Below are 922,746 nucleotides of genomic sequence, written 5' to 3'. Positions count from 1 at the left end.
AGCCGTTCGATGTTACGAATCGGCGGCTCGCCATAGTTCCGCTTATAATCACGGCTGAAGTGTGACGCATCGTCGTACCCGACGCGATAGCCGGCTTGGGCGGCGTCGAGATTTTCGTTGAGCATCAGTCGCCGCGCTTCTTGAAGCCGCAGTTGTTTCTGGTACTGCAGCGGGCTCATCGCCGTCACCGCTTTGAAGTGGGCGTGGAATCCCGACACGCTCATGTAGAGTTCCTTTGCGACGGCTTCGATTTTCAGCGGCTTGTCGAAGTTGTCGCGAATGATTTCGACCGCGCGAACCATGCGATGCGATTGGCCGCCAAGCGTCGCCAGATGCCGCAGGCGGTTGCCCTGCGCTCCCGTCAGCAGCCGATAGACGATCTCGCGGATCACCAGCGGGCCTAGCACGCGGTACTCGCTTGGCTTGTCGACGAGTCGCACCAGCCGCAGCGTGGCGTTGAGCAAGTCGGGATCGAGCGGGCCGACGTCAACTGCCTTTGCGCTGCCGTCGCTGCGAGCGTCGACGAGTCCCGACTCCACCATCACCGAGGTGACAATTGCGGGATCGAGCGTCAGACGAAAGCCGAGGTAGGGACGCTCCGGCGACGCTTCCACCACTTCGCCCGTGACGGGCAGTTGCATCGTGGTGATCAGGTAGCGAGCGGGGTCGTAGCGGAACGTTTCGTCGCCGAGCAGGACGACCTTGCTCCCCTGGGCCATCAAACAGAACGCCGGCTCGCACACGCTATGGACTCGCTCACCGGGGTGCGACTTCCGGTAGAAGAACACGCCGGGCTGCGGCTCGATCGCGCCGTCTTCGTGCGAGGCGGCGGAGATCCGCTCGGCGAGTTCCGCGAGATCGGCCGCGACGCGGCTGGCAAGCTGGGGACTAAGGTCGTGATTCATGAGGGCATCTTACTAAGCAAGCATCGGCAATTGGCTGGCTCCGCGGGCTGTTTAGAGAATTGTACAAGCATCTGCGAGAATCGTCCGATCGCCTCCCCCAATGTTCGCCATAGAATTGGCCCAGTGCCGAGGAAATGGCCGGTTCCGCTGCGAGCCCGCTGGACGGGACATCAATCAACGGCGCCTCGCTCGACTGCCCCCGACGAACCCCGCTCAGGAAGCTGAAGATGTTCCAAGTTAAAGCCTATTCCGCGACCAGCAAAACCTCGCCCCTCGCCGCGGCCAGCATCCCGCGTCGCACGCCGAACGACCACGACGTGCAGATCGAGATCCTGTTCTGCGGCATCTGCCATTCCGATTTGCATTACGCCCGCGACGAGTGGAACGCCGACATGCCGGCGATTTACCCCTGCGTGCCGGGGCACGAAATTGTCGGGCGCGTCGCAAAGGTCGGCTCGGCGGTCACGAAGCACAAGCCGGGGGACCTCGTGGGCGTCGGCTGCATGGTCGATTCCGACCGCACCTGCCCGAACTGCAAGGAAGGCCTAGAGCAATTCTGCCCAAGCCAAGTCCTCACCTACGGCGGCCCCGACAAGCATGGCACGGCTCCGGTCACGTACGGCGGTTACTCCGACACGATCGTCGTCGACGAGCACTTCGTTCTCAGCATTCCCGCGAGCCTCGATCTCGCCGGAGCGGCCCCGCTACTGTGCGCCGGCATCACCACTTACTCGCCGCTGCGTCACTGGGGCGTCGGCAAGGGGAAGAAGGTCGGCATCGTCGGCCTGGGCGGCTTGGGGCACATGGGGGTGAAGTTCGCCCACGCCTTCGGCGCCCACACCGTCGTGTTCACGACCTCGCCGAGCAAGAAAGAGGATGCGCTTCGACTCGGCGCCGACGAAGTCGTCATCTCGAAGAATGCGAATGAAATGCAAAAGCATGCCGGCAGCTTCGACTTCATCCTCGACGCGGTGGCGGCTCAGCACGACATCAACGCTTACATCCAACTGCTCGCTCGCGACGGCAACATCACGATGGTCGGCGCCCCGGAGAAGCCGCTCTCCGTCGGGGTGTTCGGGCTGATCATGGGGCGACGCAGTTTCTCCGGCTCGCCGATCGGCGGCATCGACGAGACGCAAGAGATGCTCAACTTCTGCGGCGAGCACAACATTACGTCGGACGTGGAAGTGATTCCGATTCAGAAGGTAAACGAAGCCTACGAACGGATTCTCAACTCCGACGTGAAGTACCGCTTCTCGATCGATATGGCGTCGCTCAAGGCGGAGTAAGCTGGGGATTTCCGCCAGCCCAACTCAGAAGGATTGTCCCATGAACATCACTCGGGTAGGCACGCAGCCTTCCGCGAAGGCGCCGGCCGAATACTTCACAGGCGCCGTTCGCCTTGACCGGCTCGTCGGCGCTCCGGAACCGGCGCGGATCTTCGCATCTAACGTCACCTTTGAGCCGGGCGCTCGCACGGCTTGGCACACGCACCCGCTCGGCCAGACGCTGATCGTCACGGCCGGTTGCGGTTGGGCGCAGCGTGAAGGGGGCCCGGTGGAAGAGATTCGACCGGGCGACGTCGTCTGGTTTCCGCCCGGCGAGAAACACTGGCATGGCGCCACGGCGGCTACAGGGATGACTCACATCGCCATCGTTGAGATGCTTGACGGCAAATCGGCGGATTGGTTGGAACAGGTCTCAGACGAGCAGTACCGCGCTGGATGAACCCCAAGCAGGTCGCTCGTTCGCGCTCACGATCACAGGGAGAAGGCAATGCAAACTCGCCAGCTTGGCAACAGCGGTCTCGAAGTTTCAGCCATTGGTCTCGGCTGTATGGGAATGAGCTTTTCCTACGGCCCGCCGAAGGATCAGCGGGAGATGACGTCGCTACTGCACGCTGCGGTGGAACGCGGCGTCACCTTCTTCGATACGGCTGAAGTTTACGGCCCCTACCTCAACGAAGAACTTGTCGGGCCAGCGCTCGCGCCCTATCGCGAGCAGGTGGTGATCGCCACGAAGTTTGGATTCGATCTCCGCGAGGGGATCAACTTCCGCAGTCCTGGCGGGGCGCCGGCGCTCAACAGCCGACCAGAGCATATCAAGCAGGTCGCCGAGGAATCACTCAAGCGGCTACAGATCGAGACGATCGACCTGTTCTATCAGCATCGCGTCGATCCCGCGGTGCCGATTGAAGACGTCGCCGGCGCGGTGAAGGAACTGATCGCAGCGGGCAAGGTCAAACACTTTGGCATGTCGGAAGCAGGCGTGCAGACGATCCGGCGGGCTCACGCGGTGCAGCCGCTCGCCGCGCTGCAGAGCGAATACTCGCTCTGGACGCGCACGCCGGAGCGAGAGGTCATTCCCACGCTGGAAGAACTTGGCATCGGCTTTGTGCCATACAGCCCGCTCGGGAAGGGATTTCTCACCGGCGCCATGAACGCAGAGACGAAGCTCGACTGCGCCGACTTCCGCAACATGCTGCCGAGGTTCACGCCCGAGGCCATGAAGGCGAATCAGGCGTTGGTTGATTTGCTCAGCGCTATCGGCGAGCGAAAGGGGGCGACGCCCGCACAGATTGCGCTCGCCTGGTTGCTCGCTCAGAAACCGTGGATTGTGCCGATTCCAGGTACAACCAAGTTGAATCGGTTGGAAGAAAATCTCGGAGCCGCAGCCGTCGAACTTTCACAGAGCGACCTGGATGAAATCGACGCCGCGGCAGCTAAGATCACGGTGCAGGGCACGCGCTATCCGGAAAAGCTTGAGAAGATGACGGGGCTTTAGACCGCGGGCGTGCGACTTGAAATGAACTGCTTCGTTGTGAGGATTGGGTGCAACATGAGGCATATCGCCTTCAACAAATCTCGCAGTCCGCGCGATCGTTCGATCGGATTCTTGTGCGTGGTGGCAAGCATTGCCGCCGCGTGCATGTGCACCGCTACTGCAACGGCCGCTGATTGGCCGCAGTGGCAGGGCGCCGATCGGAACGCCATGTCGACCGAGCAAGGCTTGCTGCAAGAATGGCCCGCGGGCGGCCCGCCCCTCGCGTGGCGCGTCGACAATCTAGGCGGCGGCGATAGCGCCCCCGCCATCGCCGCGGGACGGCTCTACGGCATGAGCGCCCGCGATGGCGAGGAAATTGCCTGGGCGCTCAACGAGGCCGACGGCAAAGTCGCATGGGAGCAAGCGATTGGCCCAGCCGTCGAGCAACGCATGCCGCAGTCGAAGGAAGGGCCAGGCGGCACCCCCACCGTCGACGGCGAATTACTCTACGTCATCGGGATGGGCGGCGAGTTGGCCTGCCTCCGCGCGGCGGACGGCACGATCGTCTGGAATCGCAACTTGGTGGACGACTTCGGCGGGACGACGCCAATGTGGAGTTTCCGCGAGTCGCCGCTCATCGATGGCGACCGGCTGATCTGCACGCCTGGCGGCGAGGATGCCACGCTCGTCGCGCTCAACAAATTGACTGGCGAAACAATTTGGAAAAGCCAGGCGCCAGGCAGCCCCAAGGCGGCTTACTCCTCGCCAATCGCGATCGACTTCGAGGGGCAGCGGCAATACGTGCAGCTGACGGCGCAGGCGCTCATCGGCGTCGCCGCCTCTGATGGCACATTCCTGTGGGAGTATGCGAAACCGGCCAACCGCAATGGCATCAACTGCACGACGCCGCTCTATCACGACGGCACGGTCTTCGCCGCCTCGGCCTACGGCGCTGGCGGCGGATTGGCGAAGCTTAGCAAGGGATCCAACGGCGAAATCGAGGCCGAGGAGGTCTACTTCACCAACCGGATGCAAAACCATCACGGCGGCATCATTTTATTCGAGGGTTGCCTCTACGGCGCCAACGGCGGCAACGGCGGCGGCAATCTCATCTGCCTCGACGTCGAGAATGGCGACGTGCTGTGGGACGAGCGCCGCGGCGAAACCCGCGTCGGCAAGGGCTCGATCGCATTCGCCGATGGACGGCTCTACTACCGCACGGAAGATGGCACGATGCTCCTCATCCAGCCGAGCGCGGAAAAGTATGTTGAGGTCGGGCGCTTCGACCCGCCAGATCGCACCGACGTCCCGGCGTGGGCTCATCCGGTGATTGCCAACGGCAAGCTTTACGTTCGCGACCAAGATGTGTTGCTCTGCTACGACATCGCAAAGAAATAGGCGCCAAGCGGCTGATGTCACGAAACGCGGCGTGCTTTGTTCAGCCAAGCAAATGTGACGGCCTCGACGCCCCGGATCGGAAGCTTGAGTCGTCTGCGTGGCGGCGCTACACGGCAAGCGGCGATGCGTGCGGGAAGCGTGGTCGATGGCGTGAATTGGGTTGACATTGCGCCGCCGCGATCGCTAAGTTGATCGCTTCAGACATAGAAGAGCTTGCTTGCGCTGACTGGAAAAACCGGAAGCCGGCGATCGCCCTGAGGGTGGTCGCCGGCTTTTTTCGTTTCACGCACGCGAATGGATGCAGTGCCGCCGCCCACCGGCGTCGGCTTGCCAACTATGAACAGTTTTCCGGACAAGGCGGTCGAACACGAGTCCCATGCGCTGCATTGGGATATCGATTCGATTGTTGCGCAATTACGGTCGCTGCGAATGGCGGCCCCAGGCCGGCGGTTCGGCGATCGACCCGCGAAGCTCCCCTCGCAGAAAGCGCTCGCTGGCATTCTGGAAGGCCTCTCGGCGGCTCTTTTCCCAAACCGGCTGGGGCTCCCCGACCTGACGAACGAAGGGGTCGACTACTTCGTCGGCAACACGCTCGATCTAACCCTGCGTGAGTTGCTGGAGCAGGTGCGGCGGGAACTGCAATTCTCCGCCGCCTTGGAATCGAACCCGACCGAGATCCGCGAAACGGCGATCGCGATCACGCGCGAGTTCGCGTCTCAGTTGCCCTCGGTCCGGAAACTGCTCGAAAGTGACATTCGCGCCGCCTACCAAGGCGACCCCGCGGCCCGTAGCGTCGACGAAGTGCTCGTCTGCTACCCCGGCGTCACGGCGATCACCCACCACCGCCTCGCTCATGTGCTGCATGGTCTGGGCGCGCCGCTGCTGGCGCGGATGATCGCTGAAGTCGCCCACTCGACGACCGGCATCGACATTCACCCAGGCGCCCAAATCGCCGGGAGCTTTTTCATCGACCACGGGACCGGGGTAGTGATCGGCGAATCGGCAATCATCGGCGAGCGGGTGCGGCTCTACCAAGCCGTGACGCTCGGCGCCAAACGGTTCCCGACCGACGAAAACGGGGCCATGCTCAAAGGCAACGCCCGCCATCCGATCGTCGAAGACGAAGTCGTGATCTACGCCGGCGCCACGATCCTGGGCCGCATCACGATCGGTAAAGGTTCGGTCATCGGCGGCAACGTCTGGCTGACGCGCAGCGTCCCGCCGGGCAGCAACATTACCCAGGCTAAAAACCGCAGCGAAGCGTTCGACGACGGCGGCGGAATCTAGAAAAAATCGGTGCCGACCGTTAGCTAGCGGCCGGCAACCACTGTTATTTTCTGAAGCGCGAAACTAAAACACTGACGCAGGCTGACTGCTAACGCCGTTCAGCCGACCGCCTCCACCGCTTCAGACGACTGAAGCCCCCATACGAGAAGGAAGGAATCTATGGCCGACGCCCCTCCCCAACTTGCGCTTGGCGACGTCGCCGCACGGCAACTTGCGAACGCGACGAAGACCCCGCCGCAGATGTCGACGATCACCCCCCGGTGGTTGACGCATCTCCTGCCGTGGGTTCCGGTGGAAGCCGGCATTTACCGCCTGAACAAGGTGAAGGACGCCTCCCGCGTCACCGTCGCCTGCTCTCGCCGCGACGAACGCGATCTGCCCGAAACGTTCGTCGATTACGATGAAAATCCCCGCGAGTACATGCTCAGCGCGGTGACGACGATCGTCGACATTCACACCCGCGTCTCCGACCTCTACAGCGTGCCGCACGACCAGATCGGCGAGCAACTGCGGTTGGCGATCGAAACGGTCAAAGAACGCCAAGAGAGCGAACTCCTCAACAACAAGGAGTACGGCCTGCTCACCAACACGGCGCCCGGCATGCGGATCAAGACCCGCAGCGGCCCGCCGACCCCGGACGACATGGACGAGCTGATCGCCCGCGTCTGGAAGGAACCTGGCTTCTTCCTCGCCCATCCGCTCGCGATCGCCGCGTTCGGCCGCGAGTGCACCCGCCGCGGCGTGCCGCCGGCCACGGTGACGATGTTCGGCTCGCAGTTCATCACTTGGCGCGGGATTCCGATCTTCCCCTGCGACAAGCTGGGCACCGAAGGGGGCAAGACGAGCATCGTGCTGATGCGCACCGGCGAATCGCGCCAAGGCGTCATCGGCCTCTACCAACCTGGCCTGCCAGGTCAGCAAGGGATGGGACTTTCCGTCCGGTTCATGGGCATCAGCCGCAAGGCGATCGCATCTTACCTCGTGTCGCTTTATTGCTCCGCCGTCGTCATGACGGAAGATGCGCTCGGCGTGCTCGATAACGTGGAAATCGGAAAGTACCATGACTATCAACATCTCTACAGCAAGTAGTCGCGATCTCCCCGCCGGCTTGCCGCAGAGCACGGGCTCGCTGCCTCAACCGCAGTTGGGCCGCAGTCTGCCTTGCGATGGCACGCTGCTGGAGGGTGCGCTCACCCGTTTGGCAAACGAACTGTACGCCGCCCCTCCCGGGGGCGCGGCGTACGGCATGCAGCCGTTGTCGATCGGAGCCGTGCCAGGCGGAGTGCCTGGCTCGGTCCCCGGAATGCCGGCGGGTCCGAACAGCTTCACGCCCGGCGGTTCAGCTGGCGGGTTTGGTGCGCCGCTGCCATCCTCTCCGCAGGGGTTCATGGGGGGCAGCGGTGGAGCGCCTGCGCAATTCCCTGGCTCGGCGCAAGGCCTCGGTTCGCCGTCGGTCACGCAGCCGCACGTGCCGGCGTCTGGATTCGGTTCGACGTCGCAGTTGCCGGGAACGCCGGCAGTGAGTGGATTAGACTTAACGCCAGAGAGTTCTCTGAACGCTGGCGGCGGCACCGCGTCGCCCACGCCGCCGTTTCCGACGACCGCCGGCCAACAACAAAGCGGCGTTTCGCTGCCAGGCGGCCATCCGCCGCAGACGTTGCAATCGGTCGACGACGATCGCCTGCAATCGGCGCTGGAGCACAGCAACATCTCAGGCGTGCCGAGCAATCGCAGCGGCGCCCCGGCCAGTGGCGTCAACAGCGGACCGTCGGTGGTTCCCGCGTCGTCGCACGCCGTGAATCGCGTCGAAGATGGCTCAACGTTCTATTTTCTGAACGAAGCTCACCAGTTCGCGCGGTTCTCCGCGCCGCCGAGCGATTTGCTGCCGGTACCGGGAGTCTCGCTGCCATCGTCGGCGCCCCGCGTGAGCCAGCCGATCCCAACGGGCGGCCTGGCGCTGCATCAGCCTTTTAGCGTCGAAGCGATCCGCCGCGACTTCCCCATTCTGCAGGAACGCGTCAACGGCCATCCGTTGGTGTGGCTCGACAACGCCGCCACGACGCAGAAGCCGCAGTCGGTCATCGACCGCATCGCGTATTTCTACCAACACGAGAATTCAAACATCCACCGCGCGGCCCACGAACTGGCCGCCCGCGCGACCGATGCCTACGAAGACGCCCGCAACAAGGTGGCGAAGTTTCTCAACGCCTCCTCCAGCAGCGAGATCGTCTTCGTCCGCGGCGCGACCGAGGCGATCAACCTCGTCGCCAAGAGTTGGGGCCGGCAGCATGTCGGCAAGGACGACGAGATCGTTCTGACGAACCTGGAGCATCACGCCAACATCGTGCCGTGGCAGATGCTCGCCCAGGAGACTGGCGCTCGCATTCGCGTCGCCCCGGTCGACGACGACGGGCAGATTCTGCTCGACGAGTACCAAAAGCTGATCACCTCGCGGACGCGGCTTGTGGCGTTCCCGCAGGTGTCGAACGCCCTCGGCACGATCACGCCCGCGAAGGAGATGGTCGCGATCGCCCAGCGGTACGGCGCCCGCGTCCTCGTCGATGGCGCCCAAGCCGTGTCGCACATGCGGGCCGACGTGCAGTCGCTGAACGCCGACTGGTACGTTTTCTCCGGACATAAAGTCTTCGCCCCCACCGGCATCGGCGTCCTCTACGGCAAGCGCGACTTGCTGGAGTCGACGCAACCGTGGCAGGGCGGCGGCAACATGATTCAGGACGTCACCTTCGAGAAGACGATCTACCAAGGGGCGCCGAATCGTTTCGAAGCGGGCACCGGCAACATCGCCGATGCGGTTGGCCTGGGGGCTGCGATCGACTATGTCGAGCGGCTCGGCATCGAGAACATCGCCCGCTACGAGCACGACCTGCTCGTCTACGCGACGCGGGCGCTGCAATCGATCGACGGGCTGCGGCTCATCGGCACCGCTCCCGAAAAGGCGAGCGTGCTCTCGTTCACGCTTGCTGGGCACGAGAACGAGTCGATCGGTAAAGCGCTCAACGCCGAAGGGATCGCCGTTCGCTCGGGCCATCACTGTGCTCAGCCGATTCTCCGCCGCATGGGCGTCGAATCGACCGTGCGGCCCTCGCTGGCGATGTACAACAACGTCGACGATGTGAACCGCTTGGTCGAGGCGATTCACCACGTGAAGTCGGGCAGCATTGGGTATCGCTCGTAGGGGGCGTGCCGCAATTAGTTGCGACTACTGCCCAGAGCGCGATTAGATAATGCGAGTGTTCTGGCTCCCTCCCCTTGAGGGGAGGGCTGGGGAAGGGGTGATGAACCCTGGTACCCGCTGCCGTCACCCCTCCCTAACCCTCCCCCTCAAGGAGAGGGGACCTCAGGGTTCATTTTCTATCGGCCTTTGACTGAGAGTCGACCGCGATGCACGTTTCCGTCTACAGCACGAAGCCGTACGACCGGCAGTTCCTCGATTCAGCCAATCTTGATGCTCACCATCAGTTCCGCTATCTAGACGAGCGGCTGAGCGAGCACACCGCGGTTCTGCAAACCGGTTCCGACGCGGTCTGCATTTTCGTGAACGACGGATGCGATGCCGTGGCGATGGAGCGGCTCGCCGGGCAAGGTTGTCGGCTGATCGCATTGCGGTGCGCGGGATTCAATAACGTCGATCTCAAAGCGGCCGAGCTCTTTGGGATCAAAGTCGTTCGCGTGCCCGCCTACTCACCCTACGCCGTTGCGGAACATACGCTTGCGCTCATCCTCTGCCTCAATCGCAAGATTCACCGCGCGTACAACCGCGTCCGCGAAGGGAACTTCGCGCTCCACGGGCTGCTCGGTTTCGATCTGCATGGCAAGACGGTCGGCATTGTCGGCACCGGCAAGATCGGCGTCATTCTGGCCAAGTCGCTGCTTGGTCTTGGCTGCCGCGTGATCGCTCACGATCCGTTTCAATCGCGCGAGCTCATCGAGCATGGCGGATCGTATGTTGGGATCGAGGAGATTTGGGAGCACTCCGACGTCATCAGTTTCCACTGCCCGCTGACGCCCGAGTCGTACCATCTGGTCAACGACGAGTCGATCGGCCAGATGAAGCGGGGCGTCATGTTGGTGAACACGAGCCGCGGCGGACTCGTCGACGCCGAGGCGGTGATCCGCGGCTTGAAGAATCGCCACATCGGTTCGCTGGCGCTCGACGTTTACGAACAGGAGGCGCCCCTCTTTTTCGAGAACCTGTCCGAGACGATTATCCAAGACGACATCTTCCAGCGATTGCTCACGTTCCCCAACGTGCTGATCACCGGGCATCAGGCCTACTTCACCGATGAGGCATTGCGAAATATCGCCGAGACGACGGTGCACAATCTCACCGCGTTCGAGCGCGGCGAGACGCTGGCGAATGAAGTGACAGCCGCTCACGCGGCTAAATAGCTCCCCCTCCCTCGTAGGGAGGGGCAGGGGAGGGATTGATTTCCTCGCCATTCGATGGCACTGGAGGCCGAATGACAGCGCCGCTGTCACGCTGCGATTTCGCCCTCTTTTCCCGGGCAAGCTTGCCGCTCCCCCAACGAACTCCTTGGGCTATGATGACAGATTGCCTGTACATCGTTACCCTATGGGTTTCCCGCAGTCCCTCCTCCCGCTCCGCCCGCCGCCATGTCTTCGACATCGCCCTCCCCTACCCTACCCAACGTCAAAACGGGTTCGCTGCGCGATGAGCTTTCGTCGCTGCGAATCGACCGCAGCCAAGCTCGCCGCAGTTCGCCGCTCGCGCTACTGGCTTGGGGGCTGCTGCTGTTGGCGATTCTCGGCGCGATCGGCGCTGCGGGCTACGTGGCATTGAAGGATCAACTGTTCCCGCTGCCGGAAGTCGCAGTCGATTCAGTCCGCGTGATGACGCTGGGCCAGTTAAAGACGGAGCTGACCGCGACGGGGTATCTCGAATCTCGTTGGCAGGCCGCGGTCGGCGCGAAGGTGCCTGGCCGCATCGCTGAGATTCCGGTGGAAGAAGGAAGCGAAGTGAAGGCGGGCGACGTGCTCGCGGAGCTTGAGCACGCCGATCTCGACGCGATGCTCGAATCGCGGAAGGTGGCGGTCGCTTTGGCGGAAGCCCAAGTCGCCGAAGCCAAGTTCAACGCCGAGCAATCGCAACGCGACTTCAAGCGCGAGCAAGACGTCTTCAAGCGAAACGCCGGCACGCAGGCGGCACTCGAGAAGGCCCAAACCACCCGCGATGCGAACAAGACGATCCTACAAGCTCGCGAAGCCTCGGTAGCTGCGGCGAAGAATGCGGTTAAGGAAGCGGAAGAGGCGATTCGCAACATGTTCATCTACGCCCCGTTCGACGGCACCGTGGTGACGAAGGACGCGGAAAAAGGCGAGTCGATCATGCCTGGCGGCATGGGCGCCAGTTCGGGCCGTGGCTCGGTGATCACGCTCGCCAAGCTCGATGAACTCGAAGTCGACACCGACGTCAAAGAAGACTATCTGGGGCAGATCCGCAAGGGCCAGCCGACCGAGGTCGTCATCGACGCCGTTCCCGATCATCGCTACCGCGGCAAGCTCCGCGAAATCATCCCGATGGGCGACCGCACCCGCGGCATCGTCAAAGTGAAGGTGGCGATCCTCAACCCCGACGAACGGCTGTTCCCTGAGCTGAGCGCAACAGTCTTCTTTTTGCCCGACCAAAAGGAAGGCGACGCGAACCAATCGGAACGCAAAGGGATCTTTGCTCCAGTGGCCGCCATCCAGGGCGAGGGCGATGAAAAATTCGCCTGGGTCCTCGAAGGCGACCGCGTGCGTAAGGTCTCCGTGACCACCAAGGGCGACGCCGACGGCGGGCTGATCGAAATGGCCTCGCCGTTCAAAGGGGGCGAAATGCTCGTCACCTCGCCGCCGCCGGGCCTGAAGGAAGGGGCCCAGGTGAAGATGGCGGAATAAAGACTTAAACCGCCAAGGACGCCAAGGGAGAATACAACTCTGCGTTCTTCGTCCTGCCGGGTTGTCGACCATGTTCGTTCTCTGATTCGCAATTCATTTCATACAGCTAACAGATCATTCGCATTCGCCATGGCTCGCACGTTCGCCAAGATCCTCTTGGCGTCCTTGGCGTCCTTGGCGGTTAAATCCCCCAAACGCCAGGGATCACCAAGCAGTCATGTCCGATCAACTAGACAGCGTCGTTCAACTCGTCGACGTCACTAAAGGCTTTCGTCGCGACAAGATCGAGATTCCGGTCCTCACCAACACGACGCTCCACATCCCCCGCGGCGATTTCGTCGCGGTGATGGGCCCCTCTGGTTCGGGCAAGTCGACGCTTCTCAATCTGTGCGCTGGCCTCGACCGGCCCACGACTGGCCAGGTGATCGTCAACAATCAAAACCTCGGCCTTCTTTCAGAAGCCAAGCTTTCGAAGTGGCGGAGCGAGAACCTGGGCTTCGTGTTCCAAAACTACAATCTCATGCCGGTGCTCACAGCGCTCGAGAACGTTGAACTGCCGCTGCTGCTGACGCCGCTTTCGCGCGGCGAACGCCGCAAGCACGCCGCGGCGGCGTTGCGGATCGTCGGGCTCGAAGATCGTGCCGACCACTACCCGCGGCAGCTTTCCGGCGGTCAGGAACAACGCGTGTCGATCGCCCGCGCACTCGCGAACGACCCGGTATTGCTGCTCGCCGATGAACCGACTGGTAATCTCGACGCTAACAGCGCTGAAGAGGTGCTGGATTTAATGCAATCGCTCAATCAGCAGTTCGGCACGACGATCATCATGGTGACGCACGATCCGAAGGCGGCCCGCAGTGCGAAACGCCTGCTCCATCTTGAGAAGGGAACGTTCGTACAAGCCGACATCGATGCGCTGGAGGCGACGCGATGAAGTATTTGCCGCTAGTTTTGCGAAATGTGTTTCGCAACAAGATCCGCTCGTTGTTCACAGGGATGTCAATCGCGATCAGCCTGTTTCTGGTGGTGACGCTCTATTCGTTTCTTACATCCCAAGAAGCCGTCATTGAGAAAAACCAGTCGGCAAACCGAGTGGCAATCCTTCACGAAGCGGGACTCGCCGGCCGCTTGCCGATTGCTTACGTCGACCGCGTCCGTCGCGTTGACGGAGTGAAGGTTGCCGCGCCAATGTCTTGGTTCGGGGGCAAGTACCGCAATGAAAAAACTCAGTTCCCGCAATTTGCGACCGATCCGCAAACGCTGTTCGAAGTTTACCCCGAGCTGACCATACCGGCTGAGCAACTCGCCGCGTGGCAGAAAGATAAGACGGGTTGCGTCGTCGGCACGCTCCTCGCCCGCAACATGAAATGGAAAATCGGCGATAAAGTCGTACTGCAAGGAGACATCTACCCCGTCGATCTCGAACTGACGGTCAGCGGCATCTACGACGGCCCGGAGTCGATGGACCGCGGCTGGGTCGTTTTTCACTTCGACTACTTCGACGAAGCGTTGAAGAAAGCCCGCGCCCCCAATTCGGGCAATGCTGGCATCGTGATGCTCCGCGCGAATTCCGCGCAGAAGATGCCGCTCGTGATGAAAGCGATTGAAGACTCCTTCGCTAGCTCCGACGCCCCGGTCCAAGCGATGACCGAGAAGCAATTCGCCCAGTCATTCCTCGAAATGATGGGAAACATCCAAGGCTTCATTCGCTTGACTTCGTTTGCCGTCGTTCTCGCCTTGCTGTGCGTCGCCGGCAATACGATGGCGATGGCGCTGCGCGAGCGCACGCGTGAAATCGCAACCCTTAAGGCGATTGGCTTCAATCAGACGATCGTGATGGGCATGTACTTGGCCGAAGCCCTCGCTATCGGCCTCCTCGGAGGCATCGCTGGAGCATTCGGCGCGAAATTGCTGTTTGCCACGGTCGACCTCAGCTACCTCGATCCGAATCTTGCAATGTTTTTCATTCCGTGGGGAACGGCGCTATGGGGACTCGTGTTGGGCGGGTTCATTGGCCTGCTCAGCGGTCTAATCCCCGCCTGGAACGCCGCCCATCTCAGCGTCGTCGATGGCCTGCGAAGAGTCGTATGAACGAGGCTGTTCCAGACTTAGTCAGCGTTTACATTTCCCCTGCTCCGCCTTCCCGCTCGCCACAATTATGGTCCCGCTCAAATACAACATTCGCAGTATTCGCGCCCGCAAGGTGGGATCATTGATGACCATCCTCGGCGTCGGGGCCGTCGTGTGGGCAAGCATCTTCGCATTTGGCCTATCCTCTGGCCTGGACAAAACATTGAGGATTGCCGCTGATCCGCTCGACATCCTTGTTCTCCGTAAGGGTTCGACGTCGGAAACAGTGAGCGCCGTGACCGAGAGTGGTGCGCGAAACGTCAGAGCACTGGATGGCATTGCGACCAATGCGAAAGGCGAGCCTCTCGCCGCATCTGAATTGGTCGTCTTCGGTTATTTGCCTCGCCGCGGCTCGACGCAACCGGTCAACATTTCCGTCCGTGGAGTGGATCCCGTCTCGTTCAACTTGCGAGAAGGACTCACGGTGGTCGAAGGTCGCAGCTTCACTCCCGGCCTCCGCGAGGCGATCGTGAGTCGCGCGATGTCTCAACGCTTCCAAAATCTTGGCTTGAATAGCGACTTCAAGGTTCAAGGAGGAGAGTTCAAAGTCGTCGGCATTTTCGAAGCCAACGGCGGCGCCGTCGAATCTGAAGTTTGGACCGACCAGAAGGTTCTTGCTCAACTCGCCAAACGTACCGGGGCCATGTCGAGTCTGCAACTTCGCGCGGTCAGCCCAGCCGCTCGCGACGCACTGATTAGCCGTATTGAAAATGACGAACAGATCGACCTCGGCGCCATGACCGAAGAGAAGTATTACGCGGAGCAGGCCGATCAAAGCAAATTCCTCAAGATCGTCGGAGGCATGATCGCGTTCTTTCTAACAATCGGCGCCATGTTCGCGGTGTCAAACACTATGTACGGCGCCATTGCTTCTCGTGCTCGCGAGATTGGGACGCTCCGCGCCCTCGGGTTCGGGCGGTTCAGCATCCTGGTCGCATTCCTGTTGGAATCGCTGTTCCTTTGTCTCGCCGGCGCCCTGTTGGGCATCTTCGGCATTCTGGCCGTCAACTTCCTCATGGGAGGAATTCAGACCGGCACGATGAACGCCAGCACTTTTACCGAGGTTGCGTTCACGTTCGACTTCGGCCCTCAGATCTTACTGCAGGGCGCAATTCTGGCCGTCGTGATGGGCCTTATCGGCGGGTTCCTGCCCGCCTTCCGCGCCGTCCGCATGAAAGTCGTCGACGCCCTCCGCGAAGTGTAACCGCGGCTCAACGAGCCGCCGGAGCGAACCGTCAAAGACTTACCACGAAGACACGATCACCGCGAAGATGCGCAAAGGACGCAAGAATCTAAAGAAGTAGCGAGCTCGCGGAGCGTTCCTGACAAACAATCCACCCGATTCAAAACTTTTTAGCGTCTCCTGCGCCTTTTTAGCAGCTCAGTCCCGAAATTACCTTCGCGCGTCTTTCTATCTTTGCGTCTTCGTGGTTAAGATTCTCGCACAATGACAGCTCGATTGATTGCCGCTCCGGCGGGTCGTTGACCCGCGGCTACTTGACCACGCACGACGCGAGTCCTCATGACGCTCACTCCGTTCGACTGGACCGTCATCGCCCTCTACTTCGCCGCGAATTTGGCCATTGGCCTCTATTACGCTCGCCGCGCTGGCGGCGACGTTGGCGAGTTTTTCCTCTCGGGCCGCAACGCCCCCTGGTGGCTCGCCGGCACCTCAATGGTCGCCACGACCTTCGCCGCCGACACGCCTCTCGCGGTGACCGGCATGGTCATCGAGAACGGCATCGCGGGGAACTGGCTGTGGTGGAACCTGGTGATGAGCGGCATGATGACCGTCTTCTTCTTCGCCCGACTCTGGCGTCGCAGCGGGGTGATGACCGACGTCGAGTTCGCCCAACTCCGTTACTCAGGGAAGCCGGCCGCGTTCCTGCGCGGTTTTCGCGCCCTTTATCTCGGCATCCCGATCAACTGCATCATCCTCGGCTGGGTGAACTTGGCGATGCTTACCATCCTGCGAACCAGCCTCGGCGTCGACGACCGCGTGGCACTCTACATCCTGGTGGGCATTCTCATTTTTACCGCGTTCTACACGACGCTTGCGGGGCTATGGGGCGTGTTAGTGACCGACATGCTACAGTTCGCGCTGAAGATGACGATGGTCATCCTACTGGCGTACTATGCGGTGCAGGCCGCGGGTGGCGTTGATGCGCTGCAAGAGAAGATTATCGCCCTCGATAGCGCCAGCGGGCGGAGCGGATCTCGGCTCGATTTTCTACCGCCGCTCAATTCCGCTTGGCTACCGGCAGTCGCACTCGGCACCTATCTCGCGGTGAGTTGGTGGGCAAGTTGGTACCCCGGTTCTGAACCGGGCGGCGGCGGCTATGTCGCCCAGCGGATCTTTTCCGCGAAGGACGAACGCCACGGCGTCTTGGCGACGCTGTGGTTCAACGTCGCCCACTACGCGCTACGGCCGTGGCCGTGGATTCTGACGGCCCTCGCTGCCCTCATCCTCTCGCCCGAACTCGCCGCCAGCAAAGATCGCGAGGCGAGCTACATCGCCATGTTCATGAACCCCGATATTTTCCCGCCGCGGCTTCGCGGTTTTATGATCGCAGGTTTCGCCGCCGCTTACATGTCGACGATCGCCACGCATCTCAACTGGGGCGCCTCGTATGTCATCAACGATTTTTACCGGGCCTTCGTCAAACGAACCGCAAGCGAACGGCACTACGTCTACGCCTCGCAATTGGCGACGGTGCTGATCATGATCGTCTCGCTGTTCGTCACCTATTACCTGCGGCTGCATGAGAAAGGGATCAAGGACGCCTGGAAGCTGCTGCTCGTCACAGGCGCCGGCACCGGGACGGTGTATCTCTTGCGATGGTATTGGTGGCGGATCAACGCCTGGTCGGAAGTCACGGCGATGGTCGTCGCCGCCGGCGTCTCGCTCTTCCTGCAACTCGGACCGCTGCAGTGGCGTTCTAACGACGAGCAAGAGTTCGCTTACATTCTGCTGACGACGGTAGTGGTAACGACGATCGCTTGGGTCGCGGTCACCTACCTCACCGGCCCCGAGCCGCAGGCGAAGCTGATTGCCTTCTACGAGCAAGTCCGCCCCGCCGGCCCAGGCTGGGCGACTGTTCGCCCCTTAGTGAAACCCGCGCATGCGAAGCCCAGCGAAAGCCTCGGCCTGCAGTTCGCCAATTGGATCGTCGGCTGCACGCTGATCTACTCGTCGCTCTTCGGCATCGGGCACTTGGTATTCAAAAACTGGCTCCCCGGAGCGGGCTTGCTCGCCCTCGCCTGCGTCTGCGCCGCGATCATCTCCCGTAACCTAAACTTGCAACAAGAGTAGCCGCGGCTCAACGAGCCGCCGGAGCGAACCGACAAGAACTTACCACGAAGACACGACGGCCGCGAAGAAGCGCAAAGAACACAAGAAGTTTTATAAGTAAGTTTCGGAACGTTTCTCACGAGCCCCCGCCAACTCATACCTTTCTGCGTCGTTTGCGATTCTTTGCGTCTCCGTCCGTATCTCCTTAGTGCGTCTTCCCAGCTTAGTGCCTTCGTGGTTAACATTCCCGCACAACGGTAGCTCGATTGATCGCCGCTCCGGCGGGTCGTTGACCCGCGGCTACCAAATTCAGCCCAAGCACGCAGCATGCAACTTCAGCTTCTCTTTTCTAACACGCCGCGGACGCTGCCGGCGCTCAACGCCTTCGTCCGCGAGACGCTCCGTCAGTACCCGTTCGACGGCGCGACGGCCGATAAGCTGGCGCAGTGCATTTTCGCGGCGGCCGAGAATGCAATTGCGCACGCGTACCCTGACGGCGAGGCGGGCGAAGTAAAACTCCGCGTCACCGAGGAAAACGGGAAGCTAGAATTCCGCATTCGCGACTACGGCCTGCCCCAAGACGTCGCCGCCCTCGAGCGGCGCCTGCACGATCCAGCGCAACCGGCGGGTGTCCATTCGTTGGCGTGGCCCGGCTTGGAGGCGGTCGACGAGATCCACTGGATCGGTTTCGGCCGCGAAGGCAAAGCGATCCAGATCATCAAGTGGCTGCACGACAATCACATCGCCGACGGCGACGGTGCGGCGACGTTGACGCCCTTCAACGCCGAAGCGCCGCTCGCTCCGCCGCAAGAGTACGAGATCCGCCGCATGCGTCCCGAGGAGGCGGTACAGGTCTCGCAGCTGATGTACCGCGCCTACGGCAACACCTATCTCAACGAAGACGTCTACTATCCCGATCGCGTCGCCGCGCAAGATGCGGCGGGCACGGTAATTTCGTTCGTCGCCGTGGGTGCAGGCGGAGTCGTCGTAGGTCATTACGCCCTGGAACGCGGCGTTGACGGGCCGGTGGTTGAAGGGGGGCAGGCGGTCGTCGATCCCTCGCATCGCAGCCGCGGCTTGCTCGACCGCATGAAGGAAGCGGCGCTCGCCGAAGCCGCACGCTTGGAACTGCTCGGCTGGTTCGCCGACGCCGTTGCCGTGCACACGCGCACCCAGCAGTCGAACATCAGCCATGGCGGGCATCTCTGCTGCGCCGATCTGGCGATCGCTCCCCGCACGCAGCAGTTCCGCAACATTTCGACGGACCTGCCGCAGCGTATCACTTGCTTGATGTTCTTCCACTGGCTTACTGAGCCGCTGCCGCGAACGATCTTCGTTCCCCAGCGTCACCAATCGGTGGTGGCGGAAATCTATGCAAAACTCGGCGCCCCAGCGACATTCGGGCCGGCGTCTGAGGCGGCGGGCCATGGCGCCATTCGCATCTCGATCGCGGCGACGCACGCGACAATTCGCGCGGAACTGCTCGGCGGCGATACGGCTCACCAAATTCGCCACGCGAAGCGCGAGATCGTCGAACGCTCGCATGCCGAGGTTGTTTACGCGGAGCTGCCGCTGAGCGATCCCGCGACGCCATCGGTGGCGGAGGCGTTGGAAGAAGAAGGCTTCGGATTCCTCGGCGTCGCCCCCTGCCACGCCCTGGCCGGCGACGACCTGCTGCGGCTTGCCTATCTCGTGGAACCGCTACAACGCGAGCCGATTAAGACAGCTGACGAATTCTGCGGCCGCCTCGTCGACTACGCACTCGCCGAACAACAACGCGTGCAAGCAAGCCTGTAGCCGCGGGTCAACGACCCGCCGGAGCGGTGATGAATCAAGCTGCCATAGTGCGGGAATGCTAACCACGAAGGCACAAAGTTAGAAAACCACACAAAGGTAATTTCGGGACAGAGCTGCCAAAAAAGCAGAAGGTGCAGAAGACGCTAAAAAGTTTCCAGTAGTCGTGGATTGCTTGTGAGGAACGCTCCGAGCGCACACTACTTCTTTAAATGCTTACGTCCTTTGTGCTCCTTCGTGGCCTTGGCGTCTTCGTGGTGAATCTTCAGCGGTTCGCTCCGGCGGCTCGTTGAGCCGCGGCTACCGGTAAATGCTGGATGCGAGCGACGCTGATTCCGCCCCAGAGACCTCCTCGAAAATTCGCTCTCCGCATGCGACAATCACGGGTCGCCTTTTCGAATTCTCGACGCCATCGCTTCTCGCCACATGAAACCAATCCGCAGACTCCTCGCCGCCAACCGCAGCGAAATCGCTATCCGCGTCTTCCGCAGCGCCCACGAACTCGGCATCCGCACCGTCGCGATGTATTCGCACGAGGATCGCTACGCCCTCCACCGCTTCAAGGCGGACGAGGCCTACCCGGTCGGCAAGGAAGGGCAGCCGCTGCAGTCATACCTCAACATCGACGGCGTCATCGCTCTCGCTAAGCAGCACGAGATCGACGCGATTCATCCCGGCTACGGCTTTCTGTCGGAGAACCCAAAGTTCGCCCAGGCCTGCGCCGACGCCGGCATCATCTTCGTCGGCCCTCGGGTCGAACTACTTGAGACGCTAGGCGATAAGATCAAGGCCCGCGAAGTGGCGGTACGGATCGGCGTGCCGGTTCTCGGCGGCAGCGACAAGCCGATCGTCGACGCTGCCGACGGCCTGAAGACGGCTGAAAAGCTCGGCTTCCCGATCATCTTGAAGGCGGCCCACGGCGGCGGCGGACGCGGCATGCGCGTCGTCAACGACGCGAAGGACTTCGCCGATTCGTTCGAGTCAGCCCGCCGCGAGTCGCTCACCGCGTTCGGCAGCCCCGACATTTTCGTCGAGAAGTTCATCAAGCGGGCCCGCCACATCGAAGTGCAGCTCCTTGGCGACAAGCATGGCAACCTCGTTCACTTGTTCGAACGCGATTGCTCCGTGCAGCGACGACATCAGAAGGTCGTCGAAATCGCCCCCGCGCCGAATCTGCCGCAGGGGGTGCGCGAGCGTCTCTGCGAAGCCGCCGTGCAAATCGGCGCCGCGGTGAAGTACGACAACGCCGGCACGGTCGAGTTCCTCGTCGACGCCGACACGAATGAGCTTTACTTCATCGAGGTGAATCCGCGGATCCAGGTCGAGCACACGGTCACCGAAGAAGTGACCGGCATCGATATCGTTCGCTCGCAGATTCTTATCGCGCAGGGCGAACCGCTCGGTAACGCGGCGATCGGCATTCCATCGCAATCGGCCGTGGAGACGACCGGCTTTGCGATTCAGTGCCGCGTGACCACCGAGGATCCGTCGAACCGCTTCATGCCCGACTACGGCCGCGTCACTCACTACCGCTCGGCCGGCGGCATGGGGGTGCGGCTCGATGCGGGGACGGCGTTCTCCGGGGCGGTTGTGTTCCCGTATTACGACTCGCTGCTGGTGAAGGTGAGCGCGTGGGGGCGCACGTTCGTCGATGCAACGCACCGGATGGAGCGCTGCTTGCAAGAGTTCCGCATCCGCGGCGTGAAGACGAACATCCCGTTTCTCACCCGCCTGATCACCGATCAGACGTTCGTCGCGGGCGACTGCACGACGCGGTTCATCGACGAGACGCCGTCGCTGTTTGATTTCGTCCCAAGGCGCGATCGAGCGACGCGGCTGCTCACCTACATCGGCGACGTGATCGTCAACGGCAACGCGATTGTGAAGGGACAGCCTCGTGCTCGCCGCCGCGAACCGGCCGTGCTGCCGGAGGTCGATACGCACGCGCCGCTGCCGAAGGGAACGCGCGACCGCTTTAAGGAACTTGGCGTGGCCGGGTTCACGAAGTGGGTCAAAGAGCAGAAGCCGCTGCTGTGGACCGACACGACGATGCGAGACGCCCATCAGTCGCTGCTGGCGACGCGGTTCCGCACGTACGACCTGGCGGTGATCGCCGACGCCTACGCCCGCAACTGCGCTGATCTATTCTCGCTCGAAATGTGGGGCGGGGCGACGTTTGACACCTCGATGCGGTTCCTCAAGGAATCGCCCTGGCAACGGCTCGAACTGCTGCGCGAGAAGATTCCGAACATCTTGTTCCAGATGCTGCTCCGCGCCTCAAGCGCCATGGGCTACGCGAATTACCCCGACAACGTCGTTGCCGAGTGCGTCCGCGAGTCGGCGGCGGCGGGGATCGACGTCTTCCGCATCTTCGACGCCCTCAACTGGACGCCCAACATGCGGGTCGCGATGGAAGCGGTGCAGAAGACCGACGCCATCTGCGAAGCGGCGATCTGCTACACCGGCGACATCCTCAACCCGAAGCGATCGAAGTACAGCCTCAAGTACTACGTCGAGTTGGCGAAAGAGCTCGAACAGATGGGCGCCCATATCCTGGCGATCAAGGATATGGCGGGACTTTGCAAGCCGCATGCGGCATCGGTGCTCGTGAAGGCCCTCAAGGAAGAGATCGGCATTCCGATTCACTTCCACACGCACGATACGGGCGGCGTCCAAGCGGCCTCGATCCTCAACGCGGCAGAGGCCGGCCTCGACATTGCCGACGGCGCCCTTGCCTCGATGTCGGGCGGCACGTCGCAGCCGAACCTGAACACGATGGTCGAGGGGCTGCGGTTCACGCCGCGGGCGTCGAATCTCAATGCTGAGGCGCTCGACGCGATCTCGGAATATTGGCGTGAGGCCCGCGAGTTCTACGCTCCGTTCGAGAGTCCGATCCTCGCCGCCGGCGCCGACCTCTACCAGCATGAAATGCCGGGCGGGCAGTACACGAATCTGTTCCAGCAAGCCCAGGCGCTCGGCCTGGCGTCGCGCTGGCTTGAGGTCTGCCGCGTCTATGCCGACGTGAATCAACTCTTCGGCGACATCGTCAAAGTGACGCCGACGTCGAAAGCCGTCGGCGATATGGCCCTGTTCCTCGTGGCGAACGACCTCAGCTGCACTGACTTGATGGCGAGTGAGCGAGAACTCGCCTTCCCGCGGTCGGTGCTCGATTTGCTCGGCGGCAAGATGGGGCAAACGGTCTTCGGCTTCCCGCCGGAGGTGCAGGCCCGCATCCTGCGCAGCGAGAAGCCGGTCGAAGGTCGGCCCGGCGACACGCTGCCGCCAGGCGACTTCGCCGCGGCCAAGGAGAGCATCGCGAAGCTGACCGAGGGCGAACCGACGCCGCAAGACGTGGTGTCGCACTTTATGTACCCGCAGGTGTTCGAGCAGTTCGCTCAGCACCAACAACACTACGGCGACACGGGCGTACTACCGACGCCGGTGTTCCTCTACGGCATGGAGTCGCAGGAAGAGATCGCCGTCGACATCGAGCCAGGCAAGACGCTGATCATTAAGTTCCTCACCGTGGGCGAACCGCACGCCGACGGCACCCGCGGCGTCTTCTTCGAACTCAACGGCCAGCCGCGCGAAGTGACGGTCACCGACAAATCGCTGGTGAACGAAGCGACCGTGTCGGCCAAAGCCGATCCAAACAACGCCAAGCAGATTGGCGCCAGCATGCCAGGCATGGTAGTGCTGGTGGCTGTGCAGGCGGGCGAGAAGGTCGCTAAGGGGCAGAAGCTGATGACGCTCGAAGCGATGAAGATGGAGACGACCATCGCTGCCGACGCCGACGGCGAAGTGGCGACGGTGCACGTTGGCACGGGCAGCCAAGTTCAAGCGGGCGATTTGTTGATCACGCTTGCTTAGCGCATTTTTGTGAAACCGCAGATGGACGCCGAGGAACGCGGATCATGAAAGTAGGTGAATCAATTCACTTCAACGCATCTGCGCTCATCGGCGGTTCCTCTTCCCTTCCGCTTCTTCATCCTCCTCGGTGTCGAGGTGGAAGGTGTGCATCAATCGATGCAGGATCGGCGCCAAGATAAGTCCGCTGATGAGAATCAGCGCCAGGCCGCTGTAGAGGGCGTACCAGCCGGCAAAGCACTTGCCGCCCCACGTTTCCATCGGCTGCAGCGGACCCATGCCGGAGAGGATCATCGAGGCGTTCGCGAAGGCGTCGATCCACGCCATCGACTCGAAGTGGTGATAGCCCGCCATGCCCGCCAGCAGCGAGATCGCGATCAGCAAGAACGCCGCCAGCAGATTGATGCCAAGTCGCCGCGCGAACCCTGTGCGCGACAACAACGGCTCGTTGCGTGATTCGTAGTTGAAGACATGACGAATCACGGGTAGCTTCCTTCATCCGGGCCGCGACAGCCGTCGGGGCGTCGCCGTCAGCAAGTATACCGCGCGGCCGCGTCGTCGACGGCTCGGCGATTTCTCCGGCGTTCCAAGGCTAAGCTGTCGGCGCTGCGCGAAGCGGGGGTTAGAATTGCCGCTTCTCAACTGTTCTACCTAATTGCCTGAATTCGCCGCTATGAACATCGCCATCGGCTCCGACCACGCCGGGTACCGCTACAAAGAACTAATCAAGTCGCACCTGCAGACGGCTGGCCACGTCGTGAAGGATTTCGGCACAAATTCGCCCGAGGCTGTCGACTACCCGCTCTACATCCGCCCCGCGGCCGAGGCAGTGGCGAGCGGCGAGTGCGAGCGCGGCATCGTCCTCGGCGGTTCGGGCAATGGCGAAGCGATCGTCGCCAATCGCGTCAAAGGCGTCCGGTGCGCCCTCTGCTGGAACCTGGAGTCCGCCAAGCTCGGCCGACAGCACAACAACGCCAATGTGATTTCCATCGGCGAGCGCATGGTGACCGAGCAAATGGCCCTCGATATCGTCGACACGTGGCTGGCGACGCCGTTCGAGGGGGGCCGCCACCAGCGGCGAATTGACCTGATCGACGCCGTCTGATCGGTTAAAATGCGGCGGCAACGCCTAACGATAAACTCGCGCTCCTGGGTCGCTTCCCCTACTGCATTGCTGGAGGATAGCCGTGGCCGCTACGGATCGACGTCGGTTTCTCTCATCTTCGACGGCCGCGCTCGGCGCGACGGCCTTCGCGTCCTTCGCTCAGGGAGCGACTGAAGCTTCGTCAGCCGTTGGCGGTTCTGCTTCGCGGCGCGGCAACCCGATCGCGGTGTCAACCTACTCGTTTTGGCGATTCAAGGAAGATTCGAAGCTCTCGATCGAAACCTGTATCGATGAAGCGGCACGGATGGGTTTCGACGCCGTTGAAATCTTACAGATGCAGATGGAGAGCGAGGATCCCGCCTATCTCCAGCGGCTGAAGCAACGTGCCTTCATCAACGGTCTAAGCCTCTGCGGACTCAGCACCCACCAGGGATTTCTTTCCCCGGACGCAACGGTTCGCCAGAAGAATATCGACCACACGAACAACGCCATCGAAATCGCTTACGCTCTCGGCATTCCGACGATGCGCGTCAACACGGGCCGCTGGGGAACGAGCAAAGACTTCGACGAACTCATGGCGAATCGGGGCATCGAGCCGCGCCTCGAAGGCTACACAGACGACGATGGCTTCAAGTGGGTGATCGACTCGCTCGAAAAATGCCTGCCGACAGCCGAAAAATGCGGCGTGACTCTTGGCCTGGAGAATCACTGGGGACTCGGCCTGACGCCGGAGGGCGTGCTGCGTATCATCCAAGCCATCGACTCGCCCTGGCTGCGTTGCACGCTCGATACCGGCAACTTCCTCGAAGACCCGTACGATCGGCTTGAGGTGCTCGCACCCGAAGCCGTCTTCGTCCAAGCGAAGACGTACTACGGCGGCGGCGTTTGGTATTCGCTCGATCTCGATTACAAACGCATCGCGGAGATATTGCGCCGCCACAAGTTCCACGGGTATATCTCCTTGGAGTTCGAAGGAAACGAAGCGTGGCAATCGGCAATCCCCCAAAGCCTGGCCGTGCTACGGAGCGCGTTCGGCGGGGCGTAGCTTGCCGGCTGCTTGAGGTTGAATTCATCAGGAGGATGGCCGACGAGCCGTCCAACGACTCAATGAGCAATCAAGTTCAGCAGGTAGCCGTTCCCGGCAATCAGTTCGCCAGCGACAACACGGCGGGCGCGTGTCCGGAAGCATTGGCGGCATTCCTCAACGCGAACGACGGCTACCAACTTTCCTATGGCAACGATAGCTACACGCCCGCCGTCGCCGATCGTTTGCGCGAGATCTTTGACGCCGACTGCGACGTCTACTTCGTGTTCAACGGCACCGCGGCGAATTCGCTCGCCGTGTCGACCTGCTGCCAGCCATACCATAGCGTGATCTGCGCAGACGTCGCGCATCTGGAAACCGACGAGTGCGGCGGACCGGAGTTTTTTTCCGGCGGCGCCAAGCTGCTGCTAGCGACCTCCGTGCACGGTAAGCTTGAGGTCCCGTCCGTCGAAGAACTCGTCACGCGGCGAACCGATATTCACTATCCGAAGCCACACGTTCTCAGCATTACTCAGTCCACTGAGCTCGGCACCGTCTACTCGCTCGACGAATTGGCGGAACTAGGAACGGCCGCGAAACGTCTGGGATTGAAGGTCCACATGGACGGCGCTCGCTTCGCCAACGCTGTCGCCGCGCTCAACGTCCCCCCAGGCGATATCGTGCGAGCGGCGCAAGTCGACGTTCTCTGCCTGGGCGGCGCGAAGATCGGCCTCCCCATCGGCGAGGCGGTCATCTTCTTCAATCGCCGGCTAGCGGCCGACTTCGCTTACCGCTGCAAACAGGCGGGGCAACTCGCCTCAAAGATGAGATTTCTCACCGCGCCGTGGTTGGGCATTCTGGCGGACGACGTCTGGCTGAAACATGGCCGCCACGGCAACGCGATGGCCGCGCGACTCTCCGCAGGACTGGAGCGACTGCCGGGAGTGGAGGTCCTCCACCCGATCGACGCCAATGCGGTCTTTGTCGCGCTTCCGGAAAGCGCCCATCGCCATCTCGCCGAGCGCGGCTGGCGTTACTACACCTTCATCGGCCGCGGTTCGGCGCGATTTATGTGCTCTTGGGCGACGGCGCCGGGGGAAGTTGACGCGTTGCTTCACGACATCGCCGCCGCCTTACAGACGGCTTAGACGACTGACATACGCGACCGGCGACGCGAATGAGCGCCGATCGCGACCGCCCCCGCGACAATCAGAGACAGGCTCGCCGGCTCTGGAACCGCAGAAATGACGTCGACGCCGCCCCCGCCTCCGTTACTCCCGCCAGCGGCAACCGTCGTCCAGCGTTCAATCGTGAAGTTGAAATTGCTAAATGCATCGTAGTTTTGGTTCTTGGCCGAGCCGATCATCACGTAGATCGTATCGCCAACGACCAGCTGGCCGAGGTCTCGCACGAACGCCTTGATCGAACCGTCGGTCAGGATTGATTCGATCGATCCGATCAGCGTGTTGTTGACGAACACTACCAGTTCCAAGCCATCTTCATCGCCAATCTTAGAGGCGTCGCCCTTTGAGAGCGTGCCGCCGGTCAAACGATAGGCGCCGCCTCCGTCGTCTGCTTGGAGCGTGTAGCCGGCGATCGTGTAGAAGCCGGCTCGCCCGGGGTGTCCGGCGTCAAGACCGAGCGTCAGGTAGTCGTCGCCGCGAGCTTTGCCGCTAAACGAAGCCGTCGCGGCGCCGGTGGTGTTGTAGGCGCCGGCGACCGAGCTCCACTTGAGATCGGTAAACTTACTCGCATCGCCGAGCTTGCCGGCTGAACTCCATTGATACTTCCATCCGGCGGCCGGCCCCCCGGCTTTGAAGTCTTGCCGAAAACCCGCGACCGATTGCCACTGCTGCACCGGCTGCGGAATCGGATTCGGATTCGGGTCGGTTGCCGGCAGTGAATCATATCTCTGCAGCGTGAAGTTGAAGTCGCGGAACAGATCGTAATTGTTGTTCTTGCCCGCGCCGACCATCACGTAAATCGTATCGCCCACCTTGAGCGAGCCAAGATCGCGATCAAAGTTCGTTCCCAACGAGAATTCTGAAACGTCCACCGACCCTAGTCGCGTGTTGTTGAGATAGAACAGCATCGTCAGGCCGTCTTCACCCGGAAAGGCGAGGGTGTCGTTCTTCATAATCGAGCTGCCAGTAAGCCGATACTTGCCGGCGCCGTCGTCGGCCTGCAGCGTGTAGCCCGCAATCGTGTAGCTTCCCGGCCGACCGGGATGTCCGCCTTCAGAGTTGAGCATCAGGTAATCGTCGTTGTGGAGAGTGCCGTTCCACTGTCGCGTCGCTCCGCCGGTCGTATTGTAAGCGTTGGCCGAGGAACTCCACTGCAGTGGCACGTACTTGCTCGAGTCGCCGACGGCGCCGGCGTTCCACATATACTTCCAACCGGTCGCCGGGCCGCCCGTCTTGAAGTCGTCTTGATAGTCGGCGACGGTGGTCCAAGTCGGCGTCGTGGGATTTGGATTTGGATTCGGGTTCGGATTGTTCGTTGCGGGATCGAGCGTGATCAACCTCCGGACGAGCTTGGCGTCGCTCCAGCGATTCCACGCCCCTGCCTGGCTGTCAGTGTAGTAAGCGTAAAAGCTCTGCCCCGTGTGCGTCGGATCGGCGCCAGTTCCGATCAAGGTGGGATACATCTGTTCGCCGGGGCTGGAAACCACGACTTGCCGCGGCGACCACGTGACGCCGTCGGTCGACGACGACATATAGAGGTCGTTGTTCCCGTTCGTGCCGGGCCACGCAGAACTCATCATCACCAGACCGCCGAGGTAGTCGTTGTATGAAACGCTCGACCAGGCATTGCCGGGGTTACCGATTTCCAGCGGGGACGACTTTCCGCCGAGTCCGGGCTGCGTCCAGCCGCCGTCGTAATACTTCGAGAAGCTCGTCCCCTGGTACGTCGCAGCATTGTTGAAGATGTCGGCAAGCGGCGCCCGCGCGACGGCCAACTCGCTGCTGCCGCCCCCTTCGAGATAGTCGCGGTAGTAAACGTAGAGTTGATTGTTCACCACTGCGAACGAGCCGCCGCCGACGTCAATCGATTGAGTGCGCTGCGACATTGGCACATCTGGTTCAACAACTAGCCCCAAATCGCGAAAATTGAGCCCCTGCGAATCAGTAGAAACGGCCATGCCGAGCACGCTGTAGAAATCTTGTCCGCTGCTCGCATGCTTCTCCGCGTGGTAGATCATCAACCGCTTGCCGGACCCGGGATCCGTGTACACTGGTCCGCCTGCCACATAGTTGAAGACGCCGCTCGGCAAGCCGGCGATGTTGACGGTACTCTTCGACATCACCGGATTCGCGAGCGTGCCGGTAGTGCGAATGGGGGCGCTGCCATTGGCGCCGTAGAAGTCATACTGCCCGTTGCCGAGCGGAACGACGCCAAGATTGCCGTCGGCCCAATAGTTCAAGCCCAGACTGTTACGCTGATTGGCCGTGTAGAGGACTTCCGCATCGCCTACTGAATAAACGAGCGCCGCATCCGCTAAGCTAGCCGTGAATACGCCGACGGCCAGCGTCGCGCAGGCGGCGATTTGGCGAATCTGACGAAGTTGAAGCGAGGAAAGTGCGCAGCGTCGCGCAGGTGCGTTCGCAATCATGGCGGCCAATCAAAGTCGTGAGCGGGAGGTGTCCGAAGATCGACGCCGTTCGAGTGCGGCATCCTTCGCCCCGACTGAAGAGGGGAACGTAGTTCCCGTCGGGGGGCCGACCTTTCCCAGTCTGATTGGTCGGAGCGCCGTGTCCAGAAATTGCCGATCGGCGCTAACGAAAACAGCCAGCCGATGCCCGCAGAATCGGCCGCGACGGCGGCCTTTAGCGACGGATCACGCCGATTATGCGGATCCGCTGGATTTGCTCACATGCAGGCCGGCGTTTTCCGCTCGCCGCCGCCCCGCTGAGTCCCGCGCCACCCCTTACGGGACGAACTTCACCGCTGCTTCCCACAGTTGCTGCGGGGCGATGAACAGCAGCACGCTGACCAGAGCACAGCATGAGCCGGCAATCGCCGGAGCCAGCGACACCTTCGAGGTTTCGCCCGCGTTGGCCGGCTCCAGGAACATCACGGCAATCAACCGCAGATAGTACCAAGCCGAGATCGCTGCGTTGGCCGCGAGGACAATCGCCAGCCAACGACCGAGCGCCGTACCGTCGCCCCAACTCGCCAGGAACAAGTTGAGCTTGCCGAGCATGCCCACGGTCGGCGGCAACCCCGTGAGGCTGAACAAGCAGACGGCGAGGGCCAACGCCACCGCCGGGTGGACGCGGCTCAGGCCATTCAAATCGCTGACACTGCGCAACGGCGTCTTCTCGCTGCTGACGCCGGCAATCAGCGCGAAGATGCCGATCGTGATCAAGCCGTAGGTCGCAAGGTAGAACAGCAAGGCGCCAACGCCGTCGACGTCGTTGTTGCCGCCGTCGACCACCAGACCAATCAGCATGTAACCAGCATGGGCGACGCTGGAATAAGCCATCAGGCGGTACAGATTGTTCTGCCGCAGGGCGAGCAGGTTGCCGAACGTCATCGTCACGAACGCCAGCGCCGCGAGCAGCACGCGGACCGATGGTCCGTCAACAGCTTCCGCGACGCCCAAGCCCCCCACGAGCGGCAATAACCGCAGCAAGGCGACGAAGCCGACGACCTTCGGCACGAATGACAGCAAAGCCGCAGCCGAGGAGGGAATCCCTTGGAAGACATCGGGAGCGTAAAAATGAAACGGCACGGCGCCGATGCGAAACGATAACCCGGCGATCAGCATCGCGATGGCGATCTTTAGGAGCGTCGCAGTTTTTTCTTGGTCTTCAACGCCGAACGACTGAGCAATTCCCGCCAAGTTTGTCGTTCCCGTGGCGCCATAGAGCATGCTCATGCCGTACAGCACAATCGCCGACGAGAAGACGCTGAGCAGCATGTACTTGATCGCAGCTTCCTGATTCGCCTCGCCGCGGCGCGGCAAGTAAAGCAGAACGTACGTCGGAATGCTGACCAACTCGAGCGCCAGGAACAGGACGATGAGATCGTTGGCTAGCGCCGTGAGATTCACGCCCGCCAGGATGGCGAGCAGGCACGCTTGTGATTCGGCGGAATGCCCCTCGTCAACCTGATCGATCAAGACGATCGAGATGATCGCTCCCAGGGCGAGCGTCAGACCACGGACGTACCAAGTGAGCGCGTCCGCGCGGAACGGTCCCGTGTCGAGCGGCCGCACGGCGTCGGAAGTCCACCACATGAATCCCGCGCAACCGATGGCTACCAGTGCCAAGGCGCCCCAACGGCGACGCAGGCCCGGCGCGGCGACGCCAGCTTCGCTGACAAAGAACGGCCCCGTAAGGAACATTACGCAGACCGTCACGACCAGGATTAGCTCTGGTACGAGAAAGTTAACGCCGTTGTTGATTTGGTCGATGGCGGTCGCCATGGTCTTACTGCTCCTGCCGCTCGGGGCTTTGTGCTACGGCGACAGCCTTTGCTTTGTAATCGATCGGCGCCCGTCCCTCGTACAGCTTGGCGACAGCCTCGACGTCGGGGCGAATGACGTCCACGAGCGGCTGCGGCTTCAAACCGATCCACAAGCACGCGGCGGCCAGCGGAATCACCGCCGCCAACTCACGCAGCGAGATGTCGCGAATCGGAGCATGGTGGCCGTGGTCGTGATCGTGAACAGCCGGTTCCTTGAGCTGGCCGAAGAAGACCCACTGCAGCATCGACAGCAGATACCAGGCGCCGAGCACGAGACCGGTCGCGGCCGCGGCGGCGTAGTAGGGATTCCGCTTGAACATGCCAGCCAGCGACAACATTTCGCCGGGGAAGCCGTTGAGGCCCGGCAAGCCGACGCTCGCCATGGAAACGAACACCATGATCGCGGCCATCAACGGCAACCGGCTCGCCAGCCCGCCGAGGTCGTCCATCATGCGGGTGTGGTACCGCTCGTAGAACATGCCGACGATGAGGAACAACGCTCCGGTCGACAGACCGTGGTTGATCATCTGCAGCACGCCGCCGGTGATCCCTTCCACATTCAAGGCGAACAGCCCCAAGATGCAGAAGCCTAAGTGAGCCACGCTGGAGTAGGCGACGAGCTTCTTCACGTCGCGCTGAATCAAGGCACAAAGCGAACCGTAGACGATGCCGACGATCGAAAGAATCGCCGCCGCCGGCATACCGATGGTAAGGCATGCATCGGGCAGCATCGGCAGACAGAACCGCAAGAAGCCATAGGTGCCGAGCTTCAGCAGTACGCCGGCCAGCAGCACGCTGCCCGCGGTAGGCGCCTCGACGTGGGCCAGCGGTAACCACGTATGGAACGGAAAGACCGGCACCTTGATCAGGAAGCCGACAGATAGCGCCAAGAACGTCGCCACCTGCAGTTCGAACGGCATCGGATTGGCTTTGTACCAAGCCGCGAGTTCCGGCAACGAGCAAGGCGAAGTCAAACCTCCCTTGGCGGCGTAGGTGATCAGCGTGATCAACCCCAGCAACGTCACGAGGCTGCCGGCCAGCGTGTACAGGAAGAACTTCACCGCCGCGTAGCGACGTTGCGGTCCGCCCCAGATCGCAATCATGAAGAAGAGCGGAATGAGCGTGAACTCGAAGAAGACGTAGAACAGCACGGCATCGAACGCGCAGAACACGCCGATGACGCCACTCTGCAAAATGAGCAGCGCGGCGTAGAACTCAGATTCCCGCTCGCTAATCGCTTCCCAAGAGCACAGGACGCACGCCACGGTGAGCAGCGTCGTCAGCACGATCATCACGACGCTGACGCCGTCGAGGCCGAAGTGAAACTCAAGCTTGATCGCGTCGGCGGCAGCTTCGGGGGTCGACGTGTCGCCGATGATTTCCCACACGCGGCGGTACTCGACCCGCGGATTGATCGGCGAATCGCTCGCCGAGGCGCCCTGCTTTGCTTGCAGCGCGCGGTAGTCGGCGGCCATCTGCAACGACAACGCGAGGGCGACCAACGATCCCCCGAGGGCGATCCAGCGCGCGGAGCGTTGCTGAGAAACACCCGAGAACAGGAGCAGCAGCCCCCCCGCTCCCAACGGCACCAGCAGCAAGATGAACAGAAGTTGGATCATTTAGCCGTCGCTAATCGAAATGAAATCGTGAATGTCGTGAACTCGCACTGCAATCGCGGTTAGCGATCGAACAGCCCGAGCATGTATCCCATGCAAGCCAAGGCGCCGACCCACATCATCAACGCGTAGCTCGAAATGTAGCCAGTCTGCAGCAACCGCGGGGCGGCGCTGAGGATTCGCGGCAACGCCCCGACGCCGTCGACGATCCGGTCGATCACGTGGACGTCGAACAGGAAGCAAAGCTTGGCGAGTCCCCGCAGCGGCATCACCAAGATCGCCGTGAAGATCTCGTCGAGGAAGAACTTGCGCGACGAGATGTCGTAGGCAAAGTTCAGCCCCTGGGCGAGCTTCGCCGGGAGCATCGGGTTCTTCACGTACATGAACCACGCGGCTCCGATGCCGACGAGCGCGATAATGCCGCTCTGCACCATCAGGTTGATGTGGAAGACATGCTCTTCGATGGGCGTGAAGCCAGGCGTGTGTTCGAAGTAATGGGCGAACAAGTGCGTGATCGCTACCGCGCCGCCCGCGGTCAGCGCGCCAACAGCTAAAATGCGGAGCGGCCAAGCCATGGCCGGCGGTGCATCGTGCGGGTGGTGCCCAGCTTCCGGCGGCGTGCGTTCGGGGCCCCAGAAGGTCATGAAGTACGCGCGGAACGTGTAGAACGCCGTGAGCAACGCCGTGATCGTCGCCACCCAGTAAACGGCGGTGAAGGCTGTACCGTACTTCTCGCTGTGATGCCCTGCCTCGTGGAGCACCGCGAGGATTTCATCCTTACTCCAGAAACCAGCCAGCAGTGGCACGCCCGCGAGCGCTGCGGCGCCACACAGGAACGTCCAGTGAGTGACCGGAATCACCTTGCGAAGCCCGCTGAAGCGACGCATGTCGATGACGTCGCCCATCGAGTGCATCACGCTGCCGGCCGCGAGGAACAACAGCGCCTTGAACACGCCGTGCGTCACCAAGTGAAACATGCCGGCCGTCGCGCCGGCGGTGGCAAGTTCCGCTCCCGCGGCGCCAACGCCAAGGGCCATGAACATGTAGCCAAGCTGACTCACCGTCGAGTAGGCGAGCACCCGCTTGAGATCGGTTTGCGTCAGGGCGATCAACGCGGCAATCAACGCCGTCGTGGCGCCGATGCAGGAAATGAAGACCTGAGCGCTCGGAGCGTACATGAATAGCGGCGTGCTGCGGGCAACCAAGTAGACGCCGGCCGTGACCATCGTCGCGGCGTGAATGAGCGCGCTGACCGGGGTCGGGCCTTCCATCGCGTCCGGTAGCCAGACATGCAGCGGAAACTGAGCACTCTTGCCCATGGCACCCACCAGCAGCAGGAAGCAAATCGCCACCATGCGGGTCGGATGGTCGCCGGCAATGAGCGACAGCTCGTCGGCGTCGAACAATACCTTCGAGAAGTCCATCGTCCCGAACGTATCCCAGATCAGGAAGATGCCGAGGATCAGTCCCATGTCGCCGATGCGATTGACGACGAACGCCTTCTTCGCGGCAGCGGCGGCGCTCGGCTTCTGGAACCAAAAGCCGATCAGCAGGTAACTGCACAGACCGACGAGTTCCCAAAAGATGAACAGTTGCAGGTAGTTCGCCGACAGGACGAGCATCACCATCGAAAACACGAACAGCGACACGGCCCCGAAAAACCGCGGGTACCCCTTATCGCCGTGCATGTAGCCCGAGGCGAACACCGACACCAAAAAACTGACGCTGGTGACCATCGTGAGCATCAGCGCGCTCATCGCATCGGCCCGTAGGTCGATGCGAACGTCAATCGAACCGACCTTCAGCCACGAGTATCCGGTGGCGATGGCGCCGACGACGCTTTCGTCGTGATCAGCAAACGTGCCGGGGACGACCTTCGTTACGAGCAAGATCGCGCAGACCATCGACGTAGCCAGCGCCAGCCAGCAGGGCCAGTGGCTCCGTTCGTGGAGCAGCGACTTGCCTAGCAGGGCGATCACCAACGCGGCCACGAGCGGGGCGCCCGGGATCAGCCACAGCACAAGTTGTTCGGTCGCGGGAGACATGGGGAATTTGGTGATCGGGGAGCGGTGACTGGTGATCGGTGAGGACAGGCGAGTGACCGGCGGCTCTCGCAATCAGCAATCTTCCGACTGCCGATCACGAATCACCGATCACTCTTCTCAATACTCATCATCCGGCGGCGAAGGAGTGAGCACCTTGCGCGGATCGGTCGTCGTCGCGAGCGACACGGGGAAGTCATCGTCAATGTCGGGGACTTCGCCCGCGACGGTTAAGCGAGGATGCACTTGCTCCGGCTGTTCAATAAGCGCCGGCGGCAGCACGCGTTTGTCCCACTTCGGGAGGTCGGGTTCGCTGAGTTTGCTCCAAATGTCGACGTCGAGCGACTTGGTGCGTTGGTAGAGCGACAACACGAGCGCGAGCCCGAGAGCCGCCTCGCACGCCGCGACGGTCAGCATGAAAATCGTGAACGACTGACCTTCGAGATTGTCGTGCATCCGGCCGAACGTGAGCAGCGTCAGCGAGACGCCGTGCAGCATCAGCTCCACCGACAGGAAAATCAGAATGAGGTTCCGGCGCGTCACGAAGCCGATGCCGCCCAAGACGAACAGCGCGGCCCCAACCGCTAAATAACAACCCGAGTCAGCGGTCATAGCGTTCCTTCAGCCCTCCGCGGCGCGATCGCGATAGCGCCAATGCCAGCCACGAGGAGCAACGTGCCGGAAATTTCGACGGCGTACAGATAGTCGCCGAACAGCGACAGCCCCAACGATCGCAGCGAACCGTACGGCGAGTTTTCCTTCGGTTCGCTGAAGGGGTTCGAAGCCGCCGCGGCCGTTAGCGCCGGACCGCCGTCCGCAGCCGGCGCGTCTTTCTGCCACATCTGGAAGTTCCAGAGCAGCGCGGCGAGCATCAGCCAGCTCGCGACGATCGACATGATCGGCGTCCGCGAGCGGTAGTCGTAAAAGACGCGTCCCTGCTGCTGGGCGAGCATGATGACGAACAAAAACGTCACGATGATGGCGCCGGCGTACACGATGATCGTCGCCGCCGCCAGAAACGGCGCCGACTGCATCATGAACAACCCGCACGCGCCAAGCGTCGCCAACGCAAACCACAGCGCCGCATACACGGGCGAGCGGCTCGTCACCATCATCACGGCGCTCAGCAGCGCCGAGCTGGTGAACATCCAGAACAAAATCTTGTCGGTCAGATCGCCGGCAGGATTGCCGAACGTCGTCACCGCGGCGATCAGGCCGGCCGAGGCCAGGATCGAGCCGAGCAGCCGTAGCCCCGCCGCGCGCTGAGACGCGGCTAGCCACGTGCCGATCGCGCCCGCGATCAACGAACCAAATAGTACGCTTTGAGCAGCCGATTCACTCATCGTGATTACGTCGCCCCCCCGGGATCGTCGAAGGGACGCGGATTGTTATAGGTGTGGATCGTGCCAGGCGCCGTCGATTGAGCCGAGCGGTCGCCAGCGGTGACTTGAGTCGCCGGCGCCACGGTCGGCAACGTGCCGAAGTCAGCGGCCGGACCAAGCTTGCCGCGCCGCGTACGGAGCGGATCGCGGGGATCGTCTTTCGTCTTGTCGTACACGTCGAGCAGTTTCTCGCGGTCGAACCGCATCGACTCGCGCGTCTCGCCGGTCAGGTCGTAGATGTGCGTTAGTTCGATCGCGTCGACCGGGCAAGCTTCCTCGCACATGCCGCAGTAGATGCAGCGAAGTTCGTCGAGAACGAACGTCGCGGGGAACTTGTCGCGATCAGGCCAGTCGGGCGGCGCCGCGGAAGCTTCGATCGAGATGCAGTCGGCCGGGCAAGCCGTTGCGCACAACATGCAGGCGACGCACTTCACGCGGCCCTTCTCATCGCGATTTAGCCGGTGGACGCCGCGGTAGTGCAGCGGCAGCGACGGCTTTTCTTCCGGGTATTGCTGCGTGACCGGATCGTAATGGGTGACGTGGCGGATCGTGGTCTTGAGGCCGTCGAGAATGGCCGGGAGAAATGTCATCTCCCAGAACCCCATCTCGGGCTCCTCGATCCACATTACGTCGTCTTTTGCAACAGCCATAGCGTCAGCAGTCTATGCGTTAAGTCGATTGAGTGATAGCGGCTCGCGAACTACGTCGCGAACCGGTGCGCCAACTCCGCCGCGCTTGGGCGATGCCGAATTTCTGCTCGCTTCATCGCGACGCTGATCAAACCGGCGACGGCGAACAAACCGAGCGAGATCGGCGTCAACCACCAACGGTCCCAGCCAAATTGCAGCACCGTCATCACCGCCACCATATTGGCGAGCGAAAGCGGAATCAGCGCCTTCCACGACAGGTTCATCAGCTGGTCGAAGCGGAAACGCGGAATCGTCCAGCGAAGCAACATGATGAACACGATCACCATACCGACCTTGAACAACAGCACGCCAATCTTCACGACCCAGGCGCCGGTGTAAGCCGACTCAGGGGTGGCGATCCACGGGAAGTGCCAGCCGCCGAAGAACAAAATGCTCGTCAGGAAGCTGGTGAGAATCACGTGAGCGTATTCGCCGAGGAAGAACAGGGCGAACTTCATCGAGCTGTATTCCGTGTGGAAACCGCCGACGAGTTCCTGTTCGCATTCCGACAAGTCGAACGGCAGGCGATTCGCTTCAGCCAGAGCGCTGGTGAAGAAGATCAGGCAAGCCAACGGCTGAGTCCAGAAGTACCAGTCCCAGAAGCTGCCCGTTTGCTGCATGAGCAGCGTGTTGATGTCGAGCGTGCTGCCGAGCAGGGCGATGCCGAGAATCGACATGCCGAGCGGAATTTCGTAGCTAATGACCTGAGCACTCGCCCGCAGCGATCCGAGGGCGCTGTACTTATTGTTCGAAGCCCAGCCGCCGAGGATCACGCCGTACACGGACAGACTCGTGATCGCGAAGATGAACACGATGCCGATGTTGACGTTCGGAGCGATCAGGAACCGCACGAACCACGGAATGCCCTCGGCGCCGTAGGGCCCGAACGGCACGACCGAGAAGGCAAGCATCGTCGTCATGAAGCCGATGCCCGGCGCCGCGTAGAACAGCACCTTGTCGGCGCCCGCCGGCGTCACTTCTTCCTTGAGCAAGAATTTGGCGCCGTCGGCCAGCGGCTGAAAGATCCCCATCGGGCCGACGCGATTCGGACCGCGGCGATCTTGCATCCACGCTGAAAGCTTGCGCTCCAGCAGAATGAGGTACGAGATGACGCCGAGCGTCACGCCGACCACGACCGCGATCGTCACCAGCGTAGTGATCAGCTCTTTCGGGATGTATTCGAAGATGGAGTCCATTTGTCGGTCAGGCTTTTAGCCCGACTTGCACCCAATTTTGATTCTCAATCAATCGCAATCACTTCAATCTCAAACGCTACGCACGTCAGGCCGAAGCCCAACCTACGCCTTCGCCACCACGTGAGCTTCCGGGGCGCCATGCTCGTTGAGCAGCACGCCGCAGTCGCCGAGCGTGCCTTGCGCGAACGCGGCAAACGCTGGAATCTTCTCGGCCATTTCTTTCCGCACCGCAGCGGCGTTGAACAGGCCCTTGCGACCGGTGAGATCCCACAGGATTCGACCATCAGGCCGCGTCCCATCGGGGCCGCGAACCGAGCGTCCAATGTGCTGGGCCAGGCCCTTGTAGTTCACAAAGCTGCCATCGCGTTCGGCGAATGAACCGCCGGTGAGCAAGAAGTCGGCCCGCTCGCTGATCGGCGAGGGCAAAATGTCTTGCACGATCACCAGCGCCGCCTTGCCAAGGCCAGTCGCTTGCTTCGACTCCAACCAGCCGGTTGGATCGCCGCCCACAAGGTAAATCGCTTCGAGCTTGCCCGCGGCGCCGTCGGCGGCGAGATCGCTCAGCGTCGTCGCGGCGCCGGCAAAGTGGTTCAGCACCATCTGCACGCCGCGACGATTCGGGGCCTTCTCGGCTCGGATCGTGAACTTCACCGGTTCCTTCGGCTTGCCAAAGAAATCCTTCGGATAGGTATCGTCCTCGCCGACGGTCTTCACCGGGCCAAGAGCCAACTTTACCTTCGGCGACAACCCGCGGAGGTAGCTCGCCAGCATGTAAGCTTCTTCAACCGTCATCCACGGCGAGAAGACGGCGGCGCACTTTTCGGGGGCGCGACCAACGGCCTTCGCCAGCGCCTTCTGCAATGACGGAATAACGTCGTCCCAATCGCGGGTGCGAATTTCGCCGTTCTTGCGACGAGCCGGGAATGTGAGGCGTTCGTCGCTGTGAATGTACTTCCAGCCGAACCGACCTTCGTCGCACATGAAGTCGCCTTGTGCCAGCGGGTTCGACCGCGGCGTCAGGCGATAGACTTGGTCTTCGTTTTGGTCGACGTCGACGCTGCAACCAGTGCTGCAGCCAGCGCAGACGCTCTTGGTCGTCTTCAGCCACCAAACGCGTTGCTGGTAGAGGAAATCCTTGCTGCAGAGGGCGCCGACCGGGCAGAGGTCGACCACGTTGCCGGCCAGCTTGTTGTCGCACGGAATGCCGGGGAACGTATCGATCGTTTCGGTCGAACCGCGGGCAACCACCTGCAGTTCCGATGTGCCGCTCACCTCGCGCGTGAACCGCACGCAGCGGGTGCACATGATGCAGCGATCGGTGAACAGCGTGATGTTCTCGCCGATGTGGTCCTTATCCGGCTTGATGTTCTTCGGCTCTTGGAGCCGGCTGTAGCCGCGACCGTACTTGTAGCTGTAGTCCTGCAGGAAGCATTCGCCCGCTTGATCGCACGTGGGGCAATCGAGTGGATGGTTGAGCAGGAGATATTCGAGCGTCGCCTTCTGGGCCGCCTTTACCTTTTCGCTGTCGGCGATGACGACCGTGCCTTCTTTCACCGGCGTCTGGCAGCCGGGAACAAGCTTCGGCTGCATCACCACGGTGCCGTCCGGCTTCGTGTCGCCCACTTCGACGAGGCACATGCGGCAGCTGGCGACGACCGACAACGCGGGGTGCCAGCAGTATGAGGGAATCTCGTAGCCGATCCGCTGGGCCGCCTGGATGCAGTTCAGCTGCTCTCCATCCTTGAGCTCGAGCGTCTGGTTATTGATGATCGCCGTGGCCATTACAAACTCCTCGCCCGTCGCGGGGGAGGCTTCGTGGGTGGTGTCTCGTTCGTATCGTTCGCTGCGGAAGGTTGTCGCAACAAAACCGAAATTAGTGGGCTCCTGCCATCAACTCTTGAGCACTCGTCACTGATCGCCGGCCGCTGCTGATGTACTCTTCAAAATCGGCGCGGAACTTTCTGATCGCGTTCTTCACCGGCCAAGCGGCGCCGTCCGACAGGCCGCAAATCGTCGTGCCCGGGATGATGCCCATCGAGCCGGCGACTTCCGTCAGCGTGTCGAGGTCTTCCATCTTGCCGTGACCGGCGCGAATCCGCTCGAGGATCTTCGTCATCCACGCGGTCCCTTCGCGGCACGGCGTGCACTGGCCGCACGACTCATGCGACATGAACCGGCAGCAGTTGTATAACACGTCGACCATGCTTGTCTGATCGTCGACGACGACGACGGCCGCGGTGCCGAGACCAAGGCAACCCGCCTTGCCCGGACCGTTAAAGTCGAGCGGCGTGTCAAGTTCATCGGCCGAGAGGAACCCCATGCTGATGCCGCCTGGCACAACCGCCTTCGCTTTGCGGCCTTTCCAAACGCCGCCGGCATGTTCGTCGATCAGTTCGCGAGCGGTAACGCCCAGCGGCAACTCGACGCAGCCCGGCTTGTTCACATGGCCGCTGATGCAGTAGAGCTTCGGGCCGTAGCTGCCCATATCGCGGGGGTTGTTCGGATCAGGCGGCACGCCGATCGACTTGAACCACTCCGAACCGCGATTGAGGATGTGCGTGACGCAGCAGAGCGTTTCGACGTTGTTGACGATCGTCGGCTTGCGGAACAACCCTTCGATGGCGGGGAACGGCGGCTTGATCCGCGGCCAAGCCCGCTTGCCTTCGAGGCTTTCAATCAACCCCGTCTCTTCGCCGCAAATGTAGGCGGCCGCCCCGCGATGCAGGACGACATCGAGGTTGAACCCCGAGCCCATGATGTTCTTGCCGAGCAGGCCGGCGGCGTAGCACTCTTTGATCGCCGCATCGAGCACGCGGTAGCTGCGGCCGTACTCGTAACGCAGATAGAGGTAGGCCTTTTCCGACTTGATCGCGTAGCAGGCGATCGCGATCCCTTCGATCAACTGATGGGGATCGAGTTCCATCAGGATGCGGTTGTTGAACGTGCCTGGCTCGCTCTCGTCGGCGTTGACGCAGAGATAGATCGGGCCCGGATGATCCTTCGGCAAGAAGGTCCACTTCAACCCCGCGGGGAAACCCGCGCCGCCGCGACCGCGAAGGACCGAGTCCTTCACGAGCGTCGTCACGTCGACCGGCGTCATCGACAGCGCCTTCTTCAGCGCTCCGTAGCCGCCGTCGGCGCGATACGTTTCCAGCTTCGCGCTGTTCGGCTTGGCAATGCGGGCCAACAGGACTGGTTCGAAAGCAGGCATTGGGGAGGGTTCAGGGTTCGGGGTTCAGGAAGGAACAGGAATCACGGGAGACAGCATTTACTGAACCCTGAACCCTGAACCCTCGGCTAACTAATTCGTTTGAGGCTGCGTCACGCATGGGTAAGCCGTACGGCTACTGCTTGCCCACAATCCTCTCCACGTCTTCTTGCGAGACGTTCATGTGGCACTCGTCGTCAACGAGAATGCAAGGCGCTCCTTCGCACGCTCCAAGACACTCGGCATATTCGAGCGACACCGATCCATCGGCCGACGTTTGGCCAGGACCGACATGCCACTTATGGGACAGACCCTCGAGCAGTTCCTCGCCGCCTCGGAGCATACAAGAAATGCTACGGCAGACCCAGACCCGACGCTTCCCCAGCGGCCGGTCGGGCTCGCGGAAGAACTGGTAGAACGACATCGTGTCGTGGATTTCGGCCGGATGAATCTCCAGCAGTTCGCTGATCTCGCGAATCGCTTCCGGCGAAACCTGACGCAGTTCATCGTGAACGATGTGCAGCGCCGGCAACGTCACCGCGCGTCGATCGGGGTACTTCGGGAACTCGGCCCGAATCCGCTCGCGAATTTGTTCTGATAGTACTGGCATCGTTTCAGTGCTTAACCGCTGGTTAGCGATCCAACTCGGCCGCGATGATGTTGAGGCTGCCCAGCACGGCGACGACGTCGCTCAACTGGTGCCCCTTAATCAGGTGGGGGAAAATCGAAAAATGAATGTACGACGGCGGACGGGTCCGAGCGCGATACGCGCGGTTCGTGCCGTCGCCGACGATGTAGAACCCAAGCTCGCCGTTGGGGGCTTCCGTGGCGCCGTAGACTTCGTCCACCGGCACGGGGAAGCCGCGGTTCGGCATCAGGACCTCGAAGTGCTGAATCAGCCCTTCGATGCTCCGGTACACGGCCGGCTTCGTCGGCAGCACCATGTCGGTCACCGCGTCGACGTTCACCGGACCGGCAGGGATGTTCTCAATCGCCTGCTCGATGATCTTGATGCTCTCCATCATCTCGGCCATGCGGACGAGATAACGGGAGTAGACGTCGCCGCCGTTAGCGCAGACGACCTTGAAATCGAGGTCGGCGTAAGCGAGGTACGGTTCGTCCTTGCGCAGATCCCGCACGACGCCGCTCGCGCGGGCCAGCGGACCGGTGACGCTCAGGTTGATCGCGTCTTCCTTCGACAGGACGCCGATCCCCTTGCAGCGATCGACGAAAATCCGATTGCGGGTCAACAGGCGGTGCAATTCCGCGTGGACCGGCTTGAAGCCTTCGGTAAACCGACGGACCTTCGCGACCCAGTCGTTGTTCACGTCGAACATCACGCCGCCGACGCGGGTGAAGCTCGCATGAAACCGCTGGCCCGAGGCGTATTCGGCGATGTCGTAGATCTTCTCGCGTTGCGTAAAGGCGTAGAGGAACGCCGTGAACGCCCCGAGGTCGAGGGCCTGGGCGCCGCACGAGAGCAAATGATCGTGCAGCCGCATCAACTCGGCCAAGATCGTGCGGAGGTATTTGCAACGCGGGGTTAGCTCGATTCCCAGCAGCTTCTCAACCGTATGATGCCACGAGATCTCGTTGGCCATCGGCGACAGATAGTTCATCCGGTCGACGATCGTGACGTACTGGTTAAAGTCGAGATCCTCGCCCAGCTTCTCGAACCCGCTATGGAGATAGCCGATGTGCGGGACCGCCTTGACGACCTTCTCGCCGTCGAGCGTCAGCACCAGGCGCAGCGTCGTGTGCGTCGCGGGGTGCTGAGGGCCGAAGTTCAGCGTCCACAGGTATTCCTGGTCGACGGAATCGATTTCAGCGGCGTCTGATACAGCGAGGGGCATGTTTTGTAGGTCAGGCCTTCAGCCTGACGGCGTCACGTTTAGGTCGGGTCTGGCGACCGGACTTGATTTCAAACCAACTCGGCGCGTCTGTCGGGCTGAACGCCCAACCGACGGCTAGCTCTCTGCTCGCGTGATCACCGGGAAATTATGCCGCTCTCCAAACCCCTTCCGCGGATAGTCTTTCCGCAGCGGGTACGCGGTAAATTCATCCGGCATCAAAATGCGACGCAAGTCGGGATGTCCCGCGAAGACAATCCCGTACATGTCGTACACTTCTCGTTCCATCCAGTCGGCGCCCATCCACAGGGTGGTCACCGTCGGCAATTCCAATTCCGGCAGGTTCAGCGGCGTCTTCACGATCAGCCGTTCGCCGCTGTCCATGTTCAGCAGCGAATAAATGACGTGAAACCGATCGGTCGCTTCCGGGTACTCCAAGTAGTCGACGGCGGTGACGTCGACCAGCATGTTGAACCCGCCATCCTTCAGCCACGACAGAATCTCGTAGATCTTCGCCGACGGCACGACAATCCGACGATTGTCGCGAAACGACGACTCATCGATCTCGGCGCCGAACTTAGCTTGAATTTCTGCGAGGCTGGGCATTGGGCTGCTTCTGATTTAGTACTCGCCGCGACGGCACAACAAGCGTGCCTCGCGTGGTTCAACAACTAGCGGGGCGTCAGCGGGTGCTGACCATAAATCTCGAGGCCCGGCACCGGCGTCATTTCGCGGCGGCGACGGAGTTCGTCGACTTCGAACGGCAGCGGGCCAGTCGGCGTCGTCCGGTGAGCGAACTCGCGACCGTTGAACGTGCCGGTTTCCTTGATTTTGGTTTGCATCTCCATGATCGCGGCGATCAATTGCTCAGGCCGCGGCGGGCAGCCGGGGACGTACATATCGACCGGGATGAAGCGATCGACCCCCTGTACCACGGCGTAGGTGTCGAACACCCCGCCCGTGCACGCACAGGCGCCCATCGAGATGCACCACTTCGGCTCCGGCATCTGCATCCAGATCCGCTGGAGCACGGGCAGCATCTTCATCACCACGCGACCAGCGACGATCAACAGATCGCACTGCCGCGGGGTGAACCGCATCACTTCGGCGCCGAAGCGAGCCAAGTCATGCCGCGACGAAGCGGTCGCCATCAGCTCGATGCCGCAGCAGGCCGTGGCGAACGGCATCGGCCACAGGCTATTGGTGCGGGCCCAGTTAGCGGCCGCGTCGAGCTTCGTCACGAAGACGTTATCGGGAATTCCTACCGCCATTTGAACACTCCCTTCCGCCACGCATAGATGTAGGCGATCACTAGCGTGGAGATGAAGAACAGCATGATGGCGAATACTGTTCCGCGAAGTTCCACCGGAATCCCGCCATCGTCGCTGAACGCGCTGACGGCCCACGGGTAGAGGAACAGCAATTCGATATCGAACACGAGGTAGAGGATCGCTACCAAGCAGAACCGCACGTTGAACGGTTGCCGCGCATCCCCGATCGGATCCATGCCCGACTCATAGGGCATGTCCTTCACAGCGGTCTTCTTGCGGGGACCGATCAGATGCGTCAGCGCCAGATTCGTCGCCACAAAGCCGACTAGAATCACAGCGAAGACAAACAGCGGGGGAAATTCGGGCATGATCTTGGGTGGGATGTCGTGCACTGGCCGTTCGGCGCATCCAATTCGCCGAGCGTTCCGTAAGCGGAAGGGCGTATTCTAGACGGAACTCCCAAACTGCCACAAGCCGCGTCCCGAGTATCGGCTTCGCGCAATCTGCGGAAGTAGCCGCGGGTCAACGACCCGCCGGAGCGACGGTAAAAGACGGCCTGAGCCCTTCAAGTTACCGCTCGGCGGGCCGTTGCCCCGCGGCTAGTGGACTATTTCAATTCCTTAATCCGTACCTTCCGAAAGGCTACCGGATCGCTGTGCCCCGCAAACCCGAAGTGCCCCTTCGCGCGAGTGGCCCCAGGATGCTCCAGCCCATCGGCCGGCTTCTTAAGGGCCTCGGTCAGATTGGCGTCGAGAATCTTGTGGCCATTGAGGGTAGTCACAATCTTGTCGCCGTCGACGACCGTCTCCTGGTAATTCCACTCGCCCACCGGCTTGAGATACCCCCTCACAGCGGGGACTAGGCCGTAGGCGCTCCCGTGGGCTTGGTAGTCGTGCAGATCGGGATAGTGCTCGGGCGAATCGTCGAGCACCTGCAGTTCGATCGCATCATACGCCGGGTTCTTCTCAGGGCCGGGCGAGCGAATCGCCAAGCCGTTGTTCCCGCCAGGCGGCAGCTTGAACTCTAGCCGCACCACGAAGTTATCGTATTCCTTCTCCGTCAGCAGGTTGCCGCCAGTCCCTTTCTTCGCCTGAATGGCGCCGTCGACGACCTCGTAATCCTTCGTCGCGCCGATCCAGCCGGTGAGATCCTTCCCATTGAACAACTCGACGAATCCTTCTTCGCCGCCGCCGATGTCCGACAGTAGCTTCGCCGCTTCCTCCGCGGGAATCTCACGCACGAAGACGTTCTTGAACCGCGTTTCGCTCCCATGCGTCTGCAGTTGGATCGTCCCCTCCGGGATCATTGGCAGCGCGCGGTCGAAGTAGTTCTCCAGCACAACGTTGTCGACCACCTTCTTGTCGTTCAGCACGACGGTGACCTTGTCGCCGACCATGCGGACGTACATGCGGTTCCATTCGCCGATCGGCTTGTCGGCGACTTCGCTCGGCCAGCGCTCGGCTTTTTGGTTGTTCCACAAGCCGCCCGAACCTTTGTCCGAACCATGCTGGTGGGCATCATTGTTGGTCGGATCCCACAATTGCACCTGCGGCGTATCGCGCAGGTAGATGCCGCTGTCGCCCTTCGGCGAGAGCTTCCAGTCAACCCACAACTCAAAGTTGCCGTAGTTCTTATCGGTCACCAAATGCGGACCGTGGCCGTCGCTCACTAACTCGCCATCATCGACGCTCCAATGCTTCGGCACGTCGGCATCCCAAGCGGCTTGCTGCTCGGGCGTGATCTTCTTCGGGTCAGCCGTCGAGCCGCCCTTCCAACCTTTGAGATCCTTGCCGTCGAACAGCGCCACGAATCCCTTGGGCGGCACGTTCTCAGCCGCGCGGACCACAGTGGCGAACATCAACAGAACCGCCAGGCAGGCGGAAAGGCGGGCAACCATCGCGGGAGTCTCTCCGGGGAGTCGTCGAGTGGCGCTGGCTGAGGCCGCCAGCTGGGTCGCCTCAATATACCCAACTCGCAACTCCCCTGGCGACCCGCTCCCCGCGCTGGATTAGGTCACGAGCTCCCGCTCGATGATCTGCTGCGGCGTCATCAGCGTCGCATAGACCCGCTCGCGCAATTGCATCATCTGTGAGCGCAACGAGCCGCGCGAATAATGGCGAAAAGTGTAGGCATGCCGCATCTCGGTGGCGAACCGATCTTTGTAATGCTGCCGCCCCGGACCGAAACAATATTCCTGATCACCCCGCCGGAACGAGTCTTCAATCATCTTGTGGAGCAGGATTTTGCCCGCTCCGGCCAGTTCTTCCGCCGGGTCGTAGCCCATCCGCAGGCCGTAAATATTGCCGCCGGCGACATAGTTATAGAAGAAGGCCGCCGGCCGGCCGCCGACCATCAGCACCGCCACGTCGAGCATCCCCAGCGCCGCCGCATGACGATGCAACGGCAACAGCACCTTCCGCACCAACGGCGAACAGAGCGTGCTTTGCGACTCAGCGTCGGCCTGCCAACTCTTGCGGGCGACCTGCTCGCACAGGTCGTAAAGCTCGAAGTGCTCAGCCTCCGTCCCCTGCCCGCCCGGCTCCGGTCGTCCGCGCAGCAGCCGCACATCGCCTAGCTGCTCGAGTTGCTGCAAGTCGCGACGCATCTGCCGGCGCCAGTTGTGCGATTTGTTCGCGACGAACTCTTCCCAGGTTCCCTCCATGCGACAGATCCGAACCTCCATCCGCGGCCGGCTGAAGAACGGCAACCGCACGTCGCGCATCGCTTGGCCGACAGCGAGAAACTCCGGCGCCGCTTCATCGACCCAGCAGAGATCAATCAGATCCCAATCGCGTCGCGTCGATTGCACGTGACGAATCGCCGCGCGAAACGCCGCCGCCGGATCGGGACCAATCGGTCCGTAAAACGTTCCCCAATCGTTGAGGGGGTAGGTCAGCATCCGCAACATGCCGACCTTGCGACGCTCGGCCCGCACGCAAAACGGCACGATGCCTACCGGGACGCCGTCGCGTTCGACGACAATCACCCGCAGCTTCTGCAAGTCGGGGTAGTGCTTCCAAGTCGTTTCGAGCCACTCGAGCGTCTGAAAGAAGCTGGCTCGATGCGTTTGCGACCAAAGGCGACGCCACGTGGGACGGATAGCGTCGAGTTCATCGATGTCGTTCAGCTCGGTGGTGGTCAGCATGGCGGCGCGGAGCAGAGAAGGACTGGGTGTTCATGCCACGAAATCGGCACAAAAACCTAGCCCGACGCGCTGCGCGACCATGGGGGCGAATCCCCCACGCCTATCCGTAGCCCGACGCTCGTCTCTCAGCGGCGACCACCCTCGCTCAGTCCACGAGTCCCGCCTCGTTCAACTCTTGCTCCGAGTAGAGGCTATCCGCAATCTGCTCTCGCCACTTCATCAGCCGCGACTTGAGCGTCGCCGCCGAGTAAGCGCGGAACGTGTACGCATGGCGCATCTCAGTCGCGAACCGATCCTTGTACGCCTGTCGGCCGGGGCCAAAGCTGTACTCCTCGTCGCCGCGGGCGAACGAGTCTTCCAGCATCTTGAAGAGCAGAATCCGGCCGCAGTGTTCCATCTCCGCCGTCGGATCGAACCCAGCCCGGAGGCCATAGGTCCGCCCCGCCGCAACGTAGTTGTAGTTGAACGCCACCGGCCGGCCGCCGACGGTGAGGATGTTGGTGTCGAGCATCCCCAGCGACGCCGCTCGGCAGTGGATGTCAAACAATAGGTCCCGCACCCGCGGAGACGACAGCGTGCTTTGCGACGCCGCATCAGCCTGCCAGCTGTGCGCGGCGATCTGTTCGCAAATCTGGTAGATCTCCGCCGTCCGCGCATCGCGTCCCGTCCCGCCCGCCGCGGGGCGATACCGCACGAGTTCGACGGCGCCCTGCTTTTCAAGCATCTCGACGTCGCGACGCATCTGCCGCCGCCAGTTGCGCGACCGCGATTCGACGTACGCCTCCCAACCGCCCGCCATACTGCAAAAGCGGACTTCCATCCGCGGGCGGATGAACAGCCGCGCCCCGGCGCCGCGCAGCGTCTCGCCAATCGTCATGTACTCGGGAGACGCCTGATCGATGTAGCGAAGGTCGATGAGATCCCAATCGCGCGGCGTCTCCATCACGTGTCGCAAGGCCGCACGAATCGCCACCTGCGGTTCGGCGCTGATCGGGCCGTAAAACGTCGACCAATCATCGAGCGGGTAGGTCAGCACCTCGACCGTGCCAACGCGGCGCCGTTCGGTCCGCACACAAAACGGCACGATGCCGATTGTCTCGCCGTCGCGTTCAACAACAACGGCGCGCAGCCGTTGCTGCGGATAGTGGCCCCACGCCGCTTCGAGCCACTCGAGCGTCTGAAAAAACGAATACCGCGGCGTCGCCTGCAGTAAACGATTCCAGGTCTCTCGCAGCGTCGTTAACTCGGCAAGTTGGTTGATTTCGCGAACGTGAAGCATGTCAGCGGAGCGGCTCGGCGTGGTGCGAATCCTTTATCAGCTGAAAAGATAGCTCGCCGCTCGGATTACATTCCCGTAACCGACCCATTGCTACATCCGTCACAACAGCACCAAGCACATTCAAGCGAGCCGCGGGGTTCATCCCCGCGGTCTTCATTCCCCCCGCGGTCTTCAAACGAAAACGAAAAGAGGCCCGCCGAAGCGAGCCTCTTCCCAAATCGAACTGATCGACCAATCGGTCGTTTACTCTTCCGAGATCACCAACGTCTCAATCTTGTCGCCCTGCTTGATCTTGTTGACGACGTCCTGCCCCTTGTCGAGCACCTTGCCGAACACGGTGTGCTTGCCATCGAGCCACGGGGTCGCAACATGCGTGATGAAGAACTGCGAGCCGTTCGTGTTCGGGCCGGCATTGGCCATCGACAGAATGCCAGGGCCTGAGTGCTTCAAGTCCGCAACGAATTCGTCGCCGAACTTGTAGCCAGGACCGCCGGTGCCGGTCCCTTCGGGGCAACCGCCTTGAATCATGAAGTCTTCAATGACGCGATGAAACTTCAGGCCGTCGTAAAAGCCCTTCTTCGCGAGCTTCTCGAAGTTCTCAACGGTCTTCGGGGTCTTGTCAGCGAACAATTCGAGGCGAATGACGCCCTTGTTCGTGGTCATCGTGGCGACTTTCATGGCAGCTCCAGAGTCGATTGTCCGAGGGTTATCGTTGCTGCCGGGATTATCTCGTGCAGCATGCTTGGAAAACGAGACGCTCCAGCCTATCGGCCGCGGGAGCAATCCTCAACCCTCGCGCGACTAGCCCCGGGCTCCGCCCGGGGGTCGGCCACTATTCCGTAACGCATTGCCCGCCGCGACGTTGCCCCCGAGCGGAGCCCGGGGCTAGAGTCTGGAAATGCCAGTCTGGCTGCGCACTACGTCCGCAGCGTCTGGCTCATCGCCGCCGCGATCGGCACGAAGATCAGCAGCGGCAGCCACGCCGCCAGCGACGGCCGCAGCATGTTCACCGAGCCTAGCGATTGGCAAGTCAGCGCCACCAAGGTGAACGCCGTCGCCACGCCGATGCAGATGCCAATCGACAGAAAGATATTCCGGTTGCTCCGCGATAACATCAATGGCAGCCCGAGCATCAGCAGCGTGCCGTCCATCAGCGGCTGCACGAACCGCGTGTGGACCGTCACGCGTACATCGGCGCCCAGGTCGGCGCCCGGATCATTCAACTCGTGGATCAACTCGCCGATCGACGCATACTTCCGCCAGTTCGAACCGCTCGCGAGCAACGGGAAAGGCAAGTCGCTCACGACGAACAACTGGTTGGCGCCAAGCCACGACGCATCTTGCGGCGTAACGATCACCGGCTGATCGTCGGCCATCACCGACGCCATACGGTCGACACGCGACGGCGACGTCACGCCGGTCAGCACGAATCCAGCTGGTCGATTGTCGACTGGGTCGGTGTAAAACGCTTCGGCCGCCACGAGCTGCTGGCCATTCTTCGCCAATTCCGCCGGCAGCACGAACGCTGGCTTCACGATCTTCCGCTCGGCCATCACGATCTTCTCGCCGCCGATGAGGATTCCGTTGCGATCGAACCGAGGTTCCAAATCGCGCGCCGCATCGCCGCCGAGATCTTTCGTATCGCGCGTCAGCTCGTCGCGGACTCGCGGAATCACCAGTTCGCGATTCGCCACGCCGAGCAAGCTCACGCTTACCGCGGCCAGCAGAATTGGCTTCATGATCCGCATCTTCGAGATGCCGGCCGCCATGATCGCGGTCAGCTCTTGGTGCCGCTGCAACCAGGTGACGGTGAACATCGCCGAGATCATCGCGAGGATGCCGCTCGTACCGTCGAAGAACGAGAGCGTGCGGTAGGCATAGTACTTCGTCATGATGCCGAACAGGCTCCCCCCCTTCTCGGCGTACGACGAGAAGTGCTCAAGATGGCCGAACGCATCGATGACGATGTAGAGCCCGGTAAGGCTCAAGAAGCAGATGGCGAAGACCTGCACGAATTGCCGGAGCAGGTATCGGTTGAGGATGAACATCGCCAGCACGCCGGAAACTGCGGGGATAGAAGCCGCGGAGAGTAGTTTAATGGGGCTGCTAGCGTCAAGCTCGGCCGATTCACTCGCATCTGCTTGGCGGCTTCACGGCTTTGCGTAAGGCATTCTCCTGCCGACAGATCTCTCGCAAAGGCGCAGAGGAATGCGGAGAAATGCTTGCATCGACTACAGTGCCAGCGACAATAGCCACCAGAAAACTAATCAATTGCACCACGGATAGTTTGCATGCCCCCTCCCCTGGCAACGAGCCGCCGCTGGTGGAGCGAAGCCTGCCGTGCGGGGCTCGATCTACTCTTCCCGCGGCGGTGCGTGGCCTGCAACGACGATCTGCTCAGTGACGATTCTGAGGCGCCGTCGATCTCCATCTGCTCGCCCTGCCAGGGGAAGTTAGAGCTGATCGATTGGCCCGTCTGCCCGCGCTGCGCCGCCCCCGTGCCCGCAACGGGCGGCGTGACGCTCGATTGCAATCACTGCCGCGGCGATAAGCTGCGATTCCAACGGTCGCTCGCCCTCGGCAGCTACGAGGGCCTGCTCCGCCAGCTCGTCATGCGCACAAAAATCGATCGCAACGGCGTGGCGGCCAACTCGCTGATGGAATTGGCGTGGCGGCGGTTCGAATCGCAGCTCGCCGAATTGGATATCGATATCGTCACAGCCGTTCCAATGCATCGTTGGAAGCGTTGGCAGCGCGGCGTCAACGGCCCGCTCATTATGGCCCGACGGATCGCCGAACGGCTTCATGCACCCTGTTGGGGTGAGATGGTGCGGCTTGTGCGGAATGTGCCGCCGCAAGTCGGGTTATCACGCCCCGCGCGATTTCGCAATCTGGCGGGAGAAATGGTCGTAGGCCCGTCCTATCATTTACGGGCCGCCCGCGTTTTAATCGTCGATGATATTCTGACGACCGGCGCCACGTGCAGCGAAGCCGCGCGTGTGCTGCTCCGCGCAGGCGCCGCCGAAGTCACCGTGCTGGTCCCTGCCCGCACTCCCGCCTAGAACCTTCCTACCTTCGTTTTAGTTCCCACCGATGTCCTCGCCGCAGCCCACCGCGAAGCCCGAAAGCGCGCTCGACCCGTTCCGCCGGGCAATCGTGCGCGGCCTCGGCGTGTTGCTTCCGCCGCTGCTGACGATCGTCATCATCCTGTGGGTTTGGAACACGGTCGCCGACTATTTGCTGGTGCCGCTCGAGAACACGGCCCGCACGCTGCTCGTCGACTACCACGAAAAGGACATCATCCCCGCCGATTTGGTTCCGACGAACCAACCGGTGAAGGGTCGCGCGCTGATCAACGGCGCTGCTTACCGTCAAACCGCCGACGGCCAGTACATCCCCGCCGCCGACTACGACGAAGTCGCCGCGATCGTCGGCCATGGCCCGATGCCGGCCTCCGCCGACGCCGTCTATCAGCTCTACGTCGAAAACAAATACCTGCAGCGGCGGATCGTCGTGCCGATCTTCCTCTGCGTCTTTGTGCTGACGCTGTATCTGCTCGGCAAGTTTCTCGCCGCCGGCATTGGGCGATTCTTCTGGACGCAGTTCGAACGGGGCGTCACGCGGCTGCCGCTGATTCGCAACGTCTACTCGTCGGTCAAACAAGTGACCGACTTCATGTTCAACGAAACCGAGATCGCCTACACGCGGATCGTGGCGATCGAGTACCCCCGCAAGGGGATCTACCAACTCGCGTTCGTCACCGGCGAAAGCCTGCTCGACATCGCCTGCGCCGCGAACGAGCCGGTGCTGGCCGTGCTGGTGCCGACGTCGCCGATGCCGTTCACTGGGTTCACCGCGACGGTCAAGCGGAGCGAAACCATCGATCTCAACATCACGATGGAACAGGCGTTACAATACATCATGAGCTGCGGCGTCGTGACCCCGCCGCAACAAGGTTACAAAGCGACCTCGTTCCGCCAGCTTCCCGCTTCGCCTCCGCTGCCGGGCCTCAGTCCGGAAAATTGATGCCCGCCGCTCGTCCGCTCCGCATTGGTACCCGCGCTAGTAAGTTGGCCCGTTGGCAAAGCGACTGGGTAGCGGCCGAGCTGACGCGGCTTGGCGCCACGGTCGAGATCGTCGAGATCACCACTCGCGGCGACGTCGAGCAACTCGGCCCCGTCGCCGGCATCGGCGTTCAAGGCGTCTTCACCAAAGAGATCCAAGCGGCAGTCCTCGCCGGTGAAGTCGACCTCGCGGTCCACAGTCTCAAAGACCTGCCGACGGAGCAGGTCGCCGGGCTCGTACTCGCCGCAACGCCGCCGCGCGAAACCGTCGCCGACGCCCTGGTGGCGCGCACCGGCCCGGCGCTTGCAGAACTCCCCGCTGGCGCCCACGTCGGCACCGGTAGCTTGCGCCGCCGCGCGCAGCTGCTTCACTTACGGCCCGACCTGCACATCGCCGGCATTCGCGGCAATGTCGACACGCGACTCCGCAAACTCGACGAGGGCGAATTCGACGCCATCGTGCTGGCAGCCGCCGGCCTCATCCGGCTCGGCCTCGCCGGCCGGATTAGCGAACTCCTCGAACCGCCGCACATGCTGCCGGCGCCGGGGCAAGGTTCGCTCGCCCTCGAATGCCGGGACGACGACCGCGAGACGCACGCCATCGTGGCCCAGCTAAACGACGCGGCGACGCGGCTCGGCATCGTCGCCGAGCGGGCCGTGCTTGCCGCCCTCCACGGCGGCTGCTCCGCCCCAATCGCCGCCTGGGGCCGAGTTGACGGCGAACTGCTCCGCGTCGATGGCCTCGTCGCCAGCCTCGACGGCCGCGAGATCCTCCGCAGCTCGCTCATCGCCGACTTGCCTGCGGCAGACGCCCCCGCGGCCCTCCGCTCCGCCGCACAAACCGGCCAAGCCGTCGCCGACGAATTGCGAACCCTCGGCGCCGAGGCGATCATACTCGCCGCCCGTCAGGGCTAGCAGCCCTCTTCTAGCCCCGGGCTCCGCCCGGGGGTCGGCCACCACTCCCCGCAACGCGTTCCCCCTACGCAACGTCACCCCCGGGCAGAGCCCGGGGCTAGGGAACTCCCACTTCGCCCAACCGGCAAACTCTGCCGATTGCCGATCGGCAACGATCGGCGCCTTCTGCCGCTGGCGCCGCTAGCCTGCTAGCAACCGCGGTGCGCATTGCACTGCGAAAAACTCCAATCAATCTCTCCAGATCTTTCTCGGCACGCCGCGTGCACTGAGCCTGCCTCACCAACATGCAGGGGGGCAACGCCTGCACGACGGTTTCACAATGCCTTACGGCATGTACATCTCTGCGGAAGGGGCGCAAGCCCAGCAGCAGCGGCTCGAAGTGATCGCCAATAACATGGCGAATATGGAGACGGTCGGCTTCAAGCGCGACATCCCCATCTTCCAAGCCCGCTTCGCTCAGGCGATTCAGCAGCAGAGCGACTACCCGCATAGCGGCACGCAAAACGACGTGGGCGGCGGCGTCAAAATCATCGACGTCGAGACCGACTGGGACTCGAAAAGCGTTCGCCAAACCGACATTCCGACCGATTTCACGGTCAACGGCGAAGGCTATTTCCAGGTGCAGCACCCCGACGGCAACGTCTACCTCTCGCGGGCCGGCAACTTCCTGATCGATGCGAACGGCCGGCTGAACACGCAAGACGGCATGGCCGTTCTTGACGCCGACGGCAACGAAATCCTCATCGACAACACCCGCCGCTGGGAGGTTTACCCCGGCGGCAACATCGTGCAAGACGGCGAGTGGACCGCCATCGGCCTCGCCAAACCGCAATCGAACGGCGATCTCGTGAAGATGGGCAACAACCTCTTCCGCCCGCTCGCCCCCACAACGCCTGTCGCCGACGAGCAACGCGACGTTCGCCAAGGATATCTCGAAGAATCAGGCGTCAATCCGACGCGCGAAATGATGTCGATGATCGAAACCTCGCGGGCCTACGAAGCGAACACGCGCATGATTCAGCACCAAGACAACATGATCAGCGGCCTCGTGAACCGTCTTCTCTCGACGCGCAGCTAAGCAATCAATCCACCCCTCGGGCATCGTCCGAGGCCGGCCTCAACTCTCACTCATCAAAACGGCCATGAGCGTACAAACCCTCTACACCGCCGCCACCGGCATGGACGCCCTCGAGACCAAGCTCGACGTCATTGCCAATAATCTGGCGAACGTTAACACGACGGCGTTCAAGCAGGACCGGGCCAACTTCCAGGACCTGTTCTACCGCCAGATGCGCTACCCGGGCGCCCTCGACGCCGACGGCAACATCACCTCGACCGGCGTTGAAGTCGGTCTCGGCGCCCGCGTCTCCAGCACGCAAACCAACTACGAGCAGGGGGCGTTCGAAACGACAAACCGCCCCCTCGACCTCGCCATCGAAGGCGACGGCTTTTTCCGCGTCATCGACGCCACCAACGGCGGCAACCTCTACACGCGGGCCGGCAACTTCGGCATCAACGCCAACAATCAGATGGTGCTCGGCTCGGCCCAAAACGGCTTGGTGATCGACCCGCCGATCTCGATCCCGATCGAAGCGACCAACATCGTCGTCACCACCGACGGCCAGGTGCAGTACAGCACCGCCACCAGTCCGGCGCTGCAGAACGCCGGGCAAATCATGCTGTCACAGTTCTTGAACCCCGACGGCCTGATCAAGCTCGGCGACAACTTATACCGCCAAACCGACGCGTCGAGCTTCCCGGTCGACGGCCTCCCCGGAGCCAACGGCATGGGCACCGTCCGCCAAGGCGTGCTCGAAGCCTCCAACGTCCAGCCAGTGCAGGAACTCATCAGCCTGATCACGACGCAGCGGGCCTTCGAGCTCAACTCGCAGGTCGTCCAAACCGGCGACCAGATCATGCAGGTCGCTTCGAACCTCCGCCGCTACTAACGTCGCCTCGCACCGCTAGCACGCTCGGGTAGGCCAAACCATGTCACGCCAGTTCATCACGCTCGCCCTATTCTCGCTCACGCTCTGCGGGGCAGCCGCCTCCCACGCGACCGAGGTCATCCTCCGCAACCGCGTCGAAGCCAAGGGGAGCGTCGTCCTGCTGGGCGATATCGCCGAGATCAAATCAGCCGACGCCGCCCTGCGCGACCAACTGGCCGCGACGCCGCTCATCCCCTCCCCTGTCGCCGGCACGCCGCAGTATCTCCGCCTCGCCGAGATTCGCGATCTGGTCGCCTCGCGCGGCATCGAGGTCCGCGGCATTCGCTTCGGCGGTACCGCAGTCGTTTCCGTGAGCCCCGAACCCGTCGCTAGCGTCGCGCCGGCCGCCGGCGCCGGTCCAGGCGCCGCTGCCAAGCCCGCCGCGCCGCAACAGCCCGCCCTCCGCACCGAGGCCGAAGTTCAGCTCACGGCCGAGCAACTCTCCACTGCCGTGCGACGCCACCTCTACCAGCAAACGGGTCACGACCTCTGGAACGTCCGCGTTGAAGCCGATTCGAAGCTCGTTGGCATCGTCGAACAGGCGGGCGATAGCATCCGCTTCACCGGCGGCGAACCGCCGTGGGTTGGCCGCCAGAAGCTGACGCTGCACGCCAACGACAAGCCTGTGGCGATGGTCTTCGTCAAAGTCGATCGCCTGGAGATGACAGTCTTCGCCCTGCAGCCGATCAACCGTGGCGACCTCGTCCGCCGCACCGACGTCGAGCTCCGCCCTTACCTCGGGGCCCTCCCCGCTCAAGCGGCCACCACGCTCGAAGCGGTCATCGGCCACGAGGCCGTCCAAGGGATTCGCCCTGACTCGATGATCCAAACCAACCAGCTTCGCTCGCCAGTCGTCGTTCGCCGCAACGAACGCGTCAGCGTTCGCGCCCGGGCCGCCGGCGTCTCGGTTCGCACGTATGCCATCGCTCAACAAGACGGCGGGATAGGCGATCTGGTGATGGTGCAATCGGTCGCTAGCAAAGAACGTTACGCCGCTCGCGTGGTCGGCGCCCGCGAACTTGAGATCTTCACCGCCGGAACCTCGGCAACTGAAATCGCCTCCAATCCAGCTTCGGCGCGGTAATTGCAATTCACCCCCGGCATCCTCACCGGAACATTCTATGTCGCTCTTCTCACACAACCTTCGCCGCTCCTCGCTCGCCGCCTCGGTCACGGCCGGCGCTCTCCTCACGGGCTCGGCCCAAGCGCAGGACAGCAGCCTGTTCCTGTCGCCCATCGCCTCCCAGCCGCAACAGGGGACGTCGATGCAAACGGGCAATTTCATGTTCCGAGAATTGCCGGAAGACCATCGCCCCCGCGAGGTGCAGCTCCACGACACGCTCACCGTGATCGTCGATTACCGCACCCGCATGATCAGCGAAGGCGACGCCGAACAACGGAAGAATTCGTTCCTCAACCAAGCCCTCACCAGCTGGCTCGCCTTTGACGGCAAATCGATCCGCCTCGCCGAGCAAGCGGCGGGCGACCCCCGCATCGCCGGCATCAATAACAGCCAGTACCGGGCGGAGTCCGACCTCGAACTTCGCGACGCGATGTCGTTCAAAATCGGCGCCGAGGTGATCGACATCCGCCCCAACGGCAACCTCTACATCGAAGCCAACTGGAACGTCGAGAACAACGAAGAAAACTGGAAAATCTTCCTCAGCGGCGAGGTCAGCCGCGAATCGATCCAGCCCGACCGCACCGTTACCACCGACTCGATGGTCAACCTCAACATCAAGAAGAAAGAGGTCGGCATGGTTCGCGAAGGGTACGAACGGGGTTGGTTCTCCAAGTTCTACGATCGCTATAAGGCTTTCTAGGACCGCCTGGATTGCTCTCCTCTCGCCGCCTGCTTTTCGACTGACGATTATGAAACTCTTCCGCTCCGCCATCCTGACGCTGCTCGCCGTTGCTTCGCTCTGCGTCGGTGCCGCCGACCTCCACGCCCGCACGGTGCTGCGGAACATCGTCCGCGTGAAGGGCCAGGAAACGAACGTCCTCCGCGGGTTTGGCCTCGTCGTCGGTCTGCCTGGCACGGGCGAAGCGAAAGATCCGGCAACCATGCGAGCGCTCGCCCGCTCGATGGAAATCATGGGCGTGCCGGTCCCGGAAGTCCCCCTCGGCGGCCGCAGCGGACTGCAAGATTTGGAGAAAGTAAAGAACGTCGCTCTCGTGATGGTCACCGCTCGCGTGCCGGCCACCGGCGCTCGCCGTGGCGACCAGATCGACTGCTACGTCAGCGGCATCAACGGCAAGAGCCTCGCCGGCGGCCGCCTCGCGTTCGCCGCGCTGCAAGGCCCTCACACGCAAGACCGCCGCGTCTACGGCCTGTGCGAAGGCGCCCTCCACCTGCAAGATCCCGAATCGCCGATGGTCGCGATCATCAAGGGAGGCTGCCAGATGGAGGAAGACGTCTTTACGCCGTTCGTTCACAACGGCTGCATCACGCTGATCCTCGAAGAACATCACGCCAACTTCCAGACGGCCACCGAAGTTGTCGACTCGATTCACAAGCTCTACTCCCGCGAAGGCGACGGCTTCGTGCAGGCGGTCAACGCTTCGAACATCGTCGTCCGCATCCCGCAGGAATACCAAGACAACCCCGTCGCGTTCGTCGCCGACATCCTCGACGTCGACATTTACTCGGCCGAGCCCGAAGCCCGCGTCATCATCAACAATCGCACAGGGACGATCGTCATCAGCGGCGACGTTACCATCGGCGACGTCGTCATCTCGCACAACAACGTGGTGATCGAAGCCGGCGACCCGCCCGGGTTCACGCCGATCGGCACCGAGCAAGTCAATTCAACGAAGCTTGACGCCCTGGTCGACGCCCTCAACTCGATCAAAGTGCCGAACGAAGATCGCATCGAAATCATCAAAGAGATTGCTCGCAGCGGAAAACTGCACGGGCGATTGATTGTGGAATAAGAAGTGCGAGTGGTCCCCCCAGCCAACTCTTCGTCGCCAAGCATCGCCCCCAATTCGCCATCATGAACATCAACCTCAACAGCACCGCGAACATCGAGCCGCTGCGGGCGACGTACACGTCTGAAGAGCAGCGTCTCAAGGGCGCTCGCCAACTGCAGACCGCCTTCCAAGACTTCGTCGGCAAGAGCTTCTACGGCGAAATGATGAAGTCGATGCGGAGCACCGTCGGTGAACCCGCTTACTTCCACGGCGGCAACGCCGAGAAGATTTTCCAACAACAACTTGATCATCAACTGGCCGATGAAATGACGAAGTCAAACGCGGGCGATCTGGCCGGCACGATGTTCAAGCGTCAGTTCCCCAAGGAAGCGGCTCTGCTCGAGAAGGTCGACAAGCCTTCCGCCGCATCGCTCAGCGATCTCTCTTCGCTCCGTCGTCGCTAAGTCTCGTTCAACGCACCGCCGGCACGCACGCCGGACCATAAAAGCCGCTGGCTCCGCCGGCGGATGAATCACGAGGCGGCCCATCGCTTGCCTCGTCCACCCGCTGCGGCGGGTGGCTTTCACGAGGATGTCAACCTTGATCGCCGCCACGTCGCTCAACTGGGAATCGGAACTCGCCGAGTTGCTCCACCGCCTCTCGACGGCGCAACACGAGCTCCTTGCGCTCCTGTCGATGAAGCGTAATTTGATTATCCAGCGCGACCATCAGGGCCTCGCCGACCTCACCGTGCGAGAAAGCGAACTCGCCGCGGAACTGCAAGCATGCCAGCAACGCCGGCAAGAACTGCTGTCGCAAGCCGACGCCGAAGGACTTCCCTCGCGCTCCATTGAAGAACTCTCGGCCGCATTGCCCCGTGCGGCCGCGAATGCCCTGAAAAACCCGGTCGCCGAGGCCCGTCAGCGGGCGGAACTGATCCGCCACGAGTGCCTCGCGCAGTGGGTCGCCGTACAGCGCACCGTCCTGCATCTTTCACAAATGCTGGAGATCATTGCTACCGGAGGTCGTTCGCAGCCGACATATGGAAAAGGTCGCCTCGTGGAACGAGGAGGCTCGCTCATCGACCAGGCAGTTTAGGAAACGCCGCGAGTTTAGCGCGCAACGACGACGGTCGGCAGCAACGGGCTGTCGGTCGGGCGTCACGTCGCGCTTCCCACGCACGGCGCTCGTCCATTAGCTCATCGGCCTTGTTATGTCGCTCTTCGGCTCCATTCAGATGGCCGGCAACACGCTGCAAGCGATGGAAATCGGCTTGCATGTCGTGGGAAATAATATTTCCAACGCCAACACGCCGGGCTACGTCCGCGAGCGAGTTCTCTACACGCCCGCCCCAGTGCAAAAACTGGGGAATCTCACGCTCGGTCTCGGCGTCCAAATCGCCGGCATCGTGCAGAACATCGACTCCTTCGTCGAAGACCGCCTCCGCGGCGTCGCCAGCGATCGCGCCAGCGCCGACATCCAGCAGAAAGTCTACAAGGACCTCGAATCGATCGTCGGCGAGCTGTCGGACACCGACGTCAGCACGCAGATGTCTAACTTCTTCAATAGCATTGATGAAGTGATCAACCAGCCGGACGAAATGGCCGTCCGCAATCTGGCGGTGCAAGCCGGCAAGTCGCTGGCCACCACGATTAATACGCTTAGCCGTCGCGTCAACACGTCGTACGAAGAGTTCGGCATCGAGGTGAATAACCTCACCGACGAAATCAACGCGCTGACGGACAACATCCGCAAGCTCAACGTTCAAATCGTCTCGCTGGAAGGCGGCAATCCCACGGCGAGCCAGGCCGGCGCCCTCCGCAGCCAGCGCAGCGTCGCCCTCAAACGCCTCTCCGAAATCGCCGACATCAACGTCACGGAAAACCCCGTCGGCGCCGTCAACGTAACCGTCGGCGGCGAGTTGCTCGTTTTCGAGGGGACCAGCCGGCAAGTCAAAACCGACTACGCCACCACTAACGGCCGGCCGACCGCGACGATCCAGTTCGCCGAAAACAACAGCCCGCTGCACGTATCGGGCGGCGAACTTCACGGCATTTACGAAGCTCGCGACAAGATCGTCGGCGGCTTTCTCGATCGGCTCGACAACTTCGCTGCATCGCTCGCCAACGAATTCAACAAGATCTATTCGCAAGGCCAAGGCGCCACCGGTTTCCAGAGCGTCACGAGTACCGAGTCCGTGAACAACTCCGGCGTCCCGCTCGACGCGGCCGGCCTGCACTTCACGCCGACCAATGGCCAGTTCAAGCTGCTGGTCTACAACACGACTACCAAACTTACCGAGACGCACGTTATCAACGTCGATCTCGACGGCCTCCAAGACGACTCGTCGCTGGGGTCGATCGTCAACCAGATCAACGCCATCGCCGGCGTGACTGCGCAAGTCACCACCGACAACAAGCTGAAGCTCACGGCCGGCAGCGCCGAAACGCGACTCTCGTTCGCCGACGATAATAGCGGCTTCCTAGCCGCCATTGGCATCAATACGTTCTTCACCGGTTCGAGCGCCTCGACGCTGGCGATCAACGACGTCGTCGCGGCAGATGGTTCCAAATTCGCCGCCTCGTCCGCCGGCATTGGCGTCAACGTCCAAAACGGACAGCGTCTGGTCGCCCTCCATGACTCCGGGCTGTCGAGCCTCAACGGCAACTCGCTCACCGGGCTCTACGACCAGCTGATCAACGAGACGGCTCAAGGCGCCACCGTCGCCGGGTCGCTGGCCGACGGCTTCAAAGTCTTTGAGCAAACGCTCGAAGCGAAAGCGCAAGCCGTCAGCGGCGTGAATCTCGACGAAGAAGCGATCGACATGATCATGCTCCAGCGCACCTACCAAGCGTCGGCAAGATTCATTTCCACGCTCTCAGAACTCATGGACGTCTTGGTCAACCTCTAACCTAGCGAGCCGGGGCGTCCCGCCCCCGGCGCGGCAACATAAAACACGCACGCCCGGCCCCCAGAGCCGCGCTCAGCCATGGCCAGCATCATCCCGCTCCCGAGCACCCGCGTCAGCAGCATGCTGGTCCGCCAGCGCCTGCTCGCGCAAATGCAGGGCGACCAGCTCGACCTGTTCCGACTGCAAAACCAGGTCAGCACGGGCCAGCGGTTCACGCTGCCGAGCGAAGACGCTCCGGCCGCTCGCCGGGCGATGACGTTGCAGCGGCTGCTCGAACGTAAATCGCAAATCGGCTCAAACATCGAAACCGGCCAGTCGTTCCTCAAAAGCACCGACGTCGCGCTGAACAACGTCGCCGGCCTGCTGGGCGACATCCGGGGTCTGGCCCTCGGCGTCTCCGGCACGACCTCGACCGACACGGAACGACAGGCCGCCATCACCGAAATCAACCGCGCCATCGAACAACTGGTTTCCGTCGGCAACACCCAGTTCCGCGGCCGCTATCTGTTCGCCGGTTCGCAAACGAACGTCGAGCCCTACTCGTACGACGGCGCGAACGTCACCTACAAGGGCGACAACAAGTCGATCCAAGCCTACTCCGATCTGGGCGTGCTCTTCTCCACGAACGCCAGCGGTCAATCGGTCTTCGGCGGCATCTCGAACGAAGTCCTGGGCGGCATCGACCTTAATCCCGAGATCACCTCCGACACGCCGCTTAGCTCTCTCCGCGGCGGTAAAGGGATCAGCGCCAACGGCGCCATCCAGGTCTCGGACGGTACGAATTCCAGCATCGTCGACATCAGCCACGCCGCCACCGTCGGCGACGTCGTCCGGCTGATCGAAGCGAATCCCCCCGCAGGACGCCGCGTTTCGGCCACCATCACGGGGCAGGGGCTCACGCTGCAGCTCGACCCTGCAGGCGGCGGCAATCTCTCCGTCAAGGAAGTGAACAGCGGCAAAGCGGCCAGCGAGCTCGGCATCCTCAACACGGTCGGCACGCTCACCAATCCGCTCGTCGGCACGGATCTCAACCCGCTGGTAACCAAAACCACCTCGCTGAGCAGCCTCCTCGGCGCCAAAGCGCAAACCCGGCTCGAATCCGCCGGCAGTAACAACGACCTGCTGATTCGCGCCTCCGTCAACGGCCCTCAGTACAACGGCGCCACCGTTCAGTTCGTTGACGACGAACTATTGCGCGCCACGCCCGGTGTTCCCAAAGGATCGGAGTACGCCCAGTATTCCACCACGGCCCGCGCGGCCTCCGCCTCGCTGCAGTTCAGCGGCACAGGAAACGACCTCACGCTCACCGCTAACGCCGCCGGCACGGCGTTCAACAACGTCAACATCGTAGTGAATAGCCAGGCGGGGCTCGGCTCCACGCCCAGCGTCAACTACAACGCCTCGTCGAAGCAGTTGACGGTCACGATCGACTCGGCAGCCGGTACGACGACCGTCGGCGACGTGATGAACGCCATCAACGCCGAAGGAACCTTCACCGCCACGCCTGATCTCAGCGCCGAAGGCGTCGGCTCGCACGATCCGCTCTCGTTCATCCAGCCGAGCGACGCCCTCAACGTTCAAGGCAACACCGGCAACAGCGGCGGCGCCGCGAACACCCTCTACGTGTTCATCCGGAACAACGCCTCCAGCGCCAACAACGTCGCGGCCGCGATCAACGCCCAAGGAACCTTCAACGCGACGATCGACGCGAGCGATACGGCCTTCGCCGCGCAAGCCGGCACCCAGCCCGTCAGCGTCAACGCCACGGCCACGCTCTCCGGCGGCAGCGGCGAACCGCTCGATCTGGCGAGCGGCATCCGCGTCGTCAGCGGCGAAGCCACTTACACGCTCTCGTTCAACGAAGCCAAAACCGTCGAAGACATGTTGAACATCATCAACGGGTCGGACGCCGGCTTGCAGGCCGAAATCAACGCCGACGGCAGCGGCATCAACCTCCGCTCGCGCCTCAGCGGCGCTAACCTGCAGATCGGCGAGAATGGCGGCCGCACCGCTTCGCAGCTCGGCATTCGTTCTTTCAACGGCGACACGCGGCTCGCCGACCTCAATCGCGGCGCCGGCGTTCCGACGCGCCGCGACGCCTATCAGCAAAATATTCCCGACATCGTCAACGACTTCACCATCGCAGCCAGCGACGGCGTTGGCGGCACGGTGAACCTCGATATCGACACCGCCGGCGCGAAGACCGTTCAAGACGTCATCGCGCTGATCAACGGCCACGCATCGAACAATACGGGCGGCGTCCAAATCACCGCGACGCTCAGCGCGGACGGCAACGGCATCGACCTCACCGACGGCGGCGGCCAGCCTTACACGATCACCACCGGCGGCCAAACGGCCCCAGCCGGGTTCCTCAGCAACCTGCCGAACGTCGTCAACGACTTCCGCCTCACGCTCGGCTCGGGCCCCGGCGCGACGCACCTCGATTTCGACGTTTCCGCTGCGAAGACGGTGCAAGACGTCATCGACCAGATCAACAACCGCCCCGAAAACTCCCCCACTCCCGTCGTCGCGGCTCGATTGAACGCCACCGGCAACGGCATCGAAATCATCAACCTGTCGGGCAACCCGATTACGGTCACCGCTTCCGAGGGAAGCCAGGCCGCGGAATACCTGGGCCTCGTCGCCCCCGACGCCACAAGCGCGACCAGCGCCTCCGGCACGCTCTCGGGCACAGACAAGAACTATCTCGACACGCCCAGCGTGTTCACGACGCTCATCCGCCTGAAGGACGCCCTCGGCGCAAACGACATCAAAGCGATCGAAGACGCCATCTCCGGCATCGACGCCGATTTGGAGCGCGTCACCTTCTCGCGTTCCGAAGTCGGCGCCCGCCAACAAGCGCTCGACGTCACGCAAAAGAATCTCGAAGACGAAGACGTCCAACTCCGCACCGCGCTCTCCGACGAAATGGAAGTCGATCTCGTCGAAGCAATCTCGAACCTCACCGCGCGGCAAGTTTCGCTCGAAGCCTCGCTCCGCGTCACCGGCAGCATCTTGCAGATGTCGCTGCTGAATTACCTCTAGCCCCGGGCTCCGCCCGGGGGTCGGCAACCACTCCGCGAACAGCCAGTCCCTCGTCGCGCAACCCCCGGGCAGAGCCCGGGGCTAGAAGCAAGGGCGCCGACAATCACTGCCAACGTCGCGCACCGCCCATCCTCCCGCGATCGCTGCAAACTACCCGATCGCCCCGCCCCCAAGAAGCCGCGCATTTTTACTGGCCTCTCCCGCCTCGCGACGCCGATGCTATGGGTGCCGTGGGATAGCACAGGCGCGCTCGACATGGCGTCGAGCAAAGGAACCGCCTCAAGGAAGGTGCGGGTAGCGATATGGATATTACAACATCTCGATTTGGCGCCCTCTCGATCGGACCGTCGGACATTCTGACGTTCGAACAAGGTTTGATCGGACTTCGCTCCTGCCGCCGTTGGGTCGTGCTGGCCGATGCGCATAATGCCGCGCTCGGTTGGCTGCAATCGATTGACGAGCCCGAGTTCGCCCTCGGCGTCGTCAGTCCGCGACGTTTTGTGCCCGACTTTCAGTTGCGGATCGCCCGCCAGGATCTCGCCCCCCTTCAGTTGGTCGAGCCGACCGACGCGCAAGTCGTCGTCGTCGTCAGCCGCCACGCCGAAGGTCTGGCCCTGAACCTGCGTGCTCCGCTGGTGATCAACGTCGACGCCCGCAAGGGTCGCCAAGTGATCGCCAAAGATCCCCTCCCCGTCCGCCTGATCCTGCCGACCGACGGCGAGATGCGACTGACGGCCTAGTGCTTTGTCAACATTCACTTGAGGAATGTCAAAGCACTCAGAAGTTGCGAGCGACGAGTCGCGAGTTCTGAGACGGATACGGAAGGTATTCTCTCGCAACTCGAAACTTGAAACTCGCTACTCCCACCTACCGATAACCACCACGCGCGGCGTCGCTAGCGACAGCGCGCCTGCCAGATACACCATCAATCCGCGGTTCGCGCCGCGATTCGGGAGACGCCGCCATGCTTGTTCTATCCAGAACTCGCGACGAGAGCATCATCATCGGCGACAACGTCGTGGTCACCGTCGTCGACGTCCGCGGCGACAAAGTGAAGCTCGGCATCGAAGCTCCCCAAGACGTCTCGGTCCACCGCCGCGAAGTCTACGAGGCGATCCGCCGCGAGAATCAGCAGGCCGCCAAACTCCGTCCAGAAGACGCCCGCGGCCTGGGGCGCAATTCGTAGAGCGACGAGAGTCTGCGTCACCTAATAAATTCCTTCTGGTCCCCTCCCCTTGAGGGGGATGGGAGCAAGCGAGCACGGGCAACCCTAAGTTGCCCGAGCGCAGTGCGGTAGTCGGTGTGTAACACAAGGGAGGGGTGACTGCAGCTGGTACCCGGGTTCCTCCCCCCTCCCCAGCCCTCCCCTCCAGGGGGAGGGAGCCTCAAGTACAAGCTGCTCGTCTCGTTGCCTCGCCTCGCCGTCGCGACGCCTCATCGCATCGACTCTAACGATTCTGACAATCCTTCCGCCTACGGCATCCTGGCGCCCGGCGCCTGATCTTGCCGGCTATGCCGACCGCGTCTAGCAAACGCCATTCGGCAACCTGCATTCCCGCCGAAAGGTGCTGTCACTCCCTCAAGCACCCATTTTCTCGCCGTCGATATTTCGCACAGACGGTTTAGCTAGAGCTTGCCGCCAGCGCCCTCACAAGACGCTCGCGACGGTTCTAGCTGCCACGGACTGTGGATTCGCCAAAATTATTCAGCGCGCCGCCAAACTGCAACCTACGCTTGGCGCGATGGACTCTGGCGAGTGCTTGCATACAGGCGAGGATTCGCCGGAGCCGTCGACAACCGAACAACGGTGGACAACGCGAGGCGGGTGACCTCGGCGCCGTGCGATCGACCAAATGCCTGGCCAGAACTGAGCAGCTTCCAAGCGCTCTGGCCCGCGTCGGAAAGTAGCTCTTACCTGACAGGGGTTTGAAGAATGACTCGTATCAACACAAACGTTCAATCGCTGGTCGCTCGCAATACACTGCGCCAGTCGAACGCCTCGCTCGAGCAATCGCTCACGCGGCTCAGCACCGGTCTCCGCATCAACACCGGCAAGGACGACCCGGCCGGTTTGATCGCCAGCGAAAACCTTCGCTCGGACATCACCAGCATTCAGCGCGCCATCACGAACACCGACCGCGCTAACCAAGTCATCGCCACCGCCGACTCCGCCCTCGGCCGGGTGAGCTCGCTGCTCAACGACATCCGCGGCCTCGTCACGGAAAGTGCGAACGCCGGCGCCCTCAGCGACGAGCAACTCGCTGCTAACCAGCTGCAGGTCGACAGCTCGCTCGAAGCACTGAACCGCATTGCCCAAACCACGACCTTCCAAGGTCGCCGTCTGCTCGACGGCAGCCTCGACTTCCTCACGACTGCCGGCAGCAACTTCGGCAACATCTCCGACCTGAAGATCGACCAAGCCAACCTCGGCGCCACCGGCAGCGTGTCGGTCTCGGTGAACGTCACCGCCGCCGCCACCCAAGGCCAAGTCAACGTCGCCAACATCCCGGCGTCGGTCGCTGGCGCCACCGCGACCACGACCGCCACGTTCGCCAACACGGCGACGCAGGCTGCTGGCGCCGTCGCCCTCACGACCGCCGGTCCGTCAGGCTTCACCCTGACTGCCGCCGCAGCTGGTCCTGCCGCCGGCGCGGAAGGCAATGGCGCGGTGAACCTCGTCATCGCTGATGGTACGACTGAAGGCACTGTCTACGACGCCAGCACGAACACGTTGACCGCCACCGTCGATATCTCCGTTGCTGGTAACGATACCACCGCCGATTTGTATGCGGTGATCAACGCCGGCACCGATTTCGTGGCCTCGGCAATCACCGGCGGTACCGAAACGATTTCCGCCTCGACCACCGGTTCGGGTACGCTCACCGGCGGCCGCGACGCCGGCAGCCGTGCCATCACCATCACCGCAGCGACCGCCGGCGCCTCGGCGAACGGCAAGACGGTCACCATTGCCGAATCGGCCTCGGTCACCGCTGGCGCCCCCACCGCCGCGGTCGACGGCTCGGGCAACATCACCGTGACGGTCAACGACACGGCGGCGACCGACCTCGATGATATCTCGACCGCTATCAACGCCCTCGCCGACTACAACGCCTCGATCAACGTCGGCACCGGCGACGGTCTGTACAACCCGACCTCGCAGACCCCGCCAGTCGTCGCCAACACCGCCGGCGGCGTCACCGCCTCGGGCGGCATCAGCGGCGACGTGGTGCTCGAACTGGCCGGCTCGAACGGCGCCGAAGTCCTTTCCTTCGGTGCTGGCACCAGCGCCCAAGGCTTGGCCGACGGCATCAACCTGGTGAAAGACGCCACCGGCGTCGAAGCGGTCGTCAACGGCACCACGCTCCAACTGGTCTCGACCAGCTACGGCAGCAAGTCGGTCGTCGACCTCCGCGTCATCAGCGAAGGCGCCACGTCGACCCCGACCGGCACCTTCACGACCGCCATCAACGACCGTGCTCGTAACACCGGCACCGACGTCCAAGCCTCGATCAACGGCGTGGTCGTCACCGGCGACGGCAACAAGTTCTCGATCAACACGGCCAGCCTCGACATCAGCGGTTCGCTCACCGCTGGCTTCACCGGCACGGCCGCGTTCACGATCGACGGCGGCGGCGCCCTGTTCCAACTCGGTCAGGACGTCGTCTCCAACCAGCAAGCTCGCCTCGGCATCGCCAGCGTCAACACCGCGAAGCTCGGCGGCGTCAGCGGCAAGCTGTTCCAGCTCGGCACCGGTAACAACGCCTCGCTGGCGAATGACTCGACGACCGCTGCCGCCATCGTCGGCGAAGCGATCGACCAGGTCACCTCGCTCCGCGGTCGTCTCGGCGCCTTCCAACGGACGACGCTCGAAACCAACAAGAACGCCCTCAACGACGTGCTTGTGAACCTGAGCGACGCCGAAAGCTCGATCCGCGACGCCGACTTCGCCGCGGAATCGGCCAACCTGACCCGTTCGCAGATTCTCGTTCAGTCGGGCACCACGGTGCTGCAGATCTCGAACCAGAACCCGCAGAACGTCCTGTCGCTGCTCCGTGGCTAATCCTAACCGCGGTTGATTGAAACCTAACGAAGCCGGTTCGGTCCTCAAAAGACCGAACCGGCTTTTTTCGTTGGCGGCTCAACGGGGTCGGGGGCCGCCTCCCCTAGCCCCGGGCTCCGCCCGGGGGTCGCCCGCCATGCCGGTAGACGTCACCCCGCAAAAGATCAACCGCAGCGCCGCGGGCGCCACGCACTCAGTCCTGAAAGGACGCGCTGTGAAAGCCCAGGGCGGAACCCTGGGGTCGCGATTCATCACATGACCGATAGCCCTGTAAGGGCGCGCTCGGGTGAACGAACAATGACGCGCGCCCTTTCAGGGCTATTGATGCTAATTCGCTTGCCTTCCCAGGGCTTCGCCCTGGGCTTTCATAGCGCGGCCTTGCAGGCCTTTGAGCACGAAGAGGAGACGCTTACCGCTAAAACCGGACGAACTCGCATGCTAGCACCGCGGTTAACAGCATGGAGTATCTGGCGGAACTCTGCCGATAACTCCTGATACGCCGTCGCCCGACGACCGGCTTCGGCGAATGCTCCTCCGCGACGTAGGCTTGCGTGTGGCGAAAACTCCACGCGGCCGACTCGACGCCTTGATGTTGCGATCGAAAGTCTGAACGTATGGCAAGAATTTCCTCCAACGTCGGTTTGGTCACCGGACTAAACATCCAGGACACCGTCAAGCAATTGATGGCAGTCGCTGCGCGTCCCAAAGACATTCTCAAGACGCGCAACGACAGTCTCAAGCAAGAACAGCTCGCCTACGATACGCTCGGCTCGAAGCTCCTCAGCTTTCAGTTCTCCGCGAACAAGCTCAAGGCGAGCACCGTCTACTCGACCCGCACCGCGAAGTCGAGCAACGAATCGCTGCTCCAAGTCTCCATCGCCACCGGCGCGACGCCTTCGATCGGCTCGTTCCAAATCCGTCCGGTGCAAGCCGCTTCGGCCCAGCAAGTCGTGAGCCAAGTCTTCGAAGGCGCTGCGGCCAACCTCGGCAGCGGCACGTTTTCGTTTGGCTTCGGCGGCTTCCTCGATCAGGGCATCACGCTCGACCAAATCAACGAAGGCGCCGGCCTGCAGCGCGGCAAGATCCGCATCACCGACCGCAGCGGCAGCGCTGCGGTGATCGACCTCAGCTTCGCCCGCACCGTCGACGACGTTGTCGCGGCGATCAACAACAACACCGACGTCGGCGTCAACGCCTCGGTGAGCGGCGACTCGTTCGTCCTCACCGATAGCTCCGGCGGCAGCGGCTCGATGACCGTCGCCGAAGTCGCCGGCGGCACGACGGCCGCAAGCCTGGGCCTCGGCGGCGTCAACGTCGCCGCCAACACCGCCACCGGCGCCGACATCCTCCGCCTCCACGCGGAGACGAAGCTCTCGACGCTCAACGACGGCAACGGCGTCACCGTTTCCAAGCAGGGCATCGTCGACATCGACGTCACCCTCTCCGACGGGTCGTCGCTCGGAATCGACCTGCACGACGCCGACACCCTCGGCAAAGTCCTCGAACAAATCAACACGGCCGGCGCCGGCAAACTAACCGCCGCCATATCCAGCGACGGCAACCGACTGGAACTCACCGACCTCACCTCGGGATCGAGCGACTTCAAGGTCGAAAACGGCGTCGTCGGCGCCGCCGCCGATGATCTTGGCATCGCCACGACCACCAGCGGCTCGTCGATCACCGGCAAGCGAGTGCTCAGCGGCCTCCGCGATTCGCTCCTTAGCAGCCTGAACGGCGGCGCAGGCGTCGGTACGCTCGGCTCGCTGCAGATCACCGATCGCGCGGGCGTGAACGGCTCCGTCAATCTCGCCGGCGCCGAAACGCTGAGCGACGTCATTTCGCGCGTCAACGCCGCGGCGCCCAATGTGACGGCGTCGATCAACTCCGCTCGCAACGGGCTGATCATCACCGACAACTCCAACGGCGGCGGCAATCTGCTCATCGCCAATGGCGACGCCACGAACACCGCCGACAAGCTCGGCCTCGCCGCCAATCAGGCTGCTGGCACGAAGAACTCCGGCGCCCTCAAACGCCAAACGCTGAGCGAAGCGACGCTCCTCTCGTCGCTCAACGGCGGCAAGGGCGTCGTCTTCGGCGACGTCCGCGTCACCGACTCCAACGGCGCCGCCCGCACGGCGAACATGAAGTCGTCGGGCCTCGAACCGAAGACCGTCGGCGACGTCATCAACTCGATCAACCAACTCACCAACGGCGTCGAAGCCCGCATCAACGACGCCGGCGACGGCATCGTCCTCGTCGACGTCGTCGGCGGGTCGGGCACGCTCGGCGTCGCCGACCTCAGCGGCGACATCGCCAAATCGCTCAATCTTACCCGCGCCAGCACGAAAAAAGACGTCAACGGCACGGAACGGCAGGTCATCGACGGCACGAACTCGTACACGATCGATCTGTCGAATCTGCAGAGTTCCAGCGCCGCCGTCCCGCTGTCGTCGCTCAACGGCGGCAAAGGCATCGGCGCCGGCGACATCCGCATTACCGACTCCACAGGCAAGCCGCTGGTCCTCGACCTCAACGGCGCCGACTCCGGCATCACCACTGTCGGTCAGGTGATCGATGCGATCAACGCGAAGGCCGAGGCCACGGGCGTGAAGGTCGTCGCCCGACTCAACTCGGCGAAGACCGGCATCGAACTCGAAGACGCCGCCGGCGGCGCCGGAAAGCTGAAGGTTGAAGAAGTCGGCAACGGCACCGCCGCGAAAGATCTCAATATCCTTGGCGAGTCGACGGTCATCGGCGGCAAGAAAATCATCAACGGCGCCGGCGCCTTCACCGCCTCCACCGGCACCCAAACCGGCCTGTCGGCCCTCGCCGCGAAGATCAACGATCTCAAAGCCGGCGTCACTGCCTCGACGGTCTACGATGGCACGGGCTATCGCCTCAGCCTCTCGGTGAACGCCACCGGCTCGGCCAATCAATTGCTCATCGACTCCGGCACCTCGGCGATGAACTTCACCGAAACCGCCAAGGCCCAAGACGCGGTCATCCTCTACGGCAACAGCAGCACGCCCGGCGGCGGCGTGCTCGTCAGTTCGCAGACGAACACGTTCAACGGCGCCATTCCGGGCCTGAATCTCACCGTCTCCGGCGCGAGCGATACGGCGATTACCGTCGGCGTATCACAGACGGATGAAACGCTGCTCACGTCTGTCGACGATTTCGTCAAATCCTACAACTCGCTTCGCGACGACCTCGACAAGCTCACTTCGTTCGACGCGGACGCCCTCACCACTGGCCTCCTGTTCGGCACGAACGAAGCGCTCCAAATCGATACGCGGCTATCGCGAGCGCTGACCGATCGCTATTCAGGCCTGGGCAACTTCCAGTCGCTTGAGCAAATCGGCCTCAGCGTCGACGCGGATGGCAAGCTTGCCGTCAATAAAACGAAGCTGAAGGCGGCGTTCGCCAACGATCCTGGCGGCGTCGAGCAGTTCCTTTCGAACGCCCAGACCGGCGTCGCGGTGAAGATCTCGAAAGTCGTCGACGGTTTGGCCGGCGGCGAGAATTCCCTCATCGCTTCCAGCAGCGAGGCGCTGCAAGCGACGATCGCGTCGAACGAGTTGCGGCTCGATCAGTGGACAACCCAGCTCTCGTCGCAGGAAGAACGTCTAACGAACCAGTTTTACCAACTTGAGCTCGTGATCTCGAAACTGCAGCAAAGCCAATCCGCGCTCGCCGACCTGAAGCCGCTGGCGCCCTATACCGGCGCGTAACGCACTCCCTCTAGCCCCGGGCTCCGCCCGGGGGTTGCGCACCACACCGCCACGGCCGGCAGCGTCATCACCGCTACAACTCCCGGCCACAGCTCGAGGCTAGCACGCAACGCCGACGATCAAACTACCGCCAACCCGCCCCGCATGCCGATAACGTAACTCGCCAGACAAACCATCCGAGTGGGGACGGAATTTTGACGTACGCCAGCGCCAACGCCCGCTATCTCGACGGTCGCGTCCTCACCGCCTCGCAGCCTGAGCTCCAGCTCATGCTGCTCGACGGCGCCATCCGCTTCGGCCGCCAAGCGGAACTGCTCTGGAACGCCGCGGAGCAACGCCTGGAGTGCGATAACTTCCTCACCCGCACCAACGACATCGTCGAAGCGCTCGTGCAGGGCCTCGATATGTCTTCGGAGCTCTCACGCCGCCTAGCCGACGAGTACGCCTTCGCGTTCCGGCAGCTCGCGCTGGCCCAGCTGAATCACGACGCCGCCCCGCTGGCTGCGGCTCTCCAGCTGCTCGAATTCGAGCGTGAAACGTGGAAGCAAGCCTGCGAACGGCTGAAGGCGGAAGCCCCGTCGACGCCGATCGCCCCCCTCGCCGGCCTCCACTACGAATCCGCCGGCCTCTCGCTGCAGGGCTAACCCGCTCGCAGTAGCCGCCGGTCAACGACCGGCCGGAGCGGCACAAAATAGACGCCGCCCCGCCCTCCCCTGCCGTGGTCGCTTTCGCCGCAGGAAGCCCAACGCGCCTCGCTCCGGCGGCTCGTTGAGCCGCGGCTACTCGCCCCCTTCGCCGCCCCGGCCGAAATCGGTAGGATGGGTTGCTTACCCAACCCGCCAAACAGCCCGCCACTGCCGAGGTCCGTCGTGTCCGCTACCCAAGCCAAGCAGCTCATCCGCGTCGGTCATAGCCCCGATCCCGATGACGCCTTCATGTTCCACGCCTTGGCGAACGACTGCATCGACACCGGCAAGTATCAATTCACGCACGAGCTGGTCGACATCGAGACCCTCAACCGCCGCGCGTTCCAGGGCGAGCTCGAGCTGACCGCCGTCAGCATCCACGCCTACGCCTTTCTGCACGACAAGTACGACCTCTGCTCGTGCGGCGCGAGCATGGGCGATGGCTACGGCCCGATGGTCATCGCCAAAGAATTGTGCACCATCGACGACCTCCGCACGCAAACGATCGCCGTCCCCGGCACGCTCACCAGCGCGTTCCTCGCCCTGCGGCTCTGTCTCGATCGGGACTTCGACCATGTGGTCGTCCCCTTCGATGAAATCATCGAGGTCGTCAACCGCGGCGAATACAACGGCAAGAAAATCGACGCGGGTCTGATCATCCACGAAGGCCAGCTCACCTACGGCCAGAGCAACCTGAAGCTGATCGTCGACCTCGGCGTCTGGTGGATGGAACTCACCGGCCTGCCGCTCCCGCTCGGCGCCAACGCGATCCGTAAGGACCTCGGCCCCGAAGCGACGCAAGAAGTTCAGCGGCTACTATACGAGAGCATCAAGTACGGCCTCGACCACCGCGAAGCCGCCCTCGAGCACGCCCTGCAATACGGCCGCGACCTCGACCGCAGCCAGGCCGACAAGTTCGTCGGCATGTACGTGAACGACTGGACGCTCGACTTCGGCGCCCGCGGCCGCGACGCCGTGACGCAGTTCCTCGCCATGGGCTACGAACGCGGCGTCCTGCCGAAGCTGGTCACGCCCGTCTTCGTCTAGCCCCGGGCTCCGCCCGGGGGTCGCGCACCACGCCACAACGGCCAGCAGCGCCATCACCGCGCATCAAATGGGGTATACTTGCGGCAACAACGCCGCAAACATCCACCAGCGAGCCCCTCCCTTCATGGGAGGGGTCTTCCGCCCCAATGCCCGCTTGGCAACAAACCCTCGACAAGATCGTCGCCGAAGCGACGCCCGACCTCGTCGCCCTGCGCCGCCGCCTCCACGCGAACCCCGAACCGAGCGGCGCCGAGCTCCAAACCAGCCTCGCCCTCTACCAAGCGCTCGATCAACCCGGACTCGCCCTCCGCATGGGCCCCGACGGCTGCGGCGTCCTCGCCGATAACCGCTCCGCCGCGCCCGGCCTGCCGCGCATCGCCTTCCGCGGCGACATCGACGCCCTCCTCATCCACGAAGCGAACGACGTCCCCTATCGCAGCACCCGCGCCGGCGTGATGCACGCTTGCGGCCACGACGCCCACGCCGCCATCGCCACGCACGTCGCCCTCGCGCTCCACAAGCTCGAAGCTAGCGGCGCAGCCCCCTGGCCTCTCCGCTGGCGGGCGATCCTACAACCCGCCGAAGAAACCGCCGCCGGCGCCCGCAGCCTGATCGCCGCCGGCGCCCTCGACGGCGTCAGCTCGATCTTCGCCCTCCACGTCGACCCGCCCCGCCCCACCGGCGAGATCGGCCTCTGCGTCGGCCCCTTCACCGCCAACTGCAACGACGTGACGATCATCGTCCGCGGCCGCGGCGGCCATGGCGCCCGCCCGCACGAGTCGCGCGACCCGATCGCCGCCGCCGCGCAACTCGTCAGCAGCCTCTACCAGTTCATCCCTCGTACGACCGATAGCTTCGACTCGGTCGTCCTCAGCTTCGGCCGCATCGCCGGCGGGCAGAACGCCAACGTCATTCCGGAAGAGGTCGAACTCGACGGCACGCTCCGCACGCTCGACGACGCCGTCCTCACGCGGACGATCGAGCAGATCCATCAAATCGCCCGCGGCGTTGCGGAGATCACCGCCACGCAAATCGAAGTCCGCGTCGACGGCGGCATCCCGTCGGTTCGCAACGACGCAGCCGCCAACCGCATCCTCGAAGAAGCCGCCGAAACCACCCCCGGCGTCATCGCCCGCGTCATCCCCCGCCCGAGCATGGGGGGCGAAGACTTCGCTTGCTACCTCGACCACGTCCCCGGCGCCATGTTCCGCCTCGGCATCGCCGCCGGCGACGGCGTCATCCGCCCGCTCCACACCCCCACGTTCAACGTCAACGAAACCGCACTGCCACTTGGAGTGAAGATTCTAGCCAGAGCCGTGATCCTCGCCTGCGAACCTGCAGCCGGCGCATAAGTTGCATCAGTAGCCATTAGGGTTAAGGGTTCAGGGTTCAGCAAAAACCCTTCTCCCTCCTGAACCCTGAACCCCAACACCTGAACCCTCAGCGCAGCGCATGCCCCCCATCGAGTTCACCCCCAACCGCCACCCTTCCCTCGGCATCGAGCTCGAACTCGGCCTCGTCGATCTCCAAACATCCAACCTCAGCAACGCCTTCAACCGACTCGTTGAGCGGCTTCCCGATCGCGGCGGCAATCGCTTCAAGCCTGAGATCATCCAGTCGGTCGTCGAGATCAATACCGACGTCTGCCAATCGATCGGCGAAGCTGAACGCGATCTCCGCGGCCGGCTCGGCGTCGTCGAAGCGGCCGCCGACGCGCTCGGCCTCGGCCTCTGGTGGGGCGGCGTTCACCCCTTCGCCCGTTGCGACGAACAACAAGTCACGCCCGACGAGCGCTACCTGAAACTCGTCGACCTGCTGCAAGTCCTTGCCCGCCGGATGATGACCTTCGGCCTGCATGTCCACGTCGGCGTCGACAGCGGCGACAAAGCGGTAATGATCTGCGACCGCATCATGCGGCATCTGCCAACTTTGCTCGCCCTCTCCAGCAGCAGCCCGTTCTGGGAAGGCGAAGCGACCGGCCTTCACTCCTACCGCTCGAAGGTGATGGAAGGCCTCCCCACCGCCGGCCTCCCGCCGCTCATGCGCAACTGGAGCGAATACGTGTGGCTAGTGAACCACATGGTCGGCACCGGCTTCATCAACACGATCCGCGAACTCTGGTGGGACGTCCGCCCCCACCACAACTTCGGCACCGTCGAAATCCGCATGTGCGACATGCCGGGCAACCTCAGCGACGTGCTCTCGTTAGCCGCGCTGATGCAGTGCCTCGTCAAAGCGCTTTCCGATGAGATCGACCACGGCGCCTATCAGCACGACTGCCACCCCATGCTCGTCGCGCAGAACAAGTGGCGGGCCGCCCGTTACGGCAACAAAGCGCAACTCGTCGACTCGCATAGCTACGAAGCGCACACGCTGCCGCAGATTGTCGACAACCTCGTCGAGCGACTATCGCCCACCGCCGAAGACCTCGGCTGCCGCGAGCAACTAGAACGCTGCCGCCAACTCGCCGCCGGCCCCAGTTGGGCCGAACGGCAACTCGCGCTCGCCGAGCAAACCGGCGGTCTCCCCGCAATGGTGCGAGAACTCATCGCCCAATCGCGAGTCACCAGCGCCTAAACGGCAACTCCGCGGCTTGCTGCTCACTTGAACCGGCGTGCGGCGATCCCGCACGCGATTGCCATCGCTACGAGCGCCATACTACTCGGCTCCGGAACGACAGTAATCGACATCGGCAACGTCGTGCTTGCATCCACGCTGTAAAACGCGCTCAACGTAGTGACCGGCGTCACCGGTGGGACAAGTGATTTCAGCCGAAGCGAGTCGAACGCGAACGGCTTTCGCGGCGAGGGCGGATTCCACGGCATCTGCACATTCAAGTGTGTAAACAAGGCAGTTAGATTACCGCTTAGCAGAGGTGGCGTTGCATCGCTGGGTAGTATGTCCACCGGCTCCCGAAGAATGCCCGACCGTAGCCGTCCATTCGAAGAAACAACAGTCGCCGTAATCGCTCCACTGAGTTCACGAATGACGACATCCCCCGTCCGCGGATCGTACTCGGCATGAGGCGCTGCGTTCGCGACGGTTGACGAAATTGCCGCCAAAGACAGAACGAAAACGAAAAGTCTCATCATCTCAGCTCCCGTGTTGTTCCCCCCACGGTCAGCAGAATTGCATCACAAACTTTCTTCTCTTTGCTAGTCCAGTGCACGAACGCCCCTTCTTGCGGACATTCAGATTCACCGCCTAAGACCGGACTCTTCGGCGCATGAACGCGGCAGCGCCTATGGCTGCAAGTGCCAAGCCGCTCGGCTCCGGCACAACAACAATCGACATGCGTAACGCTGCGGTCGGATCACCACCGTAACCCGCGCTCAATGTGGCGACCGACGTCCCTGGCGGGACGAGCGAGTGCAGTCGAATCGAATCAAACGCGAATGGCGCCGAAGACGAACCGGGACTACGCGGCATCTTCACATTCAGGTGAGTGAACATAGCAGTGACATTTCCGCTCACCAACTGAGGCGCCGCGGCAGCGGTCGGTAGGATATCAGCCGGTTCGCTTAGAATGCCGGATCGAAGCTGAACCGTCGAGGATCTCACGAACGCTCCGAAAGCTCCACGGAGTTCGTGAATGACAAGATCCCCTGTCGCAGGATCATACTCGGCGTAAGGCACAGCCTTCGCCGCCGCCGGCAGAAACGCCAGCAAGAAGAGAACCAACAGAAATTGTCGCATTGCCTCAGCTCCCGTGTTGTTCCCCCCACGGACAGCTGAATGCGACTATACGATCTCCAATCCTGCCGCGTCAACGCGATTTTTCAAATTCAACGGGGTCGGGGACCTTTTGCCACTGGAAGCTTTTCCACAACGGCAACATCACCAGTGGCAAAAAGTCCCCGACCCCTTCTTGCGTACCACGCCGAGAACGCGCGGCCAACGGCCGCGGCTTTATGGCCCGACGGTATGGATGATTATTCCGCGCTACCTGCTCGCCGCCCTACCCGAAGTACTCCGGCTCGTTGCCCGCCTTCCACTTAATATTGCATCCCAAGCTCGCCCGTTGCTCGCTCGCCGGCGCCGCTCTCGCGATCACCGCATCCAGCGCCGCCCGCAAATCCTTCCCGGTCACCGGCACGCCGTTCCCCGGCCGGCTGTCATCCAGCTGCCCCCGGTAAACCAGCTTCCGATCTTGATCGAAAAGAAAAAAGTCAGGCGTGCACGCCGCGCGGTAGGCCTTCGCCACCGCTTGCGTCTCATCGAATAGATACGGGAACGCGTAGCCCCGCTCTTCCGCTTCGGCGACCATCCGCTCGGGCGAGTCGGCCGGGTGGGTCGCGGTATCGTTCGAGTTGATCCCCACCACCGCCACGCCGCGGCCGATGTACTCGCTGCCGAGCCGCGCCAGCTCGTCGGCCACGTGGACCACGAACGGGCAGTGATTGCACATGAACATCACCAGCAGCGCTGGCTTGCCCGCAAAGTCTGCCAATGCCACCTCGCGGCCATCCACATTCATCAACTTGAAATCGGGCGCCGCCGTGCCGAGCGGCAACATCGTGCTGGGAGTCCGAGCCATCGCAATTCTCCAATCTCTTTTGATAAATCGAGCGGCCCCGCAGCGAGCGCCGAACAATGAGTATCGAACAACCCGGCGCCAACCACAACCGCCGACGTTGCCGTCGGTCGGCAACTAGAGGAAACGCCTATCGCACCGATCGCCCGATTGTCTGAACCACTCGCGGCAGCCAAGCGTCTGAATGGGAAGAATGCCGAACCGCGAATCACGCCAATCATGCGGGAGTAACTTTCCTTCATTCGCGCCAATTGGCGAGATTCGCGGTTTACCCACCCCTGAAAGCCGTTCGTTGACATCGCCAGCCATCGCCAAGATAATCGCGGATCGGCGAAAATCGCCTGAATTGAACCACTCCCCTGGCTGATCCGTACCATCTGCCGGGGAAAACAAGAGAGATCATCACACCGAGCCGTCGCCCATCGACGGCCCACGAGGAACCGGAGGAATACCATGGGCGCTATCCAAGAAATCACCGACACCAACTTCGACAGCGAAGTGCTCAAATCGGCGCAGCCGGTGCTAGTCGACTTCTGGGCGCCCTGGTGCGGTCCATGCCGCCAGATCGCTCCGCTGATCGAGCAGCTCGCCGGCGAGAACTCCGGTTCGGCTAAGGTCGTGAAGCTCAACGTCGACGACGCGCCCCACAGCGCGCAAAGCTACGGCGTCAGCAGCATCCCGACGCTGATGGTCTTCAAGGACGGCGAAGTGGTCGACCGCTTCGTCGGCGTCCAACCGAAGACCCGCCTGCAACAAGCGATCGACTCGGCCAAAGGCTGATCGCACATTATCGCAAACGCCAACCTTAGCCCCCGGTTCTTCAAACCGGGGGCTAACGGCGTTGCCCACTAGCAACCCTGGCTTCCCGCATCGGCTTCCTGTTTGGCCGACAGCTGACAGCCGACAGCCCACGGCTCCCCATGATCCACGTCCTAGCCACCATCGAACTCGCCGAAGGCGTCCGCGAAAAATTTCTCGGCGAATTCCACCGCATCATCAGCATCGTCCGCGATGAAGACGGCTGCATCGAATACGGCCCTGCGATCGACTTGAAGACCAGCGTTTCCACCGGCGAAGCCCGCGACAACGTCGTCACCGTCATCGAAAAGTGGTCGAGCGTCCCCGCGCTCGAAGCCCACCTCAAAGCGCCGCACATGGCGAGCTACCGCGACCGCGTTAAGGACATGATCCGCGACGTGAAGATCCAGGTCTTAGCCCAGGCCTAACTCGAAAGGGGTCAGGGGCTTTTTGCCACTAGAGGCGTTCCACTCAACGCAATCTACCCAGTGGCAAAAGGCCCCCGACCCCATCCGCGCCGCAACGCCCAATCGCAAAACCAACCTTAGCCCCCGGTTCTTCAAACCGGGGGCTTTTCGTTGCGCTGCAAATCCCGCTACGAAGCCTCCGCTCGCATTCGCGATCACTCTTCGCGTATTCCTCTGCGCCTCTGCGAGAGACATCTCCCGTCAGCCACCCGCCACAGCCACTACGCAGTCTTCCGCCCGCAAACAGCTTGCGCGACCATTCCGCCAATCGTAATTCCGGCGAACCAGAAAGACACCGTCACGAGCACGTCGGCGTCTGGCATCAAGAAGATCGGCGGGAGCCCAATTCCCATCGCGATGCCAAAGTCAAGCAACGAGTAAAGCTGATCAGACCAGCCAATCCCCGGCTCAGGGCGCACCTCTCGCCCCGTCCAGCGCTCAACCAAAGCGGCCCCCATCATCTGAGCCCGCGCAGAGCCAATGACGAGGGCGATCGCCGCCAGCCACCAGTAGACGCTCATGAAATCCAATGCTCGCACCCGAGATATCCAAAAATCGCCGATGCCAAGTATATCGCCCCGCCGACCCGCTCGCTCTGTTCTCTTGCGTCTTCCTTTGCGCCTCTGCGCCTTTGCGAGAGTCATCCCCCCGCCCCCACGCCAGAGGGGTGGCCGAAACTAGCACCCCACCGCCCTCTCGCAATCGGCTAAGGTGAAATCTATCGCACCGCAGCGCTCCGGAAATGCTGCGCGCTCAGTCCGAACTCGACCAACAAATCTCAGCGTGAACCAAGCCACTTAAATCAAAACCAAAAAGCCCCCAGATTGCCATCAACTGTCGCCTGTCGCTCGTGATTTCGCATGCAAAACAGTATCTAACTAATTCAAACCAAACGACTTAACATCATGTCGCCAAAAATCGCATCTCGACCCGCAAGCGACGCGACACGCGACATCAAACGCGACACGACAAGCCCGCGCATACCCTCCGCCGCCAGCACTGCCAGCTCCCGCCGCTCCAAAAACTTCATTTCAGGCAATTCGGCAAAACTTTGCCGGCCAGACGTGCCGATCGTTCCAGTTAGGCAATCTTTGCGGATTGTGAGGGCTATGCGCTCCCACGCCGCGCGGACACCGACGCCCCTCGCGGGGCGACCAACTTCGATCACGGCATGGCGAGCGAACGACCACACCCCAGCGACGACGAGAACCGCGAGCAGCCGCACCGCGAGATGCGGCTCGACGCTGCGCACCCGGTCCGCCGCGCGGGGGGCGAAGCTCGCCCGCGTTCCGGCGTCATGGCGATGGCCGGCGCTTCGGACGAACTCGTCATTGCCGGGCAAGCCGCCGAACAAGCATTCGACGACGCCGATCCGCAGCTTGAAGTCGTTGCGGAAGTCGACGCCGACGCCCTGCCCGCTTGGCTGGGACTCGACGACGCATCGGCCATGGACGGCGATGGGCCGCTGCTCGGTTCGGCGAACATGATCGCCCAACACGCCGCGAACCTCGCCGAACGGCTGCAAGGCCGGCTCACGGAAGTCGATCGCCGCGAAGCTCGGCTCAACTCGCAAGAAGCCGAATTCGACTCCCGCATTCGCAACGCCCGCCTCTGGATCGACCAGCGCGAAGGCGAACTGACCGAACTGCAAGAACGGCTCGAAACTTGGGAAGCCGAACTCACCGATCGCCAAACGCTCGCCGCGGCCCAGCTTGAAGAGGCCGACGAGCTGATGCAACGGCTCAAGGAGCTCAGCGAGCGCGAGAAGAAGCTCGCCGCTCAAGAGCTGGAGTTGGAACTCGGCGTCACCGAACAGCAAACCAAGCTCGACGCGCTCGACTTCGAAACCGCCGGCTGCCGCACGCGGCAGCTCGAACTCGACGACGCGCGGCAAAAGTTCGAAAAGCGCCAACGCGAGCTCGACTCGCGCGAGGCGAAGCTGTACGTCGAACACGAACGGGCCTCGCACGAGCGGCTCGCTCTCGACGCCAGGCAAAAGGAACTCGACGCCCGCGAGACGCGCGTCATCACGCAAGAAGCGAGCCTCGCCGATTGCGAACGCCGCCTCGCCGAAACGGCCGGCGAACTCGAATTCAAGCGGGCCGAACTCCACCAATTGCGGACTTCTGCCGAGGAGCGCACCGCCGCGCTCGAAGCCGACGAACGCCGCATGGAGTTCCGCCAACGCGAGATCGAAACGGCGCTGAAGCGGTTCGAACGGCTCGGCATCGTCGAAGGCCGCATCGCCGAGGTGCAGCAGCAAGCCGACCAAATCGCGATGCGCAGCGGCTATCTCGACAACGCCGAAGCGATGCTCGCCGAACGGCAGCTGCAGATCAGCGAGAAGGAACGCGAGCTCGAGCACGATCGCCTCGCGTTCGAGAATCAGGTTGTTCGTGAACGCCGCGCTTTGGCGTCAGCCGAGGAAGCTTCGCGACTAACTGCCAACGAGCAATCGCGCTCGCTCGCGCACCAGCACGCCGAACTCGACAAGCGGGAACAAGCGCTCGAACAAGTCGCCGAGCAACTCCGCGCGACGCAGCGCGAAGCGCTGGAGATTCGTCTCGCCACAGAGGAAACTTGGCTGCAACTGCAAGGCGTCCTGGCGCCGGCGACGCTCGCCCGCTCGGTTGCCCATGTGCGGGCACGCTTGACGGAACAGTTCCAGCTCACCAGCGACGAACTCAAGCGCCGCCGCAGCGACCTCGAAACAGCGCGGCTCGAAATCACCGATCAGTTCAACGCCCTGCAACAGCAGCGGCAAGAACTCGATCGTTGGGCTCACAATCGTGATCGCGACATCGAGAACCGGGCGTCGCTGCTCGTGGCTCGCGAGCAAGAAATCGACGCCCAACAGCGGCACTACCAACAAGACGCCCGCCGCTGGGAGCAGGAGCGGAGCGAGTACCAGCAAGAGATTCAGCGGCTGCTTGCCGAAATCCGCAACGACTTCCGCGCGGCGGCGTAGCTCGCGCTGCGGCCGCCGTCCTAGCCCCGGGCTCCGCCCGGGGGTCGGCAACCATTCCGGTAGGCGTCGTCGCGCGTGGCGTTAGCCTACCCCCGGGCAGAGCCCGGGGCTAAACAAGCGCATAAAAAAAGGGCGAGCCTCCCGCAATCGGAAGACTCGCCCTTCGATAGCTATTAGGTAGCCTCGACTTCAGCAGCCGGTTCGGCCGCTTCCTTCGACGGCTTCGCATCCTTCTCCGCAGCTTCCGACTTTTCGTCGGCCGGCTCTTCCGTCGCAGCGTCTGCGGCTTCATCGGCCGGCTTGGCAGCTTCGGTCACTTCCTTCGCCGTCTCTTCGCCCGGCATCGGGAAGTCGCGCGCCTCGACCTCTTGGCCAGCCGTCAGTTCGCGGGCCTCGGAGACGATTGCCATCGCGCCCTGGATCTCTTCACGGCTGAAGTACGGTTCGCGGACGTGGCTACGTTGCGTGCCGGTCAGCTTCTGGCTCAACTCGTCGAAGCCGACGTTGCTGTTCATGTTCCAAATGGCCGCTTGAGCAGCGCCAGTCGGCAGGTCGCCGTTCGCGTAGGCCGCGATGACTTCGATGACCGCCGGGTCTTTGATCACGTTCTCGATCGGGAGAATCGCGTATGGCTTGCTCGACGAAGGCTCGCGCTTGCCGTGGTCCATGCACAGGAGCGGCACATCGACGCGGACAGTCTTTTCGGGCGGGATGCTGAAGCCGCCACGGCCCCCGCCGCGTCCGCCGCCACCCCCGCCTCGGCCACCGCCACCCCCGCCTCGTCCGCCGGCGCCGCCGCCAACGCTCTGCATACCGCCGCCCATACCACCGCCCATGCCGCCGCCCATACCACCACCCATGCCGCCGCCCATACCGCCCATCTGAGCGAGGGGGACGCCGATGAAGGCTTCGGGAATCTCAACCGTCAGCGGTTGGTTCGTCTTGTTCTCCATGATGATCCGGCCGCGCTTCGAGCTCTTCGCGACGAAGCTCGCATCGACCGAACCACTCTTCATCGCATCGAACAGGTCGACCGACTCGGCGGCCGCAGGGCTCGGGGCCCCTTCGCCGCGGGCAACGCTCAGCGGGGCCGCTACTTCAGCGGCCAGAAACAGCAAGGCAAACATCGACGCTACGGAGCGTTTCATGGCGGTCTTCACAGCTTGAAGGGTAGACAACGCCGCCGGACCGATTCGGGACCCTCCCGCGGCCTTGGGACGACCTCTCCAGCATAAACCACCGTCCCGCGGATTTCCAAGGAAAACCCCCGCCTGCGGCCAGTCGGCGGCTCGAAAATGCGGGCTGTAACCTGCCCACGGTCGCCGATCTGGCCGAAATAGGCCCGATTGCGGGGCGCCCTCGCCGCCCCCTGGCGCCATACTTAAGGAAGCGATTCTTCGCCCCTACCCGACCACTGCTGGTTTCCGCCAGCCTCGCCGCGTGTCGACTCCCGCAGCCACCGCCGCCCCACGCCGCCCGTGGATCGTCTCCCCCTCGTGGGACCTGTTCTATCTGGTCCTCACGCCGCTGCTAATCGTCCCCGCCGTACTGGTCGTCGCCCGCCAGTGGCTGCGGCCCGAGGAGATCTACCTCGCCGTCATTTCGTTCGCTTCGCTCGGGCACCACCTGCCCGGGTTCATGCGAGCCTACGGCGATCGCGAGTTGTTCCAGCGGTTCCGCTGGCGGTTCCTGCTCGCCCCGCCGTTGATCCTCGCGTTGGCGCTGCTATTCAGCCCGCCCGCCTCGATGGCTCGGGCGTTGCACCTGCCGTGGGTTCACCTGCATGGCCTCGAGTTGATCCTCCTCGTTTGGGGGACTTGGCATGGGTTGATGCAAACGTACGGCTTCATGCGGATCTACGACATCCGTCGCGGCGAGAACGACCGCACCGACGCGCGGCTCGATCACGCTCTCTGCCTAGTGATCTTCGCCGCCGGCGTGCTGTTCAGCGATACCCGCATGTTCGGCGTCGCGAGCGCCATGTGGCAATGCGGCCTACCGATCTTCGGCCCCGAAGCGCTCGCCACAGTCCGCTGGATCGTCGGCGCGATCTCTGCGATCGTTCTCTCTCTCTACACCGCGAACTTGATCGCCCGCAGCCGCCGCGGCCTGCCGATCAATTGGATCAAGCTGCTGCTCGCCGCATCGACCGGCTGGTTCTACTGGTACTGCGGCCGGCTCTCGACGAACCTGCTCATCGGCATCGCGATGTTCGAGATCTACCACGCCGTGCAGTACAGCGCGATCGTCTGGATCTACAACCGCCGGCTGTTTGAAAAGGCGGGCGAGCGCTTCGGCCCGCTCGGATTCATGTTCCGCGATCGGGCGACGATGCTCGGCATCTACCTCGCCGCGATCGCGGCCTACAGCTCGATCCGCTTCGTCACCGCCCACGCCGGCGACCGGATGTTCAGCGGCGACCTTGAAGACGCCCGCCAGTGGCTAATCGCCGCGTTCGTCACCTCGTCGTTCCTCCACTTTTACTATGACGGGTTCATCTGGAAGGTCAGCGAGCGGAAGACGCAGGACGCCCTAGTCGATGCCCCTGCCCCGGCGTTCGAGCAGTTCGTGCCGGCGTTCCTGCATGCCGGCAAATGGGCCGTGTTGGTTGCCATCGCCGCGACGCTCATTGGCGCCGAGCGGATGTACGCCCGCGGCGAAGCCCGGCAATTGGCGATGCTGACGGCACTCGCCCGGCTGACGCCGAACGTTCCCGAAGCCCGCGAAATTGCGCAGCAACTCGATCGCGCCAATGCCGACGAGCAGTATCAACAAGGACTCGCTGCTCTCAAGCAGGGTAACGCGGCCGCGTCCCTGTCGCCGCTGCGTGAAGCGATCGAGCTCGACTCGCAGCATTTCTTGGCGCACGTTCAGCTTGGCGATGCATTGCTCGCCCTCAATCAGCCAGCCGCCGCGGCCGACGCCTATCGCAGCGCCGTTGAGTTGCAACCGCAAGTCGCCGAAGCCCGCGTCGGCCTTGCGGAGGCACTGCTTAAGTCGGGCGAGCGCAACGCGGCGGAGCAGTGCCTGCGGGACGGGCTGCAGGAGACGCCCGACTCGCCGGAATTGAACCTCACGCTGGGGATATTGCTGAGCCGGACCGGAAAAGCGGCTGCGGCCAAGCCGTTTCTCGAACGCGCCGCGCAGCTCGGGTTGAGCCCTTAGCCAACTTCTCGCAGGGCATTTCTGCGAATGCTGCGGCGATAACGGAAATTCCCGTTTTCTGCGGAACGCGCACCAATAGACTACTAATACGGTGGTCACATCCATTATTTCGCAGTACACTGGCGATCTCACTCCGATTCGGGCCCGCCGCGCGGCTCGCGTACCTGTGGTCTCTGCAGCCATGAGTCTCCTCAATGAATTTCCGCGTTGTTCTCGCTCTTCTGGTCCCCGTTCTGTTTAACTTGCCAGCCGCGGCGGCGGATCGCATTGTTGCTCAAACGGGCGCTTCGGCTCCCGGCACCACTGGCCAGTTTTCTACCTTCTACATTACCGTCGACGGGCCAGCGGCCCCGGTGCTAAACAATGCTGGTCGGGTCGCGTTCGCCGCCACATTGACGAACAACGTCGGCGGCGTGACCGCACCGAACGACACCGGCGTCTGGTCGGACGGCGGCGGAGCACTCACGCTCATCGCGCGCGAGGGGTCGGCAGCGCCCGGCGGCCCCGCCGGCGCGCTCTTCCGCCGCGCCGCCAACCCGGTGATTAACTCCTCCGGAGCCGTCGCCTTCGCCGGGCTCCTCCGCGAGAACGTGGCAGGCGTCACCCTCGAAAGCAACAGCGCCATTTGGTCGAACGCCGGCGGGCCGCTCCAGATGATTGCTCGCGAGGGAACGCAAGCCGTCGACACGCCGGCAGGCGTCGATTTCGCGACGCTCGTCGACCTCACCTTGAACAACGCCGGTCAAACCACGTTTCGCGGCACGGTTCGCGGCGCCGGCGTTGACGCGACCAACGAACCTGGAATCTGGGCGCAAAACGAGGGCCTGCTGCACCTCATCGCGCGGGGCGGCCAGCAAGCCGTAGGAGCACCAGCGGGGACGAGCTTTAAGTCGTTCTTCAATAGCCACCCATCGATGAATCAGAACGGAGCGATCGCGTTTCGCGCATCGCTGCAAGGGACAGGGGTCAACACTGGCAATGACGTTGGCATTTGGGCGCGGCGGAACAACGCCCTTTCACTAGTGGTGCGAGAAGACAGTCAGGCCGCGGGCCTGGAGGCGGGGAGACTGTACAGACTCTTAAATACAGAGCCGGTCTTGAACTCATCTGGCGCCCTGGCGTTTGTCGCACAAACTTGGAAGGGACACACGAGCGAATACCCTGTCATTTACGTCGAAAATGGCGGGGTCGCCACGCCAGTAGTTCGAGGCGGCGATCCTGCGCCGGGTCCACCGTGGAGTACCAGCTTCAGCGACTTTTCGTCACTGCTGCTCAATAACCGGGGCGATATTGCTTTCCAAAGCAGGCTCAGCAGCGGCATGGAAAGCATTTGGGTACGCAAGCAGGGAAGCTTGCAGAGCTTGGCTCTCCAAGGAACGCCGGCTCCCGGCGTAGACGGTGCGTCGTTCCTCAGTTTCAGCGAGTTGGCCTTCAACAACGCCGGCCAGGTCGCATTTATGGCCACGCTGAGTGGATCAAGCATTTTCGAATGGAATAATGCTGGGATCTGGGCTTCAACTCCAAGCGGTGAACTCCGCTTGATCGCGCAGAAGAACTTCTATGTGGGCGACCCAATTTTTGGCTCGATCGACGGTCTCTTCTTCGAGGGCGGATCGGGCAATGGCGATGGCCAGCGCAGCGGATTCAATGATCGCGGCGAGCTCGCGTATCTCGCCACTTATTCTGGCGGCGGTAACCGGCTCATCGTCTCCGACAAGGTCGCTCTCTCGCCCATCGATTTCGACGGCAACGGCGCAATCGACGGCGGCGACTTCCTTGCATGGCAGCGTGGCTACGGCAAAGCCACCGGCGCCTTGCCGGCGGATGGCGACGCCAATGGCGACGGCGACGTCGACGCCGCTGATCTCGCGGCGTGGCGAAATGCGTTCGGCAGTGCAAACGCTGCGAACGCAATGAACGCCGTGCCGGAGCCTGCCACCGGCGTGCTCGTTGCCATCGGAGCAGTAAGCCTATTAGTCAGCGCACCACAGCGTAGGAACGGGGTTCTCCCGAACTGATAAAAGCCACCGGCTCCGCCGGTGGACGAAGTGTTCACTCGCCGTGATTTCGCTGCGTCCACCGGCAAAGCCGGTGGCTCTCATGCACGCTCAGTCCTGAACCGGACTAGCTGCGACGCTTCGCCGTCTCGCTCTTCATGAACGCCAGCGCATCGCTCGCGAGTTGGTCTTCGCTCTCGTACATCCGCCGCCAAATCTTCGTGGCGGCAGCGACTTCCGGCATGGCCAAGCCAAACGCTTCGACGACCATCCAGCCGTCATAGCCGGTCTTCGCCAGTGCGTCAAAGTTTTCCGCCCAGCGGACGTTCCCTTTGCCGGGCGTGCTGCGGTCGTTTTCCGAGATGTGCACATGGCCAAGGTGTGGCGCCGCCGTGGCGATCGCGGCGGGGATGTTCTTCTCTTCGATGTTCGAGTGGAACGTGTCGTACATCAGCTTGCAGCGCGGGTGGGCCACGTCTTGCACGAAGCGGGCGGCGTCCTGCATGCAGTTCATCATGTAGCATTCGAAGCGATTGACCGCCTCGACCGTGAGCGTGACGCCCGTCTTGGCGGCGTGCTCGGCGACCTCGCGCATCGTCTCGACGCCCCACTTCCACTCGTCCTTCGTCGGGCCGGCGCCGCTGAAGCTGCCGAGCGCCGAGTGGAACGGGCCGCACATCGTGACGGCGCCGAGCGCCTCGCAGCAATCAACCGCGAGCTTGTTGCCAGCCACGCCCTTCGCGCGAATCGCTGCGTCGGGGCTTACCGGGTTGTCGGCGTCGGTCCGCACGGTGACCGCGGTGCGCTCGAGGCCGGCATCGTCGAGCCGCTTGCCCCACTTGCCGTAAAACTCCTCGTTGAGTTCGAACATAGGGACTTCGACGCCGTCGTAGCCCATCTTCTTCAGCCGATCGAGCACCGGCAGGATCGAATCGTCGAGGTGGGCGGTCCACAGCAGCAGGTTCATGCCGAACTTCATCGGGCGTCTCCACGCGGCAAAAGAGAGGAAGAGTCAGACCAAGCGAACGTGGCCGAAGCCGCCTGCTCGCGACACTTAACTTAGACGCGCGAGCGCAGAATTTCCACCGGCAGAACCGGCGGGCGAACCCTTGGAATCGGCCACGCGAGTGCGAGAATGCCCTAGCGAAAGCAGCGGTCGCTAAAGATTCCTGACGCGAGCGGCTTGACTAGCGCCGCACTCCGTCGACGTCGAACAGCAGCGAGTTCGACATCGCGTTGCCAAACTGCTCGAAGCCATCGAACTGCCAGACGACTTTTTTCGTCTTGGGATCGATCTCGACGAGCGTCGGCTGTCCCGGGCCGGCGTGGCAGTTGCCGATGACGTAGTGCCCGTTCGGCAGCACCTCGAGCGTCGTCACCCAGGCGAGCGTGATGCCGGGCAGTTCGTTCTGTTCCAGCTTCCAGACGACTTCTTTCGCGGGCGTCACTTCGATGACGCTGTGACCGTTGCCGGTCGAGATGAGCGTGTTGCCGTTGGCCAACCGCACGGCGGCGAAGCACTTGTTGCCGAACGCCTCCGGGCCGTGACCGTCCGCCGCCGGCTTGTCGAACATAGGGACTTCGTATTCCCAAACGATCTTGCCGTCGCCGTCGTACTCGCGCACCGTGCCGTCGCCTTCATGGCAAACGAGGTAGTGGCCGTCGTCAAGTTTCCGCACCAACCGCGTGTCGGTGTGGGGGTGAGGATGCTCGACCTTCAGCGGAATGGTCTTCTCGATCTTGCCCTCGCGATCAATCTCGATGATTCGCGCGGGGCCCGATTCGGCGATCATCAGCTTGCCATCGGGCAGCGGCTGAAACGAGTGGACCTCGACCGGCTTGCCGTCGTTGCCACCTTGCTTGGCTGAATCGTACGACCAGACGACATGGCCGTTCGCGGGATCAATCTCGACGACCTCCGCCCCGCCCCGCTGCACCATGAAGTGGCCGTTCGGCAGTCGGTGGATGTCGTGAATGCCGCCCCACGGCTTCTCGCGTTCGATCGAGCCGTCGGCGGCAACGATGGCGAGGCGGTCGTTGCCCTGCGTGGCGAGGCGATGCTTGGCATAGGCTACGTTTACGCAACCAGCGAGTGCCGTCAGTACGAGGAACGCTGCCTTTGCTGATGTCACGCTACTTGTCTCCCGGTGATTTGAAGACCGATCGTTGCCGCCGAGCGCCATGCACGAGCCTAATTAACTGAATGCGATCGGGAAGCGGTCGAAAGTAGATGAGATAATTGCGATATCGCTGAACGCCAATCACTCGCAATCCCTGCGCGCCAGGGTCATTGAATTTAACTAGTGATCCTGAAACTGGATGAGCGGCTAAATGGCGAACAGTCTCTTCAATGGATTCCAGAAACCGCAGCGATGCCTTGAAATGATGGCCAGCAATGTAATCGACTGCGCCGTTGACGTCGTCATCGAACTCGGGGAATGGCTCGACAATTAGCATGGCCGAACGCCGTTCTCAAGCGAGGTCGCGATGTTATGGCTTGGCGCGGCGCTCTTCGATAAGCCTCTGTCGAATCTTGTCGAAGTAGTCGGCCTCCATGGGCGTCGGCGTGCCGCTATTTAGGCCCGCAATCACCAACTCTTCGTAGTACGGATCGCTAAGCGTCTCCGCAGGAACGCCGTCGGGCAGTTCAAAACTATCAGTCACAATGAGACTGACGACGTACTGTCCCACGTCGGCAAAGCCAGCCGCGGCAGCGTTCGTGATCGCTTGCTGTTCAACTGACGCTGGAATCTCAATCTTCATTGCGGGAAACCTCCAGCTTCAGCCTAACGCATATTGCCGGGGCGTCAAATCGGCGGCCCACGGCCTATTCTTCGTCCTCAGCCCCGCCAATGCGATCCTTCCCGACCCACTTCCGCAGCACTTCGGGAATCAGAATGGAGCCATCCGCCTGCTGGCAGTTCTCCATGATCGCAATCAGCGCTCGGCTGATCGCCACCGCGGTGCCGTTGAGCGTGTGGACGAAGTTCGTCCCCTTTTCGCCCTTGGTCTTGTAGCGGATGTTGAGCCGCCGCGATTGGTAGTCGGTGCAGTTCGACGTGCTGGTCACTTCGCCATACTCGCCGCCGTCGCCGCGGCCGGGCATCCAGGCTTCGAGGTCGAACTTGCGATAGGCGGGGCCGCCGAGGTCGCCCGAGGCGATGTCGAGGACGCGGTAGGGAATGCCGAGGCCGTCGAAGATCTCGCACTCCAATTCGCAGAAGTAATTGTGCATGTCCTCGCTCTGCTCGGGGAGCGTGAACGCGAACATCTCGACCTTCGTGAACTGGTGGACGCGGTAGAGCCCACGCGACGCGCGACCGGCGGCGCCCGCTTCGGTGCGAAAGCAGTGGCTGATGCCGCAGAGCTTGATCGGCAGATCGTCGGCGTCGATCGTGATACCGGCGTACAACCCGCCGAGCGTGATCTCCGACGTGGCGACCAGGTTCAGGTCGAAGTTCTCGACCGTGTAGATCTGCGTCTCTGGCCCGCGCGGTATGTAACCGACGCCAGCCAAAATCTCGCCGCGAGCGAGGTCGGGGGTGATCGTCGGCGTGAAGCCTTCTTTCACCAACAGTTCGACCACATATTGCTGCAGCGCCATTTCGAGCAGCGCCGCTTCGTTCCGCAAGAAGTAAAAGCCGTGGCCGGCGATGCGGGCGGCGCCTTCGAAGTCGATCAGGTCGTGCTGCTCGGCGAGTTGGACGTGGTCCTGCACCGGGAACCGCATCGGCGTCACTTGCGTGGCGCCCTTGCGCAGTTCGCGGCTCGCATCCTCGCCGCCACGGGGCGACTCAGCGTGGGTCATGTTCGGCAAGCTGCGATAAATCGCCCCCGCTTCGGCGTCGATCCGGTCGAAGTCGGCTTGCTTCGCTTCCTTCGATTCCCGCAGTTGGCGGCCCTCTTCTTTACGGGCTTCGCGCTCCGCGTCGTCCTTGGCCTGGCCAATCGACTTGCTGACGACGTTGGCCTGCCGCGACAGCTCTTCGATTTCCTGCTGCAGCGTGCGGCATTCGGTTTCGAGCTTTACGAACCGCGCCACGTCGGCCTTCATGCCGCGGGCGTCGCAGTTCTGCTGAACAGATTCGGCATTCTCGAGAATAAAGCGCTTATCAAGCATGGGGGGCGATGCTTTCTGTGCGTGTCGATTTGCGAGGAAACGGAAAACCGCAGCTTATTTCTTAATCGCCGCCAACTCCCGCCACAACGCCGCGCTTGCTCGCGTGCCGCGGTGGAAGTCGTCGAGCGAGAATTTTTCGTTTGGGCTATGGGGATTGTCGTCGTTCTGTCCCCAGCCCAGCAGCAGCACTTCGGCGTTGAGCAGCGACGCGAATGTATTGACGATGGGGATGGAACCACCTTCGCGGATGAAGACGGGCCGGCGACCGAAGCCCTTCTCCACGGCGACGGCCGCCGCCTGCAAGTAGGGGCTATCGAGCGGGAACACCACGCCGGGGGCGCCATGGTGCTCGACCAGCTTCATCTTGATGCCCGGCGGCAGCAATTCTTCGAGGCGCTTCTTCAAGCCCGCGGCTACCTTGTGGGGATCTTGGTTCGGCACGAGCCGGCAGCTCAGCTTGGCGGTCGCCTTGGCCGGCAGCACCGTCTTGGCGCCGGCGCCTTGGTAGCCGCTGGTGAGGCCATTGATGTCGAGCGTCGGGCGGGCCCAACGGCGTTCGATCGTGCTGAAACCCTTCTCGCCGGCGAGGTGCTCGACGCCGAGCTGCGACTTGAACGCCGCTTCGTCGAACGGCAGCGCGGCGAACTCCTGGCGTTCCCGTTCGGTAAGATCGGCCACGTCGTCGTAGAATCCGGGGATCGTCACCCGCCCGTCGGCGTCGACCAGGGCGCCCAGCATCTTCGCAAGCGCGTTGGCCGGGTTGGCGACGCCGCCGCCGAAGACGCCCGAGTGGAGGTCTTGCTTCGGGCCAATCAGCTTCAACTCGAAGTAGGCAATGCCGCGCAGGCCGTAGGTGATCGCCGGGACGCCAGGGGCGAACTGGCTCGTATCGCTAACGACGACGCAATCGCAAGCGAGCCGTTCGACGTTCTCTTTAAGGAACTCCCCCAGATGCTCGCTGCCGACTTCCTCTTCGCCTTCGATGAGCAGCTTCACCTGCAGCGGCAGTTTGCCGGCAGTGGCAAGCCACGCCTCGATGCTCTTTACGTGGGTGAGCATTTGCCCCTTGTCGTCGGTCGCCCCGCGGGCGAAGACCTTGCCATCGCGGACGTCGGGCTCGAACGGCGGCGTCTGCCATTCGTCGAGCGGATCGGGCGGCTGGACGTCGTAGTGGCCGTAAACCAGGGCGACCGGGGCCCCGGGCACGGGGGGCGATTCGGCGTAAACGATCGGGTGGCCGTTCGTTTCGATGAGGTGGACCGTGAGCCCCAGCTTCACCAAGTGGTCGCGTAGCCAATCGGCCGCCCGGCGGACGTCCCCCTTGAAGGCCGGATCGGCGCTAACGCTCGGAATCCGCAGCAGGGCCATCAGGTCGCCCTCGAACTTCGGGCGGTGGGCGTCAATATGCTCAAGCGTCTGGTCTAGCACGGCAATTCAGGCGAGGGGTGGCAGCGATTGTCCGGGCCGTTTGGCCGCCGGGAACGCAACCAATATAATGGCCCCACTCCCCCGGCACTACGCCCATCCGCGGCCCGGCGACGCCTATCAGCGGCGGCGCCGAGCCCGAATCGCTCCAACGAAACGACGCGACCATGTCGATGTTCTCCGATCCTGACGACGAAACCGTCGTGGTCGTGGCGCCCAAGAAGCAAACCACCCCCGACCGCGAACACCGCCGCCAGCCCCGCTACAACGTCCTCCTCTGGGACAGCGACGGCCACACGTTCGACTACGTCGAGAAGATGCTCCGCGAGCTGTTCGGCCACGAGAAACAGCAGTGCGAGGAGATCGCCAAGTCGGTCGACGCCGACGGCAAGGCGGTGGTGCTAACCACCACGATGGAACATGCCGAACTGAAGCGGGATCAGATTCACGCCTACGGCAAAGACAATATGGAAGGCAGCAAGGGTTCGATGTGGAGCACCATCGAGCCAGTGGAATAACGATGAAGCTGAAGACCGTCACCCTAGGCTGCAAAGTCAACCAATACGAAACCGAGTTCGTCCGCGAGGGGCTGCTCGGCATCGGCTACGAAGATGCGCTCGACGAGCAGTCGGCCGACCTGTGTATCGTCAATACGTGCACGGTCACCAACGAAGGCGATTCGAAGAGCCGCCAGGTGATCCGTCGGCTGGCGCGCGACAATCCAGACTCGAAGATTGTCGTCATGGGGTGCTATGCGACCCGCGCTCCCGAAGAGGTCGCGTCGCTTCCCAACGTGTCGGAGGTCGTCACCGACAAGCGCGAGTTGCCCGATCTGCTCGGCCGCTTCGGCGTGATCGACGTTCCCACCGGCATCAGCGGGTTCGCTCGCCGACATCGCGCCTATGTGAAGGTGCAAGATGGCTGCATGCTTCGCTGCAGCTTTTGCATCATTCCCTATGTGCGGCCGAACCTTGCCAGCCGCCCCGCCGCACACATCGCCGACGAAGTCCGCCGGCTCGTCGATGCCGGCCATCGCGAGGTGGTGCTCACCGGCATCCACCTCGGCCACTATGGCGTCGACTGGAATCGCACGCTGCCGAAGGAAGAGTGGACGCGACTCTCGCACTTGGTGCGCTCGCTGGCAGAAGTCCCCGGCGACTTCCGCGTTCGCATGTCGAGCATCGAAGCGACTGAAGTCACGCGCGAGCTGATCGACGTGATGGCCGAGTATCCCGACAAGGTCACGCCCCACCTGCACATCTCGATGCAATCGGGCAGCGACGGCGTCCTCCGCCGCATGCGCCGCCGCTGGGGCGCCAAGCGGTTCGTCGACCGCTGCGGCCTGCTCAAGGAACGGCTCGATCGTCCAGCGATCACCACCGACATCATCGTCGGCTTCCCCGGCGAAACCGACGCCGAGTTCGCCGAAACAGTCGACGTCTGCCACCAGGTCGGCTTCTCGAAGATCCACATGTTCCCGTTCAGCCCCCGCCGCGGCACGCCAGCGGCCGAGATGGGCGAGCAGATCTCCAAGCAAACCAAACACGACCGCGGCGTCGAACTCGCCCGCGTCGAGGCCGAACTCCGCGACAAGTATTTCGCATCGCTGGAGGGTATGCCCCTCCGAGTTTTAGTGGAATCCCCGCTCACTGAAGAGAATCACCATCAGCAGCGAGCCGAGGGGTTCATCCCCTCGGTCTTACAGCACATCGGCACTTCCTGTCGCTACGCTCCCGTCGCCATCCCCGCCGACCGCGCCCCCATCGGCGAGTTCGTCGACGTCCTCGCCGGCCCAATCAACGGCACGCACATCACCGCCGAACTCCGCACAGCAATTACGGCGTAATCGCTCGCGCCGCGCGCTCACACAGCTCGCGTGCTTCCTCAATCGTCGGCGCCTCGGCAATCGCGCGGACGATCGGCTCGGTATTGCTCGGCCGCACGAGCAGCCAGGCCCCGTTCGGCCAATCAAGTCGCAATCCATCGAGGCGGTCGGCCGTCGCGTTGGGGAAAACCGTCGCCAGTTTTTCGAGGGCAGCCGGAATCGCAGCGTTCGGCACGGCGATCGTCGACTTGTGAATCGCGTAGGCCGGCAGTTCATCAGCGAGCGTACTCACCGGCAGATCGCGGGCCGCCATCGCGTCGAGCACGAGCGCCATGCCGACGAAGCTGTCGCGGACCAGCCCGACGCGGGGATCGATGATGCCGCCGTTCCCCTCGGCGCCGAGCAGGGCGCCGACTTCCAGCATCTTGTCGACGACGTTCGCTTCGCCCACTTTGGAGCGGAAAAACGGCACGCCATACTTTGCCGCCAGGTCTTCGCTCATGCGGCTCGTCGAGCAGTTCGTCACGATCGGCCCACGCAAGCCGCTCCGCAGCACATGGTCGACGCAGAGTGCCGGCGTTTTTTCTTCGCCGATGTAGCGGCCACGTTCGTCGATAATCGCCAGTCGGTCGGCGTCGGGGTCTTGGCAGAAGCCGATTGCTGCTCGCCGTTCGACGACGTCTTTCAGCACGCCGGCGAGGTTCGCCTCGGTCGGTTCCGGCGTGTGAGCGAAGGCCCCGTCGGGCGTCGGGCCGAGGATGATCGTTTCGCAGCCGAGATGTTCGAGCAGCACCTTGCCGAGGACGCTTCCCGAGCCGTGGTTGGCGTCGAGCAGCACGCGGAAGCGTTTGCTGCGAATGCGTGCGACGTCGCAGATTTGTTCGATGAGTTGGAGGTGGGCGGAAGTGGTGTTGGGGAGGGGGGAGACGGTGGCGGTAGTCGCTCCGGCTGGTCGTTGACCAGCGGCTACTGCGCGATAGCGGTCTAGGACGCGCTGGCCGGCGGCGGCGGGGATGACGCGGCCGGCGCTGCTGAAGAGTTTGATGCCGTTGTACTCGGGCGGGTTGTGGCTCGCGGAGATCTGCACGCCGCCGGCCGCACGCAGGTCGCGCACGAGCACGCCAACCGTTGGCGTCGCGGCCGCGCCGGCGTCGATCACTTCGCGGCCATCACCGAGCGAGGCGAGCGTTTCGCCAATCACCCGCGCGAACCGCGCCCCCGACGCCCGCCCGTCGCGGCCGATCACCACCGCCCCAGCCGGCAACTCCGCAGCGAACGCAGCCGCATAGCGCCGAGCCACGTCATCGGTCAGAGTCTCGTCGACAATCCCCCGCAGCCCTGAAACGCTAATAATCAACTCAGCCGACATACACGCTCCCGTAGTTCAGGCTTTCAGCCTGATGTTTTCCTAGCCCCGGGCTCCGCCCGGGGGTCGCGCACCACGTCGTGGAACGTTACCCTTGCTTCACACCGACCCCCTGGCGGAGCCAGGGGCTAAAAGTACGCGGCCCACGTTATAATAGATCGATGCCCAACGAGAAACCGACCTCCCGACGCGACTTCCTCCGCGGCAACAGCCTCGGCCGCTCGCTCCTCAACGCCGCGCGCGGCTTGGCCGACAAAACCCTCGACTCGCTCGATCAGAAGCAACTGTCGCAAGCAAGCGGCGCCGCGGCGCCCGGCAATCCGACGCAGGTCCGCCACCGTTCGTCCACCGACAACGCTCGCATCCAAACCAGCCGCCAAGCGATGGCGTGCGAGTTCGCGATCGAATACCACGCCGCCGATGGCGCCGACGCCGCAGCCGCGGCTCTCGAAGGGCTCGACCTCGTCGAGCGGCTCGAAGACCAACTTTCGATCTACCGCAACCATACGGAAGTCGCCGAGATCAATCGCATGGCCGCCGATCGCGCGGTCGAGGTCGAACCGCGGCTCTTCGCGCTGCTGGAATTGTGTGAATGGATCCACGCCAGCACGCACGGAGCGTTCGACATCACCACCGGGCCGTTGTCGAAGATCTGGGGGTTCCACAAACGCGAAGGCCGCCTGCCGGAGCAAAATGAAATCGACGCCGCGATGCTCGCTGTCGGCTTCGCCAACTTGCAGTTCGACAATATCAACCGCTCGATTCTGTTCCGTCGGCCGGGCGTCGAGATCAACTTCAACTCGATCGGCAAAGGGTACGCGCTCGATCGCATCGCCGAGCTGATGTCGGAGCGGGGCCTCGACGACTACCTCACTCATGGCGGCCGGAGCAGCGTCCTCGCCCGCGGCCGCGACCGCAGCGGCGATACGGCGGGGTGGACCGTCGCCGTTCCCCATCCGCACGAGCGGGAACAGTCGCTCGGCGAGATCGTGCTGCGGAACGAAGCACTCGGCACCTCAGGCGCCGGCACGCAGTTTTTTGAACTTGAGGGCCGCCGCTTCGGTCACCTCATCGACCCGCGCACCGGCTGGCCGGCGAGCGGCGTCTACACGGCCACCGCGGTCGCCGCTACTGCCGCCGAGGCCGACGCCCTGGCGACCGCGTTCTACATCCTTGGCCCTGCCGGCGCCTCGGAGTATTGCGCCTCGCACCCCGAGGTTGGCGCCGTGCTCGTTTGCCCGCGCGACGACAATCCCGCGAGCTTGGAGTTCGACGTGCACAAGTTCAACCTCCACCACGGCCGCTGGCTCCCGGCCGGGACGGCGTAGCTGCGCCGTACAAGGACATAGACAGGATGACAGGATTTCGCGGATCTACAGGATTAAAGACCGGCGATAGCTATCAGCCACATAGCTATCTCTTGTCTTTCGCAACTGATAACGGACCACTGACGACTGACAGCGAACCACTGACAATCCTGTCGATCCGCGAAATCCTGTAATCCTGTCAAATTCCCAATCGGCATCGCCGCAAGCAAACTCCGCTTCAGAATCGCCCCCACAGCGACCGACGAGAGTATTACCCCGCGCCGTCGCTGCGCCGTGCGGGTATACTACCTCACCGTCTTCAGCCGCCATGCCGTCGAAACTCCGCGAGGCACTGTGCTTGCGACGCTCCTCCATCCCGGCAGTTACCTGGGCATCTTCCTATTGATGGTGCTCACCGGAGCCGGGATGCCTGTTCCGGAAGAAGTCTTCATCGTCGGCGCCGGCGTCTTGAGCGCTCAAGGCGAGTTGCGGCCTGAGTTTGCGTTTGCCGCCACCCTGCTCGGCGCCCTGGTTGGCGACGCCGTGATGTACGGCATCGGTTACCGCTTCGGCAGCTTGCTGCACCGCTATCCGAAGCTGTCGAAACTCGTCGGCGCCGATCGTGAAGCCACCTTCGAACGCGCCGTCGAACGACATGGCTTCAAGGTGCTGCTGATGGCTCGCTTCATGGTCGGCGTTCGCGGACCGGTGTATCTCGCCGCCGGCGCCGTCCGGATGCCGTTTTTTAAATTCTTGCTGTGGGACCTCGTTTGCGCGACGCTGGTCGTCGGACTGTTCTTCGGGCTCGCGTTTTTCTTCGGCGAAGAGATCGTCGACTTCATCACCGACGCCGAGCTAGCGTTCACCGTGATCGCGATTGCCGCGGTGATTGCCTTCTTCGCGTTGCGGCGCTATCGCCGGCGGTTGTTGGAGAAGGTGATTGTCTCCGCCGGCGAGAAGCCGACCGCGGAGGAAGTGGCTAGCGAGTCTGACGAAGCGGCCGAAGCGCCAAAACGCGAAGCGTCCTAGCCCCGGGCTCCGCCCGGGGCTAGAGCGTGCGTCTGCTCAATCCCACCACCATGCGATCTGCTCGGGCTGATCGCCGCCACCGGCGGCGGCTTTTTGGATCGGCTTTTTTACTGTTGCCAGCGCGGCGGCTCGGTCGGCTGTCGCTGCGGACACCTGCAACGTCTTGCCGCCGTCGACCCATACGCCGCCGCTCACCCCGGCGATGATTTGCCGGCCGCCAATGACGCGGTGATTGATCACCGTCTCGACCGCCGTCGGCGCGGGCGAACTCGGCAACCGCAGCCGTTGCTCATCGAGCAATAGCGTCGGCGTCCAGCCAACTTTCTCCGTCAGCCCCTCGCGCTGAATCACTGCTAGCGCGAGTGCTAGCTCAAACACCCGCTCCAGTTCGCCGTACACGGGGTACTTCGTCGACAACGCCGCAAATTCCTGCGTGAACGATTCAGCAAACTTGCGGTTGAGATCGTCCGACTGCCCCGTGTGCACCCGCTGGCCACGGGCGGCGAGCATCTCATTTTCGCTCAGCACGCAAATGGAGCGCTCCGGTAGAGCAAATGCATCATGCGCGTCGCTCGCCTCGACGGTCGACGCCGGCATCGAAAACCACCACCGCAACACGGCCATCGGCGGCGGCGAACCATCGGCGCCGTTCCGCACTGTGGCGAGATAGCTCTTCACGCCTGGCACGCCGTCGGCGAGGCCCATGCCGATGAGCTTCATGTGGTAGTCGGACGCCAGCAGCAGCGTCGCGATCCGCGAACCTTCGTCGATGTTGTAGTACTCAACGTCTTGAATGCCGAGCGTGCTCCGCAGCTCTTCGAGCCACTTCCGCCGCCCGCTTGGTTCCAGCGGCTTCGCGGCCGAAGCATCGAGGAACGCTTGCGTATTAGCCAGCGCCTCCTGCCGCGGCACGATGGAACAACCAAACGCCGCCGACTTCTCCGTCCGCTGCCGCCGCCAGAGGGTGAGCAAATCGTCAAGCCGCACAATCGGCCGCCCCGTCTCGACCGAGACGAGCCCTCCCGTTGGAGCGCCAGCCCAATCGCCCGCAGGCCCCGCGAGGACCAAGTCGCCGGTCTCCGGGTACGCGAGTACAAAACTCACGCGCTGCAGGCCGGCCAGCGAGAGCATCGCGGGTTCGAGCGGTTCGTGCCGCTCCTGCCGTTGGGCGATCGCTGCCTCAAGTTTCGAAAGCGAAACATATCGGAGCGGGCTCGATTGCCGCGCAGCATCAGTCGTCTCCGTGAAGTGACGCTCTGCGACCGCTTTCGCCTCGACGACCGCCTCAATTCCGAGCGTCTTCACTGCGGGCTGGGAGCGCGGAGTTCCATGCGCTCGAACCGCAGCGAGTGCCGCGCGCTCGCCTCCGGCACGGACTAGCAAAGCGCCGTCAGCGTCGGCGTACACGCCATTCGGAAACGGCTGAACCTCGCCCTGCCCCGTTCCATTTTCCTGCCAACTCTCAACGTCGACGGTCGAGGTAATGAGATCGATCAACGAATCGAAGTCGGCCGAGGCGGCTCCGCCATTGGCGCCGTTACCAGAACCAAAGATGTTGCCCCCGCCAACGAAGCCGTTGACGGCCTGCCCCTGATTGCCGCCTTGGTTCGCCCCGGGAAAATTCCCCCCCGGCAGCGGCGCTGCCTGCTGAGCCCAAGCGCCGCGTTCGCTGCAAGTCGCGAGCCACCAGGCCGCCAGCAGCGCACAGATTCCTGCCGATCGCCAGATCGTTCGCATGATATGCCTCGCTCGTGACAAGTTCTTCGGAGTGAAGTATCGAGCCCGTTCCGCAGTCGATTCTCCCCGACGCCGCCCCCCGCGTCCAGCAATCGCGGCATTCGCCGCCCAATTGGCCCCGCCAAGGCGCCGGTTAGAATAAGCTGCCGCCAACCTGTGCCAGCATATCCACCGGAACAACCGACATGCTCCCCCGCCTGACGCTCACTGCTCTGCTACTCGCGCTCGTCGTGCCCGCGGCCCGCGCCATCGAGTTCACCGAAGACTCCCTCAAAGAAGTCAAACAGGCGATCGACGAGAAGAAAGCGAAGCTGGTCGACGTCCGCACGAAGAAGGAGTGGGACAAGGGCCACGTCGCCGGCGCGATTTTTCTACCGGTGACGTCGCTCACCGACGAGCTCGAAGAAAAGGAGCTCGCCAAGGCGCTCCCCAAGAAGGGGAACTACTACATCCACTGCGCCGTCGGCATCCGCGCCACCCGTGCCGCCGAATACCTTGAAGAGCGAGGCTACGAAGTAAAGGTTCTTAAACTAGGCTACCAACAACTCATCGAAGCCGGCTTCAGGAAGGCCGAAGAGAAGAAACCAACCCAACCGCCGAAGCCCGCCCCGAGCAACTGATCACTGACCACGGACAACTGACGCCCCCCAACAAAAAAACGGCCCCCTGCCTACATCGCAGGGGGCCGTTTTCGATTTTCACCTTGTCACAGCACTAAGCTCGAACGCCCAATGATGGCGTTAGTTAGCTCAGTTGCAGCCGCAGCTGGGGGCAGCTTCGCAACCGCACGAGGCTTCGCAGCCGCAGCTGGCTTCGCAACCGCAGACCGGGGCGCAGCAAGCGTGCTTGGCGGCCCAACGAGCCTTAATGCGAGCGAAGATGCAGTGCTTCTTGCAGGGCGAGCAGCAGTCGTCGGCACAGCCGCACGAGGCTTCGCAACCGCAGCTGGCTTCGCAGCCGCACGAGGGAGCAGCGCAACCGCACGACGGTTCGGCGGCGCAACCGCAGCTCGGCTCAGCAGCACAGCCGCAGCTGGCTTCGCAACCGCAGACCGGAGCACAGCAGTGCTTGGCGGCCAGTTTGGCCTTCAGGCGGGAGAAGATGCAGCACTTCTTCGGCGCACAACATGGGTCGCAACACGACGGCTCGCAGCCGCAGGTCGGCTCGGCGTAGCAGCAGCTTGGCTCGGCAGCGCAACCGCAGCCGCCCATGCCCCAGGCATGAGCGTTGGAAGCGAAAGCCAACGCCATAGCGACGCCCAGCGTCGACAACAGGTAACGTTTCATCGGGAGGCTCCTGAATACTGGTGGGGGAGATACAGTCGCGCGTCGGCTCTGTCAGTTGCGTCTCGCTCGCGCCCCGTCTCGGAGGAATGGCGCCGAATGCGATTCAAACGCGTTGCAGGCCGTGTCACGCGACAAAGACTCACGTGAGTTACCAGTGATATCGTCGGTGCTAGCGACAACCCTTCACCTGTTTCGCCAAACTGCTTGAGCGAAAAACCCAACCTAGTCCGGATTTTCTACCCACAACGAACGCGCGCGTCCTGACGCTGCCGCGGATAGAAACGATTGCACAGCCGACTTGGCTCTGCAGGGGTAGAAGAAGGGGAACCACGAAAAGGACGAAAGGAACGAAAAGAAGCGATGGGGACTGCGGTGTAGTAACCGACTTCTGCCTTCTTAGCTGTTAGCTAATTAAGAGAAGTCCTCGCCCCCCAAATCTCCCTCCCCTTTCGTGCACTTTCGTGTGTTTCGTGGTTAAAAATCCCCGCATTCAGAAGTTCACAACGCTCCCCGCGCCATCGCTCCAACGAAGTTCCGTCCGCGCAGCAGCCGCAGCACGTTTGACCATGCAAATCGCTTGCGGCTTTGCGACCCGGGGCAACCAACAGCTGCTCGTCACGCGCCCCGCCGCTTGGTCATTGTGCAACAACTCCGTCCCCACCGGCGGCACGTCGCCTTCCGCAAAGGCAACCGTGACGAGTTGCTTGTTCACATGCCCGAACGCATCGAGCCGCGCGACCGTCTCCTGCCCCAGGTAGCACCCTTTGCGGAAGCTGATCGCCTGAGCGTTGCGGGAAACTTCCTGCGGCAAATTAGTCGCATCGAAATCGACGCCCCACAACGGCCAGGCCGATTCGATGCGTACGGCTTGCCACAGTTCTTCGCCGCCAAGCGTCCCGTCTGCCTTGCTCCACCGCCCTTCCACCGCGTCGATCGCTGCGGGTGAACACCCCAGCAAGAATCCGCCAGTCCACGGCATGTCGCAACGCACGACGGTCACAGCAACGCCCGCCAAGTCGACCGTTCGGTGCGACCACTCCGCGTCGAACCCCGCGACGACGCCCTCGCCAAAAGTGGCGGCAACAATCTCCCCTGCCCGTTCGCCGAACGCCAACAGCCACGAGAGCTCCGGCGACTCGTCGGCGAGCTTCACGTCTTCGCGAATGATGTACCGATCAAGCTGCGGCATGAGCCGCTCCGCCGTCCCCGACACGCCGATGATCTGAATCGCATCGTCGCCCGCCAACAGAAATCCGTGGGAGTGGATCTTCCCCTTCACATCGGTGAAGAACGCCTCGCACCCTTCACCGGGCGTCAGCCGCTTCACGTCGTTCGTGCACATGTTGTGGAGAAACGACGCCCGATCGCCGCCGCTCGCCCGCACGGTCGACCAATCGCGCAGCCGAACCAACCCCGCGCCAGCCGTCGCGGCTGCGTATTCATGCTGTAGCGTTTCGTTCATTCTCGATTCCGCTTTCTAGCCCCGGGCTCCGGCCGGGGGTCGCCCACCATTCCGGTAGGCATCGTCGCGCGTGATGGTACGCCACCCCCGGGCGGAGCCCGGGGCTAGAGCCTCACCACTCGTCCCGCACGATCGGCAGCGGCACCAGCCGCTGCGCCTCTTCAATCAAAATGCAATGATTCCGCCCCGCAGCCAGCCGCGCCAGTTCGCCGTCGCTCTCGATCGGCGTCATCCCCAGCGACTCGACCACCTCGCTCGGCAAGTTGCTCCGCAGATACACCGGCCCCTCTTCGAGCGCCTTCGCGAGCACCATCGCCGGATGAGCCTCGGTCGATTCGTCCCGCGCGAGCTCGCGCTGCACCTCGCCGAAGTCGAACGCATCCTTGAGTCGATTGAGCGGTCCCCGCGGCCGCTCGTTCAACTCGCAGCAAACGGCAATCGCTCCGCCGGGCGTCACCACGGCGCTCGCGGCGCTCACGGCTCGAGCCAGGTTGTCCCACGTTTGCTCGCGTTCGTCGCCGGTGATCGCGGCGATGACGAGGTCGCCAGGTTCGCCGGCGGTCTTTTCCCAAATCTCGTGCGTCAATTCACTTCCCGTCCGCACAACTTCATCGGGATCGCCGGCAATCACCGCGGCAACTCCGCCGTTGGCGCCGGGCACGACGCTCACCGTCATCTGCACGCCGAGCAGCCAGCCCGCTTCGTCGACTTCAGTGCGGTTGCGTTTCTGCACTTTAGGCGATTCGCTCCCCGCTTCAGTCCGCACGCGGGCCGCCGTCTCACGATTGGAGAACTGCGGAAACAGCCCAGCGAACTTGCTCTCATCGCGATGGGTTCCCCCAGGCAACCGCTGCGCCGACACCGGCAACACGAAATCGGCCTCCGCGAGTGTCCGGTTCAGCCGCAGCGGCTCCTTCGCTGAGTTCACGCCGACCATCGCGATCCCCTGCTCGTCGTCGGGATCGTGGAGTTGGATCGTTACCGCCTCGGCCTTCATCGCGGCCAGCTCTTGTTCGAACGCCGCTTGATCCTCCAGCCGTTCCGCGAGCACGATCGTAATCATCTCCGGCGAGACCCCCGCTTCGAGCATCGCTTCGACAACGCCGCGGAGGATCGTGGTCGCTCGCGGAATGCCCGCGGCAAAGGCGATCGCCGTCACATCGCCCGGCGCCGTGGCGGCGGCCAGCGGCGGAAAACCGCGCGGCGCCGCCAGCGCGTTGCAGACCGCCGCCGCCGGATCGGCGACCAGCGGATGCTCGTCGCTCGTCGCCGACAACAGCGTGTAATCTTCCAGCGGCAACTCACATTGCGCCGCCAGCCCAAACCGAAAGGTCACCATCAATTGCCCGGATTGAAATGCGTGCCGACTGCGGTTCCCCCCGCGGGGTTTCTGCCGAATCAGCGTTTTGGTAGGTTGCGAGTGATCGTCCCCCTCCCTCGAAGGGAGGGACCAACTGAGCACGATCGCCAGTGGCGATCGAGCGCAAGGCGGTAGGCGCGTCAGTGCTGGTAAAAACCCTGGCTGGCTTAAACCACGTCACCGCTGCGATTTCCTCACCGGCCCCCCAGGGGAGCAGGGTAACTCCTAAGTATCTGCCAATCTCCCCCGTCGCCCAAGGGCCTCGGGTCCAAATCATCGAGACCGAGTCATGGATGCTCCCGGCTTCTCCTCCCTGCCCCTTCGCGGGTTCCTGCTGTTATTGGCTCTTGCCGCCACGGCAACCACTGGCTGCAACAACTCCTCGGACCCCGCCGTGAGCGAGGAATCGGCCGCCGCCGAGGCCCGGGGCGTCGAGATCGCCGAAAAGATGCTCGCCGCCTACCGGAAGGCGAGCAGCTACACCGACCACGCAACTTACGTGCAGTCGTACGCCTATCGGGGCGAGGGGGTCGAGCGGGAACTGCCGTTCTTCGAAATGTCGCTCGCCTTCCGCCGGCCGAACTTTATGCGGCTGCGATTCGACGAGGCGATTCCCGGCGAAGGCCCTGCCCGCGGTTTCGATATCGCCTCCAGCCGCAGCGTGACCCGCGCCTCGGCCGCCGAGCTCCCCCGGCAGATTCTCGAAACCAAGACTCCCTCCAAACTGAACACTGAAAACTTCCTCCCCGATCCGATGATCCGCGAGGTCTTCAACAATCGCTCGATCAGCGACGTCTTCCCGCAGCTGGCGATGCTGCTCAACGTCGACGACGAAACGCTCGTCTTCCCGAACGACGAAGCCCCGCGCTACCTCGACGACAAACCGCTCGATGGTAATCTGTGCCATCGCATCGTCAGCACGAGCGCGAACGGCAAGCGGACGTTCTGGATCGACGCGAAGACCTACGCCCTCCGCCGCATGGAGTTGCCGCTCGGCGACGCTCGTCGCGACTTCGATCCGGACAATCAGTATTCGAATCTTTCGGTCTGGATTGATTTCAAAGATCCGACCTTCGATCCGGATATCGAACGCAGCACGTTTTTGAAAGAGCCAGCTGAAACCGACTTCCTAGTGAAGCGGCTGATTCCCTCCCCGCCGCAAGCGCCGCCCGAACGCCTCGGCGAAGACCTAGCCGACTTCAGCTTCGAAACGCTCGACGGCGAGAAGGTCTCACGCGACTCCCTCAAAGGCAAGACGGTGCTGCTCGACTTCTGGCAAGCCGATTGCGCCCCCTGCAAGGCGCATACGCCGGAACTGGAAAAGGTTTACCAACAGCTGAAAGACAACGACAAGTTCGCCTTCTACGCCGTGAGCATCGACGCCCCCGAGCGCGTCACCAACGACACAGCCGCGCGGACGCTCAAGAATTGGGGGGGCTCGATGCCGATCCTCCGCGACCCGGAAGTCACCGCCGAAGCTCTGAAGGTTGCCGGAACTCCGACGCTCATGCTCCTCGATGGCGCCGGCAAGCTGCAATACTTTCACATCGGGCAGCATCGCGATCCGCAGCAACTCGCCAACGTGATCTCGAAGGTTGTCGCCGGCGCCGACCTCGCCGCGGAAGCGCATGCCGAGCACCAGCAGCTCACCGACAAATACGAAGCCGACATCAAAGCCGCGGCCAACGCCGGCGACGTCGTGAGCGTCGAAATCGCCCAGCCCGAGTTCGGCACGCAGCAGCTTCCCGCGAAGTTTGCGGCCAGCGAACTGTGGCAAGCCGGCGAGGCCGACGTCGCCAAGCCAGGCAACTTCCTCATCCTTCAAGAGAACGATTCCGCCGAGCCGCGCATTCTGACCGTCGACGGCGGCCAAGCGATCATCGAATTCGACGCCGCGGGCAAGCTCGTCGCTCGGCACGACATCGCCGGCAACGAGGCCACGGGCAACGGTTTCCTCCGCACGACCGTCGACAAAGCCGGCAAGCGCCTGATCGCCGCCAGCGGCGTTGGCTGGCAGAAGCTGTACCTCTTCGATCACGAGTGGAAGCAGACGCTCGCCTTCCCCAACGATAAGAATCCGGGCATCGCCGACGTCCAGCTCGCCGCGCTCACTCCCGACGCCGAGCCCATGCTGTACGTCGGCTACTGGGGCGGCGTCGGCGTGCAAGGCGTCGATCTCACGGGCAAACGGAACTGGGCGATTCGCTCGTTCAACCAAGTGGTGCAGCTCGCCGTTGCTCCCGTTGATCTCAGCAACCCGCCTGTCATCGAAGAGGAAGATCAGGACGCCGCCCCCCAGGGTCGCAACCTCTGGGGCACGAGCGACCGCGGATTGGTGTTCGTCCTCGGCCCCGACGGCAAACCGCTGCCGGAAATCGTCGTCGGCCTTCGCGAGATCATGCATCTCGCCATCAGCCCGCAAGCCGAGGGCGACGACGCCCGTTGCTGCGCCCTTAGCGTCGAGGCGCCCGGCGTTTACAACGTCGTTGGCTTCGACGCGGACGGCGAAGTTCGCTGGCAGTACAAGCTGCCGACCGGCGAATATACCCACCAAGTCGAGCGAATCCAGAGCGTCACCCTCCCCGGCAACCGCCCCGCCTGGATGGTCGCCGCCCCCGACGGCACGATCATCTGGCTCGACCCCGCGGGCCAATTAATCGACCAGTTCCGCTACGCCGAGCCCCTCACCGGCCTCTCCCTGACAAACACGCCCGAGGCTGCAATACTGTTGGTCTCCACGCCGGAATCCCTGAAGGCCTGGAAGCTCGCTTCCAAGCCCCAACAATAACCCGCGGCGGTTGAATTGAACCACGAAGACGCAAAGGCACGGAGGATTTCCTTCGTGTCTTTTCTTGGTGTCTTCATGCCTTAATGGTTCAATTCCCTTCGCACAGTCAACAAGCTGAACATGCCCACCACTACCGAAAAGACTCAACAGCTCATCACCACCCTGCTCGCAGGCCGCGAAGCGAATCCCTCGCTTGAGCTGGTCGACTACCTCAACGCGATCCCGCGGTTGGATTCGCTCGCCAGCATCCCCAGCGGCACGCCGGTCCTCATCCGCGGCGACGTCGACGCGAAACCCGGCGCTACGATCGGCGAGGGCGACATCCGCCTCCGTTCGATGGTCGACACGCTAAAGTACGGCATCGAGCGCGGCTGGAAGCAAATCATCTTCGGCCACATCGGCCGCGAGCCCGAGAAATCGCTCAACAAGGTCGCCGCCCGCCTGAGCGAAATCCTCGGCCAACCCGTCGAACTCATCACCGATTGGTTCGACGCCACGACGAACAGCATCCCCGACGCCGTGAAGGCGAAGATCGACGCCGCCAAGCCGGGCAGCGTGCTGATGCTCGAAAACACCCGCCGCTACGACATCGAGCGCGTCCTCTGGAAGGCAAAGCCCGCCGACGCCGCGAAGCTGGCTGAGCCGCTCGCCAAGTTCTCCAACGAACTCGCCGCGAAGGTCGCCAAGGTTTACATCAACGAAGCTCTCTCGGCCGGCAGCCTCGACGCCAGCTCGACGATCGTCCCCGCCGCGATGGATCAGGTCGCCCTCGGCAAGTACGTCGCCGGCGAGTTCGACGGCCCGATGCGCAAGTGCCTCAAGACCCAACTGGTCGTCTTCAGCGGTTTGAAGATCGACAAGCTCGACGACCTTGAAGCGATGATCGGCCGCGGCACCATCCGCAAGGTCTTCGCCGCAGGCTCGCTGGCGATGGCCCTGCGGAAGGCGATCGGCGAGATCGATGGCAAGGAAGTCTGCATCGGCGCCGCCGAAGAAGCCTCGCACTCCGACAAGCCGTACTACATCCCCCGCGATCGCGTCGAGCAGGCCAAGAAGATGGTCACCGACGGCCGTGCGAAGGGCATCGAGTTCATCGTCCCGTGCGATTCGGTGATCGAAGACGGCTCGACCGTCGACGCCCTCAAGCCAGGCATGCAGCAGTTCGACATCGGCCCCAAGAGCAGCAAGCTGTTCGAAGAAAAGATCGGCGAGTTCGTCGCCTCGGCCCCGAAGGGCGCCGTCGCCTTCCACAACGGCGTCTTCGGCATGTTCGAAGACGCCCGGTTCGAAGCCGGCACGAAGAATTTCATCCCGCAGCTGAAGCGGATGAAGGACGCCGGCGTCGAGGTCTACATCGGCGGCGGCGAAGGCGGCACCTCGCTCGAACGCTACGGCAAGCCCGACTGGGTGACCCACACCTTCACCGCCGGCGGCACGGTGCTGAACGCCCTCGGCCGCGAACCGGTGCCGTACCTGGTCACCCTCCGCGAAGCCGCGAAGAAATAGCGGTTTCTTTTTGGGTAACCGCTCCGCAGCAGCCGCGGGTCAACGACCCGCCGGAGCGAACCAGCAACAACCGCTCCATCACCAGGGCTCCGACGCACGCCGTCGGAGCCCTGTTTTTGTCGTTTTCCTCTGCTAACTAGCGTTTTTTGCACCATTCGTTCGCAACTTGTACAATTTCAGCTGAGTCGCCTGCCAACCACCATTCATCTAACCACGATGTCCACGCTCCAAGACATCCTCGCCGCCGCCCAACTCCTCCCGTCAACGGAGCGCCTACAACTTATCCACGCCCTCTGGGACGCTACCCCTCCTGAGGCTTGGCCGTTGCCGTCGGAAGCCTGGATGGTCGAAGCCAATCGACGCAGCGACGCCGGCGAGATCGCAGTCGCTCCTTGGGACGAAGTCCGCGCTCGAGTTCGCCGCCAGGCGGGACTCGATGGTTGAGATCGTCGTCTCCTCGCCGGCTGAGCAGGAATACGCCGAGGCGCTCACATGGTACGCCCAGCGCAGCCTGCGAGTTGCTCAACGGTTTGATGACGACTTCGATCAATCGCGGCGACTCCCGAGCGATTCGCCAAGTGCGACGCCCGCCATCGCTTCTTTCTGATGCGCCATTTCCCGTATCAGATCATCTATCGCAACGACGCGACCTATCTCACCGTTGTCGCCGTTGCTCATACGAGCCGCGAACCCAACTATTGGCAGGGACGGTAGCCGACAATCGACGCGCTCGATTGCGTCCCCTCACCCTCCAGAAACGCACTTATCGCCATTTGCGCACCGCCCCCTCTCCCCCGCGCACCGAATTCACGCCCCCTTTACTCGCTCTTCACGCAGGCGCCCCAAAATCTGCCAGCACTTCGATCGCGGTTCTCTCGTGGCCAGCCATTTCACCGCAGCCACGCCTCGATCGGCCCTCCCAAAAGGCAGTTGATCTATGTCGTCGAGCCCCTCGACCGCCTCGCTCCGCCGCTGCGTCTCCACCACTCCTCGCCGCGCCTTCACTCTCGTCGAATTGCTGGTCGTCATCGCCATCATCGGCGTGCTCGTCGCCCTGCTGCTACCGGCGGTGCAAGCCGCCCGCGAGGCCGCCCGCCGGTCGCAGTGCCTCAACAATTCTCGTCAAATCGGCCTCGGAATTCTCAACTTCGAATCGGCCAAGAAACTGCTCCCCTCCGGCGGTGAAGGGACCGACTGGACCGACCCGGCAGCCCCCAAGACAGGCTTCGATCGCCATTCCACCTTCACGCAAATCTTGCCCTATCTCGAACAAACCACCGTCGCCGCTCAGTTCAACCTGAAGTACGGCTACAACGACCTCGCCGCCCCGCAGAATCAGGTCGCCGCCAAATCGCACATCGAAGCATTTCTCTGCCCCTCGAACGCCATCCGCCAGCCCGACCCGGCCGGCTACGGCGGCACCGACTTCATGCCGACGGTTTACACCGACATCCACCCGACTACCGGCATCCGCGACAACATCGCCTCGCGTGCTGACGGAGCCCTCGCGCTCGTCCCCGCGAAGATGGCTCTCATCAGCGACGGCACGAGCAACACCATCGCCCTCGCCGAAGATGCCGGCCGTAATTGGGAAGAGATGGAGCCCTTTACCAAGTCGAAGTACCCCGAAATCGCGAACGCCGCCGACAAAACTCCCAGCGGCAACCGCGCCATCAACCGCTGGGCCGAACCCGACACCGGCAATGGCGTCTCCGGCCCGCCGACCTCGACGGCCGCGAACTTGAAGCCGGTGATCAACAACTATGCCACGCCGGTCAACGGCCCGGAAGAATGCCCGTGGTCGACAAATAACTGCGGGCCGAACGATGAAATCTTCTCGTTCCACCCCGGCGGCGCCGACGCAGTGTACGCCGACGGCAGCGCCCACTACCTTAACGAGTCGATCGCCCCGCAAGTGATGCGCACCCTCATCACGCGCGGCGAAGGCGATATCACCGACTCGAGCTCGCTCTAAGCACTCGCGGCGTGCAGCAAACGATCGTCAGCAGGCTCGGCGGTTCAACCCGCCGAGCCTTTTTCGTAGCCAAGGCTCAACGAGGTGGCGACCGCTGCCTCGCCAATCGCCGTTATCGCCGTTGAAGTCCCCTCGATTCAAGATAAACTGGCGGCCTTTGAACCGCTTCACTTGAAGCAGGCGACTGATCAGAGCGAGAGGAGCAATGTCTCAGCAAGCATACGTTACTTGGTACACAGACAACCCTCGACTCGATCCAGTTCAAGTCTGCCAGGCGTTTATTTCTCTCCTGGGCGTGACGACAGCAGACTACGTCTATCGCAGCAATTGTATTGCCAGGAGTCTCGACGATCCAAACTGGGAGCTAAGCTGCGTGGGCGAAAAGGTCGCTGCCGACCAACTTCCTGCCTTACTGCAACCCAACACCCACTTGAGCGTTGATGCAGATTTAGCTCCCTTCGGGACTGCTCTAGAAGAAGCCATTCGCCGTGGCATACCGGCGGAGATCCTCGGAGACTTCATCCCCGATCGGCCATTCTTCAACATCGGCGAACACTATTTTGCCGATGCAGCGGACGAGTTGGATCGCGAGATTCGCTACCGCGCGATGGTTGGCTGCTGGGGATACTCGACTCCCGCAGACTGGGAAGACTTCCGCCGCGAGTTTCAGGCGTTACCTTTCGTACGAGAGATTTCAGAGAAGCTGAAATCATTGCTAGGCGAAATGAAAGTCGGCATCTACTTCTACTTCTGACCGCCGATCATCATTCGCACTCAGCACGCCGTATCTCACGGCCCCAATCGGTGAAACTCCACCACCAATCGCCAAGCCTCTTCCGGCGAGTCGACGAAGTGAATCAGCTTCAAATGGTCGTCTGCGACGACGCCCTCGTCCGCCAAGGCCTGGAAATTAATCACGCGGTTCCAATAATCGGACCCGTACATAATGATCGGGATTTCTTGCATCCGGCCCGTCTGCCGCAGCGTGAGGACTTCGAACAGCTCGTCGAGCGTGCCGAAGCCGCCGGGGAAGATCACCAGCGCCGCCGCCCGTAGGATGAAGTGGAACTTCCGCATCGCGAAGTAGTGGAACTGGAGGCAGAGTTCCGGCGTGATGTACGAGTTTGGCTCTTGCTCGTGCGGCAGGACGATGTTGAGGCCAATCGACTTGGCGCCGATGTCGAAGGCGCCGCGGTTGGCCGCCTCCATGATGCCAGGGCCGCCGCCGGTCATCACGACGAGATCGCACTTAACCCCCTGCTGGCAAAACTCCGACACAAGCCGCGAAAATTGCCGGGCCTCATCGTAGTAGTGGCTCTTCGCCAACCGGCTCTTCGCTCGCGCCACATCTCGCTTCGCCTGCGGCAGATCGGGATTCTCCAGCGAGTAGGCCTCCGCCGCGGCGAGCCGTGCTTCAGCTTCCTCAAGCGGCACAATTTGCGTCCCGCCGAACACCACCACGGTCGAACGAATGCCATTCTCCCGCAGCACCGTCTCGGCCTTGTCGAGTTCCAACTGCATCCGCACCGGCCGCTGCTCGGGCCGGCCGATGAAATCGAGGTCCAACTCGGCGAGCCGATAGCTGGGCGACGCGAGAATCGCTTGGCGATTCTGCTCGACGGGGTCGGAGTTGGGTTCGTGATTGCTCGTCATGATTATTCGAATTTAAGAAGTTCTCGCAGAGGCGCGGAGACGCAGAGGAACGATTGCCCTCCTCTCTGCGCCTCCGCGCCTCTGCGAGAGATTTCTTCGCTTGAGTTTCTTAATCCAGCTGAACCCGCTCACCCAGCCCCGGCGTCGCTACGTTCCATCCGCGGGTGGTCCGCAGTTCTTCCGCCAGCGCATCGGCCGCGTGCGGTTCGCCATGGGTGAGGAACGTCTGCTTCGGCGCGTGCGGCAATTGGTCTAGCCACCGCAGCAAGTCGCTCCGGTCGGCATGCCCGCTCAGGCCTGGAATTTTCTCCACCGCCGCCCGCAGGGGAATATCTTGGCCGAACATCCGCACGAACGGGGCGTGATCTTCGATCAGCCGCCCGCGCGTGCCGACCGCCTGGTAGCCGCCGATGATGATCGTGTTCCGCGGGTCGGGCATTCGCTGCTTGAGGTGATGCACAATCCGTCCGCCGGTCATCATCCCGCTTGAGGCGATGATCACCGCCGGCCCGGCCGTTTGGTTGATCTTTTTCGACTCCGCCGCCGTCCGCGCGAGGATCACTTTGCGGCCGGCAAGGGCCGGGTGCTCGGGATCGAGGACGCCGTCGCTCAGGTCGTGGTCTTCGCTATGCTCGCGATAGACGGCCGTCGCATCGCACGCCATCGGGCTGTCGATGAAAATCGGAATGTCGGGCATGCGATCGGCCGACTTCAATAACTGGAACAAGTAAAGCAGCTGCTGAGCCCGCCCGACGGCGAACGCCGCGATCAACATGACGCCGCCCCGTTTGACGCTCCGCCGCACGACCTCTTCGAGCGCGTCGAGAATCGACGTCTCGGGATGCTCGCGATCGCCGTAGGTGCTTTCGCAAACGAGGTAGTCGCATTCCGGCGGCGGGGCCGGATCGTGATAGAGCGGCCCGTCGTAGCGCCCCACGTCGCCAGAAAATAGAATCCGCAGCGGATCGGGCCGGTTCCGAATCTCCACCTCGATCATGTTCGAACCGAGCAAATGCCCCGCATCGTGAAACCGCATCGCGATCGGCCCCGTCGGCGTAAACCATTCCCCGCGCGGCACCGGCTGAAACAGTTTGAGCGTCCGCTCGACATCGCGATCGTCGTACAACGGCAGCGCCGGCTGATGCTTCGAAAAGCCCTTCCGGTTCGCGTACGCCGCGTCTTGCTCCTGGCACTTCGCCGAATCGAGCAGAATGATCTCCGCCAGATCGCGCGTGGCATCGGTCGCGTAAATGCGGCGATTGAAACCTTGCTTGACGATCCGCGGCAGATAGCCGACGTGATCGAGATGGGCATGCGTCAGCACGACCGCATCAACCGCCCGCACATCAAACGGCGTCGGCTTCCAATTGAGCTCTCGCAGTTCCTTGAGCCCCTGAAACAACCCACAGTCGACAAGCACCTGGGCCCCATCGGCCTCGAGCAGATACTTCGACCCGGTAACAGTGCGCGCGGCGCCGTGAAAAGTCAGTGTTGCCATGGGCTCAAGATAGCCGGTCCAAAGGGGAAAAGTAACTCAGGAGAGGTAGCCGCGAAAAGTCGCAAGAGACGCGAAAAGCTCTCCCTTCACGACATCTTGCGAATCTTGTGCCTCTTCGCGACTGTCCCACATTACTCTGCGTCTCCGCGCCTCTGCGAGAGATTTCTTAAGAAGGCCTCTCGCAGAGGCGCGGAGACGCAGAGAGGGAAAATGAAAAATTGATGGGCGATTAAATAATCCCGTGTAGCGGCCCGCCGGGTGCGCCGAGGGCGTCGACTCTTCGGGCGATCTCCGGATCTTCCTCCAGCACCGGCGCATGGTGCGCCTTGACCCGCGCGTCGATGATCAGCGCCCCGCGGCAGCTCCAGTGCTTTTCGCTCGTGAACTCGTCGATGCCATACACGTCATCCGCTGGATTCGAGCGCGTGAACACGGCCCACAAGAAGTTGTTCAGCGACTCGCTCACAAACTGCGTGTCGTCGACGACGACGATCAACCGGAACTGGTTCATCGGGTGGGCGACGTCGAGGTCTCGCACGAACTGCCGCATCGCGCCGGCCGTGGCGTCGCGGGCCTCGGTCCGCGCGCGAACCGATTCGTCGTAGTCGAACGACGGCGCCGGGCAGCGTGGCCCCTCAACCGCCAGCACGCCCGGCATCACCAGCCGCGGATGGCGGAACCCGTTCGGTACGGCCATCATCGGCGGTAGCTCGGTCGCCAGTTCAAATCGCTTCGGCCCCGCCGCGGCGATCACCAGCTTCGAGCCGGCGTTGAATCCGGCGCCTGAGTAGTCGAGCGTGTCGATCGTCGTCTGCGTGTGGAAATGCAAATCGCGGCGCCAATCGGCCCGCTGCAGCACGTGCGCCAGGAACGCCGGGATGTTATCGACTTGCAGATTCGGATCGTCTTGCTGCGCGACAATCATGAGATACTTCGCCAGCGAGAGTTGCCCCTGCCCAAGAATCGCGCACGCCTGCGTGAGCAATTCCTGCGGCTGCGTTGTTCCCAGGAACGGCATGTACCGCTCGCTGCCGATCGCGAGCAGCAGCGGGTGAACCCCCGCCGCGTCGACCGCATGCACGCCCTTCACGCCGGGGAGCACGACGGGAATCATCGGCCCCGTGAGTTCGTGAATCAACTCCCCGAACATCGTGTCTTCCTGCGGCGGCCGGCCGACGACGGTGAACGGCCAAATCGCATCGCGGCGATGGTACACCGCCTCGACCTTCAGCACGGGGAAGTCGTGCGTGAGGCTGTAGTAACCGAGGTGATCGCCGAACGGCCCCTCCGGCAGCAGGCGATCAGGGTCGATCGTCCCCACGATGCAAAAGTCGGCGTCGGCCAAAATCGGCAGCGTCCCAGGCCGGCGAATCATCCGCACCCGCCGTCGCCCGAGCGCCCCCGCGAAGCCAAGCTCGCTCATCCCTTCCGGCAGCGGCATCACCGCCGCGACGGCTAGCGACGGCGGCCCGCCGACGAACACGTTCACACGAAACGGCTCGCCCGCCCGCCGTGCTGCTTCGTGGTGCACGCCAATGCTGCGGTGAATCTGATAATGGAGACCTATTTCCGCGTCGCGTTGATATCGGTTCCCCGCCAATTGCACGCGGTACATGCCGACGTTCGACCGTCGCAGCCCCGGCTCGCGAACGTCTTCGCTGTACACAATCGGCAGGGTCACGAACGGCCCGCCGTCGCGTGGCCAGCTTTGCATTTGCGGCAATTGGCTGAGTGTCGTTTGCCCCGCGAGAATCGGCCCGCTGGTCACCGACTTCGGCAGCATAAACCGCACATCGAGCGGCACCTGCCAATACTTCCAAAACTCTTTCGCCGCCGCCTGCGGATTCGCCCGCAGCTGCACAAGCCGCTCCACCCCATGCAGCGCGTCGCGGAACATCAGTCGAGTCCGCTCCATCGTCCCGTACAGGTTGCTCACCATCGGGAACCGGCAACCGGTCACGTTGGCGAAGTAGATCGCCGGCCCGCCTGCCGCATGCACGCGACGATGAATCGCCGCCGCCTCCAAGTGGGCGTCGACCGGCGACTCGATCCGCACCAACTGCCGGCGCCGCTCAAGATCATCGACGCATTCACGAAGACTGGCGTAAGACATGCCGTATCAATCTCAAACAGTGAAACAACGCCAGTAGCCGCGGCTCAACGAGCCGCCGGAGCGAACCAAAACCAAGTACGCCCCTCAACCACGCCAATCAAACGGTTGCACGCCCCGCCCCCGCCGCAACCGCACCAACCCGCGTCCCATTTCTTCGACTATCTACCAACTCGCCGCGCACAACCGCCTACACCCCGCTCTCACCCCCAAAACCGCTACCACCGGAAGCCGCCGCCACTTTTTCGCAACTCCGCAGAGGGGGTCGCGACGCCGACCGCCGCCACGACTGTTTATGCTAAGACGCAAGGCCCGCAACGGATAGCGGCAACAACCGTTCCGCTAGCGACGCCCCGCCCGAGCGTACGGAACCGCCCAAATCGTGGCGGTTTTCGCGCAATAGACCTACAATTTTCTAGTGCCGGAGCCTCCCCCTGGGGAATTCGCAGCTCCGACATTAAGATGCCGATCTAGCCCCACACGACATCGACGAGGCAAGCGAAACACTGATGAGCCAGGAAGAACAAGACGATCGCATTCCGGAAATTGCCCTCGTTGGCGACCTCACTGAACATGAGTCGGAGCTGACTGATCGCTTGCTCGACATCGAACCGGGCGGCGAGTGCCTCATCTATTTCGACTCGCCCGGCGGCAGCCCCTACTGTGCGATGTCGTTGATGACGCTCATCAAGCTCCGCGGCCTGCGGGCCACCGGCATCGTCACCGGCGAATGCTCGTCGGCCGCGCTGTGGCCGTTCGCGGCTTGCCAGAAGCGGCTCGTCACCCCCTGCAGCGTCTTGCTGTTCCACCCCATGCGGTGGCAGAGCGAAGAAAACGTCGGCCTCGCAGAAGCCGCCGAGTGGGCCCGCCACTTCGGTCAGCTCGAAAAAGACATGGACGTCCTGCTTGCCGGCTTGTTTGGTTCGACCGTCGAACTGATGGACAAGTGGATCAATCCCGGTCGCTACGTCGGCGGCCCCGAACTCGCCGCGGCCGGCCTCGCGGAGCTGATCACCTTCGACCGCCTCGGCGACATGAGCTACCTGCTCGCCCCGTCGAGCAACGGCAAAGCCCACGGCGGCTCGAAAGCGAAAGCCCGCGTCTAGCCCCGGGCTCCGCCCGGGGGTGGGTTTCCATTCCGTTTGGCAACGTCCCGCGATGTGGTAGCCGACCCCCCGGGCAGAGCCCGGGGCTAGGAGCACCACGCAATCGCACTGCTAGCACGCGCGCCCACAAACTCTTCACTCCCCCGCTCCGGATTCCTCTCCCCAGCCCCCCCAGTTTTGCGTTATGATCGGCCCCGGCGAGCCATCCGTGCTCGTCAGACGGAGCTAGCCGATTCATCTGGGAGGAAGCGAAATGGGAGTTCGCACGCGCGTATCGCGTCGTCTCGCGACATTCTTGGCCATCACGGCGCTGCTGGCGTTCACCGCCGCAACGCTGCACGCGGTCGAACCACACCTCGCCAACGCCGTCGCCGCGGTTCCGGCCCAAGAGGCCGATCTGCTGGGCGGCCTGCCGCCGTATCTGCCGAAGGCGCCCATCAGCGGCAAACTCTCGGTCGCCGGCTCATCGGCAATGAACCAGCTCGCCCTCCTCTGGGCCGACGGCCTGAAGCACATCCACCCCGACGCCAAACTCGACGTGTCGATGTTCGAGTCAGGCCAGGTGCTGCCGAAGCTCGGCGCCGGCGAGATGGAAATCGGCCTCATCAGCCGCCCTCTCACCGAAACTGAACTGAAGCAAGGCGGCATCGTCGCCATCGCCACGGCGAAAGACGTCCTCGGCGTCGTCGTCCATCCCGACAACCCGCTCGAGCAACTCACGATGGAGCAGGGCGTCAAAATCCTGCAAGATCCGAAGGCCGCCGAGAACCCCGGCGCCGCCACCTGGGGCGACGTCGGCGTCACCGGCCCGCTCGCCAAGACGCCGATCAACCTCTACGGCCGCAGCACCGGCACCGGCGCCTGGGGCTACCTGGTGAATCGCTTCCTCGGCGAAGGCGCCAAGAGCCGCGAAGGCAAAGATTGCAACGGCTACGCCCAAATTTGCGAAGCCGTCACCAAAGACCCCGGCGGCGTCGGCTACCTCAGCCTCTCGCTCGCCCCGGCCACGAAAGGCAAGGTCCTGCCGCTCGTGCTGAACACCGGCGAAGTCGTTCCCGCCCCGAAGATGGGCGAAGCAGTCGATCCCCGTTACCCGCTCGTCCGCCAATTGTACGTCGTCGTGAAATGGGAAGCCGGCAAGCCGATGCCGCCGATGACCGAAGAACTGCTCCGCTACGTGCTGAGCCGCTCGGGCCAAGAAGACGCGGTGAAGGCGGGCCTGCTGCCGCTCCGCCGCGATGAAGTCCTCGCCTCGCGCGACGCCTTAGGCTGGACCCGGGCTCACTAAGCTCCCCAACAAAGAAATTCTCTAGCTCCCTCCCCTTGAGGTGAGGGGGTAACGAACCCTGGTACCAGCTTCAATCACCCCTCCCTAACCCTCCCCCTCAAGGGGAGGGGACCAGACAGTCAATTCTCGAACATTCAAGATGTCCGCCTCTTCAGGAGCCACATCCATGACGCCGACTCTGCGTCTCAACGTACTCACGCTCGCCGCCGCGCTTCTCGTGAGTTCCTCCGCCCAACACGCCGCCGCTCAAACAACGGCCGCCCGCAGCCGCGACCTCAGCGAGGCCTGGAGCGCCGCCCCCAGCCTCCTGCCGTCGACGGCCGCCATCCCCTCGTGGAACGCCCAGCCCAACTCCTGGCGGCTCGGCGTCGCCATCCAGAACGTCGACACCGGCGTCGTCCTCACCGACGTCGAAGCCGGCATGCCCGCCCAGCAGGCAGGGCTGGAGAACGGCGACATCATCGTCAACGTCGACGGCTTCCAAGTCGGCTACGTCGAAGGCGCCCTGTTCGACCTCGGCGATGAAATTCGCCGCCGTGTCGACCAAAACGGTAAAGTTGACTTCCTCGTCTTCGACAACCGCAACCGCCGTTTGCAGAACTTGCCCGTCACGCTCGCGCAGCAAAACGCCGCCAGCGTCCGCGGCGAAATCACCTGCAAGGAACGCGTCATGCTCACCCAGCAAGCCGTGCTCACCGTCCGCCTTCGTGACGTCACCTACCCCAACTGGCAAAACGTCGAAGTCGGCAAGCAAGTGATCACGAACCCGAAGCACCCGCCGATTCCGTTCTCGATCGCCGTCGACCGCACGCAGATCTACCCGGATCACAAGTACGCCGTCGACGCCTATCTCGTCGACAACGGCAAGATCTTGCTGCAAAGCTCGGCCGCCATTCCGGTGAACCTGCTAAGCAACACCGCCCCCATTCAAATCAACCTCGTGAAGGTCGGCGCCAACGTCCCGCCGAGCAACACCTACGCGGTTGGGCAACTCGATCAGATCAACCAGTGGTACAAGCAGTACCTCCGCCGCGACGCGTTGCCGACGGAACTCAACGCCTGGCAGAACTACCTGCAAGCCGGCAAGTCGCCGCAAGACATCCAGGCCTACATCCTCGGCAGCCCTGAATACTTCGACCGCATGGGCAACCAGCGCGATCCATACCTCGCCGCCCTCTACCAAACGCTGCTCGGCCGCCAACCAACCGCCGCTGAGATGCAGCAGTTCGTCGCCCAGTACCAACAATACGGCGGCGCCAGAACCGACTTCGTCCGCGACGTGATGCGTTTGCAGCCGTAGAGACGCAGCCGCGAATCACGCGAAGCAACGCGAACAGGCGATAGAAGCGCCATTCTGAGCGCAGCGAAGAATCTTGCATTCAGGCCTGTAAGGCCTCGCTATGATAGCCCAGGGCGCAGCCCTGGGAATGTCGACGATTAACGTCAGAAGCCCTGTAAGGGCGCGCTAAGGTTGGCGCGCCCTTACAGGGCTTCGTTGTTCATGCCGGGCCCAACCCAGGGCTTCGCCCTGGCCTATCACAGCGCGGCCCGTTGGGCCTGAAAACGAAATGCCGAAACTGGAACGAGCGATATTGCGGATTCGCGACTATTCGCGTGATTCGCGCGCCAGCCTTCCTTATCACGCTACCGCATCCGCCCCACGTAGATCTCCGTGTCATACTCAATCACCACCACGCCTCCCTGCTGGTGCTGATTGAAAAGCGTCTCGAGCTCCGCCAGCATCGCCGGCTGCGCCGGATCGCCGTCGGCCGGCAGATACGACGAAGACTTCGCCCTCCCCTGCAGCCCGGCGAGCGTCAGTCGCTGCTCGTTGTCGACGGCTCGCTTCCGCCACTTCCCGGCGCCGAAGAACTGATCGAGGCGAACCGGGTCGACGCGCTCGTGCCGTGCTCGCTGCGGATCCATGTCGAACCTGTTCTGCAGCGACTCGTATTCGCGTGCGAACGGCGTCGCATCAACCCGCCGCGTGTTCCACAACAACACGCCCCACCCGCCCGGCCGAAGAATCCGCCGACATTCCGCGCCAGCGTTCAGCGGATCGAACCAATGAAACGCCTGCGCCGCCGTCACCGCATCGACTGAACCGTCGGCTAGCGTCGTCGCCTCCGCCGTCCCCGCCACGCTGCGGAATTTGGGGTACCCCGCGAGTAGCCGATCCGCCGCCTCGCGCATCGGCTCGTTTGGCTCGACCGCGATCACCTCGTTCCCATGCTTGAGGAACATCTCCGCCGAGATCCCCGTCCCGGCGCCAATGTCGGCGATCGTCCAGCTCGGCTGCCAACCAGCCTCATCACGCAGCACATCCAGCACCGCCACCGGGTACTGCGGCCGGTAGCGAACATAGTCCTCCACCCGATTCGAAAACCGCTCGGTCGACAACTGCCCTGCCATCGCTCCCCCTTCCAATTCTCGCCGTTTTTATGATGAAAACGGCCACTAAGATCGCTAAGCTCGAAGATGTCCCAGGCGGTGCTCCGCGCGGCCTGTGCGAGTCTCCATGGAGCGCGTCGTCATCATGAACGCAGTGAAGAATCTAGCGGTTCGAGCGGTTCGAATCGTCCGCTGATCACTTCACTCCCCTCAAGATGACGCGCCTGCGAGATCCACACCAGCCGCAGCGAGAGGCGCACGTTGGCAAACGGTTTCATGTCGCGTGAGGTCGCATTGGGAAAGGCGACACGACACATGCGACATCAAGCCATCATTGCAAACCGATTCACACCAACAGGTTACAGCCCAAGACAACCCAACTTAACAGCTAGTGCCGCCTAAAATGCAACTCGCGACATGGGGGCGACGTCAGACGCGACACGACATCAACACGCCCCTGTAAACCGGGCCGCTTCGCCGAATCCACCGTCCGCTCTATCATTCCAACATGTTTCAGCACTCGATCGTTTTCGACCGCCCTGGCTACCTCGCCTTGCTGGCGTTGATCCCGGTGCTGTTCTGGCTTGGCCACCGCAGCCTCTCCAGCCTCGGCTCCTGGCGGCGTTGGATCGCGCTGACGCTTCGCTCGCTCGTCGCCCTGGCGATCATCCTCGCCCTCGCCGACGCCCAGTACCGCCGCGAGAGCGACGAACTCACGGTCGTCTATCTCCTCGACCAATCGCTCAGCATTCCCGCGAACGATCGGCAAGCGATGCTCAAGTACGTCGACGCCTCGCTCGAAGGCGAACGGAGCACGCTCCGCGACGATCGTTTCGCCGTGATCGCCTTCGGCCGCGACGCGGCGGTCGAAGTCCCCATCATCTCCGCCGACCGCGGCGTCCCCGGCCGGCTCGAGTCGCTCCCCAATCCCGAGTACACCGACCTCGCCTCCGCCATCCAACGGGCCAAGGCCCTCTTCCCGCCCAACGCCGCCAAGCGGATCGTCCTCCTCTCCGACGGCAACGAGAACCTCGGCAACGCCCACCGCGAAGCCCGCGCCGCCGCCGAGGGGGGAGTCAGCATCGACGTCGTTCCCGTCTACCTCGAACCTCGCAACGAAATCTCGATCGAGAAGGTCGACCTCCCGGCGAACATCCGCCGCAGCCAACCGTTCGACATGCGGGTCGTCCTCCGCAACGACGCCCCGGAAGGTTCCGACGAAGCGATCGCCGGTCGCCTGGTCGTCATCCGCAAGGCGGGCCAGCGCGAAGAGGTCGTCGCCGAGGAAGAGGTGACGATTCCGCCCGGCAAGCAAGTCTTCACGATCCAGCAAGAAATTGACCAGTCCGATTTCTACACGTACGAAGCCCGCTTTGTCCCCGCCGACCCCGCCGCCGACGGCATGGCTCAGAACAATGTCGCCTCGGCCTTCACCCACATCCGCGGCAAGGGGAATGTCCTGCTCATCGAGAACGCCGACGCGAAGGGGCAATTCGACTTCCTCGTCGACCGCCTAAGGACGCAAGACCTAGAAGTCGAAGTTACCGCGACCGACAACCTCTTCAACTCGCTGGCCGAGTTGCAGCGGTACGACGCGGTAATCCTCGCCAACGTCTCCCGCAGCTCGATCGAAGACGCCGACAGCGGCGCCAGCTTCAGCGACGAGCAAATCAAGATGCTCGTCCGCAACACCCGCGAACTTGGCTGCGGGCTGATCATGATCGGCGGCCCCGACAGTTACGGCGCCGGCGGCTGGGCCAACACTGAGTTGGAAGAGGCGATGCCGGTCGACTTCCAAATCAAGAACGCCGAGGTCGTGCCGGTCGGGGCGCTGGCGATCGTGATCGATCGCTCCGGCTCGATGGATGGCGAGAAGCTCGCGATGAGCAAGGCCGCTGCGATCGCCGCCGTGAAGACGATGGGGCGTCGAGACTACATTTCCGTTACCGCGTTTGACGACACGCCGTACAAGTCGGTCCCGCTCCGCGTCGTCGGCGACTATCGCACCGTCGCCAAGCGCATTGACGCGATCGCCTCCGCCGGCGGCACCGACATGTATCCCGGCATGGTGCAGGGCTTCAACGATCTGCAAAAAGCCAACGCCGCCGTGAAGCACATGATCGTGCTCACCGACGGCCAAACGCCCGACGCCAAGTTCGACGAACTCGTCCGCCGCATGCGCCAGGCGAAGATTTCAGTCACCGCGGTCGCCGTCGGCGCCGACGCCAACGTGCCGCTCCTCACGAACATTGCCAACCGCGGCGGCGGCAAGTTTTACTTTGTGCAGAACCCGCGGGCGTTGCCGCGGATCTTCCTCCGCGAAGTTCGCCGCGTCGCCCGGCCGCTCGTCTACGAGCCGCCGCAACCGGTGACGCCGCAAATTCTCACCCCCGACAGCGAACTCCTGCGAGGCCTCGACGGCGGCGTCCCGCCGATCAAAGGCTTCGTCCTCACCAGCGTGAAGCAAAACCCGCTCGTCGAAGTGCAGCTGCGGAGCCCGCTTCCCGCGACGCCCGACAATGCCACGGTCCTCGCCACCTGGACCTACGGCTCCGGCAAAGCGGTCGCCCTCACCACCGACGCCGGCGCCCGTTGGGCCACCGCGTGGACCACGTGGGAAGGCTACGACAAGTTCTTCGCCCAGATCGTCCGCTGGGCGATGCGTCCCACCGGAGACACGGGCAATTACACCGTGGCTGCGAACCTGCGCGACGGCAAGACCGAGCTCGTCGTCACCGCGCTCGACGCCGAAGACAACTTCGCCAATCAGCAGTCGATCACCGCCGCCGCGATCGCCCCCGACATGTCGACAATCCCCTTGCAAGTCGAGCAAGTGGCGCCCGGCCGCTACGTCGGCGAGTTCGACTCAGCCCAAGCCGGCAGCTACCTGGTCGTCGTGAACCCTGGCGGCGGCGTGGCCCCAATTCGCACCGGCGTGAACGTCGGCTACTCGTCCGAGTATCGCGATCAGGAAACCAACCTCTCGCTGCTCCGCTCGCTCGCCGTCCTCGCGCCGAAGAACGGCAAGAGCGGCGTGCTGATCGAAGACGGCCTCGCCGCAGCGAGCTCGCCGTTCACGCCGGAACAGAATCCTTTCCGTCGCGATCAGGAGCGGGCTTCGTCGAACCAGCCGATCTGGCCGTGGCTCGTCGTGACCGGCGCCTGCCTCTTCTGGGGCGACGTTTTTATCCGCCGCGTGCAGTTTGATCCGACCTGGATTCTCGTCCCGCTCGCCGCCGTGCGCGACAAGGTGCTCCGGAGGAGCAAGGCGCCCGAAGCCCCCGAGACGATGTCTCGCCTGCAGACGCGTAAAGCGCAAATCAGCGGCCAGCTCGACGAACGCCGCGCTGCAACGCGATTCGAGTGGGACGAATCGGCCCCAGCCGCCGCAACACTGCCAACAAACGAGCCGCTTGCCGGCTTAGCGCCGACTGCCAAGCAATCGCCCAAGCCCTCGCTCAAACCAGAAAACGACGCCCAACCAGAGTCGTACACCGAGCGGCTGCTCAAAGCGAAGAAGCGGGTGTGGAACGACCCCCAAAACGGCAAGTAGCGATTCTAGCCCCGGGCTCCGCCCGGGGGTCGGCGTCTATTCCGCTAGGCGCCGTCGCGCGTTGTGCCACCCCCGGGCAAAGCCCGGGGCTAGTGTTGCGTCATCAACCAACACGAGGAGACACCGCAGTCCGAATAGCATCCTCATTCGCACGTAACCATCCAACCAACCGCTCAATTACCCCACTACCCAGCGGCTCCTCGCCGACCAGTTCATACGCCCCCGCCGCGAGCGCTTCGCTAAACGCACGCAACCGATCCTTCAACTCATCTAGCAACCTGCGAACTTCCTCCGCCGGCAGCTCCCGACTGACAAACGCCACCGCGCTCGCCGACCGCTCCCGACTCATCGCCACGAGCTTGCCCTGCTCCGCCTTGAGCAGCACGCCATCCAGATACGCCCGCCGCAACTCGCCGCGATCGTTGAAGTGATAGACGCGGTCCTGCCCGAAGTAGAGACTCAACGACTCGCCGCGAAAGCCAGCAAAGAGCGTGAAGGCCTCGCTCGCACCGCCGACCACCAGCTCAACGCGCGGCGACAGCCCCCGCGCATCGCGCAGCAAATCCTCTCGATCATGGGCATCGCGTGCCACGGAAGTTCCCTCAAACCAGCAAGAGCATCCCTAGCCCCGGGCTCCGCCCGGGGGTGACTCTCCATTCCGTTGGACTACGTCGCGCGTAGTGCTTACCGACCCCCGGGCGGAGCCCGGGGCTAGAAGCGGCGTAGGTGCCCGAACGCCTAGTCTATCCACCGCAACGGGTCGAGCGGAACCGCCCCGATCAACTGATCGTGCGCCGCCCGCCGAATCTGATCGCGGCAGGCAAAGAACGCGTCGACGACGTTCGGATCCCACTGCCGCCCAGCGCCGCCGCGAATCACTTCATCGAGTTGCTCGTCGGCCATGCCGCGGCGGTACGGACGATCGCTCGACATCGCGTCGAACGCATCGGCCACCGCGGCAATGCGGGCAATCAACGGCGTCGCTTCGCCCGTCAAGCCGTGAGGATAGCCGCTGCCATCCCACGACTCATGGTGATGCAGCACGATCGGCAGGATCTTCTGCAGCTGCGTCACCCCGCTGAGAATGTCGTACCCCAGCTGCGGATGCCGCTTGATGTGGTCGTGCTCGTCGGGCGTCAGCGGGCCCGCCTTCTTCAAGATGTTGTCATCGATGCCGATCTTGCCGATGTCGTGGAGCAACCCGCCGAGGTAGATCGTATCGAGCAGTTCTTTGTCGAGCCCCAGCTCCTGAGCGATGCAGACCGCCACGCGGGCGACGCGTTCGCTGTGGCCGTGCGTGTACGGATCCTTCGCATCGATCGCCGAGGTAAGCGCCCGCACCGACGCCGCGAACAGGTCGCCCTGCCGCGCGAACAGGTGGGTGTTGTGGCGGTGAACGCCGAGAATTGTGCTGACGCTTTCGAGCAGCCGAATCTCGGCCGTGCCGAACTCGCAGAACTCGTCGCCGTCGACGCCCGCGTGATTGATCGCTAGCAGCCAACCAGCCAGCCGCGTCCCTTGTAGGATCGGCACGCTCGCCAGTTCGCGGATCGTGGCGTATTCCCACGTCGGCGCTGAGGTGTGAGCGCGGTTCAGCACCAGCGAGCGTCGCGCGACGCCGCCGAGCCGTTCCATCATATCGCTCAGCGCCCGCGGTTCGACCGGGTATTCGCCGAAGTAACGCTCGGCCGGCCCATTCTCGCCGAAGAGCGGAGTCTGCACCGCTTCGCCATTACAACGGGCGACCGCAACGATGCACTGAGCCGGCACCGCCTCCGCGAGCCAGGCAACGGCGCTCCGCCACAGGTCGTCGGGGCCTTGCGAAACATCGAGCCCGCGCGCGAGTCGGTGAAGCAGGCCGAGTTCAACGCAGGAATCGCGGGCGTGACCGACGGCCTCGCTGATCTCGCGTTCCAGGTGCGCGAGCTTGGTGCGCTGATGAATGTTGTCGATCGTCGATTCGGCCAGTTGCAGTGCAACGCGTGGATTCCACGGTTCGTTTCGCTGCGCCCAGGCGAACGTGCGGCGCGAATCAATCCCGAAGACGCGAGCCGCAGACAGAATCTCCGCTTCGTCGGCGACGGCCGAGGTCAGAATCAAGCCAATCGCGGCGAGCTGCGGCCCTTGATCCATCTGCCGCAGCGGCACGGCGATCATGGTCAGCGGCGACTCTTCGTCGATAATCTCCGCCGAGCCGCGGTTGACCACTTCCTGAATGAGCGGCAATCGCTGGTAGAAATCGCAGATCAGCCCATGCGGGGCCGCGTAGTTCAACTCGCCGCTCTCGACGTCGATCAGCAGGAACGGCTGATTGAACGCCGCCTCGAGCGCCCGCAACGCGGCGCGTGGCAGCGCCGGCTCCGTACGACCGCGCAACGCCGCGGCGGCCGGTGAATCGGCGCCGTCGGGGCGTGCTTCGAGTTCTGGCAGCGTGAGGTTCAACGGAGGTGGCAGGTAGTGTGGTGGTTGTAAGCAGCCGGCGCCGACCTGGAAACTCCAGCGCGCACCGAGATCGCTGCACTGCAAACATAGGACAGGCTGTTGCTAGCAGCGGTGTGGGTCGCCGCTGAACCTGAGGTGCATAGCCGCGTTTGGTGCAACTGTGCCGGTTGTGAGGCCGCCGTCATGATTGGCGGAACCACTGTCTGCCGCGCAATCCCCCAGATTGGGGAGGTAGACGCGGACTAGATCGCGCCGGGACGTCCGGGAACGTCTTCCACGCGTTGCTGCCGTTGCCGATAGCGACGGCTCGCCCGCTTGAGCACTGCCTGCTCTTCTTCGCTCAGTTGGTCGAACCCGACCTCGTGCATGCGGGCGAGAATATCATCGACCCGCGCGTCCTCGCGATCTTCGCGTTCGCGCCGCTTGCGATCGAGAACTTCCTGCTGCTTCTGCTGCAGATGCTCGACCAAGACGGCGGTGCGATCGTCGTCGATCCACTCAGCGTTCAGCCACTGCTCGTCGTCCGACTCCCACTGGTCGATGTCGAGCCCAACGTCGTACTGCCGTTGGCGTGCGGCGCGGTTTCCGCCGTAGAGGAGCAGCACGGAGAGGAGCGCCAGCGGCAACCACTGCGGGATGAAGTTGTTCAGTTGTTGATGCTGGAACGTGATCGCGAGCACCGCCGAGACGAGAGCGGCGCCATACGCGATATGAGCCGACGAAGCGGACGCAGACGCACGTCCGACGAGGGGCCATAAGATGCTTCGCAGCACCTCGGCGCCATCGAACGGCTGCACCGGCAGCAAATTCACCAGCAGCAGCCAGGTGTTCACCCAGACCGTAATCTGCATCGCCATGAGGCCCAGCGAGTCACGATTCGTGAACACCGGTGCGAACGGCGAGAAGATATGGAGGAGATTGTCTTCACCGGCAATCGCCAAGCCGCACGCTGCGGAGATGATGATCACCAAGTAGGTGAGCGGCCCCGCCATTGCGGTCACTAAGTGAGCCGGCGGATCAGGCGGCAAATGAGGCTGCGACCAGCCCCCCGTCGGGCCGATCACGATGAGGTTTGTTCGCCCGCCGACGCGCTTCGCGGCCAGCGCCCGCATTCCTTCGTGGAGCAGGACGCTCGCCAGCAAAATCACGAGCCCTAGGCTGGCGTTCTGAATGGTGAAGACCTCGCCCTTGAGCGACTGCTCCAGCGGCGGCAGACTCGCGAGCCAGAGCGTCAGGAGGACGAGGATCGGGAAGTGGACGTGCAAACGAACTTCGACGCCGCGCCAACGGCCTAAGCTGAAGCTCCAACTACCTACGGCGCTGCGATTCATCTTGCCTCTCGCCTCCTCCGGCGCGTCGAAATCCGAGCGGTTCGACAGCGGCGGCCCGATCTCGCTATCCTATCAGTCGCCCCACAGAGTGGCAAACAATGTTCGGGTTTTGCCGAGGGAAAGGGCCCTGCGGGAGCCCGTGAGAACGAGCCGGCAGGGCGGCGGCGTCATTACCCAAATTGCCTGGTCTTGTGAGTCAGCCAAATGGATTCGTCCACCGCAGATGGTCGCCTCTTGCTATCAACCTCTCGCTTCGACGTGGTTGAAGTGATGCAGGCGACGCGGCAGGGAGGAAACCGCCCCCGGCAGGTGATTCTCCACCCCGGCGCCGTCGTCATTCTGCCGATGGTCGACGACGACCATGTCTGTCTCATTCGTAATGAACGGGTGGCCGTCGGCAAGACGCTCATCGAACTCCCCGCCGGCACGATGGAGCCCCCCGCGACGCCGCTGCAGATGGCCGTCCGCGAATTGAAGGAAGAGACCGGCTACACGGCCGAGCGGTGGCGCGAGATGCCGCCGTTCTACATGTCGCCCGGCATCCTGCGGGAGCAGATGCACTCGTTTGTCGCCGAAGGCCTCACGGCCGGCGAGCATGCCCGCGAGGCGGGGGAGAACATCGACAACCTTGTCGTCTCCTGGCGCGAGGCGATCGCGATGGTCGAGAGCGGCGAGATTGAAGATGCGAAGACGATTTGCGCGCTCCTTATGTGGGACCGACTGCGGTCACGCTGAGCTTTGGCTATTCCCTCTGCGCCTTTGCGCCTCTGCGAGAGATCTGAACGAAGATAGTCTCTCGCAGAGGCGCGAAGGCGCAGAGAATCGCAAAGAAATGCATCGATCAGAAGGTACGAGAATGCCGCGGTCAGCTCTAGGCGAATCGCTGGTTCGCTGTGGCGTAGGACGGGTTCCGGTAGAGCACTTCCGCAATCAGTTCTGGCGAGCCACGCTCCGGACCGCGTTCGTAATGCCACTCCGGTCCGGTCGGCACGAGTGATTCGTCGTATGGCCACGGCGTGAACGGCTCGATGCCGAGCGCTGCCGCCAGTTTCGTCGAGTCCATCGCCACATTGCCGGCTCGCGGCGGGATCGGCCCCGCGGCGTGACGCAAGCAGCCCATCAGCGTCTTCGGGTCATAGCCGCCGACGCGATTGACGACCTGCGCGATCTCGTACAGCGAGAGCCGCGTCGGCCCGCCGGCGTGATAGAGGCCCGTGAGGTCGCTTGCCAGCAGCCGCTCGAACAATCGATTGAGGCAGTCGGTGTACGTCGGCGTGCGGACTTCATCGAAATAGAGCGTTGCGGGCCGCCCCTTCTTGAACCGCGACTGGATCCAGTCGATCGCCCCCGCGTGGCCATTGAAGCTCACCCCCATCGGCAGCGAGATCCGCACCGTGCACGCCTGCGGCAACCAATCGAACAGCACCTGCTCGGCCGCCACCATCGTCTTGCCGTAGACCGTGACGGGATCGGTCGGATCGCCCTCCACGTAACTGCCGCCGTCGCGGCCAGCGAAGACGAGGTCGATCGAGGCGTGCACGAGCCGGACGTCTCGCTCGACGATGATCGACGCGAGATTGACGAGCCCTTCGACGTTCGTCCGCCACGCAAGCCGCGTATCAAGCTCGCATGCCCGCAGGGCGCAGTTGCCGGCACAATCGAGCACCGAACCGAACTGCCACCGATCGAACAGCCGGTTCAGTTCGTCGCGATCCTCCGCGTCGCACGCGACGATGCCGGGTGCCGAGAGCTTCCAATTGTCGGCCTGCCGAATCCCAATCACCCGGCCAGGATACCGCTGCGAGAAGTAGTCGAACGCGTTATAGCCCGCGACGCCGGCGACGCCGGTGATGAGCAGCGGGAGGCGAACTTCGGGGACTGGATCGCGGGCGGAGAACATCAACCTACTGTACCGCACGCGAGACCGCCCTGTCACTGCACGGCCGGAGGGAACTTACTCCCCTGTAGCGACTTAGCGTCTGCGAACGCGAACCTCAACACACTGTGGCCGCTATTGGACGCGTCGCTGTTTGACACCCCCAATCATCACGACTACTCTGATGAACAGAGGAATTGTAATACAATTACTCACGCGGCCACTCTTATCACGGCCTACGCCGAATCTCCTTTCCTAGCAACGTGAACGAAAACTCCAGGTCGAACGCTTCTCGCGTTCGCCGCTGTTTCGCTCGGACTCTTTCTCCTCAGATCCGCCCAGGTACATCACATGGCATTGATGAGATTTCTCCTTGGACTAAGCCTCGCGTTGGGGTTGTTCGCAGACGCCGCGCGGGTTGAGGCAGGTTACGAAAACGAATTAAACGTCGCTCAGCAATGGTTCGACGCGAGCTTTGGCGAGGACGTCTCGAAGCTCCCGTTCAGCTTCAAGCTGGGCGAAGAATCGTCCGCCACGGTGCTGGGCCGCGCGAAGCGTTCGAGCGAAGACAAACAGCTCGACGGCAATCGCACGGAGCGCACGATCGTATGGGCTGACGAGACGACCGGGCTCGAGACGAAGGTCGTCGTCGTGAAGTACTCCGACTACCCCAACATCGAGTGGACCGTGCGGTTCACCAACAAGGGCGACAAAGACACGCCGGTGCTGTCGGCGATCGAGGGCCTCGACATCCATCAAACGGTGCCGACCAACGCGCAGACGATTCTGCACCACATGAAGGGTTCCTACGTCGCGCAGAACGACTTCGAACCTTACGAAATGGGGCTGACGCAACGAACGTCGGCGACCTTCCGTTCGTTCGGCGGTCGCGGCACGAATGGCTGCTGGCCATACTTCAACGTGAACTGGGGAAACACGGGACTCATCGTGGCGATTGGCTGGCCGGGGCAGTGGAATGCGTCGTTCGACCGCGACGGCACGACTGGACTCGCGATTCGCGCTGGCCAGGAAAACGCCAACTTCAAGCTGACGCCGGGCGAGACGGCACGCACTCCGCTGATGGTCCTCCAGTGGTACGCGGGCGATTGGGTCGACGGGCAGAACGCATGGCGCCGCTGGATGGTGGCCCACAACGTGCCGCGCGTCGATGGCAAACTGCCCGGGCAGCAATTGCTGGCCAACAGCTCTCATCAGTTTGCCGAGATGATCAACGCGAATGAAGAAAACCAAAAGCAGATGATCGATCGCTATCTCGAAGAGAAGCTGCCGCTGGCCTACTGGTGGATGGACGCCGGCTGGTACGTCAACGACGGCAATTGGGTGACCACCGGCACGTGGGAGGTCGATAAGAAGCGGTTCCCCAACGGCCTCCGCGCGATCACCGACCACGCCCACTCGAAGGGAGTCAAAGCGATCGTCTGGTTCGAGCCGGAACGAGTCGCCGCAGGGACCTGGCTCGACAAGGAACGGCCGCAGTGGCTGCTCAGTCCGCTGCCGAACCCCGGCGATCAAAGCTACCTCGACGGTTGGAAGCTTCTTAATCTCGGCAACCCCGAGGCGCTCGACTGGGCGATCAAACACATCAGCGGGCTAATCGAAAGCGAAGGGATCGATCTCTATCGCCAAGACTTCAACATGGATCCGCTCATGTACTGGCGGAACGGCGAGCCAGCAGATCGGCAAGGCATTACCGAAAATCATTACGTCGAGGGCTACCTCGCCTACTGGGACGGCTTGCTGGCCAACCATCCGCACTTGCGAATCGACACCTGCTCCAGCGGCGGGCGGCGGCTCGACTTGGAAACCCTGCGCCGCAGCGTGCCGCTGATTCGCAGCGACTACCTGTTCGAGCCAATCGGCCAGCAGGGACACACGCACGGGATTTCCTCTTGGTTGCCCTACTACGGCAATGGCACGCTCGTCGGCAAGAGCGCCATCGGCCAGAACACGACCGAGGGGATCAACGAGTACGACTTCCGCAGCCACGTGGCGAACTCGCTCACGGCTGCGTGGGACATGCGGGACAAAACGCTCGATTACGACAAGCTGCGGGAACTTTCCGCCGAGCACGCCCGCATCGGCGAGCTCTACATCGGCGACTACTACCCACTGACGCGGCACTCGATCTCGCCGAAGGATTGGATCGCGTGGGAGTTCAACGATCCCGAAACGGGCAAGGGCGTCGTGCAGGCGTTCCGCCGCGAGGAAAACACGCAGCCGACGCAAACATTCCGCTTGCGCGGGCTCGATCCTGCAGCGCAGTATGAGATTGAATCGGAAGGCTCCGACAAGAGTTGGACCGAGTCAGGCGCCGTGCTGATGGACCAAGGGCTTGAAGTGAAGCTTGAGCCGCGCACCGCCGACGTGCTGTTCCTGACGAAGCAGGCCGCCAAGTAGGTTGGGGGACCTGGCCCAACTTACGCAGCACGCCGCGCGACGAAGTCCGCAAAGTCTTCCGGAGTGTCGATCCCCCTGGTCGCCCGTTGCGTGACGGCGACCAGGATCGACTCGCCGTTTTCGAGCACGCGGAGCTGTTCGAGCTTTTCGATTTGCTCGAGTGGGCTGACCGGCCACTTGGGCATCTGCATGAGCAGCGAGCGGCGGTAGCCGTAGATGCCGATGTGCTGGTGGAAAGTGGCCGGCTCGGCGGCGAGCAGGCGATCGTCCCATTCTCGCGCGTGGGGGACGGGGCTGCGCGAGAAGTAGAGGGCGCGGCCATCGGCGGCGAACACCACCTTCACGCACGACGGGTCGTCGAGCTTGTGGCGGTCGCGGATCGGCGTCGCCAGGGTCGCCATCGCGGCGGAGGGAGTCGATTCGAGGAGTTCGAACAGGCGGTCGATCGCCCGCGCGTCGGCGTCGGGTTCGTCTCCTTGCAGATTGACGATGATCTCGGCGGCGGGGTACCCGGCGACCGCCTCGGCGACGCGGTCGGTGCCGCTCGGGCAGTCGGGGCTCGTCATCACCACCGGGGCGCCGAAGCGGCGGCACTCGGCGGCGATCTCCTCGTCATCGGTCGCGATCAGCACCAACTGGGCATTGCGAACCGACTGGGCCGCTTCGTACGTATGTTGAATGACCGACTTGCCAGCAGCTCGCAGTAGCATCTTGTCAGGCAGCCGCGTCGACCGGCGGCGGGCGGGAATGACGAGAATCCGGCGAAGCGGGGTAATTGGCGTCGGCATAGCGGTATCAAACTCGCGTTGAGGTGACTTAGCGGCCGAAAAAGTAACCGGTTTGTCGCTGCATCCCAAGAGCGAATCGCGGGAGGCGGCGCATTCGCATACCGTGTGGCTGCAAGCCGTGCTAATCTGCTGGCATCGGACCCGCACGCTGGCAATTGCGAGCGTCGCGGCATGCTAGCGTCCCTCTGTTCGCAACGACGCAATTCGAAGGGATCGTATGTGCGGCATTGTTGGCTACATCGGCCCGGAACAAGCGGCTGACTTCCTGGTCGCCGGTTTGCGGCGGCTGGAATATCGCGGCTACGACAGCGCCGGCATTGTCTGCGCCGAGCGCGGCACACTGTCGATCGTCAAAAGCGCCGGCCGCGTCGACGAGCTCGCGGCGTTGCTGAAACGCATCCCTGCTCGCGGATCGCTCGGCGTCGGGCACACCCGCTGGGCGACGCACGGCCCGGCGACCGACGAAAACGCCCACCCGCACGTCGGCGGCAACGGCGCGCTGGCGCTCGTCCACAACGGCGTCATCGAAAACTTCCGCCCGATCAAAGAGCGGCTGCAGCAGAAGGGCTACGTCTTTCACAGCCAGACAGATAGCGAAGCGGTCGCCCATCTCATCGCCGACGAGCTGGCGATGCTGCCGACATCACTCGACGATGCGCTCGATCCGTACGCGCCGCTCATCGCCGCCGTGCAAGCGGCGCTCGCGCAGCTCCGAGGCACCTACGGGCTGGCAATCGTCTTCCGCGATTGGCCCGACGTGATCGTGGCCGCGCGGCTCGGCAGCCCCCTGGTGATCGGCGTCGGCGACCATGAAAAATACATCGCCAGCGATGGCTCGCCGCTCGCGGGGCACACCGATCAGATCGTCTACCTCGCCGACCACGAGATGGCCGTCATCTCGGCCGATGCGATCCGCGTGATCCATCGGGACCAGGGGGACGTCGAGCACGACGTCAAGCTGCTGACGATCGACGCCAGCGACGTCGAACTGGGCGGCTTTCCCCACTTCATGCTCAAAGAGATTTTCGAGCAGCCAGAAACCGTGCGCAACGCGATGCGCGGCCGGCTCGATCGCGATGCGGCGACGGCGAAGTTCGGCGGCCTCAACCTCACGCCGCAGCAGTTGCGGTCAATCGACCGGTTCGTGCTCACCGCGTGCGGCACGAGTTGGCACTCGGCGCTCGTCGGCGAGTACATGATCGAGACGCTCGCCCGCGTGCCGGTGGAAGTCGAATACGCCAGCGAGCTGCGCTACCGCAATCCGCCGCTGACGCCGACGACGCTGCTGTTCGCGCTCACCCAAAGCGGCGAGACGATCGACACGCTCGCCGCCCTCCGCGAGATGAAGCGGAAGGGTCATCCGACGATGGCGATTTGCAACGTCGTCGGCAGTACGATCGCCCGCGAAGCCGACGGCGGCATTTATTTGCACGCTGGGCCCGAGATTGGCGTCGCGTCGACGAAGGCCTACACCTCGCAGTGCGTCGTCATGGCGCTGCTCGCGCTACACTTCGGGCGGTTACATCACCTCAGCTATGAAGCGGGGCTGCGGATCATCGACGACCTTGAGCGGCTGCCGGAGCAAGTAGAAAAGGCGCTTGAGACAAACGCCGAGTGCCGCCGCATCGCTGCGAAGTACGCCGGGTGCGAGAACTTTCTCTACCTCGGCCGGCTCTACAACTTCCCCACAGCGCTTGAAGGAGCGCTGAAGCTGAAAGAAATCAGCTACATCCATGCCGAGGGCTATCCCGCGGCGGAGATGAAGCACGGCCCGATCGCGCTCGTCGACGAACACACGCCGAGCGTCTTCATCGTTCCGCGCTGTGGCGTTTACGACAAAGTGGTGGCCAACGTCGAGGAGATCAAAGCTCGCGGCGGGCCGGTGATTGCGATCGTTGAAGAGGGCGATCACGAAGTCGCTCAGATTGCCGACGACGTGCTGGAAATCCCCGCGACGGCCGACTTCCTGCAGCCGATTGTCGCTGCGATTCCGCTACAGTTGCTGGCGTATCACATCGCCGTGCTCCGCGGCTGTGACGTCGACAAGCCTCGCAACCTGGCGAAGAGCGTGACCGTCGAATGAAGCTGCTCGTTGCCATCGCCACCTACAACGAGATCGAGAATCTGCCGACTCTCGTGCCAGCGATCCGTGCGCAGCTACCCGATGCTGACGTGCTGGTGGTCGACGACAACTCGCCAGATGGCACGGGCCGGTGGTGCGATGAAGAAGCAGCCCGCTCGCCGTGGTTCTCGGTGATTCACCGCGCGGGCAAGCTCGGCCTTGGTTCGGCGTCGTGGACCGCGATGCAGACCGCAATCGAGCGAGGCTACGATTGGCTCGCAACGCTCGACGCCGATTGGAGCCACCCGCCCGAGGCGTTTCCGCGAATGGTTGCCGCGTCGACCAACGCCGACGTGGTGATAGGCTCACGTTATTGCCAAGGCGGCGAGATCCACGGTTGGCCACTGAGTCGCCGCATCGTCAGTCGAGTGATGAACGTCGCCACGCGCGCCGCTCTCGGCACGCCGGTGCGCGACGCCAGCGGCGCGTGTCGACTCTATCGCGTCGAGAAGCTTGCGGAGCTCGACTTCAGCGATCTCAAGGCGACCGGCTACGCCTACCTCGAAGAGATCCTCTGGCAGCTGCACCGCCGCGGCGCACGGTTTGCTGAAGTACCGATCGCCTTCACTGATCGCCGCGCGGGCGCCTCGAAAGTCGGCGTCAACGAAGCGGTCGGCAAGGTGAAAGTACTCGCACGCCTCGCGGGTCGACGCCTGCGGGGCGGTTGAGTTCGACGCAGTTCCCGCCGTGCGGCCAATTGGCCGCGAGACTTGAATGATTCCCACCAGAATCTCGCGCTCGCCTTTGCTGCGGAACCGGGCAGTTCCGCTCAAACAATTCGCAGTTGAACGCTAACGATTGCCGCGACCGTGAGGGCTGAAACGGTTTCTCTCAAGTTTTCCGCGCAGGCTGCGTCGCGACCTATCCTTTCCTGTTCGTTCGACTTTCGCACAGGATTTACGCCATGAGCAAACGGATCGGTATTCTCACCAGCGGCGGCGACTGCCCGGGCCTCAACGCGGTCATTCGCGGCGTCGTCAAAGCCTCTTGGCAGCTCGGTTACGAGTGCCTCGGCTTCCTCAAGGGATATGAGGGGCTCTACGATCCCGTTCGCTATATCACGCTCACGCCGAAGAACACCGCCGGCATCCTCACGCAGGGCGGCACGATTCTCGGTTCGACGAACAAAGGCCGCTTTGCCGCGACGGTCGGCGTGCAAGATCGCGTCGACCTTGATCCCGAACTGCTCGAGGGCGTCGCGGGCACGGTGAAGCAACTCGGCATCGAAGGCCTCGTTTGCATCGGCGGCGATGGTTCGCTGGCGGTTGCTCAGCAATTCCACGAATATGGCATCCCGGTCGTCGGCGTCCCGAAGACGATCGACAACGATCTTTCCGCCACCGCGTATACGTTCGGCTTCTCAAGCGCCGTCGCCTGTGCAACCGACGCGCTCGATCGGCTCCACACAACGGCCGCCGCGCACGAGCGGATCATGGTCCTCGAAGTGATGGGCCGTCACGCCGGGTGGATCGCATTGCATGCCGGCATCGCCGGCGGCGGCGACGTGATCCTCATTCCCGAAATTCCGTGGACGTTTGAAAACGTCTGCCACAAAATTCTCGACCGCGAAGTCAACGGCAAGCATTTTACGCTGGTCGTCGTCGCCGAAGGGGCTCACCTCCCGACGGGCGAAATGGTTGGCGAAGAACGCCGCGGCGCTCAGAAGAAACTCGGCGGCATCGGCCCGCTGATTGCCCGCGAACTTGAAGAACGGCTTCATCGCGAAGCCCGCACGGTGGTGCTTGGCCACTTGCAACGCGGCGGCGCGCCGACGACCTTCGACCGCGTGCTAGCCACCCAGTATGGCGCCCACGCCGTGCGGTTGATCGTCGAGAAGAAGTTCGGCCAAATGATTTGCTATAACCCGCCCGACATGGGCAGCGTGCCGATCATCGAGGCGGTCCACCAGATTCGCCTCGTCGACAGCGAAGGCGCCGCCGTCCAGGCAGCCCGGGCGCTCGGCATCAGCTTCGGAGATTGCGAGGCGGGGACGAGCCCTTTCGTCTGTAGCGTGGACTCCGACGACGTTCAGACCGCCGAGGACGTCGAGATGGACGCCGAGTTCACGCTTGATTTGGCGGACGCCGCAACGGAAGAAGCGCTGCTGCCGTAGCTGCATTCTCTAGCCCCGGGCTCCGCCCGGGGGTCGGCGTCCATCCCGCGCGACGTAGTCCAACGAAATGGAGAGTCACCCCCGGGCGGAGCCCGGGGCTAGTGACGACGCAACTATGTTGCGTGCAGCGCTGCATTGTTCCGTCTCAATCCAAGGCCTACGATCGCAGCATAAGCCCCTGCAGACATTTGCTCCCGGCTCCCCCAGTCGGTTACGATAGACCCCCGTGCCGCTCCGGCGGCGGGGCGGCGTTTAGCGATCGATTTGGGGAGACTGGTTCATGGGCCTTCGAGCAGCGGGCGTTTGGTTCTTCTTGCTGACGGCGACCGTCGCCGCGCCGTGCCTTGGGGCCGAGGGCTTCGAATGGCAGACGCCCGAAGGCGATCACGTCGACCTGCTATTCAACGGCGAGCCGGCGTTTCGCTACATGATGCCGACGCTCGACGAATCGAGCGAAGAGAAGCGGAGCGAAACGTTCAAACCGTATCACCACGTCTTTAGCCCCGACGGCAAGACGCTGCTGACCAAAGGCCCGGGCGGGCTCTTCCCGCATCATCGCGGTCTCTTCTACGGTTTTAATAAGATTACCTACGGCGACGGCAAGAAGTGCGATACGTGGCATTGCACCGGGAAGACTTTTCAGTCGCACGAGGAGATCGTCGAGGAGAAGGCTGACGCGAATGGCGCTGAGCAGATCGTAAAAATCGACTGGCATGGCGAAGATGGCGAGGTCTTCGCCAACGAAACCCGCGAGATGGACATCGAACGCCAGAAGCACAACGGCGTCGAGGGTTGGCAAATCGACTTCTCGTCGCACCTAGAATCCTCCGACGGCCAGACGGTCCACCTCGACGGCGATCCGCAACATGCGGGCTTTCAGTTTCGCGCCACGCAGAAAGTGCCGGACGAAACTGCCAAGGAAACCTACTACGTGCGGACGGACGGCGTCGGCAAGGCGGGCGACTATCGCAACTGGGACCACAACAAGCCGAACGCCCCCGGCAACAGCGAGAACGAGAACCGCCCCTGGAACGCCCTAAGTTTCGTCGTCGACGGCCAGCGTTACACGGTCGTTTATCTCGATCACCCGTCGAATCCCAAGCCTTCGCGATACAGCGAGCGCGACTACGGTCGCTTCGGTTCGTACTTCGTCGCGGACGTGACGAAAGAGAAGCCGCTCGACGTGAAGTATCGCGCCTGGATTCAACCGGGCGAGATGACTGTCCAGCAATGCTCGGCACTTGCCCAAGAGTTTACTGCAGCCAAGTAACCCCATCGCAGCACAGGACGCACGATGCCCGCCCTCCCGCCGCTCAATCCGCCGATCCGCACGCTCCTCGGCCCCGGCCCCAGCGACATTCACCCGCGCGTCCTCGCCGCGATGACGCGGCCGACGGTGGGGCATCTCGATCCCTACTACCTGCAAGTGATGGATAAGGTGCAGGGAGGATTGCGCGAGCTCTTCCGCACCACGAACCGCATGACGTTCGCCGTCAGCGGCACTGGCTCGGCCGGCATGGAAGCGACGGTCGTCAATCTTATTGAGCCCGGCGACGCGATGATCGTCGGCGTCAACGGCGTCTTCGGCGGCCGTATGACCGATGTCGCCGAGCGGGCCGGCGCCAAGGTGACCAAGATTGAGCGCCCCTGGGGCGAGGTGTTCACGCCGGAGGAAGTGAAGAAGGCGGTCGACGCCGTGAAGCCGAAGGTCGTCGGCATCGTGATGGCCGAGACGTCGACCGGCGCGTACCAGCCGATTGAGGAGATCGCCAAGATCGTTCACGACGCTGGCGCGTTGCTGCTGGTCGACGCGGTGACGTCGCTCGGCGGCGTGCCCGTCGAGGTCGATAAGTGGGGCATCGACGCGATCTACTCTGGCACGCAGAAGTGTCTCAGCTGCCCGCCGGGCCTTGCGCCGGTTTCGTTCAACCAGCGAGCCATGGACGCCATCCTCGGCCGCAAGACGAAGGTGCAGAGCTGGTACCTGGACGTGACGATGCTCGCCAACTACTGGGGATCGGACCGCGTCTATCATCACACGGCGCCGATCAACATGAGCTACGGCCTGTACGAAGCCGTGTCGATCATCCTCGAAGAAGGCCTCGACGCTTGCTTCGCGCGGCACGCCCTCAACCATCGCGCGCTCAAGGCGGGCCTCGCGGCGATCGACATCAAGTACGCCGCGCAGGAAGGGCATCAGTTGCCGATGCTCAACGCCGTCCACGTACCGGCGGGCGTCGACGAAGCGAAGGTTCGGAGCGATTTGCTCAACCGCTTCGGTATCGAAATCGGCGCCGGGCTCGGAGCGTTCAAAGGCAAGGTCTGGCGGATCGGCCTGATGGGCTACGGCGCACGGCCAGCGAACGTCTACCTTGTCCTCTCCGCACTCGAGCAATTGCTGGCTGAGCAGGGCTGCAAGTTCGAGCCTGGGGCGAGCGTCGCCGCGGCGTCTGAAATCTACCGCCAATAGAACGCAACGCCGAACGTGAAACACGAAACTTGAGCGGCTTCCTCATACTCAGAAGAGCCGCCGCCAATCCCGTGCGCCGTGAACGACGCGCACAATCTTCGTGCCGTCATTGTCTGGTCTATGGAAGATGATGTAATTGCCGACGGCAGTCATTCGAAGCCGGTCGGCAAGAAACTCGTAGGCCTCGCCCAGCAGCGGATGCTCCGCGAGAAGCTCGCATGATTGCTCGATTTTTTCGATCAGTCGGAGCGCGGCCGTGAGATCATCAGCAGCGATGTAGTCGTGAATCCCTTGCAAGTCCCTGCGCGCCTCCAAACTGAAGCGGCAATTTTTCATCGGGACTGCGCCTGATGTTGCGCGTTGCGACGACGCAATTCCTCGAAGACATCGTGTGCTGCGACTGTTTCGCCGCGGTCAATCTGCTCAAGCCCTACAGCAACCTTCTGCCGCAGGTCGCTGACAAGCATCTCTCGCTCGCGATCGTGGAGTTGCAAGAGTCGCAGCGCATCGCCCACAACTTCGCTCGGCGTCGCGTAAGCGCCAAGCGCCAACTGGCCTTCGATGAACTGCTGAAACTCAGGCGAGATGGAGATCTCCACTGAAATCCTCGCTTTGCGGCTACAGGCAACGAACGGCGTGCAACGCGCCGGATAGTGCATATTCTACCCTCTGGGTTCCGCATAAAATATCCCTGCCGGTCGCCCCTCCCTCGCCGCACCGGGCCACTTTAAGGCCTCCCGCCGGTCGATTACAATCGCCAGACGGTCGCTATTCTTGTCGCGGCCGTCTCGTCGGCTCTCATCAGCGCCGTCTTATTGTTCACGCTCGCGGAGATTCTCATGGGGCAGCAGTCCACCGGCCAACTCGACACCGTGATGCAGGAATCCCGCGTGTTTCCGCCTACTGCGGAAGCCTCGGCTCGTGCACGGATCAAGTCGATGGCCGAGTACCAGAAGCTATGGGACGAGGCTGCCGCCGATCCGGCCGGTTTCTGGGCGAAGCTCGCCAAGGAGGAACTGCACTGGTTTGAGCCGTTCACCCAGGCGCTGAAGTGGAACGAGCCGCACGCCGAATGGTTCGTCGACGGCAAGACGAACGCCTCCTACAACTGCCTCGACAAGCACGTCGCTGAGGGCCGCGGCGACAAGGTCGCGCTTATTTGGGAAGGCGAACCGGGCGAGAAGCGGCAGTACACGTACGCCGAACTGCTGCGTGAAGTTAGCAAGTTCGCGAACGTGCTCAAGTCGCTCGGCGCCAAGCAGGGAGACGTCGTTTCGATCTACATGCCGCTGACGCCGGAGCTCGTCATTGCGATGCTTGCGTGTGCGCGGATTGGGGCGATTCACTCGGTGATTTTCGCCGGCTTCTCGTCCGAGGCGGTCGCCGATCGCAATAACGACGCGAAGGCGAAAATTCAAATCACTGCCGACGCCGGCTATCGCCGCGGCACTGTCCTCGCACTCAAGCAGACGGTCGATGCGGCGCTCGCTAAATCGCCGACGGTCGAGAAGTGCGTCGTGCTGTCGCGTGTGAACGAAGCGGTCAACATGCAGGAAGGCCGCGATTTCTGGTGGCACAAGCTGATGGCCGAGGCCTCGGACGATTGCCCCGCCACGCCGCTCGACAGCGAAGCGACGCTGTTCATCCTCTACACCAGCGGCTCGACGGGCAAGCCGAAGGGCATCCGCCACACGACGGCGGGCTACAACCTGTTCGCGAAGAAGACGTTCGAATGGGTTTTTGATTGGCAAGAGAACGACGTCTATTGGTGCACGGCTGACTGCGGCTGGGTCACGGGGCATACATACGTCACCTACGGCCCGCTCTCCGCAGGGGCGACGGTGCTGCTGTACGAAGGGGCGCCGAACTTCCCGCACGAAGGCCGCTTCTGGGAACTGATTGAACGGTACCACGTGACCCTCTTCTACACGGCGCCGACGGCGATCCGGGCGTTCATGAAGTGGGGCGATCATCACGTCGAGAAGTACGACCTCTCCAGCCTGCGCGTGCTCGGCACGGTGGGCGAAGGGATCAATCCCGAAGCGTGGATGTGGTACCACCGCAAGATCGGCGGCGAGCGCTGCCCAATCGTCGACACGTGGTGGCAGACCGAAACGGGCGGCATCATGATGAGCCCGCTCCCCGGCGCCACGCCGACGAAGCCGGGCAGTTGCACGATGCCTCTCCCCGGCGTTATTCCGCAAATCGTCGATTCCACCGGCGCCGAGGTCGACGCGACGCACGGCGGCTGGCTGACGATCGCTCACCCCTGGCCCGGCATGCTCCGCGGCATTTGGGGCGATGAAGAACGCTACAAGGAAGTCTACTGGGAAAAAGTCCCAGGCAAGTATCTCGCCGGCGACAATGCTCGTCGCGACGCCGACGGCTACTACTGGATCATGGGCCGCATCGACGACGTGCTGAACGTCTCGGGCCATCGCCTCAGCACGATCGAAATCGAAAGTGCGCTCGTCAGCCATCCGAGCGTCGCCGAAGCCGCGGCGGTCGGCCGGCCCGATCCGCTTAAGGGCGAAGCGGTCGCCGTGTTCGTGACCCTCCGCGGCGCCGAGCCGAGCGAAGAGCTGCGCAAGGAACTCATTAAGCACGTTCGTAATCAGATTGGCGCCCTCGCGCAACCTGACGACGTGCGATTCACCGGCACGCTGCCGAAGACCCGCAGCGGCAAGATCATGCGGCGATTGCTTCGCGACATTGCCGCCGGCAAGGAAACGGTCGGCGATACGACGACGCTGGAAGATTACAGCGTGCTCGCGCAGTTGCGGACCGAAGACGAGTAAACGGCGTGTGATGTCGCGTTCGGGATTAATGTCGCTTTTCGCGTTTTTGGCGACATTAATCTAAGCCTTTGCGGCGGCTGTGTTTAGGATGCGACATTCGCCGGTTTGCGTCGCGACACGGACCTCGCTTGGGGGGCGTGGTACGTTCGTTGGTATAGTGCTGGTTTTCAAAGATCGGCGCGCAGCGAGGGCGCTGGATACGGCGCACCTTAGCACGAAAGTCGACTCAGCGGGTGAGGGATTTTCGGCCACTCGCCAGCGCGCTCGCCGAGCGTTTTAGGTTCTGGTTATCCATGACTCACTGTCGCCCCTCTGGGGCTTGCGCGATCGCCGGACGAGGCACAGGGGGCTTACGCCCCCGGCTATTGAATTTCGCCCCGTTGGGGCTGAAAACGGCGAAGCAACGCGTCGAGCGTGCGCGCTTTAGCGGCTCTTGAATTTCTTCACCGCGTCGACGGTGACGTCGGGGTAGTCGGTAGCGAACGACTCGGCGCCGAGCTCAAGGAGGCGGGTGTAGACGGCGGGGTCGGCGTTTTCCCAGGGGAGAACCTGGAAGACAATGCCGCGTGCTTTGAGTTCGTCGCGGACGGATTCGAGGAACGCGATCGACGGGACGAACGGCTCGGCGTCCGCGGGATCGCCGATCACCTTCACGTGGATTTGCAGGTGTGTGAGGCCTTCGAAGTCTTTGGCGCGAATGTCGTCGAGCCGTTGCTTAAGTTCGGCCTCGGTGCCGCCGTTCCAGATGAGGGTGAGCGACTCGGGGACGCGCTGCTTCCACTTACGGATGAGGTCGTGGTGCTTCGTCGTGAAGATGATTTGCTTTTGTAGGCTGGCGTCGACGACTTGCTTCTGCAGTTGGTCGAGATCGACGTTTTCCGTTTTGATGTCGAGGTAGACGAGCCAATCGGGGTGTCCCTGCATCGCGGCGAAGAGGTCGGCGAGCGTCGGGATGCGCTGGCCAGCGTACTGTTTGCCGCGGAAGGAGCCGACTTCTAGCTGCTTCACTTCGGCAGCGGTGAGATCCTCGACCCCCTGCCCTGCCCTAGCTTTGTCGACGTTGCCGACGACGCGGCTGAAGTCGGCGTCGTGAAAGCAGACGATGACACCATCTTTGGTGGTGCGGAGATCAGCCTCGGGCGTGACGCCGACGTCCCACATCGACTCGAATGCTTCGAGCGTATTTTCCGGGGCCTTGATACCGGCGCCGCGATGGGCCTGGATGTGGAAGCCGAGTTTTCCCTCCTGGTCCGCCGCGCTGCCGGTCGTTGTCGCGAGGAAGGCGAGCGTCAGGGTGAAGATGAATCGCCGCAGTTGCATGAGGTTCCGCCTTGTTGAATTGAGATCGATTCAGCGCGGGCAAGTTGCTTCTAGCCTCGGGCTCCGCCCTGGGGTTGCCCTACGCGGGACGACGTCGACCAGCATGGAAACCCACCCCCGGGCGGAGCCCGGGGGTGGGTTGGGCGACGCGCTAACGAGCAATATATTCGCGGCGAATGTGAAGAGGCATGCGCGAGCGGTGCAAACGCATAGGGAATTCTTATTCGCGAATAGGAATTCGAACGGCGACTAGCTGGCGAAGCGGCCGAATTCGGTCTCAGTGGCTGGAGGCCAGCTGACGCCGCTGCTGCGTGACTCCTAGCTGCTTTACCCCCATCGCTAGCTGCGAAATATTCCCACTGCCGGTGACTGTCCCGTCGGCTGGGCAGCGCTAGGCAGACTCGCGGGCTGCCGCAACTCGTTGCCAATTGGCCACTTACGTCACGTCGATTTGCTCGTACAGATTTTTCTGAGAAATTTGATTCCCTTGGCGAACCTGCTCGCCGAAACTAGAGTCATAGGAGCGTCTGGTGGGCCGGCGGCGCCGGTCTAGCAGTTTGATGACTGCCCCTGCCAGATAGCTTCCTGTTTTTTCTCTCTCGAGCCGCGCACCAAGCGCAGCGAGGGCATCATGCGTTCCATCCAAAGCCGCAATTGCAATTCTGGCATCCAAAGCGCTCCGTCGAGCGTCATGGCCACGATTCGCCGCGACTCGGACCGCCGCCCCGCAGCAGCAGCTAAATGGTGCGCATTTACGGGCTACGCGTCGCGCTTCTGGCTATCAATGCGCGAACAGCTACAGCATCTCACGACGGTAACAGGCGTACCAACGCACGTTACCGGCGGGGCGCTGTGTGCCGTAGCACTGCAGCGCTCCGGGCAGCACGCCACGTGTTGCCTCGCCGCCAGATAACTGGGCTGCGATTCTTAACTAGAGAATCTCTCCCTATCTGGCGCCGGCCGTCGGCGAGCCCAGCGCGTATGTTCGCGTTTTGGCCGCCGGTTTCCGACCTTGCTGCCACTGGCCTCGCGCTTGGACCCAACCCAACTGGTCCGGCGCTCGAGGCCCCAAGCTCGAGAGAACCATGGAACTTGAAACTCCAATCTTTGATTTGACTGAGGCGACCACCGCTGAGCTCGTGACTGCGGCTCAACACGGCGACAATGAAGCGTTCGGAACGCTCGTGAACCGTTTCGAGCGGATGGTGCTCGCCGTCTGCTGGCAGCGGTTGCGGAACCACGCCGAGGCGCAAGAAGCTTCGCAAGAGGTCTTCATCAAGGCCTTCGAGAAGCTTGAACAGCTCCAAGAAGCCGCGGCGTTCCCAGGCTGGTTGCGGTCGATTGCCGTGCGGCAATCGATTAACCGGGCTGCTCGTCGGCCGCCGGCGACTGCGGTCGAACCGCACTCGCTCGAAGGGTTCGACGGCGAGGTCGAAGCGCCAATCACTTCGCTCCTCAATCGGGAGCGGATCGATCAGCTCAACGAAGGGCTCGATCGGTTGGCGACGCTCGACCGCAGCACGCTCGTGGCGTTCTACATCCAAGGACAGTCGCTCGTGGAAATGAGCGACGAGTTCTCGGCGCCGGTGGGCACGATCAAGCGGCGGTTGCACGTCGCTCGGAAGCGGCTCGCGAAGGAGCTCGAGTGCTTGCAGGCGGTGTAGTCCGTCGTTGTTGTAACTCCTAACTGCGGTTGCGTGACCGCTTCACTTGAAAAGCCGGGACGGCGCCAGCGATGGCGGCGTCCCGGCTTTGCTTTTAGCCCCGGGCTTCGCCCAGGGGTCGTTGTCCATTGCGCGCGGGGCAGTCTAGTAGAACGGTTAGCCACCCCCGGGTGGAGCCCGGGGCTAGATGCGTTGGCACTACAGCGGGCAGCGTTCTACTGCCGCCAAGCGGCGATCGCGACGGCGATCCAGCCGATGATGAAGGCGAGCCCGCCGAGCGGCGTGACCATGCCGAGCTTCCGCCATTCCTCGCCGAGGAAGGTCATGCCGTAGAGCGAACCGCTGAAGAGCACGATGCCGATGACGAACGCGATCGCCGCGACGCGTAGGCCTCCGCTCGGAAAACTCGTCGCCAAGGCCGCGAGCGTCACTAAAGCGAGGGCGTGGTAGAGCTGATACTTCACTCCCGTTTCGAACCAGGCGAGGCGTTTGGCGAGATCCGCTTCGTAACCCGCGCTCCGCAGGGCGGCTTCAAGTCCGTGGGCGCCGTAGGCTCCGAGGCCGACGCCGGCGGCGGCAAGAAGGGCTCCGAGGACGGCCATCGTTTTGGGTGACATGCTGATTCGGTCCGCTGGTTTCGAGATAACGCCGCGTTGCAACGTTCAGCATAACTTTTGAGTGCGACCGCGATCAGGGGTCGCCACGCGCAAAAAAGAACCGCCTCGCCGAACCATGGCATTTTGCATCCATGGCCCGGCAAGGCGGCGAATTTTCGATCAAGTAGTTTCTAGCAGCGGCCGGCGATTATTGTTCGCTGGCGATGCCGAGGCGATCTTCCTCTTCTTCCTGGATGATGATGTGAGGCGTCACCATCATCATCAGGCTGTCCGTTTCGCGGCCGATACCGACGTTGCGGAAGAGGCGGTCGATGTACGGCACCTTGCTCAGGAGCGGGACGCCGAACTCGTTGCGGCCTTCGACCAACCGCTTGATGCCGCCGAGGAGCACCGTACCGCCGTCGGGAACGCTCACCGTCGTACTGACGGTAATGACCTGGAACGTCGGCAACTGCACCGTAGTGCCGCTGCGGCTCGTCGTTTCGGTTTCATCTTCCGACGTGCTTTCGCCGTCGTTGTCATCCGTGTTCGAGTTCGAGGTCGAAATCGATTCCGAACCTTCGAAGGTGAACGTCTGGACGTCGCCGATCTGGCTGAAGAACGGCACCAGCGTCAAGCGGACGTAGCGTCGATCGTCGGAAACCACGGCTTGCACCGTCATCATCGTGCCTTCAGAGAGGACGACGATGACCGGCTGTTGAGCGGCGGCGAATTCGCCGACGACCGGGATCACGCTGATGACGAACGGCCGGAACGACGAGTCGATGACGTTCGCTTGCTGACCGTTGAACAAGGTGACTTTCGGAGCTTGCAACACGTTCGCCCGTTGATCGCCTTGGGAGGCATTGATCACGAAGAACGCTTCGATGTCGCTGAGGATCGCGAAACCAAACGTGCCGACGTCCTGCGGACCGCCGAACTGCGGCGTCGCGAGGGAGAAACTACCCTGCCGGAACGGAAGGTCGAGATCCACCGAGTAGTTAGGCTCGGAATCGGTGGCAGCGACGCCGCTCAAACCGACCGTGGCACTCGGACCAATCGTCGGCGGAATTTGCCCTGGAGCAAAATCCGCAGGGTTCAAACCGGTACGGTCGGTGATGTTAAAGTCGAAGTCGACGCCGATCCGTTCGAAGAACCGATCGGTGAGCCGAATGAAGCGAACTTCAATCGTCACCTGCAGATCTTGCAGACGACGCAGCTGTTCGAGCAGGTCGGCGATCTGTTCGTGGACGCGTTGCGTCTGGCTGATGACGAGGCTGAGATTCGTGGGGAAGGGTTGGATTTCGCCTTCGCCCGTGCCGTTTTCCATCCAGCTTTCGTGCTCGACAGTGGAGACGATCAGATCAATGAGCGAATCGAAGTCGGCACTGGCGGCGCCGCCCAGTCCGCCGGGTCCGCCGGCGGGAGTCGACACCGGACCATTCGCCGGAGCAGCGAAGTTCGCTTGGACCGGACCTTCGGCCCCGGCGACGCGCGGCTGGCCGGGACGATTGTTCGCCACCATCGAGACTGGGCCGCCGACGCCGCCTGGGCCGTAGGCGCCCATTGCAGCGTAAGCGTCGTTGATCAGCCCTTGCAGGCCGATGTTGTTGGTCGGCACGAAGTTCGGAATCGGGATCACGAGGTCGCCGACCGGATAGGTGACGATCTTCAGGTCGCCGTCGCGAATCTGTTCGCTGGTGATCTTCAGAACTTCGTCTTGAATCGTGTAGGTGAGGTGGAGCGGCTCAAGGATGAGCGTCAACGCACTCTTGAGCGAGATTTCTTGCGGCAGGTTCAGCGTGATCGGCGTGTCGCTGCGAACGCCCTCCTGGCTCAGGCCGCGAGGATCAAGATGGATATTGACGCCTGCCAGTTGCGACAGACCTTCCACCACTTTCGTGAGGGGCGTTTCGTTGTACTTCGGCAGGACTGGAGTCTTCAGCTTCTGCTCGATTTCGAGTTCCTTCGCATTACGACCGCTGCCGAGATCGATGGACTTGCGATTCTTGATCGCATCCCAGTCGGTCGGGAACGCGAACGGTGCATCGCCATGGGCCAAGGCTTTGGCTGACGTATCGCGAACGTCGAGGAACATGTTCGCGGCGCCATTTTCGGCTTTCGCGATGATTTCCTGGTTCCAACGTTCGCGACGGATGAGCTTCGCTTGCTTGTTGACTTGCTGAGCCACGAGTTCGTCAGGCGCCATCTCGTAGAGACGGTTCGCAACGACTTCCGCTTCGGCGTAGCGATGCTCGTCGACGAGCTTGTTGAACTCGTCGACCATCTGAGCCATCTTCTGCTGGACCTCGAGCTTGACGGCCTGCGAACGATGAACCTCGGACAGGATCTCGTCGTTGGTCGCCTTCAGATCGAGTTCCGCCTTGTGGTCTTCGATGTACTTGTTGGTCGACGAAGTCGTGAGTTCGATGCGACGCAGGAGTTGCGACTTCAGTTCTTGCGAAAGCTGCGATTCCTCGATTTGAGCCCGCGATTGCTCCAGTAGCTTGAGGGCTTGCTTCGGATCGGTCGAGCGAAGCTTTTCGGCCTCGGACTGACGCTTCAGGACGTCGGCCGAGATCTGGCGGACGAGCACGGCTTGGCCTTCTGCGGCAGAGTCGAGCAAGTTGCCGGGGTTGGGCAGCGATTCTTTCGGGCTGTTGCCCTGCAGCATTTGCATATGGCCTTGGAGCCGCTGCTGGCTAAGGACGTCGAGTTGGGCGCGATTCTGGTACGCCGCCTTGAACGATTGCAAAGCGCCTTCCCGATCGCCGGCGCGAAGAGCCTGTTCGCCGGCTTCGAGCATTTGCGCCGGGTCGCCCGGAAGCGGAGTCGCTTCAGCGGCATTGGGGAGCGGAGTCGGCGTAAATTCCGGAACTTGGGCGAGCTTCATCGCAGCGCCCGTTTCTGACGAGGCGGCAGCTTGTACGAGATCGCCGGCGCCAGGCGTCGCCGTCGTCGGCAATTGGGCTCCAGCCGGCACGGCACCAGCCGAAGCAGCTTTCTGAATGTCGAGCGCCAAGCGGGACGGGCGGTCTTCGTCGGCGCCAAACTGCGAGTCTGGCACGTTGAGCGAACTCGCCTTGCCCGCCAGGAGTTGGGCCTCAGGCAAGTTGCCGGCAGCGAGCGCGGTCCGAGCTTGGCCGAGCAGGATGAGCGTCTGCAGCTTGGCGTCGGCGGCCGGAGCAGGAGTTTCCGTGACGGCAAGGCTCGTCGGCGACTTGCGGCGTTGCTCCACGCGACGCAGCACGTCTTGGGGGGTGATTCCGTTGCCGCTGAACTGGGGATTCAGCTGAGCGGCTTCGTTCGCGGCGCGAGCGGCCGTGTCGAGATCGTTCCACGACAGCAAGGCGTCGGCCTGCTTCACGAGGAACTTGGAGTAGGCAATTCGCCAGTTGGCTCCGCCATTGAGATTCCGCATGGCGGCGGCTTCTTGGTACTCGCCGATTGATTCGAATACTGCCTGCGGCGAATCGCTTTGCCCGTCGTAGGCGACCTTCAGCTCTTGAGCCTTTGCCAAGAACTGTTGAGCCCGCGGCAGATCGCCGACGCTCAGCGCCCGGCGGGCGTCGAGCAAGAGTTGATCCGACTGCCCCTTGGCTGCCGCATTCGACGGAGCCGCGGTCGGCGCTTTCGTCGACGGGACGGCGAGCGTGCCGTCGGGCAGAGCCGGCGATTCAACCGCGGCGCGGAACGGATTGCCCGCCGCGGCGGTCTCAGCGCCCGAAGCGTAGGGGTTGGCGTTCGGCTGGCCTTCGACGCCATGGGCGGCGGTTTGCCAGACAAACGTGGCGAGTGCAATGGCTGCAACTCGGACAGTAGTGGTCCGTCTCAACTCAGTTCTCCTTACGAGAGACGACGCGAGAGCGCCGTCGGCTCCCCCGGATGCGACGCCAAATGGTTTGCTCAGGCGACTGGGCATGATTCGTGTGTTGGGTGCGGTATCGCGCCGCGCATACTCGACAAACGTCGAGCCCGCGCGAAGCGGATTCCTAGCGAGGCGTCGGGTTGTGATGAAAAGCGGCGGGTTAAATACCGGCCAGAGAGAAGCCGGTCAAGAGCACTCGCGAGACAGATGCAAAAAAAGACGCCGCGGGAAATCCCGCGGCGTCTTTATTGCTAGCATCGATTGTCGGCGAAAGCCGTTCGACTCGGCTTCACCGTGATTAGAACCCGCCTCGCCTACCGCCGCCGCCGCGACCGCCCTGGCCGCGTTCTTCGGCGCCTTCGCGAGCGCGGCGATCGGCGTCCGCGCTCTGCTGCATGATGTAGTCGAACGAACGAACCGTCTTCGATTCATCGAGTTCATTCTGCATCCGCAACCGGCCCGCCGAGTCCATCATAAGCATTCGGGCAGGGGCCAGCAGTTTGCGATTCTTCGTCATTTGTTCGCCGCCGTCGACGTCGACGAGCGTCAAACCGGTGAGGAAGCGGAACAGCGGCGATTCGGTCGGCTCCTCAGCGCTCACCTTGTAAAGCGAAGACCAGATGACCTGGGCTTGTTTCGCAAAATTGAGCACGCTGCCGCGGGCATACCAGTTGTTGTGCGCGATCTCGGCGGCATTGACGCTGTCGACCGACTTGACGATCAGGCGGGCTTCCGGCTCGGCGCTCGCCACGTCCTTCGTTTGCGCGATGAAAATCAAACCCGGCTCGGGCACCACGGCGACGGGACTTGGTTCACTCCATTCGCTCATGCGGAAACGGCGCGTATCCTTCGTCTGACGAGTGGTGACCGTGGGATCAAGAAACATCGGGGGCTGATCGGCGTTAACGTCTTTCAGCACGAGTTGAACGCGGTAGCGGTAACGGCGGCCCGGTTTGACGGTATCGTCAAAGAAGCGGAAGAGGACCGTTTTGGTGACGCCGTCCCAGACATATTCGGGAAGTTCGACGACGCCGTCGGCGCCGCGACCGCCCATCCCCATGGCGCCCATGCCTCCCATACCCATGCCGCCTTCGCGCCCCATACCGCCCATCGGACGGCCCATGCCCATACCGCCTTCCGCGCCGCGGCCCATCGGCATTCCCATGGGTCGCCCGCCCATGCCGCCTTCCATGCCACGACCGTACGCCGCACCACCTTGTTGGTTGGTACGCCGTTTGGCGGCGCTGCCGAAGGGATCGTCGGCGGAACCCGCTTCTTCCTCGACAACCGGCTGCTGAGCAGCCTCTTCGGCCTCGCGCATGAGATCTTCGGGCGTGGGGATCGGCAAATCTGAGTGAGTAATCTCGTTACCCCACTCGCGCATTACCATCGGCGGCAATGGATAAGTGAGCAACGGATGGTTGTACTTGGGATTCCCCGGATCGACCGACTGCGTCGGCGGCCAAGTCGCCATTTTGTCAGTGAGCTTTTTGGCCGTCATCGTTTGGAGCGGCATGAACTTGCCAGTTCCCTCTTCGGTGACTTCCGCCCGCTCGATCACGTAGCCGAGGTACTGCGGCTGATCGGTGGTGACGTTGAAGCCGCGCGACGAGGCGAGCGCGTCTTCGTACATCTGGAACTGCTGCTTGATGGGGATCTTGGCGAGGACCGTAACCCAGGACATTTCGCGAATGTCTTCGAATCCTTGCATCTGGGCGCCGCCGGCCGGCGGGACGACGAGAGCGCCGTCCTTCGTCTTCATGCCGCTCATGTCGCCCATCCCCATGCCGCCGCGCCCCTCGGCCATGCCGCCGCGGCCTTCTCGCCCGCGACCTCGGCCACGGCCCCCTTCGCCTCCCTCGGCGTCACGCTCCGCTTCCTCCGCGGCCTCGCGTTCCAAGTCTGCCGCTTCCTTCGCGGCGGCGCGCATCTTCTCAAGAATCACCTCGGGATCGGCAGCCATCCACAGACCGGAGCCGGGGTGGACTTCAAGATCAGTCACGGCGACCAGCACCGGGTCCTGACGGAGCTTCACGGGCGGAATGAGGGGGGGATTCCAAGGCGGCTTCGCTGGATATTCCTTGGGATCAACGGGCGTTAAGTATTTTTCCCCGGGCTGAGACTCAAAACTCGCGAAGTCAGTCCGCTCTTCTTTCGGAAAGGCGTCCCAACTCATGGTTCGTACGTGTTCGGTGGCGCCCGACGCTGCCTGGAGCAACCGATCAGGCTGCTTCGTCGCATCGACGACGGGACGTCCGAAGGAACTGTAGATGAGCATTCCCGCGACGCCGAGGATGGCGGCAATGCCGATCTTCTCGCCGTGGTTGAGCAAGAATCGCACAAATCCGTTGGCGCCTTTGAGTTTTGCTTTCATCGCTCAGGTCCTGCTCGGTAGCCGATAAAGTTGCGAGTTACGAGATTCGAGTTGCGAGTAAAATGCGGCGATCTTGCGAATTGCGCGCTTCCAAGTTGCCTGGCTCTCGCAACTCGAAACTCGCGACTCGCTACTTTGTTAACGCACTACTCCGGCGTCGCCGGCGGCGAGAGTTTCGCTGCCAGTCGCGGCCGCGTCGTCGCCGGGAACGGTGAGGATCGTCGGGTCAGGCGGGTTGTAAATGTACACGACGCCCTGAACGTCGACGGTCACCATGTTGGGGATTTCAACCGGCGTGAGGGCCATGCCGCCCGCTTCCATACCACGTCCCATCGGCATTCCCATCGAACGCCCCATGCCCCCTTCCATGCCGCGTCCCATTGGCGCTCCGCCGCCCATGCCGCCGGCGCTCGCCGCCGCGCCAACGGTGAATCCTTGGTTGTCTTTGTCGGAGCCAGATTTTTCCGCATTGATGCGGAGGCGTTGGACTTCGACCGGAAGAGGAGCGTTGGCGCACTCGACGAGAATCTTGGGAAGATAGCGTTCGTCCATCGAAAGAATCATGCGAATCGGCAGGCGGCGAAACTCGACGCCGGCGCCGCTCGAAGCGTCGGGGATTGGCTTGCCTTCGGCATCGATGTAACGGTTCATCAGGAGCGAGGCGTCGATGTTTGCGGCGCCCATTTCGCCTTCGCGGCCTACCGCCCCCCCTCCCTCGGGCGTCACCCCCACTTCGCCGCCTGTGACCATCGCTTCCGCGGGCAGCAGAATCGTCGACTCCTGAGCAATCGCTAGGGCGGCGGGAGCGCCAACTTGCAGGGATTGAATCACGCTGATCGCCGTATTATCGGGACGCGTTGCGCCGCGTTCCTTATTCGTATTGGCGATGGCCCGCAGCAGCGTTTCGTAGACCCAAAGATCTTCTTGAGTCACCCAGATCTGCCGCGCGGTGGGGACGTCGCTGAATTCGAGTTGCTGACGCAGGACGGCTTGATCGCCCCACTGGACGAGGTAATTTTCCTCGATCGGCATGCCCTGCGCATCGAGCAGCGGCTCGGCGCCGCCCGTTTCGTTGCGGAACGCCCCTTCGCGCCCGGGTTGCGTGCCGAAGGCGCCCGCGGCCCCGTCGACCGGCATCTTCTTCGCATCGACGATCTTCACCAAGCCTTCGAAGCGGTTCTTGATGTAGTTCTGATAGCGATCGCGGAAGTCAGGCTTGATCTGGGAATCGAATCTGGCGTTTTTGACGTAGTCGACGAAATCGTCGCCCAGAACGTCAGGCCACTTGAGAACTTCTTCACGCTGAGCGTCGAAGAGGCTCTGCCAGAGCTCCTTGACGCTATTGGCAATCTTCTTAGCTTCTTCGCGATCTTTGGCATTCACGCCTTCGTTGCCATGGAATTGCTTGCCGGTAATGGCGGTCATCTCGCCGAACTTGCCGTCGATCTGCTTTTTGTTCGCTTCGAACTGGGTCTGCAGGTTGCCCGAGGCCATGCTCCAGCAGATGACGGCGGCAAGCACGCCGACGACGCTGAGGATCCAGAATCGCTGGGTCCACGCGACTTTCATGAAGACACGAACTTTATCCATGAATCGATCTCGTTATCGCTGACCGGTTGCTCGAACGTGAGGAGAAACTGGTGAAATGTCGTTGGGATTCGGTAGGGTCGTTAAATCGAATACGATGCGTTACTGAACGGGGGCTTCCTCGACGGGAGTTCCCTCGGCGCCAGCCTCGCTCGCAGCGGCGGCCTTCGCGGCGGCCGCTTCGGCTTCGGCGGCAACGCGCGCGGCCGTCGCCTCGCGTCGTTCCGCTCGCGTGCGAGGCTGCCAACAAAACTGGACGACGAAGTCGTAGCGGTCGACTTCAAACCCCTTGGAAACAGGCACGGCCGGATCGGCACCTGGCTCAGCGGCTGCGCCCGGCGCGTTGCCGGCCAAACCACTAAAACCAACCTGCCCCGTAGGCGTCTGGCCGTCGCCGTACAAGGCGGCGTCTGGATCGACGTATTCCTTCTTGAGCGGCTTGCCGGCGACGAGCCAAGCCCGGCTGATGCCCATGTCCTTCAACGGGACGTCGATCAGCTTGCCGGTGAACTGCTTCGTCGCTTCATCGTAGCCGTCTGGGAGCTGTACCGTTCCCTCTTCGAGGGCCTTGACGAGCGAATCGATGACGAACTTGCGGGTCTGGTTTGTTTTGTCGGCATTGTGGTAGTGGTAGCCGGTGATCTGCACCACGAAGCCTGGTCCAGTGAGACCAGCGCCCCCCGCAGCGGCAGCGTCGCCGCCCGCCGTGGGATCGACAGGCGTCGCCGTCGGGTCGGCCGCAGCGCTGGCGTCAGTCGCGGCGGCGTCGCCGGCGCCAACGGCGGCGTCTTGACTCTTGGAGCCTTGGTAGAGCACGTCCGTCGGGGTCACATACTCGGCAGCGAGATCCGTGAAATGTCGTTCGTCGACCGAGGTGATATGGAGTTCCTTCCGGCTCATCACATGATCGGCCTTCTCTTCGCGCGGCCGCTCGTCGCGCGGCATCACCGCGTCGAGCGCCTTCACCAGATCAAGCCACTCCAGCCGACCTTCGACGTTGCTGATGAGCTGGTTCTGCGTCTCTGTGAGCTTCGTCACCACCTCGCGGATACCAGTCCGCTCGGTTTCAAAGCTGGAAGCCGTCGACGCCGCCGAGCCCGCCGTGCCGAACGCCGACTTAAAATCAGCGCGGTTTATGTCTGAGGTTTGCCATGAGCTGACGTGCGTGAAGTAATTGAACGTCAGTCCCGCGAGCACTGCCGCGACGCCGGCAACGGCCCACGGTTTCTTCGCGCGAATCATCCGCGTGCGGACGATTTCTTCCGGTAGCAGGTTGGTCTTCAGTTCCGACTTGCCGAGCGCCTGCACGCACAGCCCGTACGCCGGGCCGAAGCTGAGGATGTTTTCCTTGAACTGCGCGTTCCCCCCTGCACTGCCGGCGGAGAGACGATTGAAGTCTTCGATCGGACGGACTTCCTGCTCCAAGTTCTGCGCGAGGTACCGCTGCAGACCGGGGAGTTTCATCGCGTTGCCCAGGGCGATCACTTCGCCAATTTGGGCCGCTTTGTCGAGGCTCTGGAAGTAGCCAAGCGAGCGTTGGATTTCCGCCAGCAAGTCGCTGAAGACGGGCCGCATCGCTTGGAAGACCGCCTTCGGGTCGTCGGCCTGCGTCGCGTTGCGCTTCAGGTGCTCAGCCTTCACGAAGGTGAGCTTCAGTTCCTTGCTCAGCGCGCGGGTGAAGTGGTTGCCGCCGATCGGGATGTTGCGTTGCCAGACGCGGAAACCGTTGGTCACGACGAGGTCGGTCGTGTCGGTGCCAAGCGAGATCACCACCGTCGACGACGGCGGCTTCGCGGGGTCGTACGGCTGCGACTTTAGTTCTTCGAGGCGGTCGAAACAGACGTAGTTGTAAACAGCTAGCGGCGCCAGCTGGATGAGGTCGACTTCGATGCCGGCCTTCTCGAGCGGGGTGAGGGCGCGAGCGACTTGGTCGCGCTTCATCGCGAACAAGCCGACTTCCGGCTCGAGCGCAAAGCCATCTTCCTCGCTACCGCCGGTGAGTTGTTGGTAATCCCAAACGACGTCGTCGAGCGAGAACGGGATCTGCTGCCGGGCTTCGTACTTGACGATGTCGGGGATTTTCTTCGCTTCGACCGGCGGAAGCTTGATGAACCGCATCAGGCCGTTTTGACCGCCGACCGACATCGCGACGGTGTCGCCGACCAACTCGTTGCGCGAGAGGAACGTTTCGAGGGCCTCGCGGACAAGTTCCGCCGGCTCCGCCTCGGGCTGAGTCAGAATTTTGGGGTATTCGATGTAATCGAACGACTCGACGACAAGTCGCCGGGGTTCCTTCTCATGTGGACGACATCGCAGCGCTTTGAGAGCGCATTGACCGATATCGATACCCCATACGGCGCCACCCTTGGCCATATTCGTGACCTCTGTTCCGTTCGAATATTGTCCGCGACGGAGTGTTCAGATCCGTCGCAATTGCTCCCAACGATCAATCAGCTATGTGAAATAGCAGCTTCAGCAAGCCGAAGAGTCTCGTTACGCCCGACACCAGTGCTAGTTTGGGGGCGTGGATTGATCGCGCGAGAGCAGTGCCTCTACTTCTCTATATGCAAATCTATCGAGGCGCACCGCGCAGTCAAATTTTCCGCTGAAATCCACGGCGTTTCCGCGTGACGAAGCGCTCCGTGAGCGCCTCGCCGGCGTGTTTTTCGCCGCGCACCTCAGCCGCCGGACTGTCGGTACACCTTCCCCCCAGTTTGACATTCTAGTCGGGCTGGGTGGAATGTATACCCAGCGGCTACGACCGTTCGCCCGCTGAAACGCGGCAAAAACAGGGCTCTGGCCAGCGAGCAGCCGATTCATTCGGCGCAACGGTTGCACCCGGCCCCTTTGCCCCCGATAACAGGAGGTTGACGCTCGAATTGCAGCGATTTTTCAGCCCCGCTCCGCTCAGAACCCCCATGATTGTCACCATCGACGGCCCCGCCGGCGCCGGAAAAAGCAGCGCTGCACGCCGTTTGGCCCGGAGGCTCGGCTTCCGCTTCCTCGACACCGGGGCGATGTACCGGGCGGTCACCCTGGCCGGCCATCGAGCGGGAGTCGATTGGGACCAGCCAGAGCAACTGGCGGCCGTCGCTGCCAGTTTGGTACTGGACCTTTCTGACAGTCACATTTCGATGAATGGCGAGGATGTAACCGCGGCGATCCGGACGCTGGAGATTACCACCCTCACCCAGCATGCTGCCGACAACCAGGCGGTCCGTCGCCTGCTGACCGACCAACAGCGAGCCTTCGCATCCGGACAGGATGTGGTGACTGAGGGCCGCGACCAGGCGACGGTCGTCTTCCCCCAGGCTGAATGCAAGATTTTTCTCACCGCGGGCGAGGAAGAGCGGGCGAAACGACGGTTTCTTGACCTGCAGGCCCGCGGCGAAGAGGTCGATTTGGCCGAAGTGCTGCGGAAGCAGCGGCTGCGGGACAAAGGCGATACCGAGCGGGCCTACGGCGGACTGGCGAAGGCCAGCGATTCCATCGAATTCCTCACCGACGGCCTCTCGCCGGAAGAAGTGGTCGACCGGCTGGCGGAAATCGTCCAGGGCGTCCGGGCCCACAGCGGGATGACAGCGAAGTAGCTGCGCGAGCGGGAATCCCTGCCGCTGCAAGCACTTACCCCGATTGCCCGTTTCACGGCGATTTGCTAGGATGGCGGGCTTGTCCCTGCGCCTTTATTCCGCGGTAAGCCGACGTACGGCTGCCAGACGCTGGGGATGGCTCCCTCTTTTTGGTAGAGGCGATCGAGCTCGATCGGTCGCAAGTCTCTGCTCCGCCCACTTTTTCTATGGTTAACCGCAATCTTATTCGTGAGTTCGACGTTTCTGAGGAAGACTGGACCGAAGCCCTAGGCGAGCTGGCTCCAGATGACGCGAGTTGGCTTGGCGGCCAAGACGTCGACGTCAATCAGATCGTTGAAGGCAAAATCATCCGCATCGACGACGAGTTCGTGCTCGTCGACGTCGGTTACAAGAGCGAGGGCATGATCCCCCGCAACGAGTGGGAACCGGAAGATCCCGATCAACCCGAAGTCGGCCAAGTGATCCGCGTCCTCGTCGAGGACGTCGAAGATTCAACCGGCTGGCTCGATGATCGCGGCATGATCGTCCTCAGCAAGCGGAAGGCTGAGAAGATCGAAAAGTGGATGAAGGTCATGGAGACCGTCCACGAAGGCGACGTCGTCTCCGGCCTCGTCACCCGCAAAATCAAGGGCGGCTTGCTGGTCGACATCGGCGTCAACGTCTTCTTGCCGGCGAGCCAGGTCGACATCCGTCGTCCGCACGACATCGGCGAATACATTGGCAAGACGATCGAGTGCATGGTCCTCAAGATCGACGAGGCCCGCCGCAACATCGTCGTCAGCCGCCGCAGCCTGATCGAATCGCAACGGGCCGAAAAGAAGGCCGAGTTGCTCAAGAAGCTGGAAGTCGGCCAAAGCCGCAAGGGTATCGTCAAGAACATCGCCGACTTCGGCGCGTTCGTCGACCTGGGCGGCATCGACGGCTTGCTGCACATCACCGACATGAGCTGGGGTCGCATCAATCACCCGAGCGAAATGGTGAAGATCGACGACGAGCTCGAGGTGATGGTTCTCCACATCGACTACGAGAAGGAAAAGATCGCCCTCGGTCTGAAGCAACGTCAGGCCAGCCCGTGGGAGAACGTGGCGGCGAAGTACCCGGTCGGTTCGGCCATCAAGGGTACGGTCGTCAACGTGATGAGCTACGGCGCCTTCGTGAAGCTGGAAGACGGCATCGAAGGCCTCGTCCACATCAGCGAAATGTCGTGGACCAAGCGCATCAGCCACCCGAGCGAACTGGTCAACATCGACGACGTCATCGACGTGGTCGTCCTGCGGATCGACGAGCAGAAGCAAGAGATCTCGCTCGGCATGAAGCAGACCCAGTCGAACCCGTGGGAAAAGGTTTCGGACAAGTACCCGACCGGCAGCATGGTCAAGGGCAAGGTTCGCAACCTCACCAACTACGGCGCTTTCATCGAGATCGAAGAAGGCATCGACGGTTTGCTCCACGTGAGCGACATGTCGTGGACCCGCAAGATCAGCCACCCGAGCGAATTGGTCGAGAAGGGCCAAGAGCTGGAATGCAAGGTGCTGTCGGTCGACCAAGAACGTCGCCGCATCGCCCTGGGCCTCAAGCAGCTCGACGAAGATCCGTGGTCGACCGACATCCCGAACCGCTACCAACAAGGTCAGCTGGTGAAGGGCAAAGTCACGAAGATCACGAACTTCGGCGTCTTCGTCGGCCTGGAAGATGGCCTCGAAGGGTTGCTCCACATCTCTGAACTCTCCGACCAAAAGGTCGAGAACCCGCAGGACGTGGTCAACGTTGGCGACGACATCGAAGTGAAGGTGCTTCGCGTCGATACCGAAGAACGCAAGATCGGCCTGTCGCGGAAGCGCGTTGAATGGGCCGAGGAAGACGAAGCGGCTGCCGAAGCCAATGGCAACGGCATGTCGACGGCTGGCGCGACGCGCGAACCGGCGATGGAACTCAAGGGCGGCGTCGGCTCGGCCGATTCCGGTCCGCTGTTCAAGTCGGCTTCGTCGTCGGAATCGGACGAATCGTAATCGTCCTCGCAACCGGCGCCGCACGCGACGCCGGCCTAGTTTGCAGCAAATCGAAGGGCCTCGCGGGTTACGACCCGCGGGGCCCTTTTTCTTGGCACTACCGGAACGTTGGGCGTATTCGCCCCACTCGTGCACATGGCTCCGCTTGTGGAGGCGCCGCGATTCAACCGTCGATAGAGCTAGCACAGCACCATACGAAGAGAATGTGAACGTCGTCGCCGTCGATGGGCAGGGATTGTTCGCGAGGCCTGCGTAAGACGTTCCCGTAGTCGGTTCCCTGTCCACACTCCATGCGACGGTAAGCGCCATGCCAGCCACCACCCGCAAGCGTAAAGTTTCCTCAGCCGTTCAAACGCCGCTGGAAACCTACCTGCGTGAAATCAACGAGACGGCACTCCTCAACGCTCGCGAGGAGAAAGAACTCGCCACGAGCATTGGCGAGGGAGATCTCGCGGCCCGCGACCGCATGGTCCGCGCCAATCTGCGGCTCGTGGTGAATATCGCCCGCGGCTACTCCGGCAAAGGCCTCGCCCTGCAGGACCTCATTGAAGAGGGCAACCTGGGACTGCTACGCGCCGTCGAGGGCTTCGATCCGGCGATGGGCACGCGGTTCAGCACCTACGCCAGCTACTGGATCAAGCAGTCGATTAAGCGGGCGTTGATCAACACCGGCAAGACGATCCGTATCCCGGCGTACATGGTCGAACTCCTGTCGAAGTGGCGGCGAGCCACCGCGCGGCTGACGGAAGAGCTCGATCGCACCCCGACGCCGGAAGAAATCGCCCGCGTCCTCGGCCTGCCGAAGAAGAAGCTGCCGATCATTAAGAAGGCGATCAAGATCTACAACGCCACGCCGCAGACCGACCAGACCGAAGCGGGCTGGACGCTGGGCGACATGGTGATGGACGAACGGCAACAGGCCCCCGACGACGCGCTCGTCGAAAGCGACAGCCTGCGGCATGTGCTAGCGATGCTCCAAACGATGGACCAACGCGAAGCGACCGTCCTGCGGATGCGGTTCGGCCTCGACGGTTACGAACCCCGCACGCTGAAAGAAATCGGCGAAGAGCTCGGCCTGACCCGCGAACGCGTGCGGCAGATCGAGACTGAAGCCCTCAACAAGATGGCCGACAGCATCGAACACCCGCCGGCGGGCATGTTCTCGGACAGCGACGATTGATTGCCCGCACAACCGCGCTATCCCACACCACCCCCAATAAAGCCGCGACCGGCGGTCGCGCACCACACACGGCGCCGCAATCTGGTTGAGCCCCGCCACCGCACCTGCCTAGCATAGAACTAGCGAACGCCCGCCCCGCGTTCCGCCCCTTCTATGCTTCCGGAGAGTTTGCGATGGCGTCGATCCTCAACCGCTCCACAATTGCCGCGCTACTCTTGGTCGGCGCGGTCGCGCCGACGGGGTTCGCGCAACAAGCGCCGCCGACCTACTCGCGCATGCGGCAAGGCGCCGACGATTGGTCCGCCCGCGGCGGCGGGTTCGGCTACTCGTTTCCGTCATACATGTACGGCGGCTTCTTCCCAACATTCTCGCCGCCGGTGCTCGCGACGCAAAGCTGGTACCAGCGCCCCTACCCTGGCCACTTCGACGTGGCCCGCCAACGCTGGGGCGGCCCGCCGCCGCAACAGATGCAGCAGCCGATGGATGGGCAAGGCTATCCGGCGATGATGCCGCGGAGCGATTGCCCGTGTGCGGATCAGCCGACGCCTGCGCAATAGCCCCGGGCTCTGCCCGGGGGTAGGTTACCATTCCGATGAGCGTTGTCGCGCGTCGTGCAACCCCCGGGCGAAGCCCGGGGCTAATGTGCGGCAGCAAAGCAGGAGCACTCTACCGGCTGAAGCCCATGCTGAAGCTGAAGACTTCGCGATCGTCGAAGCTCGCGTAACTCACCGGGAAGGCGAAGTCGAGCGCGATTGGCGCCGGGCCCATTGCCGGGACCGTGATGCGGGCGCCGATACCGGGGGCCACGCGGAAGTTCTGGATCTTTGTGTCGGGCTCGACCGTACCAAAGTCGCAGAACGCGACGCCGTGCAACATGTCGTCCGCCGAGACGGGGAACAAGTACTGCACGCTGTTGAGCCATTGGAAGCGACCACCGACCTCGACGTTGTTCTCAACCGGCGACGCACCGCGGAAATCGAACCCGCGCATCGTCGCGAAACCACCGGCAAAGAAGTTTTCGTAGATCGGCGTTTGCGTACCGGTGTAGCCGACGGTGGTGCTGAAGCTCAACACATGCCGGCCGGAGTGATCGGGCCGTTCGTGCAGCATCCAGTACTGGCGGAAGTCGAGATCGACGCGCGGGTAATCGAACGTTCCGATCACTTGCTCGCCGCCAACTTCGAAGTAGTGGCCCTTCGTCGCCAAGAACGAGCTATCGCGCGTGTCGTTGATAAGCGAGACGCGGAAACCATGCAAAACGTTGTCGCCCAATGCTTCATCAAGCAGCGGGACGGTGCCTAGCGGAACGGATGGGTTGTAGATTTCGACGTTTTCGCCGCGGTAGGCAATCGTCGCCGTCAGGTCGCGTTCGACCCATTGATGGCCCAGCGAAATGCGGCCGCCGATGCGTTGTTCGTCCCAGTCGCGGTAGTTGCGATCGAAGTACGATCCGCTCAAGCCGAGGCTGATCGGGCGATCCATCAAATACGGTTCTTGGAAGCTCACCAAGTAGCGGTTCACCGACGAACCGGGCGAGGCGTCGATGCGGAAGCGTTGACCGGCGCCGCGGAAGGCCGAGCCGTTGCGGACGTCTTCCCAACTCGTGGGGAGTCGCGTCCAGTCGAAGTTCCGTTCGTCGACGACGACGTTGCCGACCACGCCGGCGTCGGAGTTGACGCCGAAGCCGATCATCAACCGGCCGGTCTGCGTTTCAGTGCCGTCGACCATAATGTCGACGGTTCCCTCAGGATAGTTCGGCAGTCCTTGCGGGCCGGCGTACAGTGGGCTCGTCGGATCAACCGAGTATCCCGGCAACGGGCCGAGCGGGCTCAGCGGTTGCGGCGCCACCGATCCGGCGGGAGGCTGCAAGTTGCCCGAGTATTGAGCCGGCATGACGCCGCCGTTCACGCTCGCATCCGCGCCGCCTGCTCTCACCACTTGTCCGCCATAGTTGACGGCAGGCGCGCCGCCAGCGGGAAGAGTCGAATAGGCTTGGTTGACGGCGTCGGGGCTCTGGCCACGGACGTTCTGAACCGCGGCGTAGGGATCATTAGGATTCGGCGCAGGGGCCGCAGCATAGGCGTTATAGCCGTTAGCGGCGTTCTCGGCCGGCGAATGCTGAACGACGCGAGGCGCCGCCGAACGCTGCGGCGACCAGTAGGGCAGCGCTTCGGGAGCGGCCGGGCTTTGGCCGCGGAAAATCGGTTGCTCGAGATAGCTAGGCCGCGGGAGCGGTTGAGCGGGCGCAGCCCCCGAAGTTGCAGGGGTCGGAGTTGCTTCAACGGCAGCGGGAGCGACCGGCACGTCTGGCTGCATTTCCGCTTCTTGCCAACGCCGGAAGTGGGCTTCGTCGTCAAACTCGAAATGGACCTCCATCTCGTCCCGTTGCATTGGCAGCAACGGCGCGTCAACGATCACAGGAGGTTGGGCGACCTCGGCCGATCCCAACGGCGGCAACACCGGCGGGCCCAGGTTGTCGGGGCTTTGTCCGCGGACATTGCCAGTCGGCCGACTAGCCACAGCGACGTCGGCGTCGTCCGGAATGCGGTAGGTGATTTTCGGGCGCTGCCCTGATTGAGCGTCCATGTGGAACAGGCTGCTCGCGAGCAGACGGCGTTCGCTGGCTTTCAATTCGCGGATGTCCATGATCTGCCCCGGTCGGAGCGTCACGCGGTTGAGCGCGGTCTGAATGCGGGTGTGCGGATTGTCGCCGTTAATGTGGACGAAAATTCGTCCCACGCGAAAGCGATCGCCTTCCTTGATGTCGTAGCGGAGATCGACTTCGCCTGGCTCTTCCAGAAAGATGACCTCGGGCTGCACGTCGGCGAAGACGTAGCCTTGGCTGCCGTATAGCTCTTGCATCCACTGCGAGTCTTTTTGCATCTTCGCTTGTTCGAACGGCAAGCCATTGTTGAGCGTCAACTTTTCTTCGAGCGGCTTTTGCTCGAACTTCGTGTTGCCCATCACCGAGACGTTGCGAACCTTCGATTGAATTCCTTCGTGAATCACGAAGGTGAGCGTCGCCCAATCGCCGTCTTCGTCGTCTTCCAGCTTGCGACTGACGCGGGCTTGAAAGTAACCGTGCGCCCGGTAGTAATCCGTGATTGCCGCCGAGTCGGCTTCGATCTTGTCGCGATCGACGTGCCCCTTGAACAGATAGAGAATCGGCGGCTTCGATTTGATAAGCGTCTTCAACCGGCCGTCGGAAACGAAGCCGCTATCGTTGCCGACGAACGTCGTGCGCCAGATTTTCTGCGAAACGCCTTCATGGATGAGGTAGACGACGCCCTGATCCGTTGGTTTGTCGCCTTCGAGGATCGACACTTGGATGTTGTTGAAGCCCTTGCCGACGTAATAGTCGCGGAGCTTGCGTTTGCCTTCTTGAACGGCATAGGGATCGACCGATCCGCCAACCTTGAGCAGCGTCTGCTTGGCAAGCGTTTTGTCTTTGGCCTTCTTGTTGCCGACGTACTGCACATAGCGAATCGTGGGGCGTTCGACGACCTGGAAGATCACGATCCGCCCTTGCGGCGTGCGTTCGTAAAGCGACTTCACGTCGACGAACCAACCGAGGTTTGCCAGGTTGCGAACGTCGCGTTGTACGACGGTTTCGTCGAACGGACGGCCGGCGCGGGTGGTGATGTTCGTGAGGACTTGCGTGTTGCTGGTCGTTTCGTTGCCGATGATGCGGACTTCAGCGACAAGCTCTTCAGCGGGAGTGGTCGTCGCGGCGGCCGTTGAGGGAGGCGGGGTGGGGCGAACGCTGGGGAGTTGATCCGCCACGCTGCTGAACGACGCGGGCGTTTCTTGAGCTACGCACGGCGTCGCCAGACAAGCCATCGCCGCCAACGCGCCGGCGAGGGCGAGCAGTCGGAGAGGCGATCGAGTTGTGGAAACTAGCTGCATAGCGGCCCCGGAGCCGTGCGGATTGCGGGAAAAGCGGGTCGGCAAGCATCAACGCAACGCAAGCGCAGCGAGACGCCGCCCAACAGGCCGCGGAGAAATACCGGATTCGCGGCTCAGCGACAAGGGAACTTGAGCAAACGCCCGAGAATCACGCTAAAAACGCGACAACGATGACAGATTTCACTGCCAGCGAGCCCTTACAAGACCGTAATTTTCATCGGATAGTGCCAAGCGAGCGCGTGATAGCACGCTAGTTCTCACGCGTGGAAGCACCGACGAGAAGCAACGCAAGCTAGCGATGCTGGCGTTAGAAATCGGTTGGCGGCGGGCCGTAGGATTCAAATTCGGCGTATGCCGCGGCCGCGAAGTTCTCGAACCGCGTGAACTCGTGGTTCCAAGTGAGCTTCACTTCGCCCACCGGGCCGCTGCGGTTCTTGCGAATCAGCAGATCGGCCTGCCCGCGGACTTGCTCGCGGTCCTCTTCGCTCGACATGTAGTATTCTTCGCGATGAACGAACATCACGATGTCGGCGTCCTGCTCGATGGCGCCTGATTCCCGCAGATGGCTAAGCTGCGGCTTGTTGCTGCTCGATGATTCAACCTGCCGGTTGAGCTGGCCGAGACAGAGGACGGGCACCTGCATCTCACGGGCGAGGCCTTTAAGACGCCGCGAGATCTTCGAAACCTGTTCCTGCCGCGGGTCGCGGGAGTTGTCGGGGTCGATTAGCTGGAGGTAGTCGATGACGATCAACCCGAGGTCGTGGCTCCGCTTGAGCCGGCGGGCGTTCGCCGCGATTTCCGTCATCGTCCGGCTGGGAGAATCGTCGATGAACAGCGGCGACTGGCTAATCTGGGCGGCCGCATTGATCAGCTTCCGACGTTCCTCATGCGAAACGGTGCCGTTGCGAAGGCGATTGCCGTTCACCCGGGCAAGGGAGCAAAGCAAGCGGTCGCCCAACTCGATGGCGGCCATTTCGAGGCTCACGAACAGGGTTGCCACCCCGGTGAGGGCGGCATGCTCGGCCATGTTCATCGCCAGCGCGGTTTTGCCCATGGAAGGCCGAGCAGCGAGGATAATCAGTTCCGACTTCTGCAGGCCGCCGGTCATCTGATCGAAGTCAATGAACCCCGTTTCGACCCCGCTGGAGGTGCTTTGGTGCTCCATGCGGGCGTCGATGCGGTCGAGCGAGTGCTGTAGGACCTCGGAGATTTGCGTGACGTGACCGGTGCCGCGATTCTCAAGAATCGAGAAGACCTTCTCTTCCGCCTTTCCGAGCATTTCGCGGGTGTCGGATGTTGGATCGTAGGCGGACGTCTGAATTTCCATGCCGACGTTGATCAACGTCCGCAGCAGCGCCTTATCAGCGACGATCTTCGCGTAATATTCCGCGTGGGCCGCGGTGGGAACTTGGCGGCCGATCTCGGCGAGGTAGGCAGCGCCGCCGATCGCCTCGTAAATATCGGCCTTCTTGAAGCGTTCGACGAGCAGCATCAAGTCGATGCGCTGGCCGCCGTCGTGCATGGCCAGTAGTTGCTCGAAGATTTGGCGATTGGCGTTGTCGTAGAAATCGTCGGCGCGAACGATGAGCGCCACTTCGTCGAAGACTTCCGGCAGCAGCAAGATACTGCCAAGCACGGCCCGTTCGGCCTCGACGCTTTGCGGCAGCTTGCGGTCGAACGGATCCGCTTCCTGAGCGGGGGTGAACGAAGCTCCGCGGTCCGAACCTTTGCGATCCTGCCAAGTGCGTTCGGCCATGCTGCGCTCCTTCGTCGACTCAAGTCATTCCGCTCGCGCCAGTATAGCCATTCTGAGCGGCTCGAAGAATCTGGCGGCTTCGTTTGGCGCGAGATCCCTCGCTCCGCTCGGGATGACCGTGTACCCCTAAACGCCAAACCGCCGGCTCGCGCCGGCGGCTGGTTGCGTTCGATTGTCGTTGCGACGACTTAGGCGTCGGCGCCGACTTGCGGCACGACCCACACCTTGAGTTCGCCGTCGACTTCGCTCGAGAGGCGGAACTTGACGGTGTAGAGACCGAGTTCCTTGAGCACGCCTTCCAGACGGATCTGGTCGGTGTGGAGGTTGATGTCGTTCTTCTTGAGCGCGGCGACGATTTCCGGAGCACCGACGCTGCCGTAGAGGTGACCGTCCTCCGTGGCGTTGGCTTCGATCGTGATGCTTTGCTTCGCGATCTCCAAGGCCTTCTTCCGCAGATCGGACTGATGCGCCTTCTCGATAGCTTGCAGCTTCGCGCGGTGCTTCTCGACCATCCGCTTGTGGTGGTCGGTGGCGACGGTGGCCAAGCCTTGCGGAATGAGGTAGTTCAGCGCGTAGCCGGGACGAACCTCGACGACATCGCCTTGGTGGCCGAGATCCTCGACATTGTGGATCAGCAGCAACTGCACGCCGCCGTTGGGGCCCGTCGGTAGACGGTTGGCGGTGGCGGGGTTCTTGGCCTTTTTGGTCTTCGTAGTCATCGTCAATCCACTTGCTTGATACTCGCCGCGGGATAAGCCGGCGAACGCGTTAATTGGTTTGTCTCGTATTGTTTAGAACGGGATCTCGTCATCCGGGAAGCCGCCCGAAGGGCCGCCGTCGTCGTACGAGCCGCCAAAATCGTCTGAAGATGATTGCTGCGAGGCACGGGCGCCGCTGCTGACGCGATTGCCGCCGCGAGCTGCACCACCGCCTGCTCCTCCTCCGCCGCCACCCTCGCGACCGCCGAGCATTTGCATCTTCTCAGCGATCACGCGAAGCTTGCTGCGCTTCTGGCCATCCTTTTCCCAGCTGTCGAGCTTCAGCCGGCCTTCGATGAGGACCGACGAACCCTTGCTGAGATACTCGTTGGCGACTTCCGCCGTGCGACCCCACAGGGTGACGTCGACGAAGGTCGTCTCGTCGACCCACTGGTCGCCCTTCTTCACCCGGTCGTTCACTGCCAAGCCAATCTCCGACACCGCCGAGCCGCTAGGAATGTAGCGAAGTTCAGGGTCTCGCGTGAGGTTGCCGACGAGGACGACGCGGTTGAAGCTGGCCATGGTAAAGGTTCCTTGTGAGGCGGACATTCCGCCGACTTGGGTCTACTAACGCTTACAGGCTCAAGACCCAAGTAGTGTACTAACGTTCCGTCTACCGTGCCAGATTCTGCGACGCGAAATCTTGTTTAGCCTTCCGCACCGGCGCCAACCGGTTCGCCGGCGGGCTCTTCGGCCACCGTCTCGCCCTTGGCGTGGGCCACGATCGCGTCGACCAGGCTCGGCGGCAACTTCACGAACATCTGACGCAAGATCGAGTCGTTGATCTCGCACGAACGGGTCAGTTCGGTGAGCCGGAGGGTCGGGAGGCGCAGGTACATGAGCCAGTAGGCGCCCTTGCGTTGTCCCTTGATGGGGAACGCCAAGCGACGCTCTTCCCACAGACGGCTGACCAGGACTTCGCCGTCGACCGCCTCGACCAGCGATTCAACTTCGCGAGCCAATCCATCGCGTTCCCGAGCGAACTTGTTCGAGTCGAGAATGAAAAGGGCTTCATATACTGCTGTGTTGTCTGCCAAGACTAGAACTCCTGAGTTGAGCTGTAAGCTGTTAGCCATGAGCTACCGACCACTAACGGCCTACAGCCCACGGCTAATAGCTAACAGCTAGTTAACTTTGCCGTTGAATTTGTTCATTGCGGGCAGCATGCCTTGCTTCGCCCACATTCGCACCGCATCGGCGGATCGAGCCACCTGGAGGGCGACTTCGACGCGCTCGTCGGGGCTAAATTTTCCGAGGACAAAATCGGCCGGATTCCATCGTTCCGGCACCGGGCCGATGCCAATCCGCAGGCGGGGAACTTCTTGAGTTCCCAGCGACCTGATGATGTCGGCCAGTCCGTTTTGTCCACCGTCGGAACCGCCTGTTCGTAACCTCAACTGCCCGAGCGGGATGTTGAAGTCATCGCAGACGATTACCACGTCATTTGCCGGAATTTGGTAGAAATCAGCCGCTTTCCGCACGCTGCCGCCGCTCTTGTTCATGAACGTCAGCGGCTTCAGCAGGAGCGACCTCTCTCCCTCCAGCAAACACTCCCAAACTTCTCCGTCGAACTTCGAACGAGGGGCCAAAGCCCCCGTTTCCTGCACGAGCCTGTCGATCAGGTCGAAGCCGACGTTGTGTCTCGTTCCCTCGTACTTTTGTCCCGGGTTGCCGAGGCCTACAACCAACTTCATCGTTTACTGCCTGCCTAACTCGCCGCTTATCGGGACCGAGAAGCGGCCAAGGCCAACTACTTCTTGTCTTTCGCTTCCTCGTCGTCGGCAGCCTTGCGGCCAATGACTTCGGGTTCGACGGCGCCGGCGCCAGCTTCTTCTTCGACTTCCGCGGTCGGCTCGTGACAAGTCACGGCGACGGTCTTCGGGTCGCCAATCACTTTGGCGCCTTCCGGCATGTCGATGATATCGGCCAGCGTCAGCGTTTGATTCAGGTGGAGATTCTTGAGGCTCAGGTGGAGCGACTCTGGAATCGCCAGCGGCGAGGTTTCGATCTCGACGTGGTGGATCAGGTGTTCCACGACGCCGCCTTCGTGCTCGCCCGGGGCTTCGCCGCGGATCAGCAGCGGCACTTCCACTTCAACACGCTCGCTAGCATCGACCCGCAGCAGGTCGACGTGGATCAAGTGTTGTTGGAAGGTATCCCAAGTGACGTTTTGCAGTAGGGCCTGACCGGTGGCGGCGCCTTGCAGCTCGACGACCTTGTGGCCGTGACGAATCGTGGCCCGCAATTGGTCGGCCGGAACGATAACGCTGACCGGCTCTTCGCCGTGGCCGTAAACGATCCCGGGGAGCTTCCCTTCGAGGCGCAACCGGTGGTTACGCCGCTTTCCCGTGAAATCCCGCTTTTCAACCTGCAACGTATCGGACATGTGAACTGCTTTCCGCGCGTATACTGTCGACCGCCAAACAAGTGGCAAACTCCCAATTGTGCCCGATTCCCTGTGGAGTTCAAGCCCAGAAACTGGGGAGTTTTCGAGTCCGTCGGGCCGGGTGCGGTGGGTTTGCGGCTCGGGCAATTGGTAGGTTGGGCAAGAATGCGAATTGGGGTTTCTAGCCCAGTGACGGTGACTCAACCGGTTAGCGGCCATCGCTGGCGCCAGCTTGGACCGGAGCGCTCACTCGCTGACGTGTGAATTTTGTCGCGTCATGCGTTTTTGGCGACACAATTCACAACCCGTTGCTAAACCAAGAGTTGCGGCGCCGCCACTGGTGAGAAACTGGGTAGCCCCGGTTGGCGTACTCGCCTACCAGGGCTGTGCATCCACAAGATGTCCACTCAAGAGAGCCCACGCCAACAACTGCATCTCGCGGCTCCTCAGCCCCGATAGCGACCAAGTATGGTGACCGAATCTACCCCACGCGACCATTGTGGCAGCTCAAACGGCTATTGAAAAGATGCCATTTCCGGCCACCCGAGAGATGACGCTGAATCGCGACCGTTCCGGAGGAGCGGCATGTTGTAGCCAGGGGCGTGAACCCTGGTGGAGGGTTCGCGAGAGGTGGAGAGCCCCGGCGGGGCGGCAGTAGTTCCTGCAGCAAGAACTGCGTCGCCCCGCCGGGGCTTTTGCGTTCGGGGCGGCGATTATCCAGGGGCTTACGCCCCTCGCTATTAACCAAGGCTCCTTTGGGCTGAAATTCAGCGGGCGACCTGTCGGCGTACTCAACCGGAGCCGCCAGTTCACCAGCCAGTCAGACTTGCCACCTATGAGATGGCTAAGTAGTCTCGCGGCCCATCCCTCTTCACCGCCGGAACAGTGGTGCGATGCTCCGCATTTTTGCCCTAATAGCGGCCTTTGCCTGGGCGAGCCAATTGAACGCCGCCCAGAGCGTTGTGCGCCAAGTTTCGAACGTTGCCTTCGAGGCAGACAATCCGTGGGACTTGCCATACTTCCAGGCCCCGGCGATCTACGACAACGAGCTCTATTTCTCCGCATCAACCGACGACAAAGAAACTCGACTCTTCGCCACTGATGGCCGGCGGGTCCGTTCGTTCAACGTCTCGCCTGGGCACAGCGTCGGCTCTCAATCGATTGAATTTCAAGGCCAGCTTTATTTTCGGGGCGACGACGGCCATGGGATTGAGCCGTTTACAACAGATGGCCATACGCTCACCAACCTCGACCTCTCCCAAACGCCTGAGGGATCATGGCCCTATAACTTCAACGTCGTGGGAGACAGCCTGTATTTCCAGGGCGGGCTGTTCGATGCTGCCGGCAACGTGCAAGCGTACATGTTTCACACTGATGGCAATGAGGTAACGACCTTAGCCAACACCAGCACTTCCGATAGCTACCCCTGGGGTTCCGCTGCTGGGGGGAAGTTTTACTTCCCCGCAAATGGCCCCGACGGATTTGAACTCTATCGCGCCGAAGGTCGCGCCATTCAGCAGGTCATTGACGTTAACCCCGGCCTTAACGGTTCCAGCCCATGGCCTGCGGGGGAACTCAACGGCGAGTTCTATTTCACCGCAGTCGGTCCTGAGGGCCGAGGGTTGTACAGGACTGAGGGCGAGGGGGCCATCCAACTGCCGTTCCCCCCAGACCCGTCGCAGTCCGGCGGCCCTGTAAACTTCGTTCGCTTTGGAGAGGCTCTCTACTTTCAAGGAAAAGGCGAGGACGGCTACGAGTTGTACCGCACCGACGGCGATTCGGTGACTCATCTCGACCTGCTGCCAGGCCCTGAAAGCTCCGGAGCAGCGACCTACGCTGGCGCGGAAAGCGGAGGCAAGCTGATGGTGCCTGGACGCGGCCCCAACGGATGGGCGATTTTCATCGTCAATAGCGATGGAGAATTGGCGAATCGAATCGACCTGGGACAAATCCCATATCCAGTGACGCCAGGCATGCCCCACCTGGAAGCACTTGTTCAGGACCAGAAGAGGGGATTTTACGACTCGTGGCCGCGCGAGCTTCGGGAGTTTCAAGGCGAAGTCTATTTCGAGGGCACCGGCCCCACCGGCCCCGATCTCTATAAAACAGATGGGCAGACGCTCACTAAGTTCAATCTGGTACCCGAATCAGGATCACTCAATCGCGGCGTAGGTTTATATGGCGCCCAATCGCTCGCCGGTAGCCTCTATTTTATCGCTACGACGGAGATGGGAGTTGAGCTGGTCAGAACGGATGGCTCGACAACGTCGATTATCGACTTGGCATCCGGCGGCGAGAGTTCGTATCCACGTCAACTGGAGTTGATCGGCGAAGAACTTGTTTTTCAAACGCACTTTGCTGAAAGCACTGTCATTTACGCGACCGACGGCACGAGTATGCGGCGCCTTGCGGAGTTTCCGGACATGGCCATCGACACTGGTTACGGCTATGTTGAAAATGTGAATTCAACGACCGACTTCTTACGGCTTGGGGATGCGTTGTTCTTCCTCGGACGTACTGAGCAGGGATGGCGCCTCCATCGCATCGGCGCGATTCCTGAGCCTTCGGGGCTGATGTTAGTCATCGTGCCTACTCTGTTAGCGAGCGTGCTGAGGAGGCCCTTTCGAGCACGTCGGCATGAACGAATGCCTCCTGCGGCTGCGCCGCCTCGGTAGCCGCTGGAGGCGGCAACCGGGGCTACCCACTCGCCACCGCTTACAGGGCGAGGAACTGCTCCAGTCGCTCTCGCTCTTCTTGCAATGAGGACTTAAACGCAGCGTCGCGCGGGGCTCGGCCCGCGACGTAGCCGGCTTGCAGTTGCAAGCGGCCGTTGCGGACGGCGGCGTTGGCCCAGCCGATGACTTGGCCGCGCCACAGCATCGGGAGGGCGTAGTAGCCGCGGACGCGCTTGGGCGCCGGGGTGTAGGCTTCGAAGCGGTAGGCCCAGTCCCAGAACTGCTCGAAGCGCTGGCGGTCCCAGACGACGGGATCGAAGGGAGCCAGCAAGCGTAGCTGGTCGTCGAGCACGGCGTCGCTGGCGAAGCGGCGGCTGGCGGGGTTTTCGTCGGCAGGCCAGAACCAGCGGCAGCCGTCGACGGTTGCTTGCGGCAAGCGTGCTTTGGTGCGCGCGAGGGCTGCACGACGTTGCTCGCGCCACTGCGGGGCGGCGGAACCAAGCGCCATCACCAAGCGGCCGAGCGTCGCGGCAGGCAGCGGGGCGTACTTGGCCACGGCGACGTCGACGAGCGCGTCGAGGGCTGCGTCGGGGTCGTCCGGTTCGTCTTGCTCATGGGCGAGTTGCGGGGCGTAGACGCGAATGCCGCTGTCTCGCCGGGCGACGCGAAGCAGGCCGCGGTAGTGCATGCCGTCGAGGAGCTGCGTGCTCGCCTTCGTGTTGCCGCCGAACCAATTTTTCGTCGTGCCATGCTGAAAGGCGGCGTCGACCTCGCGGGGGTGTGCGGCGCCGCGGCTTTGGACGAATTCGAGCACGGCCTGCGCTTGCGTCCAGCGAGCTCGCGACCACTCGACGCGGGCCGTGCGCGGATGCATCAGCCGCTGCGTGGCTCGCGGCAGGATGCCGTAGTTGATGAAGAAGTCTTCTTCGATGGCAAGTCGCGCGTAGCGTGCTTCGAGATCGCCGGCGCGGTAATCGTTGACGCGGTGGCGGAGCGTGAGGTCTTGTGCTCGGGCCGGCGCGCGGATCGGGTCGACCTGGACGAAGCCGAGCTTGGCGATGGCGCGCGGCAAGGTGGTGGGTTTGAACAGGCTACGCGCGATGGCGTAGCGGCGGAGATGGTCGATGGTGAGCGGGGCGGGCATGTGGCGATTACGCAAAGGTGATGAGTCGCCTGATTATATGCCTGCGTTTTGGGAATGCGCGTTGCGGATAGCGCGAAACGCCCGCCGCGAGCGGGCGGGGCTAAATGGGCATTGCGCTGGTGCGGAGTGGGCCGGCGGTGTGAAATCGCGCTTGGTTACTTGAACAGCCCGCTCACCGATTCGTTGCGGTGGATGCGTTTGATCGCTTCGCCGAGAAGGGGTGCGACGCTTAGCACGCGCGTGTTCGGCGGCATTTGGTCGGCCCGTTGCGGAATCGAGTTCGTGCAGATGAGGCTCGCGAGGTTGGCTTCGCGGAGGTTGTTCATCGCGTTGCCGCAGAGTACGGCGTGCGAGACGCCGACGTGGATTTCCTTCACGCCGTTTTCGTGGAGGACGTTCGCGGCGCCTTTGATCGAGCCCGCCGTGCTGATCATGTCGTCGAACATCAGGGCGACTTTGCCGGCGACGGGGCCGCCGAGGATGTTGGCCTGCACGGTCTTCTCGGCGCTCATACGGCGTTTGTCGATGATCGCCACCGAGCCGCCGATGCGCTTCGCGTGGCCGAGGGCTCGCTTGATGCTCCCTTCGTCGGGGCTGACAATCACGATCTCTTCAGGCGGAACGCCGAGGCTGAGGAAGTATTCGTTCAGCACCGGGGCGGCGTAGAGGTGATCGACGGGAACGTCGAAGAAGCCTTGGATCTGGGCGGCATGGAGATCCATCGTCAGCACGCGGTCGGCGCCGGCGCGGGTGATGAGGTTCGCCACGAGCTTCGCGGTGATCGGGACTCGGCCCTCGTCTTTACGATCTTGGCGGGCGTAGCCGAAGTAGGGCATCACCGCGGTGATGCGCTCGGCGCTGGCCCGTTTGCAGCTGTCGATCATCACGAGCAGCTGGAAGAGGTTGTCATTGACCGGCGGGCAGGTCGGCTGGAGCAGGTAGACGTCGCGGCCGCGGATGTCCTCGTTGATTTTGCACGAGGTTTCGCCGTCGGGGAAATTGCCGAGCGAAATGTCGCCGAGCGGCACGCCCAGATACTCGCAAATCTGTTGGCTGAGGGGCCGGTTTGCTTTGCCGCTGAAGATCTTGAGGTCGGTCATGGAGAGATTTGAGTTGCGAGCTATTGGTTGCAATCTATAAAAGAGGAATCAGCGAGCTTCGAACTCGCTAACCGTAACTCGTTACCCGCCACTCATCACTTTTTCGACTTGAGCGAGTTCTTCAGGGCTGTTGATGCTGAGTGCTTCGCAAGGCTTCAGCACAGTGAGCGCGGCAACCTGTTTACCCGCGGCGAGGAGAATCGCCGGGCAATCAGTGATGTAGTATTCTCGCTGGGAATTGTCGGCCCGCAACTGGTCGAGGGCGGTGAGCAATTCTTTCGCGTCGAAAACGTAGGTGCTGACGTTGATTTCGGTGATCGCCCGCTGCTCGGACGTGGCGTCCTTTTCTTCGACGATGCCGGTGAAATCGCCGGCGGCGCTGCGGACGATGCGACCGTAACCGGCAGGATCATCGCGGCGAACCGTACCGAGGAGGCAAGCAGAACGGCGAGAGCGGGCTTCCGCCAGAAGCGTGGCCACCGAGTCGGCCTGGAGCATCGGCGAATCGCCGGCGACGATGACGACCGGACCATCGTGCGAAGCGAGCTGCTCGCGGCACATCATGACGGCGTGGCCGGTCCCGAGCTGTTCGGTTTGGTCTGCGAACTCGATGCCGGGGAGGCCGGCGAGTTCGGCCCGGACGAGGTCGGCCCGGTAGCCGACGACGACGACGACCCGCTCAACCCCGGCGGCCCGCAGGGCATCGATCACGTAGCGGACCATCGGACGGCCGGCGACGGGGACGAGTACCTTGGGAAGCTCCGACTTCATGCGCGTCCCCTTACCAGCGGCAAGGACGATCGCCATGGCGGGGGCGGGGGGCATTTTCGCAGGTTCCGAGGCAAAACTGACGGGTTTCTGAGCGAGACGCCTATCTTGGCAGACGCTGGGCCCGCGGGCCAGTGCCCTTGGCGCATCGGAATCTCGCTCTCCAGCCGCGGGCCAAATTCTCTTTCGCCGGGGTGATTTTGCCCTTAGAATACGCGATTCCCTACCTATTTTCCGCCCGCACTGGGAATGAGCGAGAAGTGCAAGAAGCGATTGAGAAAGCCGACGTTCTGATCGAAGCGATGGCCTGGATCCGTCAGTTCCGCGACAAGATCACTGTGATCAAGCTCGGCGGCAGCGTGATGGAAGATCCCGATGCGCTTGGGCATCTGCTGGTCGACATCGTCTTCATGGAAACCGTCGGCATGCGGCCGATCGTCGTCCACGGCGGCGGGGCCGCGATTACGCGGGCGATGGCCGAGGCGAATCTCGAGTCGCGGTTCATTCAAGGGCGACGGTACACGGACAAGGCGACGCTCGGCATCGTTGAGCGAGTCCTGGCCGGGGAGATCAACGAATCGATCGCCGAGCGGATTGAGACATTCGGCGGCCGGGCGATGCCGCTCAACTTCGTCGGCGAGACGAACAATAACGTCCTGTTCGGCGAACGGCTGACGCTGCCGAACAAGGATGGCGGCGAGCCGATCGACCTGGGGTACGTCGGGCACGTGACGCGGGTGGACCGCGAGATTCTCGACAATCTTTGCTACGCCGGGCAGGTGCCGGTGATTCCGTCGATGTGCGAAACCGAGACGGGCGAGCGGCTGAACGTGAACGCCGACACCGCGGCAACCGCGGTTGCCCAAGCGGTTGGGGCCGAGAAGCTGATATTCCTCAGCGACGTCAACGGCGTGCGCCGGGATAAGAACGACCCCGATTCGCTGATCCACTCGCTGACCGCCGAGGAGGCCCGCCGCCTGATGGCGGACGGCAGCATCGAAGCGGGAATGATTCCGAAGGTCGAGGGCTGCCTCGATACCCTCAGCAAGGGGGTGCGGAAGATCCACATCATCGACGGGCGGCTGCGGCACTCGCTGCTGCTGGAAATCTACACCAATCAGGGCGTGGGAACGGAATTGGTCGCCGAACCTGCGTAGGGGGCGGGGCGTCTGACTAGCGCTAGCCGTTCCTAGGAATTCAATATTTAGGAGGTCTCTCGCAGAGGCGCGGAGACGCAGAGAAATACGCAAAGAAGAACAGGGGAGGAATTCACTCTCCTCCGACTTTTTCTCTGTCTTTGCATTTCCTCTGCGCCTTTGCGCCTCTGCGAGAGAATTAGAAAAAACAATGAACACCGCCACCGCCGCTACGAAGATGTCGCCCGAGACGGCGTCGCTGTTTGATCAGTATGTCATCCCGAACTACCGGCGGTTTCCGCTGTCGCTCGTCCGCGGCGAGGGGTCGTGGGTGTGGGACGATCAGGGGCGGAAGTATCTCGATTTCTTCCCCGGGTGGGGCTGCAATCTCATTGGCCACTGTCCGCCCTTGGTAGTGAAAGCGGTGCAGGAGCAGGTCGCGGAACTGATTCACGTGCCGAACACCTGGCACATGGAAGCCCAGGGGCAGTGGGCGAAGCTGCTCAGCGAACGGAGTTTCGGCGGGCAGGCGTTTTTCTGCAACTCTGGCACCGAAGCGAATGAGGCGGCGATCAAGCTCGCTCGGCTCCACACGCCGAAGGAACGGTACAAGATCATCACTTTCGAGGGGGGCTTCCACGGCCGGACCTATGCGGCGGTGAGCGCGACCGCTCAGCCTAAGTACCACGAAGGGATCGAGCCGCTGGTGCCGGGCTTTGTGTATGCAACGTTCGGTGATCTCGAAGCGGTACGGGCGAAGGTCGATGGCGAGACGGCGGCGATTATGGTCGAGCCGATTCAGGGCGAAGGGGGCATTCGCATCCCGCCGGCCGGGTTCCTCGAAGGGCTCCGCGAGATCGCCGACGAGAACGGCCTGCTGCTGATTTTCGACGAAGTGCAGGCCGGGTGCGGGCGAACGGGGAAGTGGTTCGCCTACCAGAATTTCGGCGTGACGCCCGACATCATGACGCTGGCGAAGAGCCTGTGCGGCGGCGTCGCCGGCGGGGCGATGCTGGCCAAGAAGGAAGTCGCCGCAAGCCTGCGGCCGGGAATGCATGCGGCGACGTTCGGCGGGAATCCGCTCGCCGCGCGGGCGGGGATTGCGACGATCGAGACGATCGACCAAGAGAATCTGCTCGCCGCCGCGGGGAAGCTGGGCGGCGTGTTCTGCGAGTTGCTCGAACCGCTCGTCGCCGAGTTGCCCTACGTCCGCGAGTTCCGGCAACTGGGGCTGATGATCGGCGTCGAGTTGACGGTCGACGCGACGCCGCTGGTGCAGGCGTGCATGGACCGCGGACTGCTGATCAACGTCACCCAGGGGAACGTCATTCGGCTGCTGCCCGCGCTCACCTCGAGCGAGGCGGAAGTTCGCGAAGGGTGTGCGATCCTCATCGAGGCGATTCGGAATTTTAAGCCGTAGTTCAATCCAATCGCGCCGCGCCGAAGAGGCGCGGCGATTTCGTTTTTACGTGAAAAGAGCGTGCCATGAGACATCTGCTAAACGTCTCCGACCTGACGACTGACGAGATCCTGCGGATCTTCGCGCTGAGCGCCGACCTCAAGGCGAAGTTTCGCGCCGGCGTGCGGGAACCGCTGCTGCCGGGCCGTATGATGGCGCTGGTATTTGAGAAGCAGTCGCTGCGGACGCGGGTGAGCTTTCAGTCTGCGATGACGCATCTGGGCGGCGGCAGCATGCTGTTGGGCGACGATGCGGGCTTCGGCAAGCGCGAAAGCATCGCCGATTTCACGCGGGTGCTGAGCGAAATGGTCGACGTCATCGTGCTGCGGACGAAGGCGCACCAGACGGTCGTGGAGGCGGCGAAGTACTCGAGCTGTTCGGTCATTAACGGACTCACCGACCAATCTCATCCGTGCCAGGCGCTGGCCGATTTGTTCACGATCCGCGAATCGGCGGGGACGCTGGAAGGGCAGAAGCTGGCGTGGGTCGGCGATGCGAACAACGTCGCCCGCAGCCTTGCGATGGCTTGCGGCTTGCTCGGCGTGGAGTTCGCCGTGGCATCCCCCAAGGGATATGACTTCGACGAAGCGTTCGTCGCGAAGCTGCATGCAAAGGCGCCGGGGGTAAAGTTCCTGGTGACCCGCGACCCCGTCGAAGCGGTCCGCGGCGCCGCTGCCGTTTACACGGACGTCTGGGCGAGCATGGGGCAAGAGGCCGAAGAGGCGCAACGCCGTCGCGACTTCGCCGACTACCAAGTGAACGGCAAGCTGATGTCCGCCGCCGGTCCGACCGCTCGGTTCATGCACTGCCTTCCCGCGAAACGCGGCGAAGAGGTGACCGACGAGGTGATGGATAGCCCCTACAGCATCATCGTGGAGCAAGCGGCGAACCGCATGCATGTGCAGAAGGGCGTGCTGGCGTGGCTGTTGGGAGCTCAGAGCTGAGGCTCGGCCTTTGCTAGAGTCGTTAAGATTGCAAACCTAAACGCACTTCGGACTGGTCGCTTAAGCGACCAGTCCAGCGCTTCGCGTGAGCTTCATCGCTCTTGCGTTCTTCTTTGAATTATCAACTACTCCGCACACTCACACCGAATCGGATTGCCCCCATGACCGCTCCCGCCCGCCCCGCCGATTCGCTCCGCACCTGGTCGATCGAGCCCGCCCCCTTCGGCGCCGCCCCGGGCCGCGTCCTCGTGAAGGCGGGCCGCACGATCGTTCTCTGCACGGCCAGCATCGAAGAGAGCGTCCCGCCGTGGATGAAGGGGCAGGGGAAGGGGTGGGTCACCGCCGAGTACAACATGCTGCCGGGCAGCACCTCGCCGCGGAAGGGCCGCGATCGCGGGCCGAAGATCGACGGTCGCACGACGGAGATCCAACGCCTAATCGGCCGCAGCTTGCGGGCCATTGTGAACCTTGAGGCGCTCGGCGAGCGGAGCGTTACGATCGACTGCGACGTGCTCGAAGCCGACGGCGGCACGCGCACCGCATCGATCACCGGCGCGTACGTCGCGCTGGTACAAGCGCTCCGTTCATCACCAGGCTTTGCCAACGGCGAGCCGTTGCCGCTGAGCGATAGCGTTGCCGCGGTCAGCGTTGGCATCGTGGGCGGCGCGCCGACGCTCGACCTCGACTACTCGCAAGACTTCGCGGCCGAGGTCGACATGAACGTCGTCATGACCGGCGCCGGACGGTACGTCGAGGTGCAGGGGACCGGCGAAGAAGCAACGTTCGACGCCGAGCAACTCGCCGCGATGCTTAGTCTTGCATCGCGGGGAATTGCTCAGCTGTCGATGTTGCAAAAATCGCTGCTGTAGTCGGCGTTCTCGGACTAAAAGTCGAAGAAGTCGAGTTGACCGCCGTCGGCATTGTCGGCGGGAGCATCGGTATTGTCCGTGGGCGTGTCAGTGCCAGTGTCAGTCCCATTGTCTGTGTCGTTGTTAGCGGCCGAACCGGCGAACGTGAAGGTCTGCACATTTCCGATGCCGGTGAACGACGGCGCTGACGTGATCCGCACATAGCGACGGTCGGCCGAGACGACGGCCGACGCGACCATTTGCGAACCTTCCGGCAGCGTGACGATGACCGGCTGATACCCGACGGCGCCGCCGCGGGCGAAAGCCAACTGGCGACGAAGATCGAAGTAATCTTCGACGCTGCCGCCCCGGCCCGGCAGGATCGACGGATTGGAAATCGAGCCGAGCTGCTGGGCCATCACCGCTTGAGAGATCGCTTCCTGGCGGTCGACGGTCGCGATTAGTTGCTGATTGGCAATCGGGTCGTTACGGCGACCTTGTTCCAGCTCGAAGACCACCAAGGCGTCGTCGTCATTGTTGACGGCGATATGCTGACGTTCGTGCTGCTCGTCCTTCGTGCGGTAGTTCTTATAGACGTCGACGGTGACGCGGTCGGCGACGACGTCGCCCCAGACCTTGCGGACGCGCACCTTGTACTCGCCGGCGAAGCCTTGCGGGCAGACGTAGGTTTCGCTGAACGACCCCGACTTGTCTTGCTTTTCAAAGTTGGCATAGTCGTCGCCAAGGATGACGCCGCCGCCGGCGCTGCGCGGCGCACGAAGCGAGCAGGTGGCGCCGCCCGGTTCCTCGACGATCAGGTCGACGTCGGCGTCGCCGGACCACGAAACCTTGACGACGCAATCGCGGACCAACGCTTCGTCCAGTTCGCGGCGGAAGCGATCGGCTTCGGTCTGATTGCCGGCCGTCTGCAGTTCTTCGAGGGTCGCCTGTGCGATACGCATCGCTTGGTTGCGAATCTCTTGCTGCTCGGCAGGCCAAGCTTGCTTGAGAATGCCGACCGATGCCCAGCGGATGCCGTCGACGTCGTTCGCACGCTGAGCCGCACGAAGGCCGAGCGCGTAGGCGTCGGACTTCAACGGATCGAGCTTGGCAACCTGCCGGTAGATGTCGACCGCGCGGTTGTTCAACCCGATGTGCGACAGGTAGCGAGCGATAAGCATCAGCTCTTCAGGGCTCGTGCTGAAATCGCAAGCCGACATCACGGCCCGTTCGATTTCGCTCTTGGGGGCGCCGTTCAATTCCAAAGCAATGCCGAGCGATTCGTACATCCAGGCCTGCGGCTGGCCGTTGGCCAAGGCCGACTGAATGAGGGCGATCGCGTGGTTATAGTGGCCCTGCTTGATGAGTTGCTTGGCAGCGTGCCGAACGACGTTCTGATCTTGCTGCTTCTCGGCGAAGTATTGAGTCCAGAACGCTTCTGGAGTCATCGAGAGGTCGATTTCGATGCCGCCGACTTTCGGCTCGGCAGTTGGTTGTTGCGGCGCGGGTTGTTGCACTGCAGCGGGCTGGGAGACAGCCGGCGCCGCAGCCTTCGGGGACGCTGGCTTGGCGTTGACTTCGTCGGGAACGGCAAACATGCCGCCGCCGCCGCCCATGCCGCCGCCACCCATGCCGCCGCCGCCCATACCGCCGCCGCCCATGCCACCCATGCCGCCGCCGCCCATACCACCGCCGCCCATACCGCCGCCGCCCATGCCGCCGCCGCCCATCATGCCGCCCATACCGCCCATGCCGCCGAGGGGTTGGATCGGCATGACGAGGTCAGCAACCGGGTAGACGCGGACTTGAAGACGCTTTTCGGCTTCTTCCTGAGTGGTGATCAACAGGACTTCTTTGTCGACGATGTAGGTCAGGTCTTCGCCGGCGTTCTTCAGAATCAGCTCAAGCGCCGACTTCAGCGTCACGTTCGCGATTTCGATTGAAACTTCCGTTTCCGGGCTTGCCGCCACGGCGTCGAGCGCGGCCGTGTCGAAGATAATCGGAATGTCGTAATCTTCGCCCAACACCTGAAGAATTTGGTTGAGCGGCGCCTCGACTTCCGAAATCGGAGCCCGCAGCGGCTGCCGCAGGGCGCTGTAAATCCGGCGTTCCGCTTCGCCTTCGCTCTTCAAGTCGACCGAATAGCGGTCCTTGCGGCGCTTGCTCAGTTCTTCCCAGACAGGTGCGTCGGGGTAGACGATGGGAGGATTGTCGGGGAACGGAATGTGCGACAGCTCTGTCTGGAACATCGTATCCCATGCCGCCGCGTGCCGCGCGGCGCGGGTCACTTGCTGCAGGTAGAGATGACGTTGCTGACGGGCCCACAGGGTCGCGACGCGGGGCGTCACGCCGTTGGGATCGACTTCCGCGACGATCGCCGCCACTTCTTCTGCTTCGACGTAACGGCGTTCGTCCATGAGCGCGTTGAACCGATCCATCAACTGCTTCTCGCGTTCGATGTTGCGAGTGAGTTGGGCATCAAGGTACTTCTGCTCGCGAACCGCGGCGAGTTCCGCGTCGCGGAGGCGATCGAGTTCGTCCTTCAACGACGCCTTGCGGGTCGCTTCCTTGAGAGCGATTGAAAGCTTGTCCTCGAGCGACGCACGGGTGGGGGCGTCGAGTTCCGCAGCGCGGCGGACGTTCTCGAGTGCGAGCTTCAGTTCCTGAATCGCGCTTTGCGGTTCAGCCGACATCCGCTCGCGGGCTTCGATCACGGTGTTCGAAACTTCCGTTTGCAGCATCTGAGAGTAGGCGCGGCGTTCTTGCTCGACTTCGTCGAGGAACGTGCCGTCCGGACCGCGGCGTTCGAGCAGGCCCGGTTCGGCCGGCGGAATCGGTTCCGCGGCGACGGCCTTGTTGAGGATGATGTCGCCGCCAACGGCCGGGGCGGAAGTCGCAGGGGCCGAAGCTGCGGGAACAGCGGCAGCCGGAGTGGCCGCTGCCGGAGCCGCCTGCACCGGGGCGCCCGACTCAATCGCGGTTTGCACCGTGCGGGCTTGGACGTTGCCTGGATCTTGGCGCAGAACTGCTTCAACAATCTGCAGGGCGCCGTCGCGATCGCCGGTGGCGACCGCTTTCTGGGCGAGCATCGTCAGTTGATCAGACTGGGCGCCCATCAAGCGGGCGACTTCCGTAAGGCCGGCGGTGCCAAGCGTCGGCAGCGTCAGGCCGCCGTCTTGCTTGGCTGCGTCGACCAGGGCCGAAAGGAATGCGTTGTCGTTGCTCGGTTGGCTCGGAGCGACCGACCAGGTGTAGTCGACGGCCTTGCCATCGCCGTCGACAGCCGCAATGGCGACTGCAACTGGCTTGCTGATTTCGGCCGGCGTTTGGCCGACGATCACCGTGTCGCGGTCAGCGCGAAGCGGCGGGAATGCCGTTGGGTACGATTGGCCGAGTTCGCTCGGAATCTGGGCCTTCGTCGGCCAGGCGACTGCAGCGCGCGACCATGAAGCGAGGTGCTTCGCGGCGGCTTGAGCGTTGCGGGTGTTTTCGTCGCGGGCGCGGGCATCGCTGACGCCGGCCTTCTCGTCTTGCCAGACAATCGGTTCAGCGACGTACAGATTGCCGCCCGACTGATTGGCCAGAACGGCCAGCAATTGGGCGTCGATCTGAGGACCGACGGCGTAGCTAGAAACCGGCACGCGAGCCGCACGGAGCTTGTCGACCAGCGGGCCCATCGTCGGAGCGTCGAGCAGGTTGGCCATGCTCACGCCGTCTCCAATGTAAACGACGGCGCGATGTGCCGACTTGGCCGCTTCGAGCTTTTCGAGAGCGGTGTCCAGGCCGGCTTCAATGTCCGAGGAACCGAGGGGGGCTTGTTCGCTGAGCGTTGCGATTGCCTGCGCCACGGCGGCATTGTCGCCGGCAACGAAATCGCTCGTCACGTCGCGGGCGCTGAGGTCGATGGCGACGATCTGCAGGCGATCGGTGGGACGCAAGCCGGCGGCGAAGGTCTTCAGCGCTTCGAGAGCCGTCTCGCGGTAGGCGCCTTGTTGGCTAGCGGAGGTGTCAAACAGGACGACGACGTCAACGCCGTCAACTTCCTTGCTGGCCATCTCAGGAGCGAGACTCACGGCGTAGGAGGTTTTGTCTCCTTGCCGAAACGCCGTCAGGCGTCCCGAGTCTTCAGCGTGGGCGAACGCGGTCGACGTCATCGCGACGGCGAGGCCCAACTTGGCGGTCCAGTTCGATCGACGAGTACGCATGGGAAACGCTCCCTCAAAAAAATACTTCTGCCCAAGGGCCCGCCGTGTTCCGATGCGGCGACCGCTCTGGAGCAGCTTCTGCTGATTTTTACCGTCTCGCTGGCTGGCTTCAACAAAGTTGGAGAAGTCGCCGCGAGACGGACGGCGAACCCAACAAGGCGCGCACAAGGGCGCTCCCCCCGAGGAACTCTAAACTCCCCGGCACTATCAGTTTAAGCTGGTCGGACTGGGGTCGCCACAAGAAATTAGGCAGAATAGGTCGTGTTGGCAGCCACGCCGACCGGTTGCGGGCTGTTTGCACCGATCTACCCCGCCTACAACCGGCAAAATCCGCGAATCCAGTTCTTGCGGCCTCTCGCGACACGCCGCGGCGAGGTATGGACTTCCCCTCCCCTGCCCTGCCTGGATAATGCTCGATTCCCTGCCTCCCACCAATTAGCTTCCCCACCGATATGTTGATGGCCCCCACTCTCGCCGATGTCAATTTCTTAGGCCAAACCCTGGGCTGGGGCGATCTGGGGATCATCGCGCTGCTCGTTCTGCTCGAAGGGGCGTTGTCGATCGACAATGCCCTCGTGCTGGGCCTACTCGCCAAACGGTTACCGAAGGACCAGCAGAAAAAGGCCCTCACCTACGGGCTCATCGGGGCCTTTGTGTTCCGCTTCATCGCGGTTTTCATGGCCAGTCTGCTGCTCAAATGGACAGTCGTGAAGTTGCTCGGCGGCGGTTACCTCGTCTACATCGCCGTGAAGCACCTGTTCTTTGAATCGGGCGAAGACGACGGTGAGTTGACGGTCTCCGCGGAAGGCGAGCCGACGCTCGTGCACGAAGTCACCGGCCTACCACTGACCGAGGCGCAAGAGGTCGAGGAAATCGAGCAACGGGCGCCGCTGCCGGTCCCGGAAATGGCCAAATCGCCGAAATTGGCGAAGTTCTGGCCGACGGTTTTCGTGATCGAATTGACTGACATCGCCTTCGCGGTCGATTCGATTCTTGCGGCCATCGGCGTTGTCGGCCCCGCGCCGAAGGGTCATCCCGCCGACCAGTTGCACCCCAAGCTGTGGGTCGTCATCGCCGGCGGCCTGCTCGGCGTGATCCTGATGCGGTTCGCGGCCGTCGTATTCATCCGGTTACTCGAACGCTTTCCGCGATTCTCGACCGCGGCATATCTGCTGGTGCTGGTGATCGGCGGTAAGCTGCTGATCGACTGGTGGTTCAATACCGCGGAGCATCCGCACGCGGTGAACTTCCACTCGGCCACCGCCCCCGAAACTTGGATTTTCTGGGGGACGATGCTCGCCTGCTTTGCGACGGGTTTTCTACCGAAAAAGGGCGGTGCGAAGCACTAAGCCGACGAAACGGTAGACCGAACGGGCGCCACTGCTGGCTCGTCCAACAGTGGGCGCCGAGTACCCGCTTCGCACTGCTGGGCGAGCCAGCAGTGGCACATGAGCGGGGGCTGAGTTCGCCGCGATTCTGCGGGAATAACCGCTGCAATTGAACACCTGCGTATTCCCCGGCGTATGGGAGAGGTGTTGTAGGGCCCGTTCTGTCGGGCCATTCTCAAGGAGCTACGCGCCCCAGGAGCGGGGGCAGAGGGATACTCGTCATGAATCGCACCGGGTGGACGACGTTGGGGGCGCTGCTGGTCGGCTTGGCCGCGGGCGCCTGGATGGCTGATGGAAACTCTGGATGGAACGCGATCTCGCATTCCTCGGCGACGGCCGCGGCCGTATCGACCGAGACGCCGGTGAGCATCTCCGCCGATGAGCAGCGCAATATTAGCGTCTACGAGACGGCGAATCGGAGCGTCGTGAACATTGATACGAAAACCGTGTCGGTCGATCCGATGTTCATGACGCAGCGCGAAGCCGAAGGCGCCGGATCGGGCGCCGTGCTCGACCGCGAAGGGCACATCATCACCAACTACCACGTCATCGACGGGGCCCAGCGGATTAGCGTCACGCTCGCTTCGAACGACGTTTATCCCGCGGAACTCGTCGGCGGCGACAAAGAACACGACATCGCTGTCCTGAAAATCAGCGCCCCGGCGGAGGTCCTGTATCCGATCAATCTTGGCGGGTCCGACCAACTGCGCGTCGGCCAGCGCGTTTACGCGGTGGGCAATCCGTTTGGCTGGGACGGCACGATGACGACCGGCATCATTTCGAGCCTGAATCGCAACCTGCCGAGCCGCGTCGATGGCCGGCAGATGAAGTCGCTCATTCAAACTGACGCGGCGATGAACCCCGGAAACTCCGGCGGTCCGCTGCTCGACGGCAACGCTCGCATGATTGGCATGTGCGTCGCTATTGCCAGCCGCACGGGGCAAAACACGGGAATTGGCTTTGCGATCCCGATCGACCGCATCAAGGCGATCGTGCCGGAGTTGATTTCTAACGGCCGGATCGTGCGGGCCGACATCGGCATTATCGACGTCATGGAAACGAAAGATGGCCTCGTAGTTCGCCAAGTGGCGAAGGGAGGCCCCGCGGAAGAAGCGGGGCTCCAAGGCGGCAAAGTCGTCGTTCAGCAGTTCAAGCGGGGAAATCTCGTGGTCGCTCAGCGGCCCATGCTCGACCATTCTCAGGCCGATCGCATCGTCGCGTTCGACGGCGAGGAACTTCGCACGGGCGTGCAGTTCCAAGATAAGCTTTGGTCGCATCGCCCCGGCGATATCGTGAAGCTAACGGTCGTTCGCGGCGGAAATCGTGTCGAAATTCCCATCACCTTGCGAGCTGACTGAGCGATTTCCGAAAAAAATCGAGTCGAGAATTCGGAGAGATGGAGAATTTGGGGAAACCGCAGATCACGAAATACTGATCTTGACGCAGCGGCCCAATCTCTCGCCATCAAAGGACTTCTGGCCGCTCGCTGCGGTTCACCGCGTGCCCAAAGCAAATCGCAGGCCGATTATTCTCGTAGTTCCCGCGAGTCGTGCGAGTACTTGCCACGAGGGTCGAGCCGGTTAAAGTCGGGTGATCAACTTTGACGTTTGAGTCGCTTCGAGTGACTTGATCAGCCGCCTTTGACCTCCCCTATCAGGAACTAGACCCACCACAGACAGACGCCCTCGCTGCGACGCCCATGGCGTTGCGACATATCGCGAGTTTTCCCGGCGTCTTGTCGCACTGATGCGAATCTCCCACGGCCACGGCCCGCGCATTGAAAGCGTTGCAGGCGGCCTTAGTTGACTCGGAAACGAGCCGTCGGTTCGTCGCGAGATCGCAGCACCACAAGGAGTGTTTGAATGGTTCATTACCTCGCTGTCGCCATGCTGGCCGCTTCGTCTGCCGTCACCCCCGCTACGACGGAATGGCAGTCGGATTACGGCAAGGCCCTGGCGACGACGCGGAGTGAAAACCGCCCGCTGCTGATCGTTCTGGACGCCCCGGAAACGGCCGTTGCGGCGGACCTACTCGCAACGGAAGGCCCGAATGCTGAATTGCTGAAGTCGTACGAGTTGTGCCACGTCGACGTCACGACCGAATACGGCAAGAAAGTGGCCGCCGCCTTCGGCGCGACCCAATTCCCTCACACCTCGATCATCGACAAGAACGGCGCCACGGTGCTGTTCAAGCAGCCGGGCGCGATCTCGGCCGATGAGATGAAGACTGCCCTGACGAAGTTCGAAAAGGGCGAGCAACCAGTCGCTCACACCGTCGGCTATCGTGGCAACACGATCCTCGACTCGCAAACCGGCGCCTCGTACCCGGCCGGCTGCACCGCCTGCCAACGCAAGGCGATGGGCCTGTAAGCTTGGCTAAATTCGATTCGCGGTTCATGCGATTGGCGTGAACGCGACCAGAATCAGCTAGATCGACAACATTGAGAAAAGCGGCTCAAGCTTCGGCTTGGGCCGCTTTTTCGTGCGCGGGCGGCAATTTAGCCCCGGGCTCTGCCCGGGGGTGGCGTTGCGCGGGGCGACATCCACCGGCATGGAAATTCACCCCCGGGCGGAGCCCGGGGCTAGGTGGGGGCGCTCCAAGCCAGCGGAGATTTCCAACTCCAACGTCTCAAATTTGCCGGCGTTGAACTTCTCGAGCGCGATCGCGCCCATCACCGCGTTGTCGGTGCAGAGCGACAGCGGCGGGATGTGGAGTTCGATCTTCCGCTCGGCCGCCAGTTGTTCCATCCGCTCGCGAAAGGGACGATTGGCCGCGACGCCGCCGCCGATGCAGAGCCGCTTAAAACCGGTCTTGTCGAGGGCCAGCATCGCCTTGCCCGCGAGGCAATCGATGACTGCCGCCTGGAAACTCGCCGCCATATCGGCGACCAGTTGCGGGTCGAGCGTTTCCGCGTCCATCGTCGGTCGGCCGGCGCCGAAAAGGTGATACCTCACGGCCGTCTTCAGGCCGCTGAAGCTGAACTCCAATCGTGAGTCATCATCGAGCAACGGCCGCGGTAAACGGAACTTGCGCGGGTCGCCCTTCTCGGCGGCACGCTGGAGCGCCGGGCCGCCGGGAAAGCCGAGGCCGAGCATGCTCGCCACTTTGTCGAACGCCTCGCCTGCCGCATCGTCGATCGTCCCGCCGAGCGGCGTGAAGTCGAGCGGCGTTTCGCAGCGGTAGATGTTCGAATGGCCGCCGCTGACGATTAGCCCGATGCAGGGGAACACGTCGTGCCCGGCCGCGAGGCGGCAGGCGTAGATGTGGGCCTGCAGGTGATCGATCGCGATCAGCGGCAGGTCGAGCGCCAGGGCCAGCGTCTTGGCCGCCATCAGGCCGACGAGCAGCGAGCCCGCCAGACCGGGGCGATTCGCGACGGCGATCGCGTCGAGGTCGGCCAGCGTGACGCCCGCTTTCGCGAGGGTCGAGTCGATCACTGGCAAAATGCGTTCGACGTGGGCCCGCGAGGCGATTTCAGGCACCACGCCGCCGAACCGCTCGTGAAACTTCTCCTGCGACGCGACGACGGCGCCGAGGACTTCCAAGCGATCGTTGATCACCGCGGCCGCGGTTTCATCGCACGTCGATTCAATCGTCAGAACAAGAGTCATAGCTGCCAACAACGGAAAAACTAACCGTCGTATCTCAAATGATGAACCCACGCCGGGGGGACGTTGGCGAGAACGCATTCCTGGCGAAATTGCCGTTTGTTGAACAGGTCGCTGAGGGTGCGGGTGATACCGGTAAGCCGCTCGCGGTCGGGGCGTTTGCAAACGACCGATTTCACTCGCCGGATCGCCACATACTCAAAGAAACTGAGCGTCGCTCCAGGCGCCGCTAAGCGTTCCAAATGGGCCAGGATCGACTGAACCAGCTCAACCGGAAAATTATTGAACGGCAGCCCCGAGACGATCACCTCGAACTTCTCGTCCGCCGGCAGCTGCTCAATCGGCAGGTGGTGGATGCGAATCCGATCAGCGACGCGATTCCATGTGGCCTGCGTCTGCAAACGTTCTCGTAACGCATCGACGAAGCGTTCATTCAGCTCAACGATGTCGAGCGTGTCGGCCGGGCCCATTTGGTTGATGATCGCGTCGGTGACGACGCCAGTGCCGGGGCCAACTTCCAGAATGCGGCGGCCTTTGCCGTCGCCGGCGACGTAGCGGGCCAGTTCGCGGCAAAGCTTGGGGCCGCTCGGCGCGATGGCGCCAGTGCTCTCAAACGTGCGGCGGAACTCTTGCCAGAACAGTCGATAATTTGCCCCGCCGGTTGCCATCGAACCAGTCTAGCGGGAACTCGGCTCGCAACGAAGCCCCGAGAAACGGGCGATAACTGCCCAAAAGGCGCCGAGGAACTAGAACTCGTACCAGAGCCCGATGCCGAGTTGCTCCTCGAAATTACGGAAGAACTCGAACTGGTTCGACTTGCCGTTGAAGTAGTGGAAGCCGGTCCGCAGCACCTTCGTGCTGTTTCCGCGCCAGAGCCAGCCGAGTTGGGCGACCACGTTGCCGCCAAAATCGACCTCTTCGCGGATGTGCCCGTTGATGGCGAAGAACGGCACGCCCCACGGCCCTGTCGGTCCCGGTTCCGCGACGTCGACGCCAAACTGGAACTCCCACGGTTCAGATTCGTCGTAGTGGAACGCCCAGCCCATTTCGGCATACCACCGCCAGGCCGGCAGCGGGAAGTACGAAAAGGCGAGCGTCAGCACATCTCGACTAAAATTGATCCGGTCGACGAGGGCATGTTCGCGAATCGCATACTCGTCGCCCATGTGCGAGCTGAGATGGTAGTACGAGAATTTCGTTTGCCACTTTTCGCGGCCGTAAATAAGCGGCATGCCGAAGCGGAAGTCGACCGCTTCGACGTCCCAGTTCGCATCGAGGTTGAGCCGTGGGAACGCGGCGCCTTCGATTTGGAATTCGGCGCCTTCGTTTCGGCCGGGACCGTCACTCCCGTAACGAAGGAGCGACGCACGACCGCCAAGCGACACGTCGAGGTAGTCGGTATTGTTCGGGGCGTTGTGGAACGCGACGCCTGAGATCCGCGGCTCGTGGACGCCGGCCCAGTACGATTGCCAGATGACGTTTTCGGGGAGGAGCCGCCATTGCCACAAGGCGGGGTCTTTCGGCGAGATGTCGCCGTGATCGATGAACAGCGGCATCGCGACCGGCGGCGCGACGAAGACCGGCGGCGGGCAGGCCATCATCTGATCCATGGGCATGTCGGTCGCCATGGGCATGGCCAACGGCGTTGGCGCCTGAGCCACTTGGACCGGCAGGCCGGCTGGCGTCGCGGCTGCTTGAGCGAGGTCGCCGGCGCCGGGCGTCGGCAAGATGCTGGCATCGGCACGATAAGGTTGCCAGCTGCCCAAGTTGGAAGTGGGCGCTTGCGCCCACCCGCTACAGGTCCCCGCCAGGGTTCCTGTTGCGGTGGCAAGAACCCACAGCACTCGTAGCGACCTGATGTCCATCGAGGGGAAGGGTATTGAACTCCCGCAATTTCGCGAAGAGCGATTTTTGCGGGAATTCGGCTACCTCGACACCCCAGTCGCCCCACTTACAATGGGCTACTTGCCCCGATCTTCCCGCCTTGCCGAGGCGAGCCGGGCGCCAGCAACCGCACGAGCGTTCGCCCTACCATGGTTCTCCTGGAAATGAGCATCGTGCCGCTCGGGCAGGGCGAAAGCGTCAGCCGCTACGTCGCCCAATGCGTCGAAATCGTCGAGCGGTCGGGCCTGCCATACGAGCTGCACGCGATGGGGACGATCGTCGAAGGCGAGTTAGCGCAAGTGCTCGACCTGATGCGCGAGTGCATTGAGACGGTTGCCAAGTCATCGAACCGCGTCAGCTGCACGGCGAAGATCGACTACCGTCAGGGAGTGTCGGGCGGCATCCAAGCGAAGGTGGCAAGCGTGCGCGCCAAGCTGGGACAAACGCCTCCCGCGAACTAGCGAGCCCACGGACTCCCCTGCCCTATGAGCGATCACCTCCCCATCCTTGGCCGTGTCCCGAGCGGCATCTTTATCCTCACCATCGGCCGCGACGAGCGTGCCACGGGGATGCTTGCCAGTTGGGTGATGCAGGCGGGGTTCGAACCGCCATGCGTGACTGTCGCGGTGAAGCGCGGCCGTTACGTTGCCGATTGGCTGGCCGCGGGCGAGCCGTTCGTGCTGAACGTCGTCGGCGAGAAGCAGCACCAGTTTTTGAAGCACTTCGGCAAAGGGTTTGAACCGGAACAGCCTGCGTTTGAAGGCGTCGAAACCTTCACTGCGGCGAACGGCGTTCCCGCACTGGGCGGCGTCGTGGGGCATTTGGAATGCCTGCCGCAATCGCACGTCGAGTCGGGCGATCACGTCATTTTTCTAGCCCGCGTCACCGGCGGCGCCCTGACCACCTCCGACTTGCCGCCGATGGTTCACATTCGCAAGAGCGGAGCCAACTACTAGCCGCCCGGCGAGTTAAACTTCCAATTTCACTGCAACGCCCCTCCCGCCTCGATTCATGCCCACCTCAGATCTCATTGTCATTGGCGGAGGCATCGTCGGCCTCGCCACCGCGTACAAGTACCAGCAGCAATTCCCCGGCCGCAGCGTGCTGCTGCTCGAAAAGGAAAGCGAGCTCGCCGCCCATCAAACGGGCCGCAACTCGGGCGTGCTCCACTCGGGAATTTACTACAAACCAGGTTCGCTGAAGGCGAAGAACTGCCGCGAGGGGAAGCTCGCGATGGAAGCGTTCTGCCAGGCAGAAGGCGTTCCCTACGACATCTGCGGAAAGGTGATCGTCGCCCTCTCGGACGAGGAGTTGCCCCGCCTCGACAGCATCTACGAACGCGGCCTGGCCAACGGCGTGAAGTGCGAGATCATCAGTCGTGAACGGCTGCTTGAACTCGAACCGCACGTCGCCGGTATCCGCGCGATCCATGTTCCGGAAACGGGCATCGTCGACTACCCGATGGTCTGCAAAAAGCTGGCGGAGCGAATCGTCGCCGCGGGCGGCGAGATCAAGCTCGGCACGGCTGCTCTTGGGTTTAAGAGCGACGGAGCGACCACCATTGTCGAGACGATTGCCGGCGGGTTCGCCGCACGGCAGGTCGTCAATTGCGCAGGGCTCTACAGCGATCGCGTCGCCGCGCTCACCGGCGAGGAACCGCCGGCAAAGATCATCCCCTTCCGCGGCGAGTATTTCGAGCTCAAGCCAGAAGCCGAACACTTGGTGAAAAACCTCATCTACCCGGTGCCCGATCCGGCGTTCCCGTTCTTGGGCGTCCACTTCACGCGGATGATCAACGGCGGCATTGAGTGCGGTCCGAACGCCGTGCTGGCGTTCGCGAGAGAAGGGTATTTCAAGTCGACAATCAACATTCCCGAGCTTGCCGAATCGCTGACTTATCCAGGGTTCCTTCGGTTGGCGGCCAAATATTGGAAAATGGGCGCCGGCGAGATGTGGCGGAGCGTCAGCAAGCGGGCGTTCGTCCGGGCCCTCGCCCGGCTCGTACCTGAGATCAAAGCTGAGCATCTCGTCGCTGCCCCGGCCGGCGTGCGGGCCCAGGCCTTGATGCGCGACGGTTCGTTGGTCGACGACTTCCTGATTGAATCGCACGGCAACGTGGTGAACGTCCTCAACGCCCCGTCGCCCGCGGCGACTTCGGCGCTGACGATTGGCGACTCGATTGTCGAGCGACTGGCAGCAGCCCGCAGCTAGCCGAGAACGCAAAAATCCCCCCCAGACGGCGGGGAAGTTTTGAGAGCCCACTTCGGCAAACCGTCAGAGGCGCGTTTTCAGCCGCCAAACGGCCAGATTTCGCTTGTCCCGGGCAGCGCCGCTCCCTACTCTTACACCGTCTTGCGGAGCCTCTCCTCTGCGCCTCGACGGCCCGGCAACGCGCGGCCGCGCGTCGAAGTTTGTTGCGAATGTGCACCTGGGTGACATGGTACGAGTCGTTTCTCTTCTGCTTGTCGCGTTAGCAGTGTCGTTCGGCGGCCCATCGCTGCGCGCGGCCGACTACAGTGAATTCGTCACTGGCGACTTGTCGGGAAACCCCGCCCTCCCCACGCTCTGGTCGCTTACGCCTGGCGGTAACACGCTGGTCGCTTCGAGTTCTGCAGTTGATCAGGACTTACTGCGATTCGACGTGCCGACCGGGTATGTGCTTAGTTCGATCGTCGTGCAGTTTCATGAAAGCCCGAGTCGCGTCTTCACGGGAATTCAAACCGGGACGACGTGGACGGCGGGCGTCGGCTTCGAAATTGACCCGACGAACATGCTGGGGTGGGTTGATTTTCCTTTCAATCCGGAACACTCACACCAAGAGACCGATATCCTAGCGGCCATCGGCGAGGCGCCCGGTTCGATTGGCTTTGCCCCCCCGCTGGCAAGCGGCTCGTACACGATGCTATTCCAAGCGCCGAGCTCCATCGTGCCATTTGCCCTGCAGTTCAACGTAACGCAGGTCGGCGGCGGATTGTCGGCCGACTTCAATCGCGACGGCTTCGTGAATGGAGCCGATTTGGCGATGTGGCGGCAAGCGTTTGGGGCCGGTGCAGGAGCAGACGCCAATCAGGACGGCCGCACCGATGGCTCCGACTTCGTTATCTGGCAGCGCCAAAACGGTCAATCAGGGTCGATTTCTGCGATTCCTGAACCTGCCTCGATCATGTTGGCGATGCTGGGAATCGGCGCAGCGGCGTGCCGCCGCGAGCGACTGGCTCGACGGCGATCGGGTATCGCTGGAACTCATCAAGGACTTGCCCAACGCGTGCCTGTCACGGAGCAACACGGATGATTGATCTGCGCAACCACGTCCGACAACGGGGCATGACGCTCGTTGAGCTGCTGGTCGTCATCGCGATCATTGGCCTATTGGTCGCATTGCTGCTGCCTGCGGTGCAGATGGCCCGCGAGTCGGCGCGCAAGCAGGCCTGCGGCAACAACCTGAAGCAAATTGGCCTGTCGCTACAGAACTACGTCGCCGCCAAGAAAGCCTACCCGGCTGGGTACGTCTCGAAGCTCCGCCCGAATGGCGACGACGCCGGCCCTGGCTGGGCGTGGGGCGTGGAACTGCTTCCCTATTTGGAGCAACAAGCGCTTTACGAGTTGGTTGACTTCAAGGCGCCGGTGGAATCGCTCGCTGCGGAGCGGGTGCGGTTGCGTTCGCTACCGGTGTTTATCTGCCCTTCCGATCATCAATTTCAGGCCGTGGTCGACGTGAAGATGAATGCCTTCTTCAAAGCAGTCTGCCAAATGGCCGCGGCGAACTACGTCGCCAGCGCCGGGGCCGTGCGGCCGACTTGCATCGTGTGTCGCGACCACTTCGACGGCGTCTTCGGCCGCAATCGCCAAACGAAGCCCGAAGAGTTGCTCGACGGCTCCTCCAACACGCTCGCGATTGGCGAACGATCGGCGCAATGGTCTAGCGCCGTGATGTGGGGCGTCGTCGCTGGCTCGCGCTTGTTCGACAATCAACATCCCGGTGAGTTCGCCGGGGGCCCTGGCTTCGTGTTGGGCACGACGTTCAAAGACGGCTTCAACATCTGCGACACCGAAGAGGAAGATCGGAACGCTTCGACCAGCTACGCCGAAGGTTTCGGCAGCCAACATCCGGGCGGCGCCTATTTCGCTTTCTGTGACGGCGGGACGCGATTCGTATTCGACACGGTCGACCCGGCGGTGATGAACGCCCTGGCGACGCGAGACACGATGTCGAAAGAGGGCAAGGAAGACCCGATCATTCACGAGAGCCCGTTCTGAGGCTGTGGCGAAAGGACCCCGACCCCGTCTTGCACAGCCGCATGAGCAGTAGCGCCCATGCGAGTAGGCTCAAGCCAGTTGGTTCCGGAATTGCCGCGAGACTCGGCGTCGCCGGCCACGAGCGGCCGAAGCCTTCTTTCCAAACGGACAAGTCGTCGACGTCGACAACCTTGTTGAGCGAGCCGTCAGCCGCGAGCTCCGTCGTCGAACCGAACGTACGCTGCCAAGCGAGGAAGTCGCCGCCGTTGACGAGGTCATTCTTGTCGTAGTCGCCGGGCAATCGAGCGTCGCTGTTGATCGTCCGTGAAGCGAGATCGTATTCCTCCGGGGACAGGCTGTAGTTGAGCGCAATCAGAAACGGCTCGGAAGCGGCGTAGTTCGGCGAAGTCAGTCGCGCGAAAAAACCGTAGGCGCCAAACTTCGCTGCCGGCGAATCGTCGAGGAAGTACAGCAGCGGATGTTGATGGGAGCCGATCTCTCCCGGGTTCGGTTCGAGGATTTTCACGCTCGAAGCCGTCGTCGGGGCTGTGAACTGCGTGATTCGAACGTCGCCGAACCCCTTCTGCGACGCGATACGGACGAGCGGATCGTCGGGCGCGACAGCGAGCGTTGCCGTTTCCTTATCCCAAAACCAGAGCCAGCGATTTGGTGTCGCGACATCGGTGAAGTCGGGTCGCGCGAGAACCTCCAGCGAAAGCTGGCTCCCCGCCGCGACGCCGGTCACCTGAAAACCGGGGAGCGACGTGAACTGCGTGTTGTTAGGCCCGAGGTCGAGGAAGGCGTCCTCGTGGTAGTCGAAGCCTTGCCTCGCGTAACCAGCCGACAGCGGCAGCCCGCCGGAAATCGTCAGCACGCCGCTACTGCCGTCGACGTGGATCGGCAAGCCGTGGCCGCGCGCAACGGCCGGCGCCAGTGCAGCCAGAGCGGTTAGCATGAGGGCAGCGTATGTTTTATTCATGAGAAACTCTCGATGTCGTTCAATGGGCGCCGCGCCGCATCACTGCGGCTTGGCGAAGTTGAAACCTTCGTCGGTCCATTGGCGAATGACGTCGCCGCTGATCGTTTCCACGTGAGCGTCAAGGTAGAGGTAGTTCGACGACTCCGCGTGCCGGTCGAGCTTCACGTCGCGGACAATCATGTCGTCCACGAAATCTTCGCTGACCGTCAGTTCGGTAAACCACTCCGAAGCGTGGGCGTGTTCGACGCCTGACTTGGCGGACCATTTGTCGGCGATCTCGAAGACGGTCATCGTCTTCGAGGTACTCGGGACCTGCCGTAGGTAGCGAACGAAGCCCGCGTCTTCGTCGAGCGTCGCCGGATCCTTGTCGTTGATCAAGAAATCGTTGGCGACGTAACTCGATCCCTTGGCCGCAAGCCGTTCGTCAGCAATCGGATCCTCGGGGCAAACACGAATCGCGTCGACGCTTTCCATGTAGGGCGCGAGCGTGTAGACCCAACTCAGGTTTTCGCCCTGGTGGTAGTTGTGCGGCAGTTCGCCGTCGTGGTCGTCGCAGAAGCGAAGCACGCCGAGGCCAATCTGCCGCAGCTGATTCTTGCAGGCGGCAGAGCGCGCGGCAGCCCGCGCGCTCTGTACCGCCGGCAAGAGCAATCCCACCAACACGCCGATAATCGCAATGACGACCAGCAGTTCCACCAGCGTCATTGCTTTACGGGCTTGGTGCATGGTTACGCCTCACTACTGCCGCGGCGGCGACTCGCGACGCCCAGGCAGATGAGCGCGAGCCCGGCGAGCGCGAGGCTGGCTGGTTCGGGAATCGCCGTCATCGCCTGAATGGCGCCGGCTGCAATTCCTTGTTGTTGAGCGAAGGCGAGCGTCGCCGCTCCCGCTTCGCTCGGCGTGACGCCCTTCGGCAACACGAAATAAAACGGGGCCGAGTCCGTCAGCCCGGCGGCCGAGACCTTCAGGCTGAGCAGGTAAACGCCGTCGGCCAGCGTGCTCGTGTTCGACGAGCCGTCGCCGAGGAAACGATACCCCATCCCTGTGTGAGCCTCTTCATCGGTCACGCTCAAGCTGTATGCCAGCGACGCGAAGGGCCCGACGTCGGCCGTCGTCGCCGTCAGCGGGTTGCCGCTCACGGTTTTGTACAGCTGCAGTTGCGTGACGCCGGCGTCAACGAAACTCGCGCCGTTCCACTTTTTCAGTCCATCAACGATGCTTGTCGTGTAGTTTCCCGTTTTGAACGGATGGGAAGCGGCGTCCACGAAACCGACGCCCACCGCGATGCCGGGGCCCGAGCCGGCGGTACCAGGGGGCTGCACCAGCCACTGGCTGGAAACATTTACGACGGGCAGCACATACAGCGACGTTGCCGGCGAAACGGGGACGTAGTCGTCGATCAGCACCTGCCGAGTAACGATCTTTCCCGCTTCGGCAGTCAGCTGAATCTGCGGGCCGTGGGCGTGCAGAGGCGAGGCCGCCGCCGCGATGAGCGCAGCGGCGAGCGCAAACATATTCCAACGCATGAGTACAAATTCCTCCAAAATGCGTGCCAGCGCGGCGCTTCGACCATCGTGGTGCGAGTTGCTCGCGACAATCGATGCGAGGTCAATGCGCAATAGCGAATCACGATCGGAGGTCCGCGTGCTAAATTGCGCGCAAACCTCTAGCGCAACCGCTGGCGTCAAGAAACATTGATGCCTTAAGACGCGAGTAACTCGCGGGCATCCGGCGGAGGAGTCGCCACATCGCGGCTAGGAGAAAAGTACCGCGGCGGAGCTTCGATCGCGAGCGGGCCGAGATCTACAAATGCATCCGCGAGCATCGGCAGCGCCGGCGGAACCGACGGCGGCAGCAGGCCGACCGAAACGCTGATTCCACGACATTTCAGGGCACAAATTAGTAGCACAGTCTTGCCGCCCGACGACGCTGAGCGGGTCGATTCGCCGTCATGACTGCAGGCGTCATCCGCGCAGCCGCCGCTCTGCTGTTCACAGCAAGCTGAGCGCTGCGCACAGCACGAGGAACCGGCGGCGCTACAAGCCGTTTGCTTCGCTAGTTCCCGACGGGCGGCGGCGATGACATAGACGGGGACATCCACGTTATTACGCTCGGCCCACGCCACCTTCTGAGCGTTCGTGAAGCAGCAGCAACCCCGCCAGCAAGTCTCGGCGTCGGTGCAGCCGCAGGGGCAGTTTTGGCAGGGAAACGGCGCCCCAGAGTTGGCGGCGCGCTGAGCGGAGATCGGCACGCCAAGCGAACCGATGGTGACCGTCACGACGGCCAGCCAGATCGATAGTCGATGAAACCGACTCAAGAAACCATCTCCTGCGTGGCCGGCGATTGGTCGCTCAGCCAAGCCAAGAGTATAGACCAGCGGCAGACCGCTGCGAAGCGGGCGGATGCGTCTACACGGGGAATTCACATCCTAGCGAGACGATTCGCGAGATTGCCACCGCCTACGCCGGCGAGTAAAATCATAGCCAATCGCTATAACTAAACAGAAATCGATAGCTCAACGACATGGAACTCCACCAACTCCGTTACTTCGTCGCCGTCGCCGATCAGGGGAGTTTCACGAAGGCCGCCGCCAAGTGCGACGTCGCCCAACCGTCGCTCAGCCAGCAGGTGATCAAGCTTGAAAAAGAGCTGCGGCATCCACTATTCGAACGGCTCGGCCGCACGATTCGTCTCACCGATGCGGGACGCGCCCTCTACGATCACGCCGTCGCCGTGCTCGCGCGCGTCGACGAGATTCGCGATCGCGTCACGGCCGCCACCGACCCGAAACGAGGCACGGTGACCATCGGCGCGATCCCGACGATCGCGCCCTACCTGATGCCGTCGCTGCTCAAATCGTTCGGCAAGAAGTTTCCGCAGGCGACGCTCGCGCTGCACGAGAACCTGACCGACCCAACGACCCGCGCGTGCCTGGCGGGCGAGATCGACGTCGGCATCATCGCGTCGCCGTCGGCGAGCGATCTGCTCCACAGCGAGCCGCTGTTCACCGAGAGCTTGCTGCTCGCCCTGCCGCCGAGCCATCCGCTCGTTAAAAAACGAAAAGTGTCTCTCGACGAATTGGAGCGCGAGCCATTCGTGCTGATGAGCGAACTCCACTGCTTAGGGGATCAAATTGTGGGCTTTTGCCGCCAGCGGGGGTACTCGCCGGTGGTCCGCTGCCAAGGGGTGCAGTTGCTGACAATCCAGGAACTCGTCGCGCAAGGGCACGGCGTGTCGCTGATCCCCGCGATGGCGCACGAAATGGACCGCGGTCGCCGCTGCGAGTATCGAGAACTCGCCGATCCGACGCCAACGCGGACGATCCACGCCATTTGGCACAAAGATCGGTACCAATCGCCGCTGGTGAAAGAGTTTATTCGAGCGCTCCGCGACCACGCCGCCCGACAAGGCAACTAACGCAGCATTTCTAGCCCCAGGCTCCGCCTGGGGGTCGCGCGGCGTTACGCACGGCGACGCCGACCGGAATGGAAACCCACCCCCGGCCAGAGGCCGGGGCTAGGACACTAGCAACTCCGTCGACACTTTCCCGTGCTTCAAAAACACCGCCAGCGGATACAGCAACCCCAGCGCCGGCAGCGGATCGTTCCACGCCCAAATGTCGGACACCGTGTGGCCATGGTCGCGGAATAGCTTGCGGGCCAGTTCAACGCGTCCGCGGACGTCGGCGCCTTCCTCTAGTCGACCAATAAAATCCTTGATCGCCTTCATGCGTTGACCAGAGCCAAACTCACCCCGCGCCTGCTCGAACGACGCCCGCAGCGTCCCCATCTGCCGGTCGTCCTGAATGATCTCGGTCAACGTCGAGAGCATCGAAACGACCGGCGTCTCGGTCTTGATCGTCGGATCGCCCGGCACAATCGGCGGCACCTTGCCGTCAAGTGCGAGCCGATAGAGCAGCCACGGATAATCCCAACCCGACGCGACCGATTGCGTTAGCCCGCCCCAGAAGCGGGGATTCACCTCGATGAGTTGCGGCGTCGTCGCTTGCCCGTCCCAACGGAAGTCGATCTCGGCGACGCCATGCCACTTCAAGCTGGCGAGCAGCGCGGCGCCCGTCTGCTCCATCGCCGGCTCGCTCACCGTCTCTCGCAGCACGCCGGTGCCGCTCCGCACGGGGTAAGTGCGAATGTTGTGGTACGTCATCGTCGTCGCGAGTTCGCCGTGATTGAATAGGAACGTCGCGCAATAATCTTCGCCGGGAACCGAGGCCTGCAGTAACGGCACGGCGTCATTGCCGAGCGTGTAGCGATGGATAAATTCCTCGCACGCATGAATGGCTTCGGCCGAGTTCGTCGCCCGTTTCACCCCCACGGCCGCGGCGGAACGCCGCACTTTGACGAACGCCGGATAGTTGAACCCGACGGCCCGCTCGCGGAACTCGTCGAGCGAATCGGCGACAATTGTTTCCGGAATAGGAAGCTCTCGCTGTTGGCAGAGCCGCGCGAGCGTCCCCTTGTCGTCGACTTGCATGATCTGCTCGATCGTCGGAATCGCGAATTTGATCAGCGGTTCGAAGCGATCGCGATTCGCCGAGATAAGATACGTTTCCTTGTGAAACGGCATCAGCACATATTCTTCGCCCGCGACGTAGTGCCGGCGAATCACCTCTTCGAGCTTCGCGAGAAAACCCTCCGGATCGTTGTCGGGATTCGGGTAAAGAAAGCTCTCGACCGTGTACCGCGAAAAACTGGCCGGGGCGAAGCGATACTCATCGCCGGCGATGATCTGAACGCCGCGGCGACCGAGGCTGCGGGCAGCGGCGAGGGCATTCCAACCGCGGGCGAACGTGAGAATGGCTTTCATGGCGATCCGGAGGAAAACGAAGCGACGATCTCTATGGTGGCAAATCGACTCGCGCGGCGACGGGGCATCGGTTTCATTCGGCAGGATTGCGGGCTTCTTGTCGCCTCGGCCCGCGCGCTTCCGCGGCGATCGACACGGCCGGCGCGATCGGAAGCGCAGCGGCGCAGTTCGCTCGCATCTCCCCTAGCCCCGGGCTCCGCCCGGGGGTCGCGTTGCGTCACGCACGACGATGTCTACCGGAATGGAGACCTACCCCCGGGCGGAGCCCGGGGCTAGGGAAGACGTGGCTTGTTAACGATTAGTGAGCAATGCGGTTCATCAAGCTGGGACAACCTGTTGCCACGCCACCGAGCCGCATCATGCCGCACATCGACGCCAGCAAAAAGATCTTCATCGCCGGCGGCAGCGGGTTCTTGGGAATCTCGCTCGCCACCCATCTCGCGGCACTTGGTTGCGACGTCGTGATCGCCTCGCGAAAACCGCCCAAGCCGCGCGGGCCGTGGCGGCATGTACCGTGGGACGCCCGCACGGTCGGCGAATGGCAACGCGAACTCGACGGCGCCGCCGGCTTGGTGAATCTCGCCGGCCGCAGCGTCGACTGCATCAAAACGCCCGACCATTGCGACGAAATTCTCCGCTCGCGGGTCGAGGCGACGCTGGTGCTCGGCCGCGCCCTCCGCAACGTCGATCGCCCGCCGCCTGTGTGGGTGCAGATGAGCACCACCCACATCTATGGCGATCCGCCCACCGCAACCTGTGACGAAGACTCGCCCACCGGCTTCGGCCTAGCGCCGACTGTCGGCCGCGCGTGGGAAGCGGCCTTTCGCGAAAGCCTCCTGGCGGAACAGCGCGGCGTGGTCTTGCGCACGAGTTTCGTGCTCGGCCGCGATCGAGGCGCCGGCGGCGGCGCGCTCACGACGCTCGCGCGACTAGCCCGCTGCGGACTCGGCGGCCGCGTCGGTTTGGGAACGCAGGGGATGAGTTGGATCCACGAGACCGATCTCAATCGTCTCGTCGAGCGCGGGTTGTTCGACGAGACGATGCGAAGCTCGTACATTTCGTCATCGCCGCAACCTGTCGCGCAGCACGAGTTCGCCCGCGAGTTGCGCCGCGCCGTCGGCATGCCGATTGGGTTGCCCGCACCCGAATGGTTGGTGCGGCTTGGCGCCCACTACATACTGCGCCGCGATCCTGAATTAGCCCTCTACGGCCGCTACGTTGCATCATCGCGTCTGGCCAAGGAAGGGTTTCAATTCGAATTCCCACAACTGAGGTCCGCGCTCGCCGACCTGCTTACGTAGGCTCTGTGAGCTAAAAGCGGACAAACTGTTTCAGTCATTGCCTCGAAGCGCAATCAACCAATCGGCAGTCGGATCGCAACATCCCCTGCCCCGGGATCGATCACCACGGCGACCTGAATGTTGGACCCATATCTCATCTTGTAGCTGTTATCGACTAGAGTCATAATACTCATATCGCCCGTTTTTTGGTTCAATCGTCTAAGCGACTGCCTTTTGTGGATGTTCTGACTGACCTTCTGTCTGCCGCCGGCGCCTCAGTAGAAGTCGACCGCAGCACCGCATGCGACGCTAATTGGCGGATGGAATTAGCCGGCGGCAAGGCGATAGAATTTTTCGCCGTCGGTGCAGGAACGTTTGAACTCTGTTCCGACGCCGCGTCGCTGGAACTCGCCGCGGGACAGCTGGCGTTCGCCGCCGCAACGCCAGGTCGAACGACGATCGCCAACCTGAGCGGCGACGGCGCCGCGCTGGTCGTGGGGCGAATTCACCTGCAGCCAAGCATGGCCAACTTCGCCGGCAACGACCTGCCTTGGCTCACCGTCGAACTCGATCCCACCAACACCGCGCTCGTCGCCCGCTTGATTGCCGAGGCGACCGAGGCCTCCCCTGGCTGGCGTTCCACCGCGAGGGCGATCGCGCATGGGCTGTTTGTCTCGGCGCTCCGTTCTCGCGGCACAGCGCCTAACGAAGATCCCGGCTTGATGCGCGGGCTCGCCGATCCTGAAATCGGTGAAGCACTCCGGCTGATGCATCTTCACCCGAATCATCCGTGGACTGTTGCGGAATTGGCGGAACGGCTCGCTGTGTCACGTTCGGGCTTTGCCGCGAGGTTCAAGAAGATCGCCGGCCGGCCACCGCTCGCCTACCTCACTTGGTGGCGACTGCACCGCGCCGCCGCGCAGTTGCGTGGCAACGACGGCGCCACGCTGGCTCAAGTCGCGCGAGCTGCAGGGTACGATTCCGACGCGTCGTTCGGCAAAGCGTTCCGCCGCGAGTTCAGCATGACGCCCGGCCAGATGCGTCGCGACGGCGGACGGCTGAAATCCTCGCCGCTGCAGCTCGAACTGAAGAAGCGGACGCCGTTCGAAGTCCCTGAGCAAGAGGCGGTGCTGAACCTCATGAAGAGCAGCGAGAAAATCCGCTGCGAGGTCGAACCGCTATTCGCTGCATATGGGCTGACGATTCCGGCGTACAACTTATTGCGAATCTTGCGCGGGGCGGGCGAAGCGCTCCCGCTGGCGGAGATCGAAGCTCGGATGGTGATCGCCCATCCGTCGCCGCCGGATCTCGTCGCCGAACTTTGCACAGCGGGATTCGTGGAGCAGGAAGTAGACGCCGCCCTCGCAGTCACGATGGCCGGCAAGGAAGTGCTCGCCAATCTTGACGACGCGGTTCTTGATCTCCACCGCCGGCAGCTAGCGCATTTCTCTGCGATGGAAATCGCCGACCTCAATCGGCTGCTTGCAAAGCTGCGGCGGACTGACCTCTAAGCCGCCGCTGGTTGCGGCCAGCCGACGAGTCTTCAGCCACTGCAGAAATCTCGCCAGAAAAAAGTTGCTTGCATCGCGCCCGCGCCGACGATACCGCAGTGGACATGCGACCACCACCTTGAGGCGCGGCTGCGATGATGAATTGGCTGTTCACCGATATGGACGCGTACTTTGCCTCAGTGGAGCAGCACCTGCGGCCGGAACTGCGCGGCCGGCCCGTAGGGATCATCCCGGTCGAGACCGACTTCACCTGCATCATCGCCGCCAGCTACGACGCCAAACGGCATGGGGTGAAAACAGGAACCGGCGTCCGCGACGCGAGGCGGATGTGCCCCGGCATCAAGCTGGTGAAAGCTCGGCCGAGCATCTACGTCGAAAAGCATCACGAGCTGCTGCGCAGCGTCGATGAGGTCGCGCAGGTCGAAAAGGTCTACTCGATTGACGAGTGGTCAGTCCAATTACGCGGTCCGCAGCGGGACTCGACGGCGGCGCGGCAGTTGGCCGAACAGGTGAATCGCAAGATACTAAATGACTTCGGCCCCTGGCTGAGTTGCTCGATCGGCGTGGCGCCGACGCGGCTCCTCGCCAAGATTGCCAGCGGACTCGGCAAGCCCAACGGGCTGACGGTCCTCTCGACCGACGACCTGCCGGGGCGCTTGGAACATCTCAAACTGACCGACCTCTGCGGCATCAGCGACGGGATGCTGGCCCGCTTGCAATCGCATGGCGTCCACACGGTTCGCCAACTTTGGGAGACCGACCAGCGCGAAGCGACGCGAATTTGGGGGTCGGTCGCCGGCGGCCAGTGGTGGGCCGGCTTCCATGGAATCGACCTCCCGGAGGTCGCGACGCGGCGAAGTTCGATGAGCCACGGCAGCGTCCTGGCGCCCGAGTTCCGCACCGAAGAGGGAGCGAGGCTCATTCTCTCGCGGCTGATTTGCAAACTCGGCCAACGACTTCGCCGGCATGGCTACGTCGCCCAAACGCTGCGGGTCTCCCTCCGCGACGAACGGGGCGGTCGGTACGGCGACGAGATCGGCGTCCCGCTAGTGAACGACACGGCAACGCTGCTCCACCAATTTTTTAAACTCTGGGACCGCCGCCGACCGAACGGCCAAGCGATCAAAAAAGTCGACCTCGTCGTCGGCGGACTGAAGCTGGCGACCGAGGTGTCGCGGCCGCTGATCGAGGAGTTCGACAAACTCGCGCGGGCGTCGAAGGCAGTCGACGCGATCAACCTGCGCTGGGGGGCGTCGAAGGTGTACTTCGCCCCGATGCACAACTGCCGCCAGGCGATGGAGAACAAGATTGCGTTTGGGCGGATACCGGATGCGAGTGATTGAGTTAAGATGCCTCCAGCGATGGCGCGGACCTCGCGCCTTTGCGGATCATCTCAGAGGACTAAAATGCGTCGATCTAGCAACGAAGTTGCCATCCAGACAATCATATTCGGAACGCTAGGCTTTCGCGCCTCTCTCGAAGTGACCGAGCATCCACGATGCAGCGAGGTCTGCTCTCGACCTACTACCTTGGCTCGAACAATTGAACTTCGGCGACCGTGTTAAGGAAGTTCATCGCGAGATTCTGAGCACGCCACACGGCGACTTGCCGCAAGAATTTGTGACGGAAGCCGTTTGGCGAGGAGAGGCTGCTTATTTCTTGGGATGGGCAATACAGCTATTCGACAAACCACACCCCTCGACGTTCACCGATCCAGGAGCGCTAACGGGCGTCCTCCAATTGCTTCAGCCGGACGCCAACGAATTGGTTCCGAGTGCACGTCTACGCGCGCATCCCGAAATCGACGATTACAGCGCACTCTGTCTCTTGATAAGGCATCTGCTTCAGCTTCAGGAGATGCAGGCAGGCGGGAGAGACTCGCTTGAGCGCGCATACCAGTCGAGATTAGCCAAACTCGGACTGAGCCCAGCTTCCAATCGGCTTGAGCCAGGTGCGGCAGACGCAGTGATATCTTCCACTGCGAAAGACTCTAGGGGGCTGTACGTCGTGCGAAGCTTGGCAGCCGAATGGCTGCTCGGCGAAGAGGAGTGACAAGCATCTCCTCGGTTGCCCCGCCTTCCAAAAGTGCTCGTCCAAATGGCCAATCTGGCGGTGATGCAAGTCGGGGCGACAGGATTCGAACCTGCGACCTCCTGGTCCCAAACCAGGCGCTCTAGCCAAGCTGAGCTACGCCCCGCGGCGTTGGACGCGGCCCAGCTGAACCGGGCCCGCGAATGGCAATCCCGTATGGTAGCGGGCCGGGCGGCAGAGGGCAACGCGAGAAGGGGTCGGGGGCCTTTTGCCACTGGCGGCGCACCACTCAAAGCATTCCGCCCAGTGGCAAAAGGCCCCCGACCCCGTTTAGCATCCACGCCCAAGCGGTAGGCGGGGCGGACCCCTCGGAGTACCTCGGGGTGACGGGCTCTGGCCCGGCGGCAACAAAAAAAGCGGGGGCGAATCGCTTCGCCCCCGCTTCTGATTTTGGGGAAATCGTCGAACTCCAGCCGGCGTCTAGAACGTGCCGGTCTGCTGCGGCGCCGACTGCTGGCTCAGGCCTGCCCGCAAGCGGTCGAACTCTTCGTGGCTGGCGAAGTGAATCGTGAACTTGCCGCGGCCCTTGGCCGACTGCTTGATCTCGACCTTCGTTCCCAGCGACAGCGACAGTTGCTCTTCCATCTCGCGGATGTGCTGCCCCGGTTGCAGCGGCGAGGGGCGGCTGTTGCCTTCGGCGTCGACAATCGACAGCGGCTCGCCGTCGGTGCGACGGATGTGCTCTGAGACCGCTTGCTCGACGGCGCGAACCGACAGCGATTCCTTCTGGATGCGGCGAGCAAATTCCATCTGCTCGTGCTCATCGCCCAGCGGCAACAAGGCGCGGGCATGGCCGGCGGTCAGGTCGCCGCGGGTGATCATCCCCTTCAGCTCTTCCGGCAGTTCCAGCAAGCGAAGCAAGTTGGCGACGGTTGAGCGATCGATGCTCACGCGAGTGGCGACTTCTTCCTGCGTGCAGCCGTACTGATCCATGTACCGCTTGAACGACGCGGCCTTTTCGATCGGGTTCAGGTCTTTGCGCTGAACGTTCTCAACCAGGGCCAGCTCGGCCATCTGCTGATCGGTGACGTCGCGGATCTGCACCGGCACCCGTTCCCAGCCAGCCATCTGCGCGGCCCGCAAACGTCGCTCGCCAGCGATCAGTTGAAAGCGTCCCTCGAACGGACGGACGACGATCGGCTGCAGAAAGCCGTGGGTGCGGATGCTATCACACAGGTCCGCGATCTCGGCTTCATCGAAGCTCGTCCGCGGCTGATAAGGATTGCGATCGATCGTAACGAGCCCGAGCCACTGCTGGCCGTCGGCCGAGCGGGTGACGTTCTCGTCGGTGCTAGCACTCGACTGATAGCTGTTTTGGTTGAACGATTGTTGACCATCTTCTGATTCGTAGAGCTGGACTTCCGACTGGTCGTCCTGCGATTGAGCTTCGAAGCTGCGGCCTAGCAGCGCTTCCAACCCCCGGCCCAAACGACGTTCCTTAGACACGCTCCAATACCTCCTGGCAGAGTTCCACGTAGGCGCGAGCCCCCCGCGAACGCGGGGCGTAGTCGATGACCGACCGTCCGTGGCTCGGGGCCTCGGACACCGCAGCATCTCGTGGAATCACGGTTGAAAAGACGATTCCCCCGAAGAAATCCCGCACCTCGCGATCGACCTCGGCAGTAAGCTCCAAAGTCGCGTCGTACATGGTGAGGAGAATTCCCCCGAATTCTAATCGGCTGTTCGACCGCCCCATCACTTGTTTGATTACCTCAATCATTTGCGTGAGCCCCTCCATCGCGAAATACTCGCACTGAATGGGCATGAGCACTTCGCTAGCACTGGCGAGCGCGGTGCGAGTAAGGGCGCCGACCGAGGGGGGGCAATCGATCAGCACCGAATCGAATGAGCCGAGGCTGCCCGACAAGTGGGTTGCTAGCATCAGCGAGCGGGAGTCGGACGAGTTCGCCAAGGCGTCGACGTCTTCAAAGCTGCGGGCGCCTGGCAGCAGCGAGAGGTTCGGCAGGTAGGTCTCGCGGAACGATTCGCGGAGCGGGCGGGAGTCGACCAGGGCGTGGCGAGCGTCCGGAATCAGCCCCAGGCCGGTGGTGGCGTTGCACTGCGGGTCGAGGTCGACGAGCAGCGTGCGGTCGCCCGACATCGCGATCGCGCACGCTAGGTTGAGGGCGGTCGTCGTTTTGCCGACGCCCCCCTTCTGGTTCGCGATGCAGATAACGCGGGGCATGGGGGAGGGTTCAGGCGTCGGGGTTCAGGGTTCAGGACGAGGGAGGCGCGCCGCGAGCTAGGCGCAGCGCCATCCCCAGCGGGAGGAGCCAGGGCGTAGCATCCCCAGCGAGCCGCGGGGTTCATCCCCTCGGTCCGCAGCGCAATCCCGCACAATTCCACGATTTTGCCGGCAGGATTGTAGGAGCGACAACGGTCGCCGCAACGGCAGTTAATCGTCGCCGGGAATTGCGGTATAGGGTGATAGCAGAGGGCACAAGCGACCCTGCCGTGCAGTCCGCATGTAGCAGCCGTTCAATTAGGAACCGCTCGAATGAGTAAGTTCGACTCCCCAACCGCTGCCGAGATTGTGCCCCCGACTGCTTGCGAACAGAGCGGCGACTGTCGCTCAGAGCAACCTAATCCGATCGATGCCGCCTTCGGCGTCGGCAACTATTGGGTCAATACGATACTCGGTGTGTCGGCGGCCGGCGCGGTTTATGGACTGCCCTTCTTCTTGGTAGGCGCCATTTTCGGGTTTGTTATTGCGGGGCTCTATTCGGTGGCACTCGTCATTCCCTTTGCACTGGCCGTCCGCGCGGTCTGCGGAACTTGGCGGCATCCCCTGGCGGCGCCCTGCTTCGGCGGGCTGGTGGGCTTCGTCTCGTTCGCTGCGGGGGAGCGTATCACCATCGATCATCCCGCCGATTGGCTCGGCTTCATCCTGGGGCCGCTATTCACCTCCTTCGTGGGGCAGGCGGGTGCGTATATCGCCACCCGTGGCGAGCTGATCGAAATGATCTTGGACCGGCGGCGCCGTCCCGCGGCCTCTTGGCGATTCTCGATCAGGTCGTTGCTCATCGGCACGGCGAGCTTGGCGATCACGCTCACGCTGCTGCAGTGGCGACGACCACTAGATCTTAGCGACCTAACCTTCGTCGCGATTTGGCTCCCCTACCAGGCGGGGACGCTCTGCCTGTTCGCGAGGTGGGGAGAACGAGCGGCGGAGGGGATAGCACAGACCCGAGCCGTTTCACGTGAAACGGGCGGCTACGCGATTTTGGCTGGCGAAGCTCGGAGGTAAGCGGCGGCGCGTTTCACGTGAAACATTGGCGATGCAGCGGGTTCTCCGCATCGGGGGATGTTTCACGTGAAACGTGACAGTGACGCCTCGCGCATCGTCAGTCGTTAGCGAGCCGGGGCGTCTCGCCCCCCCGGCGTCCGGTCAAGAGACTACCTACCTGACAGCGTCGCACGAATGCGCCGGGGGCGAGGACGCCCCGGCTCGCTTGGAGATTACTCGAGCGGGTTGATCACCAGCCCGCTCAGCAGCTTCGGGAAGAAAAACGTGCTCTTCGCCGGCATCCGCTCGCCGGCGTTCGAGATCGCCTGGATGTCCTCGACCGTCGCCGGCATCACCAGGGCGGCCAGTTCAAACCGCCCGCCGCTTCCCTCCTGGCCGGTCAGATCGCGCCCCGCGGCGTCCCCCTCGCGGAGCCCCACCGGGACTTCATCCAGCGTCCGCACATACTTCGGCGCCGGCAGCGCGGTCGCCTGCAGCAGGTCGTCGACCAGCAGCCGGTGCAAAATACTCACGCCCAGCCCCTGCCATTCCTCGCAGTGGTCGGCGGCAATCTCCGCCATTCGCGCCCGCCCCGCGTCGGTAATCCGGGCCAAAGTCCACTGATCGTCCTCGGCCGTGTAGAGCCCGAGCGTCCCCTGGTCCCCCTCGAGTTCGATCTCCTCCCACAGGCCGATCGCCCGATCGGGACCGTCGCCGGCCGGTTCCGTCTCGAACGCCTCGCCCAGCTTTGCCTTGAGCTGCTCGGCCGTCATCGCCGGCAGGCCGCGGAACAGGCGGTGCGTCGGCAGGACGAGCATCCCCTCGTCGCTCATCGAGACGCACATCATCAGCACGAAATTGGCGGGGTGCTCGGAGGGCAACTCTTCGCCGCGGGCTTGGAACTCCGCCGCCAGGTCGTCGCGCAGATTGAGGGCCGTTTCATAACGGTGATGCCCGTCGGCAATGTACGCCGGCTTGCCTGCTAGCACCGCGGAGACTTGGTTGATTACCGAGATGTCGGTCACCGGCCAAACGCGGTGGATCGTGCCGAGGTGGTCAGTCGCGACGAGCGGCGTCTGCCCGATGATCGCGACCTCGAGGATGTTCTGAGCTTCGTTGTCGGCGTCGGGATAGAGGCCGAAGATCTGGCTGAGGTTAGCGCGGCACATTTTCCAAAGCTTAAAACGATCGGCCTTGGCGCCGCCGTGCGTCTCTTCGTGGGGGTGGATGTTCCCCTCGCCGAACCGCTCCAGCCGCGTGCGGCACATGAAGCCGCGGCGGATGAAAGTTTGGCCGCGCTCGACAAACTCCTGATGGTAGACGTAGATCGCCGGGTCGCCCTCGGTGAAGAGCACCCCCTCGCGGAGCCAGTTGCGGAGAAACCGCGCCGCACGGGTGTAGCGGTTGCCAAGATCGTCGTCGCCTGGCTCGTCGCGGTTGAGGATCAGCCGCACGACGTTGGCGGGGTGCTTCTTGTAGAGCTCGTCCTGCAGCGCGGGATCGATGACGTCGTACGGCGGGGCGATCACATCCGAAAGCGAACCGACGTGGCCGAGGTCGTAGCGGATGCCGCGGAAGGCGGAGATGGCGGGCATGGGGTCTTCTGCAGGGGGCGAACGGACGGAGGGGAATCCGTCCAGTTTACGCCGCCGGGGAGCGATGCGGAACCAGCGTGCTATTTGCCCTGGAGCCAAATCACGCCGCTGACGAGCGTCCCGGCGATCAGCCCCAGGGTCAGCATCGGGAGGAACACCTCCCGCGCGTCGGCCCAGATGAGGTAGTCGCCGAACTGGATGTAGATCGCAAGGTAAACCATCGCGATGGCAGGGCCGGTGAGGAACGCGATCAGCGGCATGCCCACAAAAGGGCGTGATTGCCCAGCGTGCCGCAACGCCATCAACCGCCAGACGATCGCCGCACCGACCAGCAAGAGTACGACAAGAGCGACCGGCAGCAGACTCCCCGGTGCGTTGGCCAGCATGAGGAACGTCATCCGATTCGAAACCTCCGCCAACCTGCACCATGCCGACAACCGAACAGCTTACTCGCTCTCGCCCGTCAGCCCAGCCCAGGTAATGCCCACGCCAATCGCCACCAGGAAAAACCCGCCCCGAGGAATGCGCTCGCCGGAGTTGAACTTCGAGACCAGCACGATGACTCCCAAGACGGCGATCGGCGGCCCCATGAGCAGCTTGCGAGCACGGGAGTGCCATATCCGCATCACAATGTTTTGCTGCGGAGCCTGAACGGGGGCAGGCGTCTTTGGGCGGAACGCACTCGCCGGCCGCGGCGCCACCTCGACCGGTTCCAGCTCTAGATCAGCGAGCGGCTTGTCGACGTCGTCCCAAAAACTGTCGTCCTGCTTCGGCTTGGGCTTCGGCGCTTCCACGCGAGTCGGCGTTGCGACGGCGGTAACCGGTTTGGGGGCGGCGGGTTTAGCGGGGGTGGCGACGCGCGCAACAGGGGCCACAGCTCGAGCGGCAGGTTGCGGCGCCGCTGGCCTGGCGGCCGACGCAGTCGCCACGGCAGGCTTCGGCTTTACCTCGGCAGGTGCGCCGCCGACGCGGAACTTCTTCCCGCATTTGCAATTCGCCACCTGCCCCGCGGCAGTCGCGGGGAGGTTGTATTTCTTCTCACAGCCAGGGCAAGTCACCGACGGCATGGCGGGCACTCCAGAAACAGGAAGCCATCCTCCGTGAACGAAACTCCAGGGCCTCGGTTCTCTGTTCACGGCGCCGACAACGGTTCGCTTCACCGACAAAGCGGATCGTGAGAGCGAGCTTCGATCCTACGCTGGGGATCTGGCGGTCTCAATAGAAGTTAGCCGGATTTCCTAGCTGGGTCGGAAGGGGCTCCAGTAGGACGAGTTGGGGCGTTCCCACCAATCCAATAATCGCCACCGGCAATCAAGATGAGCAAGCGACAGGCCCTTGAAGCTCAACCTGCCGAGCGGCAGGTTGAGCGTGGCCGCATGGCACTGCGATTCCGAAGAAGCATTGCGGCGCAAGAACTCGTTGCGATCAGGCACATTGAGTTGGGTTCAGGAATGGCGCCGGCATTTGAGACGAATACCCCGCGAGAGCCGTCTACAAACTCGGCAATGAACACCACTTGTCCCTGATCGTTAAAGCTATTTTGAAATTGCGAATTCGTGAAAAAGCTCGCAATCTCGCGATGATCGATGCCTGGCCCGTCGTCAACGTCGATGGACATTCCGGGCATCGCTACCAGTTGCAGACCCCCGTTTCGGTCTTCAACCCATAGACTCAGCCCATTCTGGAGCGTGAGGCCGGGGCCTTGCAATTGAGCCAAGAATGCCACCTGCCCCACGTCGTTAATCGCATACTCAGTCAGATCCGTCCACGAAGTGATGAAACTTGAGAACGTGATTTCGTCAGACAGTCCTGGAGCCTGCTGTCCAACTTCTGCAACTGTCACTAGTTCGCCCGACGAGTCCTGTTTCCAAAGCGATTCGGAACGGGCGCCCAACGCACGACCAGTCGTCGGATCAAGTTCACCTTCGGTAGTCCAAGCGATGAATGCCGCCAGTCCACGGCTATTCACTTTAGGATCCAAGAAGGTTTCAAATCGTTTCGAATGGGAACCCGGGACGAACTGATTTTGGCGGGTCGCGCATGCAACTGATTCCATACTTGTCCCGCTCCAGATCCCCCATCGATTCGCTTCGTTGATCCCGTCGCCAGTCACTTGAGCGAGATATCCGAGTCCCCCCCTCGAGCCGATTTCGAACTTCTGGTAGTGCGGAATTTCAAAGACAACCCCATCGCCAGCGCCCGGAGCAGGGTCGCCGTCGCGAGTCGCTGTAAATCCAGTGGCAGGCTGATGCCGCAAAATCCCGTATCGGCCCCCTGCTAGCTGCGCGACAAAGTAAGTTTCGTCGACGTCGTTTAGCATGGGATAGCGAATTGTGTAACCGAAATGTTCACCCGGCCCCAACCCATCGGCCAGCTGTCCAGTTTGTGCAAGTAAATCAAGCGACTGGTTCTCAGTTGTGCTCCAAATCCCGTTGCGACTTGCGCCTCCGCGGACGCTTGCGTAAAACGCAAAATTGCCGGCGTCGTTAAGTGCGATGGCGCTAAAATCGTCGAATTGCCCCCCTCCGGGCGCAGGCGCAAACGATCTCGTAATCTCCTTCAAGCCATCTTGTGGCGAGGCAATCCAAAGCGCACTGATGGCGTTTGAAGGCACCGGCGGGTCGCGATAGCCCATTTCTGCGGTGAAAATGATCTGGCCGACGCCGTTTCCAATCAAATTAGCAGGCCGCTCGAGAAATGAGTTCGGATTGGGCGCGAGCTCAGAATCCTGAACCGCAACCAACGCCAAAGCGTCTACATTTGTCTCTTGGTGAATAGCGAACGCAGCAAGTCGTCCGTTCTGGACGACGCTCATGAAATACGCTCTGCCAACGCTATCGATGCCTGGCCAATCGAAATTGTCTACAACTGTCCCGGCAGGCAAACCTGGCGAGGCCTGCCCTGTCACGGCGACCGTGCGAATTAAATCATTGGAGGAAGCCGCGGAAGCGCAATTCCCCCACTGAGAAGCGACGAGACACGCCGCCAAGAGGTTGATGCTCAATCTCCATGAGATCATTAGCAAGTAATCCATTCCTTGCGCATCGTGCAGTGCTCCCGGCTGGAATTGAACCAGCGACGCACGGCTTATAAGGCCGTCGCTCTCACCACTGAGCTACGGGAGCAGGGGTAAACCTGCTCCCGCATATGCTCAGGAATTGGCGATAGCTCTTCGGCATGTCGGCTTAGTACCGGTAGTACTCAGGCTTGTACGGGCCTTCAACCGGAATGCCGAGGTACTCGGCTTGCTTCGCGGTCAGCTTCGTCAGCTGTACGCCGAGCTTGCCGAGGTGGAGGCGAGCGACTTCCTCGTCGAGCTTCTTCGGCAGCACGTGGACGCCCAGCGGGTAGTCCTTCGTGTGTTGCCACAAAGCGAGCTGGGCCAGCACCTGGTTGGTGAAGCTCGCACTCATCACGAACGACGGGTGGCCGGTGGCGCAACCGAGGTTCACGAGGCGGCCTTCGGCCAGGATGATGATCGAGCGACCGGTGTTCTTCAGCGTGTACTTATCGACGGCGCCGACGTCGGCCGGCTTGATCCGTTCCTTCGTACCGCGGCCAGCCTTCACTTCGCCGTTGAGCCAGGCCATGTCGATCTCGAGATCGAAGTGGCCAATGTTGCACACGATGGCGTCGTTCTTCATCTTCGCCATGTGCTCGCCGGTGATGATGTCACGGCAGCCGGTGGTCGTCACGAAGATGTCGCCTTGCGGGGCGGCCTCTTCCATGGTGACGACTTGGTACCCTTCCATCGCCGCCTGGAGCGCGATGATCGGATCGATTTCAGTGATCAGCACGCGGGCGCCGAGGCCGCGGAGCGATTGAGCCGAGCCCTTGCCGACGTCGCCATAGCCGGCGACGACGCAGATCTTGCCGGCGACCATCACGTCGGTCGCCCGCTTGATACCGTCGGCCAGCGACTCGCGGCAACCGTACAAGTTGTCGAACTTGCTCTTCGTGCACGAATCGTTGACGTTGATCGCGGGAACCTTCAGCTCGCCGCGCTCATGCATCTGGTAGAGGCGATGGACGCCCGTGGTCGTCTCTTCGCTCAGGCCGCGGATCTCGCCGAGCATCTCGGGGAAGCGGTTGTGAACCATGGCGGTGAGGTCGCCGCCGTCGTCGAGGATCAGGTTCATCGGCTTGCCGCTGGGGAAGAACAGCGTCTGCTCGATGCACCAATCGAACTCTTCTTCGGTCATCCCCTTCCAGGCGTAGACGGCGAAGCCAGCCTTCGCGATCGCACAGGCGGCGTGGTCCTGGGTGCTGAAAATATTGCAGCTCGACCAGGTGACCTCGGCGCCCAGCTCGGCCAGCGTCTCGATGAGGACGGCCGTCTGGATCGTCATGTGGAGGCAACCGGCAATGCGGGCGCCGGCAAGCGGCTTCGACTTGCCGTACTTTTCGCGCAGAGCCATCAGGCCCGGCATTTCGTTCTGAGCGAGTTCGATCTCTTGGCGGCCCCACTTGGCAAGCTTTTCAAACTGCTCAGGGGAACAATCCAGCACCTTGTACGACAGACGTTCGGCGGCAACCTGGGACACGATGAACTCACTCCTGTGAAAGTCTCTAGTGGCCGTCGGCAACGGGCGGACGGCTCAGCATGGCGGGCGTGAACATTAGTTCACTGTCGCCGCCATTCCAGGGCGGCGAGGCGTGACGACATATAGGTATAGAGTCTACCGGCGAGATCGGCCGGCGACTAGCGTCTGGCAGAGGGGCGCGAGAAGGGGGCGGCAACGATTTGTCACTCGCGGCTATCCGTAGCAGCCAAGCGCCCAGTAGTGGGGACGCCCTTCGTTGAAAGCATTCCCCAAAACGCGCAGATTGAGATCTTAGAAAGCGGCCCGAGCGGCAGCGACAAAATCGCGAACCTTCGCGTGGTCCTTCTTCCCTGGAGCCGACTCGACTCCACTAGCAACGTCGACCCCGAAGGGCCGCACGGTGCGGATCGCCTCGGCGACATTGTCAGGGCGTAATCCGCCAGCAAGAATCAGCGGCGTCAAACCGAGCCAACGCGTGTAGTCGATCAATCCAACCCAAGAAACCGTTTCGCCAGTGCCGCCGTAACGACCGGGCGTCGCCGCATCGACTAAAACCGCGCCAGGTAAGCCGCCAGCGCGAACGCAGTCGTCGAGGTCGGCCCGAATGGCGCCGACGCCGCGTTCATCCATGCGTCGAGCACGAATCACCGAGGAAGGGAGGGAGAACAACTCGGTCGGAATTTTACCCTCCAAACGACTCTGCTCTTCAGCACTGAACTTGCTAATGACCTTCTGCCTGCCTGGGAACGCCGGCGCCCGCATCCGTTTCGCCATGTCTGCGACTTGCCGGGGCGTTTCGTCGCCGTGCAACTGCACGCCGTCGAGTCCAACGTCAGCCGTTAGCTGTTCAATCTCGGAATTCTGCAGGTTGACGAAGACCCCCCAAGCCTTGGCCCGTCCCAAAACGGCTTCCACGATGCGCTTCGCCGTAACGGGCGAAACGCACCGCGAGCTCTTCTCGTAAAAATTCAGCCCGAGCGCATCGGCGCCAGCATCGACCGCGGCGATGGCGTCTTCCACGTTCGTGATGCCGCAGACCTTGATGCGAAACATTGGGCTCGTCAGTTGTCAGTAGTCCGTCGTCAGTTGAGCGCGAGCGCTACTCTGTTATTGAATTGTTCAATGAGCAACACGACGCTGCTATCACTCGCCCCCGCGGACTCCACCTTGTTTCAGCAGCCGCTACGATCCGCCGAATCTTCCTAGCAGGCAAACTTCCGCTATCACTTGAAGCCAGCTTACTCCGGGCGCCGATCCAATGCCACGGAAGGTTAACTTCACAGGATGGACCGTCGCCGACGCCGGCCGGTTCGAGATCGCTCGCCCCGATCTCGCCCGCCGCGAAGCGACGTAGCGATAGGATGCACGGATGACTCAGCAATCGACCAACGGTGAGCGGCGCCCTTTTCTCTCGGCGCCCAACCCCAAACGTTACTTCGCCGCCGCCGCCATCGAGGAGGCCCGGCAGCGAATTGTACGCGCCATCGCGCGGAACGAGGGGCCTGCCATTTTGGTCGGCGGCGCGGGAACCGGCAAATCGCTCCTGTTGGCGGTGCTCGCCGAGCAGTTCGCGCCTCGCGTGGCGGTCGTCACGCTCGCAGGCGCCCAGCTCTGTACCCGGCGCGCCCTGCTGCAGCTCATCCTCTGTGAACTCGGCCTCCCCTATCGCGGCATGGACGAGGGCGAGCTCCGGCTATCGATTCAACAGCACCTCCGCGGGAAAGAGGGCCCGCGACGTTTGGTCCTGCTGGTCGACGAAGCCGACTCCCTGCCCGTCCGCCTGCTGGAAGAGCTGCGCGTGCTGACCAACCTGGCGGCCGAGGGCCTGCCGCTCGTCAGCCTGGTGCTCGCCGGCGGCTCGATGCTGGAAGAGCGGTTCGCAGAACCGGCGCTCGAGAAGTTCAGCCAGCGGATTGCCGCTCGCTGCTACCTCGCGCCGCTCGGCCGCGAAGAAACGCTGCAGTATGTTCGCGCTCAAGTGGCCGCCGTGGGATTGAAGCCGGAACGGCTCTTCTCGGCCGATGCCCTCGAAGCGATCTACGCAGCGACCGACGGCGTGCCGCGGATCATCAACCAGCTCGGCGATCAGTTGGTATGGATGGCGGAAGAGTCGGGCTGTACGCCGCTCGACGGAGCGATCGTCCAGCAAGCCTGGTCGGACCTGCAGCAGTTGCCCGCCCCGTGGAACAGCCACGGCGCTGCGACGGCAGCTTCGCCGCTGGAGAGTTCCGTCATCGAGTTCGGCGAACTCGATGCGATGGGCGATTCGTTCGGCGGCTACGACGACGGCTCCGAGCTAGCAGAGGAAGAGGAACTGGACGACGACATGCCGGCGTCGATTCCGATGGCCTCGGTACGGCAAGCCCGCCAAATCCTGGAAGTCGACCCGCTCGACGTGACGCTCGACGCCGCCGAGATGCTGATCGACAGCTACGACCACTTCCAGGAATTCGGCCGCCTCGAACTCCGCGCCGCCGATCCGCCGCTGTTCCCGGCCGAGGAACCGGAAAAGCCCGCCGCGACGAATCCGTTCGACGAGCCGTTTGAAGAAGAAGAGATCGTCCTCGATCCTTACTCGGCGTTCGAATCGGAACTATTGCGGTCGGCGCCTCACGTGATCAACCGACTCGACCGCGCGTTCGCCAGCGAACTCCACCGCTGCGTCCAAGCCGCGACGAGCAAACCTGCGGCGCCTGCCAAACCGGCCGCAGCCGCTGCTCCGGCCCCGGCGCCGGCTGCCAGCGCGACCGCGGTGCTCGAACGCCTCGAACAGCCCGTGCGGATCCACGAAGCCCGCCCCGCGGCGCCCTCCCCCGCCGCCAAGCCGAAGGCGAGCGAGAGCGACCTGCTGATCGTCGAAGACGACGACGCTTCGACCGCGGCCGTTGTGCAAGGCCGGCAGTTTCGCCGGTTGTTCAGCAACCTCGAATCGGCTTCGAAGTCGCACTTGGCCTAAGTTTGCTCACCGCTCGTACTCAACGAACTCCGCCAGCGGCACTTCGTAAATCCGCCCCGCCGCCTCGGCGCCGATGAGCAGCGTCTCGTCGTCCGCGAAGCAAACCGCTTCGACGTCGTCGTCATTCTCAAACGATAGCCGCTTCACCGGCCCGCTCAGCGGCTTCGCCGGATCGGTCACGTCGAAGAGCCACAGGTCTTCGTACGTGTTGATCACGATCTGCTTGCCCTCCGGCGTCGCATCAGCGCCGGTCGCTTGGCCAAGCACGTCGAAGCTGTCGATCAGCTGCGCCGTTTGCACCTCTTCGTTTGAATCAGGATCGAGCCGATAGAGGTTCGTCCGCGTATCGCTGCGATGCTTTGAGCAGAGGAAGATCTGCCCGCCAATCGTGAAGATCGCCTCGCAGTCGTAGTTAAAGTCATCCTTCGGCGCCGGAAATTCCTTCTGCCCCGGATAGCGGAAGAACAGCTTCTTCACAAACGTGGTCCGCTCCGCCAGCGGCGCTGGTTCGGGAATAACGTACAGCACCAGGTCGCGGCGATCGTTCCGATTGTTTCCCGTATCGGCGACGATCACCCGTCCGCGATCGTCAACGGCGATATCCTCCCAGTCGACATTGATGGCTCCGGCGATCGCGACGCCTGGCGTCTCCGGCTCGCGTTCGCTCTTCGCGACCTTGCCGTTTCGCTGCACGGGGTAAACCCGCGGCTCGTCGCCCGAGTCGTTATGCATCCAATATGTGTCGGGCCAGTTCCGGCTTTTAACGATCCCCGAATGCTCCTTCGCAGGCCCGTCGCCAAGCCGTTTTCCTTTGCCGAGGTCGAACGACTTCGTCGTGGAAGCGTCGTCGGCGCCGTAGCAGATCGAGTCGACGCTGCGAGTCGTGACGCTTACGACAGCGCACGTCAGTCCGAGTACAGCGGGAAAGAGAGTCGACCGAACCATGCATCGTCTCCAGTTGAGAGTCGTCGGGCGGCAAGTTTTCCGCAAGCGTAAACCCATCGCAGTACGCTGCGAGCGATACAGCATGACGCCCCGCCGACCGGCAAACCAGCACCATTTGCGGAACAGCAAGCGGACAAAGGCGTCGCCGGCCTTCACCAGACCTTCACGCCGCCGGGCTGCCGGCGCCATGTTGCCGGCGCCGGCGCAACCGAATAGGCTAAAGGACTTCGGTCCGGTAGCTCAGCGGTTAGAGCAGGGGACTCATAATCCCTTGGTCCTAGGTTCGAATCCTAGCCGGACTATTTTTTCTTTCGCTCCGCCCAACGCTCACTCGGCAAGCGGAGCCGGTTGAGAGCCTCAACGCACGCGCACGCTACACGCCCTCTTCACACGATGCTCACCGAGCTCCCGTAACATCGGGAGCATGCTGAAGCTCAAAGACTCCCCCGCCCCGCGGTACTGGTCCCCTCCCCCGGAGTTCGCCTACCTGGGCGAGATGTCGGACGAAGACTTTACGCTTGGATTCCGCTACCGCGAGATTGCGAGCGGAACGCCCGTCGAGCCAACCCGCCGCGTCGTCGCCGCCGTCTACTACATCGATGTAAGCAATCGCATCGTTCGCGTGCACGATCCGATCTTTAATCGCCCCGGTTACGTCCACCAGTGCTTCGGCGTCGGCCGGCGCTCGAAAACACCGGCTTGGTATGCGGTGCAACTGACGTTCCCTGACGCCAAGATGGCCCTGCGGTCGTGGGTGCAGGGCAAAGACAACCGGCCGGATGGAGATCCGCTGTTTCCCCATGTAGAGGGGCTGCTGCCGACTTCCGCCGAGTACTAGCGAGCTCTTAGCCCAGGCTTCGACGGCGGCGTCCGCTCGGAAATCGGCCGCCGCATCAAACTTTTCCCCTGCTGTGGTAACCTGTGGGCTGCCGACGACTTAGTCTTCCAGTCGACTCCGGTTTATCAGCGTCATGCTTCGCAGCCACACTCTTCGCGCTGTCGCGATCGCCGTGATAGCGTTCGCCGCGCCCGGCGCCTTCGCCTACACGCTTCCCGGCCCCTATCCCTGGGGCAACGAGGGAACCGTCTACTACGAAAAGTGGGGCGACATCTTCACCCCCGGTTCGACCGCCGGCACGCTCACGTGGAGCATCATGCCCGACGGCACGACGATCCACCCGGCGTTCAACGATCCAACGTTCAGCGGCACGAGCAGCCTGAACGCGATCATGACCAACCTTGGCTACAACCAGGCATTGGCGGCGATCGAACGCTGCTTCGGTCGTTGGTCGGCAGCCGCCAATGTCACCTTCGTCCACGTCACCGATTCCGGGGCGCCCTTCTGCGATCCGTCGGCGATGCCCCCCAACACGGGCAACATCCGCCTCGGCACCTTTTGGAATAGCAATCCATACCTCGGCGGCGTCGGCTACGGCGTCTCGCCGTTCGGCAATCCACTCGACGGCGACGTGCTGCTCAACGCGAACAATACCTTCTTCTTCGATAATGGCGCCGAAGGAGAGCTGATCGACGTCTACAACGACTTCGAAAGCTTGCTGATGCACGAAATCGGCCACGCGCTCGGACTCGGCCATTCGGACCAGAGCGCCGTGATGTCGGCCGATCCGCAGTATTTCCAATACGTGAATCGCGAGCTCGATCCCGACGACGTCGCCGGCATCCGGTTTCTCTACGGACCGGCGCTGCAGGCCGATTTTGACCAGAACCACGCCGTCAACGCCGCCGATCTCGCTGTTTGGAAGAACGGCTTCGGCGCCACGAGCGGCGCCACCTCAGCAACGGGCGACGCCAATCGCGATGGTCGCGTCGACGGAGCCGACTTTCTCATTTGGCAAAGAGAAGTTGGCAACTCCGCAGTCGCTCCGGCGACGAGCGTTCCTGAACCATCGGCGTTCATGCTACTTTCAGCCAGCGCCCTGGGCCTGCTGAGAGCGAGCCGCCGAACTCGGCGTTCGTGTCAGGCCGACTGAAAAATGGACAGGATTACAGGATTTCACGGATCTACAGGATAAAATCCGGGGGAATGGACTCGCAGCCCGCGGCTTCAAGCCGAATGAAATTGATCCTGTCGATCCGTTAAATCCTGTAATCCTGTCAATTGACCGTTTGACAGCAGCTTCGCGTCGCCCCAAGACCTGTCAAACGTGCTCAATAAACGTCCCGCATTTCGGGCACTTCGCGAACCACATCGGCACCGACTGGCCGCACTTGCAGCGGATGTGGTGGCGGACGACCGACGAGCCGAGATGACTGCCGCTCGCGCTCGGGTTGTGATCGTCGGAAACCGCATCAAACACCGACGAGTCGGTATTCAGCGGCACGCGTCCCTTTTCTTCACGGCACGCCTGCGTGAACGCCTTCTGCACTTCCGATGTGTTGAGCGCCTCGGGAACTCGGACGACGACTTGACCTTCGCAATAGGGGCAAATCCCCTTCTTGCCAGCGTACTTATCCTTGACGCTGAAATGATGCCCATTGGGGCAGTTGACGGGGATACCCATCGAAGCGTCTCCTCATCAGACAAGTGGAGCTTCGCCATGCCGCAATCTTGCGGGTGACGCCAGTTCGACGCCGACGGCCCACGCCGGCGTCGTGCACTCCTCTTCCGCGTTCCGAGCGAGCGTACTTGCAGCGCCGTTTCCCGTGGGCAAACGGCGTTCATCGATGAGATGTTCTTAAAAGTTGGATCGCTGAGACGCTGCGCAACCTGGAACTAGCATCTCTCGCATCCTCTATTGCTGATTCTTAATCCTGCGCGACGCGCTGTCAAACATTCCCCCCGAAAGGGGCATCTCGCGGCATTCGAGATCGAACTAGGCCGGTTTGGCCGGCGGCGCATTCGTGGGGAGATTCACCCTAATGTCGTGCGCCTGAAACGCTCCCTTCACTTGAATCGCCTTGCGCCCCTTCAGCTGCCCGGGAGACGCCAGGAATTTCGGCTTCCCTTCGATGTATACCAGCAGCGGCTCGTTGACGTCTTTCTCGCTCGCAATGATGTCTCCCACGCGCAGGTCGAGCATGTCGGCCGTGGTGATCCGCGTCGAAGCGAGTTCGACGACCACCTCCACCGGCGCCTCCGCAATGCGGGTGCCGATCCGCTGCATCGACTCCGCCGTTGCCGGCTTCTTGGCGTAGCTGACCCAGTTATTCGAGCTAAGCTTCCCGCTCACTCGTTCGATTGAATTGAACGGAATGCAGAGGTTCATCATCCCCCGCATTTCGCCAACCGTCAGTTCGAAGCTCACCAGCACGATGACTTCGTTCGCTGGAATGATCTGCACGAGTTGCGGATTGCTTTCGACGCGATCGACCGAAAGCTGCAACGGCAGCACGTTCTCCCACGCGTTCTGCATCTCATTGAGAAACAGACTCGTGATCCGCGAGACGAGCCGCAGTTCGATCTCAGTGAGCGGCCGCCGCGCGGGCGGGTTCGACGAAATGCTGCCGCCCAGCAACCGGTCGATCATCGGAAACAAAATCGACGGGTTGATGTCGAGAATCAGCTGCCCTTCAAGCGGCGTCGCGGTGATCAGATTGAAGCAGGTCGGGTTCTCAAGGCTGAAGACGAATTCGCTGAACGTCAGCTGATCGACGCTCGTGAGCTTCACTTCGACCATCGTCCGCAGCAGGGCAGAGAGCGCGGCGCCGAAGTTCCGGCCGAACCCTTCGTGCATCGTCTGCAGGGAGCGCATTTGCTCCTTGCCGACGCGTTCGGGACGCTTGAAGTCGTAGACGCTCACCTTCTCGCGAGGCCGCTGCACGGCAGGCGCCGCGACGGGCATGGGGCGCACTTCCTCGCCGCCGTCGATGGCGTTGAGCAGGTTTTCGACTTCGGCTTGGCTAAGAACGTCGCTCATCACGCACTCCGTTGCGTTCTCGATCGCGAAACTCGTTGCGAATTGTCATTCTGAGCGAAGCGAAGAATCTAGAGGCTCGCTCAAGCTACCAGATCCTTCGCTTCGCTCAGGATGACACACCCATCCGCGTTACCCTCTTACTTGGCCCGTTCCGTGGACCACATACTTGTAGCTCGTCAGCTCATCAACGCCGCACGGCCCGCGGGCGTGGAACTTATCGGTGCTAATGCCGATCTCCGCCCCCAGCCCGAACTCGCCGCCGTCGTTGAACCGCGTGCTCGCGTTGATCATCACCGCCGCGCTGTCGACCGCCGCCGCAAACCGCTCCGAAGCGGCGAGATCGTTCGTCACGATCGCATCCGTGTGGTGCGAACCGTAGCGATTGATGTGCGTGATCGCCTCGTCGAGCGAACCGACGACGCAGGCTGAAATGATCGGCCCCAAAAACTCGGCCTTGTAGTCCGCATCGCTGGCCGGCTTCGCGGCATCGACCAGTTCGCACACCCGCTGATCGCCGCGAATCTCAATCCCGTTCTTCGCCAGATCCGCTGCGATCGTCGGCAAGTACTCCGCCGCGACGTCGCTATGAATCAACAGCGACTCGGCCGTGTTGCAGACGCCCATCCGTTGGCACTTCGAATTGACGACAATGTCGCGGGCCATCGCGAGGTCCGCGGCCGCGTCGACGTAAACGTGGCAGTTGCCGTCGAAGTGCTTGATGACCGGCATCTTCGCTTCGGCGGCGACGCGACGAATCAATCCTTCGCCGCCGCGCGGAATCGCTACGTCGATGTAATCGGCCATGCCGAGGAACTCGCCAACGGCGGCGCGATCGGTCGTGCTCACCAGTTGCACGGCGTCGGCCGGAACGCCGCACTCCTTCGCCGCCTGCTGCAGCAGTTCGACGATGGCGCGGCTCGAGTGAATCGCTTCTTTGCCGCCGCGAAGGATGACGGCGTTGCCAGCCTTCGCGCAAATCGCCGCGGCGTCGGCCGTCACATTCGGGCGTGATTCGTAAATGAAAAACACGACGCCGAGCGGCACGCGAATCTTGTCGATCCGCAGCCCGTTCGGACGCACCGTCGAATCGATGACGCGACCAATCGGATCGCGGATGTTGCTCACCTCGATCAGCGCGTCGGCGATCGCTTCGATCCGCGGGGGAGTCAGCTTCAGGCGGTCAATCTCTGCCGGCGTCAATCCGTAGCCCGGCGCGGCAGCGAGGTCGTCGGCGTTCGCGAGTTCAATCGCCGCGATGTTCTTGCGCAGCAGCTCCGCCGAGCGATGGAGCCACTTGATCTTCACCCCTGAGTTGAGCGTCGCCATCTCGGCGCTCGCCGCTTTCGCGCGGCGGGCCACGTCACGGCAGTAGCCGGCAAGATCGGTCTGTTCAGCGGGACGGGCGGCAACGGTCGACATGGCGATGCGGAGGTTCGGTGGAGGCGGTAATGTTCCTCCGTAAGTATCGTTGGATAGGGAAGTTGGGTCAACGCGGATAATGGCCTGCCAGGCCCTATCTCAAGGCGCCAGCACGAGTTCCTGCCCGTCAACTCCGCCGCACGCCTCGAACGCCGCCAGGGCCTCGCGAACCATCCGCACGTTGTGAACGCGGACAATCTGCACCCCCTGCCCCGCCAACGCGAGGGCCGAACCGGCCGTCGCCGCATCGCGGTCGGCCTCCTTGTCCCCCAGCACCTTCGCCAAGAATCCTTTCCGCGAGTGGCCGACCAAGATCGGGGCGCCCAACTGGTGGAACCGATAGCAGTGGGCCATCAGCGTGAGATTGTGCTGATGCGTCTTCCCGAAACCGACGCCCGGATCGAGACAGATCCGCTCGCGTTCGATCCCCGCCGCAAGCAACGCATCACGCCGCTGCCGCAGGTAATCGAGAATCTCCTCGACGACGTCCCCGTAGCGAGGATCGTCCTGCATCGTCTGCGGCGTCCCCTGCATGTGCATCGCACAAACGCCGGCTCGCGTTTCGAGCGCAACGCCAATCATCTCGGGATCGCCTTCCAGCCCCGTGATGTCGTTGATCACCTCGGCCCCGGCGGCGAGTGCCGCACGGGCCACCGCCGCCTTGCTCGTATCGATCGAGATCGGCACGCCAAGCTCGCGCGCCAATCGCTCAATCACCGGCACGACGCGCAACAGTTCTTCGTCAGCCGGCACCACGTCGGCATAGGGCCGCGTGCTCTCGCCGCCGATATCGAGCAGGTCGGCCCCCTCGGCGGCCAACCGCCGCCCTTGCTCCACCGCCGCGTCCAGGCCCACGAACCGTCCGCCGTCCGAAAAACTATCGGGAGTGACGTTGATTACTCCCATCAACAACGGCCGGCGACCAAAATGCAACGTGCGCGTGCGCAACCGCCAAGTCGCGGCGCGTTGCGGATAGCGGACATTCAGCGAGCGGTCGTGTGCGGCGGGTGCGTCCATCCATCGAGCCTAACAAAGGCCCGCATTTCATTCCACCGACGCACCCCTAGCCCCGGGCTCCGCCCGGGGGTCGCTATCCATTTCGCAAGGCGTCGTCCTGCGTGGGGCACATCATCCCCGGGCGGCGCCCGGGGCTAGAACTGGGTGGCCGAAAATAGTTGCGGAATGGCCGCCGCAAACGTGCTAGGTTGAGTTCGCAGCGGCGCCATCGGTGTGCCGTCGCCGCTCTTTGAAAACTCAAGCACTCAAGACACAAATTGGCGATCGCGATTTCTGTCGAGACATTCTGTCACGCCGAGCGCGTCGACAACTTCAAGCCATACAGCAACTTAGAATTCTGTCGCCAAAAACGCGTTGGGCGACAAAATGGCCCGCGAGTGACAGAATTCGCCAGTCGCCCGCTACCACGGCTCTTCCATCGTCGCCACGATCTGCTCCGCCAGCCGCTGAATGGCCTGCTGCTGTGCGCTGGCGTCCGATTGCCCTGGTTCCGGCAACATCGTCGCGGTCTGCGTGATCGAGACCAAATCGGCCGGCAATGGGATCGCGTTCATTGGCGCGAGCGGCTGCCGGCGACGGTTCAGCCAAGTGACGTTCGCGGTAAGGGCGTATTCCAACGCCCGCGGATCATCGTTCTGGTTCTCGAACTCCAGCATCTTTCGCTCGCCCTGCAGCTTCGCGACGAGAACGCTGTCGGCGTCGGGCGTGCCGACGACTTTGTACGGCGTTTTCAGCTCGATTTCTTTGATCACCGCTTCGGTCAGCCGTTCGCCCAGATCGCGACGGAAGCTATCCGACTCGATCATCGGAACGTAGACCGTCGTCACGTCGGGGGCGTAGAGCGTCTCGTTGCCGATGCGATACGCGGCGCATCCTGGCGCGGCGAGGCCCAGCAACGCGAGCGCGAACAGCAGCTTAGCGGCGGATGGCCGGAGCATTCGAACCATCCCCCTGCGCTCCTTGCGGTTGGGTCGCCATCATCGGCGTCGGCGTCCCGTCGTACGACGCCGGCTTCACTTGCTCGATCATCGGCACCTGCGCGATCGCCGCCCGCTCCGCATTCTCCGGCAGCATTTCTAGGACGGGTTCGAACATCGAGGTCGGTCGTTCCGGCTCGCCGCCGATGGCGGCCAGTCGCACCTTCGACTCCTCGGCAAGCGGCGTGTTTGGATACGTTTGCATCACCTGGGCGTAGTAAATTCGCGCGGCTCCATACTCCTCGATGTCGTCGAAGTGCTGAGCCATCTTGTAGTCGCGCGTCGCCAGTTCCTTCTTGAGCATGCCGTCGACTTCTGCCAGTCGCTCGCGCTGATCGGCGTCGAGTTGGCCGGAGAACTGCACCTTCAGTTGCTTCACCAGCACCTGCGCCTCTTCGAGCGGCGTGCCGTCGTAACTCGGGCCCTGGTACTTCCGCAGCTTGCATTGCAGGCCGAGGATATGCGAGTCGTATTGGTGATCGCTGCGCGGGTACTCTTTGCGCAGGAGTTCGTACTGCATGTCGGCGTCGCCGAAGCGGCCGCGGAGAAAGTACGAGTTTGCCATCGCCATAATTGCATCGTCGGCCAGCGGGCCGGTCGGATCGTTTAGGCGAATGTTCTCGTAGTTCTTCATCGACCGACCGATCGTGTCGAACAGCGGTCGCGTACGATCGGTGAAGTTCGGCGTCGTTAGCCAGTTTGGATTGTAGTTGTTGTACTGCTCCCAGTAGCGCGCGATGGCGAACTGACGCGTGATCGTGTTGTCGAGGTATGGCGAATTCGGATACTTACGGATGAGCGCTTCGTAAGCGTTCGTCGCCTTCGGATATTGCGTTGCGAAGAAGTGCGCCTCGGCCTGCTTAAACATCGCATCTTGTTCGAGTTGCGAATCAGGCCAGCCCTTCCAGGCCTTTTTGTAAAGCTTGGCAGCGTCGGCGTATTCTTCGCTGCGGAAAAGCTCTTCCGCTTCGTTGAAGTTCTTTTGCGCTTCCGTTTGGTCAGGACCGAGGCCCACGTGCTCCTTCAGACCCGCCACGCGTTCCTTGAAGCCGGCGTCGCCGAGGAGACCGGCGCCATCGTCTTTCTTCGTGACGACCTTCTGCACGCGTGAATTGATCGGCCGACCCTGGTCGTCGAAGTAGCCGTCGACGTTGGCGACGCGATGCCCCTTACCAGGCTCGAACACTGCCTTCTTCTTGTTGGCTTTCCACCAATCGGCGGTGCCAACCGGCGCCTTGGGATCGCCAGTGCCAGGGAATCGCGGTGCGGGCATGTTGAGCGCTGCGCAGCCGCTCGCCAGGAGCAGCGCGGCGGTCAGGTACGCCGAAAGCAACGTTCGAATGCAAGGCATGGGCTAGTTCAGTGCAGACAAGGTTGGACCCGCTCGATCACTGCGCATGATCAGCCGGGAAAAACGCCGGCGAACAGTAGTACGCCGCGGCGATGGGGGTCAAGGTCAGAAAGACCGGGTAAACGACTGCCGCGAGAAGAACTTGCCGCTGCTAGCGACCAAGCGATGCGGTGCTTGCTTACGCACTTTCGCGCTGGCCGGTCGCTAGCTTCTCGATCCGCACGCGATCGATCCGACGCCGCGTCGCTTCGAGAACGACGATTCGCACCTTATCTTGCCAGATGAGCTCTTCCCCAGTCTGTGGAATTCGCCCCATCTCCGAGAAGACCAGCCCGCCGATCGTGTCGAAGTCGCCATCCTCGGGCAACTCGAGCCCCATCTCTTCGTTGATCTCGTCGATATGAGTCCGCCCGAGCGCTTCGACGGTGTCTTGGTCAATGCGCCGGATGTCGGCCACCGACTCGGGATCGTACTCGTCATCAATCTCGCCGACGATCTCTTCCAGCACGTCCTCGATCGTCACGAGCCCGGAAACGCCGCCATACTCGTCGAGCACGATCGCAATGTGCGTCCGCAGTTGTTGGAACATCTGCAGCAGATCGTTCACCGCCTTCGTTTCGGGCACGAACAGGGGCTTGCGCACGAGATCGCGGAGGGATGTCCGCGACTCCGCGTTGCCAGTGGCGAGTTCCGGCAGCAGGTCCTTGCTGTACAGCAGGCCGACGATGTCGTCCCGCGTTTTGTCGTAGACGGGAATCCGCGTGTGGCCCGACTCGATCACCTCGGCCATCAACTCGTCCCACGGCAAATCGACTTGCAACATGTGCATGTCGGTCCGCGGCGTCATGATCTGCGAGACGTAGGCGTCGCCGAGGTCGATTACCCCTTCGATCATTTCACGGGCTTCGTCTTCGAGTAGCCCGCCGCGGTGCCCCTCGCTGACGATCGTGCGGATTTCTTCCTCAATTGCCTGCTCGTCGACTTCCTGCGGCTCGCGCCCGACGGCACGGTGCAGAATCGCGTCGAACAACTGGGCGCCCCACACCAGCGGCAGCGTCACGGCCGACAAGGCGCGCCACAGCGGCCAGGTGCGATACAAGAACCCCTCAGCAAACAACCGTGCGCCGACCCACGGCGCCCACGTCCGCACGGCGACGAACAGCAAACCAAGCAATAGCGCCGTTAGCAGCAGGCTACTTAGCGAGCTAGTCCACGAGTACTCCCAGTAGTCGGCAGCCCACGCAGCGGCGGCGATGATTCCGAGCACGCCCGTGAACGCCGAGATCATCTCGACGCCGAGCGCCACTTCTTCGTGGGTGCGTAAGATCTGGCCGAACAGATCGGGCTTGCCGCGGCGCGAGCACAGCTCTGCGAGATCATGCCTTGAGAACTCCCTTAAGGCCCGTACGCCCATGTTGACCACAGCCGTCGCCGCCAGGGCGCCCGCGCTAATCCAAAAGAGCGCGTCGGCGGTCACTGCAGTTCCTCCGCGATGTCTTCCGCTTCAAACTCACCGTTCCAGCGGGCGTCCGTCGGCGAGCGCTGCACGCCAAGCCGATCGAGCACCTCGGCCTCGGCGGCACGCATTTCGGCGTAATCGTCCGGGCTCTTGTCGAGATACCCCGCCAAGTGCAGCGTGCCGTGAATGACGTACAGCAGCAGTTCGTCGTCCGCCGACCACCCCGCCTCGGCGGCGTTCTGTCGGGCCGTGTCGACGCTGACGATGATCTCCCCTTCTAGCTGCGGCGGGTCGTCTTCGAGCGTGAAGCTCAGCACGTCGGTCGGGTAGTCGTGGGCCAGGAACTGGCGATTGAGCTGGTGGATCGTCTCGTCATCGACGACGGCGATGCTCACGCACGCCTCATCGTAGGGCGTATCGTCGAGGGCCCAACAGACGGCCCGTTTGATTCGCTCAACGTCGGCGGCAACGTCGGTTTCGTTCGCGATTGAAATGCGATGCCGACGTTCAGGAGGCTCCTGGTCGTCGTCGGTCTGCTCGGAAGGGCGGGAAGAATTCATGCGGGGGGACGCGGCTGCGGCTTACGCCGTTTCTTGGTCGGGGTACTTCACCCGCCCGTGATACACGGCGGTGAGCGATTTTACCAAACTCTCGCCGATTTTGCGGATATCTTCGAGCGTCAATCCGCTTTCGTCGAACTGCCCGTCGAGCAGCCGCTTCATCGAAATCTCGTGGACAAGGTTCTCGATCCGCGACGCCGTCGGCTCTTTGAGCACGCGGCTGGCGCTTTCGACGGCGTCGGCGAGCATCAGCACGCCCGCCTCGCGGGTCTGCGGCTTTGGGCCGGGATAGCGGAAGGCACTCTCATCGAGCACGCCGCCGTCCGGGTCTTCCTGCACCTTCTTCTGGTTCGCCTGACGGTAGAAGTATTCGACCAGCGTCGTGCCGTGGTGCTGTTGGATGAAGTCGATGATCGACTCGGGGAGCCGATTCTGGCGGGCCAAGTCGGCTCCGTCCTTCACGTGGGCGATGATCACGAGCGTGCTCATCGCGGGGACGAGCGAATCGTGGCGATTATCGCCCTTCGTCTGGTTCTCGATGAAATACTGCGGCTTGAGCATCTTGCCGATGTCGTGGAAGTACGCCCCCACGCGCACCAGCAAGCCGCGGGCGCCGATTGACTCGGCCGCCGCTTCGGCGAGCGATGCCACGGTGATCGAATGGTTGTAAGTACCCGGCGCGCGGCGGATCAATTCTTGCAGCAGCGGATGAGCCGGATCGCCCAGCTCAATGAGGCTGAGGTCGGTCTCGACGCCGAACATCTTCTCGACCGTCGGCAGCATCACCGTCATCAGCGAGCCGGCAATCACCGACCAGAGGGCGACCTTGAAACCGTCGGTCAGCAGTGTCGTCCACGATCGTTCGTCGAGGATGCCGACGCCCACGGTGGTGAAAAACCCGACCGCCGCCGCGGCAAAGCCGACCATTAGCAGCCGGCTGCGCGTCCGCACTTGTCGCAGCACCAGCACGGCGCCGGCGACCGTCGCCGCCAGTGAGAGGGCTTCGGTAAATCCATGCCCAATCGAGACGACCACCACCAGCGTCGCACAAATCGAAAGCAGCAGCGCCATTTCCTGCTGATAGGCGATCGCGATGATCATCGCGAACAACAGCAGCGGAATGACGTCGGCGCCCCAGGCATATTGGCTCACTACCTTCGCGAGCGCCACGCAGGCGACGAACAGCCCCAGCAGGGCGACCAATCGCAACAGTTCGTCGACGACGCGGCGATCACGGCGGTACAGGTAAAAGCCCGCCAGCGTGTACAAACCGACGAACATTCCGAGCGCTGCCACCGATCGATGGAGACGCTCGCTTGCTGTCCGCTGCTCGAGCGCCGCCTCATGCTCTAGCCGCAGCAGCTTCAGCGAATCTTCGTTGAGCGGCTTGTTCGCCTCGGCAAGCAGGTCCTTCCCCTTGGCGAACGGCTTGGTAATCTCCGGCTGATCGGCCGCTGCCTTATCTTGATTTAGGACTGTCGCCGCTTTGTTTAGCGTCAGCGTCTCGGGCAACTTCGGTTCAAGCCAGGCGAAGGCGCGTTCCGCAACCTCCACCGACGGCAACTCTTCCTTCAGCGATTGCTGCAGTTTGGCCGCCGCCTGCTTGATGCGAACTTCCGAAACGCTTACCTCGGCGCCGAACGCGCTTGTTCCCTTCGTGCGAACGAGAATCCGCTCCGTATTGGCCTGCGCGTCCTCGGGCAGCTCTTTGAGCAAGCCACGCTGCTCGTAGGGCGCCATGACGTCGGCCAACTTGTCGGAGAAGGCGTCCATCGCCCCTTCCGCTGAAAACGCTTCGCGGAATCGCTCAAACTGGGCCGCCTGTTCTTCCGGCGTCGGATCGGGCGTCCCGGCGGCGAGCGGCGGCTGGAACTGCTTCCACTGCGCGGGATCGACCTCAGTGAGCGTCTTCGCCTGCAGCACTTTGCCGATGTCGCTGACCAGTTGGCCGCGCAGCTGCACGAGCGGCTCGGGATTCTGGTCGTACTCGCCGATCGCGAAGCGGCGGGCTTCGTCGCGGGCTTTGTTCGTCGCGGCGGGATCGGGTTGGTCGAAATCGACGCGGGCAATCACGTTGCGGTGGGGAACTTCGCCCAACCGATGATTGAACGGCGGATCCCACGCCCTCGTGAAGGCCCACAGGAAAATCGCCGCAGCCGCACACATCGCCAAGCGCAACAAGACGGCGCCGCGCTGGAGGTTCGTCCAGAGCGTCTTCCACATGCCGGGCGGCAACTCGACGGCTGCCACACGCTGTTGGCGCGTTCGTCTTGGAGGGACGATGGACATGGCGGCGCGATTAGCCCTCAACTCAAAGGGAGTCGGACGCTAACCGTTCGGGCCCTCCTCGTAGGCGCGCACGATCTCTTGCACCAACCGGTGCCGGACGATGTCGGAACCGGTCAGCCGCACCGAAGCGACTCCCTCGACTCCTTGCAACCGATGGAGCGCGTCGACCAGCCCGCTGCGGGCATGGTGCGGCAAGTCGACCTGCGATGTATCGCCCGAGACGACCATCTTCGACCCCTCTCCCAAGCGGGTGAGGAACATCTTCATCTGGCCGACCGTAGTGTTCTGCGCTTCATCCATGATGATGAACGCATTGTTCAGCGTCCGGCCGCGCATGTAGGCGAGCGGCGCCACCTCGATGACGTCGTCCTCCATGTAGCGGCGAACTTGCTCGTGATCGATCATCTCCCGCAGCGCGTCTTGCAGCGGGCGGAGATACGGATTGATCTTCGCCTGCATGTCGCCCGGCAAGAAGCCAAGGCTTTCGCCAGCTTCGACCGCGGGGCGCACGAGGACGATCTTGCGAATCGATTGGTCGCGGAGCGCCTCGACCGCCGTTGCGACGGCGAGATACGTTTTGCCCGTACCGGCGGGGCCGACGCAGATCACCAGATCGTGCGTGCGGATCGCCTTCACATAGTCGCCCTGCCCTTGCGTGCGGGGGCGAATCTTCCGGCCAGCGCGGATATCGATGGGGGGCGCACCGGGCGTCGCGGTCCCGCCGTTGCCGGTAATGCGATGGACGATCTGGGCGACCTGCTCGGAATCGAGCGGACCTTGCTTGGCGATTGTCGCGCGAAGTTCCTCTAGCACGGCCTTCGCTTGAATGACCGCCCCCTCATCTCCTTGCAGGACGACCTTGCCGTCGCGTGTGGAGATCTTCGCGGGAATCATCCCGCGGATTTGCCGGAGGTGCTGGTCCTTGGTGCCAAGAAGCAGGACAAGTTCTTCGGCGCTTCCTACCGAAATCGATGCTTCAATCATGCAAGGTCGCGCTCGCACGCTGGCGATCGCAAAATACCCCTTGGTGTCCGTGGCCCGCAGGACGGAATCCGTCCCCGAGAGGCCCTGATGGAAACAAGTATCCTATCGCTCCGGACGCTGGTGGCCAGAGTCGCTCCATCCAAGCCTGCTACCGTAAGTATACCCGGCTCCCAGACGCCGACTGGCATGAATCCCGCGTGGATCCGTTAAACAATTACTGAGAAACGGTTTATAGGGATCGAACTGCCCAAGCTGGGCGGAAATGCGGCTGCGGGAGCGACTTCCCACGGCCTGGAAAATCCATCGGACTGGTCGCTTAAGCGACCAGTCCAGCGCGACGCAGGACTTCAGATCTCGTCCGTCAGCACCAAGCCAGGGGAGCAGGGCAAGCCTAGAGCACCACCGCCCAGAACAGATACGCCACCGGCGCCGCGAGTAGCAGCGAATCGAGAATATCGAGCACGCCGCCAAACCCTGGCAGCCAGTCGCTTGAGTCCTTCACGCCGGCGTCGCGTTTGAGCATCGATTCCGCGAGGTCGCCAATGATGCCAGTCACGGTCACGGCGATGGCGAAGGCGCCGGTCTTCAACAGCATCGTTGGCGTGAAGCCCGCGGAGCCTTTGAGGATGTAGGCAATGCCGAATGCCGCGGCGAGCGACGCCGAACCGATTCCGCCGATCGTCCCTTCCCAGGTCTTCCCCGGGCTGAGCGTCGGCGCCACTTTGTGCCGACCGAACAACCGGCCGAACGTGTACTGCATCGTGTCGCTCAGCTTCACGGTCGCGATCAGCGAGAGCAGGGGTAGCAACCGCCCCCAGGCGCCAAGGCCGTAGCCGTACGGCTCCACCAGCCGCAGCTGAACGAGCATCCCCATCAGCCCGCCGACGTAGAGCACCGACAGCGACGCGAGCGCGAGCCGCATGATCGACTTGCCGGGCGACTCGTAGCGGCGCATCTCGCCGACGATCGCCACGCCCAACCCGCCCGCGAGGCCAATGGCAAGCCAGCTCAGTCGCCCAAGCACGAACGACGGCGGCTTGGCGTACGCCACCACGGCGAGGCAGCTCAGCACGACAGGAAGCAACGTGCCGAGATACACCGTCCATGGCGTCGCATCATGCCCCTGCGTGCGAAACATCCGCAGCATCTCGCCCGCAGCGAGTGCCGCCGCAACTAAGGCCAGCGGCCCGAGATACGAACCAGGCAGCGCCGCATGGGCGTCGAGCCAACAAAGTCCAGCCAGCCCGGCAACCAAGAGCACGCCGAGAATGAGTCGCCACCGCAGCACGTCCGCTCCTTCAGCCGTTCAGTCCGCCAAACTTGCGGTTCCGCCGCGCGTAGTCGGCAATCGACGCATGGAGCGTCGCTTCGTCAAACTCGGGCCAGCAGCGCTCGGTCACCCAAATCTCGGCGTAGCTAATCTGCCACAGCAAAAAGTTGCTGATCCGCAACTCGCCCGCCGTCCGCACGAGCAGATCGGGGTCGTCGAGGCCCGCCGTATAGAGATGATCGGCGATCGTCGCCTCGGTCACGTCAGCCGGTTGCAGTTCGCCCGCAGCGATTTCCTGCCCGATCGCCCGCACCGCGTCGACGATCTCCGAACGACCGCCGTAGTTCACCGCGAGATTCAGCCGCGTGCCGGTGTTGGTCGAGCTCATCTCGACCGTCTTATCGAGTTCCCTCAGCACCTGATCCGGAATGCCATGCCGGCGACCGATCATCCGCACGCGGAGATTGTTCTCCATGATCGTCGTTCGTTCTTCGATCATGTACTGCTCGAGCAGATGCATCAGGAAGTCGATCTCAGGCTGAGGCCGCTTCCAGTTCTCGCTCGACAGACAGTAGAGCGTCAGCTGCTCGATGCCGAGCCGCGCACACTCTTCTGTCGTCCGACGCACGCTCGCGACGCCGCGGCGATGCCCCTCGATCCGCGGCAAATCTTGCCGCTGCGCCCACCGCCCGTTGCCGTCCATAATGACGGCAATATGCCGCGGCCAACGCTCGCGCGGGATCGCTGCCAAGGCTTCAGGAATCGACTCGGTGAGCGGCATGTCGATGAAACGACGGAGGATTTCTGACGGATCTGTTGATTACTTGGTTGATTGCAAACGCGGCCGCCAGACTACGTTTGCCAACCCTGCAAATCCCGCCTTCAATGTTAGCTCAGAAATCCTAAATCAGAAATCTCCGACAATTACCGAGCGCCAGCCAGCGCCCCATCCGCCACCGGAATCGTTTGGTCGCGCGCCGGCCCCACGGACACCATCTCCACAGGAACGCCGACGATCTCGCCCACCCGCTCGATGTAGGCCCGGGCGTTCGCCGGCAAATCCTCGAGGTCGCGCACGCCCGTGATGTCTTCCGACCAACCTGGCAGCGTCTCGTAGATCGGCTTCACCTTCCGCAGGTCGTCGACATGGCTGGGGAACTTGTTCGTCCGCACGCCATCGATTTCGTAGGCAGTGCAGATATTCAACTCGCCGAGGCCGCTGAGCACGTCGAGCAGCATCACGCAGATCGAGTCGACGCCGCTCAGCCGCGACGTGTAGCGAATCGCCACCGCATCGAGCCAACCGCAACGGCGGGGACGCTTGGTCACCGTACCGTACTCGTTCCCTTGATCGCGAATCTGCTGCCCAATGGCGTTGTCCTGCTCCGTCGGGAACGGACCGCCGCCCACGCGGGTGCTGTAGGCTTTGACGATGCCGATCACATGATCGATGTGCTTGCCCGGCACGCCCGAACCGTTCGACACGCCGACGCCCGAGCTGTTGCTGCTCGTCACGTAGGGATAGGTGCCGTGGTCGACGTCGAGCAGCGCCCCTTGGGCGCCTTCAAACAAAATCCGCTTGCCCGACTCGGCGGCGCTCAGCAGATATTCGTTCGTATCGTCGACGTACGGCTTCAGGCGCTCGGCGTACGCCTTGTATTCTTCGTAGATGTCGGCCGCGTTGAGCGGCACGAACTGGTCGCGCGGCATCATCGCCGCCAGCGACACGTTCTTCGCGCGGGTGACATGCTCGACCCGTTCACGGAAGTTGGGCCGATAGAGATCGCCCAGCCGAATCGCAAACGCGCGGCCGACTTTGTCGCGGTAGCAGGGACCAATGCCGCGCTGCGTCGTGCCGATGTTCTCGCCGTCGGAAGTGCTCGAATCCATCGCCCGATCTTCGGCGAAGTGCCACGGGAAGATGACGTGCACGCGGTCGCTTAGCTTCAGGTTGTCGTAGTCGGCGAGGTTACGGGTCGAGAGCTCGTCGAGCTCCTCGATCGCCTTCGCCGGGTTGAAGACGACGCCGCCGGCGATGACGCAGGTGACGCCCGGAGTAAGCACGCCGCTCGGCAGCAGCGACAGCTTGTAGACCTCGTTGCCTACCTTCACCGTATGGCCGGCGTTGGCGCCCCCCTGATAGCGGACCACGATGTCATGCCGCAGGGTCAGCAGATCGACGATTTTCCCTTTGGCTTCGTCGCCCCACTGAAGTCCAATGACGCAGGTGCCGGACACTCGGTTTGCTCCTTGAAAGTGTGCGAAAGCTTCTAGCAGTGAAGGAGTTGCGACAGCGCAACCGCTCGATTGTACCGTAAGCGATGGGGCTCCAACACCACTGAAAACGGGGCGAACTTGCAGGCGACCGCCGGCTGGCAGCGGCGTTTTCACCGAAATCGCGAACCGTCCGGGGAACTCCCCGCCGCCTGCGGGCGTCGAACTCATCGCCGCTCCATCGCCCGCAGCCCTCTCGGGAGAGTGCCATGACTCGTCAATCGCTTTGCCGCACGCTCGTCGCCCTCGCCGCTAGCCTCTTTGTTATCGTGGTTGGCAGCAACTTAGCCCATCTGCAGGCCCAAGGGCTGCTGGTCGACGCCCGACCCGAGCACCAGTTCCGCCTGCCGCGGCCAATCATCCCGCCGCAGCCCGCCCCCGCGGCGAGCAGCTACCAAATCGAGGCGCTCGAAGTCGACGCGAAGCTCAGCGGCTCGACCGCTCGCGTCCAGGTATCGCAAACGTTCAAGAACACCGGCAGCGGCCAGATCGAAGCGCAGTTTCTCTTCCCCCTTCCCTACGACGGCGCCATCGATCAACTGACGCTGCTCGTCGATGGCAAAGAGTACCCCGCGAAACTCCTCCCCAAGGAGGACGCCCGCCGGCGTTACGAAGAGATCGTCCGGTCGAACCGCGATCCCGCGCTGCTCGAATGGGTCGGCACAGGCATGTTCCAAACAAGCGTCTTCCCGATTCCCGCCGGCCAGTCGCGCACCGTGACGCTCCGCTATTCGCAGCTCTGTCGCCAATCGTCAGGCTTGGTCGACTTCCTCTTCCCGCTCAGCACCGCGAAGTACACCGACGGGCTGCTCAAGCGGCTCGCCATCTCCGTCGCCGTCGATAGCCCCGCCGACATCAAGAACGTTTACTCGCCGTCGCACGAGGTGAAGATCGAACGCCCCGACGATCGGCACGCCGTCGTGAAGTTCACCGCGACCGACACGGCGGCGACCGACGACTTCCGCCTATTCTACGACACGGGCGACGAAGCCGTGGCGGCCAGCATCGTGAGCTATCGCCCCGACAAGGACGACGACGGTTACTTCCTAATGCTCGCCACGCCTAAGATCAGCCGCGAGGCTGCCGAAGCAAGCGACAAATCGAGCAATGAAAAACCAGCGAAATCCACCGGCAAGACGGTCGTCTTCGTCGTCGACCGTTCCGGCAGCATGAGCGGCGAGAAGATGGACCAGGCGAAGGAGGCCCTCAAGTTCGTCCTCAACAATCTCAAGCATGGCGACACGTTCAACATCGTCGCCTACGACAGCGAGGTCGAAGCCTTCCGCCCCGAGTTGCAGAAGTTCGACGATGAATCGCGGGCCGCAGCCACCGGGTTCGTCAACGGCCTGTTCGCCGGCGGCAGCACGAACATCGACGGCGCCCTCGCTCGCGGCCTCGGCATGCTCGGAGACGCCGAGCGTCCCAGTTACATCATCTTCCTCACCGACGGTCTCCCCACCGTCGGCGAAATGAACGAACCGGCCATCGCCAAACACGCCGCGGAAGCGAACAAGATCCGCGCCCGCCTCTTCGCCTTCGGCGTCGGGTTCGACGTCAACAGCCGGCTGATCGATCGGCTCGCCCGCGACAACCATGGCCGCAGCGAGTATGTGCGGCCCAACGAAAACATCGAAACCGCAGTGAGCAACCTCTACCGTCGCATCGGGGCGCCAGTGATGACAGACGTACAACTCACGATCGACGTCGAGAACGCCAAGGAAGCCGACGGCGCCGTGGCGAGCCGGCTTTACCCCAAAGGCAAGTTCGACCTCTTCGCCGGCGACCAGGCTGTGATCGTCGGCCGCTACAAGTCGGCCGGCGACGCGAAGGCAACGCTGGCCGGCAAAATTGCCGGCGAAACGAAAAAGTTCTACTTCCCGGCAGAACTCGTCGCCGCGAGCGACGACGACGCCAACGCCTTCGTCGCCAAGCTGTGGGCCACCCGCCGCGTCGGGGAAATCATCGATGAGATCGACCTCAAAGGCCGCAACGAAGAACTTGTGAAAGAGCTGGTCGACCTTGCGGTGAAGCACGGCATTCTCACGCCCTACACCTCGTTCATGGCCGACGAAAACAGCCCACAACGCGAGCTCGGCCTGCGGGCCCAAGCCGCCGCGATCAACGTCGATCAACTTCACGAGTCGTCCGGCGAGTTTGGCTTCAGGATGCGATCTAACAAGGGCGATCTGCAATACGCCGAAAGAATGGCAATGGCGCCCGCGGCCACGCCCGCGTTGGCTGACGCGGGGACATCCCTCGCAACGGCGTCGAGCGGCGGTGCGAGCGGCGGCCGTTACGCGGCCGATGCCTTCCAAAACACGCTGCAAACCAGCGGCCGCGGCGCCCGCTTCTACGACGCCGAGCATGACCAACAGGTCGTGTCGAACAGCGTCATCAGCGTCGGCCGCAAAACGTTCCTCCGGCACGGCGACCGCTGGGTCGACTCGACACTCGACGAGAAGGCCCAGAAGTCCGCCAAGAGACTCGAACGCTTCAGCGACGAGTATTTTGAACTCGTCGCCAAGCACGGCAAACACGTCGCCGCGTACCTAGCGATCGAAGAGCCGGTGATGATCGAACTCGACGGCCAAGTCTACGAGTGGTAATCCCCTAGCCCCTGGCTCCGCCAGGGGGTCGGCCGCCACACCGCGAAACTCCGCCGCGTCAGTGAGGTATAACTGAGCAGGGGCGTCAAACGCCCCCGCTCACCACCTCGCCGAGGCCTGCCGTGGCTCGCTTCAACGTCGCGTCGCTAACGCCGCTTGCAATGCTCAGCATCGTCCCGCTCCTATTCGCTCCAGCGAATGCGAGCGCAGCCGAGCCGACGGTTCACCGCGACTTACCCTACGCCGAGCATGCGGACGCGCCGAAGAACTCGACGTCGCTCGACCTCTACGTCCCCCCCGACGCCAAATCGGCTCCCATCGTCGTCTGGATCCACGGCGGCGGCTGGCGTCACGGCGACAAGCGGATGGTCGCCCTCAAACCGGCCTACTTCTGCGATCAGGGAATGATCTTGGCGAGCATCAACTACCGCCTGCAGCCTGCGACCGACTACCGCGGCCAAGCCGCCGACGTCGCCGCCGCCATTCGCTGGCTCGTCGACCATGCCACTGAATACGGAGGCGATCCGCGGCGAATCATCTTGCTCGGCCACAGCGCCGGCGCTCACTTGGCCGCCCTTGTCGCTACCGACCACAGCTACCTCAAAGCCGCCAAGGTCGACCCCGCAGCTATCCGCGGCGTGATCCTGCTCGACGGCGCCGGCTACAACGTGTCGCGGCAGATCAAAGAAGCGATGCTCCCAGCGCTAAAGAAGCTTTACCGCGACGCCTTCGGCGACGATCCCGAAGTTTGGCAAGCAGCCTCGCCGCTCCATCACGTCGAAGAAGGCGGCAAGTACCCGCCGGTGCTCATCTTGTACGTCGCCAGCCGCCGCGACTCGAGCAGCCAGTCGGTCGCGCTAAGCGAACGGCTCCGCGCCGTCGGCGGCGAGTCTGAGGCTATCGGCTATGCGGACAAGACGCACGCCACAATTAACCGCGAGTTAGGCGCGGCGGATGACAAACCGACGGCTGCGGCGCAGAAGTTCTTGGACCGCATACTGACGCCCGCTGCTAGTCCCTAGGAGAGGCGGCAGCAAAGCGCGCCTACTTCGCCATCGCCTTCAGAAAATCCTGAAACAGATAGTGGCTATCGTGCGGCCCGGCCGAGGCTTCGGGATGATACTGCACGCTAAACAGCGGCAGTTCCCGATGGCGAACCCCCTCAATCGTATTGTCGTTAAGGCTGCGGTGGGTCACTTCCAGCGCCGCCGGCAGCGACGCTTCCTCAACGGCGAACCCGTGGTTCTGGCTGGTGATTTCCACCAACCCGTCGCTCAGTCGCTGCACCGGGTGATTCGCCCCGCGGTGGCCGAACTTCAGCTTAAACGTCTTCGCCCCGCAGGCGAGCGACAGCAGCTGATGGCCGAGACAGATGCCGAAGACCGGCTTCTCCTTCATCACGCCCTGGATCGTTTTGATCGCGTATTCGAGCGGCTCGGGATCGCCGGGGCCGTTTGAAAGAAACACGCCGTCCGGATTCTGGGCAAGCACGTCTTCCGCGGTCGCTGTTCCCGGCAGCACGGTCACTTGGCAGCCTTGATCGTACAGATGCCGCGGAATGTTCCACTTCATCCCGTAGTCTAGTGCCACCACATGCGGGCCGCTCGTCCCGGTCGACTTGCGAATTCCCTCAGTGTTGAGGTGCGTCCAATCGCTGCACGATTCCTGCCACTCGCACGCCATCTCAGGCATCACTTCGCGAACCAAATCGCGGCCGACAAGCCCGGGGCTCGCCTTCGCCTTCGCGACGAGGCTCGCATCGTCGAGGTCGACCGTCGACAGCACGCCGCGGAGCGCTCCCTGCGAACGGATCCGCCGCACGAGCGCCCGCGTATCAATCGACTCGATCGCCACGACGCCCCATTCCTTGAGGTAGTCGCTCAGCGAACCTTCCGAACGGAAATTGCTGTCGGCCCGCGAATGCTCCCGCACGATAAACCCGGCAAGGTGCGGCCGCTCGCTTTCGAGATCGCCGTCGTTGACGCCGTAGTTGCCGATTTGCGGATAGGTCATCGTCACGATCTGGCCGCGATAGCTCGGATCGGTGAGGATTTCCTGATAGCCGGTCATCGCCGTGTTGAAGCAGACTTCGCCGTCGACCTCGCCATCGGCGCCAATCGAGACGCCGGTAAAGACGGCGCCATCTTCGAGAGCAAGCTTTGCAGGTTTTGACATCGATTCAGAGGTGACTGGTGATCGGTTAGTAGCCGCGGGTCAACGACCCGCCGGAGCGTCGCGCGGAATGCTAACCACGAAGTCACAAAGATCATTAAGACGCACAAAGCAATGCAAGAACGAGAAGAGGCCAATCAAACAAAGCAGCCACCGCTGCTTGCTACTGCCTTGCCCCTTCTCTCCGTTCTTCCTTCGTGCGTCGTCGTGCCCGTCGTGTCTTCGTGGTCAATCTTCCCAACGGCTGCAACGCCAGCGCCAGCATGCGGGCGCCAGTCGTACCGGTTATGCGGACCGCGCCCGCCAGCAGAAAGTTCGCTCGGGGCCGATCGACGCACGACGCGGGGAACGTCATGAACAACCGCCGCCAGCCGCGTCGATAGTCTCGCGTAGGCTGTGGGTCTCCGGGCTTTCGAACGACAACGTACAAGAAATCCCGGTCAGCCTAATATAGAGGGTCCCTGCTTCGGCGAGCAGGGGCCCTCATTTTTTTGGGCTTTTCCTGGGGAAAACTGAGGGTGCGTGGTGCGAGCGAGCGGGCGGCCTTCTGGTACAATGCCCCCAGGAGGCTCTCGCCGATGTCTGATTACACCTCGCTACTCTCCGCCGCGTCTCAATTACCCGTCGCCGAGCGGATGCGGCTCATCGACGAGCTGACGGAGACAATCCCGGGACTTCCCGCGGAGGGCTTGTCCGCAGAGTGGCTCGAGGAGATCGATCGCCGCTCCCGTGAGATCGATGCCGGCACGGCCAAGCTCGAGGATTGGGAAAGCGTCCGCGCCCGGCTATTCCAACGCGTGAATAGCAGCCGTGAGAATTAGATTCCACAGCGAAGCGACGGCCGAACTTGAAGAGGCGCTCGCTTGGTACGCCGTGCGGAGCCCAGACGCGGAGCGCAAGTTTGCTTTTGCGATCGACGCGACTCTAACGCAACTAGCCGCCGCGCCGGAGCGGTTCGCTGAAGTCCTTCCCGAAGTTCGTGGCATCACCGTCGAGAAGTTCCCATACCAGATCGTTTACCGCCTCGTCGGCGAAACTGCCGTGGTTCTCGCAGTCTCCCATGCGAAGCGGCGGCCCGGATACTGGAAACGCCGCGAACCGTAGAACTCTTCCGAGCACCTTTCCCCTCACCGGCCGATCGCCCAGTCGTGGCGGATGCAAAGCCAGCCTGCCGCGGTTGCGAGGGCAGAGACTGCCGCAATCGCCACCGCACTCCCGGTCGCTTCCAGCGAGAACGGCCCAACCACGCAGAAGGCGACTCCTGCCGCAGTGAAGATCGTCAGCAGCGCCGATACCATCGGCCGCCGCGTCGCCGCCATGAACGCTGCCGCAACGCAGAAGAAACCTAGCTGGGACAACAGCCCCAGCGAGACGAGCGTTTTCCAGGGAGTCGATGCGTCTTGCAGATACGGAGACCGATTTCCGAACCAAGCAAGGGCAACGCCAATCAGCAGGCACGGCAGGAACAGCGTGGCAAGCGTCATCAGCGCGCTCAAGGCAAATTTCACAACGAACCACTGGCCCGTCGCAATCGGCCGCGAACGCCAAAACGTATTGAGTTCCGGCCGCAGGTCATCGAGCCATAGTCCGATGCCGCTGACCATGGAAACTAAGCCGCCCACCAACAGCCAGACGGGTACGGACATGGCGAGGAGATCGTCGTTAAGGAAGCGTTCCTGATACCGCCGGCTGGCGATATCGATGATCAATGAAACGCAGAATATTGATCCTGCCCCCAACAGCGCGAGCGGCAGCGACTCGCAGCACTGCTTCCAGACGATCGCGACCCACGGCTTTCGCATCGGCGGCGCCAGCCAAGCGGGAACGATGCTCTTCGCTACCGATTCAACCTGCTGCCGACGCGCCGCAGCGACTCGGCCAAAGCGGCGAACGTAGATGGCCGCCGCTGCCAACGTGGAGACGCCGGCCAGTAGAACGAGATACCCAAGAGGCCTCGCTGGAAGGCGGGCCAACTCTCGCCCCGGCGCTTCCGCCAGCTCGACGAAGACAATGAAAGGCCCTCCCGGAGCAGCAGCCGCCGCTCCCTCCAAAGCCTTCTCGCCGAGACCTTGCCACCGGTCGACGGCAATCGCAAGGGCGCCCCAGGCAAGAGCGATGAAGAGAAACCCGATCGCCCCTGCACGCACTTCATCACTTAGGTTCGTCGCGATGGCCGCTACCCATACCGATAAGCTAAATGCAGCCCAGGCAAGAGTAAGAAAAGCCGCTATGGACACCGTCGCATCCTCCGGAATTCGTCCAAGCGACTTCCATAGTTCCAGCACTCCGGCTGCGATGATGCACGGCGATGCGACAATCGCCGCCGCGACGATCAACTTGGCGATCGCCGTCGATTTCGTCGTGCACGGGAGAGACTGCAAAAAACCAACTGTTCGCTGGGCTTGCTCGCTCGCCGCCATCGAAGCGCCAACGAACAATCCGAGCGACACTAAGCTGAAAAACCCAATCGGCACGATCGCGCCGAGCAAGAAGTCGCTCTTGAACGGTAACGGCAGGACGCCCGCTGCTGCCACGAAGACCACGACCGCCATCAGCTTGAACCGCTGCTCGCGCCACTCTTTCCACAACAAGCTTCGCCATACGCCGTTCATGCGTCAGCCCTCCCATTAGCTTCCCAACATCTTGCCGCTTAGCGGTGCGTCGCCACCTCATCGAGCGACAACGACGCCCGCGCATCGTCCTCCACCTTCCCCGCCACGTACGCCGCGAAGATCTCATCCAAATTGAGATCATTCACGCGATACCCAATCCCTTCGCGATCGAGCAGCGCCCGCACCGCCGAGGCGTTCTGCACCGTCACGGCCACATCCTCGCCTGCACGCCGCAATTCCAGCACCGACATGTCGTCGCGAATGCGGCCGTACGCCGCGCGATCGACGACGAACTGCTTCACGTCCCGCCGCAGCGTCTCGGTGTCGGCCTGCCGCACAAGCCGACCGCCATCGAGAATTGCCACCTCGTCCGCCACCGGCTCGACTTCATACAGCAGGTGCGAACTGTAAAACACGGTCCGCCCTTCGCCTTGCAGATGGCTGATGAGGTCTTGATTGAACTGCCGCCGCATCACCGGATCGAGGCCGAGCGCCGGATCGTCGAGAATCACCAGCTCCGGCCGATGCGCCAGTGCGAGCAACAGGCCCAGCCGCACGTTCTGCCCCTTGGACAAATGTTTGATTTTGGTTCGCAGCGGCAGTTCGAACTCGCGGACGTACTTGAGCGCGAGATCATGGTCCCACGTCGCGTAGAAGGGCGCCACGAAGCGGATGATTTCCTCGACGCGCATCCAGCCGTACATCTGCTGGTCTTCGGCAAGGTAACCGACGCGGGCTCGCACCTGCAGCGGCTCGGTCGCGAGGTCGAGCCCCAACACGCGAACCTCGCCCTGGTCGCATTTCAGCAGGCCCAACAACATGCGAATGGAAGTCGTCTTCCCCGCGCCGTTGCGGCCGAGAAACGCAAACGTCTTGCCCCGCTCGACGCGCAGCGACAGGTTGCTCAGCACCTGCGTGCGGCGGAACGATTTGCAGACGCCCTGCAATTCAATCGCATACTTCGCGTTCACTGCCTCGCTCATGACAAGTTCCCCGCCAAATCGTTGGCCGCTTGTTCGTCGAGTTCGCCCAGCGCGACCGACAAGAGTTCGTGAATCTGCTCGCTGCTCAGGCCCAGCGACTGCGCCTGCCGCGCGATCTGACGCAGTTCGTCGAGCAGCCGCGTCCGCTGCCCGGGCGAGGCCTGCGCCCGCGCCCCGTCGGCGACGAACGTCCCCTGCCCTTGCCGCATCTCTAGCAGCCCGTCGCCGCTAAGCCGCTCGTAGACGCGGAGGATCGTGTTTTGATTGACGCCCAAATCGCGGGCGAGCTCGCGCACCGACGGCAACCGCTCGCCAGGCTTTAACTTGCCGGCCGCGCAGAGCGACGCGATCTGATGGGCAATTTGCCGCGAGATCGGGGCTGCGGAGCCTTTTTCGATGCGGAGGAACATCGGGAGACGCTCGCCAAGAATGGCCCGTTAAACTGGAAAAGCCGAGGTGACTACAGTTGCATAACACCATTCTTTTGGGGAGTCAAGCTTTTTCTGAGAGGCGACGAATGGGGCGCGGATTTTTGCCCGCCGCAGCGTCATTCCGAGCGGAGCGAGGGATCTGGAAGCCCATTGCAGCTACGAGATCCCTCGCTCCGCTCGGGATGACAGACGCCACGCTTAACTGAAGCCTGCTCTAACCGCTAAGCCGGTCGCTCGTTGCCCGATGCGACGACGACATAAACGCCGCCTCGCTGCCGAACCGCTTCAGGCCCACGCGCTTGATCGCGCCATCTTCGACGACGTCGATGGGCGTGTAGCTCGGATGCCGGCCTTCCTTGTACGGCGAGTTACTCCGCGCGTTGTAGCAGCAGATGAGCGCCCACCGATCGTTGGGCGAACGATTCTGATCGCTCCGATGGAGCGTGTTCGGATGAAAAAACAGCGCGTCGCCCGGCGACATCTCGACGTACACGAGTTCCATCCGCTCGCAAGCCGCGGCGACTCGTTCCAGATCGGCGCCCGTTTGATCGCCGACCTTCACGTGCGTCAGCCGCCCCATCTGGTGCGAGCCTTTCAGCACCTGCATGCAGCCGTTCGCCCGCGTCGCCGAATCGACCGCGATGAAGACGCTGCACAAGTTCGGCGTCAGCACGCCGTTCTCGTACCAGTAGCCGTAGTCCTGATGCCACTCCCAGGCCCCGCCGGTGACGGCCTGCTTCATGATCATCTTCGAGTGGTAGTGATACGGCTCGTCGTCGAGTAACTGCCCAACCGAATCGACTACGCGGCGGCTACGGGCGAACATCCCGTAAATATCATCGCCCGGATGATTCCACAGTGACAACCGCACGCTGCCGCCGGCTCCGTCGGCGCGGCCAAAGGCGTTGTCGTCGAGGGCCTTGTCTTCCTTCGCCGCCCGCTGCAACAGGCCCGTCTCTTCGGCGTCAAAGAGCGCCGGCGCGACGACATAGCCATCGTGCAAATAAGCGTCGAGCTGCGCAGCGGTGAAGATGCCCGACATCAATCACTCCGCAAAAAGTGCCGCCGCGAGCTACGTCGCCGCAGGCTGAGCCGCCGGCGGCTTTGTCGAGAAGTTTGCTTCAGCATCACGCAGGCACTGCTTGATCTGCCGCACCGCCTGCTTCAGCCGCTCTTCGTTCTCGACGAGCGACATCCGCAAATAGCCTTCTCCCGCCGGGCCGAAGCCGCTGCCGGGGCTGACGGCGACGTTCCCCTTTTCGAGCAGCATCATGCCAAAATCCATCGTACTCATCCGCTGCCGCCAGAGGTCGGGAATCGGAGCCCAGACGAACATTCCCGCCTTCGGCGGCGTGATGTTCCAGCCCAGTCGCGACAGCCCTTCGCACAACGCATTACGACGGCCTTGGTAGATTTTCGACTGCTCTTCAACGGCCGTGTCGGTGTTCCGCAGCGCGACGATCGCAGCAATCTGAATCGCCTGGAACATGCCGTAGTCATAATACCCTTTGATCGTTCCCAGTGCGCGAATCATCTCGGCGTTGCCGCAGCAGTAGCCGACGCGCCAGCCGGCCATGTTGTAGCCCTTGCTCATCGTCGTGAACTCGACGCCGACGTCGATGGCGCCCTTCGACGCGAGGAAGCTCGGCGGCTGGTATCCGTCGTACGCCACGTCGGCGTACGCGAAGTCGCTCAGCACCATGAACCCGTACTTGCGGGCGAGCTTCACCACCTCGTCGAAGAACCACTGCTCCACCACCACGCTCGACGGGTTGTGGGGGTAGTTCAGCACGAGCAGCTTCGGCTTCGGATAGAGATGCTCGCAGGTGTACGCAATGTTGGCGAGGAACTTCTCGCTGTTAGCGACTTCCAGCGAAATGACGTTCGCCGACGCGAGCGCCACCGAGTATACGTGAATCGGGAAGTACGGCGCCGGCACGATCGCCGTGTCGCCCGGCCCCATGAGGGCCAAGCACATATGGCTGAACCCCTCCTTCGAGCCAAGGCACACGATCACCTCGCTCTCGGGATCGAGCCGCGCGCCATACTTGCGGTGATACTTGCTCGCCACCTCGCGACGAAGGTTCACGATCCCGATGTTTTTCGAGTAGCCGTGGTTCCCCTCGTCCTGCGCCGCCTCGGAGAGCTTGTCGATCACCGACTGATGCGGCGGATCGCTCGGGTTGCCCATCCCCAGGTCGATGACGTCGTCGCCTGCCCGCCGCTTGTTGTGGAGCATCCCGTTGATGCGGCCGAACAGATACGGCGGCAGCCGCGTCACGCGCTCGGCAATCTGAACCTTGAACGGAGGGTAAGTTTCGTCAGCGGAGTTCGACATGGACGGCAGTTAGAAGTGACACAAGGAATAGGTAGCCGCGGGTCAACGACCCGCCGGAGCGGCCGGCAAAAACGCGACAAACGCCGCACGGCCGGTCTCAACAGACACAAGTATACCGGCTTCAGGTTCGCGAGCCTACGCGAAGCGCCTAGTCGGCGGGACTGCTTAGCAAGGATTCCCAACCAATTGCGTGAGCCATCGACGACCGCGATGATTTCCACGCCAGCTCTTCGCTCAAGCTCCGGAAAATGATGACGTAACGCCGCGCCGGGCCATTTGGAGTGAAGTGCCGCATCCCCTGGCCGACGTGTGAGCAAGCAGTACCGAAATGGGGATTGGCCGCGAGTTCTTGAAAAGTTTCGCGAAGCTTCGAGATCACACGTTTCGCAGCAGCAGGACGGTTGGTCCCGATATAGGCGGCAATGCTGCGCATATCAGCGGCCGCATCTTCAGAAATGCGTAGCCGATGGCGCCGTCGGCTCATTCCGCCCGCTCCTTCGCGCCGGCAATATCGAAAAGCTCATTGAAGAACTTTTCTAGCCCGTCCTCATCCAGTTCGATGTACTGCCCGTTATCGAGTTGGTCGACACTGCGATCGATCTTGGCCAACAGATCCGATCGCTTTTTGAGCAAACCGATCGCCGCATTGATCGCCGACTCCCCTGAGTCGAATCGTCCAGCGGCAACTTGCGATTGCAAGAATGCCGCGTTCTCGGGCGAGATTTCCAACTGCATCGCACCCACTCCTTAAACAAGAAAAACGAGCGGCGCCAGCGAAGGCGCCGCTCGTTTCAGCATATCTAGCTCGATTCGACTCGGCAAATCGCCTAGCGGGTCGCCGTCGGCCGCACGGCCGTATCCTCGCGAACCGCCCCCGGCTTCGGCGCCGGATCTTGCGTCGTTCCCGCCAGGTAGTTGTCGACGCGAGCTCGCGAGTTGATTTCCTCGAACTTCTGGCCCATCGTCATCCGCAACTTCTTCTCGAAGATGTCGCGGTGCAGAATGTCGCGCACGTCCTTCAACTCGATGTCCATCCGCTCGGTGCGGCCTTCGCAGCGGAGGATGATGAACTTATCGCCCATCTGCACGATTTTCGAAAGTTCGCCGTTCTGCAATTCGAACGCCACTCCCTCCAGCGTGTCTTGGCCGCCGTAACGTCCCAGCGGCGGCACTTCGCCCCGCAACGCCTTGCTCGTCGGCTCGACCGAGTACTCGGCAGCCAAGTCGCCGAAGTATTCCATCGACGGATTCTGGCGAGCCTTGTTCCACACGTCTTGCGCCTGGCGTTGGTTGCTCAGCACAATCGCCCGGCAACGGACCCGTTCGCCGTAGTTCGCGTCGAAGCCTTTCGCGATGTCTTCTTCAGTGACCTGCACGTCCTTCGCCGACAGCTTCTTGAGCGCCGCCGACGGCCACACCGAATCACGCATGTAGCGCTCCTTCGTCACGCCTTGCTCGGCAACGACAGTCTCAATCCACTTCGGTAGGTCAGCGTCCCCCTTCGCGTCGACGACGCCTGCCAATTCAGCGGCGTGCACCATTTCGGCGTTGATGTCTTCTTGAGTCATCTGGACGCCGGTCGCCTGCAACTCCTGCTCCAGCAGCGTTCGCGAGATTTCGCCCTCAAGCACTTCCTCGCCGTGGCGCAGCAGGCACTCGGCGCCCAACTCTTGCATCGTGATGCGGTCGCCGTTGACTGTGGCGACGACGCCCGGCATCGTCTTGCTCAGTTCGGGATCGTTGTAAACGTTCTTCACGACGGCCGTTTGTTGCACCTTCTCGAAGATGCCAGTCGCGGCGTCGCGTAACTTTTCTTCCTTGATGCGCTCGACCAAGCGGTCCTGGACCTGAGCCATTGGCATCGCCTGGGCTGCAATGTGCTCGTCGCACTTCAGGATGATGAACTGCTGAGCGGCCGGAATGATCGCCGAGACTTGGCCCGGCTGCAGGCGAAACGCCTCGGCCTCGATCTTAGGATCGCCCACATGGCGGCGGATCGGCTGAATCATGCCGCCGATGCTCGCGCTGTTGACGTCTTCCGATTGCTCGATCGCCAATTTGGCGAAACTGTCAGGATGGGCGCTCACTTGAGCGTGGATCTGCTTCGCCTTCTCGGCGTTGCTCACGGCGATCAGCCGTGCGCGGACCATGGGGCCGAACTCTTGCTCATACGCCTTTTGCAGTTCTTCCTGCGAAACTTGCAGTTGCTTTTCAGCCAGCTTCCGCAACGCGAGCGTTGGCCACAAGATATCGCGGGAATACTCCGCGGCGGTGACGCCCCGTTCCTTCTCCAACATTTCCAGCCACTGTTCGCGGCCGAGTTGGAACCGTTTCGCCATCCGATCGATCTCGGCGTCGATGTCAGCCTGCGTGATCGTGATGTTGTGATTCGTGCAGTGGTTGGTGATCAGACGCTTGTTGACGATGCTTTCCAGCACGTCTTCGCCGTAGCGTTGGACGCAGGCGTCGGTCAAATCCTTACGGCTGATGTCCTTGCCGTTGATCAGCGCCATAACGTCGTGCGTCGGGCGACCGGGGCGAGGCAGCGGCTGCGTTTCCGCCGAGCGAGAGGCCGGAGCGGCCGCGGCTTGCGGCGGGGCCGCTTGAGCAGCGGCGTCGCCCTGCGACCAGCGAATTAGAACGGCGATCGCCAGCACCATGGCGGCAATGCCAAACCAGACAAGGCGATGTTTCCACTCAGCCGCGCGCATGGCAGCTTCAGCATCCGTGCTAGACATGACGGTTTCTCCATAAACCGGCGCGATGCACCTGCAGCGAATCGAAAGCGACGAAGCTTCGCACTTTCCCGCCCAATAGCCGGACCGCCACGCGGGCCGGAAACCCGGAGAACGTAGTCCTCCGGCTAGGGGGCAAATGCTCGTCGTCGCTCGATTCGCGCGGGGAGTGCGAATCACGCGCTAAAAACTGGGTCGCCGCACAGTCAATCGTTGACCAGCGCAGCCAGAACGTCGGGTGGTTCCGGCGGGAGTATAAACCGCAGCGGCGAGAACCTCCAATAGAAGTTCACGCGGTTGCTAGCAGCCGCTCGTCCAACGGCTCCGCGTCGCGACGCACTCTCCCACGCGCAGTCGGCCTGAGTCGCTTCAGCGACCAGGCAGCCCCAACGCAACGCATCGCCAACCGACGCGCTGCTCGAACCAAATGAACAACAGAATGACGCAGAGCGTCGAAGCAGAAGGTCCCGCGCGGAGCGTGGAAACGAGGGCGTGGTTCACCGCGCCTTCACGGCCGGCTGCGGCGGTTCGGCGAGCTTCGCTTCGTACTTCTTCACGAGCGCCGCCGTCGCCCGCATCCAGCGCGTGCCTGCGGTCCGCCACAGATAGACGACTGCCAAATACGCTAACGCGATATACAGACTCACGTCGCCCTCTGCGCGCTTGGGCATCAGCGTGAGGATCACCACAGGCGCCAAGTACGGCAGTTCATTGAAGAGATTTCTACCGCTGCTGAAATCTTCCGTGAGGTAATAAGTCCTGATCACCTGCTCATCGGGAGTAAGGTTTTCAAGCATGACGTTCACTCTACCTCGAGGGAATTACTTGCTTAGCCGGCGCTCACTTCCGTCTCTTTCGCCTTCGCCAAATCGTTGGCGGCGTTCTCGTACTTCTTCGTCAGCTCTTGGATCTCGTCCTTGAGCCCCTTGCAATCGTCTTCCGAAAGCTCGCCGTCGCTCTCGGCGGTATCGGCGTGCTTGTTGCCGTCGCGGCGGACGTTGCGGATGGCGATCTTCGCCTCTTCGGAAAGTTCCTTGGTGCGGGCGACCATTTTCTTGCGGACGTCGCCCGAGAGCGGCGGAATGTTCAGGCGAATCACCTTGCCGTCGCTGTTCGGCGCGAGGCCCAGGTCGCTGTTGATGATCCCGCGTTCGATGTCCTTGATGATCGACGGATCGAACGGCCTGATGACAAGCTGCTGCGGCTCGGGAGCACTCACCGAAGCGATCTGCTTGATCGGCGTCTGCGAACCGTACGCTTCGACGCGCAGCGAATCGACGAGGCCCGGATTGGCCCGCCCGGTGCGAATGCCGGTCAAGTCGCTCTTCAACTTGTTGATCGCCTTCTCCATCCGCTCTTCGGCGTCCATCAAGATCTCATCCGAACCCATCGCTATCTCTCCCTAAAATTCATCTCTTGCGAATTTCTCTGCGCCTTTGCGCCTCTGCGAGAGATCAGTGTTTAAGACTCTCGCAGAGGCGCAAAGGCGCAGAGAACACGCGAAGAGTTTTAGAGTTATCTTTACTCAGTTTGTTAAATCAGTTCTTTCCGCTCGTAACGCGGGTGCCGATTTGTTCGCCGCGGACAGCCTTTTCGATGTTGCCATCGGTGCGGTAGTTGAACACCAAAATCGGCAGGTTGTGTTCCATGCAGTGGGCGATCGCCGTTGGGTCCATCACCCGCAGGTTCTGATTGCGGACTTGCTCGAACGTCAGATCGCGATAGAACACCGCGTGCGGGTTCTTCTCCGGATCGTCGCTGTAGACGCCGTCGACGCGGGTCGCCTTCATCAAAATGTCGGCTTCGAGTTCGAGCGCCTTCTGAGCGGCGGCCGTGTCGGTGGTAACGAACGGCGCGCCCGTCCCGCCGGCGAGAATGATCACGCGGCCCTTTTCCAAATGGCGACGAGCACGGCGGCGAATGAACGGCTCGGCGACGCCGTCGCACTTCAACGTACTCAAGAGTCGCGTTTCGCAGCCGAGCGACTCAAGCGCGTCCTGCAACGCGAGGCCATTGATCACCGTCGCCAGCATCCCCATGTAGTGGGCGGTCGCTTCGTGAACGCTCGAGTTGCCCGCGATGAACTGGGCGCCTCGCAAAATGTTGCCGCCGCCGATAACGATGGCGATCTCCACCCCTTGCTGCTTCGCGCGGTACGTTTGCGCGGAGATGTGCACCACCTCCTGCATGCTAATCCCTCGCTCACCCGTCGCGGCGAAGCTCTCGCCCGAGAGCTTCAGAATGATCCGCTTGTAGGGGCCAGAGGTGATCTTGGGCGCAGGTTGAGACATAACGGCGGTTTTCATACGACTTGCCAAGAGGCGGAAGGGGATCTCTCGCAGAGACGCGGAGGCACAGAGAACAAGAACGAACTCAATCCATGAATGCTCGCCCTGCACTTGCCGCAACCGCAGATAATCTAGCAAGAAGGGAGCCGAGAATCATCCCACCGGCGACAAGATCGCGACTTCCTCTGCGTCTCTGCGCCTCTGCGAGAGCTTTTGCAGTTAGGTTTGCGCATAAAAATAGCCCCGACCTAGCTAGGTCGGGGCTATCGCTATTTTCAACCGCAGAGGCTAACGCTTAGCTCGCCGTACCGGCGCTTTCGCCCAGCGTCCAGCGGTGGAACTTCTTCAGCTTCATGCCGCCAGCCTTCGCCAGGGCGCCGACCGTCTGCGATTCGTCGCGAACGAACGGCTGCTCTTCCAGGACGTTTTCGGCGTAGAAGTTCCGCATCCGGCCTTCGATCATCTTTTCGATGATCGCTTCCGGCTTGCCTTCTTGGCGAGCCCGTTCCTTCTGAATTTCCTGCTCTTGGGCGACCAGCTTCGGGTCGAGCGAGTCCTTCGTCGCGGCCTTCGGGTTCATCGCGGCGACATGCAGCGCGACGTCCTTCGCCAGTTCGTCGCTGCCCCCCTCGACCTCGACCAGCACGCCGATCTTCGCCATGTGGACGAAGGCGCCGGCCGAGTTGTCGACGCGGTGGAGACGCGCGAGGCGGAAGACTTCGCGGATCTTGTTTTCCAGTTCGTCCTTCTGATCCTTCAGGGTCAGCCCCTTCCGGCTCGGCGAAGGTTGGGCCCACAGTTCGTCGGCCGTCTTCGCGCCCGGACCGGTCGCCAATTGCAGGGCGAGGTCGTTGGCCAGCTTGACGAAATCTTCGTTCGTCGAGACCGGAGCCGACTCGCATTGCAGTTCGACCATGGCGCCGACCTTCTTGTCGACGCTGGCATAGACGCCGATGCGACCTTCTTCGGTAGCGCGATCAGCCCGCGCAGCCATCGTCTTGACGCCGTCTTCGCGCAGCTTGCGCTTCGCGGCTTCAATGTCGCCGCCAGCTTCGGCCAGCGCCTTCTTGCAATCCATCATGGGAAGCGACGTTTCGTCACGCAGTTGCTTCACCAATGCCGCAGTAATCTCGGCCATAGCACACTTGCTCCTATGTATTCGAAATATGTCTCTCGCAGAGACGCAGAGACGCGGAGTAACGGTCGCAGAGAAAGCTCTCGCAATTAAGCGATTCTTCCTCTGCGACTCCGCGCCTCTGCGAGAGATCTTCTTGAATTGGATCTCGACGAAGGACTAGTCCTTCGCCGGTTCGACCATCGCCGCACGTTGGGCGTGGGCTTGCTGAACCGATTGCTGAATCTTCCCCTGGGCGATCGCGTCGGCCAGGATCTTCACGATCAGCTCGATCGACCGCATGCTATCGTCGTTGCCCGGGATCGGCAGGTCGACCAGGTCGGGATCGCAGTCGGTGTCGATCAAGGCCACGGTGGCAATGCCCAGCTTGCGGGCTTCCTTGATCGCGTTCTTCTCTTTGCGCGGGTCGACCACGACCATGCACTCCGGCAGACGGGTCATCGTCCGCATGCCGTGCAAGTTGTGGTGAATCTTGCGGTACTCGCGGGTGAGGGTCGACTGCATCTTCTTCGAGTACGAGTTGATCTCTTCGCTGTTGAGGATCTTCTCGAGTTGCTCGAGGCGGCCAAGGCGGTCGCGAATCGTGCGGAAGTTCGTCAGCGTGCCGCCCAACCAGCGGTCAGCGACGTAAGGCATGCCGCAACGTTCGGCTTCGCGTTGGATCGTTTCACGAGCCTGACGCTTGGTGCCCACGAAGAGAATGAGGCTGCCGTGCGAGGCCACGTCGGCCAGGTACTTCTTGGCCCGCAGCAGACCGCGGATCGTTTCGCGGACGTCGATGATGTGGATCAGATTGCGGCGAGCGTAAATGTACGGCCGCATCTTCGGGTTCCAACGGCTCGAACGGTGGCCGAAGTGAACGCCAGACTCTACCAACTCTTTGACGAGGGTCGTCGACACAGTGCAAACTCCTGACAGTGGCACGCCGGCTAAGTCCCATGAATGCGACCGACAGGGCGATCGCGGGCGTCCGGCGTTAGCAAAGGAACATTCTCGGCCTTCGATAGTCCACTTACCCGAGGCCGCGCGAGCCAAGTGGAGCCCTGCAATTTAACGGTTCCCCCAGGAATCGTCCAGATAGGCTACCCACGGTAGCCGCGGGTCAACGACCCGCCGGAGCGGCACAATCGCACGCCTCCCCCTAGGCCCCAATCTCTTTCAAACCGGCCAAAAACGCCTCGTGCAGCGGCCCATTGGTCACCAATACCCCGCGATTCGTCGCTAGAGTCCGCCCATGCGAGAAATCGAGCGGCTTCCCGTCGAGATCGCTCACCCGACCGCCAGCCTCTTCAACGACGATCGAACCGGCCGCCTGATCCCAAATCATTTCGCGGTAATCGGGCCGACTCGGCGAAAGGAGCCGCAAGATGACGTCGCCGCCGCCTGCTGCCAGAACAGCGTATTTTGCTTGGCTATCCATCGGCACCGGATCGGCCGTGACGCCGAGCTTCGTCGCCAGGTCGCCAATGCTGTCGGCGTCGGTGTGCGACTTTTCGACCGACCGCAGTAACCGGGCCCCGGCCGGATCGGCGATCTTCGACGCCGTCAGCCGAGTCCACTTGCCGTTCGGCTCGGCCAGCGATTGCACCCACGTCCCCTGGCCGCGTCCGGCGAGCAGCACCGCGCCCGCTCCACCCTTGGCGGCGCGAACGCCATCCTCAAGTTCTGGGCACCCCAGCACGCCAAGCACGACCTTGCCATTCTCCACGAGCGCCAACGCGACCGCGTACTGATCCTTCCGCAAGAACCCCTTCGTCCCGTCGACCGGGTCGAGCGTCCAGAAGGTCGCCGGCGCGTCGTTCGAGCCGTGGTCGATCCACTCGCACACCGATTCGGCCGTGGCGGCCGGTTCGACCGACTGGACGAACCGCGTGATCTGATCCAGCGTCGCCCGAGATTCTTCGCCCTGCAGGGCGCCGGAGCTCTCTTCACCTACCAGCACGGCATCGGGAAAGCGCTCGGCCAACCGCCGCGCGACGATCGCCTGGGCCGCAAAGTCGGCGACCGTCACCGGCGATTTGTCGCCCTTGGTGATCGCCTCGCCCACCATCTCCGCTTGCACGCGCCGCACGAGAATCGACGCCTCGCGAACGGCGGCGACGGCGAACTTGGCAATGTCGGAATCAAGAAAGTCGGCCACGCTTCACCCCACGGCTGGAAACAAAAAAAGGGAGCCAGGAGCCAGGGCACACGAGTCGGAAACTACCGACTCACGCATCCTGGCGCCTGACTCCCGTCGCAAACTACCCCGCAAGGATTCGAACCTTGAATGAGGGAATCAAAATCCCTAGTGTTACCATTACACTACGGGGTAACGCCTAAGCCGCTAATCTACAGATTGAGGCCGCGCTCCGCTACCGCGTTCGAGCAAAAGCCACCGGCTCCGCCGGTGGACGAACTTTGAAGGACGCGGCACCCGCCGCGACGCGTCCACCGGCAGAGCCGGTGGCTTCTATTCGAGCCCTTCCGCCCGCAGCCGGCTCGCCACGGCAAACGACACCTGTTCCAGTTCGCGAGCCAGGTCGACGCTCACCTGGCTGACCCCTTCAGGTAGAGCCAGCGAGACCGGCGCGAAGTTCACAATCCCGCGCACCCCCGCCGCTACGAGCACGTCGGCCGCCGCCTGGGCAAACGGCGCCGGCACGGCGACCATGCCGAGGTCGATCGCCCGCTCCATCACCACCTGGCTGATCTCCTCGATCGCCAGGATCTTAATCCCCTCGACCTCCCAGCCGACTTTGGCGGGGTCGGAGTCAAACGCCGCCGCCACGCGGAACCCCTGCGACTCGAACCCCTTGTACCCGAGCAGGGCTCGACCAAGGTTACCGACGCCCACCAGGGCCACGGTCCAAATCCGGTCCGTGCCGAGGATCCGCCGGATCTCGCCAATCAACTCGTCGCAGCGATACCCGACGCCCGGATGCCCGAACGCCCCAAAGTGGGCCAGATCCTTCCGCACCTGGGCGTCGCTGAATCCCAGCCGCTCGCCAAGTTGGCTGCTGCTGGTCGTTTGAATTCCTTCCGCCACCAGATGCTGCAGCTCTCGCAAGTAGAGGCTGAGCCGGTTGACGACCGCGGCGGGGACGGAGCCCGATTCCGAGCGGGAATTCGGCGGCTTCGACGAGCTCATGCCAGACGGCTCACGGCGGGAAGGTGGGAGCAGGGGAGGGGGAACCGGGTGCCACGCTGGCGGCCAGCCCCTTCGCCACTCACTCTAGACCAACTTCAGGATGCCAGCAAGCGAACCGTAAACCGACCGCGATGGCCCATCGTCAACCCTGGGAACGACTTGCGACATTCGCCTTAGTGCGAAAGCCGTGCGCAAACGGATTCGTGGGAGGCGTCTCCGACGCCAATGGGGCGCTCCATTTCGCGGATCTTTGCCCCCGCGGTAGATGCGTCGTTTCGCGCGATGCAGCGCCCCCCTCACAACACTCACCGGCAGAGCGATCGAGCAACTTCAATCGATCGCTAGAGTTCGCCGTAACCCGTCCTTTTCGCGCATCTGCACGTTCGGAAGTCGACTTTTCTGACAGCGCAAACCCGACAAGGCAGGTGGTATCGATTGGAAGGGCTGCGTGACCTGCGTGTCGTGCGAAATTGACGCGATCTGGCTAAGGGGCGAAGGCTGTAACTTCCGAATCTATTGGGGACGGGAAAACGTTCCGTCTTGACCAAACCGTCTAGTTTTACACACGAGTCTCTGTCGACTCACAGGTAAGGGAGGCAAAGGAATGAGAGCGCAATTGCGTAAAGCGACGCTCGCAGTCTTCGCCATGGCTATGCTGGCGTCGCCGGCTTGGGCTGGGTACTGCGGTGTTGCTCGTTACAGCGGGGTCGTCCCCTGTAGCCACCAACAAGACTGCCACACTGTTTACAAAACAGTGCGTTGCAAGGTCTACGAACAAAAAGAGATCACCTGCACGCGGACGGTCTATGACCGCGTCTGCGAAGACAAAGTGATCAACGTCACTCGGATGGTACCCGAGACGTGCCAAAAGGAAGTCTGCTACACGGTCTGCAAGCCGGTGTACGAGACCCGCGAACGCTCCTACACGGTCTGCAAGCCGGTGTGGGAAACCAAGACCCGCACCTACACGGTCTGCAAGCCAGTGTGGGAAACGCGGTCGAAGGAAGTTTGCTACACGGTCTGCAAGCCGGTTTGGGAAACCAAGACCCGCTGCTACACCGTCTGCAAGCCGGTGTACGAGACGCACCAACGCACCTACACGGTCTGCAAGCCAGTGTGGGAAACCAAGACCCGTTGCTACACCGTCTGCAAGCCGGTTTGGGAAACCAAGACCCGCGCTTACACCGTGTGCAAGCCGGTCTGGGAAACGCACCAGAAGGAAGTTTGCTACACGGTCTGCAAGCCAGTGTGGGAAACCAAGACCCGCTGCTACACCGTCTGCAAGCCGGTTTGGGAAACCAAGACCCGCTGCTACACGGTTTGCAAGCCGGTTTGGGAAACCCGTCAGCGTGAAGTTCAATACCAGGTCGCGGTGCAGGTTCCCTACACCAAGACGATCCAGGTGAAGAGCGGCAACTGGACGACGCAAACCTACGAAGTCCAACGCCCTGTCTGCAAGAAGACGGTCGCCAGCGTCGGTACCTTCGAGTGGGACGCTTGCCTGTGCAAGTGCGTCTACAAGCCAGGCCCGTGCGTGACGCTGACCTGCCAAGGCCCGCCGATCAAGTGCTGCAAGCGTGTTTGGGTTCCTTGCTGCATCGAGAAGACCATCAACTGCTGCAAGACCGTCTGCGAAACCCGCAGCCGCACCGAGTGCTACAAGGTCTGCACGATGGTTCCTGAGACGAAGACCTGCACCTACAAGGTCTGCCACATGGTTCCGGAAACCAAGACTTGCAACTACCAAGTTTGCAAGATGGTCCCCGAGCAACGCTCGAAGACCGTCTGCTACAAGGTCTGCAAGATGGTAGCCGAGACCAAGACCTGCAACTACCAGGTCTGCAAGATGGTTCCGGAACAACGGACCTGCGAGTACAAGGTCTGCCACATGGTTCCTGAACAACGCGTCTGCAACTACCAAGTCTGCAAGATGGTTCCTGAAACCAAGACCTGCAACTACCAAGTCTGCAAGATGGTCCCCGAGCAACGCTCGAAGACCGTCTGCTACAAGGTCTGCACGATGGTTCCGGAACAGAAGACCTGCTGCTACAAGGTCTGCCACATGGTTCCTGAGCAGAAGACCTGCACCTACCAAGTTTGCAAGATGGTCCCTGAGCAACGCTCGAAGACCGTCTGCTACACGGTGTGCAAGCCGGTCTGCGAGCAGAAGACGATCAAGGTCATGAAGTGCGTCCCCCGCACCGAGTGCTACACCAAGACGATCTGCTGCCCGAAGATCATCTGCAAGCAAGTTCCGGTCTGCGTGGCTTGCGAGCCGAGCTGCGGTTGTGCTGAAGAGCCCAGCTGCGGTGCTGCCGATAGCTGCTGCAACTGAGCTGAGTAAAGGAAGACTCAGAGGGGAAACCCTGAGTCGATAGTGAGGCTTGGTCAATGACGGTTCGGGGCGGCCCGATTCGCAACTGCGAGTCGGGCCGCCTTTTTTGTTGCGCCAAGCGTAAAATCAGCGAGCCGGGGCGTCCCGCCCCCGCCGTGCCCCCTCTTCTCAAACTCCTCCACAACGCCAACGCATTCAGCCTTCAAATGAGCACTCACGCTCCCTACTCCGATCTCGCCGTCGTCGCCCGCTACGCCGCAGGCCCGCCCCGCTTGGTCCCCGGCTTCGCCGACCTCCACCGCATGACCGCCATCCTGTTGGCGGAGCGCGCCCCAGAGCAGGCCCGTGTTCTCGTCGTCGGAGCCGGCGGCGGACTCGAACTCAAAGCCCTCGCCGAACTCCATCCCGGCTGGACCTTCGAGGGCGTCGACCCCGCCGCCGAGATGCTGGAGTTGGCGAAGCAAACCCTCGGCCCGCTCGCGTCACGTGTGAAGCTGCATACAGGCGTCGTCGACGTCGCCCCGTCCGGCCCCTTCGATGCGGCAACCTGCCTGCTGACGATGCATTTTCTGTCGCCCGCAGAACGACAACGCACGCTGAGCGAAATCCGCCGACGCCTCGCCCCCGGCGCCCCGTACGTGTCGGCCCATTTCAGCTTTCCCCAGGGCGAAGGGGAGCGAGCCCTCTGGCTATCACGCTACGCAGCGTTCGCCGTCGCCTCGGGCGTGGAACCTGACCAAGCAAGATCCGCCGCTGCCGCGATCGACGCGCGACTGCACATCCTCACGCCCGAACAAGACGAAGCGCTCCTCCACGAAGCAGGTTTCGCAAACGTCAGCCAGTTCTACGCTGGCTTCGCCTTCTGCGGTTGGGTGGCTTACGCCTAGCACTACCCCAGCGGCGGAAAGAAATCCGCGACCACAAACTTTTCGCCCGGCAATCGCACGATGTCCGTCGTCTCGGTAGCGGACAAAACTCGCACGTCGTCGTAACGCCCATCTGCCTGCGGCTGGCGATAGACTTCCAGCGCCCGGTCGAGCAGGTTCAAAATCCAAAACTCGACGACGCCGTTCTCAGCGTAGATCCCGCGTTTCACGACGCGATCGAACTCAAGCGACGAATCCGCCACTTCCACGACAAGTAAGACATCCTCAGCTTCCGGATGCCCATCGGCATAATCGTCTTCGCGAGGCGTTAGTAGCGCGACGTCGGGCTCCGGCTCACTGTTCCCCAACCGCACGGGATCCTGCACGCCGACGCAGGCCTTGCCGACCAACCGCACGTTGAAGATGCGGTTCAATCTCTTGACGCACGCCGCATGTAGCTCGCCGATCGACATCTTCTCGATGATCTCCCCGCGAATCAGCTCCACTCGGTCATTCTCGGTGAGAATGCCCTGGTCGATCATCTGCTCGTAATCCGCGAGCGAAAATCGATGGTGGGTGCGGGCGATCGACATCTCTCGGCATCCGGAGGCGGGTGAGAACTTTACCGACTCAATTCTACCACGTCGCCCAACAGGTCGAAGCCGAACCCCCGCCAAGAAGCGAGCTGTTTTGCACGACACTCAAAAATGAACATTAGTCCACCATAGCGACAGAGCGCCAAAAAGCAACCAAAACACAAGACATTCCCCCAAAAAACTCTGCGGAGTGGCCGAAAATCGCCCGTGGAGCAGAGCCATGGGATGCGGTAGGTTCGATGTTGCTCCAGAAGGAGAATCACAGAGTTCCGCAAGAACGAGGAGCCCTTCGCTTATAGCTAGAGCGCTGGACCGACGACGCGAAACCCGCCAGCCCCGATGGGGCGGCATGATGTAGCCAGGGGCGTAAGCCCCTGGTCCGAGGCCAACTAATACTTCAGAGCCCGGAGGGGCGACACTGTTCCCGCCCATGGTCACAAACGAATGTCGCCTCAAACACGACATTAAAATGCGACATCAACTCGCTAACCTCAACGTACCAAACAACTTGAACGCAGTTACTTAATGTCGCCTAAAATCCCATTCACGATACGACGCCATGCGACACGACGTCAACCGCGATCAACCCACGGCCTCATCCCGGCCTGCATCATCGCGAACCACCCGCAGCAACCACACGAGCGCCGCGAAATCATAAACCGCGTGCACCACGATCGGCGTCACGAGTTCCCCCGACGCCTGCGCGAGCCAGCCGAGGTACGCCCCCACGCCCGTCGCCAGGACGAAGTAAGTCACCGACGCCGCATGGACGGCGCCAAACAGAAGACTCGCCACAGCCAGCCCGATCACCGGCCCCCACCACCGCTCGGCCAATGGCTGAAGCACCCCGCGGAACAATAACTCCTCCCCCAACCCCGCGGCCAACGACAACAGCGCGAGCTCCCACACCGCGGCGCCTCGGAAGCATGCTCCCACCATTGCGGCCACGTGCCGCCGCAACTCGGCCAGCGGCCGCCACGACGAACGCATCGCCACCACCAGCAACACGGCCATTGGAATCATCGCGACGACGCTGCGGCCAGCCGCGTCCCACGAAACGGCAAGCCGCTCCCGCAACGGAATCTCGAACCACCAACAAAGCAGAATGCCGAGCACGCCCAGCCCTGCCTCAAAGGCCGTCGCCATCCCCGCCACGTTTTGCTGAATCTTCATCAACCGCCTCGCCCCGCAGCCAACCCTCGCCTCCCGCCGCTCCACTCGAATCGAACACCCTGCTCTGCCGCCACCTCCCTGGCTACACAGCCGCCGACCGCCCCCTCGCCGCCTTGACGCTCTTCCGGCCCCTGGCTAGCCTGTAGGGCTTGTTTTCAGCCGGCGAGAATCCCTGGAAAACCAGCCTCTCGCCCCCATGCCGCGTCGCCGTCACGGCCGACGCCACCGAACATCAGCAGTGCCGAACCTTGGCGACGTTTAACCTAAGCTCTTGCAGCAGGTCCGTCGCCGGCGCCCGTCGCGCCTCGGCCCACGATTCAACGTTTTCATCGATCCCACAAGGTAACTAACAACGATGGCAAAGACCGCTGGCGCCACCAAGATGGCCTACTACTTCGGCAAGACCAAGACCGAAGGGAAGAGCACCCAGAAGCAACTCCTCGGCGGCAAGGGCGCCAACCTCGCCGACATGACCAGCATCGGTCTGCCGGTGCCCCCCGGCTTTACCATCACCACCGAGGTCTGCGGCCTCTACTACCAGCACAAGCAAAAGCTTCCGCCGGGTCTGATGGACGAAGTTCGTAAGAACGTCGGCATCCTTGAGAAGGAAACGGGCAAGAAGTTCGGCGATTCCAAGTCGCCGCTGCTCGTCTCGGTCCGCTCGGGCGCCGCGGCCTCGATGCCCGGCATGATGAACACGATTCTCAACCTCGGCCTCAATGACGAAGCCGTCGTCGGCCTGGCCAACGCCACGCAAAACGAGCGGTTTGCCTACGACTCCTACCGCCGCCTGATCAACATGTTCGGCGACGTCGTCTCGGGCGTCGATCACGAGCACTTCGAAGTCGCCTTCGACAAGATCAAGTCGAAGTACAAGGCCAAGCTCGACAACGAAGTGCCGCTCGAAGGCATGATCGAGCTCTGCGAAGCCTACAAGGACGTCTACAAGAAGCACTTCGGCAAGCCCTTCCCGCAAGACCCGCTCGAGCAACTCGAAGCTTCGATCGAAGCCGTGTTCAAGAGTTGGATGCAGCCGCGGGCCGTGAAGTACCGTCAGGTCGAGAACATCACCGGCCTGATGGGCACCGCCGTCAACGTGCAGTCGATGGTCTTCGGCAACATGGGCGATGACTGCGGCACGGGCGTCGCCTTCACCCGCAACCCGTCGACCGGCGAGAACAAGTTCTACGGCGAATTCCTCGTGAACGCCCAGGGCGAAGACGTCGTCGCCGGCATCCGCACCCCGCTGCCGGTCGCCGAAATGCCCAAATGGAACAAGGCGATCCACAAGGCCCTGCTCGAAATCAAGGACCTTCTTGAGAAGCACTACAAGGACGTGCAGGACATCGAGTTCACGATCGAGCGCGGCGTCCTGTTCATGCTGCAGACTCGCAACGGCAAGCGCACCGGCGCCGCCGCCGTGAAGATCGCCTGCGACATGGTCAAGGAAAAGCTGATCGACGAGAAGACCGCCGTTCAGCGCATCCCGGCTGGCGACCTCACCCAGTTGCTCCTGCCGAGCTTCACCCCGGCTGCCAAGGCTGCCGCGAAGAAGGATGGCAAGCTCCTGACCGTTGGCCTCCCCGCCTCGCCAGGCGCCGCCGTCGGCAAGCTCGCCTTCACCGCCGCCGAGGCCGTTGAGCGGACTCACGCTGGGGAAAAGGTGTTGCTCGTCCGTAAGGAAACGAACCCTGAAGACATCGACGGCATGCATCTCGCGGCCGGCATCCTCACCAGTACCGGCGGTATGACCAGCCACGCGGCGGTCGTTGCCCGCGGTTGGGGTCGTTGCTGCGTTGCCGGCGCCGGCGAAGTCCAGATCGACGAGAAGGGTCGCAAGATCAAGGTCGGCGGCAAGACCTTCACCCACAACGATGTGCTGTCGATCGACGGTTCGACCGGTGAAGTGATGGTCGGCGAAATCGCCACCCAAGAGCCTAAGCTCTCGGGCGACTTCGGTACCGTGATGGGTTGGGCCGACAAGTACCGCACCCTCAAGGTCCGCACGAACGCCGACACCCCGGCCGACGCGAAGCGGGCTCGTGAGTTCGGCGCCGAAGGCATCGGCCTCTGCCGCACCGAGCACATGTTCTTCGAAGGCGATCGCATCGTCGCCATGCGGGCGATGATCCTCGCCGACAACCTCGAAGATCGCAAGAAGGCCCTGAAGAATCTGCTGCCGCTGCAGCGTAAGGACTTCGTCGGCCTGTTCACCGCGATGAAGGGTCTACCGGTCACGATCCGCTTGCTGGATCCGCCGCTGCACGAATTCCTGCCGCACGACGCCAAGGCCCAAGGCGAACTCGCCAAGGAACTGAACGTCTCGCCAGCCTTCGTGAAGAACCGCGTCGCCCAGCTGCACGAGCAGAACCCGATGCTCGGCCACCGCGGTTGCCGCCTCGCGGTCACCTACCCGGAGATTCTGGAAACCCAGGTCACCGCGATCGTCGAAGCCGCCATCGCCTGCGTTGAGAAAAAGATCGACGCGCAGGTCGAGATCATGATTCCGCTCGTCGGCACCGCCGCTGAGTTGAAGATGCTCCGCGATCAGACCCAAGCCGTGATCGACGCGGTGAAGGAAGCCAAGAAGTTCACCGGCAAGCTGAATATCCTCATCGGCACGATGATCGAGATTCCGCGGGCCGCGCTCACCGCCGACCAAATCGGCGAGCAAGCCGACTTCTTCAGCTTCGGCACGAACGACCTGACGCAGATGACGTTCGGCTTCAGCCGCGACGACATCAACACCTTCCTGCCCGACTACATCAACAACGAGTTGTTGGCGCAGGATCCGTTCCAATCGCTCGACGTCACCGGCGTCGGTCAGTTGGTCGAGATGGGCGTCACGAAGGGCCGTTCGGTGAAGAAGGGCCTGAAGTGCGGCATCTGCGGCGAGCACGGCGGCGACCCGGCGTCGATCAAGTTCTGCCACACGGTAGGACTCGACTACGTCTCGTGCAGCCCGTTCCGCGTACCGATCGCCCGCCTCGCGGCTGCTCAAGCAGCCCTGGCGGCTGCCAAGTAAGCGTCGACGGCTCACGTCGAAGGACAACAACAGCGTCGTGCGAAGCCCTTGCTTCGCACGACGCTTTTTTGTTGGATTGAGCGGATGGCGTTCGCCGCGCTCTAGCCCCGGGCTCCGCCCGGGGATCGGCATCTATACCGGTACGCATCGTCGCGCGAAGTGCTACCCCCGGGCGGAGCCCGGGGCTAAAATGCGACAATGAATTCCGCTTTGATTTAGCCAGCCTTACGCTTCAGCTCGCCGGCCGAATCCTCGTCTTCGAGATCGTCCGTTGCGGCATGAATCCGAATCGTCGCCTTCGGCGGGCTGCGGCGTTCTTGAGCAAAGCCGCGCTTGCCGCCGGTGAAGAACTCGCTGAGTTCCGTGGCCGGCCCCGTCGGATGCTCTTTGGCCAGCGTCGCGACCATTTCATCAAAGAGATAACCGCGACGATAGATCAAGCGGTAAGCTTCTTTGAGCGAATCGACCTCTTCGCGGGTCATGCCCGAGCGTCGCAGCCCAACGCGGTTGAGCCCGACGATCATGCCCATCTCGCCGTCCGTCAACACGAACGGCGGCACGTCTTGCACGATCTTCGCACAGGCGCCGACCATCGCCAGCCGACCGACCCGGCAGTGTTGATGAACCGCCGCGGCGCCGCCGAGCACCGCCCGGTCGCCGATCTGCACGTGCCCTCCGAGGAGGACGTTGTTCGTAATAATCACGCGATTGCCGACGCGAACATCATGCGCCGCGTGGCTGCCGACCATCATCAGGCAGTCGCTGCCGATGCGGGTCTCGCCGTCGGTGATCATCGCCCGGTGAATGGTCACATTCTCGCGGATGACGGTCCGCTCGCCAACGATCACGCGGCCAGGGTTCTCCGGCGGGCTAATGTGCTGCGGCAGGCCGCCGAGCACGGCGCCTTCGCCGACGACCACGTCGCGACCGAGGATGGTGTGCGACTTGATTGTCGTCCGGCCCGCAAGCTTGCACCCTTGCCCGATTACCGCGTCCGCTTCGACGATCGAGAACGGACCAATTTCCACGCTGGAGTGGACGACAGCCCGCGGGCTGACGACGGCGGTTGGGTGAATCATCACGGGTCGGGTCCTCGATTTGTGCCGATTTTTTGTCGTTTAGCGCGGCGCCCAACGAGCTAGTGCAGGGTTTAACTAGCTCGGCGTCGGTACGGCGGAATCCATCGTCTCCACGCCGGTATCGCTTGTATCGGTCTTTCCGTTTGTGCGGGCTTAGCGATTGAAGCAGGATTCGTCGCTGTCGAATAATTCGACCACCCGTCCGAAGGAAATCTGCGGTTTACCCCGTCCACCTGGCCAATGGGGCGTGGAATTGCACGTAAGTTCTTAGCTGAAAACAACTAAGAACAAATCACCCCGTGCTATTTCGTCTGCCGCGCGGTAAACTTTCTGTTGAATACGGTAGCTGCTTATTACGGCTTCTCCGTATATCATTGCGGTCGCCCGCAACCGTCCGCTCCCCCCAGTCCCCCGATAGAAGTAAGCGGCCATGTCTGACGTAGTAAAACTCTATGACGAAGCTGACAAGCTGAAGTCCGCCGGCAATCTTGACGAAGCCGTCGCCAAGCTCGAGCAAGCGACCGCCCTCGACGACAACTACGCTCTCGCCCACTCAGCCCTGGCGGTCGTCCTCCAACGACTTGGTCGCCATGAGGAGGCGATCAAGCACGCGGTCCGCGTCACGGAGATCGAACCGACTGATCCGTTTAGCTACACGGCGCTCAGCGTCACCTATCAGCGGGCTTACGCAGGCACGAACGAAATGGGCTACATCCGCCTCGCTGAAGAAGCGATGGAACGCAGCCGCATGATGAGCCAGCACCGGCATTAAGCCGTAAGCGCAGCCACTGATAGCCGCCGGTCAACGACCGGCCGGAGCGATTCCCACTCAACGCAGCCCCTCCCCTGCGCCGCGCCTGCCCACCCCGTCACGCCATCCGATGACGGAGTCTCTCTGCCGGTGCGCTCCGGCGGCTCGTTGAGCCGCGGCTGCAGGATACATGCACGACAAGCTCGCGTTGACTTTGTTTACAAATGTAGTTATTTACATTCGTAAACAAACCGCGGAGCCGCTCGATGCCTGAAGTCTCTATCTCCGACGCCGAATGGCAAGTGATGAACGTCGTCTGGGACGACGAGCCGATTACCTCGCAAGAGATTATCGGCCAACTTGAAGATCGTTGCGCCTGGGCGCCCGCCACCGTGCGGACAATGCTCCATCGCCTCGTCAAAAAGCAGGTGCTGGCCTACGAGTCCGAGGGGAACCGGTACGTCTACCGGGCGCAGGCCAAGCGCAAAGATTGTATCAAGCAGGCCAGCAGTTCATTTCTGGAACGAGTTTTCTCAGGCGCCCGCGGCCAACTATTGGCCCATTTCATCAGCGGTTCAAAACTAACGCCTGCTGAAATCACACAGCTTCGCCAATTGCTCGATCAGCAGGAGAAGAAGCGATGAACAGTCCGGTGTCGTGGATCGAAACCGTAGTTTCTGTCGCCGAAGTGGGAATGCGACTCGCTGCCCGAGCGACGCTGCCGGCAGCGCTACTTGCGGCGGTGGTGCTAACGATCAACCTCGCTTGCCGACGCTGGCTAACGGCCGGCCAACTCGGACTCCTGTGGGCTCTCGTGCTGATGCGGCTGGTTATTCCTACCGCTCCTCATAGTTCTTGGTGCCTGCAACGCTTCGCCTCATTCGCTGAACAACCAATCGTCGCTCAAGACCTTGAAGGCGCTGCAAACGACGCCGGGTTGCTGGTTTCATCAGACCGGCCTCCGACCAACGGGATTGCACCGCCGGCGGAGTACTATCCCGCCGCGATCTCGACTCCCTCAGCGAGACTTTTCAGCGAGGATGACGTCCTACGAATGCTGTGGCTCAGCGGAGCGATGGCAGTACTCACGGCGACGGCTGTCGGACATTGGCAGGTGCGGCGCGTGCTCAGACTCGCCATGCGTTGCGACGATCGACGCCTGCTGCGACTTTGGATCGATGCCAGCGGAACTGCCGGCCTGCAACGGATTCCGGAAATTATCGTCTTCGCCAGCATCCAGCAACCGGCCGTGATTGGCGTGCTTCGTCCACGACTGCTGCTTCCAGAAGACGCAGCCGCATGGAGCGACGAGCACCTGCGGATGGTCATGCTTCACGAACTGGCCCACCTCCGCCGCTTCGACCTTGCAGCGAACTGGCTGCTCGCGTTCGTCCGCGCGATGCAGTGGTGGAACCCTGTTTATTGGGTCGCCGCCCGCCGCTTCGCGTCGCTCCGCGAACAAGCTTGCGATGCTTTTGTCGCATCGCGAATGAGCGAGACGCAACGTCGCGCCTACGGCGAGTTGCTCGTCTCCATGGCTGCGCGACAACCGGCGGGCCGCCGCTGGCGCGTCGCACTGCAAGCCTCGATGTTGGGATTTCTGTCGTCACCATTTCATCGGGCCATCCGCCGTCGCCTGATTGCGCTGCACGCTTGGCAGGAACGGCGCTCGCGTTGGCAAGCGATCGGCGCAGCCGCTCTGATTGGGTTGACGGCCTGGAGCGGCCTCACCGACGCTAACCTTCCAAAAGCGGCTGCTGCGCAGCAGCCGCTCACGATCGCCGAATGGATGGCCCAAACGCGTGCACGCGGCGCGATCGTGATGACGCATGCCGTCGATATCGAGCGAAAGGCTCCTTTCGCCAGGTTTCGCGGTCCGCTCGTTGCAAAATCTTACGATCTCACGCGCGTCTTCCGACAGCTTGCAATCGACGAACCAGAGATTGCCCCAACCGTCAATCTCAAGTCGTTGCTTACAGTCATGTTCAATCCGCCGCAGCCGCCTTACCTAACTCCGGCTCGCTCCTTCGATCCGCTGCAAGAACCAAAGCATCATTTTCGTATTGAGGGGGCCACGCTTCACGCATATGCGCCAGAGTCACTGCACGAAGAACTAGCCGCCAGCCTCGCGGCGTGGGGCGACGCCGGACTAACTCAAATCTGCGTCGAGACGCGCCTCATCAGTTCAAATCACGACCTCGCCGCCGAGATGGAGTTGTCATGGGAGCGTTTCGAAGCCTTCCCCGACGACCGCGGTGCGGATTTGCCGCTGACAAACGTCTCGAATGGGACGCTCTCGCATGTTGCCACGGCGACTGACGAACATCTGCCGATCGTCGTCTCGAAGCTCGATCAAGCGCAAGCCGCAGCGTTCATCAAGGCTTCTCAAAACGGTCCGCCGAGAAATCTCCCGCAGCCGCCCAAGGTAACAGTGTTCAACGGCCAAACGGCAACTCTAGCCGATTGCGCGCAACGCCCCTTCGTCATCGGCGTCGACTACATCGAAGGCGAAGACGGACATTCGGGCGGTTACCAACCAAAGATCGAATTCGTGGAAGTCGGTTCGCGAGTGCGCTTCCGCGCAACCCATAGCACGGATCGAAAGCGAGTGGAACTCAAAGCTCACATTCGCACATCCGACGTTGAATCCGTCTCAGAAACGTCTGCGACGCATCGCGGCAAAACAATCACGATCCAGAACCCACGCGTCAAACGTCGCGACGTCACCGTGGCCGAGGAACTGGCCGACGGCGAGTCGCTGCTGGTCGGCTGCTTGTCGGCAGCCGACCAGGACGAGTTCTTTTACGTGTTGCTGACGCCGCAGTCGTTGACGGAGGAAACGTCTACGACGCACGACGAGGCAGCAAGCGTAGTGAACATCGCTCCGGCGGGTCGTTGACCCGCGGCTGCTGTGGTGCGATTACACTTTGCGCGCCGGCTCGCCGTTTTCTTCGACTTTGAAGCGGTCGCTAGTCGCGGGCTTCTCCGGTTCTTCGCCCGCGAGGCGGGCTAGGCTCTCGGGGATATCGACGCCGCCGATGTCGCGCATCACCTGCATCATCGGCGGAAGCGTGCCGGCCATCTTGTGGAGGAAATCAGCGGTGTTGGAGCGGCCATTGGCGCCGCCGTTTTCCCACACGACGATCTTGTCGAACTTGATGTTGCTGATCGCTTTGGCGCTCGACTCGGCGAGCTTGTCTAGATGTTCGAGCATCATCAGCTGGAACGCCTCTTTGGCGCCGCCGCACGCTTCGACGATTTGCTTGAGACCTTCGCCCTTCTTGGCGAGGATTTCATATTGACCGCGAGCTTCTGCTTCGAGCTTGGCATAAATCGCCGCCGCCTCGCCCTCAGCTTCCAAGCGGCGACGTTCGGCTTCGCCCGCGGCGTCGACGAGGATGCGGGCCTTCTGGGCCTTGGCCGGGGCTTCAAACTTCGCCCGCTCTTCCGCTTCGACGCGCTCGGCGTTGGCGATGGCCGCCTTCGCCATGGCGCGGTGCTGTGCTTCTGCTACCGCCGCCTCGGCCTCGCGCTTGCGGACTTCGCCCTTCTGGTAGGCCTCGGCCTTTTGCACGAGGAGCGTCGCCTGCGAAGCGGCGATTTTAGCTTCCGATTGATTTTCGCCGTCGACCGCCTTCGCATTCGCGTCGGCCACCGAAATACGCATCAACTGCTCAGCTTCTTTCACCTGCATGTCGCGTTGATAGGCGGCAGTTTGCTCGCCAATCGTCTGCTCTTTAACGAGTTCAGCCAAGCGAACGGCTTGCTCGCGTTGTGCTTCGCGGGTGCCGATTTCCTTGAGTTTCGTAGCACTAGCGACCTGGATCGCCTTCTCGCGATCGGCGTCGGCCACACGGACTTCGCCGAGCTTTTCCTGATCGGCCACGTCGCCGCGGGCTTGTTGAATCGCTTGCGAAGCCGCCTTCTTGCCGATGGCGTCGATGTAGCCGCTCTCGTCGGTGATGTCGGTGATGTTGACGTTGATCAGCACCAGGCCGATTTTCTTCAACTCCGGCTCGACCGAGTTCTGAATGTGCTCGAGGAACGTATCGCGATTGCGGTTGATGTCTTCGATTCCCATCGAGGCGATCACCTGGCGCAACTGACCGAAGATGATTTCTTCGGCTTGCTTGCGAATATCCTGCACCGACAAGTCAAGCAAGCGAATCGCCGCGTTGGTCATCACGTCGGGCTGCGTGCCGATGGCGACGGTGAAAACGCTCGGCACGTTGACGCGGATGTTCTCGATCGATAACGCGCCACGGAGCGGGATCTCGATCTGGATCGGTTCGAGGCTGAGGTAGCGGTAGTCCTGGATGAGCGGCACAACGAACGCGGCGCCGCCGTGAACGGTCTTCGCGGCCTGACCTTGCGCGGTCTTGCCGAAGATCACCAAGACCTGGTTGCTGGAGCAGCGTTTGTAATTGGTCTTCAGCAGGATCACTGAAGAGAAGAACATGATCCCGACAAACGCAATCAATACGGCTAGCCAGAACATGGCTTCGCCGCTGAGTTCAAAAAAGGCCAGCATCGTGAACGCTTCCATCATTGCAGCACTCCCCTCGTGATTCCCGCCGCCGGCGACCGGCGACGAGTGTGAAGCCAGCTTTTAGCCCTGGCGCTTATGATTCGGATACAACTCGCTGCGAGTAAAATGCTGTCCGCAGCGTCGTTTCAACATGACAATTTCGAGACGCGCTTCGCGATCACGCATTCACAGGTTCCACGGCGCGACGGACGCGAACCAAATCGCTTCCGTCGACGGCAATCACTTCCACCGATTCGCCGGTGCGCAGCCGTTCGCCTTCATCAGTAACCGCTTGAAATTCTACAATGCGGTTCTGAATTGAAACCTGAACTTTCCCCTTTCCCTGTCCATTGGCTGGGATTGGGATGTAAACGGTGGCTCGCCGGCCAACCGCATTGCCGATGCGTTCATTGCCGCTAGACGCGAACCGGCCGACCGACCGCATTAACCAGTACATTCCATACATTGCTCCCCAACCGGCGGCCAGCGCCAGCAGCAGGGCCGTCAGGTCGCTCGTGCCCATCGCAAGCGCCGCCCGGCCTGCCACACCGAAAAACGCCGCCGCGGCGATCAAGGTGCGGAATGAAATGACGCTAAACAACCAACTACTGTCGTGATGGTGAACGCCGTCCGCCGCGGTCGACCAGCTATTGTGGTGCTCGCTGGCGGCATCGCCGCTGAGGTCGCCAATATCGCCCAAGCCTCCGTCAGCGCCGAGATCCGCTCCGTCATGGCTGAAGTGCCCGTCGGCGCCATCGCCGCTCATTCCCATGAGCGTGAGAGCGAACTGGCAGACCATCACCGTTCCACCGACGGCAGCCGCAAACAGGAAAATAGTTCCTAGCATCTTCTTCTACCCTCCCCGCAAAGCGGCGCGACTGACGGCAAGCCAGCCGCGGAGTTTTCCGCTAGCAATTCTGCTTGTTAATTGACAGCCTATTCGCCGGCCCCTGGTAAGTCTTGGGGAAATTCCCGCTCTTCAAAGTCTACTCCGACGCCATCTGCTTCGGGATCGAAGCCGGTCATTTGGCCGCCAATCTGAGGAATCGAAATAGCTGCAGCAATGTTTGGGGCGCCGACTCGACAGGAAGTAAGACTACCGGCCGAAATCGTCGAAACGGCCGTCGGGCAAGCGAAGGCTGGAGCGCTGAACTTACGCCGCCGGCTTCGCCTCCCCCTTCCCTTCCTTCTCGCGCAATCGCACCTCGCGAATCGCGTCCATGGCCGCCTGCTTGATCTGCGGGTTGGGGCTCTTCCGCGCCCGTTGTAAGAGGGCGTAGCACTTCTCCGTTCCGTGATCTTTCAGGAAGTCGAGTGCAAACAGATTCACATCGATATCGTCGATCGGGGCGACTTCGATGACCGCCTCCTCGGCGTCGGGTCCCATCTTCTTTAAGCACGAAGCCGCTTTGTCTCGATCAAAAAAGTTCGTCAGTCGCGACGCCACCGCTTCGGCGCCTTCAGGCGTCGGGTGCTTCGCCAAGCCGTCGTAGATCGAGTCGTCGACGCTCGTCCGACTGTTCTTTTCCATCAACTCGATCAGCAGCGGCACGCTATGCTTGCCGCCCCAAAGGACGAGGCCTTCGACCGCATCCTTTTGATGGAAGGGCGAATCGAACGCAACTTCGCGAAACCCGCGGGCGATCTTCGCGCGGACTTCCTTATCCGTGACGTTCGACGGCTCGACGTCGAGCAACTTCTCCATGGCCCGCCGCTTCTGAAACTCGTCGCCGCCGTTGAGGGCTTCGGCCAACTTCTTGTGGTAGTCGGGATCCGATTCGTCCGGTTCGTCGAGCCGACCGCCGCTTCCACCGCCGCGGATGCTCGGCATGCTGTCAAAGTGGCTGGTATCGCCTCCCATCCGCGCAACTTCGCCTCGCATCCGCGCGACCGCTTCCTCATGATGCTTCATCGCCTCGGCTTGAGCCGCTTCGGCTCGCGATTGTGCTTCAGCGGCATGCGGCGACATGCCCGCTTGCTGCGTCGCGTCTCCAGGAAAACCCGCTTGCAGCGTCTCCTGATGAGGCGAGGGCGTCAGCGCAACTTCGAACTGGCCGCGGTTTTTCTCCTGCTCGGTCACTTGGCCGAAGTCGATCTTTTTGATCATGCCGTCGAAGTCGTTCACCGGCCCCATGACGACCAAGATCGTGTTAGAGTTATCAGGGTCGTCGAATTCAATCAGTTGCGCTCCGTCTCCGCAGAGGTTACGCAGTTTCTCAATCGTCTCCGCTCTGTTCGACGGAAAAACATTGGCGACGCCGCACTCAACGACGTTTTTCGCTCCAATCGATTCGTAGATCGCCAGAATCTGGTTGAACAATTCCATCGCCGCCGGCTCTGCCTGCCCAGTGGCCCGCAGGCCGGCCAGCAGCACCTTCGCATTGTAAAGCCGCATCGGTTCCCAAAACTCGGCCGGCAGTCCCTTCATCTCATTAACGCGTTCGCCCTCGGCGGCGAACTCAGCTCGGCACGTCGCCACCTTTTGCTCCAAATCTCTGATCGTTCCCTTGAGAGCGCGAACCTGCCCGTTCTTCTGCTCGTAAGCGACCATTTTGTCGAGTGCGTCGATCATCTGCTGATAGGCAGGCCCCAACTTCGGCGCCGCCGCCTGCGCACTGGCTGGATCTTGCACCGACTTCAAAATCGCAGTGACCGCCTGCATTGAGCTGAGGAGCTCATTGGCCGTTTTTACCCCCTCGTTCTGAGCGCATCCTGTGAGGAACGCTAACAAGAGGATAAGTTGCCGCAAAGTCTTGCGCGTCGTCATGTGCCGCATCGCGTTAGTCGACTAGAGTCGTGTGGAATATCGCCTGGGCCGAATGGCCAGCCGGTAGCACCGCAATAATAACTTCCCGCATCGCGCGACACAAATTTATCGCGGCGCAGCACGAAACAGGGCGGGAGAAATCGATCCAATCGCGATTTATCGAGAAACTATCGTGAGCGGCCGAAATCAGACTTAGCCGAGTTTCTTCAGCGCTGCCTGAGCCGATTCGATGAGGCCCTGCGTTTCGGCTAGTTTCTCACGTTGTTGCTGGACGACCTCGGCCGGGGCGCGGCTCACGAAGCTTTCGTTGTTGAGCTTCGCTGCCATCGACTTCACAAAACCTTCCCACTGCTCGATCTGTTTGGCGAGCCGTTTCTTCTCGGCGTCGACGTCGATGAAGCGGCTAACGTCGAGATGGACGTCGATCGGGCCGCGGGCGCCGGTGACTTGGCTCGATGCGGCCGTCTCCGGCGCGGTGGCCTGCGGGCCCCACGCGAGCGCTGTCGCCTTCGCCATTTGCAGGAAATAGGGCGCCATTGGTTCGAGGAGCTTGGCGGTCGCCTCGTCGCAGCGAACGCTGAACTCGACCGCTTCGCGCGGAGCGATGTTTTGCCCCATCCGCAACTCGCGTACGGCGCCGAGCACCGCCTGGAAGTCGGCGAACTGCGTTTCAATCTCCGCATCGATCCGCGCAGTATCCGCTACCGGCCAATCCGCAATGCAAACCGACTCCGATGCCTTGCGCCCCTGCGAGCCGGGGGCTTCAAGCCCCCGGTCTTCCACAACCTGCCCAAAAAGTTGCCAAACCTCTTCCGTCAGAAACGGAATCATCGGATGCAACAACCGCAACAACGCATCAAGCACATGCGCGAGCACCCGCTGCGCGGTCTCCTGCTGCTCCGGCACGCCGAACCGGGCCTTCGCCATCTCAACGTAGTAGTCGCAGAAGTCGTTCCACGCAAAGGCGTATAGTAGACGCGCGGCGTCGGCGAATTGGTAGGCCTCGATCGCTTGCGTGACTTCGTTGGTCACCGTCGCCAACCGCGATAACAACCAGCGGTCTTCCAGCGTAAAGCCGCGACCGGTGGTCGCGGTCCCCGCATTCGCATTTGTATTTTTTTCCGTATTCGCACTCGCATTCGAACCGTTGCCGATCGCCGTATCCTCGGACACCGCACCGCGACCACCGGTCGCGGCTTTTTGCAGATTCATCAGCGAGAACCGGCTGGCATTCCACAATTTGTTGCAGAAGCGGCGACCGAGTTCAAAACGGTCGCTTACCACGGCGCCGCGGGGGAGGGCTTTGTCCTCGTCCTTGCCGTGCGATTCGGCCCACTGCGTGCGGAACGGCTTGCCGCACTTGTCGCACTCGATTCGCACGAGGGTGCGATTCTTTTTCGTCTGCGCGATGAGCGTTTGGCAATGGGGGCATTCGAACTCCACCGGCATCCGCACGTCTTGCGTTTCGGTGGCGAGATACGCCAGCCCGAACCGCAGGGCGTCGGCGCCGAACTTCTCCACTACGTCGAGCGGGTCGACGCCGTTCCCCTTCGACTTCGACATCGTCTCGCCGTAGCCGTCGAGAATTTTGGGGTGAATGTAAACGCTGGAGAACGGCACCTCGCCCATGTTGTAGAGGCCGGTGAGCACCATCCGCGCGACCCAGAGCGTGATGATGTCGCGACTGGTAACCAGAGCGGTCGTCGGATAGAAGGCTTTGAGTTCGGGCGTTTCGTCGGGCCAGCCGAGCGTGGAGTGGGGCCAGAGGGCGCTGGAGAACCAAGTGTCGAGGACGTCGTCCTCTTGCTTGAAACCGACTGACTCAAGCAGCGAAATCGCCTCCTGGTCTTCGTCGCCACGCACACACACGGTGATATCGTTCGACGCAGCCTCTTCAACGACGTCATCCGGCTGCACTAACTGCGCAGTGACCGGAAGTCCGAACACACGAATTGCAACACGGCCCTGCTCTTCCAACGCTTGCAGCTTAAACATTCGCGTGTCGCTGTCGGGTAGCGACGGCGAGCTCCCATCTTCGTGGAGCCGCCACACCGGAATCCGGTGCCCCCACCACAGCTGCCGTCCCACCGGCCAGTCGCGTTTCTCGCCGAGCCAATCAAGATAGGTCTTCCCATACCGCTCCGGCGTAATCTTCACCCGCCCGTCAGTGACGGCGTCCATCGCCGACTGGGCAAGCTCGTCCATCTTCACGAACCATTGGTCCGCCAGGTACGGCTCGATCGGCGTCTTCGAACGATCGCTATGCGGCAGTTCGATCTCGCGGTCTTCGCGATCCTTCTCGGGATCGAAGAGGCCGAGCGACTCCAAATCGGCAATCACCGCCGCCCGCGCGGTGGTGTGCATTTTGAGGCCGCGGTACTTCTCCGGCACGCCATCGTTGAGCGTGCCGTCGGGGTTCATGATGTTGATCGCCCCCAGTTCCGGGTGGCGCTGGCCGACGGCGTAGTCGTTCTCGTCGTGGGCCGGCGTAATTTTCACGCAGCCTGAGCCAAGCTCCGGCTTCGCCCATTCGTCGGCAATGAGCGGAATCTGTCGGCCGGTAAGCGGCAGTTCGAGCATGACGCCGCGCTGCGCCATATCGCGGAGGGTTTCGAGATGCGGCAACATCCGCGCGCGGCGTTCGAGCAGCAGCGTCGCCTCCTCTTCGAGGGCGCCCTTTTCTTTGGCCGGCGCGGCGAGCAGCCGTTCGCGAAGTTCAGCGCCAACCTTGTCAAATGCCGCCGCCGGGTCGGGGTGAACCGCGACCGCCGTGTCGCCGAGCATCGTCTCGGGCCGCGTCGTGGCGATGGTGACGAACTCCGGCTCGCCCTGCTTCCACTTCGCGTCCTTCACCACCGGATACTTGAAGTGCCAGAAGTGCCCCTTCACCGGTTCCTTAAAAACTTCGTCGTCGCTGACGGCCGTTTGAAGATAGGTATCCCAATTGACGAGCCGCTTGCCGCGGTAGATTTTTCCATCTTGGAACAGGCGGAAGAACGTCTCGCGGACGGCCCGCGCGCAGGTTTCGTCGAGCGTGAACCGCAGCCGCTCCCAGTCGCAGCTGCAGCCGATTTGCTTCAGCTGGCCGATGATTCGCTTTTCGTACTGGGCTTTCCACTCCCAGATTTTTTCGATGAGCCCCTCACGGCCCAGATCGTGCCGCGAGAGCTTTTGCTCTTCGAGCAGCCGCCGCTCGACGACCGCCTGCGTGGCGATCCCCGCATGGTCGGTCCCCGGCATCCAGAGGGCGTTGAATCCCTGCATCCGCTTCATGCGAATGAGGATGTCTTGCAGCGTGTTGTTGAGCGCGTGGCCGAGGTGGAGGGCGCCGGTGACGTTCGGCGGGGGGATGACGATCGTGTAGGGCGGTTTGACTTTTCCGGCCGCATCCTTGGCGCCTGGCTCGGCGTGGAAGTAACCTCGCTGTTCCCAGACCTTGTACCAACGCCGCTGGGCGCCTTCGTGGTCGTACTGCGAGGGGAGTTCGCCGGCGGCGGAGAGGGAATCGTCGCTCATATCGTCGTATCTACTTGTGGATGTATTCTTTGCGCCTTCGCGCCTTTGCGTGAGAGTTGGTTTAAGAAGATTCTCACGCAAAGGCGCAAAGGCGCAAAGGGGGCCCAAATTGGCCCAGAATTTAGCAAAAGCTGGTCGCCTGCCGAGTCGCTTCAGCGTTTACAGACGACTATTTACCGCCGTCGTCCTTGCACAGCTTGTACTCGATGCTGTCGACGAGGGCGCCCCAGCTGGCTTCGATGACGTTTTCGTGGACACCGACGGTGGTCCAGCTGTCTTCGTCGTCCTGGCTTTCGATGATCACGCGGACGCGGGCGGCGGTGCCGGCTTCGCCGTTGATGACGCGGACCTTGTAATCGCTGAGGTGCATCGTCGCCACTGACGGGAACCGCTTCACCAGCGCCCCGCGCAGCGCCGCATCGAGAGCGTTCACCGGGCCGTCGCCCTCGGCGACTTCCAGGAACAGGTCGTCGCCGATCGCGAGCTTCACCGTCGCTTCCGTGACGGTCTCGTTCGACTGGCTGCCAACCGAGACGCGGTAGCGGTCGAGCTTGAAGTGCGGATGGAAGTCGCCTGCCAGTTGCCGCACCAAGAGTTCGAACGACGCCTCAGCCGCCTCGTACTGGTAGCCGCGGTTCTCGCGGTCGACAATCTCGTCGAGGACGCGGGTCATCAGCTCTTTGTCTTGCGCGAGGTTATGCTTCGTCGCCAGGGCGATGATGTTCGACCGGCCCGACAGTTCGCTCACCAAGATGCGGCGTTCGTTGCCAACGGCGGCCGGGTCGATGTGCTCGTAGCTGTGGGCCGCCTTCGCCACGGCGTGGACGTGCATACCACCCTTGTGGGCGAACGCGCTGGCGCCGACGAACGGCTGGCCGTTGCGGAAGTTCATGTTCGCCACTTCGTAGACGTAACGCGACAGCTCGGCGAGGTGCTGGACGTCGTCGCCGGCGAGGACTTCGTAGCCCTTCTTTTTGAGCGCGAGGTTGCCCATCACGGAGACGAGGTCGACGTTGCCGCAGCGTTCACCGAGGCCGTTGACGGTGCCCTGTACTTGCACGGCGCCGGCGTCGACGGCTGCCAATGAATTGGCAACCGCCAGTTCGCAGTCGTTGTGGCAGTGAATTCCCAGCGGAACGTTCACCGTGACCGACGCTTCTTTGGTGATCCGCTCGATCTCCTCCGGCAGCGTGCCGCCGTTGGTGTCGCACATCACGATGAGCGAGGCGCCGGCCTTCGCCGCGGCGCGGATCGTCTCGGCGGCGTATTTTGGATTCGACTTCCAAGTATCGAAGAAGTGCTCGGCGTCGTAGATCACCTCGCGGCCTTCGCTCACCAAGTAGGCGACCGTCTCGCTGATCATCGCCAAGTTTTCTTCCAGCGAGACGCCGAGAATCTCCGTCGCGTGGAAATCGCTCGTCTTGCCAACGATCGTCACGACGGGCGTCTTGGCATCGAGCAAGCACTTCATCCCCGGATCGTCGGCCGGCTTCATCCCGCGGCGCCGCGTCATGCCGAACGCGCAGAGCTTCGACCGCTTGAGCGGTTCCGCCGCGAGGCGTTGGAAGAACTCGGCGTCCTTCGGGTTCGACAGAGGATAGCCCCCTTCGATGTAGTCGAACCCCAATTCATCGAGCCGCCGCGCGATGAGGATTTTGTCTTCCAACGAGAAGCTCACGCCCTCGCCCTGGGCCCCGTCGCGTAGCGTCGTGTCGTAGATCTGGATGTGCATAGGAAAGCTTTCAGCGTTCAGCTGTCAGCGTTCAGCCAATGCAGTCTTGCTGACTGCTGATCGCTGACCGCTACAAACAAAAAAACCCTGGGGCCTTTTGGCCTCAGGGTTCTGGTAAATCGAAGGTTTCGATCATCAACCCTTAAGGCCGGACCTCCCGAATAATAATGCTAATCGCGACGATGCCATGCGGCGTCGTGAGGCGAGTCTTCGAAAGCGGCTGCTTTACGGGCATTAAAACGAGGTCCAAACGTCACGGGTCGAGTCACCTAAGGATAAGGGCGCGACTGGGGCCTGTCAAATTGGGGGCATTTGCGGGGTTGGGAGCGCCTCCCCCCGCGAGTGCTTAAGCACTCGCCGCCCGCTTTCCGTGGTCCTCTAGATCATCGTCGTCCTCTTCCGCTTCCTCCTCGTCGTCCCACTCCGACTCTTCCTCTTCATCCTCTTCCCACAGTTCGTCCTCGCCCTCTTCGGCTTCTTCGCCTTCCTCTTCTTCATCCCACTCTTCGTCGTCAGCAGCCTCTTCCGACTCTTCTTCGTCGTATTCCTCGTCCTCTTCGGACTCAGATTCCTCTTGCCATTCGGAATCGTCTTCAGCCTCGTCGACTTCTTCCTCTTCTTCATCCGCGTCGCGACCGAGGCGCAGCGCACGGCTCTTCGGCGGCGGCGTTTCATCTTCCAAATCGCTTGGCTCGTCGGAGCCGGGCAGGATCTTGTTGGTCTTGCGGCGTTCCTTTGGCGGAGCACTCGCCGCGATCGGCGGTGCAGCGGGAGCCGCCGGCGCCGCGGCCGCTGGCTCCTCGCCATTGGCCTCGGCCTTGTTGGCGCTCGACATCGCTTCCCAGTCTTCGACTGAGATCGCCACTTCACGCGCCTGCGAACCGTTGTACTCGCCGACGATGCCATCCTCGGCCATGTAGTCGATGAGGCGTGCCGCGCGACCGTACCCGATGCCGAGGCATCGCTGCAGCAACGACACGCTGCCGCGGCGTTCGCGCACCACAATGTCGACGGCCGCTTCGTAAAGGTCGTCGCGGCTCTTCATCTCGGCGCCAGGCAGCGGCATTTCCGCCGCTGCTTCTTCCTTCGACTTCAAATCAATCAGTTCGCGAGCGAACTGCGGCGCGTCGGTCGCCACATACTCGGTGACCTTCGTAATTTCGTCGTCGGAGAGGTAAGTTCCCTGACCGCGGAGCAGCTGGCTCGTCCCTGGAGAGAGGAACAACATATCGCCGTTGCCGAGCAGCTTGTCGGCGCCATTCTCGTCGAGCACGACGCGGCTATCGGTGCGGCTCGCCACCTGGAATGCGATACGGGCTGGCAAGTTTGATTTGATCAAACCGGTGATGACGTCGACCGTCGGCTTCTGCGTGGCGAGGATCAAGTGGATGCCGACCGCCCGGCTCTTTTGGGCGAGGCGGATAATGTGCTGCTCCACCTCTTTGCCGGCGGTCATCATGAGGTCCGCCATTTCGTCGGCGATGATCACAATGAACGGCAGGTTGCGCGGGATGTTTTCCCACTCGAGTTCGCTGGTCGGCTTCACGCGCTCGCGCAGCTCTTCTTCGCCAAGTTGGTTGTAGACCGTCACATGCCGCACACCGGCGCGGGCCAGCATCGCGTAACGCTCTTCCATCTTCTCGACGGCCCAGCCGAGGATCGCCTCGGCCTTTTTCATGTCGGTCACCACCGGATGCATCAAGTGCGGCAGCTGGCGGTAACCGCTGAGCTCGACCATCTTCGGGTCGATCATCAGCATGCGAACTTCGTCCGGCCCGCGGCTCATGATCATCGAGACGATGATCGAGTTGAGGCAGACCGACTTACCCGTACCAGTACGACCGGCGATCAACAGATGCGGCAGCGACGCCAGGTCGACCGCCATCGAGTTGCCGGCGACGTCTTTGCCTAGGTAGATCGGAATCTTCATCCGCTTGGCGCGGCTGTCCGTCTCTTCGATCACCTCGCGAATGCGCACGAGCTGGCGATGCTCGTTCGGCACTTCGATGCCGACGGTATTCTTGCCGGGGATCGGCGCGACGATGCGGACGCTCGGCACGCGGAGCGCGATGGCGAGGTCGTCGGCCAAGCCGGTGATCTTCGAGAGCCGCAGGCCCGCTTCGAGTTCGACTTCGAACTGGGCGATGACCGGACCGGTTTCGATTTCGACGACCTTCACGTTGAAGCCGAAGTTCTGGAACGTCTTTTCCAGGATCTTCGCCTTCCGGCGGACTTCCTTTTCGTGCTCTTCGTAGCTCACCTCGTCGGAGGGGAGGAGCAAATCGAGCGGCGGGAGTTGATAGTCGAACTGGCCGGCGCCTTGGTTCTCGGCGGCGTCGAGCTGTTCCATCACCTCTTCGCGTTCCGACTTTGGCTTTGGTTTGGCGATGCGGTTGTTCGTGATCTTCAGCGCGGAGGCGACCTTGGCGCGCATTCCCTGCGGCTTTTCGCCAGCGGCGGCAGACTCGTCTGCGTCTTCTTCCGCGTCCTCCCCGCCGTCGGCGAGCGCCATCACATCGGCGCCAATCTCTTCCTCGGCAGCCGCTTGCTTGCTGCTGGGGGTCTTCACCCGCAGTGAATGGAGTTCTTCCTCGGCTTCATCGTCGCCTTCGGCCGCTTCTTCCTCTTCCCATTCTTCCTCGGCGGATTCCTCAGCGTCGGCTTCGTCGGATTCCTCTTCCTCGTCGATCCCGTCTTCGAGATCGCTCAAGCGACGCGACGCGGTTCCCATCGTTGCGACGCGTTGCCCAACGCGGCCGAGCTGCATCAGCCCGGCGCCCGAAACGACGGTTGTCTTCGCCGCAAACCGCAGCAGCAGGTAGTCGGTACACAGCAGCAAGCCGGCGAGCAGGACGCTGAGGGCCAGGATGAACGCTCCCACGAGCGCGAACTTAGATTCGAGCAGGGCGAAGCCCATCGCGCCGAGGTAGCCGCCGGCACCGACTTCCGGGCCCGGTGAGCTTTGCTGGAAGAGCATCGAGAACAGCGTCGCGAACGCGGCCAACGAAATCGCCCAACCGACGCCGCGCAGCACGGGTTGATCGATCTCACGCCGCTTGAGCAGCAGCACGCCAAGCGTCACCAGCGAACCGAGCAAGTAATAGGCGCCGTAGCCAACGCCGGCATAGAGCGCATGCGCCACGTAGGCGCCAATCGGGCCGCAGGCGTTCGAGTACTCCGGCCGCGGCGGGTAGACGAGCGTCCCCGGCTGGTCGGCTGGGTCATACGTCGCCAGCGCGGTCACCAAGAAGGCGCAACACGCCAAGAGCGCGAGCGCAACGAGATCGAGCTTGAGGCTACGGTTCTCAAACATAGGCAACTGATGCGTAGGCGATCCGAAACGATTGGTCGGCCGCCGCGCAGTCGTCATGACCGCGAGGCGCGTTCGCTGGGCGCATCCGTGCCCAAAAAGTCTTCCGTAGGTTTTTCGATCATGGGGAAGCGCACCGTCATCCGCGACGGCGAACCGCTCCTCTACTCAGTTCTTCGACTCCCGCGGCTCACTGCATTCAACCTCTCGGCTGACAGTGCTAGCCCTTACCCGCGGCAAACAACGCGAGCGACCAGCGCCGCCAGTACAACCGTGCTAACTAGCCCCGGGCTCAGCCCGGGGGTCGCGTGCCACGCCGATTGAGCTCGCAAAGCGTTCACAGCTTCTACCCCGGGGCTGAGCCCGGGGCTAGAACGCGCGTGCGCCACTGTTAATTGTTCCCGGGTGCACAGTGAAAGCGCGCACTGCCACGCAAGAATCCCCCCGCAAACTCCGCCAACGGCGAGAAGACTTGCCGCCTATGCCGGCTGCAGAAAGTTGGGGGAGGGCCGCAACAGTCCTGGGCGAACCTCTTTTAGAAGCGTGATCAATTCGCCCCCCTCGTCGACGCCGGCAATTAGCCCCTCATCGGAGGCGACGTGCTCCTGCAATTCCGGCGGCAGCAAATCGACCTTGATCAACCCGCCATGCTGCACCTCGTACACTTGCACAGCTGTGAGCGTTAGCAGCGGCAGGTCGGGCACGGCCGCCAGCGGCGACTGCAAGTGTTGCTGCAAACGTTCGAGATCGGGCGCCCGCGGATTCATCGCGTCGGCGACGCGAAACGGTCCGATCGCCGTCCGCACGAGCGCCGACATTACCGCCGCCGTTCCGAGCATCACTCCCAAATCGCGACCGATGCTCCGCACGTAAGTGCCGCTGCTGCAGCGGATCGATAACTCCATCTCAGGATACTCGTAGCGGCCCAGTGAGATCTCGTAGACTTCGACCTTGCGAAGCGAGGTCTCGACTTCTCTCCCTTTCCGAGCCAACTTGTACGCGCGCTGACCCTCAATCTTTACCGCCGAGAACGCCGGCGGCCGTTGCTCGATGACGCCGGTGAACTGCGGGAGCAGCGTCTCGATCTCCGCCCGCGTCGGCTGCGGCGGATCGGCGAGCAACTCCACATCGCTGTCGACATCGTCACTGGGGCTGCGGCGCCCCAACAAAAAGGTGACGTCGTATTCCTTCGGCATCCGCTGCACACGGTCGATTAGTCGCGTCGCTGGCCCCAGGCAGGCCACGAGCACCCCTTCGGCCAGCGGATCGAGCGTTCCCGCATGCCCCACCTTCACTGGCCGCAGCAGCCGTTCGACTCGCGACAGCGTCGCCCGCGAACTCCAGCCCTGCGGTTTGTTGATGTTGATCAGGCCGAACATGCGGAACTGGTGATTTTAAAAGTGGCGAATTGGCAACCGGAACAAAAAACGGGGCCACTGCTGGCTCGTCCAACAGTGTGGGCCGGGTACACACTTCGCACTGCTGGACGAGCCTGCAGTGGCACATCGGTTGGCCCATTCCCCCCGCCCCCATTTTCCACGATAATGCCGAATTCCCAACCCCTTGCCCACGATTAGCAGAGCACCCCCAACTTCGTGTCTGACGCCGACCTGCCCATCGCCGATCATCCCCACCTCGCCGCCGCGCTCGCTGCCCACCATATCGAGCTCGAACCCGCGCAGATCGAACTCCTCGATCGCTACCGCGTGGCGCTCTGGCGTTGGAACGAGCAGATCAACCTCACGCGCCACACGACCTTTGAGAAGTTCGTCGCCCGCGATGTGCTCGATAGCCTTGAGTTGGCGAAGCAATTGCCACAAGGGCGGCGCGTGCTCGATCTCGGTTCCGGCGGCGGCGTTCCAGGGATCATCATTGCCATCTGCCGGCCCGACCTCCGCGTCACACTGTGTGATTCAGTCGGCAAGAAGGCGAAGGTTCTGCAATCGCTGGTTGACGAACTCGGCCTCAGCACCGAGGTCTTCGGCGTACGCGTCGAAGAACTCCTCGATCTGCGAACGTTCGACGTCATCGTCGCGCGAGCCGTGGCGCCAATGTGGAAGATCCTCTTCTGGCTCGACGCGCACTGGCAAGCCTTCGACGAGTTGCTCCTCATCAAGGGCCAGAGCTGGGTCGACGAACGGGGCGAAGCCCGCCATCGCGGCCTGTTGAAAAAAATCGACCTTCGCAAAATCGTCGACTACGTGATGCCGGGCGATCCTCCAGGGCAGAGCGTCATTCTCCGCCTCACCCCCAAAGGGTCGGGCGACCAGGGCGACTGACCCCGCAAAAGACGCCGTCTCTGACGGCGGACGAACGAAAACAACGGTCGGCTCGTCGCGACGGGCGCCTAGCGCCCCACTTCCCGCACATTTACTACGTCCCTGCCGAAAATCCTGGCAGTCGGTCGGGTTTACGCAACCGGCCTATGGCCCCGCAGTGGGCGATCCCTTAAAATCCACGGTTCAACCCGATATCCACGGAGGTGCACCGGCGCACGACGATTCCTTATCCAAACATCTCGTTCGCGATTCGCCCCTTCTTGGCCGTCCGCCTGAGCGCTCTGAGCGTCTTTGGCTGTCCAACAAAATTCAGTCCCTATCGGAACCCAGGATTACACCATGTCCGAAGAAAAGAAGCCCGAAGCCGTGCAAGAAGGCCAACGCGTGCAAGTTGAAGACAAGCACGCCGTCACCTCCTACGCCAACTTCTGCCGCGTCACCGGCACGCCGGAAGAACTGATCATCGACTTCGGCCTGAACGCCCAGCCGTTCGGCGTCCCGCAAGAAGCGGTCGTCATCACCCAGCGGTTGGTGACGAACTACTTCACCGCCAAGCGTCTGCTCCACGCGTTGCACCTGTCGGTCCAACGTCACGAACAAGCCTTCGGCGTGCTTGAAACCGACGTCAACAAGCGCGTCGTGAACCGCCCCGCCCAGGGCTAGTTCTGCGCTTGGATGAAGAACGAAGAAAGCCGCGGCAAGTCACTCTCGACTAGCCGCGGCTTTTATTTTGGCATTAGAACAGAGCAAGCGGAGCTCACCAACAGCTCACGCCAATCGCGCTCCCCGTCGCGGCGCCCGACGCTCCGTCGCTTCGCTCTCGCAGCGCCCCAGCGCCCATCGCGTCATCCGCAGCGACATGACGCGCCCCGCAGCGGCCCCTTCCGCAAGTTCGGCCAATTGCTCGGCGTCCCACTCTTCGCTCCGAATGGCCGTCAACAACTCGGCGCCGCGCGCATCTTCCGCGCGCCGCGGACTCGTGGAAAAACGCGACGCCGCCAGTTGCTGCCGCCCTAGCGCAACGGCGGCGCCGCTTAGTGATTCCCAGGCCGTCGCGGCGCCAAGCGCCTCGCACGGCCGCGCGACCGAAATCTCGTCGAAATACGCATCCCATAACCGAGCATCGAGCGGCGCCGGCAACGGCTCCGCGTCGGAGGCCCACAATTCGCACTCCGCTTCGCGCTCATGCAGTTCCGCACTGTCGCCCCACTGCTCCAGTAAACGGCAGACGCCCCCCTGCCCCGCCAGATCGAACTGCGTCGCCAACGCCCGATATCGCCGCCGCATGGCTCGCGACATTGCAACGCGAAGCGACAACATCCTCGCCAGAAAGTCCCCTCCAGTATGCCGGGACGCCGCGTCCCCAAGTTCGGTGCGCAGCGTCTCTAGGGCGAATTCAATTTCCACGTCGATGCGATCCATCTTGTTGCCTCGTACATTCTTCTCTGTTGCCAAGCCAAGGACGCCGACACGTTCCAGATGCCGCCGCCTCCGAAACTCCTCCTCCCTTAAAGGGAGGAACCAACCGAGCACGGTCGCCTGCGACGACCGTGCGCAGGGCTGCAGTCTGCACGCGCTTTTCGAAGCAGCAACGCGCGCCACAAGCAGTCCGTTATCAGCACGAGAACTCGCACTGACACTCACAAGCGAAATCTCTCCATGATCTGCACGCCGACGTGCGGACACCCGCACTCAAACCGGCCATCCTATTTGCCGCTGCCTGCAAAGTCATGAATAAGGGCCGGCAAGATTCCGGCAGCTTTGCAGCCATAAGGGGGCATTCGCCCCACGCGTAAGGTCGGCTAAGTGATGCAAACAGCGCGCCAGCTAGCGTCCGGTGAGGGGACTTACCTCCTTTCCAACATCGCACACCAAGTGGTGACGACGCTTGCGACAATTCTTTCAGGCAGGATCGTGCGCAACTCCGTCTCGCACCAATTTATCACCAAGCAATTCCACGCCGCGGTGAAAAACGAATGCTACTCGCCATGGACCTCGCGGCAATCAGACTGACCAAGAACCGACCACGCTGAGAAGTAGTCACCATCTTAAGCGCTGATCGTTAGCTTGCTCAACTCACACCACGGGCTCCTGCGAAGAAGAGTTCATGAAATGAAGAACGCGAGCGGCCACGGCGCCATCCGCGTTCGCAGCGGCAGAGGACATCGGCGCATCGCGATGACGCGAAGGCGGCGCAACCGCTTGCTTTCCAGGCTGAAACGGGCCGCTGCCGAAATGCTTCACACCGCCGCCCTAAACTTCCTATAATGCCCACATCGAGCGGCCAGATGCCTCGGCCGCGTTCGACGACCTCCGCACATTAGGACGTTCTTCCCATGCCCGTCGCGATGGAGCTCTCTCGCATCATCATTAGCGAGATCAACAACGAGCAGGTCATCTACCTTAAGGAAATCGACGGCGCGCGAACCTTCCCGATCCTCATCGGGCTGTACGAGGCGAGCAGCATCGACCGCCACGTCAAACGGCAAGAAACGCCGCGACCGCTGACGCACGACTTGTTGGTGAGCGCCGTTGAACAGCTCGGCGGCCAGTTCCAGGACGTGATCATCAGCGAGTTGAAGGACCACATCTACTACGCAGTCCTGCGCGTCCGCCACGAGGGGGAGCTGATCGAAATCGATGCCCGCCCCAGCGACGCCATTGCCGTGGCCGTCACCTGCGACCCGCAGCTGCCAATCTTCGTGAACGAAGACGTCCTGCACGACGTGAACGGCGGCTAACGCGCATCACGCGTTCCTAGCCCCGGGCTCCGCCCGGGGGTCGGCATCCACTCCGCTAGGTAGCGCCGTTCGTTACGCTACCCCCGGGCGAAGCCCGGGGCTAAGTGAAACGTCGCGAACATTCGCGAGCACAGTTATTACCCCATCACGTCCGCAAACGCCGTCCGCAGGGCCTTCAACCCCGCTTCGCCTTTGTCGGCGCCGACGACGACGTTTACGCGCACTTCGCTAGTGTTGATCATCTCGACGTTGATCCCCGCCTCGCTCAGCGCCTTGAACATCCGCGCTCCGACGCCAACGTGTGTGCGAATGCCGACGCCGAAGACGCTCAAGATGGCGATCGTCGCGTCACTGCTCACGGGGCCGCAGCCGAGGCGGTCGGCCGCTTCCATCGCGATGCCAACGGCTTGCAGCACCGCGTCGCGTGGCACGGTGAAGCTAAGATTCGCCTGCCCGTCGCGGCCGGCGCCTTGGACAATCATGTCGACCAGCAGGCTCTCGGCGGCGACCGCTTCAAAAATCTCGGCCGCGATGCCGGGCGAGTCAGGCAGCTGCGAAATCGTGATGCGACCTTGCGTCTGATCGAGCCGAATGTCGTCGATGGTGAGATCTTCCATCCGCTGCAACCGCGAGACGACGTCGACGGGGCTGGGGCGCTCGACCTTCGTGGCGCCTTCGCCGAAGCTGGCCCGCGACTGCGGCGGCTTCTCGAGTTCGAACTCGTCGTGCACCGCACGGAGCGCTTCCATTCCCTGCGAGCGCTCGACAAGCGCCGAGATCTTAATCTGGCTGGTGCTGATCGCCTGAATGTTCACGCGAGCGTCGGCCAGGGCGCGGAACATCCGGTCGGCCACGCCCGTTTGCGTCGCCATGCCGAGGCCGACGACCGACACCTTCGACAGATTGGCGTCGTGCGACACCTCGCCGCCGAGTTCGCGAGCCGCTTCGCCGACCGTCTTGAGCGCCACCGGCAGATCGCTTTCCAGCACCGTGAACGCGATATCGGCAACGCCGCCAGCGCCGATGTTTTGAACGATCATGTCGACGGCGATGTTGACCGTCGCCAGCCGCGAGAAAATGCGGTGCATCGTGCCTGGCTTATCGGGCACGCCAGTGAGCGAAATGCGGGCTTCGTTCTTCGTGAGCGCACAGCCGCTTACCGCGCGGTCGTTGCTCTCCGGCAAACTGCCGATGATCGACCCCGGCTCATCGCTGAAGCTCGCGCTGTTGCGAACATGGATCGGCACGTCGAACTTCTTGCCGAACTCGATCGAGCGGCTATGCATCACTCCGGCGCCGAGGCTGGCGAGTTCCAGCATCTCGTCGTGACTCACCCGCTCCATCTTGCGAGCCGAGGGAACGACGCGCGGGTCGGTGGTAAACACGCCGTCGACGTCGGTGTAGATTTCGCACGAATCGGCACGCAGCACGGCGGCCAGGGCGACGGCGGTCGTATCGCTGCCGCCGCGGCCGAGCGTGGTAATGTTGAGATCTTCGTCGACCCCCTGGAAGCCGGCCGCGATCACGATGTGGCCGTCATCGAGGTGCTTCTTCATCCGCTCGGCGGAGATCGACTGAATGCGGGCCTTCGTGTGCGAGCTGTCGGTCTTGATGCCGATCTGGCCGCCGGTAAGGCTGACCGCTTGTCCGCCGAGGGCGTGGATCGCCATCGCCATCAGCGCGACGCTCACTTGCTCGCCGGTAGAGAGCAGCATATCCATCTCGCGGGCCGGGGGCTGCTCGGTGATCTGCCGCGCGAGGTCGACGAGCACGTCGGTCTGCTTCCCCATGGCGCTCACCACCATGACGACCTGATGCCCCTGCTGCTGAGCACGAATCGCCTTGCGGGCGGCAGCCATGATCTTTTCGCTATTGGCGACCGAGGTGCCGCCGAACTTCTGCACGATGAGCGACATGTATTTTTTAACCTTGGCGGTTCAACTTCGTTACTTCTTGATAAACCATTCCATCGTCCGCCAGCCTTCGTCGAAGGCGAGCGATGACTTCGCGGCGTTCATATCGCCGTAGCTGGTGAACTCATCCGGCTTGATGCCGGTGCCCGCCATCGCGACGGGGACGTTGCCGTGCGTGTGGGTCTTCGTCCGCACGAAGGTCGGGTGATCGGGCGAGATCATCATCCGCCAATCGCCGCGAGCCTTCAGGGCCTCGACCAGCGGAGCGACCACATGGCGGTCGATCTCTTCGATCGCCTTGATCTTTCCTTGCACGTCGCCTTCGTGGGAAGCCTCGTCAGGGGCTTCGATATGCACGCAAATGAGGTCGACGTCATTGAGCGCCTCGATCGCCGCCCTGCCCTTCGCAGCGTAGTCGGTATCCGTGTAGCCGGTGGCGCCTTCGACCTCGATCCGCTTCCAACCGACGAGCGTCGCCAAGCCACGGAGCAAATCGACGGCGGTGATCATCGCCCCGTGGACGCCGTGAGCGAGGTCGAACCGCTGCAGCGACGGCGCCCGACCGAGGCCCCACAGCCAAACGTTCGTCGCCGGCAGCTTGCCGTAGCCTTGCCGGACGACGTTTACCGGGTGATCCTTAAATAGCTCGACCGACTTCTCCATCAGCGAGACAAGCACGTCGCTGCCAGGGCCGCGGGGAAAGTCCTCGGTGATCGACTTGTCGGTGAGATCGTGCGGCGGCGTGGCCCGTGTTTCCATGCTGAATGGCGCCGCCTTGCTCACGCCGCGCCAGATCATCAAGTTGCGATAGCTGACGCCGGGGACGAAGTGCAGCACCTGGCTCAACTCTGTGTCGGCAGTGACGTATTCCTGCATCGTCGCGAGCAGCTTCGTCGCCTCGTCGGTGCCGATATGGTCGGCGGTGAAGTCGCGCATCGTCTGGTCTTCCACGGTGACCAGATTGCAGCGGACCGCCCAATCTTCGGCGCCGAGTTCGATTCCCTGCGCAGCCGCTTCGATCGGCGCCCGGCCCGTGAAGTTTTTCAGCGGGTCGTATCCGAGCAAGCTCATGTTGCCGACTTCCGACCCAGCCGGCAGCACCTTTGGCGTGTGGCACGCGCGGGCAATGACGCCGGCGGCAACGAGCGCATCCATCGCCGGAGTGTGCGCCGCTTCCAGCGGAGTCTTCCCGCCAAGCGATTCCTGCGGTTCATCGGCGGCGCCGTCGGGGATAATGATCGCGTATTTCATGGCTTCACTTGTTTTGCTAAGTCCATTGCGGACTAGACAGGATTACAGGATTTCGCGGATGAACGGGATAAAATTCGATCGACTCTTCATCCTGTCGATCCGCGAAATCCTGTAATCCTGTCAAAAACCCGATCAGGCTCTTCGTCAATAAATCTACCCACGCACCCACATGCGAACCGTCTCGCCGCGGACGCTCGCCAGCTTGTCGATCTCTTCGCACGCGCGGGCAGCGTCGCCTTCGCTCGCTTCGTGCGTCATGATGATTAGCGGCACGATTCCTTCTTGCAGCGAGGGTTCGTGCTGCAGCACCGAGGCGATCGAAATATCGTGCTTACCGAGCACCGTCGCCACCTGAGCAAGGACGCCCGGCGTGTCCTTCACCATCACCCGCAGGTAGAACTTCGCCTTCGCGGCGTCATTTGGCGCGGTGGTGACGCGTGCCTGTCGGTTCGACCAGAGTTCCAGCGTGTTGAACGTGATCGCCGTCCGGCCAACGGCCGTGTCGATCATGTCGGCCACCACCGCCGAGGCGGTCGGCATCTGCCCGGCGCCTTGGCCGAAGTAGAACAGCGGGCCAACCGCGTCGCCCTTCAAGCGAATCGCATTGAAGGGGCCGCTCACCTCCGCCAGCGGGCTACCTGAACGCACGAGCGCCGGCGACACGTCGAGTTCTAACGTGTCGTCCACCAAGTCGGCCGTGGCAAGCAGCTTGATCTGGTAACCGAGCTGCTTCGCATAGCGCACGTCGGCCACATCGAGCTTATCGATGCCGACTCGCGGGATATCCTTCCAATCGACGCGGGCGCCGAAGGCAAGTTGCGCGAGGATCGCCAACTTCTGGGCCGCGTCGCTGCCGTCGACGTCCATCGTCGGATCGGCCTCGGCGTACCCGAGCCGCTGGGCCTCCGCGAGCACCGTGGCGTAGGGGGCGCCTTCATCGCTCATCTTCGAGAGGATGAAGTTGCTCGTCCCATTGAGAATGCCATGCAGCGAAACGATTTGATTCGCCGACAGGCAGGTGCTGATGTTGGCGATAATCGGGATACCGCCGGCCACCGACGCCTCGAAGGCGATGGAGCGGCCCAGTTCCCGGGCCCGGTCGAACAGCTCAGCGCCATGCTCGGCGAGCAGCGCCTTATTGGCGGTGACGACGTCTTTGCCGCTCTCCAGCAGCTTCAGCATGATTGTCCGAGCCGGCTCTAAACCGCCGACCAAGTGAGCGACAACCTTGATACTGGGATCGTTGATGACGTCGTCGACGTTGTCAGTCAGCACGCCCGCCGGTAGATCGCAGTCGCGGGCTTTCTTGAGATCGCGGACCACCCCCTTTTCCAGCCACAACACGCGTCCCGCATGCCGGGCCGTACGGTCGCCATGGTCGAGCAGCAAACGGGCGACGCCGCTGCCGACGGTGCCGAGACCAATAATGGCGACTTTGGTTTTTTCCATGGGGCGTGGCGTCATCTCGATGAAAGGGCAGGCCTACCGTGGAGGAGAGGCCTCCCGAGGCGGGAAGTTCGGGCCGAAACAAGCACGCCATGGTAAATCGCGAGGTGCGCAAACGTCAACGGGCGACAGGTTTGCGCCGCTTGGCAGGGAGAATGGGAGGACGCCCATTCGCTAGATTACTGCGATCGCAGTTTGCCGGCTGGGAAAGCTGAAATGCTGCCTACCGCAGCCGCTTGCGGAGCAAGCCAACTCCGCCCAGAGAAACAGCCGCCAAGAGCGTCAGCGAGCCGGGCTCGGGAACAGCCACGGAGACGAAGCTGTCGTAGTAGTATTGCCCCTCGAACGACATCACGAGCCCCTTAAACGCCCCAGTCTGAGCGTCATAGCGTTGGATCTCGCTCCGGTACCGAGGGGGAGACGTGGGATTCATATCGTCGGGAAAGCCAAGCCCCAAGAGCAGCAGGTCGCCGTTGCCGGCGAATTGAATCGATCGGAACCAAGTCCGATGCCAGGAGCCAGAAACCGGCGTCGCCGCTGGAACGAACGTGTCAACGACTGACTCTGTGGTCAAACTGTACCGCGCAATCGACCAGTCCGGCTGAAGAAGATAGAGGAGACCATCCGGCCCCAAGTTCAGCGAGTAGGAACTGGCGAGCCCCGTGTTCAGAGTCTCGTCATACTCGATCACCGCCGGCCCGGCAGGCGGCCGATTCGAAAAGTACCGCTCGATCTTGCCGCCTGGCCTAGCAACGAGCAATTCGGTGTCGAACGCCGCATTGGGAACATGCAGTTCCTTCGCCAAGATGCCAACCGGTTCATCGCTCGGGTTCGCAATGTCGAGCGATCCGGCCAGCAGGCCATCCGTTCCATTGATGCGGAGTAGCCGCGGAGTCGAACCGAAGTAGCCCCTGTCGAAAGCAAATAAGTCGCCCGAAGGACCGTATGAAACGCCGACGCTGGCCGCGTAGTTAGGGATTTTCGCGATGCCGGAAAAAGGGCCGCCGTCGGGATTCACTCCGGTGTAAGGATCGAACCGCGAAATTACCGCGGCGCCCAAATTGTTCACTTCGCTGTAGACCAACCCGTCGCCGCCTAGAACGAGTTGCCCGACGGACTCAGTCGCCCACGGATCAAATGCGCCTAGGTGGAACTGAATAAACTGCCCGGAATCACTGAAACGCGCGACAAGCGAACCGCCGTCACTGGCGATGATATCTGCCGAAACCGACCGAATGCCCGCGGTCAAAGCCAGGAGCAGGGTAGCGATCGCCACGCGATTTTGAGTCATGAGCACACTCCCTCGCCAGCAAGCCTGGCGTTCCAATTGATGCCTCTTCGAAAGTCACGTCCAAGAGGACGATTGTAGCAGATTCATGCGCTAAAAGATGTCTTAATTAATCGCAAATTGCGCAGATCCCGACCTTGAGTTTGAAACGATCGAGGGACGGTTCTCGGACCGTCGAATCAAGGGTAGAATCGCGGTTCTGTATCGGAGCGGAGCCTAAACCGCAGGCGCCAGCCCGGCCAGTCGCGAAGCGTCAAAGACAAACGTTGACGACGTCCATCCACTCGCTCTAAGCCCTCGATAACACTCCCGATATGCCACGCTACAACCCCGCTGCAATCGAACCAAAGTGGCAAGCCTACTGGGAGCAGCACGCGACGTTCGCCGCCCCGAAGATGCCGACGGGCGAGAAGCTGTACGCCCTCGACATGTTCCCCTACCCCAGCGGCGACGGCCTCCACGTTGGCCACCCGGAGGGGTACACGGCGACCGACATCGTTTGCCGGGCCGCCCGCATGCAGGGCAAGAGCGTCGTCCACCCCATGGGGTTCGATAGCTTCGGTTTGCCGGCGGAAGAGCACGCCATCAAAACGGGCGTCCACCCGCGGATCCAAACCGAGAAGAACATCTCGACCTTCCGGCGGCAGCTGAAGAGCCTCGGCTTCAGCTACGACTGGGGCCGTGAGATTGCCACGACCGACGTCGAGTATTTCAAATGGACGCAGTGGATCTTCCTGCAGATCTACGACACTTGGTTCGATGCGGACTTGCAAAAGGGCCGGCCGATCGCCGAGCTGCCGATCCCGCCCGAAGTCGCCGCCCTCGGCGCCGAGGCGGTGCGCGACTACCAAGATGAACGGCGGCTCGCGTTCCAGAGCGAAGCCCCGGTGAACTGGTGCCCTGCCCTAGGCACGGTCCTCGCCAACGAAGAAGTGATCGACGGTAAGAGCGAGCGCGGCGGGCATCCCGTTGTCCGCATGCCGCTGCGGCAATGGATGCTCCGCATCACCGCGTACGCCGATCGCTTGGAAAAAGACCTCGACGGCCTCGATTGGCACGACGGTATCAAGGCGCTCCAGCGGAACTGGATCGGCAAAAGCACCGGGGCCGAGGTTTACTTCCCTCTGCCCGGCGTGCAGGACGTGCTCATTCCCGATGAGGAAGGGACGACCGAATCGCTCTTCGTTACGACGGAGATCCGCGTCGAGGAAAGCCTCGACGTCTACACAACTCGGCCCGACACGCTCTTCGGCGCCACCTACATGGTGATCGCGCCGGAACATCCGCTGATCGACCGCCTCACCAAGAAGGAAGAAGCCGCCAAGGTGCTCGCCTACCGTGAGCAAGCCGCCCGCAAGAGCGACCTCGAGCGGACTGAACTCTCGAAAGAAAAGACGGGCGTCTTCACCGGCAGCTACGCCGTGAACCCGGTGAACGAGGAGCATATACCCATCTGGGTCGCGGACTATGTACTCGCCTCCTATGGAACTGGCGCCATCATGGCCGTCGCCGCCCACGACGAGCGCGACTTCGAATTCGCTCAGCAGTTCAACCTGAAGATCATCCCGGTGGTCGACCCGGGCGACGCCGTCACGCCGGAAGAGCGCGAGGAAGTCCTCGCCGGCAAACGCTGCTTCAGCGGCGCGGGTGTCGCGATCAACTCCGGCAAGTACGACGGCCTCCCCACCGCCGAGTTCAAACGCCAGATCATCGCCGATCTTACCGAGCGTGAAGTCGGCCGCGAGGCGGTCAACTACAAGCTTCGCGACTGGCTGTTCAGCCGGCAGCGGTTCTGGGGCGAGCCGTTCCCAATCTTGCACGAGCTAGACGCCGCCGGGAACAAGACAGGCCGCGTTCGTGCCGTGCCGGAAGACCAACTACCGGTCGACCTCCCCCACCTCGACGACTTCAAGCCGCACGGCCGCCCCGAGCCGCCGCTCGACAAGGCGCCTGCCGAATGGCTCTACCCCGTCATCGACGGCGTGAAGTATAAGCGCGAAACGAACACGATGCCGCAATGGGCCGGCAGCTGCTGGTACTACCTGCGGTTCCTCGACCCGAAGAACACCGCAGCGCCGATCGATCCCGCGATCGAAAAGGCTTGGATGCCGATCGACCTCTACATCGGCGGCGCCGAGCACGCGGTCCTTCATCTTCTCTACGCACGCTTCTGGCATAAAGTCCTCTACGACCGCGGCGTCGTCAGCACCGTCGAGCCGTTCCAGAAGCTCGTCAACCAGGGCATGATTCTCGGCGAAAACAACGAGAAGATGTCGAAGAGCCGCGGCAACGTCATCAACCCTGACGAAGTCGTGAAGGAATATGGCGCCGACGCGCTGCGGCTCTACGAAATGTTCATGGGCCCGCTCGAAGCGACGAAGCCTTGGAGCATGGAAGGGGTCAACGGCGTCTACAACTTTCTCGGCCGTGCGTGGCGGATGGTCATCGACGATCGTGCGGAAGAAATGGCGCTCAGCCCTGCCCTCACCGACGACGCGCCGAACGCCAACGAGTTGCGCATCCTCCACAAAACGATCAAAGCCGTCACAGAAGACGTTGCCAAACTCTCGTTCAACACGGCAATCGCCCGGATGATGGAGTTCACCAACTTCTTCACTAAGCAAGAACGCCGCCCGCGAGCCTGCATGGAACCCTTCATCCTGCTGTTGGCGCCGTTTGCGCCGCACATGGCCGAGGAACTGTGGCACGCGCTCGGCCACGCCAAGACGCTCGCCTACGAACCATGGACGAAGTTCGATGAGTCGCTGATCGCCGAATCGACTGTCGAGCTCGCCGTACAAGTAAACGGCAAAGTCCGCGGCAAAATCACCGTAGCGGCCGACGCCGACAACGGAACGATTCTTGCGGCCGCCAAGGCGGAGCCGAAAGTCGCCGAACAACTCGCCGGGAAGACAATCGCCCAGGAAAAAGTCGTTCCCGGGCGGTTGGTGATTCTCGCCGTGAAGTAGTCTTCCAACTCTTTTCATATCAAGCAAATTAGTGGACCGCGAAGGAAATCTCCCATGAAGAATGCGGTAGCAGTCGTACTAGGCGGCGGACAGGGAACGCGGTTGCAACCGCTGACGAACTACCGGTCGAAGCCGGCCGTGCCGCTCGCCGGCAAGTACCGTCTCATCGACATCCCGATTTCCAACTGCCTCAACAGCGGCATCAACCGCATCTACGTTCTCACCCAGTTCCTCTCGGTGAGTCTCCATCGTCATATCCGCGGCACCTACCGCTTCGATAACTTCAGCGGCGGCTTTGTTGAGATCCTCGCCGCCCAACAGACGATGTCCGAGGGGACCGGCTGGTACCAAGGAACGGCCGACGCGGTGCGCAAGCATCTCCGCTACTTCACGCAACTCGGCGTCGATTATGTCGTGATCCTGTCGGGCGACCAGCTTTACCGGATGGATCTCGCCGCGATGATCCAGACGCACATCGACTCGAAGGCCGACATCACCATCGCCGCGAAGCCTGTTCACGCCAGCGAAGCGGCGGCGATGGGCATCATGCGCGTCGACGGTTCAGGACAAGTCGAAGGCTTCGTCGAGAAGCCGAAGACCGAAGAGCAAATCGCCCCCGTCCGCATGGACCCGGGTTGGATCGATAGCCGCGGAGTGGCCAGCGGCGGCCGCGACTGCCTCGCCAGCATGGGCATTTACGTTTTCAGCGCGAAGGTGCTGGCCGAGATGCTCGCTCAAGACAATCACCAAGACTTCGGCCGCGAAGTCTTCCCGCACGCGATCGGCACCCGCCGCGTGCAGGTCCACCTATTCGACGGTTACTGGGAAGACATCGGCACGATCGGTTCGTTCTACGAGGCGAACCTGCAACTCGCCCAGCCGAACCCACCGTTCGACATGAACGACGCGAGCGCTCCGATTTACACCCGCCCCCGCTTCCTGCCGCCGTCGCGGATCGACGGAGCGATGGTCACCGGCAGCCTGATTTCCGACGGCTGCATCATCGAGCCGGGCGCCCGCATCGAGAACAGCGTCATCGGCCTCCGCTGCCGCATCGGCCGCGACGTCACCATTCGCAATTCGATTTTGATGGGCGCCGACTTCTACGAATCGCCCGAGGCGGTCGCGGCGAGTGATTTTGCCGAAGAACCGCCGATGGGCATCGGCGCCGGCGCCGTGATCGAAGGCGCCATCGTCGACAAGAATTGCCGCATCGGCCAGCGGGTCCGCATCATTAACGACGCCCAGCTAGACGACGTGTCGGGCGACTGCGTCGCCATTCGCGACGGGATCATCGTCGTCGGCAAGGACACGATTTTGCCCCCCGACTGGTACTTCGAAAGCGGCAAAAAGGCCCCCGAATCGGCCTAAACGGCAAAGCCGCACCCGCCCCCTGCAGAAAGCGACTTGCCCCAGGCCGCAAGTCGGCGACGATTGCTAGGCTGGGCCGCAGTTGGCCGGCATACTGAAGGTTAGCATCACAAGCCAAACCTGCCCCGTCGGGCAGTCTCCGGAGAGTAGTTTCGATGACTTTTCTGCGTTCGCTCCACTACTTCGCCTTAGCCGCCATTGTCGGCGGGCGCCTCCTTGCCTTCGACGTCGCCATCGCCCAAGACGCCGCGGCTCCGAAGGCCGCGCCAATCTACCTCGACGAACCGACCCCCGTGCCAGAGCCGACGGTCGCCCAAGAAGGACCAGTCAACGAGAAATACGACGATGGCAAGCCCCGCGTCGATCGGCAGGTGCGGATCCTTTCCGATAACCAAGTCGTCAACCACGGCAAGTACACCGAGTATTACCGCAACGGCCAGAAGTTCGCCGAGGGGAATTTCGACAACGGCGTTCACGAAGGCCCCTGGAGCTACTGGCACGACAACGGCCAACTCGCGAAGACGGTTACCTTCAAGAAGGGATCTCCCGACGGCCAATGGGAAGTCTTCCGCGCTGACGGCACGCTGCAATCGAAGAAAGGCTACAAAGCCGGCAAACGCGACGGCGCTTGGACGACCTACTTCGACGACGGCAAGACGCCGAAAATCGAACAGAACTTTGCCGAGAATCAGCTGACCGGCGCTCGCAAGACCTTCTACGAGAGCGGCAAGCCTCGACAAGAATCGATCTTCGTTGACGGCGCTCTCGACGGCCTGATGACCGAATACGACCAATCGGGACGAAAGGTCGGCGAAGCGACGTTCTCAAAAGGCAAACTCAACGGCAAACTCAGCCGCTGGGCCGCCGACGGGACTGTCAGCGAGCAGTTCTTCAAAGACAATCAACGCATCGCCCCAGGCGAAGCTCCCAAGTAGTCGCCGCGCGCCCTCTCGGGTTGCGCTACTCCAATTCAATCGAACCAGGATCGAAATATGTCCGCCCCCGGCCTCGCCCACGTCGTCTTCTTCACGCTCAAGGACCAGTCGCCGGCATCGGTTGAGTCGTTCATCGCCGCCTGCAACAAGTACCTGACCGACCACCCTGGTACGGTCCACTACAGCGCCGGCGCCCGCGAGCCTTCCTACCAACGCCCGGTGAACGACCAAGAGTTCGACGTCGCTCTGGTCGCCGTATTCGATAGCAAAGCAGCCCACGACCAGTACCAGGTCGCTCCGCGGCACAAAGAATTCATCGCCGAGCAATCTCCAAACTGGTCGAAAGTCCGCGTCTTCGACGCCCTCGCCTAAAACGGCACACCGCTCAATCCGCAGCGAGCCCCCGGCTTCAAGCCGGGGGCTTGAACGCGCCGCCGGCGAAAACTTGAGTCTTTTTCCCCGCCCCGGCAGCGGGGCCTCGGTACGCTATAATTGCGCTGGCGTTCTCCCCGCGCATCCCCAGCCGTACCGTCGCATTCCATGTCCGAGCCCGTCGTCTACCAGCCCGAGCACTTCATCAACCGCGAGTTGAGTTGGCTGGAATTCAACGCCCGCGTGCTTGAAGAGGCTCAGGATCCGTCGAACCCGCTCCTCGAGCGCGTAAAGTTCCTCTCGATCTTCAGTTCGAATCTCGACGAATTCTTCATGGTTCGCGTCGCCGGACTGCGCGAACAGGCGTTCGGCGGCGTCGCCCCGCAAGACGTCGCGGCCGACGGCTTCGACGCGCTGCTACAATTGCAACGCATTTGGCAGCGGACCCGCGAGCTCGTCGAGCAGCAATACCGCTGCTGGAACAAGGCGATCCTCCCGGCCCTCGCCGAGCAGCAAATCCTGCTGCTCAAAGAGTGCGACTTCGACAAATCACAGCGCAAGATCGTCGACGAGTTTTTCCGCCAGCGGGCGTTCCCGATCCTCACGCCGATGGCGATCGATCCCAGCCATCCGAGCCCGCGGTTCCACAACCGCGGCCTCTACCTCGCTGCGCTCTTGCAGCGAACGAGCGGCCTGGGGCCCGCGGAACTCTTCGCCGTGGTCCAACTGCCGCAGGTGCTGCCGCGCTTCATCGACGTCGGCGGCCCGCACGAAAGCAAACTGGTCCTGCTCGAAGACATCATCGCCTGCAAATTGTCGGAACTCTTCGGCGGCTACGAAAGCGCCCACCACGCAACGTTCCGGCTCACGCGCGACATGGACGTCGACATGCTCGAGCAAGAGTCCGACGACATGTTGCGGACGATCGAATCACGGCTTCGCGCTCGTCAACACTCCGAAGCCGTTCGCCTCGAAGTCCATAAGGAAATGAGTCGCGACCTGCTCGAAACGCTCATCGGCGAAGAACAACTTCAGGAGAACTACTTCGTCGAAGGCGAAAAGTACTCCGAGGTTTATCGCGTTGACGGCATGCTCGACATGACGGCGCTCAACGAACTGGCCCGGTTGCCTGGCAAAGATGCCCTGCGCGACGCACCGTTCACGCCACGGCAACCGCTCGGGATGCGCCGCGGCGACAACATCTTCGCCGAAATCGCCGACCGCGACGTACTGCTCCACCATCCCTTCGACTCGTTCGATCCGGTGGTCGATTTCATCCAGAGCGCCGCGGAAGATCCCCACGTTCTGGCCATCAAGCAGACGCTCTACCGCACCAGCGGCGACAGCCCGATCGTCAAATCGCTCATCCAAGCGGCTGAAAACGGCAAGCACGTCACCGCGCTCGTCGAGCTTAAGGCCCGCTTCGACGAGGCGAACAACATCAGCTGGTCGCGGCAGATGGAGCGTGCCGGCGTCCACGTCGTGTACGGCTTCATGGACCTGAAGACCCACTGCAAGCTCGCGATGGTCGTGCGGCAAGAAGGGACGAAGGTCCGCCGCTACTGCCACCTGGGCACCGGCAACTACAATCCGTCGACCGCTCGCCTGTACACCGACACGGCGTTGTTCACGTCGAACAAGCTCGTCGCCGACGATTGCACCGCGCTCTTCAATTTCCTGACCGGCTACTCGCAAGGTCACGAGTGGAAAAAGCTGGTGATCGCGCCCACCGATCTGCACCGCCGCACGATTGAGTTGATCGACGAGCAAGCCGCCCGCGCTCGCGAAGGTAAGAACGCACGCATCTTTGCGAAGCTCAATTCGCTCGTCGACGGCGAAACCATCGAAGCGTTGTATCAGGCGAGCCAAGCCGGCGTGCCGATCGACCTAGTCATCCGCGGCATCTGCTGCTTGCGACCGGGGCTGCCCGGCATCTCCGACAACATCCGCGTCCGCAGCATCGTCGACCGCTTCCTCGAGCATAGCCGAATCATGGTTTTCGGCGATGCCGGTAAGGAACACATTTACTTCAGCAGCGCCGACTGGATGCCGCGCAACTTCGAGCGTCGCGTCGAAGTGATGTTCCCGATCGAAGCGCCCGAGCTCAAACGCCGCGTCTGCGAAGAGATCATTCCCGCGTATCTTCGCGACAACACGCGCGCTCGCGTCCTGATGCCTGACGGCACGTACGTTCGCGCCGCCGCCTGGCACGACGAACCAGAACACCGCGCGCAGCGAGAATTACTCGCAGCCAGCAGCGGCGTCCAACTTCCGAAGCTGGCAACGCCGCCTGCCGCCACGGAGACCGACGCCTCCGGCAAGTCGAAGAACGCCAGCCAGAAGTCGAAACAAGGGGCGTAGCACTAAGCAGGCAGTACTGGGCAGCGGCTACCCAGCACTGCCCGCACGGCTAGAATGAGCATTCCCGTTACCGCACTCTCGCCCGTCGCCACGCGCACCCGCTCCGTCGAAACACATGGCTGAAGATTACTACGCAACGCTTGGAGTCGCTCGCGCCGCCTCGGCCGAGGAGATCAAGAAGGCGTACCGCAAGCTCGCGCGCGAGAATCATCCCGATCTCCATCCCGATGATCCGAAGGCGAAGGAAAAGTTCCAACAGGTTCAGAACGCCTTTGACGTGCTGAACGACCCTAAGAAGCGCGAGATGTACGACCGCTACGGGAGCGCCTACGAGTCGATGGGCGCCGGCGGTCCGAATCCTCGCTCCTGGCCGGGCGGCGGCGGAGGAGGCGGTCGCGGCGGACAAGATTCGTACGAAGTCAACTTCGAAGATCTGTTCGGCGGCGGCGGGGCAGGGGGAGGGGGCGGCGGTGGCTTTGCAGACCTCTTCAAGCAGTTCGGTAATCGCGGCGGCGGAGGCGGTCGACGACGCCCCGTCCCCGAATCAGGCGCCGACCTCGAACATGAACTCGCGATTCCTTTCGCCAGCGCCGTCCTCGGCGGCGAAGCGCAAATCGCCGTCCAACGCGGCGACGGCCGCCAGGAAACCATCCACGTCAAGATTCCCGCCGGCATCGAGGACGGCAAAAAGATCCGTCTTCGCGGCCAAGGCGAACCAGGCGCCAATGGCGGCCAGCCGGGCGACATCCTCATTCGCGTCGTCAGCGCGCCGCACCCGCAGTTTCGCCGCAACGGTAAGCGGCTCGAAATCACCGTGCCGATCACGTTGGCCGAAGCGATCGGCGGCGGCAAGATCGACGTCCCCACGCCCCACGGTACGATTACGCTCACCGTGCCTCCCGGCACATCCAGCGGCAAGCGTCTGCGGGTGAAAGGGCAGGGGGTCAAAGCAGGATCGGGCGAGCCTGGCGACCTCTTCGCTGAATTACAGATCGTGATGCCGAAAGATCTCACCGACGAAGAGCGGCAACAGTTGGTGGAGATCGCCGAACGGCACAACGAGAATCCGCGCACGGAGCTCCGTTGGTGATCGGCGCGGCAACCAACGTGACGGCGTGCTATTGTCTGGCGCTGGCCGAGGCCGCGGCCCCGCCGCAAAAGCTCTCGCCCCCCGCCAGCGCTGCCGTGCTGATGGCCCTCTTGGGAATCGCGCTCCTCGGCATGCTACTGGTGGTAATCATCCTGCTCGGCGGCAACTGGGTCCGCAAACAGGGCAAGTACCGCCGCGGGCCGTCTGTTCCTCCCGATCGATTGCCGCTCCGCCGCGGCGGCGACGCCGAGCCAATCGTCCCCGACTCGACGATCACCGGCTCGCAAGCATCCGTCGACACAGTGAAGGCGCCGCCGATCAATCGCGACGAAACGATCAGCTAAGTGAGCGACTTTTCCTTCCACCGTTCGCGACGACTGCTGAAAAAGGCGGAGTTCGACCGCGTCTTTGCGCGACGCCGCTCGCAAGGCGACGGGATGCTAATTCTCTACGCCTGCGAGAATGAACTCGATTATCCTCGCATCGGACTGGTCGTCTCGCGAAAGGCCGGTAACGCCGTCGTTCGCAATCGTTGGAAACGTTGCCTCCGTGAGGCGTTTCGCCTGTCGCAGCACGAACTCCCCGCCGGAATCGACTTGGTGGCCCTGCCGCGCGCGGGAGCCGAGCCGACGATGCCCCGCGTCCAGCAATCGCTCCGTACGCTCGCCCAGCGCCTCGCCCGCCAGCTTCGCTAGCACTGTCGCATGCGCCGCTTTTGGAAACATCTCGTCGCGACGCCCAGCTATCTGATGATCGCTGCCGTCCGCGGCTACCAATGGGGCATCAGTCCGTTCCTCGGCCCCCTCTGCCGGTTTGAACCGACCTGCAGTCAGTACTTCATCGAATCCGTGCGGAAGTATGGCGCAATCCGCGGCAGTTGGCGGGGATTGCGGCGAATAGGTCGCTGCCACCCCTGGGGAGGAAGCGGCTACGACCCGCCGTAAACGCTAGGCGACATTCGCCCTAGCCCCGGGCTCCACCCGGAGGTTGGCGTGAAGCAGGGGCGACGCACCACCACATGGTGCGCGACCCCCGGGCGGAGCCCGTGGCTAGATGCTAGCTCGCTCTCTGTCGGTCAGCGCCCCTCTAGCTCTTGACCCTTTTCGCCAGCGTTCGTACCCTCCGCGGCCTCTCGGTGTCGCAACCGGGCTGCGCGCAAGGATGTGCGCAGCAAGCTAGTCGGAGCTCTGTTCATGTCGAATCACAATCGCCGCGGCCAATCTATCTCCCGACGAGCGGTGCTGCGGGCAGCAGCCCTCTGCGTCGTTTCGCCGCTGGCAACCGGCTGCATGGGTCCGATTTTTCGCCCGCAGAGCCCCGACGCCGCCCTCTCGACGATTGAAGACGGCGCCCTCGACGGCACGCAACTCGTTAGCGCCGTGGCCCACCCGTACGGCATGACTTTCGTCAAAGTTGAGAACGTCGCCCTCGTCACCGGCCTGGCGGGGACCGGCGAAGACCCCGCTCCGTCGCCGCAGCGGGCCGCGCTGCTAGCCGAACTGAATCGCCGGGAAATTGCTAGTCCCAACGAAGTGATCAGCTCCCCGAACACCGCGCTCGTTCTCGTCCGCGGCTACCTGCGTCCAGGCATTCAAGCCGGCGATCACTTCGACATCGAGGTCCGTACGCCATCGCGAAGCGACACCACCAGCCTGCGGGGCGGGTGGTTGATGGAGACGCAACTCAGCGAAGTCGCCGTTCTCGGCGGTGCGCTCCGCAACGGCCACGACATCGCCGTTTGCCAGGGAGCCATCTTGGTCGACCCGTCGGCCGACATCCAAAACAACCCCGCTCTGATGATCCAAGGGCGCGTGTTGAACGGCGGCGTCGCGACGAAGTCACGTCAGCTCGGTCTGATCCTCGACCACTCGCACCAGTCGATCCGACTCAGCCAAATGACGGCCAAAGCCGTCAGCGAGCGTTTCCACACGTACGTCGACGGCCGGCGTCAGGGCGTCGCGACGCCCCAGACCGACGAGTACATCGAACTGCTCATTCACCCCCGCTATAAGAATAATATCGGCCGTTACATGCGCGTGGTGCGTAGCATTGCCATCCGCGAATCGGCCAAGCAACGGCTCGATCGCCTCAAGCTGCTCGACGGTCAATTGCTCGATCCCGTCACCTCGGAAACAGCCGCTCTGCGTTTGGAAGCAATTGGCGGCCCCGATGCAATTGAGATTCTCAAGAAGGGCGCTCTCGCCAGCGACTCTGAAGTTCGCTTCTACGCCGCCGAAGCACTGGCGTATCTCGACGTCACCGAAGCGGTCGAGCCGCTTGCCAGGGCGGCGACCGATGAGCCCGCGTACCGCGTTGCCGCTTTCTCGGCCCTTGGCACCATGGAAGATGGAGCTTCGTCGGAGGCGTTGGCTAAGCTCCTCGGAGTGAAGAGCGCTGAAACCCGGTACGGCGCCTTCCGTGCGCTGTCGACAATGGCAGTGGTCGATCCTCGCGTGCGAGGAGAAAGCTTGAACGGAAAATTCAGATACCATCGACTCGACGTCGGCGGACCGCCCATGGTTCACGCCACCAACAGCCATCGCCCCGAGGTTGTTTTGTTCGGGCTCGAGCACCAATTCAAGTTGCCGCTCGTGCTCGACGCCGGCCCGCGAATCCTCGTTAACGGCCTCAAGGGCGACAAGATCACCGTGAGCCGCTTCGGGCCGAACAACCCGACCGAGCAGCGCATCGTCTCGACGAACGTGGACGAAGTGATTCGTGCCGTCATCGACCTTGGCGGCGATTACCCCGACATCGTCCAGATGCTGCGCAAGGCCAAAGAAACCGGCGCTCTGCCCAGCCGCTACTGCGAGAATGCTCTGCCGGAGCTGGGACGCACGCCCGATCGCACCGATTCGAAGTCGGATTCGAAGTCCGATTCGAAAGAGGGAGCCAATCTGGTCGCCAGCGGCGGCTAACGAGCAATCCGCTTCAACGACGGCCATACGCACATCCGCTTCCTCCGGCCACGATGCCCCCAGGGTCGCACGACGACAAGCCCTTGGAATTGACGCCTCGCCCCCCGATTCTCGCCCAACGCGACTAGTCGATTCCAAGCCATGCTTTCCGCCCTCGAACTCAACGGTTTTAAGAGCTTCGCGGAGCGAACCAGGTTCGAATTCCCGGCCGGCATTACCGTCGTCGTCGGGCCAAACGGCTCGGGCAAGTCGAACGTCGTCGACTCGATCAAGTGGGTCCTCGGCGCCCAAAGCGTGAAAGCCCTTCGCGGCAAAGAGATGACCGACGTCATCTTCAGCGGCTCGCGCTCCCGTCGCGCGGCCAACGCTGCCGAAGCCTCGCTCATCTTCGACAATCGCGCCGGCATCTTCGATCACGACGCCGCCGAAATCCAAATCACCCGCCGCGTCTACCGCAGCGGCGAAGGCGAATACCTCATCAACCGACAGCCTTGCCGGCTGCGCGACATCCGCGACCTGCTGGCCGACGTCGGCATGTCGAACGGCGCCTACAGCATCATCGAGCAGGGCAAGGTCGACGCGGTTCTGCAATCGTCGCCGAAAGAACGCCGCCTGATCTTCGAAGAAGCCGCTGGCGTCAGCCGCTTCCGCATCAAACGCGAAGAAGCCGCCCGTCGCCTCGAAAAGGTCCAGCAAAACCTCCTCCGCCTCGCCGACATCGTCGAAGAGCTCGAATCGCGGCTCAAAACCGTCCGCTCGCAAGCCGGCCGCGCGCAGAAGTACTCCGAAGTCTCCAAGCGGCTGCAGCTGCTCCGCACGCACGTCGGCCTCGAGGATTGGCGCAAGCTCACGACGCGCATCGACGCGTTACGCTCGGCGGCCGGCGCCGAGGAAACCGACGTCAGCGGCATGGAGCGCGAACTCGCTGAATGCGACGCTCGCGTCGCCGAGGTTGACCGCCAGAACGACGAGTTGCAGCAAGGTTACCGTGAGACGGCGGTCGCGGAATCGGCCGTTCGCGAGCGTCTCGCTCAGTGCGAATCGACACGCAGCAGCCATCTCGCCCGCGTCGACGAGTTGGAACTCGAAACGCAACGCCTCGGCCAACAGCTCCTCGTCCTGACCACCCGCGCCGGCGACGCCCAACAACTCGTCGCCGAAACGGCCGCCGAGCTCGCAGCCTCGCAAACGCAGTTCGACGCCGGCGCCAGCGTTATCGCCGGCCGACAGCAAGAACTCGCCATCGCGGAAACCGAGCTTGCTAGCATCGCCGCGCAAGCCACTCAGACGCAGTCGCAACTGCAACAGGCCGAGCGCGAACTCGCTCAGGTGCAGAACGACGAGCAACTCCTCGAAGCGAAGCTCCAGACGGCCGAGGGTTCGCTCGGACGCTTCGACGACGAGCTGGCGCCGCTGGCCGCGTCGCGCGAGCGCTTGCTCGGCGAACAGAAACGCGCGGCCGCCGGGCTCGCGACGCTCGCGGCCGAACTCGAACAGGCGACGCAGCTTTACCAACGCGCTCAGTCGGAACTTGCCGCCGATCGCACGAAAATCGCCGCGCTCCACAAGCTGGTGGCCGATCTCGAAGGCCGCCTCACGGGCGCCCGCGAGCGGACGGTCGTCCTCGAAGAGCTCGAACGCCGTCTCGAAGGGCTTACCTCCGGCGCCAAAGAAGTCCTCCGCCAAGCTCAAGCCGACCCCGATGGGCCGTTCCGCAGCGTCCGGGGCGTCGTCGCCGACTTGCTTCACGTCGACGCCGACTCGGCGCCACTCATCGAAATCGCCCTCGGCGAACGGGCCAACTACCTCGTCGTTACCGAAACCAAGTCGCTCGCCTCGGCCCTTGCTGGCGAACCCGGCAGCTGGCCCGGCCGCACGAGCTTTTTGCGACTCGATGTTCCCTCGCCTGCGAGCGCGGTCGATCGCATCGACCTCGCCGACGAGCCTGGCGTCATGGGCCGCGCCGACATGTTCGTCGACGCCGACGAAGAGTTACAGCCGATGGTCCGCCGCCTGCTCGGCCGCCACTGGCTCGTCGACACGCTCGCCACAGCGATTCGTCTGGCGAACGGGCAGGGCAGGGGACTCAACTTTATCACCGCCTCGGGCGAAGCCGTGCTAGCCGACGGCACGCTCACCGTCGGCCCGCGCCAGAACATCGCCGGCCTCCTTTCCCGTCGCAGCGAGTTGCGGGCCCTTCGCGAGCAGATCGAGGAAATGGAGCGGGCCGCCGCCGATGCTCAGCGCGATCGCGAAGAGCTCGAACGCCGCATCTCAACCACCGAAGCCGGCCTGCAACGGCTCGCCTCGCGCCAGACCGCTGCTAGCGACGCCCACAATGAGGCGAGACTGCAAGCAGCCTCGGTGACCGACAAGCTCGACCAGCTGGACGGCCGCATGGCCGCGATCGCCGCCGCCCGTGAAGCCGCCGCCGCTCAGTTGCAAGAACTCGCGCAACATCGCAACGGCTCGCTCGACCGCGCGGAAGAACTACGGCAGCGCATCGCAGCGGCCCACGCTGCCAGCACCGGTGCAGTCGAACGTCAGGCCGAACTCGAAACCGCCGTTGAACAACTCCGCCACGCGGTCACCGAGCAACGCGTTCAGCTAGCCCGCAGTGAGCAACGCCTGGAAGGCCTGCAGCGGCAGATGGAGCAACTTCGGCGCGATCACGCCGAACGAGACACGCTGCTCGAGGAAACGCGTACGCGAGCCGCTGAGTGCCAATCGCAGCGTGCCCGCTTGCAGCAACTCGTGCTCGACCTAGCCGCTGAAAGCACCGAGCTTGTCACTCGCAAGGACGAGTTCAGCGCCAAACTCGCCGAACTCGACGCCGCTCGCCAAGGCCGCCAAGGCATCCGCACCGCCGCCGTCGCCGCCGCCGACACCATCCGCGAGCAGCTCCTCTCACGGCAGCGTCGCCTGCAAACCGCCCAGCTTGAACTCCAACAACTCGTACAGCAACGCTCGGCCACTTCTGAACGCCTGCGTGAGGATTACCAACTCGACCTGGCGACGCTCGCTGCCGAGCAACGGACGAGCGACCAACCGCTGGAAGGCATCCCGACCGATCGCGCCGCGATTGAAGTCGAGATCCGCGACTTGAAGAACCGCCTGCAAGCCGTCGGCCCCGTGAACGTCGAAGCCCTCGCCGAGCTCGAAGGCCTCGAAAGTCGCTACGGCACGCTTGCCGCCCAATACGAAGACTTGCAGTCGGCCAAGGCACGGCTCGAACAGATTGTCCAGCAAATCAACGGCGAGAGCCGGCAGCTCTTCACCGAGTCGGTCGACAACATCCGCCGCCACTTCCAAGAGATCTTCCGCGGCCTATTCGCCGGCGGCGAGGCAGACATCATTTTGGAAGACGACGCCAGCGGCGACGTGCTCGAAGCGGGTATCTCGATCATCGCCCGTCCGCCGGGCAAGCAACCGCGCAACATCTCGCTGCTATCAGGCGGCGAGCGGACGCTCACCTGCGTCGCCCTACTGCTAGCGATCTTCCGCAGCCGCCCCAGCCCGTTCTGCGTCCTCGACGAAGTCGACGCCGCGCTCGACGAAGCAAACATCGATCGCTTTGTCGAAGTCCTCAAGCAGTTCATGCAAACGACGCAGTTCATCGTCATCACGCATTCCAAGCGGACGATGACCTGTTCCGACACCCTGTACGGGGTAACAATGCAAGAGTCGGGCGTGTCGAAGCGGGTGTCAGTGCGATTCGAAGACGTCAGCGAAGATGGCCACATCGCCCCGTCCGCACTGAAAGCCGCGTAGTTGCGCACGCGCGGCAAGAACTTCTCGCAATCGCCCCGCATGGCGACAGGATCGTTCTAACCGTCGCAATCCGCTCGCACGGACCACTTTCCGCCTCCGGATTGGGCGGATCAACCGTCGAGAACGTTGCAACGGTTGAAAGTTTCTAAAGTCGACCCCCCTCTCGACTCGAAATAAGTAGCGGATGGAGTTCCCTCCACCAGCGCTTCCCCTTCATCGAGGGGGCGGCAACGCTGGCCCAGGGATTCCATTGAAGGGGGGAGCCTGCCTGACACTGCACGCCGCTTTGGTGCCGCGTTGCGCCCTTGATTGGAAGGGCCGCTGCGCGCCGTCTGGAGCTTCCCCTGCGCAACGACCCCGTTGCAAACTGCGAGCCTACCGGCCGCGCATTTGCTCGTGGGAAAAAGCGATTGTAAGGGTTGGATGGACTGACTGCGAAGTTCTCCAATTTAACGACTTTCGCCAATCTCCGAGTGCTTGCACTGCCGAATAGCGTACATGACAGCAGAGGATCAGAAGGACCTGAACCGAAGCCGCATGCAATTTTTTGATTCCGTGCCCCGACCCAGGCGAAAAGCAACGCGCCGCTCGACCCAGAAGAGCAGCGTTTAGGGAGAGTTAACGCTGTAACGCGTTGCCATTGCCAGGGGCCGACCAGGTCGCACGCTCGTTGGGAGCGTGGGCCCAGAGTGAGCGTTCACGCAAGTCAATTTTGGAGTACCCGTGATGAAGGTCTTTACTACTGGTCAGGTCGCTAAGATCTGTAAGGTGGCCCCGCGCACGGTCAGCAAGTGGTTTGATTCGGGTCGACTCAAGGGCTACCGCATCCCCGGTTCGCAAGACCGTCGGATCCCCCGCGAGTACCTGATCCGGTTCCTCAAGGAGCACGGCATGCCGCTGGGCGACCTAGAGGACGAGGCGATGGCCAAAGTGCTCATCGTCGCGCAGGACCAAGTGCTGATCGAGAACCTCAAGCGCGAGCTACCTCTCGAACGTTCCTTCCGCACCAGCACCGCCGCCAGCGGATTCGAAGCCGGCATCCAAGCCGAAAGCTTCCACCCCGACTGCATCGTGGTCGATTTCTCGATCGGCCAAGTTGAAGCCCTGCAGATTTGTCAAAATCTGCGTCGCTCCAGCGACTTCGCTGAGACGATCCTGATCGCCCTGCTGCCAGACGATGGCGCGACGGCGAGCTTCGATCGCTCGAGCATCAACGAAACGTTCAAGAAGCCGTTCGACGCCGCCCTGCTGGCCGAACGTCTCCGGACGCTGGTTGGCGCCAAGAAAGAGTTGGTCTAAGCCTGAACTCCGCTAGACTTGCGTTCGAACGATGGAGGCGCCGTGACGCCCCAAACGTCCGGCCCGAGCGAATAACCCGTGGCGCTCGTGAATGCTCGCGGATTCAGATAACTAAAGGGGCTTGTTGAAAGATTCAACGAGCTGCTGCGGCGCGGATCTCCCGTCTTCGCCGTAGCGTCCCCGCTCAAAAGGTCCCGTCGACTTCGGTCGGCGGGGCCTTTTTTTTGTTGCGCTGCGCAACTGGTGCAGGAGCCTTCTGGCGCTGACGGCTTTCTGCTGGATAGACGACTCCCGGGTGGCAAAAGGCTCCTGCCCCCCTTCACCGTCTCCCCTTTCAAAAGAAGCCACGCCCCACGAGAAGCGATAATTATTTATTGACAAACGATAAATCTACCGATAGGATTGATGACGTGAAGGCCGCGCGGCAACGCCTCGCCGCGGCTTCTTCTTACCCCGGGCGCACGGTTTCCCTCTCTTCGAACGTCCCTGAAGGTGCACCGTCATGAAACGCAGCTCCATCTTCATTCTGCAAGCTGCCGTCGTCGTCCTCGGCCTCGCCGTCCTCGCCTTCTTGCTCGGCGAGCCCCACCTCGAAGGTCGCAACGCCCACGCCACGCCCTTTGAGGTCTACTTCAAAGACCCGCTGTTGGCGTACGTCTACCTCGCGTCGGTTCCGTTCTTTGTCGCGCTCTACCAGGCCTTCAAGGTGCTGGGGTACGCCGGCCAGAACCAAGCCTTCTCGCCCGCAGCCGTTCACGCCTTACGCACGATTAAGTACTGCGCGATCGCCATGATCGGGTTCACCCTGTTCAGCTTCGTGTTCGTAGCCTTTGCAGAGGGCGACGACGGCCCGCCGGGCGTCATGATGCGGCTGCTGGTAATCTTCCCCACAATCGTCGTCGCCGCCGCGGCCGCGATGTTCGAACGGGTTCTGCAAAACGCCGTCGATATCAAATCAGAAAACGACTTCACGGTGTAATGAAAGCGGTCATGGCCATCATCATCAACATCGACGTCATGCTGGCGCGGCGGAAAATGAGCGTCACCGAGCTTGCCGAACGGGTCGGCATCACGATGGCCAACATTTCGGTCCTGAAAAACGGCAAGGCGAAAGCGATCCGCTTCTCCACGCTCGAAGCCATCTGCAAAGCGCTCGAGTGCCAGCCCGGCGATATTCTGGAATACGAAGACGACTCGGCGCCGCTGTTAGCCCCGGGCTCCGCCCGGGGGTAGGTCGCCATTTCAGTAGGCGTCGCCGTACTTGGTGCTACCCCCGGGCGGAGCCCGGGGCTAAAACGCCAGCGCATCAAAAAAGCGAGGGCCAAGCAATGCTCAGCCCTCGCTTCTGTATTTAGTAATGTTAACGGCAATCGCCGAAGTTACTTCTTCAGCGAACGACGAACCATCAGCCCCAGCGGAGCGGCGACGGCCAGCAGGCCGAACGTGGCCGGTTCCGGCACGGGCACATTCGCCGTGGCGACGATCGTCCCGTAGAACGTCGTCATGCCGAAGAAGTGCGACTCACTGAACTGGACAGGAACGGTCAACGTCAGCAAGTTGCCAGTCCGCACGAGCGAGCCAGTGCCGGCGTAATCGGTCGTCGGATTGATCACGATCCCGGCGCCCGCCAGATTCGTGAGCGGCCCGTTCGGCGACGTCGATCCGTAGCTGAGGTAAATAATCCCCGATTTGAACGCCGGCGTGCTGCCCGCCTCATCGAAGAGACCCGCAGTCAGCGGCTTCGGAGCGCTGTCAGCGAGCGAAATTTGCAAATTGCGAATCGCCGAATTCGAAGCGGCGGGACCGCCGATCGAACTGAGGTTCGTCGTGGTGCCGTAGTTCGCGAAGACGCTCGAGTTGACATACGCCGGCACCGTTTCCGCACGGCTCGAATCGGCCGGCAACGGGAAGTTAAGTCCCGGGCTCCAGTTGCCGCTGATACCAGCGACGAGCTGCGTCGTCGGCAGCAACTGAATGGTCGAGGTCGTGACGTCGGCGACGACAATGCCCGAGTACTTGGTCGACCAAGCGCCCGCCCCTTGGGGCTGCGTCGGAGCCGATCCGGGAGAGAAGCCGGCGGCGGGAGTGATGCTGAGCGAGCTCAGGCTATCGACGACGTTGAACGTAATGGGCGCTGCAGAGGCAGCGTTGCCCAGAAGGCATACGGCGGCGAGAAGCGCCGTACAGCGAGTTGTGATTTTCACGAGACTGACCTGGGTGGGGGTGAAACTTCGAAGACGATAACTCTAGCGGCGTGAGCCGCACCGCGATATGGACAGATTACTCGGCTGCGAAAAGCGTCGCCAGCTGATTTGCCGGTAAAAGCAGGCTATTTCGTCGCTTACACGATCTCATCACGCCGCACGAATACGATGCGCTTACTTACTGACGGCGCGGTGTCGAAAACCACGACAAGACATGTCGCACGCTGCGACACGCACTTTGTACCTAGCTGATCCCCAACTAAGCGATGGCATGTTCGACGAGTCGGCGCGATTCGCTCTCGCGACAAACCGCGTATCGATTCGAGCGCGTTCCGCAGCATGTTTAGGTAGACTCAAATTCGTTCGCAGGCACTCAACGGAGCGGCTGCGAACGTTCCCAAGCACGACGAGTCACGAACACTGCTGATCCTCATGCCACGCTGCGCCGCATTCATCCACTGCTTTCGAATCGCCTTCGCGAGCGCTGCAATGTTCGCTGCAGCAAGTCGCGTTGATATTCACGCAGCTACCGTCGCCGTGTCGCTCGACGCCATCGCCGATCCCACGTCCAACTTCATCGCGTATTGGTCGGAAGGCATCTGCCAACTCAACATGACCTACCCCGGGACGACGCGGCAGCCGTTCTGGAATACCCAAAACCTCTCGCAAACCTACAACAACAATTTTGATTTCTTCCCGAACGACAGCGCCATGAAGTTCGGCAATTTCACTTACGACGACGCGAGCCTCGTCGGCGGCAGCGGCTCCGCGACGATCACTGGCCTCACTCTCGGCATCGAACGTGATCCGCTCAACGCCAACTACGTCAACGGCAGCTGGCTCAGCTTCACCACCGACGTACAAAGTTACTCAGGCTCCGTGACCGTTGCGAACGGCGCGGTGACCGGAATCAACCTCACGGCCAACTACAACTCCGTCGGCTACTTCGGTTCCGTCCCCGCAAATGGGAGTGGCGTGTTTTCAATTGCGGGAAACGAGTTTCAAGTGACCGCCACCGCCTACAACGCCTTCTTCGGGCCCTACGACCCGCAGATGGCTTGGGATTGGAGCGGCGTGATCTCTAGCGTTACGACGACTCCGCCTCCCGTCTACGCCGCCGACTTCGACGGCAATGGCTACGTCGACGGCGTCGACCTGTCCCAGTGGAAACTCGGTATGGGCATCGCCTCCGGAGCGACCAAGAACCAAGGCGACGCCAACGGCGACGGCGTCGTCGATGGCGCCGACTTTCTCGCCTGGCAACGCGAGTTCGGCCTCGGAACGCCGCCAACGCTTGCCGCCTTAAGCAGCGTCCCCGAACCCGCCGCCGCGACGCTCCTAACGCTTGCACTCGCCAGCCTCGCGCTCCGCCGCCAGCGCTGACGCCGTACGCAGTTGCCCGCGAGAAGTCCCCGTTCCTCTGGCTCCCTCCCCCTGGAGGGGAGGGTTGGGGAGGGGGTGAAGTTGGTACAAGCTCACTTTACGTGAACCAATCGCGGGTAGGCCCAGGTCTATTTGGGCGGCGCAACCGCAAGAGGCAGCTCTGTAGGCCGCAAGCCTCTCCCCGCAGAGAATTGCTTACACGCCCGTCATCTCCTGGCGACTTTTCCCGATTCTCGTTGACTTCGCTCCCCGCAAGAACCCAGAATGTCCCGGCCGAACCGCTGACGCATCGCTGAAAACCAGCGTCATCCCCTCTTCAAACGCAACGCGCCGAGCCCCTTCGATGAACTTCAAAAAGTGGCTGCATGATTCCATCCTCCCCCGCATGCAGTCGTCTCGCGCTCGCCGCCGCCAGCCGCGGCGTTCTTCACATCGCGGCTACGTGCCGCAGGTGTTCTTACTCGAAGACCGCCGCCTGCTCGCCGTGCTGACGGTCACCAACGCTGACGAAATTGGCGTCGGTTCCTTGGCCTACGTCATCAACTCCAGCGTCAACCGCATCAACGGCGGCACGGGCGACGACGTCATTCAGTTCGCTCCGGCACTCGACGGCGGCACAATCTCGCTCGCCGGCGACTTCGTCAATCCGTTTGCGTCGAACGTCGGCGCCACCGCGTTTCAAGTTCGCAACAACACGACGCTCACCATCGATGGCGTGACCGGCATGTCGCAGGGCGTCAACATCGCCCGCAGCGGCGCGGCCTTTCGGCTCTTCTACGTCGACGTCGGCAGCAACCTCACATTGAAGGGGCTCACGCTCACCAATGGTCTCGCGCAGGGCCTGCCCGGCGGCAACGCGGCGCTCAGCGGCGCCGGGGGCGGCAGCGCCGGCATGGGGGGCGCCATCTTCAATCGCGGCAACCTCACCATTGAGGGCTGCACGCTCGACGACAACGATGCTGTCGGGGGCGCCGGCGGTTCGTACCTCGCGAGTCTCACCGGCCGCGGCGGCGGGGGCGGCGGCGGGATGACCAACGTCGGACAATCGGCGAACTCGAACACAGGCGGCTTCGGCGGCGGCAATGGCGGCGGCAACGGCGGCGCCTCGGGCGGGAACAATGGCATGAACGCGGGCCTGATCGGCAGCGGCGGAGGGGGCGGCGGCGCGGGGCTCGATCCTTCCATCATCGGCGGAACGGGCGGCAAAGGAACCCTTGGCGGCGGTGGCGGCGGCGGCGGATCGTACAAGGGCGCCGGCGGCGCGGGCGGCTTTGGCGGCGGCGGCGGCGGCGGCGGCGATCACGCGGGCGTCGGAGGCGCGGCCGGGTATGGCGGCGGCGCGGGGCATGCTGGGGGCGGCGCGACCTTCGAATCGCAAAGCGGCGCTGGCGGCGGCGGGGCCGGCATGGGAGGCGCGATCTTCAACGAGGCGGGCGCCGTCACGATCACCAACTCGACCTTCACCGCCAACGCAGCCGTCGGCGGGGCTGGCGGTACGGCGATTGATCCCGCCCGCAACGGCGGCGCGGGCCAAGGCCTCGGCGGCGCGATCTTCAATCGCAGCGGCACGATCACGATCACCAACAGCACCATCGCCTCGAACACCGTCACCCAGGGCGACGGCTCGACGCTGGCGCGGGCCGGCAGCGGCGTCTTCAGTATTTCCGACACGACCTTGGCCGCCACGCACATCAACAACACCATCATCAGTCATGTTGGCGCGCCGACGGTAGACGACTACACCTCCTTCGCCGTCGGCGCCGGTCATACCAGCACTGGCAACGGCAACTTGATGGGCGTGCAGTTCGGGTTTCTGGGCGGAGTCGTCAGCAATGCCAATCCGCAACTCGGTCCGCTCCAAGAAAACGGCGGCCTCACCCGCACGATGGCGCTCCTCGCCGGAAGTCCGGCCATTAATCAAGGCATCGACCTGCTCCCCGGCAACGGCGTCCCCGCGACCGATCAGCGCGGCCTGCCGCGCGATCCGACGAACATCGACGTCGGCGCCTTCGAGTACCGCCTCATCGCCAGCATGATCGTCAACGCTGAGATCGACGAAACCAACGTCGCCGCCACGCTCTCACTCCGCGAAGCCGTCGAACTTGCCAACGGCACGCGCTCGTACGACAGCCTCTCCGCCAGCGAAAAGGCCCAGGTCACGCTCGTCGGCGGCATCTCGAACACGATTACCTTCGCCAGCAATCTGAACGGCAAGACGATCACGCTGACGACAGTCGGCTCCGGCCGCGTCGGCCCCACAGCACTGCCGATCACGAGTAACATCGTCGTCACGGGCCCCGCCGGCAACAGCGGCGTCACGCTCTCAGCAGCCGGAACCACGATGCGGCTCTTCGACGTCACGAGCGGCAGCGATCTCGCGCTACAAAACCTGACGCTCACGGGCGGAACGGCTCGCGGCTTCGCCGGCGGCGATTTCTTCCTCGGCGGCGGTGGCGGCGGCAGCGCCGGCCTGGGCGGCGCGGTCTTCAACCAAGGCACGCTACAAATCCTCAATAGCACGCTCACCGCCAACATCGCCCAAGGGGGCGCCGGCGGCATGCTCAACGAAACGATCGAAGGTAACGGCGGCTCGGGCGGCGGCGGCCTGAACGTCAAAGGCGCCAACGTCGCCAACAACAACGGCAGCTCGGGCGGAGGCCCCAACGGCGGCGCGGGCAGTAGCGGCTACGGCGAAGATGGCGGCTTCGGCGGCGGCGGAGCGGGCGGAGCCAGCGACGGCAGCAGTTCCGGCGGTCAGCCCGGCGGCATCGGCGGCTACGGTGGCGGTGGCGGCGGCGGCGGGTACGCCTCGTCATTCCCCGGCATCGGCGGAACCGGCGGCTTCGGCGGCGGCAACGGCGGCAATAGCGGCATCGGCGGCAACGGCGGCTCGGGCATGGGAGGCGCCATCTTCAACGAAGCCGGCATCGTCATCATCAGCAATAGCACGCTCGCCGCCAACACGGCTGTTGGCGGGGTAGGGGACGTCGGCGGCTCCGGCATCGGCGGCGCAGTCTTCAATCACAACGGCACGATTACCATCTCCAGCAGCACGATCTTTGCCAACATCGCCGCCCAAGCGGGCCGCGGCGTCTACAATCTCGGCGACGACCAATACGCCACCACAGATTCAATCACCGCCGCCGCCGTCATCAACAACACGATCATCGGCCAAGCCGGCGCCGCCGCCGGCGAAGACTTCACCGGCGCCACCATTGGCAACGGCGTCAACGCCACCTCCGGCAGCTACAACCTCATCCGCACCTCCAGCGGCTTCGCCGGCGGTGTTGTCAGTACCGCCGATCCCAAGCTCGGCCCGCTGCAAAGCAACGGCGGCCCCACGCCGACAATGGGCCTCCTCGCCGGCAGCCCCGCCATCGACGCCGGCAATCCAGGCTACACCGCTCCCCCCAGCGTCGATCAACGCGGCGGCGCATTCGCGCGAGTGCTCAACGGCCGCATCGACGTCGGCGCCTATGAAGGCGTCGCCAGCGTCGCAGCCTCCGCCGACTTCAACGCCGATAGCAAAGTCGACGGCCGCGACTTCCTTGCCTGGCAGCGTGGTTTCGGCATCGCATCGGGCGCGACGAAAGCCAACGGCGACGCCGACAATAACGGCGCCGTCAACGCCGCCGACTTGGCCGTCTGGAAAACGCAGTTCGGCACAAGCGGAGCCGTCACCGCCGCGGCCCCTACCGTCGCTCCCGCGATGGCCCCAGCCAGCGTCGCATTCGCCATGCTAGCGATAACGCCGACAACGCTCACAATCACGAACAGCGAAGATCAACCGTCGCCGCCCGCCAGCGTAAACTCAGCGGCAACTCCGGTCACGCAGCACTGGTTCTGGCTAGCCGGCGAAGGCCTCGAGACGCGAGCCACTTCGCAACGCGTCGCCCCGACGCGTCCAGACGCTGACAACCACCCCACGCCTTCGCGGCACGCCTTCTGGACGAACCTGCCGCCAACAGGGCTCAAGCGCTCAGCACACAGCGAAGCCAACGACTTCGCTCTCAGCTGCAGCGACGAAGATGAAACGAATCCCGACGCGCTGAACTCCCTCGACCACGCCTTCGCCAACCTCGCCGCAACCTCTCATGTCGGCTTCTGACAAGCCGACCCAAAGCGTGGTCGAGGCGAGACAGCTTCAAAACCCCGGCAGCGCGTCCCCATCGTCATAACAATAGAGCTCAAGTAAAATCACCGGCTCAATCTCTTCGGAAAGAAAGCGAACGCTCCCATCCGCCATCACGGCGTAGGCGCCCCCCTCGTGAAATGAATAGGACCCGTAGTCGTACGAGTTCGAACAGTTCACCGTGCAGCGACTCACGCGTTTGATGGCTGCGTAAGCGGTTGGCGAAACGCTGCTCAGTGCGCGGCCCACCCACGATCCATCTTCGGGATACCAAATGCGCGCCGGCGTCCAGGGTGTGCGATCAGGACCGTAGAGGTCCGAGCCCCCCACCGATTCCACCAGCAGAATTGTTTGAGATAGCCCGTCGGTAATTTTGCCTGGGCTCGTATACTCGCGGCTGATGATTCCGGCGGCCCAGCCAGTTCTCCCCCAATGCTTCACGAGGGGGTCGGCGGAGTTCGCCCCCTGGCAGCCCTTGTAGTCGAGGGTGGCCATCCTCGTCGGTTGAGGACCGACCTTCTCGTACTCGTACACATCGTCGCTCGGCGCCGTGGGGCACTTGTACGCCGGCACGATCGTCGCCGCCAAGTTGCCGTTCGCGCCCTCAAAGAATCCGAGGTCGCCATCCCAAGCATCGTAGAGCGCGCGGTGCTCAAGGTACGGCAACAACTCCCGCGCCCAAGTGATCGACCCATCCCCTTTGGGCCAGCTGCACGGATACGTCCCGCGAGCCCCGACGAAATTCGCGGCAGCAAGTCCCATCTGCCGCATGTTATTCGCGCAGGTCGCCTTGCGCGACGACTCGCGGGCGGCTTGCACGGCGGGCAGCAATAACGCCGTGAGTAGACCGATCACCGCGATCACGACAAGCAACTCGATCAGCGTGAAGCCGCGCTGGTCGTCCGCTGCCAACGGCATGCGATCTCCGTAAGTTTTAGATTGAAGCTCGAACATGCTCGGGATTGGGCGCAGCGTTGGGCCACCATCGAAGCCGCCGCGTCACGACGGCTCGCCCATTGTATGCGAAGACTTCTTCTACTGCCCCACCGCCGCCGACTGCCTAGCGTCGCTCCTACCGACACGTCCGTCGATGAATCCGACACGCACTTACGCGATAGAGATTGCGAGACCGACGCCGCTGCCATTACGCGCCGACAAAACTCGCGCAGATGCCGTCCACTGCAAGGTTGACCCTTTTTCTGGCGCCAAGCGTCGCCTAGGCTTAAACCTTCATCAATGAAGGGGAAACGCATGCAACTTCGAGCCTTCGCCGGCGCCACGCTCGCCATCGTAGTCGCGAGCTCCGCCATCGGCGCCACGCTGGAAATCAACGCCACCGCGAACAACGGCAGCCGCTTCATCGAGCACGTCCAAGACGCCTTCTGGGAACTTGGCCAGACGCGCGCGAGCTCGCGCGTCCCGTTCCCTGACGGCGCGTTCAACTACGCCTCCCTGCCAAACTACGTGCCGCAAGGCGGCGGCGGAACCGCGTTCCCCAACAAGCAGAACTTCCAAGACCTCGGCGCCATCGAGTACGACTCCAGCACCGGCGCCGTCACGGGGCTCACGTTCAACTTCTCCCCCCACGTCGCGCCCGGCCGCTTCACCTTTTACCAGGCGATCGCGTCGGCCTCCCCATACGCCACGTCGTTCGGCGCCTTTTCCGGGAGCGTCACGCTCAACGGCGCCGCCGCGCCCACGATCAATCTCACGAGCGAGATCAAGTTCACCATCGAGTCCGCCGTCGACGACGCACTCGTCTACACGGGCGTCTTCAACGTCGTGAACAACGTCTTCACGTTAGCCGTCGACGATACCGCCTTCAGTCCGCTGTATCAGCTCTACGCCGGCAACGGCAACATCCGCTACGAATGGGCCGTCACCGGCACGCTCGCTGCCGCTGCTCCGGCGCCGCCTGCCGGTGATTTCAACCTCGACGGCCTCGTCGATGGCGCCGACTTCCTCGCGTGGCAACGCAATCCCAGCGTCGGCAGCCTCGACGATTGGAAGGCCAACTACGGCGCCGGAGCATCGAGTGCATCCGCAGCGACGCCCGTCCCCGAGCCTGCCGCCATGCTCTTAATCGCGACTGCGTTGATCTCGATCAGGCCGTTGCGAATTTCTCGCGACACGCAGCCGCGTTCGAGATCCTAATGCCGCCAGGCCGCACTCGGCCCGCAACACTTTCTAGTCCCCTCAGCTCGCAGGCATGCTCTGCGAACACGCCCTACCGGCGACGTCCGAGCGTCGCTAAGAGGCCGCCTGCCGACAACGCGCCTAGCAGCAACGAATTAGGCTCGGGAACGGCGCTAAATAGATAGGCGGTGCCGGAAAGTCCGTCACCGTCGCTGTTAGAATACGCGCCGACGATGGCCTTCCCGCCGCCGATACCGACAGCGTTGCCGAATCTGTCATTGGCCGCCCCGTCGCTCGCCGTGAGCTTAGCGAGCTGCACGCCAGACGTAATATCGAACAGATACGCGCTTCCAGACAACGCGCCGAGATCGCCATCCCCGGTCGCTCCGACGACGGCAATGTTTCCGCTGATGCCAACGGAGATGCCGAAGCTGTCGTTGAAGGCGCCGTCGTTGGCCGTCAGTTTGGCAAGTTGCGTCCCAGAAGCAACGTCGAACAAGTACGCGCTTCCAGTCCTGGAGCCGTTGATCTCGTCGTAGTACGCCCCCACGATCGCCGTGTTGCCGCTAATCGCCACGGACCACCCGAAACTATCGCTCGCGGCGGCGTCGTTCGCGGTGAGTTTGAAAAGCTGCGTACCAGTGGTAACGTCAAACAGATACGCACTCCCCGAGCTGCTCCCGTTGTCGTCGTTGCCATACGCCCCCACGATCGCAACGTTGCCGCTAATCGCCACGGAAGCGCCAAAAAAGTCGCTTGCAGCCCCGTCGTTGGCAGTCAGCTTGGCCAGCTGGGCGCCAGACGTGACGTTGAACAGGTACGCGCTCCCAGAACTTGCCCCCTTGTCGTCATCCAGGGCCGCTCCGACGATCGCGACATTGCCGCTAATTGCCGCGGAAGAGCCGAAATGGTCGCCCGCCGCGCCGTCGCTCGCCACTAGTTTATTAAGTTGGGAACCAGACGTGGCGTTGAATAGATAGGCGCTCCCGGAATCGGCGCCCTTGTCGTCATCTTGGTAGGCCCCCACGATGGCCCGATTGCCGCTGATCCCAACGGACGAGCCGAACAAGTCGCCCGCCGCAGCGTCGTTGGCCGTGAGTTTGAAAAGCTGCGAACCCGAAGAGGCGTCGAATAGATACGCGCTCCCGGCGCCATACGCCCCGACGATTCCCGTGTTCCCGCTGATATCGACGGACGATCCAAAATAGCCCGACCCCTTCGGGTCGCTAGGCGTGAGCTTGGCGAGTTGGCTCCCCACAGCAGCTTGAGCAGCCGCCGGCAAGAGCAATACAAGGGTCAGGATCCGGAAAGCCGCATCTACCTTCATGAGTCGGTCCTTTCAATCACGGAGAAGATCATAGCAGAGTCTTGAATAGCCAGACTCAAACTACCATAGCATCCTTTTCGTGTCCAATGCCGTGTCGTCGAGGCCGGGAACTCGCCGCCCGGAACGCGGCGGGTACACGCTTTCAAATCAGTTTCCTCTCGCCCGCATGGCAAGCGAGAAAGCCACAATGGAGGCGCATGCCGTACTCGATTGGCGATACAATACTCTCCATGTACCGCGACGAAGACCAGCGAGATTTCGCCCGCCGGCTCCGCAATGAGCCAATCGGCGCTGAAAAACGTCTGTGGTTCCTGTTACGCGCTGGCCAACTCAACGGCCACAAATTCCGCCGCCAAGCCGCGCTCGGCCCCTACATCGTCGACTTCATCTGCCTTGCACAACGGCTCATCGTCGAACTCGACGGCCCGCAACATCTCGAACCGGCAGCCGCGGAGCATGATGCGAGGCGCACCGCCTAGCTCGCCGAACGCGGCTACCGCGTGATTCGCTTCCGCAATCACGAGATCGATGAGGACGTGCACCGCGTGGTCGATGCGATTCGGCAGGCGATTGAAGTGGCCACGCCAACGCCGCTGCCGCCCCCCTCCCCAACCTAGTGCTACGCACGGACTACCGCCTGCGCTCGATCGCCGCTGGCGACCGTGCTCGTTACTCCCTCCAGGGGGAGGGAGCCGGATGGGACTGAGTAGAGTTGGAGTGCGAGCAACAGAGACAACGAGGATCAGCCCGCAGAGCGCCGCCCGACCCTTAATCATCTGGTCCCCTCTCTCGACGGAATCAACACCACACAACAACATTCCCCACTAACCTACCAACCTTCTCTGGTCCCCTCCCCCTGGAGGGGAGGGCTAGGGAGGGGGGAAGAAGCGGGTACACCGCATGAACCTGCCGCACAGTCAGCAAGCCCCCCCAAACGGCTTGTAGCTCCAACGACGCTCATATTCCACCAACGCTTCTTATTGGCGGCACGCCAGTGGCGCCCGGCAATCTCCTTCCCTGTGAGGGAGCAATCGACACGTGCGCCAAGTGTTTGATGGCCACCTACGACAACATTAGAATCCCGGGCATGGCGATATTTGAATTTGAGCTTAAAAGCGTGGAAGACATATTGCCTTGGGGAGAGCCAGGGGCTCACAGTCTAAGTTGGTTTGCCTTAACCGACGGCCAGTTCCGGATGATTGTTGGCGATCAAGTCCTATTTCGCTACAGCGACGAGATACTGTCCCAATGGGGAAGCTCGGAGCGAGAAGCCGAATATCAGGTTGCTGCCTTCCTACGATCAATACTGAGCTGCGTCGCGGCTGCCGTTGCTCCCCTTCCCCCAAGAATTGAGCGGCTTGCCTCTAATTGGCAACTCTTGATGGAGCTTGAGAAGCCACTTGACGACGTGCAAGCAGTGGACGATCTCTGGTTGGACGCGTGGCAATGGCTTGGCGAGCGCTCCCCCTCGACCTCATACCTAGTGGAGTGCCCAAAAGTTCAATTCGTGCGAATTGGTCCTGAGTTGCGAATTCACTGGGACAACCGCGAACGAAGCATCGACGGCCTCCCGGTTTGGACGGCTCAACAAGGTGTCTGTGTCATGTCGGTCGAAGCCTTTCTAGAAGAATGTCGAGACTTGATGCGACGTTTGCTTTCCGCCATGCACGAGCGTATTGCAGGAATTGAGGTCGGAGCAATGAAGCCGCAAGTCGAGGTGAGCACTAGTTCCCTGCATGAGCAGCACGAGACGTGGCGCGCCGAATTCGCGTCCTACTTCGGCGAGTATCAACCTGAAGTCCCCTGGCATGAAACTGAAAATGCTCTACTGGCAATCGCCCAGAAGAAGGGATTGCGAGTCTAAATATGCCTACCCGCCTCCTACTCTCCGCCCTCTGGTTCTTCCTCGTCCTCTTCTCCTACTACGTGTTGAAACCAGTCCGCGACGCCCTCGCCACCGAAACCCGCCTCTTCGGCCCCCTCTACCTCGCCACGTTCCTCGCCGCCTCCGCTGCCCTCCCCCTCTACTGGCGGATCGTCGCCCGCACGACGCGGCGACAACTCGTCTTCGGCGTCTACCAATTCTTCGTCGCTTGCCTCGTCGTGTTCGCCCTGCTGCTCGCCCGCGGCGACGGCGAAACCGAGTGGCTTCGCAACGCCTTTTTCGTGTGGGTGAGCGTCTTCAACCTCTACGTCGTCGCCGTCTTCTGGAGCGTGATGGCCGACCTCTTTTCCGCCGAGGAGGGAAAGAGCTGGTTCGGCGCCATGGCCGCGGCCGGCACCGTCGGCTCGATCGTCGCCTCGCTCGTCGGCCACGTCGCCGCGCAGCGACTGGGGCTCGAATGGCTAATGGTCGTCGCGATCGGCGCGCTTGAACTCGCGATCGCTACGGCCTGGCTCCTACTGCGATTCGCCTCGCGCGAAGAGTTTGCAAGAGGCTCTTTGTGGGAGGGGTCTCCGACCCCGAAGCCGGTTAGCGGGCCGCAGAGAACTGAAGTGGAGCGCGAAATCGGCGTCGGAGACGCCTCCCACAAGTCACCACAATCTCACAGTTCAAACAGCGCCAACAGCAAGCCCCCCTCCAGCGGCTCGCTCCTCGCCGGCCTCCGCACCGTGCTCTCGTCCCGCTACCTGCTGATGATCTGGGCGTTCACCGCCATCGGCAAATTCGCCGCGACGTTCGTCTACAACAATTTTCAACATACGCTCCGCGAGGAAGGACTCGCGGTCGCCGAGCGCACCGAGCTCTTCTCGGCAATGAACTTCTACTCGCAAAGCGGTACGCTCGCGTTCCAAGCCCTTCTCGCCGCCGCGCTGATGCGACTCGTCGGCGTCGGCGCCACGCTCGCCGCGGCCTGCGGCGTCATCGTCGGCCTGTTCGTCTGGCTGTCGCTCGACGCCACGCTCTGGCCGCTGATGGTCGCCAAGGTGGTCCAAGAAATCGTCGGCTACGGCCTGCTCGTCCCCGCGCAACAAGTGCTGTTCACCGTGGTGAGCCGTACGGAAAAGTACGAATCGAAAGCGTTCATCGACACCGCCGTCTTCCGCGGCAGCGACGTCGCCGCCGCGAATGTGGTCGACGCCCTGGGCCGCTTCAGTGCGAGCGCCGCCGCGATGGCGATCCTCCCGCTCGTCGGCGTATGGATGGCCCTCGGCGCCTGGCTAGGCCGAGAGCAAACGGCACGAGCCAAAGCTAAAGACGACCTCCCCAACTGAGTACAAGCGGGGTGCCACTGGCGTGTCGCCAGTGAGAAGCGGTGACACGACCTCCGCAAACCATCAACAACAAACAGCCCGACCTTCAATCCTATGTCGCATCAGTACAAACGTCGTACGCTCAATGATGCTAAGACTGTAGCTCTACAAGCATTTCACGCATCGGCCAAGGAGTACTTGTCTGAGGATGAGTTGCGAGAAATGATCGAGCACGGAGCCACGGCAGGCGGATCGTTTGGAGACGACTGGGAAGCAGATACTGGGTTTGTACCCGATCCACGCTTGTTCTATGAGATCAAGCTATACCATCCTTCGAAGGAATTCCCCTACATCGAGAAATATTTTGCGCGTCTTCTAGTGAGTCGAGATCGAGCGACTGAAACAGTTTGGATCAAATGGAAACCGCCAACGCCGCCATACAGCGGCGAGCAGCTCTTTCCAAAAGACATTACTATCACGTAATGAGCGGTCATCGCGTGCCAAGGACACATTCATGACAGTCAAACGTATGGACAACGTCGGCATCGTCGTCGCCGACCTCGACGCCGCCATCGAGTTCTTCGTCGAGTTGGGCCTCGAACTCGAAGGCCGCGCTCCCATCGCCGGCGATTGGGCCGACCGCATCACCGGCCTACCCGACATGCGCGTCGAGATCGCCATGCTGCGAACGCCCGATGGCCACAGTCGGCTCGAACTCTCCCGCTTCGACGCCCCGCCGGTCGTCGCCGATCACCGCACCGCCCCGGTGAACTCGCTCGGCTACCTGCGCGTGATGTTCGCCGTGGAGGATCTCAACGACACGCTCGCCCGCCTCGCCAAGCGTAGCGCAACAGTCGTCGGCGAAGTCGTTCAGTACGCGAACGCCTACCGCCTCTGCTACATCCGCGGCCCCGAGGGCATCCTCATCGGTCTTGCGGAGCAATTAGGGCAGCAAGCCTCCCGCGAGAATCCGCTCGATTAGGCGCCAATCCGATTGCAATTGGCCACCCAGCTCGCTACACTGAACGTCCGTATACAAACCAGCGAGTTTGAACGGATCGGTGAACGGCTCAGCCTGCGGAGCACCTCCTTGTGGGAGGCGTCTCCGACGCCGATTCCGCTCACCGCGCCGAATGTCAGTAGCCCTTCCTAAAAGGCCGCACAGCAAACTGGGGTGAACCCACCATTTTGTCACCACAGAAACGACAAAACCCGCGACAACAAAACTCGCAACTAATTACACACAAAGGACTTAACAGCGATTGAATTCTGTCGCCAAAAATCGCACTCTCCCTATGAAGTGACAGATACAACGACGAAACAAACCGCCGCATGATGGCCCACGCAACGCGAGCCGCTCGCTGGCAGTTCAACGATTTCATCGATTTCGATGCAATCCCTACAACCTGCTCAGCCGATACTCATTCCGACGGCCCACTTTTGGAGGCGCGTCGGGATCGGCCATAGGCCGCTCGCCTGCTCCATACATCTCATTGCGTGCGGACCGTTCAGCTAGGGCCGCCTCGATTTCGTGAGGGAACGATGCAACTGAAAATCTACGTCCCCCGGACGATTGAAATTCCGACCGAGTATCTTCCCGCACTCGCCAAGCGCGCCCTAGATTCCCTCGGCGACGGCGGCGCCGACGCCCAAGCCACGCGCGGCCACCTGGTCCGCCAGGCCGTGATGGACGGGCTGCTCCGCGAACTCGACGTGCTGCGACTCGACGAAACGACGGTCGACCTCTTCTGCGATCCGCAGGGCGAGGCCCCGCTCGAAATCGACAACCGTTCGCTCTCGATGAACGAACTGATCGACTCGCTCAGCGCCCCGAAGGCGCCGACCGCCACGAAGCGGCCGGAAGCGGTCGATCGCCTCCGCGGCAAAGAAGAGCGGATCATTCCGATTCGCCGCGCTGCTTGAGCGATTCGACGGTCGATCGGCGCGTCCGCGCCAGTGGGTAACCGCACACGCGTCGCGTCGCGCTGCGCGACGTCCAAGATGCGACAATCCCTCTAAACGTGGTCCGGTTTTAGCGAATCTACCGGCCTCATGCATTTTTCGGCGGGCGCCGGCGCCATGCAGCCGATGATCGTTGAGACGAACACTCCGTATTTGACGGAGGCTCGGTTCTTGCGGGATCGCGCGACAGCATGGGTAGTAGCCGAGATATGGCAGGCCGCTCGAACACTGGTTCTTCCGACAGCACGCGCCGCCCAGACGCGCCGGAGCTGCACATCGTGCGCTGCTGCCCGCTTTGCAATGAGCTGATGGAGTTCGACCCGCAGTCGAGCCCGCAGGTCGTCGTCTGCGACTCCTGCGGCTTGGCTTGCACCGTCGACGTGGCGCCGCAGCGTCCCACGCTCGACATCGAAGACTTCGCGATCGCCCCGCCCGCCGCGAGCGATCACGACGACGCCGTTCACTGGCTGCAGAAGTCGCCCGGCCCCATCCTGCCGGCGCCCGACTTTGCTGCCAAGCAAGCCTCGGCCCGCCGTCGTCAGTTAGCCCTCGCGGGCGGCGTAGCCAGCACCGCGGCCCTCGCCATCGCGATGCTTTCGGGCTACTTCGGCTATCACACCGCCAGCGACAAGCTCGCCCTTCAGCAGCAAACCGTCGAGTCCCGCCAACAAGCGGAAACGCAACGACTGCTCGAACAACAGCAGCGGCTGGAACTGCAGCGAACCGACGCCGAAGCCAAGCGACTCGCCGCCCAGCGCGACGTTCGCGCCGTGACGGCCAAGTACCTCGCGGCCCAATCGCAAGAGTTGGCCGCCGTCGAGCCTTGGCGTAGTGTGTCGGTTTCGACCAACGCGATTCGCTCAACGCTCGATGTGGACGGCATCGTGCTTCCCGAGGCCCACCAAAGCCTTCGCGATTCCTTGCTGCGTTGCTCGGGGAGCCACGATATCGACGCGATCGAACTCCGCGGCCACGCGGGCCCGATCACCACGCTCGCCGTGAGCCCCGATGGCCGTTGGCTCGCCACCGGCAGCGTCGATCGCACGGCTCGCATTTGGGATCTGCAAGCCGATCATCCCCAGCGCACGGCGAACACGCTGAACATCCATCAGAAGCCGGTCACGAGCATTCTGTTCAGCAACGATGGCAAGTCGCTGATCACCGGCAGCCGCGATGCGACAGCCTGCGTCTGGTCGCTCGGCATCGACGCCCCCGCGGCCATTCCCGTCATTCTTCCGGGACGGAGCCAACCGATCTCGCAGTTGGCCCTCAGCCCCAACGGCGACTGGCTCGCCGCGGTCTCGACCGAGGCGGGCGCCGACATCGGGTTGGGCCAGCTATGGAACCTTGCCGGCAGCGCCGGCAAAGCCACGTCGATGGCCCTCACCGGCCACGCTGGGCAGATCCAAGCGATGGCGATCAGCCCCGATAACCATTGGCTCGCCCTCGGCGTCGACGACGCCGTGAAGCTGTGGGATCTCACCGCTCGCGATCCAGCGGCTGCTTCGATCGAGCGGCAATGCCGGCACGGCAACGTCACGGCGATCTTATTCTCGAATGACGGCAGGTGGCTCGTCACTTGCGGGGCGGGCCGCGAGCCGGCCGTGCGGTTGTGGAACCTCACCAGCCGCGATGCTAGCGAGTCGCTGCTGTTGAAGGGCCTCGACGGCCCCGTTCGCGCCGCCGCGGTCAGCGCCGACAGCCGCTACTTGGTGGCCGCCGGCGACGACCAACGGCTTCGCGTTTGGAACCTACAAGGCGTCAACGCCGAGACCGAGCCGACGCTGCTTCCGCTTGGCGCCGCGAAGATCACGGCCGTCGCCGTCAGCAAGGCGGGCGATTGGCTCGCTGCAAGCGATGCATCCGGCAAGGTTTTCCTGTGGCGAGTTAACTTCGCCGGCGTCGAACCGCAGCCGGTCGTCCTCACCGCCAGCGATAAGGCGCTCAACGCGCTCGCCTTCACCGCCGACGGCCGCTGGCTCGCCGCCGCCGGCGACGACTGGACCGCTCGCCTCTGGAACCTCGACATCGCCCAACTCGCCGGCCAAGCCGAAGTGCTGGCGAAGGTGCAACTCGAAACGGCTCAGCAAGTTTCCAGCCAATCGCTCCTCGAGAGCACGCTCGCGGTGCTCGACCCGCGTGAGCTGACCGAGGCGACCACTACTGGCCTCATTTGGTCGGCCGTCGAGTGGCACGCCCCGCGGGTGCAGGCGAACTGGAAGGTCTGGATGCAGGATCGCCTCGCAGTGCCCGAAGTCGCGCCCGCCCCCGAACCACAGATGGCTCGCGGCCCGCGGCTTAACGAACTGGGCGAATTCGGCGACGTTGACATGCCGTCGATCGATCCGGCGCCGCAGGCAGCCCCCATCGCTGAGCCCTCAATCCTGCCGACGCCCGATGAAAAGCCGTCGCTGGTGGTCGCCCCGCCGGAGTCCGAGGATGCGAAGCCCCGCCCCGCACTCAACCACGAATGGCCGGTGCGGTCGATCGTCAAACGCCACGACGTCGACGCGGAACCCCGCACGGCGGCCCGCCCCGCGTCGACGCTGGAAATCCGGTAGCATCCCGACTGGGAATGGCGTCACTGGTGGCTTTTTCTGCCGTCTCGACGATCGCGGCCCATTCCTTAGAATGGTGAGGGTTACGCCCCCGCCCTCTGGATCGAGCGTCCTCGACCCGCCAGGACGCCCCCGCATTGAGCCAGTTCACCCATTTCGACGACGCAGGCGCCAGTCGCATGGTGGACGTCGGCGCCAAGCCGGTCACCCGCCGCCAAGCGCGAGCCAGCGGCCTCGTGCGGATGGCCCCGGCGACGCTGCGGGCGATCTGCGACCGCGAAACCGCCAAGGGGGACGTCCGCGAAGTCGCCCGGCTGGCAGGAATCATGGCGGCCAAGCGTACCGGCGACCTGATTCCGCTGTGCCATCCGCTGGCGCTCGATTCTGTGCGGCTTGAGTTAACTCCCCAAGGAAACGACGGTTTACTCATCGAGGCGACGGCCGAAATCACCGCCAAAACGGGCGTTGAGATGGAAGCCCTCACCGCGGTGAGCGTCGCGGCGCTCACCGTGTACGATATGTGCAAATCGATGGACCGCGGCATGACGATTGAGCGAATTCAGCTGGAGAGCAAGTCGGGAGGCGCCAGCGGCGATTTCGCCCGCTCCGGCGAACCCTCGCAGAAGTCTGAGTAACTCCCCCCTCGTGCCCGCAGACGTGTTTGGCGTAGGATACAGCAACAGGAATAGGGATCGATGAGCCAGGTTCGCCATACCGACGCCGATGCACGACAGGCACTCAGCCGGCTGTTTGCGCCGATTGCGGCCGACCTTGCGCTGGTAGATCGCCGCCTGCAGCAGGAGCTGCGGCACTCTGACCCGTTCATCGACGAGTTGGCACAGCACTCGTTCCGCATCGGCGGCAAGCGGCTCCGCCCTGCCCTGTTGCTGCTCACGGCCCAAGCCGTTCGCGAAGTGACGCCCGAGCACCACACGCTCGCCGCGGTCGTCGAGATGGTCCACACGGCGACCCTCGTCCACGACGACGTCCTCGACGAGGCCGACGTCCGCCGCCACCTCGATACGGTCAACGCCCGCTGGGACAATAACACGAGCGTCTTGCTGGGCGACTACTTGTTCTCGCACGCCTTCTACATGGCGAGCACGCTGGAGACGACCTTCGGCTGCCGGGCCATTGGCGAGTCGACGAACACCGTTTGCGAAGGCGAACTCCGCCAAACGAACAGCAGCGGCAACTTCTGGCTCAGCCGCGACGAGTATCTTGGCATCATCGACGCGAAGACCGCCGAACTGACCGCCTGCTGCTGCCGCCTCGGCGCTCACTACGCTGGCGCCGACGAAGCGACCGTCGATCGCCTCACGAGCTACGGCCGCAAGCTGGGGATGGCCTTCCAAATCGTCGACGATTTGCTCGACCTCGAAGGCGAAGAGCAGTCAACTGGCAAATCGCTCGGCACCGACCTGGCCCATCGCAAGATGACTCTGCCGCTGATCATTCTCCGCGATCAAGCGGCCGCCGCCGACGCAGAACGGCTGCAGTCGCTGTACGAGGAATCGGACGCGACGCACAACAGCATGCTAGTCGATTGGCTGGAATCGTCGGGCGCGCTTGAGCAAGCCCGCCGCACGGCGGTCGAGTATGCTCAGGAAGCTGCGGGCGAACTTGCAACGCTGCGAGATTCGGAAGCGAAGCGGATGCTGGCGGAGATCGCCCGCTTTGTGATCGCTCGGAATGCTTAGTCGATTCCCCCGGTCACTGACCGGGGGCTAAGCTGGCGATCTGGTCGGCCACCACTTCCGCGTCGACGTCGCCCTCGATATCGACGAACCGACACTCCGAAAGGCTACGGAACCAGACACCCTGCCGCTTGGCAAACTGCCGTGTCCGCGTTTTGATCCGCTCGAGCATCGACGCCCGATCGCGTTCGCCGGCGAGGAACTCGATCACTTCGCGGTAGCCGACCGCCTGGCTCGCCGTGCGGCCAAGCTGCAGACCGCCGGCGGTGAGCCGCTCGACTTCCTCGATCAGCCCCCGCTCGACCATCTCTTCCACGCGTTCGTTAATCCGCGCATTCTGCTCTTCCTTCGGCCGACGGAGGACGAAGACCCGGCAATCCTCGGCCTTACGGCTATCGTCGAACTCCATCTGCTGATGGCTGATCGGCTGGCCGGTGGCGCGAAAGACTTCGAGCGCCCGAATCAGCCGGCGAGTATCCCGCGGATGGATCGCCGACGCCGCGATGGGGTCGATCTGCTCCAAGCGGGCATGGAGCGCTTCGTTGCCGACTTCGGCCACTTCGCGCTCGATCTCTTGCCGCAACTCCCAGTTAGCTGGCGGCCCTTCGAACAACCCTCGCAGCAGCGCCTTGAGGTAGAGAGGCGTCCCGCCGACGAACAGCACCTCGCGTCCGCGACCGCGGATCTCCGCAATCTTCGCATGAGCGGCGTCGACATACTGGGCGACGCTGTAGTCCTCGTCGGCGTCAACCACGTCGATGAGATGGTGCGGCACGGCCGCCTGTTGTTCGGGGGTCGGCTTCGCCGTGCCGACGTCCATTCCCCTATAAATCGCCATCGAATCGAGCGAGATGATCTCGGCGTTCAGCCGTTCGGCGAGTGCCAGCGCGATGCGGGTTTTGCCCGTCGCAGTGACACCGGTGAGAAACCAACAATCGAGGGCGGGGAGCTCGCTAGGCACGGCGGTTGCTTCGCCCTGGGAGGCGGCTTAAACTACGGGATTACTGAACATTCGTGGCCCTCCATTGTGGGGTCTGCGGGCCTCACTGGGAAGACGCCGCCCCGCACGCGTCTCCGCCATGCGACCCCTCGATCAACTCGAAGCGACGATCCGCCAGCGGCAACAAGCCGGCGAGGCCGACAAGTCGTACACCGCTAAGCTGCTGGCCGGCGGCGTGGCCAAGATTGGCCCTAAGGTGACGGAAGAGGCGGCCGAGGTCGTTGAGGCCGCTGCCGAGCCCGATGAAGCAGGCCGCCAGCACACGATTCGCGAAGCGGCCGATGTGGTGTACCACCTGATGGTCCTGATGGCGGCCCGCGGCGTGGAACTTGCCGAAGTCGAGCGCGAACTTGCCCGCCGGTTCGGCATGTCCGGCTTGGATGAGAAAGCCTCCCGCGGGCCCAACTGAGTCAACACAAACCACTAAGTCACGAAGACGCCAAGAACGCACGAAGCTACTCGCTTCATAATTCCTGAGTATTTTGGTGACGCCCCTCGTGTCTTAGAGCCTTCGTGGTTCCTCCGCTAAAAAGCAACTATGGCTGAAAACCTTCGCATCGGCATTCCCAGCAAGGGCCGCCTCTCTGAGATCTCGACGGAACTGCTCGCCGACGCCGGCCTCAGCTTTCGCCGACAAGAGCGAAGCCTGTTCGCTCGCGTGCGCGACATGCCGATCGACGTCACCTTCCTGCGAACCGACGACATCCCGGTGCTGTGCGCCGAAGGCGCCATCGATCTCGGCATCACCGGCAGCGACTTGGTGAACGAGAGCGGCGCCGTCGTGACAACGCGTCTCAAGCTCGGCGTCGGCAAGTGTCGGCTCGCCCTCTGCGTTCCCGACGACAGCGGCGTCAAACGCCCCGCCGATCTCGACGGCAAGCGCGTCGCCACCAGCTTCCCGCACATCACCACCGGCTTTCTCGCCAGCCACAAAGCGACGCCGCACATCGTCAACCTCTCCGGCTCGGTGGAAGTAATGATCGCGCTCGGCGTCGCTGATGCGATCGTCGACCTCGTCGAGACGGGCAGCACGCTCGCAGCGAATCGCCTGCACGTGCTTGCCGAACTCGGCAGCTACGAGACGGTGCTCGTGCAAAATCCCGCCACGCCGCACGGCCACATCGCCGATCGCGTCGCCCGCCGCCTGGAAGGCGTGGTGATCGCCCGCGCTTGGTCGCTGTTGGAGTACAACATTCCGGAAGCGAAGCTCGCCGAAGCGGAGCAGATCACCCCAGGGTTCAGCTCCCCGACAATCAACCGCCTGGAGCAAGCGGGCTGGTTCGCCGTCCGGGCGATGGTGAAGCGGGGCGAGGTGATCGACATCATGGAGCGGCTGGAGCAGCTCGGCGCGGCGGCGATTCTCGAAACCGCGATCAGCAACTGCCGGCTGTAGTCGGTTGGATCGCTTCGAGAAACACTGGACAGGATAACAGGATTTCGCAGATCGACAGGATTGATAGCTGAGGAAAGCGAGCGTTTATCGCTGCCTTTGCGGTTGCAACTACATCCAGTCAATCCGCGCAATCCTGTGATCCTGTGATCCTGTGATCCTGTCAATAATTAGCTCGGCATTGCCTACTTGGCGATGCTAGCACGCCCCGCGCGTCTCTTGCCGCCAGCTGCCGGCGCTCGCTAGACTCCGCTGCTTCTCTCGTCCCCGATTGCGGCCCTCACTCGTCCCTGCACGCGCATGCTACACGCTCGACTACTGCTGGCTTGCGCGCTGCTCGCTTCGCTGGGCTGTTCGACCGCGTCGAAAATGCTCGCGCCGTCGAACTACCGCAACTGGGAACCTGATCAAGCGACTTTGCCGTACGTCGAGTTCCGCGGCAATCAGTTCGTCGCCCGCAATGTTCGCTACTGCCGCTACCTCGACGACGACTCTTACGTCGTCGAGCACGAAGACCGCACGTACGACTTGAATCAGCTGCGGAGCGTCGACTTCTTCATGGTGCCGTTCGACAACATGCCGCGGCTGGCGCATACGATGCTGAGCTTCGAGTTCGCGCCGCCCGACGGGCCGCCGCAATACTTGGCCGTCAGCATTGAGATTCGCAAAGAGCAGGGCGAAACGTACGCCGCCTGGAAGGGTAGCGCCCGGCAATACGAGCTGATGTACGTGCTGGCCGACGAACGCGACGTCGTGCAGGTTCGCACGAACATCCGCAAAGAGAACGTCTACCGCTACCGCACCATGGCGACGCCGGAACAGACGCGGATGCTGCTCGTCGACGTCCTCGCCCGCACCAACCAGCTCGCCAGCCGTCCTGAGTTCTACGACACGCTCACGAACAATTGCACGACAAACCTCGTCGATCACATCAACCGCATTCAGCCGCAACGGGTGAAGTACGACTACCGCGTGCTGCTGCCGGGCTACTCGGATCAGCTTGCGTTCGACGAAGGGCTCATTGCCCGTGCGGGGACGTTCGAGCAGACGAAACAGCAGGCGTACGTTAATGCGAAGGCCCTCGTCGCGGCGAACCAGGCCGACTTTTCGCAAGCGATTCGGCGATAGCGGACAGAGCAGGGCAGGGGAGCGAGACTTACTCGCCGAGGATCTTTACCAAGATGCGTTTCTTGCGCCGGCCGTCGAACTCGTAGTAGAAGAGATGCTCCCACGGCCCGAGGTGCAGCTTTCCCTCAGTGATCGCCACGACCACCTCGCGGCCCATCACTTGCCGCTTGAGGTGCGCATCGGCATTGTCCTCGCCGGTGCGATTGTGGCGATAGCGTTCCGGCGAGGGGTCGAACGGGGCAAGGCCCTCAAGCCACTTGTCGTAATCACTGTGCAGCCCCGACTCGTTGTCGTTGATGAACACCGACGCGGTAATGTGCATCGCGTTGACGAGCACGAACCCTTCCTGCACGCCGCTCTCGCGGACGAGGCGTTCGACGTCGTCGTGGATCGACACGATCGCCCGCCGTTGAGGGACGTTCATCCAAAGTTCGCGGGTCAAGGACTTCAAACGGCGGCTCCCTCAATCGGGCTTAGCATTCGTCATTTAGCGAGGCCTCAACGGGCGGGTGCAGCACTCGCCCTGCTCGTTAAACTCGACTAGCGACTTCGTGCCGTCGGGCTCGTCGACGACCACCAATTCGCTGCACTTCACCGCTCGCTTGTAATCGTTGAGCAGCGTCGCGGCCTCGTTGCTATGGTCGGCTTTCAAACGCTCTAGCGTCTCGCGTGAGATCTCGTGTGCCATGAGTTTGCCTCCTACTTGGCTAGCGTTCTCTCTCTATTTCATTTTACGTTTCGAGAGAGGTGCCAGTTAAGCACTCTGCACCTTTCGGCACGAACTAATTCGTTAAAAAGTCGCAAGCTTACTGCCGCTTGCTCGACTTCTCTGCCGTCGGGAAGTCGTCGGGAACGCCGATCGTCACTTCGCCCGTTGCGGCCCACTCGGTTCCGCGGAGGAGCGTCGTGATGAAGCCGACGCAATCCATCGAGTAGTCGGCGTGGCCCATCGTCGTGTGGAAGACGCGGCCTTTGCCGAAATCTAGAACCATCAGGCTCGGCTCGTCACGGCCGGTGCCGCCGGTTTCGGGATCGGAGTAGGCGGTGGCGAGAACGGTCATGTTCTTGGCCGGGCCGCGGAGGGTGTCGTAGAGTTCGTCCTGAGCATGCAGCCAACGCTCGGGGATCCCCTTCATGATGGGGTGCTCCGCCTCGCGGGTGCGGACGATGAACTCGTGCTGCTTGCCGTGCCCGCCGCAGCGGCCGGGGCCGTCGTCGCGGACGAGCTTGTCGTCCTTGTAGTAGACGTACGGTCCCGACTTTTCATCGCGACCAAACCAACCGCCAAGGCCGATCGCTTCGTTGTACTCGGGCCACGTGGCGAACGCGTTGTCGGCCGCGTGGACGCTCACGAAGCCGCCGCCGTTCTTCAGGTACTCGACGAAATCTTCTTCCGTCTCCTTCGGCCAGCGGTCGCCGTTGTAGTTGCTCACCACAACATCGTAGTCGGCGAACTTCGGGCGGAACGATTTCATGTCTTCGCCCGACTTGGGCGCCGTCGTCACATCGGCGACGAAGCGGCCCGACTTCTGCAGCATCTGATCGAGCAGCGGCGTGGTCTTCTGCCACTCGTGGTTGTTTTGGCCATCGATGATCAGCACTTTCAGTTTCTCGGCGTCGGCGGCGAGTGCGTGGTTTGCGACGCCGACCACGACGCACGACAGGGCAAGAATTGCCGAAGAGAGAAATCGACGTTGCAACATCAGATGCTCCGCATACCTGCTGGATCTTGGAGAAAAGGCTACCCGCGAAGGCTGATTCTAACGAACCCGTACCCCGGCGAGTAGCATCTCACGGCGGTATTGGCCCCAGAGCCGATGGCTGCCTACAATAGCGACGTCAGGCGGACATTTCTCCGTCCGTCTCCACCCCCTCGTTCCCGCCCGCCGCGCCAATCCATCGGGCTATTCGGCGCACCTCGCATGCCAAACTCCAAGCTGCGACAGCAGATCGCTTGGGAAGCCGCGCGCCTCATGTACGAGCGGCAAGAATCTGAGTACTACCGTGCTAAGCGGAAGGCCGCGGAGCGACTCGGCCACGGCTGGACGAAGCCGGCCGACTTACCGTCGAACGCCGAAATCCGTGACCAGGTGCAGATGCTCGCTCGTGTGCACGAAGGGGCCTCGCGCACCGACCGGCTGCGTGAAATGCGGCTGGCCGCGCTCGCGATGATGGAGCGACTCGAACGCTTCCGCCCGCGGCTGATAGGCAGCGTGCTTACCGGGCACGTGCGGCAGGGGTCGGACGTTGATATTCATGTGTTCGCCGACTCCGTGGAAGGCGTGGGCCACATTTTAGAGCAGCATGGCTTGCCCTATACGGTCGAGCGGAAGCTGGTTCGCAAACATGACGAATCGCGAACGTACACACACATTCACGTCGAGTCGGAGTTCACCTTCGAGTTGACGATTTACTCGACGAAGGAAGCCTACTTCGTGTTCAAGAGTTCGATCACCGGCAAGCCGATCGAGAAGGCGAGCATCGCAGAGCTGCGAGAATTTCTTTCGACGGAGTATCCCGACGTCGATCTCGATGAAGCGCTCGACGCAGCTCGAGAGCAAGTCGATCGCTTCCAGGTCTACCAGGCGTTGCTGCTGCCTCTGGAGAATGTCAAGCAGAATCTTACCTACCACCCTGAGGGAGATGCGCTCTACCATAGCCTCCAAGTCTTCGACCGCGCTCGCGACGAGATGCCCTACGACGAAGAGTTCCTACTCGCGGCGCTACTGCACGATATCGGTAAGGCGATCGACCCGCACGATCACGTCGCGGCAGGCCTAGAAGCGTTGGAAGACCTCATCCCCGAGCGAACCCAATGGCTGATCGAGCACCACATGCTCGCGCACGGCATCGCCGATCAGACGATTGGCCATCGTGCTCACAAGCGTCTGCGAGAGAGCGAGTACTACGAAGACCTGATTTTGCTGGGGAAGTGCGATCGCGGCGGCAGGAAACCGGGCGTCGTTGCTTCGGAGTTGGAAGAGGCGATTGAGTACCTGAGGGAACTCGACCGCATGTGCAACTAAGGATCCGTTGGCTTGGCGGTAATCTCACGGTAGATCGCGCCGATCTGCTCGGCAGTTCGCTCGCCGCTGTAGAACAGCACGCGGTAGTGAAGCTTCAATTCTTCCCCCTTAGCGAGGCGCACCTCCCCTTGCGGCGGGTCGCCCGCAGGAAAGTCTGAGTTGCCAAAGGGATTCGCCGCGAACAGGCCGTAGGTTCGCACGTGCCAGCGAGTCGGATGGCGGAAGCTATCGGGCATGTCGAACACGACGATGCCAGCGGGCTTGCCGTTGATCGTCCCGTGGTAGTCGACCCAATCGGCTGCACGCCCCCAGGCGTCACCGTCGAGTTGCCCGCGGGAGTTGCGAATCTGGCCGCCCCGCTTGGCGTCGACGTCGAACTCGCCGGGGACGCGAATGCCGAACGAGCCTTCTTTCGTGTCGCCGAACAGCAGTTCGCCGTCGCTCGCCTTCACTGTGACGGCGAAGTCAATCCACCGTCCCTCCGCATTAGCGCTGAAGCAGACCTTGCGTTCGTCCTCGCATACTTTCTTGCCAGCGTTAGTCCAGTCGTTCGTCGTGACTAGGCAGATACTTGCATCGTCGGCAACATCATCCTTAACCACAATCGTGCGCTGAACGATTTGCGGTCCCTCGGCACCTGCTTTGGGCTCCATCCAGAAGTCGAGGCCGTTGACAGATCCGTGGTTGAACCAGAGCGAACGGTGATGCGGGTGGTCGTCCTTCTCGGAGGCCAGCTTTTCACCGAACGGATATTGGCGCGTCATCGCCTTTCCGTCGGGGCCGTGGATCGGCCAGATCACGGGTTGATGCCCGCTGTGGAAGAGGTAGGTGGCAAACGGAGCTCCGCCTGCCGTGACGATGACGCTATCGTCAGTGCGATTCGCTTCAAGAGGCAGCGACGTCTTCGGTTCTTCCGCTGAATGCTCAGCCCGAACAGACGCAACGGCGAGGGATGCAAAGAATAAGGTCCCTAACGTGAGCGCTCGCCACGAATGGGCGGCAATCGTGCAGATGCGACGCATAGCAGGCAACTCCGGACGAGAACGAAAAAGCAAGCAGGTAGATTGCCCCTAGCTTAACCGCTCGTCAGAGAGCATGCAGCCCTATCGAATCGCCTCAACGGTGCAACATGGGCCCGTGGTTAAGCCATCGCTGCCGCGGCGAGTTCCGCGGGAGCGACTTCTGCTTCTTCCACCAGCCCAACTTCCAAGACCAGCCCGCCCCACTCGCATGTGAAGGGGATCGCCAGCGTTTGTGTCGCCGAACCGAAGCTGATGACGTGGTTCTTGCCAGTGATCACCGTCGGCAAGGCAAGCGACATGGCCAGGTGTTCCAGCCCGGCTTTCGCGCGGCCAGCCACCATGTTGGTCAACTCGCCAACGGCGTCAATGACGTCGCCGTCGATCGTCGTGCACTTCTGGCTGAGCAAGATCTCCGTCGCCGACAACGCGACGGCGCGGTCGAGGCTCAATACCACGGTGCCCGTGGCGCGCCCCGACAAACCGATGATGCCGCTAATATCCATCGTCGGCTGAGCGCCGTTGCCGATGGTCAGCTTCCCGCGCGTCAGTTCGCATTGAAGCATCGTGCTAAAGACTTCTGCCGCCGCGGAGACGAACGGATTGATGTACTCGGCTTTCAACGGTCTATCCTCTTAAGCAGCCGCAGACGACGAACAGTCGGCAGTGGGAAATAAATTTCTCGAGGTTGAACAATGCTGGCGACGCATCGGCAATCGATGCGATGCAGGCCTTAGACGCAAACGAACTTGTCGATCTTCTGACGGAGCAAGTCGTTTTCGAACGGCTTGGCCAAGTAGTCGTTGACGCCGGCGGCGATCGCTTCCTTGACGCGGCTCATTTCGGCTTCGGTCGTGATCATGAAGATCGGCACCGTCGAACCGGTGGCGCGAATTTCCTTCACGACGTCGAGGCCGGTCTTGTTCGGCATGTTCCAGTCGGTCATGACCAGATCAACGCTCGTTTCAGCGAACTTGGCGATCGCCTCGGCGCCGTCGCCGGCTTCGACGATTTCCGTCACGCCGCAAGCGTTGAGAGCGCGGATGATGATCTTACGCATGACGCCCGAGTCGTCGGCAACAAGCACTTTCATGGCACGAATCTCGCAATCCAGAAGGAGACAAAACAGTAGTCAAACGTAGGTCGTAGTTTTTCACCGGCGCGACGAACTTGCGGATTCTCGCACGTCGCCGCTACGCATTCCCGAAACTCCAGCTATCAATTCACCGGCAATCCGCTCAAGCGATACAACCCGCACCGCACCGCCGCAGGCAATCGCTTCCTTCGGCATGCCGAAGACGACGCACGATTCTTCATCCTGGGCGACCGTGTAGGAGCCGACGGCTCGCATGGCAAGCATCCCGGCGGCGCCGTCGCGGCCCATCCCGGTGAGGATCGCTGCCGTCGCGTGCGGGCCAAGTTGGTTCGCACACGAGTTGAACAGCACGTCGACGGAGGGCCGGAAGCCGTTCACTTGCGGCTGCTGATTGAGTTTGACGTAGTACGCGGCGCCTTGGCGGACGACTTCCATGTGGTAGTCGCCGGGCGCCACGAGCACCGTGCCGCGAATGATGCGGTCGCCGTTCTCGGCCTCTTTCACCCGCATGCGGCAGAGTCCGTTCAAACGCTGCGCGAACGCGCTAGTGAACGCCTTCGGCATGTGCTGAACGACGACCGTCCCCGGCGTATCGCCCGGCAGCGCCGGCAGCACGCGAGCGAGTGCTTCAGTGCCGCCCGTCGACGCGCCGATCGCGATCACCTTATCGGTCGCTTCGGCGAGCCCCTTCGGCGCCCTAATCGTCAGCGGCGGGCCGGCAAGGGCAGGTCCCGTCGCACGACGGCGGATGCGCGACGTCGCGGCTGCGCGAACTTTCGTGATGATGTCTTCGCTGATCTGAGCGGTGCCGTTCGTCACGTCGATCGATGGCTTCGTCACGAAGTCGAACGCGCCAAGCTCAAGCGCCTTGAGCGTCGTCTCCGCCCCGCGGGCCGTCAGCGACGAGACCATCACCACCGGCATCGGCCGCACGGCCATCAGCTTCGAAAGGAAGGTGAGTCCGTCCATCTTCGGCATTTCGACGTCGAGCGTCAGCACGTCGGGCGACAGCTCTTGAATTTTGCGGTACGCAATCAGCGGATCGGCCGCAGAGCCGACGACTTCGATTTCGGGATCGTGCGTCAGAATCTTCGTCAACAACTGGCGCATCAGCGCCGAGTCGTCGACGACCAGGACCTTGATCTTCGCCATGGGAGTGGTGCTTTCGTACTAGAACAAGGTGACGGCGTCGGGTGCGGGCGCGGCGGCGGTTTTTGTCTTGGTCTGCCGCAGGTACTGCACTTCTTGTTGCAGCGTTTCGTCGAGCAAGCGATTGGGGAGCGGCTTCACGAGCGCGCGGCCGGTCGCCGTGTAGAAGCAAACCTTCACCCCTTGGTTGCCGCCGACGCGCTGCGCGGCGAGCGTGATCCCTTCGTCGGCGAGGAATTGCCGCACGAACGCCACGTTCCGCTGCCCGATCTGAAGTTCGGCGCCCTGCAGAGCCAGCACATTAGCTCCGCCGAAGACCTTCGCTTGCAGACGGCGACGATCGCCTCCCAAACGCATGATCTTGTTGATCAGCAGTTCCATCGCGTGGATGCCGAACGCCGCGCTGGTCGTCTCGCGGTTCGCCTCCGGGAGCATGAAGTGGTTCATGCCGCCGACCTGGCTCACCGGATCGTACATGCAGGCCGCGATGCACGACCCCAATACCGTGGCGACAAGCGCGGGCTCGTCGCTAGCGAACACGTCGCCAACGATGATCGAACGCTGCGGGAGCGAAGCGGAAGGCGATGTATTCACGGAGCCGAGCCCTTCGCTAGCTACTCAGGAAGTTGAAACATGGTGTGTCCCAGCGAGCGCAGGGGGTTCGGCGTCCACTGAATGCTTTCGGAGTGGCCTAACATCAGATGCCCGCCGGGCTTCAGGTAGCGCGTAAGGTGCTCGACGACTTTGCGCTGGGTCGGCAAGTCGAAGTAGATCATCACGTTCCGACAGAAAATCACGTCGAACTTGGCGTTGATTTGCCAGGTATCCTCGATCAGATTGATCTGTCGGAATGTCAGCAGATCGCGCAAGGTTCGCTTCGCACGCACCTTGCCGGCGAACGAACCAGTACCGCGATCGAAATAACGCCGCGTGCGCAGATCGCCGACAGGCGCCAAATCCTCGACGTCGAACACGCCTTCCGAGGCGTGAGCCAGGACTTTGGTGTCGATGTCGGAAGCAAGCAACTTCACGTCCCAAGACGCATCGAACGCGGAGAACTCGCGCACCGTCATCGCCAGCGAGTACGGCTCGTGCCCATTCGAAGACGCCGCGCACCAAATCCTCAGTTTGCGAGGCCCGCCGGTAACGGCCTTCCGCGCAATGCCGGGAAAAATGTTCGACGTTAGATAATCGAAATGGTGCGGTTCGCGCAAGAAGTCGGTCTTGTTCGTCGTGATGCAGTTAATCATCTCCTGCATCTCGGTCCCGCTCGGGTCGCGCTGCAGGATGTAGTCGTAGTACTCGATGTAGTCGTTCAGCCGAAGCGCTCGCAACCGCTTGGCGAGTCGCGACGAGAGCAAGCAACGCTTCGAATCGTTGAGCGCAATCCCGGTCTCGGTGTAGATCAGGTGCTGGAACGCCTGAAAGTCGTCTTCCGAGATTGTTTGAATTCCGACCGACATACAATGCTCAGTTCAAGTATTGAAGCATTCACTCAAAAATTCTTGCGGCAACCGAGCGACTACAGGGCCAAACGAATCAGGCCGGCGATGTCGACGATCATCGCGATGCGACCGTCGCCGAGAATCGTCGCCCCGGAGACGCCTTCGACGCGCTCATAATTTGCTTCGAGGCTCTTCATTACGACTTGCAATTGGCCAATCAACTCGTCGACGACGATGCCGTACTTGCGGCCCTGATGCTCGACGATGACGACCAGTCCATCGCATGGATCGGTGACGTGGCCGTTCACGTTGAAGAGGCGATGCGTGTAGATCAGCGGCAATGCCTCGCCGCGAACCATCAGCAGTTCGCCGCGCTCCGCGACGCTCACGATATGCTTCGGTTCGGGACGGAGCGATTCGACGACGCTGAGCAACGGCAGCACGTAAACGTCAGTGCCAAGCCGCATCGCCAAACCATCGAGAATCGCCATCGTCAGCGGCAGGCGAATGCGGAAGCACGAACCTTTGCCAGCCGTGCTGCTAATGCTGATCGAGCCGTTGAGGGCTTCGACGTTTCGCTTGACGACGTCCATACCGACGCCGCGGCCCGAAACGTCCGTGATCTTCTCCGCGGTGGAGAAGCCTGGCAGCATGATCAATTTGTACGATTCTTCGTCAGTCAGCACTGCATCGGCGGGTATCAAACCGCGCTCGATCGCCTTCTGCCGCACGCGCTGGGCATTGATGCCGGCGCCGTCGTCGGCAATCTCGATGACGACGTTCCCGCCTTCATGGAACGCCCGCAAATCGATGCGTCCTTCGGCAGGCTTGCCGACTGCGATGCGTTGGGCAGACGACTCCAAGCCATGGTCGACGGCGTTGCGAATGAGGTGAGTGAGCGGATCGCTGACTTCCTCGATCACTTGCTTGTCGAGTTCCGTCTCCTCGCCCGACATTTCAAGGGCGACGCTCTTGCCGAGAGTGCCGGCGAGATCGCGGACAATCCGCGGGAAGCGGCGAAACACGTTGGCGATCGGCATTAGCCGCACCGCCATCACCTGCTCCTGCAATTGCTGCGTGGTGAGGTCCATCGCGGCGATCGCTTCTTGCAAGCTCTGGGCATCGGCCTCTTCGCTAGCGTAGGCCTGCTGGACCATCGAGTTGGCAATTACCAACTCGCCGACCAGGTTGATCAGTTCCTCGACCTTGGCGACCGAGACGCGAATCGATTCGGCGTTGTTGCCGCCTTTACTGCGTTGGGGTTCGCCGCCGCTAGCAGTCGCGCGAACCGTCTGCGGTGAGGCAACCGGCTCGTCGTCAAACAAGATCAGGCCGTCGATCGCCTCCTCTGGCTGACAACTGGACGCTGCCCCTGGTTGCGCATCAGGGTCAATCTGGCGACGAAGCGAGTCAATCAACTCGTCCAAGTTATCCGGCGCAGAGGAGCCGTCTTTCGCGGAGTCAATCAGGCACGACAAAGCGTCCGTCGCCTTGAGCAGCAACTCAATCCGCTCGCTCGTCGTCGACAGCTGGCGCTGACGCATGTGGTCGAGGACGGTTTCGACATGATGCGTAAACCCGGCAACTTCGGTAAACCCGAGTGCGCCGCCCGTCCCTTTGATCGAATGGGCGGCTCGGAAGATGCCGTGGATCAGCTCTTCGTCCTCAGGCCGCGATTCCAGCTGTAGCAGCCCGTCTTCCAAGCCGGTCAAGTGCTCGGAGACTTCTTCGAAAAACGCTGCGTGGAACTCTTCTAGGTCGATGTTCATGCGGTTGCTCCCGAGCGTTGGCAAACGCTGCGAATGGCGCGGACAAGCGTCTCTTCTTGAAACGGCTTCAGGATCCAACCATTCGCCCCGGCTTGTTTGGCGTCTTCCTTACGAGAAGGAGACGTTTCGGTCGTGAGAATCAGAATCGGGCAGGATGCGGTGTGGGGGAGCTTTCGCAATTGGCGGGTCAGCTCCAGCCCGTCGACTTCCGGCATGTTGAGGTCCGTGACGACGACGTCGACGCGTTCCCGGTTCGCTTCACCGATCGCCTCGGCGCCGGAGCTGCACGCCGCGACGTCATACCCCTCTGCAGAGAGGGATTGCGCGATCATGCGACGGATCGACGGCGAGTCGTCGACGATCAGAATTCGATGGGCCATACGAGAACTCAAATTAGGGGCGTTGCGCTCAGAAATGGCCGAATATCCAGCCATATCCATCCCCATTTCACTTCTCGGAATGGGCGTCTGATCGCATCAAACTGAACTTGCTAGCTCCGCCGAACGCAGGGGCGCGGTCGGTGTAGAACGGTTGCCGAAGCTTTCCGGACTTGGAGGCAACGAACGATACATTCGCCAAGCGGGTAGTCAATCAATTCGGGGCGTGCCTTTTTGCGCATATCCACGTTGCCGCATGAAGTTGGTGGACGGCCCCGTGTTGGTACCTCGCGGAGAGTCAAAATTGACAATCCATTGGTCCGGATAAGGCTCCGTCAGCCTGGATGACGTTTGCATTCTCGATCTTTCTCACGCTGCTGAGCGGAGGCGGATGGCGAAATTTCCATCGCCCGCGTCCGAATTTCGAGCGTTTGCGGAGTCAAATGAGCGTTCGGACAACCGAACGCGCCTGCGCGTTGCCGCATTCTCCTGGCTTGAATTCGAGACAGCTGGAGCCCGGCAAGTCCCATTTCCGATCTCTGGGTTAGCATGGGATAAACACCCCACAGCCATGGCAATTTAGGTTATTAAAAATGCAGCTGCCTCCGACGATGGACGTATGGGTCGTTGACGACGATGCGTCAATTCTCGAGTCCCTGGATGCGGCTTTCATCCGAGCCGGCTGGGCGACGCTGGCGTTCGGAAGCGTCAGCGCGTTCAAGGAACAGCTCGAAACCTCTTCGCCTGGCTGCATCGTCGCCGACCTGCACATCGGCGAAGCTAGCGGGATGGACCTGATCCGCCATGTGCACGAAGTCGCTTGGCCGGCGCCAGCAGTCCTGATCTCCGGCCACCTCACGCCGACGCTGGCGGTCAAGGCGATGCGGCAAGGTGCAATCACCGTCGTCGAGAAGCCGTTCGGCATCGAAGAGCTCTGCAGCGAAGTAGAGCTCGCCCGCATTCGCGGCTTGGAGATGCTCAAAGCGTTCTACCACCGCGATGCGGCTCGCGAGGCCATCGGCGCCCTCCCCGACGGCCACCGCGCTGTGCTGCGGGAACTCGTAGACTGCCGCCCGCACAAGCAAATCGCCACCCGCGTCGATATCTCCCTGCGGACAGTCGAAAAGCGGAAGAAGGAAATCTTCGAACGCTTGAACGTCGGGACGTTCACCGAGCTGTTGAATTTACTCCAGCTGGCAGACGTTTCGTTCCTGTCCACAGAAATGCAACTGCAGAAGGGCGCGTAGCGTCTTCCTTAATTACCCCGCCCAACGGCGGCGTCTCGACGAATGGAGATTGCTCCCCTGCGCGCACGCGGCATCTTGCTAGCAGCTTGCGCGGCGTCGATTGTATGCCTGGGGAGCTTCGCATCGACCGCCTGCGCTCAATCGCGCCACGTGCGGGTCGCTGGCCGTTTGGTTCCTGAGAACGCCAGCGTGGCGCCGCGCGAGACTACCGGCCACTCTACCCAGCCCGCGCGGCGTACCGCCGACGTGGTCCACCGCGACCCGCCCGCTCAATCGCCGGCCGACGCCATCACGCATCCCGAGTCGCGCGATCTCTCGGCCCCCAGCGAGCCGCCGGCAACCGAGCGAGAGGAAGAGAAGGAAGAAGAGGCCGTTGCCAACGACGAGCCGGCGGACGAGACCCTCGACGGCCTCCTCGGCCCATTCCTCGTGCGTGAACATGGCGGCGTCACCGGAGAGTACATCTACACCGGCGAAGTCTTCATGAACGCCCGTGGCGGCATCGCGACGGCGCACTCGCCCCATTACCGAGGCAACCTCGACCTCGTTGTGCAGATTGACACGGCGAAGCAGCAGTTCTGGGACGGCGGCCGCTTCTTCATCTACGGGCAATCGACGCACGGTAAGTCGATCTCGGAAGATTACGTGGGCGACTACCAGCTGTTGAGTAATTTAGATCCCTGGCCAAAGACGGAAATCGCCCAGGTTTCGGAGTACTGGTACCGCCAAGATTTTGGCGACGGCAACCTCGGCTTCAAAGCCGGCAAGCAAGACGCGAACGCCGACTTTGCCTTCGCAGATCTCGGCGGCGACTTCATTAATTCGTCATTCGGGCAAATTCCGACGGTCCCGTTGCCGACCTTCCCCAATCCTGGCCTCGGGCTAGCTTGCTTCTGCCACCTGCACGAGCACGCCCTCATCAGCGGAGGCATCTACGACGGCTTGCCCGACGGCGGACAATGGGGATTCAGCGGACTCGGTGACAATGGCTGTATCTCGCTAACCCAACTCGAGCTCCGCCAACCCGAAGAGTTTGGCAACGGCCTACCAGGAACCGTTCGCCTCGGTTTCTGGTATCACTCGGGCAACCCCGAAGAAATCGTCGCCGATCCGCATCCGCGCCTGCTAGGCGATAACTACGGCGCCTGGGCGACCTTCGACAAAATGCTGATCAACGAAACGGGGGAAGACGGCGACGAACAAGGCCTCGGCGCCTTCGCCCAATTCGGGTGGGCGCCTCAGGACCGCAACCAGGTTGACCAGCACTACGCCGGGGGCATCCTCTACCGCGGCCCGATCGATGGCCGAGACCTCGACGTGGTGGGCCTCGGCGTCACCAATGTTCTCTACGGCACGCCGAGCCGTCGAATCTTCGGTACAACGTACGAAACTGCAACGGAAGTCTTCTATAAGGCGTTTCTAACCGACTTCATCGCTCTGCAATTCGACCTGCAGTACATCACGAACCCAGAGGGCGTGTACCCCGACTCAATTGCACCGGGCGTGCGGTTCGAAGTGGTGTTGTAGCGGCCCGCCCGGACGCTCGGCCATAGAATCGTGCGACGCGACCACGCTGCGGGTAGCGGGCGGCGAGTTCCGAACTGCTCGTTTGCAACGCTGTAGGGGCGAGCATCGCGCCGAGCGTCAACATGCAGCCAACGCCTGCAATTGCGGTCAGCCACTTGCGGGAACTACTTTTTTGCACGGCGAAACTCCGCAACGAAGAGAAGAAGGAACGACCATCGCCCTAACTGCAGGCTAATTAGAGCCAGCGAGCGATTCAACGCGGCGGGAACCCGCATCCTGTGCGAACTCTCGGGCAAGCGGCGACTCTGTGGCACAAGCCGCACAATCCCTCCGTACACCGCAGAACGCTCGCAATTGCGCACGTCTTCCAGCGCACAACGCAACAACGGACCTTTCCAGTTGCCAAGGCCCATTGCAGCTGGTTAAGGTCTTGCTGGCGGCGCCTCTATTCTCTGGAGCACAACTCAATGCGTCGGGATCGCCTTCAGCGGCCGTTTTTGCTGGCCACGTTCCTCTCCGCAACGCTCGCAGCGAGCGCTTCGGCGGAGACTCACTTCACTGACGCCAGCAGCACTCTCTTCAACGGCCTCTCACTGACTGCCCGCAGCGCCTCGCTTGCGGACATCGACAACGACGGCGATCTAGACGTTTTCTTCCAAGGTTCCGGAACCGCAGATCGTCGGTTGATGCGGAACAACTTCGTTGGGTCAGGCACGCTCTCGTTCACCAACATTTCCAACACGCTTCCGAGCGGCGTCTCCAATTCCTGGAGCGCGGCATGGGCCGACTACGATGGCGACGGCTTCGTCGACGTGTTCGTCGGACAAACGAACGCCGGCGTCACCGGCACCGCCTTGAAAAACAACGGCGGCACGAGCTTTACCAATGTCAGTTCGACCGTGGGATTGGCTGACCCCGGCTTTCATCAGAACGTTGGCTGGATCGACATCAACAACGACAACCGCCTTGACCTCGTGATTGGCATGGAAGGCCCGGAGAAGCACGAAATCTACCTGCAGAATAGTGCCGGCCACTTCACGCCCGTGGGGGCTGCGGCGGGCATCCAAGCAAACTGGGGCACCAAAGCCTACGGCACCGCCATCGGCGACACCGACAATGACGGCGATCTCGATATCTATATTTCCACCTGCAATAGCTCCTTCGACATCCGCAATAACTTCTACGAGAACCAGCTATCGCAGACCGGCGTGCTGAGCTTCGTCGACATCGCCGATACGAACGGCACGCAAAACATGCCGAACAGCTACCACGCGGAATTCACTGATTTCGACGACGACGGCATGCTCGACCTATTCATGGTGGGCGCCGATCAGGAACCGACTCGCATCTTCCGCAACCTCGGCGGGAATAAATTCCAAGACGTCGCGGAACTCTTGGGCCACCCTCTCCTGAGCGATACCGGCGGCGATCTCAACGGCGGACGGGCCATCGACTACGACAACGACGGCGACCTCGACCTGTTCATGCACGACGATTTGCAAGTAAATGGCTCGGATCAGGCCCGCAAGCTCTACCGCAACGACGGCAATTGGAACTTTATCGACGTCACTCAATCGGTCGGCATCGCCTACCAAAACTCAGGCGCGTACGACAGCGTCTGGGGCGATCTCGATCGCGACGGCGACCTCGACCTGATTGCACCAACGGGAAGTGGCTTCCTGGAACGCATCTTCCTCAGCGACGCCGCGACGAACGGCAACAATTGGCTCTATTTGCGTCTCGACGGCACGGCCGACAACACCACTGCCATTGGCGCGTCCGTCTTCGCGACGATCAACGAAGGAACTCCCGAAGAGCGTACGCTCCGTCGCGAAGCGAACACGAATCCGGGGACCTTCAACCAGAGCGATTTGCCGGTTCACTTTGGTCTTGGCGACGCGTCGATCATCGACACGCTTCGTATCCTTTGGCCTGACGGAACCAGTCAGACGCTCCACGATGTTGCCGTTAATCAATACCTGAACGTAGGCTTTCCGGGCGACTTCGACCACAACGGCATGGTCGACGCCGCGGATCTCGTGAAGTGGCGCAGCGATTTCGGCGTCAACGCCGGCAGCGACGCGAACGGCGACGGCGTTACCGACGGCCAGGACTTTCTCGCCTGGCAACGTTCGTTCCGAGCGGGAACGACGTTCCACACGCCGGCAGCGAACGCGGTTCCCGAACCCCAATCGCTTGGCTTGGCGCTACTCGGCGTCGCGGCGATGTTCACCCGCATTCGGACGCGATCACAGCGTTAGCGGACGACGGATGCAGTCGGTTGCTACAGCTGCGCACGTCAATCGCGTTTTTGCGAAAACATCGACGGCATAGGGACTTACGGCGACAGATTCGTTGTTGCTTAACGTCTAGCTGCTTATACTTCAATACGCGCTCGCAGCGACGAACGCCTTCTCGGGGCAGGTCTGGTAGTGAGAGGCAAGGGACATTGGTACGCGCATTCTCCGTTAAAAACGGCTCGTTGACTCTTCGCTTCGCGACCTTTGCGGTTGTCCTACTGCTGAGCCGCGCCTCGGCTCTCGCACAGACCCGCGCGCTAGGACTCGACATCTCTGCCTGGCAAGAAGACATTTCCCAGAATACGTGGAACACGTTCTACTCCACGGCCAATCGAAAGTTCGCCTTTATAAGATCAAGCCGCGGCGGGACTACCGGATACTACAACCAAAACGACAAAGACAACCTGAATGGCCTCAACACGCTCTCGCAGCGTTACGACGACCCCTATTTCATCCAAAATATCACCCGGGCAACGAAGGCGGGAATCCTCACGGGCTCTTACCACTTCAACCGGGCAGACATCACGACCCAGACCTTGAATGCGAACGGTATCGCCAACACCGGCGCCGACGAAGCCGATCACTTTCTCCAGATGGGCGGAGCATGGATGCGTCCCGGCTACCTGTTGCCGGTCTTGGATCTCGAAGCGGGCGCCTCGCAGCACAGCACGGCCTCGTTGTCGAGTTGGTCGGTCGCGTTCTCCGATCGAATTTTCCAGGCTATGGGTATTCGCCCGATCGTCTACGTGAACAGCAGCTACGCGAACAGCGAAGTTAACTCATCGGTCGCGGCGTCGATGCCAAATCTTTGGATCGCCCGTCCGACTACTGGCGATCCTCTTACTACCGAACCTCCAGCCGCTTCTGGATTGCCGAATGTTTACGGCGTTTGGAACCCGAGCTACCCCAACACTCCGACGCCTGCCCCCTGGAAGTTCTGGCAGTACAGCACAACCGGCGGCGTCGCTGGGTTCAGCGGCAACCTTGACAAGAACGCCGCGAACGGCGGCATGGAATTCGTCAAAGACTACCTCGTCCCCGCGCTGTGGATGAATGATTCCAGCGGCGAATGGACGACGCTGTCGAATTGGAACAGCGGCATGGCGCCCGTCGAGCCGACACAAGGCCCTGGGCAAGTCGCCCGCTTCGGCGGCACATGGACCACGGGAACCGTCCCTGCCCGTCCCGCCCAGCGACTTCCAGGCGTCGACGATACAGTTCGCGGCGTCGACGGCCAGAACGACACCGTCGTTCTCAATCGGCCGAACGCGAACATCACAGTCACCTTGTCCAGCGGCTCGCACAACATTCGCAAGCTCTACGTCAACGAGACGCTCAACATCACCGGCGGTTCGTTGACCGTAAACTACGTCCCGTCGCCCGATTCCACGCCGTTTGGCGCTCAGTTTTCCGGCGCCGTCTCGCTTTCCAACGGCGCCGATTTCAGCGTTCACACGCTGCAGGTCGACGCGACGCGCACCTTCACGATCGACGGCGGGGACCTCACTGCAAACAAGATCAACTTGATGCCGCACGCATCAACGCCGGGCAAGATTCTGCTCGCGGGGGACGTGAATTTCACCCCGCTCGGCGGCGCCGCCGCGTTAATCGCGAACGGCAGCGGCAGCGGCCTGGCCGGGCGGATTGATTTGGGTGGAGCCAATCGTGCGATCAACGTCGCCGACGGAGCCGCCCCAACTGACCTGACCATTTCGACGCCGATCGTGAACGGCGGCCTGACGAAGACTGGCGCCGGCGTCCTCTCGCTTACAGGCGTCAATACGTACGCAGGCGATACGTCTGTTGAAGCGGGCTCGCTCAGGATCGGCAGCGCCTTCCTGGCCAACGGAGCCGATGTCCGCCTCGCGACCGGCGCCATCCTCGACCTAAACTTTGCAGGAACTGACGTCATCGATTCGCTCTTCATCGATGGCATCTCGCAATCCGTTGGCACGTGGGGAGCGATCGGCTCAGCCGCCGACTTCACGTCGTCGCTCATTACAGGCGCGGGCCTCCTGCAAATCAGCACGTTCGTGCCGCCCCCCTCCCCTGCGGACTTTAACTTGGACGGCTTCGTCGACAGCGCCGATTTGGCGATTTGGAGCATCAACATGGGGCTCGTCGGCAACGCAACCACCGCTCTAGGCGATGCCAACGGCGATCTGAACGTCGATGGCACCGACCTGCTCGTCTGGCAGCGCGAGTTCACCGGCCCTCCGCCAGTTACAGCCGCAGTGCCAGAACCGGCAACGGCCACGTTGCTCTTCTGCTCGTGCGCAGCATTTGGTCGCCTCGCGCGGCTACGCCGCTGCATCGCCTAGACCGCGACGACAACGCTAGAGCGTTCGCTCACGCTCGGAGCAACATCATTAGCCCCGGGCTCCGCCCGGGGGTTAGTCACCAATCCGGTACGCGTTGTCGCGTGATGCGCTACCCCTGGGCGGAGCCCGGGGCTAACGCCGCTTACGGGCCGCAGCCACGCCGACGAACGCGCTAGCCAACAGCAGCGAGCTCGGTTCAGGCACGCCCGAGAGACTCTCGAACGCCCCGGCGCCGTTCACGCTGTTATACAGCGACTTAAACAGCCGAAAGTCAGCGATATCGTTGTCGCCGTCGAGGTCAAGATCGCCGCGACCGAACGCATCGCGTTGCCCGAGGCCGGCGAAGCTCGTGTACGAGTACGTCAAAAACAGCTCCCAATCTGCTCGCGACGTGAGTCCATCAAGATTAATGTCGGCAGACGTGCCGACCGCGGGAACTTCGGTGAAGGAGAAATCAAGCTGGTAGAACTGATTGGCGTCCTGGTTGCCGCGAATGCGAATCAAGTAGTCGCCGGGGGCAGACAGAAACAGTCCGCCGATGGATTCCACGCCGCCAATTCCGGTGTTGTTCGCCCGTTTGATCTCGCTCACCGTGGGGCTGGCTGTCAACAACTGCATCGTCAAATCGCTCTGCGCGGCCGCGTTGAAATTGCCCTGCTGCACCGAGACATAGCTCGGCCCGATCGGCGTGAGCTTGATGTTCGCGAACCCGGTTCCCACGGTCGTGAAACGAAACCAATCGGCGTCGCTCGTCCCGTCGATTCCCAGCCAATCGCTGTCGAACTGGTTAACAGTCGAGTCGACGGCGTCACGCCCCCGCGAAATCGATTGTCCTGTCGTGAAGCTGCCCAGCGGCGATGCCTTGGAAGCGATGTCGTTCCCGCCGTTGCGTTCCAGCGGATCGCCGTATTGACGATTTAGAGCGTACACGTCGTCGAACTGCAGGCCCCAAATGTCGGTTCGCAGCCCCCCCTCCATCACCGCCGTGACGCCGGTGTTCTGGGCGTGGCCCAACCCCACGCCGTGGCCCGTTTCGTGAATCATCAGGTTCCGCAGAGCGGCCTCGGTCGAATGCCAGAACGTTGGCTGGCCGTTCGACTCGCGCGTCGTATCGATCCGCATGTCGCCGCTGTCAGGGAAGGTGTTGTCGGCGAGTGCGCCGCCCGGCGTGCTATCAATATTCTCGCCGCCAATCTGAATGTCCCCCGCCAGTCCTGTATCGACGCCGTTAGCGAACTTCTCGGCCACGTACTCCATCCGAATGCCCGACACGCGTGCGAACTGCGCGTAGGCAGTATTCATCACTGTCCACCAGGAGCGATTGGTGTAGTCGGGCGTCCGCTGAGCGGCGGGGATATTCCAGCCGTCGTCGAGGTACTGCACCAAGTTGCTATTATTGGAGCGAGAGTACGACTCGCCGTCGGGAACGACGCTCCACCGCAGCGTCACCGGATCGCCGCGCTGCAATCCTCCCCCATCGACCTGAGTCGCCGACCAGCGGTTGACGATTTCGTAGGCGGCCGCGCGCTCGGCTGCAATGGGCAGGGCCGTCGCCCCGAGCGTGGCGCAGAGAGACGCCAAAGTGAAGTATCGTCGTAGGTGCATCGTGGCGCCGATTCTGTTCCCGAGAGAAGTCTCGCCGCACGTCTGGCGGCTTCTATCAATTGACGCAGATTAGTCCCCAGGGTGCAATGAGTTTCTTTGGCGACTTCCCTTCGGTCGCTACGAGTTGGCGGTGAGGGCGGCGCCCCCTCGCGGTCTCCCGCAGTCGCTCACGGCGAGCCAGATTGTTGGACGCCAGCGGCCGCTGGAGCCGCCGTTTCCTCGCAGATCGCCCGCACGACTTTTGGCAATTGAATAAAGCCTGAATAGTGGTCGGCGTCCATCTCTATGTGGTGCCCCAGGGGCAACTTGGCCGCCTTGGCAAGCGCCGCGGAACATTGCGGCGGTACGACGTCGTCGTATTTACCGCTGTAAAGCCACGTCGCGGCGGGGTCGATCCGATGGGCCAGTCGCAATGGTTCGACTTGGCGTGCTAGCTCCCGGATTTGCTCGTCCGTGACGCCCGCTTCCGCGAGCTTTCGCCGCGTCTTGGCAGCGTCCTTTGCCCCGTTGAAAATCACTTCCTGCAAATCGCCGCCGGCGAGCAGGATGAACACCCGTTCGTAGCCATGGTCGAGCCCCGCCACGGTCGACACCACGAACCCTCCCAAACTGGTTCCCTGCACGGCAACGGTCGAATCATCGACGACCGGCAGCGCGGCGACGGCGTCGCGGGCTCGCCGTACGTCGGAGATTGCTTGCTGCATCGAGTTGAGACCGCGTTCGATATCGGTAAGCTTCTCATCGCGCCGCGCGCCATATCCAGGTAACTGCAACAGAAATGCGTGCAAGCCATGGCCGCTGATGCCGCGAGCGATCAGGCGGCCGACCGTCATTCGCTTGCCTGATTCATGCACGACAACCACCGCGCGAGCCTTGCGAACGGCCCCCTGCTCGTCCCGCGCGGCGAACCACTCCATCGCCACGCGGTCGTTGATGGCGTTGCCAATCGGCCGCGCGGAGGGAAAGCGGACGAGCCAATCGCCGCAGCCAGGCTCGGCCGTTTGCAGTTCTACGGAGAATTCGCCCGGCGCCCAGCGGAGCGCTTCGAGGCATTCGCGGGCGTCGGCATTTGCTTCCTCGCCGCAGTCGAGCGTGTCGTGCGTGGTGAACTTCGCTCCCTTGGCGAGCGGCACTTGCTCCTTCGCCTCGACGTGGCAACTAGCGGTTGCACCGAGCAAGCAACAGGCGACGAGGCAGCGTAACGCGACCATGCAGGCTCCGCGAATTCATGGCAGGAGAGTGGTTCGAACGGCAACCGACAGTATAGCTACTCCAGCATCCCGCGGGATGGCGACTAGCGACGCAGTTGCATCGGTCTAGCGGCGAGGAGACAATCTTCACAAATCGCTGCTGCTTGCTAGAACTTTCGCGACCTCCCATTCGCCGCCATGTCCGAACTCACCGCCTACCACGAAGCCGGCCATGCTCTGATGGCTCACCTGCTGGGCGGCCAAGTGCAACTCGTGACGATCGAACCCGACGACGACGATGGGCCCCGACGGTCGGGCGATGCACAGATCTTGTGGCGACGTTCGCGAATGAGCGACCGCGAGTTCGCCGCCAAAAGCGTGCAAGTTCACTTAGCCGGTCCCGTCGCCGAGATGATTTACTCCGGCGAACCTTATCACCCCGCGTTTATTGCCGAGTGGTCGGCAGATTGGGAAGGCGCCCTCGCCGCCGCAGAACTACTCGTCCCCGACAAGCGCAAGCGAGTCGCCCATATCGAGCAAATTTCAATCGCGTTGCACCGCCAACTTCAAGGCGATGATTTGTGGCCTGCGCTCGCTGCGATCGCGGACCATTTGCTGGCTCATGAAACGCTGGACGCCGAGCAGGTCGAAGAGATCCTTGAACAGTATTCTTAAGCTGCGACCTTAGGGCTCGTGAGGCTAGATCGCCCGGCAGAAATCCCGGCACGGCGTTAGCGAAGTTATTACGTTGCCCGCCGCAGGTACGGCGATGGTGGTCTGGCAGTGCGCAATATGGCTTCTCAACGACCAACCGCTGGTTTCCACCCGACCACATCAAACTTCCATCCTCCGCGGCTAGGTCCAGAGCTAACGCATGTCGACAATCTCTGGCCCCGTCCGCTCTTCACGGCTTGGCCCAAACTCTAAGTTTCGCTTGCGGCGGAACCGAGATCCGGCCGTTCGAAGCAGCTCTCCGCAACGCACGCTCGCGTTTGCGGGTTGCGTTCAAGCTCAGCGTCTAGCCGCGGCCGGGTTGTGGCGTCGGTTTGCGCCGTATAATTAGAGATTTTCAACCTCGCACGACTCCATCCGCCATCGCGATCGCACCTTCGAATCCCTCCATCGTTTGCATCGATTAATGAAGAAACCCTCGAACCCTCTCGATCTTAAGCGCGAAACTCGCCTCAACATAGCCGTAGGACTCGCCGGCGCGATTCTGTTGTTTTTCGTGATCGGGCTCATCTCGTACATCAACACGCGCACGCTCGATAAGGACGCGGAGCTTGTGCGGCACACGCATGAGGTGCTCACGGCGCTCGACGACGTCCTCTCGTTACTCCGAGACGCTGAGACTGGTCAGCGCGGCTACGTTATCACTGGCGACGAGGCTTACCTAGCGCCCTACACAAACGCGACCGACCGCGTCGATCTGCGGTTGGCCGACGTGGCGCGACTCACCGCCGACAACCCGAACCAACAAGCACGCCTGCCCCGCCTGAAGGGGCATATCTCCACCAAGCTCGAGGAGTTGGCGGCGACGATCAAGTTGAGGCGCGACGAAGGATTCGAAGCGGCTCAAGAACGGGTCCGCTCCGATGTTGGCAAGATCTCAATGGATTCGATTCGCGATCAGATTGACGGCATGCAAGAGGCGGAACGAGCGCTGCGACAAGAACGCCTCGCCGAGATGGAGCGTGCCTACAGCGTCGCCGTCACTAGCGGGCTCGCTATGACGGTCTGCGGGATTCTGATTTCGATTCTCGTCGCCAGTTTGCTCCGCCGCGCGGCGCTCATTCGTCGTCGCCAGGAGTGGCTGCAGAATGCTCAGGTTCAGTTAGGCCAGCTCATGACGGGCGACCAGCGGATGCAGGAGCTCGGCAATCACGTTCTCGGTTTCCTCGCTGATTATTTGAACGCGACGGCCGGCGCACTGTTCACGCAAGAAGGGGCTCTAGCCCTCGCGGCCACGTACGGCGTCCCCGCTGAGGGGGGCGTACCAAAACGCATCGAGCCGGGCGATGGTCTCCTTAGTCAAGCGATTCGGGATCGCCGCTCTTTCATCGTCCGCGACGTTCCTGACGGGTACCTCGCGTTCGGCTCGGCGATGGGAAAAAGCTCGCCCAAAGCGCTGGCGATCTTCCCGGTTCACGATGAGGAGGGCGTCACAGGAGTTATTGAACTTGGGTTTCTCGAAGCGATCGACGATTCGTACGCTGAGTTGTTCGCGGTGCTCTCGGAGCCAATCGCGGTCGCGATTCGCTCGGTCAATTACCGCACGCACTTGCAGAACCTGCTCGAGGAAACGCAGCGTCAGTCGGAGGAGTTGCAAGCGCAGGGCGAAGAGCTGCGAGTTTCAAACGAAGAGTTGGAAGAGCAAAGCCGCACGCTCCGCGAATCGCAGACACGGCTCGAGCATCAGCAGACGGAACTGGAACAAACCAACGCCCAGCTTGAGGAGCAATCGCAGCAGCTTGAATCGCAACGCGACGAGGTCAGCCGTGCCAAGGACGAGGTCGAGCGGCAAGCCCGCGATCTGGAACTGGCTAGCCAATACAAGTCTGACTTCCTCGCCAACATGTCGCACGAGTTGCGGACGCCGCTCAATTCGTCGCTGATTCTGGCCAAGCTCCTGGCCGACAATCCGAAAGGCAATCTCAGCGACGAGCAGGTCGAGTATGCCCGCACGATTCAAGGCGCGGGCAACGACTTGCTGACGCTCATCAACGACATCCTCGACCTCTCGAAGATCGAGTCGGGCCACATGGAAATGCAGCCCGAGGAACTGCGGCTTTCGCAGTTGGCCGAAGGGATGCAGCGAATGTTTAAGCCGATCGCCAATCAACGGCAGCTAGAATTCAAGATCGCTGTGAATCCAGGCGCCCCGGAGACAATTCAAACCGATCCGCTGCGATTGGAGCAGATTCTCAAGAATCTGCTATCGAACGCGCTGAAGTTTACGGAGAAGGGACAGGTAACGCTCACGATCAGTTCGCAAGGGCAGGGCGAAGTGGCATTCGCCGTCAGCGATACCGGCATCGGCATTGCCCCGCATCAGCAGGCGATGATCTTCGAAGCGTTCCGTCAGGCCGACGGAACAACGAACCGCAAGTACGGCGGCACGGGGCTGGGGCTATCGATTTCGCGCCAGCTCACGCGGCTGCTCGGCGGTCGCATTGAACTCGCCAGCGAGCCGGGCAAGGGGAGCACGTTTACCGTCACGCTACCGCAGGTCTACCGCCCTGTGCCAATGCACGAACGGCGTGTCGACGCGATCGGCAATGGCCGGCATGTTCCTCCCGCGATGCCATCCCACGCGTCAACCTTCGCCGCACCGCGAGGCGACGCCGCGGCAACGTCCGATGCGTTCTTTGTACCGAAGCGCATCGAAGACGATCGTGAATCGCTCACTGGCAACCAGCGGGTGATTCTAGTAGTCGAAGACGATGAGCCGTTTGCCAAGATCCTCCGCGATATGGCGCACGAGCTCAACTTCCAGTGCGTCGTAGCCACGCATGCCGAGCAGGCAATCGCCCTCGCGGCACAGTACCTGCCGAGCGCCGTGGTGCTCGACGTCGGCCTGCCCGACCACTCAGGCCTCTCCGTTCTCGATCGTCTGAAGCAAGATCGCCGCACGCGTCATATCCCCGTGCACGTCGTCTCCGCCGGCGACCATGCCCAAACGGCTCTCTCGCTCGGCGCCGTCGGCTACATGCTGAAGCCGGTCAACCGCGAGCAGCTTGTCGAAGCGCTGCGCCAGCTCGAATCGCGGCTCACTCAGCGGATGCGCCGCGTCCTCGTCGTGGAAGACGACGCCGTGCAGCTCGACAGCATGCAGAAGCTGCTTGGCTCACACGATGTGGAAACGGTCGGCGTTGCCAGTGCCTCCGAATGTCTCGCGCTGCTGAGCGAATCGACCTTCGATTGCATGGTGCTCGACCTTTCGCTGCCCGACTCGAGCGGTTTCGCCCTACTCGAAAAACTAAGCCGCGAAGACATCTACGCGTTTCCGCCCGTCATTATTTACACCGGCCGCGATCTCTCTGCCGACGAAGAACAGCGTCTCCGCCGCTTCTCCAAGTCGATCATCATCAAGGGGGCGAAGTCGCCCGAGCGTCTGCTCGACGAGGTAACGCTCTTCCTCCATCAAGTTGTCTCGGACCTACCGCCGGAACAGCAGCGGATGCTGGAGAAATCTCGAAGCCGCGACGCCGCCCTCGAAGGACGCCGCATCCTGGTCGTTGAAGACGACGTGCGGAACGTCTTCGCGCTCTCCAGTATTCTCGAGCCGCGCGGGGCGATCGTGCAAATCGCCCGCAACGGCCTGGAGGCGATTCGGGCACTTGAAGCGAGTCGAGCCGATGCCGCCGCGACGATCGACCTTGTGCTGATGGACGTCATGATGCCGGAAATGGATGGCATCACGGCCGTGATGGAGCTTCGCAAAACGCCCGACTGGAAGAAGCTGCCGATCATTATGCTTACCGCCAAAGCGATGAAGGATGACCAAGAACGGTGCCTCGCCGCCGGCGCCAACGATTATATGGCCAAACCAATTGACGTGGAACGTTTGCTCTCGTTGGTTCGCGTGTGGATGCCTCGCTGAAAGATCTCATCGTGTCAGACAACACCGACGACATCGAACTCCGCCTGCTGCTAGACGCGATCTTTCGTAAGTACCATTACGATTTTCGCGGCTACTCGATGGCGTCGGTTAAGCGCCGGCTGCTGCACGCGCGCGAAAAGTTTGACTGCCGCACCTTCTCGCAACTACAAGACCGCGTGCTGCATGAACCGACCGTGATGACGGAACTTCTTTCGTTTCTCACGGTGCAGGTCAGCGAGTTGTTTCGCGATCCGGCCTACTTCCGCGGCATTCGCCAGCATGTGGTGCCGTTTCTCAAGACATACCCCTCGATCAAAGTCTGGGTCGCCGGCTGCAGCGGCGGCGAAGAACTCTACTCGCTCGCCATCCTCTTTCGCGAAGAGGGGTTGGAGAGCCGCACGATGTTCTACGCCACAGACATCAATCCCAAGGCGCTACGGCGCGCCGAAGCGGGCGTTTACGAGCTTGATCGGCTCGCCACGTTCACCGAGAACCACCAGCTTTCCGGAGGCAAGTCGTCGCTCTCCGACTACTACACCGCCGCATACGGCGGCGCCGTGTTCGATAAGACGCTCCGCAAACGCGTCGTTTTCTCCGATCACAGTCTCGTTTCCGACTCCGTGTTCGCCGAAGTCCAGCTAATTTCTTGCCGCAATGTGCTGATCTACTTCGACCGCGATCTGCAGGACCGGGCCATCGGCTTGTTCGACGAATCGCTCAGCCGGCAAGGCTTCCTGGGGCTCGGCGCCAAAGAGAACCTCCGCTTCTCGCGTTACGCGCATCGCTTCGTCGAGTTCTCGAAAGAAAACCGCATCTACCAGAAGCGAGGCGCATCGTGAGCACTCGCAAAACGCAGGCGATCGTCATTGGCGCCTCGGCGGGCGCGCTCGACGCGTTGTCGCAGATCCTGCCGACGCTGCCGCAAAACTATCCGCTGCCCGTGCTCGCCGTCGTTCATCTGCCGGCCGACAAGAAGAGCATTCTTGCCGAACTGCTCGACATGAAGTGCCGCGTCTCGGTGAAAGAGGCCGAAGACAAGGAACCGATCGCCGCCGGCGTGGTCTACTTCGCGCCTCCCGACTACCACCTGATGGTTGAGAAGGAAGGGACGCTCTCGCTCTCCAGCGAAGAGCCGGTCCTGTACTCGCGGCCGTCGATCGACGTGCTGTTCGAGTCGGCGGCAGACGCCTACGGCGATGGGCTGGCGGGAGTGATTCTCACTGGCGCCAACGAGGATGGCGCCAACGGCCTCGCCGCCGTCCAAGCGGGTGGCGGCAATTGCATCGTTCAACATCCCCACGAAGCTTACGCTCCCATCATGCCGCTCGCGGCGCTCAAAGCGTGCAGCGACGCACGCTCGATGAGTCTTGCGGAGATTGCCGAGTTCCTGAAAGAGGCGGGAGGGCTCCCATGAGTGCGAAACTACCAGCCCCAGTCAACGTGCTGCTCGTCGACGACTTGCATGAGAATCTGCTGGCTCTTGAAGCGCTGCTCCGCTGCGACGGCGTGAAGATCCTCAAAGCCCAGAGCGGTTCCGATGCGTTGGAATTGCTGCTGCAGTTCGACGTTGCGCTCGCGATCCTCGACGTGCAGATGCCCGGGATGGACGGCTTCGAACTCGCAGAACTGATGCGCGGTACCGAGCGGACACGCCGCGTGCCGATCATTTTCTTGACAGCCGGCAACGCCGATTTGCGGCGGAAGTTCCGCGGCTACGAAGCGGGCGCCGTCGACTTCCTACAGAAGCCGATCGAGTCGGACATCATTCGCAGCAAGGTCGACGTGTTCGTCGAGCTCTTCCGACAGCGGCAGGAAGTCGCCCAACAGCGCGACGACCTGCAAGCTGCAACGGCGGAGAACGCCCGACTGCTCGCCGAGAGCCAACGTCACGCTGCGGCGTTGGAGGAAGCCGACCGCCGCAAGGACGACTTTCTCGCAGTCCTGGCCCACGAGCTCCGCAACCCGTTGGCGCCGGTTCGCAATGCGATCGAGATTCTGCGGCACTCCGACGAAGCGAATCAAGTGATGCGCGAGGCGCGCGAGATCATCTCCCGGCAGGTCAGCCACATGTCTCGCCTGATCGACGATCTGCTCGACGTCGCGCGGATTGCGCGGGGAAAGATCCAGCTCCGCAACGAGCATTGCGACGCCGCGGAAATTGTGCGGCAAACGGCGGAAGATTATCGCGCGACGATCGACGCCGCCAAGGCGACGCTGGAGGTCGACGTGGCGGCTTCGCTGCCGATCCATGCTGATCGGACCCGTGTCGCGCAGGTGATCGGCAACTTGCTCCACAATGCGGCGAAGTTCACGCCTCCTGGCGGCCGCGTGCGCGTGAGCGCGAGCAGCGACGAAGCAGGCGACTTCGCTTCGATCGTCGTCAGCGATACCGGCATCGGCTTGTCGCCCGAGGTGAAAGCGCGGCTCTTCGAGCCGTTTAGCCAAGCAGAGCAGGGGGCTGATCGCGCCAGCGGCGGGCTGGGGCTCGGTCTCTCGCTCGCGCGGAATATCGCCGAACTCCACGGCGGGACGCTCGACGCTGAAAGCGAAGGCCCCGGCCGCGGCGCCACCTTCACGCTCAAACTTCCGCTGCTGGCCGGCGAATACGTGCCCGAAGTGGAGCAGAAGCCCGCCGCCCCTGCAGCGGCGACGGGCAAGCTGCGGATTCTCATCGTTGAAGATAATAGCGACGCGGCGCGCAGCCTGCAGGTTCTGTTGGGCCTGATGGGCTATGAAGTGAGCGTCGTCGCCGATGGTAAGGCTGGCATCGAAGCGGCCAAGTCGCACAAGCCTGACGTCATCATGTCGGACATTGGCTTGCCGGGCGAGTACGACGGCTACCAGCTTGCTCGCCGCCTTCGCTCCGAATCCGACTTGGCAAATATTCACCTCATCGCGATCAGCGGCTACGGCCAGCCGGAAGATCGCAAGCGTTCGCACGACGCGGGGTTCGATCAGCACTTGGTGAAGCCAGTCGACATTCAGCGTCTGAAGAAGGCGCTCGATCCGCTGCGAGCGTAGTGGCGGCAAGTCGACAATCGCCCGGTTTTCGCCGCATGAATTGCCCGCATGCAGCGAGCCGCAGAACGACATATACTTGCACTGCCCGTTCGCCGGCTGCACTTCGGCAACCTCCATCAGATCAAGTCGATGTCGACGCCCCTCCCAACCGATGCCGAGTCTCGCCGCTTGCACGAGTCGGGTAGCCGCACGCAGAACTGGCAGCGATGGGGGCCGTACCTCGCCGAGCGGCAGTGGGGCACCGTTCGCGAAGACTACTCCGCCGACGGCGAAGCGTGGGGCTACTTCACGCACGAGCAATCCCGCAGCCGCGCGTACCGCTGGGGCGAGGACGGCCTGCTCGGCGTCACCGACCGCGAGTGCCGGCTTTGCTTCGCTCTCGCGATGTGGAATGGTCGCGATCCGATTCTCAAGGAGCGGCTATTCGGCCTCGCTGGCCCCGAGGGAAATCACGGCGAAGACGTGAAGGAGTGCTACTACTATCTCGATTCGACGCCGACGCACTCGTACATGAAGGCGCTCTACAAATATCCGCAGGGCGCGTTTCCCTACGCTCAACTGATCGAAGAGAACCGCCGCCGCACGAAGGCGGAGCCGGAGTTTGAACTCGCCGATACGGGTATCTTCGACGAGAGCCGTTACTTCGACGTGGTCACCGAGTATGCAAAGGCCGGTCCCGACGACCTGCTGATTCGACTGACGATCGCCAATCGCGGTCCCGAGGCGGCGGCGATCCACCTGCTGCCGACGCTTTGGTTCCGCAACAGCTGGAGTTGGGGCTGCACGCACGAAGGGTGCGAAGTGAAGCCGCGGCTCGAAGCGGCCGGGCCAGCGGCAGTCGTTGCGCGGCATGTCTCGCTGGGCGAATTCCGCCTCGACGTCGAGCAACCCACAGGCGCTGAGCCGGTAGAGCTCGTGTTCACCGAGAACGAAACCGACGCTCAGCAGGCGTTCGCCGTCGACGACGGCAAGCGGTATGTAAAAGACGCCTTCCACCGCTATCTCATTGAAGGCGAGACCGCGGCGATCAATCCGCAGCGGCACGGCACGAAGACGGCGGCGATCTACCGCTTCAACATCCCCGCCGGCGAGCAAGTCGTCGTCCGACTCCGCCTCGCTGCAGCAAGCGAAGTGACAGAGCAGCCGTTCGCTGGCTTCGACGAACTCTTCGCACTCCGCATCCGCGAGGCCGACGAGTTCTACGCCTCGAAAATCCCCGACTCTAGCAACGCGGAAGAAGCCAACGTCGCTCGACAAGCCTACGCTGGGCTGCTGTGGAGCAAGCAGTTCTACCACTACGTCGTGAAGGACTGGCTTGCCGGCGATCCCGATCAGCCCGCGCCGCCCACCGTACGCCAGTTTGGGCGCAATCACGATTGGCCTCATCTGTTCAACCGCGACGTCATTTCGATGCCCGACGCCTGGGAGTACCCATGGTACGCGGCGTGGGACTTGGCGTTTCACATGATTCCGATGGCCACGGTCGACCCCGAGTTCGCGAAGGGCCAGCTGGAACTCTTCCTCCGCGAGTGGTACCTCCACCCAAACGGCCAAATGCCGGCGTACGAGTGGGCCCTCTCCGACGTCAATCCGCCGGTTCATGCCTGGGCCTGCTGGCGCGTCTACAAGATGACCGCCCCGCGCGGCGAACGCGACGTGGCGTTTCTCAAGCGAGTGTTCACCAAGCTGCTGCTCAACTTCACCTGGTGGGTCAATCGCAAGGACGTTGCCGGCAATCACCTGTTTGCGGGGGGCTTCCTCGGGCTCGATAACATCGGCGTGTTCGATCGCTCGAAGCCGCTCCCCGGCGGCGGACGTTTGGAACAAGCCGACGGCACTGCGTGGATGGCGTTCTACGCCTCGACGATGCTGGCGATGGCCCTCGAACTCGCCCAGTTCGACAACACGTACGAAGACATCGCTTCGAAGTTCTTCGAGCACTTCATTCACATTGCCGACGCGATGAACACGCTGGGAGGCATGGGACTGTGGCATGAAGACGACGGCTTCTACTACGACCAATTGAAGGTTGAAGACTCCGTCACGTCGCTCGGCATTCGGTCGATCGTCGGCATCATTCCGCTCTTCGCGGTTGAGGTGTTGGAGCAAGTAGACATCGATCGCTTGCCCGGCTTCCGCAAGCGGATGGAATGGTTCATCAAACATCGACCTGACCTCGGAAGGCATATTGCCTACTGCGAAAAATCGCACGCCGGCGTTGAGGATGACGAAGAACATCAACACAACTTCACCGGCCATCGCCTCCTCGCGATCCCCTCGTGCGAGCGGCTCAAGCGGGTGCTGGCGTATCTTCTCGACGAGACGGAGTTCCTGGCTCCCCACGGCATTCGCGCCCTCTCGCAATTCCATCGCGAGCATCCCTTCATCCTATGGGCCGAGGGGCAAGAGCATCGCGTCGACTACACGCCCGGCGAGTCGATCACCGGCATCTTCGGCGGCAACTCGAACTGGCGCGGACCGATTTGGTTCCCGATTAACTTTCTCATCATCGAAGCCCTCGAACGTTACTACCACTTCTACGGCGATTCGGTGAGCATTCCGTGCCCGACCGGTTCGGGCCGGATGTTGAACCTGTTCGAAGCGTCGCAAGAACTGCGACGGCGACTCAGTTCGCTCTTTCTGCCAGACGCCGCCGGCCGCCGGCCGTGCCACGGCGTTGAGGAGCGTTACGCCAACGATCCGCATTGGCGCGACTTGCCGCTGTTCTATGAATATTTCCACGGCGACGATGGCCGCGGTCTCGGCGCCAGCCATCAAACTGGTTGGACGGCGCTGGTGGCGACGATCTTGAGCGATCTCCACACGCCACGCACTGCGGGGCATGCTCAGCGAAATCGTCCGGCGCAAACTTCCGCGCATGAACAAAACGGCCGCCTCGCCCAACCGCAGCACGGCTACAAACAGACGCAGCCGCGATGAGGCGGGTTCGCCTCCGCTGATTGACATCCCGCGCCCTAACTGCGATAGAATCAGTTCACGTTTCCGTGCAGATTCAATCGCGAGGACGCTGGCATGCCGCACATCGAAAAAGTTCTCTACACAGCCAAGGCTCATACCACCGGCGGGCGCGACGGCGCCTCGCGCACTGCCGACGGGCGGCTCGACATCAAATTATCGTCGCCCGGCGGGCCCGGCACGGGGACCAACCCCGAGCAACTCTTCGCCTGCGGCTGGTCGGCTTGCTTCATCGGCGCCATGGCTGTCGCGGCTCAGCTGCGCAAGCTGCGCCTGCCGCCAGAAACGGCCATCGACGCTGAAGTCGATCTCGGCATGACCGACGGCGGCTACCTCCTCCGCGCTCGGTTGAATGTTAGCCTCCCCGGCATTGACCGCGAAATCGCTGAAGCGATCATCGCAGACGCTCACCAGATTTGCCCCTACTCGAAAGCGACCCGCGGCAACATCGACGTCGAAATCAATCTGGCGTGAGCGCCGGCTCACTGATCGCTTCATCCCTTCGGCAAGCCTGCCGCAGCTCAACGTCCACGCATCGCGGAGATGAATGTGTCTAGCGAACGCAAAGTCGCCGTCATCACTGGCGCGTCGCAAGGAATCGGCGCGGGACTTGTCCGCGGGTTCCTTGAACGCGGCTATCAGGTTCTCGCCAATTCGCGCTCGATTGCGCCCGAGACCTTCGCGGAGGTCGCCGCCGTCGCGGGCGATATCGCCGATCCGGCCGTTGCGGAGCGAGTCATTAGCACGGCAGTCGAGAAATTCGGCCGCGTCGACGTGCTGGTGAACAACGCCGGGATGTTCATTTCGAAGCCGTTCGTCGACTACACGCCCGCCGACTTCGCCGCGAAAATCTCGCTGAACCTCGCCGGCTTCTTTTACGTTTCGCAGTGTGCGATTCGCCAGATGCTGCCGCAGGGGGGCGGGCACATCGTCAACATGACGACGACGCTCGTCAATCAGCCAGTGAAAGGCGTTCCCTCGGCCTTAGCCTCGCTCACCAAGGGGGGCCTCGACGCCGTCACGCGGTCGCTGGCGATCGAGTACGCCGATCGCGGCATCCGCGTGAACGCCGTGGCGCCGGGCGTGATCCGCACGCCGATGCACGCCCCTGAAACGCACGCCTTTCTCGCCGGCCTACATCCCGTGGGACGGATGGGGGAAGTCGACGAGATTGTCGAAGCGGTTCTTTATTTGGAAGGGGCCAAGTTCGTAACGGGCGAAACGCTCCACGTCGACGGCGGCGCCCATGCCGGCCACTGGTAACGCTGCAAGGAACTGAACTGTGCCGATCGTCACGATCCAAATCACCCGCGAAGGAACGACGCCGGAGCAAAAGGCCGCGCTCATCAAGGGAGCGACCGACCTCATGAGCGAGGTGCTCGACAAACCGCCCGCGTTGACGTTCGTCGTTATTCAGGAAGTGGAGTTGGCAGATTGGGGCGTCGCCGGGCTGCCGGTTGAAGAGTTTCGCCGGCTGACGGGCGGCGAGCCGAAGAGCTAAGCGCGCTGGGCTGCAGCGAGTTCCTTCGCCAATTGAGAGACCAATTCCGCGGCCGGCAGCGCTCGCGCCAACGGCGCCCCCTGCCCTGCCCACTGGGCGCCGTAACCAAATTCGCCCTTCGCCTTCGCTGCGGCATGCAACGCTTTGCCGGCGTCGTACGCGATCGGGTAATCGGGAATCTCTTCGACTGGAATCTGCGATCCGAATGCGGTGAACCGATTGCTCAGGCAACGTGCAGGTCGGCCTGAAATCGCCGAGGTCATCACGGTGTGCGCGGCCTGCGGGCCGAAGAGCGCCGCGCGGTAGGCGGCGTCGGCCAACGATTCCGGGCAAGCGATGAAGGCCGTTCCCAGTTGAGCGGCCGCCGCTCCCAGTGCGAGCGCCGTCGCAATGCCCGCCCCGTCCATGACGCCGCCCGCGGCGATCGCCGGCACTGCGAGTTTCTCCACGAGCAACCGCGTCAGCGCAAACGTGCCGAGGCGATCGTCGACGCCGCGCGGATCGAACGCGCCGCGATGGCCGCCAGCCTCGTAACCTTGCGCAACGATCGCATCGATTCCCGCGGCGGCCGCCTGCTGCGCTTCGTGCAAGCTTGTCGCTGTGGCGATCAGCACGATGCCGGCGGTTCGCAATGCCTCGATTTGCTCGCGACGCGGCAAGCCAAAATGAAAACTAACCACCTCCGGCTTTTCTGAGAGGAGCACGTCGAGCTTCGCCTCGTCGGTGAGAAAGCTCGCATAGATCTCCGTGAGTCGGCTCGGCGGCTTTGCACCGTAGCGGGCGAATTCAGGCGCCAGCCTAGCGAGCCATGCCGCCTCCTTCGCCGCGTTCGGCGTCGCGGGCTGGTGGCAGAAGACGTTGACGTTGAATGCGCGATCGGTCCGCTCGCGCACCGCGCGGATCATCGTGCGGGTCGCTTCCGCATCGGCGGCGCCGACGCCGATAGAACCGAGCGCCCCCGCCGCCGACACGGCGGCCGCCATCGCGGGAGTCGACACGCCGGCCATCGGCCCTTGGATGATCGGCAGTTCGAGACGGAGTCTTTTCAGCAGCGGATGCATGGAGCTTTTTCGCCGAACTGTATGTTGAAGCTAGGCGGCGTTTCGTCGTCGACTGGCGGCGGAACGTTTTTTGGCGGCCTTTTGCCGTTTCGCGGCATGGCGTTCTCGCTGCCGCTCGTTGGCGTTTGCTGGTCGGAGACTTTTATCTCGCGACGGACTCTGCACAGGCTCTGAGAACGCGGTCGTCGCGAACGGGACGGCAATGAGCGGTGCGTTTGCTACCGTCTCGTCGACTGGCGTCGCGTCGCTTGCTGTCGTCTGCTGTATTTTAGGCGACAGTTGTGTGGCGGGTGAACGGGAGTTTGCGGCGGAGATTGCTGATCGTTTGTGGAGCGTGGCATGGGACGGCGATGGCGCGGTGATTGCCGTCACGCTAATTGGCTTCGTCGTGTTTGGCGTTGCGAAACTCGGCTCTTCGTCGCCAAGTGTCGCCTCAGCGATTTTTGGCGACAGATGAGCGGCTGCTCCCGCCACTGCGGGCGGACCGGCGGCTGCGGCCTGCTGCGAACGTTGGCGAGCCGCTTCGTCCGCGAGCGGCGTTGCGGGGAACTTGCACTTCTTGCTGTCGCCGCAGTTGCCGCGATCGACTTGCGGAAAGCATTGCTGGAATGCTTGCTCAACCGCGGCCAGCACCGGCTGGTAAAACGCGGCCCGCTGCTCCGGCGGCGTCGCGGCGAGCGCCGCTTCGAGCACGAAGTCGAGCGCGGCCTCGACCTCATGCTTGCGGGCCGTGTTGGCGGGCCGGCGGCCGAAGCGCTCGGGCCGCTCCCGCTCCAGCATCCACGCGGCCGCCCGCCAGTGGGTGCGGGCGGCGCTTTCCATCAGCTTTAAGGGGTTGGGGTGCGATTCTTGGGCGGAGCGGATCTCGCGATCAAACGCTTCGTCTCGCTGCCGCTCCCGCTGTACCGTGCGAAGCGAAACGTCGAGCTTTTCCGCGGCTTCTTCGAGCGAGTAGCTCTCGCGGATGAGCTCGCAAAATTGCTCTTTTTTGGCCGCGTTGATGATGCGGCGACGTTCGTAACTGGTTGCCGTTTGCATGGATTGGTCCCTCCGCTGTGGGCGCATAGGTGCGCCTCGGAATCGTGACGTGCGCGGAGCCCTCGGTTTGAAGAACCGGGGGCTAAACAGGCGTCGGGCGCGATTGAGTTCGCGCGCCAGTTCACGTTAGAGGAACGGGTGGCCCAGTTTCAACAGAAAAGTTGGTGAGAATTATTTTGGGCCCTCTGAGCGGGCATTCTCGAAAGGGCGGCAGATGCTGCGTTGGTTACAGGAGGCACCTCAGAGTTCGAATGCGAAAACACAAACTAGGGAGAGCGACAAAGACAATCCTACTCACTATAGAGGCAACCCCTTGATACTGACGTAATTTCGCTTAGTGCAGGTAGGGTCACCAAGGAACGGCGTTTGACAGTCCTCGCGATACGCTTCAAAGGCTCATTCTGCGTTTGCTTACTGCGAGTCTCACAGTTCTGGCCGACTTTTAATCTACGTAGATATCGGAACAGTGACACAAGTTACACTACGACCTCGGCGTGCTTGCTAACACTTTCGTTGTGGTAATCGCTCAACGTCAAACCCGAGGAGGCGACGTATTCACTGAAATGTTATCCTCGGATATGCCAACGAATGGCACCGTCTTGGATCTAACCTTATTAGCGACGACTGATGGCAGAAAGCACCAACGCCGACCCTTGTATCGCAGGCCAAACAAGCCACCAGGGAGAGCGCAGGTCGAGGCAGAAGCGTATAGTTTAGATGGCTCCGAGGCCCGCTCTTAAGAATCTGCAAACCTGGAGCCGCGACAGGGGGGGCCAATAACTGGTCAGCGAAATAATTCGTTCTCGCCCGTTGCACCGACAACTTACTTGCCAGCCGACATTCGCTGACTATGCAGCCAAGCTAACTGCGTTTCAACTGTTCAAGCGCCTTTTCAAGCAAAGACGTATCGCTGATTGCCCTACCTTTATCAATCCCACGCAGCCATTTGTCGTAGGATTTCAGTACAACCTGAAACCCCGCCTCACTAAGATCAGACCTCCTTATTTTCAACGTCTCTGATGGTGTTTCGCCCGGCTCAAGAATCACTCTCGTTGCCAAACCATTCGACTGCAAAAAATCGACGAACACACGGAGGCGCTCCACGACTCGAGCGCGATATTCGAGGTTCTTCGAAGCGGAAAAATGAACACCAGCATCATCAATTACAAAATCATCCACTCTACTTAACCCTAATAACTCTTGTCGGAACATTTTGAAGGTCGATCAGCGCTCCGGTCGATCTATCACGCACAAATGCACCACCATTGGAACGGATTCTTGATTCTTTTGCCAATTGCGCTGACTTATCCGCTGTTTTACTAGTAGTTTCGACCGCGAATCGCCCTTGCCCATCTTGGATCACCACATGATCAACTCGCCTACCCTCTCCCGTCAACGGATCCTTGGCAAGCGTGCCGTCGGCGTTTCGGAGAGACAGCTCATTCTGAACGGCATCGCGACCGAATCGACTTTCGAGCTTACCTTGAACCTTCGCTTCCCGCGCGTCCCCTGCAGCTTTATTAGCTTTGACATCTCTTTTGGGAGCTACATGATAACCGACCGATGACGACGACTCTCCGAACTCCGAAGCACGTGCAGCGTCTTTGGCTACTTCCCCAACGTTCAGAAGTCGCCTTAAAACGACTCCGCCAACTAGAGGAACGAGCATACTAACGCCTGTGACCACTCGCTGGCTGGTGGAGAGCGGTTTCAGCTCGATCACATTGTAACCCGTTATCGTCTCTACGGCATCACGGACATCGCTCTGAGGACCTACCGAAGTTGCAATGTTGGCGGTGTCTCGCAGATCATCTGCAAATGTTGCAGCATAGATGGCGTTGCGATTCGCAACATAATTCAACTCTTCGGCGTGCGCTCGTCCCATCGCTTGCCGCATTTGCTCCAGTTGATAATCCCTGATCGAGGTATTAGGGGAGGAGGCTTTCAGCGAGTGCTCGAGCCCAGTCGCTCTCGTCATCGACGAGAGGTCATTTAGCGTGGTGAAGTTATTAAGTATCTGACTTGAAGTCAAACGCGTACTTACACCATGGCTAGTAGCGTGGCCAGAAGGGGTGCCAACAGTAGAAAGAGTATTCGCTGGGATGTAACCTTGGCCAATCGTCGGCTTGCGCGTCACATTCCCGCTGTAGCCGCCAGCCAGGGGATAGCCTTGCAACGAGAGGCCCGAAGGGTCGGCATAGTTGACGGGGTCGTTGCCGGCGAACATGTACCAGTTAGAGCCCTCTTGGATCGGGTCTTCGCTGATGAAGCGGCCGACTTCGGGCGTGTACCACCGTTCCCCCTTGAGTTGCAGTTCAGTCGTCGGATCGAGCACGCTGCCGTGATGGCTGAAGACGGTGTCGAGAGCGTTCAGGTCGGGGACGCCCGGAGCCGTTTCTTCCAACATGCCTGCCGCATCGTAGATCGCGGTCGCCATGCCAAACGGCGCGTAGGTCACTGACTGACGGACGGCGAGGTTGCTGCCGGCGATGACTGCGCGAGTCGATTGTTGATGGTCGCCAAGGACTTCGAGCACCTCTTGCTCGGGCTGCAGCGTCGGCGCGCCAGCGGCGTTGAAAACCTGATCGAACAGCACCTCTCCGGTCGAGCCGTACAGGTAGCGATGCTTCACGTCGCCATCGGCCTCGATCGTCATCGTCCGCTGGCCCGACTCGTTTACATAGAACTCCGCCTGAGCAGTTTCGCCGGCCGGAGTGACAGCGCGGTAAATCAAATCGTTGGCGTTGTTGTAGCGGTACTTAACAGTCTCCTTGAGAGCTGCGTTTGCATCGAAGAGTTCGGCTTTGATTAGCCGGTTGCGATCGTCCCAGTAGTATTTCGCGTAGGAGTCGTCCGTTAGCGAGTCGACGCGCTCGAGATTTCCTTCGGCGTCGTATGCGTAGTGATGCCTCCCGTCTTGCGAGAGCCGGTTGCCAGGGTCGTATGAGTTCTGCAAGAGCCCGCTAGCATCGCTCGAAACCGAGCGACGACCGTTCGTCGTCATCCAGTAGTCGCCTTGTTCTTCATCGCCGTACGGCACATAGACGCCGTTGAGTTGGCCTGCCGCATCGAACGTGAACTCCTGGCGCGAGACGACTCGCGTTGAGAACCCTGCAACAGCGGTGTTCCAATCCGTTTCGATGGAGCTAATCCGGCTGACGCTGTCGTGGTCGTAGGTGAATCGCAGTAGCTCCGCTGTGTTGACCAGCGTTGGCGAACCGTTGTACTGAGCACGACGGTGGATTAACGAATCCAAACGGCCGGCGCCATCGTAGCCGTATATCGTCTTGATGTGATTGTTGAACTGGTAATGGCTTAGAACGCTGAAGTTCGTCAGGCGTAGCGTCGACGTCAAGGCTCCCGCCGCATCGTAGGTAAACGGTGCTGAACGCGAGCCGAATTCGAGGCCTGTGCCGCTGACGGGATCGCCATCCGTTACTTTCCAAAGCTCGCCGAACGGATTGAATGACTCGTAGGTGACTGTTTCAAGCTGATTGGCAATAAACTGCTGCCGAGTGACGATGAGGCCGACGGAGTCGTAGGCGTAGGCGTACGTTTGCTTGGTGGCGGGCCCCGACGAGTGGAGCGGGTTGACTAGTTGGACGCTTTGATTGGAGCGTTCGACGAGTCGGTCGAGGCCGTCGTAGCGGTAACTGTCAGTCGCGCGGTAGTCTAGCGTGAAGGTATTGCCGAAGCCGTTGCGACGCGCGTACCGCTCTTCCTCAAGGCGCCCAAGGGCGTCGTAGTACTTACTAGTGAACGCAATGAACGCTTGGCTGCCTACGATTTGCGCCGCCGTGAGATTTTCATATTCCCACGTTGCATAGACTTGGTCGTCGCGGCCGTAGGCGTATTTCGTCGCCCAACCGCTGGTCATATTTCCGTTACCGTCGGGAATATCGCGGTCGACAGTGATCGCTAAGTTCCCGTTGATGTCATAAATGAATCGATGCGTGCCGGCAGCGGTCGTCTCGGTCAACATGCGATCGAGATTGTCGTAGGAGTAGTCTGTTGCGTTGCCCGCAGGGTCGACCAATTTGATCAAGTTGCCGGCGTCGTCGTAGCGGCGAGTCGTCACGTCGCCGCGGCCATCTTCGGAGCGGACCAGTCGCCCCTGCGGATGGTAGGCGTAGCGATCGATCTCGTGGGAGCCCGCGACCAGATTGGCGCCGTTGTTTTTGAGAATGAGCTGACCAGCGGCGTCGTAAACGTAAACCGTTGCGTGAGATTGAAGGGAACCAGCGCCGTCGGGATCTGGATCGGTGGTTCGCACGAGACGGTCGAGGCGATCAAACTCGCTGCGGCTACGCCGCGCCATTGGGTCGATCGCGGCGACTTGATTGCCGACGGCGTCGTATTGGAAGCGCGTCGTCCGCTGCGACAACGAGGAGTCGAACAGGCCTTGTTCGGTTTGCTCGACGAGTTGGCCGACGGCGTCGTAGCGGTTGATGGTCTTGATCGCACGCGGGTCGACGCCCGGGTTCCGCTGAACCTCCTTCACATTGCCGGTTTGATCATAAACGGTCTTGGTGACATCGCGGTCGCTGGCCAGCGCGGCGTCGGCATTGTGAGTCTCTTCGATGAGTCGGTCGAGCTTGTCGTAGCCGTAGGTGGTACGCCGCTGCAGCGCGTGGCCGGGAAGCTCGATTTTTTCGGTAAGGTTCCCAACATCGTCGTAGTCGAAGGTCGTCGTACGATTTAGGTAGGTGACGCCGGCGCTGCCGTTGTCAGCGTCGAAGACTTCTGTTGTGCGGCGATTGCGCGCGTCGTATGCGTACGTCGTCTTCCGCTGATTGACGCCGTTGAGGCCATTTCCACGGCGTTCCAAGACGCTTTTCACGTTGCCGTAGCCGTCGTAGGCCGTGGTTGTTTGCGGGCTGATGAGCGTTGTGGTACTGCCATCCGGATCGGGGAGCGTCTTGACCACGAGGCGATTGAATTCGTCGTAGGCGTACGTCGTTGCATCGCTGAGTGGGTTCGTCTCTTTCTGTAGATTGCCGTTGGCGTCGTACTCGAAGGAGCGACTCGCAATCCGCTCAATGCGGATTGCGTCGGCGTGGATGGCGCCGCTAGCCGCCGCAAAGTGGACGCCGAGCCATCCCGGGCCCTTCCCGGCGTCGATCTTAAATCCGGCGTGCAGCACATTCCAACCGTACGCCACATCGCCGTCTGAGCGTACGACGTCGAACGTGGCGGCGCGTTGATTGACATTGCCGAAGATCTCATCGTGCGGCCAATAGCTGTTCGTTTGCTGACTGTCTGAGAGCGTCTCGTCGTAATAATCGGATAGACGGTACACCAATCCGGTGGTTGCGGTTGGTTGGCCGCTCCAGTGGGCGAGGACTCGATACGTGCCCGGCTCGAGTCCCTCGAATTTCCAGAGCATTTCGTGGGCCGCCGGCGTCGTGGTCGGCGAAATCAGCAATGAGTCATTGCCGTAGTCTGAGGACTGACTGGCGGGAGTCGCCGTTGCCGCGTAGTACGTGAATCCTGGATCGCCCGCGTCGATGGTTTGCTGCGCTGTTGTGAACGTCTCTTTCACGACGCGGCCGAGCCGATCGTGTTCGTAGTAAGTCGAGTTGCCGAGCGCATCGATCTCCTCCACGACGCGCCCCGCGGCGTCGTAGCGGAACTGCGTGACGGGCGCCGCGTTAAGGCCGGAACCGTCGGGATCGGCCAAGCGATGCTGCAGAACTCGACCGCGGGCATCGTACAGCGTGTAGTCGGCGCGGCCGAGAGCGTCGGCGTTCGCCACCACTTGCCCTGCGGCGTCGTAAACGACGCGCGAGCGGTTGCCGTTGGCGTCGACCGTGGCGAGCGGGCGATTGAAAACGTCGTATTTGAACTGCGTCGTGAAGCCGCGCGGATCGGTCGTGGCAATTCGATTGCCGGCAGCGTCGTAACGGTATGAGGTCGTGGGGCTAGCGCCAGTAATGGCGCCGGTGACAGGATCGGGCAGAAGCGTCTTGTCCAAGCGACCGAAGACGTCGTACCTAAACTCGGTCACGCGGTTGAGTTCATCGTGTTGATAACGCACCCGGCCGGCGGCGTCGTAATCGGTGCTCGTCGTCGTGCCGTCGGCGTTGATCGTTTTCACGAGCCGGCCGAGGGCGTCGTAGCGCATCGCGACGACCTGCACTTTGTTGGCGGCGATGTTGGCGGGCGTCTGCTGAGCGCGCGGATCGGCTAGCAACGTCGAAGTGGCGGCAGCATCGTACAGCGAGACGTCGTAGACGGCCGTTTTCACGACGTTGCCTGCGGCATCGTAGTCGGTCGTCGTTAGCGACTGGAGCGTGCCGGTGACGACCCAAGGGGTCGAGATGGCCCGATTGCCGTTGACGCCTTTGAGCGTTTGAGTCTGGACGACGCGGCCGAGCTTGTCGTACTTGAACTGGGTAACGTTACCCTTGGGATCGATCGTTTCGACGAGGTTGCCGAGTTTGTCGTACTTGTTCGTCGTGGTCGGCTCGGTGAGAGTCCCTGCTCCGGCGTTTGCGGGTCCGTCGGGATCAGGAAGCTTTGTTTCGATAAGCCGGCCGGCGCCGTCGTACTTGAAGGTCGTCGCATTTCCGAGAGCGTCGATCTTCCCGACGACGTTGCCGGCGCCATCGTAGCGGAGGCGTTCGACGGCGCCGTCGGGATGGAGCGTTTGGACGAGGCGGTTGCGATTGTCGTAGACGAAACGAGTCGTGCGGTCGAGCGCGTCGGTGACGGCGACGCAGTTACCGAAGGCGTCGTACTCGCGGAGCAGTATCGTGCCGTCGGGATTGATTTGCCGGGCGATGTTTCCTTGGCGGTCATACTCGAATTTTGTCGAACGCCCGAGAGGATCGATCGATTCTCGAACGCGGCCGACAGCATCGTACTTAAATCGGCTGGTGAAAGCGTCTATCGGGTCAATCGCAGGATTGGCGTCGCCGTAACCCGTTTCGCGTAGCCGCCCGAGAGCGTCAAACACGCTTTCGGTGACGACGTTTGTCGGATCGACGGCGCGAATGACGTTGCCGAGCGAATCGTACGAAGTGGCGGACGTGGCGATGATCGCTAGCGTCGCCAAATTGCGCGTCGTTGTCTTCGTCGGGTTGCCAGTGGCGTCATATTCTTCGAAGAGCGTCTCGTAGAAGACCGTGGCTTCTTGATCGTTGAGAACACCTGAATACTTGACCGATTTTAGTAGCCGGCGTGCGTTGAGGTTGGAATCCGTACTAGCGTAATAGTCATACTCTATGGCGTTACCTTGAGCATCGGTTACCCTCCACAGATGACCTGCCGCTTCACCCGACGTGTAGTATTGGCGAGTGGTTGTTAGCTTCTGACCAACATAGAAGCCACTGCCAGGGTCAGCAATGGAGCTAGCCTTATCAACGATCGTTGTGGTGGGAACGACAACATGGAACTTTAGGCCTGCGGGCCGAGAATAGTCATACGTCGTTCGAAAGTCTGGCTCTCCGTTCGACTTCTTCGCAAGGGACTCCTTGAGCAACCCCTTCTTGTAGCCATCAGTTGGTTCGCTGTAGTAAACGAATGCCTCAGAAGCCCCCCGCTCATCACGAGTGCCAAGCATCTGGAACTCAGCAGTCGTATCAGGTGCCCCCCAAGAAGTAACGATCTGTGAACGATCGGCGTGGATTTGCTTTGCAAGCAAACCGTTTCGCCGATGGAAATAAGCCTCGACGTGGCCTAACTCGTCGGTAAATTCAGTCGCGTCGCGGTAGAGGTTATAGCTAAACGTCTGTACGTCGATGTTAGAGTCAGAGGGTAGTTGGTTGGCATCCCCTTGTTTGATGCGAAAGGCCCGGCCATTCGCAAAGTACTCGTATTCTTGCCAAGCCCCATCCGGCTCGGCAATTCTCTGCAGCAATCCCTTCGAATAATGACCCGCAGCAGTGTAGTACGCGTACTGCACCGTCGGATTCGAGTAGTTCTCGACGAGCGCTGCGCTCGCTACTAGGACGGACGGCGATTGCACGGAGGTTAAATAGCGATTGGCATCGATTGCTTGGTGAGCGTAGAACCAAGCAACGGTCGTGCTGCCGGGATTTACTTTAGAGATGCTCTGAATGTGGTTCGTACCAGCAGCATACGACTGGTAAGTAAATGCGAGGTTTCTTGCTGCGGAGCGGACGTCTTCCACGCGTAGAATCTTGCGTGATACCACTTCCGCCAGTACTTGATCGCGGTAGACGACTCTAACGCCGTAGCCATTGAGGTCGACGATCTGAGAGAGGCGGCCTCTAATTGCCTTGCTAGACTCTGTCAGCGCGACTTTTTCAAAGTGATATTCGATTCCGTCGATCGACTTGAAGACGATGGCAACAGCGCTGGCTGTTGCAGAGGTGATCTTTCCTGCGAGACTAGCGGGGATAGCATATGCGACTGTGCTCGTAGGTTCGAAAACCGACCGCTTCCCCAACGCATCAAGCCAAACAATCTTGCCTTCCTGTTCGTAGACAACGTCGCCGAAAGCGTACATCCAACCGACGCCCATGCCGAAATCATCCTTCGACTGCGCATCGTAGTGGCGCGTAAAGGTGAGCGGCAAGCCTGCGTTCGCGAATGCGATATCAGTTTCATCGCGGAACATGTTGCCGTTGGCAACATTGACCGGGTCTCCCATGTAGGTGGCGTAGGTATAGCTGCCGTCTGGGAGGAATGTGTTCTTAGGCGTAACCGAATTGCTTCCGTATCCCCCGCTAGACGATGGTCCCTCATCGGGCACGATCGTGTAAGCGCCACGGCGGCCACTCGCAGTCTCATACTCTGCTACGTATACGGTGCCCTTCCACCCTTCCAGGCGTGACTGCAAACGGGGCACCAACACTCTAATCGTGCCGATCGCCTCACCGGGAATCGGCGCCCCTGACTCGTCGCGGGCAATCTGACCATCTACACCCCGAGTCACGTTCTCAAGGACGTCGATCAATTTCTGCGCTGCTTCGACGTCGTGGTGCTTCAGCCCACCGTTCTCGCTGTACATGAGTGAATCACGGTTGCGCACGCTGGCATTACTTTGATCGAACGGAGTTCGTCGCCACGCAATCAGCCCAAGTTCTCCACGAAAGTAAATTACACGTCCGTTGGGCGTTTGCACGCTCTCGAACACCTGAACCGTATTCTCTGAGGAAATCTCACCGCTGAAAGTGAAGCCCGGGCGGACTTGAAAGGCATCGTCTATCCCTCTTACCGTTGAGATGCTCTCCGTATTGAGCACCTCTTCGATCACTGCGTTCTCAAGCGCCGAGCTATTGAATCCAACCAACTGAAACGCCTCTGAGTTTGGGTTTCCGTTGGAGACATCAAAGCTAACGTGGTTCACATTTGGGAGATCGACGCCCAAGTCATGCGGCACGATAGGAAATTGCAGGTGAGCGATGGCCTCCTGCGAGATCGTCAGCAAGTACGGGTCGGCCGTGACGACGCCTGATCCGACCCACTGCTGAGCGCTGATCGTGCGCATCAAGGCATCAATCGATCTATTGCTACGATTGAACTCGTACCAATACTTTGCTGCCGTATAGTTAAGAAGTTCGTCAATGTCCGACACGTCGTCGCCATTGAGCAGCAGCGAGTTTAGGTTCGATTGCAGGTTGACGAGATGCTGATGCGAGTACTGATTTGCATCGAAGCTAACCGCCAGAATCTGCCCTGGATCCCGAGAGTACGTGTAAGCTTGCCCGGTTGTACTAGTGAAGTCCGAGGGGCCGGCATGCGTGATTTTAAGCTTCGCCTTATCTCCGACCTGAAAGAACTCGCCAGCCCCACCTTCGTCGACGATCACACCGTCGATGGAAAGGCGAGCTCGATATGTGTCATCGAGTTGAGATGCTGAAATGTTCTCCGTCTTAACGTAATCGATGGCTATGGAACTCAAGCTTTGCTTGGGCACGACAACAGTGGTTGAAACATGCGTGCTGTCCGCGCCGACGCTGCGTTCTTTTAACGCAATATTCCGAAAATACCCCTCGGAAGCCGGTCCATTACCATCGCGGTCTGAATGTAGGACGATTCGTCGTAGCGTCGCAGTTTGGCCAGCCGACAACGAACTGCCGATGGGCAAAGTGAACTTGGTGTAGCCATCGGTACTCGGAGTACTAGTAAAGTTCGTAGAGTAGGCCGGAAAAACTCCCGTTCCGCCTATCTTGAACAGGCGACTAGGCTGACCTGCGTTGTTTCCCGAGAAGAGATCAACGTCCCAACCAACTCCAACCAAGCCCCCCGCGGCTGTTGATTTGTATTCAATCTCCAGCGCAGTCCCGGGAGTAATCAGCTGACCATCGCCTGAAAAAGCGATGCTGCGGTAATCTCCTCCCTTCTGCTGGACAATTATCTTCCCACCGTCTGTTGTCGTGAAGGTGAAGCCTGGAGTACCTCCCCCCGATCTATTTAGAGTAGGTTCTTCGTACAGAATAATACTTCCGAACTGAGCTTCGCTGGCTCCATGATGGCCAAAAACAACGTACTGCATGATCGTGCCGACGTTGCTATCGAGATTCGAGAAGTACGATACTTTGTCGGTCACCTCACTACTTGTGTATACAGGCCCGTACTCGATGTACTGTTGCGTCGGCACTCCCGTTAGAGACGACAGATCAGTGTCGACGCCCCACACGATGTAACCGTTAGCGGGAGATGTCCGCATGCGGAAAACCATCCGCGTTTCGTCAGTGATCTTGTATCCGCCAGGAATTTGAACTGCGAAGTACTGAGTTACTCCGTTATCAAGGTCCAGGTAATCGCCTTCAGGGTTAAACGCCGTTTCAAACTCCGACGCACTCCTGCTAACTGGAACTGCTCCCCCGTTGGGTTGGTTTTGGTAGTTGTAACGAAAGATTGTTGACGATGTGATGTCGACATACTTTGCTCCAGGAGGGTAGTCATCGCCGAATGTAAAACCGCTAGGAAGCGTGACCTGAGTCGTGCGCAGCAGGTCGTCAATGTTTCGATCGAGCGAGACTGTCGCACGATGAGTCAATCGATCTCTTAAAGCCGGAGTCTCAACGATTGCGGTGAAATTATTGAACTCTTCCAGAGCCCCCTCACGTTCAACTCCGAACGCCATCCCAAGCGGAAGGGATGAAAAAAACTTCTGAAGTATGGGACCATCGTAAGCCGCTTCCGCCAGGGAAACCCCCGGTGAATTGCTGATGAGGTGCTGCATCACCTTGTCTTCGAAATACTCGACTGGCAGAAGGTTCCTGTCGAGGTTAAGCAGAAAGTCTGCTTCGTTTAATTCCGTTGGAATATCAGGCAGAGACGCCGGGCGATCCTGGAATTTCCATGAGGGATCGACATCGGCCCATACTAAGCCGGTAGGCGTTGGCACCCGCACTCTAACCCATGCGTGCTTGAACCGAATGTCGCCGTCCGGCGCTTCGTCTGCACCACTGTGAATGCTCTGCTTGATCACTTGTAGCGCTGCTGTGGAGCCCGTAACTCCGAGCCACTTCATCGCTTGCGTTGGCGATACCTGCACTAAACCAGTAGCGATATTAGCTTCGAAGCCCGCCGCTTCGAGGCGCCTAACAAGTAATGCCGCTTGATCCCAGTCGTTCCCCGCCTTCGTTTGCTCCGTCGCGGTCGGGCCTTTCATCAGGCCTGGGTACAACTCCAACTCCACGTTGTTGTAGACCCACGAAAACTCTTCGATCACTTTCGCCAGCGCCTTGTCGGCGTCGAGCGTTGCGGTTGCTGCGTTGTAGCCGTAGTTGATCCAGGCGTTCCAATCGGCGGCGGCCGCAAAGGCTGGAGCGCCGTCGACGCCGGCTCCGGACAGGCGGACCATCCAAGGGGCGCTGCCGCTGGTGCGCGTGATGACGTCGGCGCGGCCGTCGCGGTTGACGTCTTTAAAGAACTGTTGGAACGAGGGGGCGAATCCGCTCAGTGATGCGATGCTTTTGGGGGCTGCGAGACCGAAGGCGTCTCGGTAGTCGGCGATGCTCCAGGCATAACTGCCTGCGTTTGATATCCCGCCGAGGATCTCGTCGCTGCCGTCGCCATCGAAATCGCTGGCATAGACGACGTTCCAATTTGCCGGCAAGGCGGCCGATTGGATCAGGAACGTCGAACCGTCGGAGATAGCCAGCTGGTAAACGCCGGAGCTGGAAATCAACAGGTCGTCGCGACCGTCGCCGTTGAAGTCGCCGACGACGAAGGTGCTGAGCGCCGTCACTTCGCTCGGCGCCAGTCCCCAGGACCCGATCTCGTACCCGCCGCTGGCGGCGGATGCGGCAGAGACCTGCAGTGAGTGCGTGAGCCCATCGAACAACACCTTGTCTTCGCGGCCGTCGCCATTGAAATCGCCGACGGCGCTAAGCGGCGCCGAAAGCTCGACCGCGCCCATGTCTCGGGCCGATGTCGCGTTAGGTTCCGCGCGTTCGATCAAGCGGCTGAATCCACGCTGATCGGTGGCGGGGGCGTCGACAGCGGGTCCGCCGGTATCAATCAGCGGACTCCCTGACAGCGGAACGTGAGTCTTGTTTGGCCCGCCGTAGTTATCGAGCGGAGATAGCTTGGGATCCCACGGAGCGACAGGCGTGCCGATCTTGTTGCCCGCTCCCGTCACCGGCTCCTGAGCCAAACAGCGAGTAAGAGCTGCTGTCGCTAAGATTGCCGTCGACGTCGCGGTGAACAGGCGACGCCACGCCATTCGTATTTTGAGCGATGATTGAGCTTTGAATGATCGGCGCAGCGGAGCCGCCGCGGACGTCGATTCCGGCGCCGTCGGATAATCCGCGATTGAAAGCGATCGTCGAGTTAACAATCTTCAGCGGCGAACTGACTGCCCAAAGACGTATTCCGCCAATGTAGGCGGACGCATTGCCAGAGACCGTGCTGTTCTCAATGAGCGGCGACGTGACCGCGCCGACAAGCTGAATGCCGCCTGCCGCCGACCATTGATCCAAGGCGAAGGGAACTTGCGAGGCGTTGTTGGAGATCGTACTGCGTCTGATTTCGAAGCTGCCGCCCGTGGGATACGCGGCGATGCCGCTTCCTTCGACGGCATGGTTGTCACGAATCGTCGAGTCGTTGATGAACAGCGAGTTGGGCCCGTTCGATGAGTCGCTGAGGCTGGCGATCGCGCCGCCCGCACCGCCGGCAGTGTTGCCGGAGACTTCGGCGCGATTGAGCTTCAACGTGCCGTAGTTAAGGATAGCGCCGCCGTAGTCGCTGGCGTTCCCTCCGGTGAGTTTCAGGCCGTTGATGGTCGCGACGGCGCCGGCATTAACCTGAAAGATGCGGTGGTTGCCGCCCGCCGCCACCGTCAGCTGATCGGCTCCAAGGCCGTTGATGGTGATCGACTGCGGAAGCGTGAGCTGGCTGTTGAGCGTGATGACGCCCTGCGCCAGCGAGGCGTGGAAATCAACTTGATTTCCGGAAGCGGGCGCCGCCGCAATCGCTTCACGCAACGACGTATGGCCGTCGTTGGCGTCGCTCACGTCGGCCAGCGTGTCGACGGTGACCGTCAGCATCTGCCTGGCTTCCAGCGACTCGATTCGCGACCACCGGCCGCGGGGGGAGGTGGTGCGAGGTTTCCTCACCACTCGACGAAATCCCAATCGAGCGAGGACTTGATTCCAGCAAGAGGGATGATGACGCATCGGGATGCCTCAGTTGATGTGGAGCATTGTGGCTTCGAGCGTTTCTGCACAAAGGCGTCGGCAGCGCGTGGCGTCCCAGGCGCTCGACCTTGCTAACGTTCAAACTGCCGCTGGAAATGCACCGAGCCATTTACTAGTGCCATTGACTCGCGCCATCGTTCAGCAGGGCGCATGGTCGTCCCGCAAGCGGTTCTCCCACGACAGGGACGCCCGACCAGAGAATCTGCGCGTGTTTGCAACTGCGCAGCGAAGATTCATCCGGCGAACGACGGAAGGCAAGCGCGGCACGGCGTTGAACGGCCCAGTGTGATGGCGCTGCGTGCGGACGGCCGCCCTGCACGCCTCAACATTTGCCAGCGTGCGGGTGGTTATACATTACCAAGTCTCTTTATCAATATTCTTATTAAAAAAAGACCACCTTTTAAATTGCCATTTCCTGCCGACTCGACGCAAAGCACGTTCATGTACCGATTTAGCAAACGGAATGAATCGAGGGAGCTAATTCGACATTAGGCAAGAAACGTGCGAATTCGTGCATCCGTAAGCTACTCTCGCTGGGTTAAAACTCCGGTTTATGTCGGACTTCGGAGTGGCAATCGTTTGCATCAATTCCGCATGCTGCGATCGGCGCACAACTAATGCCACGCAACGCCGAGAGCACCGGCTACGGTTCGAAATAGTGTGAATGATTCCGCACACGGCGCGTCGAAGAAATCGCCAAGTCTCATTCAATCAATGAGTTGGTCGACGAGATTCGAGCTGCAGGCTCATGCCGCAGCTCGCGAACCGGCTCAGCCGCTTTCCCGCTAGCGTCGCTCACCTTGAGAAAACCAAAGTATTTCTCGATTCGACTGACTTGAGCGCTGGTCTAATTTGCGACTGACATCAGCAAGGACAATGCCTCGGCAATGGCCTCGCTACTTGTGGCCAGGACGACGTCATCGTAGAGCCAGCCGCCACTTTGTTCCTTAGGCTGCGCTTCCAGGCGGAGCCGATCGAATTGGAACTGTTCGATGATTTGCACGGCATCGGGCGTCGAAGTCGCCACCTCCGCAAGCTGAGGATCGCACCAAACGGCGGCCTCAGTCTTGCCTTCGTCGATGCGCAACCGCACCACCCATAGGTGTTCCTCGAAATCTGGCAATTGCGGCTGTTCGCCGGGAATGGACGAGTCTTTGTCGAGCGTTTGTAGCATTTCTGCCGGCGTTCCCATGCCCGCATGCATGTGGATGCCATAGTGCACGATAGGAGCCGGCTGGCCAATAAACAGCGGCTCGTCGACCGAACGATTGTCGCCGTACATGAGCGACATGCCGGCCCAGGAAAAATCGGCATTTTGCGGGCCGTAGGCTTTCGTTCGCCAGCAGAGCCAGACTTCGCCCGAGCGATGGCCGATCATGCCGCGCTCATCGACAATGCCGCTGAGGAACGTTCGCGACTGTGGGCCGTTGTCGAGATCCAAGTAACAACTGACGTCTTTCTCGACTGCGAGCGAGTTCGACGCCCCGAAGCGTTTGTTCGAGTCGTTGATGTTCGTTTTGAACAATGGATCGCCCGTTTGGCGAACGGCAGGGGAGCGGAATCCGATCGAGAACTCGTTCCCCACCGATTCGCGGTGGAAGCCTTGGTAGGCGAGCAAGCCTTTGATTCTCAGTAGTTCGTAGAAGGCGACCTTTGCGGCCGCGTCGCGATCGCCGCTCTGAGCTTCTTTGCGCAGTTGCACTTCATCGGCGCGAACAAACTGCCGGTCGTGCGCCAACTGAGTGGGAAGCAAGGGCGTCGTCGACGACGTCTCGATCGTCGCTTCCCAGCCTGCTTGCAGTTGGACGCCTGCGCTTGCCGTATCCGCGGCTCCCGCTTCTGGAAGGTCGAGCCGGACTTCGCCCTCGTACACGGCGACGTCCGTCTCGTTCGTGGCGCTAACCGCGACGCCAAATTCAGTGCCGAGGTCGACGATCGATGAGTTGGGGGCGTCGATCGTGAGCGACTCACCGGCGCTTTTGTTGAGTCCGACAACTTTGCCGCGCCGCAACGCGAGGCGATTGCTGGCGGTGACCGTGGCGTCGACGGGGCCTTCGAGCACCAAGGTGCTGCCGGAGATCGTGGTGATTTGCACGATGCCGCGCTCGAATGCAATGACGTCGTCTTGCCGAACGACGGCGCCGACGGCGAGTTGTTTTCCGTCGCGAGCGGCAACGCCGAGAGCTTCGGAGAGCACGGCGACGACGGGAGGCTGGGGTGGAGGCAACGGCGGAGTGGGCGCGACGTTGACCTCGGGCTGAGGCGGCGCCTTTGGTTTAGGTTCCGGTTCCTTAACGGCGAGCAGTTTGCTCTCAGCGGGCTGCTGGGCGTTCATCCAAACGCCGACGCCGATCGCCAAGAGCAGTCCGGCGGCAATGCCAAGGATCGCGGCGATCGCGAGCGGCCGTCTCGAATCGGCTTTCTTACGCGGCAGGCTGCTCAACGAAGCGTCGGGCGTCGCTCCCAACGCTTCGATGTCGCGGAGCGATTGTTCGATCGCCAGTAGGTACGCTTCGTTCTTCTGGGCCGGAATTTCGTCGAGCAATCGCTTGGGAGAGAGCTCCCGGCCGAGGTAATCGTGCACCATCGCGAGTAGCAGCAGATGCGTTGGCTCGATCGATTCGTTCTCTTGTTGATTGGCGTGCCACAGGTGACGGCTCGCTTCGTTAGCGGGGGCGTCGAGCAGTCTGCTCCAGCGATGCAAGTCGCCCGCATCAAGCGCCGCCGTCTGCTCGCCACCGCGGCTCACACATCGTGCGACCAAATGGATGCGCACCTTGCTGAGATGCAGTTGCACATGCTGCATGGGACGATTGAGATGCATGGCGATGCGGCGCGGCGACAAACCGTGCAGGTAGCGTAAGCACAACACTCGCAACGTATCCGCCGGGAGAAGATGCGGAATGCACTCGTCGAGAATCTCGTGAACTGACGCCGCGTCGAGCAGCGGCGTGAGCTCGGGCGCCGCAAACGCGCTGTCGAGCAGATCGTGCGTGAGGACGTCCGCGTCGCTGCCTGTAGGCGCGGCCTGCTGCAGCACTTCCCATGTCGCATCGGCCGTCGCGGACCAAAACGCCGCTGGACTCATATCCGGCTCGTAGTCGGCAAGGAGTTTGTTGACAATCGCTTGAACAGCGCGCGCCGCGGCGGCAGGCGGCGCGACGCGCAGGCTTGTGATCGCGAGGATACGGGGGAAGAGTTGCAGCCAATCTTGCGAGTGCGACTCATTTGCCGCACAGGCCGTCATCACCTGAATAAACCTCGCGTCGTCGGCGAATCGCAGTTGCTGCTGCGCGATGTCGGCAATCGGCCGCACTTCTCCGGGGATCGTCTCGTCGATGACCGTAGCCGCCTGCTTGCGAGCGGAATAGATCCATTGCAGCGCCGATTCAAGCTGCGCGTACTGCAAGTAGAGTTGTCGTCCGCGCGGGCTGGCCAGCAACAGCTCGTTCAGCCGCTCTTTGTCCTGCTTGCTGATGACGCCTTCGAGCAAGTCGACGACGAGACCTTCGATCAGCGCCAGATCGTCGCGGTCATTTGCAGAATCTGCCATGGTCGTTCTCAATCTCGATTAGGCGCCCAAGCCCGAGGAATTGCGGATGCTGGCGGTGATGCATTGGAAGAGAAGTCTGCGAATGCGAGCAAACGTCCGATGAATCGTGCGGCTGGTCTTGCCGAAGGAATCGGCGACGCCTTCGACGCTCATCCCACTTTGGTAGCGCAACTCCAGCACGTTGCGATCTTCTTGAGGCAGTTTCTTGAGGCAAGACTCCAGAGCGTCGCGCCGCATGTCGAAAAGGTCGCTGTTTTCGATCATTTCAAACGAGAGGACTTCGATCAGCTCTTCATTGAACCAAAGACGATCGGTGGCCGTTTTGCGACGATGGCGGACGACCTCGATGTGGGCGATGCCGCACGCCCAACGAAAGAAGTCGCGAGTGACGTCGTAGTCGGGCCATTTCTTCCAGAGCGCGAGACTGGTTTCTTGCAGCACGTCGTCGGCGTCGGCCTTGGTCGGCACCAACGATCCGATGAACGAGTGGAGCCCCGATTGGTGCTTCGCGAACAGCTGCACGAACAACGTCGACGGAGGGGGTTCGCGTAGATCTTTCATAGGACAAAGAGATCGCTTGCAAGAGTGAAGAGGGGCGCCAGGCGCCATCGTGGCGCCGCACGTCGGCGCGCAAATCGGGTACAAGCCAACCTCAGTTAGAGGCAGAAAGGATGCGGCCGTCAACTAGACGCGGCGTGAATTGGCACTTCAGCGGTGACGCGGATCCGGGGAAAGAAGTTGCGGCTCACGCACGAATTTCAGAAAGTCGCCACGAACAGATTTTCCGAGAAAACTCAATCCAATCATAGATTCTTGCCATTTTCGAAATTTTCCATGTCACGTTCGCCGGCTGCGATGCGGATATGTCTCCGAGAGCAAGTTCCGACCTGCGCAGGGCAGACGCTGCAGGCGTCGGTTCGTGCAATTGATTGAGTGAAGGCGTCGCGCCCGAGTGGTCGCTCGTGCGCTGGCGGAGCGGCTGCGGCCGCGCCTTCAACGACCTCGCGAAGTAGGCGCATCCTGCTCGACGAGTTGCATTCATTCGGTAGTCGCTTTGGTTTGCCAAAGCGGATGAGTCGTTCGACTCAACAAACTCTTTTGGCTTTTCCACAGTTGGCGTCGACTGCGGGCCGGTGCTTGTCATCGGTTGACGAGCATTGCACGCCCCGCGGCAAATGCGCGTCACGCGCAGCGACGCGACACAGTTGCTTAGAAACACAACAGGATCGATCAACTCGGCGGCCTTTTCGGCGGTTGCGCGATCCGCATGATTTAGAGGATGAACAGCATGCCCCTAAACCGGCTTCGAACTTTCTTTTCGCTCTGCATCGCCGCCAGTTGCGTGGCAACGCAAGTCCACGGCGTGGTCCTCGTCTCCGACGACTTTAGCAGCGCTACATCGGGAACGGGCTGGGCGGCGGGCAACGTCTGGGAAGCGCTCGAGAACGGTCACGCGACGACGCTGCCGACGGGCGGCGCGCACACCACCAACTTCCGTGATTTCGCCACGCCGCTCGATGCGTCGAACGCCAAGACTTATATCAAGGTCGACTACGCCCAGACGGTCCCCGGCAACGGTAACGAATGGGGCGGCCTCGCGTTCTTCACCGGCGTGGAAGGCAACGCCGGCAACGAAACTTTCTTCATGGGCAACACAGCCCCGAGCAACTACTTTTCACTCGACTTGAAGGGGGGGCAGATCGTCAACAGCCCCATACCGATCGACAACAAGACCCACACGCTCATCACAGAAATCGACACGACCGGCGCGGACGACGTCTATCGCTTCTGGGTCGACAACGTCAATCTGAGCGCTCCCTCGGCAACCTACACCGTTGTCGGCGGCGGGCCGATTACGGGGCCGTGGGGGACGCTGCGGCTCGGTAGCCAAGACGACACGACCGACTCCTACGACAATCTTGTGATCGGCACGACGGCCGCGGACGTTGGCTTGGCGGCTTCGACGCTGACGTTGACGGTGAACCGGTCCACTGGCGCCGTCTCGCTCAACAGTCCGACAGCGCTCACCAAAGTCGTCGGCTACGAAATCCGCTCGAATGACGGAGCGCTTCGACCAAGTCAGTGGACCACCGTCACGGGGCACTACGACAGCCCCGGCAACGGCGGCAATGGTTCGGTCGATTCAAACGATCCGTGGACCGTTCTTTCGACCGATCCCACCAATACCACGAACCTCGCTGAGTTCTCATTTAGCGTCGCCCCTGGCGACGGCGGTACGATTGGCGCCGCGGCCGTGAATCTGGGGACGATTTGGGCGCGGTCTCCGTTTGAAGATCTCTCCGCCACGGTAATTGTCGACCAAGGGGGCACGCAAGAGCACATCGGCGCCACCGTCGTCTACACGGGAACCGGGCCCGCGTTCGGCGACCTCAATGGCGACGGCAACCTCAACGCGGCCGACTGGACGTTGTTCAAGTCAGGGCAGGGGGCCGTCGACGGAACGCTCACGCCGCTGGCCGCTTACCGCAAAGGCGACTTGAACGGCGACTTCAGCCACACGCTGCAAGATTTTGATCTGTTTGCTGAAGCCTACGACCTTGTGAATGGCTCCGGCGCCTTCACCGCGATGGTCGCCAGTGTGCCGGAACCGAGCACGTTCGTCCTGGTGCTCGCCGGCCTTGCCGCCTGCGTGGCGAACCGCCGGCGCAAAGTCGCCGCCGTTGCCGCGGCGCTGGTGGTGTTCTCAGCCGTGGGTGCCGCACCGAACGAAGCTCACGCCGTGATTGTCGCCTCCGACGACTTCAGCGCCGAAGGCTCCGGCACGGGCTGGGCTGCCGGCGATAACTGGGATAACGTCACCGGCGGCGTCGCCGACACGCAGTTCGCCAATGCGAAATTCCGCGCCTTTGCCACGCCGATTGCCCCGTACGATTACAACAAGCTGTACGTTGCCTTCGACTTCAAATTGACGTCCGGCGCTCAGTGGGGCGGGCTCGCCTTCTTCACTGGCCCCACTGGCGGGAACGAAACGCTCTTCGTCGGGGATCCTGGCCAGTACAACGCCTACGGCGTCGACCTCAAGCAAGGCCAAGTCCTGCCGGCGAACCCACTACCAGTCGGCGTCCCGGCCACCAACACGGCGTTCCATCGTTTGATTGTCGAACTCGATTTCGACAACGATCTGACGGCGCCCTTCGACGACAAGTACAGTTTCTGGGTCGACGGCTCCGACGTGAACGCGCCGACCTACACGACGACGATCCAGAACTCGCCGATCGCGGCGCCGTGGCAGTCGCTGCGTCTGCAATCGGCGGGCGGCGGCGAATGGTTCCAGGTCGACAATCTGCTGATCACCGACGATGCGAACCTCGTCTTCTCGCCGACGCTGAATCTGCTCGTCGACAAGGCGACCGGCAACGTCACGATTCGCAACACGACCGGCACGCCGATTCCGATCAGCGCGTACTCGATCGAAAGCGCTGCGGGGATGCTTAACAGCGGAACGCTGGCCGGCGATTTCAACCAAAGCGGTGCGGTCGACGGCGCCGACTTCCTCGCTTGGCAGCGTCAGTATCCCGCACTTGGCGCCGCCGACTTAGCGGCCTGGAAAGCCAACTTCGGCGCCAGCGGCCCCGGCACGGGTGGTTGGTCGAGCCTCGCCGATCAGCATCCGGCTGGCTTCCCCGCCGGCAACGGTTCCGGCAACGGCTGGGAAGAAGGGGCTAACCCTAGCGCGACGGAACTTGCGGAGTATTACCTCACGGGCCAATCGTCGGTGGTCGCCGGCGCCAATCTCGGATTGGGCAAAGCGTACAGCGGCGGAGCAGCCGGAGCCCAAGACCTGCAGTTCATCTATCGCTCGAACGGCGAACTCAAAGTCGGCACGATCAGCTACACCGGCGGCGCGGTGGCTGCCGTTCCGGAACCAGGCTGCTGTTGGTTGGCGGCGATGGGCGCGACTGCGATCGCGTGCCGCGTGCGTCGTGTTCGCGCTGCGTGAGCCCGAACGCTTGGCTGCCGCAAGCTATTGGGGAAGCTTGCGGCAGCCTCCATTTTTACCGCCATAACATCGAACCATCGCAATCGTTGATTTCGATGGACACCCCGCCCGGCTATCGGCGCTTTGCCATGAGAAGGATGGAGCGAACTGTGAAACGTTCAACTGTACGAAGCGCCTTTACGCTGGTCGAACTGCTGGTTGTCATCGCGATCATCGGCGTGCTGGTGGCGCTGCTACTGCCGGCGGTCCAAGCGGCGCGGGAAGCGGCCCGTCGCGCCCAGTGCAAAAGTAGCTTGAAGCAAATGGGCCTGGCCGCGCTGAACCTGGAAGGGACGCACAAACATTTCCCGACCGGCGGCTGGGGCTGGCGTTACGCCGGCGACCCCGATCGCGGTTTCGGCAGCCGGCAACCAGGCGGATGGTACTTCTGCATCTTGGCGTACACCGAGCAAAACGCCTTGTGGCAGCTCGGCGCCGACGGCAACCCTAACACGATCACGCCCGCCCAGCGCGCCGGCAGCAAGCAACGGCTGCAATCGGCGGTCTCGATTTTTAATTGCCCTTCGCGTCGCGGCGCCGACGCTTATCCGTTCACCAACGCCAGCGACTACTTCAACGCTGATCGGCCCACGAACGTTGGCCGCAATGACTACGCGGGCAACGCGGGTAGTTTATCGACGTATGCCTTGTACTCGGGACCGGAACCGACAGGCGGGACCATGCCCAACGCGATGGCGTCGGCGTCGGAGTACGGAGAGTATTCTGTTCCTTTCGAGCGTGACGGACGAGTCGCTCGCCTCGCCGGCAATGGCGTGGTGCTGGCCCTCGCAGAAATGCGGATGGCGGAAATTACCGACGGCACGTCGCAGACGTTCTTTGCAGGCGAAAAGTACATTCCCGCTGGGGAGTACGACACGTCGGCTTGGATCGGCAACGATCAAGGCTGGGATCAAGGGTTCGATCACGACGTCGTACGCTGGACCAAATTCCCGCCGGCCGCGGACGGCGCACCGCCGGCGATTAGTGCAGATGACGCAGTGACGATCTACGGCAGCGCCCATCCCTCTGGTTGCCAAATGGTCAACTGCGATGGTTCGGTCGTGACGATCTCGTACGACGCCGACCCCACGACCTTCGCTCTGAGGGGTTCAAGGGACGATGGCCAGCCGGTCGGCGAGTAGCGACTGTAAGAAACTGCCACCGACGTGGCCGTTGAACTTCTCCAGCGTCAAGCCAACGCTGGCTTCGTCCTATTGAGGACCGGCAGGATGTTGGTGACGCGTCGACGCGATTGAGTTGCACCGAGAACGACCGACTGGAACAACGAAGAGCGCAGCGTTCGATCATGAAGCTTAGCACCTTGAGAGCAACGCCGCGCGAGGCGTCGCGGCGACTTCGTCTGGAAAGCTTGGAACAGCGCTGCCTCCTTGCAGGGGACGTCTATCTCGTCAACTTTGGCTTGGCAGGCTCTGGGCTTCCCAATCGCTTTCTCGACGACACGGGCCAGGTCTTTGCCGCTCACGGCAACGGCTTGTCCTACGGATGGTCGACCGATCACACCGATCAATCGCGCGATCGCGGCGTCAACGCCGATCAGCGTCTTGATTCGCTGATTCACATCGAAGCGGGCGCCAAGTGGGAGTTTCAGCTTCCCAACGGTCGCTATCAGGTTACCGCCTCGATCGGCGACGCGGCGAATCTCAGCACGCATACGCTGCGGGTCGAGGGAACGACGGCATTCAACGCCGTTCCGCTCGCGGCCAACCAGTTCCTTCAATCGACGGTCACGGTCAACGTCCTCGACGGTCGGCTGACGCTCGACAGCGGAGCGGCGCCCGACAAGGCGACGCGCATCAACTACGTCTACATCGTCGGCGTCCCGTCGACGACGAATGGCGCCCCGGCGGCGCCGACGATCATGGAACCCTCCCATGACGGACATATCGCCAATCCCAGCGACGTCCATATGGAGGCGATCGGTTTCACAGATCCTGACGGCGATACCCATCAAAACAGCGATTGGGAAATTTGGACGGCCGACGCGAACGGCCAGCCGGTGGAACTCGCTTGGACGACGATCGGCATCGCCGGCGTCGAGCGCGTTCACACGCACCTGGGCGACGGGATCTTCGTCGGCATCCACGCGGGACAGGCCGACCTGAACTATTCAACCAACTACGTGATGCGCGTCCGCTTCCGCGATAGCGCCGGTTCCGTGAGCCCCTGGGCGACCCGCACCTTCAGCACGGGCGCGATCACTCAGGCGTTCCCGCTGGAAATCGACGACGTGGAGACAACGCCCGCGCCGACGTGGACGAACGGCGCCGGCGGGCCCGTTGTGCTGCCTGCGCCAATTGGAGTGAAACCCAAACTCCAACTCGAATCCCCGCAAGGCGGCGTCCTGCTGTCGATTGCCGGCAGCAACGGCGCCGTGAATGCGGTCACGAACCCAGCGGCGCTCGCGCTGCACGTCAATCCGCGCATCGCCGTCTCCGGCGGCGTGGCGGGACTCACGCTCGCTGAATCTGATCTGACGTTCATCGATGGATCGGGCGCCGAACGGACGGTTTACCTGCCAGCAATCAACGTCGCAGCCAACGCGACCGCATACTTCTGGGTCGCCGCCGATGGCGCGACCTACTACGGCGCCGCCAATCAAACAGCGCCCGATTTCTCGAATCTGGCTCGCTCTTCGATTCTCGGGTTCGCGACGCTCGAGCCCGGCTACCGCATTGAAGTCGTCGCTTCCGGGTTGGAACTACCGGTCAACATCGCCTTCGTCACCAACCCTGGCCCCGATCCGAACGATCCAAAGTTCTACGTGACCGAACTCTACGGCAACGTGAAAGTCGTTTACAACGACGGCTCGATCCACAGCTATGCCACGGGCCTGCTGAACTACAACCCGACGGGCGCTTTTCCCGGTTCGGGCGAGCAAGGCGTGGCGGGCATCGTCGTCGATCCCGCGACGGGCGACGTCATCATCACGCGCGTGCGCGATACGGACGGCATTGAGGGCGGCGACCATCACCCGCAGGTAGTGCGGCTGCACAGCATCGACGAGGGACGCAGCTCCAGCGGCGAGACGGTCATTCTCGATATGGTCGGCGAAACGCAGGGCCAATCGCACCAGATTTCCGACGTCTCCATCGGCCCCGACGGCAAGCTCTACGTTCACAATGGCGATGGCTTCGACGCGAACACCTCGCTGAATTTGAATTCGCTGCGCGGCAAGATCCTGCGGCTCAATCTCAACGGCACGGCGCCGAGTGACAACCCGTTCTACAACGCCGCCGACGGCATCACGGCCCGCGACTACGTCTACGCTTACGGGTTCCGCAATCCGTTCGGCGGCTCGTGGCGGGCGGCGGACGGCAAATTGTACGAAGTCGAAAACGGCCCCGGCTCGAACGACCGCTTCGCGCAAGTCAATCGTGGCGCGAGCTACGGTTGGAACGGCAACGCCGCCTCGATGACGACCAATGCGATTTACAACTGGAACGTGCCGCATGCGCCGGTCGACGTCGCCTTCATCCAACCGCAAACGTTCGGCGGCAGCGGATTTCCGTCCTCGCAGCAAGACGTGGCTTTCGCAACCGAATCGGGCCCAACGTGGGCGACCGGCCCGCAATCGCAAGGCAAGCGGATCGTCAAATTCAAGCTCGACGCCAACGGCGCGTTGCTCGAAGGGCCGACGACGTTCGTCGAATACGTCGGCCAAGGCAAAGCAACGATCGGCGGCATCGTCGCCGGCCCGGACGGACTCTACTTCACGGATCTCTACCCAGACCTGAACTTCCAAGATCCCACGGCCGCCGGGGCGCGCATCCTGCGCATCAAGTACGTCGGCACGGGAGCGGCGCCGATCAACTTCTCCGGCGACCGCCTGGCCGGCACCGGGCCGCTCAGCGTGCAGTTCACCGACGAGTCGGCCGGCGTCGGCGTCACCAGTTGGTCGTGGGCGTTCGGCGACGGCGGGACGAGCAGCCTGCAAAACCCAACGCATGTTTACACGACGCCCGGCGTTTACGACGTCACGCTCACGACCGTCGGCGCCAACGGCATTCAGTCGCTCACCCGCAGCGCCTATGTGGTCGCGGGCTACCGGCCTGAAGACACCAACCAAGATGGCGTCGTCAACCGCGCGGTCGACGTCGCCAACCTCATTGCGAGTTGGAATCGCGATACCAGCACGCTCTCGACGCATGCGAAGCTGCTCGCAGGCGACAACAATCTCGATGGGCGCGTCGACCTTGATGACGCTTACCGACTGCTGCAGGCGCTCAAAGCTGCCTCCGCGCCGGTGGTCACGCTGCCGGGCGATTTCAACGCCGACGGCCGCGTCGACGGGGCCGATTTTCTGGCGTGGCAACGCAACGGCGGCAGCCAGAGCGATCTCAATGCGTGGAAGCAGAACTTTGGCGCCGGCGCTTCAGCCGCTGCAGTCGAAGCACTCCTAGCGAGCGCTGAGGGTTCGGAGGACGCTCCGTCGATTAGCGAGACCGTCGTCGCGAACTTGGAGGCGGAAGCCGATGCGGTCGATCAGCGAAGCCCGCAGGAAGTACGCGTCGCCGACGGACGCAGCTACGTCTGGATTGCCGGCGTGGAAGCTTCTCGAGCGAGCGTTGCGTTCCCAACAGCAACCACAGTGCGCGAACTCGCAGGCGACGACATTAGCCAAGGCCATTACCTGGAGCGCGATCAACGCTTCGCACTGCCAGTCGAATCCTCCGCACCCCAACACGCTTTCATCGACGGCCGCGTGGAACGCCGCGCGTCACGTGCAAATCGCACCGAACTAAAGGACGATGCGTTTGCTTCCAACCACGAGGAACCGTGGCGCTGGAGGCGAATAAACGACCTCTTTTAGGTAACCTTCCGCAGCACAATAAAAAGGCAGAAATATTCCATTTTCCCCGTCGCATTTCCTCGTCTGGAAGCGGAAATAAACCTAGCGGAGGCTTTGCACGCCTTCGCGGCGCTCTTGCGTCCTTATCCTTGCAGAAATTTATGAGCGCCGGCCCTTCGCCGCTGCACAACATCTTGCTCGTCGTGACTGTTTCTTATCGGAGATTGACTAATGAAGACCCTGAGTAGCATCCTCTCCCTCTCGATCGCGCTGGCTTGCGTCGGTTGGTGCCAGCACACCTCCGCAGAAGTCATTGGCGCCGACGACTTCAGCGAAGCCAACGGCACGGCCGTGAATGGAAAGCCCGCCGACGTCGGCGGTTCCTGGAGCGCTCCTGGCTCCCAGACGATTGTCGGCGGCGTGCTCGATACCGATCCAGTCGGCCAACACGAGGGAAGCTTTCTCGATTTCACCCGCGCTCTCGGAGCGGGCGAAACCCTCACGCTCACGTTTCGCTCCGCTGAATCGGCCGGCACAATGTTCGACATCAACGGCTACGCCGGCATGTCGCTCTACGTCGGCGGCAGCGAAAAACTCTTCATCGGCGATCCGGGCGGCGGTCAGCCGGTGAACGGCTGGGCCCTCGACGGCTTCGCGGGCGGCGGTCCCTCAACCTACACCGGCCTCGGCAACGAAGCCGTTAACGGCACGTTCACGTACAACTTCGACTCGGGACTCGGAACGCTGCTCGTCTCCGATGGCGTCAGTTCCGCCTCGGCGACGCACAACTACGATCCGGGATTGGCGCTGAACCGCTTCCGCATCCAGAGTGGCAGCAGTGACGCGGCGGCGATCTCGATCGACTCGTTCAGCGTCTCGGCGGCACAAGTCCCCGAGCCGGCGTCGATTGGCTTGCTGGCCGCTGGACTCGTCGGCGGCCTCGCTTGCTCGCGTCGGCGATAGACCGCTAATCGCGACATGTCGCCAATCTTTCGCCCCGCCTGCGGAGCTAAGCAGGCGGGGCGTTTTTATTGGATTCACGCGGTCCGGCAACGACTGCTTCTTCGCATAGAGATCATCATGGTGCATCGCTTGACTTACGGCTTCGCGATCGTCGTTGGCATCGCGTCAGTCGCCCAGCAGCATGCATCGGCGGCCGTCTACCCTGGCCGAGGAATCACCGCGTCCACCGGCAACCAGCGCGGCTTGTATCTGGTTCTCCGCCCCGACACGGCGCCGCCGCTCAACCAAGCGAAGATTGACGCTATTCGCGCCAGCGAAACGGTGACGCGCGAGTTCTTCGCCGAATCGTCCGGCGGCAAGCTCGATCTGCGCTACGCCGACATCGTCGACGTGCCGATCACGCTCGCCGTCAATCCGCAGGACAATCAACTGCATCGTCCGAACGATTGGTGGGGCATCGCCGAGAACTATGTCCGCAGCAATTTCGGGCTCGAGCCCGAGGCCTATCAACTCAACCTGTTCGACGTCAGCGCCACCCCGGAAGACGTCAACCAAGGCTGGTCGGGCGTCGCCACGTTTCCGGGCAATAACCTGGCGATGCAAACGCCCCCTGGGCCTGGCTGGGGGCAGCTGGTCGTCGATCACGAACTCGGGCATCGCACGGGAGCGCCGCATTCCAGCGCATGGCGATTGAGCGACAACGGCAACTTCAATCCTCACGTGTGGGACGAACATAAGAAGGCTTACGTCGAGTATTCCCCAACGATCCACGGATTGAGCCCCGTCGCCTACGGCGTCGAACTGGACGAGTACGGCGACCCGCTCAGCGTGATGGGCAACATCTCGAACGGCACATTCAGCGTCCATCAAAAACGCGTGAACATGGGCTGGCTCAGTTCCGGCCAAGTCCCCGACCTCAACGCAACAGGCGACGGCGTCTATCGCGTTTACGCGCACGACCAGTTGCAGTCGACGCTTAACGTCCAGGCGAACGTGATGGGCGTCGTCAACGGCTACGACGCCAACTCACGTTACGGGTTGACATTCAACAGAAACGATCAGGTGTTCAACAAGGGCGCCAACGCGTTTCAAACTCGCACCGATGCGTTCACGCTGGAGTACCGCGCGGCGGAGGAAGGGGTCTTTCTTTATCTCAACGACGGGCTGCTCGATCTGGATCTCGCCGGCGGTTCAGATCGCAACGATCACCGCCGCTCGCTACAGGTCGGCGATCGCTTCGAAGACATCGCCGTTAGCCCCTCGTACTTCGTCGGCACAGGCGCTGCCAACGAATGGGCCGCCATCGGCGCCCCGGCGCCGACTTCCATCTACCAACTCCGGCCGAATTGGTTCGAGTTCGACGTCCTCGCCAAGGGGCAGGACCTCATCGGCAGCTACGTCGACATCGGCGTGAGCACGGTGTCTTACGTCCCGCCGGGCGATCTCAACAACGACGGCTTGTTCAATCAACTCGACGTCAACGACTTCGTCGCGCACTGGCGATCAGACACTTCAGGCCTCAACCGCGTCGCCCAGTGGATGAGTGGCGACCTCGATAACAGCGGCATGGTCGACCTCGACGATGCGATTCTGCTACGCTCGATTTTAATCAACTCGACCGGCCAGTCGTTTGGACTGACGGCTACCGTTCCTGAGGCTTCGAGTTATGCGTTGGCTGCGATGGCGATCTCGGCAGTCTTGATCACGCAGTCGCGATTCTCTTCAGTAAGACGACCGAGCTTACCCTGTTATTAACGATCGGTTGGTACGGGTAACTGCTCTCCGGCACTGAAGTCGAAGCCCTCACGAAGCTGGGGGCGACACGCCTCAAACCACGCAGCGCCAGGTGCAGCAGGCAGGATGCAAAATGCTGCAAGACGACGCGAACGTTGCGAAGGGCAAACTGGCGAAGAAGCCGCCACAGAAATCGCTAAGTCCAACTCACTTGCTGACTTAAGCGATGTATTGCAAGCTGATGCAACAGCTTGCGAGAGTGCTCCCTCATGGACTCGAACGAAAGTCGAGTTCGCTCGGGAAAAGCAGGGATTTCTGCAACTAGCGACAGTCCGAGCGCTGCAGATTCCGGTGCACTCGTCCCGGAAAACGGCCCCCACCTGCTCGATTTGGCGTTCTTGCTAGACCACTGGTCAAGCATTTCTGATGCGACGCGCCGCCAGATCCTCGACCTCGTAGCAGGCGAGGTGCAGCACGCGCCATCCTGATCGAGGGGGGCCCCAAGCCGCGATTCCCCCACGTTTTTGGAATCCACCCCACCCCCTCAACGCGGCCGGAATCCGCGGACTAGTTTACGATCCCATGGAGAACCTCATGCCAAATCCTCACCCACCGGTAATCACCGCCTACTGCTCTCGCTGCCGCGCCAAGTTCACCTACGAGAGACTCGGCAAGCGCTTGCGGATGTACTGCAGTCCCAGCTGCGCACGGCTGACCTACGCGGCGCAAGGGAGGGCCAAACGCACGCATCCTGCCAGCCTCTATTGCCAGGAGTGTGGAGTTTCCATCGACGCTGCTGGAACGCCGCGCCGCTTCTGCTCAGACGCTTGCCGACATCGGGCTTACAACGGCTCGGAGGCTGGCCGAGCGCGGGATCAGCGACGTCGCGACAAGCGAGTGCGTCGCGGCGGCATCGGCACGTCGCTACGGCAGCAAGTGTTCGATCGCGACGAGTGGAAATGCCGTCGGTGTCGATGCGTAGTTCAGCTCGATCGACCTCAAGCCGTCAACGGCGCCGTTATTCGTTGGGCAACCGAGGCGGAGAGGGGAGGGGGTCGCAGCGTCGAGGATGCCGAAACGATCTGCCGGCGGTGCTGCGGCCAACTCGGTGCGATCGCGTCGAAAGCAAAGTTGAATTCCCGCCACATGCTTGAGGGGGCCCCAAGTATTCCTGCGGCTGAGTTTTTGGAATCGTCCCCACCCCTCTGCGCCACTGAAGAACCTCGACTAGTCTCGACCACCGACAGCACGCCTCACACCTCGCCTGTAGCGATTCAACGCATCGATGCGACACGTCATTCGGACCAGACTTAAATCGCAGCACGCGAGGCGTCAGACCGCTTAAACGCGATTGCGACTCCTTACATCTCCATGCAGCATCACCAAAATTCCCGCTAACTCTCGACGCCGCTCTTCGGCCGAAATCGTTACCATGCCTCGCGAGGGCCACGCGCCAAATTGCGTCATTACGGAGGAAACATCATGCCTATCGTCCACGAATATCGTCCTGCAGCGTCGGTTCGCGCGCGAGCCGAGTACATTGGCGCCGGCGCGATGGCGCGAGAGGACCAGCAGCGATACTTGTCGCAGCAGGCCGAGCAGGCGCGGCAGTTCGATCTCGACTACGAGTACCGGCTCGATCAGTCGGCGCTGCAGAATCAAATCGACCGGTCGGCGCTTGCCCAGCGGCAGTATCAATTCAACGCGAACCAAGCTCAGCAGTACTATCAACAGGATGCCAACCGTCAGGTGCAATACGCCGGCCTCGGCCTCGACGCTCAGCGGATCGCCGGGCAGTTCGACCTGCAGCAGCAAAGCCTCGACCAGAACGCCTGGCAGGTCGACCGCGAAGCTCAGGCTCGCGAGGCCCAGGCCAACGCCATGGTCGAGCAGCAGCGGATGAAGCTGGCCGCCGCGCAGCAACAGAAGGTCGAGGAGCGGAACGTCGCTCAGGCGATTCGGGCGCAGGAAGCGATCTCGAAGTTTCCCTTCACGTCACAGGCTCAGTTCGACGCGGCGATCCACGGCTGGCAGCAGAAATTCGGTATGGAATGGGACTTTCCTAAGCGAGCGGTCGCCGAGCAGCAAGTGCTCGACGGCCAAGTCCGCAAGCAGAGCTTCATCGACTCCTGGGCTCAGTTCACCGGCCTCGACGCGAACATCATTTCGGGAATGACGGTCGATACGCCGTCGGGCCCACAACTTTCAGTCGATCCTCAGGTGGTGACCGGAATGGCGAAGGCCAGAATTGATGACGCTCGTCTGCGCGACAACAAGATCAATGAGATTGAAGCCAAGGCTAGGTCGAGCGAGGCGGTGCTGCAGCAGAAGCAAGCGGAAGCTCGCCAAAAGTACGACGCCGATGTGAATGCTGCCCAGGGTGCGATAGTTGCTCGCTACCACAAGCTGCTGAAAGAGGAGGCCAAGGCGCTTACGGACATGGGCGAGCGTGACCCTGCAACGGGAAACGCATTCACGGCTCTAACTCTTCCCGACAACGTCAAGCTCCGCCTTCGCAAGCAGGCGATGCAGGAGAACCCGAAGCCGATAGCGCCGGCAGGGTTATGACGCAACGGTTTCGCACCTCTAAATGGACCGGTGTCACGGAATGTTAGAAAAGCAGCAACTCGCACTAGCACTTGGCAAAGCCAATATTGCGTTCAGGGATGCGTTCAGCGGATCTCTCGGATATCTACATACGGGAAGGGTGGGTATCGGCTATGCCAAGGTCATTCGAGTGAACTCCGCTATACGATCGCCCCTGAAAGTTTCGGGCAGGGCATTTATCGAAATACATGGAGATGTCCGCGCTCCCATCGATGTTCCCGACGGCGGGCTCATTCTCGTTCATGGCAACTTAGACGCGACCTTGAAAACTTCAGGCATTGCCGAGATTGTTGTGGCTGGGAGAGTCAGGCCTGCGGCAGAGATTGAAGCGTCTGAAATCGTGTCGTTGTTCGTCGCCGATGACTTCGACGGTACGCTGTCCGCGCGAAGCATGTCGATAGCGTGCGTTAAAGGCAATGCAACTGGCGTTATCAGGACAGGCGAACCCTCGACGACGATTGCCATCGGCAACGACATGTCTGCGGCGATCCTACCAGTAGGTGCTGCTGCCTTGTTGCCTCCAAGTTGGAGGATTCATGTCGGCAGAGGCGATCAATATCATCGACTCCCTTCGTTACCTTGAGTTCAAGGCTCTGATTGGATCGAGCGACCAGCCAGCGGGCGTATACCCTGGGGATGCAGATGAGAAGACCAGCTTGAAGGGGATCGTCACACGACGGTGGGTAGTGTTGACCGAAGCATAGACATTCGCTGTGCAATTACTCAATCAACGCCAGCACTTGATGATCAGTCGCAGAGTATTCGACCTCAGCGCTCCTTACGTTAAAAGCTTCTGCCCCCCGACTTTGAGCTTGGCGATAATGTGCTCCCTGATCGAAGCTAGAAACGCTGGTAGATCGATTTCGATTTTGACCGAGTCATCGAGGACATCAACTCGACCAGCGATTTTTTGACCGAGAGCGCCAGCATCGAAGATAAGGCAGTCTCCCTCCCATCGTTCTCGATGAGTGAGCAAGGCGCCGATGCCGCCGGTCATGCCCTGGGCCAGGCCGGCAAACCCTTGTTCAATTCGGCGACGCGCTTCTTCTCGACCAAGTTGGTGTGGGAGGCTGATCGTTATTGGTTTGGACATTGAGATATTCGGTGACGGTCACACTGCCGCCTCGTTCTACGTGGCGACCGCCGCCCCCTCACAGTTAAAGAAACGCGGCTGCTGGTTTTGGGCCAACAGCCGCGTCTTAGAAATCATGACCTAATCCGTCGCCCCAACTAGCGGCGCGGTTGAACTTTCACGTTGACATCAACGTCGCGTTTCACGCCGTACCGTGTGTCAAGTTCAGTCGTGAAGCTCTGGTCTGCGAAGTTCGGCCAGGTTTCCTGATCGAATCCGGTCGCGCCTTTGAGCTTCTCTGGCGTGACGTCCAAGACGAGGTTGTATTCGTCGGCATCGTCAGGGTCCTGAACGCAGCGAAATGCTTCCCACGGGACTGCGAACAGCTTGTCCCCGATGCCCATCAATCCTCCGTAGGTCACGGCTGCGTACCTAACCTTGCCGCCGTTCGAGTCGAGGACGATGTCACTGATCTCGCCGACCTCTTCCCCTTGGGCATTCTCAATGTCGGCGCCCATCAACTGACTCGCTCTCACGGTGTTGCCAGTAGTCTTTTCATCGAGCTTCCCGATTGGAGCCGCGCCAGGCTGCACCTTGACCGTCGTGGTAGCTGGCGGCGCTGCCGTCTGTGCGGAAGCAGTGCCAACGATTAGAGCCAGGAGAGCTCCAGACGCGAAAAATGTGCTCAAACGTTTCATCGAACCATCCCTCTGAGAAAAACTTGCAATGAGACCGCCAGTGGGCCATCAGAAGCCGACAACCTAAGGCAAACAGCATGCCGCGTTCTGCGGCAGCGACGAAACACAACGTTGGCGTCTATTTTTAGGGTTAACGCTCTCAGCGGACCGACTTGCCGGCTCACTTAGGCTGACCGCTGTCGGTCCTGAACGGGCGACTTCCAATCAAGTTACTGTGCTGTCACCGCAGTTCTGGACTCTTCGACTGCTCCCGCCCTTCGTGCAGCTTTCGATGCACACGCGGACCTCAATGCATCACATCGCGACATGAGTGAGATTGACTTCGATCAAGGGCTGCGGCACTCACACCAGCGTTCGGACATAAGACCACATTCGCCTATAGCGGTAAGCTCAGAGCCGTCGGTCCGTCGGGCACGTAACTTGCTCGGCGAAAGGAAGCCGGCGATTTAGGACTGGCGTAAAGTGGCGCGCTGCAAGGGCGAGGCACGCTGCCGGCTACCTTCTCCGGACAAGTCCGATACACCCAAGCGGCAGAGTCGAATGGAACGCGTTAAACTATTAAGTGGCAACGTCACTGTCGAGGAGTGTCGCGATACTGAAGGTGTGGGCTACAACCTGACATTCGAAGTGGAGCAGAACTCGGCCTCAGACAAGGAACTGGAACACTATTTCAGGACCGGCGAGCTATTTCCACTCGTGCACCGGGCAGAGCATCTCGCAGTGTCATTGCGCTCACAATCTGAGCAAGGGCCCCACCGCGTCTATGAGGGGGTTGCGGGCTTCTTACGTCCGGGGATGGGCAGCGGCGGCGGCTAAGCTCAGACTGCAATTAATACTCTCGCGCCTGCGTCTGACTCAGTTCGTTTGAAGAGGCATCACTTCGGTCGCCAATTTGCACTTTGACGGCTAAGACTGTGCGTGAGTCTTGATGCTCGTGCACGTGATTCGAAGAATTGCCGGATGTTGGTTTTGCTCGACCGACGTTTCTGTGACCACAGCGGCTACGAACCGTCCATCCACCGGTATTAATAGATGACTTCCGTTGTCGGGAATCGGCGGCGTTCCGTCGCAGAGAACTTCGCCGTAAACCCTGCCGTCTAACGACGTTTTAACAACCCATCGCATTGTTGCCCCTTCAAAAGACTGGATTGCGCTCACTGCCCGCGGAAATACCAATGCAAGCGACGCGCCCGAAGTTAGCACCGTCTGATGTTGACTGTCGGAATGCCAAGCCAGCGCCAGTTAGCGCAGCAGCTAATCCAGAACGTGCTTGATAATTGAACGGTGTGAGAGCCGATTGCTTCTACGCAACCTGCTAGATGGACGACGTCAATTATCTTGCGTGAGCCAATAGTTCCAGCCTACGGCTTGGCGATCCGCTTGGCGGCCTTGACTAACTCGGTCCTCGCCCAGACAGTCAAATTCATCCCTGCCATTGCCGCAGCATCTTCGCACGCTTGCCGCTCCGCCTTGGTCAGGCGGATCTGGATAGGCGCGCCTCGCAATTCTTCGGGCGGCTTCTTCGACGCTCCACGCTTCGCGGTCTTGCTGAGCATCTTAATGCGAGAACGGGGCCGTTCAAGCGCCCGTAGTCCGTTGTGGAAATCCCCCCATCTAAGACTCACAGGGTGGTCTTACGGTTGTTCAGGATTTGCAGCCTACTCCGAGTCGACGCGATCGGATCACTCATCCCGAACGTTCTAGTCGATGGGTTAAGTGACGCAAACGCCCCTTCACTTTCCCGTTACAAGGGACGCCCTATGAGTCGCCTTCCCCACCTGGTCGTCGCCCTGGGCCTCATCTTCGCAGTCGGCTGCGGGGCCTCAGAAATCGAGTCACTCCGCGCCGAAGTACGCAAGCACGAGAAAGCTGCACGCAACGCCGCGGCTGAATCTGCTGATGCCAAGGCCGCCGCCAAAGAAGCGACGGATGTCGCGCAACGCAAACTGGCGTATGCAGAGCACTTGAGCCGAGAAGCTGCTGAAGCCCTCGCGAAGTCAAGCGACCGCCTCGGTCGTGCCCAATCGCTCGAGCGAGCTGCAAGACAGGCGAGATCCGAAGCCTTCGCGGCTCTGACGGAGGAAAAAGAACTGGCCGCACTCAACGCGAAGGCCAGTCTAGCAATGGAAGAGCGAATCGAGGGCGCAAGCCAGTTGCTCAAGGCCGCAGACGTTGCGAAAGAAGAAGCCGCCGTGGCTCACTCTGTGAAAGCCGAGGTTCAACGGCAAGCAGACCGCGCGCGTCGAGACCGTGAAGCGGCCGAGAAGGCGCTTGCAACAGCGTCGGCGATTCGCGACATCGCCATCGGTGAACGTAAAGCGGCCGAGAGAGAGCAGTTGGCCGCCGCCACGGCCGTCGATGCCGCTCGCCTCGAGAAGGAGGCAACTGCCGACGCGATCGCGGCGACTAAGCTAGCGAAACAAGAAATCCTAAACGATCGGAAGTTGCTTGAGCAGGAACGTCTGCTGCTCGCTGATGCCCGTGAAGATGCAGACCAGCGCCTAGCAGCAGCGGATGCAAAACTCGCGAAGGCGGAGACCAAGAAGCTCGCCGCCGATCAAGCCCGCAATGAGGCGGCTCGCCAGCAAGTCATTCTGGCCGAGCAGATGGCCTCGCTCGACGCTGCGAAGGAAGCCGCAGAGATCAGCGCTCGTTCAGCAGAACAGGCGAAGGCCCTCGCTTCCATCGAGCGAAAAGCGGCTGAGAAGGCTAGTGTGTCGGCCGACGCCGCACGGCGTGAGCTTGATTCAGCCAACGGTTACGTGTCAGCCGTGCTTGAGCAGCTTCGGGAAACAGAGCGTCGCTCGTCGCTAAAGATTAGCGAACAGCCGGTGGCGAAAGAGACGTCGGTCGAATAGCAGCACTCAACGGACGAGCTGACCAACGCGGATGGGTCGCCTCCGTCTCAACCCCGGACCAGTTGATGTCCTCGCATCCCCCACGACTGCGGCACTGTCCGCATTGCAACGCCGAAGTCGAGGTCGCTTCGACGGCCTGCCGCTACTGCGGTCAGTCGACGAAGGGGCGTAAATCGCACCAAGAAAAAAAGCTCAAAGCACAGCGGCGTTGGGCAGGCTGGGTCATGGCAGGATTCTTTGCGGCGACTTTGATCGCAGTTTCACTCATCAGCAGAGAACGTTCGGCTGATGCTGTTAATCCCTCAGTCGCGGTTACGCAACAGAAGTAGCTCACCGATCGTTTCACTAACGGACTTGGTATGATTCGCCACGCACTGTTTCCGGTCGAAGCCGCCGTTTACGGCGTGTCATACGCATTCCTCCAGAACCTCATTCGCTCACCTCAACCGCTCGATCCGGAGAAGACGTGGCACGCGATCACGCGTGAAATGCCTCTTGGAACTGACTGGATTCGGACCACGTGGCCTATTCGGCCACTTCGGACGCTGATAATCCGAGCCAAGATGAAGCAGGACCACGTTCTCGGAATCTCAGAGCACTACGACGTCTCGAACGACTTCTATAAGCTGTGGCTCGACCGGAAATACATGTTTTATACATGCGCCGACTTCCACTCGCCGACCGACACGATTGAAGAGGCGCAGCAACACAAGGCCGACTTCATCCTGAAGCTGATCGACCCGCAACCGGGCGAGAAGATTATGGAGCTTGGCTGCGGCTGGGGACCGATGCTTAAACGGATCTCAGAAGCGACCGGTGAGCGAGAGAACCTCTACGGCTTGACGCTCTCGAAAGAGCAAAAGGCGTACAACGACGAACACAACCACTTCAACGTCGACTTCGACAATTTCATTACCCGCGACTACCCAAGCGAAGCGTTCGATAAGATCTACTCGATCGGCGCCTGGGAGCATGTAAGGGAAAATGAGATTCCGCAACTGCTCGACAAGCTCTACGCCGCACTGAAGCCTGGCGGCCGACTAGTGAAGCATTTCTTCTGCCGTGTCAGCGACTACTACACGGCAACAGTCGCATGCTCGCAAATCTATTTCCCCGGGTCGATGGGAGCACCTTACCGCTTCCACGCGAAGGCATGGGAAGATGCCGGCTTTCGCATCAAGCACTGCTCGATTCACGACTACCGTCCGACGCTGCGAGCGTGGTTCGATCGCATGGTCGAGCACAAAGAAGAAGCGTTGCGGCTGGTCGACGTGCAGACGTATAACCGCTACCTGACGTTCTTTCCCTCATCGTGGAGATACTTCAACGACAACTTGTCGATGGTCACTCGATGGGTTCTAGAGAAGCCCGCCAAAGGGCGGAGTAGCAGTCGGTAGGCTGCCAACTTTCAGGCTCTCGTCGCTGCGGTCTTTCTAGGCAGCCAATTTAGGAGAGACGTCCAGCTGCGTTAGCCCGACGCGCCGACCGCAAGAACCGTAAAAGAGAATGCGATTCTCGACTGTCTCCCACAGCGCGCTCAGCCGAACCTGACGCGGCCCATGTAAGCAGAAATAGACAGCGCATGGTTCGCCGGACCGGAACAGCAAGTCCTCTGTGAGCGGGAAGCTATCAACCTTGAGTGATTCCAGCTTGCCGAGCGTCTCGGCGACATATCGCCGCAATTCCTCGACAGTACCGAATGAGCGTTTGCTCTCAGCCATCTTTTCTGGTTCTACGCTGGGTTGCCAATCAACGTGCCAGCTGCATTGCTAGCCGTGTAGTTCGATCCTTCGGCTCGAGCAGCGGTGATGGTATCGGAATCTTCGAGCGCAGAATTGAGCGCGGAAAGTTGGCACGAGAATTTGCGTGACATCAACATCAAAAAGAAAAAGCCCGGCTGCAGGGAGAGTGCAGCCGAGCTTTATTCATTTGACTCAAGCAAATATTTTACTTGAGTCACGACCCTTTACTCGCCCCGCTGTCAGGACTCAGCGAAGCGAATTGAAAGGTGAGTGTTTGCACAAGATATATCGTCGAGAGACGATTTCATGATCACTTCAAATTGAAGCTTCATCGGAGGCTGAATCGCGGAATATTGCGGCGCAGTGCTAGCCGTCAGCGGTAGCATAGTTCGCTGCAAAAAGCGGACTCGGCCGGACCGACAGTGCCCGGGAAACCTATCGCTGAAGTGCCTGGAGTTCGAAGCGAGCAATTGTCTCGAAAGCAATTGGCCCACGGTTAGCGAATTTGAGTGCGTTTCCCTTTTCTGCATGCGAGAATAGAGACTACGATCGCACCACTGAGTCGAGGGATTCATATGTCCGACGAGAGCCAGAGCCTGCGCACTGACCCGAGCGAGGACGAAATCGCGCGCCGAGCTGCCGAAATCCGAGAGCGTTGGTCTGACTCAAAAGAACGAAGCCGAGCCAATGCAGGTGGCGATAATTCGGGAGTGAAGAGGGCCTCGGTTGGCCGGACCTCCGGTAAGCCATTACCGTAGCGACCGCTTCACGTTGACAAGCGCTCATGCTGTGCCAATCCGTGAACTGCGAGAAGTGCGATGAGCCCGCAATTGAGACGCTACGAGAATAATCTTCTCTGGCGCCGATTCCCGCCTCCACGCTGATCTGCGGTACGTCTTAGAAACATGCGGCGACTCCGAAGTGACTTGCGAGCTCCCTTCTGCGATGCTTTACTAGCCGCCCGCCTGAAGAGTCACGCGATTTCCGGGCCACTTCCGGCGGATGCGGATAGCTAGCCTTCCGCCGGCTGCTCTTCTGAATTCCGCGTCGCGTAGTTGTGTTTCGCCGCGGGCCTCGTCGCGAACTACGGGCGACGAGGTTCATCCTGAGCTTCCATGAAGCCTTCCGTGACGGCCCTAGCCATCGCCTTCATACCGGGCTGTGTGTTCTCGCCCATATAGTTCACCATATCCTTGGCTACTGGCGCCGTTTCGCCAGCCAGATAGCGTTGGACGACGCCAACGTACCCGAGCATGGACATTACGCCCCCGACGAACATCATCGGCATACCCAGGAATGCACACCAAAAAAAGCGAGGTGCGCCGCCACCGCTCATTGCAAAGAAGAAGCTCCCGATCGCGATGCCGGTGAAAAGAAGCCCGGAAGCCAGTAGCACCGGACCAGCAACCTGCATTGCGATACGAAAACTAGAATGGCCGGGTGGCTGCAATTGACTCTCGTTCACGGCAAAGACTCCCATATACGAACAGCGTTGAGGAGCAGAATTCAGTTTAGTCGGTTTTCGTCGTCGGTCGACGGATCTTGTCGCCGCTCTCCGGTTTCCGGATGAAATGGAATTGTCTTCGCCCTCGCCGGCATGTAGGCGTCCTACGCCTCGGCCGTCGCTTCACGGTCCGCTCGGCAGTCAGCACCACGACGGTTGCGGCCAGACTGCGGGTGGCGGGGATGCGGCCGGGAGTCCCGCGCGCAATCTAGCAGCAAGTTGGCGATGCCTGACGCTTCACCGCTGCCATCTAGTGCGGCCTCGTCGACTGTCATCTGCGGAGTACCGAGGTCGCCGTCAGACAGCAGCGCGGTGATGAATGCGTTCTTCCAAGCCTGTGACATAAGGGTGAGATCAAGTGCCATGGATCGTCCTACTTGCGAGCCATGAACGCTGGGGACGATTTGACGCGCCAACTCTAGCGGAAGTTCCTCCGGATAGGAAATGAGGCTATTCGACCTAGTTTCACAACCTAACGGATCGATTCAGTAATACACAGCTGCCACTCTCACCCGCCTTGGAGGCGGTTAGAATGGGCGGCATGTACACATTCTCGGAAACCGCCGACTACACGTTTCGCGTGGCTAACAATCGGTTCGGTTTCGTCGATCGCGAGTGTGACGGTTACGGCCGAAGCTGGTCCGACACACATCTCGAACTAGGTAGCCTCGGCACTTTCGAGATGCCAGTCTCGGCCGCCACGTGCTGGGCTGTCGTAGCCATCGTCATCGTTACATTATTAACAACCTCTGGATGGTTAGCGTGCCGGCGTGCCAGCGTTGGCGGCGCTCTTTCAGAGCAATCAACCCGCAAAGGAAATGGAAAGTTTGCGGCCGGGGAGCGGGGGCGGTAGAGTGGGTCAGCAATCTTCCAGAACTAGCACCCAACTCCGCAGCTCACCATGCCCGAGATCACCTGTCCCAAGTGCCAGAGCCGCATGATTCAAGGCGGCTTCCCCGTATGGCAAATAGTGGTGGCGATACTCTGCTTCCCCTTCGGGCTCCTCGCATTTCTCGCGGGTAGGAAACCGCCGTACTGTCCGCGGTGCGACGTGCGTAATTGAGCCTATGCAATTGCCCCACGCCGCTTTCGCCGCCCCTAGGGATGAGCTGGCGACGTCGCCTACTTAATGCCCTCGCGCCAAATCGCAGCGAGTCGCTTACCAGCGGCTGCAGCGCGGAGTTGAGCCAGCTTGCCTGCCTGCTTCAGGTAGGCATCCGAGAAGTAAATCTCGAGGAGTTCGCCTCCCTCTTCCATCGTCGCCTTTACGGGGCCGAGGACTTCGTGCGTGTAGGCGTGATCGACGGCGGCGGTGCGACTCTCCGCCAACCAGACAAGCGGCTTAAGCGGGTCTTGCACCGTCATCGCCGCTTCACTGGCGACCGCGAACTCGGGGGCTGCGATCTCCTTCACGCGACGATCGAGTGCGCCTTCGCTGTACCCACCGCCGAGCAGCCCGTCCCAGAGAGCGTGCATGTTATTCTTCTGCCGCGTCGGGATCGAGTTGGCGCCGCGGTCGCCCTCAGGGAACAAGCCAGCGGCATAGAGGCTGCCTGCGTGGCACGGCTGGTGAGCGTCGCCAACGAGGTGGCCAAGCCAGCAGAGTGCAATCGCGCGATCGGCGGGCAGAGCTGTTTCATCGTTGAGGGTGCGGCGGCACAATTCGATCGCTTGGGCAATGTAGAGTTCTTGCGTTTCCAGCGTGGCGTCGGCTGGTAGGAGCCCCGGTGTTTCAGGAACCTGCAGTTCGGCCGCCTCGCCCATCGTCAGCGTAGCACCAAGCTGGTAGTGCCAAGACGGGCGGTTGTACTCCGGCAGCTTGCGAGCAATGTCGGGCCAGTAGCCGGCCGTGCCGATGCGGAAGCGATCGGCATTGCTGATCTTCTCCGGCGGCGTGAAGTCTTCCGCGTACCTGGGGTGTGCGGCCAAGATGGAGAGAAGCTTCTGCTGCTCGTCGGGCGTCAGGTCGTCGAACGCAAGCAGAGCCACTAAGTGGTGCCCCGACTCTGACCAAGCGCCGACCTGTTGGGCCATCATCCCAACGACGACGGCAACGAATAACGCGGGGAGGCTGCGAGCGGAGGAATGCATGGCGAGTTCCACGGGCCGGCGAGAGGAAGTCAACGTCGCCCAGTGTATCGCGCAACGTGAAGGCGTGGTGAAGTAAGCTGCGGTCACGCTGCTTTCGCCGCCCGCAAGTCAGTAAGGGTAATCGCAGCCAGCCGCATCCGCGTATCCTCCGCAACGCCAGTCAGCGCTTTCCCGACCGCGTTGACCGAGGCTTTCGCCATCCCTTGGATCGCCACTGGCTCGGCGGCGCCGATCGGCCCGTCGATCGCTTCGACGATCTCCAGCAGCGTGATTCTCGACGCCAGCCGTGCCAGTCTGTAGCCGCCATGAACGCCGCGAACGCTCAGCAGAATCTGCTCGTTGACCAGCGTCCGCAGCACTTGCAGGACGTAGCGCTCCGGCATGTTGGCGACCTTGCAGATCCTCGCGTTCGAGACGTGCGAATTCGCGGGCTGCGAGGCGATGAGCGTCACTGCGGTGATGGCGTAGCTGCAGGTATTGCTGATCTTCATCGGTGGAGTCTCCGGGGTGAGAACTCCAGATTAGGCACATGGCGAGTGGTAAATCAAGCGACGCCGCTTAAAGTGATGGCTGAAACTTCCGGGCCCCATCGATAAACCGCGTCTCGGCGCCCTCCGTGACTTGCAGCACGACGTCGCCGAGATCGTCGAGGGCAAGAACCCGGATGGCGTCAGGGTGAGATTCAGTCTGGCTATACAACCAGCCGTCTTGCGTCTGCCATGCGTTAACTTCACCCAAGATGCAGAGCACGAACGTCGCTTCTGGGAACCTATCTCGGAAGCCCTTCGCGGCGGTAACTGCCTTGCAGCGCGTCAGTACCTTGAATCGTTCGACGATGTGCCGGCCGTATTTCAATTCGACGAGCCAGCCGTCGCTCTCTCGAGGTGGATAGTAGGTAAAGCTGTATCTGCCCGGTGATTCCATACTAGTAACTTAGCATTGCGGGTAATGCGTCGCTCATCATGAGCGGTGATGCGTCCGCGACGGCTAGCGTAACCGTCGACTCGCGAAACGCGGAAGCGTGTGAGGCGGGCCGACAGCCTGCTAGCACGGATGCTTCACAATTGAAGCACTATCCGCGGCTGTTCACTGCGGCCCTGGGAGCGACCTGATGTCGATGGCAATCTTTAGCGCCCTTTGAGCCTTGCCGAGACTGTAACGCTGGCACGCAGAGCGAATGGCGTAAAGATTATCGAGCAAGAGGACGTCGGCGGCTTCAGGGTTCGCAATAATTGCCTTCGCCTCTGAGAGCCGATCTCGATCGTCACGAGTCTCGCAATGAATATTGCGACCAGTGATGTGAATCTGCAGCGGTCGTTCGTCGGAGCCAGATGATCTCATCGAAAGTGTCCCGGCAGTGGATAATTGACAGTCGGCCCAGCCAGTAGCTCTCGCTCAAGAGCATCCTGGACTGGCCCGACCATCGGTCGCCCCAGAGGCACCAACCCGCGGGGCGACTAAGTCGTAGCGTCGCTAGTTCCAACTCCTACAGCACCTGACTCAAGTGCTCCACCGCCGTTGCTCCGATCGAGCGACGGAGCAATCAAGTGGGCCATTTCGTCGGCAAGTCGGGTTGCGAATCCAATCACATGCAGTGCGGCTAGATGCTGCCCTGTAGATGCGAGCAAACGGGAGACGGATTGCAAATCGTCTTGAAGTCGATTAAGAATCACAACCGGATCTTCCAACACAGTCGTGTTCACAAAGTTACGCTCTGCTTCGCATCGCTGTCGGAGTCGCACAGCAGCGTGATATGGCATCCCTCAGGGGTGTAGTTGAACTCCACCTCATCGAGAATCCCGACAGGCGCTCCAGCCGTCGTCGACGCAATCACGCGGGCGCCAGCGGGAGGTATGGGAGGGCACTCGGCATACTTTAGCGGCTCGAAAGTTTCGTCATCGATTTCGATGTGAAGGACGTATTGCATTGGACTGATTGTGAGTGAGTCGGGTCGAAAACGATCACATCTTCTCCAGTTTGCCCGGCAGGTAGTAAAAGACTGGGAGCGGCGGGACGGCTTGTTCCTCCGGTGCATCTAACGTGCCGACATCTATCGCAAAAATTCATTACTCAGGCATTCTCACCCGTTGCCTAGTGATGAATGAAGCGATAGGGCCGCAAGGGTCCACGCCACCGCCCGACTAACAGGGGCTTCAAGCTGGCCAACCAACTGATGCGGGAGATCGACGAGCGCGAGCCGATCGACTCGGCGATTGCTGCCCAGCGGCGGGGGAGCGAGTGGCCGCTGACGCTCCTCGCGTTCGCGTGAAGCGGGATGCGATCCCGTTTCGGGCCAAGCGGCGATAGCGGGCGGCGCGAGTCGACGCCGCGCCAGAGGGGCAGCTCCGGCACGGCTGTCGACTTCGCGAAGTCGGTGGGCGGCATTCTTGCGAAGGAACAGCCTCCCACAACTGAATAGTCGCGGTATCGGCTGCAATCCGACGCGCAATGTTAAAAAGTTTCAGAGCGCCCCGCCCGGACAGGCGGCGGGTTAATTCACTGCGATTGACCTTCGATCGTGGCGAGTTCAGCCGAGGCTGCGGCGTACTCCGCCCGGGCGGTCCGCCAGTCCACAGTGAACTGCAAGTAGGTTCGAAAAAAGAAACGACGCTCCGCGTTGTTGCGCGATTGCCGATGCCCCAAGCACGATCTCTCAGCACCCAAACTAGCAGACTTCACCATCGCCAGCGCGACGCGTTTTGCAATCCGAAGATCGACGCAGTGGGCCATCTCGGTCGTGGTCATGACCGAAATGTAGGAGTGACATTCTTCCCCGACTAGATTGATATGCCACCACCAGCGGCAACCCCCGGGCTACCGCGGCTAGCCGCTGAGCCATCGGGCCTGACTGCAGACCAACCGGGACCGAAATACCGACGAAGTCGCGTCGCTATTTATTGCGATCCAGCGGGCTCTCGCCAGCTTCGGCCGCTTCTCGCTGGACGTTCTCCGCTGCCAACAGTTCCGCCGGATCCTCTGTGGGATGGAAATCAGAGCCGGTCGGCTCAGGTTCGCATTCGTCGAGTGGCATAGCGTGATCCTGCTACGAGAGACACCAGCCGCCGACGACTTTGGAGAGCGCAATCATCGCCAGCGACTGGCGTTGGTGGTGGCGTCAGTCAGCGAGATCTGGCGAGAGTAGCCAGCCAAAATGCCGTGCAATCATCTCAAAAGTCGCTGAGGGGCAGAGAGGGTCTGCGACGGAAAAGATCAGCTGAGCGAATCGACTTTGAATGCAAAACTCGTGGCCCAGATATTCGAAGATGAGGTAAGTCGCTGACTTCTCACCGCATCCTGAAGTCAGGCTGACATAGCTCGCACCCTCTAGCGCCGTGAGATGACATTTAATCGCCGTCCAGGTCCTCGAGAAAGGAAGCTCAGCGAAATGCCGTGTGTCATTGCAAACCCGTTCTTCGTCGAAGTAGCACATCCCTCGGATATGACCACCACTGCGCGACCAAAGCGAGAGCAATCGACCGAATCCGAATGGATTTCGCGCTTGCTGCCCCCCATGTGGGGCAACATTACAAACTCGTCCGGCTTAGAGACGTTCAGCGTGCGCGCCGAGCGGCCGGGGCGTCGCCTGCTGAACGAAGGATCGAGCATGACGATCTCGACGAGCAGCTGGGCGACGCTGGCGTGTGCCACGAATAAGAATACGACTGTCGCCGATCAGGCTCCTGCAATTACCCTTCGAGATCCATTCAATGGTTTGAACTTCGAAACGATGAGGCGCGGCATGTACTCCGCGGCCGGTCGCTTAGTAGCATCCCGATTCGAGGACAGAATCGGATCGCATAACTACACTAAGAAACGCGAAAGTAGTTCTCTAAGAACGGACGGTACTCTTTCGCGCATGGCGCGCTATACTTATCCTGCCCTCGTTGAAATCGCTTGGCTCCCTAGGCCGTTTCCCGTCGCCTCGGCCGATTGATTCTTCATTGCCAGTCAAGTTCAGCCACATCACGCGGCAAATATCACTTCTTCGAAGTCTCGCGACTAGGGAAGCTTCGCGCGTGAGCGCGAAGTTATCACTTCCGACATCTGAGACATTTGGTTGCGCAATCAGTTCGTGCTCTAGGCGCTCCTCTTCCACCGCCACCGCATGAATGCTCCGCGAAGCCCGCGCGCCCATGTACTGCTAGGCAGCCTACCGGGAAGCGGTAGATCGAACGCACAACTCTTTGAGGCGAACGCCCACCATATGCTCGTAACGCAACCAATCCAGACATCCACAAGTTCGCTGTCGCAATCCGCTCGTGACAACGTCAACGAAATTCAGTGGACCTACATACTTTCTTTCGCTGTCATGCACGCGATGGCGATGCTCGTGTTCATTCCCTACTTCTTCAGTTGGTCGGGCGTTCTCGCGTTTTGGACCGGAGTAATCGTCTTCGGTCAAATTGGAATTCCTATTTGCTACCACCGGCAATTGACTCACGGAAGCTTTAAAACCCCGTTATGGTTGGAACATTTTTTCGTTGTACTAGCTCTATGCAGCGCGCAAGAGACGCCAGCCAAATGGGTTGCGTGGCACCGACAGCACCACGGTCATTCCGACGAGCCGGAAGATCCGCATACGCCATTGGTGAACTTCTTCTGGGCTCACATCGGTTGGCTCTGTGTCAAAAACAAAAGCAGGAGCTCGCTGTCATTTTATGAAAGGTACTGCCGAGACATATTGCAGGACCCTTTCTACATGTATCTGGAGCGAAATTGGCTTGCGTTCGGTTGGATCTACCTCACGCACGCCGCCCTCTACTTTCTGGTCAGTTGGGGGATCTCTTACGCAGTCATGGGCGATAGCGCATCTGCTTTCCAAATGGCGGCAAGCTTATTCGTCTGGGGCGTGCTCGCCCGAACCGTCTACGTTTGGCATATAACCTGGAGCGTCAACTCACTCTCGCACATCTTTGGCTATCGAAACTTCAAGACAGATGATCATAGCCGCAACAATTGGTTTGTCGCTCTGATAACTGGCGGCGAGGGTTGGCACAACAATCATCACGGCGATCAAGCCGCGGCATCGCTACAAACACGCTGGTGGGAGCTTGACCTGAACTATTACTTCATAAAGGGCTTGGAATGGCTGGGCCTGGCCACGGACGTTGTACCGTTGGCTCGCCACCGCAGGAGGGTGTCCCATGTTGCAGTTGATCCTAGCTGAGGTGTCAAACGGCCATGCTATCAGATGCGAAGAAGGCTCCCGCGCAGTAGTGATCGTAAGCTTCAGCGGATGCAGATCGCGCGACGGCCAAGCACTACCAAAGGGACTTAGTTAAGGTTGCTCAATTGACAAACCCTCTGCTTCAACGCATCCACTGGTGACCGGCTTCCGTAGCTTTGAGTGGAGGGCGGTACGGGTCGTGCACTAGCCGTCTCGCTCCAGGTCGGCGGCGTAGTTCTCAATCAGCTGTTTTACCGAAGGTTTCGCTCATGCGTTGTAGTCTCAAGTCGTTTGCCAGTGGCTGTGCCGTGGTAGCCACACTCTCAACAGGAGTGGATCACGCTCAATCTGCTCACCTCCTTGGTTATCAATTTAATGATGCGCAAGGGTCTGCCGTAGCTGTGCCAGATGGTTCCGTTGCGGGCACTGCTCCCGCCCTCAACATTTTTGGCCCCGCAGTTATCGGAGCCAGTGGATCGGGCGTTTCTGGCGTCCCTAGCGATCGCGCGTTAGACAATTCGGCTGCTGCGAGCATGGGCGGAACCATCAATAGCTCGGGCGGGCGTGGAACTCATGCCACCGATTTCGACGCCATCGACGGATTAACGTCGTTCACCATCGCTGGCTGGTTCAAAACCGCCTCAACGAGTCCGATCGGCGGGAATGCGGTTCTGGTTGCCAACCGCTCTGGCGTATCAGGCTTCTCAGTGCACGGCGATCCCAACGTTCCGGGCAACTTAGTTCTCGCGGTCGACAACAATTCGAATAGCTCTGCAGGGTTCGGCGCCACCGGCGAGTGGGTAAATTTTGCAGTTACCTATGACGGAACTGCATTGCAGCCTGGTCCTAACGTTTTCTTCTACGCTGGCGGCATTAACGCTTCGCTAGCTCTCGTAGGCTCGGGAACGAACACCAATGGCTCTGGCAATGACCCGGTCGACAATGAAGCTGCAGCACTCAGCTTCGGTGCACGCGTCCTGTTTGGTACAACCGACGCCGATCCGTTTGATGGCCTGTTGGATAACTTTCGTATCTGGGATAGCGTCATTCCGCTTTCGACTCTTGAACCACTGCGATTGAGTGATATTGCCGCAGTTCCAGAGCCGGCCTCACTCGCGTTGGCCACTCTCGCCGGTTGCGCGGTGATTCTGATTCGACGCGAACGCTAGATAAAGTAGAGAGCAGGACATTGAGAAAAGGGCTGTCAAAAACGACAGCCCTTTTCCATGCACGGATGATGATCATCGACCAGCTCGATCAATCACCTGACTTACAGCCGCCGACGCTTGCCAAGCGAGTACGGTAGATCCGGCCTCGAAAAAAATTGCATTCGTCCATCGCACATCTCGCGGCCAGTGGTTGGGTGGAGAACTAGGTGGGGGCAGAAAACGGGAAGAACACCGCACGCTCGGCGAATGCTTGGTAGGCTTCAGCCCTACTGCAGCATTCACCGGAGATGGCAATGATCGAATCGACTTGCAGCAAATGCGACGGAGAGATGGTTCTGGGCTTCATCGTCGACAAGACTCACGGCGGCATCGCTGCGAGCGAATGGGGAGCAGGTGCTCCGCAGACGTCGTTCTGGACCGGAACAAAGCGACCGATCGAATCGCTTCCAATCGGCGCCTTTAGATGCTCGTCATGCGGCAGGTTGGAGTTCTACGCGGGCGAGGCGTTTGGTCGGAAGTGAGACTTGTACGCCACCTGCAGACGGGCATTGTCGGCGCGTTGCTTGGGATTGTTGTGGCGTTACAGCTTGGCGATTTCGTCCGCGATGGCGTCGTAGCCATATTTGCGCGTGACCGCGATCAACTGCTGCGGCGTGAGGTTCATTGTAAGGCTGAATGCGCCAGCCGTGGCGGCAATCTCTGCAATCTTCAGCACGAGAGCTTCGGCCAGAGTCTCGCATCGCATTGAGCGTCCATCGATCTCGATGGTGTGCGACTCCGCTCGACTGGTGCTGATTACGGAAGATTCCAAGAGAGAGGCCCTCTGGAACAATGGCTCGCCGCTGGTTTGAATATTCCAGCGGAAACAGATAGACCGTCGTCGCTAGTCTAGAGAACTGGCGACAATCTGCCTGCCGAAAAGCGGTACGCGATGCTGACCCATCGCAGAACGCTTGATCCGGGGCTACCGAGAGTGACTAGCCCGCTCAGCTATTGTTTAACGTGCTGACGTTTAAACTATCGACTGTACGGCATCGTACAAACAGAACAATTCGTGCGCGTACCGCTTTTTAAGGAGAAAAAACTACGCTGCTATCAATTTTGTTTAAGCGAGGTTCGAAACGCGCTATCTTAACGGTGTTACTTCGAGCGGCTTCGCATTGCGGATGAACGAACCCTTCACTCCGTGCGAAATGCTCAGCAAGATTTCTCGACCGTCGTCGAGGCGTGACATTTCGATAGCGTGAGATGGTGCTTTAGAACGTTCCTCGGCGTAGTACCACTGATCTTCATGCTGCCACGCAAAGACGTTGGGCAACTTAGAAAAGTTCGGCATAGCATGTCTCTCGCTCTTTCGTTTTCATGCGAAGAAGTAATACCGGAGTTCAGGTAAAGCCTATTCATTCACGGCGCGTTCACGTAAAGCGATTGCAGCTTGTACCAAATCATAGGCGTCGAGAAGCTCCGCGATCGACAGAATAAGAGCCTTATCATGACGCTTCGGCTCGGGCTCGCTTAAAATAGCGTCGGCCAAGTTTAAGACGGCAGCATCTGTGATACTTTGCGCCGGTACGACTAGTCCGCATACCTTAGCGTGAAAGATTGGCGAAGAATCACTCGAACTACTGACTTCGCCCATAATCCGGCACGAGAGACTCTGGTGGTTGTTCGGTGATTAGCGTGACCTAATTGAGCGTACCGAAATTCCTTATCAGCCAGTAACACTCACATGCCCTCTCTTCCAATCGCTTCCGATTGAGAATAGAGATTGTCCCGCGAGTGGACCGAACTAGCGCCAACTCCTGCAGAGGCAACAGAACTTCGGTGACGCTAGCGCGACGGACGCCCAGCATCATGGCCAAGAACTCGTGACTTAACCTGAGATCATCCAGTGCCACTCGATCGTGAACCATGAGCAGCCAGCGGCAGCATCGTTGCTCGATCGTATGTAATGCATTGCATGCGAGCCCTTGCATGGACTGAACGCGAGACGAGTTGTCGAACTGGAGTATTTTCTCTCGAAAGTGGGCGTCGGCGCTCACTGCATCAACAAATCGCTGCACACTAGTGCGAAACCCTGTTCCAGCGACTTGGGCGAAACAACGGAAAGGCGAAGACTTAGCTCCAAGCAGAAGTTCCGAAGACGAGATGCCCTCGCGGCCAAACATTCCGACTTCAATCGATTTGCCGTTCTCGAGCGTTGAGACGATTGAGATCAATCCCGATTCAGGAAAATAGACGGTGCTGAACGGCTCGTTAGCTCCGTAAACAGGGTCGTTGACCGCAATGTCGAGAGCGGTAAGAGATAGACTCTTCACCGTATTGGCAGATAGCCCGGCAAGTATGATGTTGCGAAAATTGGGCTGCGCGATTGTCGGTGCCATTGGCCTGCGTACCTTCAAGAAAGGTCGGGCCAACTGGAAGGCCAGTTCGGGCGTACCGAACTGCCTAGTCTCGCGAGCTTGACGATTCATCGGTAATCGTCCGCGAAACGGCGGACGATTGGAGAGAATTTCCGTCTCGAAGTTGCGACGGACCTCGTCTATCGAATCGACGTGTATCATACGACTTGCGGAGTTGGATCACACAAGCAAATTGGCAGAAAGCAGGGTAGCAATCTGCGATATACTCGGCAGTCCGCTACCGTACACAGGCGAAACCAGATTCGCAATTTTGTGAACTTGGCTAAGCGCAGCCTAGCCACTGGTCTGCAAGCTGGTCATTTGCGCGACGATAGTTGGCGGTGTTCAACGGTCCGTTAGTGAACTTATGCTACGTCGGCCGTCGTCGAAAAGAACGTCGTCGCCGGGTTTGGTCGGCGGCAGTCGCGATATAGCTTATTATTTTCGCCCGTAATGGTTGGCCGCAAATTGCAATGACTCTTTCGGGGTATATCGGCAACTATATTATGGACTCTTTTGGCTGTTTTTCCTGTCCTTTATAGCGAACCCCCGCAAGAATTGAACGTTTACTATTTAACTTCCACGAAGGATGAGAATGCCTAACTAAGGATTGCTGGAGTCCCCGTATCCGCACATTTCCAAGCGAATGTTTGCCGAACTCCCGTTTTCGCATCCTTGGCGAGACCTCTTTCATCGAGTTGAGCAGTTAGACGGCTCTCGCATAACAAGCTTCACCGGTGAAGATGGCGACACGTGGCTTTTATTCGATTATCACGATTTTGAATTCGGCATGCACGACCGTGATGCGGCCATCCAATTCACTGTAAACGCCAAAGACTGCCCCGAAGCGTTACTGAATAATGTGCTTCATCATTTCTCTGAATTTTTGTCGCCGGACATGAGCGACTGACCAGCAAAGCCGAAAAACCATGCCAATTCACTCGCGATCGACAACCCTGCGGTGGGTTGGCGTGGCGGACCGGTAAACATACGGCGAGACGACGCTTCCTCTGAGGTGGGGAATGATGCCGCATCGATTGAGTATCTGACAATGGAGGTCGGCTCCGCCGAAGTTGCCCAACTTCGCCAATGAGTGCCCGGCACCTCAACGGTGTCGCTTGTCCGCCTGTCGTTCCACAAGACTTGGCGTTACGCTCTGTTTCGATGCGCGTATGTTGGATACTCGTTCCTGCGACCGACGATTACACCACCGAGTCTGCCCAGGATGCGAAGGGCGAGGATTCGTTGGGCGGGCCGGTGTCCCTGAACCTCACTAGAATCCGGCGGCTAGCGCGTAACACCGCTGTTTGGGAAGACTCGCATCGCTAGAGCGCCGGCAGATTCGTATTCGCCGGCCCGTTCACCACCTCGCCGTCGGCATGAAACCGTGATCCATGACACGGGCAGTCCCAACTCCGCTCAGCCCCATTCCAGTGGACGATGCAGCCAAGATGCGGACAAACCGCGGACAGTTCGGTGAGCTTGCCATCATCGTCGCGGCACGCGGCAACCTTTGTCATGCCGCGGCGCACGATCGCTCCTTCACCGGGCGCTATTTCGTCGGTTGATTTCACTTCGCCCGGCGTGACCCAATCCAGGTATTGGTTGGCAACATTAAGATTCTCCTTAGCAAACTCGCTCGCCGCCCGTAGCGTTTTGCGTGACGGTGAGTAAAGTGCCTCCCACGGATTCTCGCGGCTGAGGATGAGATCACTTAGCAGCATCCCGGCGATCGTGCCGTGGGTGATCCCCATACCGGAGTCCCCTGTTGCCACGTAAACGTTGTCGGCGTCGAGCGGGTTCCGCCCGATGAATGCCAACCCGTCGATCGTCTCCATGCACTGGCCGCCCCAGGTGAATTCGACGTCGCCTGTCGGGAACCGCGTGCTCGCCCAGTCGATCAACCGCTGGTGGCGTTCTTCGGTATCGTTTGCTTGGCCCGACTTATGATCCTCGCCGCCAACAATGAGTAAGTCGTGCGCCTCATCAATAGGCTGTAGCCGGACGTAGTGATATGCATCGAGTGTATCCCAGAAGAGGGCGTCTTCGACGCTTCTCTTCGGAACGCGGATGCCGACGACGTAGGTCATGTAGGGCGCCTGCTTTGTGTGCAGCGCAAACATGTCGTTGATCGGCGAATTCGTGGCAACGATCACCGCATTAGCCTGCACGCGATGTTCGCCTATCTCGACAGCGGCCCGTTCGCCTCCCGTGATTTTATCAGCGTGGGTATTAGTAAAAACTTTGCCGCCGGCTCGTTTGAATGAACGAACCATCCCGTCGAGATACTTGAACGGATGGAACCTCGCTTGTCGTGGAAATCGCAAACAAGGGCCGGTGTCGTACTGCGTGAGGGGAGCCCGCGATTTCCACTCCACCTCGATGCCCGCTTGCAAGGCAGCATCAAACTCATCGTGGAGATCGACGTCGTTTTGATCGGGCGCTGCAAACAGGTAGGCGTCGAGCCGCTCGAAGTCGCAATCAATGTGCAACTCTCGACTCACTCGCTCAATGAAGTCGATCGCCGCTGCATGGCTCTCCGTCGCCAAACGCGTGTTCGACTCGCCATGCCAGCTCAACATGTTGACGAAGCGATCGTCGATCACATTCGACAGATGCGCAGTCGTGACGTGCGTCATGCCGCTTGCCAGCGGACCATCGTCGAGTAAAACGACGCGCTGACCTGCCTTCGCCAACAAGTATGCGGAAGTTATTCCGGAAATGCCGCCGCCGACGACGCAGACGTCGCAGTCAAGATCAGTCGTCAGCCGCCGCGATTTGGGCAGCTCGACAGTAGCCCCCCAGATTGATTCGTTTTCCGCGCTGGTGATCGGTGAAATGCGTTCCATGGTTCCACCTCTACAAAAAGTTGCTGAGAAAAGCTATCGAGTTCAACGCACGGTATATGCCGCCCAAGGGCAACGAAGAAAAGTCGGAGTTCTGCGTAATTGACAGTCGGTCCAGCCAGTGGCCCTCCAGGGCATCCTGGACAGGACCGACCATCGGTTGCTTCGCCACCATTCCCCAGGGCGAGGCAACAAGGGTAGACGCTAGGGGCGTTCACTCTCATCGCAACGTTTTGCTAGTTCAGCGGTCAGTTGCGCGAGCGAGGTGAGCTCGTACTGCTCGCAGAGCTTGCTCATTTGCTGAAGCTCGGCGGAGGGGTACTGGTCACAATCCGACCGGTGACCGTCGAGAAGAATTGCCGACTGCAGTAGCTTCCGATCATCAGCTGATTTGCAGGCGATCATCTTGCCCTGGTACTCAAGCGGGAAGAGCTTTTCGGTATCCATGGTCACCTCTACGCACCGGGGTTAAAGGTCTGCAGGCTGAAGAGTGGCTGCTGATGCCACGATGGCTCGCTCGGCATCGTCGAGATCAAAATAGCCTTCACCGTGACGATCGACTTCCCGCCAGCCCTCCGGCGATTGTGCGTAGACCACGCCCAGCCAACGCTCTGATACAGGATCAAACCCAACTTCGGCGATGACATGCCCGTCGTCGGTTGCGTACCACGCCGTTGGCTCTGCAGGCGCTGAGCGATCATGAGGCAGTGAAAGCACTTCATCGAAATGCTCGCGAGTGGTTGGCTTTAATGACATGACGACGCTCCTGAATCGCTGCTCGCGTCAATCTGCCGACACGGCGACCCCCGGTCGAAAGGCTAATAAAAACTAGGAGCCGCCGTGCCAGTTGACTTATCCGCGCAGCAAAAAAGCGGATACCGCGGCGGCCCGACAAACAGGAAAGCGGATCGCCGCGGCAGAGCCGCAGTCGGTTATTAAAGTCGATCAGTTGGCCGGCGGAGGATTTTCGCCCGACTGCTCAACCGTCTTCTCTGTCGTAACGGTCGTTTCGCCGTTAGGCGTGGAAGTTGTTGTTTCGGTCTTGGTCGAGGCTTCCTTCGAGCATCCGGTCAAGCCTCCGACAGATACGAGGCTGGCCAGCACGACCAGCGAGAGATAGCGTTTCATCTTTCAGCCTTCCAAGAGAGAGAATGTAGGTGGGCGAGTGCCCGCTAACGCATCAAGCAGCCGCCGCGCCAATCCCCCTCCGAGTTGCCCATCCATGAATCGATTGGCGCGGCGGGTTGTTGGCTCCTGAGTGGATCGCGACCGCTGTGACTGCAAAGGGTCCGCATTTCTGAGTAGCGGAGCGTTGAAAGCAGTCGCCGAAGGCTCAGTATTGGGCAGTAACCTGAACCTCACGGCGACTCTGCTGGATGCAGCTTCATGAAGCAACGCGAAAGCCGTGCCGAAGCCACACCGTCGGCGACGCGAGGCTAAGATCGCGGTGCCAGGGCAGGCGAAGCAGGGGACACCGGCAAGCACACGTCAGCTGCCCCAGCTGGAATTGAGAAGCTCGAAGCTTATCGCGAGTGGACTTCCGCCTCTGTGCGTCGCTGGAACCGCCCAGTCAATCCGGCAAGATCCATTGTAGGAAGGTGCCTTGGGCAGGCGGCGGGGCGTGGCAAAGTGGCCGTGAGGTGCCGCGACAACCAGGGGCATCCTAGTCATTCGACGATCTTCCCGAGAATTGTCGGGAGTAACGCCACGCAGATTTTCGTAGTTGGAAGCTTGCAGATGAGAATCCGAAGAAAGGATTTCAGCAGAGAATCTGCTGACTACCGATACACGGCTCGCTCGCCATGGTGCGCGCGTCCATAGCTTCATCTTCGCTTAAGGTTCGTTTCCCGATACTGATCTTGTCAGTTGGTCGGAAACTTTCCTTCAACATTCGCGGCACGGGCCAGCGAGCTAATCGAGGAGTCGAATCGTGACGAGCCATTACTGGAAGCAATGTATAGGAATTGGCGTCGTGGGGATCGCCGCGACCATGTCGATCTTGGCATGGCAAGTATCGGCTGAGCCTCCAGCTAGCTCTACATCGCCCGAAAGCCTCGGTAATGAAAGCAAGATCTCGGGAGTCATTGCTGAGTTCGTCGAAAATGACCATGGCGACGTCGACGGCGTTCGACTGGAGAACGGTGAGCTTATTCACTTCCCGCCTCACATTGGGGCAGTAGTAACTGAAGCAGTTCAGGTGGGAGACGAAATCACCATTCGCGGCCATGAAGCGACGCTTCCGAGGGGCGAGCGAATCTTCGAGGCCGAAAACATCGCTTCGCAAGATGTATCGATCGACGTTGTTCCGCCACGAGGGCAATCGCCCCGTAGTCCTGAAGAGGAGTCCCGTATGCACGCCGCTGGCACCGTGAGTGAACTTTCAGTCAACCCGCACGACGATGTCGATGGTTTCACGCTTGGAGACGGGACTGTGGTTAAGTTCCCACCACACCAAAGCGCGGCGTTAGCCGCCCTAGTTACTGTGGGCACTAAAGTCGACGTCCGTGGTCGCCGTCACGAGACGCCGCGTGGCGACGTCCATCTGCATGCTGACCGCATCACGGCGACTGACTCTGGAAAGTCGCTGGAGCGGAGTAAACCGCATGACCGGCCGCTTCCGCCGCCGCACGGTGGTCCGCACGGCCATGCAGGCCCTGAAGTCGGTCGAGTGCAGCAAGAAATACTTCATGAGTTACGCGAGATACGTCGCTTGCTTCAAGCAGAGCCTGCTCGCTAATCGTGCGAGTACAATGAGGCTGCGAATAGTACTGTTAGTGAACAGCTGGTCGCCTCCCGCCCTAACGCGGCGGGAGGCGATAGCACGTTGAGGCGACAATGCGCTTGCTGGTAGTTGAAGATGACTCGGACTTGAGACGCCTCGTTGCTGAAATCCTTCTCGAAGCAGAGTATGCGGTTGACATCGCTGCCGACGGAGAAGAAGGGCTGCAAAAGGCTCAGGCTTGGGAATACGACGCGATTGTGCTTGACCTGATGCTTCCCAAGCGAGATGGCTGGAGTTTCATCGATCAGCTCCGGCGTACTAAAGCGACGCCCATACTGATTCTCTCAGCCCGTGACGGGTTGATTGATCGGGTGAACGGACTCGACCTAGGCGCTGACGACTATCTGACAAAACCTTTTGAAAGGCTCGAACTCATCGCCCGCGTGCGAGCGCTAGTTCGTCGTGCAGCCGGCCAGCCAGCGACCACACATTACATTGGCGACATCACTCTCGACCTTCGAATTCGATTAGCGTCACGAGGCGAAGAAAGCCTCGACCTGACGCCCCGAGAATTTGCGTTGCTTGAGTACCTGTCTCTGCATCGCGGACGCGTCGTCAGTCGAACCGAGCTCTACGACCACTTGTTCGACGAAACTGATGACAGTTTATCGAACCTGCTTGACGTCCACGTCTCAAACCTTCGAAAGAAACTAGGTCGGGACGTTATTCACACCAGACGGGGGCAAGGCTATGTCATCCCCGAATGAGTCACCTGGAACGTGGTCTCGCCGCTCCCTACGAACGCACTTATTGAGCGCGCAGCTTTCGCTGCTGCTCATAACAGTACTGGGCTTCGGCACAGCGACCTATTTGTTAATGCGAAGGGCTATCTACAACGAAGCCGAGTCCGATCTGTTGGGAGCCGCCCAGTTGATCGCCAAAGGTAGCCGCGAGGACTCTGGAACAGTGGTGATTGACCGCACGTATCGTCATCGGTTCGGTCCCGCTCCGCGAGATCACGCCTACTTTGCAGTTTGGAATGCTCAGGGCGATATTTTGGTTGCCAGCGATCCCCTCCCTCCGCACGTCTCACGGCCAGATGAATCGCCGCCGATCGATGGTCCCCGCCCCTTTGCGACTCGTGTGCACGGGGAAGAGTTGGAAGTGATCATTAGAGGCCCGGGAGGAGCGAAGATCTTGGTTGGTCGGCCACTAGCAAAAGAGGGCGATCGATTGCGAGGGCTCGTTCGCTACCTCCTAGCTGCAGGCGGGGTCGTCCTTACGATCGGTGCATTCGCCGCTTGGCGGCTCGCCAACCGCATCGTGCGGCCACTCGAACAATTGACTGCGGCCGCTGAGCAGATCTCTGCGACTCGGCTCGATCGACGCTTAGGCCTACCGTCGGCGTCCTCAGAAATCCAGCGTCTCTCGGACGTGTTCAACCGCATGCTAGGCCGCCTGCAATCGTCATTCGACCAGCAAGTGCGATTCACCGCCGATGCATCGCACGAGCTTCGCACGCCCGTCACAGTTATCTTGACGCAAGCGGACCATACGCTTTCACGCCCGCGATCAAACGAAGAGTACGCCGAAGCTCTTGCAGCTTGCCTGCGCGCCGCACGGCGAATGAAGCGGTTGGTTGATGATTTGCTGCTACTAGCTCGCGCCGACGCTGGGCGACTGAACTCTTCGCACGAGGCCTGTGACTTAGCGGAGGTCGCCGCTTCGACTTTAGACATGCTCGCACCGCTCGCGGGTAATCGCAATGTGCGAATTCAATCGCAGTTGCAGCCAACGCCAATCCATGGCGACGCGGCGCAACTCTCGCAAGTCATCGCTAATCTCGTTACCAATGCAATCGATCACAGTCCGGCTAACTCGGGTGTGTTCGTATCCGTTTACCCCCACCGAGAGCACGCTCTTCTAACAGTGGCGGATGCTGGAAGTGGTATTTCGGTTGAGGACCAACCACGGCTATTCGAGAGGTTTTATCAAGCCGACAAGTCCCGATCGCGACAACTCGGTCAGGGCGCCGGCCTCGGCTTAAGCATCGTCGCGGAAATCGTGTCGCTACACTCCGGCTCAGTCGACTTCTCCTCCGCTTCCGATCGGGGAACTACGTTCACAGTGGAACTCCCGCTTCGCACGCCTGACTTGGAGATTGGTGAAACATCGGCTTGATAAATCAACCGCACTGCGTAAGCGAGCCCTAAGAAAAGAAACCAGAAACCCATCGATATGCCAGTCGCACTTCAAACAGTTGCCTTACTCGTCGCCTCTAACGTCTTCATGACGTTTGCGTGGTACGGGCACCTTAAGTCAATGAATAATAAAGCTTGGTACGTCGCGGCCATCGTCAGTTGGGGAGTAGCGCTGTTCGAGTACCTATTTCAGGTTCCTGCTAACCGCATTGGTCACACGACGATGAGCGTGGGGCAACTCAAAATTCTGCAAGAAGTCATTACGCTGTCTGTGTTCGTCCCTTTTGCTTTGTTCTACATGAAAGAGCCGATCAAGCTCGATTACGCATGGGCTGGCCTGTGCTTGTGCGGAGCCGTCTACTTCGTTTTCCGAAGCTGAGCGAATTAAAGACCGATGATGATCTCGACAGACAGCTCCTCCAGCGAGCCGAGCGGCACGAACTCGGTTGCCGTCACGCGGCAGAGTCGTTTCGCACTCGATGCGCTGACGTTTTTTCTTGCCGACGTTCAGGATGGCCTGGGCCCGTATCTGGCGATCTACCTCACGACGATGCGCCGCTGGACCCCGTCTGACGTGGGAGTCGCGATGGCGGCGGTAGTGATCGGCACACTGCTCGCGCAGTTGCCCGCTGGAGCGTTCATCGATGCGACGCGACGCAAGCGCCTCGCAGTAACGGTCGCTGCGGGCGTCGTCGCCACATGCTGCGTGGCAATGATCAACTTCCCGAAGTTACCAGTGATTGTCGCTGCTCAGACGCTCATCGGCGCGGCGGCGGCGGTACTTCCTCCGGCTGTCGCTGGGATTAGTCTCGGGCTTGTGGGGCGACCCAGTTTTGCTCGCCGAACGGGTCGCAACGAGGCATTCAACCACGGAGGCAACGTCGCTGCAGCCATCCTCGCAGGCATTCTTGGGACCTACCTTGGATATGCGGCGATTTTCTACCTCGTCGCTGGAATGGCAATGGCGAGCGGCATCTCCGCCATGCTGATTCGCGAAAACGAGATCAATCACGAGCGGGCTCGCGAATCAGCAAGTTCGCAGCCGGCTGAAGGTTTCTCATTTCTGAGGAGCGGGCAGCTGCTCCGCTTTCTAGCGGCGATGTTCCTTTTTCACTTCGCCAACGCAGCGATGCTCCCGTTGGTTGGGCAAAAGGTGTCGATCGGCCAAGCTGATTCAGCCGCTGCACTAATGTCTGCGTGCATTATCGCAGCTCAAATCGTGATGGTACCTGTGGCCTTAGTCGCAGCGTGGGGCGCAAATAGATGGAGCCCGAAAGCGGTATTCGCCGTTGCCTTCGCAGTTCTGCCGATTCGAGGTTTGCTCTACACCTACTCCTCGAATTCCGCGTTCCTCATTGCCGTGCAACTGCTCGATGGAATCGGCGCGGGCATCTACGGCGTCGTCGGAGTTTTGATGGTGGCAGATTTGGCGAAGGGAACGGGACGGTTCAATTCGGCACTGGCGTCGATGGCGCTCGTGGCCGGAGTAGGGGCAGCTGCTAGTAACCTTGCGGCCGGCATCGTCGCTGAGGAACTTGGCTACAACTCGGCGTTCATTTCGCTTGCCATCGTCGCCGGCCTTGGACTCGCATGGTTCTATTTTGGAGTAAGCGACCACGCGGAATCACTCTAGCCCGTCGCCACTCACCGTAGCGCAAAGATTCCACTTGAGGGAAGAGCAGCGTTTTTGGGGGGATGAGCGTGTTCGCCGCACTGCAGAGAATGGAAGTGGCCTTATAGCTTCTCGATCTTGTCGGCAATGGCGTCGAAGCCGTACTTGCGAGCGACCGCGATCAGCTGCTGTGGCTTCAGATTCTCCGCTGGGCCAATGCCGCCCGCCGCGGCGGTGAGTTCTGCAACTTTGAGCGCCAGCGCGTCTGACAGCGAGTCGCATTTAACTGTCCGTCCATCTACCTCGGTCGTGTACGGACCCGACGTTCTCTCGCTCGATACCGACGATCCCATGGTTAATCGCCCTCGTGGCTGACCGGTAAGAATCTTGCCGGTCAGTGTAGCAGGCCCAGGGCAATAAGTAAGACAATTAAGACTGCGAGTTTGGCATGCCCTTCGCTTAGCACGCCAACTGTGAGCAACGGCTAGCCTTCCGCCTGCGGCGTCTTTGCTTTCGGCGCGAGGTGGAATGGCTAGTCGATAGCGAGAAAACAAGGGCACCAATGAACGCAGCAGTCGTTAAGTACGCAGTTCCGCGAACATTCGCCGAGCTTCCATACACTCATTCGTGGCTAAAGATTTGCCAGCACGCCGAGCGACTTGACTCTGTTGAGATCACTGAGTTTGACGCCAACGCGGAAGGGACGTGGCTTCGCTTCACTTACAGCGGGTATTTATTCTCCGTAGGCGAACGCGGCTCACGGGTCCAGCTGACCGTTAACGACGCCGACTGCCCACCGGATTTGCTCGTCGAAGTGACAGAGCATTTCGCCGCTTTGCTCGCTCCCCATCTATGGCACTGCTAAACGACAAGCCTTAACGGTGGCCCGCTGAGTCTCTGGCTGGGTCGGCGGGTCGGAGCCGTCGGTGAATCAATTTCACGTACCATTGCCTGTCGACACTTACACATCCAACGCCGACGGCCATAGCTATGACGTAGTCGTCTACGAGCGAGGCGCTGGGTATCACACCGCCTGGTATTGCACGGTTTGCCGCGGTCGGACCGAAAGTGATCAATGCAATGATCGGCGAGGCGGCCAGACAATCAGCCGAACGTCAGATCAGTACGCATCACGTTCATGCACACATGGGTTGTGAATACTAAATTGGCTTCGCATAAAGAAGGCACGCCAATGTGCCGTTTTGGCCGCGGTGTTCTCGATGGAGTGAACCTCGAGATCGGCGATGCACTTGAGGTGGCTGGATGAAGATCGTCTCCTACGGCATTATTGCTTTGACGATGCTCTACGCCTCAGGTTTAATTGCGCTGATACACGTACTCGCGGGATGGTCTCTTTTGGCGTCCGTGGCAGTTGGAATTATCCCGGGCATCCTAATCTGCTACTTCGCCGCGCTCGTAACGTTCGCGCTCGTGACGCGCGTCCTGAAGACGATCCACTGGCTGAATTAACTTGGATGCAACGGCTGTCGCGCCTGCGGAGCCTTCGCCGTCGGTAGCAATGAGCGACTAAGTATCATCGCGCTGAGATGAGCGCGGGGCCTGTGGCGATTTGCTGCACTTCGTCTTTCGCCTCGAACTTAGCAGCGACGTGGACGCCCGTCATCGAGTGATCGACCTGAAACTCGACGGTTTGGCAGGCACTGCAGCTGGCGACTAAAACGAGAAGTATGAGTCGCATCGAAAACCCCTCCCTCAACAGACAATGTCGTCCGTGACGGATGGGCTTATTGCAGTTGCCGTGCCAGTGATCTGACAGTCGGCTGAGAGAATTGCCGTCGTGGGTTGGATAAACTCTGACGCCGCTAGCGTCATTAAACACCGCGATAGCAGCAAGGAAACTGAGTGAAATCCGGTCAATGGGCGACGGGATTGCGGCCAATGGCCAGGCGAACAACTAGGCGACGTAGAAGCCCCTCAAAGTTTGCGGCCTGCGAGTGGGGGCGTTAGAGTGGCATCGTAGTTTACCACGCCTTAAGTATCTAAATCCGAGTGCTCTAATGAAGCTATGCGTTTCCACGCTCCTAGTAAGCTTTCTCATCATCCTGCCAGAAATCGGAAGCACGTTTGCTAGCGGACCTGTCAATCTTATTGAGAATGGCAGTTTTGAAGTTCCGGTTGTCGTTGGTGGCAACCAAGAATTCGGCACCCCTTCGACCGCAATTACTGGGTGGCACGTATCGGCGGGTAGCATCGACTTGATCACCAGCGGTAGCATTCTTGGCTCCGCTCATAGCGGCCTGCAGATGATCGACATCAACGGAAGCAGTTCCGGGAGAGTGGAGCAGTCATTTGCTACTGTTCCGGGTAATACCTACAGACTTGCACTCTTCTATTCCAATAACCCGAATCCCGCCTTCGCGTTGCCCATCTACTCCGCATCGGTCAGCGTGGTCGGCACAACCCAGTTGCTAAATGCTTTAGTTGCCCACGCTGGAGCAACTGAACTTCAAATGAATTGGATGCGATTCGCCAACTCGTTTACCGCCGATTCAACGACAACGAAATTGGTGTTGAGCAGCGCGCACGGGGGATTCAACGGGATTTATTTCGATTCCGTGTCTGTGATCCCCGAGCCGGCTGTAGGCATCATCATCGCCCCGGCAGCATTCGCAGCGTTGTCACACTCACGCCGGCTTCGTCCCCCGCAGGGATGAGAAAGACCGCTACGCCCACCAAAGATTGCGATTCAGAACAAATACATGGGCGCTGGATCGATCTCAGCTTCCGGAAACAACTCTCGCAGTCGCGCCATTTCCGTTGTTTTGTTCTCGCCAGGTGCAACGTAGATCGAGTGTATTATCCGATCTCCCAGTAGATCTCTTAGCCAGCCCACCTTCGTGGAGTCCGGCGAGTTAGGTCCGGGAAGCGGCAGAGACACAACGAATACGTGGCGGCCTGCGTTCATCGCTTGGACTCGGCGGAATACGAAGCTGTACTTCCAGCCTACCACCGCCACGATCGCCGAGACGAGTAGTGCTACGCGGAGAGTGAAGCGGGGGCGAGGCATGGGGCTCAGTCGTCGACTTCCCGAGCACTGGTCCCCGCAACGCGTTCACAGCGGACGACGACTTTAACGTCGCCATCTTCGACATAGAAGAAGCAACGACTCAGCACCTTGTGCTCGGCGTGAGGATTCTTGATTTTGAGTTTGCTCAGCTCGACGCCGTCGCTGCTCTGGATTACTAGCTTGCAGGCCATTGATGTAACTCCCTGGATGTTGTTGGCACCGATCGCGCCGCTTGGGCTAGTTGCTGGCGCGATCAATTGCCAGACTCGCCAGCCGCTGGTAATTACCGAGCGAATATCGCTGGCAAGCTTCCTTGATCAGTTATAGCCGGCCGACTGAGTGTTGCAGCACAGTCGACGGATGAAGCTCGAGAGCCTGTGCCTCGTTGAGCAGCTTCAGGTCTTCCGCTGATGCGCAGACTATGTTGCGGCCGGAGAGGTGAATCTGGCGCGGGGGGAAGCAGTCGTACAACTGTCAGCTCCGGCGCTGTGATCAATTGGTCTTCAACACCGTCGGTACGCGAACAGTGAATGTGCTGCCATCCCCCAGCCCGTCACTCTGGACGCTGACCGACCCGCCGTGCAGTTCCACCAATCGCTTTACCAGCGCCAGTCCAATTCCGAGCCCGCTGTGGTTTCGCTCAAGCGAGGAGCCGACCTGGTGAAACATCTCGAAGACGTTGCCAATTTCATCAGGGGAGATACCAACGCCCGAATCTGTAACATCGATCTCTGCCACACCGTCAACGTGTGCAGCGCCAATGGTGACCACCCCGCCGGGATCAGTGAACTTGATAGCGTTATTCAAGAGGTTCGTAAGCACCTGCAGCAATCGCGAACGATCACCGTTGACTATTACTTCCTCAGTGGGAAGGTGTACCGTTAGCTTGATGCCCTTCCCTTGTATCGCGTGCGCGGTCGACTCGACGACCTGAGAGATGAGCGATTCTAGGTCTACTTCCGCAAGTTGAAGCTCGATCGCTCCGCGACTTACTCGACTCACGTCAAGAAGATCGTCGATCAACCTGGACATCTGCCCGACCTGCCGCTCCATCATCTCCGATGCGGAATCGACGTACTCATTGCCGGTGTTCGCAAGCCGAAGTATCGCAACCGCGTTCGCTATTGGCGCGAGTGGATTGCGGAGTTCGTGAGCCAACGAAGCCATAAACTCATTCTTTTTGCGATCGGCGTCCCGCAACTCACGCTCTCGCTCGCGAAGAAGCTCGAGCGTCGTCGTCACTTGGTAGGCGGACGCCGCGAAGCCAGCGAGGCTTTCCAGTCTTCGCATATCCTCTCGATCGAATTTCCGATCGGGCACGTGGGCGACTGCCCATACAGTCCCTACTAGCTTTCCGCCTACTTCGAAGGGAGCCAGCAAGCACTCTTCAACCTTCGGTACGACGGGCGCAAAGTAGGGATAGTATTCTTCGACGCGGCTCATCATTTGAGTCGCACGGCGATCAAAAACCACGCCGCAGGGGCTGAAGTCACGCGGGTTGGCCCCCCCGATGTGGATTTGCCATTCACCTGCGATCGCTGGCCACTCGAAAAACTGTTCGTCCTCGCTCAGCAAGCTAATGCCTGCCGAGCCGACGTCGAGGATCTCTTTGATCGTCTCGACGAGCTCTTGGAGAATCGTGTCTGGCGCGTTGGCGAGTGTCCTCGCTAAGTGCGCGAAGGCGCGGTTCTCGGCACGATAGTCCGCTGCTCGACTCGGCCGCTCATCGAGTTCGGCCGTGGTGACAATTGAATCAAGTGTACCGGCGTCTGTTGAACTCACGTGGTTGGCAACATTGCTGAGGTGTAGCGGCGGGAATGGAACCATTCTAAGCAGCCAGCGGCGCCGCGCGTCCAGAGCATCCCTGGCGAATTCAGGTTGCAATTTCTCGCCCCTCGCGCACAATAAACCCCGTCAGCATTCCGCTGGCCCGAGCGTAGAAACTCGGCAAGTGTAGGACAATTCGAACGATGACAACATCTGGCAACAGGCCCGGACGCGCGGGCGGTCGTACAAGCTTTGATCCCGAGAGCGGGCTAGCGAGGCGACCGCGGGGGACTACACTCCTCTTTCTAACCGCGTTTCCGGGCCTGTTGCCATTTGAGGCGTCGTCGAGTTGTCGAAGCGCCCAGGACGGGCGTTGGCCACCTGGGCGCTCTCTTCTCGCCACTCTGGCGATGCCCGGGAAGGTTTTTAGCCCATGGTCGGTATCTGTGCTGACATGGCCCAACAAAGGTCGCCTCGGCGCGGCGCGTGTGAACTGCTGGATAGGGCCAGAAGTTCTCTAGCTCAGCAAGCATTCATTGAGTGCGGTTGTTGCCTGCGCGAGGCGGTGCGAATTTACCTGCACGATGAGTGCACGCATCACGGCTGCTTGCCAAAAGAGAAGCCGGGCACCTACCGCACGCCTCCGCGCGTCCTCGCGAAGCGACTTACTAAGAAAGAAGTTCTCGGACCGAAGCTGGGACAGTGGATAGGTGAAATCATCGAGATGTCCAACAAGGCAGCTCACCTCAGTTTCGTCTCACCGAGGGAGTTGGAAGCGGGCATCGTCATGATGGAGTTTTTTCTAAACGGAACGCACCTTGCTCCCACTAACGCTGGAGGTCAATCATGAGCGTCAAGGAAAAGAAAGTCGACTGGTCGCTAACCCGCATTGTTGATGAGGTGATGAAACCTACGGGGCGCTATGCGGACACGACCATCGAGAAGTACATGAGCGCGGCCAGATCCTACGGCCGCTTTCGCGGCTCCGAGCAGACTGCAGGTGAAATCACTCCGCACTTACTGGAGAAGTTTGCGGAATGGCAGATCGCCGAGGGAAAAACGGAAGCGAGTTCTCGTCACTTTGCAGTCATGGTCGGTACCATCGTTCGCCAAGCCGATCCGAACTTGCTGCCCAATCGTAACTTCGCCGAGTTCCGCGATGCGGAAACGGGAAATCTTCTGCTCATCATGCAGAAAGAATACTTCCCCAGTCACCCGCGAATTGGAAGCAAAGCCACAGAGGACCAATATCTAAAAATGGCGATGCGTTACTCTCAGTTCTTGGGCCGGCATTGTACCCTCGATGACCTAAACGATTTGGAAGTGGGCCGGTGGATGCGATTCCTTCGAGCTGAAGGCCTGAAGGCTGTTTCGATCAATGGTTACGTTGCCAAATTGCGTGCATTCTGGAATTGGTGCGCCAAGAAACGCATGGTCGAACTCTTCCCAACGATCGGAGATTACCCTGAACCGCAAAGTTTGCCGGACGCATACACGGAGGAAGAGGTTCGTCAGCTCATCGCCGCATCTCGTTTAATGAAAGGAACAATTCACGGCGTACGCGCCGCGGTATGGTGGGAGACGCTTCACCGCGTCGCTCTCGACACCGGCGAACGGACGTCCGCGCTTCTCGACTTAATGTGGCGCGACTTCGACGAAGCAAACGCAACGCTTGAAGCGCCTGCGGATATTCGCAAGGGAGGCCGTAAGCCAATGCTCTACTACCTGAAACCTAAAACAGTTGCACTGTTCGCGGAATTGCGGAAAGCCGGGCAAAAGAGAATTTTTCCTTGGCCTTGGACGAAGGGCGCCTACTACAACCACAACAAAAAGCTGATCAAGCTCGCCGGCATAGAGTATGTCCCAAGAAATTGCGGACTACAAAAGCTCCGTCGCACATTTGCCAGCCACATTGAGGCGAACGGCGGCAATGCGACCGCGGCTCTCGCTCACACGGCGCGGAGAGTGACTGAGAGGTCATACCTCGACCCGCGAATTGTGAAGGAGCCGCCCCACAACGAGAAGATGTTTGACGTTTAGTATCCGACGTCGCCCGCTGCGGGCAGGCAGCGGACGCCATTTGTCGAGGTCGGAGTTGGCGATTGCGGTTCCCCGAAGTAGCGCGCAGTCGCACTCAAGATACCGCCATATATTCGATGATTCGGGCGTCCGCGGCGGGTTGCAAACCCCGCGGCAAGCGGCTCGCGGCGACTCGGCCTTCCCATCCTTCGGCCAGTCGCCGCGCGTCGGCCCGATTGAAGAAAGGATGGATTCTCGTGCCTGATGACGTCGACAACCTCAGCTTCCTCAACCAGCTTGAGGCAGTCTTCTCGCTCGCGACCGACGCCAGCGATCACTTCACTCGAGAGGTAATGAGTCGACCGGTCCGATTCGAAGGCAGTGCAGCGGAGATAGCGCCGCGGATCCGTTGGCTGATCAAGAGGTCGTCGGACTTCCGTGCCCTCCAGATCGCGCTCGAAGGCATCGGCAGCACGACGGAGCACCTTCGAGAGGTTCCGCCTCAAGCTACATCTCAGCTGCGGCGATTGACGCGATGCACTCTGTATCTCCGTCGGAAAAAAGATTGCATCACTGTCGCTCACCTACTTCGAATCGCCGGCTGTCTCAAGAAAGCCGGAGAGAAAGGGTGCTCGGCCGTCCACATGGCTACGAGTGAACTGCAGCGAGAGAAACTCGAAACCATACTACTCGCTCCGCGCGCCGAATTACATGAGACCGTGGAGAGTGCCACAAAGCGCGAAGCGGTCACTAAGAAAGCCCCCAAAGCGTTCGTAGAGCGTGTACTAAAATCAGAAGCTGAAGTTCCGCCGAGTCATCGATTCAGAGGCAGGAAGAAAGGTGAACCTCTTACCAAGCACGTAATTGAGATGAACGAGAAGTACGGGCTTAGCACCTACTATGTTTCTCAAACGTATGAAGGCCCCGTTCTGAAACTGGGCAGGCAGTACATTTACCCACACGATGCAATAGCGGCGTTGAGCGATAAAAAGCGTCGTAAAGGAGATGACGAATAAGTTGCAACGTTGCAGAAAGGAAATTTTCGCAGAAAAACTTCGGGGGCTATCTGCCGAGGAATAGCGGAAAAACGCATCGAAAGTAGACCCAAGTCGATTTGCAACGTTGCAGTCGTAAATTCAACGCTCTGATTGCCCTCAGTGTCGCACTCCGCGGCACAGCCTATCCTGCGAGGGTCAAATCATGCCTAGCGCCGTAAGCTCTGAATCTCCGCAACTTCTCGCCACGCCGCGTGAGGCCGCCGAACTTCTCCGAATTAGCGAGAAAGCGCTTTGGAATCTGACGGTGCCGCGTGGCGACCTACAATGCGTCCGGCTTGGCCGCAGCGTCCGCTATAGTCTCGCGACGCTTCGCGAATACGTCGAGCAGCAACAGACCGCTGCCGCGGGCTAACTTCTTCACCCAGCCCGTGATTTTGCCGGCGTGCCAGAATGCGAAGCGCGCCGGCTCTTTGCCTAGATTTTGCGGTCAACGGCAAAGAACCGGGCGCTTCCACGGCGACAGCCATGAAGTCTCTCATAGCGGAGGCAAGCGGTCAACGTTTGCCCCAATCCGACGTTGCAGCTAACCGTCGATGGAATGCCGAACTCTGGTCGCTCTACTGCGCCAAGTGTTTGGCGCCGAATATCGATGGCGACTACTTCCCTCGGTTCGTCGACGAACTCGTAGCACGTTGGCGGGAGCACCATGAATTCTACCAAGAGTTCATCCACGCTAAGAGCTGGTTCGCACCAATGCTTCCGCTCATCGAGTGTGAACGCTTTCGCTCCATCGAACTCCCGAATGGCGAATTCGTACCACTACGGCTCGATCGAGCAAAGTTCGACTTTCAAGTTCGACGCAAACCCAGCTTGGTGCTCGAAGCTCCGCGATGCTGTAGCTGTAAGGCGAGCGGGCGTCGAAAGCTCATCGACGCCTTCATCACGCCGACACGGAGGGCCGCCGGATGAGTCCAGCCGTTCAACAAGAGATGGAGTCGCTAGCTAGAAATAACCGCTTCGATCTCCCGCTCTTCCCCCAGCACTACGCCAAGCTTGCCGACGAGTGCGGCCTGTCTCCCGCGACCATCCTGTCGGCGAAGATTCGCTCGACCGGTGATCTCGAAGACCTCGCCCGATTACTCAATCGCAAATCCGTCGCGAGATCGTGGGGAACGGCGATTGTGATCCCGTACCTAGATCAGTCCGGAGACTTCGTGCTGCATCGGGTTCGGCCGACGAATCCGCCTGTCAGCAAGAAAACCGGCAAGGCGCAGAAGTACTTGCAACCCACAGGTGCCGCTAGCCGAGCGTACTTCCCTCCGAGCATCTATTCGGTCCTAAACGAAGCGTCGTGTCGCCTCATCATCACCGAGGGCGAATTCAAGGCACTGAAGGCGACGCAGGAGGGATTCCCCTGCATTGGCCTTAGCGGCGTCGACTGCTGGCATCCCCGGAAGAAACTGACGCTGCTCCCCGATCTCGCGGATGTCCATTGGCAGGGCCGCCAAGTCTTCATCGCATTCGATTCCGATGCCATCGACAACGAGAACGTCGCTCGCAACGAACGCGAACTCGCGGCAGCGCTCAAAATGCAAGGCGCGCAAGTACGAATTGTCCGTATCCCAGCAGGGGAGGGCGGCAAGAAAGTTGGTCTCGACGATTTGCTCGTCGCCCATGGTGCTGAAAGGTTCACTGAGTTGCTCGAAAGCGCCACGGAGCCGTTACCGCCCGCGGCAGGTGAATTCATGGAATCGGCGTCGGATATGGATCCGGCGATCGAGGCCGCACACATCCTCTCGAGCGTAAGGATGGGCGACCTCTACCGGCTCCGTTTCTGGCGGGGTGGCTGGTACTGGTGGGCGAACGGCCGCTACGGCGAGAAGCCCCCAGAGGAAGTCCGCGCCGAGATCGTCAATCTGCTCAACAAGAAATGGCTCGGAGTGAAGAGCCGAAACGTCTCCGACGTGCTCGAGCATGTAAAGGCGAAATCAATTCTGCCAGCTTCAGTTGAGCCTCCGTCGTGGCTCGCGGCGCCACCTCACGGCTGGGCGTCGGAGGAATGCCTCGCCACCAAAAACTCTGTCGTGCATCTACCGTCGCTGATTCAAAACCTGGCGCCATGCGACACGCCCGCGTCGCCAGCCTTTCTCACCACGACTGCAACGGACTTTCAGCTCGACCTCAACGCCCCGCGCCCAGATAGGTGGCTCGAGTTCCTAGACGCATTGTGGAAGGACGACGCCGAAAGCATCCAAGCCCTCCAAGAATGGTTCGGCTATCTCCTGACTCACGACACACGCCAGCAAAAACTGATGCTCCTCGTCGGTCCGAAGCGGTCCGGGAAGGGCACCATCGCCCGCATCCTGACGGCACTTGTTGGGAAGGGAAACGTCGCGGCGCCGACGCTCGGCGGCCTTGCCACCAACTTCGGCCTCTGGCCCCTTATCGGCAAATCAGTCGCCATCGTGTCCGACGCCAGACTTTCCGGCCGCTCGGACCAGGCGGCCGTCGTCGAACGGATCCTTTCGATCACCGGCGAGGACTCGATCACGATCGACCGCAAGAACATGGCGCCTATCACGGTGCGACTGCCCACGCGATTCGTCATCCTGACCAACGAGCTTCCCAAGCTCTCCGACGCCAGCGGGGCCATCGTCTCGCGCGTCGTCCTCCTGCACACCACCAACTCATTCTACGGCAAGGAAGATCACGACCTCACTGAGAGGCTACTGGGCGAGCTCCCAGGCATTCTGTTGTGGGCCATCGAAGGCTGGCGCCGACTCCGCGAGCGCGGTCGTCTCCTGCAGCCTGAAACAGGCCTGGAGTCGCTCGGCGAGATGAACGACCTCGCGAGCCCTGTCGCCGCGTTCGTACGCGACTGCTGTGTCACCGACCGGATGGCTTATGCCACACCGACGCAACTCTACGAGGCGTGGGAGCGATGGTGCAAATCGCAAGGCCGGGAGAAGTTCATCGGCACCGTCCAATCGTTCGCTCGCGACCTGCTTGCGGCGGAACCAAGCATCAGGAAAAAACGCGTTCGAGACGGCGACGATCGCCAGCGAGTCTATGAAGGGATCGGGTTGAAGCTCGGTTTCTAGCTTCTGCTGGTCCACAGTGGTCCGCGACCCCATCCAAAGTACGCGAAAGCCAAAAATCATGTTTGAAAGCGCAATTCAATATAGTGAGTATGAGCTACTTTGGATCGGGTCGCGGACCAGCGTGGCCCAGTGGGGGCCATCTTGGCTCGCCCAATCTGAACCATCATCGGCATCTCCGCCGGCGGTCGCTCAGCCCGCGGTGCCTCCGGTGCTCACCCCCGAGCGATCGTCGGAGCCAGTGATTGCGCTTCAGGTCTGCTGCGAGCGATGCGGGTCGAATCGATTCCGTGACGCGGCGATTCACGGGGGCATGTCCACGCGTCGCGACTGCAGCGTCTGCGGACGGACGCTCGACTTCCCGGTTTGGGCGAGCGAAGTCGAACGCCTTGAATCTATGCTCCGTTCGCGCGGGCACGCCACGCCGCAAAACTCGGAGGCCGCATAACGTCACTGGGGAGCGAGCAGCCGCCGACGCCGCTCAACCGCCGCGTGCCTTGCGATGCAACGCCGTCGGCGCCACGCGCGTAGACCAGTCGCCGTACGACTCGAACATCTGCACTTCGAACGCTGCGGCCCGCGGCGTCATACACGACACATCACTCGTTTTTATTTTGAAACCATGCTTGATTCACACGCAATCGCCGACGATGATTCACGAAGCACGCTGAGCTCGCGACTGCGGGCCGCACTTCGTTCATCGCCTCATAGCCGCTACGCGATCAGCAAAGCCACTGGCATCGACCAGGCAACGCTGTCGCGATTCGTCAACTCGGCCGATCCTTCGAAGCGATCTGGCCTCAGCCTGCGAGCGATCGATCTGCTCGCGGCTCAACTCAACCTCGAACTCGTCGCTTGCCAGAGCAGCGACGCAGAAAGGACGCCAAGCGATGGCATCACTGATCAGAGAGCCGAACGGCAACCGGATGCTCCAGTTCAAGGCGGGCGGCCCGAGCCGGCACTCGATCCGCCTCGGTCCGATGCCGCAGAAGGAGGCCGAGAACATCAGAGGCCAAGTCGAGGCGTTGATCGCCGCGAAGATCTCGCAGACGAGTTGGAGCCTCAAGACGTCGGAGTGGGTCCGCAACCTGACGCCGACGCTGCACGACAAGCTGGCGAAAGTGGGACTGCTCCCGCCGAGATCCGCGAAGAGTGCGTCGACGCTCGGTGAGTTCTTGGCGGCCTACATCGACGGTCGCTCCGACGTGAAGGAATCGACCGCGATCAATTACCGCGCGACGGAGCGTGGCTTGCTTGAGTACTTCGGAGCGAAGAAGCTGCTCGCTGACATCACTGCGGAAGATGCCGACAAATGGCGGCGTTGGCTGGCCGCGGGCGAGAAGCGAGCGAACGGAACGGTTGTCCGGAAGAAGCTCGGCGACAACACGGTTCGGCGCCGGTGCGGGTTCGCCCGCCAGTTCTTCCGCGCCGCCGTTCGCGATCGAGTCATCACCGAGAATCCATTCGCCGGCATGAAGGGGGTATCCGTGCGATCCAATCGAGAGCGAGATTACTTCGTGACGCGCGAGGAAGCTGCGAAAGTCATCGAAGCATGCCCCGACGCGCAGTGGCGGCTGCTGTTCGCGCTAAGCCGGTTCGGCGGCCTGCGTTGCCCGTCAGAGCATCTCGCGCTCCGGTGGGTTGATGTCGATTGGCAAGCAAACCGCATCACGGTTCGCAGCCCCAAGACCGAGCACCATCACGGTGGCGCGTCTCGCCCGCTGCCGATCTTCCCTGAACTCCGCCCGTTCCTCGAAGACGCATGGGCGATCGTTGAGGCCTCGGTCATGGCGATGCCGCCCAAGGAGCGAGCGAAGGTCCACGTGATCACTCGCTACCGTGGCGCCAACGCCAACCTACGAACACAGCTGGAGCGGATCATCGCTCGCGCCGGCCTGAAGCCGTGGCCGAAGCTGTTCCAGAACTTGCGGCAGACGCGCGCCACGGAACTCGTTGCGGAGTACCCGCAGCACGTCGCATCGGAGTGGCTGGGTCACACGATTGAGATCGCCCAAGCGTTCTACTGGCGGACGACCGAAGAGCAGTTCGCGAGGGCCGCGACCCAACCAACGGGGGGCAAAGCGCTGCAAAATCCGGTGCAGTACTCAGCCGCAAGAGATGGCAGCGAGGTGTTTTCTGTGCAGCCAGAGGCTGGAAAACGCGAGAAATCAGAGGATCTCGCAGAGAATCAGTGCTCCCTCATGGACTCGAACCATGAACCTACTGATTAAGAGTCAGTTGCTCTGCCAATTGAGCTAAGGGAGCATTGCCCGCACGCGGCGGGCAGATTCAGAATTTTAGCGTTTCGCCGCCCGGCCGCCAGGGGCGTAGCTCGCAGAAAAAACGCTCCGCAGGCCGGCGATTGCGGTATGGGCGATTCGTTGCGGGCAGTTGCAGCGGAGAGGGCTCAATCTGCCGGGCGGGGAGGCCGCCGGGCGACCTGCGACTTGTTTGAACGGCTCGCGACGGGACTGCAACCGGCGCTGGCAATCTCGGCCTTCACCCCGCTGTAGCGGCCTGCCGGTGCCGCCCCGAGCCTCAAGCCTCCAGCGGCCGCCTTACTTCACGCGCCACATGGAGCGATAGAAATCGTCCTCCAGCTCGTCGAGGTCGTCGCCAAAATGCTGGCGGAACTCCTTCACCCGCTGCCCTTTTTTATCTTCCAGCAGCAGCGGCTTCTCGGCGATCATTTTGAGGTAGCCGGCGTATTCTTTCGTCCGCGTCCGGATCAGAAAGTAATTCCAGGCCCAGGCTTGGGCGTATGAATCAACCGCGGTCTCGGGGGTGGTGAACAATTTGTCGTCGCTCAGCATTCGCTCGAGAGAGACGGTCTTCCCAGCGCGATAGTTGTCGCGGAAGAGATCGAAGCGGCTGTAGTTGACGTTGCCGATGCCGCTCCAACTGCTTCGGCTATCGAGGTTGGGCGTCTCGAAGAACGTCGCCATCCCTTCGGTCAGCCAGTAAGGATTGGCGACCATCCGCGTTTGCAATCCGCAATTGAACGCGATTTGATGCGTCGCCTCATGGACGATTGTCGCCACGAGCGGCTCCGCTTGCGGTCGCGACAACAAGTCTGAAATATCATGCAATGACCCGCGATCGCCGGCGTTCTGGCGAAACGCCTGCATGCCGGTGAGGTCGTACATCATGATGCGGTTTGTTTCGAGATTGTAGTAGCCGATGATGTTGCTCACCGACGAACCGAGATCCTTCTTCGCGTAGTCGGCGTAGGACGCCTGATCGGCGAACACGAGCACGACGAGCGGCTGCTCGGGCGCCTGCACCGGCGACTTTTCCTTCTTCCAGAAAGCGATAAACGCTTTCTGCAGCCGCTCCAGCAGCGAGCTGGTCCACTCGGCGTAGGTCCTCGTCGTGTTGTAGCAGACGATGTAGTTCTTCGAATCGTGGACGCGGAAACCGGGCGGCAACTCGGCGAGCAGTTGCTTGGTCAGCTCCTCGCGCGTGAGCGGAACTAACTTTTCCGAGTCGGTCTTGCGGTCGCGAATAGTGGCCGCCGGCAAGCGGTGGATGGCGCCGTCGGCGGTCTTCAGCAGCATGCCGCCGTCGCGAGCTTCGACGATTGCCTCGCCGACGAGTTGCTTCGGCGGCTGGTCGGGCAAGACGACCGTGAGACGCTCGAGGGCTTGCGCAGCAGGAGGCGCCGCTCCGATGAGGAGCGCCGCGAACAGGACGCCGAGCGCGAGCGGCCAACAAGAGTTTGAGCGATGATTCGCCATGATCTTTCCAGTGTAGTCGAAGTCCGCCAAATAGCCGATGCGCGTCGCGCAATTCCGCCTCGCTGGCACGTTAGCGGCGGGCTAGAATGATCGGTATGACCGATACCGTCCTCGACAGAATTGTGGCCGTGAAGCGACGCGAGATTGCGGCGGCCCGCGACCGTGTTTCTGAAACAGAGCTTCGCCGCCGACTGGCGACCGCCCCGCCGGTGCGAGATTTCTTCGCCGCGCTGGCTCGGCCGGGCGCGATCCGATTGATCGCCGAAGTGAAAAAGGCGAGCCCGTCGGCTGGCGTGATTCGCGAGGATTTCGACCCGGTGGCGATCGCCAAAATCTACGAGCGACACGGGGCAAGTTGCCTCAGCGTGCTGACGGACGAGCCGCACTTTCAAGGGCACTTAGACTATCTAGTCGCCGTGCGGGCTAGCGTGGGACTGCCGGTGCTGCGCAAAGACTTTGTCCTCGATTCGTACCAAGTTATCGAAGCCCGTGCGGCGGGCGCCGACGCGGTGTTGCTCATCGCTGAATGTCTCGATGACTGCAATCTGCGGAAGCTCCACAACGAAATCATGGACCTGGGCATGACGCCGCTGGTTGAGATTTACGATCCCGAGAATCTGCCGCGGGTGTTGGAAGCGGGCGCCACGCTCATCGGCGTCAACAATCGCGATCTGCGGACGTTTAAGGTCGACCTTGAGCATTCTCTCCGCTTGCGTCCGGGAATTCCGACGGAATGCGTGATGGTGAGCGAGAGCGGCGTGAAAACTCACGCTGACGTCGAGCGGTTGTACGCCGCGGGCGTGAACGCGATTCTTGTAGGCGAATCGTTGATGCGTGAAGCCGATATCGGTGCGGCCGTTGATCGGCTGCTGGGGCGCTAGCGTTTCGATATTGCTCTAATCGCAGCGCGCTGCATCATTAGGGTTCTGTTCCCGCCGTGCTGCCCGTGGCTCGCCATTGAAGATGTTCTAGGGCTCGAGGGAGCGCCACGCGCTACTACGCCTCCCGCAATGGTTGCCGACCCCCGGGCGGAGCCCGGGGCCAGAACCTTGGCGCATAAAACAAGCGGCGGGACGACTCGAAAGTCATCCCGCCGCGTTGAATCCGCTCAGCGGTAATTGCCGCCCGTCAGGCGATCTCGCATTCGCCCGACGGAGGGTTCATGCAAACAGCAGCCGTTAGTTAGCTGCTCGTCAGGGTCGTTAGCTGCGACGGCGACGCAAGGCCACCATCGCCATTCCGCCCATGCCGGCCAAGGCCATCGTGGCCGGTTCCGGAATCAGCGTTTGAGAGAACGACTGGTCGATCACAGTCGCACGGGCCGGCAGGAAGGCGCCTGCGGCGGCATTGGCGTAGATGTCCTTCGTGACGAACAGCTTCGTGACCGGGGTCGTGAAGATCGTCGAATCGCTCAGCTTCGAGTTGACGCCCGGACCAACGGTCGAGTAGTAGGCGTTCAGCGTTTCGTTCTTGCCGAGGAACGTTTCGTCGACGGTGATGAACGATTCGTCAGCGGCGCCAGCGCCGCCGAGGAACAGGTGGGCGTCCGTGATCTGCCAGCCTTGCTGCAGTCCCGCAGGCGAGACTTCGACGGCGAAGCGAATCAGGGCGTCCGACGCGCTGCCGCCCGGCAGATCTTGGAAGATGCCGTGGAAGCTCACGCCCCAGTTGCCGCTGGGATCTTTGAACCCGAGGACGTTGATCTCGGCCGGCAAGGGCATGTCGCCCAAACGCGAATAAGAGAAGCCGGTGAAAATCTTGTCGCCGACGACGATACCGCCCGTCGGATCGCTCTGAAGATCAGCGAGCGTCACCGAGCCGACCGAATTGATAGCGCCGTTGGCGGGGGTCAGGTCAATGAGCGCCGCGGAAGCAGCGGCGGCGGTCAGACAAACAGCCATCGCGAACGCGACAGCCGTCGTGACGGCTCTAGTAGCAGGTCGAAGCATAGTGGGTCATCCTTTGCGAGTGTCTTGCCTTCGCTAACCAGCGATATTCCTCAATCCCCCGTCGCACACAGCAGCGACCGGCATGGTTAACTTCAGCTGAGCGGAGAATCTCCAAACAAGAAAACATTAAAACGGGATATAAAAACCGTCAGAATCTTTCAAACGGACTGACTTGCGGACTTTCTTTGCGTTACCGCTGGGCATCGCCATCTCTGGCTTACCGCGCGGCTCGCTTGTTGGTTCGTTGGTGAATTCCGCCAACCGTGGTGACGCGTCGGCGACGCGCTTTGCTGGAACGGCTGGAGGATTGCACGCGTTGAGCCCCGCGACGGGGAATAGGCCGGCTTGCCGCCGTCTCACCGTCGCAGGCCTCTTCTTCGTTTTGATTTGATTTGGTCATGGCGTGAAGCTCGCTCGTTATTCGCTGGATGCCATTAATTCAGGAACGTCTGACGGCGGCGTTAGTAAGTCTCGCCGCTCCAAAGCCAGTCGCGCCTCTTCCAGCAGATACTCGAACCCGCGCTGCCCGTTGCATTCGTTGAGATAAACCCAGGCGCCTAGCTGCCGCGCCCAAATCTCCTCGCGAACATCGCCTGCGTTCCCCGCAACCAGCAACAGCGCGTTGCTGAGTTCATGGGCCCGCTGGGCGGCGTCTTTCAACTCGCCGTATCCCGCTGCCATCGCGTCCGGTAGGTCGACGACAATCAGCGGCACGCTCCGTTTGAAGACGGCTCGCAAGAACTCTCCAGCGTCGCGACACACGATCGCATCCCAAGCTTGCGCCTCGGCGGCGGAACGAATCAGCCGGCGGCGATCGGCAGAGAACGAAACAACCAAACAGCGCAAGAGCTGCGGAGGCGCGGAGCGCGTCGCAACAATTGCCGCCTCGCCCCGTGGAGCGAGTACAGCTGTCGGTGTCCCATTCACAGTTGCCATGCTAAGGCGCTACTCCGGTCATGCCGACGTCGCTGCAATGCGAGCCTCGACACAGGTGTCCTGCGATCTAATGCGATTCGAACGCTACTCTCTGCGCCAACCCCACGACCCGAGACTGCCCGTCCGGCGCATGAGATGACGCATCTACTCTCTGACGACGATGCAGCGCGAGATCGCGCGGCAACATCCAACTCCCGGAGCAATTAATCGCTCCGCTTACGCGACGCTGCCGTCCTACGCAAACGCAGCTCGTTCGCAACGATGCTCGGCCAGCGGACCATTCGCGCCGTGCAGTGAAGCCATTCACTTGCGTGACGAAAACAGTCGCGGCGCAGCTTGATCGCTGCGGCGAACGTCTGCAGAGACGGCTACCAAGCCATCTTGCGATTGCGGCGACGGTGAATGCCGTTGATGGACGTCGGCGCCTTGCCACGGCGACGCGAATGGCTCGGCTGGTTCTTCTTGGCGAGCTTCACTTCTGAAGTCCGACGGAAGTTGCCGGTGCCGTAATCCATATCGCCTTGCTCGTAGAGTTGGATGTGGCTCATTTGCTTTCCCTTATCACGCTGGTCGCCTCAAAAGTTCGCGACGATCGCGACGAACCTTTCAGCGAAAAGAAGACTTGAACGGATAGACTCTCAGCGAACCGGTTGTGACGGCCCCACTGAGGGCTGCGTTCCTATAGCGAGAAGCGTGCCGTAAGCCGCAAGCACGTAGAAATTTCCACTAACCTACGTTCCTGTAATGACTTACCAAGCTGCGTGGCCCTGAAAGCCGGCAACACGGAATCACCAGAAGAGTGAGACCCAAAGAACGCTAGCACCGCTTCACTCGACAAATCAGGCGATAAAGTCGAATTTCACCACTTCAGTGAAGTCTCACCAAACCAGTGACGACTTCTGTGCGCGGCGAAAACGCATGCGCGAAGATTTATGAAGTGCAACCGTCATGCCTGCCGTACCGCTGGCAACGTTTGGGCAAGGGCAATGCACTACGGAGCTAGCACGTTGAGTACGGCGCAAGCGTGCGAGCAGGCTCTACGAAGCGCGTAGAAGGACAAACCACGCGGCGATCGTGCAGAAGCACAGGCCTGAGGCCTGTGACGAGCGCGGAGAAAACGAGAACGGCGGCGGCGTAAAGCAGAAAAACGCTAGCAAGACGAGAAGCAACGGAACGCCGTGCGCGTATTGCGGTCTGAATCTACGAACGCGTTAGGCGACTTCATCGCGAGCATTGCACTCGTTCGCGATCTGAGCCAACAAGCGAGTCATCGTGTTGGGATGGATCCCCAACAGCTTGGCCGCCCGTCCCTTGTGCCCCCCCGCCGTACGCAGGGCCTGCTCTACCGCCACTTGGCGTAGCCGCCCCAAGTCGGTGTACGGCAGGTCGTGGCTCTCGCGTCGTGCTTCGCGAGCGCCAGGCAAACTTGGTTCGCACTGCAGCACGTAGCTTTGCTCGAGCACGAAGCTCAGCTGCCGGATGTTGCCCGGCCAGTGGTACTCGCAGAAAGCACGCAACGCATCTTCGCTCGGCTGCCAAACGGGCTGCTCGTAACGGTTGGCAAACTTCTTGGAGAAGTAATCGATAAACAGCGGAATGTCGGAGATGCGATCCCGCAGCGGCGGCATCCGCAATTCGACGAGATTCAGCCGGTAGTAAAGATCTTCGCGGAAGCGTCCCTCGGCGACTTCTTGCTCCAGGCGGCGGTTGGTCGCGGCGATCACCTGCACGTCGACTTTCACCGGATGCGATGAACCGACCGGAGTGACTTCGCCTTCCTGCAAAACGCGCAGCAACTTCGGCTGCAATTCGAGCGGCATGTCGCCGACTTCGTCCAGGAAGACGATGCCTTGGTGACCTGAACGGAACACGCCGAGGCTCGCCCCCGCGGCGCCAGTAAACGCGCCACGTTCGTGGCCGAAGAGTTGGCTCTCAGCCAACGTTGGCGTCAGCGCAGCGCAATTGACCGGGATAAACGCTTGTTCGCTGCGTCCGCCGACGCGATGGAGAAGTCGGGCCCAAACTTCTTTGCCCGTACCGGTTTCACCGGTTAAGAGAACAGTACAGCCTACTTGTGCCGCCCGTTCAGCGTGGTGCGCAATCCGCTTAACAGCGGCGTCGCGACCGATTACCAAGCTAGCTGGATCCTCTGGTGAAAGAGTTTCCAGCGAACCGAGTGTATGCAAACCCACAGATGCCATCTTCATGTCTGCTCCGCAACGGAATCTTCTCGAATCCGTTGTTGTTCCGATCTGCACACACGCGTTGCTCGCTCCCAGCGACACGAATGAGATGCAGATTGATCTAAATCACTAGCGGTCCTATCTCGGTAGTTGAATCGAAGTCAAACGTGGCAATCACTAGCGCACGCCGCATACGTGCGGCAGATACGTGACGAGTTTGCCTCTTTCTGACCTTCACTGTCCTTGGTTGATTCTAAACGACATGGTGAATTCGCTCAAATATTTGTTAGGCCCCGATGCGGCGAATTTGCGACATTTAGTTTGAGGAATGTAGCGATCCGACAGCATCGCCCCCAGCAGACCATCGAGCGACAACTCATTTCACAACAACCACTTACGTCGAAACAAACCCATAAACCAAGGCAATTCCGTTTGTTGTTATACCAGGATGCATGCAACCGGCGCGCCGAGGCACTTTCCATCATTTAGGTGAGAGGTGTCCAGCCTCAGTTTCATCCACCCGGATAGAGGAAGAGACGCCCGCTACTCGGGTCGCCAAGCCTTCAACTCCGCCTTCTCGATGGGCGAATCGCTCCTGGCAAAATGGAGAACATGCTGCCATGGCAGCCGGTCGAATTGCCCCGCCAGGTGGAAGCCATTCGCCTCAAGTTCTTTCACTACCTGCACTTGGCTCATTTTGTGCAGCGGCAGAATCGGCACCGTTTCGTCTTCCTCGCGGAATTCGACCAATACCAGACGGCCTTCCGGTTTTAGACTCTTCCGGACCTCCGCTAGCGCCGTTTCCGGGTCTGAGAGCTCGTGATAGACGTCGACCATGAGCACGAGGTCGAATGTGTCGGGCGGCAGCCCGGATTCCTCCTCCTTGGCCAAAACAGGCTTAATGTTCGCTAAACCACGTGGTCCGGCCCGTTCCCGCAGCATTTCCAGCATTTCGGGCTGGATGTCGATGGCGTAAACCTCGCCCCTGGCCCCCACCCGCTTGGCCAACTGCAGGCTGTGGTAGCCGTTACCGCAGCCGAAGTCGCAGACGACTTGCCCCGGCTTTACCTTCAGCGAGCTGAGGAGCTTGAGCGGATCCTCTTCTTCCTCGCGAGTCGGCCGGGTGAGCCAGCCGGCGCCGCTGAAGTGCATCGTCGGGGCGATCGTGCGGCCCATGTACTCGTGCCGCTCGCGAGTTTCGCCCCTCGCAGAGGCATCAGCCTGCACGTCGGCAGCCACCGCCGGGGTTTCAGGTTCGGCGTGAACACGCGTCAGCCCGAGCCAGAAAATGGCGAGCGATAAGATCACGCTCATCGAAACGCGATTGAGCGAAGCTCCCATCATTCCTCCCCTCGCCTTTCAGGCTTGGTGCGAGGGAAGAGTTTCCGCTCGCTAAGCGGCGTGTTCGACGGCCGATTGCCGACGAAGGGCCACTACAGAGAGTTTAAGCCGAGCAGCCGCCGCTTGGAACTCGGCGGCATCGAGCAAGATCGTCGAATCGGCTTCGATCGCGAGAACGTGCCCGCCCGCGGCGGCGATCGATTCGAGCGTTTTCACGCCAACGGTCGGCACATCGAACCGCATATCTTGCTGCGGCTTTGCCACTTTCACGACGGTGAACCCGCCGGTACGGCAAAGGTCGCCCGCACGGCGGATGCAGAGGTCGGTCCCTTCGATCGCTTCGACGGCGAGGACCGCTTGGTCTTTCACGCAAACGGTTTGCCCCACGTCGAGGGCGCCCATCTGCTTCGCGAGGTCCCAACCAAACTCCACGTCTCGCTCCTGCTTCACCGAGAGCGGCCGGCCGGCCACTTGGCCGGTGGAGACGAGCAGTTCGGGAGCGAAGTCAGTGGCCGGTTCAAAGGTAATGCCTTGAGCGGCGAACGCCCCAATGAGGGCCAGCAGCAGCGAATCGTCCTTTCGATCCTTCGTCCCGGTGACGAAGTGCCGGTAGAACGTCTGCAGCGCCGTCCAATCGGGCCGATGGCGAATCCACCAGCCGGGGCTGTAGAAGGTCACCTTGTGCACCTTGCCCGCCATGACGGCCCGCGCGCAGCCATGCTGCTTGAAGCGGCGAATGATGCCGCCGATCGAACCAAGTCCCACCCAGTGAAACTCGTCGCAGAGGTTCCTCAAATCGGGATCCGCGTGATCGCGGATCGCCGTGCAGGCAATCCGATAACCTTGTCGTCGCAGTTCTTCGGCGACGACGATCGGATAGCGTCCCCAACCGGCCAGCAGGCCGATTGTTTCGCCCGGTTGCGTTGAAGCAGCGAGTTGAGTCACAGGGCAGGGCGGGGTTAAGCGGCTTTGTCGGTCGAAAGATCGTCGCCTTCTTCGGCAACTTCGCCGCGGAGTTCTTCGATCTGCCGTTGCAGAATGCGGAACTGGCGCCGCATTTCGGGGAGCTTCGCCACGGCAGCCATTTGCAGTTTGGCCTGTCGCAACGGGGCCGCCGGGGCGCCGAGCATTTCGGCCCCAGCTTCCACGTCGTTCGAAACGCCCGCCTTCGAGCAGAGGATCGCGCGATCGCCGATGTGAACATGGTCGCGAACGCCGACCTGCCCTGCCATGACGACGTAATCGCCCGTCGTCGTGCTGCCGGCGATGCCGACTTGCGAACAAATAAGATTGTGCCGGCCAAGGCGGCAGTTGTGAGCGATCATCACAAGGTTGTCGATCTTCGTGCCCTCGCCGATCACTGTCGGGCCGTAGGTGCCGCGATCGATCGTCGTCCCGGCGCCAACTTCGACGTCGGCGGCGAGCTCGACATTGCCAAGCTGAGCCGACAGCAAGTGCCGACCATCGACCTGGCGATAGCCAAACCCATGAGCGCCGATGATGGCGCCAGCATGGATGACGACACGGTCGCCGACGCGGGTGTTTTCGTAGAGCACCGCGTTGGGGAAAATCGTGACGCCGGCGCCGATCACGCAGCCCGGCATGAGGCGAACGCCTGAATGGATCGTCGTGTGAGCGCCGATCGTCACTTCCTCGCCGATCGTGGCGCCAGGATGGACTTCGACGTTCCGCGCAAGCTTGGCCGAGGGACTCACAAACGCCTGTGGCGACACGCCGACGCGAACCGGGACGCGGGGCGGGTGGAAGTGCCGCACCGCCGTCGCAAACGCCGCGTGGACGTCGGCGACGACAATCGACGGCTTGCCGCCGCAATCGACGTTCGGGGCTGCGATCACTGCCGAGGCCAGCGACGCGGTCAGACCACGCGCGCGGTCGGGACGCTCGGCTAGCGTCACTTCGCCATTGCGGGCGACGTCGGTGGTCGCCGCTCCGGTGAGAGGGATGTTCGCATCGCCGCGGAGGTCGCCGCCAACCAGCCGCGCCAGTTCGCCCAATGTAGTCGGCATCGAGAGGAAATCCTTTTCCAAGTCGACGAGTCGTGATAGCAAATTCGTGCTAGCGGGGCAGCAGCGGCTGCGGCGGGAGCGCGACAAGGGGCGAATCGTAACCCGACTCGCAACGCTGCGACAAGATCAATGCGGTCACCGATTTGCGGTTGTCGCCTTCGCACGACGTCGCTTCGCCTCGCGTTCGCCCTGTAACGGCGAGTTGCGGGCGAGATACATCGCTTGCTCGTAGTGTCGCTGAAGCTGCAGAAACTTCTGCAAGCTTCCCCCTTTATCAGGGTGGAGTTCCTTCACCTTCCGCCGGTAGGCCGCGAGCACCTGCTCTTCGGTGCAGGGGAGTTCGAGATCGAGCGTTTCCAAGCATGGTGGCCGACGTTTGCGAGCCCAGTATGGAACGCCCGGACGCATCGCGTAGGTGACCACCACGAGCGCTCGCCCCAGAGAGCGAAGATAGCGGCGCACATCGGTCGCCATGAGCACGAGTCCAAGCGCTGGAACGCCGAACGCCAAGGCGAGAAACACAACGACGGCAGCCGGGTCGGCGCCGGGAGCAGTTGGCTCAACATAGCCCACGAGGCTTGGCACGTTGCCGACCAGATCGTGCTGTGAGGAAGCGAATGGCAACCGAGGCATCCTTCGCGCTGGAGCCGCCTCGACTCACTGAAGGGAACAGAGCCGCTGCATTGTAGCGAAGAGCGGCGAAACGTGGGGAGCGGCAAACTGCTGCGATTGCCGGCGCCCAACTTGCCGCTGTCTAGGCCGACCTCCTTCGCCGTGAGCTCAACGGGCTCCTGAAATCCGCCCGCCGGGCACTCTTCAGGTGAACGGATGTTGCGTAAAATCTGCCTACCGCACATCGCCGAGAAGAAGAGCCACCGCATGCCCAGCCGAAAGCCGAAAGCCACGACCTTGCCCGGCATGGAGTCCTTCCACGCTGCGACGCAATCGTGGTTCGGCGATGCACTCGAGACGCCAACTCGCATTCAACGCGAAGCGTGGCCGGTGCTCGCCGCGGGCAAGAGCGCCCTGCTGCTGGCGCCGACTGGCTCCGGCAAAACGCTGGCCGCGTTCTTGGCGGCGATTGATCGGATCATGTTTCACAGCGACCCTGCTTCGGCGGAAGAAGCGGGGAAGGGGAAAAGTCCAAGGGCGAAGCGCGCCGCCAAGTCCACCAAATCAGCAAGCGTCGAGAATCGCTCCCCCGGCCCCTCCCTGCCAGGGAGGGGAGTGCGGATTTTGTACATCTCGCCGCTGAAAGCGCTCGCTGTCGACGTCGATCGCAACCTCCGCACGCCGCTCGTTGGCATTCAGGCCGTCGCCGAACGTCACAGCCACCCGTTCCATCCGCCAAAAGTCTCCGTCCGCTCCGGCGATACCTCGGCCGCTGAGCGTCGCGACATCGTTCGCCACCCGCCCGACATCCTCATCACCACCCCCGAGTCGCTCTATCTACTGCTCACGTCGAAGTCGCGCGACATCCTCCGCACGGTCGAGACGGTGATCATCGACGAAATCCACGCTGTCGCCGCGACGAAGCGCGGCACGCACCTGTTCCTCACGCTCGAACGGCTCGAACGCCTCCGCCGCGACGGCGACGAGTCACGCCCGCGGCTGCAGCGAATCGGCCTCTCGGCAACGCAGCGGCCACTCGAAGAAATCGCCCGCCTGCTCGGCGGCGCCGAGGCCGACGCGAAGCCCGATTCGCCCGTCCGCCCGCGGCCGATCGAGATCATCGACGCCAGCGAACCAAAGCGGCTCGACCTCCGCATCGAAACGCCCGCCGAAGATATGGCCCGGCTCAACCAGCCGCTCGAAATTCAGACGGGCCCCGCCTCGGCCGGCCCGGCGTTCGCTTCGATTTGGCCGACGATTCACCCGCGACTCGTCGAACTGATTCGCTCGCACCGCTCGACGATGGTCTTCGTCAACAGTCGCCGCCTTGCCGAACGACTGGCGGCGGCGATCAACGAACTAGCCGAAGAGGAAATCGCCCAGGCCCATCACGGCTCGATCGCCCGCGTGAAGCGGGTTGAGATCGAAGATCGCCTAAAGCGCGGCCTGCTGCCGGCGATCATTGCGACGTCGTCAATGGAGCTCGGCGTCGACATGGGCGCCGTCGACCTCGTGATCCAGATCGAGGCCCCGCCGTCGGTTGCCTCGGGCATGCAACGGATCGGCCGGGCAGGGCACAGCGTTGGCGCCCCGTCGAGCGGCGTCATCTTCCCCAAGTATCGCGGCGACCTGCTCGCCTGTAGCGCCGCGACCGAGCGGATGATCCGCGGCGAAGTCGAATCGACCCGCTACCCGCGCAACCCGCTCGACGTGCTCGCTCAGCAAATTGTCGCGATCGTGGCGATGGATCCGCTCAGCGTCGACGAGCTCTACGCCGCCGTCCGCGGCGCCGCGCCGTTCCACGAACTGCCGCGCAGTTCGTTCGAAGGCGTGCTCGACATGTTGTCGGGCCGTTACCCTTCGGACGAATTCTCGGAACTCCGCCCCCGCATCACCTGGGATCGGCTGAGCGGGCAGCTCACGCCGCGCAAGTCGTCGCAGCGACTCGCAGTGCTCAACGGCGGCACGATTCCCGATCGCGGTCTGTACGGCGTGTACCTCGCGGGCGACGCCGGCAGCGGCGGCACGCGCGTCGGCGAACTCGACGAAGAGATGGTCTTCGAAACGCACGCCGGCGATATCTTCTTGCTCGGCGCCTCGTCGTGGCGGGTGCTCGAGATCACTCGCGACCGTGTCCTCGTCGCCCCCGCGCCGGGCGAGCCTGGCAAGATGCCCTTCTGGCGCGGCGACGGGCCGGGCCGTCCGCTCGACTTCGGCCGCGCTATTGGCGAACTGTCGCGGACGCTGGTGAAATCGTCTCGCGACGAAGCAGTGCAGCTGCTCCAAGAATCGTGCCGCCTCGACGAGAAGGCGACGGAAAACCTGCTCCGCTACGTCGAAGACCAACGCGAAGCGACCGGCGAACTCCCCAGCGATCAATGCCTCGTCGTCGAATCGTTCCTCGACGAGATCGGCGACTGGCGAACCGTCATCCTCTCGCCGTTCGGATCGCGCGTGCATGCTCCGTGGGCAATCACCGTCGCGAGCCGGCTGCGGTCCGAGACGGGGCTCGAGGTCGACTTCACCTGGTCCGACGACGGCATGGTTTTCCGCCTGCCCGAAAGCTCGCAGGCGCCGACGGTCGAGATGCTGTTCCCCAACTCGGGCGAAGTCGAAGACCAGCTCGTCCGCGAACTTGGTTCAACCGCCATGTTCGCCGCCCGCTTCCGCGAAAACGCCGCCCGTGCGCTGCTCCTGCCGCGGCGACAACCGAATCGCCGCACGCCCCTCTGGATGCAGCGCCGCAAGTCGGCCGACTTGCTCGCCGTCGCCTCGCGCTACGAGCGGTTCCCGATCATGCTCGAAACGTACCGGGAGTGCCTGCGCGATGCGTTCGACGTGCCGGGGCTGAAGCAACTGCTCACCGAAGTCGAACGGCAGTCGATCCGCGTTCACCAGATTGAAACGTCGTCGCCGTCGCCGTTCGCTTCGTCGCTGCTGTTCAACTACACGGCCAACTTCCTCTACCAGGGAGACGCCCCGCTTGCCGAACGCCGCGCTGCCGCGCTCGCGCTCGATCATGCCCAGCTGCGCGAGTTGCTCGGCACGACCGACTACCGCGAACTGCTCGACGCCGACGCGATCGAGTCGCTCGTCCTCGAACTCCAACGGCTCGACCACCGTTCGACCAACGGCCCCGACGGCGTTCACGATCTGCTGCTCCACCTCGGCGATCTCAACGACGACGAACTCGCCGCCCGTTGCCCCGCCGAGGCGAGCGAAACGGGCCAGTTAAAACGCTGGATCGACGAGCTGACCGCCACCCGCCGCATCGTCCGCATCCGCATGGCGGGCGAACGCCGCTACATCGCCACTGAGGACGCCGCCCGCTACCGCGATGGCCTCGGCGTCGCCTTGCCGCCGGGGCTGCCCGACGCCTTCCTCGAAACGAGCGAAGACCCCGTCGGCAATCTGGTCGCCCGCTACGCCCGCACGCACGGGCCGTTCCGCGCAAGCGAAGTCGCCAGCCGACTCGGCCTCGGCGCCGCGATCATCGAACCGGTGCTGCAGCAACTAATGCAACGCAACCGCGTCCTGTTCGGCGAGTTCCTGCCGGGCGGATCGGGCCGCGAGTGGTGCGATGTCGCCGTGCTACGACGCTTGAAATCGAAATCACTCGCGAAGCTTCGTAAGGAAATCGAACCCGCCCCGCCCGAAGCGCTCGCCCGCTTCCTTCCCGGTTGGCAAGGGATCGAACGCCCCCGCCGCGGCCTCGACGGGTTGCTCGACGTCGTCGAACAACTGCAAGGGGCACCGCTACTCGCCTCGGATCTCGACGAACTGATTCTGCCCGCGCGCTTGACTGACTATCACTCGGGTGACTTGGACGATCTCACCACCGCCGGCGAAATCGTCTGGCGGGGACTCGAAAGCGTCGGCCCCAACGATGGCCGCATCGCCCTGTTCCTTGCCGACAGCGTGCCGCTACTCGCCCCGCTGCCGACGCCGCTCGACGATCCGTTGGTCGTGCGGATCCGCGATTTCCTGGCGAGCAAAGGCGCCAGCTTCTTCGACGACGTCGCCGCCGCGTGCGACGAGTTCCGCAACGATTTGCTCGACGCGCTCTGGCAACTCGTGTGGAACGGCGAAGCGACGAACGATTCGCTCGCCCCCCTCCGTTCGCGCCGCGGCAGCGGTTCCTCGTCGAGCGGTTCGAGCAGTTCCAGCGGGCTAAGTTCACGCACCCGCTCCCGCCGCCGTAGCGCCCGCGCGTTCCGCTCGCGGCGGCTCGCTCGGCTCCCCGGCAGCGAAGGTCGCTGGTCGCTGATCAACTACGGCGACGAAGCGAAACGCTCGCTCACGGTTCGCCAAACCGCCGTCACCGAACAACTTCTGCGGCGCTATGGCGTCCTCGTGCGGCCGGCCCTATCGCGCGAGTTGATCGACGGCGGCTTTACGGCGCTCTACCCCATCCTCCGCGCAATGGAAGAAACGGGCCGCGTGCGGCGTGGTTACTTCGTCGCCGGCATGGGAGGAGCGCAGTTTGCCTCGGCCGGCGCCGACGACCTGCTCCGCCGCGCGCCGCAAGTCGTCGAACCCCACATCGACAACGTCCTGGTCCTCGCCGCATCCGACCCCGCGAACGCTTACGGCTCGATCATCAAATGGCCGTTGCCGCAGGTGGAAGGCTTGCAACCGCAGCGTGGCGGCGGGGCCCGCGTCTTCCTGCTCGACGGCAAACTGATCGGCTTCCTCAGCCGCGGCGGCGCCCACCTAATGACCTTCGCCCCGGAAGATCCCAGCGATGCGTCGATGTGGCAGGAGAAGCTCGTCCGCTCGCTCGCGAACCTCGCCAAGCGCGGCGCCTCGCTGATGATCGCGCAAATCGACGGCGACGCCGCGGGACTCTCGCCGCTCGGCAAGGCGCTCGCTCGCCATGGCTTCTCCCCCACGAGCCGCGGCTATTTGCACCGTGGGTTCGACCTGACGCAGGAGTTCACCGCGACGCATGCCTGAAGGAGATACGATCTACCGCACCGCGACGACGCTGCGGCCCGCCATGGAAGGAAAGACGATCGCCCTCGCGCGGCTCCGCGATCGGCAGTTCGAAGTCGAACGCCTCATCGGCGCCACCGTCGACCGCGTCGAAGCCCGCGGCAAGCATCTGCTGATGCACCTCTCGACCGGCGAGTTCATCCACTCGCACATGGGGATGACCGGCTCGTGGCACATCTACCACCCTGGCCAACCGTGGCGCAAGTCCGAGCACTACGCCGCGCTGTGGCTCGACATCAACTCGCTCGAGGTGATCTGCTTCTCGCCGAAGCAGCTGGAAATGCTTACGGCCGATCAGCTCCGCCGCCACCCGCACATCCAGCGGCTTGGTCCCGATTTGGCCGACAAGCAGTTTGAGATGGCCGAAGCGATTGCCCGTTTCCGCGCCCGCAACCATCTGCCGCTCGGCGAAGCGGTAATGAACCAGACGATCGTCTGCGGCATCGGCAACATCTACAAGTCGGAGATCTTGTTCATCATGCGCTTCGACCCGTTCACGCCGGTCGAACGCTTCACCGACGACGAACTGGGCGCGATGCTCACCAAGGGGCGAGCGTTAATGCTTCGCAATCTCGGCGGCCCGAACCGGACGACTCGCTTCGGCAGCGACGCCGGCCGACTATGGGTCTACGGTCGTTCGGGAACGCCTTGCCCTAAGTGCGGCGCCCAAATCGAGTTGCGCCGCCAGGGCGAAGCGGGCCGCACCACCTGCTGGTGCCCCCAGTGCCAACCTGCACGGTAAGTCCAGATCGAGAATTTGAGGTCTGGACTATTCTCCGCAGCCGCAGCTAGGGCTATCATCCCAGGTCGCCTAGTCCTCTCATTTTCACTTGCTGCTGCGGTCAGCGGGCGTCTCGCTCGCACGACAATCGCAGGGAAAGCGGCAACGATGCGACACCACCGATCTGCGCTCAACGTCTCGACTCATCTCCCCTCCGCCCGCAAACGCAGCGCTGCCTCAACGCCGCTCGCGACTCGTCGCTTGGCGTTCGAGTCGCTGGAGAGCCGCCGCGCACTCGCCGCCACGCCGGTGACGATTTATGCCGCCGGCTCCACAGGTTCTGAGGCGTTTCAACTGCAGATCGACGGCGTCACCGTCGCTAGTTGGACCAACACGCGCGTCCTCACCGCGGCGCGGACATTCGACGCCTTCACCTACACTCACCCGACCGACGTGACGATCGACCGCGTGCGCGTCGTCTTCACGAATGACGGCCTCACGGCTGGCGGCCAAGATCGCAATCTCACGGTCGACGGCGTTACGCTCGGCAATTCGAAGTACGAAACCGAAGCGAGTAGCGTCTACTCCACCGGCACTTGGGATGCCGCGACGAATGGCCGACTGCCCGGGTTCCGGCAATCGGAAACGCTGCACTACAACGGCTACCTTCAATTCGGCGCCGCGGGTTCGACGGTGCAAGTTCGCGCCGCCGGCCGCACGGGCGAAGAACAGATCCAGCTACAGGTCGCCGGCCAAACAGTCGCGACGTTCAATAACGTCGGCGGCAACTACGCGACGGGGCAGTTCGTCACGTTTACTTACAACTCGACGACGGCGATTCCGATCAGCCAGCTACGCGTCGTGTACGCGAACGACGGCAATACGGCCGCGGGCGTCGACCGCAACCTCCGCGTCGACGCCGTCACGCTCGACGGCATTCGCTACGAAACAGAAGGCCCCAACGTCTTTTCCACCGGCACCTACGTGACTGGGCAGGGGAGAGTGCTCGGCAAACTGCAGACTGAGTATCTCCACCTCAACGGCTATTTTCAGTACGGCGCCACCGGCTCGGTGATCGAGGTCCGCGCTGCGGGCCGCACGGGCGAAGAGCAGATGCAGCTGCAAATCGCCGGCACTACGGTCGCGACGTTCAACAACGTCGCCGGGAATTACTCGTCGGGGCAGTTCCAGTCGTTCGTCTATCTCCACCCGACGACGGTCGCGTTGAAAGACGTCCGCGTCGCCTATACGAACGACGGCAACTCCGCGGCCGGGGTCGATCGCAATCTCCGCGTCGACGGCGTGACGCTGGACGGCACGTTTTACCAGGCCGAAGCCCCGAACGTGTATTCGACCGGCACCTACATCGCCGAGGTCGGCCGCGTCCCCGGGCTGTGGCAGAGCGAGTACCTCCACTCGAACGGCTACTTCCAGTTCGCTTCGACGGCCGTCCCCGGCGTCCTTGCCCTCGGCACATCGTTGATCACGGTGAACGAAGCCGCTGGCACCGTGTCGATTCCGGTGGTTCGCACCGGCGGCAGCGACGGCACGGTCGGTCTGCGTTACACCACGGTGAACGCCACCGCGATCGCCGGCAGCGACTACACGGCCAAGTCGGGCCTCGTCGTGTTCGCCCCCGGCGAGACTACTAAGTCGATCGTCGTGCCGATCAATGACGACCTGCTCGACGAGATCAGCGAGACGTTCAACCTCGCCGTCGATCAATCGATCGGCGGAGCAACCGTTAACCAACCGCGCACCGCAACGATCACCATCGTCGACAACGACGGCCCGCCCGATCCGGGCAACGGCAACGGTTGGCTGGCCGCCTACTATAATGATCACGACCTCAGCGAACTCGTGTTCGAGCGGACCGACGCCGTGATCGACCAGAACTGGGGCGGCGGCTCGCCGTCGTCGTCGATCGACGGCGATACCTTTTCGATCCGCTGGACTGGCAAGGTCGAACCGCTTTACAGCGAGACGTACACGTTCCGCAGCACCGCCGACGATGGCGTGCGGCTGTGGGTCAACAACCAGCTAATCATCGACCAATGGTGGGACCAACCGGCGACCGAGTACAGCGGCGCCATCGCGCTCGTCGCCGGCCAGCGCTACGACATTCGACTGGAATATTACGAGAACAGCGGCCAAGCCTCGGCGAAGCTCGAATGGTCGAGCCCCAGCCAGGCACGGCAACTCGTCCCCCAATCGCAGATTTACAGCGATCCGCCGACGCCCACGCAGAACGGCACATTCTCGTTGCAGACGACCGTCGCCGGCCTCTCGGCGCCGACCGCGATCGACTTCGATGCCAGCGGCCGGATGTTCATCTCCGAACAGCGCGGCACGGTGCGCGTCGTGCAGAACGGCCAACTGCTCGCGACGCCGTTCCTCGACATCACCAGCCGCGTCAATCACATGCAAGACCGCGGCATGTTGGGCGTCGCCGTGCATCCCAACTTCCCCGCGACGCCTTACATCTACGTTTCCTACACGTACGACCCCGCGGAAACGCTAAGCCGCACCGGCCTCGCCGGTCCCGACGGCTCGGGCAATCGCGTCGCGCGAGTCAGCCGCTTCACCGCCGACCCTGCCACCGGGTTCAACACGGCGATCGCCGGCAGCGAAGTCGTGCTCGTCGGCACGAACAGCACCTGGGCTAACATTAGCCACCCCGAACTCGACAGCACCGAAGACATCAGCCTCGCTCCGTCGGGCGGTCTCAACGGCGAGATGCGCGACATTCTCATTGCCGACTCGCGCTCGCACACCGTCGGCAACGTCGCGTTCGGTACCGACGGCAAGCTGTACGTCAGCAACGGCGACGGCGCCTCGTTCGGCCGCGTCGATCCGCGGGCGGCGCGGACGCTCAGCCTCGACAGTCTTTCCGGTAAGCTGCTCCGCATCGACCCGATCACCGGCGCCGGCCTCGCCGACAATCCGTTCTTTAATGGCGACGCAGGCGCGAATCGCTCGAAAGTCTTTGACTACGGACTGCGCAATCCGTTCCGCTTCGCGTTCGAACCGACGACGGGCTTGCCATACATCAGCGACGTCGGCTGGAACACCTGGGAGGAAATCAACGTCGGCCGCGGCAAGAACTTTGGCTGGCCCTTCTACGAAGGGGGCAGCGGCGTCAGCAACCAAACTGGCGGCTACAAGGACCTGGGCGAAGCGCAGGCATACTACGCCTCGGGCGCCTCGGTTACCGCATCGTTGTGGGCCCGCACGCACTCCGCCGGCGCCGTGGCAATCGTGGCCGGCGATTTCTACACCGGTAACGTTTACCCTTCGAGCTACCAGAACGCGCTGTTTCTCTCCGACTTCGGCGACAACCAGCTTCGCGTGCTCCGCACGAACGCTGGCGGCGGCTTGCAGTCGGTGACGGCGGTGGGGCTCAACATTGGGCCCGTTGTTGAAATGTCGATGGGGCGGGACGGCTACCTGTACATGGCGAACCTCGCGTCCGGCACGGTCAGCCGCTTGCTGTTCACGCCGGCGAGCGCGTCGTTGATGGCCGCTGAAGCGCCACTCACGGCGCCGCTGAGCGGAGATCTCAGCGGTGACGGCGTTGTTGACGGGGCTGATTTCCTCGCTTGGCAGCGAGGTTACAACGGCACTGCAGCAGCAGCCGCTACGCTGGAAAGTTGGAAGGCGAACTTTGGCAGCGCGATCAGCGCTGACGCCACCCTTTCAAGCGCCGCACGCGTCGAGAGTGAATCGGTCGCCGCAGCTGGCTTGAGCACTGATCTCTATTGGCTTGCGTTCGAGGCAGACGAACTATCCACTTCCAACGCAGACGACATCGATGAATCCGAGGTCGGGGCGGTGCAGTCGCCGAGCGTGACCTCCGCTCCGCTTGCGGCGCCATCCCTCGGCGACGCTCCGTTCGAGGCCGATGAAGAGTCTTCACCCATAGCGTCGACTGATGAAGCTTTCGACGCGTGGGAAGATGATGAGTTCGACTTCGCAGCGCCGCTGCTCAGTGCGAACTAGCGAACTCCCCTAGCCCGCGGCCTGCTCACCCGCGTGAGCCGCGGCGCGAATCGCGCGACCGCTTCGATCGTCCCATGGCCGATTTCGTCGAGCCGCCGCCGCGCGGCTCGTCGATCGCGATGTGCCCCAGCGCCGCGAGGTCGAGGCCAATCATCCGCTCGAGCAAGATCATCAGCAGGAACCCCGCCGCACCGCCGCCGCTCACGGCAAGTAGCGCCCACCTCTTCTGCTCGCGCATCTCGCTCGCATCGTTCACGAAAGCGACGACAAGCCAGATGCCAAGCATCGGCACCAAGATCGACGTCATCAGGAAAAACTTGTTCCGCCGCGCCGTCTGCAACAAATCGGCGCGACGCGGTCCGGGAATGACGCCGTTCCGCACCAGCGCCGGCACGAAATACCGCACCGCCAGCGCCGTGATCAGCATGTACGGATAGGTCGTCGCCACGATTCCGCACAGCGCGAGCGAGAGAAAGAAATGCAAGTAGAAGTCGACCGAATGATCGCCGAATTCGCCGATCGAAATCGGGAAAGCGATCCCCGAGGACGACCAAATCGCCATCAGCATGATCGCCACGAATTGGCCAAAGCGCAGCACGCGCGAACTCCCCTCCAGCGCTTCGGCAGGCTTGTCGCTCTGCAGCAGCCTGAAGGTTTTCAGCGCCGCCCTCGTCCCCACGGCGATGCCGATGGAGAAGGCGATTGGGTTGACCCAATTCACCACGGTCCAGAATTGCTCGGCCGTCGTCTTCAGCTCCGGATCGTTTTCAAACCGGTACTTGTTGTACGCCAAGTTAAAAAACGCCGTGATGATGTTCGGAATCAGCCCCGCCAGCACGACGGAAATAATCGGGTGCTTCACCACGAACCGCCCGAACACGCTCCGCGGCTCTTGCAGCAACTCCCAACAGCGAGGGTTGAGGCACATCCGCAACGCGCGGGCCATCTCGCCGGCCGATTGGTAGCGATCTTCCTTCGCCGGCTGCAGCGCCTTTTCCAGCACCGCCAGCAGCGAGTCGGGACACTCGTCCGGCAAGTCCTCAGCAAGCCGATCGAAGTCGACGCGCTGCCGCGACTCGATCATTCGCTGCAACCGTACGAGCGAACCGTTCCCACCCGACGGCAACTGCTCGTCGCGAAACGGCCGCCGCCCGGCGAGCAGTTCCCACAGCATCACGCCGACCGCATAAACATCGCTCGTTTCGCGCACCATCCGCGGCGAACCGCCCAGCAGCGGATGGCACGCTTCAAGTTGCTCCGGCGACATGTAGGCCAGCGAACCGCCAAACGTATCCTCGGGGTTCTCGTCTGACCGACCGCCGTTGTAGCTCACGTTGAAGTCGGCCAGCTTCGGCCGCGCCTCGGCGGAGAGGAGCACGTTCGCAGGCTTGATATCGCGGTGCAACACCCCGCGTGTGTGAGCGTAGGCCAAACCTTCGCAGAGTTCGGCTCCGAGCCGGCAAACGACTTCCGGCCACTCGGCGTCTTCGATCCAATCGCGCGACGATGAACTCTCCGGAATCGGCGTCCCGCACGCCGAGAGCCGATCATCGATCGCGGCCAACAGCAGCAGCCCGCTCGGCTTGCCGTCGTAAGAGTTGCGTGCCCGTACGACGACGTCTTGCAGCGTCCCGCCGGAGACGACCTCCATGTACAACAGCCGAGCCGGCGGTTCGTCGCAGGCCCGTTGATCGTAGACGCGCACGATGTGGGGATGATCGAGCTGCGCGAGCGTCTGCGGCTCGCTGCCGGTGTGGGCCGAGATCTTCAGCGCGACCAACCGCTCCATCGACACCTGCCGCGCGAGAAACACCCGCGCGAACGCTCCGCTTCCCAGCGGCGTGAGCAACTGAAAGTCATCCAGTTGATCGCCTGGCTTCAAATGGGCAAACGATGCAAACGACGCCTTCGGCTTGGCCGGTTCCTGGCGCTTGCCATCCTTCTCGATGATCGTCTCGGCGAAGTAGGTCGCGGTCGGCGAACCGGTGATCGCCATCCCCCCGACCAGCCGCAGCAGCGCCTCGGCCTGCACCGGGAACCGCTGCACCAGCTCTTCCTGGTAAATCGGCAGCCCCGCCGCCATCCGCGCTTGCAGCTCTTCATAGATAAGATCGACCGGCAGCTTGCCGATCGGCCCCAGCGCCGGGAACTGCTGCACGTACCATTCGATATGCTGCGGCTGCCGGTTCTCCAGCCAGCGGCGCTCGATATCTAGCTTCGCCAGCTCGTACAGCACATGCCGGGCGACGGGCGGTTCGAGCGATTCCACGAACGCATCGAGCCGCGGCAGCACCATGCCCCCCTCGGCCGCCGCCGCGTCCCAGGCCGTCGCAAAGGCGTCGATTCGCTCCGCTAGCACGTCCCAATAGGCGTCCTCGTTGGGCGGAGCGTCGCTAACCGAGCCAGATTGGGATTCGTCAGATCGCATGCAAAAAAGGTCGCTACGGGGCTCGCAAAGCAAATGTCACGGGAAAAGCAGGGCAAAATTGCAGCGATGCCGGCCCCGCCTGCCAGTCTACCCGCTTGCGTTAATCCGCAAATTCTTATCGAATCCAGTCGCCTGCTCAACGCGAAATCCGCATTCATGCTTTGCCGAAGGGTTCTCCCATGGCGGCCGACGACGCCCCTCATGATACGCAACTCCTGGCCCGACTTCGATCGGGCGACGAGGCCGCTTTGGCCGAATTCGTCGAAGCGAATCGCCCCGCGCTAATGGCGTTCCTCCACAGCCGCATCGGCGCCCATTTGGCGAAGAAAACGGAGGCCGACGACATCCTGCAGGATGCCTGCCTGGAAGCCTGCCGCTCGCTCGACAAGGCCCCGCTCGATACCTGGGATCCGCTTCACTGGCTGTTCCAGATTTGCGAGCGGAAGATCATCGACGCCCACCGCCGCCACTTTGCCAGCCAAAAGCGAGACGCCTCGCGAGAAGCCGCCCTCCCCGATAGCGACGACGGCGGCGGTTTGGCGAACCTGCTGGCCGCCAGCATGACCACCCCCAGCGCTGCGTTTTCCCGCGATCAACGCCAACTGCGCGTGCTGGCGGCCCTCGATACGCTGCCGGAAGAGCAGCGGGAAGCCATTCGCCTGCGGTATTTAGTGGGATTGCCTTCCAAAGAGATCGCCCAGAAACTGGGAAAGACCGACGGAGCCATCCGCGTGATGCTCTCGCGTTCGCTAGGTAAACTACAAGAGATGCTCGCCGAAGATTGATCGGCCGGCACTCCCCGCCAAACTCCCCCCCGCCTCCCGCCACCTTCCCCCGCCCCACCGGCCTGAGTCGCTTCAGCGACCAGGCGCCCCTACGCACCGTTCTGCGATCTCACCTCCATCGCATTTAGATGAGCATTCGAACCGTAGTCACATCGAGCTTTGACGACTATCTCGCGGAGGAAGCAATTTCGCTCGAACAGCGCGCCGTCGAAAACGCTGAACGAAGCGAACGACTACGACGCTTCCCTCACGCCGTCATGCTCAAAGTCGCATACCCCGAACTTGATTTTGCAGACCGTTGGTGCTGGCAAAACTTCGGGCCGAGAGATGGCGAGTGTATGCAGCGATACTCCGAGTACCGTGCTTGCGAACGCACCGAAGTCCATTCGCACGTGGGCAAGTGGACTTGGCACTGGTGGGCAAAAACCGACTATGACTTCGGTTTCAACGAGTGGTACTTCGCGGAAAGCGCGGATCGAGAATTGTTCATTTCTAACTTAGAGAATGTTAATTGGGGCGAGCACTACCCCAAGTAACCGCACGAAACCTGCACTGCTAAAAACAGATGCTCCCCCCGTTACGTGCAATGAGAAAGTTGCCGATGCTCCGCCCCTACCCATGCGCTCTCGCAGTCTTCTGCTGCCTGCTTGCCATCACGCCGTCGTTGGCTCAATCGCCCAGCAGCCTCACGTGGCCCGCAGGCCAAGTCCTCCCCCACTTCCCGACGCCGGCGTCGCAGCTCGATGCGCTCGACGTCAGCGGCCTCTCCCCCGACGAGCAACTGACGTTCTGCGCGCTCGCCGGTCAGGTGAACCGGCGGCAACCCCGGTTGGCGCTCATCGACAGTCGCCACGAGCCGGAGCGCGAGGCCTGGTTCCGCGAGCCGACGATCGACTTGGACCTCAACCCGCCGTTCACCGCGGCGACCAAGCACAAGCTGCTCGCCAAGTACGCGAAGGAAGTCGCGGGCGTGGTGCTTTACGATCCCTCGCGCAACGCCCATCTCCGCAACGTGGCGTTCACCGCCGCTGGACTCCGCAAGGCGCTGCCCGTCACCCGCGGAACCTACGCCGCCCTGAAGCAGAGCGGAGTCGAGCTCCCCATCCTGGAAGACCTCACCTCGCTGAAAGCAACGACCGCAATCGAAGCGTACGAACACCTGCTCAACACGTACTGGCCCCGGTGCGAGAAGCGGTTCATCGTCAGCGCTCGTCCCGAAGGCCGCGAGGGCGACTACTACCACACGCGCGACCTGGCCGCCGCGTGCGGCGCCGCAACCATCTGGCTCGACTGTCAGGACGCAGCCCAGCGCGAACTCTACGGCAAGTTTCTGGATGACATGCCCGCCGGAAATGCGGTCGTCCTCGGCTGGTATACGACCGAGCGTTCCGGCATGACGACGGCAACAAAGTTCGGCATCGGCATGGTCCCCTCCGACCACTTTCGCAACGCCACGATCTTCGCCGGCGGTTCGCACAAGATCACGCCGCCGCGGACGCCCCCGACGCCGACGCTGAAGAACAAGCTCTACATCACGATCTTCCTCAGCGACGGCGACAACATCCAGTACACGCAGTACACAATGCGCCGTTTGTGGGATCAGGCCGCAAACGCCCGGGGCAAGGTCCCGCTTAACTGGACGATGCCGCCGGGACTCGTCGACGTCGCCCCTGGAATCTTGAATTACTACTACGCCACGGCGACGCCCAACGACTGCTTCGTCTGCGGCCCCTCGGGCATGGGCTACATCATGCCGGTGAATACGCTCGCCGAGCCTGGCGCCCCGCTGGGGAGCGCGATTGACGATCGCGAGCGCCTCACGGCGTTCACGCAGCTCTCCGCGCGCTACCTGCAGCGAGCGGGCCTGCGGGTCGTCACCGTTTGGGACAACCTCACCCCGATGCAGCGGGAAGTCTACGCCGAAAACTGCCCCGACTTGCTGGGCGTTACGGTGCAAAACTTCCGCGACGATCCCAAGGTCGCCTCGAGCAACGCCGCCTCGGGCCTCCGCTTCGAACGGTTGGTACGCGCCTACTGCGGTTCGTACGACGATCTCCGCAACTCGATGGAGGAACAGTACGCCAAACTCGACGACAGCGAGCCCCGCTTCGCCGCCTACCAAGCGATCGGCTGGGGAGCGCTAACGCCGGAACAGTTGGTGAAACTATCGGAAGAGGTGAAGCAAAAGTGCCCGAACGTTGAATTTGTACGGGCGGACCACTATTTTGAGCTGCAGCGTGCGGCTCGTGAGCGTGCTGAGAAATCCACTCCGAAGACGACAGCCTCGACGCCCTCCGCAGGCTCCTAAGAGTTGTTCCAACCTCTTAGGCCGCGTGGTGCAGTCAGGTTCGCGAGGCAAGTTGCAAGAAAGCGGTATCGCGGGATGGGCCAAGAGTACACGATCACTGCTCCCAACTATGATCGGGTGAGCGCCGCCTCTGCAATTAGGCGGTGGCCTCAAGCACACGCGCTGCCAGACTCTACGAGTCGGTTTGATCTGAGGGCGGACCTCGACACACACTCGATGCCGGACGCCACCATTGAGGCTGAAGCCGAATCGATCTACTTCTGCGTCTACGGCGGGCGCGGCAACGAGTTTTTTGGCCGGGCAATCAGCAAGCTAGTTAGCTTATTCGGCGGAGTCAGCATCTCGGATAGGGAATGAACAGCCGCTCCGGCGGGTCGTTGACCCGCGGCTACCGATCACCAGTCACCGATCCCCGATCACAATTTTCTTGCACCCTCTTCTCCTCCTCCCGTCACTACAGCTTTCATGACCGCTGTGAGTGATCCCCCCCAGCAAGCGTTCGACCTCGCCCGACTGGTGCACGAGCATCAGGCCGACGTCTGGCGCTATCTGCGGTTCCTCGGCGCCAGCAGCGACGACGCCGACGATCTCACGCAGGAGACGTTCCTCGCCGTCGGGCGGACGCCGTTCGAGATTCGCAGCCGGCACGAAACGGCCGCGTACCTTCGCACCGCGGCCCGCAACCAGCTGTTGATGCTCCGCCGCCGGCAGGGACGCCAGATCGAAACGGTCGACCTCGCCGCCGCCGAAGAGGTGTGGGCCGAGGCGACGACCGACGGCGGGATGAACGAATTTCTCGACGCCCTCGGGCAGTGCTACGAAACCTTAGCCGGCCGAACGCGGGAAGCGATCGACGGCTTTTACCGCGACGACAAAAGCCGCGACCAACTGGCGGCGGAGCTGGCGCTGAGCCTCGACGGCGTGAAATCGCTGCTGCGGCGAACCCGCACGGCACTCCGCGACTGCATCGAACGCCGCCTCGGCCGACAGCCCTCCGCCGCGAACGAAACCACGTGACATGAACGATCGCATGAACCAACCCGATCAACCCGCGCCCGACCGCGAAGAGCTGCGCGATCGCCTGCTCGACTCGGCGATGCGTGAACGGCTGGGCGGCGCGACGCCGCCTGATCTTAGTGCGACGATTCTACAGCGGGCCGCTGCCGATCTTGTCAGTCTTTCACCAACGGAGAAGGAGAAGACCATGGCGAACGATTCATCCCGCAGCCGGCGTCGAAATTGGCAGGCGTTTGCGGTGGCCGCAACGGTAGTGATCGCGACTGGCTTCGTGATTTATGCTTCGAGCGTTAATGCACTACGAGCGGCACGCAGTGTGAATAAAGCGAGTGAAACCGCTGCGCCCAACCACACAGTTGATCTCGACGGACCGCTCCGGCAGGGCACGTTCGCCACGGGTGGCACTTCGTTCACCGGGGAAAATCCGAAACCAGGATCTCAGCAAAACGGAACGCCGAATCTCGATCACTCAGAATATTTTCTCAGTGACGATGTTCAGCATGAGCCACCAGACAATCAGTTCGGATTGAGAGAACAGGCGGCGTCAACAAGCGAGCAAAAAAATCTCAGCACTAGAGAGACGAATGCCACGCCAACTCCTCCGTCGCATGAACCAGTCCCCGATCATTACGCTGCCAAAAGATATGGGTATGTCGGTCCAGCCATGAACCAAGCGACGGCTCGCCGTGACGCGGAGTGGGACTCGATGTACCAGATCGAATTGGGCCACTTGCCGGCAGACTCTCCCTCCTCGCCCGCAAACACTCTCGGCGATTCGCTTCCCTTCGAAAAGAGCGGCAGTGGAAGAGTTGATAACGGTGCAACGCCGCTGCGATCGTGGGGCCAGACGAGGGGTGAGACGCTCGGTTGGCATGGAGCGAATGATCCGCAGATCTCCGTGCTGCAAGAAAAGCTCGCCCAGATTGATGCTGATCTTCAAAGCCGGCTCTCCACCTCACGCAATCCAAACTCTGCAGAAATCCGCCAGCTCAGAGCCGTAGTCAAAGCAACCACCGATGAAATCCAGCGTCTGGAGGAACGCAGTCGCATCGAAACCAACCGCGACCAATACGCCCGCATCACCGAAAACCCCTTCCTCCCCGTCTCCGCCGCCAATACCGACAACCGCCTCAGCACCTTCTCGATCGACGTCGATACCGCCAGCTACGCCAACGTCCGGCAGTTCCTCATGCGGTCGCACACGCTGCCGCCGCCCGACGCGGTGCGGATCGAAGAGCTGGTGAACTACTTCGACTACGACTACACGCCGCCGACCGGCGACGTACCCTTCGCCGCCAACGTCGAAGTCGCCGGCTGCCCCTGGACGCCGGAGCATCGCCTCGTTCGCGTCGGCATCAAGGGCCGCGAGATCGAACGGACCGGCCGGCCGCTGTCGAACCTCGTCTTCCTGATCGACGTCTCGGGCTCGATGAACGAACCGAACAAGCTGCCGCTGCTGGTGGCGGGGATGAAGCAGCTCACCCGTCAGCTCGGCGAGAACGACCGCGTGGCGATCGTCGTCTATGCCTCTAGCGAAGGGCTCGCCCTCGACAGCACGCCTGGCACGGATCAATCGAAGATTCTTGCCGCGCTCGATCAGCTGCAAGCAGGCGGTTCGACCGCTGGCGGCGCGGGCATCCAGCTTGCTTACCAAGTCGCTCAGCAGAACTTCATCAAGGGCGCCGTCAATCGCGTGATCCTCTGCACCGACGGCGATTTTAATGTTGGCGTCACCAGCCCCGCCGAACTTGAACGGATGGCCGAGACGAACGCCAAGGAAACGGGCGTCTTCCTCACCGTGCTCGGCTTCGGCCGCGGCAATCTCAACGACGCGATGATGGAGCAAGTCGCCGACAAGGGAAACGGCAACTACCACTACATCGACACCGACCGCGAAGCCCGCAAGGTGCTCGTCGAAGAGATGACCGGCACGCTGGTGACGATCGCCAAAGACGTGAAGATTCAGGTCGAGTTCAATCCTGCGAAGGTCGCTGGTTATCGACTCATCGGCTATGAGAACCGGGTGCTGGCTGCGGAAGATTTTAATGATGACAAGAAGGACGCCGGCGAGATCGGCGCCGGGCACACCGTCACCGCTCTTTACGAGATCGTTCCCGTCGGGCAGCCGGTCGCGGCGACGGCAGTCGATGATTTGAAGTACGCTCCGAAGGCGTCGGATGAAACTAAGCCGGCAGGGGAGGGCGCCGCGACCAAGGCTGACGCCGCAGCCGACGAACAGGCGAGCGACGAACTCCTCACCCTAAAAATTCGCTATAAGGCCCCCGACGGCGACCAGAGCACGAAGCTCGAATTCCCCATCGTCGACAACGGCCAAACGTTCGCCGCCGCGAGCGAAGACTTCAAGTTCGCCTCGGCCGTCGCCAGCTTCGGGATGCTGCTGCGGAACTCCGAGTTCAAAGGAAACGCCACCTACGCCGCGGTCGCCGAAACTGCCGCCGCGAGCCAAGGGAACGATCCGCACGAGTATCGGCAAGAGTTCGTCTACATGGTCGAGCGCGCGAAGCAACTAACCGGCGAGTAGCCGCGGCTCAACGAGCCGCCGGAGCGAACCTCACTCGGCTCTCCATTCGACAGCTTGCTTCGTGAAGAATGCCGCGGAGCGGCGGGAGGTGCGTTCCCACGCGGAGCGTGGGAACGAGAGGCTACGCAAAGAGCTCTTTGAGCTTCGCCTGCCGGTACGCAAAAATCCGCCGCACGTCGCGCCCAACGGTGAGCCAGTGGATCAGCCGCCCGCCCGGCACGCCGTAGTGGACATTGTCGATCACCCGCGTGCCGCCGTCGCACGGTTCAAACAGATGCTCGTGCCGCCAGAACTTGTACGGCCCGCGGCGTTGTTCGTCGACGAATCGTCGCTGCGGCTCCCAGGCGGTGATCTCCGACTGCCACTTGATCGGCAAGCCGTGGATCCGCAGCTTGTAGTCGATCAGCAGCCCCTGCCGCATCACGATCGGCTGCGGCGTGACGACGTGGAACTGCACGAGCGGCGGCGTGATCCGCTCTAAGTTCGCCGCAGCCGAGAAGAAGTCGAAGACTTCTCCGATGGGGCGCGGGACGATGCACTCGGCTTGGAGTCGGTAGCCGCCCGGAGCGCGCTCGATCGTCATTTCGTCCATAGGCACAAGCGCCAGGTTCGCACGCCAAAGATTACGACTGCTTCGTCGCGGCGGCGTCGGCGACCTTCGCCGGCTCCTTCGACTTCTCGTCCGCAGTGAACGTTCCTTCCGGGCCGATCAGCTTCGTCGGCTCGAAGCCCGCGGCTTGCACAGCCTTCCAAGCAGCTTGCACGTCGATCTCCTTCTTCGACTGCGGCGTGACGATCGCCACGTGCTGCTTCACGTTCGTGCGAACCTTCATGACGCCTTTCACGCGGAATAGCTTGCCGGAGATCTTCTTCGCACAGTGGGCGCAGTGCATGTCGCCGACGTAGATGGCCGTTTCGTTCGGGGCGAGTTTGATTTCAGGGGCCGCCTTCGCGGGAGCCTCCGCGGCGTGGCTGGCAACCACTCCAATCGAAACCGACGCGAACGCCAACGAAGCGGCAATGATGAAACGACGCATAGTAAAATCATCCTTGTGGAAAATTAGCAGTAACGATCAGCCGGCCGCTTGCGGCTTAGCGGCGAACATAGACGCCCGTCGCATCAACAATGATGCTCCCGTCGGAATTCGCTTTCGCTTTGCCCTTCACGACGACCATTTCTTTTTCCTTCAGCTCGAACAAATCGCGAGCGTCGACCGCCAGCGGCTTGCCGTTCTCGCCGGGGAACTGCACCACCGCGATCGCGTGAGCCGAGTCGCCCGCGTGAGCCGCGCAGAACGCACACTCTTCGCCAGGGGCGTGAGTGTGGGCATGCTCTTCGGCCTCAGCGGCCACTTCCGGGTCGACCAGGAAGAAGATCGCCTGGTTCTTCGCGAACGGGAAGTCGGGCATCGCTTGATCCGAAGGATTCGGCACGCCGCCGACCGAGCCGACGAGCACGACGTCGAGTTCCTCGACCAGCGGCTTCTTCGCATCGTGAGCGTGGTCGTGATCTTCAGCGGCGTGATCGGCGTGGCCGTCGCCATCATGGTCGTGATCTGCCTCGCCCTCGGCATGCTCGTGATCGTGTTCGTCAGCGGCATGTTCTTCTGCAGCATGGTCGGCTTTGCCATCGCCGTCGTGATCATGGTCGTCTGCCGGGTGGTCTTCAGGGGCGTGATCCGCAACGCCGTCGCCATCGTGGTCGTGCGGCACGCCGGTGTCGGACGGGGCGCCGAACATCGCCTCGCGCACCTCCAGCACCGTCTGTGCGCCATCCGGCTCCTCTTCCAACAGCAGGGCGGTGCGGTGTTTGGCGACCACGGCGGGGTCGAGGGCCGGTTGCTTGCTGCAGCCGCTCACTCCCAGCAGGGTCAGGCCGGGGAGGGCGAGCAGGACGAAAAAGCGGCGGATCATGAAATTCTCGGCAAGGTAGGTGGGCTGCGGGCGAACTACCCGCATTCGACGGCAGGCCTAGCCGCATTCGCTGGCGAGGCCGTGGCTTCCGCTACGCAGGGCGTAGGGGCGGGGTTCGAACGCCCATTCTCGGATTTTTGGGCCGATCCGCCAAGATCGCTCCCCCGCCCGCGAAAACCTCAATAGCAGGCGTTCGTCCTGCCCGTAAAAAGTCGCCGCGGAAAGCGATCCACTCACGTCTGCCCGACCCACAGACTCGGGCCATTTTCGGAGGCCAATTGCCATGATCAAAAAGCTCGTCATCGGGACGCTCGGCGTCGGAGTACTGGGGGGAGCCCTCACCGCGACGAACCTCGGAAGCTACCTCACCACCGGCTACCGCCAGGTTTCGGACTCGGTCGAAGGAACCGTCCCCATGACGTTCCAAATCGACCGCGCCCGCAACATGGTGCGCGACCTGGAACCCGAAATCCGCCACTCGATGCACGTCATCGCCAAGGAAGAGGTCGAAGTCGCTGAACTCGACAAGCGGCTCGAAACGGCCGTCGCCAAGGCCGAGAAGGACAAGTCTGAAATCATGCGGCTGCAGAGCGACCTCAGCAGCGGCAAGAATGTCTTCCGCTACGCCGGGCACTCGTACAGCGAAGGCGAAGTGAAGGAAGACCTCGCCCGCCGCTTCAACCGCTACAAGACGGTCGACGGCACGCTCGAAAGCCTGCAGCAAATGCGCGACGCTCGGCAACGCAACCTCGACGCCGCTCGCGAGAAGCTGACCGCCATGGTCGGCGCCCAACGCCAACTGCAAGTCGACGTTGAAAATCTCGAAGCGAAGCTGAAGCTCGTCGAAGTCGCCGAAGCCTCGAGCGATTTCCAATTCGACGACAGCAAGCTCGCCCGCGCCAAGCAGCTTATGGTCGACATCCGCACAAAGCTCGACGTAGCCGCGAAACTTGCCAACGCCGACACGGAATTCCAGAAGGAAATCCCGCTCGACGAAACCGACGCCGAAGACGTGACGACGCAAGTCGCCGAATACTTCGGGCTCGATTCGGATCGCGACGAACTCGAAGTTCGCAGCGAAGCGAAGATCGCCACGGCCAGCTTTGCTGAGTAGCAAGATAGCAATCAGCGGTCAGCATTCAGCAATCAGCCGGAAGAAGTACTGCCCAATCTTCTCTGGCTGAAAGCTGATCGCTGACAGCTGACCACTCAGGGCCTCCAGCAGGTTACGGTCTCACCCTTCATCCCCGCATGAGTTAAGGACCACACACTCATGTTCCCGGCCTGGCGATTTCAACTACGCGAAGCTCGCTTGGCCATGGCCGATGGTCGGTGGGACGAAGCCGCCGAAATGCTCACGAGCGAGAAGCTGCGGGAGTTCCTGCCGGCGAAGCGGCTGTCGCAAGAGCTAGCGGGCCAGTTCGTCGTGCGGGCTCGCCAACGGATTGAAAACGGCAACAGCCAGGCTGGCTGGAAAGACCTCGACCGCGCCGCGCGATTAGGGGCTGGCGAGACTGCAGTGAGCGACGTCCGGCAGGGCGAAACTCGCCGCCGGCTCGAAAAGGCTCAAAATCTTCTGGCCCAGGGTGACGCGGCGGCCGCCCGCCAAGCCTTAGAACGCATGGAACATCGGCGTTTGGGCGGCACTGAACGCCGCACGTGGCAAATGATTGCACAGCATCTCGAACACTCCGACCTGCGGGCCCGCCGCGGCGACGCCGCCTCGGCCCTCGAATCGCTCGAACATGCCCAGCGTCTTCTCCCGAGCGACGCTCCGGCCAACGTTCGCCAAAGCTTCGCCAGTCGCTCGGCCAAGCTGCAAGAAGCGGCGGCCGCGATCCACCGGCTCGACGCCGAACTGCACGTCGCGCTAGGAGCGTCCAATTGGACGGAAGTCCTCAAGACGGCCGAATCCTTGCTAGAATTGGCTCCGCAGCATTCGGCGGCGCGTCAGGCTCGCCACCGGGCATGGCAGGTGGTCGGCATGGAAGTGACGCTCCCCTACAAGCCGAACGGGCAAGCTGCGAAGTGGCCCTGGCAGCGCGGCGTGCAAGCCAACGCTCCCGCGGGCAGTACGCGGCAACTCGCGCGGAGCGGCAAGGTGGATACGGTGATCAACGAGCGAACTCCCGGCAAACGCATCGTCGTCTGGATCGACGAAGTCGGCGCGTTCCTCGTTTGCATGAGCGACGAGATCGTGCTCGGCCAACCGGCCGCCGAAGGTGGCGTCGACGTGCCGATCCTCGCCGATCTCTCGCGGCGCCACGCGATCATCCGCCGCGAACGCGAAGCCTACGTTCTGACGCCGCTTCATAAGACGGCCGTTGACGGCCGCGTTATCACCGAGCCGACGGTGCTCCGCGACAAGTCGACGATCACGCTCGGTAGCGGCGTCGAGTTCCGCTTTCGCAAGCCGCACGCCCTGAGCGCGACGGCGGTGCTCGAGCTCGTCTCGCGACATCGCACCGAACCGGCGGTCGACGGCATCGTCCTGATGAGCGAGAGCTGCATCCTCGGCCCGCAATCGCACAGCCACATTCGTTGTCGCGACTGGACAGGCGATTTGGTTCTGTTCCGTCGCAACGACGAACTGATGTGCCGCACCCAGCAGGCGATCGAGATTGAAGGCCAAACCTGCACGGGCCAGGCCGCCGTCAGCGGCAATTGCCGCATTGAAGGCGAAGAATTCGCCCTTAGCCTGGAGGAACTGTGAAAGTCGCCGGTTCCAGGCAAGAGTAGCTACAATGGAGCGAACTAGCGGTTAACCACCGGCGACGAGGCAGATTTGACGGACGCTACGTTCAGCTCGCGGAACAGACTCCAGAGGCGACGCCCCAACCGTCCTCCTTCATCGCCAAACTGAGCCAGTCTTGCTGAAAGCTGATCGCTGACCGCTGACTGCTCCTAAAACGCCATGACCGCACTCTTGGAAATGAATCCATCCCCCCTCCAATCCGACGACGCCGATGTGCAGGTGAAGCCGCCGATGCGGTTCACCTATCCCAGCGGCTCGCGGCCCTTGGACGGCTACACGATCAAGCGCGGCGTTGGCCGCGGCGGCTTCGGCGAGGTTTACTTCGCCGTGAGCGACGCCGGCAAAGAGGTCGCGCTGAAGCTCATTCGCCGCAACCTTGAAGTCGAACTTCGCGGCGTCACCCACTGCTTGAACCTCAAGCACCCCAATCTTGTCGCGCTTTACGACATTCGCTCCGACGAGCACGAAGATCGCTGGGTGGTGATGGAGTACGTCTCGGGCGAATCGCTCGAAGACGCCATCGACCGCTACCCGGGCGGTATGCCCGTCGCCGAGGCGATGCACTGGTTCGACGGCATCTGCGCGGCCGTCGCCTACCTCCACGATCACGGCATCGTCCACCGCGATTTGAAGCCGGCCAACATCTTCGTCGACGATGGCATCGTCAAGATCGGTGACTACGGCCTCTCGAAGTTCATCTCCTGCAGCCGCCGCAGCGGGCAGACCGAGAGCGTCGGCACGGTCCACTATATGGCGCCCGAAATCGCTAACGGCCGCTACGGCCGTGAAATCGACGCCTATGCTCTCGGCATCATCTTGTACGAGATGATTACGGGTCGCGTGCCGTTCGAAGGCGAAAGCGTCGGCGAAGTGCTGATGAAGCATCTCACCGCCGAGCCGAAGCTCGAACTGCTCAACGAGCCGTTCCGCACGGTCGTTCAAGGCGCCATGGCAAAGGATCCGGAACAGCGGATCAACAGCGCCGCCGAGATGATGCACTTGCTCCGCGGCGTCGATCGCGGTCCGCAACCAGTCGCGTCGTACGCCGCCGCTCCGGCGATGCATTTGCCCAATGGTCGCCACGAAGCAGCGCCGCGCGTCGCTCCGGTGGAAGCGGCTCGCGTGAATGCCGCCCAAGAGAGGCCCGCGCAAGATGAAGGCCTTATCGCCTTCTTCCACCGCTACCCCGAACCAATTTGGGACCGCATCGCCACGCTGTGGATCGCGACCCGCAAAGAGTTGAACTACGACAGCTGGCCGCTCATCGGACGGATGGCGTTCATCGTCGCCTGCTTCATGGGCTTCATTCAAGCCGGCCATGTACTGGGAGTGACCTTCCTCGGCTTGCTCGTGCCGTACGTTGGCTACCTCGTCGTTCGCGGCATCGTCCAAGCGACGACGACTGACCCAAATGTAAAATTGACTCCGGTTGCCGACGCGCCGTCGCGCAACGAGCAGCGGTTCAACGGCCCGCAGCCCGCTGCCGCAGCGAGCCCTATGCCGGTGGCCCAACTGCAACCGAACGGCACGCACTCGCCCTGGGGCCATGTTGCGAAAGAAGCAACGGCCACCAAGGCCCCGTGGCGCCGCGGAAGCAAGTCGGGCTGGCGGACCGCCGCTTACCAAGAACTCCAAGCCCGCAGCGTTCGTGATCGCTTCAGCTCGATCGTCGGCTCGATGCTCACCGCCGGCATCGTCGGCCCGGTCACGGCGCTCCTCGCCTGCCTGCTGATGGGCCCGACGCTCAACTTCGAACTATTCCTGTGGATGGCGATCGTCACGTCGCTCTCCGCCTGGGCGATGCTCGTTCCGAGCCAGATTCTCGAAGGTCGCATGGAGGACCACGCTCCGCTCCGGTTCGGCAATCTGCTGATCGGCGCCCTCGTTGGCGTCGCGGCATGGCTGGCCTCAGACGCAGCGTACGTCGGCCTACCTTCATCGACCGACTTCTCGATAGGGCCGAATGACACCATCTTTGCCAAGATGTTCGACTGGCGGATCGAAGGACTACACGCCGCGTATCAAACCGGCACGATCTTCGGCCCGCTGACGATGTACGTCGCGTTCTTCGCCTTCCTGTTCGTCGCGATTCGTTGGTGGCGGCTGGCCGAATGGACGCGCCCGAGCCGCGTGAGCCTGTGGTCGACGGCGTTCGCCGGCTTCATCGGTTGGGCGCTGACGTTCTGCTGGTGGTTCCCGCAGCCGACCGGCCTGTTGCTCGCCGCGGCGATCGCGTTCACGGTGCAGTTGTCGAGTCCTTGGCTCTCGCCAAGCCAGCGCCGGGAGCTGGCGCAGAAGGCGGTCTAAATGCACACGGTTAGCATCTCGTTCACTGCGATCCTCTTCGTGGCGCTGCTTTTCATGCTCGCCGCGTTCGCGCTGGCTCGCCTCCTACGCTCGTTGCTCGGCGCGAACGGCGCCATCTGGCTCACCCTCGCGGGGTTGGTGCTGTTCGGCATGCTGCTGTTGGCCATGTTCAGAGCTGGCATCAGTGTGCCGCAGCCGGTTGAGGTCGTCACGCAGTTGCCGCAAGTCAGCATGATGCAGACGACAGTGACCACAGAGGTCGAACCAGTAGAACCGCCGCAGGCGGCGAAACCGACCGACTCGATCGAAGAGATGTGGAAGCAACTCACCGCTCCGCGGATTAACCTCGAAGAAACCGCCGTCGACGAGTCGGTGGAAGTGGTGCACGAGGCGATCGGCCCCAGTTCGCCGCAAGAGCTGACGCAAGCGGCGAGGGTGATTCTCTCCGCCTCGGTGCCTGGCGCCGATCCATTCACGCAAGGCTGGCTCGTCAACGCGGCGAAGTCGATCCTCGACGGCCGCGCGGTTCCGCCTCCGCCTGCCGCTCCCGCAGCGCCGACGGAGTCCGTCAAAGTAACCCAGAAAATTCAAGAAGACCTATTTGCCGAGACGCCGCGGAATGCGCCGCAGCCCCCTGTTAAACATCCCAATCCATTTGCTGCAGAACCCTTCGTTGAACAAGCGAAGTCGCTCCCCAAACCGGACTGGGTTATCAATCCGCCGAAGCAAGTTGGGAACGTCCGCAAAATCGTCGTGGTTTCAGACCCTTACTCAAGCGACGCGGAATGCCGACGCGACCTCGATGGCCGGATGAGCCAAGTTGTTCTCGACCGCATTGATAGCTTGGCCAGCAAGCCAATCGAGCGAATCAAGATGCCAATGCTCGAGGATACGCGTTGGGCGGAGAGGCATCCGGAGGATCGTTTACGATCTGAGGTGATGACGCTATTCGCGATCGGAGTACCTTCCGACTACATCCGCCGGGAACTATGTGCCGACGAGTACATGGAAACGGTCGACGCCTCCGTCGGACCCATGAGACGAGCTTACGCCTTGCTGGAATTCAACGAGACTCAGGACGCCATTTTGGTCAATCACGCCGTCCGCTACGCTCGGCGAAACGGCGTGCTAACGACCTCGCTGCTGGGCGGCGGCCTGCTGGCGAGCGTCGCCACCCTGTTCGGCCTGCTGAAAGTCGACACCTGGACTCGCGGCTACTATACGAAGCGATTGTTTCTCGGCGTCCCGGCAGCCATAATCACGGTCCTGGCGTTGCTGTTCGTGTCGTAGGCCGGCTCCTGCATCCCAAGAGCCGATCGCGACCATCGCAACCTTTATCGAGATCAATGAAAGCGCAGAGTCAGGCCGAAACGCCTGACCTACGATGCCCACCTCCGCCCACCCCGACGCGCTCCTGGTCGAGGCCATCCGCCGCGGCAAGCCCGAAGCTTGGAGCGACCTCATTGCTCAGTACGAAGGGCGTCTGCTGTCGTTCGTCGACAGTCGCCTGCGTCGCCGCGCCGCGAGCGAAGACGTCGTGCAGGAGACCTTCATCGGCTTCCTCACGAGCCTGCCGAACTACGACCCGCGCCGCCCGCTCGAAAGCTGGCTCTTCACGATCGCCAGCCACAAGCTAACCGACCACCTCCGCCGCGAAGGTCGCCGTCCCGCGATCCCGCTCTCGTCCGCCGACGGCAGCGGCGGCAACTGGGAACCACGCGGCAACGCCCGCCCCGCGAGCAGCATCGCCCGCAGCGGCGAGCGCCGCCAACTGGAAGACGACGCCCTTGCCGAAGCGATCGAACGGCAGCTTGAAAGCTGGCGCGTCGCCGGCGATTGGGACAAAGTGAAGTGCATGGAGCTGCTGTTCGTCGTCGGTGAATCGAACAAGACGACCGCCGAGCTGACGGGCCTCACCGAGCAACAGGTGGCGAACTTCAAGTTCGACTTTCTCGAAAGGCTGCGGAAGTTCGTCAAACAACAGCGACTGAACGAAGACGTGTTTCCGGAACTGCATGAGTAGGGTGGGTGCTCGCACCCACCTTTTTCCGTTGTCCCGACCGTCGGTTATCAACGCCCGAACAACCTGACGCCGCGAAGGTGGGTGAGTACACCCACCCTACAAAATCGATGCCTTACACCGACTCTGATCTCGACGCCTTTCTCGACGAAGCCCTTCCGCCCGAGCGGATGGCTGAGCTGGAGATCGCGCTCCGCGACGACGAAGCTCTCAAAGACCGGCTGACGGTCGTCCTCGGCCGGCGCGATGCGGGGGTCCACTCGCTCGGCGCCATCTGGCGGCGCCGACGCATGAGCTGCCCCTCGCGCGAACAACTCGGCAGCCACCTGCTGGGCGTGCTCGACCTCGGGCACGACGATTACGTCCGCTTCCACCTCGAAGTCGTCGCCTGCCGTACCTGCCAAGCGAGCCTAGAAGACCTCCGCGATCAGCACTCTTCGGCCGAGGAAGAAGTCGTCGTCAAACGGCGGACGCGGTACTTTCAGTCGAGCGCTGGGTACCTCTCGAAGTAGAGTGCGGTGCTTGCACCCACCGTACACGCTACCTGACCGCGCCCCCAATAATGACCTTATGGTCCCCTCCTCTTGAGGGGGAGGGAGCCGGAAGGGCGTTGGTTGTTACAGTCGCATGAACTCTAGCGGCGATTGCCAGAACAGCCGCGGGGCGAAGACTGCCGCGAGCGTGCCAACCAACTCGGGCGATGAAAGCCGCAGCTCGCCGCGCTCCACGGCTTCGCTGAGGGCGAGGTTGCCGACCAGCAGCGATTCGAACGTCGCGCGGCTGCACTCGACCCAATCGACGGGCCGCGTTGCCATTGGTTCGAGCCTCGCGCTGCGGCGCGTGAGCGTGAACAGGTGCGCCGCGTCGGGCGTGATGAAACCGATCTCCGTCGGGCGGGGGACGTTCGCCTCTTGGGCCCGTTCGCGCCACAGCGAGTAGCAGCGCTCGATCCACCGCTCGGGCGAGAGCAGCCGCATCATCAGCCGCGGACCGCTTTCGCGACGGTCGCTGATCCACGCGCCGCCGGCGGTGACCATCAGCTCGTGGAGCGGATCGCTGGCCGGCGTGTAGAGGGAGATCGAATGGTGATCGCGGTCGATCGCATCGCGGCACGCACGGGCCAGTAGCTGCACGCGGGCCGAGGGGTGGTTGCTCAAGCTCATCATCTCGACGATGGCCGAGCCGCGGACGACGGCGTATCCGGCGGCTTCGCCCGTAATGCCGATGCCGCTGTCGCCATTGAGCGGCGCACCGGGGAGCGGATCGACCGCGAACAACACCTGGTCTTGCGCCTTACGGCCGATCAGCCACTGCCATACTTCTTCCGAGCGGAACAGCGGCCCCCACAGTCCCGAAGCGGTCGCCTCGTAAACCGAGCGGACGGCGTCGAGTTCGAAGTGCCGCCAGGTGCGGACATGCAGCGGCGACTTACGGCGTTTGCGGGCGCCCTCGTGGGCGTCGAGGTGCGCGAGCACCGCGCGGGCGTTGGCGCGGGTGTGCCCTTGGCCGCGGAGGCTGCTCCAGCCTTGGCGTTCGAACCAGTCGGGTCGATCGGCCAACACAAGTCCCACGACGGCGCCTTCCGCGGCGGCGATTTGCTCGGCCGCGGCGAGGAGGTCGCGATCGTAGACCGAGCTGCGGTACTCCGGTAGCACAGCGAAGTCTTCAAGCTTGACCACTGGGATGCGCTGCCCATCGAACCACGCGATGTGGCTCGCGAGATGGACGTGCGCGAGGAGCGCTTTGTCGCGGTTCACCAGCAGGCGGTTGCTAGGGCGGTAGCCGGGTTCGTCGAGCCGACTTTGAAAGTCGTCGGCGATCGCGGCTTGGCGCGCGTGCGTGAGGAGTTGAACGATGAGAGGATGATCGCCGGCGTTGGCGGTGACGATGCGGCCGCCGTACGGCAGTTCACGGACGGCGGTGCGATCACTGCGCAGCAGCGACCGGCCGTTGCCGTGATGCGACGATGGTCCGCTGGCGGGCGACGACTCGGCGTCGCCGCGATCTGCCTCTCCATGATTGCGGCTGGCTGGCGCAGACATGCGTGCAATAGCCCTGCTTCGAGTTCCGTTCGAACGCCGCGCAGCGAGAAGAGAAGGGCGCGGCGAAGTTTCTCTGTTCCACTACAGAGCGTATAGCACTCAGCTAGGGAAATCCAGCAAAAACTGTTCCAGGGATTTTCGCGGAAATAGGCAAGAAGCGTACTCGCGGGAGTTCAGCACTCGATTAGTACGGCTTTGCCCGCTGGCGGCGGCGATCCGCTGCTCCAACCGCTCGCGAATGCCGGCAACCTCGGGCTGTAACAAAGCGTTAGCCGAGGCGATGGCGTGGTGCCGCTCGGCGGCGTTGGCGGCGGTCTTCGCCGTGGCGATCCACTGCCGCTTGCTGGCGACGGCACTGCTCGCGTCGCCGTTCACGGCGGCGAAGTCGACATCCTGCTCCGGATGGTACTGCAGGTCGCGGATCCGTTGGCGGAGCGCGGCGACCGGCTCGGCGGCGTCGGCAGAGCGGGCGATCGGCAGGTGAAGCGTCCCCGAAATCGCTGCGAACGCCGGGGGCGCCGTCGCGAAGAACCGCTCGCAGATCGCGTCGGTCGCTTCGTCGTACTTGGCGCCGCCGATGCCGTGGATGAACAGGTCGGCCACGGCGAGCCGAGCGAACATCGTGGTGATCAGCGCCCGCGAGCGAAGCTTGATTCCCTGGGCTTCCCAATCGGCCAGCTCCGCCGTGGCGCGATCGCCGCGGTCGTCGCACACGCACGGGAGCCGCCGTTCGAAGGTCTGCCGATCGGTGACGACGAAGCCGCCGCCGTCTCGCTTCACGAAGACTGGCCGGCGGGTGGGGATCTCGTTCGACCAGACCCAATAAGGCGCCTGCTGCCACTGGCCGTCGACGGCGAGATTCGGCACTGGGTGGGCGTGGTTCCGCAGACGGTGGACCTCGCGATACTCGTCGAGCGCCGCGTTGTACGAATCGACGAAGCGGGGCAACTCGTTGAACAGGTGGAGCGTGAACCGACGGAAGGCGTCGGTTTGGCACATGCCGCTCTGCGGTAGTTCGAGGTTGTGGCTGCCCCACTCAATCTCGGCGAGATGGCGGGCTTGCGCGAGGCCCAGGCCGATGCGGCCGGTGGCGGCGGCCCGTTCCATCGCGAGCGGCCACCAGTCGTCGAGCATCCGCTCGCTCAGCAGCCCATTGGTCGCGGCGGCGACGCGGGCGGGGAACGATTGCCAACGCTCCGCATCGACGATCGTCCGCTGCTCCCACGGCATCTCGGCAGCGGGGCCGTCGAAGTCGACCGATTCCCAGCGCGGCTCGGCCAGCGTGCCGGCAGGAACGCGAATCGCCGTGCTGCGGCAGGCGTCGCCGTCGATCACCAAGTTGAGCGAGACGGCGCCCTTCGACGCACAGAGCGCGGCGGCGGCGAAGTTCTTTACCCAGACGCCCGGGTGGACGAGTTCGGGTTGGTGGCCGGTGACGATCAGCGGGGCAACATACGACCCGCCGCACGGCTTCGCCTCAGCCCGCACACCCAAGCGAGCCGCTCCCTTAATGGGAGCGGCGTATGTGGAGACATACTCCTCCGCACGAGCCAACACTTCGGCCCGCGCTTCAGCCGCAAATTCCGCGAGCGGCCGGCCCAGAATCGTCAGCGACGACTCGCGGCGCCACGCCACGTTGCCGGCCACGATACGGCACAGGTCGCCCCACGGGGGAGCGATCAGCTTTTGCCCGCTTTCGGCCGGCGCGCGATAGCGAGCGTAGTTTGTCACGGCAGCTCTCAGGAACAACCTTGGGAACAGCCTTCAAACTGCTCGTTACAGCGGGGTAGGGCGAGGGGGCTCGACGGTTGCTGCTCGGCACACGCCTTCACAGCACGATCGATCACCGAGTGGTAGTACTCGAGCCGCTTGGCCGAATCGTCGAGCGCACCGCCGAAGCTGCGCTTCTCGTCGAGGTAGACAAGCGGCACGGCGAACTCAGTGATCTTCAGCCCTTGGAACGCAGCCTGCACCCACAGCTCGAGCGGCATCGCGTAGCCCGTCTCGGTGATCTGCATCCGCTTGAGGGCTTCGACCTTGTAGGCTTTGAACCCGCAAAAGGCGTCGGTCAGCTGCAGGCCGAGGCGGCAGTTGAGTTCGTCGGTCACCTGCATGTTGATGCGGCGGCGATCGATCGGCGGGGCGCCGACTGAGCCGTCGAGGCTCAGGTAGCGGCTGCCGGAAACCATGTCGACGTCCGCGCACGCGGCGGCGAGGCTGCCGATGAGCTGCGGTTCGTGCTGGCCGTCGCAATCGATCGTGACGATCACGTCGTAGCCGTGAGCGATCGCGTAGTCGAACGCCGTGTGGAGGGCGGCGCCGTAGCCGCGGTTCTGCGGATGGGAGACGACGATCACGTCTTTGCGGGTCGCCAGCAGTTCGCGAGTGCCGTCGGTCGAGCCGTCGTCGACGACGAGGACGTCTTGGGCGTTCCGCGCCACCTGGTCGAGGACCTCGGTGACGTGGTTGACTTCGTTGTAGACCGGCAGGGCGGTAAGGAAGCGAAGGCCGGCGGGAGAGTCTTGGCGGGTTTCCATGAAGTGGGTAACCACGGTGGGGAGTGTGGTGAGCGATCCGCCGTGCGGAGGATCGCCGGCAAAACAACTTCCGCTGGTACGCTCCGTGTGAAGATTTGGTTCACACGGTGCTATCATCGGCACTCCCTGCCTGAAGCTACCGGGCCATTTTAGACGCCGGCGCAACCGGGTCAACTCGCCCTAAAGGACGGTTGCGACTGGGGTTGGGTTCGCTTGCGGGCCCCCAGTTTAAAGAACCGGGGGCTAAGGGTGCTCTCGCTGCTCGCCGCCGAGCGGCCAGCCCGCCTCGCGAAGTTGGCGTTTCACTCGCAGCGACTTCCAAAACGGAACCGACGACGAGAAACGGCGGTCGCCGGCGCGAATCGACAGCGCTCCCCACCACGGCAGGCGTACGGAAGTCACCGCCGAACGCGGTAGGACGCGGACCGTTCCCTCGTTGTCCCACAGCGGCCAGTCGTGATGATCGAGGATCGCATCGTCGAGCTCGGTGATCGGCATTTCCGCAATTTGCTTGCCGCCAACCTTCTCGATCGCCTGCGCGATCCCCTCAGCCACCGCCTTGTAGCGATAGTTCGCGTTCTTTAGCTGTAAGAAGAAAATCGCCCGGCGCGAAATAATCACCGAGCCGTAGTACGAGCTCATCCGGCCGATCGTGAAAGACTTGGAAATCTCGACGTACTTCGGCGGACGCGTCGCTTCTGCGGCGAGATCGCGTTTTAGGCCGCACCGATCGACGATCTGTTGGCAGAGGCCGATGAACGCCTCTGTGGTGGCGAGCTTCAACGCTTCGATGCTGACGGGCTCCGCGGCGGTGCGTAGCTCGAACTTGCCAGCGCGCGGGCCGACGAGCTTCGAGACCTCCGCGAATTCAATCGTTCGCGTCTGCGACGTCAACGACGTTTTGGGGATCGTGATCGCCGCGTCATCCAAGACGATGAACGTCGGCGAGGCGAAACGTTTCACCAGCAGGGTGAAGTAGTAGAGCGAGACGACGGCCAATCCGGGTAGCGTCAGCCAGAAGACGTACGCTCGCCAATCGCGCTGCCAGAACTGCCCCGGGGCCGGTTCGAGCCGGATCATCACATAGCTGCCAATGGCGCCGACGAGCGCCGCGATCGCGTAGGCCAATAGCCGAGTCGCGCTGAGGCCGTATTGGTAGGAAAACGATTTTGGGATCGTCACCTGCAGCTCCAAGCGACGCGCGTGGGCGTCGGCTATGAACGGAAAATAGGCGTTGGCCTGTTCTTCAAAGCGTGATGTGTCGTTATATAGCGCGGCGGGCGTCATGTCGTCGCGTAGCGCCGGGTGCGCTGAAGGGGTCGGGGGCCTTTTGCCACTGGCGGTCGTCAATTCAGTGGCACGCACCCAGTGGCAAAAGGCCCCCGACCCCGTTGAGCTACGCAGCGCGGCGGTTTTGACGTCGCTTTTCGGTTCGCGTCGCTTGTGTCGCTTTCTTCGTTTTACGCGACATTAAGCGGTCGTACTTGTCGCGGTCTTTTTGGCGTTGTTCGTTTTGCATCAGGCGCAGGCCCCAGTCGAGCAAGTCTTGGTGGCGTTGAGCGCGCTCCGCCTCCGTAGGGTGGGTGCTCGCACCCACCTTTGCCGTTTCGGGTTCGTTTGGTGCGGCATTGCAGGAGGTCGTTGATTGCGCTGGAGGTTGTTCGGTCAGCGGTGGGGCGACTTGCTCCTCGCTGGGCGTGGTGGGTGCGAGCACCCACCCTACGGTTGACGCTGAGTCATTGGGTTCTTGACGCGGAGCGTGGGAACGAGGTTGCGGCTGCGGTGCGGCGAAGGACCATTCGTCGGGGGTGCCGAGGCCGTAGTTGTGGATCACCGGCGCTGACTTCACGCGTTCGCGAATGACTAACGGCGTGTCGGCCATTTCCGGATCGCGCGGGCGGTCCCAGGGGCCGAGGCTGGGGAAGCAGCAGTCGAGCACGTGTTCGTAGGTTTTGTCGAGATGCTTGAAGAGTTCTGTTCGCGCTTCCTCCGGCGTGTTGGCGAGCGCGGTTTCCATCATCAGTCGCAGCGCCTTCGTGACTTTCAAGCCGGAGGCGAGATCGCCGCGCTTGCGGGCGTAGGTTTCGGGTTTGGTGCGTTCAAGCAGCCAGGCCGCGGCGCGCCAGTGCGTTCTGGCAGCCGATTCCATCAGCTTTAGCGGGTCGGGCTTGGCGAGCTTCGCCATGCGCACTTCCTGATCAAAATCTTCTTCTTCGCGGCGGTAGCGCTGCACCGTGCGGAGCGTGACGCCGACGCCTTGGGCGGCTTCGGCGAGTGAATAGCTCTTGCGGACTAGCTCGCAGAATTTCACTTTCATTTCTTCGGTGAAGACGCGTTCGCGTTGGCGGATGTATTGACGTTGCATGTGATGGTCCCCTCTGTGTGAACGTGTAAATAGCCCCGGGCTTTGCCCGGGGGTGACTTGGCCGTGTTGGTTCGCGTCGTCCGGCGGTGCGCGACCCCCGGGCGGAGCCCGGGGCTAGAATGTGCACCTCGCGGACGCGAGTTCACGTTAGCAAAACTGGTGGCCTAGTTTCGACAACTAAATTTGGCCACCGCGTATTTTATTGCGGCGCGAGAAGGGGTCGGGCGCAGCGCACCGCCCCCGGTTTGAAGAACCGGGGGCTAAGAAAATGGACGTGTGGCAGATATTTTGGGATTGACGCTGACGGCGGCGAGTTGAAATTCGCTTGCTTCGCAATTTGGGCGGCGTTATACTCCTCCTCGGTCCTGCAACATCTTTGGGGCACGCGGGGCCACGGAACAGAACATGGCGGCTCTCCTTGGCGAGCGTTCGCGCTGCGCGCCGATTTCTTCGGCGTGTTCGGCTCTTGGCGTCCAAGCAACACTGCTTGTTGCGCTCGCGCTGAATCTACGCTGCTTCCGAGCCTTGGCAGCGGCTGCATCTCCCTTGGCTGCAGCCGCTGAACCGCGTTCTTGCGGCGATTCCTTCTCGCTTAGCGAGCTCTCCGCGCTGCAGCGGCGCCCCGACCAGTCTTTCTCCGAGTCGGATCCGACTCGATCGTTATTTCTTCGCTTCATCTTTTTTCATCTCTCTATTTTGCGAGGTCACACCCCATGGCCGGACGCTACTTCCGCCGCGCACGGCGCGCCGCCCCCGACTTACATGACCGCAACTACAAGGGGCGCCGTCGTGCGCTCCGTTGCGAGCCGTTAGAAGATCGCCGCCTGCTGGCGGTGCTGACCGTCGACACCGAGCTCGACGTCGTCGATTCCAACGACGGGCTGATGTCGTTGCGCGAGGCAGTGCTCGCGGCAAACGCCGCTGAGGGCCTCGATGAGATCCGCTTCGATTTTGGGCACGACAATCCGGCGACGATGCTGCTAACGGGCGGCGAGATCGCGATCACCGAGGGACTCGCGATCGTCGGTCTGGGGAGCGAGGTCTTCACGATCGACGCCCAGCAGAACTCGCGGATTTTTAACGTGAGCGGCGAGGCTGTTGACGTTGAACTGAGCGGCATGACGCTGCTCAATGGACGAACGACGGGCGATAATCTCAGCTTCAACGAGATTTTGCAGCAGACGTACAGCGGCGGCGCGATTCGGTCGGCCTCGCCGGCGACGTTGCGCATCGACGGCCTTGCCATCCGGGGCAGCAGCGTCACCGGCGACAACACGTCGGGAGGCGCCATCTTTGCTTCGGGGAGTTTGATCGTTGCCAACAGCGCCATTCGCGGCAACTCAGCCAGCGGCCGGAACGGCGTCGGCGGCGGTATCGCTGCGACGCTCTACGCCGCCATCACGGCGACGACCGTGGCCGGAAATACCGCCAGCCGGGGCGGGGGCGTAAGCGTCACGTCGACCGGTACGCTGTACGTCGATCGGAGCACGTTCAACGGCAACGTCGCCAACGACTCGTTCGCAGCGCTCGGGGGAGCGATTTACTCCGCCGGGTCGACGAACGTCATTAGTTCGACGATCAGCGGCAACTCCGCCAAGTCAACCGGGTTCGACTCGTTGGCGCAAGGGGCGGGGATTTGGGTTAGCGGCGACGCGACCATCAGACACAGCACCATCATCGCGAACACGGCATCGAGCTTGGGCGCTGGAGCCGTGGGGAGCGGGGGCGGCGTTTACGCCACTGCTTCAGCGTCCGCGGCTTTGTCAATCGATCACACGATCGTGGCGGGGAACTTTGCGACGGAAGTCGCGGCGGAAATGCTCGTCGACAGCCGGACGCTTCGAGTTCACTACAGTCTGATCGCCGACAATGACGGGACGGTGCTCTCCGAGGCGCCGATTGGATGGGCGGACCACTTTGGCAATCTGATCGGCGGCCCGACTTACGGGTTCATCGATCCGCTGCTCGGCCCCTTGGCGAACAACGGCGGGCCGACTCGGACGCATGCCTTGCTGCCGGGAAGTCCGGCGATCTTTGCGGGCGATCCCTGGCGGGCGCCGGGAGACGATTGGTCTGACGGCGAGGCGTCGTCGACGACGCCAGAGTTCGATCAGCGCGGCGCGGGGTACTCGCGCCGAACGGGAACGCGGATCGACATCGGAGCGGTGGAGTACTCAGGGCGAACGCTGATCGTCGATTCGCTGGCGGACGACGTGGACGGCGACTACGGGCTGGGGAAGTTCACGCTACGCGAAGCGCTCGCCGTGGCGAATGAGAACCTGGCTTACGACGTGATTGAGTTCTCGCCGTCGATCCTTAACTCATCGCCGGCAACGATCTATTTGAAGAATGGCGCGTTGGCGATTACGCAGGAAGCGGCGATCTACGGACCGGGAGCGGACAGGCTCGTGATCAGCGGAAGCGGCAATCTTGCTAACTCGCGCGTGATGACCGCGAGCGCGAACATGGAGTTGCGCGGATTGACGATTACTGCCGCCAAAGCCGGGGGAATCAATTCCACAAAAGACCTAACGCTGATCAACGTTGCCGTGACAGATTGCACTGCCAGCACGGGCGCGGGCATCAACGGAATGCATCTCACGATGATCGCGAGCAGGGTTGAAGGCAACAAAGTCGTTCAAGGAACCGGCGGAATCGTGTTGACGGGTAATCTCTACATGGATCGCTCGGCCGTGTTGGGAAACCTGTACGAGTCTGATTCCACCTACTCCGCGGGGGGAATTAGCGTGCGGCCAGGACTCTCCGCGCAAGAAGTCGTCATCGCCAACTCGGTAATTTCGGGCAACTCTGGATCGTTTTCCGGCTCCACGGGCGGAATGACCATCAATACGACGACGTTCGTAATGTACAACACCCTCGTGGCCGAAAATACTGGCCGATCTATTGGCGGCTTACGCGTCAACAGCTCGGAAACGATCATTCTTAACTCATCAGTCGTACGAAACGTCGGCGTAGGCCTCGGTCTCTCAACGCCAGTAACGTCAAGACTCGGTAACACTCTCATTGAAGATTCGACGATTAGCGGCAATCGGGCTCAGTTGGGCGGAGGCGGAGGGGGCGTTTCGTCGAACACCGGCCTCACCGTCCGACGGTCGACAATTACGGACAATTCACTCCCGGGTCCATACGGACAGCCGGGAGGTGGCAGCGGGATCTCGATCTCCGCAGGGCGGCTCGTGCTCGAGAGTTCGATTGTCGCTGGCAACCATGGGCCCGATCTGCCTGATGTGGAAATCTCTGGAAGAGGAAGTATCGCCGCGACTTACAGCCTGATTGGCGACAACCGCGGCTCGACCTTGGCGGAGGTAGGGCCGGATTCTTCGATCAGCACCAATCGCATCGGCGGGCCGATCGGCGGGGTGCTTTCAGCGGGCTTGGGGCCGCTGATGGATAACGGCGGGCCGGTTATGCCGGAGGGCTACGAGATGCCGACGCACCTGCCGCTGCCGGGGAGCTTGGCGATTGGTCACGGCAAGCCGGCCGACGCGACGACGCCGGAGTTCGATCAGCGCGGCGAGCCGTACAGTCGCGTCGTGGGGGGAATCGACATCGGGGCCGTCGAGGCGCCGGTGTACAGCGGCTCGGCGACGGGTGATTTCAATCAGGATGGCAAGGTCGATGGCGTCGACTTCTTGGCATGGCAGCGCGGGTTTGGCAATACCGACGCAACGGTGAGCGATGGGGATGGGCTGCCGAACGGGCAGGTCGACGGCAACGATCTGGCCATCTGGAAGCAGCAGTACGGAACGGTGAGTTCGAATATGGCCGCGGTTGCAGAAGCGGTGAATGCCGTCGCGGCGCGGGTAGTGGCGAGCGAGCAAGTCGCGGCAATCGTGGCGGAAGAAGTGCGACACTGGAGCGTGCCGTTGACGCCGGCGGTGGAGGAGTTTGCGCGTCGTGCGGACGCCGAGGAGTTGCTCGCGGCGAAATGGGCGGCGTTTGCGTTGCAGAGTGATGTTCGGGGAGCGGCGTTTGATTCGTCTGGGCGAGGAGTGGAACGTTCCGCTGCGGGAGAAGGGTTAGTCGCTGTCGCGGAGGTGGATGTTGCGTTTGAGGAAGCGGAAGGGATGGAGCGGTTGGCGTGGGGGCTGACTGGTCGCTGAAGCGACTCAGTCCGATGCGAAAAGTGAAGCGCGCATGAAAAAGCGAGGCGTTCTCAAGTGAGAACGCCTCGCTTCGTTGAAATCCTGACTCAACCTCGCTTACTGCTCGTCGAGTTGCTGGCTCGCTTACTGCTCGTCGCTATCGCGGTTGCGGCGCGAGCTGCGGCCGTTCGCGCCTTCGGCGGCGCCGTCCTGATCGCCGCCGCGGCCGAAGCGTCCGCCGGGGCCGCCTTGGCCTTGGGCGCCGCCGAGGGCGCCGCGGGCACGGCCGCCCATGCTGCGGGAGAACTTGGTCATTTCGGCGGCGTCGACTTCGCCATCGCCGTTTTCATCGGCTTGACGGAGCATGCCGCGGGCTTGCTCGGGAGCTTCGTCGGGGGTGATCTTGCCGTCGCCGTTCTTGTCGAGGGACATCATGCGTTGGCTCATGTCTTCGCCGCCGCGACCGCCGGGGCCGCCCGGTCCGCCGCCGCCAGGACCGCCGAAGCCGCCTTGCTGCATCCGTTGTTGGAACTGCTCCATGGCGGTGGTGAGCTCTTCCTTCGTGATTGCGCCGTCGCCGTCTTGGTCGGCGCTACGCATCATCATCCGCTGACGGGGATCGGTGACTTCGTCGGCGGTGAGCTTGCCGTCGCCGTTCGCATCGGCTTGCATGGCCATATCGACCATTTGCTTGGGGTCGCCCATCCCGCCAGGGCCGCCGAAGCCTGGGCCGCCGGGACCGCCCGGTCCGCCGCCGCCGGCTTCTTCTTGGGTGATGTTGCCGTCGCCGTCGCCGTCGAGCTTCGCGATGCCTGCGGCGGCCTTGCGAAGTTCGGCCTTGCTAATCGAGCCGTCGCCGTCGGTGTCGATGGCGGAGAAGAGAGGATTCGGACGACGGAACCCGCCGCGGCCGAAGCGGCCTCCCTCGCCTTCCGGGCCGCCTTCGCCGCCACGGCCGAAGCCGCCGCGCTCTCCACGTTCGCCGCCGCGTTCACCGCGAGCGCCACGCTCGCCGCGGGGGGCTTCCTCGGCGCCAAACTCTGCATCGGCGTCGGCATTGCGGCCGCGCGGGGCTTGGGCGAAGGCAGACGATGCCGTCAGCAAACAGAGGGCGATCGCCCAAGAACTTCTGGCCATGACTCGTTCTCCTGATTGAGCCGCCGGCGAGCGAAGGGAGTTCCCTCGAGAAATCGCGGGCGGTCGACTAGTTCTGGTGATTGGGGATCGGGCCGGCTGCGGGGGGAAAAGGCCCTAAGTTCCGTTGCCGGGAGTATACCTTAGTCGCCCCGTGGATGCCTGCCGAAGCGGGCTGCAGCGGGGCGTTGGGGATTCAAACCCCAGATGACTGCAGCGGTTTCGAGGGAAGTGGTTTTGAGGGTGCGGGAGGACGATTGAGCAAGTTGCGCGCCTGCGGGGCGCTTCTGGGAAGACTGGACAGGATCACAGGATTGAGTGGATCGACAGGATGGAAGGCAGGCAGTGGGCGAGTGAGCAGGGGAGCGGATGACCGATGCTCCTCGATCCTTCTCAATCCTGTCATCCTGTCCGAATCCAATCGACTGCGGCGTGCCGCGGGGGGCTCATTTTGGTACCATCGAACCTCTTTCAGCGTTGGCTGGCGGGCAGACAGGGAGTCTCGGCGGGGAGTTCATGGATCAGACGCAACCGGCAGTATTGGTTACCGGGGCCTCCTCGGGCATCGGGCTCGCCACGGCTCGGCATTTGGCGGCGAACGGCTACCACGTCTTCGCGGGAACGCGGACGGAAGAAGGCCGGAGCAAGATCGAGCAGCTTGCGCTGAACTCGGTCACGCCGGTCTGGCTCGATGTGACCGACCCAGAACAGGCGGAGCAGGCGATTGCCGAGATCACCGCCCAGGCTCACGGGGGGCTGTTCGCGCTGGTGAATAACGCCGGCATCGGGCCGCCGTCGGTGGTGGAGCTGTTGGACCTCGACGAGCTGCGGGCGACCCTCGAAGTAAACACGCTGGCGCCGCTGCGAATGATGCAGCTTTGCCTGCCGCTACTGCGGAAAGGGCAGGGGAGGATCGTCAACATTTCCAGCATGAACGGCTCGGTGGCGCTGCCGATGGTGGGCGGGTACTCGGCGAGCAAGTTCGCGCTTGAGGCGCTCTCGAACACGCTGCGGGTCGAGCTGCGGCCCTGGAAGATTCCGGTGACGGTCATCCGGCCGGGGCAGGTGGGGACGGCAATCTTCGACAAGGCGCGGGAAGCGCTGCAGGAGCGCTTGGAAGAGCTGCCGCCGGAACTGCGAAATGGCTACGGGCCGCTGTTCGCGCGGTGCGCGAAGCTGAACGAGCGCGGGGCCCGCGGGGCAACGCCGCCGGAGAAGGTGGCGGCGGTGGTGCTCAAGGCGCTACGGGCGCGGCGGCCGCGGATTCACTATCTCGTCGGCGCCGATGCGGTGTGGCTCGACATCGGGCTCGACGTGCTGCCAACGCGGTTGTTAGACAGGTTGATTGCGCGGGTGTCGGGGATGATGAAGGGGCGGCCGTAGGGCGCACTTCTAGCCCCGGGCTCCGCCCGGGGGTTGCGTGACGGTTGGGGCAATGCTCCGCGAGATGGATGCCGACCCCCGGGCGGAGCCCGGGGCTAGGGGAAGCTCAATCTTCTTCGTCGACGGCGTACGTCGGGGCGCCGAGTTCGCCGCGGTAGACTTCGAAGTTCTTCGAGAAGACCTTCTTCGCGAAGAACGCATCACCCGGCATGCGGTTCCAGAGGCTCGAGACGATCGGCTGCATTTTGCCGCCGGCGCGCTTCTTGGTTTCGTTCGTGAACGGGCCGAGCGTGAGCGCGTCGCAGCCGAGTTCGATCGCGTGTTCGATCGCGCGAGAAATGAGGTTGTGGTAGGCGAGGATCTCGTGCGAGATCTTGTAGTCGAGCCCGCCGTGGCACTGCATCAACCGCTTGCCGTCTTGCAGGCAGCTCATGAAGCCGACGACCTGATCGCCGAGGTGCGCGGTGAGCACGATTTGCCACTGCGCGGCGATGGCGTCGGGGTTCGTGAGGACGTCGTTGTAGGGAACGCTGAACTTCGTGTTGACCTCGCTCGAACCGAGGAGCGCCATCACCTGGCGATGGAGCGTCGGGTTCTCGCGGATGACGCCTTGCCACATTTCGATGCGGGCGCCCGCCTTCGTGAAGGTGTCGCGTTCGCGGCGGAAGTTGCGGCGGCGGTTGCGGGAGAGCGTCGCCAAGAAGTCATCGAGCTTCGTGCAGTTCTCGGTGACGATGCGCACCATCGGCAGCGTGAGGAACTGGTGGTACTTCTCGGTGGCGGCCCACTCGGCTTCGGCGGGAGGCTCGGAAATCCAGACCGTGTCGACCTTCTTCTGCGATTTCAGGAAGGCCGAGATGGCGCGCTTCACCGCGGGGCGATCGACGCCGGGGGCGCTGAGGAAGGGCGAGCCAGCGTCGTAGGCCATGAACGCGGTGTCGACGAGCAGCGTCGTCTTGCGGGCGAGCGGACCGATGATCGGGCCAAGCCATTTGCGTACGGGGGCCCGCAGCATGTCGGTCGCCTTCCGTTTGCGAAGACGGACGACGGGGGCAATTGCGGCTAACCGCTCGCCGTCGTACGCCTTGGCCCAGAAGAGCTCAGTGTCGGGCGTGGAGAAGGGAAAGTAGCGTGCGCAGCTGACGATATTTTCGCCGGCCCCGACGGCCTCGCGCTCGGCCTGGCTCAGATTGACGTCAGAAGTGACGCGAAACGATGACATGGCGGGAGTTCGGCTGGCGTTGATAGGGATGCTTTTTGACCGCGATTCTTCGCGAATGGGACGAGTAGCGGAACGCTCCGTGAGCTGCGTCGTCATCTATTTCACTCTCGGCATTTGTTGGCGTCGATTCGCGAGATTCGCGGTTCATGGGCTCGTCGTCGTCCGTCAACGAACGCTATACCCAGACGCCCTAAACCAATCTTTCGGGCCAACGGGCGCCCCAGGCACAGATTATGCCCGGGAATGACGAAGATAGCTGTGGCGAGCATTGGAGAGGCGCTCGCCGCACGTGCGGAAGCGTGGTGGTCGCGAGACCGCCGCGTTGGCCGATAACACGCCAATTTGACCCCGCTGGGTAAAATAGATAACGTAAATAGAGCCGGGGCGGTTGAGTTGAGACTGCGTATCAGCGAAACTTTACCGGTCCGCTCTTTGGCGAACAACCTGTTAGCCTGCGACGACATTTGAGGTCGTCTGCTCCCGCCTTCACGGAAGTCCAAACTGCACGGCGGTGCGCTTTCTTTGCGCTAGGCTACGGCAACGCCAGCCCCAGCAAGTTTTGGAGTGCAGCTTTGGCTTCGGTTACTCAATTCACGCCTGAAGAAGAGCGCTCGCTCGGCGAAAAGAACACGCTGCCGCGCATGCTCTCGATTCCGTTCGCTGGCCTCGGCATGGGCCTGAACGGATTCCTGCTTGGCGGCTTCGTCGCGTGGAATCAATCGACCCCGTGGATGGTCGCGGCGCTCACGGCGTTCACTGCGTCGATGATGTTCTGCTGGACTAGCGCGCTGCACGAAGCGGCCCATCAGACGCTGTTCAAATCGCGCGGGCTGTCGATTTGGTGCGGGCGGTTCCTGGGGACGATGATGTTCACCCCTTACACCGCCTACCGCGAAGTTCATATTCGCCATCACGCGTACCTGAACACTCCCCGCGACTGGGAGCTGTGGCCTTATAGCGATCCGAACGCTTCGCTCGGTTTCCGCCGCGCGTTCGTCTGGTTCGATCTGCTGTGCGGCGTCGCTTCGGGGCCGATCATCTACGGCCGCATCTTCTTTCACCGCAACTCGCCGATCAAGTCGGCGGCGACGCGTCGCGAGATCCGCAACGAGTACATTGCGATCGCCGCGGTGTGGGGCGCCATTTGGACGTACGTCGCGCTGACGCATCAGTGGACGGCCCACATCCTCGTGGTGCTAGCGCCGATGTATGTGGCGGCGTTCATGCAAACGTTCCGTAAGTTCACCGAACACCTCGGCATGTCGAGCTTCGACCCGCTGCAAGGGACCCGTACGGTGTTGCCGCGCAAGTGGCTGCTGCGGTTGAGCTCGTTCCTGAACTTCGACATCTTCATTCACGGCCCGCACCACCGTCACCCGCGGCTGACGCACACGACGCTGGAAGCGAAGCTGAACGAGTACCAACGCGAAAACCCCGAGGTGAACTACCCGGCGTACGAGCGGTACTGGAAGGCGATGTTCGCGATGTTCCCGTCGATGATCTTCAACCCCGGCTGCGGGGTGAACGCGGGGAACACTGACCACTTGCAGGCGACCACCGAGGCGGAAGATTTCGCCAGCGACGTGGTGCCAAGCGGCGGCAAGAAGGCCGTGATGCGGTCGGCTTCGTAAGTGGCTTGAGAGTGCGTGCCGCTGGCATTCAGGCCTGAAAGGCCGCGCTACGAAAGCCCAGGGCGAAGCACTGGGTAGACTCCACCGTTAGCAAAGAAGCCCTGTAGGGGCGCGCCAATCTCAGCGCGCCCCTACAGGGCTTTTGATTTCAATCGCCAGCCCTGGGCTATCACAGCGCGGCCCGTTGGGCCTTAAACAATACCTTTACCTGTCAGGATGCAGTTGGCGCCCGATGACTCGACTGAGCTTCTGGATTCTTCGCTCCGCTCAGAACGACGAGGATTCGGCTAAGCGGCTTCATCCGGCGGGTGGTGGCGGCCGGTGAGGCGTTCCCTGAGGGCCGCCAAGCGGCCGTGGGGCGTCGTCGCGGCGGGGAGTGCGGCGGCAGGAGCGGCGGCTGCGGCGGGCCGGCCTTTCACGGAGAGATCCATCCCTTCGCCGAAGTAGTACTTCCGCGCTTCGGGGTTCCGCAGCACTTCCTCGGGACGGCCGTGGCATAACACCTGGCCCGCGCGAATAACGTAGCTGCGGTCGGTGATCTCGAGCGTCTCGCGGACTTGATGGTCGGTGATCAGGATCGAGATGCCGCGAGCGCGGAGGTCGCGGACGATCTCCTGAATGCTCGCGATCGTCACCGGATCGATGCCGGTGAACGGCTCGTCGAGCAGGATGATCTGCGGGTTCGAGACGAGGCAGCGGGCGATCTCGACGCGGCGGCGTTCGCCGCCGGAGAGGGACTGGGCTTTCGCTTTGCGGAGCTTCGTGACGCCGAACTGTTCGAGCAGTTCGTCGCAGCGGAAGCGACGTTCCTTGCGGCTCATGCCGAGCATTTCCATCACGCCGAGCAGGTTGTTCTGCACGGAGAGCTTGCGGAAGACGCTCGACTCTTGGGCGAGATAGCCCATGCCCCCTTCGCGGGAGCGCTTGTACATCGGCCAGTTGGTAACGTCCTTGTCTTGCAGGGTGACCTTGCCCGCGTCGGGGTCGATCATGCCGCACGACATGCGGAAGGTGGTCGTCTTGCCGGCGCCGTTGGGGCCGAGCAGCCCGACGATCTCGCCGGGAGCGACTTCGTAATCGACGCCGTCGACGACACGGCGGCGGCCGTAGTTTTTCACGAGGCCGCGAACTTTTAGCAGGGTCATGGGATTCGTCCTCCGTGACGAATTGGGCGTGTCGTGAGTCGCGTTGGTTCTAGCCCCGGGCTCCGCCCGGGGGTCGTGTTGCCAGCTGCACAGCGTCGCGTGATGGAGACTTACCCCCCGGCGGAGCCGGGGGCTAGGGCTACCTCACCTTGCGCATGTCGCCGAAGGCAGGCCAGCCGGGGATTTGCTTGAGGATCGGGAATGTTTCCGAGAATGGGTACGTGCCCCACGAGTGAGGCCAGAACACGCTGACCGCTTTGCCGATCAGCAGGTTTCGATCGAGGTAGGCGCCGCCGGGGTACTCGCCATGCTCGCCGGGTTGCTCCCAGAGGCGGCAATCCTTACTGGCGGGACTGTTGTCGCCGAGGACGAATAGCTGGCCTTCATCGACTTTGAAGTCGCGTTTGCGGCGGCTGGCAAAGGCGTCCCAGCGGTCGGGAGTCGTGAACAGCACTTCCGGAGCAATAGTCGACTCGAAGTCGGCCATCGGGCCCGTGTCTTTGCCATACTCGATGGCGATGTAGTAGATGTCGCGGAGCAGCGCCAGACGCGTGACCGTCAGCTTAGCGTCGAGGGCGCCAACGCCGGCGGGAGAGAGATCGCCCTGGTCTTCGTCGGCGTTCGGGCTGGCCCACGGGATCATCCCCTTGCGGCCTGCTGGAAGCAGCTTGTCGGGGTCGTAGGTCGCGTCGCCCAGGTCGACGAGGTCGCCGTCGATCCAAAGCAGCAGTTGATCGTCGACGTTGGCGAAGCGGAGTTCGTAGGTCCCGGCGGCGCTGACGCTCGTTTGGCCAGTCGCCTTGAAGTCGAGCGGCTCGCCCGTGCGGCCGTCGATGGCGGTGAGCTCCACCTTGCCGTCGGCGAGGTTGAACGTCGCGCGAAAGTGGTTGCCGGCTTCGACGAGGTCGAGCATCAGTTGGCCACGGGCTTCCTCGACTTCAACCGTCGCTTCGACCGCGAGATCGCCGACCCATTCGGTTCCCTGGTGCATCGAGTTAGCCCCAAGTTTCCAACCTCGCGACTCGGCCTCGTAGCGTTGCAGCGAGGCGTTGTAGGGATTGAAATCGGTGATGAGCTTCGGGTGAGCGCTGCTGCGCATCTCTTCCTTCGAAGCTTCGACCGTCAGGCCGGCTTCCTTTGCAATTGCTTCGATACCTTCCCGAGCAATGCGGCGAGCTGGCTCCCACTGGTCATGGTCGGCAGTTTGATGGCGATAGCGAAGCCATGCCGCGGGATCGTCCTTCGATTGATCAATCGAGAAACGCTGGACGACGTTCTTGCCCTCGACCTTTGCGTCGAGCTTCCACCCGTCGGGAGTGGTTGCAGCCCACCGCAGCGGCCAGCCGGCGTTGTAAAGGGTGGCCGACTCGTAGTCGGAATCGTGCACTGGTTCGAGCATCGCCACGATCTTCTCGGGCGAGCGCCGTGCGATTTGGTACTCCGATTCGTCGGCGTCGATCGACTTGACGAAGATATCGCCCTGGTAAATGCGGATCTCTTCGCCGGGGAGGCCGACTAGCCGCTTGATGTAGTTCATGTTGCCGTCGCCGGGGAACTTGAAGACGACGACGTCCCAGCGTTCGGGCTCGCTGAAGTCGACGCCGTACTTGTTCACCAGGATGCGATCGCCGGGATAGCTCGGCTGGACTTCGATCTCCTCGCCGCGGAACTCGTTGGCGACGCTGGCAGGCAGATCGGGCCGCATCGGCATCAGGTTGCGGCACATGGGACACATGCCGCCGACGATTTGGATGTTCGCGATCGTCTGCTGCACGCGGGCGAGTTGGTCCGACAGATAGTCGACCTGCTGTCTGATGTCGCGCGCCTTGCCCTGATTGCCAGCGCCCTGAGCGGCGGCGAGTGCGCTTTGCCCCGCGCTGATCTGCGCCTTCAATTGGCGTTCGGTTGCTTTGTACTTGTCGGTTTCGTCGCCTTCGGCGCTAGCGGTCGTGCGGAAGCGATGTCCGCACTCGTCGCAGAGGACGTCTTTGTGCTGCCCCTGCAGCGACGGCGACATCGAGCCGGTGGGGATGACGAACGCCTCGGCCTCGAACGTGCGGAAGAGGAACGCGAGCACGAACGCGACGACGATCGATTCGAGCGTCTCGCGGAACATGACGAAGTCGTGGCCCGACTTGGCCTCAACTTGAACTTTGGCCGGCACGATCGCATCGGGCGTCTCGCGGCGGTCGACGGGGGTCTTGGCTTTGGTCATCTACGGAGAAGTTTCGGTATGAAATGCAGGCCCGCGAATCACGCTAAGGGCGCGAATTGGGGGACGGTGTCTGGAGGGTGGTTCGCCGAGGGCGTCGCAATATAGCCGGTGGGGGCGATTCGGGGAAACTTGAAACGGGGGGGGCTCTCCGGCCCTGCTAGCAGATGGTGGGAATTATACCGGGCGGGGCTGGCGGGGGGCGGGAGGGGCTGAATCGCTCGGTAACACGCTCCGGCGGGTCGTTGACCCGCTGCTGCGGGATTCGTGCTGCGGGAAATTGGGGGAATCGCTACCCTAGGCGCCGGTTCTCGAAATCCCGGCTCGCTGCAGGCCCTGCCATGTCTCTTCGCCGCCTTTTTCGCCGTCGCCCCCATGTGCCATTCGCCGAATGGGGCGCCGAGGTGCGGCGGTACGAGTTGCCGGCCGACGGCGTGGTCGAGTTCGCCCAATGGCTCCATCCATGCGTTAGCGAGCAACCGATTGAGCAAGCGGAAATCGACGGACTGCGGCAGTTCATTCGGCCAGGCGATTTTGTGATCGACGTCGGCGCCCACACGGGCGATTCGACAATTCCGCTGGCGCTGGCCTGCGGTTCAACGGGCCGGGTGCTGGCGCTCGAACCGAACCCGCACGTCTACGCGATCCTCGAACAGAACGCCGGCCTGAACTTTGGCCGGACGCGAATCGACTGCCGCTGCTGTGCGGCGACGCCGGAAGACGGCACGTTCACGTTTCACTATGGCGACGCTTCGTTTTGCAACGGCGGGGCCGATGGTTCGCGGAATTGGAATCCGTGGCGGAAGAAGTTTCCGCTGCAGATCGAAGGCCGCAACCTGCTGAACATCCTGCGGACCGAGTATGCCGAGTGCTTGCCGTGGTTGAGCTATGTGAAGGTCGACGCGGAAGGGTTCGATCGGCAGATTCTCGAATCGATTCTGCCGGTGCTGCGCGAGCGGCGGCCGGTGGTGCGGACGGAAGTCTTCAAGCGGCTGAGCAACGGCGAGCGGCAGGCGTTGTTCGATCTGCTGAGTTCAGCCGGGTACGAACTGCATCGCTACGAGGCGGGGGCTGATCCGGTGGGGCCGATGCTCGCGCGGAATAAGATGAGCGTGGAGCGGCACTTCGATGTGATCGCGCTGCCGAAGAAGCGGGCCGCGGCGGCTGCTTGAGTCGGTAAGCCACGCCGTATTCCTAGCCCCGGGCTCCGCCCGGGGGTCGCGTAACGTTACACGCGACAGTGCCGATCGGAATGGTGACCGACCCCCGGGCGGAGCCCGGGGCTAGTGTGGTTAAGAATTCCCCTGCTCCGGCAGTTCCGTCGTCGCTTTGCGGAATTCGGCGGCGAGCATTTCGATTTGCTCTTCATGCTGCATTTGCCGAGCGGCCCGCATGTCGGTGAGGCCGATCGCGAAGATCACGCAGACGGCCAGCAGCAGCGCGAGCAGATACATCGTCATCGCGAGCGGATTCGGCGGTAGTTGGTTGACCATCGTAATCGCGGCGCCGACGACGCCGATCAGGGCGCTCGCCACCATGCGGCGCTGGAGCTGCCGGCGAATGAACTCGCGACGGCGGCTGTTCGCGGCGGCGTGAGCCCAATCTCGCCACTGGTTCCAGTGGAGCGCGAAGAAGATCGCCGACAGGCCGACCAGCACGTAGCCGAAGAGTTCAGGGATGGTCATGGCCTGATCCGCTGCCGGGGGAGGAACCACCAAGGCTCGAAGGCAATAAGGACGCACGAAGAAGATTTAAGAATTGTCTCTTCGCGTCACCTTACTGCCTGCGCGACTTCGTGGTGAGTATTCGATTGCTACGCCCGCAGCTCGCCGCCGACTTGCTGCGAGAGGATTTCGACGATGCGCTCCCGCACAGCGTCGGCCTCTTCGTTGGTCAGCGTCGCCGTGGCGGAGCGGAGCTGCAGGCTGAAGAGCATACTCTTCTTGCCGGCGCCGAGCCGCTGGGGGTCGCGGTACGTTTCCTGGAATTGTACCGACTCGATCAGATCGCCGCCCGCGGTGCGGACGAGCCGCTCGACTTCCGACCAGCGAATCGATTCGTTGACGACGATGTTCACGTCGCGGCTAACCGGCGGGTACTGCGACAGAGGCACGGCGGTGGGGGCGAGCTCCGCGGCCGCGATGAGCATTTCAACGTCGATCTCAGCGACCGTCGAGCCGCCGCGGAGTTCGAATCGCTCGCGGCCCGCTTTCGAAAGTTCGCCCATGTAACCGAGCGTATGCTCGCCGAGCCGCAGCCGGCATTGGCGGGCGTCGTCGAGCAGCGGGTAGTCGACTTCGCCGACCTGCAGCTCTTGCGACGGCGCGACGCGGGCAATGAGGGCTTCGAGGATGCCCTTCAATTCGAGGAAGCCGCCGCCGCTGGTGATGGCGAGCAGCCGCTTTTGCTGCGGGATTTCGCCGGCGATCGGCAGGTAGACGTTGGCGATTTCGAACAGCTCGATCGTGGGGTTCGAGAGTTTTTCGTTGTGACGGCGAGCGGTGAGCAAGCTCGGCACGAGCGTTTGCCGCAGGCAATCGGCGCGGCGGAGAACGGCGGTCGACGCACGGAGCGGCGCTTCGTCCGACCAGGGCTGGATCGCATCGACGAGCGTTTCGTCGACGGCGCTGAGCGTCATTGCTTCGTCGAAGCCAGCCGCGACGAGCGTGGCGTGCACGCGGTCGAGCACGCGATCAAGTCGCGTGCGGGTCGACGCGGCCATCTTCACGTTGCTGTCTTCGGGAATCTGATCGTAGCCGTAGATGCGGGCGACTTCCTCGATGAGATCGATCTCGCGGGTGAGATCGGCCCGCCAACTCGGCGGCAAAACCTTGATGCAGTGATCGCAAATGTGCGTCTCTTCACAGCCGAGGGCCGTGAGAATCTTCTGCACCGTGGCCGTGGGGACTTCGATGCCGAGGACGCGCGGCAGTTGGGCCCAGCGGAGTTTCACCACTTCGCGTTCTTTCGGCGTGACGGCGGGGCCGACGTCGATCACTCCCTCGGCCAGCGTGCCGCCGGCGGTTTGGAGGATCAGCTCGCAGGCGCGGCGGCTCGCCCAATCGAGGCCGGCGAGGTCGACGCTGCGCTCGAAACGGTACGACGACGGGCTGTGAAGGTGGTGACGCCGCGCGGTGGTGCGCACCGACAGCGGGGCGAACGCCGCCGATTCGATCAGCACGTCGACAGTGGCGTCGGTCACCTCGCTGTCGACGCCACCCATGACGCCGGCGACGGCGACGGGTCGCTTCGCGTCGGCAATGACGCAGGTATCCGCGGCGAGTTCGTATTCCTGGTGGTTGATCGCTTGGAACTTCTCACCCGGCTTCGCGGCGCGGACGATGATCTTGCCGCCGGCGAGCTTCGCGAAGTCGAACGCATGGAGCGGCTGGCCGCACTCGAACATCACGTAGTTCGTGACGTCGACGACGTTGTTGATCACCGCGATGCCGAGCGTGCGGAGGCGGTCGGCGAGCCACGCGGGACTGGGGCCGATCTTCACGCCCCGGATGAGGCGGGCGGTGTAACGGGGACAAAGCTCGGGGGCTTCGATCGTGACGCTGGTGAGCGTGTCGATCTTCGGGCCCTTCGCGGCAATCTCGGCGGCGGGGATCGCGATCGGCAGGTCGTAGAGGACGCCGACTTCGCGAGCGACGCCGATGTGGCCGAGGCAATCGGGGCGATTGCTGGTGACTTCGAGGTCGATCATCGAGTCGTTGAAGCACTCGAAATTGAGGCCCGAGAGCGCAAAGCGGTCGGCCATCTCACTGTGCGAAGCAGTGGAATCGACGTAGTCGCCTAACCAGTCCCAGCTAACGATCATGCTTGCTCCTCAATGCCATGCAGCACGCTGAATGCGGCGTCTTCCGAGGACGCGTTTGCGTATTTCACGAAGAATTCTGTTAACGAATCGAAAATTCGATGGTCATCACTAGGGTCGCCGGAGTGGGCGTTGATCCAAACTTCGGACCTACCTGCGCTGCATGCCAACGAGTACCTGTGGGAATCTATCAGGAAGTCGCCGAACTCGATTCGTTTCCCCGGCGTTGCTCGGGCTTCCGCAATCACTTTCTCCAGCGGCCAGAGGCTGAACAAATTGTCGTCCATATGCCCCTCCGCTATCCCGCCAGTCTCACTATAGAGAGTAACAGCGTCCTCAGGCGCCTCGTCGGTCAACGTTTCCAGCAACTCCTTAACTCGTGAAGAACTTAACGGGGGCATGTGCTCAGTGTTCTCGCTCGTCCACCGTGCAACGACAGCCTGAATGGCCGCACTGAGTTCACTGAGTTCACTCACGGCAACCCCCGAGTGGCGTCAGAACCGCGATACGATCATGGTTAACTCGATTTCTCTCGCAAAGCCGCCAAGTCGCTAAGAAACACGCAAAGAAGAGGCTTTCGCATTCTTTGCGACTTCGCGCCTTTGGGAGAAACTTTCGTGCTTAGAATTGCGAGAGAAAGCGAACGTCGTTTTCGTACAACGCGCGGATGTCGGTGATGCCGTGTTGCCGCATGCAGACGCGTTCGACGCCCAGGCCGAAGGCGAAGCCGGTGACTTCTTCGGGGTCGTAGCCGACGGCCCGCAGGACGTTGGGATCGACCATGCCGGCGCCGCCCATTTCCATCCAGCCTCCCTGCCAATTCATGTCGACTTCGACGCTCGGCTCGGTGAACGGGAAGAACGACGGGCGGAAGCGGATGTGCACCTCGTCTTTGCCGAAGTAGCTTTGGCAGAAGAGGCGGAGGACGCTCTTCAGGTCGGCCATCGTCACGCCGCGATCGACCAGCAGACCTTCGATCTGGTGGAACATCGGGTAGTGCGTAGCGTCGGCCGTGTCGGGGCGATAGACGCGGCCGAGAGAGATGATCCGCACCGGGGGCGGAGTGCTCTCCATCACACGGATTTGGACGGTGCTGGTTTGGCTGCGGAGGAGGAGCGGTTTTTCTTGCGCTGCTCCGGCGGGTCGTTGACCCGCGGCTACTCCGGCTGTCGCCAGGTAGAAGTTATCGAGGGGGTCTCTCGCGGGGTGGATCGCGGGGATGTTGAGGGCTTCGAAGTTGTGCCACTCGTCCTCGATCTCGGGGCCTTCGACGGCGGTGAAGCCGAGGCGGCCCATGATGTCCTTCATGTCGGCGATCGTTTGCGTCACCGGATGCAGGTGGCCCAAGCGGAACGGCCGGCCGGGAAGCGTCGGATCGAACGCCTCGCGGGCCTGCGTCTTTGCGGAGCCGGCAAGACGCTGCTGGGCCGCTTCGAGCGCGGCCTCAACGGCGGTTTTCACCTCGTTAAACTTCTTACCCGCGGCCGGCTTGTCGGCCTTATCGACCTTGCCGAGGCCTTGCTGCGCAGCCTTCAGCTTGCCAGCCTTCGCGCCGGTGTATTCCACGCGGGCTTCTTCAAGCGCAGCGGCGTCCGAAACAGATGCGAACGCTTGTTGCGCGGCATCAGCCAGAGCGTCGAGTTCAGCGACGAAGTCGGCGAGGGCCATCGGATGCGAGGGTTGAGGCCGTTAGGCCGACAGCGCTTCGCGGGCCTTGGCCACGATGGCGTCGAACGCCGCGGGATCGTGGATCGCGATTTCCGACAGCGTCTTGCGGTCGAGGTCGATCTGGGCCTTCTTGAGGCCGGCGATGAACTCGCTGTAGCGGAGACCACGCTCGCGGGCGGCGGCGTTGATGCGAATGATCCACAGCTTGCGGAACTCACGCTTCTTCACGCGGCGATCGCGGAAGGCGTACGCCTCGGCGCGGACGAGCGTTTCCTTGGCACTGCGGAGGAGCGTGCCGCGTCCGCCGGTAAAGCCCTTGGTCTTCTTGAAGAGGCGATTCTTCGCCTTGTTACGGGCTGCGCCCTTGGTGGTTCTCATTGAAGGAACCCCTTATTGCTGAAGTCTCACGCCCAGGCCTCTTCCACGACGGAAGACGTTTAACGCCCGGCGAGGTTGGTAGTGGGTGACTGGTAATCGGTGATCCGTGACTGGTAATTACCGATCACCGATCCCTGTTCACCAATCACTCCGTCTTAGTAGCTGTTTCCGCAGAGAGCCTTGATCACCATCTTCGATTCGACGGTGGCCGAGACTTCGGTGCCACGGAGTTGGCGCTTGCGCTTGCTGCTCATGCGGGCGGCCAGATGGCTGGTGCCTGCCGAACGGTGCTTCGCCTTGCCGGTGGCGGTCAGACGGAAACGCTTCTTGGTACCCTTGTGGGTCTTTTGCTTTGGCATGACTCTATCTCCCCTTTGCGGGGATTGGGCCTCAAAACAGGTGGTAGCCCCGCATGATACCAGATTACGGGGGCGTGAAAAGCCGCCTTTTTCGCCGCCGTAAGGTTCTTGGATGGCGGCTCACCGGCGACAGGGCGTGGTAAAGCGAAAATTCGCCGTAGGCCCTGGCTAATCGCACCGCTTATATTCGGCCCAGCCGCTGCATCGACTCCAGTCGAGCCGCCGGCCAACGCTAGCATCAGTCCAGGGAGGGCGTCGCATGCACAAAGTTCTGTTGATTGGCCTCGGGATTTGCGTAGTTTGGGCAATTTGTGCCACCTCAACTCCTGCCGAGGAGGCGATCGCTCCGGTCGACGCCGCCCAACAGGCACTCGACGCCCCCCTCTCCCGCACAGGAAGCGAACAAGCGAAGCCGGAGGAGCCCGCGGCAGCGAAGCAGGCCCCGCTCGTCGGGGACGCCGGGGATCTCAAACGGCTGCGCGTCGAGGGAGCTCGCAGCTTCAAGACACACCAGATCGTGGCGGCGCTATTAGGCAATTTCGAGTTCCAGCAGGCCGCACGGCCTACCGCCGACCTGGCGGCGCTGCTGGATACTACGGAAAAGCTAGTGCGAGAGGGATACCTCTACCGCGGGTTTCTCGACGCGGCGGTCTTGGTGGCGTACTCCGGCGACGCCGACGGCATGGTGCTGAAAGTCGAAGAAGGCCCCCAGTACCGCACCGGCAAGTTCCGCGTCGAAGGCGCCAAGCTGCTGCCGGTCGAACAACTGATCGCGCGGCTGCAAGTTCCGGCCCAGACCGCGACGTGGACCTACCGGCGCGGCGGGGAAACTCTTCTGACAGTCTCGGGCGAAGACTGCAAATCTCCTTTCTGGCGTGCGGACAAACCAGCGCCGGGCGACTCGCTGTCGCTCACGCACTTCCAGCAGGGAATCGAGTTTGCACTCACTGAGTTGGGGTTTCCGTTCGCGCGCTTCACGGTCGGGTTCGAACGCGTTCCCGGCGAGCAGGCGGCGGACCTAATGGTGACGATCAGCGACGAGGGGCCGGAGGCGGTCGTAAGTTCGCTGACGTTCGAGGGGCTGACGCGGCACAGCGAAGAGGAGATGCGCGACTTTTTAAAGATTGAACAGGGGATGAAATTCAGCGGCGCTGCCTGCGAGGAAGCGTTTACGGCGCTGCGCAACTCTTGCCGCTTCTGGCGGTACGCGGTGACGGTCGATTGCTCGACAGCGCCAACCGACCGCTATGCCATCGATCCCCGCACTGTCGACGTGCGGATCAGCGTTCTCGAGTATGAACTGGCCCCGCGGCTGAACGAACCGCTGGCCGAAACGGATGAAATCCTCGTCAAAGCGGCGCGGTGGTTAGAGTCTTCATGGCGGGCGACGCCGGGCATCGAGCTTGTGATCCGACGCACGAGCGCGGCCGAAGCCGAGGGCGTCGACAAATTTGATTGCTCCATCGTCATCAACAATCAACGGGGCATCGTCGCCCGGGTGCAGGGGCGGGGGCCTTTCCATCCCTGGGACTTAAATGCTGGAGCGATTGCCTCGAATGACCAGTTGTCCCTCTTCGATTGGCGAAGCAGTTCCCGGATCGATTACACCGGTGCGGTTCAGCCGGCCTGCGCCCTGAAAATCTCGGGCATTAGGCTCGAAGGAGAAGATTATAAATCAACGATTAAAGTCTCTCCCAATGTGCAAGGAGGGGGCCGCGGCACAAGTGGGTCGATGTCCTTCACGGGCTTCTCGGCGGTCATTGAGCCCGTAGCGATGCTCGATTTCAGCCGTGGCGTCGGCGCGCACACGACCATTGAAGATGGCATTTTGAAGGCTTGCGACGAACGAGGCGAACTTCAAATCGAGGCGGCGACAGGCCACATCTTGAAGTACCTCGCCTACGACGGAACCTTGTTCGAATTCAAAACGGGCGACGACGAATTCGAGCGACTGCAGGGGGAGATCGAAGAGCAAGGCTCGGCGCTCGTCGATTTGACGAATGGGGATTGGTCGCTGCTTTCGGCGCTGCAATTCTTGCTGGGCGCCGCGGCGGAGCAACCGTCAGTGCAGCGGTTTCCGCTGGGAGAGTTGCTGTGCCGTCGCGGGCAGCGAGTTTTCGATGCGTACAACGGCGATCCGTTGGCGAAATCGCTGGAACTCGCGTTGAGGAACCACATCAGCGGGGAGGCCAACACGGGGGCCGAGTTTGCGATTCCGCAAAACCTCAACAGTATGGCTGCACTGAACGGCATAACGCGATTCTTAGTGCAGAGCGGCCCGACGCTTGCGGAGGAGTTGGCGCCGCGAGAGAGCTGGGCGTGGACCTGGACGCGTGAGTTCTGTTTCGCCGTCGCGCAATCTTGCGAGTGGGCCGAGCGCAAGTCATCGCTCACCAAAGTCCAATGGACGCAGTTCGTCGATGAGTACTGGGAACAGGTAACGGCGAGAGAGACAGGCCCCATCGGCCTCTGGGTGCTCGTCGCCCTGCCAGCTCGCGATTTGGGGCCGGAGGGAGAACGGCGGTTTGCGCAGCAAGCTTACGAGCAATTCGACGCGGCTTCGCTCGACGATGACATCAAGCTGTTCGTCATGGGAGATGGAGCACTCCCGCAATTGACGGCTGCCATCGTGCGGGCGTGCGACGGCTTGGAGGCAAGCGAGCGGAAGCAACTGCGCGATAGCCTCGGCGCGCCGCTTGGCGATTTGGCCGATCTGCTTTTTCAACGGCGTGATGCGCATCCAGACGAGACGCCAGCCGAGGCGGTGACAGCCGTCGTCGAAGCGGCGTGGAACGCCGGCTTGCGGGCGCAGGTGAAGGATCAATTGCGGCAGCTCGCGAAGCTGCCCGAGCCGCCGCCCACGCTTCAGGCGGGGGTGACTTCCGAGGTTTCAGTGGAAACCGCCCCAAGCGTTCCCTGAACTCGCTTTTCCCTCACTGCCGGCGGTCTTGGCGATTTGACAGCCGTGGAGCGCGGGATTAATTTACCAACAGGTTATTTAACCAAAAGGTAAATCGCCATGACGGCCGATAAGCTTTCCGCGACGTTCGCTGCTCTGGCCGACCCCACTCGCCGGGCGATTTTGGGGCGGCTCGCCAAGGGGCAAAGTTCGGTGACCGAGCTAGCATCCCCCTTTAAGATGACGATGCCCGCCATTTCGAAGCACCTAAAGGTGCTTGAAAAGGCGGGGCTCATCGAACGGGGGCGGGACGCCCAGTGGCGGCCCTGCCGGCTGAAGGCGAAGCCGCTGGCCGAAGCGGCAGGCTGGATCGACCAGTACCGCCAGTTTTGGGAGGAGAGCTTCGATCGGCTCGACGCTTACCTCCAGGAGATTCAACGCCAGGAAGCGGACGCGACCCCGGAGCCGGCGGGCGAAACGGCCGCCGCTCCTCCTACCGATGCCCCGGAGCCAATCGATGACCGCCAGCTTTGACCCTGCCGCCAACGAGTCGACGTCCGACCGCGAGATTGTCATTACCCGACTGCTCGACGCCCCGCGGGAGCTGGCGTTCTCGGCGTGGACTGACCCCGAGAAGGTGGTGAAGTGGTGGGGGCCGAACGGGTTTACGACGACGATCGAGCGGATGGACGTCCGGCCGGGCGGCGTCTGGAAGTATGTGATGCACGGCCCCGATGGAACCAACTATCCGAACAAGACGGTTTACGAAGAAATCGTCCCGCCGGAGCGGCTCGTTTACACTCACAGCGGAGGCGATCCCGTGCCAGGCGAGCGGGCGGTGCAGTTTCGGTCGACCGTGACATTTGTACAGCAAGGCGGCCAGACTAAGATAACCATGCAAATGGTGTTCAAGACGCCGGATGATCGCGCATATGTCGTGGAGAAGTATGGGGCGATTGAAGGCGCGGTGCAGCATTTGGCGCGGCTTAGTGAGTTCCTGCAGAGTTAGCTGCTACCAGGAAGTACATAGAAACCTAACCTTGAGGTCCCCTCCCCTTGAGGGGGAGGGTTAGGGAGGGGTGAAAGAAGTGGGTACTAGGGCTCTTCCCCCCTCCCCAGCCCTCCCCTCCAGGGGGAGATTTACAACGCGCGAGGCGACGCGTCGCGGCATGGAGACTTGCCCCCGGTTTGAAGAACCGGGGGCTAAAAATCGATTCACACTCTTTCGCAACTGACAACGGACCACTGACAACTGACTCGCTTACACGTCGATCATGTCCACTGCTTCGTCAGAATCTGCCGTACGTGACGCCGTCGATGCGATTTATCGCACCGAGTCGCGGCGCGTCTTTGCGACGCTCATTCGGCTGCTTGGCGATTTTGATTTGGCTGAGGAGGCGCTGCACGAGGCGTTCGCTTCGGCGGTGAAGCAGTGGCCGACGGAGGGGGTGCCGGCGAATCCGCGGGCGTGGCTCGTTTCGGCGGGGCGGTTCAAGGCGATTGATGCGATTCGGCGGCGGGCTCGGTTCGATGCGTCGTTGGGAGACCTGGTCGATCGCAATGACACGGCCGGCGGGCCGGCGGAACTCGCCGAGGAGGCGGGGGTCGAGGACGATCGGCTGCGGCTGATTTTCACGTGCTGCCACCCTGCCCTGCCGCCCGAGGCGCAAACGGCGCTGACGCTTCGCGAGGTTTGTGGGCTGACGACCGAAGAGATTGCCAGCGCGTTTCTCGTGGCGCCGTCGACGCTGGCGCAGCGGATCGTGCGGGCGAAATCGAAAATCCGCGATGCGAAGATTCCGTACCAGATTCCGTCGCGCGAGGATTTGCCCGATCGGCTTGAATCGGTGTTGCAAGTCGTTTATTTAGTGTTCAACGAAGGGTATGCCGCGTCGTCGGGCGATTCGGTGACGCGGGGCGATCTTTCGGGCGAGGCGATCCGGCTGGGCCGGCTGCTGGTGGAGCTGCTGCCGGAGGCGGAATCGCTCGGCTTGCTTGCGCTGATGGTGCTGCATGAATCGCGGCGGGCGGCCCGTGCTGATGCGAACGGCGAGCTCATTTTGCTCGACGCCCAAGATCGCGGGCTGTGGGATCGGGCGCTGATCGCCGAGGGGCAGTCGCTGGTGGAGCGGGCGCTCGCATCGCAGGAGGTCGGGCCGTACACGCTGCAGGCGGCGATATCGGCGATTCATGCCGATGCCCGCGAAGCGGCGGCGACCGATTGGCCGCAAATCGTGGCAATTTACGACGTGCTGCTGCGGGCTGTGCCGACGCCGGTGGTAGAGCTGAACCGGGCCGTCGCCGTGGCGATGCGGGATGGACCGGGGGCGGGGCTCGATTTGGTCGACGCGATTCTCACGCGGGGCGATTTGGCGGATTACCATTTGGCCCACAGCGTGCGGGCCGATTTCTGCCGGCGGCTGGGGCGGAGCGATGATGCCCGCCGGTCGTACGAGCAGGCGCTGGCGCTAACTCGGCAGGAGCCGGAGCGGCGGTTTTTGGAGGGGCGGCTGCGGGAGTTGGCTTAGGTTTTGCCGGGCAGGAATTGAACCACCACGGCACGACGGGCACGACGGGCACGACGAAATGCTGAGAGCTAAAGGCTTTAAGTCGTCACCATCCAAGCCTTTTCTCGTTGTGGCGTCGTGGTGAAGAAAGATTTTTCTAAGCCGTTGTCGATTCGGCCCATTCCCGAGCGACTACCTCATGTCAGCAGCCAACGGGCGCCACATGCTTCCCGCCACGGCAGGCCTTCCGCCGGCGGGTTATCCTCAGCGAACAACCGACTAATTCTGGAGATACGACCATGACCGCTGCCGTGAAACCAACCGTTTCGAGCATGTTCATCAACCTGCCGGTGCAGGATCTCGATCGCTCGGTCGCCTTTTACAAGAGCCTGGGCTTTGCGATCAACGAGCAGTTTAGCAACGACAAAGGAGCCTGCGTCGTGCTGGGCGAACACAGCTACGCGATGCTGCTCTCGATCCCGTTCTTCGAAACGTTTACGACGAAGAAGACGGCCGACACGAAGCAGACGGTCGGCGCGCTGATTGCAGTGTCGGTTGACAGCCGCGAAGTGGTCGACGCGTTGGTGCACGCCGCCGGGGCCGCCGGGGGGACGCCGCAGGAATCGTCGACCGACCACGGGTTCATGTACGAGTGGGGGTTTGAGGATCTCGACGGTCACATGTGGGGGCCGTTTTGGATGGATCCGAATTTTGTGCAGCCGCAAGAAGGTTAGTGCGGCACTCTAATCCCGGGCTCCGCCCGGGGGGTCGTGCGACGTTAGGCAACGCGTCGCGGCATGGAAACTCACCCCCGGGCAGAGCCCGGGGCTAGGAATTCAACTCATCAACATATAGCGGAGTCTCAAGTCATGAAATTCATCGTCTTCGTAAAGGCGTCAGCCGAAACCGAGGCTGGCGTGATGCCGACCGAAGCGCAGCTCACCGAGATGGGCGCTTACAACGAACAGCTCGTGAACGCGGGCATCATGCGGGCGGGCGAGGGGCTGCACCCGAGCTCGCGGGGCGCTCGTATCGTCTTCTCGGGCAAGAACCGGACGGTCGTCGATGGGCCGTTCGCCGAGACGAAGGAACTGGTCGCCGGTTTCTGGATTTGGGAATGCAAGTCGTTGCAGGAAGCGATCGATTGGGCGCAGAAGTGCCCGAACCCGACGGGGCATGAATCGCAATTGGAGATTCGGCAGGTCTTCACGATGGAAGATTTTGGCGATGCGGTGACGCCGGAGCTGCGGGCGCAGGAAGAACGGTTGACGGCGGAGATTGCGAAGAAGTAGCGGATGCATTTTTAGCCCCGGGCTCCGCCCGGGGGTCGCGTTACCTTACGCATGACGCCGCTTACTTCAGACTCACCCCCGGGCGGAGCCCGGGGCTAGGGACAACACGGCACGTCGACGCGGCTTGCGAGAAGAAACGATCTAACGGCGATGAGATACGTTTGCCTCGGATACGTGGATGCTCCGGCGTGGGAGTCGCTGCCGCTTACGGAGCGGGAGTCGTTTCGCGATGAGTGCCGGGCATATGCGGAACTGCTCGCCGAGGCGGGGCATGTCGTTGCATGCGAGGCGCTCGACTGCGAGGAGAACGCCGCGACGCTGCGGATTCGGCATGGCGGGACGGCGGTCGAGCCGGGCTGCCTGATCGTCGGCGGCCGGACGACGCTGCGGGGGATGTTGGTGATCGAGGCAAGTGATATGAATCATGCGATTCAGCTCATGGCTCGCCACCCCGTCGTGCAGCGGGGCGGGAGCGTCGAGGTTCGGCCGGCGGCAACGTCGCGAACAGCCGGGCGAGTCGACGGCGGCGAAAAGATTCTGAGAAAGTTTGCAGGGCCAGTCGAAACGGGGCGTTCCCGCTCGACTAACTCATGAAGACCGAGAAGCAGGGCAGCAAGCGATGACCGCACACTCAGCCAACGCAACCGATGGAACCGCCGGACGGGCGACGATCGACATCGTCAACGTGCGGTTGTTCGATGCGACGCCGACGCAATTGTTCGAGGCGTTCAGCGATCCCGAACAACTCGCCAAGTGGTGGGGGCCGGCGGGGTTTACGAACACGATCGAGGAGTTCGACTTTCGACCCGGCGGGGCGTGGCGGATCACGATGCACGCCCCGAATGGCGCCGACTTTGCGAATGAGTCGCAGATCGTCGAGTTCGTGAAGCCGACGCGGATTGTCTTCGATCACCTGGGGCCGATGCACTGGTACCGGATGACGATGACGTACCAGGCGGTGGGCGAGCAAACGGAACTGACGTGGCTGATGAAGCTTGAAGCGTCGCCGGAGAGCGAGAAGCTGCGCGAGTTCATCGAGCAAGCGAATGAGCAGAATTTTGATCGACTGGCGGCGCATGTGGCAGGCGTAACAGCCCCGGGCTTTGCCCGGGGGTAGGTTCGCAGTACGCGGGGCTGTGCGTCAGGGCGACGTCATCCCTGGGCAGAGCCCGGGGCTAGGGATACACGCGAACGGTACTGGAGATGCTTCCATGAAATACATGCTTTTGATTTACGGCGCCGAAGAGGCTTGGACGGAAACGGAGCGGAAGGAATGTTTTGGCGAATCGGCCGCGTTGTGCCGAGCGCTCGCGGAGGATGGCAAGTTCCTTGCTGCGTCGCCGCTTCATTCGGTGACCACGGCGACGAGCGTGCGGGTGCGCGATGGGAAGCGGCTCGTTACGGACGGGCCGTTTGCCGAGACGCGTGAGCAGCTCGGCGGTTACTTCCTCGTTGACGCGGCGAATCTCGACGAAGCGATTGCAATCGCGGGGCGAATTCCGGGGGCTCGAAAGGGGACCGTTGAAGTGCGGCCGATCGTCGAGATCGACGGGCTGCCGAAGTAAGCGTTCATGAATCGCGGCCACAACTCGACGGCCGCCCTGAGATAGGAGTCAACACGATGCGTTTTATGCTCGTTAGTTTCGACGACGAACAGTATTGGGAAGGGGCCGGCGCTGAGAAGCATTTGGCGGCGATGAAGGAAGCGACGGCGTTGTGCCACGACCTCGACCGGCAGGGGAAATACCTATTCGCGACGCCGCTGCAGCCGGCGCGATCGGCGACGCTCGTGCGGGTACGCGACGGGAAGACGACCGTCACCGCCGGGCCGTACGCCGAAAGCCGCGAGGTGCTGGGCGGGTTTTACATCATCGAGGCAGAGTCGGTGGAAGAGGCGGCGGAGATTGCGGCTCGGCATCCTGGGGCGCGGCATGGGACGGTGGAGATTCGCGAGCTGCGGCCGCTAGAAGGGGTGCCTGCGGCGAAGTTGTAGCAATAGGGGGTCGGGGACCTTTTGCCACTGGCAGCTTTCCATTGCGTTGACGACCGCTAGTGGCAAAAGGGCCCCCGACCCCTTCCACGTGACCTACTCACATAAACACTCACTCACCCAACACACTCCCACTCCCATGCTCACCAAAATCCTCATCGGCGTCGCCGTCGTCTTGGTTCTGCTCTTCATCGCCATCGTCACGCGACCGTCGCGGTTCCGCTATGTGCGATCGGCACGCATGAAAGCGCCGCCGGCGGTGTTGTTCGATCTGGTGAACAACCTGCGGAAGTGGCACGGGTGGTCGCCATGGGAAAAGCTCGATCCGAACTTGGAGCGAATTTACGACGGCCCTGAGGCGGGCGTCGGCGCGACGTACGCCTGGAAAGGGAACGGCAACGTCGGCGAGGGGCGGATGACGATCGTCGGCAGCCAGCCGCACGAGCGAGTTGATCTCAAGCTCGAATTCTTCAAGCCGTTCGTCGCGACCAACAGCGCCGACTTTGTCTTCAAGAAGATCGGCGACGAGACGGAAGTCACTTGGTCGATGGAGGGGAACTACAACTTCATGACGAAGGCGATCGGGCTGGTGATGAACATGGAAAAGCTGTGCGGCGGGCAGTTTGAGGAAGGGCTCGCGAACATGAAGCAGCTGGCGGAGTCGCAAGCGAAGGTTGGCGTTTAGTTGTGTTGCACGCATCAACGGGGTCGGGAGCCTTTTGCCACTAGAGGCTCTCCATTGAGCTGACGCTCGCTAGTGGCAAAAGGCTCCCGCCCCCCTACCGGCCACCATCCGAAGGCAGTCCCATGCCCGTCAAATCTCACCCCAGCTTCAAGCTGACGACGCCCAGCGATTTGGAGATCGTCATCACGCGGGCGTTCGACGCGCCGCGGGAATTGGTCTTCGATTGCTGGACGCTGCCGGAGCATGTGCGCCAATGGTGGGGTTGCCGCACCGCGCAGATGGATGTCTGCGAGGTCGATCTGCGGCCGGGGGGAGCTTACCGCTACACGTTGCGGATGCCCGACGGTTCGGAGTGCGGCTTCCGCGGCGTTTACAAAGAGATCATGCGGCCTGAACGGCTGATTCACTCGTTCATTTACGATCCCTTCCCGCAGGCGCCGGCGGAGATCACCGTCACGTTTGCGGAGCGCGACGGGATCACGACGGTGACGGAGCGGACGCTCCATTTATCGAAGGAATCACGCGACGGACATTTGAACTCTGGCATGGACGTCGGGGCCGCCGAGTCGCTGGATCGTTTGGCGGAGCATCTCGATACGTTGACTTGTTGAGTTGATTGTGTGCTGTTCCCCCTCACATGAAGAGAGGGGCTCGCTGGGGAGGCTCCCCACTGCACTGCTCAAAAAAAACGCTGCCTGAGGGCGTTTGCGCTAGCGATCCGCCTGTATCCAAACTTCTGCGTGAAGTTGAGCGAGGAGGAAGTCCCTGCAGCTCTCCTAACTATTTCCAGCCCCTGGCTCCGCCAAGGGGTTGCAGGACGTAAGACGACGCCATTCGGAATGGAAGCCTACCCCCGAGCAGAGCCCGGGGCTGCAAATCAATTCACCAACTGCCGGCGAGCAAGCCATGCGTTGTGTAGCCAACTTGCCGGCCTACTCCTGGAGGTTCCGATGAAACTCAAGTCTCTTACTCTCGCCAGTTTTGGCCTCCTCGCCGTGACCGCCGTCGCGTACGCCGCCGATGCCAAGAAGCCCGACGCTGCCGCGATTCCGCTGCCCCCCGGTTGGACGGCCGAGGAAATGCAACGCTGCATCGCAGCGGCGACGCCTGGCAAACCGCACGAACGACTGAAGCAGGACGTCGGCACATGGACCGGCAAGGGGACGTTTTGGATGGCCCCCGGCCTGCCGCCGGTGACGAGCGAACTCACCTCGGTCTACACGCCGGTTCTCGACGGCCGGTACGTGAAGTGCGAAATGAGCGGCGACATGCCAGGCATGGGGCCGTTCGTCGGCGAGGCGCTGTTCGGGTTCGACAACGTCTCGCAGAAGTACGTCGCGTCGATGATCGACAACCACTCGACTGGCATCATGCAGGGCGAAGGGGAGCTGACCCAGGACGGCAAGACGATCAATTGGGAGTATGTCGTCAACTGCCCGCGCGAGCAGAAGCCGGTGAACATTCGCCAAGTCGAGACGAACACGAGCGCGACGGAAAAGACGCTGGAGATGTTTGGCACCGACCCGAAGTCGGGCAAGGAGTTCAAGATGATGAGCATTGAGTTCACGAAGAAGTCGTGAGCTTGCTCGAACGTCGCATCGCCCGACTTAGCCCGGAGCAAGCTTGCTCCGGGCTAGGGAGGCTGATTACTACTGCTCGACCCTTTGTTATTGAGAGACATTGCGATGCCTGCCCATGCCGTTGTTTCGTCTGCCGAGTGGCTAGCCGCTCGCAAAGCGCTGCTTGCCGAGGAAAAGGCGTTTACTCGTCAGCGCGACGAGCTCAATCGCCGTCGGCTGGAGTTGCCTTGGGAGCGGGTCGAAAAGACCTACTTGTTCAACGGCCCGACGGGGCAAGAGTCGCTCGGCGATTTGTTCGCGGGGCGGCGGCAGCTGCTGATCTACCACTTCATGCTCGGCCCCGGCTGGGCGGAGGGGTGCCCCAGCTGTTCGTACATTTCAGACCATTTCGCAGGGATGATGCCGCATCTGAACGCCCGCGACATCACGCTCGGCGCCGTCTCGCGCGCGCCTTGGCCGGAGATCGAGGCGTTCCAGCGGCGGATGGGTTGGAAGTTCCACTGGGTTTCCTCGGCGGGTAGCGACTTTAACTTTGACTTCCACGTCTCCTTCAAGCCGGAGGAGATCGAGCAGGGCGATCTCACTTACAACTACGCGGAGATGGGGGGCACGCCGACGGAAGAGTTGCCGGGGATCAGCGCGTTTTTCCGCGATCCGGACGGGTCGATCTACCACGCCTATTCGAGCTACGCCCGCGGCCTCGACATGCTCGTGGGGGCGTACAACTACCTCGACATCGCCCCGCTCGGGCGGAACGAGGACGGGCTGGCCCACTCGATGTCGTGGGTGCGGCACCACGACCGGTACGAGAACAACTACCTGGTCGACCCGCTGGCGGCTTACGCGCCGCCGAAGGGGTCTTGCTGCTGCAAGTGAGCTTGTCCGTTTCCGCGCAGGAGGAGGCAGCGATGCACTCTTTGCCCACTGAAACGCGTGCATATTGCTGCCGAAGCGGCGGCGATGAAGAGCAACAAAGCTCTCCCCTGCCCCGCGTGGCCGGAGCGAACCGGTGGCTCGGACGCGGCGTTGAGCTGGCCGGTTGGCTCGTCCCGGGAACACTGCTGGCGTTCTTTCCCAAGTGCCCGTTGTGCGTGGCGGGGTATGTGGCGCTGGCGACGGGGCTGGGGCTTTCGCTGGCGGCAGCGACGTACCTACGCTGGGGACTGCTGGTGCTGTGCGTCGGTTCGCTCGCGCTGATGGCGTGGCGATTCGTGGGGCGACGCGTGGCGTAATGGTGCGCCAATGAGGTCGGGAGCCTTTTGCCACTGGCGGTTCTCAATACTGTGGCGAGCTTCCAGTGGCAAAAGGCTCCCGACCCCTTCCGCTTTGCGCATGAAAAAGCCCGGAGCAAGCTTGCTCCGGGCTATTCGTTAGATCGAACTCCGCAATTCACGGCCGCCTACTTCGGCGCGTAGATCACCACGATGCGGCGGCCCATCATCGACGGGTTCTGCTCCACCTTCGCGATGTCGGCCAGATTCTCCGTCAGCTTGGCGACCAGCTTAAAGCCTTCGTCGACGTGGGCGTTTTCACGGCCGCGGAAAATCACCGAGCAGACGACCTTGTCGCGTTCGCCGAGCCACTTCCGCGCGTGACCAGCCTTCGTCAGGAAGTCGTGGTCGCCGATTTTCGGCCGCAGGCGGATTTCTTTGTTCTTGCTGTGGTGGACGTGGCCTTTGTGTTGTTTCTTCTTTTGCTGGTACTTGAATTTGCCGAAGTCCATGATGCGGCAAACGGGCGGCTTCTCGAGCGGAGCCACCTCGACCAGATCGAGTCCGGACGAACGCGCCTTTTCCAACGCCTCGTCCCGCGTGATCACTCCCAACTGAGCGCCGTCGGCGTCGATGACCCGAATCGGCGAAATGCGGATCATCTCGTTGATCCGTTGCTGCTGCTTGCGTTCGATGGCTAACTACTCCAATGGGTTAGAAAGGCTCACGGCTTTCAGCTGCCGGCTCGTGGCCAGAAGAGCTGTGTAGCCGTGCAGATGACTGGCTGACGGCCGTTAGCAGACAGCCGACGGCCATACGCATGACAAGTATTGTTCACGCCGGGCCGAACGGTCAAATATCCCGCGAAAAACGGCTGCCTGCAATCGCAATCCCCCAAAATTCCCGGCGTTTTCGCAATTGTCAGGAAGCCGCGGCTCAACGAGCCGCCGGAGCGAGCGAAGCGACTAGCCTGAGCTATGGGACTCAATACTCGTTCTTTGCCCCGCGGTCGACCGGCGACGGCGCCGCAGCGTCGGCGACCTGTCGAACAGTCTTCGCGTCGATCTCCGCCTGTAGCCGGGCGATCGCCTCCGCCAGCGGGAACGCGCCTAGGTCGCCGCCGATGCGATCCCGCAGGGCAACGGTTCCGTTGGCAGCGTCCTTCTCGCCCACCACGATCATGTAGGGAATCAGCCCCAGCTGGGCTTCGCGGATCTTCGCCTGCAGCTTGCTGCCGCGGTAGTCGCCGGTGACACGGAAGCCCGCCTCCTTCAACTTCCGCTCCACCGAGCGGCCGTACTCCTCGGACTTTTCGCTGACGGTCACCACGCGGGCCTGCTCCGGCGCCAGCCACAACGGGAACGCCCCGGCAAAGTGCTCGATCAGCACGCCGACGAACCGCTCCATCGACCCCAGCGGCGCCCGGTGGATCATCACCGGCTGATGCGGGGCGTTGTCGGCGCCGGTGTACTCAAGGCCGAACCGCTCTTTGCTCGGCAGGTTGTAGTCGAGCTGGACGGTGCCGAGCTGCCACTCACGGCCGATGCAGTCAGTCACCACGAAGTCGGCCTTCGGGCCGTAGAACGCCGCCTCGCCCGCTTCGATCGACATGTCGGGCAGATCCATCGACTCGCAGACCGCCTTGAGCGACGCCTCGGCCCGATCCCAGACCTCGGAGCTGCCGACGTACTTGTCGCCGTTGGGGTCGCGGAAGCCGAGCCGGACCCGGTAGTTGTTCATGCCGAGCGATTTCAGCACGGTTTGGGTCATTTCGAGGCAGCCGCGGAACTCATCGGCCACCTGCTCTTCGGTGCAGAAGATATGGGCGTCGTCCTGGCAGAAGCCGCGGACGCGGGTCATGCCGTTTAGTTCGCCCGATTGCTCGAAGCGGTAGACCGTGCCGAACTCCGCCAGCCGGACCGGCAGGTCGCGGTACGAACGGGGCTTTGCCTTGTAGATCATGATGTGATGCGGGCAGTTCATCGGCTTCAGGAGGTAACGTTCCCCCTCGCCTGGCTTCTGCCCTTCCCGCTCGCTGAGATCGATCGGCGGGAATTGCGAATCGCTGTAATACGGGAAGTGGCCGGAGATCTGGTAGAGCTCGATCTTGCCGATGTTCGGGGTATAGACCGCGTCATAGCCGCGACGGCGGAGCTCGCCCTTCAGGTAATCTTCGAGGGTCTGCCGAATGACGGCGCCCTTCGGCAACCACAGAATCAAGCCCGAACCGACGGTTTGGCTGATGGTGAAGAGTTCAAGCTGTTTGCCGAGCACACGGTGGTCGCGACGCTTGGCCTCCTCCATTTGGGTGAGGTAGTCGGTCAGCTCTTTCTTGTCGAAGTAGGCGGTCGCGTAGAGCCGTTGGAGTTGGTCGCGCGAGGCGTCCCCCTTCCAGTAGGCCCCGGCGATGCTGAGGAGCTTGAACGCCTTGCCGATGTGACCGGTGCTGGGGATGTGCTTGCCGCGGCAAAGGTCGAGGAATTCGCCCTGGCGGTAGAACGAGAGGGTTTCCTCAGCAGCGAGGCCTGTTTCGATGTGTTCGACTTTGAGCTTTTGGCCCATCTCGCGGCACATTTCGACCGCTTTCGACCGCGGGACGATCATCCGCTCGAAGCGGTCGTCGGCGGCGACGATCTTCGCCATTTCGGCCTCGATCGCCGGGAAATCCTCTTCTGAGAGGGGCTTCTCGAGCTGGAAGTCGTAGTAGAAGCCGGTGGCGGTGGTGGGGCCGAAGGCGAGTCCGACGCCCTTGTGCAGGCGCATCACCGCCTGGGCCATCACATGGGCGGCGCTATGCCGCATGATGCCGAGGGCTTCGGGATCTTTCTTGGTAATCAGACGGACGGACACCTCTGGAGTCTTGCCCGCCTGCGGACTGGCGACCAACGGAGCGTGGAGATCTCGCAACTCCCCGTCTACCTCAGCCGCGATCGCCGCCCGGGCCAATCCGCCGCTAATTCCTGCCGCCACGTCGTACGCCGAAACGCTGTCGTCGAACTCTCGCCGGCTACCATCCGGCAAAATCACGATAAGCATGTCTATTAATTCTATTCCAGAGGATATCGAAGCTCCCCTTCGCACGAAGAAGGGGCGTTGAGTTCAGTGAACGGACGCCGAGTCGCCGGCCTACGCCCGCAGGACGCTCAAGCGGCTCGCGACGGGCTCGATAGGAAGAAACCGCTCCGCAGAGATCGGTTCGCCGCCTGCCGCGGAAACTTTGCTTCCCGCCGCTCGCGATTCGCCTGGCAGACCAGGCCCGAAAGTGCCCGATTTGGGCGAGTATAGCGCCCTGGGCGCTTCGCCACCACGCCAACCGCGGCCGCGAGGCGGGGATCTAATCGCAGAAGGCACGAGAAAACTCGACCAACGCCGGGCTGAAGGGCCCGATTCCTTCAAAATTGTCACGCAGGCGAGTTTTGGTGCGCGCAAACAAGAAAAATGTTCTTTCCTGCGCGCAATTGAATCAAAAAAGCACCTGCTTTCCGCAAACCGCTATCCGTTCCGCGCAAGTGTCAACTGGCGGGGAACAGAAACACGTAAAAAACTCCCTCCTTCGCCAAATCTTCCCATCGTCACAAGTGACGTTACAGCAAGGCTTAAGCGTCGGCGGGCCTGCTTTACCCGGGCTTCAGTCAAAAATTTTCACCGCGCCGATCGGCAAAACTGTTGCAAGCCCATATTTCCTTGGTAGAGTGGGGAGGGAATGGCGGCAGTTGTGTCACGCCGATGGTGTGCATATCCGCGATTGATTGGGCAGCAAGAATTTAAGACGCATCCAGGGTGATCCGGCACATTGTGGCCGACATCGCTTTTCAAGCTTGAGATCTCCAGCTAAGATCTCAACTTGTAGCCCTTGGGCTTCTTCTCTTTTCTTGATTCCTCTTCAACACGCGTTCGCGCATCAACCAGTGTGGCCATCCGGTCGCATTCTCGCTAAATTGCCCCCCAACCAAGCGCAGCTTTTGATCGGGTATCATTCACCTACATGAGACGGGGACTTGGAGAAATGAAAATGAAACGTGGATTGGCTTTTGCTCTGTGCGCAGCTTTGGTTGGCGCAACGGCAAGCCCGGCGTTCGCCGCGGTGAACGTCCAGCTTAACCTTCGGTACACGAACCCTGCCAACCCGACCGGTGGCGGCAGCTGGGACCTGTTGGTCCAATCGACCGGCGCTCAAGGCTTGGCCGGTGCGTCGTTCACGATCGGCGGCAACCTCGGCGTGACGGGCATTGACACCCCGCTGGCCGCGATCACCCCGAATGCGGCTGTTTTCAACAACACGACGAGCGTCTTTAAGTTCCAGGGTACCGCCGCCTCGACGACGATCACCCTCGGCGACGACTTCGCCGGTGCGAAGATTCTGAATGTTGGCAAAGGCGCCGGCACCCCGGGCAACGTCGCTGCTGACGACCTCTTCCCCACGAACTCCGTGTTCTGGGACAACTCGGCCCTGCTTGCTTCGGGTTCGTGGACCGGTGCTCGCCCGACGTTGGTCGGAGCTGGCGTCTCGGTGAACGAATTCGACGGTACCGGTACCGCTCTTGTGGGCACGGTCGGCACCGTAAGCGTCCGTGGCGACAGCGTCGGCGTCGACGGCCTGAAGTTGGGTGACGTCAACCGCGATGGTTTGGTCAACGTCAACGACTTCGGTGGTTTGTCGTCGAACTACCTGCAACCGGGCGTCAAGACTTGGGATCAAGGTGATTTCAACTCGGACGGCACGGTCAACGTCAACGACTTCGGCGCCCTGTCGTCGAACTACAACTCGGCAATCGTACCGCCCCGCCCGATCTCGGCAGTTCCGGAACCGACCAGCATTGCGATGCTGGGCGTTGCCCTGCTGGGTCTTGGCGCCTTCGCAAAGCGAAAGTAACATCCGTAGATTCGGACTCAAGAGGAGTTTCTTGCTAATGATAGATGGCGCGGCATAAGGGTATGCCGCAGTATTGGGCAGAGTTTTGAGGTAGTACTCAAAAAAGCTTTACTTTCTATCTAGTGTTCAATCTACAAAAGAGAATCAATATGAAGAGTATTTTCGCTTTGGTGGCACTCGCTTGTGCCTTCACCGTGTCGGCTGCTAACGCCGCCGTTATGACCTACGAGAAGAACGCCAACAACACCTACTCGCTGTACCTTGATGGCCAATCGACGGCCTTCAACGGCGTCAGCTTCGTGGCCAAGCCTGATGGCAGCGCCCAGTTCCAGACGGTCAACACCGGCTTGGCGGCTGGCGTTCCGCGTCCCGCAGGTGCGTTGTTCACTTACCGCAACCGCGCCTTGGATTTCGATCCGGCCGATCCGGACAACCCCGGCATCGGCAAGGGCTGGACGGTTTTGTCGCCGATCAACACTGCCGCTGAAATCTCGTTCAGCGGTGGTCCGCTCGGTCAGAGCATCAGCACTGCTGCCGAGCCGAACGGCCGGTTGTTCTTGGCCAACTTCAACCTGACCCCGGGTACGACCGCCACTGCCCAGCTCACCCTGGTGAATGGCGTTGACACGGTCTTCACGCAATCGTTGCAGTTCCCGGTTCCGGAACCGGCCACGTTTGCCTTGGCCGGCATGGGCCTGATTGGTCTTGTCGCCGCTGCTCGCCGGAAGGCCTAGTTGATTAGCTTAGCGACTTTCACGGGAGGCTCCCCCGGCTTCTCGTGTAGGTGATACCGAAGACCCCTTGGATCGCAAGATTCAAGGGGTCTTTTTTTATGCGCAGCGAGCAAATCGCGATCGGCCTCGCCTGATTCTCGTCTCTCGGCTCCTCTAACTGCACCGCCTCAGGCCTGGGTTGCGCACGGCTCGCCTGCGGACCTGCCGCGTTACAGAAGGCGATGGCTCACCCGGCGAGCAATGCCGCGCGTAGCGCTACTATCAAACCAGCCTTTCGGGCTGGCGGAGCCGCGGCTCGGCGATCGCCGCCCCAGCCTATCGGACGCCTAAGTCTCTTCGCGGACAGCGGCCGCGTAAGAGCGCGCGACTGCCAATCCATCGCTGGAATAGGCACTTTGTGGATCAATTGGTTGGTGTTTGACCGCAGATTCTGTATGCTGGGACGTGGAACACCCTGGAGCTCGACGAACCGACCGAAAATCGGCCCGCTCAGTCGAGTTTCCGGCAAGAGCTTCGGCAGCGGAACAGAACGAAGTGAGGGCGTCGTGAAGAGTTTGATGCATATCACTGCATTGGCAGTGCTGCTGACCTTCTGGGGCGAAGCGTCGGCAACGACGCTTTCTCGCGAGACCAACCCGAACGGCTCGATCTCGGTCTACTTAGACGGCGAGTCGCTCAATGGTAACTTCGACTATCTGAAGTTCCGCGCCAGACCGATGGGGGGCTCGTCGTTCCTTAATGCGCAAAATGCGTTTGAGACTGCCTCTGGCATCCTTCGCCCCGCGGGCGCGCTTTTCACTTACCGCAATCGGCGACTCGATTTCGACCCCAACGATCCAGATAATCCGGGAGTCGGCAAGGGGTGGCAGATTCTAAATCCGATCAACGCTTCTCAACAAGTTTCGTTTGAAGGCGGACCGCTCACCGGAAAGATTTCAACCGCGGGCGAGCCGCTAGGACGGCTGTTCTTGGCGAACTTCGTCATGCCGGCGGGAAGCGATGCTGGAGCCTTAGGACTGCACTCCAGCTATACAACCAGCGCACGCTGGTCTTCTCGACCGTGCCTGAACCAAGTTCGCTATTGATCGCCGCGGTCCCAGCCGGTCTCGTCATCGCGTGGAGCCGACGGCTCAGGAGACGCTACTGTGAGAATCGTTAACTTAGTCGCGGGATTAGCGCTGCTGGCGATTTCCAATTCCAGCTCATTCGCTGCCTATTTGACCTACCAAACCCACGATAACAGCGCGGTTTCGGTCTACCTGGTGGGCGAAGCTTTGAATGGGAATTTCGACGCGATCGAGTTCCGCGCCACACCGTTGGGAAGCTCGACTTTTCTGAATCCGAATCAAGGCCTCACTGCCGGGGTTCCGCGGCCGCCGGGAAATCCGTTCACCTATCGCAGTCGTTTCCTTGATCTCGACCCCGCCGACCCAGACCTCCCGGGACTGGGCAAGGGCTGGACGATCGCCAATCCGATCACCACATCGAGTCAGGTCTCATTTCTCGGCGGGCTGATCAATGGAAAGATCTCCACCGCGAGCGAACCTCAAGGGCGCCTGTTCCTGGCGAACTTATTGATTTCACCAGGCGGAGGCATGGGGCCGGCCAAAATAGACATCACGCTCTACGACGAGGGCATTGTGGTCTACAGCACCGTGCCGGAGCCTAGCACGCTTTTCCTCTGCGCTCTGGCGCCCCCCCGTGGCGTTTGCTGCACGCAAACGACTACGGTCCGGCGCTTCACCGGACAACGGTAGAAACTGAGGGCCTGGCGGCGCCGGCCAAGAAAACATTGCCTCGAAGAGCATTACCAACTTCTAGACGGAGTCTTCGCTGATGAAAGCACTACTGTGCGTTACGGCGGCCCTAGCATTGCAGCTTTGCGTGGCCGAATCACGGGCAGCAGTTTTGACCTACGGCAAAAACGCAAATGGCACGTACTCTTTGTACCTGGATGCGCAAACCACTGTTTTTGACTATGTGAAGTTTAGCATCAAACCGAGAGGCTACCCGCCGGCCTTCCAAAGCCTCAACACGGGTCTATCCGCCGGAGTGCCGAGACCGGCCGGCCAGTTATTCACTTATCGCAACCGCGCGTTGGACTTCGATCCGGCGGACCCTGACAATCCCGGAATTGGCAAGGGTTGGACGATCCTCAATCCAATCAACTCTGCGACCGAGGTCTCGTTTGAAGGAGGCCCGTCGGCTGGGAAAATTTCCACCACAAGCGAGCCGGACCGGAGATTGTTCCTAGCCAATCTGCGGCTCCCGGAGATCAGTGGAATCAAAGGACAAATCAGCCTGATGAATGAAGGAGCTGTTGTTTACTCCCAGCAACTTGTCGCACCGTTGATCGATCTACCAGAGGCGCCTGATTTGCCGGAGCCGACCTCGCTAACGATTCTCGCTTTGGGTTCCGTCGGGTTCGTTGCGCACAGCCGGCTTTCGAGACGCCCCCGCGCTCGCGGCGAAATACGAAGCACCCGATGACCTTGAAAGAACAACCACGGAACGGACTTCAGCCAATTCAACCACAACAAGAAAACATAGGGAACGCTACATGCAAATTCAATCTTCCTCGCAGCCAACGACGATGGGTGCGTTGTATACGTTCGTCATTCTCGCGGCGGCGAGCTTCTGTGCGTCAAGTAGGGCGGCGACTCTGGTTGGCTACCAGAGCAACGGCGGCCAGTCCATCTCGCTTTTCGTTAAGGGAGGCGCGTTGAACGACGGTTTCAACGCGTTGTCTCTGAAAGCCACAGGCAATGCGTTTACTCGCGTCAACAGCGGTCTCGGAGCGGGCGTACCGCGGCCAGCAGGCCAAGCGTTCACCTATCGCAATCGCGCGTTGGAACTCGATCCATTCGACGCCGACTTCCCTGGCCTGGGGAAGGGATGGACGATTCTGGGTCCGGTTATCAACACCACTGAAGTTTCGTTCGGCGGGGGGCCGCTTGGCAAAAAAATCACGACGGCGGGAGAGCCGCGCGGGGAGCTGTTTCTGGCCAATCTGTATTTCGCGCAGCTGAATGACGTCTCCGGATTTAACGCGACGCTGACTCTCGTGAATGGCGGCAATACTGTTCTGACGGAATCGCTTGTCGTCCCGCTCGGCGGACTGCCGCCGCTTCCGGAGGTGCCGGAGCCTAGTTCAGCGGCGTTACTTTTCACTGCTGGACTCGCCGCGATCGCGACTCGCCGTCGCCTCGCGTAGGTCGGCGGCAATGGCGTCGCTTAGAATCAACAACACTTGCGAGAGTCGTTATGAACACACGGTTCGTCAGTGCACAAAAAGGTGCGATCTTTGCCTGCGCCCTCACCATACTTGGGGCTTTGCACCCCTCCGAAGCCGTTGAGGCGGCGGGGTTGTTCGCCTACCAGAGCCAAGGCGGCCGAGCGATCTCGTTGTTCCTACGAGGAGACACGCTGAACGATGGCTTCAACGGGATGAGCGTTGTAATCAAGCCCGACGGAGGTGCTGCTTTTGCTAATGTGAATCCCGGCCTGACGGCCGGCGTGCCGCGACAGGCCGGGCAAGCGTTCACATACCGCAATCGGGCCTTGGATTTCGATCCGCTTGACCCTGAAGCCCCCGGCGTGGGGAAAGGCTGGACGATTCTCTCTCCGATCAACTCGGCGAGCGAAATCTCCTTCGCCGGCGGTCCGCTGGGAAAGCAGATCAACACAGCGACGGAGCCGCGCAGTGAGTTGTTCCTTGCGAACCTCTACCTCATTCCAGGGACTACTTTCTCTGCACAACTCACTCTGGTGAACGGCGTGGATACTGTTTTCACACAAGGATTTTCCCTACCACTCATTCCACTCACCGAACTGCCGCCGCTTCCGGAAGTGCCGGAGCCGAGTTCAGCGGCGCTGCTCGTCACTGCGGGACTTGCCGCGGTAGTTGCGCAGCGTCATCGGATGTCGCGAGTTTGACGAGATTAAGAAATTGGCGATGCCATGGGATCAAGAAAAACGATGCTCCGTTACCTGCAACTAATAATTGGCCTAGTATTCTGCTGCTGTTCGGCGAGCAGCCGAGCGGAACCCCTGAGCCTTACGCACAACTCAGAAAAGACCATCTGGACTGTTTACTTGAACGGCGGCGCTCTCAATGGAAATTTCAATGCAATTTCCTTCGAAGCAGTGCCAACCGGCGGAGCCATATTTGAAGCGGTAAACACCCTTCCCACTGGCATTCCTCGCCCGCCCGGACAGCGGTTCACCTACCGCAACCGGGCGTTGGACTTCGACCCAGACGACCCGGACAATCCCGGGATTGGGAAAGGTTGGACGGTCCTCTCTCCGGTCAATATTGCAACGAAAGTAGCCTTTTCCGGCGGGCCGTTGGGGAAGACGATTAGCACAGCAGCTGAGCCAGACGGCAAGCTCTTTCTGGCAAACTTTTACATGCCGTCCTCGCCAGGAGGAACGTTTTCGGCCCGCGTTATTCTCGTCAATGGAATCACGACCGTCGCCGACGAAACGCTCGCGCCCTCGCTTGTGCCTGAACCGGCGACCTGCGGGCTGCTGCTGCTGGGAATGGCGGGCGCCGCGGCGGTTCGTCGCGGACGAAGCTGAGGATGGCGAGCGGCGAGGGCTGGCAGCGAGGCAGCGTGCCCTCCGGGTGAGCGAGGCATTCCTGCCGTCAATCGCGTGCGGCTTGGAATTGCCCCGTATCGCTCTCGGGGCTGATGCGGGATAATCGCTCCCGTTGCGAGCGGAGGACCGCTGCGCGCACGCTTCCGCTCAGGCCGCCACGACACTCCCTGCTCGCCGCCACATGCTCCCCGACCCCTTTCGACTGGCTCTCGCCCTGGTGCCGCTCGCGGCCTACTGCATTCTGCTGGGGCTGGTGAACGCCCGGCGGCGGCCGTTTGTGACCACCGGCGGGTGTGATCTGGCGGCCCTCGGGGCGGCGTTGTCGGGTCTCGTGCTCGTAGGACCAATCGAGCTCTTCCGACCGGAGACGTCGAGCGGCGCTTACGGCGGGTTCATTTGGCTGTTTCTCATCGTCCTATACTGGCTCTGTCTGTGGCTGACGGTGCTCATCGCCCGGCCGCGGCTGGTGGTTTACAACGTCCGTGGCGAGGAATTGCGGCCTGCCCTGGCGGAAGCGGCGCGGCGGCTCGACCCGCATGCCCGGTGGGCGGGCGACAATTTGGCCCTGCCGAATCTGGGCGTGTCGCTCCACATTGAATGCTTTGAGATCATGCGGCATTGCTCGCTGATTTCCAGCGGCGGCAAGCAGAACATGGGAGGCTGGGAGCGGCTTTCGGCGGAGTTGCGAACCGAGTTGGCCGGGCTGCGCGTCGCCCCGAACCCGCGGGCACTGGGCCTGATGCTGGCGGCGGCGCTGATGCTGACGGCCAGCATCAGCCATATGCTGCTCGGCCCGCAACAGGTCGCTCAGGCGATGAACGAGATGCTGAGCTTTTGATAAGTCATGGGGAATGCTGAATGTGGAATGGGGACGGGCCTTGCCCACCGCATTCCCCATTCAACATTCCCCATTCTCCTTCTCGCCGATCACGCGGAAGACGACGCGGAACGCTTGATAACCAGCGGCGAGTTTGTCTCCGTAGATCGTACTGAGCTCGTGGCGGAGGGCGTCTGCGGTGGGGAAGCCGTCTGGAATCGCATCAACGTCGGTCAGCGCGGCGAGGGCGACCGGTTCAACATGCTCGATCGTCACGTAGCCGGCGCCGGGGATATAGCTCCGCTGGCCGGGACGCATCATCCGCCACTTCCAGAGGCGGATCGTCTGGGTCTTCTCACCGCTGCGAATGGCTGGGAGGAACTTTTTCTTGAATAGCAACATGGGGGATATGGTATCAGGGCGGCGAGAAACGCACAGCGGGGCGGTTTGTTTTCTAGGTGGGAGGGTTCAGGGTTCAGGAAATGCGGGAAGGAGTTAGTGGGCGGTCGGCAGTGGGCAGGTGGCAGAAAAATCCACTGCCCACTGCCCACTGCCTACCGGCTACTGCCCACTCTCCCCACAGCCTGCGGCCTTCCGCGACTGTGCGGGTCGTGCGGGTCTGATCGCCGCGGGCGTGAAATTGAGAAGTGGCGAGGCCGCTAGGCCCCCCTTGCGGACTAGCCTGGCAAACCTATAATCCGGGGATGTTTCTGCTTCAGGGCCGCTCGCCTTCAGCGGAACGAACGCGGGTGTAGCTCAGTTGGTAGAGCACGACGTTGCCAACGTCGTTGTCGTGGGTTCGAATCCCATCACCCGCTCTTGGATAGCGGTTAGCTATCGGCTTTCAGCAGTCAGGCTAGGCATCTTTCCTGGCCGGAAGCTGTTCGCTGAGCGCTGACCGCTATAATTTTTTACCGCCATCGTTGAGCTGCGAGCCGTCTCGCGCCGCGGGGCGAAAACACGCCAAATCTACGGGTACCAGGCGCATGAGTGCCAAGCAAATCGAAGAATCGCAAGTGGATGTCGCCGAGGGCGGGGAAGCGGAAGCTGCGGAGCGCCTGAACCTTGACGTTCAGATTGCTAGCCCCAGCGCCTGCGAACGCCACGTCACCGTGACCGTGTCGCGTGAGGACGTCGACCGGTACCTGGACGAAGCCTACAGCGACATGATGGCGACCGCCTCGGTCCCTGGCTTCCGCATCGGTCGGGCCCCGCGCAAGCTGGTCGAGAATCGCTTCAAGGAAGAAATCGGCGAGAAGATCAAGGGTTCGCTGTTAATGGACAGCTTGAGCCAGATCAGCGAAGAACAGTCGTTCACCGCCATCAGCGAGCCGGAGCTGAACCTCGACGCGATCGAGGTCCCCAGCGAAGGTCCGATGGTGTTCGAATTCGACATCGAAGTTCGCCCTGAATTCGACCTCCCGCAGTGGAAGGGCTTGGCCATCGAGCGTCCGGTCCGTGAATTCACCGACGCCGACGTCGATACCAACCTCGAGCAAATGCTGGCCCGCTACGGCCAACTCGTGCCGCACGAAGGCGCCGCCGAGGCTGGCGACTTCGCCACCGTGAACCTCCGCACGACGGCCGACGGTAAGCAACTCGCCCTGGAAGAAGAGCGTGTGTTGCGGATTCGCCCGACGCTGAGCTTCCTCGACGGCAAGCTGGAAGGCTTCGATAAGTTGCTCGCCGGCGCCAAGGCTGGCGACAAGAAGACGGGCAAGATCGAGCTGACCCAAGACGCCCCGAACGAAGAACTCCGCGGCAAGAGCGTTGAGGTCGAGTTCGAAGTCCTCGAAGTGAAGAAGCTTAAGCTGCCGGAACTGACCGAAGAATTCCTGCAAGAAATGGGCGGCTTCGACTCGGAAGAGAAGCTTCGCGAAGCGATCAAGTCGAACCTGCAGCGTCAGCTCGAATACGAGCAACAACGCAACTCGCGTCAGCAGATCACCGCTGAACTGACGAAGAAGGCCGACTGGGATCTGCCGCCGGGCTTGCTGAAGCGTCAAAGCGTCCGCGAACTGGAGCGGGCAGTGATGGAACTGCGTCGCGCCGGCTTCCCGGAAACGGAAATTCGCGCTCGTCAGAATGAACTCCGTCAAAACAGCGCCTCCGCCACGGCTAAGGCTCTCAAGGAACACTTCATCCTGGAGCGGATTGCCGAGGAAGAAAAGATCGACGCCGAGGAAGGGGATTTCGAACAAGAAATCTTCCTGATGGCGATGCAAAGCGGCGAATCGCCGCGTCGGGTCCGTGCTCAGATCGAGAAGCGCGGTCTGATGGACATCCTGCAGAACCAAATTGTCGAGCGCAAGGTTCTGGAGAAGGTGCAGTCCGAAGCGAAGTTCAAGGACAAGCCTTACGAACCGGGCAAATCGACGGTTGAAGCGATCTCGGTCGCTGCGGGCGGCGACGCCCAATCGGTTCCGGCCGCCACCGAGGCTGAAGAACCGAAGAAGGACAAAGCGTAGAATGTCTGAGTACCCCGCTCGATAGCGAGAGGGGCTAAGGGGAGGGATTCCCGCGTCAGGGCGAGTAGCCTTACTGCGATGCCTGCTGGCGTGGCGGAACCCCTCACCCAACCTCTCCCCGCAGGGGAGAGGGGCTAGAATTCACAAGGACGAGATGATGTATACGCCCATCGGTAGTTCTGCGCCCCATTTGGATCCCAAGCTCGCGGCCGCGATGCGGGATTACCAACGTCAGCGTCAAATGACGCTCGGCGATCTGCTGCTCGAAAACCGCGTGATCTTCCTGCAAGGCGAGATCTACGACGGCAACGCGAATGAAATCGTGATGAAGTTGCTCTATCTGCAGAGCGAGAATCGTCGCAAAGACATTCACTTCTACATCAACTCGCCGGGCGGCAGCGTGAGCGCGACCCTGGCGATGTACGACACGATGCAGATGATCACGCCGAAAGTGGCGACCTACTGCGTCGGTCTGGCTGCGAGCGGCGGCGCTGTGTTGCTAGCCGGCGGCGAGAAGGGAAAGCGTTTCGCTCTGAAGCACGCGAAGATCATGATCCACCAGCCGCACGGCGGCGTGGGCGGTCAGGTCTCCGACATCGAGATTCAAGCGAACGAGATCATCAAGACGCGCCACGCCCTCAACGAGATTCTTGCCAGCCACACTGGCAAGACGAACGAAGAGATCGGCAAGGCGTGCGATCGCGACTACTACATGACCGCACTCGAGGCGAAGGAATTCGGCCTCGTCGACGACATCCTCATTAAGCCCCCCGGCAGCGAAGAAGCCGAGAACGACGATTAGTCGACCTGTCTCGATGTTTGACAGGGTTACAGGATTTTCTGAGATCAACAGGATTGGAGAAGCAGGTCGTTCGCTAGGTCGCGATCAAGGATTTCCTCACTCGCCTTGATCCTGTCGATCCGCGTCATCTTGTTATCCAGTCCATCTTCATTGTGCTCAACGCATAACGGATTGCTCCCATGCCGCTCATTCCATACGTCATCGAAAAGTCGGGCCGCGAAGAGCGGGCGATGGACATCTACAGCCGGCTGCTTAAGGACCGCATCGTCCTGCTCGGCTCGGGCGTGAACGATGAAGTGGCGAACAGCCTCGTGGCTCAGTTGCTGTTCCTGCAGTCGGACGACCCGAAGGCCGACATTCATCTGTACATCAACTCGCCAGGCGGCAGCGTCACCGCCGGCATGGCGATCTACGACACGATGCAGTTCGTCACCTGCGACGTGGCGACCTACTGCATCGGCCAGGCCGCCTCGATGGGCGCCGTGCTGCTAGCTGCCGGCGCCGCCGGCAAGCGTCACGCGCTGCCGAACGCTCGGATCATGATCCACCAACCTTCCGCGGGCATGGAAGGGACGGCCGAGGACATCATGATCCACGCCACCGAGTACCGGAAGACGAAGGAAAAGCTGAACCGCATCTTGGCCGAGCACACCGGCCAGACGATGGATCAGATCGAAAAGCACACCGACCGCGACCACTTCATGTCGGCTGCGGAAGCCCAGGAATACCGGATCATCGACCAGGTGATCTCGAAGATGGGCGGGCAGTAAGCCGCCTCGAGTGGCCATCAGCGGAAGTTTTGAAACCGCCGATGGACGCAGATGAACGCTGAGAAACTGCGGGGAGTTTCCAAGTCCTCCCCAAAATTTCGCTCGCGTTTCATGGCGTTCATCGGCGGTTTTGTTTTAGAGCTGCAATTGAGCGTAGCGTCTGTCATCCCGAGCAGAGCGAGGGATCTGGAAGCTCATTCGCTCCGTTTGCAGGCCCAACGGGCCGTGCTGTGATAGCCCAGGGCGCAGAGCCTAGCGCGCCCCTACAGGGCTTTGTTGCTGATGGCGGGAAACCTACCCAGGGCTGCGCCCTGGGCTTCCGCGGCGCGGCCTTACAGGCCTGAATGCCGATGGTCCTTCCAGATTCCTCGCTCCGCTCGGAATGACAGCTACGCCAAGTAGCGTGGCGGTGCTATCGCCCGCGTGAGTCCGCTTGACGGGTTCGGCCCGTTTTCTTATCTCTCGGCTCGCATTTTCATAGTTCGGGCCAGGATCGCGCGCACGAAGCGTCGATCCAGCCCGGTCGATTGCACGTCTGCTGCGAGGCGAGCCACGGATGGCCGAGCCGAACATTACTCATCTGCATCGCAACGCCGCCTGGAGCGGTCTGTTCTCCGCTGGCCGCTGCGCCGCCCTGGGGCTGCTCTGCCTGTCATTGGCGTCGTCCACCGGTTGCCGGCACATCGACAACGCTCAGGTCGACGTCCTCGAAAGCGAACTGCGGAAGCAAGAAGACTACATCTACGAACTCGAAGAATATCTCGTCGAGTATTCGGAGAAGCTGCGGGAAGCGCGGGCTATGCAGTGCGAGACGGTGATCTCGACCTCGCCTAGTTCGACGCCCGCTCGCAAAGAACCGACGATCGATACCGATTCGGTCAGGCGGCCGACGCTGCCGATGAACGGTCGGAACAAGCTCTCGGCGCCGAAGGCGTCGCTGCCTGCTCCGCCGGCGACGACCGATGCTCCGCGCGCTGGTGAAGAGATCCCGGCCGGGCCGGGGGGCACGCCAGCCACGCCTGCTGGGACGGGCGTTGAAGTCGAAGAGATGGAGATTGAAGAGGTTAACCCGGAAGAACTGGAAGCCCCGGCGCTTGAGATCGGCCCCGGCGTTCACATGACGCCGCGACAACGCAACGTCGAAGTCGCCGCGAACCAGCGGTCAGCGAGCAACGGACCGCTGCTGATTCCCGATCCGATCGACTACCAAGCCGATGGCGACGACGCCACGGCGATGATCGTCGCTCAACCAGCGCCGCCGACGTTCGATCCGGCCGCCGAAGCAGCGAGCGAACTCGCGGCAGCCGAGCCAACGCTCCCGCTGAGCGAGCCGGTGCTCGCCGCGCCGCAACAAAATGGCCAACGCCTGATCGCCGACCACCTGCAGATTCGCCGTATCTTCGCCGAGCAGGATGAAGCAAAGACCGGTCCGCTCCAAAGCCTGCTGATCGTCGTCGAAGCCCTCAACGCCACCGAGGAACCGGTTGGCGCCGAAGGCGAAGCGTCGATGATGATTATGGCCACCGACGAAACGGGCGCGATGCGAGCCATCGAACGCTGGGACTTCAGTGCCGCGGAAACCGCCTCGGCATGGCAATCGTCGCACCTGGGCGACGGGCTCCACTTGGAGCTACCGATGAAAAAGGGTCCGCTTCCCGAAGGGAACCTAGAGCTGTGGGCCCGCGTGGTTGCAGCCGATGGTCGGAAACTGCTAACCAAGGCACCGCTAACGCCAAGCGAGCTTGTATCAGTGAACGAGTTCACCCCCGAAGCGGCCTTGGCCGCCGCAGAGGCAGAGCCGGCGTCGCTAACACCCGTGGCGATGCCTGAGGAACCAAGCGTTAACTCAGCCCCCGAGCCGATGCAGGTTGCAGCCGCTCCGGTGACAAAGGCCTCGGCGGAAGCGGCTCAAAAGACGACCTGGCGGGCGTCGACAGTGCGGCTCAACGAAAACCGTGTGGCGTCGACGGCGGTTGAAGGATCGCACGGCGAGCCGAGCTGGAAGCGGAGTTCGACCGCCGCGGCGAGCGGCGATGCGAAGCGCGATTGGGCGCCGTTTCGGTAACGGCCGCGTGGTGCGGTGATTTTGCCCCCGGTTCTTCAGACCGGGGGCGATACGGCATCCGGCAGGATTGCGTTACGTCGTGCCCCCCCGGTTTGAAGAACCGGGGGCTAAAATGGGCGTGATGGTGCGTGGTCGAATCAGCGCACAAAAAAAGACCGCAGAGGTCGTCCAATGACGAACACTCTGCGGCCTTCGATCTTTTTCAACCTCGCCCGCCATGCGGCAGGGCAGGGGAGAGCTTAGGCGAACTTGCCGATCTTCGCGATCAGGTCGGCGGTGCGGCAGCTGTAGCCCCACTCGTTGTCGTACCAGCTGACGATCTTCAGCAGGTTGCCGTCCATCACCTGGGTCCACGGGCCGGCGAAGATCGAGCTGTGGGGATCGCCGATGATGTCGGTCGAGACGATCGGGTCTTCGGTGTAAGCCAAGATGCCCTTGAGCGGGCCGTTGGCGGCTTCCTTCATCGCGGCGTTGACTTCCTCGACCGTCACGTCACGCGACATGAGGGCGGTGAGGTCGACGACGCTACCGGTCGGAACCGGAACGCGAAGCGAGATACCGGTCAGCTTGCCCTTGAGGGCCGGCAGGACCAGACCGACGGCCTTGGCGGCGCCAGTCGACGTCGGGATGACGTTCTGGGCGGCGCTACGGGCGCGGTACGGATCCTTGTGCGGCATGTCTTGCACGCGTTGGTCGTTCGTGTAGGCGTGGACCGTAGTCATCAGGCCCTTCACGATGCCGAACTTTTCTTGCAGCACCTTGGCGACCGGGGCCAAGCAGTTGGTGGTGCAGCTCGCGTTCGAGATGCACTTCAGCTCGGGCTTCAGTTGGTCGTCGTTGACGCCGAGGACGCAGGTCAGGTCGGCGCCGTCGTCGGCCGGGGCGCTGAGGACGACGCGCTTGGCGCCAGCGGCCAAGTGGCTGTCGTAACCCGGAGCGCCATCCTTCGCACGCTTCGTGAAGAAGCCGGTGGATTCGACGACCACGTCGACGTTCAGGTCCTTCCACGGCAACTTGGCCGGGTCCTTCTCGGCGAGGGCCTTGATCTTCTTGCCGTCGACGATGAGGTTCTGCTCGTCGTACTCGACCTTGCCTTCGAAGCGACGGTGCGTGCTGTCGTACTTCAGCAGCGTGGCGAGCATCTTGTTGTCGGTCAGGTCGTTGATGGCAACGACTTCGAACTCGCTGGGGCGAGCGTGGAGGTTGCGGAACGTCAGACGCCCGATGCGACCGAAACCGTTGATTGCGACGCGAATGGCCACTGAGTTTCTCCTTCGTTGGCAAGTCGTGGACTGAATATGGCGGGACCTGGCGGCGCCAGGCTAATCGTTGCAGTCTCGCGAGTCGCCCCGCCCTGTAAGCTTCGCTGTCGGGCGGGGAAACGAGGAATTATACTGCTGCGGAAAGTGGCCTACAACCGGCTGGAAAGCGGGCGGCGAGCAGCTGCAAGCGTTCAGCTAAACAATCTCAATTTAGCGCATCGATTATTCGCAGCGGCTGCGACTTCCCGTATCGCTGACAGCTAACTGCTGACCGCTGAAAGCTCCCGAATGACCCGTCCCGACCGTCCAACCTGGCAGCTCCCTCCCGGCGTTTCCCGCGGGCTGTGGGACTACGTCCACACGCCCCACATCGCCGACGACTACGACGATTATTTTGCGTTCAACAGCCTGTTCGAAACCGACGGGGCGATTCTGCGTCGACAGTTCGATCCGCCCGGCTTAATCGCCGACCTGGGGTGCGGCACGGGGCGGGCCTTGGTGCCGCTGGTGAAGGAGGGCCATCGCGGGCTGGCGATCGATCTTTCCGACCACATGCTGCGGGTGGTGCAAGGGAAGGCGGACGATGAAGACCTGCCGATCGATTGCGTGCGGGCGAACCTGGTGGAGATGGACGCGATCGCCGACGGCGCCGTCGACTACGCGATGTGCATGTTCAGCACGCTCGGCATGATCCGCGGACGCGCGAATCGGCGGAAGGTGCTGCACCACGCGCGGCGAATCCTCAAGCCGGGCGGCAAGTTCGTGCTGCATGTGCACAACTACTGGTTCAACCTCCGCGACCCCGAGGGGCCGTGGTGGGTGATCGGCAACGTCGCGACGGCGCCGTTCCGCCGCGACATTGAAGTCGGCGACCGCTGGTTCCCGTACCGCGGACTGCCGAGCATGTTTCTGCACGTCTTCCGCTGGCGCGAACTCGCGGCGGACCTGCGTTCGGCGGGGTTCAAGATCACCGAGCGCGTGGCGCTCGACGCGACGCGGCGTAAGCCGCTCGATCGACCCTGGCTGCTGCCAATGCTGCGGACGAACGGGTGGATCGTTACTTCGGAGCGGCCGCAGGAGTAGTGGCCAAAACCATGCGTCGACGAATCGCCGAATACGCGCCCGCGACGCTGCTCTGCATGGTCGCGCTGTGGCAAATGGTGCAGCTGAGCCGATTCCCGGAGCGGGCTCGCTGGAAGGGCGGGGGCTTCGGCATGTACTCGGAGCTTTACAGCCTACGGCACTTCTGCCGCTTCGATGACGACCGCAGCGACAAGCTGTCGCACGAGGAGTATCAGGCGGCGGTCCGCGAGTTCATGCGCACCGGTCGCGAGGAGCGGATCGATCTCCTGTTCGCCGACTTGCAGCGGCGTGGGCAACCGATCGAACAGATCATCGTCGCTCGCAAACGCTTGGAGCGCGACGGCAACCAATATCGCGTCGGTTACGTGCGTGGCGGCGAGTATCCGCCAGCGGCGGAGGCGCGGTGATGGCCAAACGTCGCCCTCGAGAAAGCCGCCAACAGGAAAGCGCCGCCGCAGCAGCGCCGGCAGGTTGGCTGCGCGAGCCGGCGACCATCGCCTTGCTGCTGATGCTCGCTGTCGTGTCGCTCCACCTTGGCGACAAGCTGATCGGCGGCGGCATGGGCCGGGCAATCGGCCTGGGGCTCGCGCTGGTCGCGATCCCGTTCCGCGCGGCGTTGTTTTCGCCATGGTTGTGGGGCGCCGCGATGCTGCTGCTTGGCTGGTGCGCCTTAGGAAACGCCGCGGCGGCGAACCACACCTACCTGCTGACGTACACGGCGCTCGCGCTGACGCTCCCCCTGCGACTGCCGACGCGGGAAGAGGCGATGGATGCAGCCGCCACTTCCGTGCGCTGGCTGCTGGTCGCGGTGATGACGTTCGCCGTCGTGCAGAAAGGTTTGTCCGCAGACTTTCGCGACGGCAGCTATCTCAGCTACCTGACGCTGACCGGCGGGGTGGGGCAACTCGCCTGGGAGGCGGGCGTCGCCCCGGAGACGCGCCGCGTTCTTGAAGAGAATGTGCGGCGAGATCGGCAGTTCACGCCGACGAGCCGCACGTTTGAACGCGATCAGGTGGCGCTACTCAATCCGTTTGGCAAGTGGCTGCCGTTGTTTGTCGCCACGTTCGCCGTCGGCATTCTTGTCGCCGAAGCGGTGCTGGCGGTCGGCTTCGCCTGGCGCCCCAATGCCGTCTGGCCGCACGCGTTGTTGCAAGCGTTCGGGGCGAGCCTGCTGTTGATCCGCCCGGAGACGGTGTTCATCGCAACGCTTACGGCGGCCGGCGCGCTCAGTGCGAGGCGCGCCGACCGCCGTGTGCTATACGGTTACGTGGCGTTGGGCTGCGTGGCGATCGTGCTCACTCTCGCCGGGATGACGTCGCGGTTGGACGGCGGCTAAATCGCCGTCTCGCAGCAGCCAACCCTAACAGCGATGTGGCTAGCAGGACGCCGGCGGCTGGTTCGGGAACTAGGCTCGCCGTTGCACTTAGCGAGCTGAACACGGGCGCTGCCGAGCTGTAGAGCTGCGGGTCGCTGATTTTCAGGTTGAAGATCAGCCCGATCGTCGAACCTTGAATATCGAGAGCGACGCCGCCCACTCGATCGAAGGAGAGGCCGGGCGCGGTTTGACCGGCGAACTTCAGCATCACCGGCAGGCTGCTTCCCGCGGGATCGGAGAGAAGCACGCTCAACGAGAAGGACGTCGGCAGCGGTGCGATGTTGCCGACTTGGGTGATGTTCGCCGCCGTGCCGCCAGGCGTCGTGACGCCAATGGCTAAATCAATCGGCGGGTCGACGTCGTCGGTGTCGACGATGACATCGAAGAAGAGTTCGTTTGAGGTCTCGCCCGTCGAGGTGACGCCGTTGTGAAGCTGCAGGCCGCCAACGGTGCGGAGATCAGTCTTCGCCTCGAAGAGTGCGTTGACGCCAGAGCGGCCCGATTCGCTGTACGCGATGTCGACGTCGCGATCGTCGATCCCGATGACCGTATCGAAGAAGACTTCACGCGCCGTCGCGGGTAGGGCTTGAACTGACGCGATGGCCAGCACGGCGAGAAGCCAGGTTGACTTGGAACTCATTAGCGGATCTCCCAGGGCGTAGACAGACGGCAACGACGCGCGGTCGCTGCTTGCGAGGAACCAAGGCGGAATGCCAGAAGAGCTGCGGTTACGATAACTTCGTGCCGCGGCGATTGCCACCGAATTCGCTGTCTGCTACGGCAGAACCTGGGAGTTTTCTGCAGCATGCAAGCAGCGCTGCACGTCAGAGACTTTGGCCTGAGGGAGTGCGCTGTGATTCCTGCAGAGTCGTCGTCCGCTTACCAAATTTCGGAATGTAGCGCGGGACCGCTCGTTGGTATGCCGCGTATTGCTGACCGAAGTGGGCGAGCAAATCGCGTTCTTCGACGAGCGCCGCGGCAACCATGTAAGCAGTCAGGCCAATGGCGAACAGCAGATGGCCGGCCGTCATTGTCGGCGTCGCCCAGAATGCTAACGACCACGCGACGTATAGCGGATGTCGAACATGGCTATACAACCACGGCGTGCGAAAGGCGAGTGGTTGGCACTCGCGGCCTCGCAAATAGCACCAGACTTGTCGCACGCCGAAGAGGTCGAAGTGGTTGATCATCAAACTGACCACTGGAACCATCAGCCAGCCGATGGCGAACAGCGTCCACAGCACGCCGCGTGCAGTCGTGTTCTCCACGTTCCAGACGACGGCGTCGATCGGCCGCCACTGCCAGATGAGTAGCACGACGGCGAGGCACGACGCGAGCACGTAGGTGCTCCGCTCAATCGGCTGCGGAACGATGCGCGTCCACACTCGTTTGAACGCCGGCCGAGCCATCACGGAGTGCTGGGCTCCGAAGGCCAGGAGCAGCGCGAAGTTAACCGCGACGGCAATTGCCGGCGACGACGCCACCGGCGCGTCAATCGATTTGGCCACGAGCACGTTGCCCGTGAAGGCGCAGAACCAGGCGTAGACCGCCAGGAACGCGAGATAGCAAGCGATGCCGTAAACGAAAAACATCCAACGCTTCATCAGTGGCCTCTCCGCTCTGCCGAGCTTCATGCGGGCGTACCGACGCCGTCATGCTACGACAGAGGGCGTCGGGCCGCTAATAAACGCGACACCACTAGAAGCGACTTTCTGAGCGATTTGTTACGGCCGGTCGTGTGGTGCGTTACGCAATCACGCAGTCGGCTTCGATTTCGATGAGGGCGTCGCCGTCGATCAGCCGCGGGACTTCGACGATCGTCGTCGCCGGGCGGATGTCGGCGAAGACCGAGCCGTGGACGCGGGCGACTTCTTCCCACTTGCTGACGTCGACGACGTACATCCGCGTGCGGATGACGTGCTCAAGCTTGCCGCCGAGGGCTTCGATCGCTGCTTTGATGATCGCGAGCGAGCGGGCGGCCTGTTCGCCGACGCTCTTCGCGTAGGTGCCGTCGGCGTTGACGCCGACGCAACCGGTGACCGCGATGAGGTTGCCCGAGCGGACGGCCCGGCTGTAGCCCATGATCGGTTCCCACTTCGAGCCGCTGGAGGCACACTTGCGGCCGGCCCGCTCTTCGACGGTGATCTTGATGTCGGACATGTTCGGGCCTCTCTGGCGGCTGACGTTGAAATGGGGACGGAACCAAGATGAAACGAGGGACTCGAAGAATACCTGCCCGAACGTGGTTTTTCTAGGAGCACGGGCCGTCTGCAACGCTTGGGGGGACCGACGGGCGACCATTGCCCCGCGGCTAGCGCCGAGGCTCGTTGACGCCGGGCATTCACGTCGATTAGCCTGAATTCATGGCCAAAAAACCGTCCAGTCCCGAGCCTTCCCGCCGTTCCTCGCGGATGACCGTGCCGAAGTTCACGGCCCTCAAAGGGACTGGCCAAAAGATCTCGATGGTCACCGCTTACGACTATCCGTTTGCCAGTCTCGTCGACGAGGCGGGCGTCGAGGGGGTGCTGGTCGGCGACAGCATGTCGATGGTCGTCCAGGGGCACGAGAATACGCTGCCGGTGACGCTCGACGAGATGATTTACCACGCTGAGATGGTTGGCCGCGCGGTGAATCACGCGCTCGTGGTGGTCGACATGCCGTTTCCGAGTTACCACCTCGGCAAGTTCAAGGCGATCGAAAACGCCGGCCGCATTCTCAAAGAGACGCGCTGCCAGGCGGTGAAGCTGGAAGGCGGCGTTGAACAGGCCGAAACGATCGCGGCGCTCGTCTCTGCCGGCATCCCCGTGATGGCCCACTGCGGCTTGCGGCCGCAGAACGTTCACCAACTCGGCGGCTACCGCGTGCAGCGCGACGAGCAAGCCCTCATCAGCGACGCCTGTGCGGCGGCCGAGGCGGGGGCGTTTGCGATGGTGCTCGAATGCATTCCGCGCGGCATCGCCGAAAAGATCACCGGCATGCTCTCGATCCCAACGATCGGCATCGGCGCCGGCGCCGACTGCGACGGCCAGGTGCTCGTGCTGCACGACATCCTCGGCATGGCGAGCGACTACTCGCCGCGCTTCGTGAAAGCATACGCCGATCTCAAATCGACGGTGGTCGATGCGGTACGCGGCTTCCGCGACGAAGTTCGCGGCGGCGAGTTTCCCGCGGCGGAGCATACGTTTGAGTGATGCGCCTTGAGCGTCGATTCGCTCACTTCACATGCAACTGGCACGCGCCCGAGTCGCACGACGAGACGCTTAGCCGGTAGCGGTTCCGCGCGATCCAGCGGTACAGCGGTCGCCACACGAGCATGCTGCCGGGGAAGTAGAGCACCGGCGCCGCCCACCAGAGGCGACGCAGTCGGCCGGTGAGGTAACGGATCGCTGCCGGGCCCCAGTGCCGGTTGCCGTGGCGATCGACGATCACCATCTCTTGCATCATCCGTTCGTGCGGCAGGTCGGGGAACCGCTCGCGGACTTCGGGATCGTGCAGCGAGAGGTACGCCAGCTTCCCCTGACAGTCCCACCATGGCAGCTTGCTGACCTGGGCGGTGCAGATGCCGCAGTCGCCGTCGTAGATAACGACGTCGGCGTTCGGCCGGTCGGCAGGGCGGGGTAGGGGGATAGCAGGCTGAACGGACATCAAAGGATCTCACAGTAGCCGCGGGTCAACGCCCCGCCGGAGCGACGCGCGAAAACAGCACAATTCCAGCGTCTCAACCGCTAAACCGCTAGAATCCGCCGCCGTTAACAGTTTACCCCTCAAATGGCGCCCAGGACGAGCGGTTCAGCGTGACCCGGCCGCCCGGCGCCGATACAATAGTCGTCGGCCGACGATTCGTCTCCGCCTCCCCGTTTTCAGGAACGCGTGCCATGGACCAGATCCGCCAGCAAGTTGCTCGGGCCCGCCGTCGGCTGTGGCTGGAGCTGTTTCTCAATCGGCTGGTCCACTGTTGGTTCGTCGCGCTGATCGTCGCGGCCGTTGCGATTGCGGTGCCGAAGTTCGTCGCCGTGGAAAACCTGCCGGCCAACTGGACAGCCTGGTGGCTCGGCGCCGCGTTCGTTGGCGGGCTGGGCGTGGCCCTGGGCTGGATGTTCTTCCGCGGTCGCAGCGAACTCGAAGCCGCGATGGAAATCGATCGTCGCTTCGGCCTCCGGGAACGCGTCGCGAGCAGCCTTTCGCTGCCTGCCGAGCTGTCCGAAACGCCTGCCGGCCAAGCGCTGCTCAATGATGCGGTGCGGGCGGTGAGCCGGCTGGAGATTTCCCAACAGTTCCGCGTTCGCGTCGGCAGCGTCGCGCTGCTGCCGCTCGCGCCGGCGCTGCTGACGGCAGCACTCATCTTGCTGGTCGACAATCAACAGGTGCAAAGCAGCGCCAGTCCGCAAGCAAACAAGCTGACGCCGCAGGCGCTGGAGAACACGACCGACGCCCTGCGGAAGAAGCTCGTCGAGAAACGGAAGGAAGCGGCGAAGAAGGGCCTTAAGGAAGCCGAGGCGTTGCTGCTGCAGGTCGACAAGAAGATCGAGAAGCTCGCCGACAAGAAAGACGTCGATCGCAAGCAGGCGCTCGTGAAGATGAACGACCTCGCCAAGCAACTGAACGATCGCAAGGAAAAGCTCGGCGGCGATCAGGAGCTGAAAAAACAGCTCGCCAGCATGAAGGATTTCAGCAAAGGCCCGGCCGAGAAGATGGTCGACGCGATGAAAAGCGGCGACTGGGATCAGGCCCAAAAGGAGCTCGACAAGATCAAGGAGCAGCTGAAGTCGGGCAAGCTCGACCAAGCCGGCAAGCAGCAACTGCAGAAGCAACTGTCGCAATTGCAGAAGAAGCTCGACCAGGCGGCTGCCGATCAGCAGCAGGCGATGGAGCAGATGAAGCAAGAGATCGAGAAGCAAAAGCAGCAAGGAAACCTCGCCAAGGCGGGCGAGATGCAGCAGAAGCTCGACCAAATGCAAAAGCAGCAACAGCAGTCGCAGCAGATGCAAAAGCTCGCTCAGCAGATCGCCCAGGCGAAAGAGGCGATGGAAAAAGGCGACCAGCAGGCAGCGGCTCAGGCGATGGATCAGATGTCGCAGCAGCTTGAGCAAATGAAGCAAGAGATGGGCGAGAGCGAAATGCTCGACGCGGCGATGGATCAGCTCGAGATGGCCAAGTCGTCGATGAACTGCGAGGCCTGCCAGGGCGCCGGCTGCGAAGAGTGCCAAGGCGGCGGCAAAATGAACGGCCGCTTCGGTCAGAAACCGGGGAGCCAGGGGAGCGCCAATGGCAAGGGAATCGGCAAAGGCCGCGGCGGCGCCGGCACCCGCGACGAAACCGACGCCGCGTTCCGCGACACGCAAGTAAAGCAGAAGCCGAACCAAGGCCCGGCCGTGATCACCGGCGAGGCCGACGGCCCGAACCTCCGCGGCAACGTCCGCGAAGCGATCCAAGAAGAAATGGCCGCTCAGGCGAGCGAGCCAGCCGATCCGCTAGTGATCGAGCAACTGCCGCGCACGCAGCGTGAAAACGCAGAGGACTATTTCAACCGGTTACGTGACGGCGAGTAGCGATTGCTCCGCCGCGGTCGGGCAGCGATTCTCCCCGTTGTCCCGGTTAGTCCGGTTTTTGCGCCGCCCCCTGCTCGCAAGCGGCGTAACTTTCAGGAGCGCCCCGCCAATTCCCAGGAGCGGCGGGCATCCATCCCATCGGCAAGCCGCGGTACGCGATTTGCACGATTAGGCGAGATGGAGAATTGGCGCAAGACGCAACTTACCGGTAGCATGGGGCCGAGGCAGGAACGCCGACATTTCCATGAACATCTGGGACGTAGGGAGAGCATCTGTGAGAGCGCGCCTTTGGAACACTGCAGCAGCTGGAGTCTTGTGGGCGGGAACGCTGCTAGGCGGTTCGACCGCACACGCCCAAGCACTTCCGGTTGCCACGCTTAATCCGGCCCCCGTCACCGCGGCGCTCGACGAACTTGATGTTTGGCTCGGTAGCGGCGAGAACAGCGCCCGCTGGCAAGCCTATCTCAAAGCAGACCAACTCCGCGCGGAACTCGCGAAGGGCGGTGAAGCCGATCCGCTCGTGCTGAACCAAACGCTCACGCGGCTCGCCGGCAAGGCGAACGGTTTGCAACTCGAACCGTTTCAAAAGTTGCGCAAGGCGCTCGTCGTCTACGCCAACGAGGTCGGTGCCAGCTATCAAGGCGATTTCGCGAAGCTTGCCGCGGCTGACGTCGGCAACTACAAGCCGCTCACCCCGGAAGAGTTCGCCGCCATCCGCGCAAACATGCGCGACAAGGCCCAAGCTCTCGTCGCCGCGATGGGCGGCAATTCGCAACTCGCGCAGAATTGGAAGAAGTTCCTCCTGTGGGATCAACTCGCGCCAAACTTCGCTGACGATGCAGAGGTCTCGCGCGGCACGCTCCTGCAGCTCGACGAAGTGCTGAGCCGCTTCCGCGCCAATCAACCTGGGCTCGAGCTGCCGGCCTTCACCGACGCCGCTCGGGCGATCGCCAAGTATCGCGCCCTGGCTAGCTGGGGAGCTGCCTCGCAATCGCGCGACCTTCGCGGCGAGTACGAACGCCTGCTCAACTCGCTCGGCACCGAACTGCAACGGCATCTCGAACGCCCCACGACCGAAACCGGCTGGAAGGTTGGCCGCATCTTGGGCGTGATCGACAACCTCGGCCACTCGAGCGACTTCGTTCAATTGGTGCGCGAGCGGTTCGCCCAGAAGAACATCTCGGCGCAGTTTTCCGTTAACTTCGTCGATCGGATGCCGAATCGGAATCTCGATCAAGTCCGCCCGGTCCGCGACTGCATCTTGGGGACAAGCATCTTCGGCACCGCCCACACGCTCGGTTCGGTGCGCTACGACCTGCAACCGGCCGACGACAAGATTGAGCTGGTGGTCCACCTCGACGGCCTCGCGCACTCGCAGACTCGCGGCTACAACGGCCCGGTCGTGATCAATAGCCAGGGCCAAACCACCTACACGGCCAACAAGCGGATTTCGATCAGCGATGAGATCTTCGAAGCCGACCCGGCCGTGGCAAACGTCGATACGCGAACGCACATTAACTCGATCCAAAAGACCGGCGGCCAGTTCGCTGCCGGGCTCATCACGAAGGTCGCGTGGAAGCGGGCGTCGCAATCGAAGGCTCAAGCGGAGCGGATTTCGGCCGAGCACACTCGGCAGAACGTGATCAAAGAGTTCAACGAACGCGTGGCGAAGGACCTGGGCGACGCCCGCCTGCGGTACCAGCAGAAGATTCGCGATCCGCTGGTGCGGCGCGACATGTTTCCCGACACGACCCGGCTGACCTCCTCTCCGGAAGGGGTCGCGGCCGATTCGACGTTCGCCGCCCGCAACCAAATCGCGGCCGACAGCCCGCGGCCGCCGGTGAAGCCGGGGCAGGATCTCTCGCTGCAGATTCACGAATCGGCGGTGAACAACTATCTGCCGATCGCGTTGGCTTCCGCGCGAATCAGCCAAGAGACCGCGGAGCAGCAGCCGATCCTGAATGGCAACGTGCCGAACTGGATCAAGGTGCTGTCGGTAAAGAAGCCGGAACTGGCCGCCGCCGTCGCGACCGGCGCCGCGGTGGTCGACAGCGCGTCGAAGACGCTCGATCAGGTCGTCGAAGGTCAAGCCGACGAACGCGGCCCGAACGATCCGCCGGCATTGCCGCCGTTCAAGCCGTACTCGATCACGCTCAACTCGGAAGCGCCGGTCGGCGTGCGGTTCGACGACGGCAAAGTCGTCATTCGCGTGCGGGCCTCGAAGCTCGTCAGCGACGACATGGAGTACTCGAACTGGGACTTCATCATTACCTACGCGATCACTCAAGACGGCGATCGCATCGTGCTGAAGCGCGTTGGCGACATCGAAGTCTTCCCAACCGGGTTCGATCCGGCTTGGGACAAGCAAATGACGGCCCAGCAGTCGGGCTTCCGCAGCACGCTGGCGAAGAACATGAACGCCCGTGCGAATGCCGGCGAAAGTTTCCCGGCGGAGATTCCGATCGATCCGATCCGGATCACCAACGTCGGCACGCTGCTGCTCGACCAGCTTGAGGTGCAGGACGGTTGGCTGACGGTCGGCTGGATCCTGCCGCCCGCGGGACCATAGGTCTCGCTCTAGCCCCGGGCTTCGCCCGGGGGTCGGTTTCCATTCCGCAATGCGTTGTTGCGCGCAACGTCACCCCCGGGCGGAGCCCGGGGCTAGAAATGCTGCGGAGCAACCTAGAATTGAGCATCGCTTGGCCCCCGGTTTGAAGAACCGGGGGCCAAGTTTTTGTTGATGATCGGTCACTGGCGTTAGCGGACGGTTGACGCGACGATGGTGACTGAAGGAGCCGCCGCATCATGTTCGATCCGCAATCTTCGGTCGTCGACGTCGAGTTTGAATGCATCCCGCTGCGCACCATCGGGCGGACCGACATCCCCATGGATGCGTCGCCGGCGCAGCGACGGCGGGCCGAGCATATGCAGTCGGCGATCAACTCGTACGGCGTCGAGCGGACCTACTTCCTGCAAAACGCCCGCTGCGTCTTCCGGTTCGCCAACAGCGACGTCGAAGGCTCCTGCCGCTTCGAGTTCGAAGGTGTCGCGCGCACCGACGCCGGCGACCGGAAGTGCGACGAAGTCACTCTGGAAACGACGCTGGTGAGTGAAACCTGCGGCGGCGTTCCGCCTGCAGTGCAAGCATGGCTCGTCGAGCGCGTTCATCGCGCGGTGCTCGTGGAGTTCGACCGCTTCATCGCCGCCGGTCAGCTAGCAGCGCGAGCCGCGGAAGCCGACGCGCCGACTAAGCTTGACGGCGTCGGTGGCATGGACGTGTAACGCGTCGCTTGCCGCTACTCTCTAAAGTCCGCAGCGTGATCGACGCCGCTGGCAGTGCTAGCGACGCTGCCTCGTGAAATGCGAAAAATGTCAAAGTTTGCCGATTACGCAGACGATACCACCTTTACTGAGTAATTCGTCAGCCTGCGCGCGAGCTGTTCGCCCGCCGCGCAATGCTAGCGAAACAACGTAAACGTCGCGGCGCCACACGCCGCGGCGACGCACTGGGGGGTGCGAAACGGGCGGAAAGATCGCGCATGATGAATCGGCAACTACGAACGGCAACCTCGCTGCTGCTGTGCGGGCTCACGCTCTGCAGCGGTTGCACGCCGATTCAGCCCTTCTACTTCAAGGAAGATGGCGATCTCTCTCACTACATGGACGTCGCGACGAACATCGAATACCCCGATGTTCATACCACTCCGATCAACGACGTCTCCTCCGCACAAGCCCCGCTAACGCTCGCGAACGCCGACAACTTCAAGATGTGGGATCTCAGCCTTGAAGAGATCGTCCGGCTCACGCTTGAGAACAACACCGTCGTCCGCAGTCTGGGCGGCCGTATCAACGACGGCGGCCAGAATATCTCGACGACCGCTCCCGAAGCGTTGACGGCCGGCGGCGGCAACGCCATCACGACTTACGATCCGGCTCTGACCGAGAGCGGCTACGGCGGCAACACCGGGAGCCAGTTCAGTGGCCGCGGCGTCGAAGCGGCGCTGTCGGAATTCGACGCCCAGCTCGACTCGAGCCTTACGTGGCAAAAGAACGATCGTCCGCAGAACTTCGGTCTCGCCGCGGCGCCCGACTTCTTTAATCCGTTGTTCCGTCAGGATACCGGCCGTTATTCGACTGGCATCACCAAGAACTCCGCCACCGGCGCCACGTTCGACGTTCGCAACAACATCAACTACGACCAAAACAACAACGGCAGCCGCACTCAGGCGAGCGACTGGTTCGCCAACGTCGAAATGGGCGTGTCGCAGCCGTTGTTGCAAGGCGCCGGCGTCGAATACAACCGCATCGCCGGTCCGCGCAGCTTCTCGGAAGCGAACGGCAACTTCGCGGATCAGATCGACGGCGTGTTGATCGCCAAGATCCGCACCGACGTCACGCTCACCGATTTCGAGGCCGCCGTTCGCGACGAAGTGCGCGACGTCGAGGACGCTTACTGGGAACTCTACTACTGCTATCGCGAACTTGAAGCTCGCCGCACCGGCCAGGCCAGCGCCCTGGAAACCTGGCGTCGCGTGATGGCCAAGTTCCGCGTCAGCGGCGAAGGGGGCGAAGCGAACACTGAAGCTCAATCGCGGGCTCAGTTCTTCCTGTTCAAGACGCAGGTCGAAACGGCTCAGACGAATTTGTTCCGCGTCGAATCACGCCTCCGCTACCTGATGGGCCTGGCCGCCACCGACGGCCGGTTGATTCGCCCCAGCGACGAGCCGACCGTGGCGCCGGTGAAGTTCGACTGGGCGACCATTCACACCGAATCGCTCGTCCGTCGCGAGGAAGTTCGTCGGCAAAAGTGGACGATCAAGCGGCGCGAACTCGAACTGATCGCGGCCAAGAATCAGTTGCTGCCGCGTCTCGACCTCGTCGGCCGGTACCGCTGGCTCGGCGCCGGCGATGATTTAGTTAACGTGCCGCGCAACGGCATTCCGCCGTTCCTTGATGGCTCGAATGCCGTCGAATCCCTCACTAGCGGCGACTTCCAGGAATGGGAGGCGGGCCTGCAGTTCACGATGCCGCTCGGCTTCCGCCTCGGCAACACGACGGTCCGGCACTCGCAATTGCTGCTCGCTCGCGAACGGGCCGTGCTCCAAGACTTGGAACTCTCCGTATCGCATCAGCTCAGCGACGCGGTCCGCGATCTCGATCTGAACTATGGCGTCACACAAACCAACTTCAATCGTTGGAACTCCGAAGAAGACGAAGTGAACGCGGTCGCCGCGGTTCACGAAGTCGGCCGCGTCACGCTCGACCTGCTGCTGCAAGCTCAACAACGTCGGGCCGACGCCCAGACCGCCTACTACCGGTCGCTGGTCGACTACAACCGAGCGATCATGCGAGTTCACTATCGCAAGGGTTCGCTGCTCGAGTACAACGGCATCTTCTTGCAAGAAGGCCCGTGGCCGGGCAAGGCTTACTTCGACGCGACCCGTCGGGCTCGTCGTCGCGACGCGGCGATGGCGATCGACTACGGGTTCACCCGGCCAAACGTGATGAGCCGCGGCGTCTACAATCAGGCCCCGGGCACGGCCAAGGGCGCCGCGTACGAAGGCCCGGTTCCGACGATCGTGCCAGAGCCGCTGGCTCCGCCGGCGGAAGCGTTGGGCCCGCAGGCGTCGGTCAGCGATGCGGACATGTCGGAAAATCCAATGGAGCCGGTCTCCTATCTGGAAACCGCCGCCGCAGCGAGTACGATGAAGCCGTCGACGCTCACCGCTCTTCCCACGACAGCTCCCGCGGCAGGGGCAGTTGTCGCAGGCGCGTCGACAGTTTCGACTCCGTCGAATCCATTTGCGTCCTCGAACGTCGTTTCGAATCCCGTCGCTGCTCCACCTGCCGCCGTCCCGAATCCGTTTGGCGCTCCGCAACCGCTCCCTGCGGCTGCAGCTCCTGGCGACGCGGACGCGTCTGCCGCCTATGAACCTCAAGCGAATTACGCGCCTGCTGCAGCTGCTGCAAACCTTGCAGGCTGGTCAGGGGGAGAACGCTGACGCCTTGGCGAAGGCGTGCGGCATGAGCCGACGCACCGCCTTTCGCGATCTTGAAACGCTGCGTGAAGCTGGCGTGCCGCTGCATTTCGACAAGACCAGCGGCCGCTACTCGATCGAGGCTGAATACTTTCTGCGGCCGACGAATTTCAGCTTTGACGAGGCGTTATCGATTGTGGCGCTCACGAGCGATTTGGGAGCTGGCACGGAAGCGCCGTTCTTTGGTGCAGCACGATCTGCCGCGCTAAAGATCCAGGGGACTCTCGCTGCCGACTTGCGCAAGGAGGTGCAGCAGCTAGGACGGTACATCAGCATTCGTTTGAATGCGCTCGATCAATTGAAGGGGAGCGAGGCGGTCTATGCTCGATTGGTTGAGTCGCTCGCTGAGCGGCAGGTAGCGCAGATTCGCTACCAGAGCCTCACCGAGTGGGAGGTGATCGAAACGAAGCTCCGCCCGTACCAGTTGTTTTTCGATCGTCACGCCTGGTACGTGATCGGGCGGAGTTCGTTGCATTCAGGGCCGCGGACGTTCAACGTCAGCCGCATTTTGAACATCGAACTGCTCGATCAGAAGTATTCACGACCGCGCGGGTTTAGCCTCGCACGGTATCTCGGCAACGCCTGGAACATCATGCGCGACCTCGCTCCCGACGAGCAGGTAACGATTCGGTTCGCGAAGATCGTGGCGACGAACGTCAGCGAGGTCAAATGGCACAAGACGCAACGGCTTGAATGGCGCGCCGACGGATCGCTCGACTTCCATGCCCGGGTCTCAGGATTCAGCGAAATCATTTGGTGGATTCTGGGCTACGGCGAGCATGCCGTGGTCCTCCGGCCGGCGAAGCTTCGCAAACAAGTCGCGGCGCGGGCCGAGAATGTCTGCAAGATCTACGCGCGCGACGACAATCAACTGCCGGCGAGGCCTGGGACTGGCGCCGGCGCTCGGGTAAAACAGCGGTGAGCTGATTTCCTGCCCCGCCGCCCCGCACCCACGCCATGCCGCCATTCTTCTCATTCGACGGCATCGACGGCGGCGGCAAGAGCACTCAGCTAAAGCTCTTCTGCGAGTGGCTCGCCGAGCAGGGCCACGAACCCATTGTCTGCCGCGACCCCGGCAGCACCGCAGTCGGGGAGCGGATCCGCGAGATCCTCCTGGCAAGCGACGACTCGACGCCAATCGCCCCGCGCAGCGAGATGCTGCTCTACATGGCCGCGCGGGCGCAACTGGTCGACGAAGTGATCGTGCCCGCGCTGGCAGCTGGCCGGACCGTCGTTTCCGATCGCTACCTGCTCGCCAACATCGTCTACCAGGGACATGCCGGCGGATTGGCGATCGATTCGATCCGGCAAGTTGGCGCCGTGGCGACCGATGGCGTCGCTCCAATCTGCACCTTCTTGCTCGATCTCGATCCAGTCGTCGCGCTCAGCCGAATGGGCCGAGAGCTCGATCGCGTCGAAAATCGCGGGGCCGAATACCGCGAGCGCTTGCGGGCGGGGTTCCTCGCCGAAGCGGCGGCGATGGGGCCGACCGTGCATGTGATTGCCGCCGATCGTGACGTCGCAGCCATCCAAGCAGAGCTCCGCCAAATCGCGGCGCCGTTGCTTTGATGGGGTCGGGGGCCTTTTGCCACTCTCGGGATCGCCCGGAATGGAAAGTCACCAGTGGCAAAAGGCCCCCGACCCCGTAACCGCCAACAGCTTCAGACGGACAGAATGAATCCATTCCTGGGGCCTCTCCCCCAATCGGGGCGTTCCGTCGGGCTGATTCAGGCGCCTGTCCAGTCTGAATTGACTCGATTCAGGAAAAGCGCTAAAATGCCCTGGCACTTCGGTTTACGTCTCAGAATGTCGAAGAACCTGCCCACAAACAGCGCTTCCTGCTGGCGTCTTGCCGGGTAGATCGTCGATATGACAACAGTGTAAAGCCCGTGCAGGTGGATACCGCTGGCCGCAAGCCAGAGATGCACGGAACGCACGCCAAGGGACGACTTGGCTCGGGTCGCCGGTCGCAGTCCTTGGCGCCATGCCCTCAGGGAATGGGGCTGCGAACATGTATGTTCGGAGGAAGAGTGACGCTTGGGAGGCGCTCGCGCCAGCTAAGCTGAACCTCTATCTCGAAGTCCTCGGACGCCGTACAGACGGGTTCCACGAGCTGGAAACCTTGTTGGCGCCAATCCGCCTCTTTGACAGGCTCAGCTGGTCCCCTCGCGACGACCATGGCTCCGCCGAATTCTCGCTCGCGTACCACCCGACCTCCGCGGCCGAGCTGATCCGCCTCGCACCCGCCAACGAACACAACCTCGCTTGGCGAGCCGCCGAACTCCTAGCCCGGACTGCCGGGTTCGAGCCGCACGGGACGTTCACGCTCACCAAGCGAATACCTATTCAGGCTGGGCTCGGCGGGGGGAGCAGCGACGCCGCCTCCGCCTTGATGCTCGCCAACCGTGCCTGGGGCATCGACTACCCCACGGCGAAACTGAGCGAACTTGCCGCCCAATTGGGCAGCGACGTGCCGTTCTTCCTCGCTGGCCAAACCGCAATCTGCCGGGGCAGGGGAGAGCGAGTCGAACCAATCGACGATTTCCCCCGCCTCAATGTCGTCGTCGTCGCGCCGCGCGACGGCGTGTCGACAGCGGACTGCTTCCGCAAGCTCGCTGCCCCTGCGTGGGAAGGAGCGCCTGCGACGCCCGTCGCTGGTCGGCTCGCAGAACTGATCGACCTGCTTCGCCGCGGTTCGCTGCGGGCGGCGATGCAACGAATCGGCAATAGTTTGCAAGCTCCCGCCCGCCAACTTTGCCCCGCAATTGAACGCCTCGGCATCGCCTTTGCTGCGCTGGGGTGCTACGCCCACCAATTAACCGGAAGCGGTTCAGCCTACTTCGGCATCATGCGTTCAGCTCGTCACGCCCGACAAGCTGCCGCTATGCTGACGGCCGCCAACCTAGGGACTGTCTTCACGACCGCGACGTGCCGCTAAGGACTACCTCGCAAGGAGAACTGCCGTGGAAATCACCGAGGTCCGCATCAAGCTCATGGAAGAACCCGGCGAGCGTTTGAAGGCGTTCTGCTCGATTACGTTCGACAACTGCTTTGTCGTCCGCGACTTGAAGATCATCGAAGGGACGAGCGGCCCCTTCGTCGCGATGCCAAGCCGCAAGCTCACCGCGCACTGCCCACGGTGCGGCATGAAGAATCATCTTCGCGCCCCGTTCTGCAACCAATGCGGCAGCCAGCTCTCGAACGAGCGGATGCCGCTCGACTCCGACGGCCGCGCGAAGCTCTACGCCGACATCGCCCACCCGATCAACTCCGCCTGCCGTGAGATGATTCAAGAGGTCGTCGTCGAAGAATATTTCCAAGAGATCGAACGGGCGAAGCTGCCCGACTATATCTCGCGGTACGACGACTTCGACATGGACTACGGCGACTTCAAACAGCGTCCGCAACAAGGAGCCCCAGGCGAAACGCGGGTCGACCAGGCCCACCAACGACGTCACTCGCACCTCGGCAACAACCGCCCGCAAGCCGGTGGCCCGGTTCGTGAGCGCACTGCTCCGCCGACGACGCCCACGACGCCGAGCGCTGCACGCAACGCCTACCGCGAGCCGCCGGCCCCCGGTTTTGGCGCCGGGATCTTTCCTGGCGAGTGAATAGGTTGGGCTGATAGCGCTTGCTTACTTCTCAAGTGGTGCGGCCAACCACTGTGCATTAGCCATCTGGCGAATAGCGCGGCCCGCTGTGACCGTCGCGATGCGCGCGATCCTTTGCGATCGCTCTGCAACTTACGGTATGATGCCGACGCTAGTTGCAGACTCTGTGGGCGCGCTGGGGAGCGAGAATGGCCGTCGATGGCGAACGCGTTGATTCTACAAACCGCGCCTGCGCGTCGGTCGAAACCTGGCGACTTCGCGGCGGCGAAATGATCGCCGAGCATGATCTGCTGGCGGTCGAGGAGCCGTTGGAGATCCGCCTCGCGCATGGCGAGCGCGGCCATCGCGTGCGGCAAGCCGTGTCGATCACGATGCGAACGCCGGGGCACGACGTGGAACTCGCCGTCGGCTTCCTCTTCACCGAAGGGATCATCACGAGCCCGGAACAAATCGTCGGCGTCACCAGTTGCGGCGCCGGCAACGTAGCGTGCGTGAAGCTGCGGCCCGGCGTCGCCGTTGATTTGGCGCGGCTGGAGCGTCACTTCTACACCTCTTCGAGCTGCGGCGTGTGCGGCAAGGCGTCGCTGGAGGCGGTGCAGGTGCAACCGCGCGAGCGATGCCTACCGGAAGAGCCTGTAGTTGACGCCGCAATCATTCGTAGCCTGCCGGCGAAGTTGCGCGCAGTGCAGGAAGTGTTTGAACAGACAGGCGGGCTGCATGCCTCGGCGCTCTTCGACGCCGAGGGCGAGTTGCTCGTCGTGCGCGAAGACGTCGGCCGGCACAACGCGCTCGACAAGCTGATCGGCCACGAGTTCCTCGCCGAGCGGACGCCGCTTACGCAGAGCATCTTGCTGGTGAGCGGCCGCGTGAGCTTTGAACTTGTGCAGAAGGCGGCCGTCGCGGGGATTCCGATCCTCGCAGCGATCGGCGCCCCGTCGAGCCTGGCGGTGGAGCTTGCCGTTCGGCATGGGATGACGATTGTCGGCTTTGTCCGCGGCGATCGGTTTAATGTGTACACGGGCGTTGAGCGGATCCACGCGGCGACCGAGCAATCACCAGTTGAGCGTAGCGTCATCCTGAGTAACGCTGCGCCAAGCTGACGATCACTGAAACAATCGAGGATGGAGCCATGAGCCAGTCAATCGAACCAGTTCGCGAAGGCTCCCACAACGGCGAGTTCGCCAATTACCATCCACGGCACCACGCCCCGCACACGGCGACGGAACAACGCCCGCTCCCTTGCGTCGAAGCCGGCACGCTCGATACCCCGCATGGCGCCGTGGATCCGCTCGCTCCAACGCAACTCGCTGGCCTACGGCAGCGCGATCCAGAGAGAAAGGCAACCGGCATCGGCGCCGTGCTGTCGTCGTTCCACTACGCCTTGGGCGAAGCGGGCGTCGTGCGCGGCGTGCTGCCGCTGCTGCAAGTAAACCAGAAAGATGGATTCGATTGCCCCGGCTGTGCGTGGCCCGATCCCGACGGCAAACGCTCCCACTTCGACTTCTGCGAGAATGGCGCCAAGGCCGTCGCCCACGAATCCGACCGCCGCCGCGTGACAGCAGACTTCTTCGCCAAGCATTCGGTCGCCGAGCTTTCGCAACAATCGGACTACTGGCTTGAGCAGCAGGGCCGGCTCACCGAGCCGATGGTGTTGCGAACCGGCGCGACGCATTACCAGTCGATCTCGTGGGCCGACGCCTTCGCGCTGATTGCCGTCGAGCTCAACGCCCTCGCCTCGCCAAACGAGGCGTCGTTCTACACCTCCGGCAAAGCAACGAACGAGGCTGCCTTTGCCTATCAGCTGTTTGTGCGGCAGTTCGGCACGAACAACCTGCCCGATTGCTCGAACATGTGCCACGAAGCGAGCGGCACCGCGCTCAACCACGTGCTTGGTTTCGGCAAGGGAACGGTGAAGCTCGAAGACATCTCCCAGGCGAAGCTGATCTTCAACGTGGGCCACAATCCGGGGACGAACCACCCGCGGATGCTCTCGGTGCTGCAAGAAGCCAAGCGGAACGGCGCCAAGATTATCGCGGTCAATCCGCTGCCGGAGACGGGCCTCATTTCCTTCATGCAGCCGCAGGAAGTGGCAGGGCTGCTCGGCCACGCGACGCCGATTGCCGACCTCTTTCTGCAGGTACGCATCAACGGCGACGTGCCGCTGTTCAAGGGAATTCTCAAGGCGATCGTCGCGGCCGACGACGCCGAGCGTGGCGCCGGCATCGATTGGGACTACGTCAACGCGAATACCGCCGGCGTCGACGATCTGCTGGCCGACGTGCGGGCCGCGAGTTGGGATGAAATCGTGCGGGCGTCGGGCATTGAACGCGAGCAGATCGAAACGGCCGCCGCGTGGGCTCGCGAAACGGGCGAGATCATTTGCAGCTGGTGCGTCGGCATCACCCAACAGCACAACGGGCCCGGCAACATTCAGGAACTCCTCAACCTGCTACTCCTCCGCGGCGCCATGGCCAAGCCGGGTGCCGGGGCGTGCTGCGTTCGCGGCCACTCGAACGTGCAGGGCGACCGCACGATGGGCGTCTGGGAACGGCCGCAGCCCGAACTGCTCGACGCGCTGCAGGGGGCGTTCGATTTCAACCCGCCGCGCGAGCATGGCCTCGATTCGCAGAAGTCGATCGTCGCGATGCACGAAGGTCGGGTAAAAGTCTTCATCTCGCTCGGCGGCAACTTTTTGCTCGCGCTTCCCGATACCGCCTACGCTGCCGAAGCACTGTCGCGGACGCGGCTCACCGTGCGGATCGGGACGAAGCTCAATCGCTCCGACCTCGTGACCGGCGCGCAGTCACTCATTCTCCCCTGCCTCGGTCGCACCGAAGCCGACGTCACGCCGGCGACGCCGAACCGCCCCGCGATCGAGCAGTTCGTCTCGTGCGAGAACTCGATGGGCGTCATCCAGTGGTCGCGCGGCCGGTTCGCGCCGGCGTCGCCGCAACTGATGGGCGAGACAGCGATCGTCTGCCGCATGGCGGCGGCGGTGCTCGGCGACCGGGCGACGGTCGATTGGCCCACCTGGGCGGAAAATTACGATCACGTCCGCGACGGGATCGCGAAGGTGATCCCCGGCTGCCACGACTACAACGCCCGCGTTCGCCATCCCGGCGGCTTTTACTTGCCGAACCCGCCGCGCGAGAACGTTTACCACACCGACACCGGCAAAGCGAACTTCACCGTCAACCCGATCCCCGTCCACCAACTCGGGCCCGACCAGTTCGCGATGACCACGGTCCGCAGCCATGACCAATACAACACGACGATCTACGGCCTGCACGACCGCTACCGCGGCCTCCACAACGAACGGCGGGTGGTGATGCTCAACCGAGCCGATCTCGACGAGCAAGGGATCGCCCCGCATCAACTGGTCGACGTCACCAGCCATTGGAATGGCCAAACGCGGACCGCGTGCGGATTCGTCGCCGTCGAGTTCCCGATCCCCAAACGCTGCGCAGCGATGTACTACCCCGAGGCGAACGTGCTCATTCCGGTGGGGAGCGTCGAGCCGCTGAGCAATTGCCCAACGTCGAAGTGCACGATCATTAGTTTGCGGCCAAGCGAGCAGGGAAAAGTCGCCAGGCGCTAGTCGGTAGAAACGGCTCCCCCTTGCGGGAGCTTCTTGTAGGCGAACATGCCGAAATTTTCGTCGTCTTGCCCGGTGACGTCGAGAATTGTCGGACCCAGGTGCAGCTACCTGCGTAAGCGTCGACAAGCTTGCCATCGCGAAACTTCAGAGTCACTGAAGTAAAGTGCAGGTCGCCCGGCTTATAGTTCTGGTAATAGGACAGCGTTCCGGATTGCCCTTTCCCTCGTTGCACGCTCGGCGGCGCAATTGCGATCACAGAATCGACGTCATCACCAGCGCGAATACGTCCGTAGTAGAGGTCCTTCCAGATTGGATGGCACTCTTCGTCCATGGCCTGATAGATCTGCCACTCGTTGGCGCTGCCAACGCGAAACCATAGGCAAAATGCTAGAGGCGACGCGAGCGTCACCACAACGACGAGCAATAACAGTTGAGCAACGCGGCTGGAAAAGACTTTCATCTAGATCTCCGCCGCAAGGTTGTGAAAGAAGTAGCTAAGATACGCCAAGGCATGGACGACCTAGGCGGGCAGACTGCGACGATCCACCCTGCGGCGCAACGAGAGCAAGCAAAGGCCTATAACTAATGCACAAGCAATAAGCGATGCCCCCACCGTCCCTTGCATCGCCGAACAAGGAACGGAGTAGTAGCCGCCAATCGGTCCGAGAAAAAGCAGCGTTACATCGCCGCCGAACGTCTGGTTGGCGTCCATGAATCCAAATTGCTGGCCGCCGATCGTGAAAGTTAAATCTCGCCCGATTGCGTATTCAGCTAAGATCAGCATGGCAAAATTCTAATCGCTCCGGCTGGTAGCTCACCACATTGTCACTGCGGTCCGACTATTTCGCAGCGCCAAGTACTTTGAAGTCACGTTCGAGGCGCATCCCGCATACGCCCACCAACCTTGAGCCAAACCAAGGTTAAATCTCTTCTTTCAGATTCCCATCGCAGCGCCTCTAACGCTTCGCGCTAACTGCGCGATCGCGTCGCGCGACGACGACGTGCAGCCTTCGCTGTTCGTCAAATCTTAACGGCCGACCTGCAGCTAGCAGCAACTCGCCGCCGATATCTAGGTTGTCGCAAGTCACCTAGCTTAACACAGGTGACTGCGGCGCCGTGGCAGTCGGATAGACGATTGACCGCGACGCTCGGAAGAAAGCTCGCTACAAGAGCGAGCTTGGCGCGGATCGCCCTCCCGAGCGTCTGGTCGCCTCACGCTGAGTTGACATCAACGAAGTCCCTATGAGGTTCGTCCGTCGATGGTGGAAAACGCCGAGCGTCTACCGACGCTGGAACTGGTCCATCAATACGTCGCCCACACCCTGAGTCGCCTGGAAACCTTAGAACCCGATCGCTTCCCGCTCACCCAGCAAATTCTCAATCGCTCCGGCAAACCGTGCGGCATTTATTATTGCCTCCATGGCCCTCGGGCCGTCCGCCTCACCGCGATTTGGGAAACCGAGCAGAACACGATCTTGTTTTACGGTTCATGCGGCCGACGGATGCAGCGCACGCGATTGCTAGAAGCTCCGATGATCGAAGCGTGAGACCGGCCGGCTAGTGGCGCCATGCCCTGCTAGCGGCTGTTGTGCTGAATTATTTGCCGGACAGAGTTGCGGACTCCGCTCGGCTCGATATACTGTACATAAGTTCATAAGCCCCGCCGCGGGAAACATGGAGGTCAACCAAATGCTGGTTTTATCGAGAAAGCAATCGCAACGCATCAAGTTGGGGGATTCGATCGTGATCACAGTGGTGCGCGTCGCCGGCGACAAGGTTCGCCTCGGCATTGACGCCCCGCGTGATATGCTTGTCTTGCGCGATGAACTGGAGCCGCACGACGGCGCCGGTTTGGAGATCGAGGTCGCCGCCGGGGAGTTGGCGTCGCTGGCCCGTTCCGCCTAGTTCTTGGGAGCAGCGAATACGTCGCCAAGCTCAACGCGGTCTAAGAAGCACAACGTTGCGAGAAAGAGGGACAAGAGAGCCGGATCACGCTGATCGACACGATGAAATGCCGAGTTGTCCCGCCTCTGGCGGCGAGGCGCTCCCATCAATCCACCATCCTGTCGCTCGCGAGCATCCTGCGATCCCGTCCAACACTTCCGAACGACATATCCATCGCTTCAAGCGTTCAGTTCGACGACGGTTGCTCCTGAACTCGCGCATTGGTTAGAAACGCGAAGAGGCCGTCCCGACGGTGCCGGGACGGCCTCTTCGATTGAATTAAATTGTTCGGACACGCGAGACTAGTCGCGGGGACGAACGGCGCCGGTCAGACCGGTGTAGTCCGAACGGTCTTCTTCGTGCCAGAGTGGCTGGCCCGAGCGAATCCGCTCAGCCAACACTTCGAGCTTCTCACGGGAACCAGCCGGGGCTTGGGTCGCCTTGAATTCTTCGTCCATCTTCGGGGCGAAGTCTTCATCGTGACCGTACTTGAGGATCGCTTCAAAAACGTTCTTCAACTTGGGATCGGGCATGGTCCTGCTACCTTTGCTATTCAACGAACAATATTGCCTTGCATCGAAATGCGCCACAGCGAGCGAAGGCCGCCAAGCCTGCGTAAGTGCTCGCAAGAATCCTCAGCCGGCGTTGCAGAGGTGGGAAACTAAGGTGGGTGCTTCAACGGGGAGGCGATCCATTCGCCGCCACCAAGCTGCCGACTGATTTGAATTTTGGATTAAGCGATTATTACCAGCGTGAGAAGCAAGTCAAGTTTTTTCCCCCTTGACTTGAAGGCTATTCGCAAATTGAAAGTTGCATTGCGCGAATCCTTGCCGCCTGGGCGAAGCTGCTAGCTGAAATAGGCGTTGCGACTTCCCGCAACGCGTGCATTTCACGCGGTAAAATGCGACGATTTCGCTGACATTGCGAGGCGTTATGGCCTGGTTCCAAGAGCTGATTGAGCTACCCGCCAAGTCGCGCGGGTTTCATCTGATCACGCGGGACATTTCCGCGAAGCTCCCCCAATTGAGCGGGGTGCAGGTGGGGCTTTTGCACCTCTTCATCCAGCATACCTCCGCGTCGCTCTCGATCAACGAGAACGCCGACGCCGACGTACCGCTCGACCTCGAGTCGTCGTTCAATGCGATCGCGCCCGAAAGCTTTCCGTATCGTCATACCTGCGAAGGGCCCGACGACATGCCGGCGCATGTGAAGGCGTCGCTGTTGGGGGCGTCGCTGACGATTCCGATTCGCGAAGGCCGGCTGGCACTCGGCACGTGGCAGGGGATCTACCTCTGCGAGCATCGTAACCATGGCGGACGCCGGCGCGTGGTGGCGACGATTTGTGGGGAGTGAGTGGGCAGTGGGCAGTGGGCAGTGGGCAGTGAATGCTAGTAGAAATACTCCCTACTGAATTTTGAGGTTCCCTCCCCTTGAGGGGGAGGGCTAGGGAGGGGTGAAGGCAGCTGGTACCAGGGCTCATTACCCCCACCCCAACCCTCCCCTCAAGGAGGATTATGCAACTGCTAGCAGCGTCTTGAAAAGAAGGAGTCCGCGTTCCACCTTGTCGGTAGCAAACCCCTGACAAGGAGAGTTTTATGGAACGCGAACTCTGGCTGGCACTTTACCTATTAGCGCGCGGATTGGACAAGCGTTGGGGAAGTTGGAAGTACTCGACGGCGGAGATTGTGGCGGTTTACTTCTGGGCGGTGGTGCACGATCGGCCGACGAGTTGGGCGGCGTGTGCCGAGGAGTGGCCGGCTGATCTGCGGCTCGATCCACTGCCGCCGCAGAGCACGCTCAGTCGACGACTGAAGCAGGCGGACGCCGTGGAGTTGTTGACGGCGGTAGAGCAGCAACTGCTGATCTTAATTGGTTTAGGGCGGCAGTGGATCCACATCATCGACGGCAAGGCCTTGGCGGTCAGTCCGATCAGTCAGGACCGGGACGCCGCCTGGGGTCGCGGCGCGAAGGGGAAGCAGAAAGGTTACAAGCTGCACGCCGTGTGGAATGGAGGGCCGTTGTTTACGACGTGGTCGCTCGCTCCGATGAACGTGAGCGAGAAGACCGTCGCGCGTCAGTTGTTCGAATCACTGCCAGGCGGCGGTTATCTGCTGGGAGATACGCAGTACGACGCGAACGGGCTCTACGATGCGGCGGCGCAAGCCGGGTTTCAACTCGTCGCCAAGAAGACGCCCAGTCGCGGTCGCAACGGCCTCGGCCATCGTCGCCAAAGCCCGAGCCGCCTGCGATCGATCGAACTGTTGGCCACGCCGTTCGGCCGCGAGCTCTATCGCGAGCGTGGCGCCATCGAGCGACAGTTCGGCGTCTTGGCAAGCACCGGAGGAGTCTTAGCCCCGCTGCCAGCCTGGGTGCGACGCTTCCACCGAGTCCGACATTGGGTGCAAGCCAAATTCATTCTCAACGGCCTCCGGTGGATCAAAATCCGGCAACCGGAACTGCTGGCACTTGCATAATCCTCTCAAGGGGGAGGGAGCCACACAATTTAGACCTCGCAGGACTTGGGGGCCGGCGGCATGAACGTACGCCGACATCGAGTTACTCGCGACAAATGCGGCCTCTCACATACACATCCTCGCCGATCGTCTCGATCCGCGGCGACGCCAAGCGAAGTGCATCGGCCATTAGCGCGCGGCCCGCACCGCGAACGGGGCTCGGCCCAGCGCCGCCAATGAGTCGCGGGGCGATGAAGGCATGGACCTCGTCGATCGCATCGGCGTCGAGCACCGCGCCGAGGACGTGGCCGCCCCCTTCGACCAGAATGTTGGTCATCCGCCGCCGGCCGAGTTCGTCGAGCAGCGCGAGCCACCGCTCGCCGGGGGCGATCGCAGCAGCCGGCGCTTGCCAAACTTCCGCGCCCGCCTCGCGCAGCGCGTGGCAACGGCTGTCAGGAGCGTTCGCCGCAGCGGCGACCAACAGCGGAGCGTCGACCGCAGTCCGCACCAGTTGGCTTTCAAGAGAAAGCACCGCCTGCGAGTCGAGCACAATTCGAGTCGGGATGCGCGGCCCAGCAGGGCGGGGGGTGAGCAGCGGATCGTCTTGCTCCGCCGTGCCGCGGCCGACGACGATCGCATCGACGCGACCGCGCAACTGATGAACGATCGCCCGCGACGCTTCGCCGCTGATCCACTGGCTGTCGCCCGTATGGGCGGCGATCTTGCCGTCGAGCGTCATCGCCCACTTGGCAATCACCCACGGCCGAGTGACGGTCATCAACTTTGCGAACGGCGCCAGCAGCTCGCGCGCCTCCGCGATGCCCTCCAGTAACTCGACGTCGATACCTTCCGCGCGAAGGCGCTCGATGCCGCGACCGTCGACGACCGGATTCGGATCGCGATGCCCGATGACGACGCGCGTCACGCCAGCGGCGATGAGGGCCTCGGTGCACGGCGGCGTCTTGCCGGTATGAGCGCACGGCTCGAGCGTTACGTACGCCGTCGCCCCACGCGCTGCGTCGCCCGCCATGCGGAGCGCTTCGATCTCGGCATGCGGCCCGCCAAACCGCTGATGCCACCCTTCGCCGACGACTGCATCGTTGCGAACAAGCACGCAACCAACCATCGGATTTGGCTCAACGAATCCCTCGCCGCGATACGCGAGCTCAATCGCCCGCTGCATGTATCGTGATTCGTCGTTCATCGGCGGTTGAATTCTCACCACGAAGGCTCAAAGACGCGAAGGAGTTCACAAAGAACAGCAGCGGGAGATAAATACTTCACGCTCCAACTACTAATCGGCGATAGTTCCTTCGAGACGTCTTCGTGCCTCATTGACTTTGCGGTTAGCACGGAACCTCTACGGCGTCCAAATGGCCGACTTACCGCCGCCGCCCGCTGCGGGGGCTGCGGCCGGGGCGCCTTGGTCCGGCGTCCACAAGCGGTTGGCCGGCGCGGCGGGAGCCGCTGGCATTCCGCCGCCGGCGCCGGTCGGCAATCCGCGCGGCGTTAGCAAGCCGGCGGTGTACAGCAGCCGATAGGTCGCTTCCGCGATGCCCGGTTCGCTGAGGTGGTTCGCCCGCAGATCGTTGAGCGTCTCCTGCACGCCCATGGGGTCGCCCCGTTCGATCTGCACTTCGAGTTCAAGCAACGCCCACTCGCCCGCGGACTTGCCGGCCTTCGCAGCCCACTCTTTCGCCTTGGCGGTCCACTGCAGCGCGCGATCGGGATCTGGTTCCGAGCGAATCAACTGACGATAGACCGGCGCGAGATCAACGCCTGGCGTGTCGCGGCTCACGAGTTCATGCGCCAACGCGAGCGACGCGACGGCGGCGCCCGACATCGAGGCGCGATTGAACAACTGCATCAAACGATCTTCCGGCACCTTCGCCAGATCAAGCCGCGGCAGGCGCGTGATGGGGATGCGTTCCCAATTGACTGCCGACGGATCGACCGCTTCGGCCCGCGGCACGCCAAGCGTATCGCGCAGCTCCTGGAACATCGCCTGCTCCTCGGGATCGACGGCCGCTTGTTCGACGATCAAGATGCTGGCGAGCAACTGAATCTTCAGGTCAGCGCGACTCGCGGCGTCGCGCGGCGATAGCCCATCGAGCCCAGCGCGGGGGGCCGCAACCCAGTCTTCAACGATCGCCTTCCGACGACGTTCGGCCAACAACTTCCGCCGCAGGGCCGGCGGCGTGTCGTTCGGCAGCCGCCACCGCCAGCTAAGGGCTTCTTCCGAAGCCGACTTCTCGGCAACCACTTCTTCGTCACCGTGCGGGCCGATGGCGTCCCCAAGAACTTCACCAATCAGCTTCTCCACGTTGGCGAAGCCATCGCCGCGATCAGTCGTCACTTCGACGCGCGCGTCGCGATCGGTTCGCTTGCCGTAGACGCTGATGAACGCCAGGACGTTGGGAGCCTCATCGAGCTTCAGATCGACGCCCGTCTTGGGAATCGGGCGGTCGAGCAGAATATGGGTGCTGCGCGGCCGAGTGACTTCGTCCTCTTCGAGCGATTCGGGATCGAGTTCGTAACGCTCGATCCGTTTGTCGCTAGCCAAGCGTTCCGCTACGACGTCCTCGTTGAGAATTGGGTAGGTGATCCGCACCGACGCCAGGATCGGCTCTTCGAAATTCGGATCGACGAGTTGCGCTAGCGCCTCAGCTTCGACCGCTTCGTCGAGCGGTACGCTCAGGCGCGCGAAGTGATGCAATCCATCAGCGAAGCCCGCCTCATTGCCGAGCCAACCTCGCATCAGCGCCAGGTTATAGGTAACAGCCGGATCGGGATTCGCTTCGTTGACGATGTTGGCGAACTGGGCCTCGGCCCTGCGCCATTGGCCGCGACGGGCTAGGCGAAGTCCCTCCTCGAAAATGTTCTTGGTCGCCGTCGCGAACTGCGGCGGGCATTCCATCAGCATGAGGTTGTCGCGCAGCAGCAGCGGCAGGCCGCCTTGAAGATTGAGCCGAAGCAGCAGCTCGAGCGCGCGGTTGTCTCCTTCCGGAGCGACGCCGGCATAGAGCAGCAGGTGCGCGCGAGCGGCAATCATGTCGCCGTCGAGCAGCAACGCATGGCCGACGCCGCCGATCGCTTCAAACACCCGCTGCGGCATGTCATTGTTCGTCAGCTCCAGGGCGTCCTGCAGCCGCGAGACGGCGTCGACGACTTCGTTGCGCGAAGCGGCTAGCAGCGCCCATTGAGCGTGAGCCGACGGGTTTTCCGGTTCGACGGCCAGAAAGTGCTTCAGCGTCTTCTCGGCCGCGTCGAGATCGTTGAGCGACAGCTCGATCATCGCGCGAATATCGAGCAGCGATGCGCGGTCAGGCTGCTTCGCAAGCAACGACTCGACATGCTTCAGCGCCGCATGCGGTTGCTCGCCGGCGACCAGCTTCGTGATCTTCTCGATGTCGGCGGCCAAGTCCGAGCAGCAAAACTTCAACTTCTTACCGCTGCCGCACGGGCAGAGAGAATATGGATCGATGGCCATGACGGCGTAACTTTCTGCGTGGTGGTGAGAGACGAGCCGGGCCAGCGTCGAACGCGAGCCGACAGGCCGTTTATGGTAGCAAAACGGCGGGAAGGGGACGACCCGCCGGAAGAACGAGAAACCGCCGACAAACGCTGATGAACGCAAATCGAATATTCATCTGCGTCTATCTGCGTTCACCGGCGGTTGCCCTGTAATCGGCTCTCAGCCAAGCGAACCCAGCTTGGTCTCTAAGAGTGCGAGCAGCCCCTTTTGCGGATCGGCGAACTTCCGCAGTCCTTCTTCCATCAGCGTCTGCTCCAGATGGACGGCGTCGACCTTCGCCGCGATTTCGCCTAAGACTTCCGGCGGCGGCAGTTCGTCAATCGTCCGGCGGAACGCTTTGCCGCTCGACTGCACGGCGTCGTTCGTCGCGGGCGGGTTGGTTTGAATGTCGCTGCCGACGAGCGCTTCGACATACTTCCACGGCGGATCGCTCGCTCGCTTCGTGCCAGTGCTGGCGAAGACGATTTCCTGCTTCAGCGGCGTCCCCTTGCTGGCCCAGAATTCTTGGTTCGCTCGCCAGATCTGTTTCGCGTTGACGATGCCGACTTGCCCTTGAGAAGCTTCCGACAAACTCGGCACGTACTTCTCGGTGTACACGTCGAGCCGTGAGATAAAGATGCTGTAAACGCTCTTGAAGGCGTCGAGCGACTTCCGCCGCTGGGCGCCGCGCCACACGGCATCGCGAGCGGCTTCATATTGCCGCATCGAAAAGACAAGCGTCACGTTGAGCGAGATGCCGCGGGCACAGAGTTCCTCGAGCGCCCCCAGCCCCGCGGGCGTCGCGGGGACTTTGATCATCCGATTGGGACGATCTTTCGACCACTTCGTGCCGAGTTCGATGTACCGCGCACTCCGCTCTTCGATCGATAGCTTGCACTCAGCGTCTTCGAGCAGCGGGTCGAGCTCGAAGCTCACATAGCCGTCATCCCCCTTGGTGTCATCCCACACCGGGCGGAAGACCTCTTGCGCGGCGGCCACGACTTGGTCCGTCAACGTCCACGCGGCGTCGGATACCGGCAGCCCGTCTTTCAACAGCTTGGCGAGTTGATCGTCGAATTTCCCTGTCTTCACCAGGTCGCTGATAATGATCGGGTTCGAGGTCGCCCCCGAGGCGCCAAGCGCGCGGTTGGCGCGAACGAGATCGGGGTCGACCGAGTCGAGCCAAATCTTGGTGCCGGCGGCGATGATCGATTCGATGGGGGAGGGCATAGCGGGGGACCTGAGATCCGGGGGGCGGGACGCCGCCATCATAGCGAATTCCCACGGCGAGCCAAAAACAGCCCGGCGCCGCGGCAGCAGGGCGGCGACGCACGGCGCCAGCAGTATTGTTAATCTGCGCAAAGTAGCCCGACGCTGTGCTTTATCTGCGACCCTGCCAATTGTTCCGGTCGAAACGTTTTTGGCGATTCTAGCGGTTATTCCTGTGCTGATGGGGGATGGCGGACGATTAAACAGTTGTGCAAACGGCGGCGCGAATCGCGCGTCGCTGGGGGACCGTTTGGCGAGGAGACCGTCCGGTGAAAATCATCCATCCTCTTCTGTTGGGTCTGACGCTCGCGCTCGCGAGCCGAGGAGCGACCGCGCAAGAGGTCTTGTCTGGACCGCTAACCGGCGACGCCGCCGATCTGCCGCCCGCCATCGATCTCACCGAAGATCCGAGCTACTCCGGCCAATCGGTCGCCGATGAACTCGAACCGATCGCCGTCGGCGAGGAATCGCAAACCTTCGATGGTTCGATCCTTGGCGAACCGATGCAACTGCTCGAGCAGTGCTCGCCCTACTTCGAAAGCTCCGGCACCTGGCTGCAACGCGGCTTCTGGTTCACCGAAGTCGACTACGTCGCGTTCAACCGCGGCTGGGAACGCAAAGGCCTCGTTCTGGCGAACGAAGAACGGATCGTTACGACGAACCCGATCGGCCAGTACATCGTTCAAAACGTGCTGAACATCGGCGGCGAGAAGCCGGGCATGGACGGCGTCGGCCGCATTAAGCTCGGCCGCTTCCTATTCCGCGACGCTCGCAACCGCGATCACTTGCTCGAAGCGAGCTGGCTCGGCGGCGGCAACTGGCAGCAGGCCGTCAGTCTCGACGCAGCCACGACGGCCGGCTTGCAAGTTTCGAATTTCATCGACCGGGTGAACGAATCGTTCGACGGCGCCCGGAACATGGACTACTCCTACAGCAGCCAGATGAACAGCGGCGAGCTCAACTACACCGTGCGGACGCGCATGTCGCGAGATCAGTTGCAGTTGCAACCGAACGGCACCTGGGTGCGGGCCGCTAATCCGACGAAAACCTATGCGTACTTGGCTGGCCTGCGGTACGTCGACGTCAGCGAAGACCTCAACTGGAACGCCACAGAGATTCCGATCAGCTCGACGCTGAGTGAAAACGGCTTTTACACCGTCGACACCGAAAATCGGATGCTCGGCACGCAAATCGGCGGCTCGTTCGGCTACGAAACGGCCCGCTGGAGCATCACCGCCACCGCGAAGGGCGGCGGCTACTGGAACCGGATGCACCTGAACTCGTCCTTCCAGGTCGGCCAGACGACAATCCTTAACAGCGGCGAAACCGACAGCACGGAAGACAATCTCTCCTTCGTCGGCGAAGCCGGACTGTTGGCCAAATGGCACCTTCGCCCGAACATCTCGCTGCGGGCCGGCATGGACATCCTGTACATCGAATCGATCGCGCTGGCGCCGTTCCAAGTCAACTTCATCCCGGGCGGCTACTCGGCGATCGCCTCGGGCGGCGACAGCGTCTACATGGGCGGCTCGCTCGGCGTCGAATCGTACTGGTAACCGAACGCCTTTAGTCACGCCGAAGTGCTAGCAATCACACGAGCCGCGGAACCAAGTTCCGCGGCTCGTTTCATTTACGCTTACCCCTACCCGGGCTCCGCCCGGGGGTGAGTTCCCATCCCGGTAAACGTTGCCGCGTGCAACGCGACCCCCGGGTGGAGCCCGGGGCTAAGAACTACATTCGCGTGACTCACGGGCTCCCCTTCGGCCGTCTGTGACGCATCGGCAGTCTCGGCATTTTAGCGGCGTTTTAACGCCCCAGCTTCCCCGCCGAAGCCCCCAGTCGGCGTAGACTCTACGGCCCATTCACGGTACCGTGGTTGCTTGCATTGCGAGCGCGCAGGGCTGTTAGTTCGCGAGCGAACGCCAGCGGCCAAACGCGCGCCTTCAAGCCTCCTTCACGAAGAACGGGGCGACTTGCATAGACCCTCGCGATTGGCTTTCCATGCCGACGAAGCAACCTTCATTTCTGGCGCGTACGACCCTCGGGCCGCCGAACTATCTACTGGTCGCGATGGCGACCGTTTTCATGCTGGCGATGGCGCCGCTGGGAGCGTGGAAGGCCGCCCAGCGCACCTCGAACCAAGCCCAGTCGTGGCTCGCCGCCTCGCATGGCGTCGCCAAGCTCGATCGCGAATTCCGAGACCAGTTCGCCGACCAGCAATTCATCCAGGTAAGTTGGGACGATTGCACCCTCGGCAAACCAGGGAAGCTGGCGACGCTCGCACGCACGCTCCAAGGCGCGCCGGGCATCGCGCGGATCGAAACCGGACCGCAATGGATTGAACGACTCACGTCGGCTCCCTACGGTTGGGCCGAAGAAGGCGCCGTCGCCCGCTTGGAAGGAACATTCGTCGGCCCAACGCAACGCGACGAGCGCGGCGCCTCGTTGGGACAAGCCTCGCGGCTGACTTGCCTCGCTGCCTACCTGACGCCGATCGCCGCCGCAGACGACGCCCAAGTCGCGGCCGTGCTCGAACAGATTCGCCGCGCCGCCGCCGAGAGCGGCGTCGATCCCGCCAGCCTACGGGTCGCCGGCCCCGCGATTGATTCGCTCCGCGTCGGCCAAGAAAGCACCTGGGCGATGCTCCGTTGGGGCGGACTCGCCGTGCTGCTCGGTTCAACGATTTGCCTCTGGCGGCTGCGAAGTTTCCAACTCGCCGCGCTCGTCTCGATCCCAGCGATCGCCAGCGGCGCCGCAACGCTCGCCATCGTCTACTACTCGGGCGTGCTGGAGGTCCTTGCTCTCGACCGGTCGCTGCCGCTGCTCGGCGTGGCCGACTCGCTCGTCCTGGCGACGCCGCTGCTAACGTATGCGTTAACGCTGCTGGCTAGCCTGCGAATGGTCTACTACTACCGCGACGCTCGTTTGTCGCAAGGCGTCGCAGGCGCCGCTGAACGCGCGGTTTCCGATGGTTGGCCCGCCTGGGCGATCGTAGCACTGCTGTTCGCGGCGGTGATGGGCGCGTTCTGCTACAGCGAACTGTTGCCGCTCCGCCGCTTCGGGTTGTTTGCCGGCATGGGCGCCCTCGCCAGCGTCGGCGCGGTGCTGTCGATCATCCCCGTGTGGCTTCATCGCTTCCCGACCGACGAACGGCAAATCCAGGCAATTGCCGGCCCGCGCCGCGATGGCTCGCTATCGCCGCGACTCGCCGCGATCTTCGAGACCGCCATCTCGGGTCGCGGCATGATGGCGGGCTTCGGTCTGTTGGTGTTCCTGCTCGCCTTGGCCGGCGTTCGCGGTCTCGCCCCGGCGACGCAGTTGCCGGTCGCCCTGGCCGATCGCTCAACGCTGGCGAGCGACTACGATTGGTTCGGCGCCCGCATCGGCCATGCCGTGCCGATGGAAGTCGTGTTGAAGATCCCCGACCTGCGGAACCGCCGCCCCGACGAGTCAGCCGAAGCCGACGGACAGCAATACCGCATGACGCTCGCCGAGCAGCTTAGCCTCGTCGATGAAGTCGAACAGCGCGTCCGCACGCTCCCCGAAATCAGCGGGACGCTCTCGGCCGCGACATTGCAACCAGCCGCCGGCGGTCAAATCGACGACGAAGAAATCGCGAGCATCGTTCGCCAAGACTGCAACAATCTTGAATTGCTCCAAGCCGAGCGACGAGCCGGCAGCAGCGAACAAACCGGCGTGCAACTCTGGCGGATCAGCGGCCGGCTGATGGCCGCCACGCCGGGCGTAGAACTCGATTACCTCTCCTCGCGCGCACGACTTCGCAGCGCCGTCGCGCCGATCGTGCTCAGCTACGAACAACGCGATTGGCTCGTTCGCGAACTTCATGAGCGCGGCGGCCAGCTCCAGCGGGCCGACGTTTGCGTCCTCTACCACGGCGGCGCCGATTCCGACGCCCCCGCGGCGAACTCGCCCGAAGCGCTGTTCAGCTCGCTGATGGCTCGCAGCGGCGTACAGGGCGGCGCCGTGAAGTACTTCAACCTCGCTCAACTGGAGCGGGGGGATGAGATCAACGCCGACGCCGTCGGTCGCGCCAGCGAAACGTTGAAGTACGCTCACGCCGTCATACTCGCCTCACAACCAGCCGACTTGGCCGTGGCCGGCCGAGTCGCCGTCGCGATGGAACAACTCGCCCAGGCGGGCGTCAACGCCGTCGACGTCTCGAAGCTTCCCGCCATCGAAGAATCGGCGACGCAGCTCGCCGTTCAATCGGGCGGTCCTGGTCCGATTCTGTTCGAAATGACCGGCACGCCGATCATTGCCGCCACGATCACCGAAGAACTCGTCGCGACGCTCGACAATGCCTCGTACTGGATCATTCCCGGCCTGATCGCCGCGATGATGTGCGTCGTGTGGCACCCGGTGGTCGGCCTCGCGACGGTCGCGGCCGTAACATTGCCGCTTGCGCTGACGCTCGGCGTCATGGGCTGGGCCGGCGTGAAGTTCGATCTCGGCATTGTGCTCGTGGCGGGCCTTGGTCTTGGCACGGCGTTCGACAGTGCCGTCCATTACGTTGCCTGGTACCGTCGCGGGATCGAAGCCGGCCTGTTCCGCCAGGAAGCCGCTCGCATGGCTTACGCTCGCTGCGCCCCGGCCACCGTCGACGGCGCCCTCGCTGTTGGCATCGGTCTCACCGTCTTGGCATTGAGCCCGGTCACTTCGCTGCACGAACTCGGCATTGCCGCGCTCGGCCTCGAACTGGCGTCGCTGTTCGCGTCGCTCGTCGTAATGCCGGCCATCATGGCGAGCCCGCTGACCGGCATGATGGGCGCCGACGCCGCTCCGGAAGACGCCGCCGTCGAGGTGGCTCCGGTTCGCATCGTCTTGCCAGGCGAGGGAGACGGCGAAATCCGCCCCAGCCGCACCGACGTCGCGGCCGCCGGCGTTCCCGCCCCGGCCCACCGCGGCCGCAGTGGAGTGCCGACCGGCAACGAAACCGCAGCCGCCGACGGCCCCCACGCCACGCTCCAGGCGAAACTGCAACGGCTCCGCCACGTCGGCGGCGAATGATCCGGCCGCGGCGACGCCGCCCGCCAGACCTACGTTTCCGCGCCCTCCCGCGAAAGCGGCCCGGGTGATTGCTACACTGAGGCAACGGCCGCCTCGCGCCGTCCGTGAAAGCCACCGGCTCCGCCGGCGGACGAACCAGCGGAAGCGTCGCCATTCACCAACGGCCCTCAGCCGTCGACGATGCCGGCAATCCATTCCCTTCGCACAACTAGCACCATCGCCGCAGCCACATGTCCTACCGCAATCTAATGCTGCTGCTGGCAACGCTGCTCATCTCGTACGCATGCTACGTTCGCGCCGAGCAGAACCCCTACGCCCGCTACGTCGCCGCCGGGTTCTCCGTTATCGACGAATGGGCGCTCGAGAAGGCGCCTGACCAGGAACTCTTCAATGGCGCCATGCACGGCATGATCGCCGTGCTCCATCGCCACGGCGATCAGCATTCGGAATTCGTCGACGCTCATCAACAGGCGGCGTTCACCGAAGAGTTCGACCAAGAGTTCGGCGGCGTCGGCATCGTCCTGCGAATGCTCGGCAAGCCCCCCGTGCCGACAGTGATTGGTCTGCCGCAACCAGGCACGCCGGCGGCCGACGCCGACATTCGTTTGGGCGATCGCATCACTGCCGTCGACGGCCATTCGACCGACAGGGTCGAGTTGCCACAAATCACGCAGATGGTTCGCGGCCCCGTCGACGAACCAGTCACCCTGCAGGTCCAACGGCCCGGCGCCGCGGAGCCCCACGACGTCACCGTCAATCGCGCGGTGATTATGGTAGAGTCGGTCATCGGCGACGTCCGCGGCCCCGACGGTCGCTGGAACTACCTCATTAGCGAGAATCCACGCATCGGCTACGTGCGGATCCGTAAGTTTGGCGATAAGACCGCCGAAGAACTCGCCACGATTCTGGCCGACCTCACGGAAGAAGACGAATTGGCCGGCCTGATCGTCGACGTCCGCGACGACGCCGGCGGCTCGCTCGACGCGGCCGTTGAAATCAGCGATCTCTTCCTCCGCGCGGGACGCACCATCGTCTCGACCCGCGACCGCGACGGTCGCGTCCGCGATCGCTACCTCTCCACCGGCACCGGCGGTTACGCCGACGTGCCGCTCGTCATGCTCGTCGACCGCAACAGCGCGAGCGCCAGCGAAATCGTCGCCGCCTGCCTGCAAGATTACGATCGCGCGAAAATCATCGGCGAACGCTCCTACGGCAAAGGAACGGTGCAGCGGTTAATGCCGATCGAATCGGGCCGTAGCTTGCTAAAACTCACTTCGGCGACCTACTGGCGCCCCAGCGAGAAGAACATCCATCGCATGGAAGGGGACGACGACTCGGCCGAGTGGGGCATCACGCCCGACGACGGCTTCGTCGTGCCGCTAACGCCGGAGGAGTATGACCTCTGGAGCAACTATCGTGGTCGCCGCGACCTGATCGGCGACAGCGCCGACAGCGTGCTGCTCGACGAACTAACCGAGCAAGACGGCAAAATCCCCGCCGACTACCGCGACGCCGCACTACAACGAGCGGTGGAGTTTCTGAGCGAGCAGAAGAAGGACTAAGCCGTCCCCCTAGCCCCGGGCTCCGCCCGGGGGCCGCTCTCCACTCCGGTCGACTTCGCCGCGCGTGAGGCCACCCCCGGGCGGAGCGCGGGGCTAGAAACGGAACGCACAGCAGGCGAGAACTTTAGCGAAAAGCTCTCGATTCTTCGCTCTTTTCTAAATAGTTCGACGACGCCTCTTCGCAGCGCGACGCCCGCTCGCAGGTCGCCAAATCTTACGCAATCCGCGTCTCTTCCGGCCACTTGCAACCGCCGTTGAAGAAACTTCTTCCAAGCGTTTCCAAAGCAATCGCGGCGGCGGCGAACGCCGCGCCATCCAACGCATCGCAAGTCATTGACGCTAAGCCACTTGGCCTCGCCGCCGGCGCTGCGAGCACATCGTTCAACGCCATTGGCACGCGGAGTGCATTAAGAGATGCCGTTCGAATCTTATCCGGTCTCTCTCAGTCAATAGCAATCTCATCAACGCGGCCGCGATGGATGCCGCCGCGAAAAATCGAAAAGGAAATCGTCATGGTCGCCTCTAACAAATCACGCCGAGTTGTTTGCACGATCGTCCGCGTCGCGGAAGAACCGCAAATTGATTCGAGCCGTTACATTCGGAAGCCGAGCACGCTTGTACCTTGGGCCGACCCGTACATCGCCGGATTGGTCCGCCGTCTCCAGAGCGAAGTTCGCATGGAACGGGCCGAAGCCGCCGACCGCGGCGAAGCGGTGGACATGTTCGACAATCGCGGCGCCGTCGCGTGGCTCGCCCAGTCGGCAGTCGCCGACCTCGACCCGCCCGCCCCGTTCGGCGAAGAAGAATGGCAGTGGAGCGAAACGCCCCGCTGGTCGTTCGAAGACGAACCGGCCGCTGAGTAATCCTAGCCCCGGGCTCCGCCCGGGGGTGACTTCCCATACCGATCAACTAACCCACACGTGATGCAACCCCCGGGCGAAGCCCGGGGCTAGAAACAAAACCCAACTTCATCCCAAACGCGAAAGGATTCGCCCATGCTCACCTTCCTCGCCGCCTACCTGGCGCACACCATCCACCGCTCGATCAAGCAGTCGCGGCAGCTTCAGCCGCAGCCGTTGCCGGTCCGCGTAACTCGGCGGCGATAAAGAACGAGCCCGTGATACAGAGAAGTTGATCCCGTTTCGTCCACTGGAGGGCCAAGCGCCACGCCTCCTGCGGCAGTCGGCAAGCGATCACGTGCTGGTCGTCAGCCGGCAATCCAAGACGTTTCTTTTCTTCCCGACACCACTGAGCAATTTGTTCCACCGGAATCGCCCGCGGATTCTCTTGATATTCCGTCGCGATGATCCGCTGAAAGTAAGGCGCCAAGATCCGCACCATGCCCGGTGCGTCTTTGTCTTTCGACGCCGCGAACACCAGCACCCGCTCCCGCGCCGCAAAACTCTCGCGCAGCGACTCCACGAGCGCCGCCACCGAAGCGACGTTGTGCGCCACGTCGAGCACCACCGTCGGCCGCCGGCCGATCACTTCAATCCGCCCCGGCAACGCCGCTTCGGCCAGCCCAGCCCGCATCGCGTCGATTGAGATGCGCCAGCCTTGCCGGCGAAGTTCCAGCGCCGTCGCAATCGCCACCGCGGCGTTGGCCGCCTGATGTTCGCCGAGCATGCGCAATTTGGCGCCGGCGATTTCCAACCGTTCGTCTCCGAGCGTCGCGTTGAAGTCGACTTCCCCCGCCTCCGCCTGCGCGTCGACTTCGTGCGGAGCGCGATAGGCGTGCGAAAAATCACGCCGCGCATCAATCACCCGCGCTCCGTGATGGCGAGCGATTTCCACGATCACGCCGTGAGCAGCATCATCTAGCTGGCCGAGGACGACGGGGACGCCATGCTTGATAATTCCGCCCTTTTCCGCGGCAATCTTCGCAGTGGTGTCACCCAGCTGCTTCGTGTGGTCGAGGCTGATGCTGGTGATCACCGTCACTGCCGGCTGGCAGACATTCGTTGAATCGAGCCGCCCGCCGAGCCCTACCTCGAGCACCACCGCGTCGACGCGGCGATCGGCGAAGTACATTAGCGCGAGCGCTGTGGTGAGCTCGAAAAACGTCGGCGAAAGCGTCGGATCGTTCGCCGCGGTCGCGGCGTCGTCCATTTGCTGCACAATCGGTCGCAGGCGATCGACGAGCGGCACCAGTTCGTCGGCGGAGCAGGGGAGGCCGTTGATCGTGAACCGCTCCTCCAGTCGCTCCAAATGGGGCGAACTGTAGACGCCGACGTCGTACCCGGCTGCCTGCAAGATCGAAGCGACGATCGCGGATGTCGAGCCCTTCCCCTTCGTGCCGGCCACATGGACGATCGGCAGCCCCGCGTCAGGATTGCCGAGCCGATTGAGCAGCGTCCGCATCCGGTCGAGCTTGAGATGCCGGTCGCCGTACGGCAGCACCGCGACTCGTTCGTAGTTGATCCGGCCGAGCAAAAAGTCGAGAGCGGCGGCGTGGCGATCGGAGGGGGCCGCGTGGGGCATCGGCGGAATTCTTCGAGGTCGTTGGAGCCAGCGTGGCTCACTCCACGATAGACCCAACCGGCCGAAGGCGACAAGCAAGCAGGTGGCCGAAAATCGCCGGCTGACAATCGCCCCAGAAAAAGGTAGAAGGGTCGACGAGGTGCGGGAAACCTCGTCGACCCTTCCGGAGGGGGGAGACGCAAAGGAACTATTGGGTGGAGCGGGAATCTACCCTTCGTTCGTTTTTGGAGTAACCGTCGCGGGTGGGAGGTCGAAGTCCGCGTCAGTCGAAAGCATCTGAAAGCGAATGGGGCGCCAAACACCGTTCGTGTCGCCTGTCGCCCCGAAATCACGCGACAAGCGACACCCCAAACGCTTACCACAGCAAGGGTTAGAGCTAGTGTCGCCTAAAATCGCATCACGCGACACATCGACAGCAGGCCGCCTGGGCTTGTAACTCTGGCCACGGCGATTGAAAGAAGTTCTCTCGTTGCGGAAACCATGTCGCTCGTAGGGCCGTAGGAGAGGAGTTACGGCCTGCCGCTTAGGGGTTCGCCTATGGCCGCGCCGGCCGAGCGGCTATTATGGCAGCCCCGCCGCAACTCCTTACCACTAAAGTCCTTCCCGCCGTTGGCGTCCTCATGCTGGTTCTTGAAAACGTCCGCAAAGCCTACGTCGAGCCGAACGGCGAGCCGCTGCCGATTCTCGACGTCGAGCGGTTTGAAATCGCCGCCGGCGAGCAGGTGGTCCTCCGCGGCCGCAGCGGCTGCGGGAAAACGACCCTGCTGAACTGCATCGCCGGCCTGACGACCGTCGACAGCGGCCAAATCATGGTCAACGGTCGCGACGTGACGGCCCTCCCCGAGGCGGTCCGCGACCGCTATCGGGCGACCTACATCGGCTTCGTTTTCCAAACGTTCAACCTGCTGCCAGCATTCACGGCCCTCGAAAACGTGATGCTCGGGATGACGTTCACGGGCGGCAAGCCCGACGCCGTCCGCGCCGCCCAGTTGCTGGCCGACGTCGGGCTGGCACATCGGCTTACCCATAAACCCCGAGCCCTGTCGGTCGGCGAACAACAACGCGTCGCCGTCGCCCGCGCCTTGGCCAATCGCCCTGTGCTGCTGCTCGCCGACGAACCGACGGCCAACGTCGATCCGGCCCACCAGCAGCATGTGATCGATTTGCTCCGCTCGGCCTGCGAGCGGGAAAACATCGCGATGCTGCTCGTCACGCATTCACCCGAGGTGTCGCAGCAATTCAGCCGCGTCGAACAACTGGAACTGGTCAATCGCGCGGCGAGGGTGGCATGAGTTACTTCAAGATCGCTTGGCGAAACATGCAGGAGCGGGCGCTGGCGTCGTCGCTCACGGGCCTGTCAATGGCGCTCGGCGTCGCGCTGATGGTGCTGGTGCTCGTGATCCACGAAGTGGTCGTCGCCCAGCTCTCGAACGACGCCCAAGGCTACAACTTCATCGTGGCAGGGAAGGGGAGTCCGTACGAGATCGTGCTGACGACGGTCTTCCACGTCGGCAAACCGCTCTACCCGATTCCGTGGAAGTACTACCAAAAGTTCGTCGACGGCGAGTTCGCGCAGTACACCGACCTAGCTGTGCCAATCTGCTTAGGCGACAGCTATCCCACCGAAGATGGCCAACTCTTCCGCGTTGTCGGCACGACGCCGGAGATGTTCGACGAACTCTCCTACGGCGCCGACTCCGCTGGAAACGAACTGAAGTACGAGTTCTCCTCAGGCCGCAACTTCCGCAAGAGCCACTTTTTCGAAGCGGTCGTCGGCTCGGTGGCGGCGAATCGCACTGGCCTCAAGGTCGGCGACCGGTTCCGTCCGTCGCACGGCATGAGCGCGGACGGAGACAAGCACGACGAGTTCGAAGTCGTCGGCATCCTGGCGCCCACCGGCACGGCCAACGATCGCGCGCTGTTCGTCAACGTCGAGGGCTTCTTGCTGCTCGACGGTCACGCACGGGCCGATCGCGCGGCCGAGGATACGGAACCCGTCGTCGTCGAAGGCGCCCCGCCCGGGCAGCCGGCGCCGCTGCCGATCGCGCAGCGCGAGGTGACGTCGATTCTCGTTCGCTGCGATCCCGAACAAATGATGGCCCCCATGGCCATCGACATGGGCGTCAACAAAGGGGACGACCTCACCGCTCAAGCCGTGGCGCCCGTCACCGTCGTCGAGCGTCTGCAATCCAGTTTCCTCGCGCCGATGCGGCTGATCTTGCTGGTCCTCACGGTGATGATCGTCATCGTCGCAGGCATCAGCATCTTGGTGAGCATTTACAACTCGATGAGCGAGCGGAGCCACGACATCGCCGTGATGCGGGCCCTCGGCGCCAGTCGCAACGCGGTGATGGCCGTCATCCTGGTCGAGTCGATTTTGCTGTCGCTCCTCGGCGGCATCGCCGGTCTGTTGCTGGGACATGGCGTGTTGGCACTGGCGAGCCCCGTGGTGGAGTACTACACCGGCGTCACGGTGCGGGCATGGAGTTTCTCGTGGCAAGAGATGCTGCTAGTTCCCGGTTTGGTGACGTTCGCCGCCCTGGTCGGCTTCCTGCCGGCCCTGTCGGCTTACCGCACCGACGTGGCGAAGACACTGGGGGGGGCTCGCTAAACCCCGCCAATTGCCCTGCCTTTGCGGCCATGGCAGCACATTCAGCCAGCAAAGCGTCCAGCGATCAATGAGCATTGAGCACCGGCTCCGGCCGGGTCGATACAGACGAGCAGGCCGACCCCGATGGTCGGCCCGAGCTCTGGCGGGATAGAATGTTGGGTTCGGCCTCGGCCGGCTCACAAAGAGGGAGGGAAGCAATGACGATCCGCTCAAAATTTCAGGTTGCTGTCATCGGCTTGCTAGCCGCGGCGATGGTGCTGACCGACATGGCCGCGACGCTCAACCGCGCCGCCGCATGCCCCTTCTGCAGCGCCGCGATGGCGACGCTCGGCCAGGAGATCGCCGGCGCCGATGGGGCGGTGATCGCGGAGCTCGTTCAACCGATGCCCGCCGCGACTGACCTCGCTGCTGGTTCGGTCGATCCGACGACCGCTACGGCGAAATTCCGCATCGTGAAGGTCCTCCGCGGCGCTGAGAAAATTGGCGACGTCAAAGAACTCGACGTCGTTTATTTCGGCGAAGACGCCCCCGGCAAAAAGTTCCTCATCACCGGCATCGCCGCGATCACGCCCGACAAGATCGAATGGACCACGCCCGTGCCGCTTTCCGACCGGGCGGTCGAGTACGTCGAGAAGCTGCCGACGCTCCCCGAGAGTGGCCTCGAACGAATCGCCTTCTTCCAGGAATTTCTCGAGGACGAAGATCCGCTCCTCGCGCAAGACTCGTACGACGAGTTCGCTCGTTCGCCGTACGCCGACGTGCTGGCCCTCGGCCCGCGGATGCATCGCGACCGCCTGCTGAAGTGGATCCAAGATCCAACGGTCGGCCCGTCGGGGCGCCGGCTCTACCTCACGATGCTCGGCATCTGCGGCCAGCCCGACGACGTGAAACTGCTCGAGGAGTTCCTCAACTACGATTACCAGGTGACGAAGCCGGGCATCATCGCGGCGATTGGGATCACTGGTGCCATCGGCGTTCCGATCGGCACCGGATTGATCGACGAATCGCTCCACGCCGACGAACGCCGTAAGAAGGAAAGCCTCGACGCGCTGATTGCCTGCTACATCAAGCTCAAGGGCGCCGACGGCTTGGAACTCGTCAACGAAAAGTTCCTCGGCAATCCGACGGTCGAGTACAAGCACCTCCACTCGGCGATCATGGCGCTGCGGTTCCACGGTGAAGAGACCGACATCATTCCGCGCGAGCAACTGCTCGCCTCGATGCGGCTCGCCCTCGACCATAAAGAGTTCGCCGACCAGGTGATTCCCGATCTCACCCGTTGGGAAGATTGGGACGTCATGCCGCGGTTGGTAAAGATGTTCAAAGATTCGCCCGCCGATGACTGGATCCGCCAGCCGGTGGCTTCGTACGTGCTGGTCGCCGCTGAACAGCCGGGCGAACCGGGCGAGCGGGGCAGGGCGGCGATTGCAGAGCTGGAGGCTCTCGATCCCGATACGGTCGAGCGAGCCCGCAGTTTGTCGGCCTTCAGCTTTTTAGCGAAGGCTGCGGCGGCTGATGCGACAACGCCCGGCGCAACCGCTGAGCCAGCCGCCACTGCGGCAGCAACGGCAGAGAAACCTGCCACTGACGCCAAGGCAGCCGCAAGTCCGGAGGCAGCGGCCCCATTGCCGCAGGACGCCCGCGTGCCGGCCGTTAAAGAAACGACCTCCGCCACGCCAAGCGCTGCAACGCCGACCGCGGCAAAGGTCACGGCCCAAAAACCGGCTGTGCCGGTGACGCCGGTCGCAACGGCCGACCTCCCCGTACCGAGCAAATTGAAGCTCGTCGGCGTACCATTGTTAGCAGCAGTTGTGCTGCTGGCCGTGTTCGCCGTGCTGCTTCGCGGCGCCGATCCTCGTTCGTCCGAGGAGCGGCAGTAAGCTCTTGCTTCTCCAGGTTGCCGATCTGAAAACCATGTCCACCGCACAAGCCTTGTCACCGAATCGCACCACCGCCGGCGGCGAAGATTTCGAGTACCGGCCGATGAGCACCGGCGCCATCGCGTCGCTCGTCTTCGGCCTGCTGTCGACGGTGATCTTCTTCGCCGGCCGCAATGACTTTCAAGATTCGCTACTGCTGACGCCGTTCCCGCTGATTGGGTTGGTGCTTGGGTTCCGCGCGCTCGCAACAATGCGGGCGAATCCTGGCCAGTTCACCGGCGGCGGCTTCGCCAAAGGAGGCGTCGCGCTCTCGCTCGTCTGCTTGATCGGCGGCCTATCGTTTGCCGGCTACGTCTACTCCACCGAGGTTCCGGCCGGTTACGAGCGGACCAGCTTCCTGGAACTAAAGCCCGACGAAATCGACCTCCGCGGCAATCACAACATTCCGCCGGAGATCGCGGCCCTCGACGGCAAGAAGGTCTTCATCAAGGGCTATATCCGTCCCGACTCGACGAACAACGGCTACCGCAAGAACATCAGCAAGTTTCTGCTCGTGCGTGATAGTAACAACTGCTGTTTCGGCGATCTGAGCACTGTGAAATACTTCGACCAGATGTTGGTGCAGATGGCAGGGAAGGATCGCATCGATTACTCCCCCGGCCTGTTCCGCATGGGTGGGACGTTCCGCGTCAACCCGCAGTACGCCCGCGATCGGGCTGAAGGCCCCGCATTCGTCCTCGAAGCCGATTACGCCAAATGATGATTCGCTCGCTGCAATGGATGGCATGGAGCGCCCTGCTGATCGGATTCGCCGGTTGCGATAGCGCGCCGTCGTCGAGTGCGTCGTCGCCCGGGCAAAGCGCGCCGCAACAGGAAGCTGCTGCTACGGCGCCCTCCCCGGCTGAACCTGCTCCAGCGCAAGTCTCGCCGGCGCCCCGCGATGATCGTGAAGTTCAGCCCGCTTCGGCAGTCGCTCCGCCCGCAACGACGCCCGTCGCCGCCGCAGCGCCAGCCGCCCCAGTAAAACTGCCCGATCCTGATTCCTCGGGCTACATCGAAGCAACGTTCGACGACCTGAAGTTCGACATGACGAAGACCGAGCTCTTCGATCGAACGATGCTCACGCCGAAGGTGAACGCCCTGATGGGGAAGAAGATCCGCATCCGCGGCTACATCTTCCCGACGCTGCGGAAGACGGGCCTCAACCGCATCGTGCTCGTGCGCGACAACATGGAATGCTGCTTCGGCCCCGGCGCCGCGCTGTTCGATTGCGTGCTGGTAACGATGGCCCCTGGCAAGACGGCCGAGTACACGATCCGCCCCGTCGCTGTCGAAGGCGAGATCCGGCTGGAAGAACTCGCCGGCGGGCCCGACGGCCGGCCGTTGGCGATTTATCAGATGGTGGGGCACGAGGTGGAGTAGGCTTTGTAGCGTCTCCCCTCGCAGCCATGTGATAATATCTGGCTCCCTCCCCCTGGCGAGCTGGGAGCCAGAGGACTTAATTCAAGGGCTTAGTTCATGAGTCGCAACGCTCTCGCTCTTCTCGCCCTCTCCACGCTCGCGATCGCGACGATCGCCGTTGCCGCTGAGCCGACGAAGCCGGCCGACCTGCCCGTCATCCTGCTCACCGGCTACGAACCCTTCGGCCCTGGCAAGCCGGCGAACCCCTCGTGGGAGGGGATCAAAAAGCTTGATGGCCAACAGCGCAACGGCTACCGACTGGTCGCCCGCGAGTTGCCGGTCGTATGGGGCGCCCCGCTGCCGGTGCTAGAGAAGCTGATCGACGAGTTCCACCCCGCCGCGATCTTCTCCTTCGGCCAGGGGGGCGGCTACACGATCGAAACGCTCGCGCAGAACAAACGCGGCGCGTTCCCGGACAACGCTGGCGAGCTCCCTCAACAGCCGATGATCGTTCCAGACGGCCCCGCTGAGTATGAGGCGACGATCGACGCTAAGGGACTCGCTGAGAGGTTGAAATCACGCGGTCAAACAGTGCGGATCTCCACTGAAGCGGGAAACTACCTCTGCGAAGAAGCCCTCTACACGTTGGAACATCTCAAGGCGAACACCAAGCAGCCGCTGGCGGTCGCCTTCTGCCATGTGCCGCCGCTGAAGGCCGACGACGGTCAAGGGTCGACGACGCCCGAGACGGTTCAAGCGTTCGTTGAAAGCGTGCTCGACGCCTGGGCTGAGCAACCGCGTCCCGCCACGGTGAGCGAAGCGGCTCCCGCCGTCGCTCGGCAGCAGGCCGCCGATCCGCGCGAGAAGGAAGTCCGCGAGTTGATCGATCGCTACTTCACTAGCTGGTCGAACGCCGATCTCCTGGCCTACGGCAAATGCTTCATGCCGCAGGCGGCGATCCACATGATCGAGCCGAGCGGCCGCCTGCTCACGCTACCCCTGGGGCCGTTCTTGAAGTCGCAGCAGGAAGCCCACCGCTCAAGCCCGAACAAGATGACTGAAACGCCCGAGCGAACCGAAATTCGCTTCGACGCCAACCTTGCCCACGCGCTCGTTTACTGGAAGCTCGTCGACGGCGAGCGAATTGAATATGGCTACGACCACTTCACGCTGATGAAGTCCGAAGGCGAATGGCGGATCGTGAACATCGTCTTCTACGCCGTGAAGCCACCCGCAGACGAAGCATCAAAGTAGCCAGTTCTTAGCCCCCGGCTCTTCAAGCCGGGGGTCGAACCGCGCCGCCTACCGCTCACCCTAAAACCGTAGTTGAATATCCCACCGCACGGTAGCGAGATTGCTTACGTCGCCATCTTCGCGTTGGCCGCGATCATGGGGCTGATCGGCACGGTACGCAACTACGGCTGGCGGATTTGGCGCTGGCCATGGGGCGTCTGGTTCCGCCGCCGCCCGCCGTCCTAGCCTACTTCGCCCGCCGCTTCCCGCGTTGGCTGAACACAATCAGCGTGAGATCATCCGGCTTGTGCGGCTGCCCTTCGAGCGACGCCTGCATCCGCTGCATCGCGACGCCGGCAATCTTGCTCGCGGCGGTGGCGGCCGAGCCGTTCTTCAGCAAGCTTGTGATCTCGTCCATCTTGAGATTGTCGAGGACGCCGTCGCTCGCCACGAGCAGGCCGTCGTGCGTCGACATCGTTCGCACGCTGCCAACCTCGACGTGCATCGCCTCGGAGCCGAGGTAGTTCGAAACGAGATGCCGCTCTTCGTGGTCGAGCGCTTCCTGCTCGCCGAGCATCCCCGCTTCCATCGCGTAGCCGACGGGCGAGTGGGAAGTGGTGAGCAGCTTTACCTTGCCGCGGCCGCCGACCATCACGATCTGGGCGTCGCCGATGTGGTAGGGCCGCGCTTCGCCGTTTTCGAGTTGCACAACGGCAAGCGTGGCGCCGGCGCCATTTTTCAGGTCGATGATCTGCCGGTTCGCATCCTCGACGCCGTCGAGGATCGCGGTCCGCAGCGATTCGCCCGCCGCAGCCGCCGTGGCGATGTGATTCGTGAGGCAGTCGATTGCAATGCGGGCCGCCTGCTCGCCGTTGGCCATCCCGCCGCAGCCGTCGGCGACGATCAGCACGGCCGAGCCTTCGCCCGTCGCCACGACCGCGGCCGCGTCTTCGTTAGCGGTCGCCTTCTCGGGTTTACGCGCCGACAACACCGCCACCGACCCGCCCGCCAGCTCGAACACTTCCGGTTCGAGCATGTCGACGTTCAGGTAGACCCGCGATTCAGGGGTGGTGAGTTGCTGACAGTCCATCGTGGTCGCTTGCGTGAACGCGCCGCATCGCTGGCGCACAGCCTATACTTTGCCCAATCGGTCAAGTCTCGCGGAAGTCTGAAGTCCCGCGACGCCGGCCGTCACAACCGCGACTATTGTCCTCCCAGTCGCTTGCAACACCAAGGACAGTGGCTCCAGTAGCCGGGGACGACGCCCCAACCGCAGCTGCCGCATGTCCGATTCGATTCCGGGATCTTCCACTTCTTCCGAACTTTCCGGTGGCACCAGCAGCAGTAGCGCATGAACGGCATCAGCACCTTGCGGGTGCATTTGGCGTTCTGGCAGCGGCCCGTGTAGCGTTTGTCGGTGTACTTGCGCGCGGAGGAAGGCTCAAAGCCGGGACCGTAGCACCAGGGGCAATACTCCCAATCGAGCTTCATCCCCCGGTTGCAGCGCGGGCATTGCTGCGGGAAGTCGGTCGTCCCCTCGTGAGCCAACCGGTTCTTGCCGCACCAGGGGCAGCATTGCATCGGCTCGGAGACAGGGCCATTGCACGCTTGGCAGTTGTGCTTGGCATCGAGGACTTTGCCGAATTCTTGCTGGAACTGCCGCCGCTGGATCGTCTTCCAGTCGGCGCTGCGGCGCGAGCTCTTCGTGCCGCGCTTCGCGGCCGTGCGGCCTCCCTTGGGCGATTTGATCCGGCTAAACGCCGCAAGCATCGCCTCGCCGTCGGCGAAGCGCTTTTGCGGGGCGAGTTCCATCGCCTTCCGCATTAGCTCGATGAGCGCCGGATGCACTTTGCGCTGCAGTTCGCGATAGCCTGCCGGCGGCCATTCGAACGGATATTCGGGCAACCGACCAGCGAACATCCGGTAGAGCACCAGGCCCATCGCGAAGACATCGCTGCGGAACGAGGGGCGGCCCATCGCCTGTTCCGGCGCCATGTAGCCGAGCGTTCCGGCGCCCGAGGCGCGGAGGGTTCGCTGCGCAACCTTCGCGACGCCGAAGTCGGTGAGCCGCAGGCGGTTGTCTTCGAACAGAATGAAGTTATCGGGCTTGATATCGCAGTGAATGATCTGCTGGCTGTGGGCGTAGGCCACCGAGGCAAGCATCTGCCGCGCGAACTCAAGGGCCGTGTCGATCGACAGCCGCCGGCTGATGCGATCGTCGAGCGTTTCGATCCCCAGCGCGCTGACGATGACGAAATACTCGTTGATGAACTGTGCCGTCTTCAGCGGCAGAATGTTCGGATGCTCAAGCTGAGCGACCATGCGGACTTCACGGCGGAAGTCTTCGAGCGCCGAACCGGTGAGCAGGTGAGCGTGCGGAATCTTCAACGCAACGCGGATGCCTTCGATCTCGTCCTTCGCTTGGTAGACGAGGGCGAATCCCCCTTCGCCGAGCTTGCGTTCGATGATGTACTTGCCAAGCTTCTGCTTAGCTCGCAGCAGCTTGTGATGCCGACGCTTCACCGACGTGCCGGGCGCCGCGGCCGCGCTGGGGCGACTGCGGTTCGTGGGCGGCGGTCCAGGTTGGCTGTCAGGCGTCATGTGATGCGAATCGAAGGCGGCAAATTCAATGGTGTGCCGTGCAAGGTAGCAGCGGCCGGCGACGTTCGCGAGAGGAGCTTACAGCGAGTTCGCTCCGCTCAACCTTACGCCACGCCGGGACTGCTATTTCCAGTATCCGAAGCGACCCGCGCCAAGACAACGACCGACTGCCGCGGACCGGTTTTCCTCCTCGACTCCAAGGCCCTGTTGTAGCGACAATAGGGCCCATGACCCCGGCGGAACTCGACAGCCTGACAATCCCGGCCCTGCTGACCGCCACCGTGGCCCGGCAGGGCGATCGGCCGGCGCTGGGGGTCATCTGCCAGGGAACGCTCGCGTGGCGGACGTGGCGGGAACTGGGGGCGTCGATAGACCGTGCGGCGGCTGACCTCATCGAGCGTGGAATTGAGGCTGGCGACCGCGTGGCTCAGCTCAGCCCGAATTGCGAGGGCTGGATCGTGGCCGATCTGGCGATCCAGCAGATCGGCGCCGTGCACGTGCCGCTCCATGCGGCGCTGTCGGCAGGGCAAGCGGCGGAGCAGATCGCGCATGCCGGGGCGAAGCTGCTGCTGGTCGACTCGCTGGCGACAGAAAACAGGCTTCGGGGCTCTCTACCAAGCCAAGTCCAAGTCGTCGTCTTTGATCCCCCTCCCTTCAAGGGAGGAGCTAGGGGAGGGATTCCCGACGCCGCCACGCCAACTAAGCTCCACGCCCCAGAAGCATCGTCCCTCGCCACCATCCTCTACACGAGCGGCACCACCGGCCCCCCGCGCGGCGTGATGCTCACCCAACGCAACCTCGTCGCCAACGCCGTCGGCGTCACCGACGCCGTTGCCGCGATCGCCGACGAAGTCCGCCTCTGCCTGCTCCCGCTCTCGCACATCTACGCCCGGACGTGCGACCTCTACAGTTGGATCTACCGCGGCACGCGGCTCGTGCTAGCGGAGTCGCGCGACACGATCCTCCGTGACTGCCAACTCGCCCAACCAACGGTCATCAACGCCGTCCCGTACTTCTACCAAAAGGTCGCTGACACGCTCCGCCAGAGCGATAGGCTGGCCGACGCTGCGACGCTGCGCCAAGCGTTCGGAGGCGAGGTAAAGCGCTGCTATTGCGGGGGCGCTGGACTCGCCCCCGAGACGGAGCAGTTTTTCGCCGAGCGCGAGCTGCCGATCTTGTGCGGCTACGGACTTACCGAAGCGAGCCCCGTCGTCACGGCGACGACGTTCCAAACCTACGCTGCGGGGGCGGTCGGCCGACCGCTGCCAAACCTGGAAGTCCGCCTCGCCGACGATGGCGAACTGCAAGTTCGCGGGCCGAGCGTCATGGCCGGCTACTGGCGCGACGAAGCGGCGACGGCCGCGGCGATTCGCGACGGCTGGCTGCAGACGGGCGATTTGGCCACATGGACTGAAACTGGCAATTTGCGGATCGTCGGCCGCAAGCGAGAGATGATCGTCCTCGCCACGGGCAACAAGGTGGCGCCGACGCGAATCGAGCAACTGCTCGTCGGTTCGCCCTGGATCGAGCAATGCTGCGTCGTCGGCGATGGCCGCAAGTGCCTCGCGGCGCTCATCGTGCCGAACCCCGATAAACTGCGGCAAGAGATTCGACGCCGCCGGCTGTGGGTTTGGTCGCGGCGACGGGCGCTGACGCACCCCAAAGTGCTCGCCCTGTACCGCGAGGAAATCGACCGCTGTTTGGCGGCTGCGGCGAGCTTCGAGCAAGTGGGACCATTCGTGCTGCTCGGACGCGGGTTCTCGATCGAGGACGGGGAGATGACGCCGAAGCTTAGTTTGTGCCGCAATGTGATTGAGCGCGTCTTTTCTGGTGAGATTGAAACGATGTATCGTGGGGGCCTCGGAAAACCGCGGGGATAAACCCCGCGGCTCGCGACTTGACTTAATGGTGAATTTTACTGCCCACAGCCCACTGCCTCCTGCCCACTAATTTCTGCCATGCCCAAATACCGCGCTCTCTACACCGACTACCCCTGGGCCGACGTCGAGATCGAACGCCAGCTCCTCGCCGAGGTCGATTGCGAGCTGATCGTTGCGCCCGACAATAAGGAAGAGACGCAGGCTCGGCTGGCTCCGGGGATGGACGTCATTCTCACCTGCTGGGCGCCGGTGACCGCGCGGGTGCTCGACGCGGCCGATCGCTGCCGGCATATCGCCCGGACGGGGATCGGGCTCGACAACATCAACGTCGAGCATGCAACGAAGCGGAAGATCCTCGTCACCAACGTCCCCGACTACTGCGTGAACGAGGTCGCCGAGCACACGATCGGCCTCATCTTCGCGCTCGGCCGCGGCATCGCCGGCTATCACCTGGCAACGAAGAACGGGCAGTACGATCTCGTCGCAGGGCTGCCGGCGGAGCGGATCAGCGGCAAGACGCTCGGCATCATCGGGCTGGGGCAAATCGGCAAAATTCTCGCCCGCCGCGCTCATGGCGTTGGGATGAAGGTGATCGGCACGAACCGTTCTGGGACGACGCACGACGGCGTCGATTGGGTCCACTTGCACGACCTGCTCGCTCAGAGCGACTACGTTTCCGTGCAGGCCCCGCTGACGCCTGAGACGAAGCATCTCATCAATCGCGAGACGTTGCGGATGATGAAGCCGACGGCGTATCTCATCAATACGGCCCGCGGCGGGCTGGTCGATCACGCGGCGTTGGCCGAGGCGCTGCAGGCGGACGTCATCGCCGGGGCGGCGCTCGACGTGCAAACGCCGGAGCCGCCTGATCTCTCGCAGGCGCCTTACAACGATCCTCGCGTGATCGTCACGCCGCACGTGGCGTTCTACTCAAGCCAGGCGACCGACGAGCTGCGAACCCGCGTCGGCCAGCAGGTCGCGGCGTTCCTCCGCGGCGAACGACCGGAGAACATCGTCAACCCGGCGGCGATCGACTCGTGATTGCCGAGTCGATTGGGGAATTGAGTGGAGTCAGCCTCCGCTCAGTCATCTAGCGGCTACTCGCAAAATGAGCGTGCGCACGCCCGTAAATTCAGCCGTTTGGGCCTCATTTTCGGCACAACTGGACCAGTCTGCGTAACGCCTTTCGCGAGCTTTGACTCGCCCCTTCCTGCGGCCTATATACCGTTGGAATAACCTCTCTTCGCGAGGCGGGACTTCGGACGAAGCCCTGCTGCGCGACGATATAGACAGACTTCATCGAAATCGCAACGTTGGGTTAGGCGTCGTCATGGAAGAAGCCAAGTCGCGCCCCGGTTTTCCGGGTGATCGAGCGCAGGTCGCAGCCGAGAAGCTGCGCGCCCTGCGCGAACGCGCGAACCAAGCTCTCGACGACCATCGCAAACGGCTCGCACAGATCGAGACCGAGCTCAGCGACCGCGTTCGCCAGCTGGCCGAGGAATTTGAAACGGCCGCCGAGGGCATCGAGAAGCACCTTCCCGGCAGCCGCGACGCCGAAGTCGCGGCGCTCCGCGAACAACTCGAAGAAAATCGGGCCAAGCACGAAAAGTTCGTCCAGCAGCTCGCGCTCGCGCGGAAGCAGATCGACGCCATTCAGTCGGAGCCTTGCCCGGCGTGCGACGAAGCGGCTGGCCACATCGCCGACGCCCAGGCCGAGATTCGCCAACTGCGCGAACAACTCGCCGGCTTGGAATCGCAGCGACAGGAAGATCGCAGTCGCAACGAAAAGGTTGCCGAGCAAGTCGCCGCCGCGCGGCAGGCGATCGGCGACATGCAAGCCCGCTCCAGCGAGCAGGCGACGCAACTGCAGACGGAGCTCGACCTCGCCACAGCGGCGCGCACGGCTGCTGAAGAGCAAACGATCGCCGCGCTCAACGACCTCGAGCGGTTGCAAGCCGAGTACGACAAGCTTGAACAGGAAAGTCAGTCAATCGAGAAGCTCGAAGCGGCCCTCGCCGAAGAGCGGACGCGCGGAGCGGCAGAAGTCGAGCAAGTTCGCAGCGAACTCGCTGTCAGTCAGCGCGAGCTGCAAGAGTCGCAATCGGCCCTCGCCGCGGCCCATTTGCAGGCCGACTCAATTCAAGAAGAATCGACGAAGCTAACGACGGCCAACGCGAAGCTTGAATCGCAACTCGCCATGCTTCAGACGAGCCATGCCGCTGAGCTGACGTCGCTGCAATCGCTGCTCGACGACGCCACAGCGGCCCGCGACGAACTGCAAGCGGCCGTCGAAGCGGCTCACGGCCAGATCGACGCTCTCGAGCAAGAAGCCGCGGCATCGGTTCCAGAGTTGGAACGGCAGTTCGAGCAGTTCCAAATGGAAGTCGAAGCCGCGGAAACTGCCCGCGCCGGCCTGCTGGCCGCGCTCGACGCGACGAAGGCTGAGCTTGCGTCGCTGCGCGAAACCACGTGCCCCCGCGCCGATCTCGACGCCTTACAGAACAAGTTCGGACTGACGCTCTCCGAGGTGCAGAAGCTTAAGCGGGAGAACAGTGAGCTACGCGATGCCGCCCCGACGGCGCCCGTCGTTGCTACCGATCCGGAGCTAACCGCCAAGCTGCAAGAAGCGGTCGCCGAACGCGACACCCTCGCCGCTCGGGTGGCAGAACTCGAATCGCAACCGCTGCCGACGGCGGCTCCTGCGGACGACTCGGCGATTCGCCAGCAAATGGAAGATTTGCAACATCGCTTCGAGATGACGCTCGACGACCTGCGCAAAGCCAACCAGGTAAACCACGAACTGCGTGGGCAACTCGCCACCGCTCAATCGTCACCGAGCAGCGTCCCCCACAGCGGCGGCAGCGACTGGGCGTCGCAGCGGGCCCGCTTGATGGCGATGCTCGAAGACGAAGAGTGCGAAGGCGCCGTCACGCCGGAACGCCGCAAAGAGCGAGCGAAGATCGAGGATGCAATCTCCGCGACCGACAGCGCGATTGCCGAGAAAGATCGCGAGCTTGCCGAGTTGCGTGCGAACGGGCCCGTGAGTAACTTCAACGCCGCCCACGAAGAGCAGCAACTCGTCACTGCCGCGGTCGACGCCGATGCATCGATTATCGCCGAGCGTGAGAAGCTCGCTCAACTACAGGCCGAGTGGGAAGAAAAGCTGCGGGCCGCCGAACTCGAAGTCTCGCTGGAGCGGGCGAAGCTTGCTCGCGAACAAGCGGCGTTGCGAGATAAAATGTCGGAGTTCCAGAAGACCGATCCGCAAGGGATCCTCGCCAACGACGCCGACGGCAAGCCGCGACGCCGGTGGCTGGCAGCGCTCGGCCTCGGCGAAGAGGGCGAAGACGGCAAGTCGAAGTAACGAGCCATTGACCCACAAACGTGTGGCTCCCTCCCCCTGGAGGGGAGGGCTGGGGAGGGGGGACGAACCCTGGTACCAGCCGCTTTCACCCCTCCCTAACCCTCCCCCTCAAGGGGAGGGGACCTCAGGGTTCAGTTTTAGTTTTGCGTAGGCGAGTATCGCCCCACTAAAACGACATCGTCTCGATCGGCGCGTAGTCGTCGGTAAACAGCGTCGCCTGCTTCATCGCTGGCAGCGTCGTCAGCAAATCGTTGACCATCCGCCGCACTTCGGCGTTACCGATGTGCGAAGGCGATTCGTACGCCACCGCTTTCGCGAGCCAATCCTCCGGGCTCAGCTTCTGGTCGCTGTTCACCGCAACGAGCATGACGTTCGTCGACTGATCGCGCAGCCCCATCTGGTGGTACAGAGCAAACGCATGGACTTGCGGGAACGCCTCGCCGAGGGTCGTGTACATCGACTCGAAAATCTTTGCATTCTCGCCGCGGACGGCGCTGTTGACGTTCATCACGAACACGCCGCCGGGGGCGAGCTTCTGCCGGCAAAGTTGGAAGAACTCGCGCGTCACGAGGTGGAACGGAATCCGCCCGCCAATCGTGAATGCGTCGAGAAAGATTGCGTCGTAGTGCCCGTCGGGGCTGTTGCGGACGAAGGTGCGGCCGTCGGCGGCGATCGCGCGAATGTTCTCTCCCTCGGGCATGTAGAAATCCATGCGAGCGACGTCGAGCACTGCCTGATCGATGTCGACGACGTCGATCTCCATCGTCGGATCATGCTCATGAAACGCCTTCGGGCCAACGCCGCCGCCGGCGCCGATGAACAGCGCCCGGCGGATCTTCGGCTGCGGCAAGAAGGCGAGGTTGAAGTAGTTCGTGTAAAGGCTCTTCGTGCGGTGCGGGGGGCTGAGTTCGATCGCGCTCTCAATAAAGCGATCGAACTTCAGTTCCCGCTGCGAGTCGAGCTTGTTGTCGATCACCGAGATGTGGTGGTATGGCGTGTTGATCTCGCGGACCAGTTCGCTCCCCGGCGGCAGCGAGGCGGCTCGCAAGTCGCCGAGGCCGAAGATCCCAGCGAAGACGGCGGCTAGAATGACGGCGCTTCCGCGGATCGCGGAACCGCTGCTGCCAAACTGGAACGTCGCGATGGCGACGACGGCGAGCGCTCCGGCCAGGCCTTTGAGAATCGCCCCGGCCCCGAAGTTAGGAATCAGCACGAACGTCGTCAGCATCGTGCCGAGAATGCTGCCGAGCGTCGATAGTGCGTACAGCGTGCCGGCCGTCTTGCCGACCGAAGCGACTGTCGACGTGGCGAGCCGAATCGCGAACGGCGAGACCATCCCCATGCCGATGCTTGGAAGCAAAAACAAAATAGCGCCCGCCAGAAACGGCCCCGATTTTTCGCCGAACTTCGCGCGAAGAATCGCATCGCACACCGGCTGACCGATGATGACGATCAGAAACATCAGAGCGGCGACCGCCAGCAGAATTGTGTTGAGCAGCGCGCGCGACGGATAGCGATCGGAAAGCCCGCCGCCGATGTAGTAACCGACGCTCAGCGCGATGAGGAACAGCGAGATGAGGCTGCCCCAGACGAACACCGAGTTGCCGAAGTAAGGCGCCAGGATCCGGCTGCCGACGATTTCGAGGCCCATTAGCACGGCGCCCGAGACGAGCACGAGCAGTTTGAGGCCGAGGCTGGGAGGGAGCAGCGAGAAGCCACCGTGATTGGCGGGCGATGTCGGCGACGAGCCGGCGGTTGAGATGTCGGAGGGTTGCTGCGCCGCCATGAAGTGCTCGGATCGATGGGTGCTGTGGGGACCGCGGGGGTAAACCCCGCGGCTCGCTTGGTTTGTTATCGCTTGATTGGAATCGTGACTAGCGTCGCAGTCGCCGGGGCATTTCTTGGAAGTCGAGCGACGATTTGAAGCGTCGGTCGAGCGCTTTGCCGCGGCGAGTCAACTCGTTCGCATCGAGGCGAGCCGCGTCGGTCGTCGCGACTGCCACGACGCCGTTGAACTGCGACATCTGGAAGATGTAAACCTGCGGAAACGCCGCGCTCAGCTCGCGAATGTCAGCTTCAAGTTCTTCGTGCGGGTTGAGATTAAACGCCACGACGCCGCCCTGCTTCAGTTTTTCTTGCAGCTGCTTGTAGAACTGCTGCGTGCGCAGCGCCAGCGGCGCCCCCGTGCCGTCAGTCTCCGCCGAGGGCTTGAGGAACGCGTCCATGTAGATCACGTCGTACGTCTGTTCCTTCGCGGCGGCGATGAACTTAAAGCCGTCGGCGGTGACGATGTTCACGTTCTCGGTCGGCTTCGTACCGAACATGTCGGCGGCGAGCTTCACCACCAGCGGGTCGATTTCGACCGCGTCGATCTTCACGCCGGGGTCGGTCTGCTGCAGGTAGTGGACCATGCTGCCGCCGCCGAGGCCGACGATCAGCACCTGCTTTGGATCCGGCTGGAACAGGTAACTGGCGAATAGAAACCGCAGGTACTCGAACTTCAGGTCAGCAGGGCGCCGGACGTCCATCTGCGTCTCGAGGACCTCTTGGCCGTTGTCGCGCACGAAGATCATCGAGCGGATCGGCCCGCGGCGGCGAACGCGAATGTGCGAGTAGTCGGACTTGCCGTCGTACTCGAGTTCGCCGGCGGCGTTCTCGAGCGCCGAGCGCACCGACTGCGCGCTCGACTGCGATGCGAACGACGCAGCTGCTAGCATCGCCAGCAGCGCGATGAGCCCGCTGCTCAGCGACTCTCGGCAATGGGCGGACAGTGGTTTCATGGCTAGCAGTTTACCGGAGCCGCGAATTCTCGCATACGTCACGCGAGACGCTCCCCTGCCCCGCCCCGGCTGATCTTGTGACAGGATCGCAGCCCACCTAAAATTCGCCGCCGCGCGAGCTCAAACGTCCGCGCCGCCGGCGTCCCGGCATGCTCTCGGGACGCCCCTGAACACACCCGAAACATCGCGAGATCGTCTCGAAACGCCGAGACTTGCCGCACTTTTCCAGTTAGAGAGAACCATGCGATTCGACCCGAAGCGGATTGTAAAGGCCGTCAACAAGCTGCATCACGAGACCGTCGCCCGCTGGCATCAGGTGGAACCAGACAACGCCTACAGCGAATTCCTCGGCACGGTTTGCCAGCAACACCAATACAACTTCCTCCTCTGGCACGAGGAAGACATCGCCCGCAGCCCCGACGTCACCGACGCCCGCATCGCGATGGTGAAGCGGGCGATCGACGGCTACAACCAGCAGCGGAACGACTGGATCGAGCGGATTGACGAAGCGTTCTTGGAACTCCTCTCCGAAGCGAGCGTGAAGCCGGCAACCAACGCCCGGCTGAACACCGAAACGCCCGGCGCCTCGATCGATCGGTTGTCGATCATGTCGCTGCGGATCTTCCACTTGGAAGAACAACTGGAGCGGACCGACGTCGACGCCGCCCACATCGAGCGCGTGCAGCAACGCCTGGCTCGTTGCCGTCTGCAGCAGGGCGATCTCGCGCAATCGCTGGCCGAACACCTGTTTGATCTCGCCGCCGGCCGGAAGATCCTCAAGGTCTACCGCCAGATGAAGATGTACAACGACGCGACGCTCAACCCTTACCTGTATCAATCAGGCAAGAAGCAAGCGGCCTAGGTTACGTGGCGGGCACATCGTTGACAGCCGGGGGCGGCTCACAATTACTCGGGATGGGAATCTATGGCCACGGTTAGTTCGGCCTCGAATCTACGGCGGGCACAAATGGCGGCGACGCTCGTGCCGCGCGTCGCCAATTGCCGCCGCGTCCTGCAAGTGATCACCCCGTCGCACATGTCGGGCGCCGAGATGCAACTCGTGCGGCTGACGCGCAAATTGCGTGCCCGCGGTCACGAAATGCCAGTCCTCGTGAAGCACGATTCGCCCGCGATCGAGCACATGCTTGAGCAAGGCATGTCGGTCGATCGCGCCCGCATCGGCGGGAAGGTCAACTTCATGGCGATCTCGCGGATCGCTCGTGCCGCGCGGCAACACCATGTCGACTTGGTGCAATCAACCCTCTCGACCGCCAGTTGGTGGACCGGATGGTTGGAAGCGTTCGGCGGGCCGAAATCGGTTGGCCATGTGCAAGGTTTTACGTCGGCCCGTTGGCATCGTCGACAGAGCCACCTGTTGGCCGTCTCGGGCGCCGTGCGGGACGATTTGGTTGCGCAAGGCATTCCGCGCGAGCGCATCACCGTACTCATGAACGCCCTCGAAGCGGACGAATATCGCCCGCAGCGGGATCCGCTCGCCGTGCGTGCCGAGTTCGGCGCCGATGCGACGACGCCGGTCGTGGGGACGTTTGCCCACCTCTCGGTGAAGAAGGGCTACCGCGAGCTGTTCGCGGCGATGCCGCAGATTCTGACTGCTGTTCCGAACGCCCAGTTCTGGATCATGGGTCGCGGACCGCTGCGTGACGAACTCGAACAAGCGGCCCGCGCCGGCGGGTACCTGAAGCAAGTCCGCTTCGCCGGCTTCCGCCGCGACGCGTGCGACGTGATGAACGCCATCGACGTGATGGCCCTCCCCTCGCACCGCGAGCCGTGTGCGCTGGCCTACATCGAAGCAGCGCTGTTGGCGAAGCCGATCGTCGCTTGCCGTGCCGGCGGGGCGCCGGAATCAATCGCCGACGGCGAGACCGGCATCCTGGCGCCCGTGGGCGACAGCCGTGCCATCGGCGAGGCGATTCTCACGCTGCTCGAGAACCGCGACTTCGCCGCCCGCATGGGCCACGCCGGGCACGAACGGGCCCGCGAGGTCTTCTCTTGGTCGCGGTTCACGACGACGCTGGAAGGCGTCTGGGACCGCGTGCTGAGCTCGTAGCGTTCGGCCTCCCGTCAAGCTTGAAGGGGTTGCCGTCAGAACCTTGCTAACGGGACACAGACAATGCCTTCACGCTGTTCAAGCCTCTACCCAGCTCCGCTATAGTGGGCGGCATGGACAAACGCGACAGTTGCGAGAAGTGCGGCGGAACGCATGTCGAAGCTGGGTTTATCTGCGGAACCCAAAGTTTCTCTTTCGTGCCGTTTCCGAAGAAGTGGTTTACCCGCCGATTCGTGAAGGTAGATGCGAGGCTTTGTAAGGATTGCGGCGCGGTCACCTTCGTGGCCGACGCTAAGTCCCTAGCCTCTTATGTAGAGAAATCTTCCTAACAATTTATTGTTAGAAACACTGTTTGCACTTTTAGGCACAGCGCCGCAACTGGCGAGCGTCGAGCAGCCGCCGGCAAGCCTTTTCGACCATGTCGACGCCAATCTCCCGCATCGCCGAGTCGTCGGCCTTCCGCCGCTCTTGAGCGGAGCCTGACTCATAGCGAACCTGTAGACGAATGTTGTGCGGCCCGTAGGCGCCGCACCAGTCGGCGATGCTCGGTCCATGTAGGCTAATCGTCGGCGTGCCGACGGCAACGGCCAGGTGCATCGGCCCCGTGTCGGAACCGACGAATAGCGCCGCCCGGCGGCAAACGGCCCCAAGTTCCAGCACCGACGTCGGAGGCGCCAAACGCGCCGCGCCGCTACTCGCGGCAACGATCGCCTCGGCCAGCGGCTTTTCTGCCGGCAAGCCCCACACGGCGAGCGTGGGAATGCCATAGTCACGCTGCAACCGACCGGCCAGTTCGCCATAGCGCTCCGGCGGCCAAATCTTTGAGGCCCAACCGGCGCCCGGATTCATCACCACGTAGCGGCTGTGCGGCAGCTCTTCGGTATGCAAAATCTGCTCAGCCAGTAAGCCGTCGGAACTCCGCTCCGGCAGGTTGAACTCGGTAAGCGGCGACGTGATGCCGAGCGGCTTCAACAGTTCCAGATAGTGATCGATGACGTGCTCGCCCCCTACGGGAACGAGCTCGTTGTGGAACCATTTGCTCAGCTCGCGACCGTCGCTGCCAGCTTTGCCGATCCGCCGACGGGCGCCGCTCAGCTTGGCGGCGATAGCGCTCTTCGTGAGGCACTGCAAATCAACCGCCACGTCGAAACGCAGCCCCCGCATCTTACGGCGGAGTGCTAGCACGGCGCGCGGCGACTTCAGCCAACCGCGCGGGGCGCGAATCACATAATCGATCGCCGGGTGAGCTTCCAGCAAGTCGGCGGTTCGGCCTTCGACAATCCAACCGATCGATGCTTGCGGGTAGGCCGCACGCAACGCGCAGGCCACAGGGACGCCGTGAATGACGTCTCCCAGGGCCGAAAGCCGAACGATAAGAATCCGCGGGGCGTCGCCGAGTGGAGGATGTGCGGTCATGGCGAGGAAATTAACAGCCCCTCTCACCACGAACAAGACAAACTGGGCAGTCGCGGGCTCCCGTGACAACGTTCCAGCCCCGGGCTCCGCCCGGGGGTCGGTCGCCATGCCGGTGGGCGGCGTCGCGCGTGGTGCAACCCCCGGGTGGAACTCGGGGCTAGGGGAAGCGACGCCACACTCCACCGTTACATAAAGCCGATTTTATCTTCCGTTCAGCAGCCGTTTACGGCGACCTCGTATCTTTTCCTGTGCGGCCTTAATTGCTCAGGTTCGCACGAGCCGAAGGCCAAACGGAAACAGGGGAAAGGCGATGATCTGCCACTACGAATCGCTTGCAGAGCTACGGGCCGCGTGGGATGCGCTCGACCGAAACCGCGTCCTGCGCCCCGGCGCCACGGTGCTGGTCCTTGATCGCAACTTCGCAGGTCGCCTGCCGTCGCTAATCCGCCGGCAGCCGCAACGCTCGCGGCTGATCATCGCCGCCGCCAAGGGCGCCCTCCCGCAGTCAGCCATCAGCGAACTTGCCGATGCCGGAGCGTGCGGATGGAGCGAAATCTGGTGTGCCGACGATTGGCGGCAAGCCGTTGCCGCAGCACGGCAATCGCTCCGCGACGGGGAAGAACTGTCTCTCTTCTGGCCAGCCTGCCACGATCAGCAGGGGAAATCGCCCCGGCGGCTGCCGTCTCACGCTGGTACAATTGAGCGCTCCAGCTTCCCGCTCCCGCGTCAAACCATGAACACCTTGCACGAAAGCGTCGCATGAGCAGCCGCATTCTGGTGATCGAAGACGAAGCGCGGATTGCCGACTTCCTCGTCCGCGGCCTCCGCGAGGAGGGGTATCAGGTCGAGCACGCGGCCGACGGCCCGAGCGGCTGGATCGCGCTGCAGCATGGCACGTGGGACTTAGTGCTGTTCGATTGGTGGTTGCCGGGCGAAGACGGCATTAGCCTGCTCCGTCGTTTCCGCGCGAAAGATCGGAAGACGCCGGTGCTATTCCTCACGGCTCGCGACGGCGTGGGCGAACGAGTCGAAGGCCTCGACGCCGGCGCCGACGATTACCTCTGCAAGCCATTTGCATTCGAAGAGTTACTGGCACGCGTGCGGGCACTGCTGCGGCGCCCCGAGCAATCGACCTCGCTCGCGCTTGACTACGGCGACATCCACGCCGACCTGGGAAGCCAACGTGCCAGCCGCGACGGCTCGCCGCTCGATCTGACTGCGAAAGAGTTTTCGCTCCTCTGCTTGTTCTTGCGCTATCCCGGTAAGGTGCTGTCGCGAACACGGATCTTCGACGCCGTGTGGAACGAACAATACGACGGCCTGTCGAACACGCTCGAAGTCCACGTAAAAGAGCTTCGCCGCAAGCTTGAAGCGTTTGGCCCGCGCGTCATTCAAACCCGTCGCGGCCGTGGCTACGTGCTCGACGCCTCCGGTAGCGACGAGGCGTAACCATGACGTTGGTCAATCGCGTCTCGGCATTCTTCCTAGCGGCGCTCGCGATCGTGCTGGTGGTGTACTCGGGGCTGTTCTACGCCTTTGTCCGCGGGCGGCTGGTGCAGCAGTTCGACCAAGAACTGCATGGCGCGCTCTACTCGCTCGTGGCGGCCATCGAGGTCGAGCCCGAAGAGGTGAAGTGGCAGCCGCTCGAGCATGCCATCGCCCTCGGCAGCGGCGATGGACCGGAAGAGGTGCGGTGGGTCGTCATCGGCGACGGAGCGCAAATCGTCGAGCACTCGAGAAATTCGACGCCTGAAATCATCGCTGAAGCGAAGCGGATCGTCGCGGAGACGCACGAGGGCAATCAAACGTACGGCGAGCTGACGGCTCCGGGCGAGTGGAGTATTCTCTATCGCCGTTTGATTGCGCCCGACCCCATTCGGCAGGCCCGTGAACTCGATGAGTTCGACGAATTGGTCGTCGTCGTGGCTCGCTCGACGGCCGACATGGATGCGAATCTGCAGCGGCTGCTAATCCTCGTCATTTTGCTTCCGCTGGCGGCGTGGTTGCTGGCGGCGGCGCTTGGGCGTTGGTTTGGAGCTCGCGCATTGCGGCCGGTACTTGAAATGTCGCAACGGGCGCGATCGATCGCCGGCAGCGACTTTAAGAGCCGCCTGCCAGCGCCCGAGTCGGGCGATGAACTCGCCGACCTGGGCCAATCGTTCAACACGCTGCTTGATCGGCAGCAACGCGCCTACGAACAACAGCGCCGCTTTGCCGGCGATGCGGCTCACGAGTTGCGAACACCGCTCACCGTGTTGCTGGGGCAAATGGACGTCGCCCTGCGACGGCCACGCTCGGCGGAAGAATATGCCGAGACGCTCGGGGTATTGCGAGACGAAGCGAACGAGTTGCAGCAAATTGTCGAGTCGCTGCTGTTCCTGGCGCGCACATCCGAAGATGCGACGCTGCCGGGAAGCGAACCGATCGAACTCGCGGAGTGGCTGCCGCGTTATATGGAACGTTGGCAGAACGACCCGCGACGCAGCGACCTACGGTTAGAACTTCAGTTCCCGTCCGACGCCACCGCTAGCGCGCCGCCGGCACTGCTCAACCGTCTGCTCGACAATTTGATTTCGAACGCCGCGAAGTACAGCGCGCCCGGCACGCCGATTACTGTGACGGCCACAGGGAACGCCGACGCGGCCGCGATCAGCGTGACCGACCAAGGACGCGGCATTTCGCCCGAAGATCAGGCGACGGTCTTCGAGCCCTTCTTCCGTAGCAAGAGCGCGCGCGACGCGGGAATTGCGGGCACGGGTTTGGGACTGGCAATCGCGTCACGCATCGTCGCGGCGCTGGGCGGGAAGTTAGAGTGCGATAGCGAACTTGGCCGCGGCAGTAAGTTCACGCTTACGCTGCCGACACTCCAGCCCCGGGCTCTGCCCGGGGGTAGCGTCGCGGAACAGAGCGTCTTGCGGGATGGAGACCTACCCCCGGGCGGAGCCCGGGGCTAAGAATGCGGCAACCGCTACTTAGTCAGTTCAGCCAACGTCAGCTGCAGTTCACGCCGAGTCGCTTCGCTGAACTCAATATCAAACCAAGCGACCTTCCCCTGGCCATCCAGCACATAGACGCGCGGCAGCCACGACTCGCCAACCTGAGCGAGAGCCTTGCCATCGGCGTCGGCTAGTTGCGTCAACGAGGCGCCGGCGGCGTTGATCAGCTTCTGACCGGCATCGTTGGGAGCTCCCTCGACAACGCCCACGAACGCAGCCCCCTTGCCGCCGTAGGTCGCCGCTTCCTTCGCGACGTCGGCGAGGGCGCCTTCGGCCATCCAGCGGTCGGGCGCCCAAAAGAGGACCACAGTCGCCTTCGCCCCCTTAAGGTCGGCGAGCTTCGCGTTGCCGCCGCCGATCTTCGGGAGTTCCAACTGCGGGAACTGCTCGCCGACGTTCACCTTACAGATTGCGGCATGCTCCGAGGCGAGCATCACCGGGGGCACCTTCGCGGAATATTCTTCGGTGATCGGCTTCGCGGCCGTCCGGACGATTGGCCCGGCAGGAGTCACGGCGCCGCCGGAGCCAGCTCCCGCGTTCGACGACTTCTCGTCGTTGGCTTCAGCCACTTGAGCTGCCGCCGCGCCGATGGCCGGCTCGCTGCAGCCAGCAAGGAAAGGGACAATACCGCCGCCGCTGATGATCGCGGCCGCCAACTTGCTCGTCCAACCCGCTCGATCCATGACTCGATTCTCCTGCCAGTGACGCAACGCCCTCATTCTCGCCGGGGCGATCGAGGGGTCAACTGCAGTCAACAGGAACCATAGTCCTGGCGGATCGAATATTCCATCCGCAGCGGCGCCAGTTGCGAAGATGTAACGCTGGCGCCGGTCGCGCTATTCGACGAGTTTGATCGCCAAATCGCGCAACTGCCGGGCATCGACCGTGCCCGGGGCGTCGGTCATGAGGTCCGATGCCTTTTGCGTCTTCGGGAACGCGATGCAGTCGCGGATGCTTTCCAGCCGGCCGAACAGCATGATCCAGCGGTCGACGCCCAGGGCGATGCCGCCGTGCGGCGGGGCGCCGTATTGCAGGGCGTCGAGCAGGAAGCCGAACCGCTCCTGCTGCGTCGCGTCGTCGATGCCGAGCAAGGCGAACACCTTCGACTGCACTTCCGAATCGTGGATCCGGATCGTACCGCCGCCCGCCTCGCTGCCGTTGATCACCAGGTCGTACGCCTTCGCCCGCATCTTGCCGGGATCGGTATCGAGCAACGCGACATGCTCATCGAGCGGCGCCGTGAACGGGTGATGCATCGCGGCCCAATGGCCAGACTCTTCGTCTTTGGCGAACATCGGGAACTCGATGACCCACGAGAAGTTCATCGCCTGCGGATCGTACAGCTTCATCTCGCGGCCGACCTTGGTCCGCAGGGCGTGCAGCACCTTGCAGGTCGCTTCCCAGTTGTCGGCTGAGAACAGGACGAGGTCGCCCGCCTTCGAACCGAGCCGCTCAGCGAACTGAGCCAGCAGTTCCGGCGAGAAGAACTTGGCAATGGTCGAGTTCAGCTTGCCATCTTCCTCGCACTTGAACCAAGCCAAGCCCTTGGCGCCAAAGCCCTTCACAAACTCAGTCAGCCCGTCGATACCGCGGCGGGAGTAGAACTCGCCCCCCTTGGGAACGTTGATCGCGCGGACTTTGCCGCCGCCGTCGACGACCGCGTTGAACACGCCGAATTCGCTCTGCGGGGCGAGGTCGGTCAGGTCGACAATTTCGCAGCCGAAACGGAGGTCAGGAGCGTCGTGGCCGAACCGCTCCATCGCTTCGTCGTAGGTCATCCGCGGCAACGGCAGCGGCACGTCGATGCCGAGCTCTTCCTTGGCCAACTTCGCGACGAGGCCGTCGATGATGCCGATGACGTCGTCGCTGTCGACGAACGACATTTCGACGTCGAGTTGCGTGAACTCGGGCTGACGATCAGCCCGCAAGTCTTCGTCGCGGAAGCAGCGGGCGACCTGCACGTACCGGTCGTAGCCGGCGATCATCAGAATCTGCTTGTACAGCTGCGGCGACTGCGGCAGGGCGTAGAAGTGCCCGTGATGCACGCGGCTCGGCACGAGATAGTCACGGGCGCCTTCCGGCGTGCTACGGCCGAGGCAGGGGGTTTCGACGTCGAGGAAGTGATGAGCGGCGAAGTAGTCGCGCATCCCCTTCACCATGCGGTCGCGCATGATGAGGACCTTTTGCAACTCGGGACGCCGCAGGTCGAGGTAGCGGTGTTTCAGCCGCAGGTCCTCGCCCGGCAGGTCTTGGGCGTGGGCGTTCGGCGACACCGGCGGCGTCAGGCTCTTGTTGAGAATCTCCAGGGCGGTCGCGCGCAGCTCGACCTTGCCGGTCGAAAGCTTGGCGTTCGACATCCCCTCGGGCCGGGCGGCGACGACGCCGACGACCTTCAGCACGTACTCGGCCCGCACGGTCTTGCTCAGGTCGATCACCCCTTGGGCCGTGTCGGGCGGGTTGAACACCACCTGCGTCAGGCCGTAGCGGTCGCGGAGATCGACGAACAGCCCGCCGCCATGGTCGCGGTAGGAGTCGACCCAGCCGCACAAAGTGACGACTTGCCCGACGTTCAGTTCGCCTAATTCGCCGCAGGTGTGAGTCCGTAGCACGCGCGTAACCTCGAAAAACCAGTGAAAGGGCAGGGTTGCCCTGAAAAACCGTCCTCGCGGCCGGGCCACCCTCAAGGGGAGCCTGCCGGGCCGGGGGAAGTTCGCAATTCTAGTTGCCGGCGGTAGCAGCGCAAAGGCGAACGAGGCTGCGGGGGTTGAAAGGGGCTGTTTTGGGCATTCTGACCCTCCAAAGTGCTCCTAAAGATCTCTCGCAGAGGCGCAAAGGCGCAGAGAGGACAAAAGGCGTGTAGAGGCGACGGAACGTCGCATTTTCCTCTGCGTCTCAGCGCCTCTGCGAGAGGTTTGCTCGGAATTGGTAACCCACCGAGTGCCGGCGTCATTACTCCGACCGAATCACCAGCACCCAATCCTCCGCATCCGATTCCAGCGCCGGTTTTGCCGCCACGACCAAGCCTTGGTCGTTTGGGGAGAGCTTTCCCAGGTCGATCTGCTTGCCGCTGACGGGATCGAACACGAACGCCGTGTGGGTCGCTCCCGGAGCCAACGACCGGATTTCGATCGGCCGCGACTCGGGGATGTAGATCACGCGGATCTTGCCCTCGATGCCGGTTGCATACGGGCCGTAGGTCGCCGACTGAGTAAACGCTCCCCACGGCGCGGCGCCGTAGGCAGCAAGTTTGGCCACTGATCGCCACGGTGAGTCGTCGAAGTCGGCTGCCGTCCACGCGGAGTGCTCACCGCTCAACTCCTGCGCACTGCGCCAAGATTCATCTGACTGCACAACCAACTTCTGGCCGTCGGCGAGTTCAATCTCCAGGCAAGCCATGAGGCCGGCCGGATTGGCCGTCACTTGGCTCGCGAGATTCTCCCCTTCAACGGCCAGCGCGTTGCGGCCTGGCTTCAATCGCGAAGTCACATCGACCGGCGCCGGCGATCGCCAATCGCTCGCCGAGGCGACGCGATGGCAATTGATCAACACACCGCCACGATCGTCGACGGCCAACCACAACGTCGCGCGCTTGATCGAAGCCTCCGCCGGCAGTTCGAATGACTTCCGAAAATATCGTTTAGCCAGCGGCGCATCCGCTTGCGGCTTGCCCTCGGGGAACCAAATCCATTGGCCCCACTGCGCTGGTTCTGCCGCTTGCGAGTTCGCGTAACCAACCGAATCGTGCGCTGGCCGGAACTTCCACCACTCGAACTGCTCGAACAACTTCTTGCCGAGCCCCACCTGCGTCGATCCTGGCAGCCGCATTGCTTCGTTCCACGGGATCGTGCCGTAGCCAGTGCCGCCCGCGGGATGCTGCGGCGACGGGCCGTGCGGATCGCCCGGCCGATTGCACTGCCAAATGCCGTTGGCGCCGTACGTGTGGCCCGCCACGCCGTTGGTCATGCAGAGCCAAAACATTTGCCGCGTCCAGCGCGTCGGCAGCGAGTCGCCCAGCATTTCGTACGCCGCCTCGCCGTCGATCACCGGCATCGTCGGCGCCGCGGCATACGACTCCCGCACTTTTGCCGACCGTGGTATCGACCGCGTCGCGCTGCCCGTGCGGCGTTTGCAGCAAGTCGAAGTCGAGCAAGTTCACGTCATCGGTCGCGTACCGGGCCGACCAGCCGAACCCGGTCGGGTGGACCGTCAGCAGCCGATGATATGGATCGGTCTCGCGAATGTAGCGTAGCACCTCGGTCCATTCGGTGACTTGCTCGCGATCGTCGAACGGAAACCCAGGCGCCAAGTACCACGGCAGATTCGCCTCGCCCGCCGCGCACCAGACGACCGGCATCGCTCCGTAGCGGGCAATGAGATACCGCCAGTGCTGCTTCGCCCGCTCGACGCCCATGAACTCGATGTGGTAGCCCCACATGCCGACCATGCAGGGGACGAAGCCGCGCTCGAGCAAGTCGTTAATCTTCTGATCGGCCTCGTCGTAGTACTCGGGACGCATCGCTGCGTAGTCGGCCTCCCATGCGAATCCGCCGCCGTTGGCGCTCCGCGGATCGAACGGGTGCGAATCGGGCGGCGGGCCCATGACGATCTGCACGACGTTGAACCCCTTGGCACGGCGATCGTCGGCGAGCGTTCTCACTTCGTCGCGCTGCAGCCGCCCGCTCAGCCCCATCCACCAGGTATCAGCGAGCCAAAAGAAGGGCGTGCCATCGGCGTGTTCGAGCGTGCGGCGATCGGCGGCGGCACGCAACGGCCCGTGGATGTAGAGCGGGTTGTCTCCGGCGTACGGAGCGATGGCGATTTCGCGCGCGACGCCTTGCAGTCCCTTGTCACTCGGCTGATTGCACTCGGTTCGCACCTGGTGCGTGCCGACAATGGGCGACGAGTACCGCCCTCGCCACTCGTTGCCGCCGGCCCAGTAGGCAGGCAGGCGTTTTGTGCCGCCGTGCGGATCGGTGACGATCAGATCGAGCGTCACGTCATTGAACGGATCGGCGTACTTCTGCTCAGCGGTGAACGTGACTTCGACGACGCCATTGGCATAGCCGGCCGCCACAATCTCCGCCGATGCGGAGGCACAATGAATCAAACAGAAGAGTAGAGCGAAACCGGTTCGCAACACGTGCGCGATCGTCATGCCGAATGCCTAACAAGAGGAGCGGGCGTTTCTGCAACGCCATCGAATGCGAGGCTTCGATTTTACCTCTGCGTCTTTGGCGCCTCGGCGTGAGACTTTTACGAACGGAGCCAATTCCCCAGCCGCCGCATTCCCTTGCTCGTGGAAATCGCCGGGGCGTAGCCAAAATCTCGCCGCGCCGCCGACAGAGCAAACCAGTGCGACGTCGCGAGCTGGGCCGCCAGAAACCGCGTCATCGGCGGCTCGCCGCTGAGCGAGAGCAACCGATAAACATTCTCCAGCACCAGCCCCGCACGTTCTGCATTTTGCCGTGAGATCGTCTTCCGCACCGGCGGCACATCGACGAGCGCCAAAATTTCGTCGATCCAGTCCCAGCAGTTCACCGGCTCGTTCTGGCTGAGAAAGTACGCCTTTCCCGCCACGGGCGACGAGGCGTCAAGCAGGGCGTCGGCCGCCTGCAGATGGGCGACGGCGGCGTTCTCGACGTAGATCGTGTCGACCCGATTTTTGCCGTCGCCGACGCGCCGCAATCGGCCGGCGCGGGCCCTCGCGATCAACCGCGGGATGAGGTGGTTATCGCGCGGCCCCCAAATAAGATGCGGCCGCAGAGCGCACGTTCGCAACCGGCCGTCGTTGGCGGCCAGGACCGCTTGCTCGGCAATCGCCTTGCTACGCGAGTAGTGGGCGCGATGAGCGATCATCCACTCAAAATCGTACGGCGCCTGTTCGTCGACGCCGCACTGGTCGACGCCGGCGAACGTGACGCTCGGGCTGCTGGTGTAGACGAGCCGCGCAACGCCCTGCTCGCGGCAAGCGGCGAGGACGTGCTCCGTCCCGCGAATGTTGGCCCGCTCGTAGGGCGCCCACTTCATCGCGATCCCCGGCAATGCCGCGACATGGTAAACGACGTCAACGCCCTGGCACGCGTGCAGCACCGCAGCGCGCTCGGCGATGTCGCCGCGGACAACTTCGACGCCGAGGGCTTTGAGGTGCGGGTAGCTGCCGCGGCCAAAGCTTCGCACTCGCTCGCCGCGCGCGACGAGTTGCTCGACGATGTATCGCCCGAGAAATCCGCCGCCGCCGGTGACTAGGACATGCATGAAAGTCGTTTAGCTCGGAATTCTGTAGGCAGCCGCGGTGGCTAGCTGCTCTCGATTGATCTTTGCATTGTGCCGAACATCAACCTGGAACGGGCGGTATGGGAAGAAGTGGCAAATTCGTTGCGTATGAGAGAATCGAGAGGCAATGTCTGCCAATTGCTTCTCGACTGATTCTTGATCAACGTCCTGTGTGAACGGTTCATACATGATCACCGGCGTTTGCTCACCGCGCGGCCCGACGCCGACGAGCGCTGTGCGTTTTACCTCCGACAGTTCGTTGAACACTGCCTCGCAGCATTCGGTGTAGAGCGTGCCGTGATCGGTCTCGACGCGATTTGACTTCCGCCCGCAGTACCAGAAGCGTCCCTGGTCATCGAGATAACCAACGTCGCCGATGCGATGCCAAACGGTTTCGCCGTCCAAGATTTTGGAAGCAGCGTTGTACTCCCTAGCCCCGGGCTCCGCCCGGGGGTGATGCTCCGCAACGTTTGACGCAACGTCGCTCGCTGACGCCGCGCGCCCCCCTGGCGAAGCCAGGGGCTGGAGGGCAATCACATACGCCGGCGAAACCTGCGGGCCGCGGACGATTAGTTCGCCGATTTCGCCGGCGGGAAGTTCTTCGGCCTCGTCAATCGTGGCAACCGGCTCGTCGCTGATCCGAATCACCCGCCACTCGATCGTGTCGAACTTCCGCCCCACGCACACGCCGGCGCCGTTTCGAGTCCGCTCCCCCGTTTCGCCCAACACCTCAGCCGCCTCGATCGTCGCCACCGGCAGACTCTCCGTCGCCCCGTACGGCGTATGCATGCGGGCCTCGGGATGCACCATCGCAAGCGTCCGCTCGAGCACCGCCGCCGGCACCGGAGCGCCGCACGAGAAAATATTCCGCAGCGTCGGAATCCGCTCGTGCGTCGCATCGCAGTGGCGGCTCAATCTCTCCCACACAGCGGGCGAGGCGAAGGCCTGCGACACCTGCCAATCGTTCGCAGCAGCGAGCAATTGTTTCGGATCGGCCGACGCCGGCCGCGAGAAATCCATCCGCGGGAAGACCGTCGTTACGCCCATCGCCGAATTGAAGAGCCCAAACAGCGCGAAGCAGGCCAGATCAGCGCCGCCGGGGACGATGCCGTACTGCCGTTCGATCTCGCTTGCCTGCGTGTCGAACATTTCGTGCGTGTAAAGCACGCCCTTCGGCGGCCCGGTGCTGCCGGAAGTAAAAATGATCGCCGCGGCGTCGGCGGCGTGCGTCTCCGGCAGCGACGCTGGCGAGCAACGGCCGCGTTCCAGCACTTGCCGATACGTGGCGCCTCCCCAAAACCAACGCCTGCCGACCGTGACGTTGAGCTTCGCCTGCGGGAACCGTCGCCGCAGCACGGTACGCACGGCTTGCGCCGGGCTGATCGCAACGAACCCATCCGGCTCTGCGGCAGCGAGACAATTCACCAAATGCTTCCGCCCCATGCCGGGGTCGACCAGCACGGTGATCGCGCCGGTGCGGAGCAGGGCGAACACGAGTTTCACGAACTCGATCCCCGGCTTCACCAACAGCACGAACCGCTGGCCCGGCCGGACGCCGAGATCGACCAAGCCGCGTGCGAGAGCGAGCGAGTCGGCCTCCAACTCGCCAAACGTGCAAGTCGCGTAGGAGTTCTTCCCCGCAACATCGCCGCTCCCCGGCGCGGCAATCGCCACGGCATCCGCCATCCGCGCAGCGATCGTCGTCAGGCGATCGGCGACGTTCGTGCGATTAGCGGGCGGGGCAACGTTCATCGCCCTATTCTGACTGACAGGCCACGATCAGGTAAGGCACTCGCTGATGAGCTCAAGGCTTGCCGCCGCCGACTAGCCGGAGCACGCGTTCCGCCACATCGACGCCGGTGACCTCGCCGAGTGCCTTCCACCCCGGCACCGCATTCACCTCGATCGCGTACAGCCGCCCATCGCGGGCCGGCAACAGGTCGACGCCAGCGACGGTCGCTCCCACCGCCTCGGCGGCTCGGCGGGCGAGTTGGGATAGTTCCACCGTCACCTCCAGCGGGGCAGGACGGGCACCGAGGCTAATGTTCGTCCGCCAGTCGTCGGGATTCACCCGCTTCATCCCCAGTACCTCGTCGCCGACGACAAGCAGTCGCCAGTCGACCCCGTCGTGCGGGATGAACTTTTGGATGTAGAGGACGGCGCCAATCTGCTCCAGCGACATGAACACGCGGCGAGCAATCGCAGCGTCGCTCACTCGCGTGATCCCGCGGCCCTCGCCGCCGAAGAGGGGTTTTACGACCACGTCGCCGCCAAGTGTTTCGCACGCCGCCAGTCCATCAGCGGCCGTTTGGCAGACGATCGTCGGCGGCACGAGCATCCCCGCAGCTTGCAGCTTCGCGGTCGCCAGATACTTATCGACCGCCGCCTCGATGGCCCGCGCCGAGTTCACGACACGGACGCCGCTCGCCTCGAGCCGCCCCAGCGCATCCATCCGAAAGACGACTTGCTCCAAACTCCCCGGCGGCATCGAACGAACGAGCACGCCATCGAGCTCAGAGAGTCGCGCGTCGCCGGCGCTAACGCCGAGCGTCGCCCCCTGCACGTGCGACGCGAGCGATTTGTAGGAAATCGCCGTCAGCTCGCACCGCGCGCCGGCCGCGCGCTGTAGATCGCGGAAGTACCAACTATCGCGAGCGGCGAGCACAGCAATGTTCATAACGACGGCTCGCGCAGGAACCCAACACTAGGCAATACCAAACGACTTCGCCACCACCGCGTCGTCAAACTTGCCGAACCGAAAACTGTTGCCCGTGTCGAGATTCACGAGCGTCACCACCGCCGGGCTGAACAGATGCGGATCGATCTGGTAGAAGTCGTGATTGTAGCTGGCAAAAATCTCGGCAAACGGCCGACCGTAGTCTTTCGAAGCCGAACTAGGCGTCCGGGCGCCGATCTCGCGGAGCGATTCGTCATCGCCGCGCACATACAACACCGCGTGGCCGCCGTAGAGGATCGCGTCGTTGGTGCGGCCGATAGCCGCCATGTCGTCCTTCGCCGGCGGCGGCAGCGGGGCCGAGCCCCAGCCGCTGACGACGCGGTGGAGATCGAACTTGAGTTCGTGCAACTTGTGGAGCGCCGTCTCGACGCTGCGGGCCACCACTTGCAGCGTGCCCGCCATGCTTCGTGTCGGCGCGACCAGCAGCGTGAGGGCCGACGGCTCGACGCGGCACTTCGCCGCCACGTCGCGGCAGACCTCGTCGTTCGGTAGTTTGCCACTCTCCAATACGCCGATGCAGTGCGACGCCGACTCGCGGTACTTGAGATCCTCGAACAACGGCTCGCGAGCCGCCGCGGCTCGCATCGGGCCGGAGCCCATCGCAAAAAACTTCTCGCCCTTCACTTCCCAGCCGGCATACTGCGACGCCATGCAAGCGAGCAGCGGATGATCGGTCTGCACCTGCACGACCGGTCCCAGGCCGTTCACGCTAGGCGTCAGGCAAACAGTCGCCAGGTCGGCCAGACAAAGGCGAGCCAACAGCAGCCCCGCGTCGAAGCCGCCGACAGTCTTGACGCCGCAATCGACGACCATGGCGCCCGAATCTTGCAGATGAAGTTCGACGCGCAACAACTCGGCGTCGTCAGCCAAGGTTCGGCAAAGTGCGGCGGCGCGGTGGTTGAGATTCACGGGAGCAGTTCAAGCGAGAGGGACAGGATCTGATCTGAATCGTCCCATCATAAGAGAAAGCGGGAGAGAATACAGACCGCGAATCACGCGAATTGACGCCAATCAAGGCAACGTTGGCCCATCGATCATTCGCGCAAATTCGGGTGATTCGCGGTTAAATATACCCGGTCTGCAGCTACCGCTTCAGCTTATTGAGATCGATCGCCTTGCCGAGTTTTGCCACGTCGACCTGCAGCGGCACTTCGCCGCCCCCCATCACCGAGGCGAGCTGCGTCACCATCTGCTGGTTCTCGCCGAGGGCCGCCATCAGTTCTTGCTGGGCCTTATCGCGTTCGGCCTGCAACTTGGCGAGTTGCTCGTCGACCTCGCCCTGCACCTTCGCCATGATCCGGTCCTTGCGATCGGTGAGATACTTTTTCACCGCCCCGCTCACGCCTGCGGCCAGTTGCGGCCCCACGTTCGATTCGATGCGAATCGACGGTCGTTTGAGCGTTCCCGCCAGTTCGATTTTCGCTTCGAGCCGGTCGACGCCGCTCAGCGACTCCTGAATCACCGCGGCAATCCGGTCGTCGCGCAGCGCAGGAGTCTGAGCAGCCAGCGTCGACGACTGCTTCAGTTCGATCGTGCCGACCAGTTCGTCGCCATCGAGGCGGATGTCAGCCTTGAGACTCGCGGCGCCAGGCGCCACGGTAACGGCGAGTTTGTCCGCCCGCCCCAGCGTCCGGTGCGCCAGATTGAGCTGCGGCACATCAATCTTGATCGAATCGTGCGCCATCTCGCCGCGGCGGTCGAGTTCCACGAGCAGCACGCCGTCGACGGCGCCGCTGCTGTGAATCGCCAACTGCAGCGGCCGCTCATGGAGTTCCGGCTCCGAGGCGACGTCGCTCAGTAGGCCCGTGAACGCCAGCGGCTGGCCGTCGAGCCGCGCTTCGCCAGCGAGTTCGATCCGTTCGAGCAACATCTTCGGCTGCCGTCGCCCTGCGAACACGACGTTGGTCCCGCGCGAGCGCGTCGGCGCGGCCACGCGGTTCTTCGGCACGAACTTGCGAACCTGTTCGATCCACCACGTCGTTTGTTCGAGATAACCGCTCGCGGTTTCGCCGAGCAGGTAGCGGTTCAGTCCGTCGGGGTCGATGCCCGAGAGCTTCAAGTGCTCTTTGAGGAACGCCTGGTCTTGCTTGCGGGCGGCGTCGAGCGCCAAACGATCGGCCTTCGCCTGCTCGGGCAAGGCTTTGATCTCGGCAAGCGTCGCCTGCAGCTCAGCTTGAGTCTGCGTCAACTGCTTCCGCAGTTCTTCAACTTGCTGCATGCCGCGGAGCGGGTTCTTCTTTGCGTCACGGAAGGCGGTCTCAATTTGCTTCGCCTTGGCTCGCAAGTCGTCGGCCCGCTTCCGCAGCGCCTGGTACTGCTCGGGCCAGCGGCGTTTGAGCTCTTCCGCCACCTGCGGCGTCGCCAGCGAGCCGAGCAGGTCTTGCTCCATGCGGCCGGTGAGATCGTCGAACCAACCGGCCGCCGTTTCCTGGGCCGCGGTGAACATCGGATCGAGTGCAGACGGCTCCGCGGGCGTCTCGGGCAGAATTTCGAGCGCCCCGGAAGTGGTCCGTTCGCCGTCGAACTTGATCCCGTCGATCCGGCCGTTGTGGACGACCACCCGCTTCCGCAGCAGTTGGGCGCCATCGATCTCCAAGCGAACCTGCGAAGATTCGAGCAGGTTCCGCATCGGCTTGCTGGGATTCGCCACGGCAACGCCATCGACCGTGAGCGTGCCGCCGCGCAGCGAGGTCGTCAAATTGGCGACTTCGACCTTGGCGCCGATAGCGGCCTCGCCCGAAACGACGATCCCCCAGCGGAGCGCTGGATCGAGCCCGTAACGAACTGCTAGCACGACGGCGATCACGATCGCCAGTCGCGGCGCGATGTACTTCCAACGAAAAATGGGCGGCAGCTTCGGGCGTTTTATTCTCATTATTCGAGCCCCCACTGCGCGCCGATCTCGGCGCCCATCAGCCAGCGGACGAGGCGATAGCGCATGAGGTAATGCTGCAACCGCGGCCGGAGGTATGTCGCCGCCAATCGCGAGCCGCGATAGACCGGATAAAAGAGGTAGAGGCCGATCAGCAGTTGGCCGAGGACGACGGTGTTGTTCAGCCCTGAAAACGGCCCCAGCGGTTTGTCATAGACAGCGGCAAACATCGCCTGCAGCGTCGGCGACGTGAGCAAGTACGAGCCCAGGCGATGGGCCGTGTCGTCGAACCAAGCTCCCAGATACGAGAACATGGCGATGGCGAGGAACCCGGCCGCGCGGTTCACGCGAAACGAGAACAAGAGCATCGCGATGACGATGGCGGTCAGATTCCCCTTCGGAAGAAGGCCGACCATCATCCCCAACGAAAAACCCCACGCCGTTTGACGCGGCGTGTCGTTGCCGATCAAGGCTTGCGCTAGCATGCGGACAGGCCGCAGGAAGAGCGTGAACATTAAGTGAGCTCGCACGCCCAGCAAACCGATCCCGCCGCCGGCGACAGGGTCAAAGCTTGCAGCGCGTTCGAGAAGGCGTACGAAGAGCGCAACGTTTGCCGGCGTATCCGTAGATATCGGCTGCCGGTGCGCGCGGACTGTAATGTCGCGGGGCTAGCGTGCTAGCACGTGGGCCTATCGCCCATCAGTAACGCGTCTACTTCCCAGCCTTAAACAACTCATGCTCCGGCTTCCCGCCCGATCGCAAGAACGCCGTCAGGTCGAGGATTTCCTCGGCCGTCAACGTGTTGAGCAAGCCCGTCGGCATCATCGAAACGTCCGACGGGTACTGGTCGTCCAGCTCGTCGCGTTTGATCGTCTCGGTCTTCTTCGGGTCGAGCATGTTCGTGCTGACCATCATGGCGTCGTTGTTGATGTTGGAAATGCGGCCGACGATCATCCGGCCGTTCGTTTCGAACACCATCTGCTGATACTGGTCGGAGATCGTGTGGCTCGGATCAACGATCGACCGCATGATGTCGGCGGCGCCGAAGCGGCCTCCGAGACCGGTGAGATCTGGACCGATCGACGAACCGGCGCCCGCGACGCGGTGGCAGTTGTAGCAGCCGGCGGCCGAGAACATCTTGCGGCCATTCTCGAAGTTGCGCGGCGACTTGTCGTTCGCCACGAGGTCGTTCACCTCCTCCAGCGTCCACTCTTTCACCAGCGGACGGTTCGCCGTATCGATCGCAACCGTCTGCTGCATGAGCGGTTTCGAGATTCGCTCGGCAATCGGCGGACGGTCGGTCGCCGGGATGTTGGCAATGTAGCGATCGCGAGCGGAAACTAAGTAGCCGAAGAACGAATGCCCGCCGCCAACGTGCGCGGCGCGTTCGAACCAATCGAGCAGTCGAATCCGGTCTGCCGTCGTCCAACCTTCTTGAGCTGCGGAAAGGCTCACCGCGAAGTCGATCGCGTCTTCCGTCGTCGCGGCGTTTTCCATCAGCGTGAGCATCCGCGGTACGACATTCGGCGCGCGGAGCCGAAGCAGCAAGTTCCCCAGGTCGCGATTCACGAAGTGGTTGTCGGCGGGGAAGTAGGGATTGAGCGCAGCGATCAGCTTCTCACGCGACGCCGGTTGGAAGGGATCGAGCCGCATCACGCCGAGCGAGGCGACGCGGAGGTAATCGAGCTTCTGCTGCGTTGAAAGCTCCGGGAACTTGATCGCCGTGAGCGCCGCGAGCCACGCCTGCTGCTGGCTGGCGTCGGCAGCGCGGGCGAACGCGGCGAGCGCGTTCAACTGTGCGTCGACATTCGTTTCAGCCAGCGCTTTCGCGCGCCACAGGGCGAAAGGCTGATGCTCAAGCGCCGTGCGGGCGACGTTCTTGATAAAGCGATCGGAGCTGCCGAGATGGGGCCAGATGTCGTTAATTGCGGCCGGACCGGCAGGGCGATTGAGCTTCTCGAGAGCCACGCGAATCGCATGGGCTTCCGGGGCCGGCGGGGCAGGGGCACCGCTGCCGAAGACCCGCTGCGGATCACTGTCGGCGACAATTTCCAGCTTCGGCGCGTCGGCTGGCACGTCTTTGCCGTTGTACACAATCCGGTAGAGAGCTGACTCGCTCTTGCGTCCGCCGACTGCGAAGTACAACGCGCCATCCTTCGGCAGGACGACCATGTCGGTCACGCCCAGCGGCATCGCATTGGCAAACCGCTCGATCTCGCCAGTGTACGACGAACCAGACGGCGTTAGGTTGACCACATAGATGTTGCCGTAGCTCCAGTCGGCGGCGAAGAGCGCCTTCTGGTATTTCTCGGGGAACTTCGCGCCCTTGCCGAAGACGACGCCAGTCGGCGAGCCCGGCCCGGCGTCGGCGACGGCGGGAACGGTATCGATGTAGTAAGTCGGCCAGACGCTGTTGCCGGTCCGCCAGCCAAAATCGCTGCCGCTGGCGACGTGGCAAATCCGCGTGGGGCGATACCACGGGGCGCCAACGTCCCACTCCATGTCGGAATCGAACGTGAACAAGTCGCCCGCGTCGTTGAACGCCAAGTCGTACGCGTTGCGGTAACCAATCGAGAACATCTCCAGGTTCTCGCCGTTGAGGTCCATCTTCGCGAACCAACCGCCCGGCGCGCGAATCGCCGCGGCATGGCCGTTGGGGTCGGTGATGAGCGGCAGCAGTTGGTCTTCACGCCACCGCGCGGGAACTGCCGAGCTGCTGAAGAGCGGCGCGCCGGTATGGTTACCGCAGACGATGTAGAGACTCTTCCCGTCCGGCCCTAGCACGATGCCGTGGGGACCATGTTCGCCGGCGCCCTCGAACACGCGCAACTGCTCGATGCGGTCGAACTGGTCGTCTTTGTTCGTATCCGACAGCCGGTAGAGCCCCGAGCTGAAGCCGCCAATGTCGCCGTTCATGACGACGTACAACTTCCCTTCGTGGAACAGCAGGCCCTGAGCCATGCCGATCTGCGTCTTGAGCTTCTCGACCTTGGTCTGCGAGGAATCGCCGCCAATCGGCGACGGGGTAATCCGATAAAGCGAACCGTGTTGGTCGGAGGCGATCAGCCGACCCTTGTCGTCGGGAGTGAGCGCGACCCACGAACCTTCGGTCTCGGCGGGAACCTCGTGCACGAGCTCTGCCTTGAATCCGGGCGGCAACTTGATTTTGCCGATCGCGTCTGCCTGAGCGACGCTCGCGCCGGCGAACCAGCCGGCGACAATCGCGATCGCAATGCTCGAGAAGAGGGTAAGGGGCGAGCGGCGGAAGAGTTCCATGCGTATTGCTCTGCGCGGGAAGTGACGGAAGACGGCCGATGGGACGCGCCCTGGCAGCGGTCGCCAACTGCGATCATATCTGACGGCCTCCAGCCGCGGAAGGAATCGCGGGCCCTCGCCACCCCTCGTGTTGCGACACCGAGGGAGCGACTGTCCGTTCCCCGTAAGTCATACAATTCGCCGCAATATGGCGATTTTTCCTGTTAAGCCAATTACAGAGCCGCAACTTTTCAGTTGTGAGAATGGCTCACAGCCAAGACCCCGATAGAATGACGGGAAGTGGGAGAGGCGCCGCACGAGCCATGACCCATTCTTAAGTGAATTGTCGTCGGCCCCGTTACGCCCCGCTGCTCGTCTATGCCCATTTCCCGAAGTACGTATCGCTGGCCCGCCGTCGGCCTTGGCTTGGCGCTCGCGGTATTCGCAGCCCTGGCAGCCGCCGATTGGTACCGCACGGTCCCTCCCGATGCGCTGGCGCACGCGACGTACGTCGGCCGCGAGCAGTGCATCGCCTGCCATCAAGAGCAGTACGATCTTTGGAAGGGCTCCGACCACGATCGGGCGATGGAGCTCGCCACCGACGAAACGGTGCTCGGCGACTTCAACGACGCCAAGTTTTCTCGTTTCGACGAAACGACGCACTTCTTCCGCGACGGCAAGAAGTTCATGGTCAACGCCGAGGGCCCCGACGGCAAATATCACGATTACGAAATCAAGTACACCTTCGGCGTCCGTCCGCTGCAGCAGTACATGGTCGAATTCCCAGACGGCCGCGTCCAAGTGTTGCGAGTCTCGTGGGACGTCGACAAGAAGAAGTGGTTCTACGTCGCCCCGACCGACGCAACGCAAGAGCGGATCGAAGCAGGCGATCCCCTCCACTGGACCGGCCTCGCGCAAAACTGGAACACGATGTGCGCCGAGTGCCACTCGACCGACTACCACAAGAACTACGACCTCGCGACGAACACCTACCACTCCGACTTCTTCGAGATCGACGTTAGCTGCGAGGCCTGCCACGGCCCGGGCAGCCTGCACGTCGAGCTCGCCAATCGCCGCGGCCTGTTTTGGGACCGGAACGTTCACTACGGCCTGACGAACGAAATGAAGGGCGCCCTCAACACGCGCCAAGTCGAAACCTGCGCTCCCTGCCATTCGCGGCGGTCGATCATTCACCCCGATTATCGGCCGGGCGATTCCTATCTCGACTACTTCCAGCCGCTAATGCTCGATGCGGGGCTCTACCACGACGACGGGCAGATCCTGGACGAAGTCTACGAGTATGGCTCGTTCACGCAGAGCAAGATGTATCACAAGGGGGTCCGCTGCAGCGATTGCCACGACCCCCACTCGCTCAAGCTCAAGTACGAGGGCAACCGCCTTTGCGCGCAGTGCCACGAGCCGGGCAAGTACGACGGCGCCGGGCACAACCATCATCCCAACGCCGCCCCGGGTTCGCCGGAGACGCAGTGCGTCACCTGCCATATGCCCCACTCGACCTACATGGAGATCGACAACCGTCGCGACCATAGCATCCGTGTGCCGCGTCCCGATCTGACGGTGAAGTACGGGACGCCGAACGTCTGCAATCGCTGTCATACGAAGCCGCACGAAAGTGCTCAGTGGGCGGCCGATCAGGTCGTTCAATGGTACGGGCCGAAGCGTCCCGACGACCCGCACTACGCCGAGGCGTTCGCCCTGGCGCGTCGCGGGGCGCCGGAAGGCTTTGCACTGCTGAAGGAAGCCATCGAAAAGCCGGAGAACTCCGAAATCATCCAGGCCACGGCAATCGAATTGCTGCAGAATTACCCCACGCCCGAAAGCGCGAAGATCCGCCGGGACGCGCTCAGCGATCCCAATGCGATGGTTCGCGCCGCTGCGGTGCGCTCGCTTGCCGTCGATGCGGAGAATCAACAAGACTTGGTGGCGAAACTGCTGAAAGACCTCGGGCCTAAGCTCGACGATCGCAGCCGAGCAGTCCGCACGGCTGCGGCCGATCGCATTGTCACCGACGTCGATTCGCTTGAGGATAGTCAGTTCCGGAGCGCGCTCGAAAATGCGATTAAGGAATACCGCGCAGGCCATCAGATTCATCTCGATCGGGCGCCGTCGAATATGAGCCTCGGCATGATGGCCATGAGCCTCGGCGACCCCGAAGCGGCCGTGAAGTCAATGCGCGACGCCATCCGAGTGGAGCCTTACCTGAGCCGCATGCGGGCCCAGTTGGCGCAGTACCTCGAAACCCTCGCCGCTGATCCCACTCAGGCCGCCGTTGCGGCAAAGGTCGGAGCCACCCCAGAAGAGATCAACAAACTTCGCGAAGAAGAAATTGAGTTGCTGAAGCGTGACGAAAAGCTTCTGCCGCAGGCGGCTACGGTCCGCCATATGCGAGGTTTCTTGCTGGTGAAGCTGGGAAGACTCGACGAGGCCCGAGAGGCGTTCATTAAGGCCTGCGAGCTAGCGCCGAACCAATACTCGTATTGGGAGTGGCTCGCGTCGATCTGCGTCGATCAGAAACGCTGGGAGCAAGCAGCGCTGGCGATCCAGCGAATGTCGCAGTTGGAGCCCGAGGCCGAAAGCTGGAAGCGTTTGCTCTACCAGGTGAAGCAAGGCGTTGAAGCCGAAGGGGGCACGCTGAGCTTGCAACGTCCGCCGACCGAAGAGGCTGCGGCGCCGCCGGATAGTGAAACGCCAACCGCCAACGCCGCCGAGAAGCCGGAAGAAAAGTCGGAACAGAAACCCGCGGAATCGCCGCCTACAGAACCGGCGGTGACAACGCCAGTGCAACCCGCGGAAGCCGCAGGCGCAGGGACGCCGTAACGCCGTCGACGACGAGCAAGCCGTAAGAGTTGATCCACAGCGGTTGAAATGCTCGACTAAGGGGCCATTCCCCTGAAGTCGACGGACCGCTCTCGGCATGCCTCCCAATCAGCGCAACCTATTCGACGCCGAACCTGCGCCGTGGGAAATCGACGAAGCCGAATTGCGAACCGTCGCGTCGGTCGTCCTGCCGACGGGCCCCAAGGGACCGTTCGACTACCTCGTACCCGACGGCCTCGCCGATCCTGCCGAACCCGAGCGACTGGTCGAAGCGGGCCGCCGCCTCCGCATCCCGTTCGGCCGGGGCGATCGCGAGGTCACCGGCTACTGCGTCGCCGTCGAGATGAAACGGGTCGACGCCCGACGGCTCAAGCAAGTCTCCGCCGTGGTCGATTCGCGCATCCTCCTCTCCGCGGCGATGCTGCGGCTCACCGAGTGGATGGCCGACTACTACCTCTGCCCCTGGGGACAGGTGCTCGAGGCGGTCGTTCCCGCCGGCGTTCGCGGGATGGCCGGTACGCGCGAAGTGAAGTTCCTGACGCCCGCCGACGGCGCCCTCGAAAAGTTCAAAACGCTGAAGCTCCGTTCGCCGCAGCAGCGGAAGACGCTCGAAACGCTGCTCGCCAGCAACCGGCCGCTCACGATGCCGGAACTCGCTGAATCGGCCGACTGTTCGCTGGCGCCGATCAAAGGCCTCATCAAGCACGGCCTCATCGAAACCGCCGTCGCGCGCGTCGCGACCGGCAGCGGCGCCGAGCAGAAGTGGCAGCGCGAGACCCCGCTGGAATTCAATCCTGATCAGGCGGCCGCCTTCGAGTCGATTCGCACCGCCCTCGACTCGGGCGAGGCGAAAGGCATGGTCCTGCACGGCGTCACCGGCAGCGGCAAGACCGAAGTCTACCTGCAGGCGATCGAGCACGTCGCCAAGTTCCGCCGCCAGGCGATCGTGCTGGTGCCCGAAATCAGCCTCACGCCGCAAACGGTCCGCCGCTTCCGCGCCCGCTTCGACCGCGTGGCTGTGCTGCACAGCCACCTCACCGACTCCGAACGGCACCAGCATTGGCAAAGCATCGCCCGCGGCGAAGTCGAAGTGATCGTCGGCGCCCGCAGCGCGGTGTTCGCCCCGACGCCCCACCTCGGGCTGATCGTGATCGACGAAGAGCACGAAACGACGTTCAAACAAGACCAAGCTCCTCGCTACCACGCTCGTGACGTCGCTTGGCAACGCGCGCAAGCGGAGAGCATTCCACTTATCCTCGGCAGCGCCACGCCCTCGCTCGAGGCCTGGGTCCGCGCGCAGCAGGGGGAGTTCGAAAAGATCTCCCTGCCGAAACGGGTGATGAACCTGCCGCTGCCCGACGTGCTGACCGTCGACATGCGCGACCCAGCTCAAACTCGCTTCGGCCGCGGGGCGATCACGCGGCCGCTCCATCAGGCGATGGTCGAGGCTCTTCGCGGCGGGGGGCAGGTGATCTTGCTGCTCAATCGCCGCGGCTTCTCGACCCACATCCAATGCCCGGCGTGCGGCTTCGTCCTTAAGTGCGAATACTGCGACCTCGCGCTCACCTACCACCGCCAACACAACACGGCGCTCTGCCACTACTGCGACCACGAAGCTCCGCCGCCGCGAGCTTGCCCCGACTGCAAGTCGCCCGCCATCCGTTACGGCGGCGTCGGCACGCAGAAGCTCGAAGAGGAAGTGAAGTCCCGCTTCCCCGACTTCAAATGCGCCCGCATGGATGTCGACACGATGCGCCAACGCGGCAGCCACGACAACGTCCTCTCAGCGTTCCAACGCGGCGAGTTTCAGATTTTGCTCGGCACACAAATGATCGCGAAGGGACTCGACTTCCCGAACGTGACGCTCGTCGGGGTGATCAACGCCGACACGGCGCTCCATCTGCCTGACTTCCGCGCGGCGGAGCGGACCTTCCAACTTGTCGCCCAGGTTGCTGGTAGAACAGGCCGCGGCAAACGTGGCGGCCGCGTGCTCGTGCAGACGCTCAACCCCGAGCACCCCGCGATCATGGCGGCCGTGCGGCACGATTACCCGCGCTTCGCCGAGCATGAACTCGCCGTCCGCCGTGCGGCCCACTACCCGCCGTTTACGTCAATGATTCGCGTGGTGGTCCGCGGCCCCGTCGAGGAGGTCGTCCGCGAAACGGCCGCCACGCTGGGCGACCGCCTCAAAGCCGCCATCGCCGCCGCCAACATTCCCCGCATGCGCGTCGTCGGCCCCGGCACGGCGCCTATCGCCCGCCTACGGGGCGACTTCCGCTTCCATTTGCAGCTGCAAGGCCCCGACGCCGCGGCACTACGACAAGCTGTCCGCACGGCCGCCGAGGGCTTCACGCCCCCCGACGGCGTCCGCTGGATCGCCGACGTCGACCCGTGGGATATGCAGTAGCATGGGCGAATCCGCCGACCAGTCGCAATTGCGGCTTGATCTTGGCCCCCAATGCGCTCCCGCCCTACAATAAAACCAGTCCCGCTAGGTCTTCCCAGCTTCACACGACTCGTATCGCCATGAGCTATCGCAGTTTCAAACGCGCTCTCGGCGAAACGAATCTCGAACGCAAGTGCCGGATGCTCTTTGGCACCTGCCTGCTGGTGCTGATCTCCGGCAGCTTTTGGTGGTACAGCACGGCGACCGATCGCATCGTCTACGAGTACCTCAACCGTTCGGTTGGCAAAGCGCTCGTCGATTACGCGATGCTCGACGCCCACAAGGGAGTCGTCTCGACGAGCATGTCGGGCGACACGGCCGGCATCAGCGACTTAGAGAAAAAAGCGAACGAGTCGCTCGCCAATCTCTTCCGCAGCGGCGAGATCTCCTGGGAAACTCGCTACCCGAAGAATCCCACCGACTCGAAACGACCTGACGAAGAGTACGAATTCAAGTGGATGAAGGAGTGGTCCGACTTCGCCGACAGCATGCGCGAGAAGGGGAAGTTCGACGACGCCGGCATCGTCAACGCCCACAAAGATCCCGAGAACCAGCTCTGGCGCGAAAGCCCGTCCAGCGGCAACGGCTCGTACGTCTACTACCAGCCGGTCTTCGCGAAGGCCGACTGCATTGTCTGCCACAAGCAAAAGGGAAGCGTCGACCAACTCGTCTTGCCCGACCTGAAGCAGGGCGACCTGATGGCGGTTTTTCGCGTGACGATGAACACGAAAGACACGCAGTACGCCCAAGCGAAGAACCGCTCGCTGCTGATTACCCTCGGCGTGATCACCGTCTTCCTGGCGATGGCGGCGCTCTACGTGATTATCCGCTACATCATCGTCAAGCCGCTTGCTCACTTGCGCGAGGTGGCTGACTCAATTCGCCGCGGCGACGTCGAACAGCGGGCCGTCATTCACACGGGCGACGAATTCGAAGAACTTGGCGCCGCGTTCAACCGGATGTTGCGGCAGCTTCTCCGCCAGCAAGACCAGCTCCGCAGCGTCAACGACGAACTCGACGGCAAGATCGACGAGCTCGCCCAGGTGAACATGCGGCTGTTCGAAATGAACCAGGTGAAGAGCGACTTCCTCGCCACGGTAAGTCACGAGCTCCGCACGCCGCTCAACAGCATCCTCGGCTTCAGCGATTTGCTCGCCAAGGGGAAGACGCTCGACGACAAGCAGCGCCGCTACGCCGGCAACATCGAACGTTCCGGCCGACAGTTACTCGACATGATCAACGACATTCTCGACCTCGCGAAGATCGAAAGCGGCCGCATGGAAGTCCGGGCGAGCGAGTTCGACATCGGCGCCGTCGTCCTCACGCAGTGCGATCTGGCTCGCCCGCTCAGCGAAAAGAAGCATATCGACCTCGATTGCGAGATCGCCGCCGGGCTGCCGCCGATTCGCCAAGACCGCGGCAAGCTCGAGCAGGTGCTGAACAACCTGCTGTCGAACGCGATTAAGTTCACCCCCGACGGCGGCCGCATCCACGTTTCCGCCCGCAAAGACCGCCGCGGCGATCTGCGGTTGAGCGTCGCCGACACGGGCGTCGGCATCAACGACTCCGAGCAAGTGACGGTCTTCGAAAAGTTCCGCCAAGGCTCCAACGTCCTTGCCGGCGGCAACGCAATGACCCGTGAGTATTCCGGCAGTGGGTTGGGCCTGTCGATCGTCCGTGAGCTTTGCCGACTCCTCGGCGGCGACGTCACGCTGGAGAGCGAACTCGGCAAGGGGAGCGAGTTCACCGTCATCCTGCCCTGGAGCGTCGCCGAGCCGAACCGCATCGAATCGCCGTTGGCGGACGAGTTACGACAGCTAGCGAAGTCGCGCAGCGACGGGCCGATGGCGGCCGTCGGCGGGCACAATGGGGATGGCGACACCCTCTAATTGACGCCTCGCACGTTTGAGGAGAAGCTATCTCCTCTCATTCGTTGCCACCGCGCGCCGTTCGCTGAATTCGCCATGACGAAGCCCCCCGAAGTTCTGCTCTACACCGACGGCGCCTGCAGCGGCAACCCCGGCCCCGGCGGCTGGGCTTTCCTGCTGATTCACCCCGCCACCGGCAAGGAAATGGAACGCTCCGGCGCCGAACGCGAAACGACGAACAACCGCATGGAGCTCCAAGCGGTGATCGAAGGGCTTGCCACGCTCAAGCGGCCGACGCGGGTCGAAGTTTTTACGGACAGCGTCTACGTCGGCAAAGGAATCTCCGAGTACATGCCGAAGTGGAAGGCGAACGGTTGGCGCCGCAAGGAAGGAACCAAGTTCGCCGAGCTGAAAAATGCTGAACTCTGGCAACGGCTCGATGGACTGCTGGCGCAGCATCAGGTGAAGTACACCCGCGTCGCCGGTCACAGTGGCCATCTCGAAAACGACCGCGTCGACGGCATGGCGGTTGAGGCGTACCAGCGTCTGCTAGGTAAATAGCAGCCACAAGTACCCTTTCACGCCCCTAGCCCCGGGCTCCGCCCGGGGCTCGCTCACCATTCCGATTGGCGTAGCCCAACGTGATGCCACCCTCTGGCAGAGCCAGGGGCTAAATTACGCATCGCTCCGACGCTAAGATAGCGGCATGGATTCCCCCTCCCCGCCGCCGACCTCCGCCACGCCGTCCGACGACGTTAAACGTCGCCTCGCGACGCCGGTCGAGTTCATCCGCGGCGTCGGCCCGGGACGCGCCCAGCTGCTCGAACGGATCGGCCTCCGCAATGCCGGGCATCTCCTCTTCAACTTCCCCCGCGATTACCAAGACCTCTCCAACGAACGCACAATCGAACAGCTCGAAGAAGGCCAACTGCAAAGCGTCCGCGGCGTCGTCGCGGAAATCTCCGCCACGTCAAAAGGCTTCGGCAAGAGCCGACTCGCGGTGCTGATCTCCGACGGCACCGGCCATCTCCGCGGCATGTGGTTCAATCAGCCCTTCATGCGCGACCGCTTCCGCGAAGGGATGCATGTGCTGCTCACCGCCTCGCCGAAGATGCGCGGCCTGATGTGGGAAATGTCGCACCCGCAGGTCACCGTGCTCGCCGACGAAGAGGCGACGCTCGACGCCAAGCTACTCCCGGTCTACAGCCTCACCGAAGGCCTGTCGCAGTATCACATGCGGCGGATCGAGCAAGCGGCGGTCGAAGAGTTCGCCGATCAACTCGAAGAAGTCTTTCCGGCGCCGCTGCTCAAACGGTACAAGCTGATGCCGCTGGTCGAAGCAGTCCGCGCGATCCATCAGCCGGCCGACCGTGAGGTGCTCGAACACGCCCGCCGCCGCTTCATCTTCCAAGAGCTGTTCGTCCTGCAGCTTGCCCTCTCGATTCGCCGCAGCGAACAGCGACAACTGAAGGCGTACGAACTTCCCGCCACTGCGAAAGTCGACGCCCGCATTCGCCGCCTGCTGCCGTTCGAATTGACCGCCAGCCAAGAGAAGGCAATCACGGAAATCTCGGCCGATATGGCGCTCGATCGCCCGATGAACCGCCTGCTGCAAGGCGACGTTGGCAGCGGCAAAACGATCGTCGCCCTCTACGCAATGCTCGTCTGCGTCGCCAACGGCCGGCAAGCCGCGCTCATGGCCCCCACCGAAATTCTCGCCCGCCAGCATGCCGACACGGTATCTCGCATGCTCGAGGAAAGCCGAGTCGAATGGGCCCTCGTCACCGGCGGAAACACCCGCAGCGAACGCGAGGAAACGCTCCGCCGACTCGCCGCGGGCGAGGTCAATCTCATCATCGGCACCCACGCCGTCGTCCAAGAGTCGGTGAAGTTCAAGGATCTCGGCCTAATCGTCGTCGACGAGCAACACAAGTTTGGCGTGCGGCAACGCTCCGCCCTGCGGCAAGGCGAAGTGGCGCCCCACTACCTTGTGATGACCGCGACGCCGATTCCGCGCACGCTGAGCATGACGCTCTTCGGCGATCTCGATTTCTCAACGCTCGACGCCTCCCCCGCCGGACGGCAGCCGATTAATACCTATCTGGTCGAGCCCGAGCAAGAACCGCGGTGGTGGCACTTCGTCGGCGAGCGATTGCGTGAAGGTCGACAAGCGTTCGTCGTCGCCCCGCTGGTCGATGAGTCAGAAAACATGCCGGCGCCAAGCGTCGCCGAAGCATTTGAGCGGCTCACCAACGGCGAGCTTGCCTCGTTCCGCGTCGCCTTGCTCCATGGCCGCATGAGCTCTGCCGAGAAGCAAGACGTGATGCAACGCTTTCGCAGCGGTGAGACGCAAGTGCTCGTCAGCACGTCGGTGATCGAAGTTGGCGTCGACGTTCCCAACGCCTCGGTGATGACCGTGCTCGGCGCCGATCGCTTCGGGCTCGCGCAGCTCCACCAGTTGCGCGGTCGCGTCGGCCGCGGCAGCAGGGCAGGGTACTGCGGCATCTTACTCGAAGCGACGAACGAAGAGGCTGGCGAACGGCTCGAATCCTTCTCCAAGTCGAACGACGGCTTCGCGCTCGCGGAGCTCGATTTCGAGTACCGCGGCCCCGGCGATTTGTTCAGCACGCAGCAGCACGGTATGCCGCCGCTGCGGATCGCCAATCTGATGACCGACCGCGACATTCTTGAAGAAGCCCGCCGCGAGGCGCAGCTTCTCGTCGCCGCCGACCCTGGCCTGAAGCATGCCGACAACGCGCCGCTGCGACAGCAGATGATGACGCGCTACGGCAAGTCGCTGGAACTCGGCGACGTCGGCTAGCCCCGGGCTCCGCCCGGGGGTGTCCTCCATTCCGCTAGGCGTCGCGGCTAGCAACGCCACCCCCGGGCAGAGCCCGGGGCTACGAATGCGCTGAACATAAAGCCGATTTTATCTTCCGCTCACCGCCATCTCACCGCATCGGGCGATGATTCAAGCAAGGAACCAATGAGTTCCCCACGCCACGGCGTCCGATCATCACCCCGACGTTCGAGCCAGCCAGAGAAACATCCGAGAACGCTCGGCTCAAACGCCCACTCATAAGGAGCATTGCGATGAGTTTCTTGAAGTCATTCGTCCTGGCCACCGCCGCGGCAGCCACCCCGATGGCGGCCATCACCGCCGCTCCCGGCGATGCGACCAAGCCCGAAAAGGTCCAACCGATCGTGAAGATCGTGCGGCAACTCGAACAATCCGGCTACGCCCCGTTCACCGAGCTGTCGATGGACGACGGCGTCTGGGAAGCCGAGGTCTACAAGGACGATGTTCCATACGAACTCCATGTCGATCCGAAGACAGGCGAAATCCTGTCGGAACATCGCGACGATTCCGAGCCCCGCCCGCCGCAAGATGCGAAGCCACTCTCTGAGATCCTGCAGCTGCTCGCGAAGGCTGGCTACGACGACATCGACGACGTCTCGTTCGAACGCCGCTACTGGGAAATCGAAACGTACCAGAAAGATGGCGAGCACGAGATCCACGTCGACCCGATGACGGGAGAAGTCGTGTCGGATCGATTGGATGATTAATTTGAAATTGTCAGTTGTCCGTGGTCCGTTGTCAGTTGCGAAAGACGTTGCCATCGTCAGCAACTGACGACGGACAACTGACTACTGACGGCCGCCGAGTCGTGCTGGAAGCCAAACAACAACTTCCCCGCGGCCTACCGCGGATTTTCCGTCTCGTTCTTAAGATCAGCGTCAACCATCATCTTCGCCAGCCCCGCGAAGGTCACCTTCGGCTGCCAGTTGAGATCGCGACGCGCCTTCGCGGCGTCGCCGAGCAGCAAATCGACTTCGGCGGGGCGGAAGTAGCGCGGATCGATTTCGATCAGCGTCTTGCCGTCGGGGCCAATGCCCCGTTCGTTAACGCCCTCGCCTTCCCAGCGAATCGGCATCCCGATGTGACTAAACGAAACCTCGCAGAACTCGCGCACCGAGTGCGTCTCGCCCGTCGCGATCACATAGTCGTCCGGAATCTCAGCCTGCAACATCAGCCACATCGCTTCGACGTAGTCGCCGGCGAAGCCCCAATCGCGTTTCGCATCGAGGTTGCCGAGGTACAGCTTCAGCTGCAGCCCGAGCTTGATGCGGGCCGCCGCGCGCGTGATCTTGCGCGTGACGAACGTTTCGCCCCGCCGCGGCGACTCGTGATTGAACAGAATGCCGTTCACCGCGAACATGCCGTACGACTCGCGGTAGTTCTGTGCGATGTAGAACGCGTACGCCTTCGCCGCCGCGTACGGGCTGCGCGGATGGAACGGCGTCGTTTCCGTCTGCGGCGTTTCGACGACCTTACCGTACAGTTCCGACGACGACGCCTGGTAGAACTTCGAGTTGAGCCCCAACTCGTGAATCGCCTCGAGAATCCGCGTCACGCCGAGGCCCGTCACGTCGCCCGTATACTCCGGCACGTCGAACGACACCTTCACGTGCGACTGGGCGCCAAGGTTGTAAATCTCGTCTGGCTGCACCCGCTTGAGAATGTGATTGATGCTCGAGGCATCGCTCAGATCGCCGTAGACGAGCCGCAAGCGGACGTCCGATTCGTGCGGATCGCGATAAAGATGATCGATGCGGCCGGTGTTGAACGACGAGCTGCGGCGGATAATCCCCCAGACGTCGTAGCCCTTTTCTAGCAGCAGTTCAGCCAAGTACGAACCGTCTTGGCCGGTGATGCCGGTGATCAGTGCAGTTTTCCGCGACGCGGTCGAGTCAGACATGGCAATTCTTCAGAACGACGCGCGAGACGCCGCGTTAGGCTAGGCGGGACCGGATCAACCAGCGGCGGCGACCGGCAAGCGGGAGCAGTACCACTTGTAGGCAGACGCCAACCCCTCGTTCAGCGGGGTCCGATGGCGCCAACCGAGGGCGTGAAGCTTCGACACGTCGAGCAACTTTCTCGGCGTCCCGTCGGGCATGCTAGCGTCAAACCTGATTTCGACGCCAGGGCAAACCGCGTCGCGAATCAGGCCGGCGAGCTCGGCAATTGTCAGATCTTCGCCCGAGCCGACGTTGATTGTCCCGTCGCCCTCGTACTCGTCCATCAAGAACAAGCAGGCGTCGGCCAGATCGTCGACGTGGAGAAATTCTCGCTTCGGCCGCCCCGAGCCCCACACCGGCACGTGCGAGGCGCCGCTGACCTTCGCTTCATGGAACTTGCGAATCAGCGCCGGCACGACATGCGAGCTGGTGAGATCAAAATTGTCGTTCGGCCCGTACAAGTTCGTCGGCATCGCCGAGATGAACCGGCAGCCATACTGCTTGCGATATGCTTCGCACGACTTGAGGCCGGCGATCTTCGCGACGGCATAGGCTTCGTTCGTTTTTTCGAGCGGGCCTGTGAGGAGATACTCCTCCTTGATCGGCTGCGGGCAATCGCGCGGGTAGATGCACGAGCTGCCGAGATACAGCAGCTTTTCCACGCCTGTGCGGTAGGCTGCCTGCAGCACCGTGGCGTGGATCATCAGGTTGTCGTACAGGAACTCAGCGGGCCGCGTCGAGTTCGCTTGAATGCCGCCAACGGTGCCGGCCGCGTGAATGACGTACGCCGGGCGATGGGCGTCGAACCACGCATCGACGGCGGCTTGCTCACGCAGGTCGAGCTCGCTCCGCGTCGCGGTGAGAATGTCGGTGAAGCCCGCGGCCGACAGCCGGCGGACGAGCGCCGAGCCGACCATCCCGCGATGGCCCGTAACGAAAATGGGTACGTTGCGATCAATCATATGAATCGAGTCTAAACAGCGGTCACGGCAGAGTTAAGCAACTTCCCGCCGGCGCCTCGATTTGCCCGCGGTTTTGCGGTGATTTGCCCCGGCAGATTGCGGATAACCCGTGGAATCACGAGGCGGGAGGCTCGCGACGGCCAATTTCCCGGGCCGGATTTCCCCCGACGATGACGCCCGCCGGCACGTCTTTCACCACGATGCTGCCCCCCGCAACCAAGGCGTTCGGCCCGACGTTGACGCCCGGCATGAGCGTCGCCCGGGCGCCCACCCAGGCCCCATTTCCGATGCGGATCGGCGAAGGCAGCAAATCAAAAGTGCGCCGCCGATGATCGTGGCTCCCCGTGCAAAGGTAGACGAGCTGCGAAATGCAAACGTTGTCGCCGACTTCCACGTCAACCATGTTGTCGATCCACGACTCCTGGCCGATCCAGCAATGGTCGCCGATGGTGAGCCTCCACGGAAATTTGATGCGAACATGCGGTTTGATGACCACGCCGTGGCCAATACACGCGCCGAACATCCGCAGCAATCGCACCTTCAAGCCGCTGACCGGAAACCAGCCCCCTTCGAACAACGCCACGCTGACGAAATACCACAGCGTGCGCATTGCGCGGCCCCGACCTGGATCGAAGTCGGAGTTGTCGTAACTGGCCAGATCAATCCAGGACTGGTCGCTCATCGTTCGATCGCCTCCTGGTACATGGCTTCGTACGCCGCGGCGACGCGATCGCGATCGAGCCACTCGTTCACGAACGCTCGCCCCTGCAGCCCAATCTCGCGCGAACGCGGCAGGTCGGCGGCAAACCGCTCGATCCCGTCAGCAATGCTCGCCGGAGCGGCGTCGACGATCTCGGCGCCGCCCGTTTGGAGTTCTTGCCAAATGTCGGCGCCGCGCGTCGTCACGACCGGCGTGCCGCACGCCATCGCCTCCGCCAGCACGAGGCCGAAGTTTTCCTGATGCGTCGGCAGCACGAACACGTCGGCCGCCTGGTACAGCGAACGCTTCTCGACGCCGCGAACCATACCGAGAAACTCGACCGCGTCCTGCACTCCCAACGACGCGGCGAGCCGCTTCAATTCCGCAACGTAAGCCTCGTCGCCCGGTCCCGCGATGAGCGCCTGCACTGCCTGCCGCCCGCGGCGCCGCAACTCTGCGACCGCCTGAATCAGCAGATCGACGCCCTTCTTCGGATGAACGCGACTGAGGAACAGAATCTTGAACTTGTCGGCCTGAATCTGCGGAAACGCCCGCAGTGCCGGCTCAGGCCCCGGCAATTCGCTATAGGCCGACAGATCGAGCAAACAGCTGATCACCGCCGTGTTTCCTGTGACCGGCACGTACTTCAGCGCCTGATCCATTTCGGCCTGGGCGGTGAAGTGCACCGTCGTCGCCGTCCGGAACAGCGACCGCCCGCCGAGCGCTAGAAACGCGTGCTTCTTCGCCGCCTTCTTACTCATCGAATAGTGGTCGAGCATCCCATGCGGCGTCACGACGTAGGGCGTGCGGCTGCGTTTGATCAGCGGCGCCAGTTGGAAGTTCGCCAGCTCCCACGGCGTGTGCAGGTGGACCACGTCGGCGGTCGGCAGCAGCGCTCCGAAGCTGGCGCGAGCAGCTCGGCTGAGGAACTGCCGGCTAATCCGCGAGTGCGGAACCTCAATGACCGTCGGCCAATTGCCGGCGCCGCGCCACTCCTGCGGCACGTCTTGCGCGTCGCAGGTCACGATCGAAACCCGATGCCCGCGCGTCGCCATTGCTTGGCTAAGATCCAGCACGGCCGTAACGACGCCGCCTAGTTCGGAGCGAATCTCGCGGATGAAATGAACGCAGCTAAACGGCATGGCACGACGAGCGTAGACCGGGTGAGTTAGTTACGCGTACCGCAATTGCTGCTGCGCTGCGAACGAGTAGCGGTTCTCTCGCAATTGGTTGGCCAAACCGATGAAGAAGCACGACAAGAAGTAGTGCAGGAACGTCCAGGTCGAAACCGACCAGAAAATCATGTCGTTGACGAGTCCATGGAGGTAGATGGCCCCCAGAATCGACGCCGCGGTCCACAACACCGCGGGCTGCAAATTCACCTGGCTCCGCCGCCACAAGACGTAGTACATCGAAGTCAGCGTTTTGAAGATCGCGTACGCCAGCGGCGCTGCAAGCAGCAACCCGCCTAGGTAGGCCACGCCGACGTAGGAATTGTGCGGAATTTTGTCGGCTTCTTGGCCGACGACCACCGACATCCCTTTGGTTCCGAGCAATCCGCCAATCGGACGCTTCGCGATCATGCTCGCGTAAACGAAGGAGTTATCGTAGCGGCCGGAAGTCGTCGCCTCCGTTAGCCGATCCGTCGATGCGGCGCCTTCCGTAAAGCGGAAGAGCCAGACGCCGACGCCAACCGTGACCACTGCCATGATCCCTAACAACAGCGGCCGCTTGGCGGCCCAAAACGCTGCAGGGAGCATCGAAACTGCCGCCACGATAATGCCTTGTCGGCTCGCGGTGGCGATTAACAGCGTCGCTCCCGCTCCAATCACCGCCATGCACACAATTCGATATGCCTTCGCCTTAAAACCAATCAACCCGCAGCCTGCGAGCGCCATCACCGTAGCTAAAATCGGCACGAGTTGATTCGCGTTGATTCCGAACGGAGCAAACCGCCCGATGCCCGGGATAAAGGACTGAGCGCGAAAGAACACCAGCGCGAGGACCGAAATCCCCAACGGAACCATCAGTCCGACGAAAATGCTGCCGACCACCCGAATGAACGACTCTTCCGAATCGACCACCCTGTAAACCAAGATCGCCGTCAACGCCAACAGGAACATGTTGGCGAATTGAACGAAGCCGATAATTCGGTCGCCTGTCGTGGCAATGCAAATGCAGCCGATAATCGGCGCAATAAGGTAGATCCATGCGACGCTAGGGACCGTATTGCGATTCCCGGGACGCGTGTAGGCGAACCACATGATGGCGATCACTGGCATCCAGTACGTCGCCTTCGAAATCGAAGCGATCGGTCCCAGGTTCGTGAAGCGATTGAGGTTCAGCCACGCAGCCGCAATGATCAGCGACGCCTCCATGCCGTACTTCTTCGGCATCAGAATGGCGGCAATGCCCATCGCGACCAGCGCCAACATCAGGTGCGCGATCGACAGGTTTTCGAGATGGCGTGTGATGCGATCCATAGTCTTGATGCCGACGACAGATTCTCGTGCCCGGCGACGTCCGAACTCAGCGCCGCAATCAAACCATCTCTACAACCGAACAAGCTGCTGCTCAGTATCCGTCCCACAGCGGTTCGCTGAGATTCAGATAGCGGCTTAGGGCCCCGACGTCTTCCGCGAGTTGCTGACGCAAGAACTCTCTCCCCTCCGCACTGAGCTTCGGCAATTCTTGCTTAGCCTTCGGCAACAGCAACCCGCGCACCGCCTGTCGCATGCCGGAAGGCATCAGCGGACGCACGATTCTGCGGTAAAAACCGCTCTCACGCGCCTGCCGCCACACGCTAGACAGCACAGGTTTGCCCTGGCTCTTATTATACGCCACGGCTTCTCGATCGACGAACTCCGCAGCGTTCAGCCCCAGGAATTGGCAGATCCGCTCCATCGTCTCGGGCCGACGTTCGACATAATCCTCGAATCGCACGACCAGGATACGGTCTCTGCCGATTGCATCGACCCATGGCGTCAGTTGGTCGTAGTAGCGACTGTACTGAATGTAACGAGGTTGAGTGCGAATCTCGTCGTCGATCGACGGTCCTGCCTGCCCCGCGAAATACTCGTGGTGATGGTGGCTCACGATCCGGTCGATCGGATGCCGCACCAAGTAGATGGCCTGGAAGCCGGCGGGCAGCAGCTGAGTCGCGCGAGCAGGGACGCCAGCAAAATCCGGCAGCTTCGTGTACCCGGTTGAAGCGTCGCAACAGCGTTGCCCGGGCTCTGCTTTCGCGTACAGCGCGGCGTACCGCTGCAAGCCGTCTGGCGTTAACACGTCGTCGCTGCAGAGCGAGTGAGGCTCTTTGTCAGCTTGAAAGAAAACGTGCGGGTGCTGCGCAAGGTCCATGTACAGACTGGTCGTCCCAGCCTTCATAGCGCCGATGATCAAGATGTCGGGTAACTTCATAGGGCAGGCGGTATTCTCAGCGACTCTCTCCAAACTGCCGTCGGCAGTTTGAAAGGCATCTCACGTCGACGTCGGGGACGCGATCGCAAACTCTAGCGGCGTCGGGGGTTCGGGTTCCACAGGTGGCGGCGGCGGGAGCAATCCGGCATGCGCGAGCGCCAGCCGCACGCCTTGCACAGGATCGCCGCGGCGACGCCATTCGTCGAGGATCCGCAACGACGCTTTCCGATAGGTCGCCAGAAGTTCGTCGTCGCCAGTGACTTCCAGCAAGGCCCCCGCCAGTTCATCGACGTTCCCCGGCGCAAACGTCCGGCCGTTGACGCCGTCGCGGCACAGCTCGCCGGCGGCGCCGACGACGCGGCTGGCCATGATCGCCAACCCCGCCGCCGCTGCTTCGCACACAACGACGGCCCACGGTTCGTAGTTGCTGGGCAAGACGAAAGCCTCGCCGCAGCGGTAGAGCGCCGCCAACTCGTGCGGGTCGTCGATGAAGCCGGTCCACGCGACCCGATCTTGCAACTCGCTCGGCACACGCGCTTTGAGTTCCGCCTCCAGCGGCCCGCCTCCCACCACGAGTAAATCCCATGCCGGACGCTGGCCGGCGATGCGCGCGAATGCGTCGATCAGCGTATCGACGCGTTTCACTGGCGCCAGCCGTCCTGAATAGACGATCCGCCTTCTCCCCGCCGGCAAGTTGAACTTCTCTTCAACGCGACGGCGATCGTCGGCAGAGACTTCAAAAATGCGGCGATAGTCGGGCTCGTGGGGCATGAAGAAGTGCGGCTTCTGATCTCCCCCGTAGCGTGCGAAGAAGCGCCGCCCGTACTCACCGCACGGCAGCAACCCGTCGACGTTTCGGACGACCCAACCGACGTAACGTTGCTTGACCCAGCGTCGCCAACCGGTGACTCCGTCGCCGTAAACGTTTGAGTCGCCGAACAGGTAGTTCGGCACGCCATGGCGACGGCACCACATAATGATGCGAGCCAGTGCCGGGCTGTGGTACCCGGCCGTCACCACCGCATCAATCTGATGCTCTTTGAGCCAGCCGGTAATCTTGTCTGCTCGGCGCCAATCGTTCGCGATGGCGCGCAGGCTCGTTTTGCGCCCCACGGTTTCGCCTGGCCCAAAAACGACCGGCCGAATTGCCTCGGGGAGCGCGTGGCTCCAAGGCTGCCAGTTGTGTTCGTGCAGAAACAACGACCACAGTTCCACCTCGCCCGCCATTTCCTCAGCAATCCGCAGGTGCTGATGAATGCGATACGGGGAAGGGGCGTTGGCGATGATGGCTAGCTTCGGCGTCATGCTGCTGGATGCTCGTACAATCTGCCTGCCATCAGAGGCGTTCAACGATATTTCGAAATAGCCGCTCGGCGACGGCCGAGCGGCGAACTCGCGGGCGCCCCGCCAGCGCGGAATCCAAGCGCCGCATGCGGGGCGTCGAGTAGAGTATACTTGAGCCGCTGATTCGCGATTCGGCAACGAAAAGTTCTCCGACGATTCGGAGCACTTATCGCCCTGCACCGAGCGGATTCGCCGGCGTTTTCAGTCTATTACCCCACCCCGCCTGGGGCAAACGCGATCGCCCTGCACGCCGTTGCTCGATCGCTTCCGTCGCCCACGTGAACGCTTTATGCCAGACGCAACGATTGTAATTGCCACGTACAACCGCAAGGACGATCTGCGTCGCGCCGTCGCCTCGGCGTTGCAACAATACGGCGATATCGAAGTGCTGGTGCTCGACGACTGCTCGACCGACGGCACGGGCGAGATGGTGCAAACGGAGTTCCCGGCCGCACGCTACATTTGCGCCGAGCAAAACGTCGGCTACATCGTGAATCGCAACCGAGCCGCCGATCTCGCGACTTCGCCGATTCTCATCTCGATCGACGACGACGCAGAGTTTTCAACCACCGACGTCATTAGCCAGACGCTACAGAACTTCAACGATCCACGGATTGGCGCCGTCGCCATCCCGTTCATCGACGTCAAAGTCTCGCCCGCCATCCGGCAAGCGGGGCCCGACGCCGAATCGACCTGGCTGATCGCTTCGTTCATTGGCACCGCGTACGCCATTCGCAAAGACGTCTTTTCTCAAGTCGGCCGATTTCGCGAAGAGTTTCGCCACCAAGGCGAAGAAAGCGATCTCTGCCTGCGGATGCTCGACCAGGGCTACGTCGTCCGGCGCGGTACGTCGGAACCGATTCTGCATCATGAATCGCCGAAACGCGTGCGCACGCGCATCATGAAGTATGCGAGCCGCAACTGGGTCATCGGCATTCTTTACGGTTACCCGATGCCGGAAATGCTGCTGCACCTCGCCGTGAAGAACTTCAACGCCCTGCGGCTCTGTTTCAGACGCGCATCGTTGGCGCCGTTGCAAGGAATGCTCGCGGGATACGCCCATGCATTGCCCCGACTGAAGCAACGCAACCCGGTGCGGCGATCGACGCTCGCGCTGTTTGAACGGCTCCGCCGCGGCGGTCCGCTCAGCTTGGAAGAGGCCGCCATCCCGCCGACCAGCGCCGGCAATTAGTACAACTCATCAGAGCGATCCGCAAATCACGCCTGCTTTCGCAGGCAAATCGTTAACTCTCGGCTGGTCGAAAGCTCGAAGCCTTCCGAAGCAATTGCCGGGAAAAAGACATCGCTCGCTCGGCCAAACTGCGAATCGTCATGGAGTTCCACCGCCATCGCGTCGACTTTCGGCAGCCACTCGCGATAGCGGTCGTCGGTGAACACGACCACCTCGGCGCCTTCGATATCCATCTTCAAGAGCGAGATCCGCGGCTCGCCCGATTGCTGCAACAAGCTGCCGACGTCGAGCGCGTGAAACTGCGGCTCCTCGCCCGGCCGGCATTCCCTGACTTGCCGCGTCCACTGCTGACCGTCGCGATAAGGGACTTCGCTAATCACGAGCCCCGTCGAGTGCGACCAAATTCCGGCGCGATGCATCACGACGCGATCGCCGTACGGGGCGAGATTCTTCCGTAACATCTCGAAGTTGTCGGGATCAGGCTCGACGGTAATCAGCCGGCACTTCGGGAACTTAGTGAGGAAATACGCGGCGGAGTAACCGACGTTCCCTCCGCAATCGACGACGAGGTCGATGTTTTGCAGGTGGGCGAGGCACTCGTACTCCAGCGCCACGAAAATCTGATGAAAGACCTGCAAGTCGCTGCTATGCGACCGCGCTTGCAATGGAAACGCGGCGTTCTTCGTGCGGAGCGTGTACAGCCCCGGACTGTCGAATCGATTGCGCAAGGGCCTCCAAACATACACCAACGCCAGATAGCGCAGCCCGGTCGCGACGCCGAGCGCTGCGAGAATCGATTGAATGCGTTTGAGTCGCTTGAGCATTGAATGTTCCAACTGGTATCACGAACTCGCGTCGGCAGGCAGTCGAGGGGCAAGCAACAAGGCGCGGCGGGCCGGCTCCGCCAGCGAGCGGGGAGCCACCGCGAGAAACTCGATCAAATCCGCAGCCCGAAAACATCGCAGCGAAACGACGTACAACGCCCCGAACAGCGCCGTGTTGATGATGAGCGACGCGACGCGGTACTCGTGATAGCCGGCGACCGAGCAGACCAGCAGCGTCGCTCCGGCGCACGCCGTCGCCAGCGCCCACCCTGGCAGGAGCGCCTGCAGGAAAACACGGATGCTGACGCCCCACGCCCGCACCAACACGGCGCCCATGACGATGCCGAATAGCACCTGGGCCGAGCCAATTACCGCCGCCAGGCCGGTCAGATTCGAGCCGTATAGTTTCACCGCCAGCCACGCGGCAATCACCAGCGTGGATCCCTCCATCAACGTCAGCATGGCGCTGAGGCGAAACTGCCCGCGCGACATCAGCACGGCGTGCAGCACGATTGACAGCGCCCGCAGCGGGGCCGCGATGGCGAAAATCTGCATCAGAGGGATGACGGCCGCCCACTTCTGCTTCCAGACGATGAACTCCAGCGGCTCAATCACCACGACCAGAGCCAAACTCATGGCCGACATGACGATCATCAGCACGCGAATCGTCCGAATGAACGCCGCCGCCTGCCGCACTGGGTCGCTGGCCAATCGACTCAACACCGGCAAGAGCACGTATTGCAGGTTCACCCACATCAGCGCTGCGATCTGCGTCGTCAGTTGGTAACCGAAGAAGTACTGGCCGACGACGCTCTTGTCGAGATAGAGTCCCAGCACCAGGTAGTCGCCGAAGAGCAAGAACCCGGAAAAGAACATCGTCGCCACAACCCAAATCGAACTGCGCAGCAGCTCCGGCCAGGCCCGCACGTTTGGCGATTCGTTCCACAGCTTCTCGCGCGTCGCGACGAACATGGCGACGTCTTCGAAAATAGCGACGCCCAATAGCGGCAGGACGAAACTTAGCGCGCCATAGCCTTGGAAGGCTAGGAAGATCGCTCCCAAGTGGCGAATAGCGACTGAAATAACCGAAATAATCGTCAACGCGCGGAAACGCAAATCGATGCGTAACTTGGCGCGCGTTACCAGCGCCGGCGCTCCGAGCGGCAACGACAGCGCGATCACCCACAGCATCGACGTCAGCTTGGGATCGCCGTACAGATGAGCAGCCAATGGCGCGACGGCCGCGAGCACCGCACCCGCCGCCGTGCTGAAGCAGATTCCAATCCAAAACCCGGGGCCCGCCAGAAACCGGAACTGATCCGACCCGCGCTGCACCAGCAGTTGCGCCAGCCCGCCGTCGTGAAAGACTTTCGCGAACGTGGCGACCGAACTCGCAATCGCAAACACGCCGAAGTCCGCCTTCGACAACAACGCGCCGAGCGCGATCTGCGCCACAAAGCTCAATACTTTGCCGGCGATGAAGCTTAACGACAGCCAGGAGAACCCATGCCCCACCGCGCGCCCCAGCCCTGGCTGCGCGCCTGCAGGGGCGTCAGCGGAGGGAGCGTCGTCGACGCTCGTCTGAGATGGCGAATCGACTGCCATGGAGCGTCGAAAAAGGATTGGTTCGGCAGTCGCGAGGGGGAGGGCGACGCGGCAACAAACGCCAAAGCGGCGAAAAGTTACTATACCAGCCAGGGGTGGGAATGCTAATTAGGCGGCCGCGGAGCAAGAACGCCCGACAGCCGGGAAAACGCTCAAGAACCGACCGGCGTCGACGAAACCTCTTCGATTTCCGCGGCGGGAACAGGAGCGATTTGGGGAGGCAGAGACTGCGTCGACGCCAGTGAAGCGATTTCCACTTCCACCGTCTCAAGCATGTCCATCACGCGGCCGATCACGTCGCAGACCAGCGCTCCGTCGGTCCGTTCGCCGCAGATCGAAATCCGGCCGACAACGTGCTGATTGACGAACAACGGCACTTCGGTTCGCCATTGCTCCCGCCGCTCGCAACTGCTGCGTCGCTTCCACGAGGCGTGATACGCCTCTTGAATGGACGCCAAGTTGAGGTCGATGCGAACTTCGACAAGATGCGATTTCTCGGCATATTCAATCAGCGACTGCCACAGCATGTCCCACTCGCGCGTCCCCTGCAGTCGCACCGACGAGTGCCAGGCGCCGCTGCCGTTGGAAGGCTTGATGAAAGACATGCCGACCGACTTCACGCGGTTGGCGAGCATCATGAATTCAACATGGCCGAAAATCTGCGTCGCCACCAGAATGCAAATTACGAGCAGCACCGACCCGATCGCCAGCAGGTCGCTCTTCATGAACATACTGAGCAACGCGCCCCCGCACGTCACCGCACAGCAGACGGCGACCACCGCCAACACGCGGGTGTTCTTGCCGAAGCGGGCCATCAGCCGATGGTGCAAATGGCCGCGGTCGGTGGCGTAGATGCTGCGGCCCGTCAGCTTCCGTCGCAGAATCGCGACGAACGAATCGAACATCGGCAACGACCAAATCGCCAGCGGAGCCGCCATCGCAACGGTAGCTGGGCCCTTCAGCGAAGCGCCAATTGCCAGCGAACCGACGACGAGCCCGATCAGCATGCTCCCGGCGTCGCCGAGAAAGATGCTCGCTGGGGGAAAGTTAAAGCGCAGGAATCCCAGCAGCGAGCCCGCGAAGACGGCCGCCACGACCGCGACGGCCGTTTGCTCGAAGTAGAGCGCCATCACCGTGATCGCCGAGCAGAGGATGATGCCGATTGTCGTCGCCAAGCCGTCGATGCCATCGAGCAGATTCAGCGAGTTGATGGCGCCGACCAACCAGAAGAGCGTAAACGGAATGGAGAGGTACCCCAAGTCAATACGTTCGCCGAACAGCGAAAACGATTTGATTTCCAGCCCTGATCCAATGACGATCAGCGCGGCGACAATCTGTCCGACCAGCTTGTACCGACCCTTCATGCCGAAGCGATCGTCGTAGAGGCCCAGCAATACGATCCAACCGCATGCCAGCAGCAACCCCGAAAGAAAAGGCGCCTTGGTATGAAGCGACGCTTGAAGATCCTGCGATGAGAAAAACTCGACCGCGAACGTCACCACGGCAGCCAGGAAGACGGCGAAACCACCGCCGAGCGAGACTGCCTGCTTGTGGCTTTTGTGATGCCCGTCCGGCCGGTCGACGAAGCCCCACCGCTGAGCCAACGACGCCACGAAATGCGTCAGCGGGTAGCTAACGATCGCAGCAATGCAGCTCATGGTTAGTACGTACTGCATCCGGTACGGGCTCCTCTAGTTGCACATCAACGGCGTCGGGTCGTAGCAGTCGTGCAGGCAGCTGGCGATGCGGCCATGGCGGCCTTCGCTCGCTGTCCACAACGCGAAGAGGCCGTCGAAGCAATCGGCGGACCAAGCCTGGCAGGCGGACCGCTTGCGGCGTCTTTGGGCCCTGGCCGATTGGCGACTTGCGGCTTCGCAATTGCCGGCCAGATAAGACGTTGCGATCATTCGCCCGGCTAAGATGTTCTCGCGTTCGACCCTGTTGTCATCGTTACCAATCGCCGCCGACATGTCAAATGAATGGAACATCTCGGCCCGCGATGTTGCGATCTTACAACGCCCGCGGCGACCCGGTTGTAACGGTTGGGAGAGCCGGGCGAACAGCCGCTGGCACGCCCGCCCGCGGTCACTTGGCGGCAGCCGAAAAGTGCTGGCGAATCGCCGCGACAATCCGCCCCGCGGCCTCCCCGTCGCCGTAGGGATTCGCCACGCGGGCCATCGCCGCGTAGGCCGCCTCGTCGTCGAGCAGCCGTAGCGTCTCAGCCACGATCCGGTCAGCGTGGGGACCCACCAGACGCACCGCCCCCGCCGCCACCCCCTCGGGCCGCTCGGTCGACTCCCGCATCACCAGCACCGGCTTGCCGAGCGACGGGGCCTCCTCCTGAACGCCGCCCGAGTCGGTAAGGAGCAGCCGGCACGCCGTCGCCAGGGCGACGAACTGGGCGTATGGCTGTGGCGGAATCAGCCGCACATTCGGCAGATTCCCTAGTCGCGCGTGAACCACCTCTTTCACCTGCGGATTGAGATGCACGGGGTAGACGATCAGCACATCGGGCCGCCGTGTTGCCAGTTCGGCGAGGGCCGCGCAGATCGACTCGAAACCTGAACCAAAGTTCTCCCGCCGGTGCCCGGTCACCAGGATAAACGGCCGTTCGTTCCAATCGTCGCCAATCACTTCTTCAAACTGGCTGTGGAGCGCTCCCCGCACGCCTGCATCTTGCTGCCGGCGAACTTCCGCCAGCAGTGCATCGATTACCGTGTTGCCGGTGACGAAGATTGAGTCGTCGGAAATCCGCTCCGCCAACAGCGCCTGCCGCGAGGTCTCCGTCGGGGCGAAATGGAGCGCCACAAGCGGGCTCGTCAGCCGCCGGTTGGCCTCTTCCGGAAACGGCGAATCGATCGTCCCCGTTCGCAGTCCCGCTTCGACATGCCCGATCGGAATCCGGCGGTAGAAACTCGCGAGCGCCGCACACAGCACCGTCGTCGTGTCGCCCTGGACGAGCACCATTTCCGGCTGCGCGGCGGCGAGGGCTTGATCGATTCGATCGACCAATCGAGAGGTCAGCCCAGCGAGCGTTTGGCTCGGCTCCATCGCCGCGAGATCGGCGTCGACTTTGATGCCGAACAGCTCCACCACTTGCGCGATCATCTCGCGATGCTGGCCGGCGTTGATGACGTATGGCTCCAGCAACGGCTCGTCGCGCAACGCCGCAATGACGGGGGCCATTTTGATCGCTTCAGGCCGCGTGCCGATGAGAACCGCAATGCGATGAGCCATTGTTCCGCCAACCAATTTCAAAACGTGCCAGTATCCCCAGCCCCGGGCTCCGCCCGGGGGTCGCTCACCATTCCGCGACGCGTCGTCCCGCGTGACGCCACCCCCGGGCGGAGCCCGGGGCTAGAAAGTCAAAAACAAAAAAAGGGAGGCGGCAAATTCGCCGCCTCCCTGGTAGCTGCTCAATCTTTCGCGTCGGCCGTTACTTCGAGGCCGTCGCGGCGTACTTTGCCTGGTATTCGCCCAGAATCCAATCGTAAGTCTTCGCCATCCCTTCACGCAGCTTAATGCCCGGGGCCCAGCCCAAATACTGCATGATCTTCGTGTTGTCGCTGTTGCGGCCGTTCACGCCCTTGGGGGCGCTCAGGTTGTGGGTCCGCTTCAGCTTCACGCCGGCGATGTCTTCGACCAAATCGCTCAGACCGTTAATCGTCACGATCTCGTCCGAGCCGAGATTGATTGGTTCGAGGATGTCGCTGTCCATGATGGCCAGGATCCCCTTCACGCAATCGTCGATGTACATGAAGCTGCGAGTCTGCTTGCCGTCGCCCCAGATTTCGATCTCGGTCGCTCCGGTTTCCTTCGCGTGAATCACCTTGCGGCAGACAGCAGCCGGAGCCTTCTCGCGGCCACCTTCCCAGGTGCCGTACGGGCCGTACACATTGTGGAACCGGGCGACCCGCGTCCGCAGACCGTAATCTTCGCGGAAGTGGCGGCACATCCGCTCGGAGAACAACTTCTCCCAGCCGTAGCCGTCTTCCGGCATCGCGGGGTAGGCGTCTTCTTCCTTGAGCGGAATAACGTCTTCGTTGACCTGCTTCTCGGCGTTGTACACGCACGCGCTGCTCGCGTAGAAGAAGCGCTTCACGCCTTCCTTCTGCGCGGCCTGCAGCAGGTGGGTGTTGATCAACACCGACAGCATGCAGAGCGCCTTGTTATTTTCGATGAACCCCATCCCGCCCATGTCGGCGGCGAGGTTGTAGACGTCGTCAACCCCGTGACAGGCAACGTCGCACGCGTGGCGATCCTTCAGATCGGCCACCACGTTCTCGGCTTCGTCGAACACCTGGTACCACTCGTCCATCGGCTTCACGTCGACGCAGCGCACGTCGAAGCCATCTTTCAGCAAACGCGCCGTCAGGTGACCGCCAATGAAACCGCCGCCGCCGGCGACGAGGACTTTCTTCTTGCTCATGTCGTTAAACTTCCGACTTCGTGAAAAGGCCGTGTGGAACGGACGTAACTAGCGTCTCCGCTAGGGATTATATCCCCGTGAGCCTTGAGTCTAGTTGCCTCCCTGGGGAAGGTAAATGGATTGGCGAAGCAGCGCCGCCGGGCCATCCGCCGACAGGCCGAGAAAACTAGTTTCTCCGGCATAATCGTTAAGACCGGATGAACGACGCGCTCACTGGACAATGCCCGCCACCTCGGCGCAGGTGGTAAACCGATAGCGCTCGAGCAGCATCTTAAACTTCGCCGCAGTGGATCCGAGCCCGACGTAGCACTTGAACTTCCGGTGCGGCGGCATCGGCACCCGCGGGCAATCCGCCGCGAAGTCGCGCGGATGGAGGTAAGCCACCGCCGGGATGCCCTGAGCGTTAAGCTGGTCGAACCCGCGACGGATCAACCAAGGCGGCAGCAGCCGCAAATACCCTCCGCCGGAAAATGCGATCCGCCGCCCCAGCAGCGTCATCATGCTCATCGGCAGTTCCGGCATCGGTCGACCCGACGGGGCGCCGGTAAAGTCGTGCCGCTCCATCGGGCAGGGATACCCGCCGCCGCCATGCACGCCCGGGAACAGGCTGGCGTCGTACTTTAGCCCCAGGTCGAGCAGCACGTCGAAGACCCACTCGCTCCCCGGGATGATCGAAAACGTCGGCGCGCGAAACCCGAGCAGTTTCTGCCCGCCCGCATTTTCGATCGCATCGATCGAGCGCCGCAAATCTTCGCGCAGTTCTTCCGGCGTCAGCGTGAAGCATTGCCGGTGCCAGTACGAGTGGGTGCCCAGCTCATGCCCCGCATCAGCAATCCGCCGCACGAGCGCCGGGTGCCGATCGGCAATCCATCCCAACGTGAAAAACGTCGCCCGCACATTGGCATCGGCGAGCGTCTGCAAAATTTGATCGGTGTAGCGTTCGACCAGCGACGGAAACGTCGGCCACAGCTCGGGCTTATCGACCGCGTCGATCCCGACCATGTGGAACCAATCTTCGATGTCGAACGACAGGGCGTTGACGACCGGCGACGCAGCGGCGCTCTTCATCTCACGTCACCTCTCAAAATGCGTCGTGGTCGCGGAAGGAAAACGCCCAACGATCCCAATCGCCGAAGCGCGCCTCGGCGGTCGCCAGCTTCTTCGGCCAGACGAGGAACTCGTAGTTCTCGGGCGACGAACGAAAGCCACGCCGCTTGAGCAACTGCCGATTCGCGTCGCCCAAGCCATCGAGGTAAAGCAGCAGTTCGCCCCCCGCGGCGAGCGTCGCTTTCTCCACGGCCCGTAGCACCGCGGCACCGTCGGCCTCAGCGCCCTCGCGGAACGCAAAATCCATTAGTACGCCGACCTGGATCCCGTCGCCGCGCTCTGCGAACCGGTAGATCGCCGCCGCCTGCAGCGTGTCCCCCCGCCATGCGGTCGCCAAGCGGTAGCTTCCGCCTTCGCGCGTCTGACCGTACCGCTGCTGCAGCAGTTCGGCCGACCAGAGCTGTGCGATCCGCCCCGCCGAGCGCTCGCCGATCAGCGCCGCCACGGCCTCTAGTTGCTCCACCGGCCGCTGTTCGATCGACCCGTCGTCGATACGCGTCCCCGCTACAGGCCGCGCCGCGGTTAGCGCCAGCACGGCTCCGAACGCCGCATCCACCGGCCCCGCGAGCGGCCGCGCCCACCCGATCCGCTTGTACTTGCAAATGAACCGCGCCGGCCGCAACGGCCGCACCAGCACCTCCATGGCGCCCACCTTCGCGAAGCCCAACCCGAGGTGAGCCTTTGTCAGCTGCGGCAGCCGCACGGGTGCGTACAGCATCTCGATCCCGAGCGACTTCAGCGACGTGAGCATCGTCATCGGCAACCGCGGATAAAGCATCTGGTCGCGATAGTCGGGGTCGACGTAAAGGTTCGCCCAATAGGCGACTCGTTCCGTCCCGCCGTTCACCGACAGCGTTCGCAGAAACATCGACGTCAGCCCAACCGGCTTGTCGCCGACAAACGCCCCCCACGCCATGCAGCGCTGCGGATCGAGCCCATGCAGAAACCACGCCGTCGAACGTTCGTCCCACGCATGGCCGTCACGCTTGGCGAGCATCGCCCGCACGTGGCCAATGTCCTCAGGCCCGAGCGGCCGAATCTTGGCGACGCCAGCGGCGACAGACGGGGCAGGGGAGGGCGACGACATGACGACCGTTGGCAATAGAAATTTGGAACCGCAGATAAACGCAGATAAACGCCAATGAATTAATCTGCGTTCATCCGCGTTTATCGGCGGTTCCGTCTTTTACTGATCATTCCGCTGTTTTTTGAACCGCTCGCTCACCCGCGCCGACGCGTCGCTCAGCCGGATCTTCACCGGAACCTTATACGACGGCAATTTCGAGAAGCAATGCTGCCGAATCCGCTTGATGACGCTCGGCAACGGCTCGTCCTGGTGGAGCGTCACCTCGGCGACGACGATGCTCCCCGTGAGCGGATTCGCTTCCTTCGTCACCGTAGCGTCGGCAATATTCTCGACTTCCAAAATGACGGTCTCGACCTCGGCCGGATAAACCTTCTCGCCGCCGACGTTGATGATGTCCGACTTGCGGCCCTTAAACCGCAGCCACTCGCCGTCGACTTCCACCTCGTCCTGCGTGTTGAACCACCCCTCGGCGTCGAACGGCGACGGGGCGTTCAAATAGCCGAGCATCGACGACTTCGCCTTGATGTGCAGGATGTTGTCGACCACACGCGTTTGGTAATCCTCGCCGCCGACGCGAATCCAGGTCGAGGCATTGTCTCGCGACTGGGTCCGCATGATTCCCAGTTCCGTCATCCCGTACGACTGCCGGAACGTCACCCCCGGAAACGCGGCATTCAGCCGCTCCAGCGTCGCCGCCGGCATCACTTCGGTGGCGTAGTTGATGATCTTTAGACTCGAGAGGTCGTGCTTGGCGTACTCGCCGCTCACCAACAGCAAGTTGAGGAACGTCGGCGACGCCGGCAGCACCTCGGCCCGATACTTCTCCACCGCCCGGCAAACGGTCGCCGCGTCGCGCGATGGCAGCGTGATGATGCAGCCATGATTGGCCAGGCCGTACATCATCGTGTTGAACCCGCCGATATGGTCGAACAGCAGGAACGTGATCATCCGCTGAGTGTGGCGGGATAGCTTGAACTTGTTCAGCAGGAAGTCGAGGCTGTGGACCGCCCCCTTCGGCTCGCCGGTCGAACCGGAGCTGAAGAGAATCAACCCCGGGCTTTGCGTTTCGTGCAGCTTTTGAAACAGCTCGTGCGGCGGTTCCGTTACAGGCGTCGAAACGCAGCCGTAGGTGTCGTCGGCGTTGACGCTCAGCCGGTGGCTCACCTGAGCCAGACGGCAATACTTGTCGCGATCAGCCGTCACATGCCGAGCGATCGGCACGATGACGTTGCGATTCTGCATGGCCGCCAGCAGCAACGCGATCGCATTGGGCGAGAAATCGGCGTCGAGCATCACGGCCTGGCCCGGCCGCACGTCGTTCGCCCGTAGAAATTCCTCGGCCCGCTCAACGCGCTCCAGCAGTTCGCCGTAGCGCGTGATCTGGTCGTGCCAAACGATCGCCTCGTCGTCGGCATGTTCCCGAAATCGGTCCAGCAGCCACGTGAGCGGCATCACGGACCTCCGAGATAGATCACCTGCCCGGTGACGAACGTGTTTTCCGGATCGAGCAGGAAGTCGACCACCCGCAGCACGTCTTCGAACTCGCCGTACCGCTTGATCGACTGCCGGTTGATCAAACGCGTCATCTTCTCGACCGGCACGCCGGCGATCAGGTCGGTTTTCACCGGGTTCGGCGACACCGAATTGGCGGTGATCCCATGCTCGCCCATCTCGCGGGCTAGCACCTTCGTGTAGGCCTCGACGGCCGACTTCGACGCTGTGTAGACCGCTTCGCCTTCCAGCGAATACGGCACCGCGACGCTGCCGAAGTTGATGATCCGGCCCGTCTTGTGCCGTAGCATCAGCTTCGCCGCTTCGCGGCTGCAAAGCATCGTACCGAAGACGTTCACCGCGAACAGCTTCTTCATCGTTTCGAACGGCGTCGTCAGCACGTGGTTCATCGACGCCGTGCCGGCGTTGTTCAGCACCGCGTACAACGGCTTGCCGCTCTTGCGGACGCCGCCGAACAGATGGACGACGCCTTTCTCATCGGCGACGTCGATTTCGAAATGCTGGTAGCGTTCGTGCTGCACCTCGCTCGGGCCGCGACTGCAGCCGAAGACATGCCAGCCCCGTTCGAGCATGACGTTGGTGAGCCCCAAGCCGATGCCGCGGCTGGAACCGGTGATGACGATCGCGGAATCTTGCGGCTTCATGCGGCGGCCTCTTCATCGAGCAACTCGACGCCGTAGTCGGCCATCGCGCCGAGCGTCCGGAACGGGCTCCGATTCATCGACATCGCCTTCTCGCTGGCGAGCACCACCTCGGCGTTGAACGTTTCGTTCAACTTGCACTCGAACCCGGTGATGATCATCACTAGGCCGAGCGAATCGACCGGCGAGTCGGGGCCGATGAGCGGCGTCTCGTCCTTCAGGTCGTATTCGCCGCCAGTCTGCTCGCCATACTCCGCGACGCACTCGCGCAGCAGCTGCATTACCTGATCCCGTTTGCTCATAAACTCGCTCGCTATCTTTCCTCGAAAGGAGTACTTCTCAAATTTGGCTCAACGTATGTCTCAACGCATGGCTCACCCGGCGACGCCGCTCACGACGACGTCGCAGAACCGGTTACAGAGTTGGGTCTTGCTCAGATCCTGGGTGATCGCGGCTCGCGCTCGCTCGCCCATTGCTTGAAGCTCGGCCGTCGGCAGACCCGCAATTCGCCGCATTTCCTGGGCTGCTTGGTCCGGATCATGGGGCGAAATACGCCACCCCATCATATATCGCTCAATCAGGTCTGTCACATGCGACGGATCGGGCCCGGCAAACAGCACCGGACGCCCTACTGCCATCGCCCCGTAGACTTTACAGGGGTGAAAACAGCCGATGCCGCCGTCTTCCATCGTCACCAGATGGACGTCGGCCGCCGAAAGCGAATACCGCAGCTGGTCGATCGGCTGGTACGGCAGCAGCATCACGTTCTTCGGCTTCCGTTCGGCGATCTCGCGTTCGACTTCCGCCCGCCGCACCCCGCCGCCGATGAACAGCAGCATCACGTTGGGCATATCCTCCAGCTGTCGCGCCGCTTGCAGCAGCACGTCGATCGGGTGCCCAATCCCCATGTTGCCGCTGTACATAAAGACGAACTTGTCCGTCAGCCCATGCTGCGTGCGAAAAGGGTTGTCAGCGTGCGCGACCGGATCGACGTGATCTTCGTGCGGCCACGGCGGCATCACGTGGACGTTCTTGTCGACGCCGTAGGTCTTGGCGATCCGCTCTTCCATGAACCGGTCGAGCGCGACGATCCCCTGCGACTTCTGCAGCGTCCGGCGGTAAACCCCACGCAGCAGCCGCGTAGTGATCGCGTTCGGCTTGGCGAGCCCCGCCTCGATCATCTGATCGACGCTCAGGTCCATCACCCAGAACTTCACCGGCACGCGGCGGAAGAAGCGAATCCACAGCGCCGCAGCGCCTGCCATCGGCGGGCTGGTGCTGACCAGAATCGTCGAAAGCCCGCCGGTGAACAGCCCGCGCATGGCCACCTGTGCTACGAACAGAATCTGCCCCAGTAGCCGCAGCGCCAGCGTACTTTTTCCAAAGCTCGAGAGCGGCAGCCGGCGAATCTCGACCCCGTCGCGCGTCTCCCGCGGCAGGTACTTTTGCGACGAATCGGTGTAACCGCGGGCCGAGGTGTACACGATCACCCGCCAGCCGCGGTGAACCATTTCGACGGCCGCGTCATGCATGTGCTGCCCCACCGACGTCGGGTCGGGAGGGTAGACCTGCGAAATCAACAGCAATGTTTGAGGCGTTTTTGAAGGCATATTTCAACGACTTCAGTCACTGTAGCCGAGCCACTTGCGGGTCGACTCGGTCCACTTGTTAATGAGTTCCAAATCTTCAGGCTGGGCGACGCTGCGCCGATGGGCCGTCTGTTGCGAATCGAAATCCCGCGCAAACGCCGCTTCAACTTCCGGCGATGGATCGAGTTGGCAGAACGCGAGCATCTCCCGCAGCTTGTCGAGCGACATTTCCTCCAACCGCACCTCCAGGTAGCGGTCGGCCGGCAGCTCGCGGCCGTAATGGCAGGCCGCCTCGACGCACGTCCGCCACTGCAGGGCGCAAACTTCAATCAGTTCCAGCTCCAGCAGCAGCGAATCGATCCCCGGAATGCGGGGTCCCCAAACGGGTCGCCGCACCAATCCAGAAAGCGACTTCGGCGCAACGCGACGAATGAACTCGCGGCCGTAATAGGGCAACTGGCGGAGGCGAATCTCCCGCAGCCGCTCCCACAATTTGCCGCGGTCGACGCCGTGGGCGTGATCTTGCCAGAACCGTCGAATCGCGAGTGACGATTCGATGCCATCGCGAATGATGTGAACGAAAATACAGCCCGGCAGCGCCCGATCGACGAACTCCATCCGCAGCGAATTGCTCGGCGTCTTTTCCAGCAGCCGTTGCTTGCCGTCATTGCGCACGGCCTCCGCGAACTTCGCGCGGATATACCGACAAACTTCCGGGCGGGCGTCGCGGCCGGTGAGCATGTCCCCCTTGGCGTCGTTGCCGTACCGCCAGGTGAGGCGGGGCTCGTCGACGTGCGCCAGCGCAGGGTGCTCGCCGAGCAATCGCCCCAGTAGGGTCGTCCCGGATCGCGGCGCCCCGACGACGATAATCGAGCGATCTAAAGAATCTGCTTCCATCAACCCTGGACCAATGCCTCGACGCCGCATTCATTACCTAAGGAATGGACTCATTCTGGCTATCCGAAGCCAGCGCCGTCTATCACGGGGGCCGTAAATTCGCCGAGATCGAAGGAGGATCTCCCCGAATTTGCCGTTCGCAGTAGATGGGGGGGCGGGATGGCCCGGCGAGGGATGCGAAAGAGTGTCCACCCGGAACTGGCGGGCGGTGGGCATCCAGCGAGGATTTACTGCCTGGCCCGTAGCGTCCTGGATGTCGCCCAGGACATATCGCGGCCTCCGATGCTGGACCGACGAGTCGAACTACAAGTGAATCGATGGCTTTCCATTGGACGCAGAACTGGGGCGGCTCAGTTGCCAAATCCGAAGCCAGTGCAGGCTCCCAATCGAGTGACTTCGTACGCCGAATTTGGCCCTTAAGAATGGTGGCCTTACTGACTCACAACGGTCCACTTGTTCTAGACCGAATTATTGCGCAAATGTAACTCAAACCAGGCTGCGAAAAGCGTTCAATTTCCCCAAAAACCTGTACATTCTCCACAGTTGGTGAATACTCAAGGTCGCTCCTCGCGAGCTAGTGCGAAAAGGGTTATTTGTCAGCAGAAAGTGGCAGGGACGTCGCTTGAGTGCTAAGGATCTCCACTAAGTTCCCTGCCCGACTCATCAATGACAATCTTCTCTGCGGTCCGACTTGCCGTCACGACGTTCGCCCGACCTGCCATTTCGTTGGCAATCCTCAGCGTCTTGGCGTTCAGTTCAATCGAAACAGCCTCCGCTCAGCCCGCCGCGCCGAACATCATCGTGATGATCATGGACGACCTGAGCTGGAACGGCCTGTCGGTCCTCATGGACCCGAACGTCCCGAACTCGAAGAGCGACTTCTATCAGACTCCGCACATCGCGGCGCTCGCCCAGTCAGGCATGCGCTTTAGCAACGGGTACGCCCCCACCTCGATGTGCAGCCCAACACGCGCGGCGTTGCTCACCGGCAAAAGCCCCGGCCAACTCCAGCAAACGGAGTTGAAGGACGCGCAGCCGGGAACCCCGCGCTACATGGGGTCGTTCACCGGCCTGCCGCTGACTCCCCCCACGCCTGAGTTCTTTGATCCCAACGAGCTAACGATGCCCCGCATCGTGAAGCAAGCAAACCCCAATTACACCACGGGGCTGATCGGCAAGTGGCATCTCGACATTCCTGCATCGGTAACGCCCATCGCGTCAGGCTTCGACTACTACAAAGACGTCGGCGTCCCGTCGCAAAACGTCGATCCTTGGGGACTTGAAGCGCTCGCCAACGAGGCGAACATCTTCATGTCGCAGTCGGTCGCAAGCGGCAAGCCGTTCTTGATGGAGTATGCCGCCAAGGCGCCTCACCCGCCTATTTACGCTAAGCCGGAAACTGTCGCGAAGTATGCGGCCCTCCCCAAGGGGGCGGTTCATAGCGACCCCAACTATGCCGCCATGATCGAACATATGGACACCACGGTCGGGATGGTCCTCGACAAAGTCCAGCAGTTGGGAATCGCAGACAACACCTATATCTTGTTTACTTCCGATCACGGGGCGGCCCTCAATCTCAGCTCTGGTTACCCCCTGCGCGGCGGGAAATCGTCGATTCTGGAAGGGGGCGTTCGCGTTCCCTACTTCGCGTCGGGTCCCGGCATCGCTGCGAACACGTTCAGCGACCTTCCCGTCACGACCATGGATATCTTCTCGACGGTCGCTTCCTGGGCCGGCTACACCGGACCGGTCCCGCAAGGGGTCGAGGGCGCCGATCTCAACGTCGTGCTGAAGAACGGCGGCGTCTTGCCGGCTGGCGTCGACCACCTTGAGCGACAGTACAGCCAAGGGGGCGAAATCTACGTTCACCAACCGCAATACATGGCGGTTGGCACGAGCTCTCGACTCATCCCGGCGTCATTCGTCCGCGACGGAGACTACAAGCTCTATCGTCAGTACGGCGAGAATGGAGCCGCCGATAGGTACTTCCTTTACAACCTCAAGACAGACATCGGCGAAGCCGTCAACATTGCGAACCAAAACCCGACGATCGTCGCCGACCTGAAAGGAAAGCTCAACACCTACCTAGCGGCGATCGACGCTTCGTTCGCTTACGACGTCAAGACGAACATCAACCTCACTTGGAACGCCGAGACGCCGGGAGTCGATACCACCCTCTGGCGCTCGTTGGAAAACGTCGACTATAAGGCTCGCGAAAGCTGGACGATCAATGCGGGAGGCGAGGCGCCGACCCGCGCGGCCGCGGAACGCTACCAAGCCAACCTATCGAAAGCGGCGTTCAACTTCGACGGCGGCGATGGCATGAACACTCGCTTCTTCCACGTGAGCGACCCCACTGCTCGCACCACGACGCTTAACCCTGGCACCAACGACTTCGACCGCTCCATGTCGGCCCAAGTCTGGTTCCGCGTCGACGACATGCAGGGCAGCGGCATCCTGATGGAATCGGGCGACGGGACCAATGGCATGTCGCTCACGCTCGGCAACGCCGATGGCGTCGGCGGCAGCAACGATCTACGTTTCCGCGTACTCGGCGCCAACGGCGAAGCCCTGACGCTCGACGTCCCGATCGACCGCTTCGCCGATCCGACGAAAGACTTCATTCAGGCCACGGCCGTCTACAACGACAGCAATACCGACCGCTACCTGCAGCTGTACATCAACGGTGCGCTTGCCGGGCAAATCAACGGCCAACTCGGCGAAGCACACAGCCTCCAGTGGGACGGTTACGACCGCGCCGGCCTTGGGAACGTCGGCGGAGAGGGCCTCGGCGCTGCCGGCGGCACTGGCGTCCAGCCATTTACCGGCGGTTTCCGCGGTGAAATGGCGAGCGCTAAATTCACCAACTACGCTCTCACTCCGACCAGCGTCCTTGCCAACTACAATTCCGCGTTGGCGCCCACAATGTTTGGCATCAAAAGCTTCGCCGGCGGCGCCACCACCGCGACCCAACGCCCCAGCAGCGTTGCCAAGAATGCCTCCGAGGCGGCAACCGTGCGGATCTATCACGAGCGCAGCGACCGTCTCGACGCGAGCCTCACGCTCGACGCCGGCCTAAGCGCCAACGTCCTCCTGCGGAACGGCACGCCAGGAACGCCAGCCCAACTGGCGGCAGGGACCTTGGTGAGCAGCTATCTATTCCAACTTGATCCCGTCGGAACCTCTGGAAGCTCCATCAACACGACCGGCACCGTCAACTTCAACCAAATCATCCTCGGCATTTTGTTCGACGACGCCTCGCTCGCTGGTACCGACAAGATTCTTGGCTCGATCGGCGACTACGGCGTCGCCAGCGATCGCGGCCTGACCTTCACCGGCTCGGGCGCTACGGGCGACTTCATCAGGATTTCCGCCGATCGGATGTCGATCACCTACCGCCTAACCGCGGCCGGCGATCAAATGCAGCAATTCCGCATCATTACCGGCTTCACTGGTCCCGGCGACTTCAACGGCGACGGCATCGTCAACAGCGCCGATCTCTCCGTGTGGAAGACGGCCTTCGGCACTTCGGCCGCCGGCGATGCGAACGGCGACGGCGTCACCGACGGGGCCGACTTTATGATCTGGCAACGTAATAACGGAACCGGCGTCGCCTACGGCTCCACGGTCGCTACTAGTGTCGCCGCAACGCCCGCCGTCACGGCGAGCGTTTCAGCAGTGCCCGAGCCATCGTCGCTGGCGATGGTCGCGATCGGATTGGCAACCACGGCGGTGGGAGTCGCCCGCAAACGTGGCTCCTGCAGCGAGAAAGCCGCCTAGCGTCGGCTTCGCAGCACGTCCCCGCTGGGGACGCGCGTGAAAGCTCATCGCCGACGCTGGAGCGAATTGATGCGTTATCGATCCCCATTTAGAGTTAATCTCCCTCGGTCGGACGCTCGTTGCCAGGGTCGGCGACGAATCGACGCCTCTTTCCGCACTTAGCTGAAGATCACCATGAAGCAACGATTGCATCTCTTCTCTGCTCAGATTGTTGCGATTGCTTTCGGGGCGTGGGCCGTTCTTCCGGCTTGCCAGGCGTTCGGCGCCGCGAAGCCGAACATCGTCTTCATTCTGGCGGACGACATCGGCTGGACTCAAACGTCGGTGCAAATCGATCCGACGCAACCTCTCTCAAAGAGTGATTATCACGAAACGCCGAATCTCGAACGCCTTGCAACGCAGGGAATGAGGTTCACCAGCGCCTACAGCGGCGGCCCCATGTGCTCGCCGGGGCGCATCGCCATTCTCACCGGCAAAAGCCCCGCGCAAACGCATCTCACGGACATCGTCGACTCGGCGATTACTCCAACCGCTCTCAATGAGGGGCACAGCATCGCCAGCGTCCTGCCGATGTACAAGCTGGACGAAAACAGAACCGTGGCGCAGTGGATGAAGGAGCAGACCAACTACGGCACCGCCATGCTCCGCAAGGACCACGTCGGCGCCAATCCGCTGGAGTACGGCTTCGACCTCTACGACTTTCACCAATTCGGGTACGAGGTTCCGGGCGAAGACCCTTACAAAAACTTTGCCGTCGCGAAGCACGCCAAGGCGTACATGACGGAGCAGAAAGCGGCCGACAAGCCGTTCATGCTGATGCTGACTCCGAATGCGGCTCACGGGCCATTTGAATCCCGAGCTTCAGTCTTCAGCCACTTTCAGAGTAAGCCCCTCGGCCAGCGTCATCGCTCCGATTTGGTCGCCGCCTCGACCTTCGAGTTGGATGCTTTCGTCGGTTCGATTATGGACCAACTCGATGAGTTGGGCATCGCCGACAACACGTATCTGTTCTTTACTTCCGACAATGGCGGCCAGATGTCCTCAAGGTTCAATGAGCCGCTCATTGGCGGCAAGGGCAATCTGTGGGAAGGGGGCATTCGCGTCCCCTACATCGTAAGAGGGCCCGGCATCAATGCTAATTCCGTTAGTAACGTCCCCATCGTCGGAACGGATTTCTACGCGACGGCATCCGAACTAGCCGGCGTCACCGCTCCGCTCGATCCGATGCTCGAAAGCGCCTCGATCGTCCCCGTCCTGCACAACGGCGGCACTCTCCCCGAAGGCCAACAACTCCAACGCGCTTTCGGGGCGAACGGGGAGCTCTTCTTCCACATGCCTCACTTCTCGGACAATGCGTCGCCGATGTCGGCGGTCCGCGACGGCGACTACAAACTGGTGAAGATCTATGGATACGACGGCAATCCCGACCGCGTCCAACTCTTCAACATCGCCGCCAATCCGACCGAAAGCTTCGATCCGAGCTCGCCGCTGAACCTCGCCACGGCGATGCCGGAGAAAACGGCGAATATGCTCGGCAAGCTCAACACTTGGCTCGACGGCGTTGGGGCCGACATGCCCTACAGCGATTCTGATCCGTTCATGTTCAACTGGTCTGCGGATGATCGCGGCGAGTACCCGACCCAGTGGCGTTCAACGACGCGCCGCCGAGATCTACGCAGCGAATCGTGGGACTACATCCACAACTGGCCCCGCAACCCCGCTACCACGGCCACTCTGGTCGCAACCAACGCGCTGCCGCCGAACCTTTCAGAGCAAGCGTTTAAGTTCGACGGCAACGACTACATGTTCCGCAACTACTTCCGTGTTTCCAACCCGAAGGCTGGAACGGCGTACGACAACGACAACTCCGCGACCGTCACCTTGTGGGTGAAAACCGACTCCCTCAATAACAATCAGCTCATTTTCGAAACCGGCCATTCTGCCGCCGGCATGTCGATCTCGATCGGCGACGCCAACGGCGACGGCTCGTTCAATGAAATCCGCGCCCGCGTCCTCGGCTCTAGCGGCGCCAATCTCACCGCCACGGCTCCGCTCAACATGTTTGACGATCCAACGAAGCGGTTCATGGAAGTGACGGCCGTCATCTCCGACAACCCGGCGGACCGTTACCTCGCCCTTTACATCAATGGCGCACTGTTCAGCAAAGTCGCCGGCACGCCCGGAGCGAACGGAGCCATCAACTGGGACGGCTTGGATGAAGCGAATCTCGGCGGGTCGCGCAACAACGTCTCGACCACCGGAGCTAACGGCGGCAGCGGCGCCTTGCCGTTTCTGGGCGGATTTCGCGGACAAATCGCTGAGATACGATTTGCCAATTATGCGATCGACGCGGCGAACGTCGCCAATATGTACAACGCGAAGTTCGACGGCGCAGGATACCGAATTGGCAGCGTCGCGGGAGGGGCGGCGATCGCCGCCGCTCGCCCGACCGATCTATCGCTCGGCATGACGGAATCGAACTCTCTGCAAGTCGCGCAAGAAACGCGCGGACGCCTCGCTCAGGCGCTCAGCGTCAACGCCGTAATCGATCCGGGCGCGCAAGACTCGCAAAATGGCGGCTTCTCCGGCGGCACCTTGCCTCAAAACACCGAGTACGTCAGCTACCTGCTGAACTTCGATCCCCAAGGAAACGAAGTCGGTACGCTGAAGCAGATCGCGGGATCCGTCACATTCTCTGACGAGATCATCGGCCTCATCACCAACGCCGGTACGCTCGTCCTCTCCGACAAAATCGTCGGCGGCTTTGGCAACTACGGGCAGGCGGCCAATCGCGGCGTCGTCTTCAACCCGACGAACCAGGTCGCAATTTCCGCCGACCATCGCACGATCACGTTCAACCTCAGCGTGGCTGGAGACAATGCCTTGCAGTTCCGCGTGCTGACGGCGCTTAATCTCACGCCCAACGACGCCGACTTCAACAACGACGGCTATGTGAACGACGACGACCTCGTCATCTGGAAGGGCGCCTTCGGAACCGGCGCAGCCGGCGATGCCAATGGCGACGGCGTGACCGACGGGGCCGATTTCCTGGTCTGGCAACGGACTTACGGAACCGTTCCCCCAGTGACAACGGCCGCATCAGCCGTGTCGGCCGCTGTTCCAGAACCCGCTACGGTTTCGCTGTTGGCGATTGCCGCCGTTGCCGGCTGGGCGGTACGCCGTCGGCAGCCCGCGTAGCGAACCGCCCCCCGCACAGCAAATAGCGATCGACGCAATGGCGGCCCCGCTGAAATCGGGGTCGCCACTTTCGTGCGCTACTCGGCGCCTTGCTAGCGGATCTCCACGGTAAGCGAACGCGAGCGCACGCCCGGCGTCCCCGCCTGGATCGCCGTCAGCTTCACCTTGCCGCGTCCCAGCGTCTTCGCCGGGATAGAAACCTCCCCTTCGCCCCCCGCGACGGTCGCTAGCGACTCGCTGTTCTGGAACACCTCGACGTCCCCCTTCTCCGTCGCCGTCACTTTCAGGACAACCGACTCGTCGATCCCCACCGATGGCGTCACGACGCTCAGCAGGACGGAGCCCTTCCCGTTGCGAACCTCGACGACGCCGACCCAGCCTCCCTGTACCGCGATCGGCGTATTGTCGACGGCCACCACCCACAAATCGTGCCAGCCGTCGGCCAGCTTCGTCGTATCGATCGTGAGCGGCTGTCCCGGGTTCGCGATCGCGGTCCGCACCCCGTCGATGATCGCCTCAAACCGGCTTGCCTGACGACTGTCGGAGTAGGCGGCTGTCGGCGTCAGCGTGACGGTCCCTTTCAGCGGCGTCGTCACATCGAACCCAGGCACGCTCACTTTCGGCGTCTTTGCCCAGGGATGGCAGAGCGGGTCGCCAATGATCAATAAGTGGCATGGGGCCGCGACCGACTGGTAGTAAGACTCCGCCAACGAACAGCCGCGGGCGTAATGAACATGGAGCGCCGGCGAAGGAAACTTCGCTGCGATTGCAAACGGCTCCACCACCGTCCCCGACGCCCCTGCGGCGCCGAAGCGGATGAACTCGCTAATCCGCGTCTGCGGGTTCGTCTCTTCGCGAAGCATCATTTGCCCGCCGGCGCTTGTCAGGTTGTCGACCAGCGCGCCCGGCAAAATCGTGCTCCCCGAATCGCGCAGCAGCAGGTTGGGCGTTCCCGTCGTCAGCCCGGCAATGTCGGGCTTCGCGAGCGGCGCCGTTCCCTGATCGACGACCCCTTTCACGCCGAGCGCCGCCAACTCCGTCACCGCGTCGCGATATCCCGCATCGCGAACCTTCGACCGGATATTGTTGTTCGCCATGTAGTAGATCGTGCCGCGGTAGTTGGCGCCGTCTGCCCCTTTCGAGCGTCGCAGCGAAGCGATCACTTCGTCCACCGTATTTCCCTGGCCATGGGTAATGCCGAGCGCCGTCGAGAGGTAGTACTTCAATCCGCCAGGTTCGGGACCGTTCGGGCCCCAACCTTCGCTCGCCGAAAACGCTCGCGACTTCGTTTTGCCGGCAACCGTCGGCGCGTAGTAGAGATTCACATTGCCGAGGAACATTTCTTTGCGATCGGCAAACAAGAATTGATAGAGATACGCCGCCGATGTTAGCGAAGTCACCGGGCGTCCAGTGCGATCGAACTGCGCGTTCGGCCACATCCGTGCGCAGTCGATCAAATAAGGAAAGCCGCTGCTGAACGCAATGCAATCGATCTGCGGCAGGACGCCCCGCTGCTCAAGTTCCGCGAGTGCGGGCTTCATGATCGCATCGCGGAAGAGCACCCCTGACGTGCCCCGATCGCCCCCTTTCCAAGAAATGTAGACGACGTTCGTCGCCGGGATTTGCCGCAGTTCGATGTAGCAGTTCGCGACCGCCAGCGAATTGGGGTCGTTCGAATTGACCAGCAGCGCCACGTTCTGCGGTCCGCCGCCGGCGACGGCAATTGCGCAATTCAAGACCGACGCCGCGACAGCGGCCAGAAGCAGGGTCGCAAGGCGCCGTGACATGACTGTCTTCCGTGAGAGTTCCGGCAGGCTAAGCAGGTCCGTTGGCTTCGGCCAGCAGTTGCTCCTGCCAATGATCGATTAACTTCATCGCATCGCGCGGACTCGTGGCGTCGAGGTCGACCCCGCGGATGAGTTCGAGCAGCGGATGCTCGGCCGCTTCGAACAACGTCATCTGCAATTGGGCTCCCGCGCGACGCTGTCCGCGTTTCACGCTGCTTGCCCCCGCGTGCGAACCGTCGACGCGCGTCAATTCTACGTCCTCGGCCCGACCTTGGCTGGCCGCGACGGAACCCTTTTCCAAACTAGCCAGAATCTGCTCAGCCCGCTGATTCACTTCACGCGGCACGCCGGCCAGCTGCGCGACATGAATGCCGAAGCTCTTCTCCGCGGCGCCCGGAATAATCTGGTGCAGAAACACCACCTGATCCTGCCACTCGCGGACCGCGACGTTGAAGTTCGCCAGTTGCGGCAACTCCTTCGCGAGCTGCGTTAGCTCGTGATAGTGCGTCGCAAACAGCGTCCGGCAACCGATTTGATCGTGCAGATGCTCGACCACCGCCCACGCCAGCGACAGCCCATCGTAAGTGCTCGTGCCGCGGCCGATCTCGTCGAGAATCACCAGACTCCGCGCGGTGGCGGTATTCAGAATCCGCGCCGTCTCGGTCATCTCGACCATGAACGTACTGCGGCCGCGTGCGAGATCGTCGCTAGCGCCGACGCGCGCGAAGATCCGGTCGGCAATACCCACCGTTGCACTCTTGGCCGGCACAAAACTGCCCACCTGCGCCATCAGCTGCAACAGCGCCGTCTGCCGAATGTAGGTACTCTTACCGGCCATGTTGGGGCCGGTGATGAGGAGGATCGAGCATCGAGTCGCGAGTGACGAGTTTTGAGAAGGAGCCTCGTCGACTCCTTGATCTGACTCGCTACTCGCAACTCGGCCCTCGCAACTCGTATCATTCGGCACAAACGTCCCCGCCGCCTCGGTCGCGTCGAGCACCGGATGCCGCCCCGCGATCAACTCCAGCCGTGGTTCCGCCACGATCGTCGGTCGGCAGTAATTACGCGACCGCGCGAGCTCCGCAAGGCCCGCCAGCACGTCGATTTCCGCCAGCGCGTCGGCCGTGGCCAAAATACGCCGCGCCGCCGCCGCGACCGTCTCGCGTAGCTCCACGAACAGGTTGTACTCGATATCCTTCGACCGCTCCTCCGCGGCGAGAACCTTCTCTTCGTGGACCTTCAACTCCGGCGTGACGTACCGTTCGGCGTTCTTCAGCGTCTGCTTGCGGATGAAGTCGGCCGGAATCTTGTCGCGGTGCGCGTGCGTGATTTCGAGGTAGTACCCAAAGACGTTGTTGAACCCGACCTTCATCGACGCGATGCCGGTCCGCTCGATCGCCTCGGCCTGGTAGGCGGCGATCCACTGCTTGCCACCCTTGGAAAGTTCGCGCTGCTCGTCCAGTTCCGCGTGAAAGCCGGACCGCACAAAGCCGCCATCGCGGGCGTTGAGCGGACAATCGTCGGCGAGCGCCGTCTCAAGCTTCTCCCGCACGTCGCCGCACAGGTCGATCCGCCCTTCGAGTTGCGACAGCCGCGCCGACTTCCGTCCCGTCAGCTTCGCCTTCACCACCGGCAAGCAGCGGAGCGTCCGCGCGACAAAGCTGAGATCCCGCGGCGTCGCCCGGCCGGTCGTCACGCGGGCCAGCAATCGTTCGATGTCGTAAATCGAGCGGAGCGCCTCGCGCAGCTCGCCGGTGAACGACGGATCGGCGTGCAGTTCGCCGACCGCATCGAGCCGCGAGTCAATCGCCGCCACGTCCGTCAGCGGCGCCGCCAGCCACTCGCCGAGTAACCGAGCCCCCATCGACGTGGTGGTCCGATCCATTACGCCGAGCAGCGACCCCTCGCGCCGCCCATCGCGGATCGTTTGGCTGATCTCCAAACTCCGTCGCGTCGCTTGATCGATTTCCAGCCGGGTCTCGCGACGGTACGGAATCAGGCGATCGATATGCCCCAGCGACGTCTTCTGCGTCTCGTTGAGGTAATCGAGCACCGCCCCCGCGGCCTGGATCGCCGGGCCATCGTCGTCGGTAAAGCCGAAGCCCTCGAGCGAATGAGCGCCAAAATGCCGCGTCAGCGCGTCGTCGCCTGCCTCGCGGCTGAAGGCCCACGTCGGCCGCCGCGTTACCATCCGCCCTTCGCACCACTCCAGCGGCAACTCGCCCGCATCTTCGCGAACAAGAATCTCCACCGGCGCCACGCGAGCCAACTCGTCGCCCAGCCGCTCAGCGGTCGTCACGGTCGCCTCGAACCGCCCGGTCGACACGTCGACCCACGCCAATCCGCAGGCATCCTTCGTCGGGCTGGCCGCCAGTGCCAGCAGGAAGTTAGCCGTCGACGGTTCCAGCAGCGAATCGTCGGTCACCGTCCCGCGGCTGACGATCCGCGCCACTTCGCGTTTGACGATTCCCTTCGCCTGCTTGGGATCTTCCATCTGTTCGCAGACGGCGGCCCGAAACCCACGCGCGATCAGCTTCGCCAAATACTGGTCCAGCTGATGATGCGGGAATCCGGCCATCGGGATCGGGTTTTCACCCTTGTCGCGGCTGGTCAGCGACAACCCGAGTTCCCGTGCGCAGGTCTTCGCATCCTCGTGGAACAGCTCATAAAAATCCCCCATCCGAAACAGCAAAATCGCATCACCCGCCACCTGCTTGGCGTCGTGATACTGCTGCATCATCGGAGAGAGAGCCATCGTCGTCCTGCTGCGATCTGAATTATCCTCTTCTGCGCCTCTGCGAGAAACTTCTCGTTGCGGAAAGAAAGCTCTCGCAGAGGCGCGGAGACGCAGAGGAAAAATCAAAAGTTGAATTGCGAGTGAGCGGTAAACTCCAGCACGCCATGCTACCAGCGCACGGGCGTCGGCCTCAACCTGCGCAATGCGATCTGTCGATTAGCGCGGCGTCTTCCGCGCTTCCGTAAGAAATGGCCGCAACTCATCGAAGAAATCGCCCGCGTCGGCAAACTGCCGATAAACGCTGGCGAACCGGACGAACGCCACCTGATCAAGATCGCGCAAGTGGTCCATCACCAACTCGCCGAGCCGGTGGCTCTCGATCTCGCTGTCGAACGTCGTATAAACGTCGTTCTCAATCGCCGCCACCGTCCGCTCGATGTCGCGATCGCTGATCGGCCGCTTCCAGCAGGCGCGTTCGAGGCCCCCTTTGATTTTCTCGCGCGAAAAGGGAACGCGCGAGCCATCCTTCTTCACCACCTTGATGGCGGTCTCTTCGATTCGTTCGTACGTGGTGTACCGCCGCTTGCAAGAAAGGCATTCCCGCCGCCGACGGATCGAGAAGCCATCCTGGCAAGCCCGCGAGTCAATCACACGATCGTTGTCGATGCGACAGAAGGGGCATTTCATGGTCGCCATCATACACCAGGCGCGCGCCTCGTCCACGGCGCCGCAGAGGGGAGGGCGGCACATTTCGACAAACCGAGGAGCAGTGCTGGCAAGCTGTACCGCCCGCCGACGAATACCCCGCTGAATCGCTGGCACAGCGTTCTCGCTGTACCCGCCGCATCGCCTTGCGGAGCCGCTCCGCGTCTCTCTGCGCCGCTGCGGTCGACCGCTATAATGCTCGCCGCTCCCCCCATCCGCAGGCCGCCGTGTTCCGGCGTCCGGCCGCTACCCTTCAGCCTCTTCCCGCGAGGATTCCCCGTCGATGAAATGCCCTGCCTGCGCCGCGGAGCTTCCCGCCGAAGCCGCCTTCTGCCACAAGTGCGGCGTCGCGATCAACGCCGCCGTCGACCAACTGGCCCCAACCCGCGGCCCCGCCGCTGGAAAGCGGTCGCGTGCTGCAGTTCCCCCCACGGCAGGGGAGGACCAAGAGGAAGTGTTGTGGCAGGGCCAATTCTCGAAACTCGCGATGCTCGGCGCCTGGATCGCCGGCGGGGCGTTCACGCTCGTCATCATCGTCATCGGCATCTTTGCTAGCTTCACCGGCGGCGCGTGGGCGATCGCGGCCGGCGTCATCGTGCTGGTTTGGATCGCGCTCGTCCTGCGGCTCCTCTACCTGCAGCTCAGCCTCCACTACTACCTCACGAACCAACGCTTCATCCACGAGCGCGGCCTGCTGTGGCGCGAAGTCGACCGCATCGAAACAATCGACATCGACGACGTCGGCGTCGTTCAAGGCCCCGTCGAGCGGATGCTGAAGATCGGCTCGATCCGCCTCCGCTCCAGCGACGCCTCGACGCCGGAGTTCATGATCCAGGGGATCGAAAACGTCCGCCAAGTCGCGTCGCTGATCGACGACGCCCGCCGCAAAGAACGCCGCCGGCGGGGGATGTATATCGAATCGGTGTAGAATTCCCTGCGAATGGATGGACTTTGACTTCACGGCGTCCGCGGGCGATAATTCAAGGCAGCAGATCTGAACATCTTCCGCAGAGGCGTTTCGTCATGCTAGACAACCTCTCACCCGAGCATTCGCAGTACATTGCCGCAGCCATTGCCAGCGGGCGCTACCAAAGCGAAGCCGAAGCGCTTAATCAGGCGGTGCATCTGCTGCAACGCCGCGATGAGCTTCGAGGCATGCTTGAAGTCGCTGAAAAGCAGATCGAGGCCGGCCTCTGCAAACCCGCGGAGGAAGTCTTCGATCGACTTGAGAAACGCGCTCTTGAGCTGATGCGGCAGCAGAAAGAGGCCTCTTGAAAGTACGGCGTCTGGATATCACGCAGGACGCCGAAAACGATCTGGACGGAATCTTCTCGTTTATCGCTCGCGATAAGCCTGTTGCGGCTCTGCACTTCGTGCAGCGTCTAAGACGCCGCTGCCTACCGCTGACCAAAAATCCATTTGTCGGCGAAGATTGCAGTGAGTTTGGCCCTGGCATGAGGCGGCTGAGCTACCAGAGCTACCTCATCTTCTTCCGTATCGACGATGACGCGGTGACCATCCTCAGGGTTGCTCACGGCGCTCGCGACCTGACGGAGCTGTTCTGAAGAAGCAGGAATCTTTCCTACTTCCCCTCAGCCGACCAATCCCGCCGTTGCCGGCTGCTGGGAATATTCATCGCCTTGCGATACTTGGTCACGGTTCGCCGTGCTACGGTGACGCCCGCCTTGCCGAGTTCGTCGACCAGCGCGTCGTCCGACAGCGGCTTCGTCTTGTCCTCGGCGTCGATGATCTCCTGCAGCTTCAGCCGCACGCGGTCCCACGCCACCTCTTCGCCATCCGCGCCCGTGGTGCCGCCGACGAAGAACCGCTTCAGCGGGAAGATCCCGCGCGGCGTTTGAATCCACTTGTCGTCGACCGCGCGGCTCACCGTCGTGACGTGCACGCCGACCTTGTCGGCAATCTGCTGCATCTTGAGCGGTTCGATGTGGTCGGGGCCGTCGTCGAGGAACTTCGTCTGGTGATCGACAATCGCCTGCGATACACGGGTGAGCGTGCTGCGGCGCTGTTCGATCGCTTCGATCAGCCACTGCGCCGCATTCACTTTCCGCTTGATGTAATCACGCGTCTCGGCCGAGGTACCCGACTCCTGCAGCAGCCGTCGGTAATAGGGGCTGATGTAGAGCGACGGCAAATCGCCGTCTTCGAGATGAACGGCGTACTTGCCTTCGTCGTTCTTCTCGACGAACACGTCGGGCGTCACCGCCGGAGCGCTCGTCTCGGTAAAGTCGGCGCCTGGCTTCGGCTTGAGCGTCCGCAGGTCTTCCCACGCTTCCTGGATCGTCTCGATCGAGAAGCCAGTCTTCTTCGAGATCAGCGGCAGCCGGTTGTTTTCGAGGTCTTCGAGGTGATGTTCAATCAACACCTGCAGTTCCTCAAAGAACAGCAGCCCCGGCGTCAATTGGAGCAGCAAGCACTCTTTGAGGCTCCGCGCGCCGACGCCCGGCGGATCGAGCCGCTGCACCACGGCGAGCGCTCGCTCGGCCATCGCCAGCTGCTGAGCACGCCACGCCTCGGCGTTGCCGTTCACTTCGGGCGGCGCCGGCGGAATCAAATCCTCCAGCGGCGACTTGAGGTACCCGTTGCTGTCGAGGTTGTAGATGATGCGGTCGGCCATCCGCCGCGTTTCTTCATCGAGATCGAACCAGCTCAGCTGGTGATCAAGATAATCTTGCAGCGACTCGGGCCGGGCGACCATGTTCGCCATCTGATCGTGGCGACGGTCCCCCTCGGCTTCGATTTCCCCGCGCGACGGCCGGCTTCGCTCCTCGTAATCGTCCGGCAGATTCTCTGCCATGTTGAGGAGACGCTCGAAGTCATCCTCATTGTTCGTGTTTTCGCTAACGACCAACTCGCGCTCAGTGTCGGCCGGCGCGTCTGGTCCGTCGGCGACCGCGAGGGTCTCTTCAAAACCGTTTTCTTCGATCTCGCCCGACGGCTCGATCTGATCGAGCACCGGGTTGTCTTCCATCTCCTGCTCGATCCGCTCCTGCAGCGCGATGATCGGCAGTTGCAGGATTTCCATCGACTGGATCATCCGCGGCGCCAGCACCTGCTTCTGGGCCATCTGCATGCTTTGGCCGAGGGAGAGTCGCATGGCGTGTTTTCGTTCCGCAGAAGGTCGAGTGGTGTCAGTGACGCGTGGTTTGAATGACAGCGTCGGAAAAAGTTGGACGTTGCACGCCTGCAATCGGCGTGCCAAGTACCTTTAGCATACTGGCCAGCTTCGCGGCAGGTCAAACATTCCGCCGCAATTGCGGCTGTGAGAACGAACCACGAAAGCTCAAAGAGCTTGAAGAAAAGCGCGAAGGAGAAACACGCAACAATCGCTGAGATCTAGCGGCCGACATGTTCCCCACAAGCGCCCGCGCGCGATGGTGATCGCAACGTAACCGGGCGGCTCTTCGTGTCGTTCTTGGCGTCTTTGTGCCGTCGTGGTTAACCCTGCCAACCACGCCTGCGACGCCTTAATTTTACCCCAAGAATCTCGCGCAAGTCTCGCCATTTTGGCCCCATTTGGAGCCCCTACGACCTATTCCGGCGGCTGCATGTTGCCCAAACCGCCCAGGGCGTCGCTCAAACCCGGAATGTTCATCCCGCCCGCCAGGGATTGCATCGATTCGGCGTGCAGCTCCTTCGCCTTCTGCTGAGCCGCGTTGATCGCCGCCGGCAGCAAGTCTTCAAGCAACTCGCGATCTTGCTTCGCGAAAAGCGACGGATCGATCCGCACCGCCAGCGCTTCACCCAACCCATTGGCGTCGACCTCGACAAGCCCGCCACCCGCCGAGCCGGTAACCCGCTTCGTCTTCAGCTCCGCGGTGAGCTGCTGCATCTTGCTCCCCATCTCCTGCGCTTGCTTGATGAGCCCCGGCAGGTTGGCGAGATTTCCTAAGCCTTTGAACATGAGTAATTCCTTCAAGCGATGTCGCGCTAACCCTCTCGAAAAGCCCAACCAATATAGGCCGCGAAAGTCACTGCAACGTTGAGCAACGGCGTGAGTGCCAAAATCGTCTTATCGCCTGTGGCCGTTCCATCGCGAGGCAGCAGCCAAAAGGCAAACCCAGCCAGAATTAAGCCGACCACTTGAATCGAAAAAAATGCGGTCGCCGCGCGACGCCAAATTTGATTGTCGTAGTCGCGATACTCCCGATACTGCGCGTTCTCGTTCGCAGAGTCGTGGCTGTAAGACTCAGCCTGCGGATGCTGAGGAGCGGATGGCGAGTTCCGTGCCGCTCGGACGAACGAGCTACTGTACCCGAGAGCAAGGAGGGGAATCATCGCGATCACGGGGATGCCCCATGCGTGCCACGCACTCCTCGCGAAACTTGGCGGGTCGGCGGTGGAGGAGGCCATCGTTCGTTCCTTCGCACCGCCGCTACTTGGGTGCATCCACGCGAGGCGCCACGTAGCGCAACCGATCCGCGTCGGCATCGAACAATTCTACCGCGCGCTTCACGAACGGGTCGGCCGCCGCGTCAGCTTGCTGCTGTTTCGGATTTGGCCTCGAAGCAGCGGCGGCTGCCGGCCCTGAACCGGCAGGATCGGCGTGCGTCGTCAGCGTCAGCGGCACCCGCCCGCCGCAAATTTGTTCGAGCACCGCGTCGAGCTTGCTGAGATTCTGCGGCCGCAGGCAGGTCTCGCGCATGTACTTTTTGCTTTCGGGAAAGCTCACGACCAGCCGCCCCTGAGCATCCGCGCTGATCCGCGTCGCTTCGTGCGCCGACGCCGCAACGACGCCCGAGATCGCTTCGAGCTGTTCCAGCGCCTCGCGCCAAATCCGCTCCGCCGCGGCGGCATCAATTTGCACCGGCCCCGCCGCAGGCGCGGGCTTAACAGATGGGTTCCCGGGACCGTCCGCTTCAGCGGTCTGTCCCCCAGCACCCTCGCGAGCCTCACCCCGCTCCCTAGCCCCGAGCTCCGCCCGGGGGTGATCCTCCGCGGCGTTTGACACAATTGAAGCCACCGGCTCCGCCGGTGGACGCTCCACCGCACGAGCCGCCATTTCCGGCACAACATCCACCGGCAAAGCCGGCGACTGAGATGGCGACGCCGTTGGCATCGCCGGGCTAGCTATCGCGTTTTTTTTTGCGCCGAGCGCTGCAGTACTCCCCATCGGAGCCGGGGCAGCTCCAGCGACAGGCCGCACCGGCAACGCCTCGCCCCCCTTCAGCTGCTCAATCAGCGCCGCAATCTCATCGAGATTCTGCAAATGGCAAATCCGCACTAGCGCCATCTCGGCCAGCGTCCGCACCTGCGTGCTTACCCGCAGCCGCGCGGCCGTTTGGTCGAGCACCTGCGAAATCGCCAACAGCGTCTGCACGCCGAGCCGTTGCCCAACGCTCAGCATTTCCTCCTGCTGCGTTGGGAGCGCGTACAGCAGTTGGCTCGCATCGCACCCCACGGCCTGCGTCATCGCATCGCGGAAGTATCCGAGTAGCTGATCAATCAGCTGCCCCACCTCGGCGCCTTCGACGATCGCCGCATCGAGCTCCGCGAGCGCCGCCGCCGCGTCGCGATTTACCAGCGGTTCAACGAGCCGCGTCAACCGCGCCGCCGGCGCCAGGCCGAGCAGCTCGGTGACGTCCTTTGTCGAAATCTGCCGGCTGCCGGTCGACAGCAATTGCTCGAGCAGTGACTGGCTGTCGCGCATCGAACCCGCCGCCCGCATTGCAATGATCTGCAACGCGTCCGAGTCGACCTCGACTCCTTCGTTCGCCGCGATCTCGCTGAGCCGTTTGTGAATCACCGTCGGTTCGATCCCCGCGAAGTCGTACCGCTGGCACCGCGAGAGGATCGTGATCGGGATCTTGTTCGCCTCGGTCGTGGCGAAAATGAACTTCACATGCTCGGGCGGCTCTTCGAGCGTCTTCAGGAGGGCGTTGAACGCCTCCTTCGTCAGCATGTGAACTTCGTCGATGATGTAGATCTTGAACCGCGCCCGCGCCGGCCTCACGGCGACGTTCTGCCGCAGCTGGCGAATCTCGTCGATGCCGCGATTGCTGGCGCCGTCGATCTCCAGCACGTCGACGTCGTCGCCGCTGGCAATGCTCTGGCAAACCTCGCACTCGCCGCACGGGTAGGCCGACGTGCCCCGCTCGCAATTGAGGGCCTTCGCCAAGATGCGGGCCGAGGAAGTCTTCCCAACCCCGCGGGCGCCGGTGAAGAGGTAAGCATGCCCGACGCGATCGCTCTCGATGGCGCCCTTGAGCGCCTTGGCGACATGCTCCTGCCCGACGAGCTGATCAAACGCCTGCGGCCGATACCGTCGCGCGACGACCACATATTCGCCGCCAGTGTCTGCGTTCGAAGGTGGCAGCGACTCGTTCATGCAGGACGCGATCGAATTGCGGTGCAGAAGGGGTCGGGAGCCTTTTGCGACTAGCGGGCGTCAACGGGAGGGGAGCAACCAGTCGCAAAAGGCTCCCGACCCCCTTGAGCGTCCAGCTTATATGCCGCTAAGCAGCCTACGGCCGACGACGAGAGGCCCCCACACAAAGAGACGCAAACTTATGGCTGCTGCGTTTCCGCCCTGACCAGGTTCGTAAGGCCCCCATTGCAAGGGCCCCTCGTCGACGACCGCCGCGCACGGCGTTCAAGACCCTCAGTTGTACGCGCCCCACTCCCCCCCGTCAAAGGCCCGCCGCACCCGCCGCCCGCCAATTCCCAAGTGGCGTCCCGCCCCCCAACCCGCTAGGCTGAACCGCTTGTAGCCGCGGGTCCACGTCCCGCCGGAGCGTCCCTCAAACCGACTCGCCCCCACTCCGCTCTCGCCCCTTGAGCCTGCAACCGACCACCATCGACCCGCCCGCCGCCTCCGCCGCGCCGTGGCGAGCCCTCTACCCCTTCGAGTCGCGCTGGTTCCTCACCGATGGCCGGCGGCTGCACTACCTCGACGAAGGCCCCCGCGACGCGGAGCGGACCCTGCTGTTCGTCCACGGCAACCCCACCTGGTCGTTCCACTGGCGGCGGCTCATCCAATCGCTCCGCAGCGAGTACCGCTGCATCGCCCCCGACCACATGGGCTGCGGCCTCAGCGACCTGCAGCCCCGTCCGCTGCGGCTCGCCGACCACATCGCCAACCTCCGCAAGCTCCTCGAATCGCTCGACCTGCAACGGGTGACGTTAGTCGCCCAAGACTGGGGAGGCGCCATCGGCCTCGGCACGCTGCTCGCTGAGCGCGAACGCTTCGAGCGGATCGTCCTGTTCAACACCGGCGCCTTCCGCCCCTGGTTCATCCCGTGGCGAATCCGCGCCTGCCGCGGCAAGGTTCTCGGCCGGCTGATGCTGCAAGGCGCCAACGCCTTCTCGCGGGCGGCGCTTACGATGACGCTCGCCCGGCACAGCAGCCTCGAGCCAGAAGTTCGCGCCGGCTATCTCGCCCCGTACAACTCGTGGCGTCGCCGTGCGGCCGTCTACCAGTTCGTTCGCGACATTCCTTCGAACGACCGTCACCCCACCTGGCAGACGCTCGAAGGCATCGAACGCAAGCTCCCGCAAATGGCCGACCTGCCGACGCTGCTCGTCTGGGGCGAGCAAGACTGGTGCTTCAACACGCAGTGCCTCACACGGTTCGTCGAAGAGTGGCCCGACGCCGACGTGGTGCGTCTGCCCGACGTTGGCCACTGGGTCGTCGAAGACGCCCCCGAAGAAGCGGAACGGGCGGTGCGACGCTTCCTCCACCGGACCGACGCATGAGCGCCGCCGCTCGACCACCCGCCGCGCCGCCCCTCACCCTCGGCGGTTGCGCGACGCTCGCCTGCACCTGGGAAGCGACCGCCGCGAAGCCGGGCAATGTCTACCGCGGCGCCGATTTCGAGGACCTCACCTACGCCGACTTCCTCACGAGCGCCGCAGTAATCGGCCCCGTGATTGATCGCACGGCAGAGCAGGGGGTTGGCGCCACGATCCTCGCCGCCGTCGCCGCCACCCGCGCCGCCGTCGCGACGAACACCAACCTCGGCATGCTGCTGCTCATCACTCCCCTTGCCGCAGTCCCCCGCGGCTTGCCGCTGAGTGAGCAAATCGAACAAACCCTCGCAGCCCTAACCTACGACGACACCTGCGCCGTCTACCGAGCGATCCCCCTCGCCCAACCCGGCGGCATGGGCGAAGTCGCCGAGGCCGACGTGCACGAACCGCCCCCCGCCGGCCTGACGCTCCGCGCCGCGATGCAAATGGCCGCCGATCGCGATCTCATCGCCCGGCAGTATGCGAACGGCTTCGTCGAAGTCTTCCGCACGGCCGATCGCATCGAACGCCACGCCTCCGACGGCCAACCGCTCGGCGAGGCGATCGTCCTGGCTTTCATGGAACTGCTCTCCGAAGAGCCCGACTCGCTGATCGCCCGCAAGCTCGGCGCCGAGGCCGCCCGCGAGGTGTCGCAACACGCGGCGACGATCCTCGACTCCCGCCGCCACGGCGACGACTCGTTCCACGCGATGCGTGCGGAGTACGATTTCTGGCTCCGCGCCGACGGCCACCGCCGCAACCCCGGCACAACGGCCGACGTCATCGCCGCCGCCCTCTTCGTGGTGCTCCGCGAAAACAGACTTGCCTGGCCAGTAAAATTCTACGCCCCACCAACTTAGCCCCCGGTTCTTCAAACCGGGGGCCGCGCCCAACGTAAAACGCCGCCATCAGGTGCTCGCCATGCCCGAAACCTACCGCGTCCGCATCCACAAGGAACGGCTCGTCTTCAGCACGGCCCACTTCATCACCTACGCCGGCGACATTTGCGAACCGATCCACGGCCACAACTACCACGTCTACTGCGAAGTTGAGGGCCCGCTCGACGGCAACCAGTACGTCATCGACTTCATCGCGCTCCGCGACGCCCTGCAACAGATCGTCGACGCCCTCGACCACCGCGTCGTGCTGCCGCTGCGTCACCCGACGATCAAGGTCGTCGAACAGCCGGGCGGCGAAGCGGGCGAAGTCGTCGCCACCCACGGCAAACGCCGCTGGATCTTCCCGCGGCAAGATTGCGTGCTGCTCGAAGTCGAGAATACGACCGCGGAACTCCTCGCCAAACACATCGCGAGTGAAACGCTGGCCACCCTCGCCCCCGAAGTCAGCGACGCACTGGTCTCAATGGAAGTCGGCGTCGACGAGTGCGACGGCCAATGGGGCGTGTACCGCTGGCGGGCGTGATTTCTCGCTTGGCGATCCCTTCCCCCGTGTTCTAGCCCCTGGCTCCGCCAGGGGGTCGGTGTCCTGCTCGCGGGACGTCGCCACCTGGAACGGCGAGCAACCCCCGGGCGGAGCCCGGGGCTAGGGAACCGCAAACCCTAACGATTATCCGGCCTGGCGTGCCGACGCCGCCCCCGCGCGCCCGCATCAAGTCCCCGCGCCACCCGCGACGATTAAACCCATACGGCAAACTACGCGCATCACGCCGAGTTGCCCCGCCGCATCGATCGCTTCCGCCTCGCGCCGCCTGCTCCCATGAGTGACATTCGCAAAGCCGCCGTCCTCCTCACCACCCTTCCCGAGGAAGAGGCGGCCGACATTCTGCAACGGCTCGAGCCGAAGCAGGTCGAGATGGTCTCGATCGAGATCGCCAAGCTCAAGTCAGTCTCGGCCGACGAGCAAGAACAAATCATCGTCCAGTTCGCCGAGTCGAACCCGTCGGCCACCGCCGAGGGCGGCGGCCTCGACCGCGCGAAAAACCTCGTGCAAAAGGCATTCGGCAAAAACGCCAGCGGCACGCTCGACACGATCCGCCAAGCGATCGAGGAAGTTCCCTTCGCGTTCCTCCGCACGATCGACAGCCAGAACATCCTCACCTACGTCATCGACGAGCACCCGCAGACAATCGCGCTCGTCCTGTCCCACCTCCCAGCCGCCGCGGGCGCCGCCATCCTCGCCGGCCTGCCGCCGGAGCGCCAAATCTCGGTCGTTCAGCGGATCGCCCAAATGGGCCAGACGAGCCCCGACATCATCAAGGAAGTCGAGCACGGTCTGGAACGCCGCATGTCGAGCGTCATGAGCCAGAGCTTCGAAAACGCCGGCGGCGTCGGCGCCGTGGCCGAGATGCTCAACGTCGCCGACCGCGCCACCGAGCGCCAGCTCATGGAGCAACTCTCGCTCGAAGACGCCGAGCTCGTCGAAGAAATTCGCCGCCTGATGTTCGTCTTCGAAGACATGGCGAAGTTCAACGACAAGGACCTGCAGATCGTCATGAAAAACGTCGAGACCTCGCAGTGGGCCACGGCGCTCAAAGGCTGCAGCACCGAGCTGCGGGACAAGGTCTTCAAAAACATGTCGACCCGCGCCGCCGACATGCTCAAAGAAGAAATCGGCTACCTCGGCCCGGTCAAACTCTCGGCGGTCGAGGCGAAGCAGCAAGAAATCGTCGACATCGTCCGCCGCCTGGAAGATTCAGGCGAGCTGGAACTCAACCCCGGCGGCGAGCAAGAAGCCTTGGTGCAATAGCCCGCCGGGCTGGGCCTTTTCGCGTGAAAGCCGCCAATCGGCGGGCTATCGCCAGTGGTCCGCTGCAGCGGCAGCTGCTAGCAGCCTTCATATTGTGCTTGCGGAACCTTAACGATTTCGCTCTACTTCCCGCTTGGTAGGGTTGCACCGTAGGAAGCGGCGCCCCTGCAAAGTAGGCGGAGACGACGGAGCGAGTTGGACACGGGTGTCCAGGCAAGGCGATATGCGACAGGACTGGCGGGAATTTTCTGGATTCGGCGAACTGCTGTGCCTCGTGCTGGCCTGGACGGTCGGCCTCGGCGCCGTATGGGCCGACTACGCCGCCCGCGACCATAAGAGCGGCGCCAAAGTCGCCGTCAGCGGCGAACGCAAAGCGACCGCCCCCCGCATCGATTAATCGCCAACGCGCTTCTCGCACGGCGATTCCGGCACTGCCTTACCCACTAAATCTGTGGGAGGGGTCTCTGACCCCGAAGCGGCATGACGACGCCAATATCGTTTGCAGTGGAAACCGTAATCGGCGTCGGAGACGCCTCCCACAAGCGGTTCCCCAGCAAGCCCCCAACTCACCAAGCGCAGCGCCACTCACTCCGAGTGCACCGCTTGATCTTCGCCCTCATCCACGATCGGCCCGATCTCATCAGCGCCCGTATCGTCCCGAGTGTCGCTCGCTTGGCGACGGCGTAGATACAGCTTGATCGGTACTTCCTCGAAGTGCATATACTCGCGCACCGTCGAGAGCAGATACCGCTGATACGGCTTCGAGATGGCCGCCGGATCGTTGCAGAACAGCACGATTGTCGGCGGTTGCGAGCTCACCTGGGTGCCGTAGTAGATCTTCGGCCGGCGCCCTTGGAACAGCGGCGGCGGCGTCCGCTGCAGTGCTTCCTTCAGCATCCGGTTCAGCTGCCCGGTCGTGACGCGCTGCCGGGCTTGCTTGAACAGCATCTGGGCATGGTTCAGCAGCGCCTTCATATTCTTGCCGGTTTGCCCGGTGATAAACGCGATCGGCGCGTACCGCTGGGCCCGGAAGCTGTCATTCAAGTACCGCACCCACTTCTCGGTCGGCATCGAATTGACCAGCAAATCCCACTTATTCACGACGAAAATCACCGGCTTGTATTCCTCGCCGATGTACTCGCACAGCTGCTTGTCGACCTTGCTGATCTTCTGCGTCGCGTCGAGGAACAACAGCACCACGTCGGCCCGCCGAATGCTGCGGTGGGCCCGGTGGGCGCCGTAGAAATCGATCGACGCCCCCTGGCTCTTGGTGCGGCGAATGCCCGGCGTGTCGATCGCGACGAACCCTTTGCCGTCGAGCTCGAACCGCACGTCGACGCTGTCGCGCGTCGTGCCGGCAACCTCGCTGACGATCATTCGCTCGGCCTGGGCCAGCGTGTTGACGAACGTGCTCTTGCCGACGTTACGCCGGCCGACGATCGCTACCTTCATTTCCGGATCTTCCGCCGGTCCCTCGTCGGCGCTCTCGGGCGGCAACCGTTCGACGATCATGTTCAGCAGCACCGTCCGGTTGCGGTTCTGCTTGGTACTGACCGGCACGATCTTGCCGCGGCCAAGCCGGTAGAAGTCGGTCGTTTGCACGTCCATCTTCTCGTCGTCGGTTTTGTTCGCGATGCAGAGCACCGGCACTTCGACGTCGCGGAGCCGCCGGCCAACCTCTTCATCGAGCGGCATTAAGCCAGCGCGGGTATCGACGACGAACAGAATCACCGCCGCCGAATCGATCGCCGTTTGGATCTGGTCTTCGATATGCTTCGTGAGGTTGTCGACGTCCTCGATGCCGATCCCGCCCGTGTCGACCAATTCGAAGTAGCGGCCTTCATGATCAGTGAGATAATCGACGCGATCACGCGTGACGCCAGGCTGATCTTCAACGATAGCGAGCCGAATACCGGCCAGCCAATTGAAGACGCTACTCTTGCCGACATTGGGACGGCCGACGATGACAACTTTGGGGACGGCCATGGGAACCAACTTCTCGGCGGGGCGATGGAGGAGTCCATCATAATCTACGCCGCCGGGGCGGAGTAGCGTCGCCAGCGGCGGCGTAACCCCTTTCGGCGGGCAATTTTGGCCCTATAACTGGCCTTACGGAAACGTTAGGAGATCTCCCCCACATGGCCGACGCGCCTCAGCCACCCGCGAACGACGATCGGCTCCGCCACGCCCTGCGGCAGACGCTGGAAAGCCTCGCCGGGGCGGGAGTCCGACAACTCCCCAGCGGCGTCGCCGTCGCCCAAGAGTGGCGCGAGGCCGCCAAGCAACGGCCTGCTCCCGTCGCGGCGACCGAAACAACCGCCGCCCCGCCCGTTAGCGTCTCCACTACGTCGCCATCTGCGGAGCGCCCTCTCCCTCCCCCGAAGCCCCGCCCAACCGCCCCCTACCCTCAAGCGGCGTCCCCCGCTTTAGCGGGCGACGTCTCCACCGCGAAAACGCTCAAGGTCCTCGCCGAGGAAGTCGCCGCCTGCACGCTCTGCTACGAACTCGCCAGCACCCGCACGCAAACCGTCTTCGGCGTCGGCGATCCACAGGCCAGGCTGGTATTCCTCGGCGAAGCCCCCGGCGCCGACGAGGACCAGCAAGGCGAGCCGTTCGTCGGCAAGGCCGGGCAGCTCCTCAACAAAATCCTCGAAGCCTGCCGCCTCCGTCGCGAGGACGTTTACATCCTCAATATCCTCAAATGCCGCCCCCCGGGGAATCGCAACCCGCTCCCCGAAGAAGCAAAAAACTGCCGCCGCTTCCTCAACCGGCAGCTGCAGCTGATCAACCCCGAGTTCATCTGCTGCCTCGGCTCCGTCGCCGCCCAGAACCTGCTCGGCACCACCGAAACCATCGGCAAGCTCCGCGGCCGAGTCCACCAGTTCCAGGGCGTAAAGGTCGTCTGCACCTACCACCCGGCCTACCTGCTGCGGACCCCCTCGGCCAAGAAGCAAACCTGGGAAGACATGAAGCTGCTGATGCGAGAACTCGGCACGCCGGTCGATTGATGCCCAACGGGGTCGGGGGCCTTTTGCCACTGGAGGCTTTCCATTCGAAGTAATCCACCCAGTGGCAAAAGGCCCCCGACCCCTTCCGCTCACCACGCCGACTCCCTCAACCGCAAACACCCCCTCACCCCTCCGCTCGCCGCTAGCACAATCGGAAGGCTGGGAGAACATTGCCGGTCGTAACGGTGGTATTTTTCCGCTTTCTTTCTGAGAGGGCAAAACAAGGTGCAGAACTATTCTCTCGGCTCTTTCCCGTTGATAGAGTCGAACACATGGCCGCGAACGATTGGCTTCAACAATCGCTCGCAACTTTGGCGTCGCACCGAACTTTTTCCTGGTTTGCTGCGAATGACGTTTGCTTTTGGGAATTCTTCGTTTTCCGCGTGCGGCACGCCCTGAATATGATGCTCCCCAACTCCCCACGCTCCGACGAAGTCGAACACCTCCTGCGGAACGCGCAGCTGCGCGACGCCCTTGAGCCGCTGTTCGACGAATCGATCAATCGCGTCAACGTCCACGTGATGACCACGGGCGCCGAGAATGATTTCCTTGAATCGATGCTCGAATGGGAACGCGCCCCGATCCTGCCGATCTGCGAATGGTTCCAGCCGAAGCTCGAACTGCCGCACCCCGATGATCTCAACGACCAACAGGTCCGCGATTACCTCTACCAGACCGTCGGCCGGCTGTACGAAAAGCACGTCGTGCTCGACTTCACCGATCATCTGACCGACCGCCAGCTCTACTGCATCATCTACCGCGATATTCTGCCGTCGCACGAGAAGATGATCCGCCGCCAGAGCAACTACCTCCACTGGGACTGCGCGAACACCGACGGCGATCCAGACGCCTGGCTCCGCTATTACGCGAACGAAGACGAACGCCAAATGTGGGCCGAAGAGACCGAAGGCTACCTGCCTCCGGTCGACGACCCGCCATACCCGCGCGACCTACCCCGCGCGCCGCTTTAAGTGGCCACGCATTTCTAGCCCCCGGCTCTGCCGGGGGGTCGGCCACGATGCCGGTAATCGTCGCCTCTCGTACTGCTACCCCCCGGCGGAGCCGGGGGCTAGAAGACTAGAGCAACTCCGGCCACAGGCCGTCGCTCACGAAGAGCCCCTCGCGGGTTAGTTTCACCCGCGAGCCGTCGTCGCTGAGCAGCCCCAGCTCGACGAACTTCCGGATCGCCTCCCCCGCGATCGCGTCGACCTCGTGGCCCGACTTCGTCGCGAAGCTCGCCCGGTCGACCCCCTCCAGCCGCCGCAGCCCCAGTACCAACAGCTCGTGGGCCCGCTCTTCGGCGTTCAGCTCTTCCTGCTCGAACACGGGCGACTCCCCTGCCGCGACACGTTTGAGATAGGTCGTCGTGCTCCGATGGTTCGTCGACCGCACGCCGTCGACGTACCGCGCCGCCCCCGGACCCGCGGCAAAGTACTCGCTCCCGGCCCAATAGACTTCGTTGTGCCGGCTCCGCCTGCCAGGCCGCGCGAAGTTCGAAACTTCGTAATGCTCGAACCCCGCCGCCCCTAGCCGATCAATCGCCTCGCCGTACATCGTCCGCTCTAGCTCTTCATCCAGCGGACGGAGCAGCCCCTTGTCCCGCTTCACCGTGAACGCCGCCCCCGGCTCCCAGGTGAGTCCATAGGTTGAAATATGATCCGGCGCAAGCTCGACGACCGCCGCCAAGTCGCGCCGCCACAGCTCCAGCGTCTCCCCCGGCGCCGCGAACATGAGATCGACCGACACCTGCATTCCCGCCGCGCGTGCATACTCCATCGACCGCAGCACATCGCCCCGATCGTGATTCCGCTCCAGCGCCCGCAGCTTCGCATCGTCGAGCGACTGCGCCCCGAGACTCAGCCGCGTCACCCCCAACTCGGCCAGCACGTCGACTCGATCCTCGGTGAGACTCTCCGGATTGGCCTCGACGGTCCACTCGCCGCCAGCCGCGAGCGGATGCCACCGCCGCACCGTCTCGCCTAGCTGCCGCAGCGGCCCCGCCTCCAAATGGCTCGGCGTCCCGCCGCCAAAGTAAAGCGTGTCGACCTCCCGCGGCTCGCCGAGCCAACTCAGCTCGGCAGCGATGGCGTCGAGATACGCGCCCACGAGATCGTCCCGATTCGCCACGATGGCGAAATCGCAGTACCCGCAGCGGTACTTGCAGAAGGGAACGTGAATGTAAGCCGAACGTGGCGCCATGTGGATCGTGGACCTGCCGCGAACCTCATCGCCGCGAGAACACCCAGAAAACGAGGAACCAGCCTCTGTCAGGCAGTTCTTCCGGTAGTGCTAGGCATTCTACGGTGAGCAATCGTTCGGGGCAAAGCAGCGCCCCTGCCTAATGCCGCGCCGCCCGCTCGATTCGCACCGCGCACGCTTTATACGACGGCTGATGCGAGTAGGGATCGAACGACGGGTGCGTCAGTCGGTTCGTCGCTTCGTAATGCATCGGGATGAATAGCTGCCCGGGCTGCACGGCGGGCGTCACCATCGCGCGCCCTTGAACCTCGCCCCGCTGCGAAGCGACGACCACTAAATCGCCTGAACCGATTTCTCGCTCCGCGGCGTCGAGTGGATTGATCTCGACGTACAGCTCCTGCGGATAAAGCTTCCGCAGTACGGCCGACTTTGCCGTGCGGGTTTGCGTATGCCACTGCGCGACCGACCCGCGACCGGTGAGGAGCGTGAACGGAAACTTGCTCGTCGTCGGTTCCGGCAACGGGCGCGGTTCTTCACAGATAAACTTCGCGCGTCCGTCCGGATGGAAGAACCTCCCGTCGGCGAAGAGTCGACGCTCCGTCGCGTGCTCGTCGCTGTCGGCGGGGTACGGCCACTGAACGCCGCCGCGCTCGCGGAGCATCGCGTAGCCCTCGATTCCGGCGACGTCACATGGCTGGCCGGCGCTCAATTGCTTGAGGATTTCGAACGCCGCCGCCGGCGATTCCCAGCGGCGGAACATCTCGCCGCAGCCCCAGTACTCGGCGAGCAGCTTGAAAATGTGAAAGTCGGCCAGCGCCTCGCCCGGCGCCCGCGCCACTTTGCTCGTGACGCCGATGCGGCGTTCGGAGTTGATGAACGTTCCCTCTTTCTCTCCCCAACCCGCGGCCGGCAGGACGAGATCGGCGATGCGGGCCGTCTCGGTCGAGTGATACATATCTTGCACCACGAGAAAATCGAGCCGCGAGAGCATGTCGCGAGCCGTCTCTTGGTTGGTCCATGAATGGGCCGGGTTCGTCGCGACCACCCACAGTCCGCGGATCTCGCGGCGGAGAATTCCTTCCATGATGCGGTGATAGGGCCAGCTCGCCTCGTGCGGAATTCGCGATTCGTCGATCGCCAGGATGCCGGCGACTTTTTGCCGATGCTCTGGATTGGCGAAGTCGCGCCCGCCGAGCAGATTCGTCGTATTGCTGAACAGCCGCGACCCCATCGCATTGCACTGGCCGGTGATCGAGTTGGCCCCCGTCCCCGGCCGGCCGATGTTGCCGGTCATCAGCGCGAGGTTGATGATCGCCTGGGCCGTGCGCACCGCTTGGTGGCTTTGATTGACCCCCATCGTCCACCAGAACGAAACCCGCAGCCCATTGTGGATTGATTCGGCAAAGCGTTCGATTGCCTCGGCAGCGAGTCCCGTCTCCGCAACGACGCGTGACAGCGGGAAGCTGCGGACGAACGCCGCGAACTCGTCGAAACCGTTCGTGTGGGCGTCGATGAACTCGCGATCAATCCAATCACGTTCAATCAGCAGGTTCGCCACGCCGTAGAACAGCGTGAGGTCCGACTTCGGCTGCAGCGCCAAGTGCTGCGTCGCCGCCATCGTCGTTTCGGTCGTCCGCGGATCAATAGCGATGATCTGCGGTTCGAACTGATTTCGCATTACCCGCTGCCACAGAATCGGGTGGGCGATGCAGAGATTGCTGCCGACCAGCACGATCGTGTCCGACTGCTCGAAATCGGCGTACGTGTACGGCGGCGCGTCGAAGCCGAAGGCCTGCTTGTAAGCGACCACCGCGGTCGCCATGCACTGCCGCGTGTTGCCGTCACCGTGGAGCATGCCCATGCCGAACTTCGCCACCGCGCCGAGCAGCGCCATCTCTTCCGTGACGATTTGCCCTGTGCTGAGGAACGCGACCGATTGCGGGCCGTGCTCGCGCTGGATCGCTTGCATGCGGTCGACGAACGTCGTCGCGGCGACGTCCCAACTCACCGGCTCCAGCTTGCCGGCGCCTCTCCGCAACAGCGGCCGCGTCGCGCGGTCGGGCGCGTCGAGCACGGCCAGCGCCTCCCACCCCTTGGGGCACGCCATGCCGAGATTGACCGGATAATCGGTCGCCGGGCTAAGGCCAATCGCCTCGTCGCCGCGTTGGTGGACGTTGAGATTGCAGCCTGTCGAACAGAAGCCACAAACGGAGGCGGTCGCTCGATCGCCCTGAATCTGCTGAGGAAGCAAGCGAGGGCTGAAGTCCGACTCGCTCAGCGCAATCGACTCGGTGAGCGGACCGGTGCGCTGCAACAGCCGGGGGATGAATCGATGCGAGGGCGATGGATGCACGCCATCGGTCGGACTTTGGCTCATCAACGAATCCCTCCCGGCATTCTGGGGGCGGCGCAGGCGGTGAAGAAGAGGTACCGCTCGAGCAACTCCCCGGCTAGGCAGGCCACGAACAGCAGGCTCGCGGCGCCGATGAACTCCGCGCTGGCGACATCGCCAACCAACGCAGCTTGATTGAGTAGAAACAGCGGCATCAGCAAGCCGCCGAGCAAGCCCAACGCAAAGCGGGCCAGCGTCACGCGCGATAGTTCGCCCACGTGCAGCATCGCCGACCGCCGCAGCGGCGTCATCCGACGGAACAGCAAGTGGCGGAAGATCGCCGCTTCCCACGCGAGTTTCACCGCCGCGGTGAGGATGAGTGCGCGACAGAGCAAGGGGCTCACCTTGGCAACCAGCTCAGTCAATTGCAGAGAGGGCGCCGCGAGCATCGCCGCCAGCATGCTTAGCCACAATGCCGCGATGCCCAAGAGAGCGCAGGTGAGCGTGAACCGCACGCCGACGCGGGTGAAGCTCCAGTACTCGCGCTGCGTGAAGACGTAGATCATCACCGAGCAGAAGACGGCGATCGCCCCGGTCGCCGCGACGCTCCAGCCGAGCGGCTCGACGGCGGGTTCGAGGTTGAACTCAATTCGTCCGAGCAAAAAAACGGCTGCGGCGTAAGCCGACGCACACCCCGCGAACAATCCAAAGGCGACGATTTCCCGACTCAGCCACGAGTGCCGCAGCCCCAGCACCGCGCGAAACGCATACTGCGGCCGGCCGAGGTGGAGCGAACTCGATCCGAGCGCCAGCAAACCGAACCCCAGCGCCGCCATCGCATGCACGGGTCGCAGCGACGTGCCGCTCGGCAGTTGCACGAGGGCCTCCAGCGCCAGCCCCACGCAAAACGCACCCACCGAGAGCTGCGTTAGCACTAGCATCACCACCAGCGGCCAATGGGCGTGCTGAGCGCTCACTCGCGCGTAGTCCGCCGGCAACAAGTTGCGCGGGAACGGCTTTTTCGTTTTGAAGCTCGTCGTCGGCAGCGTGATCTGCGGATCGGGCGTCCCCGGCAAAAACGCCGTCGTTTCGGCGTCTTCCACCACCTGCCGTCGGCTCACCGTGCGAATGACAATCGCTTCATGCGGACACGACTGCACGCACGCGGGCGCCTCGCCCACCGCCAACCGCGACGAACACATATCGCACTTCCGCACGATGCCGAGGCCCGCGTGATACTTCGGCACTTCGTATGGGCACGCTAACGTGCAGTACTGGCAGCCAAAACATTGGTCGTCGAGATGCTTTACGATCCCCGTGACCGCATCCTTCTCATAGGCGTTCACCGGGCACGCGATCATGCACGCCGGTTCGAGGCAGTGATGGCACGCCGTGGTGACATGCTGCATCACCGGCGCCGAGGTAGAACCGCCGACCATGAGGCCGACGTCGCGCCACGTCTCCATTTCGTCGAGCCCGTTGAGCGTATGACACGCGACGACGCACGCCTTGCAGCCCGAGCAGCGATCGAGATCGACCTCGAACGCATACTGATCCCCCGGCCCCGGCGGCGTCGCGGGGAGCAGGCTGCGATATTGCCGCGATTGGGGGCGAGCAACATCCGTCTCGTGCCACCGGCTGAACTCTTCGACCGCCGACATCGACTGCTGCTCGGCGAGCAGCTGCGCCACCAGCGCCGGCCCGCTGAACGGCGGCTTCGATCGATTCGAGTTGAGGACGGGAAGTTCAATCATGCGGGGAAACGCCAAACATTAACGATTCCTCTGGTCCCCTCCCCTCGATGGGGAGGGTTAGGGAGGGGTGAAGAAGTGCGAGAGGTGATCGCGTCAAACCATCACGCCATCACCCACGACAGCCGCAGCAGGTTCCACCGCCACGCACGACGACGCCAACCGGCACCCAATCTCCGTCGCCAATTGCTCATCAAGCACCTCCGGCGGCGGCAACTCCAAAAACACTTGCTCCCCCTCGACCTTCACCGCAAACGTCCGAATGCGGTACTCCTCCCCCTGCAGCGACTCGCCGTTCTCCAGCGAAAACGTCTTCTTGTGCAGCGGGCACGCCACCTTCGGCTCACCGGCCGCGTCGCCGACGATGCCCCGCGACAGCACGAACGCCTTTTTGTGCGGGCACATGTTTTGGCTGGCGTACCATTCGCCGCGGCTGGCAAAGTTAAACACCGCTAATTGCGAACGGCCATACTTCACCGTCGCTCCGCCATCGACAGGAAAATCAGCGACGCTTCCCACGGCCACCCACCGCAGCCCCGTCGAGCGTTCTTGTTCATGCTCCGCCCACGAGCGGCCATCCGTCATGCGGAACTGTTCCAGCGACACGAACTCGCTCGGCCAATCGGCTGGCCGCGTCTGCTCGCGCTGGCCGACGATCTCGATGCACGACTCGTTCTCGTCGCTGTTGACGAACTGCCGGAATCGCTCCCGCTTCGCCGGATCGCGGACCACCGCCGCCCATTCGCATTGATAGGTGTCGACCAGCCGTTGCATCATCGCATCGAGTTCGCCGGCGATGCCAAGCTTGTCGTGAATCACCACGTCGCGCAGATGCTCCAGCCCCCCCTCCAGCTTCTCCCGCCACACGGCAGTGCGCGTCAGCTTGTCGGCAGTCATGATGTAGTAGGCCAGGAAGCGATCGATGTACGCGAGCGCCGTCGCTTCATCGAGGTCGGTCGCAAACAGCTCAGCATGCCGCGGCTTCGACCCGCCGTTGCCGCAGACGTAGAGGTTGTACCCTTGCTCGGTCGCGATGAGGCCGACGTCTTTGTTTTGCGCCTCGGCGCACTCGCGAATGCACCCCGAGACGGCCATCTTGATTTTGTGAGGCGCCCGAATCCCCTTGTAGCGATTCTCGACGCGAATGGCGAAGCCGACCGAGTCTTGCACGCCGTAACGGCACCACGTCGTGCCGACGCAGCTCTTCACGGTGCGGACCGCTTTGCCGTAGGCGTGGCCGCTTTCGAAACCGGCGTCGACCAGTTCTTCCCAAATCTCCGGCAGATGCTGCACCGGCGCGCCGAACATATCGATCCGCTGCCCGCCGGTGATCTTCGTGTAGAGCCCGTACCGCCGCGCGATGTCGGCGATGACTGCCAGCTTCTCCGGCGTGATCTCGCCGCCCGGCACCCGCGGCACGACCGAGTACGTCCCGCCTCGCTGAATATTGGCGAGAAACCGATCGTTGCTGTCCTGCAGGGTCTCATGCTCGGCGTCGACAATAACGTCATTCCACAAGCTTGCCAGAATCGACGCAATCGCCGGCTTGCACAGCTCGCACCCGTGGCCCGTTCCGCTGCCGCAATGCGCGAGCACGGCGCCGAACGTCCGCAGCTCCTTCGCTTTCACCATCGCGAACAGCTCCGTCCGCGAGTAAGAAAAATGCTCGCACAGGTGATTGACGACCGCCTTGCCGGCCCGCTTTAGCTCGGCCTTGAACAGATCGGTCACCAGCGGCATGCAGCCGCCGCAACCGGTGCCCGCCTTTGTGCAGCGCTTCAATGCATCGAGCGTGTCGACGCCCCCATCGCTGATCGCCGCACAGATGGCGCTCTTCGTCACATTGTTGCACGAGCAAACCTGCGCCGTGTCGGGCATCACGTCGAGACCAGCCCCGCCTACCGGGCCGGCCCCGACGATGAGTTCGTGCGGCGCGCAAGGCAACGCCCCGCCGCTCTTCGCGAAGATCGACAACTTGCCATAGTCGTTCGCATCGCCGACCAAGATGCCGCCGAGCAGTTGCTTGCCGTCGCGCGAAAAAAGCAATTTTTTGTAGACGCCCGCGAACGGGTCTTCAAACGTCAGCGGCGTCGCATCGCACGCCGGCGCTTCGTAGCGGCCAAAGCTCGCCACGTCGACGCCCATCAACTTCAGCTTCGTCGAGAGATCAGCGCCGGCGAACCGCCGCTCGCCGCCGGTGAGATTCGCCGCCACAATCTCGGCCATCTCGTACCCCGGCGCCACCAGCCCGTAAACCATACCGCCATGGACGACGCACTCGCCAATCGCCGAGATCCGCTCGTCGGACGTTTCGAGCCGATCGTTCACGACAATGCCGCCGCGGTCGCTCACCGAGACGCCGCATTGCCGCGCGAGATCGTCGCGCGGGCGAATCCCCGTCGAGACGATCACCATCTCAATGTCGATCGAGTCGCCGTCGGCGAACTCCATCCGCTCGACCGCGCCGTTGCCGTGAATCGCCTTCGTCGCTCGGTTGAGGTGCACCCGCACGCCGAGCGACTCGATCTTGTTCACGAGAATCCGCGAGCCGGCGTCATCGACTTGCCGCGGCATCAACCGCGGAGCAAACTCGATAACATGCGTTTCGAGTCCCAGGTCGTAGGCCGCCTTGGCCGCTTCGAGCCCCAGTAACCCGCCGCCGATGACAGCGCAACGCTTCGCGGTGCCGGAATACTTAATGATGTTCTGCAGATCCTCGATCGTTCGGTAGACGAACACGCCGGTCTTATCGACGCCCGGCACCGGAGGCACGAATGGAAACGAACCGGTCGCCAGCACAACGTGGTCGTAAGCGATCTCAACGCCGCGATCGGAACGAACGATCCGCCGCGCGCGATCGATCTCGCACGCCCGATCGCCAATATGCAGCTCGACCCCATTCTCGGCATACCACTCTTGCCGCGCGAGCATCAGCTGCTCGGCATCGCGGTGCGCAAAAAACGACGTCAGCCCCACACGGTCGTACGCCGCCCGCGGTTCCTCGCAGAACGTCACGATGCGAAAACGCTTCTCGACGTCAAATTCGACCAGCCGTTCGCAAAACCGCTGGCCGACCATGCCGTTGCCAATGACGACGACGGTTTGTTTTGCAGTCGAGTGAGTCATGAGTTTGCTCATCGAGTTCGCTGGAAGGAATGGAAGCGGCGAATCCCACGTCGCGTGCTGCGTTAGGCGGGCACAGGTTCGGCGGCAGGCAGGTCGAGCGATTGCCGCACTTCCACCCCTTCGCGGAACGTGATCGCAAAACTCGCGAACGAAATGCACGTCACCGCGATTCCCGCGATGAACAGGGCCGAGTGCCAATCGAGCCCCTCGACCTTCAGCAAAAAACCGAATGCCACGGCCCCCAGATTTCCGCCAGCGCCGACGATACCGCTCACTGCCCCCAGCGCCCGACGATTGATGAACGGCACGACCGCGTAGGTGGCGCCGTTCGACATCTTTACGAACATCGCGAACGTGATCATCAGCGGAATCGCCAGCGACAGCGTCGTCGCTTGCGAGAAGAGCATCAGCCCAATCCCCTCGCCGAACAGGGCGATGAACAGCCACTTCACCCGCCCATCAAGGCCCCAACGATTGCCGCAACGGTCGGCGATCAATCCGCCCACCGCGCGAGCGAACAGATTCATCCCGCCGAACATCGCCGCGATCATCCCTGCGGTCCGCAGCGCCTCGGCCTGCTCCAGCGTCTTGAAGTAGTCGAAGTAATCGATGAAGTAGAGAACCGCGATGTTGTCGATCGTCAGTTCCATGCCAAAGCAGGCGCCGTAGATGAGAAACAATGCCCACACCCGCCGATCACGGGCCGCTTCGCCGAACGCCCCCTTCGTCGCCTGGACGCGCGGTATCTTGCCGTCACCTCGTAGCTCGCGGAAGTTTCCCTCCGGCGTATCTTGCGTGAAGAAGTAGTAGGCGACGCCGGTGAGTGCACAGAGCACGCCGACGATCACCATCGCTACCCGCCAGCTCACAGCCTCAGTGAGCCCCCAGCCCACGAGCGTGGCAAACAGCAGCGGCATTGCCAGCTGCGTCACGCCGCCGCCAAGGTTGCCCCAACCCGCCGCCGTCGCGTTCGCCGTGCCAACGCAATTCGCAGCGAACATCCGCGACGTGTGGTACTGCGTGATGACGAACGACGCCCCAATCGCGCCGATCATCACGCGTAACAGCAGGAACGTTTTGAAATCATCCGCGAGCCCGATCGCCATCACCGGTATCGAACCGAGCAACAACAGCCCGGTGTACGTCAGCCGCGGCCCGATGCGATCGCACATCCAACCCGCCAGCAGCCGCGCGAAGACCGTCGCCGCGACCGAGCCGATGATGCACCAACCGACTTGCTCCTTCGTCAGCTGCAGCTCGCCGCGCACGACCGCCATCAGCGGCGCCACGCCGAACCAAGCGAAGAAGCATAGAAAGAAGGCGATCCACGCCATGTGGAACGCCCGCATGTTCGGCGTCGAGAGATTGAATAGTGCGAGACGCGTCGCTTTGCCGTCAGCTTCCATGGCGGAATCACTCAAGAGGTTCCATTGTGGATGGAGTGATCAGGGTTCCGCCAAACCGCTGATCACGCGTGTGGTGCGACCTCCGTTTGCAACCCCAGGGCCAATGAGCGCACCGAGCGCCGTTTCTTCGGAAGCCCGAAGCGATCTCGGCCATCCCTAAAAAAAACGCGTTCCGTCGCTGCCGCGTCTGTACGCACGACCGCACACCCCTTGGGCACCCCCCGCCGGCCGACACTTCGGAAATCCGAAGCTGACAAGTTTCATCTCCCGCCAGCAAGGCATTTCGCGGCCTTCCAACCCACTCGCACCTTTTTGGAACGCCATTTTCATTAGCAGTCGGCCATCCTCCGTTCGCCTCGATCTGCGTTCAGCAGTGGTTCCACACTGAAGCCCCACAAACCCACCCCCGCCTCAGCCCCTCGTTCCGCCGACGCCCTCATCCGGCGCCTCGGCCGGCGCTACATCTTGGTGCTGGGCGTCGTCGCCAGTTTGATGATCATCGACCAAGCGATCATCCAGCCGCTGCTCGTCCGCATGGACGCCTACGCCCCGGTGATCAACCTCGCTGGCCGACAGCGGATGCTCAGCCAGAAGTTGGCGAAGGCCGCGCTCGCTGCAGAATCTGCTCCCGATTCGCAACTGCGCGAAGCGAGCCGAGCGGAACTGAGCGTTGCCCTCGCCGAATGGATCGCTGCTAACGACGCCCTCCGCCACGGCAGCGACGAACTCCGCATCCCGCGCATCGTTTCCGCCGAACTCGAATCAGAATGGGCCGCGCTCGACCACGACTTCCAACCAATCGTCGACGCCGCGCAACAAATCATTGCCGGCAACGACGAACCGCCGCGGGCCGCCGCCATCCTCACGCACGAGGCTCCCTTCCTCGCGCGTATGGAGCAAATCGTCGGCCTCTTCGAGCTCGAAGCCGCTCAAGAGGTCGCCCGCCTTCGCATCTACAGCCTCGCCATCGCCGCCGCCGTCGCGTCGCTGCTCGTAACGCTCGGCTGGTTCGTCGTCCGCCCCGCCACCCGCGCGATCCGCACACAAGTCGACGAACTCGAGCATCGCGTCGCCCAGCGCACCGCCGACCTCGCCGAGATGGTCGCCTCGCTCCAGCATGAAGTCGCCGAACGGAAACTCGCCGAAGCGAACAGCCGCCGCCTCGCCGCGCAACTGAGCCACGCCGACCGTGTCGCTTCGATGGGCCATTTAGCGATCGGGCTCGCGCACGAACTAAATCAACCCCTCGGCGCGATCGCCAACTTCGCCGCGGCCAGCGAGGTGATTCTTGAACAATCGCCGCCCGCCGACGATCGCCGCCTGCACCAATACCTGCGGCAGATCTCCGAGGCATCGCTCCGCGCCGGCCAAATCGTCCACCGCATCCGCCGCTTCGTCGCCCGCACGAAGGACGACGCCAACGATTATGAGCCAGTCGACCTCGCCGCGCTCATCCGCGAAGTCGTCGACCTCTGCCAGTACGAGATTCGTCGCCATGAAACGACGCTCGACCTGCGCCTCGGCGAGCACCCCGTACAAGTCGCCGCCGACCCCATTGAAATCCAACAAGTGTTAGTAAATCTCGTGCAAAATGCCCTGCAGTCGATGCTGGCGATCCCCGCCGCGTCGCGCTGCATTGCCATCGAGCTGGAAGTCGACGACGATTGGGCAACAGTGAACGTCTTCGACAACGGCCCTGGCTTCGATGCCGCCGATCTCGAAGCCCCTTTCGCCCCCTTCCACACCACGAAGGCCGCGGGACTCGGCGTCGGCCTCTCGATCTGCCGCACGATCATCGCAGCCCACGGCGGCGACATCCGCATTCGCCCCGCCACGAGCGGAGCGCACGTCGCCTTCCAACTTCCCGTCACCCAGCCTAACGTTTCGCTCGCCAACGAAGCGGAGCCGTTTGAAATAATGGACAGGATCACAGGATGAAGCGGATCGACAGGATGCAAATACCGAAACAGCCATTCACGTTCGATCACGACTCGAAGCTCGCACGCTGATCCCGTCGATCCCATCCATCCTGTGATCCTGTCCAGTCTTCCAAATGACGCCAGCCACCCCACCCGCGCCGAAGCTCTTTGTCGTTGACGACGACGAACAAATGCGACAGTCGCTCGCCGCGCTGCTCGGTGCGCTGGGGCATGAAGTCGTCACGTTCAGCACGCCCGGCGGCTTTCATCGCTTCTACCGCCGCGAGATGCCCGGCTGTCTGATCCTCGACGTCCGGATGCCGCGGCAATCAGGCTTGGAACTTTACGAGCAACTCCTCCACGAAGGCAAACGACTGCCGGTGATCTTCATCACCGCGCACGCCGACGTCCCCACGGCCGTCGCCGCGATGAAGAGCGGCGCCGTCGAGTTCTTGGAGAAGCCGTTCGATCGCCAGACGCTCGCGAATCGCGTCGAGCGCGCGCTAGCGCTCGACGCCGCGTGGCGTTCCCAAGAAGCGGAGTTCGCTGCCCTCGTCACGCGCATCGCCGTGCTGAACGACCGCGATCGCGAAACGCTGACGATGATCCAAGCCGGCGAACCGAACAAAGCGATGGCCGCCAAGCTGTTCATCAGCGAACGAGCCGTCGAAATGCGGCGCTCGTCGCTGATGAAAAAGCTGAACGTCGCCAGCGTCGCCGAGCTCATCGACCTTACCGCCACGCACCGCCTGATGAGCGAACTCCGCCAATCGCGCGAGCTGCGGTAAGTCGTCTTCCGGAGACCACGCCGGAACCGAGCCATCCCCGCTGGCGGCCTATCCAAACGACTCCCTGTCCTTACGCGCGGCGTTGCCGCCGAACGCCAGCAGCCAGCGCGCCCATCAGCATCAACACGCAAGCGCTCGGTTCGGGAACTCCCTCCACCGCCACGGTGCTCGCCGCAACAAACCCGTACTGATTCTTCCAAACGTCCAGGTCGCTTGCATTCACGGCGCTGTCGCCGTTCGCATCGCCTTGCGGCTTGGTCGTTCCAGTTCCGAATCCTCGCTGCCAGGCTAGGAAGTCGCCGCCGTCGACGTCGCCGTCCGTGTCGAAATCGGCCGAACCAAACGTCGAATTGCCAAACAGCAAATCAAACGAGAACCCAGCGCCCGCGTCGTTCGTCGTTAGCGAAAGGCTGAACACCAAGTTCAAATCACCGCTCACGTTCCCCGCGCCGTTCGACCCGAGGTTGAGCACGTTGTCGCTGAGGAACGCATTCGCCGCGGCGACGCTGTTGAACGTCTGGTTCACGATTGGCGGGTTCGCCCCTTCGCGCTGGATCTGAAACGTCATCGAATCGAAGCCGGCGCCGACGACGTTGGTATCCAGCAACGCGACGATCAAATCCTGCCGAGGGTTGGCCAGCGTCGACAGATCAATCGCAAACGTCGCAGAACTCGTGTAGGTCCGATTGCCGGTCGCGCCGGCGGCGTACGCCCCGCCCAGCGTCACCAGGCCGAGCACTTCGCTCGTAGCGCCAGGCAACGAATCGCCCGCCAAATTGAAGTGCGGTTGCGAATTCGGATTACCTGCGAAGAAATTGGTAACGTCGGCCGCCGCCGGACTGCCGACGGCGTAGGCGACCGATTCAATCCCCGCGGCCGCGGCAGCGTCCAGCGCAGCGACGCCGACGCCGGAACGCGCGAAGGCTTGACTCTCTCCCGAGGTTGGCGCCGACGATTGCGATTGCAGCGACGTGATGAGCCCGCCGCCCGACAGGGCGGTAGCCGTCGACGTGCCGCTCACGCCGTTCGCGGTCGCCTGGGCGACAGCCGCGCCGCGTAGGCTCCGTTGCGAGAATGTTCCGCCCGTCGCGGTCGCGGTGGCATTGGCCGCTGCGCTGCTCGAGGCATTGGCGGTCGCGGTCGCGTCGCCCCCTCTGCCGCCCGGGCCGGAGCTCGAGGCGCCCGCGTTGCCGCCCGTCGCCGTAGCGGTCGAACTCGCGGCAAACGCGCCCAAGCTCGTGCCTGAACTCGTCGCGACGGCCGCACCGCCATTCGCGCCAAGGCCAGCGCTGCCGCCCACGATGCCGCCGCCGTTGCCGCCGGTGGCGTTAGCGCTGGCTGTCGTCGCGACCGCGCCGGTGAGGGCGAGGGTCGAGGTCGCCAACCCGCCCGCCCCCGTCGTGCCGCCGAGGCTACCGGCGGCGCCGTTGCCGCCCGTCGCATTGGTCGTGGCCGTCGTTCCCGTGCCGGTAGCGCGCGAGTACGTGAGATTGGAAGTCGACGCGCCGCCTGAACCCGCAGCCGCGCCCGTACCGGCGCCAGCGCCGCCGTTGCCGCCGACGGCGGTTTGATTGAGCGTCACGGCGCCGGTCGTAGAACCATCGGCGCGATTCACCAACGAGGCAGCCCCGCCAGCGCCGCCATTAGCGCCCCCGGAACCGGCGCCGCCGTTGCCGCCGGTCGAGTTCGCGTTGACGGTCACGGCCCCGCCGGCCGACGTGCCGCTCGTCAGGTTGAGAAACGGCGTACCGCCGGCGCCGCCAGAGGCCCCCGCGCCGCTCCCCGCGCCGCCGTTGCCGCCAATGCTGGTCGCCGTGGTGGAAACGGCGCTCGCCCCGCTCGAGATCGAAGATCCGCCGCTTGTCGCGCTGCCGCCTACGCCGCCGTTGCCGGAGGAACCTGCGGCGATCGCGCCGCCATTGCCGCCGGTCGCGGTTTGGGTTCCGGTCACCGCAGCGATTCCGGAGAGCGACAGCCCCGTCGTGGCCGTGCCGCCGAGTCCGCCGGCGCCCCCTCCGCCGCCATTGCCGCCGTTGCCGCCCGTGGCGTTAATCGTCGACGTCGTCGCGCCGCCGAGCACGCGTGCAAAAGTCAACTGCGAAGTCGCATTTCCGGCATTGCCGCCGGCGGCGCCGGTGCTCGCGCCGCCGTTGCCGCCGATCGCCGCTTGCGTGTAGGTCAGGCTCCCCGACGAGGTTGCCGTCGCGAGTTTGTCGACTAGCGAAACAGAAGCACCGGCGCCGCCCGCTGCGTTGCTGCTTCCCGCGCCGCCGTTGCCGCCGGTCGAGTTCACCGTGCCGGTGAGGTTACCGCTCGTTGCGACGAGCGATAGCGACGACACCGTGGCCGCGCCGCCGTTGCCGCCGAATAATCCGCCGCCCTGACCAGCGCCGCCGTTGCCGCCGACGGCGTTGATCGTGGCCGTCGCGGTTCCCGTACCACCTGCGGTTACTGAACCGCCCGCGGTCGCGCTGCCGCCATTGGAGCCGCTTCCCAAGGAACCCACCGCAATCGCCCCACCGTTGCCGCCCGTCGCGGTTTGAGTCGTCGTCACCGCGGCCGCGCTCGTCACCGCGCCGCCGGTAGTCGCCGAACCGCCCTGGCCAGCTGCCGCACCCGCGCCAGCGCCGCCCGCGCCGCCGGTCGCAGTAACCGTGGTCGTCGTCGCCAGCCCGCTCGCTCGCGAGACATTCGAGATCGAGGACGCATTTCCGGCCACGCCGCCGCCGCCCGTTCCGGTGCCGGCGCCGCCATTGCCGCCGATCGCCGCTTGAGTGAACGTCAGCGTGCCCGTCGAGGTAGCGGGAGAAAGCTCGTCCAACAACGATGAAGACGCCCCGGCGCCGCCGCTGGCACTGTTGCTTCCAGCGCCGCCGTTGCCGCCGGTGGCGTTGATCGTGCCGGTGAGGTTGCCGCTCAACGCAGTGAGCGTGAGGGCCGAGATCGTCGGCACGCCGCCCGTTCCGCCGGTGAAGCCGCCCCCTTGCGCCGCGCCGCCGTTACCGCCCACGACGTTCAGCGTGGCCGTCGCGGTTCCCGTTCCGCCCGCCGTCGCGGCCCCGCTGCCAGTCGCAGCGCCGCCATTCCCGCCGCTACCGGTCGACCCGACCGTGATCGCACTTCCGTTGCCGCCGGTCGCGGTCTGCGTCGCGGTAACTGCCGCGGCTCCGCTGAGAGTGACTCCTGTCGTCGCCGTACCGCCGGCGGCAGCAACGCCCCCACCGGTCCCGCCGCCCGCGCCGCCCGTGGCGTTGAGCGTCATCGTCGTGGCGCCGCCGCTGGCGCGCGTGAGATTCGCTTGCGAAGCGGCGTTGCCCGCGGCGCCGCCGTTGCCCCCAGCGCTGGCGCCGCCGTTGCCGCCGACAGCCGCCTGCGTGTAGGTCACTGTTCCCGAGGTCGTTGCCGACGTCAACTCGTTGCTCAGCGCTGCATTCGCCCCCGCGCCGCCGCTAGCCCCGGTGGCGCCTGCGCCGCCGTTGCCGCCCGTCGCGTTGACCGTGCCGGTGAGATTGCCGTCGACGCCCGCCAACGTGAGCGCTGACACATTCACGGCCCCGCCGGCGCCGCCAGTGAACCCGCTCCCCTGGCCGCCGCCGCCGTTCCCGCCGACCGTATTGATCGTGGCCATCGCGGCGCTCGTGCCAGCCGAGGTCGCCGATCCGCCAGTGGTCGCTGCACCGCCGGCCCCGCCGCTCCCGGTCGAGCCGACGGAAATCGCGCCACCGTTGCCGCCAGTGGCGGTTTGCGTACCGGTGACCGCCGCGGCGCCCGTCAGATTGAGACTCGTGTCGGCAGCCGCTCCGGACCCTGCGGAACCGCCGCCGCTGGCGCCGCCGCCGTTGCCGCCGGTCGCATTCGCCGTTCCCGTGGTCGCTCCGCCTACGGCCCTGGAGAACGTCAAATTGGACGTTGCCGTCCCGCCATTGCCGCCGCCTGCGCCGGTGCTCGCTCCGCCGTTTCCGCCCACCGCGGTCTGCGTCATCGTCGTCGCGCCCGTCGTGGCCGCAGTCAGTCGGTCGACAAGGGTCGCCGCGGCGCCGGCGCCGCCCGCCGCGTTGTCACTACCGACGCCGCCGTTGCCGCCCGTGCCGTTGACGATTCCGGTCACGGCGCCGCTCACCGAGCTAAGGTTGAGCAGGTTGACGGTGATTCCGCCGCCTAGGCCGCCAGAGAATCCCCCGCCGCGGCCGGTGCCGCCATTGCCGCCGACGGCATTGAGCGTCCCCGACACCGTTCCCGCTCCGCTCGATGTTCCGACGCCTGCGACCGCCGCCAAGCCGCCCGCAGCCCCGCTGCCGGGGAATCCAGTGGCAATGTTGCCGCCCGTGCCGCCCGCGGCGGTTTGCGTGAAGGTCACGTTCGCTGCGCCCGTCAGCGAGATGTTCGATGTGGCGACGCCGCCGGCCCCTGCCGTGCCGCCGCTGGCTTGACCGCCGTTTCCGCCGATCGCGCTCAACGTGCCGGTCGTGTTCCCGCCGCTCAATCGGCTGTAGGTCAGCGTGGAAGTCGCATTGCCGCCTATCCCCGCTGGAGCGGCGCCAGCGCTCGCGCCGCCGGCCCCGGCCGTCGCCGATTGCGACAGCGTGACGGCGCCCGAAGTCGTCGCCGAGACCGCGTTGTTGAGGACGACGGAGCCGCCGACTCCCGCTTGAGCGCCGAAACTTCCCGCTCCGCCAATGCCGCCAGTCGCGCTCACCGTCGCACTCGCCGGACCGTCAACGGACGTTGAAGTCGCGGTGGCATTCGCCGTACCGCCCGCCCCGCCGGTCCCGCCGGCGTCGCGGCCCGAACCGCCATTGCCGCCCGTGGCGTTCGCCGTCGACGAAGCGTTGCTTGTCCCCGTCGACGTGACGGTGGCGTTCGAAGTCGCTGTGCCGCCGCTGCCACCGGCGCTGCCGACGCCAGGCGCTCCACCGGCGCCCGGGGCCCCAGCGCTGCCGCCGTTGCCGCCCACGCCGCCCGTCGAGGTCGCCGAGACCGTCGCATTGCTCGCCGGTGGGGTTCCGTTCGCCGTCGCGGTGGCGTCGCCGCCCGCGCCGCCGGGACCACCGTTGCCGCCGTTTGCGCCCGCGGCGTTGCCTGCACCGCCGTTGCCGCCGCCGCCGCCAACGCCGCCGTTCGCGGTCGCCGTGTTGCTGGTGTCGGTGGAGGTGGCGTTAGCCGTCGCATCGCCGCCATCGACGCCCTGCCCGCCGTTGCCGCCGGGGTTTCCAGCCGAGCCATTCGACCCCACTGTCCCATTCGTGCCGGTATCGGTGGAGGTCGCCGCCTCTACCGCCGCCGCCCCGGCCACCAAGCTCGCGATCGTGAGAAAAACGCCGCGCGAAGCACGGGCGCAATTTGTCCAGAAGTCCCCACGTCTCGTTTCCAATTGGCTGGCTGGATGCATGTGATGTTACCTCTGGTAGTTGAGTATGAGACTCGCGGCCCATGGCTCGTGCCGCGTCTGCTGGTTCCTGGATCACCTGACAAGCAGCCAGTCATGCTCGAAACGCCGCGTTGTCGGGTCCGCGTCATGCGGAGCAAATCAGGAGAAAGTGCGAAAAACCAGCGAAAAAGTGCTATTTCAGTGAGTCAATCCACATCAGCGCCGGAAGTATGGCCGGTTGTTGCAATGCAGGTCAAGGAGGGCGTCAGTCCCCCCACATTAGCTAGCAACGAGAATCGTGTCAGCAAATAGCCAATCGATGTCTCCAGATAATCGAAATGCCGCGTTTTTGGCGACTGTGAGACTTCCTAAGCGACGACGTCGAGCATGCGGTCCCTTCGGCAACTGCTCAAAATCGTGCGTCTAATGATGCACGTCATGCCTTGGAAGCCCGGCGCCGCGAGATCGCAACGCTCAATCCCGCTGCTAGCAAGAGGCCGCTCGCTGGTTCCGGCACATTCGCCGCGGCCGGCGGGGCGCCCACGCTGCCATTCTGGCGTTGCCAGACGAGGAAATCGGCCCCGTCGACGCGACCGTCGCCACTGGCGTCGCCTTGGGCGTGCGAAGCGACGCCGCTCGTGCCGTATCCTGTCTTCCAGACGGCAAGGTCGGCGCCGTCGACGACGCCGTTGCCGTTGAAATCGCCCTGCATCTCGACCGCAGCGACTTGGAGCACGAGGTCGCCAGCGGCTGCGTTGAGCATCCAGTCGACGCGCCAGCCGTCGGCGATCGTGTTGAGCGCGGCGGCGTTGGCGAACATGCCGGAGAGCGAGTCGGCCTGGAGGATGACAAACTCGTCGTTGAGCTGCGGAAGGAAATCGCCGAGAAGTGAAACGTTGAGCTGACCGCCGGTGAGCGCCGCGTTGCCGGTGACGATCAGTTGATCGTGCAATTGTCCGCTGGCAATTTCAACGTTAAACCGTCCGCCGCCGCCAAACGTGAGATCGCCGTCGACGGTGAGTGCCGAAGCGCCCGGGGCCACGGCGCCGCCGTCGGCAACCACGAAGTCGTTGCGGAGGAAACCGTTTCCGCTGATCGACTGCCCAGTCCCCAGCGTCACCGTCATCGGCGCGTCGTCCAGGCGCAGCTGCAGCGAGCGACCGGCGTCGACATGGAGCGAGGCGGTGAAGAGGAGTTCGTCGAGCCCTCCGCGGGCGACGTTGAGGACGGAGTTCGTCTCCGCGGCGAGAATCGTACCACCAAGTTCGACGAGGCCTCGAGCCGTCCCCTGACGCCGACCAAGCACGAGTTCAGAATCCGCGCCGACATGCAGCTGCCCCAAGAATCGCGTCGTTTCGTTGCCGGCGGTCGTCAGCGGCGCCGCGCCTAGGTACACCGGACCCGTGAGATTCAATCCCCCGATGTAGGAAGCTTTCGTCACGCGCAGAGCGCCAGTCAATCGGCTTTGCGAGCTCCCGCGCAGCGTGCCGCCGTCGAGAATCACCTGATTGGCGAAAGCGACGCCGCTTCCGACCGAGTCGTAAGAAAGATTGAGCGTACCGCCGGAGTGGACGTTAACGTCCCCTGAACCTAACGCCTGCGGACGATAGGCGGAAATCGCGGCTTCGTAGATGTGGACGTCGCCCGTGAAATCTGGATTGTCGCGGCTGATGCCGAGCGTCGCATCTCGGCTGAAGTCGCCCGAGTCGAAATACTGAATATCGCTGTGAAACGACAGATCGCTGTCGCCGGAAAGGGGGCCGGCGAGCGACGGCGTTGGATTAGTGAAGATTCTCATCGTGATCAGCGTCGACGGAGCCGTGATCGAGATGGGGCCGGAAAGTTTGAAGAATTCGAGTTCACCGCCGTTTAGCTGAATGGGATTCGCGGCGACGGCGTCCTGCTCGATGCGCAGGCGTCCGCCGTTCACCTGGAATTTTGCCGCCGGCAGTCCCGCAATGGTCAAGATTCCGTCATCGACCGCAACCGTACCGGTGTAGGAGGGGTCGGCAGGTACAGGCAACTTAATTGATGCCGTGCCGATGGTCGATTTGCGAATCGGAAAGTCACCTACCAATTTCGAGGATTGAACGTCGCCATACTCGAGGTCGATTTGCTCGAACTCGAACTGGCCGTTTGCAACAAACGAGCCCCCGCCGGCAACGCGGAGTTTTCCTAGCTGCTTGACCCCGGTCGATGCGTACGCAAGTTCCAAGTTGCCCCCCACAACGTCGACGTCGATGTCGCTGGGAAGCGAATTTTCGCTCTGGAAGGTTGTTGTATTCTCGTTGACGGTCAGCTTACCTGTGAACGAATTGGCGCCGCCGACTCTCCCGCCGGCGATGGTGACGTTGAGCGGCCCATCGGCGCCGTCGACGATGTTGGCCAATAGCGTGACGCCGTTATGCAAAATCAACTCGCGTCCCGACCCGGCTGTGATATTGCCGTTACGAATTTCGCCGCCCCAGGCGCTGACGCCGCCCGATGCGACCGTGAGCGTATGGCCTGCCAAGTCGACAATGCCGTCGCGCTCGACGAGCAACGCCTTCACCTCTCGATCGGCGGCAAGGACCGGCCGGCCTGTCGCCGGAACTCCGACGACGTCGTTGGTCGTTGCGGTGTTCAGGTTCGATTTGATGGAACTGCGATTCATGGCGCGAATCTGGCCATTGATGACTTCGCCGAATAACTCGTAATAGGGCCCGCCCCACGGCGTCGTACCGTCTCGGACCGTCATCCATGGAAGGAGGCCGCCGACGTTGTCGGGAGTCTGCGTCACTGCGATCGGACTGTTAATCTCGACGAAGAGAGTGGCCCCCGTTTGCCGTTCGATTCGATTGGCCGATAACGCCGTCGATCTAGACTCGATGTAGGAGTGCCCCTCAGCGAAACGGAGCGTTCCGAATGCTTCGGCGGCGCCGCCGAACGCGCTGAGCGAACCGCCGCGAAACTCAACCGGGATGTTGGCGGCAATTCGGTCGATGTTGAGCGCGCTTTCTTGGTTGTCGAGCAGAAGCGTGCCGTCGAAGGTCCCTTCGCTTTCGTGTAGCACGATCGCCGAGGTTTGGGCGAGTCTGCCGTTGCCGGAGAGTTCAACATAACCCTGTCGCACGTCGGTGGCGCCAGTGTACGGGTTCAGGGCGTTCGTCATCCGGACGGCGACGCCGCTGCCCCAGGTGGTGAGCGATCCGCCGCTGACCTGTCCCTCGATGCGAAGCAAGCCATTTCGGGTGTTGCCGCCGCCGCCGATGATCGATCCGTTGGGACCGAGGTCAAGCCGTCCGGTCATCGTCGTTGAACCGCCGCAACAATCTCCCGCCATGTAGAGGCCGCCGCGGCTCTGCGGTCCAACGGCGTCTTCCAGATAAATGTCGTCGGCAATGAGCGGGACGCCGTAGACGCTAAGCTGAGCGCCACGGGCAACGCGCGTGGCGCCGGCGGCCGTCCCGAGTCCGTTGGCGTAAGCTTGGAGTACTCCCTGTTCGACAATGATTTGCCCGGCGAACTGCGGCATGTCGGCGAGACTCGCGCCCGCGAAGGTCGTCTTGCGAATGGTCGGAGCACCGGTGAAGGCGCCTTCCAATCGGCCGTCCTGCAACTCGATCTCGCCTGCGACGTGGAGCGTTTTTCCAGCAGCGACGATGACCCGTGCTTGGTCGCGTACCTTCAACGCCTCGACGCTTGTATTGGCGTTGATTAGCAGCCGCCCTTGAGCCGCTTCGGAGAGGCCGGCGAATGACGAGGGGACGTTGACCGCCAACTGCGGCTCGCCAGAGTTGCTGAACTCGTTGACAAGCATCTTCGGCAGACGAGGCACGCTCGCGTTCAAGTTGATGCTGCCGTTGCCGCCGACGAAAAGTTTTTCGTTCGTCGAAGCGTTGACGTTCAGCGTGCCGTATCTAACGACAGTTCCCCAATCTGTTGCGCCGAAAGCATTCGAGGAATTTGCATTGACGACGCCGCTAGTGACGGAGGCGAGACCGCTGAATGTGCTCTGCCCATTAATCGTTTGATCGTTCTCGTAGTATCCCCTGAATTCGACGTCGCCTTGCCCGGAAATAACGCCGGTGAACCGCCCGCCGCTCAGTGCGGCGACGCCGGTCGTTTGGTCCAGAACGATGGGGCTGGAAACTTGGCCGAAGTTATCGATGGTTCCGCGATTGATTCGAATCGGCGTCGTGAGATTCAGGTCGCTGCGTTTGATCGAAAGCGTACCGCCGTTGATCTGCACTGGTCGCGACGCTGCCTGCAGATTCTCGATGACGGTTTCTCCGGCCAGCAACACGAGCTTGCCGGTGAAAGAATTCGGCGTGGCCAGTACGGTCGTTTGCGAACTGGTGTTGGCGATGATGAGGTCGCCTTCGTTGGCGATCGGTGCGCCGTCCACTTGCATGGTTCCGCGAAGAGTCACGCTTCCCGTCCCGACAATGCCCCCTGACAGCCTGCCGCTACTCGAAACCAAGGCATTGGTTGCATGGTCGAGCGTGATTTGTTGCGCGTAATTGACGCCGCTCGGAAGGTTGACGGTCCCGCTTCGCAGCGTGAGCGCCCCCGCCGTGGAACTGGCGGCGGTGAAGTTCAGCGTTCCGCCGTTGACGTACATCGGCTCGGCGGTCGCCACGCCGAGATTGAGCGTCCCGCCGTTCAGCGTCGTCCCTGCCGTGGTCGCGCCCAATGCCGTCGACGAAGTTACGTAGACAGTTCCGGCCGAAAGATAAGTCTGCCCCGTATACGTACTGTTGCCGCGTAGGTAGAGCGCATCGCGCGATTGGTTGTCAATCGTCAGGTCTCCGTTGCCGGAAATCGCGCGGTGGATGTTCGTGAGGCCGAGCGTTTGCTCGACCTGGCCGCCGCCTTCACGAGGGGGGAGATTTATTAAAGGATTGCGCGGCCGATGAATCGTCGCCGAACCTGAGATTTCAATCGTACCGATAAGGTCTTTGTTGGCGATTTGCACCACGCCGCCGTCGATCTTGAGCGGCTCGACGGTCGAGTGCTCGATGACGAGTCTGCCTCCGGATCGGATCGTCGTCACTCCGGCGGCCGCGCCGAGCGCGTAAGCGTTGCCGGCGATCACGACGCCGCCAGTGATCTCCAGGTCGCCGGCCCAAGCGGCGTTCGCGCCTGCCAATCGCAACGTGCCGGCGCCTGTTTTGACGAGTCCCCCCGCGGCGCCGATGGCTCCGTTGAGATTCAGCGTCCCTTGCAGCGCCACGTCGGCCCGAAGCAACTCGGTTGGCGCCCATGCCAAGGGTGCGGCGATCGCGACGTTCAAATCGCCGGCGCTCGGCGTCAGCCGGAGCAGCAGTTCGCCGGCGCCGTCATGCGCGAAATTGAGCGGTCCAGCCCCGGTGAAATTAAGCGTTCCGCGGCCGTTCAAAAGTAATTCTTCGAGCGTCGCCGCGCTGCCAAGCGTCACTCCGCCGACGGCATCGGGGGCAAGCCGAACTTCCGCGTACTGCCCTGCTGCGTTGGGAACTCCGTTCGACCAGGCGTTGGCGTTGAACCAATCAACCGTTCCCGGCCCAACATTGAGGACGCTGGTTTGAGCGTTACTACGCGGGAGCGAGGTGGCGCAGCAGATCGCTGCTAGCGCTAGCAAATGGATGCTTAGAGACGAGTTTTTCGAATTCATTGCTGATTTAGCGGCGTTCCGTGACCTAGACCGAGTGATTCGCATTCTAACGAGTAGCTGCGAATACCTCAAATCGGGCATGATTTACTACATATTCGCCGCCAAAGGCTGAGCATTGCCGTGACATTCTTGGCGGGGCCAGGCCGGCGCGTCATTTTGCAAAGCATCGCGTCGCGTGCTGCAGATTGGCGGGAAATAGCGGTCCCGGCCTTCGCAGTGGCGCGCAAACTCGTGCACTCACTCAAGCCAAGCGTACAAACCGCCCATTTAGCCCTTTAAGCGATTTGCTCACGCCGAATCCCCCCTCTCTCCTGGCCTGCAGAAACGAATTTGCCGCATCTCGCCGTTAGGGTTAAATTGAGACTCGGCATTTAGAATTTGGCGTCGGGCCCCTCGACCGACGGCATCAGCGGCGGCTTGTCGGTTGTCGCCGTGTTTTTAGAGGCTTTCTCTTCTACTTTTATCCGGCGCCGATTTCTCTATGTCACAATCTCGGCAAGGTCGTCTCGCTGCCCGTCTCCTCGCCAATCGCAGCGCCTTCCGCGGCCTGCGATTCGAAAGCTTGGAGCGGCGCGAAATGCTTGCCGCGGACTTTGGCGATGCGAGCGGTTACACGAGCGCCAGCCACGAAGCCGTCGGCCCCCAGCTCGGGCAGCTCCGCGACGCCAACCCTCAATCGCTAGATGCACTCGCCAACGGCGACGCGAGCGACGAAGACGGCGTCGTCTTCAGCCTCCTCCGCGCCGGGCAGTCGGCCAGCGTCACCGTCTACGTTGCGAACGCCCCCGCTGGGGCTCGGCTCGACGCCTGGATCAACTTCAACCGCGACGGCGACTTCGCCGATGCGAACGAGCAAATCATCGACAGCGTCGCCGTCGTCGCCGGCGACAACGTGATCGCGTTCACCGTTCCCGCTTCGGTCGTCGGCGGCGCCAACTACGCCCGCTTCCGCCTCAGCACGGCCGGCAACTTGGGCCCGTCGGGCGCCGCGCTCGACGGCGAAGTCGAAGACTATCTCATCCCGATCGCCAACGCCGACAGCGGCATCTTCGGCGGACAGCGGCCGATCGGCTTTGACAACTTCGCTCTGATCGCAGTGACCGACCTCGACGGCGACGGCGATCCCGATGTCCTTAACAGCAATCAGTATTGGCGCCGCAACACGAATGGCAGCTTCGGGCCGACGTTGTCGACCGGCGTCAGTGGCTACTTGAGCGCCATGTTCTCCCCAGCCGACGTCGACGGCGACGGCGATATGGACTTCTTCGGCAACGCCGGGGGCGTCGGGTGGTATCAGAACAACGGTGCGGAACGGTTCACCCGCCGCGCGATGTCTGACGCTGATTCCATCGGCATGGTCCCGGTCGATCTCGACGGCGATGGCGACGTCGACTTGATCGCCGCGAACGACCAGTCCTCCGTCAATTGGTACGCGAACGACGGCAACGGCGTCTTCACCTTGACGATCATTCCAGCTCAGCCAGCCAACCTTCGGTTTGTCGCCGCCCACGACGTCGACGGGGACGGCGACGTCGACATCCTCGCGGGTGGACTCGGAACGAACGACATCCAGTGGTTGGAAAACGACGGCCAGCAACATTTCACAGCGCGAGTGATTGCAACTTCGGAGAAGCAAATCAGCGACCTCGCCGCCGGCGATTTTGACGGCGACGGCGATCTCGACGTCGTGGCGTCATTCAGCACTTCCGCCGGAGGAGTCATCCTCTACGCCAACGACGGCTCCGAAACCTTCGCTCCCGTCAACCTCGACGCCGTCGGCTGGGCCGCGTCCGCCATCGACGTGGCCGACTTCGACGGCGACGGCGACCTCGACGTCGCAGCCTCCGGCACGAATCGCGTCGCCTGGTACGAGAACGACGGCACAGCCGCATTCACGCGTCGAATCGTGACGGCCGTCACCGGCGCTTATCCCGATATCCACGCCGCCGATCTCAACGGCGACGGGCGGCTCGATCTCATCACGTCCGGGAACGGTTCGACGCCTCTCGCCTGGTACGAGCAACTCCCTACCGTCCAGTACGACTACGGCGACGCCCCGCGTCCCTACCGCGTCTACGCGCAAGACCATGGCCCGCGACACATCGCCGTCGGCCCGCAACTCGGCGCCACCCGCGACGCCGAGGCGGACGGCGCCCACGCCCCAACCGGCGCTGAGGCCGAGGACGACGGCGTCGTCTTCGGGGCGATCACCCTCAGCGAATCGACCGCAACGGTCACGGTCAACGTGCAGAACGCCCCCGCAGGCGCGAAGCTCGACGCCTGGATCGACTTCAACGGCGACGGCTCGTGGGGAGTCGACGGCGAGCAGATCGCCCACAGCTTCGCGGTGGTTGAGGGCGACAACGCGCTCACCTTTGCCATTCCATCGTGGGCAGTCGCCGGCGCCACGTACGCCCGCTTCCGCTTGAGTACCGCCGGCGGTCTCGGCCCTCTTGGAACGGCCCTCGACGGCGAAGTCGAAGACCATCCGCTCACGATCGCCAATCGCGCGCCCGCCACGGGCGCGTTCGGGCAGCCTCAAACCATTTCCCCCTCCGCTCCACTGCCTTACGGCGGCGATTTTATGGTTGCCGCCGACGTCGACGGCGACGGGGACATAGACGTCGTCGCCAAGGGCAGCCCTGGCTTCATCTGGGCCGAAAACTTGGGCCCCGCTGGCTTCGCCAAGCATGGGGTCGCGGCGTTGGGAATGGGCGGCGAAGATATCGCGGTTGGCGACCTCGACAACGATGGCGACGTCGATTTCGTCGGCATCGGCAACGTTCAGCAACAGCCGGCTCTAATCTGGGCTGAGAACGACGGCAACGAGAATTTCACCCAGCGCGTCGTTCCATTGACTGGCCAACAATTCTACATGTTCGTGTCGCTGTCGATCGTCGACGTCGACTCAGACGGTGACATGGACATCCTCAGCGCGAGCCTCGGAGCCGGAGTTTACATTCTGGTGAACGATGGTCGGCAGCAGTTTGCCTCCCAAGTGATCGGCGGCCTTGCCGGCAACGGCTCCGGTGGACAGACGGCAACCAGCGCCATTGCAGTCGACATGGACGACGACGGCGATCTCGATGTGGTGGCGGGCGGACGGGGCGGAGGCGGCGTTGGCTCCGCAGACGTTTCCTGGTTGCAGAACAACGGCGGCCTAAGTTTCACAGCGCGTCCCATCGAGCGCTCGGCCTATTTGCCGTTCACCAACAGCATTGCCGAGGGCGTCGCGGCCGGCGACGTCGACGGCGATGGCGACGTCGACGTCGTCTCCGCCAGCAACATCGACTGGAACTCGAATTACGAACGCGCGACGCTTGTCTGGCACGAACGAACCGGCGACGACACGTTCGTCGATCACGTCATCCAGATGAACCGCAGGTATCGCTGGGCGACCCTCGCCGACTTCGACGTCGACGGCGACCTCGACGTCGTCGCGAGCGGGTACGGCGATCAGATTACCGGCCTCGCAACGCTCGACTACTTTGAGAATCTCGGCGACGAACGATTCGTCTATCGAGCCCTCGCCGAGAACGCCGGCGCCGGGTGGAGCACCGCCGCCGCCGACATGGACGGCGACGGCGACCTCGACGTCGTGAGCATCGGCGTCCCCGCCAGCGGAAACGTCAGTTGGTTTGAAAACTTCAACGTCGTCGCCCCCGACTACGGCGACGCCCCGGCGCCATATCGATCGACGAGAGCGGACGGCGGCGCGGTACATAACGGCGGCGGGCCGCGTCTGGGCGCTAGTCGCACTAGCGATGCCGACGGGATTCCCTCCGCAAACGCCGACGGCGATGCTGGCGACGATGGCGTCATTTTCTCCACGTTGCGAGTGGGCCAAGCGTCGGGCGCCTTGACCGTCAACGTCCAAAACGCCCCTGCCGGCGCGAAGCTCGACGCCTGGATCGACTTCAACGGCGACGGCTCCTGGGACGGCGCCGGCGAACAAATCTTCGGCTCCTACGCCGTTGTCGAAGGCGATAACGCGATTACATTCAATCTCCCGGCAAACCTTGTCGCTGGCGCCACGTTCGCGCGCGTCCGGCTCAGCACGGCCGGCGGCCTCCGCACGGGCGGCGCGGCGATCGACGGCGAGGTGGAAGATTACGCGCTCGCCATCGCCCCTCCGGCGACCGCCACCGGCGAGTACCACGTTGCCGAGTATATCGGCTCCGCGTATCAAGCCATTCAAATCGCCGACGTCGATGGCGACGGCGACGCCGACTACGTTGCAGCGTCGCCAGGCTTCGCTTGGTACGAAAACCTCGGCGACGGCGCCTTTTTGACCCACGCCAGAAACTTCTCTAGCGCGTACGGCGCGTTGAACGTGCGCCCAGTCGACCTCGACCGCGATGGCGACGTCGACTTTGCCGTCGTCCTCTCGAACAGGATCGCGTGGTTGGAGAACGATGGCCTGCAAAACTTCACTTATCGTGCGTCCGCCGCGACGAACAACACGTTCAACGGCGTCTTCGACCTAGCCGACGTCGACGGCGACGGCGACCTCGACGCCCTCGTGGCTTGCACCGGCAGCGCGACGCAAGGCCTGATGCTATTGCTGAACGATGGCCAGCAACAATTCTCCGCACCTGCGCTGTTGACGACGATCAACGTCCCCGTCTCCGCCGTGCGGGCCGCCGACGTCGATGGCGACGGCGACGTCGATTTCGCAGTCGCCTTTGAAGCCCCCAATTCGGCAGGCGGCGTCGGCTGGTACGAAAATGTCGCCGGCGTCTTCAGCTTTCACGACGTGACGCTTAATTCTCCGACGGAATCCCGACGAGCCGGCCGCGACGTCGTGCCGATCGACTTCGACTTCGACGGCGACGTCGACCTTGTCGCTTCCACTTACGCGGCCAGCGTTCAGCTCGGACTCGATATCTTCCGTAATGATGGAAATCAAAATTTCCATCGCGAAACCTTGGCCACGTTTTCAAGCGCCTTAGATAGCTTCATGGCGCAATCTCGCGGCGGACGTCTGCAGGTCGCCGATCTCGACGCCGACGGCGACTACGACGCCGTGGTCGGCAGCAGTCGCAGCGTGCGACTCTACCGAAATCATGGCGCCGCCGGGTTCGCCCAGTCCCTACTCGCCGAGTTCTTCGGCTCAACAGGGGCCGCCGTCGCCGCCAGCGACCTGGACGGGGACGGGCGGCTTGAAATTCTGGCCACGCAAGGTTCAAGCGGCTCCGTCATTCGCCTCGACGACCGCCCTTTCGGCGACTACGACCGCAACGGCACGGTCGACCAGGCCGATCGCGATCTCTACGACGCGACCCTCGGCCAACCCGCCGTTCCCCCCGGTTCCGGCGCCGACGGCGACCGCAGCGGCGTCGTCGACGAGGCCGACCTCGCCGTTTGGCAAGCCAATCAAGGCGCGGGCATGGCCCCGCCAGTACGGGCGGCCGATTTCAACCTAGACGAAAAGATCGACGGAGCCGATTTTCTCATCTGGCAGCGCACGTACGGCGCCAGCTCCACGATCCCCGGCGGTCACTACGTCGACGTCGACTTCAGCAAAACCGTCGATGCCGGCGACCTCGCCGTCTGGAACCGGCAATTCGGCAGCGGAGTGACGCCGCCCGCCGCGGCGCCCATTGCCGCTGCTTCCGCAGTTGCGTCGCCTTCAACAGTCTCAACCACCGTCGCCCCCCAGGCCGCAGCAGCCGCGCCGACCATCGCCCTGAGCGTCAGCGTCGCTAAACCAGTAGCTGCAGCCTCCCCGCTGCCAACGCCGTCATTCGCCTTGCCCGCAAACGTCGTGCTCACGCCGCCCGCTGGCCGGCAATCAAGCAAGCAGCCGAACGCTCCGCGACCGCTGAAAGAATCGCCGCCCCCCCGCGAAGCCGCCTTCGCTGCGTTCGCCTCAAGCGCCGCGCCTGCACGCCGTTTGCAAACAGCGTTCGCGCAAAACATGCGGTTGCAGAATCGCGAGACGGGCTCGTCTCCCATCAAACCCGACCTCGTCGACGAACTACTGTCGACCGGTTTCGAGTTCTAGGGCAGCCTGCGACGCGAACCAGTCGACGCCACGGGCCTGCGCCCGTCACGGGTAGATGCGCTTTTCCAATGTTGGGGTCAAAGGTTTGACCGACGACGCCCAAGGCTTCTCGGCGTCAAATATCGTATCAATTCGAACGACGTGAGGCGAATTCAACGCGCTAAGACCGCATGCCAGAGTTGTTCGACTTCGTCGAACCGCAGTCGTGGGCGTAGTGGACCGAGACGGGAGGAATGGAGGTATTACGTTGAGACATGCGACAATTACTCGTCGGTATTGGGCTTCTTGCTTTTTAGCTCTTGCTCAAGCTGTTCCAACTGCTTGAGGTCTTCCGCATCGGCGGCGAGCGCCTCGGATCCGCGGCGGTTCTGATCGAAGGCGTCGTACCGTTCGTGAACAACGCGCACCATCTCGTCGTGACTGACGGCGCCCTGGCCTTGGAGCAGGGGGCGGTCGTTAAACTGAATCATCCGATCGACGTTCTGCCGCCAATATTCCAACGTCAGGTCCTGCTGCTGCTTAACGCGCAGCTCCGCCTGTTCCAAGAAAATAACCACCAGCCGATTGAGCGTGTCGATCTCGTCCTGCGTCAGGTAGTTCATAGCGACGATGACGTCTTGCTTGCGGACTCGCGATCCGGTCCAGGCCGTCAGCGCCATGTTGGGCTGCGCGGCATCGGCGCGCTTCACGACTAGCTCCGCGGCGGTGTGACTCGTGGCAGCGTACAGGAGCTTGTTCTGCGTCTCGGCAAAAAAACGATTCGTGTCTTGCTGACGGGTCCCGTAGTCGGAACTCAAAGCAAACAGGTCCCGAACCTTCTGGTAAAAACGCTTCTCCGACGCGCGGATTTCGCGAATCCGCTCCAGTAACTCGTCGAAATGGTCCCAACCGCCGGGATTCTTCAGCCGCTCGTCATCCATGACGAAGCCCTTGACGATGAATTCCCGCAAATGGGTGGTTGCCCACTGCCGAAACTGAGTGCCGCGGGGGGAACGAACGCGGTAGCCGATGGCCAAGATTAGGTCGAGGTTGTAATAGGAAATTGCCCGTTTTACCGGCCTTTTCCCCTCAGTTTGAACTGTTAAGGATTCCTTAACAGTTGCCTCGGGGCGAAGCTCTCCCTCGGCAAAAATATTCTTCGTATGAATCGAAATGTTGTGCTTCGTCGTCTGAAACAGCTCGGCGATCTCCAGCTGGCTGAGCCAAATCGTCTGCCCCTCGGCCCGCAGCTGCAGCCGGGTGCGACCATCGTCGGAGGTATAAAGAATGAGGTCGCTCATACGCAGTCACAACAACAGTTGATCATGCTCCCTTCTCCCCCAGGGAGAGGGGAGCAAAGGCTAATACAAATCTAAATTCGAAAAATACTATATCCACTTTGTTTTCTTTTGACGATCGGGCTTACTCGCGGCCTCACGCTCGGTCATCTCCGTATCGATCTCAAACAACTTCTCGAGCTGCTCGGAGTCGTTCTCGAACCGGCGACCGATGTAGATCCGTTCGAGCGTTTCGTCGTTCCGATCGTGGGCCGCCCGCAAGTCGGCAGGCATCTCCTCGGGATCGTAGAGATCAGCGATCGTCGCCGGGAAGTGAGCCTCGCGAGCAAGATCTACTCAGCGCAGACAAGGCTGGCGGCCAACAGAAACACTTGCTTCGGCAAGGTTGAACGAAGCGGGCCGACGAACGACCCAAGAAACAAGTGGAGCGAAAGGGAGTCGAACCCTCGACCTCTGCATTGCGAACGCATCTGCAATGCTTGCTAGAACCGGGATTTCTCGCATTTTCCGGCGAAAACCCGATTCTAACTTCGCCCTGGACTGCCCACAACTGCCTGGTTTGACACTTTACCGTGTACTCAACCGTGTAGTTGGAACCACTTTTCTAGGAGTCAGCTAATGTCCGCCAACGAACGCCGCCGGTTCCTGTACGAACGCATCCAGCAACTTCTGGCCGAACGCCGGGACATCATTGCGGCAATCGCTGCAACGGAACCGAAGTCGCCACGCCTTCGAATCGTCCGAACCTTCCGCTAGTCACCAAGTCCACCAACGCAAAAACGGCCGCAGATAGCAAGTGCTACCTGCGGCCGTTTCGTTTGCAGAGGGCGAAGTTACATTTCCTCCACGCCATTCAAGATACACATTCTGGACCAAACCGCAATTTGGCAATTTTGGGCCCTTTTAGACCCTACAAAACACGGGGTTTTTGAGGGCTTGTAACACTTCCAGCCCCTTCCCGACCTCTGATACCTATTCTCGCGAAAGTGTTACACGGCACGCCACGGAACACGTCTTGGCGGACTTCCGCTTGGCCGTGAACACCTCCCCACATGCTCCGCAGACTCGGGAGCCTCCCTGCCACTCGTCAAGCTGCCAGGGCGCGAGCGGAACGTGGCAGCCTGCCTCCACGTCGCTGATCGTCAGCAGCACAAGGTCACGCAGCGCTTTATTGTTCGCGGGCGTGGTCCACTTGCCTCGAATCTTCTTCACTCGGTCGGAACGTTGAAGCCATTGGCGATAGCTCCTGGGGGACTGCGAAAGCAAGTACACGCAAGCTATTACCAAACGCTTCACCCGGTCCTGTGAATCCACGCTCCATTTCGCGGCACTGTCGAGCCACGTGTGGGCGTTCTCCAAACTCTTCACTATGTTCGCCACTGATTTCACTGGCACACTCCTAAGATTGCTTGCTTGATAAAGTCCCGGACTTGCTCGTCTCGTCGTCCCTTCAACATCCCCGCAGCGATGCGACGACGGACCGTGGAGGCACTGACGCCGCACAACGCCGCAATCTGCGCGACGGTGAGGACCCGCGGACGGTCCGGCATGTCCGCAGTCGTGAGATACCTACCATTCGCGAATTGCATGAGTCCTCCAAAATAAGTTGCCAGCCGGCATTGCCGTTTAATCGTACCTCCGCCACTGGCGAACGCCGTATTCGTAATATTCCACTGAGTAATCGCAGCCGGCTCTAGCCCGCAAGCAGCGGTCGGCTTCGATTCGCAAGGTGAAGTCTCGGATATCCTCCGTACCGTCGCGAGATTTGAAGATCAGCCTGAATGGTGCGTCTGTCATTAGTCCTCCAAAATAAGGTTGCCACCACGCCCCGCCATGACGATTCGCAGTCAGTCCGGCGGAGCGTGGTGGCATGGTTCAAGTAATCAAGATCGGCGGTTGAATGTCGATCTTCAGAATCGAGTCACTGACGGCGGTTCCGATCTTCGTAACCACGTGCCCCGGCGTAGTTGGCGGGGTCTCCGTGAGCATCCCCGGCGTCACGTCGGACAAATAGTAGTCGGCACCATCGGTTAGCAACGCCGTTCCGACTACGTCGGTCCAGTCGTCGTCCGTGTCGTCCCGGTCCATCCACCCCGTTGCAGTGTGGCCATTGGACTTACCCGCCGGCCACGACTTCACGGATAGGCCCACGACGGTCCCATTTTCAACGGAGTCAGCCAACGCCGTGGCGACGTGGCTTGGCGATGACTCGCGCACGGCGAAGCCACGCTTCGTAGCATTGTCGAAGATGGCCGCCGTGCCCTTCACGTAGCCGAAGTAAATCGCGTAGTTGAAGTTCAAGTTCATCGACTGCGGGCCAGTCGCCACGCCGGTTTGAACTGCGCTCACGCCTAGGATGTACTGCGTTTCCGCAGTGACCGCCCCGGGCGTGTAAGCGTCCAGCATGTACATTTTGCCGGCTTCAAGGTCCCACGTATCAATGTTGCAGGGTCCATCGGTCTGGTAGCGGCCGATCTGCCCCGCCGCAACGTCCTCTACGGCGACACCAACGGTCATGGCATGTTCGCGAACGCCGCCGGCAACGGCCAACGTCACCCGTCCAGGATCGGAGACGCGCACGAACTGCCCACGTTGCGTGTTCACGTCGAAGATGGCATTCGCGAACGTCGCGCCGCCACCTTCCTTCTTAATGATGATCCCGCTGCCACCTTCGTAGCCACGGTACCCGCGTTCGCCACGCTCGCCCTTGTCGCCACGCTTCCCGTCTGCTCCGTCACGGCCACGGGGACCGACAGGACCGACGATCGACCGGCCATCGACGCCATCACGTCCGGCCGCTCCACGCTCGCCCTGGGGCCCACGGTCGCTAGGGTCGGCGTGGCGACCATCGGCAGCCAGTTGCCGGCCTCGTTGAAGTAGAGGTAGCCACGTTGATCCGAATAGACAAAGTCGCCAACGTCGTAATCAAGTTCCGGCACCGGGCCGGAACCCCTGAATCTATGCTTCATGTGAGTCGGTTCCGAAGTTCCCTGATACGTTCACCTAATTCTGTGTCCCACGTCGCCGCAATCACCATCAACCGATTCTCACGGCGCATGTTCGGGCCGTGCGACGGCTTGTTGATGATCTCCAAGCTACGCACAACAGCGGCGTCGAAACGCTGTTGCAAGGTCGCGAGTTGTCGGTGGAGTTTGGTCAAATCTTGCTCGCGGGCTTGCTCCGCGGTAACTTCGTTCAAGAATTCAACCGCTTCGTGAAGGTCTGCCAGTTCCTCCGCGGTCACGTCCGCTATGTCCTCAACGGCTTCGTTGAGTTCGGCCAACGTTGCGGCGGTCGCTTGTTGGAATGTCGCGCGCCACGTCAAAACGTCGGACGGGGCGCGGAACGCCTCGTTGATCAACGCTTTCGGTAGGTCCAACGCCTTCCGGGTTAGTCGCTTCGCCGTGAGTTCGTCAACGTTGTGGCAGACGATTGTTGTCACCGTCGCCACTGACCAGCCGTCCGGCGACTGGTAAACCACGAATGAAAACATGATTAACCCCTTGTCAGTTCGGCGGGTTCATCGACCGCAATCAGGCTGATTGCGCCGGGGGCGGTTCGATGCGTGTACTCGCCACCCGCGGGCAGGTAGAGGCCGTACGTGGATGTCGGCTCGCCGTCTTCCAGGTAACGAACGGGCTGGGAGACTCGGAAGGAATCGCCGGTGGAGATAAGGAACGATGATATTTCGGACTTTGTGACTGTCATTTGGCAGCCTCCATAAGTTTGAAGAGAAGTCACGTAGGGGGCGGTGACAGAGTAAAGGGCTGAATCAATACTCGGCACCGCCCCGAACGCTCACGCATGGCGTGAAGGGCTGAACGGTGGCAACGCCGCAATAATTCGCCACCACCGCCGCCCCGCTGCATCGCCGTCACAACGAGTGACGGTTCCGCCAGGAGGTGAGTAACTCCCCCTGAGCCGGAGCGCTGACCCCGGCGTACGTTGCGGGTAGCGTGCGAACACGCCACCCGCGCCGAAGAATGCCCGCAGGCATCCAGTTATGCAATCGAAGCCTGATAGGCTTTCTGAAGTTCAACGAGCAAATCGGCGTTGGCGGGGAGTAGAAACCCGCCGTCGATCAGCGACGCCTGTAAGGCGACTTGGCTTGTCAGAATGTTGGTCTCGACTAGCTGGCGAGAGTTCATTGTCCCATCGTACGGGACGTGTTCGCCGGTGATCTGATTCACGATCGCTTTCGCACCGAAGGGCGCGAGCGTGATGAACGGTTGGCGCATGTGGCCTCCAAAAGGTGGTAGAAGAGTCGCAGCGGTGCGGCTGGGAGGAAAGGTATCACAAACCTCCCAGCCGCCGGCTGTGGGCACGTGTGGTCAACTAACACACGCGCCGCTCCGCTCCGCGGGTGGGTGTTAGACCCCGCGGTTTAGAATCGTTGTGCGCCAGAGGCGTAGCGTTCAATTTGCGGCGCGAAGAACGCCTTGACCCTCTGCACTGCCAAGTTGTCGGCACCAAGTCGCGTGGCAAGATCGTTGACCACGGCTTGATAGGGATTGGATGGCGATAGGTCCGCCGGCTGTGATTGAAGGGCGGACCCCACTTTCAGAATTGCGAAAATCAATGCCTGTTCCGTGTTACCGGAAGCGGGCTGCTGCAAACCAAGAATCGTGCTGTACAATTTAGTTTCCTCCAATAGAAAGTTTGTAAGCGCGGACAACGTCCGCAATTTCGTGGGGCTGGTTCACATCCAGCCACCCATAGTCGACGAGCGTATTGACGAGTTCCGTGTTGTAGCGTTCGATTTCTTTGATCGCCTTCAACACGTCGGCTGAGTGGTATCGGAACGTGTGGCCGTCAATCAGGCTGCGGGCTTCGCGATAGTTCGCGATGTCCGAATGCTGTAGCGTGTAGAACTTCTTTCCGAGTTTCTGCACGTGTAGACGGCGGTTCTTCCACACTTCGCCGATGATGGTGGGTTCGGTCACGTCCGCCGCAAGCTGCCCTGTGGAGACGAGGTAGTCCACAATGCGGTGGTTGTGTTCGGTGATCTCACCGACGGCACTACGTCGCCCGTAGTCGGATGATTTAATGAACCCGCTTTGGTGGCCGTCAATTAGCGACGTTACTATCAGCTTATTTGAGTCCCGGGAGTCCGGAACAATTGTGTAATACATGATCCTCCGCAATTTGTTGTAAGGTGGGGAGGGGCCCAAAGTTGGGTTTGGCCCCTCCCCTGCGGCGCGAGTGCGTCAACCGCGCCGAAAGATGTACGAAGCCCCGCGGGGTCTTACGCACCCGCGGGGTCTTACGCCTGCGATGCGAACGCAGACCCCCAGATAGATGCCATTGGGGTAGATGGAACGGACGGCTCCGTTCCGAGTTGTCACTGCCCCTGGTGGTTATCAGGCACCGGGCAGTGACCGGCCACGCTTCGCTGAACTTGCTAAGAGCGAAGCGCGGCAACCTGCCGCCACCACCTTCGCGGGGTAGTGGCAGCAGTGCGGTTAGGTCACGAAAAAATACGTGACCGCCCGTTCCAGCATCTGCTCCCGTTCGGTGGGATCGGCTGGCGGGTCAAGAATCAGCGTGACGAGTGTCTCAAGCCCTAATTGAAGGGCCTTAATCTGATCGTCCGTTCCATGCTCCACCGTGGCGACGCCCCAATCGGCGACTTTGTCCAGAAACTTGTAGCGGAGTCGTTCGTGTTCAGTCATTGGCGGACCCCCATAGCGACGCCGTGGCGTCGTGCAGGGCCTGCGCAAGCCCATGGTGGGCTTTGGCGCGGCCGGTATCCCCTAGCCGGTTTGCGATGGGTAGTGTCATCCGGATTAGCGTGTGGGCCAACGCCGCCTTCTCCAACGCTTGGGGCGTGTTCAAACGGAGTGCTAGGTCTGTTAAACCAGTGAGGGCGGATAAGATTGCAGGCGACATTTTCACCTTCCAGGAATTTGTTAAAAGTTTGCAGCAAGAATTTTCGACGCTCTGCGATCGTCGACACGTCCACATCGTGGAGCCGGGCAAGGCGTCTATCACGTTCACGTTGCTCTAGATTCGCCTCCCGTGTCGACGTGGCGGCCTCGTGGAGAATCCACACTTCCGGCTGGTCCGGAGTGGCGTGGAGTGGCAGAAGTATCTGACGGTCGTAAACGTCGAGCATCCTGAAGAACACGGCGACGGCGTCCGCCATGTCGACGGCGTCGCCCCACTCTTCATCACTCGCACGGAGCGTGACGCCCTGGTGCGGCTGGTCGGGATGCTCGCCGAGTTGGACGGTATCAGTTTTCCGACCCGGTGCATGGGCTGGCCGCCGGACGTATTTCTCGCCCTTATGCGTGCCCATCTTCGGAATCAGCCATTCGCGTTCCGCCTCTCGAAGGAACATCTTCTGGAACGCACCTTTGATGTACGCCCGGAACCCGTCAACCGTCCTGTCGGCTCGTGCCTCCGTGTTGAATCGAAGGATGACCGACACGGCCGCACCCATCGCCGTACCAATAATGACATCCGCCTCCAATCCTTTGTTGACCTGTTTGCCGTCGAGCAATGCGACCCATAGATAGTGGGCCAGCACAGCGCGGACGGCACCGTCCCCAACGATGTGGGGATCGGTGGCGAACACGTCGTTGACCAGGGAAACGATTTCATCCTTCGTGACAGCCGCCGCAATCGCTTCAATGTCGGAATCGGAAACGTTCCCCGGCTTGCCCTCTCGCAACAATGTCACGATTGATTCGGGCAGTAGTGCCAACTCGTCCAGCATTATTGAAGGTCTCCCGGGGCGCTGAGTCGGTTAGCCCTTCCCAATGCTTCCGCCGACTTCAGACCAGCGTCAGCAGCATCAACGCCGAGTTGATTCAACTCGCGAATTGGACCGTCAGCAGCTTGCAGGGCAGCAGATTCGGCAGCTTGTTTCTCCTGCGCGATGCGAGCGAAACGTTGAGATTCCCACCGGTGGAATTCTTTGACGACTTCCCGCCAGTTCTCCGGCGTCGCTGCCTTGAGGCGTTGAACGTAGACGCCCAACTCTGTGGCGTCGTCCGACCGATAGTCCAAGTCGTATGACTCGGCGCTGGTCAAGGCGTAGCGGAATGCCGGTTCCGCTTGCAGTGCAAGGTCAGTCGTTCGTTGCACCTCCAACGCAGCTTGACGAACGCGAATGCTTTCCGCCCAGTCCTTTGCTTGCTGTAGCTTCAACTCGAACTTTTCAATCTCTGCGGGCCGCCGTCGCGAGACCGCTATGGCTAGTTGACCTTCGACAAGCTGGACCCACTGCCGGGCACCCAATTCTTCCCGTTCCAGGCCCGACATATTTTCAAAGGCGTCATAGTCGGCAGACATCTTCACCGATGCGTTGTGCGTTTCGACTTGCCGCGCACGATCGGCGCGGGCCTCTAGCTCCGTCGTGGGCACGAACTTGGTCTGCGATTCGTAGGGGAAATTACCCTTCCATTTCTCACGCATGGCAGGCGTAACGATCTTGGTTTGCATCGCCTGCACGTCGTTGTTAAGAATCCATTTGTCTAATTCACTCATTCTTGTTCCTCATTTTCTAAGAGGCGCTGGTCAAGGGCACTTATGCCCTTAGCGCGGTCCTCAGTTACTTGCGCTTGTTGTTTATCAAAGCTGGCAAAGAAGAGACGGGTAGTCTCATCAACGATGTCATGGCGAATGTGAGTTCGTTGCCGTTCGTCTAAGTCAGCCCGCTCTAACGCTATCACGACGGCGTCATTTAGGGCCTCGGCGAGTGCGCGCATGAGATTGTTGACGTTTTCGACCGACCACATAGTTTTGGAGGATGCCAAGAACTTCCTATAATTGGCCGCGCTCGCCTGGATGGCTTTGCCTAAGGCGTTGTTGTTCGTGATGTGACTGCCTAGATGCCCCCCGCCAGCGACAATACTTTCCTCCAACATCTTTTGAAGCATGGCCGACACGCGATCGTTGCCTGCCCACGCTTCCAATGATTCGTCACGTTCCATTAGGTCTCCCAAAGAGATAGATGCGTCCGCCGTACGGGTAGCCTCCCCATGCCACCGCGGACATCGTGGCGTGCCAACCGTTTAGCGGTTGCTCGCGCTGGCACGCGCGGACGCTCGGATACGTTGCCACCAACCGATGGTCCAACGTGAACACGCTCACCGGAGTGGCGACGCGCGGCCGCAACCGGTTCACCCTGTCGGGCATGAACCGACCCACGAGCCTGATGATGGCGTTGTGCGTGGGGGCTGACACGAGCGGCAAGTCAGCATAGATGCGATGTGGCTCGCGGAGAAAAGCGTAGCCAGCAAAGTCAGTGAGCGCGGTGCGCTCAAGCAATGCCCCGTAACTCTCAACCGCTGCGATGTACTCAGCATCGGCATCGTTACGGAGAACAATCAAACTCCCAGCTATTGATCACCTCCAATCTGTTGTAAGGTACCCACCCCGCCACGTGGACCGACGAAGGATCGTGACGGAGTGGGCCTTGGCCACGGCGGAGGTAGTTAGTCAGACGCCGTGACGTTGTAAGGTTGCCTGCCCGCCACGTGTGGAAGAACGTGGCGGACAGGCGCACCCGGAGTATTAGCTATGCAGCACCGTACCGATGCCGCCGGAAGGCGACACGACAAGCATCTAGCATTGCCACTTCAGAGGCGAAGATACGACACTCGTTCCGCGGTACGGTAATGAGTTCGTCCGTCTCTTCAGGATGCCCGATCAAGATCAGCGACAACGCTCTGAAGGCGTTTAGCGTGATGGTCTCGGCGGTCTCTTCAACGATGCGCCCGACGTACTGGACGCGCTCGGCAGCGTTGATGTTGAATGCGTACTTAGTCATTGTCAGCGTCTCCAGGGCGTTCGGGTTGGTTTCATGTTCGCGGTACGACGGAATGGCCAATCAAACGGCGTGTCCTCAACGTGGGTAGGCTGCGGCGTTGGTTCGGTGAACTTGGCCAGAATTTTCTCGTTGATGGCAATACGAGATCGCAGTTGCCGGTCTGAAAGGACCCGCTTGCGCATCGTGTCCCAATAGAACGTTTGCTCCCAGTCATCCAGCCAACGCTTCTCCGCAGCGTGGGCAATGGCGGCGTCGCCGAAACTCGCGGCTACGTCGCTTCTGACCCGACGAATGCCGCGGAAGACTGGTTCAAAGTCCACACCGAGAAAACGCTTGATACACTCGTTGCCAACAATCGCCCGGTTGCCATTAGCGTCATTGCGGATGGCACAGTTCTCCCAGATAACCTGCGTGCAGAGACAATGATTCTCTGCGTAGGTGATCTGGTCGGGAGACCACTCTTTGACTGCCGTCTCCCACGTCTCACCGTGACTCAGTTGGATAATCTTTTGCTGTAACATGCGGAATTTGTTCTTCACTTCGTACCCTCCGCCGGTGCGATGTATTTCTTGCCCTTAGCTCGATCGACTTCGACGATGCGACCTTCTTCAATCGCCAGTTCCACGATACGAGCAACGTCAGTCATCGGGGCATAGAAGCCTTTGGCCTTGAGCATGTTCGACGCCTCGCGGATGAAATCCTTCTTTGGCTTCTCTGATGCAAGTAGGGCCACGATGTCGTCAACGCCCATGAGAGCGTTGCCGGACGCTAGGTTCGGGTCTGCCCCGTCGTCGATTGACCAGATCGGGTAATCGAACTTCAGGACCACCGGGTCCAACGGAGCGAAGCTGCGGAGGCTCGCACGCATCAGGACTTTACCGGGTGAATGCTCAACTAATGTCAAGTGGCAATCAACGGCACGCGATTGGGCACCAGCACCGGAACCGATGTCAGTGTTCTTCTTGTTGGCCTGGTTGCCCTTCGACGTGTGATGAACTAATAGGAATGCGTTCCCCTGTCGCTTCGATGTCTTGTCGAGCCGACTAATCAATCGTGTGTAATGGGGATTAGAGTTTTCCTCGAACCCGTCCGGGTACGCTCGATAGATGGCATCGAAAATGACAAGTGCGTATGTCCCCGGAGCAATCTCTGTATCAAGCCAATCACAGACTTGATCCATCGCCGTGGCGTCCAGGCCACGCATAGATACATATTCCAGGTTTTCCAGGGCAGCGTCACTGACGCCCAACGCTCGTTGCATCGTCTCGACTCTTTTGACGATATCGTTGGGGAAAAGTTCGTAATCCGCGTACAGGACTCTACCGGGAGTAGTCGCGTACCGGCCAAGGAAGGGGATGCCCGCCGCAACTGAAATAGATAACTGCATCGCGTGAAACGTCTTGTGCGTTTTTGTTCCGCCAACAGCCATCCCCACGTCACGTTCTCGCAAAAACCCTTCGACGATCGTGCGGCGTTCATCGCCCGCGTGCTGTTTCCGGAACAGACTAAACCGGAGTGGGTCAAAGGCAGCCGATTCACGTTCGCCCGTCAGCTTCGCAATCATCTGGCCCGCCGTGACCTTGTTCACTCCGGAACATTGGTCCGATGGGCAGTTGAAAGATGGCACGTCCTGATTAAGCCAGAACTCCGCGCGCCACTCATTTTCTTGACGATGTTCGTGATTCGGGCAATGGCGAACACGATACGCAATGCCGTTGTCATATCGCGGGTGCGTCTTCTGTTCGATACGATATTCAGTGCCCGAACTGTCGAGCATTCCACGAAACTTGCGGTCCGTCCACTCGCCACGACGCTGTGTGGTGGCGGCAATCGTCGGAGCGGGTAGCGTGAGGGATGCAAGCTGCTCCGTCGTGACCACCACCCGTTCGTCCGGACTGGTGTGGACGTATGACAGACGCTGCGGACGCCCTTCGATCGGATCGCCCTTGACGTTCAGCGTGCCGGGGAGTCGGACAAGTTGCGGAACATCGGAGGTTGAGGCGTCGACAGTAACTCGCGGCGTCTCAAACTTCGCTTTGAGGTATTTGAGGACTGCCGCCGGCAACGGCGACTCGGTTGGTTCGTTAATCGCATAATAGAGGTGCCAACCGTTGCCGCTCATAACGACGAGCGGTTCGACGCCCCATTGGTCAAGCAAGAATGCTCGAATGCTATCGGCGACTTCTTTGCCCGCGGCTAACTCTTCATCGGTGGAGTTGATGCCCTTTAGTCGGTTGGGGTCGCAGTCGATGAACAACGTACCACGGCGGTGGAAGTCGCCTTCGCCGACCGTTGTGGTTGCGTATGGTTGGAGTCGATTATTGGCGCGCCCGCGAACGTCGGGATCGACGATGTTCTGAGCGACGTAGATGTCTGACTTGCCGTTGTGAGGCTGTATCTCCCTGCACAACGTGTTGAAGTCGTCAAAGGCGCCGAACGCAATCTTGCCAATCCGCGAACTGTTCTTGTTCTTAATGACGACAGCCGTCGTCGTATGTCCAAGAAATTCAAGCAATTGTCGGGCGTCCAGGACCGAACATAGATCGGCCGTCGCCCCGGTGAGGGGGTCCATGCGGGGTAACTCCTAAGAAGTCCAGGGGCAACAATGAGGTAGCTGGACGCCTCCACGTGCGTTACCCAGACACGTGGAGGCGATGCGGCGTCGGAGCCGACTTATTGTTTCGGAGGGCCTTGACTCCGCAGAAGGCGGCAATCAAGGTGATAAGTAGAGGCGGAAATAGGCGACGGCGCGAATAAGTGGCGGGACGCCGGGCAGGCCCTATTATAGCACAAGATGCTCGTTTTGTCAAGTATGTTCTCTTGACTTCTTCTCTCGCCTACAATACCGGGTACCTGGGAATCGGCGTTTCCCTCACGGACGAAGGGAAATCGGACATATTTCTTGCCGCGGCGTTCGTCTCTCGTCTGGTAGCGGGTTTTGCTTCAAAATCGCCAGAAGGGAGAAGAACACGGTAAGGGGGAGAGTTTACTCTCCCCTTACCTTGTCTCTTCTCTGTGCTGGTGTGCCGTCTATTTCTATAGGGAATCGACGGCACACCAGCAGAATACGACGCGACGACAGCCACCAGCTACGCTTGTCCACGCGGCGACGGAACGATGAAACGTAGTGGCGCACGTCCGCTGATCTCTCCGCCGGCTCCAAGACATGCTCAGATGCCTCTGAAATCGCACCAGATGCCCCGGTTTGCGTCCGGACGGCGTAAGCGGTCTCGCGTTCCGCCTTTTTAAGAAGTATGCCCAGTGAGCCGCCTACGGCCCTACAATCGTTACAACCCCTACAACCGGCACAATCGGTTGTAGGGGTTGTAGTGGTTATGAGGACGCGACGACCCGCAAATCCATTATAATCGGCCGCCGCGACATGGCAACGAAAAAGGCCACCCGTTGCGGGTGGCCTTGGCTGCGTTCAGGATGTCGCGGCGATTAGAAGCGGCCGTGAGCGCCGCCGGTGACGCCGTCCAGGGCCCGGTAGACGGCCGTCGTGGTCAACGGCTTGCCCACGCGGGTCCGCACGCCATCGGCGTTCAGGATGGCCGCGATTTCCTTCAGGCTGCGACCAGCATCACGGAGCGGGCGAGCCTTCCCCGCCACTCGCGACTTCCACTCCGTGGCGGCCTGCGACGTTGTGGCGCGACCACGAGCGAGGACAGCCCCGTAGGCTTCAGGGGCCCGGGCCCCGCCTAACTTCGCACCCTGCGACCGCTTGGCGGCCAACGCACGTTTCGTGCGAAGGGATATGGCCTCCGCTTCCTTCTCGGCTACGGCGGCCATGATGTTGATGGTGAACCGATCAGCTTCCGGCATGTCGCAGCAAACGAAGTCAACGCCGGCTTCACGCAGCTTCGCTAGGAACACGGTGTCACGGGTGAGACGATCAAGCGTGGCAATCAGCAACACGGCCCCGTGTCGCTTGCAAGCCTCCACGGCCTCCGCTAGGCGTGGCCGCGAACTCTTACGCCCGCTCTCCACTTCCTTAAAGGAAGCCAGCACGCAGCCACCACGTGCCCCCGTGTGAGTCTCCACCATCGTCTTCTGTGCCTCAAGCCCAAGGCCGCTGTTGCCTTGCAGCTTGGTGGACACACGGTAGTAAGCGACGAAGTCACGAGAAGATGTAGCGTTCATATCTATATCTTACATCATGTGACGAACGTCGCTGTTTGTAATTCGGTTGAATAAGTCCATTAAGTTAACGTTGAGCGTAGGGCTGGGGCGGTGGTACCGGAACTGAGGCAACGGAGGGTCGGGGGACCCGGAGGGGTACTCAGACGTGAAGCGGTAACCCCGGAGGTAGGGGTCGTAGGGGACCTGCTGTTCTTAATAACATTTATCGTACTTTCGCAAGTAAACACGACATACGACTCCCATTTTAGGGTAGCCAGGTCAATACCCACCGCCACCACGGATCGTCGTACCGCAGTAGCCGTCGACTTCCGAAAAAATATTTTTCGCAAACGCAACATGGTGCCGCGGCAATGAGGTGGGAAGGCAACGTGTTGCCACCGGCTGCCCCTATGTTTCTCGGGTGTTTCGAGACATCGGGGCGAGTGGCACGCCCCCTGCATCTTCACTCACGTGAAGTCCACATTGCGCACCCCAGAGAACCACACCACATGAGTCCCGAAGAACAACAAGCACTCGACGTACGTCACCGCGAGAACGTTATTGCGTTCCTGAAGGCGCGTGACATACGTGTCATTCAAGGCGCGCCCATCACGGAAGAAATGATCCAGGAGAATTGGCGGGAGGTCCTAACGCCCTGGAATATCAAGAACGGCAAGATCGTTCCAACGCCGGTTTCTAAGTTCCGCCCCTTGGAGAACCACACCGTGGATGACTTTGAAGAGGGCTACCAAGATGATCTTGTCATCGCCCCCGGCACCATGGAAGCGGTGGAGGAAGAACTTGGACGACGATAATTCATTCGATTACTCGCGGTTGATTGAGGTTCGCGACATCGTTGCGATACCGCTTAGCAGTTGGAAGTATCCAGGGCTGTTTGCCTACGTGGACGCTGACGACGCTGCGTTGGTTGGCGACGGGTTCAAGTGGTATCCATTAAAGACGCCAGAGACTTTCTACGTGGGCGGCCGTCCTGTCGGAGCTTCTTACGTCCAGACACAACAGCGTCTCCATCGCCTATTGATGGGTCCCAGTGAACTGATGATTGACCACCGCAATGGGAGTGGGTTGGATAACACGCGGTTAAACCTGCGTTTCGCCACGCAGGAACAGAATCAACAGAATCGAAGGTCAAACCGTGGAAGTTCATCCCGGTTCAATGGTGTGTCATGGAATAAAGCGTACGGAAAGTGGCACGCCTACATTAAGTTGGACGGTAGGAAAACGCACCTCGGATCGTTCGATTCAGAGGTAGAAGCTGCGCGGGCCCGTGATGCTGCGACAATCCAGCACTACGGCGAGCATGGCAGATTGAACTTTCCTCCAACGTCCAACTACATACTCGGCAACGGGCGACTGGCTTTCCGTGTGACCACTACGAACTTTTATCCGTGGACGGACCCGCACACACCAGTGGTTGGCATCCCGGTTAGGAGGACGCCATGACCCTTCGTGAATTGGGCACCTACGTTGAAGGCGTAGCAGCACGCGCCGCAATCAACGAATCTGAACCCGACGACGTGGCGGGGCTGGCCGTGGCATTCGTCAAGGCTCAGCAGCACTATGTCGCAGAGGGCTGCGGAGACGTTGTGCGTACCCTTGTCCCTCCCCAAACGTTGCGGGAAGCCCGGGGAGCGTTAGCGGACGCCCTAGCAGCCCTGGAACGATGTTCCGACGATGGGACTGAACCGGAACTGCTGACGGTGAAGCAAGCGGCGAAGCGATTCAACATCGGCGAACGCACCATCTATCGGATCATAAAGAACGGCCTCCCCGTTTCGCGAGCGGGGAAGGCCGTACGGATCAAACCCGCCGATCTAGCTAAGGCGTTGGAATACGAGGGGACTCGACTGCGTTAGCCGCCGCTTGCAACAGCTTCGCGTTCTGGCCAACGTGCCCGTAGCGGGTCGCCACCATTCGCGTGTCGACGTGTCCCATGAGGTTTGCCACGATCAACGAATCCTGCCCGCTCGATAGGCGATGGTGAGCGAAGGAATGGCGTAGCGTGGTGGGCGTTAGCTTCGGCATTTTGAGTTTGGTTCGTAGCCGCTTGAACCGTCCGCGGATGGAATCCTTATTCCATGGCTCGCCGGTGGGACCACGGAACAGCGGACCGGTAGGGTACTGTTTCGCCAGCCGCTTGACCGTAGGCAGGATGCTATCCGGGATGTAGACCACCCGCTGACGCTTCCGCCCCTTGCTCTTGTCGATCGGGAGAATGAACCGACTCCCGGTGAGGTGGGCCGCCTCGAAAGTCAGCATTTCGGTGGCCCGGGCCCCGCTGTTGAGCATGACTGTGAGATAGTCCCGGAACGGCTGGTCCAAAGCCAGTCCGACGACTTTGGGCCACAACTCCGCCTCGATAAAGTCCTCGCGCTTCTTTGGCGTCGGCTTTTTCATCCAGCGGAGTGGGTTATCGTCCACGTAGCCCATCGACGCCGCCCACGAAAAGACGGCTTTCAGCATCGTGATGTAGTCCCCCTTCGTGGTGGGGCTAATCAGCTTTTTGCCCGCGACCCACTTGCCGGTTTTGCCTTTACCCTTGACCGGCAGTTTCTTGAACTTGTGTTCGTTCAACCAGTTCTGGACGTGAAGCGGCTTCAGTTTCGCCACCTTTAAGGTGGCCGGCACGAAGTCGCTAAAGGATTGCAGGATTGGCCGCCGACGCTTTAGCGTTGATTCGGCCAGTTCATCCTTAACCGTGTTCCAGTACCGTTCAATGACAAGGCGGACCGTGGCGTCCTTAGGAACGTCGCTGTTGAGCAAGCGGCGATACGTCTTGAATGCTTCCGTTTCATCCTTGCCCAGATAAACCTGTTTGTTGTTTATCCAGACGTGCCACGTGCCGGTGGACTTACGGAGCCATGGTTTCGCGAGTCGCATAGGGATGTCCTCCAAGCCAAGGGTAGCTCGGAAAAGACGGTACATCCCGACCCGTCGCCGTGTGTTCTACACGGTTTGAACCGTGTATTTTCTACACGGCTTTGACAAGTGGCTATCGTGAAATAGCTTTAATTCTAGTGGAGCGAAAGGGAGTCGAACCCTCGACCTCTGCATTGCGAACGCAGCGCTCTCCCAACTGAGCTACCGCCCCAAGAGACCCGAATTCTAGGACCAAAAACAACCGCTGTCCAGCCACGCCGCCAGCCCCCTTCGATCGGCACCGCCCCACGGACTGGTCGCTGAAGCGACCAGTCCGATGCGGCCTCCCATGCCGCGCGTTCCTGGCGTTCGAGCCAAAAAACTTTCAAAACCCCGCCCCCAGACCACCCTTTCGCCCTCCGCGATCGCGTGCTAAAATTCGGGACTTCCACCCAGCTGCTGCGAAGCGGCGGGGTTCAGGGCGATTAGCTCAGTTGGCTAGAGCACCAGCTCGACAAGCTGGGGGTCACAGGTTCGAGCCCTGTATCGCCCACTGTAGGTCAGACTTTCAGTCTGACACAAAACATTAGTCAGGCCGCCAGCCTGACCTATTCCACCCGTCAGGCCTCGCGCCTGACCTACGAATCGGAGCTTTCCTTTGGGTACAAAGAAGTCGGGCAAGGGTCGGCGGAAGCAAGGTCGCAAGAAGCGACGGATGCGCGCCAAGATCCGCCATCGCAAGAAGTAGTCTGGCGTACCCAGGGTCACTGCCGTTTCGTTTCCGCACGCAATGCATTCTGCTCCGTGCCGGATTCCCAGCCGCTCGCGCCATCGCGTGAACTGTGCTGCGCTGCTCGGCGCCTACCCTTCGATTGGCGCCCCAAACGAACTTCGGACTGGTCGCTTAAGCGACCAGTCCAATGCGGCCCCCATCCCGCGCGCGTACCCCGAACACTCGCGCGCCCGCCTCACAGCGCCCGCAAGAACGCCACCGCATTCTCCACATCCACTGCCGGATGCCGCGACTGTCGCCGCTCGATCGTCGCCCAACCGCGGTAGCCATACTCCTCCAGCATCCCGAGCAGCTCCGGAAAATCCGCTGCCCCGCGGCCTAGCTCCACCTCGCCGCCGCCGGTCGAACCAAACCCACGCACCGCATCGTTCGCCGCTAGGTGCACCACATGCTTGCCCAGCCGCTCGGCGAACTCCCGCGGCGACTGCCCGACGAGCACCAGGTCCGCCGGGTTGAGGTCGAGCCCGATCGCCCCATCGGGCAACTCGCCCAGCAGGTTCTGCAGTTCTTCCGCCGGCGCCGTCGACTGCAGCGCGATCTCCACCCCCAGCCGATTTCCCTGCACGGCGAGCGTCCCCAGCGCTTCGAGCAGCGTCGCCCGCTCGGCCGACTCCGGGGCAGGGCAGGGGCCTAGCGTGAGCACGATCACCCGGCAGCCAAGCCGCCCGGCGCCCTGCATCGCGGCGACGGTCGCCTCGATCCGCCGCTCGAGTTGCTCCGGATTGCCATAACTCCGCCGCGTGGGGAACGAGACCGAGCCAACCCGCAAATTCAGATCATCCAGCATCTTCCGCAGCTGGCGGAGGGCGGTGTCCGAAAGTTCGGCGACGGCGAGCTCTTGGCGGAGGTCAATCTGCACCCCTTCGGCCTGCAAATTCCCCGCAATGTGCAATGCTTGCCTCAGCGGCTGCGCCAGGCATTTCGTCTGTATGGCAATCCGTACGCCGATCACTGCCGCTCCCCGTGGTTAGATATGTCGCCGCTTTCCGCACTGCTGATTCTAGCCCTTCTCGGGACGACCGCGACCCAGTCGCGCCATCCCGACACGGTCGAGGTCTTTGCCTGCGACTTCGGCCCCGGCTGGGATTTGAACTACGACCGCTGGCCCGATCGCTGGCAGCGCGTCTTCGGCGTCGGTATGCCGAAGTACATCGAGGCCGGCCTCGTCGCCGATCCCACCGCCCCCGGTGGCAACTGCCTCACGGTCAAAGTGAACGGCGGCGGAGCGATGCTCCTCAGCCCCTGCGGATCGGTTTCCGAAACCTTCGGCTACAAAGTCGAATCGCAGCTCCGCGTCCGCGGCCTGCAACATTCCCGCGTGCAGCTGCGCGTTGAATTCTGCGACGACCAAAAGCATGTCATCGAAACCGTCGAAGGCCCCTGGTTCCAGAACACCGACGGCTGGGTCGACTGCAACCTCGGTCCCGTCAGCCCGACCGATCCGCGCGTCCAACTGGCCCGCGTCGCGCTCGTGGTCGAACCAGGCGCACTCACCGACCTCTCCGGCGAAGCGTCGCTCGCCAACGTCTGGCTCGGCCGGCTCCCGCGGATGACGATCGGCAGCAACAGCGCCTTCAACGTTTACTCCAGCCCCGAAGAGGTCGAAGTCCTCTGCGATCTCTCGGGCATCATGGACAGCGACCCCGACATCTTGTTTGAACTCCTCGACGCCAGCAGCCAACGCCTCGACGGCAGCCGCGTGCAGTTCGAAGGCCGCCTGATCACCGAGCGCCGCAGCAAGGCGTCGGAAATCGTCGAATCAGCCAGCGGCGAGCGGACCGCCTACGCCGGCCGCACCGTCTGGAAGCCGCCGATCCGCAAGCATGGCTTTTACAAAGTCCGCGTCTCGATGGCGACCGACCAGGGCCTGCTCAAGCAAGACGTCATCAACATCGTCGTCGCCCCGCCGCTCGCGCGTCCCGAAGGGGGCGAGTTCGGCTGGTCGCTCGCCGGCGACGAAATCCCGCTCAAGTTCGACGACCTCGCGAAGCTGCTGCCGCAAGCCGCCATCAATTGGGTGAAGCTGCCGGTCTGGTACGATCCCGCCGACGCCCGCCGCGGCGACGAACTGGTGATGCTGATCGAACGCCTCGCCGCCGCCGACGTCGAATCGGTCGGCGTGCTCGATCGCCCCCCCGGAAACTCCGAATTCGCCCGCCGGCTCAGCGGCGACGCCGCAATTGCCGACACCTTCGCCGTCGATTCCTCCGTCTGGCTGCCGTTGCTCGATCCCGTGCTCACGCGGCTCTCGATGCGCGTCCGCTGGTGGCAACTCGGCGCCGACGACGACCCCAGCCTCTCCGCCGAACCCGGCCTGCAAGCCAAAGTGCTCGACCTCCGCGAAAAGCTCTTCCGCTTCGGCCAGGAAGTGAACCTCGGCATCGGCTGGGAGTGGACGCAAGAAACGATCGCCACCGGCCAGCTCCCCTGGAGCTTCGAGCAAATGAGCGCCACGCCGTCGCTCACCGGTCCCGAACTCGCCGCCTATCTCGAAGAACCCAGCCGCACCGGCATGCGCCGCTGGGTGCTTGTCGAACCGCTCTCGCGCGAGCAGTACGGCCTTGAAACCCGCGCCCGCGACCTCGTCGAGCAAATGCTCGCCGCCAAAATCAACGCCGCCGACGGCATCTTCGTCGCCCGGCCGTTCGACGATCAACAAGGCCTAATGAGCGACGCCGGCACGCCGACCGACCTCTTCCTCCCCTGGCGCACCACCGCGTCGCTTCTCGGCGGCGCCAAGTTCATCGGCCACATCGACCTCCCCAACGGCAGCCACAACCGCATCTTCGAAATGGCGTCGGGCGAGTTCATGATGGTCGTCTGGGGCGACGAACCTTGTGAAGAAGAAGCCTACCTCGGCGACGATCTCCACGTCCTCGACGTCTGGGGCCGCGAACAACATCCCGCCGGCCGCGGCGAAGCGCAAATCATCGCCGTCGACCGCCTGCCCCGCTTCGTCCTCGGCATCAACCCCGCGATCGCCAAGTGGCGGATGGACACCAGCTTCGCACTGAAGAACATTCCCAGCGTCTTCGGCGCTGCCCACAACAACAAGTTGAACCTCCACAACTCGTTCCCGCAGGGCGTCAGCGGCACGATCGAAATCACCGGCCCCGAAGGCTGGCAAATCACCCCCGGTCGCAGCGACTTCAAACTCGCCGCCGGCGAAACCTACGCGAAACCGATCCAAGTGACGCTGCCGTTCGACGCCAGCGGCGGCCTCTCGACGGTGCGGATCGACTTCATCGTCGACGCCGACCGGCAGTACCGCTTCAGCGTCTACCGCGACCTCAAGGTCGGCGACGATCAGCTCGAACTCGACACCTACACCCGCCTCGAAGAAGACGGCACGCTGGTGGTCGAGCAGCGAATGGTGAACTACAACCCCGAGCAGGCCGACTTCAAGTGCCAGCTCTACGCCCCCGGCCGCCGCCGCCAACGGGCCCAAGTCACCCGCCTCGGCGAAAGCCCCGACATCAAAATCTACCGCTACCCCGACGGCAAAGACCTCATCGGCGCCGAGTTCTGGCTCCGCGCCCAAGAAAACGACGGCTCGCGAGTCCTCAACCACCGCTTCAAGGTAGAGCAATAGCCGCGGGCTCTGCCGGAGCCCCACTGAGAAGGTCCCCTCCCCTTGAGGGGGAGGGTTAGGGAGGGGTGACGGCAGCGGGTACCAGCGATCTACCCCCTCCCCAGCCCTCCCCTCAAGGGTGAGGGAGCCAGAATATTCACCGCGGTGATGCTCACGCGGCCACCAGCTCCCGCTTCACGCAGTAATAAAACGGGGCGCTCAAGCTCCCAGCAAACGCGCCGGTCGTCCCCCCAACGCAATCATGCTAAAATCCCCGTATTCCTTGGCGTCCCTTGGCGTCCTTGGCGGTTCAAATTCATAGCAGCACGAAAGCCGAATCCAGGAAAGTCGCCATGCCGACGGTCGGTGACATCGCCCAAGTCCTTAAGCAGCTCGCTCCCCTCGAACTCGCCGAGTCGTGGGACAACGTCGGCTTGCTCGTCGGCGACGCCGCTTGGCCCGCCGCCCGCGTGATGACCTGCCTCACCGTCACCCCGGCCACGGTGAAGGAAGCGATCGAGCAGCGTGCGAACCTCATCGTCGCGCATCATCCGCTTCCCTTCCAACCCGTCCGCACGATCACCCCCGATACCACCGTCGGCGGCCTGCTGCTCGACCTCATCCGCAACTCGATCGCCGTCTACAGCCCCCACACCGCGTTCGACTCCGCCTCGGCCGGCATCAATCAGCACCTCGCCATCGGCCTCGGCCTGCAAGAAATCGCCCCGCTGAAGCCCGCCCTCAGCGGCGACCCCGAAGAAGGCTCCGGCCGCTGCGGCCTCATTGGCGAACCGCTCACGCGCCGCGAACTTGCCGAACGGACGAAGGGTTTTCTGAACGTCGAAAGCGTGAAGCTCGCCGGCCCCGCCGAGGCGCCCATCGTCCGCGTGGCGATCGCCTGCGGCAGCGGCGGTTCGTTCCTCGACGCCGCGATCGCCGCCGAGTGCGACGTCCTCGTCACCGGCGAAGCAACGTTCCACACGATCCTCGAAGCCGAAGCCCGCGAAGTCGGCCTCATTCTCACCGGCCACTTCGCCAGCGAACGCTTCGCGCTGCTGTCCTTGGCCGACTACCTCACCGACCAATTCTCCGACGCCCACGTCTGGGCCAGCCGCAGCGAACGCGATCCGGTGCAAGTGATCTAAGCGCCGCCGTACCTCTAGCCCCGGGCTCCGCCCGGGGGGCGGTATCCATTTCGCAAAGCGCTGCCTCGCGCAACGCCACCCCCGGGCGGAGCCCGGGGCTAAACACTCACTCCCCCCGCAACCGCTTCACCTCCGCCTTCAACTCCGCAATCTCCCCCTGCAGTTGCTCAATCACCGGAGCGATCTGCCGCTGCGAATACCGCGGATGGATATGCTGCGGGCAGTTCACGTCCCACGCCTCGAGCGTGAACAAAATCGCCCGCTCCACGCGCCCAGGATACGCCGGATCGGCGAGTCGCTTCTCGAGCGCCGCGTCCCCTTCGACCACTCGTGCCGTGCCCCATAGCTTCACCCGCCGGCTGTTCGCGTAATCCATCAGAAACAAAAACGCGTGCGGATTCTCCGCGAGATTCCCCAGCGTAATGTACTGCCGATTGCCGCCGAAGTCGGCGAAGCCGAGCGTGTGCTCGTCGATCGCCTTCAAGAAACCCGGCGGCCCGCCGCGGTACTGAATATACGGCTGCCCCGCCGCGTTCGCCGTCCCCAAGTAAAACATGTCGAGGTCGGACAAGTACTCGACGAGGTCGGGCGTCACCGCCGTCTGCCACCCGCCGCTCTCCTCCATCCGCGCGTAGCTCCGCCGCGACCCCTTCGCCTCCTGAATCGCCTTCACCGCCGGGGTGAAGGCGACGTCGCTCGCAAACTCGCGTTCCATCGAACGTCTCCGTCGCTCACTTCGAACCCACGTGCTTGCCGAGGAACTCGCGCATTAGCGCCGCGATCTCGTCGCCGTTCGTCTCCAGCGCGAAGTGCCCCGCATCGAGCAGATGGAACTCCAGCGTCTTGAGATCCCGCTTGTAGGGCTCAGCGCCCGCGGCCGGGAAAATCTTGTCGTTCTTCCCCCACGCGATCAGCATCGGCGGCTGATGCTTGCGGAAATACTCCTGCCAGCCCGGGTACAGTGGCGGGTTGCTGCCGTAGCTCAGGAACATATCCAACTGAATCTCGTCATTCCCCGGCCGATCGAGCAAGAACTGATCCTCCGCCGCGCCGTCGGGGCTCACCAGTTCCAAATCCTTCGCTCCCTCGGTGTACTGCCACTTCGTCGCGTCGTACGTCAGCAGCGCCCGCAGCGCGTCCCGCTTCTCCTTGCTCTCCGGCGCCGCCCAATACTCCTTCACCGGCTTCCAAAAATCGTTGTCGATGCCTTCCTCGTACGCATTGCCGTTCTGCACGACGATCGCGCTGATCCGCTCTGGATGCTTCGACGCCAACCGATACCCAATCGGCGCCCCGTAGTCCTGCACGTAGAGCGCGTACTTGGTCAAACCAACCTGCGCCGTGAACTCGTCGATCACGTTCGCCAGGTTGTCGAACGTGTACTTGAACTTGTCATGGCTCGGCATCGAGCTATGCCCATAGCCAGGGTAGTCGGGCGCGATCACCCGATACTTGTCGCCGAGCGCGGGAATGAGGTTGCGAAACATCTGCGAGCTGGTCGGAAACCCATGCAGCAGCAAAATCGCCGGCGCATCTTTCGGCCCCGCCTCGCGGTAGAAAATATCGAGATCGCCGACCTTCGCGGTCTTGTACCGCACCTCCACATCGGCAGCCTTCGCCGCCGCCGGTTCGGCGCCAACTGCCGGAGCCGTCGCTCCCGCCAAGGCCACGCAAAGAGTCAACGCAACGCGCAAGAAGTTTCGCCGAGCAGGCATGATCGCCTCGTGCAACAAGTGGTGGGATCAACATCAAACGCCCGGTGCGGACGCACCCGGCAGGCAGGAACACGCTCGGCATTGTAGCCGTTCTGCGCGAAACGCACAGAAGGCAGTCTCGAATCCATCGCTGCACTGAACCGCAGTCCAAGCCGACAGCGGCGAGCAACGCAGCCGGTCCCGTGTCTAGCCCCGGGCTCCGCCCGGGGGTCGGCAACCATTCCAGCTAACGCTGTCGCGCGCGGCGCTACGACGAGTATGCGGAATGCGCTAGTAATCCATCTGGTGGTTCGTGATGTTGCTCTTGCTCTCGTCAGGAAAATCAGGATCGACGCACCCCTGCTGATAGGATCCATACGCCGCCAAGTAAGGATCGAGCGGATAGTTCGTCCTTCCTTCTTCATCGATCCCTAGGATGAAGTAGCGAAACTTACCATGCCGCGAAGCAATCCAAGGCGTCAACCGATACGCGGTCTGGTACGACTTTCCCGGACTAGCCGCCGTCTCCATCCGCTTGCGCAGATTGAGATAGTAGGTGCGTTGAAAATTGCCGTGACGGGGCCCCGTTTGCGGGTAGCATTCGAGCGGCGGCCAAACGACTGACGGCGAATCTCGCCGAAACGCATCGAACGGATCGTGATCTGTTTCGCCCGGCCGCGTGCCGTCCGGATTGAGCGGCTGGCGATCGGAAACGACCCCGGCGGGCCAACGAAGCCAACCGATCGGCTCGCCCCAACCGTCAATGAACTCGCGAGCGCCGTCGCCGTCGACGTCGCCAATTTCATTCTTCGAGAATTGCGCCCGCGCCTCCCCGTCGCCCGTGGCTGTCATCACGACCATGTACAGCATCTCGCCGAGCTCCGAAAACCCCTCATTGACAACCGACTGTTGAGTCTGTGCGTAGTAACGCCGATACACGTGCGTGAGCGGCGGCGCCTGCGAGAGAATTTGCGGTTCGTAACGCACGTCTCCCCAACGTTCCGGCATCTCCATCTTCATCAGTTCGCGCAATCCCAATAGTCGCGCGTCGGCGATCATCTGCCCGCGAGCGAGCGAACGCATCCGATAGTCCTCGGGATTCGTCGCCTCGCCAACCCAGCGGTCGATTGCCTGAGTGATGCTCGGGTCGACGTCGATCCGCCGCGTCTCGTACGAAGCGTAACGTTCCATGATCAATTCATGAATCTTCGCGATCGTGCTTTGCGTTCGCCGCACACGCGCGCTCTCGATCGCGGCCGCGGCAGTCCCCAGAATCGCCGCGGCGATGATCGCCATGATGGTCATGGTGACCAGCAATTCGATCAGCGTCAGCGCACCTCGCCCGATTCCCCTGCGCATGGCGTACCTTGCCGTTTCTTGGCCAAACTTTTGCGAGCATGCTTGCCAACCGCGCAGCACGCTTCGCAGCGTTTCGAGAGAACGTTCAGAGAGAACGAAAAAGAACGGGGCTCATCCCAACAGCCCCACGCGATAAGCCAACCGCCGCCGCTAGGGCGTTGACGCCCAGCGCAGTGGTCTCTCGCCCGAGTGCACAACCGCGTGCCAGACGCTTTCGGCGCATGCCGAAGCCATGAAAAGAGTACGCATCGCCCCATTCTCCGTTCCAAGGAAAAGGGTCGCCGTTGTTCCAGACGGCCGACCTCCCGGCAACGTAATCTTTCGAAGCCGGCAATGCAATCTTATTTATACCGCAACGCTCCACGCTCAAACAAACGCCCGCCCAGCTGCCGTCCCGCGTCCCCCCGCTCCCCGCCAGTAACCGCGGGTCAACGACCCGCCGGAGCGAAACTCAAACCACGTCGCCCCTCCCTCCTCCCCGCGCCAATCCCCAATTCTCAGCCATGCGTCCGTTTTCCTTAGCCCCCGATTCTTCAAACCGGGGGGCATGCTCTCGCCCCTCAAGGCGTGAGCATGCCGAACCTTCGCGAAGACTCCAGCGTGCTTCAGCATGTCGACGCTCCGCGACGACATGCCACCCGCAGCCAATCGCAGTCCGCGCCGCCACTGCTTACAATGGCGTTGCGAGCGCCCAGCGTTCGCAACAACACAGCCATCACCGATCGAGGTACCAACACATGCAGCGGCGAGATTTCCTAGTCCAAGGCGGAGCCGCCAGTGCCGCGGCGCTCGGCGCCATCAGCACCGCCGTCGCGGCCGACGCCAAACCTTCCGTCGCCCCCGGCACGAAGTTCAAGCTGAAGTACGCCCCCCATCCCGGCATGTTCGAAAACCACGCCGGCAAGGACTATCTCGACCAACTGAAGTACGCCGCCGACCAAGGCTTTACTGCTTGGGAAGACAACGGCATGAAGGGCCAGTCGGTCGAGATGCAAGAGAAGATCGGCAAGACCCTCGCCGACCTCGGCATGACGATGGGCGTCTTCGTCGCGCACGGCAACTTCGGCGCGAAGTCGTTCGTTCGCAAGGACGACAAGGAAGGCCGCGCTAAGGTGGTACAAGACGTGAAAGATAGCGTCGACGTCGCCAAGCGCGTCGGCGCCAAGTGGATGACGGTCGTCCCCGACGGCTACGACAACAACGTCGAGTGGGGCTACCAAACGGCCGCTTGCGTCGATCTCCTCCGCGAATGCGCCGCCGTCTTCGAGCCGCACGATTACGTGATGGTCCTTGAGCCGCTCAACTGGTGGACCAACCACGCCGGGCTCTTCCTCCACAAGATTCCGCAGGCGTACGAAGTCTGCCGCGCGGTCAACAGCCCCGCCTGCAAGATTCTGTTCGACGTCTACCACCAGCAAATTCAGGAAGGGAACCTCATCCCCAACATCGACCTCGCCTGGGACGAAATTGGCTACTTCCAATCGGGCGACAACCCCGGCCGCAACGAACCCGGCACCGGCGAAATCAACTACCGCAACATCTTCAAGCACCTCCACGCGAAGGGGTACAACGGCGTCATCGGCATGGAGCACGGTAAATCAATCGGCGGCAAAGAAGGCGAAATCGCGCTCATCGAGGCCTACCGCGCCGCGGATGATTTTTGAGTTGCGAGTTGCGAGTTGCGAGTTGCGAGTGAAATAATCCCCCTCCCTCGAAGGCAGGGGCAAGGGGAGGGATTCCCAAACGCAGCAAATCACCAAAAAAAGAACAGCCCCGACCTAGCCAGGTCGGGGCTGCTATTACTTACTCACTTAAACGCGTGCTCACCAACTCACCAGCGAAGCCGGCCTCAGCCCCCCTTCGCTTCGAGTTCCTCAATCACCTTGAGCACCGTCTCCGGATCCTTCGCCGCATCGACCTTATCGTTCTTGTAAGCGATCTTCCCCTCGTCATCGATAATAAAGGTCCAACGCGAGGTGACGATCGAGTCGGGGCTGTTGCTCAGCAGCTTCACGCCAAACGCCTTGGCAATCTCGCCCTTAGGATCAGCCAGCAGCGTGAAGTTCAACTCATGCTCGCTCTTGAAGTTCTGGTGGCTTTCGACCGAGTCGCCGCTCACGCCGATGATTTCGACGTCCTTGCCAGTGAAGTCCTTCTGCATATCGCGATAGGTGCAGGCTTGCTTCGTACAGCCCGGCGTCATGTCCTTCGGGTAAAAGTAGAGCACGATGATCTTTTTGCCGACATGATCGTCCGACTTCCAAGCTTTCCCTTCGTCGTTATCGCCAGCGAACTTGGGGGCCTTGTCGCCGACCTTCAGGTCGACCGGTTTCGTTTCATCGGCATAAGCAGTCATGGCAGTCGCCGCAAGCAGCGCGGCACAAAGAGTGAGGGAGAGGAACCGTAACATGAGAGCCTCCAAAAGGTGGGAACCATCGCCGCTAGGACTGGCACGGTCGTCCGCCTGCCAGTGGGCGATGGCGAACATACGGGGCGGGACGAAGTTGCCCCTTCACTCTACCGGCGACGGTGCGGGAGGACCAGTTGCCGCGGGCCGCGGCGAACCTCTCCAGGCACGCGGTACGGAAGTTGCCGTTCGACAGTTGCTTCTGTCGAAAGGTTCAACACCAAGGCTCCCGGCCATGAACGACACGCTGCCCGACTACGCCGGACGGCTCGACGCCCTCCACCAGGCCCTCGCCGCTGACTTCCGCGCGATCATCGCCCGGCTGCCGTGGCGCGAGCATGAGTCTATCCTCGACCCCGGCTGCGGCGACGGGTTCTTCACGGGGCTGCTGGCTGAGCGCTTGCCGCGCGGCGTCGCCGTGGGACTCGACACGTCGACCGCGTTCCTCGCAGCGGCCGAGGCGCGGCTAGCTGAGCAGATCGAAGCGGGTCGCGTTCGGCTGGTCGAAGGGAACGTCGATCGGCTGCCGTTCGACGACGCTACGATCGACGGCATCTTCTCGGCCCACAGCATGCAGAGTTATCCCGACCTGCCGCACGCCCTCCGCGAGTTCCGCCGCGTCCTCCGCGCCGGCAGCACGCTGGCGATCCTCGAGACCGACAACGCCCACTCGATCATGCTCTCCTGGCCGCCCGATCTCGAGCTCGCCGTCCGCCAAGCGGAGCATCGCGAGATCGGCGACGAGGACAGCTACATCGGCACTTACTTCCCGCGGTTCGCCTCGCGGCTGCTGGCCGAGGCGGGCTTCACCGACCTGCAGCGCGAGTATGTATTCGTCGAGCGGCAACCGCCGGTCGACGAGCCGCTCGAACGATATGTGGAACTCTATCTCAAGTACTTGGCTGAACAAGCGAGCGGGCGCCTCGATGCAGCAACTACCGCCCGCTTGGCCGAGATCGGCGATCCGCGGTCGAAGCGGTTCCTCCCGCGGCAGGAGAACTTCTTCTTCGGCTCGCTGCAGACGTTGATCACAGCGCGAGCCTGAGCCGAAGGGCAACAAAGGAATTTGCCCGCCAATGCAGTAGGCAATTGCTCGCGGATCGCTTACATTAGCGGCGCATTGGCCCTTGTGTTCTAAACTGTAACGCGGCTTGGCCATGACTCCTTTTCTATTGATTGAGCGCGCTCTTTGTTGCTCAGGCTTCTCTGTCCCCATTCTGGGGCACGCACCCGTCGAGCTATGAAAGGCTTCGATTCAATGCACACGACCTCCGCAGAGACCCACCCCCGTGCGGCGACTCAGGTCGCCGGTGATGTTCCGCTTCGTCGATTTGCATCTTCAACAAACTTTACACGCTGGGCCCAACGAGCCCTCTTGGCGATCGCTCTAATCGCCTGCAACGCCGGCTCCCTCTGGGCGAGCGAAGCCGACCTGGCGATCCCCGATCTCCACCAGGGTCGATTCGTCATCTTCGGCAACGAGATCTCTGGCTACAACCTGCTGCTCTATGGCTCGTTCGTTATCTGCGGCACGCTTGGCATCAGCCTGTTTCTCCGCCGGCAGATCGCGATGCTGCCAGCACATGAGTCGATGCTCAAGGTGGCTGAGATCATCTACCAGACGTGCCGCACGTACCTGATTCAGCAGGGCAAGTTTCTCATCCTGCTCTTCCTGATTATCGCCGCGGCGATGGCCTACTACTTCCTCAAGCTGCAGGACGAGACGCTCAAGACGACCGGCCTCGTGCTCCTCTTCTCGATCATCGGCATGATCGGTTCGTACTGGGTCGCTTGGTACGGCATCCGCGTAAACACATACGCCAACGCCCGCACCGCGTTCGCCTCGCTGCGGGGCGAACCGCTCGACGTGGTGAACATCCCTCTCCGCGCCGGCATGTCGATCGGCCTGTTCCTGATCTCGCTCGAACTGGTGATGATGGTGATCATCCTCCTGTTCCTCCCCCGCGAGATCGTCGGCTACTGCTTCCTCGGCTTCGCAATCGGCGAGTCGCTCGGCGCCTCGGTGCTGCGGATCGCCGGCGGCATCTTCACGAAGATCGCCGACATCGGCTCCGACCTGATGAAGATCGTCTTCAACGTCAAGGAAGACGATCCCCGCAACCCGGGCGTCATCGCCGACTGCACGGGCGACAACGCCGGCGACTCGGTTGGCCCGACGGCCGACGGCTTCGAAACCTACGGCGTCACCGGCGTCGCGCTGATCGCGTTCATCACCCTCGCCGTGCCGAACGTCGACATCCAAGCGAAGCTGATCGTCTGGCTCTTCGCGATGCGGTTCCTGATGGACTTCATGTCAGGCGTCTCCTACTTCATCAACCAATCGATCTCCGAAACGAAGTACCGCGGCTTGAAGGAGTTCGACTTCGAAGCCCCGCTCACTCGCCTGATCTGGATCGCGGCGATCCTGTGCATCACCACCTCGTTCGGCATGAGCTGGCTGTTGATCGGCGACATCTCCGTCGGCGACAAGCCAATGCCGCAGCTCTGGTGGCAACTCGCAACGATCATTAGCTGCGGTACGCTGGCCGCGGTGCTAATTCCCGAGTTCACCAAAGTCTTCACCAGTTCCCACTCGAAGCATGTCCACGAGATCGTCACCGCCTCCCGCGAGGGCGGCCCTTCACTCACGATCCTTTCCGGCATCGTGGCGGGTAACTTTAGCGCCTTCTGGAACGGCATGCTGATCACAGGGCTGATGGCGGGCGCCTACTTTGTTAGCCTGCAGGGCCTCGACGAGTTGATGACGGTCACCCTGCAATCCGGAGTCGGTCAGGTCGGCGTCGGCTCGATCTTCGCCTTCGGCCTCGTCGCCTTCGGCTTCCTCTGCATGGGCCCGGTAAACATCGCCGTCGACAGCTACGGCCCGGTGACCGACAACGCCCAGTCGATCTTCGAGCTCGCTCAAACGGAAAGCATTCCCGGCATTCACGAGCAGATCAAACGCGACTTCGGCTTCGAGCCCGACTTCACGATGGGCAAGCACTATCTCGAAGCGAACGACTCGGCCGGCAACACGTTCAAGGCGACCGCCAAGCCGGTGCTCATCGGCACGGCGGTCGTCGGCGCCACGACGATGATCTTCTCGATCATCTTACTGCTCGGCAGGGCAGGGTACCTGCGGCTGAGCCTCACCGACGCGCCGGTGCTGCTCGGCTTCATGGCCGGCGGCTCCGTCATTTACTGGTTCTGCGGCGCGTCGATGCAAGCGGTCACCACCGGGGCCTATCGCGCCGTCGAGTACATCAAGAAGAACATGGACCTCACGAAGAAGGAGGCTGACATCGAAGATTCGAAGGCGATCGTGAAGATCTGCACGCAGTACGCCCAGAAGGGGATGTGGAACATCTTCATCACCCTGATGGCGATCACGCTGGCCTTCGCCTTCTTCGATCCGAACTTCTTCGTGGCCTACCTCGTTTCGATCGCCGTGTTCGGTCTGTTCCAAGCGATCTACATGGCGAACGCCGGCGGTGCGTGGGACAACGCGAAGAAGCTGGTCGAGGTCGATCTCAAGGAAAAGGGAACCCCGCTCCACGAGGCGAGCGTCATCGGCGATACGGTCGGTGATCCCTTCAAAGACACGAGCTCCGTGGCCCTCAACCCGATCATCAAGTTCTCGACACTGTTCGGCCTGCTGGCCGTCGAGATCGCGGTGAAGATGAAGGAAGCGGCCCACGCCAGCGGGACTCGCGACTACACGAGCGCGATCGGCGCCGTGCTGCTTGCGATCGCGCTAGTCTTCGTGTGGCGATCGTTCTACGCGATGCGGATCCCGCAGGCGTAGCGGCGCACAAGTTCGATTGATAACACCAAGTAGCCCCGACCTAGCTAGGTCGGGGCTATTTTCGTTTGACGCTGCGTGTGCCTCTAGCCCCGGGCTCCGCCCGGGGATCGCTCACCACGCCGGCAACCGTAACCCCAACGCGACATCACCCCCGGGCGGAGCCCGGGGCTAGAGAAAAGCTCAACGCCGCCACTGCAATTGAAACGACAACCCCAACCCCGGATCGAACTCGACCTCGTCGGTCCGATCATCCGTAAAGCTCGTCCCTTGAAACAACTGACGATCGAATAAGTACGCCGCCGTTAGCTCGAGCGTAAACCCATTGAAGAGCGCCCGCTCGAGCCCGACGGCGGCGCGTTGATCGAACACATAGAATCGCTGATCATCCTCAAGACGATCAGCGAGGAAATAAGTCTCGTTGTTGGTGCGATAGTAAGCGAGCAAGGAAAAATCCTCGCTGATAGTCCGCCGCACCCGTGCGTCGAAGTTCGTCAGCGGCATGTAGGTCGCCGTGAACTGCCAATCTTCGTTCGGCCGATAGTCGAGCGCCGGTGGCAGGCCGATCTTCGCTTCGAACTGCTCGCTCGGCCGCCACACGTACGCCACGCCTGGCAGCGGGTACGGCAGCTGCGACGTCGGCGAGTAGAAGATGCTGAAGTTCCAATCGTCCCGCTCGTTCTTCGCCGGCTTGTTGTAGAAGGCGATCGCCGTGAGCGTGAGGTCGCGCGTCGCCGCGTACGGCTGGTCGCTCGCCGAGCCGAACATCGCGGTGCCGCCAACGGTGGCGCCGCTCGCCAGCGGGTGGATGTTCATCACGCCCGTCTGCACCGACCAGAGCTGGCTCGGCACGCGCTGGCCCGAATCAGGCAGGATCGCGTCAGTGGCGAGTTCGAGCCGATCAAGCTTCGCGATCCCGATCCAGAGCGGCTTGCCTTCCGCCGGCATCGCGAGTGGCAGGGAGACGCGAGCGAACTCGGCGTTCATCGCAAGTTGCGACGCTTGCCCGTCAACGTCGACCTGCGGCGACCAGAATCCGCCCAGCGCGACCGGCGATCCTCCGCCGAGGATGCCCTTCGACTTCGCGCGTTTGCGAAGCGAATCACTGAGCGTCCCGTCGACCTCTTCGCCCTCGGCGAGCGTCTCTTCCGCGAGCAGCGCGTCGGCCTCTTCCAGAAGGGCATAGTCGCCGACCGCTGCCTCATCCTCGACGGGCGGCAGCGGCGTAAGCTCTGGCGGCGTGAAGAGCAGGGCGTTCGGCGGTGATTGAGCGGAAGGGTTCGCCGGGCTGGCGGGCGTTTGGGCGCCAGCCTCCGCCAGATCGAGCGCAGCGCAAAGGGCCAGTTGCAGGACCCTCGTGACCAAACGCTTCGACACTCGCTGACTCCACTTCGCCGCACCGCATCCGTACGAGGCGAGAGAGTACCGGCACGCCAGCAGAGCAACAATGGAGATTGCCGCATCTAGCCCCGGGCTCCGCCCGGGGGTCGCTCACCACGCCGGCAATCGTAGCCCCGACGCGACTTCACCCCCGGGCGGAGCCCGGGGCTAGAAGCTGCTAGCAGCACGCGTCGAAGTTCACGACTTCTTCACCCGCTCATAAGCAGCCAGCGCCGCATCGCGAGCTTCATGGTGATCAACCATCGGCCGCGGATAAGTCTTCCCCAGTTCGACGCCCGCCGCTGCCAACTCTTCCTCAGGCGCAGTCCACGGTTCGCGCAGCCACTTCGTCGGCAGCTTGGCGAGTTCGGGCACCCAGCGGCGAATGTATTCGCCGTCGGGGTCGGCCTTCTCGGCCTGCATCGTCGGGTTGAACACGCGGAAGTAGGGCGCCGCGTCGGCCCCGCAGCCGGCGGTCCACTGCCAGCCGAGCGTGTTGTTCGCGAGGTCGGCGTCGACGAGCGTGTCCCAAAACCACTCGGCGCCGCGGAGCCAGGTGAGCCGCAGGTCTTTCGTGAGGAACGACGCGACGATCATCCGCGTGCGGTTCGGCATGAAGCCGGTCGTCCACAGCTCGCGCATCGCGGCGTCGACGATCGGGAACCCCGTTCGCCCGCGCTGCCACGCGCGGAGGTCTTTCTGGCTTCGCCGCCAGGGAAAGCCGCGGAACTGTTCGCGTAGCGGCTCGGCGGGCGTCTGCGGGAAGTGGTAGAGCAGGTGGTACGCGAACTCCCGCCAGCCGACTTCCTTCAAGAAGACCTCGGCGCTTTGCCGCGTCTTCGAGGCGCCGCTCGTCGACTTCTCTTTTAAGGCTTCCAACGCCTTCTCGACGGCCGCCCAAATCTGCCGCGGGCTGATCTCGCCGAAGTGCAGGTGCGGCGAGAGCCGCGATGAACCTTCGATATCAGCCCGATCGCGATCCTCGCGGTACCGGGCGATCGCCTCGCCAACGAACTCGTGCAGCCGCCGCTCCGCCGCCGGGGCGCCTGGCTCCCACGCCTTCGCAAATCCTGCATCCCAAGCGATCGTCGGCAACAACTCTAACTCCGCGAGTTTGAGCGTCGCCGGCCACTTCGACGGGCCCGCGACTTCGCGCGGTGCGGCGAGCGTCTCGTGCTTCACGTTGGCGCCGAGGCACGCCTTCCAAAACGGCGTGAAGACTTGGTAGGGCGCCCCCTGCTTCGTGGTGATCGTCCACGGCTCGTGGAGCAGCGAGCCGTTAAAACTCTCAGCCTGCACTCCGCGCGAGAGGAGCGCCGCCTTCACTTGCTTATCGCGTTCGATCGCCGCCGGCTCATAGCGGCGATTCCAGTAGACGGCGGTGGCGCCCGTCTGTTCGAGGAGTTCGTCGAGCGTTTCCTGCGTCGGGCCGCGACGGATGATCAGCCGCGAACCGCGCTGCCGCAGTTGCTCGTCGAGACTGGCGAGCGAATGGTGGAGCCACCACCGCGACGCCCCGCCGAGCGGCCAGTCGCCTTCTTCCTCGGGCGCCCAGATGTAGACGGGAATCACGCCGCCGCGGTCGACGGCGCGGCGCAAGGCCGGTTGATCGCCGATGCGGAGATCTTGGCGGAACCAGACGATAGTGAGTGGCTTGGTCATGGGTTCAACTCGCGCCGCAACCGCAGTACGGCCTGCTCCTTCGCCTTCGCTTCGACTTCGATCGTCAGCGTTCGCCCCAACCAGCAGGCCGGCATGTCCGCCACGTCTATAAAATCGTGATGCCGTTGCGGGCCCGGGCCGTTCCAACCCTCTTTTGGACTCGAGAGATGAAACATCGGCTCGCGGTTCCAGGTGCCGATCGCCGCCTCGGTCGCCTCTTCCACCGTCAGCTCGTCGCGGCAGCAGCGATGGTGGTGCACATCGTATACCAGGGGGATCCCCTCGGCCTTGCACAGTGGCAGCAGCTCGCCAGGCGTGTAGATCTTATCGTCGTTCTCAACGGTAAGCCGCGTGCGAGCCCGCTCCGACAGTCGGCCGAGATTGCGGGCAAAGCGTTCGAGCGCAGCCGAGCGCGAATCGTACGCCCCCCCGCCGTGGATGTTCACCACATCGGCGTTGATCCACTCGGCGACCTCGGCCTGGTACTCGATGTCCTCGATCGATCGGTCGACCACATCCTCGCGCGGCGAGCTGAGTACGACGAACTGATCGGGATGAAACGACGTGCGGACACCGAGTTCCTTCGCTCGCGCGCCGCAGGCTTTGAACCGCTCGACGATCGCCGCGCCGCCGGGCAGTTTCGTCACGTCGTAGCCAACGGCCGGATGCGTCTTCACCGGCAAGATCTGGCTGTTCACGCGGAACGCGCCGATGCCGAGGCGATGGCAGCACTCGATCGCCGCGAAAAGGGCGTCGGCGTTCGCTTGGCAGATCTCCGAGAGTTTTAAGTCGCGCGCCACCGGCGCGAGCTTTTGGCAGACGGCCGCGGTGGTGGTGCGGAACTTGATCGGCTCGTCGACGAACTGGCAGCAGAGCCCCAGCCGTAGGGAACTTGCGGACGCCTGCTTCGTTGCCATTTAGGCGCCTACCGCTTCAGTTGAGAATGTTGCCGCGGTGACGCCCGGCAAGAACGCCGCATCGTAGACCTCGCGCCCGCCGCGGACGAATTCGAGCGAGCCGGTTTCGACGCCACGCGCGTAGTCAACGACCGCGATGCCCGAGCGGAGCCGCGGCCAACGTTCTCGAACCGGCGGCGCGTCGAGAATGTGCCGCTTGCGAATGCGCGACAGGCCGACGATCGCGCGATCGCCGACAAACGTCAGCCCGCGGGTCATGCCGGGGAGTTCGATTACCGGCTCGCACGTCTCGCGTTTCAAGTGAACGGTCGCGAGGGCGCCGCGGCCCGAATCGCAGAGCCACCACCGCCCATCATGCCAACGGGGCGAGTGCGGCATGCTCAACCCGCGGACCGCGACTCGATTCTGACGCACGTCGAGTAGCACGCCCGATGCGAATCGATCGCCCGCACGCCACGCCGCTGGTTCGGCGCGTTCGCAAAATGCCGTTGCCATCGCGAGCCGCCCGTCGCGGACGCCGATGCCGTTGAGGTGACAACAATCGGTCGACGCTGCTGTTGACGCGTGTGCCATGAATGGCGGTTGCCATGTCCGCTTGAAATTGGCATGTTCGCTCGGCCGCGCGACGCAGTTGAATCGCGTGTTGGCGAACAGCAGGCCGCGGCGATCGAATGCGAGGTCGTGAGCGTCGAGCCTGCCGGTAGCGTTTACTTGCCGGGGCGTGATGGTCTGTACTTCGGCTCGGTCGACAGCGTGCTCAAGCGAGTCGCTGCCGATCTCCAGCTGCCAGAGATGGTCGCGCGTCGCCACCGCCAATTGATTGCCGCTTACTGCCAATCCCATCGGCCGCGGCAACGAGCAGTAGCTGGCGGTAAGCGTGCCGTCAGGCGCTGAGAAGAGGGCGAGCTTCCCCGAGTTGTACGTCGTCACGGCGAGCGTGCCGCCGCTCGCGGCGAGCCACTCGACGAAGTCGCCGAGCACCCGCAGTTCGATCGGGCGGGCGGCGACGATCGGAGGCGGGGCCAAGCGGCGGCGGGACGAGGTGGGCATGGTTCGAGTGTAGCGAGAATCGCCGGCGGGTTGCAGCAGCTCAAACGAACTTCCAGATTCTTCGCTCCGCTCAGAATGACAGAGTGGCCGGCGTGACCACGACGCTCAACCGCCAATTTGCAGCGACTGCCCCGTCACGAACGACGATTCCTCGCTAGCAAAGTAGAGGGTCGCGGCGCCGATCGCTTCGGCTAATTCCGATTCAGACGTGACGCCGCCGCTGCGGGCGATGATTTGGTTCACCGTGATGCCGGCCGCCGCGAGTTGCCGGGCCTCGGCCTGCAGCAGCGCCGCTTGAGCCGTGCGGGCGGTGATCGCGGCCATCGAACTCGGGTCGCCGTCAGCGATGAAGATAATTCGCCCCCAGCCCGCGCGACGCATGGCGGGGACGACGTTGCTCAGAATCGCCGTCGGCAGGGCGACGAGGGTCCGCTGCTGGCGTTCGACCGCTTCCCAATCGCCGTTCGCAACGGGCGAATCGCTCGTCACAGTCACGAGGACGACGATGTTCGGGAACTCCGCCGGGGTCTTCCCCACGGCGTGATACGCCTCAAGCGTCCCCTGCGAAACGGTAGCTCCCGCTGCGGCGAGCGCGACCTCCGCCTGCCGGGTCAATTCCCCCGCGGCTCCGAGCACCAACGCAGTACGGCCTTTGAGACGATACAACTCCCGCTCCGACGACATGCAACTCCCCCCGTTCCGGCGTGACAAGTGGGGTGAGTTTACCTTGAGATTGTTTAGCAGGCCAAGGCTTGAAATTGCGGCAATATTTATCCGCGCGTTTTCGCTGTTGATCGTGACGCAATTCAAAGCCACCGGCTCGCTCGGCCTGCGGCTCTTACTGTTAGTTAGGCGATGATCTCTTTAATCGGTTCCGTATGTTCAACGCCGACGAGCTTCTGGTCGAGTCCGCGGAAGAAGTAGCTGAGCGCGTTGGGGTCGAGGCCGAGTTGATTGAGCACCGTCGCATGCAGCCGTTTGACGTGCATCGGTTGGTCGACGGCGACGCTGCCGATTTCGTCGGTTTGGCCAACGCTCACGCCCCCCTTCACGCCGCCGCCGGCCATCCACATCGTGAACCCCATCGAATTGTGGTCGCGGCCCGTGCCGACGTCGTATTCGGCGGTCGGCTGGCGGCCGAACTCGCCGCCCCAGACGACGAGCGTTTCTTCCAAGAGGCCGCGCTGCTTGAGATCTTTCAAGAGGCCTGCGATCGGCAGGTCGGTCGCTCCGGCGTGCTTCGTGTGGTTCGAGACAAGGTCGCCGTGGGCGTCCCAGTTGTCGTCGTTGTGCGAGCCGCCCGAGTAAACCTGAATGAAGCGGACTCCACGCTCCACTAACCGGCGAGCGAGCAGGCACCGCGTGCCGAACTGGCGGGTCTGCTCGTTGTCGAGGCCGTACAGTTTTTTCGTATGCTCGGTCTCTTGGCTGAGATCGACCGCCTCCGGGGCATGTTGCTGCATCTTGTAGGCCAGCTCGTAGGTCGAGATCCGCGACGCGAGATCAGCCTGATCGAGCCGCGGCTGGCGGTGGCGTTCGTTGAGTTTGGCGAGCGTATCGAGCAAGTCGCGCTGCAGCGGGCGGGTCGTGCCCTCGGGCAGCTTGAGGTCGTTGATCGGCGAGCCGTCGGGCCGAAACACCGTGCCGGCGTAGGTCGCCGGCATGTAGCCGCTCGACCAGTTCTTCGCGCCGCTGATCGGGCCGCCGGTGTGGTCGAGCATCACGACGTAGCCCGGCATGTTTTCATTGACAGAGCCGAGGCCGTAATTCACCCAGCTGCCGATCGAGGGGCTGCCGCTTTGCAGTTTGCCCGAGTTCATCATCAGCATCGCCGAGCCGTGGATCGGTGACTCGGCGGTCATCGAATGCATGAACGCGATGTCGTCGACCGAGTGGGCGAGGTTCGGGAAGAGATCGCTCACCCACTTGCCCGATTGGCCGTACTGCTTGAACTTCCAGCGCGGTTCGACGATGCGGCCTTCGTTCTTGTGCCCGCCGCGACCGTGGGTTTTCACGGCGATCGTCTTGCCATCCATACCGACCATCGTCGGTTTGTAGTCGAACGTGTCGATGTGGCTGGGGCCGCCGTACATGAACAAGAAGATGACGCTCTTGGCTTTGGCGGAGCCAGGCGCAGGCTTGGGCGCGAGCGGGTTGGCCGCGGCGCCGAGCGCTCCGTCGGCCGACAGCAGCGACGCTAGCGCCGCCGCGCCGAACCCGCAGCCGCTCTCCCACAAAAACTCCCGCCGCGTTCGACCGCAGAAGTTGTGCATGTGATTGGTCATCGTCTGGCTCTTTGATTCTTCCTCTGCGCCTTTGCGCCTCTGCGAGAGATCTTTCCGAAGTAGTTTCTCGCAGAGGCGCGGAGACGCAGAGGGAAGATGGAGTGTTTTTAGTCGAGGTAGAGGAATTCGTTTTGGTTGAGCGCGACTAGGCACCAGTAGCGCAGTGCTTCTTGGGGGTCGCGGTTGTGGTCTTTCGTTAGTTGATTTAATAGGTCGAGGCCGTCGGTGATTTCTTCCTTCGTCGCTTCGCGGCCGAGGGTGATTTCGATCGCGCGGGCGACTTGGTCTTTCGGATCGTCGCCCGCTTCGGTACGGACGCGGTCGGCGAGATAGCCCGCTTGTTCGTTGGCGAATTGGCCGTTGAGCATTGACAGCGCTTGGCCCGGCTGCGTTGTGTTGAACCGCGCTTCGCAGCTCGCGTCGACGTCGGGGAAGTCGAACGCCGTGAGCAGCGGCGTTAGCAGCGAGCGTTTCACGTAGATGTAAACGCTGCGGCGGGACTGTTCCTTGGCCGACGACTTGCCCCAGCCTTGGCCTGGCATCGACTGCGTGGCGAGGACTTCGGGCGACATCTCGGGGTAGAAGCTTGGGCCGTACATGTCGAGGTTGAGCTTGCCGCTGGCAGCGAGCGTCGCGTCGCGGAGCTCTTCGGCGCCGAGCCGACGGAGGTCGAATCGCCACAGGTTGTCGTTCAGCGGATCGGCGGCGAGCGCGGCCGCGTCGGCCTGGCTCGACATCTGGTAGGCGCTACTGGTCATGATCAAGCGGTGGAGCGGCTTCAGCTTCCACTCGTGCTCGGTGAGCCAGATCGCCAGCCAGTCGAGCAGTTCCGGATGCGTCGGCACGTCGCCGAGTTCGCCAAAGTTGTTCGCCGAGCGGACGAGGCCGCGGCCAAAATGGTGCTGCCAGACACGGTTGGCGATCACCCGTGACGTGAGCATGTTGTCGTCGGACGCGATCCAGTCGGCGAGCACCTTGCGACGCCCGGCTGAACGAGCGCCCTCGGGCGCTGCGGGAATCGTCGGCTGTTCGACGCCGAAGAGCTGCGGGAAGCGAGGTTCGACCACGTCGCCCGGGACGTGAGGGTTGCCGCGAACATTGAGGTGCGTCGGCTCCGGGTGCGCGTTGCAGCGCGCGAGCGCGAGGGCCCAGTCGGGAGCGCTCTTCTGGTTGAGCTTCTTCAAGTCCTCTTGCGCTTCGTTCAGCCGGGCGAGCGTCTGCTGGTACTGCTCCCACTCCGAGTCGTTGAGATAGTCCTTCAGCTTCGTCTTGAGCAACCCTTCGCGGCGTTGCGTTTCCGAACGGCGTTGGTCGGGGCCGCTCATCCGCTTCACGCCGACTTGTTCCATCGAATACTTTTCGCGGCTGATCGTCCGAATCCGCTGGCGACGCTCGCCCCGCTCGGCCGCGTTCGCGGGCACGGTGAGATCCCACTGGTTGTTCGTTTGCAAATCGCCCCGTTCCGCAAACGGCGTCACGTCGGCGAAGAAGGCGGCCATCCCGTAGTAGTCTTTCTGCGGAATCGGATCGATCTTGTGATCGTGGCAGCGGGCGCACCCGACGGTGAGGCCGAGAAAGGCTTGGCTCGTGGTGGCGATGAGGTCGTCCATTTCATCGCTGCGCGCCTGGACCGAATCGGCTGGCTCGTCGTCCCAAATCCCCAATCGGTAGTAACCGGTGCCAATGATTGAGTCGCGCGTCACCTCGTCGAGCTCGTCGCCGGCGAGTTGCTCCTTCACGAACCGGTTGTACGGCTTGTCGTCATTGAAACTGCGGATGACATAGTCGCGATACTTCCAGGCGTATTGCTTTTCGCCGTCACGCTCAAAGCTATTCGTCTCGGCGAAGCGGACGAGGTCGAGCCAGTGTCGACCCCAACGCTCGCCGTAGTGGGGCGAAGCGAGGAGCTTGTCAATTAGCTTCTCCCACGCGTCGGGCGATTCGTCGGCGAGGAACTCTTCGAGTTGCTGTTCACTCGGCGGCAAGCCGGTGAGGTCGTAGTAAGCGCGCCGGCAGAGGGTGCGTTTGTCCGCCTGCGGCGCAGGCTGCAGGTTGTTCGCTTCGAGCTGCGCCAGAATAAAGGCGTCGATCGGCGTCTGCACCCACGACTTGTGGGGGCTTGCTTCCAAAGCCGGCGGCTCGTGCTTTTCTGGGGCGACAAATGCCCAGTGCTTTTGGTACGCCGCACCTTCGGCGATCCAGCGTCGGAGCACGTCGACTTCGTGTGGAGTAAGCGGCTTGCCTTCGGGCGGCATCCGCGTGAACTCGTCCTCTGAAGTCACCCGAGCGAGCAGTTCACTCGAATCAACGTCTTCCGGCACAATCGCGAACGATCCCGAGTCAAGCTCCGCAAGGGCATGATCGCGGCTGTCGAGCCGCAGACCCCCTTCGCCCGAGTCGGGCCCGTGACAGGCAAAGCAGCGGCGTGCGAGGATCGGTTTTACTTCGCGCGAGAAGTTCACCGGCGCCGCGTGGGACAGTTCAACGCCGCTCAGCAGCAAGCAGCCGACGAGCGTGAGCAGGGATAGAGAGGAGCGGAGGAGCATCCCTCCAGTTTACTCATCTGGGGTCTCCGCGGGAAAAGGGGACTAGCCGCAGCTGGAAAAGGGAGCCCGCAAAATGGCGTGGAGGGTTGAACTTTTCGGAATGCGCCGGCGGGGGCGTTGCCCCGCGGCTACTGGGAGGGCTTGAGTTCTTTTACGAGCCGCTAAGCGATGATGGAATCGATGGCGCGGGCTGGTTTGACGCCGGTCAGTTTTTGATCGAGGCCCTGGAACGGGAAGACGAGCCGTTCGTGATCGAGCCCCAGCAGCCGCAAGATCGTCGCTTGCAGATCGCGGACTTCGACCTTGTCGGCGATCGGTGCGTAGCCGATTGGATCGGTCTCGCCATGGCTATGTCCCGCGCGGACGCCGCCGCCGGCCATCCACAACGTAAAAGCGTGCGGGTGATGGTCGCGACCGACGAGCGTCATTTCCTTGCCGCCGCGGTTCTCGCGCATCGGCGTGCGGCCGAACTCGCCCGACCAGACGACGAGCGTTTCGTCGAGCAGCCCGCGCTGTTCGAGATCGAGCAACAGCGCGGTCACCGGCTGGTCGAGTTGCCGACACTTGTCTTTGAACCCGTGGTGGAGCGCTTCGTTCTCGCCGGCGCCGTGGGAGTCCCAACCCCAGTCGAACAGCTGCACGAAGCGAACGCCCCGTTCGATCAGCCGCCGCGCGAGCAGACAGTTGTTCGCCAGGCTCTCTTGCCCCGGCTGCGTGCCGTACATCTTGTGGATGTGGGCCGGCTCTTGGCTGTAGTCCATCGCGTCGGTCGCCGACATTTGCATGCGGTAGGCGAGCTCGTACTGGGCGATGCGGGTGAGCGTTTCGGGATCGGCCACCTCGTCGTACGTCTTGCGATTGACGTCGGCAATCGCGTCGACCATTCTTCCGCGAAGCGTGCGATCGATCCCCGGCGGGTTCGAGAGGAACAGCACCGGCTCGCCGCTCGAACGACACTGCACCCCTTGATAGACCGACGGGAGAAAGCCGGAGCCCCAGACGCTTTTGCCGGCGTCGGGGAACTTGCCGCCTGAGAGCAGCACGACGAAGCCCGGGAGGTTTTGGTTTTCCGAACCGAGGCCGTAAGTGGCCCAGCAGCCCATCGAGGCGTAGCCAAGGTTCTGATTGCCCGTGTGAACCAGCAGCTGCGCGGGGGCGTGGTTGAACTGGTCGGTGACCATCGTGCGGACGAAGCAGGCCTTGTCGACGACCTTCGCGAAGTGCGGCAAGCGATCGCTGAGCCAGGCGCCCGACTCGCCATGCTGGGCGAACTCGAATTGCGGGCCGAGCAACTTCGGCACGCCGCGGATGAACGCAAAGCGTTTGCCGGCGATGAACTCTTGCGGGCAGTCTTGGCCGTCGAGCTTTTTTAGTTCCGGCTTGTAATCGAAGAGTTCCAATTGGCTAGGGGCGCCCGCCATGTGGAGGTAGATCACTCGCTTGGCTTTGGCGACGAGCGGCGGCAACTGCGGAGCGAGGGGCTGCATCGGATCGCGAACCGCCGCAGTGCCTGAAGCTTGGACACTGCTGCCGAGCAGCGAATTGCCCAGCATGGACGCCAGCCACGTCGCGCCGAGACCGGCGACGCCGTCGCGGAGGAAGAGCCGTCGCGTCGTGTGGGCAAGTTCGGCTTGGGCCAGTTCGTTGATGAGTGAGTTACGCATTATTTGGTCAACAGATCGTCGAGGTTGAGCATCGCATTGGCGACGATCGTGAGGGCGTACTGGGAGCGATCTGTGGCAAGCGAATGCGCCGCCTGGGGGTCGGCGTCGTAAGCGAGCGCCGCTTCGTCATAGAGTTGCTGCAACCGCTGGAGCTTCGCCGCATGCGGCGCTTGGCCAGTGGCCAGCCGATAGCCGACGGCGATTTGCGCTGCGGGCTCACTCGCCGCGGCGGCCATCCGCTCAGCGAAGCCTTGGGCCAGTTCGATATAGGCTTCGTCGTTCAGCGTCGCGAGCGCCTGCAGCGGCGTGTTCGTTGCGATGCGGCGGACGGTGCAGATATCGCGGCTGGGGGCGTCGAACGTTGCCATGCTGGGGTAGCCGCTTGTTCGCTTCCAATAGATATAGACGGCCCGGCGGTAGCGATCCTCGCCTTCGGCATTCGTCCAAACCTCGCCGTTGTAGACGCTGCGCCAGACGCCGTCGGGTTGCGGCGGCATCACTGGCTTGCCGTACATCTTGGTCGAGAGCCGGCCCGAGAGGGCGAGCGCCTGGTCGCGGACCATCTCGGCGGAGAGCCGCGTCCGCGGGCCGCGCGAAACGAGCCGGTTTCGAGGATCGACCGCGAGCTTGTCGGACGACGCGCCGCTCGATTGGCGATAGGCGGACGACAGGACGATCGAACGCAGGAGCTGCTTGACGCTCCACGCTTGCTCGCCTTGGAAACGTAGCGCGAGATGATCGAGCAGTTCGGGATGCGAGGGGCGTTCGCCGGAGGTGCCGAAGTCCTCCGCGGTTTCGACGATGCCGATGCCGAAGAGTTCTTGCCAGATGCGGTTCACCATCACCCGCGCGGTGAGCGGGTTTTGCGGCGAGGCGATCCAGCGGGCCATCGCGAGGCGGTCGACCGGCCCGTCGCTCGCCAGCGGCGGCAGCACGGCCGGAACGCCGGCAGTCACCTCAGCTTCGCGATCGAGCCAGTTGCCGCGACCAAAGACTTGCGTGCGGCGGGCGAACCGGGCGGGTTGCTCGGCCATCACCGGCACGGCGAGCGAGGCGATGGCGGTCCGCTCCTTGCGCTTCGCAGCGAGCTCGCGGCGGAGTTCGCTGTAACGCGAATCGTTGGCGAAGGGAATCCAATCGTCGCTCGACGAGATCGAGTAGCGGCCGCGATTGATCACCAAGCCGCCGCCGCCCGAGTCGGTAAGGTCGAACCGCACGGCGAGTCGCAATCGCGCTCCCGGCGGAACCTCCACGGCCTGCTTGGGAATGAAGACGGCATAGCGCCGCGATGAAAGCCGCGAAAACGCCCCCCAGCCGTCGGCGTCTTTCCGCAGGCTCGCTTGCGGATCATTCAGCGGCGCCGCTTCATCGCAAAACGCGACGGCAAGCGGGACCTTGCTCAGCACGGCGCCGTCGGCGGCGACGAGTTCGCCGTCAAGTTTCGAGAGCACGAAGCCTTCGTCGGGAATTTTTAATGCAGCGGCCGCGTCTTTCGGCAGGGCGTCGATCCGCAGGGCGGTGAGGCGTTCGATCCCCGTGAGATCGAACTCAATTTTGAACAAGCTCCAGGCGGAGACCGTCCCTTCGCCGCGAACTTCGGCGACGCCGTCGGCCGGATCGGCGGCGATGATCATCGTCCCGCTGCCGGTGGTCGTGGCGGTGAGCGGCGTCAGCGGTTGCCAGCGGGCCGCGTCCTCGGCCAGCGGAGACTGCAATGCGTAGAGTTGCTGTTGCAGGGCGGCGATCTCGCGGTCGAGTCCCGCGGCCTTCTCCCACTGCTGCAAATCGTCCGGAATCGCCAGAGTCGGCGAGTCGTCGTTAAGATCGGCGTCGCGGCTCGTATTGAAGAACGCGACGAAGCTGTAGTACTCCTCGTGGCGGAACGGATCGTACGGGTGATCGTGGCACTGCGTGCAGCGGAAGGTCGACGCTTGCCACACCTGCCAGGTGGTGCTGACGCGATCGAGCACCGCTGCGAGGCGGTACTCTTCGTCGTCCGTCCCACCTTCGGTGTTCATCTGCGTGTTGCGATGGAACGCCGTCGCCAGCCGATCGGCAATCGTCGCATCAGGGAGCAAGTCGCCGGCGAGTTGGCGAATCGTGAACTCGTCGAACGGCATGTCGTCGTTGAGCGCGCGGATGAGCCAATCGCGGAAAGGCCAGATGTTGCGGTTCGGATCTTTCTCAAAACCCGACGTGTCGGCGTAGCGGGCGAGGTCGAGCCACATCGACGCCCACCGCTCGCCGTACGCGGGCGAGGCAAGCAGGCGATCGACGACTTGTTCGTAGGCATCAGGGCGATTGTCGAGTTCAAACGATCGGTAATCTTCCGGCGACGGCGGCAAGCCGGTGAGATCGAGCGACACGCGGCGGAGCCATTCGCTGCGGGCGGCGTCGGGCGCGGGAGCGAGTCCGGCAGCTTCCAACTTTGCAAGGACGAACTGATCGAGCAGGTCGCGCGGCCAATGGGTGCGGTTCACTGCCGGCAGCGGCGGTTCGACCGGCGGCGTGAACGACCAGTGTTGCTCCCATTCGGCGCCTTGCTCGATCCAGCGGCGGAGCAGTTCGATTTGCTCGGCGTCGAGTGGCGGGCCGTGATCCCCAGGGGGCATGCGAGTGTCCGGATCAGCGTCGGCGACGCGCTCGATCAAATATGACTCGTCCGGCTTGCCCGGGACAATCGCCGCCAGGCCGGAGTCGGCTTCCGCTAAGGCTTGGTCGCGGTAGATGAACGACAGGCCGCTCGCTTGCTTCACGCCGCCGTGACAGCTGACGCAATGCTTGGCGAAGATGGGACGGATCTGGTCGTTGAAGTCGACCCGTTCAACCAATGCGTCGGCAGCCGCGGCATGGCGCACTGTCCCCAGCGCTGCGGCACCAAGAGCAATGAGAACTAAAAAACGCGGCATCGTTACCAGTGATGAGATGCGAACGGACAAGAAACCTACGACGCAGCTGGTGAGCGATCTCAACTGCCGGGGGGTCATCGATGGGACCTACCCAGTATGACAAACCGGCGTTTGCTGATCACGCGAAACCGTGGTGCAGGATTGGCGAATCGTTGGAAAAGTTTACGCCTGCGGCGGGCATGAATCGATTGTCGTCCCGCAATTTCAGGCGGAGAAGTAGCGTAAAGCCGTCGCGAGGAAAGACGGCAAGAATTTTAGTTCAAGCGCAGCCTTGATTTAGAGATTGCGTAACTTCGCCAAACCGCCGCAATTTCGCCCCCAACATCGCGGATTCGGAGTTTAAGATGTGGTGGCGCGGGCCGCTCGGCCGCGCTGCTTTTCATTCCGCGGGACGGCTGATAGGCTGCCCGCACCGCTTTTCATCGGCCGACATCTTGTCAGTGACCATGGCTCAGCAATTTGCGATCGGCGTCGACTACGGCACCAACAGCGTTCGAGCGCTTGTGGTGGACATTACCAACGGCGCCGAGATCGCGACGGAGGTCTACGACTACCGCCGGGGCGACGCGGGCGTGCTGCTCGACCCCGCCGACCCGAATCTCGCGCGGCAAAGCCCGGCCGACTACATCGAAGGTTTTCACGCCGTCGTCGCTGGCGCGGTGCGGAAAGCGCAGCAGACGGCCGGCTTCTCGCCGCAGCAAGTGGTCGGCATCGGCGTCGATACGACCGGCTCGACGCCCCTGCCGGTGAACAGCGAGGGCGTGGCGCTCGCGCTGCTCGATGAGTTCAAGGACGATCTCGCCGCTCAGGCGTGGCTCTGGAAAGATCACACGGCTCATCGCGAAGCGGAGGAGATCACCCGTAAGGCGCGCGAGGGCGAGTATCCGTACCTCGCGAAGTGCGGCGGCGTTTATTCTTCGGAATGGTATTGGTCGAAGATTGCCCGCTGCATGCGATCAGCGCCGCATGTCGCGAAGGCGGCGGCGGCTTGGGTGGAACTCGCCGACTATGTGCCGGCGTACGTCACCGGGAATCTCCACCCGAACGCGATCGTCCGCGGCATCTGCGGGGCAGGGCACAAGGCGATGTACCACCCCGAGTGGGACGGGCTGCCGAGCGCCGAGTTCCTCGATTCAATCGAGCCGGGGCTGTCGCGATTCCGTTTTACGGGGAAGGTCTTGCCCTCGAATCATCCGGCAGGCCTGTTGTGCGCCGAGGTCGCGGAGAAGGTGGGCCTGCCCGCCGGGATTCCGGTCGCCGTCGGCGCCTTCGACGCTCACATGGGAGCGGTCGGCTCCGGCTGTGGCGAAGGGACGCTCGTGAAGATCATGGGGACGAGCACCTGCGACTGCATGGTCGCCCCGCTCGCCCGGCGGCTCCCCGACGTGCCGGGCGTCTGCGGCATCGTCCCCGAGTCGATCATCCCCGGCATGTACGGCCTCGAAGCGGGGCAAAGCGCGGTCGGCGACATTTTCAATTGGTTCGCCAAACGGCTGGCGCCCGCCGAGTTTGGTAGCGGCGGCGACGCCCAAGTGAAACTGACGGAAGCGGCAGCGAAGCTCCGTCCCGGCGAGTCGGGACTCGTCGCGCTCGACTGGCACAACGGCAACCGCACGGTGTTGGTCGATCCGCTCCTCACCGGCCTGCTCGTGGGACAGACGCTCCACACCTCGGCGCCCGAAATTTACCGGGCGCTGATCGAAGCGACCGCTTACGGGGCGCTCACGATTATTAACCGCGTGGAAGAATACGATGTCCACGTGAGCGAAGTGATCGTCTGCGGCGGCATCGCGGAGAAGAATCCGCTGGTGATGCAGATCTACGCCGACGTTTGCAATCGGCCGATGAAGATCAGCCGCAGTGCTCAGACGTGCGCGCTCGGCGCGGCGCTCTTCGGCGCCGTCGCCGCCGGAGCGTACCCGACGGTTGAGGCCGCTCAGGCCAAGATGACCGGCGTCAAATCGACGGTGTACGAGCCAATCGCCGCCAACGTCGCCGTCTATGCGAAGCTGTACGCGGTCTACAAAACATTGCACGATGCGTTCGGTTCGACCGGGTTCCATGGTTCGCTCGCCGGCGTGATGAAGGACCTCATCGCGATTCGACACGAAGCCCGCTGTGGAGCGAAGTAACGACCGATGCTCGAAGAACTGAAACAACAGGTCTGTCAGGCGAACCTCGACCTCGTCGCGGAGGGGCTCGTGACGCTCACGTGGGGAAACGTCAGCGGGCTGTCGGACGATCGCGAGTTGATGGTGATCAAGCCGAGCGGCGTTCCCTACAACGGGATGTCGCCAGCACAGATGGTGGTGGTGAGCATCGAGACAGGCGCCGTCGTCGAAGGGGCGTGGAAGCCGTCGTCAGACACCGTCACCCACCGCTTGCTGTACCAGAAGTTCAGCGGCGTCGGCGGGATCACCCACACGCACAGCCCGAAGGCGACGGCGTTCGCGCAGGCCCAGCGGGAGATTCCCTGCTTCGGGACGACGCATGCCGACCACTTTTACGGCACCGTTCCAGTGACGCGATTGCTTACCGCCGCGGAGATCCAAGAAGCGTACGAACTCAACACGGGCCGGGTCATCGTCGAGCGGTTCGCAGAACTCGATCCGGTGGCGATGCCGGCGGTGCTCGTGGCGAGCCATGCCCCGTTCGCGTGGGGCAAAGACGCGGCCGACTCGGTTCACAATGCCGTAGCGCTCGAATCGGTCGCGGCGATGGCGATCGATATGCTCGCGCTGGCGCCGCAGACGGGGCCGGTCGATCAGTTCCTGCTCGATAAGCATTACTTACGCAAGCATGGCAAGGATGCGTACTACGGCCAGCGCTGAGTTTTCAACCTAAGTTACCTCCCTGACGAAATCGTCCTTCCGGTGCATTCCATGCCAACCATCCGCCTCGACAAATTTGAAGTCTGGTTCGTCACCGGCAGCCAACATCTCTACGGCGAAGAAACGCTCCGCGAGGTGGAGCAGCACTCGATGGCGGTGGCGGCGGCGCTCAACGACGCCGCTCAGATCCCGGTGCGGGTCGTGTTCAAACCGGTACTGACGACCCCTGAGCAGATTCGCGACGTCGTGCTCGAGGCCAACTCGGCGCCGAACTGCATCGGCCTCGTGGCGTGGATGCATACCTTCTCGCCGGCGAAGATGTGGATCGCCGGACTGAAACTGCTGCAAAAGCCGCTGCTCCACCTGCACACGCAGTTCAATCGCGACATCCCGTGGTCGTCGATCGACATGGATTTCATGAACACGAACCAGTCGGCCCATGGCGGCCGCGAGTTCGGATTCATCGGCGCGCGGCTGCGGTTGTCACGCAAGGTGGTTGTCGGCCACTGGCAAGATGAGGACGTGCTGCAGTCGGTAGGCGTCTGGACCCGCGCCGCAGCGGCTCGGCACGATGCGCTCACCGCGCGGATCGCCCGCATCGGCGACAACATGCGCGAAGTGGCCGTCACCGAAGGGGATAAAGTCGCCGCACAAATTTGCCTCGGCTACTCCGTAAATGGCTACGGCCTCGGCGACGTGGTGAAGTACATCGACGCCGCGGAAGAGGGAAAGGTCGATTGGCTCTGCGGCCAGTATGAGGAGCAGTACCAACTCGCCCCCGAGCTGCGCCGCGACGGCCACCGCCGAGAATCGCTGCGCGACGCTGCCCGCATCGAGTTGGGCCTACGGCAGTTCATCCAAGACAACGGCTTCGTCGGCTATACGAACACGTTTGAAAATCTCCACGGCATGAAGCAGCTGCCGGGGATCGCGTCGCAACGGCTGATGGCCGACGGCTGCGGCTTCGGCGCCGAGGGAGATTGGAAGGCGGCCGCGATGCTGCGGGCGGCGAAGGTCATGTCGGCCGGGTTGCCAGGCGGCACGTCGTTCATGGAGGATTACACCTATCACCTGCCGCAAGGGAACCAGCAGGTGCTCGGCGCCCACATGCTCGAGATCTGTCCGTCGATCGCCGCCGCTCAGCCTTCGTGCGAGATCCACCCGCTGGGCATCGGCGGCAAGGACGATCCGGTGCGGCTCGTGTTCGACGCGCCGCCTGGGCCGGCGACGAACACGGCGATCGTCGACCTCGGCGATCGCTTCCGGATGGTGCTGAGCGAAGTCGACGTGATTGCCCCCGAACAGCCGATGCCGAAACTTCCAGTCGCCCGCGCGATGTGGAAGCCGCGGCCCGATCTGAAGACGGCCGCCGCGGCGTGGATCCAAGCGGGCGGTTCGCACCACCCGACGTTCAGCCAGGCGCTCACAGCCGAGCATTGGGAAGACCTCGCCGACATGTGGGGGGTCGAGTTCGTCGTCATCGACGAGGCGACCCGTTTGCGCGATTTCAAAAATATTTTGCGATGGAACGACGCTGGCGTGTATCGCCGGGCGTAGCGACGATTGAAGGAACGGCCGGCATCTGTCGCGCCGCCCTTCGCCTTTTCTTCGTTCTCTTTAGAAATCCTCCTCTTCACGACGCGCGGGAATCCCTGCATGGAAACGCTCGATTGGGTGGTCGTCGGCCTCTACTTCATGTCCGTGGCCGGGTTGGCCTGGTGGGTCATTCAGAAGAACAAGGGAACCGCGACCGACTACTTCCTGGCCGGTCGGCATTTGCCTTGGTTCCTCGTCGGCGCGTCGATCTTCGCGTCGAACATCGGCTCGGAGCACGTCGTCGGCCTGGCCGGATCGGGCGCCACCGACGGCGTCGCGCTCGCTCACTACGAGTTGCACGCTTGGTGCCTGCTCGTGCTCGCGTGGGTGATGGTGCCGTTCTACATGCGGTCGATGGTCTACACGATGCCCGAGTTTCTCGAGCGCCGCTTCTCGACCAGCGCCCGCTACATGCTGTCGATCATCTCGCTCGTGCTGTTCATCATCTCGAAGGTGGCGGTCGGCATCTTCGCCGGCGGCGTCGTCTTCCGCACGCTTCTCCCCAAGCTATCGCTCGACCTCGGCTTCATGGTGATGGATAGCTTTTGGATTGGTTCGATCTTGGTGCTGATTCTCACCGGCATCTACACAATGCTGGGCGGTATGCGGGCCGTCGTGTACACCGAGGCGCTGCAGACGATCATCCTGGTCGTCGGGTCGGCGCTCTGTACCATCTTCGGCCTCAAGGCGATCGGCGGCTGGGAGAAGCTGCGCGAAACGGTCGGCGACGAGATGTTCAATCTCTGGAAGCCGATCGTCCCCGAGGGCGTCGAGGGAACCTGGGCCCCGGAAATCGTGAAAGACTCCGCCGGCGAAGTGGTGCGCCAGGCGTGGTACTTCAACGGCGACTACCCGTGGCTGGGGATGATGATTTGCGCCCCGGTGATCGGCCTGTGGTACTGGTGCACCTGCCAGTACATCGTGCAGCGGGCGCTCGGCGCCAAGGATGAGCGCGAGGCTCGCCGAGGCTCGATCTTCGCCGGCATGCTCAAGCTGCTGCCGGTGTTTCTGTTCATCATCCCCGGCATCATCGCCTTCGGCCTAGCGAAGACGGGCACGACAGGGATGACGGGCATGATTGGCCCCGACGGCAAAGCGATCGCCGAGCAGGCGCAGAGCGCCTTCCCGCAAATGGTGCTCTACGTCCTGCCGCTCGGGGTGCGCGGCATCGTCGTCGCCGGGCTATTGGCGGCGCTAATGAGCTCGCTCGCGGGCGTCTTCAACGCGTCGTCGACGCTCTTCACGATGGACATCTATCAAAAGTATCGCCCCGAATCGTCGCAGGCCCACCTCGTGTGGGTTGGGCGGATGGCGACCGTGGTGATGGTGCTGATCGGCATTGCTTGGATCCCGGTCATCAAGGGAGCCAAGGGGCTGTACGACTATCTGCAAGGCGTGCAGGGGTATCTGGCGCCGCCGATTTTCGTCGTCTTTTTTCTCGGCGTGTTCTGGAAGCGGCTCAACGCGAAGGGGTGCATGGCAGCGATGCTCGTCGGCTTCGCGCTTGGTATTTTCCGCCTGGTGGTGGATACGCCGGTGAGCCTGAAACTCAAAGGTTATGAGAATGGCTACACGCCCGACTCGTTCCTGTGGATCGTCAACAACATCTACTTCCAGTATTTCAGCATCCTCATCTTGCTGGCTTCGATGATTGCCATGATCGTGGTAAGCTACGCGACAGCCCCGCCGGACGAACGACAGATCGAGGGGCTCACGTTCGCCACAGTCACGGACGAACAGAAGCGGGAATCGCGGGCCAGTTGGTCGGCGGTCGACGTCGTTTCTTCCGTGGCGGTCCTCGCGGCCATCGTGGCGGCCTACCTCTATTTCACTGGATGATGCGGCGCTCGACGCCTCGCCCCGGAGGGTGCGGCTAGCGTCGCCTACACGCTAGACGCAAAAGATAGACCTCGCGATGAAAATTCTCGTTACGGGCGGAGCAGGTTACGTCGGTTCTCACGCTGTGCGACTGCTGACAAAGGCGGGGCACGACGTTTGGATCTTCGACAATCTCATGAACGGCTACAAAGCCGCCACGCCGGCGGGCCGGTTGATCGAGGGCGATCTGCTCGACCAGAACCGCTTGGCCGAAGTCTTTGCTGAACGTCAGTACGACGCCGTAATGCACTTCGCGGCGCTGGCCTACGTCGGCGTCTCGGTGACCGATCCGGCGACCTACTACCGCAACAACGTCGTCGGCACGCTCAACCTGCTCGATGCGATGCGGGCGGCGGGCGTGAACAAGATCGTCTTCAGTAGCACGTGCGCCACCTACGGCACGCCCGACAAGTCGCCGATCACCGAAGGGATGAAGCAAGATCCCATCAACCCGTACGGTTACACGAAGTTAGTGATCGAACGGGCGCTCGACGACTACGCCCACGCCTACGGCCTTGGTTTCGCGGCGCTCCGGTACTTCAACGCCAGCGGCGCCGCCGAGGATGGCACGATCGGCGAGGATCACAAGCCTGAGACGCATCTCATTCCGCTGATCTTGCAGGTGGCGCTTGGCCAGCGGCAAGAGATCACCGTGTTCGGCGACGACTACCCGACGCCCGACGGCACGTGCGTTCGCGACTACATCCACGTCGACGATCTGGCGACCGCGCATCTGGCCGCTCTTGAACGACTGCAGCCGGGCAAGGGGTTGAAGCTCAACCTCGGCACCGGCGCCGGCGCGAGCGTGATGGAAGTGATCGACGCTTGCCGCCGCGAGACGGGCCATGCGATTCCGCATAAGATGGCGCCGCGACGTGCCGGCGATCCGGCGGAGTTGGTGGCCGACGCCTCGCTCGCGCGGAAAACGCTCGACTGGACGCCGAAGTACGTCGGCATCGAGCCGATCGTGAAGAGCGCGTGGAAGTGGCACAAGTCGCACCCCAACGGCTACGGCGGCTGAACGCCCATGGAACGGCAGCTTACCACGGCGCCCCATGGCCACATTCTCACCAACGCCAACGTTTGGTCGCCCGATGGCGAGTGGATTGTGTACGATGTCCGCAGCGATGCGGCCGGCAGCGTGTTCGACGGAACTCGCATTGAGCGCGTCCACGTAGCGACGGGGCGTGTGGAAGTCCTTTACGAGAGCCAACGCGGCGCGTGCTGCGGCGTGGCGAGCTACTCGCCGGTCGACGATCGCGTGGCGTTTATTCTCGGGCCGGAAGATCCGACGCCCGATTGGGAGTATGGGCCGCATCATCGGCAAGGCGTGATCGTCGATAGCGTTCACCCGCAACAAGCAATAAACCTCGACGCCCGCGACCTGACGCCGCCGTTCACGCCCGGCGCGCTCCGCGGCGGGACGCACGTCCATATCTTCAGCGGCGATGGGGCGTGGGTCAGTTTTACTTACGACGATCACGTTCTGACGACCCGCGAGGCGACAGGACAGGGAGATCTCAATCAGCGGAACGTCGGCGTCGCCGTGCCGCTCGGCGCGGTGAGCGTCCCGCGGTCGCATCCGCGAAACCATGACGGCGAGTTTTACTCGACGCTCGTTACCCGCACGGTGCGGCAGCCGCGACCCGGTTCGGACGAAATCGCGAAGGCGTACGAAGAGGCGTGGGTCGGCCTCGCTGGCTACGACCGCGTCGATGGTTCGCACCAAGATCGATCGCTCGCGTTTCTCGGCGATGCGATTGATGAGCAGGGCAAACCGCTCACCGAACTGTTCATCGTCGACCTGCCACCTATGCACGCGATGCGAAAGGCGGGCGACGGGCCGCTCCAGGGTACGCCGACACTGCGGCCGCAGCCTCCGCTCGCGGTGGTGCAGCGGCGGCTCACCTCTACGGCCGACCGAAAGTTCCCTGGCATTCAGGGTGTGCGCCACTGGCCGCGGAGCTCGCCCGACGGCTCGCGGATCGCCTGCCTGATGCGCGACGACGATGGCGTCGTGCAGCTGTGGCTCGTCTCGCCCAACGGCGGCTCGCCGCGGCAGCTTACGTGCGATCCGTGGGACGTCGCCTCGGCGTTCACCTGGAATCGCGACGGCTCGACGATCGCCTACGTCGCCGACGGCAGCGTGATGCTCGCCGACGCGGCCACCGGCGAATCACGACGGCTCACTCCGCCAACGGATGCCGTCCAGGCGCCACGCCCCGAGGCGGTCGTCTTCTCCCCCGATGGTCGGCAGGTCGCGTTCGTCCGGCAAGTTCCAGCCACCGATGGGAGCGTTTGGAACCAATTGCACGTTGCCGACGTAACGTAATCTGGAGCCTCACTCCCCAGTTTTCGGGAGAAACTGAGGCGTCGTGACGACTGTCCCCGCGTCCGGTGGCCCTCAAAAACCGCAACCAGCGACCGGTTTTTCCGGTAAAACGGGCGGGCGAACCGCAAATCCCCAGCAAAAAGCCGGACGCTTTTCCGGGCCCCAACTATAATCAGGACTCTCGGCGCCTCTTCTCAGCGGGCGGCCGAAGCGCGGAACACCATCGATTCACTTTCACGAGAGCGGCGCAGAGGCATGCTTACCCGAATTGGCCTGGCTACGGTTCTAGCCCTTCTGACCACCACCGGGGCGTTCGCCCAAACGATGCGGTTCAACACGAGCGTCGGCTCGTTCGACATGGAGTTGAACCCCAACAACGATCCGAACCTCCAGCCGCTGGTCGACAACATCGTCGCCTACATCGGTCTGGGCAAATACCACTTCAGCTCGGTGAATCGCGCGGCCGACGGCAACGCCGGCACGGCCGACGACTTCGTGCTGCAGATGGGCGGGTTCATGGGCTTCCCCACGAACCCCGATTTCTGGGCCACCATGAACAGCTCGATCGAGAAGCTGAATGACGGCGTCGTCGTCGACGCCGACGGCGACGGGCAGGTTGATTTCAGCTCGATCTCGAACACCCGCGGCACCGTGTCGCTCGCGCTGCAGTCGGGTCAGCCCAACAGCGGTACGAGCAGCTTCTTCATCAACCTTGGCGACAACAACTTCCTCGATAGCCAAGGATTCGTGCCGTTCGCTCGCATCAGCAACATGTCGACGATCGACAAGATCATGCAGCTCAATCAGCGCGACCTCGCCAGCGAGCTCGGCCAGACGGGCAATCTCGCCCTCAGCGACGTACCGATCACCGCAGACGGCAATATCGTCGTCGTGAAGAGCGTGCAGGTGGTGAATGCGGCGTCCGACTTCTCGTTCGTCGGCCCAATCATGAACCACCTGAAGCTCGTCGCCGCCAACGAAGCGGCCGCTGCGGCCGCCGCACAAGCGGCACTGTTGGCTCCGCCGGTCGATCCGCTGGCGGCTCCGCCAGTTTCGGCAGTACCGGAGCCTTCGACCGTCGCCCTCGGAGCCTTGGGGCTCCTCGGGGCCTTCCTGTCGAGCCGTCGGAATCGTTCGGCTCGCTAGGTCGTCATCCAACATTCCGTTCGCAACTCACCGGCCTCGGTCCCGACTACGGAGTCGGGATCGGGCCGGCGTCGTTGGTAATGGTCGGGCTGATGTCCATGGCGCCGTTGTTGCGAGCCTCAACCGTGGCCAGATCTTCAACACGGAACGTTCCCGATACACGCTCCAGGTTGAAGGGGTCTTCCGTCCCGCTGTTGCCGTTGTTGTCGTTGAGGTTCAGACGCATGGTGGCTGAGCTGTTCGTCCGCACGGTGAGTGCTCGGCCAGTGGTCGCGGTGCTGTTGTCAAAGTTGTTGTTGGTGACCGTGGCATTCACCGTACCGGCGCCGTTCGTCTGAATACGAGCCGCAGCGGCCGTGGTGTCGTTGTTGCTGAAGGTGCTGCCGTCGACCAACAGGTTGACCGTCTTGCTGGCGCCACCGCTGGTGGTGATTAGCAAGGCTTCGTCGTTGCTGCTGTTGGTGAACTGGTTAGCTCCGTTGACGGTAACGTTCGCGGTGCCGCTGCCGTTGATGTCGATATGGACGTTCTGATCAGCCGTCGTGTCGATCGTGTTGCCGGTCAGCGTCAGGCGTGTCGTGTTGGTGACCAGCGAACCGCGATTGTAATCGATGCCGAGGGCCCCGGTGTTGTTGATCACCGTGTTGGCGACGGAGATCGTCGAGGCGACGTTGGTGGTCAGATCGATGTTGATGCCGTCGCCGCCCGAACCGGTGATGGTCATGTTGTTGACCGCGAGATTCGCTCCGCCGATGACCGCGATGGCATCGCCAGTTTGATTGGTGAGCGAACCGCCGTTGATCGTGACCGTCCCGCCAGTGACATCATCTAGCACCACAGCCGTGCCGCCGCCGGTCGATGTAACCGACTGGAAGGTGACGCCCGCCGAGCCGACTTCGACGTCTGTGAGCGACAGAGCGACGCCGTTGGCCGTGGTAATTGTGTTACCAGTCCCTTGAACTGTGAGATTCGCGGTATTGCTGGCGACGAAACCAGTGCCGGCGCCAGTCGTGGTAATGTCGATCGCGTCAAACCGCACGCCGCCGGTCGTATTGTTGGTGAGCGTGACGGCGTTGTTGGCGCCCGTATTGAGCGTCGTTTGACCGGCGAAGCGAATCGTCGTGCCGCTGTTGCCAGTCACGAGGATGCCGTTCTGAGTACTGTCGATCGTCGTGTTAAACGTGATGCTGCCGCCGGTGTTGTTGTTGATCGTGACCGGCCGTCCGCCGCCAGAGGCGACGTCGATGTCGCCGCTGATGGTAAAGGCTTGCAGGTCGCTATTGGCAATCGTGACAGCCGAGCCGGCGCCACTGTAATCGATGTCGACTTCGCTGAAGGTGAAGGTGGCCGCATCGTCGGCAGCGTTGACGTTGATAACCGGCGTGGCGCCAGCCAGGGTAACCTTGTCGTTGAAGATGTAGGCGCCATTGGCGTTGTCAAACTGCAGACCATTGCCGTTGGTGGCGTTGATCACGCCAGCGTTGGCGGTCAGCTCGTTGAAGGTCAACGTGCCGTTGTGCTCGTTGGTGACGTTCAAGACCGTGGCATTGGTCGTTTGCGTGACCTTGCCGGTCAAGGTCATGCTCGCTTCGCCGCCGCTGAAGGCGATGGCGGTTCCAGTGGTATCGGTGATTTGAGCATCTTGGAAAGTAAGCGTGCCGTCGGAGTCGACGACGTTAATGGCCTGCGAGGTGCCAGTGAGCTTGACGGTATCGGTGAAGATGTAGTTGCCGTCAGCATCGTCGAACTGCAAGCCGTCGCCGGTCGTGGCGTTGATCACGCCGTTGTTGGCCGTCAGTTCGACGAAAGTCAACGTCCCGGTGTGGCCGCCCGTGACGCTCAAGACCGACTGGGCGTTGGTAGTCTGCGAGATCTCGCCGGTGAAGTTCAGGTTCGCGGCGCCGTCGTTGACAACGATCGAATCACCGCCCATTTGCTGGATCTTCGTGCCAGTGACGGTGTGCGTCGCGGCGCTGTTGTCGAGTTTGATTGCATACGCTGTTCCGACGAGGCCGCCGGTGATGACGTTGTCATCCGCGTTGGCCGAGTTGCTGAGCGTGACGCTACCTTGCGTACCAGCCTCGAACACAAGGAGACCGCCGGTGCCAGTCGTGCCGCCGTTCCAGTCGAAGTTGTTGATCGTGGCGGCGCGTTGGTTCTGCTGCAAGTTGATGCCGACGCCGTGGCCGTTCGTGCTGGTGATGTTCGAAATCGCTGTTGCGTGCGAGATCGTGGTTTCGCTGGTCGTCGAGGTCAGGCGGATGTCGTCTCCGCCGACGTTGTCGAAGGTGACCTTATTGATCGTCGGAGCAAACCGCGAACGGGTCGTGCCGTTGGCCAACGTCTGCGTCATGTCGGCAAGATCGATGCCGTGGCTCGTGGTGTTCTTGACGTCCAAGTTGTTGATATTAACCGCAGCAACGCCATTCGTGCCCGAGATAATTGCGCTGGCGCCGCCGTCGAACGTGAAGTTCGAGACTTCCATCTGAGCGAACGCTTCGCTCACCTGGTTGCTGCCAGCGAGCGTGACCGCAGCCGAGCCGGACGAGTTCTGCATCGTCGGCCGGGTGGCGTTGAGAGCCCCAGCGAACGTTTCAGGCAGCGTGACGGTTCCCATCTGCTGCGTGACGACCGTGTGCGAGACGCCGCCGCCTTCGCCAAGGAAGCGTTGCTCGTCCTGGAGGGACAACGACTGGCCAGCGTAAACGTTGGCGCCAGTTTGAGCGTGCACCAAGATGATGTCGCCCTGCTGCGAGCCCGTGCCGTTCGCGCTGTTGATCGAGGTGTACGGATTCTCCACCGTACCGTCGCCAGGCGACGAGCTGGTGAAGTCGACGTGGACGATGCGAATGTCTTGCCCATCAACGTCGGTGAGGTTGATGGCGCCCTGCTTTTGCACCTGCGTCGTGGCGATGTAGTTGTTGCGGTACACCTGCTCCCGCATCCGGTCGGCCAGCGTGTGGACCCACGACGTCGGGCCGGCACCGGTACGACCAGGCGTCCAAATCACCTGGAAGACCGTGTTCGTGCCGAAGAGGTCGTCGTCTTGCACGCCGACGTCGACGGCGAGGTCGTTGGTCACGTAGCCGCGCACGCCGCCCTTGGCGCCCATCTCGCTGACGTTGTCGCCATCCATCTGATAGCCGCCGGCGTAGATCCAGGCGTTGAGATCGAAGATGCGAGGCGCCGCTTCGAAGTCGACGACCCGCAGGGCGACGTCGCTCGGAATGAGGGTCGCGATCGACAGGAAGTTGCCCGAGTAGCTGATGGTGTCGGTGGTGATCACCGTGTCGCCCGACTTGACGTTCTCAAGCGGGATGTTCGCGTTGACGCGGAAGTCGATCTGCTCGCCCAAGCTTTCGAAGCTCACGCCGAGCTGGTTGTAGTAGTTGTTGAGCGTCGTCTCTTGGCCGTCGTACCAACCGGTGAGGCCGAACACGCGGGTGTCGCCGGTGAGCAGACTCGGGGCCATCCAGCGGAAGCCGCCGCCGAAGTCCATGCCGAACTGGCTTTCGTTCGACACGCGGAACTGTCCGTCGAGGAAGCCGATGGCATCGACGAGATCAACGGCCATACGACCGCCGAAGGCCGTCTGCGAGGCCTCCATGCCGTAGCCGCGGGTCTGATGCCAGAGCCGCAAGGGGGTGGTGCCGTTGTAAATCCGTCCGCTGGCGGACGACTCAAAGGGCAAGCCATCGGCGCTTTGCGCGTTCGCCGATGAGCCGCACGCCAGCAGCGCCAGCATTGCAGCGGTCAACCCTAGGTGGCGTCCATGCCAATCGCCGTTGAAACAACTCGACACGACAAACTCCTTATGCCCTTGGCACCCGTTCCGCAGCCGACTTGGCCGCTCTTTCAGGCCGTACGATCCGTACAATCCGCAAAGTCGGTGCAGCTTACTGGGTCTGTATCGGCGTCCCTTAGCACTACCAACAGTCGAACTCTCTCAAAATTGGTTGTTTGGGAAGGAAATTCGGGCGCCAGCGTCCTCCGCAAAGTGGTCTGCCGAAATCTGACGCTGTTTCCTATCCTCCGCGTGGCGCGAGGCCGGCGGACAGGCCTGAAAGGGACGGTCGAACCCTGCGGAATGGGCGACCGCGGCCTTTGAGCTGCGACTTTTACCGTGTCTACGGAAGGATGCGACGATGCGAGTAGTGGGACGATGGACGGCTGCGGCCGTGCTGGGATTGGGGTTCGCCGCGGGATGCAATCAATCGACCGGAGTCGTTGAGCAACACTCGACCGGCGCCGTCGCCGTCATCGATCTCGACGCCATCGCCCAACGCCTCGGCAGCGACAAGCAAATCGTCGATTCCATCGCTCAGCGGCAGTCGTCGCTTAGCCAGCAACTGGTCGACCTGGCGAAGTCGTACAACGAGCAGATCGCTGACAAGAAGAAGACGCTCGGCGAAACGACGCCTGAGCAAGCCGAGGTGACGGTCGCCAGCTGGCAAAAGCAGGCGAACGCCAACCTGAATAAGGTGAAGCAACAAGCCGAGGCCGACCTGAAGAAGCATCAGGCGACGCTGATCGCCCAATTTCGCGAACAGATCAAGCCGGTCGCCCGCCGGGTCGCCCAAAAGCGGGGGCTGACAGTGATCGTCACCCGTAACGACAACGTTCTCTACGACGTCGCCCCTGGCGCCGACATTACCGAAGAGGTGCTCAACGACCTGCTGGCAGCTAGCCCAGTCGCTTCGGCCGCCACCGCAAAGCCGCTACAAGCGGCCGCCGCGCCGATCGACGCCCAACCGGCCGATCAGCAAACTCGCTAGCGTGTTTCAGCCCCGGGCTCCGCCCGGGGGTTGCCTCACGCGCGACGATGCGTGCCGGAATGGTTGCCCACCCCCGGGCAGAGCCCGGGGCTAGAGCTCCCCACACGCGGCGCCATCGCCAAGGCTTACCAACTTGGCGGTACGATTGTCGAATTTCTCCCTCCAGCGCTCCGACACGTCGACTCGGCGCGGGTAATGATTGCTAGGCGATGACTCGCGGTTGAGTCTCGCCTGGCAAGAAACTCGCGCGAGACGCGCTAGGAGGCTACTCGGATGGAACGGAAATCACTCGTCGCCCTATTGGCGGTTGCCCTAAGTACGGTTGGATGTACGTCGCTCTGCCGACGCAACACGCCGGCGCCAACTCAAGCCTGCATCCCAATGTGCCCGCAAGTCTGCCCGCAGGTCTGCCCCCCCGGCACGGTTCCGGTTGGCGGCCAGGGCGTTAGCTACGGCATGCCGATGATCTACGGTCAGTAAGCCGCGAGTTCGACGGCCGCCCCGATCTTGCGCGTCGCTTCGAACAGTTCGTCGGGACGAATCGGCTTGGCAATGTAGCCATCCATGCCGGCGGCTTCGCATTCCGCCGTGAAGCCGACGAGCGCGTGGGCCGAGAGCGCGATCATGTGCGTTCGCGGCTGACCACGCTCCGCCTCGATCGCGCGGATTCGCCGTGCAGCGCTAAGACCATCGAGTTCCGGCATCTCGATGTCCATGAGAATCAAGTCGAACGCCTCGCGTTCAAACAGCTCGACGGCCTGCAAGCCGTCGTCGGCGATCGACGCGGTGTGGCCGCAGAGTTCGAGCAGGCCGCGAGCGACTTCCTGGTTCACCGGGCTGTCGTCCGCGACGAGAATGCGCAGCGGCCGCTGTTCCGCCAGGGACGACGACGAATTCATCGTCGCCTTGGCTGGCTGACTGCCGCGCGAGGAAATCGACTGGATCGTCGCGCGCACTTCGGACAACTTCGCCGGCTTGATGAGCACATGCTCGATGCCGAGCCCGCGACAGCGGTCAGCCGCTTCGACTTGGCCGGCTGGAATGAGCATCACGATCGCGGGGCGACGTTCCTCCGGCGCGAGCGTCAATTGTTCGACGACGTCCCATTCGTCTTGGCAGGTAGCGTTCAGGTCGATGAGCGCGAGCTTCGCCGTCGAGGCGCCGCTGAACTCGCCCGTTGCCAATGCTTGGACCTCGACGCCGCATTGCTGCAAGATCTCGCCGTAGATCATGCGCGAGTGGGCGTTGCTGCTCACTAACAGCGCCTCGCCGGCAAGTGTCGACGCCGTTGCTACTGCGGGAGCGAATTCCGCGTTCGTGGCGAACGGAATCTCGCAGAAGAAGGTGCTTCCCTGGCCGAGTTCGCTCTCGAGCCAGATCCGGCCTTCCATCAACTGCACGAGTTGCATCGAGATCGACAGCCCCAGCCCAGTACCGCCGTAACGCCGCGTCGTCGAGCTATCCGACTGCCGGAACGCTTCGAACACCGCGTCGATCTTGTCTTTCGCGATGCCGATGCCGGTGTCTTGCACCGCCATCCGCACGACCGCTCGCCCATCTTCGCGACGGACGAGGCTCACATCGACGAACACCTCGCCCTCGGCGGTGAACTTGACGGCGTTGCTCACCAGGTTGACGACAATCTGCCGCAAACGGCTCGGATCGCCGAGCAAGCCTTCCGGCACGTCCGGCGCAATGCGACACAGCAGTTCGAGCCCTTTGCCGGTCGCCGCAACGCCGAGCAGTCGGGTCGCTTCGGCCACGACTTCGCGGAGGTTGAGCGGAATCGATTCAAGCTCCATCCGGCCTGCTTCAATCTTCGACAAATCAAGAATGTCATTGAGCAGCATCAGCAAGGCGTTCGCAGAGTCCTTGACGACGCCGACGTAGTTTCGCTGCTGATCGCTGAGCGGCGTATGGAGCACGAGCTCCGTCATGCCGAGCACGCCGTTCATTGGCGTGCGGATTTCGTGGCTCATCGTCGCCAGGAAGCGGCTCTTCGCTTGGTTGGCGGACTCGGCCGCAAGCTTGGCGCCGATAAGTTCTTCCTCGGCCGCGCGCAGTTCGTTCGCGGTCCGTTCGAGTTCGCTGTTCGAAATCGCGAGTTCGCGAGCCCGCGACTCGGCGGCGGCGGTCCGCTCGGCGACGCGTTGCTCCAACGACGCATTGAGTTGTTGCAACTCGGCGAAGCCTTCGGCGTTCTCGAGCGCGGCGCCGGCGATCGTCGCCACGAAGTCGGCCAAACGTTCTTCGTCAGGGCCGAACAGATCGCGAATCTGATCGTGCGTCACGTACAAGCAGGCCACCGCCCGCCCGCGGACGTAAATCGGCACGCACAGGACGGAGCGCTCGGGGCCGTCGTCGGCAGTACTATCCGCCGCTTCGTCAACGCATGCCAAGGCCCGCCGCGCGAGAAGCGCGCGATCGATGGCCCGCTGGCAGGTCGCCGTATGCGCGGCCGGCACGCCGGTGAGGTCGCCCGTCTGATCGATTGGATCAAGCGGAATCACATAGCAGCGTTCGCCGCGCAGCAGCCGCAGCGCTGCGCCGCGCGCTGCTTCGTGAATAGTATCCGCGGCGAGGCCCGAGGCGATTTTACGGCCCGAGTCGAGCACGGTATCGAATCGATCGACCAACGAAAGATTGACCGCCTCGCGATCACGCGACGAATCGACGTCGGTCGCCACGTCTCCTTGCGCGGCAAGTTCCGCAAGCAGCGTTTCGCCTTGGCGAGTGTGGAGTTTAGCGTCTGGCCAGTCTGCCTCGAGACCGATTTCGCCTGACGCGATAAGCGTTCGCGCGAGCTCGCGACGTTCCTTGAGCTTCGTCGCCGAGCTGATCGCCCAGGCGAATATGCGGCGCGACTTCCGCATCCGCCCTTGCATCGCCAGGACCACCGCATACTCGCGAAGCGCCTGCGGCACGTCGTTCGCGCAGAGGAAGCGAGCGTTGATCGCACGCCGAGCGAAACGCGCCGACTCGGCTAGTAGTTGGTTTCGCCGCTGCGGCGTCAGTTCGTGCAAATGTTCGGCAAGGAGCCGCCGCCCCGTCGCCGCCCACGCTAGCGCCGGCAGCGTGTAGGCGTTCTTCACGCCGACGTCGGCTGCCACTTGCACCGCCTGGTCGAACGCTTCGACGGCGCTATCGAGGTCGCCGCCGGCTAGCCGGCACACACCCTCGGCCAACATGAGCTGGCAAGTGCCCTGCGCATCGGTGCGCGGCCGCTTCAGTTCCGGATCGATAATGTGCCGCGGAACAGCGCCCGTTGAAGCGCGGCTCCAGACGTCGAGAATGATTCCCGACGCTTGCTCGTCGCCCGTTTCGAGCCCCGACTTGTGATTGAGTTGCGCCTCGTGCACCGCGCCTTGCAGGTCGCCGAGATAGTAGAGCGACCCCGCAATTTGGTAGCGGGCCATGTGGATCTGCCAGTAGTCGCCCATCCGCTCAAGGATACGGATCGCCATGCGGCACTTCTCGATGCACTCGTCGAACCGCGACGCGGCAAATAGCGTGATGCCGTAGAAAACCAGCGATTGCCCCTGGCCCCACAGATCGCCCATGTCTTTCCGCAGATCGAGCGATTTCTGCGCGTACGCCACGGCGCGGCTGTAGTAGCCGACGAGGGTCATCGCAGGAGCGTGTTCAGAGTACGCCTGAGCTAGCTCGGCGCTCGGCAGCAACCGTTCGCCAAGGTTGATGTTGCGCAAGTGGGCCCACAGGACCATCTTCACGTTGCGCGAGTACCAATAGCCGTGCGCGAGATTGCTTAACTGCCGCAGGGCCAGCCGTTCAGCGTCGTTCGGCTCGCGCTTGATTCGGTACAGCATCATCCGCGGGAAGAGCGTGTGCAGCACCTGCACGGCCCCTTCCCAGGCAAGCAACAAGCAGGTGATCCAACCGCGCCGCGGCACATATCGATTCAACAGCCGCAGCGATTGTTCGAAATCGCGGATCGCGGAATCCATGTCCCCGCGTTTAAACGACAGTTCGCCGATCTTGCTGCGAATTTTTGCTTTCGCGAGACCGTCGTCCGCCAGCTTGTCCGCCGCTTCGAGGAATTCGCCGGCCTGAGCATATTTGCCCCGCAGCAACAGCACGTCGCCGAGGCCTTCCACAATGTTGAACCGCACCGCATCGTTCTGCGCCCCGCGCAGGGCGATGCGATACTGCTGCTCGGCGACTTCCAGAGCGTACTGCGATCGCGCCTGATCGGCGGCCCGTAACGCGAAGGGGAGGGCGTTCGCGCGATCGCCGGCGGCGTCGAAGTGATAGGCGAGCTCCGAATAGCGCTCGGGTGAGTGCTTGAGCAGGTATTTCGCCGCCCGCTCGTGCCGCTGCTGCCGTTGCTCAGCCGGCAGGCGATCGAGCAATGCGCTGCGAATTTTGTCGTGGATGTAAACGCACTGGGCGCCGTCCGGACGAATCCACACCAGTTGCCGTTGGCGGGCTTCGTTGAGCGCGGCAATCGCGTCGGCGGGGCTCATCGCCGAGAGTTCCGCCGCCATCTCAAGTTCAAACTGCTTGCCCAAGACGGCGCCGGCCGACAGAAACTCGATCGTCTCCGGCGGCAGCAAATCGAGACGACGCGTGAGGAACGACGCTGCGCGACTCGACGAACCGGCGTCCGCCATCGCTGTGGCGTCGACCGCCCAGCCTTCGGCCGCGGGCGTGAGGGCCCCGCATTCGACCAACCCCCGCAACACGGCGGCGGCCATGAAGGGGCTGCCCTCGGCAAGCCGAATCACCGCGTCGATTGCTTCGGCCGGCAGCACGCCCGCCATCGATTCGATCAGTTGCTGTACTTCCTCCGCTGTGAGCGGCGGAAGTTGCAGATGGGCAGCAGCGTTGAACCTGCGGAGCAAATGGTCTTCGGCAACTTCTTCGGCACGGAAAGCAACGACGAGCAGCACATGCCGGTGGAAGCCTGGTCGCAGTTCGCCGTCGGTGTGCCAACGGCGAATAAGTTTGAACGTCAGTTCATCTGCCCATTGGCAGTCGTCGAGCAAGATCAACGCAGGAGCCTGAGCCGAACCAATCGCGTCGAGGAAATGCGAGAGGGCCTGAATCGTCCGCGCTTCGCCCGTCTCTTCCGGCGCCGTTTTGTTAGCAGCATCGACTTGCAGCACGGTCGCGAGCGCCGGCAGCGCCGCGGCGACCGCATCGCAGTAACCGCCAAGTTCTTCGCGCACGCGAACCGCGAGTTCTGGACGCGACTGCACCGCTGCGAGAAACCCCTCGACGATGCCATCGAGCAGGTTGAACGGCCGCTGGGCGACGTCGCTCGTTCCTTGCCCGCGGAGCACCCAGCAGCCGCGCCGGGCAGCGCGACGAAGCGTCTCCGCTAATAATCTTGATTTGCCGGCGCCCGATTCGCCTTCGACGAGCGCGACCGCTCCGCGCCCCGAGATCGCCCGTTCGATCTGGGCGTCGAGCGCCGCCACTTGCTGCGCGCGGGCCACAAACGCCGGTTCCGTCAGCGTCGCCCGCCGGTCGCTCACGCCGATGACGACGCTCGGTTCGTCGACGCCGGCAGCGAGTTGCTCGGCAATCGCCTCGAGGTCGGCGAGCGCTGCTTCCGCCGCTTGATAACGATCGCGGGGATCTTTCTTGAGGAGCCGCTCGACCAGTTCTTCAATCGCCCGCGGCACATGCCCGCGCCCCTCGGCGCCGCCAATCGGCGGCACCGGCAGGGTCATATGTTCGAACAAGATCGCGCCGACCGAGTTCCCCTCGAACGGCGGCCGACCCGCTAGACAATGAAATAGCACGACACCGGCCGAGTACAAATCCGACGCCGCCGTCACGTCATGGTCGATCGACCCCGCCTGCTCGGGCGAAGCGTAGAGCGCCACATCGAGCGGCTGCCGGTTGAGCGGAGCATCTGGCTCGATCGCTCGCGTAGGGCCGAAATCGACGAGCGTCGCCCGGCCGTCGGCCTCGCGGTCGCCGAGAATCAGGTTCGCCGGCCGCACGCTGCGATGGAGAATTTGGCTGGCATGCAGGTCGCGAAGAGCCGACAACAGCGACCGAGCGAGGTTAATCGTCTCGGGGAGCGTCAGCGGTCCCGCTTTCAGCCGCTCTTCCAACGGCATGCCCGGAAAATACTTCCAAGCCACGAAGACTGTCTCGCCATCGCGGCCGAAGTCGACCAGCGGCGCCACCCAGTCGCTGTGCAGGTGGCGAATGACGCCGGCCTCATACTCCAGCCGCATCAACGAGCCGGGAGTGTAGTTGGAAATAGGCGCTGTCTTCAAAACGACGGTGTCGATTGTTTCGACATCGCTCGCCGTATAGATATCCATCCCTTGGCGATGCCCAAGCCGCCGCTGGCGCGTAAATCTCCCGGCAACCATTGGCTGAACGGCCGATGGTTCGTCGTCGCCAGGATGGGTGGGCGTGCTAGGCATCGTCACAAGTCGAATACAGGGGAGTGGTTAACGATTCTTGGCTTCGCGGGCGCCATGCTGGACGTTCGACGTGCCAGAGCAACTGGCAAGTGCGCGCAAGCGCCCCCAGATTGCTCGCCGAAACCCTACCTTTTTTCCTGCAGCGCAAACGGCGCCGATTGTGCAAGGCAAGCCGATCGTAGGAGGTCAAACGTGGCGGTAATGAGCAATGTGGCAAAAATGCCACAATAAAAGTTGCGTGGTTCCGCTCACCTGTCAAAAATAAGTCTCGTGCTCTGACAAGGGTTTTAGGGCGAAGCTCTCTCATTTCGATAGTCGCACGCTGGCTGAGTCGGCGAATCGAATGAGATCTTATCTGCAGGCCGCGACAAGGCTGGATCGCAACCTGCAGCTTCGAACGGACGCAAGTTACTGCACAACCAGATCCGCACATCGGTTGTCGTTGGAAACGACCGGACAATACACGGTTCCGTTTAATTGCGTTCTAGTACGCGGTCGCTAAGCCTCCGAGGCGGCGATACGGTCGTGCTGCGCACGGAGAGAGCAATGCAGAAACTCCGCTTTGACGCTGCCCACGAGACGAAGCTGTTCGACGTCACCTGGGAACAAGATCGCGCGACTCGACTTGAGCCGATCGAATTCACGAAACTCCTACGGGAGCAAGTGCCGGTCCTCGAATTCGTGAAGTGGGAAATCAAAGAGGTTGATCAGGGCGCCGCTGAAACGGTGCTGCCACTCAACGCCCCCTCGACCAACCAGCACTTCACGCACCAGGCCGCGTTGCTGGTACTGGCCGCAGACTACACTGGCGGCGTCGCGCTCGCCTCGCTCCTCACCGGCTGGCCCGTGCTGGGCGTTCATCCGGTCACGTCGCGCTACTCGGTCTCGATGTGGCTGCTGAAGGTCGACATCAAGTTCCTCCGCCCCAGCGTCTCTGATCTCACTGTCACGGCTAAGATCGATCCCGATCTGCACGAACGAATCCAAAAGCGGTTCTTCGAGGGCAAGACGGTCGTCGAGACGATCGCCATCGAGTTCCGCAACGGCGACATTCCCGTGGCCGAGGCGACGGCGACCTATTTTGCTCGCCAGTCGGACAAGCTTCGCGCCGAAGGGATCTCCACTGAGCGAGTTAACACGCTCTACCAGCTCAAACTGACTTCTTCCGCGGAAATGATCGCCGGCGTCCGCGCTCGCGAGACCGGCGGGCTGTTCACCGACCCGTACGCCTTCCACATGGCCGGCCAACACGGCGTTGCGATTGCCAATCGTTTTTGCGATCGGACGCCGCAACTCGGCGGTATGGTCGCAGCGCGAACGCGGCATCTCGACGACGCGCTGAAAAACTACCTCCGCGCCGGCGGTCGACAGATCGTCAACGTCGGCGTCGGCTGGGACATGCGAGCGTTCCGCCTCGACTTGCCGGAAGGGACGACGCTGTTCGAACTCGACTTCCCGACGACGCTTGAAGAACGTCGCCGTCGACTCGCCTCGGCGGAAGTCGTCGAGCAACCAGGCGTCGCGCGCGTCGAGATTCCGATCGACCTGCGAACAATGTCGCTCGCCGAGGTCGTCGCCGAGAAGGTTGATCTCGATCAACCGGTCTTCCTCGCCTGGGAAGGGATGAGCATGTACTTCAGCGAGGAAGAAGTACGCGACATCCTCACCGGTATGCGACCGCTGCTCAGCCATCCCGACAGCCTGCTGTGGCTTGATCTGGTCGATCGTGAACCAGTGGAGACCCCCGAGAATTTCCCAGCGTCGATTCAGCAGTTCATGCGCGGGATGCGAATTCTCGGCGAGCCCTTTACTTTTGGCGTCGACGACGCGGAAGACTTCTTGCAGTCCACTGGCCTCCGCTGTTTGGAGACCGTCACCTCCGACCTCTACCTGCCCGAGAAGGACGATCCAGTCTACTCGGTCTACCAGTTCTGTTTGGTAGGCCGACAGGCGGAACACGCCGACGAGACGCCGCTGACGTTCCAAGCGGCCCGCTTCGACGGAGCGACGACCAGCATCGCAACGCCGCACTTTGCGATGAACGGCCACGCCACGGCGCGCAACGGCAGTGCAGGAGCGATGAACTCAGTGGCCGATCTCCCACGACAGCCGCGTTAGCTTCGAGGGTTACCGCACCGGCGACGAGCACTCGCAGCCTTGCTTCGGACCGAGCAGCTTTGTAAAGCTGATCGCCGCGGCATGCGTCTGGTCGTAGTGGACGCTGTTGTCGAAGTCGCCGCCGATCAATTGGCTGGTCGTCTCGTACTCGTGCGAGCCGAACGAGTACATGTACGCGAGGTTCACGTTCCAGTCGCGGTACATCCAGCCGTAGCCCATCGACACGGCTTGTTCGAGCGCGGCAGGGATGAAGACGGTCATCGTCGACGCCGGACTGGGGTTCCGGTGGTAGACGTAACCGGCCCGAATCACCTGCCCGCCGTCGAAGTGGTACTCGTAGCCGAGCCGCGTCGAAACGCTATCCTGCCAGAGTAGCGGGAACTGTTCGGTGATCGGTGGGAACGCAGGATTGCTCGGGTTGGTCAGCGTAATGTCGAACGAATCGAACGCATCGGCCCAGTTGAACCAGATCACGTCCGCCGAAACGACCTGCCGTGACGTCAGCTGCTGACGCACGCCCAGGCCGACCGATTGCGGCCAGGTGATTGTGGCGTCAGTGTCGTAACTGCTGGAACCAAGCGGCGTGTCGACCGTTGTGATGCCGCTCGCCTCGATCTTGCTGCGGCTTTGGTACGAGGCGCCGATCGACGTGCTGTCGGTCAGCTGGTACTGTACGCCGGCCGACCACACGAGGGCGAAACCATCGACCTCCATATCGAGCAACGTCGGCAGACCGGGAGCGGTTGGCCCTTGCAGCGTGTACGGTCCCTCGAAGTTTGCGAACGACAGGGCCGGCCCCATCGTGGCGCCGAACGACAGCCGCTCGGTCGGCGTGTACGAAGCGCCAAACAACAGCTTCGAGAGCGAGCCGAATGACTTATAACGTTGCGGCCCGGGAAACGGCGCTTGGCCTTCGAGATTGAAGATCGAGCCGAAACCAGCCGGCGAGAAGATGCCGGCGCCGAAGGCCCACTCGTCCGACATCTTGCGGATATACGAGATCTCGGGCAAGACGTAAAACTGATGCTGGCCGACAGTGTCTGGGTTGTTGGCGTCGGAGTATTGGAACTCGGTCCATAGCCCGGTGGCGCCGAGTTGGAACATCCCCTCGCTTTCGATCTGCCCCATCGCGGCGGGGTTGTCGTGGAGGATGGAACCGTTGTCGGCGAAGGCGATGTTCGTACCGCCGCGTCCGATCGTGAACGCCGAGACGCCGTCAAGGATGATGCCGTCGGCTGCCGCGGGCGCAGCGCACGATAGGCACAAAGCGGCCCCTGCCAAAATTCGCCGAGGGCGTCGCACGGAGCCTCCTTTGCCGCCGAGGTAAGTCGGCAGCCATCCCTAAAGTCTAAACAGTGCAGAGCTTTAGGGGTGAAGATCGGCAAACCAGACAGGCTGCGCGCAGGCAATTCCAGCAGTCGCGTCGCTCAAATCGACGGTGCTGGCGTCGACCTTGCCGATTGAGAAAACTCTCGGGCGAACCTAGACGAGAGCCGGCTCCGGCGGAGCCGATTCGCTACGAGTTTCCGCAGCGAGCATCGGCTCGTCGAGGGTCTCGGAGATCCGTACAACTTCCTCTTCGCGGCGCAGGAAGGCCTCGACCACGTCGGGGTCGAACTGCGTCCCCATGCCGTCGAGAATTATCTGCCGAGCCTTTTCGTGACTGAACTTCGGCTTGTAAACCCGTTGGCTACGCAACGCGTCGTACACGTCCGACAGTGCGGTCAATCGGCCGCAGAGGGGAATCTGCTTCCCTTGTAGGCCGAAGGGGTAGCCGGTGCCGTCGAAACGTTCGTGGTGCGTGAAGGCGATGTCGCGGGCCATCGTCAGGAACTTGGCGTCGGGATGGGCCTTCGTCGCCGCAGCGAGCGTTTCGCCACCGATGGTGACGTGCTGCTTCATAATCTCGAACTCCTCCTTGGTGAGAGGGCCCGGCTTGAGCAGCACGCTGTCGGGGATGCCGACCTTGCCGATATCGTGCAGCGGACTGGTGAGGTACATCAGCTGGACGTAATCGCCGTCGACGACGTCGCGGTACTTGTCCCAGGTCGAAAGTTCCTCGGCCAGGATGCGGCAATACTCCCGCATCCGTTCCAGGTGCAGCCCAGTGTCGGTGTCACGCGATTCCGCCAACTTCGCGAGCGTGAACAACATCACGTCCCGGCTCTGCAGCGAGAGGATCCGTTCGCCGGTGCGGAGGCGGACTCGCAGTTCGCTCGGCTGGAACGGCTTCGTCAGGAAGTCGTCGGCGCCCGCTTTGAGCCCCTCGACGACGTGCTCGGCGCCGTACGAAGTGATCAGAATGAAGAAGATGTAGCCGCTCCACTGGCGGCAGCGGATCTGCCGGCAAAGTTCGGGGCCGCTCATCTCCGGCATCTCCCAGTCGGAGACGACGATCGAGTACTTACCGGTGCGAATGAGATGGAAGGCCTCGCGCCCGTTCGACGCGACGGTCACTTCGTAGCCAAAATGGACCAACGTGTTCGCGAGGAACTCGGCGGAAACCACGTCGTCGTCGACTACTAGCACATGCATCGCAGGAACCCGTCAAATGGTGCGGTGATCGCGGACGCCTCGCTTAGGGCGTCGCCGCCATGGCTGGCAGCGAAGACTGGGAGGCGTCGTTGGTCAGGATGGCCGTGCAATCGTTCCACTCCTGGCGGAACTGAACGAAGCGAGCAGCCAGCAGGTCGGTAAACTCTTTATTCGCGGCGGACCACAGTTCGTTCGCCCGTTGGCTGAGATTCGTGGCGCCGGCATTGGCGCAGGCGCCTTTGAGGCGATGGGCAATTCGTTGAACGCGCGGCAGGTCGGAGCATTGAATCGCTTCTTCCAGCTCGACGACGTCGGCCTCGCACCGCGATTGGAAAATCGTCAAAATGCGTTCCACAAAGTCCAAATTCCCCATGCAACGACTCATCAAGTCGTCGACGTTGATCACTTTGGCCAAGGCATCGAACTGGGTGGTGGTCATCTCAGTAACCTTTGAGAAACGCATCGCGACTTGATTAATGACGCGCACATCGACAAATACCTATAGCACCAATACGCTATGACCGTCGCATGCACGCCAATCGCTAAGAAACTCTAGTACACGCGGTGCGCAGGACGAGGCGGGGGAAATAACGTTGTATGGCGGCAATTTGAGGTAAAACTGCCTCAAATCAGGTGAAAAAACGAGGAACCGGCCGCAATTTAGGCAGATGCCGGCGTTGCGAGGGTCGCCTCCGGCCTCTCGCGTGTCGCACAAAAGGGCAGCCCGGTCGTAACGGACATGCCGGTCGCAACTGTCGCTCGCATGGGGCGACGCCCAAGCGACCGCAAAACGCGGGACACTGAGCCCATCATAAAAGCCACCGGCTCCGCCGGTGGACGGAGTAAAAGTGACGCGAACTAACACGTCGTCCACCGGCGGAGCCGGTGGCTTTTACCGTGCGTCAACGCCGACAACTTGGACGGAAACGCTCAGCCCCTTGAATGCGTTCCCAGCGCCGAACCAGCCCCCTGCGATCGGCATCGCCTTGTCTTGCTCGCGGGCCACGGCGACCGACACATGCTCGCTGCCGGCAAGCTTATTGTTGGTCGGATCGTAACCGCGCCAACCGGCGCCGGGTAGGTAGATCTCGGTCCAGGCATGCGTGGCGCCATGCTGCCCGTCGGCCATCTGGATGTAGCCGGTGACGAAGCGAGCCGCGAAACCCCAATGACGGGCCGCTTCCATCATGAAGACGGCGTAGTCGCGGCACGAACCCGACCCCAACGCCAGCGTTTGGCAAGGCAGCTGCACCCCCGCCTCTTCGCGCGGGATATATTGAAAGCCCTCGAAGATGCGAGTGTTGAGCGCCAGCAGCAGGTCGGCGGTGTTCGCCAATTGCCCCGGCCGATAGAGATCGAGCAGCCACTTCTGCAGCGCGGGCCCATCGTGCGGGTAGCTCGGTAGGCGGTACGGGACGATCTCCACCTGCTCATCGGCGCCGTATTGAAACGGATACTGAGCCGCCGACGGGTCGATCGCGCAGTCGATTGGCCGATCGTCGAACAGGTCGACGGCCATCTCCGAGTGAATCCGCAGCTCGGAGCCCCGCTCCAGGAACTCGATCACCGCGATCGAATTGCCGTACACGTCGCGCAGCCAGCGGACCTTGGCTGCGGGCTCGATGGCGAGTTCCATCGCCGCGATGTGGAGATCGTGCCCCTCGCGCGGCCGAATCATCGCCCGATGAGGCCCGAACTCGACCGGTTCGTGATACGAGTAGTGGGTGTCGTGGATGATGCGGATGCGTTTCATCGTCGGCCAAAATCGAGGCGGCGGGGGAGGGGAGCGAGTGATTCTAAAGCCGCCGCTGGTGCGGGGAAATGGCGGGACCGCCGCCGGGACGTTCTCGCCGCCCGGAAAGGCTGACGCGGCCCGCTGCTTGAAGTAATATAAAAGTCCCTCTGAAACTTGCTGATCACCGGCGCAGGAGCCCTGCCGTGCGTTTTTCGACTGCCGCGTTTGCCTCGATCGTTTGCAGCTCCCTCGCCCTGAGCGCCGTGGAGGCCCGTGAGTGGGCCGACAAGTCAGGCGAGTACTCGTTGGAGGCCGACCTGGTGTCGTTCGACGACGAGGTGGTGGTGTTGCGGCGCGGCGATCACGAGCTGGCGGCGTTCGCCATCGCCGACCTCTCCGACGCGGACCGCGAATACCTTAAGTCGAAGGAAGCCGGAGAAGGTTCGGACAAGTCGCTCGACGCGACCCAGGAATGGACGCTCAAGAGCGGACTAACGATTAAGGGGAAGGTCGTCGATTTCGCCGATCGCGACGTGACGATCGACCGTCGTCGCAACCGGATCTTCGTTAACGACCGATTGATGAACAATCTGCCGGAGTTCTATCAGCAGATCGTGCCGCAGATCGTCGCCCACGAAGGGAAGATTGCACAAGCCAATGGCCGCGAACTGCGTCGGTGGTTAATCGCCGAGGGCGACAAACCACAGACGTTCCATGTGCAAGGCGTCGTCATCGAGGCCGAAAGCGGCGATGAGTTTGCCGTGCCGTTCTTTTTGTTGAGCGACGCCGACCTTAAGCTCCTTCAGCCCGGCTGGGAAAAATGGCTCGCTGCTCACTCGAAGCAAGATTATGAATCTGAAGAAGACATCGGCTTCTTGCTGCGATCGCTCGCCGCCGCCCGTCAACAAGACGAGCAAGTGCAGCGGCAAATCGCGCTGCTGCAGCTCAACATGCAGGCGATCCAGGCCGGCGTCACCTCGCTGTGGGAAGTGACGCTCTATCCGGCTGCCGGAAAGTTTGGCCCTCCGCTGTGGGTCGTCGTCACAGGCCGCAACAATCTTGAGGCGGTCGACGCCGCGATGAAGCAATATCCGGGACACGTGGCCGGTCCGGTGCGGCGCGTTTCTCGCCGGCGCTAAAGCTGGCCGCCGTGCGTTCTAGCCCCGGGCTCCGCCCGGGGGGCGGCATCCATTCCGATCGGCATTGCTGCGCGTGGTTCGACCCCCGGGCGGAGCCCGGGGCTAGGGTAAACGTCACGCAGTGCGATGTTTGGCAGCTACTTCCGCTTCTTCTTCGCCGGCGCCGGTTCGTGGATGCCGTAGAAGATCGCAAACAGCACCGGCGCCACGATCAGCGTCAGCACGCACGCGAACGACAGGCCGAACATAATCGCCACGGCCATCGACGCGAAGAACGGATCTTGCGTCAGCGGGATCATGCCGAGCACGGTCGTAATCGCGACCATCATCACCGGCCGAAGCTTGGCGACGCTGCCGCTGAGCAGGGCCTGGTATGGATCGGCGCCGCGCTGAATCTCCTGGAAGACCTTGCTTAACACGACGATCGAGTTCTTAATTTGCTCGCCACCAAGCGACAGGACGCCGAGCAGGGCCATGAACCCGAACGGCATCCCAGTGACTAGCAGTCCGACGGTCACGCCGATGATCGCCAGCGGTGCAATCAGCCAGATCACCAGCGTCGTGCGGATCGAGTTGAACAGGCAAACGACGATCAGCACCATGAGCGCCAGCGCCGCGGGGAGCGACTTGGCGAGGGCCGCGCGGGCGTTGCTTGAATCCTCATACTCGCCGCCCCATTCGAATGAATAGCCGGCGGGGAGTTTGATCTTCTCCACGTCGGCGCGAATGCGGCCAAAGAGTTCGCTCGGCAATCCGCTGCGAGGATCGGCGTGGACGGTGATCGTCGGGAAGCGGTCGCGACGCATCACCACTGGATCTTCCCAGCCGACTTCGACCGACGACACGACTTGGCTGAGCGGAATCATCCGGCCGGCCACGGGACTCCAAATCTGCATGCTGCGCAGCGCGTCGACGTTGTTCCGCTCGGCGAGTGGCGGCCGGGCGACGATCGGCAGCAGCCGCGTCTCTTGCGGGAACAGGCCGCGGTCGGCGCCTGGCTCGCGGAAGAAGCCGACCGGCCGGCCTTCGAAGCCCGACTCGAGTGCGCGGGCCACCTCGACTCGCGTGATGCCGTTGCGGCGGGCCTGCAGTTCGAACAGGTCGGGGCGAATCACCTTCTCGCGTTCGCGCCAGTCGTGCCGGACGCCGATCGCGTTGCCGTCGTCTTCGATCGCTCGCACCGCGCGATCGGCGAGGCGTCGCAACACGGCGGGATCGGGCCCTTGGAAGCGAGCTTGCACGCGGCCGCCGGCGCCGGGACCGAGCAGAAACTTCTTCGCCACGGCGTTGGCGTTGGGGAAGCGTTCGTCGAGTTCTCTCTGGATGTCGAGAATCAGTTGGCTGATGTCGGCCGGATCGGTAACGTCTACCAGGAACTGCACGTAGGCGCGGTTCTCGCGTTCGGGCGAGTAGACGAGCATGAACCGCAACCCGCCGCCGCCAACGAAGGTCGTGACGTTGCTGACGCCGGGCTGTTCTTGGATGTAGGCCTCGATCGCAGCAGCGGTCGACTCGGTTTCACGGATGTGCGTCCCCGCTGGCAGGAACACGTCGACCATAAACTGCGGCCGCGTCGCCGGCGGGAAGAAGCTTTGTTTGACGTAGCCAAAGCCCCACAGCGAGGCGATGAACGCCACTACAGAAAGGACCATCACCAAGCCGCGCCAGCGGAGCGAAAGTGCGAGCAAATTGCGGTAAGCGGTGAAGATCGGCCCGCCGTAAGGATCGGACTTGTCAGCCTCGCCGGCGGCCGTGGGAGCTTTCGGCGAGAAGAACATGCTGCTCAACAGCGGCGTGATCGTGATCGCTGAAATCCAACTAAGCGTCAGCGAAATGCAAATCACCCAAAAGAGCGAGTTGCAGTACTCGCCCGTGCTGTCGTTCGAGAGCCCGATCGCCGCGAACGCGATGACGGCGATCGCCGTGGCGCCGAAGAGGGGCCATTGGTTGTAGAAGACTGCCTCGCGGACGACCTCCATCTTCTCGCGGCCGGCTTCGATGCCGACTTTGATTCCCTCGATGATGATGATCGCGTTGTCGGTGAGCATGCAGAGGGCGATGATCAGCGCCCCGAGCGAGATCCGCTCCATGAGGATGTCGCCGTCGAGGAACATCACCAGGAACGTCGCCATGATCGTGAGAAACAAGACCATGCCGATGATCAGGCCGGTCTTCAGCCCCATCGCAAACATGAGAACGATGACGACGATCGCCACCGCCTTGATGAGATTGAAAATGAAGTCGCTGGTCGCCTCGGTGACCGCTTCGGGTTGGAAGTTGATCTCTTCGATCTCGATGCCGATCGGCTGGTTCCGTTTCAGCTCGTTGAGCTTCGCACGAACGGCTTGGCCCATCGTAACCACGTTGCCGCCCTGCACGGTCGAAATGCCCAGGCCGATCGCTTGCTGGCCGTCGTACTTCAGGATCCGCCGCGGCGGATCGCGATCGGCTCGTTCGATGGTCGCCACATCACGCAGAATGAGTTGCCGGCCGGAGCGGTCGGAACCGATCACCAGTTCGAGCATTTCGTCGGCGGAGTTGAAGCCTCCTTTGGGGTCGAGCGGCAAATGCTCGTCGCCGACCTGGACCCGCCCGCCGTCGGCGACGACGTTGCGGGCTTGCAGTTGCGCGTAGATTTCTTCCTCGTTGAGCCCGAGCTGCGCGAGGCGATGCCGCGAGAGTTCGAGGTAAACGAGTTCTTGCTGCTCGCTGAAGAGGTCGACCTTCTTCACGTCTGTTGCGAGCAACAGTTCGCGGCGGAGAAATTCGGCATAACGGCGAAGTTCCTGCTGCGAATAACCTTCGCCGGTGATCGCGAGGAAGATGCCGTAGACGTCGCCGAAGTCGTCGATCACCATCGACTGCCCACGGGCGCCGGGGGGAAGCTGCGGCTGGGCGTCGGCGATTTTTCGGCGAAGTTCGTCCCAGACCTGCGGGATCGAATGCTTATCGAATTCGTCCTTGATCACGACGCTGACCACCGAGCGACCACGCGACGATTCTGATTCGACCCGCTCGAGCTGGCCGAGTTGCTGGACGGCGATCTCGATCGGGTTCGTCACTTCGCGGGCGACGTCTTCGGCGCTCGCCCCGAGGTAGGGGGTGATGACGAGGGCTTCTTTGATCGTGAATTCGGGATCTTCGAGCCGGCCCATCCGTTGGTAGGCGATGATGCCCCCCACGACGATGAGTAGCATCGAGACGAACGCAATGCGATTCTTTTGAACGGTGAGGACGCCAAGATTCATTGCGCGTCCCCCAGCTGATCGCCGAGGTCGCGGACTTGCATGCCGTCGCGAAGTCGCGAGGCGCCGGCGATGGCAATGCGGTCGCCGGGCGCCAGGCCTGCGACAATTTCGATGTCGCCGCCGGTAGCGTCGCCGAGTTTTACCACGCGTTTGGCAACCTTGTGCGCGTCGCCATCGTCTTCAATCACCCAGACAATCTGGTCGCCGGCGTCTTTCTTCACCACGGCCGAGACGGGGACGAGCAACCGATCGCCCAGCACGCTGGCGCGGCGGAAGTCGGCCGTCACCGTCGCGGTCATGCCGGGCAGAATCGTCACGTCGGTCGGGGCCTGCATCGCGGTGCGAACTTTGAATGTCTGCGTCGTCGGGTCGGCAACTTGGGCGATTTCGCGAATCTCGACTGGGAAGCGGAGGCCGGGGGCGCCGCTGAACTCGGCTTGCAGGTCGATCACGTCGGCCGTGCGAATGTCGGCAGCCATCACCGTTTCGGGAACATCGACGACGACTTCGATTTCTTCCACATCTTGGAAGCGAACAATCGGCTCCTTCGCACGGACGTTCTGCCCCTCTTCGACGAACCGTTGGGCAATAACGCCGTCATACGGGGCGACGAGCGTGGCGTCGCTTAGTTGCAGGGCCGCTTCGACGACGCGACCTTCGAGCCCGCGGACCGTCGCCGCTTGGGCGTCGATATCTTCCTCGCGGCCGATTGCTCCCTTTTCGAGCAATTGCACAGCGGCTTGATACTCCTCTTGAGCGACTTGATAAGCAGTCTCGGCGATTTCGTACTGCGACCGCGAGACGGCGCTGTTGCGGACAAGTTGCTCGAAGCGGCCGTACTCAGCGCGAGCGTTGGCCATGCGGGCCGCGGCGGCGCGGACTTGCGACTCGCGTCGGAGCGTTTCTTCCGGGCGTTCGCCCGATTGAAGCCGGCGGAGGACGGCGCGGGCTTGGTCGAGCTCGCCTTGCAGCTGAGTGAGACGAGCCTGGAACTCATCCTGGCGGAGCTCGCCGATGACTTCGCCCTTCGCAACGCGCTGCCCTTCCTTCACCGGGAACTTCACCAGGACGCCGGGGACCTGGAAGGCGAGTTCGACGCGGCGGGCGGCTTCAGCGACGCCAGGGAAGATGCGCGTCCGCACATCGCCGCCGGCGGCGATGACCATCGTCTTCACGGGACGGATGGGTTCGGTGCGCTCGGCGACAGGCGGGGTGCAGCCGATGGCGATTGCTGTGAGGAGCGTGAGCAGGACGCACATGGGGCGGAACCGACCGTGGGTCGCTCCGGCGGGTCGTTGACCCGCGGCTACTGAGGGCTTCATCGCTATTTGTCGTGATCTCGTCGTCATGCTTGTTTTTGGCGACATAATTGAGGAGTTATGTCAAGTTGCGTCGTAGACAGTCGTTGTAACTTGTTACAGAAGCAGGCGCCTGCGTTGGGAGTACGTGACGCAAGATTTTGTCGCCTACCATTCGTAAAATACGTCAGAACGACAACTTGCAGTGACGCTTGCCCCGCCGCACGCGCACAGGGCAACGTTTCGAGCGCCCGCTCGTGTATGCAACAATCACACACCCTGAGCATTACAGATTGAGTGGCCGTTTTCGAGTGGTAAGTTTGGCCGTTTTGGTTTCTAAGACAAACTCTCCGGCGAATTGGCAAAGAAACATCGAAACGACGTGACGGGCGGTCGCGTCAATGAGCACACTGGCTGAGCTTGGAGTCTCCATGCGACGAATTTTGGTGTTGGGCGGCGGCTTCGCGGGACTATGGAGCGCGGCCGGAGCGGCGCGAAAGCTGGATGAGCTTGGCATCGGCGGCAAGGACGTCGAGGTGACGCTCGTCAATCGCGATGCGTACCACAGCATTCGCGTTCGCAACTACGAGGCTGACTTGGCGGCGACGCGAGTGCAGCTGCGCGAGGTGCTCGATCCGATTGGCGTGCGGCTCGTCGAGGGCGAGGTGCGGGCGATTGACTTTGCACGACAGGCGGTCGACGTGCAGAGCCCCGGCAGAGTGGTGACGCTGGAGTACGATCGGCTGGTGTTCGCGCTCGGGAGCGAGTTGGTAAGGCGGCCGTTGCCGGGGTTTGCGGAGTTTGCGTTTGATATTGATACGTATGGGGGGGCGGCGCGACTTGAGTCGCACCTAAGGCAACTGGCCGCTGAAGCGGCCAGTCCGAGAGAGGGGATTGAGTGCTGGACGGTGTTGGTCGTGGGGGCGGGGCTGACGGGGATTGAGGCGGCGGCGGAGCTTCCTGGGCGGTTGCAGGCGTTGCGTGAGGCGAGCGGCGGGCAGGGCGGGGAAGTGCGTGTGATTTTGGCGGATCATGGAAATCACATTGGGTCGGACATGGGGGCGGCGGCGCAGCCGGTAATCTCAGAGGCGCTCGCCGCAGTGGGCGTCGAGACGCGGACTGGGGTGCGCGTGACTGCATTAAGCGCCGCCGGGGCGACGCTCGAATCGGGCGAGCTCATTCCTGCGGGAACGATCGTGTGGTGCGCGGGGATGCGGGCCAATCAACTCACCGAACTTTTTCCTGTCGAACGCGATCGACTCGGTCGGCTGCCGGTCGACGAGTTCCTGCAAGTGAAGGACATGCCGCACGTGTTCGCTGCCGGCGACTCGGCGGTGGCGATGATGGATGAACAGCACGCCTCGGTGATGTCGTGCCAACATGGCCGGCCGATGGGGCGGTTCGCTGGGCATAACGTCGTGTGCGACTTGCTCGGCCTGCCGATGTTGCCGCTGCGGATCGATTGGTATGTGACCGTGCTCGACCTGGGGCCCTGGGGGGCGCTCTACACCGAAGGGTGGGATCGGCATGTCGTCGCAGTCGGCGCCATGGCGAAGGCGACGAAGCGGACGATCAATTGCGAGCGGATCTATCCGCCGCGGAACGGCGATCGGCGGGCGATTCTGGAAGCGGCGGCGCCGGTGGTGCAGCGGCCGCCGGCCTATCAATCTTGAAACGCTACTGGTCGCTGAAGCGACCAGTCCGATATTGGCGAAGCATGACGCTCGCTAACATTAAGTAGACAACGCCGTATCCATTTGGTTAAATAGCGACACTGGCGTAAAATTTATATGTTCGCGGAAGGCTGCAGATACTCGCACCGCGACATTCTGACTACTGCTTAGCTACTTAATCACACCAAGCTAATCGGCGGGCGATGACAGATACTGAACTCCTGGCCGAGCAACAACGAATAAGTGCACGGCTCCATCGCGGCGTGATTTTTTCAAACGTCTGGCTGTGCGGAATCGGCTCACTTTACTCTCTCATCATCGGCATCGACGCGCTGCGGGCAATTCGCCGCGCCGACGGCATGCTCTATGGAAAATGGCGGGCCTGGTGGTGCGTGAGCGTTGGCGGCCTTGGATCGCTGTTTCTAGTGTGGTTCGCATTGACGCTGACCTTGCATATGTGCGGCATTCGTATCCGCTGAAAGAAAGTCGCATCGCAAGCTGAAAAAAGCTGCTTCGATCACAGCGCCTGGCGCGACTTCCAATACGCGATCACGGCGACGGCGGTGATTGCAAGGCCCGGGAGGGCCGGCGTGAGATACCACCACCAGAGGACGCCCGCGGCGGCAACGGCGGCGTAGGGCCAGCGACGCACCGGCAGCGAGATTGTTTGCGTGGCAACCGGGTGCCGCCAGACGAAGCCAATGGCGGCGACGAGCGCGAAGGCGCCGAACCAACGGAAGAAGGGAAGCGGCTCGCGCTGCGGGGCAAGCTCCAACGCGCCCTCATCATCGCCCTGAAAGTAGCTTGCGCCGAGCGATTCGTTCGACCAAAGCGCGCGCGAGTCGGTTGACTTGGCGGACTCTTCAGCGGCGGCCGGCCGTTTGTCGAAGCGTTCACGGAGCCGCGTCCAGGCCTCGGGGTCGTTCGCACCGGCGTCGGCTAAACGATCGAACCAGGGCTGCCGCCAGAGTCGCAGTTCCCATTCCGCGAGTTGCGACGCCAATGGGTAAGCGTCGAGGAAAGCTTCGATCTGACCACGACGAGCTTCATCGGCAAAGTCGGCGGCGGCGAGCGGTTTGGCGGCGCTCGTCGATTCGATTGAGCGGCCATCGACGACTTGCCACAAGGATCGCTGCGGCGCGAACGTACGGCCATCGACGGCGACTTGCGGGACGGGGAAATGGCGCGGCGCCGTTGTTCGCACCCGCGGCAAGCGGTAGCTCAGCAAGAAAACTCGCGGCAAAAATCTGGAACCGGCAGGCGCTTGCCAAACGCCGTCGGCAACAGTTGGCGCCGCTTGTGGGACGCCGTCGACGGAGGCGTACTCCAACTTGGCGCCCGCGGGTAGCGTGATGCGGCAAACGTCGCCGCCGCCCGCTTGGACAATCAGTTGCGATTGCGCCACCGCGTGGCCCGCGGCGTCGATTTCGATGTGATTCTCTGCCAAGCGATACGCGGCTACGCGCATCGCATCGGGGAAGACGCGCTGCTCAGCAATAAATCGCTCGCGCAAGACGCAATAGGCTTGCGGCGGTTTCTCGCCGCCCAGCGTCGCGGCGAGCTGCTTCGGCAACCGCTGCGGCTGAAGCCCGCGGAGCGTCCATTCGGCGGTCAGATTGCCAGCGGTGGGAGGGAGCACGAGAAACGCTTGTTGCTGCTTGGCGTTTGCGATGCGGAAGGAGGGAAAACGGATGCGTTGATCTGTCTCGAGCGACACAGGACCTCGAACGCGCACCGCGAATGATTCACCTGCCGCAACCGGGGCGGGCAAGCGCACCTCTAGCAATTGTCGATCGGGGTCGGCCGGCAGATCTCGTACCAGGACGCGCCCCCCTTGATCAGCTGTAAAAGGACCACGCCAATTTTTGCCGACGATCAATTCGATCGTATCGACCAAGCCGCGGCTCGCCTCGCCTTGCAGGCGGCATTCGGCTACGGTTTCGGCGGGATCGAGTTCGAGCGTCAGCAGCGCATCGGCGTCGAACTCGGCGTTGTTAGGGCTGATGACGAGTTCAGGAAGCGCCGCGACTCCGCGCACTAGCGTGTACTGGCCGACGAGCAAGCCTTGGTTCGAATCGACTGGCGCGGGCGTCAGTTTTGGCGGCGGCGCTTGTTCCGCCCAGTCGACCAACAGATCACTAGCGCGGAAGAGGAGTAGATCGATGGGAGCCGTCGGGCTGGCTTCCAGGCCGATACGGGGAATCTGAGCGCGCCGCTCGATCGCGGGAAGCGTGCCGGCGTCGGTGACTGCAGCCGTCGGCGGCGTGGCCATGATCATGTCATGAAATCGACCCGCGACGCGAATGACGTGTGGCTCGGTAAGCGGACGGCTCATGAACAATTGCAACTGGTCGGGCTGAGGTCGCGCCCACCGGACGGGAACGTCGCCGCCGGCCCCGTCGAGCGTCGCGGAAACTTGTTCGATCTGCAGCTCAGGCGCGACGACGAGGCGGTGAGCTAAAAGTTCGCCGCTTAGCACGGCAATCGCCGCTGAGTAAACGACGCGCACATCGTGTTCGTCGCAGTGGAGTTCGAGCGACTCGCGCGATGAGAACCGGGGCGGGGTCGGCGTCACGTCGAGCGACCACTGCGGGCTGGCCACCGAGGCGGCGTATTGCAGCGCCGACGCAGAAACCACCGGTCCCCACAACGGTTCGAGTTCGGCCGGACTTACCGGCGCCAGCCCCGCGGCGGCGTTGTCGCGGACGCGAAGCCGCGGATCGGCGATCACCGCGAAATGTCGCGAGCGGATGTTCATTCCCAGGACGTCGACCCACGGGAAGTCGATGCGGCCGACCGAGAGCGCCCGTTGCAACTGAAATTGCAACGCGACGGTTTGCGGCAGCGTCGCGGCAGCGCGGAAGCGGAGCTCCACAAGTCCCGGCTGATTGGCGTCGATCGCCGAGCCAGGCGAAATTTCGAGCGGCGAGCCTTCCGGCAACGGCAGTAGCTTCAACTGCGGCGAAGCGAGAAGCCGAATCGCATCGACGGCGCCCTCGCCGCTGAGTCGTAACCGAACGTCGAGGCGAGCCGTCGCCGGGTCGACTTCCAGCAAAGAGAGTTGTTCGACGGCGATGGCCGCACCATCGTTGGGAAGCCGCGCCGGCCAAGCAAGGTCGAGAGTCTCGGCAGGCGACAGCCGCAACAGGGTGCGTGCGGCGCTCGATTCGCTGGTGACAAGCGTCGCGGCGGTCGCGTGTACGGCCACCAGTCCGGCTGGATGGAGAACCTCGAGCGTACCGCCTGCCAGCGGGGGCACGGAGAGCTGCAATCGCGAAAGTTGCGCCGCTGAAGGCGATGCTCCGATCGGCGTCAGCCGTGCCGTGAGCTCATGATCGCCCGGTTTCCCCAACGTGAAGGCAACAGCGGTTCCTGCAGCGTTCCAACTCGGCGTGATTGGTTGGCCGTCAAGGAGGAACTGAGCGGGGTCCCACAAACCATCGGCAGCGTGAAGCGGAAGTTCGACGGACGCATTCGCGCGACGCGACTTCCAACGGAAACGCATTGCGACGCGGGTGGCGGCGATCTGGTTGATCCCTGCCGACGGTGCGAGTTCGACTTGGTAACTAGCATCGACGAGCGTGGCGAGTTCGACGACGCCGGCCGTCGTCGGCAATAAGCTGGCGGCCATCGGCGCGGGTACGTACACGTCTTCGCCGACAGGCTGCCCTTGGGCGTCGACAGGGAAGAAGACTTGCGGCGGCGTAGGATCGATCGCGTCCTGGGCCGTTGCATTTGGCGCGGCGAGCGCCAGCCAGCCACAGGCGAACGGCAGCAGAACCGCCGCGCGGACCAGAAGCGAGCGGTCGGACTCGCGACGACGCTGCCGCGTGAGGAAGCTAACCGATTGGCGGACGACGGCGCCGGTGAGAACGCCCAAAAACACCGCCTGCGGCAACGGGACGAGCGCCACTGGAATCACCAAACAAATCGCCGCGACGCCTGCGGCGAGCGTGACGACGCCCCGTCGCGAGCGAGCCCACAGCCACGCCGAGGCCACGGCGGCGGTCAGCCAAGCGACGTGCCAGTTGGCTTGCTCGCCGCTAATGAGCCGTAACGTCACCGGCGCGGGATGATCGACGAAGGATTGCGTCAGTGTCGTCCAGCCGCCGGGTGCGGCGAGTCGGGTCGACGTGGCAGGTATCATCGGCGAGGCGGCGTCGACGTGCGCCAACAGCATGCCGTCGTACCAGCGCTCGCCGCCGCGACCCGATACGGGGCCGAACAGTCTCGCGAGCCAATCGTTTGCTGACGCAACCGCAGAGCCCCGGTCGGCGTGCTCCGCTCCTGCATCGGAGGCGCCTTGGGCTATTGCGTTGTAGGCGGCCGGCCAACGCAGACTCCAGGTTCCTCGCAGGACGGGGAACGACGCCACCGGTAATGCTGGCTCAACTTGAGCGCGACGCTCGAGCGGTGCGATCTTCTTTTCCAACTGCACGACGAGCGATTGGCGAGCGGCAACGCCTGGAAGTTGAAAGCGGACGCGCCGCGAGCCGGCCGTTGGCGAAGCGACGAGCGTGTGACCATCGACCGCGACGGAAACAAACGCCGCGCCGGCGGGCGCTGTGAGCTGGACGTCGGTCGGTTGCGGCGACTCGATTTCGTAGACAATGCGATGACTTTGCGTGCCGTCGGCGAGTTGCTGCGTTTGTACGTCGCAACTCCACGCGATCACGCCGGCGGCTTCGTCGCTATCAGTTGGCGTCGCAGCCCCTTCGGACGTCTGGAGTTGATTCGCCGCGGCCGCTGTTGCAGATTCGGGCGTGGGAGTCGCCGGGGCAGGCCGAGCAGTGAACGCGGGGCCGTCGGCAAGCAGCATCGTGGGATCGTCGCCCAACCGTAGGCAAGCTAGCGCTGGCAACTGACCATTGGCTGCGGGCGGCAGCACCGGAGCCGCCACGGCGCCGCGGGGATCGACCTCGACCGCTTCCGCGCGGCCGCGGAAGATCGCCCACGCTTGCCAACTCTCAGCATCGGGGAGCGATAGTTGATTTATTGCGGCATCTGCGGCTACGGAACTCCGCCAGACAACATGGAATCGAAACGGCGCCGTACGGGCTTGTGGAAGTCTCACGCGGTACTGAACGGGTGCCTTCGCCGCTTCCGCGGCGCCGCTAGGCGGAGGCGCCGTCGCATTGGCGATCGGCTCGACGACGAGCGTTTCGCCGGATTCGAGATTCCACTGCGCGTCGGCTGGAACGGGCCGCTGGGCAAGTAGACGCAACTCGACGAGCGCCCCGGCGAGCGGTCGACAGAGGAACTCCGCTCGCTGCTCATAGCCGGCCGCCGCGGCGGTGAGTTCGAGTCGTGCTTCGGCTGCGAAACGGGCCGCCGTTGAGGCGACAGTGAGTAGTGACGTCGGATCGGCGTCGTCTAAGTGGAGCAATAAGCCGCCGCTGGCGTCGCCCAGTAGCGGTTGGGCGTCGATTGGCAACGCCGTCGCCGTCGCGACGGAGTCAGTGAGTTTGGCGTCGGGGACGATCTGATTGCCGCGGCGATCCTTCGCGAGCAGCCAGCGCTCGTCGCCCGCACCTGGAAGTCGGACGAATTCAAGTTCGCCGAGCGTCGCCATTCGCGTCCAGGCCCGCCATGGTTTGCGGGCGGAAATCGTGATCGTCAGCGGCTCGGCGGCAGTTGGGGACCGCCGCAGTTGCAAATGGAGATGCCGGTGCTCGCCTTCCTCGACGTGCCACTCCACGATCCCATCGGCAATCGTGCCCTCGACCGACTCGATGTTCCAATCAACGGCCAATGGCGCGACGACGTGAAACGTGCGCCCCGCTTCGGCCCAGAAGACGGCCCGGCAGCGAGCAACGATCTCGCGATCAGAGAATTCGGCGGTGATCGCGCTGCGGCAATGCTCTGATTCGCGATGGTCGCCAATGACGACCTCGGCCACCGCCGCGGACGACCACGACTGCAGGCGGTAGACCTCGCCGGCAGCGCCGCTGCCGACGCCAACGACATTAAGCAAACTGCATTCGCGCGGCGCGATGGCACGCAGCTCAAGCGCCGGATCGATCCACAGCGTCGTCGTGCCCTCAGTCCAAAAAACTTGCTCCGCCACGATGTTGGGGAGCTGCCACGACGACTCGAAGGTCGCAGCAGCCGCGGCGCGAATGGCCACGACCAGCGGCGCCTCGGCGACGCCGCTCGGTCGCGCCGGTAACGTAATTGCCATCGCGCCAGCGTCGTCGGGATCGCGCCGCCACTCGACCAATTGTCGATCAACGCTGATCTCGGCAATATGGAGCGTCGGCGGGACTTGCAGACGCAATTCAGTGAGCGGAGTTCCACGCTGCTGCAGGCGGAACTCGCCCTCGTAGTCGATGCCGTCGGGCGTAACGTGATAGGCCTCAGTCATTGCCGCCAGCGGCAGCGAGTTAGTTGCATCGAGCGCTAGGGTTGTAGTGGCCGCTACGGCGCGATTGATACGGAGACGATGTTCGACGCCGCCGGTAAGTTGGAAGACCCAGCGTTGGCTTCCGCCGGGCGTTGCCGACGGGCCCCCGACCAATTGACCGGTGGAGAGCACAGGCGTGGCGCCTGCGGGTAACTCAAGCGTTAGGCGCTGCGTGACGGCACTGGGGAGTTGAAGCAGGTACTCGAGTTCGTTGACTTGGCGTTCCGCGGCGATTTGCCAATCGATCTCGACCGCTCCGCTCCGTTCGACGAGCAAGCCGTACTTGGCGGGAACTCCAACCGCCGCCGTCCACAACCCGATCGTGGCAGGCGACGAATCCGCCGCAACGCCTTGCCAGCGCGCCCGCAGCAGCACGGCGTTCCAAGGCGCGAGCGAGAGGATCGCGGGCGTCTTGGTCTCGACCAGCCTCACCGTCAGCGCCGCGGAGCCGGTGAGAATTTCCCCCTCCGTCAAACGGGCTGTGTATTCCACAGACTGCAACTGCGCACCGCCAACTCGTCCCAACTGGCGTCGCTGCTCGGCCTGCTCGACAAGCCGCTCGAATTCCTGCCGTTCGATGGGCAGGAACTGAGCGCCGCCGGTCGGCCAATCGGCAGTGCGATCGGCCGGCACGAATACGCGGCGGTACTCGATCGCCGTCGTTGAGGAAGCGTGAGGCGCTGCACCGACAGCTGGCTGAGCGCGGGCGGAGTGCTGCAACGACGCCGTGAGCGCCGCGATCAACGTCAGCAGCAACCAACGATGCGCGCAGCTCATGGCGACGTCCCGCTGACTTGGCGCGTCGAGCCTGACGTGGTCGCGACGATGGAATCGTCGGGGCGTTCGCCGAGCCATGGCTGCGTCGCCGTCAGGCTGGCGACGGAGCTGGGCGGGGCAGGGGGCGCCGAGCGGCGGATACGAACGTCGGCCAGCAACCAGCGAGTTAGCAACGAGACGATCGTGAACGTCCCCCCCAGGAAGATCGCCTGCACTAGCATGACGGCGGCTTCGGGGTAGGCTGCCAGCGAGGCGACGGCGGCGATGATGGCGGCAAGCCAGAAGCCCGCAGTGCGTCCCAGATTCGTATAGAGAGCCACCAAGCCGACGGCGAGCGCACCAGCGCCGGCGGCGATAATGAGCCACGCACGGCGGACGAGTTGCACATTGGCGGACTCAGGCGAATCGAAGGCGCTGTAGAGATACTCGTTGGTCGATGCGGGAAGTTCCGGCGCTGAGGTCGCGCTGGTCCATTCTTCAAGCTGGTCTTGGCCCTGCGTCGGTTGCCGACCCCAACTCCATTCACGCCAGCCAAGCTTGTATTCGCCGTTCATGCCGGAGGGAGTCGAGACGACGGCCATGTCGCGCGGCACGATGAGTTGCCAAAAGAAGGGACGCGTCCCTTGTACGTTTTCCATCAGCGGGAAGCTCGCACTAAGACCAGTCGTCGCGGCGATCCGCTGAGGAGCGTGCCGGCGCAACTCAAGCGTGTGCGCCTGCGAACCGTCGCCTTGCGGCAATACGACCGTCAACCGGGCGCCGCTGCGATCGGCGGGAATCACCTGGCCATCGAGCACCGCTTCCAACGGGCGGCCTTCAAAGTCGTCGGGAAGCACCAGTTCGACCTGCGGGGCGCTCGTGCGGAATCGGTAGACAAAACGATCTTGCCGCTGCCCGCCGACGACCCACGTTTGCACCCAGGTGGCGTCGCAACGAACTTCAGCCGGCGTCGCGCCAAGCGAAGGTTCCAATCGCAGCGAGAGTTCGCCGACAGGTTTCGCAGCGGAGGCCTGCAGCAGCGCCGGTTGCAGGTCGACGCCCACGCCGGTCGAATCGGGTGCGATGGCGCGCCATGGCTCCGTTTCGGCGTCGGACCACAGGGCGATCCGCGCCTGCCCGGCCGGTGAGACGATGTTCGCACGAGTGGCAGCGGGCAACGCCGGGATGGCTAGCGGCAACGTGATTTTTGCACGACCCGCTTGTTGCGATTCGTCGATCGCGTAGATCGAACGCAATTGCACGACAGTTCGACCCACGGTCGGTCGCGGGAGTCGCACGACGAGCCGGCGATTGAGTTCCATCGCCGCCGCGGTTGCGGAAAGCGGCTGAACCTCGAAGGCCGTCGCCTCCAGCGGCTGACCGTCGAGCAGAAGCTGAAACGCGGGATTCGACGACAAGGCCACTGGGATTGTCGCGGTCAGCTCGCTCGTTGGTTGGAAAGCGATGTCGTAACGGAGGCGCTGTTCGACCTCCAAGCGACCGTCGGCGAGCTTCCCCTCGATCGTTGAATCAACGGCGATCGATTGCTCGCGCTCACTGACGTCGATGGCGACGCGCGGCCGATCGACGAACGTTTGGAAGCGGCGGGCGGCGGCGTCGCGGCGGGCGGCAGGCGCGGGCGGCACAGCTGCGTTAGGATCGCCGGCAGGCGTTGTTGCACCCGCTAAAGTCGCAGCAGGCGCGGTCGCTCCGCCAGATGCTCCATTCGATTCCGCGGGGCTGATGCCATTGGAATTATCGACCTGCACGGTCGACCGCCAAGCGTCGTCGCAGGTTACCGACAACAGGCCCGGAAGCGTATAGGCCTCTAGGAGTTGCGGCAGCGGCAAATCGTGCAGTCCCAAGCCCGCTTCGCGGCGGAGGGTGAAGCGGACTCGCGTCTGCTGGAGATCGGACTCTTTCAGCGGCAGCACCAACACGCCAGCGGGCGTCACATGCTGCTCGATGAGATCGATGACGCCTCCCGATTCGATAGGCTGCTCGGTGAGTTCCCAGCCGCGCAAATCGGCCCGCAGTTCGAACGTGCGACCGCCGAGGAACTGGTAGTCGAGCGTCACATCGAGCGTAGCGCCATGGCTGCCGAGGTTCATCGCATACGTCGGCGTGACGCGCACCTTCCGTTGCCGCGGTTGCGTGCTGATCGACAGTTCCCAATCAGCGCCGGCGCCGGAGAAGGCGGCAAGCGGCGCGGGCGTTCGCAAGTTCTCTGGGAGCTCCAACGGATCGATCTGTTCGATCCGCCCCTCGCTATGAAAGTCGGCGTGAAGGGTTTCGTTGATGCGAATCGCGAGCTGATTCCGCTGACGAAACGCGCCGACCACCTCGAACGGAGTCGCGGTCATGGGGGCTGTCGCGTCGGCGCCGCCAGTTTGCTCCGCGACCAGCCGCACTGGCGGCGGAGTGGCGGAGGGCTGGTCGAAGCGGACCTCTACCAGCGATGAGCCATGCCGACCAGTGGTCGACGCGATCGGAATTAGTTCGTAGCCAGCGCCGGCAGGAAGCGAAGCGGCTGCGGCCCCGCGTGGCAAGCGGATGCGGACGCGGTCGAGCGGTTCGCCGAAGCTGCGGAGCGCGACGACCGCTTCGTAGGTGATGCGGCCCGGGTCGATCGTTGCCGTGGCGTCGACGCCGGCGCTCAGCGTGGCGGCGCGATCGAATTGCTCGACGACGCGCGGGCCCCAGCGCAAAGCGAGCCGGCCTTTAGCTCCTTCAATCTGCGAAGTGTAGCGGCCGTCGTCGGCAGTGACAGTGGAATGAACGGCCAGCTTCGGCGCTTCGATCTCCACTTCGCCCGACGAAGTGAAGTCGACGTGCGACGTCGCCGCGGTGGGGAGTTCAACCTCCAGTTGGCGGCTGTCGCCGTCGCGCTGCATGATGAGCTTGCCGGTGAGCTCGATATCACGGCGGTCGCCCGGTTTCCCTTGGATCCAGGCGACGTAGCTTTGGCGTACGGGGTCGAACAAGATGAAGTCGCGCGAGTCATCGCCGACGAGCTTCCACTTGTCGATGATTAGCGTGCCAAGTTGCAGCGGCACTTCAACCCAATCGTTCGACTGGATCTCAACCTCGATCTTCAGCTTGATGGCAACGAAGTCTTCTTCGGCCGTCGCGTCGGCACGGAGGTCGAGGAGCGCGAACTCTGGCTGGCGCACTTCGTCTTGCTGGCTCTGGGCGGCCCGCCACGATTGGAAGAAATCTTCGTAGCGATAACCGAGGACGCGGCGGAGATTCCCGTTCGCGTCGGGAAGGAAGAAAACGTCGGGGCCCGAGGCGCTGGGAGATGGAGTCGTCGGAAGGACGGTCACGGCAGCCGGAGCGGCAACTGGAGGAGCCGCGGCAACCGGCGGCGGGTCAGCGTCAACAACGGCTGGCGTCGTTTCTGGAACTGCATCCTGCGCGCGCAGCGGCAACGAACCGACTGCTAGCACGAATGCTGCCAGGAGTATGCGTAACCAGGGCACGTCGAAGCGACCGTTCAGGGACAAAGGCGAAAAGGGCGGCAGCTGGCTATTCTACGGCGAAAAGAGTGTCGCAGTTTGGGAAGCGGCAGCCGAGCGACGCGAAAAGAGGGGAGCGTCCCTCCATTGTAGGCAGCAGCTAGCCAGGTAAAAGCGTTCGCCTTTGCGGCGGTGGGCCGCAAAATGTCGAGAAAATCGACGTCTGCCGCCGATTGCGCCGGCTGCGACGGGCCGTGCAAGGCGTCGCTGGCGCCTTAGACCGGCCAGATGTAAGCGATTCCATTGAAACAGGTTGCGGCGTTTTACTAACCGATGAGCGGCAGCAACTGTTGGTGCAGTGGGGTCGAAGAGGCGGCCAGGTAATCGGCCCGGACCAGATCAAACGGCCGGCCATCGGTTGCGGTGACCGCTCCACCGGCTTCGCTCACCAACAGCACCCCCGCGGCCGCATCCCACGGGTGGATTTCATGGGCCCAGTGGGCGTCAAGTCGGCCGCAGGCGACGTAGGCGAGGTTTAAGGCCGCCGAACCAGTGCGCCGCATCGCCTGGCAGAGGGGCCCCACCTGCATAAACGCCCGCAGATCGAGCGAAATATCATCAAGCCGCGGCGGGAAGCTGACCGCTACGAGCGATTCTTCGACCGTTAGGGCGGAACTGGTGCTCATCGACTCCCCGTTGAGCCGGGCTCCGCCACCCAAACTGGCCGCGAACGATTCGTTTCGCTCGGGGTCGTAAACCACGCCAGCCAAAAGCTTTCCACCACTGGCGACCGCCACCGAGACGCCGTAGTAGGGGAGGCCATGGGCGTAGTTGATCGTCCCGTCGAGCGGATCGACGACCCAGCAGTAGGGTCGATCGAGTTGCTCCATCACGGGGGCTTCCTCGCCGAGGATCCCGTGATCCGGAAAATGCTCGGCAATCACGGCCCGCACGGCCTTTTCCGAGGCGTAATCGGCGTCGGTGACGAGATCGCGGGGGGCTTTCTCGCGGGTTTTGAATCGGCCGCGCCAGGCGATGAGTTGCTCGGCGCCGGCGCGGGCGGCGAGTTCGCAGACGGCCAACAATTCGGCGGGGGTGGGGTTCGCGGCGTTCATCGGCGGAAATGCACCTGTTGGCAAGACTTGACGGTCGGGATACCTATTTTGACGCAAAACCTTACGGGTTAGGAAGTAGCGATTATTTATAGCGAATCTCGTGCGGTCTCCCGAAAAATTCCTGCGGAGTCTCGCGACAAAAAGCTGGACATGAGTATTGGACCGGGTATGATCACAGTGAACGAGGAGGATGTGGTTGGAAGTCTGTTCAGCATAACCATTCGCAGTGATGCGATAGGCAATTGACTGATCTTCTTTATCCCCCCACAACAGACAACCGGCCTCTTCTCTGTTCCGGCCCCGTCGCTTCACTTCGGTGAAACGGCGGGGTTTTTTTTGGTCTCGCGCCGCGCGGGCCCTCGCGTTGGGGAAGGGGAGTCGCAAAATGAGTGGCGACGAATCCAACTAATCCAATCGGCCCGGAGCAGGCGATGGCGGAGACTTTGCAAAGCGGCGGCGCGACGCGTTCAGACTTTTGGGAACTCGACGGCCATCGCGCCATTCTCCACACAGGGCGACTCGTCGGCATGATCGACCTAACGCAGCCCGCGCGCGGGCTGACGGCGATTCGCGTCGACGGGGCGGCGATCGTCGGCGCGCTCATGGGCGTCGACGTCACGTCGTCGGAGACGCGCGGCACATCGCTCGATGAACCTTGGACGATTGCCGATGCGTATATCCGCGGACGCGATTTAGTCGCGACCTATCGGGAGCCGTGTGAGCAGCCGTTTAACCTGCAACTCTACTGGCGCACGATCGATGCGGCAGATGGGACGCCGACGCTCGATTTGATCTGCTCGGTACAGACGCCACTATGGGAAGCCCACCCGCGCGTCACTGTTTGTTCTTCGGCATTCAGCCGAGGGGCCGCGATCCTTGGCGAAGGACTGTCGTGCTCGAACGACTCGGGCGTAGCGTATCTCGAATCCACGCGCCCTGGAGACTTCACCTCCGCTGCGGCGCCGAGCGATCCGCAATTCAGCGGAGCGCTCTGGAACTTTGGGCCGCAGTTCATGGAAAAGGGCGTCATCCGCCGGCTGCAGGTCCGCGGCATTTTTAGCAGCGGCGATGCGCGGAGTGAACTTGCGAAGCTACGTGCGCAACTCACGGCGGAAGAGCCCGCACTCACTGCTTAAACGCGAGTTCGAGGAAGCAACGATAGCCTACTTCATCGCCGTCAGCTCCAGCAGCGCGATCTCAGGCGGGCAGCGCCAACGCAACGGCGTCTCGCCGCTGACGCCGCGGCTGACGTGCAGCACTGTGTCGCCGCGGCGAAAGACGCCGCAGGCGTACCGGGCGCCGTGGATACTCGGGCTCGCGACGACGCCAAGAATCGGCAGCTGAATCTGCCCCCCGTGCGTATGCCCCGCGAGCACGAGGTCGGCGTCGACTTGCCGCCCCCAGGCGATCCGATCGGGCGAGTGGACCAGCGCGAGTCGGAATTCCTCCACCCCTGCGCGACGGGCCGGCAACTCGCCTACCTTCGGCCCCGGCAGCCACGGGGCTTCGTTCCCTAGCATCGTCACGGGGACGCCGTTCCAGTCCGCTCGAATCGGCCGGGCGCCGACGTGAATTAGGCCCGCGTGCTTCAGTTCTTCGAGCGTACGGCGAACGTCGATGAAGACATCATGATTTCCGAGGACAAAGTAGACCCCGAGCGGAGCGCACAGCTTTGCCAGCGATTCGTGAATCCACTGGTAGCACGCGTGCTCTTCGATGATGTCGCCCGTAATGGCGATCACATCGGGCCGCAAGTCGTTCACCTGCCGCACCATGTAATCGAAGAACTCTTGCCCCACGTCGCCTGTCATGTGGAGATCGCTGAGGTGGACAATCGTCAGGCCCTCCAGCTCAGCCGGCAAACGGGGAATCGCCAGCTTCTTACGATCGATTGAGAGCGACATCGCTTCATTGAACGGTAGCGCCGCGAGCAACCGAGACTTCAGCGAATGGAGCGGAGCCCGACCGAGGGCTTTGACCACGTCGCGGCGATCGGCCGTCCAGTTGCGAAGAACAGTTCGATCGTAACGCTGTGCTTCGACCCACGGCTTCACAACAAACGCCCCGGCGCCGATCGTCGCACAAATCCAGACGTAGACGCCAACAGCGTCGCGGACGGCGAATGGGTTGAACGTCGCGTCGCCCCGCTGCAAAAATCGTTGAACCACGAGCACAATGATCGTGATGCCGCCGATCCCCGCGAGCGGCACGATCGCTTTGACCAGCGGTCGCGGGAAGCCATACCCGTGCAGCCGGTTCGCGACGCCGAGCCAGAGCAGCGCATGCCCCAACCCAGCGACGACCAGTCCGGTCCAGACGAGAACGGCAGTCATGAGCGGATGCGGCTAAGGGTGAATGAAGTTCGGCGTGCCCAAACTATAGCATTCTCTGGGTAGCCGCTATATGCCGGCTGGCGCAGGCGAAAAAGCGATTCGCGGGGAGCCAATCGCAGCAATTAGTCGTCCGCAAGCAGAACGTCCGGAGGGCCCTGCTTCTGCTGCTCTTCGATCGTGTGTTCGATCGCCGAGACCAGCTGGTCGAGGCGGAACGGCTTGTACAAGACGAACTTCAACCCTTCGCGGCGGGCTTTGACGATCGTGTGGTCGCGATCGTAGCCGAAGCCGGTCATCAGCACGAGCGGGACGTGATCGGTCACTTCCCGCAACTTGAGCAGCAACTCGTACCCGCTCATGTCAGGGAGGCGAATATCGGAGATGATAACGTCGTACTTCTCGGGGGCGACGTTACGCACCATCGAGCGGGCTTCGGCGCCGTCGTGGGCGGTCTCGATAAAGCAGTGGTAACGGTCAAGCAACTCGTGGGCGGACGAGCGAACGGCCTCGTCGGCGTCGACGACCAGAATGCGACGGCCGGCGAGCAGCGGGCGGGTCTCCGCTCCGAGGGTCGGATGGGCCTGGGCCGGCGCCATGTTTTGGCCGACCTTCTGGATCACGCGTTTGATGTCGCGAGCATTCCGCAGGATGTGCTGCAGGCGGGAAGCGATTTCGGGGTCGATGTTGGCAGAACGCTCCATGATGTTCACGGCGTCGTTCAGGATGTCGTCGACCGGCAGGGCAACGGCGGCGTGAATCGCTTCAACGCTGGCGGCGGCGACGGCGGCCTTCTCCGCAGCGAGCAATTCCAGCGTGTTGAGCGCCATCGCCACGTTGCGGGCGAAAATCTCGAGGAACTGCTGATCGCTGTCGTCGAAGGCGTCGCTTTCCGGGCTTTCAACGTTGAGCGTACCGATAACCTGTTCTTGCAGCAGCAGCGGCACGGTGAGAGAGCTGCGGCCGCCTTTACACCCTTCGAGATAGAGGGGGTCTTCCGTCGCGTTGCCACAAATGTAGCTTTTGCCGGTGGAGGCGACGTAACCAGTAACGCCGTTGCCTTCTTCGGAGGCTTCCAACTGGCGGACGGCAGCCTCGGGTTCCATACCAACCGCCATCAGCGGCTTGAGGTCGCCCGTTTCCTGGTCAAGCATCCGGATCTCGATGACGTCGAGATGGAGCACGTCCTTCATGCAATGAAGGATATTTTCTTTGAGCAGGGCGACGCGCTCGTTGTAGTCGAGATCGGCGACGTCGTCGGGGGCCAAGTCGCCGAGTTCGTTGCCGGCCTGGTGGATCGCTTCGAGCTTCTGCTGCTGCAGCATCTCGGCGGTGACGTCGTGTACCGTAACTACCAAATGAGTCGGCGCCTCGCTCGAGTCGAGCAAAGGCGCCGCGTGAAGCCGGTAGTAGCGGTTGTCATTACAGCGGAGGACCGAGGCACTCGACTTCCGCGTCGACAACGCCGTGTGGAAGGGACAGAAGTCGGGCCCCAAAATCTCCGGGCTGCCGAGAACCTGGTAAAAGTTCTGCCCCAGAACGCCGTTCCGTTTGGTCCACTCGCTGAGGCGGCCATTGCCCCAGACAACGCAATTTTCGGAATCGAGCAGCACGACGCCGTCGGGCATTCCCTGAAGGATGCGGTCGTTCTGCAGGAGGCGGCCGACGTCGCTCGCCTCGGAAAAGTGGTCGGCGTCGACGAAAACGCCGGCGTAGTCTCCTCGGCCCATCAAGGCGAGAGCCTTGAGGGTGGAGTCGAGAGGTACGATTTCTACATCGTCTCCAAGCCGCTCTTGGAGATGCAGCTGCGCATCTTGGGCGCCGCCGAGATAGAGAATCTTCGTCCGCTCTGTGGCTGCGGCGTTGGTGGACGCCGAGCTTTTCGACGCTTGAGGTTCAAACACCACGCTAATCCAAGGAAGGGGCGTCTCGTGGATGCTGCGAACCAGCGGCGAGGTGCGGGGGTGGGAAAAACTCGCCGGTTTAACTTTGGTCCACTAGAAGTATAGAGTCGGCAGGCGCCGGCAACAAGGTTGACGTAGACGCTGCAAACGTACGACTGCACCGCGTGCAACGAGGAAATTGTCTCCAACGGCCCCCGCGGGTCCCCGCGAGGGCTGCACCTCGGGGGTGGAATCCCGTACAATTGCGGCCCCGCCCCTCTGCGCGCCGTCAACTCTTGGCGGCGCGTTCCCGCGTTTTCTGAGACCGTTTTATGGCCCGTAGTCGAATTGTCGTCCCGCCGTCGCACCTTCGAAATGTGGCGATCATCGCCCACGTCGACCATGGCAAAACCACCCTGGTCGACAAGATGGTCTACCAGTCGGGCCTGTACCGTAACGAGGAACTCGACAAGCTCGCCGGCGGCCAGCACGGCCTGATCATGGATAGCAATGATCTGGAGCGCGAGCGCGGCATCACGATCCTTGCCAAGAATTGCGCGGTGGCTTACACCGCCGCCGACGGCGAAACCTACCGCATCAACCTGATCGACACCCCAGGCCACGCCGACTTCGGCGGCGAAGTGGAGCGTGTGCTCAACATGGCGAGCGGCACGCTGCTGGTGGTCGACGCCTACGAAGGCCCGATGCCGCAAACGCGGTTCGTGCTGCAGAAGTCGCTGGAGCGCGGCCTGAAGCCGATCGTCGTCGTGAACAAAATCGACCGCCCCGACTCGCGGCCGAATGAAGTCGTCAGCGAAGTCTTCGACCTGCTGGTCGACCTCGACGCCCCCGATGACGTGCTCGATTTCCAAGTTATCTTCGCCTCGGCTCGCGAAGGCTGGGCGACGGCAGATCTAGCGAATCCCAGCACTAACCTGATCCCCCTGTTCGAATCGATCGTCGGCCACGTTCCGCCGCCAGACAAGGCCGACCGCGCCCGCGAGCCCCTGCAGTTCCAGGTAACGTCGCTTGATTACTCCGAGTTCGTCGGCCGGATCGCAATTGGCCGCGTTCACGCCGGCGTCATCAGCAAGCGTCAGCGGATCGCGGTGATCGACCACCTCGGCGAGGTGACGCGGAAGAACGTTGTGCAGCTCTTGGCGTTCGAAGGTCTGGAACGCGTTGAAGTCGACGAGGTCGCGGCGGGCGACTTGTGCGCCGTCGTCGGCATGGAGCCGATCGAAATTGGCGACACGATCGCCGACGCCGACCAACCGCACGCCCTGCCCCACACGCGGGTCGATGAGCCGACCCTCCACATGATGTTCCGCGTGAATGACGGCCCCTTCAGCGGTCGCGACGGCAAGTTCCTCACGAGCCGCCAAATCGGAGAACGTCTCGAAAAAGAACTCCGTTCGAACGTCGCGCTTCGCGTCGCACCAGGTCCGACGCAGGAGCAGTTCCGCGTCTCCGGCCGCGGCATGATGCACTTGGGCATTCTGATCGAGAACATGCGTCGCGAAGGGTTCGAACTTTGCGTTGGCAAGCCGCAGGTGATCTATCGCGAAATCGACGGCGTGAAATGCGAGCCGATCGAGCAACTCGTGGTCGACTGCCCCGACGACTGCCAGAGCGCGGTGATGGCCCTGCTCGGCGACCGCCGGGCCGAAATGGTGAAGATGGGCCATCGCTCGTCGACGAGCGGCTTCATTCACATGGAGTTCCGCATTCCCGCTCGCTCGCTGATGGGCCTCCGCAGCCGGATGCTCAACGCGACGAAGGGGCAGGCAATCATGCATCACACGCTACTCGGCTACGAGCCGATGAAGGGCGAACTCCCTAAGCGTCAGCTCGGCGTGCTGATTTCAAACGAATCGGGCTCGGCAACCGCCTATTCGCTCGACGCTTTGTACGACCGCGGCGTGTTCTTCGTCCGTCCGGGCGAGGATTGCTACCTCGGCCAAATCGTTGGTGAAAACTGCCGTGCCGGGGATCTGGTCGTCAACGTGGTGCGCGGGAAGCAGCTCACGAACGTTCGCGCGTCGGGCAAGGATGATAACGCGAAAGTTCGCCCCGTACGGGAAATGTCGCTTGAGTCGTGCCTGGAGTACATCGAAGACGACGAACTCGTCGAAATCACGCCGAAGAACATCCGCATGCGGAAGACGCTGCTCAATGAAAACGACCGCAAACGCGAATCGCGGAAAGCGGCGACCGTCGAGGTCTAACTTCGACGTCCGCAAATTGAACGCCCCCTTAGCCCCCGGTTCTTCAAACCGGGGGCTTTTTTAATGCCTGCCTACAACCGCTACAACCGGCTAGCGTGCGGGCCCCCCATTCTGCACGATGCGACCTATGCTTTCGATACGGAGCGCAGCAGGCGCTCGCACGAAAACGCCCCTGGGCGTCGTCACCATTTGAGGATGAGATCCGATGCGTCACCGCTCATCGCTGTCGATTAAATACGTTCATGGTTTGCGCGCACGGCGCGGCGGCATCGTGCTGGAAATCATCGGCTGCGCCGTGGCGCTCATTGGCGGGTTGATCCTCGGCTCAATGTACTACGGCATCAACGTCCAAGAGGTGACGGTCAAAGCGCTGCAACATGCCGAGGTCATCGCCCCGCCTGAGGCGACCGGCGATCCGGCGGCGGTGAGCGTCGACGTCCACCAGGCGATCGGCGCCACGCTCGACGGCAAAGGCTTACCGACCACGACTGCCCAGCAGCCGAAGGCGCTAGCCGACGCGCTCGCCCTCCCGGCGGCTGAACGTCACGCCCTGACGCTCGCCTACTGGAAGGCAATCGACGAGTGCATGAAGAACGAACTCGCCGGTCGCAACTCCGCGAACGCCAAATCGACCGATCTCGAAGTCTTCGACTACCTGACGCTCCGCAACCAGGGCCCGCCCAAGCAACCGAAACCTGCCACGCGTCCGGTGAAGGCCACCCATCGCTCAAAGAATTGGGCGCTGTACGAGTACCTAACGCTGCGCCAGAAGGGGCATCAAGCAGCAGCGGAGGCGATCGAGCAGCTCGACACCCGCGGCGTCGACGGACACATTTCGTCCTACGCCGAGAAGGCCCTTGCCTGGCACAAAGAGGGCGCCGAGCTATTCAAACGGGCGATGGATTTGCTGACCGACGCCCCGTCGGCCCAGTTAAGCGGCCCGTTCGCCCAGGCGTGGCAAAGTAAGGCGACGCAACATCAGATGGAAGAACGGCTGCTGGCCGACAAGCATCAAGCGGTGCAGTCGTATCTGGATCATGGGAATTTGTCGGGCGTTGATGGCGCCGCCCAGTAGGGGGCGACGCTAGAATCCTCGCGACGTGGGTGTGTAAGCGAGGGATTCTCAGCCCGATTGGTAGCCGCCGGCGCTGCTGGCAGCAGACGATTTGAATCGCATGGCCGCTCGCCTTACGATGGCGGGCGTGCCGCGGAAGACTGGGGCTTCCGCCACTGGAGCAGATTGAGATGAAAGTGCGAACGATGAAGCGAACGGTAGCCGCCCTGTTGGGTTTGGCGGGAATGTCGGTGCGATTGGCCGCGGCGAACGGGCCGATTGGCCCCTGCTGCATGCCAGCCCCGGTTTGTTGCGAGCCGGCGCCAGTCGTCGACTGCTGCCTGCCGGTCGAGATCGTGGAGGCCGATGCGTGCTGCGAGCCCGCTGCGAGCAAGAGCGACGCCGAGCCAACGCCCGCTACCGAAACAATCCCCACGCCTGCCGAGAAGCCGGCCACGACGAAGCCCGAATCGGCGCAGCCAAGCCCGAAGCCTGCTGAGCCGGCCGCGGCAGTCGAATCGTCGGCGGCCAAGCCGCTCTCGCCACCGAACGTGGCAACGCCATCGATCGTCGAAACGCCGGCCCCCGAGCCATTGACGCCTCCCGCCGCTGCTCCGGTTGCGCCAGCCGCGGCGCACGACCCTTATGCCGATCCGCTCCGGCAGATGGAGTCGGGACCCGCGACGCCTACTGCTCCCGCGACGCCCGCCGAATCGGCGACGCCGGCGGTTGAGGAAGAAGCGTTTACCGAATCGATCACCGAAACGCCTACTGAGCCGACGAAGCCGGCAGCGCCGCTTACAGAGACCGAAGAGGAAACGGTCGAGGCCGATTTGTTCGGAGAACCTGCGACCGAACAACCGCTGACGGAACAACCGGCTGCTGTTGTTCCGGAAGTCGACCCCACGCCGGCCCCGGCTGCCGAGCCTGCCGCGGAACCTGCGGACGAGCCTGCTGCGGAAGCGACGGAAGATCCGATGGGGTCGCTGTTCGGCGAGCCCGCGGCGGAGACGCCTGCAGCACCAGCTGCGGAAGAGCCCGCGGCCACGCCAGCCGAACCCGATGCGACCGACTTGTTTGGCGATCCGATCGCGCCATCAAGCTCGACAACGCCGCCGGCCGAAAGTGCGCCCGCCAACGCTGCCTCAGCTGCAGAGAGCGCTCCGGCTGGAGAAGCCAAGCCCGCCGCGGAAGAAGAAAAGAAAGACGACGACGTCGATTTCAACGATCTCTTCCCGAGCGCGTCGAACGGCGTGCTCACCGAACCAGGCGGCTGGGCGAGCGACGCCTCGCGTGAGTGGAACAACCGAGACGGCCAATCGCTGGCCACTGCTCGCGTCGTCGGCGTCGCTGACGGCAGCGTAGCGTTACGGAACGACGCCGGACAAACGATGAGCGTGGCGTTCGCCGACCTTAGCGACGCCGACTTGGCGTTCCTACGGCGGCAGATCGACGCTCGGCAAACGGTGCTGGCCGAGCAAAATCACGCGGAGTCGCAGCTAGCGAACCAGTAGTTGCTGTCCGATCTCGGGCCATGCTAGCAGCTGCAAATTCTACGCAGTTCGCCTCACCGGCGGTTCGCGATCGAGTCGATGAAGAGGATGGCCCGATTTCGCGCGCTGCGAGGAACGGCCGCTCGTCTCTCGTTGTCGCTGACTCTTCGCAGATCGATTTGCCATGAACGCCCTCTTCGGAATTGCGGCGGCGCCGACCGCGGCCAGCACCGCCACGCATGGAATCCAAAGCGCTTTGGGGGCATTGTCGCGGCCGTTCGGCTCGTTTTTTCAGACGGCGGTCGATCAGAGCGATTCGACCGCGAGCGCAGACGCGAAGGCCTCCGCCGCCGAGGCTACGTCGCTTGAGCAGCGAGTTTCCAAACAGTTGCAAGAGCTGTTCGCCTCGGTCGGCGTGCAAGCCGATGAAGAAGCGTCGATTCGCTTCGACGAAACCACGGGACTGCTGCGCGTCGACGGCCATCACAGCGCGACAGCCATTGAGGCGGCAATTAAAAGCAATCCGCAACTGATGGACGACTTGCAGCGGTTGGCGGAGTTGCAAAGCCAGTTCGATCCGGGCGTCTCGCCTGCGGATTGGGAACTGCAAGCCCGCATGACCGACGCCGGCGCCACGCTGCAGTGGCGCTAGCAGCCGCGGGACAATGCCCCCGCCAGAGCGGCGATCGTTGGCGGTTACTTGCTCAACTTACACGATGCTCGCTGGCGTAAGGGCGAGCCTGGTTTTGTATCCGCTCCGGCCGGCCGTTGACCGGCGGCTACTTGGCGTGACCGGCGGCTATTTGGCTAGTTGTTTCGCCAAGCGTTCTGCGGCGCTGCGGCCGCTGTGGATGCTCTGCGGAATGCCGACGCCGCGGTAGGCGTTGCCGGCCAGCTCCAAACCGTCGTGCGACGCGACCCGTGCTTCGATAGACTCGACGCGGGCGACGTGCCCCACATGGTACTGCGGCATCGCATCGCGCCACCGCATGACGTGCGTTTCGATCGGCGAACCGTGAGCCCCGATCAAGTCGGCCATCTGTTCCGTGGCGATCTTGATCAGCTCCGCATCGTCGAGATCGACCTTGTCGGGCTGCAAGGCGCCGCCGGAGAAGACGCGGACAATCGCCCGCCCCGCAGGACCGTGACTCGGGAACTTCACCGTGAGGAAACTGGCGGCGACAATCGGCCGACGCTCAATCGCCGGTACGACGATGCCGAACCCGTCGAGCGGGTGATCGATATCTTGGCGGTGGTACACCAGCGTGACGACGGCGCTGCTGGCATACTCGATGGCGGCTAGTTGGCTCGAAAGTTCGCCGTCGAGGTGCTTCACTAGCGGCGACGCCTGCGGTGCGTGAGCCGCGACGATCACGCCATCAAAATGCTCGAGCGGTGCACCGGGGGTTGTTCGCAAGGTCCAGTGGTTGGTGGCGTGACGTTCGACCTGCATCACCGGCGTGCGGAGCCGCAGGGCGTTGGCGGGCAGCGTTGCGACGAGCGCATCGACCAATCCTCGCAATCCGCCGCGGAGCGTCACGAACTGTCCGTAGCGTGCAGCGGTCGCGGGCGCAGCGCCCGCTTCATCCGGCTTGGCGAGCGACTGTGCTTTGCGAACCGATCGCCACAAACTGCCGTGCACCCGTTCGGCTTCGAGGAATTCCGGGTAGGTTGCCGCGAGGCTCAGCTTGTGGGCGTCGGCAACATACACGCCGGCGATCAGCGGTTCGACCAGCCGCTGATAGACTTCGCGGCCCAATCGGCGCGTGGCAAAGCTGGCGACGCTCTCGTCATAGCCGGGGCGGTTCACTTCAGCGGGAACGAGCGCAAGCGGCTCAGCCGCCAGCCGTGCTTTTCCCAGCAAGCTGAACAGCGCCGACTGCAACATCGGCTTGAGCAACTGCGGCTTCATCAGCACGAAGCCTTCGGGCACCGGCACGAGCTGGCCAGCGCGAACGACCAGCGCCCGGCGGTGTTGCTCGCTGGTGGGAATGAGTTGATCGGCCAGCCCCAACTCGCGGCAGAGATCGAGCGCGAACGGCGTCTTGATGAGAAAGCTGTCGGCGCCTTGCTCGAGCAACGCTTCGTCATGGGCGAGCGTGTAAAGCGGACCGCCCAGCCGGTCGCTCGCATCGAAGAGCTGCAGTTCCGCGCGGGGCAGCAGCTTCCGCAGGCGCTGAGCCGCGGCGAGGCCGCTAATGCCGCCGCCGACGACCGCGATGCGCGGCGGCTGGGCGTGAGTCGACGGGTCGGCGGAGGAAGGCAAAGCGTGCGGCGGGGCAGGGGGGAGGTGCGGGGAGAACGCTATTGCGAGCATTCTAGCCCCCGGCTCCGCCAGGGGGTCGCGCTCTGCGCAACAACGCGTCGCGTTACTGAAGCCTATCCCCCGGCGGAGCCGAGGGTTGGAAGACGGCGGCCTTCTTCCCCAATTCTACCAAGAGTGACGCGACGTTCGCCACGGCCAATACGACGGCTTGCGAGCGCCGTAGCGGATATTCATCCCCGCGGTGAACGAAACGTTGTGGGTGGTGCTCACCCCTTCGCTTCCCCAGGCGAGATTATCCATGATCTCCGCTCGCCAAACGAGCCACGGCGTCTGCTGAAATTGAACGCCGAGGCCAAACGGCGTGCCGAGCAAGTTCGCTTCCAGCGGCCCGCCATCGTTGTGGAGCGAGCCGATTTGGCTAATGCCGATGCCGGAGACGAAGAATGGCCGCACGCGCGTGTCGCCCCAGGGATAGTAGATGAGGTTAACGTCGCTCGCCCAGTACTGACCTGGCTGACGCACCGACGAACCTTCGTAGAATATTTCAGGATCGGACCAACCGATGCGCCACTCAGTCCCCCAGTAGTAGTCGAAGTCCCAGCCAAATCGCAGACCGCCGAACAGGGCGTTGGTCTGTTTTACGTTCATCGTTTTGTTCGGACTGTCGCTGAGCAGCGGCCCAACGAACCAATCGAGATGAAACGGTCGATTCAACCAGCTGCTGAAATTGAGCGGGACGTTCTTATCGGTGAAGCGTCCCTCGGTCGACGAGTGATGGAAACCCCAGTGACGCATGTAGTCGAAGGGACGGAGGTGCTCGTGCGGATGCCGCAGAGGGTCGCCGCCGCCAAACGCGTCGAGGGACTCAGGGGCCCCGTCGCCACCAAGAAACGACTCCTCCCCCTCTGCGGGAGGCAGAACTTCCTCACGGAGGGCCGATCCTCCTTCGGGAAAGAGCGGTTCACTCACGCCGAGTGACTGCTCGACATCAACGAATTCTTCAGAGGCTTCTAAGTCCTGCCCGCTGGCCGCCGCCGTCCACCAACCGGCGCAAACGATCGCCGCCGCGACGCAAGCGCGCGGAACGAACCATCGACTCCAGTTGGTGACCAGCTCCATGCGAGCCGCTCAATCGCCAGGTTTTTTCGAGTGAAGAGACGCCAACGCTCACGTCGGCAGACGGAGCGCATGCGCACGCGCCGGCCGACAAGCGGCGGGAGTATGGCGAGAAGGCTGAGGGGCGTCAACGGAGGCTGGCGGCGGACGCTAGCAGAGCGTGCTGGCCATAAACGAAAAAAGCCCCCGGTTCAAAGAACTGGGGGCTAATCGTGTTGGTTGCTGGCATTCGCGGCGAAGCCTTACGGCGTCGAGGCGGTGCGGACGGCGCTGTCGTCGGCGGGAGCGGCAGCAGCCGCAGCCGGGGCTTCGACCGTTTCCGCAACGACCGTGGCAGAGGCGACGCAGGTGGCACCGCGGTTGTCGCGGTCGGTCACGATTTGAATCGGGGTTTGCAGCTTGCCAGGGGCTTCGCCGGCGGTGAAGGTGACGTCGACGAAGTGGATCTTGCGAGCCTCTTCCGAGTCGGTCTTGAAGCCGAAGCAATCTTCGCCGCAGTTGACGTCCACGATCTTGAACGGCTCCTTACCGCGGACGGCAATCTTCTTCGTCACGTGGGCGCCTGGCTTGATTTCACCAAGGGCGAGTTGGGCAGGCGTCACCGAGAACTCAGGCCGCACGTTGCCGCTGACGATCAGCGGGATGCGTTGGTTCTCAGCACGGTTGTCGTTGGTGACGACCGTCAGCTGGTCTTTCACGTAGCCGGCGGGCAGGTTGTTCTTCAGGCGGACGACCAAGTCATACGAAATCTTGCCGCCGGTGCGATTCGCTTCGAGCAGTTCAACTTCGAAGTTGTCGTTGTCGTTGGTGACGTCGACGATTTCCCAGTCCGAGCGGCCAGCATAGTTAACCGTGACGCGTTGTTCTTTGGCTTCGCCTTCGTTCACTTCACCGAACTCGATGGCGCCAGGATTGAAGACGACGTCGCTGCGGATGTTGCCGCTGACGTGCAGCTGAACTTCGCCGCCGTATTGGCCGCCGAGGCTCACCGTGAGGGTGGCGCCCTTCTGGCCGACGTGGGTCCGCGTGTTGAAGCGGGCCATCACGTACGCTTTTTCGTGACTCTTCAGGACGATCTGGCCATTCTCGGGGGCCTTACCGTCTGCGGTCTCCAGCGTCGGCGAGGTGCAACCGCAACTTGAACGAACGCCAGTCAGGGTCATGTCCTGTTTATAAGGATTGGTGACCTCGAACTTGTAGAACGTGTCGGCCCCGCGGGCAACCGTACCGAAGTTGTGATCGGTAACGGGGAACATCTTCTCCGCCCACGACTGCGCTTGAGCGCCGCCGGCGACAGATAGAAGAACAAGCAGAGCTAAACCCATACTGCGCAACACTTGACCGCCCTCCAATTCGAGCGAACGACGTGAGACTGCGCAATTCCCTTCGCCTCGTTGTAACCCCATCGAACGGTATCCCTTGCTCGACAGACTAATCGACCCCGCTCTGCGCAAGGTATTGTAGTGCGTAATCGGCGCTTTGCAGATAAACCGGAGCGACAGCATGAGATTTTTTCTCCCTAGGTAATCTGGGGGGAATCGCCTGTACCGGTTAGTCAGACCTTGCGGTCCGCGGCAACTTTACTGGAGATTCGCACCCTGCGGCACGCCCTTCGGTCCTCCGAAGTTCATGCTGAATGGGCCGGAGTCGGGACCGTGTGGCGAACCACGACGGCCATCGGCTCCAGCCCTGGAATTAGGAAGATCCCCCTTCCTCTGCTGTCTAAGCGTGAATCGAAGTCAGATGCATCGGCGATTCCTCGCAAAAACTTTGCGCATCCAGCCTTCCCTCGGTATTACCCCCATGCAACCGCCGGACCGTTTGGTAGAATGCCGCTTTTCCAGGGAAGTTTGGCGCCCTCGCTGGCCGAGCGGCTGCCCCGGCATGCTTCCCGCCTGACCGTTTTCCCTCCAAACGCCCGCCCTTGGCATGCCCGACCCTCCTCGCGTCGCGATCATTGGCGTCGGCCTGATCGGTGGATCGATCGGCTTGGCCTTGCGCCAGCGCGGACTCGCCCAAGAGGTGGTCGGCGTCGGCCGGCGGATGGCCAGTTTGGAGAAGGCCCGTGAGCTTGGCGCCATCGACCGCGGGACGACAAACCTCGTCGAGGGAGTCGCCGACGCCGATTGGGTGATTATCGCGACGCCGGTCGATTCCATCGTGGACACTGTGACGGCGGTTGCCGCAGCCGCCCCCCGCGCGACGATCACCGACGCCGGCAGCACGAAGGCCCAAATCTGCCGCGAGATCAGCAAGCTCCCCCCCAGCGAGCCGGGGCGTCCCGCGCCCGGCGCCCACTTCATTGGCAGCCACCCCCTCGCCGGCGGCCATCGCACCGGCCCCGAACATGCCCGCGCCGACCTGCTGGTCGATCGCTTGGTGCTGGTCACTCCCGAAGACAATACGCCCCCCGGACTGGTCGAACGAACCAAAGAGTTTTGGGAAGCGCTCGGCGCCGAGGTAGTGCTCCTCTCTCCCGAGGAACATGACCGCGCCTTGGCCGCAACGAGCCACTTGCCCCACCTGATTGCCTCGGCTCTCGCATCTGCGACGCCAGAAGAGTGGCTGCAACTCACTGGCGCCGGCTGGGGCGATACGACGCGGATCGCCGCCGGCTCGCCGCAGCTGTGGACGCAAATTTTTACGCAGAATCGTGCAGCGGTGCTCGACGCGCTGCGTCGGTTTGAACATCGACTCGCGCAGTTCGACGCCGCGCTCAGCGGCGGCGACGTGCCCGCCCTCACCCTTGAGCTCCAGGAAGCGAAACGGATTCGAGATGCTGTGGGAGATTGACCTCCACCCCCGTGCCGGACTCCCCGACCTCGACGCCGACGGCGTCGCCGCTGACGTGATCGCGCTGCGACTCGCCCAGAAAGTGCGCGTCGCTTCGTCGCGCGGCTATCTGGTGCAAGGCCCCGAGCTGTCGCCCGAGCGGATCGAACGGCTCGCCCGCGAGCTGTTCACGGATACCGTCGCCGAAGAATATCTGGTTGGCCAAGTGAGCGATGCTAAGCTCGCCGCCGCGCCCGAGCGGATTGCCGCCGGCGAGGGAACGCAACTCGTGCAGGTGCTGCTGAAGCCAGGCGTGATGGATCCGGTGGCGCAAAGCGCCGAAGCAGGGGTGCGTGACTTCGGCTGGGAAGTCGACGCGGTTCGCACGCTGCGGAAGTACTGGATCTCCGACGCCACGGCCGAAGAAGTTCGCGCTATCAGCAGCGAACTCCTCGCCAACGACGCGATCGAGCAAGTGATCGTCGGCCCGCTGCCGTTCGATCGGTTGCAATCGGGGATCGCGTACAAGTTTGAGCTAAAGACGGTCGCCATTCGCGATCTCGACGCCGCCGGCTTGGTCCGCCTCAGCAAGGAAGGACAGCTCTATCTCCAACCGGCGGAGATGGAGACGATTCAGCGTTACTTCGTCGAACTTGGCCGCGAGCCGACCGACATCGAACTCGAAACGGTCGCCCAAACGTGGAGCGAGCACTGCAGCCACAAGACGCTCGCCGGGCGAATCGCCTACCGCGACGACGACGGCGACCGCCAGTTCGAGAACATGCTGAAGGAGACAATCTTCGCCGCGACGCAGGAGCTGCGACGCCGGTGGGGGAAGAACGACTGGTGCGTCAGCGTGTTCAAGGACAACGCCGGCATCGTCAAGTTCGACGACCAGTACAACATCGCCTTCAAGGTCGAGACGCATAACCATCCGTCGGCCCTCGAACCGTACGGCGGCGCCAACACCGGCATCGGCGGCGTCATTCGCGATACGATCGGCACCGGCCTCGGCGCCAAGCCAATCTGCAACACCGACGTCTTCTGCTTCGCTCCCCCGGAGACGGCCGTCGAAGACCTGCCAACCGGCGTGCTCCATCCGAAGCTCGTGATGCGCGGCGTCGTCGAGGGCGTTCGCGACTACGGCAACCGGATGGGGATCCCGACGGTCAACGGCGCCGTTTACTTTGATCGCCGGTACCTCGGCAACCCGCTTGTCTACTGCGGCAACGTCGGACTGATCCCGTGCGACAAGTCGTTCAAGGAACCGCAGCCGGGCGACCTCATTGTCGCCGTCGGCGGTAAGACGGGCCGCGACGGCATCCATGGCGCCACCTTCTCCAGTGCTGAGCTGACCCACGAGAGCGAATCACTTTCCGGCGGGGCCGTGCAAATCGGCAACGCCATCGAGGAGAAGAAGGTTCTCGACGTGCTGCTCGAAGCTCGCGATCGCAACCTGTTCACCGCGATGACCGACTGCGGGGCAGGGGGGTTCAGCAGCGCCGTCGGCGAGATGGGCGAGAAGATTGGCGCCGAGGTCCACCTCGACAAGGCCCCGGTGAAGTACGCCGGCCTGTCGTATACGGAGCTCTGGATCTCTGAAGCGCAAGAGCGGATGGTCCTCAGCGTGCCCGAAGCCAACTGGGCCGAGTTGCATCAGCTCTGCGCTTCCGAAGGGGTCGAAGCGACCGCCATCGGCACGTTTGAAGCGACCGGCCGACTGGTGCTGAAGTACAACGGCAACGTCGTGGGCGATATGCCGATGGCGTTCCTCCACGACGGCCGCCCGCCGGTGGTGCGGCAAGCGGCGTACACGTCGAAGCCGGTCGCCCCGCTCTCGACGACGAACACGATGAGCGCCGGCGATTCGCTGCAGGCGATCCTCGGTTCGCTCAACGTGGCGAGCAAAGAGTCGATCATCCGGCAATACGATCACGAAGTCCAAGGCGGCAGCGCGATCAAGCCGCTGGTGGGCGTCCAGTGCGACGGCCCCGGCGATGCGGCTGTGGTGCGGCCGGTGCTCGATTCGCGGCGCGGCGTCGTCATCTCGTGCGGCATGAACCCGCGGTACGGCGATTTCGATCCTTACCACATGGCCGCCAGCGCGATCGACGAAGCCCTGCGCAACTGCGTCGCCGTCGGCGCCGATCCCTCTCGCATTGCGATCCTCGACAACTTCTGCTGGGGCGATTGCGAACGGAGCGAGACGCTCGGCGCCCTCGTCCGTGCGGCGATCGCTTGCCATGACTTGTCGCTGATCTTTGAGACGCCGTTTATTAGCGGCAAGGATAGCTTGAACAACGAGTTCAGCTACTTCGACGACGCCGGTCAAAAGCAGACGATCGCCATTCCTTCGTCGCTGCTGATCAGCGCGATGGGCCAAGTGTACGACGTGGCCCAGTGCGTGACGATGGACCTGAAGCGGGCGGGCAACTTGCTCTATCTCGTCGGCGAGACGAAGGACGAGTTGGGCGGTTCGCACTACTCGCTCGTTAACAATCTCGACGGCGGGGCCGTGCCGACGGTCGACGGCCTGCGGGCCAAGGCGACGTTTGCCGCGATTCATCGCGCGATCGGCGACGGGTCTATTGTCTCCTGCCACGACCTGAGCGAGGGCGGCCTCGCCGCGGCGGCGGCGGAGATGGCGTTCGCCGGCGGGTTGGGCGTTGAGGTGCAACTCGACGGCGTGCCGACTGGAGACGCTTCGCTCTCGCCCGTGGTGAAGCTGTTCAGCGAATCGAATAGCCGGTTCTTGTGCGAAGTGGCGCCTGAACATGCGGCCGTGTTCGAAGGGCAGTTCGCCAGCTTGCCAGTGGCGCAGATTGGCGTCGTCGTCGAGTCGCCGCGGGTGACGATCAAGGCGGGCGTCGAGACGCTAGTGAATGTGGCGAATGATCAATTGAAAGAGTCCTGGCAGCAGCCGCTGCGGTATTAACGTTGAGTGACGCGCGGCCGCTCGTGCGTCACTACGGCGGGTCGTTGACCCGCGGCTACTGAACTCTGCACTCAGAAGACCCTGAACCCTGAACCCTGCTTTCTTATGACTCCACGCGTGCTTGTGCTGCGGGCCCCGGGCTCCAATTGCGACGTTGAAACGGCTTACGCCTTCGAGCAGGCGGGGGCGACGACGGAGCGGTTGCATGTGAACCGCTGGCTGGAGGCGCCGCAGTTGGCGGCCGACTTCCAGATCCTCTGCCTGCCGGGCGGGTTCAGCTATGGCGACGACCTCGGCGCCGGGCGGATCCTCGGCAATCAGTTGCGGCATCACCTCGCCGACTCGCTGGCGGCGTTTCGCGATCGCGGGAAATTGATCCTGGGCATCTGCAATGGTTTTCAGATCCTGGTGAAGTCAGGGCTGCTCGACATCGACGACGAGCAGGGACCGGCGGCAACGCTCAACTGGAATAAGTCGGGACGGTTCATTGATCGTTGGGTCAATCTCCGCGTTGCGAGCGATCGCTGCGTGTTCCTGCAGGGTATCGAGAGCCTGGAGCTACCGATCGCCCATGCCGAGGGGCAGTTCCTCGGGCGCGATGATGCATCGCTCGACCGGTTCGAAGATGCTGGTCAACTGGCACTCCGTTACGCTGAGGTCGACGGCAACGCGCAACCGTACAACCCAAACGGCGCCGCGCGCGACGTCGCCGGCATGTGCGACCGCTCGGGCCGCGTGTTCGGCTTGATGCCGCACCCCGAACGCTTCATCGACCGCACGCAGCATCCGCAATGGACGCGGCGGGCGAAGTTCGACGAAGGGGCTGGGTTGCAGCTGTTTCGTAATGCTGTTGGTTACTTTGCTTAACTTGTTCTAAAAATCTCTCGCAGAGGCGCGGAGACGCAGAGAGATGAGAAGTGATGCCTCTGCGTCTCCGCGCCTCTGCGAGAAATCTATTCTTCATCGGCTTCTTTCGGAGCTGGCATCGCATCGGCGATCCACCAGCCGAGGCGGCCGATGAGGCGCATGTAGAGCAGGATGAGCGCGACGGCGAGCCATGGGATGGGGAATAGGGCGAGCAGACTGGCCTGTGAGAGCAGGAAATATGTAACGCCCCCCGCAGCCGCTACGGCGAATGCCGAGACGACGTAAAACGTCGCCCAGGGGATGAAGCAGCGTACGAGGCTAGCAGCGATCCGTGGCGAAAAAATCGCGAACATCGTGCCCTGCTCAAGCGCCGAGAGCACAATGAAGGGAAAGACGATCAACCAGATCGCCGCGGCGAGTGCAAACCGCTGCTCATCGGGAATCCCCACCGCCGCCTTCGTCGCGAGCCAACCGGGGAGCGCGCTGAGCATCGTCGCGATGATGATGAACCCCGTCTCGGCGTAGTCGAGCGCCATCCAGCCGGGCGGGTCGTGAAGTTCGTCGGCGCCGCCGCTGCTCTCGGTGATGATCGCCACGAAGAGCGGCGCCGCGCTGATCATCCAAAAGCCTGCGACGATGCAACCGCCGGCGTAGAACGGCAGCAGGTACAGGGCCTGCGTCCCCATCGCGTTTACGGCTGAAGCCAGCAGAAACAGCAAGCCCGTCAGCGTGAGCGAAAGCGCGACCCAACGGACCATGACCTCCGCCGAGAAGATCATCGAGAAAACGCCCTGCACGACGGGGACCGCCGGGCGATGGCGCGAACGCTGCGGCTTCTTGCGAGCGGGCTGTGACGGAGCTGCCGCGGGGCGCGGAGCAGGGGAGTTTGCAAGAGGTGCATTCGCAGGACGCGAGCGCGAAGCTGGCTTTGCGGCGGGTTGCGCGGCTGGCTCTTCGACATCGTCGTCGAACGGGTCAGGCTCCAGTGCTCGAACTCCCATGCGAGCGCGGGCAGCAGCGCGGCCTTCGGCTTCGCGCGATTCAATCGATCTAAGGACAGGCGTCGGCGGCGGGACGTGCGTCTCGTCGAGTTGATACTCGTCGCCGTCGTCGACCATCACGCGCGGCGGCGGACGCTTCGCCGGTCGCGGACGCGCCAGGTTGAGATGGCCGCAGTCGGGACACTTCAATTGCGTGCCGACTTGGTCGTCGGTGGCGTACATCAGCGTCTGGCAGACTTCGCAGTGGAGCGGGTGGAGATGATCGTTCGAGATGTCGGCCATCGAGCGCGGCGATGGCGGCGGGGATGACGGAGCTGGCGGCGGAACCGGTGCTGACGCGGCTGGGGCCGGCGGAGCGCCAATGCGGAAGACTTTGTCGCACACGTGGCATTGGCCGCGGCGGCCAGCGTCCTCGGCGCGGACGGTGAGCTTCGTGCCGCACGCGGGGCACTTTACGAACTGCGGCGATGAGTGGCTTGGATCGGGCAGGTTTTTGACGACTGCTCAAGATGGAAAAACAGGAACTCTCCTCGGCCTATTCGTAGAGGGGCATTGGCCCGGTATGCTGATGTTACGGCGCCGGCGATTCGTTTAGCAAAACGGCGAGATTCCAGCGGATAGTACGATGTGGCAAGGCATTCAGGGACATAACGAGGTCGTCGAGCAGTTCCGGCGGTCGCTGACCGCGGGACGGCTGGCGACGACCTACTTGTTCGTCGGGCCCGAGGGGATCGGCAAGCAGTCGTTTGCATTGCAGCTGGCCAAGGCACTGCTCTGCACCGCGAGCGATCCCGTGGCCCTCGAAGCTTGCGGCCAATGCGAATCGTGCCGGCTCGCCGCGGCGGGGAATCACCCAGACCTCTTGCAGATCGCCGCTCCGCCTGGGTCGAAGTCGCTGAAGATCGAGCAGTTCGTCGGGCCGCGCGAACGCCGCAACCAGGAAGGGCTGTGCCACGACATTGCTCTGCGGCCGATGCTCGGCCGGCGTCGCGTCGCGATCATCGACGACGCCGATTGGTTCACGCCCGAAAGCGCGAACTGCCTGCTGAAGACGCTCGAAGAACCGCCGCCGGGGGCCGTTATTTTGCTGATAGGCACTGCTCGCAGCCGGCAGTTGCCGACGATTTTGTCGCGTTCGCAGGTGATTCGATTCAGTCCGCTGCCCGAGGAAGCAGTCCGCGATCTCGCCCTGGCCGAGGGGTTTGCGGCTGACGAGAAAGCAGCGACTGAACTTGCTAGTCGAAGTCATGGCAGCCTCACGTTGGCGCGGCAGTTGGCGGATGCTTCGCTGTGGCAGATGCGGGATCGGTTCGCGGCCCAGTGGTTGTCGGGCGAACTCGACGCCGCACGGCTGACCCGCGAAGTCGATGAATTCATTAACGCTGCCGGCAAAGAGGCCGACGCCCGTCGGCAGCGATTCCGCCAACTCCTCACGCTGGTCGCGGCGCGGCTGAGCGATTCGCTCCGCCAACTCGCCAGCGAGGGTCGCTCGGCCGACGCAACACTCGCCGCGATCGATCGCTGCCTTGAAGCCGAGGAGCAACTTGACCGCAATGCGAACCAGTCGACGCTGCTGGAGAACTGGATCGACGACTTGGCGAGTTGCCAAACGGCGGGCCGGCTGACGGCGCGGTGAGCGCTAACCAGAGCCAGTCTTCATGTCGTGTCGCATTTGCTTCGCGCCGCGAATGCGATTTTAGGCGACACTAAGTATTTGCTGTAACTCCTTTCGCACATGCCATTTCGGCGATCTGACGCGTTCCATCTGTCGCTTTTGACGCGACATTAAGAGGCGACAGGCGGGCGATCGTCTCCCTCCGTCACACTCACCGTCGCCAGTGCCAAGCGGCGTTCAAGCCTTCACGGCGGCGAGTATAAACACATGTTCACCATAGCCGATTGAGTGGCCGAAAGCGAGTTGTAAAACGCCACGCAGGAGCGACCTTGCGAAGCGGGCGGAATGCCCTAGAATTGACGAACGACCGCGGGACCGGCTCAGCCGCTCCCGCCCCTTCTGGAGAGGTGGCAGAGTGGTCGAATGCGCCGGTTTGCTAATTTAACCGGCAGCTCTTCTTTTCTCGCGAAAGCCTAGTTTTCTCGGCATTTCTGCGACTTTCTTCCCGTCGAAAACCGGTCGAAACCGGTCCTATCGGGCGTAGCTACGCCCGGCAAATTTTCCGGGAGATTTTTCCTATGAACGATCGCAAAGCACAACTTGTCGCCCGCATCTATGAACTCCTCGAAGCACGTCGCCATGAGCTTCGAGCCATTGCTCGCCTCGAATTGATCCGGCCACGGGTCCGCATTCTCCGCACGATTGCTTGCCTGATGTTGATGGCGTCGACCGCCAGCGCAGCTCCGCAGGCCTTCCGCCATGCACCGCTACCAGCCCGGCAGTGGCAGCAGGCTGCCCCAGCGCGGCCGGCGTACTGCGCGCCGAAGACGATCATCATCGTGGTGCCGGTGCGTCAGTCCCGGCCCGTGTACTACGGCGGCGGGTGGTTCCCGATGGGATACTGAGCGACACCCCTAAACGACAACAGCCCCGCAGCTTGGAAGCTGACGGGGCTGTTTTCATTTCAGCAGCTTGAGGTCTGCCGGTGAATTCCGCGGCGGCCGCAAAGCCGCCAATTTCTCGGTGATAAGGTCGACGATTTTGTACATCTGCTCGTCTGGAAGCTCGGCCCGAAGTACCGCCACAAGCGCCTTAATGACCTCGCCCACATACTCGTGAACCGCTCCGGCGGTCAGCGTCTCGTGGTTGCGCAGGGCTCTTTCCTCGTCCTGATAGAGCGTCTTCAAGAGCACAGTAACCAAACTCTGCTTAAGTTGCGCTGACGGGGCCTCATCGATCAACCGGCGAAGCAAGCGGGCCTCATTGGCCAGACTGTACTCTTCCGGTTCAAGCGGCTTATTCATTTAGCAACTCGCGCATCTTCCGCTGGACTTCCTTATCACTGAAGCGACGCTGAAGTTTATTTATGACCTCTTGATCCCGAATTGCGACCACGGCCTTCACATAGCCGGCGAGTGAAGCCGCGAGCGCGGCCTCCGCAAGCTCTAATTCATTTCTCATCCTACTATGTTCCTTTCGTCGCCTTCGCTGCCGAAGGCTAGCTTAGTGGTTGACTTCGCGACGCCAATAAATCTGCGCCCTTCGCTTTCAGTGGTGATGCGCCCTGGAGTACCACTGAGGTAGTACCTCCCCGGCGTCAGTGTCGTCGACTCATCCTCAGTCACGGCGCTCCAATCACTTTGGGTGACGTTCGCCAGCGCGGCGAAGCTCGCCGTTCCGCTGGCATCCTCGGTGAGGACGCCGACCACTTGCCAATCGTCTGGCATGCTGGCGAGGCCGACAGAATCGGGACCAGACAAGTAAACAGGTGCGCCCTTCGGACCGCTTCCGTTGGCCGTCAACACGTCCCGCGTGAAGTGGAGGACTTCCGGCCGGATCAACAACGTATCGCTGCGGACCGCCACGCCAGCGTGAACGACGACGGACACTCCTTCGCCCGATGTACAGAGTCCGCCGCGCCCAGACAAAAAGTAGTTCCAACCGGGCGACAACGTCTGCGGAACTGTGATGAGGCCGGCCGTCCTGACAAGGCCTCTTGTATTGGCCGGCGTATCGTGTACCGCGAACCCGATTAACGTTTTCGTTCGCCAATGACTAAGCGTGTTCGCGACACCGCACTTGTCTCCCTCTTCGACATAGATAGCTTCACCGGCGTGAGCATCTTCGAGAAACGCCAATTCAATATCGTTTGAGGCGGTGTTCTCGCGGATGAGGCGCGTCGTTGAGTACGAGGACTTCCCGTCCCGACCCGCTTCACCCTTTGCCGCAACGAGTGCGAACGATTTGCTAGTGTCAGGTCTCGACTTACTGACGGCTTTTATCACGAGCCAACTCTCCCCCTCGAAACTCACCACGTCGTTGGGGATGTACTCGGCGTTGCTGCGCCAAGCTCCCTTGAACCGCCAGCCAACGCCATCGACTCCGTTGCGGCCGTCTCTACCGGCGACGCCATCAGCCCCAGCCGGCCCTATTGGTCCGCGGTCACTTGGGTCTGGCATTGCGACGGCCGGCCGGGGCCCTCCCGATGTCACGATCCAGGCCACGTTATTTGCATCGCGGAAAATATCTCCGATCTGAGTCGCCTCGCTGGCGTTCGCGACGTACCGAAAACGTCTTTTCACAGCATCGCCTCCACGCTAGGTGGAAGGGGCTCGCCCGCAGCAAAGCGAGCCACAACGCGCCTGACCTTCCGCACGTTTCCGTCGATTGTTGTGAAGTGAGCTTCCGTCACTTCCACCGTCCCATCTCGCAATCGACCGGCTTTCAAGTCCCGGGCCTTGTCGGCTTCAGCCGCCTTGCGCTGTTGTTGAGCAACGGCGGCCTGCCGTTGCTGCTCATCGAGCTGCTGCTCTTGTTGCTTTGCAGCCTTGAACGCGGCGAGCGCCTCCGCCTTGACTCTGGCTTCCGCAGTGCGGCTCTCGTTCTCACGTTCTATTGCGGCCGTCAAGTCACTGACGGCCGCATGCGTGAGGGTCACTAGCGCCTTGATGCGAGCCAGCTCAGCCGATTCGGTCAATTGCTCCGTCGCATCTTCAACCGCCGCCAACGTTGATTGCGTGGCGGCGGCTAGCGTGGCTCTGAAGACTTGAGGGTCCGCTGGCGACGCAAAGGCCTTTTCGATTTCGTCGAGCGGAAGCTCTGGGAACGCTGCCACGACGGCGGCGACGGCTTGGGGTCTGGTCACCCTATGACAGAAGATTTGCTCTGAGTGGCAGCACGTCCAGAAGCCGTCGACTGATTGATACGCAAGGATCATCGGCCGATTCCCTGGTTGTAGAGTCGCCGCCGCTCGGCGAGGTCCATGCGTTCCAGGCCTTGCCGTTCCATGATCTGGAGACTGTGATTGAACTGGTCGCGCTCGCACGTCTCGCCAAAAAATGGCGCGTACGATATCGGGCACTTAAGTCCAATTAAGTTTCCGTCTTCGTCGCGGATGACCCAACCGGGTACTGTGTCTATTTTCACTCTTCTACTTCCACTGGTGGTTTCGGTTTGCTAATCGGCCCCATTGGCCATGGTGCGGGGACGCCCGGTGTTTGCACCGGGCCGGGTTTCGAGTACGTCATTCGTTCGCCAGCGCCGCTTCGACGGCGGCGTCAAGGTTCTCGTTGTCGCTCGCGTAAAGAGTCTGCCGATCGACGAGTGTCATGTTGCGAAAGCGATGAGTCGGGAGGCTAAGGCCAGTCTCGATTGCCTCGACCGTGCGAAGGGTGCGATCCATGACGTGTTGCATGGTGACGCTGTAGGCGGAAGCCTGTCGAAGCATCTCATTTTCTTGCTTGGGATCGTCGGTCCCGAATTCCTTGCCGCTGATTTGCTCTTTCCAGCCTCGCTGGAGGCCGTTGACGGTTTGCGATACGAGTGGTTGGTACATTAGTTCTGTTCCTGTTGGGTGGTGTTGGAACCGGCGGCGGATTGCTCGCCGGTTGTGGGGAAATCGAAGTCGGCGTCGCCGAGAGATTGACGGTCGGCCATGATTCGGGCTTGCTCCAGGGCAAGTGCAGAGTCTGCGGCCGCGTAGCGAGCTTCAGCAGCCGCTGCGAACTCGCGATGAAGCACGGAATAGGTAGCACGGTCACCGGCTTCCGCCGCCGCTAACATGACGCCGGTCTGACGATGCACCGTGAGCGGCACGGTTTCGCTGTAGGTGGCGACTAAGAAGTGTTCAGCCGCTTGAGTGAGCCACTTCCAGTTAGACTGGGCAGGCTCGGCGGCCGGAGCGCTCTGCTTCTCTTCCCACTCTTCGGCTTGTCGCTGATAGTGCTCACGCACCTGCTCACGGATCGTCTTTCGCGTGGGCAGGGTGGAGTCTAGGTCAGCTATCGACTGTAGGTGTGGGTTGTCCTCGGAAGGTAGATTGAACCATGTGTCGTAATCCTCGGGACGGTAGGTCTTTCCGTCCTCCGCTACTCTCTGCTCGCGACTGCGATCATCAGGGCGTGTTACACCTAGAATCAACGCGCGGTCGCTAACCGGTGAGCGCCGCACTGTGTCGATACGATCAAGAATACGGTTTGCCGTCGCAATGTCGGGGATGCGAACATCGCGGTCAGGGGCGTGCCAAACGAGATGGCCATTTTTCTGGCGGACGACGTTATTCAGCCGGGGGTTCAGTTCCATTTTGTTCCTTGGGTTGGTTGAGAAGTTGTGAGACTGCGCGGGTGAGAGTATTGGTGCTATCATCCGGGATTTCGGCGACCAATTTATGGCCCTCGGCAGTGCGAATTGTGTACTTTGTGCCGACGCTAAATCTCTTCAGGTCGAGCGGCGGGACGCCGGCCAAAGCGAACAGGAGCTGTACCTTGCGCTCCGCTGCGGTTGAATACGGATACGTCCGTCCGGTTGGGCTGTGAATCCAGCTTTTGCCGTCGTCGGACGGCTGAACGTGACTAGTGCCACGATTGAATCGCATTTCGCGACCCTCCATTTCTTAGGGTGAGAACCATAAGGACGTTGGCTGCTGCCAAGGCCGCGCGGACCTCAGCCTTTGTGGTTGGGATGTCGTGATACAAATAGGACCTCCTGTGTAGAAGAGTGCCGGGGCGTCGCTGTATTACCGACGCCCCGGCGGGGGTGCTCGACGTGCCATGAACCCATGGGGCACGGAGCAATGTAAAAGCGGCGGCGACACGCGATGCGAGCGTGCCGCCGCCTAGATCGCTCAACCGCTGGATATCAGCGGGAGCGAACGTGAAAAGTGGCAGCGCCCCAATTCCTTTGGTAATGCCCAAGGGCGCTGCCCGCTAGGGACCATAACCTAGCGTTTAAGATTGGCCGCCGCCGTCTAGCTAAGCGACGGCGACCTGATGGAGGATGCGATCTCCACCGTTTACGATTGCGATCGACGCATAAAGGGGCCACGTCTGTCGGCCTGTTGCAGCAGGATGGCTTTGGCGATGTTCTCGGCTACTGGCTGAGGGTACAAGTATCGACATCTGCGGACGATGCCTGACCGGTGCAGCTCGAACTCATCGTCGCCGATATGGGCGACCTCGCCCTCGTGCGAGTAGACGGGGACGATGCCGAGCCGACTGGCGATCTGGTTCACGAGGATTTGGAATTCGTCTACTGTCATTGTTTCTCCAGAGAAAAGAATGCGAAGGTGCGCCGAGAGGACCAACAATCGACGCACCTTCGCGGCTAGCTAGCCAGCTTGAGTCCGATGTAATAGTTTGCGTCGGACTTTTTCTTCCACTCAACGCGACCTTTCATTTTCAGGCCGAACAGGGTGGAGGTAAGTTTGTCTTCGCAATTGTTGTGCGCCCACGCGCGATAGACCTGATATAGGTCGGATGCTTTGACCTCGCCGCCCGTTTTGCAGCACTCAGCCAGAAACCGACCGATCGTGTCCATATTGGCAGCGTACTCTTTGGTTGCGTCAGTGACTTTGGCTGGTGGCTTCAGTCCGTCTCGCTGCCAAGCAAGGCAACCTTGCACTGCCCAGCCGAGAATCGATGGCCACTCCTTTTTAAGATTGGCGAGTAGAGCTTTATCCTGTTTCTCGGCTGGAATCGTGACATCGAACGGGATAAGGTAAACGCGACGCCAAATGCCGTTGTCGGTCCCTTGGATGATCGGCCTGTAGTTCGTGCTAAGCACGGCAGTATGCGAAGGCGTGAACTCCCACAGGTCTTCTCGCATACGGCGGGCCTTAATTCGGTCACCGCCGGTGATGTTCTTAACGCGCGCCTCGCTTAAGGTTGCCTTTTCGTCCGTCTCATTAATCGCAACGAACCGTTTGCCAAAAAGGTCGGCAAGGGCCGTGGGATGGGACGCTGACGTGAGAAGCAAATCGTCACTGCCCATCGACGCATAATCGCCGAGCATGCCGACGATCGTCTGGACGAGCACTGATTTGCCGTTACCGCCGACACCGTACATGATGGCGAGCAGATGGTCGCGGACCTCGCCCACGAGCGCGGAGCCAATTAGTCGCTGGAGGAAACCGATGGTTTCTTCATCTTGAATCTCGGCGAGGAATTTCAGCCATCGCTTTGGCGGCTCGGCCGAGTGACCGGTCGCGCAACACTTCGTCATCAGGTCTTCGCGACGATGCTCGCGGAGCTTCCCGGTCGTCAACTCGATCGTGCCGTCCTCAACGTTGAGCAGCCAGGGATCGGCGTCAAGTTGATCGTGGTCGATCGGGAATGGCTTCTCACTCTGAGCAAGAAAAGTCATGTCACGGACGCGCTTGGCACTCTCGGATGATTTCGCCCACGCTTTCAGCGACTCGGCGACCTCGCCACTCGCGCTGGCAGCTTCGCCGTGGATCGAACGGGCGGTCAGCTTCGCTTTCGCGATCGCGGCGTCGTCGCTCAGCACCCATTGACGGCCATCCCATGCGAGCCACTTGCGCCAGTTGGCGACGTAGCGAAGGCTATCCCCGTGCTGGGCTGCCATGCGTTCAGCGTTACCCATGTCGGTGGCATGATCGTGACGGGTCTGATGTTGCTCGGCGTCGCGGAGCCGGGCGATGATCTGCGAATCATCGAATGGCTCGGGGAACGGACGTTGCTTTTCGTACTCGCGAATCGTCGCTATCGCTTCGTCGTCTGTCAGATTATGTTCGACGGCACGGCAACAGATTGTGTAGAGACGACGCGAACCGTCATTTTCGCCGGGCTTGACCATCGTCCGCAACATCGCATTGAGGGCGGCGTTGCCAGTCGGCTGACGGTCGAAGACTTGCGCGTAGAGGGCGTCGAGCTGCAGCTGGCGGTCAGGGACTGAATGCGACTTGACGCTCTGGCCAGTGACGCAAAAGAACCTCTTCTCGTCATAGATTTCGATGCCATCCTTTTTGCACTTCTTACCGGGCTTGCGACCGCGGCAGATCATCTTGACGCCAGTCTCGCTGGGGCTGATCTCAGCGTAGCAGTCGAACGTGTCGATGATCGACTTAATGCGATCGTCAATGATGCCCTCGCTAACGCAATCATCGAAGTCGAGACCGACCCAGCCGTCGCCGAGACAGAATGCGATGCCGTGGCCGTTTCCGTTCCGATGGCGCTCGACAGCGAGGTCAAACGAAAACCACGTCGCCGGCTGGTTACTCTTGCCGCCACAGACCGGGCGTTTCGTAGGTTTGCCGTTGCGGTCGATTAGCTCCCAAACGAGCCAGCGGGGCTCGGCCTTCATCTCGGCAGGGATGTTGTCAATCAATACGTCCAAATTGGTCCTCGGTGTTGGTCAATGGAGGGGTGGAGAGTATGGAGGGTTAGCCTCCATCTCAGGTTTGTTTCGTATGCGCTTTGTTAGCGCGCTTCATTACATCGTTAGTTTATGGAAGTAGTTAATTAAGAGAGAAAAACCCTCCATACCCTCCAGGACTGGCATTTCGCTCGGCGAAAATAGGGAAAAATGAATGGAGGGTGGCCTCCACTAACTCTCCACAGACTCTCCATAGACGGCTGGTAAGAGGTGGTTAGGCGGCAAGCTGATCCCCTCTACAAGTCCTCCGCGCGCCGCCCTCGGTTTTGGGGAAAAGAATTTCGGGAATTCTTTATGCCGCCCAAAAGAGCAGCAAGGCGAGCTTCATCGCCTCGCCTTCCGCGGCCGCTCGGTCCCAATGATTGGGCAACAAGCGTCGCCCGACTTTGTTAGGATTGAGCGGCGTGCCGTCCACCTCCGCATAGTCCGGGGCGTCGGCAGCGACGCGGCAGGCCAGCCTCCAAAAACCAGCTCGGAGCGCGTCTCGATTGATCCCGAATTCGAGTTTCAGCTCGCGAGCAATGGCTGCGACGTTCGGTCGGCGACGGTCACCGATACCAAATCGCCGATCCTTCATGACCAGCTCGACCGCCCTCGACAACCAGCGCGGCTCATCGTGGAGGGCGTCCTCCACTTCCGCCGCAAACCAGCGTGCCCATAGCTCCCGTTGCGCGGCTCGCGTCCGCCGCTCGGCATCGCTCACCACGTCGTCGCAGGGGCCGTTATAGGCCTCGTTGCCGTTCAGGCTGCTGCGATGCTCGACACCGCCGCCGGCTCGGCGGAAGGCCTCTGGGAGCCTGTGGCCGGCTTCCTGTTGACGCTCGTTCTGGTCCCGCTCCCTCGCGATTTCACGCCGCCGATCGTGGCCGACGCCGGCCGGCTTATAGTGACCGTCGCGGGCGACAACCATCGGCGGCTCGGCGATCCGTTGGACGTGCCAAACGAAATCACGTTCGTCGTCGTAATAGCTCGTCAAGATGTCGCCGAGACTCTCCCACGCCGCCTCGAACCCGACCGAAATAAGCTCTTCACGAAGTTCTTTCGTACCGCGAAGGTCCCGAAGTATTCGGAGTGACAAGCCCTCGATCATCACACGGAGGGTCTCAGCGAGCTTCTCCTGATTGCGTTGGGAGGGCTCGCGACGGGCGGCTACCTGGACTTTCAGCAGCTTCAAGTTGTGTTCTCCAAAATGCTGGGTTAAAACGAAAACGCCCGCGCGATGGTCCCCACCATTAAGCTCCACAGGGACCGTCGCGCGGGCGTAGTCATCGCTCGCGTATAGCCTTCATTCTAATTCGCTGGCTAGCGTGTCAAGTTTCGAGTGCATAGCCAAACAAGACCAGAAGCGTCGCAAGTCCCGTTTGGCCGCCCGCAGGGGCTATTAAGGTGCGTAATGTCCCTCGCGCGGTTGGCAAAAATGATCAAGGGGTGCCATTTTGGCAGTCTGGTCCGATTTTGCGGCCCTTACGACCGCTATAACCGGGGAATCCGCATAATCGGCATATCTGGCGTCGAGATAGCCCGGTCGCCTTCGCCGCCGCCCTGATGCTTCGGTAGCCAAGGCACGCTCGCGGGTGTGGACCCGCGCCCGCGTACGCTCTGCCGGCCAAGACTTCCAGGCCCTCACCGCGTCGAATAGCCCGTAGCAGCCGGGCGAGGGCAATTGCCGCGGTGCGGTCGAGCATGCTCGACGGGGCCAACTCGTGGCAGACCTTGAGCGAGTCGAACGCCAGCGCGGCTGCGGAGCCGGCGGCCGGACGTGGCTTAGCGTAGCCGGATGACCACGCGATCCAGGTCTGGGTCTCGTTGCGGAATTCGTGGACGCGATGGCTCGGGAGCGAGCCGTTACAATTAGACACGAACATCTCCAAAAGAGTATCATTCTTGCGCGAATCACCCGTCCGCCCGCACAATCGGAGGGTAGACTTGGAATAGAGTTACACTTCTCTTCCAAAGGTGATACTGCGATGCGAAAAGGCACGAAGTACCCCGTCGAACCGCTCACCCGCGCCGAGGTCGAGCGATTGCTCCAAGCCTGCTCCAAAGGGGCGACGGGAACCCGGAACCGGGCGTTGATCGGAATTCTCTGGCGGAGCGGCCTGCGAGTGTCAGAGGCCCTAGCTCTGCGGCCATGCGACGTGGAGGCGAATTCGCTCCGCATTCTCCACGGCAAGGGAGACCAATCCCGCGTGGTAGGCCTCGACACGGTTGCCCGCGCGCTCCTCGACCTCTGGCTGGCGGAGCGGAAGGCGCTTGGCCTTGGCGCTAAGGTGCCGCTGTTCTGCACCTTGCGCGGCGAGCCGGTGAAGACCGCTTATGTCCGGGCCCTAATGAAGCGGCTGGCGGCCGCAGTGGGCATCGCCAAGCGGGTACACCCCCACGGGCTGCGTCACACCCACGCCTTTGAGCTGGTCAATGAGGGCGTCCCGATGAACATCATCGGGGGACAGCTAGGCCATGCCCACGTCGCCACCACCGAACGCTACGTCAAGCATCTACACCCCACGGTGGTGATCGACGTGATCAGTAGCAGAGTGTGAGCGGCGAGCGACGAGCCGAGCCGAGCGAGGGTAGGCCGGGTGGGGTCTGAATTTCGGACCGAAACGGGCGATTTTATGGCACGGCATTTGGAGCCCATTTGTCTCGCGTTACGGATTTTTTAATTTAAATTTGTACATCAAGATCCTATTTAACCTAGCCTGAAATGCTAGCCTGACTAGCTACCAACCTAGCCTGACATGCTAGCTAGCCATGCTATATAGCGATAGGCAGGCTCCGCCCCGTCGTCACCCGCCAAGGTGTCCGTACGACGGGGACGGATTCGCCGACAAGGCGATTGCCTGAGTTACCGACCTAGCCTGACATGCTAGCTAGCCGTGCTATAGAGGACCGTCGTCGGCGAAGAGCAGCGAGCCCCAGCACGCTTAGCATCAGCGCGGATGGTTCCGGGACGGCCGTAATGGGCGTGGTCCCGTAGTTCCGCTGCCAGTCAAGGAAGTCGGCCCCGTCGTAGGTTGTGCCGAAGCCCGACTTCCAAGAAACAAGGTCGTCGTCATCAACGTTGCCGTCGTTGTTGAAGTCGCCGCCGAGAGTTGGTTCAGTTGGCACACCGGCTGCCCACCATGCAATGGCATACTCCTGCCCAGTACTAACGTCATCGTCGACTTGCTCGACCCAGAATTTGTATTTCCCAGTTGCAGGAATCTGGAAGAAAAGATGCTCCACGGTTCCTTCGCTGAAGTCAGAGGAGGCAATTGCCCCGGCGGTAGTTGCAGCATCTTCTGGGAGCAGCCACAGCCGCAAATCGTTAATTGCCGAGTCAGCCTGCGGCGCGAACGGGTCCTGCGTATAGTCAGCGAAATCCTCACCAGCGTCGAAGTCACCGTCGCTGTTCAGGTCATTGACAAGCGGCTGGAAACCAACGACTCGATCCCACGCGAGAGTTATCGACACGAATGAGTCCGCGAGGAGATCATCGGCGAAGGTGTATTTTTGAATATTTCCAGACCCAGTCCCTCCCGTTTCACCGAGGTCCCATCCGATCAATGGCACCAAGCCATCATGCGTCTCGCCATCGTCCGCTTCCCACTCGCCGGGTTCAAATTGCTTAAACGCACGATTGGCATTCAGATGACCTACGCCCATTTCATCGTCGAGCGGGACGAACGCCCCTTGCTCGAAGGCTCTGTCATCGTAGGCGGATGAATCAAACCAAGTTAATTCAGTTTGCTCGCCTTGAGGCTTCTTGTAGACAGTACGCTCCATGCCGAGAAGTCCGCCCAAAGGCACTGGAGTATCCCTGCCCGGGGGAATTGCCATTCCGTCATCGAGAATCTTATCGGCCGAATTCATAATCACGGCCTTCATTACCTCGTGCCGGCTCTTGTTTTCGCCCCAGTGCGAAGATGCAGCTTGGGCGTTTGCATGCTCTTGGAGGAGGGCTACCGTCGCCGTTACATGTGGTGCAGCTAGGCTGGTTCCCGAATCAACAGTATGCGGGTCTGGTCCGCCAATGTCGGCCAGCGTTACATCTTCACCGGGAGCAATGATATCGACGAGCCAGCGATTGCTCTCGGGGTGTTGATTATAGACGTTTAGGCTCGCCACTCGTTGGTAGACGCCTGAGACTGAATCTTTAGCTGAAGCACCAACAGTTATGCCGTTGAAATTGTCTGACGGCTGAGCCACGTTTGCTCCCTTATTCGTTTCGTAACCAGCGACGACATAAAGCACGTCGTGCTTCTTCGCAGACCAGTCTACAAATTTGGTTACCTTTGACTGGCCGTCATAGTGGTGGTCTACTTCAAAAGGAACGGCGAAGCTAAAATTAATCGCCACTACCTCATCATTGTCACGAGTGGCTATGTACTGGGCTGTGATTGCTATCCGATCGAATAGGTCAATAGGACCTGTGGGGCCGTAGACGCCGGATGCATAGAGGTCTGCTCCCGTGGAAATGCCCGTGGCTACTGGGTCCGTAGCAATCATTACACCAGCAACAAGAGTGGCGTGTGCGATAGGTGGGTCGAATGTATCGTCATATAACTCGTCGTCATCGTTCCAGGTGGGCGGAAGGCCATCTAGGATATAAACGCCTTCTGGGATTGTGCTGTAATTAGAGTGGGCCCCATCGTCAAATCCGTCGCCGAATTTTCCGGGACGTTGCGCCTCTACTTGCCCGATGCTGACCCCCGCTCCGGTGAGCGTAATCGCCGCCGAATTAATCCCGTTTGGACCGCGAGTGTCCTCGCTTCCGAAAAGAGCACGAGGCAAGAGCAGCCCGCTGAGTGCAGTGAGAGCAATCAAGTTAGTCCATTTCATTGCAAGTCTCCTTAATCGGCAATTGAAGCGGGCGCAGCCTATCTCGTCAAAACGACTTCGGCGGCCTACTCGCTCACGACGAAATCGAACGGTCTGCAAACGGTGTACTTCTCGACTCCGGCTGGGATAGGAGGAAAGCCCGGTTGATTGCGTGAAGCCTCGTTGGCGGGGCGAGCCATATTCACGGCATACTTTCCGGCAGGCAGTTCTCCGAGCGGAATGAGGTAGAGGCGGGGGTTGCTCAGTAATGTTGAGTTGGAAGTCAAGAAGTAAGTAATATTTATGGAGTTCCCCTCGACTTCGACGGATTCGATACCCGTGCCGACTCCTGTCGGGTGGGTGAAGAACACCAGCGAGAGTTCGTCTTTGGAAGAGAAATTTCCCTCCGGCTTTTTTTCCTCAACTAGGACGTTGACGATTCCTTGAAGTGCTTCCCGTCCGGTCCCATGCACGACGAATCCTGGGGCGGGTGTGATCTTGGGATCGGCTATCGGAAGTCCGCGCAGTGCCTTTTCGATCTTGAGCACTAATGACCGCTTGGCTTTTTCCCGCTGGTCCTTCAGGGCTTCTGGCGAGCTGTACTTCTTGATGTTTTCAGGCGTATCCCGAAATACGAGTAAATCGGGTTCAAGGCGTCGAAGGCTCCTTTCTCCTACAGAGCCGTAATACCAAATGCTGTCGATGGGAATGCTGCGAGACACGACTGGTGGCGCGGAGGCGCTTTTGCGTGGAATCTCTTCCGCCAACGCTGTCGATGCCACAAGTCCGATAAAAACAGCCAATAGTATTCGTACCATTCGAGCCTCCGGTCAGGATTGTAAACGCATGCGTTGCCAAAACGCAACCTGGTGAACCAGTTAATTGATGCCAGCAGTCGTTAATTGTGACGCTTGCATGAGTCGTAGGCCAACGTTAAGCGATTGCAACAGGAAAATCTTGATCGAATTTGCCAGCACGCCTGCGCAAGTCAGGTATTCTTGAGCTATAGGCGACGCTTGAAAGCGTCGCCTTTTTCGTACCCACTCTTCTCGAAAGGTCTTATGGTCGAAGTCCCAATTGCACCGGTTGTCGTGAAGGTCCGCCGGCTCTTGCGAGATGAGGCGCGACGCAAAAACTTGTCATTCAAGGCCGTCGTGGCGAAGCACTACCGCACGATCCTTCGCCACCCCCATGTGTTGGATATCGAAGCCAACACGAAGGCGGGGAATCCGCCGAAATCGATGACGGTCGACCGGCTCACCTACAAACATACAAAGACGCTTGCGGCGGTCGCTACCGTGATGCTCGCCGTCGAGTTGGGCCTCGTACCATGAGCCTCACTAAGTACCTGACTGAACTCGACGCCATCTATGAAGCTGACCCGCTCGGCCAGTGGCAGGGCCACCGCGCGGCCGCCATCGTTGGCGAAGTCTCGGATTTGATGGCCAGGGCAGGGCACGGCGAATTGGTCCGTGCCCCGGTGCCAGACGTGGACGTGACTGCCGCCAAGTGCTATGTCGCCCATTGCATCGCGGCGACGGCTGAGAAGCCGACTGAACCTGATGCGCTAACGCCGCCGGAAGTGGCGAAGCGCCTTGGGGTCACGCCGGAGACGGTTATCGGCTGGATCAAGTCTGGCCAGTTGAAGGCGTCGAACGTCGGAAAGGGCGTCGCCAAACCGCGGTACAAGATTCAGCCTGCAAACCTGGAACGGTTTATGGCGTCCCGTCAGTCGGAATCGCCCACGCCGAGAACCACCGCGAGGAAGTCGTCAACTAAGAACTACCGTTCCTAGCACCCACCCGCGAACGTGTTCGACGCACTTGCGTAGCTGCTCATCGTAGACCTTTTGCCTGTATACGGCGGCCATGTCTCCAGTGCGCGGCGGGTGCCCCATAATTAGGTCGATGACAGGCTGCGATACGTCGCCTGCGCTCGCGATGGTTTCAAAACTTCTGCGCAGCGAATAAAACGTCGTGATCTTGTCTTGATAGAAGCCGAAGCCTTCAACGAGGGTCTTGAAGGCGCGGCCGACAATGTGGCGATTCCACACTTGGCGGTTATCGTACTTGCTGAACACTAAGCCGCTCTTGCGATCGCCTATCACCGTCTTCAAGGCCGCGAGCGACTCAGGCCATAACGGGCAGCGGCGCGGGGCTCCCGTCTTCGGTCGCTCATAGCTAATCCACCCGCCATCCAGGTCGACGGCCTTGATCGGCAACGTGTAGCAGTCTTTGGGGCCGAATCCGGCATTGATCCCCAAAAGCACCATCGCCTTTAGTTCGGGGTCGGTTGCCGTGATCAACTGCCGCACCTGTTCGGCAGTGAACAGCCGTTCGCCCACCTCATTGCGAGCCTTACGAATGGTTCGAGCCGCGGGAGTCTTGAGCGCCTTTTTGTAGCGGACGTTGGCCCCTTGCTCGTCATTCGCGAAAGAGAAGATCATCCGCGCGAAAGTCAGCAGCCGCTTGTGCGTGACGGGGGAGACTGCCTTGCCGCTTTTGCCCCTGCCTAGCTTCCGGCGGAGCCGTGACAGCTCATTGAACGCCACGCTGTCGATCGGGGTATCGTCCCCTAGCGTGTCGCCGATGATCCGGCAAATTCCCTTATATTCGCCCAGCGTCCGCTCGTTGATATCACCGGTCTCGAAGGCCCCTTCCTTGTCCTCGTAGAACGCCTCCAGCACGTCGGAGACGGTAGTAGTCGTGGGCGTAGGTTTCCCTGCCCGTGGACGCCCGGCCAGTATGTTGTCTTTTTCGTCGAGATACTTATCCAGGGCGGCTTGCGGATTCGCCCAAGGGCCGAAATAATACACCCGCTGATTGATCTTCTTGGCCCACTGGCCGCTCGAATGGGCGTACAGAGGGTAGTCTTTCCGCGGCTTACTGGGTTTGGGATTGACCATGCTCAAGTCTAGGTTAGCCAAGGGTGGGCGTAGTGCCGGGCGTAGTGATTAACCGGTCAAAACCCACAGTAATTTGACTTTAGCCTAGAAATCAAGCATAATTTCAGCACGGGAGAGGTGGCAGAGTGGTCGAATGCGCCGGTTTGCTAAATCGGTGACCGGGGAAACCTGGTTCGCAGGTTCGAATCCTGTCCTCTCCGCTCTTTACTAAAGCGGCCGCTTTAAGTCATCTACTAATAGTGACTTACAGCGGCCGCTTTTTCTTTGTCCCAGTGAGTGGGACAATAAGTGGGACAAAACGGGCCCAAACCCAGGCTCTGGCCGCCGCTAGCCGGCTTCACTTCCGGGTAGCAAAGCATCGGGCAGGAACATGACCTGCCCCATTTTCCGGGTCGCGTCTTCCCGGCGCAGATGCCGATAGTGCTCGACGATCTTCGAATCGCGATGCCCCATCCACTCGCGGATCTCCCCCTCGGACGCCCCGCTCAGGAAGCACTGCGAGCAGAAATAGTGACGGAGAGAGTGGAAACGGGTTGCCTCGAATCCGATCTCCCCAGGAGGGGTAGGAAACCTCTCCGAGAGTGGCGCGATCACTTGGCGAATGAGCATGTCCCGGGCATTATCCGGCCGCAGAATCCCACCCAACGCAGCCCGAAAGACGCGACCATGCGGGTGTCGCTCCATGCCATCGAGCATCCTTTCGAGCGCCGGGTGAATCGGAATCACTCTCGACCGCTTACCCTTCGTGGTACGTGCGATCCCGGCCTCCCGCCGCTTCTTGCTTGAACGCTCGTCAGCAATACGGATGAACCCTTGCTGAAGATCGATGTCGCTCCAACGCAGCGTAGCAAGCTCGCTAATTCGGAGCCCTAGATGGGCGAGTGCGAACAGTACTTGATTGAGCCAAACGAGCTCCTTACGCTCAGCGCAGTACTGAAGCATCGCTTGAACTTCAATGGGTCGCGGGCAGTACGTGTCCGTACCGTCCGCTTTATGGAGCTTGTAGACGATTCGACTCCCTTCGGGTAGTAGCTGCTCATTGATCAGCCATTTCACTACCGCTTTCAGTTGTGTTAGGTCGGTGTAGCATGTTCGATGCGCATACTTGGCGAACATCCAGTTGCCATACTTTTCGAATTCCGGACGTGTGAACTGCCGCCAAGTGCTAATGTTGTTGCTGTCGCACCATGGTTGGTGCTTGTCTCGGATGGAGTTGTAACGCTGCAAGGACTTGTAAGCGACGCCGCCAAGTCCTTGGCTTCGACCACAGTGCTCAAGGTATTTACGCCATCCGTCGGCGATACCGATATCGTCTCCGCGGACAATCGACTCCGGCGTTGCTAGGCCCGCCTTGATAGCGAGTTTTGTGTCCAGCTCCGTCAGCGCCGCCATCGCTTCATGGTGCACGCGAGTGCCAAGGGAATGTTTTCCCAGAGGAGGGTCGTTCATACGCCCATCCGCGTACCAAACCTTATCTCGTTGAAAGAGTCGCCACACATAGTATGTGCAGCGGATCAATTCGTTTTTATGCAGTCGTGACACGGGAACAATTCCTATTAGTTGAAACTCATAAGTCCCTCCACGCCGGGGCTCGCCCGGACAGTTTGCGAGAAGGTTTCGGGCTTATTGGTTCGCGGGCTGCGGAGGGCGAGTTGTTGACTTCGTCAGAGAGCGCAGAGAGGTCTGCGCAACGAAGAAGCACGCGACAATTGCGCCCGCCAATTTGTACTTTTGGCAGATGACCACTCTTGATATAGCGCCACAGTGTTGACGCTGAGAAGCGGCTTACCTGAGCAGCTTCGCGGACGGTGAGTAGGTCTGATATCGTCTCAGCGGAGCGAGACTCAGCACGGGCAGACATGGTAGAACGCTAGCATTAGGCAACGGTGATCTAGGGAGACATAGCGAAGGCAATCGCTCGCCTTCGCTTTCTCCGCGTTACCAAATAAGCAAGACGCTATTTTTTCGCGTCTCAGAAACTGCTAGCGGGCTTGCGCGAACCATGCCCTTAACGGCGCAAAATCACCGATTTCTTCCGGAGTTTTGCCTAACGTCTCGGCAATTTCTTCGTCGCCTGCGCCGCGCTCTACCAACTCCCCAACAGTTGCGAGAAGCCGGTGATAGGCTAATTCATCAGCCGTTGTAGCTAGGCTCTCCACCAGACCTCTTTCGCTGTCCAAGCTCTCTGGCGTAATTACGCTCTCGGGAACTGGGCGGCGCGTCGGGGATTTTAGCGGACGCCGTCGGCTGACACGTCCGACAGCATCTGAACTGATAAGGTTGCCGAATTCCGCCTTGAATTTGATGGGCCCCATCGATGCACGCCATCGATCCGGCGTGTACTCGTGGCCGATGATCAGTTCAAATGCACTTCGATACTGATTGAATACAGTGGACTCGGATTCGCCTAATCGCGACGCAATCTCGTGCGCATACATCTCGCGAGATCTGTGGTACTCTCCGGCCGCCCAACCTTCGCGCATATCCCACACACGAAGATACTCGGCGTGCTTGTCCGGTCTACTACGTGGAGTGGGCTCGCCGCACCTAAACCCCTCAAGCAATAACGACAAATCTTTGGAAATCTGTGCGTTGGAAGAGTTTCGATTGATAGTGAACACAGGCACGTCTAGATAGTCGTCGAGGCCAGCCATCTCGACTTTTCCGAGTTGCTTCAGGACGTTCAGCTTCGCCGAAGGCTCGCCCTCATCGTCGAGCGTTGCTTGAAATAACAGCGTGCTGGCGTACTGCAAGGCTGTCTTAGACGCCGCCCCGACAAGAAGCGCTACAGCATCCCGCACTGTCAGCGGGCGGACGGCTCCCGCACGTAAGCTCTCGGGCAATGGCGTTTCATCGATTGAATCGAATTCGACGCTCGGAGGTTGAGGCTGTCCCGGGATACCGATTAGCTTAAGCTGCAGATGGGCGATCTCTGCCGCTAAGAAATCTTCGTCCGAAAGCTCGGTGGTACTTCCGAAGTACTTTCTCGCGGTCTCCCAGAGTTGCAGATACAGCGGATGGCGCCTCGTAACCTCCCACTGGATTGGAGGCGTTAGCTTTCTCAAATGCCCCGCTGGACGTTGATGAACTTCCAAAAGCGTTGCATCAAAGTCATCGAAACCAGTTCCACTCTCCGCCTGATCCATATTTGGCCTCCAACGCCAGAGCTGTTATGCCATGCTCACCGGATTGTAACTCTGACAGCCAAAGAGGTCACACTTGACAATTGAGAGATTGCGCCGGCGAAGCCGATTCGCCAAGCTCGGACCTAATGAAGCACGGTCGTGCGAGTCAGTGAGAACGGTAAGTCACTGCGTCATGCAGCCAGCAGCAAGCTCTCTCATTTGCTTTCTGCCAACAACCGAGCCGCTTCGGCAATCACTCGTTTCAAGATGCTGATTTGCGCTTTGAGGATGCTTGAAGAACCAGCTTCACGCCCACCTCCGGCCCCTCCCAAGCACCCAGGCGCTCTCTGCAACTGCTCCGATTGCGAGTTAGAGTTCATTTTCATGGCGCAGAATCTCCTCCGCGATGCGGTCAACGTCATTCCAGAGCGTGGGATACTGGTACGCTTCGACCGCCGAGCGCCAATGTTCGTCAAACACTTGCATGGCGTTTCGCGTTCGTCCTCCGCCGAACCACCCCATAACGAGTGAGAATGCCCAATCGAGCGCCGGATCAGGCTTCGCCTGACGACGGAGTAGCCAGTGTCGACGGAACCTCGTACGACCTGGGGCGCGATGATCGATTGAATGATGACGCTCCAGGCGAAGTAGTTCTGCCGCCGGCCCCGCCATGAGAAAGCGAATGAAATTCCGTACCGGGACGTACGGCAGTTCTCTGGCTGCTTGCTGGTAGTGATCGATGAAGGTTTCAAACCGATAGTGATGATCGCCGTCGCCAAGCGTCTCGCACAAGACGCTAAGCTCGCGGGCCATCACGGCGTGCCCCGCCACGCGGTATGCGCGCATCTCGCGAGCAGGCATTGGGGTATAGTTCACAGGCGCGTCTCCTGGGGAGAAAGACGAGGCCAGGGCGCTACTGCGCCAACCGCTAACCACCTCGTCACTTATTTATGACGCGTTTCGAGGCTGGATTTAGTTGACTCCCTGCACCTAGTCGTCGCTTCTCCTCCCCGCGGATCTCGTGAACATTGTCGACGCGGCAGGCTGAAGCTGATTTTCGCCTTCAGAAGGCCTTCACGCACCAGCGGATTTTTCGGCTCGGCGGATTAGGTCAGAAACTCGCACGCCGGTTGCCGAGCAGAGGGTCGCCAGCATTTCAAGCGTTGGCGACTTGCGATCGTTCTCTACGTAGGAGATGTACGTGCGATCGACTTCCGCGGCAAACGCCAGGGCTTCTTGCGTAAGGCCAGCCTTTAGGCGGGCTTCTCGCAACTCCTCCCCAATCAGTAGTCGACTCCGACGTTTCGGCATGCCGGAAGTATCCCGACTAGCCGGTGCGCTGTCCGTCGACTATAGTCGACAAGTGGCGTTTCAGATTGCGATAGATTGAAAAACCGCTCCAATGACAGTCAAAGAAGCGAACGAAGATGCACGAGCGGGCAATCAAAATGCTGCAACGCTCGCCCTTCTTTCTCAACTCACTCTGGCTATCGCTTTGTTTCAGCCGTTCATGGCGATTACGATTATTGACGGAGTGCGGCGCTATTCACTGGTCAGTGGCATCGTCAGTCTTGCTCAATCGGGCGATTGGTTGCTGGCCTTCTTGATTGTTGGATTCAGCGTTGCCTTCCCGCTGGTGAAGAATGCGTTCCTGTTAGCGGCCACGAGCGGATGGCTAAACCTCTCACGCGAATGTCGTCAAAAGTTGCACCACGTCGCCGCTCAAGCGGTAAAATACTCGATGCTCGACGTCTTCGTGGCTGCCATCCTGGTTGTCGTCCTCAAAGTCAGTGGGCAGGCGACTGTTGCGATAGGTAGCGGTACGGTGCTGTTCTGCATCGCCATCGCGATGTCTGCTTGGGCATCGTCCTCCTTAAAGAGCTAGAGGACTCACAGTGAACTTCAACTTTGCAATCTTATGGCTCAAGTGGGACGCGCTATGCTACCAATTCCGCTGGTTGAGATTGATGCCCTGGCTGCTTGGCGCAGGAATGCTGTCTGTATTCATAAACGAATACAGTCCAGTAAGTCAGATTTTAGTTACGAAAGAAGGCCTGTTGCCGGAGAGTTTTGTCGAGACGCCGGACTACTACGTGATTGCACTGTACGACAGCGGGAAGGCAGTGCGATCTAGCACGTACACGGACATACCTATCGGCAACGGGCTTAGATTTGACTTTCCACAACTTCTGCGACCACTCAGGCTGGCAAATCTTTGCTTGATGATTGAAAACATAATTTCGGATAAAGTTATCGAACAAGTCGAAGCCAGGGGATCTACAATGAGAGGCCAGCGATACCAATTCAAGCTAGTAAGGTCGCTCACTTGGTGGTCGGCAGGCGGGTACGCCATGCTTATCCCATCTGCTGGATATCTGTTGCTTGTCCTGGTCTACGTCGTGCGTGCTCAGGCTGTTTGACGCGCGTGATTCGTTTCGACTTGCGGCCACTCAACGGATAGTCAGCACCGAGAACCGGTTGTTCTTTGCCCACAGTGTGACGTGAGCTCTTCAGGCTTACGAGCCAGATCATACCACTCGGCATTGGCGAGTTGGTAAACGATTGGATTGCGGGGCTGATGCCCGGTATAGCGGACTGTCGTCGGCCGCCACGACATCGTCCGCGTTGAGCGAGTTCAAGATACGCAGCCTCGGAGCGTGCCAAAAAATCCTTCGGGCAGCATCGGCGCAAGAAGAAGGCCCGCCCGAGGGGCGGGCCTTCGACTTCGACAGGCGAAGTACATTCTGTCGTTGCGTACATTCTACTCGCCGATGGAGCCCGGGATACGGCTCATATGCGAAACGATCCTTTGCGATGCACCTTGCAGAGAACTTCAAAGAGTTCTGTAATCGTAATCCTAAAGCATTATAAATCGCCTTAGCTTTAGCCTCTCACTTGGTTCGCAAGACTAATCCAGTCGACACGATTTCCGTTGATCTTCGAGTATGTTTGTTGAATTTTCGATCCCGAGTCTCTATGTTCAGTCCGCGGGCCATGAACTTTCCAGTACTTGCAGGGCAAACCCCGTGATTTCTTCTTCAAACTGGCTCTACCGAATTCCGTTGCCCTTAGCGATCATTGCCAGTATCTCGTCAGGGATCGAGGCCTCAGCGGTCGCCATCGATTTCACCACATTTGCCTGGGAGAGCTTTCCACACGCGGACAACAACAATACCACGTCGGCGGATCCCTATCCGCTCGCGGATTGGACGGTGACTTCATCGACGGCGACGCATAAACCTAATGCAACGCCGAGTATTCTCTATAGTCCATGGGGGGCCCTCAACAAGCGAATCTCGGGTACGCTCAATGGAAAAGATGACGATGACATATTGGGCTTTGTCATTGGATTCAGTCCTGGTAACGCCACATTGGGCGATCCATCTGCTGCTGACGCGGACTATTTAATTGTGGATTGGAAGGGATTTGGTCAATCCAACAACTTCTTCGATTTCGCACTGCCCGGCTTCACGGCGTTTCACAACCTCACTGGCATTACGACGTCGTCAGAAGGTCTCGTACTCTCTAAGGTGCAGGGTATTCCGACTGCGGATGAACTGTGGGGACGAATTGATCTGCCGCAAAATTCGCTCGGCGGCGTCACTGAGCTGTCCCGAGCCAATAGCTTTGCCTCAACTGGCTACGCAACTGATACTCAATATGAGCTAACCGTCGATTTTACTCCAACGCGGTTGATCATCAGCATTGACGGCGTAGAACAATTTAACCATCCCGGGAAATTTGTAGACGGCCGCTTTGGTTTCTACACGAGCGCCCAAGGCGTTACCTCAGGGCCTGTGTTCTCGAACTTTACAACCGACGAGATCCCTTCGGGTGATTTCGATTACGACTTCGATGTCGACGGCAATGACTTTCTGATATGGCAACGAGAATTCGGGAATGTTGGCGCCAACGCGGCGGACGCAGATGAAAGCGGCGACGTGGGAACAGGCGATCTGTTTGTTTGGAAAAGCAGCTTCGGCGTCAACGCTTCTCCGCAGAGCATCTCGATTCCCGAAGCATCGAGCCGGATGCTCATGACATTCTGCATCGGATGCGCTACAGCCGTCGCCCGTGTGAAGATGTCTCGGCGCGCACGCTACTGAGACTTCATCCTTCCCAAGAGTTGCGCTGGACGGACTAGACGCCGATCAATTTGGGTTGAAATGCATTCGCCGCACGTCGTTCGCACAGGAATGAAGCCGTGATTCCCGTCGCTCCATCTTGGAAGGGATTTACTATAGTAGAGCTACTCGTCGTCGTGGCGGTGTTGGGATTATTGACAGCGCTGCTGCTCCCTGCGACACAGGCTGCCCGAGAGTCTGCCCGGCGCGCCTCGTGTCAATCCAATCTTAAACAAATTGTTCTAGCAACTCTTCATCATCAAGCGATTCATGGCGAGTTTCCCATTGGCTCGCGCAACCAGCGCGAACCAGGGGGCGCGCCCTCGTCGGCTGGTGTGTCGTGGTGGCTCGATGCCATGCCATGGCTCGAGCGACGAGACATTTACGATCGTTTTGATCGAAATGGTCGCGATATTGGCCAAGCCACTGCTCACTTGGCTAACGGCAGGCTCGCCGATCGCGTCATCGTGGAATCCATGAAGTGCCCATCAAGTCCGTTGCCGTCGCTCTGGCCGGTCGGTGATTTTCAACTCATGATGCCGTCGTACGTGGGAATTGCTGGAGCGACGAGCCACGAGGGATTCTTAGAGCGGCGGGTGAGCATTTGTTGCAATCCCAAAGCCGATGGCGAGATCTCCGCCGGCGGAATGCTCGTGAATAATCTCGCCATCCGCGTGAGAGACGTGTTAGACGGGCTGAGCAAAACGCTCGTCATTGGCGAGGCGTCTGACTTTGCCGTTGACTCTCGCAGCGTAGCACAACGGATTGACGGAGCCTTCTATTATGGTTGGATGATGGGCACCAAGGCTTCGGGCACGCCGACGGAGCCGGGCGGCGCGTCGCTTCCGCCCAGTTGGAACATCACGAGCATCCGATACGGAATCAACTTTCAAGACTATGATGCTCCAGGGGTATACAACATCAAAGGCGCCAATAATCCACTTGTTTCTTCCCACCAGGGTGGGATCAATTCGGCGTTCGCCGACGGAGCCGTGCAGTTTCTGGCAGACGGCATGGCCGTGTTGACGCTGAAGCGACTCGCGACCCGCGACGATGGCAATCCAGACGAGAACTTCTGACCAGTCGTCGTGCACTGGTTGACTCGTGAGGCGCACCGACAGCTACGGGAAATTCCTGAATGTCGCCAGAATTTTCCAACGCCAAGGCGGCATACGAGACGAACTTGCGGTTCAATTAGCGACCGCCCCTGGAGTCGCTCGTTAACTCAACGTGCCATGATCAACCTTCGCCATTCCATGAGGAGTCGTATGAAATTCATCCTGTCTTTTATTGCTGCGACTTCGGTCGTTCTTGTGGCATCGGACACGGCATCGGCGCGCCGCTGGTTTTTCCAACCGCGCCCACAGGTCTGTGTTAACCAACCCCGGGAATGCTTGCCGTGCGAACCTATAGCGCCTTGCCTTTGCCCGCAGGAGTTAGCGACTGGCCCGGATCCCGATTTATTCTTTTTCCAAGTAGCCAGATACAATTGCGACTGCCGAGCCGAATGCGATGCCCCTCAAGTCACGGTGATGGCAACGGATGGATTTGTGGAATTTCCGCAATTATGCGAGAATAGTCCAGATTGTGAATTTTCCCTAGCGGCGCTCAAGTCGAGAGGCGTCAATTATGTCGGTCTACCGGCCCCGAAGACGCCTACATTTACTCCGCGAATTTGGGACGTCCCCGCGGCGGACGTGCGGCTAATTGACGACGGATGTTTAAAATTCTACTTGGACAACACCAGTGATTCTAACGGCCCTATCGAAAAATACGCTAGGTATTGCCTCTTTCGACTGCCAGAGCATGTCCATCCGATTCATCAGCCTACTTCCCCGCACGCACGCTACCTTCCGAGAACACACAAGGCAAGAACGCTCGCCATTGGATTCGAAATTGACAAACCGAGCACCGACATCGTTATTAACTACGAAGTCGACGCGAACCGCGTCGAAGAGACTCCACACCACCCGTATGTCCATCATGTCGATACGGGTGGCGTGATTTATCCCATTGTGATGGTTCAGAGGCCATGATGTTCCAGCCGCTGGCGCGAGGTTACGAGAATCTACTGGACGTATGGCGGTACGGCGCTCCGTGCGCCTCGGAATCCGATTGTCTTGGCCCCCCTAGACCGGTCTTCATGTTGAACGAGTTGACTGCGCCTATTTTGATTTGGCGATCGCGCGCCCGTTGAATCCTGGTGCCCTACCCAGACGGCGCGAAGACGCTTTGCCGGAGCGACTTCATCGAGGACAGAGAGGTCGCCCGGAAGATCAAAAGGAGGAGCCCAGGTGGCGGTCCACTCGCGAGGTTCAGCGTCCAGCCCGCAGAGCGAAGACGAACTCTGCGCAGCGAGTGATTTTTGATTGCGACCTAAGTCTTCTTCAGCTTGAACTGGACGAGCGTCAGCCCTCGTTCCAGAGCTTTTGCTTGCCAGCCAGGCCCGTTCATACTCATCCGCTGTAGGTAGCCGTTTTCCCGCTAATTCTAATAGCATCATCGCTTGATCGAAATTGGCGTGAATCGGCGCGTCGGCCGGTTTGGGATGCTTCGCCATGCTCGCGGTGATTTGGCCGTCGTAGATTCGAGCGCTATACTCTTGACGATCAAATTCACTAGTATCGATATAGAATGCCGGGCCGGCCGCACCAGATGAGATCAATCCCATATCTTGAGTCGCATCGAGTTCGGGAATTTTTATCGACGGTAACTCGACCTCTTCGGGGCCAAGCACTTCCCAGTAACAGTGATTGTAGGGTGTACGAATCGCGTTGACGTCGGTAGGCACCGTCCGTTGCACTTCGTGAAATCGACGCTGCTCCAAGGGCGTGGAATCATTTCCGTATACGGCGATCACGAGATAATGCCCTGCTGGAAGATCCTGCCGTATGGGACTTCGACCGGCCCACACGATTCTCAATGGCTCTGGTTCGCCCGTCCCGTCATTGAGCGGCACAAAGTTGATTTCAGCTCCTGGTGGATCTGTCGTGATAGTTACGGTTTTGTAGCCTAAAAGAGTGCGATTGCGTTGATGAGCGACGCCCAATGACGCTAATGCCCCAAGGGCGACGACTGTCAAAACAACTCCCGCGGCAACGGCTCGTCGACGGCGGAGAAATCGCCAGCATCGTTCGAACGGACCATCAGATCGGCTAAGGATTGGCTCGCCGCGCAAAAATCGCCTCAGGTCGACGGTCATTTCCTGGGCCGACCCGTACCGTCGGGCCGGCTCCTTTGCCATCGCTTTGAGGCAGATCGTCTCCAAATCACGTGGGACAGAAGAACGAACCTGCCGCGGCGTTGGCGGTTCGTCGTGAATGACCTGATGAACTACAGCCGCGAGGTCGCCCGCAAACGGCGGTCGGCCGACGAGCATTTCGTAGAGGATCACGCCGAGCGAATATACGTCGGCGCGGCGGTCGACTTGCGCAGCATCCCCCCGCGCCTGCTCGGGGGACATGTAGCAGGGCGTCCCGAGGAGTTGTCCTTTCAAAGTCAGAGCCTGCTCGTCGCTCGCCCACTTCGCCAAACCGAAATCGGTAATGTGGGGCAGTTCATCTCGATCCAGAATGACGTTCGCCGGCTTCAAATCGCGATGCACGACGCCTTGTTCGTGGGCGTGATGCAGTGCTTCGGCCAGGATAGCGCCGAGTTCGGCCGCGCGCCGCGCCGGCAACGCGCGGCCGGCCAGCCGTTCGGCGAGATTGGGACCGTCGATAAGATCGGCAACGAGATAAGCGGCGTCGCCGTCGCGTCCCGTGTCATAGATCGAAACGATATGAGGATGACGCAACTGGGCGGCAGCCCGAGCCTCGCGCAAGAACCGTTGCAACTCATCGTCGTTCGTCGCACTCGCATGGGAAATCTTCAGAGCAACGAGTCGTCGAAGCCTGAGATCTTTGGCTTTCCACAGCTCCCCGCTGGACCCGCTGCCGATCTTTTCGATCAGCTCGAAATTTGCGATGCGGCCTTCCGCGGGAACGCCTGTCGAAAGCGGCCTAAGGGGCTTATCCCCCACGTCGGTCAAGAATCCCCCCATCAGCACGGCGGTTTCAATCTCCAGGGCAAAGCCGGGGAATCTCGCTGCGTAGTCGTTCGATCGATGCTCGCGAGCTTCACGACGTCGATAGTCGATATCTAGCAGGAGTAATTCCCGAAATAGAGCTCCGTGCTCGGCGGGCGGTAATTCGCTGAGATAGGGCTCGATATCCGGTCGCTCGCCGCAAATCCAAGCCGCCTCAAATGCATCGCAGACGATGTCCACGCGGTCGTCCATCGACGCTACATTGACCAACCGCCCCGAGATGTGTGAATCACTCGACACCTGAAAGGTCCCTGGACCACGCTCGGCGAATTAATTGCAGCTTGCGCTCCACCGACCGCTTGCTAATGGACAGGCGAACTGCAATTTCCGGAACGGTGTACCCCTCGATGCGACATTGAGCAATAAGACGGAGGCCATCGTCGCGCAGCTGAGCGAACAGCCGGGAGTTCTGCTCGTCGAGCATCACAACGTAATCTGGCGTCGGTTCATCACCGACTAACCAATCGAGCGTAAATATTTCCTCCGCATGCGGCGAGGCCAACGTTCCTTCTCTAGCGACCTTGCCGCCGCCCCGCTTTTGCGCCGATTCGCGTCGGACGTGATCGACGACCTTCTGCTTTGTGATGGCCAGAAGCAACCACCAAAGGTCGTCGCGGTCCTTGACGTCGGCGAAGCGGCCGGCCGCGGCGCCACGGCACACGCTGCGAAACACGTTCTGCGCAATATCCTCCTCGTCTGCCATCCCCTTCGGAGCCGCCCCAAGCTTGTGACGAGCGCATTCTATCAAATTGGCCGAGTACCGGTCCCAAAGCCGTTGGGCCGCCAGTGCATCGTTGGCCTTCAACGATGCGATCCATTGGCTAACAGACTCGGCGGGCAACTTGCAAACCTCCAGGACCGACGATCTCACAGTCCCCCTCAGCTTACCCAGCTCAACAGCATGCGTATACAGATGTCGCTGTCTCTCAGAAAGAAATTGTGGCGGGTTGTCTGCACAGCCTTCGGTTCTGAATCAGCAACAGTTGCCTTAAGGCGACAGGAACAACGGGTCGTCGTTGTTTCGCGGAACCCATGCCTTTCGTGCCGTTGGAACCTTTTTCTACCAAGGGAGACCGTGTATCATGCCGTCCGATGACCTCACAACTTATACGACAGACGATTTCTTCAAAGAAATGAAGGAAGCAGGTCGCGTGCTGATAGGTTTTGTCGCGTACGACAAATCATACGGCGACCACATTCTTTTCGGCCGCACTCCGCTACGCTGCCCAAGGCTTAAGATCCCCAAGTCGCTGATTACGAAGGTGCAGTTGGGTGCCCCGATGCACTGCCGGAAGCCTGATGGCGGCGGCAGTCAAATGTGGTTTGCACGAGTCCATCTGAAGTCAGCCGACAGTCCCGAAGCCCAGTTAGCGGAAGCTTTGCTGGACGATATTGAAGCGCCATCTGACTCAGGCGACGCACACAGCTGTTCCTGCTCTGGCGGATCAGATTTTAGCATGTCCGGCACGAGTGCCGACATGGGCGAACCAACGTTTGAGCTCTATGCAGACTGCGTTAGCGTGACGATTCGCAATGGTAAGGCCTGCCTCAACGTACCTGTGAAAGGCAGCGTCTGCGTCGATGTGCCGTCCTCGATTCCCAATGGCACAGTCGCGGAAGCTTGCATCAAAATTTGCAAGAAATTCGGGATTCCATGCGGCGTAAAGGTTTATGTGAAAGTCGCGGGCATCGAAGTGGCTAGCGGCTCGTGGGGGTGCTGTTAGTACTAATCTGCATAACCGGCTCAGCGCGTTGGCGACTCGCCTTCGCGCTGAGCCAGATGCGGATGTTCTTCCTCAGACAAGCGACTCCTGGTCCCATGGGCGGTCGAAACTTGCGCAATTGGTGGATCAGAGAATCAAAAGCAGACTACGAGGCTGCGAGCGCTGTCATCGTTCGTCAAAAGCAACCATGGATGCGTGAAGCAACATCTCTGCTAATCGCTGACGAGCCCTTGCGAGCTTTGGAGCAGTACGCAGCCAACGGCAAGCTTCATCTCGCTCCACATCAAAATGCCGCCATCAATAAGCTCATCGCGGACTATGGCAACCTGCAAGAGCAGAAGTTTTCGAAAGCCATCGCATTAACCGCCACCAACGCAGAGGCCCGCCTTATCAACGAAGGTGTGCAAGCCAAGCGTAAAGCAACCGAGCAACTGGGTCGCTACTCGGTGCAACTTCCCAACGGAGAGCGAGCGTACCCGGGCGACCGCGTGATGCTGACTACGCGCACTCTCGGAAGGAGATAAAGCAGGGTTTAACGTAGCCATGCGTCGTGTTGGTGCAATTGACTGGAAAGACTACGACTCAGACGATCAGCTTTTCCTCGAGCGACTTCGAGACCCAACGTTATTTTTGGCGAGGCGAGAAATGGAAATCGCTGCTCTGTAAAAGCTTCAAGCAGTTCTCGGCGAGCTAAAAACAATTTCACTACCTGTTATTGATATCGTAATCAATTCCCCATTTAAATTGGTTCATTCACGTAGCGTTCACGGGTAGACAAATCATTCCGCCGACCAAGTATCCGCTCACGATCACTGTCAACAACGGCTGGGGGCAGCTTCTGAGGCGGCATGGAAGGCGTCGGGGCTCGACGACACGTTTGTGCCGGCGCTGGTCGAGGGGATCGCGACGGTCGGTCGCGAGGTGACGCTCGCTTACCTCTCGGGCGGAGCGAGCATTTATGCTCGGGGCTTGAGGGCCGTACTGGTCGTCCGCGAAGGTCACGAAGCCTACGGCAACGCCCGCAAAACGGCTGAAGCTTATGCCGACGGCGACGCGTGGGGAGTTGTTTTTAACGGCGGCATGACCGCCCTCAACCTAATTGGCGTTAAGAGAGGCTAGGAGTCTTATAAACTCACCGATGATAGTAGCGTTGGTGCGGCTAAGAGAGGCATTGAACGAAACCGTGCCAATCTCGCTCGCCCTGGTCGGGTTGCCTTTGATTTGCCTTTGTTCGCCAAGAGAGCGAAGAATCCGATTGGCTGCGTCAGCAATCAAGTCGCCGAAGCGAAACGACATTGTTAAGTGGCTGTGATTCTTTGTCGGGATTCGCTGCATTGCATTGACCGCCCCCTCCATTCGTAGATTTGCTGATGTGTGTCGCCGACGTAGATGAGCTGACTCTTCTGTCGATTGAGAACGTCAAGTACGACATCGTTCGTATCCTAGGCTTCATAGAGAAGGATGAAGTCCCTTGCAATTTCAGGCTTCGTTAGTGCCCAAAGTTTGAGGTAGCCGTCGTGTCCTAGGGGGGCGTCCGCCGGATCAATCATTCTATTCCAAAGACGGTTGGCATTGCTTAGGACCGCGTGTCGTAAGTGCTCAAGTTCTGAGTCCTTCAATGTGACAAGCTTGCCGGAGATCGAAATGTGCTCGACGCCATAAATTGGGTCGGCACTTTGGCAGAACCGTACGAGACAACGGTGAATGAGTGTTCCGAAGGAGCGAGGATTGATCTCGAAGTTGACAAATCTGAGTGGCTCAAGGTTCAAAATGGTCGCGACGGTATTCCCCATTAACTTGTCGATGACCCAAATGACGAGCAATCAGTTCGTGAAATTATCCGTGAATTGATCGTTCTGCATGCGCAGTCGCTTTCAGACTACTGTCGCGAACGAGTACGCATTGCGTACAACTTTTATTTATCGAAGAACAATTCTTTGTTTCAGCGAGTATATGATTCAATTCTCCCTCCATTTGACTCTCCCGATGAGCCTAGATTGATTTCCTTGTGGATATGGGAAGAGTGCTTTCCAGGCGAAAGTTTCCTGTTAAGCGATTTGGATGAGTTTGTTGAGCGTGCAGACATAAATGAACCCCTGAATGCCTAGATCTCGCGTGAGTAAGGAGTCTTTGGTGTCGAGTTTGTCGATTAGGTGCGGGCATTCTGCAGGCACAGCGTATCTTGATCGGTTGTCGCAGCGGGGGGATTTGAGGCCCCTTTTGTGTCATGTTTCCACGACTCCGACGCGCAGGTTGGCGTGCGCCATCCGCAGTATCGATGGCGAGCTCGGGGATCAGCTCGGGGCGCTGATAGCTAAAAAATGATGTCGTCGGCAAAAGCGACCATTCATCTCACGCCACTCTGCGGAATGCGTGCGCTGCACGATCAATGCGCCAAAGCTTAAGCCGCACAAAACAAGACAATGAAATAACAATTAGTGCGGAGGTGAGTTGAGAGCGATGCCGAGAGTGTCACTCGGCATCGCCGTGGAGGGTGCGGTAATTGGGGCGGACGAAGTTAATCTTCAATCATCAGATAGAAAAGTTTCCCTCAATTTAAATCGCTGCCGCCTTTTCGAAGTGCTCGTCAACATCTCAGTAGACAGCAAGTCGACGGTAACGTCGGCGTGCCACACAATCCCAATCGAGGTACTTTACTCTCCGCCGCCGCTCAGGATCATGTTGAGGGAAAAGCTGATCGGCAATTGAAAAACCTAGGCGTTCGATGATGCGAAGACTTTCGCCCGTCGCCGCCGCGACCTGGCAATCAAGTTGCATCTGTGTCATGAGTAAACTCCTCTAGAGATTTGGTAGTGATTGAAAAGAGCCGTCTCCGCAACAGCGGAGACGGCTCTAGATGCGAGAGTCGCGATAAACAATGGTATGCGCTCGCCGCCTCAGCTCTTCGCCTCTGGCGACCGTAGAGCATGTTCGTTGAGCCAGCCGATCTCCGCTACGATTGCGTCGCTTCGACGATCGTACGGTCCTAAACGCGGGCCGTTGATTGGGGCGAGGTCGGCCCACCACTCCCCAACTGCGTCTGGCTCCACGTGAGAAGCTCGTTCGATCGTCACGCGTCCCAACTCGGAGAGTGCAATCGATTCGTCGTATACGCAGCGAATGGAGCCGCGTTGCAATTCAACGATTAAGTCCACGGCAGTCGATCCTGTTATTATGTGAAAACGCCACGTATAACGCCTAACGCGGCGTAGGCGCCGTCTGGCGAAGCAGCGGCGGGTTCACTGGCGTCGGCCAGAGGCGGAAGACGATAATAGCAACTGCGAGAACGAGGAGTCCGCGCGTTCGAAATTGGTTGACCAGTTTGCGATAATTCGATTCGTAACCGGTCCCATCGCAGAATCGACAGGGATACCGCTGGGCCAGCCACGTCTTAAGGCGTTCAAGCATCTAAGTTCCTTCAGTTAAGTGGGGTGACGAAGAGTTGCACTGAGCGTGGAGAGACCGGTTATCTCGGCCTCATTACACTGCGGCGTGGTAAGTCAACGAGATGGCTGTCAAGGGAACGGCGGACATCCGCCAGATTGTCGACGATTCGTTCTCGCAACCGCGGCGCATCACGTAGCTGCTGAGCTTCGACGCCGCGGAGCACTGACTCGGCGCGGCTCACGATCTCTTCTATCTGATCTTCGCCGCCGAGGTGAAGCCGACGAAACCGCTCGAAAAACTCAGTGAGATTATCCACAGCCGAGTCACGGAAGATTTTGGGTTTGCCATCGTCCTGACCGCTGAGCCGTTCGCTCAGGTGGCTGACAAGGTCGCTGAGCTCATTCAGGAACATCTGCTCGGCAAGATGCGCCGCTTCGTCGAACCGGGCTGCCACGCGAGCGGCTTCCTCACGGTAGAGTGACGGAGAAAGCCGGCGGAGGTAGTCGGGAGGATCAACGCTAGGAAACTCCCAGTTCATCCCAAATTCGTCCGCCAGCGAGCCGGGGTAGTCGCCGTAGGCGAATAGCCTCCCCAATTGGCGTTTCGCCGACGCCTGCAGCTCGCGTACGCCTCGTCGAGGCTCGCCGCCTGCTGGCTCAGTTCTCGCTGCAGTTCGGTCAAGCGATCCTGGATTTCCGCCAGATCGTCGCGACGAATGAGGCGGACCCCAGGCTCGGGGTATGGGAGGGAAATCCCGTGGACGTACGCCTGGGCTCGGTGGCGCACTGCGGTCACTTGCCGGAAACGTGGGTGCGTCGTGTCGAGGATCTTCTTGCCCGCCGACAGATAATCTCCAGCCGCATCAAATTGCCGCGCGGCCTCGGTGCGCTGGGAACGCGAGAGCGCCTTGCGCGTCCCGAGCCAGTGAAACGACAGCCGCAGCGCCGTCGTCTCTCGCCGTAGTCGCACCGCCACATCGACTGTTGGCGGTTCTTCAATGGTTGCCATAGGCGTCATTCTCCATGGTGTTGCATGAGACTAGTTGGCCGACGGATCAAGTCCGACGCTTCGCCGGCGTTTGGACCGACCGCTCGCCGTATAAATGCCGCCGACGTCCGCTGAAAGGCAGCGGCCGCTCGCCCACTGGCGGAGCCGTTCCAGGTTGTCGGCCGCGGATACAGCGACCGGGACGATATGGGTTGCCGCGTCGACCAGCGACAATTCCAAAAGCGCTGCCAGGCGGCAGCAGGCAGAGATTTCAGCTCCAGTCCACAACTGGTCGTCAGGCAGCGAGAGGTCTTCTGCGATCTCCATTCGCGTACGATGGATCCCCCAGATGGCGTCCTTCTGTTCTCGGCTGGGAAGGTCGACGAAGAACACGCCGTCAAATCGCTCCGCCCGGGCTAATTCGGGTGGGAGTCGAGAGACGTCGTTGGCCGTAGCGACAACGAAGACGTCGCTCTCATGGTCCGAGAGCCACGTAAGTAGCGTTCCAAACAGACGGGCCGCGACGCCGGAGTCGCCTCCGCCGCCGATGCCAGCGAGCGCTTTGTCAATCTCGTCGACGAATAGCACGCACGGAGCCATCGCTTCGGCGATGGCGAGCGCTCGGCGGACGTTGCGCTCAGTCTCGCCGACGAGCGAGCCCATGAGGGCTCCGATATCGAGGCGAAGTGTGGGGCGACCGACTTCGTGGCCGATCGCTTTGCAGAGGGCGCTCTTCCCGCAACCTGGCGGCGACACAAGGAGAATGCCCCGCGGACGGCAGCGGGCGCCGGGGCGCAAGGCACGGCCGCAGAACGTCTTAATCGCCTCCATCCCGCCCAGATCAGTAAATCGCTCCGAGCCTTCGTGCAACCTCACGAGATTAGTTTTTCGCAGCTGCTGCGATTTGACGTCGGCAATGACCTCAGCCGTCAATCGGCCTGTCCGGACCAAGGACAGGCTGTAAGCGCCTTCCGCTTCGTAGCGTGTTGGACCGCCTGCCGCCGAGACGACGTTCTCCAGGTCATCGCCAAGCTCCTCGGCACTCGCAAGTTCCTGAGCGATCGTCAGCAACTCTTCTCGATTCGGGAGAGCATGCTGCAAGACAACGAACTGCTTTTCCAGTTCGGGAGGCAGAGACGCCGAAGGAGATAGGCAGACGATGAACGTTCGCTGGCGCTTACCAAGTTGAATGCGGCGGGCGAGAGCCTGGACGATTTCAGCCGATCCTAGAAAGCGGTGGAAATTCTCCAGCACTAGTAGGCCGGCTCCTTCTGCGCTCGCCAGTTCCTGGCTGGCGCGAATTGCAGCGAGCGGATCGTGCCCGCCGAGCCTCGCGTCGTTGCCGCCTACCCCTTGGAGGCCCGATTCGATATTCCAGGTGGCGAGCCGCCAGTCTTCTCGACGACAAAGGGCGGCAATTTCCGCGATCGCCTCATGGGGCTCGTGGGTTTCGATCCATAAGCCGCTGAAGCACGCGCGAACGTATTCAGCTAATTCATTCGCAAGATTTGTCATGTGTTGTGAGTTCCTCCAGAGAATGGTGTGGACGAGGCCTTGAGCTCGTTGTCGCAAGCTTGCTCGCTGCGATGGAACTCTGTTGTTAGTTGTTCGGATACCGCTTGGCCCAGCGAACCAACGAGCGCTTTGGCGACGGCTCGACAGGAGGCGCCGGCGAAGCCGCGGGTTTCGAGCTGGACGTCACCCTTGGTGCCGATGGTGATTTCGATCGTTTTCATCAAGCGGCTCCCAGATGAAGAGTGAGCTTTACAGCGCCAGCGGCGAGCGGCTGCTCGGTGAAGACGTAGCCGTTTCTGCGTGCTTCCAGCCGAGTTTTTTCGATGGCGTAAGCCTGCAGGAATTGATCGAGGGCGCCTTCGTCGCCCCAGGCGCCTGCGAAGTTGTCGTACGCGATGGCGCCTGTCTCAAGGTTGCAAACGAGCGGGTAACGCCACTCCCGCAGCTGGACGCCCAGGCCAGTGGCGGCCTCGGCATAAAGCTGAAATGTTCCGGTCGTTGGGGCAGGAAGTTGCAGTCGCTGGCAGGCGATGTTGGCAGCCGCTTCGTCGCGAATTTGCGTTTCGATGCGAACGAGATGACTCATGGTTCCTCTGGAATGTTGGATGCGAGTCGCATCATGGTTGGTGGTGTGGAAGTCTGGACTTGAATGGAGGGATTGGTGGCGTGCTCCGACGTTTGACACATGTCGAGCATGAGACTGGCGAGTTCCGCGTCGCCATCGCCGCGTGCGTTCACTACCGTCCGGACGATCGCGAGGGCGAGAAGCGCGGCGGCTGTGGCTCCGCCTCCTTGAACGAGAGCCGACAGGAAAGATTCCGTCCGTACGGACGATGCGTCGCTTCGCCGTTGAGCCTGCAGGTCGTTCCAGCCCGTACTAAGTTCGCTCCGTTCAGCTTGAATCTGCTGTTGCAGTTCGATCGATTGACGCCTCGCCTCAGCGTCGGCGGCGGTGAGTTCGTGGGCGCCGGCGGCGACTTCTCGCTGCAGATCGGCCATTGCTTGGTTCTGCGCTGCTTGGCGGTCTAGTGCTAGGCGAGCCAAGTCTGGACCGCTCGGCCGACAGCCGCTCGTTGTGAGTAGCGCGAATGCGATTAGGAGTATCGGGCGCAACGTCACGCTGTTGCCTCCAGTTGGTAAGAAGGAAACGTAGAAATCGCTCGAGGGCGCGACGCAAGCGGATCTCGCGCATCAAGGCCAACGCCGCGGCGACGAGTGCGGTCGCAAGAGCGAGAAGAAGGACTTCATTCATCAACACCTCCTATAAGCTAGACGGTCGAAGCGACCGCGTAAGGTCAGTGAGAGTTAGACAGTGGGCCTCAAGTATTTATGACGCGATTTTTACTTAGATTTAGTGAACCAACACCTCGCACTCACAGGACGCCTATAGGTGTGCTTTTCAGCCAAAACAAAGGCAGCCGCCTCCGCGCTTGCGGAAGCGACTGCCTTGAGGCTTCGCGGTAGTGGAAGGGGCCAACGCGAAACCAAGCCGCGTTGAATCCGGACTAAGAGCAACTCCGCGTCAGTGAAGAATTGGTATCGCTGGATTAACCGGCATTCCGCCGATGCCCTCTACCTCGCCAACGACTGGCACTATCGGGAGGCTCGGTCAGTTCAACGAAGGGATCTGTAACACCAGTCGCCTCCATCGCAGCGCCATACTGCACAGCAAGGTGAGCAGATCTCTTGGAAATTCCAAGTTCGTCTCCGATTTGCTGTAGAGTCAGGTTCTTATGCTTCAACGCGATGGCTTGGATGGCGTGCTTTGGTGCGTTGCTCGGCTCGAACAAATCCACTGTCACTTTGACAGACAGGATATCGCCGCTTCCCGCTCCAGCATCCCCTGCCAGTAGTCTAGAAAGGGCATCAGGTAGCAGCTGTGCTACGTTGACCGTGAACACGGCACGCAGCACAACTTCGTCAGAATTTAGCTGCCGGTATGGTACAGCCTCGATCCGTGGAGCCAAATCTCGAATCGCCGAATTGACCCCGTTCTTAAGTTCGAGCAAGCTGGCCGCAGCTTCCCGCATCTGTTCAAGAACAGTTTCCTTCGTAATAGACAGTTCTTGATTATTCTGACTCAGCTTCTCCAATCGCTCGCATTCAAGTCTCGAAAGTCTAATTTCGGCGTCAGCGAAACGCAACTTAGCGGTCATCGCTTCGATCGCGTCTTCTTCATCACTCATCCGATCCACTAGAGTCGTAATCGTTTGCAGTTTACTTTCGACCTTTCGCAGACGCTCACGCGCAATCGCGAGTTGCCGTTCGAAGGATCGCTCAACCTGCATCTCGGCTGTGGCTGCGTCGATGATACGCTCACTTGGTCACGCTCACCCAGAATTGCTGCGAAGATTGCCTTCCCCAATTCCGCGTGCGTTAGGTTCCGATCCGCTGTAGCCTTGTTCCAGCATTCGTTGGATCGAACCCCGCTGCAGCGATACCCCCCAGTTCCACGACCATCTTGATACATTTTGCTGTTACAAACGCCGCAGTAGAAAATCCCCGATAACGGTCCACGGCTGTCGCGAGGCACTCCAACGAGTGGATGGGTACTTACGGCCGCTTTCCGCACTGCGATGCGCGCGTCGATCGCCGCGTTGGCAGCGTACCAGAGAACGTCAGTGACGATCCGCAGGTGCGGCATCTCACGCATAAGGATTTTGTCCAAATCCTTATTCTTAACGAGCTTGTGTTTCCCCGTTGAATGCTCTTTCTTGACGACGGATGTACGGAATTGCTGAATGCCGCGGTAGTCAAGTCGTCGGATGAGCGAGATTACACACTTAGCGTTCCACTCGGGTGTCGTCGAATTTGAGCACTTCGGGAGTGCTTCGGTCGTGAGCCACTCCGCAACCATCCATGGTGCGTCGCCGTTGGCGATCCGCTCGAACGTTTCGACGATAGTGTCGGTCCACTCAGGATCGATCTTATCGAAGAAGGGGCCTTCGGCCTCCTTTCCAAGGCTCGGCGGGGTCGTCGGCACTCGAAGGTAGCCGGGGCGTAGTCCACCAATTGCAGCACCTTCTTCCCACAGCCCGTCGTGCTTTCGCTTGATCCGCAGCCCGCAGATACGATTACTTCGGGCGTGATGGGAGGAAGCGTCCGTCAGTTTGTCGGGCCACGATTCATCCGCAGTATCGATGTCCTCGTTGATGATCAATACGCGAACTTCGCGGTCGAATGCGAGTCCCACCAAATCTAACGTGGGAGCTACGGCTCGGAATAAGCGACTACTTTCTTCGCAGATCAGGACATCGCACCCCCGCTGATCGACAATCCCTTTGACCTGGTCGATACCTGGCCGTCGAAGGAGCTCGCCCGATAGCTCTGCATCTGAAAACTCCATGAACTGAACGTTGCTCAGACTGCGGAGTTCCCGTAACTGCCGGCACTTCAAGAACTGGTCTTTAATCGACGAGGCATCCTGCTCCTCAGTCGAATATCTCGCATAAATTGCGACGCGTAGCGGACGCCCATCAGGAATGGGCAAGGGTGCACGTAGGTACATAATCAATCACCTTTACTCGCGAGCTGCACAGAATGAGAGGGACTTGGTGGCGCATCAAACACCCACACCCTCTCCCCGTTGCCATTTAGCCGGGACGCTATTTTTTGAAGATGTTCGACGGCGGTTCATCGGTCGGCAGTTGGGAAGAGCGACGAGTACGCACCGCTGTCCCATAAGGCTTAAAGCCATCGATTCTGTCGCGCAAATGGACGAGGAGAATCTCGCCCTCTCCGCTTTCAGCGGGCGTCAGAGTCTGTCTCAGTGAGACAGACGAAGTGGCAGAAGCTGAGAGTCCGTGACAACAAACGAGAACAGTTGAGAACGCGCAATCGTCAATGAGAAAACAACTTGCGACGCAAGTCGTTTTTAGATTTCAACTTACGAGATCGCTCTGAGCGAATCCTGTCCTCTCCGCTCTTTACGGAAGCATTGCTTCCTCAAACGGCCGCTGTAAGTCTTCTACTCGTAGAGACTTACAGCGGCCGCTTTTTTTGTTGCCCAGAGACAGGCCATGCGCATCGCTGAGCATGCTGATCGCTGAACGCCACATGCGAGCCATTGGGACGCTCCGTCCATCTTGGGAGGCACGCCATCGCTCGCCCAGCACTCGGGCGGCGCAAGGCGGCTGTTCATCGAATATTCCCTGGAATGGGACGAGGGCCGCATCAACGGTTTCCGCGGCGGTGCGGATCGCTTGGCGGAACTGATCGAACATCGGAAACCATTTGTCGTTGATCACGCCTCGGCGTAGCGCAGACTACGAGCTTCACGCCGAATAGCGGCTGCTTCGTGATCGCCAGTCAGGAATAGTAGTCCGCTTCAAATTGCTCCAGACCGCGCGCGAGAATCGAGTCTTCCGCTCTTCTGCCTTCTCGCTAAATAAATTCGTCGGGCAGACGAATCTTGCGCACTTCTCTGTTGGGGGGTATTTCCACCAACGCATGGTCAGAGCGGCTGATCTGGCGGTTTTCAATTGCCTTCTTGATGAAATCTTGACGCCGCTGCTTTGAGATTTGACGCGCGCTTGACGGCGATCTCGCGATACTTACGAAGGCGTTCAATGTTCGAGCGCTGTAAGCACTATCGCATCCCGAGTGACGTGGAACATGAATGATCTAGCAATGGCGGCGATGTTTTGCATCGGCGCCGTGCTCTCTTGGCTGATGATCGCCGCGTGCGATCGGCTGATGGGAGGCAAGTGATGAACGGCGTGGAACTGATCGCGTTGGTCCTGTCCGCCGGACTGTTTTTCTACCTGACCGCGGCGCTCGTGAAGCCGGAGTGGTTCGAATGAACGTTAATGCATGGATTCAGTTTGGCTTGTTCGTCGCGGTGCTCGCCGCGCTCGCGAAACCGTTGGGCGCGTACATGGCGCGCGTGTTGGAAGGCAAACCTTGCGGACTGGAACGCCTGCTCGGTTGGTGCGAGCGGGGAATCTACCGCATTGCCGGCGTCGACGCCGGCAGCGAGATGGGTTGGCGCCAGTATGCCTTCGGCGTTATGGCGTTCAATCTCATCGGCGTCATCGCCGTCTACGCGGTGTTGCGGCTGCAGGGAGCGTTACCGCTCAATCCTCAAGGATTCGCGGGAGCGACTCCTGACCTGGCGTTCGACACGGCGGTGAGCTTCGCCTCGAACACGAATTGGCAAAGCTACGGCGGCGAGACAACGCTGAGCTACCTGTCTCAGGCGTTCGCGCTGACGGTGCAGAACTTCGTCTCGGCGGCGACTGGCATCGGCGTGCTCGCCGCGCTCATTCGGGGATTGGTGCGTCGCAACTCGACGACGATTGGCAACTTTTGGGTCGATCTCGTGCGATCGACGCTTTACATCCTGTTGCCGCTCTCCGTCATCTGGGCGGTGGCGCTCGTTTCTCAGGGCGTGCTGCAAAACTTCGACGCCTATAAGACGGTCGAGCTTGTCGAACCGATTCAGTCGACTGACGGAGATCCGACAACGACGCAATCGCTCGCGATGGGCCCTGTTGCATCGCAGGTCGCGATCAAGCAACTCGGCACGAACGGCGGCGGATTCTTCAATGTGAACTCCGCTCACCCGTTCGAGAACCCGACGCCGCTGTCGAACTTCCTCCAAGTCCTCGCGATTCTGTTGATTCCAGCGGCGCTGTGCTGCACGTTCGGCGTCATGGTCGGCGACGCTCGTCAGGGTTGGGCGATTTTCGCCGCGATGCTGGCGATGTTTTTGCCGCTGACGCTCGGCGTGATCGTGGCCGAACAATCGGGCGTGCCGCAGTACGCGGCGATGGGCGCCGACGACGTTGTCTCGGACGCTCAGTCGGGCGGCAACATGGAGGGGAAGGAGACTCGCTTCGGGATTGTGAACTCTGCGATTTGGGCGTCGGCGACGACGGCTGCGTCGAACGGCAGCGTCAACTCGATGCATGATTCGTTCACTCCGCTTGGCGGGTTGATTCCGATGTGGCTGATGCAGCTCGGCGAAGTGATCTTCGGAGGCGTGGGCAGCGGCCTCTACGGCATGCTGATGTTCGCGATCGTCGCCGTGTTTATCGCCGGCCTGATGGTCGGCCGGACTCCAGAGTATCTCGGCAAGAAGATTGAAGCCTTCGAAATGAAGATGGCGTCGTTGGTCATTCTCATTCCGTGCTGCATGGTGCTGGTCGGAACGGCCATCGCTGTTGCAGGCCCCGGCCTGGACTATCTGTCTAGCGAAGAAGTGAAGGGGAACCTTAACAACCCGGGAGCGCATGGCTTCTCAGAGGTGCTCTACGCCCTGTCGTCGGCGGGCAACAACAACGGCAGCGCCTTCGCGGGGCTGACCGCCAACGAGCCGTTCTACAACGTGCTGCTCGGCATCGCGATGTTCGTCTCGCGGTATTGGTTGATTATTCCCACGCTGGCGATCGCCGGTTCGCTGGCACGCAAGAAGTACTCACCGCCGAGCGCTGGCACGCTGCCGACGCATCAACCGCTGTTCGTGGTGATGCTGGTGTGCACCGTGCTGCTGGTCGGGGCCCTCACGTTCGTGCCCGCCCTGGCGCTTGGGCCCGTTGTAGAGCACTTGCAAATGATCGCTTCCTGATGCGAGCGCCAGCGGTCCTCAAGGTATTCCCATTAAATCTTTAAGCGGTCTCACCAGACCGATGACCTATGTCAACTGCTCCCAAAACACGACCTCTCTTTGACCCGCCGATTGTGCGCGGCGCGGTCGTCGACGCCTTTCGCAAACTCGACCCCAGACGCCAGCTCCGCAATCCCGTGATGTTCACGGTGTTTGTAGGCAGCGTGCTGACGACCGGTCTCGGCTTTTACGCTCTCGCCAACGGCGGCAGCGAGTCGCCGGCGTTTATCTTCAGCGTTTCGGCATGGCTGTGGTTCACCGTGCTGTTCGCCAACTTTGCCGAAGCGATGGCCGAAGGGCGTGGCAAGGCGCAAGCCGATTCGCTGCGTTCGACGCGCCGCGACGTCCAGGCGAAGAAGCTTAACGAACCTCGCTACGGCGCCGGTCATCAATTGACTGTCGCATCGAGCTTGAGGAAAGACGACGTCATCTTGATCGAAGCCGGAGAGTTGATTCCCAGCGACGGTGAAGTCATCGAGGGCGTCGCCTCTGTAGACGAAAGCGCGATTACGGGCGAAAGCGCGCCGGTGATTCGCGAAAGCGGCGGCGATCGCAGCAGCGTCACTGGCGGTACGCGGGTGCTTTCAGACTGGCTCGTCGTGCGTATTACGGCCAATCCTGGCGAAACCTTCCTTGATCGCATGATCTCGCTGGTCGAAGGCGCCAAACGCCAAAAGACGCCGAACGAAATCGCGCTGAACATCTTGCTGGCGGCGATGACCATCATCTTCTTGGTGGTGTGCGCGACGCTATTGCCATTCTCGAAGTACAGCGTTGAAGCGGCAGGGCAGGGGAGTCCGATCACCGTGACAGTGCTCGTGGCGCTGCTGGTCTGCCTCATTCCGACGACGATCGGCGGTTTGCTGTCCGCCATTGGCATCGCGGGCATGGATCGCATGATCCAAGCGAACGTTATCGCCATGTCGGGCCGCGCCGTCGAAGCCGCGGGAGACGTCGACGTGCTGCTTCTCGACAAGACGGGAACGATCACCATGGGCAATCGGCAAGCCGTGGAATTGATCCCCGCCTCCGGAGTGCAGGTTCAATCGCTAGCCGACGCCGCGCAACTTGCCTCGCTGGCCGACGAAACGCCGGAAGGGCGTAGCATCGTCGTGTTGGCGAAGGAAAAGTACGGCCTGCGCGGCCGCAACGTGAACGAACTCCACGCCCAGTTCATTCCGTTTACCGCTCAAACGCGAGTTAGCGGCGTCGACTTCGACGGGCGGATGATTCGCAAAGGGGCTACCGATAGCATCGCCAAGTTCGTCGCTGAGCAGGGCGGCGCGCTCTCAGCCGATGTGCGCGAGGCTGTGGAACGCGTTTCGAAGATGGGCGGCACGCCGCTCGTCGTCGCCGACGGCGGCCGGGCGCTCGGCGTCGTTTATCTGAAGGACATCGTCAAAGGAGGCATCAAAGAGCGGTTCGGCGAACTGCGCCGTATGGGCATCAAGACGGTGATGATCACCGGCGATAACCCGCTCACTGCGACCGCGATCGCGGCCGAAGCGGGCGTCGACGACTTTCTCGCCGAAGCGACGCCGGAGGCGAAGCTCAAGATGATTCGCGAGTACCAAGCGGGCGGTCGCCTGGTAGCGATGACCGGCGACGGCACGAACGACTCGCCCGCGCTCGCTCAGGCTGACGTGGCCGTGGCGATGAATTCCGGCTCGCAGGCCGCGAAGGAAGCGGGCAACATGGTCGATCTCGATTCGAATCCGACGAAGCTGATCGAGATCGTGGAGATCGGCAAGCAGTTGCTGATGACGCGGGGATCGTTGACGACCTTTAGCCTCGCGAACGACGTGGCGAAATATTTCGCGATCATCCCCGCTGCCTTTGCGACGACCTACCCGGTGCTCAACAAGCTGAACATCATGGGACTGGCGAGTCCGTCGAGCGCGATCATGTCGGCGGTGATCTTCAATGCGTTGATCATCATCATGCTGGTGCCGCTCGCGCTGCGCGGCGTTCCCTACCGGGCCGTCGGCGCCGCGCGTTTGTTGCGGGACAACTTGCTGATCTACGGCCTGGGCGGACTGCTGGTCCCCTTCATTGGCATCAAAATTATTGACGTTGCCCTTGCCGCCTGCGGCTTGGCATAAAGGAGAATAGTCATGTTATCCCAATTTCGCCCAGCGTTGGTGGTGTTTTTGGCGCTCACGGTGGTGACCGGCGTGGCGTACCCGGTCGTCGTGACGGTGTTCGCCAACGTTGTGTTTCCTCGCCAGGCGCAAGGAAGTTTGATTGAAGTCGACGGAAAGGCCGTCGGTTCGAGCCTCATCGGCCAGGGGTTTACCGATACAAAGTACTTTTGGGGCCGACCGTCGGCGGCAAGCTACAATGGTGCGGCATCGACGGGCAGCAACCTGGGCCCGACGAATCCGGCGCAACTCGACGCTGTGAAAGGTCGGATTGAAGCCATGCAAGCCGCCCATGGAGCGGAGAAGCGAGTGCCGATTGATTTGGTAACGGCGTCGGGCAGCGGGCTCGATCCGCACATCAGCCCGGCGGCGATTGAGTACCAACTGGAACGCGTTGCCAAACAACGCGGGATGACGGTCGACGAGATTCGTCCGTTGGTCGCCCAGGCCACCGCGGGCCGAACCTTCGGGTTGCTCGGCGAGCCTCGCGTCAACGTGCTGGAGCTGAATCTCGCGTTGGACGCCGCTCAATCGGCTGACTAGCTAAGAGGAAGAACGTGACCGACTCGCGACCGAATCCCGATCAACTGCTGGCTCAACTCCATCGTGAGGAGAATCGGGCTGGTCGCGGGAGGTTGCGCATCTTCTTCGGCTATGCCGCCGGCGTGGGAAAGACTTATTCGATGCTGTCGACCGCGCAGCGCGAGCGCGCGGAAGGGGTCGACGTCGTCGTCGGCTATGTGGAGCCGCACGGTCGGGTCGAGACAGAGTCGTTGGCTGCGGGGTTCGAGGCGATTCCGTACCTGTTCGTTCCCTACCGGGGCGTTGAGCTCCGGGAGTTCAACCTTGATGCTGCGCTCGCGAGGAAGCCGGAGCTGCTGCTTGTTGACGAGCTCGCGCACACGAATGCCGAAGGCCTGCGGCACGCCAAACGCTGGCAAGACGTTATTGAGCTCCTCGACGCGGGAATTGACGTTTGGACGACGCTAAACGTTCAGCACATCGAAAGCCTGAACGACATTATCGCCCAAATCACGGGCGTCGTCGTCCGCGAAACGCTGCCGGACGCGGTGCTGGAGCATGCCGACGAAATCGAGCTGATCGACGTCACGCCGGCCGAGCTCGTCGAGAGACTGCAAGAAGGAAAAGTTTACGTTCCGAAGAAGGCCGAGCAGGCCCTGCAAAGCTTTTTTCAGAAGGGGAATCTTGTCGCGCTGCGCGAGTTATCGCTGCGGCAGGCGGCGCGGCGACTGCAGCGAGACGTCGAAGCGGCGCGCAACGAACGCGCCGTGCTGGCGCCTTGGAATACTAACGAACGGCTCCTCGTTTGCGTGGGGCCAAGCCCGTCGAGCGCGAAGATCTTGCGTTCAGCCAAACGGCTCGCGGCGTCGCTGGGCGCCGAGTGGATTGCCGTGGCCGTCAACACAGGCGTCAGCAGCGACGTTTCTAGCAAAACGGAACGAGCGACAGGCCTCAATCTGCGCTTGGCGGAGCGATTGGGAGCGGAAACGCATACGCTCATCGGACGGAACGTCGCGGAAACGCTCATCGATTTTGCCCGCGAGCGGAACGTCACGAAAATCGTCGTTGGTAAGACCGCCCAAGCCTGGTGGAAGCGGCGGCTGTTTGGAACCATCGTCGACGAGCTTCTCAAGCGCTGCGGGCCAATCGACGTGTACGTCGTCTCTGGCGACGGCGATGGACCTCCGCCAAGTCCGCAGCCAGCCGTTGCGGCAAACGTCGCCAACCGCGAGTACTATATCGCGGCGACAGTAGTAGCGACGTGTGCGATGTTGGGCGCGTTGGCTAACCATTTCGGGTTGGCTGAGACGAACATCGTCATGTTCTTCCTGGCCGGGGTGGCGCTGGCGTCGACCCGCTTGAGCCGCGGTCCGTCGATCGCCATGACGGTCGCCAGCGTTATTGTTTTCGATTATTGCTTCGTTCCGCCGCACTTTACGTTTTCGGTGAGCGACAGCGAGTATCTGATCACGTTCGGCGTTATGCTGGGCATTGGCTTGCTCATTGTCGGGCTTGCATCGCGGCAGCGGGCTCAACTGGTCGCCTCGCAACAACAAGAGCGGCGAACAAGCCAATTGTTCCGCATCACGCGCCAATTGAGCGAACTCTCGGGGACCGAGTTTCTCGTGCGAACGGCCGGCCGGCAGTTGGAGGAGATCTTCAACGGCGAAACGGTGCTGTATGTTCGCGATTCAGCTGGCCGGTTGACGCTAAGGTACGGCGAGGGGACGTCGATCGCGTCATCGCCGCATAACAAGGACGTCGCGCAGTGGGTCGCCGACAAAGGGAAGATCGCGGGCGCCGGCACCGACACCTTACCAAATGCGACGGCGACGTTCGTCCCGCTCATCGGTTCGCAAGAAACGATCGGCGCCGTAGGGGTGCGGCCGACAGACAGCAACAAGTTCCTCGACCCGGAACAACAACGGTTGCTCGAAACTTGTGCGAGCCTCCTGGCGCTCTCGATCGAGCGCGACAACTCGGTGCTCACGGCTCAACACGCGCAAACTCAGGCGGAAACGGAGAAGCTCAGGAGCTCGCTGCTGAGCGCCGTCTCACACGACATTCGCACGCCACTGGCCGGAATCGCGGGAGCGAGCAGCGCGCTTGCCCTGGCTCACGATTCGCTCGACGCGAAAACGCGCTCGGAGCTGTTGGCGACTATTAACGAAGAAGCGGAGTCGCTTTCGCGGCTCGTGGAAAAATTGCTGTACATGACGCGACTGTCCAGCGGAAAGGTCCATCTCGACCGGCAGTGGCATCTGATCGAGGAGGTCATCGGCTCCGCATTGACTAGAATGGAAAGACAGCTGGGCGATCGAAAGATCGAGACGACGCTGGACGCTGCTCTTCCCATGGTTAACATCGACGCTTCTTTGGTAGAACAACTGCTGATGAACTTGGTGGACAACGCGGCCAAGTACTCGCCGCGCGAGTCCGCGATCGAGGTGTCTGCTCAAGGCCGCGGCGATTACGTCGAGATCGAAGTGGCTGATCGCGGCAGAGGCTTTCAACCTGGCGACGAGCAAAAAGTGTTCGATTTGTTTTATCGCGGCGAAACGGCTAGGCCCGATCAACGGGGCACCGGCATCGGCTTGGCGATTTGCCGCGCGGTCGTCGACTTGCATCAGGGGCAAATCGAAGCGAGCAATCGGTCGGGCGGCGGAGCAATGGTGCGCGTGGAACTGCCGTGCGGCGGCGTTCCGCCAGCGCCGATTGAATCGGCAGGAGAAGCGACGCCATGATTGGATCGCGACCCCTGGTGGCAGTTATCGAGGATGAAGCCCCGATTCGACGTTTTTTGAAAGCGTCGCTGGAGGTTGAAGACTTTGCCGTCGCGGAAGCGAGCGACGGCCGCGAAGGGCTGCGCATCATCACGCAGCAAGCGCCCGCGATCATCTTGCTCGACCTCGGCCTGCCGGATGTGGACGGCGTCGAGATCATTCGGCAAACGCGCGAATGGTCGATGGTTCCGATTATCGTCATTTCCGCCCGCGGCGAAGAAGCTTCGAAGGTTGCCGCCCTCGACGCCGGCGCCGACGATTATCTTTCCAAGCCGTTCAGCGTCGCGGAATTGCTCGCGAGAATTCGGGCGTCGATGCGTCGCGCGACGCGGCCTTTGCTGAAGGACGCTGACGACAAACCGTTGCTGCTTGGCGACCTCGCCATCGACTTGCCGAGCCGAAAGGTGAGCAAAGCGGGGCGGGAGCTACGATTGACGAAGATCGAATTCGACTTGCTTTCAATCTTGGCACGTAATCTGGGCAGGGTGATCTCTCACCACCAGCTCATTCGCGACGTGTGGGGACCGCGAGCGCCGCACGAACCGCACCATGTGCGAGTATTCATGGCGACGATTCGAAAAAAGATCGAAGACAACCCGAGCCAGCCGAAGTATTTGGTGACAGAGCAGGGGGTCGGCTATCGCTTGCGGGATTTGCGTGCGGACGTCGACAGCAACTGAAATTTTTCTGCGAATACCGCTGCAAGCGATGGCTCCAATCTGGTGGAGACGATCGATTCGCTGGAGTAAGACCCTAGCGGCGCAGACTCGCTCAAGACGACGCGAAGATTTCAGTCGCCACGTTTCCTCCTACGTCGGTCAGGCGGAAATCTCTGCCGGCGTAGTTGTAGGTCAGGCGCTCGTGATCGAGTCCCATTAATGCGAGCAGCGTGGCGTGAAGATCCATGGTGTGCATCCGTCCTTCAACGGCGTGACGGCCGAGTTCGTCGGTGGAGCCATGCGTGTAGCCGGCCTTCACTCCGCCGCCGGCTAGCCACATGGGGTAGCCGGTAATGTTGTGATCGCGGCCGTCGGGACCTTGCGAGGTGGGAAGCCGACCGAATTCGCTGCCGAAGAGGACGAGCGTTTCGTCGAGCAGGCCGCGCTGTTCGAGGTCGGCTAGCAAGGCGGCCGTCGGTTGGTCCGTGGCGGCGGAGTTTTTGATGAGGTCTTTGTGTAGGTTGTTATGCTGATCCCAGCCGGGGTGGCAAATCTCCACGAAGCGAACGCCCGCTTCGCTCAGACGGCGGGCCATCAGACACTGCCGGGCAAAACTGCCTGCAGGTCCGTCCTTCACTCCGTAGGCGTCGCGAACGTGCTCCGGTTCGCGCGAGAGGTCGAGCAGTTCCGGCACCTTCGTTTGCATCCGAAACGCCAGCTCGTAAGACTCGATGACTCCTTGTAGATGATCGGGCGCACTCGGCGAGGCGGCAAGGTCGCGATTCATCGACTGGAGGAGATCGATCTGTCGCCGTTGGAGTCCAAGGTCAGTCTTGGCCTGAAGGTTCGGCACGTAGCCGACGTCGTTGATTTTCATCCCCTGGTAGTAAGCTGGTAGAAACGCGCTGCCGTAGTTGCCGGCGCCGCCGAAGCTGGGGGGCGGGTTGATCGAAATGTATCCCGGCAGGTCTTGGTTCTCCGTACCCAGACCATACATCATCCAAGCGCCCATCGAGGGGCGCGTAAGCGATGCGAGTGCCGTGCCGGTATGGAGCTGGATAACCGCCTGCGGATGCGCCGGCGTATCGGTGTGGAGTCCGCGCAAGAAGCAGAACTTATCGACATGCTGAGCCGTGTGCGGGAAGAGTTCCGAGACCCACGTTCCGGTTTGACCATGTTGAGCAAACTTGAACTTCGACGCCGTGAGCTTGCCGCCGCCGGGAGCGACCTTGCCGTCGTTGCGTTGAAGTTCTGGCTTGTACTCCCACGTATCCATTTGGGAGATCGAGCCTTGCATGAACAGGAAGATGATGCGTTTGGCGCGGACCGGGAAGTGAGATCCCTTGGGAGCAAGCGGCCCTTTCGTCTCGGTCGCCGCGGCTCCGAATGCACTTGGTGCGTGTCGGCCCAGCATGCCGGCGAGCGCTAGGTAGCCGAACCCGGCGCCAGCCCCGCGCAGCAGTTGCCGGCGCGAGACTCCTGGGAAGCCGACTGCGGCACGTTGTTGAGAACTGGACATGGCCATTTCCGCTCGTTCATGGACGATGCATGAGGGGATGGGTCGCAATCGATGTGGCGTTACTTCAAGTAACGGCATTCAACGGAGCCAAAGAGCGCCTGGCAAAAGGTCATCCACGCAGCAGTGCGCGGCGAGATTGGCCCAAGCGACTCTGCCTTCACCGGGGCGTCGGAGTAGACTATCTGATCAGGGTCGGGCGGCGGCTCTTCGGCGACTTTCGGAGTTGAAGCACCAGTCGTCGCCAGAGCATCATTCAGTGGGGCTGCAGCGCTACCTGCCCCTCGCGACGGCGTTGAAACCAGTTGTCGCTCGATGCCGCCATTCGCCGCGACGGCCTCCTCAAACTCTCGCAAATATTCTGCTGCACGGGTCGCTTCGTCCGCGGTCGCGTTTCTGCCAAGGATTTTGCGGTACGCTTGGTTCACCCGAGCCGCATCGTCGAGAGCTTCTCCCTCCAGCAACTGCTGCGACAGGTTTAGCGACTGTCTGCGAATAAATGGATCGTTGAGCAGATACAAACATTGGGTCGCAACCGTCGTAACGTCACGATTGCCGGAAACCATTCCCTGCTCGGCGAAATCGAAAACCTGCAGCGAGGTGGGCGTAAGGCTGCGAACCAGGGGCAGGTAAACGCTGCGATGCTGGCTCTCGTTAGCCGCTTCTTCGATATTGCGAGCGAGGCGGCTGTTGTTTTGCAGTTCCATGACGCGAAGTTCGGTTACTGGCGACCCCTCCGGTCGGCTCGCGATGAGCTTGCCAGCGGCGGCGAGGGTGGCGTCGCGGAGTTCCTCGGCATCGAGCCGTCGCGGCGTGTGCCGCCAGTTCCAGTGGTTGGCGGGGTCGACGGCGACATTCGATGGCACTGTGGTCGAGTCGAGTTGATACGTTCGCGTCAGCACGAGCCGGCGGACCAATCGCTTGATCGACCAGCCTTCGTCGACGAAGCTCGCAGCGAGGTGGTCGAGCAATTCAGGATGCGTCGGCACGTCTCCGGTTGTGCCGAAGTTGTCGACGCTCGACACGATGCCGCGGCCGAACAGGTGGCGCCAAACGCGGTTGACAATGACCCGCGAAGTCAGCGGGTTGTCTCGGCTCGTCAACCACTGGGCCAATTCGAGCCGGCCGCTTTGTTCTGCGGGAATGGCAGGTGCGTTGGGAATCTGCACGAGGGCAGGGAAGCCCCGCGGCACCACCGGCCCAAGCAGTTCGGCTTCTCCGCGAATGCGATATTCGGTGTCGCCGACTTCCTTCGCATCGCGAACCCCGACGGCAGCCTGCCCCTGTAGCGACGGATCGCTCAACTCCAGATACGCTTGTTGCGCTTCGTCGAACTTCACGCGAAATGCGCGTTGCTTGGGTCGACCATTCGGACCGCGCGAGAGGCCTTCGGGCGTGCCGCGAATCGCTTCCCACGCCGCTTGCGCCTCCTCAAGCCGCGCTTTGGCCTTGGCGACCTTCGCAGCCGGCGGAGCTTTCACCTCGCCGCCAAGTCGCAGGAGCGCCTGCGGATCGTAGTAGTCGAGACCGCCGCCGCCCATCTTGTTGCGAACGCCTGCGCAGAGTTCGCTGCTGCGGAAAATGCCGGCAAGTGCGTAATAGTCGCGAGCCGGAATCGGGTCGAACTTGTGATCATGGCAACGCGCGCAACTCGCCGTGAGCGCCAAGACCGAGCGGCTCACCGTATCAATCTGCTCGTCGACGTTGTCCATGATGAAGCGAACTTTGAATCGCTGGTTGACGTCTTTCACGCCGAGCGCCAAAAAGCCGGTGGCGATGAGCTGCTCGCGGCGTTGCTCTTCCGAGGCGGCCGGCATCAAATCGCCGGCGATTTGTTCGCAGATGAATTGGTCGTACGGTTTGTCGGCGTTGAACGAGTCGATGACGTAATCGCGGTACCGCCAGGCGTGAGGCAGCGGCACGTTGCGCGACGAGCCGGTCGATTCGCCGTAGCGAGCCACGTCGAGCCAGTGGCGGCCCCAACGCTCCCCAAACGCGGGGGAAGCGAGCAAACGGTCGACAACCTGCTCATACGCATCGGGCGATTGGTCGGCGAGGAAGGCGTCGACTTCCGCTAAGGTCGGCGGCAGCCCAGTGAGGTCGAACGTCACCCGTCGAATCAGCGTGAGGCGATCCGCGTCCGCGACCGGCTGAAGGTTCTCGGCGTTCAGTTTGGCGAGAACGAAATGATCGACCGCGTCGCGAGGCCATGACTCGGGCTCCGCCGTCGGAGGCTCGACGGATTGCAGCGGCTGCCAGGCCCAATGTTCGCGGCGCAAACGGTCGTATTCGGCGTTTGGCGCCGACACGTCGATTGCAGCTTGCTCGCTCGGCCAAGCGGCGCCGTCGGCGATCCATTGCGTGAGATCGGCGATTTGCTCGGGCGACAATTGTTCGCCCGGCGGCATTTGCAGTCGCTTGTCGGCGTAGCTCACCGCCCGCAGCAGCAGACTCTCCTCCGGTTTGCCAGGCACAACGGCGGCAGCGCGGTTGCCGCCTGCAATCAGGCCGTTGCGATCGTCGACGCGGAGACCGCCTTGCGCGTTCGTGTCGGCCGAGTGGCAGGTGTAGCAGTTTTCCACCAGCAGCGGGCGAATCTTCTGTTCGAAGAATTCGAGTTGCTCGGCTGTGTGCTCAGCGCGGCAGAATGCGCTGCTGGTGAAGCTGAATGCAACAGCTGCCCATAGGAGCATCCTGCCGCCTATCGTCTGCCGCCATTGGCGTCTTGTCGGCGCTACACATTGGCTTACGGTGTTCATGGGTCGATCGCATCCTGCGGCGGTTGTGACAATCATCGCACGCGTTCACAGCTCGCTGCCGACGGCTTCCTCGCCGTCGCGAGATCCAAGTGCGCGCCAGACGGCCGGTTCGACTCCGTCGGTCGCGAACTGTAAGCTTCCGTCGACTCTGACGACGTTCACGCCGCCGGAGTGCCAACTCGTCGCGGTCGTGGCCCCGCCATTAGCATTGAAGTTGGCGCCGAGATTCCCGCCAGCGCTGTCGCGTGAGCAACTCCGCTCATTGGGCGGAAGGATGTGGTTGTAGCGCGAGACGGCGTAGTTGCCGAGCGGCCAGTTGCGTCCGCCGCGTGAGAACTGAGATTGAGCCTTGTTCATCGTCGAGACATTGAGCGCCAGGCACGCTGTGGCGACTTGGTCGGCCGAGGCGTTGCCCTCCGAAATGCGGAACCAATCGCTAGCAACTTCTACGGCCGTATTGTCTCCGTCGCCGCGCACCCGCTCGCTGAACAGCGCCGTGTGCGCCGTGCCGTCGATGACGTCCTTGAGTCGAACCGCACGATTGGTGATAAACACGCCGTTGTTGCGTTCGATCTGAGTCTTCGGCAATCCAGTACCAGTCATTTCACCGGTGTCGTTGCCGGCATTGGCGCGGTAGCTATTGCGACCCCAACCATCCTGATTGTCTGCTAAGGGAGTATCAGCCAAGCGATCCATTGAGTCGGTGGGGCAGACAAACCCCGCAATGTCGAGTAACCGCGCATCGGCCTCGGCAACCGCTTTTTCAAAATCGACGGTGTTGTAGATAGTGGTTTGCTCAAGGTACGGAAGCAGCTTCGAATGGACGCCCCAGGCGCCAGGCAATTGCCGTCCCATGGGGAGCGATTTATTCGCCCCCTCGAAATTGAGGGCCGCGAGTCCGACCTGACGAAGCCGATTCGCACAGTCGCTACGACGGGCTGCTTCCCTAGCAGCCTGCACCGCTGGGAGCAACATCGCGACCAGCACGCCGATGATCGCGATCACGACGAGCAGTTCCACGAGCGTGAAGCCGGAAATTGTTTGCTGTTTGGTTCTCATTTTGGATTCAACTTCTGACGCGCTTCCTGCGAAGCCTGGGAGTATCGGCCGTTGATTCGACGGCGCTGAGCTAACAGCCCTCGGTGATCGCAATACAAACTGCGGAGACTAAACCGTCGGCCAGCGAGCCTGGCCGACGGTCGCTGCGAAACGACGCGATCTGCATCTCAGCTAGGATTTGCCGCTGGCGCCGGTGTAACAGTAGGGGTGGCCTTTGCACGGCGTTCAGCGCGGGCGGCCCGTTGCGCCGCATTCTGCTGACGGCCCTTGCGTTGGCCTCCCTTCCAAAGCGGCTTGGCAAGCTGCTTGTCCCACTCGTCGTAAGCGGCGGCGAGCTCCTTCACGACTTCAGGCTTGGCCGAAGCGAGATCTTGCTGCTCGGCGACGTCGGCGACGACGTCGAACAGCTTCGGCGCTTGGTTCGCCTGTTGACGCAGCTTGTAGTTACCTTGGCGGATCGCATGTTGCGGACCCGCGCGCCAATAGAGCGACTTGTGCGGCGCCGCTTGCTTCTCGCCAAGGACGTAAGGAACGATGTTCACCCCGTCGATGGGGCGTTCCGGCGAACCGAGCGTCGCGCCGGCCAACTCAGCGGCCGTCGCGGGGATGTCGAGCGAGATCACCGGTTGCTTGTAGACCGATCCGGCCGGAACTTTGCCTTTCCATTGCAGGACGAACGGCACGCGGATGCCGCCCTCGAGCACCGTCGCTTTATCGCCGGTGAGCGGGGCGTTGTTGCTGCCATTTCCTTGCTGTGGGCCGCCGTTGTCGCTAATGAAGAACACCAGCGTATTCTCTTCCTGTCCCGATTCTTGCAATGCCTTGAGAACGTCGCCGACGGCGTCGTCGAGGCCGCTCAAGAGGCCTGCGTAAGCGCGACGCTTCGGATCGCTGATCTTCTCGAAGCGAGCCAGGTGCTCGGCATCGGGTTGCAGCGGATTGTGAACCGCGTTGAAGGTGAGTTGGAGGTAGAAGGGATCGCCCTTCTTTTGGCGTTCGATGAACGCCGCCGCCTCTTCGCCGAAGGCCGACGTCAGGTGGGCGGGAGTTTCGATCTCCTCGTTGCCGCGGAAGATTGGTCCGCCGCCGGCAGTGTTCTTGTCGTTCGGCACGTAGGGGTGAGCACCGCCGAGGAAGCCGTAGAACTCATCGAAGCCGCGTTGCTGCGGTCGCAGCTTTTCGTTCGAGCCGAGATGCCACTTACCGACGAGCGCCGTTTTGTAGCCGACCTTCTTCAGTGCGTCGGCAATGGTTGATTCGCTCAACGGCAGCCCGAGGAGCGTGCCGGCGGTTTGGTCGACGCCGCCCGGATTAAATTCGTGGCCGAAGCGCTGTTGGTAGCGCCCCGTCACCAATCCTGCGCGAGTCGGGCTGCAAACGGTTCCGGTGACGTAGCCGTCGGTAAAGCGAACGCCGTTCTTCGCGAGGCTATCGATGTGCGGCGTTGGCACATCCTTGCCGCCCTGGAAGCCGAGGTCGCCGTAACCAAGGTCGTCGGCAACGATGACGATAATATTCGGCTTGGAAGTTGGCGGCGCCGCCGACTCGGCCGCGAACGAAGGGCCAGCTAACGCGGACAACAGTGAGAGCGTCGCCAGTAGCAGGCGCTGAGAGGGCTTCATGGAAATCTCCAAATGAGTGAAGTCGTGGCTGCGGCGACTGAACAAGTCGCCAATATCCTGCCAGCAGAGACTGCCGGCGTGAGAATGCGTCTGGGCGAATTTGCGAGACGCGTCCTAGTTGCTAACGACAACAGCAACAACAGGACGGCAGCCGAGGCGGGTGCGGCAGGAAGGCGATAGCGGGAATGTTGGGGAGATGCATCGTGCAAGAATCCTGATCTTGGCAGCGAGCTTCCGGCTTCCCAGTAGGCTACGCAGAGACGAATTGCGGCCGCCGCACTGCTAGCGGTCGGCGGGCAGAGCGGGAGCCCTGCGGCGAACGACGTTAACGCAGCATTGCGCGCTCAACTCGTCGCCGCGCTGGGGAAACGCAAACGTCGTACCGCTCCGGTGGCGAACGTCGAAACTGCGCCAAGTCGGCGGAATTTGGCCGCGGCACATGGCGAGATTCACGCCACCGTGAGATCGGATGGAGTTTCCCAGCGTCGTTGCTGGGAAGCCGGCGCCCGGCGAGGGGCTGCAGCGGCACGAACACCCGTCGCCTAGGCCAGCACTGCCTGACTTACGTGGGCAACCGCACGTCGCTTGGTACGAAACTCCGGAATGAACTGCTCGATATCAGAGAAGAGGTAGGCCCGCCGCGGGTGCCCCTTCAGTCCGCACACGGCAATCCGGCTTCCCGTGCCGTGGAGCACGTTGCCGGCAGTAAACGCCAATTGCAGAATTCCGTACGTGTGGTTTGTGTACCGCACCTGCGACAAATCGAGAACGAATCGGCGATCCCCCGCAGCAACCGCCTCAGCGAGCGTTTGAGCGAACTCTTTGCGAAGATGCTCCTTCGGATTGAGTCGCCCGACGGTGATTGTCACGATCCGCACGCCGTCTTCCAGTCGGCTGTCAATCCAGTTCGTCTCGTTGTCAGACATTGCGTGACTCGCCAAAGAATACGGTTCGTGAAACAAAGAGGCCTGACGTGCGGTTGCCGCGTTACGTCGTTCCGGCCGTCGCGGCGTGAGGGTTCGCTTCAATCCATTGCATCGTCGGCTCGACCATTCGGCGCAATCGTTGAAGTTCCTCAGGGAAGCAGTCCTGCATCGCGGGACCAATCCGTCCCGGTTCGAAATTCCGACGCACGAACTCGATCGCCTGCGGCGAGATTTCCAGGCCGAGAAAATCGTAGATGCGACGCAAATCGTCTTCGCAGAAAGTTTCGATGCGACATTCGATGTATCGTCCCGGCGGCAAGCTGCGACCAAACTGGCACGCCAGTTCGACGGACGTCCTCCATTGCAAAAAGCAAACGTCGAGCAGATCCATCTCTTGCCGCATTGCCGACATCGCCGGCAGCCGCACGCCAACCACCGGCATCCCGACGACAGGCAGCAACCATGGAGGAGCCAAATGCCTGATCGCTTCCATGGCCATGTAAGGCGCCTGCTTCCATCGCAGCTCCTTCGCGCGCCGCGCCATGAAACTATCGCGGAGCTTGGGAGTATTCGACCGCAGCGATCTCGCGACGACGCCGTAGAAGCGACGCATGGAGAGGACGTTGTCGACGCCGTCTCGAATGAAGTGGACGAAGCGACAATCAGGAAACACGCGGTCGACGAAAGGGAGGCGCACTGAGTTGCCAGGCGTGACGTCGATGTAGCGTTCCTTGCCGGCCTTGCGCACGACCGAGGCGAAGCGTGCGCGGATGTCGGCAATGACTTCCGGCCGGGCATGGCGGGCCTGGAGCGCATCGGAGAGACGATCGTTGCCATGCTTCCAAATCAACCGCGGTTCGTGCGCGACCGCCAATCGCGGATGTTGCGCGATTGCGTCACCGAGAAAATTCATCCCGCTGCGGCCGGCGCCGACGACGATAATCGGCTGTTGCAAGAGTTCGTTGTCGCTGCGGGCAATCATGCGCAGCGCATGCTCGATCCCCTGCGTAGTCGCCCCGGCTGCGGCGTCGCCAATCGATTTGTCGTCGCTCGGAGGAGCCATGGTCGTCATGCTAGGGAAGTCTCGGTTCTGCGGAAGCGTAACGGCGAGTTGACCGTGGGCTGCCAGGCGTTTCAGGGATAGTTGGTTCAGCAGCCCACTTAGCACGGCTAGCGCTGAGCTCACGGTCGCCAATGAAGTGCTTTACAAGCTTGGAGTCAGCAATCGCATCCCAATGTTGCGGTGGAACCCAAACCTGCTTCTTCAATTCACTGTAGTGCTGCCGATACGCCGAATGTTCGCCGGCAACGCCTGGTTTTCCGGTCGCGCCCGCCGGCCGTCCGTCGATCTGGAAGCCAGACAAGCCAAGAAACTCGGCAACTGCCGCCGCCTTGGCTTCGTCAGGTAATTCAGTTCGCAGCAACAGCAGTTCGAAACCGCCCGCCGCGATTCGGCCATAGCCGAGTGTTTTGTCAAACGGGTAGGCGAAGACGTCGATTCCCAGAGCGACCTTAAGCTCCGAGTCGAACCAGTTTAGTTCGCGGCGGTACTCGCCTCCATCCAGGTACTGTCGTTGAAATCGATCAGTCAATTCGGCGGCGCTAACGTTAAGAGCCGCGGCGAGCGAGCGACCTTCCGCCGTTGGTTTGTCGATGAATTCTTGCCTCGCGAAGGTCGACAGCAAGTTGTCGATGGGATTTCGGATAAGCGAAATAAACTTTGCCGGCTTCCGCGGGGCGACGACGTGCCGCGAGGCCCAGCGCGCGCTTCCCGAAAGTTTCCCCTCAGCGATCTTTGCGGGGTCGAGATAGTGAGTCGCGATCGCGTGAGTTCCAGCGCTGTGCAGCGCGTGGTACAGCGCAACGCTTCCGGTCCGTTCTTTGGAATAAACGATCGTCGGCGCTCGACCCGTTAGATAGAGGCGACTTGAAAGCTGAGCGTACTTGAGCAGCGAACGGAGCATGATTCGCACAGACGTTGAAAAACTGAATGCTAGTCAATAAACAACGGCTGACCGCTTCCCTGCATCTCGAGCAGCCAGTTGGAGATGTCAGATCGCATACACCAATCGGGAACGGCTTGCCCTTGCACCAAAAGGTCCCTGACAGCTGTTCCGGAGATGGCTCTGCCGTCGCCGAGAGTCGCCGATTCGATCGTATCGTCTGCTTCGTCGGAGAAATGGACCGAGTCGAAAAACACCGGCGTGATGCCAATGTCGCCGAGTTCCTCGAACAAATCGCGATTCTGATTTGCCGTATAAAATCCGCCGACGCCGGTGTGATCGCGACCCAACACGAAGTGCGTGCAGCCGAAGTTCTTGCGACAGAGCGCGGTGAACACGGCTTCGCGCGGGCCGCAGTAGCGCGAGTAGGTGCTAAACGCCGCCAGCAACGCATTCGGCACGCGGGCGGAGATTAGGCGCTCGTAAGCTCCCATCACCGCTTGCTGGGTGAAGTCGCCCACTTTCTTCGGCCCGATGACTGGGTGGATAAAAATCCCATCGGCGCTCGCCCGCTCGCACGCATTGGCAATCACATGCTCATGCCCACGGTGCGGCACGTTGCGCGTGTGGAACGCGACGATCTTCGTCCAGCCTTTGATATCGAATACCATCCGCGTCTGCTGCGGCGTAAGCTGATAGGGCGAGCGGGCGACGCTCGCGGGCCCCAAATACTCGATCGGGCCCCCCAGCAGCGTCACGCCTTTGCTCATGAACCTGGCGACGCCAGGGTGGGCGCGATCCGCGGTGCCAAACCACCGCTTCGCGACGTTCTCCAACTCGATTTCGTACTTGTCTTCGAGATGGAGAATGGCCGTCGATTCGCCCGTTCGCTGGTCGATTAGTCGGATCGACTGCCCGGGCTGGAAGGCTGCGAACTCTTGCGACTTTCCCTGGAGGACAATCGGCATCGTCCAAATCTGGCCATCGGGAAGCCGATGGCGGTCCAAAACGCCTTCGAGTTCGTCGCGCGTCATGAAGCCTCGCAACGGCGAATAGACGCCGTGGGCGATTTGCTCGACGTCCATCGCCGTTTCGAGATCGATTTCGATTGACGGATATCGCGACGAATGACGGCGAGCCGCGCTATCCTGCGACAACGCCACGGGCAACGGCACCGGTGGCGAAGCTTCGCCGTGCGGCGATGGGAGCAACACCGAGCCGCCGTCCAACAGATCGGCAATTCGAAATCCTTCCAATGAACGGCGATAACGCTCGATCAGCCCAAGGACGATGTCGACAGTGCGAACGGGATGGCTGCCGATCGCTGTTTCCGCAGCGAGCACCAAGCCGTTCGCGCCGTCGAGCATCGTGTTGACGATGTCGTTCAACTCGGCGCGCGTCGGCTTGCGGTTGACGATCATCGACTCGAGCAGATTGGTCGCGACGTTTACCGGCACCTTCGCGATGTTCGCCTTGCGAATGATCGCTTTCTGCAGGAAGGGCAGATTCTCGAGCGGCACTTCGCGTGACAAATCGCCGCGATCGATGAGAATCTCGTCCGTTTCCGTCAAGATGGCGTCGATGTTTCGCACGCCGCGTTTGCTTTCGATCTTGGAGATGATCGTCGAATCGGGCCCTACCAACTCTCGCAGTTGCTTGACATCTTCGGCCGAGTTGGCGAACGACAGGGCGAAGTGTCGGACGCCGTACTCCAAACCGATTTTCACGGCTTGAATATCCTTCGCGGAGAGCGGCGGCAACACGGGCGCCGGGTCGACCGTTACGGCCTTATTCGAGCCGATGCGACCGCCGTTCAGGACCACCGTATCGACGCCGTCCGCATTCGCCTGCAGGACGAGCAGCACGACGCCGTCGAAGTCGACGCCGATCAGCGTGTTGGGTTTGAGATTCTCGAATACGCTTGGCGGCGTGAGCGTGAATCGACCGGCATTGCCCGCAATCGACTCGGCCGTGAGCACGACATGCTGCCGATCGTGAACCTCCGCATCGGCGGCCATCGTTCCGGTGCGAACCTGCGCGCCTTCGGTATCCAGGCAAACCGGAACGTTGGAAAACGATTGAATCGTGCGAATCGTTTCCGCGACGCGATCGAGCGGCGTGTGCGAGAGATTGATGCGAAATAAATCGACGCCGCGCGACTGCAAGCGCTCAATCGTGCCACGATTGAGCGACGACGGTCCGAGAGTACAGAGGACGCTAACAATTCGGCGAACTGGCATTGAATTACTCAGATGGGGCGGACGGGAGAGCTGCTCTGGACCTCAAGCGGAGACTTGTCAGGAGCGAATCTAACCCGGACGGCATAAGGGACGGACCAAAGTGTTTCAAGAAACCGAAGCGCTCGCGTTGGCGGTAGCGAGGCGTTGACCTGCCGGAAGCGGTGAGAGCAGCGGCTCAGGCGCTTCGTCGTTGTCGGTGGATAGCAACGGCCAGCCGCGACTCAATACGTAACGGAGCCACAGCCCGGCCATCTGCGAAGTGATGATCGCCGTCAGCACGAGCGTCGTGTAGAACGCGGCGCTGATGATGCCGGCGTCGAAGGCCACGCTGGCCAACACAATTCCCGGCCCGCCGCGGGCGTTGGTAGTGATGGCGAGGTTGAGGATGTCGAGGCGGCGGAAACCCGCGAGTCTCGCCGCGAGCCCGACCGAAATGAGCGACAGGAGCGAACTGCCTAGCAAGAAAGCAACGAGCATCGTCGGCGAGAAGTCGCGGCCGAACACCAGGCGGTAGCCAACCAACGCGAAGTAAACCGGGATGAAGATGCCGTAGGAAAATTTGCTAATTGATTCGAGCGCGTCCGCGTAATGCTCGCGTTCGCCGCCGGCGATTCCGCCCGCCAACCCGAAGCCGGCGAGGAACGCGGCAAAGACTAGGTTCACTCCCAGGTACGCGGCCAAGCCGACGTAAGCGAAGAGAATCACGATGGCGTAAGCGAGCCGCGACGCACGCAAGAGAATATTCCAGCGAGCGTTACCAAGCACCCGCAACACGTGCGGCATGAGCAAGATCGCCGCGCCCATGAAGGTGAAGGTGATGATCAAGTGCTGAGCCGTTGAGCCGACGATGTTTTGTTCGGCGAGGGAAGTCTGGCGCGTGAGCGCGGTGGCAACGGCAAGCACGCCCCAGAGGGCGATATCTTCAAGAACGGCCGAGCCGAGTATCAAGCTCGCGAAACGCGTGTGAAGAATTCCCAAGTCGTTGAAAATTCGCGAGATGACTGGGATCGACGTGACCGCGACCGCACTCGCCAGCACTAGCAGCGCCGAAATCGCTACGCCCTGAACGCCAACCAGCGGGCCAACCGGGATGATGCCGGCGAGGCCGAGGCCCATCACGAGCAGGAATGGCAACGGCGTGCCGATGCCGAGAATCCAGGCGGTCTCGCGGCGATTCTCCTTCGAAAGCAAACGTTTCACTTGGCTGCCGGAAATGAACATCAGCAGCAAGATGCCAAGCCAGTAGATGAAGCCGAGAATTACCTTGGTGCGATCTTCCCCCAGGGCAGGGTTGACGAAGAGGAAGTCGGAGACTTGCGGCGCCAGCTTCTTGAGAACAAATGGCCCCAGCAGAATGCCGGCAACGATCTCGCCTACGAGCCGCGGCTGACGGAGGCGTTCGAAAAGATAGCCCAGCACGTGGACGAAACAGAGAAACACCCCAAAGGTGAGGATCAGCGTGCCGAGTTGTTGTTCAGTCATGGTTGGCGTGGAAATTTGCTGGGGGAACGCCCAAATCTGCTGGCTGGCGTCGTTCGTATGTTGTTTTGCCGGTTGACTTTGCGGGCGATGGAGAGAAGCCTCAAATTCGGAACAGACGGGAGACGACACTGCTTTTAGGGCATTTGCCACCTGAGCAAGCGGAGCGATTGCCACCGTGCTGAAGACGCTGGCGGAGAAACGTTAAGCTCAGGCTAAGGATGTGTTAGCAATGTCGATGCCAGTGACCAAATGGGTAGTTCTGGAAGGAATTATCCTGTTAGCCGGGGTTCTGGCGGCCGCCCCTAGCAAATCCCACGGATTCGAGCCGTTAAACACCATCGAGCAGCCAGATTCTGTCACGGGCACGATGGCGAGGCGGGGAGAGGACGGGCTACCCGAATGGGCTCTCTCCGGCGAAACGTTCGCTCCCGGAATGGCGATGCCCGTGGCCATGCTGCAGCCGGGCGACGCCGAAGAAGCTGAAGGCGATGACGACGCCCAAAGCGAAGACGCCGCCATCAGCGACGAAGGCTACGGAGATCCGAACGAGTCGGGCGAGTACCCGAAGCCCAAGCCGAAGAATCCGTGCGCCGAATCGCACAAGAAGCTGTTCTACTTAAACGACTTCAGCTATCTCGAAGATCCCGACTACCACGGCCACTGCTTGGGCGACCAACTGAAGTTGATGCCGCTGGGCATTTACCGCGATTGGGGCACGCTCGACATCGGCGGTCAGGAGCGTCTGCAATACAAGCACGAAATCGGCATGGGCAACGCGGTGGCTCCGCCTGGCCAAACTCGGTTTCAAGATACGTCGTTCGATCTGTTTCTAAATCGTACCCGCCTCTATACGAACTGGCAGGCGACGAAACAAACCCGGGCGTACTGCGAGTTCCACTACGCCTCGATCAATCGCGACAACGGAACCTACAACCCGCGCGTCTTCGAAAATAACTTCGGCGACTTCTTGAACCTGTTCGTCGACCACTCGTGGGACGACGGCGTGTGGACGGCGCGGGTAGGGCGGCAAGAACTCGTGTACGGCGCCGAGCGTTTGGTTTCGATCACCGACTGGCAGAATAGCCGGCGGACCTTCGAAGGCGCGATGCTGCTGTACGAGGACGGACCTTGGTCAGTCGACACATTCTACACCTCGTTCGTGCCGGTGCTCGCCAACGATCTCGATAAGGCCGACTGGCAGCAACCCTTCTACGGCACGTACGCCGTTTACACCGAATCGCCCAACAACACGCTCGACCTCTACTACCTCGGCTACGACAATCGCCATCCTGGTGCGATCACCAGCGATTTCTCGCTCCACACGTTCGGCTCGCGGCTGTTCCGGACGCTGGAAGAGGGCTGGATGTTCGAGACGGAAGCGGGCGTCCAGCTTGGCCGGCAGAGCGGGCTCGGCAAGAACCAGAAAGCCGGCTACGCAACGGTCGGCCTCGGCCGCAAGTATGCGGACAACGATTTGCAGCCGCAGATTTGGGGCTATCTGGACTACGCCTCGGGCAACGACGGCGGCGACGACTGGACGCGGTACAACCAGCTATTCCCGTGGAGCCATCGCTACTTAGGCTTTATCGACGCGGTGCAACGGTCGAATATCTTCTCGCCGAACATCCAGCTGACGGCGAAGCCCAAAGATACGAACTGGGAATTCCTGGCGTGGATGTACTACTTCCGGGCGGCGGAACGGGGCGATATCGTCCCGGCCATCACCGCAACCGAAACCCAGAACCTCACCAGCGCCGACCTGGGCGAAGAGCTCGACCTGATCGCGAAGTACACGTTCGGCCCGCGCTCGAACATTCTGTTCGGGTACTCGCACTTCTGGCGGGGCAATAAGATTACCGCTCCGCACGACGCCGATTTTACTTACGTCCAGTGGGAGTTGAACTTCTAAGCGAGGTTCGGTTGTTCGCCATCGCCGAAGGCGCGGCTGTAGCATCAGGCTTCTAGCGCGACCTCAGCCAGCGATTCGCGACGCATCGCGTTCTCGATCTCATCCAGGCTTCCGGCGCAGAACCGGCCGTGAGCGTGGGTGTTAGGCATCGTCCCGCGTACATCGACGACGTCGCCGTAAATTTGCACGTCGACGACGGGATCGCACTGAAATCGCTTGGCCAAATACTGACGAATCTCTTGTTCGATGGACATTCGACGAATTCCTTCTAGTCGAGTCTTGCAGGCTCCATTGCACGCCTTCAGCATAGCAATTTTGGCTGGCACGCCAACATCCGATCGCAACACCTCGCTTTTTTGGCCATCCACGCTTGCATCGAGCGAGCACAAAACTTGCAATGCTCGCTCCGTCTGACGGGCTGCGCTATTTCGGCGATCGGAAATCGCCTCGCAAACTGGCCGCCCGCTGGATTCCGTTTATCGCGATCCGAGGCTCATCGACCACAACGCCGTGTGCGTGAAACTGCAGCAGAACGCACGGACAGAGTTTCAGAAGTACATCACTGACGGAACGCATCCTATCGCCGCGGGTTGCCAGCAACTTGTGACGCCGGCGATCCTTTGGAACTAAATCGCCGATACGGGACTTCCGCGTCGTCGATCCGAATACCGGTCGCGGCGTGCTGCAGAACCATTCCAACGAAACGCTCTAACTTGTCAGCTACACCATTCACTCCAATAGCAGAGCCCCCGAAACTGCCTGGGGAGACTTCAACGACGCCGACTTCTTGGAGCGGCAACGATCGTACGGCGCCACAGTGCAGCCGCTGAGCAACGCTGATGACAATGGCGACGGCGTCATCGATGGCAGCGATCTGAACACTTGGCGGAACGTCTACCAGCCAACGCAACGGCGTTAACGAGCGCCTCGAAAGGGCGGCAACTAGGTTGAACCGTTCGCTCGATGTAGCTCCGCAAACGAACGGTTCACTGAACCTATCCGCGAGCATGCATCAAGTGGCTACTCGGCGCGCAACGTGCGTGTGAACATCCGCCGCCTACGGTCCCAAGCTGCCGTAGGCCTCTTCGGCTTGCATCGTGCTCGCGGCGCGCCAGGCTGCTAAGTCGACGCCATCAGTGACGAACTGCACCGAAGCATCGCACATGGCCGCGTTGACGCCGCCGGGGTGGCGGCTGCGGGCGGCGGCCCAATGGTAGCTAGCCGCTGAGGAGGGCGAATCGCACGGCGGGTTCGGCGGAGCGCTCGAGCAGTACTCCTTCTGCTGCATCGTATCTGCGGAGGATGTATTGGGGCCGTTGCGAGTTTCAAAGCCGGCAGACCATCCCCACCAGGTCATGCCGCGCAGATCGCGTGCGTTTGCGACCGGATTGACAGGATCGACGGCGTCTTGGCCTTGCACCGTCTCCGAAGCGAGCATCGTGTTGCTCAATCCGTCGGTAATCTCTTTGAAATTGCGCTCGATCTTCGGGTAGACGTTCCAGTCGTCGCCGACGAACGGCCCCTTCTCGTACCGAACGTAAGCCGGCGACGTAGGGAGGCGATGGTCCCAGCCGATGTGGTTCGTGTTCCCGTAGTTCACGACGAAGTTGTGGAAGGCTATCTTCTTTGCATCGACCTGAGGTTCGTCGCTGGGACACGTCAGCATAGCGATGCGCGTTTGCACGACCTGCAAGTTGTTGATTGGCGGGTTAGCAGCAGGTGCGCTTGCATAGTACGAATAATTGTAGTCTCCCAGCGCCGTCGCGCTCTTCGGCAAAAACGTGTAAAGCGTCCCGAGTTGCTGCTGCTCGATGTAAGGAAGGATCAGCATCTGCCACGTCCCCCAGCAGCAACTGAAGTTGCCAGCCGGAAGTTGCTTCTTGGAGTCATGGTAGTTCTGCATGCCGATGCCGAGTTGCCGCAGGCCGTTGATGCACTGACTGCGCCGCGAAGATTCGCGCGCCGCCTGCACGGCCGGTAGCAGCAACGACACCAAGACGCCAATGATGGCGATCACCACTAGCAGTTCGACCAGCGTAAAACCGTTTCGACTTCTACCCGACATGCGATGCCTCTCGTTGGGACGCTTGCCGCCTGGCTGAAACTATTCGCTACTTCTTTGCACTCGTGACGTCGAAGTCAAAGACATTGTCGCCTTCCCGCGTCACGTCGACTCGCTTATCGCTATCCACATTGAATTCAGGGGGAATTCGGTCGGGCGCCACGGAGATCGTCGGCCCGCCGGGATATCCACTAACTTTGACCGGCTTGGCTTCGGTATCTGGCGAGCTGATCTCGACGTGGAAAGTCCCTGGGAGCAAGCCCTTCTCTGCTGGGATCTCGTACAAGCCGGAGCGGATCACGGCTCCCGTCGATTGCAGCGGCGCATCGCCGATCGAAGCGAACTCGATCTTTCCTTTGTCGAGCGGAGCGCCGTCGAGCGTGATCGTTCCGCTGAGCGGAAGCCGGTCAGTCTTCGGACCGCATCCGATTGCCAAGACCAATGCCACGAATGCGCATTTCCACACTTCTCGATCCCTTTTTTGGTGACTTGGCCGCGCTCGTTCGCTTGCGACGGACGCGCGCTGACTGCAATAAGACTGCGATTGCGACATTCTGTCAATAAAATCTGGCGCGAGTTTGCCGACGCGGACGCTAACTCAACGCGATCAGCGCCAGCAAGTAAGCGCGAGCCCGCAGCGGCGTACCAAATCACTCAACAGCGAGAAACAAGTTACTTGAATTAGCGAGATCGTTTGCGGAGCTACTTTGCCATTTTTTTCTTGATTCTCTAGCAACGCCGCTATACTGAGCCCCGGTTTTTGCGACGCCGCTCCTCGTGGGCCATCGCCGAAAACTCCCGCCTGACGAATGAGCATGAGGAGCATCTATGCGTGTGCAGCCTGTGCCTTGCCTCGTTTCTGTTTGTCTGTTGGCGACGACGCTCGCACTCGTGAGTCCGAGTCGCGCGTTCGCTGAGCTAACGCTCGCTTATTCTTTCGAAGCGGACGCCGAAGGCTTCGGTCCTAACGGCGGCGGCGTGATGATCGCGCGCGACACGATTGGCGCCACCGTGGGGACGGGTTCGCTGCGAATGCAGATCGTGCAGGGGGCGACATTTGTCGGCGCGCTCACAGGCAACCTGAAGCCAGAGATCGGCGACCCGCCAGGAATGGACGCCGTCGTTTTCGATCTGACGATCACGCAGCAGTTTCCGACGGAACTCGGCAACTTCGTCGATGCGGGGATCACGTTCTTCGGCTCAAGCCAACCGGACTTGCCTGGCGGGCAGCTAGAAGGACTAGGCGTGCAGTTCCAGGCGGACCAGGTCTCGCTCGGCGGTTTAGCGCCTGGCACGCATACGATCACGATGCCGTTGTTGCACGCGGTTCACCCGTTGACATTCGATACCAATCAAACGTTCAACCAAATCTTCGGCGGAGTCGGCACGGGCATCAACGACGTGATCCCAACCGGATTCCAAATCTACATCAACAAATCGTCCACGGCGGCATGGACGGGGTACATCGATAATATTCGCGTCGGCATGTTGCCGCCGCCGGTCGACGCCGACTTCAACGACGACGGGTTCGTCAACGCGCTCGATCTCACCATTTGGAAAGGCGCCTACGGCGCTACCGTCGCGGGCGACGCCAACGGCGATCTAAAAAGCGACGGCGCCGACTTCCTGATTTGGCAACGACAGTTTACTCCGACGGCCGGACCGCTTAGCGCCGTGCCGGAGCCGACGACGCTCTCGCTCGGCGGCGCCGCAGCCGCGATGCTCGCGGCAGTCCGCCGTCGCGCTGCTAGCAAGCACTAACCGACGCTGCTGGCTTCTACGCCCAGCCGGCAGATAGTCGTGGAATTGAAACAAAGTAGGCGTTCCCTGATCGTTGATTCATATCGCGTCAATCAACTTGGAGAGAACTAATGATGAGAAGCACATTCTTCGGTTTGCTCGCCGTTGCGGCGATTGCTTGCAACGGCAACGCCGCTCATGCAGCATTGGCTTATTCTTTTGAGGGGAGTACTGACGGCTTTGGCCCGAACGGCGGCGGCGTGACCGTCACCGGCGACACCATTGGCGCCACTGATGGAACAGGCTCGCTTAAAGTCGCCGTCGTCAACGGGGCGACATTCGTTGGAGCACTGTCAGGAACGGTTGCAGCGCCGATCAACGATCCCCCGGGCGTCACCTCGATCTACTTCGACGTCACGCTCCCTGCAGCTTACGCTGGCGCTTTCGCCGACATCGGCGTCACGATCTTCGGCGCCTCGCAGCCAGGCCCCGGCCAGATGTTCGGCCTGCAGGCTCAGTTCGCAGACATTGAAAGCCTTGGCGGCAAAGCGCCCGGCACCTACACCGTGCAAATCGACCTTGCTTCGGCGACCAATCAGGTCGACTTCTCGACCGGCCAATCCTTCAATCAGATCTTCGGGCAAGTCGGCGATGGACCGACCGTGCAAATCCCGACTGGCTTCCAGATTTTCGTCAGCAAATCGAACGACGCGCCGCTGACGTTCTACGTCGACAATATTCGCACCAATCTCGTTCCCGAGCCGGCAAGCGTGGCGATGCTGTCGTTGGGCGGCGTGGCGCTCCTCGCAATTCGGCGCAAGAGCTAGCAGTTCTGCGAATCTAATGATTACTACCGCGTGGCGTGGTTCGCTGGGTCGAACCACGCCACGTTTTTTTGCGTTTCCGCCGACTCGCGGGGTATCATCGACGCATGGTCCATCATCAACTACGTCTGCCGTTGCGAGCGTGCTGCATCCTAATGGCAGTCGTCGCTTGCACGTTTCACGCGCACGATGCCGGGGCTCTCGACTTAATCGGCTATCTGCCGAACTATCGCATCAACGCCAATTACATCGCCAACACGCTTTCCGGGCAGTTGGCGATGCTCGACGAGATCCGTTACTTCGGAATCACTGTCAACGGCAACGGCACGCTCACGACGACGGCGGCCGATCTCAGCAACCTGCAGTCGATCAAGTCGGCGATCGATGCGCTGCCGGCGGCGCAGCGACCGCGGCTCGGAATCACGATCGGCGGAGCAGGGACCTCGGCCGGGTTCGCGACAGTCGCGGCGAGCTCAACGCTCCGCGATCAGTTCGCAATCAATCTCAACGCGCTACTGAACCAGACTGGCGCTTCGGCAGTCGACCTCGACTGGGAACATCCCTCAGCCGGAGTTGAACGCAACACGCGGTTTCCCGCGATGCTGACGCGTACCAAGCAAGAGCTCGGCGCCAATCGCTTTGTCTACGCGACGGTCGACCCAACGGTAATGATTCCCGCGAGCACGCTCACCGGCGCCAACGCCATCGACGGCGTTTCGCTGATGACCTACGACCTGAGTTGGTGGGCGGGCGATCCGGCCGATCAGAATCTGGGGCAGCACTCGCTGCAAGAATACGTCGACGCTTCGGTGAAAGCTTGGACAGACGCCCCTGGTTCTCCCAATCAGCGGCCGTGGGTGTTCGGCACATGGGGCCGCGGGGTTTCTGCAGCGAAGCTCGGGGCAGGGCTGCCGTTTTACGGACGCGGGTTTAACGGCTCAAGCGCTGATGTCGCCGTCACCTATCGGGATCTGGCGACGAGCGGCACGACGACGAACGGCAGCGACTATATGTACAACGGCTCCAAGGTCTGGATCCCAAGTCTCGCGATGGTCGAGCAGCGCGTCGAAGCGGCGCACGAGACGGGGCTGCAGCATCTCATCATCTGGGAACTGGCGCAGGATTTGGCCCCAAGCAACGCAAACTCGATGTTGCGGCGGGCCTACGAGACGAACCAACGCCTCGCTGCGATTCCCGGCGACTTCGACGGCGACGGCTCCATGGGACAACTCGACTTGGAAATCTGGAAAACGGCGTTCACCGCCGGCACAGCTGCGGGCGATGCGAATGGCGACGAGCGCACCGACGGCATCGACTTTCTTATCTGGCAACGGCATGCCGCGTCGAGCCCGCCGACACTGGCGGTTCCAGAGCCGACGAGCGGGCTGCTGCTGGCTCCATCGTTGCTGGTATATCTGGCGCGGCGGCTGCCTTTGTGCCGCCAGTAGCGTCCTCTTCTCGCTAAATCGTGCCAATTTTGGCCTATTTTGGGCACGCAATTCGATTTTGAAGCCAGACGAAATTGGCTACAATGGGAATTCGTGTTCGGCAACGAAGCCGTCGCCTCCCCACGCCTTTCCTCCATGATGCCAGCATCAATGTCGCGCCGCTCACGCTCATCGCACTCCCGTCGCTCCACGGCTCACGCTTCCGCTCACCGAACGCTCGGGCGCACTTGTGCAACGCGACTTGGCATTGAGCAATTGGAAGGTCGACTGCTCTTAGCCGCAGACTATGGCGACGCACCCGATACGTACGGAACGTCGATCGCGGCAGGCGGGGCGTATCATGAATCGGCAACGTGGTTCCTGGGAGCGACGAGGGACACGGAAGCTGATGGCGCTCCGACCGCCTTCGCTGACGGCGACGGCGCCGATGAAGACGGCGTGACGTTCAGCCCGCTGCGGGCGGGCGTCGAAGCGGTCGCGCGAGTGTTCGTCACACAACCCTCGTCGAGTAATCCGCCGGTCCTGAAACTCGATGCCTGGATCGACTTCGACGGCGACGGCACATTCAGCGGCGCTCTCGAACGCATCGCTACGGGAGTCGCCGTATCAGCTGGGCAAAACTTCCTGCAGTTCAATATCCCGTCAGACGCCGCTCAAGGGACGACCTACGCGCGCTTCCGGCTTTCTTCCACCGGCTCCACTGGTCCGCGCGGCAACGGCGGCCTGGGCGAAGTCGAAGACTATGCCGTTCAGATTCAGGCGCCAAACGCCGGCTCTGGAAATTTTTTAGAGCAACTGATCGTCAACGGCAACAAAGGGGCTTCGTCGTTGTATCCGGTCGATATGGATCGCGACGGCGACCTCGATCTAGTCGTCAACGACGTCGATTTACGTCAGATCACTTGGCACAGGAATGATGGCGGGAAGTTTACTCAGCTAACCACCAACGCCAATGGACTCAACTCAAGAGTCTTAGCGGCCGATTACAACTCAGACGGCCAGATGGATATTTTGGTTGTCAGGTCAGGGTCGACGGCCACTTGGGTCTGGAAGACGACCAGCGGCGTGTACGCACAAACCTCGCTGATCGACGGTCGCGCCGCGGTCCCCGCGGACATGGCGAAAGACGGGCGACTCGACATGTTGGTCGCTGGCGCCAATCCGCAGATATTCCGTATTCTCCGCGATTCCAGCACCGTCTCGCCGACGAACGCTGCAACAGGGACGGCGCCAGCCACCGCTGTTGACGCCGCTGACGTCGACGGCGACGGCGACATCGATTTCATCGGCGGCACGGCGGGCGATAACACGATCGCGTGGTATGAGTACCTCAGCGCTCAAGCGGGATACGCGCGGCGGGTCATTTCGACCGACGTCTCGGGCGTTTCCAGTGCGTCGCTCGTTGATTTCGACCACGACGGCGACCTGGACGTCCTCACCTACGCCCCGGGCGACGGTGAAATCGAGTGGTTTGAAAACAACGGCGCCCAAAGCTTCACGCGCCACCTGCTGGCGACGATCTCCGGCGTCGTTGAACTCAACCACGCCGACGTTGACGGCGACGGTGATTTTGACCTGCTTGTTGCGGCGGGAGCGGCGGGAGCCAAACTGCTCACGAACGACGGGCAACAGGCGTTCGCGGAAAGCACGCTACCGACTTCTTCGCTCGTGGGGATTCAAACAATCGCTGCCGGCGACTTCGACGGCGACGGCATCCTAGAGATTGCCGTCGGCGGCTCAAGCGGAACGGCGAACGGCACTGGTTACTTGGCGCTGCTGCGGCGGCAGGCGACGCTCGATTTCGGCGACGCACCCGCCAGCTATGGAACGACGCTCGCCCAAAACGGCGCTCGACACTATCCCGTCGGCCCGACGCTTGGCCCTGGACGCGACACCGAAATCGACGGCGGTTCGCCATCGACCGAAGACGGAGCCGACGAAGACGGCGTGACCTTCGGCGAGTTGCAAGTCGGCGACAGCGCCGCGTCGATCATCGTCAAGGTGCAGAATGCCCCAGCCGGTGCGCAGCTCGACGCCTGGATCGACTTCGACGGAGACGGCACGTTCAACGCGACGAACGAGCGGATCGCGACGAGTCGCGTGGTGACGGATGGGGATAACGCGATGATGTTCGCGATTCCCGCCGACGCTGCCTCGGGGTCGACCTACGCTCGCTTTCGTCTCACTCGCGCTGGCGGCACTCTCGGTCCGCTCGGCGCAGCAGTTGACGGCGAGGTCGAAGACTATGAGGTGACGATCAGCCCGCCTGGCAGCGACGGCGGACTCTTTGGTTCTCGCACGTCGCTGACGGCCGGAACTAGCGGGACGATTGTCGTTGCCGTTGATCTGGATCGCGACGGAAAGCTAGACATCTTGTCGGGCACTAGTCCAGCCAACTGGTATCGAAACACCGGCAATGGCGAATTCGTGCGTCAGAGCATCACTCTCACCAGCTATGGGCTAGCCGAAAGCCTTCAAGTTGCGGACCTCGATGGCGACGGAGACCTCGATTTTCTTATCAAGACGCCCAACATTTTGGCCTGGTACGAAAATCTTGGTAACCAGACGTTCCGCTCCACGCAACTTTCCACGGCCGTATCGGGCGCATTGCAGCCGATTATCGTCGACTTCGATCGCGACGGAGACGTCGACATCGTCCTCGCCGGATCTTCGAATCAAGGCGTGCAGATCATTGAGAACGTTGGAGGCCGAACGTTTGCCGCGCGGCAACTCTTCGCCTTTGGAACGGGAGTTAACTTTAGTCGCGTCACGGCGGTCGCCGTCGCCGATGCTGACGGCGACGGACTCCTAGACGTTTACGTGGCGCCTGATCATTACACGACGCAACTCATGCTGTACCGTAACGCCGGCAACGGGACGTTCTCGGGAACAGTGATTGTCAGCAGCGCGTTTAGCAACAGCGATCGAACTCGCATGCTGACGCCGATCGATTTCGACGGCGACGGCGACGTCGATCTCGCCATGACGTTCGCAGATTACGCGGGCTACGACCGCAGCGTCGGCTGGTACGAGAACCGCGGCAATGGCGAAGTCGACTATCGCCTCGTGGCCGAAGGGCTGGGGCAATCCCGGCAAACCGTCGTTGCCGACGTGGATGGGGACGGGGACTTTGATTTCGTCACGTCTTACCTTGCCTACGAGCGCGTCTATTGGCATGAGAATGTCGGCAACGGTCTGTTTATCGCTCGGCTAGTTACTGCCGACTTGACGAGAGCAGGCAATTTTCCGACGGGTATCGCGCTCGGCGACTTCGACGGCGATTCAGACCTCGATGTGGCGTTTTCGTCGCAACTCACTTCTGCCGTGGGCTGGGTCAGGCAAATCGCCGCCGCGACGGCTGACTACGGCGACGCTCCATTTCCGTACCCTGTGACAGCAAGCGCGAACGGTCCAACTCACCTTGCGACTGGACCACGACTGGGAAATGAACGTGATATAGAACAGGCTGCGGATAATTCGCCCATAGGCGCTGGAGACGGCCCCGACGATGACGGCGTGACCTTCGCCCCGTTCCGCATCGGCCAATTTGGCGCCACGCTGACGGTCAACCTCCAAAACGCGCCGGCGGGCGCGAAGCTCGACGCCTGGATTGACTTCGACGGCGACGGCAATTGGAGCCGGACCGAAGAACGAATTGCTGCTAGCTTCGCCCTCGTCGAGGGCGATAACGTCATCGCGTTCGACGTCCCCGCCTGGGCGATGGCAGGCGCCAGTTACGCTCGCTTCCGCGTCAGCACTGCTGGAGGGCTCGGCTACATCGGCGCGGCAATTGACGGCGAAGTCGAAGACTACGCCGTCGCGATCAGCCCGCCCGCGCCGGCCATCGGCCCTTTCTTCGAGCGACATGCGATCGACGAGTCCTACCGCGGCAGCGGGAATGACAGCGTCGTCGTCGATCTTGACGGCGACGGCGACAACGACGTCGTAATCAATACTTACACTCCTTACGGATTGTTGTGGTACGACAACGACGGCGCCGGGCAGTTTACTGTTCGCGCGCTAGAAGGAACGACGGGCGTCATCAGTTCATTCGCCACGCTCGGCGCCGCCGACGTCGACCTGGACGGAGACGTCGACTTGGTCGCTCGAGACGTCAGCGGCTCTTCAGTGAATTGGTTTGCCAATAACGGCTCTCAAATCTTCACCCCACGCACTGTTCGAGGCTACTCTGCCGACCCCAACCTGCGCGACTTCGTGCTCGCCGACGTCGAGGGAGACGGCGACGTCGACTTACTGGGGGCAGGGCAATGGTCTCCTAACCTTGCCACCGCGTCTAGCGGCTTACTACCATTCTACCCGTCTGGTAACTCGACGTATGCAACCGCCTTTGCCGACGTCGATCGCAACGGTTTTCTCGACGTCCTCATAGGCAGTCGTTTTTCGAGCGACTTCAACCTTGGTTCCGCCCAATTTGTGATCAACGGCTTCACTCAACCGAACGTCCTGCCCGGCTTCAAAGAGACGATTCGATACATCTCCGCCGTCGATTTGGACCAAGACGGCGATCTCGACCTCATCTTGAACGTCTCCAACGCCGCGGAGGGCCTGGTCTGGATGGAGAACGACGGGCGCATGGGCTACACGCGCCGAGTCATTGACGCCGGCTCTCAAAATCAACCCTACGCCCTCATCGCAGCCGACGTCGACGGCGACGGCGATCTCGACGTGCTAACGTCGAATTCCGGCGAAACGGCTTGGTTTGAAAACGACGGCTCGGAGGCCTTCGTCAAGCACCTCGTCATGAACGAGGGAGGGCAAGCCTCGATGGCCGACATGAACGGCGACGGCAAGCTCGACCTCGTCGTGAATTTCTCTTCGTCCTTCACCGCAGCGAAGTACGGCCTCGCTTGGTACTCGCTAACCGATCGTCAGATTTCCTTAACCGCCGCCCCTTCGGCAATCAATGAAGCGAGTGGCGAGAGCATCGTCTTCACCTTCACGCGCGCCGGCAACCTAACCGGGGAAATCACTGTTCCGTTCACTGTCGGCGGCGGTGCCGCCTTCGGCGTCGATTACACAGTAACGGGCGCCGCGAGTTTCGATGCGACAAGCGGCACGATCACGTTCGCTGACGGCGTCGACGTCGTCGAAGTGATCGTCACGCCCATCGACGACGCCGTAAAGGAAATGAACGAAGCGGTGACGCTAAAGATTCAACCGCTAGCCGGGCATTCGATTAGGACCGCGCTGGCCGCTGCAACGATCATTACCGAGGAGCTCTCGGGCGATTATAACAACGACGGGATTGTCGATGGAGCCGACTTCCTCGCCTGGCAGCGAGGGTTTGGGCAGTCGGTTGAGCCGGTCGGCAGTGACGCCGACGGGAATCTCGACGGCGACGTCGATGGCGATGACCTGCCGGTGTGGACGTCGAACTTCGGGCGCGTTGCGCCGGCTGTCCCTCCGACGGAAGCGGCTGCCCCGGCGAACGTGACTGCCGCACCATTCGTCATGGCCGCGCTCATCGCTGAAGAAGAACCAGCAATCGGCGAGGCGGCGGCTAGCGCGAAGCTTACTGATACCACGCAGCCGTGGTATGGCGTGCTGGCGAGCGGTCGCGGGGCGATCGCGTCCGCGTCGTCGGCAAGCCTCAGCACAGTTTTGCCAAAACGTTCTACCGGCCAGAAGCACGATGCAGTCGACGCTGCATTTGCCGGGCTACAAGGTTGGGCGGCACGGCGGCCGTTGGCGTCGACGCCAACCGCGCAGGGCTGGGCAGCGCGATCTATGGCAACGGAGTCCGCTGAACATTCGGCCGAGGACGAAGCCGGGCTTGACGAACTCGCCCACGAGTTTGCCGTCGAGTTCAGCGTAGCTGAATAGGGCGAGCTTCGGCTCAGGTCACTTCAACCAGGCTGACCTCAACCGCAAACGAGCCGAGTTCAGATTCGAATGGAATTCCAATCGGCACGGCGCCCGACGGGAATGATACCGAGTGATTCTTGCCGGCGATCACGCTCGGCAAGCTGATGCTCATGTTCAATTCTTCGAGTCGCGTCTTCGCTCCGCCGGCGATCATGTTAGCGAGTTCGCCGACGGCGTCGATCACTTCGGGCGTCAGGCCGTCGGCCTGTTCGCCTAGGAGTCGGTTGGTCGCCGCGATCGCAAAGTCGGAGCTCATGCCGATCAGCACAGTTCCTTTTGCCTTGCCGGAGAGGCCGATGATGCCGCTAATCTCGTGTGATTGCGGGACGCCCTGCCGCAGGTAGAGTTGGCCCCGTTTCAGCTCGGTGTTGAGCATTGTCTTGAACACCGCGCTCGTCGCGTCGAGAAATGGGTTGACGAACTCAACTTTAATCGGCTGATAGCTCATGTGAGTCTCCACAGCCGGCGTTCAGCGCCCGGCTGCGACATTTCTCGGTGAATGAAAGCCTATAAATCCGACGCCCCGCGGCGCCGTGATGCGACGCGTAACAATAGGTCGCTCTGCGGCGGCAAGTCACATTTTTAGCGTGCTGTTTCCCAATCGCTACGATCGGCACGACCGACCGGACGCCGCAGACCATTGCCAGCTACAAACCGACTGGCGTCAACTGCCCGGCGACGGCGCGCCGGTGCCCCGGCAACTGGCCGACGCGGACGACAATCGCCTCGGATAACCGCTCAAGCGGGACCTGCAAGTCGACGCCTCCCTCCGTCCACGCGACCTTGTTCATCCCGTAAACGTCAGATGATTCTTCATCTTGGCCCAGGACGAAACCGCCGCCGTCGCGAATCGCCCGGCAGCCGTCGGCGCCGTCGCGGCCCATGCCGGTCATGATGACGCCGATCGCGCGATTGCCATAGATCATCGAGACGCTGCGCATCATCACGTCGACCGACGGCTTGTGGCCGCTGACATACTCGCCGTCGCGAACTTCGATCACGCCGCTCTCGCCGCGTCGCCGAACGGCGAGTTGCTTGCCGCCAGGGGCGACGTAGACGCAGTTTGGTTGCAGCACGTCGCCATCGGCGGCTTCTTTGACAGTGAGTTTCGACAGGCCGTCGAGCCGCTTGGCAAAAGTGCTCGTGAACGTTTCGGGCATGTGTTGAACGACGACGATCGGCGGCAGCGGCGGTTCCAGGCTTTGGAACAACCGCGTGAGGGCCGGCGGCCCGCCGGTCGAGACGCCGATGGCAATGCACCCCGCGGCGTTGCGAGCGATGGAACCTTCGTCCGACTTCCTCGCAACGGCCGTCGCCATTGCCGCACGTCGCTGTTGCCGCGCTTTCCGCACATGCAGGACGTGGCCGACGTCGATTCCCGCCATATTACGAATTTTAGCCGGCAGTTCTTCTCCGAACGCCAGACGCATCGCGGCGAGTCCCTCGGGTTTCGCGAGGTAATCCATTGCGCCGCGTTCGAGCGCTTCGACCGCCGACTCGGCAGAGCGTTGCGTGAGCGAACTGACGACAATCACAGGCGTTGGGCGACGCTCAAGAATGGCATCGAGCGTGGCCAACCCGTCGCGACGCGGCATCTGCAGATCGAGCGTCAGCACGTCGGGCTGCAGCTCGACGAGCGCTCGCAATCCTTCATCGCCGTCGCCGGCCGTTCCGGCGATCGTCAGATCGGAATGCGACGAAAGCAAGTCGACGATCAACTCCCGCACGAGTCGCGAGTCGTCGATCACCAGCACTCGAATTGGTTTCCGCGCCATAATTACCTTCTCAGCCCGCAGTTCCTTCATTTTACGGAAGCTGCTATCTGGCTCCCGCCAGCTCGCGTTTCTCAGCGACGGTTCCGGGAGCAGAACGTTTCTCCTGAGCCGCAAAAATCAGTTTGTCCGCCATCTCCACGACGCGATGAAGTTCCGGCTTGGCGATCTGAGCGTCCGCCGAGACGGCCTTGCCCTTCTTAGCGTTGTCGGGCGTGAGGATCGAGGAATAAAGCAATACCGGGATCTCGCGCAGTTGCGGATGATCCTTGATGCGCTTGGTCAAGTGGAACCCGTCGATTTGCGGCATTTCGACGTCGCTGATCACCAGATCAACCGGCGGTTGATCGCCGCGCGAGTCGGCCGCGGCAGCCAGCCAATTCCAGGCCTCGGCGCCGTTCACGAACAGCTGCACGTCCTGGTAGCCGCTCTGCCGGAGCGTGTTCTCGACCGCGTTGCGGGCGGTGACGGAATCATCGGCGACGACCACGCGCTTGCTGGCCCGTTCCACGCCGAGGTCGTTAGCAATGGCGCTACCAATCGATTCGCCGAGCGCGACTTGCTCGGCAATCATTTCGAAATCGAGCATTAGCACCAACCGCCCGTCGATTTGGCTCACAGCCGTCACCGGCGCCTTCGACTGGGCGACGATCGCCGGCGAAGCGAGGACTTGCGTCCAACTAATGCGGTGGATCCGTTCGACGACGTCGACGAGGAAGCCGATTTGGTGCTGATTGAATTCAGTGAGAATGACGACGGCCTCTTCGGGCGGGCAAGACGGCGGTTCATTCAAGTGCTGATGCAGCGACAGGCAGGGAATCACCGAGTCGCGCAGCCGAAAGCACCCGCAAATCGAAGGGTGCGAGTCGGGCAGGGCGGTGGTGCGCGGCGAGGTCAGCACCTCGCGGACTTTCGCCACATTGATGCCAAGCGTAAAGCCCCCGACGCGGAAGACGAGCACCTCGACTTCGTTCGTGCCGCTTTGCAGCAGGATCGCGTTTTCGGAGGGCAGGGAGGCGGACCAGTTCATTTCGCACCTCCGGCGGAAACCGCCGTTTCGTGGATGACAATCGGCTTCTCGCCGAACAACGTCGCGAGGGCGCGTTGCGCCCGCTCTTTGGCGAACGGCTTCACGATGAAGTCGGCCGCTCCCAGTTTGAAGGCTTCCTGCAGCACGTCGGTTTGGTCGATCGCGCTGACCACCAAGACTTTTGCACGCGGATCGAGCGCCCGCACGCCGCGGAGGGCGTGCAGACCGTCGTAATCGGGCATGACCAAATCGAGAGTCATCGCATCAGGCCGCAGTTCCTGATACTTCTCGATCGCCTGCTGGCCGTTGACCGCTTCGCCGACGACCGTCCAGCCGGCTTCGGCGGCCAAGTCTTTGATCATCTCCCGGACGATCATTGAATCGTCGGTCACCAGCAACGTATGGCTCATAATTCCATTCCTCGGTCAGACTCACAGCGCAACAGCGCTACAATTTTGCACTCGTCTCGCCCGCCGTTTCGACGACGACGGCGAATGTTTCGCAATCAAAGGTAATGCGGCGTCCTTTGGAGCCGCCTAAATGTTCCGCCACGATTCGCACGTTCGCAGCTTGCAGCGTTTGCCGCGTCGCGTCGATGTTCTGTTGGCCGATCTGGAACGGGCCGTTCGATGCGAACATCGTCGCCCCGCCGGCGAGTTTGCACGTGAGCCGACGCGGGTCGGCGCCGCGCGATTTCAATTCGTTCAGCATCCAAACGATCGCCGTGTCGACGAACTTGCCCGGCAGTCCCGGTCGGCCTGCCGAGCTCGGCAGCACGATGTGGGCCAGCGTGCCGAGCTTGCGTTTCTCGTCGTAGAGCGCCACGCCAACGCACGATCCCAGGACAGCGCTGGCCCGTTCGTCGCCAATCAAGACGGCGATCTGGCCCATGCCGACCATGGCTTCGGGGCGTCGAGTTGTGAGCGTAGCGGTCATTCGATCAAGTCGCTTCTTTGGTGTTCTTTCTTCTGCCTGATGTTCGTTACAACGTCGCCGCCGTGTCGCGGAGGAGCTCCAACAGCTCTGGCGACGGCACGAAGATTAAGTTCCACTCCACGCGCTGCCCAAGTCGCGAAAAACGCGTGCGGCAGAGTAGAACGCGGTCCTCGGTCATCGCTTGCGACATCACTGCCTGCTCGACGACGCTCATCGCGTAGTCCTCTGTCACCAGCGGCGGCGATGGCCAGAAGCGGCGGCCAGTCAGCGCGGTCATCGCGTTGAGGTAAGCCGACCCGAGAATGTTGCCCGTTTCTTGCAGGGCGGAAATTTCGAGATCGCCCCAGGCCGCGTCTGAATCAACGGGACGACTCAACAGTGACTCGATCAGCCGGCAGGCATTCGGGCGATCAAACGTGAGGATCAGCTGTCCGCCTAGGTCGCCGCCGACGGCCAGCATCACCAGCGTCGACAGATCGTCGGTGAGATCAAGCGTCAGCGCGACGTCCTCGACAGCCGCTTCGCGGACTTCGTCGAGCGCGAGCGTTACCTCGCCGTGCGTCCAAGCGCTCATGGCGGAGGAAGCCTTTTCGATCGCCGGCGCAAAGACCTGTTCCCAGGCCAACTTGGCTTGCGTGCTTTTGATAACGTTCGCGGTCACGTTCTCGTTCCTGCAGTTGTCTGACAATGTTCCAAATATGGTTCGCTTAGACAGCGACGGTTTCTTCTACTTCCAGAGAGCGTAGGCCTTGCTGCGACATCGTGAGCAACGAGCCAACGTCGAGAATCAAGGAAACTCGCCCATCGCCTAGGATGCTCGCCCCCGCCACGCCGCCGACGTTCTCGAAGTTCTCTTCCAGCGATTTGATGACGACGTCTTGCTCGCCGAGGAGCGCGTCGACGCGTAACCCTAGCTCGCTCCCTTCGACGCCGACGATCACCAGCGTCTGATCCTCGCTCGCCGATCGTTCGTTGGCGGCTGAAGCATTCGCGGCTGGTTGGTTCCACACGAATACGTCGTTCAGGTCGATCACTGACACGACTCGATCGCGAACTCGCGCCGTTCGTTGCCCGTGCACCGTGCCAATCTCTGCGGCGGAGACGCGGACGATTTCGACGACCGACTCGACTGGAATCGCGAACACGTCGCCGTCGATGACAATCAGCAAGCTTGGCAGAATCGCCATCGTCAACGGGAGTTTGATTTCGAACGTCGTGCCTTTCCCAGGCTCGCTGCGGAGTTCGATGGCGCCGTTGAGCCCTTCGACCTTCGACAGCACAATGTCCATGCCCATGCCGCGGCCAGAGACTTCCGTCACCTTCTCGGCAGTGCTGAAGCCCGGATTCCAAATGAGTTGGTAAATCTGCTGCGGCGTCATCCGCTCGGCGTCGCTCTCCTTCACCAATCCCTTGGCGATGCCCTTCGCAAGAATTCGGTCGGCGTCGAGGCCTTTGCCGTCGTCGGTGATTTGAATGACGATTCGGTTGCCCCGATGGAACGCATTGAGGGTGATCGTCCCCTGTGGATTCTTGCCAGCGGCGATCCGCGCTTCGGGGCTTTCGATGCCGTGATCCGCCGAGTTGCGGATCAAGTGAATTAACGGGTCGCCGAGCTCGTCGATCATGCGTTTGTCGAGTTCGGTCGACTCGCCCATGATCACGAGTTCGATCTGCTTGTTGCTCGTGCGCGTCAGGTCGCGGACGACGCGTTTGAACCGCATGAACAACGGGCCGATCGGCACCATGCGGGTGTCCATCACCGTGTTCTGAATGCCGTCGGAAACGCGATCGAGTTGGTGGACCGCCTCCGACAGATCGTTCAGCGCCGTTCGCATGTGCGAAAGCTGACCCAAGTCGTGCTGCAACGACTCAAGGTCGTCTCGCATCTGGCCGGCGATCATTCGCAGTTCATCGAGTTCCGGCGACGACTGGGCTCCGATGTATTCATCGAACCCAGTCGTCAGCCGCGTCGCACAACGATGGGCCGAAGTCACGGTGTTGAGCGTCGACTTGATCGTCGAGAAGCCTTTGAGCTTGGCGCCAATCTGCCCGAAGCGGGCGCGATTGATGACAAGCTGCCCGGCTAGGTTCATCAATTGATCGAGTCGGTCGATGTCGACTCGCAGCGTCTCCGCTGGCTTCGACTTGCCGCTGGAGCGAGTTTCGCCATCGCCCGCGTCGCCGCCACTCTCGGCCGCAGGTCCGCGAGCAGGGGTGAGGTCGCGCGTCGTCACCACCGCGTCATCGCTGGAACGGTCGGTCTCCACGGCGAAGGCGGTCGTTTCGCAGGCCTTCGACAGGTTGATCACGGCCGCGAGTTTTACCTCGGCGACGCCGTCGACGGTCAGCGTGCGACGCATTTCTTCCAACGATTCGCTCGTCGACAAGCCGAAGGTCAGGCACGCCACGCCGTTCATCCGCACCATGTCGGATTCGTCGGGATGACAGTAGCAGAACGACCCCAGGCCGCGGAGCCGATCGACCAGCAAGATCGCTTTCAGTTCGCTGAGCGGGAGTTCGGTCTCGAACTTCACATGGCCGACAAAGCCTTGGCCGTTGCGCGGGAACGCCGCGCGGGCGAGCGGCAAATGGGCATCGCCGCATTCCTCGCAAGGAGCCAGCGCGATTTCGCACGCAGCGCCGTCGGCATAGCCAGCCCCGCCGCTTGCCATGAGATTCTGGTATGCGCTGCTCAACCAATCTGTCGCGACGCCGGTGCGAAGGCCGCCTGTAAAAGCGCGGATCGCGTCGGCACACCGCAGCATCGCGTCGACCGATTCAGTCGGCACAGGCCGCTGCTGCCGGCGACAATCTTGGACGATGTCTTCCATACGGTGCGCGAGTCGCGCGACGCGATGGAGGCCAATCGACGACGCCGAGCCTTTGATCCGGTGACAGTTGACCAGCAGCGGCTCATTGGCGGCGACGTCTGGTCCGCCGACCAAAATTTCTGAGAGATCGTCGAGCGTTAGCTCGCTCTCATCGAGAAAGATCGCCAGATACTTAGGCGGAATGTCTTCGTCGTCGCGAACATCGGCAAGCGGATCGTCGCTGTTGTCGATCATCGGCAACGTCGAAACTTGCGTGACGCTCACGCGAGTGACGCCGCCGTCGATTTCGATCTCGCCCTCGGCAACGACAACGCTCGTGGCTTCCGCGGCCTCGGCCATACCCTGAGCGAAACGGCGTTCAATCTCTTCCGCCGAAGCAAGTTCCTTGAGCACCCCCTCGCGGGCCAACATCCGTTCAATGGCTTCGATCACTTCCTGCGAATCGCCGCCATCCTCTTCCTCGGCGCGGAGCGCTTCGATCATCCCTTCGAGCCGATCGACAGCCTTAAAGAAGACGTCGACCGTCTCAGCCGTTACCGTCAGCTCTGAATTGCGGGCCGCATCGAGCAGATTCTCCATCCGATGGGTGAGGCCGTTCACATTGTCGAGCCGCAGCATACCCGACAGCCCTTTGAGACTGTGGGCCGCGCGAAACATTTCGTTCAGCAGGTCGGGGCAGGGGTACGCGGGCCGCGACGGAGCAGGGATTTGCGTGAACTCATCCAATTGCAGCAAGCGCGCATTGAGCGTCTGCAGCAACTCGGTCGACTCATCGAGGAAGTCGCCGAGGATTTCGTCCATCATTTGATCGTTGTTGCTCATAACGTTCGCCGTATTCGCGGTCCGTTCGTACCGATCGACTTACTTGGTCCCTGGCCAGCGATGAAGCCAGCCGCTCGTCGACTCAAACTCGCTCACCAACTCGGACACACCCTCCGCGGCGCCGGTGATGAGGTAACCGCCTGGCCACAGCACGCGTTTGATCTGCGACAGCACCCGCTTCTTCGACTCGGCGTCGAAGTAGATCAGCACGTTCTTGAGGACCACCAAGTCGAACGGCATTTCTCTGAGCGGTTCGAGCAAGTTGTGGGTCTCGAAGCGGAGCAGCTTGCGATAGGCCGCTTTGAGCGACGCACACGCGCCGCCGGTCCCTGCTTCGAAGTACCGCTGACGGTAGTTTTTGGGAACCAGCCGCATCGCACGCTCGCTGAACGCACCAAGTCGAGCCTGAGCGACAGCCCCAGCGCCGACGTCGGTGCCGAGGATCTCGACCTGCCAGGCTGGCATCACGGGGAGGCGATCGGCCAAGCAGCAGGCAATCGTCGTTGCCTCGTCGCCGGTGCTGCATGCTGCCGACCAGACGCGAAGCGTCGCTTTGCGTTTGCCGGCCTTTTGCTCGGCCACCATTTCGGGAACGAACGTATCGCGCAGCCAGTTCCAATGATTCTCGTCACGAAACAGATATGTTTCGTGCGTCGTCACTTCCTGTAAGAACGCTTCCCATTCCGGATCGCTCGTCGCTGCGCCTCGTAACAACTTGTAGTAGTCGTCGTACGACGCGAGACCCGTCGCCCGCAGCCGACGCCGCAGCCGATTCGACAGAAGCGTCGTCTTCTGCGGCGAAATCGTGACGCCGATCTTTTCGTAGATCAGCTTCGCATAGTTCTCCAGCTGCTTAGGCGTCACGTCGATGACGGTCGGCAAGTGAGAGGGTAGCGTGTTGGCGGGAGTCGAAAGCATCATTCAATTCCAGGGAAGGTTTCGAGCGGCGAGTTGCGAGTAGCGAGCTGAGACGATCGTCTCAGCCCGCTGCTCGCATGTTCTCGCAACTCGTCACTAGTTCACCTTAAAGCCCGAGACCAGTTCGCGGAGCGACGCCGCTTGGGCGCCGAGTTCTTCGCTGCTCGAGGCCATTTCCTCGCTGCCGGCGGCCGATTGCTCGGTCACCTGCGAGATCATCTGAATCGCCTTCGACACTTCGACGGCGCTCTGAGCTTGTTCGACAGCCGCGGTGGCGATTTCAGTGATCTTCTTCGCGGTCGACTCAGCGCTGTCGATGATCTTCGCCAAGGCTTCGCCCGTTTGAGCACTCAGCGTGGCGCCTTCGCTCACCCGTTGGGTCGATTCCTTGATCAACGCCGAGATCTCCTTAGCAGCTTCGCTCGAACGCTCAGCCAACTTGCGGACTTCGTCAGCGACGACCGCGAACCCAAGGCCATGCTCGCCGGCGCGGGCTGCTTCGATGGCCGCGTTGAGAGCGAGCAAATTCGTTTGGCTCGCGATTTCTGAGATCACCTGGATGATCTCCGAGATTTGCGTCGACGAAGTCTTGATCCGCTCCATCGCTTCGACGCTCTTACGAACCGCGGCCCCGCCGTCGCCGGCGAGGGCGCTGGTTTGCTGAGCGACGCCGCTAGCGCCGGTCGCGTTTTCTTTGACCGCCTCGATGCTGCGGGTCAGCTCTTCGATGGTGGCGCTCATCTCTTCGACCGACGCGCTTTGCGTTTGGGCGCCATGGGCCAGCGTCTGCGCACTTTCCGACACAACGCGAGCGCCTTCAGTGAACTGCGCGGCGCCTTCAATCACCTGCATGATCACGCCCCGCAGGTCGGTCGTCATCTTTCGCAAGCCATTGGCCAGCTCGCCGACGGCGTCGTTGCCGTCCACGGTCAACGGCTTCGTCAGATCGCCGTTCGAAGCGGCGTTCACGACCACGAGAATCTCGTCGACCTTGCGACGCAGCTCGGCCTGAGCTTCGCGATCGCGCTGCTCTTGCTCTTTCTGAGCTTCCTGCAGGCGGATCTGCTCGGTGATGTCCGAGGCGTACTTCACTACCTTGTACGGCTTGCCTGCGGCGTTCAGCAGCGAACTGTAACGAGCTTGGATCCAGATTTCCTTACCATTCTTACCGAAGCGTTGGTACTGACCGGCGTCCGACTCGCCGCGATTGAGCTTCTCCCAAAACTGAGAGTACTCGACCGAACGGGCGTAGTTTGGATCGACGAACATCCGGTGATGCTTGCCTTTGATTTCGTCGAGACTGTAGCCGACCGCTTTCAAGAAGTTGTCGTTGGCGGCGACGATCGTGCCGTCGAGTTGGAACTCGATCACCGCCTGAGCGGCGCTGATCGCGGCAATCTGGTTCGCGTAGTCGAGGCTCTTCTCTTCCATCGCGACCTTGTCCGTGATGTCCGAGGCGTACTTCACGACCTTGTACGCTTTACCTTGCGCGTCGACCAAGGAGCTGTAGCGAGCTTGGATCCAGACTTCCTTGCCACCCTTGCCGAAACGCTTGTATTGGCCGGCGTCCGACTCGCCGCGATTCAGCTTGGCCCAGAACTGGGCGTACTCCACCGACCGGGCGTACGCCGGATCGACGAACATGCTGTGATGCTTCCCTTTGACCTCGTCGAGACTGTAGCCGAGCGTCTTCAGGAAGTTGTCGTTCGCCGTGATGATCGTGCCGTCGAGTTCGAACTCAATCACCGCTTGCGCAGCGCTGATTGCCTTGATTTGGTTGGCGTAGTCGGCGAACTGTTCGCGCATCAAGTCAAGTTCGCTCAAGCCCTTCTTGCTAGAAGCGACTGATTTGCCGTTACGGGGGGCCTTCGCTGTTGCGACCATGAAAGTGATTCCTCGAATTGGAAACTGTGTGATTTGTGGGAAAATTTCGGTGTTCGTTGCGAGTTAACTACGCGACCATTTGCGTCGCCGACGAAACGTCCGATAGCAGGCGATCGACGTCGAGCAAGATCAGTAGCCGCTTGTCGAGCTTCGCCAAGCCGGTCAAATAGTCGCGGCCGAGCCCCGAGACAGTCGGCGGCGGCGGAGCCATTTGATCCTTCGAAATCCGCAGCACCTCGCTGACCGCGTCGACGATGATGCCCGTCGTCTTGCCGCCGACGTTCATCACCATGATTCGCGTTTCGTCGGTGGCCGCTTCCTCAGCCATGCCGAACCGCAGCCGCAGGTCGACGATCGGAATGACCGTACTGCGCAGATTGATCAAGCCTTTGATGTAGGGTGACGTTTGCGGCACGCGCGTGATTTCGCCGACCAAGATGATCTCCTGCACCTTGGTGATCTCGATTCCGTACTCTTCGTTCGCCAATCTGAAACTGACGACCTGAATCGTCCCCGCATCCGCCTGCCGTTGACTCTGCGGCGCCAGTTTGACCTCGCTGTTCGACATGTTTCGCCCCTGTGTTGGTTAGCTGCCGGCTGCAGTCGCCAGCAACCGCCGTTCGATCATCGCGCACATCGTCCGCCGCGCGCCGGCTAGCCGACGCCTGCGGTTTCCATGCGTTGCGGCAAACGTCGAAGCGTGCGTTCGCTTCCCCTTGCCTGTCGAAACATAAGGCTCACATTGCTAACGGAATCCCGAATGCACGCGTGATATTTATTTTGTGGGTTCCCGTGCGCTGAAGCTCCCAGCCGACTTCGCGCGACACAGTCGATACAAGACGGCGGCGTCGAAGATTGGCTCGCACACATCCGCACGTCGCGCGGTGCGCGATCACGCACGAAGTACGGCAAGACGCAGCGCGCTGGCTCATCACGTGCGGAGACCGGCAACTTGACCGACGCGGGTCGCCGTGGAGTGAATCCCCTAGTCACATCAATGCAACTCATCACTGCAGGCGGAATCGGTCCGCTACTGAGTGCCGCGAACTTGGTGACGACGATCTGATTTCGACGCCAGACGTGCCTGAGGCGCGGTCACGGGAGGACCCCAGTGAGCCTGCTCGCCCGCGATTTTTCACGGCAAGCGCCGGATGAGGTAGCCCTTATCGTGAAACGCGTTACCGGAAATGGCGGGCGAGCCCGTGCGACCTACAGCCCGACGGGATTCCGTAGTCGCAAACCACCCAACGACTCGCGGAAACTTGTCTGGACATTTCCCTTTCGCATGCGATCATCAGAATCAACGGCACCCCAGCGGAGCGAGACGCTCTGCCGCGGCTTTTCCCCGCTCCATCAAGTTCGCCACGAAGACCGGTTTGCTACGAAGACCGGCGTTTTTATGCCTGCTGAATCACTGGTCTGCATCATCGACGACGACGCCGAGTTTGCCGGTTCGCTCGCAGTTCTAGTGAATTCGATGGGCGCTCGCGTCCAGACCTTTGCGTCCGCGGATGCGTACTTGGAGCAGTTTGATCCGCAGACGCCTGGCTGCCTAATTCTCGACGTCCGGATGCAGCGAACGAGCGGGCTAGCCCTGCAGGAGCGTCTCGCCAGCCTCCCTCTCAGCCCCCCCGTCATCATCATGACGGGGCATGCCGAGGTTCCCACCGCTCTTCGCGCGATGCGGATGGGCGCCGTCGACTTTCTGCAGAAAACGTTTCAGGAGTCGGAACTGTACGACGCGATCCAACGGGCGCTGGAGCAAGACGCTCGCACCCGAACCGCGTTTTTCCGCAAGGAATCGATCGATCGGCGGTTCGCCCAGCTAACTCCGGCCGAGCGTGCGGTTCTCGACCAGGTGCTCCAGGGCGAGGCGAACAAGTCGATCGCCGCGAATCTGGGCGTCAGCCGCCGCACCGTGGAAGATCGCCGCGCGCGGGTGATGCACAAGCTGGAGGTCGAAACGCTCGCCGACTTGGTGCGGATTGCCCTTGAGGCAGGCGCGCATATCTAGACGGCGGCCAACGTGCGTCGGCGATGCGGCAAACGCCCACCTGACGTTGCGTTTTTTGAGGATGTTTGGGCGTCGAGAATGGCGACAATTGCACTTCTCATTTCACAAGTGGAAGAACACGTTCTTCCCGTGGAGATGGCAATTTCAATTTTTAGTCTCTCCCGTCTACCATGACGCCATTGACCGTCGGACAAGGGAGAGCGAAGGCTCCTGCATGCCGATGCACCGAACGCCCCATGACGGGCGCCGGTAGGCATGCGCGGCTGCAGTCCCGCTCCTCTCTTCCGCCGATAGACTCAAGCGAGCACGGCCCAGCCGCGCCATCGCTCCGCGCCGCCGACGCCGCTAGGCGTTTAGCACTCATAGGATATCGTTGGTGGATTTTCAGCCTGCCGCTCACATCGTCGACAGCAACGCCGATTCGCGCAACTCGTTAGAGAAGCTTGTCGTCTCGATGGGGTTCGTCGCCGCTTCATTCGGCTCGCCGGCGGAGTACCTGGAGCAGGCCGGTACGAATCGTCGCGGCTGCCTGATTCTCGCATTGCCAGCCCCGGCGTACACCGGCCTCGGAACGCTGGAACATCTCACCTCGCTTCCCGACGCGTTGCCTGTCATCGTGGTCACTGATTGCAACGCCGTGCCCCCAGCCGTTCGTGCAATGCAACTAGGCGTCGACGCCTACCTGCAGAAGCATTGCTTTTCTGAGACGTCGCTATGGGAAGCGATCCACGCCGCATTCGCGCGCGACTCAGTACAGCGCGCTGCGTACGAACGTCGTCGGTCCTTACTCGAGCAATACAGCGAGTTGAGCCTGCGCGAGCGCCACATTTTGGAATTAATCGTGCAAGGGTGCGATCACAAGCAGATCGCCGACGATCTGAACGTCAGCCGTCGCACGGTTGAGAATCGGCGATCAAGGATCATGTCGAAGCTGGGAGCCGATACGTTTCCGCAGTTGATTGCCATTTCGATCGAACTTGGCATCCCGGCCGAAAAGAAACCGGGAACGTAAATTCGAAACTGCGGATGGACTAGGCTATCGGTTACAGCGTAACTCCGCAAAGATTCACGCGAATTCCAAGTGCGAGCGCCATCGCTGCTTTCGCTTGCAACGTCCGATCAGCCGCCGACGCGTCGTCGCTGTAGACGACCTGAATATGATTGGACTGGTGCTTCGCCATCAGCTGGTTGCGACTGACGCCGTGAAGTTGAGCGTGCATGATCGGCCACTGGTAGGTCGTCGCTTGCCAACGGCGTTCGGTTTCTTCGGCCGGCAACTCGACCACCGTCCCGCGGCCGAGATCCATGTGAAGGGCGTCGTCGGCCACGTAAATTCGCGACCAGACGATCTCGCCCGGTCGCGAGACGCCGCGGAGCGTGCTGCCGCCGCTAGGGAAGTACATTGCCGGCTGGCGGAACCCTTCGGCGCCCGCCCACCCATCGATGAAGTGCGCGGGCGGCGCGGCGCCGCTGATGAGCAGCACCCACACGTAACCGTCGACCGTGCCGCTGCGATCGACGTCGCCCCAGCGAATATCGTGTAGCGTGCTTTCGACCGGTTGGCCAAGGGCGCGCTGCACGCGGTAGGTAATGAGACCGTCGAGCCCCGCGCATTCGTCGACTTCGTTGAAGTGGACCACCGGCTCGCCGGCAAATAGTTCGCGGCCGCCGTCGCGACTACGAACCGGCGGCCGATCGGCGTTGTTGAGCGTTCCCTCAACCAGATCGCTCGCTGGCAGCAAGTCCTTGAGCCCTTGCTGGTACTGGATACCGATGAGGCTGCACCCAAAATCGTCGGCGAGCCGCACCGCCGCGACATACATCCGGCATTGGCGGAAGACTTGCTCCTGGGTCAATTCGGAAGCGCCATCGGAGCCGAAATGGAACCGCATGCCGCGCTCGCGGAACCAGTCGTAGACCGCCTTCGCTTCGACGGGAGCGACTTGGAGAGACTCGTAGTAGAGGGCCGACTGGCTAAGGCGTTCCTTGAACACGCCGGTCCGGTGGAGGAGATGATCGGGGATGATCGCGTTGAACATCCCCATACAGCCTTCGTCGAGCACTCCCATGATCGCTTTGTCGCGCTGGAGTTCCTCGGCGAGCCTTCGTCCCACGTCGGCGGCGTCGCCCTTCAGAGCTTCCACTGGCAGCGGATGCACGTGGTCAATTCGGTGGTCGCACCGTCCAGTCTCTAACCACGACTTCAGCCGACTGGTGAAATAGTCGTCGGTGAAGTCTTCGCTCCAGAGAGTCGAGTACCGCACGCCGGCCTTGGTGAGCGACGCGTTGAGGTTGAGCATCCCCACGAGCCCTGGCCATTGGCCGGACCAATTCGCCACGGTAATGATTGGCCCACGATGGGTAGTCAGCCCGGCGAGGACGTGGTGCGAGTATTGCCACACCGCCTCGGCGACGATGAGCGGGGCGTCGGGCGGGATCGAGCGGAACGTCTCCATTCCTTCTCGTTGGCTGGCGAGGAAGCCGTGACCTTCCGCCTCCTTGTAAGGATGAGCGCGACGGATTTGTCCGCCGAGCGCGGCGACGGCAGCGGTGAGCCGCTCCTCCATCTCGTGTTGAGCGGGCCAGCAGTTTTGATTGGCGGAGAGTCGTTGGTCGCCGCTGGCGAGCAGCAGCACTTCGCGAGAAGCCATGGTCGATGATCGCTGTGGAAAAAGATGTCCGCTGAGAAACGTCTACGAGCGGACATTGTAGCGATTACCCAGGCCATTCGCACCGAGTTGCGAGAGTGTTGTGAGCGCGAGAACAGCGAGCACCGCGCCGCTTGGTTCAGGAATCTCAACGGTCGCAGCGGCATCCGCCGAAGCCCCGCTCGCACCGTACTGCTGCCGCCAGACCTCGAGGTCGGCTCCGTCAACGATCCCATCGCCGTTGGCGTCGCCGTCGCTCGGCTCCCCGCCGCTGGCGACGCTGGCGCCACGTTGCCAGACGAGGAAGTCGGCGCCATCGACGACGCCGTCGAGATTAAAATCGGCGGAGATCGCCGCCGTCAATTTCAGCGTAAAACTATTCTCGGCTGCGACGAGATTCCAGGCGAGGCCGGTGACGCTCGGCAGCTCCAGCTGATCGAACGCGCCCGTCACGCCGCCTGCCGCGGTCGCGATGACGAACTCATCTCCTGCCGCGGGAACATACGCCGACGCTGGCGCGAACGCAACTTTAAGTTTGGCGTCCGCAGCGATTGTTAGCATCCCTGTCGCAGCCAGCGAATCGAAGGCGGCGAGGTCGTTAATCTCGATGCGCAGCTCTCCGCCAACCGCGAACGATGCGTCGCCCGCGTGGAGCGCCGCGAATTCAGCCGTCGTGCCGGGCGCTAAGATGCCCGCCACGGTCAGCGGTCCAGCAATCTGCCCCGTCCCGCCAAGCGTCGCTCCCGCCGCCACGCTGACGGCGCCGGCGCCCGTGGCGCCCGTCACCTCCAACGTCCCGGCGTCAACGATGGTCGCGCCTTGGTAGAGGTTCGTCTTCCGCAACTCCCAGCGGCCGACGCCGCGCTTTGTCAGCCTGCCCGTACCGTTGAGTTGTTTGTTCAACACGCCGCTGCCGCTGCCCGCAAGTATGAGCCGCCCACCGTCGAAGGAAACCAAGTCAGCGGCGCCGGCGTCGTTCCACTCGAAAGCGGCATTCGCTTCCACTGTCGCGCCACCCGCAAGGATCGTGAGCGAGCGCGTCGATTGCGAATTCTCGGCGATCGCCAGCGTGCCGTCGTTGACGAACATTGAACTCGAACCGTTCGGCAAAAATCCCAGAGTACCGCCAGCGACGCCGCTGTCGTGGAAGTTGCGTAGTTCGAGTCGCGAGCCGCCGCTGATGCGAATGGCCGAACCGCGCTGCACGGTGTTTTCCTGATAGAGACGCCCCGTGACTTGCACGTTAGCGCCATTTTCCAACCGCGTGTCGCGCTGCGCGCTGGCGTTGCCGGCGAAGATCGTTTGCCCGGCGCCGGTGAACAGCACGATGCCGCCGGTGGATGAGTCGCCGTTCGGCCGCGCTTGGCCGATGAGATCGCCCTGGAGGCGGAGCGGCGACGTGCCGTTATGGCGGATCTCGAGGTTCGACCAAACGTCGAGTCGACTGTTGATGAAATGGCCGGCCGAGCCGCCGTCAACCGCGAGCAGCGCCCAGCCATCGGGAGCATCGGCGAACATGAGACTCTCGACGGCCCCCCCCGCTTCGCCAAGCACGTACGCCGTCGCGCCGTCGAGATGAACCTCGCCGACGGTGCGACTGCCGTTCCAGGTGACGGCCATCCGCCGCGCCGCCGTTGTGCCAAAGTACGCCCGCTGGCGTTCGTAGCGGGCGCGGCCGTTCGACCAATTGGCGTCGGCGTCCCACGCCCCTGAAGTGCCGGTTCCCAACGACCACGCGGTGTCGGGCACGCTCGCCGGCTTTTGCCACACGCGAAACCAATCGGCCTGCGTCACGTCGCTTGAGCCGGCCGCCCACTGCGCGAGCGACGGAGCCCCCGGCCAACCGTCGACGGCGTAGTTGAAGATCGTGTACATATTCTGAAACGACGCCTGATTCGACGCCGTCTTCACCAGCACGCCGTCGAAGTAGTACTTCAGCTGCGTGCTCGTCCACTCGAGCCCGTAGGTGTGGAACGCGGCGCCGAGGTCGACGTTGCGATCGATCCACTGGCCGTTCGAGGCATTCCCCGAACCGGTCGACCAGTGGCTGTTCGCGTAGTACTGATCGTTGATTGATTCGTTGACGAACAGTGGGTACTCCATGACGTCGATTTCCGGCGGCCAGCCGGCGTCGAGCATCCAGAAGGCGGGCCACGAACCGCGCTTGCTCGGCATCTTGATTCGCATCTCGGCGTAGCCGTAGGTATAGCGAAAGTCGTTGTGCGAGCTGATGACGCCTGAGCTAAAACCTTTGCCGTTCGTCGCCTCGCGCGTTGCGGTGAGGCTGAGGACGCCGCCGCTTTGCGTCACGTTCGAATCGAGCATGTAGGCGTCGTGGTTGTGCGTACGACCCCAGGCGTAGGCGGTGTCCCACTTCACCGGATCGACTGTCGCCGTCGAGAACTCGTCGGCGTGGATGAGATGCCAGCCAGAACCGGGCGGATCGGCTTGCGCTGTTTCCTGTTGGCCTAAGTGCAGCGCCGTCGCGGCGAAGAGCGCGATCGGCAGTGTTCGCCGCGCAGCCCTGGCCAATGCACGGCGACGTGCGCCCAACCAGCACGCAGCAAGCGCGAACAGCGCCCCGCTTGCCGGTTCTGGCACGCTCGCCAGCAAGGCCGCGAACGCCCCCTCGCCATGCATGAGATTGAAATCGCTCTGGAACATGCGGAAGTCGGCGAAGTCGTTGAACCCATCGCCAGTGAGATCGCCGCGCGCGGCCCGCTCGATCGGCGTGAGGCCGCTGAGATCGGTCAGGTTGTAGAGTTTGAACTGCTCCCAGTCGGCGCCGTCGACGAGCCGGTCGTTGTTCAGATCGCTGCGCGACGTGATCGTGCTCACCAACCAGTTTCGATAGGCGGCAACGCGGGTGTAGTGCGAAGCGCCGCCCCAAATGGTCGGATTGCTGCTGGTGGCAGTGAGCCCGACGATCCGCCATTGGCTCGGATCGCTGGCCTGCGAGCTGAAGTTCGTGCCGTAAAAGCCGAACATCGGGCCGCCGCTGTCGCCAGGGCCCGCCAATCCTTCGACAAGCCGATTGGTCGACAGCAGCGACTCGCCGTTCGCGACGATCTGAATCTGCCCGTTGCCGGCGATCGTGCCGGTGTTGTAGGCATGATGAAAGCTCACCGCGCCGCTGCTCGTCCCCGTGACCGTACCGCCGGCGCCGGTCGTGTTAATCGTCCCCCACTGGCCGTAGCCGCCGATGTGCAAGATGCGGCCCGGTTCGTCAAAGCTGGAGTTCAACAGCTGCGCCGCCGGCTGCACGCCGGGAACGTTCGCCGTGAGCCGCACTAGCGCCATCTCCGAACCGCCGTCGGGCGTGAAGACTTGGCTCCCCGTGTAGACCGTGCCGAGGACATTGACCGAGATCTGCCCCGCCGGAGCGATCGCGCCGTAGTTCCCGCCGTTCTGCACGACGTGCCGCACGGTGAGCGCCCACTGCGAATCGAGCAGCATCGCCGTGCCGCGTGTGTTGTTTGTCCCGTTGTTGATGACGTGAACGTTCTCGAACCAGAGCGGGCGATTCGTTAGTCCGCCGGCCGAGACCGAGCCGAATGCGGGGTCGGCATTCCAGTAGACGGCCATGACCGTGCGCTCTCCGCTGAGGAGAGCGACAGTCGACAGCGCTACGAGCAGGAGTGATCGCCAGTGCAACATGAAATGATCACCTACTGCCGCAACCGCGCATGCCAACCGGCCAGCACCAGCCCGCCCATCAGCATCGGGGCCGACGCCGGTTCCGGCACACTCGCCAGCATGGTCGCAAAGGCGCCGGCGCCATTCAAGAAGTTGTAATCTGCCTGAAACTGCCGGAAGTCGGCAAAGTCGATGCGGCCGTTGCCGTCGAGATCGCCGCGAGCCGCGCGTTGCGCCGGCGTCAGTCCGCTCAGGTCAGTGAGATGATTCGCACGGAACACCGACCAATCTTGCAGGTTGATGGCGCCGTCGCTGTTGAGATCGCTCTTCTCGAACGGCAGGTCGAAACCGATCGCTGAAACCGGCGTCGCGAAGACCGTGCCATGATGCGGATCGCCTGTCTTCGGCAGCTTCGCCTCGGCCGTGCGATTGACCCACGTCTGCAAATCGGTGGAAGTCGCCACGCCAAGGTAGCCGGCGCCATACGCGTCGTAGTGCAACTGCCAGGTATCGCCGACTTTGATAATCGAGGGCCCTTCGACCGCATTTGGTTCGATCGCCGAGCCAGGCCCAATGATCGGCGCGGCGCCGCGCACGTACGGCCCTTGAGCCTCATCGCTCGTCGCTAGCCAAACGTTTTTGAAACCGTTCAGCTCATCCTTCACGGCCATCAAATAGCGGTCGTTTGCTTCGTCGCGGGCAATCATCCCGTCGATCACCGTTTGGCCGGCGTAATAAAACTCCTTCGGCTGGCTGAACGTGTTGAAGTCGCTGGTCGTAAATGAGTAAAGCTTGTGCGGCCCGTTGTTGAGGTTCGACGCCCAGACGACGAGATATTTTTCCCGCTCTTCGTCGTAGTAAAGTTCGGGCGCCCAGGTGTTCGCGACGTTCGTCCCGGCGCCCCACACCTCGATTCGCTTCGGCGTCGACCAGGTGACGAGATCGTCGGACGAGGAGTAGCCGATCGTCTTCGTCGTGATGCCGGTGGTCCACACCATGTGGAATTTGCCGTCGGGCCCACGAACGACCGACGGGTCGCGCATTTGGTTCTCGCCGGCGGGGAACGCGGGCGCCTGCGGCGGCGTGATGACAGCCTGATCGTTATTGAGTGGCGTAAAGTTCAGCCCGTCGGTGCTAAAGCTGAGGAAGACGCCGCTCAATCCGCCGGTCGGCCAGCCCCCTTTGAAGTAAGCGTAAACGTACCCGGTCGGGTCGGCCGCCAGGGCAGGGGAGGCGCTGCAAACAAACGCCAACGTCAGCAGCGCGCCCGCGAGGGTACGCCGACCAATCGATCGATAACAAATCATGTTGCCTGCTCTCTGCGAGAAAATGCATAACGCCGGGCCAACGTGGGGAGTTGGCCCGGCGTCCTTCAAACAGTCATGCTATTGCAGCGGAACGCTCAAGATACCGAACGCGAAGCCGGGAACTTCCCAGTCGCCGTCGAACTCAACGTCGCTCTGCACATCTCTGATCCGATCATTGTCGGCGTCGTTCGTCGCGCGGGGATCCTTGCCTGTGACGATCCACTGCGTCGCCGCTCGGCTCGGCTTCAGATCGGCGACGTCGAACTTCAGCTGCGCGGGTTTATTCGAGGGGTTCACGACGCCGATCGTTAGCGTCTTGCCGTCTTCGCTCAGCGCTGCGGCAACGTCGAGATGTTGCTCGCCCGCCTCGTAGTCGACCGCCACCGGCTGCGTGCCGAAGTGTTTGCGGTAGAGCATCAGCGGATACGCGGTCGTATCGAGGAACGCATCGGTCTTGGTCGTCTTGATGCAGCCGATGACGTTCACCGTCTGGGCGTAGTGAGCCATCCGAATGATGTCGGTATTCCGAAAGAACTCGTGAAGGCCCGCGGCGACGCCGAGCGCGTCGGCCAGGTCGTAGGCACAGCCAAGTTCGCCGTAGACGTAGTCGTTGTGCCAGTAGTTCCACTCGTCCATCACGATCGGAATCGTGCGATCCGGGAGCAGTCCCTGCCGCTTCTGGATGTCGCGATGGCCGTCGGCTTTTTTCTTCACCTCTTCTTTGAGCATCGCCACATGCTGGGCGACGTCGGCGGGGGTCTTCTCGCCCCACGGCGTCCGGCCACGGTAGAAATGCTCGGAAATGTAATCCATATGCTCGTGGCAATCTTTGAGCATCCCCTCCGACCACTTGGCGTTATCCTTCGGATCGAAGTTGCCGACGCCAATCAGCTCGATCGTTGGATCGGCCTTGAGCATCGCCTTCGCGACGAGATTGTGCTTCTGGGCGTACTGCGGCAGGGCCATGTAGCCGAGCTGCCAGTTGCCGAACATCTCGTTGCCGACGCACCAATACTTCACGCCGTACGGTTCGGCGTGGCCGTTCTTCACGCGCCACTCGCCGCCAATCGTGTCGGCCGCGCCGTTGCAATAGTCGACTTCTTGAGCGGCGGAGTAATCGTCGCCAAAGCCGGTGTTCACGGCGATCAGCGGCTCGGCGTCCACCTCGTGGCAGAAGATGAGGAACTCGTCGAGGCCGACGTCGTTGTGCTCGACGCCGGTCCAGGCCGGATTCTTGCGCGGCGGCCGACGATCGCGATCGCCAATTCCGTCGCGCCAGTCGTAGCCGCTCACGAAGTTGCCGCCCGGCCAGCGATACATGGGGGCGTCGAGTTCCTTCAACAGCGCGAGCGTGTCGGCCCGCATTCCCTTCACGTTATCGGCCGGCATCAGCGAGATCGTGCCGACGAGCACGTTCCCTTCACCGATGGCGTTGAGTTCGAGATTCGCGTGATCGGTCGTCGCACCAGCGGTGAACTCGAAGGGATACTTTTGGTAATCGCCGGTGAGCTTGGCAATCTTGTGCGGAGCCGGCTTGGCCTCGTCGCTCGTCTTCAGGGCCACTTCGACGGCAGCCGGTCTGTCGCCCGCCGACTTTAGCCACGCGTAGCCGATGTACTTCTTCCCCTTCACCACGCCGAGATCGCGCTGACGGATGCCGTGCCCTGCGGCGATTTGCGGCGTCTGCTCGCCAACGAACGGTTTTTCTTTCGCCATCGTGACGCCCTGCGCGTCGCCGATGATTTGCCACGGCGAGGCGCCGACGACGGGGAACTCGGTCTTCTCCAGCGACTTGTAGGGGGCGTAGTTCTCGGTGATCGGAAAGTAGAACTTGCGATCCTCGAGCATCTCGGCCCAGATCCCGCCGTAAATGCAGCGGCCGAGGTGCTCGATGAATTGGGCGTAGATGAAGGGATTGATGTCGGGACGGCGCTCAGCGGCGTTAATTTTTACGGTCGTCGGTTGCTTCGCTACAGAACCAGCCGGCGTGGAGACCGCATCGGCGGCATCGAGTCGTGCGATAGGCGAGGAGCAAAGAATCGCCGCCAGAGCGAACGCGAAGGCGGGTGAGGTTCTCATGGCGTATCTCTAGATGGGAGAAAGAGGTAATTGGTCGACTAAGTACTACTGTGGATTGGATGCGCCTGTCGATTGGCGGCGGACGGTGCGGATGCCAAACACGCCGCCGACGTAGTTGCCGGGCTTCGCGGAGAAGCGAATGTTGACGCGATGTTTTCCTGCGGTCAGCTTCTGCGGCAGTTCATATATTTGATCCCAGAACCGTTCGGGCCGATCTTGATGGAGCGATTGCGTGGCGATTCGCTCGCCGTCAACGAGCACGTCGAACTCTCGCGGCCCCGACTCGCTGCCCCAGTAGGTGGCGACGAGGTCGGTCGCCGCGTCGGGTGACACCGCCATGTCGAACGCGAACCAGCCGCCATCGACAGCGTGCCTCAACTTGCGGCCGTTGAATTCGTGCGGCGTCGACTTTTCGCCGGCGAGCTGATGATCGCGTTCGGCCTGCATCTCGCCGATCGCGAACTGGTCGATCGTCCGTGCCTCAAGTTCCTGCAGCCGCGCGTGCTCGGAGGCAATCTCGGCACGGCGGACTTCCCACTCGGGGGGCGTGAGGCGATCCCAGTAGACGAGGTGGCGATGATCGTACGTGTCGTAGAACGGTTTGAGTAGCACGTTCTCGGGCTGGCTCGCTTGGTGCGTGCGGAAGCGAAGCGATTGCTTTGCATCCTGCACCGTCGCGTTCTCCGCGGCGATCCAATCGCCGGCCGCCTCGCTCGCACTCACGATGATCGGCGCCTCAGGCCGGCTATCCGCCGTTCCCATGTCGCCTGCGAGCAAGATCGGACCGTAAAATGCGGCGACGCGATTAGCCCGATCGGGCATCGGCTCGCTGCGCAGCGACATCGGCAAACGGAACTCGATCACGTCGCCGTCGCGCCACTCCCGCTCGATCGTTCCGTAGTCGCCCGCGGAACTTTCGACATTCAATGGCTTGCCATTCAGCGAGATCGCTAACTCGCCCTTGATCCAACGGGGATGGCGCAAATGAAGCGTGAATCGTTTCGGCTCCTCCGTCGCGATCTTCAACCGCACTACGTCGCTGCGGGGAAACTCCGTCTCCTGCGTCACGCGAATGTCCGCGTCTTTCCAATCGAGTTGCGACGCAATGAATTGATTCACCCACAACTCGTCGTCGCCTGAATGAAAGTAGATGACGTCGCCGTAGCGGGAATGATTCTCCATGCCGCTGCCGTTACAGCAGGTGAAATCGAGCAGCCCCATGAACTTCTTGAAGTCGCCAGAACGGAGCGAGACGTAGTAGCAAACCTGCCCCGTTTCGGGATGCTGCGAGGCGAGGATGTGGTTCCAGAGCGCCCGCTCCATATAGTCGGCGTACGCCGACTGCGGATCACGGCAGAAAAGTGCCGACGACAGCTTCAGCATGTTGTAGGTATTGCACGTTTCACTGGTGGCGTGGCCAAGCCGATCGCTTAGCCGGCGCGGCGGGCCAAAATGTTCGCTGTCGCTGTTGCCGCCGTTGGCGTAGGTGTGATTCTCGGTAACCGTCTTCCAAAAGAATGGCGCGATCCGCGCGTACCGCTCGTCGCCCGTCAGCTCGTAAATCCGCTCGACGCCGATCGCTTTGGGCACCTGTGTGTTCGCGTGCTTGCCGGCGAGTTCGTCACGCTCCGCGGCGAGCGAATCGAGCACCTGCGTGTGGTAAAACTTCTTCGCAAGTTCGAGATACGCTTCGTTGCCGGTAAGGGCGTAAAGTTCGGCGAGCGATTCGTTCATGCCGCCATGTTCGCAGGCGAGCATCTGCTGCCACTGCTCGGGCGTGAGCTTGGCGGTGACATTATTCGCCCAGTCGGCTAAGCCGCACGCGACTCGCAAGGCTTGTTCGTTGCCGCAGTAACGGTAGGCGTCGATGAGGCCGGCGAATAGTTTGTGGAGGTTGTACCAGGGGACCCACGAACCATTGAGATCGAAGCCTGCTGAGCGAATCTCGCCGCGCGCGACTTCGCTGAAGACTTGCTTGCCGTTCGGCATTGCTCCGAGAAAACCGTCGCCGTTGGCCTCTTGGCATTCGGCGAGTTCGGCCACGACGTGCGCCACCCGTTCGCAAAACTGCGGATCATCGGCAACGCGGCTCATCCGCGCGCAGGCTGAAAGATAGTGCCCGAGCGAGTGCCCGGCGATCCCTTGCGATTCCCATCCCTCGTAATTCTTCGCCTTCTCCGGCAGGCCGGCTTCCTTGCGATACCAACTGAGCAAACGGTCGGCATCGAGGCTGAGCAGGAACTTAGCGTCGAGTTCCATCGCATGCCGGTAGGGCCCCGGCAGCAATTTGACGTCGCCCGGTTCAAATGGCGCGACCTGGAGTTCGATCTGCGGCGAGATTCGATCCTGGATTTCTCCGGCATTCATTTGGCCGGCGAAACTCACGACGAGCGTTAACACGATCGGAGATCGACTCACGATGCATCTTGCAAGTCGAAGAGAATGAACAAGGTTGCTAGACATCAGTTGGCGTCGCTCACGGTTTCATCGCCAGCCGCGGAGGTGAGGGCCCGCCACAAGAGCGGATCGACCCCGTCGGCGTAGTACTTCACCGAGCCGTCGCAGCGCGAGGAATTGACGCCGCCGGCATGCTGGCTCCGCGCAGCAATATGTTGCTGTTTGTGGCCGTTGCTATCTTGAATAGCCTCGCCAGCCAACCGGCCGAGCGTCACGTCGCCCGCAGCGGTAACCGTCGCAGTCAGCGGCTTGGGGATTCCCTGTTGAGCGAACCCACTCTCCACGTTGTTGATCCATTCCCCCTGCCGGCAAAGCGCATCCGCCGCAGCGGAATTTGGCGTGTTCCAACCAGTGAAGATTTGCCCGCCGAGCGCCGTTTGTGCATCCGAGTAGGGCCCGCCCCACGCCACCGACTCAGGAAGGACCTTCACCTCGGAAGTCATTAGTGTATTCGACGTTCCGTCGGTGATCATGTTAAGCGGCGTATCGATCCGTGGCCTGAACGGCGCCCCCGCGAAGAGGACGTTGACCGTCGACAAGTCATGTTGGCCGTATACCGTGTTGCCGGCGTTCACGACGTAGTTCGACCGTACGCGCGCCCAGGTGGGAACGTCCCATTCATTGCGTTGGAGGCCAATATCGCTGGGGCACTGGTGCATCGGCACAAACGCCGTTCGCGCTGCCAGATTCGATGCATCGCTAAATGATTTGCTTGGGTTGGCAAGGTTCGAAAGCCCCGCCTGCTCCATATAGGGCATGATCGGCAGATACCAACCATGGTCGTCGTACCAGCCGCCGGGACCGCCGGGGAACAGGTCCAGATAGCCCTTTTCTTGCCCCGCGGTGGCTGTGTTCCACCAGAACTTCGCCATCGGCGGCAGACCCTTCTTGCTGCTCTCGTAGTTTAAGAACGCCAGCGACAATTGCTTCTGATTGTTGAGGCATTGTCCGCGCCGCGCCGCCTCCCGCGCCGCTTGCACGGCCGGCAGCAACAACGCCACCAGCACGCCGATGATCGCGATGACCACCAGCAGCTCCACTAACGTGAATCCCGCACTGCGTTGACGATCGTGAACCATCGATTTCTCCTTGAGTCGCCACGGCGAAGCGACGCGCTTCGACGACGCAACTCGTCTCGCTCGAACGCGCTAACTCGCTAGATCGAAGTTCTGGTCCGCCCTATCGCTGGACACCTCCACGTCGATCCCCTTGCTCACGCTAGCCGGAACGATGCTGACCGTCTCTGCGACGTCGGTCCCGGTTCGTGCGCTCTTGTATGTCTTGCCGGTCGGCTTGTTGATACTGAAGTAAGCCTTCACAGCGCCCCTCGGTGTTGCGGGGGAATCGTACTTCCCGTCCGCGATCGGTACCGTGACGGCGCCGGCGCTCGTGCGAAAAGTAATGGCTCCATCGGCTCCGGCAGGCAGCGGCTGGCCGCCGATGGTGACTTGGCCTTGGAGGTGCGCCGTGTTCCCCGTCGATGAACCGCCGCCGCAGCCGGTGCACCAGCTCAACGTTGTCGTCAGCGCAAGCAGCGATACAAGTCGCATGACCACAGAACCACCTGCAGTTGGAATCAGCACGCCTCAACCAGTCGATACGAGTCGACGGCAGGCGCCCAGGACAAGTCGCGTGATGAGTTGCGAGCGGCAGATGGCGTGATGCTTCGTCACGCCATCCCTTCGCGTCGCCCTCGCATTATGGCACATGAAAGGAGTGCGCCCCATCTAGAATTGCGTAGAAAGTTTTAGACTTCGCGCAAAGCCATTCACGGCTCACGAGCAGCTACGGCAAAGCTTTCGGCCTGACGACAAGCAATGAAACGCCTTGCCGCGGCAGCGAGAACTGTAACTGGCAAGCCGACCTTTCCAACGCGACCGTCGTCGGTGCTTCCAGCAACGCAAGCTCAGAAGCAGCTTGCAGTTCGCGATACTGTTCCTGGTTCGGCGCGATCGGCGAGCCCATGCGCCGCCATGCGGCGTAGGCGTTGCTGTGCTGGTCGTCGATGCGGTAGTGGCGCACCTCGGCCGCCTTCCACTCGGCAGGCAAATGCTCGATCGCCAGCGTCACCGCGGCGTCGGGCCCGGGAACATCGTCATCATGGTAATGCCACGCGAGGACGGCGACGGTATCGCCGTCGCGGCTAGCAAGCGCCGCCACGTCGGGCCGGTCGCGGACGCCGCGCTCGATCATCTCCTGCAGCGGAATCTCGCCGCTGCTCGTCACGGCCAGCCGATCGCCCCCCATGCGGCTGAACATGCGAAACACATTCAGCACCGGCAGCGGAATGCCATTGCTCGCCAGTTGCCGAAAGCCGGCAAAATAGGGCTGATCTTCGAACTCGAACGCCCAGGTGACGGCGCCATCGAACCGCACGCCATGCTTATCGGCCAGGTCCTGCTTTCGCGCGAAGCTCGCCGCGGTGTAGCTCGAGTAGACCGTGCCGTTGCGGTAGCTGAACATCGGCCCCTGGCACGCGGCGCACCCTTCGGGGTCCGACTCGCCGATGACGATCGGTGTCTGCTTCAGCTCAGGGAACGAGGCGACGATGCCGAAGCCGCGGTCGATGGTCGCGAGTTGCGCTGAGATTCCCATGCGAACGTGCCCGTCGACGTACGTCGGGACGCCCTTCGCGTGAAAGGACACGAAATCGTGCGGCGTGCCGCGCTCGCCGGAGGCGAAGTTCTTGCCCCGCAGCGAGTGCTCCAAGAACGCCCGCGTGAAATCGCCGCCGTCGCCCGCTGAGTGAGGCCCGCCGACGCGAGCCGTAGGCAGCGCCCGCCGCACGCCGTCGACCGCGTAATCGTGCAGCTTGAAAAACTCCTCGCGCGTACCGCCCCAATAACCATCCGGCAGGCTATTCGCCTCGTTCCAAGTTTCCCAATACCAGCCATTTACTTCGTCGACGCCATACTTCTCAACACAATGCTTCGTCCACTGGTAGACCAATTCGCGCCACTTGTCATAATCCTTAGGCGGGTACCGCCAACCAGTGCTGATCGTGTTGTACGGCAACCCGGGCCGCCATTCGTGCCGATATGGTTGCGGATGCGTCGATAAGGCCTCGGGCATGAACCCGATTTGCACGTATGGTCGCACGCCCCGTTCGAGAAGGGTGTCGAAGATGCGGTCGGTAATCGTCCAGTCGTAGATTGGTTCGCCGTCGGCGTTCTCAGTGTAGGCGTTGGTGCTTCCCCACTTGAGGGCCGGCGTCCCGTCGCCAGAGGTGAGCAGGTTGTGCGTGCGAAAGTAAACCTCTCGCGGCTTCAGTTCGCCGAGTTGCGTGAGCAGCCGCTCGCCATCTTTCATATAGGTGTAGTTCGGCTCGTCGCCGCCGAAGAACCGCCAGATGGGACGTAGCGGGCCGCGCGTGGCGCTGGCGTCGACGCGGATCTCGACGGGGAAGGAACCGTCGGCAGCGTGCGCCGCGTTGGGGCAAGTGGAGACCAACGCAAACAGAATGATGGCGAAGAGCCGCGTCATGTTGTGCATCAAAGAGTGGAGGGGGGAGTGATGAGAGATAACGTGGGCCGTTATGGCATTTCTAGCCCCGGGCTCCGCCCGGGGGTCGGTCGCTATACCAGTAGGCGTAGCCTCACGTCACGCTACCCTTGGGCGAAGCCCGGGGCTAGTTGCGTACCTCGCAACATGCCGAAGGCCGGCAACGTCAAACAACACAACAGCCATCCGCCCGGCTCCGGCACGCCGGTCGCCGACGCAAACGCCCCGGCGCCATTCGCCGCATCGTAGTCGGCTTGAAACAGCCGAAAGTCTTTAAAGTTGTTAACGCCGTCGCCATCAAGATCGCCGCGGCCATACTGCTCGGCATCGCTCAGTCCGGCGAGATTCGTCAGGTTGAAACTGCGAAACACGCTCCAATCGGCAACCGTCAATTGGCCGTCGAAGTTGAGATCACTCCGTCCCAACGGCTGTCCGCCATTGCCGACGTACTCCACAGTCCCCGCCACGATACTGCCGTCGGCGAGCGTGATCGACAGCGCCAAATCTTCCACCGGCGAGCGGATCCACCCGCCACTGCCGCTGAGATTGAGTTGACCGCCAACGCCGAGCGCCCCGCCGTCGCCCAGCGACGCTTCACGAAAGAAACCGCGATTCCCAGCGGCCGACGTCACTTGCCAATCGTCGTTTGGATCGATCGAGCCGTTGCCGCCCGGGGGCGCATCAAGATTCCCCGCAATCGTTTGGAATCCAGCGGCATTGATCGCCCCCACGTCCGACGAGATCGAGTACGAACGAATCCCTGTGACAGCGCCTGTCTCGTTGAGGAGCGTCATCGCCCCCGTCGCGCGATTGACGGTCAGCGTCACGGCGAAGTTCGGCATCACCTGAAACAACTGCCCGGCGCCATCGACGATCAGTAGGTTGCCCTGATTGTCTTCTCCAAACGAAGTGACGCTGACGATCTGTCCCGCGTCGGGCGCGAACAGCGCATCCATATTCTGCACGGTACCGCTCGGGTTGGCAGGATTGAACGACCAGAGGTGACCGGAAACCGCGTCGCCGAAAACGTACCGTCCCTGCAGTTCGCTCACCGGACCGCGGTAGACATAGCCGCCGGTGACCGAGTTCCC

The 922,746-nt window shown here is 62.1% G+C and carries 720 protein-coding genes, 9 tRNA genes, 1 other RNA gene and 6 pseudogenes (2 of these 736 only partly in view); 348 read left to right on the top strand and 388 right to left on the bottom strand.

Annotation, left to right across the window (positions count from 1 at the left end):
• Positions 1–905: the 5' portion of an AraC family transcriptional regulator gene (locus tag ACQY7R_RS27790; protein WP_428308786.1), read on the bottom strand. It extends 31 nt beyond the left edge of the window; the window shows 905 of its 936 coding nt (coding positions 1–905); it begins with the start codon at positions 903–905; its stop codon lies off the left edge, out of view.
• A 227-nt stretch (positions 906–1,132) separates the two neighbouring features.
• Between ACQY7R_RS27790 and ACQY7R_RS27785 the strand changes: the two genes are divergently transcribed.
• From ACQY7R_RS27785 to ACQY7R_RS27715, 15 genes are all read left to right on the top strand, one after another.
• On the top strand, positions 1,133–2,194 hold the full coding sequence (locus ACQY7R_RS27785) for an NAD(P)-dependent alcohol dehydrogenase (RefSeq protein WP_428308785.1): 1,062 nt from the start codon (positions 1,133–1,135) through the stop codon (positions 2,192–2,194).
• 40 nt (positions 2,195–2,234) lie between these two features.
• On the top strand, positions 2,235–2,633 hold the full coding sequence (locus ACQY7R_RS27780; protein WP_428308784.1) for a (R)-mandelonitrile lyase: 399 nt from the start codon (positions 2,235–2,237) through the stop codon (positions 2,631–2,633).
• Between the two features lie 48 nt (positions 2,634–2,681).
• Positions 2,682–3,689, top strand: a complete 1,008-nt coding sequence (locus ACQY7R_RS27775; RefSeq protein WP_428308783.1) for an aldo/keto reductase — start codon at positions 2,682–2,684, stop codon at positions 3,687–3,689.
• 54 nt (positions 3,690–3,743) lie between these two features.
• A complete protein-coding gene (locus ACQY7R_RS27770; RefSeq protein ID WP_428308782.1) occupies positions 3,744–5,066 on the top strand; it encodes a PQQ-binding-like beta-propeller repeat protein in 1,323 nt (440 codons plus the stop codon).
• A 336-nt stretch (positions 5,067–5,402) separates the two neighbouring features.
• Complete coding sequence (gene epsC / locus ACQY7R_RS27765; RefSeq protein ID WP_428308781.1) at positions 5,403–6,353, top strand: serine O-acetyltransferase EpsC; 951 nt, start codon at positions 5,403–5,405, stop codon at positions 6,351–6,353.
• A 159-nt stretch (positions 6,354–6,512) separates the two neighbouring features.
• Positions 6,513–7,442 carry a family 2A encapsulin nanocompartment shell protein gene (locus tag ACQY7R_RS27760; RefSeq protein WP_152097989.1) on the top strand — a complete coding sequence of 310 codons (930 nt, stop codon included), beginning with the start codon at positions 6,513–6,515 and terminating at the stop codon, positions 7,440–7,442.
• A complete protein-coding gene (locus tag ACQY7R_RS27755; protein ID WP_428308780.1) occupies positions 7,414–9,549 on the top strand; it encodes a family 2A encapsulin nanocompartment cargo protein cysteine desulfurase in 2,136 nt (711 codons plus the stop codon). The genes ACQY7R_RS27760 and ACQY7R_RS27755 overlap by 29 nt, the downstream gene beginning before the upstream one ends.
• A gap of 206 nt (positions 9,550–9,755) precedes the next feature.
• On the top strand, positions 9,756–10,763 hold the full coding sequence (locus tag ACQY7R_RS27750; RefSeq protein ID WP_428308779.1) for a 2-hydroxyacid dehydrogenase: 1,008 nt from the start codon (positions 9,756–9,758) through the stop codon (positions 10,761–10,763).
• 225 nt (positions 10,764–10,988) lie between these two features.
• Entirely contained in the window at positions 10,989–12,272 is a 1,284-nt protein-coding gene (locus ACQY7R_RS27745; RefSeq protein ID WP_428308778.1) for an efflux RND transporter periplasmic adaptor subunit, read from the top strand.
• A gap of 217 nt (positions 12,273–12,489) precedes the next feature.
• Positions 12,490–13,206, top strand: a complete 717-nt coding sequence (locus ACQY7R_RS27740; RefSeq protein WP_428308777.1) for an ABC transporter ATP-binding protein — start codon at positions 12,490–12,492, stop codon at positions 13,204–13,206.
• Positions 13,203–14,363: an ABC transporter permease gene (locus ACQY7R_RS27735; RefSeq protein ID WP_428308776.1), complete on the top strand. Its 1,161-nt coding sequence runs from the start codon at positions 13,203–13,205 to the stop codon at positions 14,361–14,363. The genes ACQY7R_RS27740 and ACQY7R_RS27735 overlap by 4 nt, the downstream gene beginning before the upstream one ends.
• Before the next feature lie 67 nt (positions 14,364–14,430).
• A complete protein-coding gene (locus ACQY7R_RS27730) occupies positions 14,431–15,606 on the top strand; it encodes an ABC transporter permease (protein ID WP_428308775.1) in 1,176 nt (391 codons plus the stop codon).
• 318 nt (positions 15,607–15,924) lie between these two features.
• Entirely contained in the window at positions 15,925–17,715 is a 1,791-nt protein-coding gene (locus tag ACQY7R_RS27725) for a sodium:solute symporter family protein (RefSeq protein WP_428308774.1), read from the top strand.
• A gap of 306 nt (positions 17,716–18,021) precedes the next feature.
• Positions 18,022–19,491, top strand: a complete 1,470-nt coding sequence (locus ACQY7R_RS27720; RefSeq protein WP_428308773.1) for an ATP-binding protein — start codon at positions 18,022–18,024, stop codon at positions 19,489–19,491.
• A 423-nt stretch (positions 19,492–19,914) separates the two neighbouring features.
• On the top strand, positions 19,915–23,358 hold the full coding sequence (locus tag ACQY7R_RS27715; RefSeq protein ID WP_428308772.1) for a pyruvate carboxylase: 3,444 nt from the start codon (positions 19,915–19,917) through the stop codon (positions 23,356–23,358).
• A gap of 84 nt (positions 23,359–23,442) precedes the next feature.
• On the opposite strand, the gene ACQY7R_RS27710 is transcribed toward ACQY7R_RS27715, so the two are convergent.
• Complete coding sequence (locus tag ACQY7R_RS27710) at positions 23,443–23,838, bottom strand: hypothetical protein (protein ID WP_428308771.1); 396 nt, start codon at positions 23,836–23,838, stop codon at positions 23,443–23,445.
• Positions 23,839–24,028: 190 nt separating this feature from the next.
• On the opposite strand from ACQY7R_RS27710, the gene rpiB reads away from it, so the two are divergent.
• From rpiB to ACQY7R_RS27695, 3 genes are all read left to right on the top strand, one after another.
• Positions 24,029–24,460, top strand: a complete 432-nt coding sequence (gene rpiB / locus ACQY7R_RS27705) for a ribose 5-phosphate isomerase B (RefSeq protein ID WP_428308770.1) — start codon at positions 24,029–24,031, stop codon at positions 24,458–24,460.
• An 82-nt stretch (positions 24,461–24,542) separates the two neighbouring features.
• Positions 24,543–25,505 carry a sugar phosphate isomerase/epimerase family protein gene (locus tag ACQY7R_RS27700; protein ID WP_428308769.1) on the top strand — a complete coding sequence of 321 codons (963 nt, stop codon included), beginning with the start codon at positions 24,543–24,545 and terminating at the stop codon, positions 25,503–25,505.
• Positions 25,506–25,567: 62 nt separating this feature from the next.
• Positions 25,568–26,632: a threonine aldolase family protein gene (locus tag ACQY7R_RS27695; protein ID WP_428308768.1), complete on the top strand. Its 1,065-nt coding sequence runs from the start codon at positions 25,568–25,570 to the stop codon at positions 26,630–26,632.
• Here ACQY7R_RS27695 and ACQY7R_RS27690 read toward each other — a convergent pair.
• The 20 genes from ACQY7R_RS27690 to ACQY7R_RS27595 form a co-directional block, all read right to left on the bottom strand.
• Complete coding sequence (locus ACQY7R_RS27690) at positions 26,629–29,097, bottom strand: PEP-CTERM sorting domain-containing protein (RefSeq protein WP_428308767.1); 2,469 nt, start codon at positions 29,095–29,097, stop codon at positions 26,629–26,631. The genes ACQY7R_RS27695 and ACQY7R_RS27690 overlap by 4 nt on opposite strands.
• 315 nt (positions 29,098–29,412) lie before the next feature.
• Entirely contained in the window at positions 29,413–30,915 is a 1,503-nt protein-coding gene (locus tag ACQY7R_RS27685) for an NADH-quinone oxidoreductase subunit N (RefSeq protein WP_428308766.1), read from the bottom strand.
• 4 nt (positions 30,916–30,919) lie between these two features.
• Positions 30,920–32,575, bottom strand: coding sequence for a complex I subunit 4 family protein (locus ACQY7R_RS27680; protein WP_428308765.1), 1,656 nt, complete (start codon positions 32,573–32,575; stop codon positions 30,920–30,922).
• Positions 32,576–32,634: 59 nt separating this feature from the next.
• Positions 32,635–34,617, bottom strand: coding sequence for an NADH-quinone oxidoreductase subunit L (gene nuoL / locus ACQY7R_RS27675; protein WP_428308764.1), 1,983 nt, complete (start codon positions 34,615–34,617; stop codon positions 32,635–32,637).
• A gap of 117 nt (positions 34,618–34,734) precedes the next feature.
• A complete protein-coding gene (nuoK, locus tag ACQY7R_RS27670) occupies positions 34,735–35,226 on the bottom strand; it encodes an NADH-quinone oxidoreductase subunit NuoK (protein ID WP_428308763.1) in 492 nt (163 codons plus the stop codon).
• Positions 35,223–35,957, bottom strand: a complete 735-nt coding sequence (locus ACQY7R_RS27665; RefSeq protein WP_428308762.1) for an NADH-quinone oxidoreductase subunit J family protein — start codon at positions 35,955–35,957, stop codon at positions 35,223–35,225. Before ACQY7R_RS27665 ends, nuoK begins: the two co-directional genes overlap by 4 nt.
• A gap of 5 nt (positions 35,958–35,962) precedes the next feature.
• The gene (locus ACQY7R_RS27660; protein WP_428308761.1) at positions 35,963–36,646 is read right to left on the bottom strand and encodes a NuoI/complex I 23 kDa subunit family protein; all 684 of its coding nucleotides are present in this window, start codon (positions 36,644–36,646) and stop codon (positions 35,963–35,965) included.
• A 50-nt stretch (positions 36,647–36,696) separates the two neighbouring features.
• Positions 36,697–37,881 (bottom strand): NADH-quinone oxidoreductase subunit NuoH, encoded by a 1,185-nt coding sequence (nuoH, locus tag ACQY7R_RS27655; protein WP_428308760.1) that lies wholly within the window; start codon positions 37,879–37,881, stop codon positions 36,697–36,699.
• Positions 37,882–37,983: 102 nt separating this feature from the next.
• Positions 37,984–39,663 (bottom strand): molybdopterin-dependent oxidoreductase, encoded by a 1,680-nt coding sequence (locus ACQY7R_RS27650; protein ID WP_428308759.1) that lies wholly within the window; start codon positions 39,661–39,663, stop codon positions 37,984–37,986.
• Between the two features lie 91 nt (positions 39,664–39,754).
• On the bottom strand, positions 39,755–41,092 hold the full coding sequence (gene nuoF / locus ACQY7R_RS27645; protein ID WP_428308758.1) for an NADH-quinone oxidoreductase subunit NuoF: 1,338 nt from the start codon (positions 41,090–41,092) through the stop codon (positions 39,755–39,757).
• Between the two features lie 133 nt (positions 41,093–41,225).
• Positions 41,226–41,699 carry an NAD(P)H-dependent oxidoreductase subunit E gene (locus ACQY7R_RS27640; RefSeq protein ID WP_172991912.1) on the bottom strand — a complete coding sequence of 158 codons (474 nt, stop codon included), beginning with the start codon at positions 41,697–41,699 and terminating at the stop codon, positions 41,226–41,228.
• A 22-nt stretch (positions 41,700–41,721) separates the two neighbouring features.
• Positions 41,722–42,942, bottom strand: coding sequence for an NADH dehydrogenase (quinone) subunit D (gene nuoD, locus ACQY7R_RS27635; RefSeq protein ID WP_428308757.1), 1,221 nt, complete (start codon positions 42,940–42,942; stop codon positions 41,722–41,724).
• A gap of 114 nt (positions 42,943–43,056) precedes the next feature.
• A complete protein-coding gene (locus ACQY7R_RS27630) occupies positions 43,057–43,545 on the bottom strand; it encodes an NADH-quinone oxidoreductase subunit C (RefSeq protein WP_152097965.1) in 489 nt (162 codons plus the stop codon).
• Between the two features lie 65 nt (positions 43,546–43,610).
• On the bottom strand, positions 43,611–44,210 hold the full coding sequence (locus ACQY7R_RS27625; RefSeq protein ID WP_428308756.1) for an NADH-quinone oxidoreductase subunit B: 600 nt from the start codon (positions 44,208–44,210) through the stop codon (positions 43,611–43,613).
• Positions 44,201–44,578, bottom strand: a complete 378-nt coding sequence (locus ACQY7R_RS27620) for an NADH-quinone oxidoreductase subunit A (protein ID WP_428308755.1) — start codon at positions 44,576–44,578, stop codon at positions 44,201–44,203. The genes ACQY7R_RS27625 and ACQY7R_RS27620 overlap by 10 nt, the downstream gene beginning before the upstream one ends.
• A gap of 239 nt (positions 44,579–44,817) precedes the next feature.
• Positions 44,818–46,107 (bottom strand): 3-keto-disaccharide hydrolase, encoded by a 1,290-nt coding sequence (locus ACQY7R_RS27615; protein WP_428308754.1) that lies wholly within the window; start codon positions 46,105–46,107, stop codon positions 44,818–44,820.
• 111 nt (positions 46,108–46,218) lie between these two features.
• Positions 46,219–47,355 (bottom strand): GNAT family N-acetyltransferase, encoded by a 1,137-nt coding sequence (locus tag ACQY7R_RS27610; RefSeq protein ID WP_428308753.1) that lies wholly within the window; start codon positions 47,353–47,355, stop codon positions 46,219–46,221.
• A gap of 145 nt (positions 47,356–47,500) precedes the next feature.
• Positions 47,501–48,634 (bottom strand): GNAT family N-acetyltransferase, encoded by a 1,134-nt coding sequence (locus ACQY7R_RS27605; protein ID WP_428308752.1) that lies wholly within the window; start codon positions 48,632–48,634, stop codon positions 47,501–47,503.
• A 243-nt stretch (positions 48,635–48,877) separates the two neighbouring features.
• Positions 48,878–49,312: a peptidylprolyl isomerase gene (locus tag ACQY7R_RS27600; protein ID WP_152097959.1), complete on the bottom strand. Its 435-nt coding sequence runs from the start codon at positions 49,310–49,312 to the stop codon at positions 48,878–48,880.
• A gap of 239 nt (positions 49,313–49,551) precedes the next feature.
• Entirely contained in the window at positions 49,552–50,682 is a 1,131-nt protein-coding gene (locus tag ACQY7R_RS27595) for an LptF/LptG family permease (protein WP_428308751.1), read from the bottom strand.
• Positions 50,683–50,925: 243 nt separating this feature from the next.
• Between ACQY7R_RS27595 and ACQY7R_RS27590 the strand changes: the two genes are divergently transcribed.
• From ACQY7R_RS27590 to ACQY7R_RS27495, 20 genes are all read left to right on the top strand, one after another.
• A complete protein-coding gene (locus tag ACQY7R_RS27590) occupies positions 50,926–51,696 on the top strand; it encodes a ComF family protein (RefSeq protein WP_428308750.1) in 771 nt (256 codons plus the stop codon).
• Positions 51,697–51,727: 31 nt separating this feature from the next.
• Positions 51,728–52,660, top strand: a complete 933-nt coding sequence (locus ACQY7R_RS27585; protein ID WP_152097956.1) for a DUF502 domain-containing protein — start codon at positions 51,728–51,730, stop codon at positions 52,658–52,660.
• Complete coding sequence (gene hemC, locus ACQY7R_RS27580) at positions 52,660–53,613, top strand: hydroxymethylbilane synthase (RefSeq protein WP_428308749.1); 954 nt, start codon at positions 52,660–52,662, stop codon at positions 53,611–53,613. The genes ACQY7R_RS27585 and hemC overlap by 1 nt, the downstream gene beginning before the upstream one ends.
• Before the next feature lie 319 nt (positions 53,614–53,932).
• Entirely contained in the window at positions 53,933–54,691 is a 759-nt protein-coding gene (locus ACQY7R_RS27575; RefSeq protein WP_428308748.1) for a flagellar hook-basal body protein, read from the top strand.
• Positions 54,692–54,755: 64 nt separating this feature from the next.
• Positions 54,756–55,562, top strand: a complete 807-nt coding sequence (flgG, locus tag ACQY7R_RS27570) for a flagellar basal-body rod protein FlgG (protein WP_428308747.1) — start codon at positions 54,756–54,758, stop codon at positions 55,560–55,562.
• 40 nt (positions 55,563–55,602) lie between these two features.
• The gene (gene flgA, locus ACQY7R_RS27565) at positions 55,603–56,685 is read left to right on the top strand and encodes a flagellar basal body P-ring formation chaperone FlgA (protein ID WP_428308746.1); all 1,083 of its coding nucleotides are present in this window, start codon (positions 55,603–55,605) and stop codon (positions 56,683–56,685) included.
• Positions 56,686–56,722: 37 nt separating this feature from the next.
• Entirely contained in the window at positions 56,723–57,424 is a 702-nt protein-coding gene (locus ACQY7R_RS27560) for a flagellar basal body L-ring protein FlgH (RefSeq protein WP_428308745.1), read from the top strand.
• Positions 57,425–57,473: 49 nt separating this feature from the next.
• Positions 57,474–58,535 carry a flagellar basal body P-ring protein FlgI gene (locus tag ACQY7R_RS27555; protein ID WP_428308744.1) on the top strand — a complete coding sequence of 354 codons (1,062 nt, stop codon included), beginning with the start codon at positions 57,474–57,476 and terminating at the stop codon, positions 58,533–58,535.
• 62 nt (positions 58,536–58,597) lie between these two features.
• Entirely contained in the window at positions 58,598–58,978 is a 381-nt protein-coding gene (locus ACQY7R_RS27550) for a rod-binding protein (protein ID WP_428308743.1), read from the top strand.
• Positions 58,979–59,105: 127 nt separating this feature from the next.
• Positions 59,106–59,612 carry a flagellar export chaperone FlgN gene (gene flgN / locus ACQY7R_RS27545; RefSeq protein WP_428308742.1) on the top strand — a complete coding sequence of 169 codons (507 nt, stop codon included), beginning with the start codon at positions 59,106–59,108 and terminating at the stop codon, positions 59,610–59,612.
• Positions 59,613–59,727: 115 nt separating this feature from the next.
• The gene (gene flgK / locus ACQY7R_RS27540) at positions 59,728–61,425 is read left to right on the top strand and encodes a flagellar hook-associated protein FlgK (protein WP_428308741.1); all 1,698 of its coding nucleotides are present in this window, start codon (positions 59,728–59,730) and stop codon (positions 61,423–61,425) included.
• A 78-nt stretch (positions 61,426–61,503) separates the two neighbouring features.
• Positions 61,504–64,470: a flagellar hook-associated protein FlgL gene (gene flgL / locus ACQY7R_RS27535; protein ID WP_428308740.1), complete on the top strand. Its 2,967-nt coding sequence runs from the start codon at positions 61,504–61,506 to the stop codon at positions 64,468–64,470.
• A 302-nt stretch (positions 64,471–64,772) separates the two neighbouring features.
• Positions 64,773–65,210, top strand: a complete 438-nt coding sequence (fliW, locus tag ACQY7R_RS27530) for a flagellar assembly protein FliW (RefSeq protein WP_152097945.1) — start codon at positions 64,773–64,775, stop codon at positions 65,208–65,210.
• Between the two features lie 224 nt (positions 65,211–65,434).
• A complete protein-coding gene (gene csrA, locus ACQY7R_RS27525; RefSeq protein ID WP_152097944.1) occupies positions 65,435–65,656 on the top strand; it encodes a carbon storage regulator CsrA in 222 nt (73 codons plus the stop codon).
• Positions 65,657–66,403: 747 nt separating this feature from the next.
• Positions 66,404–68,530, top strand: coding sequence for a flagellin (locus ACQY7R_RS27520; RefSeq protein ID WP_428308739.1), 2,127 nt, complete (start codon positions 66,404–66,406; stop codon positions 68,528–68,530).
• Between the two features lie 614 nt (positions 68,531–69,144).
• Positions 69,145–72,261: a flagellar filament capping protein FliD gene (gene fliD, locus ACQY7R_RS27515; protein ID WP_428308738.1), complete on the top strand. Its 3,117-nt coding sequence runs from the start codon at positions 69,145–69,147 to the stop codon at positions 72,259–72,261.
• A gap of 194 nt (positions 72,262–72,455) precedes the next feature.
• Positions 72,456–72,905 carry a flagellar export chaperone FliS gene (fliS, locus tag ACQY7R_RS27510; RefSeq protein ID WP_428308737.1) on the top strand — a complete coding sequence of 150 codons (450 nt, stop codon included), beginning with the start codon at positions 72,456–72,458 and terminating at the stop codon, positions 72,903–72,905.
• Positions 72,906–73,130: 225 nt separating this feature from the next.
• Positions 73,131–73,994, top strand: a complete 864-nt coding sequence (locus tag ACQY7R_RS27505) for a menaquinone biosynthesis family protein (protein ID WP_428308736.1) — start codon at positions 73,131–73,133, stop codon at positions 73,992–73,994.
• Positions 73,995–74,140: 146 nt separating this feature from the next.
• Positions 74,141–75,346 (top strand): M20 metallopeptidase family protein, encoded by a 1,206-nt coding sequence (locus tag ACQY7R_RS27500; protein WP_428308735.1) that lies wholly within the window; start codon positions 74,141–74,143, stop codon positions 75,344–75,346.
• A 100-nt stretch (positions 75,347–75,446) separates the two neighbouring features.
• A complete protein-coding gene (locus ACQY7R_RS27495) occupies positions 75,447–76,571 on the top strand; it encodes a carboxylate-amine ligase (RefSeq protein WP_428308734.1) in 1,125 nt (374 codons plus the stop codon).
• A 23-nt stretch (positions 76,572–76,594) separates the two neighbouring features.
• On the opposite strand, the gene ACQY7R_RS27490 is transcribed toward ACQY7R_RS27495, so the two are convergent.
• From ACQY7R_RS27490 to ACQY7R_RS27480, 3 genes are all read right to left on the bottom strand, one after another.
• Positions 76,595–76,684 carry a PEP-CTERM sorting domain-containing protein gene (locus tag ACQY7R_RS27490; RefSeq protein ID WP_428308923.1) on the bottom strand — a complete coding sequence of 30 codons (90 nt, stop codon included), beginning with the start codon at positions 76,682–76,684 and terminating at the stop codon, positions 76,595–76,597.
• A 514-nt stretch (positions 76,685–77,198) separates the two neighbouring features.
• Complete coding sequence (mprA, locus tag ACQY7R_RS27485) at positions 77,199–77,288, bottom strand: MprA protease, GlyGly-CTERM protein-sorting domain-containing form (protein ID WP_428308922.1); 90 nt, start codon at positions 77,286–77,288, stop codon at positions 77,199–77,201.
• Positions 77,289–77,952: 664 nt separating this feature from the next.
• A complete protein-coding gene (locus ACQY7R_RS27480) occupies positions 77,953–78,531 on the bottom strand; it encodes a thioredoxin family protein (RefSeq protein ID WP_428308733.1) in 579 nt (192 codons plus the stop codon).
• 450 nt (positions 78,532–78,981) lie between these two features.
• Between ACQY7R_RS27480 and trxA the strand changes: the two genes are divergently transcribed.
• A complete protein-coding gene (gene trxA / locus ACQY7R_RS27475) occupies positions 78,982–79,308 on the top strand; it encodes a thioredoxin (protein WP_152097935.1) in 327 nt (108 codons plus the stop codon).
• A gap of 140 nt (positions 79,309–79,448) precedes the next feature.
• A complete protein-coding gene (locus tag ACQY7R_RS27470) occupies positions 79,449–79,754 on the top strand; it encodes a putative quinol monooxygenase (RefSeq protein WP_428308732.1) in 306 nt (101 codons plus the stop codon).
• Positions 79,755–80,014: 260 nt separating this feature from the next.
• Here the strand turns inward: ACQY7R_RS27470 and ACQY7R_RS27465 are convergent, their stop codons facing one another.
• A complete protein-coding gene (locus tag ACQY7R_RS27465) occupies positions 80,015–80,314 on the bottom strand; it encodes a hypothetical protein (protein WP_428308731.1) in 300 nt (99 codons plus the stop codon).
• 362 nt (positions 80,315–80,676) lie between these two features.
• Positions 80,677–80,961, bottom strand: a complete 285-nt coding sequence (locus ACQY7R_RS27460) for a hypothetical protein (protein WP_428308730.1) — start codon at positions 80,959–80,961, stop codon at positions 80,677–80,679.
• A 3-nt stretch (positions 80,962–80,964) separates the two neighbouring features.
• Here ACQY7R_RS27460 and ACQY7R_RS27455 point away from each other — a divergent pair, with 3 nt between their 5' ends.
• Positions 80,965–82,761 (top strand): hypothetical protein, encoded by a 1,797-nt coding sequence (locus ACQY7R_RS27455; protein ID WP_428308729.1) that lies wholly within the window; start codon positions 80,965–80,967, stop codon positions 82,759–82,761.
• Between the two features lie 173 nt (positions 82,762–82,934).
• Here the strand turns inward: ACQY7R_RS27455 and ACQY7R_RS27450 are convergent, their stop codons facing one another.
• Positions 82,935–83,909: a hypothetical protein gene (locus tag ACQY7R_RS27450; protein ID WP_428308728.1), complete on the bottom strand. Its 975-nt coding sequence runs from the start codon at positions 83,907–83,909 to the stop codon at positions 82,935–82,937.
• 292 nt (positions 83,910–84,201) lie between these two features.
• Here ACQY7R_RS27450 and ACQY7R_RS27445 point away from each other — a divergent pair, with 292 nt between their 5' ends.
• On the top strand, positions 84,202–85,926 hold the full coding sequence (locus tag ACQY7R_RS27445) for a tetratricopeptide repeat protein (RefSeq protein ID WP_428308727.1): 1,725 nt from the start codon (positions 84,202–84,204) through the stop codon (positions 85,924–85,926).
• Positions 85,927–86,120: 194 nt separating this feature from the next.
• Positions 86,121–87,944 (top strand): DUF7453 family protein, encoded by a 1,824-nt coding sequence (locus tag ACQY7R_RS27440; RefSeq protein ID WP_428308726.1) that lies wholly within the window; start codon positions 86,121–86,123, stop codon positions 87,942–87,944.
• Positions 87,945–88,050: 106 nt separating this feature from the next.
• Here ACQY7R_RS27440 and ACQY7R_RS27435 read toward each other — a convergent pair whose 3' ends face one another.
• From ACQY7R_RS27435 to ACQY7R_RS27410, 6 genes are all read right to left on the bottom strand, one after another.
• Positions 88,051–88,902 (bottom strand): sugar phosphate isomerase/epimerase family protein, encoded by an 852-nt coding sequence (locus ACQY7R_RS27435; RefSeq protein WP_428308725.1) that lies wholly within the window; start codon positions 88,900–88,902, stop codon positions 88,051–88,053.
• Between the two features lie 208 nt (positions 88,903–89,110).
• On the bottom strand, positions 89,111–90,055 hold the full coding sequence (locus ACQY7R_RS27430) for a PQQ-binding-like beta-propeller repeat protein (RefSeq protein ID WP_428308724.1): 945 nt from the start codon (positions 90,053–90,055) through the stop codon (positions 89,111–89,113).
• 1 nt (position 90,056) lies between these two features.
• Complete coding sequence (locus ACQY7R_RS27425) at positions 90,057–90,380, bottom strand: type II toxin-antitoxin system RelE/ParE family toxin (RefSeq protein WP_428308723.1); 324 nt, start codon at positions 90,378–90,380, stop codon at positions 90,057–90,059.
• A 33-nt stretch (positions 90,381–90,413) separates the two neighbouring features.
• Entirely contained in the window at positions 90,414–90,686 is a 273-nt protein-coding gene (locus ACQY7R_RS27420; protein ID WP_428308722.1) for a hypothetical protein, read from the bottom strand.
• A gap of 64 nt (positions 90,687–90,750) precedes the next feature.
• Positions 90,751–92,043: a serine--tRNA ligase gene (serS, locus tag ACQY7R_RS27415; RefSeq protein ID WP_428308721.1), complete on the bottom strand. Its 1,293-nt coding sequence runs from the start codon at positions 92,041–92,043 to the stop codon at positions 90,751–90,753.
• Between the two features lie 54 nt (positions 92,044–92,097).
• The gene (locus ACQY7R_RS27410; protein ID WP_428308720.1) at positions 92,098–93,471 is read right to left on the bottom strand and encodes a dipeptidase; all 1,374 of its coding nucleotides are present in this window, start codon (positions 93,469–93,471) and stop codon (positions 92,098–92,100) included.
• A gap of 164 nt (positions 93,472–93,635) precedes the next feature.
• On the opposite strand from ACQY7R_RS27410, the gene ACQY7R_RS27405 reads away from it, so the two are divergent.
• Entirely contained in the window at positions 93,636–93,986 is a 351-nt protein-coding gene (locus tag ACQY7R_RS27405; protein WP_232536311.1) for an ATP-dependent Clp protease adaptor ClpS, read from the top strand.
• A 2-nt stretch (positions 93,987–93,988) separates the two neighbouring features.
• Positions 93,989–95,314 (top strand): tRNA (N(6)-L-threonylcarbamoyladenosine(37)-C(2))-methylthiotransferase MtaB, encoded by a 1,326-nt coding sequence (gene mtaB / locus ACQY7R_RS27400; protein WP_428308719.1) that lies wholly within the window; start codon positions 93,989–93,991, stop codon positions 95,312–95,314.
• Here the strand turns inward: mtaB and ACQY7R_RS27395 are convergent.
• Positions 95,304–96,662 carry a phosphoglucosamine mutase gene (locus ACQY7R_RS27395; protein WP_428308718.1) on the bottom strand — a complete coding sequence of 453 codons (1,359 nt, stop codon included), beginning with the start codon at positions 96,660–96,662 and terminating at the stop codon, positions 95,304–95,306. The two genes, mtaB and ACQY7R_RS27395, sit on opposite strands and share 11 nt — an antisense overlap.
• A 158-nt stretch (positions 96,663–96,820) precedes the next feature.
• Here ACQY7R_RS27395 and ACQY7R_RS27390 point away from each other — a divergent pair, with 158 nt between their 5' ends.
• Positions 96,821–97,987, top strand: a complete 1,167-nt coding sequence (locus tag ACQY7R_RS27390) for an FAD:protein FMN transferase (RefSeq protein WP_428308717.1) — start codon at positions 96,821–96,823, stop codon at positions 97,985–97,987.
• A gap of 273 nt (positions 97,988–98,260) precedes the next feature.
• Entirely contained in the window at positions 98,261–98,995 is a 735-nt protein-coding gene (locus ACQY7R_RS27385; protein WP_428308716.1) for a DedA family protein, read from the top strand.
• Positions 98,996–99,031: 36 nt separating this feature from the next.
• Here the strand turns inward: ACQY7R_RS27385 and ACQY7R_RS27380 are convergent, their stop codons facing one another.
• A complete protein-coding gene (locus tag ACQY7R_RS27380) occupies positions 99,032–100,732 on the bottom strand; it encodes a DUF1598 domain-containing protein (RefSeq protein WP_428308715.1) in 1,701 nt (566 codons plus the stop codon).
• A gap of 185 nt (positions 100,733–100,917) precedes the next feature.
• On the opposite strand from ACQY7R_RS27380, the gene ACQY7R_RS27375 reads away from it, so the two are divergent.
• Both ACQY7R_RS27375 and ACQY7R_RS27370 read left to right on the top strand, forming a co-directional pair.
• Positions 100,918–101,352: a rhodanese-like domain-containing protein gene (locus tag ACQY7R_RS27375; protein WP_428308714.1), complete on the top strand. Its 435-nt coding sequence runs from the start codon at positions 100,918–100,920 to the stop codon at positions 101,350–101,352.
• A gap of 247 nt (positions 101,353–101,599) precedes the next feature.
• A complete protein-coding gene (locus tag ACQY7R_RS27370; RefSeq protein ID WP_428308713.1) occupies positions 101,600–101,905 on the top strand; it encodes a hypothetical protein in 306 nt (101 codons plus the stop codon).
• 603 nt (positions 101,906–102,508) lie between these two features.
• On the opposite strand, the gene ACQY7R_RS27365 is transcribed toward ACQY7R_RS27370, so the two are convergent.
• Positions 102,509–103,480: a YgfZ/GcvT domain-containing protein gene (locus tag ACQY7R_RS27365; RefSeq protein ID WP_428308712.1), complete on the bottom strand. Its 972-nt coding sequence runs from the start codon at positions 103,478–103,480 to the stop codon at positions 102,509–102,511.
• A gap of 112 nt (positions 103,481–103,592) precedes the next feature.
• Positions 103,593–104,819, bottom strand: coding sequence for a lactate racemase domain-containing protein (locus ACQY7R_RS27360; protein WP_428308711.1), 1,227 nt, complete (start codon positions 104,817–104,819; stop codon positions 103,593–103,595).
• A gap of 310 nt (positions 104,820–105,129) precedes the next feature.
• On the opposite strand from ACQY7R_RS27360, the gene ACQY7R_RS27355 reads away from it, so the two are divergent.
• The 6 genes from ACQY7R_RS27355 to ACQY7R_RS27330 all read left to right on the top strand — a co-directional run bounded on the left by ACQY7R_RS27355 (position 105,130) and on the right by ACQY7R_RS27330 (position 111,863).
• Complete coding sequence (locus ACQY7R_RS27355) at positions 105,130–107,628, top strand: redoxin domain-containing protein (RefSeq protein WP_428308710.1); 2,499 nt, start codon at positions 105,130–105,132, stop codon at positions 107,626–107,628.
• Between the two features lie 120 nt (positions 107,629–107,748).
• Positions 107,749–109,134, top strand: a complete 1,386-nt coding sequence (pgk, locus tag ACQY7R_RS27350; protein ID WP_428308709.1) for a phosphoglycerate kinase — start codon at positions 107,749–107,751, stop codon at positions 109,132–109,134.
• Positions 109,135–109,350: 216 nt separating this feature from the next.
• Positions 109,351–109,578 (top strand): addiction module protein, encoded by a 228-nt coding sequence (locus tag ACQY7R_RS27345; protein ID WP_428308708.1) that lies wholly within the window; start codon positions 109,351–109,353, stop codon positions 109,576–109,578.
• Positions 109,571–109,741, top strand: coding sequence for a hypothetical protein (locus ACQY7R_RS27340; protein ID WP_428308707.1), 171 nt, complete (start codon positions 109,571–109,573; stop codon positions 109,739–109,741). The genes ACQY7R_RS27345 and ACQY7R_RS27340 overlap by 8 nt, the downstream gene beginning before the upstream one ends.
• 330 nt (positions 109,742–110,071) lie before the next feature.
• Positions 110,072–111,109 (top strand): DUF1559 domain-containing protein, encoded by a 1,038-nt coding sequence (locus tag ACQY7R_RS27335; protein ID WP_428308706.1) that lies wholly within the window; start codon positions 110,072–110,074, stop codon positions 111,107–111,109.
• 205 nt (positions 111,110–111,314) lie between these two features.
• Entirely contained in the window at positions 111,315–111,863 is a 549-nt protein-coding gene (locus tag ACQY7R_RS27330; protein ID WP_428308705.1) for a hypothetical protein, read from the top strand.
• Between the two features lie 35 nt (positions 111,864–111,898).
• Here ACQY7R_RS27330 and ACQY7R_RS27325 read toward each other — a convergent pair whose 3' ends face one another.
• From ACQY7R_RS27325 to ACQY7R_RS27315, 3 genes are all read right to left on the bottom strand, one after another.
• The gene (locus tag ACQY7R_RS27325; RefSeq protein ID WP_428308704.1) at positions 111,899–112,762 is read right to left on the bottom strand and encodes a TIGR00730 family Rossman fold protein; all 864 of its coding nucleotides are present in this window, start codon (positions 112,760–112,762) and stop codon (positions 111,899–111,901) included.
• Between the two features lie 109 nt (positions 112,763–112,871).
• On the bottom strand, positions 112,872–114,260 hold the full coding sequence (locus ACQY7R_RS27320; RefSeq protein ID WP_428308703.1) for an MBL fold metallo-hydrolase RNA specificity domain-containing protein: 1,389 nt from the start codon (positions 114,258–114,260) through the stop codon (positions 112,872–112,874).
• 229 nt (positions 114,261–114,489) lie between these two features.
• Positions 114,490–116,373, bottom strand: a complete 1,884-nt coding sequence (locus ACQY7R_RS27315; RefSeq protein WP_428308702.1) for a UbiD family decarboxylase — start codon at positions 116,371–116,373, stop codon at positions 114,490–114,492.
• 506 nt (positions 116,374–116,879) lie between these two features.
• Between ACQY7R_RS27315 and ACQY7R_RS27310 the strand changes: the two genes are divergently transcribed.
• The 3 genes from ACQY7R_RS27310 to ACQY7R_RS27300 all read left to right on the top strand — a co-directional run bounded on the left by ACQY7R_RS27310 (position 116,880) and on the right by ACQY7R_RS27300 (position 120,064).
• A complete protein-coding gene (locus ACQY7R_RS27310; protein WP_428308701.1) occupies positions 116,880–117,476 on the top strand; it encodes a hypothetical protein in 597 nt (198 codons plus the stop codon).
• A gap of 253 nt (positions 117,477–117,729) precedes the next feature.
• On the top strand, positions 117,730–118,764 hold the full coding sequence (locus ACQY7R_RS27305; RefSeq protein ID WP_428308700.1) for a PstS family phosphate ABC transporter substrate-binding protein: 1,035 nt from the start codon (positions 117,730–117,732) through the stop codon (positions 118,762–118,764).
• A 166-nt stretch (positions 118,765–118,930) separates the two neighbouring features.
• Positions 118,931–120,064: a YbaY family lipoprotein gene (locus tag ACQY7R_RS27300; RefSeq protein ID WP_428308699.1), complete on the top strand. Its 1,134-nt coding sequence runs from the start codon at positions 118,931–118,933 to the stop codon at positions 120,062–120,064.
• Positions 120,065–120,408: 344 nt separating this feature from the next.
• Here the strand turns inward: ACQY7R_RS27300 and ACQY7R_RS27295 are convergent, their stop codons facing one another.
• Positions 120,409–121,176: a class I SAM-dependent methyltransferase gene (locus ACQY7R_RS27295; RefSeq protein ID WP_428308698.1), complete on the bottom strand. Its 768-nt coding sequence runs from the start codon at positions 121,174–121,176 to the stop codon at positions 120,409–120,411.
• A 487-nt stretch (positions 121,177–121,663) separates the two neighbouring features.
• Here ACQY7R_RS27295 and ACQY7R_RS27290 point away from each other — a divergent pair, with 487 nt between their 5' ends.
• Entirely contained in the window at positions 121,664–124,708 is a 3,045-nt protein-coding gene (locus ACQY7R_RS27290; RefSeq protein WP_428308697.1) for a VWA domain-containing protein, read from the top strand.
• Between the two features lie 103 nt (positions 124,709–124,811).
• Here the strand turns inward: ACQY7R_RS27290 and ACQY7R_RS27285 are convergent, their stop codons facing one another.
• The 3 genes from ACQY7R_RS27285 to ACQY7R_RS27275 all read right to left on the bottom strand — a co-directional run bounded on the left by ACQY7R_RS27285 (position 124,812) and on the right by ACQY7R_RS27275 (position 128,481).
• Positions 124,812–125,300, bottom strand: a complete 489-nt coding sequence (locus tag ACQY7R_RS27285; RefSeq protein WP_428308696.1) for a hypothetical protein — start codon at positions 125,298–125,300, stop codon at positions 124,812–124,814.
• Between the two features lie 146 nt (positions 125,301–125,446).
• Entirely contained in the window at positions 125,447–127,150 is a 1,704-nt protein-coding gene (locus tag ACQY7R_RS27280) for an HD-GYP domain-containing protein (RefSeq protein WP_428308695.1), read from the bottom strand.
• 242 nt (positions 127,151–127,392) lie between these two features.
• On the bottom strand, positions 127,393–128,481 hold the full coding sequence (locus ACQY7R_RS27275; protein WP_428308694.1) for a metalloprotease: 1,089 nt from the start codon (positions 128,479–128,481) through the stop codon (positions 127,393–127,395).
• Between the two features lie 204 nt (positions 128,482–128,685).
• Here ACQY7R_RS27275 and ACQY7R_RS27270 point away from each other — a divergent pair, with 204 nt between their 5' ends.
• Positions 128,686–129,216: an NUDIX hydrolase gene (locus tag ACQY7R_RS27270; protein ID WP_428308693.1), complete on the top strand. Its 531-nt coding sequence runs from the start codon at positions 128,686–128,688 to the stop codon at positions 129,214–129,216.
• Between the two features lie 136 nt (positions 129,217–129,352).
• Here the strand turns inward: ACQY7R_RS27270 and ACQY7R_RS27265 are convergent, their stop codons facing one another.
• Positions 129,353–130,381 carry an SDR family oxidoreductase gene (locus ACQY7R_RS27265; protein ID WP_428308692.1) on the bottom strand — a complete coding sequence of 343 codons (1,029 nt, stop codon included), beginning with the start codon at positions 130,379–130,381 and terminating at the stop codon, positions 129,353–129,355.
• 336 nt (positions 130,382–130,717) lie between these two features.
• Here ACQY7R_RS27265 and ACQY7R_RS27260 point away from each other — a divergent pair, with 336 nt between their 5' ends.
• On the top strand, positions 130,718–132,775 hold the full coding sequence (locus tag ACQY7R_RS27260; protein WP_428308691.1) for an alpha-galactosidase: 2,058 nt from the start codon (positions 130,718–130,720) through the stop codon (positions 132,773–132,775).
• A gap of 20 nt (positions 132,776–132,795) precedes the next feature.
• On the opposite strand, the gene kdsB is transcribed toward ACQY7R_RS27260, so the two are convergent.
• Positions 132,796–133,563, bottom strand: a complete 768-nt coding sequence (kdsB, locus tag ACQY7R_RS27255; RefSeq protein ID WP_428308690.1) for a 3-deoxy-manno-octulosonate cytidylyltransferase — start codon at positions 133,561–133,563, stop codon at positions 132,796–132,798.
• 217 nt (positions 133,564–133,780) lie between these two features.
• On the opposite strand from kdsB, the gene glmS reads away from it, so the two are divergent.
• From glmS to ACQY7R_RS27230, 5 genes are all read left to right on the top strand, one after another.
• Positions 133,781–135,646 (top strand): glutamine--fructose-6-phosphate transaminase (isomerizing), encoded by a 1,866-nt coding sequence (gene glmS / locus ACQY7R_RS27250; protein ID WP_428308689.1) that lies wholly within the window; start codon positions 133,781–133,783, stop codon positions 135,644–135,646.
• Positions 135,643–136,353 (top strand): polyprenol monophosphomannose synthase, encoded by a 711-nt coding sequence (locus ACQY7R_RS27245; RefSeq protein ID WP_428308688.1) that lies wholly within the window; start codon positions 135,643–135,645, stop codon positions 136,351–136,353. Before glmS ends, ACQY7R_RS27245 begins: the two co-directional genes overlap by 4 nt.
• 236 nt (positions 136,354–136,589) lie before the next feature.
• A complete protein-coding gene (locus ACQY7R_RS27240) occupies positions 136,590–137,798 on the top strand; it encodes a 6-phosphofructokinase (RefSeq protein WP_172991901.1) in 1,209 nt (402 codons plus the stop codon).
• A gap of 280 nt (positions 137,799–138,078) precedes the next feature.
• Positions 138,079–139,068 (top strand): DUF6807 family protein, encoded by a 990-nt coding sequence (locus ACQY7R_RS27235; protein WP_428308687.1) that lies wholly within the window; start codon positions 138,079–138,081, stop codon positions 139,066–139,068.
• A gap of 24 nt (positions 139,069–139,092) precedes the next feature.
• Positions 139,093–140,268: a pyridoxal-phosphate-dependent aminotransferase family protein gene (locus ACQY7R_RS27230; RefSeq protein ID WP_428308686.1), complete on the top strand. Its 1,176-nt coding sequence runs from the start codon at positions 139,093–139,095 to the stop codon at positions 140,266–140,268.
• Between the two features lie 48 nt (positions 140,269–140,316).
• On the opposite strand, the gene ACQY7R_RS27225 is transcribed toward ACQY7R_RS27230, so the two are convergent.
• Together ACQY7R_RS27225 and ACQY7R_RS27220 are read right to left on the bottom strand one after the other, a co-directional pair.
• Positions 140,317–140,604 carry a type II toxin-antitoxin system RelE/ParE family toxin gene (locus tag ACQY7R_RS27225; RefSeq protein WP_428308685.1) on the bottom strand — a complete coding sequence of 96 codons (288 nt, stop codon included), beginning with the start codon at positions 140,602–140,604 and terminating at the stop codon, positions 140,317–140,319.
• A complete protein-coding gene (locus ACQY7R_RS27220; RefSeq protein ID WP_428308684.1) occupies positions 140,601–140,867 on the bottom strand; it encodes a type II toxin-antitoxin system ParD family antitoxin in 267 nt (88 codons plus the stop codon). The genes ACQY7R_RS27225 and ACQY7R_RS27220 overlap by 4 nt, the downstream gene beginning before the upstream one ends.
• Before the next feature lie 240 nt (positions 140,868–141,107).
• On the opposite strand from ACQY7R_RS27220, the gene acs reads away from it, so the two are divergent.
• Positions 141,108–143,066 carry an acetate--CoA ligase gene (acs, locus tag ACQY7R_RS27215; protein WP_428308683.1) on the top strand — a complete coding sequence of 653 codons (1,959 nt, stop codon included), beginning with the start codon at positions 141,108–141,110 and terminating at the stop codon, positions 143,064–143,066.
• A 423-nt stretch (positions 143,067–143,489) separates the two neighbouring features.
• Here the strand turns inward: acs and ACQY7R_RS27210 are convergent, their stop codons facing one another.
• Complete coding sequence (locus ACQY7R_RS27210; RefSeq protein ID WP_428308682.1) at positions 143,490–144,386, bottom strand: glycerophosphodiester phosphodiesterase; 897 nt, start codon at positions 144,384–144,386, stop codon at positions 143,490–143,492.
• Between the two features lie 436 nt (positions 144,387–144,822).
• Complete coding sequence (locus ACQY7R_RS27205) at positions 144,823–145,059, bottom strand: hypothetical protein (RefSeq protein ID WP_428308681.1); 237 nt, start codon at positions 145,057–145,059, stop codon at positions 144,823–144,825.
• Between the two features lie 412 nt (positions 145,060–145,471).
• On the opposite strand from ACQY7R_RS27205, the gene ACQY7R_RS27200 reads away from it, so the two are divergent.
• The gene (locus ACQY7R_RS27200; protein WP_152097889.1) at positions 145,472–146,050 is read left to right on the top strand and encodes an RNA polymerase sigma factor; all 579 of its coding nucleotides are present in this window, start codon (positions 145,472–145,474) and stop codon (positions 146,048–146,050) included.
• 215 nt (positions 146,051–146,265) lie between these two features.
• Here the strand turns inward: ACQY7R_RS27200 and ACQY7R_RS27195 are convergent, their stop codons facing one another.
• From ACQY7R_RS27195 to pilM, 5 genes are all read right to left on the bottom strand, one after another.
• Entirely contained in the window at positions 146,266–146,667 is a 402-nt protein-coding gene (locus ACQY7R_RS27195) for a DUF423 domain-containing protein (protein WP_428308680.1), read from the bottom strand.
• A 187-nt stretch (positions 146,668–146,854) separates the two neighbouring features.
• Entirely contained in the window at positions 146,855–150,481 is a 3,627-nt protein-coding gene (locus ACQY7R_RS27190; protein ID WP_428308679.1) for a hypothetical protein, read from the bottom strand.
• Positions 150,482–150,812: 331 nt separating this feature from the next.
• Positions 150,813–152,888, bottom strand: coding sequence for a hypothetical protein (locus tag ACQY7R_RS27185; RefSeq protein ID WP_428308678.1), 2,076 nt, complete (start codon positions 152,886–152,888; stop codon positions 150,813–150,815).
• Between the two features lie 138 nt (positions 152,889–153,026).
• Positions 153,027–154,478, bottom strand: coding sequence for a hypothetical protein (locus ACQY7R_RS27180; RefSeq protein ID WP_428308677.1), 1,452 nt, complete (start codon positions 154,476–154,478; stop codon positions 153,027–153,029).
• A 99-nt stretch (positions 154,479–154,577) separates the two neighbouring features.
• Positions 154,578–156,848 (bottom strand): pilus assembly protein PilM, encoded by a 2,271-nt coding sequence (pilM, locus tag ACQY7R_RS27175; RefSeq protein ID WP_428308676.1) that lies wholly within the window; start codon positions 156,846–156,848, stop codon positions 154,578–154,580.
• A 545-nt stretch (positions 156,849–157,393) separates the two neighbouring features.
• Between pilM and cmk the strand changes: the two genes are divergently transcribed.
• The 4 genes from cmk (at position 157,394) to ACQY7R_RS27155 (ending at position 161,811) form a co-directional block, all read left to right on the top strand.
• A complete protein-coding gene (cmk, locus tag ACQY7R_RS27170; RefSeq protein WP_428308675.1) occupies positions 157,394–158,065 on the top strand; it encodes a (d)CMP kinase in 672 nt (223 codons plus the stop codon).
• Between the two features lie 206 nt (positions 158,066–158,271).
• Positions 158,272–160,074: a 30S ribosomal protein S1 gene (locus ACQY7R_RS27165; protein WP_428308674.1), complete on the top strand. Its 1,803-nt coding sequence runs from the start codon at positions 158,272–158,274 to the stop codon at positions 160,072–160,074.
• A 307-nt stretch (positions 160,075–160,381) separates the two neighbouring features.
• Positions 160,382–161,254 carry a sigma-70 family RNA polymerase sigma factor gene (locus ACQY7R_RS27160; RefSeq protein ID WP_428308673.1) on the top strand — a complete coding sequence of 291 codons (873 nt, stop codon included), beginning with the start codon at positions 160,382–160,384 and terminating at the stop codon, positions 161,252–161,254.
• Between the two features lie 173 nt (positions 161,255–161,427).
• Positions 161,428–161,811 carry a hypothetical protein gene (locus ACQY7R_RS27155; RefSeq protein WP_428308672.1) on the top strand — a complete coding sequence of 128 codons (384 nt, stop codon included), beginning with the start codon at positions 161,428–161,430 and terminating at the stop codon, positions 161,809–161,811.
• A gap of 109 nt (positions 161,812–161,920) precedes the next feature.
• On the opposite strand, the gene ACQY7R_RS27150 is transcribed toward ACQY7R_RS27155, so the two are convergent.
• The 7 genes from ACQY7R_RS27150 to ACQY7R_RS27120 form a co-directional block, all read right to left on the bottom strand.
• On the bottom strand, positions 161,921–165,160 hold the full coding sequence (locus ACQY7R_RS27150; protein WP_428308671.1) for a BamA/TamA family outer membrane protein: 3,240 nt from the start codon (positions 165,158–165,160) through the stop codon (positions 161,921–161,923).
• Positions 165,161–165,467: 307 nt separating this feature from the next.
• Entirely contained in the window at positions 165,468–166,916 is a 1,449-nt protein-coding gene (gene dnaB, locus ACQY7R_RS27145) for a replicative DNA helicase (RefSeq protein WP_428308670.1), read from the bottom strand.
• Positions 166,917–167,104: 188 nt separating this feature from the next.
• Positions 167,105–167,635 carry a 50S ribosomal protein L9 gene (gene rplI / locus ACQY7R_RS27140; protein WP_428308669.1) on the bottom strand — a complete coding sequence of 177 codons (531 nt, stop codon included), beginning with the start codon at positions 167,633–167,635 and terminating at the stop codon, positions 167,105–167,107.
• A 72-nt stretch (positions 167,636–167,707) separates the two neighbouring features.
• Positions 167,708–168,196: a single-stranded DNA-binding protein gene (locus tag ACQY7R_RS27135; RefSeq protein WP_428308668.1), complete on the bottom strand. Its 489-nt coding sequence runs from the start codon at positions 168,194–168,196 to the stop codon at positions 167,708–167,710.
• A 125-nt stretch (positions 168,197–168,321) separates the two neighbouring features.
• Positions 168,322–168,711 carry a 30S ribosomal protein S6 gene (rpsF, locus tag ACQY7R_RS27130; protein ID WP_428308667.1) on the bottom strand — a complete coding sequence of 130 codons (390 nt, stop codon included), beginning with the start codon at positions 168,709–168,711 and terminating at the stop codon, positions 168,322–168,324.
• A gap of 87 nt (positions 168,712–168,798) precedes the next feature.
• Positions 168,799–169,368 (bottom strand): aminoacyl-tRNA hydrolase, encoded by a 570-nt coding sequence (gene pth, locus ACQY7R_RS27125; RefSeq protein WP_428308666.1) that lies wholly within the window; start codon positions 169,366–169,368, stop codon positions 168,799–168,801.
• Between the two features lie 56 nt (positions 169,369–169,424).
• On the bottom strand, positions 169,425–170,060 hold the full coding sequence (locus tag ACQY7R_RS27120; RefSeq protein ID WP_428308665.1) for a 50S ribosomal protein L25: 636 nt from the start codon (positions 170,058–170,060) through the stop codon (positions 169,425–169,427).
• An 893-nt stretch (positions 170,061–170,953) separates the two neighbouring features.
• Here ACQY7R_RS27120 and ACQY7R_RS27115 point away from each other — a divergent pair.
• The gene (locus tag ACQY7R_RS27115) at positions 170,954–172,735 is read left to right on the top strand and encodes a hypothetical protein (RefSeq protein ID WP_428308664.1); all 1,782 of its coding nucleotides are present in this window, start codon (positions 170,954–170,956) and stop codon (positions 172,733–172,735) included.
• A 40-nt stretch (positions 172,736–172,775) separates the two neighbouring features.
• Here ACQY7R_RS27115 and ACQY7R_RS27110 read toward each other — a convergent pair whose 3' ends face one another.
• From ACQY7R_RS27110 to ACQY7R_RS27100, 3 genes are all read right to left on the bottom strand, one after another.
• On the bottom strand, positions 172,776–173,879 hold the full coding sequence (locus ACQY7R_RS27110; protein ID WP_428308663.1) for a DNA glycosylase AlkZ-like family protein: 1,104 nt from the start codon (positions 173,877–173,879) through the stop codon (positions 172,776–172,778).
• Between the two features lie 155 nt (positions 173,880–174,034).
• On the bottom strand, positions 174,035–174,979 hold the full coding sequence (locus ACQY7R_RS27105; RefSeq protein WP_428308662.1) for a ribose-phosphate diphosphokinase: 945 nt from the start codon (positions 174,977–174,979) through the stop codon (positions 174,035–174,037).
• Positions 174,980–175,060: 81 nt separating this feature from the next.
• A complete protein-coding gene (locus tag ACQY7R_RS27100; protein ID WP_428308661.1) occupies positions 175,061–175,804 on the bottom strand; it encodes an NTP transferase domain-containing protein in 744 nt (247 codons plus the stop codon).
• A 203-nt stretch (positions 175,805–176,007) separates the two neighbouring features.
• Here ACQY7R_RS27100 and argB point away from each other — a divergent pair, with 203 nt between their 5' ends.
• The 4 genes from argB to rph all read left to right on the top strand — a co-directional run bounded on the left by argB (position 176,008) and on the right by rph (position 180,155).
• Positions 176,008–176,904 carry an acetylglutamate kinase gene (gene argB, locus ACQY7R_RS27095; protein ID WP_428308660.1) on the top strand — a complete coding sequence of 299 codons (897 nt, stop codon included), beginning with the start codon at positions 176,008–176,010 and terminating at the stop codon, positions 176,902–176,904.
• Positions 176,905–177,094: 190 nt separating this feature from the next.
• The gene (locus tag ACQY7R_RS27090) at positions 177,095–178,303 is read left to right on the top strand and encodes an aspartate aminotransferase family protein (RefSeq protein ID WP_428308659.1); all 1,209 of its coding nucleotides are present in this window, start codon (positions 177,095–177,097) and stop codon (positions 178,301–178,303) included.
• A gap of 65 nt (positions 178,304–178,368) precedes the next feature.
• Positions 178,369–179,286: an ornithine carbamoyltransferase gene (gene argF, locus ACQY7R_RS27085; protein ID WP_428308658.1), complete on the top strand. Its 918-nt coding sequence runs from the start codon at positions 178,369–178,371 to the stop codon at positions 179,284–179,286.
• A 152-nt stretch (positions 179,287–179,438) separates the two neighbouring features.
• Complete coding sequence (gene rph, locus ACQY7R_RS27080) at positions 179,439–180,155, top strand: ribonuclease PH (protein ID WP_428308921.1); 717 nt, start codon at positions 179,439–179,441, stop codon at positions 180,153–180,155.
• A 14-nt stretch (positions 180,156–180,169) separates the two neighbouring features.
• Here rph and ACQY7R_RS27075 read toward each other — a convergent pair whose 3' ends face one another.
• Positions 180,170–184,339, bottom strand: coding sequence for a VWA domain-containing protein (locus tag ACQY7R_RS27075; protein ID WP_428308657.1), 4,170 nt, complete (start codon positions 184,337–184,339; stop codon positions 180,170–180,172).
• Between the two features lie 458 nt (positions 184,340–184,797).
• Here ACQY7R_RS27075 and ACQY7R_RS27070 point away from each other — a divergent pair, with 458 nt between their 5' ends.
• The 3 genes from ACQY7R_RS27070 (at position 184,798) to ACQY7R_RS27060 (ending at position 188,096) form a co-directional block, all read left to right on the top strand.
• Positions 184,798–185,688, top strand: a complete 891-nt coding sequence (locus ACQY7R_RS27070) for a TerC family protein (protein ID WP_428308656.1) — start codon at positions 184,798–184,800, stop codon at positions 185,686–185,688.
• A 260-nt stretch (positions 185,689–185,948) separates the two neighbouring features.
• Positions 185,949–187,085 carry a S1C family serine protease gene (locus ACQY7R_RS27065; protein WP_428308655.1) on the top strand — a complete coding sequence of 379 codons (1,137 nt, stop codon included), beginning with the start codon at positions 185,949–185,951 and terminating at the stop codon, positions 187,083–187,085.
• 504 nt (positions 187,086–187,589) lie between these two features.
• Positions 187,590–188,096, top strand: a complete 507-nt coding sequence (locus ACQY7R_RS27060) for a hypothetical protein (protein WP_428308654.1) — start codon at positions 187,590–187,592, stop codon at positions 188,094–188,096.
• A 189-nt stretch (positions 188,097–188,285) separates the two neighbouring features.
• Here the strand turns inward: ACQY7R_RS27060 and tsaD are convergent, their stop codons facing one another.
• The 3 genes from tsaD to ACQY7R_RS27045 form a co-directional block, all read right to left on the bottom strand.
• Positions 188,286–189,338, bottom strand: a complete 1,053-nt coding sequence (tsaD, locus tag ACQY7R_RS27055) for a tRNA (adenosine(37)-N6)-threonylcarbamoyltransferase complex transferase subunit TsaD (RefSeq protein ID WP_428308653.1) — start codon at positions 189,336–189,338, stop codon at positions 188,286–188,288.
• Positions 189,339–189,358: 20 nt separating this feature from the next.
• A complete protein-coding gene (locus ACQY7R_RS27050) occupies positions 189,359–190,003 on the bottom strand; it encodes a class I SAM-dependent methyltransferase (protein ID WP_428308652.1) in 645 nt (214 codons plus the stop codon).
• A 78-nt stretch (positions 190,004–190,081) separates the two neighbouring features.
• The gene (locus ACQY7R_RS27045; RefSeq protein WP_428308651.1) at positions 190,082–191,200 is read right to left on the bottom strand and encodes a DUF1207 domain-containing protein; all 1,119 of its coding nucleotides are present in this window, start codon (positions 191,198–191,200) and stop codon (positions 190,082–190,084) included.
• A gap of 168 nt (positions 191,201–191,368) precedes the next feature.
• On the opposite strand from ACQY7R_RS27045, the gene ACQY7R_RS27040 reads away from it, so the two are divergent.
• The 5 genes from ACQY7R_RS27040 to ACQY7R_RS27020 all read left to right on the top strand — a co-directional run bounded on the left by ACQY7R_RS27040 (position 191,369) and on the right by ACQY7R_RS27020 (position 195,476).
• Positions 191,369–191,680 (top strand): MTH1187 family thiamine-binding protein, encoded by a 312-nt coding sequence (locus ACQY7R_RS27040; RefSeq protein ID WP_428308650.1) that lies wholly within the window; start codon positions 191,369–191,371, stop codon positions 191,678–191,680.
• Positions 191,681–191,704: 24 nt separating this feature from the next.
• Positions 191,705–192,175, top strand: a complete 471-nt coding sequence (locus ACQY7R_RS27035) for a flavin reductase family protein (RefSeq protein ID WP_428308649.1) — start codon at positions 191,705–191,707, stop codon at positions 192,173–192,175.
• 55 nt (positions 192,176–192,230) lie between these two features.
• On the top strand, positions 192,231–193,430 hold the full coding sequence (lhgO, locus tag ACQY7R_RS27030) for an L-2-hydroxyglutarate oxidase (RefSeq protein ID WP_428308648.1): 1,200 nt from the start codon (positions 192,231–192,233) through the stop codon (positions 193,428–193,430).
• Positions 193,431–193,656: 226 nt separating this feature from the next.
• Positions 193,657–194,511 (top strand): dockerin type I domain-containing protein, encoded by an 855-nt coding sequence (locus tag ACQY7R_RS27025; protein WP_428308647.1) that lies wholly within the window; start codon positions 193,657–193,659, stop codon positions 194,509–194,511.
• On the top strand, positions 194,508–195,476 hold the full coding sequence (locus tag ACQY7R_RS27020; protein ID WP_428308646.1) for a DUF1559 domain-containing protein: 969 nt from the start codon (positions 194,508–194,510) through the stop codon (positions 195,474–195,476). Before ACQY7R_RS27025 ends, ACQY7R_RS27020 begins: the two co-directional genes overlap by 4 nt.
• Here the strand turns inward: ACQY7R_RS27020 and ACQY7R_RS27015 are convergent.
• From ACQY7R_RS27015 to ACQY7R_RS27000, 4 genes and pseudogenes are all read right to left on the bottom strand, one after another.
• A complete protein-coding gene (locus ACQY7R_RS27015) occupies positions 195,454–196,434 on the bottom strand; it encodes a hypothetical protein (RefSeq protein WP_428308645.1) in 981 nt (326 codons plus the stop codon). The genes ACQY7R_RS27020 and ACQY7R_RS27015 overlap by 23 nt on opposite strands.
• 510 nt (positions 196,435–196,944) lie before the next feature.
• Positions 196,945–197,160, bottom strand: a pseudogene (locus ACQY7R_RS27010) (type II secretion system protein); the annotation flags it as partial.
• Between the two features lie 2 nt (positions 197,161–197,162).
• Entirely contained in the window at positions 197,163–197,960 is a 798-nt protein-coding gene (locus ACQY7R_RS27005) for a PEP-CTERM sorting domain-containing protein (protein ID WP_428308644.1), read from the bottom strand.
• A 176-nt stretch (positions 197,961–198,136) separates the two neighbouring features.
• Entirely contained in the window at positions 198,137–198,751 is a 615-nt protein-coding gene (locus ACQY7R_RS27000; RefSeq protein WP_428308643.1) for a hypothetical protein, read from the bottom strand.
• 206 nt (positions 198,752–198,957) lie between these two features.
• On the opposite strand from ACQY7R_RS27000, the gene ACQY7R_RS26995 reads away from it, so the two are divergent.
• A complete protein-coding gene (locus ACQY7R_RS26995; protein ID WP_428308642.1) occupies positions 198,958–199,851 on the top strand; it encodes a LysR family transcriptional regulator in 894 nt (297 codons plus the stop codon).
• Between the two features lie 99 nt (positions 199,852–199,950).
• Here the strand turns inward: ACQY7R_RS26995 and ACQY7R_RS26990 are convergent, their stop codons facing one another.
• Entirely contained in the window at positions 199,951–201,258 is a 1,308-nt protein-coding gene (locus ACQY7R_RS26990; RefSeq protein ID WP_428308641.1) for an ATP-grasp domain-containing protein, read from the bottom strand.
• A gap of 308 nt (positions 201,259–201,566) precedes the next feature.
• Between ACQY7R_RS26990 and ACQY7R_RS26985 the strand changes: the two genes are divergently transcribed.
• From ACQY7R_RS26985 to ACQY7R_RS26970, 4 genes are all read left to right on the top strand, one after another.
• On the top strand, positions 201,567–202,559 hold the full coding sequence (locus ACQY7R_RS26985; RefSeq protein WP_428308640.1) for an epimerase: 993 nt from the start codon (positions 201,567–201,569) through the stop codon (positions 202,557–202,559).
• Between the two features lie 215 nt (positions 202,560–202,774).
• Positions 202,775–204,049, top strand: coding sequence for a helix-turn-helix domain-containing protein (locus ACQY7R_RS26980; RefSeq protein ID WP_428308639.1), 1,275 nt, complete (start codon positions 202,775–202,777; stop codon positions 204,047–204,049).
• Between the two features lie 134 nt (positions 204,050–204,183).
• Positions 204,184–205,392 (top strand): Y-family DNA polymerase, encoded by a 1,209-nt coding sequence (locus ACQY7R_RS26975; RefSeq protein WP_428308638.1) that lies wholly within the window; start codon positions 204,184–204,186, stop codon positions 205,390–205,392.
• A gap of 199 nt (positions 205,393–205,591) precedes the next feature.
• On the top strand, positions 205,592–206,101 hold the full coding sequence (locus ACQY7R_RS26970; RefSeq protein ID WP_428308637.1) for a hypothetical protein: 510 nt from the start codon (positions 205,592–205,594) through the stop codon (positions 206,099–206,101).
• Between the two features lie 70 nt (positions 206,102–206,171).
• On the opposite strand, the gene ACQY7R_RS26965 is transcribed toward ACQY7R_RS26970, so the two are convergent.
• The 3 genes from ACQY7R_RS26965 to ACQY7R_RS26955 form a co-directional block, all read right to left on the bottom strand.
• A tRNA-Pro gene (locus ACQY7R_RS26965) sits at positions 206,172–206,246 on the bottom strand.
• Between the two features lie 314 nt (positions 206,247–206,560).
• Positions 206,561–207,586: a ParB/RepB/Spo0J family partition protein gene (locus tag ACQY7R_RS26960; protein WP_428308636.1), complete on the bottom strand. Its 1,026-nt coding sequence runs from the start codon at positions 207,584–207,586 to the stop codon at positions 206,561–206,563.
• On the bottom strand, positions 207,579–208,325 hold the full coding sequence (locus ACQY7R_RS26955) for a ParA family protein (RefSeq protein WP_152097843.1): 747 nt from the start codon (positions 208,323–208,325) through the stop codon (positions 207,579–207,581). Before ACQY7R_RS26955 ends, ACQY7R_RS26960 begins: the two co-directional genes overlap by 8 nt.
• A gap of 312 nt (positions 208,326–208,637) precedes the next feature.
• On the opposite strand from ACQY7R_RS26955, the gene ACQY7R_RS26950 reads away from it, so the two are divergent.
• Positions 208,638–209,387, top strand: a complete 750-nt coding sequence (locus ACQY7R_RS26950) for a hypothetical protein (protein ID WP_428308635.1) — start codon at positions 208,638–208,640, stop codon at positions 209,385–209,387.
• A gap of 212 nt (positions 209,388–209,599) precedes the next feature.
• Here the strand turns inward: ACQY7R_RS26950 and ACQY7R_RS26945 are convergent, their stop codons facing one another.
• From ACQY7R_RS26945 to ACQY7R_RS26915, 7 genes are all read right to left on the bottom strand, one after another.
• Complete coding sequence (locus ACQY7R_RS26945; protein WP_428308634.1) at positions 209,600–210,961, bottom strand: DUF1015 domain-containing protein; 1,362 nt, start codon at positions 210,959–210,961, stop codon at positions 209,600–209,602.
• 80 nt (positions 210,962–211,041) lie between these two features.
• A complete protein-coding gene (locus ACQY7R_RS26940) occupies positions 211,042–211,359 on the bottom strand; it encodes a hypothetical protein (protein WP_428308633.1) in 318 nt (105 codons plus the stop codon).
• 48 nt (positions 211,360–211,407) lie between these two features.
• Positions 211,408–212,028 (bottom strand): hypothetical protein, encoded by a 621-nt coding sequence (locus ACQY7R_RS26935; protein WP_428308632.1) that lies wholly within the window; start codon positions 212,026–212,028, stop codon positions 211,408–211,410.
• Between the two features lie 275 nt (positions 212,029–212,303).
• On the bottom strand, positions 212,304–213,995 hold the full coding sequence (locus ACQY7R_RS26930) for a DUF7453 family protein (RefSeq protein WP_428308631.1): 1,692 nt from the start codon (positions 213,993–213,995) through the stop codon (positions 212,304–212,306).
• Between the two features lie 18 nt (positions 213,996–214,013).
• Positions 214,014–214,086: transfer RNA gene (locus ACQY7R_RS26925), tRNA-Ile, on the bottom strand.
• 60 nt (positions 214,087–214,146) lie between these two features.
• On the bottom strand, positions 214,147–215,505 hold the full coding sequence (gene ahcY, locus ACQY7R_RS26920) for an adenosylhomocysteinase (protein WP_428308630.1): 1,359 nt from the start codon (positions 215,503–215,505) through the stop codon (positions 214,147–214,149).
• Between the two features lie 291 nt (positions 215,506–215,796).
• Positions 215,797–216,558, bottom strand: coding sequence for a phosphoribosylanthranilate isomerase (locus ACQY7R_RS26915; RefSeq protein ID WP_428308629.1), 762 nt, complete (start codon positions 216,556–216,558; stop codon positions 215,797–215,799).
• A 316-nt stretch (positions 216,559–216,874) separates the two neighbouring features.
• On the opposite strand from ACQY7R_RS26915, the gene ACQY7R_RS26910 reads away from it, so the two are divergent.
• Complete coding sequence (locus tag ACQY7R_RS26910; protein WP_428308628.1) at positions 216,875–218,461, top strand: ExeA family protein; 1,587 nt, start codon at positions 216,875–216,877, stop codon at positions 218,459–218,461.
• A 6-nt stretch (positions 218,462–218,467) separates the two neighbouring features.
• On the opposite strand, the gene ACQY7R_RS26905 is transcribed toward ACQY7R_RS26910, so the two are convergent.
• Complete coding sequence (locus tag ACQY7R_RS26905; RefSeq protein WP_428308627.1) at positions 218,468–219,406, bottom strand: hypothetical protein; 939 nt, start codon at positions 219,404–219,406, stop codon at positions 218,468–218,470.
• Between the two features lie 229 nt (positions 219,407–219,635).
• Here ACQY7R_RS26905 and ACQY7R_RS26900 point away from each other — a divergent pair.
• From ACQY7R_RS26900 to ACQY7R_RS26890, 3 genes are all read left to right on the top strand, one after another.
• Positions 219,636–219,708, top strand: a tRNA-Ile gene (locus ACQY7R_RS26900).
• Positions 219,709–219,830: 122 nt separating this feature from the next.
• Positions 219,831–220,244: a hypothetical protein gene (locus ACQY7R_RS26895; protein WP_428308626.1), complete on the top strand. Its 414-nt coding sequence runs from the start codon at positions 219,831–219,833 to the stop codon at positions 220,242–220,244.
• 133 nt (positions 220,245–220,377) lie between these two features.
• Positions 220,378–221,397, top strand: coding sequence for a matrixin family metalloprotease (locus tag ACQY7R_RS26890; RefSeq protein WP_428308625.1), 1,020 nt, complete (start codon positions 220,378–220,380; stop codon positions 221,395–221,397).
• Between the two features lie 168 nt (positions 221,398–221,565).
• Here the strand turns inward: ACQY7R_RS26890 and ACQY7R_RS26885 are convergent, their stop codons facing one another.
• The 13 genes from ACQY7R_RS26885 to ACQY7R_RS26825 all read right to left on the bottom strand — a co-directional run bounded on the left by ACQY7R_RS26885 (position 221,566) and on the right by ACQY7R_RS26825 (position 236,848).
• Complete coding sequence (locus tag ACQY7R_RS26885; protein WP_428308624.1) at positions 221,566–221,928, bottom strand: hypothetical protein; 363 nt, start codon at positions 221,926–221,928, stop codon at positions 221,566–221,568.
• Positions 221,929–222,240: 312 nt separating this feature from the next.
• Positions 222,241–223,284, bottom strand: coding sequence for a flagellar motor switch protein FliM (gene fliM / locus ACQY7R_RS26880; protein ID WP_428308623.1), 1,044 nt, complete (start codon positions 223,282–223,284; stop codon positions 222,241–222,243).
• Between the two features lie 129 nt (positions 223,285–223,413).
• Positions 223,414–224,703, bottom strand: a complete 1,290-nt coding sequence (locus tag ACQY7R_RS26875; protein ID WP_428308622.1) for a glutamate-5-semialdehyde dehydrogenase — start codon at positions 224,701–224,703, stop codon at positions 223,414–223,416.
• A gap of 99 nt (positions 224,704–224,802) precedes the next feature.
• Positions 224,803–225,720 (bottom strand): dihydropteroate synthase, encoded by a 918-nt coding sequence (gene folP, locus ACQY7R_RS26870; protein WP_428308621.1) that lies wholly within the window; start codon positions 225,718–225,720, stop codon positions 224,803–224,805.
• Between the two features lie 401 nt (positions 225,721–226,121).
• Positions 226,122–226,667 carry an LPS assembly lipoprotein LptE gene (lptE, locus tag ACQY7R_RS26865; RefSeq protein WP_428308620.1) on the bottom strand — a complete coding sequence of 182 codons (546 nt, stop codon included), beginning with the start codon at positions 226,665–226,667 and terminating at the stop codon, positions 226,122–226,124.
• Positions 226,636–228,048, bottom strand: a complete 1,413-nt coding sequence (locus ACQY7R_RS26860) for a tetratricopeptide repeat protein (protein ID WP_428308619.1) — start codon at positions 228,046–228,048, stop codon at positions 226,636–226,638. Before ACQY7R_RS26860 ends, lptE begins: the two co-directional genes overlap by 32 nt.
• A gap of 178 nt (positions 228,049–228,226) precedes the next feature.
• Positions 228,227–229,525, bottom strand: a complete 1,299-nt coding sequence (locus ACQY7R_RS26855; protein ID WP_428308618.1) for a hemolysin family protein — start codon at positions 229,523–229,525, stop codon at positions 228,227–228,229.
• Positions 229,522–230,067 carry an rRNA maturation RNase YbeY gene (gene ybeY, locus ACQY7R_RS26850; RefSeq protein ID WP_428308617.1) on the bottom strand — a complete coding sequence of 182 codons (546 nt, stop codon included), beginning with the start codon at positions 230,065–230,067 and terminating at the stop codon, positions 229,522–229,524. The genes ACQY7R_RS26855 and ybeY overlap by 4 nt, the downstream gene beginning before the upstream one ends.
• 21 nt (positions 230,068–230,088) lie before the next feature.
• On the bottom strand, positions 230,089–232,356 hold the full coding sequence (locus ACQY7R_RS26845; RefSeq protein WP_428308616.1) for an HD family phosphohydrolase: 2,268 nt from the start codon (positions 232,354–232,356) through the stop codon (positions 230,089–230,091).
• A 39-nt stretch (positions 232,357–232,395) separates the two neighbouring features.
• Positions 232,396–233,340, bottom strand: coding sequence for a PhoH family protein (locus ACQY7R_RS26840; protein WP_428308615.1), 945 nt, complete (start codon positions 233,338–233,340; stop codon positions 232,396–232,398).
• 391 nt (positions 233,341–233,731) lie between these two features.
• Positions 233,732–234,628 carry a phosphatidate cytidylyltransferase gene (locus tag ACQY7R_RS26835; RefSeq protein WP_428308614.1) on the bottom strand — a complete coding sequence of 299 codons (897 nt, stop codon included), beginning with the start codon at positions 234,626–234,628 and terminating at the stop codon, positions 233,732–233,734.
• A gap of 10 nt (positions 234,629–234,638) precedes the next feature.
• Entirely contained in the window at positions 234,639–235,391 is a 753-nt protein-coding gene (locus ACQY7R_RS26830) for an isoprenyl transferase (RefSeq protein WP_428308613.1), read from the bottom strand.
• A gap of 143 nt (positions 235,392–235,534) precedes the next feature.
• Complete coding sequence (locus tag ACQY7R_RS26825) at positions 235,535–236,848, bottom strand: adenylosuccinate synthase (protein ID WP_428308612.1); 1,314 nt, start codon at positions 236,846–236,848, stop codon at positions 235,535–235,537.
• Positions 236,849–237,093: 245 nt separating this feature from the next.
• On the opposite strand from ACQY7R_RS26825, the gene ACQY7R_RS26820 reads away from it, so the two are divergent.
• Together ACQY7R_RS26820 and ACQY7R_RS26815 are read left to right on the top strand one after the other, a co-directional pair.
• Positions 237,094–239,490 carry a VIT domain-containing protein gene (locus tag ACQY7R_RS26820; protein ID WP_428308611.1) on the top strand — a complete coding sequence of 799 codons (2,397 nt, stop codon included), beginning with the start codon at positions 237,094–237,096 and terminating at the stop codon, positions 239,488–239,490.
• Between the two features lie 122 nt (positions 239,491–239,612).
• A complete protein-coding gene (locus ACQY7R_RS26815) occupies positions 239,613–240,512 on the top strand; it encodes an alpha/beta hydrolase (RefSeq protein ID WP_428308610.1) in 900 nt (299 codons plus the stop codon).
• A gap of 22 nt (positions 240,513–240,534) precedes the next feature.
• On the opposite strand, the gene carA is transcribed toward ACQY7R_RS26815, so the two are convergent.
• Complete coding sequence (gene carA, locus ACQY7R_RS26810) at positions 240,535–241,665, bottom strand: glutamine-hydrolyzing carbamoyl-phosphate synthase small subunit (RefSeq protein ID WP_428308609.1); 1,131 nt, start codon at positions 241,663–241,665, stop codon at positions 240,535–240,537.
• 575 nt (positions 241,666–242,240) lie between these two features.
• Here carA and ACQY7R_RS26805 point away from each other — a divergent pair.
• Together ACQY7R_RS26805 and ACQY7R_RS26800 are read left to right on the top strand one after the other, a co-directional pair.
• Positions 242,241–242,483 (top strand): addiction module protein, encoded by a 243-nt coding sequence (locus ACQY7R_RS26805; protein WP_428308608.1) that lies wholly within the window; start codon positions 242,241–242,243, stop codon positions 242,481–242,483.
• The gene (locus ACQY7R_RS26800) at positions 242,473–242,766 is read left to right on the top strand and encodes a type II toxin-antitoxin system RelE/ParE family toxin (protein WP_428308607.1); all 294 of its coding nucleotides are present in this window, start codon (positions 242,473–242,475) and stop codon (positions 242,764–242,766) included. The genes ACQY7R_RS26805 and ACQY7R_RS26800 overlap by 11 nt, the downstream gene beginning before the upstream one ends.
• Before the next feature lie 23 nt (positions 242,767–242,789).
• Here the strand turns inward: ACQY7R_RS26800 and ACQY7R_RS26795 are convergent, their stop codons facing one another.
• The 16 genes from ACQY7R_RS26795 to ACQY7R_RS26720 form a co-directional block, all read right to left on the bottom strand.
• The gene (locus tag ACQY7R_RS26795; RefSeq protein ID WP_428308606.1) at positions 242,790–244,274 is read right to left on the bottom strand and encodes a hypothetical protein; all 1,485 of its coding nucleotides are present in this window, start codon (positions 244,272–244,274) and stop codon (positions 242,790–242,792) included.
• 38 nt (positions 244,275–244,312) lie between these two features.
• Complete coding sequence (locus tag ACQY7R_RS26790) at positions 244,313–245,257, bottom strand: ABC transporter ATP-binding protein (protein ID WP_428308605.1); 945 nt, start codon at positions 245,255–245,257, stop codon at positions 244,313–244,315.
• Positions 245,254–245,667, bottom strand: coding sequence for a GntR family transcriptional regulator (locus tag ACQY7R_RS26785; RefSeq protein ID WP_428308604.1), 414 nt, complete (start codon positions 245,665–245,667; stop codon positions 245,254–245,256). The genes ACQY7R_RS26790 and ACQY7R_RS26785 overlap by 4 nt, the downstream gene beginning before the upstream one ends.
• Positions 245,668–245,902: 235 nt before the next feature.
• Positions 245,903–246,730, bottom strand: a complete 828-nt coding sequence (locus ACQY7R_RS26780) for a phytanoyl-CoA dioxygenase family protein (RefSeq protein WP_428308603.1) — start codon at positions 246,728–246,730, stop codon at positions 245,903–245,905.
• A gap of 30 nt (positions 246,731–246,760) precedes the next feature.
• Positions 246,761–248,026, bottom strand: a complete 1,266-nt coding sequence (locus ACQY7R_RS26775; RefSeq protein ID WP_428308602.1) for an aminotransferase class I/II-fold pyridoxal phosphate-dependent enzyme — start codon at positions 248,024–248,026, stop codon at positions 246,761–246,763.
• 148 nt (positions 248,027–248,174) lie between these two features.
• Complete coding sequence (locus tag ACQY7R_RS26770; RefSeq protein ID WP_428308601.1) at positions 248,175–248,510, bottom strand: type II toxin-antitoxin system RelE/ParE family toxin; 336 nt, start codon at positions 248,508–248,510, stop codon at positions 248,175–248,177.
• Positions 248,507–248,761 (bottom strand): type II toxin-antitoxin system ParD family antitoxin, encoded by a 255-nt coding sequence (locus ACQY7R_RS26765; RefSeq protein ID WP_428308600.1) that lies wholly within the window; start codon positions 248,759–248,761, stop codon positions 248,507–248,509. The genes ACQY7R_RS26770 and ACQY7R_RS26765 overlap by 4 nt, the downstream gene beginning before the upstream one ends.
• A 92-nt stretch (positions 248,762–248,853) precedes the next feature.
• Positions 248,854–250,764, bottom strand: coding sequence for a peptidylprolyl isomerase (locus ACQY7R_RS26760; protein WP_428308599.1), 1,911 nt, complete (start codon positions 250,762–250,764; stop codon positions 248,854–248,856).
• A 494-nt stretch (positions 250,765–251,258) separates the two neighbouring features.
• Positions 251,259–251,558, bottom strand: coding sequence for a hypothetical protein (locus ACQY7R_RS26755; RefSeq protein WP_428308598.1), 300 nt, complete (start codon positions 251,556–251,558; stop codon positions 251,259–251,261).
• A 32-nt stretch (positions 251,559–251,590) separates the two neighbouring features.
• Complete coding sequence (gene frr, locus ACQY7R_RS26750) at positions 251,591–252,151, bottom strand: ribosome recycling factor (RefSeq protein ID WP_152097804.1); 561 nt, start codon at positions 252,149–252,151, stop codon at positions 251,591–251,593.
• 148 nt (positions 252,152–252,299) lie between these two features.
• Positions 252,300–253,052, bottom strand: a complete 753-nt coding sequence (gene pyrH, locus ACQY7R_RS26745; RefSeq protein ID WP_428308597.1) for a UMP kinase — start codon at positions 253,050–253,052, stop codon at positions 252,300–252,302.
• 292 nt (positions 253,053–253,344) lie between these two features.
• A complete protein-coding gene (gene tsf / locus ACQY7R_RS26740) occupies positions 253,345–254,187 on the bottom strand; it encodes a translation elongation factor Ts (protein ID WP_428308596.1) in 843 nt (280 codons plus the stop codon).
• A 156-nt stretch (positions 254,188–254,343) separates the two neighbouring features.
• Positions 254,344–255,084, bottom strand: a complete 741-nt coding sequence (gene rpsB, locus ACQY7R_RS26735; RefSeq protein ID WP_428308595.1) for a 30S ribosomal protein S2 — start codon at positions 255,082–255,084, stop codon at positions 254,344–254,346.
• Positions 255,085–255,325: 241 nt separating this feature from the next.
• On the bottom strand, positions 255,326–256,324 hold the full coding sequence (locus ACQY7R_RS26730; RefSeq protein WP_428308594.1) for a 3'(2'),5'-bisphosphate nucleotidase: 999 nt from the start codon (positions 256,322–256,324) through the stop codon (positions 255,326–255,328).
• Positions 256,325–256,427: 103 nt separating this feature from the next.
• Positions 256,428–256,498: transfer RNA gene (locus ACQY7R_RS26725), tRNA-Gln, on the bottom strand.
• 138 nt (positions 256,499–256,636) lie between these two features.
• Positions 256,637–257,314, bottom strand: a complete 678-nt coding sequence (locus ACQY7R_RS26720) for a redox-sensing transcriptional repressor Rex (protein WP_428308593.1) — start codon at positions 257,312–257,314, stop codon at positions 256,637–256,639.
• A 604-nt stretch (positions 257,315–257,918) separates the two neighbouring features.
• On the opposite strand from ACQY7R_RS26720, the gene ACQY7R_RS26715 reads away from it, so the two are divergent.
• Positions 257,919–259,649 carry a hypothetical protein gene (locus ACQY7R_RS26715; protein ID WP_428308592.1) on the top strand — a complete coding sequence of 577 codons (1,731 nt, stop codon included), beginning with the start codon at positions 257,919–257,921 and terminating at the stop codon, positions 259,647–259,649.
• A 206-nt stretch (positions 259,650–259,855) separates the two neighbouring features.
• Positions 259,856–260,536 (top strand): class I SAM-dependent methyltransferase, encoded by a 681-nt coding sequence (locus ACQY7R_RS26710; RefSeq protein ID WP_428308591.1) that lies wholly within the window; start codon positions 259,856–259,858, stop codon positions 260,534–260,536.
• A gap of 2 nt (positions 260,537–260,538) precedes the next feature.
• Here ACQY7R_RS26710 and ACQY7R_RS26705 read toward each other — a convergent pair whose 3' ends face one another.
• Positions 260,539–261,108 carry a Uma2 family endonuclease gene (locus ACQY7R_RS26705; protein WP_428308590.1) on the bottom strand — a complete coding sequence of 190 codons (570 nt, stop codon included), beginning with the start codon at positions 261,106–261,108 and terminating at the stop codon, positions 260,539–260,541.
• Between the two features lie 585 nt (positions 261,109–261,693).
• Positions 261,694–262,284: a lysostaphin resistance A-like protein gene (locus ACQY7R_RS26700; protein WP_428308589.1), complete on the bottom strand. Its 591-nt coding sequence runs from the start codon at positions 262,282–262,284 to the stop codon at positions 261,694–261,696.
• 355 nt (positions 262,285–262,639) lie between these two features.
• On the opposite strand from ACQY7R_RS26700, the gene ppdK reads away from it, so the two are divergent.
• A complete protein-coding gene (gene ppdK / locus ACQY7R_RS26695) occupies positions 262,640–265,309 on the top strand; it encodes a pyruvate, phosphate dikinase (protein WP_428308588.1) in 2,670 nt (889 codons plus the stop codon).
• Between the two features lie 215 nt (positions 265,310–265,524).
• On the opposite strand, the gene lpxA is transcribed toward ppdK, so the two are convergent.
• Positions 265,525–266,388, bottom strand: a complete 864-nt coding sequence (gene lpxA, locus ACQY7R_RS26690) for an acyl-ACP--UDP-N-acetylglucosamine O-acyltransferase (protein ID WP_428308587.1) — start codon at positions 266,386–266,388, stop codon at positions 265,525–265,527.
• Between the two features lie 430 nt (positions 266,389–266,818).
• Between lpxA and ACQY7R_RS26685 the strand changes: the two genes are divergently transcribed.
• The 3 genes from ACQY7R_RS26685 (at position 266,819) to ACQY7R_RS26675 (ending at position 270,038) form a co-directional block, all read left to right on the top strand.
• Positions 266,819–267,160, top strand: a complete 342-nt coding sequence (locus ACQY7R_RS26685) for a tetratricopeptide repeat protein (protein WP_428308586.1) — start codon at positions 266,819–266,821, stop codon at positions 267,158–267,160.
• 245 nt (positions 267,161–267,405) lie between these two features.
• Positions 267,406–267,783 carry a BlaI/MecI/CopY family transcriptional regulator gene (locus tag ACQY7R_RS26680; protein ID WP_428308585.1) on the top strand — a complete coding sequence of 126 codons (378 nt, stop codon included), beginning with the start codon at positions 267,406–267,408 and terminating at the stop codon, positions 267,781–267,783.
• The gene (locus ACQY7R_RS26675; protein WP_428308584.1) at positions 267,780–270,038 is read left to right on the top strand and encodes a M56 family metallopeptidase; all 2,259 of its coding nucleotides are present in this window, start codon (positions 267,780–267,782) and stop codon (positions 270,036–270,038) included. Before ACQY7R_RS26680 ends, ACQY7R_RS26675 begins: the two co-directional genes overlap by 4 nt.
• Before the next feature lie 21 nt (positions 270,039–270,059).
• On the opposite strand, the gene ACQY7R_RS26670 is transcribed toward ACQY7R_RS26675, so the two are convergent.
• The 7 genes from ACQY7R_RS26670 to truB form a co-directional block, all read right to left on the bottom strand.
• On the bottom strand, positions 270,060–271,688 hold the full coding sequence (locus ACQY7R_RS26670) for a flotillin family protein (protein WP_428308583.1): 1,629 nt from the start codon (positions 271,686–271,688) through the stop codon (positions 270,060–270,062).
• 157 nt (positions 271,689–271,845) lie between these two features.
• Positions 271,846–272,514, bottom strand: a complete 669-nt coding sequence (locus ACQY7R_RS26665; protein WP_428308582.1) for a hypothetical protein — start codon at positions 272,512–272,514, stop codon at positions 271,846–271,848.
• Positions 272,515–272,820: 306 nt separating this feature from the next.
• On the bottom strand, positions 272,821–274,434 hold the full coding sequence (locus ACQY7R_RS26660) for a hypothetical protein (RefSeq protein ID WP_428308581.1): 1,614 nt from the start codon (positions 274,432–274,434) through the stop codon (positions 272,821–272,823).
• Positions 274,435–274,626: 192 nt separating this feature from the next.
• A complete protein-coding gene (locus ACQY7R_RS26655) occupies positions 274,627–277,950 on the bottom strand; it encodes a valine--tRNA ligase (protein WP_428308580.1) in 3,324 nt (1,107 codons plus the stop codon).
• Positions 277,951–278,119: 169 nt separating this feature from the next.
• Entirely contained in the window at positions 278,120–279,682 is a 1,563-nt protein-coding gene (gene cimA, locus ACQY7R_RS26650) for a citramalate synthase (RefSeq protein WP_428308579.1), read from the bottom strand.
• A gap of 346 nt (positions 279,683–280,028) precedes the next feature.
• Complete coding sequence (locus ACQY7R_RS26645; protein ID WP_428308578.1) at positions 280,029–282,995, bottom strand: DNA translocase FtsK 4TM domain-containing protein; 2,967 nt, start codon at positions 282,993–282,995, stop codon at positions 280,029–280,031.
• Positions 282,996–283,471: 476 nt separating this feature from the next.
• A complete protein-coding gene (gene truB / locus ACQY7R_RS26640) occupies positions 283,472–284,371 on the bottom strand; it encodes a tRNA pseudouridine(55) synthase TruB (protein ID WP_428308577.1) in 900 nt (299 codons plus the stop codon).
• 216 nt (positions 284,372–284,587) lie between these two features.
• Between truB and rsmG the strand changes: the two genes are divergently transcribed.
• Positions 284,588–285,271 carry a 16S rRNA (guanine(527)-N(7))-methyltransferase RsmG gene (gene rsmG, locus ACQY7R_RS26635; RefSeq protein WP_428308576.1) on the top strand — a complete coding sequence of 228 codons (684 nt, stop codon included), beginning with the start codon at positions 284,588–284,590 and terminating at the stop codon, positions 285,269–285,271.
• A 339-nt stretch (positions 285,272–285,610) separates the two neighbouring features.
• The gene (locus ACQY7R_RS26630; protein WP_152097781.1) at positions 285,611–285,934 is read left to right on the top strand and encodes a DUF3467 domain-containing protein; all 324 of its coding nucleotides are present in this window, start codon (positions 285,611–285,613) and stop codon (positions 285,932–285,934) included.
• Between the two features lie 105 nt (positions 285,935–286,039).
• Here the strand turns inward: ACQY7R_RS26630 and ACQY7R_RS26625 are convergent, their stop codons facing one another.
• The gene (locus tag ACQY7R_RS26625) at positions 286,040–286,693 is read right to left on the bottom strand and encodes a hypothetical protein (RefSeq protein ID WP_428308575.1); all 654 of its coding nucleotides are present in this window, start codon (positions 286,691–286,693) and stop codon (positions 286,040–286,042) included.
• Positions 286,694–287,607: 914 nt separating this feature from the next.
• On the opposite strand from ACQY7R_RS26625, the gene ACQY7R_RS26620 reads away from it, so the two are divergent.
• Positions 287,608–288,012: a bifunctional nuclease family protein gene (locus ACQY7R_RS26620; protein ID WP_428308574.1), complete on the top strand. Its 405-nt coding sequence runs from the start codon at positions 287,608–287,610 to the stop codon at positions 288,010–288,012.
• 137 nt (positions 288,013–288,149) lie between these two features.
• Here ACQY7R_RS26620 and ACQY7R_RS26615 read toward each other — a convergent pair whose 3' ends face one another.
• The 4 genes from ACQY7R_RS26615 to ACQY7R_RS26600 form a co-directional block, all read right to left on the bottom strand.
• The gene (locus ACQY7R_RS26615) at positions 288,150–289,928 is read right to left on the bottom strand and encodes an aspartate kinase (protein WP_428308573.1); all 1,779 of its coding nucleotides are present in this window, start codon (positions 289,926–289,928) and stop codon (positions 288,150–288,152) included.
• A gap of 30 nt (positions 289,929–289,958) precedes the next feature.
• Positions 289,959–291,176 (bottom strand): cofactor-independent phosphoglycerate mutase, encoded by a 1,218-nt coding sequence (locus tag ACQY7R_RS26610; RefSeq protein ID WP_428308572.1) that lies wholly within the window; start codon positions 291,174–291,176, stop codon positions 289,959–289,961.
• A 153-nt stretch (positions 291,177–291,329) separates the two neighbouring features.
• On the bottom strand, positions 291,330–292,625 hold the full coding sequence (locus tag ACQY7R_RS26605; RefSeq protein WP_428308571.1) for a homoserine dehydrogenase: 1,296 nt from the start codon (positions 292,623–292,625) through the stop codon (positions 291,330–291,332).
• Between the two features lie 220 nt (positions 292,626–292,845).
• A complete protein-coding gene (locus tag ACQY7R_RS26600; protein ID WP_428308570.1) occupies positions 292,846–293,913 on the bottom strand; it encodes a hypothetical protein in 1,068 nt (355 codons plus the stop codon).
• Between the two features lie 311 nt (positions 293,914–294,224).
• Between ACQY7R_RS26600 and leuS the strand changes: the two genes are divergently transcribed.
• The 14 genes from leuS (at position 294,225) to ACQY7R_RS26530 (ending at position 312,229) form a co-directional block, all read left to right on the top strand.
• Positions 294,225–296,879, top strand: coding sequence for a leucine--tRNA ligase (gene leuS, locus ACQY7R_RS26595; protein ID WP_428308569.1), 2,655 nt, complete (start codon positions 294,225–294,227; stop codon positions 296,877–296,879).
• Between the two features lie 54 nt (positions 296,880–296,933).
• Positions 296,934–298,250 carry a glucose-1-phosphate adenylyltransferase gene (locus tag ACQY7R_RS26590; RefSeq protein WP_428308568.1) on the top strand — a complete coding sequence of 439 codons (1,317 nt, stop codon included), beginning with the start codon at positions 296,934–296,936 and terminating at the stop codon, positions 298,248–298,250.
• Between the two features lie 155 nt (positions 298,251–298,405).
• Positions 298,406–299,185, top strand: a complete 780-nt coding sequence (locus ACQY7R_RS26585) for a toxin-antitoxin system YwqK family antitoxin (protein WP_428308567.1) — start codon at positions 298,406–298,408, stop codon at positions 299,183–299,185.
• Positions 299,186–299,242: 57 nt separating this feature from the next.
• Positions 299,243–299,557, top strand: a complete 315-nt coding sequence (locus ACQY7R_RS26580) for a Dabb family protein (RefSeq protein WP_428308566.1) — start codon at positions 299,243–299,245, stop codon at positions 299,555–299,557.
• A 168-nt stretch (positions 299,558–299,725) separates the two neighbouring features.
• A complete protein-coding gene (ppk1, locus tag ACQY7R_RS26575) occupies positions 299,726–301,918 on the top strand; it encodes a polyphosphate kinase 1 (protein WP_428308565.1) in 2,193 nt (730 codons plus the stop codon).
• Positions 301,919–302,033: 115 nt separating this feature from the next.
• Positions 302,034–303,008, top strand: coding sequence for a DnaJ C-terminal domain-containing protein (locus ACQY7R_RS26570; RefSeq protein ID WP_428308564.1), 975 nt, complete (start codon positions 302,034–302,036; stop codon positions 303,006–303,008).
• On the top strand, positions 303,005–303,352 hold the full coding sequence (locus ACQY7R_RS26565; protein WP_428308563.1) for a hypothetical protein: 348 nt from the start codon (positions 303,005–303,007) through the stop codon (positions 303,350–303,352). The genes ACQY7R_RS26570 and ACQY7R_RS26565 overlap by 4 nt, the downstream gene beginning before the upstream one ends.
• Positions 303,353–303,703: a ribonuclease P protein component gene (gene rnpA, locus ACQY7R_RS26560; protein ID WP_428308562.1), complete on the top strand. Its 351-nt coding sequence runs from the start codon at positions 303,353–303,355 to the stop codon at positions 303,701–303,703.
• Between the two features lie 9 nt (positions 303,704–303,712).
• Positions 303,713–303,952 carry a membrane protein insertion efficiency factor YidD gene (yidD, locus tag ACQY7R_RS26555; RefSeq protein WP_428308561.1) on the top strand — a complete coding sequence of 80 codons (240 nt, stop codon included), beginning with the start codon at positions 303,713–303,715 and terminating at the stop codon, positions 303,950–303,952.
• Between the two features lie 249 nt (positions 303,953–304,201).
• The gene (locus ACQY7R_RS26550) at positions 304,202–305,926 is read left to right on the top strand and encodes a flagellar basal body P-ring protein FlgI (RefSeq protein ID WP_428308560.1); all 1,725 of its coding nucleotides are present in this window, start codon (positions 304,202–304,204) and stop codon (positions 305,924–305,926) included.
• A gap of 141 nt (positions 305,927–306,067) precedes the next feature.
• On the top strand, positions 306,068–309,697 hold the full coding sequence (gene smc / locus ACQY7R_RS26545) for a chromosome segregation protein SMC (RefSeq protein ID WP_428308559.1): 3,630 nt from the start codon (positions 306,068–306,070) through the stop codon (positions 309,695–309,697).
• A 726-nt stretch (positions 309,698–310,423) separates the two neighbouring features.
• The gene (locus ACQY7R_RS26540) at positions 310,424–310,996 is read left to right on the top strand and encodes a helix-turn-helix domain-containing protein (RefSeq protein ID WP_152097760.1); all 573 of its coding nucleotides are present in this window, start codon (positions 310,424–310,426) and stop codon (positions 310,994–310,996) included.
• Between the two features lie 502 nt (positions 310,997–311,498).
• The gene (locus tag ACQY7R_RS26535; protein WP_428308558.1) at positions 311,499–311,975 is read left to right on the top strand and encodes a DUF2975 domain-containing protein; all 477 of its coding nucleotides are present in this window, start codon (positions 311,499–311,501) and stop codon (positions 311,973–311,975) included.
• An 11-nt stretch (positions 311,976–311,986) separates the two neighbouring features.
• Entirely contained in the window at positions 311,987–312,229 is a 243-nt protein-coding gene (locus ACQY7R_RS26530) for a helix-turn-helix domain-containing protein (RefSeq protein WP_428308557.1), read from the top strand.
• Positions 312,230–312,375: 146 nt separating this feature from the next.
• Here ACQY7R_RS26530 and ACQY7R_RS26525 read toward each other — a convergent pair whose 3' ends face one another.
• Complete coding sequence (locus tag ACQY7R_RS26525; RefSeq protein WP_428308556.1) at positions 312,376–313,200, bottom strand: hypothetical protein; 825 nt, start codon at positions 313,198–313,200, stop codon at positions 312,376–312,378.
• A gap of 489 nt (positions 313,201–313,689) precedes the next feature.
• Between ACQY7R_RS26525 and ACQY7R_RS26520 the strand changes: the two genes are divergently transcribed.
• Positions 313,690–314,583: a dockerin type I domain-containing protein gene (locus ACQY7R_RS26520; RefSeq protein ID WP_428308555.1), complete on the top strand. Its 894-nt coding sequence runs from the start codon at positions 313,690–313,692 to the stop codon at positions 314,581–314,583.
• A 343-nt stretch (positions 314,584–314,926) separates the two neighbouring features.
• Positions 314,927–318,691, top strand: a complete 3,765-nt coding sequence (locus tag ACQY7R_RS26515; protein WP_428308554.1) for a choice-of-anchor Q domain-containing protein — start codon at positions 314,927–314,929, stop codon at positions 318,689–318,691.
• Between the two features lie 36 nt (positions 318,692–318,727).
• Here ACQY7R_RS26515 and ACQY7R_RS26510 read toward each other — a convergent pair whose 3' ends face one another.
• Entirely contained in the window at positions 318,728–319,633 is a 906-nt protein-coding gene (locus ACQY7R_RS26510) for a DUF1559 domain-containing protein (RefSeq protein ID WP_428308553.1), read from the bottom strand.
• 333 nt (positions 319,634–319,966) lie between these two features.
• Between ACQY7R_RS26510 and ACQY7R_RS26505 the strand changes: the two genes are divergently transcribed.
• Entirely contained in the window at positions 319,967–320,869 is a 903-nt protein-coding gene (locus ACQY7R_RS26505) for a hypothetical protein (protein WP_428308552.1), read from the top strand.
• Positions 320,870–320,942: 73 nt separating this feature from the next.
• Here the strand turns inward: ACQY7R_RS26505 and ACQY7R_RS26500 are convergent, their stop codons facing one another.
• On the bottom strand, positions 320,943–322,178 hold the full coding sequence (locus tag ACQY7R_RS26500; RefSeq protein WP_428308551.1) for a hypothetical protein: 1,236 nt from the start codon (positions 322,176–322,178) through the stop codon (positions 320,943–320,945).
• A gap of 86 nt (positions 322,179–322,264) precedes the next feature.
• Between ACQY7R_RS26500 and ACQY7R_RS26495 the strand changes: the two are divergent.
• The 9 genes and pseudogenes from ACQY7R_RS26495 to ACQY7R_RS26455 all read left to right on the top strand — a co-directional run bounded on the left by ACQY7R_RS26495 (position 322,265) and on the right by ACQY7R_RS26455 (position 331,593).
• A pseudogene (locus tag ACQY7R_RS26495) lies at positions 322,265–322,795 on the top strand (endonuclease domain-containing protein).
• Between the two features lie 437 nt (positions 322,796–323,232).
• Positions 323,233–324,042 (top strand): DUF5984 family protein, encoded by an 810-nt coding sequence (locus ACQY7R_RS26490; protein WP_428308550.1) that lies wholly within the window; start codon positions 323,233–323,235, stop codon positions 324,040–324,042.
• Positions 324,043–324,044: 2 nt separating this feature from the next.
• Positions 324,045–325,394 carry an NTP/NDP exchange transporter gene (locus ACQY7R_RS26485; RefSeq protein WP_428308549.1) on the top strand — a complete coding sequence of 450 codons (1,350 nt, stop codon included), beginning with the start codon at positions 324,045–324,047 and terminating at the stop codon, positions 325,392–325,394.
• A gap of 93 nt (positions 325,395–325,487) precedes the next feature.
• A complete protein-coding gene (locus ACQY7R_RS26480; protein WP_428308548.1) occupies positions 325,488–325,856 on the top strand; it encodes a DUF440 family protein in 369 nt (122 codons plus the stop codon).
• 31 nt (positions 325,857–325,887) lie between these two features.
• Entirely contained in the window at positions 325,888–326,355 is a 468-nt protein-coding gene (locus ACQY7R_RS26475) for a VOC family protein (protein ID WP_428308547.1), read from the top strand.
• 560 nt (positions 326,356–326,915) lie between these two features.
• Positions 326,916–327,296, top strand: coding sequence for a hypothetical protein (locus ACQY7R_RS26470; protein WP_428308546.1), 381 nt, complete (start codon positions 326,916–326,918; stop codon positions 327,294–327,296).
• A gap of 230 nt (positions 327,297–327,526) precedes the next feature.
• Complete coding sequence (locus ACQY7R_RS26465) at positions 327,527–329,896, top strand: WD40 repeat domain-containing protein (protein ID WP_428308545.1); 2,370 nt, start codon at positions 327,527–327,529, stop codon at positions 329,894–329,896.
• 134 nt (positions 329,897–330,030) lie between these two features.
• Positions 330,031–330,528, top strand: coding sequence for a cyclic pyranopterin monophosphate synthase MoaC (gene moaC, locus ACQY7R_RS26460; protein WP_428308544.1), 498 nt, complete (start codon positions 330,031–330,033; stop codon positions 330,526–330,528).
• Between the two features lie 60 nt (positions 330,529–330,588).
• A complete protein-coding gene (locus ACQY7R_RS26455) occupies positions 330,589–331,593 on the top strand; it encodes a polyprenyl synthetase family protein (RefSeq protein WP_428308543.1) in 1,005 nt (334 codons plus the stop codon).
• A 13-nt stretch (positions 331,594–331,606) separates the two neighbouring features.
• On the opposite strand, the gene miaA is transcribed toward ACQY7R_RS26455, so the two are convergent.
• Entirely contained in the window at positions 331,607–332,551 is a 945-nt protein-coding gene (miaA, locus tag ACQY7R_RS26450) for a tRNA (adenosine(37)-N6)-dimethylallyltransferase MiaA (RefSeq protein WP_428308542.1), read from the bottom strand.
• A 118-nt stretch (positions 332,552–332,669) separates the two neighbouring features.
• Between miaA and hisE the strand changes: the two genes are divergently transcribed.
• From hisE to ACQY7R_RS26435, 3 genes are all read left to right on the top strand, one after another.
• Entirely contained in the window at positions 332,670–332,999 is a 330-nt protein-coding gene (gene hisE, locus ACQY7R_RS26445; RefSeq protein ID WP_428308541.1) for a phosphoribosyl-ATP diphosphatase, read from the top strand.
• A gap of 129 nt (positions 333,000–333,128) precedes the next feature.
• Positions 333,129–333,983 (top strand): ATP phosphoribosyltransferase, encoded by an 855-nt coding sequence (hisG, locus tag ACQY7R_RS26440; RefSeq protein ID WP_428308540.1) that lies wholly within the window; start codon positions 333,129–333,131, stop codon positions 333,981–333,983.
• Positions 333,984–334,280: 297 nt separating this feature from the next.
• Complete coding sequence (locus ACQY7R_RS26435) at positions 334,281–335,108, top strand: DUF4105 domain-containing protein (RefSeq protein ID WP_428308539.1); 828 nt, start codon at positions 334,281–334,283, stop codon at positions 335,106–335,108.
• Between the two features lie 28 nt (positions 335,109–335,136).
• Here the strand turns inward: ACQY7R_RS26435 and ACQY7R_RS26430 are convergent, their stop codons facing one another.
• From ACQY7R_RS26430 to ACQY7R_RS26420, 3 genes are all read right to left on the bottom strand, one after another.
• Positions 335,137–335,559, bottom strand: a complete 423-nt coding sequence (locus tag ACQY7R_RS26430) for a secondary thiamine-phosphate synthase enzyme YjbQ (RefSeq protein ID WP_428308538.1) — start codon at positions 335,557–335,559, stop codon at positions 335,137–335,139.
• A gap of 36 nt (positions 335,560–335,595) precedes the next feature.
• A complete protein-coding gene (locus tag ACQY7R_RS26425; RefSeq protein ID WP_428308537.1) occupies positions 335,596–335,796 on the bottom strand; it encodes a hypothetical protein in 201 nt (66 codons plus the stop codon).
• 118 nt (positions 335,797–335,914) lie between these two features.
• On the bottom strand, positions 335,915–336,811 hold the full coding sequence (locus tag ACQY7R_RS26420) for a ThuA domain-containing protein (RefSeq protein WP_428308536.1): 897 nt from the start codon (positions 336,809–336,811) through the stop codon (positions 335,915–335,917).
• A gap of 219 nt (positions 336,812–337,030) precedes the next feature.
• On the opposite strand from ACQY7R_RS26420, the gene ACQY7R_RS26415 reads away from it, so the two are divergent.
• On the top strand, positions 337,031–338,134 hold the full coding sequence (locus tag ACQY7R_RS26415; RefSeq protein ID WP_428308535.1) for an HD domain-containing protein: 1,104 nt from the start codon (positions 337,031–337,033) through the stop codon (positions 338,132–338,134).
• Here ACQY7R_RS26415 and ACQY7R_RS26410 read toward each other — a convergent pair.
• The 8 genes from ACQY7R_RS26410 to ACQY7R_RS26375 all read right to left on the bottom strand — a co-directional run bounded on the left by ACQY7R_RS26410 (position 338,131) and on the right by ACQY7R_RS26375 (position 344,992).
• Positions 338,131–339,156, bottom strand: a complete 1,026-nt coding sequence (locus ACQY7R_RS26410; protein ID WP_428308534.1) for a PmoA family protein — start codon at positions 339,154–339,156, stop codon at positions 338,131–338,133. The genes ACQY7R_RS26415 and ACQY7R_RS26410 overlap by 4 nt on opposite strands.
• 119 nt (positions 339,157–339,275) lie before the next feature.
• Positions 339,276–339,776 carry a chemotaxis protein CheX gene (locus tag ACQY7R_RS26405; RefSeq protein WP_428308533.1) on the bottom strand — a complete coding sequence of 167 codons (501 nt, stop codon included), beginning with the start codon at positions 339,774–339,776 and terminating at the stop codon, positions 339,276–339,278.
• Positions 339,777–339,886: 110 nt separating this feature from the next.
• A complete protein-coding gene (locus ACQY7R_RS26400; RefSeq protein ID WP_152097735.1) occupies positions 339,887–340,246 on the bottom strand; it encodes a response regulator in 360 nt (119 codons plus the stop codon).
• A gap of 60 nt (positions 340,247–340,306) precedes the next feature.
• A complete protein-coding gene (locus ACQY7R_RS26395) occupies positions 340,307–341,401 on the bottom strand; it encodes a protein-glutamate methylesterase/protein-glutamine glutaminase (protein ID WP_428308532.1) in 1,095 nt (364 codons plus the stop codon).
• 18 nt (positions 341,402–341,419) lie between these two features.
• Positions 341,420–341,992 (bottom strand): chemotaxis protein CheD, encoded by a 573-nt coding sequence (locus tag ACQY7R_RS26390; RefSeq protein ID WP_428308531.1) that lies wholly within the window; start codon positions 341,990–341,992, stop codon positions 341,420–341,422.
• 20 nt (positions 341,993–342,012) lie between these two features.
• Positions 342,013–342,861 carry a CheR family methyltransferase gene (locus ACQY7R_RS26385; RefSeq protein WP_428308530.1) on the bottom strand — a complete coding sequence of 283 codons (849 nt, stop codon included), beginning with the start codon at positions 342,859–342,861 and terminating at the stop codon, positions 342,013–342,015.
• A 59-nt stretch (positions 342,862–342,920) separates the two neighbouring features.
• Positions 342,921–344,612 carry a chemotaxis protein CheA gene (locus tag ACQY7R_RS26380; RefSeq protein ID WP_428308529.1) on the bottom strand — a complete coding sequence of 564 codons (1,692 nt, stop codon included), beginning with the start codon at positions 344,610–344,612 and terminating at the stop codon, positions 342,921–342,923.
• On the bottom strand, positions 344,609–344,992 hold the full coding sequence (locus tag ACQY7R_RS26375) for a response regulator (protein WP_428308528.1): 384 nt from the start codon (positions 344,990–344,992) through the stop codon (positions 344,609–344,611). Before ACQY7R_RS26375 ends, ACQY7R_RS26380 begins: the two co-directional genes overlap by 4 nt.
• A 590-nt stretch (positions 344,993–345,582) precedes the next feature.
• Between ACQY7R_RS26375 and ACQY7R_RS26370 the strand changes: the two genes are divergently transcribed.
• The 4 genes from ACQY7R_RS26370 to ACQY7R_RS26355 all read left to right on the top strand — a co-directional run bounded on the left by ACQY7R_RS26370 (position 345,583) and on the right by ACQY7R_RS26355 (position 352,384).
• Entirely contained in the window at positions 345,583–346,236 is a 654-nt protein-coding gene (locus ACQY7R_RS26370) for a response regulator transcription factor (protein ID WP_428308527.1), read from the top strand.
• A gap of 42 nt (positions 346,237–346,278) precedes the next feature.
• The gene (locus ACQY7R_RS26365) at positions 346,279–347,763 is read left to right on the top strand and encodes a carbohydrate porin (protein ID WP_428308526.1); all 1,485 of its coding nucleotides are present in this window, start codon (positions 346,279–346,281) and stop codon (positions 347,761–347,763) included.
• A 467-nt stretch (positions 347,764–348,230) separates the two neighbouring features.
• Positions 348,231–350,024, top strand: coding sequence for a CRTAC1 family protein (locus tag ACQY7R_RS26360; protein ID WP_428308525.1), 1,794 nt, complete (start codon positions 348,231–348,233; stop codon positions 350,022–350,024).
• Positions 350,025–350,245: 221 nt separating this feature from the next.
• Positions 350,246–352,384: a GH25 family lysozyme gene (locus ACQY7R_RS26355; protein ID WP_428308524.1), complete on the top strand. Its 2,139-nt coding sequence runs from the start codon at positions 350,246–350,248 to the stop codon at positions 352,382–352,384.
• Positions 352,385–352,516: 132 nt separating this feature from the next.
• Here ACQY7R_RS26355 and ACQY7R_RS26350 read toward each other — a convergent pair whose 3' ends face one another.
• A complete protein-coding gene (locus ACQY7R_RS26350) occupies positions 352,517–353,989 on the bottom strand; it encodes a matrixin family metalloprotease (protein WP_428308523.1) in 1,473 nt (490 codons plus the stop codon).
• A 167-nt stretch (positions 353,990–354,156) separates the two neighbouring features.
• Positions 354,157–355,200 (bottom strand): alpha/beta hydrolase family protein, encoded by a 1,044-nt coding sequence (locus tag ACQY7R_RS26345; protein ID WP_428308522.1) that lies wholly within the window; start codon positions 355,198–355,200, stop codon positions 354,157–354,159.
• 177 nt (positions 355,201–355,377) lie between these two features.
• Here ACQY7R_RS26345 and ACQY7R_RS26340 point away from each other — a divergent pair, with 177 nt between their 5' ends.
• From ACQY7R_RS26340 to ACQY7R_RS26300, 9 genes are all read left to right on the top strand, one after another.
• Positions 355,378–355,854, top strand: coding sequence for a hypothetical protein (locus ACQY7R_RS26340; RefSeq protein ID WP_428308521.1), 477 nt, complete (start codon positions 355,378–355,380; stop codon positions 355,852–355,854).
• Between the two features lie 463 nt (positions 355,855–356,317).
• Positions 356,318–359,782 carry a response regulator gene (locus tag ACQY7R_RS26335; RefSeq protein ID WP_428308520.1) on the top strand — a complete coding sequence of 1,155 codons (3,465 nt, stop codon included), beginning with the start codon at positions 356,318–356,320 and terminating at the stop codon, positions 359,780–359,782.
• Between the two features lie 11 nt (positions 359,783–359,793).
• Entirely contained in the window at positions 359,794–360,621 is an 828-nt protein-coding gene (locus ACQY7R_RS26330; protein ID WP_428308519.1) for a CheR family methyltransferase, read from the top strand.
• On the top strand, positions 360,618–361,196 hold the full coding sequence (locus tag ACQY7R_RS26325; RefSeq protein WP_428308518.1) for a chemotaxis protein CheB: 579 nt from the start codon (positions 360,618–360,620) through the stop codon (positions 361,194–361,196). The genes ACQY7R_RS26330 and ACQY7R_RS26325 overlap by 4 nt, the downstream gene beginning before the upstream one ends.
• Positions 361,193–362,803, top strand: coding sequence for a response regulator (locus tag ACQY7R_RS26320; RefSeq protein WP_428308517.1), 1,611 nt, complete (start codon positions 361,193–361,195; stop codon positions 362,801–362,803). The genes ACQY7R_RS26325 and ACQY7R_RS26320 overlap by 4 nt, the downstream gene beginning before the upstream one ends.
• Before the next feature lie 129 nt (positions 362,804–362,932).
• Positions 362,933–365,743 (top strand): MGH1-like glycoside hydrolase domain-containing protein, encoded by a 2,811-nt coding sequence (locus tag ACQY7R_RS26315; RefSeq protein ID WP_428308516.1) that lies wholly within the window; start codon positions 362,933–362,935, stop codon positions 365,741–365,743.
• Between the two features lie 93 nt (positions 365,744–365,836).
• On the top strand, positions 365,837–366,253 hold the full coding sequence (locus ACQY7R_RS26310) for an organic hydroperoxide resistance protein (protein WP_428308515.1): 417 nt from the start codon (positions 365,837–365,839) through the stop codon (positions 366,251–366,253).
• Positions 366,254–366,328: 75 nt separating this feature from the next.
• A complete protein-coding gene (locus ACQY7R_RS26305; RefSeq protein ID WP_428308514.1) occupies positions 366,329–367,042 on the top strand; it encodes an SDR family NAD(P)-dependent oxidoreductase in 714 nt (237 codons plus the stop codon).
• A 19-nt stretch (positions 367,043–367,061) separates the two neighbouring features.
• Complete coding sequence (locus ACQY7R_RS26300) at positions 367,062–367,280, top strand: tautomerase family protein (RefSeq protein WP_428308513.1); 219 nt, start codon at positions 367,062–367,064, stop codon at positions 367,278–367,280.
• On the opposite strand, the gene ACQY7R_RS26295 is transcribed toward ACQY7R_RS26300, so the two are convergent.
• From ACQY7R_RS26295 to ACQY7R_RS26265, 7 genes are all read right to left on the bottom strand, one after another.
• Positions 367,277–368,341, bottom strand: a complete 1,065-nt coding sequence (locus ACQY7R_RS26295; RefSeq protein ID WP_428308512.1) for an NAD(P)H-dependent flavin oxidoreductase — start codon at positions 368,339–368,341, stop codon at positions 367,277–367,279. The genes ACQY7R_RS26300 and ACQY7R_RS26295 overlap by 4 nt on opposite strands.
• Before the next feature lie 30 nt (positions 368,342–368,371).
• Entirely contained in the window at positions 368,372–369,379 is a 1,008-nt protein-coding gene (locus ACQY7R_RS26290; protein ID WP_428308511.1) for a hypothetical protein, read from the bottom strand.
• Between the two features lie 861 nt (positions 369,380–370,240).
• On the bottom strand, positions 370,241–370,558 hold the full coding sequence (locus ACQY7R_RS26285) for a hypothetical protein (protein WP_428308510.1): 318 nt from the start codon (positions 370,556–370,558) through the stop codon (positions 370,241–370,243).
• Position 370,559: 1 nt separating this feature from the next.
• The gene (locus tag ACQY7R_RS26280; RefSeq protein WP_428308920.1) at positions 370,560–381,941 is read right to left on the bottom strand and encodes a choice-of-anchor Q domain-containing protein; all 11,382 of its coding nucleotides are present in this window, start codon (positions 381,939–381,941) and stop codon (positions 370,560–370,562) included.
• On the bottom strand, positions 381,871–382,848 hold the full coding sequence (locus ACQY7R_RS26275) for a CSLREA domain-containing protein (RefSeq protein WP_428308509.1): 978 nt from the start codon (positions 382,846–382,848) through the stop codon (positions 381,871–381,873). Before ACQY7R_RS26275 ends, ACQY7R_RS26280 begins: the two co-directional genes overlap by 71 nt.
• A gap of 997 nt (positions 382,849–383,845) precedes the next feature.
• Positions 383,846–386,551 carry a FecR domain-containing protein gene (locus tag ACQY7R_RS26270; protein ID WP_428308508.1) on the bottom strand — a complete coding sequence of 902 codons (2,706 nt, stop codon included), beginning with the start codon at positions 386,549–386,551 and terminating at the stop codon, positions 383,846–383,848.
• Between the two features lie 18 nt (positions 386,552–386,569).
• Complete coding sequence (locus ACQY7R_RS26265) at positions 386,570–387,112, bottom strand: sigma-70 family RNA polymerase sigma factor (RefSeq protein WP_428308507.1); 543 nt, start codon at positions 387,110–387,112, stop codon at positions 386,570–386,572.
• A 727-nt stretch (positions 387,113–387,839) separates the two neighbouring features.
• Between ACQY7R_RS26265 and ACQY7R_RS26260 the strand changes: the two genes are divergently transcribed.
• The 7 genes from ACQY7R_RS26260 to ACQY7R_RS26230 all read left to right on the top strand — a co-directional run bounded on the left by ACQY7R_RS26260 (position 387,840) and on the right by ACQY7R_RS26230 (position 401,248).
• Positions 387,840–390,512, top strand: coding sequence for a PEP-CTERM sorting domain-containing protein (locus tag ACQY7R_RS26260; protein ID WP_428308506.1), 2,673 nt, complete (start codon positions 387,840–387,842; stop codon positions 390,510–390,512).
• Between the two features lie 149 nt (positions 390,513–390,661).
• On the top strand, positions 390,662–391,693 hold the full coding sequence (locus ACQY7R_RS26255; protein ID WP_428308505.1) for a DUF1559 domain-containing protein: 1,032 nt from the start codon (positions 390,662–390,664) through the stop codon (positions 391,691–391,693).
• A 164-nt stretch (positions 391,694–391,857) separates the two neighbouring features.
• Complete coding sequence (locus ACQY7R_RS26250) at positions 391,858–395,382, top strand: PQQ-dependent sugar dehydrogenase (protein WP_428308504.1); 3,525 nt, start codon at positions 391,858–391,860, stop codon at positions 395,380–395,382.
• A gap of 210 nt (positions 395,383–395,592) precedes the next feature.
• Positions 395,593–396,324: a PEP-CTERM sorting domain-containing protein gene (locus ACQY7R_RS26245; RefSeq protein WP_428308503.1), complete on the top strand. Its 732-nt coding sequence runs from the start codon at positions 395,593–395,595 to the stop codon at positions 396,322–396,324.
• A gap of 117 nt (positions 396,325–396,441) precedes the next feature.
• A complete protein-coding gene (locus ACQY7R_RS26240; protein WP_428308502.1) occupies positions 396,442–398,079 on the top strand; it encodes a hypothetical protein in 1,638 nt (545 codons plus the stop codon).
• A 1,461-nt stretch (positions 398,080–399,540) separates the two neighbouring features.
• Complete coding sequence (locus tag ACQY7R_RS26235; RefSeq protein WP_428308501.1) at positions 399,541–400,626, top strand: hypothetical protein; 1,086 nt, start codon at positions 399,541–399,543, stop codon at positions 400,624–400,626.
• A gap of 40 nt (positions 400,627–400,666) precedes the next feature.
• Positions 400,667–401,248, top strand: a complete 582-nt coding sequence (locus ACQY7R_RS26230) for a hypothetical protein (protein ID WP_428308500.1) — start codon at positions 400,667–400,669, stop codon at positions 401,246–401,248.
• Positions 401,249–401,443: 195 nt separating this feature from the next.
• On the opposite strand, the gene ACQY7R_RS26225 is transcribed toward ACQY7R_RS26230, so the two are convergent.
• Complete coding sequence (locus ACQY7R_RS26225; protein ID WP_428308499.1) at positions 401,444–401,758, bottom strand: polyhydroxyalkanoic acid system family protein; 315 nt, start codon at positions 401,756–401,758, stop codon at positions 401,444–401,446.
• A 137-nt stretch (positions 401,759–401,895) separates the two neighbouring features.
• On the bottom strand, positions 401,896–402,435 hold the full coding sequence (locus ACQY7R_RS26220; RefSeq protein WP_428308498.1) for a PRC-barrel domain-containing protein: 540 nt from the start codon (positions 402,433–402,435) through the stop codon (positions 401,896–401,898).
• A 540-nt stretch (positions 402,436–402,975) separates the two neighbouring features.
• Between ACQY7R_RS26220 and ACQY7R_RS26215 the strand changes: the two genes are divergently transcribed.
• The gene (locus ACQY7R_RS26215) at positions 402,976–403,251 is read left to right on the top strand and encodes a hypothetical protein (protein WP_428308497.1); all 276 of its coding nucleotides are present in this window, start codon (positions 402,976–402,978) and stop codon (positions 403,249–403,251) included.
• 545 nt (positions 403,252–403,796) lie between these two features.
• On the opposite strand, the gene ACQY7R_RS26210 is transcribed toward ACQY7R_RS26215, so the two are convergent.
• On the bottom strand, positions 403,797–403,991 hold the full coding sequence (locus tag ACQY7R_RS26210) for a hypothetical protein (RefSeq protein WP_428308496.1): 195 nt from the start codon (positions 403,989–403,991) through the stop codon (positions 403,797–403,799).
• A gap of 204 nt (positions 403,992–404,195) precedes the next feature.
• On the opposite strand from ACQY7R_RS26210, the gene ACQY7R_RS26205 reads away from it, so the two are divergent.
• Positions 404,196–405,293 carry a hypothetical protein gene (locus ACQY7R_RS26205; protein ID WP_428308495.1) on the top strand — a complete coding sequence of 366 codons (1,098 nt, stop codon included), beginning with the start codon at positions 404,196–404,198 and terminating at the stop codon, positions 405,291–405,293.
• Between the two features lie 359 nt (positions 405,294–405,652).
• Positions 405,653–406,690 (top strand): class I SAM-dependent methyltransferase, encoded by a 1,038-nt coding sequence (locus ACQY7R_RS26200; protein WP_428308494.1) that lies wholly within the window; start codon positions 405,653–405,655, stop codon positions 406,688–406,690.
• Between the two features lie 1,429 nt (positions 406,691–408,119).
• On the opposite strand, the gene ACQY7R_RS26195 is transcribed toward ACQY7R_RS26200, so the two are convergent.
• The 9 genes from ACQY7R_RS26195 to ACQY7R_RS26155 all read right to left on the bottom strand — a co-directional run bounded on the left by ACQY7R_RS26195 (position 408,120) and on the right by ACQY7R_RS26155 (position 413,661).
• On the bottom strand, positions 408,120–408,500 hold the full coding sequence (locus ACQY7R_RS26195; protein WP_428308493.1) for a hypothetical protein: 381 nt from the start codon (positions 408,498–408,500) through the stop codon (positions 408,120–408,122).
• A 143-nt stretch (positions 408,501–408,643) separates the two neighbouring features.
• Positions 408,644–408,904 carry a hypothetical protein gene (locus ACQY7R_RS26190; RefSeq protein ID WP_428308492.1) on the bottom strand — a complete coding sequence of 87 codons (261 nt, stop codon included), beginning with the start codon at positions 408,902–408,904 and terminating at the stop codon, positions 408,644–408,646.
• 757 nt (positions 408,905–409,661) lie between these two features.
• Entirely contained in the window at positions 409,662–410,630 is a 969-nt protein-coding gene (locus ACQY7R_RS26185; protein WP_428308491.1) for a S1/P1 nuclease, read from the bottom strand.
• An 83-nt stretch (positions 410,631–410,713) separates the two neighbouring features.
• Positions 410,714–411,121, bottom strand: coding sequence for an RrF2 family transcriptional regulator (locus tag ACQY7R_RS26180; RefSeq protein WP_428308490.1), 408 nt, complete (start codon positions 411,119–411,121; stop codon positions 410,714–410,716).
• Between the two features lie 67 nt (positions 411,122–411,188).
• A complete protein-coding gene (locus tag ACQY7R_RS26175; protein ID WP_428308489.1) occupies positions 411,189–411,554 on the bottom strand; it encodes a hypothetical protein in 366 nt (121 codons plus the stop codon).
• Positions 411,555–411,716: 162 nt separating this feature from the next.
• Positions 411,717–411,971 carry a hypothetical protein gene (locus ACQY7R_RS26170; protein ID WP_428308488.1) on the bottom strand — a complete coding sequence of 85 codons (255 nt, stop codon included), beginning with the start codon at positions 411,969–411,971 and terminating at the stop codon, positions 411,717–411,719.
• Positions 411,972–412,329: 358 nt separating this feature from the next.
• Entirely contained in the window at positions 412,330–412,557 is a 228-nt protein-coding gene (locus ACQY7R_RS26165; RefSeq protein ID WP_428308487.1) for a hypothetical protein, read from the bottom strand.
• A gap of 569 nt (positions 412,558–413,126) precedes the next feature.
• Complete coding sequence (locus tag ACQY7R_RS26160; protein WP_428308486.1) at positions 413,127–413,375, bottom strand: hypothetical protein; 249 nt, start codon at positions 413,373–413,375, stop codon at positions 413,127–413,129.
• A 145-nt stretch (positions 413,376–413,520) separates the two neighbouring features.
• On the bottom strand, positions 413,521–413,661 hold the full coding sequence (locus ACQY7R_RS26155; protein ID WP_428308485.1) for a hypothetical protein: 141 nt from the start codon (positions 413,659–413,661) through the stop codon (positions 413,521–413,523).
• 354 nt (positions 413,662–414,015) lie between these two features.
• Here ACQY7R_RS26155 and ACQY7R_RS26150 point away from each other — a divergent pair, with 354 nt between their 5' ends.
• The 4 genes from ACQY7R_RS26150 to ACQY7R_RS26135 all read left to right on the top strand — a co-directional run bounded on the left by ACQY7R_RS26150 (position 414,016) and on the right by ACQY7R_RS26135 (position 417,487).
• Positions 414,016–414,564 carry a hypothetical protein gene (locus tag ACQY7R_RS26150; protein WP_428308484.1) on the top strand — a complete coding sequence of 183 codons (549 nt, stop codon included), beginning with the start codon at positions 414,016–414,018 and terminating at the stop codon, positions 414,562–414,564.
• Between the two features lie 270 nt (positions 414,565–414,834).
• Positions 414,835–415,797, top strand: a complete 963-nt coding sequence (locus ACQY7R_RS26145) for an acyl-CoA desaturase (protein WP_428308483.1) — start codon at positions 414,835–414,837, stop codon at positions 415,795–415,797.
• A 269-nt stretch (positions 415,798–416,066) separates the two neighbouring features.
• Positions 416,067–416,966 carry a LamG-like jellyroll fold domain-containing protein gene (locus ACQY7R_RS26140; RefSeq protein WP_428308482.1) on the top strand — a complete coding sequence of 300 codons (900 nt, stop codon included), beginning with the start codon at positions 416,067–416,069 and terminating at the stop codon, positions 416,964–416,966.
• 293 nt (positions 416,967–417,259) lie between these two features.
• Positions 417,260–417,487 carry a hypothetical protein gene (locus ACQY7R_RS26135; RefSeq protein ID WP_428308481.1) on the top strand — a complete coding sequence of 76 codons (228 nt, stop codon included), beginning with the start codon at positions 417,260–417,262 and terminating at the stop codon, positions 417,485–417,487.
• A 59-nt stretch (positions 417,488–417,546) separates the two neighbouring features.
• On the opposite strand, the gene ACQY7R_RS26130 is transcribed toward ACQY7R_RS26135, so the two are convergent.
• The 3 genes from ACQY7R_RS26130 to ACQY7R_RS26120 all read right to left on the bottom strand — a co-directional run bounded on the left by ACQY7R_RS26130 (position 417,547) and on the right by ACQY7R_RS26120 (position 419,440).
• The gene (locus ACQY7R_RS26130) at positions 417,547–417,711 is read right to left on the bottom strand and encodes a hypothetical protein (protein ID WP_428308480.1); all 165 of its coding nucleotides are present in this window, start codon (positions 417,709–417,711) and stop codon (positions 417,547–417,549) included.
• 381 nt (positions 417,712–418,092) lie between these two features.
• Entirely contained in the window at positions 418,093–418,302 is a 210-nt protein-coding gene (locus ACQY7R_RS26125; protein ID WP_428308479.1) for a hypothetical protein, read from the bottom strand.
• Between the two features lie 349 nt (positions 418,303–418,651).
• Positions 418,652–419,440 carry a Crp/Fnr family transcriptional regulator gene (locus ACQY7R_RS26120; RefSeq protein ID WP_428308478.1) on the bottom strand — a complete coding sequence of 263 codons (789 nt, stop codon included), beginning with the start codon at positions 419,438–419,440 and terminating at the stop codon, positions 418,652–418,654.
• Positions 419,441–420,014: 574 nt separating this feature from the next.
• Here ACQY7R_RS26120 and ACQY7R_RS26115 point away from each other — a divergent pair.
• A complete protein-coding gene (locus ACQY7R_RS26115; protein ID WP_428308477.1) occupies positions 420,015–420,278 on the top strand; it encodes a hypothetical protein in 264 nt (87 codons plus the stop codon).
• 415 nt (positions 420,279–420,693) lie between these two features.
• Here the strand turns inward: ACQY7R_RS26115 and ACQY7R_RS26110 are convergent, their stop codons facing one another.
• From ACQY7R_RS26110 to ACQY7R_RS26095, 4 genes are all read right to left on the bottom strand, one after another.
• Positions 420,694–422,217, bottom strand: a complete 1,524-nt coding sequence (locus ACQY7R_RS26110; RefSeq protein WP_428308476.1) for an FAD-dependent oxidoreductase — start codon at positions 422,215–422,217, stop codon at positions 420,694–420,696.
• Between the two features lie 201 nt (positions 422,218–422,418).
• On the bottom strand, positions 422,419–422,661 hold the full coding sequence (locus tag ACQY7R_RS26105; RefSeq protein WP_428308475.1) for a hypothetical protein: 243 nt from the start codon (positions 422,659–422,661) through the stop codon (positions 422,419–422,421).
• 21 nt (positions 422,662–422,682) lie between these two features.
• Positions 422,683–422,970: a hypothetical protein gene (locus ACQY7R_RS26100; RefSeq protein ID WP_428308474.1), complete on the bottom strand. Its 288-nt coding sequence runs from the start codon at positions 422,968–422,970 to the stop codon at positions 422,683–422,685.
• Positions 422,971–423,159: 189 nt separating this feature from the next.
• Positions 423,160–423,342, bottom strand: coding sequence for a hypothetical protein (locus ACQY7R_RS26095; RefSeq protein ID WP_428308473.1), 183 nt, complete (start codon positions 423,340–423,342; stop codon positions 423,160–423,162).
• A gap of 802 nt (positions 423,343–424,144) precedes the next feature.
• Between ACQY7R_RS26095 and ACQY7R_RS26090 the strand changes: the two genes are divergently transcribed.
• The 5 genes from ACQY7R_RS26090 (at position 424,145) to ACQY7R_RS26070 (ending at position 428,770) form a co-directional block, all read left to right on the top strand.
• Complete coding sequence (locus tag ACQY7R_RS26090) at positions 424,145–424,951, top strand: OB-fold nucleic acid binding domain-containing protein (RefSeq protein ID WP_428308472.1); 807 nt, start codon at positions 424,145–424,147, stop codon at positions 424,949–424,951.
• A gap of 98 nt (positions 424,952–425,049) precedes the next feature.
• On the top strand, positions 425,050–425,703 hold the full coding sequence (locus ACQY7R_RS26085; RefSeq protein WP_428308471.1) for a response regulator transcription factor: 654 nt from the start codon (positions 425,050–425,052) through the stop codon (positions 425,701–425,703).
• Complete coding sequence (locus tag ACQY7R_RS26080) at positions 425,687–427,117, top strand: ATP-binding protein (RefSeq protein WP_428308470.1); 1,431 nt, start codon at positions 425,687–425,689, stop codon at positions 427,115–427,117. The genes ACQY7R_RS26085 and ACQY7R_RS26080 overlap by 17 nt, the downstream gene beginning before the upstream one ends.
• Before the next feature lie 57 nt (positions 427,118–427,174).
• Positions 427,175–427,516 (top strand): DMT family protein, encoded by a 342-nt coding sequence (locus tag ACQY7R_RS26075; RefSeq protein WP_428308469.1) that lies wholly within the window; start codon positions 427,175–427,177, stop codon positions 427,514–427,516.
• A 15-nt stretch (positions 427,517–427,531) separates the two neighbouring features.
• On the top strand, positions 427,532–428,770 hold the full coding sequence (locus ACQY7R_RS26070) for an MFS transporter (protein WP_428308468.1): 1,239 nt from the start codon (positions 427,532–427,534) through the stop codon (positions 428,768–428,770).
• A 101-nt stretch (positions 428,771–428,871) separates the two neighbouring features.
• Here ACQY7R_RS26070 and ACQY7R_RS26065 read toward each other — a convergent pair whose 3' ends face one another.
• Positions 428,872–429,102, bottom strand: coding sequence for a hypothetical protein (locus ACQY7R_RS26065; protein ID WP_428308467.1), 231 nt, complete (start codon positions 429,100–429,102; stop codon positions 428,872–428,874).
• A 910-nt stretch (positions 429,103–430,012) separates the two neighbouring features.
• Here ACQY7R_RS26065 and ACQY7R_RS26060 point away from each other — a divergent pair.
• Complete coding sequence (locus ACQY7R_RS26060) at positions 430,013–430,219, top strand: hypothetical protein (RefSeq protein ID WP_428308466.1); 207 nt, start codon at positions 430,013–430,015, stop codon at positions 430,217–430,219.
• 64 nt (positions 430,220–430,283) lie between these two features.
• Here ACQY7R_RS26060 and ACQY7R_RS26055 read toward each other — a convergent pair whose 3' ends face one another.
• The gene (locus ACQY7R_RS26055) at positions 430,284–430,448 is read right to left on the bottom strand and encodes a hypothetical protein (protein WP_428308465.1); all 165 of its coding nucleotides are present in this window, start codon (positions 430,446–430,448) and stop codon (positions 430,284–430,286) included.
• 319 nt (positions 430,449–430,767) lie between these two features.
• Between ACQY7R_RS26055 and ACQY7R_RS26050 the strand changes: the two genes are divergently transcribed.
• Entirely contained in the window at positions 430,768–431,424 is a 657-nt protein-coding gene (locus tag ACQY7R_RS26050) for a DUF642 domain-containing protein (protein ID WP_428308464.1), read from the top strand.
• A 358-nt stretch (positions 431,425–431,782) separates the two neighbouring features.
• On the opposite strand, the gene ACQY7R_RS26045 is transcribed toward ACQY7R_RS26050, so the two are convergent.
• On the bottom strand, positions 431,783–431,968 hold the full coding sequence (locus ACQY7R_RS26045) for a hypothetical protein (protein ID WP_428308463.1): 186 nt from the start codon (positions 431,966–431,968) through the stop codon (positions 431,783–431,785).
• A gap of 301 nt (positions 431,969–432,269) precedes the next feature.
• Positions 432,270–433,604, bottom strand: a complete 1,335-nt coding sequence (locus tag ACQY7R_RS26040; protein ID WP_428308462.1) for a GAF domain-containing sensor histidine kinase — start codon at positions 433,602–433,604, stop codon at positions 432,270–432,272.
• Between the two features lie 786 nt (positions 433,605–434,390).
• On the opposite strand from ACQY7R_RS26040, the gene ACQY7R_RS26035 reads away from it, so the two are divergent.
• From ACQY7R_RS26035 to ACQY7R_RS26005, 7 genes are all read left to right on the top strand, one after another.
• A complete protein-coding gene (locus tag ACQY7R_RS26035) occupies positions 434,391–435,584 on the top strand; it encodes a tyrosine-type recombinase/integrase (RefSeq protein ID WP_428308461.1) in 1,194 nt (397 codons plus the stop codon).
• A 236-nt stretch (positions 435,585–435,820) separates the two neighbouring features.
• Positions 435,821–436,579, top strand: coding sequence for a hypothetical protein (locus ACQY7R_RS26030; RefSeq protein WP_428308460.1), 759 nt, complete (start codon positions 435,821–435,823; stop codon positions 436,577–436,579).
• A 184-nt stretch (positions 436,580–436,763) separates the two neighbouring features.
• The gene (locus ACQY7R_RS26025) at positions 436,764–436,973 is read left to right on the top strand and encodes a helix-turn-helix domain-containing protein (protein ID WP_428308459.1); all 210 of its coding nucleotides are present in this window, start codon (positions 436,764–436,766) and stop codon (positions 436,971–436,973) included.
• A 113-nt stretch (positions 436,974–437,086) separates the two neighbouring features.
• Entirely contained in the window at positions 437,087–437,530 is a 444-nt protein-coding gene (locus tag ACQY7R_RS26020) for a hypothetical protein (RefSeq protein WP_428308458.1), read from the top strand.
• Complete coding sequence (locus ACQY7R_RS26015; RefSeq protein WP_428308457.1) at positions 437,527–439,662, top strand: phage/plasmid primase, P4 family; 2,136 nt, start codon at positions 437,527–437,529, stop codon at positions 439,660–439,662. Before ACQY7R_RS26020 ends, ACQY7R_RS26015 begins: the two co-directional genes overlap by 4 nt.
• 619 nt (positions 439,663–440,281) lie before the next feature.
• Positions 440,282–440,830 carry a hypothetical protein gene (locus ACQY7R_RS26010; protein ID WP_428308456.1) on the top strand — a complete coding sequence of 183 codons (549 nt, stop codon included), beginning with the start codon at positions 440,282–440,284 and terminating at the stop codon, positions 440,828–440,830.
• Entirely contained in the window at positions 440,781–441,890 is a 1,110-nt protein-coding gene (locus ACQY7R_RS26005; RefSeq protein ID WP_428308919.1) for a tyrosine-type recombinase/integrase, read from the top strand. The genes ACQY7R_RS26010 and ACQY7R_RS26005 overlap by 50 nt, the downstream gene beginning before the upstream one ends.
• Here the strand turns inward: ACQY7R_RS26005 and ACQY7R_RS26000 are convergent.
• Both ACQY7R_RS26000 and ACQY7R_RS25995 read right to left on the bottom strand, forming a co-directional pair.
• A tRNA-Lys gene (locus ACQY7R_RS26000) sits at positions 441,852–441,924 on the bottom strand. The two genes, ACQY7R_RS26005 and ACQY7R_RS26000, sit on opposite strands and share 39 nt — an antisense overlap.
• A 293-nt stretch (positions 441,925–442,217) precedes the next feature.
• On the bottom strand, positions 442,218–443,396 hold the full coding sequence (locus ACQY7R_RS25995) for a DUF1570 domain-containing protein (RefSeq protein ID WP_428308455.1): 1,179 nt from the start codon (positions 443,394–443,396) through the stop codon (positions 442,218–442,220).
• Positions 443,397–443,491: 95 nt separating this feature from the next.
• Between ACQY7R_RS25995 and trpC the strand changes: the two genes are divergently transcribed.
• Entirely contained in the window at positions 443,492–444,277 is a 786-nt protein-coding gene (gene trpC, locus ACQY7R_RS25990; RefSeq protein ID WP_428308454.1) for an indole-3-glycerol phosphate synthase TrpC, read from the top strand.
• Positions 444,278–444,598: 321 nt separating this feature from the next.
• On the opposite strand, the gene ACQY7R_RS25985 is transcribed toward trpC, so the two are convergent.
• The 8 genes from ACQY7R_RS25985 to ACQY7R_RS25950 all read right to left on the bottom strand — a co-directional run bounded on the left by ACQY7R_RS25985 (position 444,599) and on the right by ACQY7R_RS25950 (position 452,456).
• Positions 444,599–445,345 carry a PEP-CTERM sorting domain-containing protein gene (locus ACQY7R_RS25985; protein WP_428308453.1) on the bottom strand — a complete coding sequence of 249 codons (747 nt, stop codon included), beginning with the start codon at positions 445,343–445,345 and terminating at the stop codon, positions 444,599–444,601.
• 417 nt (positions 445,346–445,762) lie between these two features.
• Complete coding sequence (locus tag ACQY7R_RS25980; RefSeq protein WP_428308452.1) at positions 445,763–446,182, bottom strand: hypothetical protein; 420 nt, start codon at positions 446,180–446,182, stop codon at positions 445,763–445,765.
• 467 nt (positions 446,183–446,649) lie between these two features.
• Entirely contained in the window at positions 446,650–446,829 is a 180-nt protein-coding gene (locus tag ACQY7R_RS25975; RefSeq protein WP_428308451.1) for a hypothetical protein, read from the bottom strand.
• A gap of 663 nt (positions 446,830–447,492) precedes the next feature.
• Positions 447,493–448,488, bottom strand: a complete 996-nt coding sequence (locus ACQY7R_RS25970; RefSeq protein ID WP_428308450.1) for a sigma-54 interaction domain-containing protein — start codon at positions 448,486–448,488, stop codon at positions 447,493–447,495.
• Between the two features lie 519 nt (positions 448,489–449,007).
• Positions 449,008–449,805 carry a class I SAM-dependent methyltransferase gene (locus ACQY7R_RS25965; protein WP_428308449.1) on the bottom strand — a complete coding sequence of 266 codons (798 nt, stop codon included), beginning with the start codon at positions 449,803–449,805 and terminating at the stop codon, positions 449,008–449,010.
• Positions 449,806–449,856: 51 nt separating this feature from the next.
• Positions 449,857–450,750: an LpxI family protein gene (locus ACQY7R_RS25960; protein ID WP_428308448.1), complete on the bottom strand. Its 894-nt coding sequence runs from the start codon at positions 450,748–450,750 to the stop codon at positions 449,857–449,859.
• 14 nt (positions 450,751–450,764) lie between these two features.
• Positions 450,765–451,832, bottom strand: a complete 1,068-nt coding sequence (lpxD, locus tag ACQY7R_RS25955) for a UDP-3-O-(3-hydroxymyristoyl)glucosamine N-acyltransferase (protein ID WP_428308447.1) — start codon at positions 451,830–451,832, stop codon at positions 450,765–450,767.
• Between the two features lie 135 nt (positions 451,833–451,967).
• Positions 451,968–452,456, bottom strand: a complete 489-nt coding sequence (locus ACQY7R_RS25950) for a hypothetical protein (RefSeq protein WP_428308446.1) — start codon at positions 452,454–452,456, stop codon at positions 451,968–451,970.
• A gap of 255 nt (positions 452,457–452,711) precedes the next feature.
• On the opposite strand from ACQY7R_RS25950, the gene ACQY7R_RS25945 reads away from it, so the two are divergent.
• The 3 genes from ACQY7R_RS25945 to ACQY7R_RS25935 all read left to right on the top strand — a co-directional run bounded on the left by ACQY7R_RS25945 (position 452,712) and on the right by ACQY7R_RS25935 (position 462,159).
• Positions 452,712–457,400 (top strand): DEAD/DEAH box helicase, encoded by a 4,689-nt coding sequence (locus ACQY7R_RS25945; protein ID WP_428308445.1) that lies wholly within the window; start codon positions 452,712–452,714, stop codon positions 457,398–457,400.
• A complete protein-coding gene (locus ACQY7R_RS25940) occupies positions 457,393–458,181 on the top strand; it encodes an Fpg/Nei family DNA glycosylase (protein WP_428308444.1) in 789 nt (262 codons plus the stop codon). Before ACQY7R_RS25945 ends, ACQY7R_RS25940 begins: the two co-directional genes overlap by 8 nt.
• Before the next feature lie 147 nt (positions 458,182–458,328).
• Positions 458,329–462,159 carry a carbohydrate-binding domain-containing protein gene (locus ACQY7R_RS25935; RefSeq protein WP_428308443.1) on the top strand — a complete coding sequence of 1,277 codons (3,831 nt, stop codon included), beginning with the start codon at positions 458,329–458,331 and terminating at the stop codon, positions 462,157–462,159.
• Between the two features lie 25 nt (positions 462,160–462,184).
• On the opposite strand, the gene ACQY7R_RS25930 is transcribed toward ACQY7R_RS25935, so the two are convergent.
• Entirely contained in the window at positions 462,185–464,587 is a 2,403-nt protein-coding gene (locus ACQY7R_RS25930; protein WP_428308442.1) for a serine/threonine-protein kinase, read from the bottom strand.
• A gap of 179 nt (positions 464,588–464,766) precedes the next feature.
• On the opposite strand from ACQY7R_RS25930, the gene ACQY7R_RS25925 reads away from it, so the two are divergent.
• From ACQY7R_RS25925 to ACQY7R_RS25900, 6 genes are all read left to right on the top strand, one after another.
• Positions 464,767–465,372, top strand: a complete 606-nt coding sequence (locus tag ACQY7R_RS25925; protein ID WP_152097662.1) for a sigma-70 family RNA polymerase sigma factor — start codon at positions 464,767–464,769, stop codon at positions 465,370–465,372.
• Positions 465,373–465,500: 128 nt separating this feature from the next.
• Positions 465,501–465,908, top strand: a complete 408-nt coding sequence (locus ACQY7R_RS25920) for a hypothetical protein (protein ID WP_428308441.1) — start codon at positions 465,501–465,503, stop codon at positions 465,906–465,908.
• Positions 465,909–465,958: 50 nt separating this feature from the next.
• Positions 465,959–467,680 carry a discoidin domain-containing protein gene (locus tag ACQY7R_RS25915; RefSeq protein WP_428308440.1) on the top strand — a complete coding sequence of 574 codons (1,722 nt, stop codon included), beginning with the start codon at positions 465,959–465,961 and terminating at the stop codon, positions 467,678–467,680.
• Positions 467,681–467,896: 216 nt separating this feature from the next.
• Positions 467,897–468,037, top strand: a complete 141-nt coding sequence (locus ACQY7R_RS25910) for a hypothetical protein (RefSeq protein ID WP_428308439.1) — start codon at positions 467,897–467,899, stop codon at positions 468,035–468,037.
• 117 nt (positions 468,038–468,154) lie between these two features.
• On the top strand, positions 468,155–468,697 hold the full coding sequence (locus ACQY7R_RS25905) for an RNA polymerase sigma factor (protein WP_428308438.1): 543 nt from the start codon (positions 468,155–468,157) through the stop codon (positions 468,695–468,697).
• A gap of 1 nt (position 468,698) precedes the next feature.
• Positions 468,699–471,239 carry a YfbK domain-containing protein gene (locus tag ACQY7R_RS25900; RefSeq protein WP_428308437.1) on the top strand — a complete coding sequence of 847 codons (2,541 nt, stop codon included), beginning with the start codon at positions 468,699–468,701 and terminating at the stop codon, positions 471,237–471,239.
• Positions 471,240–471,360: 121 nt separating this feature from the next.
• On the opposite strand, the gene ACQY7R_RS25895 is transcribed toward ACQY7R_RS25900, so the two are convergent.
• The 3 genes from ACQY7R_RS25895 to ACQY7R_RS25885 are packed head-to-tail and all read right to left on the bottom strand — an operon-like array spanning position 471,361 to position 473,153.
• Positions 471,361–471,831, bottom strand: coding sequence for an SRPBCC family protein (locus ACQY7R_RS25895; RefSeq protein ID WP_428308436.1), 471 nt, complete (start codon positions 471,829–471,831; stop codon positions 471,361–471,363).
• Between the two features lie 31 nt (positions 471,832–471,862).
• Positions 471,863–472,276, bottom strand: coding sequence for a heavy-metal-associated domain-containing protein (locus ACQY7R_RS25890; RefSeq protein WP_428308435.1), 414 nt, complete (start codon positions 472,274–472,276; stop codon positions 471,863–471,865).
• A gap of 55 nt (positions 472,277–472,331) precedes the next feature.
• On the bottom strand, positions 472,332–473,153 hold the full coding sequence (locus tag ACQY7R_RS25885; RefSeq protein WP_428308434.1) for a hypothetical protein: 822 nt from the start codon (positions 473,151–473,153) through the stop codon (positions 472,332–472,334).
• A gap of 283 nt (positions 473,154–473,436) precedes the next feature.
• Here ACQY7R_RS25885 and ACQY7R_RS25880 point away from each other — a divergent pair, with 283 nt between their 5' ends.
• The 6 genes from ACQY7R_RS25880 (at position 473,437) to ACQY7R_RS25855 (ending at position 480,747) form a co-directional block, all read left to right on the top strand.
• On the top strand, positions 473,437–474,267 hold the full coding sequence (locus ACQY7R_RS25880; protein ID WP_152097655.1) for a hypothetical protein: 831 nt from the start codon (positions 473,437–473,439) through the stop codon (positions 474,265–474,267).
• Between the two features lie 159 nt (positions 474,268–474,426).
• Positions 474,427–475,866, top strand: coding sequence for an FHA domain-containing protein (locus tag ACQY7R_RS25875; protein ID WP_428308433.1), 1,440 nt, complete (start codon positions 474,427–474,429; stop codon positions 475,864–475,866).
• Positions 475,867–476,067: 201 nt separating this feature from the next.
• Positions 476,068–478,215: a serine/threonine-protein kinase gene (locus tag ACQY7R_RS25870; protein ID WP_428308432.1), complete on the top strand. Its 2,148-nt coding sequence runs from the start codon at positions 476,068–476,070 to the stop codon at positions 478,213–478,215.
• Positions 478,216–479,505, top strand: coding sequence for a hypothetical protein (locus ACQY7R_RS25865; protein WP_428308431.1), 1,290 nt, complete (start codon positions 478,216–478,218; stop codon positions 479,503–479,505).
• 94 nt (positions 479,506–479,599) lie between these two features.
• Positions 479,600–480,238 carry an RNA polymerase sigma factor gene (locus ACQY7R_RS25860; protein WP_428308430.1) on the top strand — a complete coding sequence of 213 codons (639 nt, stop codon included), beginning with the start codon at positions 479,600–479,602 and terminating at the stop codon, positions 480,236–480,238.
• A gap of 107 nt (positions 480,239–480,345) precedes the next feature.
• The gene (locus ACQY7R_RS25855; RefSeq protein WP_428308429.1) at positions 480,346–480,747 is read left to right on the top strand and encodes a hypothetical protein; all 402 of its coding nucleotides are present in this window, start codon (positions 480,346–480,348) and stop codon (positions 480,745–480,747) included.
• Positions 480,748–480,852: 105 nt separating this feature from the next.
• Here the strand turns inward: ACQY7R_RS25855 and ACQY7R_RS25850 are convergent, their stop codons facing one another.
• The 5 genes from ACQY7R_RS25850 to ACQY7R_RS25830 all read right to left on the bottom strand — a co-directional run bounded on the left by ACQY7R_RS25850 (position 480,853) and on the right by ACQY7R_RS25830 (position 487,179).
• A complete protein-coding gene (locus tag ACQY7R_RS25850) occupies positions 480,853–482,277 on the bottom strand; it encodes a hypothetical protein (RefSeq protein ID WP_428308428.1) in 1,425 nt (474 codons plus the stop codon).
• Between the two features lie 99 nt (positions 482,278–482,376).
• Positions 482,377–484,008, bottom strand: coding sequence for a hypothetical protein (locus tag ACQY7R_RS25845; protein ID WP_428308427.1), 1,632 nt, complete (start codon positions 484,006–484,008; stop codon positions 482,377–482,379).
• Between the two features lie 8 nt (positions 484,009–484,016).
• Positions 484,017–484,829, bottom strand: a complete 813-nt coding sequence (locus tag ACQY7R_RS25840) for a glycosyltransferase family 2 protein (RefSeq protein WP_428308426.1) — start codon at positions 484,827–484,829, stop codon at positions 484,017–484,019.
• A gap of 228 nt (positions 484,830–485,057) precedes the next feature.
• On the bottom strand, positions 485,058–486,101 hold the full coding sequence (locus ACQY7R_RS25835) for a hypothetical protein (RefSeq protein ID WP_428308425.1): 1,044 nt from the start codon (positions 486,099–486,101) through the stop codon (positions 485,058–485,060).
• A 109-nt stretch (positions 486,102–486,210) separates the two neighbouring features.
• The gene (locus tag ACQY7R_RS25830; protein ID WP_428308424.1) at positions 486,211–487,179 is read right to left on the bottom strand and encodes a hypothetical protein; all 969 of its coding nucleotides are present in this window, start codon (positions 487,177–487,179) and stop codon (positions 486,211–486,213) included.
• A 713-nt stretch (positions 487,180–487,892) separates the two neighbouring features.
• Here ACQY7R_RS25830 and ACQY7R_RS25825 point away from each other — a divergent pair.
• Positions 487,893–491,303, top strand: coding sequence for a choice-of-anchor Q domain-containing protein (locus ACQY7R_RS25825; protein WP_428308423.1), 3,411 nt, complete (start codon positions 487,893–487,895; stop codon positions 491,301–491,303).
• Between the two features lie 126 nt (positions 491,304–491,429).
• Here ACQY7R_RS25825 and ACQY7R_RS25820 read toward each other — a convergent pair whose 3' ends face one another.
• On the bottom strand, positions 491,430–492,422 hold the full coding sequence (locus tag ACQY7R_RS25820) for an EF-hand domain-containing protein (protein WP_428308422.1): 993 nt from the start codon (positions 492,420–492,422) through the stop codon (positions 491,430–491,432).
• Between the two features lie 513 nt (positions 492,423–492,935).
• Here ACQY7R_RS25820 and ACQY7R_RS25815 point away from each other — a divergent pair.
• A complete protein-coding gene (locus tag ACQY7R_RS25815) occupies positions 492,936–493,802 on the top strand; it encodes an SDR family oxidoreductase (RefSeq protein WP_428308421.1) in 867 nt (288 codons plus the stop codon).
• A 106-nt stretch (positions 493,803–493,908) separates the two neighbouring features.
• Here ACQY7R_RS25815 and ACQY7R_RS25810 read toward each other — a convergent pair whose 3' ends face one another.
• Positions 493,909–495,024, bottom strand: a complete 1,116-nt coding sequence (locus ACQY7R_RS25810; protein ID WP_428308420.1) for a GNAT family N-acetyltransferase — start codon at positions 495,022–495,024, stop codon at positions 493,909–493,911.
• Between the two features lie 572 nt (positions 495,025–495,596).
• On the opposite strand from ACQY7R_RS25810, the gene ACQY7R_RS25805 reads away from it, so the two are divergent.
• On the top strand, positions 495,597–496,655 hold the full coding sequence (locus ACQY7R_RS25805; protein WP_428308419.1) for a fatty acid desaturase family protein: 1,059 nt from the start codon (positions 495,597–495,599) through the stop codon (positions 496,653–496,655).
• A gap of 287 nt (positions 496,656–496,942) precedes the next feature.
• On the opposite strand, the gene lptB is transcribed toward ACQY7R_RS25805, so the two are convergent.
• Together lptB and lepB are read right to left on the bottom strand one after the other, a co-directional pair.
• Complete coding sequence (lptB, locus tag ACQY7R_RS25800; protein WP_428308418.1) at positions 496,943–497,800, bottom strand: LPS export ABC transporter ATP-binding protein; 858 nt, start codon at positions 497,798–497,800, stop codon at positions 496,943–496,945.
• Positions 497,801–497,939: 139 nt separating this feature from the next.
• On the bottom strand, positions 497,940–500,015 hold the full coding sequence (gene lepB / locus ACQY7R_RS25795; RefSeq protein WP_428308417.1) for a signal peptidase I: 2,076 nt from the start codon (positions 500,013–500,015) through the stop codon (positions 497,940–497,942).
• A 338-nt stretch (positions 500,016–500,353) separates the two neighbouring features.
• Here lepB and ACQY7R_RS25790 point away from each other — a divergent pair, with 338 nt between their 5' ends.
• Positions 500,354–501,184 carry an FkbM family methyltransferase gene (locus tag ACQY7R_RS25790; protein WP_428308416.1) on the top strand — a complete coding sequence of 277 codons (831 nt, stop codon included), beginning with the start codon at positions 500,354–500,356 and terminating at the stop codon, positions 501,182–501,184.
• Positions 501,185–501,304: 120 nt separating this feature from the next.
• Here the strand turns inward: ACQY7R_RS25790 and ACQY7R_RS25785 are convergent, their stop codons facing one another.
• From ACQY7R_RS25785 to rpmI, 6 genes are all read right to left on the bottom strand, one after another.
• The gene (locus tag ACQY7R_RS25785; RefSeq protein WP_428308415.1) at positions 501,305–501,697 is read right to left on the bottom strand and encodes a hypothetical protein; all 393 of its coding nucleotides are present in this window, start codon (positions 501,695–501,697) and stop codon (positions 501,305–501,307) included.
• 128 nt (positions 501,698–501,825) lie between these two features.
• Positions 501,826–503,835, bottom strand: coding sequence for a phenylalanine--tRNA ligase subunit beta (gene pheT, locus ACQY7R_RS25780; RefSeq protein WP_428308414.1), 2,010 nt, complete (start codon positions 503,833–503,835; stop codon positions 501,826–501,828).
• Positions 503,832–504,308: a hypothetical protein gene (locus ACQY7R_RS25775; protein ID WP_428308413.1), complete on the bottom strand. Its 477-nt coding sequence runs from the start codon at positions 504,306–504,308 to the stop codon at positions 503,832–503,834. Before ACQY7R_RS25775 ends, pheT begins: the two co-directional genes overlap by 4 nt.
• Before the next feature lie 145 nt (positions 504,309–504,453).
• Positions 504,454–505,500: a phenylalanine--tRNA ligase subunit alpha gene (gene pheS, locus ACQY7R_RS25770; RefSeq protein WP_428308412.1), complete on the bottom strand. Its 1,047-nt coding sequence runs from the start codon at positions 505,498–505,500 to the stop codon at positions 504,454–504,456.
• A 21-nt stretch (positions 505,501–505,521) separates the two neighbouring features.
• Entirely contained in the window at positions 505,522–505,878 is a 357-nt protein-coding gene (gene rplT, locus ACQY7R_RS25765; RefSeq protein ID WP_428308411.1) for a 50S ribosomal protein L20, read from the bottom strand.
• A 155-nt stretch (positions 505,879–506,033) separates the two neighbouring features.
• A complete protein-coding gene (gene rpmI, locus ACQY7R_RS25760) occupies positions 506,034–506,237 on the bottom strand; it encodes a 50S ribosomal protein L35 (protein WP_152097634.1) in 204 nt (67 codons plus the stop codon).
• Positions 506,238–506,496: 259 nt separating this feature from the next.
• On the opposite strand from rpmI, the gene ACQY7R_RS25755 reads away from it, so the two are divergent.
• The 15 genes from ACQY7R_RS25755 (at position 506,497) to ACQY7R_RS25685 (ending at position 518,422) form a co-directional block, all read left to right on the top strand.
• Positions 506,497–509,157, top strand: coding sequence for a hypothetical protein (locus ACQY7R_RS25755; protein ID WP_428308410.1), 2,661 nt, complete (start codon positions 506,497–506,499; stop codon positions 509,155–509,157).
• A gap of 99 nt (positions 509,158–509,256) precedes the next feature.
• Entirely contained in the window at positions 509,257–509,670 is a 414-nt protein-coding gene (locus tag ACQY7R_RS25750) for an ArsR/SmtB family transcription factor (protein ID WP_428308409.1), read from the top strand.
• Positions 509,654–510,145, top strand: coding sequence for an SRPBCC family protein (locus ACQY7R_RS25745; RefSeq protein ID WP_428308408.1), 492 nt, complete (start codon positions 509,654–509,656; stop codon positions 510,143–510,145). The genes ACQY7R_RS25750 and ACQY7R_RS25745 overlap by 17 nt, the downstream gene beginning before the upstream one ends.
• Positions 510,146–510,410: 265 nt before the next feature.
• On the top strand, positions 510,411–511,664 hold the full coding sequence (locus ACQY7R_RS25740; protein ID WP_428308407.1) for an RNA polymerase sigma factor: 1,254 nt from the start codon (positions 510,411–510,413) through the stop codon (positions 511,662–511,664).
• 278 nt (positions 511,665–511,942) lie between these two features.
• The gene (locus ACQY7R_RS25735) at positions 511,943–512,377 is read left to right on the top strand and encodes a VOC family protein (protein WP_428308406.1); all 435 of its coding nucleotides are present in this window, start codon (positions 511,943–511,945) and stop codon (positions 512,375–512,377) included.
• Positions 512,378–512,512: 135 nt separating this feature from the next.
• Entirely contained in the window at positions 512,513–512,935 is a 423-nt protein-coding gene (locus ACQY7R_RS25730) for a YciI family protein (protein ID WP_428308405.1), read from the top strand.
• Positions 512,936–513,085: 150 nt separating this feature from the next.
• A complete protein-coding gene (locus tag ACQY7R_RS25725) occupies positions 513,086–513,529 on the top strand; it encodes a YciI family protein (RefSeq protein WP_428308404.1) in 444 nt (147 codons plus the stop codon).
• Between the two features lie 25 nt (positions 513,530–513,554).
• Complete coding sequence (locus tag ACQY7R_RS25720; RefSeq protein ID WP_428308403.1) at positions 513,555–514,052, top strand: SRPBCC family protein; 498 nt, start codon at positions 513,555–513,557, stop codon at positions 514,050–514,052.
• A gap of 94 nt (positions 514,053–514,146) precedes the next feature.
• Complete coding sequence (locus ACQY7R_RS25715; protein WP_428308402.1) at positions 514,147–514,500, top strand: YciI family protein; 354 nt, start codon at positions 514,147–514,149, stop codon at positions 514,498–514,500.
• Positions 514,501–514,556: 56 nt separating this feature from the next.
• Entirely contained in the window at positions 514,557–514,928 is a 372-nt protein-coding gene (locus ACQY7R_RS25710; protein ID WP_428308401.1) for a YciI family protein, read from the top strand.
• 136 nt (positions 514,929–515,064) lie between these two features.
• A complete protein-coding gene (locus tag ACQY7R_RS25705; RefSeq protein ID WP_428308400.1) occupies positions 515,065–515,610 on the top strand; it encodes an SRPBCC family protein in 546 nt (181 codons plus the stop codon).
• A gap of 122 nt (positions 515,611–515,732) precedes the next feature.
• On the top strand, positions 515,733–516,221 hold the full coding sequence (locus ACQY7R_RS25700) for an SRPBCC family protein (protein WP_428308399.1): 489 nt from the start codon (positions 515,733–515,735) through the stop codon (positions 516,219–516,221).
• A gap of 339 nt (positions 516,222–516,560) precedes the next feature.
• Positions 516,561–517,190: a DUF1579 domain-containing protein gene (locus ACQY7R_RS25695; RefSeq protein ID WP_428308398.1), complete on the top strand. Its 630-nt coding sequence runs from the start codon at positions 516,561–516,563 to the stop codon at positions 517,188–517,190.
• Positions 517,191–517,295: 105 nt separating this feature from the next.
• The gene (locus ACQY7R_RS25690) at positions 517,296–518,066 is read left to right on the top strand and encodes a DUF899 domain-containing protein (RefSeq protein WP_428308397.1); all 771 of its coding nucleotides are present in this window, start codon (positions 517,296–517,298) and stop codon (positions 518,064–518,066) included.
• Positions 518,067–518,098: 32 nt separating this feature from the next.
• Positions 518,099–518,422, top strand: coding sequence for a hypothetical protein (locus ACQY7R_RS25685; protein WP_428308396.1), 324 nt, complete (start codon positions 518,099–518,101; stop codon positions 518,420–518,422).
• Between the two features lie 167 nt (positions 518,423–518,589).
• On the opposite strand, the gene infC is transcribed toward ACQY7R_RS25685, so the two are convergent.
• Complete coding sequence (gene infC, locus ACQY7R_RS25680) at positions 518,590–519,096, bottom strand: translation initiation factor IF-3 (protein ID WP_428308918.1); 507 nt, start codon at positions 519,094–519,096, stop codon at positions 518,590–518,592.
• 289 nt (positions 519,097–519,385) lie between these two features.
• Positions 519,386–521,437 (bottom strand): threonine--tRNA ligase, encoded by a 2,052-nt coding sequence (thrS, locus tag ACQY7R_RS25675; RefSeq protein WP_428308395.1) that lies wholly within the window; start codon positions 521,435–521,437, stop codon positions 519,386–519,388.
• 383 nt (positions 521,438–521,820) lie between these two features.
• Here thrS and ACQY7R_RS25670 point away from each other — a divergent pair, with 383 nt between their 5' ends.
• The 11 genes from ACQY7R_RS25670 (at position 521,821) to ACQY7R_RS25620 (ending at position 529,448) form a co-directional block, all read left to right on the top strand.
• Positions 521,821–522,150 (top strand): hypothetical protein, encoded by a 330-nt coding sequence (locus ACQY7R_RS25670; protein ID WP_428308394.1) that lies wholly within the window; start codon positions 521,821–521,823, stop codon positions 522,148–522,150.
• A gap of 263 nt (positions 522,151–522,413) precedes the next feature.
• A complete protein-coding gene (locus ACQY7R_RS25665; protein WP_428308393.1) occupies positions 522,414–523,274 on the top strand; it encodes a PEP-CTERM sorting domain-containing protein in 861 nt (286 codons plus the stop codon).
• A gap of 149 nt (positions 523,275–523,423) precedes the next feature.
• Positions 523,424–524,008, top strand: coding sequence for a PEP-CTERM sorting domain-containing protein (locus ACQY7R_RS25660; protein ID WP_428308392.1), 585 nt, complete (start codon positions 523,424–523,426; stop codon positions 524,006–524,008).
• Between the two features lie 557 nt (positions 524,009–524,565).
• The gene (locus ACQY7R_RS25655) at positions 524,566–525,093 is read left to right on the top strand and encodes a hypothetical protein (protein ID WP_428308391.1); all 528 of its coding nucleotides are present in this window, start codon (positions 524,566–524,568) and stop codon (positions 525,091–525,093) included.
• Entirely contained in the window at positions 525,069–525,167 is a 99-nt protein-coding gene (locus ACQY7R_RS25650; protein ID WP_428308390.1) for a hypothetical protein, read from the top strand. Before ACQY7R_RS25655 ends, ACQY7R_RS25650 begins: the two co-directional genes overlap by 25 nt.
• Positions 525,154–525,765: a hypothetical protein gene (locus ACQY7R_RS25645; protein ID WP_428308389.1), complete on the top strand. Its 612-nt coding sequence runs from the start codon at positions 525,154–525,156 to the stop codon at positions 525,763–525,765. Before ACQY7R_RS25650 ends, ACQY7R_RS25645 begins: the two co-directional genes overlap by 14 nt.
• Before the next feature lie 79 nt (positions 525,766–525,844).
• Complete coding sequence (locus tag ACQY7R_RS25640) at positions 525,845–526,498, top strand: hypothetical protein (protein WP_428308388.1); 654 nt, start codon at positions 525,845–525,847, stop codon at positions 526,496–526,498.
• Positions 526,499–526,568: 70 nt separating this feature from the next.
• A complete protein-coding gene (locus ACQY7R_RS25635; protein WP_428308387.1) occupies positions 526,569–527,222 on the top strand; it encodes a PEP-CTERM sorting domain-containing protein in 654 nt (217 codons plus the stop codon).
• Between the two features lie 50 nt (positions 527,223–527,272).
• Entirely contained in the window at positions 527,273–527,944 is a 672-nt protein-coding gene (locus ACQY7R_RS25630; protein ID WP_428308386.1) for a PEP-CTERM sorting domain-containing protein, read from the top strand.
• A gap of 474 nt (positions 527,945–528,418) precedes the next feature.
• On the top strand, positions 528,419–528,589 hold the full coding sequence (locus ACQY7R_RS25625; protein WP_428308385.1) for a PEP-CTERM sorting domain-containing protein: 171 nt from the start codon (positions 528,419–528,421) through the stop codon (positions 528,587–528,589).
• A 202-nt stretch (positions 528,590–528,791) separates the two neighbouring features.
• Positions 528,792–529,448, top strand: a complete 657-nt coding sequence (locus tag ACQY7R_RS25620; RefSeq protein WP_428308384.1) for a hypothetical protein — start codon at positions 528,792–528,794, stop codon at positions 529,446–529,448.
• 60 nt (positions 529,449–529,508) lie between these two features.
• On the opposite strand, the gene ACQY7R_RS25615 is transcribed toward ACQY7R_RS25620, so the two are convergent.
• Positions 529,509–529,829, bottom strand: coding sequence for an ASCH domain-containing protein (locus ACQY7R_RS25615; RefSeq protein ID WP_428308383.1), 321 nt, complete (start codon positions 529,827–529,829; stop codon positions 529,509–529,511).
• A gap of 343 nt (positions 529,830–530,172) precedes the next feature.
• Between ACQY7R_RS25615 and ACQY7R_RS25610 the strand changes: the two genes are divergently transcribed.
• The 5 genes from ACQY7R_RS25610 to ACQY7R_RS25590 all read left to right on the top strand — a co-directional run bounded on the left by ACQY7R_RS25610 (position 530,173) and on the right by ACQY7R_RS25590 (position 535,532).
• Positions 530,173–530,245 (top strand) — tRNA-Gly (locus ACQY7R_RS25610).
• A 168-nt stretch (positions 530,246–530,413) separates the two neighbouring features.
• Positions 530,414–531,895: a trigger factor gene (gene tig / locus ACQY7R_RS25605; RefSeq protein WP_428308382.1), complete on the top strand. Its 1,482-nt coding sequence runs from the start codon at positions 530,414–530,416 to the stop codon at positions 531,893–531,895.
• Between the two features lie 157 nt (positions 531,896–532,052).
• Entirely contained in the window at positions 532,053–532,697 is a 645-nt protein-coding gene (locus ACQY7R_RS25600) for a ClpP family protease (RefSeq protein ID WP_428308381.1), read from the top strand.
• A gap of 179 nt (positions 532,698–532,876) precedes the next feature.
• Complete coding sequence (locus ACQY7R_RS25595) at positions 532,877–533,467, top strand: ATP-dependent Clp protease proteolytic subunit (protein WP_428308380.1); 591 nt, start codon at positions 532,877–532,879, stop codon at positions 533,465–533,467.
• A 556-nt stretch (positions 533,468–534,023) separates the two neighbouring features.
• Complete coding sequence (locus tag ACQY7R_RS25590; RefSeq protein ID WP_428308379.1) at positions 534,024–535,532, top strand: hypothetical protein; 1,509 nt, start codon at positions 534,024–534,026, stop codon at positions 535,530–535,532.
• 239 nt (positions 535,533–535,771) lie between these two features.
• On the opposite strand, the gene gap is transcribed toward ACQY7R_RS25590, so the two are convergent.
• A complete protein-coding gene (gene gap, locus ACQY7R_RS25585; RefSeq protein ID WP_152097602.1) occupies positions 535,772–536,794 on the bottom strand; it encodes a type I glyceraldehyde-3-phosphate dehydrogenase in 1,023 nt (340 codons plus the stop codon).
• A 288-nt stretch (positions 536,795–537,082) separates the two neighbouring features.
• Here gap and ACQY7R_RS25580 point away from each other — a divergent pair, with 288 nt between their 5' ends.
• Genes ACQY7R_RS25580 through ACQY7R_RS25570 form a run of 3 tightly spaced genes read left to right on the top strand, consistent with a single transcriptional unit; the run spans position 537,083 to position 539,213 of the window.
• A complete protein-coding gene (locus ACQY7R_RS25580) occupies positions 537,083–537,877 on the top strand; it encodes a class I SAM-dependent methyltransferase (RefSeq protein WP_428308378.1) in 795 nt (264 codons plus the stop codon).
• Positions 537,878–537,888: 11 nt separating this feature from the next.
• Positions 537,889–538,284, top strand: a complete 396-nt coding sequence (locus ACQY7R_RS25575; protein ID WP_428308377.1) for a hypothetical protein — start codon at positions 537,889–537,891, stop codon at positions 538,282–538,284.
• Positions 538,284–539,213 carry a hypothetical protein gene (locus ACQY7R_RS25570; RefSeq protein WP_428308376.1) on the top strand — a complete coding sequence of 310 codons (930 nt, stop codon included), beginning with the start codon at positions 538,284–538,286 and terminating at the stop codon, positions 539,211–539,213. The genes ACQY7R_RS25575 and ACQY7R_RS25570 overlap by 1 nt, the downstream gene beginning before the upstream one ends.
• Here the strand turns inward: ACQY7R_RS25570 and ACQY7R_RS25565 are convergent.
• The 3 genes from ACQY7R_RS25565 to ACQY7R_RS25555 form a co-directional block, all read right to left on the bottom strand.
• Entirely contained in the window at positions 539,173–539,892 is a 720-nt protein-coding gene (locus ACQY7R_RS25565; protein WP_428308375.1) for a PEP-CTERM sorting domain-containing protein, read from the bottom strand. The genes ACQY7R_RS25570 and ACQY7R_RS25565 overlap by 41 nt on opposite strands.
• A 184-nt stretch (positions 539,893–540,076) precedes the next feature.
• The gene (gene mddA, locus ACQY7R_RS25560; RefSeq protein WP_428308374.1) at positions 540,077–540,856 is read right to left on the bottom strand and encodes a methanethiol S-methyltransferase; all 780 of its coding nucleotides are present in this window, start codon (positions 540,854–540,856) and stop codon (positions 540,077–540,079) included.
• 142 nt (positions 540,857–540,998) lie between these two features.
• A complete protein-coding gene (locus tag ACQY7R_RS25555; protein WP_428308373.1) occupies positions 540,999–541,412 on the bottom strand; it encodes a RidA family protein in 414 nt (137 codons plus the stop codon).
• Between the two features lie 203 nt (positions 541,413–541,615).
• Here ACQY7R_RS25555 and panB point away from each other — a divergent pair, with 203 nt between their 5' ends.
• Positions 541,616–542,443 carry a 3-methyl-2-oxobutanoate hydroxymethyltransferase gene (gene panB / locus ACQY7R_RS25550; RefSeq protein WP_428308372.1) on the top strand — a complete coding sequence of 276 codons (828 nt, stop codon included), beginning with the start codon at positions 541,616–541,618 and terminating at the stop codon, positions 542,441–542,443.
• Between the two features lie 22 nt (positions 542,444–542,465).
• Here panB and ACQY7R_RS25545 read toward each other — a convergent pair whose 3' ends face one another.
• Positions 542,466–542,897, bottom strand: a complete 432-nt coding sequence (locus tag ACQY7R_RS25545; protein WP_428308371.1) for a thiol-disulfide oxidoreductase DCC family protein — start codon at positions 542,895–542,897, stop codon at positions 542,466–542,468.
• A gap of 230 nt (positions 542,898–543,127) precedes the next feature.
• On the opposite strand from ACQY7R_RS25545, the gene ACQY7R_RS25540 reads away from it, so the two are divergent.
• The 10 genes from ACQY7R_RS25540 to ACQY7R_RS25495 all read left to right on the top strand — a co-directional run bounded on the left by ACQY7R_RS25540 (position 543,128) and on the right by ACQY7R_RS25495 (position 558,048).
• Positions 543,128–544,801, top strand: a complete 1,674-nt coding sequence (locus ACQY7R_RS25540; protein WP_428308370.1) for a hypothetical protein — start codon at positions 543,128–543,130, stop codon at positions 544,799–544,801.
• Positions 544,802–545,075: 274 nt separating this feature from the next.
• Positions 545,076–547,370, top strand: a complete 2,295-nt coding sequence (locus ACQY7R_RS25535; protein ID WP_428308369.1) for a hypothetical protein — start codon at positions 545,076–545,078, stop codon at positions 547,368–547,370.
• 236 nt (positions 547,371–547,606) lie between these two features.
• Positions 547,607–548,083, top strand: coding sequence for a hypothetical protein (locus ACQY7R_RS25530; RefSeq protein WP_428308368.1), 477 nt, complete (start codon positions 547,607–547,609; stop codon positions 548,081–548,083).
• Positions 548,084–548,340: 257 nt separating this feature from the next.
• Positions 548,341–550,803: a TolC family protein gene (locus ACQY7R_RS25525; protein WP_428308367.1), complete on the top strand. Its 2,463-nt coding sequence runs from the start codon at positions 548,341–548,343 to the stop codon at positions 550,801–550,803.
• Positions 550,730–551,761 (top strand): helix-turn-helix transcriptional regulator, encoded by a 1,032-nt coding sequence (locus ACQY7R_RS25520; RefSeq protein WP_428308366.1) that lies wholly within the window; start codon positions 550,730–550,732, stop codon positions 551,759–551,761. Before ACQY7R_RS25525 ends, ACQY7R_RS25520 begins: the two co-directional genes overlap by 74 nt.
• Before the next feature lie 35 nt (positions 551,762–551,796).
• Positions 551,797–552,408, top strand: coding sequence for a dTMP kinase (gene tmk / locus ACQY7R_RS25515; protein ID WP_428308365.1), 612 nt, complete (start codon positions 551,797–551,799; stop codon positions 552,406–552,408).
• Positions 552,409–552,850: 442 nt separating this feature from the next.
• Positions 552,851–553,777, top strand: a complete 927-nt coding sequence (locus ACQY7R_RS25510) for a 4-(cytidine 5'-diphospho)-2-C-methyl-D-erythritol kinase (RefSeq protein WP_428308364.1) — start codon at positions 552,851–552,853, stop codon at positions 553,775–553,777.
• 25 nt (positions 553,778–553,802) lie between these two features.
• Complete coding sequence (locus ACQY7R_RS25505; protein WP_428308363.1) at positions 553,803–554,450, top strand: SpoVG family protein; 648 nt, start codon at positions 553,803–553,805, stop codon at positions 554,448–554,450.
• A 188-nt stretch (positions 554,451–554,638) separates the two neighbouring features.
• Positions 554,639–555,550: a formate dehydrogenase accessory sulfurtransferase FdhD gene (gene fdhD / locus ACQY7R_RS25500; RefSeq protein ID WP_428308362.1), complete on the top strand. Its 912-nt coding sequence runs from the start codon at positions 554,639–554,641 to the stop codon at positions 555,548–555,550.
• A gap of 29 nt (positions 555,551–555,579) precedes the next feature.
• Entirely contained in the window at positions 555,580–558,048 is a 2,469-nt protein-coding gene (locus ACQY7R_RS25495; protein WP_428308361.1) for an FdhF/YdeP family oxidoreductase, read from the top strand.
• Here ACQY7R_RS25495 and ACQY7R_RS25490 read toward each other — a convergent pair.
• Both ACQY7R_RS25490 and ACQY7R_RS25485 read right to left on the bottom strand, forming a co-directional pair.
• Positions 558,005–558,508 (bottom strand): hypothetical protein, encoded by a 504-nt coding sequence (locus ACQY7R_RS25490; RefSeq protein ID WP_428308360.1) that lies wholly within the window; start codon positions 558,506–558,508, stop codon positions 558,005–558,007. The two genes, ACQY7R_RS25495 and ACQY7R_RS25490, sit on opposite strands and share 44 nt — an antisense overlap.
• A gap of 60 nt (positions 558,509–558,568) precedes the next feature.
• Positions 558,569–558,832: a hypothetical protein gene (locus ACQY7R_RS25485; RefSeq protein WP_428308359.1), complete on the bottom strand. Its 264-nt coding sequence runs from the start codon at positions 558,830–558,832 to the stop codon at positions 558,569–558,571.
• Positions 558,833–559,307: 475 nt separating this feature from the next.
• Between ACQY7R_RS25485 and ACQY7R_RS25480 the strand changes: the two genes are divergently transcribed.
• Both ACQY7R_RS25480 and ACQY7R_RS25475 read left to right on the top strand, forming a co-directional pair.
• Entirely contained in the window at positions 559,308–559,595 is a 288-nt protein-coding gene (locus ACQY7R_RS25480; RefSeq protein ID WP_152097582.1) for a hypothetical protein, read from the top strand.
• Positions 559,596–559,737: 142 nt separating this feature from the next.
• Entirely contained in the window at positions 559,738–559,953 is a 216-nt protein-coding gene (locus tag ACQY7R_RS25475) for a carbon storage regulator (RefSeq protein ID WP_152097581.1), read from the top strand.
• 341 nt (positions 559,954–560,294) lie between these two features.
• Here the strand turns inward: ACQY7R_RS25475 and ACQY7R_RS25470 are convergent, their stop codons facing one another.
• Positions 560,295–560,525, bottom strand: coding sequence for a hypothetical protein (locus tag ACQY7R_RS25470; protein WP_152097580.1), 231 nt, complete (start codon positions 560,523–560,525; stop codon positions 560,295–560,297).
• Positions 560,526–560,925: 400 nt separating this feature from the next.
• Between ACQY7R_RS25470 and ACQY7R_RS25465 the strand changes: the two genes are divergently transcribed.
• Both ACQY7R_RS25465 and ACQY7R_RS25460 read left to right on the top strand, forming a co-directional pair.
• Positions 560,926–561,345 (top strand): secondary thiamine-phosphate synthase enzyme YjbQ, encoded by a 420-nt coding sequence (locus ACQY7R_RS25465; protein WP_428308358.1) that lies wholly within the window; start codon positions 560,926–560,928, stop codon positions 561,343–561,345.
• Between the two features lie 242 nt (positions 561,346–561,587).
• Positions 561,588–562,466, top strand: a complete 879-nt coding sequence (locus ACQY7R_RS25460; RefSeq protein WP_428303583.1) for a transposase — start codon at positions 561,588–561,590, stop codon at positions 562,464–562,466.
• Between the two features lie 82 nt (positions 562,467–562,548).
• Here ACQY7R_RS25460 and ribD read toward each other — a convergent pair whose 3' ends face one another.
• The 3 genes from ribD to ACQY7R_RS25445 form a co-directional block, all read right to left on the bottom strand.
• Complete coding sequence (gene ribD, locus ACQY7R_RS25455) at positions 562,549–563,667, bottom strand: bifunctional diaminohydroxyphosphoribosylaminopyrimidine deaminase/5-amino-6-(5-phosphoribosylamino)uracil reductase RibD (protein WP_428308357.1); 1,119 nt, start codon at positions 563,665–563,667, stop codon at positions 562,549–562,551.
• 138 nt (positions 563,668–563,805) lie between these two features.
• Positions 563,806–565,935 (bottom strand): hypothetical protein, encoded by a 2,130-nt coding sequence (locus ACQY7R_RS25450; RefSeq protein ID WP_428308356.1) that lies wholly within the window; start codon positions 565,933–565,935, stop codon positions 563,806–563,808.
• 204 nt (positions 565,936–566,139) lie between these two features.
• A complete protein-coding gene (locus ACQY7R_RS25445; protein WP_428308355.1) occupies positions 566,140–567,189 on the bottom strand; it encodes a transaldolase family protein in 1,050 nt (349 codons plus the stop codon).
• A gap of 308 nt (positions 567,190–567,497) precedes the next feature.
• Here ACQY7R_RS25445 and ACQY7R_RS25440 point away from each other — a divergent pair, with 308 nt between their 5' ends.
• The 4 genes from ACQY7R_RS25440 (at position 567,498) to ACQY7R_RS25425 (ending at position 574,681) form a co-directional block, all read left to right on the top strand.
• The gene (locus ACQY7R_RS25440; RefSeq protein ID WP_428308354.1) at positions 567,498–568,784 is read left to right on the top strand and encodes a BBP7 family outer membrane beta-barrel protein; all 1,287 of its coding nucleotides are present in this window, start codon (positions 567,498–567,500) and stop codon (positions 568,782–568,784) included.
• Positions 568,785–569,229: 445 nt separating this feature from the next.
• Entirely contained in the window at positions 569,230–572,256 is a 3,027-nt protein-coding gene (locus ACQY7R_RS25435) for an MMPL family transporter (RefSeq protein ID WP_428308353.1), read from the top strand.
• A gap of 230 nt (positions 572,257–572,486) precedes the next feature.
• The gene (locus ACQY7R_RS25430) at positions 572,487–573,818 is read left to right on the top strand and encodes a S41 family peptidase (RefSeq protein ID WP_428308352.1); all 1,332 of its coding nucleotides are present in this window, start codon (positions 572,487–572,489) and stop codon (positions 573,816–573,818) included.
• 512 nt (positions 573,819–574,330) lie between these two features.
• On the top strand, positions 574,331–574,681 hold the full coding sequence (locus ACQY7R_RS25425) for a hypothetical protein (protein ID WP_428308351.1): 351 nt from the start codon (positions 574,331–574,333) through the stop codon (positions 574,679–574,681).
• A 181-nt stretch (positions 574,682–574,862) separates the two neighbouring features.
• Here ACQY7R_RS25425 and ACQY7R_RS25420 read toward each other — a convergent pair whose 3' ends face one another.
• Positions 574,863–576,299: a bifunctional folylpolyglutamate synthase/dihydrofolate synthase gene (locus tag ACQY7R_RS25420; RefSeq protein ID WP_428308350.1), complete on the bottom strand. Its 1,437-nt coding sequence runs from the start codon at positions 576,297–576,299 to the stop codon at positions 574,863–574,865.
• A gap of 563 nt (positions 576,300–576,862) precedes the next feature.
• On the opposite strand from ACQY7R_RS25420, the gene ACQY7R_RS25415 reads away from it, so the two are divergent.
• From ACQY7R_RS25415 to ACQY7R_RS25385, 7 genes are all read left to right on the top strand, one after another.
• Positions 576,863–577,591, top strand: coding sequence for an ABC transporter ATP-binding protein (locus tag ACQY7R_RS25415; RefSeq protein ID WP_428308349.1), 729 nt, complete (start codon positions 576,863–576,865; stop codon positions 577,589–577,591).
• A complete protein-coding gene (locus ACQY7R_RS25410; RefSeq protein ID WP_428308348.1) occupies positions 577,588–578,910 on the top strand; it encodes an ABC transporter permease in 1,323 nt (440 codons plus the stop codon). The genes ACQY7R_RS25415 and ACQY7R_RS25410 overlap by 4 nt, the downstream gene beginning before the upstream one ends.
• Before the next feature lie 197 nt (positions 578,911–579,107).
• On the top strand, positions 579,108–580,790 hold the full coding sequence (locus ACQY7R_RS25405; RefSeq protein ID WP_428308347.1) for a hypothetical protein: 1,683 nt from the start codon (positions 579,108–579,110) through the stop codon (positions 580,788–580,790).
• Positions 580,791–580,824: 34 nt separating this feature from the next.
• Complete coding sequence (locus ACQY7R_RS25400; RefSeq protein WP_428308346.1) at positions 580,825–581,550, top strand: DUF4190 domain-containing protein; 726 nt, start codon at positions 580,825–580,827, stop codon at positions 581,548–581,550.
• On the top strand, positions 581,547–582,212 hold the full coding sequence (locus tag ACQY7R_RS25395; protein ID WP_428308345.1) for a hypothetical protein: 666 nt from the start codon (positions 581,547–581,549) through the stop codon (positions 582,210–582,212). The genes ACQY7R_RS25400 and ACQY7R_RS25395 overlap by 4 nt, the downstream gene beginning before the upstream one ends.
• Before the next feature lie 96 nt (positions 582,213–582,308).
• Positions 582,309–583,445 (top strand): nuclear transport factor 2 family protein, encoded by a 1,137-nt coding sequence (locus tag ACQY7R_RS25390; RefSeq protein WP_428308344.1) that lies wholly within the window; start codon positions 582,309–582,311, stop codon positions 583,443–583,445.
• A 72-nt stretch (positions 583,446–583,517) separates the two neighbouring features.
• Positions 583,518–583,670: a hypothetical protein gene (locus ACQY7R_RS25385; RefSeq protein WP_428308343.1), complete on the top strand. Its 153-nt coding sequence runs from the start codon at positions 583,518–583,520 to the stop codon at positions 583,668–583,670.
• A gap of 1 nt (position 583,671) precedes the next feature.
• Here ACQY7R_RS25385 and ACQY7R_RS25380 read toward each other — a convergent pair whose 3' ends face one another.
• Complete coding sequence (locus ACQY7R_RS25380; protein WP_428308342.1) at positions 583,672–584,514, bottom strand: PP2C family protein-serine/threonine phosphatase; 843 nt, start codon at positions 584,512–584,514, stop codon at positions 583,672–583,674.
• A gap of 113 nt (positions 584,515–584,627) precedes the next feature.
• Positions 584,628–586,025, bottom strand: a complete 1,398-nt coding sequence (locus ACQY7R_RS25375) for a protein kinase domain-containing protein (protein WP_428308341.1) — start codon at positions 586,023–586,025, stop codon at positions 584,628–584,630.
• A gap of 227 nt (positions 586,026–586,252) precedes the next feature.
• On the opposite strand from ACQY7R_RS25375, the gene ACQY7R_RS25370 reads away from it, so the two are divergent.
• The 3 genes from ACQY7R_RS25370 to ACQY7R_RS25360 all read left to right on the top strand — a co-directional run bounded on the left by ACQY7R_RS25370 (position 586,253) and on the right by ACQY7R_RS25360 (position 591,269).
• The gene (locus ACQY7R_RS25370) at positions 586,253–587,905 is read left to right on the top strand and encodes an AMP-dependent synthetase/ligase (protein WP_428308340.1); all 1,653 of its coding nucleotides are present in this window, start codon (positions 586,253–586,255) and stop codon (positions 587,903–587,905) included.
• 78 nt (positions 587,906–587,983) lie between these two features.
• The gene (locus tag ACQY7R_RS25365) at positions 587,984–588,946 is read left to right on the top strand and encodes a C-terminal binding protein (protein ID WP_428308339.1); all 963 of its coding nucleotides are present in this window, start codon (positions 587,984–587,986) and stop codon (positions 588,944–588,946) included.
• 289 nt (positions 588,947–589,235) lie between these two features.
• A complete protein-coding gene (locus ACQY7R_RS25360; RefSeq protein WP_428308338.1) occupies positions 589,236–591,269 on the top strand; it encodes a hypothetical protein in 2,034 nt (677 codons plus the stop codon).
• A gap of 166 nt (positions 591,270–591,435) precedes the next feature.
• Here the strand turns inward: ACQY7R_RS25360 and ACQY7R_RS25355 are convergent, their stop codons facing one another.
• Both ACQY7R_RS25355 and ACQY7R_RS25350 read right to left on the bottom strand, forming a co-directional pair.
• Positions 591,436–593,055 (bottom strand): fused MFS/spermidine synthase, encoded by a 1,620-nt coding sequence (locus ACQY7R_RS25355; protein WP_428308337.1) that lies wholly within the window; start codon positions 593,053–593,055, stop codon positions 591,436–591,438.
• An 88-nt stretch (positions 593,056–593,143) separates the two neighbouring features.
• Positions 593,144–594,049 (bottom strand): spermidine synthase, encoded by a 906-nt coding sequence (locus ACQY7R_RS25350; protein WP_428308336.1) that lies wholly within the window; start codon positions 594,047–594,049, stop codon positions 593,144–593,146.
• Between the two features lie 241 nt (positions 594,050–594,290).
• Between ACQY7R_RS25350 and ACQY7R_RS25345 the strand changes: the two genes are divergently transcribed.
• Together ACQY7R_RS25345 and ACQY7R_RS25340 are read left to right on the top strand one after the other, a co-directional pair.
• Entirely contained in the window at positions 594,291–594,911 is a 621-nt protein-coding gene (locus ACQY7R_RS25345; protein ID WP_428308335.1) for a DUF4254 domain-containing protein, read from the top strand.
• Positions 594,912–594,974: 63 nt separating this feature from the next.
• Positions 594,975–596,117, top strand: a complete 1,143-nt coding sequence (locus tag ACQY7R_RS25340; RefSeq protein ID WP_428308334.1) for a glycosyltransferase family 4 protein — start codon at positions 594,975–594,977, stop codon at positions 596,115–596,117.
• A gap of 360 nt (positions 596,118–596,477) precedes the next feature.
• Here the strand turns inward: ACQY7R_RS25340 and ACQY7R_RS25335 are convergent, their stop codons facing one another.
• Positions 596,478–597,533, bottom strand: a complete 1,056-nt coding sequence (locus tag ACQY7R_RS25335) for a glycosyltransferase family 9 protein (protein ID WP_428308333.1) — start codon at positions 597,531–597,533, stop codon at positions 596,478–596,480.
• Positions 597,534–597,843: 310 nt separating this feature from the next.
• Between ACQY7R_RS25335 and ACQY7R_RS25330 the strand changes: the two genes are divergently transcribed.
• From ACQY7R_RS25330 to ACQY7R_RS25320, 3 genes are read left to right on the top strand one after another with little or no spacing between them, the layout of a single operon-like run.
• The gene (locus ACQY7R_RS25330) at positions 597,844–598,296 is read left to right on the top strand and encodes a hypothetical protein (protein WP_428308332.1); all 453 of its coding nucleotides are present in this window, start codon (positions 597,844–597,846) and stop codon (positions 598,294–598,296) included.
• Positions 598,293–598,982: a response regulator transcription factor gene (locus ACQY7R_RS25325; protein ID WP_428308331.1), complete on the top strand. Its 690-nt coding sequence runs from the start codon at positions 598,293–598,295 to the stop codon at positions 598,980–598,982. The genes ACQY7R_RS25330 and ACQY7R_RS25325 overlap by 4 nt, the downstream gene beginning before the upstream one ends.
• A gap of 2 nt (positions 598,983–598,984) precedes the next feature.
• Positions 598,985–600,487, top strand: coding sequence for an ATP-binding protein (locus ACQY7R_RS25320; protein ID WP_428308330.1), 1,503 nt, complete (start codon positions 598,985–598,987; stop codon positions 600,485–600,487).
• Positions 600,488–600,501: 14 nt separating this feature from the next.
• On the opposite strand, the gene ACQY7R_RS25315 is transcribed toward ACQY7R_RS25320, so the two are convergent.
• From ACQY7R_RS25315 to ACQY7R_RS25260, 12 genes and pseudogenes are all read right to left on the bottom strand, one after another.
• Positions 600,502–601,212: a TlpA disulfide reductase family protein gene (locus tag ACQY7R_RS25315; protein WP_428308329.1), complete on the bottom strand. Its 711-nt coding sequence runs from the start codon at positions 601,210–601,212 to the stop codon at positions 600,502–600,504.
• Between the two features lie 153 nt (positions 601,213–601,365).
• A complete protein-coding gene (gene aspS, locus ACQY7R_RS25310) occupies positions 601,366–603,138 on the bottom strand; it encodes an aspartate--tRNA ligase (protein WP_428308328.1) in 1,773 nt (590 codons plus the stop codon).
• Positions 603,139–603,478: 340 nt separating this feature from the next.
• A complete protein-coding gene (locus ACQY7R_RS25305) occupies positions 603,479–604,078 on the bottom strand; it encodes an alpha-L-rhamnosidase N-terminal domain-containing protein (RefSeq protein WP_428308917.1) in 600 nt (199 codons plus the stop codon).
• Positions 604,079–604,345: 267 nt separating this feature from the next.
• A pseudogene (locus ACQY7R_RS25300) lies at positions 604,346–604,579 on the bottom strand (DUF4038 domain-containing protein); the annotation flags it as partial.
• A gap of 73 nt (positions 604,580–604,652) precedes the next feature.
• A pseudogene (locus tag ACQY7R_RS25295) lies at positions 604,653–605,684 on the bottom strand (DUF4038 domain-containing protein); the annotation flags it as partial.
• Positions 605,685–605,782: 98 nt separating this feature from the next.
• Complete coding sequence (locus ACQY7R_RS25290; RefSeq protein ID WP_428308327.1) at positions 605,783–606,784, bottom strand: NAD-dependent epimerase/dehydratase family protein; 1,002 nt, start codon at positions 606,782–606,784, stop codon at positions 605,783–605,785.
• A 9-nt stretch (positions 606,785–606,793) separates the two neighbouring features.
• Positions 606,794–608,554 (bottom strand): fatty acid CoA ligase family protein, encoded by a 1,761-nt coding sequence (locus ACQY7R_RS25285; RefSeq protein WP_428308326.1) that lies wholly within the window; start codon positions 608,552–608,554, stop codon positions 606,794–606,796.
• A 52-nt stretch (positions 608,555–608,606) separates the two neighbouring features.
• A complete protein-coding gene (locus ACQY7R_RS25280; protein ID WP_428308325.1) occupies positions 608,607–609,479 on the bottom strand; it encodes an ATP-grasp domain-containing protein in 873 nt (290 codons plus the stop codon).
• A gap of 27 nt (positions 609,480–609,506) precedes the next feature.
• Positions 609,507–610,448, bottom strand: coding sequence for a methenyltetrahydromethanopterin cyclohydrolase (gene mch / locus ACQY7R_RS25275; RefSeq protein ID WP_428308324.1), 942 nt, complete (start codon positions 610,446–610,448; stop codon positions 609,507–609,509).
• A gap of 175 nt (positions 610,449–610,623) precedes the next feature.
• A complete protein-coding gene (locus ACQY7R_RS25270; protein ID WP_428308323.1) occupies positions 610,624–612,414 on the bottom strand; it encodes a TIGR03545 family protein in 1,791 nt (596 codons plus the stop codon).
• Positions 612,414–612,926 (bottom strand): TIGR03546 family protein, encoded by a 513-nt coding sequence (locus ACQY7R_RS25265; protein WP_428308322.1) that lies wholly within the window; start codon positions 612,924–612,926, stop codon positions 612,414–612,416. Before ACQY7R_RS25265 ends, ACQY7R_RS25270 begins: the two co-directional genes overlap by 1 nt.
• 196 nt (positions 612,927–613,122) lie before the next feature.
• A complete protein-coding gene (locus ACQY7R_RS25260; RefSeq protein ID WP_428308321.1) occupies positions 613,123–615,687 on the bottom strand; it encodes a c-type cytochrome in 2,565 nt (854 codons plus the stop codon).
• A 357-nt stretch (positions 615,688–616,044) separates the two neighbouring features.
• On the opposite strand from ACQY7R_RS25260, the gene ACQY7R_RS25255 reads away from it, so the two are divergent.
• From ACQY7R_RS25255 to ACQY7R_RS25230, 6 genes are all read left to right on the top strand, one after another.
• Positions 616,045–618,504 carry a multiheme c-type cytochrome gene (locus ACQY7R_RS25255; protein ID WP_428308320.1) on the top strand — a complete coding sequence of 820 codons (2,460 nt, stop codon included), beginning with the start codon at positions 616,045–616,047 and terminating at the stop codon, positions 618,502–618,504.
• A gap of 97 nt (positions 618,505–618,601) precedes the next feature.
• On the top strand, positions 618,602–620,911 hold the full coding sequence (priA, locus tag ACQY7R_RS25250) for a replication restart helicase PriA (RefSeq protein ID WP_428308319.1): 2,310 nt from the start codon (positions 618,602–618,604) through the stop codon (positions 620,909–620,911).
• Positions 620,912–621,030: 119 nt separating this feature from the next.
• Positions 621,031–622,839, top strand: a complete 1,809-nt coding sequence (locus ACQY7R_RS25245) for a sensor histidine kinase (protein ID WP_428308318.1) — start codon at positions 621,031–621,033, stop codon at positions 622,837–622,839.
• Positions 622,840–622,914: 75 nt separating this feature from the next.
• Positions 622,915–623,379 carry a ribonuclease HI gene (gene rnhA, locus ACQY7R_RS25240; RefSeq protein ID WP_428308317.1) on the top strand — a complete coding sequence of 155 codons (465 nt, stop codon included), beginning with the start codon at positions 622,915–622,917 and terminating at the stop codon, positions 623,377–623,379.
• A gap of 145 nt (positions 623,380–623,524) precedes the next feature.
• Positions 623,525–625,639, top strand: a complete 2,115-nt coding sequence (gene recG, locus ACQY7R_RS25235) for an ATP-dependent DNA helicase RecG (RefSeq protein ID WP_428308316.1) — start codon at positions 623,525–623,527, stop codon at positions 625,637–625,639.
• A gap of 272 nt (positions 625,640–625,911) precedes the next feature.
• Positions 625,912–626,385 carry a PepSY domain-containing protein gene (locus ACQY7R_RS25230; RefSeq protein ID WP_428308315.1) on the top strand — a complete coding sequence of 158 codons (474 nt, stop codon included), beginning with the start codon at positions 625,912–625,914 and terminating at the stop codon, positions 626,383–626,385.
• Between the two features lie 134 nt (positions 626,386–626,519).
• Here the strand turns inward: ACQY7R_RS25230 and gmd are convergent, their stop codons facing one another.
• The 7 genes from gmd to ACQY7R_RS25195 form a co-directional block, all read right to left on the bottom strand.
• On the bottom strand, positions 626,520–627,578 hold the full coding sequence (gene gmd / locus ACQY7R_RS25225) for a GDP-mannose 4,6-dehydratase (RefSeq protein ID WP_428308314.1): 1,059 nt from the start codon (positions 627,576–627,578) through the stop codon (positions 626,520–626,522).
• 54 nt (positions 627,579–627,632) lie between these two features.
• The gene (locus tag ACQY7R_RS25220; RefSeq protein WP_428308313.1) at positions 627,633–628,580 is read right to left on the bottom strand and encodes a GDP-L-fucose synthase family protein; all 948 of its coding nucleotides are present in this window, start codon (positions 628,578–628,580) and stop codon (positions 627,633–627,635) included.
• A gap of 115 nt (positions 628,581–628,695) precedes the next feature.
• On the bottom strand, positions 628,696–629,262 hold the full coding sequence (locus ACQY7R_RS25215) for a WcaF family extracellular polysaccharide biosynthesis acetyltransferase (protein ID WP_428308312.1): 567 nt from the start codon (positions 629,260–629,262) through the stop codon (positions 628,696–628,698).
• Positions 629,259–630,422 (bottom strand): glycosyltransferase, encoded by a 1,164-nt coding sequence (locus ACQY7R_RS25210; RefSeq protein ID WP_428308311.1) that lies wholly within the window; start codon positions 630,420–630,422, stop codon positions 629,259–629,261. The genes ACQY7R_RS25215 and ACQY7R_RS25210 overlap by 4 nt, the downstream gene beginning before the upstream one ends.
• Before the next feature lie 30 nt (positions 630,423–630,452).
• Positions 630,453–631,763, bottom strand: coding sequence for a hypothetical protein (locus ACQY7R_RS25205; RefSeq protein ID WP_428308310.1), 1,311 nt, complete (start codon positions 631,761–631,763; stop codon positions 630,453–630,455).
• Positions 631,764–631,854: 91 nt separating this feature from the next.
• Positions 631,855–632,700 (bottom strand): sulfotransferase family protein, encoded by an 846-nt coding sequence (locus ACQY7R_RS25200; protein WP_428308309.1) that lies wholly within the window; start codon positions 632,698–632,700, stop codon positions 631,855–631,857.
• A gap of 60 nt (positions 632,701–632,760) precedes the next feature.
• Positions 632,761–634,005, bottom strand: a complete 1,245-nt coding sequence (locus ACQY7R_RS25195; RefSeq protein WP_428308308.1) for a glycosyltransferase family 4 protein — start codon at positions 634,003–634,005, stop codon at positions 632,761–632,763.
• Between the two features lie 328 nt (positions 634,006–634,333).
• Here ACQY7R_RS25195 and ACQY7R_RS25190 point away from each other — a divergent pair, with 328 nt between their 5' ends.
• Positions 634,334–635,236, top strand: a complete 903-nt coding sequence (locus tag ACQY7R_RS25190) for a glycosyltransferase family 2 protein (RefSeq protein WP_428308307.1) — start codon at positions 634,334–634,336, stop codon at positions 635,234–635,236.
• A gap of 26 nt (positions 635,237–635,262) precedes the next feature.
• On the opposite strand, the gene ACQY7R_RS25185 is transcribed toward ACQY7R_RS25190, so the two are convergent.
• The 13 genes from ACQY7R_RS25185 to ACQY7R_RS25125 all read right to left on the bottom strand — a co-directional run bounded on the left by ACQY7R_RS25185 (position 635,263) and on the right by ACQY7R_RS25125 (position 648,927).
• The gene (locus tag ACQY7R_RS25185) at positions 635,263–636,060 is read right to left on the bottom strand and encodes an FkbM family methyltransferase (RefSeq protein WP_428308306.1); all 798 of its coding nucleotides are present in this window, start codon (positions 636,058–636,060) and stop codon (positions 635,263–635,265) included.
• Positions 636,061–636,078: 18 nt separating this feature from the next.
• The gene (locus ACQY7R_RS25180) at positions 636,079–637,665 is read right to left on the bottom strand and encodes an oligosaccharide flippase family protein (protein ID WP_428308305.1); all 1,587 of its coding nucleotides are present in this window, start codon (positions 637,663–637,665) and stop codon (positions 636,079–636,081) included.
• 152 nt (positions 637,666–637,817) lie between these two features.
• Positions 637,818–639,323 carry an MraY family glycosyltransferase gene (locus tag ACQY7R_RS25175; RefSeq protein WP_428308304.1) on the bottom strand — a complete coding sequence of 502 codons (1,506 nt, stop codon included), beginning with the start codon at positions 639,321–639,323 and terminating at the stop codon, positions 637,818–637,820.
• Between the two features lie 33 nt (positions 639,324–639,356).
• Positions 639,357–639,653 (bottom strand): hypothetical protein, encoded by a 297-nt coding sequence (locus ACQY7R_RS25170; RefSeq protein WP_428308303.1) that lies wholly within the window; start codon positions 639,651–639,653, stop codon positions 639,357–639,359.
• Positions 639,654–639,750: 97 nt separating this feature from the next.
• Entirely contained in the window at positions 639,751–640,902 is a 1,152-nt protein-coding gene (gene wecB, locus ACQY7R_RS25165; protein ID WP_428308302.1) for a non-hydrolyzing UDP-N-acetylglucosamine 2-epimerase, read from the bottom strand.
• 199 nt (positions 640,903–641,101) lie between these two features.
• Entirely contained in the window at positions 641,102–642,094 is a 993-nt protein-coding gene (locus ACQY7R_RS25160; protein WP_428308301.1) for an NAD-dependent epimerase/dehydratase family protein, read from the bottom strand.
• Positions 642,095–642,304: 210 nt separating this feature from the next.
• Positions 642,305–643,162: a polysaccharide deacetylase family protein gene (locus ACQY7R_RS25155; RefSeq protein WP_428308300.1), complete on the bottom strand. Its 858-nt coding sequence runs from the start codon at positions 643,160–643,162 to the stop codon at positions 642,305–642,307.
• 13 nt (positions 643,163–643,175) lie between these two features.
• Positions 643,176–644,288 (bottom strand): GNAT family N-acetyltransferase, encoded by a 1,113-nt coding sequence (locus tag ACQY7R_RS25150; protein WP_428308299.1) that lies wholly within the window; start codon positions 644,286–644,288, stop codon positions 643,176–643,178.
• Between the two features lie 99 nt (positions 644,289–644,387).
• Positions 644,388–645,740 (bottom strand): class I adenylate-forming enzyme family protein, encoded by a 1,353-nt coding sequence (locus tag ACQY7R_RS25145; protein ID WP_428308298.1) that lies wholly within the window; start codon positions 645,738–645,740, stop codon positions 644,388–644,390.
• Entirely contained in the window at positions 645,740–646,444 is a 705-nt protein-coding gene (locus ACQY7R_RS25140; RefSeq protein WP_152097520.1) for an SDR family NAD(P)-dependent oxidoreductase, read from the bottom strand. The genes ACQY7R_RS25145 and ACQY7R_RS25140 overlap by 1 nt, the downstream gene beginning before the upstream one ends.
• Positions 646,441–646,743, bottom strand: coding sequence for a hypothetical protein (locus ACQY7R_RS25135; RefSeq protein ID WP_152097519.1), 303 nt, complete (start codon positions 646,741–646,743; stop codon positions 646,441–646,443). Before ACQY7R_RS25135 ends, ACQY7R_RS25140 begins: the two co-directional genes overlap by 4 nt.
• Positions 646,744–646,815: 72 nt before the next feature.
• Positions 646,816–648,051 carry a glycosyltransferase family 4 protein gene (locus tag ACQY7R_RS25130; RefSeq protein ID WP_428308297.1) on the bottom strand — a complete coding sequence of 412 codons (1,236 nt, stop codon included), beginning with the start codon at positions 648,049–648,051 and terminating at the stop codon, positions 646,816–646,818.
• A 12-nt stretch (positions 648,052–648,063) separates the two neighbouring features.
• Positions 648,064–648,927, bottom strand: coding sequence for a sulfotransferase family protein (locus ACQY7R_RS25125; RefSeq protein WP_428308296.1), 864 nt, complete (start codon positions 648,925–648,927; stop codon positions 648,064–648,066).
• Positions 648,928–649,593: 666 nt separating this feature from the next.
• Between ACQY7R_RS25125 and ACQY7R_RS25120 the strand changes: the two genes are divergently transcribed.
• Together ACQY7R_RS25120 and ACQY7R_RS25115 are read left to right on the top strand one after the other, a co-directional pair.
• Positions 649,594–652,707 carry a sulfatase-like hydrolase/transferase gene (locus ACQY7R_RS25120; RefSeq protein ID WP_428308295.1) on the top strand — a complete coding sequence of 1,038 codons (3,114 nt, stop codon included), beginning with the start codon at positions 649,594–649,596 and terminating at the stop codon, positions 652,705–652,707.
• Between the two features lie 174 nt (positions 652,708–652,881).
• Entirely contained in the window at positions 652,882–655,905 is a 3,024-nt protein-coding gene (locus ACQY7R_RS25115) for a sulfatase-like hydrolase/transferase (protein ID WP_428308294.1), read from the top strand.
• Positions 655,906–655,997: 92 nt separating this feature from the next.
• On the opposite strand, the gene ACQY7R_RS25110 is transcribed toward ACQY7R_RS25115, so the two are convergent.
• The 3 genes from ACQY7R_RS25110 to nrdR all read right to left on the bottom strand — a co-directional run bounded on the left by ACQY7R_RS25110 (position 655,998) and on the right by nrdR (position 661,116).
• Entirely contained in the window at positions 655,998–657,692 is a 1,695-nt protein-coding gene (locus ACQY7R_RS25110) for a hypothetical protein (protein WP_428308293.1), read from the bottom strand.
• Between the two features lie 28 nt (positions 657,693–657,720).
• Positions 657,721–660,447, bottom strand: a complete 2,727-nt coding sequence (gene mutS, locus ACQY7R_RS25105) for a DNA mismatch repair protein MutS (RefSeq protein ID WP_428308292.1) — start codon at positions 660,445–660,447, stop codon at positions 657,721–657,723.
• A gap of 198 nt (positions 660,448–660,645) precedes the next feature.
• Positions 660,646–661,116, bottom strand: a complete 471-nt coding sequence (gene nrdR, locus ACQY7R_RS25100; protein WP_428308291.1) for a transcriptional regulator NrdR — start codon at positions 661,114–661,116, stop codon at positions 660,646–660,648.
• Positions 661,117–661,417: 301 nt separating this feature from the next.
• Between nrdR and ACQY7R_RS25095 the strand changes: the two genes are divergently transcribed.
• The 3 genes from ACQY7R_RS25095 (at position 661,418) to ACQY7R_RS25085 (ending at position 662,699) form a co-directional block, all read left to right on the top strand.
• Positions 661,418–662,062 (top strand): PH domain-containing protein, encoded by a 645-nt coding sequence (locus tag ACQY7R_RS25095; protein ID WP_428308290.1) that lies wholly within the window; start codon positions 661,418–661,420, stop codon positions 662,060–662,062.
• Positions 662,063–662,157: 95 nt separating this feature from the next.
• On the top strand, positions 662,158–662,409 hold the full coding sequence (locus ACQY7R_RS25090) for a ribbon-helix-helix domain-containing protein (protein ID WP_152097510.1): 252 nt from the start codon (positions 662,158–662,160) through the stop codon (positions 662,407–662,409).
• A complete protein-coding gene (locus ACQY7R_RS25085; RefSeq protein WP_428308289.1) occupies positions 662,406–662,699 on the top strand; it encodes a type II toxin-antitoxin system RelE/ParE family toxin in 294 nt (97 codons plus the stop codon). The genes ACQY7R_RS25090 and ACQY7R_RS25085 overlap by 4 nt, the downstream gene beginning before the upstream one ends.
• A gap of 17 nt (positions 662,700–662,716) precedes the next feature.
• Here ACQY7R_RS25085 and rpoN read toward each other — a convergent pair whose 3' ends face one another.
• The 5 genes from rpoN to ffs form a co-directional block, all read right to left on the bottom strand.
• Positions 662,717–664,249 carry an RNA polymerase factor sigma-54 gene (rpoN, locus tag ACQY7R_RS25080; protein ID WP_428308288.1) on the bottom strand — a complete coding sequence of 511 codons (1,533 nt, stop codon included), beginning with the start codon at positions 664,247–664,249 and terminating at the stop codon, positions 662,717–662,719.
• A 435-nt stretch (positions 664,250–664,684) separates the two neighbouring features.
• A complete protein-coding gene (locus ACQY7R_RS25075; protein WP_428308287.1) occupies positions 664,685–665,056 on the bottom strand; it encodes a YbaB/EbfC family nucleoid-associated protein in 372 nt (123 codons plus the stop codon).
• Positions 665,057–665,082: 26 nt separating this feature from the next.
• Positions 665,083–665,439, bottom strand: a complete 357-nt coding sequence (locus tag ACQY7R_RS25070; RefSeq protein ID WP_428308286.1) for a hypothetical protein — start codon at positions 665,437–665,439, stop codon at positions 665,083–665,085.
• An 88-nt stretch (positions 665,440–665,527) separates the two neighbouring features.
• Positions 665,528–667,480, bottom strand: a complete 1,953-nt coding sequence (gene dnaX / locus ACQY7R_RS25065; protein ID WP_428308285.1) for a DNA polymerase III subunit gamma/tau — start codon at positions 667,478–667,480, stop codon at positions 665,528–665,530.
• Positions 667,481–667,625: 145 nt separating this feature from the next.
• An RNA gene (ffs, locus tag ACQY7R_RS25060) (signal recognition particle sRNA small type) lies at positions 667,626–667,722 on the bottom strand.
• A 204-nt stretch (positions 667,723–667,926) separates the two neighbouring features.
• On the opposite strand from ffs, the gene ACQY7R_RS25055 reads away from it, so the two are divergent.
• The 5 genes from ACQY7R_RS25055 to ACQY7R_RS25035 all read left to right on the top strand — a co-directional run bounded on the left by ACQY7R_RS25055 (position 667,927) and on the right by ACQY7R_RS25035 (position 671,983).
• Positions 667,927–668,847 (top strand): alpha/beta fold hydrolase, encoded by a 921-nt coding sequence (locus tag ACQY7R_RS25055; RefSeq protein ID WP_428308284.1) that lies wholly within the window; start codon positions 667,927–667,929, stop codon positions 668,845–668,847.
• Complete coding sequence (locus tag ACQY7R_RS25050; RefSeq protein WP_428308283.1) at positions 668,844–669,740, top strand: triphosphoribosyl-dephospho-CoA synthase; 897 nt, start codon at positions 668,844–668,846, stop codon at positions 669,738–669,740. Before ACQY7R_RS25055 ends, ACQY7R_RS25050 begins: the two co-directional genes overlap by 4 nt.
• 61 nt (positions 669,741–669,801) lie before the next feature.
• Positions 669,802–670,302 carry a 6-pyruvoyl trahydropterin synthase family protein gene (locus tag ACQY7R_RS25045; RefSeq protein ID WP_428308282.1) on the top strand — a complete coding sequence of 167 codons (501 nt, stop codon included), beginning with the start codon at positions 669,802–669,804 and terminating at the stop codon, positions 670,300–670,302.
• A gap of 294 nt (positions 670,303–670,596) precedes the next feature.
• Entirely contained in the window at positions 670,597–671,586 is a 990-nt protein-coding gene (gene fliG, locus ACQY7R_RS25040) for a flagellar motor switch protein FliG (protein ID WP_428308281.1), read from the top strand.
• Between the two features lie 223 nt (positions 671,587–671,809).
• Positions 671,810–671,983 (top strand): hypothetical protein, encoded by a 174-nt coding sequence (locus ACQY7R_RS25035; RefSeq protein ID WP_428308280.1) that lies wholly within the window; start codon positions 671,810–671,812, stop codon positions 671,981–671,983.
• A 188-nt stretch (positions 671,984–672,171) separates the two neighbouring features.
• On the opposite strand, the gene der is transcribed toward ACQY7R_RS25035, so the two are convergent.
• Positions 672,172–673,572: a ribosome biogenesis GTPase Der gene (gene der / locus ACQY7R_RS25030; protein ID WP_428308279.1), complete on the bottom strand. Its 1,401-nt coding sequence runs from the start codon at positions 673,570–673,572 to the stop codon at positions 672,172–672,174.
• A 152-nt stretch (positions 673,573–673,724) separates the two neighbouring features.
• Between der and ACQY7R_RS25025 the strand changes: the two genes are divergently transcribed.
• Both ACQY7R_RS25025 and ACQY7R_RS25020 read left to right on the top strand, forming a co-directional pair.
• Positions 673,725–674,594, top strand: a complete 870-nt coding sequence (locus ACQY7R_RS25025; RefSeq protein WP_428308278.1) for a uracil-DNA glycosylase — start codon at positions 673,725–673,727, stop codon at positions 674,592–674,594.
• Positions 674,595–674,866: 272 nt separating this feature from the next.
• Positions 674,867–675,565: a hypothetical protein gene (locus ACQY7R_RS25020; protein WP_428308277.1), complete on the top strand. Its 699-nt coding sequence runs from the start codon at positions 674,867–674,869 to the stop codon at positions 675,563–675,565.
• 106 nt (positions 675,566–675,671) lie between these two features.
• On the opposite strand, the gene hemW is transcribed toward ACQY7R_RS25020, so the two are convergent.
• The 5 genes from hemW to ACQY7R_RS24995 all read right to left on the bottom strand — a co-directional run bounded on the left by hemW (position 675,672) and on the right by ACQY7R_RS24995 (position 685,408).
• On the bottom strand, positions 675,672–676,793 hold the full coding sequence (gene hemW, locus ACQY7R_RS25015; protein WP_428308276.1) for a radical SAM family heme chaperone HemW: 1,122 nt from the start codon (positions 676,791–676,793) through the stop codon (positions 675,672–675,674).
• A gap of 139 nt (positions 676,794–676,932) precedes the next feature.
• Positions 676,933–679,170 carry a molybdopterin oxidoreductase family protein gene (locus ACQY7R_RS25010; RefSeq protein ID WP_428308275.1) on the bottom strand — a complete coding sequence of 746 codons (2,238 nt, stop codon included), beginning with the start codon at positions 679,168–679,170 and terminating at the stop codon, positions 676,933–676,935.
• Entirely contained in the window at positions 679,170–680,879 is a 1,710-nt protein-coding gene (locus ACQY7R_RS25005; protein ID WP_428308274.1) for a DmsC/YnfH family molybdoenzyme membrane anchor subunit, read from the bottom strand. Before ACQY7R_RS25005 ends, ACQY7R_RS25010 begins: the two co-directional genes overlap by 1 nt.
• A 93-nt stretch (positions 680,880–680,972) precedes the next feature.
• Positions 680,973–684,002 carry a nitrite reductase large subunit NirB gene (gene nirB, locus ACQY7R_RS25000; protein ID WP_428308273.1) on the bottom strand — a complete coding sequence of 1,010 codons (3,030 nt, stop codon included), beginning with the start codon at positions 684,000–684,002 and terminating at the stop codon, positions 680,973–680,975.
• A gap of 62 nt (positions 684,003–684,064) precedes the next feature.
• On the bottom strand, positions 684,065–685,408 hold the full coding sequence (locus ACQY7R_RS24995) for an MFS transporter (RefSeq protein WP_428308272.1): 1,344 nt from the start codon (positions 685,406–685,408) through the stop codon (positions 684,065–684,067).
• A 492-nt stretch (positions 685,409–685,900) separates the two neighbouring features.
• Here ACQY7R_RS24995 and ACQY7R_RS24990 point away from each other — a divergent pair, with 492 nt between their 5' ends.
• Complete coding sequence (locus ACQY7R_RS24990) at positions 685,901–687,346, top strand: ATP-binding protein (RefSeq protein WP_428308271.1); 1,446 nt, start codon at positions 685,901–685,903, stop codon at positions 687,344–687,346.
• A 115-nt stretch (positions 687,347–687,461) separates the two neighbouring features.
• On the top strand, positions 687,462–688,115 hold the full coding sequence (locus tag ACQY7R_RS24985; protein WP_428308270.1) for a response regulator transcription factor: 654 nt from the start codon (positions 687,462–687,464) through the stop codon (positions 688,113–688,115).
• Positions 688,116–688,185: 70 nt separating this feature from the next.
• Here the strand turns inward: ACQY7R_RS24985 and ACQY7R_RS24980 are convergent, their stop codons facing one another.
• A complete protein-coding gene (locus ACQY7R_RS24980; RefSeq protein WP_428308269.1) occupies positions 688,186–693,504 on the bottom strand; it encodes a beta strand repeat-containing protein in 5,319 nt (1,772 codons plus the stop codon).
• Between the two features lie 415 nt (positions 693,505–693,919).
• Positions 693,920–699,118, bottom strand: coding sequence for a dockerin type I domain-containing protein (locus tag ACQY7R_RS24975; protein WP_428308268.1), 5,199 nt, complete (start codon positions 699,116–699,118; stop codon positions 693,920–693,922).
• Between the two features lie 481 nt (positions 699,119–699,599).
• On the opposite strand from ACQY7R_RS24975, the gene ACQY7R_RS24970 reads away from it, so the two are divergent.
• Positions 699,600–705,125: an FG-GAP repeat domain-containing protein gene (locus ACQY7R_RS24970; RefSeq protein WP_428308267.1), complete on the top strand. Its 5,526-nt coding sequence runs from the start codon at positions 699,600–699,602 to the stop codon at positions 705,123–705,125.
• A gap of 263 nt (positions 705,126–705,388) precedes the next feature.
• Here the strand turns inward: ACQY7R_RS24970 and ACQY7R_RS24965 are convergent, their stop codons facing one another.
• On the bottom strand, positions 705,389–706,405 hold the full coding sequence (locus ACQY7R_RS24965) for a virulence RhuM family protein (RefSeq protein WP_428308266.1): 1,017 nt from the start codon (positions 706,403–706,405) through the stop codon (positions 705,389–705,391).
• Between the two features lie 87 nt (positions 706,406–706,492).
• Positions 706,493–706,717, bottom strand: a pseudogene (locus tag ACQY7R_RS24960) (type IIL restriction-modification enzyme MmeI); the annotation flags it as partial.
• 303 nt (positions 706,718–707,020) lie between these two features.
• On the opposite strand from ACQY7R_RS24960, the gene ACQY7R_RS24955 reads away from it, so the two are divergent.
• The gene (locus ACQY7R_RS24955) at positions 707,021–707,158 is read left to right on the top strand and encodes a hypothetical protein (protein WP_428308265.1); all 138 of its coding nucleotides are present in this window, start codon (positions 707,021–707,023) and stop codon (positions 707,156–707,158) included.
• A 629-nt stretch (positions 707,159–707,787) separates the two neighbouring features.
• On the opposite strand, the gene ACQY7R_RS24950 is transcribed toward ACQY7R_RS24955, so the two are convergent.
• Both ACQY7R_RS24950 and ACQY7R_RS24945 read right to left on the bottom strand, forming a co-directional pair.
• Positions 707,788–707,991 carry a hypothetical protein gene (locus ACQY7R_RS24950; protein WP_428308264.1) on the bottom strand — a complete coding sequence of 68 codons (204 nt, stop codon included), beginning with the start codon at positions 707,989–707,991 and terminating at the stop codon, positions 707,788–707,790.
• A 286-nt stretch (positions 707,992–708,277) separates the two neighbouring features.
• The gene (locus ACQY7R_RS24945; protein WP_428308263.1) at positions 708,278–709,006 is read right to left on the bottom strand and encodes a hypothetical protein; all 729 of its coding nucleotides are present in this window, start codon (positions 709,004–709,006) and stop codon (positions 708,278–708,280) included.
• Between ACQY7R_RS24945 and ACQY7R_RS24940 the strand changes: the two genes are divergently transcribed.
• On the top strand, positions 708,995–709,282 hold the full coding sequence (locus ACQY7R_RS24940) for a hypothetical protein (protein WP_428308262.1): 288 nt from the start codon (positions 708,995–708,997) through the stop codon (positions 709,280–709,282). The two genes, ACQY7R_RS24945 and ACQY7R_RS24940, sit on opposite strands and share 12 nt — an antisense overlap.
• Before the next feature lie 85 nt (positions 709,283–709,367).
• Here ACQY7R_RS24940 and ACQY7R_RS24935 read toward each other — a convergent pair whose 3' ends face one another.
• The 14 genes from ACQY7R_RS24935 to ACQY7R_RS24870 all read right to left on the bottom strand — a co-directional run bounded on the left by ACQY7R_RS24935 (position 709,368) and on the right by ACQY7R_RS24870 (position 719,321).
• The gene (locus ACQY7R_RS24935) at positions 709,368–709,895 is read right to left on the bottom strand and encodes a hypothetical protein (RefSeq protein WP_428308261.1); all 528 of its coding nucleotides are present in this window, start codon (positions 709,893–709,895) and stop codon (positions 709,368–709,370) included.
• A 2-nt stretch (positions 709,896–709,897) separates the two neighbouring features.
• Positions 709,898–710,110, bottom strand: coding sequence for a hypothetical protein (locus tag ACQY7R_RS24930; protein WP_428308260.1), 213 nt, complete (start codon positions 710,108–710,110; stop codon positions 709,898–709,900).
• Positions 710,111–710,403: 293 nt separating this feature from the next.
• Positions 710,404–710,640: a hypothetical protein gene (locus ACQY7R_RS24925; protein WP_428308259.1), complete on the bottom strand. Its 237-nt coding sequence runs from the start codon at positions 710,638–710,640 to the stop codon at positions 710,404–710,406.
• Positions 710,641–710,786: 146 nt separating this feature from the next.
• A complete protein-coding gene (locus ACQY7R_RS24920) occupies positions 710,787–711,038 on the bottom strand; it encodes a hypothetical protein (protein ID WP_428308258.1) in 252 nt (83 codons plus the stop codon).
• Position 711,039: 1 nt separating this feature from the next.
• Positions 711,040–711,534, bottom strand: coding sequence for a hypothetical protein (locus ACQY7R_RS24915; RefSeq protein ID WP_428308257.1), 495 nt, complete (start codon positions 711,532–711,534; stop codon positions 711,040–711,042).
• Between the two features lie 330 nt (positions 711,535–711,864).
• Entirely contained in the window at positions 711,865–712,074 is a 210-nt protein-coding gene (locus ACQY7R_RS24910) for a hypothetical protein (protein WP_428308256.1), read from the bottom strand.
• On the bottom strand, positions 712,071–713,120 hold the full coding sequence (locus ACQY7R_RS24905) for a hypothetical protein (protein WP_428308255.1): 1,050 nt from the start codon (positions 713,118–713,120) through the stop codon (positions 712,071–712,073). The genes ACQY7R_RS24910 and ACQY7R_RS24905 overlap by 4 nt, the downstream gene beginning before the upstream one ends.
• Positions 713,120–713,893 carry a hypothetical protein gene (locus ACQY7R_RS24900; protein WP_428308254.1) on the bottom strand — a complete coding sequence of 258 codons (774 nt, stop codon included), beginning with the start codon at positions 713,891–713,893 and terminating at the stop codon, positions 713,120–713,122. The genes ACQY7R_RS24905 and ACQY7R_RS24900 overlap by 1 nt, the downstream gene beginning before the upstream one ends.
• A complete protein-coding gene (locus tag ACQY7R_RS24895; protein WP_428308253.1) occupies positions 713,890–714,339 on the bottom strand; it encodes a hypothetical protein in 450 nt (149 codons plus the stop codon). Before ACQY7R_RS24895 ends, ACQY7R_RS24900 begins: the two co-directional genes overlap by 4 nt.
• Positions 714,329–714,739, bottom strand: a complete 411-nt coding sequence (locus tag ACQY7R_RS24890; protein ID WP_428308252.1) for a hypothetical protein — start codon at positions 714,737–714,739, stop codon at positions 714,329–714,331. Before ACQY7R_RS24890 ends, ACQY7R_RS24895 begins: the two co-directional genes overlap by 11 nt.
• Positions 714,740–714,926: 187 nt before the next feature.
• Entirely contained in the window at positions 714,927–715,178 is a 252-nt protein-coding gene (locus ACQY7R_RS24885; RefSeq protein WP_428308251.1) for a hypothetical protein, read from the bottom strand.
• A 2-nt stretch (positions 715,179–715,180) separates the two neighbouring features.
• Positions 715,181–715,717: a hypothetical protein gene (locus ACQY7R_RS24880; protein WP_428308250.1), complete on the bottom strand. Its 537-nt coding sequence runs from the start codon at positions 715,715–715,717 to the stop codon at positions 715,181–715,183.
• Positions 715,714–717,750 carry an AAA family ATPase gene (locus ACQY7R_RS24875; RefSeq protein ID WP_428308249.1) on the bottom strand — a complete coding sequence of 679 codons (2,037 nt, stop codon included), beginning with the start codon at positions 717,748–717,750 and terminating at the stop codon, positions 715,714–715,716. The genes ACQY7R_RS24880 and ACQY7R_RS24875 overlap by 4 nt, the downstream gene beginning before the upstream one ends.
• A gap of 872 nt (positions 717,751–718,622) precedes the next feature.
• Entirely contained in the window at positions 718,623–719,321 is a 699-nt protein-coding gene (locus ACQY7R_RS24870; protein WP_428308248.1) for a recombinase family protein, read from the bottom strand.
• A 488-nt stretch (positions 719,322–719,809) separates the two neighbouring features.
• On the opposite strand from ACQY7R_RS24870, the gene ACQY7R_RS24865 reads away from it, so the two are divergent.
• Together ACQY7R_RS24865 and ACQY7R_RS24860 are read left to right on the top strand one after the other, a co-directional pair.
• Positions 719,810–720,115 (top strand): hypothetical protein, encoded by a 306-nt coding sequence (locus tag ACQY7R_RS24865; protein WP_428308247.1) that lies wholly within the window; start codon positions 719,810–719,812, stop codon positions 720,113–720,115.
• A 645-nt stretch (positions 720,116–720,760) separates the two neighbouring features.
• Complete coding sequence (locus ACQY7R_RS24860; protein WP_428308246.1) at positions 720,761–721,177, top strand: helix-turn-helix domain-containing protein; 417 nt, start codon at positions 720,761–720,763, stop codon at positions 721,175–721,177.
• On the opposite strand, the gene ACQY7R_RS24855 is transcribed toward ACQY7R_RS24860, so the two are convergent.
• Positions 721,140–722,201 carry a tyrosine-type recombinase/integrase gene (locus ACQY7R_RS24855; protein WP_428308245.1) on the bottom strand — a complete coding sequence of 354 codons (1,062 nt, stop codon included), beginning with the start codon at positions 722,199–722,201 and terminating at the stop codon, positions 721,140–721,142. The genes ACQY7R_RS24860 and ACQY7R_RS24855 overlap by 38 nt on opposite strands.
• Before the next feature lie 138 nt (positions 722,202–722,339).
• A tRNA-Ala gene (locus ACQY7R_RS24850) sits at positions 722,340–722,412 on the bottom strand.
• A gap of 247 nt (positions 722,413–722,659) precedes the next feature.
• On the opposite strand from ACQY7R_RS24850, the gene ACQY7R_RS24845 reads away from it, so the two are divergent.
• Positions 722,660–722,733: transfer RNA gene (locus ACQY7R_RS24845), tRNA-Val, on the top strand.
• Between the two features lie 415 nt (positions 722,734–723,148).
• On the opposite strand, the gene ACQY7R_RS24840 is transcribed toward ACQY7R_RS24845, so the two are convergent.
• Complete coding sequence (locus tag ACQY7R_RS24840; protein ID WP_428308244.1) at positions 723,149–723,865, bottom strand: sugar phosphate isomerase/epimerase family protein; 717 nt, start codon at positions 723,863–723,865, stop codon at positions 723,149–723,151.
• An 81-nt stretch (positions 723,866–723,946) separates the two neighbouring features.
• On the opposite strand from ACQY7R_RS24840, the gene ACQY7R_RS24835 reads away from it, so the two are divergent.
• The gene (locus ACQY7R_RS24835; RefSeq protein WP_428308243.1) at positions 723,947–726,565 is read left to right on the top strand and encodes a hypothetical protein; all 2,619 of its coding nucleotides are present in this window, start codon (positions 723,947–723,949) and stop codon (positions 726,563–726,565) included.
• 332 nt (positions 726,566–726,897) lie between these two features.
• A complete protein-coding gene (locus ACQY7R_RS24830; RefSeq protein WP_152097491.1) occupies positions 726,898–727,689 on the top strand; it encodes a Nif3-like dinuclear metal center hexameric protein in 792 nt (263 codons plus the stop codon).
• 106 nt (positions 727,690–727,795) lie between these two features.
• Here the strand turns inward: ACQY7R_RS24830 and ACQY7R_RS24825 are convergent, their stop codons facing one another.
• The 3 genes from ACQY7R_RS24825 to ACQY7R_RS24815 all read right to left on the bottom strand — a co-directional run bounded on the left by ACQY7R_RS24825 (position 727,796) and on the right by ACQY7R_RS24815 (position 730,742).
• Positions 727,796–728,404 (bottom strand): pyridoxamine 5'-phosphate oxidase family protein, encoded by a 609-nt coding sequence (locus ACQY7R_RS24825; RefSeq protein WP_428308242.1) that lies wholly within the window; start codon positions 728,402–728,404, stop codon positions 727,796–727,798.
• Between the two features lie 16 nt (positions 728,405–728,420).
• Positions 728,421–729,404 (bottom strand): alpha/beta fold hydrolase, encoded by a 984-nt coding sequence (locus ACQY7R_RS24820; RefSeq protein WP_428308241.1) that lies wholly within the window; start codon positions 729,402–729,404, stop codon positions 728,421–728,423.
• A gap of 270 nt (positions 729,405–729,674) precedes the next feature.
• The gene (locus tag ACQY7R_RS24815) at positions 729,675–730,742 is read right to left on the bottom strand and encodes a prepilin-type N-terminal cleavage/methylation domain-containing protein (protein WP_428308240.1); all 1,068 of its coding nucleotides are present in this window, start codon (positions 730,740–730,742) and stop codon (positions 729,675–729,677) included.
• 737 nt (positions 730,743–731,479) lie between these two features.
• Here ACQY7R_RS24815 and ACQY7R_RS24810 point away from each other — a divergent pair.
• On the top strand, positions 731,480–732,406 hold the full coding sequence (locus tag ACQY7R_RS24810; RefSeq protein WP_428308239.1) for a hydroxypyruvate isomerase family protein: 927 nt from the start codon (positions 731,480–731,482) through the stop codon (positions 732,404–732,406).
• A gap of 185 nt (positions 732,407–732,591) precedes the next feature.
• Here ACQY7R_RS24810 and ACQY7R_RS24805 read toward each other — a convergent pair whose 3' ends face one another.
• Positions 732,592–733,152: a peroxiredoxin gene (locus ACQY7R_RS24805; protein ID WP_428308238.1), complete on the bottom strand. Its 561-nt coding sequence runs from the start codon at positions 733,150–733,152 to the stop codon at positions 732,592–732,594.
• A 232-nt stretch (positions 733,153–733,384) separates the two neighbouring features.
• Between ACQY7R_RS24805 and ACQY7R_RS24800 the strand changes: the two genes are divergently transcribed.
• Both ACQY7R_RS24800 and ACQY7R_RS24795 read left to right on the top strand, forming a co-directional pair.
• Positions 733,385–734,194, top strand: coding sequence for a class I SAM-dependent methyltransferase (locus tag ACQY7R_RS24800; protein ID WP_428308237.1), 810 nt, complete (start codon positions 733,385–733,387; stop codon positions 734,192–734,194).
• A 330-nt stretch (positions 734,195–734,524) separates the two neighbouring features.
• Positions 734,525–736,954: a sodium-translocating pyrophosphatase gene (locus ACQY7R_RS24795; RefSeq protein ID WP_428308236.1), complete on the top strand. Its 2,430-nt coding sequence runs from the start codon at positions 734,525–734,527 to the stop codon at positions 736,952–736,954.
• Between the two features lie 180 nt (positions 736,955–737,134).
• Here the strand turns inward: ACQY7R_RS24795 and ACQY7R_RS24790 are convergent, their stop codons facing one another.
• The 9 genes from ACQY7R_RS24790 to ACQY7R_RS24750 all read right to left on the bottom strand — a co-directional run bounded on the left by ACQY7R_RS24790 (position 737,135) and on the right by ACQY7R_RS24750 (position 751,364).
• Positions 737,135–738,328, bottom strand: a complete 1,194-nt coding sequence (locus ACQY7R_RS24790) for a DUF6268 family outer membrane beta-barrel protein (protein WP_428308235.1) — start codon at positions 738,326–738,328, stop codon at positions 737,135–737,137.
• 201 nt (positions 738,329–738,529) lie between these two features.
• Positions 738,530–739,993, bottom strand: coding sequence for a cryptochrome/photolyase family protein (locus ACQY7R_RS24785; RefSeq protein ID WP_428308234.1), 1,464 nt, complete (start codon positions 739,991–739,993; stop codon positions 738,530–738,532).
• Positions 739,990–740,910, bottom strand: a complete 921-nt coding sequence (uvsE, locus tag ACQY7R_RS24780) for a UV DNA damage repair endonuclease UvsE (RefSeq protein WP_428308233.1) — start codon at positions 740,908–740,910, stop codon at positions 739,990–739,992. Before uvsE ends, ACQY7R_RS24785 begins: the two co-directional genes overlap by 4 nt.
• Positions 740,911–741,960, bottom strand: a complete 1,050-nt coding sequence (locus ACQY7R_RS24775) for a TIGR03032 family protein (RefSeq protein ID WP_428308232.1) — start codon at positions 741,958–741,960, stop codon at positions 740,911–740,913.
• 105 nt (positions 741,961–742,065) lie between these two features.
• Positions 742,066–742,626 carry a hypothetical protein gene (locus ACQY7R_RS24770; protein WP_428308231.1) on the bottom strand — a complete coding sequence of 187 codons (561 nt, stop codon included), beginning with the start codon at positions 742,624–742,626 and terminating at the stop codon, positions 742,066–742,068.
• A gap of 182 nt (positions 742,627–742,808) precedes the next feature.
• Positions 742,809–744,245: a DUF1501 domain-containing protein gene (locus ACQY7R_RS24765; protein ID WP_428308230.1), complete on the bottom strand. Its 1,437-nt coding sequence runs from the start codon at positions 744,243–744,245 to the stop codon at positions 742,809–742,811.
• Positions 744,246–744,352: 107 nt separating this feature from the next.
• Positions 744,353–746,791 (bottom strand): PSD1 and planctomycete cytochrome C domain-containing protein, encoded by a 2,439-nt coding sequence (locus tag ACQY7R_RS24760; RefSeq protein WP_428308229.1) that lies wholly within the window; start codon positions 746,789–746,791, stop codon positions 744,353–744,355.
• A gap of 161 nt (positions 746,792–746,952) precedes the next feature.
• Entirely contained in the window at positions 746,953–748,455 is a 1,503-nt protein-coding gene (locus ACQY7R_RS24755) for a DUF1501 domain-containing protein (RefSeq protein WP_428308228.1), read from the bottom strand.
• Positions 748,455–751,364: a PSD1 and planctomycete cytochrome C domain-containing protein gene (locus tag ACQY7R_RS24750; RefSeq protein ID WP_428308227.1), complete on the bottom strand. Its 2,910-nt coding sequence runs from the start codon at positions 751,362–751,364 to the stop codon at positions 748,455–748,457. Before ACQY7R_RS24750 ends, ACQY7R_RS24755 begins: the two co-directional genes overlap by 1 nt.
• 446 nt (positions 751,365–751,810) lie before the next feature.
• Here ACQY7R_RS24750 and ACQY7R_RS24745 point away from each other — a divergent pair, with 446 nt between their 5' ends.
• The 7 genes from ACQY7R_RS24745 (at position 751,811) to ACQY7R_RS24715 (ending at position 761,147) form a co-directional block, all read left to right on the top strand.
• Positions 751,811–753,496: a ribulokinase gene (locus ACQY7R_RS24745; protein WP_428308226.1), complete on the top strand. Its 1,686-nt coding sequence runs from the start codon at positions 751,811–751,813 to the stop codon at positions 753,494–753,496.
• A gap of 6 nt (positions 753,497–753,502) precedes the next feature.
• Positions 753,503–754,195 carry an L-ribulose-5-phosphate 4-epimerase gene (locus ACQY7R_RS24740; RefSeq protein WP_428308225.1) on the top strand — a complete coding sequence of 231 codons (693 nt, stop codon included), beginning with the start codon at positions 753,503–753,505 and terminating at the stop codon, positions 754,193–754,195.
• Between the two features lie 51 nt (positions 754,196–754,246).
• Complete coding sequence (gene araA, locus ACQY7R_RS24735) at positions 754,247–755,752, top strand: L-arabinose isomerase (protein ID WP_428308224.1); 1,506 nt, start codon at positions 754,247–754,249, stop codon at positions 755,750–755,752.
• Positions 755,753–755,851: 99 nt separating this feature from the next.
• Positions 755,852–757,630 carry a sodium:solute symporter gene (locus tag ACQY7R_RS24730; protein WP_428308223.1) on the top strand — a complete coding sequence of 593 codons (1,779 nt, stop codon included), beginning with the start codon at positions 755,852–755,854 and terminating at the stop codon, positions 757,628–757,630.
• A 76-nt stretch (positions 757,631–757,706) separates the two neighbouring features.
• Entirely contained in the window at positions 757,707–758,690 is a 984-nt protein-coding gene (gene galE, locus ACQY7R_RS24725) for a UDP-glucose 4-epimerase GalE (RefSeq protein ID WP_428308222.1), read from the top strand.
• A gap of 6 nt (positions 758,691–758,696) precedes the next feature.
• A complete protein-coding gene (locus tag ACQY7R_RS24720; protein WP_428308221.1) occupies positions 758,697–760,001 on the top strand; it encodes a DUF3748 domain-containing protein in 1,305 nt (434 codons plus the stop codon).
• A gap of 255 nt (positions 760,002–760,256) precedes the next feature.
• Positions 760,257–761,147 (top strand): peptidylprolyl isomerase, encoded by an 891-nt coding sequence (locus ACQY7R_RS24715; RefSeq protein ID WP_428308220.1) that lies wholly within the window; start codon positions 760,257–760,259, stop codon positions 761,145–761,147.
• Positions 761,148–761,193: 46 nt separating this feature from the next.
• Here ACQY7R_RS24715 and ACQY7R_RS24710 read toward each other — a convergent pair whose 3' ends face one another.
• On the bottom strand, positions 761,194–764,949 hold the full coding sequence (locus ACQY7R_RS24710; protein ID WP_428308219.1) for a beta strand repeat-containing protein: 3,756 nt from the start codon (positions 764,947–764,949) through the stop codon (positions 761,194–761,196).
• Positions 764,950–765,292: 343 nt separating this feature from the next.
• Between ACQY7R_RS24710 and ACQY7R_RS24705 the strand changes: the two genes are divergently transcribed.
• Together ACQY7R_RS24705 and ACQY7R_RS24700 are read left to right on the top strand one after the other, a co-directional pair.
• On the top strand, positions 765,293–765,922 hold the full coding sequence (locus tag ACQY7R_RS24705) for an OmpH family outer membrane protein (protein WP_428308218.1): 630 nt from the start codon (positions 765,293–765,295) through the stop codon (positions 765,920–765,922).
• A 273-nt stretch (positions 765,923–766,195) separates the two neighbouring features.
• Positions 766,196–766,402, top strand: a complete 207-nt coding sequence (locus tag ACQY7R_RS24700) for a hypothetical protein (protein ID WP_428308217.1) — start codon at positions 766,196–766,198, stop codon at positions 766,400–766,402.
• Here ACQY7R_RS24700 and ACQY7R_RS24695 read toward each other — a convergent pair.
• Positions 766,396–772,329, bottom strand: a complete 5,934-nt coding sequence (locus ACQY7R_RS24695; protein ID WP_428308216.1) for an ATP-binding protein — start codon at positions 772,327–772,329, stop codon at positions 766,396–766,398. The genes ACQY7R_RS24700 and ACQY7R_RS24695 overlap by 7 nt on opposite strands.
• 546 nt (positions 772,330–772,875) lie before the next feature.
• On the opposite strand from ACQY7R_RS24695, the gene ACQY7R_RS24690 reads away from it, so the two are divergent.
• On the top strand, positions 772,876–774,447 hold the full coding sequence (locus tag ACQY7R_RS24690; protein WP_428308215.1) for an SAM-dependent methyltransferase: 1,572 nt from the start codon (positions 772,876–772,878) through the stop codon (positions 774,445–774,447).
• Between the two features lie 9 nt (positions 774,448–774,456).
• On the opposite strand, the gene ACQY7R_RS24685 is transcribed toward ACQY7R_RS24690, so the two are convergent.
• The 4 genes from ACQY7R_RS24685 to ACQY7R_RS24670 form a co-directional block, all read right to left on the bottom strand.
• Complete coding sequence (locus ACQY7R_RS24685) at positions 774,457–775,749, bottom strand: OmpP1/FadL family transporter (RefSeq protein ID WP_428308214.1); 1,293 nt, start codon at positions 775,747–775,749, stop codon at positions 774,457–774,459.
• Positions 775,750–775,929: 180 nt separating this feature from the next.
• Positions 775,930–776,982 carry a response regulator gene (locus tag ACQY7R_RS24680; RefSeq protein ID WP_428308213.1) on the bottom strand — a complete coding sequence of 351 codons (1,053 nt, stop codon included), beginning with the start codon at positions 776,980–776,982 and terminating at the stop codon, positions 775,930–775,932.
• A 43-nt stretch (positions 776,983–777,025) separates the two neighbouring features.
• Entirely contained in the window at positions 777,026–777,421 is a 396-nt protein-coding gene (locus ACQY7R_RS24675) for an Hpt domain-containing protein (RefSeq protein ID WP_428308212.1), read from the bottom strand.
• Positions 777,422–777,874: 453 nt separating this feature from the next.
• Positions 777,875–778,735, bottom strand: coding sequence for a transglutaminase family protein (locus ACQY7R_RS24670; RefSeq protein WP_428308211.1), 861 nt, complete (start codon positions 778,733–778,735; stop codon positions 777,875–777,877).
• A gap of 185 nt (positions 778,736–778,920) precedes the next feature.
• Here ACQY7R_RS24670 and ACQY7R_RS24665 point away from each other — a divergent pair, with 185 nt between their 5' ends.
• The gene (locus ACQY7R_RS24665) at positions 778,921–779,856 is read left to right on the top strand and encodes an SHD1 domain-containing protein (RefSeq protein ID WP_428308210.1); all 936 of its coding nucleotides are present in this window, start codon (positions 778,921–778,923) and stop codon (positions 779,854–779,856) included.
• Positions 779,857–779,993: 137 nt separating this feature from the next.
• Here the strand turns inward: ACQY7R_RS24665 and ACQY7R_RS24660 are convergent, their stop codons facing one another.
• Both ACQY7R_RS24660 and ACQY7R_RS24655 read right to left on the bottom strand, forming a co-directional pair.
• Positions 779,994–783,104: an efflux RND transporter permease subunit gene (locus ACQY7R_RS24660; protein ID WP_428308209.1), complete on the bottom strand. Its 3,111-nt coding sequence runs from the start codon at positions 783,102–783,104 to the stop codon at positions 779,994–779,996.
• A complete protein-coding gene (locus ACQY7R_RS24655) occupies positions 783,101–784,426 on the bottom strand; it encodes an efflux RND transporter periplasmic adaptor subunit (RefSeq protein WP_428308208.1) in 1,326 nt (441 codons plus the stop codon). The genes ACQY7R_RS24660 and ACQY7R_RS24655 overlap by 4 nt, the downstream gene beginning before the upstream one ends.
• Positions 784,427–784,833: 407 nt before the next feature.
• On the opposite strand from ACQY7R_RS24655, the gene ACQY7R_RS24650 reads away from it, so the two are divergent.
• Both ACQY7R_RS24650 and ACQY7R_RS24645 read left to right on the top strand, forming a co-directional pair.
• On the top strand, positions 784,834–786,075 hold the full coding sequence (locus ACQY7R_RS24650; RefSeq protein WP_428308207.1) for an NAD(P)/FAD-dependent oxidoreductase: 1,242 nt from the start codon (positions 784,834–784,836) through the stop codon (positions 786,073–786,075).
• A 203-nt stretch (positions 786,076–786,278) separates the two neighbouring features.
• Positions 786,279–786,554 (top strand): hypothetical protein, encoded by a 276-nt coding sequence (locus ACQY7R_RS24645; protein WP_428308206.1) that lies wholly within the window; start codon positions 786,279–786,281, stop codon positions 786,552–786,554.
• Between the two features lie 38 nt (positions 786,555–786,592).
• Here ACQY7R_RS24645 and ACQY7R_RS24640 read toward each other — a convergent pair whose 3' ends face one another.
• The 3 genes from ACQY7R_RS24640 to ACQY7R_RS24630 form a co-directional block, all read right to left on the bottom strand.
• Positions 786,593–793,255: a hypothetical protein gene (locus tag ACQY7R_RS24640; protein ID WP_428308205.1), complete on the bottom strand. Its 6,663-nt coding sequence runs from the start codon at positions 793,253–793,255 to the stop codon at positions 786,593–786,595.
• Positions 793,252–796,716, bottom strand: a complete 3,465-nt coding sequence (locus ACQY7R_RS24635) for a hypothetical protein (RefSeq protein WP_428308204.1) — start codon at positions 796,714–796,716, stop codon at positions 793,252–793,254. The genes ACQY7R_RS24640 and ACQY7R_RS24635 overlap by 4 nt, the downstream gene beginning before the upstream one ends.
• A gap of 302 nt (positions 796,717–797,018) precedes the next feature.
• Entirely contained in the window at positions 797,019–797,807 is a 789-nt protein-coding gene (locus ACQY7R_RS24630; RefSeq protein ID WP_428308203.1) for an inositol monophosphatase family protein, read from the bottom strand.
• 431 nt (positions 797,808–798,238) lie between these two features.
• Here ACQY7R_RS24630 and ACQY7R_RS24625 point away from each other — a divergent pair, with 431 nt between their 5' ends.
• On the top strand, positions 798,239–798,943 hold the full coding sequence (locus ACQY7R_RS24625; protein WP_428308202.1) for a hypothetical protein: 705 nt from the start codon (positions 798,239–798,241) through the stop codon (positions 798,941–798,943).
• A gap of 27 nt (positions 798,944–798,970) precedes the next feature.
• Here the strand turns inward: ACQY7R_RS24625 and ACQY7R_RS24620 are convergent, their stop codons facing one another.
• On the bottom strand, positions 798,971–800,140 hold the full coding sequence (locus ACQY7R_RS24620) for a metallophosphoesterase (RefSeq protein WP_428308201.1): 1,170 nt from the start codon (positions 800,138–800,140) through the stop codon (positions 798,971–798,973).
• Between the two features lie 122 nt (positions 800,141–800,262).
• Positions 800,263–802,041, bottom strand: a complete 1,779-nt coding sequence (locus ACQY7R_RS24615) for a response regulator (protein WP_428308200.1) — start codon at positions 802,039–802,041, stop codon at positions 800,263–800,265.
• A 311-nt stretch (positions 802,042–802,352) separates the two neighbouring features.
• Between ACQY7R_RS24615 and typA the strand changes: the two genes are divergently transcribed.
• From typA to ACQY7R_RS24595, 4 genes are all read left to right on the top strand, one after another.
• Positions 802,353–804,248 (top strand): translational GTPase TypA, encoded by a 1,896-nt coding sequence (gene typA, locus ACQY7R_RS24610; RefSeq protein WP_428308199.1) that lies wholly within the window; start codon positions 802,353–802,355, stop codon positions 804,246–804,248.
• A gap of 205 nt (positions 804,249–804,453) precedes the next feature.
• Positions 804,454–805,323: a hypothetical protein gene (locus tag ACQY7R_RS24605; protein WP_428308198.1), complete on the top strand. Its 870-nt coding sequence runs from the start codon at positions 804,454–804,456 to the stop codon at positions 805,321–805,323.
• Positions 805,324–805,508: 185 nt separating this feature from the next.
• Complete coding sequence (locus ACQY7R_RS24600) at positions 805,509–806,816, top strand: hypothetical protein (RefSeq protein ID WP_428308197.1); 1,308 nt, start codon at positions 805,509–805,511, stop codon at positions 806,814–806,816.
• A gap of 163 nt (positions 806,817–806,979) precedes the next feature.
• Positions 806,980–807,447, top strand: coding sequence for a hypothetical protein (locus ACQY7R_RS24595; protein WP_428308196.1), 468 nt, complete (start codon positions 806,980–806,982; stop codon positions 807,445–807,447).
• Between the two features lie 147 nt (positions 807,448–807,594).
• Here the strand turns inward: ACQY7R_RS24595 and hemG are convergent, their stop codons facing one another.
• The 3 genes from hemG to ACQY7R_RS24580 all read right to left on the bottom strand — a co-directional run bounded on the left by hemG (position 807,595) and on the right by ACQY7R_RS24580 (position 811,514).
• Entirely contained in the window at positions 807,595–809,061 is a 1,467-nt protein-coding gene (gene hemG, locus ACQY7R_RS24590) for a protoporphyrinogen oxidase (protein ID WP_428308195.1), read from the bottom strand.
• A 165-nt stretch (positions 809,062–809,226) separates the two neighbouring features.
• On the bottom strand, positions 809,227–810,180 hold the full coding sequence (locus tag ACQY7R_RS24585; RefSeq protein ID WP_428308194.1) for a hypothetical protein: 954 nt from the start codon (positions 810,178–810,180) through the stop codon (positions 809,227–809,229).
• A 239-nt stretch (positions 810,181–810,419) separates the two neighbouring features.
• Positions 810,420–811,514: a DUF1573 domain-containing protein gene (locus ACQY7R_RS24580; RefSeq protein ID WP_428308193.1), complete on the bottom strand. Its 1,095-nt coding sequence runs from the start codon at positions 811,512–811,514 to the stop codon at positions 810,420–810,422.
• 592 nt (positions 811,515–812,106) lie between these two features.
• On the opposite strand from ACQY7R_RS24580, the gene ACQY7R_RS24575 reads away from it, so the two are divergent.
• The 3 genes from ACQY7R_RS24575 (at position 812,107) to purQ (ending at position 816,751) form a co-directional block, all read left to right on the top strand.
• On the top strand, positions 812,107–812,970 hold the full coding sequence (locus ACQY7R_RS24575) for a prephenate dehydrogenase (protein WP_428308192.1): 864 nt from the start codon (positions 812,107–812,109) through the stop codon (positions 812,968–812,970).
• Positions 812,954–815,884, top strand: coding sequence for a phosphoribosylformylglycinamidine synthase subunit PurL (gene purL / locus ACQY7R_RS24570; protein ID WP_428308191.1), 2,931 nt, complete (start codon positions 812,954–812,956; stop codon positions 815,882–815,884). The genes ACQY7R_RS24575 and purL overlap by 17 nt, the downstream gene beginning before the upstream one ends.
• A 105-nt stretch (positions 815,885–815,989) precedes the next feature.
• Positions 815,990–816,751: a phosphoribosylformylglycinamidine synthase I gene (purQ, locus tag ACQY7R_RS24565; RefSeq protein WP_428308190.1), complete on the top strand. Its 762-nt coding sequence runs from the start codon at positions 815,990–815,992 to the stop codon at positions 816,749–816,751.
• Between the two features lie 86 nt (positions 816,752–816,837).
• Here the strand turns inward: purQ and ACQY7R_RS24560 are convergent, their stop codons facing one another.
• Positions 816,838–818,034, bottom strand: a complete 1,197-nt coding sequence (locus ACQY7R_RS24560; RefSeq protein ID WP_428308189.1) for a hypothetical protein — start codon at positions 818,032–818,034, stop codon at positions 816,838–816,840.
• A gap of 343 nt (positions 818,035–818,377) precedes the next feature.
• Here ACQY7R_RS24560 and ACQY7R_RS24555 point away from each other — a divergent pair, with 343 nt between their 5' ends.
• On the top strand, positions 818,378–819,388 hold the full coding sequence (locus tag ACQY7R_RS24555; RefSeq protein WP_428308188.1) for an ATP-binding protein: 1,011 nt from the start codon (positions 818,378–818,380) through the stop codon (positions 819,386–819,388).
• Between the two features lie 557 nt (positions 819,389–819,945).
• Positions 819,946–820,272, top strand: a complete 327-nt coding sequence (locus ACQY7R_RS24550) for a hypothetical protein (RefSeq protein ID WP_428308187.1) — start codon at positions 819,946–819,948, stop codon at positions 820,270–820,272.
• A gap of 54 nt (positions 820,273–820,326) precedes the next feature.
• Here the strand turns inward: ACQY7R_RS24550 and ACQY7R_RS24545 are convergent, their stop codons facing one another.
• From ACQY7R_RS24545 to ACQY7R_RS24495, 11 genes are all read right to left on the bottom strand, one after another.
• Positions 820,327–820,671, bottom strand: coding sequence for a hypothetical protein (locus ACQY7R_RS24545; protein ID WP_428308186.1), 345 nt, complete (start codon positions 820,669–820,671; stop codon positions 820,327–820,329).
• A complete protein-coding gene (locus ACQY7R_RS24540) occupies positions 820,664–820,828 on the bottom strand; it encodes a hypothetical protein (protein WP_428308185.1) in 165 nt (54 codons plus the stop codon). Before ACQY7R_RS24540 ends, ACQY7R_RS24545 begins: the two co-directional genes overlap by 8 nt.
• A complete protein-coding gene (locus ACQY7R_RS24535; RefSeq protein WP_428308184.1) occupies positions 820,825–821,826 on the bottom strand; it encodes a hypothetical protein in 1,002 nt (333 codons plus the stop codon). The genes ACQY7R_RS24540 and ACQY7R_RS24535 overlap by 4 nt, the downstream gene beginning before the upstream one ends.
• Positions 821,827–821,945: 119 nt before the next feature.
• Complete coding sequence (locus tag ACQY7R_RS24530) at positions 821,946–822,512, bottom strand: hypothetical protein (protein WP_428308183.1); 567 nt, start codon at positions 822,510–822,512, stop codon at positions 821,946–821,948.
• Positions 822,513–822,580: 68 nt separating this feature from the next.
• Positions 822,581–822,793 carry a hypothetical protein gene (locus ACQY7R_RS24525; protein WP_428308182.1) on the bottom strand — a complete coding sequence of 71 codons (213 nt, stop codon included), beginning with the start codon at positions 822,791–822,793 and terminating at the stop codon, positions 822,581–822,583.
• Between the two features lie 97 nt (positions 822,794–822,890).
• A complete protein-coding gene (locus ACQY7R_RS24520) occupies positions 822,891–823,202 on the bottom strand; it encodes a hypothetical protein (protein ID WP_428308181.1) in 312 nt (103 codons plus the stop codon).
• The gene (locus ACQY7R_RS24515) at positions 823,202–823,948 is read right to left on the bottom strand and encodes a hypothetical protein (protein ID WP_428308180.1); all 747 of its coding nucleotides are present in this window, start codon (positions 823,946–823,948) and stop codon (positions 823,202–823,204) included. The genes ACQY7R_RS24520 and ACQY7R_RS24515 overlap by 1 nt, the downstream gene beginning before the upstream one ends.
• The gene (locus ACQY7R_RS24510; RefSeq protein WP_428308179.1) at positions 823,923–824,240 is read right to left on the bottom strand and encodes a hypothetical protein; all 318 of its coding nucleotides are present in this window, start codon (positions 824,238–824,240) and stop codon (positions 823,923–823,925) included. The genes ACQY7R_RS24515 and ACQY7R_RS24510 overlap by 26 nt, the downstream gene beginning before the upstream one ends.
• Positions 824,241–824,657: 417 nt before the next feature.
• Complete coding sequence (locus tag ACQY7R_RS24505; RefSeq protein ID WP_428308178.1) at positions 824,658–824,903, bottom strand: hypothetical protein; 246 nt, start codon at positions 824,901–824,903, stop codon at positions 824,658–824,660.
• A gap of 65 nt (positions 824,904–824,968) precedes the next feature.
• Positions 824,969–826,999: a phage/plasmid primase, P4 family gene (locus ACQY7R_RS24500; RefSeq protein ID WP_428308177.1), complete on the bottom strand. Its 2,031-nt coding sequence runs from the start codon at positions 826,997–826,999 to the stop codon at positions 824,969–824,971.
• A 331-nt stretch (positions 827,000–827,330) separates the two neighbouring features.
• Complete coding sequence (locus ACQY7R_RS24495) at positions 827,331–828,212, bottom strand: hypothetical protein (protein WP_428308176.1); 882 nt, start codon at positions 828,210–828,212, stop codon at positions 827,331–827,333.
• Positions 828,213–829,005: 793 nt separating this feature from the next.
• Here ACQY7R_RS24495 and ACQY7R_RS24490 point away from each other — a divergent pair.
• On the top strand, positions 829,006–829,578 hold the full coding sequence (locus ACQY7R_RS24490) for a tyrosine-type recombinase/integrase (RefSeq protein WP_428308175.1): 573 nt from the start codon (positions 829,006–829,008) through the stop codon (positions 829,576–829,578).
• Between the two features lie 313 nt (positions 829,579–829,891).
• Here ACQY7R_RS24490 and ACQY7R_RS24485 read toward each other — a convergent pair whose 3' ends face one another.
• Both ACQY7R_RS24485 and ACQY7R_RS24480 read right to left on the bottom strand, forming a co-directional pair.
• Positions 829,892–831,859, bottom strand: a complete 1,968-nt coding sequence (locus ACQY7R_RS24485; RefSeq protein ID WP_428308174.1) for a S8 family serine peptidase — start codon at positions 831,857–831,859, stop codon at positions 829,892–829,894.
• Positions 831,860–831,924: 65 nt separating this feature from the next.
• A complete protein-coding gene (locus ACQY7R_RS24480; RefSeq protein WP_428308173.1) occupies positions 831,925–832,641 on the bottom strand; it encodes a hypothetical protein in 717 nt (238 codons plus the stop codon).
• A gap of 258 nt (positions 832,642–832,899) precedes the next feature.
• Between ACQY7R_RS24480 and ACQY7R_RS24475 the strand changes: the two genes are divergently transcribed.
• Positions 832,900–833,172: a hypothetical protein gene (locus tag ACQY7R_RS24475; protein WP_428308172.1), complete on the top strand. Its 273-nt coding sequence runs from the start codon at positions 832,900–832,902 to the stop codon at positions 833,170–833,172.
• On the top strand, positions 833,169–833,633 hold the full coding sequence (locus tag ACQY7R_RS24470; protein WP_428308171.1) for a helix-turn-helix domain-containing protein: 465 nt from the start codon (positions 833,169–833,171) through the stop codon (positions 833,631–833,633). Before ACQY7R_RS24475 ends, ACQY7R_RS24470 begins: the two co-directional genes overlap by 4 nt.
• On the opposite strand, the gene ACQY7R_RS24465 is transcribed toward ACQY7R_RS24470, so the two are convergent.
• Complete coding sequence (locus ACQY7R_RS24465; protein ID WP_428308170.1) at positions 833,610–834,743, bottom strand: tyrosine-type recombinase/integrase; 1,134 nt, start codon at positions 834,741–834,743, stop codon at positions 833,610–833,612. The two genes, ACQY7R_RS24470 and ACQY7R_RS24465, sit on opposite strands and share 24 nt — an antisense overlap.
• A 111-nt stretch (positions 834,744–834,854) precedes the next feature.
• On the opposite strand from ACQY7R_RS24465, the gene ACQY7R_RS24460 reads away from it, so the two are divergent.
• A tRNA-Ser gene (locus ACQY7R_RS24460) sits at positions 834,855–834,943 on the top strand.
• Positions 834,944–835,070: 127 nt separating this feature from the next.
• Here the strand turns inward: ACQY7R_RS24460 and ACQY7R_RS24455 are convergent.
• The 5 genes from ACQY7R_RS24455 to ACQY7R_RS24435 form a co-directional block, all read right to left on the bottom strand.
• Positions 835,071–836,192 (bottom strand): tyrosine-type recombinase/integrase, encoded by a 1,122-nt coding sequence (locus ACQY7R_RS24455; RefSeq protein WP_428308169.1) that lies wholly within the window; start codon positions 836,190–836,192, stop codon positions 835,071–835,073.
• Positions 836,193–836,310: 118 nt separating this feature from the next.
• Positions 836,311–836,604 carry a helix-turn-helix transcriptional regulator gene (locus tag ACQY7R_RS24450; protein WP_428308168.1) on the bottom strand — a complete coding sequence of 98 codons (294 nt, stop codon included), beginning with the start codon at positions 836,602–836,604 and terminating at the stop codon, positions 836,311–836,313.
• Between the two features lie 121 nt (positions 836,605–836,725).
• The gene (locus ACQY7R_RS24445) at positions 836,726–837,889 is read right to left on the bottom strand and encodes a hypothetical protein (protein ID WP_428308167.1); all 1,164 of its coding nucleotides are present in this window, start codon (positions 837,887–837,889) and stop codon (positions 836,726–836,728) included.
• Between the two features lie 348 nt (positions 837,890–838,237).
• A complete protein-coding gene (locus ACQY7R_RS24440) occupies positions 838,238–838,744 on the bottom strand; it encodes a hypothetical protein (RefSeq protein ID WP_428308166.1) in 507 nt (168 codons plus the stop codon).
• A gap of 198 nt (positions 838,745–838,942) precedes the next feature.
• The gene (locus ACQY7R_RS24435; protein WP_428308165.1) at positions 838,943–839,179 is read right to left on the bottom strand and encodes a helix-turn-helix domain-containing protein; all 237 of its coding nucleotides are present in this window, start codon (positions 839,177–839,179) and stop codon (positions 838,943–838,945) included.
• Positions 839,180–839,270: 91 nt separating this feature from the next.
• Here ACQY7R_RS24435 and ACQY7R_RS24430 point away from each other — a divergent pair, with 91 nt between their 5' ends.
• The 4 genes from ACQY7R_RS24430 to ACQY7R_RS24415 all read left to right on the top strand — a co-directional run bounded on the left by ACQY7R_RS24430 (position 839,271) and on the right by ACQY7R_RS24415 (position 843,071).
• Positions 839,271–839,753, top strand: a complete 483-nt coding sequence (locus ACQY7R_RS24430) for a paraquat-inducible protein A (RefSeq protein WP_428308164.1) — start codon at positions 839,271–839,273, stop codon at positions 839,751–839,753.
• An 82-nt stretch (positions 839,754–839,835) separates the two neighbouring features.
• Positions 839,836–840,288, top strand: a complete 453-nt coding sequence (locus ACQY7R_RS24425) for a hypothetical protein (RefSeq protein ID WP_428308163.1) — start codon at positions 839,836–839,838, stop codon at positions 840,286–840,288.
• Between the two features lie 606 nt (positions 840,289–840,894).
• The gene (locus tag ACQY7R_RS24420; protein WP_428308162.1) at positions 840,895–841,974 is read left to right on the top strand and encodes a hypothetical protein; all 1,080 of its coding nucleotides are present in this window, start codon (positions 840,895–840,897) and stop codon (positions 841,972–841,974) included.
• 98 nt (positions 841,975–842,072) lie between these two features.
• On the top strand, positions 842,073–843,071 hold the full coding sequence (locus tag ACQY7R_RS24415) for a DUF1559 domain-containing protein (protein WP_428308161.1): 999 nt from the start codon (positions 842,073–842,075) through the stop codon (positions 843,069–843,071).
• A gap of 989 nt (positions 843,072–844,060) precedes the next feature.
• Here ACQY7R_RS24415 and ACQY7R_RS24410 read toward each other — a convergent pair.
• On the bottom strand, positions 844,061–846,271 hold the full coding sequence (locus ACQY7R_RS24410; RefSeq protein ID WP_428308160.1) for a protein kinase domain-containing protein: 2,211 nt from the start codon (positions 846,269–846,271) through the stop codon (positions 844,061–844,063).
• Positions 846,272–846,308: 37 nt separating this feature from the next.
• Positions 846,309–846,920, bottom strand: a complete 612-nt coding sequence (locus tag ACQY7R_RS24405; RefSeq protein WP_428308159.1) for an ECF-type sigma factor — start codon at positions 846,918–846,920, stop codon at positions 846,309–846,311.
• A 241-nt stretch (positions 846,921–847,161) separates the two neighbouring features.
• On the opposite strand from ACQY7R_RS24405, the gene ACQY7R_RS24400 reads away from it, so the two are divergent.
• From ACQY7R_RS24400 to ACQY7R_RS24390, 3 genes are all read left to right on the top strand, one after another.
• Entirely contained in the window at positions 847,162–847,803 is a 642-nt protein-coding gene (locus ACQY7R_RS24400) for a hypothetical protein (RefSeq protein WP_428308158.1), read from the top strand.
• A 95-nt stretch (positions 847,804–847,898) separates the two neighbouring features.
• Positions 847,899–848,327 (top strand): hypothetical protein, encoded by a 429-nt coding sequence (locus ACQY7R_RS24395; protein WP_428308157.1) that lies wholly within the window; start codon positions 847,899–847,901, stop codon positions 848,325–848,327.
• A 355-nt stretch (positions 848,328–848,682) separates the two neighbouring features.
• Positions 848,683–848,922: a hypothetical protein gene (locus ACQY7R_RS24390; protein WP_428308156.1), complete on the top strand. Its 240-nt coding sequence runs from the start codon at positions 848,683–848,685 to the stop codon at positions 848,920–848,922.
• A 179-nt stretch (positions 848,923–849,101) separates the two neighbouring features.
• Here the strand turns inward: ACQY7R_RS24390 and ACQY7R_RS24385 are convergent.
• The 10 genes and pseudogenes from ACQY7R_RS24385 to ACQY7R_RS24340 all read right to left on the bottom strand — a co-directional run.
• Positions 849,102–849,218 (bottom strand): annotated as a pseudogene (locus tag ACQY7R_RS24385) (hypothetical protein); the annotation flags it as partial.
• Between the two features lie 2,051 nt (positions 849,219–851,269).
• Positions 851,270–851,644 (bottom strand): hypothetical protein, encoded by a 375-nt coding sequence (locus ACQY7R_RS24380; RefSeq protein WP_428308155.1) that lies wholly within the window; start codon positions 851,642–851,644, stop codon positions 851,270–851,272.
• Between the two features lie 80 nt (positions 851,645–851,724).
• Entirely contained in the window at positions 851,725–852,198 is a 474-nt protein-coding gene (locus tag ACQY7R_RS24375) for a hypothetical protein (protein ID WP_428308154.1), read from the bottom strand.
• Between the two features lie 30 nt (positions 852,199–852,228).
• Entirely contained in the window at positions 852,229–853,692 is a 1,464-nt protein-coding gene (locus ACQY7R_RS24370; protein WP_428308153.1) for an AAA family ATPase, read from the bottom strand.
• Positions 853,689–853,913: a DUF2997 domain-containing protein gene (locus ACQY7R_RS24365; protein WP_428308152.1), complete on the bottom strand. Its 225-nt coding sequence runs from the start codon at positions 853,911–853,913 to the stop codon at positions 853,689–853,691. Before ACQY7R_RS24365 ends, ACQY7R_RS24370 begins: the two co-directional genes overlap by 4 nt.
• Positions 853,913–854,278, bottom strand: a complete 366-nt coding sequence (locus tag ACQY7R_RS24360; RefSeq protein WP_428308151.1) for a DUF1257 domain-containing protein — start codon at positions 854,276–854,278, stop codon at positions 853,913–853,915. The genes ACQY7R_RS24365 and ACQY7R_RS24360 overlap by 1 nt, the downstream gene beginning before the upstream one ends.
• Complete coding sequence (locus tag ACQY7R_RS24355) at positions 854,275–854,691, bottom strand: hypothetical protein (RefSeq protein WP_428308150.1); 417 nt, start codon at positions 854,689–854,691, stop codon at positions 854,275–854,277. Before ACQY7R_RS24355 ends, ACQY7R_RS24360 begins: the two co-directional genes overlap by 4 nt.
• 548 nt (positions 854,692–855,239) lie before the next feature.
• Entirely contained in the window at positions 855,240–855,878 is a 639-nt protein-coding gene (locus ACQY7R_RS24350; protein WP_428308149.1) for a hypothetical protein, read from the bottom strand.
• Positions 855,879–855,886: 8 nt separating this feature from the next.
• Positions 855,887–857,182 carry a recombinase family protein gene (locus tag ACQY7R_RS24345; protein ID WP_428308148.1) on the bottom strand — a complete coding sequence of 432 codons (1,296 nt, stop codon included), beginning with the start codon at positions 857,180–857,182 and terminating at the stop codon, positions 855,887–855,889.
• Between the two features lie 436 nt (positions 857,183–857,618).
• Positions 857,619–857,939 carry a hypothetical protein gene (locus tag ACQY7R_RS24340; RefSeq protein WP_428308147.1) on the bottom strand — a complete coding sequence of 107 codons (321 nt, stop codon included), beginning with the start codon at positions 857,937–857,939 and terminating at the stop codon, positions 857,619–857,621.
• A gap of 462 nt (positions 857,940–858,401) precedes the next feature.
• On the opposite strand from ACQY7R_RS24340, the gene ACQY7R_RS24335 reads away from it, so the two are divergent.
• The 6 genes from ACQY7R_RS24335 (at position 858,402) to ACQY7R_RS24310 (ending at position 866,425) form a co-directional block, all read left to right on the top strand.
• Complete coding sequence (locus ACQY7R_RS24335; RefSeq protein ID WP_152097418.1) at positions 858,402–858,494, top strand: potassium-transporting ATPase subunit F; 93 nt, start codon at positions 858,402–858,404, stop codon at positions 858,492–858,494.
• Positions 858,491–860,260: a potassium-transporting ATPase subunit KdpA gene (kdpA, locus tag ACQY7R_RS24330; RefSeq protein WP_428308146.1), complete on the top strand. Its 1,770-nt coding sequence runs from the start codon at positions 858,491–858,493 to the stop codon at positions 860,258–860,260. The genes ACQY7R_RS24335 and kdpA overlap by 4 nt, the downstream gene beginning before the upstream one ends.
• A gap of 68 nt (positions 860,261–860,328) precedes the next feature.
• Positions 860,329–862,401, top strand: a complete 2,073-nt coding sequence (gene kdpB, locus ACQY7R_RS24325) for a potassium-transporting ATPase subunit KdpB (RefSeq protein WP_428308145.1) — start codon at positions 860,329–860,331, stop codon at positions 862,399–862,401.
• A gap of 12 nt (positions 862,402–862,413) precedes the next feature.
• Complete coding sequence (gene kdpC, locus ACQY7R_RS24320) at positions 862,414–862,983, top strand: potassium-transporting ATPase subunit KdpC (RefSeq protein WP_428308144.1); 570 nt, start codon at positions 862,414–862,416, stop codon at positions 862,981–862,983.
• A gap of 14 nt (positions 862,984–862,997) precedes the next feature.
• Complete coding sequence (locus ACQY7R_RS24315) at positions 862,998–865,706, top strand: DUF4118 domain-containing protein (protein ID WP_428308143.1); 2,709 nt, start codon at positions 862,998–863,000, stop codon at positions 865,704–865,706.
• A complete protein-coding gene (locus tag ACQY7R_RS24310) occupies positions 865,703–866,425 on the top strand; it encodes a response regulator (protein WP_428308142.1) in 723 nt (240 codons plus the stop codon). The genes ACQY7R_RS24315 and ACQY7R_RS24310 overlap by 4 nt, the downstream gene beginning before the upstream one ends.
• 91 nt (positions 866,426–866,516) lie before the next feature.
• Here the strand turns inward: ACQY7R_RS24310 and ACQY7R_RS24305 are convergent, their stop codons facing one another.
• From ACQY7R_RS24305 to ACQY7R_RS24265, 9 genes are all read right to left on the bottom strand, one after another.
• Positions 866,517–867,923, bottom strand: coding sequence for a DUF1501 domain-containing protein (locus ACQY7R_RS24305; protein ID WP_428308141.1), 1,407 nt, complete (start codon positions 867,921–867,923; stop codon positions 866,517–866,519).
• Between the two features lie 59 nt (positions 867,924–867,982).
• Positions 867,983–870,613 (bottom strand): PSD1 and planctomycete cytochrome C domain-containing protein, encoded by a 2,631-nt coding sequence (locus ACQY7R_RS24300; protein ID WP_428308140.1) that lies wholly within the window; start codon positions 870,611–870,613, stop codon positions 867,983–867,985.
• Positions 870,614–870,724: 111 nt separating this feature from the next.
• The gene (locus ACQY7R_RS24295) at positions 870,725–871,738 is read right to left on the bottom strand and encodes a DUF1559 domain-containing protein (RefSeq protein ID WP_428308139.1); all 1,014 of its coding nucleotides are present in this window, start codon (positions 871,736–871,738) and stop codon (positions 870,725–870,727) included.
• A 167-nt stretch (positions 871,739–871,905) separates the two neighbouring features.
• A complete protein-coding gene (locus ACQY7R_RS24290; RefSeq protein WP_428308138.1) occupies positions 871,906–873,360 on the bottom strand; it encodes a sulfatase-like hydrolase/transferase in 1,455 nt (484 codons plus the stop codon).
• A gap of 542 nt (positions 873,361–873,902) precedes the next feature.
• On the bottom strand, positions 873,903–874,286 hold the full coding sequence (locus tag ACQY7R_RS24285) for an STAS domain-containing protein (RefSeq protein ID WP_428308137.1): 384 nt from the start codon (positions 874,284–874,286) through the stop codon (positions 873,903–873,905).
• Positions 874,287–874,347: 61 nt separating this feature from the next.
• Positions 874,348–875,349, bottom strand: coding sequence for a sulfotransferase family protein (locus ACQY7R_RS24280; RefSeq protein WP_428308136.1), 1,002 nt, complete (start codon positions 875,347–875,349; stop codon positions 874,348–874,350).
• 10 nt (positions 875,350–875,359) lie between these two features.
• On the bottom strand, positions 875,360–876,250 hold the full coding sequence (locus ACQY7R_RS24275; protein WP_428308135.1) for a putative capsular polysaccharide synthesis family protein: 891 nt from the start codon (positions 876,248–876,250) through the stop codon (positions 875,360–875,362).
• Between the two features lie 29 nt (positions 876,251–876,279).
• The gene (locus ACQY7R_RS24270) at positions 876,280–878,469 is read right to left on the bottom strand and encodes a pyruvate kinase (protein WP_428308134.1); all 2,190 of its coding nucleotides are present in this window, start codon (positions 878,467–878,469) and stop codon (positions 876,280–876,282) included.
• Between the two features lie 105 nt (positions 878,470–878,574).
• Positions 878,575–879,951 carry a cation:proton antiporter gene (locus tag ACQY7R_RS24265; RefSeq protein WP_428308133.1) on the bottom strand — a complete coding sequence of 459 codons (1,377 nt, stop codon included), beginning with the start codon at positions 879,949–879,951 and terminating at the stop codon, positions 878,575–878,577.
• A gap of 439 nt (positions 879,952–880,390) precedes the next feature.
• On the opposite strand from ACQY7R_RS24265, the gene ACQY7R_RS24260 reads away from it, so the two are divergent.
• The gene (locus ACQY7R_RS24260; RefSeq protein ID WP_428308132.1) at positions 880,391–881,860 is read left to right on the top strand and encodes an alginate export family protein; all 1,470 of its coding nucleotides are present in this window, start codon (positions 880,391–880,393) and stop codon (positions 881,858–881,860) included.
• Between the two features lie 44 nt (positions 881,861–881,904).
• Here the strand turns inward: ACQY7R_RS24260 and ACQY7R_RS24255 are convergent, their stop codons facing one another.
• Entirely contained in the window at positions 881,905–882,114 is a 210-nt protein-coding gene (locus ACQY7R_RS24255) for a hypothetical protein (RefSeq protein WP_428308131.1), read from the bottom strand.
• A gap of 533 nt (positions 882,115–882,647) precedes the next feature.
• Between ACQY7R_RS24255 and ACQY7R_RS24250 the strand changes: the two genes are divergently transcribed.
• On the top strand, positions 882,648–882,779 hold the full coding sequence (locus ACQY7R_RS24250; protein WP_428308130.1) for a hypothetical protein: 132 nt from the start codon (positions 882,648–882,650) through the stop codon (positions 882,777–882,779).
• A gap of 138 nt (positions 882,780–882,917) precedes the next feature.
• Here the strand turns inward: ACQY7R_RS24250 and ACQY7R_RS24245 are convergent, their stop codons facing one another.
• Together ACQY7R_RS24245 and ACQY7R_RS24240 are read right to left on the bottom strand one after the other, a co-directional pair.
• A complete protein-coding gene (locus ACQY7R_RS24245; protein ID WP_428308129.1) occupies positions 882,918–883,925 on the bottom strand; it encodes a DUF1559 domain-containing protein in 1,008 nt (335 codons plus the stop codon).
• A 46-nt stretch (positions 883,926–883,971) separates the two neighbouring features.
• Positions 883,972–884,370 (bottom strand): hypothetical protein, encoded by a 399-nt coding sequence (locus ACQY7R_RS24240; RefSeq protein WP_428308128.1) that lies wholly within the window; start codon positions 884,368–884,370, stop codon positions 883,972–883,974.
• A 380-nt stretch (positions 884,371–884,750) separates the two neighbouring features.
• Between ACQY7R_RS24240 and ACQY7R_RS24235 the strand changes: the two genes are divergently transcribed.
• The 4 genes from ACQY7R_RS24235 to ACQY7R_RS24220 all read left to right on the top strand — a co-directional run bounded on the left by ACQY7R_RS24235 (position 884,751) and on the right by ACQY7R_RS24220 (position 893,778).
• Positions 884,751–885,683, top strand: a complete 933-nt coding sequence (locus ACQY7R_RS24235) for a PEP-CTERM sorting domain-containing protein (RefSeq protein ID WP_428308127.1) — start codon at positions 884,751–884,753, stop codon at positions 885,681–885,683.
• 110 nt (positions 885,684–885,793) lie between these two features.
• Positions 885,794–886,489, top strand: coding sequence for a PEP-CTERM sorting domain-containing protein (locus ACQY7R_RS24230; RefSeq protein WP_428308126.1), 696 nt, complete (start codon positions 885,794–885,796; stop codon positions 886,487–886,489).
• 104 nt (positions 886,490–886,593) lie between these two features.
• A complete protein-coding gene (locus ACQY7R_RS24225; protein ID WP_428308125.1) occupies positions 886,594–887,934 on the top strand; it encodes a glycosyl hydrolase family 18 protein in 1,341 nt (446 codons plus the stop codon).
• A 255-nt stretch (positions 887,935–888,189) separates the two neighbouring features.
• Complete coding sequence (locus ACQY7R_RS24220; protein WP_428308124.1) at positions 888,190–893,778, top strand: FG-GAP-like repeat-containing protein; 5,589 nt, start codon at positions 888,190–888,192, stop codon at positions 893,776–893,778.
• 13 nt (positions 893,779–893,791) lie between these two features.
• Here the strand turns inward: ACQY7R_RS24220 and ACQY7R_RS24215 are convergent, their stop codons facing one another.
• The 10 genes from ACQY7R_RS24215 to ACQY7R_RS24170 form a co-directional block, all read right to left on the bottom strand.
• Positions 893,792–894,268, bottom strand: coding sequence for a chemotaxis protein CheX (locus tag ACQY7R_RS24215; RefSeq protein WP_152097387.1), 477 nt, complete (start codon positions 894,266–894,268; stop codon positions 893,792–893,794).
• A gap of 199 nt (positions 894,269–894,467) precedes the next feature.
• Positions 894,468–895,595 (bottom strand): protein-glutamate methylesterase/protein-glutamine glutaminase, encoded by a 1,128-nt coding sequence (locus ACQY7R_RS24210; protein WP_428308123.1) that lies wholly within the window; start codon positions 895,593–895,595, stop codon positions 894,468–894,470.
• A gap of 43 nt (positions 895,596–895,638) precedes the next feature.
• Entirely contained in the window at positions 895,639–896,622 is a 984-nt protein-coding gene (locus ACQY7R_RS24205) for a chemotaxis protein (RefSeq protein ID WP_428308122.1), read from the bottom strand.
• Positions 896,619–897,032, bottom strand: coding sequence for a response regulator (locus tag ACQY7R_RS24200; RefSeq protein WP_428308121.1), 414 nt, complete (start codon positions 897,030–897,032; stop codon positions 896,619–896,621). Before ACQY7R_RS24200 ends, ACQY7R_RS24205 begins: the two co-directional genes overlap by 4 nt.
• A 37-nt stretch (positions 897,033–897,069) precedes the next feature.
• Positions 897,070–897,558 (bottom strand): chemotaxis protein CheD, encoded by a 489-nt coding sequence (locus tag ACQY7R_RS24195; RefSeq protein WP_428308120.1) that lies wholly within the window; start codon positions 897,556–897,558, stop codon positions 897,070–897,072.
• A 46-nt stretch (positions 897,559–897,604) separates the two neighbouring features.
• Positions 897,605–898,219, bottom strand: a complete 615-nt coding sequence (locus ACQY7R_RS24190; protein WP_428308119.1) for a chemotaxis protein CheC — start codon at positions 898,217–898,219, stop codon at positions 897,605–897,607.
• Positions 898,220–898,265: 46 nt separating this feature from the next.
• Complete coding sequence (locus tag ACQY7R_RS24185) at positions 898,266–901,211, bottom strand: Hpt domain-containing protein (RefSeq protein WP_428308118.1); 2,946 nt, start codon at positions 901,209–901,211, stop codon at positions 898,266–898,268.
• Between the two features lie 39 nt (positions 901,212–901,250).
• Positions 901,251–902,129, bottom strand: a complete 879-nt coding sequence (locus ACQY7R_RS24180; protein ID WP_428308117.1) for a CheR family methyltransferase — start codon at positions 902,127–902,129, stop codon at positions 901,251–901,253.
• A gap of 96 nt (positions 902,130–902,225) precedes the next feature.
• Complete coding sequence (locus ACQY7R_RS24175; RefSeq protein ID WP_428308116.1) at positions 902,226–904,013, bottom strand: methyl-accepting chemotaxis protein; 1,788 nt, start codon at positions 904,011–904,013, stop codon at positions 902,226–902,228.
• 67 nt (positions 904,014–904,080) lie between these two features.
• Positions 904,081–904,581 carry a chemotaxis protein CheW gene (locus ACQY7R_RS24170; protein WP_428308115.1) on the bottom strand — a complete coding sequence of 167 codons (501 nt, stop codon included), beginning with the start codon at positions 904,579–904,581 and terminating at the stop codon, positions 904,081–904,083.
• A gap of 831 nt (positions 904,582–905,412) precedes the next feature.
• Between ACQY7R_RS24170 and ACQY7R_RS24165 the strand changes: the two genes are divergently transcribed.
• Together ACQY7R_RS24165 and ACQY7R_RS24160 are read left to right on the top strand one after the other, a co-directional pair.
• Positions 905,413–906,027, top strand: a complete 615-nt coding sequence (locus ACQY7R_RS24165; RefSeq protein WP_428308114.1) for a response regulator transcription factor — start codon at positions 905,413–905,415, stop codon at positions 906,025–906,027.
• Positions 906,028–906,403: 376 nt separating this feature from the next.
• A complete protein-coding gene (locus ACQY7R_RS24160; RefSeq protein ID WP_428308113.1) occupies positions 906,404–907,039 on the top strand; it encodes a response regulator transcription factor in 636 nt (211 codons plus the stop codon).
• A 31-nt stretch (positions 907,040–907,070) separates the two neighbouring features.
• Here ACQY7R_RS24160 and ACQY7R_RS24155 read toward each other — a convergent pair whose 3' ends face one another.
• From ACQY7R_RS24155 to ACQY7R_RS24115, 9 genes are all read right to left on the bottom strand, one after another.
• Positions 907,071–908,678, bottom strand: a complete 1,608-nt coding sequence (locus ACQY7R_RS24155; RefSeq protein ID WP_428308112.1) for a fucose isomerase — start codon at positions 908,676–908,678, stop codon at positions 907,071–907,073.
• Between the two features lie 42 nt (positions 908,679–908,720).
• Positions 908,721–912,332 carry a family 16 glycosylhydrolase gene (locus ACQY7R_RS24150; RefSeq protein ID WP_428308111.1) on the bottom strand — a complete coding sequence of 1,204 codons (3,612 nt, stop codon included), beginning with the start codon at positions 912,330–912,332 and terminating at the stop codon, positions 908,721–908,723.
• Between the two features lie 11 nt (positions 912,333–912,343).
• Complete coding sequence (locus tag ACQY7R_RS24145) at positions 912,344–913,618, bottom strand: family 43 glycosylhydrolase (RefSeq protein WP_428308110.1); 1,275 nt, start codon at positions 913,616–913,618, stop codon at positions 912,344–912,346.
• Positions 913,619–913,696: 78 nt separating this feature from the next.
• Positions 913,697–915,697, bottom strand: a complete 2,001-nt coding sequence (locus ACQY7R_RS24140) for an alpha-L-arabinofuranosidase C-terminal domain-containing protein (RefSeq protein ID WP_428308109.1) — start codon at positions 915,695–915,697, stop codon at positions 913,697–913,699.
• Positions 915,698–915,742: 45 nt separating this feature from the next.
• Positions 915,743–918,115, bottom strand: a complete 2,373-nt coding sequence (locus ACQY7R_RS24135; protein ID WP_428308108.1) for a beta-L-arabinofuranosidase domain-containing protein — start codon at positions 918,113–918,115, stop codon at positions 915,743–915,745.
• 44 nt (positions 918,116–918,159) lie between these two features.
• Positions 918,160–919,233: a DUF1559 domain-containing protein gene (locus ACQY7R_RS24130; protein ID WP_428308107.1), complete on the bottom strand. Its 1,074-nt coding sequence runs from the start codon at positions 919,231–919,233 to the stop codon at positions 918,160–918,162.
• 69 nt (positions 919,234–919,302) lie between these two features.
• Complete coding sequence (locus tag ACQY7R_RS24125; RefSeq protein WP_428308106.1) at positions 919,303–919,704, bottom strand: hypothetical protein; 402 nt, start codon at positions 919,702–919,704, stop codon at positions 919,303–919,305.
• Positions 919,705–919,939: 235 nt separating this feature from the next.
• A complete protein-coding gene (locus ACQY7R_RS24120; protein WP_428308105.1) occupies positions 919,940–921,637 on the bottom strand; it encodes a GH39 family glycosyl hydrolase in 1,698 nt (565 codons plus the stop codon).
• Between the two features lie 122 nt (positions 921,638–921,759).
• Positions 921,760–922,746, bottom strand: partial view of a PQQ-dependent sugar dehydrogenase gene (locus ACQY7R_RS24115; RefSeq protein ID WP_428308916.1) — the 3' end only. The gene runs 1,065 nt beyond the window's last position; the window shows 987 of its 2,052 coding nt (coding positions 1,066–2,052); its start codon lies off the right edge, out of view; the stop codon is at positions 921,760–921,762.

It is taken from the genome of Lacipirellula sp. (genome assembly GCF_965279485.1).
Classification (GTDB): domain Bacteria; phylum Planctomycetota; class Planctomycetia; order Pirellulales; family Lacipirellulaceae; genus Lacipirellula.
The sequence above is the reverse complement of the archived record's forward strand: the minus strand, read 5'-3'. Positions and strand labels throughout refer to the sequence as shown.

What these genes read in the sequence shown, in the direction of transcription:
- ACQY7R_RS27785 (WP_428308785.1), top strand. Translation starts at nt 1,133, where the DNA reads ATGTTCCAAGTTAAAGCCTATTCCGCGACCAGCAAAACCTCGCCCCTC.
- ACQY7R_RS27780 (WP_428308784.1), top strand. Translation starts at nt 2,235, where the DNA reads ATGAACATCACTCGGGTAGGCACGCAGCCTTCCGCGAAGGCGCCGGCC.
- ACQY7R_RS27775 (WP_428308783.1), top strand. Translation starts at nt 2,682, where the DNA reads ATGCAAACTCGCCAGCTTGGCAACAGCGGTCTCGAAGTTTCAGCCATT.
- ACQY7R_RS27770 (WP_428308782.1), top strand. Translation starts at nt 3,744, where the DNA reads ATGAGGCATATCGCCTTCAACAAATCTCGCAGTCCGCGCGATCGTTCG.
- epsC (WP_428308781.1), top strand. Translation starts at nt 5,403, where the DNA reads ATGAACAGTTTTCCGGACAAGGCGGTCGAACACGAGTCCCATGCGCTG.
- ACQY7R_RS27760 (WP_152097989.1), top strand. Translation starts at nt 6,513, where the DNA reads ATGGCCGACGCCCCTCCCCAACTTGCGCTTGGCGACGTCGCCGCACGG.
- ACQY7R_RS27755 (WP_428308780.1), top strand. Translation starts at nt 7,414, where the DNA reads ATGACTATCAACATCTCTACAGCAAGTAGTCGCGATCTCCCCGCCGGC.
- ACQY7R_RS27750 (WP_428308779.1), top strand. Translation starts at nt 9,756, where the DNA reads ATGCACGTTTCCGTCTACAGCACGAAGCCGTACGACCGGCAGTTCCTC.
- ACQY7R_RS27745 (WP_428308778.1), top strand. Translation starts at nt 10,989, where the DNA reads ATGTCTTCGACATCGCCCTCCCCTACCCTACCCAACGTCAAAACGGGT.
- ACQY7R_RS27740 (WP_428308777.1), top strand. Translation starts at nt 12,490, where the DNA reads ATGTCCGATCAACTAGACAGCGTCGTTCAACTCGTCGACGTCACTAAA.
- ACQY7R_RS27735 (WP_428308776.1), top strand. Translation starts at nt 13,203, where the DNA reads ATGAAGTATTTGCCGCTAGTTTTGCGAAATGTGTTTCGCAACAAGATC.
- ACQY7R_RS27730 (WP_428308775.1), top strand. Translation starts at nt 14,431, where the DNA reads ATGGTCCCGCTCAAATACAACATTCGCAGTATTCGCGCCCGCAAGGTG.
- ACQY7R_RS27725 (WP_428308774.1), top strand. Translation starts at nt 15,925, where the DNA reads ATGACGCTCACTCCGTTCGACTGGACCGTCATCGCCCTCTACTTCGCC.
- ACQY7R_RS27720 (WP_428308773.1), top strand. Translation starts at nt 18,022, where the DNA reads ATGCAACTTCAGCTTCTCTTTTCTAACACGCCGCGGACGCTGCCGGCG.
- ACQY7R_RS27715 (WP_428308772.1), top strand. Translation starts at nt 19,915, where the DNA reads ATGAAACCAATCCGCAGACTCCTCGCCGCCAACCGCAGCGAAATCGCT.
- rpiB (WP_428308770.1), top strand. Translation starts at nt 24,029, where the DNA reads ATGAACATCGCCATCGGCTCCGACCACGCCGGGTACCGCTACAAAGAA.
- ACQY7R_RS27695 (WP_428308768.1), top strand. Translation starts at nt 25,568, where the DNA reads ATGAGCAATCAAGTTCAGCAGGTAGCCGTTCCCGGCAATCAGTTCGCC.
- ACQY7R_RS27690 (WP_428308767.1), bottom strand. Translation starts at nt 29,097, where the DNA reads ATGATTGCGAACGCACCTGCGCGACGCTGCGCACTTTCCTCGCTTCAA.
- ACQY7R_RS27685 (WP_428308766.1), bottom strand. Translation starts at nt 30,915, where the DNA reads ATGGCGACCGCCATCGACCAAATCAACAACGGCGTTAACTTTCTCGTA.
- ACQY7R_RS27680 (WP_428308765.1), bottom strand. Translation starts at nt 32,575, where the DNA reads ATGATCCAACTTCTGTTCATCTTGCTGCTGGTGCCGTTGGGAGCGGGG.
- nuoL (WP_428308764.1), bottom strand. Translation starts at nt 34,617, where the DNA reads ATGTCTCCCGCGACCGAACAACTTGTGCTGTGGCTGATCCCGGGCGCC.
- nuoK (WP_428308763.1), bottom strand. Translation starts at nt 35,226, where the DNA reads ATGACCGCTGACTCGGGTTGTTATTTAGCGGTTGGGGCCGCGCTGTTC.
- ACQY7R_RS27665 (WP_428308762.1), bottom strand. Translation starts at nt 35,957, where the DNA reads ATGAGTGAATCGGCTGCTCAAAGCGTACTATTTGGTTCGTTGATCGCG.
- ACQY7R_RS27660 (WP_428308761.1), bottom strand. Translation starts at nt 36,646, where the DNA reads ATGGCTGTTGCAAAAGACGACGTAATGTGGATCGAGGAGCCCGAGATG.
- nuoH (WP_428308760.1), bottom strand. Translation starts at nt 37,881, where the DNA reads ATGGACTCCATCTTCGAATACATCCCGAAAGAGCTGATCACTACGCTG.
- ACQY7R_RS27650 (WP_428308759.1), bottom strand. Translation starts at nt 39,663, where the DNA reads ATGGCCACGGCGATCATCAATAACCAGACGCTCGAGCTCAAGGATGGA.
- nuoF (WP_428308758.1), bottom strand. Translation starts at nt 41,092, where the DNA reads ATGCCTGCTTTCGAACCAGTCCTGTTGGCCCGCATTGCCAAGCCGAAC.
- ACQY7R_RS27640 (WP_172991912.1), bottom strand. Translation starts at nt 41,699, where the DNA reads ATGCCAGTACTATCAGAACAAATTCGCGAGCGGATTCGGGCCGAGTTC.
- nuoD (WP_428308757.1), bottom strand. Translation starts at nt 42,942, where the DNA reads ATGCCCCTCGCTGTATCAGACGCCGCTGAAATCGATTCCGTCGACCAG.
- ACQY7R_RS27630 (WP_152097965.1), bottom strand. Translation starts at nt 43,545, where the DNA reads ATGCCCAGCCTCGCAGAAATTCAAGCTAAGTTCGGCGCCGAGATCGAT.
- ACQY7R_RS27625 (WP_428308756.1), bottom strand. Translation starts at nt 44,210, where the DNA reads ATGGCGGTAGGAATTCCCGATAACGTCTTCGTGACGAAGCTCGACGCG.
- ACQY7R_RS27620 (WP_428308755.1), bottom strand. Translation starts at nt 44,578, where the DNA reads ATGCCCGAATTTCCCCCGCTGTTTGTCTTCGCTGTGATTCTAGTCGGC.
- ACQY7R_RS27615 (WP_428308754.1), bottom strand. Translation starts at nt 46,107, where the DNA reads ATGGTTGCCCGCCTTTCCGCCTGCCTGGCGGTTCTGTTGATGTTCGCC.
- ACQY7R_RS27610 (WP_428308753.1), bottom strand. Translation starts at nt 47,355, where the DNA reads ATGCTGACCACCACCGAGCTGAACGACATCGATGAACTCGACGCTATC.
- ACQY7R_RS27605 (WP_428308752.1), bottom strand. Translation starts at nt 48,634, where the DNA reads ATGCTTCACGTTCGCGAAATCAACCAACTTGCCGAGTTAACGACGCTG.
- ACQY7R_RS27600 (WP_152097959.1), bottom strand. Translation starts at nt 49,312, where the DNA reads ATGAAAGTCGCCACGATGACCACGAACAAGGGCGTCATTCGCCTCGAA.
- ACQY7R_RS27595 (WP_428308751.1), bottom strand. Translation starts at nt 50,682, where the DNA reads ATGTTCATCCTCAACCGATACCTGCTCCGGCAATTCGTGCAGGTCTTC.
- ACQY7R_RS27590 (WP_428308750.1), top strand. Translation starts at nt 50,926, where the DNA reads ATGCCCCCTCCCCTGGCAACGAGCCGCCGCTGGTGGAGCGAAGCCTGC.
- ACQY7R_RS27585 (WP_152097956.1), top strand. Translation starts at nt 51,728, where the DNA reads ATGTCCTCGCCGCAGCCCACCGCGAAGCCCGAAAGCGCGCTCGACCCG.
- hemC (WP_428308749.1), top strand. Translation starts at nt 52,660, where the DNA reads ATGCCCGCCGCTCGTCCGCTCCGCATTGGTACCCGCGCTAGTAAGTTG.
- ACQY7R_RS27575 (WP_428308748.1), top strand. Translation starts at nt 53,933, where the DNA reads ATGCCTTACGGCATGTACATCTCTGCGGAAGGGGCGCAAGCCCAGCAG.
- flgG (WP_428308747.1), top strand. Translation starts at nt 54,756, where the DNA reads ATGAGCGTACAAACCCTCTACACCGCCGCCACCGGCATGGACGCCCTC.
- flgA (WP_428308746.1), top strand. Translation starts at nt 55,603, where the DNA reads ATGTCACGCCAGTTCATCACGCTCGCCCTATTCTCGCTCACGCTCTGC.
- ACQY7R_RS27560 (WP_428308745.1), top strand. Translation starts at nt 56,723, where the DNA reads ATGTCGCTCTTCTCACACAACCTTCGCCGCTCCTCGCTCGCCGCCTCG.
- ACQY7R_RS27555 (WP_428308744.1), top strand. Translation starts at nt 57,474, where the DNA reads ATGAAACTCTTCCGCTCCGCCATCCTGACGCTGCTCGCCGTTGCTTCG.
- ACQY7R_RS27550 (WP_428308743.1), top strand. Translation starts at nt 58,598, where the DNA reads ATGAACATCAACCTCAACAGCACCGCGAACATCGAGCCGCTGCGGGCG.
- flgN (WP_428308742.1), top strand. Translation starts at nt 59,106, where the DNA reads ATGTCAACCTTGATCGCCGCCACGTCGCTCAACTGGGAATCGGAACTC.
- flgK (WP_428308741.1), top strand. Translation starts at nt 59,728, where the DNA reads ATGTCGCTCTTCGGCTCCATTCAGATGGCCGGCAACACGCTGCAAGCG.
- flgL (WP_428308740.1), top strand. Translation starts at nt 61,504, where the DNA reads ATGGCCAGCATCATCCCGCTCCCGAGCACCCGCGTCAGCAGCATGCTG.
- fliW (WP_152097945.1), top strand. Translation starts at nt 64,773, where the DNA reads ATGGATATTACAACATCTCGATTTGGCGCCCTCTCGATCGGACCGTCG.
- csrA (WP_152097944.1), top strand. Translation starts at nt 65,435, where the DNA reads ATGCTTGTTCTATCCAGAACTCGCGACGAGAGCATCATCATCGGCGAC.
- ACQY7R_RS27520 (WP_428308739.1), top strand. Translation starts at nt 66,404, where the DNA reads ATGACTCGTATCAACACAAACGTTCAATCGCTGGTCGCTCGCAATACA.
- fliD (WP_428308738.1), top strand. Translation starts at nt 69,145, where the DNA reads ATGGCAAGAATTTCCTCCAACGTCGGTTTGGTCACCGGACTAAACATC.
- ACQY7R_RS27500 (WP_428308735.1), top strand. Translation starts at nt 74,141, where the DNA reads ATGCCCGCTTGGCAACAAACCCTCGACAAGATCGTCGCCGAAGCGACG.
- ACQY7R_RS27495 (WP_428308734.1), top strand. Translation starts at nt 75,447, where the DNA reads ATGCCCCCCATCGAGTTCACCCCCAACCGCCACCCTTCCCTCGGCATC.
- ACQY7R_RS27490 (WP_428308923.1), bottom strand. Translation starts at nt 76,684, where the DNA reads ATGTCGATTACTGTCGTTCCGGAGCCGAGTAGTATGGCGCTCGTAGCG.
- mprA (WP_428308922.1), bottom strand. Translation starts at nt 77,288, where the DNA reads ATGTCGATTGTTGTTGTGCCGGAGCCGAGCGGCTTGGCACTTGCAGCC.
- ACQY7R_RS27480 (WP_428308733.1), bottom strand. Translation starts at nt 78,531, where the DNA reads ATGGCTCGGACTCCCAGCACGATGTTGCCGCTCGGCACGGCGGCGCCC.
- trxA (WP_152097935.1), top strand. Translation starts at nt 78,982, where the DNA reads ATGGGCGCTATCCAAGAAATCACCGACACCAACTTCGACAGCGAAGTG.
- ACQY7R_RS27470 (WP_428308732.1), top strand. Translation starts at nt 79,449, where the DNA reads ATGATCCACGTCCTAGCCACCATCGAACTCGCCGAAGGCGTCCGCGAA.
- ACQY7R_RS27465 (WP_428308731.1), bottom strand. Translation starts at nt 80,314, where the DNA reads ATGAGCGTCTACTGGTGGCTGGCGGCGATCGCCCTCGTCATTGGCTCT.
- ACQY7R_RS27455 (WP_428308729.1), top strand. Translation starts at nt 80,965, where the DNA reads ATGGCGAGCGAACGACCACACCCCAGCGACGACGAGAACCGCGAGCAG.
- ACQY7R_RS27450 (WP_428308728.1), bottom strand. Translation starts at nt 83,909, where the DNA reads ATGAAACGCTCCGTAGCGTCGATGTTTGCCTTGCTGTTTCTGGCCGCT.
- ACQY7R_RS27440 (WP_428308726.1), top strand. Translation starts at nt 86,121, where the DNA reads ATGAATTTCCGCGTTGTTCTCGCTCTTCTGGTCCCCGTTCTGTTTAAC.
- ACQY7R_RS27435 (WP_428308725.1), bottom strand. Translation starts at nt 88,902, where the DNA reads ATGAAGTTCGGCATGAACCTGCTGCTGTGGACCGCCCACCTCGACGAT.
- ACQY7R_RS27425 (WP_428308723.1), bottom strand. Translation starts at nt 90,380, where the DNA reads ATGCTAATTGTCGAGCCATTCCCCGAGTTCGATGACGACGTCAACGGC.
- ACQY7R_RS27420 (WP_428308722.1), bottom strand. Translation starts at nt 90,686, where the DNA reads ATGAAGATTGAGATTCCAGCGTCAGTTGAACAGCAAGCGATCACGAAC.
- serS (WP_428308721.1), bottom strand. Translation starts at nt 92,043, where the DNA reads ATGCTTGATAAGCGCTTTATTCTCGAGAATGCCGAATCTGTTCAGCAG.
- ACQY7R_RS27405 (WP_232536311.1), top strand. Translation starts at nt 93,636, where the DNA reads ATGTCGATGTTCTCCGATCCTGACGACGAAACCGTCGTGGTCGTGGCG.
- mtaB (WP_428308719.1), top strand. Translation starts at nt 93,989, where the DNA reads ATGAAGCTGAAGACCGTCACCCTAGGCTGCAAAGTCAACCAATACGAA.
- ACQY7R_RS27395 (WP_428308718.1), bottom strand. Translation starts at nt 96,662, where the DNA reads ATGTCGGCTGAGTTGATTATTAGCGTTTCAGGGCTGCGGGGGATTGTC.
- ACQY7R_RS27390 (WP_428308717.1), top strand. Translation starts at nt 96,821, where the DNA reads ATGCCCAACGAGAAACCGACCTCCCGACGCGACTTCCTCCGCGGCAAC.
- ACQY7R_RS27380 (WP_428308715.1), bottom strand. Translation starts at nt 100,732, where the DNA reads ATGCGAACGATCTGGCGATCGGCAGGAATCTGTGCGCTGCTGGCGGCC.
- ACQY7R_RS27375 (WP_428308714.1), top strand. Translation starts at nt 100,918, where the DNA reads ATGCTCCCCCGCCTGACGCTCACTGCTCTGCTACTCGCGCTCGTCGTG.
- ACQY7R_RS27370 (WP_428308713.1), top strand. Translation starts at nt 101,600, where the DNA reads ATGCGAGCGAAGATGCAGTGCTTCTTGCAGGGCGAGCAGCAGTCGTCG.
- ACQY7R_RS27365 (WP_428308712.1), bottom strand. Translation starts at nt 103,480, where the DNA reads ATGAACGAAACGCTACAGCATGAATACGCAGCCGCGACGGCTGGCGCG.
- ACQY7R_RS27360 (WP_428308711.1), bottom strand. Translation starts at nt 104,819, where the DNA reads ATGGTGACCTTTCGGTTTGGGCTGGCGGCGCAATGTGAGTTGCCGCTG.
- ACQY7R_RS27355 (WP_428308710.1), top strand. Translation starts at nt 105,130, where the DNA reads ATGGATGCTCCCGGCTTCTCCTCCCTGCCCCTTCGCGGGTTCCTGCTG.
- pgk (WP_428308709.1), top strand. Translation starts at nt 107,749, where the DNA reads ATGCCCACCACTACCGAAAAGACTCAACAGCTCATCACCACCCTGCTC.
- ACQY7R_RS27345 (WP_428308708.1), top strand. Translation starts at nt 109,351, where the DNA reads ATGTCCACGCTCCAAGACATCCTCGCCGCCGCCCAACTCCTCCCGTCA.
- ACQY7R_RS27340 (WP_428308707.1), top strand. Translation starts at nt 109,571, where the DNA reads ATGGTTGAGATCGTCGTCTCCTCGCCGGCTGAGCAGGAATACGCCGAG.
- ACQY7R_RS27335 (WP_428308706.1), top strand. Translation starts at nt 110,072, where the DNA reads ATGTCGTCGAGCCCCTCGACCGCCTCGCTCCGCCGCTGCGTCTCCACC.
- ACQY7R_RS27330 (WP_428308705.1), top strand. Translation starts at nt 111,315, where the DNA reads ATGTCTCAGCAAGCATACGTTACTTGGTACACAGACAACCCTCGACTC.
- ACQY7R_RS27325 (WP_428308704.1), bottom strand. Translation starts at nt 112,762, where the DNA reads ATGACGAGCAATCACGAACCCAACTCCGACCCCGTCGAGCAGAATCGC.
- ACQY7R_RS27320 (WP_428308703.1), bottom strand. Translation starts at nt 114,260, where the DNA reads ATGGCAACACTGACTTTTCACGGCGCCGCGCGCACTGTTACCGGGTCG.
- ACQY7R_RS27315 (WP_428308702.1), bottom strand. Translation starts at nt 116,373, where the DNA reads ATGTCTTACGCCAGTCTTCGTGAATGCGTCGATGATCTTGAGCGGCGC.
- ACQY7R_RS27310 (WP_428308701.1), top strand. Translation starts at nt 116,880, where the DNA reads ATGAGCCAGGAAGAACAAGACGATCGCATTCCGGAAATTGCCCTCGTT.
- ACQY7R_RS27305 (WP_428308700.1), top strand. Translation starts at nt 117,730, where the DNA reads ATGGGAGTTCGCACGCGCGTATCGCGTCGTCTCGCGACATTCTTGGCC.
- ACQY7R_RS27300 (WP_428308699.1), top strand. Translation starts at nt 118,931, where the DNA reads ATGACGCCGACTCTGCGTCTCAACGTACTCACGCTCGCCGCCGCGCTT.
- ACQY7R_RS27295 (WP_428308698.1), bottom strand. Translation starts at nt 121,176, where the DNA reads ATGGCAGGGCAGTTGTCGACCGAGCGGTTTTCGAATCGGGTGGAGGAC.
- ACQY7R_RS27290 (WP_428308697.1), top strand. Translation starts at nt 121,664, where the DNA reads ATGTTTCAGCACTCGATCGTTTTCGACCGCCCTGGCTACCTCGCCTTG.
- ACQY7R_RS27275 (WP_428308694.1), bottom strand. Translation starts at nt 128,481, where the DNA reads ATGAATCGCAGCGCCGTAGGTAGTTGGAGCTTCAGCTTAGGCCGTTGG.
- ACQY7R_RS27270 (WP_428308693.1), top strand. Translation starts at nt 128,686, where the DNA reads ATGGATTCGTCCACCGCAGATGGTCGCCTCTTGCTATCAACCTCTCGC.
- ACQY7R_RS27265 (WP_428308692.1), bottom strand. Translation starts at nt 130,381, where the DNA reads ATGTTCTCCGCCCGCGATCCAGTCCCCGAAGTTCGCCTCCCGCTGCTC.
- ACQY7R_RS27260 (WP_428308691.1), top strand. Translation starts at nt 130,718, where the DNA reads ATGAGATTTCTCCTTGGACTAAGCCTCGCGTTGGGGTTGTTCGCAGAC.
- kdsB (WP_428308690.1), bottom strand. Translation starts at nt 133,563, where the DNA reads ATGCCGACGCCAATTACCCCGCTTCGCCGGATTCTCGTCATTCCCGCC.
- glmS (WP_428308689.1), top strand. Translation starts at nt 133,781, where the DNA reads ATGTGCGGCATTGTTGGCTACATCGGCCCGGAACAAGCGGCTGACTTC.
- ACQY7R_RS27245 (WP_428308688.1), top strand. Translation starts at nt 135,643, where the DNA reads ATGAAGCTGCTCGTTGCCATCGCCACCTACAACGAGATCGAGAATCTG.
- ACQY7R_RS27240 (WP_172991901.1), top strand. Translation starts at nt 136,590, where the DNA reads ATGAGCAAACGGATCGGTATTCTCACCAGCGGCGGCGACTGCCCGGGC.
- ACQY7R_RS27235 (WP_428308687.1), top strand. Translation starts at nt 138,079, where the DNA reads ATGGGCCTTCGAGCAGCGGGCGTTTGGTTCTTCTTGCTGACGGCGACC.
- ACQY7R_RS27230 (WP_428308686.1), top strand. Translation starts at nt 139,093, where the DNA reads ATGCCCGCCCTCCCGCCGCTCAATCCGCCGATCCGCACGCTCCTCGGC.
- ACQY7R_RS27225 (WP_428308685.1), bottom strand. Translation starts at nt 140,604, where the DNA reads ATGAAAAATTGCCGCTTCAGTTTGGAGGCGCGCAGGGACTTGCAAGGG.
- acs (WP_428308683.1), top strand. Translation starts at nt 141,108, where the DNA reads ATGGGGCAGCAGTCCACCGGCCAACTCGACACCGTGATGCAGGAATCC.
- ACQY7R_RS27210 (WP_428308682.1), bottom strand. Translation starts at nt 144,386, where the DNA reads ATGCAACTGCGGCGATTCATCTTCACCCTGACGCTCGCCTTCCTCGCG.
- ACQY7R_RS27200 (WP_152097889.1), top strand. Translation starts at nt 145,472, where the DNA reads ATGGAACTTGAAACTCCAATCTTTGATTTGACTGAGGCGACCACCGCT.
- ACQY7R_RS27195 (WP_428308680.1), bottom strand. Translation starts at nt 146,667, where the DNA reads ATGTCACCCAAAACGATGGCCGTCCTCGGAGCCCTTCTTGCCGCCGCC.
- ACQY7R_RS27185 (WP_428308678.1), bottom strand. Translation starts at nt 152,888, where the DNA reads ATGAAAGCAAAACTCAAAGGCGCCAACGGATTTGTGCGATTCTTGCTC.
- ACQY7R_RS27180 (WP_428308677.1), bottom strand. Translation starts at nt 154,478, where the DNA reads ATGGATAAAGTTCGTGTCTTCATGAAAGTCGCGTGGACCCAGCGATTC.
- pilM (WP_428308676.1), bottom strand. Translation starts at nt 156,848, where the DNA reads ATGGCCAAGGGTGGCGCCGTATGGGGTATCGATATCGGTCAATGCGCT.
- cmk (WP_428308675.1), top strand. Translation starts at nt 157,394, where the DNA reads ATGATTGTCACCATCGACGGCCCCGCCGGCGCCGGAAAAAGCAGCGCT.
- ACQY7R_RS27165 (WP_428308674.1), top strand. Translation starts at nt 158,272, where the DNA reads ATGGTTAACCGCAATCTTATTCGTGAGTTCGACGTTTCTGAGGAAGAC.
- ACQY7R_RS27160 (WP_428308673.1), top strand. Translation starts at nt 160,382, where the DNA reads ATGCCAGCCACCACCCGCAAGCGTAAAGTTTCCTCAGCCGTTCAAACG.
- ACQY7R_RS27155 (WP_428308672.1), top strand. Translation starts at nt 161,428, where the DNA reads ATGGCGTCGATCCTCAACCGCTCCACAATTGCCGCGCTACTCTTGGTC.
- ACQY7R_RS27150 (WP_428308671.1), bottom strand. Translation starts at nt 165,160, where the DNA reads ATGCAGCTAGTTTCCACAACTCGATCGCCTCTCCGACTGCTCGCCCTC.
- dnaB (WP_428308670.1), bottom strand. Translation starts at nt 166,916, where the DNA reads ATGGCCGAACGCACTTGGCAGGATCGCAAAGGTTCGGACCGCGGAGCT.
- rplI (WP_428308669.1), bottom strand. Translation starts at nt 167,635, where the DNA reads ATGACTACGAAGACCAAAAAGGCCAAGAACCCCGCCACCGCCAACCGT.
- ACQY7R_RS27135 (WP_428308668.1), bottom strand. Translation starts at nt 168,196, where the DNA reads ATGGCCAGCTTCAACCGCGTCGTCCTCGTCGGCAACCTCACGCGAGAC.
- pth (WP_428308666.1), bottom strand. Translation starts at nt 169,368, where the DNA reads ATGAAGTTGGTTGTAGGCCTCGGCAACCCGGGACAAAAGTACGAGGGA.
- ACQY7R_RS27120 (WP_428308665.1), bottom strand. Translation starts at nt 170,060, where the DNA reads ATGTCCGATACGTTGCAGGTTGAAAAGCGGGATTTCACGGGAAAGCGG.
- ACQY7R_RS27115 (WP_428308664.1), top strand. Translation starts at nt 170,954, where the DNA reads ATGCTCCGCATTTTTGCCCTAATAGCGGCCTTTGCCTGGGCGAGCCAA.
- ACQY7R_RS27110 (WP_428308663.1), bottom strand. Translation starts at nt 173,879, where the DNA reads ATGCCCGCCCCGCTCACCATCGACCATCTCCGCCGCTACGCCATCGCG.
- ACQY7R_RS27105 (WP_428308662.1), bottom strand. Translation starts at nt 174,979, where the DNA reads ATGACCGACCTCAAGATCTTCAGCGGCAAAGCAAACCGGCCCCTCAGC.
- ACQY7R_RS27100 (WP_428308661.1), bottom strand. Translation starts at nt 175,804, where the DNA reads ATGCCCCCCGCCCCCGCCATGGCGATCGTCCTTGCCGCTGGTAAGGGG.
- ACQY7R_RS27090 (WP_428308659.1), top strand. Translation starts at nt 177,095, where the DNA reads ATGAACACCGCCACCGCCGCTACGAAGATGTCGCCCGAGACGGCGTCG.
- argF (WP_428308658.1), top strand. Translation starts at nt 178,369, where the DNA reads ATGAGACATCTGCTAAACGTCTCCGACCTGACGACTGACGAGATCCTG.
- ACQY7R_RS27075 (WP_428308657.1), bottom strand. Translation starts at nt 184,339, where the DNA reads ATGCGTACTCGTCGATCGAACTGGACCGCCAAGTTGGGCCTCGCCGTC.
- ACQY7R_RS27070 (WP_428308656.1), top strand. Translation starts at nt 184,798, where the DNA reads ATGGCCCCCACTCTCGCCGATGTCAATTTCTTAGGCCAAACCCTGGGC.
- ACQY7R_RS27065 (WP_428308655.1), top strand. Translation starts at nt 185,949, where the DNA reads ATGAATCGCACCGGGTGGACGACGTTGGGGGCGCTGCTGGTCGGCTTG.
- ACQY7R_RS27060 (WP_428308654.1), top strand. Translation starts at nt 187,590, where the DNA reads ATGGTTCATTACCTCGCTGTCGCCATGCTGGCCGCTTCGTCTGCCGTC.
- tsaD (WP_428308653.1), bottom strand. Translation starts at nt 189,338, where the DNA reads ATGACTCTTGTTCTGACGATTGAATCGACGTGCGATGAAACCGCGGCC.
- ACQY7R_RS27050 (WP_428308652.1), bottom strand. Translation starts at nt 190,003, where the DNA reads ATGGCAACCGGCGGGGCAAATTATCGACTGTTCTGGCAAGAGTTCCGC.
- ACQY7R_RS27045 (WP_428308651.1), bottom strand. Translation starts at nt 191,200, where the DNA reads ATGGACATCAGGTCGCTACGAGTGCTGTGGGTTCTTGCCACCGCAACA.
- ACQY7R_RS27040 (WP_428308650.1), top strand. Translation starts at nt 191,369, where the DNA reads ATGGTTCTCCTGGAAATGAGCATCGTGCCGCTCGGGCAGGGCGAAAGC.
- ACQY7R_RS27035 (WP_428308649.1), top strand. Translation starts at nt 191,705, where the DNA reads ATGAGCGATCACCTCCCCATCCTTGGCCGTGTCCCGAGCGGCATCTTT.
- lhgO (WP_428308648.1), top strand. Translation starts at nt 192,231, where the DNA reads ATGCCCACCTCAGATCTCATTGTCATTGGCGGAGGCATCGTCGGCCTC.
- ACQY7R_RS27025 (WP_428308647.1), top strand. Translation starts at nt 193,657, where the DNA reads ATGGTACGAGTCGTTTCTCTTCTGCTTGTCGCGTTAGCAGTGTCGTTC.
- ACQY7R_RS27020 (WP_428308646.1), top strand. Translation starts at nt 194,508, where the DNA reads ATGATTGATCTGCGCAACCACGTCCGACAACGGGGCATGACGCTCGTT.
- ACQY7R_RS27015 (WP_428308645.1), bottom strand. Translation starts at nt 196,434, where the DNA reads ATGAATAAAACATACGCTGCCCTCATGCTAACCGCTCTGGCTGCACTG.
- ACQY7R_RS27005 (WP_428308644.1), bottom strand. Translation starts at nt 197,960, where the DNA reads ATGCGTTGGAATATGTTTGCGCTCGCCGCTGCGCTCATCGCGGCGGCG.
- ACQY7R_RS26995 (WP_428308642.1), top strand. Translation starts at nt 198,958, where the DNA reads ATGGAACTCCACCAACTCCGTTACTTCGTCGCCGTCGCCGATCAGGGG.
- ACQY7R_RS26990 (WP_428308641.1), bottom strand. Translation starts at nt 201,258, where the DNA reads ATGAAAGCCATTCTCACGTTCGCCCGCGGTTGGAATGCCCTCGCCGCT.
- ACQY7R_RS26985 (WP_428308640.1), top strand. Translation starts at nt 201,567, where the DNA reads ATGCGGTTCATCAAGCTGGGACAACCTGTTGCCACGCCACCGAGCCGC.
- ACQY7R_RS26975 (WP_428308638.1), top strand. Translation starts at nt 204,184, where the DNA reads ATGATGAATTGGCTGTTCACCGATATGGACGCGTACTTTGCCTCAGTG.
- ACQY7R_RS26955 (WP_152097843.1), bottom strand. Translation starts at nt 208,325, where the DNA reads ATGCCCCGCGTTATCTGCATCGCGAACCAGAAGGGGGGCGTCGGCAAA.
- ACQY7R_RS26950 (WP_428308635.1), top strand. Translation starts at nt 208,638, where the DNA reads ATGAGTAAGTTCGACTCCCCAACCGCTGCCGAGATTGTGCCCCCGACT.
- ACQY7R_RS26945 (WP_428308634.1), bottom strand. Translation starts at nt 210,961, where the DNA reads ATGCCCGCCATCTCCGCCTTCCGCGGCATCCGCTACGACCTCGGCCAC.
- ACQY7R_RS26940 (WP_428308633.1), bottom strand. Translation starts at nt 211,359, where the DNA reads ATGACGTTCCTCATGCTGGCCAACGCACCGGGGAGTCTGCTGCCGGTC.
- ACQY7R_RS26935 (WP_428308632.1), bottom strand. Translation starts at nt 212,028, where the DNA reads ATGCCGTCGGTGACTTGCCCTGGCTGTGAGAAGAAATACAACCTCCCC.
- ACQY7R_RS26930 (WP_428308631.1), bottom strand. Translation starts at nt 213,995, where the DNA reads ATGGATTACTTGCTAATGATCTCATGGAGATTGAGCATCAACCTCTTG.
- ACQY7R_RS26915 (WP_428308629.1), bottom strand. Translation starts at nt 216,558, where the DNA reads ATGTTTCGCATCAAGGTCTGCGGCATCACGAACGTGGAAGACGCCATC.
- ACQY7R_RS26910 (WP_428308628.1), top strand. Translation starts at nt 216,875, where the DNA reads ATGACTCAGCAATCGACCAACGGTGAGCGGCGCCCTTTTCTCTCGGCG.
- ACQY7R_RS26905 (WP_428308627.1), bottom strand. Translation starts at nt 219,406, where the DNA reads ATGGTTCGGTCGACTCTCTTTCCCGCTGTACTCGGACTGACGTGCGCT.
- ACQY7R_RS26895 (WP_428308626.1), top strand. Translation starts at nt 219,831, where the DNA reads ATGCTGAAGCTCAAAGACTCCCCCGCCCCGCGGTACTGGTCCCCTCCC.
- ACQY7R_RS26890 (WP_428308625.1), top strand. Translation starts at nt 220,378, where the DNA reads ATGCTTCGCAGCCACACTCTTCGCGCTGTCGCGATCGCCGTGATAGCG.
- ACQY7R_RS26885 (WP_428308624.1), bottom strand. Translation starts at nt 221,928, where the DNA reads ATGGGTATCCCCGTCAACTGCCCCAATGGGCATCATTTCAGCGTCAAG.
- fliM (WP_428308623.1), bottom strand. Translation starts at nt 223,284, where the DNA reads ATGAGCGACGTTCTTAGCCAAGCCGAAGTCGAAAACCTGCTCAACGCC.
- ACQY7R_RS26875 (WP_428308622.1), bottom strand. Translation starts at nt 224,703, where the DNA reads ATGTCGACCGTTGCCGCCCGTCCCGCTGAACAGACCGATCTTGCCGGC.
- folP (WP_428308621.1), bottom strand. Translation starts at nt 225,720, where the DNA reads ATGGACGCACCCGCCGCACACGACCGCTCGCTGAATGTCCGCTATCCG.
- lptE (WP_428308620.1), bottom strand. Translation starts at nt 226,667, where the DNA reads ATGGTTCGAATGCTCCGGCCATCCGCCGCTAAGCTGCTGTTCGCGCTC.
- ACQY7R_RS26860 (WP_428308619.1), bottom strand. Translation starts at nt 228,048, where the DNA reads ATGCCTTGCATTCGAACGTTGCTTTCGGCGTACCTGACCGCCGCGCTG.
- ybeY (WP_428308617.1), bottom strand. Translation starts at nt 230,067, where the DNA reads ATGAATTCTTCCCGCCCTTCCGAGCAGACCGACGACGACCAGGAGCCT.
- ACQY7R_RS26845 (WP_428308616.1), bottom strand. Translation starts at nt 232,356, where the DNA reads ATGTCCATCGTCCCTCCAAGACGAACGCGCCAACAGCGTGTGGCAGCC.
- ACQY7R_RS26840 (WP_428308615.1), bottom strand. Translation starts at nt 233,340, where the DNA reads ATGATTGAAGCATCGATTTCGGTAGGAAGCGCCGAAGAACTTGTCCTG.
- ACQY7R_RS26830 (WP_428308613.1), bottom strand. Translation starts at nt 235,391, where the DNA reads ATGCCGCTCACCGAGTCGATTCCTGAAGCCTTGGCAGCGATCCCGCGC.
- ACQY7R_RS26820 (WP_428308611.1), top strand. Translation starts at nt 237,094, where the DNA reads ATGACTCGTCAATCGCTTTGCCGCACGCTCGTCGCCCTCGCCGCTAGC.
- carA (WP_428308609.1), bottom strand. Translation starts at nt 241,665, where the DNA reads ATGTCAAAACCTGCAAAGCTTGCTCTCGAAGATGGCGCCGTCTTTACC.
- ACQY7R_RS26805 (WP_428308608.1), top strand. Translation starts at nt 242,241, where the DNA reads ATGTCTGATTACACCTCGCTACTCTCCGCCGCGTCTCAATTACCCGTC.
- ACQY7R_RS26795 (WP_428308606.1), bottom strand. Translation starts at nt 244,274, where the DNA reads ATGAACGGCGTATGGCGAAGCTTGTTGTGGAAAGAGTGGCGCGAGCAG.
- ACQY7R_RS26790 (WP_428308605.1), bottom strand. Translation starts at nt 245,257, where the DNA reads ATGAGCGAGGCAGTGAACGCGAAGTATGCGATTGAATTGCAGGGCGTC.
- ACQY7R_RS26785 (WP_428308604.1), bottom strand. Translation starts at nt 245,667, where the DNA reads ATGTTCCTCCGCATCGAAAAAGGCTCCGCAGCCCCGATCTCGCGGCAA.
- ACQY7R_RS26780 (WP_428308603.1), bottom strand. Translation starts at nt 246,730, where the DNA reads ATGTCGGGCATCTTCACCGCTGCGCAGCTCGACGCTTATTTGCACGAT.
- ACQY7R_RS26775 (WP_428308602.1), bottom strand. Translation starts at nt 248,026, where the DNA reads ATGTCGAACTCCGCTGACGAAACTTACCCTCCGTTCAAGGTTCAGATT.
- ACQY7R_RS26770 (WP_428308601.1), bottom strand. Translation starts at nt 248,510, where the DNA reads ATGAGCCGACGGCGCCATCGGCTACGCATTTCTGAAGATGCGGCCGCT.
- ACQY7R_RS26765 (WP_428308600.1), bottom strand. Translation starts at nt 248,761, where the DNA reads ATGCAGTTGGAAATCTCGCCCGAGAACGCGGCATTCTTGCAATCGCAA.
- ACQY7R_RS26760 (WP_428308599.1), bottom strand. Translation starts at nt 250,764, where the DNA reads ATGTCTAGCACGGATGCTGAAGCTGCCATGCGCGCGGCTGAGTGGAAA.
- ACQY7R_RS26755 (WP_428308598.1), bottom strand. Translation starts at nt 251,558, where the DNA reads ATGCTTGAAAACCTTACTCCCGATGAGCAGGTGATCAGGACTTATTAC.
- frr (WP_152097804.1), bottom strand. Translation starts at nt 252,151, where the DNA reads ATGGGTTCGGATGAGATCTTGATGGACGCCGAAGAGCGGATGGAGAAG.
- pyrH (WP_428308597.1), bottom strand. Translation starts at nt 253,052, where the DNA reads ATGTCTCAACCTGCGCCCAAGATCACCTCTGGCCCCTACAAGCGGATC.
- tsf (WP_428308596.1), bottom strand. Translation starts at nt 254,187, where the DNA reads ATGGCCGAGATTACTGCGGCATTGGTGAAGCAACTGCGTGACGAAACG.
- ACQY7R_RS26720 (WP_428308593.1), bottom strand. Translation starts at nt 257,314, where the DNA reads ATGAGCTCGTCGAAGCCGCCGAATTCCCGCTCGGAATCGGGCTCCGTC.
- ACQY7R_RS26715 (WP_428308592.1), top strand. Translation starts at nt 257,919, where the DNA reads ATGAGAGCGCAATTGCGTAAAGCGACGCTCGCAGTCTTCGCCATGGCT.
- ACQY7R_RS26710 (WP_428308591.1), top strand. Translation starts at nt 259,856, where the DNA reads ATGAGCACTCACGCTCCCTACTCCGATCTCGCCGTCGTCGCCCGCTAC.
- ACQY7R_RS26705 (WP_428308590.1), bottom strand. Translation starts at nt 261,108, where the DNA reads ATGTCGATCGCCCGCACCCACCATCGATTTTCGCTCGCGGATTACGAG.
- ACQY7R_RS26700 (WP_428308589.1), bottom strand. Translation starts at nt 262,284, where the DNA reads ATGAAGATTCAGCAAAACGTGGCGGGGATGGCGACGGCCTTTGAGGCA.
- ppdK (WP_428308588.1), top strand. Translation starts at nt 262,640, where the DNA reads ATGGCAAAGACCGCTGGCGCCACCAAGATGGCCTACTACTTCGGCAAG.
- lpxA (WP_428308587.1), bottom strand. Translation starts at nt 266,388, where the DNA reads ATGATTCACCCAACCGCCGTCGTCAGCCCGCGGGCTGTCGTCCACTCC.
- ACQY7R_RS26685 (WP_428308586.1), top strand. Translation starts at nt 266,819, where the DNA reads ATGTCTGACGTAGTAAAACTCTATGACGAAGCTGACAAGCTGAAGTCC.
- ACQY7R_RS26680 (WP_428308585.1), top strand. Translation starts at nt 267,406, where the DNA reads ATGCCTGAAGTCTCTATCTCCGACGCCGAATGGCAAGTGATGAACGTC.
- ACQY7R_RS26675 (WP_428308584.1), top strand. Translation starts at nt 267,780, where the DNA reads ATGAACAGTCCGGTGTCGTGGATCGAAACCGTAGTTTCTGTCGCCGAA.
- ACQY7R_RS26670 (WP_428308583.1), bottom strand. Translation starts at nt 271,688, where the DNA reads ATGATGGAAGCGTTCACGATGCTGGCCTTTTTTGAACTCAGCGGCGAA.
- ACQY7R_RS26665 (WP_428308582.1), bottom strand. Translation starts at nt 272,514, where the DNA reads ATGCTAGGAACTATTTTCCTGTTTGCGGCTGCCGTCGGTGGAACGGTG.
- ACQY7R_RS26660 (WP_428308581.1), bottom strand. Translation starts at nt 274,434, where the DNA reads ATGACGACGCGCAAGACTTTGCGGCAACTTATCCTCTTGTTAGCGTTC.
- ACQY7R_RS26655 (WP_428308580.1), bottom strand. Translation starts at nt 277,950, where the DNA reads ATGAGCGACGATTCCCTCTCCGCCGCCGGCGAACTCCCCTCGCAGTAC.
- cimA (WP_428308579.1), bottom strand. Translation starts at nt 279,682, where the DNA reads ATGCACATCCAGATCTACGACACGACGCTACGCGACGGGGCCCAGGGC.
- ACQY7R_RS26645 (WP_428308578.1), bottom strand. Translation starts at nt 282,995, where the DNA reads ATGTTTGAGAACCGTAGCCTCAAGCTCGATCTCGTTGCGCTCGCGCTC.
- truB (WP_428308577.1), bottom strand. Translation starts at nt 284,371, where the DNA reads ATGTTCGGCCTGATCAACATCAACAAACCGCAGGGCTGGAGTTCGCGG.
- ACQY7R_RS26630 (WP_152097781.1), top strand. Translation starts at nt 285,611, where the DNA reads ATGTCCGAAGAAAAGAAGCCCGAAGCCGTGCAAGAAGGCCAACGCGTG.
- ACQY7R_RS26625 (WP_428308575.1), bottom strand. Translation starts at nt 286,693, where the DNA reads ATGGATCGCATCGACGTGGAAATTGAATTCGCCCTAGAGACGCTGCGC.
- ACQY7R_RS26620 (WP_428308574.1), top strand. Translation starts at nt 287,608, where the DNA reads ATGCCCGTCGCGATGGAGCTCTCTCGCATCATCATTAGCGAGATCAAC.
- ACQY7R_RS26615 (WP_428308573.1), bottom strand. Translation starts at nt 289,928, where the DNA reads ATGTCGCTCATCGTGCAGAAGTTCGGCGGCACCTCGGTCGCCAATAGC.
- ACQY7R_RS26610 (WP_428308572.1), bottom strand. Translation starts at nt 291,176, where the DNA reads ATGAAATACGCGATCATTATCCCCGACGGCGCCGCCGATGAACCGCAG.
- ACQY7R_RS26605 (WP_428308571.1), bottom strand. Translation starts at nt 292,625, where the DNA reads ATGGAAAAAACCAAAGTCGCCATTATTGGTCTCGGCACCGTCGGCAGC.
- ACQY7R_RS26600 (WP_428308570.1), bottom strand. Translation starts at nt 293,913, where the DNA reads ATGACTCAAAATCGCGTGGCGATCGCTACCCTGCTCCTGGCTTTGACC.
- leuS (WP_428308569.1), top strand. Translation starts at nt 294,225, where the DNA reads ATGCCACGCTACAACCCCGCTGCAATCGAACCAAAGTGGCAAGCCTAC.
- ACQY7R_RS26590 (WP_428308568.1), top strand. Translation starts at nt 296,934, where the DNA reads ATGAAGAATGCGGTAGCAGTCGTACTAGGCGGCGGACAGGGAACGCGG.
- ACQY7R_RS26585 (WP_428308567.1), top strand. Translation starts at nt 298,406, where the DNA reads ATGACTTTTCTGCGTTCGCTCCACTACTTCGCCTTAGCCGCCATTGTC.
- ACQY7R_RS26580 (WP_428308566.1), top strand. Translation starts at nt 299,243, where the DNA reads ATGTCCGCCCCCGGCCTCGCCCACGTCGTCTTCTTCACGCTCAAGGAC.
- ppk1 (WP_428308565.1), top strand. Translation starts at nt 299,726, where the DNA reads ATGTCCGAGCCCGTCGTCTACCAGCCCGAGCACTTCATCAACCGCGAG.
- ACQY7R_RS26570 (WP_428308564.1), top strand. Translation starts at nt 302,034, where the DNA reads ATGGCTGAAGATTACTACGCAACGCTTGGAGTCGCTCGCGCCGCCTCG.
- yidD (WP_428308561.1), top strand. Translation starts at nt 303,713, where the DNA reads ATGCGCCGCTTTTGGAAACATCTCGTCGCGACGCCCAGCTATCTGATG.
- ACQY7R_RS26550 (WP_428308560.1), top strand. Translation starts at nt 304,202, where the DNA reads ATGTCGAATCACAATCGCCGCGGCCAATCTATCTCCCGACGAGCGGTG.
- smc (WP_428308559.1), top strand. Translation starts at nt 306,068, where the DNA reads ATGCTTTCCGCCCTCGAACTCAACGGTTTTAAGAGCTTCGCGGAGCGA.
- ACQY7R_RS26540 (WP_152097760.1), top strand. Translation starts at nt 310,424, where the DNA reads ATGAAGGTCTTTACTACTGGTCAGGTCGCTAAGATCTGTAAGGTGGCC.
- ACQY7R_RS26535 (WP_428308558.1), top strand. Translation starts at nt 311,499, where the DNA reads ATGAAACGCAGCTCCATCTTCATTCTGCAAGCTGCCGTCGTCGTCCTC.
- ACQY7R_RS26530 (WP_428308557.1), top strand. Translation starts at nt 311,987, where the DNA reads ATGGCCATCATCATCAACATCGACGTCATGCTGGCGCGGCGGAAAATG.
- ACQY7R_RS26520 (WP_428308555.1), top strand. Translation starts at nt 313,690, where the DNA reads ATGTTCGCTGCAGCAAGTCGCGTTGATATTCACGCAGCTACCGTCGCC.
- ACQY7R_RS26515 (WP_428308554.1), top strand. Translation starts at nt 314,927, where the DNA reads ATGAACTTCAAAAAGTGGCTGCATGATTCCATCCTCCCCCGCATGCAG.
- ACQY7R_RS26510 (WP_428308553.1), bottom strand. Translation starts at nt 319,633, where the DNA reads ATGCCGTTGGCAGCGGACGACCAGCGCGGCTTCACGCTGATCGAGTTG.
- ACQY7R_RS26505 (WP_428308552.1), top strand. Translation starts at nt 319,967, where the DNA reads ATGCAACTTCGAGCCTTCGCCGGCGCCACGCTCGCCATCGTAGTCGCG.
- ACQY7R_RS26500 (WP_428308551.1), bottom strand. Translation starts at nt 322,178, where the DNA reads ATGAAGGTAGATGCGGCTTTCCGGATCCTGACCCTTGTATTGCTCTTG.
- ACQY7R_RS26490 (WP_428308550.1), top strand. Translation starts at nt 323,233, where the DNA reads ATGGCCACCTACGACAACATTAGAATCCCGGGCATGGCGATATTTGAA.
- ACQY7R_RS26485 (WP_428308549.1), top strand. Translation starts at nt 324,045, where the DNA reads ATGCCTACCCGCCTCCTACTCTCCGCCCTCTGGTTCTTCCTCGTCCTC.
- ACQY7R_RS26480 (WP_428308548.1), top strand. Translation starts at nt 325,488, where the DNA reads ATGTCGCATCAGTACAAACGTCGTACGCTCAATGATGCTAAGACTGTA.
- ACQY7R_RS26475 (WP_428308547.1), top strand. Translation starts at nt 325,888, where the DNA reads ATGACAGTCAAACGTATGGACAACGTCGGCATCGTCGTCGCCGACCTC.
- ACQY7R_RS26470 (WP_428308546.1), top strand. Translation starts at nt 326,916, where the DNA reads ATGCAACTGAAAATCTACGTCCCCCGGACGATTGAAATTCCGACCGAG.
- ACQY7R_RS26465 (WP_428308545.1), top strand. Translation starts at nt 327,527, where the DNA reads ATGGGTAGTAGCCGAGATATGGCAGGCCGCTCGAACACTGGTTCTTCC.
- ACQY7R_RS26455 (WP_428308543.1), top strand. Translation starts at nt 330,589, where the DNA reads ATGAGCCAGGTTCGCCATACCGACGCCGATGCACGACAGGCACTCAGC.
- hisE (WP_428308541.1), top strand. Translation starts at nt 332,670, where the DNA reads ATGCGACCCCTCGATCAACTCGAAGCGACGATCCGCCAGCGGCAACAA.
- hisG (WP_428308540.1), top strand. Translation starts at nt 333,129, where the DNA reads ATGGCTGAAAACCTTCGCATCGGCATTCCCAGCAAGGGCCGCCTCTCT.
- ACQY7R_RS26435 (WP_428308539.1), top strand. Translation starts at nt 334,281, where the DNA reads ATGCTACACGCTCGACTACTGCTGGCTTGCGCGCTGCTCGCTTCGCTG.
- ACQY7R_RS26425 (WP_428308537.1), bottom strand. Translation starts at nt 335,796, where the DNA reads ATGGCACACGAGATCTCACGCGAGACGCTAGAGCGTTTGAAAGCCGAC.
- ACQY7R_RS26420 (WP_428308536.1), bottom strand. Translation starts at nt 336,811, where the DNA reads ATGTTGCAACGTCGATTTCTCTCTTCGGCAATTCTTGCCCTGTCGTGC.
- ACQY7R_RS26415 (WP_428308535.1), top strand. Translation starts at nt 337,031, where the DNA reads ATGCCAAACTCCAAGCTGCGACAGCAGATCGCTTGGGAAGCCGCGCGC.
- ACQY7R_RS26410 (WP_428308534.1), bottom strand. Translation starts at nt 339,156, where the DNA reads ATGCGTCGCATCTGCACGATTGCCGCCCATTCGTGGCGAGCGCTCACG.
- ACQY7R_RS26400 (WP_152097735.1), bottom strand. Translation starts at nt 340,246, where the DNA reads ATGAAAGTGCTTGTTGCCGACGACTCGGGCGTCATGCGTAAGATCATC.
- ACQY7R_RS26395 (WP_428308532.1), bottom strand. Translation starts at nt 341,401, where the DNA reads ATGGCGAAGATCAAGGTCCTGGTCGTCGACGACTCGGCGCTGATGCGC.
- ACQY7R_RS26385 (WP_428308530.1), bottom strand. Translation starts at nt 342,861, where the DNA reads ATGTCGGTCGGAATTCAAACAATCTCGGAAGACGACTTTCAGGCGTTC.
- ACQY7R_RS26380 (WP_428308529.1), bottom strand. Translation starts at nt 344,612, where the DNA reads ATGAACATCGACCTAGAAGAGTTCCACGCAGCGTTTTTCGAAGAAGTC.
- ACQY7R_RS26375 (WP_428308528.1), bottom strand. Translation starts at nt 344,992, where the DNA reads ATGGCCCATCGAATTCTGATCGTCGACGACTCGCCGTCGATCCGTCGC.
- ACQY7R_RS26370 (WP_428308527.1), top strand. Translation starts at nt 345,583, where the DNA reads ATGCAGCTGCCTCCGACGATGGACGTATGGGTCGTTGACGACGATGCG.
- ACQY7R_RS26365 (WP_428308526.1), top strand. Translation starts at nt 346,279, where the DNA reads ATGGAGATTGCTCCCCTGCGCGCACGCGGCATCTTGCTAGCAGCTTGC.
- ACQY7R_RS26360 (WP_428308525.1), top strand. Translation starts at nt 348,231, where the DNA reads ATGCGTCGGGATCGCCTTCAGCGGCCGTTTTTGCTGGCCACGTTCCTC.
- ACQY7R_RS26350 (WP_428308523.1), bottom strand. Translation starts at nt 353,989, where the DNA reads ATGCACCTACGACGATACTTCACTTTGGCGTCTCTCTGCGCCACGCTC.
- ACQY7R_RS26345 (WP_428308522.1), bottom strand. Translation starts at nt 355,200, where the DNA reads ATGGTCGCGTTACGCTGCCTCGTCGCCTGTTGCTTGCTCGGTGCAACC.
- ACQY7R_RS26340 (WP_428308521.1), top strand. Translation starts at nt 355,378, where the DNA reads ATGTCCGAACTCACCGCCTACCACGAAGCCGGCCATGCTCTGATGGCT.
- ACQY7R_RS26335 (WP_428308520.1), top strand. Translation starts at nt 356,318, where the DNA reads ATGAAGAAACCCTCGAACCCTCTCGATCTTAAGCGCGAAACTCGCCTC.
- ACQY7R_RS26320 (WP_428308517.1), top strand. Translation starts at nt 361,193, where the DNA reads ATGAGTGCGAAACTACCAGCCCCAGTCAACGTGCTGCTCGTCGACGAC.
- ACQY7R_RS26315 (WP_428308516.1), top strand. Translation starts at nt 362,933, where the DNA reads ATGTCGACGCCCCTCCCAACCGATGCCGAGTCTCGCCGCTTGCACGAG.
- ACQY7R_RS26310 (WP_428308515.1), top strand. Translation starts at nt 365,837, where the DNA reads ATGCCGCACATCGAAAAAGTTCTCTACACAGCCAAGGCTCATACCACC.
- ACQY7R_RS26295 (WP_428308512.1), bottom strand. Translation starts at nt 368,341, where the DNA reads ATGCATCCGCTGCTGAAAAGACTCCGTCTCGAACTGCCGATCATCCAA.
- ACQY7R_RS26290 (WP_428308511.1), bottom strand. Translation starts at nt 369,379, where the DNA reads ATGCAAACGGCAACCAGTTACGAACGTCGCCGCATCATCAACGCGGCC.
- ACQY7R_RS26275 (WP_428308509.1), bottom strand. Translation starts at nt 382,848, where the DNA reads ATGCTGACGGTCACCGTCGACACGCTGGCCGACGTGAGCGACGCCAAC.
- ACQY7R_RS26270 (WP_428308508.1), bottom strand. Translation starts at nt 386,551, where the DNA reads ATGGCAGATTCTGCAAATGACCGCGACGATCTGGCGCTGATCGAAGGT.
- ACQY7R_RS26265 (WP_428308507.1), bottom strand. Translation starts at nt 387,112, where the DNA reads ATGAAAGATCTACGCGAACCCCCTCCGTCGACGTTGTTCGTGCAGCTG.
- ACQY7R_RS26260 (WP_428308506.1), top strand. Translation starts at nt 387,840, where the DNA reads ATGCCCCTAAACCGGCTTCGAACTTTCTTTTCGCTCTGCATCGCCGCC.
- ACQY7R_RS26250 (WP_428308504.1), top strand. Translation starts at nt 391,858, where the DNA reads ATGAAGCTTAGCACCTTGAGAGCAACGCCGCGCGAGGCGTCGCGGCGA.
- ACQY7R_RS26245 (WP_428308503.1), top strand. Translation starts at nt 395,593, where the DNA reads ATGAAGACCCTGAGTAGCATCCTCTCCCTCTCGATCGCGCTGGCTTGC.
- ACQY7R_RS26240 (WP_428308502.1), top strand. Translation starts at nt 396,442, where the DNA reads ATGGTGCATCGCTTGACTTACGGCTTCGCGATCGTCGTTGGCATCGCG.
- ACQY7R_RS26235 (WP_428308501.1), top strand. Translation starts at nt 399,541, where the DNA reads ATGCCTATCGTCCACGAATATCGTCCTGCAGCGTCGGTTCGCGCGCGA.
- ACQY7R_RS26230 (WP_428308500.1), top strand. Translation starts at nt 400,667, where the DNA reads ATGTTAGAAAAGCAGCAACTCGCACTAGCACTTGGCAAAGCCAATATT.
- ACQY7R_RS26225 (WP_428308499.1), bottom strand. Translation starts at nt 401,758, where the DNA reads ATGTCCAAACCAATAACGATCAGCCTCCCACACCAACTTGGTCGAGAA.
- ACQY7R_RS26220 (WP_428308498.1), bottom strand. Translation starts at nt 402,435, where the DNA reads ATGAAACGTTTGAGCACATTTTTCGCGTCTGGAGCTCTCCTGGCTCTA.
- ACQY7R_RS26215 (WP_428308497.1), top strand. Translation starts at nt 402,976, where the DNA reads ATGGAACGCGTTAAACTATTAAGTGGCAACGTCACTGTCGAGGAGTGT.
- ACQY7R_RS26210 (WP_428308496.1), bottom strand. Translation starts at nt 403,991, where the DNA reads ATGCTCAGCAAGACCGCGAAGCGTGGAGCGTCGAAGAAGCCGCCCGAA.
- ACQY7R_RS26205 (WP_428308495.1), top strand. Translation starts at nt 404,196, where the DNA reads ATGAGTCGCCTTCCCCACCTGGTCGTCGCCCTGGGCCTCATCTTCGCA.
- ACQY7R_RS26200 (WP_428308494.1), top strand. Translation starts at nt 405,653, where the DNA reads ATGATTCGCCACGCACTGTTTCCGGTCGAAGCCGCCGTTTACGGCGTG.
- ACQY7R_RS26190 (WP_428308492.1), bottom strand. Translation starts at nt 408,904, where the DNA reads ATGGCACTTGATCTCACCCTTATGTCACAGGCTTGGAAGAACGCATTC.
- ACQY7R_RS26185 (WP_428308491.1), bottom strand. Translation starts at nt 410,630, where the DNA reads ATGCATTCCTCCGCTCGCAGCCTCCCCGCGTTATTCGTTGCCGTCGTC.
- ACQY7R_RS26180 (WP_428308490.1), bottom strand. Translation starts at nt 411,121, where the DNA reads ATGAAGATCAGCAATACCTGCAGCTACGCCATCACCGCAGTGACGCTC.
- ACQY7R_RS26175 (WP_428308489.1), bottom strand. Translation starts at nt 411,554, where the DNA reads ATGGAATCACCGGGCAGATACAGCTTTACCTACTATCCACCTCGAGAG.
- ACQY7R_RS26170 (WP_428308488.1), bottom strand. Translation starts at nt 411,971, where the DNA reads ATGAGATCATCTGGCTCCGACGAACGACCGCTGCAGATTCACATCACT.
- ACQY7R_RS26165 (WP_428308487.1), bottom strand. Translation starts at nt 412,557, where the DNA reads ATGCAATACGTCCTTCACATCGAAATCGATGACGAAACTTTCGAGCCG.
- ACQY7R_RS26160 (WP_428308486.1), bottom strand. Translation starts at nt 413,375, where the DNA reads ATGACCACGACCGAGATGGCCCACTGCGTCGATCTTCGGATTGCAAAA.
- ACQY7R_RS26155 (WP_428308485.1), bottom strand. Translation starts at nt 413,661, where the DNA reads ATGCCACTCGACGAATGCGAACCTGAGCCGACCGGCTCTGATTTCCAT.
- ACQY7R_RS26150 (WP_428308484.1), top strand. Translation starts at nt 414,016, where the DNA reads ATGCCGTGTGTCATTGCAAACCCGTTCTTCGTCGAAGTAGCACATCCC.
- ACQY7R_RS26145 (WP_428308483.1), top strand. Translation starts at nt 414,835, where the DNA reads ATGCTCGTAACGCAACCAATCCAGACATCCACAAGTTCGCTGTCGCAA.
- ACQY7R_RS26140 (WP_428308482.1), top strand. Translation starts at nt 416,067, where the DNA reads ATGCGTTGTAGTCTCAAGTCGTTTGCCAGTGGCTGTGCCGTGGTAGCC.
- ACQY7R_RS26135 (WP_428308481.1), top strand. Translation starts at nt 417,260, where the DNA reads ATGATCGAATCGACTTGCAGCAAATGCGACGGAGAGATGGTTCTGGGC.
- ACQY7R_RS26130 (WP_428308480.1), bottom strand. Translation starts at nt 417,711, where the DNA reads ATGCGATGCGAGACTCTGGCCGAAGCTCTCGTGCTGAAGATTGCAGAG.
- ACQY7R_RS26125 (WP_428308479.1), bottom strand. Translation starts at nt 418,302, where the DNA reads ATGCCGAACTTTTCTAAGTTGCCCAACGTCTTTGCGTGGCAGCATGAA.
- ACQY7R_RS26120 (WP_428308478.1), bottom strand. Translation starts at nt 419,440, where the DNA reads ATGAATCGTCAAGCTCGCGAGACTAGGCAGTTCGGTACGCCCGAACTG.
- ACQY7R_RS26115 (WP_428308477.1), top strand. Translation starts at nt 420,015, where the DNA reads ATGTTTGCCGAACTCCCGTTTTCGCATCCTTGGCGAGACCTCTTTCAT.
- ACQY7R_RS26110 (WP_428308476.1), bottom strand. Translation starts at nt 422,217, where the DNA reads ATGGAACGCATTTCACCGATCACCAGCGCGGAAAACGAATCAATCTGG.
- ACQY7R_RS26105 (WP_428308475.1), bottom strand. Translation starts at nt 422,661, where the DNA reads ATGGATACCGAAAAGCTCTTCCCGCTTGAGTACCAGGGCAAGATGATC.
- ACQY7R_RS26100 (WP_428308474.1), bottom strand. Translation starts at nt 422,970, where the DNA reads ATGTCATTAAAGCCAACCACTCGCGAGCATTTCGATGAAGTGCTTTCA.
- ACQY7R_RS26095 (WP_428308473.1), bottom strand. Translation starts at nt 423,342, where the DNA reads ATGAAACGCTATCTCTCGCTGGTCGTGCTGGCCAGCCTCGTATCTGTC.
- ACQY7R_RS26085 (WP_428308471.1), top strand. Translation starts at nt 425,050, where the DNA reads ATGCGCTTGCTGGTAGTTGAAGATGACTCGGACTTGAGACGCCTCGTT.
- ACQY7R_RS26080 (WP_428308470.1), top strand. Translation starts at nt 425,687, where the DNA reads ATGTCATCCCCGAATGAGTCACCTGGAACGTGGTCTCGCCGCTCCCTA.
- ACQY7R_RS26075 (WP_428308469.1), top strand. Translation starts at nt 427,175, where the DNA reads ATGCCAGTCGCACTTCAAACAGTTGCCTTACTCGTCGCCTCTAACGTC.
- ACQY7R_RS26070 (WP_428308468.1), top strand. Translation starts at nt 427,532, where the DNA reads ATGATGATCTCGACAGACAGCTCCTCCAGCGAGCCGAGCGGCACGAAC.
- ACQY7R_RS26065 (WP_428308467.1), bottom strand. Translation starts at nt 429,102, where the DNA reads ATGGGATCGTCGGTATCGAGCGAGAGAACGTCGGGTCCGTACACGACC.
- ACQY7R_RS26060 (WP_428308466.1), top strand. Translation starts at nt 430,013, where the DNA reads ATGAAGATCGTCTCCTACGGCATTATTGCTTTGACGATGCTCTACGCC.
- ACQY7R_RS26055 (WP_428308465.1), bottom strand. Translation starts at nt 430,448, where the DNA reads ATGCGACTCATACTTCTCGTTTTAGTCGCCAGCTGCAGTGCCTGCCAA.
- ACQY7R_RS26050 (WP_428308464.1), top strand. Translation starts at nt 430,768, where the DNA reads ATGAAGCTATGCGTTTCCACGCTCCTAGTAAGCTTTCTCATCATCCTG.
- ACQY7R_RS26045 (WP_428308463.1), bottom strand. Translation starts at nt 431,968, where the DNA reads ATGGCCTGCAAGCTAGTAATCCAGAGCAGCGACGGCGTCGAGCTGAGC.
- ACQY7R_RS26040 (WP_428308462.1), bottom strand. Translation starts at nt 433,604, where the DNA reads ATGGTTCCATTCCCGCCGCTACACCTCAGCAATGTTGCCAACCACGTG.
- ACQY7R_RS26035 (WP_428308461.1), top strand. Translation starts at nt 434,391, where the DNA reads ATGAGCGTCAAGGAAAAGAAAGTCGACTGGTCGCTAACCCGCATTGTT.
- ACQY7R_RS26025 (WP_428308459.1), top strand. Translation starts at nt 436,764, where the DNA reads ATGCCTAGCGCCGTAAGCTCTGAATCTCCGCAACTTCTCGCCACGCCG.
- ACQY7R_RS26020 (WP_428308458.1), top strand. Translation starts at nt 437,087, where the DNA reads ATGAAGTCTCTCATAGCGGAGGCAAGCGGTCAACGTTTGCCCCAATCC.
- ACQY7R_RS26015 (WP_428308457.1), top strand. Translation starts at nt 437,527, where the DNA reads ATGAGTCCAGCCGTTCAACAAGAGATGGAGTCGCTAGCTAGAAATAAC.
- ACQY7R_RS26010 (WP_428308456.1), top strand. Translation starts at nt 440,282, where the DNA reads ATGCTTGATTCACACGCAATCGCCGACGATGATTCACGAAGCACGCTG.
- ACQY7R_RS25995 (WP_428308455.1), bottom strand. Translation starts at nt 443,396, where the DNA reads ATGGCGAATCATCGCTCAAACTCTTGTTGGCCGCTCGCGCTCGGCGTC.
- trpC (WP_428308454.1), top strand. Translation starts at nt 443,492, where the DNA reads ATGACCGATACCGTCCTCGACAGAATTGTGGCCGTGAAGCGACGCGAG.
- ACQY7R_RS25985 (WP_428308453.1), bottom strand. Translation starts at nt 445,345, where the DNA reads ATGCTTCGACCTGCTACTAGAGCCGTCACGACGGCTGTCGCGTTCGCG.
- ACQY7R_RS25975 (WP_428308451.1), bottom strand. Translation starts at nt 446,829, where the DNA reads ATGAGCCACATCCAACTCTACGAGCAAGGCGATATGGATTACGGCACC.
- ACQY7R_RS25970 (WP_428308450.1), bottom strand. Translation starts at nt 448,488, where the DNA reads ATGAAGATGGCATCTGTGGGTTTGCATACACTCGGTTCGCTGGAAACT.
- ACQY7R_RS25965 (WP_428308449.1), bottom strand. Translation starts at nt 449,805, where the DNA reads ATGGGAGCTTCGCTCAATCGCGTTTCGATGAGCGTGATCTTATCGCTC.
- lpxD (WP_428308447.1), bottom strand. Translation starts at nt 451,832, where the DNA reads ATGCCGACTACATTGGGCGAACTGGCGCGGCTGGTTGGCGGCGACCTC.
- ACQY7R_RS25945 (WP_428308445.1), top strand. Translation starts at nt 452,712, where the DNA reads ATGCCCAGCCGAAAGCCGAAAGCCACGACCTTGCCCGGCATGGAGTCC.
- ACQY7R_RS25940 (WP_428308444.1), top strand. Translation starts at nt 457,393, where the DNA reads ATGCCTGAAGGAGATACGATCTACCGCACCGCGACGACGCTGCGGCCC.
- ACQY7R_RS25935 (WP_428308443.1), top strand. Translation starts at nt 458,329, where the DNA reads ATGCGACACCACCGATCTGCGCTCAACGTCTCGACTCATCTCCCCTCC.
- ACQY7R_RS25930 (WP_428308442.1), bottom strand. Translation starts at nt 464,587, where the DNA reads ATGCGATCTGACGAATCCCAATCTGGCTCGGTTAGCGACGCTCCGCCC.
- ACQY7R_RS25925 (WP_152097662.1), top strand. Translation starts at nt 464,767, where the DNA reads ATGGCGGCCGACGACGCCCCTCATGATACGCAACTCCTGGCCCGACTT.
- ACQY7R_RS25920 (WP_428308441.1), top strand. Translation starts at nt 465,501, where the DNA reads ATGAGCATTCGAACCGTAGTCACATCGAGCTTTGACGACTATCTCGCG.
- ACQY7R_RS25915 (WP_428308440.1), top strand. Translation starts at nt 465,959, where the DNA reads ATGAGAAAGTTGCCGATGCTCCGCCCCTACCCATGCGCTCTCGCAGTC.
- ACQY7R_RS25910 (WP_428308439.1), top strand. Translation starts at nt 467,897, where the DNA reads ATGCCGGACGCCACCATTGAGGCTGAAGCCGAATCGATCTACTTCTGC.
- ACQY7R_RS25900 (WP_428308437.1), top strand. Translation starts at nt 468,699, where the DNA reads ATGAACGATCGCATGAACCAACCCGATCAACCCGCGCCCGACCGCGAA.
- ACQY7R_RS25895 (WP_428308436.1), bottom strand. Translation starts at nt 471,831, where the DNA reads ATGGACGAAATGACGATCGAGCGCGCTCCGGGCGGCTACCGACTCCAA.
- ACQY7R_RS25890 (WP_428308435.1), bottom strand. Translation starts at nt 472,276, where the DNA reads ATGCGTCGTTTCATCATTGCCGCTTCGTTGGCGTTCGCGTCGGTTTCG.
- ACQY7R_RS25885 (WP_428308434.1), bottom strand. Translation starts at nt 473,153, where the DNA reads ATGATCCGCCGCTTTTTCGTCCTGCTCGCCCTCCCCGGCCTGACCCTG.
- ACQY7R_RS25880 (WP_152097655.1), top strand. Translation starts at nt 473,437, where the DNA reads ATGATCAAAAAGCTCGTCATCGGGACGCTCGGCGTCGGAGTACTGGGG.
- ACQY7R_RS25875 (WP_428308433.1), top strand. Translation starts at nt 474,427, where the DNA reads ATGTTCCCGGCCTGGCGATTTCAACTACGCGAAGCTCGCTTGGCCATG.
- ACQY7R_RS25870 (WP_428308432.1), top strand. Translation starts at nt 476,068, where the DNA reads ATGACCGCACTCTTGGAAATGAATCCATCCCCCCTCCAATCCGACGAC.
- ACQY7R_RS25865 (WP_428308431.1), top strand. Translation starts at nt 478,216, where the DNA reads ATGCACACGGTTAGCATCTCGTTCACTGCGATCCTCTTCGTGGCGCTG.
- ACQY7R_RS25860 (WP_428308430.1), top strand. Translation starts at nt 479,600, where the DNA reads ATGCCCACCTCCGCCCACCCCGACGCGCTCCTGGTCGAGGCCATCCGC.
- ACQY7R_RS25855 (WP_428308429.1), top strand. Translation starts at nt 480,346, where the DNA reads ATGCCTTACACCGACTCTGATCTCGACGCCTTTCTCGACGAAGCCCTT.
- ACQY7R_RS25850 (WP_428308428.1), bottom strand. Translation starts at nt 482,277, where the DNA reads ATGTCTGCGCCAGCCAGCCGCAATCATGGAGAGGCAGATCGCGGCGAC.
- ACQY7R_RS25835 (WP_428308425.1), bottom strand. Translation starts at nt 486,101, where the DNA reads ATGACGCCCGCCGCGCTATATAACGACACATCACGCTTTGAAGAACAG.
- ACQY7R_RS25830 (WP_428308424.1), bottom strand. Translation starts at nt 487,179, where the DNA reads ATGCAACGTCAATACATCCGCCAACGCGAACGCGTCTTCACCGAAGAA.
- ACQY7R_RS25825 (WP_428308423.1), top strand. Translation starts at nt 487,893, where the DNA reads ATGGCCGGACGCTACTTCCGCCGCGCACGGCGCGCCGCCCCCGACTTA.
- ACQY7R_RS25820 (WP_428308422.1), bottom strand. Translation starts at nt 492,422, where the DNA reads ATGGCCAGAAGTTCTTGGGCGATCGCCCTCTGTTTGCTGACGGCATCG.
- ACQY7R_RS25815 (WP_428308421.1), top strand. Translation starts at nt 492,936, where the DNA reads ATGGATCAGACGCAACCGGCAGTATTGGTTACCGGGGCCTCCTCGGGC.
- ACQY7R_RS25810 (WP_428308420.1), bottom strand. Translation starts at nt 495,024, where the DNA reads ATGTCATCGTTTCGCGTCACTTCTGACGTCAATCTGAGCCAGGCCGAG.
- lptB (WP_428308418.1), bottom strand. Translation starts at nt 497,800, where the DNA reads ATGACCCTGCTAAAAGTTCGCGGCCTCGTGAAAAACTACGGCCGCCGC.
- lepB (WP_428308417.1), bottom strand. Translation starts at nt 500,015, where the DNA reads ATGACCAAAGCCAAGACCCCCGTCGACCGCCGCGAGACGCCCGATGCG.
- ACQY7R_RS25790 (WP_428308416.1), top strand. Translation starts at nt 500,354, where the DNA reads ATGTCTCTTCGCCGCCTTTTTCGCCGTCGCCCCCATGTGCCATTCGCC.
- ACQY7R_RS25785 (WP_428308415.1), bottom strand. Translation starts at nt 501,697, where the DNA reads ATGACCATCCCTGAACTCTTCGGCTACGTGCTGGTCGGCCTGTCGGCG.
- pheT (WP_428308414.1), bottom strand. Translation starts at nt 503,835, where the DNA reads ATGATCGTTAGCTGGGACTGGTTAGGCGACTACGTCGATTCCACTGCT.
- pheS (WP_428308412.1), bottom strand. Translation starts at nt 505,500, where the DNA reads ATGGCCCTCGCCGACTTCGTCGCTGAACTCGACGCTCTGGCTGATGCC.
- rplT (WP_428308411.1), bottom strand. Translation starts at nt 505,878, where the DNA reads ATGAGAACCACCAAGGGCGCAGCCCGTAACAAGGCGAAGAATCGCCTC.
- rpmI (WP_152097634.1), bottom strand. Translation starts at nt 506,237, where the DNA reads ATGCCAAAGCAAAAGACCCACAAGGGTACCAAGAAGCGTTTCCGTCTG.
- ACQY7R_RS25755 (WP_428308410.1), top strand. Translation starts at nt 506,497, where the DNA reads ATGCACAAAGTTCTGTTGATTGGCCTCGGGATTTGCGTAGTTTGGGCA.
- ACQY7R_RS25750 (WP_428308409.1), top strand. Translation starts at nt 509,257, where the DNA reads ATGACGGCCGATAAGCTTTCCGCGACGTTCGCTGCTCTGGCCGACCCC.
- ACQY7R_RS25745 (WP_428308408.1), top strand. Translation starts at nt 509,654, where the DNA reads ATGACCGCCAGCTTTGACCCTGCCGCCAACGAGTCGACGTCCGACCGC.
- ACQY7R_RS25740 (WP_428308407.1), top strand. Translation starts at nt 510,411, where the DNA reads ATGTCCACTGCTTCGTCAGAATCTGCCGTACGTGACGCCGTCGATGCG.
- ACQY7R_RS25735 (WP_428308406.1), top strand. Translation starts at nt 511,943, where the DNA reads ATGACCGCTGCCGTGAAACCAACCGTTTCGAGCATGTTCATCAACCTG.
- ACQY7R_RS25730 (WP_428308405.1), top strand. Translation starts at nt 512,513, where the DNA reads ATGAAATTCATCGTCTTCGTAAAGGCGTCAGCCGAAACCGAGGCTGGC.
- ACQY7R_RS25725 (WP_428308404.1), top strand. Translation starts at nt 513,086, where the DNA reads ATGAGATACGTTTGCCTCGGATACGTGGATGCTCCGGCGTGGGAGTCG.
- ACQY7R_RS25720 (WP_428308403.1), top strand. Translation starts at nt 513,555, where the DNA reads ATGACCGCACACTCAGCCAACGCAACCGATGGAACCGCCGGACGGGCG.
- ACQY7R_RS25715 (WP_428308402.1), top strand. Translation starts at nt 514,147, where the DNA reads ATGAAATACATGCTTTTGATTTACGGCGCCGAAGAGGCTTGGACGGAA.
- ACQY7R_RS25710 (WP_428308401.1), top strand. Translation starts at nt 514,557, where the DNA reads ATGCGTTTTATGCTCGTTAGTTTCGACGACGAACAGTATTGGGAAGGG.
- ACQY7R_RS25705 (WP_428308400.1), top strand. Translation starts at nt 515,065, where the DNA reads ATGCTCACCAAAATCCTCATCGGCGTCGCCGTCGTCTTGGTTCTGCTC.
- ACQY7R_RS25700 (WP_428308399.1), top strand. Translation starts at nt 515,733, where the DNA reads ATGCCCGTCAAATCTCACCCCAGCTTCAAGCTGACGACGCCCAGCGAT.
- ACQY7R_RS25695 (WP_428308398.1), top strand. Translation starts at nt 516,561, where the DNA reads ATGAAACTCAAGTCTCTTACTCTCGCCAGTTTTGGCCTCCTCGCCGTG.
- ACQY7R_RS25690 (WP_428308397.1), top strand. Translation starts at nt 517,296, where the DNA reads ATGCCTGCCCATGCCGTTGTTTCGTCTGCCGAGTGGCTAGCCGCTCGC.
- ACQY7R_RS25685 (WP_428308396.1), top strand. Translation starts at nt 518,099, where the DNA reads ATGCACTCTTTGCCCACTGAAACGCGTGCATATTGCTGCCGAAGCGGC.
- thrS (WP_428308395.1), bottom strand. Translation starts at nt 521,437, where the DNA reads ATGCTTATCGTGATTTTGCCGGATGGTAGCCGGCGAGAGTTCGACGAC.
- ACQY7R_RS25665 (WP_428308393.1), top strand. Translation starts at nt 522,414, where the DNA reads ATGAAACGTGGATTGGCTTTTGCTCTGTGCGCAGCTTTGGTTGGCGCA.
- ACQY7R_RS25660 (WP_428308392.1), top strand. Translation starts at nt 523,424, where the DNA reads ATGAAGAGTATTTTCGCTTTGGTGGCACTCGCTTGTGCCTTCACCGTG.
- ACQY7R_RS25655 (WP_428308391.1), top strand. Translation starts at nt 524,566, where the DNA reads ATGCATATCACTGCATTGGCAGTGCTGCTGACCTTCTGGGGCGAAGCG.
- ACQY7R_RS25640 (WP_428308388.1), top strand. Translation starts at nt 525,845, where the DNA reads ATGAAAGCACTACTGTGCGTTACGGCGGCCCTAGCATTGCAGCTTTGC.
- ACQY7R_RS25635 (WP_428308387.1), top strand. Translation starts at nt 526,569, where the DNA reads ATGCAAATTCAATCTTCCTCGCAGCCAACGACGATGGGTGCGTTGTAT.
- ACQY7R_RS25630 (WP_428308386.1), top strand. Translation starts at nt 527,273, where the DNA reads ATGAACACACGGTTCGTCAGTGCACAAAAAGGTGCGATCTTTGCCTGC.
- ACQY7R_RS25625 (WP_428308385.1), top strand. Translation starts at nt 528,419, where the DNA reads ATGCCGTCCTCGCCAGGAGGAACGTTTTCGGCCCGCGTTATTCTCGTC.
- ACQY7R_RS25620 (WP_428308384.1), top strand. Translation starts at nt 528,792, where the DNA reads ATGCTCCCCGACCCCTTTCGACTGGCTCTCGCCCTGGTGCCGCTCGCG.
- ACQY7R_RS25615 (WP_428308383.1), bottom strand. Translation starts at nt 529,829, where the DNA reads ATGTTGCTATTCAAGAAAAAGTTCCTCCCAGCCATTCGCAGCGGTGAG.
- tig (WP_428308382.1), top strand. Translation starts at nt 530,414, where the DNA reads ATGAGTGCCAAGCAAATCGAAGAATCGCAAGTGGATGTCGCCGAGGGC.
- ACQY7R_RS25600 (WP_428308381.1), top strand. Translation starts at nt 532,053, where the DNA reads ATGTATACGCCCATCGGTAGTTCTGCGCCCCATTTGGATCCCAAGCTC.
- ACQY7R_RS25595 (WP_428308380.1), top strand. Translation starts at nt 532,877, where the DNA reads ATGCCGCTCATTCCATACGTCATCGAAAAGTCGGGCCGCGAAGAGCGG.
- ACQY7R_RS25590 (WP_428308379.1), top strand. Translation starts at nt 534,024, where the DNA reads ATGGCCGAGCCGAACATTACTCATCTGCATCGCAACGCCGCCTGGAGC.
- ACQY7R_RS25580 (WP_428308378.1), top strand. Translation starts at nt 537,083, where the DNA reads ATGACCCGTCCCGACCGTCCAACCTGGCAGCTCCCTCCCGGCGTTTCC.
- ACQY7R_RS25575 (WP_428308377.1), top strand. Translation starts at nt 537,889, where the DNA reads ATGCGTCGACGAATCGCCGAATACGCGCCCGCGACGCTGCTCTGCATG.
- ACQY7R_RS25570 (WP_428308376.1), top strand. Translation starts at nt 538,284, where the DNA reads ATGGCCAAACGTCGCCCTCGAGAAAGCCGCCAACAGGAAAGCGCCGCC.
- ACQY7R_RS25565 (WP_428308375.1), bottom strand. Translation starts at nt 539,892, where the DNA reads ATGAGTTCCAAGTCAACCTGGCTTCTCGCCGTGCTGGCCATCGCGTCA.
- mddA (WP_428308374.1), bottom strand. Translation starts at nt 540,856, where the DNA reads ATGAAGCGTTGGATGTTTTTCGTTTACGGCATCGCTTGCTATCTCGCG.
- ACQY7R_RS25555 (WP_428308373.1), bottom strand. Translation starts at nt 541,412, where the DNA reads ATGTCCGACATCAAGATCACCGTCGAAGAGCGGGCCGGCCGCAAGTGT.
- panB (WP_428308372.1), top strand. Translation starts at nt 541,616, where the DNA reads ATGGCCAAAAAACCGTCCAGTCCCGAGCCTTCCCGCCGTTCCTCGCGG.
- ACQY7R_RS25545 (WP_428308371.1), bottom strand. Translation starts at nt 542,897, where the DNA reads ATGTCCGTTCAGCCTGCTATCCCCCTACCCCGCCCTGCCGACCGGCCG.
- ACQY7R_RS25540 (WP_428308370.1), top strand. Translation starts at nt 543,128, where the DNA reads ATGGACCAGATCCGCCAGCAAGTTGCTCGGGCCCGCCGTCGGCTGTGG.
- ACQY7R_RS25530 (WP_428308368.1), top strand. Translation starts at nt 547,607, where the DNA reads ATGTTCGATCCGCAATCTTCGGTCGTCGACGTCGAGTTTGAATGCATC.
- ACQY7R_RS25525 (WP_428308367.1), top strand. Translation starts at nt 548,341, where the DNA reads ATGATGAATCGGCAACTACGAACGGCAACCTCGCTGCTGCTGTGCGGG.
- ACQY7R_RS25520 (WP_428308366.1), top strand. Translation starts at nt 550,730, where the DNA reads ATGAACCTCAAGCGAATTACGCGCCTGCTGCAGCTGCTGCAAACCTTG.
- tmk (WP_428308365.1), top strand. Translation starts at nt 551,797, where the DNA reads ATGCCGCCATTCTTCTCATTCGACGGCATCGACGGCGGCGGCAAGAGC.
- ACQY7R_RS25510 (WP_428308364.1), top strand. Translation starts at nt 552,851, where the DNA reads ATGTATGTTCGGAGGAAGAGTGACGCTTGGGAGGCGCTCGCGCCAGCT.
- fdhD (WP_428308362.1), top strand. Translation starts at nt 554,639, where the DNA reads ATGGCCGTCGATGGCGAACGCGTTGATTCTACAAACCGCGCCTGCGCG.
- ACQY7R_RS25495 (WP_428308361.1), top strand. Translation starts at nt 555,580, where the DNA reads ATGAGCCAGTCAATCGAACCAGTTCGCGAAGGCTCCCACAACGGCGAG.
- ACQY7R_RS25490 (WP_428308360.1), bottom strand. Translation starts at nt 558,508, where the DNA reads ATGAAAGTCTTTTCCAGCCGCGTTGCTCAACTGTTATTGCTCGTCGTT.
- ACQY7R_RS25485 (WP_428308359.1), bottom strand. Translation starts at nt 558,832, where the DNA reads ATGCTGATCTTAGCTGAATACGCAATCGGGCGAGATTTAACTTTCACG.
- ACQY7R_RS25480 (WP_152097582.1), top strand. Translation starts at nt 559,308, where the DNA reads ATGGTGGAAAACGCCGAGCGTCTACCGACGCTGGAACTGGTCCATCAA.
- ACQY7R_RS25475 (WP_152097581.1), top strand. Translation starts at nt 559,738, where the DNA reads ATGCTGGTTTTATCGAGAAAGCAATCGCAACGCATCAAGTTGGGGGAT.
- ACQY7R_RS25470 (WP_152097580.1), bottom strand. Translation starts at nt 560,525, where the DNA reads ATGCCCGATCCCAAGTTGAAGAACGTTTTTGAAGCGATCCTCAAGTAC.
- ACQY7R_RS25465 (WP_428308358.1), top strand. Translation starts at nt 560,926, where the DNA reads ATGGCCTGGTTCCAAGAGCTGATTGAGCTACCCGCCAAGTCGCGCGGG.
- ACQY7R_RS25460 (WP_428303583.1), top strand. Translation starts at nt 561,588, where the DNA reads ATGGAACGCGAACTCTGGCTGGCACTTTACCTATTAGCGCGCGGATTG.
- ACQY7R_RS25450 (WP_428308356.1), bottom strand. Translation starts at nt 565,935, where the DNA reads ATGGCCATCGATCCATATTCTCTCTGCCCGTGCGGCAGCGGTAAGAAG.
- ACQY7R_RS25445 (WP_428308355.1), bottom strand. Translation starts at nt 567,189, where the DNA reads ATGCCCTCCCCCATCGAATCGATCATCGCCGCCGGCACCAAGATTTGG.
- ACQY7R_RS25435 (WP_428308353.1), top strand. Translation starts at nt 569,230, where the DNA reads ATGCCGACGAAGCAACCTTCATTTCTGGCGCGTACGACCCTCGGGCCG.
- ACQY7R_RS25430 (WP_428308352.1), top strand. Translation starts at nt 572,487, where the DNA reads ATGTCCTACCGCAATCTAATGCTGCTGCTGGCAACGCTGCTCATCTCG.
- ACQY7R_RS25425 (WP_428308351.1), top strand. Translation starts at nt 574,331, where the DNA reads ATGGTCGCCTCTAACAAATCACGCCGAGTTGTTTGCACGATCGTCCGC.
- ACQY7R_RS25420 (WP_428308350.1), bottom strand. Translation starts at nt 576,299, where the DNA reads ATGCCCCACGCGGCCCCCTCCGATCGCCACGCCGCCGCTCTCGACTTT.
- ACQY7R_RS25415 (WP_428308349.1), top strand. Translation starts at nt 576,863, where the DNA reads ATGGCAGCCCCGCCGCAACTCCTTACCACTAAAGTCCTTCCCGCCGTT.
- ACQY7R_RS25410 (WP_428308348.1), top strand. Translation starts at nt 577,588, where the DNA reads ATGAGTTACTTCAAGATCGCTTGGCGAAACATGCAGGAGCGGGCGCTG.
- ACQY7R_RS25405 (WP_428308347.1), top strand. Translation starts at nt 579,108, where the DNA reads ATGACGATCCGCTCAAAATTTCAGGTTGCTGTCATCGGCTTGCTAGCC.
- ACQY7R_RS25400 (WP_428308346.1), top strand. Translation starts at nt 580,825, where the DNA reads ATGTCCACCGCACAAGCCTTGTCACCGAATCGCACCACCGCCGGCGGC.
- ACQY7R_RS25395 (WP_428308345.1), top strand. Translation starts at nt 581,547, where the DNA reads ATGATGATTCGCTCGCTGCAATGGATGGCATGGAGCGCCCTGCTGATC.
- ACQY7R_RS25390 (WP_428308344.1), top strand. Translation starts at nt 582,309, where the DNA reads ATGAGTCGCAACGCTCTCGCTCTTCTCGCCCTCTCCACGCTCGCGATC.
- ACQY7R_RS25380 (WP_428308342.1), bottom strand. Translation starts at nt 584,514, where the DNA reads ATGGACTGTCAGCAACTCACCACCCCTGAATCGCGGGTCTACCTGAAC.
- ACQY7R_RS25375 (WP_428308341.1), bottom strand. Translation starts at nt 586,025, where the DNA reads ATGACGCCTGACAGCCAACCTGGACCGCCGCCCACGAACCGCAGTCGC.
- ACQY7R_RS25370 (WP_428308340.1), top strand. Translation starts at nt 586,253, where the DNA reads ATGACCCCGGCGGAACTCGACAGCCTGACAATCCCGGCCCTGCTGACC.
- ACQY7R_RS25365 (WP_428308339.1), top strand. Translation starts at nt 587,984, where the DNA reads ATGCCCAAATACCGCGCTCTCTACACCGACTACCCCTGGGCCGACGTC.
- ACQY7R_RS25360 (WP_428308338.1), top strand. Translation starts at nt 589,236, where the DNA reads ATGGAAGAAGCCAAGTCGCGCCCCGGTTTTCCGGGTGATCGAGCGCAG.
- ACQY7R_RS25355 (WP_428308337.1), bottom strand. Translation starts at nt 593,055, where the DNA reads ATGGCGGCGCAGCAACCCTCCGACATCTCAACCGCCGGCTCGTCGCCG.
- ACQY7R_RS25350 (WP_428308336.1), bottom strand. Translation starts at nt 594,049, where the DNA reads ATGAAACCACTGTCCGCCCATTGCCGAGAGTCGCTGAGCAGCGGGCTC.
- ACQY7R_RS25345 (WP_428308335.1), top strand. Translation starts at nt 594,291, where the DNA reads ATGCGATTCGACCCGAAGCGGATTGTAAAGGCCGTCAACAAGCTGCAT.
- ACQY7R_RS25340 (WP_428308334.1), top strand. Translation starts at nt 594,975, where the DNA reads ATGGCCACGGTTAGTTCGGCCTCGAATCTACGGCGGGCACAAATGGCG.
- ACQY7R_RS25335 (WP_428308333.1), bottom strand. Translation starts at nt 597,533, where the DNA reads ATGACCGCACATCCTCCACTCGGCGACGCCCCGCGGATTCTTATCGTT.
- ACQY7R_RS25330 (WP_428308332.1), top strand. Translation starts at nt 597,844, where the DNA reads ATGATCTGCCACTACGAATCGCTTGCAGAGCTACGGGCCGCGTGGGAT.
- ACQY7R_RS25325 (WP_428308331.1), top strand. Translation starts at nt 598,293, where the DNA reads ATGAGCAGCCGCATTCTGGTGATCGAAGACGAAGCGCGGATTGCCGAC.
- ACQY7R_RS25320 (WP_428308330.1), top strand. Translation starts at nt 598,985, where the DNA reads ATGACGTTGGTCAATCGCGTCTCGGCATTCTTCCTAGCGGCGCTCGCG.
- ACQY7R_RS25315 (WP_428308329.1), bottom strand. Translation starts at nt 601,212, where the DNA reads ATGGATCGAGCGGGTTGGACGAGCAAGTTGGCGGCCGCGATCATCAGC.
- ACQY7R_RS25290 (WP_428308327.1), bottom strand. Translation starts at nt 606,784, where the DNA reads ATGCATGTCCTAGTCACCGGCGGCGGCGGATTTCTCGGGCGATACATC.
- ACQY7R_RS25285 (WP_428308326.1), bottom strand. Translation starts at nt 608,554, where the DNA reads ATGAACGTTGCCCCGCCCGCTAATCGCACGAACGTCGCCGATCGCCTG.
- ACQY7R_RS25280 (WP_428308325.1), bottom strand. Translation starts at nt 609,479, where the DNA reads ATGAACATTGCTGTGCTCGCCGCTCGCGATAGTTGGTACTTCCGCGAT.
- ACQY7R_RS25270 (WP_428308323.1), bottom strand. Translation starts at nt 612,414, where the DNA reads ATGAGAATAAAACGCCCGAAGCTGCCGCCCATTTTTCGTTGGAAGTAC.
- ACQY7R_RS25265 (WP_428308322.1), bottom strand. Translation starts at nt 612,926, where the DNA reads ATGTTCACGCTCTTCCTGCGGCCTGTCCGCATGCTAGCGCAAGCCTTG.
- ACQY7R_RS25260 (WP_428308321.1), bottom strand. Translation starts at nt 615,687, where the DNA reads ATGGAACTCTTCCGCCGCTCGCCCCTTACCCTCTTCTCGAGCATTGCG.
- ACQY7R_RS25255 (WP_428308320.1), top strand. Translation starts at nt 616,045, where the DNA reads ATGCCCATTTCCCGAAGTACGTATCGCTGGCCCGCCGTCGGCCTTGGC.
- priA (WP_428308319.1), top strand. Translation starts at nt 618,602, where the DNA reads ATGCCTCCCAATCAGCGCAACCTATTCGACGCCGAACCTGCGCCGTGG.
- ACQY7R_RS25245 (WP_428308318.1), top strand. Translation starts at nt 621,031, where the DNA reads ATGAGCTATCGCAGTTTCAAACGCGCTCTCGGCGAAACGAATCTCGAA.
- rnhA (WP_428308317.1), top strand. Translation starts at nt 622,915, where the DNA reads ATGACGAAGCCCCCCGAAGTTCTGCTCTACACCGACGGCGCCTGCAGC.
- recG (WP_428308316.1), top strand. Translation starts at nt 623,525, where the DNA reads ATGGATTCCCCCTCCCCGCCGCCGACCTCCGCCACGCCGTCCGACGAC.
- ACQY7R_RS25230 (WP_428308315.1), top strand. Translation starts at nt 625,912, where the DNA reads ATGAGTTTCTTGAAGTCATTCGTCCTGGCCACCGCCGCGGCAGCCACC.
- gmd (WP_428308314.1), bottom strand. Translation starts at nt 627,578, where the DNA reads ATGTCTGACTCGACCGCGTCGCGGAAAACTGCACTGATCACCGGCATC.
- ACQY7R_RS25220 (WP_428308313.1), bottom strand. Translation starts at nt 628,580, where the DNA reads ATGATTGATCGCAACGTACCCATTTTCGTTACGGGCCATCGCGGGATG.
- ACQY7R_RS25215 (WP_428308312.1), bottom strand. Translation starts at nt 629,262, where the DNA reads ATGAGCGACCAGTCCTGGATTGATCTGGCCAGTTACGACAACTCCGAC.
- ACQY7R_RS25210 (WP_428308311.1), bottom strand. Translation starts at nt 630,422, where the DNA reads ATGCCGTTTAGCTGCGTTCATTTCATCCGCGAGATTCGCTCCGAACTA.
- ACQY7R_RS25205 (WP_428308310.1), bottom strand. Translation starts at nt 631,763, where the DNA reads ATGGATCGCATCACACGCCATCTCGAAAACCTGTCGATCGCGCACCTG.
- ACQY7R_RS25200 (WP_428308309.1), bottom strand. Translation starts at nt 632,700, where the DNA reads ATGAAGTTACCCGACATCTTGATCATCGGCGCTATGAAGGCTGGGACG.
- ACQY7R_RS25195 (WP_428308308.1), bottom strand. Translation starts at nt 634,005, where the DNA reads ATGACGCCGAAGCTAGCCATCATCGCCAACGCCCCTTCCCCGTATCGC.
- ACQY7R_RS25190 (WP_428308307.1), top strand. Translation starts at nt 634,334, where the DNA reads ATGCCAGACGCAACGATTGTAATTGCCACGTACAACCGCAAGGACGAT.
- ACQY7R_RS25185 (WP_428308306.1), bottom strand. Translation starts at nt 636,060, where the DNA reads ATGCTCAAGCGACTCAAACGCATTCAATCGATTCTCGCAGCGCTCGGC.
- ACQY7R_RS25180 (WP_428308305.1), bottom strand. Translation starts at nt 637,665, where the DNA reads ATGGCAGTCGATTCGCCATCTCAGACGAGCGTCGACGACGCTCCCTCC.
- ACQY7R_RS25175 (WP_428308304.1), bottom strand. Translation starts at nt 639,323, where the DNA reads ATGAGCTGCATTGCTGCGATCGTTAGCTACCCGCTGACGCATTTCGTG.
- ACQY7R_RS25170 (WP_428308303.1), bottom strand. Translation starts at nt 639,653, where the DNA reads ATGTTCCATTCATTTGACATGTCGGCGGCGATTGGTAACGATGACAAC.
- wecB (WP_428308302.1), bottom strand. Translation starts at nt 640,902, where the DNA reads ATGGCTCATCGCATTGCGGTTCTCATCGGCACGCGGCCTGAAGCGATC.
- ACQY7R_RS25160 (WP_428308301.1), bottom strand. Translation starts at nt 642,094, where the DNA reads ATGAGCAAGAAGAAAGTCCTCGTCGCCGGCGGCGGCGGTTTCATTGGC.
- ACQY7R_RS25155 (WP_428308300.1), bottom strand. Translation starts at nt 643,162, where the DNA reads ATGAAGAGCGCCGCTGCGTCGCCGGTCGTCAACGCCCTGTCGTTCGAC.
- ACQY7R_RS25150 (WP_428308299.1), bottom strand. Translation starts at nt 644,288, where the DNA reads ATGTCGTCGCCCTCCCCTGCCCCGTCTGTCGCCGCTGGCGTCGCCAAG.
- ACQY7R_RS25145 (WP_428308298.1), bottom strand. Translation starts at nt 645,740, where the DNA reads ATGCCGCTCACGTGGCTGCTGGACCGATTTCGGGAACATGCCGACGAC.
- ACQY7R_RS25140 (WP_152097520.1), bottom strand. Translation starts at nt 646,444, where the DNA reads ATGAAGCCGCAAGATTCCGCGATCGTCATCACCGGTTCCAGCCGCGGC.
- ACQY7R_RS25135 (WP_152097519.1), bottom strand. Translation starts at nt 646,743, where the DNA reads ATGAGCAAACGGGATCAGGTAATGCAGCTGCTGCGCGAGTGCGTCGCG.
- ACQY7R_RS25130 (WP_428308297.1), bottom strand. Translation starts at nt 648,051, where the DNA reads ATGCCTTCAAAAACGCCTCAAACATTGCTGTTGATTTCGCAGGTCTAC.
- ACQY7R_RS25125 (WP_428308296.1), bottom strand. Translation starts at nt 648,927, where the DNA reads ATGGAAGCAGATTCTTTAGATCGCTCGATTATCGTCGTCGGGGCGCCG.
- ACQY7R_RS25120 (WP_428308295.1), top strand. Translation starts at nt 649,594, where the DNA reads ATGACAATCTTCTCTGCGGTCCGACTTGCCGTCACGACGTTCGCCCGA.
- ACQY7R_RS25115 (WP_428308294.1), top strand. Translation starts at nt 652,882, where the DNA reads ATGAAGCAACGATTGCATCTCTTCTCTGCTCAGATTGTTGCGATTGCT.
- ACQY7R_RS25110 (WP_428308293.1), bottom strand. Translation starts at nt 657,692, where the DNA reads ATGTCACGGCGCCTTGCGACCCTGCTTCTGGCCGCTGTCGCGGCGTCG.
- mutS (WP_428308292.1), bottom strand. Translation starts at nt 660,447, where the DNA reads ATGGCTCTCTCTCCGATGATGCAGCAGTATCACGACGCCAAGCAGGTG.
- nrdR (WP_428308291.1), bottom strand. Translation starts at nt 661,116, where the DNA reads ATGAAATGCCCCTTCTGTCGCATCGACAACGATCGTGTGATTGACTCG.
- ACQY7R_RS25095 (WP_428308290.1), top strand. Translation starts at nt 661,418, where the DNA reads ATGAAATGCCCTGCCTGCGCCGCGGAGCTTCCCGCCGAAGCCGCCTTC.
- ACQY7R_RS25090 (WP_152097510.1), top strand. Translation starts at nt 662,158, where the DNA reads ATGCTAGACAACCTCTCACCCGAGCATTCGCAGTACATTGCCGCAGCC.
- rpoN (WP_428308288.1), bottom strand. Translation starts at nt 664,249, where the DNA reads ATGCGACTCTCCCTCGGCCAAAGCATGCAGATGGCCCAGAAGCAGGTG.
- ACQY7R_RS25075 (WP_428308287.1), bottom strand. Translation starts at nt 665,056, where the DNA reads ATGTTCAAAGGCTTAGGAAATCTCGCCAACCTGCCGGGGCTCATCAAG.
- dnaX (WP_428308285.1), bottom strand. Translation starts at nt 667,480, where the DNA reads ATGAACGAGTCGCTGCCACCTTCGAACGCAGACACTGGCGGCGAATAT.
- ACQY7R_RS25050 (WP_428308283.1), top strand. Translation starts at nt 668,844, where the DNA reads ATGAGCGCCGCCGCTCGACCACCCGCCGCGCCGCCCCTCACCCTCGGC.
- ACQY7R_RS25045 (WP_428308282.1), top strand. Translation starts at nt 669,802, where the DNA reads ATGCCCGAAACCTACCGCGTCCGCATCCACAAGGAACGGCTCGTCTTC.
- fliG (WP_428308281.1), top strand. Translation starts at nt 670,597, where the DNA reads ATGAGTGACATTCGCAAAGCCGCCGTCCTCCTCACCACCCTTCCCGAG.
- ACQY7R_RS25035 (WP_428308280.1), top strand. Translation starts at nt 671,810, where the DNA reads ATGCGACAGGACTGGCGGGAATTTTCTGGATTCGGCGAACTGCTGTGC.
- der (WP_428308279.1), bottom strand. Translation starts at nt 673,572, where the DNA reads ATGGCCGTCCCCAAAGTTGTCATCGTCGGCCGTCCCAATGTCGGCAAG.
- ACQY7R_RS25025 (WP_428308278.1), top strand. Translation starts at nt 673,725, where the DNA reads ATGGCCGACGCGCCTCAGCCACCCGCGAACGACGATCGGCTCCGCCAC.
- ACQY7R_RS25020 (WP_428308277.1), top strand. Translation starts at nt 674,867, where the DNA reads ATGGCCGCGAACGATTGGCTTCAACAATCGCTCGCAACTTTGGCGTCG.
- hemW (WP_428308276.1), bottom strand. Translation starts at nt 676,793, where the DNA reads ATGGCGCCACGTTCGGCTTACATTCACGTTCCCTTCTGCAAGTACCGC.
- ACQY7R_RS25010 (WP_428308275.1), bottom strand. Translation starts at nt 679,170, where the DNA reads ATGAGCCAAAGTCCGACCGATGGCGTGCATCCATCGCCCTCGCATCGA.
- ACQY7R_RS25005 (WP_428308274.1), bottom strand. Translation starts at nt 680,879, where the DNA reads ATGATTGAACTTCCCGTCCTCAACTCGAATCGATCGAAGCCGCCGTTC.
- nirB (WP_428308273.1), bottom strand. Translation starts at nt 684,002, where the DNA reads ATGACTCACTCGACTGCAAAACAAACCGTCGTCGTCATTGGCAACGGC.
- ACQY7R_RS24995 (WP_428308272.1), bottom strand. Translation starts at nt 685,408, where the DNA reads ATGGAAGCTGACGGCAAAGCGACGCGTCTCGCACTATTCAATCTCTCG.
- ACQY7R_RS24990 (WP_428308271.1), top strand. Translation starts at nt 685,901, where the DNA reads ATGATCATCGACCAAGCGATCATCCAGCCGCTGCTCGTCCGCATGGAC.
- ACQY7R_RS24985 (WP_428308270.1), top strand. Translation starts at nt 687,462, where the DNA reads ATGACGCCAGCCACCCCACCCGCGCCGAAGCTCTTTGTCGTTGACGAC.
- ACQY7R_RS24980 (WP_428308269.1), bottom strand. Translation starts at nt 693,504, where the DNA reads ATGCATCCAGCCAGCCAATTGGAAACGAGACGTGGGGACTTCTGGACA.
- ACQY7R_RS24975 (WP_428308268.1), bottom strand. Translation starts at nt 699,118, where the DNA reads ATGAATTCGAAAAACTCGTCTCTAAGCATCCATTTGCTAGCGCTAGCA.
- ACQY7R_RS24970 (WP_428308267.1), top strand. Translation starts at nt 699,600, where the DNA reads ATGTCACAATCTCGGCAAGGTCGTCTCGCTGCCCGTCTCCTCGCCAAT.
- ACQY7R_RS24965 (WP_428308266.1), bottom strand. Translation starts at nt 706,405, where the DNA reads ATGAGCGACCTCATTCTTTATACCTCCGACGATGGTCGCACCCGGCTG.
- ACQY7R_RS24955 (WP_428308265.1), top strand. Translation starts at nt 707,021, where the DNA reads ATGTCCGCCAACGAACGCCGCCGGTTCCTGTACGAACGCATCCAGCAA.
- ACQY7R_RS24950 (WP_428308264.1), bottom strand. Translation starts at nt 707,991, where the DNA reads ATGCAATTCGCGAATGGTAGGTATCTCACGACTGCGGACATGCCGGAC.
- ACQY7R_RS24935 (WP_428308261.1), bottom strand. Translation starts at nt 709,895, where the DNA reads ATGTTTTCATTCGTGGTTTACCAGTCGCCGGACGGCTGGTCAGTGGCG.
- ACQY7R_RS24930 (WP_428308260.1), bottom strand. Translation starts at nt 710,110, where the DNA reads ATGACAGTCACAAAGTCCGAAATATCATCGTTCCTTATCTCCACCGGC.
- ACQY7R_RS24925 (WP_428308259.1), bottom strand. Translation starts at nt 710,640, where the DNA reads ATGCGCCAACCGTTCATCACGCTCGCGCCCTTCGGTGCGAAAGCGATC.
- ACQY7R_RS24915 (WP_428308257.1), bottom strand. Translation starts at nt 711,534, where the DNA reads ATGTATTACACAATTGTTCCGGACTCCCGGGACTCAAATAAGCTGATA.
- ACQY7R_RS24910 (WP_428308256.1), bottom strand. Translation starts at nt 712,074, where the DNA reads ATGACTGAACACGAACGACTCCGCTACAAGTTTCTGGACAAAGTCGCC.
- ACQY7R_RS24905 (WP_428308255.1), bottom strand. Translation starts at nt 713,120, where the DNA reads ATGCTGGACGAGTTGGCACTACTGCCCGAATCAATCGTGACATTGTTG.
- ACQY7R_RS24900 (WP_428308254.1), bottom strand. Translation starts at nt 713,893, where the DNA reads ATGAGTGAATTAGACAAATGGATTCTTAACAACGACGTGCAGGCGATG.
- ACQY7R_RS24895 (WP_428308253.1), bottom strand. Translation starts at nt 714,339, where the DNA reads ATGGAACGTGACGAATCATTGGAAGCGTGGGCAGGCAACGATCGCGTG.
- ACQY7R_RS24885 (WP_428308251.1), bottom strand. Translation starts at nt 715,178, where the DNA reads ATGACTAAGTACGCATTCAACATCAACGCTGCCGAGCGCGTCCAGTAC.
- ACQY7R_RS24875 (WP_428308249.1), bottom strand. Translation starts at nt 717,750, where the DNA reads ATGGACCCCCTCACCGGGGCGACGGCCGATCTATGTTCGGTCCTGGAC.
- ACQY7R_RS24870 (WP_428308248.1), bottom strand. Translation starts at nt 719,321, where the DNA reads ATGAACGCTACATCTTCTCGTGACTTCGTCGCTTACTACCGTGTGTCC.
- ACQY7R_RS24865 (WP_428308247.1), top strand. Translation starts at nt 719,810, where the DNA reads ATGAGTCCCGAAGAACAACAAGCACTCGACGTACGTCACCGCGAGAAC.
- ACQY7R_RS24860 (WP_428308246.1), top strand. Translation starts at nt 720,761, where the DNA reads ATGACCCTTCGTGAATTGGGCACCTACGTTGAAGGCGTAGCAGCACGC.
- ACQY7R_RS24855 (WP_428308245.1), bottom strand. Translation starts at nt 722,201, where the DNA reads ATGCGACTCGCGAAACCATGGCTCCGTAAGTCCACCGGCACGTGGCAC.
- ACQY7R_RS24835 (WP_428308243.1), top strand. Translation starts at nt 723,947, where the DNA reads ATGTCGCCGCTTTCCGCACTGCTGATTCTAGCCCTTCTCGGGACGACC.
- ACQY7R_RS24830 (WP_152097491.1), top strand. Translation starts at nt 726,898, where the DNA reads ATGCCGACGGTCGGTGACATCGCCCAAGTCCTTAAGCAGCTCGCTCCC.
- ACQY7R_RS24825 (WP_428308242.1), bottom strand. Translation starts at nt 728,404, where the DNA reads ATGGAACGCGAGTTTGCGAGCGACGTCGCCTTCACCCCGGCGGTGAAG.
- ACQY7R_RS24820 (WP_428308241.1), bottom strand. Translation starts at nt 729,404, where the DNA reads ATGCCTGCTCGGCGAAACTTCTTGCGCGTTGCGTTGACTCTTTGCGTG.
- ACQY7R_RS24815 (WP_428308240.1), bottom strand. Translation starts at nt 730,742, where the DNA reads ATGCGCAGGGGAATCGGGCGAGGTGCGCTGACGCTGATCGAATTGCTG.
- ACQY7R_RS24810 (WP_428308239.1), top strand. Translation starts at nt 731,480, where the DNA reads ATGCAGCGGCGAGATTTCCTAGTCCAAGGCGGAGCCGCCAGTGCCGCG.
- ACQY7R_RS24805 (WP_428308238.1), bottom strand. Translation starts at nt 733,152, where the DNA reads ATGTTACGGTTCCTCTCCCTCACTCTTTGTGCCGCGCTGCTTGCGGCG.
- ACQY7R_RS24800 (WP_428308237.1), top strand. Translation starts at nt 733,385, where the DNA reads ATGAACGACACGCTGCCCGACTACGCCGGACGGCTCGACGCCCTCCAC.
- ACQY7R_RS24785 (WP_428308234.1), bottom strand. Translation starts at nt 739,993, where the DNA reads ATGACCAAGCCACTCACTATCGTCTGGTTCCGCCAAGATCTCCGCATC.
- uvsE (WP_428308233.1), bottom strand. Translation starts at nt 740,910, where the DNA reads ATGGCAACGAAGCAGGCGTCCGCAAGTTCCCTACGGCTGGGGCTCTGC.
- ACQY7R_RS24775 (WP_428308232.1), bottom strand. Translation starts at nt 741,960, where the DNA reads ATGCCCACCTCGTCCCGCCGCCGCTTGGCCCCGCCTCCGATCGTCGCC.
- ACQY7R_RS24765 (WP_428308230.1), bottom strand. Translation starts at nt 744,245, where the DNA reads ATGACCAATCACATGCACAACTTCTGCGGTCGAACGCGGCGGGAGTTT.
- ACQY7R_RS24760 (WP_428308229.1), bottom strand. Translation starts at nt 746,791, where the DNA reads ATGCTCCTCCGCTCCTCTCTATCCCTGCTCACGCTCGTCGGCTGCTTG.
- ACQY7R_RS24755 (WP_428308228.1), bottom strand. Translation starts at nt 748,455, where the DNA reads ATGCGTAACTCACTCATCAACGAACTGGCCCAAGCCGAACTTGCCCAC.
- ACQY7R_RS24750 (WP_428308227.1), bottom strand. Translation starts at nt 751,364, where the DNA reads ATGCCGCGTTTTTTAGTTCTCATTGCTCTTGGTGCCGCAGCGCTGGGG.
- ACQY7R_RS24745 (WP_428308226.1), top strand. Translation starts at nt 751,811, where the DNA reads ATGGCTCAGCAATTTGCGATCGGCGTCGACTACGGCACCAACAGCGTT.
- ACQY7R_RS24740 (WP_428308225.1), top strand. Translation starts at nt 753,503, where the DNA reads ATGCTCGAAGAACTGAAACAACAGGTCTGTCAGGCGAACCTCGACCTC.
- araA (WP_428308224.1), top strand. Translation starts at nt 754,247, where the DNA reads ATGCCAACCATCCGCCTCGACAAATTTGAAGTCTGGTTCGTCACCGGC.
- ACQY7R_RS24730 (WP_428308223.1), top strand. Translation starts at nt 755,852, where the DNA reads ATGGAAACGCTCGATTGGGTGGTCGTCGGCCTCTACTTCATGTCCGTG.
- galE (WP_428308222.1), top strand. Translation starts at nt 757,707, where the DNA reads ATGAAAATTCTCGTTACGGGCGGAGCAGGTTACGTCGGTTCTCACGCT.
- ACQY7R_RS24720 (WP_428308221.1), top strand. Translation starts at nt 758,697, where the DNA reads ATGGAACGGCAGCTTACCACGGCGCCCCATGGCCACATTCTCACCAAC.
- ACQY7R_RS24715 (WP_428308220.1), top strand. Translation starts at nt 760,257, where the DNA reads ATGCTTACCCGAATTGGCCTGGCTACGGTTCTAGCCCTTCTGACCACC.
- ACQY7R_RS24705 (WP_428308218.1), top strand. Translation starts at nt 765,293, where the DNA reads ATGCGAGTAGTGGGACGATGGACGGCTGCGGCCGTGCTGGGATTGGGG.
- ACQY7R_RS24700 (WP_428308217.1), top strand. Translation starts at nt 766,196, where the DNA reads ATGGAACGGAAATCACTCGTCGCCCTATTGGCGGTTGCCCTAAGTACG.
- ACQY7R_RS24695 (WP_428308216.1), bottom strand. Translation starts at nt 772,329, where the DNA reads ATGCCTAGCACGCCCACCCATCCTGGCGACGACGAACCATCGGCCGTT.
- ACQY7R_RS24690 (WP_428308215.1), top strand. Translation starts at nt 772,876, where the DNA reads ATGCAGAAACTCCGCTTTGACGCTGCCCACGAGACGAAGCTGTTCGAC.
- ACQY7R_RS24680 (WP_428308213.1), bottom strand. Translation starts at nt 776,982, where the DNA reads ATGCATGTGCTAGTAGTCGACGACGACGTGGTTTCCGCCGAGTTCCTC.
- ACQY7R_RS24675 (WP_428308212.1), bottom strand. Translation starts at nt 777,421, where the DNA reads ATGACCACCACCCAGTTCGATGCCTTGGCCAAAGTGATCAACGTCGAC.
- ACQY7R_RS24670 (WP_428308211.1), bottom strand. Translation starts at nt 778,735, where the DNA reads ATGAAACGCATCCGCATCATCCACGACACCCACTACTCGTATCACGAA.
- ACQY7R_RS24660 (WP_428308209.1), bottom strand. Translation starts at nt 783,104, where the DNA reads ATGAATCTTGGCGTCCTCACCGTTCAAAAGAATCGCATTGCGTTCGTC.
- ACQY7R_RS24655 (WP_428308208.1), bottom strand. Translation starts at nt 784,426, where the DNA reads ATGAAGCCCTCAGTAGCCGCGGGTCAACGACCCGCCGGAGCGACCCAC.
- ACQY7R_RS24650 (WP_428308207.1), top strand. Translation starts at nt 784,834, where the DNA reads ATGCGACGAATTTTGGTGTTGGGCGGCGGCTTCGCGGGACTATGGAGC.
- ACQY7R_RS24645 (WP_428308206.1), top strand. Translation starts at nt 786,279, where the DNA reads ATGACAGATACTGAACTCCTGGCCGAGCAACAACGAATAAGTGCACGG.
- ACQY7R_RS24640 (WP_428308205.1), bottom strand. Translation starts at nt 793,255, where the DNA reads ATGAGCTGCGCGCATCGTTGGTTGCTGCTGACGTTGATCGCGGCGCTC.
- ACQY7R_RS24630 (WP_428308203.1), bottom strand. Translation starts at nt 797,807, where the DNA reads ATGAACGCCGCGAACCCCACCCCCGCCGAATTGTTGGCCGTCTGCGAA.
- ACQY7R_RS24625 (WP_428308202.1), top strand. Translation starts at nt 798,239, where the DNA reads ATGGCGGAGACTTTGCAAAGCGGCGGCGCGACGCGTTCAGACTTTTGG.
- ACQY7R_RS24620 (WP_428308201.1), bottom strand. Translation starts at nt 800,140, where the DNA reads ATGACTGCCGTTCTCGTCTGGACCGGACTGGTCGTCGCTGGGTTGGGG.
- typA (WP_428308199.1), top strand. Translation starts at nt 802,353, where the DNA reads ATGGCCCGTAGTCGAATTGTCGTCCCGCCGTCGCACCTTCGAAATGTG.
- ACQY7R_RS24605 (WP_428308198.1), top strand. Translation starts at nt 804,454, where the DNA reads ATGCGTCACCGCTCATCGCTGTCGATTAAATACGTTCATGGTTTGCGC.
- ACQY7R_RS24600 (WP_428308197.1), top strand. Translation starts at nt 805,509, where the DNA reads ATGAAGCGAACGGTAGCCGCCCTGTTGGGTTTGGCGGGAATGTCGGTG.
- ACQY7R_RS24595 (WP_428308196.1), top strand. Translation starts at nt 806,980, where the DNA reads ATGAACGCCCTCTTCGGAATTGCGGCGGCGCCGACCGCGGCCAGCACC.
- ACQY7R_RS24585 (WP_428308194.1), bottom strand. Translation starts at nt 810,180, where the DNA reads ATGGAGCTGGTCACCAACTGGAGTCGATGGTTCGTTCCGCGCGCTTGC.
- ACQY7R_RS24575 (WP_428308192.1), top strand. Translation starts at nt 812,107, where the DNA reads ATGCCCGACCCTCCTCGCGTCGCGATCATTGGCGTCGGCCTGATCGGT.
- purL (WP_428308191.1), top strand. Translation starts at nt 812,954, where the DNA reads ATGCTGTGGGAGATTGACCTCCACCCCCGTGCCGGACTCCCCGACCTC.
- purQ (WP_428308190.1), top strand. Translation starts at nt 815,990, where the DNA reads ATGACTCCACGCGTGCTTGTGCTGCGGGCCCCGGGCTCCAATTGCGAC.
- ACQY7R_RS24560 (WP_428308189.1), bottom strand. Translation starts at nt 818,034, where the DNA reads ATGGCCGACATCTCGAACGATCATCTCCACCCGCTCCACTGCGAAGTC.
- ACQY7R_RS24555 (WP_428308188.1), top strand. Translation starts at nt 818,378, where the DNA reads ATGTGGCAAGGCATTCAGGGACATAACGAGGTCGTCGAGCAGTTCCGG.
- ACQY7R_RS24550 (WP_428308187.1), top strand. Translation starts at nt 819,946, where the DNA reads ATGAACGATCGCAAAGCACAACTTGTCGCCCGCATCTATGAACTCCTC.
- ACQY7R_RS24545 (WP_428308186.1), bottom strand. Translation starts at nt 820,671, where the DNA reads ATGAATAAGCCGCTTGAACCGGAAGAGTACAGTCTGGCCAATGAGGCC.
- ACQY7R_RS24540 (WP_428308185.1), bottom strand. Translation starts at nt 820,828, where the DNA reads ATGAGAAATGAATTAGAGCTTGCGGAGGCCGCGCTCGCGGCTTCACTC.
- ACQY7R_RS24535 (WP_428308184.1), bottom strand. Translation starts at nt 821,826, where the DNA reads ATGCCAGACCCAAGTGACCGCGGACCAATAGGGCCGGCTGGGGCTGAT.
- ACQY7R_RS24520 (WP_428308181.1), bottom strand. Translation starts at nt 823,202, where the DNA reads ATGTACCAACCACTCGTATCGCAAACCGTCAACGGCCTCCAGCGAGGC.
- ACQY7R_RS24515 (WP_428308180.1), bottom strand. Translation starts at nt 823,948, where the DNA reads ATGGAACTGAACCCCCGGCTGAATAACGTCGTCCGCCAGAAAAATGGC.
- ACQY7R_RS24510 (WP_428308179.1), bottom strand. Translation starts at nt 824,240, where the DNA reads ATGCGATTCAATCGTGGCACTAGTCACGTTCAGCCGTCCGACGACGGC.
- ACQY7R_RS24505 (WP_428308178.1), bottom strand. Translation starts at nt 824,903, where the DNA reads ATGACAGTAGACGAATTCCAAATCCTCGTGAACCAGATCGCCAGTCGG.
- ACQY7R_RS24490 (WP_428308175.1), top strand. Translation starts at nt 829,006, where the DNA reads ATGCGAAAAGGCACGAAGTACCCCGTCGAACCGCTCACCCGCGCCGAG.
- ACQY7R_RS24485 (WP_428308174.1), bottom strand. Translation starts at nt 831,859, where the DNA reads ATGAAATGGACTAACTTGATTGCTCTCACTGCACTCAGCGGGCTGCTC.
- ACQY7R_RS24475 (WP_428308172.1), top strand. Translation starts at nt 832,900, where the DNA reads ATGGTCGAAGTCCCAATTGCACCGGTTGTCGTGAAGGTCCGCCGGCTC.
- ACQY7R_RS24470 (WP_428308171.1), top strand. Translation starts at nt 833,169, where the DNA reads ATGAGCCTCACTAAGTACCTGACTGAACTCGACGCCATCTATGAAGCT.
- ACQY7R_RS24465 (WP_428308170.1), bottom strand. Translation starts at nt 834,743, where the DNA reads ATGGTCAATCCCAAACCCAGTAAGCCGCGGAAAGACTACCCTCTGTAC.
- ACQY7R_RS24455 (WP_428308169.1), bottom strand. Translation starts at nt 836,192, where the DNA reads ATGAACGACCCTCCTCTGGGAAAACATTCCCTTGGCACTCGCGTGCAC.
- ACQY7R_RS24450 (WP_428308168.1), bottom strand. Translation starts at nt 836,604, where the DNA reads ATGTCTGCCCGTGCTGAGTCTCGCTCCGCTGAGACGATATCAGACCTA.
- ACQY7R_RS24445 (WP_428308167.1), bottom strand. Translation starts at nt 837,889, where the DNA reads ATGGATCAGGCGGAGAGTGGAACTGGTTTCGATGACTTTGATGCAACG.
- ACQY7R_RS24435 (WP_428308165.1), bottom strand. Translation starts at nt 839,179, where the DNA reads ATGCCGAAACGTCGGAGTCGACTACTGATTGGGGAGGAGTTGCGAGAA.
- ACQY7R_RS24430 (WP_428308164.1), top strand. Translation starts at nt 839,271, where the DNA reads ATGACAGTCAAAGAAGCGAACGAAGATGCACGAGCGGGCAATCAAAAT.
- ACQY7R_RS24425 (WP_428308163.1), top strand. Translation starts at nt 839,836, where the DNA reads ATGCCCTGGCTGCTTGGCGCAGGAATGCTGTCTGTATTCATAAACGAA.
- ACQY7R_RS24410 (WP_428308160.1), bottom strand. Translation starts at nt 846,271, where the DNA reads ATGGACGACCGCGTGGACATCGTCTGCGATGCATTTGAGGCGGCTTGG.
- ACQY7R_RS24400 (WP_428308158.1), top strand. Translation starts at nt 847,162, where the DNA reads ATGCCGTCCGATGACCTCACAACTTATACGACAGACGATTTCTTCAAA.
- ACQY7R_RS24395 (WP_428308157.1), top strand. Translation starts at nt 847,899, where the DNA reads ATGGGCGGTCGAAACTTGCGCAATTGGTGGATCAGAGAATCAAAAGCA.
- ACQY7R_RS24375 (WP_428308154.1), bottom strand. Translation starts at nt 852,198, where the DNA reads ATGGCAACCATTGAAGAACCGCCAACAGTCGATGTGGCGGTGCGACTA.
- ACQY7R_RS24370 (WP_428308153.1), bottom strand. Translation starts at nt 853,692, where the DNA reads ATGACAAATCTTGCGAATGAATTAGCTGAATACGTTCGCGCGTGCTTC.
- ACQY7R_RS24365 (WP_428308152.1), bottom strand. Translation starts at nt 853,913, where the DNA reads ATGAAAACGATCGAAATCACCATCGGCACCAAGGGTGACGTCCAGCTC.
- ACQY7R_RS24360 (WP_428308151.1), bottom strand. Translation starts at nt 854,278, where the DNA reads ATGAGTCATCTCGTTCGCATCGAAACGCAAATTCGCGACGAAGCGGCT.
- ACQY7R_RS24355 (WP_428308150.1), bottom strand. Translation starts at nt 854,691, where the DNA reads ATGGCCGATCTGCAGCGAGAAGTCGCCGCCGGCGCCCACGAACTCACC.
- ACQY7R_RS24350 (WP_428308149.1), bottom strand. Translation starts at nt 855,878, where the DNA reads ATGAGTGATGAAGAAGACGCGATCGAAGCGATGACCGCTAAGTTGCGT.
- ACQY7R_RS24335 (WP_152097418.1), top strand. Translation starts at nt 858,402, where the DNA reads ATGAACGGCGTGGAACTGATCGCGTTGGTCCTGTCCGCCGGACTGTTT.
- kdpA (WP_428308146.1), top strand. Translation starts at nt 858,491, where the DNA reads ATGAACGTTAATGCATGGATTCAGTTTGGCTTGTTCGTCGCGGTGCTC.
- kdpB (WP_428308145.1), top strand. Translation starts at nt 860,329, where the DNA reads ATGTCAACTGCTCCCAAAACACGACCTCTCTTTGACCCGCCGATTGTG.
- kdpC (WP_428308144.1), top strand. Translation starts at nt 862,414, where the DNA reads ATGTTATCCCAATTTCGCCCAGCGTTGGTGGTGTTTTTGGCGCTCACG.
- ACQY7R_RS24310 (WP_428308142.1), top strand. Translation starts at nt 865,703, where the DNA reads ATGATTGGATCGCGACCCCTGGTGGCAGTTATCGAGGATGAAGCCCCG.
- ACQY7R_RS24305 (WP_428308141.1), bottom strand. Translation starts at nt 867,923, where the DNA reads ATGTCCAGTTCTCAACAACGTGCCGCAGTCGGCTTCCCAGGAGTCTCG.
- ACQY7R_RS24300 (WP_428308140.1), bottom strand. Translation starts at nt 870,613, where the DNA reads ATGCTCCTATGGGCAGCTGTTGCATTCAGCTTCACCAGCAGCGCATTC.
- ACQY7R_RS24295 (WP_428308139.1), bottom strand. Translation starts at nt 871,738, where the DNA reads ATGAGAACCAAACAGCAAACAATTTCCGGCTTCACGCTCGTGGAACTG.
- ACQY7R_RS24290 (WP_428308138.1), bottom strand. Translation starts at nt 873,360, where the DNA reads ATGAAGCCCTCTCAGCGCCTGCTACTGGCGACGCTCTCACTGTTGTCC.
- ACQY7R_RS24285 (WP_428308137.1), bottom strand. Translation starts at nt 874,286, where the DNA reads ATGTCTGACAACGAGACGAACTGGATTGACAGCCGACTGGAAGACGGC.
- ACQY7R_RS24280 (WP_428308136.1), bottom strand. Translation starts at nt 875,349, where the DNA reads ATGGCTCCTCCGAGCGACGACAAATCGATTGGCGACGCCGCAGCCGGG.
- ACQY7R_RS24275 (WP_428308135.1), bottom strand. Translation starts at nt 876,250, where the DNA reads ATGCTCCGTTCGCTGCTCAAGTACGCTCAGCTTTCAAGTCGCCTCTAT.
- ACQY7R_RS24270 (WP_428308134.1), bottom strand. Translation starts at nt 878,469, where the DNA reads ATGCCAGTTCGCCGAATTGTTAGCGTCCTCTGTACTCTCGGACCGTCG.
- ACQY7R_RS24265 (WP_428308133.1), bottom strand. Translation starts at nt 879,951, where the DNA reads ATGACTGAACAACAACTCGGCACGCTGATCCTCACCTTTGGGGTGTTT.
- ACQY7R_RS24260 (WP_428308132.1), top strand. Translation starts at nt 880,391, where the DNA reads ATGCCCGTGGCCATGCTGCAGCCGGGCGACGCCGAAGAAGCTGAAGGC.
- ACQY7R_RS24255 (WP_428308131.1), bottom strand. Translation starts at nt 882,114, where the DNA reads ATGTCCATCGAACAAGAGATTCGTCAGTATTTGGCCAAGCGATTTCAG.
- ACQY7R_RS24245 (WP_428308129.1), bottom strand. Translation starts at nt 883,925, where the DNA reads ATGTCGGGTAGAAGTCGAAACGGTTTTACGCTGGTCGAACTGCTAGTG.
- ACQY7R_RS24235 (WP_428308127.1), top strand. Translation starts at nt 884,751, where the DNA reads ATGCGTGTGCAGCCTGTGCCTTGCCTCGTTTCTGTTTGTCTGTTGGCG.
- ACQY7R_RS24230 (WP_428308126.1), top strand. Translation starts at nt 885,794, where the DNA reads ATGATGAGAAGCACATTCTTCGGTTTGCTCGCCGTTGCGGCGATTGCT.
- ACQY7R_RS24225 (WP_428308125.1), top strand. Translation starts at nt 886,594, where the DNA reads ATGGTCCATCATCAACTACGTCTGCCGTTGCGAGCGTGCTGCATCCTA.
- ACQY7R_RS24215 (WP_152097387.1), bottom strand. Translation starts at nt 894,268, where the DNA reads ATGAGCTATCAGCCGATTAAAGTTGAGTTCGTCAACCCATTTCTCGAC.
- ACQY7R_RS24210 (WP_428308123.1), bottom strand. Translation starts at nt 895,595, where the DNA reads ATGGCGCGGAAACCAATTCGAGTGCTGGTGATCGACGACTCGCGACTC.
- ACQY7R_RS24205 (WP_428308122.1), bottom strand. Translation starts at nt 896,622, where the DNA reads ATGAACTGGTCCGCCTCCCTGCCCTCCGAAAACGCGATCCTGCTGCAA.
- ACQY7R_RS24200 (WP_428308121.1), bottom strand. Translation starts at nt 897,032, where the DNA reads ATGAGCCATACGTTGCTGGTGACCGACGATTCAATGATCGTCCGGGAG.
- ACQY7R_RS24195 (WP_428308120.1), bottom strand. Translation starts at nt 897,558, where the DNA reads ATGACCGCTACGCTCACAACTCGACGCCCCGAAGCCATGGTCGGCATG.
- ACQY7R_RS24185 (WP_428308118.1), bottom strand. Translation starts at nt 901,211, where the DNA reads ATGAGCAACAACGATCAAATGATGGACGAAATCCTCGGCGACTTCCTC.
- ACQY7R_RS24180 (WP_428308117.1), bottom strand. Translation starts at nt 902,129, where the DNA reads ATGCTTTCGACTCCCGCCAACACGCTACCCTCTCACTTGCCGACCGTC.
- ACQY7R_RS24175 (WP_428308116.1), bottom strand. Translation starts at nt 904,013, where the DNA reads ATGGTCGCAACAGCGAAGGCCCCCCGTAACGGCAAATCAGTCGCTTCT.
- ACQY7R_RS24170 (WP_428308115.1), bottom strand. Translation starts at nt 904,581, where the DNA reads ATGTCGAACAGCGAGGTCAAACTGGCGCCGCAGAGTCAACGGCAGGCG.
- ACQY7R_RS24165 (WP_428308114.1), top strand. Translation starts at nt 905,413, where the DNA reads ATGCCTGCTGAATCACTGGTCTGCATCATCGACGACGACGCCGAGTTT.
- ACQY7R_RS24155 (WP_428308112.1), bottom strand. Translation starts at nt 908,678, where the DNA reads ATGGCTTCTCGCGAAGTGCTGCTGCTCGCCAGCGGCGACCAACGACTC.
- ACQY7R_RS24150 (WP_428308111.1), bottom strand. Translation starts at nt 912,332, where the DNA reads ATGTTGCACTGGCGATCACTCCTGCTCGTAGCGCTGTCGACTGTCGCT.
- ACQY7R_RS24145 (WP_428308110.1), bottom strand. Translation starts at nt 913,618, where the DNA reads ATGATTTGTTATCGATCGATTGGTCGGCGTACCCTCGCGGGCGCGCTG.
- ACQY7R_RS24140 (WP_428308109.1), bottom strand. Translation starts at nt 915,697, where the DNA reads ATGAGAACCTCACCCGCCTTCGCGTTCGCTCTGGCGGCGATTCTTTGC.
- ACQY7R_RS24130 (WP_428308107.1), bottom strand. Translation starts at nt 919,233, where the DNA reads ATGGTTCACGATCGTCAACGCAGTGCGGGATTCACGTTAGTGGAGCTG.
- ACQY7R_RS24125 (WP_428308106.1), bottom strand. Translation starts at nt 919,704, where the DNA reads ATGCGACTTGTATCGCTGCTTGCGCTGACGACAACGTTGAGCTGGTGC.
- ACQY7R_RS24120 (WP_428308105.1), bottom strand. Translation starts at nt 921,637, where the DNA reads ATGACGCGGCTCTTCGCCATCATTCTGTTTGCGTTGGTCTCCACTTGC.